Consider the following 922,746-nt stretch of genomic DNA (forward strand, 5'->3'; position numbering starts at 1 on the left):
TCGCCTCACTGATGCTGGCCGGCAACAGCACCCTCACCCAGATGGGCTTCGCCATCTCGGCCGGAATCGCGATCGTCGCCTTTGTCATGTCGCTCTTCCTCACCCCCGCCATCACCGCCCTGCTCGGACACACCGCGTGGTGGCCCGGCCACGCTGACGTCGATCGTGAGGCGCCCCGACCGGGCGCACACCGGCTGGATCGCCCCTGACCGGACCCCCGGGGCCAGCCGCCCGTACCTGTCCCGTACGTGGAATTTACCGAATTCGTACCGGACCGGCCTATGGTCGCCGCATGGCCTCCCCGGACGCGATCGCCCACCTGCTGCGCCGCGCGACCTTCGGCCCGACCGCCGACGAGGTCGACGCCGCCGTACGCGCGGGGTTCGACGCCACCCTGGACCGTCTGCTCGAACCGGTCGGCACCGACCCCGGCGCGTCCGCTTCCCCGACCCCGAAACTCGGCCCCGATCCCTACTCGACGATTGGCAAATCGGCCAGCCGGGAGCAACGGCAGGAGGCCAACAAGCGGCGTACGGAGCAGGTGCGCCAGCTCCAGCAGTGGTGGCTGGAACGGATGGTCACCGCCGAGCACCAGCTCACCGAGAAGTTGGTCTTCTTCTGGCACGGCCACTGGGCCACCAGCGTGCAGAAGGTCAAGTCCGCACCGCTCATGCTCGGACAGTTGGACACCCTGCGGCGGTACGGGCGGGGCGGGTTCGACGCCCTGGTGGCCGCGATGGTCCGCGACCCGGCGATGATCCTCTGGCTCGACGGCGAGAAGAACACCCGCAAGGCGCCGAACGAGAACCTCGCCCGCGAGTTGATGGAACTCTTCACCCTCGGCATCGGCCACTACACCGAGCCGGACGTCAAGGCCGGGGCGAAGGCGTTGACCGGTTGGGCCGTCGACCGCGCGACCGGGGTGGCCCGCCTCGAACCGAAGCGGCACGACACCGACCCGAAGACGATCCTCGGCCGGACCGACACCTTCGACGCGGACTCGTACGCCCGGCTGCTCGCCGCTCAACCGCAGGCGGCGGAGTTCGTCCGGAACCGGCTCTGGGCCCGCTTCGCCGGCACCGACACCCCGCCGACCGGCGGATCCGGATCGGTCGGCGCCGGACCCGACATCACCGCGATGCTGCGGGCGGTGCTCACCGACCCCGCCTTCGCGCGGTCCCGTGGCCAACTGGTCAAGCAGCCGGTGGAGTGGGCGGTGGGGGCGATGCGTCAGCTCGGCATCCGCCCGTCCGCCCTCTCCGAGCAGCAGCGCAAACAGGTGCAGTCGGGACTGTCCGGGATGGATCAGGTCCTGCTGCGGCCGCCGAGCGTCGGGGGTTGGCCGGCCGGCACGGCCTGGTTGACCACCTCGTCCCTGCAGGCGCGGATGCGGCTGGCCGACCTCCTCGCCACGGCCGCCGGACCGGTGGCCGGCCAACGGCTCGGCGCCGCACCGGAGGCCGGTCGGGTCGACGCGCTGGCCCGGCTGCTCGTGGTGGACCGCTGGACCGAACGCACCCGGGCCGCGCTCGCCCCACTGGCCGCCAAACCGGATCGGCTGATCGCGGCCGGCCTGGTGAGCCCCGAGTACACCGTCAGCTGAGCGGAGACACCCACGTGGACATCCTGACCCGGCGCAAGTTCCTCATCGCCAGCGGTGTGGTGGGCGCGGGCGCCCTCGCCGCAGGCGCCGCCGCGTACACCCTGACCGATCTGCTGGCGACCGGGAACGAACAGGGACCCGGTGGCCGCACCCTGGTCCTGGTGACGCTCTACGGCGGCAACGACGGGCTGAACACGGTGGTGCCGTACGCCGATCCGGCCTATCACGACGCGCGGCCGGAGATCGCGTACTCGGCCGAGGAGGTCAAGCGGCTCGACGACTCCGTCGGGCTCAACCCGGCCATGGGCGGCCTGCACGGACTCTTCGGCCAGGGACGGCTGGCGATCGTCCGTGGGGTCGGCTACCCGAAACCGGACCGCAGCCACTTCCGCTCGATGGACATCTGGCAGACCGCCTCCCCGGACCGGCCCGGGAACACCGGATGGATCGGGCGGTGGCTGGACGGTGCCGGCGGCGACCCCCGCCTCGCGGTCTCCTTCGAGTCTGCGCTGCCACCGCTGCTGGCCGGTGTGCACGGTGCCGGGGCCTCGGTGCCGGTGGCCGGGCGCGCGATGCGGGGCGGGCTGCCGGACCGGACCCTGGCCGCGTTCGCCGCCGACAGCCCGGACGAGTCGCCGGCCCAGGCTCGCGCGGCAGCCTGCTTCGCCGACCTCAGGTCGGTCGACCAGATGATCGCCCAGGTACGGGACGCGGCCGAGGAGCCCGTCGACGGGACCGACCCGGAGCGGCCGGCGGCTACCTCCACCGGTGGGGCGCGTACGTCCCTGGAGGCGCAGCTCGACCTGGTCGCCCAGTGCGTGGAGGCGAGGGTGGCGACCCGGGTCTTCTCGGTGTCGCTCGGCGGGTTCGACAGTCACGCCGACGAGAAGCAGCTACAGGCTGTCCTGCTGGGCCAGGTGGACCGGGCGCTCAGCGGGTTCGCGGCGCGGATGTCGCGGACCGAGGCCGGCCGTGAGGTGGTGGTCGCGGTCTACTCCGAGTTCGGTCGACGGGTACGCGCCAACGCGTCGGAGGGGACCGACCACGGCACCGCGTCCAACGTCTTCCTGCTCGGTGCCGGGGTACGCGGCGGCCTCTACGGCGAGCAGCCGAGCCTGACCGACCTGGACGACGGCGACCTCAAGTTCACCGTCGACTTCCGGGACGTCTACGCCACGCTGCTCGATCGGGTGCTGGGTGCCGACCCGGGTCAGGTGCTCGCCGACTGGCCCGGTCGCCGGGACGACCTCTTCGACCGGGTCTGAGGCACGCGCCCGGTTCTGAGGCATCCGCTCAGCGGTCGCCCAGGGTCTCGTCGGCTTCTTCCCGGTTGCCGGCGAGGACCGTCACCTCGGCGTACCGCGCCGCGGCGATCTCGGCGAACTCCTCGACCAGGGGTGACGGGTTGCCCTCGGCCCAGGCCAGGCAGACCTGGTTGGGCGCGAGGTCGTCGACCGGGACGTGGGTGACGTCGGGTCGGGTGTAGAACGTGGCGGTCGACAGCGGCAGCACCGCCACCCCGCCGTACGCCGCGACGTGCTCCAGCTTCTCCTCGACCGAGTGGAGCGCGGGTCGGGCGAGCGGGTTCGGCTCGGCCGACCGGTTCGGCAGGTCACGCCATTCCGGGACCGCGTCGGGGTCCTGGAGCAGGCGCTCCTCGACCAGCTCGACGAGGTCGATCGACTCCTTGCCGGAGAGTCGGTGGTCGGCGGGGAGGACCACCACGCGAGGCTCGCTGAAGAGCGGCCGGAGGCGCAGGCCACGCTGGTCCACCGGGAGCCGTACGTAGCTGACGTCGGCTCGCCCCTCGCGCACGACCTCTACCTGATCGTTCCAGGAGGTGCGGACGACGCCGACGGTGAGGTCGGGGTGCCGCGCGGCGAGGGCGCGGGACTCGGCGGTGACGATGATGCCGGGCATGAAGGCGATGGTGAAGGTCGGCCGGCCGTGTGCGGCCCGGCGTACCCGTCGGTGCAGGGCCTCGGCGGAGGCGAGCAGGGGGCGGGCGTCCTCCAGCAGTTGCCGGCCCGCCTCGGTCGATACGGTCGATCGCCGGTCCCGGGCGAAGAGCTGGACCCCGAGTTCGTGCTCCAGGGCCCGGATCTGCCGGGACAGGACCGGCTGGGCGATGTGCAACCGCTGCGCGGCGCGGCCGAAGTGCAGTTCCTCGGCCACCGCGACGAAGTACCGCAGCTTACGAAGATCGACATCCATTCGGTCCCCCTTCCTGGCGGTTCCACGATACCCGGCGGGTATGAATGACTTGATGCCCACCGGGCATCACAGGCGCCAGAAGAGGTCTTGGACGGCACCGGGGCGGCCGGTGGAGGGTTGGGAACCGGCACCGCCACACCCACGAACCGAACCGGAAGGACAAGATTATGAACCTCGCTGACCAGCGCGTTCTCGTACTCGGTGGAACCTCGGGAATCGGACTCGCCACCGCCGCCCTGGCCGCCCGCGAGGGTGCTCAGGTCGTGGTGGCCTCCAGCAACCAGCGCAGCGTCGACCGGGCCCTGGCAACCCTGCCCGACGGCAGCGCGGGATATGCCGTCAACCTCACCGACCCGGCCGACGTGGCCCGGCTCTTCGAGGGGACCGGCCCCTTCGACCATCTGATCTACACCGCCGGTGAACCGCTCGCCCTGATGTCGCTCGACGCCCTCGACCTCGCCGCCGCCCGCACCGCCTTCGAGCTGCGCTACTTCGGTGCGCTGTCGACGGTCAACGCGGCCCTGCCCTACCTCCGCCGGGACGGGTCGATCACGTTCACCACCGGCACGGCCAACTACCGGCCGAGTTCGGGCTGGTCGGTGGCGGCCAGCATCACCGGAGCAATCGACGCCCTGGTCCGCGCCCTCGCGGTCGAACTCGCACCGGTCCGGGTCAACGCCGTCTCGGCTGGCGTGATCCGCTCCCCACTCTGGGACTCGTTGCCGGACGAGACCCGCGAGCAGATGTACGCCCAGCTCGGCGAGAAGCTGCCGCTGGGTCGGGTGGGCGAACCGGAGGAGGTGGCCGAAGCCTTCGTCTACCTGCTGCGGTCCAGCTACGCCACCGGGACGATCGTGACCGTCGACGGCGGCACCCTGGTCGCCTGAGCGAAACCCATGGCACAGCGGCTACGCCGGGCCATGGCGATCTTCGCGATCCACGCGAGCTGGCTCGTGCTGCGGGAACGTGGCGGCACCGCGATGCGGGGTAAGGAAGGGGCCCTTGTTAACGCATAGCGTTAACAAGGGCCCCTTCCTTACCCTCAGGCGGGGACGAAGCGGGCGGCGTCGACGACCACGTAACCGTTGGTGTTCTCGGTACGGACCAGCACGCTGCCGGCCGAGCCGGCGGCGAACGGGTAGGTACCGACCGGGACCCACTGGCCGCCGGCCGAGCGCTGGTCGACGGTACGGTTCGCGATCCCGCCACTGTGCACGATGTCGACCGGTACGTTGCTCGCCCGGTTCTCGTGCGCGGTCCAGCGCAAGTAGACGCTGTACGTCCCCGCCGCCGGCAGTGTCGGGGTGAACCGCATCCGGTTCACGCCCTTGCCGGTGTTGTCGTCGTGCTCATAGTCGGGACCGTAGTAGCCGCCGATCGCGGTGCTCCCCAGCCAGGTGCCGGCCCGGGTGACCCCGCTACCGGCCCGGCTGTCCAGGATCACCTCACCGGTGGCCGGCGGCGGCCAGACCAGCAGCTGCCCGTCGGCGAGCAGCCGGGTACGCAACCTCGGGTAGTCGAGATCCTGCAGGGCCACGCCGGCATCGAGCGCCAGCATCGCCGCGGTCGCCGCGGACTGGCCGAGGATCATGAAGACCGGCTCCATCCGGATCGACCCGTACGCGATGTGGCTCGCGGCGAGGCAGACCGGGACCGTCAGATTGGCGCACTGGATCCTGGCCGGCACGATCGACCGGTAACTGATCGAGTAGGGCCCCGGTACGCCGATCTGCACGTCACCCTCGTTGCGTACCTGGCCGTTCACCACGACCCGCTGGCAGTTGTGCGAGTCCATGGTGTAACTGGCGAGGCCGACCGGGTCGGCGACCGTCTCCTGACCACGGCAGTTGCGCTCGGTCATCACGTACGCCGAGACCATCCGCCGCGCCTCGCGTACGTAGAGCTGGGGTGGCCAACCCCCGGTGCTGGTGAACTCGTCGGCGGCCAGGCCCCACGACGAGGTCGACGCCCGTACCGACGCCGGCAACCGGGAGTCGTTGGCCAGGAACCACATCAGCCCCTGCTGGTACGCGCGGTGGTCGGCCGCCATGCTGTCGCGAGCGGCATGACTCGCGGTCGGGTAGGCGTAGTTGGCGCCGATGAAGTCGGTGGAGAACGCCCCGTTGTTGTTGGAGTCGGTCTTGCCGTTGCCCACGCCGTGGGTGGTGAAGAACGGACCGGACCAGCCCGCCTGGACGTAGCGCGCCAGCAGTTCGTAGTCGGCGGCGGCGTAGCCGGCCGGTCGGGGGAACGGGATCCGGTTCGCGGCCTGGGTCAGGCACATCCGGTAGTTGTATGCCTGGATGAGGCCGTCCCCGGTGCCGTTCGGCGCGACCGGGGCGGCGGAGATGCCCGGCAGCAGGCCACTCGCCGGACTGCCCGGTACGACGTACGGGTCGACCGGGAAGTTGAACTGGTGGCCGCCGCGTAGCTGGACCCCGTTGATGGTCTCGCCGTAGGTGGCGTTGCTCTCCCGGCCGACCGTCCAGGCCACCCCGGCCCGGTGCATCAGGTCACCCTCGTAGCTGGCGTCGACGAACATCGGGCCCCGGAACAGTTGACCGTTCTCGGTGACCAGCTCGGTGATCCGGTTGCCGGCCATGGTGACACCGGTCAGGCGTACGCCGTGGTAGACCGGCACCCCCGACTCCGCCAGCAGATCGTCGAAGACCGCGCGGGCGACGTGCGGTTCGAAGGTGAACCGGGCCGGCGAGGTCGGGGTGACCGGGGTGCCGGCGTACTTGGCGTGCACCCGCCGGTAGAACTCCCCGGCGATTCCCTTGATCGCGGCCTGGGTGCCACTGTCGGTCATACCGAGCCCACCGGTGGTCAGGCCGCCGAGGTGGGCGCCCGGTTCCAGGATCACGGTGGTGCGACCCATCCGGCGGGCCTGCACCGCGGCGACGATGCCGGCCGAGGTGGCGCCGTAGACCACCAGGTCGGCCTGGACCACGGCGGCGGCGAGGGCGGAAGCGGGAATCGCCGGGATGCCGGCGACGACGACGGTGGCGCCGCCGACACGCAGCAGCGTGCGGCGGGTGATCGGGTACGGCATGCGGGCGGGCTCCTCCGGTGGGTGGATTCAGGAGCGCGCCGCCGCATCCTCCGACTCACCCACGACTTTCCGTGCCCCGCCCCACGATGTCAAGGTCGTCGATCCGCCCGGCGACGGTCGACGCCGCCGGTTCCCGGTCGCGGCCCTCGTAGCCGTCCCGTCCCACGGAGCCGTCGCGGCCCTCGTAGAGGTCGAGGTAGAGCTGGTTCAGTTCGTCGGCGAGGTCGCCCACCCGCTCCGGCCGGACGATGTCGTGTGCCAGCCCCAGTTCCCCGCCGAGCCGGTGCACCCGCAACGGCAGGTCGTTCGCGTCGGCCAGCTTCCGGGGCAGGTCGACGGCGGCGCCCTGGTCGATCGACTCGTCGTTGACCGAGAACGCCACCGCCACGCTGCGCAGGTCGCTGCGGCCGGGCAGCGCCGGCAGGTTGATCGTGATGCGCAGGTACTGGGAGAGCGCCGAGAGCCAGAACCCGGTCCCGGTCACCTGGCGGTCGGGCAGGATCCGGAACCCGAACAGTACGGTCAGCGGCTTGATCAGATAGCTCGGCGCCTTCGCCGGGTTCACCCCGTAGAACGGGGCGAGGACGAGCAGCCGGCGGACCACGTCGGCGCGGTACTGGGCCAGCCAGGTGCCGAGTACGGCTCCGCCGGAGATGCCGACGACCCCGACCTCCTCCCCCAGCCCGGCCGCGATGGTGATCGACTCGTTCGCGTACCCGACCAGTTCGGTCGCGGTGAGCCGCCCCTCCTCCCGCCGGTCGACCAGTCCGTGCCGGGGTGCGCGCGGTACGTAGACGTTGTAGCCGTGTGCGAAGTAGAACCGGGCCAGGTTCGCGTACTGGGCCGGTGAGACGGTGTAGCCGTGCAGCATCAGGACGGCTCGGGAGGTGCGGACCCCGTGGGAGAGCAGCACGCTCCCGCCCTCCGGGGTCACCTCCGGGTCGTCCCGGTCGGCGGCGACCGCCTCCTCCGCCCGTGCCATCGCGGCGGGGTAGTCGAGCGACTCGACCAGCGCGTGCCGCAGCCGTCCGTGACGCAGCGGCCACGCGTACACGACCAGCACCGGCAGGAGCAGCAGCAGGACCAGCAGCCCGACCGCGACGACCAGCCAGGGCAGAAGACCGCCGACGGGAAACGCCGCCGAGTGGAGCGAGGAGTAAGTCAAAGTTCACCTGCCGTCACCGGAGCTGACGTCGACCTGCCGGGCGTACGTACGACAAACGGTAGTGACGGTGGCCCCGCAGGCGCTCGCGGCTGTGGTCGGGATCATGTCCGTTCCGGCCGCCGAAGAGGTTCCGTGCGTTGCCCTGCTTGAAAAGCATCACAATCTCACCGAGAGTCGGATCTGCGACTCTGCCCCGCGACAACCGTCTACCCAGCTCAGTAGCCTGATGAAGGGGGTCGGGTGGGGTTCAGCCCGCCTGTTGCGACTACCTAGGGTGGGGATCATGAGGAAAGCTGCGGCAGCTCGCCGAAGCGCGCTCGCCCTGGTGCTGGCGCTGGTGGTGATCGGGGTGGGGTTCGGTCTCCGGACCGCCGCGGACGCCGGCTCGCCGCCCCCGTCCCCCGCCGCCCTGCTCGGCCCCGACTACGTCGACATCACCACGGTGCCCGGTGGGCACGCCGACCCGGACCCGGTCCCCGGCGCCGCGACCGGCACCTACACCTGGGACTGCGGCCGCAACGCCAACGGCCATCGCAACACGGCGAACGTGGTGGTGGTGCCGGGCATGCCGGGCCCGCCGCACCACGTGCACGACTACGTGGGCAACCTCTCCACCGATGTCGACTCCACCGTCGAGAGCCTCGTCGGCGGCGACACCACCTGCGCCAACGGCGACAGGTCGACCTACTACTGGCCGGTGCTGCGTACGCTGCCCGACGGCCACGGCGAGCACCCCGACCCTGCCACGCCGACCACCGGGCAGGACACGAAGGCGGGTGCTCCGGTCGAGCACCTGGGCGAGATCCAGCTGCCGGTCTCGTTCACGCTCACCTTCTACGGCAACCCACGGACCCCGGTGGTCCCGATGCCGTCGCTGCTGCGCGCCACCATGGGCGACGCGGTCGCGATCACCAACGGTGGGGCGCGGGCACAGGCCACCTGGACCTGCTCCGACACCCCGGACCGGCGTACCACCCGGTATCCGGTCTGCGGGCCCGGTCAACAGATCGTCCGGATCTTCGACTTCCCCAGTTGCTGGGACGGGCGACGGCTGGACAGCGCCGACCACCGGCAGCACCTGGTCTTCCCGGTCGCCGGCGGCGGATGCCCGGTCGCGACCTTCGCGGTGCCGCGACTGCGTCTGGTCGCGAGCTACGACCTGCCGCCCGGCACCCGCTACCAGATCGACGCGTTCGGCGGTCAGCACAACAGCCCGCTCACCGACCACGCCTTCTTCGTCAACCTCTTCCCCACGTCGCTGATGGCGCAGGTGGTGCGCTGTCTCAACGCCGGCGAGGTCTGCGACGACAAGGACGCCACGGTCCGGTGAGGACCCGGTGACCGTACGGCCACCGGACCGTCGAACGGATCGAGGAGTCGAGCACACCGGGCCCTGACCGGCGTCGGCCGTACCCCGGTCACTGCGGACGACCGACCTCGAACCGGCCGTCGTCCGAGGTGACGACGATCGTGACGGTCCGTTGTTCCCCGTCGACCAGGACCACGCACGGGAATCTCGTGCCGACCCGTACCGGCTGACCGGCCGGGCAGTTCACCGCGCCGACCTCGACCTGGTAGCTGTTACGCAACACGTCCGTGACGCCGACCTGCAGGGCCGCCCCGTCGAAGACCTTCTTGTTGAGGAAGCCGGGCCAGACGAGGCCCAGTACGACCACCAGGGCGACCAGCCCCAGCACCGGACCGGTGACCAGGAGCGCGCGGCGTACCGTCGGCACCCGCCACCGGGGCCGCCGGTCGGACTGCCCCGGGTCCTGGACCGGCCGCGACTGCGACGCCGGCCCCCACTGCGGTACGGGCGCCGGCCCCCACTGCGGTGCCGGCACCGGCCCCCACCGGGGTACGGGAGCCGCCGCGCCGTCGCCGGAGGCCGGCCCCGGGCTGCCGCCGGGGGGCTGGCCCCAAGGCTGCGGGTCGTTGCTGCCGAACGGTCCGTACGGGCTGGTCATCTTCGTCTCCCGAAGTCGGTGGCCGGATCAGTAGCCGGCGGCGGTGGGCGCGGAGATCGCCTGCGGGGCGGCCTTGGTCTTGCCCCCGGCCGGGCTGATCGCGAACCAGGTGCCACCGACCCCCTGGCCGAGGATGTCGCCCCGCGCCTTGTCCTTGGCGAAGTGGTAGACCGGCCAGCCGTTGATGGTCACCTGACAGGTGCCGTCGGCCCGCTCGACGTAGCCGACCAGTTGCGGGTCGACGCCGCTGGGGTAGATCGCACCCGGCGACTTGATCAGCAGCGGCGGCCAGGTCTTGGCGCAGTCACCGTTGCAGTTGGACTTCGACGGCTGGGCCGTGTCCTTGTCGAAGCGGTAGAGCGTCCTGCCCTGACCGTCGGCCACGAACGCACCGATCTGCGCCGAGGCGGTGCTGTTGAGCTGGACGATGTTGCTCCCCTGGCCGGTGTCGGGCGTCGGCGAGAGCGGTACGTCGGAGGGACCGCTGTAGATCTTCACCCGCCGCTGGGTCTTGGCCACCACCGGCGGCGTGACCGGAGCGGAACTTGGGGCGTCCCCGATCACCTCGGGCGTCGTCTCGGTGCTGGGGGCGACGGGCACGGCCCCGATCGTCGCGGTCGTGGTCGGGACCGTGGCGGTGGCGGTCGCGGCGCCGTTGTCGCCACAGGCGGCCAGGGCCACCAGGCCGGTCAGGGCGATCGCGGCGTACGCGATTTTGCGGGGCAGCTTCATGACTTGTCCACCTCTTGATGGTCGTGTCCGCGTGGGTGCCGACGACTTGTCGGACCCGGTTCGGCATGCACACGGAACGAATCGCGAACCGGTTCAACCGGCGTGCGAAATCGTCGTCGGACCGGTCGTCGAAAAATTCGCTGAACCGATTCCGACGGCGGTCCGTGTGGATGGTGGCAACGGCGACGGGGACTTCGAAGCGAGACCGCCGAGCCCCTGTCGTTGGCACTTCTCATCCACGAGGAAAGCGGGAAACGTCATGGCGACCTACCACATCCAGACCGAGGACATGCAGGAGTCGGCGAGCTGGCTGCAGCAGAACATGCAGACGCTGCTGGACGGGATGAACCAGGCCAAGAGCAAGATTGACACCCTGATCCAGGGTGGCTACAACACCCCGGCCGCGCAGGCGAAGTTCGGTCCGTACTTCGACGAGTACAAGTCGAGTGTGGACCAGACCCTGCAGGGCATGGAGGGCATCAGCCAGTACCTCCAGCAGGTCGGTACGGCGTTCGAGGACACCGACACCCAGACCGGAAACAGCCTCGGCTGAATCGGGGACATCAAGGCCGCGCGGTGGATCGCCACCGCGCGGCCTTGTCCGTTTCCCGCCCGAAACATTCGACCGGTTCCCACCGGGACCAACCGACCAGGAGAATGTCGTGCGCCTCTTGCTCACCGTTGTGGATCCGCCCTCGGTCGCGACCGACTACCAGGTGGACGTCACACCCGAGACCACCGTCCACGAACTCGCCGGGGCGCTGGCCGCCCGACGGCCGGAACCCACCGACGAGCCACCTCCGATCTTCGTCGCCGGGACGCCGCTGCACCCCGGTCTGGTCCTGGCCGAAGCGCCGCTGCGGCAGGGAACGGTGCTCGGACTGGGCCGTCCCGCGGAGGAGACGGCCACGCCGCCACGGGGGCTGGTCGAGGTACGGGTGGTCGGCGGCAGCGACGCCGGTGGCGTCTACCAGCTCGACATCGGCGAGCACACCGTCGGCGCGGCGAGCACCTGCCGGGTACGTCTCTCCGATCCGGCCCTGGCCGCGGTGATGGCCCGGGTACGGGTCACCCCCGACGGCCGGTGCCACCTCCTCCCGGTCGGCACCGGACTACTGCTCGACCGGACCGAACTCGACGGCGAGGCGGTCTGGCCACCGGGGGCTCAACTGGCCGTCGGCTCGTCCCTGCTGGAACTACGTACGCCGGAACGGGCCGACGCCGCGCTGCAACTCTCCGAGGACCGGACCGGGTTCGACTACAACCGGCCACCCCGGTTGCTGCCGGCCGCAAAGACCACCCGCTTCGCCCTGCCCAACCCGCCGATCCCACCGGAACGGCGCCCCCTGGCATTGATCGCCATCCTGGCGCCGCTGGTGGTCTCCGGCGCGGCGTACTTCATCACGAAGAACCCGGCCACCCTGCTCTTCGCCCTGCTGTCGCCGCTCGCGCTGATCGCCAACCAGATCAGCAGCCGCCGCCAGGGCCGGGCGTCCTACCGGGGCCGGCTCGCCGAGTACGAGGAGAAGAAGGCGCGCGTCGCCGCCGAGGCGCAGGAGGCGCTGACCGCCGAGCGCCTGGCCCGCCGGCAGAGCTGCCCGGACCCGGCCGCCGTGCTGCTGATCGCGGTCGGACCGCAGCGACGGCTCTGGGAGCGGCGACGGTCCGACCCGGACTTCCTGGAGCTGCGGGCCGGCACGGCCGACCTGCCGTCCGAGGTCGTGCTCAGCGACCCGGCCCAGGACGAACACCGGCGGGAGATCCGGTGGAGTGCGCTGGACGTACCGGCGACGGTTGCCGTACGCCGGCACGGCGTCGTCGGTGTCGCTGGCGGTGAGCTGGCCCGGACCACCGCTCGGTGGATGCTCGCGCAGGCCGCGGCGCTGCACAGCCCCGAGGACCTGCAGCTCTACCTGCTCGCCGGGGCCGGCGACGCCGAGGGCTGGGCCTGGACGCGATGGTTGCCGCACCTGGCCCCGCGCGACGGTCAGGACACCCTGGCCACTGTCGGCGCCGACACGCAGACCCTGGCCCGCCGGGTGGCGGAGCTGGTCGCGCTGATCTCCGCCCGGGCGGCGGTCTCGACCACCGACGGCGCCTTCCGGGACGTCCTGGTCGTGCTCGACGGGGCGCGGAAACTGCGGACACTGCCGGGCGTCACCCAGATCCTGCGGGAAGGTCCGGCGGTCGGCGTGTTCGCGATCTGTCTCGACGCCGAGGAGAAGCTGCTGCCCGAGGAGTGCCAGGCGGTCGTCTCCCAGCAGCCCGACGGCACCCTGCTGGTCACCCGTACGCTGGCCGAGCCGATCTCCGGCGTGCACCCGGACCTGGTGGCGCCCGAATGGCTGCGTCGGGTGGCGCGGGCCCTGGCGCCGCTGCGGGACACCGGAGGCAAGGACGACGGCGGGGCCCTGCCGGACGCCAGCCGGCTGCTCGACGTACTGGCGATGGAGCCGCCGGAGCCGGATGCCGTCGAGGCCCGCTGGGCGACCGGTGGCCGGACCACCGAGGCGGTGCTCGGCATCTCCCTGGACGGCCCGTTCGCCCTCGACCTGAAGCGGGACGGGCCGCACGCGCTGGTCGCCGGAACCACCGGATCGGGCAAGTCCGAGCTGCTCCAGACCCTGGTCGCCTCGCTCGCGGTCGCCAACCGGCCGGACGCGATGACCTTCGTGCTGGTGGACTACAAGGGCGGCAGCGCGTTCAAGGACTGTGTGCTGCTGCCGCACACCGTCGGTATGGTCACCGACCTGGACACCCACCTGGTCAGTCGGGCCCTGACCTCGCTCTCGGCCGAGCTGCGGCGTCGGGAGCACATCCTCGCCGAGGCCGGCGCGAAGGACATCGACGACTACGTTGAGCTGCTGCGGCGGGAGCCGACCCGGACCCCGATGCCGCGTCTGCTGATCGTGATCGACGAGTTCGCCTCGATGGTCCGGGACCTGCCCGACTTCGTCACCGGGCTGGTCAACATCGCGCAGCGGGGCCGGTCGCTCGGCATCCATCTGGTGCTGGCGACACAGCGCCCCGGCGGGGTGGTCTCGCCGGAGATCCGGGCCAACACCAACCTGCGGATCGCGCTGCGGGTCACCGACAGCAGCGAAAGCCAGGACGTCCTGAACGCCCCCGACGCGGCCTCGATCTCGAAGTCGACACCCGGCCGGGCGTACGTCCGGTTGGCGCAGTCCTCACTGGTGCCGTTCCAGGCGGGTCGGGTCGGCGGATTCCGTCCCGGCAGCGTCACCACCGAGCGGCCGGCACCGTGGCTGGTGCCGCTGGACTGGACCGACCTGGGCCGGCCGGCACCGAGCCGCCCCGGCGGCTCCGGCCCGTCCGCCGAACTGACCGACCTCGCGGTGCTGGTCCAGGCGGTACGCGGGGCGAGCGAACGGCTCGGCATCCCGCCCCAGCACAGCCCCTGGCTGCCCGCGTTGCCGACGACGCTGACGGTGGACGCGCTGCCCGCTCCCCGTACCGGCGACTACCACCTGCCGGCGGTCGCGTACGGGCTGGTCGACCTGCCGGCCCGGCAGGAGCAGGTCCCGCTCGAACTGGACCTGGCCACGCTCGGGCACCTGCACGTCATCGGATCGTCGCGCAGCGGCCGGTCACAGACCCTGCGTACGATCGCCGGCACGCTGGCCCGCGCGCACTCCAGCGCCGACGTGCACCTGTACGGCATCGACTGCGGCAACGGCGCCCTGCTCGCCCTGGGCGAGCTGCCGCACTGCGGTGCGGTGGTGCAGCGGACCGAGGCTGAGCGGCTCGGTCGCCTGCTCACCCGGCTGACCGCCGAGATGGGACGCCGACAGCAGTTGCTCGCCTCGACCGGCTCGGCGAGCCTGGTCGAGTTCCGGTCCGGGACGGCCGGGTCCGAGCGCCCGCCGCACATCCTGGTGCTGCTGGACCGGTGGGAGGTCTTCGACAAGACCTTCGCCGACTTCGACAACGGCACCCTGATGTCGGCGCTACTCACCCTCCTGCGTGAGGGCGCCGGGGTCGGTATCCACCTGGTGCTGGCCGGAGACCGGAGCATGTTCTCCACCCGGGTCTCCGCCACCACCGAGGACAAGTTGGTGCTACGGCTCAGCGAGCGCAGCGACTACAGCATGGTCGGCATCAACTACCGCCAACTGCCGGACGAGATCGAGGCCGGCCGGGCGTTGCGGGCGGTCGACGGCGCCGAGGCGCAGATCGCACTGCTGGCCCCGGTCCGCCATCCCGGCGCGGAACCGGCGGCGGCCGACGGTTCCGGGCAGGGGCAGGCCCGGATGCTCACCGAGATCGCCGAGGCGACCCGGTCACGGGACCGGGAGCTGCCCGAGGCGGCCCGCCCGTTCCGGATCGACGTCCTGCCCGACGAGGTGAGCCTCGCGCAGGCACGGGCGCTGGTGCGCCCGGCCGGCCCGCTCTGGGCCCTGCTCGGCGTCGGCGGCGACCAGCTCACCGCGGTCGGACCCGACCTGGCCACCATCTCCAGCTTCATCGTGGCCGGACCGCCCCGGTCGGGGCGCAGCACCGTGCTGATGACGATGGTCGCCGCGCTGTTGGAGCGGGGAACGCCGGTGGTCGTCGCGGCGCCGCGCCGGTCGCCGCTACGGGAACTGGCCGGGGTCGCGGGGGTGCTCGACGTGGTCGCCGGTGAGGACTTCACCTCGGCCCGGCTGGCGGCGGCGACCGGCGACCGGAGCGGTCCGGTGGTGGTCGTACTGGACGACGCCGAACTGCTGCTCAAGTGCGACGCCGGCAGCGACCTGGGCGAGATCGCCCGGACCGGTACGGAGACCGGGCGGGCGGTGATCATGGCGGGCACCATCGACGGGCTCTCCGGCGGCTTCGGCGGCTGGCACGTCGACGCCCGCCGCAACCGGCAGGGCGCGCTGCTCAGCCCGCAGGGGCTGGGTGACGGTGAGCTGCTCGGCGCGAAGCTGTCCCGGGGTCAGCTCGGCGGCGGGCGGCCCGGCCGGGCGCTGGCCCACTTCGGCGACGGCCGGGTACGGGCGGTGCAGGTGCCCCGTACCGACCTGGCGGCGGTGCGGGAAGCGGTACGGGAGGCGGCGCCCCTCGGCTGAGGCGGTACGCGATCAGGGGGGACACCGTCGGTGTTCCCCCCTGACCTCGTGTTGCCGGCGAAGTGTCGGTTACGCCGCCTCCGGCCCTACCTCGGTTCCCGCCGGGCGCCCCGCCGGGCCGGCTGCGGTGCCGGCGGGCGAGGTGAGTTCCAACGTGCCGGTGATCGTGTCGAAGAGGGCGAACAACTCGTCGGCCTCGGCGACGTTCGGGCTGGACCCGGTCACCACCAGGACATTCGTGGCACCGGGCAGGGGTACGACGGTGTGCATGACGACGGACCGGATGGTCGCCTCGTCCAGGGTGACGTGCTGGACGCCGTACACCCGGCCGACCGTACCGATGTCGTTGATCTGGGCGGTACCCACCCGCCGCCAGGTCCCGTCCGCCTGCTCCGGGTGCTGCACCGCGGTCAGGGCGCCGAGCAGGTCACCGCTGGCCGGTGGGGTCACCACCGACACCAGCACGGTGGCGGTGAACGGGCCGTCCTGGTAGAGCTGGAACGTCCCGGCCGCGTGGACCGCGCCGGAGCGCCAGGCGTGCCGCACCGACCGGCGTACCGATTCGGTGAACGCACCGGCCTGGATCTCGGACAGGCCGGCGTCGCGGGCCTGAGTCCACACGTCGTGGGCGATCCGGTTCTCGCTGGCCTCGTCGGCGAGGGAGAAGTCGACCCAGTCCTCGGGCGTACGCAGCCGGAACCCGGTGGGAGCCGGGGCGGCCGTGGTGGTCACGTCGGTCACGTCAACTACTCCTTCGCCTGCGGCGCTGATCCGTCGGTCGCCGGTTCGGTGAGCGCGGCGACCGTCTGCTCGTCTGTCTCCCGGAACGCGTCCGCGACCGCCTTCGCCGCGTCGCGTACCCCCTCCAGGTCCTTGCTCAGGACGTGGCGACCGTCACCCCACCGCTTCTCGAACTCGTGCGCGGCCGATTCCAGGTCGTGCTGGCCGAGCAAGTCCACCAGCTGGCCCATGGCTTTGATCGGTGCGCTGTCCATCAGGTCTTTGGTGCGTTGCAGCAGGTCGTGCACCCGCTCCAACTCTGCACCGGGAACGTCGATCACGCTCATGCGGATTCCTTCGGCCGTCGCAGCAACTCTGCGCGGTACACGGACCCCCGGGCTCACCGGTTCAGTCGCCCTGAACCGATCCGGTCTCCGGTACGTGTGCATGTCACTTCCCGGAAAAGGGCCGGGAGACCGCCCGTCGGGGCGGGCCCGTACCCATCCACGAGCCACTGTGAACGAGGTAGTCATGCCCAGGCTGATCCCCGGCGTCGGAAGCGGCCGTACCAGCACGGCGTCGGGTTGGTTGGCCCTCGTGGCCGCCGCGCTGCTGATCCTGCTGCCCCTGACCCCCGGCCGGGCGGTGGCCGAGCCAACGGTGCCGTACTGGGTGGTGCCCGGCGATCCGGGGACGACCAGCCAACTGACCCTGCCCGGGGTCGCGGACCGGCTCCTCGGCGACAGCCGCCGCTGGCCGGAGATCTTCGATCTCAACCAGGGCCGGACCCAACCGGACGGGCTGACGCTGACCGACCCGGCGCAACTGCGCGCCGGTTGGGTGCTGGTGCTGCCGAGCAACGCGAGTTCCGGCGAGATCCGGATCGGACCCCCGCCCGGCGCGGACGGGTCGCCGACGACCGGGACCGTGCCCGGGTCGGCGCCCGGCGCACTGCCCCCGGCGCCTCAGGTCACGTCGACCGGCGGCGGGGCCGGAACCCGCATCCTCGGTCTCTCCCCCGCTGTTGCGGTCGCGATCGGTCTGGGTCTGCTGCTGGCCGTGGGTGCCGCGGCCGTGGGGGTGCCGGCGCTGCGTCGCCGAGGCACCCGAACGGCGGCGCCGGCACCGGTCGCGACCGGCTCCCGGGCGGTGCTCGACCGCGCGTTGCGCCAGCTCGCCACGCAGGTGTCCCGACCCCAGGTGTACGCGGCCGTCGTCGGTCCGGACCGGGTGTCGCTGCGGCTGGCCCCGGCGGTGCCGGAGGCGCCGTCACCGTGGCAGCCGCGCGAACAGGGTTCGGTGTGGGAGGCGCCCAACTGGCAACTGGACGATGCTTCGGCCACGGCCGGGACCACCGGCCTTCCGCTGCTCGCCACGGTCGGCACGATCGGTGGCGAGCTGACCGTGGTGAACCTGGGGCGGGCACCGGGCGTGGTCGCACTCACCGGTGACCCGGCCGTCTCGATGGCGGTGGTCGGCGCCTTCCTGGACGAGATCGGCACCGACCCGGCCGCCGCGTCGGTGGCGATCACCATCGTCGGTCCGGTTCCCGGCACCCGGCTGCCGGCGGGCCGTCTGCGGACCGCCACGGAGGTCGACGGGGTGACCGGGCCGCTCGACGCAGGGCGGTCCGGCACGCCCGATCCCGGTCCCGGCGCGCCGGGACCGCTGCGCGGACAACTGGTGGTGGTCACCGCACCGATCCCGTCGGCGGCGGTCGAGCGGCTCGGCGCACTGGCGCGGCTCTCGGACGACACGGCCGCCGTACTGGTCGTCGGGGACGTACCGAACGCGGCCTGGCGGTTCGAGGCCGGCGCGGACGGCGCGTTCGACGTCGGCGTACTCGGCCTGCGCCTCGACCCGCCAACCGCAGCTCGCGCCCGCGCCGCCCTCCCGTACGGCGGCCGGGGCTGATCCCGCCCCTGCTCGTTACCCGAAAGGAAGGAACTGGTGATGAAGGCAGTCAGCTCCCGCGTGCTGCTCGGTCCGCTGGCACTGGCCGCGGCCCTGCTCGCCGCCGGGTGCACGAGCACGGTGACCGATCCGGTCGCCGTGCCCCAGCCGGAGGTCGGCACCGTGCAGAACGACCTGGGTAGACGCAGCCCGGAGGGTGGCTACTGGCCCAGGTCGGTGCAGCTCGGACAGAACCCTGAGTTGGGTCCGGTCGTGCTCGACGGGCAGGGCTTCACCCTGTACCGGTTCGACAACGACAGCCCGCAGCCACCCACATCGACCTGTACCGACGCCTGCGCGATGCGGTGGCCACCGGTGCTGGTCAGCGAAAAAATCACCTTCCAGAACCTGGATCCCACCGCGCTCGGCGCGGTGAACCGGGCGGACGGCACCCAACAGGTGACCGTCGGAGGGTGGCCCGTCTACCGCTTCACCGACGACCAGGTGCCCGGGCAGATTCTCGGGCAGGGAACGGAGGGGATCTGGTTCGCGATCGCCCCGGACGGCGGCAAGGCCGCACCGCCCGGGGCTCCGATTGGCAGCTGAGGAGGGTTGAAAAGTGATGGTTGGCACACAAACCATGCGCGTACGAACTCCACCGGAATCACTGCTTCATTGTTTGGTCCGGCGCTGGCAGAAGTCGGCATGGTGGGGGCCGCGGAGGGTGGAGGAAAATGGCGGGGTTAAGGACGCAGCGTCGCCGCGAGGTGGCCGACGAGGCATTGGTCCGATCCCTGTTCCAGGAGCACGGCCGGGCGATGCTGGCGTACGCCACACAGCTGACCCGGGACCGTGCGGCAGCGGAGGACGTGGTCCAGGAGGCGCTGGTACGCGCCTGGCGACATCCGGACAGCCTGGTCAACGGCAAGGGATCGGTACGCGGGTGGTTGCTGACGGTCGTACGCAACATCGTCACCGACACCATCCGGGCGCGGAACGCACGCCCGACGGAGGTGGCGGAAACCCCGGTCGAGGTGGCGATCGAACGCGACCACGCCGATCACGTGGTCAATTCGATGGTGGTCGTGGACGCACTCAACAAGCTGTCACCGGAACACCGCGAGGTGCTTGAACAGGTTTACCTACTCGGGAGTACAGTCGCGGAAGCCGCCAAGGCGCTCGGTATTCCGCCCGGGACGGTGAAATCGCGCTCCTTCTATGCACTCCGGGCGCTACGCGAGATTCACTCGGAGCGCACACCCGGGATGGAACGGTCTGCCTCATGACGACGCTGGACAGCAAGAACACCTTTGATGACCACGTGGACATCGGCGGCTACCTGATGGAGACCCTCGATCCGGAGGAGACCCGTCAGGTCGAACAGCACCTCGCGGACTGCGCGGAGTGCCGCGCCGAGGTCGAGTCGCTGCGGGAGTGGCAGCAGGCGCTCGAAACCGTACCCGAGGCGATGCTGCTGGACGGGCCGCCCGAGGGCGGCGACCTGTTGCTGCAACGGACCCTGCGCCAGATCCGCGCGGAGTCCGGCGGCCGCCGGACCCGCCGCAACACGTTGATGAGTTCGGCCGCGGTGGTGGTCGTCGCGGCCGCGATCTCAGCCGGTGTCGTGGTCGGCCGGGCGAGCGACGATGGTGCGAGCCAGGCCCTGCCCACGCCCTCCCCCACGGTCGCGACCGCCGCACCGGACACCCGGTTCGCCACCGCCGACGACGCGACCACCGGTGCCCGGATCACCGTCGCGCTCGAGCCCGCACCCGGCTGGGTACGGATCAACGCGGCGGTCTCCGGCATTCCCGCCGGTGAGCCCTGCAAGTTGCTGGTGATCGGCAAGGACGGCACCGAGGTCCTGGCCGGTAGCTGGGTGGTGTCACAGAAGGGCGAGGCCGAGGGCACCACACTCGACGGCAGCGCGCTGATCGACCCGGCCAACGTGGCCCGGGTCGAGGTGGAGAACGTCGCCGGCAAGAAGTTCACCTCGGTGGAGTTCTAGCCCGTACGCCCGACGACGGCGGAGGTGCCCGTGCCACCCGGCGCGGGCACCTCCGCCGTTTCGCGCGGCCCTACTGGTACCTGCCGACGCAGGTCGCGGCGGCGTCGGTGGTGGAGCCGGTCGCGGAGAAACCGGCGCGGAACGCCTCGACCCGGGCGAAGCCGGACGGGACACTGCCGCCGTCCACGTCGGCCGCGATCACACTGTCCGTGGTCAGCATCTCGGCCACCGCCTCGTCCAGGTCACCCGGGGAGAGTTGCAGCGCCGCACCCCGGCCGGCGACGATCGCACCCGCCCACACCCCGGTCAGACAGGCCGTACGTTGGGCGGTGGCGAGCCCACGCAGCGGGTAGCCCGCCGACCGCTGGAGCGAGAGCGCGTACCGCGAGGCGACCTCGGCGAAGGCGGCGAAGTCGCCGATGCCACCCCGGTTGCCCCGCTGGGGGGCGGTGCCGATCCGGACCAGGTCGTCGAGGTCGAGCCCGATGGTGTCGCTGCTCGGGCAGTAGGAGGCCGGTGAGGTCCGGCGGGCGTCGGGACAGTCGGGCGCTCCCACGACGATCGACGGCGGTCGCGGACCGTTGGACACGAACACGGCGCGCAGGGTCGTCTGCAACGCCGTCAGCGCGCTCCGGTCGTCCACCCGCAGGTTTCCCTCGTCCCCGTCGACCGCTTCCTGGTCACCGCTGGCCTGCTGGGTGATCCGGTCACGTACCTCGGCCTCGTTGATCCGGGCGCACCGAACGGGTCCGTCACCGAATCCGAACTGGAACGCCGACACCCGGTCGAAGGCGTTGCCGTGCGCGCCCTCGGCGTCGAATCCGGTGCCGGCCGAGTCGCGGATGAAAAAGAGGGTGGAGAGGATCTGGTTGAGTCCGGGGCCGGTGGAGATCTGGAAGTGCGGCGCGTTGCCCTCGGCCACCCAGCGGAAGAAGTTGCCCGCGTAGCAGTCGGCCTGCTGTTCCTTGACGATGGAACTGGTCTGCGCGGTGATGCCGCTGGCCGCACCGAGCCGGAACTGCACCGCGTGCCCCAGTTCGTGGGCGAGTACGGCCACCACCGACATCGGTCCGAAGGAGTCGTTGAGCGTGGGGAGCAGTTCCCCCCGGTCCCAGGCGACCGTGTCGTCGGCGGCACAGTAGAAGGCGTTGACCAGGCCCGCGGTGCTGGCCTGACACACCTGCACCCCGGCGCCACCGGAGTCGTACGAGATCAGCTGTCCGACCGGCTCGAACCGCTTCCCGAAACTCGCCGGAAGCTGTTCGGACCAGTACCTCTGTACGTCGTCGATGGCGTTGAGGGCGAGTTGGTCGATGGCTCCCCGGTCGCCGCCGAACGCGGTCAGCCGCGAGTCACCGGCGCCCGGCCGGGGTCCGCTCTCGCCGGTGGTGATCTCCAGGCCGGCGACCTTGGTCGAGCTCCAGCGTTCGACGCCGCCGGTGCCGGCGACGGAGCGGGTGCAACCCGCCAGCAGGGTGACCGCCAGCAGGACCGCCCCCCATCTGATCCGATGAGCGGACCGCGTCATGTTCACACACCATCCCGAGCTTGTCGTGTCACGTGGGTGGGCATCGTTACGACAGACGGGTGTGCGTGGCTGGCGAAGGCCAGACCGGCACACCCGTCTGTCGAACTACTGATCAGCCTTGTCGGGTCGTCGCTCAGCCGAGGAAGACCGACGCGACGGCGTTGTCGAAGTTGACCTTGGACAGGTCCCGTACGTCACCGTTGATGACCAGCGAACGTCCCTTGCAGTTCGCCTCGGACCAGATCTTGAGCGAGCCGGGGGCGGCAACCGAGGAGGTGACCCCGGGGCGGCTGAGGTTCTGGCAGCCGCTGCCACCGACACCCTGGGAGGCACCGTTGTCGCTGAAGTTGGCGTCGTCGAAGAGAACCGCGCTGGTGGCTGGGGTCGCCTGCGGGGCGTCGCCCGCCGGGGCGTCGTTCCCACCGGCCGGCACGCCGGCCTTGGCGCCGGTCGGCGTCACGCCGAACCAGGTGCCGCCCACACCCTGGCCGAGGGTGTCACCGCGCTTGGTGTCCTTGGCGAAGCGGTAGACCGGCCAGCCGCCGATGGTGACCTGACGGGTGCCGTCGGCCCGCTTGACCGTACCGATCGCCGACTTCTTGATGCCGGCGATGAAGATCTTGCCACCGGGTGCGACGGTGACCGGCGGCCAGGTGACCGCGCAGTCGCCGTTGCAGTTCGACCTGGACGGGTTGGCGGTGTCCTTGTCGAACCGGTAGAGGGTCAGTCCGGCGCCGTTGACGACAACCGGGTCGAGGTCGCCGGCCCTGCTGGCGGTGAGCTGGACCCACTTCTGCGCCGACTGCAGCTTCGCGCCGGTCGCGGCGCCACCGTTGGGCACCGCCCAGTCGCCGGTGCCGGCCGGGGAGTTGTTCGACTTCGCGGTGCCCGAGAGCAGGGACAGGTCGGTGCCCGCCCCGTCGCCCTGGCCGGACGCCTGGGTGGTGGCCTGGGTGGTCGTCTGGGCGGCCGGGGCCGGCGCGGCCGGGTCCGAGCCGCAGGCCGAGAGCATCGCCACGCCAGCCGCCATGAGGACAGCAAAGGGCACGAGGTGCTTGCGCAACATTTGATTTCTCCAGTGGTCTACCCGGTTCCAGCACATCCGGAAGCCGTTCGGAGTCCACACGGAGCCCACGCGAAAACGGTTCAGTCTGTTCTCGACGTGGTTGGCGTCACGACCGTCGCGCTCACCGCACCTGGGCGAGGAACCGGGCGAGCCGCTCACTGCGCGGCGCCTCGAACACCTCGGCCGGCGGCCCGGCCTCGACCACGCGCCCGTGGTCCATGAAGACGACCTGGTCCGCGACCCGCCGCGCGAACCCCATCTCGTGCGTGACCACCACCATCGTCATCCCCTGCGCGGCCAGGTCCGCCATCAGCGCCAGCACGCCCTTGACGAGTTCGGGATCGAGCGCCGAGGTCGCCTCGTCGAAGAGCATCACCCGCGGCGACATCGCCAGGGCACGGGCGATCGCGACCCGTTGCTGCTGGCCTCCGGAGAGCTGGGCGGGACGTACGTCGGCCTTGTGCCGCAGGCCGACGATGTCGAGTTGACGCAAGCCCAACTCGGCCGCCTGGTCGGCCGGAAGCCTCCTGAGCTGCCGGAGCGCCAGGGTGATGTTGCGCAGCACGGTCAGGTGCGGGAAGAGGTGGAACCCCTGGAAGACCATGCCGATCCGCTGCCGCAGCACGTCCGGGTCCTGCCGCAACACACTCTCGCCGTCGAGGAGTACGTCGCCACGGTCCGGCTCCAGCAGCCGGTTGAGCGTACGCAGCAGAGTGGACTTGCCCGAACCGGAAGGGCCGATGACACAGGCCGTCTCACCCCGCGCGACATCGAGGTCGACACCGCGCAGCACCTGGTGTCGCCCGAAGGCGAGGTGGATGTCCCGTGCCGCCAGGCTGAGCGACTCGTACGAGGTCGGGACCGTGGTTCGTGCCCGCTGCTGGTCTCGCTCAGTCACGACCCACTCCTGTGTCCACCGTGGCCGGCGCGCCGGCCGCTTCGTACGTCTCGGGCTCCTCGTCGGTGGCGCCGACGGGCCCCCGCCGTAGCCGCCGGTCGATCCAGTTGACCAGGTGGGTCAGCGGCACCGTGATCACCAGGTAGCAGAGGCCGGCCAGGAGCAGGGCGGACTCGTTGCCGGTGTTGGCGGCGTGGTCCTGGCCGATCCGGAACAGGTCCCGTTCGCTGGCCAGCAGCCCGAGGAAGTAGACCAGGCTGGAGTCCTTGATCAGCGCGATCAGCTGGTTCACCCAGGCCGGCAGGATCCGTCGTACCCCCTGCGGAATGATCACCAGTCGCATCGCCGTGCGGTGGGACAGGCCCAGCGCCCGGCTCGCCTCCAGTTGGCTGGCCTCGACGCTCTGGATGCCGGAGCGGAAGATCTCACCGATGTACGCGGCCGCGATCAGCGACAACGCGAGGATGCCCAACGGGTACGGGTTCGGTCCCCACCAGGCCATGCCGAGCGGCGCGAGCCCCACGCCGATGAGCAGGATGGTGACGGCTGCCGGCAGGCCCCGGAACACGTCCGTGTAGACCCGCGCGGGCCAACGCAGCCAACGGGTCCGAGCCAGGCCGGCGACGGCGAGCAGCATCCCGAGCAGGGTGCCCAGGACCGCCGAGACGACCGCCAGCAGCAGCGTGTTCCGGAGGCCGATCGTGAGCATCTCGGGTAGGGCTTCGCGCATCGACCCCAGGTCGAAGAACGTCTCCCAGAGCGTCTTGAGGGTATCCATCGCCTTACCTGTCTCGGACCCGTTGGGCGTTCACCGGTCGGTCAGGCCGACGGAGTGGCTGCGGGGGTGGCCGACGGGCCGGCCTTGACCGGCGGGAACGCAACCGCACCGCTGCCGGGCTTGAAGGTGTCCGGGACCGGACGGCCGGGGTAGTACTGCTCCTGGAGCCGGGTCCAGGTGCCGTCCTCGATCACCTGGTCCAGGCCCTTGTTCAGCAGTTCCCGCAGCGCGTCGTTCCCCTTGGCCACCACGTACGCGGTCGGCGCGGAACTGAGCTGCTTCTCCACCAGGACGATCTTGCCGCTGCTCTCCTGTGCGGACTTCTCACCGATCTCGGCCGGCGAGATCCAGGCGTCCGCGGTCTTCGCCTTGAGCTGGTTGATCGCACCGTTGTAGTCGGGCACGCGTACCGGGTCGAGACCCTCCTTGGTGGCGTAGTCGTCCTGCACGGTCCCCTGCACCACCACCACGCGGGCGCCCTTGAGCTGGTCGAAGCCCTTGATCGGCGAGCCGGCCGGTACGTCGAGACCGAAGTAGCCGAAGTCGTACCCGTTGCCGAAGTCGACGGTCTTCTTGCGCGCCTCGGTGATGGTGACCGACGAGCTGCCGACGTCGAACTTGTGGTTGTTGACCTGGGCGAGCAGCGCCGAGAACTCGGTGCCGACGAATTCGACCTTCAACCCGACCTTGCCGGCGACAGCGGTCAGCAGGTCGTTGTCGAAGCCGGTGAACCGGCCGTCCTTGAGGTAGACGTTCGGCGGGGCGTCGCTCAGTGTTCCCACCCGCAGGGTTCCGGGCCGCAGCAGGTCGTACGGGTTGTCGGCGGAGTCGGCGGCGGAAGAGCCGCAGGCGGCGGCGACGCCCAGCAGTGCGATGGCGGCGAGACCGGAGAGCAGGCGGTTGAACGGACGGGTAGAGCGCATGCGGATACTCCAACTTCAATCACAAATGGCGGCACCCGGAATGGGAACCGGGGCACGACGGAATAAGGCATGGCCAATCGAGCGCCGTGCCCAGAAAATTGCGGAATTGCCGGCGGATCAGACCCGTCGGTGGAGGTGGTCAGCCGTGGCCACGACAGAGCATCGTGCTCGTACGGCAGAGGTCGATATGCCGGCGGCACCAGTGCCAGACGGCGTGCGGGGTGCCGAAACGGGCGGCGCGTGGTCCACGCATGGAACAACCTCCATCGGTCCTGGCGGTAGCACCCGCACCCGTTAGGGGGGTTGCTGCGATATCGACGAGCCAGGTCTCTCAATCGCTCTGGATGGGCTGCGTCAGCCTACTCAATCCACTGCGGGCAATTCCAGTCGGATACCGCCACGACGCCTGTGGCGCTCGCCACCACCCATTCCGACTCATCGGTGGCCGGGCGGAGGACGGGGGAATCCGGATGGCCACGACAGCGTTGTTGACCACGGAACGACTGGAAAGCAACCTGAAGCCGGAGGAGATCATGAAGGTTCGTAGTTCGCTACGCGCACTGAAGCAGCGGCCGGGTTCGGTGGTCGTACGTCGGCACGGCAAGGTGCTGGTCGTCAACCGCACCAACCCGCAATGGAAGTCCCGCCAGGGCTGACGCCCGGGGGAATGTTCCGGCACGGCTGGGGTAGGCGACCTCCGTGCCGGGAACGGATGACGGGCCCGACCAGGAACGAACGGGACGGGGTGGGGCTCATGTCGCGGCACGGGACACGGCGCGACGGCCCGGGCGGGCGCTCGGGCCCACTCAGCCGACTGACCGACGGGCTCCTGGCCGGCGCCGTGGCCACGCTCGCCCGCGAGCTGGTCAGCAACCTGGACGTGGCGGTACGGGCCCGGCCGATGAGCGACACCCACCAGCGCGCGGTGCAACGACTGGCCGAGGTGACGCGGGTGAGTCTCGGTCCCGAGGAACGGGCCGCCGATCGCCGGGCCGGCCTCGGCCCGGTGCTCGGCTACGTCAACGGGGTGTTGACCGTGGCGGTTTTCGCCGCGGCCACCTTCTGGTGGCGTCCGCCGGCGCCGGTGGCGGCGGGCATCGTCGCGATCGGCGGAATGCTGGTCGCGGACGGGCAACTTGCCGCCCTGGGAGTGACGAACCCCCGCCGCTGGCGGGCACAGGACTGGCTGGAGGACGCCGTCCCGTACCTCGCCTACAGCCTCACCGCCGTCGCTGCCCTGGACAGGATGGATACGCTGCGGCGGGCGGGACGAAGCCCGGGACGACCGCGCTGACCGCCCGTTCACCGGGTCACACCGAGTGTTCACCGGCCGTTGGGCCGAGGCGATCTGGACACCCCGCCCGACCGACCCGCTAATGGAGATCACCTCCAGTCGCTGGGCTTCCAGATCGGCCGGAGTCATCCCATGTCGCCACAGAACCTTCGTGTCCTGCGACCGCTCGCGGCCGGACACCGGGATCCCGCACCCATCGGAGTCCATAGTGGACGTCGCGGTCCTCACGGAGGCTACAGCCACCGCCTACGTCGCCGCCGCCGGTTACCGGGTCGGCCCGGTCGGCCGGGTCGGCGTGGAACTCGAGTACGTCGTGCGGGACCCGGCGTACCCGCTCGACCGGCCCACCGCCGACCGCCTGTACGCGGCTCTCGGCCACCTGGGCGATCCGTTGCCCGGCGGCAGCCGGATCACCGTCGAGCCCGGTGGTCAGCTCGAACTCTCCTCCGCCGTCGGCGTCGATCTGGCCGCCTGCGTCACGGATGTGGCCGGCGACCTGGAACTGGTCCGCGCCGCGCTCGCCGCCCACAACCTGGTGCTGGACGGCACGGCCCTCGACACGATCCGGGCGCCACGGCTCATCACCACGCATCCGCGTTACCTCGCCCTGGCGGCGTACCACGACCGATCGGGTCCCGGCGGTCGCACCGTCATGTGCAACACGGCCTCCGTGCAGGTGTGCGTCGACGCCGGGGACGAGTCCGACGACTGGAGCGCGTACGACCGCCGCTGGCGGCTCGCGAACGCGATCGGCCCGGTGCTGCTCGCCTCGTTCGCCAACTCGCCCCACGTCACCCGTTCCGGCACCCGCTGGGTCTCCTACCGGCAGGCACTGCGGTTCAGCACCGACGCCAGCCGGACCCGCGCGCCGCGTACCCGTACCGAGCCGCGTAGCGCCTGGGCGCGGTACGCGCTCGACGCCCGGGTCGCGCTGATCGCCGAACCCGAGCCGATGCCGTGGCTGGCCCCGACGGGCCTGACCATGCGGGACTGGTTGCGCGGCCACGGTCCGCGCCCGGTCACCCTCGACGACCTGGAGCGTCACCTCGCCACCCTGGTACCGCCGATCCGACCCCGCGGCTACCTGGAGTTCCGGATGATCGACCAGCAGCCGGGGAACGGTTGGATCGTGCCGGCGGCCGTGGTTACCGCCCTGATGGACGACGCGGGCGCGGCGTACGCCGCCGCCGAGGCGACCGCCCGTCTCGGGCACCTTCGCCTGCACCGCAACTGGCTCACCTCCGCCCGCGAGGGTCTGACCCACCCCGGCCTGCACGCCGCCGCGGTCACCTGCTTCACCGCCGCCGCCGACGCGCTGCCCCGGCTCGGCGCCCCGGCACCGGTACGGGCGGCGGTGGCCGACTTCATCGAGCGGTACGTGCTGCCCGGCAGGTGTCCCGCCGACGACCCCGGATCCCGCGCGATAGCGGCTTTTGCCCATGATCCGGCAAATAGCGATTGATTGATGTTGAATTGGCGGCGTATGCTGCCTGTCAAGTTGATGTGTCAACGGGCCTGGTCCCGACCCCGCCGCACCTGAGCCACCGCCGGAACGGGCGCCACGGCAACGGTTCCCGCACTACGCCCGCCGGCACCGAGCGGATCACTCGCGGGAGGCCGGGATGACCACATCACCGCAACGCATCCGACGCAACCGGTCACCCCTGTCCACCGTCGCGATCCGCCTCGGCCTGCTGGCCCTGGTGTCGTACCCGGTCTTTCCCTGGACGGCGGAGTCCACCGTGGGCGCGGCGCGCTCCAGTGAGACGGGACGGACGTCGGATCCCGTGGGCGGCGGCCTCCCGCCCCGTACCCCATGGGTGCCCTGCCTGACCATCGTCGCGGTGCCGGACGCGGCCGGGCTGAGCGTGCCGAAGGCCCGGTGCCAGTACGGCACCGGCAACCCGGCCGACGCTGCCGAAGACACGCCGGCGCCCGGCAACCGCCATGGCTCCTCGTACCGGGGCGGGTTCCAGCGTGACCGCCCCGACGCGGGCCGGCCGGACCAGCTCGACACCTCCTGGGACCGGGCCGCCGACATCTGGGCGGGCCACGGCCCCCCGGTCTCCGGTGGGTCGGTCCGCGACGCCCGGACCGACCAGCTGTTCAGCTAACCAGGGTTGCCGACGGTGAGCCGGACGGTGAAGCCGTCCCGACTGTCGAAGGCGACGTGGTCACAGAGCTGATGGACGAGCCAGAGGCCACGTCCGCCACTCGCGGCCTCCGCCGTGGGAAGAAGCCCGGCGTACGGGTCGGTCGGGCCGGAACCCTTGTCACTCACGGTAACCACAATGCGGTCGACGCCGGCCCAGAACCGGACCCGCACCGGGGGGCGACCATGACGCCACGCGTTGGTGACCATCTCGCTCACCGCGACGACCAGGTCGTCGATCTCGCCCCGGGAGAGGGCGCCGTGATCGGCGTACGCCACCGCGGCGCGTGCCTGCGCCGGCGACGGGTCGAGCAGTTCCACCACCGGTGGCGTCCCCTGGATCGGGTCGATCGTCACGGATCTCGGTTCGCCGAGGAACTCCACCGGATCGGTGTACCCCGCGCTGCGCGGGTGCCCCCCGTCGGCTGTCGCCACCCTCGGATGCGTACGGGCCACGTCCCGCAGCACGCCACCGGGGGTGATCCGGGTGTCGTACGCGCACATGCTCCAGAGCGGGAACTCGTCGTACGCGTGGTTGATCGCGGCCTCGTACCGCGCCCACCAGTCCCAGGTCGCGCCGAACGCCGGCCGGGGCATCTCACCGATGATCCGGACCTGCCGGGCACCGTCGCGAACGTAGTCCGCGAGCAGTTGCCGGTAGGACCGGATCGCGGCGGCCGGGCGGGCGTAGAGACCGTCCCCGACGAGGTAGGAGATGCCCGGCTGGTCGGCGACCGCTCCGCGTACCAGGGCGGCACTCCGCTCCCCCAGCGACACCACGGTCGGCTCGCCCGCCTCGACACCGCCGAGCAGGAACGGCACCACAACGGCCAGGAGTTCCTCGTCCGAGTCGTAGTAGACAGCCTCGTGGTAGTAGCCCCGATGGCCAGCCGCCGCGCCCGTCCTCATCTCGCCCGCCCCACTCGCACCACACCGCGCCCCGGCCACTCGAGCAACCGGCGCGACAACCGGGCTTGATCATGTCAGATGCCCCGTCGCCAGGCTGTACCCAAGACGACAGCAGCGCCGGGCAGGGGATCAGCGCGGCGGGACGAAGGACCTGGACCGCCACCGGTCGGTCGGCACCACCGGCTGTCCCCGGCGCCGCAGGTGGGCACCGAACTCGCGCTGCGCACCGGGCAGGCCGTGCACCAGCATCACCTGCGCCGCCCCGACGTCATCGATGATCGAGGTGAGACCGGTGCGGTCCGCGTGCGCGGAGAGACCGAACTTCGCGATCCGGGCCTTGACGTCGACACTCTCCGTGTCGAGCACGAACGTCGACTCCCTGCCCTCCGCCAGGTCGAGCAGCGCCGCTCCGGGGGACTCCGCGTCCTGGTGCCCGGCGAGCAGCAGTGCCGCGGTCGGGTCCGGCAGGATCGACCGCCCCCACACCACGGCGGGTCCGGCGGTCAGCATGCCAGAGGTGGTGACGATGACCCCACGCCGGAACGCCGCGATCAACTCGCGACGCTGGTCGGGCGCGACCTCACGCACCTGGTCGCCGTAGATGCGCAACGGGTTGTCGCCGTCGGCCGTCTGCTGCTCGTAGATCCGGGTGATCCGCCGGGCCATGCCGTCGATCAGCACCGGTACGTCCGGCAACCGGTTACGCAGCGTCAGCGCCACCTCCTGTGCCCGGCCCAGCGCGAACGCCGGGACCAGCACCCGCCCTCCCGAGGCGACGGTCTCGGCGACCGTCGCGATGAAGTTCTCCACCTCGGCGCCCCGTCGGGAACGGGTCGGCCGGCAGTACGTCGACTCGATCACGAGCAGGTCGGACCCGCGTGCCCGGTCCGGCACGACCAGACCCGGTACGGTGGCCTGGGCCAGGTCGGAAACGTCGCCGGTGACGGTGACCCGGGTCGCCCCGGCGCTGATCACGACGCCGGCGGCACCGAGGATGTGGCCGGCGGGGAAGAGCTCGACGGTCACCCCGTCAGCGACCTCGACCACCCGCCCGAACTCGGTCGGTCGGATCCGACGCTGCGCCGCGAGCACCTGCGGCTGGCCGTACGGCGGCTCGACAGCCGGCTCCCCCGCGGGCAGGTACCCCTGGCGGAGGCGGTCGAAGACCCGTACCGAGTCCGCCCACATCGTCGGCAGCAGCGCGGCGGTGTCCTGGGTGCAGAGCAGGGGCAGACCCGGGTGGTCGGCGACCAGCGCCGGAACGTACCCCGCGTGATCGCTGTGCGCGTGCGTGATCACGATCGCGTCGAGCCGACCGGCCCGGGCGATCTCGATGTCGGGGGGCCCGGCACGGTCGATCGGCTGCTTGGGACGCAGCCCCGCGTCCACCAGGATCCGGACGTCGCCGACCTCGACGAGCATGCACGACCCGCCGATGTCGGTGCCGCCACCGAGCGGCGTGAGGGCCATCTCCCTCGGACGGCTGCTCGCCACCGGGACCGGCGGCGGTGCCGGGGCCCGCAACGCGTCGAGTACGGCGAGGAACGCCTCTCGCCCGACACCGGCGGCAGCCAACGCCGCCGCCAGACGCGCCCGCGTCGCCACCGGCTCGGCCGCCAGGTCCCGGTCCGGGCCGTCGACGCCGTGCCGGTCCCGTTCCCGGGGATCCGGGTCGACCACCGCGCGGTCGGCAGCCGGGGAGAGCAGGCCGGCGAGGAGTCCGGCCGCGTACCCGAGACTCCCGGCGAGGGCGGCCGACTGGCGTCGTCGGCTGTCGAGTTCGGCCCGGAGCGACTCGATGACCGCGAGTGCCTCGTCCCGGTCGGTGACCGTCGCCGCCAACTCCTGTCGCAGCGCGTCGCGCTCACGTACCGCCCAGTCGAGCTGACCACGTGCCTGGTCCCGCGCGGCCCGGACCTCGGCGAGATGACGTGCGGCCCGTTCCGCGCGGCGCTCCTCGACGCTCGCGGCGGCCTTCGGCGCCCGCTTCGGCCGGGCCGGCGGCTCCGCCACCCACGCCAGCGCGCCCGGGTCGTCGCCGAGCAGCGCGGCGGCCTCCCCTGCCAGCGCCGGGTCAGGGTCGGTGAGCTGCCGCAACAGCGGATGACCGCCGGCCAGCTCGTCGGCGTACCTGGCGGCCAACTCGGCCCGGAGTGCGGGCACCCGCGCGATCACCGTGAGGAGCTGGGACCGGTTCGCCACGGCGAACCGGTCGTGGTCGATCCGCTGCCCGGCGTAGACCCCGGACCGCAGTACGGTCCGGGCCGCGTCGCCGGTCAACGCCGCCAGGAGCCGGCCGGGGGTCCGGGTCATCCTCGTACGGTCCGGGTGGCGTCGGCCATGACCGGTTCGACAAAAAGCTGCCCGTCCTCGGCGCTGGCGACAAGCAACCCGAGGGTACGCAGCACGTCGACCACATCCGCCGTACTGCGGTAACCGTTCCGGGTGAGCTGGGCCGGGGCGAGCGCGTCCGTTGCCGGGTCACCGGACTCCCCGTGGAGGGTGAGGTACTCGGCGATCGTCTCGGCGTCGGCGCGGTCGTCGGCGAACTCCGAGGCAAGGAACATCCAGGCCTGCTCCAGGGCGGCGTCCGCCCCGGCCCCGGACGCGGCGACCAGCGCCTCCGCGTGCACCGGGTCAGCGAGGTAGGAACGGATCCGGGCCAACGGATCGGCCCGGGTGCCGGCGTCGTTGTCGTGGGAGAGTTCCTCCGCGACCAGGTTCACGTTCACCGGCCAACCGCCGGTCGTGGCGAGCAACTCGCCCCGGGACGCGTCGTCCTGGAACGGCAGCGTCGTCTCGGTGAGCCAGAGTCGTAGGTCGGTCTTGTCGTAACGGCGCAGGCCGGTCAGGCCGGAGGAGGCGTCGGACTCCTCCGCCGCGGTCAACCAGAGCGGCGCCTGCGACGGGGTGGTGACCAGGACGATGCCGAGCGTGCCACCGGAGTGCGCGGCGATCAACTCCCGGGCGGTCCGCCAGGCGTCGCGGGCCACGTCCAGGGTCGCCGTCTTCAGGTCGACGAGCACGACGGCGTGGCCGCCGGCCGCCTTGACGGTGGCCTGCTGACAGGTGTTCCGCAGGGACGAGGGTTTCGCGTCGCAGAGGTGACTGCGGCGACTGCCGGAGTGGGCGCCGTTGTTCTCGTCCTCGATCGCCTTGATGCACCGCTCCACGGTCAGGGCCGACGACCCGGCGATCAACCGGACCTGGCTGCGGGGCGCGAGCAGGTCCGCGATCTGCCGTGAGGTCAGCGGGCCACGGGTCAGCCCGGCGCCGAACGCCGGCCGCATCAGGCTGCCGTCGAAGCTCTCCGGCAGCGGGGTCGACTCCGCCTGCTCCAGGAACTCGTCGACCTCGTCCTTCGACCCGAGCAGGTCGAGCACGTTCGGCGTACGCAGCCGGTAGCCGCCGTTGGCGTAGGAGAGCACCCCCAGGTCCACGCACTCGTCGAGCAGCGCCCGGAACTCGCCGGTGCGTACGTCCTCCGGGGCGAAGCCCTGTGGCCACCACTGCTCACACTCGGCCCGCAACTGGGTGGCTGTGAGGGCCGACCCGACGCCGTTCGCGTGCGCGTGGAACGCCACGCTGTAGGCGATGACCTTGTAGCGGGGGTCCAGGTTGAGGGTCCAGTCGAACCGCTTACGGAACGAGTTCCGCAACGCGTCGTCGGCCCAGACGATCTCCACGTCGTTGCCGGCGACGTGCTGCGGCGGCGCGCCGAGCGCCATCGGTGCCCGTTGCAGATTGCGCAGCAACTGCGCGCCGAAAAGCTGGATCAGTGCCGGCTGGTTGTTCGCCAACGCCAGCACACGGGCGGCGTGGTCGTGGCCGGTGAACTGGTAACCGAGGGCGTGCAGCGGCCGGGTGAGCAGGTCGTACGCGGGCTGCGGCGCGAGCGGCCCGACACAGACCGGGTCACCGAAGTGCGCCAGCGGATGGTTCGCCAGCCGCTCGAACCGGGCGGTCTGGTGCAGCCCGGCGAACACCACCTTGACCGCGCGACCGGTCCCCTCCATCAGCTCCTTGAAGTGGGTGACGTGGGTGAACCGGCCGTCGGTGGCGTCCGCGTCGAGGAACGAGTCCGACTCGTCCAGCAGCAGGAGCAGTTGCCGTCCCGGCCGGGCGGCGATCCACGCCGAGACGTGTCCGGTCAGCGCGGTGGCGATGTCACCGGAGGGGATCTCACTCGGCACGATGCCCTTGTCCGCGAGCCGGGGCCAGAGCGTCGTCCAGACCGCGTCGACGGGGTTGGCCTGACCGACCTTGTAGATCGACAGGTAGATCGCGTGCCGGGAGTCGCCGTCGTCGAACTCCCGGGTGGCCGCGCGCAGCAGCGCGGACTTGCCCAGCTGTCGGCCGCCGTACACGATGCAGGAACCCATCATGTCGACCACCTTGTCGCGCTCCTCGGCGCGGCCGTAGAACATCTCCTGCGGCACCAGTCCGGCGACGTCCGGGGTGAACGGTGTCGCCGACGTGAACGGCAGGGTGATCGCCATCGTGATGTCCCGGCCGGGCTCCGGCTGGGCGACGAGGTACGCGAACGCCGCGTCGTCGACCACGGCTGCGACCGGGAGTTTCCGGCCACTGCGGAACTGGCTCGCGAGTTCGCGACGGGCGGCCACGTCGAGCGTGCCGAAGTAGAGCACGACCACGGAATGGTCCGCCGGTTCGCTGCGGAGCAGTTCGACGAGTTCCTGCGGGGTCGGCGACCGCCAGACGGCGAGCAGGCGCAGGGTGTCGCCGGACGGGCTGATCGCACTGCCGAAGGCCGGGATGAGCGCCTTGCCGGAGGTCGCCCGTACGCCGGTGAGGTGCATCCAGTACGAGCGTCCGTGCGACTGCCCGCGTCGGGATCGAGGCGTGTTCGCCTTGTCCACGAGGAAACCGAGCTGTTCCAGGATGGCCTTGACCCGGCTGAGCGTGCCGCCGCCGGCCTGGTCGAAGGACTTCGGTGAGGACAGCGCCAACCACTGGCTGATCCGGCCGGAGGCGGCCTCCGGCCGGCCGATCTGGGACAGGTCGATCCTGGCGCTGGTGAGCGCGTCGACCAGGCGGCCACCGGACGGGTTCCGGCCGTCGTCGATGGCCCGCCCCAGCTCGGTCAGGAGACCCGTCTTGGGACCGGGGGCTGCCGCGGCGTTGGCGAACATCGCCGGGAAGACCGGGTAGAAGAGCCGGAGGTGGTCCACGTCGGCGCGGGGACCGGGCAGTTCGCGTCCACCCCGGACCGTCTCCAGGTACTCGTTGGCGGTGGTCAGATCTCCCGTCTCGATGCAGTGGTCGATCCGGGTACGGGCCGCCGCCGGCGCCTCGATCTCGGCGAACTGCCGCTGGATCGCCGCGATCGCCGCGCGCGCCGTCGCCTCCCGGTCCGCTTCGATCCGCCCGACCCCCTCGAGCATCGTGTTGAAGTCACGGCGGGGCCCCCGGGCGGCGGCCTCGTAGGCACGGGCCCGGGTGGAGAGGTCCGCCCACTGGTCGGCGGTCATCCGTCCGAATCGGCGGTCCGCGTCGATGCTGGCGGCGAGGGCGGCGACCCGGGCGTCGAGCTGCTCGGTGGAGTCCGCGACCGAGCGGTCCCGTGCCGTGGAGAGCCGCTGCGCGAGTTGTGGATCGGTCGGCCGCAGGACCTCGATGAGGATGTGCGTGCCGACCTGGTCGTGCTGCGTGGCCCGCTGTTCGAAGGCGGCCGTCCACCCGGCCGGGCCGGCGCGCAGCGCGTCGACCGCCACCGCGACGTCGCCCACCTCGACCCGACGGGAGAGCGTCAGCTCGGAGGTGATGGGCAGCGTCGGGGCGAGCGCGAGCGCACCGACGATGACCCGCTCGGCGGGAATCTCCGGCCCGCTGAGAGTGGCCGTGCCGTCGAGCAGTTCCAACGACTCGGTCAGCAGCGCCAACCCGGCCTGCACCGCCGCGTCCCGCGCCTCGTGGCCGGTGCCGGAGAGTGCCGCCAGCTCGTCCAGGGCCTGGCCCCGGACGGCGTTCACCCGGGTACGCAGCTCCGCCATCGGGTCGGCCATCCAGGTGCCGGCCGCCGACCTGGTCAACTTCTCGGTCGCCTCGACCCAGTTGGTGAGCAGGACGGTGACGTCCGAGGTCCAGTCCAGCACCTTCTCGCGTGCGCGGGCCTCGATCCGGCGGGTGCGCTTACCGGACTGGGGACGGCGGGTGTCCTGGTCCAGCAGGGTCTCGAGGGACGATCTGGAGCGCAGTTCGCGGATCCGGTGTCGGACGAAGCTCAGCGCCTCGACGTCGCGGGATCCGGCCGCGACGACGGCCAGCGGGGCGCCGAGGTAACCACCGGGCGCCATCCACGCCTGCCACAACTCGGTCGCGGCCTGGTATCGGATCGTCCGGGAGGGCGCGGACTGGAGCATGTCGCGGGCCACCCGGGCGAGAGCGGCGTGTTCCGCCTCCGCCTCCGCGGCCCCGGCCACCGCACCGACGCTGCTCGGCGTGAGGTAGGCGCCGTTGTAGATGGCGGTCAGCAGCGCCTCGGTGAGGTTCTCGACCGCCGAGCCGGATTTGACGATGCTGCTTGTTATGTCACGTAACGGACCGGCGGCGCCGGCGATCGGGGAGAGCAGGCCGGCGCGTACGGACGCGGCGTAGACCAGCATCTGCACGTCCAGCCGGTCGTGCAGCGCCTCGGCGTCCAGTTGGCGGACGGTGTCGGCGAAGGCGGCGGCGTTGGAGCCGGCCGAGGTCCGCATCGCGGCGGCGTGCGCGGCGAGCCGGTGTGCGGCGACAACGGGTACGGGTGTCTCCGCCGCTTCCAGCAGCCAGGAGGCGAGTGCGTACTGGCGGTCGTTGAGCAGGGCGGTGTAGATGGCGTCCGCGTCGGGTGAAGTGTTCCCGATGCCGGTGCCCGTGACCGGCGCGGGGCTGGGTGCGGGTTCGGGGCTGGGTGCGGGTTCGGGCCTGGGTGCCGGCTCGGGCCTGGGTGCCGGCTCGGGCCTGGGTGCCGGTTCGGGCCTGGGTGCCGGTTCGGGTCGGTCGACGGTGGACTCACTGGCGGTACGCGGAGCGGGAACCGTGAAGGTGAGCGTGGCGACGACCTCGTCGACGGTCACGTCCCGCCCGGGAAGCGTCGGGTCCGGCACGGTTGCTCCACCGTCGAACCGGCCGTTGGCGTGTACATCCGGTTCGGTGACCCGCTGCTCGTACCGGTCCGCCTGCTCGTCCCGGGCCGTCTGCTCGTCCCGGGCCGTCTGCTCGTCCCGGGCCGTCCGCCCGTTCCGGGCGACCAGGACCAGCGGGTCCGGGTCGGGTTCGTCGGCGCGGGCGGGCGCCGACTCGGCCTCGACCTCCTCCCCGACGTCGCCCTCGCCCTCGGCTGCCGCCCCGACGGCGGGGTCGGACTCGACGGCGGGTTCGAGCTCGACGGCGGACTCGGACTTGACGGCGGGGCGGGCGCCCAGGGTGAGGGTGCCGGGGAGCATGCACAGCAGCGAGGCGCCGGGGGATGCCTGCGACGCCCTGCGGGCGAGTTCGGCGCGGCGCTCGGAATCGCTCGCACCGAGGTCGATCGCCATGACGAGAGCTTCGAGGCCGGCGAGCAGCGTCGGGTCGCTGTCGGCGTCGGCCGTGGCGGCCAGCTCGGCGACCTGCTGGATCTCGGCGACGACGTACGTCGGCCCGGAGAGTGCGGTCAACTGCCGGACCCGCGTCACCAGGGCCATCGTCGACGAGGCCGCGACCGTCTCGTCGAGGGACGACCGCGCCTGCTCGACAGTGGACGGTACCGCCACGCCGGTGGCGGCGGCCACCCGTACGAACAGGTCCTCCATCTCGTCGGCGAGTCGGAGCATCCGGTCGAGTTCGGTGGCCGGAGGTATCCGACCCGCCTCGGCCGCCTGCACCAGTGCCGGGAGGTCACGTAGGCGCATCTGTTCGAGTACGGACTCGACGGCGTCACAGCGTACGGCGAGGTCGGCGAGTTCCTCGGGCGTCACCGGGGCCGCACCGGTCGCCTCGACCTCGGCCGGCCGACCGTTGGCCGCGGCGGTGACGGGACCGGCGGCCAGGACTGGATCGGCCGCCGGAACAGGCTCGGCCGCACCGGCCCGGTCGAGCTCGGCGACGATCTCGACCAGGCGGCCCAGCGCCACCGGGTACTCGGGCAGCAGGGGAAGCCGCTGGCGCACCTGCTGCCAGAGGCGCCGGACGATCTGGGCCTGGCTCCCGGTCCACCCGGCGGGTAGCTCCGCGACCAGCCAGCCGAGCGCGGCGACCGCTCCCGGGTGCCCGGTGCTCACCATGGACGACCAGACCGCGCCGCGTACGGCGGACGTGCTCCCGAACTGGCGGATGTCGCGCAGCGCGGCGTGTATCGCGGTGTCCGTCAGGAAGCCCAGGTCGGACGGGTCGGCGCGGAGCAGCGCGGCGAGTTCGCCCTCGGTCAGCATGCCGGTCATGGCGCTGGTACGGATCCCGAAGTGCAGGGCATCGTGCAGGACCCACGCGGCCCGCTCCTCGTGCACCCTCGCCAGCATGGTCCGGGTCGACTGTGCGACGACGTGGGCCGAGGCGCCGGACCGTACCTTGAGCTCCCGCTGGAGCGCGGCCAACTCCGGTGTGGACAGCCGATGGAGTTCGTCGACGAGCTCGGCGACCGTGACCCCGTTCGCGGCGGACTTGGCCAGGCGCGCGGGGCGCGACTCGCGCACCTCGACGTCGCGCAGGGACCACCCCCCGTCGCTGCCCCCGTCGTCCGTACCAACCTGGCCTGGATCCGGGTCAGTCAACGAGATCTCCCTCACACCAGTCCGACGACTGCTCACTGTCTAGCACGCGTATGACGCAGTAGGTGACCAGTGCCGCCCGGCGTGCCGTGGACGAGACCCGTTATCGCGACCAGGGGCGCCAATTGCCCAATATGTACGGTGACCGATCCACGACAGAACCAGGAGACATCATCGGGTCGGCCCGGCCGGACCGAGCCGGTCGCACCGGTCGCGCGGTTCAGCCGAAGGCGGTCAGGAACCGGTCGCGGAAGGCGTTCATCGGCCAGACCGGAGCCTGCGGTCCGGGCCGGAGCCCGCCCTGCCAGCCCCAACCGGAGATCCGGTCGAGTACGGTCCGATTGCGGGCCACGATCGTGATCGGCACGTCCCGGCTCGCGCCCTCACCGGTGACGATCGGCGCGGGCTGGTGGTCGCCGAGGAAGACGAGTACGAGATCGTCGTCGCCGTACTTCTCCACGTAGGAGATGAGGCTGGTCAACGAGTACTCGATCGAGCGTCGGTATTCGGTGCGTACCCGGGCGGCGTCGCGCCACACGACGTCCGGCGGGTCACCCTCCCTGGCCATGCTGTCGAAGACCGAACCGTCGCCGAGTTCGTCCCAGCCGACCATCCGGGGCAGCGGCGCCCACGGCCCGTGGCTCGATACCAGGGGAATCTCCGCCATCAGCGGTGGACGGTCCGGCTGGGCCCGCTCGAGGCGCTCGAAGGCCGCCAGCGTGTACTGGTCGGGCATGGGAGCGAAGCTGAATCTCGGCCCCTGGTATCCGAGGTCGCCCACCCCGTAGACCCGCTGATGCTGGTAGAACGCCCCCTCCGGCCAGGGCCGGGTCATCGCCGGCATGACCGCGACGGTCCGCCAGTCGGCCCGCCGGAAGGCGCTGTTGAGGGTCAGCCGGTCGCTCGCCAGCAGGTTGCTGTAACGCTGCTGGTTGTTGATCCACAACCCGGAGAGCAGCGTGGCGTGGGCCAACCAGCTCCCCCCGCCCGCGGTCGGCGAGGTGAGGAAGGCACTGCGGGAGGCGAACCCGGCCGCGTTCAACCGCCGGTTGCCCTCGTCGAGCAGCGCACCGACCTGTGGCGCGAACTCCGGATCCTGCACCGCGTCGCGTCCGTAGCTCTCCACGAAGGCGAGCACGACGTCCTTACCGCGCAGCCCGGTCAGCAGTTGGTCGCCGGGGGTGTCCCGGAAGGCGTCGACGGCCGCCTCGGCGGCGAACGTCTCCTGGTCCCGCAGGCCCGCACGGATCTGGACCGTACGGTCGTAGGCGAGGTCGGCGGCGCCGCTCGCGGCGACCGGCAGGCCGGGCGCGAGTTCGGCGCCGAGCACGGCGCAGACGACCCAGACGGCGCCGAGCGCGGTGACGACGCGGGCCGAGACGGTCCGATGCCGCACCACCACCCGGGTCAGCCGCAGCACCGAGAGTGCCATCAGCACGAGCAGGGCGACGACGAGCAGCACCAGCACCACCACGGCGCCGATCGCACCCGCCCGACCGACCGAGTCGGTGAGCACGCTGAGGGCGTCGTCGAACAGGATCCAGTCGAGCACCAGGTCGAACGGCCGGTCCAGGACCTTGAAGAAGCCCATGTCGAGCAGTTTCACGACGGTCAGCAGGCCAAGCACCGCGCCGAGCACCAGCGCCGTGACCCGCCTCGCGCGCGCCGGCAGGAACAGCAGGAGGAGCACGCCGAGCAGTCCCTCGACCGGGATACGGGTGAAGGCTCCCGGGGTGAGGCGGCTGATCTGCTCCGGGGCGACCAGCGCGAAGAGCACCAGGAGGGCGGCGAGCACGGTGGCCCCCCTCGCCACCAGCCGCCGACGCGCGCTCCCGCCCGGCGTACGGTCGACGTCACTCGCGATCGGTCGGTCCTCCCCCGTGACCGGCGGTCCCTCGGTCGGTTCCCGCCCCGGAGCCGGTTCCCGTCGCAGACGAGTGAAGAACGACAAGCCAAACACCTCTTACCCGCGAAGTCTGGTGGAGTGGGTCGGTACGACGGCAGGCGGTGCTCCGGGCGGAGCTAGCCGATGCCGGTCAGCGAGAGGATGTGTCCGAGCCCTCGCGGTCCGGTCGTGACCGGCCGGGGCAGCAGGAACACGCACATGCCGGCGGCAACCCCGCCGGAGTCGGTGAGCGGGTTGTCACCGACCATGAGGGTCCGCTCCGGTCGGACGCCCAACTGGTCGCAGGCGGTGAGGAAGACCTTGGTGGAGGGCTTGCAGACGCCGTACTCGTACGACATCACGACGGTGTCCAGGTAGGGCGAGAGGCCCAACTGGTCCATCGCCGGACGCAGGTCGAACCCGGTGTCGCTGACGATTCCGATGCGCAGCCCCCGCTCACGCAGGGCTTTCAGGGTCGGCAGGCTGTCCGGGAACGCCTCCCAGGACTCGGCGCTGACGGTGAGCGCGTACAGCTCCTCGCTCAACCCGGGGGCGAGCCGCTCGCACCCGGCCTCGTCGTAGAGCGCGGTCCAGACCTCGCGGTGCCGGGCGTTGGAGAGGTCCCTCCCCTTGGCCATCTCCTCCGCGGTGCTGCTGCGGTCGAGCACCCGCCGCCAGACCCGGGCGACCTCGTCGGGGTGGGGTGGTGCGACGCCGAGCCTGGCCACCGCCTGGTGCAGTAGCTTCTCGCCGCTGCCGCAGAGCCGGATCAGCGTGTCGCCCGCGTCGAACAGGACCGCCTCGAACTGACTCACGTCCGTATCTCCCTACTCCGGCCAGAAACTGGTGCACAGCATGGGGGCAGCGTCTCGCGGGATCGACAGGTGGGCCACCCGGAGGAGGTCTTCGCCGGGTCCGGTTGACCGTCCATGGTGGTCAACGGGCATACCTGGTGGTCGGCCGCCGGGCCGCGTCCGCCGGCCGGGGCGGTGACGCCAGGGTACGGACGGCTCCGGGTCGGACCGGGCGGTGACGCCACAGCCACCAGATGTCCCGGCCGAACGACTCGACCAGGAACGCCAGTGCGATCCCCAGGCCGACGGCCATCAGCGGGCGCGGGAGCAGGTCGGCCGTGGCGGACACCAGGGTCACCCCCTGGATCGCCGCGACCACCTTGCGCCAGTAGCGGGGCGGCAGTGTCCCCCGCATCCACGGCAGTACCCAGATCGCCACCACGAAGGCGTACCGCATGCCGCCGATGGCCAGGGCCCAGGCGCCGGTCACCGGCGTGAGGTAGACGCTGAGGGCAAGCAGGAGGAACGCGTCGACCTCCATGTCGAAGCGGGCGCCGAGTTCGCTCGTGGTGCCCGTACGCCGGGCCACCCTGCCGTCGACCGCGTCGAGCAGGAGCGCGACCACGGTGAGGGTGACCAGCAGCCCGACCGGCACCGGTCGGACGAACGAGTCGGCGGTCAGCGCCGCCACGCCGCCGATCAGGGTGGCCCGGGTCAGGGTCACCCGGTCGGCCGGTCCCATCCGCGTCGCGCCCGAGCGGCGCAGTCCTCGGCTCAGCAGGACACAGATGGCGACTCCGTACGCGACCCCCACCAGCCAGCCCGCCGCACCGAGGCCGACTGTTCCGGCAAGGCTCGCCAACATGACAATTTGGACAATCAGTCCAACCAGCGGACCGCTTTGAACCGTGCGCACCCTGCCTCCGTGTCTATCGTGTGTACGACCTTGATAGGGAAACACGTAATATGCGGCCGTTCGGTTCGAACGGATCTTGGAGAGGATCGATGGGATCCTGGCAGAGGAGGGGCCGGTGACACGCGAAGCCCGGGCCTTCTGGCTCCGCTCACCCGGGGTGGGCGAGATCCGGTCGACGACCCTGCCCGATCCGGGACCGGACGACGTCCTCGTCCGCACCCTCCACTCCGGCATCAGCCGGGGCACCGAGACCCTGGTCTTCCGGGGCGGCGTCCCGACCGACCAGTACGCGACCATGCGCGCCCCCTTCCAGGAGGGCGACTTCCCCGCCCCGGTGAAGTACGGCTACCTCAACGTCGGCGTGGTCGAGGAGGGGCCGGCCGCACTGCTCGGGCGGACCGTCTTCTGCCTCTACCCGCACCAGAGCGCGTACGTCGTCCCGGCCACCGCCGTGACCGTGGTGCCCGATGACGTGCCGCCGGCACGGGCGGTGCTGGCCGGCACCGTGGAGACCGCGGTGAACGCCCTGTGGGACGCCGCGCCACTGGTCGGCGACCGGGTCACCGTGGTCGGTGCGGGCATGGTCGGCGCCTGCGTCGCGGCGCTGCTCGCCCGCTTCCCCGGGGTGCGGGTCCAGTTGGTCGACGCCGACCCCGGCCGCGCCGACCTCGCCGTGGCGCTGGGAGTCGAGTTCGCCTCGCCGACGGAGGCCGTCACCGGGCGGGACCTGGTGGTGCACGCGAGCGCGACCTCCGCCGGGTTGCAGCGTTCGCTGGACCTGCTCGCCCCGGAGGGTACGGTCGTCGACCTGAGCTGGTACGGCGACCGCTCGGTGAACCTCTCCCTCGGCGGGGCCTTCCACTCCGGCCGGCTGACCATCCGCAGCAGCCAGGTCGGCACCGTCTCGCCGGCCCGCTCGGCGAGCCGCAGCTACGCCGACCGGCTGGCGCTCGCCCTGGACCTGCTCCGGGAGCCCGCGTTCGACGCGCTGATCACCGGCACCTCCCGCTTCGACGACCTGCCCGACGTGCTCGACCGACTGGCCGCGGGCACCCTGCCCGCGCTGTGCCACCTCATCACCTACGACCAGGAGTAACCCTTGTTCAGCGTGACCGTCCGTGACCACATCATGATCGCCCACAGCTTCCGGGGCGAGGTCTTCGGACCCGCACAGCGACTCCACGGGGCAACCTTCGTGGTCGACGCGACCTTCCGGCGACCCGAACTCGACGCCGACAACATCGTCGTCGACATGGGGCTCGCCGCCCAGGAACTCAAGGGTGTCCTCGCCCCACTCAACTACCGCAACCTCGACGACGAGGCCGCGTTCGCCGGGGTCAACACCTCCACCGAGGCCCTCGCCCAGGTGATCGCCGACCGTCTCGTCGAGCGGGTGCGGGTCGGCGCCCTCGGCGAGGGCGCGCACGGGCTGACCGGCATCACGGTCACCCTGCGCGAGTCGCACGTCGCGTGGGCGAGCTACGAGCGGTCCCTGTGAGAGCGCCGTGCTTCGGCGTACCGGCCGGGGCGGCGCCGTGACCGTGGTGCACGTGGTGCTGCCGGGCGACATCGACGATCCGGCCACACCCAGCGGCGGCAACAGCTACGACCGCCGGGTGTGTCAGGGGCTCGCCGCGTCGGGATGGTCGGTACGCGAGCACGCCGTGCCGGGCGGCTGGCCGTACCCGGGCACGGCCGAACTCGCCGCCCTCACCGGTCTGCTCACGGCACTCCCCGACAACGCCCTGGTGCTTCTCGACGGCCTGGTCGCGTCGGCCGTGCCGGAGGTGCTGGTGCCGCAGGCACACCGGTTGCGCCTGGTGGTCCTGGTGCACCTACCGCTCGGCGACGACGCGGCGCCCCGCCGGGAGGCGGAACGCGAGGTCCTGGCGGCGGCGGTCGCCGTCATCACGACCAGCGAGTGGACCCGGCGTCGGCTGGTCGAGCTGTACGCGTTGCCGGCCGACCGGATTCACGCGGCGGCGCCGGGTGTGGAACCGTCCCCGGCGGCCCCCGGGACCGCCAGCGGTACGGAACTGCTCTGCGTCGCGGCCGTCACCCCACACAAGGGACACGACGTGTTGGTCAGAGCCCTGGCCACCGTCGCCGACCTGCACTGGAACTGCGTCCTCGTGGGCTCGCTGAGCCGGGACCCGGCCTTCGTCGAGGGGCTGCGTCGTCAGGTGGACGAACACGCTCTCGCCGACCGGATCCACTTCGCCGGGCCGCGTACCGGTGCCGACCTCGACGCCGCGTACGCCGCCGCCGACCTGTTGGTGCTGGCCTCACACGGCGAGACGTACGGCATGGTGGTCACCGAGGCGCTGGCGCGCGGAATCCCGGTGCTGGCCACAGCGGCGAAGGGGCTGCCGGAGGCGCTCGGCCACACGCCCGACGGGAGCCGACCGGGTCTGCTGGTGGCGCCCGGGGACCCGACCGCCCTCGCCGACGGGCTGCGGCACTGGCTCGGTGACGCCGCGCTGCGGCAGCGACTGCGCCTGGCCGCCGCCGACCGGCGGTCGACACTCACCGGCTGGGCGGTCACCGCCCGGTTGGTCTCGGAGGTGCTGGCGCGGGTGCCGGCGGTCAGCGGGAGGACGGCATGACGGTGGAGAGCACCCGGGCGTTCGCGGCCTGGCTCGGCCTGCGCGAGCCGGCCGACGCGGCGGCCCGCGCGGTGGAACTGGTCGAACCGATCCGGCGGCGGCTGGCCGGCGGTCGGCCCACGGTCGTCCACGACCTCGGCACCGGTACCGGCTCGATGGGGCGCTGGCTGGCCCCGCTCCTGCCCGGCCCACAGCACTGGATCATGTACGACCGGGACCCGGAGCTGCTGGCACAGGCCCGGGCCGAGATGCCCGGCAGCGCCGCCGACGGGGCACCGGTCACGGTCGAGACCCGGCTGCGGGACATCACCCGGCTGACCGCCGCAGACCTCGACGGCGCCACCCTGATCACCGCCTCCGCACTGCTCGACATGCTGACCGCCGAGGAGATCGAGCGGATCGTCTCGGCGTGCGCGGCCACCGGTTGCCCCACCCTGCTGACCATCTCGGTGATCGGCCAGGTGGAATTGACCCCGCCCGACCCACTGGACGCGCAGATCGTCGAGGCGTTCAACGCCCACCAGCGCCGTACGGTCGACGGGCAACGCCTGCTCGGACCGGACGCGGTGGCGGCCACCCTGGACGCGTTCGGCCGGCACGGGATCGACGTGCTGGTCCGGCCGAGCCCGTGGCGACTCGGCCCGGGCCAGGCCGAGCTGACCGTCGAGTGGTTCGAGGGCTGGGTGGGCGCGGCCCGCGAACAGCGGCCGGATCTGGGGGCCCCGAGCGCCACCTATGCGCGAAGCCGGCTGGCGCAGGCGACCAGCGGCGGGCTCGGGGTCGTGGTCTGGCACAACGACCTGCTCGCGAACTGTGAATGAACCCTCGGCCGTCGAAACACGTGTATACCCACGAACACTCGTCGAGGGAGGCACGTTTGCGTCGAACACGCTCTTCCGGCGCGACACCGGGGCGGGCGCCGGGGCGGGCACCGGCAGCACACCGAGGGCATCGCCGCCGGATGTCCACATGAGACGGGTGAACTGGGCCTGGGTGCGGACGCTCGGCGGGGTCGCCATCCTCGTCGCCCTGCTCTGGTGGCTGGGCACCGGTCCGTTCCTCGACGGGCTGCGCCTGATCGACGGCTGGGCGCTCGCCGCCGCGCTCGGCATCGGCGTACTGACCACCGTCTGCTGCGCCTGGCGCTGGAGCCTGGTCGCCGGCGGCCTCGGTGTCTCGTTGCCGTTGAGCACCGCCGTGGCCCACTGCTACCGGGCGGTGTTCCTGAACGCCACGCTGCCCGGGGGCATGGTCGGTGACGTGCACCGGGCGGTACGCCACGGTCGCGATGCCGGTGACGTCGGTCGCGGCATCCGAGCGGTGGTCTGGGAACGGATCGCCGGGCAGGTGGTCCAGGCCGTCGTCGCGGTGACCGTCCTGCTCGCGCTCCCGTCCCCGGTCCAGTCGTACCTGCCGGTGGCGGTGGCGGTGGCGTTGGCCGGGGTGGTCGGTGCCGTACTGGTGGTCCGGGCGCTGCCCCGAGGGGGACAGTCGCGGTGGGCGCGGGCGCTGCGTGGCGCCGAGGCCGACCTGCGCGGCGCTTTCCTGGCCCGACACAACTGGTTGGGCGTGGCCCTCGCCTCCACCGTGGTGGTCGCCGGTCATCTGGCGACGTTCCTGGTCGCGGCCCGGACGGCGGGCTCCACCGCGCCGCTGTCCCAGCTCGTCCCGCTGACCACACTGGCACTGCTGGCCATGCTGCTGCCGGCGAACATCGGCGGCTTCGGGCCGCGTGAGGGTGTGGCCGCGTGGGCGTTCGCCGCCTCCGGCCTGACCGCCGCCGAGGGCGTGACCACCGGCATCGTGTACGGGGCACTGGTGATCGTCTCAAGCCTGCCCGGCGCCGCCGTACTCGTGCTCCGGCACCTCCGGGCACCCGCCACCGTCGCGCGCCCGGGCGCCACCGTGGGTGGCTGAGCACCCGCCGTCCCACTCGCTCGCGGCCGATCGCGCCGGCCCCCCGGTACGGCACCGTTCAACCAAGGGAGACTCATGTACGACGCACTGCCTGTCGCGACAGTCCGGACGCAGGTCACGGTGCCGCTGCGCTTCCCTGACGGGTACGCCACGACAGCGCGGCTGTTCTCGTTCCACGGGCTGGTGGACGCCCGGGAGCACCTCGCGTTCGGCCTCGGCGACTGGGCCGGCTCACTCGACCGGTCGGCCGCCGGCGGACCGGCCCCACTGGTCCGCCCGCACAGCGAGTGCCTCACCGGCGACGTCTTCGGCAGCCAGCGGTGCGACTGCGGTCCGCAACTGCGCGAGGCGGTCGAACGCATCGCCGACACCGGTGGGTTCCTGCTCTATCTGCGGCAGGAGGGACGTGGCATCGGCCTGTACGCCAAGCTCGACGCGTACGCGTTGCAGGACGCGGGGCTGGACACGTTCGAGGCGAACGTGGCGCTCGGCCACCGGGAGGACGAGCGCGACTACAGCGCCGCCGCCCAGATGCTCGCCACCCTGGGCGTGGACCGGATCACGCTGCTGAGCAACAACCCGGAGAAGACCGAGCAGCTCAGCCGGCTCGGGGTGACGGTGACCGAGGTCGTGCCGACCGGGGTGTTCCTCTCCCCCGCCAACGCCGACTATCTGGCGGCGAAGGCCAGTCGCGCCGCTCGCGCGTCCGACCTGCCCTTCGTCAGCTGACCCGGAGGCCGCTCACCGGCACCGTGACTGTTCCGCGCACCGGCACCGTCACGGTGACTGATCGGGGAGGAGCAGGTGGCCGTTGACCGCGCGGACCTGGTCGGCGAGGTCGGGGAACTCGACCACCTCGACGCCGGCCGTCCGGAGCAGCTCCACGGCGTGACAGTCGGCCAGCAGCGGCGGTTCGCGCAGCGCGAACACGACCCGGCGGATACCGGCGGCGAGAATCAGCTGGGTGCAGCTCCTCGGCCGGGAACGGCGGGTGCTGCACGGTTCGAGTGAGCTGTAGATGGTGGCCCGGGAGAGGTCCGCGCCGGTGAGCTTGGCCAGCGCCGCCTCCTCCGCGTGCACGTACGGGTCGGTCTCGCGGGAGTAGCCGGTGGCCAACCGCGCCCCGTCGGGGCCGACCACCACCGCGCCGACGGCGTACGCGAAGCTGACCGGCGGGCTCTGGTACGAGAGGGCGATCGCCGCTTCGAGCCACTGCCGGTCGTGGTCGGTCACGCGGCACCGGCCCGGTCGGAGAGGGCGTAGCGGACCAGCACCACGTCGCCGATCTGGCGGACCTCGGCCACCCTGGCCCGGTGGCCGGGATGCCACGGGAACCGGCCGTCGTTGACGAACCGGGGCGCCCGGCGGTCGCCGACGAAGAACGGGGCGATCACCAGGTGCAGTTCGTCGGCGAGCCCGGCGGTGAGGAACTGGGTGTGCATCGTCCCGCCCCCCTCCACCATGAGCCGGCGTACGCCGCGCGCGGCTAGGTCGGCCAGTGCCCGCACCGGGTCGACCGGTTCGCCCCCGTCGACCACGGTCGCCACGCCCGCGAGCCGTCCCCGGGTCTTCTCGACCGTGCCGGTCGCGCAGTAGACGATCTTCTCGGTCTCGCCGGTGCTGAAGAACCGGGCCGCCGGATCGAGGTCGCCGCTGCCGACCACGGTGACCTTGGCCGGTGACGCGGGCAGGCCGCGCGCGACCCGCTCGTCGCGGCGCCGCTGCGAGCGCACCAGCAGCCGGGGGTTGTCCAGCCGGATCGTGTTGGCGCCGACCAGGATCGCGTCGCACTCGGCCCGCAACGCGTCGACCCGGTCGAAGTCCTCGTCGTTGGAGAGCAGCAGCCGCTGGTCGCTGGCGTCGTCGAGATAGCCGTCGATCGACGTGGCGCAACTCAGCAGGACGTACGGTCGCTCACTCACTGGCTCGACTCCCTGGTGCGGTGGACCGACCTGCCTTCGCACCCGGCGCGGCGCACCCGTCCGCGCTGGTACGAGCGGCCGGTCAGGCGAGGGTGCCGTTGCATTATCTGCCCTGGCCCAGGGGGTGGGGCCGGGCCCCGGCGCGAGTGTGGTCTACGGCGCCGCTCGGTCGGCGGAGGCCGGCGCGAGAACGTCCTCCACCGCGAGGCAGGGGTCGGTGGCCGGTGCCGCGACATGGATCGCGTCCGCCGCGCGTTCGGCGGCGGCCCGGAACATGTCACGCTGCTGCTCCGGGAGTCCGGCGAGCACGTGTTCCTCGGCGTGCGCGACCCGGCGTTCGGCGTCGGCGAGCACCTGTCGTCCGTGCTCGGTAGCGACGATCCGGCGTGCGCGCCGGTCGCGCGGATCCAACTGCCGCTCGATGAGGCCGGCGGTTTCCAGGTCGTCGAGAAGGTAGGTCAGGACGCTCCGGTCGATCACGAGTCGGGTCGCGAGGGCGCCCTGGGTGGGGACGTCGTCGTGGACGACCACGCCGAGGATGTGGTAGCCGCGGCTGCCGTGGGGGAGATCCCCCAACGCCTCCTCGACGTGTTCGTGCCAGCGGCGCAACACGGTGGCGAGAGACCAGCCGAGGTTGGTGCCCGGCCGGCGGTGCTCGGGCCGGTTCGGGCGGTCTCCATCAGCGGCGGACATGCGGTCGAGTCTAGCAACGGTAGGTTGACCACAAGATGTGTTGTCGAACAAAACATTTGCTGACTAAAATTCATGTCGCACCAACGATCGCGAGGCAAGGAGAAGGGCAATGCCCGATTACGGCCACGAACTCCTGTTCGGGACGTTTGTCACGCCGAGCGCGAACGACCCCGACCGGGTCGTGGCGCTGGCCGAGTTGACCGAGGCCGCCGGACTGGATCTGGCGACGTTCCAGGACCACCCGTACAACTCGGAGTTCCTCGACACCTGGACGCTGCTGAGCTGGGTCGCCGCACGAACCGAGCGGATACGCGTCTCGGCGAACGTGCTCAACCTGCCGTTGCGCCCACCGGCGATGATCGCCCGAGCCGCCGCCAGCCTCGACCTGCTCTCGCACGGCCGGTTCGAGCTGGGCCTCGGCGCGGGCGCGTTCTGGGACGGGATCGAGGGCATGGGAGGCCGCCGGCTGACCCCCGGTCAGAGCGTCGCGGCGTTGAGCGAGGCGATCGACATAGTCCGGGGTGTCTGGGACACCTCGACCCGGGGGCCGCTACGGCTGCGCGACGGCCACTACCCGGTGCCGGGGATGCGACGGGGCCCGGCTCCGGCACACGACATCGGCGTCTGGCTGGGTGCGTACAAGCCTCGGATGCTGGCGCTGACCGGCGCCAGGGCCGACGGTTGGCTGCCGACCCTGGAGTTCCTGAAGTCGCCCGACCGGGTCACCGCCAACCAGATCATCGACGACGCGGCGACCGCCGCCGGGCGTGACCCCCGGAAGATCCGCCGGCTGCTCAACCTCCTGCAGATCGACTTCTCCCCCACCAGCCGCGGCTTCCTCCAGGGGCCACCGGAGCAGTGGGTCGAACAACTGCTTCCCCTGGTGCTCGAGGAGGGCTTCAGCGCGTTCATCGTCGGACGCGACGACCCACGCATCATCCAGACGTTCGGTCAGGAGGTGGCACCCGCGCTGCGCGAGGCCGTCGCCCACCAACGTGGCACGCAGGCCACGACGACCGGACCGGCGCGGGCGACTGTGGCCCTGGCCAGGCGTCAGCCCGGCCTCGACTACGACGCGCTGCCGGCGTCGCTCGCGACCAGGGCGGTCGAGCCCGGTGACCCGGAGTACGACCAGGTCCGGCACACCTACAGCCGCCAGGGAACACCTGCGGTGGCGATCCGGCCCGGTAACGCCACGGAGGTGGCCGAGGCGCTGGCGTACGCACGCACACAGGACGTACCGCTGTCGGTGCGCAGCGGTGGCCACGGCATCAGCGGCCGCTCGACCAACGACGGCGGCATCGTCATCGACCTGTCGAGGATGAACAGGACCGAGGTACTCGACCGCGCCACCCGGCGGATCCGCCTCGAACCCGGCGCACGCTGGGGGGAGGTCGCCCAGGCGCTCGCCCCGCACGGCCTGGCGATGAGCTCCGGCGACTACGGTGACGTCGGCGTCGGCGGGCTCGCCACCACCGGCGGGATCGGCTACCTGGCCCGCAGGTTCGGGTTGACCATCGACCACATCGTCGCCGCCGAGATCGTCGTCGCCGACGGCCGGCTGCTCCGGGTCGACGCGGAGCACCACAGCGACCTGTTCTGGGCGATCCGTGGCGCCGGCGGCAACTTCGGCGTGGTCACCGCGCTGGAACTCGAGGCGTACGAGGTCGGCGACGTCGCGTACGCACAGCTCCTGGTGGACGCGAGCGAGACCGCCGAGATGCTGCAACGGTGGGGGCGACTCGTCGAGGACGCGCCGCGCGAACTCACCAGCTTCCTCATGGTCTTTCCCGCGCGGCGGCAGAACCCCCCGATGGCCCAGGTCACCCTCGTCTACGCCGGCGACGACGTGGACGCGGCACAGGAGGCGCTCAGCCCGTTCCTGGAGATCGGACCGGTCCTCCAGCAGCAGGCGCAGCTGGTGCCGTACCCGGCGATCGTCGCCGCGCCGCACAACCGGCACCACGGACAGGGCCTGGATGACGTACACAGTGGTCTGCTGCACCACATCACCCCGGAGGCGGCCGACGCCGTGGCGGCCATGATCCGCTCCGGGGACGTGATGACGGTCCAGTTCCGGTCGGTCGGCGGCGCCGTCAACGACCTCCCCCGCGACGCCACCGCGTACCCGCACCGGGCCCAGAACTTCTCCCTGCTCGCCGCCACCGTCGCGGAACGCCGGGCAGCGCTCGACAAGCTCTGGGCCGACCTGTACGGACAGCTCGACGGCATGTACCTCAGCTTCGAGGCCGACACCGATCCGGAGCGCCTGCTCGACGCCTTCCCCGAACCGACCCTCGGTCGGCTCCGGGCGGTCAAGGCCGCCTACGACCCCGGGAACGTCTTCAACCGCAACTTTCCGATCCCCCCGGCGGGCAGCTAGGACCGGGGCGCCCGCTGCCCCGGTCGCTCCTGCTCCCAGCGCTCGACCAGGCCCTTCATCTCCTCCTGTACGAAGAGGAAGAAGTCCCGCATGTCGGCCAGTCGCATACCGGCGGGTGAGGTTTCGTCGCCGACTGCCACCACCCCTTCATGCACGACGTTCGCGAGTCGCTCGTAGATCCCGCTCCGGACGCCGGCCGAGTACGAGGCGACGGTCGACGACTTGTACAGGTCCCGGCGCGATCCCGGGGCGGGCTCGCGAACCGCCATGCCAACCTGGATCAGGTAGCGGACCGCCCCGGAGACGGCGGCCGGACTCACGCCGAGCCGCTCGCTGATCTCCCCGGCGGTGAGCCCGGGTTGCTCGCCGGCCATCAGCACGGCCAGCACCCGGGCCGCCATGCGGGGCATGCCCATGTCGCTGAGCGTGAGAGCGAAGTGCTCCACGAAGCGTCGTACCGCTGCCTCGTCGCGTCGGCCGTCAGGTTGCATCTGGTCATCCTTCACCATTGTGTGAAGATCGCGCACGGCTGGCCCCGATCGGTCGACGAGCCGCGTCGGCTCTTGTCGCCTCCGCTGACCAGCGATGACGCGATCGGATGAGCCCCTGATCGTCCCGATCCGACCGGCGCCGACGCCAGTGGCGCGACCGGTCGGCTGACCGGTCGCGCCGCTTTCGGCTGGATCCGGTCAGGTCGCCAGGTTGCGGCGACGGAAGAGCACCAGCCCCGCCACGGCCAGCGCCAGCGCGACGGCGGACATCACCAGCAGCGGCGTCACGGCGGCCTCGGCGGCCGGCAGCGCTGGGACGTGGCTGAACGGCGAGATGTCGCGCACCGCCTCCGGCAGGCCCAGCAGGCCGCCGAGTTGGCCGAGGACGAGGCTGAGGGTGAAGCCGAGCCAACCCAGACCGACGGCGAGCCGTGGTACGAGCCCGAACGCGGCCACCGCGAACCCGGCCAGGATCAGCGCCGACGGCAGTTGTACGAGAGCCGCGCGGGACAGGTCGACCACCTGCTCGCCGACCCGGCCGGTGCTCGCCCCGTACACCAGGCCGACCGAGAGTCCGGCGAGCCCGAGCAGGGCCAGGGCGCCCGCCACCACGACGAACAGGTGGCTGCCCAACCAGCGCGACCGGCTGGTGGCCGTCGCCAGTACGGCCTCGGCCCGCCCACTCGCCTCCTCGGTCCGCAACCGGAGCAGCGCCTGGACCAGGTAACCGGCGACCATCGCGCCGATGATCGCCATCATCGCCGCCATGAACGAGTCGACCAGGCTGCCCGCGCCGTCGGCGCCGCTCAGGCTCCCGATCGTCTCCGCCGCCCGTTCGTTGTCGGCGAAGCCCTGCTCGACCGCGTTGCCGATGGAGCCGATGGCGAGGCTGAGCACGGTGACCGTGACGGCCCAGCCCAGCAGCGTGCCCCGTTGCAGCCGCCAGGCCAGCCCGAGCGGACTGAGCAGCGTCGGCGCGGCCGTCGCCGGGCCCGGCCGGGCGGCGATGAGCCCCTGGCCGACGTCGCGGTGCGTGGTCAGGACGAAGGCCGCGCCGACCCCGGCGACAAGGAACACGAGCGACAGTCCCAGCACCCACCACCGATCGCCGGTGAACGGCCGAACCTGGCTGGTCCAGCCGATCGGCGACAGCCAGGACGGCCAGGCGCTGGTGATGGTGTAGCCGGCGGGCTGGACCTCGCCGAACGCGTCGCCGAGGCCCCGGAGCAGGTAGGCGGCACCGATCGCGGCGGCGGCGATCCCGTTGGCTCCCCGGGCGGTCTGCGTGATCTGCGCGGCCACGGCCGCGACGGCGGCGAAGACGAGGCCGGCCGCGCCGACCGCCAGACCCGCCGCGACCGCACCGGGCGCGGGTTCGCCGTAACCGACGAGGGTGAGCGCGAGCAGCACGGCCAGGACGGCGTTGGCGATGACGGTCACGAGGAGCGCGGCGGTCAGGCCGGCCAGTCGGCCGACCACGGTCGCGCCGATCATCTCGGTCCGGCCGGTCTCCTCGTTCTGCCTGGTGTGCCGGACCACGGCCAGGGTGCTCATGAACGCGGCCAGCACGGCCAGGAAGGCCAGGATCTGGAACATCGCCATCGCGCCGGAACTCGCCCCGGTCGGGGCGGCCCGGAACATGAGCAGCGCCGGGGTGTCGACGGCGGTGCGCAGGATCGCGATCCGGTCGGCGTCGGTCGGGTACTGCTCGTTCGTCGCGGAGATCGAGAAGGCGGCGAGCAGTGTGGTGCTGAGGATCCAGACCGGCAGTTGCAGCCGGTCCCGGCGCAGTGCGAGGCGGGTCAGCCGGCCCGTCGCGGTGAAGGCGCTCACCGCGCGCCCGCCAACTCGTCGCCGTAGTGACGCAGGAAGAGTGCCTCCAGCGACGGCGGCGCGCTGGTGAGCGTACGCACCTCGAACTGGCTGAGGTGGCGCAGAACGTGGTCCAGTTCGGCGGTGTCCACGTCGAACCGGGCCCGGGTGGTCTCCACCTCCACCTCGTGGACCCCGGGCAGGTCGGAGAGCCCGGTCACGGGCCGGGCCGTCTCCACCGAGATCGTGGTACGGGTGAGGTGGCGCAGTTCGGACAGCGTGCCGGTCTCGACCGTACGTCCCTGGCGGATGATGCTCACCCGGCCGCAGAGCGCCTCCACCTCGGAGAAGATGTGGCTGGAGAGAAGCACGGTGCGGCCCCGTCGAGTGACGTCTCGGACGCAGTCCTGGAAGACGGCCTCCATCAACGGGTCCAGTCCGGAGGTGGGCTCGTCGAGGATGTAGAGCTCCACGTCGGAGGCGAAGGCGGCGATCACGGCGACCTTCTGCCGGTTTCCCTTCGAGTAGGTCCGGGCCCGCTTGGACGGGTCGAGTTGGAACCGCTCGACCAGCTCGTCGCGGCGGCGCTTGTCCAGGCCACCACGGAGGGCACCGAACAGGTCGATCGCCTCTCCACCGGTCAGGTTCGGCCAGAGGTTCACGTCGCCCGGCACGTACGCCAACCGGCGGTGCAGCGTCACCGCGTCCCGCCAGGGATCCCCGCCGAGCAGGCTGACCTGGCCCGCGTCGGCTCGCAGCAGTCCGAGCAGGACCCGGATGGTGGTCGATTTTCCGGCTCCGTTCGGGCCGAGGAAGCCGTGCACCTCGCCGGCGTCGACTTCAAGGTCGAGCCCGTCCAGGGCACGGCTGCGGCCGAACGTTTTCACCAGGCCGGAGACCGAGATAGCTGTTGTCATGCCACGGACGCTACAGAGATTTCACAGAATCATGAAAGTTGGTAAGTGTATGAAAGTCGTCAAGATTTCGCCCCTCCGCGACCCGACACGCGAGACAGGACAGGTGTTGCGATCGCGATCGACAACGACAACCATGTGCGTTAGCGCGGGTCGAGTCCCGTACCACCGAGGAGGACCATGTCTCCCCCACAGGCGCACCTGTTCCTGCTCGCCGGGCAGTACCCGGACACCACCCACGCCCAGACGCTCGACGCCGCCCGGCGCTACGCGCTCGCCGCCGAGACCGCGAACTACGCCGGGGTGTGGATCGCCGAACACCACTTCATCTCGTACGGCATCTGCCCCTCCGCGCTGACCTTCGCCGCCCACCTGCTCGGCGCCACCAGCCGGATCACCGTCGGGACGGCGGCCTGTGTGCTCTCCAACCGGCACCCGGTGGCGCTGGCCGAGGAGGCGGTGCTCCTCGACGAACTCGGCGGCGGGCGGTTCGCGTTGGGCGTCGGACGCGGCGGCCCCTGGGTGGACCTGGAGGTCTTCGGCACCGGGCTGGACCGCTACACGAACGGCTTCGCCGAATCGGTCGACCTGCTGGTGGCCTGGCTCTCCGGCGCCGAGGAGGTGGCCGGGACCGGCCGCTTCCCGTTCCGTCCGGTCCGGGTGGTCCCCCGCCCCCGCCGGCCGGTCCCGACCTGGATCGCGGCCACCTCCGCGCACACCGTCGACCTGGCCGCCCGGCACGGCCTCCCGCTCCTGCTCGGTCTGCACGCCGACAACACCGAAAAGGTCGAACTGCTCGGGCGCTACGCCCGCGTCGCCGAGGAACACGGCCACGATCCGTCGACGGTGGAGCACGCCAGTGCCCACCTCGCGTACGTCGCCGACACCGACCACGACGCCCGCACCGCCGTCCGGACGCACCTGCCCGCACTGCTGCGCGGCGTGGACGAGTACGTCCGGATCGACGGCAGACCGACCGGTGGGCGCGACCACCACCGGTACGTCGAGCGGCTGCTCCAGATCCACCCGGTCGGCGCTGCGGCGTACTGCCGCGAACGGCTCACCGAGGCCGCGGCGACCACCGGCGTACGCCACCTGCTGCTGATGGTCGAGGCCGGCGGCGGCCGGTCGGCGACGCTCGAGAACATCGACCGGCTGGCCGCACAGGTCCTCACCGACACGGTCCCTGACCAGGTCACCCCGGTTCCCAGGAGCGCGACCGGGAGTTCTCGATCGAGGGTCGCGGAGAACTCGAGGGCCGATTGAAGAAAAATTGGAGCGGGATCCGGCACCCTCATCCCATCGGGGGGAGTCGCCGCCTGAACTGGGGCGGACACGCATCGTCGGGGAATGGGTGTCGAACGTGGGCATGGTGCTGCTGTCCGATCCAGAAGTGATGGCGACTCCGGTACGAGAGTCCGGCGAGCCGTTGGTGGATCTGCGCAACGTGGGGGCGTTGCGGATCGACCAACGGCTCGCCGACCCGGACGGCGTGTACGCGCACCTGCGGGTCGGAGTGGTGGACCGGCTGGTGATGGCGCAGACCATGCTGCCGCCCGGGTTCAGGCTCCTCGTCGTCGAGGGACACCGCCCGCTGCGGATCCAGCGGCAGTACTTCGAAGCACACGTCCAGCGGCTACGGGACCGGACGCCCGACGCCGACGAGGCCACCCTCTGGCGCCAGGCCAGCCGTTACATCTCGCCGCCGGAGATCGCGCCGCACGTGGCCGGGGCCGCCGTGGACCTGACCCTCTGCACGGTCGACGGCGAAGAGATCTGGATGGGCACGGAGGTGAACGACACCGACACCACCGCCTGTCACACCGACTCGACCGACATCTCCGACGAAGCGCGTACCAACCGGGAACGGCTCGCCAGCGCGCTACGGACAGCGGGGCTGGTGAACTACCCGAGTGAGTGGTGGCACTGGTCGTACGGCGACCGCTACTGGGCACACCTGACGCATGCCGACCACGCCCCGTACGGTCCCGTCGAGGTCTGATCCGGCCACGCCGGACGGTCCGTCGTCGCCTCGACCCCACGAGCCGACCGATCCACGGCCACTAAGATCCAAGGGTGTTGGGTGGCGTAGTGGCTGGAGGTCGTCGTGCTGCAGGTCCGGCTCCTCGGCCCGGTCGCGGCCTACTCGGCGAATGAGCCGATACCGCTGGGGGGCAGCAAACCCCGGGCGCTCTTCGCGGCCCTGGTGCTCGAACGTGGACGGGTCGTGCCAGCCAGCCGTCTGGTCGACGTGGTCTGGCCGGAAAACCCTCCGGAGCGGGCCCGCGCACTGATCCAGACCTACATCTCCACGCTGCGCAAGTCGTTCGCCCGGCACGGCCACCCCGAGGTGATCGGCACCCAGTCCCCCGGCTACCTGGCCCGGCTCGACAACGCGACCGTCGACGCCGACCTCCTGGCCGACCTCGTCGGCAGAGCGAGGGAAGAGGTTGCGCGGGGCGACCACGCGGTCGGCTCCGGCCTGCTCCACCAGGCGGTCGGCCTCAGCCACGGACCGGCCCTGTCGGGACTGGGGAACTCCCCTCTGGCGGCCGAGGCCCGCCGGCTCGACGAACTGCTGCTGACCGCGCAGGCCGAACGCGTCGAGGTCGAGCTGAGCCTGGGCCGGCTCGACCACCTCGCCGAGTTGACCGGGCTGGTCGCACGCCACCCCACGAACGAACGCCTACGCGGACAGTTGATGGTGACGCTCTACCGGCTGGGCCGCCAGACCGATGCGCTCGCCTGCTACCGGGAGGGCCGCTCGGCCCTTGTCGAGGAACTGGGGGTGGAGCCGGGGCAGCGGCTGCGGGATCTGCACAGCGCGATCCTGCGGGGCGGCGGCGACCTGCTCGAGACGAGCCGACCGGACCGGGAACCCCGGCCCCCGACGGTCGTCCCGGCGCAGGTGCCGCTCGGCCCCTCCGACTTCACCGGACGCGAGGCGGTACGTACCGCGCTCGCTGACGCGCTGCGGACCGCGACCCCCGGCACCCACGTCCTGGCCGGCCAGGGCGGCACCGGCAAGTCCGCCCTGGCCGCCTGGGTGACCCGGCAGGTGGCGGATTCGTTCCCGGACGGCCAGCTCTACGCCGACATGCGGGGCATGACCGACACCCCGGCGACCCCCGACGAGGTGCTCGTCGGTTTCCTGAGGTCACTCGGCGTCAATCCGACACACCTGCCGGACTCGACGCGGGAGCGGACCGAGCTGTACCGCAGTCTGGTCGCCGACCGGCGCCTGCTGGTCCTCTTCGACGACGCCGCCGACGAACAGCAGGTCCGGCCCCTGCTCCCGGCCGGCCCACGGTGCGCCGCGCTGATCACCTCACGGGACCGGCTGGCGGGGCTGGCCGGCGCGGCCCTGACCGAGGTCGAGGTCCTCACCGACGACGAGGCCTGGGCGCTGCTCACCCGCATCATCGGCGCCGCGCGGGCCGACGGTGACGTCGACTCGGCCCGGCGCATCCTTGCCGCCTGCGAGAACCTGCCGTTGGCGATCCGGATCGCCGGCGCCCGTCTGGCGACCCGTCGACACCTGCCGCTGCGCGTGCTCGCCGAGCGCCTCACCGACGAACGACAGCGCCTCGACGAACTCGCCGCCGGCGACCTCGCGGTCCGGTCCAGCATCTCCCTGAGTTACCGAGCACTGGACCCGTCGGCCCGTACCGCCCTGCGGCACCTGGGTTTCTTCGGCCTCCCGAGGTTCGACGCGTGGGTGCTGAGCTCGCTGCTCGACACCTCCGTACCCCTCGCGGAACGGATGCTGGAGGTGCTGGTGGACGCGCATCTGGTCGAGTTCACCGGGGTCGACCAGACCGGGGTTCTGCGCTACCACCTGCACGACCTGGTCCGCCTCTACGCCCGTGAGCGGGCCGATGTCGAGGAGCGCCCCGAGGAGCTGCGGGACGCCATCTCCCGCGCGGTCGGCAGCTGGCGGACGATGATCGATCGCATCACCACCACCTTCCCGCCGGCCGAGGTGGTCTGGCGCAGGCCACCGGGTCCCGGGCTGCCGGTCGCCGAGGATCTGGCCCAACGGGTGCTCGCCGACGCGAGCGGCTGGCTCCAGCGCGAGGAGCCGGTGCTGGTGATCGGCGTCGAGCGGGCGGCGGCGGTCGGCCTGCACGAACTCGCCTGCGACTTCGTGTCCGCCAAGATGGCGTTGCAGTTGGAGGGTGCCAACCGCTTCGAGCTCTGGTCCCGGATCGTCACCGCCGCCCTCCGCGCCGCCGAGCGGGCGGGCAACCTGGACGGTGAGGCGCGGATGCTGGCCGAACTGGCCCAACTGCGCTACGCGGAGGACCGGTACGACGAATCCCGGCGGTACTTCGGCGAGGCGCTGAGCCGGTTCCGAGCGCTCGGCGACATCCCCGGTCAGACCACCGCCCTGGCCGGACTGGGACTGGCCTGCCGGGAGCCCGGCTACCTGGCCGAGGCGTTGCACTTCCTCAACCAGGCCGTACCACTGTTGCGGGAGCTCGACGACGCGGTCGGCATCGGGTACGTGCACCGGGTACGCGGCTCGGTGCTGCTGGAACGGGGCGACTTCGCGATGGCGCTCGCCGACTTCGAGTTGTCGTTGCGGGCGTACCGGCGGACCGGCAGCCAGCGTGGGGTCGCGTACACGTTACGCAGCCTCGGCCTCTACCACCGGGCCCGGGGCGACTACGAGCAGGCGTTACAAGCCTGCGCGGAGTCGGCCGAGATCTTCCGCGAACTCGGCAACGAACTGATGCACTCGTACGCCGTACGCGCCCACGCCACGACGGAGCTGCGGATGGGGCGGCCCGACGCGGCCCTGCCCCGGCTGGAGTGGGCGCTGTCGGTGGCGCGGGAAGCGGGCGACCGCTGGGGACAGGGGGTCGCGTTGCGCGTACTCGGTCAGCTGTACCTGGCCACCGGGCAGCTCGGGTTGGCGGAGGAGTCGCTGGACGCCTCGCTGTCGTTGTGGGACCGGGTGCAGGCGCCACTGTGGCGGGCGCGTACCCGGTACGACCTGTCTCTGGTGTACCGGGCACGCGGCGACATCGACGCGGCCGACCAGGCGTTCACCGAGGCGTACCAGGTCTTCCACCACTACAACTCGCGCGAGTACGTCGAGCTTCAGCGCCGCTGATCCGGCACGCCCGGCCGCGCCGTGACGGTCGGGGCTCGCCGCGCGTCTAGGCTGGCCCTTGTGGATGATTCCGACATTCAACTGCGACCCGTGCGACTGGATGACTTCTGGCTATTCGAACGACAGGCGGTCGATCCGGAAGCCGGCGGTCTTTTCAACTGGTCCGGATACAAGGATCCGACGAGCGCGCGCCGCCAATTCGACCAGAACGGGTTACTGGGCCCGGACGCCGGACGACTCGTCGTGTCGACCGGCGGAACCGTCATCGGCGACGTCGCCTGGAGCAGGGTGACGTACGGGCTCCCGACCTGGTGGTGCTGGAACATAGGGATCTCGCTGCTGCCCGAGTTCCGGTATCGGGGCCTCGGTACGGCGGCGCAGACACAGCTCGTCCGCTATCTGTTTGAAACGACTCCGGCCGAGCGGATAGAGGCTTACACCGACGTGCAGAACAAGCCGGAACAGCGCGCGTCGGAGAAGGTCGGATTCACCCGGGACGGCGTACTCCGCTCCACCCAGTTCCGGGACGGACAATGGTGCGACCTTTACCTCTACAGCCTCCTGCGGCAGGAATTGGAAACCGGTCCCGGCTACGGTTACGGGGAATTGCGTCCACCCGCCGGCGAGGCGGTCAGCGAGGCGGTCAGCGAGGCGGTCAGCGCGCTCCCATTTCGACCAGTTGGTCGCCCCCGCCGGTGCGCTGGTAGAGCACGGTACGCCCGGAGCGCCGGCGCCAGACCAGCCGGGCGTCGCGCAGGACCCTGAGGTGGCCGCCGACCGAGCCCAGTCCGTAACCGGTCAACGCCACCAGTTGGGTGGTGGTCTTCGGCGACTCCAACTGGGTGAGGATGATCGCCCGTACGGGACCGAGCAGGGCACTCAGCGCCTGTGGCGGTGCGATGATGCTCGGGTCGGCCAGCAGGCCGGAGCAGGGGTAGACCACGGCGTACCGCTGCTCTCCCTGCCCCACCCAACCCCGCCGTGAGGTGGTCGGGATGAAGAGCAGCCGGGAGCCGGCAAGATCTCTCGGCGGGTGGTCGTACCCGTTGATCTGGAGTTCTCCATTGTCCAGCCAGCGCATCCCCTTGCGCATCCCGTCCAGCGCGGCGGCCCACCCGCCGGAGCTGACCTGGTGGGTACGGGACACGATGTCGGCCTCGAGCAACTGTCGACGCCGGGGCCAGTCCGGCAGCACGGTCCCGTGCCAGACCCACTCGAACAGGTCGGCCACGCGTTCGGACACGTCGTCACCGCGCAGTTCGGGCGGCAGCGGACCGGGCCAGTCCGTGGCGAGGTCGGCCCGGGCGACGTCGGGCGGTGTGGCCCGTACCTGTCCGACCTCCTCGGCGAAGCCGCCGTCGGTCTGGCTCGGCGGGGTGACCACGAAGTCCGCCACCCACCTGGGCCGGAACGCCACCTTCACGAACGCCGCCGCGAACGGGTCAGCGGCGAGCCGGGCGCGGTAACCGGGACGGTGGGCCTCGAGCCAGGACCGCTGGCCGGGGTGCGTGCCGTGACCGCCCAGCGCCTTGAGCGCGGCGACGGTCTCGATCAGGGGCGAGACCGCGAACCGGCTCCTCGCGAGTACGTCCGCGCCGATGAGCCAGACACTCACACTCGCCTCCCGCCGGCCGCTGCTTTCGTCGGCAGACGAAAATGTAACCGGGCCGGTGGACGCCGGACCACACTGCTGCACGTGCATACGTACCGTGAGTTGTTCCAGGTCCCCGAATTCCGACCGCTGTTCCTCTCCGTCTGCGCCGGGATGGCGGCGAGCACGCTGCGTGGACTCGCGCTCGCCACCCTGGTCTACTCCGCGACCGGGTCACCGCTGCTCTCCGCGCTGAGTCTGTTCGGATCCCACTTCGCGCAGGTGATCGGCGCGTTGACGCTGCTCTCCGTGGCGGACCGGATGCCCCCTCGGGTGGCGATGGTCGCCCTCGCCGTGATCCAGGCGGTCGGCACCCTCGCGCTGGCGCTTCCGGGAATGCCGGTCTGGGGCCTGTTCGTGGTGATCGGCGTGATGGGGCTCGTCGGCTCGGTGGGCGGCGGGGTGCGCTGGGGTCTGCTGGGCGAGATCACGCCCGGCGACGACTACATCCTCGCCCGGTCGGTGTTCAACATGTCGGTCGGCGCGATGCAGATCAGCGGGTTCGCCCTCGGCGGTCTCCTGCTCACGCTCACCACCCCGCGAGTGGTGCTGGTCATGGCGGCGGCCCTCTGCCTCGCCGCTGCCCTCGTCGCCCGGTTCGGGCTCCTCCGGCGCCCACCCAGGGCAACGGGGAGACCATCGGTCGGCGAGACCTGGCGGGTCAACGTACTGCTCTGGTCGGGGCCGGCCCGCCGCTACGCCTATCTCGCGGCCTGGGTGCCCAACGGGCTGGTCGTCGGCTGCGAGGCACTCTTCGTCCCGTACGACCCCGACGCCGCTGCGGTCCTGTTCGTCGCCGGCGCGCTCGGCATGCTGACCGGAGACACCGTCATGGGCCGCTTCGTCCGCCCCGAGTGGAGGAAACGGCTGCTCACCCCGATGCAGTTGCTGCTCGGCGTGCCGTACCTCCTCTTCGCCCTCTCCCCCGCGCTGCCGCTCGCCGCACTCGCGGTCGCCGCCGCGTCCGCCGGGTTCAGCGGCGGACTGCTGCTCCAGCAACGCATCGTCGCCCTGACCCCGCAGGAGGTACGGGGCCAGGCACTCGGGCTGCACTCGGCCGGCATGCTGACCATGCAGGCGGTCGGGGCGTCGGTCGCGGGCTTCGTCGCGCAGTACGTCTCCACCGGTAACGCGATGGTGGTGATGGGCCTGCTCTCCATCACGATCGCCCTCACGCTCCGACCCGGACTGCGCGCCACCGCCGCCGACCGGGTCCTGACGACGTCGCCCGTCTGACCGCTCAGCGCAGGGCCGACCGGGCGGCGGTCTGCACGGCGCCGGTCAGCGCGTTGAGGATGGCCGAGTCCAGCCGCCAGTGCTGCCAGTACAACGGCACGTCGAGGTGCCGGCCGGGGGCGAGCTCCACACAGCGACCGGCGGCGATGTCGTCAAGGGCGATCTGCTCCGGCACCAGGCCCCAACCGAGCCCGAGCCGGACCGCCTCGACGAAACCCCAGGCTGATGGGACGTGGTGCAGCGGCGGGTCGAGCCGTCGCCGGGTGACCCGGTTCAGGAAACGGTGCTGAAGGGTGTCCTTGCGGTTCAACGCGATCATCGGTGCGGCGGCGAAGGCGGCGGAGGCCGGCCCGTCCGGGAAGTGCCGGGTGGCGAGCCGGGGCGCCGCGACGGCGAGGTAGCGCATGGCGCCGAGCCGTTCCACCCGGCAACCCTGGACGGGTACGTTCTGCGCGGTCACCGCGGCCATCACCGATCCGTCCCGGAGCAGTTCGGCGGTGTGGTCCTGATCGTCCTCGCGGAGGTCGAAGGTGACCGTGAACTCCGGTGGCAGCTCGGTCAGGGCGGCGAGGAACCAGGTGGCGAGCGAATCGGCGTTGACCACCACCGCGACCCTGGTCCGGACCGCACCGCCGGCCAGCGGCCCCCGGGCGGCGCGCAGCGCCTCGTGTTCGAGCAGGGCGACCTGACCGGCGAGGCGGAGCAACGCCTGCCCCGCCTCGGTCGCCTCACACGGCTTGGTACGGCGTACCAGCACCTGCCCGACGACCTGTTCGAGCGCCTTGATCCGCTGGCTCACCGCCGACGAGGTGACGTGCAACGTACGGGCGGCGGCCTCGAAGCTGCCCTCGTTGACGACGGCGGCGAAGGTGGTGAGCTGTACCGAGTCGAGTCCCACCTAAGGAATCCTAATCAAGCCTAAGAATCATTAGCTGGAGCGAAGGAGCACGCGACCGTAGCGTCGGCGCATGTCCTCCTCCCCCGCCACCGCGTCATGATCGCCTCCACAGTCGCCGGGTTCTCGGTCTCCCTCGCGCTGATCGTCGCCATCGGCGCGCAGAACGCGTTCGTCCTGCGCCAGGGGCTCCGTCGGGAACACGTCCTGCCCGTGGTCGTGGTCTGCGCCGTCTCGGACGCGCTGCTGATCACGGTCGGCATCGCGGGCGTCGGCGCGGCCATCGCCGGCCACACCACCCTGCTCGACGCGATCCGCTACGGCGGTGCCGCATTCCTTCTCTGCTACGCCGCACTCGCCGCCCGGCGGGCGCTGCGGCCGGCGGCACTCACCCCCACCGAACGCCCCCCGACCGCACTCGGCGTGACCCTGCTGACCTGCCTCGCCATCACGTACCTCAACCCGCACGTCTACCTGGACACGGTGCTGCTGCTCGGCGCCGTCGCCCACCAGCACGAACACCGCTGGTTCTTCGGCGGCGGAGCCGTCCTGGCCAGCACCGTCTGGTTCGCCGTACTCGGCGTCGGAGCGGGACGGCTCGCCCCGGCGCTGGCCCGGCCGGCCGCGTGGCGCGTGCTCGACGCCCTGATCGCCGTGGTGATGGTGGCGCTCGGCGCCTCCCTGCTCCTCGGCTGAGCGAATATGCACGGCCCGGCGACCCCGGTCGCGAGCGCGCGGTGAGCAGGTGCCGGCGGGGTCGGCGCGGTCATCGGTCCTCCGGCGTGCCGGCGGTCTCGACCTTCGTGATGAGCAGCTTCAGCCGCTTGATCTCCTCGGCGAGCGCGGTGCCGCCGTCGGCGGTGAGCGTGATCCAGGTACGGCCACGCCGCCCCTCGTAGCCCTTCTCGACCTCGATCAGGCCGGCCGTCTCCAGCACGCTCAGGTGCTTGGAGAGGTTTCCTGCACCACCTCGTCCAGCCCGGCGCCTCGCAGGGTTCGGCCCTGCGGGCAGGGTCAGAGAGACCATTCGCCGTAACTCAGGCCGCACAGCCCGCAGTTGCTGTCCGGGTGGAGTTCGGGTGGCCAGAGGTGGTCCGCGCAGCCGGCACGGGCCCTCGCCGTAGGAGGGTCCGCCCAATCGCCGGCGGGCAGCCCAGCAGGAGGATCGACAGCGGCGTGACCTGGGGCGGGTTCGGGCTCGTTCGGGGTGCCGGCGTCATCGGTCGTGGCCTGCTCCAATCACCCGTAATGAGCGATGCCGGGCCGGTGCGGGGACCGAGAGCTAGAACTCCGTCCACGATGCACTGATCAACAGCCTACTCCGGGTGGCCGGTCAAGCACGAGTGGTAATACTCCGTCAACCTGCACGCACCGCGGCGACCACCTGACGTACCTGGTCGCCGTCGGTGGCCTCGCGTCCGTCGCGGTCCACCGGTGCCCGCAGGTGCACCTCGCTTGCCCCGGTCCGAGCGAGCACCTCCCTGACGTTGTGCGCCCGGATGCCACCGCCCGCGATCACCCGCAACCGCCCCGCCGCCTGTCGCCGCAGCGCGGCGAGGCGCTCGGCGCCGGTCAGGGCGGTCGGTGCCGCACCGGAGGTGAGGACCGCGTCCGCGCCGAGGGAGATGATCTCCTCCAGCGCACCGAACTGATCCTCGATCTCGTCGAACGCCTTGTGAATGGTGACCGGCATCGGCCCGGCCGCCTCGACCAGGCGGCCCAGCACCGGCAGGTCCAGCCCGCCCCGCTCGTCGACCGCGCCGACCACCACCCCGAGGGCCAGATCGTGCGGGTTGGGCAGGCCACGTATCGCCTCGATGTCGGCGAGCATGACCTGTTCCTCGGCCGCACTCACCCGGAAGTCGCCGCCCCGGGGACGGACCATCACGCGTACGCCGACCCGGCGCAGCAGTCGCAACGTGACCGCGACCGCACCCAGGCTCGGGGTGGTACCACCCTGGCCGAGATCCGCGCAGAGTTCCACCCGGTCGGCACCGGCGGCCTCCGCGACCAGGGCACTCGGTACGTCCCCCACGCAGATCTCCACCGTCGTCGGCAGCTCTGGCCTGCTCATCCGACCACCTTCGCACCTGTTGCGACCCGAGCGGACTCCGGGCGCAGCGGGAAGTGACAGGCGACCTGGTGTACGTCACCGGCGAGTGGTGGCTCGGTCTCGCAGATGGGCTCGGCGAGCGGACACCGGGTCCGGAACCGGCAGCCGGTGGGCGGGTTCAACGCGCTGGGCAGCTCACCCCGGATGGTGATGCTGTCGCGCGGTACGGCACGGTCCGGGGTGGCGGTCGGGACGGCGTCGATGAGCGCCTGCGTGTACGGGTGCCGGGCGGCCCGTACCACGTCGTGGGCCGGGCCGACCTCGACGAGCTTGCCGAGGTACATGACGCCGATCCGGTCCGCCATGTAGTCGACCACGGAGAGATTGTGGCTGATGAACACGTACGCCAGGCCCAGTTCGCGTTGCAGCTCCCGCATCAGGTTGAGCACCTGCGCCTGGATCGACACGTCGAGCGCGCTGACCGGCTCGTCGCCGACGATCAGCCGGGGCCGCAGCGCCAGTGACCGGGCCAGGCCGATGCGTTGCAGCTGACCACCGGAGAACTCGTGCGGGTAACGTTCCAGCACCCGTCGGGAGAGTCCGACCTGGTCGAGCAGGGTGGCGATCCGAGCCCGACGCGCCGGCCCGTCACCGACCTGCTGGATCTCCAGCGGTTCGGTGAGGATCGCGTCGACCCGCATCCGCGGGTTCATCGCCGCGTAGCTGTCCTGGAACATCAACTGGATCTGCCGGTGCATCCGGCGGCGTTCACGCCGGTCCAGGGTGGCGGTGTCGGTGCCGTCGAGGACGATCTGTCCACCGCTGGGTTGCTCCAGGCCGACGACCAGTCGTCCCACCGTGGACTTGCCGCACCCCGATTCGCCCACCAGCCCGAACGTCTCACCGGCCCGGACCTCGAACGACACCCCGGCCACCGCGCTGACCTGCCCGGTCACCCGGCGCAGCAGCCCGCCGGTGGTCGCCTCGAAGTTCTTGACCAGCTCCCGCACCGCGAGGATCGGCTCCTCGGCCGGTTCGGACTCCCCGGCTGCCGCCGCCGGTACGGCGACCGCGCGGACAACCGGCGCCGCCACCGGTGTCACGGTCGTCGGCGCGGCCGGATGCAGGCACGCGTGCTGGTGCGCGTCGGTCGAGAGCGTCACCTCGGTGGTACGGCAGTCCGCCGAGGCGAACCGGCAGCGTGGGGCGAACCGGCAGCCGGTCAGCGGTCGGGACAGGTCCGGCGGCAGGCCGGGAATGCTGTAGAGCGGTTCGTGGGTGTCGGTGTGCCGCATCGCCGACTCCGGCAGCGCCTCCAGCAGCGCCTCGGTGTAACGGTGTCGGGGCGACCGGAACAGCTCGCCGGTGGCGGCGTTCTCGACCACCCTGCCGGCGTACATCACCGCGACCCGGTCGGCGCGTCCGGCGATCACCCCGAGGTCGTGGGTGACCAGGATGACCGCCATCCCGAACTCCTCGCGCAGGTCGTCGATGAGTTCGAGGATCTGCCGCTGGGTGGTGACGTCGAGCGCGGTGGTGGGCTCGTCGGCGATGAGCAGGCGCGGGGAGCAGATCAGCGCCATGGCGATGGCGACCCGTTGCCTCATCCCGCCGGAGAGTTCGTGCGGGTAGTTGTCGACGATCCGGTCGGGACGCGGCATGCCGACCCGGCGCAACATCTCCACCGCGCGTTCCCGTGCCTGTGCCTTGCCGACCCCCTGGTGGACCCGGAGCGGCTCGGCGACCTGGGTGCCGATGCGCATCGTCGGGTTGAGCGAGGTGAGCGGATCCTGGAAGACCATGCCCATCCGTACGCCACGGATGCGCCGTACCTCGTCGGGTGGGAGTGCGCGCAGGTCCCGGCCCTCGAAGAGGATCTGCCCACCGACCACCTCGCCGCCTGGGGGCAGCAGTCCCATCACCGACAGGGCGGTCATCGTCTTGCCGCTGCCGGACTCGCCGACGATGCCGAGCGTCTGGCCCGGTCGGATCTCCAGGCTGACGTCGTCCAGGGCGTGTACGGTGCCGCGACGCAGCGCGATGTCGGTGCTGACCTGCCGCAGGTGCAGCAGGGGCTCCGGGTCCACGACCGTGGCGGAGCCGTCCTGGGGGCGGGTGGTCGGATCGGTTGGTGCGCTCATAACCTGCTCCTGCTAGCGCCGCCGGAGGCGGACCTCGAAGGCGTCCCTGAGCCCGTCGCCGATGAAGTTGAAGGCGAGGACGATGAGGATGATGGCGATTCCGGGCGGATAGAGCAGCCACCAGTGGCCGCTGTAGGTGTCGGCGAGGCCGTCGGAGAGCATGCCGCCCCAGTTGGCCGCCGGCGGGGGGACACCGAGGCCGAGGAAGGACAGGTAGGCGACGTAGAGGATCGCGTCGGCGACCTGGAAGGTGGCGTTGACGATCACGGTGCCGATGGCGTTGGGGACGATGTGCCGACGTACCGCGCGCCCACCGGTGCCGCCCATGGCCCGCATCGCCTGGATGTACTCGCGGGAGCGCAGGCTGAGCGCCTCGCCCCGGACCAGCCGGGCCGGCCCCAGCCAGGCGAAGGCGCCGATGATGAGGATCAGCATCGACACGCTCGGGGTGACGATCGCCGCCAGGAGCATGAACAGGAACAGCGCCGGGATCGACATCATCGCGTCGACCACCCGCATCATCGCCGCGTCCACCCAGCCACCCGCGAAGCCGGCGACGGCTCCCCAGACGGTGCCGAGCGCGGTGGCCAGGATGCCCGCCGCCAGTCCGACGATGATGGAGGTCTGCCCGCCGAGCATCAGCCGGCCGAGCTGGTCGTAGCCGACACCGTCGGTGCCGAGCGGGTGCCCGGCGGTGCCCGGGGGCAGGTACACCGAGGCGAGGTCGGTGTGGACCTGGTCGGTGCGGTGCAGCAGCGGCCCGAGGAAACAGATGCCGGCGAGCAGGATGAACAGCCCCAGCCCGACCAGGGCCAGCCGGTTCTCGCAGAAGACCGCCAACCCTTGACGCCAGAGGCCGCGTACGGGTGGCTCGTCGGTGCCGCCGGGGCGGGACGCGCTCGGGTCGACCGGGCCGGATGTCTCGTCCAGTGCGGTCATGACGCGCCCGCCCGGAGCCGGACCCGGGGGTCGACGGCCGCGTACACCAGGTCGGCGAGGAGCGCGCCGAACACGGTGGCGACCGAGATGATCAAAGTGACGCCGAGCAAGATCGGGAAGTCGCGCTTGAGCGCGGCCTGCCAGAAGAGCTGCCCCATGCCGGGAAAGTTGAACAGTGACTCGACCACCAGGGCACCGCTGAACAGCGCCGGCAGGTACATGCCGAGCAGGGTGATCACCGGGAACAGCCCGTTGCGCAGGGTGTGCAGGACAACCACCCGTCGCTCGGACAGGCCCTTGCTACGCGCGGTGCGTACGTAGTTCTCGTTGAGGTTGTCGACCATCGAGGAACGTACGTAGCGGGAGTAGACCGCGATCGTCACGATCGCCAGGGTGACGGTGGGCAGGACGAGTCCGGCCGGGTCGGCGAGCACCTCCGCCAGGGTGAACCCCTGCGGCGCCTCGGGCGGCAGGACCGGCCAGACCTGCGAGAACAAAATGATCATCATGAGACCCAGGAAGAAGATCGGGGTGGCGTACGCGAGCAGTGACACCGAGGTGATCGCGTAGTCCGGCCACCGGTTGCGTCGTACCGCCTGGATCACCCCGAGCGGGATCGCCACCACGACGGCCAACAGGGTCGAGAGCAGCGACAGCACCATGGTCTTCGGGAGCCGCTGGGCGATGGCCTCGGTGACCGACTGGTTGAGTTGGAACGAGTAGCCGAGGTCGCCGTGGAGCAGGCGCTGGACGTACATCGCGTACTGCTGGATCCAGGGCTGGTCGTAGCCCATCTCGTGGTCGAACGCGGCCAGTTGCTCCAACGTCGCCTCCTTACCGAGGGTGGCTCGAGCCACACCCCCGGGCAGGAGATGCAGGATGATGAACGTGATCACCGTGACGAGCACGACGACGATGAGGGCCTGGCCCAGGCGCGTGACGAGATACCTGACCACTGGCGACTCCCTCCCGGTCAGGGGCTCCGGTGGCGCGTGCGGGCGCCACCGGAGCCGGGACGGTCAGTGACTCAGCTCTTCCAGGACCAGTCCTGGAAGAACATGTTGTTCATCGGGTCCTGCGGTTCGACGCCCTGGAGCCCGGTGCGGTACGCCGAGATCTGGAACACCGGATTGGGCATCCAGAGCACCGGCAGATCCTTCGCCAGCAGGTCGTTGTACGCCTTGAGCGCGCCGTCGTCCTCGGAGAACTGGGTCGCCTCGATCAGCTTGTCGGCCTCCGGGTTGCTGTAGCTGCCCAGGTTGACCGGGGCATCCGTGGCGAAGAGCCGCTCACCGCTGGCGAAGGCCGGGTAGTACCAGCTGCCCTGCGATCCGAAGAAGGACATGTCCCAGGTGCAGGTGGCGTCGGTCGGCTTGCAGGCCGGGGTGACCGCGACCGAGTCCGGGACCTCCTTGATGGTCAGATCGATGCCGACCTTGGACATCTGCGACTTGATCTCGGCGAACATCTTGGTGGTCGCGGCGAACCCGGTCTGGCTGACCACGGTCAGGGCCAGCGGGGTGCCCGCGGCGATGCCCTCGCCGCACTGGTCCGCGCCGCTGCCCGCGTTCTGGCAGGTGGTCTGCCCGTCCGGGGTCACCTTCCAGCCGTGGCTCTCCAGCAGTTGCCGCGCCTTGGCCGGGTCGAACGAGTAGACGCATCCGCTGGAGGCGTCACTGCCGGGCTTCGGCGGCACCGGACCACAGCTCGGCGACGCCATGCCGGACCAGATCACCTTGCTGATCGTCGGCTGGTCGATCAGCATCTGCATCGCCTGGCGCAGGTACGGCTGCTTGAACAGCACGCCCGTCTTCGGGTTGTGGTAGTTCAGTTGCAGGTAGGTGACGGACCACCCGTACCAGGGCGAGATCTTGTAGTCCTTGGACTCCAGGTACTTCTCCTGGGACAGGTTCGACGCGGGCACGTAGCCGTAGTCGATCTCCCCGGCGCGGAGCACGTTGAACTCCGCGTCATCACTGGTGAACGGCCGAAGCACCACCTTCGACAGCTTCGGCTTGTCACTGCCGGAGTAGTTCGGCTGTGCGGTGAGGACGACCTCGCCGTTCGGCACGTACCGGTCCAGCTTCCACGCCCCGCTGTTGACCTTCCACAGCTCGTTGGTCGCGTACGTCTTCGGGTCCTTGGCCGCCTCGGTGAGGAAGGCGAAGACCTTCTGGGCGCCGGCCGGCGTGCTGGAGAGGTCGGCCACCTGCGCGGTCGCGGAGTCCTTGTCCCAGACGTGCTGCGGCATCGGCACGATCCGGTTGAGCTGGTTCCCGACAAACCACGCGGTGTTGTACACCTGGGTGGTGGTCAACGAGAAGGTCTTCTCGTCCTTCACGGTGAACGCGGCGATGTTGTCCGGGAAGCCACCGGCCCGGTAGGACGCCCACTTGTCCTTGTTGGCGGTGACCAGGTCGTACCAGAACTTGATGTCCCGGGTGGTGACCGGCTTCCCGTCCGACCAGGTGTTCTCCTTGAGCGTGATGTTCATGGTCCGGCCGCCGTCGCTGATCTCCGGGGGCTGGGCCATCGAGCGCTCGGGGTCGATGTTGTACTTCGCCGACCCGTCCAGCCGGTACTCGTACAGGTGCCGGTACTGGGCCGCGCCGAAGATCGCGTTCTCGCCCTGGGTGAAGCCCGGTGCCGAGATCGGCAGGATCCAGTTCGGGGTACGGAAGGCTACGGTCACGGTGTCCCGGCCCTGGCTTCCGCCCTCACCGGTCTTGGTCGAGCCGGCACCACCCGTGCAGGCGGTGAGCCCCAGTCCGATGACGATCGCGCTGGCTACGGCCATGGTGCCGCGCCGTGCGCGCCACGGGAATCTGCGTCTCATGGGTCTCCTCGATTGATGGCCTGCGCCCCGCGTCGTCCGCGCCGGGGACGTCGGGTCCGGCCGCCCGGTGCTCCTCGAGCGATCAATGCGGAGAATGTATAGCGGGTAAAGTTTTGAGTCAACGAAACTAACGAGCTTTATTCGGCAACTTTGGTTGGGCTACGATCGAAGTCGGCGAAGCATCTTCCGATACTCTTCGCGGTGGCGCGTCCCCGCCGCCGGAGGGCGCAGGGAACGCCGGAAGACCGGCCCTGAGAAGGAGAGGCATGTCGGATCCGTCGATCTCCGCCACCCTGCGCGAACAGACCATCAACCTGCTCGCCAGCGGTGCGGCCACCTCCCGCGCCGACCTCGTGGAGGCGCTCCAGGTCGCCCCCTCGACGGTCACCAGCGTGGTACGGCGCCTGCTCGAGGAGGGCGCCGTGCTGGAGGAGGGCGTGGGCCGCTCCACCGGCGGACGACGACCACGGATCCTGCGCCTACGCGAGACCGAGGGTGTCTTCGCCGTCTCCGAACTGGGCGCCCAGCACGCCCGCGTCGGCATCTGCGCACCCGACGGACGACTGCTCGCGACCGAGGAGGTCGCCATCGACATCGCCGCCGGCCCCGGTGAAGTCTTCGACACCGTCGCCCAGACGTTCGCCAGCCTCCAGGCCGCCACCAGCCCCGGGCAGGCGCTACTCGGCGTGGGTGCGGCTCTGCCGGGTCCGGTCGAGTTCCCCCGGGGCCGTCTCATCGGCCCCGCCCGCATGCCCGGGTGGAGTGGTGTCGACGCACAGGCCGACCTCGGCCGGCGGTTCGACGTCCCGGTGGTGGTCGACAACGACGCCCGTGCCGCCGCGATCGGCGAGTATGTCACCCGGGGCCGGGACACCGACGACATGATCTACGTCAAGGCCGGCACCGGCATCGGCGGCTGCCTCGTCACCGACGGCCAGATCTACCGGGGCGGCCGGGGACTCAGCGGCGACGTCACCCACGTACGCGTGGCCGACAGCGGTGAACGCCACTGCTCCTGCGGCAACCGGGGCTGCCTGGAGACCGTGGCCAGCGGCGCCGCCCTGGCCCACCAACTGACCGAACGTGGCCTGCCGGCGACCACCACCCGCGACGTCATCACCGCCGTGAACAACGCCGAGCCGACCGCCGTGACGACCGTGCGCCGCGCCGGCGGGCTGGTCGGGGTGGCCCTCTCCGGGCTGGTCAACTTCCTGAACCCGGACGCCGTCGTCATCGGCGGAGCCCTCTCCAGCCTCGACGTCTACGTGGCCGCCGCCCGTGGCGTGCTCTACGAACGCTGCCTGCCGTCCATGACCCAGTCACTCTCCATCGACGCCAGCACCGCCGGCGCGGACGCGGCCCTCATCGGCCTCGGGCACCTGGTGCGTACGGCGGCCGACGTCCGACCCGCCTGAGGAGTTCTGCACCCGTGCCCCGTCCCCTGCGCATCGCCATCGGCGGCGTCCACATCGAATCCAGCACCTTCACCCCCCACCTGAGCACCGCCGACGACTTCGAGGTCACCCGGGGGGACGCGCTGCTGGCCCGCTACGACTGGCTCGCCCCGGTCCAGCCCTGGGCCGCCGACGTGGAATGGATACCCCTGGTCCACGCCTGGGCACTGCCCGGCGGCGTGGTCGACGCGACCAGCTACGACGCCTGGTCCACCGAGATCACTGGCATGCTGGCCGGGATCGGCCCCGTCGACGGCGTCCTGCTCGACATCCACGGCGCGATGAGCGTGGTCGGGCGGGACGACGCCGAGGGTGACCTGGTCACCGCGATCCGGTCGGTGATCGGGCCGGAGCCGTACATCTCCGCCGCCATGGACCTGCACGGCAACGTGTCCCCGGTCCTGTTCCACGGCTGCGACCTGCTCACCTGCTACCGCACCGCGCCCCACGTCGACGTCTGGGAAACCCGCGAGCGGGCCGCCCACAACCTGGTCGACGCGCTCCGCCGAGGGGAGCGTCCACACAAGGCACTGGTGCACGTACCGATCCTGCTGCCCGGCGAGATGACCAGCACCCGGATCGAACCCGCCCGGAGCCTGTACGGACGCATCCCCGGGATCGAAGCTCGGGACGGGATCGTCGACGCCGCCATCTGGATCGGCTTCGCCTGGGCCGACCAGCCCCGCTGCCGGGCCGCCGTCGTCGTCACCGGCACCAGCGCCGGCCCGACCACCGAAGCCGCCCGTGAGCTCGGCGAACACTTCTGGGCCGCGCGGGACGAGTTCGCGTTCGTCGCGCCGACCGGCTCGATGGACGAATGCCTCGACGCGGCCACGGTCGCGGTCGCCGACCCGGCCCGGCGCCCGTTCTTCATCAGCGACTCCGGTGACAACCCCGGCGCCGGCGGAGCCGACGACGTCACCTTCGCGCTCGAACGGATGCTCGCCCGCCCCGCCGTCCGCGACGGCTCACTGCGGGCGGTGTACGCCTCCCTGGTCGACCCGGAGGCGGTGGCGCGGATCGCCGACCAGCCGCTCGGCTCACCGGTCGACGTACTCGCCGGTGGGCGGATCGACCCACGTGAGCCCGGCCCGCTCCGGCTGGTGGGAACCCTGGAGGCGGTCGCCGACGACCCCGACGGCGGACGGTGCGTGAGCGTACGGGTCGGTGGCCTGAGTGTCCTGCTCACCTCCCGTCGGATGCAGTACCGCCAGGTCGCCTCCTACAGCCGACTCGGCATCGCGGTCGACGCGGTGGACATCGTCGTGGTGAAGATCGGCTACCTCGAACCCGAACTCTTCGACGCGGCCGGCGACTGGCTGCTCGCCCTGACTCCGGGCGGCGTCGACCAGGACCTCGAACGGCTGCCGTACGAGCGCCTGATCCGACCGCTCTTCCCGCTGGACCGCGACTTCGTCGCGGACCTCACCGTGGTGACCGGGTGATCGCGTGACCCGGTACAGCACACCTGCCGCCGAACGCTGCGTCCTCGCGGTCGACGTCGGGGGCACCACCATGAAGGGGTCCGTGGTCGGCGAGGACGGACGGATCCGGCACTCGCTGGTCGTACCCTCCCAGACCGCGACCGACACCGAGCCGATCGACGCGGTGCGGGCCCTCTGCCTGCGGCTGCGCGACGACGCGCTCGCCCTCGGCGCCACACCGGTCGGGGTCGGGGTGGTCACCCCCGGCATCGTCGACGAGGCGGCCGGGGTGGTCCGTTACGCCTCCAACATCAGGTTCCGGGATGTCCCGCTGCGCACCCTGGTCGGCCAGGACCTCGGCCTGCCGGCGGCGATCGGGCACGACGCACGGGCGGCGGGCCTCGCCGAGGCGGTCGCCGGAGCCGGCCGTGGGCTGGACAACTTCCTCCTCCTGCCGTTGGGCACCGGCATCGCGGCGACCGTGGTGCTGCACGGCGAGCCGGTCACCGGTGCCTCCTGGTCGGCCGGGGAGGTAGGCCACACGCCCGTCCATCCGGGCGGCGAACCGTGCAGCTGTGGCCAGCGGGGCTGCCTCGAGGTGTACGCCTCCGCCGGCGGCATGGCCCGCCGCTACGCGCGGCTCGGTGGCACGTCGGGGCTGGACAGCCAGGCCATCGCCGAGGCCACCGGCACCGACCCGCTCGCCCGCAGCGTCTGGGACACCGCCACGCACGCCCTCGGGACCGCGCTGACCACCCTCACCCTGACCCTCGATCCGGCCTGCATCATCCTCGGCGGCGGCCTTGCCGAGGCCGGCGCGCAACTGCTCGACCCGGTACGCGACACGCTGCGCGCCTCACTCGCCTGGCGCAGCGCCCCGCCGGTGCTCACCTCGACGTTCGGAGCGCTCGCCGCCCAGGTGGGCGCGGCCATCCTGGCCCGGCGGGCGGCCGGGTTGCCGGTACCGCAGGGGTGGGGCGCTCCCCTGCCCGAGTCCGTGGGGCTCCGCTGACCTGGGGGCCGGTCTCCTGACAGCCGTGTGGCGCCCCACCCGTACCCGGGTTGAGGCGCCACACGGACGGAAGCGGTTCAGCGTCGCCGTACGGTGACCCCTCGCGCGGCCAGGACGGACTGCGGGCCGACGGCGCCGTCCGGCTCACCGAGTACGTCGCCGCCGACCTCGGAGAGGTCCACCGGCTCGTCGGTACGGTTGATCACGAACCAGAACTCCGCGCCGTCGCCGCCGTCGGAGCCGCCCCGGACCGTGAGCTCCACCCGGCCACGCAACGCCTCCGGCAGCTCACTGCTGACGCCGGCCGCGTCGAGCAGACCGGCCAGCACCGGACGGAGCCCGGCCTGCCCGAGCCGGGTCGAGACGTAGCTCGCCGATCCGGTGTCGGTGGCCCGACGGGTCACCGCCGGACGGCCGGCCAGGTTGCCGGTGCGGTACCGGGCCAACACCTCCACCCGGTCGTCGGTGACATCGATCCGGTCGGTCCAGAGCGTGCCGGTGGTGCCGTTGTCCAGCTCCACCTCTTCGGTGTCGAGCAGCGGACCGAACTCCTCGATCCGGATGCCCAGCAGGTCACGCAGCGCACCCGGGTAGCCGCCGAGCCAGACGTGGTCGTTCTCGTCCACGATCCCGGAGAAGTACGTGGTGACGAGGTGCCCGCCACCGTCGACGTAGGCGTTCAGGCGCTGCGCGAGTGCCGCCGGTACGACGTGCAGCACCGGCGCGACGACCACGTCGTACCCGTCGAGCGGGGCGGCGACCGGTAGCACGTCGACCCGGACGCCGAGGTCGAGGAAGGCGGAGTACCAGTCCAGCGCCTCCTGCCGGTAACGCAGGCGGGAGCTGGGGTGGGAGTCGTGCTCGCTGGTCCACCAGGAGGTCCAGTCGAACAGGATGGCCGCGCGGGCCGGCCGGCGGTGCGTGCCGGCGATCGGCGCGAGCCGGCCCAGGGTTGCTCCCAGGTCGGTGACCGCGCGGAAGACCTCGCTCTCGGTGCCGGCGTGGGGCAGCATGGCCGAGTGGTACTTCTCCGCGCCGGCTGCGGACTGCCGCCACTGGAAGTAGCAGACGGCGTCGGCCCCGTGGGCGACGTGGGTGAGCGAGTCGCGGGCCAGCTCACCCGGTCGCTTGGCCACGTTGATCGGTTGCCAGTTGACCGCGCTGGTGGAGTGTTCCATCAGGAACCAGGGCCGGCCCTGCGCGATGTTGCCGGTCAGGTTCGCCGAGAAGGAGAGCTCGTCGAGGGCCTGCGGTCCGGGTAGGACGTAGTGGTCGTTGGCGACGAAGTCGACCTCGTCGGCCCAGTCGGCGTAGTCCATTCCCCGGGTCTCGCCCATGACCATGAAGTTGGTGGTGATCGGGATGTCCGGGGTGATGGCGCGCAGGATGTCCCGCTCGGCCCGGAGGTAGTCCTTCAGGGCGTCGGAGGAGAAGCGCTTGAAGTCCAGCTGCTGGGTCGGGTTGGGGTGGGACGCGGCGAGCCGGGGCGGCAGGATCTGCTCCCAGTCGCTGTAACGCTGGGACCAGAAGGCGGTGCCCCAGGCGGCGTTGAGCCCGTCGAGACTGCCGTACCGCTCCCGCAGCCAGATGCGGAAGGCGCGGGCGGCGTCGTCGGAGAAGTCGTAGATGTTGTGGCAGCCGAGCTCGTTGGAGATGTGCCAGGCGGTCAGCGCGGGGTGGTCGGCGTACCGCTGGGCCATGGTCTGGACCAGGCGCAGGGCGTGCTCGCGGAAGACCGGCGAGGTGGGGCGCCAGTGCTGCCGGGCGCCGGGCGAGATGGTGGCGCCGTTCACGTCGACCGGGAGGATCTCGGGGTGCGCGGTGGTGAGCCAGGGCGGTGGCGAGGCGGTCGCGGTGGCGAGGTCGACGGCGATGCCGCCGGCGTGCAGCAGGTCCATGACCTCGTCGAGCCAGCCGAAGTCGTAGGTGTCCGCGGTGGGCTGGATCCGGGCCCAGGAGAAGATGGCGAGGGAGACGATGTTGACCCCGGCGGTGCGCATGGCCTGGATGTCCTCGGCCCAGACGTCCGGGGACCACTGTTCCGGGTTGTAGTCGGCGCCGAAGGCCAGCCGGGCGCCGGGCTCCGGGTCGGGCCAGCGCAGCCAGCGAGGGGTGGTACGAGAAACCACTGCTGCTCCTTGCACGTTCGAGCGGTGACGACCTCGGCCCACGGGCCGGGTACGCCGACCGAATGCGCCGGGACGGCCGGCCTCGCGGCGGGCCGTCCCGGTGCGTGGGTGTTACTTGACGGTGAAGCCCTGCTCGGTGCCGTACTTGACGCTGGCGTCCTGCCAGGCCTTCAGCCCGTCCGTCAACGTGGTGCCGGAGACGTAGGCCTTGCCGACGGTGTCGTTGAAGATGCTGTTGGCGTAGACCTGGAAGGGCAGGTAGGACCAGCCGGTGACGACGTTCTTCGCGGAGTCGGCGAAGATCTGGTTGGCCTTCTGGCCGCCGAAGTAGGCGAACTCGGAGTCGAGGAAGGCCGGCGACTGGAGCTGGGCCGTGGTGGCCGGGAACGCGCCGTTGTCGACCCGGGTCTGCACGCCGTCACCGACGTTCGCGAACTTCAGGAAGCCGTACGCCAGGGCCTTGTTGGTGCTGGCCTGCGGGATGGCGAGCGAGCTGCCACCGTTCTCCGCGCTGGCGTTCGCGCCGGCCTGCCACTGCGGCAGCGGTGCGACCCGCCACTTGCCCGCGCCGCCGGGTGCACCGGAGACGAGGTTGGCCGGCATCCAGGCGCCGGTGGCGAGGGTGGCGATGGTGCCGTTGGCCAGGCCCTGGTACCACTGGTCGCTCCAGGAGCTGATCGGGGCGAGCAGCTTCTCGTCGATCAGCGGCTGCCACGTCTTGGCGAACGTGGCGACACCCGGGTCGTTCATGTCGATCTTCACGTTGGTGCCGTCGACCTGGAACGGCTTGCCGCCGGCCTGCCACATGAGGCTGGTGGCGAAACCGGCGTCGCCGGTGTCGTTGGTGATGTAGACCTTCGGGTCGGCGGCGTGCAGCTTGCGGGCCGCGGTCACGAACTCGTCCCAGGTGGTGGGGACGGCGATGCCGTGCTTGTCGAAGACGTCCTTGTTGTAGTAGAGCGCCATCGGGCCGGAGTCCATCGGCAGGCCGAAGATGCCGCTGCCGGAGTGGACCGAGGCCCACGGGCCGGGCGTGAAGGTGCCGTCGAGGTCGCCGGCCTTGAAGGCGGTCAGGTCGGTGACCGACTTGGCCAGCGCGAACTGCGGCAGGGCGTAGTACTCGATCTGCGCGACGTCCGGGCCGCCCTTACCGGCGGTGATGGCGTTCTGCAGGGCGGTGTACTGGTCGTTGCCGGTGCCGGCGTTGACCAGGTTCACCTTGACGTTCGGGTACTGCTGCTGGAACTTCTCGACGACCTGCTTGATGGTGGGCTCCCAGGCCCACACGGTCAGGTTGCCGCCCTTGGTCAGTGCGGCCTGGACGTCGGCGTCGGAGAAGGTCTGGCTGGCGCTCGACCCGGAGTCGCCCGAGCCGCAGGCGGCGAGGGCGAGGGTGGCGGCGGTGGCGACGGCTGCTGCCGCCAGGAAGCCCCGCCGGGGAAACTTGATCATGACTGTCCTTCCGAACCAGCAGAAAAGAGGGGATACGACGACACGGGGTGGATGGAGCGCCTCAGTCCTTGACGCTGCCGGCGGAGAGTCCCGACTGCCAGTAGCGCTGGAGCAGCAGGAACGCGGCGAGTAGCGGCAGGATCGTCAGCAACGATCCGGTGATGACGAGGTTGAACACGGCCTGGCCGCCGGCGGTGGACGCCTGCGCGTTCCAGGCGTTGAGACCGAGGGTCAGCGGGTACCAGTCCGGGTCCTTCAACATGATCAGCGGCAGGAAGTAGTTGTTCCAGGTCGCGACCACGGTGAAGAGCAGCACGGTGACGATGCCGGGGGCGAGCAGCGGCAGGGAGATCCGGAAGAAGGTACGGAACTCGCTCGCCCCGTCGACCCGGGCGGCCTCGATCATCTCGGTCGGGATCGCCTCGGTCGCGAAGGTCCACATGAGGTACAGCCCGAACGGCGAGATGAGCGACGGGATAATCACCGCCCACGGGGTGTCGGTCAGGCCCAGGTTGCTGAACATGAGGAACGTCGGTACGGCCAGCGCCGTTCCCGGTACCGCGACGGCGCCGATCACCGTGGCGAAGACGCCGCGCTTGCCGGGGAAGTCGTACTTGGCGAGCCCGTAGCCGCCGAGTACGGCCAGGAAGGTCGCCCCACCGGCACCGATGACGACGTAGAGCAGCGTGTTGCCGAGCCAGCGCAGGAAGATCCCGTTGTCGTACGTCACCGTGTCGTGGATGTTGCTCCACAGGGCGAAGTCACCGTCGAACCAGAGGCCGAACGAGGTGAAGAGCCCGTCCTGGGTCTTCGTCGCGTTGATCACCAGCCAGACCAGCGGGATCAGGCTGTAGATCAGGACGATCGCGGTCAGCGCGGTGAGCAGGATGCTCTTGCGCGGCCGGGCCACGGTCGAGCGGGCGCGTGTCGGTTTCGATCGCAGGCGCGGTGCCGCCGGGGTGTGCGGGTTCTCGACCGGGGTCGGTTCCGTACGCGTGGTCGTGTTCATCGGTCAGCGCTCCTTCCGCATGCCGCGCAACTGAACGACGTAGGCGACGACCATGGTGAGCAGGCCCATGACGATGGCGACCGTGGCCGAGTAGTTGTACTGCTGGCCCGCGAACGACAGCGAGTAGGCGTAGAGGTTCGGGGTGAAGTACGTGGTGATCGCGTTGGGCGCCAGGCTCTGCAGGATGCTCGGCTCGTTGAAGAGCTGGAAGCTACCGATGATCGAGAAGATGGTGGCGATGACCAGCGCGCCTCGGATGGCCGGCAGCTTGATCGCGGTGATGACCCGGAACTGGCTGGCACCGTCGAGATCAGCGGCCTCGTAGAGTGAGGCGGGGATCACCCGCAGTGCCGCGTAGAAGATCAGCATGTTGTAGCCGACAAACTCCCAGGTCACGATGTTGCCGATCGAGGCCAGCACCCAACTGGGCGTCAGCGGGTCGGGCAACGAGGTGCCGAGCGCGTCGTTGATGTTGCCGACGAGTCCGAACCGGGAGCCGTACATGAAGCCCCACATCAGGGTGGCGACCACCGCCGGCACCGCGTAGGGCAGGAAGATCGAGATCCGGAAGAAGCTCTTGCCGTAGAGCCGCCCGCTGTCGATGGCCAGTGCCACCACCAGGGCGATCCCGAGCATCACCGGCACCTGGACGACGAGGAAGAGCGCGACCCGGCCGATCGCCGACCAGAGCTGCGGATCGCTCAGCGCCCGCTGGTAGTTGTCCAGGCCGACGAAGGCGTTGCCGCCGATCAACCGGTTCTGGAACAGGCTCAGGTAGATCGCGTACGCGATCGGGGCCAGGAAGACCAGTGCGAACACGGCCATGAAGGGGGCTACGAAACGCCAACCCACCCATGACCGTCGGCGGCGGCCGGACGCCCGTTCGAGGGTGCCTGGTCGAGCTGCCACGACCTGTGGAAGTGCCACTTCACGCATCCTTCCCGTCGCTCCGATGCGACCCGTATGTTTACGTAAACACCCTGGCCAGAAGGATGACAACTCAGCGTAGCTCGCAGTTACGGGGAGGTCATCCAGGACATCACGCGGTGATGTTTACGTAAACATTGCGGGGGTGATAGTTTCACCGCGTTCGAGGATCGTCAAGACCGGGGTGCTCCGATCGTCCCCTCGCCGGCACCTGCCGGGCGGCGGATCGGGGCCCACGAGCGGGAAGGAGCCGTACGGCTATGACCGCCGTCACACCGGAGGAGACCTCCGGAGGACCGACCCGGCGCGCCGGCCGTCCCCGGCGGAGCGTCTCCATGGCCGACGTCGCCCGACTCGCCGGCGTCTCGTCCCAGACGGTGTCCCGCGTCTCCACCGGCCACCCGGGCGTGGTCAGCTCCACCCGCGAGCAGGTCCTCGCCGCCATGCGCCAGCTCGGCTACCGCCCCAACAGCGCCGCCCGGGCCCTCAAGCTCGGCGAATTCCGTACGATCGGGGTCATCCTCTTCACCCTGTCGACCACCGGCAACAGCCGTACGGTGGAGGCGATCGCCACCCACGCCGCCCGTGAGGGTTACGCCATCACCCTGATCCCGGTGGCGGCACCCACCCAGGACGGCGTCCTGGGTGCCTTCACCCGGCTCGGCGAACTCGCCGTCGACGGAATCATCGTGATCATGGAAGTCCACCTGCTGGACGCCACGACCGTCACCCTGCCGCCCGGCGTACAGGTCGTCGTGGTGGACTCCGACGCCGACGACCACTACACGGTTGTCGACACCGACCAGACCGACGGGACCCGGCAGGCCGTCCGCCACCTGCTCGACCTCGGTCACCAGACCGTCTGGCACGTGACCGGACCCAGCGGTTCGTTCGCCAGCGAACGCCGTACCAAGGCCTGGCGCGCGGCACTGGAGGAGGCCGGCCGACCGGTTCCCCCGGTGCAGGGCGGTGACTGGTCGGCGGAGTCCGGCTACCGCGCGGGGATCCGCCTGGCCGACGAGCCCGAGTGCACGGCCGTCTTCGCCGCCAACGACCAGATGGCGCTCGGCCTGCTCCGCGCCTTCCACGAACGCGGTCGAACGGTTCCCGGCGACATCAGCGTGGTCGGCTTCGACGACATCCCGGACGCCGCCTCGTTCATCCCGCCCCTCACCACGGTCCACCAGGACTTCGCCGAGGTTGGCCGGCACTGCGTACAGGGTGTGCTCCGGCAGATCCACAACGAGGCGACCGACCCGGGCACCACCCTGGTCCCCACCCGGCTCGTCGTACGACAGAGCACCGCACCGCCGGCCAGCACGCGCTGACCCACCGGCCGGCGGTCCGCCTTCCCAGGACGCCGTCGGCCAACTCGCTGATCCGGTCGTACCGATCCGCACAGGTCCGATCACGGGACGCACTCCGAGGCGTCCGGACGCCATGGTGGCGCTTACGGAAATTCTCCGACTTCTTCCGGAAAACCAGCCTTCCGGGCGCCTTCCCCGCCCTCCCCTGTGGAGCCGGAGAGCGTTCTGTCGCCTCTTCTCCTCACCACAGACACCGCTCCGACCACCTCAGACAGTGCGGCCGGTCCCGCATGGACCCGGCAACGCCACCCGCTGAGGTTCCGCAAGTTTTCCGGTAGACATTGCCGAAGGTGGATGCGACTGAAATACTGCGTATCCACTGTTGCCGATGGATTGGTCGGTCCGCCCACCGTCCCACCTGGACAGCCACCCCCTCGGCCCAGCGACACCACCACCACCCCGGGCGGAGCCCCACCAACTCCGCCCGCCCTCGGAAAAGAGGCAGAAATGATCGGAAGATCCCGTACGGGCAGCCGCCCGAGAATGGGGTCCAGGGCACGAGCGGCCCTCGTCGTCGGCGCCGTGGGCCTGCTCACCGCGACCGGCGCGGTGGTCCTCCCGCACACGGCGAGCGCGGCCACCACCCTCGGCGCGTCCGCCGCCGAGCGGGGCGGTCGTTACTTCGGCACCGCGGTCGCGGCCAACAAGTTGAACGACAGCACCTACGCAACCATCCTGAACCGGGAGTTCAACAGCGTCACCCCCGAGAACGAGATGAAGTGGGACGCGACCGAGCCCTCGCAGGGCAACTTCAACTACGCCAGCGCCGACCAGATCGTCAACCACGCCCGTCAACGTGGGATGCAGGTCCGTGGACACGCGCTGGCCTGGCACTCGCAACAGCCCGGCTGGGCACAGAACATGTCCGGCAGCGCACTGCGCAACGCGATGCTCAACCACGTGACCCAGGTCGCCACCCACTACCGGGGCCAGATCCACTCATGGGACGTGGTCAACGAGGCCTTCGCCGACGGCGGCAGTGGTGCTCGGCGCGACTCGAACCTGCAACGGACCGGGAACGACTGGATCGAGGTGGCGTTCCGCGCCGCCCGCGCCGCCGACCCCGGCGCCAAGCTCTGCTACAACGACTACAACACCGACAACTGGAACGACGCCAAGACCCAGGCCGTCTACCGGATGGTGCAGGACTTCAAGCAACGTGGCGTGCCGATCGACTGTGTCGGCCTGCAGTCGCACCTCAACAACGGCTCGCCCTACCCGAGCAACTACCGCACCACACTGTCCAGCTTCGCCGCGCTCGGCGTCGACGTACAGATCACCGAACTGGACATCGAGGGCGCCCCGGCTGCCACGTACCGCAACGTCGTCAACGACTGTCTGGCCGTGCCCCGCTGCACCGGGATCACCGTCTGGGGCATCCGGGACAGCGACTCCTGGCGCGCCTCGCAGACTCCCCTGCTGTTCAACAACAGCGGAGGCAAGAAGCCGGCGTACGACGCGGTGCTCAGCGCGTTGAACAACGGCACCACCCCACCGACCGGTTCCCCCACCACGACCCCACCGACCGGCGGTCCCACCACCACGCCGCCTCCCGGTGGCGGGAGCTGCACGGCGACGCTGCGCGACGGCGCCCGTTGGGGCGACCGCTTCAACAGCGAGGTCACGGTCAGCGGCGCCAGCAACTGGACGGTCGTGGTCGCGGTGACCCCGCCGCAAAGGGTCTCCTCCACCTGGAACGGGACCCCGAGCTGGGACAGCAGCGGCAACGTCATGACCATGCGGTCCAACGGCAGCGGCAACACGTTCGGTTTCACCACGATGGCCAACGGCAACTGGAACCGACCACAGGTACGGTCGTGCACCGCGTCATGACCGCGGTCGGCGACTGAGCGCGACCGGGGCGGGTGGATGGTTCCACCCGCCCCACCCGCGTCGGCAGATGTCCATATGCTTGAGGGCGAGGTGTCGACACGAATCTAGGGGCGAGACGTGGGCGCGAAAGAGGAGGTGCCGGAGGGCTCCGGCACCGGCCCTGTTGCCGAGACGGCTCCTGCGCGGTCCGGAGTGGTCACTCCCACTCCCGGTCCGGCGAGACAGGGACCACCCGCCGGTGTCGACAGATGGACCAGGTGGGGCGTCTATTTCGCGGGGGCCGGGGTGGTCGTCGCGCTGCTCACCTGGGCCTGGCAGATCCAGGACGACCCACCGCCGTCGTCACCGCCACCGCCGACCCGGTCGGCCGCCGCCAACTCGCCGAGCCCAACCGAGGTGACGGATCGGCTTCTCCTCGCGGCCAAGGCAGGCAACCTCACCGAGATCGGCCTCTACATCTGCCAACGGGAACGCCCCCACTACCTGTCCGGCAACGCCTACTACGAACAGTGGAAGGGTCTGGGGCAGACCCTCAATCGGGCGGACGCGGAGCCGCAGTGGCGGGTAGCCGACGAGAGGATTCTCGGCGCGAACGCCTCGTTGAAGGTCTACTTCACCGCGCTCGATCCGTTCGGCAAGCGGCAGGAGTCGCCCGAGGTGGGGCAGTTCGGGCTGGTTGACGAGCAGGGCTGGAAAATCTGCGACGTGTACTTCTCGTCCTCCTGACCAGCCGCGCGCCGATGGTCCGCGAGACAGGAACCTAGGCCGGGATGTTCCGCGCGGACCAGTCCGCGAGGGCGCGGGCGCACTCCGCCACCGTCTCACGCCATGTGCGTGCGGCGCCGTCGCCCGCGTCGTCGCTGACATGCTTGACGATCCGCAGCGGCACACCGGCCTCCTGCGCGGCAGCGGCGATCGCGTACCCCTCCATGTCCACCAGGGACGCGCGAACGGCCAACCGGTCCCGGGTGGCGTCATCGGCGATGAACGCGTCACCGGTCGCCAGGGTCGGACCATCGGCGTCGACAAGTGTCAGCGGCTGCCCGACAAGTTCGCCGGTGAGGGTACGCAGCACGTCGCTGGCCAGGTCGTGCTGGATCACCGTGCCGATGACGTGGGTGCCGGTCAGCCCCATCCGCAGCGCGCCCGCGGTGCCCAGGTTGACGATGCCGGACGGGCGCGCCCCACGGGCCAGTACGGTCGCCAGCGCGATCGCCCCGTTGACCTTGCCCATGCCGGTGAGCAGGATCGGCAGGGTCGTGTCGAGGAACTGCGCTTCCTCCTTGACGGCCAACACGAGCAGGGGTCGGTCGGCGGAGATCTCCCCAATAAGTTCCACGCGGCAACGGTACTGCCGGTCCGAGTATCGGCTCGAACCAGAGTGACGATGACCATGGTGCGAATCTCCGACGAGGGATCGTCCCGGTTGATCCCGAAACTAGTCGACAAGCCGGGGGACAACCGGGCGGAACCGGGCCGGTGCACCCGGCGCTCCCCCGCGCCGGCCCACGTACTCGGGCACGCCCACGCAGGTGAAGAGCAGCGCCGCGAGGTCGTCGGGCTCGCCGATCCGTCCGCGCATCCTGCCACGGGTGGTGCCCGGACCCGGACGGGGCAACACTGCCGCCGTCGCACTGGGGTTTACTGGTCCGATGCGCACGGAGGAGATTCACGGCATCGCCACCGCCCTGGGTAGCACGGTGGTGGCGACCGCTCCCCTGGCCGGCGGCTACTCCCACTCGACCTGGCTGGTCACCCTCACCGACGGCAAGGTCGTCGCGCGGCTCGGCGGACCGGATCCGATGCTCGAAGCCGCGGTCATGCGCGTGGCCCGCCGGTACGCCCCGGTGCCGCAGGTGCTGCTCGTCGTGCCGCCGGGGACGTTCAGCGACGGCGCCCGGCCGGCCATGGTCATCGAACATGTGGCCGGTACGCCGCTCAGCCAGGTGCTCGCGGCGAGCGACTCCGGTGGCTCCGGCATGGGTGAACTCGGCACCGAGGTGGGACGGGTGGTCGCCGGCATCAGCTCGGCGAGGTTCGACCGGCCGGGCTTCTTCACCGACGAGCAGCTCATCGTCCAGGATGAACACCCCTGGTCGGCGCAGTTGCCCGAGTTCGCCGCCGCCTGCATGGGTGGCACCGCCGACGCCCGCCTCGACCGCGCCACCAAGCAGGCGTGGGTGGACCTCTGCGCCGTACACGCACCGGCGCTCGTCGAGGTCGACCACCACTCCCGGCTCGTGCACTCCGACATCAATCCCAAGAACATCCTGGTCAGCCCGGCATCGGGCGGATGGCGGGTGGATGCCGTCCTGGACTGGGAGTTCAGCTACTCCGGATGTCCGTACGGCGACGCCGCGAACATGGCGCGGTTCGGCGCCGACTATCCCGCCCGGTTCCTCGACGGGTTCCGGACCGCGTTCGCCGAGCACCAACCGGCCGACCTCGCGGTGCCTGAGGAATGGGGCTATCTGGGGCGGGTGCTGGACATGTTCGCACTCAGCGACCTGGTTACCCGCCCGCTCGGGCACCCGGTCGCGGACCAGGCGGCGGAGCAGATCCGACACTGGATCGCGGCGGGCGTACCCCGGACCGTCTGAGACCCCCGATTGTCATACCGGCGCCCCTGAGGGGACCGGGCCAGCGGAGGCTGATCGCAGCGCATCCGGGGCAGTCAATGGAGCAGGCATCGAAGTATTGACGTGCCCGTAGCGCATCGGTAACATTCGGCCAAAGTGATGCAAGATTTTGACAAAGCTTTGCTTGCTTCTCCGCTCTTGATTGAAATTTCCCGCAGGGCCGCTCCCTGACGGTGTTTCTCCCCGTTCCGGAGAGGCCCGGTGATGCTGACGGCTTGGTAACTCCCACCAGCGGTCCCACCCGTCCCGGGCCGACCGCACGGGCACGCCCCACCCGCCCGCTCCCCTCCCCCATCCGTCCGGTCCCGCGCGCCCATCGCGGATCGACCGGCGCCGCACCGAACCACGCCCGCGCCCGTGGACACAGGCCGCGCGGAACCCGTCCCTCCACGCGACAAGGACAGTCATGAGACGAACGAACCTGGTCAGGATGGTGGCGACGACAGTCGCCGCCGCCATGATCACCACCATGGGGTGGGCGGCCGTCGCCAACGCGGCCGGCCGACCCGACCACCCGTTCGAGCAGACAGCCGCCGCCCCGATCAACGCCCTGGACGTGCCCGGCAACCTCGCCCAGGGCCGGCCCACCCAGCAGAGCGGCCACGCCGACGTCTACGACTCGTCCCGGGCCGTCGACGGCAACCAGGGCACCTACTGGGAGAGCGTCAACAACTCCTTCCCGGGTTGGCTCCAGGTCGACCTCGGCTCCGCCGTGACGGTCAACCGGGTGGTGCTGAAGCTGCCGACCTCCGGTTGGGGCACCCGTACCCAGACGTTGAGCGTCCGGGGCAGCACCAACGGATCCACCTACTCCGACCTGGCCCCGTCGCAGACGTACACCTTCAACCCGGCCGTCGCCGGGAACTCGGTCACGATCACCTTCGGCCAGAGCACCGCCCGCTACGTACGGATCAACATCACCGCCAACAGCGGCTGGCCGGCCGGTCAACTCTCCGAACTCGAGGTCTACGCACCGGACAGTGGCGCCGACACGACCGCGCCGAGTGTTCCGGGCACCCTCTCCCACACCCAGTCGGGCACGGCGATCACCCTCAACTGGGGCGCGTCGACCGACAACGCGGGCGGCAGCGGCATGGCCGGCTACAACGTCTACCGCGACGGCTCGCTGGTGGCGTCGATCGGCAACGTGACCACGTTCACCGACACCCAGCCAACCACCGCCACCGTCTCCTACTACGTCCGCGCGCGTGACGTCGCAGGCAACCTCTCCGGCAACAGCAACACCGTCACCCGTACCGGCAGCGGCGGCGGCGACACGACCCCGCCGACCACCCCGGGCGCGTTGTCGCAGAGCACCTCCGGCAACACCATCACCCTGAACTGGGGCGCCTCCACCGACGCCGGTGGCAGCGGGCTGGCCGGGTACAACGTCTACCGGGGCGGGAGCCTGGTCGCGACCCTCGGCACCGTCCTCACGTACCAGGACAACCAGCCGCCGACGGCCACCGTCTCCTACTACGTCCGCGCGCGTGACGTCGCCGGCAACCTCTCCGGCAACAGCAACACCGTCACCCGTACCGGCACGCAGCCCCCGGCCTGCACCAACGTCGCCGCCGGCAAGACCATGACGGCGACCGGCTCCACCTTCACCTTCACCCCGGAGAAGGCGAACGACGGCCAGCTCGGCACGTACTGGGAGGGTGCGCCGACGTACCCGCAGAACCTGACCGTGGCGCTGGGCGCCAACCACGTCGTCAACACGGTCACCGTCAAGCTGAACCCGGACCCCGCCTGGGGCACCCGTACCCAGAACTTCCAGATTCTCGGCCGTGACCAGGCCTCGACCACCTACACCAACCTGGTGTCGGCGGCCAGCTACCAGTTCGTCCAGGGCAACAACGTGGTGGCGATCCCGGTCGCCGCCACCACCGCGGACGTGCAGCTACGGTTCAACTCGAACACCGGCGCCCCGTCCGGCCAGGTCGCCGAACTCGAGGTCTGCGGTACGCCGGCACCCAACCCCGACCTGGTCGTCACCTCGACCAGTTGGACGCCCGCCACGCCGAGCGAGGCCAGCGCGATCACCCTCTCCGCCACGGTCCAGAACATCGGCTCGGCGTCTGCCGGGGCGACCACGGTCAACTTCAACCTGGGCGGCGTGGTGGTCGGCAGCGCGCCGGTCATCGGCCTCAACGCCGGCGCCTCGACCACCGTCTCGTACAACGCCGGGACCCGGCCGATGGGCAGCTACAGCGTCTCGTCGGTGGTCGACCCGACCAACACCGTCGTGGAACAGAACAACGGCAACAACACCTTCACCGCGCCCTCGCCGCTGGTGGTGACCCAGGCACCCGGCCCCGACCTCCAGGTCCTCGGCGTCACCTCGAATCCGCCGAACCCGGCCGTCGGCGCGGCGGTCACGTTCACCGTCGCGGTGAACAACCGTGGGACCGGCGCCAGTGGCGCGACCACGGTGACCCGGCTGGCGGTGGGCGGGACCACGCTCAACACCAACACCCCGTCGATCGCCGCCGGCTCGACCACGAACGTGGCCATCACCGGCAGTTGGACCGCCACCAGCGGTGGCGCCACCATCACCGCCACCGCCGACGCGACCAACGTGGTCGCCGAGACCAACGAGTCCAACAACGTCCTCACCCAGTCGATCGTGGTGGGACGCGGCGCCGCGGTGCCGTGGACCTCGTACGAGGCGGAGACGGCCAGGTACCAGGGCGCCCTGCTGGAGACCGATCCGCTGCGTACCTTCGGGCACACCAACTTCGCCACCGAGTCCTCGGGCCGCAAGTCCGTACGACTCAACACCACCGGACAGTTCGTCGAGTTCACCTCGACCAACGCCGCCAACTCGATCGTGGTGCGAAACTCCATCCCGGACGCGGCGGGCGGCGGGGGCATCGAGGCCAGCATCAGCCTGTACGTCAACGACGTCTTCGCCCAGAAGCTGACGCTCTCCTCCCGCCACAGCTGGCTCTACGGGAGCACCGACGATCCGGAAGGGCTGACCAACACGCCCCAGGGCGACGCCCGGCGGCTCTTCGACGAGGCGCACGCGCTGCTCGCGCAGTCGTACCCGGCCGGCACCCGGTTCAAGTTGCAACGGGACTCGGGCGACACGGCGTCGTTCTACATCATCGACTTCATCGACCTGGAGCAGGTGGCGCCGGCGACGACCCAGCCGGCCGGCTGCACCTCGATCACCGCGTACGGTGCGGTCGCGAACGACGGGATCGACGACACCGACGCCATCCAACGGGCGGTGACCGACGACCAGAACGGTGTGATCGGCTGTGTCTGGATCCCGGCGGGCCAGTGGCGGCAGGAGAAGAAGATCCTGACCGACGACCCGCTGAACCGGGGACAGTACAACCAGGTCGGGATCAGCAACGTCACCATCCGGGGTGCCGGCATGTGGCACTCCCAGCTCTACACGCTGACCGAACCGCACCTCGCCGTGGGCGGCATCAACCACCCGCACGAGGGCAACTTCGGGTTCGACATCGACGACAACACCCAGATCTCCGACATCGCCATCTTCGGCTCGGGCCGGATCCGCGGCGGCCCCGGTGGCGCCGAGGGCGGCGTGGGACTGAACGGGCGGTTCGGTGAGAACACCCGGATCACCAACGTCTGGATCGAGCACGCCAACGTCGGGGTCTGGGTCGGTCGGGACTTCGACAACATCCCCGACCTGTGGGGACCGGCCGACGGGCTGGAGTTCAGCGGGATGCGCATCCGCGACACGTACGCCGACGGCATCAACTTCACCAACGGGACCCGGAACTCGAGGGTGTTCAACTCGTCGTTCCGTACCACCGGTGACGACTCGCTGGCGGTCTGGGCGAACCGGTACGTGAAGGACCCGTCGGTGGACATCGCGCACGACAACCAGTTCGTCAACAACACCATCCAGTTGCCCTGGCGGGCGAACGGCATCGCGATCTACGGCGGCTACGGCAACAAGATCGAGAACAACCTGATCTACGACACGATGAACTACCCGGGCATCATGCTCGCGACCGACCACGACCCGCTGCCCTTCTCCGGGCAGACGCTGATCGCGAACAACGGGCTCTACCGCACCGGCGGCGCCTTCTGGAACGAGGACCAGGAGTTCGGTGCGATCACGCTCTTCGCGGCGACCCGGGACATCCCCGGTGTCACCATCCGCGACACCGACATCATCGATTCGACGTACGACGGCATCCAGTTCAAGACCGGCGGCGGCAACGTGCCGGGCGTGGCGGTCACCAACGTACGGATCGACAGATCCAACAACGGTGCCGGCATTCTCGCCATGAGCGGCGCCCGGGGCAGCGCGACGTTGACCAACGTGACCATCACCAACTCGGCCACCGGCAACATCGTGACGCAACCCGGGTCGAGCTTCGTCATCACGGGCGGTTAACCCGTCCGACCACGCTCGGGTGCGTACACCCGGCCGCGCGGCGTGCTTCCCGGTGGCAGGACCACCGTGGGGGGCACGCCGCGCGGCGCGACCTGGGCCGCGCCCGTCGGGAACCACACCGGGACCGGCCCGACCGGAGCGGATCACCGGCCCGGGCCGCCTACAACCGGTGGTTGTCGCCGATCGTCGCCTGCGGCTCCGGGGCCACCTCGTCGTGCACCGCCTCGGCCACCTCGCTGGCGATCCGGTTCACCTCCGGCGGGACCGCGATCATCCGGTACTCGCCGGTCTCGGCGCTGATCGCGGCGGCGGCGATCACCGCGGCCGCCGCCCGGTCCGCCACCCGCTTCGCCTCACGCTGCACCCGGGCCCGCACCTCGACGGCGTGCCGTTCGGCGGAATCGGCCGCTTGGCGGGCCTCGTTCAGCCGGTTCAGTTCGGTGCTGAGCTCCTGGCGTACCTCACCGAGACGATGCTGCAACTGGGCGACATCCCGCTCCGCGATGGCCCGCTCCTGGCGCGACTGGGCGAGCTGCTGCTCCGCGGTCTCCTGCGCGGCGTGCAGTTGGGACACCGCCTGCTGCCGGGCCTCGATCTCCTTCTGCACCAGGGCCAACTGCTGCTCGTGGGCGGCGGCCTGCTCGTCGGCCCGACGGCGCAGGTCGGCCGAGTACTGCTGCACCTCGGCCTGGAGCGCGGTGTTCTCCTGCTCGATCATCGTGCGCCAACGACCGAGTTCCGACTCCGCGGCGGACTGCCGCTCGACGATCTCCCGCTCGACGTTGGCCTTCCACTGGGCCAGTTCCTGCTGGGTCTGCGAGCGGGCCGCGTCGACCTCCTGCTGGACCTGCGTACGCGCGGCCTCCACCATCGCCTCGGACTCGGCTCGGGCGTTCTCGATCTGCCGGGCGCTCTGCTCGCTGATCCGCTGTGCCTCCTCGACGGCGCGTTCCTGCACCGCCTCAGCGTCGGCCTTCAGCTTCTCGGCCTGCTCATGGGCGTCGACCAGCACCCGCTCCGCCTCGGCCTGGTGCTCGGACGCCCGCTGGGCGGCGTTGTTGACGATCGCCTCAGCCTGCTTCTCGGACAGGGCCAGGATCTGGTCGACCATCGGGCCCAACTCCCGGAACGAGGCCCGGTCGAACTGCGGTGGCCGCTCGCGCAACTCCGCCAGCTCCGTCTGCAACTGCTGAATGTGTGCGGTCAGGTTCTTGATGTGGCCGAACGCCTGCTCGCGTTCGGCCGCGAGCTTCGCGCTCTGGCTGTTCGCCTGAAAGACGTACTGGTCCACCTGCCGCTTGTCGTAACCGCGCAGCGTGGTCTCAAAGCTCGGCCGCGAGTTCGAGTCCTCGCGACCATCGAACAGCTGCTCGGCTTGCGACATCCGCCATCCTCCATGCGATAGAAGCCCAGTGCCGGCGTACGGGCACGCCGCCGGGACACGGCTCAACCGGCGGACTATACCGCCCCCTCGTTGCGACGCAATGCCACCGGTGACTCGGCAGCCGGCACCTATCGGCGCAATGCCGGCGCGTCGGCGCAAATGCCGCCCGTACGCTGGGCGGGTGGCCCTGATCGGACGCCGGCGCGAACTCGCCGCGGTGGAACAGTTGCTGGACCGGGCGCAGGCGGGAGTCGGCGGGCATCTCGTGCTGAGCGGGCCCACCGGGGCCGGCAAGACGGCGCTGGTCGACGCGGCCGCGACCCTGGCCGGTAACCGGGGAATGACGGTGCTCCGTACGGCCGGGACCGGTGTCGACTCCGGGCTGCTCCTCTGGGACCAGCTACTCCGCGACCTCGGAGCGGAGGAACTGCCACCCGACGCCGGGCCCCGGGATCTCGACCGCGCCGCACAGGCGATCGCCCGAGGCGGCCCCCGCCTGCTCCTGGTCGACGACCTCGACCGGGCCGGCGCACATTCCGTGGCGTTCCTGACCCTGCTCGGCTCCCGACTCCGATCCGGCGCGACCGTGCTGCTCGCGACGACCGAACATCCCCTCGGACTCGCCCCGGAGCTGCGGCTGAGCGGTTTGACGGAACCGGAACTCGCCGACCTGCTACCCGAGCTGCCCCCGGCCGCCGTACACGCGGTGTGGCTCGCCTCGGCCGGTCTGCCCGGTGCCGCCGTCGACCTCGCCGCTGAGGTGACCGGGCTCGACTCCCCCGCCGACGCCGTCATCCACCTGGCACTGACCACGCCGTCCCGAGCCGAGTTCCTCGACCTCGACCTGGGTCTGATCCGCCTGTTGGAGGCCGCCACCGCCAGCCCGCTGCCACCGGCCGTCCGGGCCCTGGTCCTGGCCCGGCTCGCCCGCGAACTGCTCGGCGACCCGTCGGCCGGGGCGCGCCGCCGCGAGCTGGTCGACGAGGCGCTGGCCCTGGCCCGGATGACCGGCAGTCCCGGCACGGTCGCCGCGGTGCTCGACTGCCGGCTGCACGCGCTCTGGGACCCGGCCGCCGCCGAGGAACGCCTCGCCACCGCCTCGGAGATCGTGACGCAGGCGCGGCGGGCAGGCGACGCCATGGTGGAACGACGCGGGCTGTTCTGGCGCTTCGTCGCGCTCGCCGAGCTGGGTGACCTGGGAGCCGCCGAGGCGGCGCTCACGGCTTACGCCCGTGCCGGCGAACTGGCCGGCGACGCCGAGGCGGCGGTGGTCGTGCTGGCCCGCCAGGCGATGCTGGCGACGGTGCGCGGCCGGCTCGACGTGGCGGCGACGCTCGCGGCGGAGGTGGGCGTACGTGGCCGTCAGGCCGGGCTGAACGACACCGACCGCCTGGTCGCGTCGCTGTACGGGCGGATCGGGATGATCCGGGGCGCGATCGGGTCGAGCGCCGAGGACCTGCAGATCCTCGCCCGGCGACTGCCCGGGCACTTCTTCGAGGCGACCGCCGCTCGTTCCCTGGCCGAGTCCGGTCGCGACGTCGAGGCGGCACTCGAACTGGAGCGGGTGCTGCCGGCCGTACTCTCCGGATCCGGGCCTCGCTGGGTAGGAGCCCTGGCCGACCTGGCCATGGTGGCCGCCCGGCTCGGCGAACCGGCGTCCGCGCAGGCCCTGTACGAGGCGCTCCTGCCCTACCAGGGGCGGCTGGTCGTCTGGGGTGGCGCCAACACGATCACCGGCCCGGTCGACGACTACCTGGGCCGGCTCGCCACCCGGTTGGGCCGGCCCGACCAGGCACTGTCCCATCTGGACAGCGCCATCGCCCTGGAGCGACGGATCGGCGCCCTGCCCTGGCTCGCCGCCACGCTGGTCGTCCGGGCCGGCGTGCTCGGCGGACACGGTGGTGGCGTCGAGGACCGGGCCCGCGTCGACGACGATCTCGACCGGGCCCGCTCGATCGCGCAGCGGCTCGGCATGATCGGCCTGCTGGCCACACTCACCCCGCCCGCGGACGAGTGGCGGCTGACCCGCGAGGGTGAGGACTGGCGGCTCGACGCCGGCGCCGAAACGGCCCGCCTGCGCGACAGCCAGGGGGTCCGGTACCTGCGCACCCTGCTCGCCGCACCGGGGCAGGAAATCGCCGCGCTGGACCTCGTCGCGGGTGGCACCGGCCTGCGGGTGCCGGACGGGGACGTGGTGCTCGACGATGCCGCCTGCGCCGCGTACCGGCGACGGTTGGCGACTCTGGAGGAGCAGCTCGACGCGGCCGACCGGGCCGGCGACGTCGAACGGGCGGCGGCCACCCAGTCGGAGCGGGCCGCCCTGGTGGCCGAGCTACGGCGGGCCAGCGGGCTCGGTGGCCGGCCCCGCGTTCACGCCAGCGAGGCCGAACGTGCCCGGGTCAACGCCACCCGCACGCTCTGGTCCACCGTCAAGCGGGTCGAGTCCGCCGCACCACTGGCCGGCGCCCACCTGAGGGCCTCACTGCGCACCGGGCGGCAGTTCCGGTACCAGCCGGCTCCGGGCGGCCCGACCCGGTGGAGCGTGTAGCACAAACCACCCAACAGGTCCGATAAGCTCCAGCCCGCGTGGTGACCCCCACCACGTACAACCTGTACGCACCGGAGTTACGCCTCCTGGGTGACCACTTCGGCAAGGGAGACGACATGAGTGACGCACACCAGCGGTACTTCGGCCAGCTGGCCGGCGACACGTACGGCAGCGCCGACGAGCGACCGCCCCTGGTCCTGGTGCACGGGCTCAGCTACGACCGCCGCCAGTGGGAGCCGCTCCTGCGTGAACTGGAGGCCGTTGACCCGGGCCGCCGGGTACTTACCCTGGACCTGCCCGGGCACGGTGGGTCGCCCCGGCGCGACTCGTACCACACCGACGAGGTCACCCAGGTCATCCACGAGGCGGTGACCGACGCCGGACTCGAGTCACCGATCATCGTCGGACACTCCCTCGGCGGCGTGCTGGCGACGATCTACGCCGCCGAATATCCGACCCGGGGTGCGATCAACATCGACCAGCCCCTGCTGGTCGGCGGCTTCGGGGAGGCGCTGCGCCAGGCCGAACCGGTGCTCCGCAGCCCCGCCTACCACCAGGTCTGGGAGACCATGCTCGCCGGCATGCACATCGACCTGCTGCCACCGGCCGCGCGGGAACTCGTCCGGACGGCCACCACACCTCGGCAGGACCTCCTGCTCGGCTACTGGAACGAGGTGATCGTGACGCCGGCGGAGGAGATGACCGAACGCCGCACCCGGGACCTGAAGGCCATCCACTCGCGCGGCATCGCCTACCGGTACGTCACCGGCGACGAACCGAATCCGGCGTACCGGCAGTGGCTGGAGTCGACCCTGCCCGGCATCGCCATCACCGTCCTGCCCGGCACCGGTCACTTCCCGCACCTGGCCCGGCCCGCCGAAATCGCCCGGATGCTCGACGCCTGAGACGGCCCGGGCCGGGGAGACGCCTCGGCGATCGGCTTACCCGATCGCCGAGGCGGCGCGCCACCCCGAACGTCAACCGGTGAAGTTGCGGAACAGCAGCGACGCGAGAGCCAGGGCGAGCACCAGGTTGAACACCGTCGCGCTGGCGAAGACCGCGATCGGCCGCCAACCCGCCTCCCGCAGCGAGGCGACCCGGAATTCCAGGCCGATGCTGACAAACGCCAGGATCAGGAACCAGACCCGCAGGTCGTTGACCACCCCGATGACCTCCTTGCCGTCCGCTCCCGCCACGTCGAGGTACCAGGTGGCGATCACCGACGCGGCGACGAAGCCGAGCACGAACTTCGGGAAGCGTCGCCACAGCTCGCCCAGGCCGGGACGGGTCGCACCGGGCTGACGCTCGACCCGCAGGGTGAAGTACGCGGTGAGTGCCACCGCCACGACGCCCATCAGCGCGTTCTGGGTCACCTTGACGATGCTGGCGATCTGCAGCGCCTCCTCGCCGGCGAGCGCACCCGCGGCGGTGACGGCGGCGGTGGTGTCGATGTTGCCGCCGATCCAGGCACCGGCCACCGCGTCGGAGAGCCCGAACACATCGGCCAGCCAGGGCAGGACGAAGATCGACGGCAGGGCGAAGAGGATGACCAGGCTGGCGGTGTACGCGAGCTGCTCCCTTCTGGCCCGTACCGCCCCGGCCGCCGCGATCGCCGCGCTGACCCCGCAGATCGAGACGGCGGCGGCGAGCAGTGCCCGCAGTTTCTCGTCCAGCCCCAACCGGCCGGCGAGCCACCAGGTGAAGAGGAAGACACCGCTGATGAGCAGGATCGCCTGCGCGATCGCCGGACCCGCGGCACTGGCGATCACCGAAAGGTTGATCGAGGCGCCGAGCAGGACCAGACCGGTTTTGATGAAGAACTCGGTCCGGAAGGCGGCGGCGATCCGCTCCCGGACACCGAGCAGGGTGACGAGGACGTTGCCGAGCAGGCCGAGCAGAATCGCGTAGACCGGGTATTCGATCGCGTCCGCGATCTCGGCCAGGTCCGTGTCCGCGAAGAAGGCCGGTACGTTCTGTTCGAGGTACCGGGTCGACCCGGCCAGTACGAGCACCACCAGCAGTCCGAGGACGATCCAGCCCCAGGCCGGACCGGGCCGTACCGGGGTCGAGGGGGTCGGGTCCGCTGTGACGGCGGATGCCTCGGTGCGGGTCTCCTTCGGTGTGGCGTCGGTGGTCATCAGGGCACCAGCCCGGTGGGGATCAAGCCGACCAGGACGAGGACGAGCAGTACGAGGCCGAGGATGGTCGCGGCCCAGTCCTCGTTGATGGCGAGTGTGCTCTCGGCGGCGGTCGGTGCGGTGGTGGTCGGTGCGGTGGTGGTCGGCGTTGTCGGTGGGACAGGTCGTGGTGGCGTCTCTTCGCTCATCATGTTCCTTTGGCTACGGCCGACCCGCCGGTGGCAGGGCCGGTGCGGAAGGGGAGTGGTTGTTGCGGTACCGGCACCGCGCCGGTTCGGCTTTCCGGGCGGAGCCGAGGGGCTGCCGCGCCACAGGTGGGCAGTGGCGCCGGCAATGTGGGGATGCGTACGGCCAGCCCCACGACGGTGCCCTCGGCGGATGGTGGCGCGTCGGTCAGCGGGTGATCGCGTCGTCCGCGCGACAGAGCTCAGACGCCACCCGCATCAGGTCGATGACCCGACGGCAGGTGAGATGGACCTCGATGAGCACGGATCAATATTCCCACTAATCCGATAGGAATATCAAGCCCTCTCCGCCATGCGGTCAATCGATCCCGGTCGTACCGACGACGAGGGCGAGGCGGCTCGCCGCTGGCGGCCGGTGTCGTGGTGCGACCCTCAGAGCAGCGCGAGGCGGACCGCGCCGAGTCCGATGAGGACCGCGAGCACGATCCGGAGTGACCGGTCGGGGACCTTGGCTGCGTACCGGGTGGCGCCATAGCCACCGATCACGCCACCCACGCCCAGCGCGAGGCCGAGTGGCCAGTGCGGGGTACGCACGGCCGTGTGACCGGCGAGACTCAGGGCGCTGTAGGTGGCGAGCCCGGTGAGCGAGACGACCATCGTGGCGACCAGGGCGGCACCCGATATCCGGGCCACCGGCCAGCCGGTGACCAGCAATGCGACCGGGGCGGCGAGGACCGCCCCACCCAGCCCGTAGAAGCCGCCGAGCAGGCCGCTGGCGGCGCCGACGAGGATCATCACCTGACGGTTCGGGCGGGTCAGCGGTGTCCACCCGACCGACGGGAGCGCACCGGGCGCCGAGGGGCGGGGCAGCAGGATGCTGACGGCGACCGCGGCCAGCAATGCGGCCACCAGCGCCCGGAAGACCGCCGAGTCACCGAGCAGGAACACGTTGACCAGCACTCCCGCCACCGCGGCGGGCGCCGCCGAGCTGACCAGCAACAGCGTCAACTCGCTGTCGATGCGTGGTTGTCGCGCGATCCCCATCGGCGTGGAGACGATGTTGAACAGCAGGTTGGTCGCACTCGCGACCGTACCGCCGAGCCCGAAGACGGTCATCAGCAGCGGCAACAGGAGCAGGCCGCCAGAGACACCGGTCGGCGTACCGAGGGCTGCGGCGAGGGCGCCGAGCAGCACGGCGAGTCCCAGTTGCCACCCCTGCGTCTCCCCTGGAGTCAACGGGAGACGCCCGGAGGCGAGAGATGCTGATGAGGTGCGAGCAGATCGGAGAGGGTGGTCCGGTCGACCACCTGCTCGATCGCGTCGTGCACGGCCAGCCAGACGTTGCCGAGTCCGGCCGCGACGCCGTGGTAGCCGGCCGCGTCGGTCGGCATTCCCCGTACGGTGGTCAGCGATCCGCTCAGCGCGCGCAGTACGTCGCCGACGCTGATCTCGGCGGCTGGTCTGGCCAAGGAGTAACCGCCGTCGACGCCCCGCTGACTCACCAGCAGGCCGGCCCGTCGCAGGTCGTGCAGGATGCCCTGGAGAAAGCTCAGCGGAATCTCCTGCACGGTGGCGAGTGTCGCGGCCGTGACCCACTCACCACCACCGCTGGCGGCGCGACCAGCGGTGGTGGCGGGTTGGTCACCGCCCCGAAGGGTCGGATCGGTGTTCTTCCCGGCCGCGATCGCCAACATGGCACGGATGGCGTAGTCGCTGCGGGCTGAGACGTACACGAAGACTGCCTCCGGGAGGTGTCGGGGTTTACCGGCGGGGTCGCAGGAGGCCCCACCGTCGCCGGATGGCCCGGTCCGCCGCGCCGAACGCTGTGTCGACGAGCAGGCCCAGCACCAGGATCACGATCATGATGGCGATGAGCCGCTCCGCCTCGGACAGTTCCCGGGCGTAGACGAGCTGCGCACCGATCGAGGTCTTCGTCGCGATCACCACCAGCAGCTCCCCGGCCATCAGGCTGCGCCAGGCGAAGGCCCAGCCCTGCTTGAGACCGGCCACGATCGCGGGCAGCGCGGCCGGCGCGATCACGTACCGGTAGAGGTTCAGCCCCCTGGCACCGATGTTCTGACCGGCCCGTAGCAGCAGCGGCGGAACGTAGTCGACACCGTGGATGACGCCGTTGGCGATGGAGGGCGCGGCGCCCAGCACCACCACGAAGAAGATGGCCTGCTCGCTGAGTTGGAAGAGGAGGATCGCCAGGGGGAACCAGGCGATCGACGGCATGGTCTGCAACGCGGTGATCATCGAGCCGAGAGCCGCCCGCAGGATCCGGACCCGGGCGACCGCGAGCCCCAGCACGAGTCCGAACGCGACGGCGGCGGCGAAGCCGACGACGGCTCGCCGGGCAGTCGTCGCCAGTCCCTGCCAGAACAAGGGATTGACCAGGTACGGCCCCAGGTCGCCGAAGACGGCGACGGGACCGGGCAATGCCCACGGATCCTTCCAGCCGGTCCAGACGACCACCTGCCAGATGCCGAGGGCGAGGCCGATCGCGGCCAGCTTCGGCCAGGTCGAACTCCAGAGCCGACGTGCCCTGCTCTCCACCTTCGCTCCGGTGGCGATCGCCAACGCGTCCAGACCGGAGATCATCTCGGCCTCGGCCCGGATGCCGGTGGTGGTGTCACTGGCCATGGCGGCCCACCTCCGTACGTAGCCGATCGGTGACCTCGGCGGCGATCGCGGCGACCTCGGGCGAGTCGATCCGCCGGGGTCGGGACGCGGTCACCCGGGTCTCGTAGATGATCCGGCCGGGCCGGCTGGAGAGCAGCACGATCCGGTCGGCGAGCCGGGCCGCCTCCCGTACGTTGTGGGTGACGAAGAGAACGGTCAGTCGGCGCTCCGTCCAGATCCGCTCCAGCTCGTCATGCAACAGGTCGCGGGTCATCGCGTCGAGCGCACCGAACGGCTCGTCCATGAGCAGGACCGGAGTGTCGAGGGCGAGCGTGCGGGCCAATGCCACCCGCTGACGCATGCCGCCGGAGAGCTCGTGTGGACGTCGCCGGGCGAAGTCGCCCAGGCGTACCGTGTCAAGCAGTTCGGCGACCCGCTTACGGCGCGCGTCCCGGGGCACGCGGCGCAGCTTGAGTGGCATCTCCACGTTGGCTTCCACGGTGAGCCACGGAAAGAGCGCGGGCTCCTGGAACATGAGGCCGGGCGAGCGTTGCCGATGGGACGAGGCCGTCGCGGCTGCCTGGGCCCGGTCGACGATCTCGATCCGGCCGCCGCTGACCTGGTCGAGCCCGGCCACGAGGTTGAGCAGGGTGCTCTTGCCGCATCCGGAGGCACCGACGAGGCAGACGAACTCACCGGGGGCGACGTCGAGTGAGACCCGGTCCAGGGCGAGGACGGCGTTCTGGCCCCCGCCGTACACCTTGGTGACGCCGGTGAGCGCGACCGAGGCGGTCGCGCTCGCCGGTGCCGTTGTCACGGAGGTCATGTCAGGGGAACCTCGGCCTTACCCTGCGCCTTGAGTACCTCGTTGAGGTAGGACAGGTCGTAGAGTCCCTTGAGGTCGACCGGCTGGGTGAGTCCCACGGCGACGGCATGGTCGAGCCCGGTCTTGAGGGACGACTCGATCGGATCGTTGAGGAACTGCAGCGTGGGCCAGGCCTGCTTGATCAGCTTGAGGTCGAGCGGCTTACCGGTGATCTTGCCGATGTGCTCGGAGATCGCCTGCTGGGCCTCGTCCGGCTTGGTGTTGACGAACTCGTTCGCCGCGACCTGCCCCTCGACCAGCCGCTTCACCACGTCCGGGTGGGCCTTGAGGAACTTGGTGCTGACGATCAGGTTGGTGATGACGAACTTCTTGTCCGGCCACAGGTCGCGCTCGTCCACCAGGACCTTGCCACCGGCGTTGACCAGCCGGGAGACGAAGGGTTCCGGCACCCAGGCGCCGTCGATGGCGGTGCCGAAGGTTTCGACGGTCTGCGCGTTCTCCTGCGGCACGATCGAGACGTCGCCGCCGCCCTCCTTGTTGGTGGTGAGGCCCTTCTCCTTGAGCCAGTAGCGGATCGCCACGTCCTGGGTGTTGCCCAGCTGAGGAGTCGCGATCTTCTTGCCGCGCAGGTCCTCGACCGAGTTGATGCCCGCCTTCACGACCAGGGCCACCCCGCCGGAGGCCGCACCCGAGACCACCCGTACGGCCTCGCCCTTCGACTTCGAGTGGGCGTTGACGGTCGGGTTGGGACCGATGTACGTGGCGTCGAGCGCGCCGGAGAAGATCGCTTCGATGGCGGCGGGACCCGCGTTGAACGTCGCCGTCTCAAGCTTGACGTCGCCGCCCAGCTTCTCGGTGAAGATTCCCTTCTCCACCCCGACGACCGCGGACGCGTGGGTGATGTTGGGAAAGTAGCCGAGCCGGAGGGTCACCGGGCCGGAAGAACCGCCCTCGCCGTCATCTCCGCCGCAGGCAGCGGTGACGCCGAGCAGCGCCGGGGTCAGGACCGCGAGGGTGGCCAGCCGGCCAAGCCGGCGGTACGGGGGACGTCTCATCATCATCCAATCCCAAGTTTTCCTACTCGTCAAGTAGGAAGAGTGGACTCGGGAACGGGATCGGTCAAGTGTCCGTTCGTACCACCGGAACCGGCCGGTCAACGTTCGGGACGGCGGGTCCGGCTGGCACGGAAGACCAATGGCGCGATGTTCACGTCACCGCCGAGGTCGTACACACGGAGCAGCACGATGTCGTGGTCACCGGTGGTGACCTGCTCGAACAGCACGCAGTCAGCCACGCTCACGCCGTCGGGAAAGCTGCCCCGTTCCCGGTCCGCGACAACCTAGCCGGATCCATGATGGACCTTAAACCTACCTGTTGAGTAGGATTTTGATCGGCAAGTGCGCTCCGGGCGGTACCTTCACCACCTTCTCCCTGCCCGGCACCCAGGCGCCAACCCGGCACGCGCAGTAAGGAAGGGCCCCTTGTTATCGCTTTCCGCATAGGAAGGGCCCCTTCCTAACACGCCGCTGGTCGACCGCGGCCGGTCAGCCGCGCCGCTCCCGGGTGCTCAACGCGTCCGCCAGCACGATCGCGAACAGGACGGCCACGACGGTGGCGGAGACGGCGACCGGGGGCAGGAAGAGCATCCCGGGCGCCATGGCGACCAGGACGCACGTCCCGATCACCCAGGGACGGGCGACGTGTACGAAGACCTCGTGGCCGAGCAGCGTACGGCCGAGCAGGAAGAGCACCGGCCCCCCGATGATCACCGCGACCCAGCTCTCCTGCATCGGGCCGTACGGGTGCTTGATGATTAGTTCGTCGCCGACCGTGGTGAGGACCACGCCGGCCACCATGACCAGGTGTGCGTACCCGGCCCATTTGGTCTCCCGGCCGGGGTCGGCGGAGCCGGTGATGGCGTTGCCCAGCTTCTCCCGGGTCCGGTAGAAGTAGATCCACCAGAGCAGCACCGTGGTGGCGAACGCGGTGACGAAGGCGAACACGCGCTGCGAACCGTAGTCGCTGCTGCGGAAGGTCCGGGCGGTGATCACGATGGTTTCGCCGAGCGCGATGATGATGAACTGCCGGTACCGCTCGGCCAGGTGTTCGCCGGCCAGGTTCCACTCCCAGGCCGGCGAGCGTCCGATCCACGGGGTCGGCCAACGCAGCATCGGTCCCAGGTAGTCCAGCGCCAGCGCCAGCGTCCAGAGCAGCACACGTACGCCGTCGGAGGAGAACGCCCCGGCGATCCAGATCGCGCCGGACATGCCGAACCAGAAGATGCCCCGCAGCGGCCGGTTGCGTAGCCGGTGGCGGCGCAGGATCACCGCGAGCACGAGGCTTCGGCCGAGGTGGATGCCGACGTACGCGGAGGCGAAGAGCAGGCCACGACCCTCGAACGCGTCCGGCACCGCGGTCGACATGACCAGGCTGCCGAACATGATCGCGATGACGAGCAGTTGCACGGCGGGCCGGCTCGAGTCCAGCGTGTCGGTGGCGAGGTTGGTGTAGGACCAGACCCACCAGGTGGCGAGCAGCAGGATCAGCGTCTCGTACGCGCCGAGTGGGTGCAGGTCGTGGATCAGCGCCTCGGCGAGCCGGGCCAGCATGAAGACGTAGACCAGATCGTAGAAGAGCTCGACGGCCGTGGCCCGCTGCGGCCGATTCGGATCACGAATCAGTCCGGCGTACCTGTCCGTCGTCATGCGCCGCCCGTTTCCATGCCTCCGCCCGCGTCCGGGCCACCGTCCGCGTCCGGGCCACCGGCTCGCGCGTCAAGCGCCCACGTCGAGCAACTGCCGTCACGGAGCCAGTCGTACCACGAGCCGGCGGCGACGATCCTGGAATCAGCGTGACGGGGTCAGCATGACGGGCTCAGCGCGACGGGCTCAGCGCGACGGGCTCAGCGCGACGGCCCGGGTTTACCGAGCCGAAAAGAGATCGAAAACGCCCGGCATCGACGGCGTTGCAAGGATCTTGACTGGCTGCCAGCCGGCAGCCGGCGGGCATCTCGGCGTGGTGCCCATTCCTGCCCGAAGACAGGAGCCGCCAGCACATGACCGACAAGTTCGCCACCTCCAGCACAGCCGCCGAACCGGAACACGCCCCGGACCCCGCACTGCGCCGACGGACGTTCCTCGGCGGCGGCGCCGCCCTGGCCGGCGCGACCGCGGCCACCCTCGTCCTGGCCGAGCCCGCGGCGGCCACCCAGAACGGGTCGGCGCAACTGCTCGACTCGCTCCCCTCGGCGCGGGACATCCCGCGCCGGTCCAGGATCGTCGACTACGAGATCGCCGAGCTGATCGTCCTGCTCCGCGCACGGCGGCTGACCTCCGTCGAACTGACCCGGGCCTACCTGGAACGCATCGACCGGTTCAACGGCCCGTTCGAGACCTACGGCGACAACGGCGCGTACAACGCGTTCGTACGGATCGACCGGGACGGCGCGCTCGCCCAGGCCGCCGCCGCCGACAAGCTGTTCCGCAAGGGATCGCACGCGTCGGTGCCGCCGCTGTGCGGCATCCCCTTCGGTATCAAGGACTCGGTCGGCGTACGCGGGCTGGAGGCCAAGAACGGCACCCACGCGTACGACGGCAACGTGGCGTACCGGGACGCCACCGTGGTGGCCAAGTTACGCGCACAGGGCGCGGTGATCATCGGCCACACCATCGCCTCGGCGTTCTCCGGCTCCATCTCCGGCACCTTCGCCGGCAACGCCTGGAATCCACGCTTCGTCCCGGGCGGGTCGAGCCAGGGCTCGGGCGTCGCCACCGCCGCCCGGTTGGCGGCGGCCACCATCGGCGAGGAGACCGGCGGCTCGATCATGATGCCGGCCTCGGCCAACGGCGCCAGCGCCATCAAGCCCTCGCTCGGTCTCGTCTCGACCGCCGGCGTGATGCCCCTCTCCCCCGGATACGACGTACTCGGGCCGATCGCCCGATCGGTGCGGGACGCCTCGCTGGTCCTGACCGCGATCCTCGGCCCCGACCCGGCCCCCGACCCGCTGACGCTCTCCGCCCCGAACCCGTTCCCCACCCTCCCGGTCGCCGCGCGCAAGGGCAGGTACCCGCTGGCCGGCGTGACCATCGGCATCCCGCAGACCGACTGGATGACCGCTGGCGGGACCGGCACCCCGCCGGCCGGTACCTACGACGTGGACTACCGGGCGGCGTTCGAGCGGTTCAAGCGGGAACTCGCCGGGCTCGGGGCACGGGTGAAGGAGTTCCCCGGCCTGGACGTCACCGTGCCGGAGAACGACCCGTACTTCCGCACCACCGACCGGCTACCGGTGCCGGTCGGCGACCCGGTGTCGCCGGCGACCGCGGTGCTGGCCCCCAACCGGTACGAGATCCGCTACTGGCAGGCGGTGCAGGCGTTCGCCGACACCCACCCGGCGAACGCCGAGGCGCTGCGCCGGCAGTTCGGCGACTTCGCGGTGGCGACGGCCACCGCCGGTTCGATCCCGACGGCGGTCCGGGACGAGGGTGAACGTCGCCGCCGTACGCTCCAGGCCAACTACCAGCGCGCACTGGACGAGGCCGGTGTCGACTTCATGCTGGTGCTGCCGATCGGGGCGCGGATCGGGCCACGGTTCGGCGGCACCCAACTGCCGAACTACCGCACGTTCTACCAGCTACCGAACGCGTTGACCTGGCCGATGGTGTCGTTCCCGATCGGGTACGACGGCACCGAGGGGCTGCCGATCAACGCCGCCTTCTGGGGGCCCCGCTTCTCCGAGCCGGCACTGGTGCAGGCCGCGATCGACTACCAGGACCGGCATTCCGCGTACCACCGGGCCGCGCCACCGGACCCGACCTTCGACGCACGGCGTGGACGGCCACCGGGCCCGTCGGAGGAGGTCGTACCACCGGAGCTGTCGAATGACCCGCTGGTGGCCGAGGGGGCGTGGGCATGACGACCGGACCGTTCCTGACCGTGGAGTGGCAGCCGCTGCTCAACGCCGGCCTGCCGTTGCGCGAGCCGGACGACGAACCGGCGGCGGTGCTCACCGTCGAGTGGGGACCCAAGCTGGGCCCGAGCTACTACGCCCACGGCGACGACCTTCACCAGGAGGCGTCCACTCCCACGGCGGGTGGCGGTACCGCCACCCGCCGCTGACCGCCGCCTGACCTACCACGCCGGCAACGCGTCGCACGGGCCCGCTGGCCCGTGCGGCGCGGGTTACCCTTCCGCGCAACGTCGGCTTCGCTCGATACTGGCCACGGCGATCGAGGACCTGGGGCCGATGACTCTGACAACGAAGGAGTCTGCGATGACCACGACCTCCCGTCCCGGTTTCCACCTGGCGATTCCGGTCGACGACCTGGAGCGCGTACGCGCCTTCTACGGTGGGGTGCTCGGACTCGACGAGGGCCGCTCGACCGACGCCTGGGTGGACTGGAACTTCTACGGGCACCAGTTGGTCACCCACGTCGTACCGGATCGCGGCCGGGTCGACGCGGGACGCAACCCGGTCGACGGGCATGACGTCCCGGTGCCGCACTTCGGTCTGCTCCTCTCCGTCGAGGACTTCCACGACCTCGCCGGCCGGGTCCGGGACGCCGGTGTCGACTTCGTGATCGAGCCGTACCTGCGGTTCGCGGGCGAGCCGGGCGAGCAGTGGACGATGTTCCTGCGGGACCCGGCCGGCAACGCCCTGGAGTTCAAGGCGTTCCGCGACGAGAGCCAGGTCTTCGCCCGGTAGCCGATCCCGGCACCCAATCCCCGACAGTCACCACACGGACGTACGCGGGAATCGGTTCACCCTGGTGAACCGGTTCCTCACCGGCTACGTGTTCGAGGCGGCTCCCGGCACGCGCCACCGCTGCGGGAGTAACCAGACCGTGTGGTGGGGAGGTCGTCATGACGCGTCCGGGGGATGCCGAGTGGTCGGTGTTGCAGCTCGATTCGGATCCGGTGCCAGGAGATCCGGAATCTTTCGACGAGATCACGGCCGCGTACCAGGAGTTGGCCCGTACCACGCAGGAGGCACATGACCTGCTCGCCTCCGGGTCGCAGGTCGACGTGGGCCAGGGCAAGGCGATGGAGGCCTTCCGCGACCTGATCGGGAAGCTGCCTGGCCGGTTGGACACGATGGCCCACTCGTACAGTCAGGCGGCCGACGCCTATCTGCGGTACCTGCCCTCGCTCCAGGAGGCGCAGTCGATGTCGATGCGGGCGCTGGAGCAGGCCCGGCAGGCGTCCCAGGACCAGGGCTCGTCCCAGGCCGCGTTGGCGTTGGCACAGGCGGCGGTGGTGGCCCTCGGTGGTGACACGGCCGCGGATCCGGCCGCGACGGACGCGGCCAACGACGACGTGACAGCGGCCCGGAACCGGCAGGACCAGGCACAGCAGGCGCTGGACCAGGCCAAGGCGATGCTGGGCCAGGCGACCGCGTTGCGTGACCAGGCGGCACGTACGGCCGCCCAGGTGCTGCGCCAGTTGGCCAAGGACGCGCCGCAGCGGTCGATCTGGGAGAAGATCGCGGAGGCGTTCCAGGCATTCGTGGACTTCCTGCGCAGCACCGTGATCGAGTGGATCACCACGGTACTGGACGTGCTCTCCGCGATCGCCTCGTTCATCTTCCCGCCGTTGGGACAGGCGATCGGCCTGCTCTCCGGCGCGATCGACTTCGCCAGCGCGCTGGCCGGCGGGGACGCGGGTGAGATCGCCATGGCCGGCGCCGGCATCGCCCTCGGCCTGGTGCCGGGCGGCCGGCTGGTCGGCCGGGTGATGAAGTTCGCCGCCAAGGGCGGCAAGCTGCTGTCGGGCGGCGCCAAGGACGGCATCGCGGCCGGTATCAAGGGGCTCGACGCCGGCGGCGGGAAGTCGATCGGTGGTGCCCTGAACGGCCGAGGCGGCGGGGGCGCCGGCATCGGCGCCAACCGGCCGCCCGTGCCCAAGGACTCCTCGGTCTCGCTGGACATCCGCGACTGCGTCACCGACCCGGTCGACGTCGTCACCGGCGAGATGGTGCTCGCCCAGACCGACCTGGACCTGCCGGCTCCGCTGCCGATGCTGATGACCCGGACGCACGTGTCGTCGTACCGGGCCGGCGGGTGGTTCGGACCGTCCTGGGCATCCACGCTGGACGAGCGACTGGAGCTCGACGCCGAGGGCGTCTGCTACTTCTCGCCGGACGGCATGATCCTGGTCTACCCGTCGGTGCCGGCGGGCGAACCGGCCCTGCCGGTCGAGGGCCCACGTTGGCCGCTGACCATCGGCGAGGACGGCGCGGCCGAACTCACCGACCCGCTGCTCGGCCGGACGACCCACTTCCGGGTCTCCGGCGCGATCGGGCTCCTCTCGGCGGTCAGCGACGGCCTCGGCGACCGGTTCGAGGTCGACCGGGACGACCAGGGCGTTCCCACCCTGGTACGCCACCCGTCCGGCCGGTCACTCTCGGTGCGTACGGAGGGGGGTCGGATCACCGCACTGCACCTGGTCAACGGGGCCGGGGCGCCGGCCGCGCTGGTCGCCGGGTACGGCTACGACGACCGGCGCCGGCTCGTCGAGGTGACCAACCCCTCCGGCGAGCCGATGCGGTTCGGGTACGACGACGAACGGATCACCAGCTGGCAGGACCGCAACGGGGTCGGCTACCGGTACGCGTACGACGCCGAGGGGCGGTGCGTGCGAACCGAGGGCGACGGCGGTTTCCTCAGCGCCACCCTCGCCTACGACCGTGCGGGACGGGTCACCACGTACACCGACTCGCTCGGCAACGTCACCGTCTACCGCCTCGACGAGCTGCGGCACGTGGCGAGCGAAACCGACCCGCTGGGCAACACCACCCGCTTCGAGTGGGGTCCGTACAACCAGCTGATGGCCCGGGTCGACCCACTGGGCCGGATCACCCGCTACACGTACGACGAGGTCGGGCGCCTGGAGACGGTGGTCCGGCCGGACGGCAGCGTGGTCGGCACCACCGCGCGCGGCGACGCGATGACGATCGTGGTGGAGGACGGGGACCGGCTCTTCTCCCGCCACTACGAGGAGGCGCCGGACCCGAACGCCACGACCGTCGGGGTGGCCGAGCCGTTCGACTACGACCGGCTCGGGGAGGACGAGCCGGTCGTGGACGGCACCGCCGCCGGCCGCCGTGTCTCCCGGACCAACGCGTGGGGCCGGCCCGAGCAGGTGCGGTACGACAACGAGGGCAACCCGGTCGAGCGGGTCGACGGCGCCGGTCAGGTGAGCCGCACCGAGTACGGCCCGTTCGGCCTGGTCCTGGCGACGGTCGACGCGACCGGTGCGCGGACCGGTTACGAGTACGACACCGAGCTGCGACTGACCGGGGTGACCGACCCGAGGGGCCTGGTCTGGCGGTACGTGCACGACGCGGCCGGGCGACTGGTCGAGGAGACCGACTTCAACGGGCGGGTGCTGCGGTTCGCCTACGACGCCGCCGGGCAGCTCGTCCGGTCGACGAACGCGCTCGGTGAGACCACCGAGTACGAGCACGACCTGCTCGGCAACGTGGTCGAACGGCGTACCGTCTCGGGCACCACCGCCTACCGCTACGACCCGGTCGGCAACCTGGTCTGGGCGGCCAACGAGGACGCCGTCGTGATCATCGAACGGGACGAACTCGGCCGGGTCACCGCCTCGACCACCAACGGGCGCACGCTCGCGTTCAGCTACGACGACGAGGACCGGGCGCGGCGCCGTCGTACGCCGTCCGGGGCGGAGAGCGTCTGGTCGTACGACGCGTTCGGTCATCCGGTGTTGTTGCGGACCGCCGGACACACCACCAGCTTCCGGCGGGACGGGCGTGGCCGGGAGCTGGACCGCAGCGTCGACGGTCGGGTGCTGCTCCGGCAGACGTTCGCCGCCGGTGACCTGCTGGCCGAGCAGGTGGTTTCCGGTGCCCGCACCCGACGTTTCGACTACCGGGCCGACGGCCAGCTCGTCGGCATCCACGACGACCGGGCCGGTCGGGTCGGGTTCGAGCTGGACCCGACCGGGCGGGTGGTCGGCGTGCAGAGTCCGGGGCACGCGGAGAGCTACCGGTACGACCCGGTGGGCAACCTGGTTTCCGCGAACGTGACCGGCTCTGCGTACTCGGGTGAGCTGCGCTACGACGGTTCCCTGGTCACCGAGGCCGGCGCCGTGCGCTACGAATACGACCCGCAGGGGCGGATGACGAGCCGGACGGTGACCGGTGCGGCGGGCGGGGAGCGGACCTGGCGGTTCGGTTGGGACGCGCACGACCGTCTGGTCGAGGTGTCGACCCCGGACGGTGACCGGTGGCGTTACCTCTACGACCCGCTGGGGCGGCGGATCGCCAAGCGGCGTTACTCGCCGCGGGACCCGGGGATCCCGGTGGAGCAGGTCGACTTCGTCTGGGACGGGACGCTGCTGGTCGAGGAGGTCCACACCGATGCGGAGGGGCGCGGCCGGGTGACCACCTGGGAGCACCATCCGGAGCAGGGGCACCCGGTGGCCCAGGCCGTCGGTGCCGACCAGGAGCAGGTCGACCGCCGCTTCTACTCGATCGTGACCGACCTGGTGGGAACCCCCACCGACCTGGTCGCCGCCGACGGTGAGGTGGTCTGGCAGGGCCGGAGCACGCTCTGGGGTACGCCGTTGACCGGGGCTGTCGACGACGCCCGGGACCCGATGCCGTTGCGCTTTCCCGGGCAGTACCTGGACCCGGAGTCGGGCCTGCACTACAACGTGTACCGCTACTACGACCCGGTCAGTGGCCGGTACGTCAGCCAGGACCCGCTCGGCCTCGCCCCGGCACCGGATCCGGCCGCGTACGTGGCCAACCCGTACCGGGAGGCCGACCCGCTGGGGCTGGTCAAGTCCAAGCCGACCCCGTGCGCGACCGGGGGCGCCGGTGGGAGCGGCGGCGGCAAGAAGAACAAACGCCCCGGCGGTGGCAACGACGCGGGCAACGCCACCGCGTCCGGCTCCGGGTCCGGGTCCGGGTCCGGCAGCGGGAACAAGGACTTCGTCGAGGTCGGCGAACATGACGGCGTGGTGGTCAAGATGGATTCGCATCAGAACAAGCACCACATCAACCCGGTCTTCTCCGGGGAGCTGAAGCCGTACACGGGCGGGCGCGGGGAGAAGTTCCCGCCCCAGGTGGACGCCGAGTGGCACCAGAAGTACTTCCCCAAGCAGGTCGCCAAGATCGTCAACGAGGACGTCGCCAACAAGCGTGAGCGGGTCGCTCCGCTGCGCGCGAACGCGGAGGAGCTCCGTACGGCGAGCGACACGGCGGGCCGAAACGCGGACCTGGCCGAGGCGAAGGCCGCCAACGCCGAGAGCTGGGCGAAGCGGAACCCTGACGACGGCCATGCCAGGAAGAGCGCCGACCAGTTCCGCAAGGATGCGATCGCCTCCCGCAGGGATGCCGACACGGCCGGGGACTCCTTCAACAGGGCCGACCGGGACGCTAGGAAACTGGAGGACGAGCTGAACGGAAACTCCCAGTTCAGCCCGTCGAAGGACACCCAGAGCGACGGGGTCAAGTACGACATCAGCGCGTTCTACGACCCGCAGACCGACAAGTTCAACGCCACCTGGCACGGCAACCCGAACATCGGTGGGAACTACACCGCCGACGACTGGTGGCGCGACAGCGGGAAGAAGATCCAGAAGGAGTACGGGCTGAACGGCGTCACCCCGAGGTAGCGCTCGCCCCTCGGGATGACAAGTGCGAGCTGTCCGGGCCGGCGGTGTGGTCTCACCGCCGGCCCTGGTCGTCTTGCCGGTTCCGGTTCCGCTCGCGGGAGGCCCGCAGGTTGGCGATGTTGCCGCAGCGGGTGACGTCATGCCAGACGCCGCTGCGGTTGCGGGAGGTGTCGTAGAAGGCGATCCGGCAGCGGTCGTTGCGGCACATTTTGATCCGGGACCAGGTGTCGCCCTGCTGGGCGAGGAGGATCTCCGACCAGCAGGCGGAGGCGAGCCACTGCGCACCCCGCCCGGTCGGGGCGGTGCGGACCAGCCCGTCCGTTCCCGGCACCAGCGTGACGGTGGCGCCCGCCGCCTCCGGTGGCGTCCGACCGGTCGCCAGCAGCTCCCCGAACGTGTCCCGCAGTCGACGCATACCGACGAGGTCGTCATCGGAGAGCTCGGCCTCGGGAACGGTGACTTCCCGCTCGGCGGCCCACCGCCGGACGCTCCGGTCCCACCAGGTCAGCGCGTCGCGACGCTCGGCCAGCAGGTCCGGCTTGTCGGCTAGGCCCAGCGTGTTGATCAGCTCCTGCACCAGTACGGCTCCGGTGTCGGTCGTTCGGGCGCCGTACCGACTGCTCGCCATCCATGACATAACCCAACCCTAGTTGGTTCTGTCGGTTGCTGCTACCATCGCCAACAGAGGCTAAAAGGTTATGCCTCTGTCGGACCCTCGTCCCGGCTTCGAGGAGGAACACCATGAACACCAGCGACCTGTCGTACGAGGTCTTCATCTCGGAGGGCCCCACCCGGGCGGGCGACCAGCGCATGCCGAACGGGGACAGAATCTCGTGGTCGCCACTGTCGTCCACGCTGATCTACGGGGCGCAGGACGCCCTCCTGGTCGACCCGCCGTTCACCCACGACCAGATTCGGAAGGTAGGTGACTGGATCGAGCGCTCCGGCAAACGGCTGGCGTACGTCTACGTCACCCACGGGCACGGCGACCACTGGTTCGGCACCGGGGAACTGTTGAAGCGCTTCCCCGGCGCCACCGTCTACGCGACCGAGGGCACGATCGAGGTGATGCACCAGCAGGCGACGGTGGGGCGCGAGCAACTCTTCGACCGGGTCTTCCCGGGGCTGATCCCGGAGTCGCCGGTACTCGCCGTCCCGATCCCCGAGGCGGGCTTCCACCTGGAGGGAAACATCGTCCGGGCGGTCGAGACCGGGCACACCGACACCGACCACTCCTCCGTGTTGCACGTGCCCGCCATCGGCCTGGTGGTAGCCGGCGACGTGGTCTACAACGGCGTCCACCAGTACTTCCTCGAGGGCGCCAACGGCGGCCTGGAGGAATGGATCAAGGCACTCGACCGCATCTCGGAGCTGGGACCGCGTGCCGTCGTCGCGGGGCACAAGAACCGGGACCTCCCCGACGACCCGGCAGCCATCGAGCAGACCCGAGAGTACCTGCGGGACCTGATCCGGCTGCTCGACGAGAAGCCCACCGCCCGCGAGTTCTACGACCGGATGACGGCACTGCACCCGGACCGGCTGAACCCGGGCCCGGTCTGGTACGGGGCGCTCGGCCTGCTCGGCGCCTGACGCCGGCCCGTACGGAGGACACCCTCCTGCTCACCGAAGGGTGTCCTCTCCGTACCCCGGAAATGTCGCCGGGACGGGCGCTGCCGGGACGGGCGCTCGGGCCGTCCGCGCCCTTCGGCTAGTTCGCCGACGCCGCGTGGTCCCGGCGGCGGCGCTGCATCGCCCGCTCCAGGAGCGCGATCAGGACCTCCTTGCCGGACTCCTTCCGGCGGGCGTCGCAGAGCATCACCGGCACGTCCGGGTCGAGGTTCAGCGCGAGCTGGACCTCGTCGAGCCGATACTGGCGGGCGCCCTCGAAACAGTTCACCGCCACGATGAACGGCGTGCCCTGGCGCTCGAAGTAGTCGATCGCGGGGAAGCAGTCGGCGAGCCGGCGGGTGTCGGCGAGGACGACCGCGCCGAGCGCGCCGAGCGTCAGCTCGTCCCAGACGAACCAGAAGCGGTCCTGCCCGGGGGTGCCGAAGAGGTAGAGCACCAGATCTTCGCTGATGGTGATCCGCCCGAAGTCCATCGCCACGGTGGTGGTGGACTTCGCCTCGACACCGGAGAGGTCGTCGATCCCGATGCCCTGCTCGGAGAGGACCTCCTCGGTGCGCAGGGGCGGGGTCTCGCTGACCGCCCCGACCATGGTGGTCTTACCCACCCCGAAACCGCCGGCAATCAGGATCTTGACGGCGGTCGGCAGCGTCAGGCCACCGGCCGGGGTGTCAGAGTGCTCGTAGTCCATTGATCACTGCCTCGAATACGCTGTCGTCGGGTTGGGCGGTCGCTGGCCGGGGTTCCCGCACCTCGACGAGGTGCCGCTCGAGCAGGTCGCCGAGCAGGACGCGGATGGTGCCCAGGGGCAAGTTCAGGTGCGCCGCGACCTCGGCTACCGATTGGGCCCGCTGGCAGAGGCCGACGATGGCGAGGTGCTCGGGCCCGACGCCGACCTCCGGCGACGCGCGGACCCGGGTCGCCATCACCAGTGAGATCAGGTCGAACCTGCCCCTGACCGGCCTGGTCCGCCCACGGGTCATCGCATACGGGCGGACCACCGGCCCGGCATGGTCGTCGACCCACTCGTCCTGCGTGGATTCGCCCTCGGGGGCGGTCATGGCGGGTTACCTCTCCTCGACCGGAGGCGACACCGGGCCGCCCTCTCGGGCCGGAGAGGCGAGGAACTTCCCGGCCCGGGTCACCAGCATCGCCATCTCGTACGCGATCAGCCCGACGTCGGCGTCCTCGTTGGCGAGTACGGCCAGACACGCGCCCCGGCCCGCCGCCGTGACGAACAGGAACTGGGACGACATCTCGATGATGGTCTGCTGCACCGTTCCGCCGCCGAACCGCCGCCCGGCGCCCCTGGCGAGGCTCTGGATGCCCGACGCCATCGCCGCCAGGTGCTCCCCGTCGTCGCGGCCCAGTCCCTTCGAGGAGGCCACCAGTAGGCCGTCCACGGAGAGGACGATGGCATGTTCAGCCTGCGTGACCCGGCCGACCAGATCATCCAGCAACCAGGTCAGGTCGGCGGTCGACGCTGTCTTTTGCACCACTCGTTGTCCTCTGTTTTCGGTCGGCGAAGCGTCGCCGAGTCGATCTCCTGGTTCGGTTACGTACGGGGCTGATCCCTGGGCGCGTCGTCCTGCCCCTCAACCGGAGCCGACTGCGCCTGCGCCTCCTCGCTCAACAGCCGCGCGGCCTCCGAACGGCCACGTTTGGTGCCGCTCTGGTACGAGCTCATCATCGACCGGATCTGCTCGGGTGGCCGTGGCGCGTCGTCGCCGGACTCGGGCACCACGGCACCGCTCTCCTGCAACGGTTTGGCCAGGTTCGCCTGCCGGACCCGCAACGGCAGCCCGGAGGGGGTCTGGCCGGTCGTGCCCTGCGGAGCCGCCGAGCCGGCCGGGGCAGCCGAGCCGGCCAGGGCCGCCGAGCCCGTCGAGCCGACCGAGCCCGCCTGGCCGGCCAGAGCCGACGGGGCGACCGACGCGCCCGGGGTGACCGGGTTGGCGGATCGGGCCACGAACGGTAGTAACGGGCTCTCGACCGTCGGTCCGTTCGCGCGCCCGGCGGCGTCGGACGCCGACGACAGGCCCGGCGCCGAGCGCTGCTGGGGAATGAGGGTCTCCGCCCGCCGGGTAGTCAGCGGTGGCTGCGCCGCCCGCGCCGGCAACGGCGGCAGCTCACCGGGCGCCGCCACGGCGACCGGGCCCGCTGCCCGGGGCGTCGGGCCGGTCGCGGCGGTCCGCTCTCCCCCTCCGGCCACGGTCGTCGAGGTCACCCGGCTGCTCGGCGCGACGTCGCTCACCGCCGGCGGCGGCACGGCTATCGGGCCGGTCTGCTCCACGCTGTCTTCGGTCACCAGGCTGAGCGGGATGAGCACGATCGCGGTGGTGCCGCCGTACGGCGACTCCTTCAGTTGGGCCCGTACGCCGTGCCGCTCGGTGAGCCGGCTGACCACGTACAGGCCCAGCCGGGTGGCGTTGGCGAGGTTGAACTCCTGCTGACTGCCGATCTGCTGGTTGGCGGAGGCGAGCTCCTCCTCGCTCATGCCGAGACCGCGGTCCTCGATCTCGATGACGAATCCGTTCGCCACGGCCTGTCCCTTGACCTCGACCGTGGTGTGCGGGGGTGAGAAGGAGAGGGCGTTCTCGATCAGCTCGGCCAGCAGGTGGATCACGTCTCCGACGGCCCGACCGGCGAGGCCGACCGGGGCGATCGGGAGCACGGTCACCCGGGCGTAGTCCTCCACCTCGGCCACCGCGCCGCGTACCACGTCGACCATCGGCACGTTGCGTCGCCAGGAACGACCGGGCCGCGAACCGGAGAGGACGATCAGGTTCTCCGCGTTGCGCCGCATCCGGGTGGCCAGGTGGTCGACCCGGAACAGGTCCTCCAGTTCCTCGGCGTCGTTCTCCCGCCGCTCCATCGCGTCCAGCAGGGCGAGCTGCCGGTGCACCAGCGCCTGGGTACGCCGGGCGAGGCTGAGGAAGATGTCCCGTACGCTGCGCCGCAGCTCGGCCTGCTCGACCGCGGTACGGATGGCGGTCTCCTGCACCGCGTTGAATGCCTGGCCCACCTGGCCGATCTCGTCGTTGCCGAAGTCCAACGGTGGCGCCTCGGCGGAGACGTCCACCTCCTCGCCCCGTCCGAGCCGTTCGACCACGTTGGGCAGTCGTTCGTTGGCCAGCTGACGGGCCGCCTCACGCAACCGCTCCAGTTGGGCGACCAGGGCGCGGGCGGTGGTCACCGAGACGATGACCGAGGCGACGACCGCGAACGCGCCCAGCACGGCGGCGAGCAGGATGCGGACGATGACCCAGATCGCGCCGGGGGTGGCGCGCTCGACGACGCCGTCGCCGCCGGTGATGACGACGTCGTGCAGTTGCCGCATCGCGGGTTCGACCGTGGCCTGCCAGTCCTCGGCCTTGATCGGCGGGTTGGCGTTGGTCCGGCCGGCGAGGATCAGCTGGTCCTCGGCGGCCCGGAGCCGGGTGAAGACGTCGCCGGTGACCATCTGGTCGTAGCGTGCCCGGTCCCGGCTCTCCAGGTCGTCGACGGTGATGGCGCCCATGAAGCGTTGCGCCCCGACGAGTTTGGCGACCTCGGCACTTTCCGCGGGGGTGATCTTGCCTGCGGAGAGAATACCGGCGACCACTGCGTCCTCTTGCGAGATCAGCTCGTACTGACGATTCAGGTCGATCAGTGCGGCGGCCTGTGACGCGATCGTCTCGTCGTCCAGGCTGCCCAACGCGTCGTAGATGCGGAAGATCCCGTCCACGGTGGTGGTGTAGGCGCTCGCCGCGGCGGTCCGGTCGATGGTCCGGGCGTCGATCTGGCCGCGAATGGCTTCCAATTCGTCGAGCTGCCGGATCGTCGAGTCGATACGATTCTGCAGCGTCGGGGAGCCGGCCAGATCGGCCTGCCAGCTCCCGGTGGACTGACGGAACGTCACCGCGAGGTCCCGCGACGCGAGCCGCGTGGCGTCCAGTTCCGTGCGGGGAGCCCTGGTCGAGCCGAGGTACGCGAGCGAAAGCCGCCGCTCGGTCTGCAGGCTCTCCAGCAATGGCTCGCTCGGCTCGTACACCGAACTGTTGAGGGCCTGGGTGAAGAGGAGATTGGTTCCCTCTCGCAGGGTCACCCATGCGGCGAACACCCACAGGGCCGCGAGTGACACCAGGAGAGCGACCACTTTGGTACGCAGATTCGCGCTACTGCCGCGAGGAATGCGGGGAGCCATTACACCGTCCCAGGCCGGGGTTGGAGTTTGTCGTCACCAGTGCGCGATACGACGTACCGAATGCGCTACTGGGCTATCCGGGAGTGCGCGGACACGCTAGCAGTTTCGGACAAGTCACCTCAAGCCCACACAATGAGATTGCATCCGCTCAGAATGGCGCGGCGGATGACTCCAGCTCAGCCCTGCTCGCGGCGAGGTGCAGTGCGGCCAATGTGACGGATTCCACAATGGCCGCTGGTGCGTACAGCTCCTTGCCGTGCCACAACGCCGTCTGCGGCTGCCGCCCCGCCGTACGCCGAAGGTAGGCGCGGCCGCCGCGCACGGCCTCGGCGAGCCTACCGCGTGTGGACCGTCCAAGTCCTAATAGGACATGAAGCGCGTACGCGGTCTCCTCCGCTGTCCCCGACCACCGTCCCCAGGACCCGTCCGGCCGCTGACTGCCGAGAACCCAGTCGACGGCCCGGTCGACCGCCTGGGCGAGCGCGGGTCCGCGACCGTACTCGTGCAGGGCCAGCACGGCGCAGGCCGTCGCGTAGTAGGGCGAGGCGTGCCAGCGGTCATGCCACGCGCCGTCGGCCCGCTGCTGGTCCCGGAGCCAGCCGGAGAGGCGGTGCACCACGGCCGCGTACCGCGACTCCGCCGCCGGCCGGGTCGCCAGGTGCTGCCCGAACGCGTCGAGCACGTGGGCGTTGGTGGTGACGGAGGCGCCGTCCTCGCCGGGCCAGGTGGCGAAGTGGCCGCCGGTGTCGTAGCCCCACAGGCTTTCCGGGGCGACGGGCGCGCCGAGGTGCCCGAGGGCGTAGAGCGTGACCGAGGTCGTGTCCGCGTCGGTCGGCAGACCCGGGCCGGTGGACGCCCCGGTCGGACCGAGCGCGGCGGTCAGGCTCTCCACCAGTTCGCGGCGCGCGCGCAGCGGAATCCCGACCCGGGCGAGTCCGCTCGAGACCCAGGCGCGCTCGAAGACGGTGATCGGGATGGGACACGGCACCGGTCCGCCCTGTCGCAGCGCCAACTCCCGCAGGTGGGACCGGGCGCCCCGCGCCGCCCCGGCGACGGCGATCCACGCCGCGGTCGCCGCCGGTGAGGCGCCGACCGTACCGAGTCGGCCGGGGCCGACCCCGGGCGGCGCCCCGGCCGCCGCTCCGACCACCTCGAACGAGTGGGCCAGCTTGGCCGGTACCCGGGCCCCGGAGGCGATCAGCCGGCGGACGCCGACCAGCCGGTCACCGCCCATCCCCCGGGGCAGGCCGAGCGGCGTGCGCGCCTGCGGCGTGAGCGAATCCGCCGGCAGCCGGTCGAGGCGTACGTTGATCGCCTCGACCAGCGCCGGCACGATCAGGTCGACCGCGGGTGTGTCCGGCACGTTCGGGCCCTCGTCCCCGAGCCAGCCGCCTAGCGTCACCAGTGCCCGCTCCACCGAAGCCAGCACCTCGGTACGCCGGACGGCCGGTGGGCTACCGGCCTCGTCCGCGCGCAGTACGGTCAGCAGCGACTCGACCGCGCTCAGCGTGGGCACCAGGGCATAACCACCCGGCGGTCCCCAGCCGCCGTCGGCGCGCTGTGCCGCCAGGACGAAGCGCAGCCGCTCGGCGTGCCCGGTCAGCCAGGGGGCCAGCGTGATCAGTCGGGCACTCTCGTAGACCGAGGGTGCGACCCGGCCCCACGGGTCCCGTAGCAGGCCCGCGACAAGCTTCTCGGCGTCCGCCGCCACGCCGCCCCGGTCGGCGGCGGGCCCGGGACGGGTCGACATGGTCACATCCCGCCCCAGAAGTCGACGCCGCTGCCGTAGAAGCGGGTGACGAAGCCGAGCTGCCGGGCCAGGTAGGAAGCCGGGCGCGGACAACTGGTCCGCAGTGGCGTCAGCAGCCGCACGCAGCCGTCGACCAGTCCACCGACCTGCCGGACCACCTCCGCCCGGTCGATCCCGAGCATGAGTACGTTCAGATCGCCCTTGCCCCAGGTGAGGTCCCGGTCGTACGTACCCAGGTCGTTCACCAGGCGCAGCACCCGCTGCACCTGTCGGCCGGCAGCGCACAGCTCGTCGAGCCGGTCCAGGCACTCCCGGTCGCCGGTACGCAGCCAGTGCGAGAGGTTCACCCAGGCGAGCCCGGTGTTGTCGGCGTTGTCCAGGTAGGAGGCGGGATCGGGGAGACCGGACCCGTCGCCGGTCAGGTGAGCCGACCTCCAGTCCCACTCCCGGGCCATCGCGGTCAGGGTGCGACGCAGCTCCTCCCGCCACAGCCGCCGGTGCGCCTGGTAGGCGGGCGAGGTGGCGAGTTCGTCGCGGATGTCGGCGAGGAAGCTGGCGAGCGGAGATCCCGGATCGGGTACGGCGCCGTCGGCTACCGCCAGACAGCTCGCCACGATCTCGTCGACCTGCCCGGCCGTGACCGCCAGGGTGTCGACCTGCCAGTCGAGAGCGAAGATCCACAGTGCGGCACGGTTCGCCACCCGCAACTCGGCGGCGCTGGCCCCGGCCGCGTTGCAGGCGGTCGCGTACGCCACGCCGCCGATCAGTGCCGCGTCGAACGGCTCCGCGTCGAACAGGTTCGGGTAGGCGCGGACCCGCTCCGCCAGGTCGCGCTGCCCCGCGATGGTCAGGGTCCCCACCGCGGCGAGCTCGGCGCCGAGCAGGAGGTCCTGACGGGCTCCCGGTCCGTCGGTGCTCATGGCACCACTGCCCGTACCGGACGCAGCACCAGTTTGGCCTCGGTGGCCGGCCGTAGGGAGGCGCCCATCCGGGGCGTGAAGTCCACCGGCCCGACCAGGTGGGGCCGGAAACGACTCAGGATCGTCGCGATGATCAGCGGTGCCTCGACGGCGAACAGGTACTGGCCGAGGCAGCGGTGCGGGCCGCCGCCGAAGGGAAGGTAACTGTAGTGCGGCTCGGGCTTCGGACCGTCCGGGTCGAAGCGCTCGGGATCGAAGTCGTCCGGGTCGGACCAGAACGCCCTCATCCGCTGGGTCACGTAGGGGCTGACCAGGATGGTCGACCCGGCCGCGATCCGGGTGCCGCCGAGCACCTCGTCCCGGACCGCCATCCGTGGGATGAACCAGCCCGCCGGCCAGAGCCGGAGCAACTCGTCCAGCACCATGCGGGTGTAACGCAGCTCCGGCAGGTGGGACCGGCGTACCTCCGCGCCACCGACCACCCGGTCGATTTCGGCGTAGAGCTTCTCGGCGACCTCCTGGTGGGCCGCCAGCACCGGCCAGAGCCAGGACAGTACGGCGATCGTCGTCTCGGTCGAGGTCGAGACCATGGCCACCAGGTCGTCGCGGATCTGTTTCTCGGTGACCGCCGCACCGTCGATCTCACGGGGGGCGCAGAGCGCGGAGATGATGTCGTCGCCGCCGTCCGGGTGTCGGCGGGCCTCGCGGATGAGGGGAAGCACGATCTCGTCGAGTGTCGCGACGGCGGCCGCGAAGGCGCGGTCCCCCGGGAGCGGCAGCCAGCCCGGCGCCCATGGCACGACGATCCGGGGGATCATCTCCGTGGCGATGACACCGAACGCGTCGACCATCCGCACCGCGTCGGAGACTGTGATCTTGTCCCCGAAGAGGACCCGCGTGGTCGCCTGGCAGACGATCCGGGCCAGTTCGGTGCCCGCGTCCACGGTCCGACCCTCCCGGGCCGGCTCCGCCAGGCCGTCGACGGCGTCCCGGATCGCCTCCGCCATCCGGTCGGTCATCGCGTTGACCCTGGCCGAGGTGAAGAGCGGGCGCAGCACGTCCCGACTCGACTTCCAGACGGCGCCCTCGGTGACCAGGATCGCCTCGCCGACGGCCCGACGCACCCCGGTCCAGAGCAGACCTTCACGGACGTACGTCTCGGGGTTGTGCAGCACCGTCTCCAGGTGGTCCGGGGACGTCACCAGATAGGGGCCGACCGGCCCGACACCGAGCCGCACGATGTCGCCGTTCGCCGCGTTGCCCGCCTCGACCAGCGCCTCCAACGGGTGTCGGACCAGGCCCGGCAGCTTCCGCAATGGGAGGTTTCGGGCCACGGCGCCGGTCGCCGCCTCTGACATCGGATACCTCCAGGACCTCGTTCCCGCGTGGCCCGCCCGATCTTCAGCGGCTGTGCCGACCGGTCGGTGCGGACCGGGGCAACAGGGTAGAAAATGATCAAGCCGGCCAGCGCCACTCTAGATCGATCTTTCCGCCCGGTCTAGAGACCAATTCGTGAACGTCTTTGACATCACTCCCCTGTGGACGCCCCTCGTTCTCAGGCGTGTCGCGAGTCGGTCGGTCCCGGCCCGGAACCCTTGGCCCGATCACCCGGTCGACCAGGTGTACGCGACGGAGAGGCGTTCGTGGGTGGGTCTGGAACGCGGTGCCAGCGTGGCGCGCTCGCTGCCGACCTTGCCCCGCCGCTCGCTACTCCCTGTGACTTCCGCGTCCACCACAAGAGTCTCGACTCGGTGGGATCGCCGCTGTCGTAACGGTCACCGGCAGGGTCGGCCGTGAATCGCCGCCCGCCCGCGGGGACCGTCGCGGATCAACCGCGTTCGCGGGGAGGTGCCGTGCTCTCGCGTACGACCAGTTCGGTCACGAGGTCGACCCGGCTCGTCGACAGCTCGGCTCCCCGCGCCAGGTCGAGGAGCATCTGGGTCGCGGTGCCGGCCATGTCCCGTAACGGTTGGTTGATCGTGGTGAGGGCCGGGCCGATCCAGGCGGCCATCGGCAGGTTGTCGTAGCCGATCACCGAGAGGTCCGCCGGAACATCCAGACCGAGTTGCCGGGCAGCCCGGAGAACCCCCATGGCCTGCATGTCCGATCCAGCGAAGATCGCCGTGGGGCGGTCGGCCCGGTCCAGCAGTTCCATCCCGTGTTCATAGCCGGCATCGACGTAGAAGCTGCCGTACCACAGAAGGTCGGGGTCCACCGTCACCCCGGCCTCGTCATGCGCGAAATGAAAACCGGCGGCGCGCGCCTGGCTGCAGAGGACGTCCTCGGGGCCGGAGATGAGCGCGATCCTCCGGTGGCCCAACTCCAGCAGGTGACGGGTGGCGAGCAGCCCGCCGTTCCAGTTGTTCGAACCAACCGTCGGCACGGACGCGGAGGTCGCGCTGTCGGTGTCGACCACCACGAACGGGATCGACCGCCGTCGTAGTTGTCGCCACTGGGGCTCGGTCAGGTTGCAGAGCACCAGCAACACCCCGAGCGGACGACGGAGCAGCACACTCTCCAACCACTGCGACGAGGGCCGGTGCGTGCCTCCGAGCTGTGACAGGACCATGTCGACCTTCGCGGCGGCGGTCACCACCTCGACGCCACGGATGATCTCCGTTGCCCACGCGGAGTCGAACTCGTGAAAGACGAGGTCGATCTGCTCGACCCCGGTCGGCGGCCGTTTGGTGCGGCGACGGTACCGATGGCGGTCGAGGCTGGCCTCGACACGTGCCCGAGTCTCGGACGCGACGTCCGAGCGGCCATTGAGGACCTTGGAGACGGTCGTCACCGAGACACCGACCTCCTCGGCGATGGTCGCGATCGTGGCGGCACGGGGTTCCGAGACCGGACGAACCTCTGCCATCGCACCCTCACACGTCGTGACCGAAAGTTTCGGCACGAACGATAGCACCATTGATGTCGATCAAGCTGAAATCGTTAAGCAAAGACCGTACGCAAGGTCAAATCCACTTCGGATGATCGGCGGCCGAATCATTCACCAACCAGGGCAGAAACCCTTGACACACTCCGGGACGGCGCTTAAGTTGCCCGACACAGGTAACAGAGTTATTTCCGAAAGTTTCGCTATTACGCCGACGTGGAGTTTGCCGCCGGTAGGAAACGACGCGGCAGGAACGACACCATGGCCGGACCGAAGGGATGGCATGAAGGACCCGTTGCCCATCCATCACGGGCCTGGATCCGGCGTGGACGCGACCTGGCACGAGCCGCGGCACGTCCCCGCCGAGAATCCTGAGGCGGCCATCTCCCCGATCTCGCTGGCGCGGCCGTCACCGGTCCGGGTCGGGCGATCCGGCGCGCCGCGAAAGTCCACAGAGGAGATACTCGGATGAGCACGCCGAGGGTGGCGGAACCACCCACCGACGCACCGGGGGCCGGCCGGGCGGCAGCCCGTCCCGTCGCCCGACGTACCCGTCCACCCTCCCGCAGTTGGCGGCGCAGCCTGCGTCGGGACTGGCAACTGTATTCGCTGGCGATACTGCCCCTGCTCTTCTTCCTGATCTTCCGGTACCTGCCGATGATCGGGAACGTGATCGCGTTCCGCCGCTTCGAACCCGGCGGCAACGTGTTCGGTGAGTACTGGGTCGGCCTGCGGTACGTCCGGCTGTTCCTGAGTGACCCGACGTTCTGGCACGTGTTCACCAACACGCTGGTGCTGGGGGCACTGACCCTGCTGTTCTGCTTTCCATTGCCGATCATGCTCGCGCTCCTGCTCAACGAGGTCCGTACGCGGGCCCTCAAGCAGTTCGTCCAGTCGGTGTCGTACCTGCCGCACTTCCTGTCGATCGTGATCGTGGCGGCCATGGTCATGCAGTTGCTCTCGGTGGACGGCACGGTCAACCAGCTGGTGCGTTCGGTCGGCGGAGATCCGGTCCAGTTCATCCAGCAGTCGGAGTGGTTCCGCACGATCTACGTGTCGTCCGAGGTGTGGCAGACCGTCGGCTGGGGCACGATCCTGTACCTCGCCGCCCTCACCCACATCGACGACGGACTCTACGAGGCCGCCCGCATCGACGGTGCCAACCGGTGGCGCCAGACCTGGCACGTGACGCTCCCCGGGATCCGCCCGACGATGATGACGCTGCTGATCCTGAACATCGGCACCTTCATGGCGGTCGGCTTCGAGAAGATCCTGCTGATCTACAACCCGTTGACGTACCCCACCGCCGACGTGATCGCCACCTATCTGTACAGGGTGGGCATCGTCTCCGGCAATCTCAGCTACGCCGCCGCGATCGGCCTGTTCGAGGCGGTGATCGGCCTGACGCTGGTCCTGTCGGCGAACGCGATCTCCCGGCGAACGGTAGGGACGAGCCTGTGGTGACCATCGACAAGAGCAGGACCCCTCGCCCGACCCTGGGCCCCCGCCGCCACCGACCGACCCGGGGCTACCGGATCTTCCAGGTGGTCAACGCCCTGATCCTGACCGGGGTCGTGGTCGTGACCCTCTACCCCTTCGTCAACATCGTGGCGCGCTCGCTCAGCGAGAACGCCTACATCATCGCCGGGCAGGTCAACCTCGTCCCGCGCGGGTTCAACCTCGACACGTACCAGCTCGTCATGTCGGACCCGCTGTTCTGGACGAACTACCGCAACACCGTGGTCTACACCGTGGTGTCCACCATCATCGCGATGGTGCTCACCGTCTGTTACGCCTACGTCCTGTCCAAGCAGCACCTCAGGGGCCGGACCGCGCTCGTCGGGATCGCCGTGTTCACCATGTTCTTCACCGGCGGGCTGATCCCCAACTACATCCTGGTCACCAGCCTCGGCCTGAGGAACACCATCTGGGCCGTCGCCCTGCCCAATGCCATCAGCGTCTTCAACCTCCTCGTCATGAAGGCGTTCTTCGAGGGCCTGCCGGTGGAACTGGAGGAGGCCGCCGCCGTCGACGGGCTCAACACGTACGGCACCCTGCTGCGGATCGTGCTGCCGCTGTCGAAGGCGATGGTCGCCACGATGCTGCTGTTCTACGCGGTCTCGTTCTGGAACTCCTGGTTCACCGCGTTCCTGTACATGGACCGGCTGGAGCTGTTCCCGGTCACCGTCTATCTGCGCAACCTGATCGCGGGGGCGACCGATGCCACCTCCGTCGGCAGCAACGCCGGCGACGTGGTGCAGTCCGCCGCGACGATCCAGTCCGTGACGATCGTGCTCACGGTCCTGCCCATCCTGATCGTCTACCCCTTCATCCAGCGGTACTTCGTCTCCGGCGTCACGCTCGGCGCGGTGAAGGGATAGCTCCGTCGACCGGTTCGGACATGCGCGACCCCGTTGCTCCCCACCCGAAAGGAAGCCCCATGGTCCAGCTATCCCGACGCCAACTCCTTGTCGCCGCTGGCGCGGCCGCCGTCTCCCTCGCCGGTTGCGGTGACGGTGGCGAATCAACGCAGAACCAGGACCTCTCGGGCAACCGGGAAGGCGCCATGACCCAGTACGGCGTCGGGGACCAGTTCAAGGCCACCGCGCCGATCTCCTTCTCCCTTCTCTACAACAACCACCCGAACTACCAGCTCAAGGAAGACTGGCTGTTCTGGACCGAGCTGGCCAAGCGGACCGGGGTGACGCTGGAAAAGGTCGCCGTACCGCTCAGCGACTACGAGCAGAAACGCAGCGTGCTCGTCGGAGCCGGCGACGCGCCGTTCATCATGCCGAAGACCTACCACCCGCAGGAGGACGCCTTCGTCTCCTCCGGCGCCATCCTCCCGGTCAGCGACTACCTCGATCTGATGCCGAACTTCAAGGACAAGATCACCAAGTGGAACCTCAAACCGGAGATCGACACGCTCCGGCAGGAGGACGGCAAGTTCTACCTCCTCCCCGGTATCCACGAGAAACCCTGGCATGACTACAGCCTGGCGGTCCGGACCGACATCCTGGAGCAGCTCAACATCCCCGTCCCGGCCACCTGGGACGAGGTCTACACCATGCTCAAGGCGATGAAGACGGCGTACCCGGACAGCTACCCGTTCTCCGACCGGTTCAGCAAGCCCACCCCCGGCGGGAACCTGCTGAACATCCTCGCCAAGTCGTACGGGACCATGGGCGGCTGGGACTACCAGCACACCACCTGGGACGCCGGCGCCAGCAAGTTCGTCTACACCGGCGCGATGAGCCAGTACCGGGACATGCTGCAGTACCTCAACAAGCTGGTGACCGAAGGGCTGATGGATCCGGAGAGCTTCACCCAGACCGACGACAGCGCCCGCCAGAAGCTCGCGGGCGGCAAGTCGTTCGTGATCAGCTCCAACGCGCAGACCCTCGTCAACGACTACCGAAAAGACCTGGCGGCGACGCTCCCGAACGCGCGGATGACCAAGATCGTACTGCCGATCGGGCCGGCGGGGGCGATCAACCCGACCAGCCGGCTGGAAAACGGCGTGATGCTCTCGAAGAAGGCCCGGGAGAGCAAGAACTTCGTCGCCATGATGCAGTTCGTCGACTGGCTCTGGTATTCCGACGCGGGCATGGAGTTCGCCAAGTGGGGCATCGAGGGGACGACCTTCACCAAGGACGCGTCCGGTAAGCGCACCCTGGCCTCCGACATCGACGTCATCGGGCTCAACCCCGCCGGGACGAAACACCTGCAGAAGGATTTCGGCTTCTACAACGGGGTGTTCGCCTACGGTGGCCCGCTGGAACTGGTCCAGTCGTTCTTCTCGCCGGAGGAGATGGAGTTCCAGAAGGTGTTGAACGCCCGGCCCCCCATCCCGGTGGCGCCCCCGCACCCGTTCAGCGACGAGGAGCGCGAGCAGGTGTCGCTCTGGGAGACCCCGCTGAAGGACTACGTGACGCAGATGTCGCTCAAGTTCATCCTGGGCCAGCGCAGCCTCGGCGAGTGGGACGCCTACGTGAACGAGCTCAAGTCGAAGAACATGGACTCCTACCTGAACCTCGTCAACAAGGCACACGAGCGCTATCAGAAGGCCAACGGCTGACCGGCCGCTCCGGTCGGGCCCGGGCGGGGCCCGACCGGGGCGACGACCCCGCGTCGGTGGGACGAGGACCGCACCTCGGCCCGCCGCCCGACCATGCCACGACCGGGAGGAAGCGGCGATGAGCGACGCCTTCGAAGCCCGACCGCAGTTCGGTGAGGGACCACTCTCGCGTGCCGCGGCACGCGTCTACAGCCTGCTGGTGATCGAGGTTCTGTTCCTGGTCACCACCGTCCCCGGCCTGGTCCCGCTGCTGCTGCTGGAGCGCGACGCGAGCAACCTCCCGCTGATCGCGCTCGGTGCGCTGCCGCTCGGCCCGGCCGTATCCGCCGCGCTGTACGCCTTCGACCGCCACCGTCCGGACCTGGCCGACCTGAAACCGGCGGCGGCCTTCTGGCGGGGCTACCGGATCAACTTCCGGCAGGTCCTTGCCGTCTGGGCCCCGTCGCTGCTGTGGCTGACCATCGTCGCCGCGAACCTCACCCATTTCGCCGTCGCGGGCGTGCCCCACTGGTGGGGAGTGCTACTCGTCCTGGTCGCGCTCGGAGTGACCCTCTGGTGCGCCAACGCACTCGTGATCACCTCTCTCTTCGCGTTCCGGACCCGGGACGTCGCCCGGCTGGCGCTGCGCTTCCTCGCGCGTACGCCGGGCGTCACGGTGGGCAACGCCTGCCTCCTGCTGGTGGCGGCCACCGTGACGGTGGTCGCCTCGGAGGCGGTGCTGATGCTGCTGGGCTCGGTGCTGGTGCTGACGCTGCTGCGAACCTGCCGGCCGCTGATCGGCGAGATCGCGAAGGAGTTCATCCGATGAACCTGCCCGCCACCTCGAAGGTGAGCTTCGGCGGCGACTACAACCCGGCGCAGTGGCCCGAGGAGGTGTGGAAGGAGGACTACCGGCTGTTCGACGCCGCCCGGATCGACACGGTCACCCTCGGCGTCTTCGACTGGGCCCTGACCCAACCGGGGCCGCAGGTGTACGACTTCTCCGTCCTGGACCGGATCGTCGAGCGCGCCACCGCCGAGGGTCGCGGCATCTGCCTGGCGACCGGCACCGGAGCCCACCCGGCCTGGCTGGCGCGGGCGCACCCGGAGGTCACCCGGACCGATTTCGAGGGGCGCCGGCACCGGTTCGGACAGCGGCACAACTCCTGCCCCAACTCCCCGGTCTTCCGTCGACTCTCCGCCGAGATGGCCCGACGCGTCGCGCGGCGGTACGCCGGCAACCCGTCGATCGTCGCCTGGCACGTCGGCAACGAGTACGGCGGTGCCTGCTACTGCGACCTGTGCGCCGCGGCCTTCCGGGACTGGCTGCGCGCCAGGTACGGCACCCTCGACGCGCTGAACGCGGCCTGGTACACCACCTTCTGGTCGCACACCCTGGGCGACTGGGAGGAGATCGAGGCGCCGTCGGCGCTGACCGAACACTGGCGCGGCCCCAACCACACCGCTTTTCAGGGCATCACCCTGGACTACCTCAGGTTCATGTCGGACGCCATGCTCACCAACTTCCGGGACGAGTTGGCGGCGATCCGCGAGTCCAGCCCCGACGTGCCGGTCACGACGAACTTCATGGGCATGTACCGGCCGATCGACTACCACCGCTGGGCGGCCCACCTCGACTTCGTCTCCTGGGACAACTACCCGCCGGACGACCACTCCCCCTGGTGGATGGCGCTGGCGCACGACCTGATGCGCGGCCTCAAGGACGGTCAGCCGTTCTGGTTGATGGAACAGACGCCGAGCTACACCGCCTCCCGTGACGTCAACCCCCTGAAGCGGCCCGGCGTGATGCGGCTCTGGAGCTGGCAGGCGGTGGCCCACGGTGCCGACGCCGTGCTGTTCTTCCAGCTGCGCGCCTCGCGGGGCGCCTGCGAGAAGTACCACGGGGCGGTCATCGGCCACGCGGGGCGGCCGGACACCCGGGTCTTCCGCGAGGTCGCGCAGCTCGGCGCCGAACTGGAACGACTGGGCCCCACGGTGCTCGGGGCCCGGACCCCGGCCCGGGTCGCGCTGCTGTTCGACTGGGACAGCTGGTGGGCCCTGGAGATCTCCGACGGCCCGTCCCGGCATCTGCGCTACCAGCAGATCGTGGTGGCCTACCACCGCGCGGTCTGGGAGGCCGGGGCCGACGTCGACGTCGTGCCGGTGACCGCCGACCTGTCCCGGTACGACGTGGTCGTGGCGCCGGCGCTGCACATGCTCAAGGGTGACCTGCCCCGACGGTTGGAGGAGGTCGCCGAGCGCGGCGGCTCGGTCGTGACCACCTTCCTCTCCGGCCGGGTCGACGAGAACGACCATGCCTTTCTCATGGACGTACCCGGCCCGCTCGGGCCGCTGATGGGCATCCGGGTCGACGAGTGGGACGCCCGCGAGCCCGAGGTGGTCAACCCGGTACACCTCCAGGGGTCGGACAGCCCGGTCGAGGTCGAGTCCCGGCTGCTGTTCGAGCTGGTGATCCCACAGGGCGCCGAGGTGGTCGGCACGTACCGGGCCGACTTCTACGCCGGCACCCCGGCGGTCACCCGGAACACCTTCGGTGCCGGTGACGGCTGGTACGTCGCCGCCGGTCTGGACCAGGAGGGCGTCTCGTGGGTCGTCCGGCGGGTGCTGGACCGGCATGACCTGGTCGGCCCCTACGCGGACGTACCGAACCTCGAAACCGCGGTCCGGGTCGCGCCGGACGGAACCCGGTTGCTGTTCCTGCTCCACCACGGCGACGAGCCGGCCGAGACGACCGCCCGGAGCGGCGGAGTCGACCTGCTCTCCGGTGACCGGGTCACGCGCGGCGAGCCGATCAGGCTCGGCCCTCGGGCGGTGCTGGTGCTGCGCGAGACCGGCTGAGTCGCCGTACACCGCCCGGGTGACCCTGCTCGTGGTGTCAGTGGATGCGGCGCCCGTGGGCGTCGGGCACCCCGGACTTGCGGTAGAAGTAGGTGTTGACCTGGTCACGCCACTCCTGCGCGCTGCGCAACTGCTCGTTGAGACGTTCGGTCACCCTGGCGTGCACCGCCGGATCGACCAGTCCGGCGACCCGCTCCCACCGCCGCCGCGTCTCGGCCACCTGCTCGACGCCGGCGAAGTGGGTGTCGTAGATGTGCTGGATGACCGTCGTACCGCTGCGGAGCACATGCCCGTAGGGCACGTGGTGGAAGAAGAGCAACAGCTCGTCGGGGCAGTCCTGGAGCGACTCGTACCGGTCCGACCACGGCGACGGGTACTGGCCGGTGAACCCGGTGCCCGAGCTGCGGGTCCGGTCGACCCCGACGCCGTCCCGGTCGGCGAAGTGGTAGGTGCCCCAGGGCGTGTACTCGTACCCGTCCACGTCGGGGCCGTAATGGTTGCCCGGACGGACCATGAAACCGACGCCGAGCGGGGCGGTGTAACGCTCGTAGGTCCGCCAGGAGTCGTCCATCACCTCGTGCAGCGTCCGCCGGAGCAGGTCAGGGTCGCTGGTCGCCGATGGTACGAAGGTGAGGTCGATCCACTCGTCGAGCACGGCCGCCGGGTCCAGCTCCGGTGCCCAGGCGAGCCGGCCGAAGGCGTACAGGTTGGCCTGGGCCAGCGGGTGCCCGGTCCAGAAGGGATCGTCGCCCACGTTGGAGACGACGACGAGGCCGCCGTTGGCGGCGACGTCGGCGACGGTGTCGCCGTTGGCGCCCCAGGGAGCGAACCGGAGCAGCTCGCTCCACCATGGACCCAGATAACACACGTGTCGCTGCTGGCCGGTGTATTCCTGCGTCGCCTGGAACTCCACCGCGAGCCGGGTGGCGGGCATGGCCGCGATCACCGGTGACACCGGCTCCCGCGTCTGGAAGTCCAGCGGACCATGCTTCACCTGCAGGATCACGTTGTCGCGGAACTGACCGTCGAGGGGGGCGAAGTGGTCGTACGCGGCCCGGGCGCGGTCGGTCGAGCGGTCGCGCCAGTCCTGGCGGTGGTTGTAGACAAAGGCACGCCAGTGCACGACTCCCCCGAACGGGGCCAGTGCGTCGGCGAGCACGTTCGCGCCGTCGGCGTGGCTGCGTCCGTACGCGAACGGGCCGGGCTGCCCCTCGGAGTCGGCCTTCACGACGTACCCGCCGAAGTCGGGGATCGTCTCGTACACCCGCCGGGTGGTCTCGGTCCACCACGCCCGTACGTCCTGTTCCAGCGGGTCGGCGGTGGCCAACCCGCCGAGGGCGACCGGGGAGGCGAAGTTGACCGACAGGTGCACGCGGATCCCGTACGGTCGGACGAGGTCCGCGATGGCGGCGACGTCGCCGAGCCGGGTGGTCAGCAGATGGGCCTCGGTGACGTGCACGTTCACGTTGTTCACGGTGATGGCGTTGATACCGCAGGCGGCCAGGAGCCGCGCGTAGTCGCCCACCCGGCTCAGGTCGCGGCGGAGCGCGCCGTCCCGCCAGAAGATCGATCCGCCCGCGTAGCCGCGTTCGACCTGGCCCATCACCGGATGCACGTCGATGTTGTCCCAGTGGTTGGCGATCCGCAGTCGCGTCGCCGGCCGGTGCACCTCGATCTGCCGGGCCGGGCCGAAGGCCGACTCGCCGAGCCGGACCACGTGGAACAGACCGTAGCGCAGTCCGCCCGGTTGGTCTGCCAGGACGGTCGTGACGTCGCCGTGCCGGACGAGCGCGAAGCCCTCTTCGCCGAGGGTGCCCGTACCCTCGCCCCGGTGTCGTCGGAGGTCCGCGCGGGCCGCCGTCTCGACCGGCAGCGCCTGCTCGGTGGCGAGCACGAGCGCGAGGTCGTACGGCGCGGTGTCGGCACCGGCCCGGTCCGCCGCCGGCCGCTCACCGCCCGACGGTGGCGACTGCCGCCGTACGCTGCCGCCGTACCGCGCGCAGGCCCGCTCGATCTCGCGTAGCACCGTCTCCGCCCCTGTTCCGGGACCGGAGACGAGGATGCGGCGCGAGCCGATGGCGCGGAACGCCTCCGACGGCAACCACGCCGCGTGGATGTCCGCAGAGCGTGGACTGATCATGATCAAATCCTAGTACACAATGATGAACGTCTTCCCCTTCAATCGACGACGACCACGCCTCGTGCTGTTTGTGCACCCGCCCGGGCACGGCTAGCCTTCGGAAAGCGCCCGGCTCCCACTGATCGGACCATCGCCACGATCGGCGGTCCGGGCAGAGGAGGAACGGTAACCGTGGCAGACAAAATCGTCGATGCCCGCGTGATCATCACTTCGCCGGGCCGCAACTTCGTCACGCTCAAGCTGATCACCGAGGACGGGGTCAGCGGGGTCGGCGACGCCACCCTCAACGGCCGCGAGTTGGCCGTCGCCAGTTACCTGACCGACCACGTGGTGCCGGCCCTGATCGGCCGCGACCCGGCCCGGATCGAGGACACCTGGCAGTACCTCTACAAGGGCGCCTACTGGCGACGTGGCCCGGTCACGATGAGCGCCATCGCCGCGGTCGACACCGCACTCTGGGACATCTTGGGCAAGGTCGCCGGCCTTCCCGTCTACCAGCTGCTCGGTGGGCGCTCGCGCGAGGGCGTGACCGTGTACGGCCACGCCAACGCGGAAACCGTCGACGGCGTGCTGGAGGAGGTCGCCCGTTACCGGGACCTGGGCTACCGCGCGGTACGGGTCCAGACCAGCGTGCCCGGCCTGCGCACCACGTACGGGGTGGGCAGGGACCGGATGTTCTACGAGCCGGCCGACGCGGCGATCGCGTCCGAGGCGACCTGGTCGACCGAGCGCTACCTCGCGCACACCCCGACCGTCTTCGCCCGGATCCGGGAGGAGTTCGGGCCGGAGCTGAAACTGCTGCACGACGTGCACCACCGACTCACCCCGATCGAGGCGGGGCGGCTCGGGCGCAGTCTGGAGCCGTACGCGCTGACCTGGATGGAGGACCCGGTGCCAGCGGAACTGCAGGAGGGCTTCCGGCTGATCCGCCAGCACACCACCACTCCGATCGCGGTCGGCGAGGTGTTCAACACGATCTGGGACTGCCAGCAGCTCATCTCCGAACAACTCATCGACTACGTACGGGCCACGGTGGTGCACGCCGGCGGGATCACCCACCTGCGCCGGATCTTCGACCTGGCGGCGCTGTACCACGTACGCAGCGGGTCGCACGGCGCCACCGACCTCTCCCCTGTCTGCATGTCCGCCGCACTGCATCTCGACATCAGCATTCCCAACTTCGGGCTGCAGGAGTACATGCGGCACACCGATGAGACCGATGCCGTATTCCCGCACGACTACCGCTTCGAGAACGGCTACCTCCTTCCGTCCGAGGCACCCGGACTCGGTGTCGACATCGACGAGAAACTCGCCGCCACCTTCCCGTACCGGCCGGCGTCCCTGCCGGTCAACCGGCTCGAGGACGGGACAATGCACAGCTGGTGAACCGGCCGTCCCGATGCGTCCGGGCACGCCGGTGGGAGGTGGGGCCGAGCGATCGACCTCCACCCACATCCCCGGTTCCCACCGCCGTACCGGCTCATCGGGCGCGTCACATGACGACAAGCTCCACCCGCCGATTGACCGCCCGGTTGGAGCTGGACGTGTTGGAGAGTTTGGGCCGACTCTCGCCATAGCCCTTTGTGCTCATCCGATCGGCGGCGACGCCCTGTTTCCGCAGGAAGTCGAGGACCGTCTCCGCCCGGTCACGGCTGAGGGCGAGGTTGTACGTGGCCGAGCCGACCGAGTCGGTGTGCCCGTCGACGCGGATTCGCGTACTGGGGTTGGCGTTGAGGACCTGGCCCACCTTGACCAGGCTCGCCCGGGTGGCGGGCGTGAGCGCGGCGCTGTCGAAGGCGAACCGCAGCGGAGGCAGGCCCGTCAACTGCCGCTGGACGTCGGGAACCCGGAGTCCGTCGACCACCGCGGCTCCGATGCCCCGGGCCGAGGCGAGCACGGCGACCTTTCTCGCCTCCGAAGGGACCGTGCCGCTCAGGTTCAGGGTCCCGCCGGTCAGCTCGGCCCTCAGGTCGCGCGTGTCCCTGCCGACTGCCCGCAGTACGCCGGGCAGGCCGGAGAGCGCCGCGTCGGTCACCGCGTCATCGACCGTCAGCCGGTTGTCGACAGCCTCGGCGCCGAAGGTGGCGACCGTCGCCGCGACCAGTGCGGTGCGCGAGTCCTCGGTGGGCACCGTGCCACTGATCGAGACCTTGCCGCCGGTCAGCGCGAGGAGCACGGAGGGCGGTACGGGCAGGACGGCGGTTTCCAGACTCGGCGGCACCTGAGCCTCGGCGGCCCGTACGCCGTCCAGCGCCCGCACGATGTCGAGCGCCCGCTCGGCCTCGGTGGCCGAGCCGGCCTCCAGCCTTCCGTCGCGCCCGGTGAAGGTGACCCGCACCTGGGACAGACCGGCGGAACGTAGCGCCTGTTCCGAGCGCTGGGTGAGGTTCTCCTCCATCCCATGCCGGTTCGGGATGTGCTGTGCCACGAGGAGAACGACCATGCCGACCAGGGCCACGACGAGCCCGACCAGCGGGTTGAACCTCTGCTCTTCTCTCTTCTTCATGATCAGGCCCGTCCCGTGTCCCGGCCGGCCACCAGGCGCTCGGTGAGTTCGGCGAAGGCGGTCTCGTCACCGTCGGCGAGCAACTGGGCCTGACGGCCCCAGGTGACCAGGCTGGGTGCGAAGCTGAGCCCGGCAGCCTCGATGGCCGCCCGTCGCGCACCATCGTCAGTCGCGGCGAGCCGTTGGAAGCTGGTGATGCCGGCGGCCCGGAGGGCGGCCGCCATCTTCGGACCTATGCCCTCGATACGTTCCAGGTCGTCGTCGTCGACGATGTCGTCGGGATCGGTCATCGGGGCACCGTTCACGATGGTCGGCTCGGGCGCGAGTGGCACCGCTCCATCCGGAAGGCGGCGCGCCTCCTTTTCCCTGGCTATCGCCTCCCCGGCTATCGCCTCCCCGGCTACCGGCGCGGATTCACGAGGAGCGACCACCGTCTCCCTCTCTACCACGATGACGGAATCACCCTGGCTTACGACCGGTGACGGCTTCCTGTTTCCCCAGACGAGCCAACCCACGAGCAGCCCCAGGGAGAAGGCGGCCAGGATGACGGGGAGCGACTGGCCAATAAACCAGGCCACTTGTTACCTCCGAAGTAAACAGATGACGGATTGCGGCGCCAGAAGGCGGGCAGCATTGCGCACGCCATCGGAATTCGATGACGCGGATGTGGTATCGGACAACGAGGGGTGCGGAACTAAGCCGGGCGCCGACTGCCGGAGCATCCTATATGGTTGGTCGGCATTTGATTTGCGCCTGCTCATACCTGTCCGTCAGGTAACCCGATCGCAACCGGATCGACTACACCTCGTTCGGTGACGCGAGATCGTAGCCGAACGTACTCGTCGGCGGACTCCTCGCTTCCGAAAGTGACGACAGCGGGTCGTCGCGGCTAAACAGTCACCCTTAACGACATGAGGATCGGCAACCGTTTTCCCTAGTGAAGGGCATCCACCGGGCAATTTCCCACGGCGCCGGACGGGAATCCCGCGCGGCGATGACGGAACGGGGTTCCCGGCCCCCACTCGCACGGAATTGTTCGGCGAAGACCACGATGGGCCCGGTCGACGAGGTCACCAAGGTCGCCAGGGTGGTGCGTCTCCTGCTCGCGGGCAAGGCCGCCTCCCTCGGGCTCGGGAGGCGGCCACGACTCACGTTGCGGCGGCCACGACTCACGTTGCGGCGACGATGACCAGGGCCGTGCCGACGGCGACATCGACCACCCCGCAGAACTCCGACCAGGGCCGGTTCACCACCTTGTCCGCCCTGAAGTGGTACGCGTCCCAGGCTCCGTGCGTCAGGAAGCCGAGCCCGGCCAGCAGCGCGCCCAGCCGTGGCTGCACCGCCGCGCAGGCCAGCGTGATCGCACCGAAGGCGAACATCCCTGCGGTCTGGACCGAGAACGTTCCGACGTCGGTGAACCGGCGACGCAGCACCGTCCACAGCCACAGGGGCACCAGTAGCGCCGTCATCCCCACCGCCGGGTCGACGTCGAGCACCTCCCACCTCCGTAGGAGGTGCAGCCCCGACACCACGGCACTCAACACGGCGAACGCCAGCCATGCCGTCCACGGTCGACCGGTCGCGTACGCCGCGAGGTAGATCCCGGCCATCGTTGCCACGCTCGGGCCGAAGAACTCCGCCTCGCGACCCACCAGCACGATCACCGAGATCGCCCCCGCGATGGCGACGAACGCCAACGCCGTCGGCCACCGATCGGCCAGCCTCGCCCGCTGCGGCAACGCCAAATCCGTCATACGCCGATCCTGGCCGCACCCCGGCACGGCGCAGCGCCGCTCGGCCGACCGTGTCCGGATCCCTGCGAAACGGTGCCGGGATCGTGGAGTCGGGTGCTACCGGACCGGTGTGTGCGCGAGCCGGTAGCGGGACGGCGGTACGGCGTACCGGCCGAGGAACGCCTGCCGGAGTGTCTCGGTCGAGCCCAGGCCGCACCGTCGCGCCACCGCGGCCAGGGGTAGCTCGGTCGACACCAGCAACTGCGCGGCGGCTTCGGTCCGAACCCGACGCACGTACTGCGCCGGGGTCTGCCCCACGTGGTTGAGGAACATCCGGGACAGGTGCCGCTCGCTGACCCCACCCAACCGGGCCAGCGCGCCGGTGCCGAGGTCGCCGTCGAGATGACTCACGACGTGGTCGGTGATCCGGCGGACCAGGAGGTCGTCGGTGGTATGGCGGGCGACGAACATGCTCAGCTGGGCCTGCCCGCCGGGCCGCTGCAGGTACGCGACCGTGCCGAGCGCGACGCCCCGCGCCAGCGCCGCTCCGTGGTCCTCCTCGATGAAGGCCAGGGTCAGGTCCAACGCGCTGGTGACACCACCGGAGGTGGCGATGTTGCCGTCCCTGACGTAGATCGGCTCCGGGTCGACCCGGACATCGGGATACCGCCGCGCGAACTGTTCGGCGTACATCCAGTGTGTGGTGGCGCGACGGTTGGTCAGCAGACCGGCCTCGGCGAGCACCGTTGACCCGGTGCAGACCGAGGCCACCCGCCGGGCGAGTGTGGCCAGCCGTCGTACGTGACCGACCAGGCGCTCGCTCGCGGCGGCCTGTTCGTGGCCGAGACCACCGGAGACCAGCAGCGTGTCCAGCGGAGAGTTGAACCGCTCCAGCGCCGCCTCCGCCTGCAGCCGCAGCCCCGAGTCGCAGGTGATGCTCCGCCTGCCCGGCGAGGCGAGGATCACGCGGTACGGCGGGCTGGCGCCGCTCCGGTTGGCGATGTCGAGACTGGAGGTGACGCAGGCGATGTCGATCAGCTCCGCCCCGTCGTAGCCCACGACCAGGATCACCCGTTCCCGCATGACTCCACGCTAACCAGTCGGGGCCGGTCCGCTCCACCGTGTCCGGTCCGGTCGGGCCGTGCCGCCGCCGGCTCACTCGGCCAGGTGGGCCCAGGTGTGCAGCACGATTTGCCCACTGCCGGTCTCGTGAACCATCGGCGGTTCCGCCGTACGCCGGAAACCCGCCGACCGCGCCACCGCCTCGCTGGCAACGTTCGCCGGTTCGATCCGCAGCACCAGCCGTGGCAGGCCCAGCTCGCGGTGGGCGTACCGGGTGAGCAGCAGCAGCGCCCCTCGGGCCAGGCCCTGCCGACGGTGCCGGACCCCGATCGAGTAGCCCAACTCGTCGGCCGGTCGGCCCGGCTCCCTGGCGAAGAGCAGGACCTCGCCCAGTGGTCGACGCCCGTCGGTGGTGACGGCCAGTTGCAGCCGTTGGCCGCTGGCTCGTCCCGCGTGCGCCCGGGCCAGGTACGCGGTCGCGGCGGCCAGGTCGAACGGCGACGCCAGCGGGGTCCACCGGGCCACCTCGGCCTCGTCGAACAGCTCGACCATCGCCGGCAGGTCGTCGTCGGTCCACTCACGCAACCGCACGCCGTCACCGGCGAGACGCACAGGGGACGGAAAGGGGTGGGGGTTCGCCATGAACGGATCATGCCAGTGCCGGGGCTGGCGCGGCGGTACGGCGCCTTGTATGCTCCCCGGCGATGAATACCTCTCTCGTTAGATTGGGGGTCCCGTACACGCAAGGTGAGTGCTGATGCACTCCCGGACCGTGAACGGGGATTCCCGCCTCGCCTTCTGGCTGCGCGTACGCGAGTTCGCCGTACCGCCCTCCATGATCCAGTCTGCGACTGCCCGCCGCACCGCCGGGGACTGGGCCGGGGCGTGCGCCGCCGCGCACGTCGATGTCGATCTCAATCTGCGCTCGGTGGCTCGCGCCCACGGCCAGGAACTCGCCGCCCGGATCCGGGGCGACCTCCGCCACCTCGCTCCCGACCTGCTGCGCTGGCACATGCCGAGGATCGCGCCGGACGGGCTGCTCCGTCCGGGGCTGACCGTCTCCCTGGCGCGTTACCGGCCGACAGGTCACGGCGACGGCGTGCACCTCGTGGCCAGAACCCCGCCCGCCTGGGCGGACGCCGGTCAACGCCTCAGCCTTGCCCTGTGGGACGGGAGCCGGTCCGCGCCCCACCCGCATCCACATCCCCGTCCCGACCGCCGCTTCCGCCTCGACCTGCACCGCCACCTCTGGGACGCGCGCAGGAGCGGTGAGCTGCGGGTCCGGTCCGGGGCGGATCTCCCGCCCGCCGACGCCCGGCCGGCCCCGGAACAGCACGCGCTACCGGTGCGCGACTGTGCCGTGGACCGGTGGGCGGCAGAGGCGGGGCTACTGCTCCACGCCGAGGGACGGACCGCTGGCAACGTCACCGTACGGCTCGGCAGCCGGCACCGGGTGCTGCTGGAACTGCCCGCGCCGGGAGGCGCGTACGCACCCGGCCCGCCACGGATCACGACGAGGTCCGCTGGCGGCGGCGACTCGGCCCTGCCGGTACTACCCGACGCGGCGACCTGGGTGCTACCTGACCTGGCGTTGCTGCGCGCCGGGCTGATCGAGGCCGACCAACTGCACCCGCTGGTGGCGCCCGCGCTCGTACCGGGCCACCGGCCGGCCGACACCCTGCCGGCCCCGGACGGCGGAGCGACTCCGCGCCTCGTCGACTGCCGTGGCGCCCAGCATCGGATCGGTCTCGTGGACGGGGTGCTCGTCCCGCTCGACCACGACCCGGCAGAGATCCGCCGCGAGGAACTACTGGCCGCGCTGACCGGCACCCCACTGCCCTGTCTACAGGCGATCGACGAGGTGCACCGGCGCCCGGAGTCCCTCGTCGACATCCGCGCGCGGTTGGACCACGGCGACGTCGCCGGTGCCCTGGCCGCCGTCGAGGATCTGCTCGGCTCCGACGCGCTGCTGCGCGGCGGCGCACTCCGGGAGGAGCTGGAGACGGCGGCGCACCGGCAGGTCGCGCACGGGCTGTTCCGGGCCGGTCTGTCCGGACTCGGGCCCCCACCGGTCCAGCCGGCCGGCAACCGCTCCCGCGACCGCCGGAACCACCCGCGCCGCCCGACACTCCGCTGACCTAGGGTTCCGTCCCCCGTCATCGCGGCTGCCCGCGCTCTGGCGTACCGCCCCGCTCTCGTATCTACCTGCCCGGCCCGGCCGGTATCCGGCCCCGACTCGAATCCACAGGTGATGAACATGCTCACGTCCGTCCCGCCCACCGCCCCGTCCACGGTCCCGGCCACACCCGCCGGCCCGGCTCCCGCCGCCCGACTCGACGTCGCCGCCGATCTGCTCGCGCTGCTCCACGACACCGCCACCGAGCCCCGTACCGACCCGCAGTTGGAGGCGCTGACCCTGGCCGTCGCCGCCGACCTGCCGGTGCTGCTCTGGGGAGAGCCGGGGATCGGCAAGACCGCCGCCCTGACACAGCTCGCCGCGTCCCTCGACCTGCCACTGACCACGGTGATCGCCAGCGTGCACGAACCGTCCGACTTCTCCGGCCTGCCCGTGGTAGGCGACGACCCCGCCGTACAGGGTGTCCCGATGGCCCCGCCGGACTGGGCCGTGCGACTGGTGCGTGCCGGCCGGGGGCTGCTCTTCCTCGACGAGCTGTCCACCGCGCCGCCAGCCGTCCAGGCCGCGCTGCTCCGGCTCGTGCTGGAGCGTCGGGTCGGCGCCCTGCGACTGCCGGCCGGGATCCGGATCGTCGCCGCGGCCAATCCCCGGTCCTCCGCCGCCGACGGCTGGGAGCTGAGCCCACCGCTGGCCAACCGATTCGTCCATCTGCAGTGGACTCACGACCACGAGGTCGTCGTGCGCGGACTCGGTGGCACCTGGCCCGAGGCATCACTGCCACGACTCGACCCGGAGCGGCTTTCCGGGGCCGTGACGTTCGCCCGCCGCGCGGTCTGCGGGTTCCTCGGCGCCCGTGCGGCACTCGTGCACCGGCTGCCGAACAACGAGGCCCGTCGCGGCGGACCGTGGCCGTCGCCCCGCAGTTGGGAGATGGCCCTGCGCCTGATCGCCTTCGCCACCGCTGCGGGCACCTCCCGCGAGGTGCTGTCCATGCTGGTGAGGGGGACGGTCGGCGACGGTCCCGGGCTGGAACTGCTGGCCAGCATGGACCGGATGGACCTGCCGGACCCCGAGACGCTGTTGGCTGACCCGGCAGCGGCCGACCTGCCCCAACGAGGAGACCTGCGCCAGGCCGTACTCGATGGCGTGGTGGAGGCGATCCGGAAGCGTCCCGAAAAGTCCCGGTGGGACGCGGCGTGGACCCTGCTGGTCCGGGCATTGGAGACCGGAGCTCCGGATCTGGTGGTCGTCCCCGCGACCACCCTCGCCACGCTGCGGCAGGCGGACTGGGACGTCCCGGCGTCTATCGAACGGCTCGCCGGGGTGGCGTCTCTCAGCCGACAGGCGGACAACGCCGCAGCCCGGGTCGCGGCCACCACCGGAGGTGGACGATGAAACCCGACGCGGTGGGCCGGCTGGACCGGGAAAAGCTCTTCGCGGCCCGGCTGCACGCCGCCCGGGTCCGGCCCTACCTGGCCACGGCGCTGTTCGCGCTGCACCCGGTGGAGTCGCGGCTGGTGCCCACAATGGCTGTGGACCGACACTGGCGGTGTTACGTCTCACCGGTGTTCGTGGATCGGACCCCGGTGGAGGAGTTGGCCGGCGTGTGGGTGCACGAGGTCTCCCACCTGCTGCGCGACCACCACGCGCGCGGCGACGCGGTGGCGGCCGAACGCGGACTGACCGGGCCGGGCGAACGGCTGCGGATGAACATCGCCGCCGACTTCGAGATCAACGACGACGTGTACGGCGAGGGGCTGGCCCGCCCCGAGGGCGCCGTCGACCCGACGCTCCTGGGGCTCCCCGAGGGGGAACTGATGGAGGACTACCTGCGACTGTTCCGGCTCGGACCACACACGCAGGATCTGGTCTGGTTGGACTGTGGCAGTGGCGCCGACGGGCTGGAGCGGGAATGGGACCTGGGACCCGACGGTGCGCACGGGCTCGGCACGGAGGAACGGGACGCGGTTCGGTTCCGGGTGGCGCAGGGCATCAGCGCCCGCCCGGGCGACGCCCCGAAAGGGTGGCGGCGTTGGGCGGAGGAGGCGTTCCACCCGCCGCAGCCGTGGCGGGACCTGTTGGGGGCGGCGATCCGCTCGGCGGCCTCCGGCCCCGGCGCCGGTGAGGACTACACCTACGGCCGACCATCGCGGCGCTCGGTCGGCCTGCCGGGCGTCATCCTGCCGAGCCTGCGGCGCAGACCACCCCAGGTGTCCGTGGTCATCGACACGTCCGGTTCGGTGAGCGACGCCGAACTGGGCAGTGCACTCCTCGAGGTCGCCGCGATCGCCCGCGCGGTGGGCGGCCGGCGCGATCTGGTCACCGTACTGCCGTGTGATGCGGCGGTCCGGATCGCGTACCCCCTCTGCCGTGCCGAGGGCATCCCGTTGCTCGGCGGCGGCGGGACGGACCTGCGTACGGGCTTCGCCAGGGCGCTGCGGACACGGCCCCGACCGGACGTCATGGTGGTCCTGACCGACGGTCAGACCCCCTGGCCGGCCACCCGGCCACCGTGCCGGACGGTGGTGGGGCTCTTCCCTCGACAGCGGGCCGCCCGGTCGTGGAACGAGAACGATCCCGACTACGTGCCGGAGGCGCCACCCGAATGGGCACGGGTGGTCGCCATTGGATAGGCAACCGTCGGCTGACGCAGGAGATCCGGCCGGTACTCCTGCTGCCGTGGCCGTCCCGATAGCCTGGCGGCGGAAGTGCCAGCGTTCCCCCGACGACCCGGAGGTCGATCAGTGGCGCGTCAGCGAGTCGGGCAACAGCGGCCCGGGCAGGCCCGCTCGCCGTACCGGGGGCCGGGCCGGTCACGGATCCCGACGCTGGGCGTCGATGTCGGCGGTGTGATCGTCGCGCTGGCCGGACGAGACGAGGACACCTCCTTCTTCGGCGGCCGGCCATTGGAGACACCGGCGGTGGCGGGGGTCTTCGACGCGCTCGCGTCGCTGACCGCCGAACCGTTCGGCACACGGGTCCACCTGGTCTCCAAGGCCGGCCCGAAGGTGGCAGCCAACACCCAGGCCTGGCTGATCCACCACGGCTTCTTCGGCCGCACCGGCATACCCCCGACCCATCTGCACTTCGTCCGGGAGCGCCGCGACAAGGCGCCGGTGTGCGAGCGCCTCGGTGTCACCCACTTCGTCGACGACCGGCTCGACGTGCTGGCCCACCTGGACAGCGTCGAGCATCGCTACCTCTTCCTCGGCGGAATCGGCGATCAGGGTCCGGACGGGGATGTTCCCGACTGGGCGACGGTCATCGCCACCTGGGCCGCACTCGCCGACCTGCTCCGGGAGTCGGTGTCCGGCTAGTGCGCTGACCCCACGGGTTCACCGGGGTTGGACAACGGTTACGCCCTCTGGTCGATCTCGCCATCAGACCCCCGGACGTTTTGGACTTGCCGGTCCAATTTTGCCGGGGCAGTGTGTGAACCAGCCGGTCCTATCCAAGGCCGGTCGCAGTTTCCGACAAGCACGGTGGGGACACAGCGAGATGAACGACTACTACCTGCTCGGCCGCTCCGGGCTGCGGGTGAGCCGGCTGGCGCTGGGCACGATGAACTTCGGCACCGGCGGCTTCCACGCCGCCTACGGCAAGACCGAGGCCGAAACCGAACCGATCTTCCGGCGCTACCTGGAGGCGGGAGGAAACTTCATCGACACGGCGGACTTCTACACCGCCGGGGAGAGCGAACAGATCCTCGGCCGACTGATCGCGTCCGCTAGGGTACGCGACCGGCTCGTACTGACCAGCAAGTTCACCAACACCACCGATCCCGGCGACCCCAACGCCAGCGGTAACGGCCGCAAGCACATGATCAGTTCGGTCGAGGCCTCGCTGCGTCGGCTCGGTACCGACTACATCGACCTCTACCTGCTGCACACCTGGGACCGGATCACCCCGGTCGAGGAGGTCGTCCGAACCTTCGACGACCTGGTACGCGCCGGCAAGATCCGCTACGCCGGCCTGTCCGACGTACCGGCCTGGTACGCCGCCCGGGCACAGAGCTTCGCCGAGGCGCACGCGCTCACCCCGATGATCAGCCTGCAACTGCCGTACTCCCTGCTGGCGCGTGGCATCGAGCCGGAGTTCGTGCCGATGGCGCAGTCTCTGGGGCTGGGGCTCACGGCCTGGAGTCCGATCGGCGGCGGGCTGCTCACGGGCAAGTACCGGCGGACCGGGGACGGCCTCACCGGCACGGGCAGGCTCGGCGACGCAGGATCGGGCGGGCAGCCGGTCAGCGAGCACGCATGGCAGGTGATCGAGACACTGGAGCGGGTAGCCGGCGAAATCGGGCGGAGCATGGCCCAGGTGGCGGTCAACTGGGTGGCCACCCAACCCGGGGTCGGGTCGGTGACCATCGGGGCGAGCAGCGCCGAGCAGTTGGACGCCAACCTGGCCGCGCTCGACTTCGAGATTCCGCCGGAGGCGCGCCGCCGACTCGACCAGGCCAGCGTCGCCCCTGTCGCTTCGCTCTACTCGATGTTCACCCCGGAGTACCAGTCCTGGATCGTGAGCCCGGGTCTCGGCATCGGCGACAAGCCGGCCGGATATGCGCCCCCGGTGTGGAACGGTGCCGCCCAGCCGGTCGGCTGACCCCCACCCCGACGATGGAACCTCGCGCCTCACGACGCGGGTCCGTCCGTGGCCCGCCGCCAGGAGGTGGAGGCCAGCGGAACCGAACCGAAGGACGAACGGCCCTCCCCCGGAGGGTCGTTCGAGGTTTATCCTCCGCCACCGACCGGGATCAGTCGTCGAACTCGAATCCGTCCGCTTCCGCTGACGTGATCAGCCGCCGCATGCGATCGGCGTCCCTCGCCACAGCGCCGAGCCGGATCGCGAGCTCTTCAAGCACGTCCCGGTCCGTACCGTCCGCACAGAACATGCCTGCCTCGGAGTTGTAGGAGAAGCGTCCTTCGAGCGCCGGCGCCTCGGCGCTGACCAGCACTCGGCGACCCCCTCCCAGAAGTACCCGTTGGGCTCGTGACCGCACTCCTCGATCACGTGGTCCACAGCCGTACTTCCCGCGTCCAGCACCAGGGAGTACTCGCCCGGGGACAGCTCGACCAGTCGCAGCGGCTTCATGGCTGGAGCTTGGCAGCCACGCGCAAGCGACGGCAACCGCCGGGGGTCGAGTAGGGCGCTTTGAGCCTTTGAGCCTTTGATGCGCCGTTATCACAAAACATGGATTTCGCTCATATAAGCCCCGGTTGCCCCAATGGTCACCGTAAGGTGACTTTCGGTGGTGGCAACGATGCGTGGCCGGCGAACCCAGGTTGGTACGGCCGTGTCCGGTACGAAAGGCGGGGAACGTCATGTCCGGTTTTCAAGCAAGCCACAGAGGTCCCGACCAGCCGACAGCGCGACCGACAGCGCGACGATGGCGTCTGGCTACGGGGCTCGTGGCAGGGAGTGTGGTGGCAGGAGCGGCCAGCCTCAGCGGTCTCGCCCTGGCCACGGGAGGCAGTGCCGTCACCGGCTCGAGTCTCGTCGATGACCGAAAGGTGAGTCGGCAGCTCACCACAGTGGAGCGGCCGTCCACGGTCCTCACCGCGACGGAGGCGGGGAAAGGCACGCCGGCGCCGGGCGACGGCCAGTCGGGTAGTCCCCAGTCGGACGAGGGCGGCGAGGTACGGTCGGTAGCCTGCGACTCCGCCGAACTCGTCGCCGCGCTCACCCAGGCCAACGCCGAAGGCGGCGGAGCCCTCAAACTCGCGCCGAAGTGCACGTACGTGCTCGCCGCGCACGCCGACCCCGGCGACGCGAGCGGCGGCGAGCGATCCGGTCTGCCGGTGATCTACCAGCCGATCTCGATCGAGGGCGCGGACGCGACAATCGCCCGGGACGCGACGGCCGAGGAGTTCCGCTTCTTCACCGTCCGGGACGGCGGTGAACTGAAGCTGAGCAACATCACGCTCACCAACGGACGTGCCGCGAGCGGCGGCGGCATCCGGATCGACCACGGTGGCAACGCCGTCGTCGAGCACACCACGTTCACCGACAGTGCCGCACTCGCCCCGGAGGGCGGTGGCGGCGGGATCTTCAACGACGGTCACCTGACTCTCACCGACAGCAAATTCGCCAACAACAGCGCCGCTGGTTGGGCGGGCAGGGGCGGGGGCCTGCTCAACGGCGGCGTCCTCACGGTGAAGGGGGCGGAATTCACCAACAACCGCGCTGGCGGATTCGGTGGCGGGTTCGCCAACTACCAGGGTGCGGCCGACATCAGCGAGAGCACCTTCGCCCACAACACGGCGGGAGAGGGCGGCGGGATCGCCAGCGTCGCGGCCCGGACCAAGGTCTGGCAGACGAAGGTCACCGCCAACACCGCCAGGGTCGGCGGCGGCGTCGTCAACAAGGACGCCACGATCACCCTTCGCGACCTGACAATCAGCCACAACACCTCGGAGGTGGCTGGCGGCGGAGTCGCCTCGATCCAGGGGCTACTGACGCTCGACGACAGCACCGTCACGTCCAACACCACGGGCGGTGACGGCGGCGGCATCTCCGCCGAACAGTCGAACGTCCTCGTACGCAAGAGCGAGAGCAGCCACAACCAGGCGCTCGGTCCCGAGTCGAAGGGTGGCGGTATCGCCGTCACCCAGGGGCAGATGTCCCTGTTCAAGAGCAAGGTGATCGAGAACAGGGCGGCTGGGGAGCCCGGCGGGCTCTCCGAGACGGAGATCGTGGTCAAGGTCGATGACAAGACCGTCATCACCGGGAACCGCCCCTGTGGCGACGACCGGGCGGATGACGGCTGCCGCGTCGACTGACCACGAGCGGATGACGGCTGCCCGACCCACCAGGGGCAGCGGGCACGGACCGCTCAGGCCATGGCCGACGGGCGAGCACGACGAGGTGCCGGGTACGGGCGGTCACGTCCGTACCCGGCACCTCGTCGCAGGCACCTCCTGCCCCGCCCACGGGCCGTCTAGCCTGCGCGGATCTGGGTAACCGTGCCTGATGTCCGAGGTCAGCATCGCCGACTACGGTCTACTCTCCGACTGCGCCTCCGCCGCGCTGGTCAGCCGGGACGGGTCGGTCGACTGGTGGTGCCCAGGGCGGTTCGACTCACCGTCGGTCTTCGGCCGGTTGGTCGACGCGGACGCCGGGCACTGGGCGCTCGGGCCAGCCGCGACCGAGTCGGGCCGACGGTCCGAACGGGCGTACGTCGACGGCTCGCTGGTGCTGCGCACGGTGCATCACACCGACGGTGGCAGCGTCGCGGTGACCGAGGCGCTCGCGGCCGAACCGGGGGCACGCGGTCACGAACTGGGCCGCAACTCCCCGACGGTGCTGGCCCGGGTCGTCGAGGGGCTCACCGGCACGGTGCGGATGCGCTGTGATTTCGTCCCCCGGCCCGAGTACGGGCTGCTCACCCCATACCTGCACCGGGACGGGGACGGACTGCTGGCCGCCGCCGGCCCGGTCACCCTGACTCTGCGTGGCCCGGTGCCGCTGGAATGCGCGCACGGCGGGGCGTACGGCGAGTTCGACGTCGCCGCCGGCCAGGTGGTCGGCTTCGACCTCGCGTACGCGCCCGCCTACGGTCCACCGCCGCAGCGGTTGGACCCGGTGCCGGTGCTCGCCGACACCGTCGAGGCGTGGCGGGCGATCCGGGAGGTGCACCGGTACAACGGCCGTTATCCCGACCTGGTGCGACAGAGCGCGCTGGTCCTGCAGGCCCTGACCTACCAGCCCAGCGGGGCCGTGGTCGCCGCCGTCACCACCTCGCTGCCGGAACGGGTCGGCGGCACCCGCAACTACGACTACCGGTACGCCTGGCTGCGGGACTTCTTCCTGACCATACGGGCGTTCTGGGTGGGCGCCTGCCCGGACGAGACCGGCCGGCTCTTCGACTGGGCGGCCCGCTCCGCCGGCCGTACCGGAGGCCGAGCCGTGCCGATCATGTACGGGGTGACCGGCGAGCGGGACCTGTCCGAGTACTCCCTCGATCACCTGCACGGGTACGCCGGCAGCCGACCGGTCCGGGTCGGCAACGATGCCTGGCGGCAGTTGCAGCACGACGTACCCGGCGAGGTGCTGCTCTGCGCACAGCTCATCCGCGACAGTCTCGGTGATCTCTCGGAAGAGTTGCAGGCGCTGCTGATCGAGCTCGCCGACCAGGCGACCCACTGGCGCGAGCCGGACGCCGGGATGTGGGAGGAACGCGGTCCGGGACAGCACTACCTGGCGTCGAAGGCGCTGTGCTGGGGCGCGCTGGACTGCGCGGTGCAGCTCGCGCCGATGCTCGGCACGCGGGCCGACCACGAGCGGTGGGCGGCGGTCCGGGACGAGATCCGGGTCACGGTGCTGCGGGACGGTTGGAACGAGCGGGTGGGCGCGTACACCGGCGTCATCGGGTCGCCGGAGCTGGACGCCTCGGTCCTGGTCCTGCCGTTCACGGGGATGGTGGCGGCCACCGATCCCCGGATGCGGGCCACCATCGAGGCGATCGCGTCGCGGTTGACGACCGAGGGGCTGGTCCGCCGCTGGCCGGACGATCCGGTCGGCTTTGTGGCGTGTACGTTCTGGCTGGTCGAGTGCCTGGTCATGGCCGGCGAGACGGAGCGTGCGGTCGCCCTGTTCGAACGTACCGCCGCTCGCGCCAACGACCTCGGGCTGTTCGCCGAGCAGATCGACCCCCGCACCGGTGCGCACCTGGGCAACACTCCGCTGGCGCTCTCGCACGTGGGCCTCATCGGTGCCGCCTGGCGGCTCACCAAGCCCAGCTTCATCTGACCCGCCGTCGCCCGACGAAGGCCCGCGCTGTTCCGCCGGGCAGCGCGGACCCGGTGCCGGCGCGACCGCTCTGGCCGGTACCGGGTCTGCGGAGACAGGAGCTGGTGGCGATGGTCGACGGTCAGCGGGCGGCGGGTGCGGACCGGATGATCTCGTCGACCAGCGCGGCGAACCGGTGCGGTGCCGCGAGGTAGGGCGAGTGCCCCGTGGCCAGGGTGCGGCTGGCCGTGGCCCGAGCCGCCATCGTCTCCTGCAACGCGGGTGGGACCGCCCGGTCGTCGCCGCAGACGACGTACGTCGACGAGATGTCCTGCCAGGCAGCGGTGCTCACCTTGTCCGCGAACGACCGCAGGCTCTGGTCGACGAGCTGCCCGAGGGCCTTGTCCGCCAGTTCGTCGGCGACGTCGTGGTACAACGCCTCGCGCGGGTTCTCCATCAGGGGGAAGGTGCCGCTGGTGTCGCTCGGCGTCTCCATACCGTGGAAGCTGTACATCGACTCGCCCGCGTCGAGCATGTAGGCGGCGAGGTAGATGAGGTGGGAGACACTGGTCGCGCCGGCCACACCCTCGGTGACGGGAATGCCGCCGTACGAGTGCGCGAGCACGACGACCGGCCCGTCGACCCCACTCAGCTCTCTGCGGATCACCTCGGCGTCGTCGTACATCGACCCGGTCGGGGCAGGGTTCCTGCCGGCGCTCGGTAGCGCTGGTACGCGCGTCCGGTAACCAAGCTCGGCGAGCGCATCGCAGGTAGCGGCCCAGCTCGAGGGCTGGTGCCAGGCTCCGTGGGCGATGAGAAGCGTGGGCCGACTTTCCGGACGGGTCATCCTCTTGCCTCCGTGAGGGCGGGTAGGGCGACAGGCGATGGCTTGTCGGACGCATCGTCGGACACTATGTCCGACGATGCGTCCGAACCGTAGCATCGGCAACCTCACATCGACAAAGCCCCTCCGCCCACGAGCCGGTTCGTGCCTGGTCAGCACGCCGAGCCCCGCCGTCGGTCTCGCCCCTCTCCGCTCGTGTCGACGACCTTCACCGCTCCGGTCCGACCTGTGCCGCGCGGATGGCGAGAGCGGCCTGGATGAGCGTGGCGTGGGTCAGGGTCTGCGGATAGTTGCCGAGGTGGAGCCCGGTCGACGGATCCATCTCCTCTCCGTAGAGCCCGAGTGGACTGGCCCGGTCGAGCAGTGCCCGGAACAACTCGATCGCCTCGTCCACCCGACCGGTCCGGGCGAGGGCCTGGACAAGCCAGAACGAACAGGGCAGGAAGGCCCCCTCGATGCCGGGAAGGCCATCGTCTCCGGGCGGATAGCGGTAGAGCAGTGGCCCACCGGCGGAGAGCTCGCTACGGATGGCCTCGATCGTGCCCCGGGTCCGGCCGGACGTGCCGGGGTCGAAGCCCAACAGCGGCAGGACCAGCAGCGACGCGTCGAGTTGAGCCGAGCCGTAGCTCCGGACGTAGCTGGACCTGGACGGATCGAAGCCGTGTTCCCGTACGTCCGCGGCGATGGCGTCGCGGGCCTCCCGCCACCGCCGCCGTTGGCGGTCCGGTAGCCGGCGGGTCTCGGCCACGCGCAGCGCCCGGTCCAACGCGAGCCACCCCATCAGCTTGGAGTGCACCTGCTGGGAGGTGTGGCGCAGTTCCCAGATGCCGGCGTCCGGCTCGTGCCATCGACGGGCGACGACATCGGCGAATCCACGTACCGCCCGCCACGTCTCCGGGTCGAGTCGGTTACCGGCCTGTACGTACACCCAGGCGGCGTCGATGACCCACCCGTAGCCGTCGAGCTGGTGCTGACCGGCCGCGCCGTTGCCGGTCCGTACCGGCACGCTGCCCGCGTAGCCGGGCCAGCCGTCGAGGGCCCGCTCCCCCGGCACGGTCAGGCCGTCCAGGGTGAACAGCGCGGGCAGACGCGGTCGCTGCAACCGGCTCGCGCGCAGCAACCACGCGAGGAATCCCCGGGCCTGGTCGGCCTTGCCGACCGCGAGGAACGCCGCTACACCGATACTGGCGTCACGCGGCCAGACGTAGCGGTAGTCCCAGTTCCGCACTCCACCCGGATGCTCGGGCAGCGACGTCGTGGCCGCCGCGACCGGGGCCTGTGCGGGCGAGTAGGTCAGCAGGCGCAGGGTGAGCAGGCTGCGCGCCACGGCGTCACGGAACGGAAGGTCCTCGTCGATCTCGGCGATCCAGGCGCGCCAGCGCGTCTGGTCCTGGAGCAGGACCTCCCAGGCCGCACCCGGCGCGATGTCGACCAGCGGCTCACGGTGGGCCACGGTCAGCACGGCGACGACCGGTCGCTCCGGGGTGACCGTCACCTCGCTCGGTCGCCCGGGTACGAGTCCCAGCTCGGGAGCGCAGCTCAGGGAGACCGCCAGAGCTCCCCACGCGCAGACGAGCACCTCGCCCCGGTACCGGACGCGCGGAGGCCGGTGTCTCGGCCCCAGACGTGGGTCGAAGTCGACGACCGCCGTCACCGGGCCACCCTCGACGGACAGACGGCGCACGAGCAGGGTCGTCGGCAGGAGTTCCCCGGCGACCTCGGCCACCATCGCCTCGGTGAGTGTGAGCCGGCAGCCGCCGACCGCCCAGATGGTTTCCAAGGTGGCCGTGTGCGGCAGGTACCGCCGTCTGACCACGGGAGCCGGAGCAGCCGGGCCGATCCGGTACGTCCCCGCCGCCGCCCCGCCGATCAGCCGACCGAACAGCGGTTCGCCGTCGAACCGGGGTACGCACATCCAGTCGATCGCGCCGCTGCCGGACACCAGGGCGGCGGTGCGGGTGTCCCCCAGCAGCCCGTAGTCGGCGATCGGTGGGGGCGTCTGCTCGTACGTCGGGTACGGGTGGTGCGTCATCGCGCTCCCTTCCCTCGGGCCGGTACGCGGGGCCACCGGATCGGGCGGCGTCGACGCCCGGCGCGTGGCGCCGTACGGCGTGTCGGCCGGGCGGTGCCGGTGACCTCAGCGCGCCTGGAGGAACAGGCCGAGGACGATTCCGTAGAGGATGTGTACGACGGCGGCGACCACCGGCGTCTGGATCCCGTAGTTCAGGGCGAACAGGCCGGGCGGTTCGAGCAGGGCCCGGCTGGACGGCCCGGCGCGCAGCGAGGCCATGCGCGGGTGCACCCCCGGCAGCAGTGGCAGGAGCACTGTCAGGGCGACCCCGACGTGCACCACGCCGAGCACCGCACCGAGCCACCAGGTGGAGCGCCCGAGCAGCGCGAACGTGGCCGCGTAGCCGAGTGCGAAGCCCTGGCCTGCGGCAAGGTGGATGAAGAATCCGGCGACCCGGGCCCGGTCGGGATCTTCGACGACCATCGAGCCGAGGATCAGGGGCAGGTCGACGCGGGTCAACCCGAGCAGTTGAGCGATGATCATCGCCGCGGTGAGCGCGGCGGTGGCCAGCACACCGAACAGTGCCCAGCCGGCCCAGTCCATCTCAGTGACGGATTCGGGTCAGGGCTCGCCGACGATCCGGGCTGCGGCCCCGTACGTCCATCAGTCAGCCCTCCAAGCGCCGCACGGGTCGTCGCTCATCCGGGTGCGGGTCGAATCCGACAACTGGCTGTCAACCGCACGGCAACCTGTCCCTGCCGGCTTCTCGGACCCCACGGTAGGCGCCGGGTACCTACCTGGCCAGGCAACTCGCCGGTCGGGAACCAACGGTGGCAGGTGCCGGTGCCGCCGCCCATGGCCGGCGAAACCTCCGTATCGCGCTGGCGTCTTCCGAAGCACAACGGGTAACAGAGGAGGGGCGCCGAATGAACGCCACCGAACCTCTCTTATCAAACAAATGCGACAAACCGGAGGAATCACATGCTGGCCCTGACCGACAACGCCGTGATGGCGATCCGCGACCTGGCCGCCCAGCAGGGCGCGCCAGAGACCGCCGGCCTGCGCATCAGCCACGACCCGTCGGACGATTCGCTGCTGGTCGCGGTCACGGACCAGCCGGACCAGGGGGATCAGGTCATGGACAACCTCGGAGCACGACTCTTTCTTGATCCGCAGGCGGCGAAACTCCTCGCCGACAAGGCCCTCGACGTGAGCGTCGAACAGGGCAACGTGCAGTTCGCCTTCACCAACCGCGATACCAGTGGGGCGGTATGGCCGTCGGATCAGACCATCGCGCCATGACGGGTGGCACGTCACCCGAACATCGCTGACGAACAATATGACCGTAATGATCCCTATCGACGCGGCACCTCCTTAGCATCACAGCCCCGCGGCGCGACGACGCGCCGCGCTGGACGAGGAGCCGCCCCTTGAACACGTCGAGTACACCCGCCCGCATCCCCCGCTGGTTCCGGTCTCGCCGACGCCGCCCGGCCGGGCTGGCCGCCTGTCTCGCCGGCATGGTCCTCGGCGCGCTGACCAGCGCTCCCGCCGCCCATGCGGACGCGGTCCCACCGGCACCCGCGACGTGCCCCGCCAACCTGGCCACGAAGGCCACGTGTTACACCGGCCAGGACGGCAACGGGGCGTACTACACGATCGCCGTTCCCACCCGATGGAACGGTTCGCTTGTCGTACACGCCCACGGCGGCCCTGATCTCGGCGACGCCTCCGACCCCGCCCGTAGCACCGAGGATCTGGAGCGATGGGCGGTGATGGTGGACGAGGGCTACGCCTGGGCCGGCTCGTCCTACCGCCGTGGTGGCTACGGCACGGCGATGGCCGCGGCCGACACCGAGAACCTGCGCCGCCTGTTCGTCACCGAGTTCGGCAAGCCGAAGCGGACGTACGCGCACGGCCAGTCCTGGGGCGGGAACGTCGCCGCCAAGGTCGCGGAGACGTACGCCGGGAAGCACGGCCCGTACGACGGGGTCCTGCTCACCAACGGTGTGCTCGCGGGTGGCTCGCGCGGCTACGACTACCGTGTCGACCTGCGCGTCGTCTACCAGTACTACTGCCAGAACCATCCCCGTCCCAGCGAGCCGCAGTATCCCCTGTGGGAGGGCCTGCGCGCCGGCTCGACCATGACCACCTCAGGGCTGCGCTCCCGGCTGGAGGAGTGCACGGGGTACGGCTCCGCTCCCGAGGAGCGGACGGCGTCGCAGCAGCGCAACCTCGACGACATCCTGTCGGTGACGGGCATCCCGGAGCGTACGTTGGAGTCCCACCTGCGGTTCGCCACCTTCACGTTCCGCGACATCGTGCACCACCGCCTCGGCGGCCGTAACCCGTTCAGCAACATGGGCGTCCGGTACTCCGGTTCGCACGACGACACCGCGCTCAACGCGGGCGTGCAGCGGTTCTCCGCCGACCCGACCGCCAGGCGCGATCTGTCCTACGACAGCGATCTGACCGGCAGGGTCGACATCCCGGTCCTCACCATGCACGCGATCGACGACCCGACGGCATTCGTCGAGCACGAGGCCGCCTACCGCGCCAGCCTCCAGGGCGCCCACCGCGACGATCACCTCGTGCAGACCTTCACCCGGGAGGCCGAGCACAGCGAGCTGAGCAATTCCGAGTACGCGAACTCGCTCTCCGCCCTGGATGCCTGGGTACGCACCGGAAAGAAGCCGACACCGCGCGCCATCTCGGCATCCTGTGCCGCGTTCGACCGCACGTACGGCACCGGGTGCTTCTACGATCCGGAGTTCCGCCCCAGTTCCTACGCCTCGCGGGTCGAATCGCGGCCGGGAGGGTCGCACTGGCCGGCGATGACGGCTGCCCAGGAGAGGCGCTGGAGCCGGATCGACGGCGTCGGGATCGCTTCCTGACGTACCCGGGTCGTCACGCCCGGACAGTCCCCCACCTCCCCGGCCCTGGTGTCGCCGGGGAGGTGGTCGGGGATCCGGACCAGAGCGCCGGGCACCGGTCGGCGACCGCGTCGGTGTTCAGCTGATCTGCTGGTAGAGCGTCGCCATGTCCGAGCAGATCCACTCCTCGGCGATGAGACCTCCGGCGATGCGGTAGAACTCGTGGCTCTGGTACGCCACCACCCGCCCGGTCGCCGGGATGCCCTGGAACTCTCCCCGGTGGGTGCCGCGATGCGTCAACCGCATGGCGACACGGTCGTCCATCGCGACCATGTCCTCGATCTCGGCGTGGAAGTCCGGGAAGGCGGCCCGCATCACGTCGACGCCCTGCTTCCAGGTCTCACGTCCGTGCATGGGTTGCGGCAGCATGGCCAGGTTGATGATGAAGTCGGGGGTCAGACGATCGAGGCAGGCGTCGATGTCGCCGGCGTTGAACCTCTCGAAGGTCGTACGCATGAGTTCGAGGTTCGCCTCGGGGGAGTTCGTCATGGCTGTCCTTCACTCGTTCGGTACGGACTGGCACGGAACCTTTGCAATACAGTCGCAATGTTAAGGCGAGGGGACCGCTTTTACAAGACGACTGCAATGCAAAAAGGGTTCCGGTGGCCCGGCACCCCGTCCCCGGCGCCGAGACCCCGTGACCCACCGCGACGCCGTCGACCCCCGCTCCACGGCCCGGATCCGCACCTCAACCATGCTCGGAGAACCGTTTCGCCCACCGCTGCGTCCTAACCTTGCGTGATGGAGGAGGACGACAGGCAACTCCTGCGCCTCGTCGGCAAGGGCGACCGGCAGGCGTTCGAGGTGTTCTATGCCCGTAACGCACCCTGGCTGGCGCTGCGCCTGCGTCGCCGGTGCCGGGACGCTGATCTGGTGAGCGAACTACTCCAGGAGACGTTCCTTGCCGCCTGGCGGGCCGCCGGCAGCTATCGGGGCGACGGCGAGGTGATCGGCTGGCTCTGGTCGATCGCGTCGCGACGCCTGATCGACGCGAGCCGCCGGGCCCAGGTCCGTCCGCGGATCGTCGACGCACCCGACGACGCACAGCTCACGTCGCCGTCCGCGGAGGAGGAGGCCATGGCCGGCGCGTACGACGCCCGGCTGGAGCAGGCGCTGGCCCGGTTGTCACCGGAGCTGCGGGCGGTGCTCCAGGCGACCGTGCTCGACGGCCTCACCATCCGGGAGACCGCCCTGGTGCTGGGGCTGCCGGAGGGCACCGTCAAGACCCGCGCGATGCGCGCGCGCCGAGAGCTGAGGGCTGCACTGTCATGACTGTTGAGGACTTCCACATCCACGACCTCGTACTGCGCGCCTATGCCGAGGACCGGCTCGGCGACAGCGACAGTTGGTCGGTCGAGGCCCACCTCGACCGCTGCCCGTCCTGCCGCGCCCGCCTCACCCTGGACGAAGCGACGGGTCAGCAGATCGCCGTGGTCGGCACGAACCTGCGGGAGAACCTGCCCCGACAGGGGCGGGCGCGGGCAGCCACCCGCTGGCGGCGGCTCACCGTACTCGTCGGATTCGGGCCGGCGGCCAGACTGGGCTGGTTGATCTCGGTCGCCGTCACGCTGGGGCTGCTGGTGGTGCTCGCCGCCAGCCCGGTGCCGTCCCGTTCGTGGTTGCTGCTGCTGATCGCACCGGTCCTGCCGGTGCTCGGCATCGCCGCCTCGTACGGCCTACGCACCGACCCGCTGCACGAACTTGTCGCCGCCACCCCGTACGCCGGGCTGCGGATCGTGTTGTGGCGGACCCTGTCGGTACTCGCGGTGACCGCCCCGGTCGCGTTCGTGGCGGGTACGGCGTCCGGCATCGGGCTACCGGTCATGTGGTTGCTGCCGTGTCTGGCGTTGACCGGCCTGACGCTCGGGCTCGGCACCGTGATGGAGATCGGGCGGGCTGCGGCGGCGGTGGTGGCCGGCTGGGCCGTCGTGGTGCTCGCGCCGATCGGCGAGACGTGGATGGTGGCGCCGACGACCGGCACCGCGTGGGCAGTGGTGACCGGCGTCGGCGTGGCGCTGATGTTCTGGCGCAGGGATCGGTTGGAGACCGGGGTACGGCGATGACAGTGATGCAGGAGGGGACGATGACAGTGGTCGTGGAGGGCCTGCGGGTCGGTTACGGAAAGCGGGTGGTCCACGACGGCCTGGAGCTGGCGCTCACCCCGGGCGTACACGGGCTGCTCGGACCGAACGGCGCCGGCAAGACGACGCTGATGCGGGTGCTGGCGACGGTGACCCGGCCGGACGGCGGCCGGGTGCGGCTGCTCGGCCAGGACATCGCCGACCGGGCGGCGTTGCGGAAGATACGCCGGCAGTTGGGTTACCTGCCGCAGACGTTCGGCTTCTATCCGCGTTTCACCGTCCGCGAGTTCGTCGAATACTTCGCCTGGCTGCGGGAGCTGCCCCCGGAGGAGATCCCACTCGCGGTCGACCGGGCGTTGGCCCGGGTGGGGCTGTTGGAGCGGGCCGACGACCGGATGAAGCATCTCTCCGGCGGGATGCTGCGCCGGGCCGGCATCGCACAGGCGATCGTCAACGACCCCCGCCTGATCCTGCTCGACGAGCCGACCGCCGGACTCGACCCGGAACAGCGGGTCGAGTTCCGCGCCCTGCTGCGGGAACTGGGCGTCGACGCCTGTGTGCTGGTCAGCACGCATCTGGTCGAGGATGTCGCCGCCGCCTGCACCCAGGTGAGCCTCGTCGACGGCGGCCGGCTGGTCTTCGCCGGCACGCCGCAGGAGCTGGCCGCCGCGGGCGGGGACAACGACAGCGGCGACTCGGCGATCGAGCGGGGTTACACCGCGGTCCTGCGCGGGGCGCGGGCGGCGGTGACCCGATGAGGCGTCCGTTGCGGGTCGAGCTCTTCCGGGGTACGGCACCAGCGGCGGCCCTGGCCACTGCCGGCGGCACGGTGTGGATGCTGGGTGTGCACACCGACGCCTGGGCGGGGCTGGCCGGCTACTTCCGCTCCACCCTGCTGGTTCTCTGCGCGCTGATGGTCGCCGCCGGTGCCTGGCAGGCCGGCCGGGAGCGTCGCCGCGCGATGGGTGAGATGCTCACCTCGACCGCACGCCCGGCCTGGCAGCCGATGCTGGTCGCCTGGTTCGCCGTCGCCCTGGGCGGCACGATCGGCACGGTCTCCGTACTCGGCGGTGCGGCGGTGCTCATCGCCCCCGTCGCCACGTACGTCGGACAAGGCTGGTGGTGGGGGCTGCTGGTGGGGCTGCTCGCCCTCTGGACCGCCGCCGCGCTCGGGGTGCTCGTCGGGCGGCTCGTCCCGTTCCGGGCGATCGCCCCGGTGGCCGGGCTCGCCACCTTCGTGGGGCTGGGCGCCGGCACCTACCTGAGCAACGACCGGGTCGCCTGGCTCTCCCCGGTCCAGGACACCGACCTGACCGCCGGGCAGTTCATCCCCGGCGAGCTGCACCTGACGCAGGCCGTATGGTTGCTCGCCCTGACCGCCGCCCTGCTCGCCCTCGCCGCGCGGCTGCGGTGGACGACGCTACTCACGGTCACGCTCGCCGCCACGGCGGCGGTGCCGTTCCTCACCGGACCACGGATCGGTCGCCTCCCGACCGATTCCCGGGCCATCGAACCGGTCTGCACCGTCGACGGGCCGCCGGTCTGTGTGGCTCGGATCAACGCCTTCATTCTCGACGACGTCGCGACGGTGACCCAGCCGCTGCTGGCCCGGATGACGAGGATTCCCGGTGCGCCGATCCGGGTGGCGGATCTCGACACCCTGTCCGACGGGCAGTACCCGGAGGACCATGTCGACACCGTCTGGCTGAATCTGAGCGAGCAGCCGAGGGCGCTCGGTGGCCTGGCGCGAGGCGACTCGCTGCGTCGTTTGTTCGGTCGGGCGAGCCTCCCGACCTGCGACGCCCTGCCCGAAGAGGCCGACAGGACCCAGTACGTCGCCCGGGAGTGGCTGACCGACGAACCGCAGCCCGTCGCCGACCTGCCGACCGACCAGCTCCGGGCGTTGCCACCGGACCAGCAGCGCGCCTGGTTCGGGGAGTATCTCGCCGCCGCGCGGGACTGCGACCAGGAGCACCTGGTCCAACTCGGGGAACGACTGTGAGGCGGTCCTACCCGAGCGGTCAGCACGCGGGGACGGCCCCGACGCACATGCGCCTGGCGGAGCTGCACCTGCGGGCCCGGGGCGGGCCGGTCTTCGCGACCGGTCTGGGACTGGTCACCCTGCTGAGCTGGATCGCCGGGAACTGGATCGCCGGGCGGCCGTACTTCGACGGGCCGGCGTCCCGGGTGCCGGTCGTCATGCTCGCCCCGCTGCTCGCCGCGGTGTTGCTCGGCCCCACCATGGCCGGCGCCGACGAGGAGCTGGAACGTGGTACCGCGCGGCCGTGGCGACGGTGGCGCCTCGGCCACCTGCTGCTCGCCGTCGCCGCGATCGGCGCGGCAGTCACGTCGACCGGGCTGCGGGCGCCCGAGGTGTTCGGGGCGCACGCCCTGCTCCGCAACACGCTCGGCTGCGTCGGACTGGTCGCACTCGGCGCGGCACTGCTCGGCGCGCGGCTCGCCTGGCTACCCGCCTTCGGATACGTCTGCGCCGTCTACGCCGCCGGGCCGCAGACCGGCGACGCGGCCCGGATCTGGGCCTGGCCGTTACAGGCATCCTCGGTCACCGCCTCGTGGCTGACCGCCGGTGGCCTCTTCGCACTCGGGACGATCTGGTACGCCACCCTCGGCGCCGGCGCCGGTCACGGCCCACGTCCACTGCCCCGGTGACCCGACCCGAACCCGGACCGGACGTCACCCGCCCCGGCCGACCACTACCGTGGCTGGCCGGGGCGGGTGGCGCCGATCGCGGCACGACCGGTGGAGGTCTACCCCCGGCTCAGCGGTCGCAGCCCAGCACGGACAGGTCGACGGCGTCGGCCATCGCCTGCATGCCCTTGTCGTTCGGGTGGAGGTGGTCCCCGCTGTCGAAGAACGGCAGCATCGCCTGCGGGTCGTACGGACTGCGCACGATCCTGTCGAAGTCCACCACCTCGTCGAACGCTCCGCTGTGCCTGATCCAGTCGTTGACGCCCTGACGCACGGCCTCACCGGCGGCGTCGTACTCGTACCAGCCCTTGTACGGCATGACGGTCGCACCGACGACGCACTTGCCCGCCGTGTGCGCCCGGTCGATGATCTGCCGATAGCCGGCGACCAGGTCGTCGACCGTGACACCGGTGTGGGCCTTGATGTCGTTGACGCCTTCGAGCACGAACACAGTGCTGACCCCGGGGTGGGAGAGCACGTCCCGGTCCAGCCGGCGCAGCGCTGCCTGTCCGGCGTCGTCCGCGAGCACCTTGTTACCCGAGATGCCCGCGTTGACCACACCCTTCACGGTGTTGCCCGGCGCGGCCTGGAGCCGCCGGGAGAGGTAGTCGGGCCAGCGACGGTTCTCCTCCGAGGTCGAGGCCCAGCCGTCGGTGATGGAGTCCCCGAGGAACGCCACCGAGCTGATCGTCGTGGACGTCTCCACGCTCACCGCGTCCAACCAGTACCAGGAGCCTGTCGGATCGGTCCAGTTGACCGCCTCCTCCTCGGCGGCGTGGTTGCCCGCGGCCGCGTAGGAGGTCTGCATCGCCATGCCGTGACCGGTCGTCGGTCCCTGGGCACCCGTGACGTACAGGCTGATGACCAGGTTGCTCTGGGCGGCCAACCTGCCGGCCAGTGGGTCACTGAGTACGGTCCCACCTGCGGCGACGGTGACCGACGGCTGCCCGCCGAACGTCAGTCGACGGTTGCTTCCCCCGACCAGTTCCGCACCCTGCCGCTGTAGGCCGGCGTAGGCGCTGGCGAACGTCACCGGATGGTCACCGAAGGCGTTGGTGAGGCGGATCCGCAGGTCGGTGCCGCCGACGCTGGTGCGTACGACCAGCCGGTAGCTGCGGTCGGCGGGCCCGGCACTCTGCCGGTCCGCGCTGGCACCCCAGGTGATCACGGAGTGCCGTTCCCCACCCGTGGGGTCGACCGCCGACTCGGCCTGCGCCCACGCCTGCGTCGGCGTCGCCGGCCCGGCCTGCGCGGCCGTCGGGGCGGTCAGGGGTACGCAGACCGCCGTGACCAGCGCGGAGACGGCAACCAACGGGCGGCGCCAGGAGCCGGCAGGTCCTCGCGTGGTGAGACGCCTCAGGTCGGCCATCTCAGAGGCTCCTCAGCGTGACGGACTCACCGGGCTTGAGGGTGACCGTGCGCGTGGTTCCGCCGGCAACCACGGTCGTGCTCCGGCCGCCGACGCTCGTCAGCCTGGCCTGGGTGACCTTGCCGTTCTTCCAACCGAGGTCGACAACGAAGCCGCCCCGAACGCCCACGCCGGAGACCGAACCGGAGGCCGCCCAGGCTGCGGGCAACGCGGGCAGCAGCTCGACCTGGCCCGGCCGTGAGTAGACCAGCATCTCGATGATCGCGGCGGGCGTACCGAGGTTCGCGTCGATCTGGAAGATGCCCCGGCCCGGCCCCGTCTCGTAGATGTCGAAGAGGTTCATCGCACTGCCGTTGCCACCACCCGTCGACGGCCTGAGGTTGTTGACCACGAGCTGGTACGCCTTCTCCCCGTCCTTCAGCCGGGCCCAGCACAGGCTTCGCCAGGCGTTCGCCCAGCCGAAGCTGTTCATGCCGCGCGCGCTGAGCAGTGCCTTCGTACCGGCGATGATCTCCTGCGGCGTGGAGTCGTCCGGACGGATCCGGTCGCCGGGGAAGAGTCCGATCAGCGGGGAGAGGTGCCGGTGTGTGGTCTCGCCGAGGTTGTCGGGCGACATCCACTCCTCCAGCCAGCCGGTGCTCGGGCTGACCCTGGGCAGGTACAGGCGCTCGCGGAGGTCGTCGACGGTCTCGGCGTAGCCGCTGTCGCGGCCGAGCACCTCGGTCGCGGTGCGGTAGTTCCCGAAGAGGTTCCACACCAGTTCCTGAGCGTACGTGATGCCCAGGGCGTCGAGCGGGCCGTGCTCCGGCGACCAGTCACGGTCGGCGATCAGGACCTCCCGGGAGGCGCCGGACGCGTCGGTGACGGTCGTGCTGATCAGGCGGGACTCCCAGAACTCCACGGCGCCCTTGATGACCGGGTAGACCTTGCCCAGGTAGGCACGGTCCTGGGTGTACTCGTAGTGCTCGAACAGGTTCTGGCAGAGCCAGGCGTTGCCGGCCGGGTGCCACCACCAGCCGCCGCCGCCGTAGGGATTGGTGGAGATGGCGACGGTCCAACCGGCGATCCGGCCGCTGGAGTTGCGGTAGCGGTTGGTCGGGCTGTTGAACAGGCGCTGGGTGACGTCCGTCCAGGAGGAGAGCTGCGCGAGGCAGTAGTCGGCGAAGGCGTCGAAGTGGTCGGTGAGGCCGGCCCGGTCGGCGAGCCAGTAGTTCATCTGGATGTTGACGTCGGTGTGGTAGTCGGCCATCCAGTCCGGGTCGTTGCCGTCCAGCCAGGGGCCCTGTAGCCCGATCGGCAGGCTCCCCCGCGATCCGGAGATCATCAGATAGCGGCCGAACTGCAGGTACGCGGCCTCGAGCTCCGGGTCGGGAACGTTGTCCCGGTGGCGTGCCCGCAGCCGTTCCCAGGTGTCCAGTTCGCGCTGGGCGGCGGAGGACGTACCGAGGTTGATGTCCAGCTGTTCGAATGCCCGGCGGAAGTCGGCGACGTGGGTGTGCAGCAGGTCCCGGGCGGACTCGTGGGCTGCGGTCAGGACCTTGGTCCGGGCGAGTCGCTCGGGGTCCACGGACGGGTCAAGGAAACGGGCGGCCGGGTCGGGGGTGTAGTTGGTGCCGCCACTGACGACGATGGTGAGGTCCCGGCAACCGGTGAAGGTGATCGACGTACCGTCGACCGCGACCTTTCCGCCGCTGCCGTAGGCGGTGACGGCGGCGCCGTACCTGAGCCCGTTGACGAAGGAGGCGCCGAAGGAGGCGTACCGGCCCGCGCTGTTGGCGGTGGTGGACTCGCCGTGGGTGCCGGCCAGGGAGATGGTGCCGGTGTAGGTGCCACGGCCCTGCTGGGAGAAGTACGCGACGATGACGTCGTCGGGGTGGCTGGCGAAGATCTGCCGCTGGTAGGTCACGCCGGAGATGTCGTACGCGGTGGTGACCAGCCCCTGGGCCAGGTCGAGGGTGCGGCGGTAGTTGTCGACGGAGCCCAGGTCGTGATCAGGGATGTCGACGGTGAGCGTGGCCAGCAGGGTCAGGGAACCGAAGTCGTCCCGACCGTACGGGAACTGCCCGTCGCTCTGCAGGGTGTCGTTGAGACCTCCGGTCCACAGGGTGGCGTCGGTGATCATCAGGAGCTCGCTGGCCGGGTCGTTGCTCGCGAGCGCGCCGAGCCGGCCGTTCCCGACCGGCAGCCCCTGCTCGATCATGGAGTTGGCGGAGCCGGGAGCCTGCCACCAGAGCTGGTTGCTGGCGGCGTCACCGGCGGCGAGCATGGGTGATTCGGCGGGACGCCGGGGAGCGGCCGAGGCGGAGAAGGCGGGCAGGCCGCCGAGGGCGGTGGCCGCGCCGGAGGCGGCGGCCATGGCGAGGAAGCCTCTGCGGCTCGGTCGGATGTCGGACGAGTCGGTGTTCCGGATGTCCACGGGTACTCCATCTTGGGCGAGCGGCGGGTGCGCGGCGGCAGATGTGGAGGGTCGGGTGCCTGGTCGGTGGGTCGCTCGTAGGGGTACGGCGGTCGGGGCCGTCGCGGGACGATGCCCGAACGTGGGGCCCGGCTCACACACCGGGCCCCACGGGTACGTCAGAGGGTCCGAGGCACGTCGATCTTGTCGATGTCGGGTGCGTACCAGGTGCCGCTGTCGAAGGTGACGGTGTTGGTGCCCGCCTTCAGAGCCAGCTGGACGCTGACGGTCTCGACCGTGCCCCAGTCGCCGGTGGAGGGGAACTTCAGGCTGGTCCCGTTGCCGCTGTTGGAGTAGACGGTTGCCGAGCGCGGGTCACCGCTGACGTAGGCGACGTTGATGGTGTAGATCCCGTCCTTGGCCACGGTAACGTCGTTGAACTGCAGTTTCCCACCGACGTAGAGGTTGCCGACCTTGTTGCCGCCGGAGCAGGCGTCACATCCGCCGACGGAGGCGTTGCCGGTGAGGGTGTTGGCCGTCGACTCCGCCTCGTAGCTCGTGGTGACCAGCGTGGTGCCGCCGGGTCGGACGGTGAACAGCCGTGAACCGTGCGCGGGCAACGCCTCGGCGATCTTGTTCTTGTACGTCCCGAGGTTCTTCTTGTTCCACAGGTCACGGACCGATGCGTTTCCGGTGAACCCCAGCGACGCCCAGTGGGCGGTGACGGAGGCGGGCGCCTCGCCGAGGTTGAACAGGGCGACGGTCCAACTGCCGTCCGGGTTCTTCGCGGCCCAGACCTGTTGGTCGCCGACCGGGGTGACCGGCCGGGCCGGGGCGGCTCCGTTCTGGTCGATCGCGATGACCTCGCGGTTGGTCAGCAGGGACAGCCCGTAGTCGTCTAGACCGGTGAGGTCGTCACCGGTGTAGAGGGGCGACTTCGAGATGGCCCACAAGGTCATGTACGTCTGGCGTTCGGCCTTGGTGAGGCCGTCCATCGCCCCGTTGCCCACATTGAGGGCGTCGAAGTCGTTCCAGCCGCCGGGGCCGGCCTTGCGGCTCCAGGCCGGTGCGTCGTCGAACCGGTCGTCAACCGAGTTCTCCCAGCTGACCAGGGTGTTGCAGTAGCACTCGACGTCGGTGTCGATCCGCCAACCGTTGGAGTACCTCTTCCAGTCGGCCGCGTGGTTGATGTCCAGCGACCAGGAGAGTTCGAGGTGGATCGGTCGGCCGGTGGCGGCGATGGCGTCGTGCCAGGCGGCCACGTCGGCGACGTTGTTGTAGTTGTCACCGGACTTGAACGAGCCGGGGCCGACGCCGTCGAGCTTGAGGAAGTCGTATCCCCAGTCGGCGAACATCTGCGCCTGCGAGTCGATGTACTTGCGCGCGCAGGCGTTGTCGAAGTTCAGCTTGTAGGCGCTGTCCCAGCCGTTGGTGGTGCGCAGGTCCGGGTAGACGATGTCGGCGGTGGTGCAGCCGGGCGCGTTCCAGATCGGTGTCACCCCGTTGCCGTACGCCTCCTTTTCCAGGCCCACGGGCAGGTAGATGCCGGCCTTCAGGCCCTTGGCGTGGATGTGGTCGGCGACGGCCTTCATGCCACGTGGGAACCGCACCGGGTCGGGCGTCTGCCGGGCGTACTGGTCGAACTCCGGCGTCCAGTTGTTGTCACGCCACCAGCCGGCGTCGATGTTGACGTACTCGTAGCCGTACTGCTTCAACCTGGCGGCGAGCGCGTCCGCCTGCTTCAGCACGTTCGCCTCGGTGAGGTAGCTGTAGTCGCCGTCGGGGTTCAGACCCGGGTACTTGGAGGTCTGCATGCTCCAACTGCTCCAGCCCAGGTAGGGACGGGCGGCGAGGTCGGCGGTGGCGGACGGGGCCACGGTGGACACCATCGACGCCGTACCGCCCGACACTGGATCCGGCCTCGGGCCGGCGGCGGCCTGAGCCGGCACGGCGCCCGCACCGAGGGTCGCGGCGAGCGTGGCGGCCAGGATGGCGACGCCGGTTCGGGCCCGGTGCCGGCCGGTACTGGTTCGGGGCGGTTTACCTGTTGTCGTCGGTGACTGCACTGTCAACCTCCTGCTGACGCGGTGGGTGGTGGCGGTCGCGTTACGGGACCGGCTGGGGCCGGGTGACGCCGAGAGTCAGGGAACAGCGATCGCTCTCGGGAAACATGGCCGAAATCCTAGGACAATAATTAACTTCGTCAAGTATTGATTTGGTTCGAGAGCCGCCCTACTGTCGACGGCAGCTACGGATCCACCCGCACGGTCAGCACCACCCACGGCACCCGCCACGGGAATTCCTGTGTGGACGTCAGACCCGGTCCGCGACGTCGACCCCCGGCGCCGCACGACGCACGCCGGAGGGTCGACCGGCCGGGTCACCGTTGTCGGGCGCGGTCCAGCTCACCCCGCCCCGCTCACCTCGGCGGCCATGCCCGCGATCGCCCCACCCAACCGGCGACATCGAGGGCGGGCATCGATAACAGCTGCTCAATCCAGCGACTCGTGGAGCTTGGGCACACGAACCTGCCGCCCGTCGCCGGCACTACCGGTCGATGACCGACCGCACGCCGTAGGCCTCGGCGGTCGGGATTGCGCGATCGCGATACCTAGAACTACTATGCATTGCAGTTCTAGGGTTAGGAGGTCACATGCACATCACCAAGGACCTCGTCGCGGCCTCGGCGACGCCGCTCGTGCTGGGGATCCTCGCCGAAGGCGACAGCTATGGATACGCGATCCTCAAGCAGGTCAATGAATTGTCGGGCGGGCAACTGGAGTGGACCGAGGGTCTGCTCTACCCGCTGCTGCACCGCCTGGAGCGGCTCGGTCACGTCGAGTCGGCGTGGGAGACCCCGCCCGAGGGACGCCGGCGCAAGTACTACCGCATCACCGACCAGGGCCGGGCCGAGCTTGCCGAGCAGCGCCGCCAGTGGGCTGCGGTCGTCGATGCCCTGCGGGGCGTCTGGAGCACGACCCAGTCCATCAAGCCGATCATGACGCCGGCATGGGAGGCGTGACGATGACCGTCAACAGCGACCTGGAGGGCCAGATCGCGGAGTGGCGGGCCTACATGCACCGCCGCCGGGAGTTGCACCGCACCGACACCGAGGAGCTGGAGGACCATCTCCGCGGGCGGATCACCGATCTGACCGAGTCGGGCCTGCACACCGACGAGGCGTTCCTCATCGCCGTGAAGCGCATGGGCAGCCTCGACGAACTGTCGCGGGAGTTCGCCCGCGAGCATTCCGAGCGGCTGTGGAAGCAGCTCGTACTTCCCGGGGAGCCGGACGCGCCGACCGCCGCCCGTACCCGTCGCGAACTGCCCGTCATGGTGCTCTGCGCGGCCATCGCGGCGCTCGCGATCAAGATCCCGGGCTGGTTCGGGCTGGACATGTCAGACGACGACTTCGGCTTCTACGCGCGAAACCTCAGCCTTTTCGCGCTGCCGGCGCTGGCCGCGTACTTCGCCTGGCAACGCCGGGTCGGCACTCAGGTCATCGGGATACTCGCGCTGCTGTTCATTCTCGGCGCGGTCGCCGCGAACGCCTATCCGCTCGACAACGACTCGCACACCACCGTGCTCACCGCGATCCACCTGCCGCTCGCGCTCTGGTTGGTCGTCGGTGTCGCCTACGTCGGCGGCGACTGGCGTTCAGAGCGGCGGCGGATGGACTTCATCCGGTTCACCGGGGAGTGGCTGATCTACCTCACCCTCATCGGGCTGGGTGGCGGCGTGCTCATGGCCTTCACGATGGGCACCTTCAGGGCCATCGGCCTCAACGCCGAGGGATTCGTCCAGTCGTGGCTGCTGCCGTGCGGCGGCATGGCCGCGATCATCGTGTCGGCGTGGCTGGTGGAGGCCAAGCAGAGCGTCATCGAGAACATGGCGCCGGTACTGACCCGGGTCTTCACCCCGCTCTTCGCGGCCACCCTGCTGGCCTTCCTGATCGCGTTCATCTGGACCAACAACGGCATCAACGTCGAGCGCGATGTGCTCATCCTCTTCGACCTGCTGCTCGTGGTCGTGCTGGGTCTGCTGTTGTACGCCATCTCCGCCCGTGACTTCGCGGCCCGGTCCAACCTCTTCGACCGCTTGCAGCTCGCGCTCGTCGTCAGCGCTCTGATCATCGACGTCATCGTGCTGGTGGCGATCACCGGTCGGATCACCGAATGGGGCTTCAGCCCCAACAAGACCGCGGCGCTGGGCGAGAACGTCATCCTGCTCACGAACCTGGCGTGGACGGCATGGCTGTTCCTCGGCTTCGTACGTGGCCGGATGCCCTTCGCCCGCCTGGAGAACTGGCAGACCCGCTACGTGGTCGTGTACGCCGCCTGGGCCTGGGCAGTCGTTCTCGCCTTCCCACCCCTGTTCAACTTCGCCTGAGCCGGATCCGGCCCGCTCCCCCTGCCCACTACCGGCGGGGTGGGCGGGCCGTCGGCATCGACCGCAGGGGCCACTGGCGCACCAGAACGATACGTACCGTTTCATTTGCCGATCGGGGTGTGCTACGTTCCTCGTCGACCGAAACGATACGTACCGTATCGCCAGATGGGCCGCGCTCTCCGGTCCTCTGCCGCCGAACGACGAAGGACGCCCCATGACCACACCAGCTGCCGGTCCCACCCAGGACCCCACGCCCGCCACCTGGCGAACAGGGTTCGTCGCGGAACTGCGCGATGCCGTCAGCCTGCGGACCATCTCGCTGGTCGTCGCCGTCCTGGCGGTGCAGCTGGGATTCGTCCTGTCCTACATCGGCGCCTTCCACGCCCCCAAGCCCCACCACATACCCGTGGCGGTCGTCGCGCCCGCCCAGGTGTCCGACCAGCTCATCGCCCAGCTCAACGCCGTGACCGACGAACCCGTCCTGGTCCGTGCCGCGACGAGCGCACCGGAGGCCCGCGCCCTCATCCTCGACCGCACCGTCGACGCGGCCGTCATCGTCGACACCCGGGGCACCACCGACACGCTCCTGGTCGCGTCCGCCGGCGGGCCCGCGGTCTCCGCCGTCGTCCAGCAGATCGCCCAGACCGTCGAGACCCAACGGCACCGCGAGTTGAGCGTCGACGACATCCGCCCGCCCGCCGCCGGCGACGGTCGCGGGTTGTCCTCCTTCTACCTGGTCCTCGGCTGGATCGTCGGCGGTTACCTCGCCGCCGCCATCCTCGGCATGGCCGCCGGAGCCCGCCCGGCCAACTCGCACCGCACTGTCGTCCGCCTGACCACCCTCGCGTTGTACGCCATCGCCTCGGGCCTGGGCGGCGCCGTCATCGCCGGCCCGGTCCTGGGAGCCCTGCCCGGTGACTTCACCCAACTGTGGGCACTGGGTGCCCTCGTCGTCTTCGCGGCCGCCGCCACCACCGTCGCCTTCCAAACCCTGCTGGGCATCCTCGGCATCGGCCTGACCGTCACGCTCTTCGTTGTCCTCGGCAACCCCAGCGCCGGCGGCGCCTACCCCAGCACCCTGCTGCCTCCCTTCTGGAGCACGATCGGGTCCTGGCTGCCACCCGGCGCCGCCACCACCGCCGTACGCAACACCGTCTACTTCTCCGGTCACGCCATCGCCCAGTCCGTGTGGGTTCTCGCCGGCTACGCCGTACTGGGCATCATCGCCGCCGTCGCGGCCTCGATGCTCCACGCCCGGCGCGGCGCCGTCGTGGAGTCGCCACTCCCCGCCCGGGCGGAGGCCACCAGCGGCGATGGGGCCAACTGGGCCGTGGACCGGGGCCAGCTCGTCTGACACCGGATCGCCTGCCCGGGCTGGTTGGCCGGGCAGGCGATTCCGTTCAGCGGGCGCGCTGGCGTGCAACGGTTCGACAAGGGGTCTCGGCCGCCGATCGGCCGCAGGCGGCGAGACTGCACCAGCGGCGCAACCCGGTCTCGTCCAGGAAGAGCCAGCCACACCGGCGGTCGGGGCAGGCCCGGACGGTGAGCCGACGCGGGTCACCCAGCAACTCGGCCGCGCTCCACGCCACCGCGTGCACCGGCACCCGAAGGCCGGCCGCGAGGTTCGGCCGCCACCGTCCACCGCCGTCCACGTCGCGGCTGAACACGAGCGTCTTCGCGGCCGCCTCCGCGAACCGCGCCACGGCGTCGAACGCCCGCCGGTCACCCTGGTCGGTCAGGCAGGCATACAACCTGGTACGCAGCACCCGGGCCTCGTCGAGCACAGCGGCGGCCCGATCGGGGTCACGCCGGGCGAGCGCCACGAGTCGGCTCACCGCGACGTCGTCGACGAGTCCCACGTACCCCGTCCACACCGCCAGGGTGCGGTAACCACGCAGCCATTCCGAACCAGGCAACGGCGGATCCTGTCCCCAGCCGGCGAGGGTGTTGCAGAACTCCAAGGCCGGATGACCCCCGACGTTCCACGGCAGAACCTCGTCACGCACCCGCACCTCGTACACGGGCTGACCTGGCCGGTCGAGTCGATGGTCCGCACGAAGGATCCGCCGGTGCACCTCGCGCAGCTTCGCCCCCGGCTCGACTCCGATGTCGTCCACCAGCCGGCGCCGGGTCACCTGGTAGAGCAGTAACGCGTCGGCTTGCCGGGCACCCCGGTACAGGGCGGTCATGAGCGTGGCAACGAGCTGTTCCCGGATCGGGAACTGCCTGACCAGCGAGGTCAGGTCACCGACCACCTGAGTGTGCATCCCCAGTGCGAGCTGTGCCTCGGCTCGCAGTTCGATGCCGGTGAGTCGGAGTTCGTCGAGCGGACCGCACAGCCGTTCCCGCAGTTCATCCTCGGCGGTATCGGCAAGCAGCGGACCACGCCAGAGGGCCAGCGCCCGGTCGAGCAGACGTACCCGTTCGGTGGGATCGGTGACCACGCCCGCCTGGGACACGAGCCGGTCGAACTCCTCGACGTCCACCCGGTGCCCCTCCCCCTCCAGCACGTACCCGTCCCCCCGGGTACTGATCCGCACCCCGTACGGCACCAGCGACGCGCGCAGCCGGCCGATGTACGTGTGGATCGCGCCACGCGACGAGCCTGGTGGGTGACCGTTCCAGAGCAGCTCGATGAGCCGGTCGGTGGTGACCAGACGGCCCACGTCGAGCAGGAGGAGCGCGAGGACGCACCGCTCCTGGCGCCGGCTGCCGACCTCTACGACGTGACCATCCTGGCGGGCCTCGAAAGGTCCGAGCAGTCGGAATTCCATAACAGACTGACCACCTGGGCCCGGCCGACGGTTGCCCTCCCAGAGCCGTCATCAGTGGGACGCCGCCCCCGACGGTCGGCACACGGTCACCGCGGCGGGTGGATACCCATGGTCGGCGATCAGACGATCTGTGGCGCCCGGGACTCGTGGCACGGTTCGAGCGAGATGTACGCGGACAGCGCGCGGAGGAAGTCGGGCGCGTCGAAGATCTTTCCGGCGGAGGCGACCCCGCTCGTCCTCGTCCGACTGGCGAGAATGCGATGGACCGCCTCGACCGCCAGCGGCGCGCTGATGGCGTAGATGTCCTGACCGCTGGCGACGACACGTCGTCGCCTGTCACCCGAGCGCACGATGACATCGACGGTGAACGTCTGCGCTGACCGGCCAAGCTCGTCGACCGCGGTCGGTGCGGGTGTGTCTGGAGCGGTCAGGTCCTTGGCCGCGCCGGCGGTCATGTACGTGCGCACCTCGGGGATGGACAGGTGACTGGGAACGGTGACGACGTCGGCCATCGTGAACTCGCCGAGTACGGTCCGGCGACCCGTCGGAGCGGGGAAATCCCATTCCAGGGTCGGCAGGGCGCTCTCGTCGAGGTGATACTCCAGCCGGCCACCGGTGTAGCGGACACGTCGGCCATCGCGCCGTTCCCGGGAGACGGTGCCGGAGGCGAGGGTCCCCGCCGTGGGGTGCCAACTGCTGAGTCCGTACGCGACGTGCGCCTCGTCGGCCGCCGTCCAATCGCCCATTGCCGTCGTGACCAGCAGGTCGCCGAGTCCGCCGAAGAAGGCCATCGCCGGGACCACCGCGACGCCCGCGGCCTGAGCGCGGTCGGTGAAGCGCGCGAACGTGTCGAGGTTGGCCTCGATCTCGGCCGCCACGTCCACGTACGGGACCCCGGCGCGCAGGGCAGCCTCGATCACCGGGGCTGCGGTCGAGGCGAACGGCCCGGCACAGTTGACGATCGCGGCGGCGCCCTTGAGTGCCTGGTCGAGCGAGGCTGGCTCGTCGACCGACGCCACCCGGTATTCGAGCCCCGGATGCGATGCCGCCAACGCCCGGAGCTTGCCCTCGTCACGACCGAGGAGAAGCGGTACAAACCCGCACACGCGCAACTGCGTCACCACGAACCGCCCAGTGTGTCCGTACGCGCCGAACACCGCCACAGTCTGCCCCGAACTCATCCGCAGTTCCTCCCGCTCCTCGAAAGATCGGCTGAAGAGATCGTGTCAGCAGCGGCCGAGCGGGAATAGTGTCTGGAACGCCATGCCCCATACAATTTCGGACATGGCCACAATCGCGCTCGCCGCCATCGACGGGATGCTGCACTTCGAGCTCGCCATGGCCGCCGAGATCTTCGTCCGCGATCCCTCCGGCCTGGCAGACCCGTGGTACGACCTCGTGGTCTGCGGCCCGGGCCCGGTTCGGATCGGCAGATTCCAGCTGGAACCTGACAACGGATTGGACCGGCTCGCTCGCGCCGACACCGTGATCGTCCCTGCCGTGGAAGACATCGACGCGGACGTACCACCCGACCTGCTTGACGCCGTCCGCGCGGCCCACGAGGCGGGCGCTCGGATGGTCTCGCTGTGCACCGGTGCGTTTGTGCTGGCCGCCGCCGGGGTGCTGGACGGGCTGCGCGCGACCACGCACTGGGCGCACACCGAGGCGCTAGCCGCCCGCTATCCCCGGGTGACGGTCGAGCCGGACGTGCTCTATGTCGACAACGGCAACGTACTCGCCTCTGCCGGCAAAGCCGCCGCGATCGACCTGTGCCTGCACCTCATCCGCCGCGACCACGGCTCGACGGTCGCCAACGCCGTCGCCCGCCGCCTGGTAGTGCCTCCGCATCGCGCCGGTGGCCAGGCCCAGTTCGTCACCACTCCGGTGCCCGCCCACGACGACCATCCCCTTGCCAACCTGTTTCCATGGGCGATGGAACGGCTCGACCGTCCGCTGACCGTGGAGGACCTGGCTCGCCAGGCGAATATGAGCTCACGCAACCTGGCCCGCCACTTCAAGTCGGCAACGGGCACCTCGCCGCTGCGGTGGCTGTCAACGCAACGGATCCGCCGAGCTCAGGAGCTGCTGGAGAAGACCGACAACAGCATCGACGCCATCGCTCGGGCGGCCGGCATGGGCACCGCCACGACGCTGCGCCGACAATTCAACCGCACCGTCGGTGTCCCTCCGGACGCCTACCGTCGCACCTTCCGCAGCGACCGGCCCTAATCAGAATCGTGACCACCATCCCGTCGGCGGCCTGACAGCTTTGCGGCGTCGCAATTGCCGGCCCTCGGCGGCGAGCCTCCGCAGCACCCGGAACCTGGACCGGGTACGACCTCGACACGCCGCCCTTACGCGTTTGGGGGTGAAACAAGTTTGGGCCACCCCGTAAAGGGGTGGCCCAAACTAGAAAATTGTCCGGCGGCGTCCTACTCTCCCACACCCTCCCGAGTGCAGTACCATCGGCGCTGGAGGGCTTAGCTTCCGGGTTCGGAATGTAACCGGGCGTTTCCCCACCGCTATAACCGCCGTAACACTATCGACTTAACAAACAACCCAACAGGGTCTTGTTCGCTTGTCGGGAATCACACAGTGGACGCGTAGCACCTTAGTAATCAAGTCCTCGGCCTATTAGTACCGGTCAACTCAACCCGTTACCGAGCTTACATCTCCGGCCTATCAACCCAGTAGTCTAGCTGGGGGCCTTACCCCATTTGCATGGGTGGGATACCTCATCTTGAAGCGAGCTTCCCGCTTAGATGCTTTCAGCGGTTATCCCTTCCGAACGTAGCCAACCAGCCGTGCCCCTGGCGGGACAACTGGCACACCAGAGGTTCGTCCGTCCCGGTCCTCTCGTACTAGGGACAGCCCTTCTCAAGTATCCTACGCGCACGGCGGATAGGGACCGAACTGTCTCACGACGTTCTAAACCCAGCTCGCGTACCGCTTTAATGGGCGAACAGCCCAACCCTTGGGACCTGCTACAGCCCCAGGATGCGACGAGCCGACATCGAGGTGCCAAACCATCCCGTCGATATGGACTCTTGGGGAAGATCAGCCTGTTATCCCCGGGGTACCTTTTATCCGTTGAGCGACACCGCTTCCACTCGCAAGTGCCGGATCACTAGTCCCGACTTTCGTCCCTGCTCGACCTGTCAGTCTCACAGTCAAGCTCCCTTGTGTACTTGCACTCAACACCTGATTGCCAACCAGGCTGAGGGAACCTTTGGGCGCCTCCGTTACATTTTAGGAGGCAACCGCCCCAGTTAAACTACCCACCAGACACTGTCCCTGAACCGGATCACGGTCCGAAGTTAGATACCCAAATCAACCAGAGTGGTATTTCAAGATTGCCTCCACCCATACTGGCGTATGGACTTCACCGGCTCCCACCTATCCTACACAAGCTAATTCGAGTACCAATGTCAAGCTATAGTAAAGGTCCCGGGGTCTTTCCGTCCTGCCGCGCGTAACGAGCATCTTTACTCGTAATGCAATTTCGCCGGGCCTGTGGTTGAGACAGTGGGGAAGTCGTTACGCCATTCGTGCAGGTCGGAACTTACCCGACAAGGAATTTCGCTACCTTAGGATGGTTATAGTTACCACCGCCGTTTACTGGCGCTTAAGTTCTCAGCTTCGCCCCCGAAAGAGCTAACCGGTCCCCTTAACGTTCCAGCACCGGGCAGGCGTCAGTCCATATACATCGAATTACTTCTTCGCATGGACCTGTGTTTTTAGTAAACAGTCGCTTCCCCCTGCTCTCTGCGGCCATACAACGCTCCACCCGCAAGGGGCTTCACGTCTCCGGCCCCCCTTCTCCCTAAGTTACGGGGGCAATTTGCCGAGTTCCTTAACCACAGTTCGCCCGATCGCCTCGGTATTCTCTACCTGACCACCTGTGTCGGTTTGGGGTACGGGCCGCTAAGAACTCGCTAGAGGCTTTTCTCGGCAGCATAGGATCACTGACTTCACCTGAATCGGCTCGGCATCACGTCTCAGCCACATGCGTCGCGGATTTGCCTACGACACGGCCTACACGCTTACCCCGGCACAACCACCGGCCGGGCTCAGCTACCTTCCTGCGTCACCCCATCGCTTGACTACTACCCACCAGGTTCCCAGAATCAACCGCATCAACCCGAAGGCATCAACGACATCAAATGGTTAGCACAATGAGGTTCACCACGGACGCTCTTTCGCGGGTACGGGAATATCAACCCGTTGTCCATCGACTACGCCTCTCGGCCTCGCCTTAGGTCCCGACTCACCCAGGGCGGATTAGCCTGGCCCTGGAACCCTTGGTCATCCGGCGGAAGGGTTTCTCACCCTTCTTTCGCTACTCATGCCTGCATTCTCACTCGTGCCGCGTCCACAACTGGATCACTCCGCTGCTTCACCCGCGGCACGACGCTCCCCTACCCATCCACACACCTGCACACACCCCAAAAGGAGCATGCGAAGTCACATGTGAATGCCACAGCTTCGGCGGTGTACTTGAGCCCCGCTACATTGTCGGCGCGGAACCACTTGACCAGTGAGCTATTACGCACTCTTTAAAGGGTGGCTGCTTCTAAGCCAACCTCCTGGTTGTCTATGCGACCCCACATCCTTTTCCACTTAGCACACGCTTAGGGGCCTTAGCTGGTGATCTGGGCTGTTTCCCTCTCGACTACGAAGCTTATCCCCCGCAGTCTCACTGCCGCGCTCTCACTTACCGGCATTCGGAGTTTGGCTGATTTCGGTAAGCTTGTGGGCCCCCTAGACCATCCAGTGCTCTACCTCCGGCAAGAAACACGCGACGCTGCACCTAAATGCATTTCGGGGAGAACCAGCTATCACGGAGTTTGATTGGCCTTTCACCCCTAACCACAGGTCATCCCCCAACTTTTCAACGTTGGTGGGTTCGGCCCTCCACGCGGTCTTACCCACGCTTCAGCCTGCCCATGGCTAGATCACTCCGCTTCGGGTCTAGGACACGCGACTGAACGCCCTATTCAGACTCGCTTTCGCTACGGCTACCCCACACGGGTTAACCTCGCCACATGCCACTAACTCGCAGGCTCATTCTTCAAAAGGCACGCCGTCACCCCTAAAGGCTCCGACGGATTGTAGGCGAACGGTTTCAGGTACTATTTCACTCCCCTCCCGGGGTACTTTTCACCATTCCCTCACGGTACTTGTCCGCTATCGGTCACCAGGAAGTATTTAGGCTTACCAGGTGGTCCTGGCAGATTCACGGCAGATTACAGGGGTCCGCCGCTACTCGGGAACATCCACAGAAGACCAGCCACTTTCACCTACCGGACTCTCACCGTCTACGGTTGGCTTTCCCACACCATTCGGCTAGCAACTGGTTTTATAACTTCTCGACCCAATGTCAGTTGAATCAGCAGAGTCCCACAACCCCAACCACGCAACCCCTGACAGGTATCACACGCAGCCGGTTTAGCCTCAATCCGCTTTCGCTCGCCACTACTCACGGAATCACATTTTGTTTTCTCTTCCTACGGGTACTGAGATGTTTCACTTCCCCGCGTTCCCTCCATACACCCTATGTGTTCAGGTGCAGGTGACAGCACATGACTGCTGCCGGGTTCCCCCATTCGGACACCCTGGGATCACAGCTTGGTTGACAGCTCCCCCAGGCCTATCGCGGCCTCCCACGTCCTTCATCGGCTCCTGGTGCCAAGGCATCCACCGTTCGCCCTTGACAACTTGACCACAAAGATGCTCGCGTCCACTGTGCAATTCTCAACAAACGACCAACCCACAACCCACAACCACCACACCAAACCCCACCACCAGAAAACCTGGCTCCGGAGATCCGTTTGCGATGACAGGCCATGCCTGGCAACCCGAAACAACAAACACACGTGTTTGTTCCTTCAGGACCCAACAGGGTGCTCATCATCCACCACCAGCCGCACCACCAACACACGTTCCCACCACAACCCCAAAGGATCGCAGCTGTACTAGCAGTCGAATGGCCGTTGCCGGCAACAAACTCACCAGTGTCTCCGCCATCGAGCACCCCACCACCACATTCGGATGATGCGGGCTCCTAACCCACTTTCGCGGGCAGGTGCTCCTTAGAAAGGAGGTGATCCAGCCGCACCTTCCGGTACGGCTACCTTGTTACGACTTCGTCCCAATCGCCAGCCCCACCTTCGACGGCTCCCTCCACAAGGGTTGGGCCACCGGCTTCGGGTGTTGCCGACTTTCGTGACGTGACGGGCGGTGTGTACAAGGCCCGGGAACGTATTCACCGCAGCGTTGCTGATCTGCGATTACTAGCGACTCCGACTTCACGGGGTCGAGTTGCAGACCCCGATCCGAACTGAGACCGGCTTTTTGGGATTCGCTCCACCTCACGGTATCGCAGCCCATTGTACCGGCCATTGTAGCATGCGTGAAGCCCTGGACATAAGGGGCATGATGACTTGACGTCATCCCCACCTTCCTCCGAGTTGACCCCGGCAGTCTTCGATGAGTCCCCGCCATAACGCGCTGGCAACATCGAACGAGGGTTGCGCTCGTTGCGGGACTTAACCCAACATCTCACGACACGAGCTGACGACAGCCATGCACCACCTGTGAACGGCCCCGAAGGACCCGACATCTCTGCCGGATTTCCGCCCATGTCAAACCCAGGTAAGGTTCTTCGCGTTGCATCGAATTAATCCGCATGCTCCGCCGCTTGTGCGGGCCCCCGTCAATTCCTTTGAGTTTTAGCCTTGCGGCCGTACTCCCCAGGCGGGGCGCTTAATGCGTTAGCTGCGGCACAGAGAACCGGAGAGGTCCCCCACACCTAGCGCCCAACGTTTACAGCGTGGACTACCAGGGTATCTAATCCTGTTCGCTCCCCACGCTTTCGCTCCTCAGCGTCAGTATCGGCCCAGAGACCCGCCTTCGCCACCGGTGTTCCTCCTGATATCTGCGCATTTCACCGCTACACCAGGAATTCCAGTCTCCCCTACCGAACTCTAGCCTGCCCGTATCGGCTGCAAGCCCGCAGTTGAGCCGCGGGATTTCACAGTCGACGCGACAAGCCGCCTACGAGCTCTTTACGCCCAATAAATCCGGACAACGCTCGCACCCTACGTCTTACCGCGGCTGCTGGCACGTAGTTGGCCGGTGCTTCTTCTGCAGGTACCGTCACTCTCGCTTCGTCCCTGCTGAAAGAGGTTTACAACCCGAAGGCCGTCATCCCTCACGCGGCGTCGCTGCATCAGGCTTCCGCCCATTGTGCAATATTCCCCACTGCTGCCTCCCGTAGGAGTCTGGGCCGTGTCTCAGTCCCAGTGTGGCCGGTCGCCCTCTCAGGCCGGCTACCCGTCGTCGCCTTGGTAGGCCATTACCCCACCAACAAGCTGATAGGCCGCGAGTCCATCCCAAGCCGAAAAAACTTTCCACCCCCAGCCATGCGGCCAGAAGTCATATTCGGTATTAGCCCCCGTTTCCGAGGGTTATCCCAAAGCCTAGGGCAGGTTACTCACGTGTTACTCACCCGTTCGCCGCTCGAGTACCCCGAAGGGCCTTTCCGCTCGACTTGCATGTGTTAAGCACGCCGCCAGCGTTCGTCCTGAGCCAGGATCAAACTCTCCAACAAAAATCTGTGGAAAAAATGTCCCGGCAACAAAAAAGTTGCCAAAGGAATCCAAACCAACAAACCAATCCCGAAAGAAAGGCAAGCCGGCCCGGGTATAAATCATAATTGGCACTGGCTTATCAAGCACCCTGTTGAGTTCTCAAAGAACAACCACACACCAGACCACAAACCCCAACCAAGGGGCCCACAACCCGGGGCTTCTATTCCCACTTCCATTCACACCCGGCGTTCCCGCCCGGCGCTTTTACTACGCTACCCGGTCGTTTCCGCCGAGTCAAACCGGTGTTTCCCGGTTTGTCATCACCACCCGATTCAAACCACAACCGGGCCCTCCCTAACGCACACAGCAACCTACACCATGCCCGATCAAGAGGATTCGCAGGCCGTCCGTATCCCCCGGTGTTTCCCAGTGGATCTTGTCCGGTGCCCCGCTGACTCCGAAAAAGTTACCGGATGACCGGATCAACTCCAAATCGATCAACGCAACTGGGTTTCGAACCGAAGGCCGGACAAAGTCGCGGGCGTGGGGTCGAGGCCGCCATCGGGCAGCGGACGATGCCCCGGCGGCGATGGTCGTCGGACCGCCGGCCTGCACGGGCCGGCTTGAACGCCACTCCGTACGCCTCCGCTCGCCGAGCAGGACTCAGGACACGGTGGGGGTGTCGTCGATGGGGCGGTACTTCATGAGGACGACTCCGGAGGCGAAGGGCTCGGCGGAGAGCAGCCCCAGCCGTACGGGCGGTTGGTTGCCGTCGAAGAGGGCCTTGCCCCGGCAAAGGAAGAGAGGATGGACCAGGAGATGGAACTCGTCGACGAGTCGGAGATCGACGAGGGATCGGATCACTCCGAGGCTGCCGTAGATCACGACGTTCCCGCCGGAACCACGTTTGATCTCACCGATCTCGCCGGGGTCGATGCGCTCGAGTCTGCGGGTGTTCCGCCACGGTGCGGTATTCCCGGAAGCGGACACGACGATCTTTTCCAGGTCGTCGACCCGTCGGGCGTACCTCCTCACCTCGTCAGGTTCGTCAGGGTTCCCGGCGGCCTGCGGCCAGTAGCCGGCAAAATCGGCGTGCGTGATCCGACCCAGCATCAGACTGCCGGCGTTCTCCACCAGGTCCTGCTCGTACCTCTGAACCTGCTCGTCGATCAGCAGCCAGTCCATCTCGTCCCGGGGGCCGGCAACATAGCCGTCAAGGCTGATCCACATCGAAACGACAATCTTGCGCATCTCTGGTCCTCCGTCATGGTGTGTTGATCCTCTGCGCCCTGGTGGATCCACCGCTCGACCCGGGCGGTTGCCCCCTGCCGACCAGGCCCTCCACCGACCAGGCCCTGCTGTACCGGCTACCGTCCACCGAAGGCGGCCCGGACAGGTTCGGGTGTCAGCTCCGGGAACCGCTCCTGGAAGTCGAGGACTCCGACCCAGGTGGGGCGCAGACCGATCCGCACCATCCGCAGGCCGGGCTTGTCGATCGCCTCCAGGTAGGCGTTGCCCGCCTCGTCACCCATCCCCGCACGCTGCATCTCGGCGTACTCGGGCAGGATGCCCTCGACCTCGGCCAGGGTGACCCTCCCGCGCAGCATGAGCACCTGCGGAGGCCGGTCGGCGGTATCGATGGAGATGGCCACGTCTGGCCGGGCCCGCAGGTCGCGAATCTTGTACGTGCCGGCGAACGCGCCGACGACCACCTCTTCACCGGTCCAGAGGAAGTTCATCGGGATCAAGCGCGGCGTGCCGTCGTACCCGCTGTAGGCCAGGCGCGCCAGCAGCGGTGCGGCGAGCAGACGCTGCGCCACGGGGCTGTTCAGCAGCGTCACGTCGCCCTGCCTCGGGCTCGCCGCTTGGCTGTTGGAAAGGCTCATGCACGTCACGCTAAGGCATTCACTCCTATAGAACAAGCACAACTCCTGAATTAGGATCTGGGTATCCTGAGGTCATGAGCGGCCTGCGTAGCTATGGGGACCCGTGCGGTGTGGCGCGCGGACTGGATGTCATCGGAGAGCGGTGGGCGGCACTGGTGGTGCGGGACCTCCTGCTCGGCCCGAAGCGTTTCAACGACCTACTCGGCGGCCTGCCCGGCGTGAGCCCGAACGTGCTCAGCCAGCGGCTACGCGAGTTGACCGAGCACGGTGTGGTGCAGCGGCGGGAGATGGGCGCCCCGACGCGGGTCCGCCTCTACGAGCTCACCGATTGGGGCCGCGCGCTGGAGCCCCTCCTCCTACAGCTCGGACGTTGGGGAAGCCAGGCTCCACCGCTACCCGAGGGCGCCCTCGGCGTCGACTCCCTGCTGCTCAGCATCAAGGCGGGCTTCGATCCGGCGCAAGCCGCGGAGCTACGCGGCGTGTACGAGTTCCACGTCGACGCCGACACCTACCTCGCCGAAGTCGGCGACGATTCGGTTCAGATCCGTCGCGACACGGCACCCGGGCGGCCCGATGCGACGCTGACCACCGACATCGACACCCTCCGGGCCGTCTGCGACCACCAGATCACCCTGGATGCGGCACTGGACTCGGGGAAGCTGCGCCTGAGCGGCGACAAGCACGCCACCCGGCGCCTCACCGACCTTCTCCTGGCGCCGTTCACGCCCCCGCCTCAGCCCGCCGCCGGGGCGTGAGCCCAGAAGACCCAACCGCCACGTGTACGCCGGCTCGTCGGCGCCGAGGTGTGTGGCGTTGAACGGTCAGGGCGTCAGCCGTGTCACCAGGTACCAGCAGTTCGTGGGCATCCTCGGCGTGCCTGCCGGAGCCAATCTCTACTGCTGATCCGCGGTCGGGCCTCGTCCACCGCCACTGTGCGGACGAGGCCCGGCAAGTGGGCGACCTCGGCCGATGCCGCCCGACTCGCGGCGCACGACCATCGACCTGCTGGACCACCGAGGCGAGGACCCGCATCACGCCACGTCGATCACGACCTTTCCGGTACTGGTGCCGTTCGCCACGACGGCGTGCGCGTCGGCGACGGTGGCCAGAGTGAACCGCCGGGGGTCGAGGAGAGGCTTCAGCCCACCCGCGTCAGCCAGGGCACCGGCCTTGCGCAGAATCTCCCCGTGGTGCTCGCGTCCCCGACCGGTCAGCATCGGCAGCAGGGTGAAGACGCCGGAGTAGCTGGCGCCACGGAACGACAGCGGCGCGAGGCTGTGGGTGCCCCAGCCGAGCGCGCTGACGACGTGGCCGGTGTAGGTGCGGACTGCGGTGAAGGACAGGTCGAGGGTGGCACCACCGATGGTGTCGAAGACGACGTCGAACCCCTCGCCGCCGGTGTGCTCGGCGACGTAGTCCTCGACCGGGGTGGTGGTGTAGTCGATCGGAATGGCCCCGAGGCTCGTGATGGTCTCCAGGTTCCGGGTCGATCCGGTGGCGAAGACCTCGGCTCCCCGGGCGCGGGCGATCTGGACGGCCATCTGTCCGACCCCGCCGGCCCCGCCGTGGACCAGCACCCGCTGCCCGGCGCCCACCTGCGCCCGGTCCACCAGCGCCTCCCAGCTGGTGATAACGGCGAGTGGCGCAACAGCGGCCTCCCGCAGGCTCAGCGACTCCGGTTTGGGCGCGAGCAACCGGGCGTCGACGGCCACGTACTCGGCCAGCGATCCCTGAAGATCACCGATGCCGCCAGTCAGCCCGTACACCTCGTCACCGCGAGCGAAGCCGGTGACCTCCGGGCCGACCTCCGCCACGACACCGGCCAGGTCCATGCCGAGTACGGCCGGCAGTTGGCTCCGCGCGTGTGCGGCCTTTCCCGCGCGGATCTTGGTGTCCAGCGGGTTGACACCGCTGGCAGCTACCCGAACCAGTACCTGTCCGGGGCCGGGTGCGGGTTTCTCGATCTCCTCCAGGACCAGCGGGCCGCCGAATTCCCTGAGCAGTACGCCGCGCATGGCGCTTACCTCTTCTTCGAGTTCTGAATGGTCGATCTACGGGTATTGAGCCGTGCCGGGGACGCTCGGGGTCAGGACGCCTGGGTGACCAACGACCGGACGGCAGCCTTCGCCTCGTCCACCACCGCCCGGTCCTGCAGCAGCCGACCGGAGGCCAACGCGCCGTCGATCAGGAGCCCTATCTGCCGGGCGAGTGCGACCGGGTCGGCCGTGCCGGTTCGCCTGGTCAACTCCGTGAGCCACGCCTGCCGGCGCTCGACGTGACGAATGGTGATCGCACGGGCCTCCGAGTCCAACGGTGCCTCGACCGCCGCGCTGACGAAGGGGCAACCGAAAAAGCCGTGCCGGTCGAAGGCGTCCAGGAGCGCGTCGAAGAGCCCGACCAGTTGGTCCGCCGGCCGGTCACCGGAGCGCGCCGCGGCTGCCTGCAGTTGGGCCATCCATGAGTCGTCGGTCCGCCGCAGGTAGGCGGCGACCAACTCGTCCTTGGTACGGAAATGTACGTACAGCGTCGACTTGGCCACCCCGGACTCGGCGATGACCTGATCGATACCGACGCCCCGCAGCCCGTTTGCGTAGAACAGCTCCCCTGCGGTGCGCAGGATGCGCTCCTCGGTGTTGGTCTTCCTCGTTCTCGTGGCCATGACCCCTCCCTTAATCGAACAGACTAGTCCGTTCGATTAAGGGCGACAACGTGGCCGCCGCCACGAAACCAGAAGCCTCCAGCCACCGGCCCGACCCACCCGGTCGGCTGCGGCTGGAGGCGCGTCAAGGTCTGTTCCTGGTGCGTCTGGCCGGTCGCACCGGGCCACCTCGACATGGTTTGATCAACACCTCCATCTATCCAGTTAGTCGGCTAGGCTGCCCGGATGATTCGAGACGCGCAGGCGACCCAGCAGCGGCTCCTCGCCGCGGCTGCGGACGAGTTTTCGGCGTACGGAATCGCAGGGGCCCGGGTGGACCGGATCGCCACGGCCGCGAAGAGCAACAAAGCGCAGATCTACCACTACTTCGGCAGCAAGGAGCGGCTGTTCGACGCCGTGCTGGACGCGATCGTGAGGCGGACGGCGGGCGAGGTGCCGATCGACGTGAACGACCTACCCGGCTACGCGGGGCGGCTGTTCGACCGCTACGAGGACGATCCCCGGATCGCCCGGCTCGCCACCTGGTACCGCCTTGAGCGGCCGGGCGAACCCGAACAGATCAAAGTGCTGTCGGACACCATCCGCGACGAACTCCAGCAGATCCGCCGAGCCCAGGAGGACGGGACCCTGCCGGCCCGGTACCGACCGGCCGACCTGCTGAACCTCGTACTGCACCTGTCGTTCCTGTGGGCATCCGTGTTCCCTGAGCTGAAGGACCAGTTCGCGAAGGTCTCCCGAGCGCACCGCCGACGCATCCTCACCGAAGCGGTCAAAGCACTACTGACACCGGACGACGAGTCGGTAGACGGTGGCCAGGACCAGCAGGCGGCGCTCTCCTAGCCCCTCCCGGTGAACGGTCCGGCGATCGGCTCCTTCGCTCACCAGGGCCTCGCGCCACCACCGGCGATGCCGTACCGAAGGCGCGTCCCTCCCTCGGGCGACACACTGGCGCGGCCGCACCTCGTCCGTTCGGTCAGTTGCGGGGCCAGACCCGGACCGGCACGTGGGGAAACGCCGCTGTGAGGAAGTGTTCGGTGAAGCGGTCGCGTAGGAGACAGTCCGGCCAGTTGCCCAGTACTTCGGGCAGGGTGCGGTGGCCGATACTGAGCTGGAGCAGAGCGCCGGGCGGGATGGCGGCGTGGGTACGTGGGTCGGTGGACGGGCTGACGGCGCCGGGTATGGCCGTCACTGCGGTCAGCTCACCGTCGGTGAACTCCAGCCGGGCGGCGTGGCCGTACGTGTCGATGGTCAGCGCTGGCTCGGGCCATCGCAGTTCGGCTGTGTGCCAGCGATTTCGCAGCAGCGGTTGTAGCCGGGCGAGCAGGTCGACCGGGTTGCCGGTGCGGACGTACCACCCTCTGGGCCGCTTCACTACCCCGGGCGGGCCGAGGCGGGCCAGCGGGTGGTTCGGGTCGAGGATGGGGCGGACCGCCGCGAACGGCCTGTCCGCCGATGCCTCGTACTGCCGGCCGACCTGGTTCAGGTGTGCGTGCATGGCGGCGGCGGCCTGCGGCCAGTCGGCCGGTCGCTCGCAGGCCGCCGCGACCACGATCAGTTCGCCGGCGGCGGAGAGCCGGGCACCGTGAACCAGGTAGCCCCGCACGTCGGCGCCGTGCACCAGGACGGCGACCTCCCGCCGGGCGATATCCGCCGGACGGCGCCCGGCGATCTCGTACCGCCACACCTCGGCGTCCCTCGCGCAGACCAGGGCATTTACGTCAGCGAGCCGCTGATCGATGTCGGCCAGGGCGTCCGCGTCCGCGACGGTGGCGGGGCGGACCATCGGGCCGCTGGAGGAGCCGTCCGACCGGTCCTGCCCGATGGCCGGCAGCGCGGTGACCGGTACCAACGCGGCACCGTCGTTGGCCAGGGCGTAGTCGTAGCCGAGCCGCCGGTAGAAGTACGGGATTCCCTCGATGATCTGGACCGGCACACCGTCGACCGCGTACCGCTGGTGCAGCGCGGCGAACAGCCGTTCGGTGAGCCGGTTCCCGCGGTGCTCCGACGCGGTGCCGACCAGTTCTACCTGGGCTACCGGCAGTCGGACTCCGGCCAGGCACCAGTCCTGCCGCAGCCCCACGAGGCTGGCCACCGGCCGGCCGGTGGCGGAGTCCTCGGCGACCAGGAAATCGTCGGGCGCGACCGAGGGATGGCCGTCCAGCAGGTCTTCGACCCACGCGGCGATGCCGGGGTGCGGTTGCCCGTTGGTCACCGTCTGAAGCTGGACCGATGCGTGCAGGCGAGCGAGTTCGACGGCGTCGCAGGCTCGGCCCGGCCGGATCACGTAGCGGTCGTTTTCCCTTGTCATACCTTGTCTCCTAGGTGGCGTGGCGGCCGGAGTCCTTGATCTGAGCGTCGAGCCGTCGTCGGCAGGCCGGGGGTCGGCTGCTTACCTGGAGCGGGAATTCGGTGTGATGGCGAGTGCGGCGGCGGCGGCAACCACGGCGACGACCGCGCCGGTCGTGAAGCCGCGGGCGAAGCCGTCGGTGCCGGTGCCGGCGAGGCTGACGGCGGCGACACTGGAGGCGACGGCTGCGCCGAGTGAGGCACCGAATTCGTGGAAGGTGCTGACGATTCCGGAGGCGAGGCCAGCTTCGTGTGCGGCCACCTGTCCCAGTGCGGTGGCGGAGGCGACGACGAACAGGGACCCGGTGCCGGCAGCCGCGACCGTCATGCCGACCACCATGGGGGCGGCCCCATCCCAGATCGCGGGGATGGCCAGGCCGGCGGCGGCAACGAGCAGCCCGGCCACCGCCAGGGTGCGGGGTCCGGTGCGGCCGATGACGCGCCCCGCCGCATTGGCGCCGAGCATGGTGGAGAGCGCGATGGGCAGGAAGAGCAGGCCCGCGGTCAGTGCGCCGTAGCCATAGTGTTCCTGTAGGGCGAACGTGCCGAGGAAGAACATCATGATCATGAGTGCGGTGGCAACGAGGATCAGCAAGGTGCCGGTCGCCACGGGCCTGCGGGTCAGCAGCCGCACGTTCATGAGCGGATTTGCGGCCAGGCGCTGACGCGCCATGAACCCGGCGTACAGGACCGCCGATGTCGCCAGTAGCGCGGCGGTGGTCCAGGTGAACCAGCCGTGGTCTCCGGCCCTGATGAGCGCGTAGATCAGGGTCGCTGTCGCAGCGGTCACCAGGGCCGCGCCGGGAACATCGAGGGCGGCCCTGGTCGCGACCGCCGGCTGCGCCGGCAGGTACGAGCGGAGCGCGAACAGCAGCACCAGACCGACCGGGACGTTGATGAAGAAGATCCATGTCCAACCTGGTCCGGCGGTGAGGACTCCGCCGAGCAGGACGCCGAGTGCGGCGCCGCTGCCGCCCAGCGCGGACCAGATGCCGAGGGCACGGTTGCGTTCGTCGCCGTCGAAGATCGTGACGATGAGCGACAGTGCCGCCGGGGACAACATGGCGGCGGCCATGCCCTGCGCGACCCGACCGGACAGGAGCATCGGTCCAGAGGTGGCCAGTCCCGCGGTCAAGGATGCCGCCGCGAACAGCAGCAGACCGGCCAGGACGAGCCGGCGGGCTCCGAACAGGTCGGCGGCGCGACCTCCGAGCAGCAGTAGCCCACCGAACGCGAGGGTGTAGCCGCTGACCACCCAGGTGAGGGTTTCCCGCCGCAAGTCGAGGTCTGCGCCCATGTGCGGCAGAGCGATCGCCACGACGGTCACATCAAGGATGAGCATGAGTTGCGCGACGCCGACCAGCCCCAGGATCCGCCAGCGTCGCGGATCAGGGCTACGGGTCGGAGTGGTTGCGGTCATGGACTCGGACACGAGTTCGCCTCCGAACTAAGTCATACAACGGGTGTTCAACTTATGTCGGGGGTACTGTAACTCGTACATCCAGTGTTTGACTTAAGGAAGTTGCATGTCTCACTCCCCTGCCCGATCTGGACGCCGGGCGGACGCGCGGCAGAACGCCGAAAAGATCGTGCAAGCGGCCGTCGCCTGCCTCGGGCGCAACGCCGAGGCGAGCATGAACGACATCGCGCGGGAGGCAGGGGTCGGCAGGGTGACCCTGTACGGGCACTTCCCGTCCCGAGAGGCCCTGGTCGAAGCCGCGTTAATCCGACTGCTCGCCCAAGGGAATGAGGTACTGAAGGCCGTCGACCTCACCGGCGACCCCCGCGACGGGCTACGGGCACTCGTGGAATCCGGCTGGCTGCTGATCGCCCAGGCGGCCTCGGTCCTACAGGCGGCACAGACGGCGCTGCCATCCGGCCGCGTTCAGGAACTGCACGCCAAACCCGAGCAGCGGGTTCATGACCTGATCCGCCGCGGCCAGGCCGAACGCGTGTTCCGGGTCGACATTCCGGCCGACCTGCTCGCCAGCGTCCTGCACCACATCCTGCACGGCGCGGCCACGGACGTGGTGGCCGGACGGCTCGATCCGACCGATGCGCCACGTTTCGTCGCTGAGATGGCCTTGGCTGTCTGCGCGGTCCCACCTGCCACCCTCGGCACTGACTGAACCTACAAGGTGGTTGCATGGTCGAACCATCTGGTTGTACGGTCGAACCATGCAGAGTGGGGAGGTCGACGCCGCACAGGAGGCCCTGATGCGGTTCGTCCGCAACTTCGGCCTCCACCAGCCCGACCGCACCCCGTGCGGGCAGCCGCTACCGGTCTCCGAGGCGCACGCCATGGTGGAGATCGCCCGCGAGGGGCGGATCCGCCAGGTCGAGCTGGCCCGCCGGTTGCGGTTGGAGAAGAGCACCGTCAGCCGCCTGGTCACCAACCTGGTCAGCCGTGGTTGGTTGTACCGGGAGGCGGCCGACGGTGATGGCCGCGGCGTTCTGCTGGTGCTCACCGACGCAGGCGCCACCGCTGCCGCCCGGCAGGCCGACGCCCGCCGGAACCGGCTCACCGCCCTCCTCGATCGCGTACCCGATGACCAACGCGCCGCGGTGGTGCGCGCGCTTCAGATCCTCGCGGAGGCCACTGTTGAACCGTCTTGACAGCTCCCGGACCCGTCGAGCCCTGCTCCTGGTCGCCGCCGCCGCGCTGAGCAGCGGCTGCGCCGACAACCCGGCGGCGTCGATGCCAACACCCGCGACCTCCGGCCGACAGGCCGAGGTCGCCGAGCGGGGCGCCTCCGTCATGCCATTCGACCTGGAACGCACCACCCACCAGTTCACCAGAACCGACACCGGCGGCGTGCAGACCGTGGTCGCAGACGCCCCTCAGGACACCGCCCAGGTAACCCTCATCCGGCAACACCTCGCCGCGGAGGTGGACCGCTTCCGGCGCGGCGACTTCACCGACCCCGGCCGCATCCACGGCAACGAGATGCCCGGCCTCGAAGCGCTACGTGCCCACGGCGGGCGGATCACCATCGACTACGAACCCACCCCCGACGGGGGACGCGTCACCTACACCACCAGCGACGCCGAGCTTCGCAACGCCCTGCACCACTGGTTCGACGCCCAAGTCAGCGACCACGGCCAGCACGCCACCCGCTAGACACCAAAATCAGAGGGGCCCCAGACCCGACCGCACGCCACCCGGCGCGGCAGGTCACGCCGGGTGGCGACGCACTTTCGGTGGACGGAAGCCGCGACAGGGGTCGGGGTCGCCGCCCCCGGCCACTGTCGGTCAGGCGGCTGGTGCGGTGTGGTGCCGGACGGTGATGGTCTGCTCCTCGGTGAACTCGATCAGCCCGTCGTGGCCGCTCTCCACGCCGATGCCGGACTGCTTGCGGCCGCCGAAGGCCACCTGCGGGGTGAGGTGCATGATCTCGTTGACCCAGACGGTGCCGGCGTCGAGCCGGCGGGCGACGGCGAGCGCGGCGTCGGGATCGGCCGACCAGACGGAGGCGCCGAGGGCGTACTCGCCGGCGTTCGCCCGGGTCACGACATCGTCGACATCATCGAAGCGCAGCAACGGCAGGACGGGGCCGAACTGCTCCTCACGTACGATCCGGGACTCCTCCGGCGGATTGTCGACCAGCGTCACGGGAACGAAGAAGCCCGGGCCCGGCTCGGGCGTTCCGCCGGTCAGGAACGTGTACCCCTGTCGTCGGCAGTCCTCGATCAGGTCGAGCACGGTCTCGTACTGCCGACGGTTGGAGATCGGGCCGAGTTGAGTGCCCTCCTCCATCGGATCACCGATCCGGACCGTGGCGGCGTACGCGGCGAGGGCCCGGGTGAGTTCCTCGTAGATGTCGGCGTGGATGTAGACCCGCTTGGCGGCCAGGCAGATCTGGCCGGTGTTGCTGAATGCCGCCCAGAACAGCTGCTCCGCCATGCTCGGCACATCCACGTCGGGCAGCACGATGGCCGGGTCGTTCCCGCCCAGCTCAAGGGTGACTCGGGTCAGGGTCGGTGCCGCGCCGGCCATGACCGCGCGACCGGTCTGGGTGGAGCCGGTGAAGCTGACCTTGTCGATGCCGGGGTGTCCGCTGAGCCAGGAGCCCAGGTCGCCGCTTCCCGAGACGACGTTGACCACGCCGGCCGGCAGTACGTCGCGCAGCAACTCGCCGAGCCGCAGGGTGGAGAGCGGGGTGAACGTCGAGGGTTTCACCACCACGGTGTTGCCGGCCAGCAGTGCCGGCCCGAGCTTGAAGGAGAGTTGCCCGATCGGGTAGTTCCACGGCGTGATCGCGGCGACCACTCCCAGCGGCACCCGCCGGGTCACCGACAGGCGCTCGGCGCTGTCCTCGTTCACCGCTTCGGGCAGGGTCAGGGCGGCGGTCTCGCGCAGCCAGTAGCTCAACCCGGCCACCTCGGCCGTCGCCACCGCCAGCGCCTTGCCCTGCTCGGCGGTGACGAGCCGGCCCAGCTCGACGAGGTGGGCGTCCACCACGTCGGCCATCTGGAGCAACAGCTTCTGCCGCTGTTCGAAGGGGACGGCGGCCCAGGCGGGCGCGGCGGCGCGGGCGGCGGCCACGGCGGTGTCGAGTTCCGCTCGGGTGCATTCGGGGGCGGACCCGACAACGGACTGGTCGGCAGGGTTGATCACGTCGAACGACGACCCGCCGGAGACCGCGGCCCCGCCGATCGTCATGGTCAAGTTGGTGGTACCGGTCGACAACTGCGACATGGAAGGACTCCAGTGAGGGTGGGTGCGGCGACGACATCTCGTCCCCGAATCCACCCTCGCGCTCTTCGCCCGGCCCGAGAAGGCCGCGTCTTCCGGGGAGCACGGCACCCTGGCACGCCTGCGACCAGGGACTCTAGGCTGGTTGACATGCGCAGCGGCAATGCTCTTGGGGAGTTCCTCCGGGCCCACCGCGCCCAGGTCGAACCCCAGGATGTCGGGCTCCGCGGGGGCGGCGACCGTCGGGTGCCCGGGCTGCGCCGCGAGGAGATCGCCGTGCTGGCCGGGGTGAGCGTCGACTACTACGCCCGCCTCGAACAGGGCCGGGAGCGCCACCCGTCGCCGCAGATACTCGAGGCGATCGGACGGACCCTGCGGCTCGCCCCGGACGCGCGAGGCCACCTCTTCCGGCTCGCCGGGCTGAATCCCAGGCTGGGCCCGGACAGTTCCCGTGACCTGGTCCACCCCGCGCTACTGCAACTGCTGGACGCCTTCCCCGCCTCGGCCGCCTACGTGCTCAATCCCGCATTCGACGTGCTCGCCACCAACAGCGTCGCGGCGGCGCTGCTCGCCCCGTTCGCGGGCACGACCAACACCAACATGGTGCGGGTGCTGTTCCAGCACCCGAAGGCACGCTCCGTCTTCCTGGACTGGCCGACCCTGACGGAGAACACCGTGCACGCCCTGCGCCTCAACGCCGGGCTCTTCCCCGACGACCTGGAGATCCAGGCGCTCGTCGCCGACCTGCGGCAGGCCTCGCCGGAGTTCCGCTCCCTGTGGGCCGACCAGACCGTACGCGGCCTGACCCGCCTGTTCAAGGTCTTCCACCATCCGGACGCCGGGCGGATCGAGCTCACGTACCAGACCTTCGATGTCCGCGACGCTCCCGGTCAGCAACTGCTCGTCGGCACGCCGGAACCGGGCAGCCGCAGCGCCGAGGCGCTCGCCTACCTGGCCGCCGTACACCCGTCCGCCTGAACGGAGCGCGGCCCACGCCGCTAGTCCCGCCCGGCTCCGGAACCTGCCGAACGTACGCCTCTCGGTACACGGCACCGGCCGTACCAGCGGTTTGAGACGCACGTCACTCCCGATGGAGAACCTGGAGCGGGGCGCCGGTCGTCTAGCCGGATGTGAGTGGACGTGACACGGCGGGGGCACCCCAGCCCGACGATGAGACGCTGGTGCGCCGCATCGCCCGGGGTGACGATGCCGCGTTCGACGAGTTCTACCGCCGTACCGCTCCGTGGCTCGCCGTACGACTGCGTCGGCGGTGTGCCGACGACGACGTGGTGGCCGAGGTGATGCAGGACGCGTACCTGGCGGTGTGGCGCGCGGCGGCCGGATACGCGGGGTCGTACGCCGGGGGTAGCGCCGCTGGCTGGCTGTGGACCATCGCGGCGCGGCGCCTCGTCGACGCGTACCGGTCGCGGGCCCGGCGGTTACCTCCGCCCACCGGTCTACCCATGGCCGTCCTGACCGTTCCGGGCGCGGAGGACGAGGTCGTGGGTCGGCTCATGGACGACCCGGTCGCCAGCGCGGTGCGTGATCTCGCGCCGGAACTTCGGGAGGTGGTGCAGGCCATGGTGCTCGACGAACTCTCGGTAAGCGAGACATCGGCGCTGCTCGGGGTGCCGGAAGGCACGGTCAAGACGCGCGCCCGGCGGGCCCGGGCGCTGCTGCGGGAGGTGTTGTCATGACCGCCGGCCACGCCCCACCCGGGCTCCTTGCCCGGTACGCGACCGGTGACGATCTGCCGGTGGACGCCGTCTGGGCGTTGGAGGTGCACCTGGAGGGCTGTGCCGGTTGTCGGCACCGGCTCGGTGAGGCGGTACGCGCGCAGTCCCCCGCCGTCGCGGCCGTTGTCGACACCGTGTTCGCCTCGGTGGCGCCCGCGGTGCGGGCCGAGCCCTCGCCTCGGCGCCGCCGGTGGCCGGCGCTGCTGCGCTGGGCGGCCCCCTCGGCGCCCGCCTGGCTGGCGATGACGGTGGCCGCCCTCCTCGCGGCGATGCTGCTCGACCTGGCCGCGGCACGGGTCGGGCAGACCAGGCCATCGCTGCTGCTGCTCATCGCACCGGTGGTCCCGATGCTCGGTGTGGCGGCGTCGTGGACCCGCTCCCTCGACCCCGCGTACGAGTTGGTCGCCTGCACCCCGCGCGCCGGGCTCGGCCTGGCGTTGCGCCGTACCCTCGCGGCGCTCCTCGTCGTCATGCCGCCGCTCGCGGCGGCCGGGGCGGTGGTCGGCGCGGCGCCGGTGCGCTGGCTGCTGCCGAGCCTCGTGTTCGTGGTCGGCGCGCTCGCGCTCGGCGCGTTCATCGGAGTCGGCCGGGCGGCCGCCGCCGTCACCGTCGGGTGGCTCGGCGCTGTGGTGGCGCCGAGCCTGGTCCGGTCGCGGATGCCGGTCGCCCTCGACCCCCGCAGCACCCCGGTCTGGGCGGCCTGTGCCGTGCTCGCCGTCGGTGCCGTCCTGCTCTGGCGCGGCGCCTTCCAGCGCGACGCCAGCCATCGATAAGGAGATCACGTGGTACGCACAGTGAGCCCCGACGAAACAGCGCCGACGACGTACGCCTGGCCGGTCCAGGCGCAGGAGCTGCGCCTTCGGGCCGGGCGACATACCGCCGTCGAGGGACTCGATCTCGCGCTGGGGATCGGCGTGCACGGGCTGCTCGGGCCCAACGGGGCCGGCAAGACGACGCTGATCCGGGCGCTCGCCACCGTGCTGCCGCCAGCATCAGGTCGGCTGGAGATCCTCGGGCAGCCCGTCCATCGCGGCGGGGACCTGCGGTCGGTCCGGCGCGCACTCGGGTACCTGCCGCAGGACTTCGGGTACTACCGCCGATTCACCGTCCGGGAGTTCCTCGAGTACGTCGCGTGGCTGAAGGAGATGGCGCCGCGCGACGTACCGGACGCGGTGCAACGGGCGATCGACCGGGTGGGGCTCACCTCGCGGGCCGGCAGCATCATGCGGTCCCTGTCGGGTGGCATGCTGCGCCGCGTCGGTATCGCACAGGCGATCGTGAGCGAACCGAGCCTCCTGCTGCTGGACGAGCCGACCGTCGGCCTCGATCCGGAACAGCGGATGAGTGTTCGAGCGATGCTGCGCGACCTCGGCCGGGACAGCTGCGTCGTGGTGGCCACGCACCTGGTGGAGGATGTGGCGGCGGCGTGCACCGGCGTGGTGCTGCTGCACGAGGGCCGGTTGGTCTTCCAGGGGGTGCCCGCCGACCTGACCCGCGCCGCCGGTGCGGAACCCGAGGCCAGCGGCGACAGTGAGATGGAACGCGGGTACTCGGTGCTGATGGGGCGCCACCGCGAGCAGGGTGGTCGGTCATGAGCCACCGGATCGCCTGGATCGAGCTGCGCCGCTCGGCCGCGCCGTGGGTCGGTCTACTCGCCGCTCTCCTCGCCTGGGCCCTGGCGGCGGACCCCGAGCGCTGGGATGGACTGTGGATGGCGACGGCTGTCGCGCACCACGGCAACCTGTGGATGTTGTGGCCGTTGGCCCTGGCTGCCGGCGCCTGGCAGGGGCGGCGCGACCACTCGGCGCGGATGACCGAGCTGGTGACGTCGACACCGCGCCCCGGTGCCGGCCGGATGGCCCCCGGGGTGGTGGTCCTCGTGGGCTGCCTCGTCGGCGGGTACACGCTGGGCCTGCTCGACGGGCTTGGCCGCGCCGCGCTGACCGCCTCGTACCAGCCTTCGGGTTGGTACTGGCCGGTCCTGGTCGGCGCCCTCGGCCTCGCGGCGGCCGGGGTGCTCGGCCTCTGGCTCGGCCGGCTGATGCCGTCGCCGCTGACCGCGCCGCTGCTGGTGGTCGGTGGGCTCGTGCTGGTCATCGGCCCGCAGCTGCTCTGGGAGGGGACCCGCTCGCCGGCGTTGCTGCTGACCCCCGGCTATCTGGGGCCCACCGACGAGTACTCGGCACCGGACTGGCGCACCAACGTGGGGCAGGCGGTGTGGTTCCTGGCTCTTGTCACCACGGCTTGGATCTTGCTCGTCGCCGGTACGCGCCGGACGAGGTTCCTCGCCGTGCTGCCAGCCGTCGTCGGCCTCGCCGTCGCCCTGTCCGTACTACCTCCCCTCGACCGCGCTGCCCCGCACGATCCGCGCGCGGTCGAACTGGTCTGCGCCGACGGGGAACCACGGGTGTGCGTCACCCGGCTGTACGAACCGGTCCTGCCGCAGCTCGTCGAACCGGCTCGGCGGGCGCTGACCGTACTGGGCCGGCTGCCGCACCCGCCGACCTCGGTCGTCCAGGAGACCGGCCGGTACGGGACCGACGTCGAACAGCGCCGTGACACGGTCCACCTGAGCATGACGGTGTTCAGCGACGGGACGATCAGCAGCGGTCCGGGCTCGGTCGAGGAGGCGATCCTCGACGGCGCCGGCACCTGGGCATGTGGCGCCGCCGACGACGACACCGACGCGTGGACCCGCATCGACGCTGCCCGCGTCGCCGCCGGACTCTGGCTGCGGGGCGCGGACGCCGCGCCGGAACTCACCTGGACGCCGGTCCGCGAGCTGGCCGACCGGGCGTTGGCCACCCTGCGCACGCTGCCCGTGGACGCGCAGGTGGCCCGGGTGGCCGCCATGCGCGAGGCCGCCCTTGAGTGCCGGCCGGACCTGTACGACGTGCTCACCACTCCCTGAGGCCGCGCCGAGGCTCACGCTCGACCCTCGGGATGGGTGCCGCGACCCGGTCTCGGTGGGCCGGCAGGGCCGTTCGGTGGGATCCCACCGAACGGCCCTGCCGGATCGGGCACCGGGTCAGGCGCTGGGTCAGGCGCTGGGAAGCCGGTCGCGGTGGTCGCGAATGAACCCGGCGATGCCCCGTGGCGGCCGGCCGACCGCGCCGATGATCAAGTCGACGACGAGGAACGCGAGCAACGGAACACCGAACAGCGGCAGCACCCAGCCGATCGCGAAGACCACGGGCACACCGACGGCGAACACCCAGGTTGGAAGCTTCCGCCAGGCACCCCGGGAGACCGGCGGCGCACCGACAACAGCCCGCCGGTCGGCACGGGTCGGCCGGCGCTGCCACCACATCCGGTAACCCCACACGATCACACAGAGCAGTCCGAGCGCGAGTGCGGCCAACAGGATCTGGTTCGCCGGGCCGAACAGGATCGCCATGTGCGCACTGACACCCAGACTGCTCACCTTCGCCAGCAGCGGCCAGTCGGCGAAGTCGCTGCGGGCCGCGACCAGGTCAACCCCGTCGCGGACAGGAACAACAGACCGACCACAAGCCACACCCCGGTGCTGGCGTGCCAGCCACGGGTACGCCGCACACCCTTGCGGGCGGCGAGATCCGGCAGCACCAACCGGCGCACCCTCCCCGTGACACCCCGCTGGCGGCGCCACCACAACGCCAACCCACCGAGGGCGATCACCCACAGCCAACTCGCCGCCAACTCCGAATAGTGCCGCCCCGCCACACCCAGATGCAGATTGCGGTGCAGGTCGTCCAGCCAGGTCCGCACCGGTGTGTACCCGAACCAGGTCGTCAGCTGCCCCTTCACCTGCGCCGTGTACGGGTCGACGTACACGCTGTGCTGCTTCTCCCCGAGTTCCGGGGAGGTGAACACCACCTGGGTGGTGGCGTCAGACGCTCCGACGGCGACGTACGAGAGCGTGCCGTCAGGATGGGTCGCCCTGGCGGCGGCCACCTGCTCCGCCAGGGGCCGGACCGGTTGGCCGTTGGGCTCGGCCCGCAACTCGGTGTCGTAGATGATCGCGTCGAGCTGTGGGGTGAGCGTGTACGCCAACCCGGTCAACGCCGCCACGACGAGGAACGGCGCCACCAGCACACCGGCGTAGAAATGCAACCGCAGCAGCAACGCGCCCAGCCCGGAGGACCGGCGCGCCGCAACCGGCTCGTCCGAGGCGACGGGCGACGGCGCTTGCCGAGGCTGCTCGGCCTGGGCGGAGGTGATGGACATCGGCTCCCCGATCGAACTCGCGCGGCCTCGTACACCGGTCTCTGATCCTGGTCAAGGCGGCGCCCGCAGATCCCCGTCTGCCGTGACCTCGCCGGATGCAGACGGCTACCGGCGTCCGTTCAAGTAGTCGATGTCTGCCGCACGGAAGTTCCCGGCCTCTCCGTAGCCGACGGAACCCTCTCCCGTCATCGCGCCGGCGCCAGTCCCGGCGACCGCGCGACTGAGGCCACGCCGGGATCACCAGCGCTCCCGGGAACCCCTGCCACCTGGCCCGACCCGCCCCGGCCGGGCTTCCCTTGGATCGTGGGCGAACCGTCCCGATGTGCCTGACCGATCGGTCAGGCATACTGACGCGGACGGAGGTGATCGTGCAGTGACGCGCAACCACACCCGGGAGGACATCCTCTCCGAGGCCGCCAGGCTGTTCGCGCGAGCGGGCTACAAGGGCACGTCCCTGCACGACATCGCGGTGGCGGTGGGCTGCTCGAAGGCAACGCTGCTCTACCACTTCTCCAGTAAGGACGCGCTACTCGCGGCGCTCGTCGAGCCCGCCATCCAGGAGTTGCGGGCCCTGGACACGCGTCTTGCCACACTCGACGGTGAAAGCGCCCGTGCCGCGGCCGTCGACGGCTTCGTCGACCTGGTGCTCCGGTACCGCCGGCAGGTCACCCTCGTCTACGACAGCCTGCAGGCCACCGAGATCCCCCGGTTCGCCGGCATCGACGCCCTATCGGAACGCCTGGTACGCGCGTTCGCCGGTCACTCCCCCGACCCGGTCGACGACATCGCCGCGCGGGTCGTCCTCAGCGGGATCTGCACCGTCGTCATCGAACACGCCGACCCCGACGGCATCGACCTCCGCGACGCACTCACCACAGTGGCCGAGCGGGTGCTCCGACCCCGAACCCGACAAGAAAGCTGACATGGCAACCATCCTCTACCGGCTCGGCCGGGCCTCGTTCCGCCGCCGCCGGCTCGTCGTCGTGCTCTGGCTCGTCGTGCTCGCCGCGCTGGGTGGCTCGGCCGCCGCGTTCATGGGCGAGACATCCGACAAGATCTCCATCCCCGGCACCGAGTCGCAGCGCGCCCTCGACGCCCTCGCCCGCGAGTTCCCGGAGGCGTCCGGGGCTACCGGAGCGATCGTGCTGGCCGCGCCGGAAGGACGGCAGCTGACCGACTACCGCTCCGTCATCGACGACCTGGTCACCGAGGCCGGACGGCTGTCCGGCGTGGTCGGCGCGGTCAGCCCGTTCGACGCGAGGTCCGTCTCGGTCGATGGGCGCTACGGGCTGGTCCAGGTGCAGTTCGCCGAGCGGGCCGACGGCGTCACCGAGCCGCAGCGCACCGCGTACGAGGAGAGCGGTGCCGCCGCACGGGCCGCCGGGCTGCGCGTCGAGCACGGCGGGGAGGTGATGTCCGCCCAGCCGGAAATCGGCAGCACCGAGGGTCTCGGCGTCGTCGTCGCGCTCGTCGTTCTGCTCATCACCTTCGGCTCGCTCGTCGCCGCCGGCATGACCATGCTGACCGCGCTGATCGGCGTCGGGGCCGGCATGGCCGGCCTGTACGCGCTCAGCGGCGTGGTGTCGCTGACCAGTACCGCTCCGGTCCTCGCCCTGATGCTCGGCCTGGCCGTCGGTATCGACTACGCGCTGTTCATCAGCTCCCGCTACCGGCAGAACCTGCTCGATGGCCACGAGCCCGAGGAGGCGGCCGGCCGCGCTGTCGGCACCGCCGGCTCCGCCGTCGTCTTCGCCGGCGTGACCGTGGTCATCGCCCTCGCCGGGCTGGCCGTGGTGAGCATCCCGTTCCTCACCACCATGGGCCTCGCCGCTGCGGGCACGGTCGCGGTCGCCGTCCTCGTCGCGATCACGCTGCTGCCCGCACTGCTCGGCTTCGCCGGCCGCAAGGTGCTCTCCCGTGCCCAGCGCCGCGCCGGCATCGCCGCGGCGTACACGGAGGGCTTCGGGTTCCGCTGGGCGCGACTCGTCATCAAGCTGCGCGTACCGGTGATCCTGGTCGCGATCCTCGGCCTCGGTGCCCTCGCGCTGCCCGCGGCCGACATGCGGCTGGGCCTGCCCGACGCGACCGCCGCGCCGGTCGGCACCCCGGCCCGCGACGCCGCCGACCTCACCAGGGAGGGCTTCGGCGCCGGCTTCAACGGCCGCCTCATCCTCGTCGTGTCGAGCGACAGTCCCGCCGCCACCGCGACCGCGGCGCAGCAGGTCACCACCGCGCTACAGGGTACGGAGAACCTGCTCGCGGTCACTCCGCCGAACCTCAGTCAGGACCAGAAGACCGCCCTGCTCGCGGTCATCCCCACCACCGGCCCCACCGACACGGCCACCGAGACGCTGGTGCACGCCGTCCGGAAGAAGGCCGGTACGGTCGACGGCGCCAACATCGCACTCACCGGTCAGACGGCCATCGGCATCGACGTCTCCGAGAAGCTCTCCGACGCCATGCCCTGGTACCTGCTGCTCGTCGTCGGCCTCTCGGTGCTGCTGCTCATGCTGGTGTTCCGATCGATCCTCGTGCCGATCAAGGCGGCGCTGGGCTTCCTGCTCACCGTCGGCGCCACCTTCGGCATCACCGTCGCCGTGTTCCAGGAGGGCCACCTGGCCGGCCTGCTCGGCGTAGACACCCCGGGGCCGCTGGTCAGCTTCCTGCCGATCCTGCTCATCGGCATCCTGTTCGGCCTCGCCATGGACTACGAGGTTTTCCTGGTCTCCCGGATGCGCGAGGACTTCGTACACGGCGACACCCCGCGCCAGGCCACGATCAACGGCACGGGCCACGGCGCCCGCGTCGTCACCGCCGCCGCCCTCATCATGACGTCGGTGTTCGCGGGCTTCGTTCTGGTCGACGACCCGGTGATCAAGAGCATGGGCTTCGCGCTGGCACTCGGCGTCGCCATCGACGCCTTCATCGTCCGGATGACGATCGTGCCCGCGGTGATCTCACTGCTCGGCCACGCCGCGTGGTGGCTGCCAGCCTGGCTGCACAAGGCCCTGCCGAACGTCGACATCGAGGGCGAGGGGCTACGCAAGCAGCTCACCGTGGAGCCGCAGCGGGAGACCGTGAGCGTCTGACCCCGCACGACGACGGCAATCGGCGCAGTACCGGCCGGGGCCCGAGGCGTCCGCAAACAGGCCGCTCTCGGTGCCCCGGCCGGTCGCGCTCATGCCACCCAACGGGTCGCCCAGCAAACGAAACCGATCGGGTACCAGGTACGCCTCGTATACTCCCAGCTATGGCACATCCGATCCCACCCGTGGACGACACCGCCCCGGCATTGTGCGGACAGGGGCGGGAACTGGTTCGGGACGTACTCGAGCGGATCGGCGACAAATGGTCGGTGGTCATCATCTGCCAACTGGGCCACACCACGAAGCGGTTCAACGAGCTTCGCCGACTGAGCGAGCCCATCACCCAACGCATGTTGAGCGCCACGCTCCAGGGGCTGGAGCGGGACGGTCTGGTCACCCGTACGCTCCGGGACACCAAACCCCTCCGAGTTGACTACGCGCTCACACCGCGCGGCCTCAGCCTTCTCGCCGTCGCACAGAACCTCGCCCGATGGGCGGTGGACAACGCCGCCGGTATCCAGGACTCACGGACCGCCTTCGACGCCCGCTAGGGTCCACGTTCGAAGACGCGTCTCTCCAGGTAGCGCCGCTGCTGGGCGTGGTCGTTTCCACACCTTCCTATCGGTGCCCTACGGGCGTACGCTCCGTGGTGGAGCGCCGGGAAGTCTGGTCGGCAGTCGCACTGTCGCGTCGACCGAGGAGAGCTCCCGTGGACACGTCCGCCATTCGCACCGAAGGTCTCAGCAAGCGCTACGGCCGAATCCTCGCGCTCGATGCGCTCAACCTCACCGTGCCCGCCGGGTCGGTGTTCGGATTCCTCGGTCCCAACGGTGCAGGCAAGTCCACCACCATCCGGCTCCTGCTCGGCATGGCCCGCCCGACCGCAGGGTCGGCCCGCATCTTCGACACCGACTCACGAAACGTGCGCGTCGCACACCAGTCGTTGGCGTACGTACCCGCAGACGTGGCGCTCTGGCCAGGGCTGACCGGCGCGGAAACCCTCGAACTACTGGGACGCACCGGCCCCGGTTTCGATCACGAATACCGCGACGAACTGGTCGAGAGGTTCGCGCTGGACCTGTCGAAACCCGGCCGGACGTACTCGACCGGCAACCGGCAGAAGGTGGCACTGGTCGCCGCGTTCGCCACCCGCGCACCGCTGTTGGTGCTGGACGAGCCGACCAGCGGCCTGGACCCGCTGATGGAACGGGAGTTTCAACGCACGGTAGGGCAGGCCCGCGAGCGGGGACAGACGGTGTTCCTCAGCTCCCACCAGCTCGCCGAGGTCGAGGCCGTCTGTGACCGGGTGGCGATCCTGCGCGCCGGCCGGCTCGTGGAAATCGCTGACGTCGCCGACCTGCGGCGGCTGCACCGCAGCCAGGTCGAGGTCACCTTCGCCGGCACGGCCCCACGGTTGGCCGGGGTACCCGGCGTCGAGACAGTCGAGGTGGTCGGACCGGCCCGGCTGCGCTTCACCCTCACCGGCCCGCCAGCACCCGCGCTCCGGGCCCTGGCCAATGCGGACGTGACAGCCCTGGAAGTTCATGAACCGACGCTCGAAGAGATCTTCCTCGACTACTACAACGAGGTATCCCGGTGAACGCCGTCGACACACGGGCCGCGCGGGTGCCGCCGGTCACCGTACGTCCCGCCGCCGGGCGCTCGGTGACCTGGCTGGCAATCCGGCAGGTACGGCGCAGCGCCGGCATCGTGATACTGCTCATGGCCGGCACGTCAGCCATGGTCGCAAGCACGTACGCCGGCACCGTCGGCGACGCCATGGACAGCGCCTCCCTCGCCGCACTGGCCGAAAATCCGGCCATCCGTACGTTGTTCGGTGAACCGGTCGCCCTGCACAGTGCGGGCGGTTTCACCGTATGGCGCACCGGCACCGTCCTCGCCGTTCTGGTCGGAGTATGGGCTCTCCTCGCCTCGACGCGGGTGACCCGGGGCGAGGAGGACGCCGGCCACTGGGACCTGCTGTTAGCCGGTCGGATCTCCCTGTCCAGCACCGTGATGCGCCACGCCGGGGTGGTTGCCACCGTCCCGATGCTCGCCGGACTCGCCACGACAGCCGCGCTCACAGCCGCAGGCACCCCGGCGACCGGAGCCCTGCCTCACGGGGCCGGTGTCGCACTGGTCGGCGTGTTCTTCGCCGCCGCCGGAACCCTCGCCGCGCAGATCCTGCCAACCCGAAGCGCGGCGAGCGGGGCCACGGTCGCGCTGGTGGGCGCCGGGCTACTCAACCGGATGGTCGGTGACGGCGTCGACGCGTTCGGTTGGCTGCGTTGGCTGTCCCCGTTCGGGCTCATCGCGCTCTCCCGGCCGTACGAGGCCAACCGAATCCTGCCACTGGCGGTGCTGGCCCTGGCCGCGTTCGCACTGCTCGCCGCCATCCCCGCGACCACCGGAGACCGCGATCTCCGGGGCGGCTGGCTCGCTCCCCGGACGGGCCGCGCCCCGCGGGCGGCCCTACTCGGCTCGATACCGGCGTTCGCCATCCGGCGCCTGCTGTGCCCCCTCACCGGCTGGGCCCTCGGCATCGGCGCCTACTACCTGCTCATCGGACTCCTCGCGGTCTCCATGACCGATTTCCTCGCCGACAACAGACAGTTCGCCGACCTCGCCACGCAAGCCGGGTTCGCCGGACTCGGCTCGGTCGAGGGATACGCGGCGGCGATGTTCGGACTGCTCGCCATCCCCGTCGGAATCTTCACCGCCGTACGCATGGCCGCGACCGTCGACGACGAAACCAACCGCCGGCTCACCCCGCTGTACGCCCAACCTGTCACCCGGCTGGTACTACTCGCCGCCGAGGCCGCCGTCACGGTATCCGGTGCGGTGATACTCACCGCCGCCGCAGGACTCGTGACGTGGACGGGGGCGTCCACCGTCGGCGCACCACTAGGGGTGGACGCGGCACTCGCGGGAGCCTTCAACGTCCTTCCGGTAGCCGGCCTCTGCGTGGGCGCGGCCATCTTCGCCGTCGGCTGGCTACCCCGCGCCGTCGCGCTCATCGGCTCCCTACCCGCCGCAGGTGGATTTCTCCTCCAGGTGATCGTCGACAGCACCGGAACGCCGGACTGGATGGGCACGGTGTCGCCGTTCGCCCACCTCGCCTCCGTCCCGGATGTGGCACCCAACTGGCCAGGAACCACCGGGATGCTCCTCACCGCCACCGCGCTCGCCACCCTTGGCGTACTCGGCTACCAACACCGAGACCTACGAGGATGAGCCGATGGTCGGCGACGGTGCGAACCCGCCGTAAGCACCTCGCAAGAATTCGCCACCCCTGGTCGCTCCGGACTGTGGCTAGGCTGGACCGATGGCGACGAGCAACGTTGGTCCGACCAGCCCAGACGGAGATCATTAGTGACGCAACGGGTGCTTGTGGTCGATGACGACCGTACCGTCAGCGACGTGATCTGCCGCTACCTGGAGCACGCCGGATACCAGGTCAGCCACGTAGGAGACGGTGCCGCCGCCCTGGCCGCCGTCGCGCGGCAGGCACCACATCTGGTCGTACTCGATCTGATGCTGCCCAGGGTGAGCGGGCTGCAGGTCTGTCGCGAACTGCGGGAACGGCCGGACGCCCTGCCCATCGTCATGTTGACCGCGCTCGGCGACGAAGCCGATCGGATCCTCGGCCTTCAGCTCGGCGCGGACGACTACCTGACCAAGCCGTTCTCGCCGCGCGAGCTGGTGCTCCGCGTGCAGTCCGTGCTCCGTCGTGCCGGCGGCGGCCCGGACCCCGGTCGGCCCGAGGTCCTGACCGACGGCGGCCTGGTTCTGCGGACCGGCCCCCGGGTGGCCCGGGTGGACGATACCGAGATGGCCTTGACCCTGCGAGAGTTCGACCTGCTCGCGCACTTCATGCGGCACCCGTCCCAGGTGTTCACCCGGGCCGAACTGCTGGAGCGGGTCTGGGGCTGGAACTTCGGTGACCATTCGACCGTCACCGTGCACGTGCGGCGGCTACGGGAGAAGATCGAGGCTGATCCGGCGGTGCCGCGCCGCATCGTCACGGTGTGGGGTGTCGGCTACCGCTACGAGCCAGCGGATGCGTGACCTCGCGCTGATCTTCGTGATCGCCCTCGGCGCGGCGGTTGTCGTCGGCTCCGCCGGTGCACTGTTGCTCCGCCTGCTCCGGCGCAGTTCGATCACCGTGCACCTCTGTGTGCTGCTCGCCGTGACCGTGGTCGCGGTCGTCGTCGGTGTGGTCGCGGTCGCGGTCGCGATGTTCCTGTCCCCGCACGATCTGCAGGTGGTCCTGATCACCGTCGCGGCGGCAGCGACGGTGAGCCTCGCCATGGGTTGGCATTTCGGGCGGAGACTTGCGGCTGCGGCGGTCTGGGCGGACCAGGCCCGAGGTCGGGAGCGGCATCTCGAAAAGGGGCGCCGGGACCTCGTCGCCTGGGTCTCGCACGACCTGCGCACCCCCCTCGCCGGGTTGCGGGCGATGGCGGAGGCGCTGGAGGACGGGGTCGTCAGCGACCCGGAAACGACCGGGGAGTACCACCGACGGATCCGGACCGAGACGGACCGGATGACCCGGCTCGTCGACGACCTGTTCGAGCTGTCCCGGATCAACGCCGGGGCGCTCGCGCTCTCACTGACCGCCGTCCCGCTCGGCGAAGTCGTCTCGGATGCGCTGGCCAGTGCCGCGCCGCTGGCCGCCGCGCGGCGGATCCGGCTGGTCGCCACCGAGGCGGGCTGGCCGACCGTGTCGGCCAGCGAACCGGAACTGGCCCGGGTGGTGGGCAATCTCCTGGTGAACGCGGTCCGTTACACGCCGGAGGACGGTACGGTCCGGATCGAGGCGGGGCGCGAACGCGATTCCGCCTGGTTGTCCGTCTCCGACACCTGCGGGGGAATTCCGCCAGCGGATCTGCCCCGCCTGTTCGAGATGGCGTTCCGGGGCGAGCCCGCACGCACTCCCCGTCAGGCGAACGGGGGCGCCGGAGCCTCGGGGGGACTCGGGCTGGCGATCGTGCACGGGTTGGTCGAGGCGCACGGTGGTCGGGTGGAGGTGCACAACACCTCCGACGGGTGCCGATTTGTCGTCCGACTGTCGGCTGCCTGATCCGTGGGAAACCGGGTGCTCACGCTCAGGTGGCCTTCAGTTCCGCGGCCCCGAACGAAACCGCGAAGCGTTTGCACCAGATCGAGACGCTGCGGAAGGCCGTCGGATCGATCGACGGCGGAAGCTCGTACACCTGGTCACCGCGATTGCCCTTGAGTCGTGCCACCTCGAACCACTCGCCGTCGTCAAACAACCGCCACCCTGCCGTACCCGCGACCACCCGCTGGTCGGTCAGCCAGACCCTCAGGTCCGGCCCGTTCGACGTGTCAAGATCGTGCAGTACGAGCAGGTTCCGCCCGTCGGGCTGTCGAATGACCTCCGCGCGCCCGGTCGTCGCGTGCTCGTGAGTGATGAAGACACCTGCGGCCGTTACCCGGTTCGCTGGCGGCGGGGCGGACGACGGACCAGCCGTAGCTGTGCCGGACGCACCGGGCACCGGGTTCGTCGTCACCGCCACAGGGGGTAGCGCGTCATCGACACGGGTCTCCGTGACCAGCTTCCACGGCTGAAACCAGTAGAGGCCGAACGCCGTCACGATGCCGAGAAGCGTCACACCGGCCCAGGCAAACGGCGACCGGAAGGTCCGTTTCAACATTCGTCGAGGATACGGCGGGGGCATCCACCGAAATCACCGTCGCAGATTGCGAAAGTCTTACGGCCCGCCACCGGGTGGCGTGCACGGGAGGTCCGCACTGGACACCTCGGCCCGGTCCCGCCAGGCCGGTCAGGGCGAACACACCCCCTGCGGGGGAAACAGGAGCAGTTCGCCAACTGCATCGGCATGGAGGGCATCACCGCCTCCTGACCGACGTACCGAACACCGCTGGCCCCGGTCCGCGACCGGGGCCAGCGGAAACCCTCCCGTTCAAGGTCACTCGACCGGGTGTCCGCCAGCACACCGACGCCCGGAGTCGGTACCGCTCGTCGTTCGTTGGTCCGGGTATGGCTCCGACGCCGTTCCGGAAACTCCCGAGAGATCGACCTTCCCGGCCCCTGGATACCACCGGGTCGATCCTCCGGCCCGCCTGTCGAGGCCCGGGACCTGGCCACAGCCCCAACCGCACTGTCGCGAGCGGAGCTCTCCCCGCTAATCCCGCACGTGCAGTTTGAGGTGACGCAGCTGTGCGCAAATCAGTGATAGGGACCGTGTTCATAGCCTTCTCCGGTTGCGCCGCGGCCTCGATGGCAATGGCGGCGACCCACCGGGAGACCGGCCTCGGTCTGGGCCCGGCATGGGCATGGATACTGACCGGCTTTCAGGTCAGCGCTCTCCTGGCCGTCGGGCGTGGTCTGGGAGTCGGCTGGCTGATCGGCGCGAGTGTCCAGGTGTGTTGGGTAACGTACGCGATGCTCACCGCACAGCACGGCTTCATTCCGGGTTGCGTGGTCTCCCTTGTCGTCCAGGGATACTCGTATCTGCGCACACTTCGGCAAGCGAGCGTCAACGCCGGCATCGTGTCCAGCCAGGAGCCGGCCAGACGCAGGGACGCCACCGCCCGAATCCGGCAACGTCGCAGGACTTCGTTCAATCGCCCCGCACAGCCGAGCAGACACCTACGGCTCCGGTAGGTGGCGATCGGATCAGGCCGTACGGGGCATGGCCGCCGTCAGGCTCCAGTCGCGGCCACCACGGGATCGGGTTGTGTCGGCGTGACCAGGGCGGTGGCGGCCAGTGCCGTGCCGATGCTCGCCAGTAGGAGCATGGAGCCGCCGCGAGTGCCTACGCCGAACACAGCCGCCGTTGTGGCGACCAGCGGTCCGGCCGCCAGCAGGCCGGCGATCGTACCGGCCTGCACGAACATCCGACGCAGCGCGAACACACGACCCTGCGCTTCGGGGGTGATCGCGTCCTGCCACAGCACCTGCGAGCAGGAGACCACCACCGGCACCCCGAACGAGAACACGAACGCGGCCACGCAGAGCACGACGGGTCGCGGATGAAGGCCCGCCACGATGACGGCGGCGGCGCTGACCACGGTTGCCGCCCGGATCCACTCGAAACGGCGACGCGGACCGCGCCACAACGACATGGCGAGGCTGCCGGACGCCAGGCCGAGACCAGCCGCCGTGCTCACCACGGCCACGGCCACGCTCTGCCGTGACGGGGGTACGTCCGCCAGGATCAGTGGTAGCAGCAGGACGGGCGCGGCGGCCTGCACGGCGAACAGGGCGGTCGCCAGGCGCAGCAGGTGCACCAGACGCCGGTCGTCCCGGATGAGACGCCGCCCCACCCGGATTTCCGCTCGCCATCCCGACCTGTCCGCTGCGACCGGGCCAGTCGCCGCACCTGGCTCGGGAAAGCGCACCACGGCGAGTGTGAGCAGCCCGAAGGCGATCGAGGCCGCGTCGACCAGCAGGACCACGGTGAGGCCACCCACGCTGAGCAGCGCGGTGGAGAGGGTCGGGCTGAGCAGTTGCGCGGTCGACAGGGCTGTCTGCGTCATCGCGCCGGCCCTCCCCCGCTGGGCGGACGGAACCATCGTGGTCACCGCCGCGGAGAGGGCCGGCCATTGAAAGGCGGCACAACCGGACTGGACGGCGACCAGCAGGTAGATGTGCCACACCGCGAGGTGGCCGGTGCTCTGGCCGGCCACCAGCGCCACGCTGGCGCTCAGCGCGACCGCGTCCGCGCAGAGCAGGATGGTGCGTCGGCGATGCCGGTCGACGAGCACGCCGGCCCACGGAGACAGCAGGAGGCCGGGCACGAAGGCGAGGAACAGGCCGATCGAGTACTGGGTGATCGACTGGGTCTGCTGGTACACCCACAGGCTGAGCGCGAACGCGCTGGTCTTCGAGCCGAGCACGCTGATCAGCCGGCCGGCCCAGATGGGGAGGAAGGTGGTCACGAGAAGGTGGCGCGCAGGACGACCCCCACCTGGGCGAGCGGTCCCTGCCCGCACATCCCGGCATGGTCGGAGTCGACCGCGTGGACGTCCAGCGACCCGGACACGTACGGCTGCCACTGCTGTTTCGCGCCATCGGGGGTGAAGCGGCCCTGGGTGGCGGTGAAGTGGATCGCGTCGCCCCGGAACAGCGGCGGCTCGGTGCCGTGGTGGAGGCGCATGCCGGTACGCACGTTCCGCAGGTAGGTCCGGACGTGCTCCTCCCCGACCGTCCAGGGGAGGGCGTCGTCGACGAGACGTGCGGTGGCCGGCGCCGTCAACGGGGCGGGCACGGTCGCCGGGTCGACGCCGGCCGCGCGTAGCAGGTCGGCGAGGAGCGTCTCGTCGTTCGGTAGGGGCGCCGGCGCGGCGGACGGGTAGGCGTCCATCATCGCGAGCAGCGCCACCGCGTCGCCGTCGCGTTGCAGTGCCGCGCCGACGGCTTGGGCGAGGGTGCCGCCCGCCGACCAGCCGAGCAGGTGGTACGGGCCGGCCGGTTGGATCCGGCGGATGTGCCGGACGTACCAGGCGACGAGATCGGCCGTGTCCGGGTCGGGCTGTCCCGCATCGAGCAGCGGTGCCTGGAGTCCGTAGATCGGGCGGTTGGCGTCCAGGTGCCGGGTCAGGCCGGCGTAGCACCAGCTCAGGCCGCTGGCCGGAGGCAGGCAGAAGAGTGGCGGCCGGGTGCCGTGGGAGCGCAACGGGAGAACCGGCTGGAACGGATCGCCGGTCCGGTCGTCGGTGAGCAGCGGAGCCAGCGCGGCGACGGTGGGGTGCTGGAACAGGGTGACGAGGGGGAGATCGGCGCCGAGGTCGGCGCGGATTCTGCCGATCAGTCGGGTGGCCAGTAGGGAGTGGCCGCCGAGGTCAAAGAAGTCGTCGTCCACACCCACACTGTCAACGCCGAGGACGTCCGCGAACACCTGACACAACAACTCCTCCTCGACCGTGACCGGCCCACGACCCGCCACGACCGGCAGCTGATCCGGGACCGGTAAAGCCTTCCGATCGAGCTTGCCGTTCGCCGTCAACGGCAACGCGTCCAACCACACGAACGCCGACGGCACCATGTAACCCGGCAACCGACCAGCCAACCACTCCCGCAACAACCCCACATCCCCCACACCAACCACATACGCCACCAGCCGCTGATCCCCCGGCGTGTCCTCACGCACCACCACCACCGCCCCGGCAACCCCAGGACACGACACCAACGCCGCCTCGATCTCCCCCAACTCAATCCGGAAACCACGCAACTTCACCTGGTCATCAGTCCGACCGAGATACTCCAGACTCCCGTCGGCCCGCCACCGCACCAGATCCCCACTGCGATACATCCGCTCACCAGCCGGGCCGAACGGATCCGCCACGAACCGCTCCGCCGTCAACCCCCGCCGATTCAAATAACCATGCGCCAACTGCACACCAGCCAAATACAACTCCCCCACCACCCCCGGAGGAACCAGCCGCAAACCCGCATCCAACACATAAACCCGCGAATTATGCATCGGAACACCGATCGGCGTCACACCAGCACCCGGCGACGTCTCCGCCCCCGTAACAGCGATCGTGACCTCCGTCGGACCATACAAATTCCACAACGGCACACCCAGAACCGCCGCGAACTCATCAACCAACTCCGCCGGCAACGCCTCACCAATACAAATCACCAACCGCAGACCCGTACACGCCGCCGCGCCCTCATCAGCCAGGAACAAACGCAACATCGACGGCACGAACTGCACCACCGTCACACCCCGCTCCCGGATCAACCCCGCCAAATACGCGGCGTCACGATGCCCACCCGGCCGCGCCACCACCACCGACGCCCCACACACCAACGGCCAGAACAACTCCCACACCGACACATCAAAACCAACCGGCGTCTTCAACAACACCCGATCCGAAACACCCAAACCAAAAGCATCCCGCATCCACGCGAACTGATTCACCACCGCACGATGCGACACCACCACACCCTTAGGACGCCCCGTCGAACCCGACGTATAAATCACATACGCAGGAGCATCCGGCGGCACCCACAACCCAAGATCAGAATCCGGGCCCTCGCACAAAGGCAACTCACCATCAAAAAACACCACCGGAGCCGCATCAGCCAACATAAAAGCAATCCGATCCGCCGGATAATCCGGATCAATCGGCAAATACGCACCACCCGCCTTCACCACCGCCAACAACGCCACCAACAAATCCACCGACCGAGGCAACGCCACCGCCACCACCGACCCCACACCAACCCCCCGACCAACCAACAACCGAGCAAGCCGATTAGCCCGCGAATTCAACTCACCATAAGACAACCCACCCCCCTCAGACACCACCGCCACCGCACCCGGCGCCACCACCACCCGCTCCTCAAACAAACCCGACAACGACCCCCCCGGAACAAACCGCGCCGTGTCATTCCACCCACACAAAACCCGCCCACGCACCTCCTCACCGAGGACATCGATCTGGTGGAACGACGTACGTGTGGATTCGAGCGCCGACACGGCACTTTCCACCGCGACTGAGATCATCACCGACAGCGGTGCCGGGGCGGCGGCCTGGACGGTGACCGAGAAGCCCTCACCCAGGTCGTCGACCATGACGGCGATCGGGTAGTTGGTGCGTTCCCTGACCTCCAGAAGGGTGATGCCCTCCAGGCCGTCCGCCGCCACCGTCGGGGTGGTGTGGCGGTAGTTGAGCAGGGTGGTGAAGAGCGGCGTGCCCGCCGGTACGCCGCTGGCGCGCTGGGCGACGGCGAGCGGGGTGTGCTCGTGGGCCTGGAGGTCGGCGAGCTGGTCCCGTACGGCGGAGAGCACCTGCGTCAGGCTCTGCGCGGTGTCGGTGGTGACGCGCACCGGCAGTGTGTTGATGAACAGGCCCGGAGTGTCGCCGCCGCCACTCATCCGTCCGAACAGGACGGTGCCGAAGACCACGTCGTCACGGCCGGAGAGCGCCGACAGGACACGCGCCCAGACGGCGTGGAAGAGCACCGCGGGACTCATGCCGTTGCGGCGGGCCGCCGCGCGCAGCCGTGCCGCCAGTGCGGGCGGCAGCGGGGCGGTGGTCTCGGTGACGCCGCTGCCGTCACCCTGCACGTCGAGCAGGCCGAACGGCGCGGTCGGCTCGTCGACATCGCCGAGCAGCGATGCGAAATAGCGTTCGTGGTCGTGCCGGGACGCGCTCAGCAGCGCCCGAGCGACGTGGTCGCGGAACGGCACCGGTTCGGGAAGGTCTCCGCCACGCCCGGCGATGACCGCCCGCACCTCACCCAGCAGGACGTCCATCGCCGCGTGGTCCTGGACGATGTGGTGGATCCGCACCACGGCCTCGTGGCCGTTGACCTCGACCCGGATCAGCGGGGCCTGGCTGAGGTCGATGGCGCCGCCGGACACCTCGATACGCGCGGTGCGTTGGACCACCTGGACCGGGGCCCGTAGCCCCTCCCAGAGGATCGCGGTGCGGAGGATCTCGTGCCGGTCGACCACCTGCTGCAACGCGGCCAGGAAGACATCGAGGCGGGCCTGGGAGTCGAAGCGCAATGTCAGCGGCAGTACGTAGACGTCGTCACGGCCGGTGCCGCGCGTCATCAGGTGGTGGAAGAAAATGCCTTCCTGTAGGGGTGCGAGCGGGTAGATGTCGACGATGTTCGCCGCTCCGCCGGGGATCCGGGCGGCGATGACGTCGATCTCGTCCTGGGTCAGGTCCGCCAGCGGGAACGCGTCCGGCACGAATGCCACGCCGGTCCGCCTGGGCGGCACCACGATCTCCTCGATCGGGTTGCCAAAGGTGCGGGCCAGCCCGGCCGGGGTCGGGGCCAGGAAGATCGAACGTACGTCGACGGCGACGCCCCGGTCACGCAGTCGCTGGACCAGCGTCACCGCCAGCAGGGAGTGCCCGCCGAGGGTGAAGAAATCGTCGTCGGCACCGACCCGGTCAACACCCAGAACCTCAGCGAAGACCTCACAGACCAACGCCTCCCGAGCCGTCCCCGGCGCACGATAAACCTCACCGGAAACAAACCCCGGCGCCGGCAACGCCCTCCGATCCACCTTCCCGTTCACCGTCAACGGCAACGCGTCCAACATCACGATCGCCGCCGGCACCATGTAGTCAGGCAACCGAGAACGCAACACACCGGACTCGACAACACCCCCGACGACATATGCGACGACCCGACTCTCCCGAACCACAACCGCCGCCTGCACCACCCCGGGGAGTGCCAGCAACGCCGCCTCAATCTCACCCAGCTCGATCCGATAACCACGCACCTTCACCTGGTCGTCGACACGACCAACAAACTCCAGATTCCCGTCACCACGCCACCGGGCCAGGTCTCCGGTCCGATACATCCGCTCACCAGTACCACCGAACGGACTGGCGACAAACCGCTCCGCCGTCAAACCCGGCCGGTTCAGATACCCACGAGCCAACTGCACACCCGCGACGTACAACTCCCCCACAACACCGACCGGAACCGGACGCAAACCCCCGTCCAACACATACAACCGGGTATTCCACACCGGCCGACCGATCGGCACCGCGCCCTCGTCGTCACCGACTCGATAATCAGCTACCGCGACGGTGGTCTCAGTCGGACCATAACTGTTCACCACCGCAACACCGGACCGCCAGGCAGCCACCTGCTCACCGTGAAGCGCCTCACCGCCGACCACCAACAACTCGGCCGGCACATCGGACACCATCGGCAGGTGCCCGGGAGTCACCTTCAAAAAGGACAGATCAGCAGCTGACCCGACCTCACCCAGCACAATCTGACCACCACACACCAACGCCCCGAAAACCGAAGTGACCGTGGTGTCGAACGCCGGCGACGCATGGAACAACACCCGCCCGTCCAACCCCGGATACACCTCAGCCACCCGGGCGACATAGTTCACCAACCCCCGATGGGTGACCACCACACCCTTCGGCCGGCCCGTCGACCCCGAGGTGTAGATGACATACGCCGGATGATCGGGCGACACCAACCGACGGAACCCCGCGTCGACACCCTCCACCGACGCCAACACCTCAGCCGTCAACACCACCCGAGGCGCCGCATCCGCCAACATCAACGCCACCCGGTCAGCCGGATGACCAGGATCGATCGGCAGATACGCCCCGCCAGCCTTCAACACACCCAACAACGCCACCACCAGATCCACCGACGGCGGCAACACCACCGCCACCACCGACTCCGGACCCACACCACAACCAACCAACCACCGCGCCAAGCCACTCGCCCGCAGATCAAGCTCCCGATACGAAAGCCCACCCACCGCCACCGCATCCGGCGCCCCGGCCACCCGCGCCTCGAACAAATCCAACACCGACACCGCCGGAACCAACCGCGCCGTGTCATTCCAGCCGCGCAGGAGAAGTTCACGCTCGCCGCCGTCCAGGACGTCGACCCCGCTCACCACCGTGTCCGGGTCCTCCACCACCGAGGTCAACACCCGTACGAACCGCCGCGCCAACATTTCCACGTCCGCCGCGTCGAACAGATCCGCCGCGTACACGATCCGGCCCCGCAAACCGTCCGGCGTCTCCGACAACTGGAAGTCCAAATCGAACTTCGCCGGAACCTCACCACCCACCACCGGACACACCTCAACACCCGGCAGATCCACCACCGGCACCGCATTGTTCTGCACCGCCACCATCACCTGAAACAACGGATGCCGACCCATCGACCGAACCGGCGAAAGATCCTCCACCACCCGCTCAAACGGCACATCCTGATGCGCGAACGCATCCAAACAAACCTCACGAACCCGCCCCAACACCTCCACAAAACTCGGATCCCCAGAAACATCAGCCCGCACCACCAACGTATTCACAAAAAAACCAACAAGCTCCTCCAACGCCTCATCCGTTCGACCCGCCACCGGCACACCCAACGGCACATCCGAACCCGCACCCAACCGCGACAACAACACCGCCACCGCCGCCTGCACCACCATGAACACCGTCACACCCTCAGCCCGCGCCAAAGCCACCAACCGACGATGCACATCACCACCCACCACCACAGGCACCACACCACCACGATGCGACGCCACCACCGGACGCGACCGCACACCAGGCAACGACAACTCCTCAGGCACGCCCGCCAGGGCGGTACGCCAGTAGGCGAGCTGGGTGTTCTCATCGACCAGCAGGTTCCGCTGCCAGAGCGCGTAGTCCGCGTACTGCACCGGCAACGGAACCCACTCCGGAGCCGCACCCGCCAACCGCGCCCGGTAAGCCACCGACACGTCACGCGCCAACGGCGCCAACGACCACCCGTCCCCCGCGATGTGGTGCACCACCAGCACCAGTACGTGCTCCTCCGGCCGTAGCCGCAGCAACCGGACCCGCACCGGCAGATCCGCGCCGAGGTCGAAGGGCCTGCGCACCTCGGTCGCGATCTCGTCGTCGAGCTCAGCGTCGATGACGTCGCGCGCCCCCAGATCGACCTGTGCCTCCGCCACGGCCAGCACCTGCTGGCGAGGGGCTCCGCCCGTCATGGGGAAGACCGTGCGCAGCGCCTCGTGCCGCGCGACCACGTCGTTCAGTGCCGCGGCGAGCGCGGTCTCGTCCAGCGGTCCGGTCAACCGCAGCACGAGCGGAATGTGGTAGGTCGGGCTGGGACCTTCCATGCGGTCCAGGAACCACAGCCGCTGCTGGGCGAACGACAGCGGGACCACCTCGGGTCGCGGTGTGGCCCTCAGTGCGGTACGCGCCGGCGCCGCTGCCGACAGCCGTGCTGCCAGCCCCGCCACGGTCGGTGTTTCGAACAGCGCCCGTAGCGGCACCTCCGCGCCCAGGGTGGAGCGGATGCGGCTCATCAACCGCGTGGCCAGTAGGGAGTGGCCGCCGAGGGCGAAGAAGTCGTCGTCGACGCCGACGCTGTCGACGCCGAGCACGTGGGCGAACGCCTGGCACAGCAACTCCTCCGCAACGGTGGAGGGCGCGCGGCCGGTCGTGGCGGAGGCGAAATCCGGTGCGGGCAGTGCGGTCCGGTCGAGCTTGCCGTTGGCCGTCAACGGCAGGGCGTCCAACGACATCACCGCAGCGGGCACCATGTAGTCGGGCAGCATTCCCGTCAGGTACGAGCGCAGTGCGGACGGGTCCGGTGCCGCCCCGGCGTCGGGTACGACGTACGCGATCAGTCTTGTCTCGCCGGGGATGTCCTCGCGGGCCACGACCGCCGCCTGCCGCACTCCGGGCACGGCCAGCAGCGCGGCCTCGACCTCGCCCGGTTCGATCCGGAACCCCCGCACCTTGACCTGGTCGTCGGCGCGGCCGAGGAATTCGAGGTTGCCGTCGGCCCGCCACCGGGCCAGGTCACCGGTGCGGTACATCCGCTCTCCCGGGCCGGCGATCGGGTTCGCGACGAACCGTTGTGCGGTGAGCGCGGACCGGTTCAGGTAGCCGCGGGCGAGTGCGGCGCCGGCCACGTAGAGTTCGCCGGTCACGCCAACGGGGACCGGGCCGAGCGCCGCGTCGAGTACGTAGAGCCGCAGTCCGCCGATCGGGGTGCCGATGTGGGGCGCGGCAACATCCACCGCGGACATCGGTGCGGTAGTCGTCGCGCAGACGGTCGTCTCGGTCGGGCCGTACGCGTTGAGCAGGGTTCGTCCCCCGGCCCAGCGCGCGGCGACCTCGGCCGGCAGTGCCTCGCCGGCGGAGATCAGGGTGGTGATCGAGGGCAGGCTGTCCGGGTCGAGCACGGCCAGCACGGCCGGCGGCAGGGTCGCGTGCGTGACGGCGCGCTCCTGCACGGTGCGGACGAGGGCGGGCCCCGGCACCAGGTCGTCGGCGTGCCCGACCACCAGGGCGGCACCGGAGCAGAGCGTCACCGCCCATTCGGAGACCGCGGCGTCGAAGCTCGGGGAGGCGAACTGCAGCACCCGGCTGTCCGGCTCGATCGCGAAACGGTCGCGCTGTGCGAGGACCAGCCCGGCGACGCCACGATGGTGGATCAGGGCGCCCTTCGGCTGGCCGGTCGAACCCGACGTGTAGATGAGGTAGGCGGGATGCGCGGGCAGAAGCGGGCCGGTGCGGTCGGCGTCGGAGAGGTCGGTGCCGGCGAGGTTCCCGTATGCCGTGGCCGTCTGCGGGTCGTCCAGGTTCACGACCGGAGTGCCGGCAGCGGCGAACCGGCTGCTCACGTCGTGGTGGGTGATGAGCACAGCCGGGGCGGCGTCGCCGAACATGAAGGCGATGCGCTCTGCGGGATAGCCGGGGTCGACCGGCAGATAGGCGCCGCCGGCCTTGAGCACGGCGAGAAACGCGACGATCAGGTCGACTGAGCGCGGCAGCGCGACGGCGACCAGCGATTCCGGCCCCACACCGTACGTGACCAGAAGGCGGGCGAGGCGGTTCGCCCGGCCGTTCAGTTCCCCGTACGAAAGCTCTGCGTCCCCGAACACCAGCGCGACGGCGTCCGGCGTGGCGGCCACCTGTTGCTCGAAGAGCGACGGGACGGTCACGCGCGGCGCTTCACCGGTCCCGTTCCAGCCGTGCAGGAGGAGTTCACGTTCGCCGCTGTCCAGGACGTCGACCCCGCTCACCACCGTGTCCGGGTCCTCCACCACCGAGGTCAACACCCGCACGAACCGCCGCGCCAACACCTCCACATCCCCGGCGTCGAACAGATCCGTCGCATACACGATCCGGCCCCGTGACTCGGCGAACTCGAACGACAGATCGAACTTCGCCGGGACCGCACCGACCTCGTCAAGCGGCACCGCCGTGACCTCGACCCCCGGAATCACCAACACCGGCTCCGGCGTGTTCTCCACCGACAGCATCACCTGGAAAAGCGGATGACGCCCCGCCGACCGAACCGGCGCCAACTCCTCCACCAACCGCTCGAACGGCACCTCCTGATGCGCGTACCCACCCAGCACCGTCTCACGAACCCGACCCAACACCTGCGCGAACGTCGGATCACCGGACACATCGGTCCGCACCACCAGCGTGTTGACAAAAAAGCCAACCAAACCATCCAACGCCTCGTCCGTACGCCCAGCGATCGGCGTACCCACCACGACATCCGTACCCGCACCCAACCGCGACAACAACACCGCCAACACACCATGGAGAACCATGAACTGCGTGACGCCGTGGCTCTGGCAGAACCGGGTCAGGCGCTCCCGCAGCGCCGGGCTGATGTCCACCGGGACGGCGCCGCCCCGGTAGGTCGCCACGGCCGGGCGGGGCCGGGTGGTGGGCAGCCGCAGGTCGTCGGAGAGACCGTGCAGGGCGGTACGCCAGTAGGCCAACTGGTTGTCGTCGGCGGCGAGCAGCTCACGTTGCCAGAGCGCGTAGTCCGCGTACTGCACCGGCAACGGCTCCCACTCAGGGGCAGCAGCGGCCAGCCGGGCGCGGTAGGCGGTGGAGAGGTCACGGGCGAGCGGCGCCAGCGACCACGCGTCGCCCGCGATGTGGTGGAGTACGACGACGAGCACATCCTTGATCAGCCAGGCGCGCAGCGGCACCTCCCGCGCGAGGTCGAAGGTGTGTCCGACCACCTCCCGGGGGTCGTCGGCGTGTGACACCCGCACGAGGCCCGGCGACGGCGGCAGGATGTCCTGATGCGGTTCCCCGTCGGTGGAGCCGAAGACCGTACGCAGGACCTCGTGCCGGGCCACGACGTCGTCGAACGCCGCGTCGAGCGCGTCGGTGTCGACGTCACCGTGCAGGCGCAGCACGATGGGGATGTTGTAGGTGGAGCTCGGCCCTTCGAGCCGGTCGAGGAACCACAGGCGCCGCTGCGCGAACGACAACGGCACCCGCTCCGGCCGGGGCCGTGCGCCCACGGTCGTCCGGGACGACGGTTGTGCTCCCGGCAGGCGGGCGGCGAGCGCGGCGACCGTGGGCGCCTCGAAGAGCGCCCGTACGGGGATTTCGACGTCCAGGGCCGTGCGCAGACGGTTCACCAGTCGGGTGGCCAGTAGGGAGTGGCCGCCGAGGTCGAAGAAGTCGTCGTCCACACCCACACTGTCAACGCCGAGGACGTCCGCGAACGCCTGACACAACAACTCCTCCTCGACCGTGACCGGCCCACGACCCGCCACGACCGGCAGCTGATCCGGGACCGGTAAAGCCTTCCGATCGAGCTTGCCGTTCGCCGTCAACGGCAACGCGTCCAACCACACGAACGCCGACGGCACCATGTAACCCGGCAACCGACCAGCCAACCACTCCCGCAACAACCCCACATCCCCCACACCAACCACATACGCCACCAGCCGCTGATCCCCCGGCGTGTCCTCACGCACCACCACCACCGCCCCGGCAACCCCAGGACACGACACCAACGCCGCCTCGATCTCCCCCAACTCAATCCGGAAACCACGCAACTTCACCTGGTCATCAGTCCGACCGAGATACTCCAGACTCCCGTCGGCCCGCCACCGCACCAGATCCCCACTGCGATACATCCGCTCACCAGCCGGGCCGAACGGATCCGCCACGAACCGCTCCGCCGTCAACCCCCGCCGATTCAGATAACCATGCGCCAACTGCACACCAGCCAAATACAACTCCCCCACCACCCCCGGAGGAACCAGCCGCAAACCCGCATCCAACACATAAACCCGCGAATTATGCATCGGAACACCGATCGGCGTCACACCAGCACCCGGCGACGTCTCCGCCCCCGTAACAGCGATCGTGACCTCCGTCGGACCATACAAATTCCACAACGGCACACCCAGAACCGCCGCGAACTCATCAACCAACTCCGCCGGCAACGCCTCACCAATACAAATCACCAACCGCAGACCCGTACACGCCGCCGCACCCTCATCAGCCAGGAACAAACGCAACATCGACGGCACGAACTGCACCACCGTCACACCCCGCTCCCGGATCAACCCCGCCAAATACGCGGCGTCACGATGCCCACCCGGCCGCGCCACCACCACCGACGCCCCACACACCAACGGCCAGAACAACTCCCACACCGACACATCAAAACCAACCGGCGTCTTCAACAACACCCGATCCGAAACACCCAAACCAAAAGCATCCCGCATCCACGCGAACTGATTCACCACCGCACGATGCGACACCACCACACCCTTAGGACGCCCCGTCGAACCCGACGTATAAATCACATACGCAGGAGCATCCGGCGGCACCCGCAACCCAAGATCAGAATCCGGGCCCTCACACAAAGGCAACTCACCATCAAAAAACACCACCGGAGCCGCATCAGCCAACATAAAAGCAATCCGATCCGCCGGATAATCCGGATCAATCGGCAAATACGCACCACCCGCCTTCACCACCGCCAACAACGCCACCAACAAATCCACCGACCGAGGCAACGCCACCGCCACCACCGACCCCACACCAACCCCCCGATCAACCAACAACCGAGCAAGCCGATTAGCCCGCGAATTCAACTCACCATAAGACAACCCACCCCCCTCCGACACCACCGCCACCGCACCCGGCGCCACCACCACCCGCTCCTCAAACAAACCCGACAACGACCCCCCCGGAACAAACCGCGCCGTGTCATTCCACCCACACAAAACCCGCCCACGCACCTCCTCACCGAGAATGTCGAGGCTGCTGATCCGCGCGCCCGGGTCATCCGCAACCGCGGTCAACACCCGGACCAGGCTTCCCGCCAACATTTCCACGTCCGCCGCGTCGAACAGATCCGCCGCGTACACGATCCGGCCCCGCAAACCGTCCGGCGTCTCCGACAACTGGAAGTCCAAATCGAACTTCGCCGGAACCTCACCACCCACCACCGGACACACCTCAACACCCGGCAGATCCACCACCGGCACAGCATTGTTCTGCACCGCCACCATCACCTGAAACAACGGATGCCGACCCATCGACCGAACCGGCGAAAGATCCTCCACCACCCGCTCAAACGGCACATCCTGATGCGCGAACGCATCCAAACAAACCTCACGAACCCGCCCCAACACCTCCACAAAACTCGGATCCCCAGAAACATCAGCCCGCACCACCAACGTATTCACAAAAAAACCAACAAGCTCCTCCAACGCCTCATCCGTTCGACCCGCCACCGGCACACCCAACGGCACATCCGAACCCGCACCCAACCGCGACAACAACACCGCCACCGCCGCCTGCACCACCATGAACACCGTCACACCCTCAGCCCGCGCCAAAGCCACCAACCGACGATGCACATCACCACCCACCACCACAGGCACCACACCACCACGATGCGACGCCACCACCGGACGCGACCGCACACCAGGCAACGACAACTCCTCAGGCACACCCGCCAACGTCCGCCGCCAGAACCCCAGCTGCGCCGCGAGCACACTGCCCGGATCGTTCTCGTCCCCGAGCAGGTCCCGCTGCCACAGCGCGTAGTCCGCGTACTGCACCGGCAACGGAACCCACTCCGGAGCAGCCCCCACCAACCGCGCCCGGTAAGCCACCGACACATCACGCGCCAACGGCGCCAACGACCACCCGTCCCCCGCGATGTGGTGCACGACGAGAACCAGCACATGCTCGTCCGGCCCGACCGCGAAAAGACTGGCGGCGAGCGGGATCTCCGTACCCAGGTCGAAGGTGTGCCGTACCCGGCCCGCGATCGCCGCCGCGAGACCCTCCTCCGTCACGGAGGAGACCGGCAGGTCGACGTTGACCTCACCGGGCTCGAGGATCCGTTGTTCGGGCTCGTCGTCCACCACGGGAAAAACGGTCCGCAGCACCTCGTGCCGGGTCAGCACGTCGTTGAGCGCCGCCCCCAGCGCCGTACGGTCCAGCGTCCCCGACAGGCGGAGCACCAGTGGGATGTTGTAGGTCGCGCCGGGCCCCTCCAACTGGGCCAGGAACCACAACCGCCGCTGCGCGAAGGACAAGGGAATCATCGGGGGTGTCTCCGTAACGAGCGGGGTGGGGGGTGCGGGTGGTCGGTCCGGGGCAGGCCGGATCAGACCGGCGGCCGGTCCTGTTCCATGGCGGCGATCAGGCTCTTGGGGCGCATGTCGGTCCACGACTTCTCGATGTAGTCGAGGCAGTCCTGGCGGGCGGCCTTGCCGTGGACCACCTGCCAGCCGGCGGGTACGTCGACAAAAACCGGCCACAGCGAGTGCTGGCCCTCGTCGTTCACCAGGACCAGGTACTCGGCGTCGTTGTCCTCGAACGGGTTGGTCATGACAGACCCTTTCTCTTTGTCGCTGTCGCGATGGGCAGGTGTTGCAGGAGGTCACGAACCAGATCGCCGGCCGCGCCGACGAGGTAGAAGTGACCGCCGGGAAACGATCGGGCGCGGAACGTCGACCGGGTGGTCGCCGACCAGGCGCCGACGGCGTCCACGATGTCGGTGTCGTCGCTGCCGTGGTAGGCGGTCACCGGTACGTCGAGGGTCGATCGTTCGTCGGGCCGGTGCGCCGTGTAGCGGTCCAGGAGGCGGTAGTCGGCGCGGATGGCGGGCAGCACGAGGTCGCGTAACGCGGGGTCGCGCAGAACCGTGGCGTCGGTGCCGCCCAGTTCCAGCACCGCGTCGACCAGCTCGTCGTCGCCGGCCTCGGCCAGGCCGGGGCGGCGTTCCCGGCCGGGTCCGCCACGTCCGGAGACGAAGAGCGCGTCGGGTCCGACGCCGTGCCGCTCCCTCAGCCGGATGGACAACTCGTACGCGACGGACGCGCCCATGCTGTGCCCGAAGAAGGCCACGGTGGTGTCGAACAGCCCGGCGGATGCGGCGGCCAGCTCGTCGACCAGCTCCGCCATGGTCTGGGCCGGCTCGTCCAGGAACCGGGTCTCCCGCGCCGGATACTTCGCGGCCAGCACCTCGACCCCATCGGGCACCAGGACCGCCCAGGGGCGGAAGAAGTTCGCGGTGCCGCCGGCGTGCGGGAAACACACCAGCCGTACGGCGGGTGCGGGGTGTGGGCGCACGGCGCGGAAGCACAGGTCGGGCGTACCTCCCGCGCTCATCGGTTCTCCCCCCGCTCGGCGCGCGGACGCAACACGGGCCTGGCCCGGGTCGTCGGCAGGGCGTCGATCGCCTGCGCCAGACCGGCCACCGTGGGCGCCTCGAAGACGGTCCTGATCGTGACCTCGACACCCAGCTCGGCGCGGATCCGGGCGATGAGCCGGGTGACCAGCAGCGAGTGGCCGCCGAGGTCGAAGAAGTTGTCCTCGACGCCGACCCCGGTGACGCCGAGCACCTCGCCGAACAGTCGGCACAGGGCCGCCTCCCGTGGTGTCGACGGCGCCCGTGAGGCGGTGGTCGTCGAGGTGCGGTCCGGGACGGGCAGGGCGCGCCGGTCGAGTTTGCCGTTGACCGTGAGCGGCAGCGCGGCGAGCACCACCACCGCCGCGGGCACCATGTGGTCGGGCAGCGTCCGCGCCACGTGGGCGCGCACGGCCGCGGGGTCCGGGGCGACGTCCCCGCCCGGCACCACGTACGCGGTGATCCGTTTGTCGCCGGGTGCGTCCTCGCGCACCATGACCGCCGCCTGGCCCACGGCCCCGTGCCCGAGCACGGCCGCCTCGACCTCGCCGAGCTCGATCCGGAAGCCGCGCACCTTGACCTGCTCGTCGGTACGCCCCAGATAGACCAGCGTGCCGTCGGCACGACGCTTCACCAGGTCGCCGGTGCGGTACATCCGCTCTCCCGGCGCGCCGAACGGGTCCGCGACGAACCGTCCCGACGTCAGCGCGGGCCGGTTCAGGTAACCACGGGCCAGTCCGGCTCCGGACACGTACAACTCGCCGGGCACCTCCGGGGGCAGCACGCCGAGGTGCCGGTCCAGGACGTACGCGCGCAGGTCCGGGATGGGCACGCCGATCGGGCTCTCCGTCGGGCTCACGCTGTCCGGGTCGGCGCCGAGCGGGGCGTACGTGACGTGCACCGTGGTCTCGGTGATGCCGTACATGTTGACCAGCAGGGGCGGGCCGTCCGACCGCCGGGCGTACCAGTCCCGCAGCCGGGTGACATCGAGTGCTTCCCCGCCGAACACCACGTACCGGAGCTTGAGCGCGGTGGCGGATCCGCCGGCCCGCCTCCCCTCCTCCAGCAACTGGTAGAAGGCGGATGGCGTCTGGTTGAGCACGGTGACACCCTCCCGGGCCAGCAGACCCAGGAAGTCCCTCGGGGTACGTGCCACGTCGCGTGAGATCAGCACGAGGCGACCGCCGTGGAGCAGCGGGCCCCACAGCTCCCAGACCGAGAAGTCGAACGCGTACGAGTGGAACAACGACCAGACGTCGTCCGGGCCGAAGCCGAACCAGTGGTCGGTCGCGGCGAAGAGGCGGATGACGTTCCGGTGGGTGACGACGACGCCCTTGGGGCGGCCGGTGGAGCCGGAGGTGTAGATGACGTAGGCGGGATGGTCGGGTCGAAGTGGGGTGCGACGGTCGGCGTCGGTGAGGTCGCCGGCGTCCAGCCCGTGCAGCGCGTCGGGGTCGTCGACGCTCATGGTGCGGCCGGTGACGTTCTCTCCGAGGACGCCGGACGCGATGACGGAGCGCTGGGTGAGCACGGCCACCGGGGCGGCGTCGGCCAGCATGTACGCGATCCGCTCCGCCGGGTAGTCCGGATCGATCGGCAGGTAGGCACCACCCGCCTTCAGTACGGCCAGCAACGCGACGATGAGGTCCGGGGTGCGCGGCAGGGCGATCGCCACCGCCGTTTCCGGGCCGGTGCCGTGGGCGATCAGGTGTCGTGCCAGCCGGTTGGCGCGCGCGTTCAGCTCGGCGTACGTCAGTGGCCTTTCCGCACCGCTGACCGCGACGGCGTCGGGCATCGCGGCGGCGCGGGCCTCGAAGAGGTGCGGGAGCGTCGCGGACCCGGCGCTGTCCACCGGATTCGGGCCGGGGGCGAGGAGGTGGGCGCGTTCCGTCTCGGTCAGTGTCTGCAGACGGTGGAACGGCCGGTCGGTGCCGGGGGTTTCCAGCGCGTCGACCAGGCTCTCGGTGGTGGTCTGGAGCATGGCGCAGAGGGCGCTCGGGGACGCCGGGGTGGCGGCCTGGACGGTGATGGAGAAGCCCTCACCCAGGTCGTCGACCATGACGGTGATCGGATAGTTGGTCCGTTCCGTCACCTCGAGCACGGTGATGCCCTCGAGGCTGTCGGCGGCCTTGCCGGGGGTGCTGTGCCGATAGTTGAGCAGGGTGGTGAAGAGCGGCGTTCCGGCCGGTACGCCGCTGGCACGCTGGGCGACCGCGAGTGGGGCGTGTTCGTGGACCTGGAGATCGGCCAGTTGGTCGCGTACCGAGGTCAGTACCTGCGCAAGGCCGGCCGACCGGGTGTTGATCCGCAGGGGCAGGGTGTTGATGAACAGGCCGGGGGTTCGGCCGCCGCCGCTCATTCGTCCGAACAGGACGGTGCCGAAGACCACGTCGTCGCGGCCGGAGATGACCGACAGGACGCGCGACCAGACGGCGTGGAAGAGCGTTGCGGGGCTCATCCCGTGCCGGCCGGCCGCCGCGCGCAGTCGTGCCGCCAGTGCGGGCGGCAGCGGGACGGTCGTCTCGGTGACACCGCTGCCGTCGCTCCGTACGTCCAGCAGGCCGAACGGCGCGGTCGGTTCGTCCACGTCGCCGAGCAGGGAGGTGAAGTGCGCCTCGTGTTCTTCGCGCGGGACGCCGAGCAGGGCCTGTCCGACGAAGTCACGGAACGGCACCGGCACCGGCAGTTCGTCGCCCTGGCCGGCGATGAATGCCCGGACCTCGTTCAGCAGGACGTCCATCGCCGTGTGGTCCTGCACGATGTGGTGCATCCGGATCCGGACCTCGTGGCCGTCGACCTCGACCCGGATCAGCGGGGCCTGACTGAGGTCGATGGCGCCGCCGGACACCTCGATACGCGCGGTGCGTTGGACCACCTGGACCGGGGCCCGTAGCCCTTCCCAGAGGATCGCGGTGCGGAGGATCTCGTGCCGGTCGACCACCTGCTGCAACGCGGCCAGGAAGACATCGAGGCGGGCCTGGGAGTCGAAGCCGAGCCGGATCGGGAGGACGTAGACGTCGCCGGAGCCGGTCTCGCGGCTCATCAGGTGGTGGAAGAAGATGCCTTCCTGTAGGGGTGCGAGCGGGTAGATGTCGACGATGTTCGCCGCTCCGCCGGGGATCCGGCCGGCGATGAGGTCAATCTCGTCCTGGGTCAGGTCCGTCAGCGGGAACGCGCCGGGTGCCGGGGCGTCGAAGGCGGGGCGTGGCGGCACGACGACCGGTGGCCGGGCGTGACTGGCCGCCAGTCCGGCCGGGGTCGGGGTCAGGAAGATCGAACGTACGTCGACGGCGACGCCCCGGTCGCGCAGTTGCTGGACGAGGGTGACCGCCAGCAGGGAGTGCCCGCCGAGGGCGAAGAAGTCGTCGTCGGCACCGACCCGGTCAACCCCCAGGACCTCACCGAAGACCTCACAGACCAACGCCTCCCGAGCCGTCGCCGGAGCACGATAAACATCACCGGAAACAAACTCGGGCGCCGGCAACGCCGCCCGGTCGACCTTGCCGTTCACGGTCAGTGGCAGGGCGTCCAGCGACACGATCACCGCCGGCACCATGTAGTCCGGCAGGCGGGTGCGCAGGGCGGCGGGCTCGGCCGCGCCCACCACGTACGCGACGATCCGGTGCTCCCGGGCAACGGCCACCGCCTGCGCCACCCCGGGGAGCGCCAGCAGCGCCGCCTCGACCTCGCCCAGCTCGATCCGGTAGCCGCGCACCTTCACCTGGTCGTCGACACGGCCGAGGAACTCCAGATTCCCGTCCGCACGCCACCGGGCCAGGTCACCGGTGCGGTACAGCCGTCCGCCCCGCCCACCGAACGGGTCGGCCACGAACCGCTCCGCCGTCAACCCTGGCCGGTTCAGATACCCACGGGCCAGCTGGGCGCCGGCGACGTACAGCTCCCCGGCGACGCCCACCGGCACCGGCCGCAACCCTGCGTCCAACACGTACAAACGGGTGTTCCACACCGGCCGACCGATCGGCACCGCGCCCTCGTCATCACCGATTCGGTAATCAGCGACCGCGACGGTGGTCTCGGTCGGGCCATAGCTGTTGAGCACGTCGACCCGGTGCCGCCACGGCCCCAGTTGGCTGCTGTGCAGCGCCTCACCACCGATCATCAGCAGCTCGGACGGAACGTCGCCGAGCATCGGCAGATGTGCCGGCGTCACCTTCAGAGAGGTCAGGTCGGCAGCCGAGCCGACGTCGCCCAGCACGACCTGACCACCACGGGCAAGCGTTCCGAAGATCGAGGTGACCGTGGTGTCGAAGGCCGGCGAGGCGTGAAACAGCACCCGGCCGTCCAAGCCGGGATAGACCTCGGCCACCCGGGCGACGTAGTTCACCAGTCCCCGGTGGGTGACCACCACACCCTTCGGCCGCCCGGTCGATCCGGAGGTGTAGATGACGTACGCCGCATGATCTGGCGACACGGTCCGCCCGAGATCGGATCCCGGCCCCGTCGCCTCGGCCAGCATCTCGGCCGTGATCACCACGGACACCTCGGCGTCCGCCAACATGGCATCGATCCGATCGGCGGGATGGTCGAGATCGATCGGCAGATAGGCGCCACCAGCCTTGAGCACCGCGAGAAACGCGACCACCAGATCGGGCGAGCGCGGTAGCGCGACGGCCACCAGCGACTCCGGACCCACACCACGACCGACGAGCAACCGCGCGAGCCGGTTCGCCCTTGCGTTCAGGTCCCGGTAGGAAAGCGCGCCCACCGCTGGCGCATCCGGCGCCGCCGCCACCCGCGCCTCGAACAGGTCCACCACCGTGGCGGCGGGCACCTCGTGATCGGTGTCGTTCCAGCCGTGCAGAACCAGCTCACGTTCGCCGCTGTCCAGGACGTCGACCCCGCTCACCACCGTGTCCGGGTCCTCCACCACCGAGGTCAACACCCGCACGAACCGCCGCGCCAACACCTCCACATCCCCGGCGTCGAACAGATCCGTCGCATACACGATCCGGCCCCGTGACTCGGCGAACTCGAACGACAGATCGAACTTCGCCGGGATCACACCGACCTCGTCAAGCGGCACCGCCGTGACCTCGACCCCCGGAATCACCAACACCGGCTCCGGCGTGTTCTGCACCGACAGCATCACCTGGAAGAGCGGATGACGGGCCGTCGACCGGACCGGCGCCAACTCCTCCACCAACCGCTCGAACGGCACCTCCTGATGCGCGTACGCACCCAGCACCGTCTCACGAACCCGACCCAACACCTGCGCGAACGTCGGATCACCGGACACATCGGTCCGCACCACCAGCGTGTTGACAAAAAAGCCAACCAAACCATCCAACGCCTCGTCCGTACGCCCAGCGATCGGCGTACCCACCACGACATCCGTACCCGCACCCAACCGCGACAACAACACCGCCAACACACCATGGAGAACCATGAACTGCGTGACGCCGTGGGTCTGCGCGAGCTGACGCAGCCGGTCGTGCAGCTCCTCGCCGAGGTCAAGCGTGAGTACGCCGCCCCGATGCGAGGCGACCGGCGGACGCGGTCGGGCGAACGGCAGCCTCAGCTCCTCCGGCAGACCCGCCAGGGCGGTACGCCAGTAGGCGAGCTGACCGTCGTCGGCGGCGAGCAGCTCACGTTGCCAGAGCGCGTAGTCCGCGTACTGCACCGGCAACGGCTCCCACTCAGGGGCAGCACCGGCCAGCCGGGCCCGGTACGCGATCGAGACGTCACGGGCGAGCGGCGCCCACGACCAGCCGTCACCGGCGATGTGGTGCAGCACGAGGACGAGCACGTCGTCGAAGAGCCAGGCGCGCAGCGGCGCCTCACGCGCAAGGTCGAAGGTGTACCCGACGGCGGAGCGCGGATCCCCCTCGCTCGACAGGCGTACCAGGCTCGGATCCGGCGGGAGGATCACCTGATGCGGCTCCCCGCCCGTGGTGGCGAAGACCGTACGGAGCACCTCGTGCCGGGCCATCACGTCGGCCAGCGCCGAGGCGAGCACACTGCGGTCCACGGTGCTGGTGAGGCGCAGCACCACCGGAATGTTGTACGTGGCGCCGGGTCCCTCCAGTTGGCTCAGGAACCAGAGCCGTCGCTGCGCGTACGAGAGGGGCAGCAGTTCCGGGCGATCCCGTACGGTGAGGGCGGCACGGGATGGTGCCGCCCCGGTCAGCCGCGCGGCGAGCGCCGCCACGGTCGGGGCGTCGAAGACAGCACGTACGGTCAGTTCGACGCCCATGGTGGCACGGATGCGGCTGACCAGCCGGGTCGCGAGCAGTGAATGCCCGCCCAGGTCGAAGAAGTTGTCGTCGACGCCGACGTCGTCGACGCCGAGCACCACGGCGAACGCCTGACACAACAACTCTTCCTCGACCGTCACCGGGGCACGACGGGCCACGACAGCCGTGTGGTCCGGCGCCGGCAACGCCCTGCGGTCGAGTTTGCCGTTCACGGTCATCGGCAGGGCGTCCAGCGGCACGAACGCCGACGGCACCATGTACTCGGGCAGGACCCGGCCGAGAGCGCTCCGCAACGCGGTCGTGTCCATCGGGCCCTCGGGCACCAGATAGGCGACGATCCGCTGGTCCCCCGGTACGTCCTCGCGGACGATGACGGCGCTCTGGCGTACGCCCTGCTCCGCCCTCAGGGCGGCCTCGATCTCGGCCGGTTCGATGCGGAACCCGCGCACCTTCACCTGGTCGTCGGTGCGGCCCTGGTAGATCAGTTCGCCCTGCGGTGACCAGCGGACCACGTCGCCGGTTCGGTACATCCGCTCGCCGGCCGGGCCGAACGGGTCCGCGACGAACCGTTCCGCCGTCAGGTCGGCACGGTTCAGATAACCACGGGCCAGTTGCACGCCGGCCAGGTACAGCTCGCCCGCGACGCCCGGGGGAACCGGCCGCAGCCGGGAGTCCAGGACGTACACGCGGGTGTTCCACACCGGGCGGCCGATCGGCACCTCCGCCGGCGTGGTGCCCGGCTCGGCGGTCCACGCCGTGACGTCGATCGACGCCTCGGTCGGCCCGTACAGGTTGTGCAACGTCGCGGGCAGCAGCTCGCGGAAGCGCGCGTGCAGGTCGGCCGGCAGGGTCTCGCCGCTGCAGATGACGGCCCGGAGAGCGGCGCACCCGGACGCGGCCGGTTCCTCGAGGAAGGTCCGCAGCATCGACGGCACGAAGTGCGTGACGGTCACGCCTTCCCGCCGGATCAGATCAGCCAGGTACGCGGGGTCCTGATGACCGTCGGGCCGGGCCACGACCAGGGTGGCGCCGTGCAGCAGCGGCCAGAAGAACTCCCACACGGAGACGTCGAACCCGAACGGGGTCTTCTGCAGCACCCGGTCGGCGGGCGTCAGCCGGTAGGCGTGCTGCATCCAGGCCAGCCGGTTGACCAGGCCACGGTGGTCCACGAGGACGCCCTTCGGGCGGCCGGTGGATCCGGAGGTGTAGATGGCGTACGCCGGGTGTCGCGGATGCAGCGGCTCCCGCCGGTCGGCGTCGACGACGTCGGCCGTGGACCCGGACCCGTCGGTGCCGAGCGTTTCCGCGGTGACCACGAAGACCGGACGGGCGTCCGCGATGAGGTACCCGACGCGCTCGGCGGGCAGGGACAGGTCGATCGGCAGGTAGGCGGCGCCCGTCTTGACCACCGCCAGCAGCGCGACGACCAGGTCCGCGGAGCGCTCCAGCAAAACACCGACAAGCTTCTCAGGCCCCGCACCCCGCGCGATCAGGTGCCGGGCGAGCCGGTTCGCACGGGCGTTCAGTTCCGCGTACGTGAGATCGGTGCCCTCGTAACGGACCGCGATCGCGTCCGGGGTGACCGCCGCCCGGGCCCCGATGAGATCGGGCAGTACGGCCGGCGGCACCTCGGCCACGGTGTCGTTCCACTCCGCCAGCACCTTGCGCCGCTCGTCCGCGCCGAGCACGTCCACGTCGCCGAGGTCGCCGGCGTCGGTTTCCAGGGCGCTCACGATCTCGCCCATGGCGGCGTCCACCATCGCGCACACCGCGCGCGGGTCGATGGAGGCGGCCGTCTGGGCGCTCAGCACGAAGTCGGTGCCGGTGTCGTCCACCGACAGGGTCAGCGGGTAGTTGGTCGCGCCGCCGTGGTGCACGATCTCGACGCCGTCCAGCAGGGCGTCGCCGGCCCGCTCCGGGGCGGGATTGTGCCGGTAGTTGAGGATCGTGCTGAACAGCGGATTCGTCGGTGGGATCCGGCTCGCCTGCTGCGCCACGGACAGCGGCGCGTGCTCGTGCCGGAGGAGATCGGCGAGCTGGTCGCGCATCTCGGTCACCGCCTGCGCCACGGTGGCCGCACCGACCCGCGCGCGTACGGGAAGGGTGTTGATGAAGAGCCCGGGGACGCGGTCGGCGCCCGCGCCGGCCTGCATCCGACCGAACAGCACCGTCCCGAACACCACGTCGTCGCGGCCGGCGAGGACGGCGATCACCCGCGCCCACATCACGTGGAAGAGCGTCGCGGGGCTGATTCCACCGGCGCGCGCCCGGTCGCGCAGCCGCTCGGCGAGCCGCCGGTCGAGCCGGTGGGTCGCCTGCCGGACGTCGCTGCCGTCTGCCCGGGCTTCGAGGAGGCCGTACGGGGCGGTCGGTTCGGTCACGTCGGCCAGCAGCGCGGCGAAGTGCCGCTGGTGCTCCTCCCGCGCCACACCCAGGCGGGCCTGGGCGACGAAGTCGCGGAACGGCAGCGGCGGGGGCAGCCGGTCGGCGCCACCGTCCAGGACGGCGCGCACCTCCCCCAGCACCACGTCCAGGCCCGTCCGGTCCTGGATCAGGTGGTGGATCCGGAGCAGCGCGAGGACCCGCCCCGAGCCGGAATCGGCGGCCACGGTGACGCGCAGCAGCGGCGCCACGCCGAGGTCCATGGTCGTGTCGAATGACGCCGGCAGCCGGTCCACCTCCGCCACCGGGATCCGCGCTTCGCGGAGCACCACCTGGACGGGCTCCCGCAGGCCCTCCCAGACGACCGCCGTCCGGAAGATGTCGTGCCGGTCGACGACCCTCTGGAGGGCGGACAGGAACCCGTCGAGGCGCCCACGGGTGTCGAAGGACAGGACGACCGGCATCACGTAGGCGTCCGTGCCGCCAGCGCTCATCAGGTGGTGGAAGAAGATGCCCTCCTGTAGCGGGGCCAGCGGATAGACGTCCGCGACGTTCGCCGCCCCGCCCGGTACCCGCGCCACGATCCGGGCGATCTCGTCCTCGCCGAGGTCCACCAGCGGCAGCAGGTCCGGGGTGATCCGCCGTGCTCCGGCCGGGATCAGGTTGGGCGGGACCGCCACCTCGTCGCGTGCCACCACGGCGGCGAGTCCCGCCACGGTCGGGGTGGCGAACAGCGCTCGTACGTCCACCGGCAGCCCGCGCAGCCGTAGCCGTTCGATGAGCCGGACCGCCAGCAGCGAGTGACCGCCGAGCTCGAAGAAGTTGTCGTCGACGCCGACCCGGTCGAGGCCGAGGACGTCGGCGAACGCCTGGCAGAGCACCTCCTCGCGGGCGGTGGTCGGCGCGCGGTGGGTGGCTACCGCCGTGTATCCGGGCGCGGGCAGGGCAGCGCGGTCGAGTTTGCCGTTCACCGTCAGCGGCAGCTCGTCGAGCACGACCACGGCGGCCGGCACCATGTGGTCCGGCAGCGCCAGCGCGGCCTGTGAGCGTACCGAGGCACCGTCCACGGCCGCCCCGGGAGCCGGCACGACGTAGGCGACCAGCCGCCGGTCGCCGGGGAGGTCCTCACGGACCACGACCGCCACCCGCCCGACCGACGGATGCGCCGCGACCACGGCCTCGACCTCGCCCGGCTCGATGCGGAAGCCCCGGATCTTCACCTGGTCGTCCGTGCGCCCCAGGAACTCGAGGCGGCCTTCGTCGTCCCACCGGGCCAGATCGCCGGTGCGGTACATCCGTTCGCCGGCCGCACCGAACGGGCAGGCCACGAAGCGTTGCGCGGTCAGGGCCGGCCGGCCCAGGTAGCCTCGGGCCAGTCCGGCGCCGGCCAGGTAGAGCTCACCGGGGACATGCGGCGGCACCGGCCGCAGCGACGCGTCGAGCAGATAGACCCGACTGCCCGAGATCGGGCCGCCGATCGGCGTCAGGCTCTCCGGCCGTACGGTGTGCGCCGTCGAGATCACCGTGTTCTCGGTCGGCCCGTACGCGTTGACCAGTCGCACCCCGGGCACCTCGTCGAGCACGCGTCGGCAGTGTTCGGCCGAGAGCGCGTCCCCACCCGCGAGCAGCGTGCGCAGACCGCGTAGCGCGGTGATGTCGGTGTCCACGACCTCGTGGAACAACCCGGCGATCAGCAGCAGTGTCGTCACGTCGAACGCGGCGATGAGGTCGCGCAGCGCGGCACCGGAGAGCACCCGCTGCGGGGTGACGGCGAGCGCGGCACCGTTGAGCAGCGCCGCCCAGACCTCGAACGCGGCGGCGTCGAACGAGGTCGAGGAGAGCTGGCCGATCACGTCGTGCGGGCCGATGTCGAGATAGTTGGTGTCGCGGACCAGCCGGCTGATCGCCCGCTGCGGTACGAGCACGCCCTTGGGGCGCCCGGTGGAGCCCGACGTGTAGATGACGTACGCGGGATGGTCGGGCAGCAGCGGACCGGTCCGGTCGGCACCGGTCAGGTCGGTCGGGGCGAGGCCCGCGCAGGCCGCGACCGTCGCCGGATCGTCGACGAGGACACGCGCCACGTCCGACACGCCGATCCTGCCGGCCAGCGCCCGGGAGGTCAGGAGCACGGCGGGCCGGGCGTCACCGAGCATGTAGTCGATCCGGTCCGCCGGGTAGTCGGGGTCGATCGGAAGGTAGGCGCCGCCGGCCTTGAGCACCGCGAGCAGCGCGACGACCTGCTCGGGTGACCGGGGCAGCGCGATCGCGACCAGCGACTCCGGGCCGACCCCGAGCGGGACCAGCAGCCGGGCCAGCCGGTTCGCCCGTGTGTTCAGGTCGGCGTAGGTCAGCCGGCCGCCCGGGAACAGGACCGCCGCCGCTTCCGGGGTGGTCGCCGCCAGGGCTTCGAACCGCTCCGGAACGGTCATCTCCGGGAGGGTCTGCGCGGTGTCGTTCCAGTGGTGCAGGATGCGGTCGAGATCGGCGGCGGTAAGGCTGTCGACGTGCTGGAACGGCCGATCCGTGGCGTGCGCTTCGAGCGTGGCGACCAGGCTTTCCGTGGCGATGCCGAGCATGGCACCGAGCGCTTCCGGGGTTGCCGGGGCGGTGGCCTGGACGGTGATCGAGAAGTCCGCGCCCAGGTCGTCGACGGTTACCGTGACCGGGTAGTTGCTGCGCTCCCGGACGTGCAGCAGGGTGACGCCGTCGAGACCGGCGGTCGCGGCGCCGGGGGTGCTGTGCCGGTAGTTGAGCAGGGTGGTGAAGAGCGGGGTCCCGGCCGGGACGCCGCTGGCGCGTTGCGCGACCGCGAGCGGTGCGTGTTCGTGGGCCTGCAGATCAGCCAACCGCCCCTGTACGGCCGAGAGCACCTGCGCGACCGTGGCGGCGTGGGTGTCGACCCGCAGCGGCAACGTGTTGATGAACAGGCCGGGAACCTCCCCGCCGCCGCCCATGCGACCGAACAGGACCGTGCCGAACACCACGTCGGTGCGGCCGGAGATCACCGACAGGACCCGCGCCCATCCGGTGTGGAACAGCGTCGCCGGGCTGATCCGCTGCCGGCGGGCCACCTTCCGCAGCCGGGCCGCCAGCGCCGGTGACAACGGGATCGTCGCCTCGGTGACGCCGCTGCCGTCGCCCTGGACATTCATCAGGCCGTACGGCGCGGTCGGCTCCGTCAGGTCGCCGAGAAGCGTGTTGAAGTACGCCTCGTGCTCCTCACGGGAGACGTCGAGCAGGGCCCGGCCGACAAAATCGCGAAACGGCACCGGTTCCGGCAGTTCGTCGCCGCGACCGGCGACGATGGCGCGGACCTCGTTCAGCAGCACGTCGAGGGCGGTGTGGTCCTGGACGATGTGGTGGATCCGGATCAGGGCCCGGTTGCCGGTGACGCGCACCCGGATCAGCGGGGCCTCGCTGAGGTCGATGTCGATGTCGATGTCGCGGTCGGACACCTCGATCCGCGCGGCGCGCTGGACCACCTGGACCGGCCCGCGCAGGCCATCCCAGACGATCGCCGTGCGCAGGATCTCGTGCCGGTCCACCACCTTCTGCAATGCGCCGAGAAAGTCGTCGAGCCGTTCCCGCGAGTCGAAACGCAGCTCCGCCGGCAGCACGTAGACGTCGTCGGAGCCGTTCCTGCGGCTCATCAGGTGGTGGAAGAAGATCCCCTCCTGCAACGGCGCCAGCGGATAGATGTCGACGATGTTCGCGGCCCCGCCCGGGACCCGAACGACAATCTGGTCGATCTCCTCCTGGGTCAGCTCGGCCAGCGGAAACGCCTCGGGGGTGGGCACCACGAACTCCCGCCGGGACGGCACCACGACCTCCGCCCGGGCCGGGCCGACCGCCAGCCCGGACGGGGTGGGCGTACGGAAGATCTCGCGGACGTCGATCGCGAGACCCTGCTCGCGCAGGCGTTGGACCAGCGTCACCGCCAGCAGCGAATGCCCGCCCAGCGCGAAGAAGTCGTCGTCCACGCCGACCCGCTCGACGCCGAGCACGTCAGCGAACGCCCGGCAGACCAGAGCCTCCCTGGCCGTGACGGGGGCCCGGTAGACATCGCCGGACACGAACTCGGGCGCGGGCAGCGCCTTCCGGTCCACCTTGCCGTTGACGGTGAGCGGCAGTGCGTCGAGGACGACGACCGCCGCCGGGATCATGAACTCCGGCAGGCGCGCCCGCAACACCTCGATATCGGCGGAACCGACCACGTAGGCGACGATCCGCCCGTCCCGCGCGATCACCGCCGCCTGCGCGACGTCGGGAAGGGCCAGCAGGGCCGACTCGATCTCGCCCGGCTCGATCCGGTAACCGCGCACCTTCACCTGGTCGTCGGTACGGCCGACGAACTGCAGATTTCCGTCGCCGCGCCACTTCACCAGGTCGCCGGTGCGGTACAGCCGTTCTCCCGGTCCGCCGAAGGGGTCCGCCACGAAGCGTTCCGCCGTCAGCGCGGGCCGGTTCAGGTAGCCGCGAGCCAGTTGCGCGCCGGCGACGTACAGCTCGCCGGCGACCCCCACCGGCACTGGCCGCAGGCCCGCGTCCAGGACGTAGAGGCGGGTGTTCCACACGGGCCGGCCGATCGGAACGGGGCCCTCGTCGTCGGTGAGCGGATAGTCGGCGCACGCGACGGTCGTCTCGGTCGGGCCGTAGCTGTTGATCACCTCGACCTTGTGCCGCCACCCTCCCAGTTGCTCGCTGTGGAGGGCCTCACCTCCGACCATGAGCAGCTCGGACGGGCAGTCGGTCAGCATCGAGAGATGCCCCGGCGTGACTTTCACGAACGAGAGGTCATCGGCCGATTCCACGTCGCCGACGATGACGTGGCCGCCGGATACCAGTGTGCCGAAGATGGAGGTCACGCTCGTGTCGAACGCGGCCGAGGCATGGAACAGAACACGTCCGGTGAGGCCCGGATACACCTCTTTCGAACGCGCCACATAATTGACCATTCCCCGGTGTGTGACCACCACCCCCTTGGGCCGGCCGGTCGAGCCCGAGGTGTATATGACGTACGCCGGGTGGTCCGGTGTCACTGCTCTGCCGAAGTCGGATTCCGATCCGGTCGCCTCGGCCAGGATCTCGGCCGTGAGAACCACGGACACGGCGGCGTCCGCCACCATGAAATCGATTCGGTCGGCGGGATGGCCGAGGTCGAGCGGCAGATAGGCACCGCCGGCCTTCAGCACCGCGAGAAACGCGACGATGAGGTCGGCGGAGCGTGGCAGTGCGACCGCCACCAGCGATTCCGGGCCGACACCACGGTCGACGAGCAGGCGCGCGAGCTGGTTCGCCTTCGCGTTCACCTCCCGATAGGAGAGCGCGTCCAGCGCGGGCGCGTCCGGTGTGGCCGCCACCTGTGCCTCGAACAGGTCCGCCACGGTCGCGGCGGGGACCTCGTGGGCGGTGTCGTTCCAGGCGTGCAGGATCAGCTCGCGCTCCGCGTCGTCGAGTAACTCGAAGTGCTCGATGCGGTCCCCGGTCGCGGCGTGACCGAGCCAGTCCAGCGCGGCCAGGAAGTTCGCGCTCCGGCGGCTGATCGCTTCCTCGTCGTACAGGTCGGGATTGGCGTCGGCGACGACGCTCATCCCGCCGGACGCCGACCGGTCGTAGACGGAGACGGAGAAGTCGTTGAAGTGCAGACCGGCGATGTTGTACGCGGTGCTGGCGGCGCTGCCGAAGGTCAGGTCGTAGTCGAACGACATGACGTTGATCAGCAGGGAGTAGAGGTTGCCCCGCCCGATCAGGCGCAGGTCGCGCAGCATGTCCTCGGTCCGGTAACGCTGGTGCCGCAAGGCTCCCCGGATCGCCTGCGAGGTCTGTTTCACCAGCTCGGCGGCGGTGGTGCCGGGGCGTACGGTCAGCCGGACGGGCAGCACGTTGGCGGTCATGCCGGGAACGGCCCGGAGCAGGCTGCCGACGCGGCCGATGACCGGCAGGCCGATGACGACATCCCTCGTGCCCGTCGCGCGGTGTAGGCAGAGCGCCCCGGCCGCCACGGCCAGGACGGTGAGGCTGGTGCCGTACCGCCGGGCCGACGACCGGCGCAGCCGCGCGATGTCCGGCGCCAGGTCCCGCGTACGGCGAATGAGCCGGTGGGGCGTCGCGCCGGGTCGCCGGCCGCTGAGACTCACCGGTGCCGGAAGGTCGGCGAGCACCTCGGCCCAGTACGCACGGTCGGCCTCGAAGTCCGCCGACGCGCGGTAGGCGGCGTCGGCGTCCATCAGGACGGTCACCGACGGCGGCGCCGGGGCCGGCGGGTCCTCGCCAGCGGTCAGCGCGGTGTAGGTCTCGGCGACGCGAGCGGCCACCAGCGAGCCGCCGAAGCCGTCGCCGATGATGTGGTGGGTTCGCTGGTACCAGAGATGACGCTCGTCGGCGACCTTGAGCAACGCGAGCGTGAACAGGTCCCCGCCGTGCGGTGAGACCGGCCGGGCCGCGTCTGCCCGCATCCACGCGATCGCGGCCGCATGGGCGTCATCGGCACCGCACATATCGACGATCCGGAATTCCCAGTCGTCCGAATCATCGAAGCGGACAACTGGAAGGCCGTTGGCGTCCTCGTCGAAGCGCAGGTGGAACGCGTCGACCTCGGAAACGACTTTGCGGACAGCTGTTTCGAACAGCGCGCTGTCGATGACACCGTGAATGTCGACGTACTCGGCAATATTGAAGACCGGGTTGTCCGGCTGGAGCCGCTGAGCGTGCCAAATACCAAGCTGACCCGCCATGGGCCGCCTGTAGTCGTCGCCAAACCCGGGCATTCATGCGTCCCTTGAATCGTCGATGTACGCGAAGCGCGCCCGGGATTCTCCCATCGCGGAGACCCGCCATCGGAGACGGCAGGTGAAGAAACAATAAGGAATCAGCAAACACCCGGAAGGTTCATCGACGGCGACTTGTTTCGCGTCACCGGCCTCCGATGTGGACGGTACTCGGCGGCCGGGACATCACCGCCCGGAACAGCCCGGCGAGCACCAGCCCGGCCACCACCATGGCCACCGTCCGCGGATCCGCCGCTCGCGGCAGGGCGTGTTCAGGGGGCGGTCTGGCCGACGGGTTCGGGGACCAGGGCGGTCAACTCGGCGACCTCGGCGTCGGTGAGTCGGATGCGCATGGCGGCGACGTTCTCCCGTAGATGGCCCAGGCTCGTCGTGCCCGGAATCGGGAGCATCGCCGGGGACCGGTGCAGCAGCCAGGCGAGGGCGATCTGCTGGGGCGTGGCCTCGTACCTGGTGGCAAGCGGCGCAAGTGTGCGGGCGACCTGGTCGGCGTTCTCCCCGCCGTCGCGGAGGCTGACCGGGTGCCACGGGGAGAAGACGGCGCCGGACTGTTCCGCTGCGGCGAGGAGGCCCGCCCCGGTGCGGTTGCCGATGTTGTACAGCGCGGTCACCGCGGCGATGTCGGCGATCGAGCGGGCGACGTCGAACTGCTCGGTGGTCACGTTCGACAGACCGATGTGCCGGATGTACCCCTCGTCCTGCATCTTCTTCAGCTCACCGACCTGGTCCTCGAACGGGGCATCCGTGGCGTAGCCGCTGTGCAGGTAGTAGAGGTCGAACCGGTCCAGGCCGAGGCGCCGCAGGCTTGTCACGGCAGCCTGCCGGAGGTATTTCGGGTTGCCCACCGAGCCGAGGGTGGAATAGTCGTATCCGCCCCGGACGAATCCGCCTTTGCTGGCGATGGTCAGGCCCTCCGGGTACGGGTGCAGCGCCTCACGGATGAGGAGTTCGTTCGTGTGCGGCCCGTAGACGTCGGCCGTGTCGATGAAGGTCACCCCCTCGTCGAGGAGGGCGCGCAGCAGCGCGACCCCGCCGTCGTGGTCGGGATACGGCCCCCATACCTGCTTGCCGGTGAGCTGCATCGCGCCGAAACCGACGCGGCCGACCTGAAGGTCGCCCCCGATCGTGATCGTGGCCGGGGAGGGGGTGGGCTGCGGTGTCATGTCATCTCGCTTCAGCTTGGAGGTGCAGGCAAGACGGAGGCATCCTCCAGATTTCCGGAGGATGCCTCCACTATACCGGAGGCATCCTCGGCTTGTACAGTTTCCCCATGCCCATCACCGATCTGCTCGCCCAGCGCCGACCCCACCGGGCCGATGCCGCCCGCAATTTCGACGCCATCCTGGTCGCGGCGCGAGCCGCGTTCGGTGAGTACGGCGCGGAGACGACGCTGGAGGAGGTCGCCCGCCGGGCGGGCGTGGGGATCGGCACCCTCTACCGGAACTTCCCCACTCGGGAGGACCTGGTCGAGGCCATCTATCTCGCCGAAGTCCAGGCGGTCTGCGACTACGCCGAGGAGTTGGACCGGTCGGACGCCTTCGCCGCGCTGGTCTCCTGGCTGCGGCGCCTGGTCCAGTTGGCCAACGCCAAACGCGTGCTGGTGGAGGGCCTGGCGTTCAACCCGGGCGCGTTCCCGGCCGCCCGCGACGCGCTCTACAGCACCGGCGGCTCGCTGATCTCGGACGCCCGGGGCACCGGACAGGTGAACGCGGACCTGGACATCGACGACGTCATGAGGTTCGTCATCGGCGTCAGCCTCGGTGTCTATCGGGACGAGGCGCAACGCGAACGGGTGTTCCAGGCTGCCGTGAAGGGCCTGGCGGCCTCGTGACCCGGACTCCGCCGCCCCCGCTGGCGGGCAACGGTCAACTCTTGGCCGCATGGGCGGAGTTCCACACCACTGACCGGTTGATCCGGTCCGGGTAGCGCCTTCAGTGACACCATCACTCGCCTCCTCACGCCGCACACCTGCCAGTGGACCAGAGGAGCAACCCTGGCCGGGGTGAAACCGTGACAGAAGGCTCCTCAGCGGATCACCGCTGGTCAGGTCGGCGGCGCCGGGCGCGGACTCGCCGACAGGCCGTGCCAGACTGACGACGCCGGGAGCGACCGACACGAGACCCAGGGAACGGTGGATGACCAGCGCCAGGTTCTTCTTCGACGCCGGATCGGGCACCGTTCTGTGGGCGGTCGATCCCGAAGACCAGAAGATCTGGGGATACGCGGTAGATCTTGACGAGCTGCCGATCAGCCCTCATCTCCGGACCGAGCTGATCAACTTGGTGGAGGAGTACGACACCTCCTTGAACTGGGAATACCCACCTGACCCGGGCCCGTGGCGTGAACCGCGCTGCCAACGCTTCAACGAAGCGGTACGGGAGACTCTCGGTCGTCTACGGGCGGAACTCGGGCCCTCCTGGCAGATCCAGGACGGGTTCACCGAGCTCCACGAGGACCCGGACCTGGACCGGTACCTGCTTGATCCAAGGGGTTTTGCTCGCGGCGGGACGAACTGAGCGCACCTGGCCGTTCGCCTTTCCGTTGATCGCCACAGTGGTCGCGTTGACGATGGACGGCGGGGCCCCTGTCCCACTGCCGCCAGGCATTGGCGGCAGCCGGACCATGATGCTCACCCGGGTTGACCGGAACCGGGCTCGGACAGCTTTCGGTGCATCTGCGCCTTGACGGTTTCGGGGGCGAGTTTCGAGGCGCCGGCTATCACCTTGTTCGTCGGGGAGCCCGCGACCACGTGGTCCCTGCCCTTCATCATGGCCTCGAACCCATGCCTGGCGACCTCGGCCGCGTCATCCTTCCTGCCGGCGCCGACCCTCGTGTCCCGCATCTGCGCACGGTCGAAGAATTCGGTGTCGGTCGGACCTGGCATCAGGGCGGTCACGGTGATCCCGGTGTCCTTGAGTTCGTTGCGCAAGGCCTCGGAGAACGACAGCAGGAACGCCTTGGAGGCGGCATAGGCCGCCTCGAACGGACCCGGCTGGGTCGCGGCAATCGATGACGTGAACAGGATCCGGCCGTCACCCCGGGCGACCATGTCCTGCACACCGCGCTTGGCCAGGTGCACAGCCGACCGTACGTTGAGGTCGACGAGCCTCAACTCCTCCTCCAGGTCGGTCGTGGCGAACGCGCCGCCGACACCTACACCTGCGTTGATAGCCAACGCGGCGAGCGGCCTGCCGTCCGAGGATACCTGCCGCCAGAGCTGCTCCACGCCGTCATAGCTGGCCAGGTCAGTCCGGACGGGTTCGACACTCGCCCCATGCTCCTCGACGTCCCGGGCGGCCTGCGAGATGCCCTCGTCCTCGGCGGCTATCACCAGGTCAAAACCATTGCGGGCGAATTGTTTTGCCAGCTCGTACCCGATGCCGCTGGAAGCGCCGGTGACGACGGCCAGTGGCCTGGTGGTGGGGTCGCTCATTCTTCCTGTCCTTTGCTAGGTCGACGTGGTGCCGACAACTCACATGGATGTTTCCGTCGTCCGGCGCCTACCCGCGTGCCGGGCAGCTCAAGCTCCGGTGCCTCAGCCGAGGCGTGAGTGACCGGGGGTGAGGACGAAACCACTCGTCACCCTGGCCGGGACACGTGTGAGGGAGATGCTCAGGTCCTGGTCAGGCACCTCGTGGCCGAGTGCGGCCAGTCGGGGGGTCAGCGCCCGGAGCAGGGCGACCGTGGTGGTCTCGCCGGGGCACCGGTGGCCGGTACGGGGATCACCGCCGCCCTGCGGTATCAATTCGAAGGGATCGATCTCGCGGTCAAGGAAACGCTCGGGTCGGAAGGCATACGGATCGGGCCACAGTTGCGGGGAGTGGTTCTGGCCGTACAGGTCGAGCAACACGATCGCGTGTGCCGGGATCGGCTCGCCTCGCCAGGACAGATCCTTGACCGCTCGGCCGCCGACGAACGGAGCGAAGGGGTAGAACCGGCGAACCTCGTGCACGAACGCCTCGGTGTACGCGGCCCCGCCGGACCGTAGCCGCGCACGGAACACGGGCCAGCGGTGCAGCGCGTGCGCAGCGAAGGCGACGAACCAGCAGACCGCCACGGTGGGTCGTACGACGTTGAGCAGTTCCACTCCGGCGATCCGGGCGTCGAGCGGCTTCCCGTCGACTCCCCGGTGGCGGGCGACAACGTCGACGGCCGAGCCGTCCTCGACCTCGGCCACACCCCGGCGGACCTCGTCGACCAGGCGGGCCGCCCACTCCTCCCGACGCTTGCGCGCGAGTCGGGCCTGCCAGTGTCGGGGACCGAGGGTGCCGAAGCCGTCGACCATCGCCACCAGGTCGGATGCCAGCGCGGGCACGTCGTCGTCCTTCACCCGCAGACCGACCCAGGCGCACACGGCTCGGGTGATCACGCGGCTCGTCTCGTCGAACAACGTCACCGGCTGTCCGGGCACCCATGAATCGACGGCCTCGTCCCACTCCTCGATCGTCCGGTCGACCAGTCTGGTGATGGCCTCGCCGGTCATGAGCGATACGAACATCTCCTTGCGGTGACGATGACTCTCCCCGTCCAGTGTGTGGACCGCTCCGTGCCCGAAGAGCGTGGCCTGGACCGGCTCCGGAATGGCGCCGTGCCGGCGGATGTGCTCCTCGTCGTAGAAAAATCGCGCGGCGTCCGGCCCGCAGAGTCCCACCGTCGGCTGGCCCATCAGTCGGGCGTGAATGACGTCACCGCCCGCACGCCGTCGGCGATTGGGTAACCAGCCATAACCTTCGAGGGCCAGTTGAAGGGTGCTGTCGAGAATCGGGGTACGACGCGCAGGCATGCTTCCTCTCATGCCCGAGCCGACGAATGTCAAACCGCTACCCTCCATCCCTCGGTGCTCGTCACTTGCGTCCGGTGGTGACGATGCCCTCGACGAAGTGACGCTGGGCGAGGAAGAAGATAATGATCATGGGTACGGTGGCGAGCACGCTGCCGGCAAGCACTATCTCCCACTGCTGTTCGCCGCCGTAGCCGAAGCGGTCAAGCACCACCTTGAGCCCTCGGGGCAGGGTGAACAGCCGCTCGTCGCGTAGGTAGATCAGCGGCTTGATCAGGTCGGTCCAGCTTGCCTTGAACTCGAACACGAACGTGACCAGCAGCGCCGGGCGGATCAACGGGAAGGCCATCCGCCAGAAGAGTTGCGGGTAGCTGGCGCCGTCGACGCGGGCCGCCTCGAAATATTCACGGGGCAGCGACAGCAGGAACTGGCGCAACAGAAAAATGTAGAAGGCCGAGCCGAACAGATTCCCGGCCCAGAGCGGGACCTGGGTGTCGACAAGCCGCAGTTCCGACCAGATCAGGTATGTGGGGATCATGGTGACCGCGAATGGCAGCATCATCGTCGCGAGGACCAGCCCGAACAGGAGGTTGCGACCGGGAAAGCGGAAATAGGCGAAGCCGAAGGCCACCCAGGCGCTGGACAGGGTCACGGCCAGAGCGGCCGCCACGCCGACGACGACGCTGTTGAACAGCCAGGTCAGCATGGGCACGGCGGTCCACGCCTCGTGGTAGTTCGCCGAACGCAGCGGCACCGGCAGGAAACTGGTGGTGAAGATGTACTCCCGTGGGCGTAGTGAGGCGGCGATCAGCCAGGCGAACGGGGCGAGGAAGGCGATGGTCGCGAGCGCGAGAGCGGCGATGACGGGCAGCCGCCGCCAACGGGGACGGCCTCCGGCGGCCACGGGTGGCACGGTCGGCACCGGCTGGTCGCGCGGTGGAACGGTGGGTGGTACGGCCGGCTCGGCCAGCGCGGTCATCGGTCCTCCCCCTCGTAGTAGACGAACCGGTTGCCCAGCTTCATCTGCACCACCGTGATGGCGAGAATGATCAGAAAGAGCAGCCAGGCCAGGGCCGAGGCATAACCCATGTGCAGGAACTGGAACGCCTGCTGGAACAGGTAGATCACGTAGAAGGTGGCCGCGTCGGCGTTGAACGACGTCTGCGTCTGCCGGTTGCCGAAGTACATGGTGTAGACCTCGGTGAACATCTGCAGCGCGGCGATCGTGTTGACGATCAGGGTGAAGAACAGCGCACTGGAGATCATCGGAAGGGTGACGTTGCGGAACCGCTGCCAGCCGGACGCCCCGTCGACGGTGGCGGCCTCGTGCAGCTCCCGGGGCACGTTCTGCAGGGCTGCGAGGTAGATGACCACCGAGGAGCCGAGACTCCAGAGGCTCATCAGCACGATGCCCGGCATCACCCAGTGCGGATCGGTGGTCCAGCTCGGACCGTCGATCCCCACGACTCCGAGGGCCCGGTTGACCAGGCCGTCCTGGGTGTTGAGCAGCAGTAGGAACAGCACGCCGACGGCAACCGCCGGGGTCATCACCGGCAGGTAGAAGACGGTACGGAAGAAGCCCTGCAGCCGCTTGACCCGTACCAGCAGCATCGCCAGCGCCAACGAGATCACCATGACCAGCGGCACGTGGCACACGGTGAACAGCACGGTGTTACCGAGGCTGCGGGCCACCATCGGGTCGGTGAGCAGTTGCCGGTAGTTGTCCAGCCCGGTGAAACGCGGGGCGTTGACGATGTCGTACTCGGTGAAGCTGAGCCAGAGGCTGGCGAGCATGGGTCCGGCGAAAAAGACCAGGAACCCGACGATCCAGGGCGCGAGGAAGACGTACGCCCAACGGGCCTCTCTCCGGGCCAGCGGAGAGAGCCGGCGGTGTGCCGTTGCCCTGGGGGTGTCGGTGGCAGTGGTTGTCACGTCTCCGCCGCCTATTTCGACGCCCGGCTCAGCACGGCGGTGGCCTCATCCTGGGCCCGGGTCAGCGCGGTCACCGGGTCGGCCTGTCCGGACAGCACCCGGTTCACCGCGTCCGTCCACACCTTGTCGAACTCGGCACCGGCCGGCGAGGCGGGAATGGAGAAGGCAGACTGCTGTACGGCGAGGATGGTCTGGACGGCGTCGTCGAACCGCTTGTTACCGCTCGGCTGGTAAACCTCGGCGAAAATCTGCCGGTCGGCATCGGCGTTGCCGGTATAGAGCCCGGTGAAGGGTGAGCCCTCCGACTTGCGCGCCTCGACCCTCGCCTTCGCCGCCGCCACCCAGGTCGCGGTGGCCGTCATCGTCTTGGCGAACGTACAGGCCGCCGCCGGGTTCTTCGCCCCCTTGGGGATCACCCAGGCGGAACCGGAGGCAAGGGTGAGTGGGCGGCCCTGACGGTCGACGAACGGCTTCACCACCAGCTCGGCGTCCGGCGTGTTCTTTGCGGCGACGTTGAGGAACCAGTCCTCCATCGGCCAGACCGCGATCTGGTTCTGGGACAGCGGACTCTTCGCGCCGAAGAAATCGAAGGTGTCCCGGAAAGACTTGAACTTCCCCCAACCGCCCTGGTCCTGGATCAGTCGCAGACCGGTCTGCAACGCCTCGACCACCTTCGGATCACTCAGGTTCGCGGAGCGTCCGTCGGCCGAGAGCAACTGGGCGCCGTTGGCCCTGGCCCACATCGGGAGAAACTCGGGGATCTTCGGGTCGATCCCGATCCGGGTCAGTTTCCCGTCCGACACCGTGGCCAGCTTCGCGTTGAGATCGACGAGTCCTTGCCAGTCGGAGAGGTCGACGTCGGCGGCCGTCATCCCGGCCTGCCGCAACAGCGCCTCGTTGAGGTACACGACCCGCACGCTGTAGAACTCGGGGATGCCATAGAGGGTCCCGTCGAGGGTCACCTGCTCCCTAGCCGCCGGCCGGTACTGGTCGAGATCGATTCCCTGGTCGCGTACGCAGTCCGTCATGGGCAGGATCGAACCCCGCTTCGCGTACGTGCCGACGAGCTTGCGGTCCAGATACACCAGGTCCGGCGGATTGCCGGAGGCCACCGCGGAGAGGAACTGCTGCTCGTCGAAGCTGCCCTCGACGATGTCGAGCTTGACCTCAGGATGCTCACGCTTGAACAGGTCGACCCGGGTCCTGGCGATCTCGTCCGGCAGGCCGAAACCCATCGTGGTCAGTCCGCCGGTGCCCGCACCTCCGCCCGAACCGCCGCCCACACTTCCCACACCGCCACAGCCAGCCAGCGTCAGCACCAGCACAGCAACTCCGACAGCCGCTCTCCGCCTCATTCCGAGCCTCCCGCCTCGATCGTCATGGGCTCCTTTCCAAGGCGATGAGCTGTTGAAACATGCGTATCGCGGTTGTCACTCGGCGCTGTCACGGCGTGAGGACAACCTTCACGCAGCCGTCCCGCTTCTGCTGGAACATCTCGTACGCCTCGGGCGCACGGGCCAGTGGCACCCGGTGAGTGCGCAGGTCCAGTACGCCGAGCGGATCGTCGTCGCCGGAGAGCAGTGGCATGATCTCGTCCACCCAGCGCCGTACGTGACACTGCCCCATCCGGAGTTGGATGCCCCGGTCGAACATTTCGATCATCGGCATCGGGTCGATCTCTCCGCCGTAGACGCCGGAGACCGAGACGGTGCCGCCACGGCGTACCGACCTGACGGCCGCGTGCAGCACGTTGAGCCGGTCCACGCCGAACCGGTTCATCATCGACCGGGCCACCGTGTCCGGCAGCAGCCCGGTCGCGGTCTGGGCGACCCGGCCGGGGCCTGAGCCGTGTGCTTCCATACCGACAGCGTCGATGACCGCGTCAGGCCCCCGCCCGTCGACGAGGTCGATCAACGCACCCGGTACGTCGTCGAGGTCGGTCACGTCGACCACCTCGATCCCGTGCCGCCGGGCCATCTCCAGCCGCTCCGCAACGAGATCCAGGCCGATCACCCGGGCCGCCCCGAGGTGACGACCGATCCGGGCGCAGAGCTGACCGACCGGGCCGAGCCCGAAGATCGCAAGAGTGCCACCGGCGGGCGTGTCGGCGTATCGCACCGCCTGCCAGGCGGTCGGCAGGATGTCGGAGAGGTAGAGGTAGCGCTCGTCCGGTCCACCGTCGGGTACCTTGATCGGCCCGAACTGGGCCTGCGGAACCCGCAGGTACTCGGCCTGCCCGCCCGGCACCGAGCCGTACATCGAGGTGTAGCCGAACAACGCCGCGCCTTTGCCCTCCGACCGCACCTGGGTCGTCTCACACTGGGCGTAGAGCTGACGTTCGCACATCCAGCACGATCCACAGGAGATGTTGAACGGGATCACCACCCGGTCACCCGGCCGCAGCCGGGTCACCCCCGGACCCACCTCCTCGACGATCCCCATCGGCTCGTGCCCGAGCACGTCGCCGGGCTTCAGGTACGGCCCGAGCACCTCGTACAGGTGCAGATCCGATCCGCAGATCGCGGTGGAGGTGATCCGCACAATCGCATCCGTCGGTTCCTCGATCCGTGGATCGGGCACCTCCTCCACCCGTACGTCCCGCTTGCCCTGCCAGGTCAAAGCCTTCACTGCCTCGCTCCCTCCCCAGAACCGTCGACCGGGCTGCTACCCGCGCACGAAGGTTTTGAATCCGGCGCCAGCACGTGGCGGACGCGCATGAGCGGTGGGCGGGGATGAAGGCCGCACCGTTCCAAGACGGTGGTCAGCTGGTCGAGACCGGTCGGGAGACCGCGACGGGCCGGGGGCGAGGTCACCCCGGTCACGCCCAGCGCCATGGCCTGCCCGGGCTGCTCCTGGGCGGTGGCGCAGGCGCGGCCAGCTCGCCTGGTTACGTACGCGGACGAAGCAGGCCGCATCTCGAGCGCTTGTTGTCACCGATGGACGAGTCGGGGACCATGACCGTCGCCAGCGCCCTGGGGGGAGGGCCGCCGGCTCGGTTCATCACCGTGACGCCACCAGCGCGGGCCCGCCGCCGTGGGCGGCACCCGCGCTGTCTCCGTTCGATCCGGCAATGCCGGTTGGCCGGTAGCGGACAGCCACCGGACGCCCGTGCGTCAGCCCTTGGCTCCGCGCTTGGCGTGCATCGGCTCGGCACCCTTGCCGACCTGCTTCAACGCCTCGCGCAACTGCTCCTCGGTCATTTTCGAATTGCCCTCGATGCCCGCTTTGTGGGCGCGTTGACGCAGGTCATGAAGCTCGTCGCGGTCAGCCATCGCACAGTCCTCCCGTGGTCCGTGGAAGTAGCAGGTCAACCTGACTTCCCCGGGCCGTACGACCCAAACCGGATCCGCCTTCCGCAGCCACGTGCGCTCGCGTCGGAGGCACAGGTTCGGCGAAACTCCCCTTGCTCAGACGGCGGGGTACGGTCGGACCCTCAGCAGATGCGCGAGGTGGGCGGCGTTCGCAGCGAGTGACCTGGTCGCCCTGCCGGTGGTTTCCGGCTTCGGTCCGGCGTCGCGGTAGTCGGTGCCCCCCATGGCCTCGCCGACCCAGTAGGTGGACGCCGCGGCCGGAGCGGTGAACCCCACGTCGTTCAGCGCCTGGAGTACCTCGGCGGTGACGTGGTGCGCACCGTCCTCGTTGCCGACGACCGCCACCGCCGCGACCTTGCCATAGGTACGCAGCCGACCCTCGTCGTCGGTTTCGGACAACTCCGCGTCGAGGCGCTCCAGCACCATCTTGCACACGCTCGAGGGCTGCCCCAGCCAGATCGGTGTCGCCACGACCAGGATCTGCGCGTCCATCAGCTTGGCCCGGATGGCCGGCCACCCGTCACCATCGCCCTCGTCGGTCGATACCCCGAACCTCACGTTGTGGTCCACCACCCGGATCACCTCGCCGTCCACATCATGGTCGGACAGTGCGGCGAGAACTTCCCTACCCAACAGTTCCGCGCTCGACGGCGCGGGAGAAGGCTTGAGCGTGCAGCACAACACCAGCGCACGAATCGTTCCCATAAATCTGCTCCTGACATGGATCTGGATGTCCGACCAGTCACGCGTCCCGACGGCTCGCTGAGTAGCGGTGACGCTCGCAGCAGCGCCAGTGTTTACCTGGCGCGTGCCTTGCGGGTGCTGCTCGCGTTGGCCTTCCGGATCGCTTCTACCAGTTCGGGCTTTGTCATCCGGGATCGACCGCGGACCTGGAGCTTCTTCGCCACGCCCATGAGGTGTTCCTTGCTGGCGTTCGCGTCGACACCGCCCGAGGTCTTCGCCCTGGTGGCACGGCCACCGGCAGCCTTGGCGTCGCTGGGCCCCTTCGTGGCCTTCGGCTCCCAGTGGTCACCAGTCTTCTCGAAGGAGTGCTTCACGGCGGCGAACGCGGTGCGGTGCGCTCGTTCACCCTCGCCATACTCCTCAACCGCCGCGTCGTGGGCCTTGACGTAGGTGTCCTGTGCCTTCTTCGGCGACCTCTCGATGGTGCCGGGCATGTCCTTGCGCGTTGGCATCTCAACCTCCTGAACACGTATCCGTAGACCGTGCCCACCGCATCGAGAGCTCAAACAATCTCCGCAGACGTCCATGACGTGGTGGTTGCACCGAGGGCACCCCGCAGGTGATGCAGTCACATGACTGATGCCGCAGGGAGCGCGGAGCGCCACACTCGGTGTGACGAGTGCCTGTTTTGACATCGAACCGGTGAATGGCGCAGGACCGACGCCGAGGTGCGGTCGAATGAGATCGCCAACTTCGCGGCCGGAATTGTGACACGACTCTGCCAATCGGCTCCTCAGCGAGTCGATCGCACGGGATCGGTGAACGCAGTTCACGAGTCAACCGCTTGTAGGTGACGCACATTTGGAGGATTCGTTGTCCCTACCCTCACTCGTCCTCGTTCCGGGCGCCTGGCACAAGCCCGAGCACCTGGCACGCCTGATCGACGAACTGCGGGATGTCGACATTCACACCGTCGCACTGGCCAGCAGCGGTGACGACCCGGCGAAGCTGGGTGACATGCACCAGGATGCGTCGCTCATCGAGAAGGCTGTCGCCGCAATCGACGGCCCTGTCGTCGTCGTGGCGCACTCGTACGGTGGCATCCCGACGAGCCAGGGCCTGGTGGGCGCCGACAACGTACGACGCATCGTCTATCTGGCGGCGTTCCAGATCGAGGTCGGCGAATCACTGCTGTCCAGTGCGGGCGGGTCGCCGGCGCCGTGGTGGAAGATCCACCACGCCGGCGCTGACGGGTATGTCGAGGCGATGAACCCGGAGGACGTGTTCTACGGCGATGTCGACCCCGACATCGCACGACAGGCCGTCGCGCAGCTGGGCTACCAGTCCTACCTCTCCAAGACCCAGGAGCAGACTCAGGCCGCCTGGCACACCATTCCCAGCACGTACGTCATCTGCGAGGCCGACAACGCCCTCCCGCCCTTCGCGCAGGAGCACTTCGCCAACCGGGCGGGCCGGGTCACCCGGATGGCGACGTCGCACTCCCCGTTCCTGTCCCAGCCGGCGGAACTCGCGCGGATCATCAGGGACGAGCTCGCCTCCGCGTAAGGCAACCGCGTGTGGGACGTGCGCCACGCAGCGCGCGTTTTTCGTCGAGCGGAACGTGCCGGGTTGACCGTGATGGTGGGGTTACACCTCACCATCACGGTCGGCTGGGCACCGGGGCCGCGTCGCGGAGATCCACCCTTGATGGCCGCCGCGATGCCGTCGGCGTAGCCGCTCATGTCGTCGCCGGGGGCGGCGCGCCTTCGATGGTCGCGGCTTATATGGCGAAGAGTCCCCTTTATGCTATCCGGACGTCTTGTCTTTGACCCGCCGCGGCGGCGCTGCGCCTAAGGTGTGAATCGGAGAGGCTGCTGCCCGACGAGGTTCGCCAAATCTCGGAGATAGACTTCGCCGTGACCAGGTTGCCACCGATGTGGCCGCGACTGACGGAACACAGCGTGACGGGACATGACGCCAGAAATCGTCGGCAGAAATGAAGCCCTCGCGGTAATCCACCGATTTTGCGAGCGCTCACGCAAATCCGGGTATTCGCTGGTCGTCGTCGGCGAACCCGGCCTCGGGAAAACCACCCTGCTCCAACACGCGGCCCAGCTCTGGGCTCAGGAGGGTGGACTCGTCCTGGCAGCGACCGCGGTCGAGTTCGAGGCGGACATCAGTTTCGCCGGCCTGCAACAGATTTTGAGTCCGGTCATCAAATCGATTCCCCCGGCCGTCGACTCGGTTTCCGCCCTCGAAGGCGCACGTGCGTCCGTCCTTGAAGCCCTGTTCGATCCGAATACATCGGTGACACTGGATCGGTTGACGGTCGCCGAAACGCTGCGGGACCTGCTGCGTGCCGCGGCTCGCGAATCGCCGGTTCTCGTTCTCGTCGATGACCTCCAGTGGCTGGACCGGTCGAGCGCCGCAGTGCTCACGCTCCTGGCCCGGCGACTCACCGGAACGCGCGTCGGCTTCCTCGGATCGACCCGTCCGGCGGCCGAAGGCTTCTTTGCACGAGCACGGCTGGACGAATACATGCTCGCCGCTGTTGACGAGCAGGCGGCGACAGAAATTCTGATGAACCGCTATCCCGATCTGACACCGACGATCCGACGAAGGGTGTTGGCCACGGCCGCCGGGAACCCGCTGGCCCTCGTCGAACTGCCGTTGACCCTCGCTGACTCGGGCCCCGACAGTCCGACCGTCGACCTGTCCGTCGTCCCGCTGAACCGGCGGCTCCAGGAGGCGTTCTCATCCCGGATCGAGAGTCTGCCGGATGCCACGCGACAGTTGCTGCTGTTCGCCGCTCTTGAGACGACCGGGGGCCTCCGGGTCCTTGAGGCCGCATCGGGCGACCGACTGCTCGAGACACTGGCGCCCGCCGAGCGCGTGCGACTCATCCACGTCACGGACTACGGCACGCGAGTGGTGTTCGCGCATCCGCTGACACGATCGGCGGTTGTCAACGCCTCCACCGCCGCGGAGCGACGCTGGGTCCACGGCCGGCTGGCCGAGGCGGTACGTGACGACCCGGACCGACGGGCCTGGCATCTCGCGCAGAGCAGCCGCGGACCCGACGAGCGAGCAGCATCCTCGCTGGAGGAGGCGGGCTACCGGCTGGTCGGTCGGGGAGACACCGTCGGCGCGGTCACCGCACTCACGAACGCCTCGATGCTCAGCCCCGCCAAACCAGAGCGCGCCCGGCGCCTGGCTGCCGCGGCGTACGTCGGTGCTCACCTGGGAGGCGGCATTGCACTGGCCGGCGACACTCTGCGCGAGGTCCGTCAACTCGATCCCGCACACGCGGGCTCTCTGGACGCGGCGGTGGCGACGTCATTCGTCATTCTCAACGCGGACGGCGACGTCGACACCGCTCACCGTGTCCTCGCAGGCGCCCTGGACGCGGTAAGCGAGCAGTCGCATCCGATTTTCCAGATCAGGGCGGCCCTGCGCACCTTGCTGTACGTCTGCTTCTTCGGTGGGCGGAGCCACCTCTGGTCGGTTTTCGACGCACTCGTATCACGCCTGAACCCCCCGGAAATCGACGTTGTCGTCCTGATGCGGCACACCCACTCGGATCCGACGAGCGCCGACGACGCCGCATACCGAAAACTCGACCGACTCGTCGAGAATCTGTACCAGGTCAACGACCCCGGTGAGATCGTCCTGATCGGGCTCGCCAGCTCCTGGGTGGATCGGCTCCCTGGTTGTCGTGCCGCTCTGCACCGCGCGCTGGAGCTGGGACGCGCCGCGGACGACACGAACGTCATGACGCAGGCGTTGACACTGCTGGCGCTCGACTCCTACTTCATGGGGCAGTGGCGGGACAGCGAACGGTACCTGGCCGAGTCGCTCTCCTTGACCAGTCAACACGGACTCCGGCTCTTCCGCTGGGCTACCGAACACTGGATCGCCACGCTCGCTGCCGTACGCGGCGATGACGAGACGGCGCGGCGGATCACCGACGAGCTGATCTACTGGGCCGTACCCAGAGGTGTGGTCGTGGTGAGCCACCTCTGCCACTACACCCGCACGTTGGTCGCACTGGGCCGCCAGGACTACGAGGAGGCATATCGGGAGGCAACCTCGATCGGCCCTGTCGGCACCATCCCGCCTTACCGTCCGGTGGCGATCTGGACCGTGCTCGACGTGGTCGAGGCCGCGGTCCGGACCAACCGCCACACGGAGGCCCGGGCCCACGTCGCCGCGGCTCGTGCCGCCCGAGTGGAGACGATCTCCGGCCGGCTCAGCATGCTGGTGATGGCCGCCGAGGCCCTCGTCTCCCCCGAGGACATCGCGTCGAGTCTGTTCGACCGGGCCCTCGCGACACCGGAGGCCGACCGGTGGCCGTTTGACCGGGCCCGCGTCGAACTCCTGTTCGGCGAACACCTCCGACGGAGCCGGTCACGGCGCGCCGCTCGTGAACACCTCGGTCGGGCCTGGACGGCGTTCGAGCGCCTCGGTGCGACAAAATGGACGGAGAGAGCTCACCAGGAACTCAGGGCAGCGGGCCAGCGGAGCGGCCCTCAGCTCGGGAACGACATCCTGACCGGCCGAGAATCCCTCATTGCCCAGATGGCCGCGACCGGCATGACCAACAAGGAGATCGGCGAGGAGCTGTTCCTCTCGGCGCGGACCGTCGGAGCGCACCTTTATCGCATCTTCCCCAAACTCGGTATCACCTCGCGGGCGGCCCTGAGAGATGCCCTCACGCTCCTGAACAAGGACCGCGCGTCCGGCGGCCCCTAGGGTCCCTCGCCGTGAATCCGCCACGACACCCAGGCCGCGCCCACTACCCGCGCAGACTCGCCGTCGGCAGGACCCGGACGGAGGCCGTGTGCGCTCAAGCGCCGGCTGGCCGCTGGCGCCGCCCTCGGCCGGCCCGACCGGCGACCTGGTCGCCACGCTCGAAGATGGCGTACGGGACCCTGCATTGCCATGAGACGCGGCGCGGCGAGTCCTGGGCATGGCCTGCACCACCCCCTTGGACAGCCTGGGGTGTGGGGATGTGACGCCGCACCGCCCGTCTGGTTCACCAGCCGGCCGGGCAAGGTCCGACGGCCGCACCGCCGCGCTGCCGGGCCGCTCGTCGGTGAGCGGCCCGGCATACCTCACCTCAGTTGGTGATGGTGTTGCTGGCGACGGGGATGTCGGCGCAGCCGCCGTACTTGAGGCCGGAGCGGATGGCAGAGCCCGCGGCGAGGTCGTAGATGTTCCAACTGGATCCGTTGGTGCAGTCCCGGCGGAAAAGCGCAAGGTCGGTACGACCGTCGCCGTTGTAGTCGCCGGGTGCGGGGATGTCGGCGCAGCCGCCGTACTTGAGACCGGAGCGGATGGCAGAGCCCGCGGCGAGGTCGTAGATGTTCCAACTGGACCCGGTGCTGCAGTCCCGGCGGAAGAGCGCAAGGTCGGCACGACCGTCGCCGTTGTAGTCGCCGGGTGCGGGGATGTCGGCGCAGCCGCCGTACTTCAGCCCGCCGACGAGCTGGTTGCCCGTCGCGCTCCTGATCCACCAGCTGGAGCCGGTGCTGCAGTCCCGGCGGAAGAGCGCAAGGTCGGTACGACCATCACCGTCGTAGTCGCCGGGGGCGGGGATGTCGGCGCAGCCGCCGTACTTGGTACCGGCGTGGAGTTGCGAACCCGTCCGACCGCTCAGGATCGACCAGCTTGAGCCATTGCTGCAGTCCTGCCGGAAGAGCGCAAGATCGGCGTACCCGTCGCCGTCATAGTCGCCCGGGGCAGGAATGTCGCCACAGCCGCCGTACTTGGTGCCGCCCCTCAACTGCGAACCGGTGCGGCCGCTCTTGATCCACCAGGTGGAGCCGTTGGTGCAGTCCCGACGGTAGAGAGCGAGATCGGTGTATCCGTCGCCGTCGTAGTCACCGCTGACGGGAATGTCGGCGCAGCCTCCGTACGCGCTGCCCCCGTGCAACTGGCTGCCGGTGCGAACGCTCTGGACCCACCAGTTCGAGCCGTTGGCGCAGTCCTGCCGGTAGAGCGCGAGATCGCTGGTTGCGTCGCCGTCGTAGTCGACCGCCTCGTGCGGGATAGGAGGAGGTGTCCCACCGCCTCCGCCGTCGCCGCCGCCGTCACCGCCGCCACCACCGCCGCCGCCGTTCGGATTCGTGTAGACGGAAGCCTGTTGTGACGCCCACTGCTGGGACCGGCCCGGCGGGGTCTCTGAATACGAGAAACCCATTCCCCCGACGCCGATAGTGACGGTCCAGGTGCAGTTGCACCCATCTTCATTGTGTTCGTAGTAGGCGTTGCCGTACATGTAGCGGTCGGCACAACTGCCGAGATGCCGGTACGAGATGTAAACGTAGCCGTGTTCAATGTTGGCCGATGAGGTGCCGTCATCCACGGCCCAGACGCTGGAGGTGGGACTCGAGCTGCGCCTAGTCATCTTGTACGTCGTGTTGCGACCATTAACGTCAACCGTGTAGGCGTCGTCTCCATCGTTGACCCAGCACTGGGTGTTCACCTCAGAGGTGACAACGCCCATCGCATCGAGCGGGTCATCTCCGGCCATGTAGTCAACGAAGTCCCACAGGCCGAAGTAGGTCAACCACTCCCCGTACTGGTCCTGCACGTAGGACCAGTAGCCGGTGACCGTCATCGAGTCACCCCGCCAGGGGCTCGCCGCGATCGCCTGGGTCTCTTCCGGCGACAGGCTGCGGCCGGCGCCCTTCACCTCGAACCGGACGGGATCACCACCTGCCCGAACGATTGCCCGGTTAAGATCTTCGTAGTTGATCGATTTCTTGCTCATCTCAGCCTTGACGGCCTCGACCACCTTGATGTTGCCGGCCACATAGCCAGGCGCGTCAGAGGGCTGAGCTGAAGCGGGCGCGGGCGCGCCGACAGTCAATGCGATTGCGATTGCGGAGATCAGCCCGGAGATTAAGGCTCGCTTCCGGGATCGACCTCTGCCTGGTTTTTGCTGCACACAAGCTCCTCTCATTGAATCTGATTTCCCTGGGTCGGATCGGGACGAACTGCAGCGCCCTCATCAGGAATGAGGGAGCTTGATCGGCAGTTGATCCCAGAACCGGGCGCAAACTCGTGCGCACGCTGTTCCCCGCTTGTCGCCCGCGTTGGGGTGCGGTAGATCGGGGTGTTGTCCGGGCGGGAGACCCGGCCGGCGACCGGCTGGAGGGTCAGTAGTCCGCGGCGTGGCTCTCGAGGACCCAGAGGGTGCCGCCGCTGGCCGACTGAGTCTTGGGCTTGGTGTTGTAGCCCAGCGTCAGGTACGTCCCGGAGGCGATCTCCACGCTCGACGGGTTGCCCTGGTCGGCGTAGCCGGAGTTGTAGATCGGCAGCACCGTGCCCTTGACCCAGGTTCCGGTCGGATTGCTGATCAGCATCCCGACTGTCGGGCGATTCGCCTGCGCCTTGTCGCCGTAGGTGAACAGCACCTGCCCGGTGGAGGTCTTGAGCAGGTGGTGGGAGTTCGCCAGGACCCCGGTGAAACTCTGGTACGTGAACGCCGGCGTGGCCGCGTACGGGTTCCACCTCACCACGATGGCCGGGGAACCGCCACCGTCCTGCTCGGCCCGGATCACCCCGACCACCGTGCTGCCCACCTGCACGAAGCTCGGCTCGGTATAGGTCCGCCCGACCGGGTTGCTGTTATTGATGATCTTCGTCGAGCCGGACACCAACAGCCGGGGGCTGAGCGAGGCCCGCCAGGTGGCACGGATGAAGTGCGCGCCACCCGCGGTCCCGGTGGTGTAGACCGGGATCAGCACCTGGTCGACCTGGGACCCGTTGTCGGCCAGTGCGAGCACCCCGCCGTGGCTGTACATGCCGCCGGTGATCCCCGGCGCGGTGAGTTGCTCCGGGTCGGTGAATCGCGTCCAGGTCGGCTTCCACACCGAGTAGTAGACCCGGCCGCCCGGCACGAAGAAGGTCAGCACGACACTGCCGTCGTTCATCTTGCCGAGCTTCGGGTCACGGGTGTCGATTCCCGCCATCGTGTCCGGGTTCGCCAACGCGGGCGTCGGGGTGCTCCAGGTACGGCCGTCGCTGCTGCCGAACGAGAGCTGGATCGTGCCGACGGTGTTCTGATGCTCGGTAGCCCGGTGCCACACCGCCATCAACCTGCCGTCGTCGAGCTTCACCACGTCCGGAAAACGGGCTTCGTAGTCGCCTGGCTCCTGCACGACGTCGGCGACCATGCTGACGCTCGCCGCGGCGGGCTGCGCGACCACGCCCACCATCAGCAGCGCCACGAGACCCGACCACACCCAGCGGGACTTGTTCATACCTGCTCCCGTCATCCCCGTTGACCTTGTCGGTCAGCTGGAAGGATCTTGGTAGACGGGTGGATGAACGGCAAGAGATCTTGGCAAATGTTCACCTTGACGACAGCGACCGAGGGTCCCGCCCCGACCCGGTCTACTGGCGACACCCGACGAGTGCCTGCGGCATGATCGAGCGGCTGGTGCTGGTCAGCGGCCGATCACCCTCGACGGCAACCCCCTCCCCTGTGCTGACGGGCAACGAAGGGCCCCTTCTTATCGTTCTCTGTTGTAGAAGGGGCCCCTCCTTAGCCGAGCGGTGGGTCAGCTCAGCGGTTCGATCCAGATGTTGCGATAGCGCACCTTGTCCCCGTGGTCCTGCAACCGGATCGCGCCGAACGACGGGCCCTCAGGCCGACCGGATCCGGTCGGCCCGTTGATGGCCACGTCGTGGTGCACCACGGTGCCGTTCCACACCACGGTCACCCGGGCGTCCTCGGTCTTGGCCCCGTTGGCGTCGAAGCGGGCCGCGCGGAACGTGATGTCGTACGTCTGCCAGGTCTCGGGCGGCAGGGCGGCGTTGCTGCCTGCGGCCTTCTTCTGGTAGATCGCCGCCGCGTCGTCCCAGGCCAGCGGGTTCTTGCCGTACGAGTCCAACACCTGGATCTCGTACCGGTCCTGGAGGAACACGCCGCTGTTGGCACGGGCCTGCCCGGTCACCTCCGGCGGCATCTTCGGCAGCCAGAACTCCAGGTGGAGCTTGAAGTCCCCATAGGCGTCCTTGGTCCGCAGGTCGCCGCAGCAGACCTCCATGGCACCGTCGGCCACCGGCCACTGCGCCGCACGCCCGTCGGTGTGCCGCCAGTTCGAGGTGTCCGTACCGTCGAAGAGCACGACCCGGTTGTCGCCCCCGGGTTCGTCAATGGTGATCCGGTCGATGTTCACGTGACCAGTGTCGCCGGTCTCGTACCGATAGGTAATGGTGTTGGTTCCGCTGCGCAGTCGCAGCGCCTCGGTCTGCGTCGACCAGCTCTTCCAGTCGTCGGTGGCGAGCAGGGTGGTCTGTTTGATCTTCTGACCGTTGACCAGCACGCTGATCGTCTTCGGCCCCACGAACGGGTTGGGCCCGTTGGCGTAGCGCAGGTCGACGTCGTACCGGCCGCTCTGCTTGACGTCGACGGTGAAGGTGGTGGTGGCGCCGACGCTGCCGTACCCGTCGACGAAGCCGAAGCCGGAGTAGCCGGCGTGCTCGACGTTCACCCCCGCACCGCCGCTGATCTTCGCCTGCTCCGCCTCGTAGACGTTGGTCGGCCCGGCCGGCGGTTGCTTGCCGGGCAGGGCGTTGAGCGTGTACCACGCCTCGGTGCTCCACAACGGCTCGCCGCTGGCCGAGCTGAACGGGCGGGGCGAGCGGACATGCACCACCCGGTCGGGCTTCAGGCCGTCGATCTGGAGGGTCACCCGCTTGCCGTCGTGGGACAGCCTGGCCGACCGTACGGTGAGCGTCTCCTCGGCGAACTTGGGCCCGCCGTAGCGGTCGGTCGGGGCGTACCTCCACTGCTCGACCTGGTAGCGGCTGGCCAACTCGCTCGCCGTTTCGGCGGAGAGGGGCTGGGTGTACTCGAACTCGAACCCGTTGGGCTTGGCCCGCATGGCCAGGATGTCGAAGGCGTCGTCGCCGTTGGGGGTGAGCTTCTGCAGGCCGTACGTCAGCTTCCCCGTCTGCCCCCAGTTGCCGCCGGCACCGAGGCCACCTGCGTAGATGGCGCCGTCCGGCCCCAGGCTGATCCGGTTGACCCCGGCCTCCAGTCCCTGGGTGAGGCGGAACACCGCACCCTGGTACTCACCCTGCACCTGCTCCAGGTACGCCCGCTGGATCCCGCCGTACGTCACGTCACCGAACAGCATCTGCCCAGCGAACCGGCCCTCGGTGAGGTAGAGCGGCGTACTGGGCGAGTTGGAGATCTCGTTGTGCGGCAACCACAGCACCGGCGCGGTGACTGGGTTAGCGTCGAACCGGCCCGCCGGGTTGGTGTAGTGGTTGAAGAAGCGGCCCTGCTTGATGTGCACCAGCTTCGAGGTGGGCAGCCAACCGCCCTGGTTGTCGAGGACGAACATGTCGCCGCCGGGCCCCCAGCCGATGCCGTTGGGGGTACGTAGGCCACCGGCGACGTACGTCACCTTGCCCGACTTCTTGTGCACCTTGATCGTGCTACCCCGGTTGGGCGCGGGTTGCGGGTTGGTCGTCGCTCCGCCGTAGTCGATCGCAACCGAGAGGTTCAGGTAGAAGTACGGGTCGTCGTAGAGCAGACCGAAGGCGAACTCGTGGAAGTTGCCGCCGAACGGCCAGGTGGCGACGGTCCGGTACTGGTCGGTGACACCGTCGCCGTCATGGTCGTTGAGCTCGGTCAACTCGTGCTTCTGGGAGACGTACAGCCTGCCGTCGACGTACTTGATGCCCATCGGCTCTTTCAGCCCACTGGCCACCAGTTTGGTCGTCACCCGGCTCGGGTCGGTCTCGCCGGTGACGTTGTCGAGCAGGTAGACCTCGCCGAGCGTGTTGTCGGTGCCGCCCCATGTGGTCACCGCCAGGCGCCCGTCCGGCAGCCAGTCCATCGCGGTGACCTGCGGCTCGAAACCGGCCGGCCGCAGGTCGGTCAGGGTGTAGTTCGGGTGTACCTCGGTCAGCGGCAGGCCGTCACCGGGGGTGTCGGCAAGGCCCTCACACTCCTTGCGGCCCGGCGCGGTCACCCGGACCACCCCGGCGTCGGTGCTCAGCACCGCGTTCGGGACGACCGAGAAGCCGGTCGCGTCCGGTGGCTGCCAGGCCAGGGTGAGCTGCTCGCCGCCGGTGTTCTCGAAATAGTCGATGCGCAGCGAGTGGTAACCCTCGGCCAGGGTCACGGCGCCATCCTTCGAGGTGGCGCCGTGCAGGCCGTCGTGGTCGATGACGAGTTGGTCGTCGATGAGCAGCCGGGAGCCGTCGTCGCTGGTCAGTCGGAAGGTGTACGCCCCGCCGCGCGGGACGTCGATGTTGCCGGTGACCTGGGCGACGAAGTAGTCGCCCAGGCCGAAGCCACCGGAGGAGAGGTCGATGGTGGGCATCAGTCGGTCGACGTTCGGCGTCTGACCGGGTTTCAGGGTGCAGATCTCGCTCGTCGGGGCCTGCACGTCGAAGACGCGTAGCGTCACGCCGGGCTCCTGCGGCGGTAGGTCCGCGCTGGCCTGGGCAGCGGCCGGCGACCAGAAACTGCTGGTGAGCACTGTGGCGACGAGGAGGGCGCCGAGCCTGCTACGACGTTGGCGATACAGCCGTGGATCCATTCGTCCTCCTGGCGAGGCATCAGAAGACGGTGGTGGGCACGGGACCACCCCGTCGCGGTCGAGTGGTCGGCCCGGATCCAGAGGCCGACCAAGCATTCACATGCATGAAACTTCGACGCGTCGTGACGGAAACACTAAAGACTTCTGCTTCCGGTGTCCATACATCTGCATGGATCAACGGAACTTTCGTCCGAGCCACAGAAAGTCTCGCGGCGAGCAGACCCAACCTCCGGTACGGAGGACCGACGGAACCGGTCATTCAAGGCAGAGCAAACATTCACTGCCCAACCATCCCCAACCACCAGACAGGGTCGAGGCGGGTTGGGGCAGTTGTGGTGTCGCAGGAGGTTGCCCGGCGGTTGACCGACTCGACCGAGACACCGGCCGAGTCGGCCAAACCTGGTACCAGCGCCGCGACATCGTCCACAACCCGCGTTCGCTGGAGGCGATTGGGCTCTCGGCGCTGTCGCTGATCGTAGGAACGGTGCCGGCGAACCCGGGTCGGTGCCCGACGTGGATCCGGGCACAGGTATCAGGTCACGTCCGGGACCACCGCTGGTTCGCACCGGTGTGGCAGTTCCAGACGATCACGGCGGCACCGTTGGTGGTGGCGGCTCCGCTCACGTCGAGGCACAGGGTCGGAAACCGCACGCTGCTCACCGTGCCGTTGCCGTTGAAATTCCACTGCTGGTTGGTGCCGCCGTTGCAGTCCCAGATCTGTGCCTGCGTGCCGGCGGTCGCGCCCGTCGGGATGTCCAGACACTTACCGAGGACCTGGAGAGCCTGACCGCTCTGGCTGAACATCTGGTTGGCATCGTTGTGGCAGTCCCAGATCACCATCGGGGTTCCGTTTGTGGGCACGCCCAGGTTCACGTCGAGACACCGACCGCTCGATTCGCCGCGCAGTCGGAACGTCGGCTGTGGAACCACCGTCCCGCCGCCGCTGACCAGGTACACCACTGTCCCGTGTGCCGGAACGCTGGCGGAGATCGTGCCCGTCGTGGTGGAGGTGGCATTGGTCCACGTGTCGCGAAGGGTGAACGAGCTACCGGTCTTGCCGACCGCCGCCGCCGTTGTGGAAACGGTCGTGGTGGAGCTGCCCTGGTTGAACAGGGCAACCGCGACGTCCCCGTTGGAAAGCCGTTTGGCCAGCACCCGCCTGGTCTGGTCGTTCGAGACCTGCACCGCCTGCAGGGCGAGGGCGTCCTGGTTGATCGCGATGAGATGCTGGTTGCGCAGGATCGTCAGGGTGTCCGAGTTGGCGGTGCGCAGGTCGTTCCCGGCCATGAGTGGCGCCGCCATGATCGCCCAGAGGGCGAAGTGGCTGCGCATCTCGGTGTCGGTCATGCCGCCCCGACCCACCTCGAGCATGTCGGGGTCGTTGAACGAGCCGGGCCCGGCGTACGAGGAGAGAGGAACGTTGATATTGACGATGTTCTGGATTCCCATCGGGTATCCGTTCGTCTGACCACTGTTCCACGTGTTGGTGATGTCCTCGGTGGTGCGCCACAGGTTGGCCACGTCGCCCCAGTTGCGCATCGGCCCGGTCTTCTCGTGGATGCTGTTCGAGTTGATGCTGTAGACGATCGGTCGGCCGGTTGCGGCCAGCGCGTCGCGCATCTTCGCGAACGCCGCGACCTGGTCGTTGATCGAACCAGCGGGCGAACACCAGTCGTACTTCAGGTAGTCCACGCCCCACGCGGCGAACTGCCGGGCATCCTGGACCTCGTGGCCGAGGCTCCCGGTCGAGCCGGGAAAGGCGTCGAAGTACTGGGCGCAGGTCTGGTCCATGGGTGACTGGTAGATGCCGAACAGCAGGCCACGGGCATGCAGATAGTCGCCCAACGCTCTCATCCCGCTCGGGAACCGACTTGGATGCGCCTGCAGATTGCCCTGTGAGTCACGGTTGGGGTCGAACCAGCAGTCATCGACCACGACGTAGCGGTAGCCAAGATCGCGCATCCCGTTGGTCACCATGGTGTCTGCCATCTGCCTGATCAGCGTCTCGTTGATGTTGCAGCCGAACGTGTTCCAGGTGTTCCAGCCCATCGGCGGGGTACGAGCCACGCCGTTGTTGAGTGCCGATGCCGGTCGTGGCGGGTGCGTCCCGACGACTGCCGCGGCCACGGCCACCACCACCAGGCTCAGGACCGCCGACCATCGCGATTTCCACTGCATTTTGCCCCCTCGTGTGGCGATCGACGGGGTGCATCGATCATTTGGTGTGGGTCTCTACCGGTCGCGGGAACGTCTACGGCGCGCGTCCGCGAGCGCAGTCGGGCACATGACGTGGCCCATTGCACCACCAGCTACCGCCGAGGCAATGACGACGAGGCGATCAATGACACGTACGACGGTCCAGCGACCTAAATGTTATCGCTAACATTGAGATGTGTAAATACGCGTCACACCGGGGCTCCGGCCGTCCTTCACATCCTCAACCAACGCGCAGGAGGCGCCAGCGGTTGTCCGCGCTGGCATTGTCGGCGTCCTGCACGACCTGCGCGCCCCAGGCGGTGTTGCCATTGAGGACGCCGAGGACCTTGCCGCTGTTGACGTTGCGGATCTTGTAAGTGCCGTCGCCGTTGTCCACCAGCGTCCAACGGTGGTCTGCGGTGCCGTTGTCCGCCCACTGCAGGACAATGGCGTTGTCGGCGGTCGACATGTTCTCCACTCCGAGCACCTTGCCACTATTGACGTTTCGGAACCGGAACGCATTGCCGTCTGTCACCCTGACCCAGTTGTGGTCGGCGGTCCCGGTGTCTCCCCACATCACGGCCAGACCGCCGTCGGCGGTGGACATGCCTTGCACTCCGAGGACCAGACCGCTGGCCGCGTTCACCAATTTGTAGGTGCCCTCGGTACCGCCACCTGGCCCGGTGTTCCAGTAGACGGTGTAGTTGAAACCGTGTGCGTCGCGGAACGGCACGAGATTGACAGTGGACCCGTTCGCGGTCGCGGTGAAGGTCAGCGTACTGGTGCTGGTTCGGGTGATCGAGGACACCGTCAGCGCGGGAAGCGAAGTGAGGGTGGAGTTGCCGTAGTTGCCACACAGCACCTCCGGTCCATAGGTGATCGCCTGGACGTTGGCGTTGTCGTTTGCCGCCTGCATGATCACGCGCATCGGCAGACGTACGGTGATCGTGTCACCCGCGGCCCAGGTCCGGGTGATCGTGGCGTAGCCGCCCGTCGTCACCCCCTGCGCCTGACCGTTGACGCTGATCGTCGCACCGGTGGTCCACGCGGGGATCCGCACCCGGATGCTCCACGATCCGCTCATCGTGCCGCCGAGTGTCAGGGTCGTGGTATCGCTGGCCGGATAGGCGGTGCTCTGCGTCACCGTGATGCCCCGCTGCGACCAGTTCAACACCGACGGCACGAACAGGTTCACCGTCAACGTGGTGCCGTTGTAGAAGTAGATGGAGTCCATCAGCTTCGTGTTCGTCTCGATACCGGCGCCCTGGCAACACCAGAACGACATGTAGTCGGTGCTCCAGGTGCCGCCACCCCAGGCCGGACCCACGCCCCGGCGGCCGCCGGGGTTCAGCGGCGTGAAGTAGGTGATGTGGCCGTGGCTGTCGGCCGGGTTCTGCGCGCCGATGAGGTGGTTGACCAGTGCCCGCTCGTAGTAGTCGAAGTAGGCCGACTGACTCGGGTCGAGAAGCCACAGCTCCCGGGTCAGCTTCAGCATGTTGTACGTGTTGCACTGCTCGCAGGAGTCGACGTTCAGGTATCCCGCGATCGCGTTGGGCGGACGGAAGTGCTCCGCCTGGCTGTTGCCACCGATGACGTACGTGTGCGCGTTGACGGTGAAGTTCCACGCGTTGCGGGCAATGTCGCGATAGCGGGTGTTGCCGGTGGCCTTGTATTCTCGCGCGGCGCCCACCCACTTGGGCACCTGCGTGTTCGCGTGCAGCCCGTTGAGCTGGTCCTGGTTGGCGGCGAGCGGGTTGAAGACCGCGGCGTGGTCGAACCGCTGTGCGGCGGTCAGCCAGCGGGCGTCGCCGGTCTGCTGATAGATGTCGGTCAGCACGGCGTTCATCCCGCCGAACTCGGTTCCCAGCATCGCCTGCATCTGGCTCGCGGTCAGCCGCGCCGTACGGGTGTCCACCCATCCGGCGAGCGCCAGCAACACGGTACGCGCCTGGGTGTTTCCGATATACCGCCACACGTCGAGCAGCCCTGCCAGCGTCTTGTGAAGGCAGTAGTAGGGAACGTTGCCGTTGTTCAGAGTGCGCGCCTCGAGGGCGGTGAAGTCGGACTCCGGAAATCCGGAAAGATAGCCCGCGCTGAACCCGGCGGCCCCGTTGTTCGCCTGACACCTGGCCATCTCGGCAACCATGTAGTTCGCCTTGTCGCGGCACGTCGTGTCATCCAGGACCGCGTATGCCTGGGCCCAGGCGGTCAGGAAGTGCCCCTGCATGTGCGTCCGGAACGGGAATGTCGGGGCATCCCAGCCGCCGTTCGCAGTCGCACCGTTGGTGGACAACCGGTGGTTGGCCCGGAAGTTGTAGAGCAACCGCTCCACGTCCACGAATCGCAGGTAGTTCAATGTGCGGGTCTGGTTGTCCAGGAACCTACCGGCGGTGAGCCGAACCTGACCCAGCGGAAACGGGTACGCCGAGACCCCGATGTCCGGGCGAGCCGGCGGAAGTTCGGCGGCCATCGCCGGGTACGAGCCAAGGAGTTCAACACCGGTCGCTGTGGCCAGCACACCGCCAGCGGCGGCTTCCAGCACTCGCCGCCGATTTAAACGCAGGGGTGACATGAGAACCTCCAGGGGTGCTTCGCCGGGACGGGTCAGAGGGGCCACGGACAACGCCGGGCTCTTGCGTCGCACTCTCCGAAAGTGAGCGCTAACATACGTCACACATATTACGTCCACCCTCTCGTACATTCAAGTGAGTCAATTGCCGACCGCGATCAGATGCACCGCGCATCGGATTACCCGCGGGCGTCACCCGGGCCGGGTTCACTGCCAGACGGTGAGCCCCCCACGACCACGGACTCCTGGCCCTCCTGCCGGCCCTCCTCCCGAGCGCGGGCGAGCAGCCCGAGCAGCCGCCGCCGGCGGTGCCGGGCTGCGGCACGCAGGCCGAGGAGCAGCGCGGCGAAGAGGATCAGCAAGGCGAGCTGGGCCCACGGTAGAACCCAGGTGGTGACGCTGGCGGACACCTGCCGGAGCTCGGCGTCGGTCTGGTCATCGCCGAGCAGGGTCGGAGTCGTGGAGACGGTCGTTCGTAGGCGTCCCAGGGCCCAGACGCCGTCAGCGCGTATTTCGACGTCCCGACTGCCGCCCGGGAGAAGCTCCTCGACGTCACCGGTGGCGTCGTGGCTGGTCAGACCGAAAAGGTCGGAGACCGCCACCCGACCCCTTCCGGCGACCCAGACGTTGCCGTCGTTCGTCACGGTGTAGCGGACCCGAACCGTGCCACCGGCGAAGGGATTCCAGGACGGGGTGTACCTGGCGGTGAGAGCCTGGACAGGCAGAGCTGCCTGGACGGTGCCGCTGACCCGCACCATGACCCGGAACCCCACCCGGCTCTCGACATTGACCGTACCTCCGGTGCTGGTGACGGTCGCGGCGATGCCGGCCGGATGGTCGCCCGGCGTGGCGCCCTGGGGCACGGTGATCGTGAACGGCACCACCTTCGTCTCGTTGGCGCCGACGGTGACCTTCTCCTGCACATCGATCCAGGTGCCACCGTCCACCGAGGCACGGTCGGACGGCAGCATGTTGAAGCGGCCCTTGTCGGTGAGGTAGCCGTCGGCGGCCTTCAGTGAGAAGGCGACGGCGGCGCGGCTGAAGTTCCGTACCGCCAGGTGTTCGGTCACGACCTGCCCCGGGTCGAGATTGGCGTTGATCCACCGGCGCTCGTCCGGCCCGCTCGGGTTGGCCGGCTGGACCGTCCAGGTCAGGTTCCCCGGATCGGGCTCCGCCGCCGCGGCAGCCGGCGTGGCTGCACCGACGAGGGCCACGACGACGAGGACGGTGAACGCCCGGCGCAGCGGGGTGACGGTCATGACGACAGCCCTTCGGCACGGGGCTTGGCGGGGGGCCTGGTCCAGGCCCCCCGCCAAGCCGCTACTCGAACAGTGAGAGCGTGAGCGTGGAGCTGTACTCGCCGGCGGCGACCTCGACCGGGGTCCGCAGGTACAGGTCGGCGTTGACGGAGTACGAGTCGCTGGCCACGGCCTCGGAGTCGAAGGTCGAGACCAGCAGTTCCTGGTCGACCAGGCCGACGTTGTTGCCGGGCAGGGTCTCCTCGTCGAGGACGGTCACGACCTCCTCGCCCTCGGTAACCAGGCCGGTCTCCCCGCCGTCGAGCATGCGCGGCTTCCAGCCGAAGTGGTCGGCGGTGATCGGCGCCTGGCCGGAGCTGCCGTCGAAGTCGGTCGCGCTCCCGAGCACGGCCCAGCCGGCACCGTCGGGCACCTCGTCGGCAATCCGGGTGTCGGTGACCGTTACGGTCGGCAGGGTACCGACGAACTGGCGAACCAGCAGCGTCGAGCCGTCCTCGGCCAGCGCGACGGCGTCGCCGGCGATCGACAGGGCGAGCACGCCCGGTTCCCTGATCTCGTTGATGTCGACCGTCACCCGAACGCTGGCGTCATCGCCCGGCTCAGCCATGGCCGGCGACGGCGACACCGTCGTCCCGGCGAGAACGGCGCCGACGGCACAGGCCGCGAACAGGTGCCGTCGTTGACGTGTGTTCATGTGGTCTCCGTTGTCGTCAGTGGTTGGCGGGGGATGTGGTTGGCGGGGTTATCCGCCGCAGGTGGTGGCAGGGTGCGGCGCGGTGTGCACGGTCGTCACGTCCCTGCCGTCGATCACACCGGTGACCCGAACCGTCGCCACACCGGCCACGACCGACGCGGCGCGCGTGTTGAACGACTGGTAGACGTTCCCACCCGGCGCCACCGCCGCGAACGACCGCTCGCCGTACGGAGTCTCCAGGCTGATCCCGACCGGCGCGTCATGGTCGTTGCGCGCCTGCACAGCCACGTACGCCCTGCCAGCCAGGCACCGCACCAGAGCGGTGACCGTTGCCGGCAGCTCCGGCTGGCCGGTGGCTGCCTGGAAGGACCAGGAGTCGATCTCGAAGAGGTCCGCCCCTGCCGGGCCGGTGTAGGTGAAGTAGACGTCGTGCACGCCGTTGACGCCCTCAAGTTCGGCGGTCACCTCGGCCCATCCCGCGCCCGGCGTACCGGCCGGAATCGTGGCGACCACGGGACCGGTGAGGTCGTCCAGCCGTACCTCGATCTGTGCATCGGCGGCGAGCGCCCGGACCTTCGCCGTCACGCTTCGGACGCCGTTGTCGCCGAAGTCCACCGATGACAGCGCGGTCCAGTCGCCATTGTCGATGTCACGTACCACCAGGTTCGGCGCGGCGGCACCGAACTGCGGGGAGCCGCCGTCGACCTTCGCGGTAGCGACGCCCTTGCTCCAGCCGAAGGTCTCGGCCTCGAAGACGCGGTACGGGTCGAAGTTCCTGACCTGCTGTACGCCCGCGTAGGTGCCGACGACCTGCTGGATCGTGCCGTCCGGGTTGAAGGTCAGCTGCTGGATGTGTGGACTGCGGTACCCCTGGGTGGTGTTCCCGGTGATGCGCTTGTTCAGCGTCGGGCCGTGGTACGTGAAGTAGTGTTTGCCCTCGAACTCGAAGACCGACTGGTGGTTGTTGCCACCGGTGCCGGCGCCGAAGAACTGGGACTGGTTCGGGAACAACACGCCCGCGTAGGTCTCCTTCGGCCACGACGTCGGATCGTCGGAGATCATGTAGCCGATCTGACCGCCACCGGGGTAGCCGGGAAGCGGGGTCTGAGGGCCGCCGAAGTCGTTTCCTCCGAAGTGCGAGGAGTACGAGAAGTAGTACTTGCCCTCGCGCTTGAAAACGTGGCCCGCCTCGAAGGCGACCGGGGCGTCGACCACCGCGGCGGATCCCTCGGTTGAGACCATGTCATCGCCGAGCCCGATCACCCTAAGGTTCTTCGGGTTGTTGAAGCGTTCGGCCGGCGGCATGCTCGTCGACGCGGGACCGCCACCGAAGTAGAGATAGGGCTCGCCGTCGTCATCGACGAATGGCGCCGGATCGAACTTCCACGCGACATCCTCAGCACCAGGGGTGCTGCCGTTGATCAGCGTGCTCGTACGCTCGCTGGTCCACGGACCGACCGGCGAACCACCCGTGATCACATTGCTGGAGCCGCCGCCGTTGGCGTAGTAGAGGAAGAACTTCTCCTCGCCGTTGACGACCTTCTTCGTCATGCCGGGGGCCCAGGAGTTCCCGGTGAACGGCGCCACCCCGTTCGGACCCGCGACCTGGATCTCGCCGTGATCCGTCCAGTTCACGAGGTCCTCCGAGGAGATCACCGTGATCTGGTTGATGTCGCCGTAGTTGATACCCGGCGAGATGCCCGTGACGGGATCGGGAGCATAGCCCTGGGTGTCATTGGTCATGTACATGTACACCCGGCCGTCGTGCACAAAACCGAATCCGTCGGCACCGAACTTGTGCCCGATCAACGGGTTGTGCTCGCCTGGCAGCTTGCCGACGACCTCGATGGTTTTCGATGGTGCCGCAGGCGGCGCGGCCCCTACCACCGATACGTCGTCGAGCTGGAAGTCCATCAGGTGCAGGTTCGGGTCCGAGGACGGGTTGCTCGTCCACGGCGTCTCGAAAAACAGCCGCGCGGTCGACACGTTCTGCCCTGCCGGGATCGTGAACGTTCCGTTGAACTGGGCCCACTGGCCCTTCGTCGCCACCACACTGACGAGGTTGGTGTAGGTGGCGGCGCCATAGTGCATCGTGGCGAAGAACTGCTTCGTCGCGGGCCCGCTCGGGTTCTCGTACCTGATGCGGGCCGTCAGGGCGTAGGTCTGCCCCGCCTGCGCCTTCCCGCTGAGGTCCTGCATCGGGCCGGATCCGGTCGTCGCCCGACTGGCTACGAGTACGGCGCTCGATCCGGAGTAGGCGTCCGGCGTCGACGACAGCACGGCGCTGTCGGAGGCGTTTCCGTTGTTGACGAACCAGTTGGCCAGGCCCTCCTCGAACCCGCCGTTGACGATGAGATTCGTGTCGGCGGCCTGGACGGGCGCTGCCCTGGCGACGAACCCTGCGGCCAGCATCAGGCCGACCGCCGCGATCGCCGCGACCCGTCCTCGGGCCGTCCGTCGCATGCGCTGTTCCACGAGACATCCTCCTTCATCTCTGACTGGACTCACGGGTGTAGGGGGCGGGCGGGGAGCGTTTACGGACAGACCGGAGGTCGGGGCGGCGGCGCCGCCGGTTCGAAGGCAGCCGGCAGCCTGGGACAGGTCCGCCGCCCTGGGCCGCCTGGGCTTCGGTCACCGGCGTGGCCGATGAGCCGAGGACTCGTGGCTGTCATCCGCCGCAGGTGGTGGCAGGGTGCGGCGCGGTGTGCACGGTCGTCACGTCCCTGCCGTCGATCACACCGGTGACCCGAACCGTCGCCACACCGGCCACGACCGACGCGGCGCGCGTGTTGAACGACTGGTAGACGTTCCCACCCGGCGCCACCGCCGCGAACGACCGCTCGCCGTACGGAGTCTCCAGGCTGATCCCGACCGGCGCGTCATGGTCGTTGCGCGCCTGCACAGCCACGTACGCCCTGCCACCCAGGCACCGCACCAGAGCGGTGACCGTGACGGGCAACGCCGCGAGCACGCCGAGCCGGGCCAGCTCGTAGCTGAGCGCCCGCTCCGGCGCGTCGATCTGGTTCTGGGTGCCGAAGCGTCCGGCTCGCGCCGACTTCGCCGCGGCGAGAGCGGACTGCGCAGCGGCCCAGGCATCCGCCGGGTAGTGGCGGCCGTCGAGCGTCCCCGCGTACGCGATGGCCGCGTCGAGGTCGCTGGTGTCGAGCGGTCGGCCCTGTGCGGTCAGCGTGTCGCTGAGCAGGTAGTGGTCGAAGTCGACCCGCCCACCGGTCTCCTGCGTCGCGTAGTTGAACAGACCGACGCGGTGACCCATGAAGTGCGCGAGGCTGCCGTCCAGGGTCTGCGGTCCGACCCGGCCGCCCAGTTGGCTCCAGCTCAGCCCGTCGAGGCTGTAGTGGAACGTCGTCCACAGCTGGCCTACCGGTGAGGCGAAGTCGAGATCGGCCTTCAGGTGCACCTCGGTCGCGTCACCCAGCGGCACCGTCGTGCCCGGCACGAAGTTCTCCAGCGTGGCCTGGTCGAGGTCGACCGCGAACGGCTGCCCCCGGTTGACGACGCCCAGCGTGTTCACTCCGCCGACCCGCTTGACCGCCACGTACGAGAACCCGCGGTTGTAGGCCGCCAGGCCGGCGACGTCCCCGTTCTTCATCCCGGAGATGTCCATCCGGGTCTCGACCGACTGCCGCGGCCCGAACGTCCGCTGCGACAGCGTGTTGCGCGCCTCCTCGAACCAGGCCAGCTCGGCCCGGTTGGACAGCTTCGTGTAGATGTACTCCCCGGTGACCACCTTGCCGGCCGTCAACCGCAGCCATCCGTCCCGGTCGGTGAGCGACCAGTATCGGTTGTCCGGGGCATGGTTCCACTCCCACGCCAGGTCCAGCCGCGATCCGTTGGGCGCGATCTCCCCCTCCGTCGGGTGTTCGGTCGTCACCGGCTGCCCGACGATCGAGACGTCGTCGATGAGGTATTCCACGCTCGACGACGGCGGCTGCGGGTTCGCCCACGGTGTCTCGACCGCGAACTTGACCGAGGCGAGGTTCGCCGTGGCCGGTACGGTGTACCGCCCGGTCACCGTCGTCCACTGCCCGGCCGGCACGGTTCCGAACGCCATCACCTGGACGCCGGAGCCCCAGTCCGCGGTGAGGTTGAACCGCACCGTATCCGGGCCTGAGGCGTACCTGATTTTCGCCGACACGGCGTAGGTCACACCGTGCTGCAGCTTTCCGCTGAGGGTCTGGTTCGGACCGGACCCGTTGAGCGTCCGGTTGCTCACCCGCAGCGCCGCCGCCCCGCTGGCCGGATCGGCCCGGTCCAGGCTGACCGTCGCACCGAACTGCGCGGCCCACGGCGCGACGTCCGTCCCGGATTCGAACCCGGAATTGGACAGCAGCTCGACACCGATGAGCGACTCATCCACGTCGGGCTGATCCGGAATTGTCCACGCCTCGTCCCGGAACGCCTTGTACGGCGCGTCGTTGGCAAAGTCGTCTGAGACGACGATGCTCTTCTGCCGCTCGAACACTTCCTCCTGCGGGCTGAGTCGGATCGGCTTTTCGAACACACCGTTGACCGGCACGACACCGTTGGTGCCGAAGGTCGGCCACCCGTCCTGCCAGGTCGCGGGGATGAACGCCGGAATCCGCCCGATCGGGAACGTGTCGCGGAAGAACATGCCGTGCCAGTCGGTCCCGCCGCCCTCGCCGGCGACGGGCACCAGGCTGCCCTGCGCGAAGCCGTTCGAGTTGAGCACTCCGCGCGCCTCGTAGGTGTTCGCACCGCCCGCCGAGCTGTAGCGGCCGAGCAGGTCCCGCGAGCGGAACATGACGACCTGGCGCCCCTGCCCGGACGGCCAGGTGATGATGACCGCGTAGTACCAGCCGTCGATGTGGTAAACCTGGGCGCCCTCGAACAGGCCGCCGATGAACGGCTGCCCGGCGTAGTTGCTCGCGGTGAAGATGTTCGGGTAGTCCTGCTCGATGGCCGTCAGGTCGGAGTTGAGGCGCACGGCGCTCGTACCGCCCGATCCGTAGAAGATGTACGGCGTGCCGTCGATGTCGAAGAAGAGCGACGGGTCGTGCAGGCCGCGGCCGAGGGCGGTGCGCTGCCAGGCGCCGTTCTCGATGTCGTCGGTGCGGTAGAGATACGCCCCACCGAGGTTGTTCGTGTTGAAGGCGACGTAGAACATGCCGTCGTGAAATCGCAGCGACGACGCCCACTGGCCCTGGCCGTACGAGTTCTGGCCGTTCCGCAGCGAGAACGCGTCCCCGATACTCGCCCGGTCGAACACGTAGTTGACGATCTCCCAGTTCACCAGGTCGTAGGACCTCATGATCGGGGCACCCGGACTCAGGTGCATCGTCGTGCTGATCATGTAGTAGACGTCCCGACCCTCGTCGTTCTCGGCGGCCGGGACGCGCTCCACGCTGATGTCAGGCACATCGGCGTTGAGCAGCGGCACCGAGTACGTCCCGGCGCCGGTGTCGGTCGACGTGTAGGACGATCGAGACGACCACTCCTCCGCGTCATGCGCCGCCGCAGCCGGCGCATTCACAAAACCGGCGCCGCCGAGCACGACGATCGTTGTTAGCGTGCGCAACGAGCCGGGCCGACGGGAACGCCTTGCGGATCCCCGCCGTCCGACCGCGTGGACGACAAGCTGGAGGATCCCATTCAGGCTGGTCAGCATGGACCTGGAGGAGGGGCTATGGGCGCACGAACGGATCAACCCGGGCAAGCTGAACTCCAAACGCATGAGCGACCTGAAGGCCATCGTGTTATCGCTAACATCGGCGCCGACAAAGGTGTCATCGGCGCGCCGTTCTCGGTATCGGGGCGGTCGGGACAGCTGAGGTCCTCATCAGGCCCCGATCGCGATCGCGAAGATGTGCATGGTCGGCACGCCGGCGGCAGGACCCGCGCTGATGTTGGGCAACTCGACCCGGGCCACTGCCTTGTTCTGCAACGCCACACCCACGTAGTAGACGCAGGCTGCCGTGTTCGCGCGCTGGTTGCCGGGCCGGTTCTGGTATGCGGTCACGATGGCCGCGGTGCCACCGGCATGTGGCCCGCCGTACCAGTCGGGCGTGCTGAGCGTGAACGTCTGGCGGGTGCCGTCGGCGTAGACCACGGCGGCGGTTCCCGACACGGCCCCATAGGTGCCGGTCGCAAGGAAGCCGAGCGTACGTCCGGTGCCGGTCACGCTGATGGGCTGCCCCGAGGCGGTGGCGTTGTCGGCAACGCCCGGGCTGACGTTGGGCCAGCGGAAGTTCACCCCGTTGCGGCTCACCGTGCTGCCCGGGATGACACCCACCTGGGCCAGGGCCTGCGCGGAGAGGCTGGCTCCGTTGCCGTCGAAATTTCCGGCACCGGTGCTGGTGTCGTTGGTGATGCCGGCGTTGCTGAAGCTCTGCTCCAGGGTCGGCGCGGTGGTCCCAGTGCTGGTGGCCCGGTAGGTGCGTCCGGCCTGCACGGTGAGTTCGATGAGGTCGGTCTCGAGCCGGGTGGTCCGGGCCGGCGTACCGTCGGTGGTGTCGACGACGGTGTGGTTGACCGCGAAGAGCCGGCCGCGCAGCCGAACGGTGCCCGCGCGGTCCGGCCGGACAAGAACCTCGCTGGCCTGCCCGCTGCTCCACGTGATGCCGACGGTGTGTCCGCCCCGGGCACGCAGACCGGCCACCCGCCCACCGGGCCAGGCCGCCGGCAGCGCCGGCAGGATGTGCAGTTCACCCGCGTGGCTCTGCAGCAGTGTCTCGGCGATACCGGCGGTGGCGCCGAAATTGCCGTCGATCTGGAACGGCGGGTGCAGGTCAAACATGTTCGGCGCGAGCCGGGCGGGCGAGGCGAGGTAGCGGATCAGGTCGTGGGCACGATTGCCCTCCTCCATCCGTGCCCAGAAGTTGATTTTCCAGGCGAGCGACCAGCCGGTCCCGTCGTCGCCCCGGAGTTCGAGCGTCCGTCGCGCGGCCTCGTACAACTGCGGAGTGCCGCGCTTGGTGATCTGGTTGCTGGGCGCCAGCCCGTAGAGGTGCGAGATGTGCCGGTGGGTCCGCTCCGGCTCCACCCAGTCGTACAGCCACTCCTGGATGTTGCCGCGCGAACCGATCTTCATCGGCGCGAGCCGTCCCCGGGTGGCCCGGACCTGAGCCCGGAAGGTCGCGTCCACGTTGAGGATCTCGCTCGCCCGGGCGCAACCGTCGAAAAGGTCCCGCAGGATCTGGTTGTCCATCGTGGGGCCGGCGCACACGCTGGCGTCCGCATGGTGGCCGATCTCCGGTGAGTTCGACGGGTTGGTCACCAGATAGCCGAGGGTCGGCTCGGTCACCAGGGTGTCGAGGAAGAACTGCGCGGCACCCTTCATCGCCGGGTAGTTCGCCCGCAGGAACTCGACGTCGCCGTTGAACAGGTAGTGCTCCCAGATCATGGTTGCCAGCCAGGCGCCACCGGTCTGCCACATGCCCCAGAACGCGCCGTCGACAACGGAAGTGGCCCGCCAGGCGTCGGTGTTGTGATGGGTGACCCAGCCACCCGCGCCGTACTGCACCTGTGCGGTGCGGGCGCCGCTGACCGAGAGATCCCTGATCATGTCGAACACCGGACCGTGGCACTCCGCCAGGTTGGTCGTGTTCGCCGGCCAGTAGTTCATCGGCAGGTTGGCGTTGATCGTGTACTTCGAGTCCCACGCCGGGGTCAGCGAGTCATTCCAGATGCCCTGGAGGTTCGCCGGCTGGCTGCCGGGACGGGAGGAGGAAATCAGCAGGTACCGGCCGAACTGGAAGAGCAGCGCGGAAAACTGTGGATCGTTGACGCTGTTGTGTTGGGCGATCCGGACGTCGGTTGGCTGGTCCGCGGCGGCGGTACGGCCGAGGTCGAGGCTCACCCGCGCGAAGAGCGCCTGGTAGTCAGCCAGGTGCCGGGCGCGCAACTGGTCATAGCTGCTGGCTCGCGCGGCGGTGAGGTGCCGCCGCGCGATGCCCTGGTAGTCGCCACCGACGTTGCGGTAGTTGACGTAGCTGGAGCCGATCGATACCAACACGGTCACGCTGTTGGCGTTGGTGACCCGCAGGGTGCCGCCGGAGCTGGTCACGGTGCCACCACTGACACTCGCGTTGGCCAGGGCGAGGAATCGGACCCCGCCGGTGACGCCCTCCTGGTTGCCGGAGATTCCGTCGAGGGCGATCGTGGCGCCGTCCGGGCTGGACTGTGTCGTCCGCTGCGGACTGTCGAACGTGGCGGCGAAGGTGATCGAGCCGGTCCGGTCCGCGGTCAGCCGCATCGCGATCACCTGGTCAGGCGCGCTGACGAACACCTCACGGTGGTACCGCACACCGTTCATCACGTACGTCACGGAGGTGGTGGCGGTGGTGAGGTCGAGCTGCCGGTCGTACTGCGACGCCCCGCCCGAGGTGGGGAAGGTCAGCCGGAGGTTGCCAACGAGCTGGTAGGCCAACTGCCCGACCGGGTTGCCGAGCATGTTCTGGTTGATCAGGTCCTGGGCCTGGGTCCACTGGTTGGCGAAGACCAGTCGCCGAACCTCGGCCAGCGCCCCCAAGCCTCGGGGATTGCTGGGGTCATGCGGTCCGCCGGCCCATACGGTGTCCTCGTTGAGCTGCAGTCGTTCCGTGTCGACGTTGCCGAACACCATGGCGCCGAGCCGGCCGTTGCCGATCGGCAGCGCGCGTAACCAGTCGGAGCCGGCGGCCTCGTCGTACCAGAGCGCCAGATCGCCGGCGGCCAGCACCTGTGGTGGTGCGGCCGAGTCTGCTCGGGCCACGGCGGTCCAGGGAACCGGCAGCAGGGCACCGCTCACGCCGGCCGCACCGATCTTGAGGGCCTGTCGTCGAGTCAGGTCTGACATCAATCCTCCGATCGGTGACCGGCTCGGCCAACTCACAAGCGTGGAAATCTCTGCAGGCTCACGTGTGTGATCTGCTCGGCGGCGCCAACCTCGGCTTCGCCGACACGTTCACCGACTACCCCTATGACGTCAGACATCTGATGTGTTTCGCGAAGGTTACTCCGGCGCGTCGAAATGGGCAATGGTCTATCTTTCGTGGGCTCCACGAGCCGTCCGCGCCCTGATGGCGGCAAACTCCAGGCACAGCACCCAGCCAACGGGCACCGGTCAGGGCTCTCGTGGCCGACGGGAGGCGCACGGCCAGCGGGCCGGATCGGGCCCGAGATGCAGCTCGCGGGCCCGCCCGGATCCACACATCAGATGTACGGTGGCGGTGTGCACGGAGCGGTGGCGACCGGGCACTCGCCACGTGGTCAGCGGTCGGGGGTTCCTTCACGCACCGGCGCGGTAAGTGATGCCCGTGCCTGCTCCAGACGGCGGGTTCCATCGTGACGGCGCTCGACCCGCCGCTCCGAGGAGGCGTGGATGGCACTGACCGACGACACGATCGCGAAGATCCGCAGCATGATCCAGAGCGGCGAGCTGCCGCCGGGCGCGCGGCTGCCACCGGAGCCGCAACTAGCCGCGCAGATGGGGCTGTCGCGCAGCGGGGTTCGGGAAGCGGTGAAGGTGCTCGAGTCGACCCGGGTGCTCGAGGTGCGACGCGGCGACGGCACGTACGTCACCAGCCTCGCCCCCAGGCTGCTGCTCGAGGGCCTGGGGGTCGCGGTGGAACTGCTGCGCGACGACACCCTGCTGGAGGTCATGGAGGTACGCCGGATGCTGGAGCCGGTGGCGACCGGCCTGGCGGCGCTGCGGATGACCGATGCCGAGCTCGACGAACTCAGTCGGATTCTGGAGGACATGCGGGCGGCGGCCGACGACGCCGAGAAGCTGATCCAGTTCGACACCGCCTTCCATCACACCGTCATCGCGACCACTGGCAACGAGACTCTCACCTCGCTACTGGACGGGCTGTCCAGCCGTACGCTGCGGGCCCGGGTGTGGCGTGGACTGATAGAGGGCAACGCGGCACACAAGACGATCGACGAGCACCACGCGATCTACCTCGCGCTGCGCTCGCGCGACCAACTGCTCGCTCACGCCAGTGCGCTGATGCACGTCAACACCTCCGAGGCGTGGGTGCGTACGGTGCTCGCCGCGAAGGCGGCGGACTAGCGTTTTCCGCTCGGCAGCCCGACCCATCACCTCGACCTGCCGCCGGGCCGTCCGCGCATCGATCCGGCGTCAGAGATAGTTGTCAATGTTCTGGTCGACCGATGACTGCCCCATCACGTGCGCGAGCAGGGCGAATCTGACCTCGCGGGCTGCGGTCGGTACGGGCACCCATCGCCGCGATCCCGTCGAGACGGGTTGCCAACGTAATCGTTTCGTTCGATACTCGAAACGCTTCCGGAGCCGGACAGCAGCGAGGGCCACGGGCAGCCCCCGGTCGATCCACCCGGCCAGACAGGCCGCCGCATCGATCGATGCCGAAATCATCGATGCCAACGTCGCCGAACCACATGCGACGGCACCGCGTCGACGACCACACGCCGACATCGCCGACCCCGGCGTCAGCTGAACACATCCTCGGGGGATCATCTCGGCCGCGAATGTTAGCGCTAACACTTGCCCGACAGGGAGGTTTGTCAATGAAAGGACGGGTTCGGCTACTACCGATTCTCACTATCTCCGCCGCCGCCAGAGGGAGAACCATGGTTACATCGGGTGACGCTCCACAGCTCGCGCCCCCGACGCCACGGAGGCGATGGTTCTCGAGGGCCGCCGTCGCCGTGATGGTGCTCGCGGCCAGCACGGCCGTCGTGGTCAACGTGACGCCCGCCGCCGCGGCCACCGTCGACACGAGCGCCTGGTACGTGCTGGTCAACCGCAACAGTGGCAAGGCGCTCGACCTGTACAACCTGGCCACCAACGACGGAGCGCGGATCACTCAGTGGACCCGCGGCGACGGAGCCTGGCAGCAGTGGCAGTTCGTCGACTCGGGCGGCGGCTACTACCGGCTGAAATCCCGGCACTCCGGCAAGGTGCTCGACGTCCAGAACTGGTCCACCACCGACGGCGGGCCGATCGCGCAGTGGACTGACAACAACACCGCCAACCAGCAGTTCCGCCTCGCTGACTCCACCAGCGGCTACGTCCGACTGATCAACCGCAACAGCAACAAAGCCGTCGAGGTACAGAACGCCTCCACCGCCGACGGCGCCAACATCGTCCAATACACCGACTGGGGCGGCAACAACCAGCAATGGCAGCTCGTCCGCATCGACGGCGGGACCACGCCGCCGCCCACCAGCGACCCGTACACCAACCCGGTCGTCTGGCAGGACTTCGCTGATGTCGACATCATCCGGGTCGACAACACCTACTACATGTCGGCGTCGACCATGCACTACTCGCCGGGCGCGCCGGTCCTGCGCTCGTACGACCTGGTGAACTGGGAGTTCGCCGGGCACTCCGTGCCCCGGCTGGACTTCGGCAGCAAGTACGACATGAGTGGTGGACGTGCCTATGTGGATGGCATCTGGGCGTCGACCCTGAACTACCGCAGGAGCAACAACACGTTCTACTGGGCCGGATGTGTCGACTTCAACCAGACCCATATCTACACCGCGACCTCGGTCGAAAGCTCCTGGAACCGGCTGACCACGATCAACAACTGCTACTACGACGCCGGGATGCTCATCGACGACAACGACACGATGTACATCGCGTACGGCAACAGCACGATCAGCGTCGCCCAGCTCTCCGCCGACGGGCGCAGTCAGGTTCGCGCCCAGCAGGTGTTCACCACCCCGTCCAGCGTCGGAACCCTCGAAGGGGCCAGGTTCTACAAGCGCGGCGGCAGCTACTACATCTGGCTGACCCGACCGGCCAACGGCCAGTACGTCCTGAAGGCGAGCAACCCCTTCGGGCCGTACGAGATGCGGCAGGTGCTGCTGAACATGCCGGGCCCGATCTCCGGCGGAGGGGTTCCCCATCAGGGTGGGCTGGTGCAGACCCAGAACGGCGACTGGTACTACATGGCGTTCGTCGACGCGTACCCGGGTGGTCGGATGCCGGCCCTGGCACCGATCACCTGGACCAGCGACGGCTGGCCCACGGTGCAGACCGTCAACGGTGGCTGGGGCGTCAACTACCCCAGGCCCAACCTGCCCGCTCCCCCGCGTGCGGTCAGGCCGCTGACCGGCACCGACACCTTCGCCGGCACCACCCTCGGCCCGCAGTGGGAGTGGAACCACAACCCGGACAACTCTAGGTGGTCGGTCAACAACGGCCTGCGTCTGCAAACCGCGACCGTTACCAACGACCTGTACGGCGCCCGTAACACCCTCACCCACCGGATCCAGGGACCGAGTTCCACGGCGACCATCGAGCTGGACTACTCGACGATGCGCGACGGGGACCGCAGCGGGCTGGCCATGCTCCGCGACTCCTCGGCCTGGATCGGCGTCAAACGTGACAACGGCAGCACCAGGGTCGTGATGACGAACGGCCTGACGATGAACAGCAACTGGGACAGCACCGGCACCGGCACCGAGGCCGCCAGCGCCAACGTCACCGGCGGCCGGGTGTGGCTACGGGCCAACGCCGACATCCGCCCCGGATCCGGCAGACAGGCCCGCTTCTCCTACAGCACCGATGGCGTCAACTTCACCGCCCTCGGCCCCGGCTTCACCCTCAACAACGCCTGGCAGTTCTTCATGGGCTACCGGTTCGGAATCTTCAATTTCGCCAGTCAGGCCCTCGGCGGCCAGGTGACCGTACGGCGATTCGAGCTGACCACCCCGTGACCGCCTCGGAATCAGATTCGAGCAGATCATTCGTGATCAGGAAGGAATCGATATGAATCGCGCTAGAACCCTGAAGGCGATGGTGACCCTCGCCGTCGCCGGCACACTCGCTGCCGGCATGACCGTGATCCTCGCCCCCGCCGCCAGCGCCGGAACAACCCTGAGGGCGGCAGCGGCCGAGAAGGGTCGTTACTTCGGCGCCGCGGTCGCGACGTCCAAGTTCTCCACCGGCACGTACATGACCGTCCTCAACCGCGAGTTCAACAGCCTCGTCGCCGAGAACGAGATGAAATGGGACGCCACCGAGCCCCAGCAGGGCCGGTTCAACTACACCGGCGGCGACCGTATCGTCAGCCATGCCCAGGCGAACGGCATGAGCGTGCGTGGCCACGCCCTGCTCTGGCACGCCCAGCAGCCCGGCTGGGCGCAGAGCCTGTCCGGCAGCGCGCTACGCAACGCCGCGATCAACCACGTCACCCAGGTCGCCACCCACTTCCGGGGCAAGATTCACTCCTGGGACGTGGTGAACGAGGCGTTCGCCGACGGCGGCAGCGGCGGCCGACGCGACTCGAACCTGCAGCGCACCGGCAACGACTGGATCGAGGCGGCGTTCCACGCCGCGCGAGCCGCCGACCCGGGCGCCAAGCTGTGCTACAACGACTACAACACCGACGGGGTCAACGCCAAGTCCACCGGCATCTACAACATGGTGCGGGACTTCAAGGCCCGAGGCGTGCCGATCGACTGCGTCGGTTTCCAGTCCCACCTGGGCACCTCACTGGCCGGTGACTACCAGGCCAACCTGCAACGCTTCGCCGCCCTCGGCGTCGACGTGCAGATCACCGAACTGGACGTCACCCAGGGATCCAACCAGGCCAACATCTTCGGCTCCGTCACCCGCGCCTGCATGGCCGTATCCCGCTGCACCGGCATCACGGTCTGGGGCGTACGGGACTGCGACTCCTGGCGCGGCTCCGACAACGCCCTGCTGTTCGACTGCAACGGCAACAAGAAGCCCGCGTACGACGCGGTCCTCAACGCCCTCAACGCCGGCGGAGGCATCACACCGTCGCCGACCACACCGACGAATCCGACCACGCCGCCGCCCGGGCCCGGCGGATGCACCGCATCACTGTCACTGAACTCCTGGACCGGTGGTTTCGTGGCCACGGTACGGGTCACCGCCGGCTCCGCCGCAACCAACGGATGGACCGTCACCACAACACTGCCGAGCGGGGCCGCCGTCACCAACACCTGGAGCGCCTCGGCCAGCGGCAACACCGGCACCGTCCAGTTCACCAACGTCAGCTACAACGGCCGGCTCAACCCCGGCCAAACCACCGAGTTCGGCTTCCAGGGCACCGGCAGCGGACCCGGCTCGACCCCCACCTGCACCGCCAACTGACCTCGAGTTCCCGACAGGTCAACCTCGAAGATGGAAGGAGTGGCAGGATGCCCAGACACAGAGCGATTTTCGGGCCTCTCGCCGTCGCGGCACTGCTCGCCGTGACAGCGGGCGTCACATCGCACAGCGGTAGCCTCGGCGGCGGCGCGACGGCCGCCGACCTTGGTGTCGCCGCGGCGAGTGCCGGATGCGGCAAGGCCCCGACGCTGGCCAACGGTACGCACACTATTCAGAGCAGCGGCAAGAACCGCAGCTTCATCCTCAGAATCCCCGGCAACTACGACAACAGCCGCCAGTACCGGTTGATCTTCGCGTTCCACTGGCGGGGAGGCACCGCCAACGAGATCGAATCGGGCGGCACCAGCGGAGCCGCCTGGTCGTACTACGGCCAGCTCGAACAGTCGAACAACAGCGCGATCCTCGTCGCGCCCCAGGGCCTCAACGGTGGCTGGGCCAATTCCGGCGGCGAGGATGTCACCTTCGTCGACGACATGATCCGACGGATCGAGAACGATCTGTGTGTCGACACGACGCAGCGGTTCGCCCTCGGTTTCAGTTACGGCGGTGGCATGAGCTACTCGCTCGCCTGCTCCCGGGCGAATGTCTTCCGAGCCGTCGCGGTGATAGCCGGTGCGCAGCTCAGTGGGTGCAGCGGCGGCAACCAGCCCATCGCGTACTTCGGAATTCACGGCATCAGCGACACGGTCCTCAACATCTCGCAGGGACGGTCACTGCGCGACACGTTCGTCAGGAACAACGGCTGTACCTCCCAGAGTCCACGGGAGCCGGCGTCGGGCAGCCGGACGCACATCACCACGGCCTACTCCGGGTGCCGGGCCGGGTATCCGGTGCAGTGGGCGGCGTTCGACAACGGACACATGCCCGGCCCCGTCGACGGGACGTACACCGAGAGCGGCGTCACGACCTGGACCAAGGGAGAGATCTGGCGGTTCTTCTCGCAGTTCCAGAGCACTCCGCCGAACCCGACCACGTCGCCACCGAACCCGACCACGCCACCACCGAACCCGACCACGCCGCCGCCCGGGCCCGGCGGATGCACCGCGTCACTGTCACTGAACTCCTGGACCGGTGGTTTCGTGGCCACGGTACGGGTCACCGCCGGCACCGCCGGAACCAACGGATGGACCGTCAACACAACACTGCCGAGCGGGGCCGCCGTCACCAACACCTGGAGCGCCTCGGCCAGCGGCAACACCGGCACCGTCCAGTTCACCAACGTCAGCTACAACGGCCGGCTCAACCCCGGCCAAACCACCGAGTTCGGCTTCCAGGGCACCGGCAGCGGACCCGGCTCGACCCCCACCTGCACCGCCAACTGACCTCGGGGACGAGTAGCTGATTCGCCCGGCTCCGGTGCGGGTGACCACTCGTGATCACCCGCACCGGAGCAGGTCAGGCGCCTCGGAGCAGGTCACGTGCCGCCCGATGCCTGTCCGGCCGAGTCGGTGGTGTGGCCTGGGAGTTCCTGCCAGCGCGGCGGGTCGGCTCCCGGACGGGCGCAGGTGGCGCCGGCCACCTCGACGGCGTACCGCAGGGCGGCAACGATCTCCTCCTCGGACCAGGAGGGGTTTGCCCCGGACAGCTCGGCGTCAAGATCTGCGCCAGGTGACGGAGCCGAGCGCCAGGATGCTCGGGAGAGTACGGCGAGCAGCCCGGCGGTGAACGCGTCGCCAGCGCCGATGGTGTCGACCACCTCAAGAGCGGGAGCCGCCTGCCGGAGCAGTTGGTTACCCGAGCGGGCGACGGCGCCATGCGGGCCGAGTGTCACGACGCCGAGCGTGGCGCCCAGGTCGTGCCAATGATCGAGGACCTGCTCCACCGAGTGACCCGGGTAGAGCCATCCGACGTCCTCCTCGCTGGCCTTGACGACGTGGGTACGGCACACGAGGTGGTCGACCCGGGCGCGGGCCTCGGCGGGAGCGCCGAGCAGACCGGGCCGAACGTTCGGGTCGAGGCTGACGATCATGCCGTGCTCCCTGGCTGCGCTCAGGGCGGCGCCGACATGATCCGCCCCGGGCGGCAGGAACACCGCCAGCGAGCCGGCGTGCACGATTCCCCGCCGGGCGAGTGCGGTGGCCAGTTCGCTCGGCTGCCAGGCCCAGTCCGCCGTGCCTTCGACGTAGAAGTCGTACCCGGCGCTGCCGTCACCGGTCAGGGAGACGACCGCGAGTGTCGCCGGCTCTGCGGCGTCGACGGCGTACCGGAGGTCGACGCCGTTGGCTGCGGCGTGCTCGCGCAGCCGGCGTCCGAGGGCTGTGGTCGAGAACCGGGCGAGCAACCTGGTCGGCACATCGAGCCGGGCCAGGCCGACGGCCACGTTCAGGGGGCTGCCGCCCGGATGCGCGGCGTACCGACCGTCAGGCTCCGGTACGAGGTCGACGACCGCCTCGCCGATCACGGTGACCGGCATCGGAGCCGGCCGGGCTGACCTCTCCCCTGTCTCCTCCCGCATATCCGGCGCTCCGCTCACCGGTGCTGGCCGGCGGCGACCTGCGCGGCGTTGGTGTCCGGGCCAGTCCACGGGGAGTGGAACGGGACAGGGTCGGTGATTTCGCCGACGAACGTGCCGTTGACGTGGTCGAGGAACCCGATGAGCGCCCAGCCCCGCTCGCCATCGGGGACCAGGCGGGGTGCGTACAGGTGCGGGTGAGCAACCGGCTGCGCGGAGGCCACATCCCAGGGGCCGAGCACGCTCGCCGCCTCCGCCACCCATATCCGTCGGTCGCCGCGCCGCTGGTCCGCCACCGCGTTGGTACAGAAGAGCAGGAGGGGTTTGCCGTCGACAACGGCGACCTGGGGCACTTCGAGGTGGCCGAATCCGGCGGGCGTGGACAGCGGCGGCCGGACGGTCCAGGTGACCAGGTCCGGGGAGGTCGCATGGCCGATGACGCCGCGCTCGGACGCCGCTCCATGGTTCGCGCGGGCGGTGACGAGCATGTGCCAGCCGTCGCCGGAGGGGTCGGCGAAGACCCAGGGGTCCCGCCAGGCCTGCTCGTACCACATGTTCCGGTCGAGCAGCTCGTACCAGGTCGGGTCGGCCTCGACAAGGGGTTCGGTGCCGTGGCGGTGCCATGTGGTCAGGTCGTCGGAGACGGCCAGGCCGATCCGCTGGACCAGCCCGTCCTCGGCGCGGCCGACACCGGTGTAGAACATGTACCACCGCCCGTCCGGGCCCCGGACAGTGCACCCTGTCCACGTGGCCAGGTCGTCCCAGCCCGGCGCGTCGGCTGGCACGAGCGCGTCGGCGACCAGGGTCCAGGAACGCAGGTCGGTGGAGACGGCGTGCCCGATCGCGGCCCGCTGGTGGCGGCGGTTCGGGTCTTGCAGGGCGCGGGAGGCGCGCAGGAAGAACGCGTGCCATCGACCGTTGTCGTCCTGGACGTACCAGCTGTCCCACACCCAGTGGTCCGGCAATCGCAGCATGCCGGCAACCTACCAGTGAATCGGTTTAGCTACGACGTTCCCTACCCCGCTGCGCGGGTTGTGGCGGCCGGCGCGGCAGTGGACCTGCGTCGGCGCAGCGGCATGGGAACGTACGACGGCCCGGCGGCGCCGCCATCGAGCACGAGTTCCACGGCACGGCGCCCCATCCGCTCGTGCGGCAGGGCAGCGGTGGTCAGGCTGGGCCGGAGCCAGGCGGCGATGGGGTCGTCGTCGAAGGAGATCACCGAGATGTCGTCGGGGATGGCCAGCCCGGCCTCATTGAGCGCCTGGTAGGCACCGAAGGCCAGTCGGTCGTTCATGCAGATGACCGCGGTCGGGCGTGGTGACCTGGACAGGAGGGTACACATGGCGGCGTACCCGTGTTCGGGCAGCCATTCCACGCAGTGACACTCGGCGAACAGGGTGACATTGGCGGCGGCGAGGGTGTTCCGGACACCGCGCAGGCGGGCCTGCGCGGCGATGGAGACCTCGGGATCGTCCTCCTTGAGCCGGTTGCGCCCGATCAGGGCGATGCGTTCGCGGTGGCCTTCCGCAAGGAGGGCCTCGGTGACGGCGGCTCCAGCCTGCTCGTCGTCGGGTAGCACGCAGGGCAGGCCGTCCGGGCTGGTGGCGTTGAGCAGCACCACCGGGCCGCCGAGAATTGCGGGGGGCACCGTGAGTCGACGGGTTGCCATCGCCGCGTAGACCACGCCGTCGACCTGGCGGTCGAGCATCGCCTCGATGGCATACCGCTCGAACGCCGCGTCGCCCTGGGTCTCCGTGATGAGCAGTACGTGGTCCCGTTCCCGGGCGGCGTCCAGCGCGCCGCGGATCAGGTCGCCGGCGAATCTGGTCGTGGCGACGATGTCGGAGACGAACGCGAGGGTGGCGGTCTTGCGGGTACGCAGACTGCGCGCCGCCGTGTTGGGCCGGTATCCGAGCTCCTCGGCGGCGGCGAAGACGCGCTGGTGGGCCTCTGCGGACAGCCGGGTGCCCTCGCGCCCGTTGAGCACCATCGAGGCGGCGGTCTTGGAGAGGCCGGCCAGCCGTGCGACATCGGCCAGGGTTGCCCTGTTGCTGCCCATGACTCCTCCGAATCCGCGGCGCGTCACGTGCCACCACATCTCAATCATCATCCGCGAGCCACTGTCGCCGCTGCGGTCGGGACGGGCGACGGGACACCACTGGTGTGAACCAGCCGTTTCCAAGTCGTTGCCAAACTCGTCCTTGACAGGGTTCGCGCACCACGCGCATGCTCTGCTAAATCATTTTAGCTACGCCGTTGAGTGTTACGGAAGGGAACAGTCCCTCTTCCCGTAATCGTGTCGGCTGACGTGGTCGCGACCCCCGGGGCGCCGGTTGTGCGGCCGACACGAGGCGGTCGGGGTTGTGCGGCCCGACCATGGCGGCGTGACGCGGCATGAATCAAGGAGTGGTTGACGTGCCGGATTCCTCGACCAGGTTCTCGCGACGTCGGCTGGCACTGCTGGTGCCGGCCCTCACCGCCGGCCTGGTGATGAGCGCATGTAGCGCACCAGGGTCGGACCAGCCGTCGTCGACCGGGTCCGACGGCCCGGTCAGCACCGAACTCGGCACCGGGCCGATCAGTTTGGAGCTGTACGCGGAGACCGGCTTCCCGCTGGTGAAGGCGCTGGCGGACGAGTTCACCAAGCAGCACCCGAACGTGAAGTTCAACATCCGCGAGGACCAGTTCACCGTGATCACCGAGAACGCACCCCGGGTGCTGGCCTCGGACAACGCACCCGACATCATTCGGCTCCCCACCATGGTCGACCTGGTCAAGGACGACCTGCTGAAGAACCTCGACCCGTACGTCGCCGCCTACGGCTGGGACAAGTTCCCGGCTTCTCAGCTCGTCCAGCTACGGCTCGCCGACGGGGGCGGCGTACGGGGCTCGGGCTCGCTGTACGGGCTCGGCCTGGGCTACAGCGTGACCGGGGTGTTCTACAACAAGACCCTGGCCACACAGGTCGGCATGGCCAAGCCCCCGACCACCATCGCCGAGTTCGAAGAACTGCTGGCCAAGGCAAAGTCCGCCAAGGTGCAGCCGATCATGCAGTTCAACAAGAACACCGCCGGCATCAACTTCCCGCACCAGGCGCTGCAGAACCAGTTCGGGGACCCGGCCCGGGTGTCCGACTGGATCTTCCAGAAGCCGGGCGCGACGTTCGACACCCCCGCCGCACTGAAGGCCACCCAGACCATCCAGCGGTGGGCGCAGGCGGGCTACTTCCCGACGGACGCGAACGCCCTGGACTACGCGTCCATGGTCGGCGAGTTCCAGAAGGGCAACGGCCTGTTCATGTTCAACGGTGACTGGGAGTCCGGCAACCTGGACAAGAACATGGCCGGCAACGTGGGCTTCTTCCTGTTCCCGGGCGAGGCCGCCGGCGGCAAGCACGTGGCGATGTCGGCGCCCAACACGTTCGGCGTCGGCGCCCGGGCGAAGAACCCGGACGCTGCCGCGTTCTTTCTCAACTGGGCGCACACCGACCCCAAGGCCCGGGAGATCTCCGTGAAGGTCGGCGGCTCGCACCCCGGCGGCCCCTCCGACCTGCCGCTCCCGTCGGTCGCCGAGGGCACCGTGTTGTCCGAGACGCTCAAGGCGTCGCAACAGCTCGGCGCCGAGAACGGCGCGGTCGACTTCACCGCGAACGCGACCGGTGGGATCTTCGCCGCCGCGATCACCCCGGAGATGCAGAAGCTCGTCGCCGGGCAGCAGACCCCCGAGGGGTACGTGAAGGCGGTCCAGGCCGAGTACGAGAAGGAACTGTCCCGATGACCTCTGCCGTCGGCAGCACTTCCGCCGGTGCCCCGACCCGGGCCGGCGGCGAGGACCGGCAGCCACCCGTACGGCCCTACCGGAAGCGGTGGGGCCGTACGGCCGGGTGGCTCGGCTGGCTCTGGGTCCTGCCGGCCCTGAGCATGTACGGGTTCTTCGTCCTGCGTCCGCTCCTGACCACGATGCAGTACTCGCTGTACAATTGGAACGGCATTGGTCGGGCCGAGTGGGTCGGCCTGGACAACTACCTGACCGTGGTCACCGACAGCGACCTCCTGAAGATCATCTCGAACGCGTTCATCCTGATCGTCTTCTTCAGCTTCGCCCCGGTCTGCCTGGGGCTGCTGGTCGCCAGCCTCGTCCGTCGGCTCAGCGCCGGCCCGTTCGGCACCGTCGTGCGCACCGTGCTGTTCCTGCCGCAGGTGATTCCCCTGGTCGCGGCCGGCATCGCGTGGACCTGGCTGCTGTCCACCGACGGCCTGGTCAACCAGATCCTGCGGGCCGTCGGCCTGGGCGGGGTCACGCGCGCCTGGCTCGGCGAGTTCGACACAGCACTGCCCTCGGTGGGCGTGATCGGTACCTGGGTCATGCTCGGCCTGTGCACGATCCTGCTCGTCACGGGCATGAGCAAGATCGACCCGGCGCTGTACGAAGCGGCCCGCATCGACGGCGCCGGCCCGGTACGGGAGTTCTTCGCGGTCACCCTGCCGAGCCTGCGGCAGGAGATCGGGGTCTGCCTCACCGTGACCATCATCGCCGCCCTGGCCAGCTTCGACATCGTCTACATCTCCACCAGCGGTGGACCCGGCATCCAGACCACGGTGCCCGGCCTGGAGATATACCGGCTCGCCTTCTCCCAGCGGCAGGTCGGGCTCGCCTCGGCACTGGCGGTGGTGCTCATGGTGCTGGTGCTGGTGTGCGTACTGCCGATCCAGCGGTTGACCCGGGAGGAGAAGGCATGAACCTCACCAGCCGCGGCGAACGCCTGACCGGACGGATCTTTCTGATCGCGCTGGTCGTCGTCACGCTATTGCCGTTCCTGAGCATGCTGTCCGCGGCGTTGCAGCCGCGCGGCACCGTCCCCACCGGACTGGCCTGGCCATCCGACCCGCAGTGGGGCAACTTCGGCGCCGCGTTCACCGCCGCCAACATGGGTGTGTTGCTGCGGTCCAGCCTGCTGATCGTGGTCGGGGTCGTGCCGATCGGCGTGGTCATCGCGACCATGGCCGGGTTCGGACTGGGTCACCTGCGGGTGCCCGGTGGCCGGATCGCCTTCGGCCTGCTCCTGCTCGGTCTGACCCTGCCACTCGAAGCCGTGGTCACCCCGCTCTACTACCAGATGCGCGACCTCGGACTACTCAACACCCGCTGGGCGATTATCCTGCCGCTGATCGGCCTGTACATGCCGTTCTCGGTGTTCTGGATGCGGGCCCACTTCACCACGGTGCCGAAGGAACTCTCCGAGGCGGCGCGGGTCGACGGCAGCAACACCTGGCAGTTGTTCTGGCGCATCCACGTGCCGCTCGCCCGACCGGCCATCGCGTCGCTGACCATCCTGCTGTTCCTGTGGACCTGGAACCAATTCCTGCTCGCCATCGTGCTCGTCGACGACGCCACGAAACGCACGATGGCAGGCGCGCTCGGCGCGTTCCAGGGGCAGTGGGGGACGGACCTGGTGCTGCTCTGCGCCGGCTCTCTGCTCATCCTCACTCCCACGCTCATCGTGTTCCTGATCTTCCAACGCCAGTTCATCAAGGCCCTCATCCAGGGGTCGCTGAAGGGATAGCGCGTGACCACGCATCCATCAGTCCGAGGTGACGTCGACGAGGGCTTCGGCCCGGTCGCCGACATCTTCCGGGACAACTTCTCCTCGCGCGGCGAGGTCGGCGCCGCCGTGGCCCTGTATGTGAGGGGCCGCAAGGTCGTCGACCTGTACGGGGGGCTCGCCGATCCCCGGTCGGGACGCCGCTGGGCCGCCGGCACCCCGGCGGTCGTCTTCTCCTGCACCAAGGGCATCCTGGCGATCTGCGCGTACCTGCTGGTCCAGCAGGGCCGCCTCGACCTGGACGCGCCGGTCACCCGGTACTGGCCCGAGTTCGGTCAGCACGGCAAGGCCGCCATCCCGGTGCGCTGGCTGCTCACCCACCAGGCCGGCCTACCAGCCCTGGACCGGCCGCTCAGCCGCGAGGACGTGGTCAGCTGGAAGCCCGTGATCGAGGCGATCGAGGCGCAGACGCCGCTCTGGCCGCCCGGCACCGCACACAGCTACCACGCGATGACCTATGGCTGGCTGATCGGTGAGGTGATCCACCGCATCACCGGTCAGCTGCCCGGCGCGTTTTTCCGCGACACACTTGCCGCGCCGCTCGGCCTGCGTACCTGGATCGGTCTTCCCGACGAGGAGCGTGACTCGGTGGCCTGGATGCTGGCGCCGCCGGCCGGGTCCGCGGTGCCCCTGCACCCGGTCGCCGAGAGCGGGCTCACCATGGGCGGCGCCTTCGCCTTCCCCGCCGACAACGACGGTCTGGTCAGCTTCAACGACCCGGTCATCCAGGCCGCCGGGATACCCGGAGCCGGTGCCGTCAGCACCGCCGAGAGCCTGGCCCGCCTCTACGCCGCCGCGGTGTCCCCGGTCGGCACCGAGCGCCTGCTCACCAGGACTTCGGTCTACGACGCGACCCTCCCCCGGGTCGCCGGCCAGCAGCGGTACGGGCCGGCCGACACCGGCCAGCGCTGGGGAACCGGCTTCCTCCTGGACTCCCCGCCGGCACGCCCCCTGCTGGGTGCGCTCAGCTTCGGCCACGACGGCGCGGGTGGCCATGTGGCCTTCGGCGACGACGCCTACCAGGTGGGCTTCGCGTACGTCGTCAACCAGATGGGCGGCGTCGACGACGACCGGGGCGACCGGCTCACGGCCGCCGTGCGGGCCTGCCTGGGGGCCTGACCAGACGCGGCGACCACGAGTGTTTCGCCGGATCTCCACCTGTCCCGGTCCCGGACAGGGTCGAATTCGCCACGAAGCCGGGGCAGGCGCGGTCCATACTCGTCTTGATGGCCGCGCCGCCACCCGGCCAGCGCAGACGGTCCGGGCGATGGGGCGCCCGGCCGCGGTGCGGCCGGGCGCCCTCTGCTCAGCTACGCAGCTGCCACTGCTGGTTGGTGCCACCGTTGCAGGCCCAGAGGATGAGCTTCGTACCGTTTGCCGTTGCGGCGCCGGTGGCGTCCAGGCAGAGGCCCGACTGCGCGCCCGTGATCGAGCCGTTGGCGTTGACATTCCACTGCTGGTTGGCCTGGCCGTTACAGTCCCAGATCACCACTGCGGTGCCGTTGCTGGTGCCCTGGCCGGAGGCGTCCAGACACTTGGTGCCGTAGACCATGAGCTGCCGGCTGGCGGTCTGGGTCCAACGCTGATTGGTACCGCTGGTGCAGTCCCAGAGCTGGGTCTGGGTGCCGTTGGTGGTGCTGGAGCCACCAACCTCGGCGCACCGTCCTGACTGGGCCCCGACGATCTGCACGTTCTGCGGGTTGGTGCCGCCGCTCTCGACACCAGCGGTGGCCATCACCGCCTGGGCGCCCGACGGCCAGTTGCCGTTGCTGACCGTGACGTTGCCGGATACCACGTTTCCGCGGTCGCCGTTGGTCACGTTGGTGCTGCCGTTGGTCGACCAGTTGTTGGTGACGGTGTAGTTGCCCATGTTCTCCGCGTACCAGTAGTTGGCGGTGGCCCAGGTACCGGTGGAGGAGAAGACGTTGTTGCGGGCGGTGTAGTAGCGGGAGCCCTCGTCGAAGTAGAGCCCGAACCAGCCGTTGGTCCGCAGGCAGTAGTTCTCGTTGATGGCCGCGTTCGGGTTCGCCGAGAGCGTGTAGATGCACCCCCCGTCGGTCATCTGCTGCATGACGTCGTGCACGTAGTTGCCGGTGACCCGGTTGTTCGATGCGGTGGTGGGCGTCGTGTATCGCGGCTGGTAGTTGTACAGGCCACGGTTGGCGTAGTGGTCACTGCCGCCGGCGTCGTTGGCGCCCCAGCCGTACCCGACCGAGAGGCCGGTGTACGGCATGTTGTAGACCTCGTTGTGGGAGATGGTGGCGGTGTTGACGTAGGTGGTCAGGATCGAGACGACGCCCCGGTACTCCAGGCCGAGATCGTGGACCCGGTTGTTGCTGATGGTGATGTCCCGGTTGACCATCCGCTGGTCGCCAGGGTGATGCGCGTCGGCGCGTACGCCGCCGACCACGATGCCGCCGGCCGAGTTGCGGGCGATCTCGGAGCGGGTGATCGTGATGTTGCTGGCGCCCAGGCCGACGCCGCTGGCGTGAGCGTTGGCGTCGTTTCCGATGCCGATGGCCGTCTGTCCCAGGTTGACGAACTGGGAGTCGCTGAAGGTGATGGTGTTGGCGGCGGAGACCTGTACGGCGGCGGGCATCTGGTTCCAGTTCGGCCGGGTGGCCTCGAACTGGGGGCAGCCGGCCTGGCAGGAGGTCAGTGCGTCGGCCGGGCGAGCCCAGGTGCCGATGATGTGGGCGCCGGTCTGCTGGTCGGCGAAGCCCTGGTTGCTGCTGGGGCCGAGCCAACTGGTGCCGGTGAAGGTGATGCCGCTGAACGAGATGTGGTGCGCCGGCGCGTCGTACGTGCCGCCGACGTTGACCAGGGACTGCATCTGCGGCAGCTCCACGCTGACGGTGCCCATGTTCTGCCCGGCGAGCGGGATGTAGTTGAGCACGCCGGTGCCGGGGTTGAGGTACCACTCGCCCGGTGAGTCAAGGAACTCGTACGCGTTGGTCAGGTAGAACGGGCCCGCCCGGTGCGGGCTGGACAGGGTGTCGAACCCGAAGGTGTTGTTGTTCCAGGCGGGCTGCTGCATGGTGAGGAAGTTCCCGCTGATGCTCTGCACCGGCGAGTACCGGTCGGTGAACGAGCCGACGCTCTCGATCTCGACCCGGTTCTGGTTTCCGAGGGTGTTGAGGTAGCTCAGGGCGCTGTTGCTGAACCGCATGCCGGTGGTGGTGAAGGTGAAGTCGGACCGGTTCACGGCGGTACGCGCCCGGGTGGCGACGGCGCCGTTCACGTAGAGCTGACGAGCATCGAGCCCGGCTCCTACGTTGGCCCGCCAGATGTTCTTCCCGGCGTCGGCGAGGGACCAACCGGTGACCGCCCGGGCGCCGCTGATCGTCGGGCGGGCCGAGGCTGCCGCTCGCCAGATCACCTGATAGCCGTTGTTGCCGGAGTCCGCGGCCGTCAGTCGCATCGGCGTCGAGAGCCGGTACGCCCCGTCAGCCAGTTCCACGACGATGTCGCCGGACATCGTGCTGTTGCGCGCCCGTACCGCAGCCTGCGCGGCCGTCAGGGAACACGGCTGGGAGGCAGAGCAACTGGTGCCGGTGCCGGACGGAGACGCATAGAGGGTGGTGGTGGCCGCGAGGGCTGGGGATGCCGAGGCGGTCACGGCGACCAGGGCGGTCATCGCTGTCGCGGCGGCGCCGGCCAGCAGCCGGCGCACAGAAGGTAAGGACGAAAGGGGCACGGGACGGTCTCCTGACATGAGAGGAGTGAGGGTGGAACGCCTCAACGAGGCGCGACGGAATGACTGTGTTAGCGCTAACAACACGGACGACGGGGGCGCTCCCGAGGAAGGACCTGCCGATGCCCGCAGGGCGGGCAGCGGGCGCTGACGATGGATCTGACATCCCGAGACCCCTCACAGACAGTAGTCACCGATGAGATCCGTGCACCGCCCCCGAACCGTACGAGGCGTCGGACGACGAACGTTCGCAGATCGCGACGGAGGCCTATGTGCTCGTGTTGCAAACATGGCCTTGACACGACCGAAACATCACACGTATGAAGATAGATGTTTGGATGCGGGTCCGCAATCCTCGACCTCCGGCGGTCACCAGGCCCGCCACTCGATCGGCAGCGGCGCCGACCGAGGGAACCAGGCACCATCGCCCCCACCCCCAGGGCAAACCGGGACCCTGGTCAAGTCATTGACACCCATCAATGTCTAGCGCATCCTGACCTCACCGACCACGAGATGAGAACACAGCCCACGTCACGCTGTGTGACGTCCTGCGGGGCTGACTGCCGTTGCGGCGGACGGCACGACGACCAACCAGCACACTCGTGCCCCCTCGCGCGTCCAGGCACGACCTGACGCGCCGTCGGGCCCGTGGTCGCAATCCCGTTGCCCGCCCGAACTAGGAGACGGCATGCGTCGCAACACATTGATCATTGGATTGATCGCGGGCCTGTTACTCTCGCTCGCGCTCGTCCACCCGGCATCAGCGGCCCCGGCCTTCCGCGCCCTGCTGTTCACCAAGACCACCGGATACCGGCACGACTCGATCCCCGCCGGGGTCTCGATGTTCCAGCAGCAGGCGACAGCGAACAACTTCGAGTTGGTGCACAGCGAGGACTCGAATGTCTTCACCCCGGCCAACCTCGCCACCTTCGACGTCCTCATCATGTTCCAGACCTCGGGCATGGTGTGGACCTCGGCGGCCCAACGCCAGGCGCTGGAGGGGTTCCTCGCCACCGGTAAGGGAATCGTCGCCATCCACAACGCCACGGACATGGGCATCGAGGCCGAGTACCCGTGGTGGGACCAGACCGTGAACGCGGGCGCGCACATGCCCGAGCACTCCCCCGGCGTGCTGCCCGGCACCGCCATCGTCGCCGACAAGAAGCACCCGTCCACAGCCAGCCTGCCGGACCGCTGGAACCGCAGCGAGGAGTGGTACAACTTCGATCGCAACCCCCGGGGCGACGTCCACGTCCTGGTGACCGCCGACGAGCGGACGTACAACCCGGGCTCTCGGGCGATGGGTCCGGACCATCCGATCTCCTGGTGCCGCAACGTCGCCGCAGGCCGGGTCTGGACCACCGCCATGGGGCACGCCTCCGAGTCGTACAGCGAGACGCACTTCCGCAACCACGTTCTGGGTGGGGTCAAGTGGGCGGCCGGCAGCGAGGCCGGAGATTGCGGCGGCACCGTCTGGGGCAACTTCGAGAAGCGTGCCCTCGATGACAACACCGTCGACCCGATGTCGCTGGCCGTGGCGCCGGACGGGCGCGTCCTCTACGTCCAGCGCGGCGGACAGGTCAAGATCTTCAAGCCCAGCACGAACAGCACCGTCACCGCGGGCACGCTCAGCGTCTACACCGGCGGCGAGGACGGTCTCACCGGGTTGGCGCTCGACCCGAACTTCGCCAGCAACGGTCACGTGTACCTGTACCACTCGCCGTCGAGCAGCACGACCGACGTTAACCGCGTCTCCCGTTACACGCTCACCGGCGACACGCTCAGCCTGTCCAGCGAGGTTCGGATCATCGACATCCCGGCGTACCGTGACCGCACGTTCCCCGAGCCCGGACACACCGGCGGATACATCGAATTCGGCCCGGACGGGAACCTCTACATCGGCACCGGGGACGACACGCCGCCGAACCTCGACCCCAACTGGCAGGGCTACGCACCGCTGGACTGGCGGCCGGGCAAAGCCAATCTCGACGCTGCCCGGACCGCTGGCAACACCAACGACCTGCGCGGCAAGCTGCTGCGTATCAAGCCCTCGACCAGTGGCGGCTACACCATCCCGACGGGCAACCTCTACCCGCAGGGGACGGCACAGACCCGGCCGGAAATCTACGCGATGGGCTTCCGCAACCCGTTCCGCTTCTCGATCGACCCGGCCAACGGCTGGGTCTACCTGGCCGACTACGGCCCTGACCGGAGCCCACCAACCACCAACCGCGGCCCCGAAGGACTCGTCGAGCTCAACGTGATCAAATCGGCGGGCAACTACGGCTGGCCGTTCTGCCACGGCGACAATCAGCCCTACGCGCCGTTCAACCCGGACACCGGCGTCGTCGGCGCGAAGTTCAACTGCACCGCACCGGTCAACAACTCCCCCAACAACACCGGCCTGACCAGCCTGCGGCCGGTTGTGGCGCCGAACCTGTGGTACGGCTACGGCACCTCGCCGACCTTTCCGGAGCTCGGCTCCGGCGGCTCCGCCCCGATGGGCGGACCGGTCTACCGGTACGACCCGGCGAACCCGTCCGCGACGAAGTTTCCGCCGTACTACGACGGCGTCCACTTCTTCTACGAGTGGTCACGCAGCTACCTCAAGGAGGTGCACTTCGACTCCGTCACAGCGGTGAGCCGCACCAACCCCTTCCTGCCGACGGCGAGCTTCAACAAGCCGATGGACATGGAGTTCGGCCGGGACGGCTCGCTCTACCTGTTGGAGTGGGGCACCAACTTCGGCGGTGGTAACAGCGACTCCGGGCTCTACCGGATCGACTACATCCAGGGCGGACGGTCGCCGGTCGCCAAGGCCACCGGCACGCCCACCAACGGCAACGCACCGCTCAACGTCCAGTTCAGCAGTGCCGGTACGGCCGACCCGGACCCCGGCAACACACTCAGCTACCAGTGGACGTTCGGCGACGGCACCACCTCGACGTCGGCCAACCCGTCGCACGTCTACACCACCAACGGCAACTACGCGGCGCAGTTGAAGGTAACCGACAACACCGGCAAGACCGCCTTCGCCAACGTCCAGATCACCGTCGGCAACACCGCGCCGGTGGTCACCATCACCACCCCGTCTAACGGCGGCATGCTCACCTTCGGGGACCGGGTGTCGTACCAGATCAGCGTCTCCGACCCGGGTGGCGCCCCGGTCGACTGCGCCAGGGTGGTGCTCAACCCGGCGCTCGGCCACGACGACCACGCGCACGAGACCACGGAATACCCGGGCTGCTCGGGCACCATCTCCACCGACCTGCTCGGCGGACACCCCGACGGCGCCAACCTGTTCTACGTGCTGAACGCGCGGTACACCGACAGCGGCGGCGCGGGTGGCGCGGCTCCGCTCACCGGCTACGGACAGGTGATCCTCCAGCCCAGGCACAAGCAGGCCGAGTACCACAGCAGCCAGTCCGGCATCCGGATCGTCGACCAGGCCGGCGCGGAGAGCGGCAAGCGCGTCGGGGACATCTCCAACAACGACTGGGTGGCGTTCACCCCGATGAGCCTGTCGGGCATCACGACCGTCAGCTACCGGCTGTCGTCACCGTCCGGTGGCGGCTCGATCGAACTTCGCGCCGGCTCGCCGACCGGCACCCTGCTGGCCACCACACCGGTGCCCAGCACCGGTGGATGGGACAACTACCAGTCCACCCCACCGGTGAACGTTGCCGCCCTCGCCGGAACCCAGACGCTTTACCTGGTCTTCAAGGGCAGCGCGAGCAACTGGTTCGACCTCGACTCGCACACCTTCGGCGGCCCCGGCGTCGGCGTCCCCAACACCGGCGGCGTAGCGGGCCGGACCTGGACGCTCACCGCACAGCACAGCGGCAAGCTGATGGACGTCAGCGGCGTCTCCACCGCCGACGGCGCCCAGATCCACCAGTGGGCGGCCACCGGCGGCAGCAACCAGAAGTGGCAGGCCGTCGACGCCGGTGGTGGCGCGGTCTACCTGAAGGCGGTCCACAGCGGCAAGTGCGTCGAGGTGACCGGCAGTTCCACCACGGCGGGAGCCTTCCTCCAGCAGGCCACCTGCAACAACGGCAACCAACAGAAGTTCACCGTCGGGCCGACGGGGACCGCCGGGGTGTACACGGTGACGAGCGCGCTGAGCGGGCTCTGCGTGGACGTCGCCAGCGCCGCCACCAGCGACGGCGCCCGACTGTTGCAGTGGAACTGCCTCGGGTCCACCAACCAGCAGTGGCGGTTCACCCTGGCGTGACGATCCGCGGCTGCTGCCACAGCCAGTGACGGTCCGGTCGGGACCGGCGTCCGAAGAACGGGGCCGGTCCCGACCGGGACGTCGCCGTCAGACGGGCACGTCCCGGGGCGGCGGCGCCGCGAGCAGCCCGGCCGCCGCCAGTTCGTCCCAGAGTTCGTCCGCGACGGCGACCCCCGATCGTCGTACGGCCTCGGCCGCCTGAGATCCGTTGCGCACACCGACGACCGTCGACACCACGGCCGGATGCCGGCGTACGAAGGCGAGCGCGGCCTGCGGGAGGGTGACACCGTACGTCTCGCAGACCGAGGCGATTCGTCGCGCCCGATCGATCAAATCGCCTGGGGCCTGCTGGTAGTCGTAGAACGCATCGGCCGGTGGCCGATCCCGCGACAGCAGCCCTGAGTTGTACACACCCGCGATCACCACACCTACTTCGCGGCTCTCCGCAGCGGGCAGCAGGTCACCGGCCGCGCCCTGTTCCAGCAGGGTGTACCGCCCGGCGCACATCACCACGTCGATGTCGGTCTGCCGCACGAACCGAGCCAGCATCGCGGTCTGGTTCATGCCGGCCCCGATGGCACCCACGACCCCCTGGTCACGCAGCTCGACCAGGGCGGGCACGGCTTCGCGCGCGGCCTGTTCCCAGTGGTCGTCCGGATCATGGAGGTAGACGATGTCGATCCGGTCCAGGCCCGTGCGGTCGAGGCTGGCCTCGATCGACCGACGGACGCCGTCGCGGCTGAAGTCCCACACCCGCCGGTGGGTCGCGGGAACATCGAACCCGGCAGGGTCCCGCAGGTGCGCGGTTCGGGGCGACGGCACCAGGAGTCGCCCCACCTTCGTCGACACCACGTACTCGTCGCGCGGTCTGTGCCGCAGCGCGGCACCGAGCCGTCGCTCGGACAGCCCGAGGCCGTAGTGCGGCGCAGTGTCGTAGTACCGGACGCCCGCGTCCCACGCGGTGTCGACCGCCGTGGCGAACTCGTCGTCCGTGGTCGCCCGGTACAGGTTGCCGCCCTGCGACGCGCCGAAGCCCAACTCGGTGAGGCGTACCGCCGGGCGCCGCGCCAGTGCCCGCGCCCTCACAACTCCCCCAGCCGGTAGACGCGACGCGCCGTGTCCCCCCAGATCAGCGCCCGGTCGGCCGCATCGGGCTCTCCCAGCAACTCCGCCAGGACCTCGACCCAACGCAGGTACGACGCGGCGAGCAGACACACCGGCCAGTCCGAGCCGAACATCAACCGGTCCGGGCCGAACACGTCGAGCGCGTGGTCGACGGCCGGTCGGAGGTCCCCCGGCGTCCAGGGCGATCGCGCCACCTCGGTCACCAGACCGGAGAGCTTCGCCGTGGTGTTGGGCGAGGCCGCGAGCGCCCGCAGGTCCCGGGTCCAGTCCGCCATCTCCGGACGGCCCAGCGCGGGCTTGCCCAGATGGTCGAGGACAAAGCTCACCTCGGGCAGGTCGTGCGTCAGACGCGCGGCCATGGCTAGCTGGTGCTGCCGGACCAGCAGGTCGAAGACCAGGCCGGCCGCTCCCACCGCCGCGATCCCTCGACGGACCTCCGGACGGTCCAGGTACGCCGGGTCGGTCTCGCCCTGTACGAGGTGGCGGATGCCGACGAGACGGTCCCCGCCCCGTGCGACCCGCAGGCGGTCGATGCGGTCGACGACGTCGTCAGCCGTCAGGTCCACCCAGCCGACGACCCCGCGCACGAGGGTGCTGTCGGCCGCGAGGCCCAGTAGGTCCACCGTCTCCGCCTCCGAGGCGATGGACTGCACCACAACGGTCGCGGTGACCCCGGCGGCCCGGGCCATCGGGGCGAGGTCGACCGGCTCGAAGTCGGCGTCGATGGCTGCCATTGTCACCGGGTCGATCCACGGCTGCGGGTGCCGTGCCCGTACCCAGAGGTGGTGGTGTGCGTCGACGATCCCCGTTCGTCCGGGTGCGTGCTCGCCCGTCATCGGCCGAGCCAGCCACCGTCGACGGGCAGCACGACTCCGTTGACGTAGTCCGACGCCGACGATGCCAGGAACACCGTGGCCCCGCCGAGATCGTCGGCGCGGCCCCACCGACCCGCCGGGATCCGGGCGAGGATTGCCTGTTCGCGGTCGGGGTCGTCGCGCAGCGCCTGGGTGTTGTCGGTGGCGATGTAGCCGGGGGCGATGGCGTTGACGTTCACCCCGCGCGCCGCCCACTCGTTCGCCAGCGCCTTGGTGAGCCCGGCCACGCCCGACTTCGACGCGGCGTAGCCGGGGACGGTGATGCCGCCCTGGAAACTCAGCAACGACGCGGTGAAAATGATCTTTCCCCGACCGCGCTCGACCATCGCCCTGCCGATCTCCCGGCTCAGCACGAACTGGCTGCTCAGGTTCACCTCGATCACGTGGTCCCACATCTCGTCCGGGTGGTCGGCGGCTGGAGTACGAGCGATCGTGCCGCCGTTGTTCACCAGGACGTCAATCGGCCCGAGCGCGGTGAGGTCACGGGCCAACCGGTGCACGGCCGCCCGGTCGGCGAGATCGGCCCGCAGCGCGGTGAACCGGCGGCCGGCGGCCCGCACCCGGCGTTCCACCTCGCTCCCGTGTGATTCGAGCTGGGCGGAGACGCCGACGATGTCGGCACCGGCCAGAGCCAGGGCCTCGGCCATGGCGAGGCCTATGCCACGCCGGGCACCGGTCACGACTGCCGTCCGGCCGGACAGATCGAACAGGGCCATCACCGGTTGCCCTCCCGCATGTCGAGCAGCACCTTCATCACGCCGCCACCCTCCAGGGCCGTGAACGCGGCGGTGGCCGCCTCGACGGGTTCGACCCGGGAGATGAGCTGTCGCGCCGGGATCGCGCCGGAGGCCACCAACCGGATCGCCTCCACCATGTCGTCACGCTGGTACAGGCGGGCGCCGAGCAATTCCAACTCACGCCAGAAGAACCGGTGCAGGTTGACCTCCCGGGGCTGGGGGTGGATCGCGACCATCACCAGTCGGCCGCGGGTGGTCAGGACGTCGACCGCCGTGGCGACCCCGGCGGCGGAGCCGGAGACCTCGAAGGCGATGTCGGCACCCGCACCGTCGGTGCGGTCGTTCACCAACGCCACGACATCGGTCGTTCCCGGGTCGATCACCTCGAGACCGATTTCTTGCGCGACCACACGCCGGAACGGGTCCGGTTCGACGAGGAGAACCCGCGCCCCGCGGCCCTGCGCGACGGCGGCGATGAGAACCCCTACCGGCCCGCCGCCGACCACGACCACCTGGTCGTCGGCGGTCACGTTCCCCCGCCGTACGTCGTGCACCGCGACCGCGACCGGTTCGACGAGCGCCGCGTGGTCGAGCGGCAGCTCCTCGGGAAGCGGCAGGACCAACTCCGCCGGGGCGTTCCAGAAGGACTGCATGGCGCCTGGCGAATCGATGCCGAGGAAGTTCATCGCGTGGCAGATGTGGGAGTTCCCGTGCCGGCAGGCCGCGCATTGTCCGCACGAACGGGTTGGCATCACGGTGACGGCCTGGCCCACGGACCAACCGGTGGTGTCGTCTCCGACGGCCGCGATCCGGCCGGACATCTCGTGCCCGATGATCGCCGAGGCGCCCACCCGGGCGTCCATGTCCCCGTGGTAGATGTGCAGGTCGGTGCCGCAGATCCCGGTGTAGGCCACGGCGATCCGCACCTGGCCGCGACCCGGTGGCTCCGGTTCACGATCCTCGATTCCGAGGTGCCGCGCTCCCCGGTACACAACTGCCTTCATCGATCCTCCGTCTACGGTCGGTACCGGTCACTCGACCGGCATGGTTGTGGGTGCACCGCCGTGGCGGTGCACCCACGATCACCTTGTTCCGGCGGTCAGCTCACGCTGAAGTCGGCGAAACTGAACTGACCCGTCACCCCGGCGGCGTGCGAGGTGGCGATCAACCCCGCGTCCTGGGTGGCGGCGATACCGGGCAGGTTCACGGTGGGGCCGACCTTGGTCCAGGTGCCGCCGTCCGTGGACCAGTAGCCACTGACCCCGGTGTCGGAACGGACCAGTCGGACCCAGGCCGGGGCCCTGACCCCGGCCGCCCCGCTGAACGAGTCGAGGTAGCCGTTGCCGTCCGCGTCCCACTGGAAGGCGACCCCGTTGCCCGGCGTGACCACAAGGACGGCGTACCCGGGTGACGATCCGGCGCCGGTGACGTCGTTACGCAGGACGACGCCCGCCTTGGCCCACGGGTTGGTGTTCCCCACAGCGGTGACCCGCGCGGTCACGGTGGCGGTCTGGCCGACCACGTCGTCCCGGTAGATCGCGCCGTACTCGTCGAACGACCCGCTGCTGTCCTGCCAGATGTCGGCGCCGGAGGTCAGGATGGCGTATCCGGTGCCGGCCTCGGCGAACTGGCTCGGCACCGAGCCGTACCCCTTGAACGAGGTGAGCGGGTTGAGTGCGGTCAGCGTCAGTGTCCGGTCCAGGGCGTACGCGGTCCGGTCGGCCCGGAACCCCACCGCCACCGCGACGTCCGCCGCCGCGACCGGGGTCGGAACCGAGCCGGGTGCGGTGACCTGCCACGACTCGGTGGTCGACTCGCCCGGGGCCACCACCACCTTTGGCCGTTTCCCGGTACGGGCCGCCCGCCAGCCCTCGGGGACGGTGATCGAGGTGGTCAGGCCGATGGCCGGACGGTCGCCGACGTTCTCGATGGTGGCGGTGACCGTGGTGGAGCCGCCTGCGCTCACGCTGTGCGGATCGGCGGCGAGAAAGACGCCGACCGGGGGACGCTGCGGGTCCGCGGCGCCGCGGTACGTCCCGGTCGGGCCCGCCTGGTGGATGACCCGACTGGCCCCGATCGGGATGTTGGCGGCGGTCATGGTGACGTTGTCCCGGACCGTATTGCCTCGGCTTCCCTGAACGAGCCCGGTGATCGCCGGGTTGGTCGCGTAGTTCCCGATCAGTGTGAGGTCGCCGGTGCGGTTGCCGTTCTGGTTGTTGGCGTGCGCCCACTGCCCGGCGGTTCGGACGAACACGTTGCGGGACGCGCTGAGATACCGGGAGCCCTCGTCGAAGTACAGGCCGAGCTGCCCGCTGTTCTCGCAGAGGTTCTCGTCGATCGTGCTGCCGGGCATCGCGGAAAGGGTGTAGATGCAGCCGGCGTCGAACATCGTCTGGACGACGTTGCGGACATGGTTGCCGACGACACGGACGTTGCTCAGCGTCGTCGGGGTGTCGTAGACGGGCTGGAAGTCGTAGAGCCCTCGGCTGAGGTACTCGGGGCTGCCGCCCGGGTCGTTGGCTCCCCAGCCGTAGCCGAGCCCGATGCCGGTGTACGGCATGTCGGAGATGTAGTTGTGCTCGATGGTCAACCGGGTGACGTAGCTGGCGAAAATGGCGTCCTGGTCGAGGTACTCCCTCGCCGTCGCGTAGACGCGGTTGTTGCTGATCAGAATGTCGCGGTTGACCATTCGTTGGTCGGACGGGTGGTGGGCGTCCGGACGTACGCCGCCGACCATGATGCCGCCGCCGGCGCTCGCGGTGAACGTGTTGCCCACCACCGAGACGTCGTGCGCGCCCAACCCGATGCCGGTGGCGTGGGCATTGGCATCGTTGCCGATGCCGAGCCCCACGGCGCCGAGGTTCACGAAGGTGCTGTCGACGACGTCAATGCCCTCGGCCGCCGACACCTGCACCGCCGCAGCCGTCTGCGCCCAGTTGTTCCGGGACCCCTCGAATCCCCGGCAGCCGAAGTCGCACGAGGTGAAGCCGTCGGCCGGCCGGTCGGGCTGGACACCGGTGATGAATACCCCGGTCTGCTGGTTCGCGTACCCGTTCGGCGAGCTGGGGTGCAGCCAGGTGGTGCCGGTGAAGGTCAGCCCCTCGAAGCGGAGGTTGCGGGCCGGCGCGTCGTAGCTGCCCCCGACCTGGACCAGCGTTTCCAGCCGGGGCAGCTCCACCCGGGCCCGCGTGATGTCCTGGCCGGGCAGCGGCTTGTAGTAGAGCGTGCCGGCGGTGTTGTCGAGGTACCACTCACCGGCCTCGTCCAGGAACCGCTTCGAGTTCAGCAGGAAGAAGGTCGGGGTCCGCAGCGGGGACTGGATGGTGTCGTACCCGTAGGTGTTGTTGTCCCAGGCCGGCTGCTGCATGGTGACCGTGTCGCCGACGATGCTCTGCACCGGCGCGAAGCGGTTGGTGAACGACAGCATCGCCTGGAAGTCGATGCGCTGCTGGTCGGGGAGTGCGGCCAGGTAGGCCAGATCCGGGTTGTCGAGGGTGAAGCCGGTCGCGTTCAGCGTGAGGTCGGTGCGGGCCAGCCGGAGCCGGGCACGCTGCGCCGGAACCCCGTCGACGTAGAGCTGCCGGGTGTCGAATCCGGTGCCGACGTCGGCCTTGTAGACACCCGTCGCAGTGTCGTCGAGTTGCCAGTCGGTGACCGCCCGAGCACCGCTGAGCACGGGCTTCGCCCCGCGCGCGGCCCGCCAGGTCACTGTGTGCCCGTCGCGGCCGGAGTCGGCGGCGTCGAAGCGAAGCGGCGAGGTCAACCGGTAGGTCCCGGCCAGCATCTGCACGACGACGTCCCGGCTCCCCGAGGCGGCGTCCCGCGCTCGCCGCTGGGCTTCGGCCAGGGTGGCCAGTGGACGGCCCTGGGTGCCGGGGCCGTTGTCGTCGGCGTTGGCGGCCCCGGTGGGGGCGACCACGATCGTACGGGCAGCCAGGGCGGCGGCGGCCGTGCCGGCCAGCGGTCCGGTGAGCATTCCGGTCGCCAGGAGCGCGGCGATCGCCGCCGCCGCTGTTGGTCGGGTCGGTACGAGCGAGGGGGGCACGCAAATGTCCTTTCGGTGCGGAGACACGGTGGCCTGGTCAGTGGCGGGCGGTAGACGACACCTCGTTGCGGGAATGCAGCGGCACAACGGGGACCTGCCGTGCGGGGGCGATGCCGTCGACTCCGGCCAGCAGCCGTCGTCCGGCCTGCTCCGGCCGGACGTTGGGGCTCTCGGCCGCCTCCGTCTCCGAGCGGCGGGTGACTGCCCGGATCCGGTCCTCGTCGACCAGGATGCCCAGTCCGGGTGAGTCGCCGAGGACGAAGGCACCGTCCTCCACGTGCAGGTCGATGGCGAGGCCGACCGGTGGATGCAGGTCCTGCAGCTCGCTGGTCAGGTGGTTCGGCACCGAGGTCGCGGCGTGCAGCAGTCCGACGGGGCTGTTGCCGATCGGGCTGACCGGCAGGTCGTGGGCGTGAGCCAGGACGGATGTCCGCAGGAAATGGGTGACGCCCCAGACGGCGGCCATCTGGACGATGTCGACCGCGCCGGCGGCGATCAGCGGACGGTACTGTTCGAGCCCGGTGAGGTTCTCGCCGGTGGCGACCGACGCGCGAACTCCTCGGCTGACCGCGGCGAGACCCTCTGCGTCCCAGCGCCGGACGGGCTCCTCGATCCAGATGAGGTCCAGCGTGCGTTCGAGTTCGCCGACGTGCCGGACGGCTTGTTTCCGGGTCCATGCCTCGTTCACGTCGAGCATCAGGCCCGGCCGAGGTCCGTGCCCGGCGTCGGTCAGGACCTCCCTGACCAGGCAGAGGCGTTGCCGGTCGCGCTCGATGTCGAGGCCGCCCTTGAGCTTGGCGGCACGCAGGCCGTGCCGGGCGTAGACCTCGTAGGTCGAGACGAGTTCGTCGTCGGTCAGCCCGATGTCCAGTCCGGACGCGTAGGCGGGAACCCGCCGGTCGCGTCCGCCCAGCAGCCGCCACAGCGGCTCTCCGGCAGCCTGTGCCTTGATGTCCCAGAGGGCGGTGTCGAGCGCGCCGATGGTGCCGAATACCGGACCCGCGTGGCCCGCCTTGAAGGTGTGCCGCAGCATGCGGTCGTAGAGGGTCGTCACCGCGCGCGGATCTTCGCCGTCGATGGCCGCGAAAATCCGCTCGATCTCGACGTGCGGCCCGAGGCCGACCCCCGAGATACCCTCGTCGGTCTCGACGATGACGATCGACACCGGGACCACCCCGTCGGCGAAGACGCCGTTGGCGTCGCCGACGGGCCGCCCCCACTCCTGGACGGTGGAGAGTGTCCGATATCCGGTGATCCGCATGTCAACCCTTCGTGGAGCCGGCGGCGACGCCGTCGGCGATTTGGCGCTGGAGGAAGAGGTAGACCACCAGGACGGGGATCGCGGCGATCAGCACCCCTGAGGCGAAGGTGGGGATGTCGTCGGAGTACTGCCCCCGCAACGAGGTCACACCGACCATGAGCGTCCGGTGATCGGCCGAGGGCATCATCACCAGCGACATGAGGACGTCGTTCCAGCAGAACAGGGCGTTGAGGATGCCGACCGACAGCAGCGCCGGGGTGCCCAGGGGAAGCATGATCCGGCGGTACACGCCGTACACGCTGTTGCCGTCGATCCTGGCGGCGTCGACGATCTCCGGTGGGATGCCTCGGTAGTAACTCGTCATCAGGAAGACGGTGAACGGCAGGAACTGGGCCACGTAGACGAGAACCAGCCCGGGGTACGTGTCGATGAGCGCGGTGTCGGCCATGAGCCGGGCGAGCGGCACCATGATCACCTGAAACGGGACGAACAGTCCCGCGAGGCAGCCCAGGAACAGCGCCGACGAACCCCGGAAGCGCAGCTGGCTCAGGGCGAAGCCGGCCATCGACCCGAGCAGCAGCAGCAGGACCACCGACGACGTCACCACGAACAGGGAATTGGCGAAGTAGCGGCCCATGCCGACGCTGTTCCACGCCGTGCCGAGGTTCTCCCAACGCAGGGCATCGGTCAGGGAGAACCGGTCGAGGATGTAGTCACGCCGCGTCTTCATCGCGACGTTGACGGTGAACAGCAGGGGATAGATCGTCGCCAGCGCGAGCAGCGACATCGGGATGGCGACCACCCAACGGCCCGGACGAACGCGAGACATCAGTTGTCCCTTCCTGCTCGCTCGAGCAGTTTGATCTGCAGCATCCCCACCACGAGCATGATCACGAAGAGAATCGTCGACGCGGCCGACGCGAGGGCCGGGCGGTTCATCTGACCCTGTTGGATCCAGATGTAGTACTCCGGCAGGTACGTCGATCCCTCCGGGCCGCCGCTGGTCATAACGAAGAGCAGTCCGAACATCGAGGTCAGCATCCCGATCATCGTGGTCACGAAGACGAACTGGATGGTGCGCGCGAGGCTCGGGATGATCACGTGCCAGAGGACCTGGGGTAGTGACGCCCCGTCCACACGGGCCGCGTCCAGGAGCGAGGAGTCCAGGGTGGCGAACCCGGCGAGGAACACCACCAGGGCCATTCCGAAGGTGGCCCAGATGTGCACGCCGACCACCATGAACATGGCAAGGTCCGGGTCCCCGAGCCAGTCCACCGGAGCGACGCCGACCGACCCGAGGACGGCGTTGAGAGGACCGTCGTAGGCGAGCAGCAGGTTGAAGATCGCGCCCACGATGACCGGGGAGAGCACGGCCGGAAAGAAGTAGACGCTGCGGTAGAACCGGTGGCCGGGCACCCGGAGGTAGATGAACGTCGCGAGCAGCCCGGGGATCGCCACCGCCACCGGGAGCAGCAGCACCAGCAACCCGACGTTGCCCAGCGCGGTCCGGAACAGCGAATCCTCGAACAGCTCACGGTAGTTGTCGAAACCGACCGCCACCCCGTTCTGCTCGCCGTCGCCGGTGAAGGAGAAGTTGACTCCGAGAAGCAACGGGTAGAGCCGCAGCACCACGATGATCAGGGCGGCCGGGGCGACCAGGACGTAGGGGGCAAGGCGCTCGGCGCGAGAGCCACCACCGGCGCGCCGGGAACGGGCACCGCCCCGGTGAGCGGATGATCCCGCCGCCGCCCCGCCGCCCCGCCCGGCTTGCACCGGGCGGACCGACGGCTGTGCGTTTCCGATCGGCACGAGTTCAGCCCGCCTGGTCGGAAGCGGCCAGCTGCTTCACCACCTCGTCAACGGTGATCGAACCGCTGAGCAGTTGCTGGGAGAGCCGCCCCATCAGGTCGAGGGTCTTCGAGGACAACGCCACGTGCAGGGCGGGCTTGCCACTCTTGATCGCCGAGACGATCGTGGCGACAGCCGGGCCGCCCTGCGACACGTCGATCGTGGTGTCGGCGGCGATCGCGCCGGCGTCGGCGTAGAAAGCCTTCAGTGCGTCGGTCGAGGTCAGGGCGCGCACCAGGTCGGCGGCTACCTTCGGGTCCTTCGTCCATTTGGCGACCCCGTAGCCGATACCACCGTCGTAGGGAAGGCTCGGGGTGGTCCCGGCGGTGACGACCGGGGCGTTCATGACGCCGAGGTTCTCGGCCTTCAGGAACTCGTTGAAGTCCTTCCAGTGCCCCACGTCCGACATCAGCCCGATGACGTGGGCTGCCTTTCCGGACTGGAAGAGCGCGAAGGCGTCGTTGAACATGGCCGTCGAGTTGGCCCCGTCGTTGTTCATACCCGCGTCGCCGGCCTCCTTCCAGAGCTCGAAGACCCGCTTGACGTTGGGCGAGTTCCAGTCGCGCTTCCCGGCGACCCAGTCGTCGTACTCCTGGGCGGTGAGGGTGCCCGACGCCAGGGCCGAGAGCCAGAACTGGATGCCGGCGCCCTCCTTGTTTCCGAGGGCGAAGCACTTGGCGCCGGCCTTGGCGATGGCGGCGCAGTCGGCGACGAAATCGGTCCACGTCGTGGCCGGGCTCGCCGGGTCGAGGCCGGCCTTCTTGTAGAGCTCCTTGTTGTAGTAGATCGGGTGACCCTGCAGCGTCACCGGGCCGGCGTAGATCTTGCCGTCCTCAGTGAACGCGTCCCAGCCGGCCAGCCGCTGCTTGTCGTCGGACAGATACTCGTTCAGCGGCACCAGCGCGTCCGCCCGGTCGCGGATCTGGCCGCCGCCGTTGAACAGGATGACGTCAGGGCCCTTACCGGACTGGATCGCCGCGCCGAGCAGCGTGTAGTACTGGTCGAACGGCTGCGCGACGAACTCGACCTTGACATCCGGGTGCTTCTTCGCGAAGTCGGCCTTCGCCTTTTCGAGGTAGGACCCGGCGAAAGCCTCGCCGGACTTCCAGTCCCACACCACCAGCTTGCCGTCCGATCCGCCGGAGGACGAGCCTGAACCGGTGGCACTTCCACAGCCGGCCAACGCCAGTCCCGCAACGAGGACGGCCGACCACATTGCTCGCTGTTTCATCGTTGTCACCTCTGAAAGTCAGGTGCCGACGGACGTACCGTCATGCGTTCATGAGATCGGAACGTAACTCGTATGACGTGTGACGTCAATACTCGGGTCGTACACTGACCCACGGGCGTCGCGCCACTGCGAGCCACTCGGAGGGGAACATGACGCCATCGCAGGAGACAGGCTTGAACGCTGTGGCGGCGCCGGCCTGGGCGCGCCGACCGACCAACCTCGCCAGGGCGGTCACCGCCGAGCTGGTGGAGCGCATCGTCCGCGGGGTGCACCCGTCCGGAACCTCGCTGCCCCCGGAACCGGTCCTGTGCGAAACCTTCTCCGTGAGCCGGACCGTCGTCCGGGAAGCGGTGAAGATCCTTCAGGAGAAAGGGCTGGTGCAGGTCCGCCAGGGCGCCGGGACCCTGGTCACCCCACCATCGGACTGGGACATGCTCGATGAGCTCGTCCTCGGGGCAACCATCGCCGAGGACGACAGCCTCGCCGTCCTCGACGACCTCGTCGTCACCCGGCGGGTGCTGGAGTCCGACATGGCGAACGTCGCCGCCCGCCTCGCCGACCCGGAGACCCTCGACCGACTGCGCGCCCTGGTGGAGCGGATGGACGAGCTCGTCGACGACCACGTCACCTACCACGAGCACGACCGGGCCTTCCACGACACGGTCATGCAGGCGTCCGGCAACCGCATCGCGCGCGGTGTCGTACGGGCTCTGGAAAGTCAGGTCATCAACACCGCCCGCTACATGGGCCGGACCGAACGCTCCCTGTGCGTGGCGTCCAACCGCGGACACAGGCGCATCTACGAGCGCATCGCCGCCCACGACCCGGACGGGGCCGCCGAGGCGATGTTCACCCACATCACCGAGGCCTGGCTGGTCCGGCGCAGCGATTCGGGCGAGGCAGTCCGCCTGCAACGCTGACCGGGCACGACGGATGCGCGCCCAGGATCTTCGTCATGCCGGCCGGACGGGCGAGCAGCGCCCACTCCGGGGTACGGAAATGGGCGCCGCTCACCCGACGTCGGCGTCAGCGTCGCCGACCGGGGTCACGAGAACTGTGCGAAGAACCTCCAGATCTCACCCTTGGTCCAGGTCGTGATACCGCTCTCGGCGTAGGTTCCGTCCACTGGCCCGGGCATGTGGCCGTTGTCGAACGCAGCCCACTGAACCGGGTAGCCGGCCCTGCATCCCGAGTAGGTGGTCGTGATGTGCGTACGGCTTCCGGCCCCCGGTTCACGCGGACTCTGGGCGGCGCAACCGTTGTTCCGGACGAACGTGTCGCGCAGTGACCGCCCCTGGGAGATGTTGAGGACGTTGTCGGAGATGCCGTGCAGCCCGAAGTACGCGATCGGCTGCGTGCCGCCGCTGCACCCGCTGATCTGCGCCCCGGCGATGACCGCGACGGCCCGGAAGACGTCGGCCCGCGCGCAGGCAAGCGCGTAGCTCATGCCGCCACCCCAGCTGAAGCCGAGGGCGAACCGCTGCCTCGGGTTGACACAGAGGTCGCTCTCGATCAGCCTGATCATGTCGTCGACGAAGGTGACGTCCTCACCCCCGGCATTGCCCCAGCCGTTGCCGAGCCCCTGTGGCGCAACCAGGATCGCACTGTTGCTCGACTGCTCCTGCTGCCCGTAGTAGGACCAGGCGGCCCCACTGGTGCCGCCCGATGAGATCTCCTGCATGGTGCCGCCCCGCCAGTGGAACGCGAAAATCAGCCGGTAGGGATTGTTGTTGTTGTAGTTGGCGGGCACCCGCAGGATGAAGGAGCGACTCTTGCCGTTGCTCTGAATCGTGTGCGTGCCGCTGGACAGCGTCGGCGCCCCACCGCACCCGGTGCCACCCGACGGGGGGTTGCCGGTGTCCGCGCGGACGAGCTGCCACTGCTGGTTGGCACCGTTCCAGTCGGAGTACTGCACGATGTTCCCGCCGTCGGCCGTGGAGGCGCCCTGCACCTCCACGGCCTTGCCGCTGTGCCGGCTGATCAACCGGACGTGACCGCCGTCCGAGTCGGCCAACCGGAACTGCTGGTTCGTTCCGTTGAGGTCGGACCACTGCACGATCGCACCGCCGTCGGCCGTCGACCAGTTCTGCACGTCGAGGACCTTCCCCGAGTGCCGGGACTTCAGCCGGTAGTAGCCGCCACCCGAGTCCACGAACTGCCACTGTTGGTTCACGCCGTTGTTCCGCGTCCACTGGCTGATCCGCGCGCCGTCGTTGGTGGCTGAGCCGTACAGGTCCAACGCCTTGCCGCTGTTCCGGTTCACCAGGACGTACCAGGCGTTGGTGTCCACGGTCGCCGCCGTCGCGGGCGCCGCGTTCACCGCGACGAGCGTGCCGGCCGTCATGACCGCAGCCGCCACTGCAGCCAACCCTGTACGCCAGCGACGTCTCTGCGGAGAGGCGGGACGAGCCTCACCGATGACCTTCATGGTCCACTCCTTCGATCGGGGCCACCCACGAGCAGGACGCACGCGGGTGCCCTGGCATCTGTGCCGACGTCTGGTGGTGGCGTCAGCATGTTGGGGTGTTGTGCGGGCGAGCTGCGGCCACCGGCTCGCGGCCTCCGCCATTCCGTGGACCCACGCGTTCGAAGCAGGCCCGCGCAGATCGCAGCGGTGCATCATCGGCTCCCGGCAGCCGCATGACCCGCGACTGAGAAGTTAGCGCTCACAACGTCATACGTCAAATGACTGACGTCAATGCGAGTCGCTCGGCTCTGTCGGCGGCCGACGGTCGCGGCTCTGCCCTGATCTTCCGACGAGTGGCGGATCCCGGCCGGGCGAAGGCCGCATGAGGTGTCCCGCGCACGGACCAGAGCTCGTCCAGTCGCCACCGCCTACGGCTCGGGCTGAACGGGTCGGTATGGTCGCGGCGGCTTGATGGAACGAGCGGGGTCGCGGGTCCCGGCGCCAACGGTCCCACTATCACGGAGGTGTGAGATGCGACGATATGGAATGGTCATTCGGCTCCGACCGGAACACCGGGAAACGTACCTTCGGCTGCATGCCGCCGTGTGGCCCGCAGTGGAGAAGACGCTGCGGGAGGCGAACATCCGGAACTTCACCATCTTCCTCCACGACGACCTGCTGTTTGGCTACTACGAGTACGTAGGCGACGACCATGACGCCGACCAGGCCCAGATCGCCGCCGACCCGCAGACACAGGAGTGGTGGAAGCTGACCGCGCCGTGCCAGCAGTCGCTGGCGACGGAGGGAAGCGACGGCCAGTGGACTCCGATGTCGGAGGTCTGGCACCTGGCCGACAAGGTCTGACCGCCGCGATCGTCAGCCGCCGCCAGAAACGATCTCATCCAGGACCTGCGATGCAGGACAGCTATGCTCATTCGGAAGCTGACGCGTCCCCGTGTCGGGGCAAGAATCGATTCGAGGGCGGTGCGATGAACATCGGGGAGATCGCCCGTCGGGCGGGGGTGTCCCGCAGCACCGTGTCCTACGTGCTGAGCGGGAAGCGAACGGTGTCGGAGGCGACCCGCCAACGGATCCAGGCGGTCATCGACGAGCTGGGATACCGGCCGAACGCCAGCGCCCGCGCACTCAAGGAAGGGCGCACCCGGACCCTCGGGCTGGTGATCCCTCCTGCGAGCCAGCGGTTGACCGACATGCAGTTGGGCTTCGTCGCCAGCGTCGTCGAGGCGGCCGCTCGCCATGACCTGGATGTGCTGCTGTCGCCGTCCGGTGGCGACCACGACCGGTCATTCGAGCGGATTGTCACCGGACGCCGGGTGGACGGTGTGGTCCTGATGGAGATCCGTCTGGAGGACGACCGCGTGACCCGGCTGGCCAAGGCAGGCCTGCCGTTCGTCACGATCGGTCGGACCGCCGAGCCACACGGTATGAGCTGGGTGGACATCGACTACGCCGGGCTGATCGCCCGCTGTGTGCACCACCTGGCCGATCTGGGGCACCGGCACGTGGCCCTGGTGAACCGTTCCGCCGAGTTGATGGCCGCGGGTTACGGTCCGGCCCATCGAGCGCTGGCCGGTTTCCGGGCGGCGGCGGCGGAGCGCAACCTGACCAGCGTCGATGTCTGCTGCGGCGATGACACGGCCTCCGGTGAGGCGTGTGTGGAGCAGTTGCTCGCGACGCATCCGGGCGTCACGGCGGTGGCCACCATCAACGAGGCGGCACTGCCGGGAATGCAGCGTGCGCTGACCAGCGCCGGGCTCTCCGTGCCGGTTGACTTCTCCGTCACCGGGGTCGCCGCACAGCATTGGGCGGAGGATTTCCGCCCGCCGTTGACCGCTGCGGATGTTCCGATGCGTGACATGGGCGCCGAGGCGGTGTCACTGCTGCTGGAGATCATCGCCGCGCCCGGGGCCGTGCCACGCCACCGCCTGTACAGCCCGCCCATCTCGTTGCGCTCCAGCACCGGCCCGGTCCGGTCCCGCTGATCCGGCTTGACGGCTCGGACACCAACATCCGGTGACCGGGGCTCGACACTCCTCAGCGGGCCCTACCGGGCCCGCTGAGTCCGTCCGGCTACCCGCCCGTGACTCGCCGCTCCTCCTGGGCGGCGGCGAGGATGAGGTAGCTGCTGGCGGTCCAGGTGTACGCGCGGTCCCGGAGCCCGGCACCGGTTTCGGCATCGAAGTTCTCCGCGAAGCCCGACTTCTCACACAGCGCGAGGAAGCGTTGACTGATGTCGTCGGCGATCCCGGTGTACCCGGCCCGCCGCAGGCCGTCCTCGACCAGCAGGGTGGAGGGCGCCCAGATCGGACCGCGCCAGTAGCCGTCGGCGACGTAGTTGGCCGAGTCCGTCGGCTCGGTGGCAAGCCCGTGCGTGGTCAGGTGGGTTTCGACGCCGCGGGCCAGTGCGGCGGCGATCGGGGCGGGCAGGTCGGCGCCGAGTGCGACGGGCATCAGGTCGAGCAGGCTGCGGCTTGCCCGCCGCTGCCCGGTGCGCGGGTTGCGGGCGGTGAAGCGCTCGCCGTCCCACAGGTCCCGCAGCATGGCCGTGCGGATCCCGTCGGCCTCCCGGGTCCACCGGTCGGCGGGTTCGCCCAGCTCGGTGGCGAGGTCGGCCAGGCAGCGCAGCTGCGAGACCAGAAAAGCGGCGAGGTCGGCGGTCTCGAGGACCCGGTCGTCGTCGAAGGTGGTGGCGTTGTCCCAGCCGCTGTCGTTGCCGTGCTGGTAGTGGGGCAGGTCGTGGCCGGGGGCTCGGCGGGCCTCGAGCCAGAACCCGGTCCAGCGGGCCAGCCGGCCGTACGTCTCGGCCAGCGCCGCCCGGTCCGGCGGCTCGGGAAGGCGTCGGCGCAGGTGCCGCAGGGCCCAGCCGTGGATGGGCGGCTTGACGTAGTTGTGCAGGACCTCCGAGTGGGTGATCGAGTCGGGCAGGGCTCCGGCCTCGTCCTGGTGGTCGAAGGGTAATTGGAACTGGTGCCAGGCCAGCTCTGGATCGCCGGCCGCCAGTGCGATCGCGTTGAAGCAGTGGTCCCAGCTCCACACCTTGTCCATCCAGTGCTTGGACATCAGGACGGCTGGTCGGGTGACGAAGCCCGCCGGGGCGACGGTGGCTGACCACAGTACGTACGCGGCCAGTTCGGCGGCGGGGGTGTCCGCACTGCGCCAAGACGCGACCCCGTCGACGAATGCGGTGAACTCGGTGCTCCGGTCGTGGCAAAGCTGGTCGAAGGTGGAGGACGCGGTGTACGGGCGGCGGGCGGTGGCGTACTCCTCGATCGCGATTTCCCAGTGCTGGTCGCCGGGTAGGTCCAGGAACCGGTCGGCGGCACCGAGCGCCTGCACCCCTTCGGCCCGGTGGAGGGCGCCGGAGAGCACCGTGATCCGGTAACGGCGCCCGGTCTCGTACGAGGTGAACACGTGTGACTCGTCGACCGGGTCGAGGTAGAGGTAGGTGCCGCTGAACGGGGTGAGGGTGCGCGCCGCTGCGGCTATCCGCAGGCCGAGCCGCCGGCCCCGGATTCGCAGGGTGTCCGGTCCGTCGTAGACGGCGTCGATCCGGCCGGGGCCGTTTCGCCAGGACAACAGCGCGGGGGTGGCGACGACCGTGGTGCCGGCGCCCGCGGGGGCGAGGCGCAGCACCGGGTGCAGCCCGGTCTGGTGCGAGATCAGGTGCAGGTCGTCGGCGTACGTGTTCTCGGCTACCACCGGGGAGATGTTGAGCCAGGATCCTCGGTAGCTGAACGGGATGTCCTGGATGGGGAACTCCGGACCGGACGGGGCGACGGTCATGGGTGGCGGGTGCCTTTCTGTGGCGCGGGTGGTCAGTCCTTGACGGCGCCGGCGGTCACGCCCATCGAGACGTACCGCTGGGCGACGATCAGCAGCACGGCGGCCGGGATGGAGGCGACGACGGCGGTGGCCATGATGGCGTTCCACTGCTGGTTGTTGTTGCCGATGTAGTGGTAGATGCCGAGGGTGATTGGTTGGTGGTCGCCGCCGCCGGCCAGGGTCGAGGCGAAGATGAAGTCCGACCAGGACCAGAGGAACGCGAACAGCGACACCGTGACGATCGAGTTGCGGCTGACCGGCAGCACGACCGACCAGAAGGTGCGCAGCCGGCCAGCCCCGTCGACCACGGCGGCCTGGATCAGCTCGTCGGGAACGCCGGACATGAAGGCCGTGAAGATCAATACGCCGAACGGCACCGCGAGTGTCGAATCGGCCAGGATCAGGCCCGGCAGCGTGTTGAGGACGCCGAGATTGAGGTAGATGGCATAGAAGCCCATCGCCATGATGATTCCCGGAATCATCTGCGCGATCAGCAGCACGAAGCTCAGCGCCGAGCCGCCGGGCGGCCGGAGCTTCGCCAACGCGTATCCGGCGGGGGCGGCCAGCGCCACGGTCAGCGCCACCGTGCCGAGGCCGACCAGGAAGCTGGTGCCGAGGTACGGCAGTTGCTGGTCGAGCACCGCCCGGTAGCCGTCCCACGTGCCGTTGGTCGGCAACAGGTGCGGCGGACTGGCCCGCATGTCCTGGTCCCGGGTGAACGACACATTGATCATCCAGTAGACGGGGAAGAGCATCAGCCCGGTCAGCACCAGGCCGATGACGGTCTTCCACCAGGTCCGGAGTGAGGAGGTGGTCATCAGGGGTGCTGTCTCCGCTCGATCCGGATGTACCCGAGCCCAGCGATCAGGGCCATCACGATGAGCAGGTTGCCGATGGCCGCGCCCGGACCGAACTCGGGCAGCAGGTTGCCGAAGCCGAGTCGGTACGACCAGGTGGCGAGCGTGGCGGAGGAGCCGGTCGGACCACCCCTGGTCATGATCCAAATGATGTCGAAGACCTTCAGCGTGTAGATCAATCCCAGCAGCAGCGTGACCATGGAGACGGAACGCAGCAACGGGAGAGTGATCCACCAGAACCGTTGCCGGCTCGACGCGCCGTCGAGCGCGGACGCCTCGTACATCTCGGCCGGGATCGCCTGCAGGCCGCTGTACAGCACCACCAGGTTGAACGGGATGCCGATCCAGATGTTCGCGATGATCACCGAGGTGAGCGACCAGCCCGGCGAGGTGAGCCAGTTGACCGGTTCGATCCCGACGACGCCGAGCGCCGCATTGACCAGCCCTGAGTCGCTGTTGAGCAGCCACGACCAGGTCGACGCCGAGACGATCAGTGGCAGCAGCCACGGTATGAGGATCAACGCCCGCAGCGTGCGCGACAGCGGGAAGTGCTGGTGGAAGAAGAGCGCCAGGGCCATACCAATGCTGAACTGGAAAGCGAGCGACGCGGCGGTGAAGACCATGGTGTGCAGCAGCGTCGACCCGAAGGCCGGGTCGGTCAGGACCGTGCGGTAGTTGTCCAGGCCGGCGAAGGGCGCACCGCCCTGCACGAACGAACGAACGCTGTACTCGCGCAGGCTCAACTCGACGTTGCGGTAGAGCGGGTAGGCGTAGAAGGCCGCCAGGTAGATGGTCACCGGTGCCAGGAAGCCCCAGGCCAGCCATCGACTGGGCCGGCGGGTGCGGGACGCGGGAGGCTCGGGTGGGGCGGCGGTCGCCGCCGCACCCTGGGCGCGCCCGGCAGCGGAGGTCTGTGTCGTGGGGGTCATGATGTCGGTGCGGTGCGCTTACCTGGTCGTGGCCGCGGCCTGCGCGGCGGTCAGCGCCTCGCGCGGCGACTTTCCGCCACTGAGGGCCGCCTGCACCGCGGTCCACAGGGGTTCGGAAATCTTCGGGTACTTCGTGCCGAGGTTGTCGCCGGTGCGACCCTTGGCTGACCTGACCGCCTCTACCCACACCTTGAGCTTGGGATCCGCGGCCACCTGCCGCTCCTGCACGGCGCCGACGGGTGCCACGTAGGACAGCGTGGAGTCGGTGGTGAGGAGGTTGTCGGCGCTGGTCAGACAGGCGACGAGTTTTTGTGACGTCGCGTACCGGCCGGTGTTCCTCTGCACCGGGATGGAGACGAACTCACCGCCGGTGGGCGCCGGCGCCGGGCCGCCCGCGCTGGCCGGGATCGGGACGATGCCGTACGTGAAGCCGAGTTTCTCCGCGTTGGCCAGCTGCCAGGTGCCGTTCTCGGCGAACGCGTACTCGCCGGTGGCGAACTCCTGCCAGCTCGTGGTCTGGGTGTTGTTGATGACGGAGTTCGGAGCGTGACCCTGCTTGAGCCAGTCAGTCCAGAGCGTCAGCGCGGACACTGCCTGCGCGGAGTCCAGGCTGGTCAGTTGGGCTCCGGATCCCCAGAACCAGGGCAGGAACTGGAAGCTGCCCTCCTCGGTGCCGATCGCGGAGAAGGTGATGCCCTTCTTCCCTGCGGCCTTGACCCTGGTCAGTGCCGTGGTCAGTGATGTCCAGTCCTTGATCGTCGCAGGGTCGACGCCCGCGGCGGTCAGCACATCCTTGTTGTAGTAAAGAGCGAGGGTGTTTGCGCCGATCGGCACCCCGTACGTCTTGCCGTCGCGCTGGCCGGCGCTGAGCAGGTTCGCTTCCATACCCGAGACGTCCAGTTTTGTTTCGTCGGTGGTGGTGAGCGCGCCGGCCTCAGCCAGTGTCGAGATCACCGGGTTGTCGACGATCAGCACGTCCGGCGAGTTTCCCTGCTGGGCGGCGAGCAGTGCCTTGTTGGTCAGGTCGGTGGTGTCGTAGCCGGTCCGCTCGACCGTCACTCCGGCTGAGGTGCCGCACTTCTTGAGCAACGTCACCCATTCGGAGTCGTCGGCGAACTGTGGGTACGGGTCCCAGACGAGGTAGGCGCCGCCGTCGGTGGGACCCTCGGCGGACGACGAGCAGGCACTCCCCGCGGCCGCGAAGAGCGCTATCACGGCGACGGCGGCCAGGCGCCGTCGGCGGCTGAGTCTTGTCATCTGCTGCCTCGCTTCAAGTCGATCGTCAGGTGGGGTGTGCGTTGACCGTCGCGGGCCGGACTCGGTCCGACCATTAGGCGAACCGATTCGACGAATCGGTTCGCACGAAGATAGGTCCGTCCGAGCTCGACGGTCAAGGGGTGACCGGGCACGACGCGGGCCTCTCTGGGAAACATCGGCTTCACCGCGCCGTCATTTCATTGACATGGTTCAGTCTCCGGTCCTACGATCCGTGCGAATCGATTCGCAAGCGCCGCCCTCCGGAGAGCGTCCCCACGCCCCACAAGGAGCCGCCCGTGAAAACCCCGTCCCACGGCAGGTCAGGACGAGCCCGAGCGATCGTCGCCCGCCTCGGCGTCGGCCTGCTCGCCGTCGCCGCCACCACCATCGCCGCCACAACCGTCGTCGTGTCCCCGGCCCAGGCCGCCGACGAGTCGATCAGCGTCAACTTCTCCTCGACGAGCGGTACGCCGACCTATCGCGCGTCCGGCTGGATCTACGGCATGACCGAGAACGCCAGCGGTCCTGCGGACCACTTCTACCGGGACGTCAAGTTCCAGTACATGCGCGCCGGCGGCGCACAGCTCCCAGGGAGTGGCTGGGTCGGCGGAACCTACGACCGTCGCTGGAACTCCACCCTCGCGCAGGCACGTCGGACCACCGCCCTCGGCGGGCAGTTCATCATCCTGCCGCACGACCTGTGGGGTGCGGACGGCGCCGGGATCTCCCGCTTCCCCGGTGACAACGGCAACTGGACCGACTACGACAACTTCCTGACCCGCCTCATCAACGACGTCCGGGCGTCCGGGCTGTCGGTGCAGTGGGACATCTGGAACGAGCCCAACATCACCATCTTCTGGAACCGCCCGATCTCCCAGTACCTCGAGCTGTGGCGCCGGACCCACCAGCGCATCCGGGCGGAGTTCCCCAACCAGCTCATCGTCGGGCCGAGCTGTGCCTGCGTACCGTCGACCACGCACACCTTCTGGAACCAGTACCTGGACTTCGTCCGCCAGACCAACACGGTGCCGGACATCATCAGCTGGCACTCGCTGCCGGGCGACCCGGTCGCTAACGTCGCCGCCGCCAACGCCACCCTCGACCCGCGCGGCATCGCCCACCCGCGTCCGTACCAGATCAACGAGTACGGCGCGCCGGACGAGCAGAACCCCGCCGACGGCGCCTGGTACATCGCGCGTCTGGAGCGGGCCCGCGCGGACGGCCTCCGGGCGAACTGGGCCGGCGGCGGCAACCTGCACAACGACCTCGGCAATCTGTTGGTCCGCAACTCGGCCGGCCAGCACCAGCCCAAGGGCGAGTGGTGGGCCTACCGCTACTACGCCTCGCAGACCGGGCAGATCGCCTCGGTGACCGCCAGCCCGTCATACGACGCTTTCGTCACGAAGGCGAGCGGCGCGGCGAAGGTCCTGGTCGGTGGTGGTCGTACCACCGGGAACCTGACCGTCAACCTGCAACGTCTGGACACGACCAGCGGCATCGTGCAGAACAACCAGGTGCGTGTCCTCACGCAGCGCATCCCGCACAACGGCGGCGGTGCGGTGCAGGGTCCGGTCACCGTCTCGAACAGCGTGGTCACCGTGTCCAACAACAACGCCACCGTGACTCTGCCGTACGCGAACCAGACCGACACGTACACCGTCACCCTGCTGCCCCCCTCGGACGGCAGCTTCCAGTCGGTGGCGGTGGCCCAGCACTCCCAGCAGTGCCTTGACAACACCGGCCTGAGCGACGCCGACGGCAATGTTCAACAGCAGTACTACTGCGACGGTGGCGACCAGCAGTTGTGGAACTTCCGCCCGGTCGCCGGTGTGGCCAACACGTACACGGTCGTCAACCAGCAGAGCGGCAAGTGCCTGGATGTCAGCGGCGTCTCCACCACCGACGGCGCCGCCGTGCACCAGTGGGCCTGCCACAATGGCCCCAACCAGCAGTTCAGCCTCCGCAAGGTGACCTATGGGGGCAACGACTCGCACGATTACCAGCTGGTCGCGCAACACAGCGGCAAGTGTGTCGATGTGAGCGGAGTCTCGTCGGCGGCACGGGCGCCGATCCACCAGTGGACCTGCAACGCGGTCGGCCAGGGCAGCCCGTTGAACCAGACCTGGCGGATCTGGGGGCGATAGCCCTCGCGAGGAGAGTCAGGCGCCGGTCATCCGGCCGGCGGGCGGCGCCTGACTCTCCGCCGGGCGGCCATGGCACCCCACCGCGCCGGCCCGCCCGGTCAACCTCCGCTGAACGAGGACACGAACCAGTCCCTCGAAGCAGATCGGCGTTTCTTCGCCGTGCCTTGCGCCGCTGTCGAACCGCCTGGTGGGCGCCGCCTCCTCGTCGGCCCACGTACCGATCGATCCCCTATCCGTCGGTAAGCCCCGGCGCTGCTACGACCCCAAGGAGTCACTCGTGCAAACCCCGTCCCGTAGCGGATCAGGACCAGCTCCCAACCTCATGCCGAGACGCCCTCGCCTCCGCCGCCTGGCCGTCCTGGCCGGCGCACTGGTTGGCGTCCTCATCGTCAGTGGCGCCGCCCCCGGTGCCCCGTTGCCGGCCGCCGAAGCCGCCGCCACGGCGCCGGCGCCGATGGCCACCATCGAGCCGGGACAGAGCACCCGGGTCGTGGGCGCACCGTCCGGTCGCTGCCTCGAGGTCCCCAACTCGAGCACCGTCAACGGCACCCAGGCGCAGCTGTGGGACTGCCATGGCGGTGCCAACCAGACCTGGACCTGGACGTCGAGCAAACAGCTCATGGTGTACGGCAACAAGTGCCTGGACGCGTACGGCCTGGGCACCGCCAACGGCACACCGGCGGTGATCTGGGACTGCAACGGCCAGACCAACCAGCAGTGGAACGTCAACGCCAACGGCACCATCACCGGGGTCCACTCCGGGCTGTGCCTCGACGCCAGCGGCTACGGCACCGCGAACGGCACCAAAATCCACCTCTGGACCTGCCACGGCGGCGTCAACCAGCAATGGACCTCACCAACCGCTCCCCCACCGACCGGCACGCGTCCGTGTGACATCTACGCCTCCGGCGGCACCCCATGCGTAGCGGCGCACAGCACGACGCGGGCGCTCTATGCCGCGTACACCGGCTACCTGTACCAGGTCCGGCGCTCGTCGGACAACACGACCCGGAATATCGGCCTGTCGAGCGCGGGCGGCACGGCCGACGCGGCGACGCAGGACTCGTTCTGCGCCGGCACGACCTGCGTGGTGACGGTCGTCTTCGACCAGTCCGGGCGGGGTAACGACCTCTGGTACCAGGGATCGAGCGTGGTTCCGGGCTCGCCACAGAGCAAGCCGGCGGTTGCTACCTCGGAGTCTCTGACGGTGGGCGGCGCCAAGGCGTACTCGCTGTACATCAACCCCGGCAACAGCTACTGGCGGGACGGGCACCTGACCGGAGTGCCGACGGGTGCCGCCCCCGAGGGCATGTACATGGTGACCAGCGGCACGCACGTGAACAACGGCTGCTGCTTCGACTACGGCAACAGCGAGACGACGAGGAAGGCCGATGCCGCCGGAGCGATGGATGCCATCAACTTCGGTACGCAGTGTTGGTTCGGCGGCTGCTCCGGCACCGGCCCCTGGGTGCAGGCGGATCTCGAATGGGGTCTCTTCCCCGGTGGTAGCCAGAGTTGGAACCCGAACCAGCGCGCCTTCAACAGCAAGTTCGTCACCGCGACCCTGAAGAACAACGGCACTACGCGCTTCGCGATCAAGGGCAGCAATGCCCAGTCCGGCAGCCTTTACACGCTCTGGGACGGCGCGCTACCACCGGGATACAGCCCGATGAAGAAGCAGGGTGCCATCGTCCTGGGCAGCGGTGGGGACTGCTGCAAGCCCGACGGCGGCGCGAACCTGAGCGCCGGCACCTTCTACGAAGGGGCCATGGTCGCCGGTTATCCGTCCGACGCGGCCGAGAACGCGGTGCAGGCCAACGTGATATCCGCCGGCTACCGCTGACTCTGACTATCAATGTCCTGCAATGGAACAAGACCAGCGATGGTCCACCCGTGGCTGATCACGCATCAACCTAAGGACGGTCGCGCACGACCTCGCTCGGACAGCAGGATGATCTGCGAATCACGACGTGAGGCGGGGCGGGCTCGGCTTTCACCGAGCCCGCCCCTCAAGCTCCACCCGATCCTGATCGCGGGCCGTGACAACGCACCCGATCCGGCATATCCCGCTGTCCGCGAACGACAGGAACGGCCGAGCCGGGGCCTGCGTCGCCCCTAGCGTTGCAGCGTCAGCAAACCCGGTCGGTAAGGCAGGAGGCCGTAGTCGCCGCCGGAGTTGGGGGATCGTCCCTGGTAGAGCAACCGCAGGTTGCAGGGATCAACGGTCATGGTCTGATCAGCGTTGCTCCGGATCAGCTCGCCGTGGCTGATGTCGTTGGTCCAGGTGGCGCCGCTGTTGGCCTTGCCGGCGAAGGGATTGCTCTCGGTTGCGGCCTGCGGCGTCCACGAACCGCCCAGACTGGTGGCCGTGAACGAACGGAAGTAGCGACCCTGCGCGCCGATCGCCTCGACGAGCATGAGGTATCGGTTCTCACCCTGGAGCTTGTAGACCTGAACCGCTTCGAACAGGTTGTTCGTCGAGTCGCTCATGATCACCGTCGACGTCGAGCCGAAATTGCCCGGGAAATTCCCGATGGGCATACTGGCCCGATAGATCCTGCCGTTGTCCCCGGCGAAGAACAGGTACATGTTCGTGCTGTCACCGATCAGCGCCTGATCGATGGGTCCCGTACCGGAGTCGGAGATGCTTCCGGTGAAGAGCGGCTGCTGCGACGACCATCCATTCACATTGGTGGGGTCGCTCGACGTCCGGTAGGAGAAGGCGGTCGCACCCCACTGGTAGGCGAGCACCCAGATGTTCCTCGGGGCGAAGTAGAACAGCGTGGGCGCGACAGCCGCGAACGGCATCTGGTTCTGGCTGGCCGAGGCCATCTCGGACCAGTTCGTGAAGAGGCCGAAGTTCATCGACCCCCACGTCGTCCCCGTGTCGTGCGTCGTCGCATAGACGAGTTGCCTGCCGTTGTACGGGGCGTGGGTGAAGTCCTTGAGCGAAACCCACCCGGACCTCGGGTTCGCCAGCGAGCCCGTCGATGTCCAACGGTACGTCGACGGAAGACCGCATGTGCCGCCCGGCGGTGTCGTCGGCGGCGTGGTGGGGGTGACTCCGCCGTCGACGCGGACGAGTTGCCACTGCTGGTTGTTGCCACCCCAGTCGTCGTACTGCACGACGTTGCCACCGTCAGCGGTGGAGGCGCCCTGCACCTCCACCGCCTTGTTACTGTTCCGATTGATCAACCGGACGTAGCCGCCAGCCGAGTCCGCCAGCCGGAACTGCTGGTTGGCCCCGTTGCCATCGGTCCACTGCACGATGCTGGCACCGTTGGCGGTCGACCAGTTGTAGACGTCCAGCACCTTGCCTGACAGCCGCGACTTCAACCGGTAGTAGCCGCCGCCGGAGTCGACAAACTGCCACTGCTGCTGGTTGCCGTTGTTCCGGGACCACTGGGTGATCCGGGCCCCGTCGTTGGTGGCCAGGTTGTACACGTCCAACGCCTTGCCACTGTTGCGGTTCACCAACACGTACCACGCGCTTGTGTCGACCGTCGCCGCAGCAGCGGGCGTCGACACCACTGCGGCGGCGGCGGCACCGACCACCACGGCCGTCACGCCAGCCGCGACGACCCGCGGCAACCACCCGCGCCGCCGCAACGGCGGCGCGATCGACAGAGACCTATCAAAGGCAGACATGATCCTCCTCCAATGACCAAGAGCCGAACGGTCCACCCGAAGATGGGCGCACCGCGACGCATGGGCCAGGCGTACGCGCCAAGCTGTTAGCGCTAACAAAACCTGCGCGTGCCCAGCGCGCGCTCATCCCAAAGGTCCGACGAAGCAGGCTTGCCCGGTAAGCCACAGGCGCCGCCGTCCTCAAGCATCGACTGTGAGCGATAACACGCCGTTCGTCAAGTCGTAATATTCCGGGTCGAGCGACCGGTAGCGCACCGCAGCCCCCGACGCGACCGCTCTTCAACCGACTCCCCGCGCGCATCACTCCACCCACCGACGCAGACCGGGACGGACTCCCAGGGCGGGCGAGATGTTGGCGCTAACATCACCGTTTCTGGATGAAGTGGTCACCCGGAACCAGGCGGATCGCGGTACGCGCCGCCGGACACACAACCAATGCCATGGCAGGCTCGCCACGTTCGACGCGGCGATCCGAGGGCAAGGAGCCCTGTGGTCAGGCGCGCGGTGCCCCGTCCGCAGAAGCGTCGCGGCGCTGCGCCGCACGGGGCGGCGTCGCGGGGATGGTGTCATCAGTGCCAGTCATCGCCGCCACAGCCGCAGCCTTGGGCTTGCGACGGTGGAGCGTGAAGGTCATGACCAGTACGACCAGAGCGCCGACGATCAGCCCGAGGATCGCGCTGGCCACCGTGTTGACGAGCCAGCCGACGAGCCCACCAAAAGCACCCGTGGCGTGGTGAGCGGCTTCCTCCACGTGGTGCACGGCCCCGTACAGAAAGTGCAGGCCCAGCTCGTCCGCGCCGACCAGCAGGATGTGTCCGCCCACCCACAGCATGGCGGCGGTGCCGACCACCGTCAGCACGGTGAGAACCATCGGCATCGCCCGCACCAGCCCGCGGCCGAAGCTGGCGGTGGCGCCGGAAAGTTGCGCCAGGCGCAGCCCGGCGTCGTCCATCCTCACGATCAGGGCCACAACGCCGTACACCGCAACGGTTATGACGAGGGCGACGAGAGCGAGGATCGCCAGGCGGGACCAGAACGCCTCTTCGATCACCTCGTTGAGGGCGATGACCATGATCTCCGCCGAGAGGACCAGGTCGGTCCGGACAGCCCCGGACACCAGCGTGGTCTCGTCCTGCACCTTCTCCTCGCCCGCGCCGTGGGCATCGTGATGGGCGATCTTGGCCCACACCTTTTCCGCGCCTTCGTAACACAGGTAGGCGCCGCCGAGCATCAGGATCGGAGTGAGCAGCCAGGGCACGAACTGGCTGAGCAGCAGCACCGCCGGCAGGATGATGAAGAACTTGTTGCGTAGCGACCCCAGGGCGATGCGCTTGATGATCGGCAACTCGCGCTCGGACGCCAGGCTCCGTACGTACTGCGGCGTGACGGCGGCGTCGTCGACGACGACGCCCGCCGCCTTGGCGCCGGCCTTCGCGGCGGCCGCCCCGATGTCATCGATCGACGCGGCAGCGGCACGAGCCAGCACCGCCACGTCGTCCAGCAGGGCTACGAGTCCACCGGCCAAGGGATGGTCCTTCCAGGGTTGAGCGAAGTCCGGGCTGGCCCATTCTCGCTCAGGTTCCTGCCCGAGTGCATGTTACCGGCCCGTCATATGTCTGACCGGCATCCGGGCGGGGTAGAGGCTGCCCGCCGGATCATGGACCGGCCCGTGATCGCGTCGTCCGACAACGCCTGGGTGGAGTTTGGCCCGTCCCTCGAGCCCGGGGAACGGGTCGAGGCGCTCTACGGTCCTTCGAAGGTCAGATACGGCAGTGTCATGGTGTGGATCACCACCGGGGTCGCGCTGGCGAAGTCCGTGCCACCGTGCCACCGGACGCCGCTCGGGCAGAGACACTCCCACTTGACCTGCTGACCACCGAGGATCATGGGCCGTACGTGGTGGTTGGCGTCGTCGTCCTCCCCGAAGGCAACCGCCTCCCCGGTAGCCACGTTACGCATCACCAGGCGGAGCGGGCCCGGCGGCTCATCCGGGATGTGCACGCCGACATATGTTCCGCTGGAGAGACTGAAGAGATAGGGCTCAGTCGCCCCAATCGTCGCCGGCACCAGGTCGGCCAGCAACCGGTTGCCCACCTGTCCGCTCCACTGGTACGGGTGCTGGTCTGACTTGAACAGCAACGGCCACTCGTACGGGCCGAGCCAGTCGATCCGGAATGAGCCGTCGTCGGCGATCGGCGAGTAGCGCAGGTCGCGGCGATTGTCCGGGAGTGAACACCAGCCCGAGCCGGCGCGGCAGGAATCTCTTCATGCTTGCTCCCCTACGGTCGTTGGAGCGGGGTCCGGGAACCGCTCGAGCTCGGGGTCCCTCGCGCTAGCACGCTAGCCGACCAGCACGACCGTGCACAGTGGATGAGCGGCCAGGTGATCATCGGCCGGTCCGGGTGGTCGGTGCTGGTCCGGATGGTCCCCGCAGGGCATGACGCGCGTCCGCGCCGGACCGCGCCAACGCCCACAGCCACGTCTGCGTGGTCCCGCCAGGACCAGCCCGTACACCCGCCGCAGGGCGATCATGTCGATCATCGTCAGGTGCGTACCCAAGGTTTCGCATGGGCGTTGGGCTCTCGGCCCTCCGTGCGGGGTGCACAGGACCCTTCGGTGGCGATATCCGCGACGAGGCATCGCGATTGGCCATGCCTCATCCGGCTGCGGCGTCGCGAAGCCGCAGCGCGCGGACCGGTGCGCCGCTACCGGTTGCGGCGCCTGCTCCGCGGTTATGAGGTTGGTATGCGGTGGCGTTGGTAGTGGCGGGCGGCTTTGGCGCGACCGCCGCAGCCATCCATGGAGCACCAGCGTCGGGTGCCGTTGCGCGAGGTGTCGTAGAAGTGCAGGACACAGGCGGGGTTGCCGCAGGGTCGGATCCGGTTGGGTTGTTGCCGGAGCAGGTCCAGGTAGTTGTTGACCGCCTGCCAGGCGGGGAGCCAACTGTCGTCGATGTCATGGTGCTCGTGCACGGTTGTCTGGCGCAGCGTGTAGCGGAGGGCGCCGCGGGCGAGGATCGCGTTGATCTCCTGTTCGGCGTCCTCCCCGGGCTGCTCGAGGATGCGGCGCAGCGCCGAACGCGCTTGGCGCAACGGGATCTCCACCGTTCCGGGGTCGCCCGCGAGTCGTTGCTCGGCGAGCCACTCCCGTAGTCCGTCGGGCTCGTCGAACAGGTCGACCATGCGGCCACGCTCAACCCACTGAGTGTTGACCAGGTCCAGAGCGAGGGGCTCGCCCACCAGCGGTCGCCGCGTCATGCAACCGATCTTACCACCTATCGCCATTTGACAGGTTAGCCGAGGCGTCGTACCTTATTACCGGTCAAAGTCTCTAAGGAGGTTAGAAAAGCTGGGACCTGTGCACCTCTCCGGGTCACATGTGCCGTTTTTTCCCGGTCGCCCCGGCTGGTCGTCGCGGGGTGGTCCGCCAACAAGCACGTCCGCAACCTGCCCGAGGCCAAGCTGCACCTACTCGACGCGGGCAATTTCGCCTGGAAACCCAGGGCGAGGAGGTCGCGCTCATCCGCGACTTCATCGGCCGCACGCTTCCCTGGCTCACCCGTCCATCCGCGACGGGCAGCCCGCCCCCCGCCCTCACCCACGCCGGAGGATCCGCCCCATGCCATACCGCTACCTGCAAGAACTGACCACTCCGTCAGTGGCGGCCGCGCAAGAGCGCTACGGCAGCCAAGCGGCTGTCCAACGTTTGCTCGTCGGCTGGGACACGAACCCGCTGCTCAACGCCGCCGAGGCCGCCTTCGTCGCTGAACGTGACAGCTTCTACCTCGCCACCGTCAGCGAGAACGGCTGGCCCTATCTGCAGCATCGCGGCGGCCCCACTGGCTTCCTACGGGTTCTTGAGCCCGTCGACGGGCACAGCGTCCTCGGCTGGGCCGACCTGCGCGGCAACCGGCAGTACCTGTCGGTCGGTAACCTCGGCAACTCACCGCGGGTATCACTGCTGCTCATGGACTACGCCCATCAACGTCGCCTCAAAATCATCGGTACCGCCCGTGTCACCGACGTCCATGACGGCACGCCAGGGGACCTGCTGGAAAGGCTGCGTGTGCCTGGGCAGCGCGGCAAGGTCGAGCGGCTGATCACCATCGACATCCACAGCTACGACTGGAACTGCCCCCAACACATCACGCCTCGCTACAGCGCAGCCGAACTAGCCGACGCACTCACGCCCGTACACGAAGAACTCGCGCGCCTCCGTGCGGACAACCGCGTCCTTCGCGAGCAACTGCAACTCCGGCCCGCACCACCTGGCGACGGCACCGGCAACAAGGACGGCCATGAACATTGACAACCATGAAACCCGTACCGCTGCGCCACTGATTGCCCGGTTCACCTGAGACACCGCCCGGTCAAGGTGCAGGCCACCGAAGAAGCCTGGATCACTCGCGACCCGCGCCGCGTCGCCGCCGCCTACACACCCGGCAGCACCTGGCGCAGCCGTTCGACCTTGCTCACCGGCCGCGACGAAATCGATGCGTTCCTGGCCGACAAGTGGGAACACGATCTCGATCACGCTTTCCGCAAACAGCTCCCGGGCGTTCCGCAAGAACCGGAAACTAAGGAAAAAGACATGAACAACCTGACTGTACGCTCCATTGGCGGGCCGACAGCAGTCCTCGACTATGCGGGCTCGCGCATCGTGCTGGACCCGACCTTCGACCAACCGGGGACGTACCAGAACGGGCCGGTCACCGCGACCAAGCTGACCGGCCCGAGTGTCCCGCCCGGGGACCTCGACCAGGTCGATGTGGTGCTCGTGTCGCACGAGCACCACATCGACAACCTCGACACCTCCGGACGGGAGTACGCACGCAGGGCCCGACGGGTGTTCACCACCACGGCGGGGGCACAGAATCTCGGTCCCCATTCCACCGGCCTCCGGCCGTTCGAGCACGCCGAGGTCGGCGACATACGAATCACGGCGGTCCCGGCGCTGCACGGGACACCGGAGATCGGTGTGGTCAACGGCCCGGTCGTCGGATTCGTGCTGGAGGCCGACGACTGGCCGACGGTCTACATCAGCGGTGACAACGCCTCATTGGACATCGTGGCGGTTGTCGCGGAGCACTTTCCGGCGACAGAAATCGCGATCCTCAACCTCGGCGCAGCCCGGATCCCCGTACGCGGCAACGGGTTGCTCACCCTGAACGCCGAAATGGCGGCACGAGCGGCGGCCCTGCTCGGTGCCCGGGCAGTGGTGCCGATGCACCAGGACGGCTGGGGGCACTACACCCAGGACGCCGACGACGTCGTACGTGCGTTCGAGGAGGCGGGCTTGACGAATGTGCTCGTCGACGTGCGGCCCGGCGATTCCGCGTCCCTCTGAGGAAGAATCTGTCGGGTCCACACCCCCGGACATCGGCGATCGAAATGACGGCCCGGACGAGCTCAAAGAGCCCCAGCGGACGCTCGTCGACACCCTCACCGCCGCCTGCCCACAGATGACCGCCCGGACCGGCTTCATACGCGACTTCGCCGTCCTCCTCACCCCCGCCCACGGCAACACCGAACTCCTCGCCACCTGGATCGCCGACGTCAAGGCCACGGACCTGCCCCACCTGCGCACCTTCACCCGCGGACTCGGCCTCGACCGCGACGCCGTCAACGCCGCCCTGACCAGAGCCAGACCGACCGGTGGGGTCAGGCGCTCCGCCTGACCCCCGCAAGGTCGTCAGTGTGAGTGACGGGGTACGGCGCTGCCGCTGCCACCGACGAGGAAGTCCAGATCCGCGCCCTTGTCGGCTTGCAGGACGTGTTCGCTGTACAGCCGTACCCATCCCCGGTCGGCCACCGGCGATGGTGGCTGCCAGGCGGCGCGGCGTTGGGCGAGTTCCGCGTCGTCGACCAGGAGTTCCAGGCACCGCGCCGGGACGTCGACGCGGACCAGGTCCCCGGTGCGCACCAGCGCGAGCGGGCCGCCCACGGACGCCTCCGGGGCCACGTGCAGGATGCAGGTGCCGTACCCGGTGCCGCTCATGCGGGCGTCGGAGATCCGCACCATGTCCGTGATGCCGTCGGCGAGCAGCCGTCGTGGCATGGGCACGTTGCCCACTTCCGGAAAACCGGGGTAGCCGCGCGGCCCGGCGTTCCGGACCACGATCACCGTGTCGGAGGTGACGTCGAGGTCCGGATCGTCGGCGGCGACGACGTAGTCCTCGATCCGGTCGAAGACGAGCGCCGGTCCGGTGTGCTTGAGGAGATGCGCGGAGGCGGCGGAGACCTTCAGCACAGCCCCGGACGGCGCGAGCGACCCGCGCAGCACCACGGTGCCCGAGCCGGCGGGCTGGAATGGCTCCGCCAGGGTGCCGATGACGTCCCGGTTCCAGCACTGGGCACCGCTGATGTTGTCGGCCACGCTCTTCCCGCTGACGGTGACGTGGTCGAGGTGCAGCAGCGGGGCGATCTCCGCCATCACGGCCGGAACGCCGCCCGCGTAGGCGAAGTCCTCCATGAGGTACGCGCCGGACGGCATGAGGTTGGCAAGCATGGGCACGTCGGCGGTGAGTGTGTCGAAGTCCTCCAGTGACAGGGGAACACCGAGGCGTCCGGCAATCGCGAGCAGGTGTACGACGGCATTGGTCGAACCGCCGATCGCGGCGTTGACCCGGATGGCGTTTTCGAACGCGTGCCTGGTGAGGACCGTGGACAGCCGCTGATCCTGTTCGACCATGGCTGTGATCCGACGTCCCGCGGCATGTGCGAGCGCGTACCTCCGGGAGTCGACCGCCGGCACGGCGGCGGCCCCCGGGAGTTGCACGCCCAGCGCCTCGGTGACACAGGCCATCGTGGAGGCGGTCCCCATGGTCATGCAGTGACCCCGGCTGCGGGACATGCCGACCTCCGCCTCCGCGCAGTCGGCGGCGCTCATCCGGCCCGCCCGCATCTCCTCGGTGAAGCGCCAGACGACGGTGCCCGAACCGATGTCCTGGCCGCGGAACTTGCCGTTGAGCATCGGGCCGCCGGTCATCATCAGAGTTGGTAGGTCGACGCTCGCCGCCCCCATCAGTAGGCCGGGAGTGGTCTTGTCGCAGCCGGAGAGCAAGACCACCCCGTCGAGCGGGTTGGCTCGGACCGACTCCTCCAATTCCATCGCCAGCAGGTTGCGGTAGAGCATGGTCGTGGGTCGCATGAGGGGCTCGCCCAGGCTCATCGCGGAGAACTCCAGTGGCAGGCCCCCGCTCTCCCACACGCCCCGCTTCACCGATTCGGCCAGGTCTCTCAGGTGGGCGTTGCAGGGGGTCAGCTCCGACCAGGTGGTGGCAATGCCGATCACCGGGCGACCGTCGAAGACGTCGTCCGCGAACCCCTGGTTACGCATCCAGGACCGATGGATGAATCCGTTGCGGCCCTCCGCACCGAACCACTGCCCGCTGCGCAGCGGTCGATTCGTCGTCGACATCAGCACACCTCTCTGTCATCCGTCCGGCCGCACGGGTGCGCGGCGATCATTGAGCGGGTGGTGGTTTGGCTGGTGACACGAGCGCGACCTACCTGACGCCTCCGACGGACAGCCCGCCGCGCCAGTGCCGTTGAAGACTGAAGAACGCGATGATCAGTGGGATCACGGACACGAGTGAGCCCAGAATGATGAGGCTCCACAGCGAGGTGGTTCCCGCGTTGTTCGCGGACGCGATCCCCTGCCAGAGGCCGAGTCCGACGGTGACGGGGAAGAGCCGGTTGTCGGAGAGCATCGCCAGGGGCAGGAAGTAGTTGTTCCAGGACGCCACGGCGGACAGGAGCAGCACGGTGACCACCGCGGGGCGCATCAGTGGGAGGGCGATCTGGAGGAACGTGCGCACCTCCCCCGCGCCGTCGACCCGCGCCGCGTCCAGGAGTTCGTCGGAGACGGCGTCGCGCGCGTACACGTGCATCAGGTAGACGCCGAACGGATTGAGCAGCGACGGGAGGATCACCGCCCAGACCGTGTTCGTCAGGCCGAGCCGGGAGAACATGATGAAGGTCGGGATGACCAGGGCGGTGGCGGGCACCATCAACGCGCCGAGCACCACGGCGAAGCTGAAGCGCCGGGCTGCGAAACGGTACTTGGCGAACCCGTAGCCGGCCATGACCGCCAGCACCGTGGCGCCGATGCCGCCGGCGAGCGCGTACAACGTGGAGTTGAGGATCCACCGGAGGTAGATGCCCCCGTCGTAGGTGAAGAGCTGCCTGAGGTTCCCGAGGTAGTCGATCTGGTCGGAGAACCACAGAGTGTTGCCGCCGCCGAACAGGCCCGGTGCGTCCTTGGAGCTGTTGACGATGACCCACCAGAAGGGCACGAGGAAATAGATCACCAGGAAGCCGAGAAGAATTTGCAGAGGGAGGAAGCGTTGCGGTCGGCGGGAGCCAGCCCGGGCGCTCGTGCGGTCGGTCATCAGAGGAAGCTCCTCCGCTTGCGGGTGAAGAACAGGAATGCGTACACGCAGATGAACACGACTCCGCCGAGGGCGAACGAGATCGCGGACCCGTAGTTGAAGTTGGCGAGCGAGAACGCCTGCTGGTACGCGTACATGTTGGGGGTGAAGTCCGCCCCGATCGTGCCCGCGGCGAGGTATCGCAGGATCTGCGGTTCGTTGAAGAACTGCAGGGTGCCGATGAGCGAGAAGACCAGGATCAGGATCAGCGCGGGCGCGATCAGCGGGATTTTGATCCGCAGCGCGATCTGCCATCGTCCGGCGCCGTCCATCCGGGCGGCCTCGTAGAGCGTCGGGTCGACTCCCTGCAACGCCGCGTACAGGATAATCATGTAGTAGCCGGCCCACTGCCAGGTGACGATGTTGAGCAGGCCGTAGAAGATCAGGTTGCTGCTCAGGAAATCGGGGGCGGAGGCGCCGAACAGCCCGAAGATGTCGGTGAGCGGGCCGAAGCCCTTGCTGTAGAGGAACCCCCACATCACAGCCCCGATGACGGTGGGGATCGCGTAGGGAAGAAAGATCATGAGGCGGGAGAATCGGGCGAACAGGTTGGTCACCGCGTCCAGGATGAGGGCCATCGTGAGCGCGATGACGATCTGCAGCGGGATGGCGACGAGCGAGAAGCGGATGACGAACCACGCCCCGGACAGGAAGCTCGGGTCCGTGAACGCCTTCACGTAGTTGTCGAAGAGGACGAAGCTGGTGCCGCCGATCAGCTTCTTCTGGAAAAGACTGAGATACAGCGCGTATGCCAACGGCGCGATGAGGAACGCCAGGAAGACGACCCCGAATGGCCCGACGAAGAGCCACCCCATCAGGTGCTCGCGGAGGTGCACCTTGCCACGGATCTTGCGCGTCTCATTGCGAGCACGCGGTGTGCGCTTCTCGGTCAGGAGTGTCATCTTGGTCTCCGGGACGTGGACGCTGAGGGTCGAGGGTGGGCCGGCCGCTCGGTGCGGGCGCGGCCCACCCATCCGGTCACTGAACGGTGAATCCCTGTTCCTTGGCGTACTTCGCCACGTCCTCCTGGAGCCGGTCGGCAGCCTGCGAACCACTGACGGAGCCCTTGATGATCTCGCTGACCTGCTTCGTCATGGCGTCGAGGTAGTACTGACCGAAGGGGCTGTAGGCGACGCCCTTGTAGGCGTTCGCGGCGGGGACGTAGACCTCCTTGTTCGCCTGCTGCCCGTTGAAGAACGCCACCTTCAGGTCGACGAACTTGGGGTCGTTGAGCGCCGTGAGGTTCAGCGGGAAGATGATCTGGTTGGTCCAGCCGTCGGTGAGCGACTCGTTGTCGGCGTAGAGCCCGTAGGCAACCTTTGCCGCAAGCTCCGGCTTCTTCGCCTGTTTGGTCACCGAGAAGGCCGACCCGCCCCAGTTCACCTGCACCGGGTTGGATGGATCCCACTGCGGCAGCGGCGCCACCGCGAACTTGCCGGTGTCCTGGCCCTTGCCGACGCCCGCGCCGGTGAGGTAGCCGGGCGCCCACGCCGCCGAGATGTACGTCGCGTAGTTCCCGTTGATCACGCCGGAGATGTACTCCGGGGTGAACTGGTCCTGCGTCCCGACCAGACCCTTGCGCGCGAGTCCGCCCCAGTAGTCCAGCACGTCCTTGGACGCCTGGTCGTTGAGCTTCACGCCGATCGATTTCGGCTGCGCCGGATCGTAGGTGAACGGAGTGGCGCCTTTCTGGATCTGCAGCGCCATCGTGAGCGCCGGGACGTTCGCGCCGAGGTCCCCGAAGAGCGGGCCGCCGGCGTCCTTCACCTTCTGCGCGGCCTGCTCGTACTCGGCCCAGGTCTTCGGCGGCGTGATGGCGTACTTGTCGAAGATGTCCTTCCGGTAGATCATGCCTACCGGCCCGCCGTCGACCGGGACGCCGTAGATCGCGTCGCCCACCGACACGTCCTTCCAGGCGCCCTCGCCATAGTTGGCCTTGACCGCGTCGAAGCCGTACTTCCTGATGTCGACGAGTGCACCCTGGATCTGGAAGGTCGGGATCCGGTCCATCTCGACCATGATCACGTCGGGCGCGCCGGTGCCCGCCGAAATGGCCGTCTGGAACTTGTCGTACTCGTCGCTGCCCTGTCCCACATTGGTCCAGCAGACCTGCACCTCGTCGTTCTGCTTGTTGAAGTTGTCGACGACGAGCTGTGTGTTGGGGTACCAGCCCCACATCGTCACGACCGGCAGGTTCTGCTTGGTGATGGTGTTCGTGCAGTTGCTCGCGTCGCTTCCGCCCTCGTCGGAGGAGCAGGCGACGAGGGCACTCCCGGCCGCGAGCATGGCTACGGTGGCAAGTATTCGTCTTCTCTTCATTGCGACGGTTCCCTTCGGGGATCGCGGTGCACAGGCATCCATGCGCTGGCGGGCGCCACCGGGGCAGGAAGCCCTGCTCCCGGTGGCGTCGCCTGGACAGGCTCCTAGCGCTTGAACAGCCGCGGCGCCAGGTCGATGAGGTTCTTCTGCCACACGTCCCAGCCGTGCGGCCCGGGGGTGACCCCGTCGAACTCGTAGCGAATACCGAGGTTGTTCAATGTGGTCAGCGACGCCATGAAACTCGGGTACACGAAGTCGGTCTGGTCGCCGACGTACAGGCGCAGCATCCTGGTCCCGTTGTTGATCGCCTCCACGTCGACGCCGGCGCCGCTGCCGAACCCGGCCGAGAGGGCCGCGACGTAGGCGAACTCGCCCGGGTACGCCCGGAGCACTCCCAGCGCCTGCCCACCGCCCATCGACAGGCCGGCGAGCGCCTGCTGGGACGGGTCGCTGGAGATGTTGTAGCGGGCACGGGCCGTCGGGACGATGTTCTCCAGCAACTCCTTGTTGAAGTTTGACGAGTTGCCGTTGCCCATCACGACGACCATGGGCGTGAGGTCGCCGTCGAGGAACTGATGGTCGAGGATCTGTTTGGCGCGTCCCATCTCGACCCAGTCCGTGTAGTTCTGACCGCTACCGTGCTGGAGATAGAGGACGGGGTACGGCTGGGCGCGGCCCGGGTCGTAGCCGGGTGGAGTCCACACCAGCGCCGTGCGGTCCTGGCCGGCCACGGTGCTCGGATAGGTCATGCTCTCGACCGTCCCGCCCCGGCCGGCGGGCACATCCGACAGCAGGCGGGCGCCCGGTCCCGGGATGAGGAAGGTGCTCCACATCGGCTCGGAGGTCACCTTCGTCGGGTTCGAGCTGTCCTTGACCGCGACCCGGTCGACGATCAGACGGTAGTAGTAGAACCACGGCTTCAGCGGACCCACGGTCGCTCGCCACCGGTCGCCGTCGCGGGTCAGTGGCACGCGCAGCCAACTGCCGCCCGGCGCCCAGTTCGCCCACACCGTGACGTGCTGAGCATCCTTGAAGTCCGTGGTGGTCTCGAAGGTGACGAACCCGTCCTCGCTGAGGAAGGGCGTCGGCGTGGTGCCCGCCGGCGGCGTGGTGAACTCCCCCTTCAACTGTCGATGACCCGGGCTCGGCCCGTGGTCCGACACGTGCCGGAACAGCCGCGGCACGAAGTCGACGAGGTTCTCCTGCCAGGTGTCCCAGTTCGCACCGCCGTCCGGGTTGACCCCGTCGAACTCGAACCTGACATCGGCCCGACCCAACGCCTTCGTCAGCCGGTAGGTGACATTGTGCGCGGGATCGGTCACGTTGCCCGTGTAGAGACGCAGCAACTCGACGCTGCGGTTGATCGCCTTGGCGTTCTTCCGGTCGACGTCCGGGACCGACTGGCCCGAGAACCAGCCGACGTAGCCGAACTGACCCGGCTCGACCAGCGCTGCCCTTACCGCCAGCGTTGCGCCGTCGGACACGCCCGCGATCGCCTGGTTCGCCGGATCGCGAAGGACCCGGTAGCTGTCGGCGACCGCCTTCCGGAGGTCCTTCAGCTCCGTGTCGTCCGAGCCGTTGGCATCGTTGATCACGACCACCATCGGCCTCATGGCTCCCTCGGCCGAGAGGTTGTCGAGGATCTGTTTGGATCGACCGAGATCGAGCCAGTCGGTGCCGGCTGCACCGTCACCCGACTGGAGGTAGAGCGCCGGGTAACCCTTCGGACCCTTCGCCGTGTATCCCGGTGGTGTCCAGACCAGGGCCGATCGCTGCCCGTTCCTGGTCCGGTAGGTCAGCGTCTCGATCTTGCCGCCGGTGCCGGGTGGTGCGTCCGTCAGCCAACGTGCCGAGTCACCCGCGACGAGGAACGTGCTCCAGAGTGGGTTGGACGCCACACTGGTGCTGTTCGTCGGATCCTTGAGGCTCTTCGTGTCGTCGGCGGTGAGCTGGTAGTGGTACAGCCCGGGCTCGAGTGCGCCGAGAACGCCCGACCACACGTCACCACGGCGGGTGAGTCCGAACTCCGACCAGGCCGAGGATGGACCGAAGTTACCCTCGACGACGACCTGCGACACCGCGCCCAGGTGCTCCTGGACGTACGCGGCAGGGACGGTGAACGAGGCGTAGCGGTCCTGGGAGACGGCCAGCCACGGCGTGTCCGCGGCCGCCGGTTGCGGTGCGAGCAGAACCGCCGCGACTGCGATGACTCCGGTGGTGAACGCCGCCGAGAGCCGGCGCACGCCCAGACGGCGTAAGCGCCCATGGTACGGTTCAGTTGTCACGCTCCACTCCTTTCTGTGCCGGCAGCGGATGCGACCCGTCTGACCGGCTCGACTCACTGGTGGATCTAGCCGTGGGCTTGCGTCGACACCTCCTTCACGGTCATGCCAGGGACCCACCCGGCGTGATCGCTCGGTGCGGTGCGGTGTCCGGCGTGGCCGGGGCGGTCTCGTCGGCGGACGCACATCACGGTTGTCCCGTGCTCTTCGGTGGCGCGGTCGAGCTTCGCACCACGAGGCTGGTCGGAAGCACTATCTGGCGCGGCCCCTCCCACTCGCCGGTCACCAGGGACTTCAGCATGCGAGCGGCTTCGTATCCCAGCTGGTACATCGACTGGTCCACGGTGGTCAGGCCCGGCTCCGTCAACGCCGACTCCGGGATGTTGTCGAACCCGACGACGGACAGGTCCGCGGGGACGGAGACCCCCAGCTCCCTGGCGACCTCCAGAACCTTGAGGGCCATCCCGTCGCTCGCCGCGAAGATCGCCGTCGGCGGGTCCGCCTGTTGCAAGAGGGCACGTGCCAACGGGACTGCCGACTCGGGGTTGAAATCCCCTCGGCCGATCAACGTCGGGTCGACCGGGACGCCAGCGTCGGTCAGCGCCGCACGGTATCCCTCCTCTCGGGACCAGGCCGCCACCAGACTGGACCGGCCCGCGATGAACCCGATGCGCCGATGGCCCAGGCCGAGCAGGTGCTCGACCGCGGTGGTGGCGCCCGCGAAGTTGTCGGCCGTCACCGAGGGCGCCGTCGAGCCCCTCGCCGGGTCGATGGCCACGACCGGCGTACGGCTCCGCACCTCACCCCAGGGCGTGACCACGATGCACCCGTCGGTGAGGGTGCCCGACAGGCGGGTCAGGTGCCGCTGCTCCCAGCCCTCCGAATACGACCCGTAGAGGTCACTGTTGGCGTAGATGATCAGGTCGAAGCCCGAGCGACTCAACGCCTTCATCACCCCCTTGAGCACCTCCGCCGTATACGACTGGAAGCTGTGCGTCACGAGACCCAGGACATTCGTGCGGCTGCGCCGGAGGCTCGTGGCGACCAGACTCGACTCGTAGCCGAGCTGCTCGATGGCGGAACGGACATGGGCCATCGTGCTGGCGCTGACGCCGTAATGCCCGTTGACCACGCGCGAGACAGTGGCGGTGGAAACACCGGCGACTCGAGCAACATCACTCATTGTTACCGGCACATTGACCTCGGTCATGCCACTCCCTCTGGACTGCAATCGTTATCGGTTACGTTTCCAGGGTGTTACCAACGTAACTGACAACTATTACGAACACAAGACTTTCTCATCCCTGCGCGGACCCGATAAGGCGTTCCTATCAGGACGCTTGCACGGGCATGGAGCATCACTCGGCGTCGCTGCGGGCACGTTAACAGCCATCGCTCTCGGTAGCCGATAGGAGAACGACGTTCGCTGCCGTGGTTCAACCCACTGACAACGAGCCGATACCGTCCGTCAGTCAATTCCGCAGCGGCGGTGGAGGAAACGATGGCGAGTAATGCGGCCGCCCGCTAACTCGTCTGTTCATCCCCACCCGGGCGCATATCGGGCCCACCCGTCGCACCCCCGCGCCGCCGACTCAGTCGAGCGTCGGCAGAGATGCTCCGTTGGGCAGGACCCGAACCTGGGCGGTACCCGTGTAGACCTTCGGCGTCGGCGATCGGTCCGCATCCGCGCTGATGACAACGCTGCCGGCAAGGGTGCGGTCGTGCGCCGAGAAGCCGGCGTACACCTCGATCTGGCCGGGCTCGACGGTGTAGTTCATGTCCCTGTCGTAGAAACCGAGTTGACCCGTGGGCAGGTCGAACCGCACAGCCACCCGCTGGCCGGCGGCGGCCGAGACGCGGGCGAAGCCCTTCAGCTCGAGCACCGGTCGGGTGACCGTTGCCTGCGGGTCGCGGACGTAGAGCTGGACGACCTCCTCGCCCGCTCGATGGCCGGTGTTGGTCACCACGACCTCGACACTGACGCTGTCGCCGACGCGAACCTCCGCGTGTCGCACCGTGGCCTCGTCGATGCTGAACGACGCGTATCCGAGGCCGTGCCCGAAGCAGTATCGCGGCGCGACCGGCGAATCCACGTAGTCGCCGTGCCAGTGCGACCGGCCGCCGGACACCTTGTGGCCGTAGAAGACGGGTATCTGTCCCACGCTGCGGGGATACGAGATCGGCAGCCTTCCGCTCGGGTTCACCTCGCCGAGCAGCACCTCGGCGATCGCCTGCGCCCCGGTCTGGCCGGGCAACCAGGCCATCAGCACCGCGGCGCACTGCTCGTGCAGGAAGTCGCTGCCGACGGGTCGACCAGCGACGAGCACTGCCACGACGGGGGTACCGGTGGCGACGACGGCGCGGACCAGGTCTTCCTGGACGCCGGGGAGGTCCAGACTGGACCGGTCCCGTGACTCGCCCGTTGTCGCCCTGGGCGTGAGACCCGAGCGGTCACCCAGGACCAGCACCGCGACATCGGCCGCCGCGGCCACCGCGACCGCCTCGTCGAAGCCATCTGTCGACGGATCGACCACGTCGCATCCCGGCACGTAGCTCAGCCGGTCGCCCAGACGCGCCATGAGCTCGTCACGCACCGTGGGCACCCCGTCGGTACTCTCGTCAATCTCCAGATCGTCCGGGATCGTCATCATCTCGCCGAGCAGGCCCCGCCGCTCGCGCGCCTCGGTCAACGCCTCGATGTGGGCCGCGAACGAGTAGTCACCGAGCAGGTGTCGGGCGTCGTCGGCATTCGGCCCGATGAGAGCCACCGTTGCGGCTTCCGGAAGCAGCGGCAGGACGCCGTCGTTCTTGAGCAGGACGAGGCTGCGACGAGCGATCTCGAGCGCCACGTCCCGGTGCCGCTCGGCGTTCACCGCCGCCACGACCGCACCCTCGTCGACGTACGGGGCCTCGAAGAGCCCGAGTTCGAACTTGTGCCGTAGGACCCGCGAGACCGCCTCGTCGAGCCGCGCCTCGCTGACCTCGCCGGCGTCCAGTGCGCGCGTCAGGGCGTCCGCGTACGCGTCCGTGGCCGGAAGCTCGACGTCGACACCGGCGCCGAGGCCCAGCGTCGCCGCTTGCTGCTGGTCCTGCCCGAAGTGGTGGTACGAGTGGAGGTCGTTGACGGCGAAGTAGTCGGACACCACGCTTCCCCCGAAGCCCCACTGCCGGCGGAGGATGTCGACGAGGAGCTCGCGGTTGGCGTGGCACGGGATCCCGTCCAGCTCGTGGTAGCCAGCCATCACCGACTGAAGGCCGCCCTCGCGGACCGCCGCTTCGAACGGATACAGGTAGACCTCCCGCAGCAGACGCGGCGGCAGGTGGGCCGGCGCCCAGTTCAGCCCACCCTCGGACGCCCCGTAACCGACGAAGTGCTTGGCCGTCGCGATGATGCCGTTGGTCAGGTCGGCGCCCTGGAGACCCTTGACGAACGCCACCCCCATCCGGGCCACCAGATACGGATCCTCGCCGTAGGTTTCCTCCGTCCGGCCCCACCGGGGGTCACGCACCACGTCCAGCACCGGAGAGAGCCCCTGGTGGCTGCCCATGGCGCGCATCTGCGCGCGAACGGCGTCCGCCAACTGCCCGTTCAGCTCCGGCGACCAGGTGCTCGCGACCCCGATCGCCTGCGGGAAAATGGTCGCCTCCCGCGCCATCACACCCGAGCACACCTCCTCGTGCACGATCGCCGGGATCCCCAGGCGGGTCTCGGTCACCAGGTACCGCTGGATCGCGTTGGCGACCTGCGCCACCTGCGCCGCCTTCAGGCTGGTGGCTCCCGCGACGCGGGTCACGTGCCCCAGGCCCTGCGCAAGGATCGGCCGGGCGCGCCGCACGGAGAACCGTCCGCCCTCCAGTACCGCGAACGCCCAGGTGCTGCCCAGTTGCGCGAGCTTCTCCTCGCGGGTCATCCGAGCCAACAGATCCGACACCCGTTCCTCGACGGGCGCGGTCGCATCGACGTAGGTCGCCCCGGTCTCCGGTTTCACAGTGGTCATCTGGTCACCCCAATCGCCGCCACAGCCTGCTTTTGGCCTCATCGGTCTCGACGCCTCGACTCCCGTCCGGGTGCGGGCGGACGGCGGCAGGGACGCGGCGACGACGAGGATCGCCTGGGCACGAGACACCGACCGTACGGGGGCGACATGGTGCGGGCCGCCGGCGCGGACATTGATCGCGGGCATCGCGTTCCCTTGTGTAAACGTAATCGGTAACGTTTACATCGATCACGAACGTAATCGACGACCATGATGTTGTCCAGACCTCGCACTGACCCCACCACCCCTGGCCCCGGCGTCGCGACGTCAACCTCGGCGGCGGGACCTCGCACGAAGGGAGCCTGCCCTGAACACCCACCTCGACGGAGCGCCGGGGCATCCGGCCGGCGCCGACAGTCCACTCCCCTATCGTCTGAGCCTCGACCCTCGTCGACGCGTCGCGCCGGTGCCTCGCCGGCTCTTCGGCTCGTTCGTGGAGCATCTGGGGCGCTGTGTCTACACCGGCATCTACGAGCCGGGGCACCCGACCGCCGACGGGGACGGCTTTCGACGTGACGTTCTCGCGCTCGTCCGGGAGTTGGGCGTCACCACGGTCCGCTATCCGGGCGGCAACTTCGTTTCCTCCTATCGCTGGGAGGACGGCATCGGCCCGGTCGACCAACGGCCGGCCAGGCTCGATCTCGCCTGGCACAGCCTGGAGACCAACGCGTTCGGGCTCGACGAGTTCATGCGCTGGGTCGGCAAGGCGGACGTCGACCCGATCATGGCGGTCAACCTCGGCACCCGCGGCACCGCCGAGGCCGTCGACCTCCTCGAGTACGCCAACCACCGTGGTGGCAGTCACCTCGCCGACCAGCGCCGCGACAACGGCGCGGACAGGCCGTACAGGATCAGGCTGTGGTGCCTCGGCAACGAGATGGACGGCCCGTGGCAGGTGGGGGCGCGGTCCGCAACCGAGTACGGGCGCCTCGCGGCGCAGACCGCGAAGGCCATGCGCCGTTTCGATCCAGATCTCGAGCTTGTCGCCTGCGGCTCGTCGCACCTCGGCATGCCCACGTTCGGCAGTTGGGAACGCGATGTGCTCACCGAGGCGTACGACGACGTCGACCTGATCTCGCTGCACGCCTACTACCAGCCGGTCGACGACGACCTGCCCAGTTTCCTCGCCTCCGCCGAGGAGATGGACAGGTACATCGACTCCGTCACCGCCATCGCCGATTCTGTCGGGGCGATCCGCAGGTCGACCAAGAAGATCATGATCGCGTTTGACGAGTGGAACGTCTGGTACCAGTCCGCCGCTCCGTCCACCCCGCCGAGCGGTGCGGACTGGCCGGTCGCGCCGCCCCTGCTGGAGGATCACTACAGCGTGGCCGACGCCGTCGTCGTCGGCGGTCTGCTGATCAGCCTGCTCCGGCACAGCGACCGGGTGACCGCGGCCTGCCAGGCCCAACTGGTCAACGTCATCGCACCGATCATGACCGAACCCGGGGGCTCGGCCTGGCGCCAGACCATCTTCCACCCCTTTGCCCGCACCGCCCGGCACGCCCGTGGCGCCGTGCTCGACGTGCTCCGCGACGGCAGCACGACGACCACCGACCGCTTCGGCGAAATCGACGCGGTCGACGCGGTCTCCACCTGGGACGACAGCACCGGCGAGATGACCGTGTTCCTCGTCAACCGCGTCACCGCCACCCCTAGCGAGGTGACCGTCGACGTCAGTGGCGCCCGGGTGAACGGGATCGTCGAATGCGTCACCGTTGGTGGCACCGACCTTGACGCCAGGAACACACCCGACGGCCCGGACCACGCCGCTCCGCGCCCTAACGACACGGCGCACCAGGCCGGTACCGGTGTGCGGCTGACCCTTCCACCCGCGTCCTGGACCATGCTGCGACTGGACGCCACGGAAGTGGCCCCGTGAGCGGCTGACGAACCAGCTGCCGGCGATGCCCCGGTCGCTTGCTCCTGGCTGTCGCCAGGGGCGAGCGACCGGGGCCGCGCCACCGTTCGTAGTGAGACCTCGCACCGGGTTCTACCGGGCGTCGGCCGGTGCGCTCAGGGAACCGTTGAAGAGCCTGTCGCCCTGGTAGCGGGCAACCACCGGAGCGCCCAGTTCGCCGTGGACGGTTTTCTTCAGCCGGGCGACACCGTTGTGCACCGGCGCCGACCCGAGGTGCGTGTCGCCAGCGTAGAAGTCGACCTTGCCGGAGGGGGCGGAGGTGCTGGTGCTGACGGCACCGACCGTCGCGGTAGCGGTGACCTTGGTGTGGTGCGAGGCGCCCTCGGGTGCCGCCGTGACGTCGAGACCGGTCGTGGTGGCACGGAACGTCAGGGCCCGCAAATAGTGGTTCAACAGGGGGCGCCAGACGTGCCAGGTGTGCACGCCGGGCACGTTGTACTCGTCCAGCTCGACGCCGGACGCCCGCAGGGCGGCAGCGTTGCGCTGCGAGTTCTCGGCGATGTTGCCCAGGCGGTCCTGGAGCCCGGTGCCGATCATGATGCCGCCGGCCACCGCCTTCATGCTGTCGATCTGCGGCTGGGTGGCGGCCGGGCCGCCGGCGCTCCAGGCAGCGTGGTAGCCGAACAGGTCGGTGTGGTTGTACATGATGGTGTATGCCCGGCTGCCGCCGGCGGAGAAGCCACCGAACGCGCGGTCCTGCGGGCGGGTGGAGACGTGGTAGTTCTGCTCGACGAACGGGAAGATGTTGTTCCGCAGCTCGTTGACGTAGCCCTCGTTGCCGCCGGGCAGGCCGTTGAAGTCGGTGGAGACGATCACCATCGGCTGCACGGCACGATCCCTGATCGCGTTCTCCAGGATGAGGTGGGCCACGCCCTGCATCGTCCAGGCGGTCGAGTGGTCACCACTGCCGTGGCTCAGGTAGAGGGTTGGGTACGGCTCGGCCCGGTTGGGGTCGTAGCCATGCGGCAGGTAGACGACGATGTCGTGCACTCCCGGCGGGTTCGTGGACAGCGGTGAGGAGTACCGCCGGGACTCCAACCGGCCGGTCTCAGCGACCGGCGCCTGGTAGCCGGTGTCGTACGTCGGGAACTTCTTGCTGGTCGGCACGTAGATCGTGCTGCGTACCGCACCGGGCGCGCCCGGATACTGCGGCTGGATCTGCCATCGGTTCGCGGGGTCGTCGTGCAGCGTGCAGCCGGTGGCGAGCTCGTTGGCGCAGTCGTGGGTGAACGCGTAGCGGAAGGTGCCCGCCGGCAGCGGTGTGGTGAACGTCCACACCCCGTCGGAGCCCCTCTGCATGGGCAGGATGTGCCACGGGGTTGCCGCCACGTCGCCGGGCTGCCACTCGCCGGGTGGCCGAGCATCGCCGCAGTCCTGGCACGGGATGTTCTCCGGGCGCGAGTAGAACCAGTCGCCGTAGACGTGGACCTGCTGGACGTCCTCGGGCGCCCGATACCTGAAGGTGACCGCGTACCCGGCGGGCGGCTTGTCGGTGCGGGTGACGGTCGGGCCCAGCGGCGCGGGCGGCGCGGCCGACGCCGCGGGGGCCGCGACCGTTCCGGCCGCAACGGTGACGGCGGCGAGCAGTGCGAGCATCAGCCGACGACTCGGCGTCGGCGTCAGGGGACGGGGAATTGCGACGGGCATGTTCCTGCTCCCTCTTCGGCGTGTGGTCAGACCGCACCGAGCAGCCGACCAACCATTCGATGGTGAGGTGAACGGATACCAGTTACGAGCGATGCCGCTATGCGAGCGCTAACATCGGACCCTGTCGAGAACAGAAGCATGAAACGCATTAACGGTCAACACGCGGCGGGGGAATCACTTTTACGATCCGCAACGAAAACAATTTGGGCAGGATCCAGCCGCGCCCGAACGGCCACCAAAGAGCTCGTACGGGCGCGACCTACGGCACGGCTATTCGAGCTTCGATTCCAACCTCCCATCGACTCGCCGGGGAATGGCGACGTACTCGTCTCGAAGTTCCTCGGGAAGAACCCACTCCGGGGCGTCCTGCCACGCCAGCGGACGGAGGAATCGCCGGATCGACGTGGCGCCCACCGAGGTGTGTACGGCGTTGGTCGACGGCCAGGGCCCGCCGTGGTGCTGAGCCCACGACACGCGGACGCCGGTGGGATAGCCGTCGAAGACGATGCGACCCGAGCGGGCGGCGAGCACGTCGACGAGCCGACGCACGACATCGTTGTCGTCCTCGGGTCCACGATGGATGGAACCGGTCAGCGACGGTGGGACGGTCGCCAGGACGGCGTCGAGTTCGACGACGTCGCGATACCGGACCACGACCATGAGCGGACCGAAGCACTCGTCGGCGATCTCGGCGGTCAGGCCCGGCAGACCGACCTCCAGCAGTGTCGGCGCGACGGTGAAGCCCTCGCCGGGGTCGACCTGGGGCCGGGCCGAGACACGAGCGCCGGCCCGCTCGAACGCGGTAGCCCGATTTTCGTAGGCGTCTCGGATGCGCTCGTTCAGCAGGATCGTGCCGCCTGCGGAGGCGACCCTGGCCCGCAGCGTGTCGACCAGGTGCTCACCGCCCGGATCCGACGGGATGAACGCCAGCCCGGGCTTGGTGCACAGCTGACCGCCCGAGGCCGTGAAGGAGGCGAACAGTCCTTCGGCGATCTGCTCTCCCCGGTCGACGGCCGCGCCGGGCAGGACGACGATCGGGTTCACGCTGCTGAGTTCGGCGTAGAGGGGAATGGGATCAGGTCGTTCGTCGATGGCCGCCTGGATGGCACGGGCGGCGCCGACGGAACCCGTCAAGGCGGCCGCCCGGATCGCGGGGTGGCGCACCAGCGAGCGGCCGGCCTGCTCGCCGTACACGATGGTGATCACACCATCGGGACCGCCCATGCCACGGATGGCCGACTCGATCGCGTCAGCGGAGGCGTGCGATGTCAGCGGGTGCGACGGGTGGGCCTTGAGGACGGTGGGACAGCCCGCGGCGAGCGCGGAGGCGGTGTCGCCCCCGGCGACCGAGAAGGCGAACGGGAAGTTGCTGGCCCCGAAGACGGCAACCGGCCCGAGGGGTACGAGCATCCGCCGCAGGTCAGGGCCGGGCCCGAGGGGTGTGTCGGCAGCGTGGTCGATGACCGCCTCGACGTACGCCCCGTCGCGCAACACGTCGCCGAACATCCGGAACTGGAGAGCGGCCCGCGTGAGTTCCTGGTCGAGCCGCGGGTGGCTCAGCCCGGTCTCCGCCTCCGCGGCTGCGACCAGGTCCACGCGACGGGACTCCAGGGACGCGGCGATGCGATCCAGCATCTCCGCTCTGCCGACTCTACCCAGGCCGGACAGCCACTGCGCCGCCCGCGACGCCCGGCCGGCGATGGCCTCCAGCCGAGACTCGTCCGTCTCGTGGAGATCCGTCGAGCGACGCCGGCCGTCGCGCGGATCGACCGTGATGACCACGTTCACAGCAGTCCTCTCCTCACCAGATTGCCCATGAGATCGCGGACGCCGAAGTGCCAGGGCTCGCACTCCTCCGCGTGCCACACCCGGTTGACCAGGGTGCCGAGTGCCGGGCAGCTGATTCGCACCACGTCGTCGACCTTGTGGGTGAAGCCCTCACCGGGGCGGTCCCGGTCCTGGATGGGCGCGAACATGGTGCCGAGCATCAGGGCGGCACCGTCGGGATAGCGGTGGTGCGGGCCGATCAACTGCCGTACCAGTTCCTCCGGGTCGCGCGACATTCGAGTCATCTCCGAGACCGCCTCCAGTAGGAAGCCGTCCACACCGCGGACCTCCAGGCTGACTTCGAGTTCGCGCACCCGATCCATCCCGAACCGCTCATCGAAGAGCCGAATCAAGGGACCGAGGGCGCACGAGGCGTTGTTGTCCTTCGCCAGCGGAAGCAACAACGCCGAGCGGCCCTCCACATCCCGGAGGTTCACGTCGTTGCCGAGGGTGGCGCCGACGATCCGCCCGCTGGACTGGACGATGAGCGTGACCTCGGGTTCCGGGTTGTTCCAGGTCGACGCGGCGAGCACCCCGACCGGAACGGCGGTGCCGACGGCGGAGAGGATCTGACCCTTGGTGAAGATCTCGGCGTCCGGGCCGATCCCCACCTCCAGGTACTGACTCCACATGCCCTCGGCGACCAACAGACTCTTCAGCCGATCCGCCTCGGCCGAGCCCGGAACCAGGCTGTGCAGGTCGACACCGACGTCGGCGAGCATTCGGCGACGGATGTCCGACGCGAGCAGCAGGTCTCCCAGTGCCCGTTCCTCGATGACGCGTTCGATCATCGAGATGGGGAAGGTGACGCCGGCAGCCTTGAGCACCTGGAGGTCGACCGGGGCGAGCAACCAGGGCCGGGTACGGCCACGGCTCGCGGCCCCCGTGTTGGCCAGTATCTCGTCGAAGTCGCCCACCCGCGGCCCGTCGAGTCCGGCCACGATGGCAGCGGGGTCGGGCAGCTCGCAGATGTCCCGGACGGTCGGGAACCGGTGGCTGATGTCGATGACCTCGCCGTCTCGGACGGTCACGGGCGAGGGGCCGTCGACGGACGGGTCCCAGATCCGGCCGACGAGGACGCTCTGGTCGGCATCGTCCGGCAGCGCCTCGCTGGCGGTACCGAACCAGTCTGCATCAGGGGTCATGCCCCGGGGCCGTGGCACCGTCATGAGCCGCTCTCCAGGTTGAAGAAGGACCGCTCGTCCCGAGGCCGGATGTCGTAGACGGCGTCCCGGAACATCCGCATCGGATGCGGTGTGAACGGGTGTTGCTCGATTGCGGCGAGGTCCACCTCGATGCCCAGTCCAACCCCGGTCGGGATGAGCACGTCGCCTTCGGCGGTCAGCACCAGCCGTTCGTTGGTGATCTCGGGGCGCCAGGGCACGTCCGTCGCCATGATCTCCAGGTACCGGAAGTTGGGCAGTGTCGCCCCGAGCTGCAGCGTCGCGGCGGTGCTGAGGGGACCGCTGGGGTTGTGCGGCGCGAACCCCACGTAGCTGGTCGCGGCGAGCGTCGCGATGAAGGCCAGCTCGGCGATCCCGCCGGCATGCGTCACATCGGGCTGGACGAAGTCGACCGCCTGACGGGCGAGCGCCGGCGCGAAGCCCTGCCGGCCGTACCACCGCTCCCCCGCCGCGATCGGCACCGGCGACGAGCGACGGATGTCGACCAGTGCGTCTAGGTTGTCCGGCGGGCACGGCTCCTCGAACCACACCGGGTCGAACTGGGCGATCTCCTTCGCGATGTTGATCGCGTGGCGGACGTCGAAGCGGCCGTGCCCCTCGATGAACAGCTCGACGTCGCGGCCCACCGCGCCACGGACTGCGTCGGTCTGGGCGAGCACCCGGTCCAGTTGCTGGGTGGTGATGGTGAGGTCGTAGTTCTCGAACGGGTCCCACTTGAGGCCGCGGAAGCCGGACTCCACGGTCCTGCGCGCCGCGGTCGCGTAGTCCTCCGGCGTGACGGCACCGGAGAACCAGCCGTTCGCGTACGCCCGCACCCGGTCCCTGGTCGCACCGCCGAGGAGCCGTGAGACCGGAACGCCGAGGTCGCGCGCCGAGATGTCCCACAGGGCCATCTCCAGCGAACTCAGCGCGGTCATGACGACCGGCCCGCCGCGCCAGTACCAGTCCCGTGCCAGCTCGTAGAGGATCTTCGAGATGCGGGTGGGGTCCAGGCCCACCACCGCTTCGGCCACCTCGGCGATCGCGCCCTGGACGGCCCGTTCCTTGCCTTCCAGGGTGGCCTCACCGAGCCCGATGATCCCCTCGTCGGTGTGGACGCGCACGATGACGAGATTCGTGCGGTAGAAGTCGACGACCAACGTGTCGACGGAGACGATCTTCATGTTGTGGCTCAACCCTTCACCGCACCGGCAGTCATGCCGGACACGACGTACTTCTGGACCAGCAGGTAGAAGGCGACGGCAGGCAGCGTGAACAGGAAGGCGACAGCCATCACCGTCTGGATCGGCGTGCCCAGTTCGCCGATGAAGTTCGCGATGCCGACGGAGGCCGGCTGCAGGTCCGGACTGAAGATGAACGTCACCGCGAACACGTACTCGTTCCAGGCGTGGAAGAAGGCGATGACCGCGGTCGCCGCGATCGACGGGGCGATCAGCGGCACGTTGATGCGGCTCAGGACAGTGAAGGGCCGGGCGCCGTCGGCACGTGCCGCTTCCTCCAGTTCCTTCGGGATGCCGTCGATCGCGCCCTTGAGGATCAGCGCGACGATCGGCAGGACGAAGGCAGAGTTCACGAGGACGAGACCGGTCAGCGAATCGAGCAGTTCGAAGCGGCGGAACAGCGCGAACAACGGTACGACCATGAGCGCCTCGGGAAGCATCTGCGTGAACAGCAGCACGACGGTCAGCGCGGCCTTGCCCCAGAACGAGAACCGGGACAGCGCGTAACCGAGCGGGATACCCAGGCCCACCGAGAGGACCATCGTGCCCACGGCGATCACCAGGCTGTTGAGCAACCACCCGGCCGCCTTGCCCTCGGCCAGTGCCTCGACGAACACCCCGATCCGACCGATGTCCGGCGTGAGCCGGGGCTGCTCGGCGAACAGGTCGTTGTTGCTCGAGAGCGCCGTGACGAGCATCCAGTACAGCGGGAACACCGCGACACCCAACACGACGAGCACGGCGACGATTCGCGCGGTGAGACCAAAACGGAAGCGCCTCATCGGACGTCTCCCTTCTCCACGGCACGGGCGACCAGCCGGCTGCCAGTGATGACGATGAGCGAGATGACGACGCCGACCATTCCGATGGCCGCCGCCGAACCGAGTTCCTTCGAGTCGAATGCCTGCGAGTAGAGGTCGATGACGAGCGTCTCGGTGGCGCCGACCGGGCCGCCCTTGGTCATCAGCCAGATGAGTTCGAACCGCCGCAGCGACCAGATCGTCATCAGCAGGGCCAGCAGTCCCACGGTCGGCTTGATGACCGGCCAGGTGACAGCGTGGAAGGTGGCCCACCGTCCCGCGCCGTCCATGGTCGCGGCCTCGTTGAGGTCCTGGGGAACAGATTGCAGTGCGGAGAGCAGCACCACGGAGGTGAACGGGAACAGTTGCCAGATGGTCGTCGCGAGCACCGCGGGGAGCGCATAGCGCGGGCTGTCCAGGATCGCGCCTCCCGGGACGCCGAGTCCCACCGCGTCGAGAAGCCGGTTCACGATGCCGTACTGCGCGTTGAGCATCCAGGAGGCGATGAGCGCGACCGCGATGCCGGGCGCGGCCCACGGGATGGTCACGAGAGCCCGTGCCACGCCACGGCCCCGGAAACCCTTGTTGAGCAGGAGCGCGACGACGAGCCCGGCACCGACCGCGCCGACGACGCAGGCGATCACGTAGACGAAGGTGATCAGCAGGGTGCGGTGGAAGTCGGGGTCGCCGAAGATCCGGTTGAAGTTCTCCAGCCCGACCCACTCGCTCCGGGTGGGGTTGAGCAGCCTCGTCCTGGTGAAGCTGAGGTACACCTCCTGGACGAGTGGCACCGCCTGGAAGACGAGGATGAACAGTGCGGCGGGTGCCAGGAACAGATAGGGCGTCCATTTGCTGCCGAGTGGGCTGGGTCGACGCCGTGCCCCGGGTTGGCGGGTTGTCTTCGGTGCTCCGGTCTGCTCGAGCACAGTCATCGGGTTTGATCCTTCTGGGAAAGGACGCTGCCGGCGCACGGCTCTTCGTGCCGGCAGCGTCGCCTCGTCGAGCTGTCAGCGGACCAGCTCGGTCGCCTGCTGCTGGGCGCGGTCCAGTGCCGGCTTGAGGTCGGCCTTGCCCTGCAGCGCCGCGATGACGTTCTGCACGACCACCTTGCGGATGTCCGGCGTCTTGGCTTCGAATCCCAATACGATCTGCGGCAGGCTGGTCTCGGTGAGCCCGTCGAAGACGGTGAGGAACGGGGTCGCCTTGAGCGACTCGGCGCTGCGCTGCGTGGTGGTGGCAACGCTGCTCGCGCCGAGAATCTCCTGCAGCTTGACCTGGTTCTGTGGCTCCAGGGCCCAGCGGATGAAGGTGGCAGCCTCGTCCTGGCCCTCGCTCGCCTCGTTGATCACGATCGGTGCGAGGATCGCACCCTGCTTACGTACCGGGAACGGGATGGGCGCGACGGTGAAGTTCAGCTGCGCGTTCTGGCCGCGCGTCGCGGTCACGTATCCCCCGTTGTTGAGTTCCATCCCGACCTTGCCCTCGGCGAACATGCGCCGGAACGTCGCCGCGTCCGCTCCGCGCGGAATCACCTTGGCGTCGTACAGATCCTTGTACGCCTGCAGGCCCTTGAGGTTCTCCGCCGAGTTGATCGTCAGGTTCTTGCCGTCGGACCACGCGCCGCCGAAGCCGTAGACGTAGTTGAAGATGTCCTGCCATACGCCGGCCTCTTCGGCCTCCGTCTGCCGGAACGCCAGGCCGTAGATGTCACCCTTGGTCAACGACTTCGCGGTGGAGGTGAACTGCTCGTAGGTGGACGGCGGCGTGGGGATCAGGTCCGCGTTGTAGAACATCGCGTAGTTCGACGCTTCGAAGATGAAGCCGTGCCGGACGCCGTCGTGGACCATGAACTGGTCCGGCTGCTTGAGCAGGTCGTACTTGCTTGCATCGATCAGCTTGTCAAGCGGTGCGACGAGGCCGGCGTCCGAGGCGGCCTCGAACTCGGGCATGTCGAAGCGGACCAGGTCGGGCCCCTTGCCGCTGCCCATCTGGGTGAGCACCGTCTGACCGAAGGTCGGGTACGGCACTGCGGCTGCGGAGACCTGGACCTTGTCCTGGCTCTTGTTGAACTCGTCGAGCCACTTCGTCAACTGAGGCCCACGGCCCGGGTCGCCGAAGGTCGAGGCGGCGAAGGTCAGTTTGGTGACGCCACCACCAGAGTCGCCGTCAGAGCCGCAACCGGTCAAAAGAGCGGCAATCAAGCCGAGGGCACATGTCGCCCTGGCGATGCCGAAGTGAGCGCGCCGATTACCCATCGTTACTCCACTGTTGCGAGTTAGCGTCATTCGGATGAAATTGCAACGATCGTAGCGCCATGTGCAACGGTGTCAAGTGGAGATTGCACCGCGCGTGAACTACATTGCGTATTACGCAACGACAGCGGCGGAACGTCCGGCCGCAGCGAGGGGAGACAGGGCCTTGGCGCAATCGATTCGCCGTGCGATCGACCTCATCCGTCGATCTGCGCAGCACCCGCTGTCGCTCACGGAGGCAGCGGACGTACTCGGCGTCCACAAGTCCACGGCACTGCGGATCCTGCAGACACTGGAGTCGGCGCGCTTCGTGCGCCGGACCGGCGCGGGCACCTATGTGCTCGGCAGCGGAGTGATCGAGCTGTCCGAGCTGGCGCTCGGCTCGATGGACCTGCGCCAGTTCGCCGCCGCACACCTGCGTGCGCTGCAACGCGAGACCAGTCATACCGTGCACCTGGCGCAACTGACCGGTGATGAGATCATCTATATCGACAAGGTCGACAGCCCGGCGTTCGACGCCGTCAAGCTGCCGTCGCGGGTAGGGCGCGCGGTGTCGATCTACGCGAGCGCCGTCGGCAAGACGATCCTGGCTTACCTACCCCTGGAGGAACGCGACCGCCTCCTCTCCCACGTCGTCTTCGAGAGGTTCACCGACACCACCTTCGCCGACCACGAATCTCTCGGAGCCGAACTCGCCCGCATCCGCGAACAGGGCTGGGCCACGGACAACGGCGAACACGACGCCTACGTGATGTGTGTCGCCGCACCGATCAGGGACTCGCGGGGGCAGGTCATCGCAGCCGTCTCGATGACGGCGATCGAGGTCATCGCGAGCCTCGACCAGCTGAAGAGCGCTCTTCCGCTTCTACTGGAGACTGCGAACCGGATCTCGTTCGAGCTCGGATACACATCTCCGTCATCCGCGAGCCCGGACGGCGCAGACGACGATGATCGATTGATGCACGCGCCCAACTGACGACCAGCGGCGGTAAGGGCGGGCCTGCAAACCAACAGAAACGCGCACCGGCTCGCCAGCGACCGGCCGTCGGCACCGCTGCCCGCAAGACCGACGCGCCTGCGCTGGCTGCTCGACCGCTCGATCGCCCTGGTCCGCGGCAATCTCGGGGGCCACGGCTGGCTGTCGCCCGGTCCCGAGTTGCCGCGCGATCGGGGCCCCGCCGGGCGACATTTCTACGTGTACGCGTACCTGGCCCAGGTCGACGTCGTCACCGCGACCGAGGCATCGCCGATGCCGGGTCGGGGGTGACCCCCGCGGACCTGGGCCGCAATCTCGCGATCCACCGGCGGATGCACCGCGAGGGCTGGCCGGTGTGGCGGTCCGGGAGACGGTCAGGCCCGGCCGGCGTACGTCGCCCGGAGCCGGGCTCGCGCAATGATCTCCTGAATCGCGTCGACGACCAGGTCGGGGTGGCGCATGTGGATGTTGTGGCTCCGATCGTTGATGAGCCGGTGCACGCTGGACCGCGCCCGGGTGACCAGCTCGCTGTTCATCGCGACCCACCTGCTGCCGTAGGCGCGGCTGGTAAGTACGGCGAGCGGGAGGTCACCGAACCGGGGTTCTTGGACGCCGAAGGTGAACCGTTCGGCCTCCCGCGCCGACCGTAGCCCCGAGCGGAGTTCCCGCAGGGCCGCCGCCCTGGCGAAACCTCGGCAGACGGCCGCGATCCACCGCCGGTAGTCCGTCGCGTCGACCCGGGTACGGAACTCGGTCTGCTCCGGGTACAGCGGCATTTTCCGCCAGGCGAGCATGAGTCGGGTCAGACCGACGGGCGCGAGGATCGTGAACAGCGACGTCATGATGCCGGAGGCGACGAAGACGGCCAGGACACCGCGATCGCGGGCGACCGTCTCGGGGATCGAGTCGACCAGGACGAGCCCGGCCACCTCCGCCGGATGGAGCTGGGCGTAGAGACAGCCGGTCAGCCCGCCGAGCGAGTGGCCGACGAGCACGTATGGCGGACGGATCGCGGCATCGTGCAGGAGCCGTCGCAGGTCGGTCAGGTCGCGGTCCACCGTCGGCGGCGGGCCCTCCTCACTGCCACCCAGGCCGGGCCGGTCGTAGCTGACCACGCGGGTGAACGGCGCCAGGCTCTGCCGCACCGGCAGCCACGAGTCGGCGCAGTCGCCGGCGCCGGGAATGATGACCACGGCCGGCGCCCCGACGCCCACGTCGTACCGTCTCAGCCGGTAGCCGCCGACATCGACGAGGCGGCCCCGCCACGGCAGCGCCCGGTCACGGCAGCGGGAACCCGCCTCGTAGACCACACCGGCCGACAACAGTGCGGCCGGCACGGCGATCGACCACCGCATCCGTACCTCCGAGTCGTCGGCGCCCTGGTCAGGAGCCTACCGACGGTCGTCGCCAGTTGGGACGACATGGCGACCGTGGCCAGACCCGGAGGGACCACGTTGCCCGGTGGACGGTGGTCGACCAGCAACGGCTGATGCGTCTGCTCCGGCGAGTACCTCTGTCGGCGGCCCTGACACCCGCCACGGTGCCGGGACGATGGTGTCCCGTTCGAAAACTCGGTTTCCTGCGGTCAGGGAACTCTGACTGGAGGGGCGGCAGGACGACGGGTTGTTCATTGACAAGAGTCGATGTTACTGTGGGAACGCTCCCAGATCGCACCCTCCACTCCACTTGCTCGAGGAGCTGAAACATGTTGCGACGGCGTTGTCGCCCGGCCACCATGCTGGCCGGGCTGTTCGTTCTGGCCCTGTCTGCGTTCCTTTTGCCACCGGTGTCGGTGGTCAGCACCGCCGCGGCCGGCGCACCCCACACCCGCGCGGTGCCACTCGCTGAGCTGACCGTGGTGTCCGAACAGGTGGCTTTCGGTCTGCAGCGTCCGATCGCGATCACCGGGCTACCAGACGGCCGGATGCTGATCGCGGAGAAGAACGGCACCGTACGCGCCTACCACCCCGACACCGGCTTGGCGGCTGAGCCGGTACTCGACCTGACCGCCCGGATCGACACCTCGGACAACGAGCGCGGCCTTCTCGGCATCACGCCTGCGCCGAACTTCGCGCGGACCGGGATCCTCTACGTGGCCTACACGAGCCTACCGTCCGGCACGCTGACCCTGGCGCGAGTGCCCATCGACGCTCCCGACCGGGTGCAGGTGCTGCTCACCCAGGAGCACGCCGAGTACGGCAACCACAACGGTGGACAGGTGGCGTTCGGCCGCGACGGCTACCTCTACTGGTCCCTCGGCGACGGCGGCCACGCGAACGACCCGTTCAAGGCCGGTCAGAACCTCGGCACCCTGCTCGGCAAGATCGTACGGATCGACGTCAACCGCACCTGCGGGACGAAGCCCTACTGTGTGCCCTCCGACAACCCGTTCGTCCGGATGCACGGCGCGCGACCAGAGATCTGGCTCTACGGGCTGCGCAACCCGTGGCGGTTCTCCGTCGACCCGGTCGACGGCTCGCTGTGGATCGGTGACGTCGGCCAGGGCATGATCGAGGAGATCAACCACATCCGCCCGTCGCAGCGTGGGGCGAACCTCGGCTGGTCCTGCCGGGAAGGCACCCCGGTGTTCGACCCGCAGCAATGCCGGCCGGGCGGGCGGTACACCGACCCGGTCTTCGAGTACGACCACTTCAACGACAACTGCTCGGTGACCGGCGGCGTGGTGTACCGAGGGTTTCGGACCCCCGAGGCATGGGGGACCTATGTCGCGAGCGACTACTGCTCGACCCGGGTGTTCGCCGTGCGTCCCAAGCCCAACGGCGGCTACGAGTCCGCCACGATCGGCAACTTCCCCACCCAGCCGACCGCGATCGGCACCGACGTGCACGGCGAGCTGTACGTGCTCAGCGACCTCCCGGGATGGCTGAACCGGGTGCGGTTCGAGCGGGTCCAGCCTGCTGTTTAATGCCGCATCCCTCCGGACTCGGCCCCGGCGGGGCAAGGTCCAGAGTGGGGACGGGCCGGCGACGGAGGTCGCCGGCCCGTCCCCACCGCTCAGCCGATGGTCAGGTCGAGCTGCTTGCGGCCGTTCGCGGGTACCCGCACCGGGTTCCCGTCGTACCAACCGGTCGACTTGGTCACCGGGTCGGCCAGGTACCACTCCAGGTTGACCGGGCCGTCGCCGATCACCCGGAATTCGTAGACGCCGCCCTGACCGGGCACGTCAGCGACGGCGAGCAGGTCGCCGCTGGTCACGCCGCGTGCCTTCAGCCGGCCGCCGCTCCAGGCGGTGTCGCCCGGTGTGACGGTGACCGTGCCAGTGACCTTGGCACCCGCCGACAGCGTGGTGTCATAGGTACTGGTCGCGCCGCTGGTGACCGGCACCGTCTCGGCCTGGAACCGGTTGCCGGTCGCGCCGGACCACTGCCGCGGCAGATCGGCGATCGGCGTGAAGAGCAGGGGCCACGCGTACGGCCCCAGGTTCCTGACCGTGTACCTGCCCTCTTTGTCCGTGCCCTCGGGGACGAGTTCCGACCGGGGAATCTCGAAGGCCGTGACACCGACCTCGACGTGCTCCACCGGCTGGCCGGCCGGGTCACGCACCACGCCGGTGACCGACCCGGCCGGGTCCAACTGGATCGTGCCGAGCCGAGTGGTCTTGCCCGCCCTGATGTTGATCTTGGTGGCCTGCCTCTGGTCGCCGGTGCCGCCCTCCGGGGTGAACCACTGCGCCCCGTACGCGCTGCCGTCCGGTGGCTTGACGAACAGTTGGTAGGTGCCCGGCGCCAAGGTACCGCTGGTGCCCACGCCCTGCTTGTTGGTGCAGGCGGATGCGCGCTCGCTGGTGCCACCCGTGCCTGGCAGTACGGCGTAGAAGCACACGCTCTCACCCGCCGTCGTCCCCGTCGCACGGTTGACCACTCGCGCGTTGAACCGGCCGCCGATCTCGACCGGGATGGTCAGCGTGGCCCGCCCGTCGGCCGGGATGGTGACCGGTACGTCCTTCTTGCCGAGGTAGTCGCTGCCGCCCAGCATGTTCAGCGTGACCAAGGTCGGGCCCGCAGCGAGTCCCGCTACGGTCACCGCCGAGCCCTGCGTGCAGAAGTCGCCGAACTTCGCGACCACCGCGACGCAGTAGTTGCTGACCGGAGCGCCGGTGGTGGCGTCCACCGCGGTGACGATGAGCGAGCCGCCGGTATGCCACGTCGAGTTCACCGACGCCGAACCGCCCGCCGCCACGGTCACCTCGCCGCCGTCCTGGGAGAGCTCACGGGACGAGTTGGTGAGCGTGATCCGGTACGACTCCGGGAACACGTCGGTCATCTGCCACTCACCGTCCGTACCCGTCTGGACGGTGTGGCGCTGGTACACGCCGTCGGCGATCACGTCCGCCTGCACGTAGAGCTGGGGCGCCGGCTCGCCGGTGGGCAGAGTCACCCGGCCCGAGAGCGTGGACCGCGCCGGGTGCGCCACCTCCAGCGTCCTGGTCCCTCCGGCCCGGACCTTGACCGGAACGGCGTTCTCGATCCGGAGCGTGCCGGGGGCGAAGTACTCGTCGTAGCTAAACAGGTAGTCGCCCGGCAGGAGGTCCTCGAAGGTGCGGGAGCCAACGTTGGTGCCGTTCGCGAACGCGACCTTCGTGCCGCCGTGCCAGAGGGCGAACGCGTACTGGTCGACCCCGCTGCTGCCGGTCCGCAGCTCGACGCGCAGCGCGCCGGTCGGCCGGAGCGAGTCGTTCACCTCGACGGACTGCCCGGCAGCCACCCTGAAGATCCTGCCCGCCGCCTCGTCGATCTTCCCGGGCACCCACTGGTGGACGTTGAGCTCGACCCGCCAGCGCCCGGCGGGCACGGTGAGCGAGAACCGGCCGTCCGCCCCGGTGCTGGTGTTGTAGTTGCCGTCGCCGTCAACCTCGTGTGCCACGACGCTGGTCTGGGCCGGGTTGCCCTCCGCATCGGTGATCAGCCCGGTCAGGGTGCCGGTCGGCAACAGGCTCTCATCCACGGTCAGCGTCTGGTTGCCGCGCAGGGTGAACCTCTTGGCGGCGGCCTGGCCATGCTCCTGGTGTGCCCACACGCGGAACGGGAACTTCACGAACTGCAGGGTGACCTCGCCGGCCGGCACATGCGTGATGGAGTAGCGGCCGTCGGCGTCGGTCGTGGCGCCCGACGCGAAGTAGGAGTAGGGCTCGGCGTCGAGATACACCGACGCCTGCGCGACCGGGTTGCCGGTCTGGTCGGTGAGTCGGCCCTGGACCGTGCCGGTCGGGACCTGGCGCTCGTCGACCACCGTGGCCAGGCCCGGCACCACGGTGTAGCGCTGGGCCTCGTCCGCGTTCGGCTTGCCGGGGGCGTACTGCGAGATGGTGCCGTCCGAGAAATAGATCGTGACCGGGCCGGCCGGCACGTCATCCATCTGGTAGCGCCCCTGCGCGTCCGTGTAGGCCGAACGCTGCCAGTGGTTATAGGTCAGGCTGCTGGTGGAGACCGACGCGTGGACGATCGGGTTGCCGGATCGGTCGGTGAAGACGCCCCGGACCGTGCCGGTCTGCGGCTCGAGCGGCCCGGAGATCTGGGCGGCCGACGCCTGCGTGGCCGGGACGACGAGGATCAGACCGACGGCGAAAAGGCCGGCGGACAAGAGTCTTTTGAGCATGCGTGTCAAACTCCGCTGGGTGTTGATCCACTGAGGACCCGAGCCTAGGCGGAGATCGGTCCTGCCGGGGGGCGGTGGGTGAACGGAAAACGATCGCGGGTAGTGATCACGTAGGGCATTCCCGGAGAAACTGGCCGCCCGGTTCCCCGATCCGGAAAGGACCATCGACCTGGCGAGGTGAGCGAGCAGATTACTGCGGGAACACCGAAAACCTGGGTACGGTCGGCTGCGGCAGCTGAGTTCCCCGGAAGCCCGGAGAACATCACTATCGGGGGGGAAAGCTCAAACCACTTGGTCGAGCTGGCCCGGGTCGACGCCGTCCTGGACACCGCGTACGTCTACCTCGACGCCATGCTGGCCGGGCATCATCGGCCTGCCAGGCTGTAGGCCGGGATCGTGTTCCACGCCTGCGGGCCGGACGCGGGCTCGCCGAACGCGGCGGCGGCCGGGCGCTGCGCGATCGCGTACACCGCGGCGTCGCCGGCGGGCACGTCGGCCGCGAACCGGGGGTGGTAGACCGCCGGGTCGATACCCGTACTACGGCGGGCCGGTACGTACGGGTAGGAGCCGGCCGTACGGATGTCGGCCGGTCCTGCCGCTGTCGCCTACCGGCACCTCTCGGATGGCGGACCGGGAGGTGCCGGCATCTTGGTCAACTGGATCGAGGCTCCGAGTCGCTACCGATCGCGACCGGTTGCCGCCGCTGCTCCATCAGGTGTTGACGGATCGAGTGGGCCACGGCGGCCGCCCATACCGCGCAGACAACCGTGTAACAGCCATAACGGACGGTGACCGCAGCATCGAACCAGTCGCTGTGAAGCAGGGTTCGACTGTTGGTCAGAACGATCATGCCGCCGACCGCGGAGCCGAGCACCCGGGGCGGGACCTTGCGTACGAGCCAGGCCGCCACCGGCGCGGCGACCACCCCGCCGATGAGCAGCGCGGTGACCCAGCCGAAGTTGATGTTCTCCGCACCGATCCCGACCAGGAAACCGAGGCTCGCCGCGACGGCGACCAGGAACTCGCTGGTGTCGATCGACCCAATGACCTTGCGTGGTTCGAGCCTGCCGCTGGCCAGGATCGCCGGGGTGCCGATGGGGCCCCAGCCACCGCCACCGGTGGCATCAACAAAGCCGGCGAGCAGGCCCAGCGGACCGAGGAATCGCTTGCGAAGCGGCTTGTCCACGTTGTCCTGCGGCAGACCAAAGGTGGTGAAGCGGACCAGGAGGTAGCTGCCGAGGGTGAGCAGGATCAGCGACATGATCGGGGCCGCCGCGTCGGTGGAGAGGCTGGACAGGAAGGTTGCGCCGGCGAAGGCGCCGATCGCGCCCGGAATCCCGATCCGGGCGACGACCTTCGTGTCGATGTTGCCAAATCGCCAGTGGGCGGCACCCGAGGCGAGGGTGGTGCCGATCTCGGCGAGGTGCACGGTGGCCGAGGCGGCGGCGGCATGGACGCCGACGGCGAGCAGCAGGGTCGTCGAGGTCACGCCGTAGGCCATGCCGAGGCTGCCGTCGACCAGTTGGGCGCCGAGACCGACCAGGGCCAGTAGAAGAATTTTGCGCATGAGGGACCACCAGTTCGTCGGGGGGGATGGAAGCGGGGAGCAGACGGCTCGGGTTGGACAGGCGGGCGCCGCCCGTCGGCGAGGTCTTGCCGGTCCGTTCATCGCCGACGGGCACCCGGCGTCGCCGCTGGGCACGCGCAGGCGTGGCGACCCATCGGTACCGGGGCGTCGAGGAACGGGCGTACTGACGGATGCGTGGGGCTTCCGCCCTGGAGGGGGCTCGCGAGGCACTACGGCGCGACCCGGTGGAGCGGACCGGCCGCGCCGTCGGTGGTCGGTTCAACGACGGTGACCGGGCCGGTATGCGCGATGACGAGGCCTTTTAACGGCCGGTTCACCTCCCCTCCGGCCGGTGTCCGGATCCCATTCGACGGGACCCGCCCGAACCATTTTCATACTCACTAGATAGGAATGGTTCCGCGAACCAAACCGACCAGACAAGAGTGCTTTCACAATTCAGATCGGCAAGAAGATAGTGATAGACGTCACTCTTTTCGGGTGGCAGGCAACATCTTGGCAATCAAAGTAGGCCGATATTTAACACGATGACCCAATGACGGACAGAAACCTGCCAACCTCCTACCCAGGTCAGGCCGACAGGTCCCCGACGGGCGGCAGATATCCGGCATACCGGCGGAGTCACCGAAAAAACCCGCAGGCCCACGCTCTAGTTAGAGAGATTTAACTGAGCCGTAACTAAGCTGGCCTAACTTAATTGGAGCCTGAGATCGATTAGCGCCAATTATCTACGGGTCATCTCGGTTGATCATCTGATTCATTCGGTCGCGTCCTGGAAACCGCCGCCCCATGAAGTGGGAGTCCGATGAGCCCTGCACCGAACACGCGCGATCTGGTGATCGCGATCAGCGCCGGTAGCCTCCTCGAACCCAGTCCCCGGATCGTCACGGCCGCCCGCCACGGCGGCGGTCACGGCGTCCTGGATCTCGCCTCCGGCGACAGCTGGACACTCACCGCCCTGGCCCAGGCCACCGCCGGGTCGAGCGAGCCGATCGGCGTACGCGTGCCGGCGGGCTGCACCGCCACGCCAGCTGACGTGGACCGGGCGGGCCACGGCTACGTCGATCTCGTTGTCGTACCGCTGGACACACCCTGGCCACTGGCCGACGTAGTCGACAGGTACCGGGTGCTGGTCGAGGTGACCAGCCTCGACGACGCCCGGCTGGCCGCCGCGGCCGGGGCGCACGGGCTCATCGCGCGGGGCATGGAGGGGGGCGGAAAGGTCAGCGAGCTCAGCTCGTTCGTCCTGCTCCAGCAACTGGCCGCAGCCGACGGCATCGACCTGCCGATCTGGGTCGCCGGCGGCATCGGCCCCCGCACCGCCGTCGCCTGTGTCATCGGCGGCGCGGCCGGCGTCGTCCTGGACAGCCAGCTCACCCTCATGCCGGAGTCCGAGCTACCGGCGGACGTACGGGGCGCGATCCGTCGGCTGGACGGGTCCGAGACGGTCCTGGTCGACGGCGTACGCGGGATCCGCCGAGGCGGTCCGCACGACAGCGCCTCGCAGCTGCTGCCGATCGGCCAGGACGGCTGGCTCGCCGCCGTCTTCGCCCGGCGCTGGCCCGACACCGCCGCCGCCGTACGCGGAATCCGTGCCACCCTGCTCGAAGCGATCGCCGAACCGGCCGCCGGGGACGCCCTGGCGCCGGGTGCCGCCCTCGCCGACGCCCTCAACGTACGGATACCCGTGGTGCAGGGCCCGATGACCCGGGTCAGCGACGAGGCCCCGTTCGCGGCCGCGGTCGCCGCCGACGGTGCGCTGCCCTTCATCGCGCTCGCCCTGTCCGGTGCGGAACAGTCCCGCCGGGTGCTCCGGGAGACCGCCGACCGGCTGGGCGACCGGCCCTGGGGCGTCGGCGTGCTCGGCTTCGCGCCCGACGAGCTGCGCGCGGCACAACTCGAGGCGATCCGCGAGATCAGACCCGCGTGCGCGATCATCGCGGGCGGGCGGCCGTCCCAGGCCACCGTGTTGGAGCAGGACGGGATCAACACCTTCCTGCATGTACCGTCGCCGGGGTTGCTGCGGCAGTTCCTGCGGGCGGGCGCGCGCAAGTTCGTCTTCGAGGGCGCGGAGTGCGGCGGCCATGTCGGGCCGCGGGCGAGTTTCCCCCTGTGGGAGGCACAACTGCTGGTACTCGAAGAGTTCCTGGCAAACACGCCGGACGACGCCGGGCGGCTGCAACTCCTGTTCGCGGGCGGGATCCACGACGCGCGGTCGGCGGCGATGGTCGCCGCGATGGCGGCTCCCCTGACCGGACGCGGGGCGCAGATCGGGCTGCTGATGGGGACCGCCTACCTCTTCACCCGCGAAGCGGTGGAGGAGGGCGCCATCCAACCCCTGTTCCACCGTGAGGCCATCGCCGCCACCGGCACGTCGCTGCTGGAGACCGCCCCCGGACACGCGACCCGGTGCCTGCCCAGTCCCTTCGTCGACGACTTCCACGGCGTACGGGAGGAACTGGAATCGGCCGGGGTGGAGAACCGCCAGGTCTGGGAACAACTGGAGCTACTGAACGTCGGCCGGCTGCGGATCGCCAGCAAGGGCGTACGCCGGGAGGACGACGGCCTGGTGAAGGTCGACGAGGCGGTGCAGGCCGTCGAGGGGATGTTCATGGCCGGCCAGGTCGCCGTGCTGCGCCACGCACCGACCACGGTCGCGGAGCTGCACGCGCAGGTCACCACGGAGGCACGGGAGTTCCACGCGGTACGGGCCGCCGCGCTGCGCGCCGAACTCACCCCGCCGGCCGTGCCGGTGGACGAGCCGCCCGCGCCGCTGGACATCGCCATCATCGGCATGTCCTGCGTCCTGCCCGGCTCCCCCGACCTGCACAGTTTCTGGCAGACCGTGCTCGGCGGCGCCGATGCGGTCACCGAGGTGCCGACCGACCGGTGGAACGTCGACACGTACTACGCACCCGAGGTGGGCCCGGGGCAGGCGGGTCGGATCAGCGTCTCCCGGTGGGGCGGGTTCATCGACCCGGTCCCGTTCGACGCGATCCGCTACGGCATTCCCCCGGCGGCGCTGAGCAGCATCGACCCGACCCAGTTGCTCGCGCTCGAGGTGGCACATCGGGCGCTCGTCGACGCCGGATACCCGTACGACGCGGCCGGCGCGGACCACAGTCAGACCGGTGTGGTGTTCGGTGCCGAGGCCGGCAGCGACATGGGTCACGCCCAGACACTGCGGACCATGCTCCCGGCCTACCTCGGGGACGTGCCGGCCGAGTTGGAGGACCAACTCCCCACCGTCACCGAGGACAGCTTCCCCGGCGTGCTGGCCAACGTCATCGCCGGCCGGGTCGCCAACCGCCTCGACCTCGGCGGCCCCAACTACACCATCGACGCCGCCTGCGCCTCGTCGCTGGCCGCGATGGACGCCGCCTGCAAGGAACTCAGCGCCGGCAGCAGCGACCTGATGATCTGCGGCGGCGCCGACCTACACAACGGCATCAACGACTACCTCATGTTCACCTCCGCGCACGCCCTCTCCCCCACCGGGAGGTGCCGTACGTTCGACAGCACCGGCGACGGCATCGCCCTCGGCGAGGGGGTCGCGTGCGTCGTACTGAAGCGGCTGGCCGACGCCGAACGCGACGGCGACCGGATCTACGCCGTGATCAAGGGCGTCGGGAGTTCCAGCGACGGACGCGCACTCGGGCTCACCGCCCCGAGGGCGAGCGGACAACGCCGCGCCCTCGACCGCGCCTACCACCGCACCGGCGTCTCGCCCCGACAGGTCGGCCTGATCGAGGCGCACGGCACCGGCACCGTGGTCGGCGACCGTACCGAACTGGAGACCCTGACCCGGTTCTTCGACGAGGCCGGCGCGGAGCCCGGTAGTTGTGCGCTGGGCTCGGTGAAGTCGCAGATCGGGCACACCAAGTGCGCGGCCGGCCTGGCCGGCGTGATCAAGGCGAGCCTCGCCCTCTACACCGGAGTCAAGCCACCCACGATCCACCTGACCCGCCCCAACCCGGCGTGGAGCCCGGAACGCAGCCCGTTCGCGTTCTACACCGGCGCCCGACCGTGGACGGCGCCGGCAGCCGAGCGGCTCGCCGGGGTGAGCGCGTTCGGTTTCGGCGGGACGAACTTCCACACCGTGCTCAGCGCGTACCCGAACGCCCCGGAGCCGCGGCACACCCGGCAGTCCTGGCCCGCGGAACTGTTCTGCTTCCGCGGCGCCGACCGGCCCGCAGCACAGCTGCGGGTACGGCGACTGGTCGAGATGCTGTCGAACCGCGACGAGCTGGGCCGGCCGTGGTCGCTGCGTGACCTGGCCGCGTCCCTGGCCGACGAGGCGGACCACCGGGCGGGCGCGGTCCGGATCGCCGTCGTCGCCCGCGACCGCGACGAACTCGCCAAGCTGTTGGACCGGGCCCTGGCCGGCGAGCACGACCCGGCACGCGGGCTGGTCCAACCGCCGGACGACCCGGAACCGGGCAAGGTGGCCTTCCTCTTTCCCGGTCAGGGCAGCCAGCGGCCGGGTGCGCTCGCCGAACTGTTCGTGGCGTTCCCCGAGCTGCGGCACTATCTGCGGCTCGGCGCCGAGTGGGCGGACCTGCTCTTCCCGCCGTCGGCGTTCGACCCCGAGACGGCGCGCGAACAGGAGGACCGGGTACGTGACACCCGGGTCGCCCAACCCGTACTGGGCATCGGCGGACTCGCGGTCGACCACCTGTTGCGGCGGCTGGGCGTTCGGCCCGACCTGGCCGGCGGACACAGCTACGGGGAGCTGGTCGCGCTCTGCGTGGCCGACGCGTTCGACCCCGAGACCCTGCTCGCGCTGAGCCGGCAACGGGCCGACGCGATCCTCGCCGCCACCGGCGATGATCCGGGCACCATGGCGGCGGTCACCGCCACCGCCGAGCAGGTCAGCCAGGTGCTCACCGAGTCGGGACTGGCCGGCGAGGTTGTACTGGCCAACCGGAACACGCCAACGCAGGTGGTGATCTCCGGTCCGACTCCCGCGGTCGGATCGGCGGTGGCAGCGCTGCGCGAGGCCGGGCTGTCGGCCCGGGGACTCTCCGTCGCGTGTGCGTTCCACAGTCCGGTGGTGGCCGGCGGCACCGCACGTTTCGCCGAGGCGCTCGCCGCCAGAACGGTACGCGAGCCGGCGATCCCGGTCTGGTCGAACCACACCGCCGCCCCGTACGACGGCGACGCCGACCGGGTACGTGAACGGCTTGCCGCGCAGATCGGCGCACCCGTGCGTTTCGTCGAACAGATCGAGTCGATGTACGCCAGCGGCGCCCGGACCTTCGTGGAGGCCGGCCCCGGTCAGGTCCTCACCAAACTGGTCCGGGCCGTCCTCGGCGACCGGCCGCACCTGGCGGTCGCGACAGAGCCGCGACCCGAGGAGGGACTGCGCGGCTTCCTCGTCACCATCGCGCAACTGGCCTGTGCCGGTGTACCGGTGCGCACCGGCTGGTTGTACCAGGGCCGCGACACGGTGGACCTCGCGACGGTCGAGCCGGCCCGACGTCCGTTCTGGACCGTGGACGGCCAACTCGTACGCGACCAGTTCGGAAACAGCCTGCCCGGCGGGATGACGCCCCCACGACGGATCAAGGAGTTGTCGATGACCGCATCGAACGGGACCACCTTCGGCGGCCGGGACGGCCGCGACGAGTTGCTGAGCGAGTTCCTGCGCACCAGCCGGGACATGATCGCCTCACAGCGGGACGTGATGCTCGCCTACTTCGGCGACGGTGCGGGTGGGCGGCTGGTGTGGCAGCCCACTGAGGCGTACCCGCCGGTGGTGCTTCCGGGTCATGGAAGCGAGGTCGCGCCGGTCACGACAACCACGATGGTGGCCGCTGCACCGGCCGCGCCGGCGGTCGTGGTTGACGTGGCTGCCGTACCGGTCGCCGCGTCCGGCCCCGACTTCCAGACCGCCATCCTCGACGTGATCAGCGAACGCACCGGCTACCCGGTCGACCTCATCGAACTCGACCTCGACCTCGAAGCCGACCTCAGCATCGACTCCATCAAACGCGCCGAAGTCGCCGGCGAGGTCGCCGCACGACTCCGCCTCGCCGTCGAAGGCGACGAAGCCGAACTCGAAGACCTGGTCAAGGCCCGCACCGTACGCGCCATGGTCGACTGGCTCAACCAGAAGATTCGGTCGGCGGCGGGCACGACCGTGATCCACGCGACCGCCGTACTCGGCCCGGCAAGCGGGTTGGCGCACTCCAACGCTCTGGTCGCGACCGGCACGGTCATGGTGACCCGACCGGATTTCCAGACCGCCATCCTCGACGTGATCAGCGAACGCACCGGCTACCCGGTCGACCTCATCGAACTCGACCTCGACCTCGAAGCCGACCTCAGCATCGACTCCATCAAACGCGCCGAAGTCGCCGGCGAGGTCGCCGCACGACTCCGCCTCGCCGTCGAAGGCGACGAAGCCGAACTCGAAGACCTGGTCAAGGCCCGCACCGTACGCGCCATGGTCGACTGGCTCAACCAGAAGATGCAGGGGGAGGCCCCTCCGGCGCCGTCACCGGGTGGCGGCACGCTGGCCCCGCCGCCCGCACCACGCGCGCTCACCGCCGCCGCACCCGCTCCGACGGGGGAACCACCCGCGGGTGCGCCCTCGGCGCTGACCACGATGAGTCCGGCCATCGCACCCGCGCCGTTCCCCTCCGTGTCCGACACCGTGACGGTCGCTGCGGCGGTCACCACCGTCGGCCGGGCGGGGATCACGCCGAAGCGGCTCCTGCCCCAGGCGAAGGTGATCACGGGACCTGCTGGCGCGGACACCGGTGCCCCGCTCGCCGGGCAACCCGTCGACGTGCTCGCCGGGACGAGTTTCCTCATCACCGGTGCCAGCCCGGCGCTGGCGTACCTCGCCGAACTTCTTCAGGAGCACGGGGCGGGTGGGCAGACCGGTGTGGTGGACAGCAAGCAGGCCGGTCAGCTCGCCGGCTTCGACGGGCTGATCCTGCTCGACGGGTTGACCGGCGGCGGAGGCCCCCTGTTGCCCGAGATCTTCCCGTTCCTCAAGCAGGCGCTCGCCGCCGGCCCACGCTGGCTGCTGGCGGCGGGACCGGTCGGCGGTAGCGAACGCAGCGATGGACTGGCTGGCCTGTTCCGTACCATCGCCAGGGAATATCCGCAGGTCATGGCGAGGTACGTCGAGGTCGACGCCGCCGCCGAGCCGCAGCGGATCGCCCGACACCTGCTCGACGAACTGCTGGTCGGCGGGGACGCGCCCGTTGTCGTACGGGGCGAGACCGAGCGGACGGCGGTCGACCTCGCACCGGCGGCGTTGGGAGCGGTGGCGACGAGTGGTGCCGGGCCGGCCGGTGACGGCGCCTCCGAGGCCGCGGCGATCGGCCTCGACCGGGACTCGGTGGTCGTCCTGGTCGGCGGGGCGCGCGGGATCACGCCGTGGTTCGCCCGCGCGGTGGCCATGGCCAGCCGCTGCCGGATCGAGCTGGTCGGCCGCACACCGCTGCCGACCGAGCCGGAGGATCCGGACCTGGTGTCGGCCCGGGACAAGGCGTCGTTGCGTGCCGCGCTCGCCCGCCGGGGTCTGCGGTCGCCGGCGGAGATCGAACGCACCGCGCAGGCGGTCCTGGCCGCCCGCGAGGTCGAGGCGACCCTCGCCGAACTGCGGGAACTGGGCAGCGAGGTGCGCTACCACGCACTCGACGTGCGGGACGCGTCGGCGACCCGGAGTCTGCTGCTGGACGTCGAGCGTACGCACGGCCGGGTCGACGGCGTGGTGTACGCGGCCGGCGTGATCGAGGACAAGCTGATCGCGGAGAAGGACCCGCAGTCGTTCACCCGGGTGTTCGGCACCAAGGTGGAGGGCGCCCGCTCGGTGCTGGCCGGACTCGAAGAGCTGGCCTCGGCACCCCGGTTCGTGGTGCTGTTCGGCAGCATCGCCGCGGCGTACGGCAATCGGGGTCAGGGCGACTACGCCGCGGCGAACGACGCGATCGACGCGATCGGCGCCCGCTGGGCGGCCAGCACCGGCAACCGATGCCTGACCGTGCACTGGGGTCCCTGGGCACCGGGTGCCGGCCACGGCGGGATGGTCAGCGACGAACTGAGCCGGGAGTACGCGCGCCGCGGCATCGAACTCATCGACCCCGAAGCGGGCGCTCTCAGCCTGCTTGGCGAGTTGGCCTGGGGCGACCCGAAGATCAACTCCGTGGTCTACACCGCCTCCGGCTGGTGATCGTCCAGAGGGTGCGGCAACGCCCGCGCCGTACAGCCGGTACGCCCGTCGACGGTGGAGCGAGAGGTCGAAGATGAACACGAGCACCGATCGGCGCGACCCGGTCGCGATCGTCGGGATGGCGGCGGTGATGCCCGGCGCCGGCAACCTGGAGAACTACTGGCGCAACCTGGTCGACGGGGTGGACGCGATCACCGACGTGCCGGCGCACCGGTGGGACGAGGAGTTCTACGACCCGGACCAGGCCCACCGGCCGGACCGGATGTACTGCCGACGTGGCGGGTTCGTCGACGAGTTCGCGAGCTTCGAGCCGCTGCGGTTCGGCATCATGCCCGCGTCGGTGGCGGAGATCGAGCCGGACCAGCTCATCGCCCTGAACGTGGCCGCCGCCGCGATCGACGATGCCGGCGGCACGGACCGGCTGCCCGACGGCGACCGGGTGGGCGTGATCCTCGGGCGGGGCGGCATCCTCAGCCCCGCCCAGGCCCGCTACGCCCAACGGGTGCGGATGTCGAGCCAGGTCATCCAGGTGCTGCGGGAGCTGATCCCGGAGTTGGACCAGAGCCGGCTGGACCTGGTACGCGAGAAGTTCGACGAGCGGCTCGGCCCGTACCAGCCGGAGGGGACGATCGGTCTGGTGCCGAACCTGGCCGCGTCCCGGGTGGCCAACCGGCTCAACCTGCGCGGTCCGGCGTACACCCTGGACGCGGCCTGCGCCTCGTCACTGATCGCGGTCGACCAGGCGATCACCGAACTGACCAGCGGACGGTTGGACGCCGTACTCGCCGGTGGGGTGCACCACGTGCACGACATCAGCTTCTGGTCGGTGTTCAACCAGTTGCGGGCGCTGTCCCGGCGCGGGGAGAGCCGGCCGTTCCACCGGGAGTCCGACGGGCTGCTGATCGGCGAGGGCACCGGTGTGGTCGTACTCAAGCGGTGGTCCGACGCGGTCCGGGACGGCGACCGGGTTTACGCGGTCATCCGGGGCAGCGGAATGTCCAGCGACGGCCGCTCGGCGAGCATGTTCAACCCGGCCTCCTCGGGACAGGTGCTGGCCATCCGGCGGGCCTGGGAGTCGTCCGGGCTGGACCCGACCGCGCCGGACGCGCTGGGGTTGCTGGAGGCGCACGGCACCGGCACGCCCACCGGCGACGCGGCCGAACTGGTCTCGGTCGCCGAGGTCTTCGGACCGCACTCGGGCGACGGACCACGCCCGGTGATCGGATCGGTCAAGTCGATGATCGGGCACACCATGCCGGCCGCTGGCATCGCCGGCCTGATCAAGGCCACGCTCGCGGTCTACCGGGGGGTGCTGCCGCCCACGCTGCACTGCGACGATCCGCGCTCGGAGATGGCCGCGACCCGGTTCGCCCCGATTGCCACCGCCCGCCCCTGGGACAGCGACGGGCCGCGTCGCGCCGGGGTGAACGCCTTCGGCTTCGGCGGCATCAACGCACACGTCATCGTCGAGCAGGCACCCGAACCGGTTGGCGTACGGAACCGGCCGGCCGCCGGGGTCCCGGTGACAGCGGGTGTCGGCGAAGACGCGGCCTCGACCGTGGCCGGTTCGACGGTACAGGTGACCGAGCCGGACCAGGTGCTCTGGCTCGCCGCGCCGGACCCCGTCCGGTTGGCCGGCCTGCTGTCCCGCGACGACCACGAGGTACGGGCCCTCGGCATCGAACGGGCCCGGAGCAACCGGCCCGCGACCGGGGCCGAACCGTGCCGGATCGGCATCGTCAACCCGACGGACAAGCTGCTGGCGGTCGCCCGCAAGACGGTGGCCCGCGGGCAGGCGTGGCGGGGTGGCCGGGACATCTGGTTCAGTCCGTCGCCGCTGTTGGCCGCCGGCACCGGGCGCCTCGCCTTCGTCTTTCCCGGCCTGGAGGCGGAGTTCGCGCCGCGTACCGCGGATATCGCCGCCCACTTCGGACTGCCGGACCGGCAGTGGTCCGCAGCGGACCTGGGTCGGCACGGAGCTGGGCTGATCGAGGTGGGCAAACTGCTCGACGAGGCGCTACGCCGCATCGGCGTGCTGCCGGACGCGGTCGCCGGACACAGCATCGGCGAGTGGACCGCCGCGGCGACCAGCGGACAGATCAGCACAGCGGCGATGGACGAATTCCTGGAGCTGTTCAACGCCGACTCGGTCGAGGTCTCCGGATACGTCTTCGCCGCCGTGGGAGCCGGCGCGGAGCGGGTCACCCCGATGCTCGGCGACTTCCCGGGGGTGGTGCTGTCACACGACAACGCCCCGGCGCAGTCGGTGGTGAACGGCCCCGAATCCCAGGTGGACCGGCTCGTCGAGGCGCTGCGTACGGAGAACGTGCTGTGCCAGAAGCTGCCGTTCCGGTCGGCCTTCCACACTCCCGTGTTCGCCGATGGCCTGCAGTCGATCGGTGCGGCGCTGCGCCGGTGGGAGGTGCACCCGACCCGGATACCGGTCTGGTCGGCGACCCTGGCGGCACCGTTCCCCGCCGACGAGGCGCAGGTCAACACCCTGTTCGTCCGGCACATGATGGAGCCGGTCTGGTTCCGTCAGACCGTGGCGGCGATGTACGACGCCGGCGTACGGGTCTTCCTCCAACTCGGCGCCGGACAGCTCGCCTCGCTGATCAGCGACAACCTGCGCGGACGTGACCATCTCGCGATGCCGGTCAACGTGAAGCACCGCAGCGGGCTGGACCAGCTCCGCCGGGTCGCCACCGCGATCTGGGTGGAGGGCGGCAGCCCGAACCTGACCGCGCTCGATCCACCGTCGGCGAAGGCAACTGGAAAACCGGTACGCCGTGGCCCGTCGATTCCGCTGGACCTGGGTGGACCGCTGGTCCGGCTCGGGGCGGGCGCCGCCGGTCTGCTCGGCGTGTCGGTGGGCGGCACCCAACCGCACCACCTGTCCGCAGGTCCGCCGAGTCACGGTGCGGCCGTCCCGGTCGACGCATCAGCGACGGCCGGGGCCGGGCGCCAGCCGGAACCGGCGGGTACCGGCGGTAACCCGGCGGCGGCGCTGGCCGCACTGCACCGGTTGGCCGGGCGGTCCAGCGCGGCGGCGGAACTCGCCGCACTGTTGCAGGACACGGCACGGGACGCGGTCAGCGTGCTGGACGCCGCCGCACCCGCGCTCCGACCACACCGATCGACGGCACCCGTGGTGCCGCCGGTAGGTGTTGCGCCACTCTCGATCGTCCCGCCTGCCGCGCCCACCCGCGCCGCCGTCATCGGCACCGGCAGCGGGGTCCACGCCGGCAATGGCAGCGCGGCCAATAGCAACACGAGCAACGGCAGCGCGGGCAACGGCGACACGGGTACGGTTCGGCGGATCACGTTGCGGGTCTCCGTCGAGACCATGCCGTACCTGAGGGACCACTGCTTCTTCGTCCAGCCGCCGGACTGGCCGAACGTGGAGGACCGGTGGCCGGTGGTGCCGGCCACCACCCTGGTCCAGCACATGGTCGACGCGGCGGAGCAGGCCGTGCCCGGCATGCGGGCGGTGGCCGTACGCGACGCCCGGTTCAACCGGTGGCTGATAGCCGAGCCGGGTCAGGACGTCGAGGTCACGGTGAAGCCGACCGGTGACGGCCTGGTTTCGGTCACCTTCGGCCCGTACGCCCGGTCGACCGTGGAACTCGCCGCGGACTATCCGGCGGACTCGCCCGAGGTGTGGCGGCACGATCCCGCGACCGAGCGGCCGCCACGGATCAGCGCCGAGGAGATGTACGCGGAGCGGCTGATGTTCCACGGCCCCCAGTTCCAGGGAGTCACCGCCGTACACGCCCTCGGTGACATGCACGTACGGGGAGTGGTCACCGCACCCGTGCCGCCGGGCGCGCTGCTGGACAACGCGCTGCAGCTGATCGGCAACTGGCTCATCACCACACAGCCGTTCCGTACCGTGGCGTTGCCCGTGGGCCTGGGCCACATCCGGTACTTCGGTCCCCCGCCGGAGGCCGGCACGGCGTTCGAGTGTGTTGCCCGGGTGCGCTCGATCGATGACGCACAACTCGTCGCGGACACCCAACTGGTCGTCGACGACCGGGTGTGGGCGCAGATCGACGGCGCGGTCGACCGGCGCTTCGACAGCCATCCGCAGGCGCGGCCGGCGGAACGGTTCCCCGAGCGGCATCCGATGTCGCTGATCCAACCCGAGGGCTGGACGATGGCCTTCGACTGCTGGACCGACCTGGTCACCCAGGGCATGGCCGCCCGCGGCATCCTGGGCTCGTCCGCGTACGCGGACTACGAACGGCAACCCGCCAGATCCCGCAAACAGTGGCTGTTGGGCCGGATCGCGGTGAAGGACGCCGTCCGGTTCCGGTTGTGGGAGGACGGCCACAGCGACATCTACCCGATCGAGCTGACGGTCGGCAACGATCCGGACGGGCGGCCCCGGGTGTACGGACGTCCGGGCCGTGACCTGCGCGACTGCGACGTCTCGCTGGCGCACTGCGCCGAGGTCGGGGTCGCGATCGCGAAACCCCGCGATCCGGCGTCGCCGCCCGACGCGCCGGGCGTCGGCATCGACGTCGCCGAGATCACCGACCATCCGGAGAGCACCCTGCGCTTCGCCCTGTCCGATCGGGAGACCGCCCTGCTGGACTCGCTCGGCGGCGACGCCGAGGACCGGCGACGCTGGTTCACCCGGTTCTGGGCCGCCAAGGAGGCCGTCGGCAAGGCGGAGGGAACCGGACTCGACGGGCGCCCGCGCCGGTTCGCCGTGAGCAGTGCCACGGACACGGTGCTGACCGTCCGCGTCGACGATCGGATCTACCCGGTGGAGCACCGCGAGGTCGGCAATCCCGAAGACCTACCGCTCCGACGCTACGTCGTCGCCTGGACCTGGGGCCCTCGCACCGTGGCCGTGGCTGGTCAACCGTGACCGGCACCCATTTCCGACCATCCGAAGGAGTACATCCCATGGCCGCCTCGCATGCCGACATCCTCGCCGAGCTCACGGAGATCATCCACGCGGTACTCGGGGACTTCGCCACCGATGCCCCGATCACCATGGACACCGCCTTCCGCGACGAACTCGGCATGGAGAGCATCGACGTCGTCTCCCTCGCCGGCCGCTTGCAGGCCCGGTACGGCAACACCGTCAACTTCGCGCATTTTGTCGCCAAACTGGATCTGGAGACCGTGGGCGAGCTGCGGGTCGGGCAACTGGTCGAGCACATCGCACACTCCCTCGACGCGGCGGAGTCCGGCCGGGACACGCCGGCCGAAGCCAGCCCCACGGTCGTCGAGGCGGTCCGCTCGTGACGATGATCCGGGCCAACGGGATCGAGGTGCACGTCGAACACCTCGATCCACCGGCCGGCGGGCCGGGCGGGGTCGGCGCCGGCCGGGGTGATGGACCGGCCACCCTCGTGATGATCCACGGGATGGCCTCCGACAGCCTCGCGAGCTGGTATTTCACGCTCGCCAAGCCCCTGGCCGATGCCGGGCTGCGGGTGCTGATGTACGACCTGCGGGGGCACGGCCACAGCGAGCGCCCACCCACCGGCTACGCCCTCGACGACTTCGTCGACGATCTGTCGGCGATGCTGGCCGAACTCGACGTCACCGGTCCGGTGCACCTGCTCGGCAACTCGTTCGGCGGCACGATCGCATTCGCCTACGCGGTCCGACACCCGGAACGGGTCGCCTCCGTCGCGGCGATCGAATCCTCGCCGCCGACCAGGGCGTGGATGGCCCGGGTCGCGCGCCGGCTGGACCGGGCCTCCGATCTCCTACCCCGGCCGGAGGCGCTGGCGCGGATCAGCGCCGGTCGGGGGGAACGGGTGGCCCGCCGGGCCCGGGCCACCGGCGAGATGCTGGTGACGACCACGCTGGCCAGGGACCTACCGGCCAGTGCCCTGCCCAGTTCCGCGCAGATCAGCGCGATCGGCGTACCGGTGCTCTGTCTGTACGGCGCGAACTCCGCGGTCGTCGAGCTGGCGCCGGCCGTGGTCCGGCTGCTACCGCAGACGCGGACCGTGGTCCTACCCGGCGAGAAACACACCGTCCTGGTCGACCGGCCGGAGGCGGTCCGCCGGCTCGTCCTGGCCTGGCTCCGCGAGGAGTGCGCCGTCGAGGTGGCCGAGGCCGCCACCACCCCGTGACAACCCATCGTGCAGGAGGTCCTCGGATGGACACCCCGGTCCCCGGCAGGTCGATCATCATCAGCAACGGCCGGTGCGGCTCGACGCTGCTCTCCGACCTGATCGCGGAGCAGCCCGAGACTCTCTCGGCGCAGGAGTTCTTCATGTCCGTCGCGCCCTGGGCACGCAGTTCCGAGGTGCTTACCGGGGCCGCGTACTGGGCGGTGCTGAGCAGCCCCAAGGCGGAACTCGCCACCCTCTTCCGGATCGGGTTGCCGCCGAAGGAGGTGCGCTATCCCCCGACCGGCCGGTGGGCGGACCGGATGACCGAACTGCCACGGATCCTCGCCATCACCCTGTCGAAGCTGACCGCCGACCCGGACGGCCTCTTCGACCAGCTCGCCGAGCGGGTGCCGGACTTCCCGACGCAGTCGGTCGGTGACCACCACCGGATGTTCCTCGACCTGCTGGCCGTGGTGACCGGCAAACGGCGCTGGGTCGAGCGCTCCGGCGGGTCGAGTCACGTCGCTCCGTACCTGTTGCGGGCATTTCCCGAGGCGAAGGTGGTGTACCTGACCCGCGACCGGGAAGCGACCGCCCGATCGATGAGCCGGCACTCGTCGTTCCAACTGATCCAGCTGCGGGTGGAGTTCCTCGGCCGGTGCGGGCTTGATCCGTTCCGGATCGAGCCCGGCCAGTCGGTGCCCGAGGATCTGGAACGGTACCTGCCGGACCGGCTCACCGCCGACCTGCTCCGGGAGCGGGGACAGGACCTGCGCCGCTATCTCGGTCTGAGCGCGTTCCTGACCAGCCAGGCCGAACAGGCGCTCACCGACCTGCCCCCGCGACACCTGCACCGGATGAGCTACGAGGACCTGGTCGCCGACCCGGTCGGGCAACTCGGCCTGCTGGCCCGGTTCCTGGAGTTCGAGGACTGGGAGGACTGGGCGCGGCGGGTCGCCGGACGGGTGGTCGCGCCCACCAGGTCCCGAGAGGTCGCCGCGGCCTGACCGCGTCCATGCCCCACCAAACGTCATGACTCCGTCGAACGAGAGGAACCATTGGTGAAACCATTCCGGATGTCGGGCCGGCGACCACTCGCCGCGGCCGCCGTACTGGGACTGCTGTACGTGCTGGCGACGCCGTCGCCGGCCGCCGCCGCCCCGATCGGGACGGATGCGCCGGGTACGTCCGGACACCAACCGACGTACGAACGGAAGCTGATCGGGAAGGGCACCCCGGACGAGTGCTTCGCCGGTGTCGGTGTCGCCTATCCACCCGGTCCCCCGTGCGCGGTCGGGCAGTCGAAGGTGAACCAGTCCTACCTGTGGGGCATGACCCAGACCGAGCAGAGCCTGTGGTTCGGCACCGGAGCGAACGTCAACTGCATGACCAGCGGACGCAACCTGCGCAACACCACACCGAACCTGAACGAGGACTGGGTCTGCGAGTACGGCGAGAGCCAGATCGTGAAACGCAACCCGACCCTGCCCGCCACCCTCGGCGACCATCGCCCGCCCCGGCTGTACACGTACGACAAGCGATCGCGGCGGTTGACGGAGAAGACCGACGCGGTCAAGAGCGCCTCCACCACCGACGCCAACCGGTTGAGTACGACCGCCGGAATCCGGGCCGCCGGCACCCATCAGGGGGTGGCGTTCCTGGGTGGGCCCGCCCTGGGCGAGAGCATCAACCTGTTCGCCTTCGACACCTACACCGGAGCCTTCCTCGGCTCGGTCAACCTGCCGGCGTACGGCAACATCCGCCACTTCGTGGTGGCCGACGGCGCGCTCTACGCGGGAGTCGGGGTGGGCGCGAACGGTGGTAACCGGGGGCACGTGCTGCGCTGGACCGGCTCCCGGAGCAACCCGTTCAGCTTCCTCGAGGTCGCGAACCTGCCGGCCCAGGCGGCGGACCTGACCGTGCACGACGGGCGGATCTTCGTGACGACGTGGACGGGTTCCGGTGACGACGCACTCGCCGCCGCGGTACCCGGCACTACCGACGAGCCGCTGTCCGGGGTCGCCGGGGTGTGGATGAGCCCGAAGCTGTCCCAGGGCGAACGCGGCCTCACGCCGGCCGACGCCGACAACTGGACCCAGGTCTGGTCGGTGGACGGGTACGAGCCCGATCCGGTCGTCGCCCGCACCTACGCCCTGGGTGGGCTGGCCTCGTTCAACGGCTACCTCTACTGGGGCACGATGCACGTGCCGATGAAGGCGACCACGGTGCACATCGCGACCCACCCGCCCGCGAACGAGGCCGCGCTGCGCGCCTCGGTACGCGGCACCCAACGGGCGATCAGCATCTTCCGCGGTAAGAGCTTCGGCGACCGCCACCAGCGCGTCGATCTGCTGTACGGCGCACCCCAGTTGCCCGCGTACGACCCGGCGGGGAACGGCGGCGCGGGCCTCTGGGCCGCCGTCTCGACCGGTTACACCCCGCTGTACGGCCCGTCGGGCATGGGCAACCCGTACAACAACTACACCTGGAAGATGGCGGTGGCGGGCGGGAAACTCTACGTGGGCACCATGGACTGGAGCTACATCTCCAAGGACCTGGGCCAGGACACCGCCCGGCTGTTGGGTGTCACCGGCCCGGCCGCGGCCGAGTTCGGCGACGCCTCCGTGCTGGCCGACGACCCTCCGCCGGCACCGGTCTACGGCGGCGACCTGTTCGTCTTCGACTCGACCAGCAAGCCGGCCACGGTGGTGGACAACAGCGGGCTCGGCAACTACCTGAACTACGGGATCCGCAACATGATCGCCGACGGGTCGACCCTCTACCTGGGCATGGCCAATCCGATGAACCTGCGTACGGACCCGGACGACGACGTTCCCGAGGGCGGCTGGGAACTGATCCGGCTGAGTACGCAGCGGTGTTAGCCGGTTGGCCCCGCTCGGGTGGCACAGCGTGGGCACGGGCGGGGCCGACCGCACGGATACACCAACCAGCACGGATCCTTACATATCCCGAACATCACTATGTCATGGTGCGAATATGATGGAAATTAGTAGATCTTGGACAGGCCATGCGGGACGGCACAGCCGGTGGCGGCACCTGCTCACGGTCCTGCCGCTCGTCGGAGCGCTCACCCTGCTGGCCGGTTGCGGGCTGTTCCGGGACGATCCGGAGCAGCACGAGGTCGGACCGGTGTCCACCATGCCGAGCGGCTCCTCGGCGCACACCCTCGTGGTCGACGGGCAGGAACGCGGCTTCCGCCTCTACCGCCCGGCGAACCTCGCCCGGTCGACCTCGGTGCCGCTCGTGGTGATGCTGCACGGCGCGCTCGGCACCGGCAGCCAGGCGGAAAACTCGTACGGCTGGAACGCCGAGGCGGACCGGGAGGGCTTTGTCGTCGCGTACCCGGACGGGTTGAGCCGCTCCTGGGCGGTGGGCCCGGACTGCTGCGGCCCACCGGCCCGCGACGGCGTGGACGACGTGGCCTTCATCCAGCACCTGGTCTCCACCGTGGCCGATCAGCTTCCGGTGGACCGCAACCGGATCTACGCCACCGGGATCTCCAACGGCGGGATGCTCGCGTACCGACTGGCGTGTGACACGAAGCTGTTCGCCGCGATCGGGCCGGTGGCGGCGACCCAGGTCGGCCCATGCCCGTCCCCGGCACCGACCTCCGTGATCCACATCCACGGGACGGCGGACCAGACAGTGCCGTTCGACGGTGGTCCGGGCAAGCGGGACAACGACGGGACCGGACGCAATCCGGTCAAGATCGACGGCCCGCCCACCCCCGACCTGCTCGGCCAGTGGCGTACGACCGGCGGATGCGGCGCACCGGTGACCACCGTCTCGGGCCCGGTCAGCACCTCGGCCGCCACCTGTCCCGGGGGACGGGCGGTCGAGTTGGTCACCGTCGACGACGCCGGCCACCAGTGGCCCGGTGCCGCCGGCCCCGAACCGGCGGCGCAACGCCTACTCGGCCTGGATCCACCCACGACCGCACTGGACGCAACCGAGACCATCTGGCGTTTCTTCGACGCACACCCCCGAACCGGCGGCTGACCCGCACCGGCCGCCCATCCACCCGACAGCTCAGGACAGGGAGCAGCAGATGCCAAGCAGTGGTGGCAGCCCGCCCGCGGTCGAGGTCACCGACCTCGTCAAACGCTATCCCGCAAGCACGACCGCAGCCGTGGACGGGCTGTCCTTCACGGTGGCCCCTGGCGAGATCTTCGGGCTGCTCGGACCGAACGGCGCCGGCAAGTCGACCACCATCGGCATCCTCACCACCCGGCTGCGGGCGTCCGCAGGCCGGGCGCTGGTCGGCGGGGTCGACGTGGTCGGCGACCCGGTCGCGGCCCGTGCCCAGTTGGCCGTCGTACCCCAGCACAACAACCTCGACCGGTCACTGACGCCACGACAGAACCTGGTGTACCACGCCGCGTACCACGGCGTCGGCCGCGCCGTACGCAACGCCCGAGCCGACGCGCTCCTGGACCGTTTCGGCCTGACGGATCGAGCGGACAAGCGGATCGAGGCGTACTCGGGCGGCATGGCGCAACGGCTGATGATCGCCCGCGCGTTGATCCACGAGCCGGCGGTGCTCTTCCTCGACGAGCCCACCAACGGCCTGGACCCGCAGTCCCGGCGGCTGATCTGGAGCCGGATCCGCGAGCTGCGCGGGCGCGGTGTGACGGTCGTGCTGACCACACATCAGATGAACGCGGCCGCCGCCCTGGTCGACCGGGTCGGCATCGTCGAGCATGGCCGGCTGCTCACCCTGGACAAGCCGGGCAACCTGGTCAGGGGTCTCGCCGGACGATCGATCCTCGACCTGACGGTCACCCCGGCCGCGCTCGACGAACCGGACGAGCTTCTGCGTGCACTTTCCGAGGTCTCCGGCGTACGCAAGGGTGAACGGCTCGCCGCGGCGCCGCCGCCCGGCGCCGGGGCCGCCAACCTCCGCTCCGGCCTCGGCCTCGGCGGCGGTGCGGGGTTCGGCGCGGGTGCGCCGGCTGCCGCACTGGCCGCGCTGGCCCGGCGGGAACGGGCGGTCGCCACGCTCGCCCCCGACCCCGGCGGGCGCCAGCGCGTCCGGATCCGGCTGCATCTCGCCACCGACCCCGCCACCGTGCTCGGGCCGGCGCTCACCATCCTGACCACACGGTCGGCGACCCTCACCGACGTACACATCGCCGAGCCGAGCCTCGAAGACGTCTTCATCGGACTGACCGGAAGGGACCCACGGTGACCGACCTCGACGCCCCGGCGGTAGCGGCAACGAGCACCACGGCGGCGCCCGCGAGACCCAGCGCCCACCGGGTCTTCCTGGCCATCCTGCGCCGGGACCTGCTGGTCACGGGCAAGGAACTCTGGGTCATCCTGGTCCAGGTCGGCCTCACCCCGCTGTTCATGCTCTTCGTCTTCGTCAACGTGCTCGGCGGGCAGGGCATCGTCACCCGGAACTTCGCCGACCTGTTCCTGCCCGGCATCATCGCGCTCGCCGCGCTCACCACCGCGTTGCAGAGCGTCGCGCTGCCACTGGTCAAGGAGTTCGGCTTCACCCGGGAGATCGAGGACCGGCTCCTCGCCCCGCTGTCGACGAACCTGGTCGCGGTGGGCAAGCTCGTGGTGGCGATGCTGCGTGGTCTCATCGCCGCAGCCCTCATCTACCCACTGGGCGCACTGATGGTCGGCTCGGCACCCTGGCAACCCGGACGGCTACCGATGGTCCTGCTGACGGTCCTGCTCGGCGGATGGATCGGCGGCGGCATCGGCATGACGCTGGCGACGATTCTGCCCGTCCAACGAATCAACATCACGTTCTCGCTGGTCGTGACCCCGATCATCTGGACCGGTTGCATCCACTACCCGTGGCCACGGCTCTCTTCGATGCCCTGGTTTCAGACGGTCACCGCCCTCAACCCGATGACCTACGTCTCCGAGGGCGTACGCGGGGCGATGTTGCCCGGCGTCGCGCACATACCGGCCTGGGTCTGTCTGCTGGTCCTGACCGGGGTGGCCGCGTTGGTCACGGTCACCAGCGTACGAAGCTTCAGTCGGCGTGCCGTCCAGTGAACGGCACGATCCACGCGTCTACCGGAGGTGTTCGTCGATGAACGTGCTGGAACCCCCCAGGTCCGAAGCCCCCACGTCGGATGGCGCGTTCGCGGCCTGGTTGGCCGACCGGGCCGGCCGGTTACTGCTGCGCGTACGCGCCGAACACGGTCACGACGACCCGGCCGCGTTGAAGCGCGCGGGTGACCGGGCGTCGCACCAACTGCTGCGCGATGAACTGGCCCGGTGCAGGAGCGCCGACGCCGTGCTCTCGGAGGAGGACGACGGCGCCCGGCAGGTGTGGGCCACGGGTACGGCCGGATCCCCGCCGGACCGGCTGGGCGCCGACCGGGTGTGGATCATCGACCCGTTGGACGGAACCCGCGAGTTCTCCGAGCCGGGCCGGACGGACTGGGCGGTGCATGTCGCACTCTGGCAACGGAACGCGCCGACGGAGCACCGCCTCGTCGCGGGCGCCATCGCCCTGCCGGCCCAGGGTCGTACGCTCGGCACCGATACGCCCCCACCCCGGCCGACGACGGTCAGCGGTCGGACGATCCGGTTGGCGGCGAGTCGGAGCCGGCCGCCGGTGTTCTTAAGCGAGTTGGCCGACGAGGTTGGCGCGGAGTTGGTGCCGATGGGGTCGGCGGGCGCGAAGATCGCGGCGGTGGTCAGAGGTGAGGTCGACGCGTACGTGCACGCGGGCGGGCAGTACGAGTGGGATTCGGCCGCGCCGGTGGCTGTGGCGACGGCGACGGGGCTGCACGCTTCCCGAATCGATGGTTCTGCGTTGAGATACAACGAGGCTGATCCGCGGCTACCGGACCTGGTGGTCTGCCGGCCGGAACTGGCCGCTCCACTCCTTGCCGCGCTGCGGCAACACCGGGTCCTCACGCCGGCAACGGCCACGGCAGCCGGCTGACACCGCGATGGAAACAATCGACACGACGATTCCAGCGGCGTACCGGGTGTCGCATCTGGACGCCCTGGAGGCCGAGAGCATCTTCGTGATGCGTGAGGTGGTCGCCGAACTGGAACGGCCGGTCCTGCTCTTCTCTGGTGGCAAGGACTCGATCGTGATGCTCCGGTTGGCCCAGAAGGCGTTCGCTCCGGCCCGGATCCCGTTCCCGGTGATGCACGTCGACACCGGACACAACTTCGCCGAGGTGTTGGACTACCGGGACCAGCGGGTGGCCGAACTCGGCCTGCAACTTGTGGTCGCGAGCGTGCCCGAAGCCCTGGAAGCGGGTCTGGTCCGGGAGTCGGCGGACGGGATGCGTAACCGGATCCAGACGCCGGTGTTGCTGGCCGCGGTGGAGAAGTACCGGTTCGACGCGTTGTTCGGTGGGGCGCGGCGGGACGAGGAGAAGGCCCGGGCCAAGGAGCGGGTGTTCAGTTTCCGGGACGACTTCGGTCAGTGGGATCCGAAGAACCAGCGGCCGGAGCTGTGGTCGTTGTACAACGGTCGGCATCATCCGGGTGAGTCGATCCGGGTGTTCCCGTTGTCGAACTGGACCGAGCTGGATATCTGGCACTACATCGCCCGGGAGCGGTTGGCGCTGCCGTCGATCTACTACGCCCACGAGCGGTTGGTGGTCGAGCGGGACGGGATGCTGTACGCGGTGAACGAGTTCATCCGGCCGAGAGGCGCGGAGGAACCGTTCAAGGCGCAGGTGCGTTACCGCACGGTCGGCGACGCGTCGTGCACGGCGGCGGTCCGCTCCGACGCCGACACGGTGGAGCTGGTCATCGAGGAGGTCGCCGCGACCCGGATCACCGAGCGTGGGGCGACCCGGGGCGACGACCGGGTCAGCGAGGCCGCCATGGAAGACCGCAAACGGGAAGGCTACTTCTGATGAGCACGACCGCGTTTCCGGTGGCCGAGGGCGCGGCGCCCGAGGGGCGGGCGATGGACCTGTTACGGTTCGCCACCGCGGGCAGCGTCGACGACGGCAAGTCGACCCTGATCGGCCGGCTGCTCTACGACACGAAGTCGCTGTTCACCGACCAGTTGGCGGCGGTGGAGGCGGTGTCCGCGGCCCGTGGCGACGAATACACCAACCTGGCGTTGCTGACCGACGGACTACGGGCCGAGCGGGAGCAGGGCATCACGATCGACGTGGCGTACCGGTACTTCGCCACCCCGAGGCGGAAGTTCATCATCGCCGACACCCCCGGGCACATCCAGTACACCCGGAACATGGTCACCGGCGCCTCCACCGCCGACCTGGCCCTGATCCTGGTCGACGCCAGAAAAGGACTGGTCGAACAGTCCCGGCGACACGCGTTCCTCTGCTCCCTGTTACGGGTGCCGCACCTGGTCCTCTGCGTGAACAAGATGGACCTGGTCGACTGGTCGCAGGACGTGTTCGAGCGAATCTCCGACGAGTTCACCGCGTTCGCCGCGAAACTCGAGGTACCGGACCTGACCGTGGTGCCGATCTCCGCCCTGCACGGCGACAACATCGTCACCCGCTCCGAACACACCCCCTGGTACGAGGGCCCGTCGCTGCTGCACCACCTCGAACGGGTACACATCGCCTCGGACCGGAACCTGGTCGACGTACGTTTCCCGGTGCAGTACGTGATCCGACCGCAGTCGACCACGGTCACCGACTACCGGGGCTACGCCGGACAGGTCGCCTCCGGCGTACTCAAGCCCGGCGACGAGGTCATGGTGCTCCCGTCCGGATTCACCTCCCGCATCGCCGCCATCGAGACCGCGGACGGCCCGGTCGCCGAGGCGTTCCCACCGATGTCGGTCACGGTCCGGCTCACCGACGAGATCGACATCTCCCGGGGCGACCTGATCTGCCGGCCGAACAACGCCCCAGCGGTCGCCCAGGACATCGAAGCCATGATCTGCTGGATGGACGAAAGCCAACCACTCCGCCCCGGCGGCAAGTACGCCATCAAGCACACCACCCGGTCGGCCCGGACGGTCGTACGCGGACTGCACTACCGACTCGACGTGAACTCGCTGCACCGCGACGAGACCGCCACCGAACTCGGACTCAACGAGATCGGCCGCGTCCGGCTCCGGACCACCGTCCCGCTCCTCGCCGACGAGTACCGGCGCAACCGCACCACCGGCGGTTTCATCCTGATCGACGAAACCACCAACCGTACGGTCGCCGCCGGAATGATCGTCGACACCAACTGACCCACGTTAAGAAGGGCCCCTCCCGCCACCGGAGATCGGAGCGGGAAGGGCCCTTTGTCACGTCTCAGAGGGTGAGGGTCCAGGTGTTGATGTAGCCGGTGTCACCGGCGAAGACGTCTCGCACCCGGAGCAGCCAGGTGCCGTTCGCCGCCTCGGTGGAGAGATTCGCGGTGTAGGTGGTGTTGACGTTGTCGGCACCGTCGAAGAAACTCTGGTTCTTCAGCCGGTAGGCCGTACCGTCCGGCGCCACCAGGTCGATGATCAGGTCGCCGCGGAAGGTGTGCACGATGTTGACCGCGACCGTGGACGCCGAGGAGGCGTTACGGTTGCAGCCGGCGATAACGATGCTGCTGGTCACCGCCGTGTTGCTGTCCGGGATCGCCACATCGGTGCCGTTGGTGCCCGAGCACCCGCCGCCACCCGAGCCGGTAACCGTCAACGAGTACGTGGCGCTGCGCGTACCCGCGGTACCGGTGCCGGTGACACTGACACTGTAGGTGCCGGAAGGAGTGCTCGCCGAGGTGGCGATGGTGAGCGCGGACGAGCCGCCCGAGGTGACCGTGGCCGGGCTGAACGAGGCGGTGGCGCCGCTCGGCAGGCCGCTCGCCGACAGGCTCACCGACTGCGCCGAGCCGCTGGTGGTCGCGGTACTCACGGTGGCACTGACCGAGCCGCCCGGCGCGGTCGAGCCGGCCGTCGGCGACACCCCGACGGAGAAGTCGTTGGCCGGTGGAGTGCCGTCGTTGACCACGTAGAGCAGCTTGTTCGGGGAACCGGTGCCGGGGTTGGTCACCACGTTGTTGGTCGCGTTGTTCACCAGGTAGTCCCGGACCTGCTGGGGGGTCCAGGTGGGGTTCGCGGACGCGACCAGGGCGGCGGCGCCGACCACGTGCGGGGTGGCCATCGAGGTGCCGCTGATCGTGTTGGTCGCGGTGTTGCTGGTGTACCAGGCCGACGTGATCGACGAGCCGGGCGCGAAGATGTCCAGGCAGGTACCGATGTTGGAGAAGGACGACCGGGCGTCGGTGCTGGTGGTCGAGCCGACCGTGATCGCCTCTGCCGTGCGGGCCGGCGAGGTGTTGCAGGCGTTGCCGCCGTTGTCGTTGCCCGCGGCGAGACCGTAGGTCACACCCGAGTTGATCGAGTTGCGGACCGCCGTGTCGAGCGAGGCGTTCGCGCCGCCGCCGAGGCTCATGTTCGCCACGGCCGGCTTGATCGCGTTCGCGGTGACCCAGTCGACGCCGCCGATCACACCAGCGTTGGTGCCGCTGCCGGAGCAGTTGAGCACCCGTACGCCGACCAGCTGCACGCCCTTGGCCAGGCCGTAGGAGGAGCCGCCGACGGTGCCGGCGACGTGCGTACCGTGCCCGTTGCAGTCGTCGGCGGAGCCGCCGTCGACCGCGTCGTAGCCACTGGTGGCTCGGCCACCGAAGTCGTTGTGGGCGAACAGGATGCCCGTGTCGATGATGTACGCGTGCACGTTGGTCGCGGTGTTCGGGTAGGTGTAGGAGCTGTCGAGCGGCAGGTTGCGCTGGTCGACACGGTCCAGGCCCCACGACGGGGGGTTCGGCTGCGTCCCGGAGATGCGAACCGTGTGGTTCTGCTCGACGTACGCGACGTCGGGGTGCGCGGCGATCCTGGCCGCCGCCTTGGCGCCGGCCGTGATCTCGAAGCCGCGCAGTGCCGCGGAGTAGGTCCGGGCGACCGCTCCGCCATGCTGGCTGGCAAGTGTGCTGGCCGTGGTGCCGACCTGTGCCCGGCTCACCGCACTCTCCTTGAACACCACGATGTAGCTGTCGACGACAGCCGTGGCACCGCCGGCACTACGAACAACGCCCTCCGGTTCGGCCGCCACGGCCGGCGCGGCGGCCGCCAGTAGCAGCATCGCGGCGGCGCCCACCACAAATGATCTTTTCGGGAGATTCATTCTCCCCTCCCTCCGATCGGCACCCGTCCGTCCACTCGCCCACGACAAGGGATCGATGGTGACCGATTGAGAATCAGATTACTCAATGGCGGGATCGAAAGACAGATGTCGAATCCTCTATACCGCCCCTTAGATGGAGGTCAAGGTATGGCAATTCATTCCACATCACAGGGAATGGTGATCAACCTAAGCCGTGCTATCAAGTCGTCGACAGCGCAGCGCCGCCAGAGATGCCGGGCTCGTCTCCCGAAATAAGACCAGGAACTCACGGCCCATCGCCCGATGACCTTGAATGGCTTGACCCGAACCGCCACTCGGCGCCGCCCGCTCGGACCTGCGCGGCGCGATCTACCTGGGCGTCGAAGGCTTCCGCCGGCTGGTGGCCTTGACGGGCAGACCCTGGTGTTGTCGGTCGGCGTGTCACTAATTTGATTGACAGCCCGAATATCCTGCGCCGCAGGGCGGGGACGGCTGTGTCGATGCAGAGAAGGGCACGGAACCCGGTCCGGTTCCTTCCCGTGGCGAGAGCGGCGTTGGTGGCGTTTTGGGTGAGAGGGCCCGGGCGCGGCTGACATAGTGCCGCACTGCGGTTTCGTACACACCTATGCCACTAACCGGATCGACGATGGCAGTGAGGGCTCGGCGAAGTTTGTCGGCGTCACGCAGGGCGGTCTTGGCGCTGATGCCGGCCATCGGTGTCGTGTTGGGGTTCACCGTGCTGCGCCTGCCGGGATGTACAACCAGCGGCAATGATCCGCCACCGTCCGCGGTCGTTGCACCAGAGGCGGGCCCGGTCACGTCATCGGTGCCCGTGCCTCGTTGGACAAGGTGCGGAACCGCATCGAGGCGCAGGTCAGCTCGTGCTGGTGTCCGGCATCGCGGTGTCGAAGAGCTTTCCGTCGAGGATCACGTGTGACCAGCCGTCGGTGGCGACTCCGGCGAGGGCGTCGTTGGGGTCCTTCCTGGTAGATCAGATTCCGTCGCAAGAACCTGTCTACCGAGGGCCTCACGCCTGTCTCGACACCGTCCGTTATGGACGTGATGCCCGTGTCAGCCCAAAACCGGCACGAATCACTGTTGAGATCACCTCAATGTCTCCATGACGGACGCCTCCCCAGTCCACCCTGCGGTGCTCGACGCCCCACCCAGGCTCCGCATCGCCACGGCGTTCAGCGAACTCACCCAGGCTCTCTGACCGCAGACCCGACCCCGACCCCGGCCCCACGCGTCTCCCGACCAGTCAACACAACGGACCCCCCGACAGTGGCTGGCGGCTATACATCCGCTTCAGACCCGAGTACCTCGGTTCCTTCTGGAGGCTTGCTGCTTCCGCTAACCTGGAAGCCAGGCATGTAGCCGGAGGGCATCCGGTGCCTCCTTCTCTCAGTCGTCAGCTTCCCCCGTGGCAGACGACGAGAGAAGGGGGCGAAAATGCCCAGGAGAAACACAACTGAAGAGGAGGCGCACGCGCAGCTCCTGTCGTTGCGGTGGGTGGTAATCCTCCTCGCTGGGGCCGGCACTGGCATTACCGCCGGTGTGGCAGGCGAGGGGTACATCGCCGGGCTGTCGGTAGGGATCGCGGTCGTCGCGCTCCTTCACAAGATCGTGAGGTGAAGGAGCTGACGGGGGGCACCGAAGGGTGCTCCCCGTCTCCCTCTTCGGGTAACGCGCACGTTCGCGAAGGTAGAGCGACCTACATCTGCTCACCGGCCAGACCGTCGAAGCACGCGCCACCTGGCGAGAGGCGGCGACGATCCTCGCGGAAATCAACAACGCCGGCGCGGACCGGGTTCGCCAAACTCGAACAACTCGACCGCGAGTCGCCGGCCTGACCGGGGCGTCACCGGCCGACCCTGAGCAACCGAGTGCTCTGCCAGCCGGCCAAGGATGAGACCGGTCTAACCGCGTCTGTCTCGACCTCCGCCCATACCCAGGTGACGACCTACCGGCGCACCTCGGCCGTGACCGGTGGGAAACCCGCCGCCTCGGGTACGTCCACCGCCACTTCGGTGCGTTGCTGCTGATGACCCGCTGCCGCGCGCGGTACCTCGGGCAGCCCTGACCCGCCCGTGCCCTGGGCGCCAACGCGGGCACGGCCCGAGCCGGTCCGGGTGGCGAGGAGTCCCTCGCCACCCGGCGGCGTTTCAGGCAACGTAAGCGCCTACGTCGAACACGCAACCGCTACGCCCGTCACTACAGGTCAGCCGACGGGTGCGACGGCCCAGGAGGACCGGATCAGCTCTCGCTCGGTCGCGGCGAGGTGGGCGGTAGCGGCGAGCCAGGCCCAGGCGTACCGGTCCGGGTCGGGATCGGCGAGTCGGCCGAACACGTCCCGGCCACGCCGGTCGGACTCGTGGGCAAGTGCGGCAGCCACCGTGGCGGCGGTGGTGAAACCAGCCCGGCGCAGCGGACCGGCCAGCTCGGCGCCCTCGCTGCGGGCCGCCTCGCCGACGGCACGCCGACCGCCGGAGACGGCCAGCTCCACCAGCCGGCGGAGCCGCCACAGCGGGGACTCCGCGACCACATCAACGCCGGCGGCGAGGACCGGTTCGGTCATCGCGGCCCGATCGCGCGGTGGCAGGTGGCCGCCCTGGATCTGGTCGTAGCCGAGGTCCGCCCGGCCGTGCCAGTCCACTGGCAGCCGCAACGTCGCGACGGCACCGGGCACCGGGCCGACCGCGAGCGGGTGCAACGTACTGGGCCGGGCCGGGTCCAGCCGGCCGACCACCCGGATCCGCAGGCCCGGCCAGGAGGCGAGCCGTCGTAGGTTGGCCACGTGGGCGAGCACCGGGTGGGAGTTGACCGGCATCAGCCGGATCACCGGTCCATCCGGCACCAGTGCACGGTCCGGTCCGGCATCGGTGCCGGAGGCCAGCTCGCGGGCCAGCACCTGGTCACCGACGGCACCGACCACCATCAGGTCACAGCCGACCAGCGCGGTCCCGGCGCGGGCCGGATCCTCCGGGTCGTCGGCGGCGAGTTGGGCAGTCACCACCTCGGCGAGCGGGTGGGCGAACAGCTCCGCCAGCGGGCCGACAGACCAGTCGGTATCGCTGAGCGGAGTGGCCCGGACTCCCTTGCCGGCACCGAGCCGGCCGTCGGGGGAGACGGTGGTGCCGGTGATCCGCAGGCCACCGCGGGCCAGCACCGCGTGGTTGACCGCGACCGCGCCCATCTCGGTAACTGCCCGGTCGCAGTCCCGTGCCCGGTCCGGGCCGCCCGGTTTCACGTCGCCAAAGGAGAGCTGGCGCCCGTCGGCCGCGATCAGGTGGGTGACCACTCCGGCGTACCCGGTCGCGCTGATCACCGGTTCCCGGCAGACGCCGTAGACCTCCAGTGTGCCGTCCGGCTGGTAGGACCGCCGGAGGATGCCGATCAGCGCTGGATCGGGGTCGCCGGCGGCCAGCCGGCCGGCCACGTACAGCAGGTCGTGCAGCGCCTCGACCAGTTCGGCCAGCCGGTGTCCGGCTTGTCGTTCCCGGTGGGCGCGCAGGCCGCGTACGGCGCGCAGCGCGGCGCTCTCGGCTCGCGGTAGTCCGGCCAGCCGGGCACTGTGCGCGGCGCGCAGCAGTTCGGCTTGGGGCACCGCACCAGCGGCTGGCGCGCCGGCCGCGAGCACCGCGCCAGCGGCTCGCCACAGCGCGTCAGCGGCGGCCCGTTGCGCCTTCGTCGGCGCCGCGCTCCGGCCGGTACGGGCGGAGCGCGGCCCGTCCGCGTCAGCCGATCTTCCGGTGCGCCCGGGCCTGCCGGTCCGCCCTGTGGCCGCGCCGGTACCGCCCGGAGTGGACGATGCGCCGGTGCTGGACGTTGGATCGGGGTGGGCTGCCGGGTCGGCGACCGGACAGGCGACCAGGACCGCGGTCCGGTGCAGGCAGCGGGGCGCCAGCAGGCAGCTACACCACGCCTGGTGTGGGTGGGTGACCGCGCCGGTCGGCCCGGGCGTCAGGGTGACCCGGGCCTCGGGGCCGCAGTCGACCGATACGCCGCCGTCGACCTGGTCCGCCGGTACACCGGCCAGCCGTTCGATGGTGGCGTCCAGCCGCTTGTGCAGCCGAGGTGGCAGGGCCGCCACCGCCGCGGCGGCGACCCTCGGCAGCACCGGCGGCAACCGGTCGGCGTCTGTGGCGGTGGGCGTGCGTTGCGTCAACGTGATCCTCCGCGTACGCGGTCGCCCACCCAGCGGGCGAGTTCGAGCGGGCTGAGAGCGGCGACCGGCATCCCGGCCGCGACGAGCTGCTCGGCGACCGGTACCGAGTAGCAGGGCACTCCCCTGTCGTTCAGCGCGGCGCAGCCGAGCAGATGTACACCGGAACTGGCCAGCGTGCGAACCTCGCCAAGCAGCCCGGCCAGCGGGTAGCCCTCCTCGAAGTCGCTGACCACCGCGACGATGGTGCGGCTTGGCACGGTCACCAGCGAGCGGGCGGCGGCCAGTCCGGCGGCGATGTGCGTACCGCCGCCGACCCGTACCTCCAGCAGCAGCGACAGCGGGTCGTCGACTCGGTCGGTCAGGTCGACCACCATGGTGGAGAAGGCGAGGAAGTGGGTGGACAGGGTGGGCACCCCGGCCAGTACGGCGGCGGTCAACGCGGACCACACCACGGATGCCTCCATCGAGCCGGACACGTCGACCACCAGCACCAGCCGCCAGTCGGCCTCCTTGCGGACTCGGCTGTTGAAGACCGGGTGTTGCGGCACCACCACCGTCCGGCCGTCGTCGAGCCGTTGGGTGTGCGCCAGGTTGGCCCGCAGCGTCCGGGCGAGGTTGATCCGGCCGCCGGGACGGCGGGACGGACGCGGGTTGGTCAGCCCGGTCAACGCCGGACGCATCTGGGTGGCCAACTGCTTGGTCAGCTCGACGACCAGCCGCCGGACCAGTGGCCGTAGCTTGGCCAAATGCGCCTCGGGCAGGCCACCGGCCAGCGACAGCACTGAGGTCAGCAGCTCCATGGAGGGGCGTACCGAGGCCGGGTCGAGTTCGGTGAGCACATCGGTACGGCCGTTCTCGGCTGCCCGGGCGATCACCTCTTCACGTACCGCGGTGCCGAACAGCGCCTCGAGTTCATCGGCCCACTCGCGCGCGGTCGGGAAGGAGGCTTCCTGGCCACCGCCGGCCGCCGGGCCGAGGTCGATGGCGCCCTCGCCCTGGCCCGCCCCATACAGCTCGTCGAGGGCGCGAGCGTAGCGGCGGGTGTCGGCTGACAACCGGTCGGATTGACGGCCGAGTAGCAGCCGCCACCGGTCCGTAGGGGTGAGCCGAGCGGCCGGCGGGTCCGACCCGGGTTCGGCGTCGGCGCCGGCAGCGGTACCCGCAGGGGTATCGGTGCCGGCGGGGGCATCGGCGAAGCCGGTCGCGGGGCCCGGGATCGGGATGTTGCGGGCGACCAGCGCGGCCCGACCAGCCATGTCGGCGGCGGCCCAGTGGGCCAGCAGTTCGGGCGAGGCCGGCAGGGTCAAGTCGAGCCGATCGGCCAGCCGGCCGGAGACGGCGTGCAGCAGCCGTTCCCGGGCCGCCGGGGTGAGCGCGTCGAACCCGCCACGCAGCGCCGGCAGTCGGTCCAGGAACTCGGTGTCGGTGAGCCGCTCGATCCGCTCCAGCAGCGGGTCCAGCGCGGCCGGGGTGGCCTGCAGCAGCGGGTGTGCCGCAGTGAGCAGACCACCGAGCAGCCCGCGCAGGTGCCGTCGGGTGTCCGGTCCGGTCGCCGCGTCGACCCAACCGGCCACGCGGGTGCCCAGAGTTTCCAGATCGGTCAGGTCGAGCAGCACTCGGGCGGCCAGGGCGGCGCCCTGGATCAGCGATGAACCGGTCCGGCTCAGGTGACCGAGAGCCTCGTCCAAGCGGATACCGATCCGTTCCTCGCCGGCCCGGACCGCGAGGTCGACCAGCGCGGCGGCGTCGGCCGGGGCATCGCTGCCGGCCAGGCCAGGCAGTCCGCGGACCGCCGCGTCCAGCAGCACGACGGCTAGTTCGGCCGTCCGGGCTCGGCCGGCGGCGGTGGTGCCGGGCAGGTGTTCCCGGCGCAGCGCCTCCAGCAGGTCCAGTGCGGCCAGCAACTCGGGCAGCGTGCCGGTGTCCGGCAGCACCTCGGCGGCCAGTTCGAGCCGGTCGGTGACCAGCTCGGGCAGGTCGCAGCGGGCGGCGTCACGTAGCCCGGTGAGCAGTTGCGCGGCGGTGGGGCCGCCGTCAGCGACCTCCCGGCGGAACCGCTCCCGCAGGGTGCCGGCCGCCGCCAACGCCGCGGTCACCCCGCGTACGCCGACCAGGTCCAGCCGCGCCGCCACTGACGGCGTCCAGGCCAGTTGCCAGCGGGTGGTCAGGGCGGCACCGTCACCGGTGCCGGAGACCGCGATCGGCTCGCCGTAGCCGACGCCGCAGAGCTGGAGGCGTTGCAGCATGATCTCCCGCCGCCCGTCCAGTTCGGTGCGCAGCGGGTCCAACCGAAACTCGCGGGGCTTCGGGCTGTCCGGGTTGGGCAGCCGCAGCGCGGCGAGTTCCGCCTCGACTGCGGGGCCGAGCCCGGACCGGGGCGTACCGGGGGCGATGCGGCCCCGCTCGGCACCGACCAGCACGGTCTCCAGCGCCGTGGCCAGCGCTCGACCGCGGCCGAGCAGTTCACCCTGGCCGAGCACGGTGGTCACCGCCTCGATCACCTCGCCCCGGCCGGGGGCGGGCAGGTCCCGCAGCCGGGCCAGGTCGTCGGCCAGCCGTACGGTCTCGGCAGCCTCGCCGGTCCCGGCAGAGTGGCCGGCCGAGCGGAGTTCCCGGCACAGGTCGGTGACCGCCCGGGCGGTGGCGACCCGGATCCGTTCCGGGTCGCCGGCGGCGGTGAAGACGGACTGCTGCCAGCGCGGGTCGCGGATCCCGGCCGGGTAGCCGGAACGGGAGTCGAGCAGGTCGAACGCGTACGGCACCAACGAGGTTGTCGCCGTGCCATCGGCGCCGTCGGTGCTGGCTGGCCGGGTCTGGGTCGTCACGGAACGGACCAGACCGGACCGGACGGCGACGGTCTGGTTGGACGCGGCGGTCGACGGCGGATCGCCGCCGACCGTGCTGACGGCCCGCGCCGGCCCGTCGACGTCGGTCGGCGCGGCAGCGAGCATGGCTGAGGCATGGAAGGCGCCGATGACGGCGGCGACCCGCCGGCCGGTTGAGCCTGCCTCAGCCAGCACCCGGCGCATGTGCCGCTCACGCGCCAGGTCTCGGGCCGGCACGCCATCGCCGCGGGCGCTGTCGGCACGCATCGCCCAGCCGACGCCGAGGGCCGCCCGGCGGACCGCCTCGGGCGGACTGCCCGGGGCACGCACCTCGACCACCCGGTCCCACAGGTCGTCGCCGTCCCGGCCGGTGCTGCTGGCGCTGAGTGCGGCGGCGTAGCCGGACCGGCGTGGGCCGGACACCGGTTCACCGGCGTCCGGGACGGGATCGCGACCGGCGGTCGGGTCGGTGTCAGTGGCCGTGTCGGTGTCGGTGTCGGTGGCCGTGTCGGCGGCTTCCGCAGTCCAGCCAGGGTCGGCCAGCGGCAGGTCGCAGCAGACCACCTCGACGCCGCGCTGCCGGGCCCAGCGGATCGCGGCCAGTTCCGGCGAGAAGTCGGCGAACGGGTAGAAGCCCATCGGCCCGTCCGCGCCATGGCTGCCGACCAGGGCCAGCGGGGCCCGGGCGGCGGGGTCGGACAGGTACGGCAGCCAGTGCTGGAAGTCGGCCGGCAATTCGACACAGACCACCTCGGCCCCGGCAGCGTCGAGCAGTGTCGGGACCATCGCCGCGAGGGCCGGGCTGTGGTGCCGCACCCCGATCAGGTACGGCCGGACCGAACTGGCGAGCGTGTCGACCACGGCTCGCGGGTCGTGGCGTGTCGGATCGACGGTGGGCGGGGCGGCGGTCGGGGCAGCCGCACCGCTCGACGTGCTGGAAACGGTCGTCACCGCAGGTTCTCCCGCAGGTCCCAAAGCCGGCGCCACATCGCCGAGCCGTCCTCGGCGCGGCGGCGCACCGGGCCGTCCCAGTAGCCGAGCAGCCGGGCGTGGTCGTTCTCGTCGTCCTTGCGGACCACGCCGAGCAGGTGCCCCGGTACCAGGTCGAGCGCGTCCCCGCCGGGCAGGTACGCGGCGGCCAGGCCGAGCGACACCGCGACCTGCACGGCCTCGGCGGTTGACATCACGGTGCCGGGCCGTTCCACGTCCCAGTTCTCGCCCGACCGGCCGGAACGCAGGTCCCGGAACACGGTGACCAGAGCGTCCAGCACCGCGTCGTCGACCGTGTACGCCGCGCCAGCGCGCTGCACGGCGGCGGTGGCCTGCCGGCGAACCAGGTCGGTCTCGGTGTCCACGTCGGAGATCGGGTGGATGGTCTCGAAGTTGAACCGGCGTTTGAGTGCCGAGGACATCTCCGACACGCCCCGGTCTCGCAGGTTCGCGGTGGCGATCACGCTGAACCCGGGCATCGCGCGGATCAGGCCGGCGTCGGTGCCGACCAGCTCCGGCACGTTCATCCGCCGGTCGGACAGGATGGACACCAACGCGTCCTGGACCTCGGGCAGGCAGCGGGTGATCTCCTCGATCCGAACCACCTGGCCGGTGCGCATCGCGGTCAGCACCGGCGAGTCGACCAGCGCCTGCGGGGTCGGGCCCTGGGCGAGCAGCAGGGCGTAGTTCCAGCCGTACCGGAAGGCGTCCTCGGTGGTGCCGGCGGTGCCCTGCACGGTCAGCGCGCTGGTGCCGCAGACGGCGGCGGCCAGCAGTTCGGACAGCATTGACTTGGCGGTACCTGGCTCGCCGACCAGCAGCAGCCCGCGCTCACCGGCGAGGGTGACCACACACCGCTCGACCAAACTCCGCTCACCGACGAACTTCGCCGGGATGGTCATGCTGGCCGGCAGTTCGGTGCCGTCCGGACCGGTACGCCGGTCGGCGGGCAACTTCAATGCCTCGCCGTCGCTGCCCTGAACGAAGGTGACCACGGCGCGCGGGGTCAGCGCCCAGCCCGGTGGTCGGGCCCCGCCGTCGTACGCGGCCAGGAAGGCCAGCTCATCGGCGTACCGCTGTTCGGCGGAGAGGACCTGGGAGGCGGTCTCCGGCACCGCGGTGGGGCGGACGTGTTTCGTCACGGTCACGAGATTCCTCGATCTCTCTGTGGTTCGGATGGGACGTTTGGGAAAGGGGACGGTGGTGGGACGGTGCCGAGACGGCCGGGTCGGTTGTCGCGGATGCACCGCCTCGCGGGATCGGCGTCAGCGGCGGGTGCCGCCGACAGGCAGGTTGTCGAGCCGGGGTTGGTCGCCGTCGCGGATGCGTTGCCAGGCCCGTCGGTAGAGATCGGCAACCGGTTCGAACGGCACGGTCACGCCGAGCCCGGCGGTACCGTCGGGTGCGAGGTCGAACAGCGCGACCTTCCAGCCCTCGATCGGCGCCTGCCCGCTGCCGCGCTCCAGCCACCGACCGGGCAGGAACAGCGACCGGCCGGCCCGGGACCGGCTGGCCGCGATGACCAGGTCGGTGCCGGCCAGCTCCGCGCGAGCCGCGTTCAGCCGAGCCGGCTTCCAACCGGTCCACTTCGCCGTGTTGCGGTCGGTCGGGTCCGGCATGGCCAGCAGCATCAGGTACAGCGCCGCCGCGTCGATGCCCAGGCGGTGTTCCCCAGCCACCTCGGTGACCAGGTCGGGCACCGACCGGGTCGGATCCTGCGGCCACCACGTCCCGACCGCCGCCCGCGCGCCGCCGCCCGGCTCGCCCGGATCGCCGAGCAGCGCCGCGAACCGCGGGTCGCGGACCAGGCGCAGCGCCACCTCCATCGGGTACGGCTTGGCCGCGTCGCCCCGCAGTGCGGGCAGGTACGGGTCTGTCCCGTCGGCGTCGAGCAGGTCTGGCCGCAGCGCCGGGGATGGTTGGCTGTCGTGAGTGGCCAGGACGATGGCGCCGTACCGTTCCCAGCCGGGGCCGGTCTCCGACGGGGTGCCCGCCACCTGGCGGAACTCGGGCAGGGGGATGTACTGGTCAAGGTCGAGCAGCAGGTCGCGGTTACTCAGCCGATCCCGGATCGTGGCCAGCGCGGCCGGCAGCGCAGCGCGGCACGGGTCGCCGGCTGGCGTGTGGTGGGCTACCCAGGCGGCCAGGGCGACCGTGGAGCGCAGCACCTCACCGGTGAAGCCCACTGCCCGGTCGTCGACCTTTTGGGCCCGGTCACCTCTGATCCGGAAGGTCAGGTCGGTGCTCAACTCGACCGAACGGGTCGGGTCGAGCAGCGCCGGCAACGCCTGAGCGGGTCCCCAGCCGGAACGGATCGCGCGGACCGCCTGGGCGAGTAGCTGTTCGGGCACCACCACCCGGCGTCCCAGGGCGGCGTTCCAGACCGCCGCGGCGGCGGCCACGTCCGGACCATCGGTCCACAACCGGGCCGGGGCGTCCGGCAGCAGCGCCGAGACCACGGCCCGTCGGAGCTCCGGGCCGGCCTCGTTCAGCATGCCGAAGGCCAGCTTGACCTCGCCTACCTGCTTGATCCCGAGAGCCTTGCGCAGCTCGATCGGCACGGTATTCGACGAGTCGACGTAGGGCAGGCCGGCCAGCACCAGCTTCGCGGCGGTGGGGGTGACGCCGGTCAGTTCGGCGAACGACTCGGCCACTTCCGGCCGCCACGGTAGTGGCCCGCGCGCGGCCCACTCGGTACGGAAACCGGCCAGCCAGCCGGCCACCCGGCCGTCATCGACCGACGCCGAGGACTGCACCGTGTACGGCTCGGGCACGGCGAACACACCGGCCGGATCGTGGTACAACGCGCCGAGGGTGTAACCGGTCGACGTGCCGCCAACGTTGAGGACGGCGATGAACGCCCCGTCCGAGACCGGCAGGATGCCCGGCCCGGGGTACCGGCGCGTCCCGTCGGGCTTGGTCAGGTCGTCGTCGAGCAGGTGCAGCGTGAACCGGCGCCACCGAAGCGGTTCGGCCGCCCCGCTCAGGTCAAGCCGGTCGAACGCGGTGAGCAGGGCACGCAGCGTCTCCCGGTGTTCGTCCGGGGTGACCGCCGCGACCGCCCGGTAGGCGACGGCCGCGACACCGTCGAGCAGGGGCAACCAGTCCAGGGCGCTCGGCAGCGACGGTCCGTCGACGTGCAGCCGTACGGCGGGTTCGGTTCCGGCGGTGGCGGTCCGTCGGGTGGCGATCGCCTGAAACTGGGTGAAGGCGTGAGGCGAGCTGCCCGCCCCGTAAGCCGAGCCACGCAGCCCGTCCAGCGCCGCCCCGAGCTGCTCGTCGGTGGGTCCGCTCGCGGTAACCACCGGCGGCGCCGTCTTCGGCGCGAACAGCGACGCGGCGAGCCGCTCGGTCACCTGGTCCAGGTCGGTGCGGACCCGGGCGGCGAGCCGCAGCACTCCGGCCACCCCGGCCAGCACCCCGTCGTGGCTGACCGCCGGCAACGTCGAGCGGACCAGCTCGACCAGCGCGTCCTTCTCGTCCCCGTCGGCGGTGGCGCTGGTAGTGGCTGGTCCGGAGCCGGCGGTCGGTGCACCGACCACAACGGCCGCGACGGCGGCCGGAAGGCCGGTGGCGGCGTGCGAAGCTCCGGTCGCTCCGGAGCGGGACGCCAACCGGGCTGCGACCCGGGCGGCCTCCTCGGCCAGGGCGGCGCGGCGTTCGTCGAGGGCGACCTTGAACAGCGCGGCGGCGGTGTCCCGGTCCGTCCGGCGTAGGGCGGCGGATCCGGCCGGATCCCGAGGCGACATGTTGCCGAGGAACGCCTGTCCCGGCTGCGGGACCGCACTGGAGGTGTAGGCCCGGCTGGACGGCGGGCCGGCGGCGGCCGACACCACCCCGTCCGGATCGACCAGGACAAAACCCTTGAGGACGGCTCGAGGTCGGTCGTCGCCGGGCAGCACCAGTGCCGCGATCGGCTCCTGTCCCGGGGCCACGGTGACGGTACGACCGGCCAGGTCCTCGCCGCGTACCGAGCCGTCCGGCAGGGTGACCACCCGCCAGCCGATTAGACCCTCCACCGGAACGGCAGCCGGGGTGGCCCGGTCCGACAGGGCTGGCCGCAGCCAGCTGTCCGACTCCCGTAGGTCACTTCCGTGGACCGGGAGGTCGGCCAGGAACCGGGGCAGGCTGCGCCGGCCGTGGGTGTTGCTGGCCGGGTCGTACTCGCGCCAGCCGTTCCCGCCGTCGTCCGCGCTGTGTCTGAAAACCCAGTGGGAGGTGCCGTCGGTGATCACCGGCCGCTGCGACGGGACCACGATGTCACCGGCGTGCAGCACACCGTCGCCGGTGGTCCGACCGCCACCGGGCAACGGCAGGGTGATCCAGTTCGCCTGCCGCTGGCCGTCGTGGATGGGCTGTGGCTCGTCAGGCGAGGAGTGCCAGTAGCCGCGCGGGTTGTAGCCGTGCGACTTGGAGCGCCAGTAGACCAACAGTTGGCCGTCGACGTAGTGGTAGCTGGGCTGACCCCACATGTCGCCGGCCGGGATGCGCAGGTCGTGGCGGAGCACGATGCCCTCCGCGCCGAGCACGCGTACGGTGGTCGGCCCGCCCACGATCACGTACGGCCAGGCTTCCTGCCAGGCCCACTCGACCCGGTGGTCGCCGCCGGTCACCTCCTGCCAGGCAAGCTCCCACTCTGGCCAGCCCAACTCTTCGATGATCCCGCCGCGCAGGCTGCGGGCGACGTGCTCGGCGAGGTCGACGCCGAGGGCCTGCCCGAGGTCGCCGCCCTTACCATGATCGCTGGGCAGGAAGAGGTCGTCGGAGACCAGGCGCACCGCCTCGACCGGGAGTTTGCCCAGCCAGTCCACCGCCTCGCGCAGGTACGGCAGCCCGGTGGTGAACCGGTGGCGGATCCGGTCCCGCAGCCAGTCGGTCAGCAATGGCCGGATGCCCGGCGTGTCGGCCATCCGGCGCAGTGGGTGTGGCTTGCCGTCGAGCTGGTCGAGGCCCCGGCGCAAAGCCCCGATGAACCGGTCGTCGCCGGTTAGGGCCAGCAGATCGCGTTCTCCCTCGGTATTGACCCAATGCTCCAGGTTGAGGGAGTCGCGCTTTGGCGCGGCCACCGGCACGTCGAGGACGATTAGCAGGTCGCACAGGTCGAGGTCGCAGTCGGCGGCGAAGGTCTCGCCGCTGTCGGCCAGTTCGGTGCGCAGTCGGTCGGCCATCTTCTCGACGAGCGGGTACAGCTGCGGCAATCGGCGGCGGTCGTGGCCGGAGGTGGCTCGGCTCACGATGCGGCGTAGCCAGCCGACAGAGCCGTCCTGTGGCCGGGCCGTCTCCGGCACGTCCGGGTCGGACAGTCCGGCGAGCGCGCCGGTGTCGGACAACAGGGCCAGCCAGGTGACCAGGTTGTCTCGGTCGGCGGGCATCAGGTCGAGCAGGCTTCCCCGGACCGCGGGGTCGCGGCCGGCCAGCGTCTTCACCGCCGGCAGGTGTGTCTTCCACCAGCCGGCCGGCGCCTCGGCGGCCACCGGCAACCGGAGCAGCTCGGTCAGGTAGGCCGCCTCACGATCGGTGATCGCGCCGGCCTTACCGGCCTGGGCGGCCCGGGCCAGCCGCTTCACCGCGTTGGCCGACTGCGCGGACGGAACCACACCGGCCGCCGCGGCTCGCAGCGCCAGCCGGCAGAACCGGTCCAGCGCCTCGTCGGCCGGCAACTGGGCGGAGAGCTCCTTCGCGTAGCCGGCCAACCCCGTCGCAGACACCACTTTGGCCGCCGCGAACTCCAGGTAGATCTCGTCCAGCCGGTTCAGGTCGACCGGCAGGCCGTGCTGCGCCTCCGCCTTGCGTGCCTTGTTCAACAACTGCGTCGCATAGGTGTCCTGCCCCGCCGCGAGGAACACCCGCGCCGCCTGCTCGAAGAAGGTCGGCAGGAAGTGCGGCAGCGAACGGGCGAACCGGTCGGCGATGGTCTGGTGTCCATCCAGGGCGGCCTTCGGCCGTGACCGTGCCTGTTTGGCGAGCTTGCGCAACTCCGGCACCGCCGCCAACGCGTGCCGGCCGTCTTCCGGGTGGTGTACCAGCACCCATTCCGGGAACGCCAGCGGGCGGCGCGGGCCCAGCCCGACGACGGCCGGATCGGCAGCCGTTGCCAGGCCCAGGAAGCTGACGGCTATGTCCTCGCCCTCTCCGAGTACGGCGTCGACCACGCGGACCACCAGCCGGTCGCCGAGGGCCGGGTGCCGGTAGGCGCGGGCGGTGAGCGGCACCGCCCCGTCGCCGGCCCCGGCGGTGTTGGTCGGCAGTACCGCGCCGGCGGCCAGCAGGCTTCCGGCCGAATGCTCGCTCGACGGGGTCGTCATCCCGGTCACGCCTTCTCCCCCGTTTTGGTCACGGCGCCAGACAGGGCTGTCGCCATCCGCATTCCTTCCGACCATGCGACCGGGCCGATCTCGGTCAACCGCAGCGTCGGTCCGTCAACGACCGACCAGGAGAGGGCGCCCAGCGTCGCCTCGGAATCCCAGTAGTCCTCGTTGAACCACATGGCGGCCTCGACCGTGCGGCCGGCCTCCCAGACCCGGCACCTGATCTGCGAGCCGGAGACCCGGAAGCCGAGTGTGGCGGCCCGGGCGGCCAGCCGGTTGGGGACCGCGGTCCCGCGAAAATCGGTGATCGTGGTGTCGCGGTCCTTCAGGTCAGTGGGTTTGCTCCAAATGCCTCGGTGCAGTTGCTCGATGCGCTGGGTGATGTCCAGTTCGTCAGCAAACTCGCGCAGGTCGGTCAGGTCGGGCAGGCGCACCGGGTGGGGCAGTGTGGCGCTGGCTGGCGAGAGCCGGACGGTTTCGCCGTCGAGGTTGACCACGCGCAGGTCACCGGTGTCGGTGACGTCCCGCAGGAAGCCCGGCTCGGCCGGGTCGTCGCCGAGCACCACGAGGTCGCGCAGCGCGTCCTGCCAGCCCGGATCCGGCCAGACCCGGGCCAGCAGCCCGGTCGGCACCGGCAGCGAGGACACCACCCAGGCGTCGATCCGGGCCAGGCATTCGGCGGCGTGCCGGTCCAGCCACTGGGCCAGCTGGCGTAGCCGATCTACCTCCGGGTCGTCGCGCAACGCCTTCGGCAGGGTTTTGAGTGGGCGGCCGGTGGCGCGCAGGCCGGTGGATCGAGCCGCCACCCTTCCGTCCACAAGGGAGATCTCGTACGAGTCTCCCACCGGTAGCCAGCCCATCAGGAATACCCTCCGTAGTGGAGAATTAGCCAGATTTAATAGGAAATCGCCCACGATCGACGACGTAGGGGACGCTAACAGTAGTGACCGACATGACAGGGATACACCGGCAGGCAGCAGTGGGCACACCGGGTCGAGCCCGGCGGAACAGGGAGGCCCGAATCCGCGAGAGTCGGCAGGTCCGGGCGGTTCGGGAATGTCACGGATGACCGAGCGGCAACCGAGCGTCAACCCAACGGAAGACCACAAAAGTGGCCCAGGTCACATCAGGAAGACACTGGATCCCCTACCCCAGCCCCCGTCGGCGTTGCGGCCCGCCTGGATCCACGCCAACCTGCAACACGCCCTGCCCGAGTACGACACCACCACAACCAGCACCAACCTCATCGCGGTCGCGCGAACGCCCCAACACCCCGCCGCCCCGCCCGCGGAACTGCGGCGACGCGGTTCTCGCCGAGGTGGACGCACGCTTTCTCGCTGACTTCCTGAGTGCGGGCGCTCGCCAGGACGGTGATGCCACGTCTGCCGAGTTGACGGGCGATTTCCAGGACCGGCGCCGTGCTTGAGCACGGCGCATCGGGATTCACACTCTTCTCAGCCAGTGGCGGCGCGAGGACTTCGTCTCCCTGGCGGCTGGGCCAGGGAAATCGTCCCGGCCGTACGCGAAGCGATCAAAAAGGAAAACGGCTAGGCGCATGACGCGCGCTCATCGACATTATGCAGGTAATCCTTGTCAAGCTGATCATGACGTGGTGGTCGATGCGGGTGAGGAGTCGGTCGAACAGGTCCACGCGGTGTGCTTGATCGTGTTCGGCGGCGTGCTCGCGTTGGCGTTGCAGGACAGGCCGGAACGCGATGCTGGTCTGGAAGAACGTGCAGGCTTCGCAGATCGCTTCGAAGGCGCAGTCCAGCTCGGGTGGGCGGGTGCAGTAGCCGTTGCCGAGGAGGCGGTGGCTCGCGTCGCAGGCGGGCCATTCGGGGTCCGATGGTGTCGGCGGGTAGTGGTTTGCCTTGCTGATAAAGGGCTTCGACCTTCTGGGTGACGGCGAAGTATTCGTCGGCGACGGTCTGGGTGGCGATTTTGGCGTACCAAAAAGTGATAAAGCACTACTAGCCGGGAGACCAGCTACCCGCGCAAGCGCCGCCGGGCGGCACCCGGCGGCACCTCGCCGAGCGGGCCGCTGCGCGGCTTCGTCGTCGCCGGCCCGGGGCAGCACAGCCATGTCGTCCCCGCCCTGCGCCCCTGACCAACCCAATCGACGTACGCGGATTCGGCGCTTGTGCGGAACAACAGTCTGTTCCGCACAAGCGCCGAGATCCGCCAGTTCCGAACCGCTTCGCGGGCTAGGCGGTGTGGCGCCTACGCCGGGACAGCCCGTGGCTCGTCACGATGAGCACCGCGCCGAGGCCGATGATGGTCAGGGCGACGGTGGCGTAGCTTGCGCTCCGGGCCCCGGTGACGGGCAGGATGCGCTTGCGGACCGTGATGCTCGCCGAGGCGGGAGAGCCCGGCCCGCTCTCGACCGAGGTGGCGGTCGTCGTATTGACCTTCGTCCCGGAGGTCTTGCCGGTGACGTTCACCGACACCGTGCAACTCCCGTTGGCCGGCAGGCTCGCCCCGGCCAGGGTGATGCTGTTGCTACCGGGAGCCGCGACAATCGTGCCCGCGGCGCAATCCGTCTGGGTGGCGTTGGGAGTGGCGACCACCAGTCCCGTAGGAAGGTTGTCGACGAAGCCGACACTGGTCAGCGCCGTGTTCGCGTTCGGGTTGGTCAGGGTGAAGCCCAGCGCCGTCGTCCCGTTGATGGAGATGGTGGAATCCCTGAATGCCTTGACGATCGTCGGTGCCGCCACAGCCCCGACCGTGACGGTCGCCGAGGCAGTAGCACCCGGGCCGCTCTCGTTTGAGTCCACCGGACCGCTCGTGTTGACCTTCGTCCCGCTGGTGGTGCCGGTGACGTTCACCGAGAAGGTGCAGCTTCCGTTGGCCGGCAAGGTCGCACCGGTCAGGCTGATGGTGCCGCTGCCCGCGGTCGCGGTGATCGTGCCACCGCCGCACGAGCCCGTCAGGCCGTTGGGAGTGGCGACCACCAGCCCCGCGGGTAGCGCGTCCGTGAAGGTGACCCCGGTCAACGCCGTACCCGAGTTGGGGTTGCTGAGGGTGAAGCTCACCGCTGTCGTCCCGCCCGCCGGGATGGTCGCATCCCCGAATGCCTTCGAGATGGTCGGCGCCGCGACGACCGCCGGGCCGACCGCGACACTCGCCGAGGCGGGGGCACCCGGGCCGCTCTGGACCGAGGTGATGGGAGCCGTCGTATTGACCTTCGTCCCAGTGGTCGTGCCGGTGACGTTCACCGACACCGTGCAGGTCGTACCGGCCGGCAGGGTCGCGCCGAACAGGCTGATGCTGCTGCTGCCGGCAGTAGCGACGATCGTGCCGGCGGCGCAGTCGGTCCGCGCGGCGTTGGGAGTGGCGACCACCAGTCCCGCAGGGAGGTTGTCGACGAAGCTGACACCAGTCAGCGTCGTGTTCAGGTTGGGGTTGGTGAGGGTGAAGCCCAGCGCCGTCGTCCCGTTGAGCGGGACGGTGCCATCCGCGAAGGCTTTGGCGAACGTCGGTGCTGCCGCAACGCTGACCGTGACGCTTGCCGCGGCGGGGGTACCCGGGCCGCTTTCGTTGGAGTCCACCGGACCGCTCGTGTTGACCTTGGTTCCGCTGGTGGTGCCGGTGACGTTCACCGAGAAAGTACAGCTTCCGCCAGCCGGAAGGGTCGCACCGGTCAGGCTGATGGTGCCGCCGCCAGCGGTCGCGGTGATCGTGCCACCGCCACACGAACCCGTCAGGCCATTGGGAGTGGCGACGACCAGCCCGGCGGGCAGTGCGTCGGTGAAGGTGACCCCGGTCAGTGGCGTGTTCACGTTGGGGTTGCTGAGGGTGAAACTCAGTGACGTCGTCCCGTCGGCGGCGATGGTCGTCGCCCCGAATGCCTTGGCGATCGTCGGTGGCGTGACGACGGCAACCGTGACGCTTGCCGACGCGACGGCGCCGGGGCCGCTTTCGTTGGAGTCGACCGGGCTACTCGTGTTGACCTTGGTTCCGCTGGTGGTGCCGGTGACGTTCACCGAGAAAGTGCAGCTTCCGCCAGCCGGAAGGGTCGCACCGGTCAGGCTGATGGTGCCACCGCCAGCGGTCGCGGTGATCGTGCCGCCACCGCACGAACCGGTGAGGCCATTGGGGGTAGCGACGACCAGCCCGGCGGGCAGCGCGTCGGTGAAAGTGACCCCGGTCAGGACCGTACCCGCGTTGGGGTTGCTGAGGGTGAAACTCAGTGCTGTCGTCCCGTTGGCGGGGATGGTCGCGTCGTCGAACGCCTTAGCGATCGTCGGTGGGGCGACGACCGCCGGTGCGACCGTGACGGTCGCGGAGGCAGCAGCGCCGGGGCCGCTTTCGTTGGAGTCGACCGGGCTACTCGTGTTGACCTTGGTTCCGCTGGTGGTGCCGGTGACGTTCACCGAGAAAGTGCAGCTTCCGCCAGCCGGAAGGGTCGCACCGGTCAGGCTGATGGTGCCGCCGCCAGCGGTCGCGGTGATCGTGCCACCGCCACACGAACCCGTCAGGCCATTGGGAGTGGCGACGACCAGCCCGGCGGGCAGCGCGTCGGTGAAAGTGACCCCGGTCAGGACCGTACCCGCGTTCGGGTTGGTCAGAGTGAAACCCAGCGAGGTCGTGCCGCCGGACGGGATGGTCGCGTCGTCGAACGCCTTAGCGATCGTCGGTGGGGCGACGACCGTCGGTGCGACCGTGACGGTCGCGGAGGCAGCGGCGCCGGGGCCGCTTTCGTTGGAGTCGACCGGGCTACTCGTGTTGACCTTGGTTCCGCTGGTGGTGCCGGTGACGTTCACCGAGAAGGTGCAGCTTCCGCCAGCCGGAAGGGTCGCACCGGTCAGGCTGATGGTGCCGCCGCCAGCGGTCGCGGTGATCGTGCCGCCGCCGCACGAGCCCGTCAGGCCGTTGGGAGTGGCGACGACCAGCCCGGCGGGCAGCGCGTCGGTGAAAGTGACCCCGGTCAGTGGCGTGTTCACGTTGGGGTTGGTCAGAGTGAAACCCAGTGCTGTCGTGCCGCCGGACGGGATGGTCGCGTCGTCGAACGCCTTGGCGATCGTCGGTGGCGCGACGACCGCCGGTGCGACCGTGACGGTCGCGGAGGCAGCAGCGCCGGGGCCGCTTTCGTTGGAGTCGACCGGGCTACTCGTGTTGACCTTGGTTCCGCTGGTGGTGCCGGTGACATTCACCGAGAAAGTGCAGCTTCCGCCAGCCGGAAGGGTCGCACCGGTCAGGCTGATGGTGCCGCCGCCAGCAGTCGCGGTGATCGTGCCACCACCACACGAACCCGTCAGGCCGCTGGGCGTAGTCACCACGAGTCCGGCGGGCAGCGCGTCGGTGAAAGTGACCCCGGTCAGGACCGTACCCGCGTTCGGGTTGGTCAGAGTGAAACCCAGCGAGGTCGTGCCGCCCGACGGGATGGTCGCATCCCCGAAAGCCTTCGAGATGGTCGGCGGGGCGACGGCCGCGGCACAGAACGGTCGCGTGATCGTGTTGTGGATCAGCGTGACGGCGCCGTTGCGGGCAAGGACCCGTCCGGCGACGGTGGCTCCCTCACCCAGCGTCGCCGATTGCAGCGCCAGAATGGTTCCGGCGAAGACGGTCCTGGTGTTCAGCGTCGCCGAACTGCTGACCTGCCAGAAGACGTTGCAAGCCTGGGCGCCGTTGATCAGGCTGACCCGGCTGTCAACCGCGGTGATCAGGTCGGACCCCGCCTGGAAGATGAAGACCGAGTTCGGATCGTTCTGCCCGTCCAACGTGACGGTGCCGGTCAGAGACATGGTGGCGGGTGACGTGTACACCCCGGTGACCAGGGTCTGACCGCCGAGGTCGGCGGTCACCGTGCTGGTCGTGGGCTCCGCCGCGGCGAAGTTGTACGCCGTGGTCAGATCGGCCTGGGCCTGCATCGCCTCGGTGTCACCGACGTGTACCTCGCCGTTCACGACGGGCGAGCCGGTGACCGACGTACCGGGCCAGACACCCAGGTCCCCGTTGATGACCGAAGGCCCGACTGGGGGCGGGACGTCGGTGACCGCCTGACCGGCCAACACCCCGTAGGTCTCGGCGGTACCCAACGGAACCGTGGTCTGGGCCCACGCCGGTGCGCCGACGACCCCGACGATGATCGTCGTGGCGACGACGGCCCCCGCCATGAACATCGCGGTGGACCGACGGCGCGTACGACACGCGCGAGCTAAACGAATGACCGACACAGACTTCCCCCAGCAATCAAGATCCCCCCGGCAAGATTCAGAGCGCGCAGGATCAGCTGACGCACTGCCGGGCGACGAAGACCCCCCAAAGGCCTCAGCTCGGAGTGTATCTATGCCAACACGGTGTAAAGCCGCCAAATGCCACAAAAGGCTGTAGTGGGATGAAGCCTGACGTATCAACAGGCGAGGTGGGGCTATCGGGCGGCGCCCCGTGGATCAGGTGGTGGGGTGTAGGACCAGGCACTGCCCCACGTCCAGATCGCAGCGGCGGACATCCAGGGCACCGGCCCGACGGCAGGCGGTCTCGGTAACGAAAGGATCATGACCGGAAGCATGCCGCCATCCATCGATCCCGCAGCGGACAAAACCGCACGTCAGCACCTACAGCCGAGTTTCCGAACGGTACAGGCTCGTACGCCTGGGCCCAGGCACCTCATTGAAGTGAGCACCTGGACGTGAGCAAGGGCGGCCCAGCGAAGGCTTCGGCGTCACCGAGCGCCGAGGGCCGCAGCCTCGACCTGCTCGTCGTGGCCGTCGGACGACGCCTTCTTCGACTCACATTTTGATCTGCCGATGAGTGTGTGTTCGGTCTTCTGGCGCCGCTGACCGACAGATCTTCTGCTGGCCGGGGCGCCGAACGTCGGAGCTCCGGCCAGTGGCCGTCGTGGTTTCTCAGTGGTCGGTCGGTTGCATCCGGACAAGAACCGGAGTCACCCGGTGGTCGCGGAGGTCCGTTCCGACCGGGGATCCACGACAGTGGCTGGTGGGATAGAGGCGTGCGGGTCGAGCCGGCGTTGGAGTCGTCGCAGCGGGGCGGGGGCCCACCAGTTGGCTCGCCCGGCGAGGCGCATGAATGCCGGCACCAGCATGGCGCGGATGATGGTCGCGTCGATCAGGATCGCGATCGCGATGCCGATGCCGATCATCTGGAGGTACATGACCCTGCCGGTGGCGTAGAGGGAGAATGACACGGCCAGGATGACGGCGGCAGAGGTGATCAGGGGAGCACTACGCTGCAACCCCTCCAGCACCGCTCGGGTGTTGTCGCCGGTGGCCTCGTACCGCTCCTTGATCCGGGAGAGCATGAACACCTCGTAGTCCATGGATAGTCCGTAGGCGACGCAGAACATCAGGATCGGGAAGGCGGGGTCGAGAGTGCCGATCGGCGTGAAGCCGAGCAGTGACGAGAACGCTCCTTCTTGGAAGACGAACACCAGCGCGCCGAACATGACGGAGAGGCTGAGCAGGTTCAGCACGGTGGCCTTGACCGGGATGAGCAGACTGCCCGACATCAGGAACAGCAGCACGAACGTGATGGCGAGGATCAGCGCGGCGACCAGCGGCACCCGTTCCATCAAGGTGGAGCGGAAGTCGGTCAACTCGGCCGGGTACCCGCCGACCAGCACGCGCTCGAACGGCGCCGGCTCGGCCCGGATCCGCTCGACGAGTTCGGAGGCCTCGGTGCCGGCGAGCACGTGGCGGGTCGGGATCGCCTCCAGACGGGTGCCCGTGGCACTGGTCAGCCGTTCTGGTTTCGGTGCCGGGCGTGCCAGCGTACCGTCGACGAAGACGCCGACGGCCGAGTTGACCTGCGCGATGCCGTCGATGCGCGAGAGTCGGACGGCGTAGTCGGCGGCCCTGGCGTCCGGGCGTCCGGCTGGGGCGAGGATGTGAATGGCGTCGTTCGCCTCCTGGGCGAAGTTGGCCCGTAGCTCGTCGTACGCCTGGCGGGTGGACGCCGACGGCGGCAACACCCGGTCGTCGGGCAGGCCGATCCGTAGCCCCAGCGTCGGCGCGCCGAGCACCGCGATCAGGACGAGCCCGGCGGTGCCGAACAGCAGCGGCCGTCGCATCACGCGGGCACCGAAGCCGTACCAGCGCCGGCCACTGGCCGCGCCGGGCGATGCGCCGCGGGGCATCGCCCGGGGGCCGAGCACGGCGAGCGCCCCGGGCAGCAGGGTCAGCGAGCCGAGCACCGCCATCGCGACGACCAGGACGCCCGCGTAGGCGAAGGAGCGCAGGAAGGGGTACGGGAACACGAGCAGCGCCGACAGGGAGGCGGCGACCGTGAGCCCGCTGAAGATGACGGTACGGCCGGCGGTGCGGACCGTCGTCGCCACCGCGTCTGGTGTCCGCGCGCCGGCGGCCAGTTCTTCGCGGAACCGCGCGATGACGAAGAGGCTGTAGTCGACGCCGAGACCGATGCCCATGACCAGCGTGATGTTGGCGGCGAACGTCGACACCTCGGTGACTCCGGCCAGCAGTCGGAGCCCGGCCAGGGTGCCGAACACGGCGAACAGTCCGATGCCGAGGGTGAGCAGGGCCAGCCGTACCCGCCGGTACAGCGCGAACAGCAGGATGACCATCAGGGGAATGATCAGTATCTCCGCTCGAACGAAGTCCATCGTCGCCTGCTGGCTTATCTGGGCGGACGCCGCCTCCGCGCCGGCCACCTGCACGTGGATCGTCTCTGAGGTGCGCGTGAATGCGGGCAGCAGCCGTTCCCTGATCTCCGCGCGCGCGGTCGTGGCGTCGCCTTCGACGTGGGCGAGGACCAGCGCCTGCCGGCCGTCCGAGCCGCGCAGCATCGGGTCACCCCCCTCCGTCCAGTACGACCACACGTCGGCGACGAGTGGCCGGCTCCGCAGGTCGTCGGAGAGTTGCTGAGCGGCGGCGCGGGTCGCCGGGTCGTCTACGGTGCCGCTGTGGGCGGTGATCAGCAGGATGAGGTTCGCGTTACCGGTGTCGAAGTCCCGGCGCAGCACCTCCTGGGCGTGAACCGACTCGGTGCCGGGCGCCTCCCAACGGCTGAGCACCAGGACGCCCATGGCGCCGGCCCCGACAGCGGCAAACGCCAGGGTCACGATCAGACCGGTGACGAGCGTGAGCCGACGATGGCGGGCAATGTACGCGCCCAGCCGGTGCAGTGGTGACATGCACGGTCCTCTGCTAGCGTCAAAACACGAGCGGTCGCCCGTATTTTGACAATACGAGCGACCACTCGCATTAGTCAAGGCACTGTCCGCAACGTGAAGGGGTACGGGTGACTGAGGCGCATTCGGTCAAGCGGCAGGCGCGGGGGCGGCAGCGGATCGCCGACATCCTCGACGCGGCGCTCGCCCTGTTTGCACAGAACGGGTACGAGGGGACGAGTACCAACGCCATCGCCGCCCGTGCCGGCATCTCGCCCGGTTCGCTGTATCAGTTCTTCCCGAACAAGGAGGCGATCGCGGAGGCGCTCTCCGCCCGGCTGCTAGAGCAGATGCGGGCCGCGCACTCCTCGGCGTTCGACCTGGCGCAGGTCACCGACCTGACGTTGCACGAGCTGATCGATCGGATGGTGGACCCGCTCATCGCGTTCAACCTGGCAAACCCGGGCGCGAAGGCACTGATGGCGAACACCGACCTGCCGGCCCGTTTGCAAGGGGCGGCGCGTCCGCTGCAACAGGCGGTGGTCGACAGGGTAGCGGCTATCATCGGAGCCCGTTCCCCCCGGCTGCCCGCCGCCGAACGGAACCTCGCCGCCATGGTGGCGGTGCGCATCGTCGTGGCCATGATGCCGCCCATCGTGACGGCACAGGGAGCCGAGCGGAACGCCCTGATCGCCGAGCTGAAGAAGGCGCTGCACGGCTACGTCCTCCCGATCGAGGCCCACTGAGGCAGAGCTGTGATGTCCCGCACCTCAGCCAGGGGCTCTCCACTCCGCTCACCGCACCGGAAGGACCGACAACTACCCGCCGCCCGACAGGCTGTTCGCGCACCCGACGCCCATGCAGGTGATCGCGAGGCTCCAAATTGTGGCGCGAAGCGCCTCGATCACTCCGCATATCAGGCGTTATGCGGCCCGCCAGGGCGAAGGTGATCGAAGATCACCCGCATAATGCCGCTGAGCGGATATCGGATCATGCGCAGCATGTAAGCCTGTCGACGGACCTTGCGGCTCTGGACAAGCGGGCTGCCAGAGGGCCGACGATCGAGTATTGGCCAGGTGGCGGTTAAGCAGCCGTCAACGGTTACGCGTCGATCTTCGCGGGCCAGGCGAGCATAGCGGCTTCGGCAACGGCGAGAAGCTCATCCGTGCCGGCGCCGTCGCGCGCGTGCTGGGACATGCCTTGCAGGATGACGCCGACGAGGACGGCCAGACGGCCGGCGTCGGTGCCGGCGGGCAGCCGGCCGTCGGCGACATCGGCCTCGATCCGCTTTCGCAGCGCGGTGATGTTGGCGGTCCGTTGGGCGCGCAGCAGTTCGGTGATGTCAGCCGATGCTGCGGTGCAGTTGACGGCCGCGCTGATGACGAGGCAACCAGGTGGATGCTCGGGCCGGGTGTACTCCACCGCAGCGGCGCGTAGCGCGCGGGCGACACCGTCGCGCACGGACTCCTCCGCCGCGAGTGCCGTCGCGAAGAACGCGCCGTGAGTCTGCTGATAGCGCTCGACCACCTCGCGGAACAGAGTCTTCTTGTCGCCGAACGCCGCGTAGAGGCTGGGTGGCGTGATGCCCATGGCCGCGGTGAGTTCGGCCACCGACACCGGCTCGAAGCCGCGTTGCCAGAACTCGTGCAGCGCCGTCAACAGGGCCTGGTCCCGATCGAAGGCTCGGGGCCGGCCACGCCGGCGGGGACGATCATTGGCCATTGACACATTCTATAGCGCTCGCTAGCCTGATGCCCAGGCAATACATAGTGATTACTACAGAAAGGGCACGCGGCACCATGACACTGCTCAACGGCAAGACCGCTCTGGTCACGGGCGGCAGCCGAGGCATCGGTCGGGCAATCGCCACACGACTCGCGGCGGACGGCGCCCTCGTCGCCGTCCACTACGGCACCAACGAGGCGGCCGCGAACGACACCGTCACCGCCATCACCGGAGCCGGCGGCCGCGCGTTCGCGGTCCGCGCTGAACTGGGCGTACCCGGCGACGCACAGGCGCTGTGGTCCGCCTTCGACGCCGGCCTCACCGAATCCGGCGCCGAACCGGGCGTCGACATTGTGGTCAACAACGCCGGCATCGCGAGCTCCAACGACCTGGCCCGCACGACCGAGGCCGAATTCGACAAGATCGTCGCCGTGAACGTGAAAGCCCCGTTCTTCATCCTTCAGCAGGCCCTGAACCAGTTGCGGAACAACGGCCGGGTCATCAACATCTCCTCCGGCGTCACCCGCATCGCCGCACCCGCGATCATCACTTACTCGCTGACCAAAGGCGCCATCCACACTCTCACCTTCACCCTCGCCAAGCAGCTCGGCGAACGCGGTATCACGGTCAACTCGGTGGTCCCTGGCATCGTCGACGTGGACAGCAACGCCGTCTGGCTGCGGGAGAACCCTGAACAACTCGCTTTCTGGGGCTCCTTCTCCGCGTTCAACCGGGTCGGCCAACCCGCCGACATCGCCGACGTGGTGGCCTTCCTCGCTTCCGACGAGGCCCGCTGGGTCACCGGCCAGCATCTCGACGCCACCGGCGGCGCACACCTGTGACACATCCCTATGCGGAAAAGCCGCATTGCGGGAACTGTGGAGACCCGTCGGCCAGCACGTCCGGACGGCCCTCAGTGCTGACCCGGCACCCGTGATTCTTGCGTCCAGACGCACGCTCGATCAGGTGCGCACATATGCTGCAATCCGGGCACATCCCTCCGTCCTCCTGTGACCGAACGTAGTTAGATCAGGCAGCCGTCCTGGTGGACGACGATTGCCCTCTCGCATGGCCGCCAAGCTCGCCTGCGACGAGGCTGGATCGATAGGCTGCACTCTCGCCGATCGGGAGGCGGGGCTGGTGAGCGCGGCTGAGGTGAGCGCGGCGCTACAGCGAATGATTGATGACATCAGCCGTGAACGAGGCCGCGCCGCGGCTGCCCTGCACGGTTTGCAGGAGGGCCGCAGTCGCCTCGCCACTATCTTGCTGGGGACCCGCCATCCACTCGCCGCACGAGCGATGGAGGCTCTCAACGCGGCAATCGACCGGCTCCGAGAGGCCGACCACCTCGCCGCTCAAGGCACGCTGGCGGTCGTGGATTACGCCCGCGCTCTCGGGATTACGTCTCCGCAACGCCCAGCCTCCCCACCATCGACGCGGGTCAGCCCGGTTCTTCAGCGGGACCCGCAGGCAATGGCAGCCCTTCGTCGCCGGAGTGGGTCGAAGATGCCGGCACCCGGCTGCCGCGTCGTCCCGGCGGCAAGGGTCCCACCCACGGGCTGCTCTTCGACTCGACCGGGGAGCCACTCACCGGCACGCCGCTTACCCAGTCGGAAGGGTATCTGCGCAGCGGCGGGGCACCCGGAGCACGCGATGGGCTGCGCCCTGACTGGCATCCGCTGGCACAGGTCACCGGGGAACACGTCGAGGCACACGCGGCGGCACTGCTGCGCAAGCCCGGGGCACCCAAGGAAGCGATACTGGTCGTGAACAAACCAAGCTGCGTGCGCAGAGGCGAGTACGTCGGCTGCGACGAGACACTACCCGGCATGCTGCCCCGAGGCAGCCGCCTGGCGGTACACGTATCCGACGGAACCACCACCAGACCGCTGAAGGTATACACCGGCACCGGAGAGGGCATCGCATCGTGAGCTACACCGTGTCATGGGACGGCCCCTCCGCAGAGGAACCCGAACGCGGCAACGAAGTCCCCGTGTCAACACCCGAGGAACTGGACGCCGTCCTCGACCGCGTCCACGCCCAAGCCGTCACCGAGGACCTGCCCTACGCGGTACAGATCCACCAACCCGGTCAGCACGGCGCCATCATGATCGGCGTCGGTCGCCCCGAACGATCCTTCGTCGACTGGCTTGACCGCAGCCAGCCCCACGGCAGCGGCAACCGATACGCCACCGACCCCGACCTACCACCCGCACCACAAGCGATCGCGTTCGACTTCTACGGCGACTGGACCGAGATGCCCCCCGAGCGCACCCGCATCACCCCGGAACACGCCCGCCGGGCCGCGCACGACTACGTCCGCACCGGGAAACAACCCGACCTTCCCTCCTGGGTAGCCGGCGCATAGCCGACCCCCAGCACCGCAGGACGCCAGGCCAGCTCGGCTCGGCGGATGCCGACAGGTACCTGCGTGACTCGTCCGCAGGTCACGTGCAGCACGATCTACGGGAATCCCCTCGCCATGATCAGGCTGGGCCCGGCTGCGGTGAGGGCAAACCCGAGTGCGGTTCCGACCGAGCAGGCCCAGACTCCGCAGCCAACGATGCGCTACCCGATCGAGGCGCGGCATGTGCGTCTCGTCTCGCCAGTTCTCGACGTGAGGTGATGTCAAGTTTGCGAAAAATTTTGCGTAGGTGATAGTCCACCGTGCTCGGGCTGATGAACAGTTGTGCCGCCACCTCGCGGTTGGACGCGCCGTTCGAGACCCGGCGCGCGATGTCGCGCTCCTGGCTGGTCAGGCAACAGCTCTGAGCGAAGCGGGTGGTCGTGTCGTGGTAGGCCAGCGTGCTGCGCAGTTCGCGGCGAGATGCGACGCCCAGCTTGTGGAACACTCCGCGTAGGTGATGTTTGACGGTATGGGTGCTGATGACCAGGCGCGTCGCCACCTCGACGTTGGTGGAGCCTGCCGCCACCAGCAGGGCGATCTGTTCCTGTCGTGGGGTCAGTACCGCACGGGGAAGGACTCGGGCAGGCTCGGCTACGGCGTAGTGCATGGTGCTCCTCGGGCGAGGGTTCGGGGTCTCGACGACCATCCGATCGCACCGCTGTGCACGACGAGTGCAGACTGAGTGCTCGCCCTACCCGCTTACGACGCCCCGCTCATCAAGCTCAACCGGGCCCGGACATATGCGACCATGTCGCGGTATGCCTCGGCCTCCTCGATGCCGGAGGCCTCGACAAGTTCCCGGAAGCCGTTGTCGGCGATCAGGTTCTCGAACTGCTGGCAGCCCCGTTCCGCGCGAACCTGGTCGCCTAGATCGAATGCGGCCCGCGCGAGGATCGCCGCGACGGCACACCGGGGACCGTTCGACTCACAGACGCCTTCCGTCAATCCCCACTCCGACACCGTCGCCGCTCGTTCGAGTCGGCCGAGTTTCCAGGAGGACTCCGCGATGAGCTGCGCGTAGTAGATCTTCAGGTGATCAAGGTGCTTCGCCACTGCAATGGCCAGCCCTTCGTCCGCGACCCGTGTGCCAGCCTCGAACCGATCGGTCCCCAGGCGCGCTCTCGCGAGTGTCAGCAGCGAAACGGCGAGCAGTTCCTGGCGCCCCGTCTGTCGGGCAAGACCCACCGAGCGTTCACCGTACGCGTTGGCGGCGTCGTGGTCGCCACGCGACAACGAGAGCACGGCGAGGTTTCGCAGGACGTCGGCTTGTCCGGCGAGTTCTCGGGCGCCTTCGAAGATGGACAAGGCTCGACGTAGATATTCGTCTGCCTGTGGCAGCGGGGCAAAGACCTCACCGATGCTGCGAAGAAGTTCGGCCTCCATCAGCGGCTCGCCGAGCACGCTGACCATATCGAGGATCGCGAGTACGGTCTGTGTCCGGCCCGCGGGTATGGAGTTGCTGCCCGGTGCCGAGGCGGCGAGGACCATAGCCGCCGCGTCGCGCCGCAGGCCATGTGCGAGGGCCAGATCGATCGTCGTCCACAACGTGGCCCGTTCCCGTGCATACCAGGCGGCAGCCTGGGGCACGCTGTCGAACGATTCAGGCGTCACGTCCGACGGCGGTTCGTCGACGGTGCCGACTGGCTGCCGGTGGTGCCTCGCGTACGCGGTGCGGGCAGAGTGCAGGTAATGCATGATGAGACGCCGCTCATACTCCGGTCGTTCTTGATCCTCGTCAAGAAGCTCACCCGCGTAGGCCCGCAACAGGTCGTGCAGAACGTACCGCCCGGACTGTGACTCGTCGAGCAGATTCGCGGTCACCAATTCCGTGAGTAGTTTGCGCGCCTGTATGCGACCGACTCCGGCGACGCTGGCCACCGACTCCAGCGAGACCCCTGGACCCGGATGGGCGGCGAGGGCGCGAAACACCTGCGCCGTTGATGGATCGAGGGCCTGGTACGACCACGAAAACACCGACCGGACATCGTCGGACGAGTCCGCGCTGGACAACGAGTCGAGTCTGGCGGACGGCGCCGAGACGTCGCTGACGACCGCGCTCAATGGCAGGGCCGGATTGAGGGCCACGCGGGCCGCGACGATCGCCAGTGCGAGCGGCAGCCCGGCGCAGAGCGTGATGACCTTGTCCAACGCATCCGGGTCCATGGTGGCGCGGCGGGCGCCGAGGCGGTTGATCAGAAGCTGTCTGGACTCGGCCCCGGTCAGCCGATCGACTTGCAGGTAACGTGCGCCCTCCCGGGTGACCAGGCTTGTCATCCGGATGCGGCTTGTCACGATGACCAGACAGCCTCGAGAGGCTGGCAGCAGCGGGCGGACCTGTTCGGAGTCGCCTGCGTTGTCCAAGAGAATCAGGACGCGACGACCGGAGAGGCGACTGCGGTAACGAGCCGCCTGCGCGTCGACGTTCTCCTGCGGTGACGAGACCGCCGGTTCGCCCAGCGACGCGAGCAATGTGGCGAGCGCGTCCTCCGGTGACATGGCGCGTCCGTCCGGATCCAGGCCTCTCAGGTTCAGGAACAACTGGCCATCGGGAAACTTGTTGGCGATCTGGTGAGCCCAGTGCACGGCGAGGGCGGTCTTGCCGATGCCACCCATGCCGCCGAGCGCGATGATCACCACGGTCTCATCGCTGAATGCGTCGGACAGGTGGTCGTCGAGTACGGCGGCCAGGTCGTTTCGTCGGACGAAGCCCGCGACCGGCGGCGGCAGCTGCGCGGGCCGGGGCTCGTCCGGCGGGCGCGGCTCGTCCTGCGGGGTCCAGCCGCTGGCGAGCAGTTCCCGATACGCCTCCCGTAGTTCCGGCCCCGGGTCCACCCCCAGTTCCTCGTCGAGACGTCGACGGGTCCGCTCGAAGACCCGCACCCCTTCCGCCCGGTGACCGGTGGCCACGTACGCGCGCATCAAGCATGCCTGTAGCGCCTCGTCCAGCGGCGCTGCGGCGGCCACGCTCAGGAGTGGGGTCAACACGGTGCCGGCCATGCCGTGGGCGATCGCGGCTTCGCTGGCCGCGAGTGCCACCGCGACGCGCTCCCGTTCGATGGCGACGAACTCCGGCGAACTCAACGCACTGGTCGGAAGGTCGGTGAACGCAGGGCTGCGGCCAAGCTCCAGAGCGGTCAGGTACGCACGTACGCCGGCCACGATGTCCCCGCCAGCGAGCGCCTCGCGGGCCCGCCGGACCAACTCGCGATACATGGCCAGATCGGAGTCCTCGGTGGCGAGGGCCAGCCGGTAGCCCGTACCGGCCGGTAGGAGGTACCGACCGGTTTCGCGGACGTCCAGGTCCGGTTCGAAGATCCGCCGGAGGTGCCCGACGTGCCGGTGGATCTGGTTGGCGGCGCTGGCCGGCGGTTGTTCGTCCCACACGCCGTCGATGATGTTGTTGAGGCTGACCGCGTCACCCCCGGCGGCGAGGAGCTTGGCCAGGATGATCCGCTGGCGAACCGGACCAAGATCGACCTCCGAGCCGTCCCGCCGGCAGCCAAGACCGCCGAAGACCTTGAACTCGCAGTGGGACCGCGGCGCGTCCGGGTGCCTGCGGTCGGGCGTCGTCACGATTGACATCCTAGTGATGGAAGGGTTGCGGCTTCGCTTTTCGGCCCAGCCTGCGGCTTGCCCCGGGTTCTCCGCATCCCCCATCTTTCGTTGTCCGTCGAGTCGGTCGACAAACACGGGGACTACGTGATTCGGGTGATTCGCGAAACGCGCCATATCCGTACCTTCGGCAAGGTTCCCAGCGCGGAACGCAAGCCCAAGGAGTGCGCATGCCCCGTGTCACCGTTGGCTCAGAGGGAGCCAACCCGATCGAAATCTATTACGAAGATCACGGCACCGGTACGCCGGTAGTACTCAGTCACGGCTACCCGCTCAGCGGGCGGGCCTGGGAGAAGCAGGTCTCCGCACTGCTCGCAGCCGGATACCGCGTGATCACGTATGACCGGCGGGGTTGGGGCAATTCCAGCCAGCCCGCCAGTGGCTACGACTACGACACGTTCGCCAGCGATGTGAACGTGCTGCTCACGAAACTGGACGTACGCGACGCCATCCTCGTGGGTCACTCGATGGGAACCGGCGACGTTGCCCGGTACCTGGGTCGCTATGGCACAGGGCGGGTCGCGAAGGCCGTACTGATGTCGCCGATCCCGCCGTTCCTCCTCCGGACGGACGACAATCCCGAAGGCGCACCGCAGTCGTTGTTCGATGGGTTCATCCAGGCCGCACAGGCGGACCGGTACGTGTGGCTCAAGCAGTTCCTGGAGAACTTCTACAACCTCGACGTCTACGGCGGCTCGCTGGTCAGCGACGAGGCGTTCCGGGCCAGTTGGAACGTGGCCGTGGCCGGATCTCCCCTCGCCGCGGTGGCCTGTATCCCGACCTGGCTCACCGACTTCCGTGAAGACCTGTCCAAGATTGACTTGCCGGTACTCGTGATCCAGGGCGACCAGGACCGGGTCCTACCCATCGGGGTGACCGGCCAGCGGCTGTCCGCCTTCATCGGGGATACGCGGTTGCTCGTCATCGAGGGCGGGCCGCACGCCATCGCCTGGACCCACGCCGATCAGGTCAACGCTGCCCTGCTCGATTTTTTTCAAGAGTGAAAGGAAACACCGTGAAATTGTCTTTCCGGCGCCGCCTCATCTACGTAGGCGCGGCCATCGGTGCCCTCACCCTCGGTGCTGCCGGCACCGCGCAGGCCGCGACGAGTCACGGCGTGTTCTCCGGCCATTCGCGCCCCGCATCGGCCAAACCGACCGTCGTGCTCGTGCACGGGGCGTGGGCGGACGGGTCCAGCTGGGACAAGGTGGCAGCCAAGCTCCAGCACGACGGCTACCGGGTGGTCACGCCGCCGAATCTCCTGTCGGGCGTGGACAATGACGCCGCTAATCTCCGCGCATACCTGGACACCATCACCGGACCGATCGTCCTCGTCGGGCACTCGTACGGCGGCATGGTCATCACGAACGCCGCTCTGGGCGACAAGCAGGTCAAGGCCCTGGTGTACGTCGACGCGTACATCCCGGAAGAGCACGACACGGTGCTGTCGCTGACCTCGGCCGTGCCGGGCTCGGTCTTCGCGGCCGAAGCGTCCACCGTCTTCGACCAGGTCGCGATCCCCGGTGACGACCCGCACAATGTCAACCTCTACGTGAAGCCGTCGATCTTCGGCAAGGCGTTCGCCGACAAGAGCATTCCCGCCAAGGACGTGGCGGTGCTGGCCGCCCGGCAGCGTCCGCTGGCCTTCAACGCCCTGGTCGAGGAGTCCAACGAGCCGGCCTGGCGCACCATCCCCTCGTGGTCGGTGATCGGCAAGCAGGACGCCGTCATCCCTGCCGCTCAGCAGATCGCCATGTCCAAGAGGGCCAAGGCACACACCATCGAGATCAACGCCCCCCACCTGTCCATGGTCACGGATGCGGGCGCGGTCACCAATCAGATCGAGGCGGCCGCCAAGGCCACCGACTGACACGACAACCGGCCGTGGCATCGCTCAGCGCGATGCCACGGCCGGCCCCTTTCGCAAGCCCGCTTCTATATTCGACGAGTTCGAGGTAATTTGTCCTAGTTCACCGAGCGAGACAGGCCAACTGGTGCTGGCATGCCGACTCGCCGGACTTTCGGGTCAAACAGGGGTACGGCCATGCAGGAACTGCAGAACTCCTACCTGTACCGGACCCCGAGGTGAACGGCGTACCAACCGGTTTCCAGGTATCCCGGTCACCGTGGCCGCGTTGACCGGTTCGGCCCACGCGGGCGCGGTTGCTGCCGATGTCACGAGGTCGGCATCATGGTCCGGCTCGCGATGGATAAACCCGTCGGGCTCTACTGGGCCGTTACCGACGTGCACTACCCAATCCTCGTAGAACCAGCTGGGGTTGCAGGCGCACTGAGTGAACGTGAACCGGAAGTTGGCCCGGTAGCGGCCCACCTGCCCCGGCGAGAGTGTGAACAGGCGGGCCGTGCCACGGTCGCGTGGATATGCCGCACGGCCGGGTAGCCGATCAACACTCGTCGTGGAACCCTTAATGGTGAGCCACAAGCCGACGTCGCGGGCTCGCTCTATTCCCCCACTGAGCACCTCGTCGTGGCGCACGTAGCAGGCCGCCTCGTCATAAAGCACCTCGTGGACGGCCACGTCGCACATCGGTAGTGAGGCAGGAAGTGGCACCGGCCGGTTCAGGCCACGGCGGAGGTTGGCGTGCTGAGCGCCGCGTGCCGCTGCGCTCCACCGCACCCGCACCCGCTGGACTGTGATCACGCGCAACCATGACTCACAAGCTGCCATGACTCACAAGCTGCCAGCCTCGCCAGCTGTTATCCGCACATGCCGCCGATCGGGCATGCTCGCCGATCGAAGCGGCCACGCTCCGTGACGGGCTGGTAGGTCGCGTAGCATCCTGAACTGTCGATGACAGCGTGTCGCAGCTCCGGTACGTTGGCGCAATGACGACTTTCTGGACCTTGGGATGCGACGCCGAGGATCCGCAGCGGATCGCCGCCTTTTGGGCGCTGGCCCTCGACTATGTCAAGGAATCCGGTTTCGACGAGCCGGACAACGCGTCCATCGTCGACCCGGATGGCCGGGGCCCTGCCATTGGGTTCCTGAAGGTGCCCGAGGGCAAGGTCGGCAAGAACCGTATGCATATCGATATCCGGGTGGCCGGTCCAGGCCCCTGGGACAGGGTCGAGCGCGCCCGACTGATCCGGCAGAAAGTCCCCGAGTTGGTCGCCGCCGGCGCGGCTGTGGTCCGCGAGGAGTGGTACGGCGACATCCTCGGGCACGTCGTCATGCAGGACCCCGAGGGCAACGAGTTCTGCGTTGCTTGATGCCACGGCCAGTGCCGCCTTCAGTATCCGGATCTGGCTCCCGTTACGTTCTTGGAGCCCTCGTGTTGGGGGTGTAGGCCAGCGGTTTCGGCATGACTCATGGCTCCTGTCGTCATGATCTCAGAGGTGGTGTCACCGGGACCGCAGGGCGTTCGTGACCGCTTATAGGGACCTGGCCGGTGCAGTGTGGAGGCCTTTGTAACGTGGCTGCCGGCGCGTCGTCCGCGGCTGGCCTACCCACCGTGACAAGGAGCGCCTGTTGACCAAGTCCCATGACATCAGCCCCGGCGGGGGCCGCGGATTCGAGATCTTCTGCGGCGTTGACGTAGCCCGGGAAACCCACTACGCGGTGGCTCTCGACCGTGACGGGCGGCGGCTGGTCGAGCGTGCGCTGCCTAACGACGAGCCCGCCCTGCGGGCGCTGTTCGCCGAGCTGGCGGAGCACGGCCGGCTGCTCATGGTCGTCGACCAGCCCGCGTCGATCGGGGCGTTGGCGATCGCGGTCGCCCGCAGCATGAACATCGAGGTCGGCTACCTTCCTGGGTTGGCGATGCGACGCATCGCAGACCTGTATCCCGGTGAGGGCAAGACTGACGCGCGAGACGCATTCGTCATCGCCGACGCCGCCCGGACTTTGCCGCACACCCTGCGGCGGGTCGGCCCGGACGAAGAGACCGTGACCGCCTTGGGTGTGCTTGCCGGCTACGACGCCGACCTCGCCGCCGAGGCGACCCGGCTGACCAACCGGCTGCACGACGCCTTGCTACACGTTCATCCAGCCCTGGAACGGTTACTCGGCAAGCACTTCCGTCGCCGCGGTGTGCTGGAACTACTCACCGCGGCAGGGACTCCGCAGCAGCTTTGCGCACTCGACGAGGACGCGTTGCGTCAAGCGCTGGCACCACGGTCACGGCGTCTCGCGCTGACCCTGCCGGCGCAGATCCACACCGCGTTGGAACAGCAGAGCGTCGTCATCCCCGCCACCGTGCAGTACGGGCGGGTGATCAGCGGTGTCGCCGCCCAACTGCTGGCGGTCCTGGACGAGCGGGTGTCTGTCGCCCACGACCTGGACACCCTTCTGAAGGAGCACCCCCTCGTCGAGGTGCTCATCTCGATGCCCGGCGTCGGAGCCAGAACCGCGGTCGCGCTGCTGCTAACCCTCGGCGACGGCAGCACGTTCCGTACTTCCGGACACCTCGCTGCTTATGCCGGACTGGCGCCCGTCACCCGCCAGTCCGGACGCACCATCCGTAGCGAACGCCAGCCCCAGCGCGGGAACCGGGCACTCAAACAAGCCCTGTACCTGTCCGCGTTCGCCAGCCTGAAGCACCCTGACAGCCGCGCCTACTACGACCGGAAACGCGCCGAGGGCAAGAACCACACCTCAGCGCTTCTCTGCCTCGCCCGACGCCGCACCGACGTCCTCTACGCCATGGTCCGCGACCGCACCCCCTACCAACCCACCGTCCCGTCGAACGACGACGGCACCACAACAACGGCTTGACACGCGTCATAGGGACACCTCTGTGTCAAGAGGCGGCGAGGAACGGTGTTCTAGGCTGGGTGTTGGCGGGTCCGGGAAGTGACTGTTCCGAAGTGCCGGCTGTCGGGATTGAGCTGGCCGCGCTGGATTGAAGTGTCGCTCCCACTTGTCCTCCCGGACCCGTCTCTCCTGCTCCAGCATCCTTGATCATCTGCTTGTAGACCAGGTCGGAAAGTCGCCGTTTCAGGGCCCTCATCGCTTCCATCGACGTCTTCCCGGCAGCGAGTTTGCGCCGGTAGTAGTCCCGGCCTTCGGTGTCGTTGCGGAGCTGGACGATGGCCATGATGTGCAGAACCCGGTTGATGCGGCGGTTCCCTGCCCGAGACAGGCGGTGGCGTTGCTGGTCGCCGGAGGACGCGTCGATGGGGGCGGTGCCGTTCCAGGAGGCGAAGTGCCCGCGGCTGGCGAACCGGTGGATGTCACCGACGTCGCCGATCAGTCGGGCGGCGCCCGACGGGCCGATACCGTTGAGCCCCAGAAGGTTGCTGCCGGTCGCCTCGACGAGTTCGGTCAGCTGCGTGTTCGCGGCTTTGATCTTCTTGTCGATGCTCGCGAGTTCGGTGATGAGTTCGGAGGCGAGCTGACGGCGGGTGCGCCCGACGATGTCGCGGGGCCGCACGGTGTTGAGCAGGGCACGGGCCTGCGGCGCGGATAGGAACTTCTTCGCCCCGCCCGGCAGGAGTTCCAGGAGCAGTTGGTGCAGCCGGTTGATGGTGTCCGTGCGTGACCGGCCGAGGTTGTCGCGTCGGTCGACCAGCAGCCGCAGCGCGACACCGGCGTCGTCGACGGTGACCTGCCGCAACCCCTCGGTGCGCAGCGCGACCACAGCCACGGAGTGCGCGTCGACGGGGTCGGTCTTACGGCCTTGACCGGTGGCGAACATCCGGGCCCGGGCAGAGAGTTTCGCGGGGACATCGACAACGGTCTCGCCGTCGGCAACGAGGCGTTGAGCGATGTGCCGGCCGATGCCGTTGCAGCCCTCGACCGCCCAGAGACGTTCCTTGTACTGTCGGCCGAGGGCGAGCATCGCCTGGTAGCCGTCAGTGTCGGTGCCGAACCGGCCCTGGGCCAGGACTTTTTCGCGGTCGTTGACGACCTCGATGGTCGCGGACCGTTTGTGGGGGTCCATGCCGATGATCACGCGTGCCATGTTGTCCTCCTCGATCATGCCGAGTTGATGTCGGCGAGGAGGGCAGCGCTACTTCGAGCTGGGCAAACCCCTCTTGAGCCTCTCCGCGCCACGGTGACCGGCGGGCGCATGCCAGATGAGAGCCACACCAAACTGCGGTGGGCAGCCGATGAGAGAGCTATCCCGCCGGTCACCTCGACCAAGCCTGGCCGGGCTGCGGTCGTAGGTCCAGTCAACAAGTAGTCATCTTTGTCCGTCGTGGACGCCCTGGCGGGTAGGAAAATTTGGACGGCTGCCCGCCGACGTCGTCGTGGCTTGGTTCGATGAGACCGTCAAGTAGTCTGACGCTGGGAGCCGGTTCCAGGGCCCTGCATTGTTGCTTCGAGCACGCGAGTCCGCCTCTTGTTGTCCCTCGGCCCCGCGGGCAGCCACCTGATGGTGTCTGTGCTGGGCGACGAGGAGCGAGGGATGGAATCGACTGAGGAAGCAGCCGAGCTGGTCGAACGCGTTGCCGCGCTCGACATCGGTAAAGCCACGCTGATGGCGTGTATCCGGGCGCCGCACGAACACAGCGCCGGCCGGCGCCGTCAAGAGGTGGCCGAGTACCCGACGACGACCGGTGCGCTGCTGCGGCTCGCCGACCGGCTGCGTGAGTTCGAGGTGACCAGGGTCGCGATGGAGGCCACCTCCGACTATTGGAAACCGGTGTTCTACCTCCTCGAAGCCGAGGGGTTCGAGTGCTGGCTGCTGAATGCCAGCCACGTCAAGAACGTGCCCGGCCGACCCAAGACCGACAAACTCGACGCGGTATGGCTGGCCAAGGTCGTCGAGCGGGGAATGTGCGCACCCAGTTTCGTACCACCGAAACCGATCCGCAGGCTGCGCGACCTCACCCGGTATCGGCGCTCGCTCATTCGCGACCGCACCCGGGAGAAGCAACGCCTGGAGAAACTCCTGGAGGATGCCCAGATCAAACTGTCGGTGGTCGCCTCCGACATGTTCGGCGTCTCCGGCCGGGCCATCCTGGCCGCGCTGATCGCCGGGCAACGCGATCCGCAGGTCCTGGCCGAGCTGGCCCGCGGCCGGCTCCGCTCAAAAATCACCCAGCTACGGGAAGCCCTCACTGGCCACTTCGACGATCACCACGCGCTGCTCTGCGCCAAGATGCTCCAGCGTGTCGACGCGTTGACCGCCGACATCGCCGAGCTCAGCACCGTGATCGAAACGGTGATCAGCCCTTACGCGGCCCAGGCAGCGCAACTCGATGAAGTAACCGGTATCGGTGCCACCTGCGCTCAGGAACTCATCGCCGAACTCGGCGTGGACATGACCGTCTTCCCCACCGCCGCACACCTCGCGTCCTGGGCCCGGTTCGCACCCCGCGCGAACCAGTCCGCCGGCAAGACGAAACCCGCCACCACCGGCAAGGGCAACCCCTGGCTGGCCAGCACACTCGGCGAGATCACCGCAGTACTCGCCCGCAGCGACACCTTCCTCGGCGAACGCTACCGGCGACTGTCCCGACGCCGAGGCAAACTCCGCGCCATCGTCGCCACCGGCAACTCGGTCCTCACCGTCGTCTGGCATCTACTCGCCGACCCAACCGCCCGCTACCACGACCTCGGCGCCGACTTCCACGACACCCGATACCACCAACGCCTTCAGCACAACCTGATCCACCAACTCGAACGCGTCACGGGCCAACAGGTGACCCTCAGCGCCCGCGTCGAAACCGCCGCCGCATAACCAACCAACGCTCTCGGACTCACCCCTAACTCAACACAGCCATCGCGGCTACGCCGCGATGCTGCCGCCTGCCCACTCGCTGATTATTTTCGAGTCAGCCGATGAGCGAATACAACCGGCGGTCTCTGAGGTGATCGGCGTCGTATTTTTTCAGGGGCGTGCGTCGAACTGGATCCGGGCTTCGAAGACGCGGTCCATGTGCGTCTCCGCCCAGCTCTTGATCGCGATCATGACCGGGAACAGTTCATGGCCGAGCGCGGTGAGCGCGTAGTCGACGCGGACCGGCACCGAGGCAGTGACCGTGCGGGTGACCAGGCCGTCGCGCTCCAGCGTCCGCAGGGTCTGGGTAAGCATCTTCTGGCTGACGCCAGCGATGCGCTGGGCGAGCTCGCCGTGCCGCTGCGGGCCGCCGGCGAGCGCTGGGATCACCAGGGCGACCCATTTGTCGGTGAGCCTGCTCAGCAGCTCACGGGTCGGGCAACCTTCCAGGAACGCGTCGTAGTCCCGTTTGGCCTGTTCGCGGCGCTGTGCCGCGGTCGTCGTCGCCATCCTGCCCTCCACCGGTGCCCTAGGCACTTCACGGTACCTACTTTGTCACGGTGCCGGTGATTCGTACGGTCATGGCGATCACGAGGTCTCACGAAGGAGACGGCGATGCGCGCAGTCAGCTATGCACAGTTCGGAGGGCCGGAGGTCCTGCACGTGGCCGACGTGCCGGTGCCCGAGCCCGGGCAGGGGCAGGTGCGGGTGCGGGTCGCGGCATCAGTTGTACATCCGGTCGATCTGATGGTCCGCTCCGGTCGGTTCCCGGCCCCGTTGCCGGCCGGTCTGCCCTACACGCCAGGCTGGGACGTTGCCGGCAGCATCGACGCGGTCGGCCCATCGGTCGAGGAGTTCACGATCGGCGACGAGGTCATCGGCTTCTCGCCGTGGCTACAAACCACGGTCGGTGCCCACGCGGAGTACGTAGTCCTCGACGCCGCCTGGCTGACCTCCGCGCCCACCGGCGTCCCCGCCACCGAGACGGCGACCCTGCCGACCAATGGCCTCGCCGCCGCCCAGGCCCTCGATCTGCTAGCGCTCCCGGCGGGTTCGGCCGTGCTCGTCACCGGCGCCGCCGGGCAGGCAGGTGGGTTCGTTCTGGCGCTGGCCCGGGCGACCGGTCTGCACGCCACGGGACTTGCCGGGGCGGACGACCGCGAGTTCGTCGAGTCGCTGGGCGCGGCGTTCCTGTCGCGCGCGGACGATCCGACGGGGACGTTCGACGCGGTCATCGACCTGGCGGTGATCGGCCCCTCGCTGCTGGACCTCATCCGGGACAGCGGCGGCTACGTGGCCGCGTCACCCCCGCTTCGCCCGGAGCCGGTGCGGGGAATCCGGACCTTCGCGCTGGAGGTGCTACCGGACGGATCCCGGCTGAGCGAATTGGTCAAACTCGTCACCAGCGGCGACATCCCGCTCCGGGTCGCTGACGTGTACCCCTTCGCCGACGCGGCGGCCGCCCACGACCGGCTGGCCCGAGGCGGCGTGCGCGGCGGCGTGGTGATCGTCCCCTGATCCGCAGCGAAAGCTGGGCCGTCATGCTCAGGGTGAGCATGCCGCTCGCGCCACGCCTACTGCACGGCGTGGCGCGAGCGCCTTCGCCTGATCGACCATGAACAGGTCTCCTGGTCATGTGAACGACGCCGCCGGGATGGAACTCCGCCAGCGGCCTGTTGCACGCCCGCGCCTCCGAACCTGCTACTGACGGCGTTGCAGCCGTGCACAGATTGGCATCGACGGTCAGGCCCACTGTCGAAGCACGCACCCGAGCACATTCGTCGCCGGGTCAAATAATCAGCGGCGGCATCCGCTCATGGCACCCCTTTATGTCAAGATCGACCGACTGCGGAGCACAGGACCGGCGTTCCGCAGCGACGTGACCGCCCGCCTGGGCGGACGCCAGATCCTGCTCACCGACCCCGCCGGCAACCTCATCGAACTCTTCCAACCCGCCCACCCGTCTGGGCACACCCTGAGTCGAGCGCGAAGAGCTTGCGCAGTGCCTCGGTGTAGGACGTCTCGGCGGTCTGCCCGGCTAGTCCTACGACCTTGGTCATCGGGGCGTGCAGGAGTTTGTCGACCACCCTGCGTACCGTCCATGCGACCTCAGCCCGCGCGGTGTCGTCCAGGTCTGACAGGCGTGTGGTCAGTCGGCGCAACTCGGCCTCGACCACAGCGTTCGCCATGCCACGCAAGGCGACCACAATGCGTGCTTCTTTCGAAACGGCTGCGTCCATGGGAGTCTCCTTTGCGGGTTCGATGCGATGGTGTGGAAGCAGAAGCCGATGGGTCACTCGGGATGATTCGGCGTGCGCCGGCCGACGGTGAACGGCGAGGTCACCCCGCGGTACGCCACGTGCAGCACCATGCCCTGTTTGGCGTGCGGCAGGTTGTGGCAGTGGTCGAGCCAGATCCCCGGGTTATCGGCCCGGAACGCGACCTGCCACACCTCGCCGGGCAGCACATCGAACGTGTCCAGCCACAGCGGACTACCGGTCACCGGGCGACCGTTGCGCGACAGCACCAGCACGTGGTGGCCGTGCAGGTGCATTGGATGACTTTCGGTGCCCCGATTGACCACGGTGGTGCGCACGGCGTCGCCTCGGTCGACCAGCAGCGGCGGGATGTCTGGATAAACGGTCCCGTTGACCGTGTACGCGTAGCTCGGCATCCCGTCCAGGAATCGAACCAGCCGGTCCAGTACCAGCGTGTGGTCCTTATCGTAGCGATCGAATGGTCCGGGTGCGGAGGTGCCGTACTGGGTGATGTCCAGGTCGGTGCCAGCCGGGTGTGTCGGCATCGCGCCGGTACCCAGAAGCAGCCCGTCGGAGGTCCGGCCGTCCACCATCACGTGCACGGCCCCAGCGGGCATCGTGAACACGACGTCGTAGCGGCCGCCAGCCGGCAGCCGCAGCGTCGTCTCGGCCGTCAGTACGGTCGGGCCGTTGAGGTCCCGGCCGTCGATGGCGCTGACGGTGTAGGGCGTGCCGCCGACCGCCACGCGATGCGCGTCGTTGTCGGTGTTGACCAGCCGTAGGCGGACCCGTCGACCCGCGGGCACGTCCCGGGTCTGCCGCCGGTCGGATCCGCCGAGGATCGTCGCGCCGCTGTCGAAGCGGTGTACGGGCAACGTGAAGTCCGTCTCCTGCGGTTCGGTTCGGTCAGGAGTCACCACGAGAGTGCCGTAGAGGCCCTTGCGGACGGCTTCACTGGACATTTCGTGTGAGTGGTACCAGTAGCTGCCAACATCCTTGGCCTCGAAGCGATAGACGAACGTGCCACCCGGTGCCACCGCGTTCTGGGTGACACCGGCGACACCGTCCTCGCCGACCGGCACGTCGTACCCGTGCCAGTGCAACGTGACCCCGATGCCTGGCAGTTCGTTGCGCAGTGTCACCTCGACCACGTCGCCCTGGGTCACCCGCAGTTCCGGCCCGGGCACCTGACTGTTGAACGTCCACGCGTCAACCGTCGCGCCGGAGGGCAGGGTGACCGTCGCGGCACGGGCGGTGAGCGTGAACTTCCGGGTCGGCGTACGGCTCGGTCCACGCAGATCGGCGACGGACACGCCGGGTGCCGTGGCGGATCCGGCGTGGGCGGCGTGGCCGCTGTCCGCGCCGTGCGCGTTGTGGTCGAGTTCGTCGGGCAACCGGCTGCCGACGGCGGCCGTGACACCCGCCGCCAGCAGCGCCCCCGCCGTGGTCGCCACCACCGCGACCCGTGCCGCCCCGGCCGGGAGCCGCCAGACCAGCAGCGCCGCGGCGCCGGAACCGAAGACGGCCGCGACCGCACCGACCGTCACCGGATACCCGACCAGGAACTGCATCGCAATGCCCGCAACCGCGACATACGCCGCCGCGATCAGCACCGGTGCCGGAGGCGTCCGTCGACGGACCATCGTGACGGTAACCACCCCGGACAGCAACGCCAGCGGGACGGCGGTCACCAGCCGGTCCGGCACGAACCACCAGCCGGCACCGCCGAGCAGTGCGACCACGGCGGCGCGCGCGGCCGTGGCCAGCACGGACGCGATCAGCACCGCGGCGCCGGCCTTCGTACCACGTAACGGCCAGGCCGCCACCCACAGGCCACCGGCGACCACCACCAGGAACAGATCGAGGACCAGCAACACGTTCACTCCGCGTGCGCCCGCTGAGGCCCGCTGGCCGGCTCGTCGGCCGCCCTGATGGCGAGCCGGCGGGCGTTCAACAGGCCCCTGATGGCGATGCTCAGCACAGCCAGGCCGTTCACCACGTGCAGGGCGACGAGGTACAACGGCAAGCCGGTGCGGTCGATCGTGCTGCCGCCCAGCGCGCTGCTCATGGCGCTCAGGACGAACTGCACGATGACCAGGCCGATCGGCAGCGCGGCGAAGGCGATGGTTCGCCCGCCGGCCCGGGCCAGTGCCGCGACGATGGTGTTGACCACGGCGAGCGCCATGATGGCGGCCGCCCCGGCACGGTGCGCCATCCAGGCGTCCTCAGTGGGCGGACGACTGAACGCACCGACCCCGGCCAGATAGAACTGCGCCAGCACGACGACGAGGACGAGCGCGCTGGTGATGACCAAGATTTTGCGCACGTGGATCACTCCTTTGTGTTCGCATTGAGCGGGACGGACCCGACCAGCGGGCTGGTCATCAAGGGAAGGATCAGACTCTGGCCTCTTCCCGGACCGCGGCGGGCGGAGTCGGGGTCGGGGTCGCCTTCGGCGCCCGGCGTCCGGGCATCCACCAGTTGGCCTTGCCGCAGAGTTCCATCACCGCGGGGACGAAGATCATCCGGACGATGGTGGCGTCGATGAGCACGGCGACGGCCATGCCCAGACCTCCTTGCTTGACCGCGACGTCGGGGCCGAGCAGTGAGGTGGTGAAGACAGCGATCATGATGGCGGCCGCGGCTGTGATCACCTTGGCGGTCCGCGCCAGCCCTCGGGCGACGGCCACGCGGGTGTCGCCGGTTCGCTGGTACTCCTCACGGATCCGTGAGATCAGGAATACCTGGTAGTCCATCGACAGGCCGAACAGGACCGGGAACATCATCATCGGGACCCAGGTCGTGACCGGCATGGCGGTGGGGAAACCGAGTGCCGGGCCGAACCATCCCCACTGCACGACCGCCACCACCACGCCGTAGGCGGCGCCGATTGACAGCACGTTCATCACCGCGGACTGCAGGGCGATCGTGACCGACCGGACCAACGCGATCATCAGCAACATGGACATCGCGATGACGACTCCGATCATCAGGGGCAGGCGCGAGCCGGACTCCTCGGCGACGTCGATCGTGGCGGCGTTCGGTCCGCCGACGAGGACCTGTTCGCCGCCGGTTGTCCGGGGCAGCACGTCGTCGCGGAGCTCGTGCACCAGGTTCGCGGTTGCCTCGTCCTGGTATCCGGTCGTGGGGAAGGCGGTGAAGGTGACGGCCTGCCCGTCCGCACTGACCCGGGGTGGCGTGGCGTAGGCGACGCCCTCGGTCTTACTGACCGCTTCGACGACGGGGCGCAGATCGGCGTCCTTGGAGCCGACCTCGGTGGCGAAGACCAGGGGTGCTCCGTAGCCCGGCCCGAAGCCCTCGGAGAGGATCTTGTACGAGATGTAGCTGCTCCTGTCGTGGGGCTGGACGCTGGCGTCGGGTTGGCTCAGCCGCATCGACAGCGTCGGGGCGGCCAGCACCAGCAGGATCCCGCCGGCGAGGAGTGCGGCGACCAGCGGCTTGCGCTGCACCACGGCGGCCCAACGCTCGGCGAGCGTATGGCGCTCCTGGGACGGCGCGCTGACCTCCTGGTTTCGGCGGGACGCGCGGCGAGGCAGGCGCAGTGAGTTGATCTTGTATCCGGTGAAGCCCAGGAACGCGGGCAGCAGCGTCACCGCGGCGATCATTGTCACCAGCACCGTGATCGACGTGGCGACGGCCACCCCGGTCATCAGCCGCTGTCCCATGACGAACAGGCCCAGCAACGCGATCACAACGGTCGTGCCGGCGAACAGCACCGCGCGACCGGCGGTGTCGATGGCCTTGATCGTGGCGCTTTCGGGTTCATCGCCGTCCCGAAGGCTGTCCTTGTAGCGGGTCACGATGAACAGTGCGTAGTCGACGCCGACGCCGAGCCCGATCATCGCGCCGAAGACCAGAGTGAAATCCGGCGCGGGGAACAAGTGCCCCAGCAGCTTCGTCAGCGCGAGGCCGGCCACAATGGCCAGGAGGGCGGTCACGAGCGGCAAGCCCATCGCCACCAATGACCCGAAGGCGATGAACAAGATCACTGCTGCCGCCAGGATGCCCACGCTTTCGGCCGAACCCTGCGGGGGCGTCTCCGCTTTTTCCGCCATGTACCCGCCCAGCGCAACCGTGACGCTGTCGTCGGAGGCGTCCTTGACGGCGTCCACCAAGGGCTTGACCTCGCTCTTCTCCACCTCCTTGTCGCTCAGCGGGATGGTCACACGGGCGAAACGACGATCCTGCGTCACCAGAACCTTGTCCTGATATGGCGACGTCACCGGTCCGGTAATCGGCGAGGCGGCCAGATCGGCGAGGACCTTCTCGATCTTCAGCCGGGTGACGGGGTCGTCGATCCCCTTTTCCGCCTTGATCGCGAGCGTCAGCGTGTCCCCTTGCTGTTCGGGGAAATGTTTCTCGATCAGCTCCTGCGTCTTGGCGGACTCGGAGTCTCCGCCGGAGAAGTCGTTGTCGGGGGCGGCGCCGTAGCCGAAACCGAGGATCGACACGGCGACGACGCCGACGATCCAGGTCAGCAGGACCAGGCGGCGGCGCCCGTAACAAAACCGGGCTAGTCGCGCCAAAAGTCCCTCGGTACGGCGAGTCTCGGTTGGCATCATCTTCTCCTCGCTGGTTGGGCAGCTTGATCATGTCGCCCGACGCACCGCCGGTCGTCCTGCAGCCGCAGACAATCCGCGCTGCCGCCGATGGCGCAGCCCGCTGCCGCGGACGCCGCAGGCGCCGGGAAAGTACTGCGTACGCGGTAGGCCGTCGCTCGTCCGCGAGCAGGAGGTCGGCTGCGGCACCTCCGACTAAAGTGCGCGCATGAGCACGAGACGGTCCGGCGTTGCGGCCAATGTCAGAGACGGGGCGATCGCCGTCTGCGTGGCAGCGACGCTGCTGGTCGCCGGGCTGTCCGGGCATCGCTCAGGCACGGATCTCGACCTGCTCGGCTTTGCGTTGTTGGCGGCCGGCGGCCTGGCTCTGGCCGCGCGCCGCCGGGCTCCCGTTGGGGTCCTGGCCGTCACCGGGCTGTGCGCGGTGGGCTATCAGGCGGTCGGTTTCGACGTGCCCGCCGTCGCGTTCCTGTTCGCGGTGTACGCCGCCGTGCGGGCGGGCCACCGCGTCATCACCGTCGTGGCGGCTGTGATGATGCTGGCCGCTCTTCCGCTCGCGGCCCTCGCCCTGCCACAGGACATGTCCGTGGGCGAGGCGTTCGCCCGGGGCCGGGGCGCCCTCGAACTGGCTTGGCTGGTCGCCGCCGGTGCCGCGGGTGAAGCGCTGCGGCAGGCCGAGCGGCGGGCGGACGAAGCCGAACGCACCCGGGAGGAGACCGCGCTGCGCCGCGCCGACGAGGAGCGGCTGCGCATCGCGCGGGAGCTGCACGATTCGCTCACACACCAGATCTCGATCATCAAGGTGCAGGCCGAAGTAGCCGTCCACCTGGCCCACAGGCGCGGTGAACAGGTGCCGCAGGCTCTGCTGGCGATCCGGGAGGCCGGTCGTGAGGCGACCCGGGAACTGCGAGCAACGCTGGAGACGCTGCGCGACGATGGCAGGACCCCGCCGCACGGGCTCGACCACCTCCCGGAACTGGTGGAACGGGCCCGTGCGACCGGCCTGGACGCGACGTTGACGATCGCGGGGCAACGACACGAGGTGCCGGCCGCGGTCGACCGGACCGCCTACCGGATCGTCCAGGAGTCCCTCACCAACATCGCCCGTCACGCCGCTGCCGCTACCGCGTCCGTCCGGATCGACTACCGTCCGGACGCCCTCGCGATCCAGGTCGACGACGATGGCAAGGCGATGCCGGACAGCGCCCCGGTGCCCGGCGTCGGGCTGATCGGGATGCGCGAACGAGTCACCTCCCTCGGCGGTCACCTGCGTGCGGAACCACGCGACGAGGGCGGCTTCAGCGTCCACGCCGAACTCCCCGTAGGCCGAACGCCATGATCCGCGTCCTGCTGGTCGACGACCAGCCGCTCCTTCGCAGTGGCTTCCGCGCGCTCCTCGACGTCGAAGACGACATCGAGGTGGTGGCCGAAGCCGCCGATGGCGAGGAGGGCCTGGCTCGCGCCAAGGAACACCTACCGGACATCGTGCTCATCGACATCCAGATGCCGGTCATGGACGGCATCGAGGCGACCCGGCGCATCGCCGCAGACCCGACCCTGTCCGAGGTGCACGTCGTCATCCTGACCAACTACGGACTCGACGAACACGTCTTCCACGCGCTGCGCGCCGGCGCCGCCGGGTTCCTCGTCAAGGACATCGTGCCAGAGGACCTTCTGCACGCCATCCGCGTCGCCGCGCGCGGCGACGCCCTGCTCGCACCCTCGATCACCCGCAAGCTGATCAACCGGTACGTCACCGAGCCGTTGAACACAGGCGCCCCCGCGAGGTTGACAGAACTGACCAACCGCGAACGCGAGACCGTCGTGCTGGTCGCGCAGGGCCTGTCCAACGACCAGATCGCCGAACGCATGGTGATCAGCCCGCTGACCGCCAAAACCCACATCAACCGGGCCATGGCCAAGCTCCATGCCCGTGACCGCGCTCAACTCGTGGTCCTCGCCTACGAATCCGGCCTGGTGGCCCCACGCAACCGCTGACCTCCCAGTAAGGCATGGAAGGGCTCGGCTGTTCAGCGCCGCTCGCGCTGCTAAGCGGATACGGAGTTTTGTCAGCTGCTTGCGGTGAGGGCGTCAGCGAGGCGTTCGAGGGCCGCGCTGAAGTCGCTGGCTGAGAGGTGGCCGAAGCCGAGCCGGAAGACCCGGTCATCCTCGCCGAACCAGGATCCCGGTGCGACTCGGGTGTCGCGTTCGGCGAGGCGGGCGTAGAAGGTCCGGACCGCGTCGTCGGTGAACCGGTCTGTGGGCAGGCGCAGGCAGCACAGGGCTCCGCCGTCCGGGAGGACGATTTCGACCGGCTGGTCCCGCGTCCATTGCAGTAGCTCGTCGAGCGCCTCCCGGAGTCGCTTGGCGCGAGGCGCGAGGATCTCGTTCCGCTGCCGAAGCACCTGCGCGGCGAGGAATTCGTCGACGGTGGAGCAGGCGATCGTGGTGAGGAACTTGGCCTCACGCAGCTGGTCGTAGAGCGCGGTGTTGGTCGTGGTCAACCAGCCGAGGCGTAGGCCGGGTGCGCCGTGCGCCTTGGACACGGAGGAGCAGGTGACGAGCTGCGGCGATAGCGTCGCCGCCGAGCGCGGTGTCGCGACGTCGCCGTAGGTGGACTCCCGGTAGGTCTCGTCGACCAGGACGACCGCGTCCGGCGCGCGCTCCCGTACCGTCGCGAGCAACGTGCGCAACTCCTGCTCTGTGAATCGGACGCCGGACGGGTTCTGCGGCGAGGCCAGGGACACCAGACGTGTCCGCGGGTCGAGCTCCGCGGAGATCCGGTCCAGCGGCAACCGGTAGCCGTCGTCGAACGACAACGGCACCACGTCCACCCGTGCCCCGAGCCCTTCCGGGACCGTTCGAGCCGGCGGAAAGCACGGTGTGGCCAGCAGAACCCGATCGCCTGGGGCGCACGTGGCCTGGGCCAGGAGGAACATCGCTTCGATCGCGCCGACTGTCACCAGCACTTGCTCGGCGTCCACCCCGGTGTCGGCGGCGATCAGCGCGCGCAGGCGGGCATCACCGCGCGAGGTTCCATAGCCCAGCGGAACGGCGGCGAGCGTCGCCGCGTCGGCAAGGTCGCCGAGGTTCAGCGGTGGGCATGTGCTCTCAGCCAGGTCATAGCGAACCGAGAGGTCGATCAGAGCGGTCATGGCGCTCGGCGCGAAAGCGGTCATAGGCACATCATCGAGGTGTACGCCGAGCAGGGGCAGAGCCAACGTGAGTAGATTGGTTTGCCAATGGAGCCAATCGGGTTAGTTGAGCGGCTGGGCCGTTGGTCCTCGGGTCGGGGAGCCCTGTACCTGTTGCTGGCGGCACGGATACGCACCCTGATCGAAGAGGGCGAGCTCCGGCCCGGGGCGCGGCTGCCACCGGATCGCGCGCTGGCGTCCGCCCTGGTGGTGGGCCGTAGCACCGCGGTCGCGGCGTACGACCTGCTGGCCGGGGAGGGCCGCATCGTGCGCCGTCAGGGCAGCGGCACCAGGGTCGCCGGGACCGCGCCGGCGCCGGCACGGCCCACCACGGACGCACCGGCGTTCCTGCATCTGCTCGAGCCCCAGGACGGCGTGATCATGTTGGCGTGCGCAGCGCCGGACACACCACCTCCTGAACTGGTCGCGGCGTACACGCGCACCCTTCCCCAGTTGGCCGACACCGTAGGCGACATCGGCTATCACCCGATGGGGCACATCGCGCTCCGACGCGCGATCGCCGCCCGATACCAGTCACGGGGACTGTCCACCACGCCGGATCAGATCCTGGTCACCAACGGCGGCCAGCAGGCACTGACGCTGCTGGCCAGGGCGTTGATCCGGCCGGGCGACCGAGTACTGGTGCAGGCGCCGACGTATCCGGGTGCGTTGGAGGCGTTCCGGGAGGAAACCGCCGTGCTGCGCGCGCTACCGGTCAGCCTCACCGGGTTCGCGGCCGCTCTTGCCGAACACCGCCCGGTGCTCGTCTACGTGATCGCCACCTTCCACAACCCCACCGGTGCGGTATTGCCCGAGCAGTCGCGACGACGGCTCGCCGAGACCACTGCCGCGGCCGGTGTCATGCTGGTCGACGATGAGGTCCTCTCCGACCTCGGCTTCCCCGGCGAGCGGGCACCGCTGCCGTTGGCCGCGTACCACGACCAGGTGATCACGATCGGATCGTTGAGCAAAGTCGTCTGGGGCGGTCTCCGGATCGGCTGGCTGCGTGCGCCGGCACCGGTCATCGCTCGACTGGCACGGCTGCGGGCCGTTCACGATCTCGGCGGCAACATTCCCGCGCAACTGGCCGCCGCGGACCTCTTGCCCCGCCTGGATGCACCGCAGCGCCGAGGAGCCCAGCAGCGACAAGCCCGCCACGACCACCTGCGAGCCGAACTGGCCCACCACCTCCCGGACTGGCAGGCACCCGCCGTACCCGGTGGCCAGACCCTGTGGGTCCGCCTGCCGCACGGTGACGGCAGCTCCTTCGCACAACAGGCGCTTCGCCACGGTGTCGCCGTGCTGCCGGGCTCCGGACTCGACGCGGACGGCCGCAGCGCCGAGTACCTGCGCCTGCACTTCCTCGCCCCACCGGACCAACTCAGCGAGGCCGTTCACCGCCTCGCTGCCGCATGGCGCAGCTACAAGACTGGGCCAGGCCGGGACACGTTCCTGCCAACCATGGCGATCTAGCCACTGACCGAGACCCGATCCCCGAATCGAGTCGACCTCTCATCGGCTAGGCCGCGTTTCAGATGTGCCCAGGCGCCCTCGGTCGGGTTCAGGTCGGGGGCGTAGGCAGGTAGCCGGATCACGGTCAGCCAGTTCCGGGCGGCGATGAGTGCGCGCACCGCGGCGCTGACGTGCGTGTCCAAGTTGTCCCAGACCAGGATGATCGGGGCCCGTAGACGCTGGTGGACCTGGTCGAGCAGATTCGCATAGTCGGTCTCGGAGAAACTGCTGCGCTCACCCTTACGGCCGCGGTGGGTAATGGTGCGCCACACGAACCTGCCCCGCTCGCCGGGCTTGAGACAGACCAGGCCGGCGATCGAGACCCGACCGGAGCCCTTGCCCGACACCCCACCCCGACCACCGGAGTACGCCCACGCCTGGCCCACGTCTTGGCTTTCGGCGGTCGCAGGGTCTGACCCGCCTCGTCCTGGAAGCAGATCCACGCACTCCGCGCCCGCCGCTAGTACCGCTGGCCAGCGGCGCCGCCGCCACCCGGCGATCTGCTCCGGGTCACGTTCGACCGGCCGCCGGGCAGGTACCTGGACGGTGTAGCCGATGCGGTGCAGCAGGTAGGACACCCCGCGCAGGGTGTAGTCGACCCCGAACAGTTGGTGAATCACCTCAGCGATGCGAGCGAGGGTCCACCGCTGGTCCGCCCAGCCCCGTCCGGCCGGGCCGGCGTCAGTACCTCGGTCAACTGGCGGAGTTGTTCGTCGGTGAGTTTGCACGTTGACCCGCCCGCCCCGGTCGAGGCCAACGCCTCGTCGCCGCCGGCTTTCCACGTACGCCGCCACTGTCGTACCGACTTCTCCGACACCCGCAGTCGGGCCGCGACCCGCGCGGTCGACTCGTCGTGCCCGAACATCTCGGCCGCTTGCCGGCGTACCGCTTCTCGACGCTGCCGACCAGCCTCGCTCAGACCACCACCATCGGGATACCTCACCCCGCAGGTCTAGATGATCGATCCGGGCTACGTCCGTGCGACACGCCGAGGATCCTCCACAACAGACCTCAGCCTTTCAATCTCTGTAGCCGCTCACCATGGCCGGCCGCCTCGTCCGGCTACCTGCGGCGGCCATCGCAGAGCGGGCGGATGCGCGCGGATCACGGCTAAAGCGGACGTCGTAAGCCGCACGTCTTTTGGTGGCGCGACGAGTCAGGCCGGCTGGAGGAATTGCAGGAGCCGGGTGGTAAGTTCGGCTGGCTGTTCTTCGAAGATCCAGTGGCCGGAATTCTCGATGACGCCGCCGCTTACCGTCGTGGCGTACTGCGTGGCCTGGGTGGTTACTGCCTCCGCGAGGCTGGCGCGGGCGCCGAGGGCGAGTACCGGCATGTCGAGTTTCGTCTTGCCGTACTCGGCGTTGTCGGCGATGTCTTGGGGTAGGGCTCGGAAGTATTCGAAGCTGGCCCGCAGGTGAGCGTCGTCTTGCAGGTACCGGGCGTATTCGTCGACATCGTCGTCGCCGATGCCGTTCTCCTGAACTCGCATCGAATCGGTGAAGCGCTCGACCCAGAGGGCTTCCCGACCGTTCACAATTTGTTCCGGCAGCCCGTTCCGGAGGCTGAAGAAGCCGTAGTTCCATGCGGCCGGCCCGTTCGGTGTCAGTGCTGGTGCCTGGTAGAGGCTCTGGTCGGGGATGGGTGCCTCCGCGAGTACGAGCTTGCTCACCTGATCGGGGTGGACGGCGGCGTAGGCGTACGCGACCATGGCGCCGATGTCATGGCCGACGAGGCTGACGTCTTGTTCGAGGCCGAGTTGGCTGAGAAGCCCGTACACGTCGCCGGCGAGTGTCTTCTTGTCATAGCCCCCTGCCGGGGCGTCACTGCCACCAGCTCCCCGCAGATCGGGGGCGATGACCGTGTAGTGCCTGGCAAGCTCCGGCAGCACCTTCCGCCACATGTACCACGTTTGTGGATAGCCGTGCAGTAGCACCAGCGTGCTGCCCCGACCCCCGCGAATGTAGTTGATCGTCAGGTTACCGACACGCGCGGTCTGCTCGGTGAACGACTCCGGAACCCGCTTGCCGCCCATATGGCCACACCCTCTCCCGACATACGCGGTCGCTGGGCTACCCGTCCCCCGGGCCGATACACACCCCCCCGGCACGGGCGGGCGCCCGGGTATGTCGCTGCGTTCGTTGGGCCAGGGTTCGGGCGCGACGGACGGCCATGCGCTTACCGGCCGGAGATGGGTCCAGTCGGGGCCACCGCGACTTCAGCGTCCGGGAGGCGGTAGAACCCGATGCCGCCCCGAAATCTTCCATTCACCGTGTGACCGCTTCCGACATGGGACCCGGTGTGTCGGCTCTGTCCAGAACTGGATCACGTCCGGGCGGGTTTTCGCGGATGTGCGGCAGCGATCCGATTCTGGCGGTTAGCCTGCTGGTAGGAGGCTTGTGTCGCCCAAGGCGCTGTCAGTGGTGGCGAGTCCGAAGGGCGGCGGTGATGAACGGGGCGGAGTCGCTACTGCGAACCCTCGCTGACGCGGGAGTCGAGGTCTGCTTCGCCAATCCGGGCACGACCGAGCTGAAGCTGGTCGGTGCGTTGGAGGCGGTGCCGCAGGTACGCGCGGTCCTCGGCCTGTTCGAGGGTGTGGTCACCGGTGCGGCGGACGGGTACGCGCGGATGGCGGGCAAGCCCGCCGCGACGCTGCTGCATCTCGGACCGGGCCTCGGCCATGGCCTGCCGAACCTGCACAACGCCCGCCGGGCCAACTCGCCGATCGTGAACATCGTCGGCGACCACCCGACGCACCACAAGTCATACGACCCTCCGCTGGAATCCGACATCGACACCGTCGCCCGCTCACTTCGGGGCCCTGTCCGTCGGCCAGAGAACGTCGCCGGCGTGAGCCAGGACGCAGTCTCAACACTCACCGAAGCACTCGAACCACCCGGCCAGATCGCCACCCTGATCATGCCCGCCGACGTCTCGTGGTCCGACGGTGTGGCCGCCGATGCCGACGGGGGTCGACCGGTTGTGCTCGCCCGGCCGATGCCCACGGTCAAACCCGCAGTAATCAAGCGGATCGCCGAGCTACTACGCGGCCAAGACGAGTCGGCGCTGATCATCGGCGGCCCAGCGGGACGGGCGGCGGGACTGTGCGCGGCAAGCCGAATCGCCGCCGCCACCGGTGCCCGAGTCTTCCTGGAACTCCACTCGGCTCGGGTGGAACACGGGGCGGGACTGCCCTCGTTCCCGCATCTCGGCTTCTATCCCGATCAAGTCTTGCGGCAGCTCGACGGGGTACGGCACGTGATCGTCGCCGGCGCCCCCGCGCCGATGGCATTCTTCGCCTATCCCGGCAAGCCGAGCTGCCTGGTCCCCGATGACGCGCAGACCCACGTCCTCGCCGAAGTCGGCGAAGACGCAACCGAAGCATTGGCCGCGCTCGCCGACCTGGTCGCCTCCGACCACGAGCCGGAACTGGTCAAGCCGAGTCGTCCGGCGATGCCGGCCGGCCCGCTCACCGTCGAGACCTGGCCGGCGGTGATCGGCGCCCTCCTGCCAGAGAACGCGATCGTCGTGGACGAGACCATTAGCTCCGGCAGTGGGCTGCACGCCGCCACCGCCGGCGCGCCGCGCCACGACGTCCTGCAGGTATGCGGCGGCGCGATGGGCGGGGGGATGCCACTGGCCATCGGTGCCGCCGTCGCCGCACCGCACCGGCCGGTGATCGCCCTGGAGGCCGACGGCTGCGCCGTCTACACCCTCTCCGCGCTCTGGACCCAGGCGCGCGAACGCCTGAACATCACCAACGTGATCCTGAACAACCGCTCCTACGCGATTCTCAGGCAGGATTGGCAGCGCCTCGGAGCCGGCGCGTCGGACCCGCACACCAACGCGCTGCTGGACCTCGCCAACCCGGACATCGACTTCGTTGGGCTCGCCCGCGCGTTCGGTGTCCCCGGCAGCCGCGCCTCCACCGCGGAGGAACTGGCCGAACAGTTCAACCAGGCGATCGCCGAGCCGGGTCCACACCTGATCGAGGCGCTCATCCCGCCCATCGCCTGACCGAGCGGCGAGGCTGGCCGGCAGGCCACCGCCGAACCGCCGGCAGCAACCGCCCGAATCCCTCGTCTGCCACGCTCCGCTCTGAATGAGCCCCGGGCGAAGTGTCTTGTCCGGCATGATTTGAGGGGCCGGCCAGCACCGGAGGGGGGCGGCGGCATGGACGAGGACGCGCGCAAGCAGGCGCTGCTCACTGCCCTGACGACCGAGCACTTCGTGCTGCAGACCTCTCGCAGCGCCACGATCACCGAGTCCGTCGGGCGGGCGACGGTGTTCATGTCGCTGCTCTCCGCCTCGCTGATCGGGCTGGGCTTCGTCTCCAGCAGCGCTCAACTGATCAAGCCGTACCTCGGCGCTGTGCTGCCGACACTGGTGATCACCGGGCTGCTGACCTTCGGCCGGCTGGTCCAGACCATGCGGGAGAACTCGCTGGACCTCCAGCGCATCCAGCGCATCCGCTCCTACTACCATCACCAACTCGCCGGCGAGCACACTTTCTTCGCCGACTCCGCGACCGACGAGGGCGGCAAGCAGGCGGTCGGAGCCGCGGTCGCCAGCAGACCCGTTCGCTGGCAGCTGCTGCTGACCACCGCGGCGATGGTCGGCGCGGTCAACGCACTGCTGATCGGCCTAAGCGTGACCCTGTTGACCGGATTACTGAGCAGATCGATCGGGTTGGCGATTGTACTCGGTGCGGTGGTGGCAGTGGTCGCCTTCACGGCACAGGTCGTTTACATCAACCGGACCTCGATCTGGCTGGCAAATTAGGCGCCCCAAGTAGTCTGCTCCGCCTGGCCGACCACGGCATCCTCGCCGATAGGATCGCCGAGCAGCTCTGGATGACCGGACACGGAGTCAGTCCGGCCGAGCGGCGGTCGTGGAGGAACAGCCTCGCCGTCTTCGTTCAGGATCGCGCCGACGCGGGACTGGATCAGGTCGAGGTGCTGGTCGAATACGGGCTGCCGGTCACCAGTGAGCGGGCCGACGCGGTGCTCGTCGGCGCCCACTCGGAGACCGGCGAGGACTGGTACGTCGTTGTCGAGCTAAGGCAGTGGTCGTAGGCCGAGTTCTACGAGGGCTCGAATCCTCGTCGGGCGGAGAGGCCACCGGATTTCGGGCGCTCATGGCCCGACGGCGGGGCGCGGCGCGCGCTTCCTCCCGTCCCGTACCGGGACCGTGATGCTGACAAACTTACGAGGGGCGGTCGGGGAAAGCGTGCGTCAGATGACGTGACCGCGGGCCATCACGGTGGCGAGGGCGGTACGCGAGCCGACGCCGAGCTTGGGGTAGATCCGGTACAGGTGGGTGCTGACCGTCCTGGGGGACACGAAGAGCCGGCCGGCGATCTCCCGGTTGCTCAGGCCCTGCGCCACCAGTAGGGCGACCTGCAGTTCCTGCGGAGTGAGCTGGTCAGCCCCGTCGGCGGGTCGGCGCCGAGTCTCGCCGGAGGCCCGTAGTTCCCGTTGGGCGCGGGCGGCCCAGGGGCGGGCGCCGAGCGCGTCGAAGGTGTCGGCGGCGGCGCGCAGTATCGACCGGGCTGCGGCCGGCTGGCGACGCCGGAGCCGGGTGCCGTAGGCGAGCTGGAGGCGGGATCGTTCGAAGGGCCATGCGGTGAGATTGGTCTCGAGGGCGGCCCGCAGCGCCACCTCGGCCTGCTCGTCCGGCGCCACCAGGGCCCGCGCGCAGCGCAGCGTCACCCGCAACTGTGGCGACGGGCCGGCTTCGTCGATCGGCTCCAGCTCGCGGATCCGGGCCGCCACCTGGTCGTGCCGGTCGCAGTGCGCGCCGGCCTCGGCAAGATGGGCGATGACGGAGAACCGGACGTACGGGTGGTAGGAGGCCGAGGACGGATCGAAGACGGCGTCCAACTCGTCGTGGGCTTCGGCGTACCGTCCGTCGGCCAGGGCGGCGACGCCGCGGATGACCCGCACCATGGCGAGCATGGTGTGTGCGCCGTTGGACAGCAGCGCCCGTTCGCATTCGTCGGCCATGGTGCGCGCGGTGTCGCTGTTGCCGCGTAACGCCTCCGCGTGCCCTTGGTTGAGCTTGTTGGGCAGCACGTAGTTGCGCTGCCGGGTCTCTCCGCCGAGCGCGTCGGCCTCGGCTGCCGCGGCGCGGGCGAGGGAGGCGTCGCCGAGCGCGACGGCATTCCACGCCTGGTAGGTCAGTGCCCAGGTGAGCGAGATGAGGTTCCCCTGCTGGCGGTTGAGCGCGACCGCCTCGGCGGCCAGCCGGGTAGCCGCTCCGAGTGCGCCGACCGCGGTCGCACCCGCCGCGAGCTCGGTCAGATCGATCCCGGACAGGTCCGGCCGCTCCAGCAGGGTAGCCAACCGCTCGACGACCACGGCACCCCGTTCGACCGGCGCGATCAGGCCGAGCGTGGCGACCAGCCGAGGGGTCAGCGGGGTCAGCGCAGGCAGGTCGAGGCGGTCGAGCAGGGCGAGCCAGTCGTCCCGCAGCTCCTGGTCGAGGTTCGAGAAGTAGCCGCGCAGCGCGACGCGGGACAGGACGTCCAGGGCACAGTCGTGGTGACCGGACCGGCGCAGCCCTTCGGCAGCGGCGATATGGGTGGGCAGCCGCGCGGCAGCCGACCAACCGCCCTCGGCGACCTCCCGAAGCAACTGCAGCACCACCTGGTCCTCGACCGACAGATCCTCGGGGACGATTGCCCGCAGGAGCTGGGCCGCATTCTCGTGGTCCGCGACCTCCAGCGTCATCTCCAAGGCCCGCAGCAGCAGGCTCGCGCGCCGACGGACGTCGCCGGTCAGCTGGGCGGCCCGGGCCCACAGCGGCGCTGCCGCACCGGCCGCACCGCGCTGACGTAGCCGGGCGGCGAGCTGGTCCACCTCGTCGGCGACCTGCTCGTCGGTGCCGACGGTGGCCGCCGCGCGGTGCCGGACCGCGCGTTCCGGGTCACTCGTCACCCGGGCAAGCGCGCTATGCGCCTGCTGCCGCTGGGAGCAGGTCGCCTCATGCTGGATCGCGGACCGCACCAGGGGATGCCGGAACCGGATCTGAAAGCTGTCGTCGATGTCCACCAGGCGGGCGGCGATCGCCGGCTCCACGTCCTCGACCGTCAGCGGAACGCCAGCCACCAGGGTCGCGGCGGCCATGATCTCGTCGAGCCGGTCGCCGTCGTCGAGCGCGGCGACCAGCAGCAGCGCGCGGGTCAGGACCGGCATCTCGGCGATTGACAGGCCGAAGGTCCGTTCCAGGCGGGTGGTCAGCGGCAACGAGGAGGACAGCAGCACCGTCTCGCCGGCACGCGTGACGGCCGCAGCCAGTTCCCCGATGGCAAGCGGGTTGCCGGCCGCCTCGGCCAGGATCCGTGCACGCAGCCGTGGATCCAGGCCCGGAGCCCGCTCGTCCAACACGGCCAGCGAGTGTTCCTCTGACAACGGCTCCACCTGCAGCTCCGCCACGGACATCCGGGCCAACCGAGCCTCGGTCTCCGGGCCGTCGCGCATCGCCAGGATCAGCGCGACCGGGTCGGTGGCCAGGCGTCGCCCGACGAACGCGAGGGCTTCCCAGCTCGGGGTGTCCAGCCACTGCGCGTCGTCCACCAGGATCAGCAGCGGTCGGTGCGCGGAGCGTGTGGTCAGCGCGTCGAGCAGCGCCAGTGAGAGCTGGAACTGGTAGTGGTCCAGGCTGCCGCCCACGGCCGGCGGCAGGCCGACACCGAGCAGCCCGACCAGCGTGTGCGCTGCCGCGAACGGCAGTCGCCACTCCGCCTGCACCCCGACCAGCGTCAGCGTTTCGATCCCGCGGCTCGCCGCCTCCTGTCCGACTGCGGTGAGCAGTGAAGACTTACCGATCCCCGCCCCGCCGCGCACGACAAACACACCACCCCCGTCGGGCAGCCCCTCCACAAGCCGCCGGAGAACGGCGAACTCCGGCTCGCGTCCCCAGATGATCTGCCTCACCAGTGAAGGATTGCCCCCGGTCATGGCCAGCCAGGGAGAGCCACTGCTCGGAGTGTGACCCGTCACAATCCGAGCAGCGGCTCTCCCAAAGGGCACGCGAACCTCGACATTCTGCCCATCGGTCGGCTACGTACCGTGCGCTCCGGGTGGCGGCTGCTCCGCCTTCGTGGCGGCGTCCGACCTGGCCGGCGGGGGCCGCAGGTGCCCCGGTCCGATGCCGCAGCGAGCCTCCCATGTCGAATGACGCAGGTCATGCCGGGCAGACCCCACATCTACGTCAGACGACGTATGCAAGCCGACCCGGCGAATTCCTATCCTTCTCAGCGATTGACGGGGTTAAGAGCTGCGGTGACCTGGCGCGTGGCGGCCCTGCTTGTGGAAGGACGTGTCATGACGACCGGGCGCGAACACTCCGAGTCCACCAGGCGGCGAACCTTACTGAAAGGGGCGGTGGTCGCTGCTGTGCCTGCGGCGACGGGGCTGCTCGGTGGAAGTCTGGCGTACTCCGGCAGCGCGAGTGCGGCGGACACGCTGCCGGAGTACGCGCCGGTGCCCGCATCCTCGATCGGGCCGGCGCTGAACGCCGCCGGGTACCACGTCGGCCGGATCCGGGGAAACCTCTACTGGGTGACCGACGCCTATTACCAGGCGATGTTCCTGACCACCCGGGAAGGCGTCGTGCTCGTCGACGCACCGCCCACGATCGGACACAACCTGCTGCGGGCCATCGACGACGTCACCCAGGCCAACGACATGCCCAGCAAGGTCACGCACCTGGTCTACTCCCACTCGCACGCCGACCACATCGGCGCCTCGGCCATCCTGGGCAAGGACGTGGTACGCATCGGGCATACGGAGACCCGCCGACTGCTCCTTCTCGACCGGGACCCCAACAGGCCGGTGCCGACGGAAACGTTCGACCACCGATACGTTCTGAAGGTGGGCGGCGAGCGGCTGGAACTCGCCCACCACGGCCCGAACCACTCGCCCGACAACATCTTCGTCTACGCACCCGCGCAGCGGACCCTCATGGTCGTGGACGTGCTCTACCCGGGATGGGTGCCGTTCAAGAACCTCGCCGTCTCCCAGGACATCCCCGCCTGGGTGAAGGCGCACGACGTGGCGATGGAGTACCCGTGGCAGACCCTGGTCGGCGGCCACCTCGGGCGCCTCGGTGTCCGTGCCGACGGCGACATCCAGAGGCAGTACATGGCCGACCTCGACGCAGCGGTCCGCAACGCCTCGGCGACGTTGGACCCCACGCCCTACTTCCACAAATACGGGCCGAGCGGCAACTCGTGGGCGATCTTCAAGACGTACCTCGATGCCGTCGCCCGCCAAGCCGCTGAGCCGGTGGTCGCCAAGTACACCGGCACCCTCGCCGCCGCCGATGTCTTCACCGTCGACAACGCCTTCGCACTGCTGGAGTCCCAGCGGATCGACGGTGGACTCCTGGGCCCCTTCGGCGTCCACCCGTAACCAACACTGAAAGTGCAGGCTGATGAAGAATCCTCTGCTCCGCATACTCGCAGCCGCAACAACCGCGGCAACCATCGTCGCGGTCCTGCCCATTTCCGCCTCCGTGCAGGTCCCGGCTGCGGCGGCAGCCCACTCCGCCGAGCAATCCTCCGCCACCGCAGCGGCGAAGCCACCGGCGGGGTTCACCGAACGTAAAGTCGTGGTGGGCGACATTGGCATCAACTTCGTCGAGGGCGGACACGGCAAGACGCTCGTCCTGCTCCATGGCTACCCGCAGACCTGGTACGAGTGGCACGACATCCTGCCCGAGCTCGCCCAGCACTACCACGTCATCGCCCCGGACCTGCGCGGCGCCGGCGGCAGCGACGCCCCCGCCGCGGGATACGACAAGAAGACCCTCGCCGACGACGTGCACAAGCTTCTGGTCACGCTCCACCGTGACCAGGACATCCGCCTGGTCGGCCACGACATAGGCACGATGGTCGCCTACGCCTACGCCGCCGCTCACCCTCAGGATGTCACCAGGCTCGTCCTCACCGAGGCTCCCATCCCCGACCAGACGATCTACAACTTCCCCGCTCTCACCTCCCAGGGCCCCGGTTTCTGGAACTTCGGCTTCTTCAACGTCACAAACGGCCTGCCCGAACAGACCGTCAAAGGCCGCGAGACCCAATGGATCGAGCGCTTCACCGACATGCTCGAATACAACAAGGACGGCGTGACCCCAGGCGACGCTGCCATCTACGGCTACTACCTCAAGCAGCCCGGACACACACGGGCAAGCTTCGAATGGTTCCGCACCCTCAATCAAGACGTCGCGGACAACGCCGTCAACGCCAAGACCAAGCTCACCATGCCGGTACTGGCCCTCGGCGCCCAGTACAGCCTCGGCGGTTCCGTCCCCGACCAGGTCCGCAAGTACGCCACGAACGTCACCGGCGACGTCGTTCAGGACTCGGGCCACTGGATGTGGGAGGAAAAGCCCGAGGAGGTTACGAACAGGCTCCTGACCTTCCTCAACAACAGCTGACCAACGTTCACCACGTCACCCAAGCCGTCGCCCGCATCCACAACACCGCTCTCGCGGTATGACTAGACACAACGCCGTTCAGTTAGGCGGTGGGGTGGTTTGTTAAGCGCGGCGTGGAGACAAAGCAGCGGAGCTCCGGTGTAGAGGGGTCATTCTAAGACGCCCTGAACACCTGGAGCTCCGCTGGCTGATCAGACTGCCTGCAGGGCTCGTAAAGCCGGTTGGCTACGCTGGCTGCGAATACTCGTTGATCAACCCGCCGGGGATGGGGCGCCGTTGGATCCTGGCGGCGGTCAAGTCAGTGACTCCCGACGCCGGGTTGGGCGGCTGCTGGCCGAGCGATCGATGTGGTCGGTGGCTGTTGTAGTGGGTCGTGCATCCGGCGAGGACGGCCGCGAGGTGGCGGTCGCCGATGATGAGCATCCGGTCTGTGTACTCCCGGCGTACGATGGCCACTCCTCGTTCGACGAACGCGTTCGCCCGGGGGCCTGCGGCGGGGTCTTGATCACGTCGATGCCGTCCGCGGCGAACACCGTGTCAAAGACCGCCGTAAATTTCGTATCGCGGTCGCGGAGCGGAACCGCAGCGCAGCTGCGCGTCGGTCGAGGCGCACCAATTCTGTGCCTGCTGGGGGCCACCCAGGCACCGGTTGGATGGGCGGTCACCCCAACCACGTGGACTTGGCGGGTGGCGCGGGTCCGTCGCCCGGTAGGCCGTCTCGTCTGTCGCTGGCCCGAGGGCTCGGCTCATCAGCGTCGGCCAGCGCACTCTGCAGCCCGACCCGCACGACAGACACATGCAGACCGAGCGGGCGCACGCCACGCAGCAGGCGCACCGACATGATGGCGGCGACACGGCACTCGAACAGGGTCCCCGGCCCTATCCGTTGAGGAAGTCAAGCAGAGCGGACAGCGTCTCCTGGGGGTCTTCGAAGATGGACGCGTGGCCGCCTGCCACCTCAACGAGGCGCGCGCCGGGGATACCCGCGGCGATTTCCCGAGAGTGGGCCGGCGGGATGAACCGGTCTCCCGCCGCCGACACGACCAGGGTAGGTGCCTGGATCTTGCCGAGGTCGGGGCGGACGTCCAGCCGGAGCCCGAAGTCGATCTGGGCTGCGGTTCCCGGTGCGGGGTGAGCGGTCATCATCGCCATGACCTGCGGCAACTGCTCCTCGGGCAGCGCGGCGAGGAACTCGTCGGAGAACGACAGCATGACGAGCAGCTTGCCCAGGTCCTTGTCCTGGCGGTCGAACATCGCAGCCCAGAGGTCCAGGTTCATCCGCAGGGTCGGACGCGGCCGGGCAAAACCGACGACGGTGGCCAGCTGGGAGATCCGCTCCGGGTGCCGGGCGGCGACCTTGATCGCGATCGGCGCGCCGAGGGATGCGCCTGCCAGGGCGAACGTCTCCAACCCTGCTTTCCGCGCGGTGGCGACGATCTGGTCTGCGACCGTGTCGACGTCCAGCGGGCCGTCGGGCAGGGGACTGTCGCCGGAGCCCGGCAGGTTCGGAAGGACGACCGTGTACTTGGCAGCGAGGCCCTCCAGCACGGTCCCCCAACTGCCGAGGCCGGTGCTGCTGGTGCCGTGGAGAAGTACCAGTCCAGGGCCCTTGCCCTGAATGTCATAAGAAAGTATTTCAGTCACTCGTGAACCGTACGATCGTTTCTACAGCCGGGGTACGACGATTCGCGCTTTCCCAGGCGGCCATTTCTGCACGAACCAGGCGACTGGCCCTCCCCCGCTACAGCCAGGCCGCCGCGCCGGCCGGCCCAGCGTCGAATTGTGGCTCGTGCTTCCCGGGTTCGGCGTCGACGACGAGCCAGAAGGAGCATCTGAGGGGGGACGGCCGGTCGGGTGGCCCTCTCTTCGGGCAGCCCTTCGTATGAGGCCGGGCGACTTATCGGCGATGCCAGGTTTCAAGGACAGGCGTAGCCGGGAAAGCCAAGCTTGAGAAGGACGACTACTGAGGGTCACCTGGGGACCGGACTCCGGAACGCGACCGCGGCTTGAGATTAGGATCGTCCCAGTCGCCGGCCGCAGCACGAATAACCAGGTGAGTAGCCTGGTAGCGTGTTGACGCATAGCCTGCGGTCCGCAGAGGAACTGGAGCAGGCGGCCAGGCAGAGTTACATGCCTGTGATCGCCGAGCCGCGCCCCGACTTCCAGGGGCGGCTGGCCCTGCAAACTCTGGGTAAGGCCGTCTCTCTCTCCGAGGCTCGGACGACGCCGCTGCGGACGTTTAGGACCGCGCATATGGCCGCGAGAACCGAGCGGGACGATCTGCTGCTCTTCTGCGTCCACGTGGCGGGCTTCGGCCGGCTACTCCAGCACGGGCGAGTCGCCGAACTGGGCCCGGGCGTCGGAGTCCTGTACGAAGCTCGGAGCGCGTGGGATCTGAACGTCGCGACTGACGTTCACAGCCTCCTCCTGCAGTTCCCGCGTGATGTACTGCCCTTGCGCTCGGCCGAGATCACCGGCGGCCTCGCACGGCGCATGAATCCGCTGTTGCCGGCCATGCGGCTGCTGTCGGGATACATCAGCCAGCTATTCCAGCTCGCCGACGGTCTCTCCGATGAGCAGCGTCACGACGCCGGCCTGGCGGCGATCGAAATGCTCATGATGGCCCTGCGAGGCACGACCCCCACGGTGCCCGTTGAGCAGAGCGCCGGTGAGGTGCTGCTGGGGTTGATGCGAACCCATATCCGCGATCACCTCGCCGATACGCGTCTCACCGTGGCGGAACTGGCGCGCAGGCATCACGTCTCCGTCCGGCACGCTCACGCGCTGTTCTCCCGGGTCGGGACCACACCGGGGACGTACATCAGGGAGCAGCGGCTGCTGGCGGCACGGGCGATGTTGTCGGATCCGCGGCACAACACCCGCCTGGTGTCGGATATCGGAGCCGCTGTGGGGCTGGGCGAGTTGCGGACATTCGAGCGAGCGTTCCAGCGGCAGTTCGGGACGACGCCCGCACGCTGGCGGCGGGAGCATTAGACACTTGGCCCAGCTACTCCTCCGGGCTCCTTTCGCGAGCCTGCGCTCACCATCCCACAACACCACGCCGGGTCGCAGCTCGTCCAGCGGCCTCCCGGCAACGCTGGAGCCACAGTTTGGAAGATCGTGGTCCACTAACCTGATCTGCCCGAAGTGCCTGATTGTCGGCGGCGTCGTGGTGCCCGTACCTGCCCGTTCGCGACCAGGTACGGCATCGGCATATGACACGTAGCTGACACGATCCGGCCGGCTGCGGCTGCCCGGCGTCGTACGGCTTCCCGCCCCATCCTTCGGGCTGGGGCGGCTTGCCGTGGCGCCGGGCCACCGCGCGCCTGGGCCACGTACGCCCGCGGCAAGCCGCGTAGCGGCGCGGCAGCGATCGCCCCGACCTCGACGGCGGGCTACCACCCTCGCGATCATCACGGCGTGGAGTTTGCTCGCTAGCTCCGCCGCTAGGGTGACCCCCGTGTCGATCCTGGAACCGGTAGTGGGCGAGTCGACGGTGGGCTGGTCGGGTTCATATCGTGGCGTCCCGTCCCACCGGCCAACACACGTGCCTCCGATCGGGTCTCGCCGAGGAGATCGATTTCGGTTACGGTGATCAGATCGTGTTCTCGTCGCGTCGCCGTGTCCTCGCCGCCGTGGCGGCTACCGCCGCCGTCCTCGGCGTGGGATCGTTCGCCGTCCTCCGGGCCACCGGGGACCGGGCCGACGAACGGGCCGCCAACCAGGTCGTCCAGTCCGCCCCGCCGACCGCCAACCAGGTGGTGCAACCCGGCGCGCCGGGTCAGGCCGGCCGTACCCTCTCTCCGGCCGAGCAGTCCCAGTTGCCGCCGCCTCCGGCACACACTCCGGCCGACGCCCAGTTCATGCAGCGGATGATCTCTCATCACCGGCAGGCGCTGGAAATGACCGCCCTCGTCGCGGACCGCGCGGCCGGCCCCGAGGTGTCGCTGCTCGCCCGGCGGATCGAGACGTCACAGCGGGACGAGATAACGCAGATGGAGCGGTGGCTCACCGAACGTGGTGAGGAGGTGTCGGGGCCGCACGCGCACCACACCGGGCACGACGCCGCGATGCCCGGGATACTCAGCCCGGAGCAGCTCAGCCAACTGGAGCGGGCCCGGGGTGCGGAGTTCGACCGGCTGTTCCTCGACCTCATGATCCGTCATCACAACGGTGCGCTGACCATGGTGCAGCAGCTCTACGCGGCAGGCGGCGGGCTTGAGCCGGCGAGCGACCGGTTCGCCCGCGAGGTCAACGCCGACCAGGGCATCGAGATCAGAAGCATGCAGGAGTTGCTGGCCACGCTTGGCGGCGGTTGAGCGGACGGCGGGAGCCGGACAGCGTCGAGGGCCGCGTCCTGCCGATGTCTCGACAGGACGCGCCCCCTGACGGTCGCTGAGGATTGTCAGTCAAGACCTGTGCACTGGCCAGCGGCCGGCCCGTGCACCGTGTTGGCCGCACCGAGGTTGATCGGCGCCGGCACGTTGCCGGTACAGGCGAGCGGGCCGCGTACCGTGCTGTCGGCGATGATCGGCTCGACCGTGCCGGTGCCGCCGTTCACCGAAACCGGCCCATGGATCTCGGAATCCACGATGGCGGCGCCGCCCATCGTGCCGATGATGCTCACCGGTCCGCGTACGGTGCTGTGGTAGAGCTGCACCGCCGCCGCGTTCGACGCCGAGACAGGCCCGGAGATCGACGAGTCGATGGCGAGCAGCGAGGCACCCGGCCGGACCGTGACCGGGCCGGAGACCGTCGCCCCGGTCAGGCAGGTGACACCCGAGACCGTCAACGGGCCGTTGTGCCGGGCCGAGATGGTCGAGGTGCAGGTCCGGCTGAGTTGGTCGAACCGGGCCCGGGCCACCGCGAAACTCGGCGCCCAACTGATCCTGGTCTGGTGCTGGGCGTTGAACTCGGGCAGGTGCACCTCACGGGCCGCGGCGATCTCCGCCTCGGTCAGGTGCTGACTGGGCCGCAGGCCGAAGACGTCGAGACCGCGCGCGATCTCGCTGCCGTAGACCTGGCCGTTGTACCAGTACGCCGACCAGAAGCCACCGAGCATGATGGAGGTCGGACTGATCGCCCCCCGGTCGAAGTAGCCGATCTCGCGCGGGTGGGCCGAGTCGGTGAAGTCCAGCAACGAGACGCCGCCCTGGTACCACGCCTGGGCCAGGATGTCCCGTCCCGGCACCGGAATCAGCGAACCGTTGTGGGCGACGCAGTTCTCCTGGAGCGTCTGCGGCACCGGCAGCTTGTAGTAGCTGGCGAAACGCATCTTGCCGTCGACGATGTCGAAGATCGCGTTGGCGCCCCACTGCGGCTGGTCGGTCGTACGGCACCGGGCCCCGGTGCCGCCGCCCCACTCGTCGGTGAAGATGACCTTCTTGCCGTCGTTGCTGAGGGTGGCGGAGTGCCAGTAAGCGAAGTTCGGGTCGGAGACCTCGTCGATCCGTACCGGGTTGGCGGGGTCCGAGATGTCGATCAGGATGCCGTTGCCCTCACAGGCGCCCGCGGCCAACCCGAGCTGCGGGTAGGCGGTGATGTCATGACAGGCGTCGGTGACCGGCGACGGGCTCCACGAGCTGCCCGACGGGTGGGTCGGCGCGGGCGGGGTGTTCTGCAGGCCGTCGATCGCGCCGGTCTCCGGGTTGGCGAACAACCGTGGGCCGCTGACGATCGCGGCCTGTTCGGGCGCCGCCACCGGAACCTTGATGACGTCGATGCGCCACCGCGCCGGGTTCTCACCGGACGCGGGGGTGTTGTTGCAGCCGGCCATCGTGGTCGCCGGGCGTACGCCGGCGGTGCCGGACACGTACACGTACACGTTCGCGCTGTCGTCCGGGTCGGTCACCAGCGAGTGGGTGTGCGAGCCCCGGCAGGTCTGTACGGCGGCGACCTGCACCGGGTTCGTCACGTCACTGATGTCGAAGACGCGTACGCCCTGGAAGCGGGTGCCGACCGCGGGGTTCGTGCCGCAGTCGAGGCGGCCGCGGCTCTCCTCGACCGACATGAACAGCAGGTCGCCGTAGACGGAGAGGTCACCCTGCCCGCCCGGGCACACGACGCTGGTGACGAGCGTCGGGTTGGTGGGCTGGGAGATGTCGTAGATGTTGAAGCCGTTGAAGTTGCCCATGTAGGCGTGGTTGCCGCCGAAGGCGAGATCAGATCCGGCGAAGCCGAAGTCACCGGGGTCGGCCGGGTTGACGAAGCCCGCCGGCTTGTCGCGGTGCGCCAACAGTTCGAGGCCGCTGCTCGCGCTCTGCGCGTCCAACCACCCCGAGCCGAGCCCAATCCGTGGGTCCGGTGCGGGCTCCTGGCCCGAGGCCGTGCCCGGCAGCAGGGCCATGAGGAGAACCGCCCCGGCCATCGCGCCGAAGGCGCGGCGTTTCCTGCGTGATCTGCGATCCGATTGATAACCCATACGTGTGTCCTCCGTGCACAGTGCGCTGACCGGTGACGACGTGCATCGGGCGCGTGCACGCCGCAGTAGTAAGGACCGTACCGTCTATCGATCAGTTAAGATCATGGAAATATTGGCGATGGATGCGAAAACCGTCGATAACCTGTCCCGCTTCGGCCTCATCCGGTCACCGCCGACCTCCGCTCGCCGAGGTAGCGGCAGACTTCCGGAGCGGGTAGCCGTGCCCGTCGTGTCGCGCGTACTCCTCGACCAGTCGCGCCCGGGAGCCGATGACGCGTTTCATCCCCCCTGGCTCGGGGTAGGCGCACCTGGCTGAACGGGGCCCGCCCGGCGTGCCGGGAGCGGCCATGAGGCGAAGGGGCGGTGACGGCATGGCGGGCATGATGATCCGCAGCGTCGCGTTCAACGACCACGACCGGATACCCGGGCGGTTCGCCCAGGACGGGGGCAACGTGTCGCCGCCGCTCGAATGGTCCGGCGCGCCCGGGTCGGCCGACGAGTTGGTCCTGATGGTCGAGGATCGCGACGCCGGCCCGACGCCGTTCCTGCACTGGTTGGTGACCGGTATCGACCCGGCTACGGGAGGCGTGGCCGAGGGGCAGGTGCCGGCCGGAGGGCGGGAGTGGACCAACGGCTTCGGTACGGCCGGCTGGGGCGGCCCACTGCCACCCGTCGACAGCGATCCGCACCGCTACTTCTTCCGGATCTACGCGGTCTCCCGACCGTTGGAACTACCGGACACGCCGCAGGTGCCCGACGTACACCAGGCGTTGGACGGGCAGGAACTGGCCAGCGGCAACATGGTCGGTACGTTCGCCCGCACGTCGGCTCCCGGGCGCTGACCGACCCCGCCCGTACGAGATCGCGAACGTCACGTTTCGGGACGGGTCCACCCGGGGTAACCGCTGATCAAGCGCGAGCGACGTCCAGCTCGTGGAACTCGAAGGGTCAGCGAGACATGCGCAGTGGCAGCGGCTCCACCAGCATCCCGTCCGTACCCGCCGAGGGCGAGGTGCGGCGATGAGCGCCCCGACCCCGGCCACCGTCGCCGACTGCCTGCGGGGCGGCGCGGGTTTCTCCCAGGGTGACCGGAACTGGATCGTCGAGCAGTTCGCCACCCTCGACGCGCGGCTCGCCGCCTTCTCCGCGGACACGACCGAGCTCGAGGTATCGGTGAAGGACCGGGCCGCTCGTGGGCAGAAGGTCACCCTGGAGTGCTGGATCGCCGGCCGGCAGAAGATCGTCACCGTCTCCGCCGAGGAGGACCTGCGCGCCGCCCTCAACGACGTACGCGACGACCTGCGGCGCCGACTCAACGACGCGAAGACCCGGCAGGAGCCCCGCCACAACCGGCACCTGCGGGACACCGGACCGCTGGACGCGACCGTCTCCGCCGACGACGTGGCGGAGCTGCTCGCCGGGGCCGACACCGGGGGCACTGCCGACCCCGCTGGTCGTGGCAGCGACGTCGAACCACCGCCGCCGCCATCGGCCTCACCATGGCAACCCTCTTCGCCGCCCTCTACCCGAACGCCGCCGGTCGCGGCGGCTGACCGGGTACGCCGATGCCCCGCCCGTCCGACAGTCGGTGGGCGGGGCAGTCCCCGAACATCCGGAACAGGCTCTCTACAATCGAACCCTGCGGCCTCCGGATCCACAGTCCGGCGCTCTCGCCACTGAGCTACTGGCACCGGCCCGCACCAGGATTCGAACCGCGTCGAACAGCGCGAGCCGGTGGACGGGCGCGAGGGCCCGGCCGCGACGCATCCGGTCGACCTCGGTGTAGAGCACCCGCCCGTCGACGAGGTCACCGAAGACGTATCTGCCCGCTCGCCGCGCTCCGCGACCGCCAGCCCGAAGCGGGTTGGATCCCGCCCAGCGACGATCCCCGGCTGGCCCGGGTACACGACGGGGCACGACGAATCCACGGGGGCCGACCGAGGGCGTGGACGCGATCAGCCTCCCGCTGCCCGCCGCCATGATCACCACCCTGGGCACCACCCGCCCGGCCCGAACGCACCCCTCCCCGCCCCGCGCACATACCTGTCTCGCTACGCGACCACTACCTGCTGACGGCCGGCTACATGGCCGCACCACGACGCGAGGCACTGGCCGCGCTACCCGTCGACCACCTCGAACTGCACTCCCACGGGATACGGCTGCTCGTCGCCCGGTCGAAAACCGACAAGATCGGGACCGGACGGCGCATCGACCTACCGAGGGCACCGAAACCCTCGCGTGGCTCTGCCCGGAACGCGCGGTGTTCGCGTGGCTCGACGCCTCCGGCCGCCGCGCACACCTGCACCAGACAGTCGGGCCGGCACCGCACCGGAGGGGTGCCCCTGCTGCCCGGTATCACCAAGGGTGCCGGAGTACGACGTACCGCTCTGACCGACCGGCACGTCACTCCCGTCGTCGAAGCCACTGCCGCGTCCGGCACGCGTTCGCCATCGCAGCCGAGCTAGGGCGTGTGTCGAAGTCGGTTACAGCCACTCGTTGATGGCGGCGAGGTGGATTGTGGCTTCGTAGCGGACGGCGAGCTTGTCGAAGCGGGTGGCGACGGCGCGGTCGCGTTTGAGCCGGTTGATGGGGCACTCGACGGCGTGACGTTGCTGGTAGACCTGCGGGTCGAACGCCGGTGGTCGGCCGCCCTTGGACCTGTGGGGCTCGGCGTGGCGTCGACCGATCTCGATGAGAACTATGCCCGGTCCGCGGCCCGCAGCCGTGGCCACCGCTGCTCGGTCCAGGCCCGCAACAGCCACTCCATCGGCCCGTACCGGAACCGGGCCATCCACGCCGCGCTGGCGGCGAGCTGCACACAGTAGATCGCGACCGCGATGAGGACGACGACCGCGGGCGCGACGGCACCAGCGAGGCCCAGCCCGACGCCGGTGAAGACCAGCACGCAGAGCAGCGACTGACCCAGGTAGTTCGACAGGGACATCCGTCCGGCCGGCGCGAGTACGGCGACGACCCGCCGCCCCCGGTCGGTCTGGAAGAACTGGAGCAGGGTCGCGGCGTACGCGGCCGCGAGCAGCGGCGCGGTGAGCACGCCCGCCGTCAGCCCGGTCAGGTTGGCGGTGCCCCCGCCCGATGCGAAGATCACCGCACCGGCCAGGCCGACCGGATAGCCCAGCTGCTGCACCCGGCGCAGGAGCTGCCGGTTCCCGACGACGTCGGTGAGCAGCCGGCGCCGCCCGGCCGCGTAACCGAAAAGGAAGGCCGAGAGGGCGAGCGGCCCCTGCACGAGGAGCGTGCCGAACATCGCCGGCAGCTGGCGTACGTGCTCGGTGATCACCGAGCCGATCCCACCCTGTAGTGCCTCGGTGGACCGCTGCCCCGCCGCCAGTGCCGTCGCCGGATCGGTGACCAGCTGGGTCCCGCCCGTGGCGGCGAGCGCGAGGACGAAGCCGATCCCGCCGGTCAGCAGTACGGCGACGCGCAGCGCGGTCCCGATGCCGGCTCCCCGCATGGCGAGCAGGACCAGACCGAGCAACGCGTACGTGGTCAGGATGTCGCCCTGGAACAGCAGCACCGCGTGCAGGATGCCGAGCACGAAGAGCCCTGCCAGCCGTCGCCGGAACCGTGGGGCGACATCGACGCCGCGCCGCGCGGCGGAATCGAGCTGGAGCGTGAAGCTGTAGCCGAACAGAAAGGAGAAGAGCAGGTACGCCTTCATCGCGAAGAGCAGCTCGACCAGCCACAGGACCACCTGGTCGCCCCACGAGTCGTGCGCGGGATCCGGAACCAGATGGAAGGGATACCCGGAGGCGAAGAAGGCGATGTTGACGACCAGGATGAGGAGCAGCGCCACGGCGCGCAGCGCGTCGACATCGACGATCCGGGAGAGCGTCGCGGACGACGCTCGATTCCCGACGGGCGGGTCCTTGATGGAGTGGCTCACGTGACAACCTCCGAAACGGACAGGAATCGTGTTCGATGACTGTCCTGCGAGCCTATGAAGCGGCCTGTCCGGATGACAGCCGGTGAGCGGGAAGATCGCCGGTGGGGTAGGCCCTACCCGCTACACACCCAGAATCTCAACCTACAAATCCGGCGCCGCGAACCCGACATCGGCGCGCGCCCATCCTGCAACGAGCCCCACACCGCTACACCCGGATGGTCCCGACACGCCGCGGCCAGCGCCTGCTCGCCCACCTCGCCCAACCCGACATCCGCGAACTGCTCACCCGCTACGCCAGCGCGAACGCCCGCCCAAATGCGGGCCATACAGGCGTTCCGCCCAGCAGTAACGCGCCCGCTAACCCCAACGAATACGCCGTCGCCAACACGCGCCACAGACAGTCGCCCATGCACACCAACCAGCGACGGCCAACCGTACCCATCCAACAAATCATCAAGAAGGCGCCAACTTGCTGAGACAGCCGCGCCGCCATCCCGGCGAGAAACGGCAGCCGCGCGCAGGTCAACGCGCTGACCAGCGCCAACTCGGCTGAGAACCCACACATAATCTAGATCTTCGTCGAAGGTGTCGCTTACTCACGGAAATGGTGCCCAGGTGACGCTTGCTTCATTTTGGTGAGGATTCCTGCGACGGAAGCCTACCTATGCGAGTCGTCGTCCCGATTGTCTTCGTAGTAGCCGAGGGTTGCGACCAGGTCTAACTCGTCGGGTCCCCACGTATCCAAATGGCCGGTGCTGTTCGAACGGGCACAGGCAAGCCAGGCGACTATCTGCGCGAGCCAGGGATTGCCGCCCTCGCTGAGGCCCTTGCTCACGATCTCGACGATCTTCAGCTGCGACTGACTGTTGAAGACGTGGTCCATCGCCATCCTGGTGACGACGCTCCCGCCGGATATGCCAACCACTTCTCCCGCCGCGCGCAACCGGCGGGTTTTGTCGTGGGCCGGCAATCGAGCAGCCAATCAGTCATTTCCCGCACCATCGGCCCCTCTCCTGGGCCGCCGACACCCTCCACCTCTACGCCCCGGACGGGCCGGACGAGGTCCGCGCGAGCCTGCTGATCTGTACTCCCCGCCCCTGAGCCGGCTATGGGCTCGCACCTGCACGTGGCGGACCGTCGACAGCCCGCCAACCGGCGAATGTCACCAAGAGTTCATCGATTGGACGACAGGCCGGGGACAGGCCCAAGCCGGTCGGCTTGAACTGCGGATCTGTCGTCCCTGGGCGGACTTCGGCATCCAGAACGGCCATCCGCCCGTGGTTAACATCGGGGCACGGCTGTGCCGCACCTGGGCGCGCTACGGGCGAAGGAGAACCACGGTTGAATCCGCCGTCCTTCAGCAACCTCAGCCACTTCCTGGACACCAACCGGAAAACGCTGCTGACCGTACTCACGGTACTGGAGCTGCTGATCCTGCTGGTGGTGCTGCTGCGGTGGTTCGACCGCCGGTACGGCCTGCGGGGCACCGGACGGCGTATCCGGCGCGCCATCGTCGGCGCGGCCAGGGATCTGGTGACGCCGGTCGTCGGCCTCCTCCGCCTCCGGCAAGGGGTGCGGGTGGTCGGCCGTCACTTCGCCGGATCGGGGCCGGTGCCGGCGGCCCGGGCCGGGATCGTGTCGGCCCAATCGGCGCTGGCCGAACGGGACGACTTCTGGCCGTACCTGGTGCTGTTGGGCCCGGGGCAAATCAGCGTACGGCTCGCCGGCCCGGGGGCGGACGTGCCGCCACCGGCAGCGGATTCCCCATGGCAGGCCACCACACCGCGCAGCTGGCAGGCCACCAGGCCGCTGCCCCCGCCCCATGAGCCAGTGACAGGCGGCCCGTTGCCGCTCGCCGTGGGCGTCCGGGCCGGCGCGCTGGTTCTGCTGGATCTCGCCCGCTGCCCCGGCATCGTGTCGGTGCACGGTGCCCCGACGCCGGCAGAGCGGCTGGTGTCCGCGCTGGTCGTCCAGCTGGCCGCCCTGCTCGACGGGCACGGCGTGCAGCGTCTGATCGTCGCGACCGAACCCGGCAACGGTCTCGGAGCGACCGACGCCGACCGGATGCCGCTTTCCGAAGCCCTGACGACTCTCGCACGGCGTCCGGAAGAGCCGGTCGGGCGCACCGTCCTGGTCTGCCGGCGGCCTGATCCGCAGACGGCAGCGCAACTCGCCACGCTGGTCGCCGACGATCCCGGGCTGCTGGTTCTGGTCGACGGCTACCTGCCCGGCTCACGCTGGCGGCTGCGGGTCAACCTAGCGGGTCGGGTGATCGCGCCGGAACTGCAACTCGACGCGGATTCCGCGCCGCTGGCCCGCCGCCTGCGCCCCGCCCGCCGGTCCGCGCCCGCCGTCGCACCGGCACCGGCCTGGGCCGAGGAGGTTCCCCTCAGGCCCACAGCCCTCGGCGCGGTTTCCTCCGTTCCGGCGGAACCGGCGGAACCCGGCCGCGCCCGGCCGGCCGGTGTGGCGTCACCTGCCACGCTGCCGGCCGCCCAGCCCCGGCCCGTCCCACCCGTCGCCAACAACGACCTGATCGAGCAGGCGCACGACGAGGGACGAGCGATGGTCCACTCCGGTGTTGAGCCGGCCAGACGAACCGGAGACCGCTGATGCGCCTGCTGGTGACCCTCGTCTCCGCCGGAGCCGACCGGGACGTCGCGATGGACGTCGGGGTGGACACGCCGGTGGGTGCGCTCACCGAGCAGGACGGCGCCCCGGGTGACTGGTATCTCGACGGGGCACGACTGGATCCGACCTGGACGGTGAGCCGTGCCGGGCTGGTCGCCGGGGTCCGGCTCGGTGCCGGTACGCCGGTGCCGACCGGCGGGGTACGGGACCTGCCGGGCGATCGGCGGACCCACTGGCTGGAGGTGCATGGCGTCGGCGGTCCCGGAGCCGGACGGATCTGGCCGGTCGGCCTGGGCTGTCACGACATCGGCTCGGCAGCGGGGTCCGCGATCGACCCGGGCGACACCGGAGTGCCCGCGCACGCCGCCCGGCTCACCGTCGACGAGCAGGGCCGTGCCTGGGTCGCCGCCGGTGACGCGGCGGTGCGCCTGGCGCTGCCGCAACTACCGCCGCAGACCGATCCGGTGGATCCACCCGGCTACCCGGATTATCCGGAGCAACGACGCGCGTCGGATCCTCCCGCCGAACAGCACGGCGAGCTGGAGCCGTGGGAGCAACGGCGTGACGGTTCCCGCCGCTGGCCGCCCGGGGTGGATCTGGCGGTAGGTGGAAGCCTGCTGCGGCTGGTGTCGCGCCCGGCACCGGACGCCGCGGTGACCCCGGCCGGGGATGTGCCGATGCTGGACTTCAACCGGCCGCCGCGGATCGTGCCGCCGCTGCTCTTCGCCCGCCGACGCCTGCCCACCCCACCGACCCGGCCGACCCGCCGGCCGATCCCGCTGCTGATGATCCTCGCGCCGATGGTGCTGGGCCTGGCGTTCGTCTTCCTCTTCAAGTCGTACTTCTTTCTGCTGATCATGGTGCTCAGTCCGGTGCTGGCGTTGGCGAACTGGTTCACCGACCGGCGCAGCGGCCGCAAGCGGTATCGCAGGGATCTCGCCGAGTACCGCCGCAAGCGCACCCGGATGGTGCGGGAGCTGACCGCAGCGGTCGCCGAGGAACGGCTGGCTCGGTGCGAGGCGTCCCCCGATCCGGCGACCGTGCTGCACACGGCGGTCGGTCCGGGCCGACGGTTGTGGGAACGGCGCCGCCGCGATCCCGACCACCTCGTGTTGCGGGTCGGCACCATGGACCAGTCGTCATTGATCGAGGTGGAGGATCCGGCCCGCAGCGAGGTGGACCGTCAGCTGCGGTGGATCGTGCCGGACGTGCCGGTCACCGTGGACCTGGTCGACCGTCTGGTGGTCGGTTTGGCCGGCGCGGCGGAGACCAGGTACGCGACGGCACGCTGGCTCGTCCTCCAGGCCGCCGCCCTGCACAGCCCTCGCGACCTACGCATCCACGTGTTGACCGAGCCGAACGGGGAGGATCGGTGGAGCTGGGTCCGGTGGCTGCCGCACACCCGGCCGCCCGAGGACGGCGTCCCGGTCGGACGGCCCTACACGCTGGTCGGCAACGACCCGGAGACCGTGGCGAACCGGGTCGGCGAGCTGGTGTCACTGGTAACCGCGCGGACCAAGGCCCGCGGCTCGCAGCTCGGTCCGGTCCTGTTCAGCGAACCCGACGTGGTGCTGGTCGTCGACGGGGCGCGCCGGCTGCGTGACGTGCCCGGCATGGTGCAGGTGCTCACCGAGGGACCGGCGGTGCGGATCTTCGCGATCTGCATCGACGCCGAGGAACGGTTGCTGCCGGAGGAGTGCACCGCGGTGCTGCGCGCCGACGCGGACGGGCTGACCGTACGGCAGACCGGCATACCCGAGGCCACCGGAGTGCGTCCGGACATCGTCACGCCGCAGTGGTGTGACCGGGTGGCCCGGGCGATGGCACCGCTGCGGGACGTCACCCCGGACGAGACGGCCGGACTGCCCGACCGCAGCCGGCTGCTGGAACTGCTAGACGCCGACCCACCGGACGGCACCGAACTAGCTGAGCGCTGGTCCCGGCAACCCGCGTCCACGAGTTTTGTGATCGGTAGTGGCTTCGACGGGACGGTCACGCTCGACCTGGTCCGCGACGGGCCGCACGCCTTGATCGCGGGCACCACCGGCGCGGGCAAGTCCGAGCTGCTGCAGACCCTGGTGGTGTCGCTGGCGGCGGTCAACCGCCCGGACGAGTTGACCTTCGTGCTGGTCGATTACAAGGGCGGCAGCGCGTTCCACAGTTGCGTACGGTTGCCGCACACCCTGGGCATGGTCACCGACCTGGACAGCGCGCTGGTGGTCCGGGCGTTGGAGTCGCTCGCCGCGGAGCTGCGCCGCCGCGAGGAGATCCTGGCCGAGGTCGCCGCCAAGGACCTCGTCCAGTACCGGACGATGCGGGGCCGCGACCCCCAACTGCCCGCGGTGCCCCGACTGGTGCTGGTCATCGACGAGTTCGCCACGCTCGTCCGAGAGGTCCCGGACTTCATCCCCGGCCTGGTCAGCATCGCCCAGCGGGGCCGGTCGTTGGGCATCCACCTGATCCTGGCCACCCAGCGCCCGGCCGGCGTGGTGACCACCGACATCCGCGCCAACACCAGCCTACGCATCGCGCTGCGGGTCACCGATCCGATGGAAAGCTCCGATGTGATCGACGTGCCGGATGCCGCGATGATCCCGGTGGCCACTCCCGGACGAGCACTCGCCCGGCTCGCCCACAGGTCCACCCTGCCCTTCCAGACCGGGTACGTCGGTGCCGTGTTCCAACGTGCCGACTCCGACGCGGCGGAATCCCGGCCGGCCCCGCCGGTGCACGGTACCAAGCTGCCCTGGTCCCGGCTGGGCCGTGCGCTGCCGCCGCCGGTAGAGCCGATACCCGAGGGCGCCGCGCCGGACGAGTTGGCCGCCACCGACCTGGACGTGCTGGTGGACGCCATCGACGCCGCCGCTGAGGAGGTGGGCTGCGGGCGACAGCCGAGTCCGTGGCTGCCGCCGCTGCCGCCGGTCGTGCTGCTGGACGATCTGACCCCGACGACGTCCAGAGCCGGCGCCGGTCTGCCGCCGGTGCCGTACGCACTGGCTGACCTGCCGGATCAGCAGAGCCAGCCGGTGCTGACCTGCGACCTGTCCGCGCTCGGGCATCTCTACGTGCTGGGCGCGTCCCGTACCGGCCGGTCACAGTTGCTGCGTACGCTGGCCGCGTCGCTGGCCCGGTCGCTGTCCTGCGCCGACGTGCACCTGTACGCGGTCGATGCGGCCGGCGGGTCGATGGTGGTGTTGTCGGAGCTTCCGCACTGCGGCGCGGTGGTGCCCCGAGCCGACCTGGAGCGGCTGGAACGCCTGGTTGGCCGGCTGCAGGGCGAGCTGGCCCGGCGGCACGAACTGCTGGCCAGGCACTCCTGTGCCGGACTCGACGAGTTGCGGGCGGCGCTGCCGCCGGCGGAGCGTCCGGCGCACCTGATGCTGCTGGTGGACGGCTGGGATTCGCTGGCCGCCGTCCTGGGCGACCACGACGGCGGCCGACTGCTGGACCAGTTCCTCGGCCTGCTGCGGGAGGGGCCGGCCGCCGGGCTGCACTTGGTGATGTCCTCCGAGCGGTCGCTGTTGACCGGGCGGGTGGCGAACCTCAACGATCACCGGATCATGCTGCGGATGACCGACCGCACCGACTACTCGGCGATCGGTGTCAACCACCGCCGGATACCGGAGGTGGTGCCGCCCGGACGCGGCTGGCGCTCGGCGGACCAGGCGGAGATCCAGATCGCTCTGCTGGATCCGGACCCGTCCGGTGCGGCGCAGGTCGAGGCGATCCGCCGGATCGCCGCCCGGGCCACCGCCCGGGACACCGGGGTGCCGACGCAGCGCCGACCGTTCCCGATTGCCGGACTACCCGCATCGGTCACCTTCGCCGAGGCGTTCGCGCAGGTCCCGGACGAGCAGCGGCGTCCACTGCGGGCACTGCTCGGGATCGGTGGTGACGCCGCCGCACCGGTCTATGTGGACTTCGCTGGTCAGCAGGCGACCTTCCTGGTCGCCGGTCCGCCCGGTTCGGGCCGCAGCAACTCCCTGGCCACGCTGGCGGTGTCCCTGCTGGCGGGGGGTACCGCTTTGGTGATCCTGACGCCCCGCGAATCGGTGTTGCGCCGGCTGGCGGTACACGGCCGGGTGCGCGCGATCGAGGGAGCGGCCCCGGACCCGACGCAACTGACCGCCGCGGTCGAGGAACTGGGGGGCCCGTTGGTGGTGCTGGTCGACGACGTCGACCTGTTCGGCTTCGCCAACCCGGTGGAGGCGGTGCTGCGCCAGGTGGTGGCCACCGGCCGGGATCGTGCTCTCGGCCTGGCGTACGCGGGGACGGCCGAGACCCTGACCCAGTCGTTGGGCGGGTGGATCGCCGAGGCCCGGCGCTCCCGGCAGGGTGTGCTGCTCGCGCCACAGTCGGCGATCGAGGGTGACCTGGTCGGTGCCCGGGTACCGCCCGGCCTGCTGCGCGCCGGTAGCCGACCCGGACGCGGCTATCTGCCGGACCCGGCAACCGCCGCGCTGACCACGGTCACCATCCCCCACACCGCCCTCCGCTGACTCCCCACCTTTCCGGTCCGTTGATCACGGGGTAGCGGCCGTTCGCAAGTCGACAACTACCGCCAATCTCATGATCAACGCCGGAACCAAGCCCGGTTCACCGGCAGACGACCCTGGGCGCAGCCCGGGTGCCGGTGACGGCACCCGGGCCGCGCGGTCACTGTGCGGGCGGCGGTGCGGACAGCGCCTGGTCCATGTCGCTGAGGTTCTTCACGATCGCCGCGAAGCTCGCCGCGAAGGTTTCCAGGTTGCTGACTGCCTTGGTCAGCGAGGCGGTGAACTCGGTGTACTGGCTGCTCATAACCGGGCTGGCCTGCTGCATCCAGAGGCCACCCTGGCTGGTCAGCAGCTCGGTGACGCTGGTGTTCAAGCCCTTGAGCACGTCGGCGATCTCCGCCCCCTCGGTGGTCAGCCGCCCGGAAACGGTGTGGATCCGGTCGTAATCGACGTTGACTTCTGCCATCGGATGCCTCCGGTTCGGCGGATCAGGCGGAGCTGCTGGACGCGGTGATCTGCTCGTCCATGGTGCGCAGCTGAACGGTGATGTTATGAAACTGCTGGGCGAATGATCGGATGCTCTCGATCGCCGCGGTCAACTCGGTGTTGAAGGTCTGGTACTGACCGCTGAGCGTGGGACTGGACTTCTGCAACCACAGGCCTCCGTCGCTGGTGAGCAACTGGGACACCGCGGCGAGCAAATCCTCCAACCGGGGCACGGTCTGCGTGACGGCCAGGTTCAGCTGGTCGTTGACCAACTGCACTTTGGCGAAGTCGACGGTGATGTTGGGCATGGCGCTGCTCCAAAGGAGGTTGGTCAGATGGTGACGGTGGTGTACGGCAGGTAGTCGTCCTCGGGTGCCTCTTCGGACACCAGGGTCCACTCCCCGGTCTTCGGGTTGCCGTTGTAGACCTTTGTGCCGTCCGGGCCCACCACCGTCTTGGTGCCGCTGTCCGGCCCGGTCACCACGATGTCGGTCGTGGTGGTCCCACCCTCGTGGTCGACGGTGACCTGATGCGATCCGCCGTCGGCCCTCGGGGTGACGGTGCTGGTGGTGGTGCCCTCACTGGTGGTGGAGGTCACCACGAACGAGCCGTCGTCGTTGGTCTTCTTCTCAATCTTTTCCTCGGTTCCGTCGGCATGGGTGATGGTGGAGGTGTAGTCGATGACGTCGGTCCTCCCGTCGCCGTCGGTGTCGCGGTAGGTGAACTCGGTCTTCTCGGTGTAGGTCAGCCCGTCACCTGAGGTCACCGTGGTGGTCTCGGAGATGACGTTGCCGTCGTCGTCCAGGACCGCCGTGGTGTCGTTGCTGCCCACCGGCGAGGTCCCGTCGATGGCGGTGGGCGCATCTCCCGGCTTAGGCACCGGGTCTCCACTCCACACCGGCACCGAACCGTCGACCAGGTTGCCGTCCTTGTCGTAGTACTGGAAGGTGATCTCCCGGTCCTTCAGATCGAGGTAACGCTCGTATGCGGCGGTGTCGGCCTGCCAGCCGCTGATGTTCGCCCGCAGCCGGTCCAGGTTGACCTTGCCGGCGATGTCGGCATCCAGGTCGAAATAGGCCTTGGCGATGCCGTCGAAGGTGTCGGCCAGCTCGTCGAGCAACTCCATGGAGTCCTTGAACGGGGTGTGGCAGGCGGAGAAGAAGGCACTCAGCGTCGCGTACAGCGTCGAGCTGCCGACCTGGCTGGAGTCGACGACCTCCCCGTCGGAGGTGACGATCGCCCGACGAGAGCCGGTTTCCACATCAAACTGGATTTTGCCTTTCAGCTCGCGCAGGCTGCCCGCGAGCTTGTGCAGCAGCGCGTAGTCGAGCACCAGGTCGGCCATCGGGCAACCCTCCTCCAGCTCGTCGACATGTGCCGTCTGTGAGGTTCGACGCGGCCGGGGCGGTGAGCGGTTCACCGTGAACCTCCGTGCGGGTGCGTCGCGTCGAACAGGACGACGGTGTCCGGGGCGGCGGGAGGGGTGCGGTGGCGGTACGGCCCGGTGACTGGTCGGCGCTCACGCTGTCCAGTGACCCCACACCCGGCGATCCGGACGTGCTGCTGCGTGTCGCCGGCTACCTGGACGTCATGGCCGGCCATGCCCAGACCGCCGGCGACGGGCTCGCCGCAGTGTTGCGGCAGAGCGGTGAGGGTGCGTTCGTCGGCAAGACCGCGGACTGGCTGCGCGAGCAGATCAGCAAGGAGATGAGCGGCTTCATCGCCGGGGTCCGCACCGCTTTCTCCGCCGCCGGGCCGGCCATCCGCACGTACGCCGAGGCGTTGCGCGAGGCGCAGGCCAAGGCGGACCGGGCGCTGAGCGAAGCGGCCGGGGCCGGCGACGACGAGGAACGGATCAAAGCCCTCAGGACGGAGGCGGAGAACGCCGCGGCGGATGTGAAAACCGCGGCGGGTACGGCCCGGCAGGCCATTCTCGACGCCACCGGGCACATCAAGTCCCCGGTGACGCCCAAGTCCGCCTGTGAGATCTTCTGGGAGATCTTCACCTGGCTGACCCTCGTCATCACCGTGGTCGCCATCTTCGTCGGCGGACCGCTCGGCCTGCTCGCCTTCGCGATGAACGCCGCCCTGGCGGTGAAGGCGACCCTGGACTTCGCGATGGGCAAGACGAACGCGTTGGGTCTGGCGCTCGGCCTGCTCGGCCTGCTCGGCCCCAGCACCCGGCCGCTGATCGCCCTCGGCGACCTGACCAAGCTGGCCGGCAGCGCCTGGCGGAGCATCACCCAGATCAGCCGGAACAGCTTCACCCTGGCCCGGACCGCCATCAACGACTTCTGGCGGACGGTGTCGACGCTGAGCATCAGCGGCATCATGCGCGGCATCGGTGACCTCGGCGTCACCGTGGCCAACTCGGTAAAGGTCGGCATGCTGTTCATCCCGCGGATCGTCGGCCCGCTCGATGGCCTGGCCGTCCGGGGGTTCGTGACTCTGGAGAAGTTCACCCTGGTCACCGTTCCGACGGCAGTCACCAGGCTGGGCAACATCGCACATCAGGGCCTGACCAGACTCGCCGGTCTGACGGTCGACGCTGGCCGGTTCGTCGCCGCCAACGCCGTCAGGTTCGGCAACCTGATGGTGCGGGAGTTCGGCGGCTGGAAGTGGCTGCGGATCTTCCTGCCGCTGGCCGGTCACGAAATCGGCGCCGTCGGCGTGTCCGGGGCGTTCAAGTTCGGCGTGTTGGGTCGCGGGCTCGGAATGACCCGATTCGACGGACTGGCCGCGCTCGGCGGTGGCGTCCGGCTCGCCGAGGGCCTCACCACGGTGAATGTCGTCAAGCCCGGAAGCCCGCCGCCCGCCGGTGGGATCAACTTCAGCCCCGGCGGGCTGCACCTGCCCGATCTGATCGAGAAGCCACTGATCGGTGCGCCGTCGATGCCGGAACTCAGCTTCTCGGCCCGCAGTATCGACCTGTCCGCGACGCGTGGGGTGCTCGGCGCGCACGACCTGGCGGGGCTGCGCGGCGTGCAGAACCTGGACGTGCCGGTGCCGCGCACCGCCGGTGTGGTCGCCCCGATCACCGCGCCCGGCCTGCCCGGTGCCGCGCACGCGGTCGACCTCGGCTCGCTCGCTCGGCTCGACGTACCGACAGTCAACCCGACGGCGGCACTGAACCAGGTCACCATGCCCACAGTAGGCATTCCCGGCTCGGTGACCTTGCCGAACATGCAGATCGGCAACCTCAGCACCACGTTGAACCGGGCCGTCGGTGGCATGGACGGGCTGGCGAACTTCGGTCATGCCGAGCTGCGCAACCTGCACATGGGTGAGGTCAGCGCAGTCCGGGTCTCGGAGACCGGGGTGGCGTTCAACCTCGGTGCGCCGGAAAAGGCGTTCGGCGACACCCCCCTGGCTACCCCCACCCCCACGTCCGCGCCGTCGGTCTCGATCTCCCAGGCGGCGCCGACGAACATCTCCCGGCCGGACGTCGTCGCACCGGCGCCCACGCAGCTCGGTAAGATCGCCGACCCGATCACCGTCCACCAGGCACTGAATTTGCTCGACGGGCCGAACCCGAGCGCACTCACCGCCCTGAACCGGTTGGATCCGCCGTCGATCACCGCGCCCACCGGTCTGGGCCGTGATCTTTCGGCGTCCGCACCGCCCCGCGTGGAGTCGGTCGGCGGCCCATCACCGCAGCAGCTCAGTCACCTGCACGCGCTCGCACAGCTGAAGCAGGCAGAACACGTGCTGGCCAACGCCTCCGGGGACGCGCTGGCCGTGGCCCGCGCCGATAAGGACGTCCGGGTCGCCGAGGCGCTGGTGCGTCGGGCCGAGAGTGGGCTCAAAATCGAAGCCCGGGAACTCTCCCTCAGTGTCGACCCCCCACCGACCCGCCCGACCGGTGCGGTCGCGCCAGACCTCGCAGCGGCCAAGGCAGCGACGGCCCCCGACCTTGCGGCGGCCAGTCCCACTGCGGCGGCGGACGAAGCAGTACGGGCTCTGCAGATCCGGTTGGACAACCTGCGTGAACCCGACGCCCCCCGCGTCGACCTGCCCGCACTGAAGCTGGAGGCCCGGTTCGCGCAGCTGCGCCCGTCGACCTCGGCCGACCTCGCCGACCTGCCTGCGGTGCCCATTCATCAGTCCGGCACCAGCATCGCCGAACTGGAGAGCCGGCTGGCCGCACTACGCGGCACCGACGTACCCGCCCCCGCAGCCCGCCAACTGGAGTTGGAACACCGCCTCAATCAGCTCCGTCCGGGCGGGGCGGCCGAGACCCGCCCGGTCGATCCGGCGATGTTCCCGGACGTCCCGACCATCTCCCCGACGGAGGCCACCGCCCGGGCGACCGCCGCCGAACGCCTCACCGACCTGGAAACGCAGTTGGCCGACGTCCGCGCCGAGGAGATTTCCTCCGGCGCCGGGCCGGGGCGGTTCGACGACGCCGGGGCACCGGCCACACCTCGCGCCGACATCCCGGGTCGGTCGGAAACCCCTGACCAGGTGGGTACGCCAGGACGAACGGAGGGGGGCATCGGCGGCGGCGACGGAATGCTCGACCTGCCCAGCGTGCCGCGAACCGACCCGGCGGCCACTCCAGGCCCGGAGGCACTCAGCCAACGGTTGACCGAACTCACCGCCGATGCGCGCGGTGTCAAGCTGTCCGAGCAGGAGCTGAGGTTGCTCAGCACCGAGGTCCGTACCGCGATCGAACAGGGTCGGCACGGCGACGCGGCCCGAGGACTGAACACTCTGCACGACCGAGTCGACCGACAGGCACTGTTCCAGCGGCTCGACTCGTACCGGGCGCACGTCGACGCCGGGCACCACCGCGCAGCGCAGGTGGGCATGGACAAGTCGACCTGGTTGCAACACGCCATCGACATCGAACGCGCGACCGCCGCCGGACACACCGACGAACTGCACCGGCTGCTCAACGCCTACGAAGACGGCCTCGCCGGCAAGTTGGCCGCGCAGAAGCTGAACGACCAGGTCGTACCCGATGTCACTCCCGGCCGTACCCCCGACGAAGCCGGGTCCGCGGGCGACCTGGATGGGTTGCAGGCACGGCTCGACGCACTCCGTGGCGACCACACCCCCGACCCGCGACTCGCCGGTCTGGAGCTGGAGCTACGCTTCGCCGACCTGCGCGGCACCGACGGCCCCGACGCGCCGCTCCCCCAACTGCCCGACGCACCGACGCTGCCGCCCAGCAGTATCGACGACCTGCAGGAGCGGTTGGACAGGTTGCGCGGGGACAGTTCGCCGGAGCTGGACCTCGCCGGCCTGGAGCTGCGCCACAGGTTGGACGCGCTACGCGGTTCCGACACAGACGTCCCACCGGCCAGGGTCGACGATCTGCCCGACGTACCGACGCTGCCGCCCGGCGCGCTCGACGAGCTGACCGAACGGCTCACCGCCCTGCGCACCCATCGGCAGGAAATGATCGGCATGCCGGCGGCCGAGCGTGCCGAGTGGAACGCCGAGTTCGCCCGGGCGGGCGACGCAGCCGCCGACGCGGACGTGTTGGCCCGGTACGAGGTACGCGTCGCGGCCCTGGATCGGGAGGCTCGCCTCGCGGAGCTGCGTGGCGGCACCGGTCCGCTCTCCGCCGACGAGTACCGGAGTTGGCAGGAGGCGCTCACCCGGGCCGGCGACAATCCGGCCGCCATCGACGATGTGCTGTCCCGATACGGCAGCCGGCTGGACGAGCACCGGCTGGACAGCACCGCCCAGATCAACGCGGCGCTCACCTCCCCCGACCATCTCCGCCCGCTCGACTCCCGGCTCGACGAGGCACTCGGCGGTCTGTCCCAGAGCCTGCGGGACGCGACCGCGGTGCGGCACACCACCCTCGGCGACCGGTTGGCACAGCTGGGTGGACCGGACGGCCCGTGGGCGCCCGGCCGGGCCGCCGACAACCTACCGACGTCCGGGCCGCGCGCCGGGGACGCGACGATCAGCCACCGGCTCGATCAGCTGCCGAGCGTGCCCCGCGACCTGCCGACGACACGCACCGACTCCGCCGGCACCGCCCCGGCCCGGACCGACCCGTCCGCGCCGCCCCGCCCCGGTGCGTCCATGTCGGACGCGCCGACTGTCACCAGACCGGCGGACACCCAGTCGCCGACAAAACCGGCGGACACGTCGCCAGTCACGAAACCGGCGGACTCCCCAACGGAGACCAAGCCGGTCGACCGGCCCACCGTGACGCAGCCGACCTCGGCGAAGCCGGCGGACGGCCCCTCGGTACGGCCGACGCCGACGGAGGGCGGCGAGGTTTCCGAACTACCGGCGCCCCGCCGCCCCGCCGACGACGCGGCCACCGCGCCGCCCGCCGAGAAGGTGACAATGCCGCCGCGTGACCTGCTCGGCGACGGCACACCCGGCAGCCCGGCCCGGGTCGTCGAGGTGGACACCGAGCGGTGGAGGCCGCTGAAGGACGCGTTCCGCTTCGAGCCACCCACCAGCGCCGGCCAGCCACCAAAGGTCACCCGGCCGCCGGCCAGCGGCGAGCGGGTCGGCGTCGGCTATCGACTCACGGTCACCGAGCAGGACATGCACTTCGAGCTGAAGCTGCGCCTCGACGCCGCGCCCGGCGTCACGGCGCAGGAGATCGCCGAGGTGAAAGCCCGCACCGTCGAAGGGTTGCAGCGCTACGTCAACGCGCCCCAGCAACAGCTGCCCGGGTGGGATGTCCCGATCCGGGTGACCGTGGACTTCGACGACCCAGTCGGTGCGCGCGGCGCCATCACGGTTGCCCCTGCCGGCGCCCAGATGTCCCAGCAGACCTGGGCGGCCGGCGCGTCGCCCGCCAAGTACGCCCACGAGATCGTGCACCAGCTCGGCGTGACGGACACCAGTTCACCACCGAACGCCCTGCTGCGCGGCGCCGTCCAGCCGGAGCACGGCGACCTGATGGGTAGCCACCCACACGACGTCGATGAGTTCGTGCTGACTCCTCGGGCGCTCAGCCAGATCGCCGAGGTGCTGTCGCCGTACTTCTCGGGTTCCACCGCCCCGCGCCCGCTGCCGGCAGCGCTCGCCGGCAACGTCGCCGAGGAGTTCTGGGCCTCCGGCGTGGACATCGCTCCCCCGGTCACCAGCGGCGAAGCCACGGTGCCTGCCCCGGCCGGGACGGTGTCGACGTCGTCGGCCACCCCGCCGGCCCCGCTACCGGCCGTCATCGGGAGCAGCACGATACCCACGATCACGGTGACCGCGCCGGGTGAGACCATCCAGATGACGGTCCTGGAAGCGACGACGACGGTCGACAACCCGTTGCCCGGCCTCTACAAAACCCGGCCCGACCTGCTGTACACACCCGATTCCATCGATGACCTCGACGGCCTGATTCGCGGCGTCGAGCAGACCGTCGCCGACGCGGTACGCACCCGGGTGGCGGAGAACCTGCCGCTGGTGCCGGGGCTGTCCAAACTCTCGGTGCAGACCGGCGACATCGCGCAGGCGCTACGCGATGATCCGAAGTCCTTCTTTGTCACCGGTGGACGCAGTTTCTCCGTTCGGGGTGGGCTGTTCGGATGGCACCGGGTCACCGTCGCGCCGACCTGGTCGCCGGCCGCGGCTCAGGTCATCGACCAGTCCGCGGACAAGGCGAAGTTCGACACCCGCAGTGACCAGTCCGCCGGTGTCAAGCATGCCTCCACCACCGGCGGCTCCGGTTCGCTCGGCGTCGGCACGATGTTCCCCCAGCGGGTTGGCTACGGTGCCGGCGGCGCCGTCGACTTCTCCCTTTCCCGGCCGCTGGAGTCGTTCGAGGACGGCGTCAAGCTGACCGACTCGCACAACGTGCGCAGCGGGTCCGGGTCTCACCTGGTGTCCGCGCCGGTCAGTTTCGGGGTCGTCGTGACAGACCCGACCGCGCCGCTCACCGGCCCGACGGCGGCCGTGCGGACTCTCGGCGAGTCCGTTCCGGCCGACGTGACGTTCCGGACTGTCGACGACATCGCCAACGCCGGACCCCGCGAACCCGACTGGCTCACGGTCGACCCGAGCAGGCACACCTCGATGCTGGTGGAGAACTTCACGCCGGTACGCATTCTGCGAGCCGGCATCGGTCTCGCCCACGGCACCGAGCCGGAGGGTACCTGGAACGACGTGGTCGAGGACGCACTCGTCCTGCTCCAGCCCACCAAGACCGTCGGTCCGGGCACGCTGGGGGCAGGACAGGCCCGCAGCCTGTTCGAGGAGCCTTCCATGATCGGCAATCTCATGCCGGCCCTGGACACAGTGGTCCACCCCCCGACGATCACCAGCACGCACGGCGCGCACGCACTGTCGCTGGAACTCACCGCGACCATGCCGAAGCTGTCCATCCTGGCCGACGTCGCCAAGTCCTCCTTCCGCTGGCAGCCGGGGCAGAGCGAAACGACAAAGCTGTCCCACTCGAGCCGGGTCGGCACCGGCCTCTCCCTGGTCCCCGCCCGCTGGGCGTTCGGCCCGGGATACGTGCAGGCGCGGCTCTTCTGGGGCTTCCTGCGCTCGATGACCGCCTCCGCCACCCAGGGCGGCACGTCCCGGATCGGCACCGAGTTCAAGGACATTGCCAATGTCCTGGTGGAGGCACACTTCCGGGTCACCGTGAACGCCGGGCTACGTGAGGTGCCGGGCAGCCGGCTGTTCGGCGAGGGCACGGTCGAACCGATCACCGTCGATCTGGTGGTACTCGGTCACCTGCCTGCGGCCCGGGTGGCCCAACTGCTCAGCGACAGCAGCGTGCTCATCCCCTCCCCGACCCAGTGGTACGTGCCGCCGTACGCGCTCGGCGGCGGACGGTCCGTGACCTACGGACTCAGCGGGTTCCAGCAGCTCTACCTGGACGTGACCGGGCTGATCCGGCGCATCGAGGGCGGCTTCCTGCCCAGGTTCGGCACGTCCGGCAAGGTCAGCCAGATGGGCACCAGCCGCGCGGCGATCGAACGGCAGGCCAACCAGGACGCGCTGGACCGGGTGCTGTCCGTGGCCGGGTTGCGTCAGGGCCGGGGCAGTCTGCTCAAAACCGGCCTGATCGCCGAGCTCAGTCGTACCAAGAAGATCGGCACCCGGCACGTGATCGTGCACGTCACGGCCAGCTACACCAATGCCTTCCGGCACCTCGGCACCAGCCAGGGCGACGCGGTGCGGACCACCCACGCCGACACCTTCCAGGGGAAGATCAGCGCTGGCAGCCAGTGGCGAGGTGCCGTGGCGTTCGAGGGCGGCGGCGTGTTCCGGCTGATCGGGAGCACGGCCGGCGCGTTCGTACCCGGGGGCGCGGTGGAACTGCGTGGTCGATTCGACCGGCAAAGCGGCGCGCAGCTCGGCGGCCAGGAGAGCCGGCTCAGCGGCGGTACGCCGGACTCGCAGGCCTTCGGCAACGACCTGCAGATCGCCGTGCAGGTGTACGCGTACACGAAGCGCCTCGGGCCGGACCCGAAGTCCCGCGTCAAGTTCGGTCGGGTGATGCACCAGCGGTTCCCCCGGCCGGTCACCGACTCGGCCACCCGGGTGGTGAATCCGACCCAAGAGCCGGCGGCCCTGGTCAACGGAGAGCAGTTCACCCGATTCCGGCTGGTCCAGACCCGCCCTGTCACCGTGCAGTTCGACAACGCCTCGGTGCTGGCCCAACCGCTCAACCTGCCGACCATGTTGACGCCGCGGCCCGATCCGCTGGCGGTCGCGCGGCGGACCCAGCTCGAGCTGACCGCGCTGCGGGAGTGGGTCGACGCGGGACCGAAGTCGAGCGTCAAGCGTTGGCTGTCGGTAGAGGACTTTCCTGGTAGCAGCTCCATCGTTGTGCTGGCCGATGACGCGCTTCGAGCCGCCCAGGGATACACCGACACGGTCTCCCGTACCAAGTTGGGCGGGCTGCGCGGCATCGACGGGTTGGCCGAGGGGATGCCGGTCTGGGCCAGCATGATCGACCGGCTGGGCGAGTCGCGTCAGATCCACGGCCTCGCCTCGATGCTCGACGGCGTGTGGCACGTGGACCGGCTCACCTCCGCCGAGGACGGCGCGGCCACCGACCTGACCATCGCGGTCGCGTTGACCAATCCGACAGTGCTGCCGGCGTACGCCACCATCACCAACGAGTCCGCCTCGGTTGGGTCGATGGAGATCAATGCCGCGAAAACCGTCGAGGAGCAGCTCGCGCTACGGGCCAACTTCTCGGCGAACGTCCGCCGCGCCGGAACCAGCAACGACAACACCCATGGCGGTGGTGCCGTGTTCCCGGTCAGCTACGAGAAGGTGCTCTACGCCGGCGCCAAGCGGAACACCGAGAGCATCAGCGGCGCGATCGAACGCAACGCCAACAACCGCAAGGGCAGGCAGCGGTCCTTCCTGGTGGTCTTCGACATGCGGGTGTCGGTGGCCGCGGAGATCACCACCGACCCGGACCGGTACGCCGCGATCCCGCAGTCGCTGCGCACCGGCGAGTGGCTGCACCACCACAAGTCGGTGACCCGGCACGGCACCGTCACCAACGCGATATTCCTGCGGCTGTCCGCCACGACCATGGTCAAGCTCGGCCTGCTGCCGAAGCTGGCCGGGGACCCCGGGATGATCGGGGCATCGTGGCTGCCGACGGTGCCTCCGGCCCTGGGCCTGCCGCCCGGGCGCAGCCCCGGTCTGGGCCTCTACACCTTCGACGAGACCCCGACCCTGACCGAGCCGATGACCACCGTGCTCCGGGCCGAAGCGGCCAGGCTCGGCCCCGACAAGGGCATGGTCAAGAACCTGCTCGACGTGGTGCAGGGCCGGATCGTGAACCGGTCGATCGGCAAGATCTCCGACTCGCTCTCCGGCTCCGGGCTCGACGACCCGATGCTGAACCGCCGCCGCCTGCTCTACCTGTTCACTTCCGAGGGACAGGCGCAGCACTGGCCTGCCATGGTCGACGGCGGGGTGTCGGTGCTGCACATGAAGCCCGGCCGGATGACACAACACTCCCGGGACGTACGTCTGCTCGCCGAGCCCATCGGCGAACCGAAAGTCCTCGGGTTCGTCGCCGACCACAACGACCTGGACATCAAGACCACCCACACCAGCGAGCAGGGCGTCACCAGGCAGCGGATGCACGGCAGTACCGTGACCGCCGGGGTCGCCGGCACCGGCGTCTCCAACCACCACGGTGAGAACCTCGCGGTCGGCATGGGAGACACGGTCGGGCTGGTGTCGCAGGTACTGAACGCGCAGAACGACGGCTCTACCACGGTCGACACGAACCTCAGCTCCGGTCGTGGGGTCAAGGCCAAACTGGAGACACAGGTCAAATACACCCTGGCCATCTTCGACAAGGGCAAACGCGTCGACGGCGACCTGCTTGTCGTACACGACAAGGTGGTCCAGGACCGGTGGGCCGACGACCTCCGGCCGCCGCGGACCAAGCCGGCGGACCCACCCACGCCCTACCGGATCGCCCCACCGGAGAACCTGGCACCCGGCTGGCGGACGCTCAACGGAATGCCGCTGCCGCCGCGATTCAGCGCCGAGGACCTCAACCAGGTCGCCCAGGTGCAAGGTCTCGTCGCGAACCTGCTGGCCGACGCCGCCAAGCGGCTGAAGACAACGGGGTACGCCGGGGCGCACCAGGTCCACCAGAGCCTCACCCCGGAGATCCTGCTGCCCGGCATATCGAAGCTGATGGCCGCTGAGGGTTTCGACCTGCCGCCGACGGTCAGCGCCCAGATCTTCGGGCAGAAGGCGGCGATCGGCATCCGGCTGCTGCCCGTGAGTGCGTCACTCGGCGGCGTCAGCTCCGGCGTCTACCGCGAACACGCGCCCCAGCAGAGCGGTGGCTACAGCACCGGTACCAGCGTGGTGACCCAGAACCTGCGGATCCCCCGCATCCCACTGATCGGGCGGGGCTTCGCCGACGACCCGTACCAGGCGTTGGAGGCCGGTGGGCCCGGCGTCGCCGCCGGTGACACCCAGGCCGCCGCCGAGAGCGGTGGCAACGCCACGGGCGATCTGGGCAACGTCAAGCCCGAGAGCCGCTCGGCCGCCGTCGACTACCTGAGCCGGGTCGAGGTCACCGTCTCGCTGTCGTACTCGCTGCGGCCAGCCAAGACGGTGACGAGCGCCAGCCAGCCGGACGAACTGGTGAACGTGTCGTTGCGGATGGGCCTACACGACGCGCGGACGGCGCTGCACATCCCGAAGGACACCACGGCGATAGCCAAGGACTCGCCCGGCCGGGTGGCCGCCTTCGACGAGATCGTCGATCACGAGGCGAAGCTGGCCAAGGCGGCGGAGAGTTTCGTCTCCGCCGCCGACAAGCTCGACCAGGCCCGCTACGACGCGTACGCGGCTCCGGAAGGCAGCACTGCACGCGTGGCCGCCGAGGCCGAGCTGCCCGGGTTGCACCAGGCTTGGGATCGGGCCGGGCAGGCGTGGTGGGATTTGCTGCAACGGCACCACCAGCTACTCGACGACTTCCGGCACCGCTACCTCGGGGTGGCCGAGGGCGCGAGGGACACCGACGCGGCGAACCTCGCCAAACACATTCAGGACGAGAGCGTCCGCCTGACCGAACCCGCTGCGGGCAGTACCGACCGGTCTCCGGACCGGACGGACGTCGCCCCGCCACCACCAGGCAAGCAGCAACAGGAACCAACCACCAAACCCGCCACACAACCCACCAAGCCGACACCACAAACCACCACCGCACCACCGGTCCAACAACTCACCAGCACAGTGCCCCAGTTGTCGACGGGGACGTCGCAGGTGCTGCCGACGCCGGGTGGTGGGCTCTGTCAGCTCTACGCCGCCGTCGGCAGCGCCCCTGAGCTGGTGAGCGCAAGGCTGGCCGCCGCAGGACTCGGCACGCCAGCCCTACACGCGTGGCTCGGCGACCCCGGGGTCGTCCGCGCCCGGATCACCACCTGGGCTGCCCAGGCGCGTGGGCTGGTGCCGCCGACCACCCAACTCGGTGAGGCGGCAGAGCTGCTCCGCCGCCTGGTCGAGCAACACCTGCGCGGGGTGGGCCCGGACGGCGTGCCAGCGGCAGCTCTGGAGGGGTACCGAAACAACCGGGTGTTGCAGTTGCGTGCCGAGGTGGATGCGATGAACCGCGACACCCTGCTGGGCCGGCTGCAGAACGCGGGCATCACGAGGCTGCGCGACCCCGGTCTGCTACCGGCCCTGCACATGCGCTATCTCTACCTCAACCAGCGAACCGCCGACCTGGTCGCCGCCGGGTGGGATCCGGCGGTGGCCCGCGCCCACGCGGAGAGCCAGGTGCCGCTCAAACCCACGCCGGACGGTTCGCCGCCCCGCGACTTGGCAGACGAGGCACTCTCGATACGGGCCATGTTCGACTACCTCACCGCCAGCGGTCATCCCGTCGGACTGCAAGCACTCTCCGACGAGACGCTGCGGGACCAGCTCATGACGCACCTGCTCGACCCGCTCCGGCCGGCCGACGCCAGCGAGTTCTCCGCCCTCACCGAGGCGGTCCAACGCTGGCAAGACCGCTGGCAGGACCCGGTCGGCGAGGCCTTCGCGGGGCTGTTGGCCGCCACGTTGGACGCCCGGGTACGCATCCACGCACCCGAACACACCCAGACGCTCGGCCGCGAGGACGCGCCCCTGTTCGACGTGTACCGCCGCAGCGACCACTACCAGGCGATGGTCAACCATCAACCCCCGCCGGCGGAGTCCGCGCCACCGAGCGAGCAGTCGGTGGCCGAGTTGGACCACACCAGAGGTCCTGCCGTCGATCCGAAGGGCGCCAAACCGTTCGAGATCGATCCGCCCGGACCCGCCGACGGAAAGACCATCAGCGGAGACGCGCTGCGAACCCAGCAGATGCGCGTCAACCCCGCCTGGATGCCACTGTCCGACTTCACCCCCGAGATCTACGCGGGCCGCCCCGACGCCCACTGGCACTACGTCGTCACAGAGTCAGACGGCATCATGATCGGCAGCGAAGAGATCCTCACCGTCGTCTCCGCCAAACAACTCGACGACCTCCACGTCGCCATGCACACCAAAAACCCCGACCTCACCCTCGACCAACTCAGAAACAGCATCAACCAACAGGGGCACCCCACCATCGGCGTACGCTTCGACACCGACGGCCGCGCCTACGTCGGTAAGGGACGGATCAGCGGTGAGCTGCACCGCGACCCGGAAACCGGCCAATGGATCGTCGACGACAAGTCCGGCCGTTACATGAGCGAAAAAATTCGCCCCGGACTCGACCCCGTCGACGTCAAACGCTGGCTCGACGGTGTCGCCACGAGACTCAGCGAACAAATGGGCGTACCCGTCGAAGCCCGGCCGTACAAACACACCACCGCCCCACCACCAGCACCAACCACCCAAACCGCCCCCGCCCTACAACAGCCCTCGGCCGACACCGCCAAACCCACCGAGGCCACCACCACCGCCCCACCACCGGAGGACCTGCGCGCGCGGTGGGTGGAGTTCAAGGCACAGCGTCTGCAGGCCGAGGGCACCGATCCGACGGCGGCCGAGATCCTCGCCAACGGCCTGACTGCCGACCGCGACACCATGCTCGCCGACCTGGCGACCCAGCAGGCCATGCCTGCTGGCCCAGCCAAGACCGCCACCGCTGACCTGAGCACCGCCGCGCCTGCGCCGAACGTCCAGACGGCGGCCACGACCACGACAGCGACGGCGACGGCGACGGCGACGGCGACGGCGACCACAGCCACGACAGCAACAGCAACAGCAACGGACACGACAACGACCACCGCACTGATGGGGCACATCCCGCCGCCCGGGCCGGACTACCGGCTACTCCGCTCCGCCGGTTCGGCGCACCTGGCGAAGCTGCACGACGAGGTGCGGCGGCTGATCGCCACGAAGACCGACGGCCAGGGGCAGCTCGCGGCCGAAGTCTGGTGGGACATCGCCAGCTTCATCACCAAGGCCCTTGACGCCCCACCGGTTCGAGCGATTGTTGGAGCCCGTGCCGGCCTCGAGGGTGCCTTCCGTCTCCAGCACTGGATCATGGAACTCGCGACGGACCGTCCGGTGGACGAAGTCATCACGTGCCTGGTGCATGAGCTGGCACATCTCGAACAGTTCGCGGTGATCGCGCAGCTGCTGGCCACCCGGTCCGGCGATCCGGCGGCGGCTGGCATGGTCACCGGTCACCCGGACGTCCAGCGGGAACTGTGGGATCGGCGGGTGACCGACGACCCGAGATATCCGGCGATGCAGCAGGTATGGGACAGCCACATGGACCCCGCCGCTCGTCAATTCAACGATCTCTTCGTCCAGTTCAAGCTGCTGACCGGCGACGCGCAGCAACGACTTTCGGCCGCCGAGCGGATCGACGGGTTTCCGCCCCGGGTTCTCGACCGACTGCGACGCGGCCTCCAACTGCTGGATCTGCAAAACCAGATCGCACCCATGCGTTACAACACCCAGCCGGCCGAGATGCAGGCATTCCTGACCCAGCTGCGGTACACGTCACTGGGCTCGGTACGCGACTGGAGCGGTACGCCCGTCACTGCGGTGACGCCGCCGGACGGCTACATGGTGGTCGCCCTGGGTCGGGCCGGAAGTGTCCTCCGCCCGACGGGGGCGGCCACCGAACCGCCCCAGCGATTCGCGCACCCGGAACGGCCGCTGCTCGTCATCGAACTTCCCGACCCGGCTCGGGCCGACCAGGTGCTCAACCAGTTGAGCACTCAGTTGCCCTCTCGCGCGCTGGTGGAGCTGGTCGTCCCCGCCCCGATCAGCGCGGCCAGGGCGAAGGAGCTGTCCCGGCTGCTCGGTCCGGAGCAGCAGCTCGCCCTGGCGCCACACCTGATAGAACCGCCCGGGGTGGAGCTGTCCGACCAGTTCGTGTCGTACAGCCGGCTACACACCGCGACGCTGCCGGCGTTCGCGCGATACGTCACCGTGCACCACAGACCGCAGTTCCCGCAGCTCGCCACCCCCGCAAGCGATCTGAACAACCTCGGCCGTGGCCGGTGGGCGGTCTTCGGCGAGGACTGGCAGGCCACGTCGGTGGGCAACCGGGTCTGGGTGGGGCCGAAGGACGCGACACCGGTGATCGAGGACGGCGACCCGCGAGTGGTCATCGGTGTGCCATCCCGGGACACCCCCTGGCCGGCCTGGCAGAACGGCATGTGGCTGGCCCGGATGCTGGCCGGTCAGGAAGGCACCCCGGACGCCCCACTCGCCCGGGTGCACCGACCCGAGACGCAGCCGCCACCGCCGGTACGACTCGACGGCAACCTGGTGCACGCCGTGACCGAGCAGGACGCCGAACTGGCCCGGCTGGTCACCGGCGACCAGGGCCCTCTCGCCGCCTACGAGTACTCCTTCCCCACCCCGTACCCACCGCTCGGGGTCGTGCCGGGCCAGGACCTCTCGTTCACCGTGCACAACCTGATCGACGCGTTGCTCGACGCGACCGACGTGGCGCCGACCGAGCGGGACGTCGCGGTGCTCCTCGACGCGCTGACCGCGCTGGCCAGCAAGATCGGCTCCACTGGCCCGGCCGCCCTGCGGAACCTGCTCGCCGCCGGCTACCTGGCCGCGCGGGCGTACGGGATCGGTGGTTTCGGTCCCCGCCGACTCACCGCGGCCTACCGCGCGCTGCGGCTGCTGGAGCCCGACGGGCCCCTGGCCTCAGGGCCGACGGCGGCGGCTGACCTGCTCTCCTGGATCGACGGCGTCAACGTGGACACCTGGGCCGCCGACCTTCCGGTGCGGCTCATGCAGGTGCTGGACCGGTTGCAGGAGCCGGGCGTCAAGATGACTCAGCTGACCGCCGCCAACCAGGCGGATGCGGAGCGGATCCGCTCCGCCCTCGGCGGGCTTGCCCCGCTCGACACCGGTGTCTGGGCCACCGCCGGTCTCGGCCCGCAGGTGGGGCCGATGTCGGCCGACGGCGATCTCGTGCTGGTGTACCCGGCCGGGCCTCAGCTACAGCCGGTGCCGCCCGGCAGCACTCCGGTCGACACCGCCGACCAGGTGCCCACCGCGTTGTTGGCGGTCCTCGGAGACCAGGCCCGCGCCCGGCTCAACCCGGACGGGGGCCGAGATGTTCGGGTACGACTGGTGCCGGTCACCGACGCGCCGATCACCCGGAACGCCTTCTACTTCCTCCTGGATGATCTCGCGGACCTGAACGACCGGCTTGGCTGGCGGGTCGTCCTGGGTGATCCGGTACGCCCCGACGGAAGCCCGGTTCAGTTCACCGAGACGACCCCGGAACCGTCCGCCGGCTGAACCGGTCGCCGGCCCCGGCCACACCGGGCGAGGTCAGTTCGGGGCGCTGCCGGTCACGCCGTGCCGACCCAACGCCCGCTGCAGCTCGCGGGCGGCGTTGTGGGTGCGTGACTTGACGGTACCCGGCGGTACGCCGAGCAGCCCGGCCACCTCACGGTGCGTACGGTCCTGGTAGTAGACCAGGAGCAAGGCCTCGCGGTGCACCGCCGAGAGGCTGCGCAGCGCCGGCTCCAGCATGGCCCGGTCCAGGGCGGCGTCGTACAGGCTGTCCGCCGGCTCCCAGACCGTGGCGGTGACGTCCTCGGCGACCTCGGCGGGGCGGGCCGCCATCCGTCGGGCCTGGTCGATGCAGAGGTTGTGGGCGACCCTGGAGAGCCATGCCTGCGGCGACCGGGCGCTGGCCACCGAGGCCAGGTTGCGCCAGGCCCGCAGCAGTGTCTCCTGGACCAGATCCTCGGCGCGGTGCGGATCGCCGGGGACCAGGCGCCGGGCGTACCGGTGCAGCGCCGGGCAGCTCTGCGGCACCAGCACCCGCTCGTACCAGGTGGCCAGGTCGGTCTGGGTCGGCTGAGGATCGCACTCGAGGGTCGTCATCGGATACCTCATCTCTGGCCGGACGAACCGCCTCAGGCAACCGAAGCGGCGGCGGGCACGTCGGACGCGGTCAGCCGCAACAGGTCGTCCGTCGACGGGTCGGCGAGGTCGGCCACCCGCTGCGCCTGGTGTTCGGTCATCCGCTGGAAGACCTGCCGCGCGGCGCGACCGTTGCCGAACCCGTGGCCGTGGTCCATCCCGGCGAAGAGGGCGTGTACGGCGGCACGCCCGTCGTCGGCGAGCCGGTACTCGTGCTGCCGGCACTGGACCTCGACGATGTCGGTCAGCTCGGTGGGCCCGTAGTCCTCGAAGGTCAACGTCCGGGAGAACCGGGAGGCCAGACCCGGGTTCGACGCGACGAAGCGGCCCATCTCCAGCGGGTACCCGGCCACGATCACCACCACGTCGTCCCGGTGGTCCTCCATCAGCTTGACCAGGGTGGCGACCGCTTCCTGCCCGAAGTCGTTGGTGTGCCCGGGCGGGACCAACGAATAGGCCTCGTCGATGAAGAGCACCCCGCCGAGCGCCCGCCGGAAGACGGCCTGGGTACGGGGTCCGGTGTGCCCGACATACTCGCCGACCATGGTGGTCCGGTCGGCCTCGACCAGATGGCCGCGTTCCAGCATGCCCAACGCGGCGAGCAGCCGGCCGTAGAGACGGGCGACGGTGGTCTTGCCGGTGCCGGGGTTGCCGGCGAAGACCAGGTGTCGGCTCAGCGGCGGCGATGCCAGCCCAGCCTCCTGACGGCGGCGCACCGTCCGCATGAGTTTGACCTGGGCCTGTACGTCCTGCTTGACCCGGTCCAAACCGACCAGCGAGTCCAGCTCGGCCAGCAGTTCCGGCAGGTCGGCCTCGGTGGGTATGGCCACCTCGGCTACCGCGCCGGTCCCGGCCGGCGGGGTGCCGGCCACCGCGGGCGCAGCCGCTGCCGCCGGATCACCGGGGTGGCCGCCGGCGGCGAGCGCGGTCGGCGGCAACAACGACCTGGTCACCCCGGTCAGCCGGATCTCCTCAAAAGCCGGTTTGGCCCGCGGGTCCACGTCGACGTCGAGTTCGGTGTCCCGGATCCAGGCGCGGACGACGGCCGGCGTCGCCCCGGCACCGACATGGATCGCCGGGTACGCGCTGGCGGTGAACACACAGTCGACGTACCGGCCGCCGCCGCCCTCGGCGACGAACAGCGCGTTCTTCGCCCCGGCCGTGCACGACGTGGCCGTCACCTGCGGTTTCGCCCCGGTCCACACGACGATGCCGGAGCCCTCGGCGTCGCGCACCGCGCACCGTTCGACGGTGCCCCCGCTGTCCTGCTCGAAGACGATTCCGGCGGTGCCCGCACGGTCGATCCGGCAGTCGGTCAGCTCCACGGTGGCGCCGACGCCGACCTGCACGCCGGCCCGGCCGCTGGCGTCGACCACGCACCCGGTCAGCCGGACCGGCCGGTCCGCGCCCACGACCACCCCGTTGCGGTTCGCTGCCAGCACGGTGCCGGTGGCCGTCACCTCGGCACTGTCGGCGGTACTCAACCCGGCCAGCCCGCAGCCGTGCACCCAGCCCCCAACCAGTTCGGCGCGGCCTGCCCCGATGGCGTGCAGCCCGTGCTCCGCCGACGGCCCCACCCAGGCGCCGGTGGCGGTCAGCCGGCCGGCACCGCCGACGTGCAGCACGCTGTAGGTCGAGTCCCCGAGTACGGTGTCGGTGAGCGTCACGGTGCCCTGGTCGGTGACAAAGAGCCCGTTGCCAGCGCAGCCGCGCACCGATCCGGCGACGACGCCGACCTCGGCCTCGTCCCGGCACACCAGGCCGGTCGCGCCCGTCCGGTCCACGTCGCAGCGGGTCAGCACCAGCTGCGACCGGTCGGCGGCGACGACGCCCGCGGCGGCCGGTGCGGTCAGCCGGCAGCCGGTCAGTTCCACCCGGGTGGTGCCGGAGGCGAAGACCGAGTCGCCACCGCTGCCGGAGACCGCGACGTCCCGCCCGGTGACCGACGCCGACTCCTCGGCGAGAATCCCGTTGCGGCCGGCCGCGACGACCGCGCCGCCGGCCAGCTCCAACCGGGCGCTACCGCGCGCCCGTACGCCGGAGCCGGTGACCGGGCCGATCCAGGTCTCGCGGAGCGTGACCTGCGCCGAGTCGCCAGCCACCACGCCGATGCCGTCGATGTCGGTGACGACACAGCGCTCGAGCAGGACGACGGTGCCGCCGGTGGCGTACAGGCCGGCCAGCCGGGCACCCGTCAACCGACAGTCGCGCAGCACCGGGCGGGCCTGCCCGGTGACCTCGACCCGGCCGCCGTGCAGACCGCAGCCGACGAATTCGGCGCCGCCGTCCTCGATCCGCAGCAGCGGTTCCGCGGGGTCGGTACCGGTCAGCGTCAGGTCGGTCAGGGTCGCCGCGGCGGTGACCCGCACCGGGGTGCGCGGCACCAGCGACACGCTGCCCGGCCCCCGCTCGGCCCGCAGCCGCACCGCGCGGTCGACGAGCAGTTCCTCGTGGTAGAGACCCGGCGCCACCAGCACGGTCTGCCCGTCCGAGGCCGCCCGCAGCCCGGCTGCGATGCTCTGCGCGGCACCTCGTTGTCCGGGTGACACCCGGACAACGTCCGAACCGGCGCCGGCCCGTCGGCCCCCGAGTACGCCCCGTACCATCATCCACCCCCGCCAGACACCGTCGGTCCGGTGCTCACGGCTGCCCGCTGCGCACCAGGTGGTCCGCGTCATCGGGGCGGCCGGCGAACGGGTCGTCGGCCTGTTCCACGGCCAACCGACGCCGCGTGCGTGCCGTCCGGTAGCGGCCCCAGAGCCACCCGGCCGCGAGTAGCGTCCCGATCGCGGCGAGCACCGCCAGCACCGCGGGCCAGGAGACCGGCTGGCTACGCCCACTCCGTTCGACGACCGTGCCGGGCAGCTCGCCGTCGACCAGCGGGCGGATCACCGCAGCGTACGGGTCGAGCCGCCCGACGCTCCCCTGACCGGCGTCGGCTCCCCGCGCGGCGGTGCTGATGAGCTGCCGGCCGATCTGTCCCGCGGAGAATCCGGGGTGGGCGGAGCGGACCAGGGCTGCCGCGCCCGCGACGAAGGCGGCGGCGTACTCCGTACCGGTGGCGACGTAGGACCCGGTACCGACCGCTCCGATGCTGCGGACTTCGGTTGCCGGCGCGAGCAGATCCACCGATCCGACCGGGTAGTCGCTGGTCGGCCGCTGGTCGCGACGAAGGCCCCCGACGCGGACCAGGCCCTCCGCCGGGGCCACGGTGGACTTTCCGGCCGGGGCCGGCGCCACCACGAGTACATCCCGGCCGATCGCCTCGTCGACCGCCGAGCGGACCGTGCGGTCGGTGACGTCGACGGACGCGCCGAGCAGGATCACCTTCGCCCCGGTGGCCACCGCGACCTGGATGGCGGTCACGGCCGCCGGTGGGCTCGCCGCGACGCCCCGGTCCACCAGCCGCACCGGAATGATGACAGCCTTCGGCGCCACCCCGACCTGCGCGCCGCCGGCCCCGTCGTCGGCGGCGACGATGCCCGCCAGTGCGGTACCCGAGCCGACGCAGTCGGTGTCGCCCAGGCCGTTGCCGGAGACGATGTCCGCGCCCCGTCCGAGCCGGTCGCCGAGTTCCGGCCGACCCGCCGCCACACCCGAGTCGATGACCGCCACCCGGACACCGGCACCGGTGGTGGTCCGCCACACCCGCTCCGGAGCCACCAGGCGCTGGCCCCAGGTCGAGTTGTCCGGTGGGGCGGCGACAATGGTCGGCCGACAGTGGGAGCGGTCGGAGACCGGGGAGCCGGAACCCGTCGGCCGGCCGGCGCCGGGTTGCGGTCCAACGGGGACACCGGGCGTCTCGCCCCGCCCCGGTGCGCTACCCGGATTGGCCGCCTTGGGCGGGCTCGGCGTCGCCGCCGCGCTGGGCAGCACCCCGTGCCGCAGGCCGGTGCCGATCGCGTCCCAGGGCAGCACGAGGTGCCAGCCCCCGTTCAGCCGCCCGGGATCGGTCAGTCGGCCACCGTCCGGCTGCCGGCGACCGGTGTTGAGCTCCAGGATCTCGCCGGCCCGCTCGGCGTCGCCGAGGAACCGGGCGGCGATGGTCCAGAGAGTCTCCGGCTTGCCCTGGTACGACGCCTGCACCGTGTAGTAGAGGACGTAGGGCTCGACCTCCGGACCAGCCGGCGCGGCCTGGGCGGCCCGGAACTCCGTCACCGCGAGCGTGCTGGCCGCCGTCACTGCGGTGAGCGCCGCCAGCCCGGTCAGGGCCACCCGGGCCAGTGGCCCGGTCACCAGTTGGCCCTTCGGATCAGTGCCCAGTCGTGGTCGTCGTTGGCCTGGCAGCTGAACACCTCGATCCTGGCCTCCAATCCACCAGTCCCATATCCGCCGGTGACGTCCAGGCAGAGGTTCGAGGCGGTGTTGATAACCCGGTAGAACTGGCCCTTGCCGGACTTCACCGTCGGCTGCAGCCGCCAGTACTGGTTCTCGTCGTCGAAGCAGCCCGTCTCGTACACCCCCGTCGCCAGCGAGACCGAGCTGGTGCCGGGCAGGTCAAGGCAGTACTGGGAGGTGACGCTGCGGATCCAGTACAACTGGTTGCCGGCGCCGTCGACCCGACGCGGGACGAAGGCGTACTCCTGGTTGTCGGGGGTGTGCGGGGAGCAGAGGTTCTGGTGGACCGTCCCGTCGCGCGGCCCCGGGCCGGTCCCCGGAATGTCCAGGCACATCTTGGTGGCGAAGTTGTAGATGAAGTACGGCCCGTACGAACGGTTGTCTGCGGCGACATCCTTGGCATTGACCGGTGGCTGGTCGGAACCGTTCTGCGCCGGGGTGCTCGGTTGAGTCGGCTTCGGCGAAGACGGTTTGGCCGGCGCGGTCGTCGCACCGGTTGTCGAGCCGGGGGTCCGCTCGGGCGCGGCGGTCGGGCTCTTCGACGGGCCGGCGGGCCGGGTCGGCGGTAGACCCTTGGCGTACTCGGTCTCGAAGCGGCCCACCTGCTCCGTCAGCGCGGTGATCCGTTCAACGCCCGGCACGTCGGCCAGCGAACGGATCGTCGGGTCGCCGCGCAGGAACGCCGCCAGCGCGAGCGGGTAGTCGTCCGGGCCGGTGCCGGGTACGGCTTCCAGCAGCGCGCACATGGTCTCGCCGAGGGCCGGCACCGCCGAGGCGGGCGTCCACGGCGAGGCCTCCGCCGACGGCCGCACGTAGGCGACCCACACCTGGGGCAGGAACTGCGCGATGCCCTGCTCGCCGGTCGGGCCTAGCCGCTGCGGGTCGAACGCGGAGGTGGCCATCAGCTGCGCGGCGACCCGGGCCGGCGGCAGCTGTGGGCAGACGGCCCCGGCGGCCCGGATCAGTTGCAGGTACTCGTCGGGCACCGGCAACGGCGTCGCCGCTTCGGCGACCCGCTCCGCCACCATCGGCGGGGTGGTCTCGGGCACCGCGTCACCGCTGCCGCCGAAGGCCGGCTGCAACGCGTACCAGATGGCGTACCGTTCCACGGTGTCGACGTACTCGAGGGCGCCGGTCGGTACGTCGCCAGCCTCGACGACCGGCTCCACGCCGACCCGATGCGCCGCCAGCGCCAACTGCCACCGGTCACCGTCGAGCTTGAGCACCCGGATCTGGCCGACCAGTTGACACATGTGGTGGGCGAGCGCAATGACGCTGGCCTCCCGGTCACTTGGGGGCGCCCCGTCCCACGGCGCCCATTTCTGCCACACGGTCGGCACGAGCCCGGCGGTGCCCTGCGCTCCGACGGCCCGCACCGCCTCGACCGGGGTGGCGGAGAACCGGGAGGCGGCCATCACCTGGCCGGCCAGCCGCGCCGGAGTCAGGGTGGGGCATGCCGTAGCGGCCTCGGTCAGCAGCCGTACATCGGCGTCGGAGACCCGGGCGCCGGGCAGCGGCTGCCCGGCATCGGCCGGGCGAGGGGCCACAGACGCGGTCAGTGTGACCATCGCGGCCAGCCCCAGGGCTGTTCCCACGAGCAGCCTGTGGCCGGTCCTTCCTGACATGCTCATCCGGGTCGTTCTGCTCGGCACCGGCCCCCACACCTTCCCCAGGATTGTCCGTAATGGACATGCAGCAAGCTAGATGCCGGCGGCATGGAGCACAGGCAACCGAAAAAGACATCACCGTGAATATTGGATGAATCAACGGATTGGCACCGCGTCGCCCTCTGGTGCTGGGGACATGGACCGGGGTGCGTCTGGCCGCCCCACGGAATCGTTCGAAGTCCTGCGGACCTCCCAGAAGGCGCTGAGCATCGTCCAATACTCCTTCATGCTGAATCCGATGCTCCCGAAGAAGGGCTGAAACAACTCACTCGCGTGGAGGTATGCGGCACGGGCACCCGCCGTGTGATTATCGCGGACGAGCCCGCCGCTGCGGCTCCGCCCGACGAAACCGGGCACCTATCCGAGCATGAAGCTGGTCCAACTCCGCATGCCACCGTGCCCACCGTCGTGCCGATTCCGTGCCGGACCGGACGCGCGCTCGTCGTCTCGGAAATCCTGGTACGAGCAGGTCGACGGATCGTCATCGGAAGGCCGACGAGGAGCCGTTCCGGTTGTGCTCCCAGCTGGCGGGAGCAAACTGGGCGCCCGGTTCGCGACGCCACCACGTCACACTCCCTCCTTGCCTAGTCCCATCCGCGCTCGGCGGGCTAGGCTGAGCGTCGCTACTACCTTCACTCACCGGACTGGACGTTCAGGGTGGAATGGCCGACGGGGCAACACGGCAGGTTGATCGGTCGGGACACTGAGCTCAGCCTTCTCGCGAGCGCCGTGTCGAGCGCGGCGGGCGGAGCGCTACGGGCCGTGGCGGTGCGTGGTGATCCAGGGATGGGAAAGACCCGTCTCCTCGCCGAACTGGCCGATTTCGCCCGGGCCCGTGGCTTCGCCGTCTATCACGGTCAAGCGACCGAGTTCGAACGCGACGTACCGTTCGGCATCTACATCGCCGCGTTCGAACCCCAGCCAGGTGATCCGAACCGGGGCGCGCAGGATGCGCTGACCGAGTTACTGCTGGACGCCACCGGGCCGTCCGAGGCGCGGCGCGCGGGGCTCGACCGCTACCGGCTCTTCCAGCGCGCGCGTCGGCTCATCGAAGACCAGGGGGCCGCCAGCCCGGTCGCCATCGTGCTCGACGACCTGCACTGGGCGGATCCGTCCTCTGTGGAGCTGACCGAGTATCTGTTGCGCCGGCCGCCACGGGCGCCGTTGCTGCTCGCCACCGCGTACCGTGCGGCGCAGGTGCCGGCGGGCATCGCCCGGGCCGTCGCTCAACTCGGCGACGCGACCGTTCACATCAGTCTCGCGCCGCTGGGCGAGACCGACGTGGCGGCGCTGTTGCCGGAGGCCGACCGTGGCCGACGACGACTGCTGTACCGCACCACCCATGGAAACCCGCTCTACCTTCAGGTGCTCGCCGACGCCAGCGTGGCGACGCTCACCGCCCTCGCAGAGGCCGGTGACGCCGCGACGGGCGCACCCGAGCGGGCACTGCTGGACGTACTCAGCACCGAACTGACCGCCCTGACGCCGGATGTCCGGCAGGTGGCATGCGCGGCGGCAGTGGCCGGCGAGCCGATCTCGTTGAACCTCGTCGCGTCCATCACCGGACTACCCGAGGCCGCCTTCGATCACGCCATCGACCATCTGGTCGGCGTGGGCCTGGTAGTCGAGGCCGACGCCGCTCTCCGGTTCCGCCACCCCCTGGTTCGGGCGGCGGCGTACTGGATGGCCGGCGCGGCCTGGCGGTCGCGCGCGCACGACCGGGCGGCGGAGTACCTGCGCGCCAAGGGCGGCCCGCTGCAACTGCTGGCCCACCACACCGCACGATCGGCGCAACACGGCGACGTGCAGGCGGTACGGACGCTGGAGGCGGCGGCCGCGGCGGCACTGGACGCCGCGCCGTCCACCGCCACCCGGCTGCTACGGACCGCTATCCGGTTGCTACCGGATGACGAGGGCCGGGCCGAGTGGCGGGTCCAACTGCAATGGGCACTGGGGCGCGCACTGGGAGTGACCGGCGATCTGACGGCCAGCCGGCAGATTCTGCAGGAGGTGATGCGGGCGCCGGGCCCGCTGCGGATCGCGGCGGTGGGCTTCTCCTCGATGATCTATCGCCTGCTCGGCGACTTCGACGAGGCGAAAGCACTTGTCACCACCGAGCTGACCCGGCCGTACGCGCGCGACCGGTCTACCAGCCTGACCCAGGTCGGGCTGGCCGCGGTCGAGCTGATGGGTCGGGAGCCGGGAAAGGCACGGTTCGCGGCCGCCGTCGCGCTGCGCTCCCTGACGGACACCGACGACGAGGCGCTGGAGTCGGCCGCCCGGGCCATCCACGCGCTGGCCAGTCTGCGCGACGGCGACGTGGTGGAGTGCCGGAGTGAGACCGACCGGGCGGCGTGGCTGGCGGACGCGATGACCGACGAGGCGCTCGCGCCACACCTTGAGCTGATCGCACCGCTGGCCTGGGTCGAAATGCACCTGCGACGGTACGACGACGCGTCGCGACATCTGCGCCGCGGGCTGGACATCGCGTACCGTGCCGGGCGGAGCCACAGCGTGCCGTACCTGCTCATCGTCGTGTCCGCGTTGAACGAGCGGCAGGGCCGACTGATTGAGGCGGTGACCGCCGCCGAGGAGGCCCGCGAGGCGTCCCGGCTGATCCACAGCCCGGAGACCCTGGCCATGTCCAGCATCCTGTTGCTGCGTCCGCTGCTGTGGCGGGACGGACCACGGGCCGCCCTCGAACTGGCCGAACGGATCTCCGGCGCCCGACCCCGGTCGGGCTGGTGGTCCGGGCTGGGACAGCTTGACCGTGCACTGGTGTACGCCGAGGCCGGGCAACCGAAACGCGCTCTCGTCGCCCTAGCCGAAGAGGACCCGGCCGACGAACTGACCAGGACGTACTGCCTGGCCCTCCAGGCGATGGCCACCGCCGCAACCACCGCTGGTACCCGGTCCGAAGCAGGTCCGCTCGCCGAACTCGCCCTTTCCCGGGCGATGACGTCGGGTCTGTCGCATCAGTTGGGTTTTGCGCACCGGGCGCAGGCGAAGGTGTTCATGCTTTCCGGATGGTCGAAGGAAGCAGTCGCTCACGCGGAACAGGCCGCCGCCCATTTCGTCGCCGCCGGTGCGCCGGTCGAGGAGGGGCTCACGCGGCAACTCGCCGCCGAACTGTATGCCGCCCAGGGCGCGGTCGCGCAGGTCCGCACCGAGCTAGGCCGGGCCAAATCCCTGTACGCCGCCGCCGGGGCGGCCTGGCTCTCCGCCGCGTTGGCACGCGACGAACGCCGACTGGCCGCCCGAGCGCCCCGGGGGCAGCGGCAACCGGCCAATCCCGTCGCCGCGCTCACCACCCGGGAACGGCAGATCGCCGACCTCGCGGTGAGCGGTTTGACGAATCAGCAGATCGCAGAGCGGCTGCACCTGAGCCCCAAGACGGTGGAGGCTCACCTCTCCCGTACCTTCGCGAAACTCGGCGTCCAGTCGCGCGTCACGCTCACCCAGCACCTGACCGCGGACGCGCAGGCCCGGCAAGACTGAGCAGCCGCTGGTGGGGACGTCGAGTTGATGTAGGGGGTGGGGTAGGGAACCGCCCGATGCTAGCGATGGTCGATGTGGAGCATGCTGCTGCGGCAAGCCAAACGACCATCAAGGGATGTGCACATGTCACCCTTTCGTGTCACCAGACGTACCCGGACCCGCGTGGTCCTGACGGCGTTGCTCGCCACCCTGGGGCTACTCCTGCCGGCAGCCATGGTCAGCGCCGATCCGATACCGCTGCCGCCTCGGCCGCCGTTTCCGTCACTCTCGCCACTACCGCCCGGCTATCCGTTGCCGCCGAACCCGGGGATCCCGCGGCCACCGACCCTGCCGCAGTGCCCGCCGACCTGTATCAGCCTCGGCCCGGAACCGTACGACGCCGTCGTCTACGGCGACAGCTACACCAGCGGTGAGGGCGCGAGCCATAACCACAGGTACGTCACGAAGGCCGACGGAACGGAGGACTTCCGGCACCAGTCCGGTCTCGCCCCGTTCTCCGTAGCGTGGGCGGCCCTGGAGATGGGCCGGCATCCGTTCCGGAGCATGAATCTCACCTCGGAGACGATGCCGGCGGTTGTCACTCGTGACCGTCTCTTCTTCAATGCCTCGTCTGGGGCGTGGATCAAGCACCTTGACGAGCCGCAGAAGGAATGCAGGTCCTGCTCGGCCATCCGTAACCAGCCCCAGGCCCAGGACGTCCCGACCATGGCGAAAATCGCCTACTTCGGGCTCGGCGGAAACGACGCCGGCTTCGCCGACCTGGTCAGCACGGCGGTCGAGGCGTACATGAACCCGAGAACCGGCGGCTTCCGGGTGCAGGCATGGGAGCGGGACCAGGAGCAGGCGGTGGCCGTAGAGGTGGGCCGACTGCAGCCGCGGATCGACGGCCTCAAGGACAAGGTCGCGGACGGGTTGTTCAGCGTGAAGGAAACCCATCCGGTAGCCGAGATCGTGGTGTCGCTCTACCCGATGGCGGTCAAGCAGTCGGGTAACATCGGCATCCGCGAGGTCACCGGCCGGAGCATGGACCTGATGTATCCGTTCGCGGTCAAGGTGAACCAGGCCATCCGGGACGGGGTGGCACTGTTCGAATCCCGGTATCCGGGGACGAAGGTCCACGTCTTCGACCCGAACACCGCCGGGCCGAACGGAACGAGCGTGGTCGCCGGACACGAGCTCGGTCAGCCCAACTCGTACATCCAAGGGCTCGTCTACCGCAACGACCTCTTCTTCCAGGGACAATTTTTCAAGTCGTTCCAGGAAAGCTTCCACCCGAACGAGCTCGGCTCGGTGGCCATCGGCAGGGCGCTCGCGACCTTCATGGCCGGAAAGTTCCCGTCACTCTTCCCGAGCGGGCCGAACTTCGACAAGGTGACCGTCAACGCGCAGCCGTTGGCCACGTCGGAGGAGGAGGCAAACGCGGCCCTTCAATACGCGGCCACGAACCCGACGGACGTGTGCGAGGAAACCGAGATTGACAGCGTCTGCCGATTCATCACCCCGACCGGCATCGTGATCCAGCACGACCTCTGGTTCAACCCGAACTGGCGGTCACCGACCGGTGGCAACCCGGTTCCGGGCGGTTCCGACCAGGGCTCAGGTGGGGGTGGTGGTAACGGGGGTTCAACCTGGATCCCGGTCGACTACATTCCGAAGGACCCGTGTGACATCTTCTATCCAACCTTCGCTCAGTATTACACCGGGGTGCAGATCCAGGGCGGACCGCTGCACATTCCGATGAGGATCGATGAACTCCTTTCGGTCCCCACGAAGCCCAAGTGCATCCCGGGCATCGGATTGGTCTACGAGTAACCGTCGCACATAACGGCCACAGCCACAGCCGCCGCCCGGACCGGTTTGGTCGGGGCGGCGGTGCTGTGTCAGCAGTTGCCGAGGTCGGTCCACCTTCATCCAGTTCAGCCACCAGCCGCTCGCCGTGCCGGTGTCCTCCACCCGGACGTCGATCCTCGGGAATGTGTCGGCGTCACCGACGTGGGAGGTGAAGGCGGGTCGATGTTGAGGTTCCCCCGGTAGCTCGGAGAACATCAAACCCTCCGCGTTACCCGGGGGACATCAAGCCCGAGGCCGGCCTGTTCACCCTCGCCCCGCCACCGCCGTCCACGTAGCCTCACGAACAGGGCCTCTAACCTACAGCCAAACCCACAACGGACATACACTACCGAATCACCCTCTCGCACGACGCTGACATGGGTGGAACGTCACTTCGGCTACGCGGTCGCTCGGACGTACGCGGGCCACGACGGCAAAAACGATGCCGGCACGACCCCGACCTATGTCCGCGCCGACGTGTACGAGGTGGCACGCGCGCTGGCGATGTTGACCAGCAAACCCACCCACTCGCGGTGCCAACGACCGGCGATCGCTGGATCGGCGCATCGGCTGCTCGCCCCCAGGTCCTCGGCAAAGTCGTCGGGTGACGCCAGGTAGATCCACCCAGCGGTCGGTTGCTCGTGGGCGTCATGCCGACTGGCTGCGGCGATGTTGGTGACGCCGGTCACGTGTGGTGCAGCGCAGCATTGGCCAGATCGGCCATGATTTGGGGACCGCCCGTAACCCGGCGGACGCAACCCCAACAGTTGGGACAGATTCCGGCACGAGCGGTGGCCCGACCAGCATCGTGGACGGTTGGGGTCAGAGCTGATCCGGCGCAACGAGCACGTTGACGGAGCGCAGGTCGCGATGCGCGGCGTGCACCTCGACGATCTCGGCCAGAGCGTCGCGGCCCAGCGCCCGGTAGGCGCCGGCAAGGAGGTCGCGGGACTGGGACCGGTACTCGTCGCGGTCCACCCAGTGCAGCTCGCCGCCGAGGGCGAGAGCGAACGCGGGCTCGCCACCGGCCAGTTCCCGCTCGGCCTGCGCGATCCACGCCGCAGCCTGTGGCGTGCCGGTTTGGAAGCCCGAGATGCGGTCGTACGACTTGGTGAGGCGCGCTTCCCCGCTGCGCGGGGGCAGTGCCGGGAAGATCGAGATTCCGCCGGACGGCCGCGCCACCGTCGCCCAGCGCCGCTCGCCGTCGCTCTCCAGCGCCTCGCGGTCCGCCGTGGCGAACCAGTCCAGCGCGGCGGTGAGCGGCCGCAGCAGCTCTGCCTCCTCGCTGGTGTCGCCGTAGTCGGACAACACTGCGCGGACGTTCCAACGGAACTCCTCCAGCAGGGTTGGGGAGCGGTTCGTCCATGTCTCGGCGGAGTCCCGGGCGTAGTTGTGCACGACGAACGACGGAAGCTCGGCCGGATCGTCGTACCAGAGCCCGTAATGCAGGCCGTCGGAGCCGCCCATCAACACGGTCACGAACTCGGCCGGGTCGCGCCGGAATCGGCCGTTGAGTCGCTCGTCCAGCCCGTCGCGGCCCACTAGTTGCAGACCGTCCTCGCCGAAGTACTCCGTAAGACCGAACGGGCTCACCATCAGGTAGTCCAATGCCTCCCGCTCAGCGGTGTCAACGCTCTTCCAAAGGGCACAGAACACGGCGAGGTGACGAGGGAGTCGCAGACCGTATACCTGCCGCACCTTCGCTGCGACTGCGGGGAATCGTTCCCACATCGTCAGAAGCGCCGTCTGGCGTCGGGCATCATCGCTCACCGCAGCATGTTAGCCACGTGCGCCATGGCCGAGCGACAACGTCTGCTACCGGAACGCACGACGTTCGACGTCGGGAGGGCGACCGTACCTCGGGCACTTCATGGCCCCACTGCACGTCAGCCGGATGCTGATCTACGCACGACCAGCGCCCGGCGCAGCCAGACGGCCGCGCCAGTCCTTCACCTGGTATCCGCGGCAGCCGCTGACCTTCCTGGTCGCTCGGCCACCGCGCACGCCCGGGGTCCTGCCCGTTACCCCAGCCGGAACCCACCCACGCCGCCCGTCGAAGACGCTGGGCGGCGTGTCATCCAACACCGCACATATCTACGGTCACAGAACAAGCCACCCGTGTCGCGCATCCTGGTTCACACCAGCGGATGCGACTCGCCGGTAAGGGCCGCCAGGCAGCGGCGACGGGAGTGTCTCGCTAACGGTGTTTCCGGTGATCTTGGTTAGTATGCGCCCGGTCTGATCGATCAGTGTCGCGGTCATCACGGCATCCTCCTCACCAGGCACAACGCCTGGTGGGTCAGGCTGGAAACACCGTTAGATCCACAGACCCGCACGTGTTGGCAGGACATCGGCCGGGGACTGCCCGACGCGCCGGTGAACCCGGTGATCCCGACCTCGGACGGGCTGCTGCCCGGGAGGGTCCGTCAAGGACATCGCGGGCAGCAGCCCGTGAAACGTCAACCGCGCGGGCCGGGAATCTTGTTCGGCTCTGTGCCGAACAGATCCGAACGACCTGAGCCATTTCCGTGAATGCCGCGCGCTGATGCAATTGGAATCGTCCAGCAAGGACGGCATTCAATTCGGAGGGACGCGCACATGCGCAGGAGACTCACGGCACTACTGCTGGGGCTCGCAGTGGCCGGCGGCGCCGTTGTCGCCACCGCCAGCACCGCCCAGGCCACGCCAAATGGCCGGCAGGCCACGACGGGGAGCCTGGCTTCGGCGACGCCGGCCTCGACGACCCGGGCGGCGGCGGCGTGTGCCATCACCCGGCACGGCTACACCGGCTACTACCTCTGCGGCACCAAGTTCGACGACCACAACTGGGGCGGCACCCAACCGGAGACCTACGTGATAGGTACCGACAACGCCGTCTGGCACATCAACGGTGGGACCGGCGGCTGGAAATCCCTCGGCGGCAACGTGACGGACCGGGTCCTGGCGTTCGCGGCGATCAACGGGCGGCGCAACATCCAGGGGATCGGCCCGGACGGAAAGACGCCGTGGTGCCGGGGATGGCTGGAGGGGCAGGGCTGGAACTCGTGGCAGAAGTGTGACATCCAGTCCCTCGCCGCGAGCCGGTTGGAGCAGGGCTACACCAGCTGCGCCGACTACTACAGCTGCCCCAACCCCGGTGTGTGGTGCGCCGACTTCGCCCGCTGGGTGTGGCGCAACGTCAACGTGCACGACACCGGCGTGCTAACCGCCGCCGCGGCCAGCTTCATCGCGTACGGGAAGAAGCACGACACCTGGAAGACCACCGCCAGTTACCAACCCAAGCCCGGCGACGCGATCGTCTTCGCCGCCAACAGCACCGGCACCTACGCCGAACACGTCGGCCTCGTGATCAGCGCCAACGCCAGCGGCGTGACGGTGGAGATCGGCGGCAACCAGAGCAACGCGGTCACCCGCTGGACCAGCAGTGGCGGCGCCCACATCGGCGATCGGCTGGGCAGCTGGACCATCAGTGGCTTCGTCGAGCCCAAGTACAACATCTGGCGCGTCTGACCCAAACCACACCCGGTGGGCGCCCGCGCCGCGGGCGCCCACCGGCGTACGTGCGCCCGCCCGACCGGACCGCGCGCAGAGATGAACAACGGATGTCGGCTCCGCGCCCAGGTGGGCGCGACCACCGGCGGGCGATAGGGTTGGCATCGACGGATGTCAGCGCTCCCGGGGAAGGCAATGACCCAGTTCGGTGTCGTTCCGCCGCAGCCACAGGAAGCGTCCACACCGATCGAGTTCATCGTGGCGCTGCGCGAACTACGGCTCTGGTCGGGCCTCACCTTCCGCCAACTCGCCGCCAAGGCCCGGGCGTCGGGCGACCAGCTAGCGCTGAGCACCATCGCCTCCGCGTTGAGCCGCTCCACCCTGCCCAGGCGGGAGGTGGTCGCCGGGTTCGTCCGCGCCTGCGGCCTCGACGAGGAGTCGGTCACCGCCTGGGTCGCGGTACGGGACGCGTTGTTCAGCCGGGGCGGCCAGGCCGCGGTGGCCGGCGACCCGGACCTACCCGGGCCGGCGCGGGACGGGGCCGACACCGGCCGGCAGCCATGGCCCGCCCCGCAGATGTTGCCGCCGGACATCCCGGACTTCACCGGCCGGGACGCAGAGGTGGGGACGCTGCGGCAGTTACTGCGGCCGGGCCCGAGGGACGGCTCGAACTCCGGCGCCCTGGTGGTCGCGGCCATCTGCGGCATGGGTGGGGTCGGCAAGACGGCGCTCGCCGTACACGTGGCGCACTCCCTGGCGAAGGCCTATCCGGACGGCCAGCTCTGGGTCGACCTCCGCGACGCCGAGGCGAGCCCGCTGGAGCCCAGCGACGTGCTGGCGCGGTTCCTGCGCGCGGTCGGCGTCGACAGCCGCGCCATACCCGCCGATCCGGTCGAGCGGGCCGAGATCTACCGCACGATGCTCGCCGATCGCCGGGTCCTGGTCGTGCTCGACAACGCCAGCTCCGAGCGGCAGGTCCGCCCGCTGCTGCCCGGCGCGGGGACCTGCGGCGTGCTGCTCACCAGTCGCCTCCGACTCGCCGGCCTCGAGGGCGCGCAGCACGTCGACCTCGAAATGTTCTCTCCCGGCGAGTCGATCCGGCTGCTGGCCCGGATCGCCGGAGACGACCGGTTGGCTAGGGACGTCGCGGCCGCCGCCGAGATCGCCGAGCTCTGCGGCGGCCTACCGTTGGCCGTACGGGTGGCCGGAGCGCGGCTCGCCGCCCGGCCGGCGTGGCAGCTGGCCGACCTGGCGACGTTGCTCGCCGACGAGCGTCGGCGGCTGGACCGGCTGAGCACCGGAGACCTCGCGGTGCGGGCGTCGCTCGCGTTGAGCTACCGCGAGCTCGACGACGAGCCCCGGCAGCTCTTCCATCTGCTCGCCCTCTTCGAGGTGCCCGACTTCTCCGGCTGGCTCGCCGCGACCGTCCTCGACCGCCCGCCGGCGCAGGCGACCGAGTGTCTGGAGGCCCTCGTCGACGCTCAGTTGCTCGCCGTGACGGGTACCGATGCCGCAGGGCAGATTCGCTACCACTTCCACGACCTGGTGCGGCTGTTCGCGATCGAGTCCGGTCGCAAGGCGCTCTCGTCGGACGCGATCGCGCAGGCGGTGAACCGGGGCCTTGGTAGCTGGGCCACGCTCGCCCATCGGATGGCACCGGCGGTACCCGGTCCGTGCTACGCCCTCATCAGCAGCCCCGAGCCGCGCCCGCCGATCGATCCCGGCATCACGGACAGCCTGGAGACCGCGCCCGTCGAGTGGTTCGACGCGGAACGGGCCGCACTGGTGAGCGCGGTGCGCCAGGCATGCCGGCTCGGCCTCGACAACCTCGCCTTCGACCTGACCGCCGGGCTGGAGAAATATTTCGACCTCCGCGGCATGTACACGGACTGGAGCAATCTCAACTCGCGGGTGATGGACCTTTGCCGCGACACCGGCAATCTCCTCGGCGAGGCGGTGATGCTCCGCGGGCTGCTCGACGTCACGACGTGGACCGCCGGCGAGCGGGACGACGACCAGATGGCCCGGCTGCACGACGAGGCGATCCGGCTGCTGGAGATGTTCCGCCGGCTCGGGCACGAGCCGGGCCGGTCCGACGCCGCCGTGATGTGCGCCTGGGCCCTGACCGCGGCCGGCCGGTACGAGGAGGCGGTCGACACGGCCACCCGGGCGCTCCAGCTCGCCGCACGCTCCGGCCATCTCGGCGGCCAGGCCCGCGCGTACCTGTTGCTCGGGGTCGCGAACTTCGAGCACGGGCAGTTCGAGAGCGCGGCCGCGCACGCCGCCGCCGCGCTCGACCGGGCCCGTAGACTGGGCAACCCCCGGTGGGTGGCCACCGGGCTGCAGTTCTGCGGCATCGCCCACCGTGAGCTGGGCGATCTCGACAAGAGCCGGCGGCTGCTCGACGAGTCGCTGGCCATCTCCCGCCGGTACCGGGACCGGTATCCGGAGGTCTTGACGCTGCTCGCGCTGGCCCGGCTGCAGCTGCGGCAGAACGACCCGGCCGCGCGGGAGACGGCCGAGACGTCACTGGCGTTTAGCCGCAGATACGGCATGAACCATCACATGGCCGAGGCACTCGAACTGCTCGGCATGGACGAGCTGGCGAACGGCACGCCGGCCGGAGCCATCGTTTACCTTGAGCAGTCCGTCGCGCTGTGGCGCACCCGCGGCTGGCATTCCCTGCAGGCCGCGGCCCTGACCAACCTGGGCCGGGCCTACGCCGAGGTCGACCCGCCCGCGGCCCGCCGGGCGTTCCAGGAGGCGTACGAGATCTTCGATCGGCTGGGCAAGGCCGCGAAGGCCGCCGAGCTGCGGGCGCTGACCGGAGCCGCGACCCCGGAAGAGCCCAGCCGAAGGTGACGGGGCTCACGGCGTCACGGTGTACGGACTGGGTACGTTGCTCGATCGGACCCTGTACCGCTCGGAGAGTCGGTTACGGCTACGCCACCTGGGAGTATTCGTTGATCAGCCCGTTGAGGATCTTCCGGCGGCGCTGTGAGTGCCGAAAAGCTCATCCGTCCTGGCCGCAGCCATCTAAATCATCGAGGCGGAAGGCTCCGCTGAAGACGTGGAACCTCTCGGCTGGATCGCAACGGTTGTCTACGTCGAGTACTGCGCGACGAGGGGGTGTGCTGTTTCGACTGGCCTACCTCGGCGTGACCAACACCCTCGCCCTGCTACGACTGCTACCCATGAGCGACCACGACAAAGACACCGAAATCCTCGCGCTCCGGCACCAGATCACGGTCCTCAAACGACAACCGCACGGCGACCGCGTCCAACTCACCCCGGCGGACCGGGCATAGTTGGCCGCCCTGCTACACCCGTTGCCGCGAACCGCACTGAACCACCCGCGGCTACTGATCCGCCCCGAGACGGTGCTGCGCCGGCACCTGACCGCCCGCCGACACGCCAGACATTCCCACCCCCACCAACTCGGGCGACCACGAACAGTCCGGTCCATCCGTCGGCTCGTCCTGCGCCTAGCCTCGGAGAACGCCACCTGGGGATACCGCCGCACCCACGGCGAACTGCTCGTCCTGGGCGTCAAGGTCGCCGCCTCCACCATCTGGAAGATCCTGAAGGATGCCGGAGTCGATCCGGCACCTCAACGCACCAGCAGCACGTGGGCGGCGTTCCTACGATCCCAGGCGCAGGCCGTCATCGCCGCCGACTTCATCGAAACGACCACCCTGACCGGCGCCCGCCTCTACGTCCTGGCGGTCATCGAACACGCCACCCGCCGCATCCGGATCCTCGGCGCCACCACACATCCCACCGCAGCCTGGGTGACCCAGACCGCCCGGAATCTGGTCATGGACCTCGAAGACGCGAGACGCCCGGTGAAATACCTGATCCGCGACCGGGACGGCAAATACCCGACCCTGTTCGACCGGGTGCCCGCCGACGCCGGCATCACCGTGGTACACACAGGCGTCCGGACACCCCGGATGAACGCGATCAAGGAACGCTGGATACGGACCTGCCGACGTGAACTCCTCGACCGGACACTGATTCTCAACCAGCGACATCTACTACACCCGCTCCGCGAGTACGAGGTCTTCTACAACGAACACAGGCCTCAACATTTTCGGCAGGTACAGCGTCGTTGGCCTGTCCGGTCGTCACTGTATGTAGCCGACGCTATGTCGTCCCGCCTTGTCATGCCAAAACAGTGCGTCGATCGGCTACCTCAGCTCGACCGTCGCGCCCGGTTCGGCGCGACGATCGGGTATCTCCCTGCTGACGGGTTCGGCGGCGCTTCCTCCTGGCGACTAATTGGGTGGGGTCTGGTGCGTGCTCCGGCCGCGGCGGCGCGGAAGAGCGTTGAGTGAGAGAAGGGCCGCCGGGATGATGGTCAGGTGCATCGCCGCGAGGGACACGGTGCTGGTGGTGTCGAATCCGGCGGGGATCGTCATCACCGCGATGGTGGCCACGGCGAGCACGGGAGTGGCGACCCGTGCGATGGGGATGACCGTCGACCACATGCGGGAAAGCGCTGCGACCAGCGTCAGGCCGAAGCCCAACGGCACGAGCGACATGAACGTGATCGAGACCGAGTCGACCTGTGTGGTGGTGCCGTTCTGCGGGTAGGTGAAGGCGCCGCCGAGTGCGCGGCCGACGGCGTAGACGGCCAGGTTGGTGATGAGTAGGCCGGCGAGCGCGGCGGCGATCAACGCCAGTCGGCCGGTGTTCGTCCTACCGGGGGCGGGCGGTGGTGCCGTGGCTTCAGCGGTTCCGGTATCGGTCACGGTCGGCGGTCTCGCGTCAGGAAGGATGCGAGGCCGTCGAGGATGCCCCGGGTGCCCTCCTCGCGGCCTTCGGCGGAGTCCAGGCCGTCGAAGTGGACGCCCTGTTCGGTGTACGTCAGGCGGGTGGCGTCGCCGTCGGGCTCCACGGCGATGGTGGTGAGGGATGTGGACAGGTGCTGGTCGTCGACCCACATGTCATAGGTGAAGACGATGCGGCGCTGGTCGACGATGTCGGTGTAGACGGACTCGAACCGTGATCGTGGGCCGCCATGCCACCGACCTTCCTCGATGGCGCGTCCGCCGACGCGGAAGTCGTGCGACTTGTCTTCGACCTCGAACGTCGGCCCACCGCCGAACCACTGGTCTCGTGCGGCGTCGTCGGAAAGGGCGTGCCAGACCTCGGCTACGGGCACGGGGTAGTTGCGCTCGATGACGAAGGTGGCGTGCGTCTGGCTGCGTTCGACTGTGTCGTTCATGTCGTCTCCTTGTTCGTGGGCGGGTCGAGGAAGGCGGCGAGCCGGTCGAGACGACGCTCGGCGGGTAGACGCTGCCGGCCGATCCATTCGGCGGCTGGGCTGAGCGCGTCGGCGTTGAGCTGGTATGTCCGGACCCGGCCAACTTTGCTGGATGCCACGATGCCGGCTGCTTCGAGCACGCCGAGGTGCTGGACCACGGTGGGCAGGGCCATGTCGAACGGGCGGGCGAGTTCGCTCACCGACGCGGGCCCGCGCGTCAGCCGCTCCACCATCGCGCGGCGACTGGCGTCGCCGAGGGCGTGGAACATCCGGTCGAGCCCACCCTGATACTTAGGCACATGACTAAGTGTGTGGGTAGGCTTCGAGCCTGTCAAGCACGCCCACGTGAAGCTCACGGCATCACTGGCCTGCCCGCACACTCGGCATGAACGCCGTTCTCGTGCGCATCCCCACCGACAACACCGCCAGCGCTGCCGTCGCCCGCGCCGCCGGATTCCGGCCCGACGGTAGCGAACCCCTCACCCGCGAAGGCGTGCGCTATCCCCTTCTCACCTGGCGCCACCAGCCATGACAACGCCGCAGGGCTTGTCACCACCACGCGCTCACCCACAGAGCCGCCCGGTAGCGCTGACACTCGCCAACATCGATCAGGGGCGATGCTTGGCAACCGGCTATGAAACTCGCGCTACAAACGCAGCTTGTGGCTGGGACGTACCGCTAGAAAAGCGAACTGGACAAAATCGGCCGCTGACGAGGCGTCCGCTGGTCGATCAGCCGTCCGAAGGCGGACGTCGATCGCCTGCGGTGGGGGCGCCGCCGGGTCGGGCGGTCAAGAGCCGGGCGGCGCGGCGCAGCAGGGCCCAACGCTGGGCCCCCAGCATGACCGCGAGATAGAGCAGGAGGCTGACCGTACCGAGGTCGGCGGCGGCCGGCGCGACCGCTTCGAGCGCCGCGTCGCTGGCGATGTGGATGCCCAACCCGATGATCCACAAGCTGACGGTGGTCCAGTTGCCCTGCCGGACCAGGATGCCCCGGTCGCGCCAGAGGTGCATCAGGCGGGCCCGAGCCACCCCGAACCCGACGCCGATCAGCAGGCTGACCACGAGCAGCCCGTACGCGGCGGCCCGGGATGCTGGTCCGGCCGGCGTAGCCGCTGACCTGGACCACGCCGATCGCCCCAAGAATCAACACCAGCGAGTACGGCCGCGTTCCCAGACCGGACGTTCCCGCAGTTGCCGGCTGATCAGCCAGCCGACGATCAGGATCGCGATAACGATGTTCACCGCGCTCATCGCAGTCTTCCCTCCGTTGCCGCCGCCCCGGTCGACCCCTGGCCGACCCGATGATCGCGTCGGAGACCAACCCGCTCGTCGTCCTCGCCCAGATATACGCCACCCGGCTCGGAAATTGCTCAGAGCGTCTGCCAGGTCCCAGCGTCATCGACGATGAGTAGCTGGAACATGGTGACGTACCCGTAATCGTTCCACCGGTCCTTCACCAGGAACGCCTGCCGCGAAGCTTGCGGAGGAAGGTTGCCCCGTCCGCGCTCGATCTGGCTGAACAGCATGCGGTCTCCAAGGCGGTCTGCTGTCAGGCAGAACGCACAGGTGTAAGTCCGGTGGTGCGGGCGCCAGGCGGCAAGCCTTCACCATGTTCCGCACCACCACCCACACCCTCAGCGGCGTCGCCGGATCGGTCGGTGTGAAAGCGGTGGGCTTCGGAGATCGCGACGGCCGCTTACGCGGGTGGTTGTAGTACGGTCCTCACTCGGCGGCGGGCCGGACCTTCCGCAAACACCGGTCCCGCCGCCTCGACCCAAGCGGGCGTTCATTGACGGCCGGAGCACGCCCACGACCACACTAGGAATCACCCTGTATGGCCGTAGGCACCGACTTCCCGAGCAGGTTCACCTGCACAATGGACACATCGATTAGTGCGCTGCACCCCGTCTGGTGTACAGGTCAAGGAGCCATGATGTGGGTCATTGGTCTTCGTCGTGTGGCGCGAGAGGATGGGCCTCGCCTGTCAACGCTGCGACGACCGCGGCGAGTTCGCTGAGGTCGGCCTTGGCGTAGGTAGCAGTGCTCCCGACATCACCACTCGACTCGCTGTGACCCGCGAACGCCCGTGCGGTCGCATAGCTGAACGTGCGCTCGACCCACGTAATGACGGTGTGCCGTAACCAGTGCACGCTGATGCCCTGCGTGGCAACCCACGGCAGGTGCTCCCCGATCCGGGTCCAGAGGTGGTCGTAACGCCGGTGCGTGACAGGACGACGGTGGCGGAACCAAAAGAGCTTGCCTGTGGGATCGCCGTCGCCACGTTCGCCCCAGTGCGCAAGCAGGTGCCGCATCAGCGTCGGCGACACCGGCTGCCAGCGCTCAGTCCCACCCTTCTCCCGGAGACGGACAAGACACTGCCTCTCGTCAAGGTCACAACGTCGGAGGTTGAGCGCTCCACCGCGCCGGCACGCGGTCTCGGTGTGAAAACGCAGTAGCAGCGAGTCCAGCGCGGGATCATTGCCGGTGGTAGCGGCGATCTCGGTGATCTCGGTCAGTCGCTTGTCCGCTAACGCGTGCCTATTGCTGGCCTGCCTCCGCGGTTTGGCCACCCGGGAGGCCGGATTGTCGGCCTCGCTGATGAACCCGTTGTCGACCGCCCGCTTGTAAAGGCACCGCATCGCCGCGACGTAATTCTCCTCCGCACCGCTTCCCCCGCGACCGTTGCGGCGGATGACGCGGTTGGCCCGGATCTGCTTTCCCAAGCTCCCGATCTCCAGCGGACCGGGCTCGTTCAACCGCCGGGAACCCCACTCGTCGACGACCCGATTCCAGTACGTGCCGTACGCCTTCAACGTCCCGGGCGTGACCGCAGCGGCGACCCTGGGAACGAACTCCGCGAACGTCGGCACCTGTGGCCGGTTCGCTGCCGCTCCAGCCAGCAGGTCGGCAGGGGTCACCCCAGCTTGGCGAGCAAAACCAGCGCCGCATCAACCTCGGGCCGCCCCGAAGCCCCACCATCAACCCTCATACGGCATCACCGCCGAACACGTCGGCGTAATACCGAGAGATCATCGCGTCGAGCGCCGCCGGCGGATGGACAACCAACCGCCCCATGTCAGGGTCGGCCACGAGCAGGACCCGACTGCCAGCCTCCAACCCACACCAACGACGGACGGGCGCAGGCAGCCGCAGATGACCCTTCAACGACACCCGGATCGGGCCGCCACGGTCGGCGGACACCACGACCAGACCGCCGCGCTCCCGGCACGCCACTGTTGTCCCGGGCACCCAGCCGAGCGCTCCGAAGATGAGCCGCGCGGCGATCCGCCCACGATCATCGATCGCGGCAAAGCCGTAGGTGGAGGAACGCTCACGAGCGGCCATCAGCCGAGGCACGGAGACATGCCGGTAGCCGATGACGGGAAGAGACTGGCCCGGTCGCCCGGCGCGAGCTTTCCGGACCTTCGGCGGGATAAGCGGTGCCACAAGGCTGGTCACAACGACCACCTCTGACGCGGTCGATGACCCGCTGACACCGGTCGCCGGAAGCTACCGCAACGTCCCGAGACGTGGACGGATCCCTGTCCTGGGCGACGGCTTCAAGTTCGTGACCGATGACCATGACGACGCTGTCATCTTCTGGGCCGTGCGCCAAGGCAGAGTAAGAAGCGAGCTACAGCGACGTGACTGGAAGATAGATTAGAAACAGTCAGTAGCACAAGACATCATAGACGCAATCAAGGCCTCGATGCCCTGTACGGTGCCAATACCTGTCACACGCGCTGTGAACTGGTCCCTCGCAAGTTTGAGGCACCTTCATGGTCATGGCGTTTCGGTTGATCTATCTGTTCGCGATCCGCGTGTTCGACGCCCTTCTCGCTGCGACCCGCAGTGACAGTGCCATGCTCGCGGAGCTGCTGGCGCTGCGCCACGAGGCCGCGGTCCTCCGCCGCCAGGTCCGCAGCCGACCACGGCTGTCCTGGCCAGACCCGGCAACCCTGTCCACGCTCGCCCATTTCCTACCCCGTCCGGTCCGCGTCCACCAGATCGTGACCCGGCGACCCCGCTGGCCTGGCACCGCCGGCTGGTGCGACGTCGCTGGACCTACCCAAGCCGTGGTGACCGCCCGCCCGTCAGCCCCGAAATCCGGGAGTTGATCTACCGGAGGCCGCCGAGTACCCGCGGTGGGGCCACAAACGCATCCAGGGCGAACTACTCAGGCTCGGCCACCGCGTCGGGCTCGGCACCATCCGACAGATCCTCGCCAGCCAACGGATCGAACCCGCCCCACGCGGGGTCCACACCTCGCGGCGGACGTTCCTACGTACCCAGGCGACAGGGCTACCGGCCACCGACTTCTTCCATCTCGACACGATTACGCCGCGCCAGCTCTACCTGCTGGTCGTAATGGAAATCGCCACCCACCGAGTGCACATCCTCGGCATGACCGAACACCCAACCCAGACCTGGGTCACCCAACAGGCCCGCAACCCGGTCATAGACCTCGGAGAACAAACCAACGCGTTCCAGTTCCTGATCCGCGACCGTGACACCCAATACGGTGCACCCTTCGACGCAGTGCTCGCTGATAAGGGCCCGCAGGTGGTGAAGACGCCGCCTCGCACGCCCCGTGCCAACTGCTTCGTCGAGCGCTGGGGCCACAGCATGCGCGAGGAATACACCGACCACCTCCTCATCCACGGCCAGCGGCACGCCAGGACGATCCTCAACGAGTACGTCCAACACCTCAACGACCACCGACCACACCAAGGGCGCGGACAACTGCCACCCAACCACAACCCGAAGGTACTTAAACCGATCGACAGCGTCGTCCAACGCCGACGACGACTGCAAGGAACCATCAACGAGTACCACCGAGCCGCCTGAACGAATCCTCAAAACCGCAGGTCAGCACCCGGAATCTAGTTTTGGCACCCTACAAGCTTCACACGGCGCACGCACCTGTCCCAGATCGCGCCGAGTGGCAACCGATCCGACCCAGCCGGTGAGGAAGCGCTCGTGCGGGGGCGTGTCCGGAACGTCATCATCCAGGTGTCGCGTTCCGGCGAGTCCGGGCCGGCGTCACATAGAAAAGTCCTGCCTCAACCCAGCAGCCGGCCGGCGAGCACGACCACCATTGCCACCACGTTGGCGAGCATCGCGGCCAGCGGCAGGAATGTGTCGCGGGCACGCAGGTACTTGTGGGACACATAGGTCATCGGGTCGGTGCGCAGGACCCTGGGGAAAACGTACAGGCAGATGGGCACGACGAGGATGAGTAGCAGCACGGTCGACACCGCGAGCGGGTTGCCTTGCAGGACCAGCACCGCGCCGACCAGCGGCAGCAGCAGGCTCGGCAGCTAAACGGCGCCACAAATTCGGTCGACCCGGTGGCGCGTTCGACGGTGGCGTCGCTCGGATAACACGTCGCTGCTGCAGGCGCACTCCAGGATCACCTCGTAAATGCGCAGCGAGAAGTTCGTGACCCGCGGCCCGGTGCGGGACACCAGTGGACGGGAGGACGGACACCGCGGTCGGGAAGACGACCGCGGTGTCCGCGCACAGGCCCGGGTATGGGACAGTCGCGGTCCGGCGCACGAGCCTCGCGACGGCCTCCACGTCGACGGTGTCCCCTCGCGACCGTGGCGGTCAGGGCGGCTGAACCTGGGCGAAGCCTGGCCAGCCAGGCTCAGGCGAACTTGAGCCTGGCTGGCCAGGCCACGTGCGGCTAGACGCCGCCGGACCCTGCTCCGGGCAGCGTCCGCACGACGGTCAGCGTCACATCGCCGTGGTGGTAGGACACCCTGAACAGGTGGCGGCCCGCGTTCAACGTCCGCCGTTCCGGCAGGGAATGAAAGTTGCCCTTGATCGAGTCGCCGCTCATGATCGTCAGTACCGTGCCCGGAGTGAGGCGCGCGCGAATGTCCAGGGTGAGTTCGCCGTCCAGCTTCAGGTGACCCGCAGCCCGCACGCTCGTGTAGTCGTGGTCGCCGGAGATGGTGATGGCGAGGCGACCCGCTCGGCTGACGGTCACGTCGCCGCCGACGTTCAGGACGTTGCCGGGCGCGACGTCGACGAGGGTGATTGACGCCGCGGACGCCGCTTCTTTGGACGACAGACCGGGCTGCAGCACGCCGCGGTCGACGTGAATGCTGCCTGCCACGCGACCGCCGCCGCCGAGCGTGCCGCCCTTGACGAGGATCGAACTTGCGTGCGAGCCGTTGATCGAAAGCTTACCGCCCTCAACCGTCGTGCCGCCCTCGTAGGTGTCGTGGCCCGCCATGATCAGCGTCCCGGAGCCCTGCTTGACCAAAGAAGCCGTGTAGAGCTTTTCGTCGATCTTGTGCTGGATGTAGGCCGCGCGCGCATCCATCCATTCCTTGCGCCACTTGACGGCGTCCGCATGGGTGATTTTGTCGTACAACTCGGGACGGCCGTCAGTAATAGCTTGGATGTAAGGATCAGCCAAAATGCCCTGAAGCATGAAGGCCTGTTCGTTAAGCGTGCCGTCCGGATTCAGCACGTTGGGGCTGAATTCACCGGCATAGGCAATGCCATGCCGCTTGTAGTCAGCCAGCCACTGCCGATCTTCCTTCTCTCTTTCCTTGATCGCGATCTGGCTAATGTCGTTCGACCAGACGTCCAGGGGCGCTTTATTCATGTTGTAGGTCATGGGGCTCAGGAACTGGCCGGGGCCGTACATGCCCTTGGCCAGATCGGGAATCCCCCAGCCCCAGCGTGCGTCCGGAAGACCATCGGGAGCGGTCCAGTCGGTGGATGCCCCGGAGGGGGAGGTTTGCCCGGTGCCGAGGAATCTCACGCCGTCCGACATCTTATTGTTCGCCGTGGTGAACATCAGCTCACGCACCTGCTTGGCATCCATGTTCGGATAGCGGGAGAGCAGAATTCCCATCACCGCTGTCGCAACCGGCGTTGCCGGTGACGTGCCGCTTGAGTTTGAATAGTTGGTATCACCAGCGCTGCTCGTGGTACGAACGCTGTTTGAAGGGGTAGAGACGGTCCACCATCTCGCCAGCCCCGCCTCGTTAAACCCGAACTGCTTTGCGTATTCGGGATTGGCCGCAGTGGGCGGTTGCACCCCGCCGACGGCTACAAACTGATTCTCCGCCCAGGGATTGAAGAGGGGATACGCCGGGCGGAAATACGGGTTGCTCCAGTCGTTGTTTCCGGCCGACCTTACGTTGACGGTACCGCTGTCCTTGATGGCTTCCCAGATGGCATCCATGAAGGAACGCCCGGGGTACTTAGGATTGTATTGAATTCCGCCTTTCGAATAGCTTTTCTTGAAGAAGAAATACTGGTACTCCAGATCCTTCAGGTATTCGCTGGGAACGATAGTCGCCATTGCCGTGGCGCTGGCACTGTCTTTGCCAGCCAGTAGGTAAGCGTTGGCGAGGTTGCCGTTGGCTCCAAGATCGTTTGCGAGACCGTCAAAGCGGGCTCTGTCAAGAGTCTGGACATAAGAGCCCCAACTGCTGTTGATGACCTGGGCGCCTGCGTCGACCAGGGCCTTATTGGCCGCGTACCAGTACACGTAATCGTGGAAGGGACCGTGGGACTGGGTATCGGACCCGCCGGTATTGGCAACATAAATCTTCGATCCAAAGGCGATGCCGTGCTGGTCTTTACCATCGCGTATGCCGGAGGTAACCCCAAGCATACCGGTCCCGTGCCCGTAGTCACTTGTTCTCGCCTGATCAGCGGCGATAGTGAACCGCTCGCCCTTAGTAAACGGGTTCGCCGGGGTGGCTGCGTTTCGATACCCGAAGCCGGACGTGCCGTAGACACCCTCCGCTCTCACCGGCACGATCAGCCCGGTCTGAAATGCTTCGTGTGTAGGCCTGTAGCCCGAATCCATCATGCCCAGCTTGACGCCCCGCCCGCAGTACCCTAGGGCATAGGCGGTGGACGCGTTTACCGCGACGAGCTGCCACGGGGAATCGACCGCTGCGCCAGGATTAGAAGGATTATGGCCGGTATAATAGCCATATTCCGGCGTTTCCCAACTGGCTTTAGCGGCATCTAGTTCTTCAGGACTCCTGGCGACAAAGCCCGGGTCTCCCGGGTACGAGCACTGCGCGCAATCTTCCCGGTACGCCAGCCAATCGCCCGTATGGCCAGGGGTCGACGTCGGACCGGTCTTGGACGATGCCGAGGCAAACCCGGCCGGAGCCGACGCGATGCCTACTCCGGCAGCAAGCGCCCCTCCCAACCGCAGGAACTGTCGCCGACTCGTGGGCCTCATGCTCATCTCCGACTCCTTCCCGATGGGTCGATATCTCTAACGGACCGGGGAGGCCTGTTGCGTCCCAGCCCCATGATCCACACGCGCTAATTAGACTGCGACACAAGTGCCTCGTCAAGGGGGCAAAATCTGTCCACCAGAAGCGGTTTGAGGCACGATCCACATCGATAAACGTAACGATCCTGGGCCGGGCCACGGGCTCCTCGCGGGGCCGGATGAGTGACGGTCCTGGTCAAAACTCGGTCGCTGTTGAGCTGGGGTTTCATGTGGCGGCTTGGTGCTCGTTGAGGAGTCCTCCGAGGCGTTTGCGGCGATGTATGCGGTCGGTCGGGTGGGGAGTGGGACGTTGCGGTCGTCGGTCGGTGCTCGCAGACCGATCCCATGGTTTTGGTGGCTTCGGCCGGTGTTGTAGTGCTCGATAGAGGTCTGCAGCGCGTGGCCGCGAAGCCCAGAGTTAGGACAATTTAGTGCGTACCCACGCGATTGTTCTGGTCGAGGACGTGGCGGAGGTCGTCAGGGAGAGGATCGGCCGCGGTGATGGTGTGGGCGCCGACTTGGATCTGGATGGTGCGGCTCGCCACTCGGCCACCACGAAGGGCACGTCGGGGATGCGGGCGCCGAGGATGAACGACAGTCCGGCGTCCTCGATGGCTTTCCGGTTGGCCGCCGGCACCGGAGTCAGCCACAACCGTGGCGTCGGTCAACTTGCGGGCCTGCATGAAGGAGCGCATCGTGGTCGTCTCACCCGCGATGCCTTCAAAAGCATTGACCATCAAGGGAAAGCCGGTCGCGTCGGTCAACGCTCGTGTGGCGTCGCCACGGTCGACTGGTTCGGCCTTGCGAGCCTCTATCCCCTGCTACGCGAGCTACAGAAGACGGAGACGGGCCCCTGGGTCCAGTTCCACCTCGCATGGTGTTTCACCGAGCGACCGACCGTGTGCTGTTCGGAAACTCATCGCTGCTGCTCGGAGTGGGTGTGGCACGCCACCACGGCCAGCTGAACCCTGTCCAGGTGATCATCTCACTGGTGTACCGGGTGGCACGCAAGCTCCTCGCGGTCCCGGCCGTCCTACTACGCCGGGAACACAGCCAAGGATGCCGAACTGCTCGTGCTTCGGCATGAGAACGCGGTGCTGCGCAGGCAGCTCACGGGGCCGGTGCGGTACGAGCCGGCGGACCGACTGTGGTTCACGGCGCTGTCCTCGCTCATACCCCGACGCCGGTGGGCGCAGGTGTTCCCGGTGACGCCCGCGACCCTGCTCGCTTGGCACCGCGGACTCATCGCGAGCAAGTGGGACTACAGCATGCGCCGGGGCAGACCCGGCAGGCCGCCAACCGCGAGCGCGGTGAAGGCGCTGGTGCTACGGCTGGCTCGGCAGAATCCGCGCTGGGGGTGCCGTCGGATCCAGGGTGAGCTTGTTCGCCTCGGGCATCCCATCGGCACCACGACAGTTTGGGAGATCCTTACCGCGGCCGGCATTGATCCGGCCCCGCGCCGCAACGGCCCGACATGGCGCGAGTTCCTGACCGCGCAAGCCGACAGCGTCATCGCCTGCGACTTCGTACACATCGACCTGGTCGACCTACGCCGGGTGTACGCCCTGGTGTTCCTCGAACACGGCACACGCCGACTGCACGTCGCCGGGGTGACCGCTCATCCGACGGCATCCTGGACGGTGCAGCAGGCAAGAAACCGAGCCACCGAGTTGGGCGTACGGGTCAACTCGCTGCGCTTCCTGATCCGCGACCGGAGACCCACGCCCGGCACGTCCTTGGCACCTACGCCCGACACTACAACCACCATCGCCCGCACCAGTCTCGAAGACAGCTCCCTCCCCTCGCCCAGGAGCACCCCGCGCCGGTGACCGACCTGACCGCTCACCGACTCCTACGAACCCGAGTGCTCGGAGGCGTCATCAACGAGTACAGACACGCAGCCTGACCAGCAGCGACGAGTTTCCGAACGGCACAGGTCGGGCTCGCCCCGGACGGGAAGCGGTTGCACGACGCGCCGCTGCCGAACACGGAGGCCCGGTCGCGGCAGTTGTTCGAGAAACTCGCCCGTCACGGCACGGTGTTGGTCGTGGTCGACCAGCCCGCGTCGATCGGCGCTCTCCCGGTCGCGGTCGCGCGGGCGCGTGGTCACCAGGTCGCCTACCTGCCCGGTCTGGCGATGCGCCGGATCGCCGACCTGCATCCCGGTAGCGCAAAGACCGACGCCCGCGACGCTTACGTGATCGCTGACGCGGCCCGGACCCTGCCGCACACGCTCCGGCGGGTCGACCGGCGACGAGACCCTCGCCGAACTGGAGGTCCTCGTCGGCTATGACGACGGCCTCGCTGGTTAGGCCACCCGGGTGTCGAACCGGATCCGTGGCCTTGTGAGTGCCGAAAAGCTCATCCGTCCTGGCCGCAGCCATCTAAATCATCGAGGTGGAAGGCTCCGCTGAAGACGTGGAACCTCTCAGCTGGATCGCGACGGTTGTCTACGTCGAGTACTACGCGACGATGGGGTGTGCTGTTTCGACTGGCCTACCTCGGCGTGACCAACACCCTTGTCGGCGTACGGATGAACGTGCGCAGGTAGGTACGGACGAACGGGACCAGCCTCATGCCCAAAATCCGAGAGGTAGATGGCGGTGCCCGGTCTGCTGAGACCTCCTACCGCGCCGCTTCCGCTCCTCGCCGCTGCGCGGCTGCGGTACGGGTCGGCTTGGTCCCGAAGCACTACCCGCAGCGCTCGCGCAGCGCATTCAGCCTCTACCTGCTCGACGATCCGCTTGGGTCGTCTGCAGATCCCGCAACGACGGGCTGAGGTGCTCGTCGATCGATGACCGCTTCGGCCTGATCAAGTCCGGACGGCGAAATCAGGCGGCTGGCTGGTGCAGGCCCGGGTGGACGCCGGCCGGGCTCCCCGTGTGCTCGGCGAGCCGTTGCAGGACAGTGATAAGCCGGGCGCGTTCGTTGGCGTCGAGCGGGGTGAGGATCTCGTCCTCGTGCTGATCGGCGACCCGGCGAGCGCGAGGCAGCAGCTTGCGCGAGGCTTCGGTCAGGTGGATGGCGTGGGCACGACGGTCGCTGGGATGCCGCCGACGTTCGACCAGATCGCGCTGTTCGAGGTCGTCGAGCAAGCCAACCATGACCTTGCGGTGGATGCCCAGCGCGTCGGCGAGCTGTTGCTGGGTGTTGCCTTCACTTCGCTCCAAGTGCATGAGCAGCCCGAAGTGGTTCGGCGCGATGCCCAGCGGCGCCAGCCGCACGGCGAACGTCTGCGCGACGTGGAACCCGAGCTGTGACAGCAGGAAGTTGGCCCGACCGGCCAACGGCCGGTCCGTGCCTGGTGCGGAGTCGTCGAACACTCCAACATTGTACGTCCTCGGTATTGTCCGCTACGGTAACAGTTACTGGTAATCCACAACTTGGGAGATGCTGATGAAGGTGACCGTCTTCGGTGCGACCGGCGGCATCGGCAGCCACGTCGTGCGCCAGGCACTCGACCGCGGGTTAACCGTGACCGCGGTCGTCCGCGACCCGGTCCGCCTCGACGTGCGTCATCCGGCGCTGAAGGTCACGACGGTGTCGACGCTCGACGACGCCGATGCGTTGCGGCCCGTGGTGCGCGGCAGCGACGCGGTCCTGTCCGGTGTGGGCCCACGCGGACGCCACGACGGGCCGGTCGCCTCCACCGCCACGCGCGCGATCCTGAGAGCGATGCACGCCGAAGGTGTCCGCCGACTCGTCGCGGTCAGCGCCGCCCCTATCGGCCCGACACCCGACGGGGACAGTTTCCTCAACCGCCGAATTGTTCTGCCGGTCATCAGGGCCCTGCTCAGAGATCTATACGCGGACCTGCATGCCATGGAGCACACGATGGCGAACAGCCCGGCGCAATGGACGCTGGTGCGGCCGCCGAAGCTCGTGAACAAAACGATGACCGGCCGGTACCGCACCGCCATCGGCGGCAACGTCGTCCGCGGCTACACGATCTCGCGGGCCGACGTGGCCCACGCCATGCTCGCCGCCGCAGGCGACCCCGCGACGATCCACCGGGCGATCGGCATCGCGTACTGACCGACCGCCGTCTACCGTCTATCCCGAAGGATGCACGATGCCCTATCCGCCGCCCCAGTTTGTCGAACCGGAACCGTACGGATTCATCTACCTGGGCTTTCAGGCCGAGCCCGCACAACGGTCACCCGTCTATACCCGCACCCCGCGCCGGCAACGGGCGACGGCGCAACTGGTGCAGGCCGTCCCCGCCCTCGTGCGCCGCGAGGACGTCTTGTCCGTCCGCGCCTTCCGGGCGGTGTTCATCCCGCCGCTGCCGGGCGCACCGCGATACGACCTCGCCATGCTGATCCGCACGATGCGCGTGGACCAACTGCAAACGGTGCGTACGTGTGCCGAGGTCTCGGCCCTCGGCGGCGAGCAAATTCTCGCCGGCGTCAACGTGGCCCGGATCGGCGACACCGAGGCCCGAGCCGACGACGCCTTCCTGTTCAACCACTTCACCGCCGCGCCAGGCACCGATGCCGAAGCCGTCTGGCGCTCCGTCACCGGCTGGTACACCACCAAGACCGGAGTCGACAACTCCACCGCCCTGCGGCCCATCGGACCCTCGTCATTCGCGCTCGTCAACTACGCGCGTCTGCCCGCCGGGCCGATCCGCTTCCTGTCCGGACAACTCACGCGGCCGAGCTTCCATCGCTTCGTACGCGCCACACTCGACGCCCATGGAATGCACGCCCTGCCCGCCGTCCACCGGCTCGTCCACGCGTCGGCGTAATGCTCGATCGAAGGAGACAGCCGTGAGCTTCACTCGCCTTGCCGGCATCGCCGGCATGGGTTTCGTCGTCATCCTCATCGTGGCGAATCTGCTGCTGACCATGGCGGGCTTTCCCACCCCGTCCGAAGCCGCGTCCCTCGACGAAATCACCACGGTCTTCGCTGCCGAATCCGGGGCACTGCGCCTGGCCTCGGCACTCCTGCCGATGGCCTGGTTGCTGGCCACGGTCTTCGCCGTCGGGGTGTGTGTCTGCCTCCGAAGCGACGAGCGGACCCGGACGAACCCGTGGTCCCTTGTCGGTCTCGCCGGAGTGCTCATGCAGTCGGTGGTATTCACCAGCGTCGAGGCCACCCGCCTCGCACTGATCTCCGCTGCCCAGGACGACGGTGGCAGCGTCGCGGGCCTCTGGGGCCTCTACACCGCCCTATTCGGCTTCAACCAGGTCTTCCTGGCCACCGCACTCCTCGGGTTGTCCATGTTCGGCATCCGCACCGGCGCCATAGCCCGATGGCACGCCGGCACCGGCCTCCTCGCCGCCACGCTTCTCTTCGCCACCGCGACGACCAGCCCGTACGGCGTCGGCGGCGTCAACCCACTCGCCCTACTCGGCCTCACCGGTTGGCTCCTCTGGCTGGTATGGATCGTGGCGTACAGCGTCGTCCTGATCCGACGTGCACCCAAGCTGTCCGCACCGACCAGCGAACCCGACACGTCGGTCGCACCCGCCAGCACGTAGCAACACCAAGATCGAGCATCCGCAGATCTCGTGCCGCTGGGTCTGGTACGGCTTGCCGCGCAGGATCTGGTGGGTGATGGTGTGCGCCTCGATGGCGACGTTCGCCGGAGGCTCCCGCAGCCGTTGGAAGTAGTCGGGGTTGTCGCGGATCGCGTCGACGGTGAGGAAGAGCGTCACACCGGCACCCCCGACTCGACCAGCAGTTCCCGCGCCTCCGGCCGCTTGATCCAGCCGTCGTCGATGGTGATGAACGCCATCGGCTGGTCGGTCGGGACGCGGGAGTACCAGGGCGCGGATCCGGCGGCCGGCAGGGTCACCGGCTTCGGCGGCGGAGCCGCCGGCAACTTCGGCAGCCGGGCGGCGTAGCGGCCGACCGGGGTCGGGGTGTCGGTGGCGGTCGGCGAGGGTGTGGGAGCGTGCGTCGCGCGGGCGGCGGCCTGGTTGCCGCGCGGCGCGGGTATCGCGGCGATGAGCGCGGGCAATCCCGTCAGCCCTCACACGACCACTCCCCCGCGTTCTGCGCCAGCACCGGATCGTCACCCCGGCCACCCTGCTGGCCTGGCACCGACGCCTCATACGACGGCACTGGACCCACCCGAGACATGCCGGTCGACCGCCGATCAACGGTGAGTTCCGCCCCAGGGCACTACCAGCCACCCCTTGCACCCAATGAAGATCTGCGCTCGCCCCTCAGCCAACCATGCACGAGGTCGTTAGCCCGCCGTCGGGCACCAGGTCGAAACGGACCTGAGCACCCTTTCCGGAGCCGCGTCGAACTATGGGGTGGGACGCCGGTCGGGATTGATGGTGATCGACACCCGGCATGGATGTCCATTTATGCGGGCAGCGGCGCCGACCGAACGCTGGTGGAAACCTCCTCTCCGGCAGCCGGCACGGCCAGCTGTCGGGCTCAGGTCAGCCAACCCTTCCTGCTCGCCTCCACACCAGCCTGGAACCGGCTGACCACAGCCAGCCGTTCGGTGAGGGCGGTCATCATCCGCTGCACACTGCGGGTGGACACGGCCAGTTTGCGTGCCGCCGAGTCGTCGGTGTGCCCGGCGGCAAGCAGCTTGAGCAGCTGCCGCTCCTGCGTCGTCAGGCCGTGGTCGTCACGTGCCGGCGCCTCACCGAACGGCCGACCCGACTCCCAGACCTGTTCGAACAGCGCGACAAGACTGGCGACCACACCCGGGCTGTGGATCTCGATCGCGCCGGCGCGGGAATCACTCGGATCGATCGGTACCAGTGCCGTCCGGCGGTCTACGATCACCAGCCGCATCGGCAGGGTTGGCACTGTCCGGCAGTGGCCACCCAGCTGGGCCATCCAGCAGGCATGCTCCAACGTGCCCGGGTCGTTGCGGAAGCTCTCCTGGTAGACATCGCGGATCGAAACGCCGCGTTCCAGGGCGAGCTGGTTCAGCGGCTTCTCCGCCTCGATGGTGTCGGGGGTCTGCGCACCGCCGCTGCTGAAGGAGATGCACTCTCGTTCGGCTTCGCGAGCCAGCTCGGCAAGCCGGTCGCGCACGGCGTCGACCCCCTCCAAGCGGATGACGACGTCCGCTGAGCCGTGGTCCTGGAATTCACCGGCGATGCTGATGATCGCCGCGCGGGTGGCCTCGATCTCTTGTTGCCGGGCTGCGATCGCGGCCTCCGCCCGCGCCAGCAGCGACATCAGGCCGGCTTGCGGACGAACGGCGCGCAGGCCTTCATCGGAGGCACGGACCAGCGCCAGGTCGATGAGCCGGTCGAGAGCCTGACGCACCATGCTCTCGGGCACGCTCAGGTGCACCGCCAACTCCGCCACGCCCAGCCTCGGGTGGTAGAGCATGGCGCGATACACGGTTTCGTCCGTGTCTGACAAACCCAGATTGGCCAACACGTCACTACCTCCCCGTTTCACTGACCGCAATTCTGCAACATCGGACGCTCGGCGCGCTGCCCCACGAAATGTTCAGGACGTCGGGCGCCTGGCGCCATTCCGCCAGGCGGAGTCGCGCCAGGTCGAAGGGGCTGACTTCGAGCTCAGACATCGAGAAGCTTGCTTCGTCGGGCTGGAGATACCGCCACGAAAACCAAATGAACCGCAACCTGCCCAAAGTGATCGGGGGAACCTAATGTTCATCTCTACGAAAGGTCGGCGTGCGGTGGCCGTCCGCCGCGCGTTCATCTCCGCGGTCTTTGCGCTCGCGCTGGTCGGCATCGCACTGGTCGACACCCTGGGCGGAGCGGGGTCCGTGACGGCGGACGGCTTCGGCTGGGGCGTGGGCACCGCCGGTGAACTGCCCGGCTTTGGCTGGGGTGGCGCGGTCCGATAGTGCATCTGTCCACAGCTCGAATCGCCCCGCTCAGGGGACGGGTGGACCTGGACCCGAATCTGGTGCTCCGTCTGCTTTGGCGCAATCGTTTGAACATCCACCGGGTCGAGCACATTCGAGTCAGGGCCGGCCCGGAATGTCTCCTCATCGCGATTTTCACTGTCAGCGCCGATCAATCGGAGGCTGACGAGGTAGCTCGTCGGCTCATCAATTCCACCATTACCCGTACGCCCGAACTGCGCCTCTGGCGCCTTCTCTGATAGGAGATCCGTGAACCACGCGAGAATCCGTCACATGGTGACGGCAACCCTGCTTCGAAGTCGAGCCGTCATTACGACCGCGATGGCTGCGCTGGCGCTGCTGACCTCTGCCGCTCTGGTCACCATTGATGCGGACGAGGCCAAGGCTGCCGGCCCTCGTCCGCTGTTCCAACTGCCGTTCCCCTGTAACGAGTCGTGGCGGCTGCAGACCTACGTGGGGCACGACGACTACGACATCGACATGTTTCCCACCAGCGGCTCGACGTCGGGCCGACCGATCGTCGCCTCGTACAGCGGGACGGTGGCGTCGTCCGGTTACGACAGCGGCGGAGGGAATTACGTACGGATCGACCACGGCAACGGTTGGCAGACTCGCTACCTGCACATGCTGGAGCCGGCGATCGTGTCGACCGGGCAGAGCGTGACGATTGGCCAGCAGCTCGGCAAGGTCGGCAGCACCGGCAGCTCATCCGCCCCGCATCTGCACTACGAGCAGTTGCGCGACGGCGCCAAGATCGAGTCGTGGTTCAACGGAGTACCGTCCGGTATCACCACCGACGGTTCACCCGCCGGCGAACCGCTGTCGCCCGCGGTGACCGTTGTCAGCAGGAACTGCGGCGGCGCCGTAAGCCGAACGTTGGGTGACTACGACCGGGACGGGTACAGCGATCTGGCGTTGTACCGGCAGAACAGCCAGACCGGTTCGACCTGGTGGGTTCAGAGTGGCCGTACGAACACCAACCTGATCGCCGACCACAAGTACGGCGGTAGCGCCGACATCCCCGCACCAGGCGACTACAACGGCGACGGGGTGACCGATCTGGCACTGTTCCGTCCGGACTGCACCAACGGATCCACCTGGTGGATCCAGAACGGCGCCACCGGCAACCAAATCCTCGCCGGGCTCAAGTTCGGCGGCTGCGCCGACATCCCCGCACCAGGCGACTACAACGCCGACGGCGCCACCGACCTCGCCCTCTTCCGCCAGGACTGCACCAACGGATCCGCCTGGAACATCTACAGCACCCACACCAACACCCACCTACGCTCCGGGCTCAAGTTCGGCGGCTGCGCCGACATCCCCGCACCAGGCGACTACAACGCCGACGGCGCCACCGACCTCGCCCTCTTCCGCCAGGACTGCACCAACGGATCCGCCTGGAACATCTACAGCACCCACACCAACACCCACCTACGCTCCGGGCTCAAGTTCGGCGGCTGCGCCGACATCCCCGCACCAGGCGACTACAACGCCGACGGCGCCACCGACCTCGCCCTCTTCCGCCAGGACTGCACCAACGGATCCGCCTGGAACATCTACAGCACCCACACCAACACCCACCTACGCTCCGGGCTCAAATACGGTGGCTGCGCCGACATCCCCGCACCAGGCGACTACAACGCCGACGGCGCCACCGACCTCGCCCTCTTCCGCCAGGACTGCACCAACGGATCCGCCTGGAACATCTACAGCACCCACACCAACACCCACCTGCACTCCGGCACCCGATACGGCGGCTGCGCCGACATCCCCGCCGCCAGCAACCCCGCCACCACCGCCTGACCCACCACCACCGGATTGACGCTGGCTATCTGGCCCGCGTCAATCCGGTGGACAGGCGCGATCCGGGCATGCGCAGAGATTGCCCGACGGGTAACGGACATCTGTCCTCGAAGCCGTGACCAGACGATCATCTGAATTCGTTAAGCAGGGGCCAGCCCGAACGGCTTTCCGTCGACCGGCGCTGCATCACGAGGATGTGGTGCAGTGCTGCCAGCTCCACGGCCGACCACGGCTGTCCCGACCGGGGCTGTCTCGCTAACGGCTCTGGTTCACTTTCGGTGGTGACATTCCGTAACGGTATCGTCCACGTCCGCGCGAGCCTCTGACGCTGGCACTTTAGTGCTGATCGGTCTCCGTCTGGCTGTCACAACCATGATCCGCTACACCTTTTACTCTGACTGCACCAATTTGGACAGCGGTGCTGCTCAGGCAGATGCGCTGCTACTCCCAGCTACCACCGAAAGTGAGCCAGAGCCGAAATCGACACACTCCCAGCGCGTACGGATCGCAAATCGTGGCGGTTTCCGGTCTCGTGTGGCGTTCGGACCTGCCGACAGCGGGCCCCCGCCCGGACGTGCATCGCGTCCACACTCGCCCGCGACCAGTCGATCTGACCGGCCGCGCCGAGCACGTCCAGCATCGCCTCGTGCAGCGCCCGCATCACGCCGTGCTCGACCCACTCGGCGAACCGGCGATGCGCCGTCGCGCGAGAGATCGGGAACGACTCCGGGAGCGCGTCCCAGGCGCAGCCGGTCTGCAACACGTACGTGATCGCCGCGAGGGCGACCCGGTCATCGATCCGGTTCCGTCCGCCACCTTGATGCCGTTTCGGGTGCTCGGGCAACAACGGCTGCGCGAGATGCCACAACGACTCCGCGCAGTACTTCTCCACGTCACCCACACCCGTACAACGAACGATGTTGCACCACAACACGCCCAAACGAGATGCGGTCTTAGCCTGGACCTTCCCGTGGTCGACCCGGCACCGACCCCGGACCGGTACGTGGTGCGGACGCGCGGTGGGCGAGCCCATGACGAGACCGACGCGGCTGGTGCTCTCCGGCTCGTGCTGGCCGGACTGCCAGGCTGAGTGGCTGTGGGGTTCCGAAACCCTGTCACCGGCGCTGACCTGGTCGGACGTGTTGCCTTGCGGCGGCACCGGCGACGATCGTTACCTTGTGTCGCCACGTTTGCTCTACCTCGTGTTCTGCCGGATCACCGGCTGGCTCGCCCTCCTCACCCGGACCACCGCAGCCAAAAATGTGGAAATCTTGGTGCTCCGTCACGAGAACGCGATCCTGCGACGGCGGAACCCCGCCCCACGCCTGGACTGGGCCGACCGTGCCGTCCTCGCCGCCCTGATCAAGCTCCTACCCCGAGCATTGAAGCTGCACCGGCTCGTCACCCCAGCCACAGTCCTACGCTGGCATCGACGCTTGGTCGCCCGCCACTGGACCTACCCGAACCGAACCGGGCGCCCACCGATCGACCCGACCGTTGCCGACCTGGTTCAGCGGATGGCCCGTGACAATCCCGGCTGGGGATACCAACGCATCCAAGGCGAACTACTCGGCCTCGGCCACCGCGTCGGAACCTCCACGATCCGCCGGATCCTCAAACGTCTGCGCATACCGCCAACGCCGGTACGCCGCGACCACACCACCTGGCGCCAATTCCTCCACGCCCAGGCGTCGACGATCCTCGCCTGCGACTTCTTCCACGTAGACTGCGCGCTCACTCTCCAACGCCTGTACGTGTTCTTCGTCCTGGAAGTCGGCAGCCGGTACGTGCACATCCTCGGCGTCACCGCTCACCCCGACGGACCCTGGACCACGCAGCAAGCCCGCAATCTACTCTTGGAACTCGGCGACCGCGCCAGCGACTTCAAGTTGCTGATTGGGCCTGACCCGGTTTGACGGACATCCCAGCTCAGGGGGCTGTGGGCCCTCTCGGGAGGATGTTCATCATGGAAGGCATGGGGAAGAAGCCGCGCCGGCCGCGTAGGGCGTTCACGCCGGAGTTCAAGGCGGAGATCGTTGAGGTGTGTCGGCGGGGTGACCGCACGGTTGGTCAGGTCGCGAAGGACTTCGACCTGACCGAGACCGCGGTCCGAGACTGGGTCAAACAGGCTGATATCGACTCCGGCGTCCGGTCGGACGGGCTCACCAGCGTGGAGCGGGAAGAACTTGCCCGGCTGCGGCAGGAGAACCGCCGGCTGCGTGAGGACGTTGACATTTTGAAACGGGCCACGGCTTTCTTCGCGAAGGAGACCCGGTGAACGTGTACCCGTTCATCGAGGCGGAGCAAGCGCGGCAGGACGGGAACGTGAGACGTGCCTGTGAACTGCTGAAGGTCTCCCGGTCCGCCTACTACCAACACCGCACCACCGTCCCGTCGACCCGTGAGCGGGTCGACGCCGACCTGACCGTACGGATCGGCCGGATCCACGAGGCGTCGGCTGGCACCTACGGTTCCCCGAGGGTGCACGCCGAGCTTTACGCCCAGGGCCGGCGGCACTCCCGTAAACGGATCGCCCGGCTGATGCGCACCGCCGGTATGTGCGGCAGGACACCGAAACGGTGGCGTACCACCACGGTGCCCGACCCGACCGTGACACCACTACCGGACCTGATCGGACGGGACTTCACCACCAACCCGGACCAGGTCGACGCCCGCTGGTGCGGCGACATCACGTACATCAACACGTGGGAGGGCTGGTTGTACCTGGCCACGGTCATCGATCTGGCCTCTCGCCGGGTCGTCGGCTGGGCCACCGCCGATCACCTGCGCACCGACCTGCCCGCCCAGGCGTTGTCCAACGCGGTCGTGTCCCGGCGTCCGACCGGGCCGGTGATCTTTCACAGCGATAGAGGTTGTCAATACACGAGTGCCCAGTACACGCGCCTCGCCCAGCGGCACAACGTCCGTCTCTCGGTCGGGCGTAAGGGCCAGTGCTGGGACAACGCTGTCGCTGAATCGTTCTTCGCCACCATCAAGACCGAACTACTCGACCGGCGGGCCTGGCCAACCAGAGCCGCCGCCCGCACGGCGATATTCACCTGGATTGAAGGGTGGTACAACACCCGACGCCGGCACTCCACCCTCGGCTACCTCAGCCCCGCCGCCTACGAGGCCACCGCCTACACGAGCAGGTCATTCAGCAAGGTAGCGTGAGATCAACTTATCGACCCTGTCCGTCGAATCGGGTCAAGCCCATGATCCGGGACAGGGCAGGGCAGTTCACCTCCGCCTTCGACGCCGTCCTGGCCGACGCCGGCATCACCGCGTGCAAGATCCCACCGCGGAGCCCGCGAGCCAACGCCTACGCGGAACGGTTCGTCGGCACCGTCCGCCGCGAAGTCACTAACCGCATGCTCATCCTCGGCGAACAGCACCTACGTCGAACACTCGATCGATACACCCACCACTACAACCGGCGACGACCGCATCGGGCACTGCAGCTGCAGCCTCCACGCTCCGACCGTCCCGTCGTCGACCTTGCCCACGAGCGGATCAAACGCCGGCCCGTCCTCGGCGGGCTCATCAACGAGTACGAACGAGCCGCATAAAAGCCCAGCTCAACCACAGTGTCAGGCTTTTGGAACCCCACAGGTTGCGGCGGAAGGTTTGAGCGCGAGCGAGGTCGCCCAGGTGCTCGGCTGCACCGCCACCACGGTGCGGGTACGCCTGCACCGGGCCCGCGCCCGGTTCGCCCGCGAACTGGCCGCCGAGGGCCTGGAGGTGTAACGCCGTCGCGCGGCCGGACATGAACAGGTATCGAACGCGACGGACGCCGCGGCCGCTAGGGAGATGACATTCGATGACCCGCAAACGTGATCGCCTAGACGAATACGTTCGGCAGGTGACCCAGCTCGACGATGACAGGGCCGCGACGCTCGCCGATTCCACCGCCAGACAGGCCCTGTTCAACAAGATCACTCGTATGCACACCTACGGCCAGCCGGAATCTCCCCGCCCGTCTGCCCGCCGCCCCATCCGGTTGGTGGCCGTCGCGGCGGGCATTGTCGTCGTAGCCATGGCGGTGCTCGCCTCGACCGGCGTGCTCGGCTGGCGCAACCAGCCACCGCCGACGGCGTCCAACCCCACCCAGACAAGCGAGCAGACGCAAGCTCCCGAACGGCAGGGCGACGCCTTCGGAGCTGAGGTTGAGGCGTCCTGCGTCGAGCAGTACAGCCCGCAGACGGTGGCAGCTCGCCCGTTCGCTTTCGACGGCACCGTGCTCAGCATCGCCGAGCGGTCATCCGCACGCGTCGAGAGCGACCCCTACGTGTCGGTGACCTTCACTGTCACCCGCTGGTTCCGCGGCGGTCACGGCGACCGGGTCACCGTCGCGATGTTCCCGCCCGACGTGCACACCTCTGTGGGCAATGCCAGCTACACGATCGGCTCTCGACTCCTCGTCTCGGGCGCGGACCGCTGGGGCAACGCTCAGCTGAGTAATCCGATCGCGTGGGCATGTGGCTTCACCCGCTGGTACAACCAGGCCGATGCGCAGGTCTGGCGAGAGGCATTTCGCTGACGGACGTGGAGGTGTCGGCATCACCGAGCCGATCCATGAGGTGCCATTGCGTTAAGGGATCGACGGACGCGGTAACCCGCGTCGGGTCCGAGGTCAGATCGCCAGGACGAGGTCGGCGAACGCCGCAGACACGCACGTTGCCGGCGGGCGTCGATGGCGAGTTCGTAGTGTCCGCGGCGGAGGTTCTGCGTGAACGCGTGTCCGGCGATGATCGATCGAGGACTTCCCGCAGCCTACGATCGGGGGGTGCCCCTGGCGTCGACAGCGCAGACCGCAAGCCGCGACAGCGACCGCGATCACTCGGGCGGTCCGGCGACCGACCCACCCGACGGTCCCACGGCGAGTTCCACCGTGACCGATCCGGGGCTGCCCGGCGGCCGCGGCCTGCCCGCTATCCTGCGGCGCCGGCTGGTCCCGCTCGACACCCGACTGGATCCGTACTCGTGGCCCGCCACGCTCGCCGTGGTGGCCATCGCCGCCGTGCTGCGGCTGGTCGGACTGAGTCACCCCAAGGGCAAGATCTTCGACGAGCTCTACTACGCCAAGGACGCCTGGGGCCTGGTCAGCAAGGGCGTCGAGTGGAACTACAAGGACAACGTCGCGTCGTTCGTGGTCCACCCGCCACTGGGCAAGTGGATGATCGGGATCGGCGAGTGGGCGTTCGGCTACTACGACGTCGACGGCAACGTCGTGGCCGCCGGGCACATCGTCACCACCTCGCCCGAGTTCGGCTGGCGCTTCTCCGCGGCCATCATCGGCACGCTATCGGTCCTGCTCATGGTGCGGATCGCCCGCCGACTGTTCGGGTCGACCGTGCTCGGCTGCGCCGCCGGCCTGCTGCTCGCCCTCGACGGGTTCCACCTGGTGCTCTCCCGCACCGCCCTGCTCGACATCTTCCTGCTCTTCTTCGTCTTCGCCGCGTTCGCCGCGCTGGTCGTCGACCGGGACCACCGGCGCCGGCGCTGGCTGAACGCGATCGAGGCGGGACTCGACCCGAGCCGCCTCGGGCGCGCCGGTCGGCTGCCGTTCCGGTTGCCCGACAGCGTGCCGTGGTGGCGGCTACTCGCCGCCGTGCTGCTCGGCTGCGCGCTCGGAGTCAAGTGGAGCGCGCTCTACTTCGTACCGGCATTCGCCCTGCTGGTGATCTTCTGGGAGGTCGGTGCCCGTCACTCGGCCGGCGTACGCCGGCCCTGGCGGGACGCCCTGATCGGCGAGATCGGCTGGCTGGCCCTGGCCGGTGTACTGATGGTGCTCACCTACCTCGCCACCTGGTCGGGCTGGTTCCTGACCGACCACGGCTACTACCGGCACTGGCTGGCCGACTCCGGGAAGACCGAATTGCCGGTCATCGGGGCGTTGCAGAACCTGTGGGAATACCACTCCCAGGCGTACAAATTCCACACCTCGCTAGTCGCGAAGCACCAATACCAGTCGTGGCCGTGGCAGTGGCTGCTACTCGGCCGCCCGGTCGCGTTCTACTGGTCCTCGGATGGCAGTTGCGGCGCACCGAGCTGCGCCGCCGAGATCCTGCTGCTCGGCACCCCGATCCTCTGGTGGTCCTTCCTGCCCGCGCTGGCCGCACTCGGCTGGCTCGGCATCGCCCGCCGCGACTGGCGGGCCGGGGCGATCCTGCTCTCCGTCGCCGCCGGACTGCTCCCCTGGTTCTGGTTCGCCTTCGACGGGCGGACGATGTTCTCCTTCTACGCGGCCCCAGCCCTGCCGTTCCTCATCCTCTCGGTGACCTACGTGCTCGGCGCGATCATCGGCCCGCCCCGGGCGCCCTCGCCGGCACGGTCCGTCGTGCGATCCCCGGCACCACCGGTTGACGGCACCACCACCGGACTGTCCGCCGACGAACGCTCCGACGAGACACTGCCCGCCGAGCTGTCGAGCCGGCCCCCGTCCGACGACGCCGGGGTGGACCGGCACACGGTCGGCGTCATCATTGCCGGGGCATACGTCCTGCTGGTGGCGCTCTGCTTCGCGTACTTCTACCCGACCTTCGTCGGCGAACTCCTCCCCTACGCCAAATGGTCCGCCCGCATGTGGCTGGGCAGCCGCTGGATCTGACTAACCACCTCCCCGTCGATCTAGTGCCTCGTCATGCAGCCCTGAACGGGTAATCGGGGCCGATCAGGTACACGTGACATGGATCGTGGCCGAGTCGGAGGAGGGTGACGCGGGGAGCGTGTCGCTGCTGCTGGCCGTGTAGCGACCGGTGATGCTGTACTTACCGGGTGCGGTACGCGGCAGCTTGACCACCTGGTACAGCAGCGCCGTGGCCGCCATGGTGGTGGGCAGTACCATCGCATTCTCGGTTCCGAAGTCGGTACCGCTACCGCCGGCGGTGACCGTAAAGGTCCAGTGGACTCTGGCGCTTCTGATGAGGGTGCTCGGCCCCAAATAGAGGGTGCCGTTGAACATAACCGTGGTCTCGCTGTCGCAGTGCCCTGTGTAGTCATTGCTGCCAGGAAGGGTGCCGACCTGGAGCGTCGGCAGCGCGGCACCGGTTGGTCTGCTGGGCGTGGGCTTGGCCGGTTGCTTGATCGGGGTCGTGCCCGGTCGCTTGATCGGGGTCGTGCCCGGTCGCTTGATCGGGGTGGTGCCCGGTTGCTTGGTCGGGGTTGTCGTAGCGGGGCTCCTAGCCGGGGGTGCGGCCGAGGGCGTGGTGACCGAGCCGGGGTTTTCCGCTCGCGTGCCGGCCAAGGGAGTCGTCGCACTCGGTCCGGCCGACGGCCCGGAGACCGGCGCCGTGGCGGGTACGATCGGCGACGAGTTCGGCACCTGCGGTGCGTACACCAAGAGGCCGGTCGACGCCGGCGAGGCCGACGGGGCGGTAACGACCCCAGCACCGATCACCCACGCCGCTGCCAGGCAGGCGGCGGCGATGACACCGCTGATGACTCGTTCGGCGCGACTTGTGAGGGCAGGCACTTGCACAGACCGGATCCGGACGGGATTCCGTATCACCGTAGCGGCGACCGCGACCACGCCGCCCAGCACGAGGAGCAGGGTCAGCAGCAAACGCAGGTCCGATGCAGGCATACGAGTAGATCTTGGTGGCGCAGCCCGGTAACGAGGGCCGGGGCCACGTTGCTCTATCCGTCGCGAGTACCCCTTGATCCTGTACCGCTCGGAAAGTCGGTCACAGCTACGCGACCTGGGAGTATTCGTAGATCAGCCCGTTGAGAACCTCTTTGAACTGGATCGAGGCCGAGTTCGCCGCCGCGCGCTACTTCGCGCTCAACGGCACCGACCACCGCACCCACGCCGAGCAGGACGCCGCCCTCGGCGACTACATCCGCTGGCGCAACCAGCGAGCACGCCCGAAATCCGGATTCGCCACCAAATCCAAGATCCGCCACCCCGATTATCCGTCCAAGGCTGCACGACGAGGCACTAGGAGTGGGACCCGGCAATCTGAAAGAGAGCCATCATCAGTACGCCGGCGACCACCGCTATCCAGAAGTCCCGTTGCTTCGGAGCCGCGCGACCAGGGCCGCCTCCTCCCTTGGCCAGCTGTCTGTCAATAGCGCGAAAGCGAGCCTTGAGGACAACGATGTTCCAGAGCGACACACCGAATATCACCAGAAGAATCGTAAGTACCACCGGCAGCAGGACTCCGCCGCCACCAGGCAGCTCCGGCAATATGAACCCAGACAGAAGCAGAAGCACCAAACACGAGAACGATATGGCCACCCACGTCATCACGACCAAGCCCTGTACGCCCCCGAGTTCACCGACGCTTACCTCCTCTCGGTTCGCTACCTTCTCGACACTTGCTGTGATGTCACCTTCGCTGCGCCGCATAATACGGTTGTACGCGCGACTCAACGCAACAGCTACCCAGTACTGGATGAGCGGCAATCTAAACCCTCCGACCCGAGATCGCACCAATGGTACATCAGCCAAAGACCTGCACCAGCCAAGGGTCCGACTGAGCATTCATAACGAAACCCGCAGTCTTGGCGCCAGCATTCGCCCATCCCCATTTCGTCGCACTGCTCATAGCGCGATCGCTAGCTACGCTTAGCGCCCTTCTCGACTGCCGAAGCTCAAACAGTGAGGATTTCGCCGCACCACCTGCCGCACCACCCTTCCGCGAAATGGTTTTCGCCGCCGCAAGTGCCCGTTGTGCGCCATCCGCAGTTGCCTTGGCAGCAGCAGCCGTGGCAAATTTATGTCCAGCGATTCCCTTGAACTTGTAGATCCCACCAAGAGACACCCCGGCGAGACCCAACACCGCGGAGCCAGCATCCGCGAGTTTCTCATTAGTACTCGCCCCTTCTTCCACATCCTCCATGAACTTGTAGGCGGCATAACCAGTGGAAAGAGCATCAGCGATGTCTGCCGCCAAGATAATTCCTTCCACCGCAGCAGCCATACCAAAGGTGAGCACATCGACGCCCGGTATGAATGAGGTAGCGAGTGCCACTGTTGTGAGGACTGGGGCCACAGCGCTCACGACATCCATCGTCTTCTCGAACCAGTTTTTCTTCGGCTTATCAGACTCGCGCGGTTTGGCCGGCTCTTCGCCGGGTTTCCGCACGTGTAGCACTGGGCGACCCCAGTGGTTGAGGCCGACCTTGTTGTTGCTCCATCCGCCGAATGTTTGCGCGGCGTGTGAGCCCGGTGCCGCGGGGACGGCGTTGTCGCAGGAGTCGTAGACACTCCCGCTGCCGCATTCGGGGCGCAGCCCGCTGGCGTCACTCAGGGTGGTCGGGCTGTTGTTGCTGTACGAGTAGCCGTTCATCTGCTGCGGGTCGGTGACGTCGAGAACCTGGTCCACGGAGATGAAGCGTCCGAGGCTGGCGTCGTACTCGCGTGCTCCGAGGTGGGTAAGGCCGGTCTTGTCGTTGGTGCCGCCGACGAAGCCCTTGTCCATGGCGCTGGGCCAGGTGCCGGTGGTGGTGCCCCGGATCTCACCGAACGGGGTGGTGCGGCGGCGGGCTACCGCCATATTCGTGTTGCTGATGGTGGCCTCGGCCGTACCGTGGTGGTCGCCGACCAGCCAGGAGAGGCCGGCGGCGGTGCGCATGGCGATGGTCGTGCCGGCGTGGCTGTAGTAGCGCGTGCCGGTGGCCGTTCCGCTCGTAGGCTTGCGGATCTCGCTGCCGTCGGGCAGGTAGAGGGTGGCACCGCCCGGGTCACGGCTGATGAGCCGGTCGCCGTCGGCGTCATAGAGGTAGCTGCTGGTGCCGGTCGAGTCGGCGACGGTGGCGAGGTGGTCCTCGTTGTCCCAGGTCAGGGTCTGGCCGTTGGTGCCGCCGGGCCGGGTCTTCGTGTTGCCGCTGGCGTCGTAGGTGTAGTTGTCGGTCCGGCTGCCGGCTCCGGTCGTGACGACCTGGGTGACCGCGTGCGGCTTCGACCCGGCCGCCCCGCCCTGTGCCGGGTAGGTGTAGGTACGGGTGGTGTTGGTAGCCGCGTGCCGGGTGTCGGTCAGGCGGTTTCCGACGGCGTCGTAGGTGTAGGACTGCCAGTAGGGTGCTGGTCCACCGAGGCCAGCAACACTGCGAGTCTGCGGGTTGCAGTCACCGTTGCCCGGCGTCCACGCCTCACCGAGCCGGCGCAGGTAGTCGTAGCCGAAGCACTGGACGTCCGCAGTCTGACCGCTATTCGGGGTGTCGGCGATCTTCGTGATGTTGCCGGCGTCGTCGTAGCTGTAGGTGTTATTGAAGATCTCGGGCTTGAGTTCGGGTAGGGCGCTGGTGTTCGTCACCCGGCCCGTCGGTTCGTCGATCGTGGAGGTGACCCAGGTTCGGAAGCCCTCATCTCCGAGCACGCGCTGGGTGAGCTGTCCGAGCTTGTTGTAGGTAACGTCGTAGGTGTAGGTCTGCTGGGCAGAGATGACGTCGTCGGGCGCGCCGACGTCGGTGTACGTGTAGGTGAGCTTTTCGCTCGGTAGATCCGCCTGGGCCGGGAGGGTGGCCGAGGCGACCTGCCCGTCCGGGCGGTAGGTGGTGGCGTACGTGTAGGTGCAGGGCGTGGTGCCGCCGGCGGCGCAGAGTCCGCTCTCAGCGGCGGGAAGCGTCAGTTTGCTGCCGGTGGGGCGGCTGGCGGTGTCGTAGCCGACGGTCTCGTTGACGTAGGCGTTGGTCGACCCGGCCGGTTCGTAGCGGACCGACTTGGTCAGGTGCCCGATTCCGTTGGTCAGGGTGTCGTAAACCCACTCTGCCCGCTTGTTCCCGGTCACTGAGCCGTCCCGCGTCGATGTCTTTCGGCCCAGCTTGTCGTAGGTGTAGGCGATGGTCACGTTGCGGGCGTCGGTGGTGGTGAGCAGCTGCCCGGCGAGGTCGTAGGTGGAGGTGCTGACGCCCTTGTCGGGGTCCTCGTCTTTGATTTTGCGGCCGAGTTGGTCGTAGCTGTAGCGCCAGGTGTTGCCGGCTGGATCGGTGACTGCGGCCAGTTCGTTCCGGTCGGTGTAGGTGTAGGCGGTGCGGTCGAAGGTGGCCGGGTTGTCGCTGCCGACGTTGGTCGGGTCCTTGTACTGGCGCAGCTCGGTGGCCCGCCCCATGGCGTCGAGGATCGTCGTGGTGGCGGTGCCACCCTTCGGGGGGACGACGCTGGTCCGGTCTCCGCCGTAGGAGGTGGTGGTTCGCCACTTTTCGGTGGAGCCGGTCATGAGGATCGCGTTGGTGAGCCTCCCAGCGCCGTCGTATACGTTCCGGGTGACCGCTGGGATCGCTGGCGTGCCCGCGCCGGCTACCAGGGTGGTGTTCGGTGCGGTGTTGCTGGTGTCGTAGTAGGGGTTCGATGTCCAGTCGACCAGCCCGCGGGAGTCGTACACGGTGTCGGTCAGCAGTCGTCCGCCGCCGTGGGCCTGGGTCTGGGTCTGTCGTTGCCGCAGTAGCCCGTCGTAGAGCGTGATTTCGGTCTGGTAGGCCGCCGAGGTGCTGGGCAGCAGCGTCTTGGTAGTCACCGCGCTCGGGGCATTGTTCCGCACCAGGTAGCTGAATTGGCTGTTGGGTGTGGTCGCGTTCGTGGCCTTGGGACGGCCGGGCAGCCACACCGCGAGCATGCGTCCGAGTCCGTCATAAGTCAGGTCGGTACGGGCGTTGTTGGGGTCGACCGTGGTCGCCGGCACGTTCCACGCGGTCACATATGTCGTGGTGGCCGTTTGGCCGAGTGGGTTCGTGACGGTGACACTGTTGACCGGGCCCCCGCTCGCCGGGGTGTAGGCGGTCGCGATCCGCTGGTCAAGCGCGTCGTAGGTCTCGGTGGTCCGGCCGTTCGCGTCGTACGTCGAGTGGGCGGTGGTCACCCAATTCGGGGTGGTGCCGGACCAGGAGCCAATCTGTTCGACCTTGGCGGCGTCGCCCTTGACCGGCAGGTAGGTGTCCCAGTTGTTGCCCTGCGCGTCGTAGGTGATCCGGTTGGAGGTGAGCATGTCGCCGGGCAGGGTCGGCGTGGCCGCACAGCCGACCCCTACCGTCTCGGTCCGCTTGATCCGGTTGAGCATCCAGTTGGCGGTGTTCCGCGCGTACCAGGTTCGGATGCACTGGTCGTCGGCCGTGGTTGCCTCGTCACCGAGGTCGTCGACCTGAACGGGCAGGTTGTCGGCGTTGAAGCTCGTGACGTTCTTGGTCCACCGCATGCTGCCGTTCGGGAGCGCGGTGCGCTCCCGGGTGGTCCCGGTGTTGGTCATCCATGCCTTCAACGGGCCGGACGTCGCGGTAGGGCCCTGGATGGAGGGGTCGTGGATCGATCCGGAGAGGATCGTTCCGCCAGTCGCGGCCGACCAGACGATTTCCTCTCGGAGAAAGCCGGAGAGTGCTTCGTGGTCTTCGACCTTGGTGCCCTGCGAGTCGGTGAACCACACATCCCGTACGCCGCTCGGCTGCTTGTCTCCGTCCATCCCCCGGAGGAAGAAGTACTCGGTGGTGGTCTGCGGTCCGGATTCCAGTCCTTGGCGCACCCGTACGTCCTGGTAACCACGGAAGTCGCCCCAGGTGCGCTTCTTCTCCGCCACGAGCTCGGAGTCGTCGTAATGCCAGGCCGGTGTACCGATGTAGTCGTAGTTGGTTTGCTCGTGGCTGAACCCACCGGTGTTGTCGTACACGTCGATCCGGTTCACCACGTACTTGTGGAACCAGTCCAGGGTCGGTTCCTCGCCCTGGGGGGCGTAGTACTGCGGGAAGCACCGTTTGCCGTTGGCTGACGGCGACGGCAGGGTGCTGCGGGTGCATTCGGTCGGCGAGTAGGTGACCGCGATCTGCGCTCCGGACTCGGTGGTGATCGTGTTGATCCGGAAGCGGAACAGGTTGGAGCGGCCGTCGGCTGGCCCGTCGACCCGGTTTGCCGGTGCCTCGGCGCCCGGGTCGAATACCACCTCTGGGTCGGAGGCCTCGGCACCGCCCGCGCTGGTCACCTTTCCGGTGTGGGTGATCCCGGCGAGCCACATCGGCTTGCCCTCGTTGCTGCCCGTTTGCAGGTAGGTGTGGCGCAGGGTCCACCATTCGACTTCGTTGTAGGTGGAGCCGGAGCCCGAGTACACCTGGGCGCGGATCCGGGACAGCCGCTTCTGTGTCCAGAACGTCGGCGATGTCTGGTCGGTGCAGGGTGCCGCCTTGCAGTACTGGTCCCACGGGGTGTCCGGCCACGACACCGTGACGGGGTCGGTCCCGGAGAAGCAGTTGGTGTCGCACCGGTCGGCCACGTCGAAGAGGACCTGGGCGGTGGCGTGGGTGGTCGCGGGGGCGTCGATGCGGTTGCCGTACTCGACCCGGGACAGCCAACCACCCCGGTCGTACGCGGTCCGTTTCGTCGGGTCGCCTTCGCGGCCGTACGCGCCTGCCTCCTTCTCGTAGAAGTAGGTCATCGTGTTGCCGTGCGGGTCGACCACCTGGTCGAGGTTCCACCGCCAGCCCTGTGTCTGACGGGAAGCGGCGAAGTCTCCGGCTACGTAGCCGGGCTCACCCGGGTGGTTGCCGTACACCGGCTCGGTCCAGACCGAGTTGGTCGGCGTGCTCGCGGAGGCACCGCCCGGGGCGAGGTTACGGCCGAAGAAGTACTGGGTGCCGTCGACCGTGGTGACCTTCCAGTACTCCCCGTCCGTGTCGCCGTTGCCCAGCGTGGTGTCCTTCAGCAACTCGATCCGGGACCCGTCGTCGGAGACGCCCTTCCAGGTGTTCCCGGCCGACTTGACCAGTTCGGTGGAGCGGCCGTTCAGCGAGATCGTGGCGTTGCCCTCGGGCTTGGCCCAGCACTGGTCTCCGCCGCTGACGCTTTTGTTGTTCGGGTCGACACCGTTCACCGCGTCCTTGTCGTCCGCGCAGCCCTTGTACTGCCGCTCGATGTATCCCGGCCACAGGTCCCAGCCGTCGCCGATCCACGACCCCTGAGTGTTGGTACCGCCGGTGCGACCGTCGACGCTGCTCGACGAGTACGACAGTCCGAGAGATGGTTCCGGTCCGCCGATCGCCGGCACTGCCCGCAGCGGGTACGACCACGCGAAGGCACCCGTCTGTTGCGACACCTGCCAACTGCTCGCTGGACTCAGACTCGTCGCGCTGTAGTCCCCGTTGTCACCGGACGCTCCTGCGGTGACCGCCAGCGAAGTTGTCGTCCCGTCTGCGGCGAGTGGCACGCTGGCCGACACGGTGCTGGTCGCCGGGTCGTTGGTGCTCGCCAGCGGCTTGCCTCCCGGTACGGTCACCACATGCAGCCGGGAGGACCAGTCTCCGCCGTAGGCGCCGGCAAAGCCCGAGTAGTCCACGTGCAGGTCCACGACGCCGGATCCACGTACGCCATCTGATCGACGAACCTTGAGTAGCAGGCCTGACACACCGGCCGCTGTCGCGGCGTTCCGGTCGGCTACCTCCACGCTGACGCGGTTCACCACCGTCGCTGGGGCGCCGGTCGACCGCAGCATGTCCTGCCCTACCGGAGTTGGCGTCCTCGCCACCCACACCGGTAATCCGTCGGCCCGAATCCCCGACCGTTCGGAGGCGGATGCGGTGCGGGCGCCCGTGGTGTTGCTGGCGGCGGTTGGGGAGGTGGCAGCGGTCAGGTCCACGCTGGCGGTACCAGCGGGCCAGTTCACGGCGGGGGTCTCCTGCACCTCGTGGTCCGAGGCGGTCCACGCGGGGCGGACCGGGTGCTTGACCGGTTGCACCGCGACACCCGTCACATTCTCCGGCGTCGGTGGCTGCCACAGCGCGACCGCGGCGGCGGCTGGTGCCGCACCGACGAGGGTCGCCGCGAGTACAGCGGAGGACGCCAGAGCCACGCCCTGTCCCAGCCGGCCAAGTCTCGTCATGGCCGTTCCCCGGAACGACCCTGACCTGCCTACAGCGCTCACCGCGCTCCTCCCCAACGACGTGCTGAACTGACGACCCGATCCGGTCGCGTTACCGCAAGTGATTTCTCTGCTGTCGCGAAACTCGTCGCGTTACTGGTTCGCGTTACTGCAGGGCGTGTTGATTGATCTTCGAGTCAGGCCAGACCTGCTGGACGGCGTAGACATGATCGAGGTCGCCGTCCCAGCGGTCCGCCGGGGCCGCGCTCTGCCATGCCCGGCCGATGGCGAAGGCCCCGGTAGCCGACCAGGCGGTACCGGCGGCCGCTTCCGCGTACGATCCGCCAATGTCCGGGGTCCCGTTGACGTACAGTTCGACCTTGCCGTTGGGCTTGTCGTAGACGCCGACCAGGCTCACCCAGTCCCCCGGCACGACGTAGTCCGTGGTGCAGGCAGCCGATGACGCTGAGCCGGCCGAATCGCCGGCTTTGACCGTGAAACACCATGCTGGGTCAAGCACACCGTCGCCGTTCAGGTCCCTGTCGGCGCGGTAGCCGAGCCGGAACATCGATGTCTGGGTGCCGTCCTGCGAGACGGCGGTCTGCCAGTCGCCGGAGCCGTTGACCCGAACCCAGGCCGCCACGGTGAACCCGGCCGCGGCGGTTGTGTTCAACACCGGCGACGATGTACTCACATCCCCGGCACCGGTAAGCGACACCGCGGCCGCACCGACTCGGCCGGGCGAGGTCCAGGTCACCCCGGAGGGGCTGAACGTGGCCGGTCGGGTATTCGGCACCGATCCCGCCGTCGTCCCTGTTGCCTCGTCGAGGTTCCAGGCCCAGGTGTCGCTGCTCGGGGCGACCAGGAACTGATACACCTTCGGGTCGGAGGTGGCGCCCGCGCTGTTGCGCGACTGCACCTGCAACACGTTCAGCCCGTCCTTGGCAGGGGTGATCGACTGGGTTGTGGAGCTGCCGACAATCTCCCGCACGGACAGGTCGTCCCAGTACACCGCCTTGTTCGTGCTGGCTGCGAACCCGTTGTAGAGCCGGATGAAAGCCTGGGTCGCACCCGTCGGAATACTCATCGTCACGGACAGTTTCTGCCACCCGTCCACGGCCGTCGGTCGGGCCGACTGGGTCTCGCTGTACACCCCGTTGTGCTGGTTGATCGCCACGATCCGCAGGCCCCGCTGCTCGGTCGGGTTGAGCCCGGTCGCGGCCGGGACGTAGATCCAACCGGTGATCGTGTACCGCTTGCCGGCCTGCATTCCCAGCGCCATCACGTACTCGGAGCCCAGGACCGCTCGGGTGTCGCCCTTGGTGCTCTCTGGCGTGGCGGTGGTGCCCGGAACCACCTGCAACGAGGTCGGACTGTTGTGTCCGAGCGATGTGCTTCGCGTGTTCACCACGTTGCCGCTGGCAAAACCGGTCAGGTCGGTCGACACCTGCTGCTGGTTCGGAGTCAGCAACTCCGTCTGTGACGCACCGGCGGGGATCGTCACCGGGCTCCCCGAGTTCAGGCTGTAGACGTACTCCGAGACATCCGCCGAACCATTCGGCCCGAAGGTGAAGGACCCGGCCTGCCCCGGTCCACCGTTCCATGTCCCGGTCGACTTCTCCGCGTACGGCGAGCCGGACACCGCCGGCAACGACGGGTCCTGCGTATTCACCGTGAAGGTGAACCACGCTGAGTAGTCGCCACAGGTGTACGAATCGCAGCCACGTACCCGCCACTGATACGTGGCGTCCGGCAGCGAGGCCCCGGAGACCGGCACCACGCGCCAGGCTCGGGCCGAGCCGGACGTCACACCCGTCACCGCCGTACCGGACTTCGCCTTTACCGTGGTCCGAGCGTTGTCGTAAACCTCGTACTCGGCGCGCAGCGTGCCGGCGTCCGGATCCGACACCGTCGCCGACAGCTGGGGCGCGCCCGAGCGCACCACCGCAGGCGAGGAGCAGGCCGAGTAGCACGAGTCAACCGACAGGTTGCCCGGCACGTTCGGCTTACGATTCCAGGTCAACGTCACGTACGGCCGGTTCGAGGACGCCTCGGACGAGTTGAACCGCTTCCACCCGTTGTGGTTGGACTCGCTCGTCGCCCGCAGGCCGATGTTCGTGGTCGAGTCACCCACATCGAAGGTGTGTTGGAAGGTGTTCTTCACCGACGCCGACACCCAGCCCGCACCGCAGCCGCTGTAGCCCTTCGTCCCTGTCGACGTACCGTCCTTCTCCGCCCAGGTCGGTTGGCTGCCCCAACGCGCGCTGTAGGTGACGTACGACGTCCGCCACGCCTCCCACTGAGTGGCGGTACACGACCACGAGTGGCTGTTCCAGAGGAACAGCTCAGCCGAAACCACGCTCGCGCCCTTGTAGCTGTCCATGAAGTGGAAGCTGAGGAAGGACCGCGCGGTGCAACCAGATCCGCACCCGCCATCGGCGTCGTCGTTGTAGCCGAGCTTCAACTCCACGTCGCCCGACATGTCCGTCGACGAGATCGTGTTCTGAACGAAAGCGTCATAGGCCGGGGTGAGGTTGACCGGAGGATCGATGGTCACCGGATAGATCAGCTGGGGGTCTTGGAAAAATGCGGGGTCCGGCGTGAGGACCAGATCGGTTCCACTCGCGCCAGCGGTCGTGGACATCGGCACGGCTTCCCGGTGCGCCGGCTCCCCGGAAGCGGGTGACACCCGCGCATCCCACATCTGCGCCGCCGGCACCACCGCCGAGGCTCCCGATGCCGCCCGCAACTCGATCCCGCCACCGGCCAACGGAGTCGGCGTGAGGCCACCCGTCCGCCACGGCATCGAAACCGAGGCGACATTTGCGGCACCTTGCGCGTTTTTGGCGATCAGGGAGTACTCGTAACCGGCGGACCGCGCCTCGATCACCAGGTCGACCCCGGGCTTGACCTCCTGATACGTCGCCCGGTTATCGACCAGGACCGGGTCTGGCAGGTCGCCACGCCATCCGAGGTCGGTGCGCTCGTCGCCCGCACCCAGCGTCACCAGGGTGTCCGTCTCCGTCGACCTGGCACCCGAAAGCCGCAACGGCCGAGCCGAAACCCGCGGCCCGATACTGCCGTCCGATTTGCGCTCCATCGTCAGGTCGATATCGGCCCACCGACCCGAGTCCTCGCGGACCCGCTCCGGGGTCAGGCTCACGGTCGACTTGTACGTCCCGTCGGGCTGTGCCCAGGTCAGCGAGGTCTCGGTGGTCAGATCGGTAACCAGCACGGGGCGACGGGTCTTGTACGCCAGCGCGCTCGCCGCGGTCTCGTCCGCAGCGGTCAACTCCGCCTGGGTTGACGTCCCGGATACGGGCGGGACAACCGCCAGCGGGGCCGCCACCGCCACGGACGCACCCACTGCGGGAGTCACCGCTGCGGTTGCCAGCACCGCGCCAACCACCACTGCCCGCAGCACCCAGCCGAACCGGAACGGCCGGGGCACCGAGACGCCGAAGCACCAGGATCGAGCCCGGCTCTCCCGCCCGCCCGGCCCCACGTCGAACTTCCGGCCTGTCCCGCCGCCCATGTACTCCCCCTCGTTCCAGCAATCGGCCTGAGCCTGACGGCTGGATGCGCGTGCGGGGCGCACGCTGCGCATCTGGGCTGCACATTCACGACGTCAACTGACTGTGGCCCCTCTTGCAGCTACCAGCCCGCGCCCTCTAGCTTCTTGATCGACACTGCAGGTGGGGGACCTGATGGAACTGAGATTCGCCCTACTGGGGGCACTGGAAACAACGGTCGACGGCAGCGACTTGATCTTGGCGTCGGCGATGATGCGTGGGGTGCTGGCGGTCCTGCTACTCGCCGGCGGTCAGCGGGTCACCATCGACCGGCTCGGCCAAGCCCTCTGGTCCACACCACCCAAATCCGCCGCGTCAAACCTGCGCAGCTACCTCGCCCGGTTGCGCGTCACCTTGCGCAACGCCCACCCGGACCTCGCCACAAGGCTCGTCACCATGGGCCACGAGGGCGGCTACCGCCTCATCCTCAACAGCCACGAGTTGGACAGCCGACTCTTCGCCGACCTCGCCAGACGCGGCCGCGACCACTTACTCAACCGGGACTATGCCCTCGCCGAGATAACACTCCGCGAAGCGCTGGCACTGTGGCGCGGTTCCGCGGGCCAGGACCTCGCCGCAGCCGGGACCCTAGGACAGCAACTCACACACCTGAACGAACAACGCGTCGTCGCCATCGAAGACCTCGTCGACGCCCGCCTAGCCCTTGGCGCGACCACCGACCTACTCACCGACACCCGCGCCCTGGTCCTCGAACATCCCCTACGCGACCGCCCATGGGAACAACTCATGCGGGCGCTCTACCTCGCCGGAGACCCAGCCGGAGCGCTCGACGCCTACCAACAGGCCCGACGGAGTTTCAATGACGCACTCGGCATGGAACCCGCCAACCGCTTACAGAAACTCCAGACCGCGATCCTGCGCCGCGACGAACACGCCATCGAACCAACCGCGATGACCTTGCCCGGACGCACCCGAACATGCGACATCTGACGACGTGCGGCACGCCGACGGCGCTCACGACTCAAGCAATCGTGTCTAATCGGCTCTGACCCCTTGGAAGAGGTCAGCTCCACGACAAAGCCCGCCAGTGAGCGCTTCCGACTTCGGGAAGAGGTCCAGACCACGACCCACGCCGGACGGTGACCGCTTCCGGTTTTCGGAAGCGGTCAGGTCTCCGCATCACTCCTGACCAACGCCTTGATCAAAAAGCTACATTGATCCACACCTTCGAATCGAAGGCCACAGAGATCAACTCGGCACCTGCTCCCAGTTCTGCTCCCAAGGAAACGTTCAGTAGGTCAGAAGCTCCTTACAAACCTCTCCCCCGCACCTGACTCCATCAGGAAAGATAGAGAACAGTTGACGTCCGTTCAGTGCCGTTGCACTCTTCATGTCAAGGAACGGTCCGCGACGCTCTGACCAGCACGGGAGGAATCGTCAAGACCTGTGGATCGGTGAGTTCGCAGTGAGGTTGGCTGCTACTTCGGGTCGTCGGTCTGCCACGGGTGGAGGAACTGCTCGGGCCGGAGGTTCCATGCTTCGAGGGCTGCGACGAGTTGGGCCTCGCCGGTGACGGTGGTGGCTTGCACGAGGATCGCGCCGATGTCGTAGTCGAAGCCGGCGATCTGGTCGGCGTCGTATTCCCAGTGCTCCAGCTTGAAGGTGCGCTCACGGTCGGATCGGGTCCAGCCCTGCCGTCGCGCGTCGGCGTCGGCGGCGGTCGTGATGGGTCGGATGTCGACGAACGCTCGCCGGCCTGGTCCGGAGGCGGTCACCTCGGTCACCACGCGTCGACCGAGGCGCAGCGCGGTCAGCTTGTCGGTGGGCCACTGCGGCCGGCTGCCACCCGTGGTCATGCTGCGACCTGCTCGGCGGGGCGCTCGACGAGGTGACCGTTGACGAACGTGGCTCCGGCGCGGACGAGGGCGACGAGGTGGGGTGCGTTGACGGCTCTCCACCGGTCCTGGGCGGCCTCGATGAGCTTGAACGCCATCGCGAGACCGGCGGCACGGCTGCCGGGGCCTTTGGTGACGCGGGTGCGGTGCCGGACGGTGGCGAAGGTGGACTCGATCGGGTTGGAAGTGCGCAGGTGCACCCAGTGTTCGGCCGGGTAGTCATAGAACGTCAGCAGCACGTCGAGGTTGTTGGTGACCTTGGTGACGGCCTTGCCGAACTTCACGCCGTACAGGTCGGCGAACCGCTTCGCGGCGAGCTGGGCGTGGGTCTTGTTTTCGGCGCCCCAGATCTCGGCCAGGGCGGCCTTCGCGCCCGGATGCGCCGACTTGGGCAACGCCGCGAGCACGTTCGCGGTCTTGTGGACCCAGTCGCGCTGCTCGCGGGTGTCGGGGAACACCTCGCGCAGCGCGGCCCAGAACCCCAGAGCGCCGTCGCCGGTCGCGAGGACGGGGGCGCGCATACCGCGACGGGCGCAGTCGCGCAGCAGATCGGCCCAGGAGCCGGTCGACTCGCGGTAGCCGTCGGCCAGGGCGACCAGTTCCTTGGTGCCGTCGGCGCGGACACCGACGATGACCAGCAGGCAGAGTTTGTCCTCGTCGAGGCGAACGTTGACGTGGATGCCGTCGGCCCACACGTACACGTAGTCGACCTGCGAGAGGTCCCGTTTGCGCCAGGTGTGGTAGTCGTCGGTCCACTGCGCGGTCAACCGGGTGATCGCCGCGGCTGACAGGCCGGCGGCCGAGCCGAGGAACTGCTCCAACGCCGGCACGAAGTCCCCGGATGACAGACCGTGCAGGTACAGCAGCGGCAGCACCTCGGCCACCTTCGGGCTCTTGCGGCACCATGGCGGCAGGATCGACGACCGGAACCGCCGGCGCTCGCCGGTGGCCGGGTCGGTGCGCTTGTCGTTGACCCGCGGCGCGACCACCTCGATTGCCCCGCCGACGTCATCACGTGCCGAGCCTGGGCGTGGCCGTTACGCACCACCAGACGCCGGCCCCGCTCGTCACGCTCGGACGCCAACTCGGCCAGATACGCATCGACCTCGGCCTCCAACGCGGCGGCCAACATCCGCCGCGCCCCCTCACGAACGACCTCATCCAGCAGCGAGATGCCATCGCGTCGCTGCCCGTCCTCGGCAACTACAGTCAGCACCGGCGTGCCTTCCCGACCGACGCGCCAACGTCGGCCTTGCTCGAGACCTACACGAATCGATCACCGGGAAGCTACGCCCTTCCCGGCCGATCCACAGGTCTTGAGCATTGCTCAGCAACACGCCTTCCTCTGTGCCCTGACCCTGGAATTCCTCTGGCAGAAACTGACCCGCCCCACGACGCCGGCGCAGCGCACACCGATCGACGCCCAGCAACCGACGCTAGCCGCCGAGCCACGCTGACGCCGATTCGCTCACCGAGTTCAACGACATAGTCCACGCGCTCACGGCGGCTCGCGGTGATCCGTATGCAGGCTGAGCCTTGTGTGAGGCGGACCGCCTGTCCGCCCTCACCACAGGGATTGCTCGATACAAATGTCAACGTGTCGAACAAGTGTGAAGATCTTAAGGATTCCCTGGCCCAGTGGCTGAACAAGCGGTCGGAGGCGGGTATACAGCCGCACGCCCGCCAGCGAGGTAGTCTGCGGTTTGCGTTCTACGGTCGGATGTCGACGGTCGAGCACCAGGACCAGGTGACGTCCCGGCACTGGCAGCTGGACTGCGCCAGCGAACTCGTATCGGGCCACGGTGCGATCGTTGCCGAATACTTCGACGTGGGCTGCTCTCGCCGCCGAACTTGGCGGGGCCGCCCGCAGTCCGCCGCCCTGCTGGCCGCGCTCGGCGATCCGTACCGTGGGTTCGACGCAATCGTCGTAGGCGAGTACGAGCGGGCGTTCTCGGCGGGTCAGCTGCTGGACCTGGTGCCGCTACTCGAGCAGCACGGCGTGCAGCTGTGGCTACCCGAGACAAATGGGCCCGTCGACCGCCACAATCCAACCCACCGGGCGCTGATCATGTTGCTTGGCGCCCAGTCAAAACGCGAGGTGCAGCGTTCCCGGTTCCGAGTTCTCACCGCGATGCGCGCTCAAACACGGGAGCAGGGACGCTACCTCGGTGGTAGGCCACCGTACGGCTACCGGCTCGTCGACGCCGGTCCCCACCCCAACGCGGCACACGCCCGATGGGGTCGTCGACTCCAGCGCCTCGAACCTGACCCAGCCACGGCCGCTCATGTGCGGTGGATGTTCACACAACGACTGGCCGGCCAGAGCCTCGCTAGCATCGCTCGCGCCCTGAACGACACCGCCGTTGCCTGCCCGTCCAGTGTCGACCCCAACCGCAACCGTCACCGCTCCAGGGAGCTGTGGACCCTGTGAGTGCCGAAAAGCTCATCCGTCCTGGCCGCAGCCATCTAAATCATCGAGGTGGAAGGCTCCGCTGAAGACGTGGAACCTCTCGGCTGGATCGCGACGGTTGTCTACGTCGAGTACTGCGCGACGAGGGGGTGTGCTGTTTCGACTGGCCTACCTCGGCGTGACCAACACCCTCGCCCTGCTACGACTGCTACCCATGAGCGACCACGACAAAGACGCCGAAATCCTCGCGCTCCGGCACCAGATCACGGTCCTCAAACGACAACCGCACGGCGACCGCGTCCAACTCACCCCGGCGGACCGGGCATGGTTGGCCGCCCTGCTACACCCGTTGCCGCGAACCGCACTGAACCACCCGCGGCTACTGATCCGCCCCGAGACGGTGCTGCGCCGGCACCTGACCGCCCGCCGACACGCCAGACATTCCCACCCCCACCAACTCGGGCGACCACGAACAGTCCGGTCCATCCGTCGGCTCGTCCTGCGCCTAGCCTCGGAGAACGCCACCTGGGGATACCGCCGCACCCACGGCGAACTGCTCGTCCTGGGCGTCAAGGTCGCCGCCTCCACCATCTGGAAGATCCTGAAGGATGCCGGAGTCGATCCGGCACCTCAACGCACCAGCAGCACGTGGGCGGCGTTCCTACGATCCCAGGCGCAGGCCGTCATCGCCGCCGACTTCATCGAAACGACCACCCTGACCGGCGCCCGCCTCTACGTCCTGGCGGTCATCGAACACGCCACCCGCCGCATCCGGATCCTCGGCGCCACCACACATCCCACCGCAGCCTGGGTGACCCAGACCGCCCGGAATCTGGTCATGGACCTCGAAGACGCGAGACGCCCGGTGAAATACCTGATCCGCGACCGGGACGGCAAATACCCGACCCTGTTCGACCGGGTGCCCGCCGACGCCGGCATCACCGTGGTACACACAGGCGTCCGGACACCCCGGATGAACGCGATCAAGGAACGCTGGATACGGACCTGCCGACGTGAACTCCTCGACCGGACACTGATTCTCAACCAGCGACATCTACTACACCCGCTCCGCGAGTACGAGGTCTTCTACAACGAACACAGGCCTCATCAGGGCGTCGCCAACGCCCGGCCACTCGCCCCACTACCCAAACCGATCACCGCCCCGGACCGGATCGCCCACCTGAACATCCACCGACGTGACCGCCTCGCCGGCATCATCCACGAGTACGAACATGCCGCCTGACCTGCCTGGATGACATTTTCGGCAGGTACAAGGTGTCGGCCTGGTGCTCGCGCGCCGATCATGCCTGCTCAGGCGCGGCGGCGCCGACACGATCCGCGCCGTGGCGCCAGACGATCTGTTCGAGGTCGCGGCAGCGGTGGCCATGCATGGCTATTTGCGGATGCGTCCGCTCGGCTTGGAATGACACACTCCCGGAGTGGAGAGCTTCCAGTGCGCGCGGTGCGGGAACGAGTTAAGCGTTCCGTTGCGGCTGGTCGAGATGCCCGCCGGACCGCACTGGTCGCTGCTGGACCACCACCATGTGAACCCTCCGCGGCTCCGACCCGGCACCTATGCGATCGACGCGGCCGTCTACGGCCGTGATCAGGTCGTCGGCACGTTCGTGCTTTCGCCCGGCGACGTCCGCGGCACACGATTCGTCCACGACCTCGTCCAGGTCGGCTGCTGGTCTCTCGTGGGATGGGACCCTTGCGTAGCCTGCGAGAAGTGCGGCGCCTTGGTCGCTTCTCGAACCGACGACTGCAATGTGGCTCAGGAGACGCGCCTCTATCCATCTATGGTCGTCCGGACGACCTGCGACGATAAGGCCGACACCATCCCAGGCCCGTTCGCGTTGATCGCCGACTGGGACAACGAAGCGCCCGACACCAGACGACACGGCTGGGTGCCCAAACCCGTCCGGCCGCGACCGGAACTCACCGCCACCCGCTGGGGCAGCCGAGATGTGAAATCGGATCTCTACCGGGACGACCCACCTGCCTGACCGAACGGCCAGGATCGGCCCACCATGCGGCATACGGTATCGGCCGGCACCCCGGCCGCCGCTACCTGGCTCATCGCCGAGAGGCGCACGTTGCCGCATGTTTGATGCAGCTCATGATCGCGGCTGGGACGTGGCACCAGCAGCTTGACCGACCTGAGCCCGCATAGCAGAGTCGGCCTTCCGCCCCGGACGTGGTTTCCGGTCCGGCTTCCCACTCGAAGCCAACTACGCCTGCACGTCCCGGTCCATCGCCGTGAGCACCAGCGCGACGCTCTCCTGGGCGGGCGCAGGCCCCAGCACACCGGCCACGGAATCCGTGTCCCAACCCGTCCTGCCCATTGGCCCGTCCGGGTAAAGCTGGCGGCGATCCGCGCCCGCAATCAAGTAGCGGCCCTCGCCGAGCGGCCGTACCCATGCCAATGCCCGGCTCTGTCCGTTGGGCACCGATCGCCGGAAGCCGAGATCGTAGTGGCTGGTAAAGACATACAACGCACGCAGCCGTGGCTCACCCGAAGCCGCTACGAGGAAGTCGTGCAGACCGTACAGGTGCCGCGCCCGGGGCGGCGGCGGGTCGAGCAGCCGCTGCCACCGAAATGCGATCGCCTCGGCTTCACCGCGTTCGAACGCCTCGGCGAACGGACCGAAGCTCACGAACGGCCAGGTCGCCCCGAGCTGCCGGAGCCTGGCACCGTCCAGGAACATGGAAATGGCTGCGGCGGCATCCCGGAGATCGGCGGTATGGCCGTGGGCCATCTGAAAGCCCGGCGTCCAGAAGTCGAGACCGAATGCGCGATCACCGGAAGTCATGTGGACACTCACGTGCCGGTCACCGGCGCGTACGACCGCGTGTGTCAACACCCACCCCGGCGACTCCACATGCTGCGCGCGCAGCAGCATGCCAGTCGAGTCGAACTCGTGCTGCAGGGCGCTCCGAAGGTCACCAGCCGCAGTGACATCTGGATAGTGCGAATAGTCGAGCCCGTCCATTTCCGGCATCGTCCCATCATGACGCGCGCCGCGCTGCCGTCGGGGCCCGGGAGCCAGCCATCGGCTCTGCGACTCGACATCCGGATCTGCTTGCGATGCGCGCGTCGCTGCAAACTGCGTGCCCGTACGATCATGTCCGTGCACACCACCGCGCTGGCGCCGGTCGACATGGACGCGGTCTTCCCACAGCTACGTGCGTACAAGCGGACCACCACCCGGCTGCATCCGCGCAAGGGCTCGCCGTCTGTCGACCAAAGCTCGGTGGGCGGGCCGCAACTGTGGCCAACGGACGAACCATAGCCGACCTGTGGCGACGCGGGTCTGGACGAGCACCCGGCCGGCACCCCGGTGCCCCTCGTCCCCGTCCTGCAGCTGTTCGCCGAAGATGTCCCAGACCTGCCGTTCCCAGAAGGCTCGGACGCGCTGCAGCTGCTGTGGTGCCCCTTTGACCATTATCCCTTCAGCGCGCCTGTTCCTCGGCTGCGCTGGCGACTGCGGTCGACGATCGGACCCCGGCCGGCGGCGATGCCGGCACCGCACCCCGACGCCGACACCCGGTACGTGCCCTACCCGTGTGGCATCGACCCCGAGCAGGTTGTCGAGTACCCCTCCTACGACCTGCCCGAAGAGGTGTGGTCCCAGATCCGGGACACGATAGGCCGTGTCGAGGCCGACACCGGCTGGCAGTACGACACCGACCTGGCGGTCGCCTCCGGCATCAAGATCGGCGGCTACCCCGGCTGGACCCAGTCACCCGACTGGCCGGTCTGCGCCTGCGGCATCCAGATGCACCACCTGCTCACCGTTGCCAGCTGGGAGTTCAGTCGAGGCGACGAGCACCGTTGGATTCCGATCGAGGACCGACACTCCATGAACGGCTGGAACTTCGACAGCCCCGATGACCACCCGTGGCGAGCGCTGCAGAACCCCACAGGTCTCATGCTCGGCGACGCCGGAGGAATCTGCGTCTTCGTCTGCACATCCTGTCCGGACCGCCCCTACGACCACCGATTCGACTGCTCCTAACCCGACCCGCCCAACCCGCCCCCTCCTCTTCTCCTGCAGTGAGGGTGTGAAGCGGCCCACCAACCCGTGTACGTGGGCAAGCCTGAGCACTTCCGACTTTGGGAAGAGGTCCAGACCACGACACGAGCCGGACGGTGACCGCTTCCGGTTTTCGGAAGCGGTCAGGTCTCCGCATCACTCCTGACCAACGCCTTGATCAAAAAGCTACGTCGACCCACACCTTCGAATCGAAGGCCACAGAGATCAACTCGGCGCCTGCTCCCAGTTCCGCTCCCAAGGAAACGTTCAGCAGGTCAGAAGCTCCTTACAGACCGCTCCCCCGCACCTGACTCCATCAGGAGAGATAGAGAACCGTTGACGTCCGTTCTGCGCCGTTGCACTCTTCATGTCAAGGAACGGTCCGCGACCCTCTGACCAGCACGAATGCAACGCCCCTGGTAGACGCCAGGACGATCGCAGCAGCTCAACCAGGTTGAACGCCGTTCAGCTCCGTTGGGCGCTGTGGGTGCCGACAATCTCATCCGTCCTGGTCACAGCCATCTTCATGATCGAGGTGGAAGCCGCCGGTGGAGACGCGGAACCTCTCGGCTGGATCGCGATGTTCCGTCTGCGTCGAGCACTGCGCGACGATGAGGTGTGCTGTTTCGACTGGCGTACCTCGGCGTGACCAATGCGCTCGCCCTACTACGGCTGCTGCCGATGAGTGACCGCGACAAGGACACAGAGATCCTCGCACTGCGGCACCAGATCATGGTCCTGCAACGACAACTGCACAGTGACCGGGTCCGGTTCACCCCAGCCGACCGGGCGTGGCTGGCAGTCCTACTACACCCGCTACCGCGCGGCGTACTGAACCACCTGCGGCTACTGGTAAGCCCGGACACGGTCCTGCGCTGGCACCGGGATCTGATCGCTCGCCGGCACGCCCGGCGTTCCCGGCCCCACCAGACCGGACGGCCACGAACCGTCCGGTCGGTCCGCCGGCTGGTCCTGCGCCTGGCCCGGGAGAACAGCACCTGGGGATACCGCAGGATCCACGGCGAACTGCTCGTGCTGGGCGTCAAGGTCGCCGCGTCCACCGTCTGGGAGATCCTCCACCAGGCGGGTGTCGATCCGGCACCCGAGCGCACCACCAGCACGTGGGCCACGTTCCTGCGCACCCAGGCACAGGCCGTCATCGCCGCCGACTTCTTCGAGACGACCACGCTGACCGGGGCCCGCCTCTACGTCCTCGCGGTCATCGACCATGCCACCCGCCGGGTCCGGATCCTCGGTGCGACTGCGCACCCGACCGCGGCATGGGTGGCCCAGATCGCCCGCAACCTGGTCATGGACCTCGAAGACGCGGGCTGCCCGGTGAAGTACCTGATCCGCGACAGGGACGGCAAGTATCCGGCCGCGTTCGACACGATTCTCGCCGACGCCGGCATCACCGTGGTACGCACCGGCGTCCGGATACCCCGGATGAACGCGATCATGGAACGCTGGGTACGGACCAGCCGCCGCGAACTCCTCGACCGGACACTGATCCTTAACCAGCGGCACCTACTGCATGCGCTGCGCGAGTACGAGATCTTCTACAACGAGCACCGCCCGCATCAGGGCATCGCCAACGTCCGACCACTCACACCGCTACCCGAACCGATCACCGACCCGCACCGGCTCGACCGCCTGAACATCCGTCGTCGTGACCGCCTCGGCGGCATCCTGCACGAATACGAACATGCGGCCTGACCTGCCCGGATGACATTTTCGGCAGGTACAGGGTCGACGGCGATGTAGTGCGAGCGCTGGGCATTCCATACGCGGAGGCGCCACGGTTCGCTCCTCCGGGTCAAGTCATGCGATACGAGACACCGGTCAACGCATTCCAGCGAGCGCCGGCCGCGCCACAACTGCCGCCGAAGCTGTTCGATCGGTTGATCGGCCGCGACGACCTGGGCACGACTGAGAACTGCCAGCGGCTGTCGGTCACCGCACCGGCCACCCTCGGCGATGACGAGCGGCTACCGGTACTGGTCTGGATCCACGGCGGCGGCAACGTCGCGGGAGCCGGTGATCTAGCCCAGTACGATCCCCGCGCGTTCGTGGCCGAACAGCGTGTGATCGTCGTCGCGGTCACCTATCGGCTCGGGATGCTCGGCTTCCTCGGTGACGGCGCCGACGTGCCTGCAAACCTTGGCCTGCTCGACCAGCTGACAGCACTGCGGTGGGTTCGGGACAACATCACCGCATTCGGTGGTAACCCCGATTTGGTCACAGTGTTCGGCCAGTCCTCGGGCGCGGACGCGATCGCGCACCTGATGATCAGCGACGGTGCAGAAGGGCTGTTCCGGCGGGTGATCATGCAGAGTGCCCCACTTGGCGTCACCACGGGCCGAGCCGCCATGACCGACGCGATGCTCGCGGCCGTCGGTGAGTTGTCACGGGACGCCCCGGTCGAGGAGATCATAGCGTTGCAGCCGGTGGCGGAGCGGGCAGCGCGACGGTTTGGGATGGCAAGCAGAATGCCGTTCGGGGTGCAGTACGGATTCCCGCCGGTACCGGGTGAGGCCGACCGGGATAGGGCCTGGCAAGAGGCGGCCCAGCGCGTCGATGTCTTGATCGGCTGCACTCTGGAGGAGACCGGCGTAGTCGCGGCCCTCGTTCCAGCCCTCAAGGGCGTGTTCCGATTGCCGGTGATCGGTAGCCGCGCGCGGCGGCTGATCGTGACGCCGTCCACCCGCAGCATGTACGACACGCCTGCCCGACGGTTTGTTGTCCGGCACCGAACGGCGGGTGGTCGCGCATCTCGGTACCGCATGACCTGGCGGCCATACGACAACGGTTACGGAGCCGCACACCTCACCGACCTGCCACTCTTGCTTGGCACACGCCAGGCATGGCAAGGCGCGGCGCTGCTCGGGTCAACTGACTGGGCTGACGTGGAAGGCCGGGGTTCCGTCGTTCGCCGTATCTGGGCCGAGTTCGCTAGAACCGGTACGGTGCCAGACATCCAGGCGAACGACACGATCACCGTCCTGCCGGACTGACAACGTCTGCCGATCATCACACCCCCTGAGCTTGGCAGCATCCGCTCATCGGCATGGTCGCGCACCCGACACTACGATCTTCGTTACGCTCGGTAATGCCCGGCTCGTGGCAGTTGCGGAGGTGTCAGTCGCTGCCGAGCGCTGTCGCTTGCGGGCGTTCCCGGGTGTCCTCGTCGAATGCGATGAGTCGTACCCGTTGAACCGCTGTTGGTGTGGCCTTGAGCGTTGCCACGGCGATCCGGGCTGCCTGGTTGGGAGGGAAGCCACACACGCCGGTGGCGATCGCGGGGAAGGCGACGGTCCGGGCGCCGAGTCCGTCGGCGAGTTGCGGGCTGCGTCGGTAGCGGGAGGCTAGGACGTCGGCTTCGCCGTGGTCACCGCCTTCCCAGATCGGCCCGACCGGCTGTAGGCGGCGATGACTTGCTCGGGGTCGGGGTCCGGGAGGTTGGTGATGTGGACCTTGATCCCGGCCAGCGCCCGGTTCTTGGCCTCCAGCGCACTTGACATCCTTGGCTGCGCCGGTCCGGCGTACGTACCGGTTGCGTTTGACCGGGCTTGCCGGCGACCGCGCGGGTAGCCCGGGAGTTGCGGGACGCGATCTGCGAGTTCTACCTGCACGCCGGTGTCACCCTCCCCGTCCTCGGCTGACTGTCAGCTCGGGGTCAACCCGTTCTGGTACGCCCACACCACGGTCTGCACCCGGTCCCGTACGCCGATCTTGGTCATCGCCCGCCCGAGGTGTGACTTGACCGTGCTGGTCTCGATAAAGAGTTCGTCGGCGATCTCGTTGTTGGACAGCCCTTTGGCGAGCAACCGTACGATCTCGGCTTCGCGCGGGGTGAGCTGGTGCGCCGCCGCGGACTCGGGCGGTGCCGCCGGTCGCCGCCGGGCGAACTCCGAGATCACCCGGCGGGTCACGGCCTGGTCGACGAGACCGTAGCCGTTCGCCAGCCGACGGATCGCGTCGATCAGGTCCTCCGGCTCGCAGTCTTTGAGGATGAAGCCACTGGCCCCGGATTCGAGTGCGCCGAAGACGTACTCGTCGAGGTCGAACGTGGTCACCACCAGGATGGCTGGCGGCGACTCGGGCGAGCCGGCGAGGATCTCGCGGGTCGCGGTGAGCCCGTCGCCGCCGGGCATCCGGACATCCATGCAGATGACGTCGGGGCGCAGCCGGGCGGCCACCGCCACCGCGGACGATCCGCTGGACGCCTCCGCCACCACCTCGATGTCGTCCGCCTGCGCCAGGAGCACCCGGAAACCAGCCCGCACCACCGTCTGGTCGTCGACCAGCATCACTCGGATCGTCCCAGCGCCAGTCTCGGCCCCATTCCCAGAACCGCTCACGACGGGTCCCCTCCCTTTGATGTCAGCGTCGCTGTGACGGACCAGCCGCCTTCGGTCGTCGGCCCGGCCGCGAAACGTGCGCCGATCAACTGCGCCCGTTCCCGCATGCCGATCAGCCCGACTCCGCTGCTGGTGCGCGCCGCCGGTTCGGGACGCCGCGCTGGCGGATCGTTCATCACCGCCAGCGACACCTCTCGCGGCAGGTAGCGCAGCGTGATCAGCACCGGGGCGCCCGGCGCGTGTTGCCGCGCGTTGGACAGCGACTCCTGCACCATCCGATAGAGAGCGACGTCGGCGATCGGCGGCACCGGACGTGGCGGCCCTTCACCCACGAACTCGACCGGTGTGCCCAGGTCCCGAGCGGTCCGGACCAGGTCGTCGAGCACGGCCAAGCCTGGCACCGGAACGCTTCCTTCGCCATGGTGGCCGGGTGTGTCGCCGCCGCCGCTGCTGTCGGCCGGGGTGCCGCGCAGCACCCCGACCACCAGCCGCAGGTTGTTCAGGGTTTCCTTGCCCTGGGACCGGATCCAGGCCACGCCGGCCTTCGCCGCGTCCGGGTCCCGGTCAATCAGCCGGTGGACCGCCGCCGCCTGCACCACCATGCCGGACAGGTGGTGCGCGGCGACATCGTGCAGTTCCCGAGCCATCTGGGTGCGTTCCGCGCCGAGCGCGGCCTGCACCTTCGCCTGCTGGGCCCGGACCGCCTCGGCGGCCTGCAGGCGTAGCAGCTGCGTGTAGCGTCGGCGGGTCGCCACGTAGTTGCCGACGAGGACCGCAGCGAGATTGGACAGTGCGCTCGACCCGGCAGGGCCGACAGCCGACAGCAGAAGGTCCGGCGTCGTGACGGCGGCGGTGCCGAACGCCGCTGTCGCCTCGATCGCCACCGCCGCGCCGACCAGCACGAACGCCGTCCGGGCCGGCAGCAGAACCCCGATGGTGTACGCGACGATGAACGGTGCGAATGCCCGGAGCGTCGCCTCTGGTGGGGACAGGGTGATCATGGCGACCTGAAGGCCGACGATGCCGGCGAGGCAGAGCAGCGGGCGGACCCGGCGCAGGCAGAGCAGCAGCGCCTGCCCGACCCCGAGGGCGACGAGCAGCCAGGCCCGCACCGGGTCGACCACGATTTCGCCCGGTGACGTCGCGCCCCGGAACAGAGCCGCCATCAACGTGAACGTCAGCCCGGCGACGACGGCCGCGAGCAGACAGTCCCGGGCGAACCGCCCGGTCACCCCGAGGTTGGCGAGCAGTAGGTCCACCCGCTTCGTCAGCCGGGGCTGGTCCGCCGGACCGGTTGGCTCGGCGGTGACCGGGCCGCCTCCGATGTGGTCGTTCACCGTGTCAGCATCCTCTGCTCGCAGATCGAGACGGATCGGGGAGGGGTGGGTCGGGAAGGGATCGGTCGAAACCGTCAGTAGGAGATGTTCGGCGAGAGCAGCATGAACTCGACGGCGAACCATCCCGTACCGGCGAGGGCCAGCAGGACCAGCGCGCTGCCGGCGGTCCGCGACCAGCCGACCCGCCGACGGACGTCGTCCACCAGCCGGACCGCTGCGGGGATCACCCCGAGCAGGCCGATCATCTGGGCCACCTGCACGCTCCGCATCGAGACGGTGGAGAGATCCTCCAGGCCCATGATGAGCACCAGGCTTCCGACCCAGCCGCCGACCGCGAGCAGGGCACAGCCGACTGCGACGCGGCTCAGGATGCGCGCGGTGCGTCCAGCCCGATCACGCGGTGCCCGCCGCCGCAGCCGGCGACCGATCGCCCCGATCGGCCAGGCCAGGACGGTGAGCAGGAGGATGACCACCGAGCCGACGATCACCGGGATGGCCAGATAGGTGCTGCGCGCGGTATCTACGGGCACCAGGGCGAACGCGGAGTCGAAAACGATCGCGTCGACCCGGCCGTCGACCGCTCGCATCGCGATCGTTTCCTGGCCGCCCACCTCGCGCCAGACCCAGGGCTCGATCTCTTCGTAGACGGCGGAGGTATCGGACATCGGACGCGGTTCGAGCAGCAGCCGGCCGTCATCGCGGACGCTCACCGTGGTACGCCCGGACAGGCCGATCACGGTCAGGAAGTTGCTCTCGATCGCGCGGGAGCTCTCGTAGGTGCCGGCGGCCATCGCGGCCCGCTCGGCCGTACCCGAGGCGTCGGTGGTCGGGGCGGCCAGTTCGGTCGCCGGCGCGTTGTTCGCCGCCGCGCCGGGCACCGCCGGGAAGTAACGGTCGGCGAAGGCTTTCGTCAGCCCCTGTCGCAGCTTGTGGTTGGCCAGCCCCGACGTACCGGTGCTGTTGAGCGAGATGAACAGGCCGGCGCCCTCGTCCGGGTAGATCTGCAGGTGGGTGTGGAAGTAGAGGGTGTCGCCGCCGTGGCCGATGATCCGGTGGCCGTTGCGGCTCTCGTCGAAGAACCCGAGGGTCATCCGGGGTGCACCGGCGAGGGTGCCGAGCGTGGTGGCGTCGAGCGCTGGCTGGTGCATCAGGTCGAGCGTCGGCTTGTCCAGTATCGGGGTGTCGCCGACCGGTTCGCCCAGGTGGGCGAGCATGAACCGGGCCATGTCCGGGGCCGAGGCGCTCATCGACCCGGCGGGCGGGGTGCCGATGATCTCGAAGTACCCGGCGGGGGACGACGCGTTGTCGTATCCGTTCGAAACGCGGCCGGCCAGGTCGGCGGGGAGCGGCTGGGCGAATGAGGACGATGTCATGCCGAGGCGGTCGAAGACGTTACGGTCGACGTACTCCTCGAACGGGATGCCACTGACCCGTTCGACGATGTATCCGGCGAGCGAGTTGCCGTAGTTGGAGTAGGCCGGCACGGTGCCCGGCCGGTAGATCTGCTCCGGCGGGTCGGTGACCAGAGCGTCGCGTAGGACGGCCTCGGTGCCTTCCTTGCCGATGAGGCCGGCGATCCGTTCCTCGAACCCGGCGGTGTGGGTCAGCAGGTGCCGCAGGGTGATCGGCTCGTCGAAGTTGCGGGGGATGGTGAAGTCGAGGTAGCCGGCGATGTCGGCGTCGAGGTTGACCTTGCCGTCCTGGACGAGTTGCATCGCGGCGGTGGCGGTGGCGAGCTTCGACACCGACCCGATCCGGAACAGGTGCTGCTCGGGGTCGACCGGCACCGGCTCGGTGCCCTCGCCACCGGTGTCGACGTGGCCGTACCCCCGGGTGGTGACGGTCTCACCGTCGTTGACGACGGCGACCGTTGCCCCGGCGATGTCATTGGCTTCCAGCGCGGCCGGGAGCATCTCGTCGAGCCAGGCGTTCACGTCGCTGGCGTTCAGCACGCCCGGTTCGACGGCTGCCGCCGGGGTGTCGCTCGTCGGGGCCGGCTCCTGCGCGGCACCGGCACCGCAGCCGGCGACGCCCGCCGAGACGACGACCGCGGTTGCCAGGGCGGCACCGAGACGCCGCAGGCGGAAAGCCGGCCGGGACAGGTACGACCGGGAAGCGGTCTGCTCTGGTGCATCGTTCTGGTTCATACCCGAGAGCCTGCTGCAGCGGCACCGCCGCGCCATCTGGCGCAGGACCACACTCGACTTACGACTTAAGTAGGAGGCTCAACCAGCGATCAAGCCGGACCATACCGCCGACCGGCCCCGCAGATCGGCCGGGCTCGCGGCAACGACGTAGTGCCGCTGATCGGCGTACCCGAACCAGCCGGCGCGCCTGTTGACCACGCCATTGCCGTACCTCCTGGCCTCGACCCTACGTCCGAACCGGCGCCGGACGGCGCACCATCGACGGCACCGACAGGCGGCGGCACCGGGAGTTCGGGAAACATGACACGGCGCGCTCGCCGGCACCAAGTGGCGGCTCCACGGGTGCTGCGACACCGAGAAGCTGTCACGGACGTTTCCGGACCCGGATGGATTTCGGCCCATCGCACAATAGCAACGGACATCCGCGATCTTCGACGTACAGCGGGACCTGCGGGTATGTGGCCGGACCAGCCGAGCCGTATGACGGGAGACTGTCACGTACGGATCTGTGAGGCCGGAGGGAGAGACTCCCTCCGGCTACTCGGCCGCCATGATCTGGCTGCGCCGACCGGCACGGCCACGGCTGCTATCCGTTGGCCGCGCCTTACACGCGACACTAGTTGGCCGACCTTGCAACATTACGATCCTCGATGATTCCAGCGGCAGAACGATGGTAAGGAATCGGGTATCGCCATGATTGGATGCACGCACATCGAAAGGATCGCGTGGGCGATCAGGATGTCAGGATGCGATTGAGAGGTGCAGGTGCTCTACCGTTTCCCAGAGCTGTCGTTCACGATCGGGGTCGTAGGACTCCTTGGACGAGGAGACTTCTCGTGTGCGGTCGATGTAGGAACCGGAAGGTGCCGGGATGCGTCCGAGCGCGACGTCGGCGAGGTGTTGGCCGGCCTTCTTCTGGCTCGAGGCTATCGGGGTCAGCGTCATCAGCGGCATGATCCGTCGCCCCACGAACCGGACGGCTGCGCCTGCTTCGCGGCTCAGGCCGGTGCCGGGCACGAACCCGGGGTTGTAGGCGACAATGTCGACACCCTGTGGCAAACGTCGTGCGTACTCGTGGACGAGGTATATCGCGGCGAGCTTGCTGGTGGAGTATGCGGTCCCTCCTGCCGCGACGGTGTTCGGCTTCGGGAACGCGCGGATGCGGGCCAGGCTCGCAGGGGCTTGCCATGACGGCGCGGGCATCATTCCCGCGTTGTGGCGAAAGTCGCCGAAGTGAGCGTCGCTGACGGTGAGAACGATCCGTGACGGCGCCTTAAATCGGTCCTGTAGAAGGCGGAGAAGGACGTGATTGGCGAGGACATTGACGGCGAATGTCGCCTCGAACCCGTCCGGGCTCTCCGTGACGTTGTTCGTGTAGAGCAGGCCGGCGTTGCCGACGAATCCACGCAGCGGCGGCAGATCTCCCGTATCGACCCGTTGGATCAGTTCGTCAGCCGCCGCACGAACGCTGCCCAGCGACAACAGGTCCGTCGGGATTGATGTCACGGCGCGTCCGCCTTGGCCCAGATGATCGGCAAGCTCAGTTCCCGCGGCGCCACGGGCTAGGAGCACGAGGTGCGCCTCAGGATCGCCTTCGAGAATGCGCTCGACGGCGACACGGCCGAACCCCCGGGTTGCGCCGGTCATGATAATGGTGTGGGTCACAGAATTCTCCCTTGTTGAGCCCGACGGGCTGCCGCTGATGGGGCGGTCTGTGCCCTGCTCACCCATATAACTATGCCACGTAAATTTACTGTGTATAGCTACGGTAGCGCTCCTTTACTCGGTCGTCAACGCCTTTACGAGGTAAAGTAAGCCGCATGTCACCCCGACCCCCCGCCTCCGAACGACTCGACCGCGACGAGGTCCTGTCCACCGCCCTCGCCCTCGCCGACGCCGACGGACTCGACGCCGTCACGCTGCGCCGGGTCGCCGCCGCCTGGAACGTCACACCCATGGCGCTGTACTGGCACTTCAAGGACAAGGACGCCCTGCTCGACGCGCTGGTCGAACGGATCCTCGGCGAGGTGGACCTGACCGCCAGCGGCAAGGCCGACCTGCGAACCGTGATGACGGCTCTGCTGCGCGTCCTGCGTGCGCACCCCGCCCTCGCCGAGATCACGCCGACCCGCTTCATGCGCACGGACGCCGGCATCGATCTGGCCGAGCGGGTCATCGCACTGCTGCGCGCCGAGGGGCACTCGCCGGTGGCCGCCGCCCAGCTAAGCATCTTCCTGCTCAACGCGCTGATCGGGTTGGTGATCCGCCAGCCGGGTGACCCCGCCGCCGCCGACCCGGCCCTGCGGGAGTCCCTGCTCACAGCCAAGCGCGCGCGACTGAAGTCACTCTCCTCGCAGGACTACCCCCACCTGACCGAAACCGCCGACTTCTTCCTCGGCCTGCCCGACGAGCAGGAGTACTACGAGCGAGGTCTGACCATGCTCCTCGACGGGGTACGTCTCACCTGACCAGCCGAGCACAGAGGACTCTGCGAAGCTCCCGCAAGGACCGGTGCCCACGTACGCGCAGCACCGAGACCGAGCCGCCGACGCACCGGTAACGGCCGCCCGGCCAGTGCCCGGCGGTAGGCAAACACCGACCGGTGCGCGACCAATCCGAGGATGAAATCGCACGGGGCGATCGCAGGTAGTGGGTACATCACCGTAGCGCTTCAACCCGAAGATGGACTCAAATAGACTCTTTGATTCGGCGCACTACTCTCGACAATTGCGGATGCAGCCGACGGCGGTTCAGTGCTCGGATGCGAAGCAGGCGCAGGGGGTGCCGCCATCGGCCGTGTTCCCAGGCGACGTCCGCGCTCACCTCAACGACAATCACCGGCTCGACCGGGATGTAGTCAAGGGGCTGGGGGCGGTCGAACTGACCGGTCCACGCGGGCGGTAGCGACTGTGGCCACGGGTGCCGCTGGTACGGTCCCCGCCACGCGGCGACGGGTAACAGGGCGCCGAGTTCCTGGCGTTGTGCGGTTGGTAGGGGGACGGCGCGACCGACGTGGCGCAGTCGTCCGGCGGAGTCGAATCGTCCGAGCAGGAGCGTGGCCGGGTCGGTCAGGCTGCCGACGACGCCACCGACCACTGCCTCGGCACTGACCCGCTTTTTGGTCTTGATCCAGTCAGCTCGCCCTAGCCGGTAGGTTCCCGCCAGGGCCTTGACCACCACGCCCTCGATACCCAAATCCCCGCCGTGGTCGTACCAGGCGAGCGCCAGGTCCCGGTCGGTGGTCTGCGGGCATAGCGGCAGCTCGGGTGGGGCGTCAGCGAGCAGACGCGTCAGGCGGGCTCGACGGGCCGCCAGCGGTAGGCGAAGCATCTCGACTCCTACTTCCTGTAGCAAGTCGAAGATCACCAGGTACGTGGGGTGCCGGCGAACCTCATCGACGATACGGCGGCCGGCGGTAACACGCCGTTGCAACAGCGCGAACGAGGTCCGCTGCCGGCCAGCCGCCCAGGCGACCAGTTCCCCGTCGACGATCGTCCCGGGTGGCAGGGTCGAGGCGAGGCGCTGACACACGTCTGCTGGCACCGTCGGATATCAGAATGGTCCGAATTGCCTGGGGTTACGGCCATGGCGGCGCCCCTACGGTGTTTCGCTCGGCAGGGCCACCCCATGCGGGGCGCTGGGGCCCAGTGCGCCGCACGCTCTGGATGGCGACTGAAAGCCCGCGCGGCTTCCGAATCTGTCGAATAGAGTGCGTCGACGACAGCTGTCCGGCCTGGGCGTCCGGTGCGATGGAGCTGGTGGCTGATGGGAACCTGGGGGGACGGTCCCTTCGACAACGACCAGGCGATGGACATCATCGGCGAGCTGGCGGAGCTGGAGGAGGGCGAGCGGCGGGAGCACATCCAGAGGCTCTTCGCCACGGTGCTCGACCCTTCCTCCGCCCCCGCCGATGCCGAGGTGCCGTTCTGGCCGAAGGAGGTCATCGCCGCTGCGTCCCTCATCGCGCTGGTGCTGCCCGGCGGGTCGGTCGTGTTCGACCCAGAGAGCTCGGACGACTACGACCCGGAGGCCGAGGAGAACGCGGACGACGAGTGGTTGGACGCGCTTCTGCCCGAACCCGGCGGCGAGTTGATCAGGCTGGCGTCCGAGGCTCTCCAGGTTGTCGCCGACCCGGACAGCAAGTGGTTCATCGACTGGGTCGGCGGAGACGACGAAGAAGCCGAATGGTTGGCGAGCATCGTCCGAGTACTAAACGATGGTGCTCGCCGATAAGCGCAGAGAGTGCGCCGTAACAAGGGCAAGGACGAGAGCGAAGAGGGAAAGGACGGCGAGGCACGCGATAGCCCGCGTACTCATGTCCAGGCTTTTTTGTTCTGGGTTCAAGCCGGACGGAGGCGAACCGATGCGAACTTCCTCTCATGGCCGCGATCAGGGAGCTACGGAACGTCACGGCGAATTGGGTTGCCCAGCTCCCTTGTCCGTACCGCGCTCCGGGATGCTTCAAGCGCTCGATCATGCCGATTGAGCATGTACGGTCGCGCCGGTGTGACGGAACCCTACCGATGGCCACTGGTGCTGTACCGGTCAGGTGGGCTGCGTGTCCCGCCAGCGTGGAAGATCGACGTCCGGCGCTTCCGGGCTGGTGAGGTGGAACGGCACACCGACATGCTGGGCGACAGCCCGCCCCTGCTCGGTCGCCCGCCGCGCCTCCGGCCAGGGCGGCACCTGGCCGTTGAACAGGCGGATGTCACCGCCGTGTCGCAGCGCCGTCAACGGCACCTCGTCGAAGCGGCCGTGGTGCCGGCCCGGCCGCCGCACGATTGCGACCAGGTCGACGTACCAGCCCTGCGTGTCACCGTCCCACAGTGCTTCGACGGCGACGACCGGTGCGGTGATGGCGGCCGTCTTCTCGATCAGCTGCGCGGTCGTCGGTAGCGGTGGCTCCGGCTCGACGAGACCCCGCCGGTCCAATTCGGCGCGGCGCTCGATCAGCAGATCCTGCGCCTGATACAGACCGGGCGGCGGCTGCAGTCCGCCTTCCCGACGCAGGAGGACGACAGCCGCGATCAGCCGGCGCGCGCACAGCAGCTCGTCGATCCGGTCCCGCAGTTGCGGGCTCAGCGCGTCCCACCAGGCGTCGTGCGCATGCATGCCGTATTGTCGCCGATCATGTCGGACAGCAATCAGCACCGACGGCCGCGGCGCTGACGCACCATCCGGATCTGCCGTGAGGCGCGATCGAGGCCTCGGGTTCAGCGCATACCTTGTCGCTGCACGGCCTGTCCGATGACACGACCTCCTGCAGTCCGGGCACAAATGTTTCGGGGCGCCCGAGGCGAGCGGGCGATGCGGTGGCAGTACGAGGCGGCAAACGGGCGGTCGTACGCGTGATGTGTGAACGGCATCCTGAATCCTGGGTGCACCCGCAACGATGCCGACCACACCCGGCGGGCCGCGGGGCATGGCAGGATCGCGGGCATGGCGATCATGGATTGGGACGAGTTCTGGGCGATCGTCGACCGCGCACGCGAGGGCGTCGACGACACCCGGACCGGCGAAGGCGCCGAGGAAGTGGCGGAGCGCATCGGGGGCCGCCTCACCGAACTGGGCCGGGAAGCGGCCGTCGGGTTCGACCTCCGGTATGACGCGCTCGCCGCGGAGTCATACGACTGGAACCTCTGGGGCGCTGCCTACCTCATGAAAGGGGGCTGCTCCGACGACGCCTTCGACTACTTCCGCGGCTGGCTCGTCGCGCAGGGCCGCAGCACCTGGGAGCGGGCACTGCGGGATCCGGACACGCTCGCCGAACTCGGCATCGATTCCGACGACGACTTCCTCGAGTGCGAGGACATGCTCGGCGTCGGGCGAGCGGCGTTCGACGAGGACGAGGACTTCTACGCCGCCCTCGACGCGGCGCGCGCCGAGCTGCCCGCAGACACATTCAACGGGCCGCTACTCGGCGACGACTTCGATCACGATGACGACAGCGAGGTGCGCACCCGCTACCCCCGCCTGGCCGAGATCTACCTCTAGTCCGAGGACGGCGGCACGTCCAGGTCCATGTCGTCCGGGATGCCCTCGCACGGCACACCCTGGACTTCGTCGGCGTGGGCGACCAGGTACGCCCGCGTCCTAGTAGTGCTTTGTTAGGTTGGTACGAGTTGGTGGCAGAGAGGGCAGAATCCGAGCCAGGTCGCGAGTGTGTATTGCAGTTCGCGGAGGACGGCGTACAGGCTCAGTTCTGCCCTGCTGCTTTTGGGTGTGTCAGCCGTAGTTGGGTGAGGAACAGTTGGGCGGCTGTGGCGAGGGTGACGTGGCGGTGCCAGCCGATCCAGGAGCGGCCTTCGAAGTGGTCGAGTCCGAGGGCGGTTTTGAGTTCGCGGTAGTCGTGCTCGATACGCCAGCGGCTTTTTGCCAGACGGACCAGTTCGGTCAGTGGTGTGGTGGAGGGTAGGTCGGACAGCCAGTAGTCGGTGGGTTCGTCCTGGCCGGGTGGCCATTGCGCGAGTAGCCAGCATTCGGGCAGGACTCCGTCGTCACCACAGTCGGGTCCGCGTTGGATGGCTCGGCCGGCGGGGCGGACGCGCAGGGCGAGGAAGTGTCCGGACAGTTCGGTGGGCCGGGTCGAGGCGTGGTCGGTGGCGGGGAGCCGGTCACGCCAGCGCACCATTGTGGTGGCTTCGATGCCGTGGGCGAGGGTCAGGTCCTTGACGCTGCGGGCGGGTTGTGGGTAGCGCGGGGTGGGATAGGGGCCGATCCCGGCGTAGTCGACTTCGACCGGGTGGGCGGTGCCGGGTTGGGCTGTGGTCGTGGATGTGGTGGCCACGATGTAGCGGATGTCGCGTTCGGTCAGGCCTTGGCGGAACTCGGCGACTTGGCCGTAGCCGGCGTCAGCGGTCAGCAGCGGCGGGTGCTGGCCCCACCCGGCCAGTTCATCGAGCATTTCCAGGGCCATCATCCACTTTGGCCGGTACCGTTCATCGTCGGGAAGTTTCGAGGCTGCCCGCCGCCGCAGGATCTGGGCGATCTGTTCCTCGCGTGGTAACTGCTTACGTGTGTGGGGTTTCTTCGCCCCGGCCGCGTCAAGGGTGGTTGGCTGCCGGCGCAGCCGGCGGGCGTGCGGGTTCGCGATCTTCCCGTCGGTGTCGGGGACGCAGGACTTGTCCCAGGACTCGGGTACGAACAGCCGCCAGTTCAGCACGGCCGAAGCGGTGTCGGTCGCGGCGTGGATGCTGACGGCGATTTGGCAGTTGCCGACCTTGCCGAGGGTGCCGGAGTACTGCCGGGACACGCACGCCGACGCCTTGCCGTCCTTGGGGAACCCGGTGTCGTCGACCACCCACATCTGCGGGTCCACCACATCGGCGGCGACCGCGGCCAGCCGCCGCCGTACACCAGCGACGTCCCAGGTCGACGAGGTCAGGAACTGCTGCAACTGCTGGTGGTCCACACCGAGCCGCCGCGCCATCGGCTGCATCGACTTACGCCGACCATCCAGCATCAGCCCTCGCAGATACCGAAGACCCGTCGCCCGCTGATCCGATCGCGGTAACCCCGCGAACACCCCAGCCGCGAAGTCCTCCAGCCGCGTCCGTACCGATGCGAGTCCCTGCTCGTCCACACCCGGAAGCCAAACACGTCCCAAACAGCCCTACAAGCGACACACCGGAACAACCTAACAAAGCACTACTAGGTCCGCCGCTCTAGTACTCCAGCCGCGTTTGGCGAATTGAGCGTTCTCGCAGCTCAGTACCGGTTCTAGCTCGGCGAGCGAAGACGAAGCTACCAGATGCGCGTCGATGTCCCCTGCGGGAAGTCTGAGTGCTGTCGCACGGCGTGTCTGCTGCCACTGTTCGAGGATCAGTCATCTTCTCTGCTTGTGTTGATCGATGAGTTTGCCGGTTGGTCGTCGGGTCTGGATGACCTGGTGGCACGGTTCGCCCACCGGTTCGGGCGGGCTGAGCCTCGGCGGCAGGCCCGTAGTTACCTGCTCGGACTCTTGTCGCCCCTGGCCGACAAGAACGGCTGGACCCTCGCGGAGGCCGCCGGGGACAAGACCCCGGACCGGATGCAACGGCTGCTGAACAAAGCCGAATGGGATGCGGACGCTGTCCGCGACGACCTGCGTGGTTACGTCAGTGACCAGTTGGGCGCACCCGACGGTGTGCTGGTGGTCGATGAGACCGGGTTTCTGAAGAAGGGTGTGAAGTCGGCCGGGGTGCAACGTCAGTACTCGGGCACCGCCGGGCGGACCGAGAACTGCCAACTCGGGGTGTTTCTGGCCTACGCCACCTCGAATGGCCGCACGTTGGTCGACCGTGAGTTGTACTTGCCCCGCGGCTGGTGCGACGACCAGGCGCGTCGCGAAGAAGCGGCGATCGGTAAGTCGGTCGCGTTCGCCACGAAACCCGCCCTGGGGCTGCGGATGATCGGCCGCGCCCTCGACGCGGGGCTGCCCGCCCGGTGGGTCACCGCGGACGAGGCGTACGGGCAGGACTCGAAGTTCCGGCTCTGGCTGCAGGAACGCAAGGTTGGTTACGTCCTGGCCGTGCCACGCAGCCAGAAGGTTCCCACCGACACGGGCAGCGCCCGCGCGGACTTCCTCGCCGCCCGGGCGCCGGCCCTGGCCTGGCAACGACGCAGCTGCGGCGACGGCGTCAAAGGCCCACGCCTGTACGACTGGGCGGTCGCATCCCTGCCCGACACCGGCACCGCCGGGCACGGGTTCACCCGCTGGCTACTGATCCGCCGCAGCATTACTAGACTGGACGACCTGGCCTACTACCTGTGCCACGGACCGGCCGGCACCGGGGACGAGGAACTGATCCGGGTCGCGGGCACCCGGTGGGCGATCGAGGAGTGCTTCCAGACCGCGAAGAGCGAAGTCGGCCTCGACCACTACCAGGTCCGTCGTTACGACGCCTGGTACCGGCACATAACGCTGGTTATGGTGGCGCACGCCTACCTCGCCGTCACCGCCGCCCACGCGGAAAAAGGGGATCCGAACCCGCCCGGCGGGGACTCATCCCTCTTACCCTCGGCGAGGTCCGACGTCTCCTGGCACACCTGATCACCCGGGCTCGACCACTGGATCACGTCTATCGATGGTCATCGTGGCGTCGTCGCCACCAATACCGAGCCAAAGTGAGCCACTACCAGCGAAGACTCAAAATCCAGCAGATGCGGCTGGAGTATTATTAGAACTCCTAACTCTTTGAGTGTTGGAGTCGGCGCCAGCAGATGATGGCGCAGGCGAGGGTGAGGAAGGCTTCGTGGATGTCGTCGCGGATCTCCCAGCGGATGCGTAGGCGGCGGAACCAGTGCAGCAGGGCGATGGTCTGCTCGACGACCCAGCGCCGGGTGCCGAGTCCGGAGCCGTGGCCGGTGCCGCGTCGAGCGATGACCGGGGTGATGCCCTTGGCCCGTAGCTCACGGCGGTAGCAGTCGAAGTCGTAGCCCCGGTCGGCGTAGATCCGTTCCGGTCGCTGCCGTGGTCGGCCGCGGATGCCCTTGATCCGTGGCACCTTGTCGACCAGGGGCAGCAGTTGGGTGACGTCGTGGCGGTTCCCGCCGGTCAGGCTCGCGGCGAGGGGAATGCCGCCCGCGTCGGTGATGACGTGGTGTTTCGAGCCTGGCTTGCGGCGATCGACCGGGCTCGGACCGGTTTTGGGCCACCCTTGAGCGCCCGGACATGGGAGCCATCGATCACCGCCCGGGACATGTCCAACTGACCCGCAGCCCGGAGTCTGCCGAGCAGTACCTCATGCAGCTGTTGCCACACGCCGGCATCGTTCCAGTCCCGCAACCGGCGCCAGCAGGTCATCCCCGATCCGAAGCCGAGCTCTTGAGGCAGGTACTCCCACGGAATCGCGGTGTAGAGCACGAACAGGATCCCGCACAAGACCTTGCGATCGTCGAGGGGCTTGCGGCCAGGGTAACGATGCCGGCGTGGCGGTCGAGGTGGCAGCAACGGTGCGATCTCGGCCCACAGATCGTCCGAGACGATCCACGGTGGCTGCTCACCCCTCCTCACGTTCAGACAGAACGATCCTTACGTCCCGAGGACACGCCCAACATCATTTCGTTAGGAGTTCTTAATGGGTTACCGGCTCGAACCTGGTGGATCAGGGCCGGACGACGGTGATTTCCCGAAAGCGTCATGCGACCGGGGAGCTTCTGGGCTGGATTGGATTGCCGGTCCGGGAGGCTGCGGGGAACTCTGCGGTGTACCCGTAGCAAGGCCGTCAGGGGCAAAGTCGGGCTCCTCCTTCGACGAACGAGCAGCAGTGAACACGGGAACCACCCGGCCGCGACTCCCGAGCCGTCCGCGTCCAGCGGACCAGTCCGGGATAGGCGCACCGACCGCTGAACGGGTCGGGTGGGGCGGAGCCGCCGTAGTACTCCGAGCCGGGGAAAGCCCGTGCACATGGGGAAGGGCGGCAGCGGTTACGCGAAGGGATGGATGCTGTAATGCCGCAAGACGCGCCGCCGAACGGCGACGCCCGTCTGGACGCGAGTCCGGTTCGGCGGGTAGCGGAGATGCAGGCCAAACTTCATCGTTGGGCGGCGGCCGAACGTGGCCGCCGGTTCGATGACCTGTTCAACCTCGTGCACGACCCGGCGACGCTGATCATGGCGTTCGACCGGGTCGCCGGTAACCGGGGCGCACGCACTCCCGGCGTCGACGGCCTGACCGTCGACCATCTCGAGGAGTCGATCGGCGTCCCCGGGTTCCTGACCGACCTGCGTGCCCAGTTGAAGGCGGGCACGTTCCGGCCGTTGCCGGTGCGGGAGCGCAAGATCCCGAAGCCCGGCGGGTCGGGCAAGGTCCGCCGCCTCGGTATTCCGACCGTGGCGGACCGGGTCGTGCAGGCGGCGTTGAAGCTGGTGCTGGAACCGATCTTCGAGGCCGACTTCGAGCCGGTCTCCTACGGGTTCCGACCCCAGCGGCGGGCCCAGGACGCGATCGCCGACATCCACCTCTACGGCACCAACGGGTACCGGTGGGTGCTCGACGCGGACATCGAAGCGTGCTTCGACTCCATCGACCACACCGTGTTGATGGACCGCGTCCGAGCACGGGTGAAGGACAAACGCGTTCTGGCACTGGTGAAGGCGTTCCTCAAAGCCGGAGTGCTCACCGAACTCGGTGACCGGCGGAACACCCACACCGGCACGCCGCAGGGCGGCATCCTGTCTCCGCTGCTGGCCAACATCGCGCTGTCGGTGCTCGACGAGCACCTGATGCAGCCGTGGAAGCCGGGCGAGACAATGTCGACCAGCGGTCGCCGTAACTACCGGCGCAGCCGAGGGTTGCCGACGTGGCGGTTGGTCCGCTACGCCGATGACTTCGTGGTCCTCGTCCACGGAACAGAGGACCACACGGCCGCGCTACGCGAGGACGTCGCCGCTGTGCTCGCTCCGCTGGGCCTGCGCCTGTCGCCGGCCAAGACGCGGATAGTGCACATGAGCGACGGGTTCGACTTCCTCGGCTTCCACATCCGGTGGCGGCGTAAGCGAGGCTCGAACCGGTGGCACGTGTACACCTTCATCGCCCGGCGACCGACCAGGTCGCTGAAAGCGAAGATCCGAGCACTGACCCGCAGGACATCGCAGCAGGACCTCGGGTTCGTGCTGACCCGGCTCAACCAGGTCACGCACGGCTGGGCCAACTACTTCCGGCACGCCGTCGCCAAGCACACCTTCCACACCCTGGACCGGTTCACCTGGCAACGGCTGATCAGGATGCTGATGCACCGACACCGCTGGAACTGGAGGGCCGTCCGCAGACGATTCACCACGCCAACTGGCAGGTGGCTACCCATCACCGCGGACGGGACCGAGCATCGACCGATAGCGGCCATCCCCGTGACCCGCTACCGACGACGCACGATCCCCGACCCCTGGCCCGCACCCGACAACGCCTGACGACAGCAACCGTGGAGAGCCCGTTGCGCGGAGACGCGCACGGCGGGTTCGGCGAGCGGCCTGGAGAAACGGACCAGCGGCAACGCTGACACCGCGCTCCAGGCCGACTCAACTAGTCCGATGCCCTTCCCGAAGGGCGACAGGGCTTCAGGGGCTTCGGGTCGCTTCCATGTCAATCCGGCTGCACATGCACCCGCAGGTCCGACGCCTCATAGACGAGCGCAGGTTCCCAGACTCCCCGCCGCGAGGTACAAATCCGGTTCGATCCTCCTCCGTGGCATCGAACCGGCCGAGCTGTAGATGTGCCGCAAACGGGTTTTCATGATCAACTAGTCCGTAGCCCCGCGTCATCAGCGGCATAAGTGTGAACGGCCACACGAGGTGGCCCTCTCTCCCAGGAACCCCGACAGCCCTCACCCAACCCGTAACCAGCGAGCCAACCAATGACACCGCGGCCGGTGCCCCTAACAGGGCACCGGCCGCAACCACGTGCCCACACGGACACCACCAAGGAGACCCTGCAATGCCTACGTCATCTCGCGCTCAGCGATCCGCTAACCCCGCCCTGTGCCCAACCACGACTAGACCGACAACCGCCACGCACACGAGACGCCCCCTGTCCACCTCCCCTGCCGGCCACGCCACGGTGGCCACCAACCCCACTCCAGAGGACCTCAATCGCCACCCTCAGCTAGGTCGACCCTCGGATGGGGGCACATGACCCCGCCAACCGGACGCGCAGGGCACCGGGAAGAGCAGCACAACGAATCCCCAACAGCCCCTCCCGTTCTCACCGCGCGACTTGACCCGACGGGCCAAGTCGACCGTTCATGGACGGTCGACAACGACAGACGCCCAACGTCCGCCGACGCCAAAGTCGTAACCCCTCCCGAGGAGCCACCCGACCTACATCCAGGGGCCGCCGCAGCCCTACTGACCCTCCTCCAGCACGTGAGCGACAAACGCCGAAACATCCAGGAACAGGAGTAGCAGTGAACACCCCCAACAGAGACCCTTCGCCTTCTACGGCCGCGTATCAACGGAAGACAACCAGGACCCCGAATCGTCACGCGGCTGGCAGCTCACCCGCGCGCACGCCCTGATCCAGCCACACGGGGGTCACATCGCGGCGGAATTCTTCGACGTGGGCCAAAGCCGATCTCTCCCTTGGCAACGCCGCACCCAGGCAAGTCTGCTTCTCGCCGCCCTACGCAACCCATCACGCGGTTTCTCGGCGGTCGTCGTCGGAGAACCGCACCGCGCCTTCTACGGCAACCAGTTCGGACTGACCGTGCCGCTCTTCACCCACTACGGCGTCGAACTGTGGGTACCCGAGATCGGCGGCCCGATCGACCCCGACAACGAAGCCCACGAACTGGTCATGTCCGTCTTCGGCGGCATGAGCAAGGGCGAACGCAACCGAATCAAACTACGCGTCCGCACCGCCATGGCCGCCCAGACCCTCCTCGAAGGCCGATACCTGGGCGGACGCCCACCCTACGGCTACACCCTGCGCGACCTCGGCCCCCACCCCAACCCAGCCAAGGCCGCCGACGGCAAGCAACTACGCGGCCTCACCCCCGACAAGCAGACCGCACCGATCGTCCAGCGGATCTTCACCGAATTCCTCGCCGGCAACGGAATCTTCACCATCGCCGAAGGACTCACCGCCGACCACCACCCCTGCCCCTCAGCCCACGACCGCGCCCGCAACCGGCACCGCAGCGGCATCGCCTGGTCCAAAAGCGCCGTCCGCGTCATCCTGACCAACCCCCGCTACACCGGCCGGCAAGTATGGAACAAGCAACGCACCGACGAGGTACTCCTCGACGTCGACGACGTCGCCATGGGCCACACCGGTGTCCTCCGCTGGAACCCGACCAACAAGTGGATCATCTCCAAAGAGATCACCCACGAACCACTCATCGACGACACCACCTTCGAACAGGCCCAGGCCCTCCTACAACGACGCGGCCGAGGGACAGGTGGCCAGCACGTCAAGCACCGCACCCGAAACCCATACATCTTCCGCGGCAGGATCCACTGCGCCGCCTGCGACCGACGAATGCAAGGCCAGTACAACCACGGCGCCGCCTACTACCGCTGCCGGTTCCCCCAGGAATACGCACTCGCCAACCAGATCGAACACCCCCGCAACGTCTACCTCCGCGAAGACACCCTCACCGACACGCTCGACACCTGGCTGGCCTCCGCCTTCACCCCACACCACATCGAAAAAACGATCACCGCGATCACCGACGCCCAACCCGCCGAACACCCAACCGCCCTCACCACGGCAGCCGAAGCGATCATCGCCGAGTGCGACGCCAAGCTGGAGCGCTACCGCGCCACCCTCGACGCCGGCGCCGACCCCACGGTCGTCACCGCCTGGATCACCCAGACCCAGGCCGAACGCACCCGCGCCGAAGCCGACCTACACGCACAGACACACACAACACCCAAACGAATGAGCCGCACAGAGATCACATCCCTCGTGCAGGCACTCGGCGACATCGTCACCGTGCTACGCGACGCCGACCCCGCCGACAAGGCCGAGGTCTACCGACAACTCGGACTCCGACTGACCTACTACCCGGAAACAGAAACGGTGCGCACCGAGATTGATCTCAATGCGCACCGTGGGGTATTGGTACGTGTCCGAGGGGGGACTTGAACCCCCACGCCCTATACGGGCACTAGCACCTCAAGCTAGCGCGTCTGCCATTCCGCCACCCGGACTTACATGTCGTCTCCGCCGTTGACCTTGGTCGGTTTTACCTTCCAAGTGCTGCCCGGCGGGCCGCTCGGTGGATTACTGTACACGGCAGAGGTGGATCATGCACAACGCCCACCGGACACCCCTTCTGACCAGGACAAACTTCCGATCGGGGCGGCATTCGCCAGCCCTCACGCCTCCCCCACCGACGGACCGAGACGAGAACGCGTACGGACTCGGGCGGGCCGGGACGGCACGCCGCCCGCCACCCGGCCCGCACCCGTACCCGGCCGGCGGCGTGCGCTCGACAGCGTCGTCCGGCACCTGCGGGAGAGCGTTGTCCGGTACCCGACACGGGTGCTGGTCGGTCCACCTCCGGTGCCCGGGTCCGGGTGCGGGCCGGGTGGCGAGGTGACCGGTGGGGCGGGCACGATGGCGGGCGTGTCCCAGCCCCCGCCCCTACCCGCCGTCCGACGTAACGCGCAGGCGCTCTCCGACGCCGGTGACTCCCCCGCCGCCCGCCGGCTGCTCGCCCAGGCGATCGAGGCCGGTCGACCGGCGTACGGGGAGGACGACCGGGAGGTGCTCGCCACCGCCCACCTGCTCGCGCGGCTGCACACCCAGGCCGATGACCCGGCTGCTGCCCGGCGGGCGCTGGAGGAGGCGCTAGCCGCGGGTCTGCGCCGCTGGGGCGACGCCGATCCGCTGCTCCTGGCGATCTCGTTCGATCTGGGCACGGTCGCCGAGGAGTTGGGCAACCGGCACGAGGCCCGCCGCAACTTCACCCGGGTGGCCACCGCCGGGCCGGCGGCGCTCGGCGAGGACCACTGGACGGTACGGGCGGCGCGCGAGTACCTCGGCGGCGCTGCTTCGACCGGCAGTGGCGCGAGCGTCGGCGAACCGGTCGCGCCCGTACGCCCGCCGGTGGAGGCGGCCGTCGCACCGCCGCCCGCCCCGGTCCCGGCTCCCGCGCCGGCCCTGACCTCCGCGCGGTACGAGATGCCACGACCCCAGCCGTTATCGGCGCCACCCGTTTCAACGCCCCCGATATCGGCGCCACCCGTTTCAGCGCCACCGGTATCGGCGCCCCCCGTGTCAGGCCCGCCGATGGTGTCGAGCGCGGCAGCGGCGGCAGCAGCCGCACCGACCCAGGCTCTGCCGACGGTGGCGCCGCCGTCGGCGTACCCGGTGATGCCGAACCAGGTGCTGCCGGCGTACCAGACGATCTCCACGCCGCCTCCGGCGGCGCCGGCGCCCGCCCCGGCGGCCCGAAGTTACGGCGCGGTGATCGCGGCCGGGATCGCGGCCGCGGCGGCGCTGCTGGCGGCGACCGTGGTGGTGGTCGTGACCCTGCTCGATCATCAACCTGCCCAGCCGACCGCTCCTGTCGCCGATCCGACCGGCGGTGCCAGTGGCCGGGCGAACACCGGGCCGGAGGCTGGCGGTGCCCCACCGACCCAGTTGGCGCTGCGTGACGAGGGTACGGCGGTCACGGTGAGCTGGAACGACCCGAGCGCGGGTACGGTGTCGTTCATCCTGGCCGGTGGCCGCCGTTCGCAGCCGCTCGGTCCGATGGCGACGATCGACCCGGGCAGTACGAGCTACACGGTCAACGGGTTGAACGCGCGGGTGGACTACTGCTTCACCGTGGTCGCCGTCTACTCGACCGAGGTGGTCGCCACGTCGGAACAGGTCTGCACGACGCGCGACTGAACGGGTCGGTACGACGCGCGACTGAACGGGTCGCATCGCCCGGACCTGCGACAACTGTCCGAACCGACAGGACGGTTCGGCCGTGCGCACCGGCTGTGTCCACAGGTCTACCCGGCGGGTTCCCACCTGTATTGACCAGCCCATATGATGGCACCCGGTTCCTGGGAGGCGCGCGGTCGTATTCGGCCGCGATCAGTTGGGAAGGCGGCCGGCTGTGGTCACCACAGACAACGGCACCACGAGCACCAACGAGCCCGGCGACGGCCCGGAGTCGACGACCGGCGGCACGCCGGTCCGGCGCCGGTCCCGGATGCGCGGCGGTCTGGTCACCATCGGCACGGTCGGGGCTCTCGTCGCGGCGATGGGACTGACCGTGCTCGGGCTCGGCGCGGCGGACAACGCGGTCGCCAGTTACGACGCGAGCGCGTGGTTGTGGAGCGCGGCCCGCAGTGAGTTGGCGCGGGTCAACGGGATCACCGCCCGGGTGGACACCCGGACGCAGGTGCCCGACGGCCGCAGCCACCCGATGCAGGTGGTGCAGACCGACCGGATGCTGGTCCTGCGGGACCTGAGCACGGGTCAGGTCAGCTCTCTGGACCTGGCGACGTTGCAGGTGGTGGCGCGGACGAAGACCACCGCGGGGATCGGCGTCAACGTCGCCCTGCACGAGGACGCCGCCTTTGTGGTGGACTCGGTGCAGGGACTGGTGCGGCAGCTCGACCCGCGCTCGCTGGTGCCGATCGGTGAGCCGGTCCGCTTCCCGCCGGGGATCACCGGCGGTTCCTTCGACGGTGAGGGTCGGCTCTGGATCGGGGTGCCGAGCGAGGGCACGGTGTCGGCGATCAGCCCGGCCACGTTGCCGTCGGCGGCGGCGACCGCCGGTGGGCAGCCCGGCACCGGGCTGGCGCCGAAGGAGGTGCGCAGCCACACGGTCGCCGAACCCAGTCATGACCTGGCGCTTTCCACCCTGGACAACGGGGTGGCGGTGCTCGACCGGACCACGAACGTGTTGACCACGGTCCGCGACGAGGAGCAGCCGAAGACGGTCACGTTGACCACGAGCGGGCCGGGGACCCTGCCGGCGCGGACGAACGGTCCCCGGGTGGCGGTGACGGTGCCGGACGACCGGAACGTGTACGTGGTCGGTGACGGTGCCGTACAGCAGCAGTTCTCGGTTCCGGGTGTGGGCACGTTGAGTCCGGCGGTCGCCTGGGCGGGCCGGTTCTACTGTGCCGACGAGCAGACCGGGGCGGTGTACTCGTTCGACGCGGACGGCAAGCAGATCGACAAGATCGAGGTGCCCGGCGCGAACGGCCCGTTGGAGTTGGAGGTGCGTGAGAACCACCTGTTCATCAACGCGCCGAACTCGGCGAACGCGCAGGTGGTCGACGACAAGAACACGGCCCGGCCGGTGAACAAGTACGCCAACGACATTCTCGGTGGGGATCCGCCGCCGGCCGCGCCGCCGCCGCCTCCGCCGCCGAAGCCGCTGGTGGGCAAGCCGGGGGCGCCACGGAATGTGACGGCTGCGGCCGGCAACGCCCAGGCCCGGGTGAGTTGGCGGGCCGCTCCGGCGAACGGCGCGGCGATCACGCGCTACGTGGTGGAGGGTGCCGGCAAGGAGTACCAGGTTGGTGCGAACCAGCGGTCGTTGGAGATCACCGGCCTGACGAACGGGGAGACGTACCGGTTCTCGGTGCGGGCGGTGAACGCGAAGGGCACCGGGCCGGCGAAGAACAGCAACGCGGTGGTGCCGACGTCGGAGGTGCCCGACGCACCGGCGAGCGTCACGGCGCAGGAACGGCCGGACGGCACCGTGCTGGTGCGGTGGCCGGCGGCGAACGGCCAGGGCTACAAGATCACGAAGTACGCGGTGACGGCGATCTCGGCCGGCGCGAGCGCGCAGGCCGGCGAGTCGGCCAAGACCGAGCTGGTCATCCCGGCGGGTGAACTCGAGTACGGCACCCAGTACGCCTTCCAGGTCGTCGCGGTCAACGAGAAGGGCGCCGGATCGACCCCGTCCCCGGTGAGCAACTCGGTGGTGCCGTTCGCGAAGCCGAGTGCGCCGACGAGCCTCACCGCGACCACGGTGGCCGGTGAGGCCGGTGCGGTGTCGGTGGTCTGGGCCGACGCGAAGGAGAACGGCCGTGCGGTGACGAAGTACGTGGTCGCGGCCGGCGGCAGGACGATCGAGGTGGCCGAGCCCCGGGCGAAGCTGACCGGGCTCGGTAACGGTCAGACGGTCGTGGTGAAGGTGCACGCGGTCAACGAGGCCGGTGCCGGCGCGGACGCGACCGCGACGGCGCGTACGGTGGCGCCGCCTCGGGTGACCGTCACCGGTGGCAGCGCCGACGCGACCTCGGTCACGGCCAACTTCACCGTGGACGCGGGCGGCGGGAAGGCCACCTGCTCGGTGACGGTGGCCGGGCGGGCGGCGGTCGCCGGTGCCTGTTCCAGCATCCGGGTCACCGGGCTGGCTCCCGGTACGGCGTACAACTTCACGGTGACGGCGAACAACGCCGCCGGTGCCGGGACGGACACCGGCAGCCAGTCGACTCCCGCCCTGTACGGGGTCGCGACCTGCAACAACCAGAAGACCACCGACCCGGCCACCAGCACCTACTGCAACACCGACCGGTCCGGCCGCAACGGCAACGAGGTCTTCGAGGTGCCCCGGCAGGACAACGACCGGCAGGCCGGTTGGGCCGAGCCCGGGACCCGGCTGCGGACGTACTGCAAGGTGAAGGGCGACGACGTCGACTCCTACATCTACAACAACCACAAGCGGAGCACCTGGTGGGTGCAGGTGGACTACAACGGGCGCAACTACATCCCGTTCGCCTGGCTGAACCTCGAAGGTGGCGTCGACATCAACGTGCTACCGAACTGCTGAAGCGTGCCGCCGAACCGCTGAACAAGAACAAGAACAAGGAGCACCGCCCGCCATGACCAGCCACGAGTCGCGTCGATGACCGGCCAGGAGCCGCTCAGCCCGCAGCACGTACAGGGCTTCGCGGCACTGGCCGCCCGGCTCGCCGACGCGGTGAGTTCGGTGGTGCTGGGCAAGCCGGAGGTGGTCCGGCTGGCACTGACCGCGCTCTTCGCCCAGGGGCACGTGCTGCTGGAGGACGTACCGGGGGTGGGTAAGACGACCCTGGCGCGGGCGATCGCGGCGACCGTGCGGGGGCAGTGGCGGCGGATCCAGTTCACGCCGGACCTGCTCCCCTCGGACGTCTCCGGGGTGACGATCTTCAACCAGGCGACCCGTGGCTTCGAGTTCCACCCGGGTCCGGTCTTCGCGAACATCGTCATCGCCGACGAGATCAACCGGGCGTCGCCGAAGACCCAGTCGGCGCTGCTGGAGGTGATGGAGGAGCGGACCGTCACCGTGGACGGCGTACGGCACCCGGTCCCCTCGCCGTTCCTGGTGGTGGCGACGCAGAACCCGGTCGAGATGGACGGCACCTACCGGTTGCCGGAGGCGCAGCTCGACCGGTTCCTGGTGAAGCTGACGATCGGCTACCCGGACGAGGCGGTCGAGATCGAGGTGCTGCGCGGGGCGACGGTCCGCTCCCCGGAGGCACTGGAACCGGTCACCGACACCGCCACCGTCGGCGAGATGGTGCGGATGGCGCAGCGGGTGCACATCGCCGACCCGCTCTACGCGTACGCGGTCCGGTTGGCTGCCGCGACCCGTACCCATCCGCAGGTCCGGGTCGGGGTGAGCCCGCGCGGGGTGATCGCGTTGACCCGGGCGGCGTGCGCGTACGCGCTGATCGACGGGCGGGCCTGGATCCAGCCCGAGGATCTGAAGGCGCTGGTCGAACCGGTCTTCGCGCACCGCATCCTGCTCGCCCCCGACGCCCAGGTACGGGGCCTGACCTCGGCCGAGGTGCTGCGCCAGGCGGTGGCTTCGGTGCCGGTGCCGCTCCCCTCCGGACAGCTTGCCCGGACCGGAGCCTGATCCGGCGCCCCCATGAAGATCACTTCCCGTGGCATCGGCCTGCTCGTCGGTGCCGGTCTCCTCCTGCTGCTCGGATTCCGGTTCGGCTATCCCGAGCTGACCCTGCTCGGCACCGCAGCGGCGATCGCCGTCGGCTGCGCGGTCGGGGTCGCCGCCTGGCGCCCACGGTTGCAGGTGGAACGTCGAGCCGACCCGGACCGGGTCGGCCGGGGTGAGCCGGCGACGATGGCGCTGACCGTACGCAACGGTGACCGGTTCCGCTCGGCGAACATGATCGCCGAGGACCAGTGCGGCAGCCGCCCGGTGCCGGTTCCGCTGCTGCGACTGCGCCCCGGGCGGGACACCACGGTCAGCTACCCGGTGCCGACCCACCGGCGGGGTGTGGTGCCGGTCGGACCGCTGCGGGTAACCGGACGCGACGCGCTCGGGCTGGTGGTCATGGCCCGGGCACACGGTGAGGTCGCCCAGGTGTGGGTGCATCCCCGGATCCATCCGCTGAGTGCCGTACCGGCCGGGGTGGCGCGGAGCATGGACGGAAGGATCGACCGGGTGCCGCACGGGTCGATCACCTTCGACTCGTTACGGGAGTACGTGGTCGGCGACGAACTTCGCCGGGTGCACTGGCGGACCAGTGCCCGGATCGGCGAGCTGATGGTGCGGGAGCATCTCGACACCAGCCTGCCCCGGCTCGTGGTCGTCCTCGACGACCGGGCCGCCGCACATCCGGTGCTGGTCGACGGGGTGGCGGAGACGTTCGAGTCGGCCTGTGAGGCCGCCGCGTCGGTGGTCGCCGCGGCCCGCCGGGAGGAGCTGCCGGTCGCCCTGGTGCTGGTCGCCGACCCGGGCGGTGGCGGCGACTTCCTCGACCGGCTCGCCGCCGCCGAGTTGCGTACCGCCCCGGCGCTCGCCCGCGACGTCTCCGACGGTGACCCGTTCGGGTCCGCCGCGACCGCCGGCCCGGCCGGTGATCCGCTCGGCGCGGTGCTGAACCGGCTGCGTCAGCAGCGGCTCGGCGACACGTTGGTCTTCCTCACCGGTCCGGGTGCCCGCGACGACCTGGGGCAGCTCGGCGCGCTCCGCCCGGCGTACCCGTCGGTGCTGGCCGCCGTCTTCGGCGACCTGGTGCCCGCTCCCGGCGAAACCGCCGGGGTACGGGTCCTCGACGTCGCCGACGGCGCCGAGTTCGCCTCCGAGTGGGACGGGGTACGCCGGTGGTGAGCAGCTTCCGGGTCGGCCCGTTGCTGCGGTCGGTCCCGATTCCGCTGGCCCTGATCGCGATGATCGGGCTGGCCGGTGCGGTGCTGGGCCGGGTCTACGCCGGACCGTTGCTGACGCAGCTCGTACTCGGGGCGGCGGTCGGTTCGGTCGGGGTGAGTGTCGCCGCCCGCCGGCTGCCGTCCTGGCTGGTCGCGCCACTGTCGGTGCTCGCCCTGGCCGGTTACGCCGCCTTCGCGCTGCGGCTGGCCGCGCAGCGCGCCGACCTTCCCGGCGGCCTCGCCGACCTGGTCGCCGAGGCCGGTCGCAACGGCATCCCCCGGCTGCTCACCGCGATGATCCCGGTCGAACCGGTGCCGGACACGGTGATCGTGCCGCTGGTCGCGGCCTGGTTGGCGGGGCTGGCCGGGGCCGAGGTGGCGGTACGCGCCGGCCGGGTCCTGCTCGGCTACCTGCCACCGGCGTTGCTCTACGCCGGTGCCCTCTACGTGGTCGGTCCGAACGCCGAACCGGCGATCTGGTGGACGGTGGCCTTCGCCGCCGCCGCCGCGACCGGTCTCGCCGTCCCGGCGGCGACGTCCACGTCCACACCGGCCGAAACGGGGGCGACACTCCCCCCGGCGGTGCGGGCCGCGATCCGGGTACGGGTCCTGGCCGGCACCGCCGCCGGCCTGGTCGTGGTGGTGGCACTCGCCGCCCTGCTGGCGCCGCTGGTGGCGGGGCAGGTCGGCAACGCCCCGGTCGACCCCCGCCGGTACGTGCAGCCGCCCCAGGTGGACGCCCTGGACGAGAACCCGCTGATCCGGATCTCCGGTTGGGCGCTGGACCCGGACCAGAAGCTGCTCGACCTGCACACCACCGGTACGGCGGCACCGGCCGGCGACGACCGCCCACCGGCCGGGGACGGCGACACCCCGCCCGACGACGCCGACCCGGGGGCCGGGGAACGGGTGGGCGACTCCCCCACCGAGCAGACGCCCCGCTCCGTCGGGGTCAGGATCCGGCTCGCCGTCCTGAACGACTACGACGGGGTCACCTGGCGGGTCGGGGCCACCTACCGCAACGCCGGCCGGATCCTGCCCGCCGTCGAGCCGCCGGACGGGGTCACGGTCGACCGGGTACGGCAGGAGATCACCGTCGGTGAACTCGCCGGGCGGCTGCTGCCGGCCGTACCGACGCCACGGGAGGTCACCGGGGCGCGGGTCGCGTACGACCCCGGCAGCGGCACCCTGATCCGACCGGAAGGGCTGACCGAGGGACTGCGGTACACGGTCACCTCCGCCCGTGAGCGCCCCGACCCGAACCTGCTCACCGCCGCCAACGTACCGGCCGGTGACGCGGTGGCCCGGGTGCTGCGGGTCGCCGACGGGGTCCCGGACCCGCTGCGCCGGCTCGCCGACCAGTTGGCCGCCGACAACGGGGCGCCGTACGCGCGCGCGATGGCGATCGAGGAGTGGCTCGCCGAGCACTACCGCCTGGTGGCGGACGCGCCGAGCGGGCACGCGTACCCGAATTTGAACTTCTTTCTCTTCGGTCCCCGTAACGGTGGCGGGCAGCGCGGCACCTCGGAACAGTTCGCCGCCACGTTCGCGGTGCTCGGTCGGTTGATGGGGCTGCCGACCCGGGTGGTCGTCGGTTTCCACTCGGCGACCGGGGAGGGCCCGGTGCGCGGCGGTGACGCGTACGCGTGGCCGGAGGTGCTCTTCGACGGGCTCGGCTGGGTGTCGTTCGACCCGTTGCCGCGACCGGAGACCGAGCCCCGGCCGGTCGAGGAGGACTTCACGCCGAAACCGCAGGATCCGCCGCCGGTGCAGGACGAACCGACGCCGGAGCCGAGCGCACCGCCGACCGTGGCCGCCGCCCCGGGCAACGGTCCGGCTTCGGGGTCGGGCAGCCCGGTGCCGGTCCTGGCCGGCGCGGGTTCCGGTGGGTTGTTGCTGGTGCTGACCGGGTTCGTGGTGGCGATCCTGACGATGCGCCGGGGGCTGCGACGGCGCCGGCTCGACGAGGGAACTCCGGCGCAACGGATCGCCGGGGCGTGGCGTGAGGTGACCGACGCGTTGCGGTTGGCAGGTCACCCGGTCGCGTCGCATCTGGACGCGTCGGAGGTGGCGGCGTACGCGGCACAGGTCGCCGGGACGGCCGCGGCCGAGCCCGTGACCGTGCCGACACCGGCCGCGCCCGGCGCCGCGGCACCGACACCGGCGGGGTCGTCACCGCGTTCCCGGCCACGGCCGTCACCCCGACCGAGGCCGGCACCGGAACACTCCCCCGATCGGCCGCCCGCGCCGGGGCCGGTCACCACCGTGCCGCCGATCGACGAGTTGGCGACCCTGGTCAACGTGGCGACCTTCGCACCCGGTACGGCCAGCGACGAGCAGGCCCGCCGGGCCGGCACGCTCGCGGTCGCGTACGCCACCGCGTTGCGCGCGGTCCGGCCGTGGTGGCGCCGTGCACTCTGGTCGGTGCACCCCGGCCCGCTGCGCTGGCGCCGCTGACCGCTGCGGGCGTCGCCACGTCGATGTTCGGCGTCGCCCTCTGGATCGGCGGCGCCGCTCCGGTCAGGTGCCGTCCGGCATGGTGGCCGAGGCACCGGCCGGGGTCGGTACGGGCTCGGGTGCCGTCACCAGAGCCGGCGACGGCGCCGGTCCGAGCTGGGCGATCAGGGTGGTCAGCGCGGCGATCCCGCCCTCGGCGAGTTCAGGGGTGGCGAGCAGCCCGATCACCGGCACGTCCACCCCGGCGTCGGCGTACTCGCGCACCTTGGCCCGGCAGGTCTCCGGTGTGCCGTGCACCACGAGTTCGTCGATCAGTTCGTCGGGTACGGCAGCGGCGGCGCCCCGGCGGTCGCCCGCCTCCCACGCCCGCCACACCGGACCGAGCACCTCCTCCCGGCCCAGCCAACGGTGGAACTCGGCGTACGCGGGCACGGTCAGATAGCTGGTGATCATGCGTCGGCCCAGGTTGCGGACGTACTCGGCGTCTTCGGTGGGGCAGACGAAGATCCGCGCGGCGACCTCGAAGCCGGCCCGCCGTTCGCCGAGTTCGGCGAGGACCCGGGGCAGGTCGGTGGCGGCCAACCAGTTGAGGATCACCCCGTCGGCCTCGGCACTGGCCAGCCGCAGCATCCGGGGCCGCAGGGCGGCGAGCAGGATCGGCGGCGGTACGGCCGGCGGCCGGTCCAGCCGGAACCGGCGTACGGCGAAGGTGTCGTACCGCTCGTCGACCGTCTCGCCGCGCAGGGCCGCGCGCAGGAACCGCAGCATGTCCCGGGTACGCCGGTACGGCTCGGTGAAGTCGGCCGCGTTCCAGTCCCCCACCACCACCGGTGACGAGGAACCGATGCCGAGGGCGAAGCGCCCGGGGGCGGCCTCGGCCAGCGCGGCGGCGGTCATCGCCAGCAGCCCCGGGCCACGGGTGAAGACCGGTGCGATCGCCGTACCGAGGCGCAGGTCGGGACGCCAGGCAGCGGCCAGGGTCAGTGGGGTGAACGCGTCCGCCCCGTTGACCTCGGAGGACCACAGGTCGGTGAAGCCCGCTTCGGCCAGCGCCGCGTAGACCGTGGCGTGGTCGGCGAGCGGCACCCCACTGAACGGCACCGTGATGCCCCAACGTTTCGTCACCGGTCGATCGTGCCCGTTCACCAGGGGTAGGGGCAACATCTTCGGACGCGAGCGGCGGATCGCGTCGGGTGGAGCCTCGCCGCAGTGGTCATCCCCCGGCTCGGGTCCGGTGGGCGACAGCCTGCCCGGCCAACCCGCTGTAACGCCCGGTGTTCACCCCTACGCCGGCGATCACGTCCCCCAGGACCGGACCTTCATTGACACATGGACATATCACGGTACGTTGTGAGGCGATTTCGCTTAGCCCGCGACCACGGGAAGGAGCCGGGTCTGTCATGTCGATCTCACAGGACATCGCGCTCAGGTTGGGGGCGCGGCCATGACCGGCTTCGAGATCAACCCGGAGAGCCTGCGCGACGGCGGAGCGACGATCGGGGACACTGCGCGGTCGTTCGGAGATCGGTTGCAGGCATTCCGGGCCGAGTTGGCCTCCTACGACGGCGCGTGGGGCGACGACGCCATTGGTGCGCTGATCGGTGCCCCTTATCAGGCGGTCTCCGAGTGGGCTTTCGACTGCTACCGGGCTGCCGCGGACGAACTGCTATCCGCTGGCACCGACCTCGGCGTCATGGCCGATGGCTACGAAGGCGCCGACGAGTCCGCGAGCGGGCTCTTCCAGAACCTGCACAGGCAACTGGGATAGCGCGGTGGGCCTCACTCTGCCGGGCGAACTCGTCACCGTACTAGGAATGATCGGGTACGACTGGCCCACCTCGGATGAGGCGAAGCTCTTCGAGATGAGCCAGGCGTGGTTCGGCTTCGCCGACACGATCTCGCAGACCGCCGCTGCGGTCGGGGCGGAGGCCCGGCGGGTCACGGAGGGCAACACGGGCGAGGCGATCGCTGCCTTCCAACAGTGGTGGGGTAACCCGGACAGCGCACCGAGCACCCTCACCGAGGCGTCCACCGGCGCCACCGTTCTCGGCATCGGACTGATCGTCTGCGCGGTTGTCGTGCTCGCCCTGAAGATCCAGATCATCGTCCAGTTGGTGCTGCTCGCGATCCAGATCGCCCAGGCCATCGCGACGGCCGCGGCGACGGTCGGCGCGTCGCTCCTGGAGATCCCGGTCTTCAAGGTCATTACGCAGACCGTGGTCGGCATCCTCACCGACCAGGCGATCAGCGCGTTGCTGAACTGAGGCGACGATGAGCCGTGGGTTCAAGGGTCCCAGGGGGGCGACGGGCGGAGACCCCGGCGGCAGCGGCAGGGGTGGGTCGGACGGCGACGGACGGCGGCCCGGCGACCCTCGTCCGGCCGACAGTTCGGGCGTTCCGCCGGCCGTAGCCGGACCGATGTCGAGGGCGATCCCTGGGCACCGGATGCCGGCCCCACGGGGCGGAGGGCCCACGGCACCGGGCGGCGGAAGAGCGCCGGTCGATGCCGGACGCGGAACATCTCCCCCGGGCTACTTCGATCCGCGTACGCCAGGCTGGGAACGGTTCGAACGCGGTCAGGCCCCCGAGTCCGTACGCGAGGCCGGCTCGCACCTCAGCCCTCGGACGGGTATCCGCGAGACCAACGGTCGGTCGGACGGACGAGACTACTCGTCGGGCAACGACCGGAGTCTCGCGGACGACCTGCTCCCCTCCCGGGTTCCGCGGGACTTCTCCCGGCTGCCCTACGACCCGAGCGATCCCGGTCTGAACCCTCGCGGTCGGCCCAACTCGTTCTTCCAGCACGCCGAGTCCCAGGTGGCCCGAGAGATGCGGGACGACGCCCGTCCCACCCGCAATCCGGACGGGTCGGTGACACCGCCCGTCGGGGTCACCCATCGTGAGCTCGTCATCGACAACGGCGTCTGCGGCACCCGGGGCTTCGAGGTCCAGCAGGGGCCCGGCCCCTCCTGCGACGCGCTGCTACCCGACATGATGCCGGAGGGCTCCACCCTGACGGTGTGGTCCACGACGGACGGCGGCGAGACCTTCTTCCGGAAGATTTACACCGGGACGGGACGCTACATCGATCCCAGCTTCGGATCGAACGCGTCGTAGGCTGGCGGAGCCATGAGTTACGTGATGACGAACCCCAACATGACTGACATCCCGCTCGCCGACCCGGAGCATGGTCTCACCGAGTTCGACGAGCACATCCACCTGTTCATGCCGTTTGGCGGTCAGGGTCAGTCGCTCTGGTTCTCCCCGGAGCCGGGCGCGGAGCCGGAGCTGCGCGTCGACATCGACATCGCCGCCGACCGGGCCGCCCTGAACTGGCTGGCCGACGACACCTATGCCGTCGAACTGCCGCCGGGACCACCGATCCGCGTGCAGTGGGCAACCGACGCGCCCGTGGTCGACGTGCCGGGCGAAACTGCCCGGGTGAGCGTCGACACCGCGCGGCGGGCGGTTCGCGCCTACCTTTCCACCGGTGGACGGCCCGGCGGCCTGGAGTGGGTTGCCGAGGAGCCAGACGTGGGTCTCGACTGACCTCCGGCCCCGCGGGCGATGATGCGGCCGATCTGACGGAGATCCTGCTGTCTGGCGGAGATCCTGTCGTACGCGCAGGGTTCGACGGGGCAGGTCAGCCCGGTGCGTATGCCGGTTGTAGCCTCACCGCGTGACGTTCTCGATCGTGGCGCGATCCGACGACGGCCGGTTCCACGGGGTCGCCGTAGCCAGCAAGTTCCTCGCCGTCGGCGCACTGGTGCCGGCCGCCGAGGCCGAGGTCGGGGCCCTGGCCACCCAGGCCCACGCCAATCTGGCGTACGGGCCGCAGGGGCTGGCCCTGCTCCGGACCGGGCTCGGTGCCGCCGATGTGATCGCCGGGCTGACCGCCGCCGACTCGGGTCGGGCCAGCCGGCAGCTCGGTGTGGTCGACGCCGAGGGCGGTGCGGCCACGTACACCGGTCCCGACTGTCACGACTGGGCGGGTGGGCAGGCCGGCGACGGCTGGGCCGCGCAGGGCAACATCCTGGTCGGGCCGGAGGTGGTCGACGCGATGCGGGACGCCTGGCTCGGTGGTGACGGCGGTCGACGGTTCGCCGAACGGCTGCTCGACGCGCTGCGCGCCGGTGACGAGGCCGGCGGTGACCGGCGTGGTCGGCAGAGCGCCGCACTGCTGGTGGTCGCCCGACGCGGCGGGTACGGCGGCGGCACCGATGTGGTGATCGACCTGCGGGTCGACGACCATCCCGATCCGGTGACGGAGCTGGCCCGGCTGCTCGACGTACACGTCATGCTCTTCGAGAAGCCCGACCCGGCGACGCTGCTGGACCTGACGGGTGAGCTTGCCACCGAGGTCGCGGCCCTGCTGAGCGCCGCCGGGCACGCCCCGGCGGAGGCCGTCGACGCCGCCGTCGACGCGGCGTTGGCGGACTGGGCCGGGGTGGAGAACCTGGAGGAGCGGATGGTGCCGGGCCGGATCGACCCGGTGGTCCTGGCCCACCTGCGTTCCCACCCCTGACCCGACGCCCTACAACGGCGGGTCAGGCGTCCCGGCGGCGGATGCTCCAGTAGCCGGCGGCGACGGCGAGGACCGTCCAGCCGAGCAGCACCAGCAGTCCCTGGTTCTGGGTGAGTTCGCCGGGACCGACGGTCGCCTCCATCGCCCGCATGCCGGCCTGGTCCGGCAGGAAACGCGAGGCCGACCTGGTCGCGGGGATCACCCAAAGCGCGGGCGAGACGACGAAGAAGAACGGGATGAGGACGCCCAGCGACAGGGCGGTCCCCCGCAGCACGGCGGCCACGGCGGCGGCGAAGACGCCGAGCAGGGTCACGTACGCGAGCCCACCGAGCACCGCCTTGACGGCGCCGGGAGTGGACAGGTCGACCCCGTGCGGACCGAGCCCGACCTGCGTCACCAGGAACGACCCGAAAACGGTGGCGCCGCCCACGACCAGGCAGACCAGCCCGGCCACCCCGAGTTTGCACAGGTAGAACAGGCCACGTCGGGGCACCGCCGCCAGCGAGGCCCGGATCGTGCCGCTGGTGTACTCGGAGCTGACCACGAGGACGGCGAAGACGGTGAAGGCCAGGTTGCCGTAGAGCAGTCCACCGAAACCGGCGTCGATCGGGTGGAAGTCGGGGCTGAGCGCGTCGCTGTTCCGGTCGATGGCGGCCCGGATCGAGTAGCCGCTGACCAGCGCGAGTCCGAAACTGACCACGACGCCGACCGACAGCGTGATCATGGTCGCCAGAGTGGACCTGACCTTGATCCACTCCGAGACGAGCACCCGGCGTACCGCCGTGCCGTTCATCGGTTCACCTCCGCTTCCTGCTGGCCCCGGTACTCGACCGCGCTCGCGGTCAATTGCATGAACGCCTCCTCCAGCGACGCCGAGCACGGGGTCAGCTCGGTGACCGCGAGGTTCTCGGCATGGACGATCGCGCCGATCTCCTCCATCCGGGCGTCGATCGCGTGCAGTGCACCGTCCGCGCCGTCCTCGACGCTGACCCCGCCGGCCACGAGGGCGTGGCGCAGCCGTTCCCGCTCCGGCGAACGCACCCGGACGTACGACCCGGCGTGCCGGGCGACGAAGTCGGCCGTACTCAGGTCGGCGAGCAGCCGACCCTGCCCGATGATGATCAGGTGCTCGGCGGTGACCGCCATCTCGTTCATCAGATGGCTGGAGAGGAAGACCGTGCGCCCCTCCCGGGCCAGCCGGATGAGCAGGTCACGCATCCACTTGACCCCCTCCGGGTCCAGCCCGTTGACCGGCTCGTCCAGGATCAGGACGGGCGGGTCGCCGAGCAGGGCGGCGGCCAACCCGAGGCGCTGGCTCATGCCGAGCGAGAAGCCGCGTACCCGTTTACGTGCCACGCTCTCCAGCCCGACCAGCCCGATCACCTCCTGGACCCGCCGCCGGCCGATCCGGTTGCTGGCGGCCAGGCCGAGCAGGTGGTCGTACGCGGACCGGCCCGGATGCGCCGACTTCGCGTCCAGCAGCGCGCCCACGTGCCGCAACGGCTCAACCAACCGGCCGTACGGCCTGCCGTCGATCAGCGCGCTGCCCGAGGTCGGCCGGTCCAACTCCAGCAGCAACCGCATGGTGGTCGACTTGCCCGCGCCGTTGGGGCCGAGAAATCCGGTGACACGACCGGGATGCACGGTGAACGACAGCCCGTCCACCGCCACCCGCCGGCCGTAATGCTTGGTCAACTGTGCTACCTCGATCACCGGACCAACATTCCAGCCGAGGGCCGGGCGGCGCGTCAGACCGAGGTTTGATCCTGCTCCCGCGACACGTCAGACCGGGGTCTGATCCGCCACGCCACCGGCCGGGAGCCGGCCACCGCCCAACGGAACCAACCCGCTCTCGTACGCGACGATGACCAACTGGGCCCGGTCCCGCGCGCCGAGCTTGGCCAGCAGCCGGGTCAGGTGGGTCTTCACCGTGGCCATGCTGATCTGCTCGTGCCCGGCGATCTCGGTGTTGGACAGCCCAGCGGCCACCAGGGCGAGGATCTCCCGCTCACGATTGGTCAGCCCGTCCAACCTGGTCCCGTCGGTCCGGGCCGGATCGGCCCGACCGAACTCCGCGACCAGTCGCCGGGTCACCGTCGGGGCGAACAACGCGTGCCCGCTCGCCACCACGTGCACCGCGTGCAGCAGGTCGGCCGGTGGGGTGTCCTTGAGCAGAAAGCCGCTCGCCCCGGCCCGCAGTGCGCCGAAGACGTACGGGTCCAGGTCGAACATGGTCAGGATGAGCACCCGTACGCTCGCGGTCACCGGGTCGGTGCAGATCCGGCGGGTCGCCTCGATGCCGTCCAGATCCGGCATCCGGATGTCCATCAGCATCACGTCGGGGCGTTCCCGGGCGGCGAGCCGCACCGCGGCGGCACCGGTCGCCGCCTCACCCACCACCACGCAGCGCGGGTCGGATTCGAGCAGGAGCCGGAAGCCGCCGCGCAGCAACGCCTGGTCGTCGGCGATCGCCACCCGGATGAGGTCGGTCATGAGGGCGTCCCAGCCGGCCGCCGGTCGCCCCGCCGGAGGTCGCTCGGCGTCGGGTACGGCAGCCGGACGTGAAGCCGGAACCCACCCTGCTCACGCGGCCCGACAGTCAGCTCACCGCCGTGCATGGCCACCCGCTCCCGCATCCCCAGCAGGCCGTGGCCACTGCCGGCAACCGGGGTACGCCCGCCAGCCCGCCGCTCGTCCGGCCCGTCGTCCAACACCTCGATGGTCACCTCGTCATCGGCGCACCGCACGGTGACCTGGCAGCGGGTCAGCCCGGCGTGCCTGATCACGTTCGTCAGCGCCTCCTGGAGAATGCGGTACGCCGAAACCGCCGTCGCCTCCGGCAGCCGGTCCGTACCGGTGATGTCGGATCGCAGATCGAGGCCGGCCTCCGCTGCCCCTGACAGCAGCAGGTTCAGATCCCCCACGGCCGGGGCATTCGGGTCAGCCACGTCTGCCTCGTCGGTCCGCAGCACATGCAGCACCTGCCGCATGTCGGTGAGCGCCGAACGACCTACCTTCTCGATCAGATCAAGGGCGTCGGCCGCCGCGCCCGGCCGGGTCTGCGCGACGTGCCGGGCCACCGCCGCCCGTACGGTGATGATGCCCAGGTTGTGCGTGACGATGTCGTGCACCTCGCGGGCGATGCGCAGCCGCTCGTCGGTGACCGCCCGGGCGGTTTGTTCCGCGCTGCTCCGAGCCTGGTAGACCCGGCGTTCCCGGACCGCCACCCCGGCCGTCCACGCCGCCCCGACCAGCGACAACCCGGGCAGCAGCACGCCGAACGCCGCCGCCGCGGCCGGGGTCGGGCCAGCGGAGACGGTGAGCAGGAACAGGACCACGGTGACCCCGGCCAGCATCCGCCACCGGATCCGGCGCAGTGGCCGGCCGGCGAGCGCGGCCGTGTAACCGGTCAGCGCGGCGGCCAGGAACGGCTCGTACAGCACCTCGAACGCCAGAGCCAGCACCGAGGCCGTCGCGACCAGCAGGAACACCGGCACCGGCCAGAGTCGGCGTACCGCCACCGGCAGGGCCATGAGCAGCACGACCAGGCACAACGTGAGCCCGGTCCGGCTCTCCGACGGGCCGCCGGTCGTCGGGGCGAACGCGTACCACAGGCTGAGGACCAGCGCGAGCAGCCCGTCAACCGCGATCAGTTCGCCACGGCTGAGCGGGCGGGTAGGAAGCGACGAGCCGGTCACCGCACACCCTTCTCCGGCCACGACTTTCCCCACAGCCTATCCGGCCGGCTGTTCGCACCGGCCGGGTCGGCCTGGTGGACCTTCGTATCCAACCCCAGGGGCTACCCGCCGCCACCACCCAGAACCAATCGATTGTTGCCTTTCGCTCGGCTTGAGTCGGTAATCGAGACTGAGGTCATGCGAACGAACCGGCGGCGGGTCCGCCTGATGGTCCTGAGGTCGCTGGCCACTGTCTGGTCCGGATCGTTTCAACCACGCCTGGTGTCGGCACTGACAAAACTGTCGGAGGCTGAATCGGCCACCGGACGGGCGGAACCGGCCGAGGCGGCAGCCGCTGAAGCGGTCCGCCTGGCCCGCCGGCTCACGGCCGCGTCCCCAGGCAAACACCTCCTGTTGCTGGCCCGGGCGGTGGGTCGACACGCCGCGTGCCAGCAGAGCAGCGACGCGTTCGATCAGGCACTGGCCGAACTAGCGGAAGCGAGCGGTCACTACGAGGCGGCCCGCGACGCATCGCCGCAGGCGGCGGCGGCCGGACTGGCGGAAACGCGTACCACGGTGGCCGTGACTCTGAATGCTCGCGGCCGGCCGGACGAAGCGTTGGGCGCGGCCGAGGACGCCATCGTCGCCTGGCGGGCACTGCTGCCGAGCAACCCGAAACGGTACGCGTTCCGGCTCGCGCACTCCCTCAATGTCGCTGCCGGGTGCCTGGGCCAGCTGGGTCGGCACGAAGAAGCCGTCGCCGCTGGCAGTGAAGCCGTCGACCTCTATCGACGACTGACGCTAAGGACGAAGATGCGTTGCCTCTACCATGCGAGCCATGCCCGGGTCCGTCTGGCCAAGCAATTGCGGATCGTGGGCCGCCCGGAGGAAGCCCTCGTCCACCTGGATGCGGCGCTGCCGGCGGCGGAGGCATTCGCTTGGCGATACCCGATAACGTACGGATCCCACCTGGCCTGGCTTCGGTACGAGGAGGCCGTCGCGGCAGCCGATCTGGGCCTCCACCCGCAAGCTACGAAAGCCGCCAGGGCGGCGCTGACCCAGTGCCGATCCCTGTCCGATCTCGACCCGACCCACCAGGCACGACTCGCCGACACGCTGCGTTGCTGGGCGGACATCCGCGCCCCGAGCAGCCCTGGGGATGCCGTCACCGCGTTGCGCGAGGCCGTCGAGATCCGTAGCCGTCTCTCGTCCGCACAACCCGAGGCCAACCGGACGCGACACGCAAACGATCTGTGGGCGCTGGCCGACGTGCTGTGGGCGCTGGACCGGGTTGGGGAGGCGATCTCCGCGTACGGACAAGCGGTGGACCTCTACCGTCAGGCGGCAGCCGAAGACGCTGCCCACGAGCCACGACTGGTCGAGGCCCTCAACTCCTGGGCGAACCGGCTCGATGACGCGGGCGACCTGGTCAAAGCGAGGGATGCCGCGAGTGAGGCTGCTACCGTCGCGCGTCGCCTCGCCGACGACGACGAGCAGGATTCGCACCTGGACCTGCTCGCCGTCTGCCTCTACACGCTTTCCTCCTTGATGGCGCGGACCGGGCAGGAAGCCGATGCGGTGCAACCAGCCCGGGAGAGTGTGGCCCTGAGACGGCGGCTCACGGGGAGCCGGCCGGACGCCGATCAGACGGACCTCGCCAGAGGGCTGAACAACCTCGCGATCCGGCTGATCGACGCGAACCGCAGCGCGGAGGAGGCGACCGCCGCCTTTCAGGAGGCCGCTGCGATCTACCGAAGCGCAACAACCGACGTCCACCAGTCGTCACTCGCGCTCACCTTGTCGAATCTGGCCCTGACGCTGGCCGACACCGGTCGAGCCGAAGACGCCATCACGCACCTGGACGAGGCCATCGCCATCCGTACCCGGCTCGACCCGACGCCCGAGAACCGTCGGAGCCTGGCGATCTCGCTGTGCCGCCGGGCGAAGTACCTGGCCGACAACGGCCGGCACGCCGAAGCGATACCCGACCTTGACAGGGCCACCACCATCTACCAGGCGCTGTCCCGCACCGAGCCGGGCAAGGACGAGACAGAACTCGCCTGGTGTCTCAAGGTGACCGCCATCCAGCTCGCCCGGGTCGACCGCGTGCACCAAGCTGTCGAAACGCTCGACGTGCTGCGTGACCTCGCGCGACAGAGCACGTCTCCACTGCTGCACCAGCTCTACCTGGATGCAATCGCGGCGATCCGCGATGTCGCATCACAGCCCATGGAGCAACCGGATGGACGGGCTCGTTGACGAGACCGGTGGTGGTCCGTAGGGCTGCGGAGCCTCAATGTCAGCCCGTCTGCTGACCATCTCCTGGAGACAGCGCCGAACCTGCCGCCGCTTCGCCGTGACACCCGACCTTCCTGCGCGACGCACCATGATCGGCATCGCCCCGGCGCGCTCGGGCTCACCGAGGGCCACTCGACCGATGTCTGGGTGGACTGGAACTTCTACGGCCACCAACTGGTCACCCATGTTGTGCCGGGGTCCGAGCGGGTCGACGCGGGGGCGCAACGCGGTCGACGGGCACGAGGTGCCGGTGCCGCACTTCGGCCTGTTGCCGTCGGTGGTGGACTTCCACCACCTGGCGGGACGGATCCGGGACGGTGGCATCGGGTTCGTCATCGAGCCGTACCTGCGCTTCGCCGGTGAGCCGGGCGAGCAGCGGACCATATTCATTACGCGACCCGGCCGGCAACGCCCTGGAGTTCAAGGCATTCCACGACGAGAGCCAGGTGTTCGCCAAGTATGGATTTCCGGAGTACGCGAAAGCCGGGTCCCGTTTCCGGGACCCGGCTTCGCTGTGCTGTTCTGCTGTTGGTTACTTGGTCCAGACGTCCTGGACGATGTGGGCGGCCTGGTTCTCCCACTGGGCGTACGCGTCCGGGAACGCCGACACCTGAACCTTCTGCGCCGCCACCGTCAGCGGCAGATCCTGCCAACCATCAACCTGCTTCAGGTTGCTCAGGAACGCCGTCGCCGCGTACGTCGGGTCCGTGATCTGCTCCGGGGTACCCCAACCCGACGACGGGCGCTGCTGGAACAGACCCAGCGAGTCGTGGTCGTTCATGTCACCCAGATGACCCAGGTTCTCCAACTTCGACTCCTGCATCGAAGTAGCGACCGCGATCACCGCACCACGCTCACCCATACCCAACTTCTTGGCCGTGCCAGTAATGGCCTTGGCGTTCGCGAGCTGGTCCTTGCTCAACGAGATCTCCGACTGGGCACCCTGCGTGCCGTGCGGCACCAGCTTGTCCATGCCGGGCTTGGCCGTGGTCACAGCGGCAACCGTCGTCATCGCCGGGGCGGCGTGCACGGCCGGGGCCGCGAACGCATGCGACGCGGGGCCGGCGACGGCGCCACCAACAAAGGCGAGGCCAGCAACACCAAGAGCGGTCTTACGAACGAACGAAGCTTCGGTAACAGCGGTGAAAGTCGTCTTCACGATGGTTCACCTTCCAATCGGGGGTACCGAGGCGCACACAAGTAAAGGGGGGAAACAGGTGCGTCACTCGGGAAGAAGTACGAGGCCACAGGCCCTCATGAGGCGGGGGACACCTCGGCGCTGCTCCGGTCGTACGCGATGTATAACGACCCCACCCCCGCCAACATTCCGCCGACGGCCCCCGCAACCCAGTTGATCAAGGCAAAAACCTCGCAAACCCGACGAATTATCTACAACGTGGCCAGGGCTCAACGAAGGTGCGTCGTTTGGTGCCGGCCTCCCCTGTCATCAAAGAAGTCACTCGACGGACGGTAGGGCGACGGCATTCGGTTTGCCAAACCCGCCTAATAGACGGACCGGGTACCCGGTTGTCAACCAGGTCGATAAGCCCCAGCAACGAATTCTCCAGCTCCATTTCGCCAGGAGGATTCGCCTCCGACTCTGATCCAGAGTTTTGAGCACTACCCGCAAAAGGAGATTAGCGATTCTGTCGCAGAACCTGCTCCGACACGGTTGCCAGGTCCGCGAACCGTAGCTGCCCGAATGTGAGGGATCGCAATACGGCGACAGCGGCCGCAGGCAGCTGGTCGGCGCGAACAGGTACCTCGGGAGCCGCCACCAGCCCGTACGGGCCGCCGTTGGGGTCGGCATCGAAGGCGAACAGCCCACGCTCGGCGACCAGCTTCCAGGTGTTGACATATTGCGGGGCCAGCGCTGGCGCGATGCGTGCAGTGGTCGTGGCACTACACGCCAGGATGGCCGCGATCGCCCCCTCATGCGCATTTGTGTCCCGCAAGAACTCGTCGGGGGCATATCCGCCCCCCGCCGTACTGAAGAGAGCTACGTTGCCGTCGCCGTCACAACCAAGCCAATCATACTCAGCGCCCATGATCTCACCTGCGAACTTCGCACTCATAACGAACCCTCCGGCGCCCCATCAAAGGGACACATCAAGCAATCTTGCCAGGCCAACCAACACCGCATCTGAAGTAATTTTGCGCAGTCAATCGGCCACGGACCATGCATTTCGCAAGGCTGGTGACACTGCACGTAGCCTCCCGGCAAACATGCACGAAACAATCCAACCGGCCAACCTAGCCACCCCTTCACCTCAGCGGTCACCGAGGTTCGCGACTTGCCCGGGGCAGCCCGCAGCAGTTCCGTTGCAAATGCATGACACCGCCCGATCACATACTTCCAAATCAAAATTCACAACTTTGCGCTCTCAGTTGTAAAAACCGGCTATGAAATCACTTCTGAATTCGGTATCCGGCGGAAAATGATGTCTCGGGGACGTCGCTTCGCAACTGAAGCAGATCGCCAACTGCCTCCCGGTGCGTGGCCTCACGGCAGTCGTGAACCGAATCTTACTCGGGTCACCGCCAAGCTGATTTATGACACAAACTTCTGCACAATTTCCATTGCCTTGCGAATGCCCTGCAGCAAATCTTCGAGTCTCGACATTGTAACCGGCCGTAACTGATGCAGGAGGATGCTTCTTCCCCTTGACAGATTGGGCAAACTTGTCTCGAAGATTTCCAGCAGCCTGCAGCAGTTCATCGTCCGACATCCCGGCACCATCTTGGGCGCCAGTCCCGCAGTTGTGTACGAGTACCGGCGTCCCGCCGGCGATCACATAGTACGTATGGATGTCGGCGACGGTGAGGTCCCGCATCTCCGCCGCGCCGTTCCAGACCTCGACGGAAAGAACTTCCGGCGGCGCCCTCGGGCCGACAGTGGCGAGCCGATCCCCGGAGCCCAGGCCCTTGGCCTCGTCCCATGTCCCGGCGGAGTCGTTCCAGAAGGGGTGGTTCTGTGTGGTGCTCAGGATGGCCGTGATCCCGGTCTTCGGGTCCAGGACCCTGACCTCGGCAAGCTCCTTGTCGAGGTTCTTGTGGGTGCCGACTACCTCCTTCGGCACCGTCTCGCCAGTTTCCGGATCGGTGGCAAGGACCTCGTCACCGATCTCGACGTCCTTGATCGGTTTGGTCGTGCCGTCCGCCATGACAACTGGCGTCTCCGGATCGAAGCTGTGCTTACAGCCACGCCCGACGATGTTTCTGGCTTCTTTTCCGAATCCGCTGGCGAATCCACCCGCTCGGCCACCAGCACCGGCGCCGATGGCGCCGCGTACTCCTGCGCCAGCGGCGGAGAAGACCCCTGCGGTCACCGCTCCGACGGCACCGCCGATGATGGTGGTGCGGGCGAGGTCCCAACCGCGCTGGCCGTCCATCCAACCGGTGACGAACGAGCCCACCGCACCGGCGGCCGCACCGCAGGCGACCGCGCCGACGCCGGTCCAGCCGATCGCGAACCCGCAGCCGACACCGACGACCGTGCCGACGACGGCTCCGGCGATCTTGCTCTTGTTGCGGCAGTACCAGCTCTCCTGGCACTTGTTGCGCTTGCGGATGTCGTTGAGGTGGTTGTCGTACCGCTTTTTCTGCTCCCCGGTCAGCTCGACGTTGGAGCTGACGCTGCCGTTGGGGTTGACGCAGGAGTAGGTGCCGGTTCCTCCGCCACACTCCGGCCGCAGCCCGGTGGGGTCACTGAAGGAAACAGGGTTGTTGTTGGCGTACGCGTAGCCCTGCATCTGTTGCGGGTCGGTCAGGTCCATCACCGGGTCGACGGAGATGAACCGGCCGATGACCGGGTCGTACTCGCGGGCGCCGATGTTCACCAGGCCCGTGGTCGAGTCCTGGTTACCGTTGACGAAACCCTTCTCCGATGGCCACTGTCCCGCGCCGGGCTGGGCGCCACGTGGCCCACCGAACGGGGTCGAGCGCCGGTGGACCACGCCGCCGGCCTCGTCGACCGACGCCTGGCCGGTGCCGTTGTGGTCCGCGGCCACGTACGACAGGCCGTTGACCTTGCGGATGATCGTGCCCCCACCGGGGAGCGGGTAGTAACGGGTCCCGTTGACGACCCTTGTCGTGTGGTCGAGCCGGAGTTCCATTCCGGGCAGGTACAACGTGGTGGCGTCCGGCTCCTTGCGGAGCATCCGTGAGCCGTCCACGTCGTAGACAAAACTGGTGGTGACGCCCGCCTCGGTCACCGACGCGAGGTTGCCCTCCGTGTCCCAGACCAGGGTCTGGTCGTCCGCCGCCGCCGTACGCCGGGTGGTGTTGCCCGCCTCGTCGTAGTCGTAGGTGTGGAGCCGGTCCCCGGTGGCGGTCGTCTCCGTCATCCGGCTCAGGGTGTGCGGCTGCGGCTGGCCCGGCTGTGGGTACTCGTAGGTCCGCTCGACCAGCGTCGAACCGCCCGCCGGGTGCTGGGTCTCGGTCTTGCGGTTGCCGCCCGCGTCGAAGGCGTAGGAGTGATGGTAGGGGGCGATCCCGCCGACACCGGTGCTCTCCGGACCGCCGGCGCACGGGTCGGTCGCGGTGCTGGCGGTGGTCCACGCCTGGGTCAGCCGACGCAGGTAGTCGTAGGTGAAGCACTGCACGTCGCGGCTGCCGGTCGGGGTGTCCGCGATCGAGGTGACGTTGCCGGCCGGGTCGTAGGTGTAGCGGGCGTCGATGTCGACGACCGGGGCCCCGCTGCGGTCGAGCCGCTGCCGGCTCAACCGCTTGGAGCCCTGTTCCCGCTCGTACGTCGACCAGACCCGGTGCGTCCCGAGCGCTGCCTCGCTCTGGAGCACCTCGCCGGTCCCGGTGTAGTCGACCGCCGTCAGGTACGGCGCGTCACCGGTCATGGCAATCGGGCGCTGCACGCTGTCGTAGGTGTAGGCGATGCTCTCGAACGGCAGACCGCCGCCGTCGGACATGCCTGTCACCTGGACGGTGCCGTCCCGGTTGTACTCCGTCCCGAAGCTGTAGATGCCGGCGAGTTCGGCCCCCGCCTGCTCCGGCACCTCGTACAGGGTGGCGTGCGGACGGTAGAACTCGTCGTAGTCGGTGGAGTAGGTGGTGTAGGCGGCTCCGTCGACGTAGCGCTTGGCGGCGAAGAGGGTGCCGACCAACTCTTCGTCGTACTCCCACTGGCTCAACAGCTCGCCGCTGTCGGCCGCCCCCTTGTAGCTCGCCTTCTTGCGGCCGATCGGGTCGTACGTGTAGCTGATGGTCGCGCTCAGCGCGTTGGTCGAGCTGACCACCTGACCCAGGTCGTCGTACGTGAACGTGGTGCTGCCGGCGTCCGGGTCGACGGACCGGACCTTGCGGCCACGCTGGTCGTACTCGTATCCCCAGACGTTGCCGGCCGGGTCTTTCACGGTCTTGAGCTGGCCGGCCGGGGTGTAGGTGTACTCGGTCTTCTCGAAGTCCCCGGTCGGGGCGTCGCCCTTGTACTGGCGTAGCTCGGTGACCTGTCCCAGGGCGTTGGTGATCGTGGTGCGTGGTGTTCCGCCCTCGGGCGGGTCGACGGAGGTCCAGTCACCGCCGTACGTGGTCGAGGTCCGCCACTTCTCCACCCCGGCGACCGCGAAGATCGTTTCGCGGACCCGGGCAGCGCCGTCGTAGACGTAGAGCGTCTGGCCGTCGACGTCGCCGTTGTCGACCGGGAGTACCTCGTCCGAGGGCGCCCCGGCAGCCTGGTACGTGGCGTACGTCTTGGCGGTTTCGCCGGTCGGTGTGTAGAAGGTGTCCGAGACCAGCCGGGTGCCGTCAGGCCCCGGTGCCTGGATCTGCCTCGGTCGCAGCCAACCGTCGAACAGCTGGTACTCGGCCTTGTAACTGAGGTCGTTCTGCTGCGTTTCGGTCTTGACGGCTGTCGCCTTGTCGGCGGGAACCAGGTAGGTGTACTTGATGCTCGGTTCGAGTCCGGGCACCCGGCTGGTGTCCGGCAGCCACACCTTGACCAACCGGCCGAGCGGGTCGTACTCGGTCAGGGTCTTGAAGTCGTTCGCGTCGACGGCGCTGATCGGGCTGCCCCGTGCCGGTGCGAGTTCTGTCGTGCTCTCATGTCCCAACGGGTTGGTCTGCACCACCTTGGTGGTCAGGCCGTTGGTTTCGGTGTAGGCGGTCTTCGCCACCGAGCCCGCCGCGTCGGTCGCGGTCAGCGTGCGGCCGAAGGCGTCGAAGGTGGCCTCGGCCGCCCGGACGTAGGTCGGGGTGGTGCCGTTGTGACTGGCCAGTTGCTCGGTCCGGGTGGGGTTGCCCCTGGTGGGTGTCACACCGAACGCCTTGCCGTCGTACCAGGTTCGGCTGTCGCTGAGGACCTGCGTCCTGCGGTCGGGTGTGGCGGAACACTTCACCGCCACCGTCTCCACCCGGGACACCAGCGAGTAGAGGTACGCCGACGAGCTGTCGGCGTACGTCGTACGGGTGCAGTCCTCGTCGCCGGTCTTCGAGACGTCGCCCTCGTCCTCGACCTGGGTGGTGCGTCCGAACGAGGTCTCGAAGACCGAGGAGGTTTTTGTCTCCCGCCAGACGTTCGCGCCGAGAGCGGTGAGGTTGCGGGTCGAGGCGGTGTTGACGAAGTACGCCTTCTTGGTGCCCCAGCTGTGTGTTTCGGTGGCGGTGGTGTGCCGCCACGGTGTGTTGAGCGTCTTGCTGGTCTCGGTGGCGCCGTCGAAGGTCTTGCTCTCGTACTCGAAGCCGGAGAACTCCTCGTGGTCGGTGTGTACCGTGCCGGCCGAGTCGGTGACGGTGACCGTTCGGGTTTCGCCGTCGGGGTCCTTGTCGCCGTGCATGCCCCGCAGGTATCGGTACTCCGTCTTGGTGGTCATCGTCTGACCGTCGCCGCCGGTGACCTGGACCCGCCCGTAGCCGCGCCAGTCACTCCAGGTGAGGTACTCGGCGTCGCTGATTCCGTCCTTCTCCGCGTGCCGCCAGGCGGCACCGTCGAGGTAGTCGTACCGGGTGACGGAGTCCGGGGAGTTGTTGGTCCGGTCGGTCTCGGTGACCTGGTGGACGACGTACTTGTGGAACCAGTCGGTGATCTTGGAACCGCTGCCCAGTGGTTTCCACTTCACCGGGAAACACCGGCGGGTGCTGTTGCCCTCGGTCGGCGTGTTCCCGGCGGCGCAGTCCGGCGCCTTGTAGGAGATGTCGATCTGCCCGGCGGTCTCGGTGTAGATGGTGGTCAGCCGGAACCGGATCAGTGGTGCGATGAAGTCGTCGGAACGGTCGATCCGGTTCGGCATCTGGAGACCGGCGAGTTCGACCGGTGGGGTGGCGGCGCTTCCGTCGACCAGACCGGTGTGGGTGATCTTGTGGAGCCACAGGGTGCGGCTGCCGTCACCGTTGTCGGTCAGCAGGTGGTCGAGCTTCCACCGGTCGACCGGACTCCAGCCGCTGGCACCCCGGATCTCGGTGGTGATCGCGGTGAGCCGCTTGCGGGTCCAGAACGACGGACCGATCTGCTCGATCTTGCACTTGGTGTCCGCCGCACAGTTGCGGTCCCACGGCACGTCCGGCCAGTGCGCCGCGGTGGAGTTGTTCAGGTCCTGCGGGTCGCAGTCGACGCCCGTGGTGGGCAGGCACCGTTCACCGGTGTCGAACCGCACCCGCGCGGAGGCGTTGGTGGTGTACACCTCCCCGTCGCGCTGACCGTAGTCGATGCGCTTGAGCCAGCCCGCCCGGTGGTACTCCACCCCGTCGAGGTCGGCCCGGGCAGCCCGGGCATAGTAGTTGCTCTCCCGCTCGTAGAAGTAGGAGATGACGTTGCCGTGCCGGTCCTTGACGTAGTCGAGGCTCCATCGCCAGGCCTGCTTGCAGTGTGACTCGACGAAGGTCGCCTTCTTGCAGGGCTCGTCGTCATCGTCGCCGAAGACCGGTACCGTCCACGCCGAGTCGGTCTCCTCCTTGTTCGACGACCAGCCGGGCAGGCGGTTCAGCCCGAACATGTGCTCGGTGCCGTCAACCGTGGTGATCCGCCAGTGCTCGCCGTTGTCGTCACCGTTCGTCGCACCGGTGAGCCGCTCGGCCTTCGAGCCGTCGTCGCTGCCGAGCCGCCAGGTGTCGCCGTCCTTGACCAGTTCGGTGGACTTGCCGTTGAGCAGGACGGTCGCGTTGTCGTACGCCCAGCACAGGTCACCGGAGAGCGAGTGGCCGTCGTCCGCGCAGGCCTTGTAGCGCCGCTCGATGTACCCGGGCTCGTAGCTGAACCCCTCACCGATCCACGAGCCCTGGTTGTTGGTGGTGGCCGTACGGCCATCCACGGACTGGGAGGAGTAGGCGAGGCTGATGCCGGGGCCGCCGCCGCTGGGGACCGGCGGTGTGGTCAGCGGGTACGACCACGAGTAGCCACCAGTGGAGGGGCTGACCGACCACTTCGCCGACGGGGCGAGCTTGGTCGCCCCGTAGTTACCTTGTGAGCTGGCGTCGGCGGCCACCATGGCGTAGAGGGCGCCGGTGTTCGCCGTGGCGGTCACGTCGGCGGAGAGGGTGCGGCCCTCGCTGTTGTTGACCGTGGGGAGCGGCTGCCCCAGACACGCTGCCGCCTCTGGCGTGGTCAGCGCGCACTCGGGGAGTTGCACCAGTCGCAGCCGGGCGCCGAAGTCGCCGCCGAACATGCCGGCGATCCCCTCGTACCCGAGGCGGAGTTGTACCTGGCCCGCGCCGCGTTGGCCGTCGGTCCGCCCCACCCGGAGCACCGGCCCGTCGACCCCCGCTGTCTGGGCCGCCTTACGATCCAGCACCTCCACCCGGACCCTGCCGGGCGTCGGTGCCGCGATCGCTGACCGGTTTCCGGTCTCCGCCGACGTCGGGGTCGATGGGGCGGACACGGCGACCGTGAGGCCACCGGCCTTCCCTGTGGTCGCCGCAGCGACGGATGCCGCAGCGGGTGAGCGGCCCGCGTCGGGCCTCGGGACGGCGAGTTCCGCCGAGCCGGGCGCCGGCCAGACGACCGGTGCGGGCTTGGTGGCCGCCGCGGCGACGGCCGCGTTGGGCGTACGCGGCGTGACCGGCAGCGCAGGCCGCTCCGGCACGACTCGCGTGGGATCGGTGACGGCCGGCCGGTTGCCGCCCTTCGGGGCGGCCGAGGCAGGGGACGTGGTCACCTGGATGAGGGTGACGCTCATCAGGCCGGCCACCACCCAGGCACCCGGTCGTACGACCTGGCGGTGGAACGCGCTCGACGCGACCAAGACTCGGGAGAACATCGGTTGCTCCAAAGGTCAAGGGAAGCAAGGCAATTTCGGCAGGGGTCGTGGGGCCGCCGAAGATCCGGCGGCCCGACGACGGGGCGGTTCAGAGGCCCGGTTGTTCCTTCGTGGCGAGGTTGATCCGCTGGATCAGTGTCTGGTCGGCGACGCCGTCGTAGATGCGGACGTCGTCGATCGCACCAGAGAGGTTCTCCCGGTAGGCGTCGTCGACGAAGGCCCGACCGAGTTGCAGCCCACCGGTGGCCTGGAACGGAGTGATCAGATCGATCGCGTCGATCACCTGGCCGTTGAGGTAGAGCAGGATTTCCCGGGTGTAGCCGTTGTAGACCACCGCCAGGTGGTCGCCCTTACCGGTCGTCTTCGGCGCCACTCCGGTGTCGCGGACGGTCGGCTCGGCGGCCACCGCGTCGCTGTCCTGCACCGCCAACTCCCACCGGCCCTCGGCGTTGCAGCGGACCACGACCGCACTGTTGTGCGCGCCCTTGAGGGAGAGAGCCGTCATCGGCGCACCGACGCAACTGCTGTTCAGACGTGCCCGGGCGGCGATGGTGAAGCTTCCCGCCGTGTCGGCGTTGGCCGTGGTGCCGGCGTACGAGGTCGGCTGGCCGTTGAGTGCGAGGTGGCCGCCACCGAGCATCGCCGTCACCGGGTGCCGGAAGAGGGATGTCCCGGCTCCGAGCGACAGGCCGGCGCCGCCCCCGTACTCCGGGCTGACCAGGCCCGCTTCGGTGTTCAACTGCCAGTACGCGACTCGCCGGGGAGCGGTCTTCCGCAGGCCGGTGACCTCGTCGGACTGGATCAGCCGGTCGAAGACCGAAACGTCGGCCAACTCGCCGGCCCAGTGGTCGGTGTAGCCGTGCTTGGTGACTCGGCGGCCCAGTTGCAGCGCACCTCGTGACTTGGTCGCGGAGCCGCGCTTCGCGGTGACCGGGGTGGAGTCCCCGACCCGCAACGACATGGTCCGCTGGATTCCGTCGTAGTACGCGGCCAGGTGCGTCCAGCCGGTGGTCGCGCCGGGAACGGTCACCTTCCATTCGCCGAGGGAGACGACATCGTTGACCGGTATCCGGAACACCCACGAGCCGTTCTCGACGCCAAGGCTGAACCCGGTCTCGCCCGAACCGTCCTGGCTGACCGCCACCTGCCGTCGGCTGGTGTCAGTGACCTTCACCCACGCGGTCACCGCGAAGCTCTGCGAGGTGTCGGTCAGGACGTTGCCCGTGGTGGTGAGGTAGCCGTTCGGGGTTCCGTCGAGTCGGGCGGCCGTGTCGGAGGCGCCGCCGGGGCCGGCCACACCGAGCGTCACCCCGTCGCCGACCGTGGCGTCGTGTCCACCGAACGCGTCGTCGGCGCTGCGGTCACCCGCGACCTCGGAGAGCGACCACTGGGCGGTCGGCGGTCGCTTGCCCACCCGGAAGGTGCAGGAGGCGATGCTGCTGGACCTTCCGGCCCGGTCAACGGCCAGGACGTTGACCGATCGCGGCCCGTCCTTGTCCGGCAGCCACTGCACGGTGACCGGTCCGCCGGCGGTGGCCGGGCGTACGACGTTGGTGGGCGACGGGTTGGTGTTGAAGCCGTACCGGTACTCGACCACGTCGGTGGCGGCGGAGTCGAAGGTGAAGCTGCTGTAGACGCCAATCGAGCCGCGCCAGTCGTCGTCGGTCAGACACTGGTGCGCGTCGGGTGTGCCGTTGTCCGCCGCGTCCAGCGGCAGGAACTGCGCCGAGTCGACGTCCGGCGCGCTGGGGCTGGTGCGGTCGTACACGAACTCGCAGGGGTTGCGGGTGCCGTCGGAACTCCACGGGCCCCAGGCGGTGTTGTCGCTGGCCCGCACCTCCCAGGAGATCACGACGTTCTGGGGGATGTCGGCGGGGACGGTGTAGTCGAACCGCGATCCGCTTGACTTGAGTCCGGTGGTGTAGCTGCGGGTCTGCAAAGTCCCGCCGGTCGGCGTCCAGGTCACCCGGAACTCGCCCTTGACCGGCTCGGCGGCGGCGGACGAGTGGTCCGGGTCGCGAAGCACCGCGGACAACCGGGGCGGGGTGTCGACGTACGGCGGAGTGCCGGAGACGCAGAGGCCGCCCGGTGACTGGCTAAGGTCAGCCTGGTTGGGAATCAGCGGGGCGCGGTTGTAGTGAACCGACAGCAGGGCGTTGTCACAGAAGCGCTTGCTGTGTTGGTAGTTGGTCTCGTTGGTGGCCTTCAGACCGAGGGTGACCGAACTCCACTTGTTGGTCGCCGCGAGCTGCACCGCCTCCTTGGCGTTCCAGGCCGCGTTCTGGTTGGTCGAGGTGCAGCTCGACTGGACGCTGCTCGGCGATCTGGTCTCCAGCAGGTTCGCGCCGGAGTCCCAGTTGGTTCCGCCGGGTTGGTTGCCCCAGTTCGTCGACGCGCTGATTCCCTTCGGCATGAGGTAGAGCGACGCGGCGCGTGCGGTGGAGTTCCAGGCGTGCTGCATGGTGACCCGGAACTCGGCGCTGAGGATCGTCTTACCGGAGTACGGGGTGGAGATCGTGTAGAGGACCCGCTTCACCTTGGAGCTGTTGCACGACTCCGGGCAGAGGCCGATCCGCTCGTGGCGCTTGCCGTCGAACTTCCAGTACTCCTCGCTCGGGTAACCGCTGTCCACCATCGCCCAGGAGCTCTTGCTGGTCGACTGCCAGACCGGGTCGAGGTAGACCGGCCACGTCGTGTCCGGGTCGGCGAGCATGGCGGCGTCCGGCGTGAGCGTGAGCGTGCCGTTTGCGAGACTCAGGTCGATCGGCGCCACCGTCGCACTGTCGGACGGCCCCCAGGTGTGGTCGCGGTCGTCAGCGGGGTCGGAGCCGGCTGTCCTGGCGCCCTGTGGATCACCGCTGTCCCACATCAACGGGGCGTCCGCCTCGAAGACCGGGTTGCTGGTGGCCGGGTCGAGCGCGGAGACGCCACCGTCCTCGGTCTCCTGGATGGTCAGACCGGTCGCCGAGACACCAAGTTCCAGTTCCTGCAACTCCGGCAGGTTCGCCGCTTCGGGTGTCTTCAGGACGATGACGTGCGAGAAGCCCTCGATCGTCGCGTTGACCACCAGGTCGACGTCCGGGAACACCTCCGGGTAGACGGCCTGGTCGCCGTTGAGCACCGGCGTCGGCAACGAATAGGGCCACTGGAGCGCCATGCTCCGGTCGTCCCGGTCCATCGCCGCCAACGGGGTGGTGCCGCCGCCGGAGAATCGCACGTCGATCAGCGCGGCGGCCGGGGCGATGGTCCCGTCGGTCCGCTGCACCAGGGTCGCGTCGGCCGGCGCCCAGGTGTCCCCCTGGAGGACCCGTACCGGTCTGGCGTGGTCGTTGGCCACCAGAGTGCCGTCCGGCTGGGCGAAGACGTCACGGTACTCACTGCGGTACGCCAGCACCTCCACCGGCTGGTTCAGCGATGCCGCCGCCACCAGCGCCTCTGCTTCGGTGTCCCGGACCGGCGCCTCCTCGACCACGGCGACCGTCGAGGCAGCCGGAGCAGGCCGTTCCCCCGACACGTACGCCATGGTGGACGCGAGGCCGGCAAGTCCGGCCATGAGGCCGAGGGTGAACAGCCGGCTCCGCCTCCGTACGCCAACAGTCACTGTGCGCTCCTCCCCCGTCGAGCTGCGCATCGTCGTCTTCTTCATCACGCGATCGCCGCCCCGAGGGCGACCACGTCGGCGGGAATGCCGCCCACGCCGGGTCGCCACTGCTGCACCGGTGCGGTGTTGCCTGCGACCAGGTCCGACCAGGCCAGCGCATATATCGAGTCGTCCCCGTACGGGCTGGCGAGGTAGAGATGCCGTCCCGTCGCGCCGAGAGCCAGGCCGAACAGTTCCCGCTCCGTCGCACTGCCCGACAGACTGGTCGCACCCCGGCGCAGCAGGACGGAGCTGGTGATCGGGTTGGCGGCCGCACCGAAGACGTGCACCGTGCCGGCGTCCGCCGTACCGTCCAGGTCCTGACCGGGCGTCGCGACGGCGACCAGGAGTGTCTGGGCGGTGGCGACCTCGCCGGGTGCGGTGTTGACAACCAGCACCCGCTCGCCGAAGTAGTCGCCGTCCTCGGCGACCCCGGTCAGCCCTTCACCGCCCTGGAAGACACCGTTGACGCCGGTGGCGACAGTCGAGGTCAGGTGGTACCGATGGATCTTGCCCGCGTCGGGCTTGCCTCCGACACCATCGCCCGGTGCACCCACCACCATGAACGAGTCGGGTTGCCCAGCCGGTGCCCCGGCCGCCCGGTAGCTGGCCATCGAGACCGACTTACCAAAGTTGGCGTGGGCCCAGCCGGCCCCTCCGGTCTGGTCCTTGACCCATTTCGGTCGGCCGGAGACCAGCTCGTGGGTGTAGATGGTGACCGCCCCGGCGAACGCCGCCCCGTTCGCCGTCGTCTCGCCCGGGTGACCGGCCGCGAGGTGGTGTGCCGACGCGGTGACCGAGTAGCCGAACCGGTCGTCGGTCTCGTTGCTGTCGGTGGATCCGGCCACCGCCTGGTCCAGGGCGACGTTGACGGTGCCGCGCAGGTAGTGGACCAGGCCCGCGTCCACGGCGGTACCGAGGTCTTCACCCGGCACCCCGATCAGCAGGTACGGCTCACCCGTGGCGGTACGACCGCCGGCGACCGAGTAGCCGAACCAGTCCTCCGCCTCAAGCGCGTCAGGGGTGGCACCCACGTCCTGGTGATAGTTCAACGACGCGGGACCCGCAGCCAACCCGGTCGGGGTGCCCAGCAACACGTAGACCACGCCGACGTCGGCCAGACCGTTCAGGTCCTCGTACGGAACCCCGACCGCGAGATCCGTACAGCCGTCGTTGTTCGCGTCGTAACTGGCGATCGACGTACCGAAGCCGTCCCCGACCTCCGCCCCTCCGGAGACCTGGGAGTTGTTTTCGTGCACGGTCTGCACGTTGCCGGTGCCGCCGTAACTGACGTGGACGCGCCCGGCCCTGGCCCGCCCGTCAACCGTGGCTTCCGGATCGGCGATTGCGACGTCGGCGACCCCGTCGCCGTTGAAGTCGCTGTCCGTGCCGGCCGTGCAGCCGGCGACCGGTGGCGCGGTGACGTACACGACGATCTCGCAGAAGGACGACCAGACGTCGCTGCCGGCGACGCCGTCGGCCGCCTTCACCCGCCACTTGTACGTTCCGCCGTCGACGAAGGCGCCAGCCGGTACGGTCGCGGCGGCGGTGGCGCCCGAGGTGACACCGGTGAGGGTGGTGGAGCCGATCGGTGCGCTCGCGTTCAGCGCCCACCACTCGAAGCTGACCGACATGGCGGTGGCGTCGCCGTCGGAAACGGTGGCCCGCAACTGCGGGGTCAGCGAGTTGACCAGTGGTCGGCCGGTGCCGGTCGTACAGGTGGATGCCGGCACGGTGGCGCGGGCCGTGACGGTCGGCCAGGAGTTGTAGGTGATCGACGCCTTCGGATCCTCCGCCGCGCTGCCGCCCTCACGGGATCGGAACTGCTTGAAGCCGGTCCGCGACGTCTCGTCGGTGGCCCGGATCCCCATGCCCGCCCGGGTCTTGCCCTCGTCGGCGGCCCGTTGGAAGAAGCTCTTGCCGCTGACCGTCGCCCAGCCGTCCGCACAGTCGGTCGACCCGTACGTCGCGGTCGAGGTCGCCTCATGGTGGTTCCACGCCGGCTGGCTGCCGAAACGGGTGCTGTAGGTGGAGGTCCCGGTCGACCAGATCTCCCAGGAGGTCGGGGTGCAGGTGTCCGACCAGAAGTTCCACAGCGACACCGTCGCCGCCGTGATCTGCTTGCCGACCAGCACGGTGGTGTCCCAGGTGATGAACGACCTGGCCAGCGTCATCGGCGTGGTGGCCAGCAGACCGATCTGCAGATCCGGCTCCTGGTTCTGGTCGGTGTTCACCTGCTCCCGCACGTAGGTGTCGAACGTCGTGGTCAACGGGTTGACCGTCGGATCGATGGTCACCGGGAAGGCCGTGGAGTCACTGCGCAGCCAGGCGGGATCGGGAGTGAGAATCAGCTCCACCCCGTCGGTCCGGTTCGCCACATCGGTCCGTACCGGCTCACGCGTCTGCGGCTCACCGGTGACGGTCCTCTTCGCGTCCCACATCAGGGGCGCCGGGATCCGGGCGGTCTGCCTACCGGCCCGGTCGGTCAACGTGACCGCCCCGTCCTCGCCACGCTCCGCCGCCGCCACTCCCGGGCCGGTGAACGGGAACCGCACCTTCTCCACCCGCGCGACCGCCTCCCGGGTCTTGACCACCAGGAACTGTTCGAAGCCGGAGCGGGTCGCCTCCACGACCAGGTCGACCCCGGGCAACGCCTCGACGTAGGTGGCCCGGTGGCCCTCGAGGGTCGGTGCGGGCAGGGCACCCGCCCAGCCCATCGCGACCCGCTGGTCACCGACCCCGACCGCGGCCAGTTCGTGCTCGCCCGCGCCGCGTGCCCCGGAGATCCGCAGACCGTTGGGGTGCGCCACCGGTTGCACCGCACCGTCGGCGCCCACCCGGAGCGTCAGGTCGACCGACACCCAGTCCGCACCCCGTCGGAACCGCTGCACACCCGCGGCGAGATCGACCCGGACCTGCCCGTCGGGCAGTGCCCACACCTCCGTCGTCTCCGACGTAAGGCTCTTGACCTGTACCGACTGCCCGGTCTCGCGCGCTTTGCGCAGCGAGACCGCCTCGTCGGAACGGTTCTCCACACCACCGGTCACCCCGTCCGGACCAGCGGCAAGATAGGTAACCGGCTCACCTGTTACGGCCAGCGTCCCCACCACCGAGAGCGCGGCCAGGCCAGCAATCAGACTTGTACGGCCAGTGGCAGCCCAGGATCCAGCCACGCGCCCTCCCCCGTGTCGCTACGTGACGTCGATCGAACCTTATGGAATTAATACCTACAGCACAAGATGCCTCACACTCTGCACACGACAGAGCATCGGCCCGGTATGCAGGAACTTGCCGCGTCCTTCGCCGGGAGGCCCGGGGCCACCGTCGAGATTCGCGCTGTCGACCTCGCCGACCAGGTCGAATCCCTCCTTCGGGCAGTTCGACGCCGCCTTCCTCCGCCCACCGCTGCCGCCCGTACTCCGCAGCATCAATCTGGCGAGGGAGCCATGGGTCGCCTGTCTGCCCGCCGAAGACCCACTGGGGCGGCAGGCACCGCTCACCCTGGCCCAGCTTTCCGACCACCTGGTGGTGGACGTCCCGCCCCAGGTTCGCGCGTGGTGGGACCACTGGACGGTCAACCCCGACCCGACGGCAGACCGGTACGGTTCGGCCCACCGGTCGGGGACATCGAGGCGATGCTGCTGGCCGTCGCCCGTGGGCAGGGCATCACCTTCCTCCCCGCCGCCGGCGGGCTCTATCCCCTCCGCGCCATCGCGTAGGTCGACGTCACCGACCTGCCCATGCCCACGGCCGCCCTGGCCTGGTTCCCCACCGTCGTGTCCAGCCCGCCCTCGCCGCCCTGCTCAAGGCAACGCTGACCGTCGTGGGGCGCGGTCGCGGGGACACCGCCAGCCGGTACGTCCCCATGGTGAGCGTGACAATCCACGGGCAATCGCGACGTGCATCTTCCGCCCGATGATGTGGCGGCGAATCAGGCTGCTCCGACCGTTGTGGCTTGCGGTCGGTGCTGTCGAGGGTGACGTAGCGCAGGGTGGTGCACCGGGCCTCGATCCGGTTCAGCCAGGAACCGAACGCCAATCCGACCTCATCGCCGGCTTCTTCTCCCAGACCGGCATGACCCTTGAACCCAAACCGGCTGGCATGAACACCTCAACCTCTCAGCGTCTGTAGCTGCTCGATCGTGGAGGTTTCGGGGAGGCTCACCACCAGGTCGTAGGCGTCAAGCAGTTGTACCTCTTGGTAGGTGTCCATGACTCGGATGCGGTCGGGACCGGCCAGCCGTCCGCGCGCCTCGCGCAGATCGACTGCACGCAGCCCTGGCACCGCGGCGAACGTGGCCTCCACGCTGCCCGCCTGTGCTGGATCGAGGTCGACTCCGACGATCTCCACACCGCCTGGCCGGTCCGGGTTCGCTCGGCGGGTTACCGTACGGCCGGCGGTGCTGGTCACCGCCATCGACACGTAGTCGCCGCCCAGCCGGTTCGCCAGGTGGTGCCCCAAGGCGGACAGCGAGAACGCCGGCGTGACGACCGGTGTCCGTTGGATGTGACTGTTGTGTGCCGCGATGACGATCTTCGCGTCCGGCCCGAACCGGTCGAGCAGCCAGAACACCGTCTCGGCCATGCCGCGGTCCCGGGCGGCCACCTTAGGGTGCGACATGTCACCAGCCATTCGCGCGGCGATGCTCCGAGTCGACTGGTCCAGCAGGCAGGTCAGTCGCAGCTCGTGCCGGGCGATGTCGTACGAGTCGACGCCACTCGCCGACACGTACTCCGGTTCCAGTGCGTCGAATCGGGTCGCCAGCTCCGCGAGCGACGCCGTGATCCCGTCCCGCTCCGCTGCGGCGAGCTGGCCGTACGCCGCGTACGCCGGCAACGGGTGCTCGCCCGCGAACTTCTCCATCAGCGGGACGAGCCGATCGACGATGACCATCGCGTCGTCGTCGACCTCGCTCAGGTAACGCCTGATGTTTCGCATCGCCGGCAGCGGAGACGCTGTGGAACCCGGCACGTCGATCCCGAAAAATCGTACGGGATTCGCACCGGCTGCGTTCGTTCCCCGCATCCACTCCAGGTGCGCGCGCATCTCTGCGGAGCGCCCGAACGTGTACGTGATCCCGCCGTCGGCAATCGTTCGCAGGTCGCCCGGACCGCCGCGCACCCAGTCGTCCACGGCCAGCCCCTCGCTGAACCCGGACTCCAACCCGTACGTGTTGAAACCCAACCGCTCGACCAGGAACCGCGTCAACCGGTGCCGCAGCAGGCCGAACTCGCGTACGAGGTGAGAGTTCTCGCCGATGGCCACGACCTTGGCGTCAGCCAGCCGCGCGGCCAGCGGCTCCAGGTCGTCAAGCGGGGCTTCCGGATCCAGCGTCGCCAGGGTTATCGACTCGTCCGCAACGAACTCAAGGAATGCGTCAGGCACCCGGCGACCCTACCGGGCCAGCGCCCCGAGGCCCGACGCAGTTGGCTTCTGGTGAGTTGGCGGTGGGTCCGTAGGGACTGGCTACTTGAAACGAGGTCTGGGAAACCTCACCGTCCACGGCGTCGATCACCCGGATCCGGTGATGGAGCTGGGCCGGCTGCTGGACGTACACGTCATGCTCTTCGAACGGCCGGACCCGGCGACGCTGCTGGACCTGACCGGTGAGCTCGCCGCCGAGGTCGCGGCGCTGCTCACCGCGGCACGCCCCGGCGCGGGCCGGCGACGCGGCTGTCGGCAAGGCGCTGGCGGACTCGGCCGGGGTGGAGAACCCGGAGGAGCGGATGGTGCCGGGCCGGATCGACCCGACCGCGCTGGCCCACCTACGCACCCGACCCTGACCCCGGGGTGCGGCGTCCCGGCCGGTCGAGGCGAACCGGCCCGGACGCCGCGACGGCGGTCAGGGGGTGCCGACCGGTACGGATGCCTTCTCGAGGATCACCGGCAGCGTCTTGTGACCGTTCATGATGAACGTGCCCTGGGACTCGAGCTCCTCGGGCTTGACCGCCAGTTGCATGTCGGGGAAGCGGGCGAAGAGCGCCGGCAGGGCGATCTTCGCTTCGAGCCGGGCCAGTGGGGCGCCGACGCAGTAGTGGGTGCCGTGACCGAAGCTGAGGTGTTCCTTGTTCTCCCGCTTGATGTCCCAGTCCTCGGCGGAGTCGCCATGGACCGCGGGGTCACGGCCGATCGCGCCGTACCCCATCAGGATGGGGTCGCCCTTCGCAACGGTCACGCCGTCGAGTTCGAGGTCCTCGACCGCGAACCGCAGCGGCAGCAGGTTCAGCGGTGACTCCAGACGCAGCGTCTCCTCGATGACGTCGTCCCAGGATGCCCTGCCGTCCTCCAGCATGGCCCGCTGCTCCGGGTGGGTGAGCAGCTTGAGTACGGCGTGCGTCACGAGGTTCATCACCGTCTCCGAGCCCGCGCCCAGGGCGACGAAGAGGGTGCCGATGAGCTCGTTGTCGGTGAGTCGTTCCTCGCCCTCGGCGGTCACCAGGTCGGAGGTGAGGTCGTCGGCGGGGAACGCCCGCTTGGCGGCGATGAGTTTGCCGAACTGCTCGGTCCAGTCGCGGATGTTGGCCTCGGCCTCCTCCGGGGTGAGGGAGGAGTCCGGCGTCTTCTCGCCGCCCCGGAGGATGGCCGCGCGGTCCGCCTCCGGGACTCCGAACAGGTCACAAATGATCGTCGCCGGCAACTGGTAGGAGAAGTTGCGCTTGAGGTCCACGGTCTCGCCTGGCGGGGTCTCGGCGAGCCGGTCAAGGAGGCGCTGCACGGTGCGCTCGATGTACGGCTGCATGGAACGGACCCGCTTGGGGGTGAACGCCTTGACGATGGGCCGACGCAGGCGCTGCGCCTCGTGACCGTACGCGGTGGTCATGTTCTCCATCGTGGGCCAGCTCGCCAGCGGCCAGTCGGCGCCGATCTCACCGTCGATCCACGCCGGCCAGTGCTGGCGCGGATTCTTCGACACCTTGGGGCTGGTCAGCAACTCCATCGCCAGGTCGTGCCCGACGACGACCCAGCCCCGGACGTTACCGGGGAGTTCCACCATGGCGATGCCCGATCCCTGCTCACGCCGCCCGGCTGCGGGAGGAGCACTTCCGGACGCCGACACCGAACCAGACCGCCACGGAGCTGGAGCGCCTGGCGGCGCAGCGGGCGTGAGGTCGGGGTCCGTCGCACCGGGATGTCGATTCCGCGCCGCCCGCTCCGATCTCTGTTGAGTGGGACCGGCCGGTGGTCCCGATGGCAGGAGGAGAGGGTCGCATGCCGATCGACAGGAACCACGTGTCCGACAACCTTCGACCCGACATGGTCGGGACCGACGGGCCCACGCCCGATCCACCCGAGCGGGATCCCCGCCGCTGGAAGGCGCTGATCCTGCTCTGCATGACCGGCTTCATGGTCATCCTGGACTCGCAGATCGTGATCCTGGCGCTGCCCTCGATCGAACGCGACCTCGCCGTCTCCGCCAGCGCGAGCCAGTGGGTGCTCAGCGCCTACATGCTCGCCTTCGGCGGCCTGCTGCTGTTCGGCGGCCGGCTGGCCGACCTGCGTGGCCGGCGGCTGATGTTCATCGTCGGGACGGCGTTGTTCCTGGTGTCGTCGCTGCTGTGCGGCCTCGCCTGGTCGATGGGCGTCCTGATCGCCGGCCGGGTGGTGCAGGGCGTTTCCGCCGCCCTGCTGGCGCCGACCGCGCTGGCGATCCTGATGACCATGTTCCCAGAGGGCCCCGAACGCAACAAGGCACTCGCGTTCTGGTCCGGCGTCGGCGGGATCGGCGCCACGTCGGCGCTGCTGATCGGCGGCCCGATCACCGACACCCTCGGCTGGCAGTGGATCTTCTTCATCAACGTACCGGTGGCGATCGGCATGCTGGTGTTCGCCCCGATTTTGCTGCTGGAGAGCCGCAACGACGGCCCACGCGCCTACGACCCGGCCGGAGCGCTCACCAGCACCCTGGGACTGGTGCTGCTGACCGGTGCGATCGTCTGGGCACCCACTCGGGGCTGGGCCAGCGGGGCGGTCCTGGGCATGCTGCTCGGCGCGGTGCTGCTGCTCGGTCTGTTCGTCGTCATCGAACGCCGATCCGCCGCGCCACTGCTGCCGCTGCGGATCTTCCAGTCCCGGCTCTTCGTCGGCGGCAACCTGGCCATGATCCTGTTCGCCATGACCACCCTGGGCATGTCGGTGTCCGTCACGGCGTACGCGCAGCGGGTGCTGGGCTACACGTCGATGGAGTTCGGCCTCGGCATGATCGCGATGACCCTGATGACCCTGGTCGGTGCCTGGGCCGGTCAGGCGGGGGTGACCAAGGTCGGATTCCGCCCGGTGGCCGCTGCGGCAGCCGTCCTGATGGGACTCGGCGCGTTCCTGCTGTCACAGGTGTCGGTCCAGGGCACCTACTTCGGTGATCTGTTCCCGGGCCTGCTCGTCTTCGGCCTCGGCCTCGGTGCGGGACCCGTGGCGGCAATCTCCGCGGCACTGTCCTCGGTCGAGCCGGATGTCACCGGCGTGGCCTCGGGCGCCACCAACTCGGGCTTCCAGATCGGTGGTGCGCTGGGCGCCGCGTTGATCTCCGCCGTGGTCGTCTCCCGGGGCGGGGACTCGACCGCGCCGGAACAGATGACCGAGGGCTTCCGCGCGGGCTTCGCCGCCGACCTCGTCATCGCCCTGGCCTGCCTGATTGTCGCGCTCACCCTGCTGCGGCCCCTGACCCGGCAGAGCTCCGGCGACGGTGCGGCCGTCGACCCGACCGAGGCGCGACGACGTTGAGACCGATCACGACACCGGGACGGCCGAGGAGGCAGTGGTGAGGGAAGTACCACGACGTGAACTTCTGACCGGTGCGGCGATGACCGGTGCGGCGGTCGCCGTCGGATCGGCCCTACCCGCGAGTGCGGCCACCGGCCCGGCGGGACCGGTGAACCCGCACCTGGCACCGTTCGGTCCGGTCGCCATCGGCACCGCCGACGCGCGCTACGACAGTCTGGTGACCGCGCACAATCAGCGCTTCCGGGGCAACCCGGCGACCATCCACGTGGTCGGCGCGACCGAGCAGGTCCGCCAGGTGGTCGGCGAGGCGGTCGCGGCAGGCGGGCGGATCGCCGTACGCAGCGGCGGACACTGCCTCGAGAACTTCACCGGCTCGCCCGAGGTGGATACTCTCGTCGACCTGTCACAGCTGTCCGACGTTCACTACGACGTCAACCGGCGTGCCTTCGCGGTGGGCGTCGGGGCGACGCTGGGCAAGGTGTACGGCACCCTCTTCCGGGGCTGGGGGGTCACGCTGCCGGGCGGCACCTGTCCCGCGGTCGGGGTGGGCGGCCACATCGCCGGCGGCGGGTACGGTCTGCTGTCACGCCGGTACGGCATGGCCGCCGACCACCTGTACGCCGTCGAGGCCGTGCTGGTCGACGGGTCCTCTTCGTCGGCGGCGGGGACGACGTACCCGACGGCGAGCGGCTGATGGCCGCGCACGCGGAGGAGATGATCGCCGGTGCCGGGGTACGCCCCGTCTTCGACGGGTCCGAGAGCGCTCCGTTCCTCAGCGAGAGCAACTGGATCACCGAACCGGCCGGTCGGTCGAAGAACAAATTCGCGGATCTGCGCAGGGGTTTCACCGGCGGCCAGATCGCGACGATCTACCAGCAGCTCACCCGCACCGACTACGTGAACCCGGCCGCCGCGGTGAGCCTGTCCACCTTCGGCGGACAGGTCAACGCGGTGCCGCCCGACGCGACGGCGACCGCGGCGCGCGACACGGTCGTGCGGGCCTACTTCACCCCCGGGCACTGGACCTCCCCGGCCGACGACGCCCTGCACATCGGCTGGATCAGAGAGTTCTACCGGGCCGTCTTCGCCGACACCGGCGGGGTGCCGGTGCCCGGCCCGGTCACCGCCGGCAGCTACATCAACTATCCCGACGTCGACCTGGCCGACCCCGGGTGGAACACCTCGGGCGTGTCCTGGGAGACGCTCTACTACAAGGGCAACTACGCCCGCCTCCAACAGATCAAGCGACGCTACGACCCGCGCGACGTGTTCCGGCACGCGCTCTCGATCAGGCTCCCGGGGTAGCCGGCGTCCCGGTCACCGGCCTTCCCGGACCAGTCGTGCCGCGCGTCTGTGCAGGTAGTGCTGTTCGGGAAGGCTGGTGGTCAGGCGGGCGGCCCGTCGATAGGACGCCAGGGCGGCCGACCGGTCACCGGCGAGTTCCAGCAGGTGTGCGCGGACCGCGTGCAGGCGGTGGTGACCCGCCAGCCGGTCGTCAGCGACCAGCGGTTCCAACAGGTCCAGCCCGGCGCCGGGACCGTGCACCATCGCGACCGCGACGCTGTGGCTGAGCGTGACCATGGGATTCGGCGCCACCTTCTCCAGCAGCCGGTACAGCTCCACGATCTGCGGCCAGTCGGTCTCCTCGGCCCGCACGGCCTCGCTGTGCACGGCGGCGATCGCCGCCTGGAGCTGGTACGGCCCCATCGGGGCCTCGGAGAGCGCCCGGGTGATCAGCGCGACCCCCTCCGCGATGAACTCCCGGTGCCACAGGGTGCGGTCCTGCTCGGCCAGCGGGACCAGGCTGCCGTCGCGTCGCGTCCGCGCCGGCCGTCGCGCATCGGTCAGCAGCATCAACGCCAGCAGGCCGGTGACCTCGCCGTCGCCGGGCAACGCCCGGTGAACGACCCGGGTCAGCCGGATCGCCTCCCCGGTCAGGTCGGCGCGGTGCAGGTCCGCCCCCGAGGTCGCGGTGTAGCCCTCGTTGAAGATCAGGTACAGCACGTGCAGGACGACCCGGAGCCGCTCGGACCGCTCCGGCTCGGGCGGCATCCGGAACGTGGCACCGGCCGCCCGGATGCGCTGCCGGGCACGGCTGATGCGCTGCGCCATGGTCGTCTCGACGGTCAGGAAGGCGCGCGCGATCTCTGCCGTGGTCAACCCGCCCACCGCCCGCAGGGTGAGCGCCACCTGCGACGCCGGGGTGAGACTCGGATGACAGCAGAGCAGCAGCAGGATCAGGGTGTCGTCCGCGTCCCGCCGTTCGGCGTCCGCCGCCGGCGCGATCAACTCGTCCGGCGGGGTACGTGCGTAGATCCGCTCCTCGCGTTGCCGACCGGCCTGCTCACTGCGCAACTGGTCGGTCATCCGGCGTGAGCCGACCCGGATCAGCCAACCGGCCGGGCTGTCCGGCACACCGCGCTCGGGCCACTGCGTGGCGGCGGCCAGCAGTGCCTCCTGGACCGCGTCCTCGGCGGTCTCGAAGTTCCCGTGATGACGTACCAGCGCGGCGAGGACCTGCGGCGTCAGGCGACGCAGCAGGTCCTCGATGGCGGAACCGCCGTTCACATTTCCTGGCCGGACATGCCCATGATCGGAAGCACCTCCACCGCGGCGAACCGGGCATCGGGAATCCGCGCGGCGATTTCCACGGCCCGCTGCACGTCCTCGCAGTCCACCACCAGGTAGCCGGCCAACTGCTCCTTCGCCTCCTGGTACGGGCCGTCCGTGGTGACGGGGAGGTTGTCGCGCACCCGAACGGTACGGGTGTTCAGCGGGTCGGCCAGGGCCGCGGCCACCAGCAGCTCACCGGACTCGCTGATCTCCCGATGCAGGTCCTCGGACTGCCGGGTCAGTGCCTCGCGCTCGGCGGCCGGCATCGCCAGAAACTCCGGATTGCGCAGGAACATGGGGTGCTCCCAGTTCTCCGGGTTGCTGTAGATCAGAAGCAGATACTTCACCTGGCCCCCTCTCGGCACCACGATACCGGCAGTCGGGTCGATTCCGGTCAGGCCGAGGGTCCGGCGACGCCGACCACATTCCCCTCGGGGTCGGTGAAATGCCCGACGGTGAAGTCCCCGGACGCCGGCTCCGGACCCATCAGACGCTTGCCGCCCAGGCTCTCCGCCTTCTGCAACGCCTGCTCGACGTCGGGTACGCCCACGTAGAACATCACCCGGCGCTCGTACCCCTCGCCTCCGCAGACGCCGCCGTTGATGCCGTTCCCGTCGCCGGTCGTGCTGCCGTCGACGAAGTGGTAGTTGCCCGGCGCCGAGACCTTCTCGCTGGCCGCGTCACCGCTGTTGAACTCCCAGTCGAACAGTCCGCCGTAGTAGTCGCGCAGCGTACCGGGAGCGGTTCCAATGATCTCGAAATGCACCACGGGCATGCCCATGCTCGGTCCTCTTCTCGGCTCGTCGGGCACCAGGGTCGGTCCCCTCTGTGCAGAGGTCGGAGCGGATGGGGCCGGGATCGACATCCGGCCCGAAAAAATCGCGGCGGCAGCACCCCGGCGGGCCGCCGCCGCCCGGGGTGTCCGACACCGGGCCGCGACCGGACCGAAAGACTTTTCTTCACCATTGCTGAATTCGGCCACGCGTGCCCTTCCGCCTTGTCCCGCACCGGTTCGGCAGCCTAGCGTGGACTTCTGTGCACAGCTGTCAGGTAAAGCGCGCTCTTCCCACCACCGACAGCAACCGCCGTCGACACTGAGAGTTTCCAAAGCAAAGTCGACGCGTACGTCGACCGGCTCGGCTGGAACGTGGATGCCGACGCGGCGGGACGGAAGACTCTCGCCGCCGGATGCGGCTCGCCCGCCTACGCGGCATGACTCCTTGAATCGATCACGGGACATGTTGGTCCCCGATGAAACCCTAAGCAAGCCGGAACCCATGGCACCGCCTACGGAACGGCGTACGGTCAGCCGTTGTGCCGGGGCACCACCCGGTGCACCGTGGTCAACACCAGCGCCATCATCAGGCTGGCCGTACCGGCGATCCCCACCGCGCCACCGAAGTAGGCGTCGAAGAGTCGGGGCCGGTTGAGTTCGTCGACCGGGATCATCAGCACCTCGTCGGTCGACCGCAACGCGTACGCGGCGACGCCGAGAAGTCCGAGCCCGACCAGCCCGAGCAGCGTCACGATCCCCCGGTGCGCGTCCGCCCGCTCCACCTGCGCCTGCTCGCCCTGGGTGAGCACGAGCAGGATTCCCGCGCCCGCCGCCCAGGCACCGGCGATCAGCAGTGAAGCGATCGCGTCGCTGGGCCGGTGCCAACCGGCGGAGAGGGTGGCGACCCCGGCGAGCGCGGTGTACCCGACGGCGATCACCGCGCCCCAGGCGCGGACCTTGGGTGGCAGCACCAGGACCAGCGCGAGGGCGACCGACGCGGCGATGGTGGTGTGTCCGCTGGGCAGGCTGTTGCCGGCGGCGGCCCGTTCCGGGTCGACGCCGAAGTCCGGGCGGTGGATGAGGTACTTCAGTACCTGGGTGGTGACGTTGGCCCCGGCGACCAGTAGGGTCGCCACAATCGCCAGCAGCATCCGACGCCGGATCAGCGCGATGAAGCCGATCACGGTGGTCGCGGCGAGCAGGGAGACCACCGACATGGCGTTGAGGACGGTGCCGACCAGTCCGTCGATCCGGTCCCGGCCGATGCTGTTCCCGGTCAGCGCGATGGTGTCCAGCAGCTGACCGTGTTCGGTGCGTACGGCGAAGCGCCAGAGCAGGACGAACGCCACCACCTGGACCGCGGCCAGCAGCACCAGCCAGACCACCGTCAACGCCGTTTTCCGCCCCTGCATCCGGACACGGTAACGAACCCCGAATTCGGGGCAAGTCGGCGGGCGACCCGCCGATCGTCGCACACATCCCGACCGGCGCGTCGGCATCAGGACGGCCCTGCGCCGGGCCGTAAGTTAGGCTCCCCTAAGACGACTGGAGGTGGTGGATGGCGCCCGACCGGGACCGCCCGGAATCCCTCGCCGACCTGCTCGGCGGGCGGCGCGGCGGGTGGGATGCGACCGTTGCGCCGGTCGCGTTCGGTGCCGGGTGGCTGATCGGCGGCGGCTCGGTCTGGTACGGCGTCATCGCCGCCCTCGTGTGCGGTGTCGCGGTCGCCGGGTGGCGCCTGCGCCGCGGCGACCGCCCCGGTTCGGTCCTCGTCGGTCTGCTCGCCGTCTGTCTCGCCGCCCTGGTCGTGCTCCGCACCGGACGGGCAAGTGACTTCTTCCTGCTGCAACTGGTCTCGAACGCGGCGAGTGCGCTCGCCTGGCTGGTCAGCATCGTGTTGCGCTGGCCGCTGCTCGGCGTGGTGGTCGGCACCCTGCTCGGCCAGCGTGGGCGGTGGCGGCGTGACCCGGACCTGTTGCGGGCCTACCGCCGGGGCAGTTGGGTCTGGGTCTGCCAGTACGCCATCCGGTTGGCCGTGTTCCTCCCGCTCTACGCCGCCGATCAGGTGGTCGCCCTGGTCGCCGCCCGGGTGGTGCTGACCTGGCCGCTGGTCGCCGCGTGCGTGGCGGTGAGTTGGTGGGTGATCCGACGGACACTGCCACCTGGCCATCCGGGGCTGCGGCATCCAGCCGAACGCGTGGTCACCGGGCCGTAGAAAGTGGCCGACGGGGCGCGGGAAGTAAGCGGAGAGGCCGCCACGGGGGGAGCGGCCTCTCCGTAGCAAGACGGTACCTCGCGCGACGGCCGCGCGCGACCCGGGAAAGCGCTGCCTGAAAAGGATTCATCCGTACGGCACGTGGAGCCGGGCGAGTGACACCGTGGTGCCACCCGCCCGGTGGTCGTGAGCCGGCTGTTACGCCGGGGTGGTGAGCCGGCCGGTCCGCTGCGTTGTCCGAGCCGACCGGCTCACCACTGGTTGGCCTGACCGTGGGAATCAGGCCGATCGAGGAGGGTCAGCCGTTCGGGAAGAGGTTGCCGAAGTCGGCGAACGCCATCGCGATGTCGGACTGGGCCCAGAACCGGTGGTAGTTGAAACTTGGTGCCGCCCCACCGTCGAGGTACGCCTGGACCTTCGGCCAGTCCGGGTCGTCGCGGTAGAACGAGCGGATGTCGACGAAGCTCTTGCCCGGGGCGATCGCGTCACCGTTGGGCATCTCCCCGGACCAGTTCGGCGGCAGGTAGAGGCCCTGCCCGGTGGAGGCGTTGTAGACGTCGTCGAACCGCTGGTAGTCGGCCCGGGTCTCGGTGGTCGAGATGCCCTTCGGTTCGGCGTGCGCGTACATGGCGTCGAGCAGGCCCTTGGCGGTGTTCTTCGCCGCCGCGTTGCCGGACTTGGCCGCGTACCACATCAGGGTCCGGGCGTACGCCGCCCCGACGCCGACGTCGGTGCCGTGGCTGATCACCTCGACGTGCAGGTTGTTGTTGGTCGTCGGCGGGTTGGTCCAGGTGTTCGGGGCGCCGGTCCAGCGCATGTCGGACGGGATCTGGAAGTTCCCACCGGTGCCGATGGTGGTGTTGGCGATCGCCCACGGCACCCACTTGTCCAGGATGGCCTTGGCCTTCTCGTTGCCGGTCACGTAGTACAACTCGGCGACCCGTTGCAGGGACCAGACCTGCATACCGAACCACTGGTTGCTGCCCGGGTCCTCGTAGACCGGGTGGTCGTCGTAGAACATGCCGTAGAAGGTCGGCGTACCCGACGGCGGCTGGGCGTACGAGCCGTTCCAGCTGTTCGTCGCGCCGCCGGCGATGCCGCCCTCGGACGACTGCAACCACTGGTAGAACTCCAACTGCCGGTTCATGCTGTTGGTCCAGTCCGCGACCGCGGTCGCCGAGCGGGGCCGCAGCTCCGGTACGTTCGTCAGCGCCCAGGCGGTGAACGGGTTCTGGTAGCCGAAGTGGTTGTGGCTGGAGCCGATCCGCCAGGACCAGCCGGCCGCCGGGTCGGTGGCGCCGCCCCAGGCGTAGTACCACGACAGCAGGTAGTGCGCGGAGTCCTTGCCGGTGCCGGCCGGGCAGGTGCTCGCGCCGACGCAGTTGCCGATCTTCTTGAAGTACTTGTCGAACATGGCGTACCGCAGGTAGTCGCCCATCTTGGCGGCCTTGGTCACGGTGGCCGCCACGTCGGCCTGCTTGCCCTGCTCCTTGGCCCAGGTCAGGGCCCAGTACGCGGCCTGGATGGCGCGGGCGTCGGCGTCCGGGGCGTTGGTGTACTTCCACTGCTTGGCCGGGCTGTTCGGGTCACCGATGGAGATGTCCAGGTAGCCGTTGGGGCCGCCGTGGGCGAACGTGTCGCAGGACGGCTGCGGCACCGTCTCCCAGACCGACTCCTGCGGGCCCCGCTGGAAGGTGTTGATGTACGCCGGACGGGTGGTGCCGTCGCCGCAGCGGCCGAAGCCGTACGTGTTGTCGACGTCGAGCAGCCAGTGCATGCCGTAGATGTCGCCGGTGCCGTACGTCGACTGGAGTTCGTTGCGCAGCGGGTCGGTGCCGACCGGTACCGACGGCTGAAGCTGCGACGGGTACTGGCTGGGCAGGTTGTACTCGGCCGCGTACTGCGGGGTGCCGGCGACTCCGGCGGTCGCCTGGTCGTTGTGCGACGGGATGATGTAGCGCTCCATCACGGTCCAGGCGTTGTTGAACGGCGCCCAGTTCTGGGTGGCGCGGCCGTACTGCGCCTCGAGCCAGATCCAGAAGCTGAACGCCTCCGAGGTGGTCTCGTGCCCGTGGTCGGGCGCCTCGACGATCAGCGTCTCGATCGAGTGGTACGGCACGCCCTCGGGGCTGAAGTAGCCCGAGTTCTTGATCTTGCCGTACTGCTCCAGGAAGCGCGCGGTGTAGATGTTGTCGCCGCCACCCGGTGTGTCGTTGTCGATCTCGGTGGCGACGATCGACAGTGGGGCGTAACCGGTGGCGGAGGCGGTGAGGGTGGCGGTGCCACCGGCGGTGTCGGTGTCCTCCGCCGCGGCCACGGCGAGGTTGACCCCGGTGTTCCAGTTCGCCGTGGTGAGCGTCGCGGAGGCGGGCGTCACGGTGACGTCGGTGTCACCGGTACGGGCGATGGTGACCGGTACGTTGCCCGACGGCGCGGCGCTCAGCCGCAGGTTCACCGAGGCGGTGCTCCCCTCGGTGACGTTTACCGAGGTCGGGGTCGCCACCAGCACCGGCCCGCTGCCGGGGGTGACGGTGAAGGCCCGTTCCGCCGTCGCGGTCAGGTTCGCGTTGTCGTACGCCCGGGCCTGGACGGTGTAGCTGCCGGCCGGCTGGTCCTCCAGCAGATAGCTGTACGGCGCCGTGGTGTCGGTGTTCACCAGCAGCCCGTTGCGGTAGAACTCGACCCGGGCGATGGTGCCGTCCGGGTCGCTCGCGGTGGCGGTGAGCGGCACGTCGGCCGGGGCCACGAACGGGCCGGCCGGGACGCTCAGGCTCACCGTCGGCGGCTGGGGCGTACTGGTGCCGCCACAGGTCACCCCGTTGACCGAGAACGAGGTGGGCTTGGCGTTGGTGCCGGAGAAGGAACCGTTGAAACCGATGTTGGTGGAGGCGCCGGTGGCCAGGTTGCCGTTCCAGGACATGCTGGTGGCGGTCACCTGGTTGCCCGACTGGGTCCAGTTGGCCGACCAGCCCTGGGTGACCCGCTGGTTGCCGGGGAAGGCGAAGCGCAGGGTCCAGCCGTTGACCGGGTCGCCGGTGTTGCGGATCGTGACGCTGGCGGAGAACCCGTTGTTCCAGTCATTGGTCGCGTAGACCACGTCGCAGGCCGGGGCCGCCTGGGCGGCGCCGGGAGCGACGACCACGCCGAGCGCTGCAAGCACACCGGTGGCGAGGATCGCCACCCGGCGTCTTCTTGCGATGAGTTTCATTTCCTGACTTCTCCTCGCGGGCCAGGCCGGGGCGTTGCCGCCTCGGCTGGGCGCCTTCGTGCGCGGGTGTGGATGGTGGGGCCGCACGTGGGGTGGAAGGCGCCGGGAAGGTGGTCGACCCGTCCCGGACCGGGGTCGGCGATCGACGACAGAGCGCCGGACGTGGCGACTCTGGTCGGTGCTGGGCGCCGTACCGAAAATGTCGGATGCCCTCGGCGGCCCGCGGTCGGCGTGGCTCCCGCTCCGCGATAATTCGACAGTCTTGCATGGGAGCGCTCCCGCAGCAAGCAGGAAGCCTGCCAGATCCATTTAGGACAGGCTCCCGATCGGACTGACCTGCATCGAGGATGATCGAGATATGCACAGTGGCGTTACATCGACGTTGGTCTGATGTTTCGATCTTATTTTGGGTCTTTCACAAACTCGTGACGCGGGATACAGTCCAATCAACGTCGATGGGAGCGCTTCCATCGATAGCCATGCAAGTGTTCGACCTTATCAACGCGCCGCCCTTGCCCAGGGCGACGCGGACCGCTCAGCCGTGGGGCTGACGGTGGGCCAGCCCGGACTCCACCGCCAGCCGACTCACCACCGTCGAGAGGAGGTGGAACCAGAGCCACTCGCGTGGCCCGGCTCCCGCGCGACACGCACGACCTGGACGCCAATTCCGTTCGTGCGTGTGCAACTGATGGTGGGGACGGGGGTTGCCCTCCCCGTCCCCACGCTATACCCCCTTTTGCGAGGGGGAAATAGGTCGACAGGACAGGCGCCCCGCGCCGCCCGGTCGACCTGTTGCGTGCCTGGCGCCAAACACAGTCAGCCCACCCCCGGGGACTGGCGACAATGTGGTCACCGGTACGTGGGGCGCGGGCGACGGACGAGGTCCCACCCGAAAGTCTCTCGCCAGCCGAACAACCCATACGCAACTACCTGGGCAGCCGCTACCTTGTGATGGGAGCGCTCCCGACGCGATGCGCGGATGGGCCCCCACACACAAGGAGACAAGCCATATGTCCGTACTGACCCGGCGCCACCTGCTGCGCCGCGCCGCGCTCTCCGCCAGCGCCGCCACCGCCTCCCGGGTGGGCGCGGGCGCGGCGACAACGGCAGCCGTCGCGGCGAGCGCCGCCCTGGGCGGTTGCGAAACCGGCTCCGACCCCGACTCCGACCCGAACCGGGTGCCAGATCCGGAGCATCGGCTCGGGCTGCGGTTCCCGGACGGTTTCGGCTGGGGCGCGGCAACCTCGGCGTACCAGATCGAGGGAGCGGCCAAGGACGACGGCCGGGGCGAGTCGGTATGGGACACCTTCAGCCACACCCCGGGACGGACCCGGGGCGGGGACACCGGCGACGTCGCCGCCGACCACTACCACCGCTACGAGGCGGATCTCGACCTGATGCGGGAGCTCGGGCTGCGGACGTACCGTTTCTCCATCTCCTGGTCCCGGATCCAGGCCGACGGCACCGGCGCGCCCAACCAACGCGGACTCGATTTCTACCGACGGCTGGTCGACGGGCTGCTGGCCCGCGACATCGCCCCGATGGCCACCCTCTTCCACTGGGACCTGCCCCAGTCGCTGCAGGACGGCGGCGGCTGGGAATCGCGCGACGTCGCCTACCGCTTCGCGGACTACGCCGACCACGTGTTCCGGGCCCTCGGCGAGAACGTACCGGTCTGGCTGACCATCAACGAGCCGAAGACCGTGGTGCAGAACGGCTACCTGCACGGCCACCACGCCCCCGGACACCGCGACCCCGGCGCGGCCTACCTCGTCGCCCACCATCTGCAACTCGCCCACGGACTCGCCGTCGCCGCGCTACGGGCCACCGGCAACAGCAGCCGGATCGGCCCGGCGCTCAACCTGCACCCGTGCTACCCCGCCGTCGAGGGCGCCGAGGCAGCCGCCGCCACCAGGCTCTACGACGGGTACGAGAACCGGCTCTACCTGGACTCGATCTTCAAGGGCAGCTACCCCACCGACGTGCTCGACGACCTCGGCCCACAGAGCCGGATGGTCCGGGCGATCCACGACGGCGACCTGAAAATCATCTCCGCCCCGGTCGACCTGCTCGCGGTGCAGTACTACACCCCGATCTACGTCACGCCCGGCGGTGGCACGGAACACAAATGGCCCACCTCCGAGGCGAACTGGCAGCAGATCTACCCCGACGGAATGTACGACATCCTGACCCGGGTACACCGCGAATACGGCGACCTGCCGCTCACCATCACCGAGAACGGACTGCCCACACCGGACACCCTCAACGGTGACACGGTCGACGACCCGGGCCGGATCGCGTTCCTGCGCGACCACATGGCCGCCGCCCACCGGGCGATCAGGGACGGGGTGCCGCTGGAGAGCTACCACGTCTGGTCGCTGATGGACAACTTCGAATGGGCCGAAGGGTACGACCAACGCTGGGGCCTGATCTACGTCGACTACCCGACCCAACGGCGCGTTCTCAAGCGCAGCGCCCACTGGTACCGGAGGGTCATCGCCGACAACGGTGTCTGACGGCGATCCCGCGTCGGCTCGCGCCCGGCCTTCGGTCAACGAGGCAGGTGCGGCTGGTGGGGTGTGGCGGTGCGGCCGAGTGACCCCGCCAACTCCGCCACCCGCCTGGCCACCTCCGCGTGGTCGACTCCGCGCGACAGCGCCGCGATCGCGAGCTGCCAGAGCTGGTCGATCACCGGGTCCGAAGGCTGGATCGGCAACACCCGGTAGGGACGAACCATGGCCTCGGCCGCCCGGAACATGTTGGCCTCAGCCGACTGCGTGTCGCTCGTCGACGCGGCCCCGGCCACCGGGGGGACCGACCACGCCGACTCCACCACCGACGCCGGTGGAATCGGCGGCGCGGAGTGCTGTCGCGAAACCGGCGGGGCGGGTACCGGTACGACCGGAACCGCAGGCACCGGTACGGGTACGGCCGGAACCGGCTCAGCGTGCTTGAGCAGCACCGGTGTGACCCCGACCCCGAGCCGCGCACTCATCCGCCCGGCCACGTTGCTCACCCAGCGCATCAGCTTGTCCGGGTCCAGATCACGCCGGACCTTGTCGCTCATGTACCGCCCGGACTTGTCGTTCGCCTCCCAGCGACCGGTCACCGCATTCCAACCGAACTCTCCGCTGACCCGGGCCGGCCGGACGTCGGTGACGCCCGGCCCGACGAAGCCGGCCGCGATCGTCGGATGGCCCTGACCGTCCAACGACGCCTTCAGACCCTCCAGGGTCAGTTGGTCGTCATGCCGCCGCATGCCGGTCAACAACTGCTGCCACTCCTCGTCGTCGAGGACGGTACGGATCTCCTCGGTGCCGATCCGAATCTCACCATCGGGATCGACCGCGTAATGCCACCGCGCGTCCTTGCGCTCCAGGAAAGCGGGCGGAAAGTCGGCAAGCCGGTACCAGACCGGATTCAGCCGCACCTGGCCGTTCGCGGACTCCCCCGGCTTCACCCGCTTGGGCATGACAACCACGCCGTACTCGTGGTCCAGGTCGACGCCGGGCGTCACCTCCCACCCGCCGACCCCGCTACGCGCCGACGTCGACTCCTCGTCCTGGTGCGGCACCTTCGACTCCTCCGTCGACTTCTCGACCTGGCGCGGGACGACCGGCTTCTCGGTCGACTCCTCGACCTGGTGCGGAACGACCGGCTCCTCCGCCGGCGTCAATACCTGGCGTGGTCCCGCCGGCCGACCCCCGGCAAGGGTCGTCGCCAGGGCGTACGGGTCGGCGCCACCGAGCAGCGCCGCGGTCGTCCGGGAGCGTGCGTCGATCACCTCGGGGGTGGAGACCGGCAGCCGGACCGGCGACGAGCGTTGGAGCGCGTCGGCGTACCGCCGGATCCGCTTCCGCTCGGCCGCCGTACGAGCGGCCAACTCCTCCTCCACCCCATCGTGGTCCACCACCGGCAGATCCCACTCGCGTCGCTGCGGCAGCGGCGGCAGCGCCGTCGTCACGGCCTCGCGTGTCCTCACCTCAGACACCACGTGCTCGGCCTCCTCGGTGATCCGCCGCAGATGCGACTCGACCGGTGCCGGCTGCTTGAGCGGCGTCGACTCCTCGACCCCTGCCGACTCCTCGATCGGTGCCAGCCTCTGCACCGGCGGCGGCTCCTCGATCAGGATCACCTCATCGACCGATGCCGGCTTCTGCAGCGGTGGCGGCTTCTGCAGCGGTGGCCGATCGTTCTCCGGGACCACCTTGACCTCGGGCACCGGGAACGGCGGCGGGCTGACCGGCGCGTCCGGCCTGGCCTCGTACTTGGCGCTGAACTCGTCGAGCTGCCGGTAGTGGTCCTGCATCGACTTCCACCACGCGGCCTCGGCCGACTCCCGCTTCTCGATCGCCTTCCGCCAATGGTCGCGCAGAGCCGGATCCATCGGCCTTCTGGCTTGGGGCCCCGCTGGCCCGGGCTCAGACGGGTTGGTTATCTGGCTGCCCAGGGCCGCGTACTTCGCCGCCGCCTCCGCCTCCCCCATCGCGACGAACTCGTCGCCGAGGCGGGCCAACTTCTGTTCATGCGTCACGATCGCCTCGAACTCACGGCGTACGTTGTCCGGCGCGCCGCTGTTGATGCCGAGCACCCGACGCGCGTCGTCCAGCCCCATCCGCACCGCCACGACCACCTGCGGGATCTGGTCATCGCGGTGATGCCTGTCGGCCTGCACCGCGCGGGGCAGGGTCACCGTGACGGTCGGCTCGCAGACGTACTCGACCAGGACCGACCGGCCCTCCGGCTTGACGTTGCCGAAGCTGGTCGACGAGTCCTCTGTACCGGCCGCCAACGCGACCGTCTCACCGCTGATCGGACCACTGTTGCTGCTCTCCAACGCCTGGTACGGGTCGCCCAGGTAGCCCCGACCGAGCAGCAACCGGGGAGCGTGCAGCGACTGGGTGAGCCGGTTCGACCCGCTGCTGATGTTGGCCGTCTGCTGCTCGACGTGCTCCCGGTACACGGCGGAATCGACGCCGCCCAGCCTGGCCGCCACCGGCTTCAGCCCAACCTTGATCAGTGCCTCCTGCATCGACACGGTGGCACTCGGCACCGGCGGCAGTTCCAGCCCGTCCGTGCCGAAGGCCTGCCCGACGTTCGGCAGCAACATCTCCGGGGTGAACCCCTGATGCACCTGGTGCGCCCCGACGTAACCGGAGACATGCAGACGATCCGCGGCGCCGGCCAGCAACGCCTGGGTCGCCTCCTGGAGGTGGGCCGCACCCTTGAGGTCCTCCGGCGCGTACCGGGGCGGCAACAGCAGACCGTTACGCACCTGCCAGCCCGGTTCCCGGCCGGGTGTCGGCGCGGGTCGGTACGCTGCCGGCGTGTTCACGGCACCCTGACGCGGCGATGGGAGCCGCAGGTCACCGGCCCACCGGTCGACGGTCACCGGCGCCCGGAAGGTGATCGTGCCGTTCGGCACGGCCTTGCCCCGGTGGTAGATCCGGATCTGGAACTGGGGCTCGAGCGTGACCCGCGCCTTCACCCCTCGACCGGAACTGATGTCGGTGGTCCGCTGCTCCGACTCGGTCGTGGTCGAGGTCGAGGTCAGGCTGGTGGTGTTGTACTGGTAGCCAGCACCGATCGCGGCCGGCTGACCCTGCGGGCTGAGCACCGCCGACGCGGCGACGTTGGCGTAGAAGCCCCCGCCGTGGGCGGTCCGGAGCAGGTCGGTCTGGCCCTGCGCACCAACGGTACGCACGTCGATGTCGTCGTGGTTGGCGACGAACTGGTCGAACGTGACCCCCTTGTCGAGGACCGCCTCGAGGCGTACGTCGTAGAGCCGTTGGCTGAAGATCCCGGTGTCGGCGTGAATCAGGGAAACACCACCGTCGAACAGCGCCGCCCAGTTCCGCCGTACGCCGAAGCGGGACAGCGCATGCAGCATCCGGCGCCGGTTGAGCATCGGGTCCGCCAGCCCGTGCCCGGTCAACGCGTCCAGGATCGGCCGGGCCAGCGGCTGCGGATTCGGATCGCCCACCGCATCCTTCAGCGCCGCGATCGCCGGTTCCACCAGTGAGGGAACGTCGTGGAAGGTCTGCAGGCCCAGCCCGGGTGACCCGCCTGGCCGCAGGGTCAGCTTGGCGTTGCGCGCCTCGTCGGTGACCTGATTGCCGCTGGGCGTGGGCCCGGCGGGGGTCGACGTCACCGGCGGCTTGACGTCACCGAACAGACCCATCGCCGTCGCCTGCTCCTCGCTGACCCGCAGGTAGACGGCGTTTTCGATGACTGCGCTGTGACGGACCGACTTGTGGTGCTCCCAGCTGTCCGGTTGGAACGGTCTGGGTACGAGCGCCTTGGGAAAATCGGCGGAGTTCGTCACCTCGGCGGCCACCGTCGCCCGCAGGTCGGCCACCACCAGGTACGTCCGCTTCTTGCCCTTACGGTTGTTGACGTTGCGCTCGATGCCGCCGCTGACCTTGCTCCGCTTACGGGTCATCCGGTACAACAACGTCCGCTGGTAGCCGGCGGTGCCGGTACCACCACCGCCGGCCTTGTCCCCGGGGCGCATCGCCTCCCGCAGCGAGACACCGAACTGTCCCCGGGCCAGGAGCTGGGTCTCGCGGGTGCGGCTGCTCCACACCTGCACCCCGCCGCTCGGCGCGTGCTCGGTGGTGATCTCCGCTTGGACCGGTACCAGGCGTGGGTTGACCAGTTTCCCGGCGATCGAGACGTCGAGCCGGCCACCGTCGATGTCCGTGGTGAGCGGGTCGAGATCCCACTGCTTCTCGGTCATGGTGCCGAGGTTGGTGGTCTGCTGAGCGGCGGTGAGACTGTCGGTGAGGTCGGTCCAGAGCGGCATGCCCTCCTTCAGGCTCGCCTCACCGCGCAGGCCGCCGAGATGACGCCGGGACGCGCGGTCCTCGTACTGCTGTGTCTCCTGGATCGTGTCCCGGGCGAGTTTGAGCAGCTCGGCACTGCCCGGCATCGACTCGACGAACTGCCACTCCTTGACCTCCCCCTGGTCTCCCCTCTGCGGCGTCGTGGCCGAACCGGAGGGCGTGGAGGCGGAACCGGAGGGTGCCGGCTGACTCGAGGTGTCGTCGACAAAATTGCGCAGGGTGTTGAGGTCGGTTCTGGTGCGCCGGGCCAGTGGCTCCCGCGGCCCCCTGGTGACCTGCACCGGAAGGGTGACCCGCTCCTTCGGTGCGGCGCTGCCCGAGTAGAGGATGTCGACCGGGTGCCTCTTGCGCAGGCTGTACCGGGGCAGAGCCTTCCCACCGACCTGCACCGCCGCGTCCCTACGCGTGAACGCCGTGCCGTCCGCGTGCCGGATGCTCCTGACCCGGGTTCCCAACCCGATCCGGGAACCCTTGTCGCGGCCGATCCCGACCTTGTACGGGTAGACCCGCACGACCAGCTCCAGGTCGCCGTGGTAACGCTCCGAGCTCGGCGTGCCGCCGTGCAGCGCGGTGTCCTGTCCGGTCACGTCCACACCGCCCTGCTGCGCCCGGCGCCCCTGCAACTCGACCGAGGCCGCCGGGCTGAAACCCGTGTTCACCGCACCGTCGCTGGACCGGAAGATGAGCCCGCCCTCGACGGCCGCCGCAGCCCGCCACTGGGCGCCGCCGGCGGCACTGTCCTGCTCACTTCGGCTCTGGAAGTTACGTACGGCGACATTGCGCTCCACACCGGTGTGCACCAGCTCCTGCGGATGCCGGGCCGTCACGTGGACCACCACCTGACGGCTGGAGAACCACTTGGTCCGGGTCAGCCGGACCGCGATCCCGCCGTTGAGCAGGGTGGTGTAGTTCTGCCGCAGCGCCGGCACCGACAGCGCCCGGTCCAGCTCCGCCTGGTTGCGCTGGCGTTCACTGGCGGAGCTGGAAAAGCCCATCCGCTGCGCCACACCCTCGCGGCGGAACCGGGGCAGGAAACCACCGCCGAAACGCCGGACCAGCCGCGCGGTCTGCTGATGCAGATCGGAGAACTGGCTCATCTCGTACGGCATCGCATGCCCGCCCTTTTCGGCGAACGGCGGCAGATGCTTACCTGGCCCCTGCTCCGGGTCGATCTCACGGATCTTGCCCTTGCTGTTCGGGTCGATCGACACAGTGCTTGTCCTGCGGAACTCCCTTTCCTGCTGAGGATCGCGCTGCTCGCTGTCGGCGCCCTCGATGGACACCGTGCTGGTTCTGCGGTACGCCTTCGGCCGTTCCGGCAACGTGACACTGGTTCTGCGCTGGTCCCTGGGCGGTACGACAGAGTCGGAGCTGGTTCTGCCGTACTCCCTGGCCGACCCGGTGCTTGTCCGCGCGGGCAGCGTGCCGGTCCGCTTCAGCATGGGCGGTCGCACGTCCCGGACCATCTCCTCGGCCTTGGCCTTCGGAAGGCGGGACAGCACGCTCAGATCCAGCACGATCGGGCGTACGCCGGAGCGGAACGGCTTCTGGAAGGCGTTGACCCGGGTAGCGGTGTTGATGGTGAGCCGTACGTTCACCTTGGCCAGAACGTTCTCGATGTCCTTGAACTCGGTGCCGGTCCGGGTGGTGCTGCCCTGCCGGGCACTGGTGGTGGTGTTACGCCGGAAACCCAGGCTGAGTCGCAGTTGCACGTACGCCCACCCGAAGCCCCAGCGGATCGGCACCGCGCTACCGCCGCCGCCGACCGAACTGATGTGCTGCTCCCGACCGTTGACCGAGTACCCGGGCTGCCACCGGAACGAGGACTTCTTGACGTCCGCGACCAACTGCATCCCCGTGACCTCCGCGTTGAGCTGGAGGGCCACCGCCTGGCGGCGGGACGGGCTGAGGATCAACGGCGAGTTCACGTCGCTCTCCAACGCCGGGAGCAGTTGCCCCAGCACGCTGGGCTCACTCAACAGCGTTCGGAGCTGCTCCCGGCTGAGACTCCCCTGGTCGACGGTGCCGGTCGGTTGGAACTGACGCAGAATGTCCTCGACGACCTCGTTCCAGGTCCGCGAATCCGTGGTGTTGTCGTCCTCGACCGTGGTCAGGGCGCCCACAGCTCCGTCGTTCGAGGCAAAGGTGCCCGGCTGGGCGACGGTCACCGCCCGGGCGTCCAGAATCCGGACCACGTTCAGGTTCTGGACCAGCGTCGACACGTCGAAGCTGCCCCGCTGCATGCCGTCGTTACGCGGGGTCGCCTTGGCGATGTCGTCCAGCGTGCGGAAGCCAACCTGGGCGGTGACCACGTTCGGCGCCGCTCCCGCATCGTCTGCCGTCGACTGGTGCGCCGGTGGTGGGGTGGGTAGTGCCGAGCCCGGCTTGCCGACGTGCACGGCGAACCGGACCGGCGCCAGCACCAGGTGGGACGCCCCGCCGCTGCGGATGTTGTGCGAATCGAAGAGGGTCGCGCCACTCTCGCTGGTCACCGCCGCCTGGGCCAGGGCCATCTCGCCGGACGCCCCGCCACCCGGTCCGAACCGGCCGCCGATCATGAAGCCGGCGCCGACGGCGAGGCTGTCACCGGAACTCTCGGTCTCCTTCAGCGCCGTACTGAAGTCGTTCCTGGTGTCGTACTTGGCCTTGTCGTGACTCTGGTCCAGCCGTTGCTGCTGGTCGGTCAGCCGGGTGGTGGAGACGGTGACGCTGTGCCAGCGGCCGGTGCCGTCGCGGACGTCGAACGTACGCCCACCATTGGTGAAGAACGACTGGAGATCCCCGCGAAGCGCGTTCTCGATGCCGCTGAAGTCGACACTGATCGCCTGTCGGCCGCCCCGGGTGAACCGGTGCACGATCGGCCGAATTCGGGCACGTACCCGTTCCTCGACATCGGTCCGCAGGTCATTGACCAGCTTGTCGAGGTCGGCGGCGCCGTCCACCTCGTACAGCAGATCGGGCTGATCCTGGTAGAGCGAGCCGCTCGGCGTCGGCACGACGGTCGACGTGGACGCCTCTTTTTTCAACTCGTCAGTTCTTTGCGACTTCGACGACCCCGGCTTGAACAAACGACGGTGCATGCCGGGCCCGGGGTTGCGCGGCGAGTCCACCAACGCCTCGACGAGGGACGACGTGCCCGGCCGGTTCTGGGGTCCGGCCGCCTCGGCCAGCGGCACCCAGCGGCCGGCTGCGTCGGTCAGCATGACCCGGGCCAGTGGCAGGTTCTCCGCCAGTCCCTGGTCGGACGTCGCGTCAACCCAGCCCGCAGGATGCTGGAGGTCCACCCACTTCAGCCCGCCCGGCTCCCCGACCGGTACGGTCGCGTCGGCGTGCAGTTCGAACATGTGCGCGTCGCCGCCCGGCGGGCGTATCCACACGTACGCGCTCCAGCCGTCCCGCCGCGCGCCCTCGGCATCGGTCAACAGCGTCCTGAGCGCGTCGGCGTCACCCCCGAACTGCTCCCATGAACCGTCGACCGCGTGCGCGAACTCCCGGGGGTCGCCCCGCCCCAACAACGTCTCGTCCACGGTGCGCCGGGCGAGCCGGCGGTGTTTGGCCAGGTACGAGGCGAGCAGGCCGGGATAGCAGTCCGGCTCCCCGGTCCAGACCGGTCGGGTGGGGTCCGCGAGCAGCCGACCCAGGCCGGTGCTCACGTCATGCGCCGTCCGGGACGTGGGCTCGTCGCCCCGCCCGAACACGTTTCCTTGCCCGTGGGCGTCCTCCCGCCGGAGGGCATCCTCCTGCCTGAGGTCCGCTGCCACCTTCCGCAGTACGGCGGATTCCTGCGGTGTCACCCTGGCGTCCTGCGTCGTGGGCACCCGCCGCACCTGCTCCGGACCGGTGTCCGGGCGCTGACCGTCGGGGCGGTTCCCGTCCGGGCGCTGACCGTCGGATCGGCGGCCGTCCGGCACGTTCTGCACCGGCTCCGGCCGGTTCGGTACGACCTGCGTGTCCCGGCGTACCGGCCCCGGCTCTGTCCCGGCACGCGATGTCGGCTCGCCGGTGCGCTCCCGGGTCGTGACAACAGGTTCGCCGGTCGACGGGGTGCCCGGGCCGGTTCCCGGCACCGAGGTGATCGGCGTCGGACCGGTACGCGGAACGGCCGGCCCGGTGGCGGCGGCCGACGTGGTCGAAGCCGACGTGGTCGAAGCCGACGTAGTCGACGTGGTCGAAGCCGACGTAGTCGACGTGGTCGAAGCCGACGTGGTCGAAGCCGACGTGGTCGAAGCCGACGTGGTAGAAGCCGACGTGGTCGACGTGGTCGACGTGGTCGAAGCCGACGTCACCGGAGTTGGCGTGGACACCGACGTGCTCGGGGTCGACGTGGAAACCGACGTCACCGGAGCGGGCGTCAGAACCGACGTGCTCGGGGTCGGCACGGTCGGGGTCGGCACGGTCGGGGTGACGGTGCCAGCCGGGCCGAACGGGATGGTCGGGACCGGCGCCGGTCCGGTGGACTCCGGAGCCGTGACCGGTTGCGGAGTGGAGGGAATGTTCGGGGTAGGGGACGTACCCGTCTGCTGCGGCACGACCGGCGACCCGGGTGGGGTCGGCGGGGCCTGCGACATCGGCGGGTTCGCAACTCCCGGGGACGAACCGGGCGAGGTGCCCAGATTAGGCGGGAGGCCCGGTCCGGGCGAGGACCAGTGGTCCGGCCCGAGGGACGGCCAGGCCGGATTGGCGCCACCGCCGCTGGTTGCCCCGCCGCCGGCGCCCCCTACCCCACCACCGGTAACCGGTTGGGGAACGCTGATTGACGTACCCGTGTTCGTCCACGGTCCCGCAGGTCCGGTCATACCGGGTGCTGCGCCTGTCCCCGCCTCGTATGCCGGCGGGGGATCGTAGGCAGGCGGTCGGTAGTCGGACGGCTTGGATTTGGGCGGCGGATCGGCGTCCAATCCTCTGGCCGGGTTGTTGATGTCGTCGTTGCGGTGGCGCAGCGTGTATCCGAGCGCCGTACCGGCGCCCTCGGCGGCGCCGGAGAGCGCGCCGGAGACTGCGGTGGCGGGCATCGTGCCCCACTGCCAGCCCTCCCCGGTCATCGACCCGTACGTGCCCTCGGTGATCATCTCGCTGGTCGCCTCGTGGCCCAGATCCTCGATGAATCCGACCAGGGTCGGCGGCTCGTCCGGGGCGACCGCACGGCCCCCGGCGCCGGCCAGATCCTTGCCGCCGGCCTCGGCGGCCTCCTTCCCACCAGCCCCGGCGATGTTGCCGACCACGTTCTCACCGGCGCCACGCAGCGCGTTCCGCCCGCTCCGGATCAGCGCGGTGGCCGCCCCGCCGCCGGCACCGAGCACCACGCTGACCACGCCGCCCCACGCCCCGACCGCTGCCGCGTCGGCGGTCAGTTTCGGGTTGAACCTCTCCCGGGTGCCGTTACGGATCTGGAGTGCCTGCACGATGGTGTCCATCAGGACCTGCATCCCGATACCGACGACCTGACCCATCGCCACCGCGAAGATCAGCCGGGCCAGCCAGAGCGCGATCTTCCACTTGTCGACCAGCAGCCGCATCGCGAGGGCGTCCAGCACCCCCGGGAAGAACCACGCGATGGCCAGCGCGAACGCGAGCTCGATCATCAACTCGATGATCGTCGCGATGATCATCAGCTTGGTGTACTCGAGCTGGGTAGCGGTGTCCTCGAGGTCGGATCCCAACCGCCGGACGTACTTGCCGGCGATGGTGAGATAGCCGGGGTCCTCCAGGTAGTTCCCCATGGCGTCGACAAAAGCCCGCTCAGACGCGCCCACCACCCCGTTGCTGATGGTGTTGACCGCGGTGACGAAAAGCGGCAGAACCTCTTCCAAGCCGTCCGCGGCCGCGATGTGCGCCTGCGCCAGGTTACGGATCCGGTCCTCGTTCGTCCCGGGGAATTCCTCGCCGGTGAGCCACTTCAGGAAGGTCGCGACATCGTCCGACACCTCGATCGCCATGGTCCCGTGCCACCTCCCACCGGGCGCGAGCGGCGAAAGGAACCCGTGCACCGACAGGGGCGGCAGAACCGCCCAGGCATGACCGGCCCGGAACCGGGGCGGTTCACCGGGCCGCCGGGGTCGGGCGGCTTGAGCCATCGGCAGCGGGCATGAACGAAAGCTGACCGTAGTTAGGAAACAACTACGTGTCCGGAAGTGAACGGGACCACAAGGGACGGTGAAAAAGTGAGTGGGCCCGTTCACCGAGCCGTCCCGCGCACGGAGCCGATCGTCCTGAGGAAGCGACCCGGCGAAGCAAATCGGCCAGCAGGTGAACTGGCGGCCGGCGCGGGCCGTCGTGCTATTTCGGAGACGGTACGCAAGGGAGAGCAACCAGAATGCGACTTACGTCCGGCAGCGGTGGTGTGTCGAAGCTGCGCACGCGGCTCGTCGACCTGTCCGCCCGAGCCCAGCGCCGGTCCACCCTGCTGCGCCGGGCCGCCTACCTGCTGCGCGGCGGCCTGGACCGGCTCGACAGTCCCCTGCGGCGGACCGTCGCGGCCGGGGTCCTGCTGGTCCTGGTCGCCGGGACCGGTGTGGTGGCGGCGTCCGGGCTCGGCATCGCCACCGCCGACGACGCGATCCGCACCGGACGGCCGGTTCCGCCCGGTCAGGTACAGACGATCGCGGCCGCCGCGCTCTCCTGCCCGGTCCTCACCCCGGCCCGGCTCGCCGGGCAGCTGATGGCCGCGTCCGGCTTCAACCCGTCCGCGCGCTCGGACAACGGCGGCGAGGGTGTCGCCGGCCTGACCGAGAGCGCGTGGAACGCCTGGAAGCCCGCTCCGGCGGCGAAGCGCAGCGACCCGACAGCCAACATCGTCGCGCTCGCACACCACATGTGCGACCTGTCCGGACAGCTCCGGCAGGCCGGGGTGGGCGGTGACCAGTGGCGGCTGACGCTGGCCGCGTACCACTCCGGGCTGGACGCCGTACGGGACGCCAAACGGGTGCCGTCCCGGGCCGACCGGTACGTCTCCACCGTGGCCGGCTACGCGGCCTGGTACGCCCGGCGGCCGGAGTTCTCCCGTACCGGTCCGAGTGCGTCAGCCGGGCCGGTGGGCGGGGTGGAACCGCGCCCGGGTACCCCGGCCGCCCCGGTACCCGCCGATTACCTGGCGGCGATCCTGGCGGCTGGGAAGACCTGTCCGGCGGTGTCGGCGGGCCGGATCGCCGCGCAGTTGATGGCCGCGTCGGCGTTCAACCCGAACTTGCGTGGTACGAGCGGCGCCCAGGGCATCGCCCAGTTCAACCCGACAGTCTGGGCCCGGTACGCACCGGACGCCGCCACACTCTCACCCTGGGACCCGCAACAGGCGATCGCCGCGCTGGCCGTGGTGATGTGCACGCTGGTGGAGGGGCAGAGCCGGGTGGGGCAGGGCGACCCGTACCCGGCGGCGCTCGCCGCCTTCCAATGGGGACCGGAGGCGGTGCAGCGTGCCGGCGGTGTCCCGGACGAGGCGGCGATGCGCGACTTCATCGGCCTGGTGCAGAGCTACGCCGCCGTCTACGAACGCGACCCGCGCCTCGGCGGCACCCCGCAGGCCAGCCCTGGTCGCAGCGGTCCCCCACGTTCACCGTCCGCCCCGGCCGGCAGCGCGTCGCCCGGCGGCCCGGCCAGTCCGCGTACCGGCGGGGACCAGGGCCCGACGCCAGCGGCCGGCGGGCAACCAGCACCCGGCGGACAACCAGCACCTGGCGGACAACCGGCCCCGCCGCCGGCACCGGCCCCCAGCCGCACCAGCGCGGCACCGCCGCCGCCACCCCCGGCCCCGAAGCCGCAGCCGGTCGGCGGAGCCGGGCCGATCATCGGGTACGGCAGCAACCGCTGCATCGACGTGACCGACGGCGCCTACCAGAGCAACCCGCAGTTGCAGATCTGGACCTGCAACGGCGGACCGAACCAGCAGTGGACGATCTACAACGACGGCACGGTCCGGGCGTTCGGCAGGTGCATGACCGTGGCGGGCGGCTCCACCACCAACGGCGCGAAGATCGTACTGAGCACCTGCTCGGGCAGCAGCTCCCAGCTGTTCACCCTGAACAACGCACACGACCTGGTCAACAAGCGGGCGGACAAGTGCGTCGACGCGCTGGACAAGCAGAACGGCGACGGGACGCGGTTGCAACTGTGGGACTGCGGCGGCACCTCCAACCAGAAATGGCACCGGTGAAGCCCACGACTGCTGACCCCAGCCCAGTACCCTCTGCGGCAGCCGCTCGTCGACAGGAGTAGACCACCATCATGACCGTGCACCCCGGGCAGCAGGCCGCCGCGGCGGCCCCCGCCACCGGCACCTCCGCCACCCCGTCGCACCAGGGATCCGGCAACGACGGGCCGCCCGTACCCGGTCCGGTCGTGCTCCCCTCGGCCGGCCCGGCCTGGCAGGTGCCCAGCCAGCCGGCCAGCCCGAAGCACGACAGCGCGACGGCCGTGCCGGCACCGCCCGGTCCGGCCGGTGCGGACGAGCCGGTGGGCGGCCCGGGGCAGAAGGCCGCGGAGTGGGGCTGGCGGGGGCGGGCCAACCGGCTCACCGGCGGGACGCTGACTCTCACCGCCACCCGGGAGGAACTGGTCCACCGGGCGGCGCGGCGACGGCTGCTGCGCTCGTTCAGCCGAACCATGTCGGTCGTGGTGGCGAATCCGAAAGGCGGTGCCGCGAAGACCCCGACCGCGTTGATCGCCGCGGCGACGCTCGGCTTCTACCGTGGCGGATACACACTGGCCTGGGACAACAACGAGACGCGTGGCACCCTCGGGATGCGCGCGGAGGCGTCCACCCACCAGCAGACCGTGGTCGACCTGCTGCACCAGATCGACGACTTCCTGGCCACCACCGGCAGCGTGGGGCAGCTCTCCGCGTACCTGCGCCCGCAGAGCGCCCGGTTCGACGTACTCGCGTCGGACGACGCGGCGGGCAGCATGGAAATCATCGACGACGAGGCGTTCCGCAAGCTCTGGACCGCACTGTGCCGCTTCTACCGGCTCATCGTGATCGACACCGGGAACAACATCCGCGCGGCGAACTGGCAGTCGGCGACCGCGGTCGCCGACTGCCTGGTGGTACCGACCACGGTGCAGCGGGACGTGGCCGACAGTGGGCTCTGGATGCTCGACCACCTGATCCGCACCGGCCGGGCCGACCTGGCCGAGAACGCGGTCGCGATCGTCTCCTGCGCCGACCCGAAGCCGGACATGGCGCTCCTCGACGACATCGTCGATCGCTACCGCCAGGTGGTCCGGGACGTGGCCGTCATCCCGTACGACCGCCTCATCCGGTCCGGCGGGCGGATCGAGTACGACCAACTCGCCGTACCGACCCGCCGGGCGTGGCTGATGGCCTGCAGCTCGATCATCGACTCACTCGGTATCCGCGACCAGGACTGAACGGCCAGGCACTGGTCGCGTTCGTACGCCGAACCGCCTCGACCGCCCGACGCAACGCCGAGCGGGCCTGCCGGTCCAACTCCGCGTCGCGTCCCGGCCCCGTCGGGTCGTACGTCGGGTCGCCAGCCGTGGCGGGCGTCTCGCCGGACTGTTCGCCCCGCTCCGGGCCGGTGTCGCGCAGCAGCACCAACACCGGCTCGTCGCGGCCGAGATGCTCGACCTCGACCACCCTCAGCCGGCTGCCGGGCGCGAACCGTACCCGGTCCCCCACCGGCGGTCCCGCCTCGCCCGTCCGCAGACCGGCGACCGACCAGATCAGCAGCACCGGCCCGGCCGGCTCGGACCGACCGGGTCGCTGCGGCTGCCACGGCGCCGTGGTCCCGGTCAGTTCCTCGGGCACGCGCACGTCCTGTCCCGCCCGCCAGTCCGGCGTCGGGTCGAAGCCCCAGTCGGCGAACACAACGCCGGTGTAGTGCCCTCGGCTGGCAGGCCGGGTGGGAACCTGATCCTGGCGTTCGGGCTCTGGGCTGGACCAGTGCTCAGCCGCCGGTCCGGGCATCGGCGCCTCCTCCACCCGAATCTCGGGCGTCGGCGCAGGTCGAAGCTGGGGCGGAGACTGGGGCACGGATACCGGACCGGGTGCCGGGTCCGGCTCAAGTGCCGGCCCAGGCTCGGACACTGGCTCAGGTTCGGGTGCCGGCTCAGGCTCCGGCTCCTGGGCTGGTGTTGGCGCTGGTGTTGGCGCTGGCGCCGGTTCAGGCTCGGGCTCGGATGGTGCTTCCGGTCCGGGTACGGCTCCGGGCTCCGGCTCGACGGCTACTCGGCCGGGTAGTTCGACCAGGTGACCCGGACCGACCACGGCCAGCAGCGGACCGTGACGTTCGACCACCGGCTCCCACAACCCGGCATCGCCCTCGGCCGGCGGACGCGTCACCACCACTCGCAGCACGCTGGCGGTGTCCACCGGCAACCGGTTCACCACGGCGTCGAGCACCGTCACCGCCCTGGCCGGCCGCGCGACGCCCGTCGCACCGACCACCAGCAGCGGGTGGCGGTCGTCGATCGGTAGCCTGCGGACCAGCTCCTGCTCGGAATCGTCGTCCGCCGACCGCAGCCACAACCCGGACCGGATCACCTCGACCGCCCAGTCCGGTTCTACCTGCTGCGCCCCGGCCGAACTCGGAACACCTGGCAGAGGGTCACGCCACTGTGTCACCTGCGGGGCGGCACCAGCGCGGTAGATCAGCCGCTGCGCGAACGGACGCCAGCGGCGCCGGTCGTCGGATTCGACCGGCGCGGATCGGCTGCCACCGGTGTCGCCCGCTTCGCTGACCACCTCGATGGTGCCGCCGGTACGGGCGGCCAACCACTCCCCGACCGTGTCGGCGGTGCCGCCCTCGGCCCCGTACCGCACCAGGAGCATCCGGCGCCGCAGTGCCCGGGGCAGCGCCTCGAGCATGGCGTAGACCGGCTCGGGTGGCAGTGGCGCACCAGCCGGGCGGCCGATCACCACGGTCAGCCGCTCCGGGTCCACCGGCACGGACAGCACCGCCGCGGTCAGCGACGGTACGGGTGGTCTGGTGTCGTGCAGCCACAGGCCGGCCGGTACGGCGGTCATCCCCACCTCCGGCGGCAGGACCCGAGGGCTGAGCGGGAGCAGACGTTCCCAGTCAGGTGCGGGCTGCCGGGCACCTTGCCGCTCCCCCGCTTCCCCCGGCCGGAACCGCCACCACTGTCCGGTGGTGACGAACAGCATCCCGCTGGGCAGCAGCATCACCGGCCCGGCTGGGGCGAGCACCTCGATGCGCAGCTCGTCCGCGATCACCTGGCCGATGCCTGGTCGCCCGGCCTCGGAGAGCACGAGCCGGATCGACGCGCAACGTACGGGCAGGTGGCGGCCGAGCAGCGCGGTCAGGGTCGGCAGGTCCAGTGGTGGGTCCGCGGCCACGATGACCGTGTGTCGGTCCCGCTCACGGGGCAGACGGGTGGGCGCGAGCTCGGGTGGCAGCGCGTTGCCCCGGACGATGAGCGTGACCCGGTCGTACCCGTGAACCCGCGGTTGATCGATCCGGTTGCGCATCACGCCATCCTCACGCACGGCCCCACCGGGCGGCGAGGTGGGCCGGGCTCCGCCCCACGCGTACGTGACCATGGTGCCGGCAATTCGAACGGTGGGGCCTACTCGCCGTCGTACCCGGGTACGACGGCGGCGCAGGCGTCGAGTACGGCGAGCATGCCCAGCGTGACGACAACCCGCAGCCGCAGCCGACCCCACCGGGCCAGGGACCGGACCAGCAGGCACGAGTGTGACGGCTTTTCGGTGCCGGTGAGAGGGCCGCCGGGTCCGCTCGATTGGCTCGGTAGGCGGTCGGAGCCGAACGGTCCGGACCTGCCCACGGTCACCGGCAGTCGGAACCCGGGTCCGTGCGGCCGGCGTCTGGACGCTGGCGGACGGGGTGCCGTCGGTGGGTCGAGCCGGTCGGGGTCGTCGCGGACCCGGTCGTCGAGCAGCTCGCGTACGTCGGCGGCGGACAGACCGCCCAACGCGCTCGCTGCCGGGCCGATGTCGTCGCAGGCGTCCTGACAGGCGGGACAGCCGGCGAGATGTCCTTCGAAAGCGTCGACCGCGGCAGGGCTGAGGGCACCCAGAAGGTACGGTGCGCTGTCCGCGCACTGGGCACGGCGGTCTTCGCTGTGGTCACTCATCGGCGCGTCAGATCTACTAGGTGGCATGACCCGTCCAACGATCGTGTCAGGTCAATAGTGGGCCCGGCAACAAGCATCACCCGTACGACGTGCCAAACCTGAAGATGGTTCACTACCCGGCTGGAGACCTTCGCGATCCCGTCCGTCGGCCCGCGCCGGTCAGCCGGCCCCGGTCATCCGGCGTCGGTCGGCCCGATCGCCGCGCGTAGCGCCCGTAACGCATAGTGTGCACGCGACTTGACCGTGCCCTCCGGAATGCCGAGCCGGGCGGCGGCCTCGTCGGTGGAGCGACCCAGGAAGTACAGCTCGACCAGCACGGCCCGGTGCGCCGGGGTCAGCTTGGGCAGGGCACGCCGGACGGTCTGCACCGCCACCACACCCTCCGTGGCGTCGGTGCTCTCCGCCAGCTGTGTCATGTCGGTCACACCTACCTCGGTCGGCCGGGCCTGCCGTGCCCGCGCCGCGTCGATCGCGATCCGCCGGGCCACGGTGAACAGCCACCGACGCAACGCCTCGGCCTCGGTCGGCAGCCGGTCCAGGTGACGCCACGCCTGCAGCATCGTGTCCTGCAACAGGTCCTCGGCCAGGTACCGCTCGCCCCAGGTCAGACGTAACAGGAAACGGTAGAGCGGTTCCGCGTGGTCCGCGTGCAGCGCCTGCATCCGAGCGGTGGCCGCCGAGACGTCGGCCGACCACGCGTTATCGGCACCGGCCAGAGTGGGCTGCTGCACCATGCCCACGCTAGGCACCAAGAGCATCGAACGCCTCCACCCGACTACTTCATGTTCCTCGTCGACGCGCATGTGCGCACGGCGCCGTGCGTCACACACCGACGGTTCGCTGAAGCATACGGTCGTGACGGGTCCAATCAAGCAATCAGAAAAGACAAGTTCTGGTATACCGCGTGGCCGTTACGGAACCTCAGGTCGCCGCGGTCACCGCCGGTGAAACATCCTCCACTAAAAGTGTCCGCAACTGATCGACGTTCGGTGCGCTCAGCGTCCGCAGCCGGCCCGCCTGACGTGTGATTGAGTCCTCCAACAGTTGACGGGCGTAGCGCCCATTGCCAAAGGCCCGCCCTTTTGGTACGCCCTCGAAATGCTCACGCAGCGCAATCAACGTCCCACCTGGACACTCGTATCCGCTCGCCGAGGCGAGCCCCTGGAAAATCGCGACGAGTTCGTCGGGGCTGTAGTTCGAGAAGTGGATGCGACGGGAGAAGCGGGAGGCCAGGCCGGCGTTGGCGGCCAGGAACGTTTCGATCTCCTGCTCGTACCCGGCGGCGATCACGACCACCTCGTCCCGGTGGTCCTCCATCAGCTTGACCAGGGTGTCGATCGCCTCCCGACCGAAGTCCTGCCGGGCGTCCGGCGGGGCCAGGGTGTACGCCTCGTCGATGAACAGCACCCCGCCCCGGGCCCGCTCGAACGCCTCCCGGGTGCGTTGGGCGGTGTGACCGATGTACTCCCCGACCAGGTCCGCCCGGGCCACCTCGACCAACTGTCCGCCGGCGAGTACGCCGAGCGCGGTCAGCAACTGCCCGTACAGCCGGGCGACGGTGGTCTTACCCGTACCGGGCGGCCCGGAGAAAACCAGGTGCCGGGAGATGGACGGAGCCGGGAGTCCGGCCCGTACCCGGGTACGGATCGTCGCCAGCAGATCGATCATGTCGGCCACCTCGCGCTTCACCCCACCCAGCCCGATCATGCCGTGCAGCCGGCCGAGCAACTGGTCGACCTCGTCGACCCGGGCCTCGCCGGCGCGTACGCCGCTCGCCGCCGGGGCACCGAGGTCCTGGGGCAGCAACTGGGCCAACTCCACCCCGTCCGACGAGGTCGCCTGCGAGAGCCGGAACGCCTGCCGCCCGATCATCTCCTCGAACACCTTCCGGGCGACCCGGGCGTTGCCGAAATTGGCGTCCCGGGCCATCCCGTCGAACAGCCGGGTCAACGCCAACCGGGTGTCGTACTCCAGCGAGTAGTGGTGCGTGCTGCACATCCGCTCGACGATGGTGACCAGTTCCTCGGTGGCGTAGCTCTCGAACTCCACGGTCTTGGAGAACCGGGAGGCGAGACCAGGGTTGGAGTCCAGGAACGCGCGCATCTGCACCGAATACCCGGCGACGATCACCACGATTTCGTCCCGGTGGTCCTCCATCAGCTTGACCAGGGTGTCGATCGCCTCCCGGCCGAAGTCGTGCCCGCCGCCACCACTGTCCACCGGGGACAGGGCGTACGCCTCGTCGACGAAGAGCACCCCGCCCCGGGCCTCGTTGAACTTCTCGGTGGTCTTCACCGCCGTACCACCGATGTGCTCGGCGACCAGATCGGCCCGGGCCACCTCGACCAACTGGCCGGTCCCCAGTACGCCGAGCGCGGCGAGGATGCGCCCGTACAGCCGGGCCACGGTGGTCTTGCCCGTACCCGGGGCGCCGGCGAACACCATGTGCCGGGACATCGGCGGCGCGGGCAGGCCGGCCGCGGCCCGACGCTGGCTGACCCGGTGCAGGCCGACGAGCGTCGCCACCTCGTGCTTGACTCCGGCGAGCCCGACCAGCGCGTCGAGTTCGGCCAGGAGCGGGGTGGCGAGGTCGGAGGGTCCGTCGCCCGGTGGCCTGCCTCCGGCGGGCACCATCACCCCGAACGGCTGGGCCAAATCCCCCGTGAACGGGGCACCGCCGCCACCGTGGGCAGCGGGACCCGCTGGGCTGGTGCCGACCGCCTGGTTGCTGCCCTTGGTGGAGGGACGGAACGGGCCGCCACCGTTGCCGGCCATCGTGGTCGCCTCCACCTGGACCGGCTCGACCGTCTCCCGGAGCAGACCCTCCCCCACGTTCTCGAACAGTTCGCAGCCGTCCACCCGCCCCGACGAGCCGGCGGCGAACCGCACGCCCGGCCCGCCGCTGCCATGCACCCGGGTACGCAGCAGCGTCAGGTTCGCCTCCCGCTGCACCAGGATGCCGACCGTCCGGGCACCGCCGAGGTCGGATCCGCTGACCGTCGCCGTACCGCCGACGTTGAGGAGCAGGCCCACGCCACCGCCTTGCACGGTGGACTGGTCGAGCGTCAGGGTCGCGCCGGTCTCGACCAGGAGCCCCCCGGCCGCGCATCGCTCGATCCGCGCCTGCCGGACGGTCGGCCGGGCCTCGTCGAGCAGCCGTACCCCGTATTCGAGGGCGTCCTCGATGACGCAGTCCTCGATCAGCGGCGCGGCCGAGCCACCGACGACCACTCCGCTCGGCCCGCCGTGCACCGTCACTCCGCGTACCGTGCCGGTCGCCTCTGCCTGGAACAGCAGCGCCCCGGCAGGTCCGGCGGTCACCCGGCCGCCCTCGATGGTCGGCGCGGCCGAGCCGGTGACGGCGACCGCGGCCGCCTCGGTACCGTCGATCTCACCGTCGGCGAACACCCCGGTGGACTGGTCGAGCACGAGCAGCCCGTGCCCCGCCGCCCCGTGGACACGACAACCGCGTAACACCGGACTGGCGGTGCCGGAGAGCACCACCGCGTGCCCTCCGACGGTCCGGATCTCACACTCCTCCAGCGTCGGTTGTCCACCGGTGACGACCACCCCGGACCCGGGCAGGTCGTGCAACTGGCTGCGGACGACCCGGATCGCGCCGTCCTCCTCCACCGCCACGGCGGGACCGTCGACGGCGCTGATGTCGCACTCCTCGACGGTGCCCCGCCCGCCCCGGGTGGACAGCACACCGGTCCCCCGGATGTCGGTGAAGGTGCAGCCGCGCAGGACCGGGTCGGCCCCGCCGACAATCACCGCGCCGGCGCTGCCCGCGTCCCGGACGGTGGTGCCGCTGACCGTGCCGGCCGCGTCCCGTTCGAACAGGAAACCGGCGCCGTCCGGGTTGCTGACCTGGCAGTCACGCATCTCCACCCGTCCACCGGGCACGTGCACCGCGACGATCCCGTGCCCGGTGACCGTGCACTCGGTCGCGTGCAACGTGCCCCGCCCGACCTGCATCGCAGGCAGGTTGGCGCCGCCGCCCCGCACGGTCAGCCCGCGCAGCGTGACGCTTCCCCCGGCGACGAAGACGGCCACGCCGTCCCCACCGTCGATGGTGACCGTGCCCGGCCCGTCCTCGGCCACCACCGTCACGTTCCCGGCCATCCGCAACTGCTCCGCGTACGTCCCCGGCTGCACGATGACCGTGGCGCCGGGAGCGGCGGCTGCCAACGCCGCGGTGATGGTCGGCAGGCACCCCGGTTCGGTCTGGGACACCGACAGCATGCTGTTGATCACGCTCGTCCACCCTCGTTCACTGCCACAGCACCGGCGACCGCCGGCAACGGGAAAGGCCGGCCCACGTCGTCCAGACCGGGTGCGAAGGCCAACGGTACGGAGGGGTCCGCACCGCCGGCCGAGGTCGCGCCCCGGTCAGCCGCCCGCAGTTGGGACAGGATCCGCTCGGCGCTGTCCCGCCCACCCCGGTACGAGGCGGCGAGGTCACGCAGCAGGACGCGTACCGTCTGGTCCGTCGTCTGCTCGTCCACGGCGAGCACCTGGAAACGACTACCCGGTGGGAAGATCGCCGACGACCGGGGCGCGCCGTCCAGGCTGTCCAGCCGGTGCGCGCTGACCGACCAGATAGCGAACTGGACGTGGGCTCCGTCGACCGGCTCGGCGGCCAGGTCGACGTCCACGAAGGCGGGCTCGATCAGGACGTCACCGGCCCGGTATCCGTCGACCAGGCGCGGGTCGGCGGGGCCGGCCCGGAAGACCGGCCCCAGCACCGACGGCAGCCGACGCAGCCCGTAGACGGCGCAGCGGGCCACCACCGAGGCCCGGTCCACCTCGGGGGCGGGGCCACCACCGCGCAGAACCTGGTTCACCAGCTCACGTTCACCGTCGCAGTACGCCCGGATCGCGACCAGCCCCGCTGTCAGCTCGGTGAACGCTCCGGCCGCGGCGCGCAGTCCGGGTGACTGCGCCAGGGTGCGGGCGACCACCCGGGCGTGTGCGTCGTACCGGCCGCTCAGCGCGTTCCGTAGCCCCGCGCGGTCCGCGACCGCCCGCTCGATGTCGCTCTCGGCGAGCCAGCGGGGTGCCGGACCGGGTGGCAGGACCGGCTGTGGCGCCCGGACCGGGCCGGGCGTGCCGGTGGCCGCGGCGGCCGACTGGTCCGCACCGGCCGGGGCGGCGGGCTCGGGAAGCGGTGGCACCGCCGGCAGCGCGGGCACACCGGCGACCGCTGCGGCCTGCGCGGACAGCGTCGGACGCCACCCTGAGGTGGCGAACGGAATCTCCTCGTCCCGGTCCTGCGCCCCGACGGCGGACGCCATCACCGTGCCAGCACCGCCGACCGTGGCATCGCCCGTGCCGCCGACCGGACCGGCCGGGGAGGTGGGAGCGTCGGGCAGGACAGCCTCGACCGGGGACAGCTGCCAACCGGTCAGATCCTCGACCGCCCCCGGTACGGCGACGCCCTGGTCGCTGACCCGCGCGCCGGTGCCGGTGCCCGACGCGAGCGGGGCGGTGGTCGGGTGGCCGGTGCCGGGCGGAGGGACGAACAACGCCGGCAGCGGCGGCACAACGATCCGGGCCAACCGCGACAGCGCCGCCCAGCGTCCCGGTGAGAGCAGGACGGAGAACTGGGGATCGAGCGGGACGGGCGACAGCTCCGCTTCCGCCCGGTCCACCGGGGCCTGCTGACCGACCGTGGGCGGCTCGGGGGCCGCCGGTGGGACCGGTCTGGTACCGGGACGGCCAACCCGGTGGCCGCGTACGGACGGCAGTGCCGGGAGCACCCGGCCGAGGAGCCGGACCCGGCGCGTTCCCCGTGCCGCGCCCTGCTGGCGAGGGGTCCAGCGCCGGAACGTACCGGGGGTCCGGAGCAGCCCGGTGGCGGTGCGGGTCACCTCCCCGTCGGCCGCGTACACCGGCACCTTCAGCGTGTCGGCGAGACCGCCGAAGAGCACATCGGCGGCGGCCCCCTGGACCGGTGCTCCGTGCACGACGAACACCACCGGCTGGCTCTCGTCCTCCCGGCAGGCGTGGATCAGTTTCGCCAGTGCGCGGGCCGAGACCAGCCGGCCCTCCACCCGGAAGCCGGTCACGTCCACCCGGATCTCGACCACGAACCCGGCCAGCACCCGATCGCTGCCGACCGCCGGCTCGTCCAGGAACGACCAGCCCGCTGGCGTCCGTACGCCCGGCACCGCGACCGTTGGCCGCGCGGCGGGGACCGGCTGCCCGCGCGGCCGGACCCGCGCCGGATCCGGTGCCGGGCGGCTCGGCTGCCAGACGATGGGTGGGCGCTCCGCCGGCAGGTCGACAAAACCGCCGCGCGGATGCGACGCCAGGTGCGGCCAGCGCGCCGCCGCCGGCCCACTCGGGGCGGCCGGGCGACTCGAAACGGCCGGGCGACTCGCGCGGGAGGCGGACGTGTCCAGCCGACCGGTGAGCGGCGCGGGTGACAGGGCCGGAGTCGACACGACCGGCGGCACGACCGGAGTCGGCGCGAGCGGAACCTCCACCACCGGCGTCACCGCGACCGGTGCCTCCACCGCGACCGGCTCGATCGGCTCGATCGGCGCCGGCACCACCAGTGGCGGCATGACCAGTGACGGCATGACCGGCGGGCGCGGCCGGACCGCGATCGGGGGCGGGGTCCGGGGCGGCGGCGGTAACGGGGGCAGTAACGGGGGTGCGATCGGTGACCGGGGTGGGGCTGCGGGCGGTGGCGGGGCCGGAACGGCGGGCGGTGACGGAACAGCGGTCGGTGACGGTGGCGAAACGGCGGGCGGGGGCGGCGGCCACAGGCGGTCGGGGCGGACCTGGCCGTTCGTGGCGGACACCGCCCACGGCACGGTACGCAGCACAGCGCTCGCCGAGACGGAGAGCTCCTTCAGCGGAAACGTGACCTCCTGACCGATCCACTCGGCCAGTTGTCGCATCTCGACCCCGAGTTCGACGGACCGGTCGTACCGCCCGAGCGGCACCAGCCGAATGCCGGCCGCGACACCCCCCAGGTGTTCGGTCAGGACCGCCGGCAGCAGCTCGAAGAGGTCCGGCCGGGCGGTGACCGACGGCGTACTCAACACCACCGTCGGTCCCGCCTCCGTGGGCAGGGCCGTCACCAGCGCCGACACCGGGGCAGCCGGATCCGCCTCCGTACGCAGAGCCAGCGCTTCACCGACGGATTCCACGATGAGGCCCGGGACCGACGGGTCGGTCCCTGTGGAGGACATCAGGTGAACCTCGTTCCCACTGTGCTGCGAAGCGCGCGTACCCGGGTGGACACCGATGGTCAGCTCGCCGTACCGGTGTGCCAGAGCCCGCGGCCCCCCAGCGAGATGGTGACGTTGCCGTCGGCCTGCAGCACCAGGATTGCCCCGTTGTTGCCGGCGGTGCCCGAACTCCAGAGGGTGGCGTTGCTCTGGGTGTAGAGCACCAGGTGACCGTCGGCCTGGAAGACCAGGTGGTGACCGCCCCTGCCCCCGGTACGGGTCTGCCAGACCAGCCGGCCCTGGTCGTAGAGGAGCACGTTGCCGTCCTTGGCCAGCACGAAGTTCAGCCGGTTGGTGGTCCACGCCTGACCGAGTTGCAGCACCGACGTGCCCTCCACCACCCGGGTCTGCCAGTCCGGCTTCGGCGGCGCGGCGGGCTTGGTCTGCGGGGGCCGGGCCGGCGAGGACGACCCGGTGGTCGGCTTGCCACCGGCGGCCGGTGGCGGAGCGGACGAGGTGTGCGGCGCGGACGGACCCGCTCCGGGACGCGGTGACGTACTCGGACCCGAGGTCGCGGTCGGCTTCGGCGTGCCGGCCGGCTTGCCGCCCAGCCGCACGTCCTGCTCGTAGTAGCCGACGTACCCGGTCACCAGACGGACGTAGTCACGCAGTTCGGCACTGTCCGGCACACCGCCGGCCCGTTGCACCGCCTCCGGTCCACCCCGGAACGCGGCCAGCGCCATCGGGTACTGGTCCTTGCCCAGCGCGGCCACCTCGCCGAGCAGGGTGCACATCGTCCGGCCGAGAGCCGGGACGGCGACGCCCGGATCCCAGGGCGAGGTGGCGGCGGCCGACGGGGCGTACCGGGCCCAGAGCTGGGGGGTGAACTGGGCGATTCCCTGTGCCCGGTGCGGGCCGAGCAGGTTCGGGTTGAACCCGGAGGAGGCCATCAGTTGGGCCGCGACCCGGGCCGGCGAGAGCGCAGGGCAGGTACGGCCGGCCGCCAGTACGGCGGCGATGTACTCGTCCGGCACCGGCTTCGCCGGGGTTCCCTGGCCCGGTAGTGCGCTGCTCGGGCCGGTCGGCCCGGCCGGATCGGAGCCGCCGGTGGCCCGGCGGGCGTACCAGGTGGCGTAGGCGGAGACCCGGTTGACGTATCCCCGGGCCGGCCCCGGTATCCCCTTGGCCGAGGTCACCGCGGCGATGCCGGAGTGGTAGGCGCCCAGCGCCAGCCGCCACGGGTCGCCACCGATGCCGGCCTGACGGACCTGACCCACCAGGTCGCAGGTGAGGTGGGCGAGGGCGGTGATGCTCGCCGCCGGGTCGGTACGCCGGGAGGACGCGCGCGGCTTCCACTTGTCCCACGCGGCGTCGGTCAGTCCGGCCAGCCCCGAGCCGCCGCTGTCTGACTTCCCGTTGAGGTCGAAGCCGGACGCGGCCATCAACTGTCCGGAGAGCCGGGCCGGGGTGAGGACCGGACACGAGTGCGCCGCCGCCGCGATCAGTTCCACCTGACCCGCCGGCACCGGACGGCCGGCGAGCTCGCTGTCCTCGGCGGTGGCGGTCCCGAATCCGGCACTGGCCGCGACCCCGGTCGCGGTGAGCAGGACAAGCAGAACGCCGACCGCGACCCAGCGCCGCAACGGGCTGTCCAGCCGGTCCAGGGCATGCTGGGGCAACTGCGTGATGTGGCGCAGACGTGCCGACGCCGCGAGTCTGCCGCGAAGCCGTTGCATGGCACCACCACCGGGCATCGTGGCCACTTTCGATCTCCCTCAGCTGCCGGGTTCCGTTAGATGACGGCCGGCGGGCACGATCGGTTCAACGGATCTGTCGGGTGCTGGTGGATTTAGTCCGGCACGGTGGCATCGTCGCCGTTTTCGTCGGCTGATCCGGCAGGCTCCGTGAGCGGTGCGTACAGGGTGGACAACGCGCGGTGCAGGCCCACCGTGTCCACGTCGGGCGGCAGGTAGTCATGGGCCCGGATCGCATCCAACATGTCCGGGTCCGGGGCCAGCCGGTGTACCCGCAGGTAGTACGCGACCGCCTCGGTCCAGATCCACCGGCCGTCGGTGAAGAACCCCGTCGGCACCACCTCCCCGGCAGCCGGATCGACCACGTCCTGACTGCGGCTCGGCGTGATCAGCAACGGCACTCCCTCGGCCAGGTAGCTCAGCACGCGATCGCGTTCCTCCCCTTCGAGCAGGGGGTGGGCGGAGTCAAAACCTGGTCCGCGTTCCGGGTCGAAGGTGTCGTACACCCGGGCGACGAGCGGGGCCACCGCCGGGGCGGCGGTCCAGAGCAGGGTGGAGAACCCGAGCGCGGTGCGCTGGTACGCCGGCAGTTCGTCCGCGTCGCAGAACGCCTCGACCTGCGGATCCGACTCCCCGGCGAGTTCCAGGGCGTGCTGCAACGCTGCGGCCCGGGCGGGCAGCACCGCCTCGTTGTCGGCCTGGAGCAGGTAAATCCGGCGCGGTGGCGGCCACTGCGTGTCGATCGCCGGGAACCGCCAGGCCCGCCACAGTGCCCTGAGCGGTGCCCCTTCGTCACGCTGTGCCCGTACCGCCGCGACCGCGGCCCGGTCGGTCTCGTCGGCGGCGCCGGGTCCGTCGTACGGGACGGTCAGGTCGATGCTGTACGGCACCGTGTCGCCGTGATCGGCCAGCTCCTGCGGGCTCACCGGGGCCAGCCCGTACAACGGTTGCGGGTCGACGACCGCGCGCTCGATCTCGGCGAGCGCGTCACTGTCCTCCCCGGCGTCGGTGAGGGTGTCCGCCAGCAGGAGTGCGTCGGTGTCGGTCATCGGCACCCGCCCGGCGAGTACGGCGAAGACCACGGCCTGGGCGATCTCCACGAACTCGCCCTCGGCGAGCCAGCGGCGGCAGGCCGCGATCAGTTCGTCCGGCAGCCGACCGGACATCCGCAACAGCAGCTGGTGGAAGGCGGCGAGCTGATCGCTGGACGCATCTACCGCCTGGGTCATGGCCTTGCCCTTCCCTGCTGCACGTATCCGTCCCACTGTTCGGGGCGGTTGTCCTGACGACGGTTGTGGCACCCGTCCGGTTCAAACCCGCCGGTAACCGTCCCTTGACGAGCCCGGATGGGCAAGGAGTGGTTGGGTTTTGGAAGGCCATTGTTATACCGCACCCGTTGCCGCGCCCGTCCGCACGCCGATGTGACGGCTGGGTGGAACAGCCAGGATCAGCCGCGGTCGGTCTCCACGTTGTCCAGCTGTACGCCGAGATCCGCCAGTCTTCTCCGCGCATCCTGCAGCCGCTGCTCGCGTTCGGCCCGCCCGTCGTCGGGCTGCGCCCGACCGGCGCCGCCCTTGGCCTTGTTCTTCTTGCCCTTTTTACCGCTGGCGGCGGGCTGCGCCGGTGTGCTGGCCGAGAGCAGCTCATCCAACGCCCGCTTGGCCTGGAGGTACTCGCGGATCGCCGTCCGGAGTCCGCCGTCGGGATCCGCGGTACGGGTCTGTGCATCGGTCGACGTCGTCCCGGCCCCGGTTCCGCGCGCCCCGGAAGCAGCGTCGGCGCTGACCCGGGTCGCGACCATGCGCTCGGACGTGTCGAAGGCGGGGTGCTCCGTGACGGCGGTCCCGATGGGCAACGGACCCTTCATGTAACTACCGCCAGCGCCCCACCATCGGTAGGCGTTACCCGACCGACTCTCGCTGACCGCGTAGACGAACGGGAACACCTTGCCGTCCTCGTCCACCAGGAAGACGAGCGAGGCGCCCCCACTGCCGCCACCGAGATGGACGTGCGAAGCCGTGTGCAGCTGAAGGCGATCTTCCCGTACCCCGACTCCGCCCTGCGCGGCACGCTCCAGGACCGCCAGGTCCTCGGCCGTGAACCGATGATTCTCCAGCGAACGCGCGTATTGAGGTTTTCCGCTGAAGTCCCACGTGCGCATGTCGTTCGGAGCGAGCCGCGCCAACCGCTCCTGACGTTCCGCGTCAACCTGCCTGTCACGCTCGCGCTGCTCGGCATCCAGCCGCGACCAGACATCGTGGGCGGCTGCCCTGACCACGGACCTCGGCTCGTCCGCCAACCACAGGTCGGTGTTCCCCAGCCAGTCGTCGAACTCCTGGCCGAACGACCGCAGCCGACGAGGCGGCTGCTGCGGGTCGCGCACACCCTCAACCGAGGTCAGGAAATTGAGGAACGAGTAGTCACCGACCAGATCGGGGCGTTCTGTCAGCAGGGCGGCGACGTCCGGCCTGGCAAGCAACAACGGCACCATCGTCTCGTCCGCGACCACCGTCTCGAGCAGGCCGGGGTGAGCAGCCCGCAACAACTCCCCCATCTCGACGGACTCGTTGAACCGCGCCGCCAGCCCACCAGCCGGCGCCACGGCTATCCGTCGCCCACCCTCGTCCGTTACCGGCTGTCGGCCAGCAGAACCCGCCACCCGCGCCGCCGGACGTGACGTAGCCACCCGCGCCACCACCGGCGGCGGCTGCGCATCCGGCGCCGCAGCCGTCTCTAAATCCTCCACCGCCAGGGCCGACACATCCCGCCCCTGGAACTGCAGCCGCCGCGCGGCTTCCACAAAACGGTACGGGTCTCTTCGGTACGACTCGACGAACTGAGGTTCGGTCAGGAACCTCCCGGCAAAATCCGTCCAGGCGTTCAACATCTGAAGCAGGTTGGTGTCCGACAGCACAGCCTGCCACGATGACGCGTCCAGTGCCGCCGGGGTCCGGGCCAACACGCCCACCAGAGCGGGGCGCATCCGAAGTTGACGCAACCCCCGCGACCCGAGCTCGCCGGTGAGGACCTCGTTACGAATTAGTGCCTCCCGCATCTGCGGGTCGGCGGCAACAGCGGTCAAGAGCGCGCGATTACGCCGGACAGCAGTCAACAGGAACGGATGTTGACGGATCAAATCGGTCACCGCCGGGTTGTCGGTCATGACCTTCACCAATTCCCGGACGTGCAGCGCCGGCACCCAATCCTGGTGCTGTCCCGCCAGGACTTCGGCCACGGCCGGCTGGTTCCGGATCAACCGCCTGACATCCTCCCTGCCCTGCACCAGGTCGTACACCGCCGGTTGCGCCAACGCCCGGACGAGCGCCGGGGCTGCTATCACCGTACGCAACACCTCAGCCGAAGAGAACGCCCTCGCCATGAACTCGGGGTCCGAGCCCAACAACTCTCGCAACGGACCCCGGAAAATGCCCTCATATTCACTGGCGGTCAAGTCGTATCGATGCTCGCGGAATGCCTTTGCCAATGTCGGCATCGACTTCAGCACGGAAACCACAGAAGGATTGTTGGCCAGGAAACTCAGCAACGACAGGTGGCTCACCGCCGCCCCGACGACCGCCTCGTCATGCCTGAGCAGACTTTCGGCGAAACCCTCCCGGGCCAAGTGCCCGAACGCCCGTTCCCCGTGATGCAGGAGCACCTCCGCCGCCGGCGGGAAATTTTCCATCAACATGTTCAGCGCCGGCCTCGCACCGATCCGGAGAATGAGCCCGTGCCGTTCCCGTCGCAGTCGGAACAGTGACTCCCTGCCGGCCATTGCGTTGCCCTCGCTGCCCACTTCGTCACGTACGGCTCTGTCTGACATGAAGAAGTGGTACAAACCATCAGAATGAAGCATCGCTTCGAAGAATTTCGGCGCAACCTTCATAGTCCTCAGCACGTCGGGTGCCTCGGGCCCGTCCAGGAGGTCAAGCAACCCCGGCCGCTTCTGGAGCAGGTCGACCATGTGCGGGTGTTGCACCAGAATCACCGCAAGGGCGAGGCTGCGCTCCGCCAGGGCAGCGAGCCGAGGATGGTTGTGCACGTCCGCGCGAAGAGACAGGAGCAGGGCCGAGTGCTCCTCGGAGAGGCCCAAGCTGGCGGCCCGCTGCCGAGCCCTCTCCTCGTCGGGCTCCCGCACGATCTCGGCTACCGGCACAATTGCCGGCCGCAACACGACGCCCTCCGCCGACAGTGACCGCTCACCAAAGCCCTCGATACCCCGTCGCAGCGGCCCGGACCAGCCCTCCGGGCTTTCGCGACGGAGCGCCGAGCTCTGTCCGACCGGTCCGTCCAACTGCGCCGCGAACTCACCCACAGTCTTCGGAAGGGGGCGGCTCGCGATCTCAAACAACAACTCGGGCTCCGCGACGAGCATCTTGGCGAGCCGCAGTTCGGGATCGGCGGCAAGATATTCGAAGAACGCTGGCGCCGACAGCAGTGCGGCCCAGTGGGCGGTCGTCAGCAGCGGATACGACGTCTGCGCAAGCAGTCCGGCAAGCTCGGGGCGCGAGTGCAGGCTGTTGTACAGCTGTTGGGAAGACCGACTGAAGGTGGCCGTCGCGGAAAGCAGCATGACAAGCTGACCATTCTGCACGAGCAGCCGCAGTAGGCCCTCATTGACGAGGAACGCGTTCCCCAGAGGCGTGAGATTGAACAGCGTCGGCCAGATTTGCGTATAGTTGAGCGGCGCGATCGCTATGATCCGCTCATCGCGCGTCAGTAGTTCGATCAACCCCGGCATTTCGGTGATCAGCACGCCCAGCGGGTTGAGCCATTCCCCGGTCAGCAAACGCAAGCCACTGTTCTGCAGCAGCGCCTTTCGATATTCTGGATTCGTCGCAGCCACCTGGGCCACCCGCAACGCCGATTGCTCAACTCTTCCCGTGGCGAACCGCAGCCGCATCGAACGGCTACGCATCATGGCAGGGAGCAGGGGTCCCACTACTTGCGGGTTGCGCAGCAGTTGCTGCCACAGTCCGCCGGCATCATCCAGCAACCGCCCGTACTCGTGCGGGTGGTTCAAGAGGTTGGGGTTGGCGGCGAGGAACTCCGCAAGGTCCGGGTTCTGCTTCAACAACTTCCATCGGCTCGTGCGAACTTCCTTGGGCAAGGCCCCCTCCAACACCGCCGACCGCAGCGTCGAGTTCTTGGCGACCGCCTTATCCGCCGGAGACTTCGGCTCCCCCGGCATCCCACCGGCGCGCGGCGGATCAGTCGCCTTTCGCAACGCGCCCAGCAGTTGCGCAGGGGGCACCGAGTCAAAGTGCGCCGGGTTCCTCGACAGCCACGCGGCCACCGCGGGATTCTCCGCTGCCGCCCGAAGCAGTTCGGTCGAGCCCGCCAGGCGCTCGCCGAGTCGGGGACTGTCGATCAGTACGTCCGAGAGATCGGGACTGCTGTTCAGCACCCGTACGACATCAAGGTCGCGGACCGCCGCCGCGAGCATCCCGGGCACCCGCACGACGGCTCCCACCGCTGCCGGGTTGCCCTGCAACACGTCCAGGAGCCCAGGGTTTGCGAAGAGTAGCCCAAACTGCTCCCTCGACCAAGGATGCTGCCCACGCTGGCCGGTTGTGGGTGACGACGATGCGTGGATGGTATGCAGCTCGTCCGTCAGGCCGTGCGAGCGGGAGATCTTGTGGAACGCCGCGGCCGGGTCCGGCTGATCGGTGATCACCTCAGCGAGCGGCGATACTGCGATCACCTCCGCGAGCACGTTGGTAGGCGATCCAGATAACACCAGATGCGACCAGTCACCCAGACGCCTCATGGCCTCCAGGTGGTTCTGGCGGAAATTGCCACTGCGCAACATCTGGTCATTCTCGAGGGCGTTGAGCACATCAACGCGTCGATCAACGTAGTATTGCAACAGGTCGACGTCGATCGGCTCGAAGACCTCCCTGGACAGCAACAGGTCGAAGAGGTTGGGGAAATTCTCGGCGTACGTCCGCGCGAGCTGCGGCCGCACCAGCATCAGACCGAGGAGCCTCGGTTCCTTGACAAGGGTGGCAAACTGGTCCGGCGACAGCCCTCCTTCCGCTTCGCTCTTCGCCCACAGGTTGGTTATCTCACTGAACTCAATCCTCCGATCCAGCCGGGCACCCGCATTCGGCATCCCCGTGGCGATGGTGACGAAATCATCGATCGGAATCTGATTGTTGACGGCATAGGCGCGCTGCAACCATTGGAGAGCCAATTTCGTATAGTGCTCTTTGACCGCATTGTCCATGGGCCAGTTCGAGGTGACGCGCCGTGCCGCCGCCTGGAAGCGTTCGACCCGCGAGCCGGTGGCTCTCATCATCCCGGTCCGGTTCGTGCTCGGCGCCTCCAGCAACACACCGCCCAACGAGGTGGTGTCCACAGCCTCGTTGCTGGAGACCACCACCGGCCGCCGCGAACCGGTCAGGTCAACCTGCCGCAACCGTCCGCCATCGTCGAGCACGAGCCGCACCGGCCCACGCAACGCCTCCGGAAGCGTGCTGCCCGGGCTACCCGGCCCCGGCAGCTCCACACCGATCAACCGCCGAGCCAACCCCGCCTGCGGCTCCATCAACAACAGCCGCCCGTCAGGCCGGCGAGCCACCAACACCACATGCCTCGGTCTGCCCGGTGCCTCCACGTGAACAGCCGTCACCGCGCCCGGCCGCAGCGCCGACAGCCCATTCAGCCCCGCCCGATGGAAAGTCCCCCTCAACCGCGCCGCCACCACGTCGACACCGCTGTCGGCGTCGTCACGCGACACTGTTCCCGGCAGCCCCAACCGCGACAGCACCTGGCCAACTCGACTCACGCAGTCGGGCGTGACCCTGTCCCACGCCGGCAGGCTCGACACCGCGTCGAACAACCGCCGATACATGTCGACTGGCTCGGGTCGTGCCGGAGCCACCACGGGGCGATAAGGCATCGCCCCCACGTCCCGCCGGACCAACGTCTGCGCATCCCGCCGCGAGTCGCCCGTTCCGGAGCTGCCGGACGGTGGTCCGGAACGGGTCGGCGCGGGCCGCGACGACGGTCCCGAGCGTGAGGGCCCCGCCGGGCCGGATCCCGCCGCGGTCGAAGTGGAGGGGCCGACGTACGTCGGCGCCTCCGAGGCGGGAACGGAGTACGTCGGCGCGGGGTACGTCGGGATGGAGCGTGTCGGCGCGGAGTACGTCGGCGCGGCTTCGCGCCGGTGCTCTGCCGGCGGTCGGACCACGCCGCTGCCTCCGGCCAACCTGTCGTCGGCCCGGGTGTGCATGCCCGGCCAGGTGATGGTGCGAGCGGCGGCCGGGTTCACCCCCACCTGCAACCCGCGCCGATCCCCGTGTATCTCCCAACCATGGGCGGCCAGCGCCGCCCGGTCGATCAGGAAGTACGACTCCACGGCGCCGTTCCTCACCTGAAGGACGTCGCGCACGTACCGGGCCGGGATGCTGACGGTCGTCTGAGCGGCCCTGCCCCTCTCCTCCGGCACCGCCACGATCTCGACGCTGCTGCCGAACCAACGTCGGATCGACTCGGCCGTATTGCCGGCCAAACTCGGCAACGGCACCGCGACCATGTCGTCGCGGGGAGGCCGTCGTTCGTCGAACACTCGACGAACGACGGTCAGCACCGGCGCTGTCACCCCGCTCCCGCCACCCGCCGGGTTCGCCAATGTGGTGGCCAGGTCGGCAACCGCGTCCGCTGGCGAAGGGCTCGCCGAACCGGTCAGCGTGACCAGGAGCGTACGGAGATCCTGAGCTGGCGTCGGCTGGCCATCCGGTGTCGACAGCACCTCCAATGGCACCACGCCGCTGTCGGTTCGCATCACCACCACCTGAGCGTGCCGGGTCAGCTCCCTGGCGAACGAGCGCGTACCCCACCGATCAGGGTCATCGGACACGAGTATCACGATCGGCCGATCACCTGGGCGTTCCGGACGGGGAAGCAGGGCGGCGTACTCGGCCGCGGAGAGCATCACGCCGGGCTGCATCGGCGAGCGCAGCCGCGCGCCGACGGGGCTGGTCCACTCGACCACAACACTGCTGGCAGCGGCGGGCGGGATGGCATCCCGCACCGCGGTCCGCCAGATCGCCAGCGTCGGCTCGGCAGTGTACTGATCCCCGGCGTACCGGTTGACCCACATGTCGATGTCCAGCCACCTACCCGATGACCGCAGGCGATGGCCGCGCGCGGCCATCGCGACGACGTCCAGCGCCGGCTCGGAATCGGTCGCGGGGAGTCGCACCACGCTGCCGTGCACCGGTATCCGCAGCCGTACCTCGACCGTGGCAGGCCCCGGGCCGGGCCACACTCGCACCGTCCCGAGCCGCACCCGATGCCGCATCTCCTCCATCCGCCGCGCGGTGGACCAGGCAGGGTCGACCGGCACCCGCAGGACTTCCCGGAGCGCCCCGGGCGGCGGCGGGGCGGCGGTCCCATCCCTCAGGTAGGGCGGTAGCTGCTCGATCGCCGCCTCCCCGTCCTCGTCCGGACGAAGCAGCGGAGGGATCAGCAGCCTCGCCAGGTCCGCCTCGGCCAGGGTGTACCGGCTGGGCTCGCCCGCGAGCCGGGTTCGGACCTCGCGGTGGAGGTCGACCGGTGGCAGTGCCGCCGAACGCACCGCCTCGTTCAGCTCGCGGAACTCGCCGGGGGCCTCCGCCACGCTCGCTCGGGGGCGGATGGAACGCCACCTCACGGTCCGCGGATCGGACGGGTCGGACCGGGAAACCACCACACCGCCGGGAATCCGTACCCCTTCGGCGACTAGCTCGTCGACCCTCCCGCGAAGCCGGTTCAGGTACTCGGAGCTCTGCTGCTCCGATATCCCGTGGAGGTAGAGCACCACGGCAGAGGGGTTCGGGTCGTTGGTGAGCTGGTCGAACCGCCGAAGCCACTCGAGCAGCGAGGTCCATCCACCCGCCTCGCCCTCGGCTCCAACGGCCAGGGTCGAGCGGCGGACGGCATCGTCACCACCGTCCCCCGCATCCGGCACGACACCAGCGATCACCACGGCACCGGGCGGTACGCGCAGGTTCGCCGCCGCCCGCTCGACGTCCTGAGGCACCCAACGGTGGCCGGGGTCGGGCGGGAAGTACCAGACACCGTTCGACAGCAGCTGCGGCCTCGGCCTCGGTCCGGCGAGCACGTCCGCGCTCGTCCACGTCACCGCGCCAGGATCGTCGGTGCGGCGCTCCTGCCGCCCGAAGGCCCGACCCATCGAACGGCGCATCCCCGGAGCGCTGCTGGTCGACGGGTCTGTCACCGCGTACGCGACGCCGTCGTCGACGAGGCCCGAAGGGGACACGACCGCTTCACCGCGCCCCGACGCCACCCCGGCCAGCGGCACGATCTGGGCCAGTCGGCCATCACCGGTGATCGCCATTCGTACCGGGCTGGTCAGCACCACCGGAGCCCGCCCACCCGATCGCAGCGCCTCCGGTCGCCGATCAGCGAGGTCGAAGAGAGTGAACCGCTCGGCACCGACCGCCTGCGTCTCCACCTGAACGAACCGGCCGTCCGGACGACGCTCGACCAGCACCAGGTGCCGGGGCTCGTCCACCGTCTCGGTCACCACAGCCGTCACAGCGCCCCGGTCAAGCTGTTCGAGCACCCCCACGTCCACGCGCGAGAACGAACCCCCCAGTGACTCGCCCACCTGGTCGACGTCCCGTGTCCCGGACCCGTCATCCACAGACCGGGCCACACCCCACCCGATCAACACATCGCGGACCCGCACCACACAGTCCGCCTGCCCCGTCCACTCCGGCAGGTCATCGACCGCCTCACGCACCGCCGGCGAGACGATCTCCTCCACTGGCGCCGGGGTGGTCGACTGCTGGTCCGATCCGCCGGAGTCCGACTCGCTCATCATTCCGGGACGGTGCGTGCTCGACGAGTCCACCAGGACGCCGGCCAACGACCGGCCCACCGGATCCTTGCTGGTACGGAGGGTCGGCCGCGCCGGATCGGTCAGATCGAGCTGCCGCAGCCGCCGCCCGCCGTCAAGCACCAGTTGCACGGGGCCACGGAGGACCACCGGAAGGGTGCTGCCCGGCGTCCCCGGCTCCGGCAGATCCACCTCGACCAACCGGCGTCCCGGCTCGGCCTGCGTCTCCAACAGCACCAACCGACCGGACGGGCGGCGCGCCACCAGCACCATGTGCATGGGCTGGCCCGGCCGCTCCACCACGACGGCCGTCACCGCACCCGGTCGCAGCCCTGCCAACGCGCCCAGGCCGACCGAGGTGAACCTGCCCTCGAGTCTCGCCGCCACCACGTCGACTTCCGACGACGCGTCATCGCGCGCCACACTTCGCAGCCCCAACCTGCTCAGTACGTCGTTGACCCGGGACGGACAGTCGGGCGTCACCCCGTCCCAGCGTGGCAGGGCAGCCACCGCACCAGCCAGCGCCGGATACGTCCGGTCCGCTACGGCGGCCGACGACGGCCCGGGGCGATAATGGGGCAACGTTCCGATTTCGGATCGGGTCGAGTCACGCGCCTCCTGCCGCGGGTCGCCGATCCGCAGGTCGCCCAGGAGTGACGAGAAATCGGAGCTGTCCGTCAAACTCGGACCGGACCCGATGGACGGCAGGGTGAGCTGCGGATAGGTGGGGGCGACACGAGTCGCTGTCGGGTTCCCTCGGTCGTTGGCCGTCACCCAGCCGACCACGGTGGAACGGTCGGTGTCAGTGGCGGGCTCGAAACCCGACACGGTCGAGGGTCCGGATCCCCGGGTGTGCACCTCCAGGGTGACCGTGTCGGGGGACCGACCGCCGTTCGCCAGTCGGGCCCGGACCAGCGGAAGCAGCGCGTCGCGCACTCTTTCCGCCTGCTTCTGACCGGCATTCCTGCTCTGGCTCTCCCCACCGCGCAGTGCCCCGCGACGGACCGCACCCCCTTCAAGGTGGACGACCACCGACCCCTGATGCTGGTCGACCAGATCGGTGATCTGACGGGCGAACTGCGCCAGCCCTCGTTGCCCCGAGGCGTCGAGTGTGGTCCCGCCGGAAGCGGGGGCCACCTGCAGCCAGGGTGGGGCGACACGTTGCAGATACTCGCCGATGTCTCGCAGGTCGGCGCGCGCCTGGTCGGTCTGCCGCCGCAACGAGTCCCTGATCGCCAGGATCGGGTGCTGGCTGCCCAGGTCGCGGTGGAACGAGGCGAGGCGCTGGTCCAGCGTTGCCAGGTCCGCCATCAGGGTGTGCCACTCATGTGGCCTCGACCGGTCGAGGGAGTCGATCACGTCCTTGATCGCCTGCCCTTGAGGGGTGTCCAGGATCTTCGCCCGATCCGGTGAGCCGGCGGCGTGGTCCGTGTTCCACACCCGGTCCAGGATCGACGTGATCCGGTCACGCCCGGCGTGCCGGCTGGGCCACGAGTCAATCGCGAAGAGTCGATTCCGGATTTCGGCCAGGTTCTGGAGGCGCAGCTCACCGACCTGCTGTTGGGTGTCTCTCGCTATGTCCCGCAGCCAGCGGAAGGTGCTCCGGAAGGTGACCGTCGACACCATCCGGGTGCCGAGGAAGCGCAACTCCCACAGGTCGAGCCCGGGAGCGGTTCGGCGCCCCCCGTTGGTGTCCAACGAGGCGAACCGCGTACGCACCCCCATGGCGACGTACTGGTCGATCGGCACGGCGGGCCTGGTCAGCAGGAAGTTGTCGAGGTACGCCGTCCAGACCGGCCCCTCGCCGTAGGACGTGTTCGGCAGACGCCATTGCGGCATCGGGGCGAGGCGGCGGTCCCCGGCACGCGGCTCATACTCCTCGAACAGTCGCACGAACTCGGAGCGGATCGTCTGCTGATCCCGGGCAAAGAACTGTTGGACGACGGGCGGTGCCGCCGCCAGTAGCGCCGAGGGCGAGATCCGGGACACCGCCGGGCTGTAGTTCTTTGGCCCGACCCCGCCCGCCTTACCGAGTTGCGCCTCCATGGTCGACCGCAGCACAGCAGCGGTGTGCAGGTACGCCGAGGTCGCGATGGTCTGCACCCAGGCGACGTTGACATCGGCCGCCAGCGCCTCGATGAGGAAGCCCGGAGGCCGCTGCCGGGGGTACCCGCTGACCGAGGACGCGGTGAACCGGCGGGCCATCCGCCGGCCGAAGTCCTCCGCCTCCGTCAGGTACCTGTCCACCTCCGGGTACCAGGACCGGCCGCGCAGCTGGGCGAGGAAGGCGAACGCGTGTCCGGCGGGTGCTCCGATGGTGTACTGGGCAGCCACCTGGTCCCGTGGGACCGACGGGTCGACCTCGATGATGATGTTCTCGGCGCCCGGCGCGATGACGTACCGGGAGTCGTTGAAGACGTCCGCGAGCCGTGCTTCGCCCGTGATCCCGTCGAGCAGTCGATCAACCTCGTCTGCCTCGGCCAGCGTCTGCTCCACCGAACGCCAGCCGTCGTCCCCTTCGATCATCCCGGCGGGCGGAGAGACGTCCTCGATGATCAGGTCACCGTGCGCGGACTTGTCGAGTGCGATGTTGATTGGCCCGGTGACCACGGGCCGACCGTTACGGAACTCCGGCGGCACGTTCTTGACCCGGTAGCGGGGCCTCTCCCGTTCAAAGCCGCCCCCGTCGTACCCGGGATCGGTCGGGGCGTCCACGACGGCCCGTGCCGTGGAGGCGGACTCCGGTGGGCTCTCGATCAGGTCCGGCCGCACCCTGTCGGTACGGTCGGCCACCAGCACCCGGGTGGAGACGGCCGACTCGAGCAGGTCGCCCCGGAACGCGGCCCACTCCTCGGCCGAGGTCGGCCGGCTCTCCACGGCGAAGACCCGCAGACCCGCCGGGCGGTGCGGGTCGATCCAGTACAGCCGCCCGTCGTCGGTGTGACGCAGCGCGAGGGCGTGCCCCCGGCCGGAGGGACGGCGCATCAGGACGTACACCGTGCTGCCCGGGCCGGCCCGCCGCGCCGCCGCCTCCGCCTCTTCCCAACTGCCCAGGTCGGTCCAGGTCCCCCCGGGCGCGATCCGCGACTCGGCCGCGCGGGACCAGTTCTCCCCGGCGACCAGTCGCTCCCGGGTCAGCCGATCGATCGTGACGGAGTCGTCCACCGGCCGGTCCGGCCGGAGGTGTCCGTGGTTGAACTCGTCCCGCAACCCCTCGAGCAGTACCACACAGTTGACCGGGTCGTTCGGGTGCTCCGGTTGGTTCGCCTCGGCCTCGGCCTCGGCCACCGTACGCTCGACGACGGCTTCCAACTCGGCCCGCGTCTGTTCGCCCGCTGTGAAGGGGAAGGGTATGGGCGCCCGGGCGCGGGGCCGGGAACCGGTCGCGGTGCCGGATGTCTCCGAGATCCCGCGCGACCCCGGTCGCCAGGTGCCGGTGCCGTGCCGACTGTGGCCGGCCCCGGACTCGAGCGCCAGGTCGGCATCGGAGTCGCCGTCAGGGTCGCTGTCAGAGTCGGGGTCGGGGTCGTACGACGGGGCGGGGTCGCGCTGGTTGTAGGCCGGCGTCGGGTCCGGGTCCCCAGCCCGGCCGGGCATGCCGCCGGGCCAGGTGATCGCCCGCTCGGCCACCGGGTCGACGTACACCCGCCAGGTCCCCTGCTGCCGCTGCACGGTCCACCGGTGCCGGGCCAGAGCCGCGCCGTCGATCAGGCGGTACGTCACCGGTTGGCCGTCGGGACCGGAGAGCTGTACGTCCCGGACGTACCGTCCGGGAATGCTGATCCGAGGCCCCTCCGACGCCAGGCCGTCAGGGGAGACAGCGGTGATTTCCCGGCCACCCAGCCAGCGGCGGATCGACTCGACCCGGTGACCGGCCGAGGCCGGCAACGGCGTGGAGATCCGGGCGCCGGACGAGGGAAGCGGCGCGTCCTCGAACGCCCGACGTACCGAGCCCATCAGCTCCGCCGGCACCGGGTCCGGAAGCGTCGGCAACGCGGCAACCGCGAGACGGCGGGAGACGCTCCAGCCTCCCGGGCGATCACCGCCGGTCACGTCGGTCAGGACCTGACCCAGGTCCGCCCTGGGCCGCGACGTCATCGTCGTGCCGGCGGCGTGGTCGTACGTCGACGCCTCCCAGTAGGCGCTGACCTGCTGCCCATCGACCCACCGGTGAGCGAAGCGGCGCACCACCACGATGGCGTGCCGGTTGAGCTGCTCAGGGAACGAGTTGGGTTGTCGGCCCAGTGACTCGTCCGACATCAGCACCACGATCGGCGGGACTCCGGCGACGTTCGGCAGTCGCTCGGCGTACTGCTCGGCGGTGAGCCAGCCCTCCCCCGTCGGCGAGGCGATCAGCTCTCCCGCCCGATGACGGCCGACCCGTCGATCGTTCAGGTCCGCCTCCTCGACCACGACCCGGTCGACGGCGTCCGGCGGGATCTCGTCCCGCAGCATCGGATGCCACTGCGCGGGCATCAGCACGGCCCGAAAGGTCCCGTCGGCGTACCGGTTCACCCACAGGTCCATCCGCCGTCGGTCTCGACGACGGTGCTCGACCGGCAACGCCACCACGTCCAGGGCCGGGTCGGAACCGGACTCGGGGAGCCGGACCACCCCGCCGCTCAACTGCTGCGCCAGATGCACCTCGGTTGTCGCCGGTCCTGGGCCAGGCCAGACCCGGACGGTGCCGAGCCGCGCCCAACTCCGGACCTCCCGGATCTGCTCGCTGACCGACCACGCGGGGTCGACCGGCACCCGCAGGACGCGCCCGAGCGGGCCGAGTGGTGCATCGGTCGGCATGTCCTGCTGGTATTCCGGCAGGTCCGGGACCTGCTCGAGCAGGAGAACGGCAAGGGTCCCATCGGGCAGACCGTGCGGGTCGATCCCGCCGGTCAACCGCTGCCGAACGGCACCATGGAGATCGACCGGAGGCAGGGTGCCCCGCCGTGCCTCGTCGACCGCTAACGAAAGATCGTCGAACGGTCCGCGGACCCGCCGCTGTCGGGGGGCTGTCACCATCCACCGGGAGGGGCGCGGATCCGGATGCCGGAGCCAGTCCATCATGGTCGGCGCGGCGGTCGCGGACACGACCAGCCCGGCGGGAACCTGCTCGCCCCGTTGGGCCATCTCGTCGAGGGCCGCGCGCAGTCCTGCCGCGTAGTGGAGGCTGTGTTCCCACGTCCCCCCGTAGAGGTGCAGCACCACGGTGTCGGCGGAGTTCAGGCCGCCGGTGCGCGCTCCGATCACCTCGATCGCCTCGACCGCCGAAAACATCTCGCCCGGCTCGTTCGCCGCCACCAGCTCAAGCCGGCCAATCGTGGTGGGGCTCGGTGGCGGCAGCGTCGCCGCGATCACCACGGTCCCGTCCGGTACGGACAGCTCCGCCGCCATCCGTTCCACCGCGTCGACCGGACGGTGCCGGGCCTCCGGTGGCGGCACGAACCAGACACCGTTCGCCAGCCGCCGCACCGACGTCGGCTTCGGGTCGGACAGCGGGTCGGACAACCCGCCCAGCGGCACATCGTCAAGGGTCCGGTCCACCGACCCCGGAGCCGGCCGCGGCTGCGCCTGAATGCCGATGTCGACCCGCGCGGTCACGTCGGTCTGGGTAGTCGTGCTGGCGTGCGTACCCAGGTCGGAGGAGCCGCTCTCCTCGCTCGGGTCCGCACCGGCGTTCCGCTCCTCCGCCGGCTCGACCTGGACACTCGCATCAGCGTACGTCGGCGCGTGGGGCGTGCTCGTCGCCTCCCCGACCAGGTCGTCCCCGACCAACTGGACCCGGGTGCTCGCGTCGGCCCGCGTCGGGGCGTCTACCTGTGCGGCCGTGTCCGTCCGGGCCGGGGCGCCCCCGGCCGCGACATCCTCGATGGAGGACGAACCCGGTGAATCCTCCGTCACCGGATCGACCTGGGTGGCCGCGTCGACCCGTACCGGTCCGGCCGGTTGCGACGTGCCGCCCAGGGGGGCGGTGAGCAGGGTGCGGGCCCGCTGCAGCCCGCGCAGCATGCCGGGGCTACTCGTCGCCGACGGGTCGGTCACCGCGTCCGCGGAGACCGTGTCGGCGCGCGGCTGCTCCACGAGGCGCACCCTGGCCGCGCCGTTGGGCCAGGTGGCCCACTCCCAGATCTCGAACGTCGTGCCGGGGCGGAGAATCACGGCGCCCCGCCGCCTCCTCCCCATGTCCACCGCCGAGCGGGCGGTCACGAGGATCAGGGCATACCCGGGAGTCGGCCGAACGAGTGGCGCTCCGGCAACCGCGACCAGCGGGATGGTGAGTCGGATGGCACCACCGTGGCGCATTCGAACGAGGTCATCGGCGTGGAGCGTCACCTGGACATCGCCCTCGTACGTGGGCAGCTGGTCGTTGTCGGCCAGCACCTGTGCCACGGTCTGGGTGGTCGCCGTGGCCGCCGCCCGCCGGGAGCTTGCCGGGTCGAGCGCGTGGTACGCCACGCGGTGCATCTTGGACACCAGGTACCCGTCCAGCAGCACGGTCGCCGCTGCGACCCGTGCCATCTGCTCGGTCACGTCGCTGGGCGCCAGGTTTCGCGACGTGAGGTACCTCTGCTCGGCCAGCTCGAACTCCTCCACGCCGAGGTAACCCCGTGCGGTGGCGAGCCGCCGTTGCAGATCGCGACTCCGCTCCACCGGGGAGGACGGGGCGAGCCCCTGCCGCTCCAACAGCCGCACCGCCGGCGCACGTACCAGCCCCGCCCGCTGCGCCAGGTGCTCGGCTTCGGCCACAGCATCGTCGACGGAGTTGCGGGAATTTCCCAACGTGTGGCGGATCCAGCCACCGACCTCTCGCAGAGCCTCGGGCCGGGCCGGATCAGCGTACGGGGCAAGGATCGCTCGCACCTGACGGTCGAGCTGTCCGGAGCTGGCGAACGTGTCCCCCGCCGTACCATCGGGGTCGTAGAGCGCCACCCCGACCGGGGTTCCGAGGTGGTCGCTGAACCGGCGGGCCACGTTCCGCAGCCAGAAGGTGCGGTCCCGCGCTGGACGCGTACTCCGCACCTCCGGGCTGGAGTAGCTGCCTGAGTCGTCGTTCACCTCCCACCGGCCGAGATCCGGATTCCACCGGAGCTCGCCGCTGATCCGGGCCGGTGCCGCGACCGTCCGGCCGGTGGCGTCGAACCGCGCCGCGACGGTCGGATGCCCGCGACCGAGAATGTCCCCGGCGAGGTCGTCCCTGGTCCGCGCGGGGTCGAGATCGCGGACCAGGTCAGCCCAGTCCTCGTCGGTGAGCAGTCCGTCGCGCTCGGAGCCGAGGTGTATGTCACCATCCTGCCCGACGGTGAAAAGCCAGACCGCCTCGTGCCGATCCATGAACAGCTTCGACGGCAGATCCTCGAGCCGGGACCAGAACGGGTTGAGACGCAGTTCGTTCGCGTCGTCGCGCTCCTGCGACCGCAGACTGCTCGGGCCGGCCAGGTCGCCGTAGCGCAGGTCGGCGTCGAGCCGCGCCAGCCGGTCGCTCGACTCGACCTGGCGCATCCACTCCGCCGTGGCGGCCGGGGTGAACTGGCCCAACCTGCCGGCGTCGGTGACCACCACGCGTACCGGGCCGCCGAGGATGACCGGCCCCCGGTGTCCCACGTCCAGATTTTCCGGCCGCCGGTCGGCCGGGTCGAAGAAGGTGAACCGGTCGTCCCCGGTGGCCTGGGTCTCCACCTGGACAAACAGCCCGTCCAGCCGACGCTCGACCAGCACCATGTGCATCGGGTCGTTCGGGATGTCAACCCACACCGGGGTCACCGCTCCCGGTTCGAGCTGGATGAGGACCTCCAGGTCGGCCCGGCGGAACCGGCCGTTCAGCCCGGCACTCAAGCGGTCGACCGGCCGGAGACCGGAGCCGTCGTCCTGCACCCGGCCGACCACCCCCAGGCCGCCGAGCACGTCCTGGACCCGGGTGACGCAGTCGGCCTGAGCCGTCCACGGCGGCAGCCCGTCGAGAGCGTCCCGCACCGCCGGGGACACGATCTCCTCCACCGGTGTCTCCTCCGCCGGTGTCTCGTCCGGCTCCGTGGTGATCGTGTCCGTGACGTTCAGGCGGGCGAGCTCCGTCTCAAGGTCGGAGCTGCCGATCAGGGGGTAGGGGGTGCGGTCCACCAGTGCCCGAGCGGTCCGGGCGGATTCCATCGCCGGCTCGATCGCCCGAGAATCGACCCGCCCGTCCGGCCGCACCACCAGCACCCGGACGGCAATGTCGGATTCCAGTGGATTGAGATCGGACCAGCCGGGCTCGACCGAGTCCGCATCGACCACACGCACCCGTTGGCCGCTCGGCGCCCACGGGTCAACGAGGACCACCTCGCCATCGGCGGTGTGGTAGTAGAGGAGCGCGTGGGCGCGCCGCAGGTTCGGGCGTTCCACCAGGAGAAAGGCGGCGCCGCCCGGCCCCGCGTCGCGTACCACCTGTTCCACCGTCGCCCGCGAGTCGGCCAACGGCCAACGGCCCGGACTGGCGAAGTGCTCGGTGCCCCGCCGGGTGCCGATCATGCTGTCGTCGGTGTAGGTGGCGGCCCGTACCCCGGCGGGGAAGAGCCGCCAGCGGGTCTCGTCCAGCAGCAGCAGGCAGTTGTTCGGGTCGGTGTCGACCCCCACCTCGGTGACCACCTGGTCGGCCAGGGTGGAGATCTCCGCCACGGTCAGTCGTACCTCGTTGGCACCCAACCGCCCTCGGCCGGCGCCGAAGTCGTCAAGCGCCCGGTGGGGCCGTCGCCCCGCACCCCGCCCGGCCGGTGCTGCGGCGAGGTCTGCCGGCCAGATCCCGAGGCCGCGGGCGACTCGCTGGGCGACGTTCGCCGCCTGCCGGTGGTCCCTGCCGGTCTCCACCGCCGTACGGGCCGCGTCGGTCACCGGCTGCGGTGTGGCGGCGTACGGCAACGTCGCCCGGTAGGTGGCGGCGATCGCCGCGATGGTCAACTGACCCGACCGGTTACCGGCGGGACGTGCCCGGCTGACCCTGCCGGGTTCCTTCGGGCTGGCCGACGAGGGGGTGACCGCGTCCACCGTGCCGTCGTCATCCCTCGGCGCCGCCGGTTCGTTGAGCAGGTCGTCAACCGTGGTCGGCTGCCCCTGGCCGTCGAGCACGAGCAGTTGGGTCCCCGGGTCCGTCAGCTGCGAGAGCAGGTCTCCCGTCAGGACAGCCTCGTGGTCGAACTGACCCGGCACCTGGGTGTCGACCACCCGTGGCACCACCGTGCCGCTCCGGTTGTCGGCGAACAACCAGAACACGTGCCCTCTCTCGTCGACCCGCCGCTCGTGGACCAGCACCATCGCGTTCGGCGTACGCCGAAGCGCATTCCACAACCGGTTCGGCTCCACGTCACGCGCTCGGAACAGGTCGCCGCCGAGCGCCGACACCAGCTCCCGGAGGAGCGGCGCGGAGAAGAATTCGGCGTCGACCAACCGGTTCGCCCAACGGCCGTGCAGCGCTCGGTACGCGGCCATGGCCCGGATCAGGCAGTCCGGCAGCACCGTCTCCGGCGACTCGGTCGGCACGGCGCCACGCTCGACCTGAGAGACCCAGTTCTGCAGGCGGCCAGGATCGGGCGCGGAGGAGTCGCCACTCAGCGAGGTCAACCGGGATGCGAGCTGCCGGGACCAGGACGCCTCCCGCGACGGAAACCCAGGCGGGGGCAGCCCCTCCGTGAGGGACGTCTCCGGGGTCACCGACTCGACGGTTGGCTCCTGGCTGGTCACGCTGCTGGACGTCGCAGCCGGTAAGACCCTGGCAGGGGGGATCGCCGTGGACGTGTCGAGGGACGTGGAGGGCGCCGTCCGGAAATGGCCGAGCCCGATCCGGGACGGCGGTTTAGGCGCGGGCCCCGTCGTCGGAAACTCGCGTCGCTGACGGATCTCGGAGAGTGGGGGCTGGGCGCTCCGCTCCTCCCGCACGGGAGGCGGCGGCTGACCCTCGGAGCTCTCCTCGTTGACCATCCTCGACTCGGGCACCAATGATGTCGGGGTAACGTCCGAATCCTCCACCACGGGCTCTTCCCGCAACACGGGCTCTTCCCGCAACACGGGGGGAAGCCGCAACGGCGGCGACTGACTCTCCGGGACCTCCTCGTCCGAGCTCTCCTCGTCAACCACCGTCGACGCCGGCACCAGCGGCGTCGGCGTAACGTCCGAATCCTTCCGCTCCGGGAGTTCCTCCAGCACGGACTCCTCCACCACGGGAGGCGACTGCAACGGCGGAGACTGAGTCTCGGAGACCTCCTCGGCGGAACCCTCCTCGACCACCACCGTCGGGACGGGCACCAGCGGCGTCGGAACGACGTCCCGATCCTCCAGCAGCGCGGACTCCGCCGCTGCCTCCGCCGGGAGCCGGTACTCGGCAGGTGATTCACCATTGTCCGTAGGCACGGTTGCACGCCGAAGCGCGTCGAGATCCGGATCCAGGTAGAAATCAGAATCAGAATCCGAGTCGGAATCGGAATCGGAGGACGGGGCCAGCTTGCCCGGCGGCACGACCTCGACCGGCGGCACCACCTCGGCCGGCGTCTCCCCCTCCTCGACGATTCGACGCAGCCGGGCGAGCTGTGTCTCCAACTCCTTCTTCTTGGCGTACCAGTCCTGTTGTGCCTTCAGGTAGTCCTCGGCCAACGGATCGTTGACTTCGGCTCCGTCTTCTCCCTCCTCACCGTCTTCGACCACCAACCAGGACGGGGGGTCGCTAGCGTCGACGTCGCCGGTCTCTCGCCGATCCAGTTCCCGGTCGAGCCGCGCCATCTCGAAACTGCGGCTGGCCTGCTGCCAGGTGGTGAACGACTGGTGCAGCGCCAGGGAGGCCGAATTGACCCGGGCAAGCTGTGTCATCGCCGCCGGCTTGTCGGCGAAGCCGAGGTGACGGGAGGCGTCGAGCAGGTCCATCAGGACCGGTGTGGACTCCGGCAGGGTGACCTTCACGGCAGCGCGTCTGTTGCCGAAGGTGTGCGGAACCTCGACTACGAGGAGGATCTCCTCGGTCCATTCGACCAGCGCCCTCGGTTCACCGATGTGCGACATCGCCTGCTCGTTGAAGCCACCGTGTGCCGCGCCGGCCCCCTCCCCGCCCGGAGACCCGCCCCACCACATCCCACCCGCGCCCCACTGCTGCGCGCTCGGGTCCCGAAGATCGTTGCTGCCCCACTGCTCGAGCGGGTCCTTGGCGCCCCGGCCTTCCGCCAGTTCGGCACCGCTGTCATCGGGAGTGGACTCGACCGGCTTTCCGCTGCCCCCACCGGAGGCGGCCAACGTGTCGATCCGGCCTATCCCCCCGCTCACGCTGGTCACCGTCCTGGCGGACCGACGCGTGTCGGAGTAGTCCGGCGGCGAAATCTCCTTCAGCTTGGCGTCCACGACCCGGGAGTACGCGAACACCTTCATCCGGGATCCGGCGATGTGGAGGTCCTCGATCGGAATCTCCACCGCGCCAGCCATCCGCTGGTGGGTGGTTCCCCACAGCAGTGGCTGCCCGAGTGAGGTGATCAGTTGGTGGGCGGTACGGCTGCCGAGGCGGGTCACCCGGTTCGGGGCGCCAGCCTCCCGCAACGCGAACGCCGCGGCCGCCTGGACGAGCATCGCTCCCCGGAAGTCGAGCACCTGGAACTGTGCCGGCAACGACATCGAAGTGGACTGCTCATTCGGCAGTGGCTGAAGACCCGACTGCCAATCCGCTGCCTGATCGAGGCTCGGCGCGCGCGGCAGCAGCATCACGGTCGGATCCGGCAGCGGCGGCGGAAGCGGAGCGTCCTGCGTGGGCAGGTGACTGGCGAACCGGTCCAGTTGCAGTTCCCGGTCGATCCGCAGCGGCTCACCGAGTGGTTCCCCGTCGTGGTACGCCCGCAGCTCGATCATCGCGTGCTGCCGCATCTCGGCCCAGGCACCAGCGAGTTCGATGATGGTCAACTGCTGGTCGAGGACGCTCTTCGCCCGACTCGTGCTACGGGACGTCCCGGTCAGCGCGGATACGTCGCCGGCACCGGAACGTTCACCGCTCTCCCCTCCCGATCCGCCCGGCTCGAAGGTGTAGATGTTGACCTTGGTGTGACCGAATCCTGTTCTCTTGGTGCGCGAGGCACCCCCGAACACGTCCATCTCGAGGTTCTTCGGGCTCGCGAACACCCGATGCACCTGCGGCTCGGCCGCCGCCCCGGTGTCGTCCCGGGCCGCCACCATCTGCATGATCACCTGTACGTGGTCGCGGGCCACCGCGCCGGGATAGGTGAGCAGGAACGACACACCACCGTCGCTGATCGTGCCCCAGTGACCGGCCAGGTACTCGACACTGGTGTGGTCCATCACCACCGCGGTGTTCTCCACGCCGACCGCGTCGTTTTCGATCAGGCGCGCACCGTCGCCCCACTCGATGGTCTGTGGCAGCCGGATCCCGCTCAACCATTGGACCACCTCCATGCCCAACGCAGGCAGGTTGAGGGGCTTGCCGGCGCCGAGGTTGCGGGGCGGCAGGGGCAGCCGTCCGGCCGGAAGGGTGAGTGCCTGCTGCGGCGCCGGGTTGAGCAGCCTCGGCAGTCTCATCGCCGGTTCGTCGGGGGTGGGTGGCATCAACGGATCGAGGACACCGCCACGGCGGGCGGTGTCGGCCATCATCATGCCGATCGCCGTCACGTCGGTCATCCGTCGGCTGGCCGAGTAGGGCCGATCACGAGCGTGCCACTTCGGATTGAACAGGGTGCCGTAGACCTCGAGCTCGATCTCTTCCGCGACGATGGGTACGGCGACACCGGAACCCGGGTCCCAGGTGTCGTTCCGCTCGACCTCACCGGCGAGCCCGAATGCTTTTGTCGTGCTGAGCCGGAGCGTGCGCCGCTGCATCGCCGCCCCGGAAAGCGACGCCGAGTCGACAGCACCCCCGTAGCCGAGACCAGCGGAACCCGCGACCGAGCCGCCCTTGGTGCGGGAGCCGCTGACACTCTGCGACCCGGTGACGCTGTGCTCACCGCCGTGCGACACCACCCCCTGCGGGCCCGGTCGGGTTTTCCGTACGATCGCCCGGACGTACACGGTGCCCTGGATCGACGAGTCGCCGATGATCTCACCGAGGTCGTACAACCGGATCGCCTGCCGGGACATGCTGGGCAGGACGGCGGCCAACCGATCCGGGTTGACCTGCCGATTCAGTTGCAGGTGCGAGCTGCTTCCCGGGGTGCTCACCCCGACCGCCGTACCACGGGCGACCGCCCCGGCGGCCACCATGTTGTTCCGCGCCTCGGTGATCACCTCTACGATCGCGCTACGAAGCTCTTGAGCACCGTGCACGTACGAGACGTGGTCCCAGTCGACGACGAGGTCCGCGGGTGGCACCTCCGGAGGCAGGCCAAGCACCTGCTCCCCGCGATGCTGGATCGCCTGAACCTGCGGCACCTTCAGCTCAACCGGCGGTGCGCTGCCCATCCGCTCGTCGTCGAGGGTCATGTCCTTCGAGACCTCGAAGACCAACCACTGCCGGAACTCGCCCAGTCCGTCGCCGGTCATCGGCCGGGCGGTAGGCGTGCTGCCACGTGCCCGGCGCCACAGGTTCCGAACCGTCCCGGTCGCCTCGTCCAGTGCGTGCACCTCGACCGTGATGGTCTGCTCGTCGGCGAAGAACGCCTGCTCCCCGTCACCGTAGTCCAGCCACACCTCCTCGCTACCGCTGCTCGTCGTCGTCCTACGCGCCCGCGTAATCCGTCCTCGGGCACCGACAGACACCAGGCGCGCGGCACGGACGTCGAGGTCCACGCCGGCAGCGGTGGACATCCCCCCGCTGACCCGGGACGAACTCGTCTTCGCCCGTCGATGGCGCTGCGCGGTCGGGGGCAGGAAACGGACCACCGGCTTCACCCGCTGGACCAGGGCGTCCGAATGCTCCGCTTCGGTGTCGGCGGTCTCCTCGTCCGCCTCCTTGATCGCCTCGAGTGTCTTCTTCGGCGGCCCTCCCTCAGCGGGTGGTTCCCGGTTCTCGTCCCGTACGCCGAGATACTCCGGCTCGGTGCCCGGCGTGACCCGACGCGCCTGGATCACCACTGCCAAGCTTCGACGGGTGCTGCTGTCCGGCATCTCCAGCCGTACGACCACCTGATCGGTGGTGAGGGTGAGCACCTCGGCGGCGACCCGGGTCGGACCGCTCTGGAGGTCCATGCTCTCCTGGTTGACCAGCGCCTGCAGGACCTGCCGGATCACCCTCTTCTTGGTCTTGGGCAGGTGCCAGTCGGGCAGCAGGTCGCGGAACTCCGCGTTCTCCGGCAGCGCCAGAATCCCCTGCACCGCATCGGCGACCTGGTCGGAAATCTCCCGCGCACCCAACAACGTGGCCTGGCCGACCCGCAGCCGATCGTCGTTCCACACGTAGCGGGGCAGGTGCCGGCTTTCCTGGCGTACCGTCATGGTCCGTACCCGCTCGACCATCATCCGGTCCGGGGTGAGCGGTGTGGTGGACGGAGCAGAGTTGAGGACGGCTGGTGTCGCCTTCTTCGGCAACGGTCCGGTCACAGCTGGCGTCTCGGAGTCGGCCGGCGTTTCCGCCGCGGACTCCGCGTCGTCGAGCTTCGGCGGCGAAGTGGACGTCTCCTCCTCGATCGCCGCAAGCTTTGCGGAGCTCTTCGGCGGTGTGACCACTGGTTGGGTCGCCGCCCGGTAGACACCCGCCGGCACCTCCTCGATCACGCTCAGCGTGACCGAAGCGCTCCCCTGCGTCGGCCCACGGCGGACCCAGAAACGCAACCGGTTGCGGAACGTGGCCCGCTCGAGCGTCAGCTCGTACTCCGTTTTGACGACGACGCTCGGCGCCTTCACCTCCTGGCTGATCCGGCTGTTACTCCCCAGCGACGATCCGGCGCTGACCGTGCTGCCGCGAGTGACGACCGGTCCGACGGAGAACCGCACGAAGGGTACGAACGCGCTGACCATGGCGCGCAGTCGCAGACCGGAACCGGTCTCCATGCTTGTCTCGGAGTCGCTGCCGAAGATCGGCTGCTGTCGCAGCCGGCTGTTTCCGTCCGGCCTGCCGACCGGTCGCATGGAGATCAACCGAACCTTCGCGGCCAGCCCACCGGCGGCCTTCGGCATGCCGATCCATTCCCGGCTGGCGACCACCTGCGGGGCCAGGGTGCCGCTGAGCAGTCGCCTGAGCCAAAGGTTCGACCACTGGTTGCGGACCTCCTGCCGGCTGTCACTACCCGGCTCGACCACCGGCACATCGCTCAACAGGCTCACCGCGCGCGAGGCGGCGGCACCGTCGTCGATCACCTGCAACGCGTACGTGTTCGTCGACAACAGGCGCCGAGCCGAGTCGTCCAGCTGAATCGTGGCGGCACCGGGACCGTCCAGGTCCATGAGCGCGAACCGTTTGGTGATCCGGAACCAGTGCCTGCCCACCGCCTCGTTGATGATGGGGGCGTCCTGCGGCTGGTCGGGGCGTACGACCAGGACCAGCTCTGATTCCACCAGGAACGAGTCGGGGTCGCCGTACACCACCTGATAGTCCACGGCCAGGGCCGAGGTGCTGGCGCCGTGGTTCATCCGCGCGTCGTTCGCACCGAAGTTCAGCGTCAGCGGTACACCGGCGGCCTGGAGCGGCACCGCGACGTGCCACATCGAACTCTCGCCCGGATCCCTGTTCTGCTCGCTGGTCATCCGGTCCCGGCTGTAACGGTCCATCCAGGCCCGCTGGTTCTTGCGTACCCGGTCCTCCGCCCCGGGGCGCGGAACCAACTCGACCCAGACCGTCTGGACCTTCCCCTGCCGGAACCAACGGCCGGCCGGCACCCGCACGTCGAACGCTCGCCGGGCGTGCAGGAACGTCTCCGGTTCCTCGGCCAACGCCCGAATCAGCGGATGGTCGTCACCGACCGGGAGGTTGGCCGCGCCCATGAGGTCCCGAGTTCGGTCGACCAGCCCCTTGGACCAGCCTTCCGGGTCGCTGGCGGTGGCCGGCGTGTTCAACAGCTCCGGCACTTCCGCGACGACCCTCCGAACGTGGTTCGTCTCCGTCGGATCGGCCTCGCGGACAACCGACCACACCGGGTCGGGGGCGACCGACTCCGGTGTCGTTGCCTCCTCGCCGTTCTGGCCGCCCTCCGCCTGGCCTGGGTTGAGCGGGGTCATCAGGACGGCGCTGGACGACGCCTCCGCGCTACTGCTCGGCACCGCCGAGATCACCTTGGGCGGAGTGGCCGGGGTCAGGACGCTGGGGGTGGGTGGGATCGTCGGCGGCTCGGGGTAGACGATCGGACGTCCGGTGGACGGCTGGTCCTCCGGGATCGGTATGGCCGGCCGCCCTGGGCGGTTCTGCGGGGCCCCCGGTACGGCACCCGCGAGGCTCGGGAGGAACATCGCCTCCAGGGTGCGGTCCAGCCCGAAGCCGCCACGCCCCGACCGGTTCGTCGATGGCGTGGGAGCGGTGGCGAGCAGTGCCTCAGACGTGGTCGGCTGCCCGGCAGGATCAAGCACCAGCACCCGGGCACCGGGCGTCGCCATCGCCCGACCCCATTCGTCGGACGCCGGTCCCGGTGCCCTGGCCGCCCGGACGAGCGATCCGGGCGCGGCCGGGTCGACGTACCGGGGAATGACCGTGCCGGTCCGGTCATCGGCCAACAGCCAGAACACCCGGGCCGGGTCGCCGGGCACCTCGATCAGGGCCATCGCGCCCGGCGTACGCCGCACCGCGCTGAAAACCATGCGGGCGTCGCCCATCGGCGTGAGCGTCCCACCGAGGGCGGATGCCAGCGCGGCCGGTTCGGGCTGGTGCAGGAAATTGTCCGGCAGCGGACCGTTCGCCACCCGCCCGTGCAGCACACCGAACACGGCGAGCGCCGCCGCGACGTGGTCGACGGTGGCGGCCACCGTCGACGGGTCGACCGTGGCCAGCCAGTCGGCGAGTCGGGGCAGCGACTTCTGCCGTGGCGTCGGGTCGGCGACGTACACCTCGGCGGCGGCCGAGCGCAGTACCTCCCACCCCCACGGGGAAAGCGACGACCTGGGCCCAGCATCGGTCGGCTTCTCCGGAGGTGCCCCCAACCGCCCCCGGGCGTCAGCCATCCACACCTGGACGTCCGGGCCGGCGAGTCCGTCGCGCCGCAACGTCGCAAGGTGCCCGTCCACCAGCACCTTCAGGTCCGCCTGAATACGCCGGGCCACCTGTTCGTCCCGCCGTCGGTGCCGCGCCGGGCGTCGGCGACCGGCTGCCCCGTCCCGACCCGCCGGCTTCACCTGGACGGGCTGCGGGTCGGCCCCGGTGCCGGCCTGATGCACCGCCTCCCACGCCACCGTGGCCGCGAACGCGTCGATCGTGTCCAGTTGCTCCGGCGACAGGTGGTCCAGTTCCGTCACCGCGGCGCTGAGCGGCGCGACGTCCTCGGTGTCCGCAGTGGACGTTTCCGTGTCGTCTGCCAGCCAGCCCAACGGTTCGAACAGGTCGGCCACGGCGGGGGCGTACCCGTGCTCTCCGCCGCCCGTGCGCTCGACGTACTGGTCCAGGACCGTCGCCACGTGCTCGCGATCGGCCACCGCCTCGGTCACGGCCGCCAGATCGTCGTCGTTCAGGGTCTCCAGCGCGCTCATCGACGGCAGTTGTGCGCGTACGTCCCGGATGAACGCCGACCCGGGTGGCGCGACGATCAGATCGTCGCGGACACCGGTACGCGACGCGTGCTGGTAGACCAGTCGCATCTCGGCCGGGTTGCGCCGTACCTCGTCCGGGTCGGTGCTGGACAGGGACATGCCGCTGGCTGCGGCCCCCCGTGCCGTCTCCCCGAGCTGTCGCTCGTCCCGGAACACCGGACCGAGGAACGGCACGCTCTCCTGGCCGGTGCCCATGAGCAGCGGGGATTCGGGCAGGTCCACCCCGTCCGGCGGCAGGTTCGGGTCGACCGACACGCCGCCGTACCGGTCCAGCACGGTGAGGCGGGCGATCTGCGAGACCACCGGTGTGGCCCGTCGATGGGCGGGTGGCGGAAGCAGTTCGTCCAGCCGGCCGAGCCTGCCGCCCCGCTCCCCGCCGAGGGTACGGGCGACGAAGTCACTGTTCGCGGCGACGCCGTCCGGGTTCATCCAGACGACCGCGTTCCAGCCGTGGGCCGAGGCGTGTCCCAGCCACGCCTCGATCCGGCTCTGTGCCTCCACCCCGATCTGTTCGCCCTCCGGGACGACCAGGTGCACCACCTTCGGTACCGCCTGCGGGGCGGTTCCGGGCGCGCCGAGCAGCACCCCGGACCGCGTTCCGTCGGCCGACGGCGCGGCCGGCTGCGGGGTCATGGAGGCGGGGGCGGACATCGGAATGGCCGGGACGGCTGGTCCACCCTGGTTCAACGGATCGACGTGCGTGACCGGGTCCACCGCAAGGTGCTGCTCCGCCGGGGTGAACAACTGAGTCGGTACGAGCGGTTCGTCCATCGGCTGCACCAGCCGCCCTGCGGCGTCGAAGAGCGGCGTCGGCGAGGCGAGGGGCGTCCCCGGCGACGTCGCCGGAGTCGACGTGGACGTGGACGACACGGTCGACGTGGACGACGCGACCGAACTCGCCCGGGTGTCGCTGGAGACCGTGCCGGGCACCGTCGCGCTCGCCGGGCCGTTCAAGGCTGAACTCACCGGCGCCGGGACGCGTCCTGACTGCGCTGCCGGGTTGCTGACCGGCTGCGGCCCGCCCGATCCCGAAGTGGACGGCGTCCCACCGCTGCTGCTCACCGGCGCCGGCCCGGTAGCGGCCGACGTGCCAGAACTTCCTCCGGCAGGCGGCGTGGCCAGAGCGGCTGAACCACCCGAGGACGACGGGGCGCCCGGAGACGCTGGAGGTGTCAGGACCGTCGAGGGCGTCGGGACAGTCGGCGTCAGCGGACCGGTCGAGGGACCTGAGAGGTTCGGGGTTGTCCGGACGATCGGGGTCGGCCCGGTCGTACCCTCGGCGGGTTTGATCGACGAGGGTGCGCCCCCTCCGGATGTTGGTGTGGGCCGGCTCTCCGCAGGTGGCTCCGATCCGGTCCTCGAGATCGTGGAGGGGGCGGTTCCGGTCGTCGCACCCGCGACGTTGCCGGGTACGCCGGGACCGGGCACGCCAGGACCGGGGGAGTTCGGAGGCAGGCCCGGCAGGGATGGGGGTTGACCAGACGAAAACGGAGGCTGACCCGGCAGGGATGCTGGTGGGCCCAGGAAAGACGGAGGCGGACCACCCTCATCGGACGAGTCTCCGCTACGGGTTCGCTCACCGCCCGCTACGGCGTCGGGATGGGTGAGCCGCCGAAGGCTCGTCCCGGCGATATCCCCGGCACCCTCAGCAGCGCCGGACAACATGCCGGACACGAGCGTGACCGGCACCGTACCCCACTGCCAACCCTCACCCTTGACCAGGTTGAACGTACCCTCACCGACGACCTCGACGGCCCCCTCGGTCACCACATTCTCGACGAACTCCGCCCCCGCGGCCCGAATACCCTGACTGACAACCGCGTCAGCCACATCCTTCGCCCCAGCGCCGGCCACAGCGTCCACCGCACCCTTGGCCGCCCCAGAAGCCGCCGCCCGCGCCGCATCCCCAGCACGATCAGCAGCCTGCTCCACCGCCTCACGCAAAAACCGGTTACCAAGCCCACCAAGAACCCCGCCACCAGCCCCCATCACCACACCGATCAGACCAGTCCACGACCCAACCGCCGCCGCGTTCTTCGTCAGATCAACATTCCAACCCTTCTGATGCCCCCGCTGAATCAGGATCGCCTGCGCGATCACATCCATCAACACCTGCAAACCCACACCAACGACCTGGCCCATCCCCACCGCGACAATCAACCGGGCCAACCACAACGCGATCTTCCACTTGTCCACCAACAGCTTCATCGCCATCTGCTGCAGCACACCCGGCCACAACCAGGCAATCGCCAACGCGAACGCCAACTCGATCATCAACTCGATGATCGTCAAAATAATCATGATCTGGGTGTACTCAACCTGGGTCGCCGAATCCTCCAGGCCCTCACCCAACCGGCGCACATACCGGGACGCGACAACCAGATAACCGTCGTCGCCCAGATAGTCCTTCATCGCGTCAACAAACGCCTGCTCCGACTTACCCGCCACCCCGTTACTGATGCTGTTCACCGCCGTCACGAACAGCGGCAACACCTGCTCCAAACCATCAGACGCCGCGTAATGACCATGCGCCAACAACCGCAACTTGTCCGGATCCGTCGCCGGAAGCTCCTCACCCGTCAACCACTTCAGGAACTCGGCAGCATCGTCCGACATCTCGATGGCCATGACGACTGCCCACCTCCTGTCGAATCCCCGAGGGCCACACCGCCGTTGACGATGTGGCCCTCACGCTGTGGCTGACCCGATCAGGGCCGAATGGGACGGTTGTGCCCACCGACGACCTGGTCGGCCAGTCCCGTCGTGGTGTCGGAAACGTTCGCTATGACCTTGTTGAGCATGGTGACATTCTCGGTGTCCCCTTCGGCCAGGGCCCGGACTCCCTTGAGAATGATCTTGACGACCTCGACGCCGTCGTTCAGATTCTTGAAGATCTGCTCGTCGGTGCTGGTCCGGATGTGACCCGGCGGCATGTTCGCGTCGGTGACCCCGGTGAAGTCATCGTCGACCCGCTTCATGAGCAGCGCGGCGGGTTCCAGCTTGTCGCTACGAACCAGGTCGGTGTCCCCACCGATGACGCTCATCGCGACTCCTCGGGTCGGTTCGGCGACGAGGCCGCACCCGGGAACGGCTCGTTGGCCGCCCGCATGGCCTCGCTCATCATCTCGTCGAAGTCGACCGACCCGTTGAGCATGTCGAGGATCGGCATGCCCGCCGGCAGGATCGTCTGGAACAGTTCCGCGGCGCCTTCTCGTGCCTGTTCCCGGGCCGCCTTGGTGGTCTCCACCAGCAGGCTGCCCAACTCGGCGGGGGGCATGGTCCGGTACGCGTTGGTGGGAAACTTGACCTCTACCAGGTCGCCCCGACCGTCCACTGTGACGGTGACCGCTCGGTTCTTCGCGGTCACCGTCGTCTTGGCCGCCTCGATCTTCCGCTCGATCCCGGAGATCGCAATCTTCTGTTGCTCGAACTCGGCAAACGCCTGTTCGATCCTGTTCTGCAACGGACTGGACATGATCACTCTCCTCGCTCAGTAGCCACGACTGCCCTGACGGCCGGTGCCCCGCGACGGCCCGTACGGCGAGCCGGGGCCCTGCGGCATCGACGGCCGAATCCCGTCACCACCAGGACCATCCGGTACGTCATCCCGACCGATCACCGACGGCGCCACGTCCGGATCCGTACCCCAGACCTCCTCCTCCTCGGCCAACCACGTCGTCCGCTCGCGGTCCTTCTCCTGCTGACCACCGCCGCCCTGACCCATGCCGCCCATCGGCGGCATCATCGGCGGGAAACCACCCATCCCACCGGCACCCGCCGCACCACCGGCCAACGCACCACCGGCCGCACCCGCCGCAGCAGCGGCAGCCAAACCACCCAACCCCACGCCACCGGAACCATCCCCGGCCCAACCACCGCCGCCAGCGTCGAACCCACCACCACCGGCGACCGGCGCCGGACCCAACGGGCCGATTTCCAGGCCCACCGGGGGATGCGGGAACTCGGCGCCTCCCTGCCAGTCGTCACCGGCGTCACCACCGGCACTCGGATCCAGGTCGGGGAACTCACCGCCCACACCCGGGGAGCCATCGCCTCCCAGACCGGGCAGAGACCCACCGGCGCCCGGACCCGACGAGCCTCCCAGACCCGGGAGAGATCCACCAGCCCCCGGACCCGACGAACCTCCCAGACCCGGAAGAGGTCCACCAGCCCCCGGACCCGAACCACCTAGCCCGGGCAGACCACCACCGGCGCCGCCGGTGCCACCACCCACCCCTGGGAACGAGCCTCCCGCACCCGGCAGATCGTCCGGGTCGATCGCGCTCGGATCCTCCCCGAGCTCACCGTCACCGGTACCGATCCCACCCGCACCGCCACCGGGCTCGTCCCGACCCGGAACCGGCCGCGGACCACCAGGCAACCCGGGCAATCCACCAAGCCCCGGACCACCAACAAATCCACCACCTGGGCCACCACCGGTACTGCCATCGCCCACCCCGCCCAAACCAGAGCCACCAGCCCCCGGCAACCCCGAGCCAGGCAACCCGGAGCCCGGCAGTCCTGAGCCGGGAAGCCCCGAACCCTCAAAGCCGCCGCCACCGCCGAGCCCCAAACCACCGCCGCCACCACCCAGGTCCAACCCACCGCCACCGCCGAGGTCCAAACCAGCACCACCGCCACCGCCACCGCCGAGCTCCAGATCAGCACCACCACCGCCGCCACCACCCAGGTCCAGATCAGCACCACCACCACCGCCGCCACCACCCAGGTCCAGATCAGCACCACCACCGCCGCCACCACCCAGGTCCAGATCAGCACCACCGCCACCGCCACCGCCACCGCCGCCCAGGTTCAGATCAGCACCACCGCCACCGCCACCACCGCCCACGTTGGGGTCCGGAATCGGCGAAGGCGGCGGCACGTACGTACGCGGATCCAGCAACCCCATGTACGTCTTGTCGAAACTCGCCCGCAACAGGTCGAACTGCGTACGCATCGCCTGATCCAGCTCTTCCAACCCTTTCAGGAAAAAGGCATGCATTTCACGGTCTAACCTCGCCAACTCCGCAGCGGGGTTCTTGAAGTTGTATACGTCATCCTTTTCCCCGAAATTGAGGGTTATGTTCCAGTCAGGCAACTGATCCCATGCAGTGAGCTGATTGTTCTTCCACGCCGTCCAGTTGTAGTCCACCGTGTCCGCGGCGAGTTTGTCGATATCGGCCTCGATCTGGTTCATCACCCGGCGGATCATCTCGCTCGGCTGATACTCCGTCTTGCTCGACCACGACGCCCAAGCCTTTCGCAACTCATTCCAGAACGCCTGCGCGGCATCACCGTTGTCGTGCAACAACTGCGGCCAGTTCGAACTCGTCTCCAGATCCTGCCGCAGCAACAGCATCTCCTGGCGAAGATTCACCAGGACCGACCGGAAAGCTCCCGCCGCCGAACCCTCGAAACCCGACCCGTCACCTTCCAACTTGTCGATCTCGACTTTCAACCGCTGCATACTGTCATCCAGCCACGTCGAGAGGTTGTAAGCCGATTCGGCAGCCGTGTGGAAGGTACGAGGATCGAGCGGCAACGGATTCGGAGGCATATTCAGAACGTCCCGGGAGTTGTTCCAGAACTCATTCCAGAAACGCTCGTGCGGCGACGCTCCGGCCGCCCCGGCATACCAATCCACCCGACCCTTGATCAGGTAGTACGCGGTATGGGTCTGAAAGCCGGAGGAGGTACGACGATAGATGTGGAATTCGTTCGCCCCCGGGGTGCCCATCGACCATTCCCACGGGTGGTTCTTGCGTGCGTTGATGTAGTGGGCCTCGATCAGGCTGATCCAGACGGGGTTGTAGAACTGACGGCGGTCCATGCCATTGGCCTTCAGGACCTGCATCAACCCGTCCTCCCACGGGCCGACGCCACCGACGTTCGAGCTTCCTGGCTGAGTCATCGCGTTTCTCCGGTCAACGACACGAGCACTTCTCCCCGACCAACTCCCGGGACGGGTTCACTGGCCACGACCGCCCTGCCGGCCAGTGCCCCGCGACGGCCCGTACGGCGAACCGGGACCCTGCGGCACCGACGGCCGAACCCCGTCACGACCAGGACCATCCGGTACGTCATCCCGACCGACCACCGAAGGAGCCACGTCCGGATCCGTACCCCAGATCTCCTCCTCCTCGGCCAACCACGTCGTCCGCTCCCGGTCCTTCTCCTGCTGACCACCGCCCTGACCCATGCCGCCCATCGGCGGCATCATCGGCGGGAATCCGCCCATCCCACCCGCACCCGCCGCACCCACGGCACCCCCGGCCAACGCACCACCGGCCGCACCCGCCGCAGCAGCGGCACCCAGACCACCCAACCCCACACCACCGGAACCATCCCCGGCCCAACCACCGCCGCCAGCGTCGAACCCACCACCACCGGCAAGCGGCGCAGGATCCAACGGACCGATGCGCAACCCGGCCGGCGGCGGAGTCTTGGAACCTCCCTGCCAACCGTCGCCACCGGCATCCGGGTTCAGGTCGGGGAACTCACCGCCCAGGCCCGGACCATCCCCGCCGATCGAACCCGGCAGCGACCCACCGGACCCCGGAAGACCGCCGAAGAAGTCGCCACCGGAACCACTACCCGGCGACCCTGGCAGACCTCCCACACCGGGGGAGCCGCCACCGCCCAGACCGGGCAACGAGCCGCCAGCGCCCGGACCCGACGAGCCGCCCAGACCGGGGAACGACCCACCAGCCCCCGGACCCGAACCGCCTAACGCGGGAAGACCACCGCCGACGCCACCGGTGCCAGCACCCAGCCCAGGGAACGAACCACCCGCACCCGGCAGATCGTCCGGATCGATCGCGCTCGGATCCTCCAGGAAGTCGTCGTCACCGGTACCGATCCCACCCGCACCGCCACCGGGCTCGTCCCGACCCGGAACCGGCCGACCGCCACCGGGCAGCCCCGGCAACCCGCCAAGCCCCGGACCACCGGCAAACCCACCACCGGGACCACCAATGGAACCGCCACCACCGACCCCGCCCAAACCAGAGCCACCCGCACCCGGCAACCCGGAACCGGGAAGTCCCGAACCCTCGAAACCAGCGCCCGGCACATTGGACCCGTTGGAGCCACCACTGGTGAGCACATCCAGGTCCGGTCCGCCATCACCATCAAGACCCAGAGCATCGAACCCGCCACCGCCACCGCCACCACCGCCGCCACCACCGCCCAGGTCCAAACCATCGCCGCCACCACCGATGTCCAACCCACCGCCACCGCCACCACCACCGCCACCGCCACCGCCGCCGCCGCCGTCCAGGTTCAAGTCAGCACCACCGCCATCGAGGTTCAAATCAGCACCAGCACCGCCACCACCGCCCACCTTCGGGTCCGGAATCGGCGGAGGCGGCGGCACGTACGTACGCGGATCCATCAACCCCATGTACGTCTTGTCAAAACTCGTCCGCAACAGGTCGAACTGCGTACGCATCACCTGATCCAGCTCTTCCAACGCTCGCCGGAAGAAGGCATGCATAGCGGCATCCAACTTCGCTAACGCCGCTCCCGGGTTCTTGAAGTCGTAGGTGTCCGTCCCAGCTCCGAAATCGAGTTCGAAATTCCAGCTGGGCAGGTCCTCGAACTTCGTCAGCAGGCCAGCGTCCCAGGAGGCTTTGTTGAAGTCGTCGGTCTTCCTGCCGAGGTCGTCGATCTGCCACTCGATCTGGGCCATCACCCGGCGGATCATTTCGCTCGGTTGATATTCCGTCTTACTCGACCAGGACTCCCATGCTTTCCGCAACTCGTTCCAGAATGCCTGGGCGACATCACCGTTGTCGTGCAACATCTGCGGCCAGTTCGAACTCGTCTCCAGGTCCTGCCGCAACAACGACATCTCCTGACGCAGATTCTCCAGAACAGACCGGAAAGCCCCCGCCGCCGAGCCCTCGAACCCCGGACCGTCACCATCCAACTTACCGATCTCCACCTGCAACCGCTGCACACTGTCATCCAGCCACGTGGACAGGTTGTAAGTCGACTCGGCAACGGTATGAAAAGTGCGGGGATCGAGGGGCAACGGCGTCGGAGGCGAATTCAGGATATTCCCCGAATGGGTCCAGAACTCGTTCCAGAAACGCTCGTGCGGTGACGCGCCCGCCGACCCGACGTACCAGTCCACCCGACCCTTGATCAGGTAGTACGCCTCGCCGAGCACGTCCCCCGGGTACTCGCGCGCGGTACGCCGGTAGATGGTGAACTCGTTCGCCCCCGGCGTGCCCATCGAGTCGTTCCACGGATCGTTCTGGGAGTTGACGTAGAACGCCTCGATCAGGCTGATCCAGGTGGGGTCGGCGTACTGGCGGCGGTCCATGCCCTCGGCCTTCAGCACCATGATCAGCCCCTCTTCCCAGGCACCAATGTTGCCCAGGCTCGAGCTTCCTGGCTGAGTCATCGCGATCTCCTGGTTACCGGGACGTCAAAAACAGGTGATGGTCAGGAAGCCGCCGGCGGGGGCACCACCGGCGGGGGCACCGACGAGGTCGGCCGCGAACCGGGCAGGAACGAGGCGAAGTTCGCCGCGTTCGCGTTGGCCCGTTCGATGTTCTCGCTCGACAGCAGAATGTTGCCCAGCCCCTGGGCGTAGTCGGCGAGCTTCTTGTCGAAAGCGGCCAGCTTCGTGTCGACCAGCCCGCCGACCGTCCGGATCCGGGTCTTGACGGCGGCGCCGCTGGCGAAGTTCTCGCCGCCGGGGATCACCTCCAGGTTGGCCCAGGGCATGCCGTGCGTGTGCCCCATGTCGGTGGGGTCGACACCGGCCCGTACGCCGCTGACCTGGTTGCGCATTTCCGTCAACCGGGTCTGCACTTCCCGGATGAAGTCCTCGTCGACGGTGATACGTGGCATGTCACATGTCCTTTCCGAAGGGATCGGTTGACCGGGCGGATCGGGTCGGGCGGACGATTCCGCCGTGGCGGGATTCGGGCAGTGACGGCGCGGGAGTCAACTCCCGCGCCGTCACTGTCTACCGGCTGGAGCTGTCTGCCGGGTGGAGCTCAGGCGACGAAGAGGGAGGCGCCCGCGGTGTCGCCCTCGTGGTACGTCTCACCGATCATGTGCAGCACCTGACCGGCCTTTGCCGCGCCCTCGCGCACCTGGTTCATGCCGAGGTCCCACTGCTGCTGCACCGCGCCGTAGTTCTCGATCGCGGCGCCGGCGTTCGCGGCAGCGTACTGGTCGACCTTGTTCTTCAGCTCCTGGGCGGAGGCCAGGAGCTTGTCGGTCACGGCCTTCAGCTGCGTTTCGGCGAGGTCGATGTCGGACAGGTCGACGGTGTAGGTAGCCATCGTTCACTCCTTCTCTCGGTACGGACGGATCCGCCGGTGACCGGCGTCCGGCTAGTTGGTCCAGCTGGCCTGGGCGGTGAAGGACTCGTTGGCGAGCGAGACGCTGGCCGCGGCGGCCGTGTTGTTGTCCTCGGTGTCGGTGGTCATCACGGCGAACCGCTGCATGTCGTCACTGAGGCTGTTGAGCGCGCTGCGGATGTTCACGATGCCCTGCGAGATCTCCTGGATCCCCTCCTGGTAGCGCCGCGAGGCGTCGCCGATCCAGGTGGCACCGAGCTCGGCCGAGCTGGTCAGCACCGTCCGCTCGGCGGCTTCCAGGTCCTGCACGGTCTGGCTGAACCCGTTGATGAGGCTGGTTCTGGTCTCATCATCCGAAATGATCCGGGGTTGGGTCATGGCCTGCTCCTTCTCTCGTCTGTGCCGTACCGGCTCCGGTCGGAGCCGCCTGCGTTCCTTGCCGTACCGACCGGCTGTGCCGGCAACCGCTGGGCGCCGGTCACCTCCGGGCCAGCGCTGATTCGAGCAACGGCCCGGTCGGCAGCATCTCCAGCAACCGACGCGGCACCGGTCGGGCCCCCGCCGAGGGGTAGCCCAACTGTTCGGCCACCGCACCCGAAGCCAACGGGAACTTCACCCCGGCGTCGGTGACCAGATAGAAACCAGAGCCCGCCGCCTGGTCGACCCGACCGGCCAGGACCAGCCCGCCCACCCCCGGCTCGACCGCGACCCGGGCCGCGGTCCGGGAGGTACGGGTCAGACCGACCCCGTCACGTACCGCCGCCGAGGCGAGCACCGGTAGGTCGGCGGTCACCTCCACCCCACCGTCGGCCATCGTGTGCCGGACACACCAGGTGCCGCCGCCCGCCACCTCGGCCAGCCTCGGCGGTGTCTCCGGCAACCCGGCCGGCAGCACCGCCTGCCGGGAGACCGGAAGTTGGGCCAGCGCCCCCGGGCTCAGCTCGAACGGCACCGCCGGCCGGCCGCCGTACAGCTTCGTGGTCTCCGGGTCGGCGGCGGCGATCGTGTACGCGAGCGGGGTCAGCTCAGCCAGACCATCCCGTTGCAGCAGGTAACGCCGTTCCGGCGGGCTCGCGGTACGGGCCACGAACAGCTCACCGACGTGAGCCTGCCGCCCGTCGATCACCGGCCCGGCCGTCCCCCGCCCGGGGATCGTCAGCGGGGCCAGGTCCGGCCCGACCGGTACGGATTCCAGCCAACCGGCCTCGACCGCGAACGCGCTCCGGTCGTACCCGAGGACCCGGGCCAGCCACGGCTCCGCGATCCGCAGCCGGCGGCCCCGCCAGACCAGGAAGCTCTCGCCGGCCGCGGTGGCGACGATCGCGTCGTCGGCCCCGAGGGGACGGTCCCGGCGCGGGCCGTCCACGACCCGCTCGATCGTCAACGTGGTCGCGGTGGAGAGCGCCCCGGCCTGGTCCCGATTGGCCAACGCGCAGACAGTCCACGCCTGAGCGGCCACCGTGCCCGGAGCCGGCAACGCGTCCGGGGCGCCGACGATGCCCACCGGTTGCCCGTGCGGGACCTCCTTCAGCGACCGGGTGGAGACCGAGACGACCTTCGGCTCCTTCTCGAACAGCAACCGGGCGGAGCTGTAGTTGAGCACCGGACGCAGCGTCCCGTCGACGAAGACGTACCGGGTCCCGGTCTCCTTCTCCAGCACCAGTGCGCCGGCCGCGCGCCACTTGCTCGACCCGCCCGGAACGATGAACCCGTAGATGGTGAACCCGGCGACCACCAGTGCGGCAACCAGCAGGCCGGAGATCGCGCCGACCACCATCCGGCGGTTCGGGTTCTCCAGTCCGTCGGGCTCGGCCGAGACCAGCGCACCCGTCAACCGGCCGAGCACGTACGTCTGCGCCTGCACCTGATCCCGGCGGGACTGCACCGCTCAGCCCCCCAACGCCCGCGCGGCGCCGTACGCGCCCAGCACGGCGAGCAGGATCGGCAGCATGGCGACGGTGGTGAGCAACTGCAGCACGTCGGCGATCCGCCCCCAGTACGGCATGATCCGGCGGTTGGGGAGCTTGCGTCCGATGACGAACGACAGGAACCCGGCCACCGGAAGCACCGTCACGACGAGCACCACCCGCAGCAGCGACGACACGTCCGCGACCGCGACCAGCGTCATCACGCCCAGTCCCAGCAGCGCCGGGCCGGCCAGTGCCAGCCGGTGCCAGCCGCTGGTCATCGGGCGTCCGGCGAGCAGCCGGACCACCGTGATCAGTGCGACCAGTGTCCACGCCGCCCACCCGCCGGTGAGGGCGAGCAGCACCATCGCGACGGCGGTGGCGACGGCGTTGCCGGCGTACAGGCCGGTCATGTACCGGTCGGCCTGCGCGGTCTGGGCCAGCAGCACGTCACTCGGCTCCGGGTCGATGTCCTCCTGCAGGTGCTCCGGTTCGGTCGGCAGCGGGGCCAGGTAGATCCGGGCGAGCCGGAACGCGGTCATCGGCACCAGCACGGTCAGCACCGTCGCGGCCACCGCGACCACGGCCGCCGCCCCGCCGGTGGTGAGGTCCAGGAACGCCGACAGCCCCGAGCCCAGGGCGGCGAAGATCGCCGCGCTGACCACCGCGGCGACAAACGGCCCGGCCCAGCCGAGGATCACCCCGGCGAGCAACACGGCCACCAGCGCCGCCACCGCACCGGCGAAGAGATGCGGCCCGCCCAGCGCCAGGGGGGCATCCGTCCGGGTCACCTCCGGTGTGATCATGCCGGCGAGCCCGGCGTACGCGACCCCGGCCAGTGCGGCGACCATGCCGAACGGCCGGTCCCCACCCGCCCGGCTCAGCCCGAACGCCCCGGCCAGGCAGAGCACCGCCACGATCGCGGCGCCCACGGCCCGGTCGAACGGCCGGCCGGACATCGCCAGCGTGACGAGTCCGAGCAGCAGCACGGCGGCGAAGACACCCAGCGCCGACCAGCGGATCATCTCCGGGCGCCAGGCCCCGGAGCGGGTCCGTACGCCGGTGGCGATGCCGTCGGCGAGGTCGTCGAAGTGCACCGGCGGGATCTGGTCCGCCCGGGGACGTAGGTGGACGGTCTCGCCGTCGTTGAGCCCGAGGGCCGCGACAGTGGCCTCCTCGTCCAACGGCGGGGCACCCAGCCGTTGCAGGACCCAGCCGCCGTGCGCCAGTCCGGCATCGGCGAGATTGTCACCGAGATGGTGCAGCAATGCGGGTAGAAGGTCGGCCACCAGCACATCGGCTGGTACGGCGACCTCCATCTGCCGGCCCGGTCCACAGACGACAAGGCGGCACATCTCCGCAGGGGCGGTGACGCTCATGCCCTGATGACGGTGCCGGTCGTCAGGGGGTTCAATAATTTTCCGCGGGTTCGAAATCCATGTTGACCCGATCGTGCCTCCCGCCCGTCGTAGAGGTCGGGCCGTGCCGAGAGCCGTACCCCAGGCCGCGGGTGCAACTCCCGCAGGACGGAAGGCTGTTCCTTGAGTACCGTGCTGTTCCGACGCCCGGCCCGACGTAACGGCCCGGAGATGCCGTCCGGCGAAATCAACCTTCAGGAGCCGCCGGAGCTGCCCGAGATCCAGAACAACGGCATGCGCCAGGCGATGATGGTGCTGCCGATGGCGTTGATGTCCGGCGTCATGATGATGATGTTCATCGGTACGTCACGTGGAGCACTGACCTACGTGATGATGGGCATGATGGTCCTCGCCATGGGCGGCATGGCGCTCGGCCAGATGGCGTTCGGCGGCATGGACCGCAAGAAGCGCCTCGGCGGGGACCGCCGCGACTACCTGCGTTACCTCGCCCAGAACCGCAAACGGGTACGGCAGAACGTGAAGCGCCAACGCGACGCCAGCGACTGGCAGCATCCCCACCCGCACTCGCTCTGGTCGCTGGCGATGACCTCACGGCGTTGGGAGCGGCGCGCCACCCATCCGGACTTCCTGGAGATCCGGGTCGGCACCGGCGAACAGCGGCTGGCGGTACGGATCACGCCGTTGCAGACCAAGCCGATCGAGGACCTGGAGCCACTGGCCGCCAAGTCGTTGCGCCGGTTCATCCGCGCCTACACCACCATCTCCGACCAGCCGATCGCCCTTTTCCTGCGCGGCTTCGCCCAGGTCCGGGTCGCCGGGGACAAGGACGACAGCCGTGCGGTGGTGCGCGCCGTACTCACCCAACTGGTCACGTTCCACGCCCCGGAGGAGGTCCGGCTGGCGCTCTGCGTGGCCGGCGACGGGGTGACCGCCTGGGAGTGGGCGAAGTGGCTGCCCCACCTGCAACATCACAACGAGCAGGACGCGGCCGGCGCGGTACGGCTGGTCGGCGACACCATCGAGGCGGTGGAGCAGCTCCTCGGCGAGGCGTTCGCCGCCCGGCCACGGTACGAGCCCGGCGCGACACCGAACCGGGACGAGCCGTACGTGGTGGTGATCCGCGACGGCGGCCGGCTCGGCAACGGCACCAGGATGGCCACCGCCGGATACCGCAACGCGGTCCTGATCGACCTCGACGACCCCACCCCGGCCGCCGGCAAGGGGGCGCTCTGCCTCCAGATCGACGGCGACGACCTGCTGATGGTCCGACGTGACCGGGTCGGCAACGAGGTGAAGAACCGGTTGGCCAGCCCCGACCGGCTCAGCTCGGCGCGGGCCGCCGCGGTGGCCCGGACCCTGTCGCCGTACCGGCTGGGCATCGTCACCGAAACATCGGCGGACAACCTGAAATCCGACTTCGACCTCGGCACCCTGCTGCACATCCCCGACCTGAGCCGCCTGGACCTGCGCAAACTCTGGGCACCCCGGCCCATGGGCGAGCGGCTGCGGGTGCCGATCGGCATCGACGCCGACGGCAAGCCGGTCGAGCTCGACATCAAGGAGTCCGCGCTCGGCGGCATGGGCCCGCACGGGATGCTGATCGGCGCCACCGGCTCCGGCAAGAGCGAACTGCTGCGTACGTTGGTGCTGGCCCTGGCCACCACGCACTCCTCGGAGACGCTGAACTTCATCCTGGTCGACTTCAAGGGCGGCGCGACCTTCCTCGGTCTCGACCAGTTGCCGCACACCTCCGCGGTGATCACCAACCTCGCCGACGAGGCCGCGCTGGTCGGGCGCATGCAGGACGCGCTCCACGGCGAACTGGTACGGCGCCAGGAACTGCTGCGCCAGGCGGGCGGCTTCAGCTCCGTACTCGACTACGAACGCTCCCGCGCCCAGGGCTCGCCCCTGGATCCGCTGCCGACCCTGTTCATCGTCGTAGACGAGTTCAGCGAACTGCTGGCCGCGCACCGGGACTTCATGGACCTGTTCGTGATGATCGGACGACTCGGCCGCTCCCTCGGGGTGCACCTGCTGCTGGCCAGCCAGCGGGTCGACGACGGCCGGATCGGACAGCTCGAATCGCACCTGTCGTACCGGATCGGACTACGGACGTTCTCCGCCATGGAGTCCCGCTCCGTGATCGGGGTGCCCGACGCGTACGAACTGCCGCCGGCCCCGGGCAACGGCTACCTGCGTACCGACGTGTCGACGCTGATCCGGTTCAAGGCCGGGTACGTCTCCGGTGGTTACCGCGACACGACCACCCGGGTACGGCAGGAGATCGTGCAACAGCAGGTGGTGCCGTACCAGCTGGTGTCCGTGCCGCACCGGGAGGTGGAGCCGGAGCTGGGCGATCCGGCCCGGGTCGAACCGGTGGAGCCGGCCGAGCAGACGTTCGAACGGAGCGTGCTGGCGACGGTGGTGGAGCAGTTGGTCGACCACGGGCCGCCGGCACACCAGGTCTGGCTGCCGCCCCTGGACGCCTCGCCGACCCTGGACCAGCTCCTGCCGACCCTCGTCCCCGATCCCGAACTCGGACTCACCGCCATCGGATGGCCGGGCAACGGTGCCCTCGTCGCGCCGGTGGGCTTCATCGACAAGCCGTTCGAGCAGCTCCGGGACCTGCTGATCGCCGACCTCTCCGGGGTCGGCGGGCACGTCGGCATCGCCGGTGGGCCACGCAGCGGCAAGAGCACCCTGCTCCGTACGCTGATCAGCAGCCTCGCGCTCACCCACAGCCCGCGCGAGGTGCAGTTCTACTGCCTCGACTTCGGCGGCGGCACGCTCGCCGCGATGGCCGAGCTGCCACACGTCGGCAGTGTCGCGGGGCGGCTCGACACCGACCGGGTGAGCCGGACCGTCGCCGAGGTGACCGGGCTGATCGGGCAGCGGGAGCGGCGCTTCGCCGACCTCGGTGTGGACAGCATGACGACGTACCGCCAGATGCGCGCCGACGGACGGATCACCGACGACCCGCTGGGCGACGTGTTCCTCATCGTCGACGGCTGGTTCACCCTGCGCCAGGAGTTCGAGGCGCTGGAGGCCGCCGTACGGCAGATCGCCGCCCAGGGCCTCAACTTCGGTGTCCACCTGCTCCTGACCGCGTCCCGCTGGTCGGAGGTCCACCACGCGATGCGGGACCAGATCGGCACCCGGCTGGAACTGCGCCTCGGCGACCCGGTCGACTCGACCATCGACCTGCGGCTGGCGGCCACCGTGCCGAAACTGCCCGGTCGTGGACTCACCGCCAACAAGTTGCACTTCCTCGCCGCGATGCCACGCATCGACGGCATCGCCGACCCGAACAGCCTCGCCGACGGCGTCCGGTCGCTGGCGTCGATGGTCGGCGAGTTCTGGGACGGCCCGTCGGCGCCACCGGTGCGTACCCTGCCCGGGATGCTGCCGGCCGAGTCGTTGCCCGCACCGCACGGCGACGTACGCGTCCCGCTGGGGTTGGACGAGTCCGGGATGCAGCCGGTCTGGCACGACTTCGCCGACCTGCCGCACCTGACCGTGCTCGGCGACAGCGAGAGCGGCAAGACGAACCTGCTGCGCCACCTGGCCCGGGCGGTGATGGCCCGCTACACCCCGGCCGAGGCACGCATTCTGATCGTCGACTACCGCCGGCAACTGTTCGACGCGGTGCCCCAGCCGTACCGCCTGGGCTATTCGGTATCCGCCGACTCGACCAAGGAGACGATCGCCGACGCGATCCTCGGTCTCGGGCCACGGATGCCCGGCGCCGACGTGACCCCGGAACAGCTCCGTCGCCGGGACTGGTGGAGCGGGCCGAGGCTGTTCGTCCTGATCGACGACTACGACCTGCTCGCCGGCCACGACAGCCCACTGCTGCCGCTCGTTCCCTACCTGTCGCAGGGCGCGGACATCGGCTTCCACCTGGTGCTGACCCGGGGCGCGGCGAACGTGATGCGGATGTCGATGGACCCGTTGATCCGCCGGCTACAGGAGACGAACAGCCCGGACGTGGCGCTCTCCTGCCCGCCGAACGAGGGTCCGCTGCTCGGTAACACCAAGCCGCGCCACCTGCCACCCGGTCGGGCGCTGCTCTGCACCCGCCGGGGTGCGCGACTGATCCAGACCGCGTGGAGTGCGCCGGGCGAACCGGTGGAGCAGCCGGATCCGGATCAGCCCGTCCCGGCCACGGTCACGGGCGCCAGCGACGGCGCCGACCCCACCTGATCACCAGCGCCGAGACGTACCCGAGGCCGGCCAGGGCGATGGCGCCGACGGCGACCGCACCCGCGATCAACTTCGCCGGGGCGGTCGCCGCCGGTGCCGGCAGGGTGACCATCCGGGCCGGGTACGACGGAAGCGCCGACTCCCTGGTGTCGAGGCTGGTCAGCGCGGCGTACAGGTCGAGCGTGCCGTACCCGACCCGGGGGTCGGGCCACTGCCCGAGGGGGTGCTCGGCGGTCAGTTCCAACCGGCGCCGAACCTCGGCCTGGTGCAGTTCCGGGTGGTAGGCGCGGAGCAGCGCGGCCGCCCCGGCGGCGTACGCCGCGGCGACCGCCGGCCCACCGACCGAATAGTGGCCGTTCCCCCGTGGCGCGACGCTGACCGCGTCCGTGGCGGGGGCGAGCAGGTCGACGCTGGCCTCCGGGGGCGAGACCTCTGTCGGCGCCCCGTTCGCGCCCACCCCGCCGACCGCGAGGACGTCGGCGTCCGAGGCCGGGTACCAGGGCAGGTCGGCGCCGCCCGTACCGGTGGGTTTCGCGTCCGACACCGAGGCGACCAGCACGATGTCGCGGGCTACCGCCGCCCGGACCGCGTCCCGCAGAGCGGCGTCCGGTGCGCTCGTGCCGACGCCGAGCAGGATCACGTCCGCCCCGGCGGCGGTGGCCGCCCGGATGCCGCCGGCGATCGCCCCAGGGGCGATCTTTCCCTTGCCGTCCACGATGCGCACGGGCAGCACGGTGGCGCCCGGTGCGATCCCGACTATCGGGCTACCGGTGACCGGCCGGGCGGCGACGATCCCGGCCAACGCGGTGCCCCGGCCGAAGCAGTCCTGGTCGGCGCCGCCCGCCCGGACCACGTCGGTGCCGCGCTGGACCGCGCCCGAGAGGCCGCCGGCCGCCGCGCTGACCCCGGTGTCGACGACGGCGACCAGTACGCCGTCGCCCCGGGTCAGCGCCCACACGTTCTGTGGCGCCATCCGGCGTTGTGCCCAGGGGGCGGCAGCCGCGACCGTCGGTGACTCGCCCACGCAACTGTCGCCGGGCTGGGGCAGCGCGGGCGGCTGTGTCCCCGGTGCGGGCGCACGGCGGACCGAGGCCGGTTGAGCCGGTACCGCCGGGGCGCCGGCCCGTACCGGGTCGACGAGCAGGGTGCCGCCCAGCGTGCTCAGTACGAACGTCGCCAACACGGTCCGGGCGGCGCCGCCGACCCCGCTCACGGGGTCGGATGCTGCCTGGGGCCGGCCGCGTCGCGACCCGGCCGTGGTTCGCCCCGGTCGTCCACCTCGCCGGAGGCACCCGGTTCCGGTACGGCGAGCGGTTCGCCGAGACCGGTTCCGGCGCCCGGGGCAACCGGTTCCGTTACCGCTTCCGCCCTGCCCAGGCCACCCGCTCCCGGCGCGGCATCGTCCCCTCCGGGCGTGCCCGCTCCCGGCGGCACGCCGGCTCGACCCACGGCCCGGACGTCCGGCGCGGCTCCCGCTGCCGCAGCTGCGGCGGACGAGCGTCGGGCGAGCACCGCGACGGCGGCGAGCCCGATGACGACCACCATGGCGATGGTGAGGACGCGGATCGGGCCGGGCCCTCCCCCGCCGTCGGTTCCGACGGCCTTCGCCTCCTCGGCGAGCACCATGGTCACCGCCGCGTTCGGGTTGATCATGCCCCAGCCGGTGACCGGGTCCGGGTCGTCATGCCCGGCGCGGTCGGCCGTCGCCTTGATCCGGTGTACCACCTGGGCGGCGTCGAGGTTCGGGAACGCGGACCGGACCAGGGTCACCGCCCCGGCGACGAAGGCGACCGCGTACTGCGAGCCGCTGCTGGCACGCGCGCCGGAGCCACTGACCCCGAGGCTGGCCACGTCGATGCCCGGTGCGGTCACGTCGACCTCGGCGGTCCGGTAGTTCGCCGCCGGTTGACCCTCCGCGCCGACACCGCCGACCCGGAGCAGGCCGGGCAGTCCCGGCTGTGGCGACACGTCCGCCTCCACGGTCGGCGCCGAGGCCACCACCACGACGTCGTGGTCGAGGGCAGATTCGATGGCGTCCCGTACGGCGGGGTTGGTCAGGTCCACGTAGGCCCCGAGCGCGACCACCTTGGCGCCCGCGGAGACCGCCACCTGGATCGCGGTGGCCGCGTCGACCGGTTCGGACTTCGGTGCGTTGTGCACCACCCGCAGCGGCAGGATGGTCGCCGCTGGCGCCAACCCGACCATCTGGTTGCCCGGGGCCGCTGCCGTCCCGGCGGGCGAGGCGGCGACGATACTGGCCATCGCGGTCCCTGAACCGAGGCAGTCGGTGTTGCCACGGCCGCTGCCCGTGGGGATGTCCGCTCCGACGGCGACCCGACCGGACAGTTCCGGCAGGCTGGCGTCGACGCCCGAGTCGATGACCGCGACCAGTACGCCCTCACCCTGGGTACGTCCCCACGCCTGGTCGGCCGCCATCCGCTCGTGTGCCCACCCGGAGTTGGTGCCGGTCGGCGTCGACACGGCGCACTGCTCGTTCGGCGCCGGTTTGACGTCCTTGCCCGGGGTGCTGTTGGCCGGCGGCGCGGCAGGGGCGGAGGCCGGCGGAGCCGCCGGAACGGCCGGGGGCTGCGCGGAGGCCGGCGGAGCCGGCGGGACAGCGGGCGGCTGTGCGGAGGCCGGCGGGACAGCGGGCGGCTGCGCGGAGGCCGGCGGAGCGGCCGGGGGCCGCGCGGGGGTCGGCGGTGCCGGCGGGACAGCGGGCGGCTGCGCGTTCGCCGACGACCCGCTGGCCTGCGTCGCTGTTGGCGACGGCGGTGCTGACGGAGCATTGGTGGGCCGCTGCGGCGACGCCGAGCTGGCCACGGACGGCACAGTGCCCTGCGGTGCGGCGGCCGGCGGCGACGAGGGGGCTGTTTCGGGTCCGGGTGCCTCGGTGGGAAGCAGGCCGTACCGCACCCCTTCGCCGACAGCGTCCCAGGGCAGCACCAGCAACCAGCCGGCGCGCAACTGCATCGAATCGGTCAGCGCCTGACCGTCGGGCTGGGTACGGCCGACGTTGAGGTGGTAGATCTCCTTCGCCCGGCCGGTGGTACCGAGCAGCCGCCCGGCGATCTCCGTCAGGCTCTTCGGCGCCCCCTGGTCGGCGGTGGTCACCGGGTAGTACTTGACGTACTCGTCGCTGGCGGCGGTGGCGGGCGTCGGCCGGGGAACCGCCGCCGACCCGCCGCTCGTCGCCGACGTGGACGGGGCAGCCGACGCCGACGGTGGGGTCGACGCCGACGGCGTGGTGGCCACCTGGACCAGCCAGGGTGATGCCTCAGCTCCCTGCGCCTGATCAGACCTGGTCGTCTGCGTCAGCACCGCCAGCAGGGCCAGGCACCCCAGCACGCTCGACCAGGCCCGTACCTTCGCCGTCACCGGCGGCCTCCTTCGCCTCGCCACATGCTCGCGACACGCCTTTCCGGTGAAACCGAAAAGGCGTCCGTCCCGACGACGCTGCAAAGCGGCTTCCGGTTCAATTCCAGGGCGGCAAAACTGTGGAGAAATGCGGCCCGGCCGGTTGACTGTCCGACGTGGGCGCCCCTGGCCGGGCCGACTGTCACTACGCCGGGTCGGTCACCAGCACCGACCAGCGTGCCCGCAACACCTCACCGACCAGCACCGGCACCACCTGTCGGCGGGTACGTGCGGCCAGTCCACGGGCGGCGGTCAGCTCCGCGCCGCGCAGGCCGCCACTGATGATGACGCCCCGCTCCCCCAGTGCGCCGATGTCGCTGTCGGAGACCGGGAAGGCCGCGACCCGGCGGCAGCCGGACGGCAGGTCCGGGCCGACCGCGTCGCCGACGATCGTGACGGTCAGCCCGGCGGCGTGCAGTTGCCGGGCGAGCAGCGCCGCCTGTCGGCGGACGGCCGGCACGGTGCCGGTGATCGTGAAGACGTCGGGGGTGGCGGCCAGGTCGAGCACGAACCGCCAGCCGTCGCGCCGGCCGAGGACGGCCGGCATCCGGGCCGCGGGGAACGGTTCGTCGGGCCCGCACCAGGCGTACGGGGTGCCGGGGACGTCAGACGCCGCACCGAGCAGGCGTACGTTCATCCGTTCCCGGTGGTCGTCCACCATCGACCGCAGGTCCACGGTCACCCGTCCCGGTGGTGGCAACTCGGGCCGGTCGTCGTGGGGTGGGGTGGTCGCCGACCCGGCCGTGCTCCCCGTTGCCGGGGCGACCCCCGGCTGGACCCGCCCGGCCCCGGACACGGCCCCGGACACGGCTGCGGACACGGACACGGACACGGGCAGAGGCTGCGTTTCCGACTCCGACTCCGACTCCGACTCCGGCTGCGGCTCCGGTGCGGGGGAATTCGGCGCCGCTTCGATCAGCGGGGGCCCGGTGCGCGGTCGGCGCCCGCCCCGGAGCACGTACAGCAGCACCGCGAGCAGCAGCACCATCACGGCCAATCCGACCGCTGCGAGCACGTACGGGTTGGCGCCGCCCGACGACTTCCCACCGGAGTCGGCATCCCCTGCCGGCTCGGCCACCGTCGGCAACGGAAGCGGCCCGACCTGCACCCCGGGGCCAGCCGCGTCCGGGGGCAACTCGAGGACCCAGCCCGGTTCCAACATCATCGCGTCGGTCAACTGCCCGCCGTCGGCCTGCTTGCGGCCCTGGTTGAGCTCGAAGATCTCCCGGAACCGGTTGCCGTCGCCGAGGGTCCGCACCGCGATCTGGTAGAGGTACTCGCGCTGCCCGCCCTGGGGCGGCCCGACGACGTAGTACTTCGGTCCACTGCCGGTCGATGTCGGCGTCGGTGTCGGGGCGAGCACCGGCACCGCCGGCGCCGCCGAGGGTGGAAGCGCCGCGACGCCCCCCACTCCGAGCACCAGTCCACCGATCACGGCGACCGCCGCCAGCCGGATCACCCGACCGCGCCCGGCCCGATCGGATCCGAGCGTGACCCAGCTCCGCATTCCCGTACACCATCCTTCGCTCTCACCCCGTGCCGTCGCACGGCCCAGACCGTACGCTGCTCCGCCCCGGTACGGGAATCAGCGAACGGGTGGCGGGAGTTACCGGGGTCCGACATCGTCCACGCGCTGCCGGGCCCGGTCGGGCCGGGGTGGGTTACGGTAAAACCGTGAGAGCGCTCTATCGGGCGTGCCGTCACGCGTCGGGGGTGGCACCGTGGAGAGTCTGACCAAGCTGCGGGTCTCCGAGACCGAACTCGACACGCTGGTCCGGCGCGGGTTCGGGCCGGACGCGCAGATCACGCAGTGGCGGGAGCTGACCGAGGGGCACTACAACGTCGCCTACGCGGTCCGGCTCGCCGACGGTGCCGACCTGGTTCTCAAGATCGCACCACCGCCGGGGTTGAAACTGCTCAGCCACGAGGTCGACCTGATGCGTACCGAAATCGACTTCTTCCGCCGGGCCAGGGCCGGCGGTGTCGCCGTACCCGAGGTGGTCTTCGCGGACACCGAGCGGGACCTGGTCGGCAGCGACTTCGTCTTCCTCAGCCGGATCGACGGCGTCACCCTGAACACCGTCCGGGACACGCTGAGCCCGGGCGGCCTGGCCGCCGTGCGCGCCCAGGTCGCCGCCGAAACGGCCCGCCTGCACACGATCAGCGGCCCGGCGTACGGATATCCGCTCCGCGACAGCCGCAGCTGGCAGCCGACCTGGCGGGCGGCGTTCGAGGCGATGGTACGGGACATCCTGGACGACGCCCTGCGCCTCGGCACCAGGCTGCCGGTCGGCGTGGACGAGATCGCGGCACGGCTGCACCGCCGCGCGGATCTGCTGGACCAGGTCGACCGGCCGGCGCTGATCCACTTCGATCTCTGGGACGGCAACGTCTTCGTGCTGCCGGACGGCACCGGCGGTGCGACGCTCACCGGTCTGATCGACGGCGAGCGCGCCCTCTACGGCGACCCGGTGGCGGAGTTCGTGTCGATGACGCTCTTCCGGGATCCGGCCGAACTCCCGGGTCTCCTGGCCGCCTACCGGGGCGCCGGCCACACGTCGATCCAGCTGACCCCGGACGTACGGCACCGGCTCGCCCTGTACACCTGCTACCTGTACCTGATCATGTTGGTGGAGGGTGGCACCCGGGGGTGGCAGGGACCGGAACGGGAGAGCTTCGAGGACCGGCTGGCCGGGCTGCTGGTGGACCAACTCGACCAGATCGACTAGTGGCGAGAACCTACCGGGCCGCGAAGATCAGACCCGCGTCGAACCGTCGATCGGCCGGGACCAGGTCGTTCGTCACGAGTGCGAGCCTGGATCCCGGCCGATCGGCCGATCAGCAGTTCTCGGTGGTGTACTGGACCCACGGGTTGAGGTACGCGCCGCTGATGAAGCCGGATCCACCGGTGCTGAAGCGCGCGTGCCACCAGACGGCGATGCCGTTGACCGTGTCGCCGCCCGTGGCGCAGTCCAGGTACGCCGTCACGCCGCGGTTCACCTGGCCGTAGGCGGTGCAGGACGTGTGCGGCCCGGTACGGTAACGGACGCCGTCCGCGGTCACCACGGCCGTACGACTGCTCCGGTCCGACCAGCCCTGCCCGCAGGCCGCCGAGGCCGGTGTCGCGGGCACAACGTAGGTCACCGCCGCCGCGAGCAGCGCGACACCAGCCAGCCGAGCACTCATTCGTCGCATGGTCATCGGTCTCCCTCCACAAAGGTCACTTTCAGCCCAGCATATATCGATAGATGCGCTCAAACCTCTCGCTTTTCTTGGACGGCGGCACGGCCCGAACCCGCCAAGATCATGCAGGCGTCGCCCCGAACGGACGGCTGCGGGCAGGACCCTGCTACCGCCGACGACCGGACCGGTAAGCTCGAAAACGGTGTGCCGGGAAGTCTGGTCGGCGATTCTTTTGTCGACCCTTCCCGAGGAGCCGCCGATGTCCACACCACCGGACAACACCGACCGCCAACGCCTGTTCGGGCGTGGTAGCTGGCCGGAGGTGCGCCGGATCGGCGACATCCTGCGTACCGAGACGGTCGGCGGGGCGCTGCTGCTCGGTGCGGCCGTGCTCGCCCTCGCCTGGTCGAACTCCCCGTGGGGCGACACCTACCGGAACATCGGCAACGCCGAGTTCGGGCCGGCGGCGCTGCACCTGGACCTCACCGTGGGACAGTGGGCGGCCGACGGGCTGCTCGCGATCTTCTTCTTCGTCGCCGGCCTGGAACTGAAACGCGAGTTCGTCGCGGGCGACCTGCGCGACCCGCGTCGGGCGGCACTCCCGGTCGCCGCGGCGGTCGGCGGAATGGCCGTGCCCGCACTGATCTACGTCGCGTTCAACGCCCGTACGCACGGCGCCCTGGCCGGCTGGGCGATCCCGACCGCTACCGACATCGCGTTCGCGCTCGCCGTCCTCGGCGTGATCAGCACCCATCTGCCGGCGGCGATGCGGACCTTCCTGCTCACCCTCGCCGTCGTCGACGACCTGATCGCGATCCTGATCATCGCGATCTTCTACACCACCTCACTGGATCTCGTCCCGCTCGGTCTGGCGGTGGTCCCGCTGGCCGTCTTCGGGCTGCTGGTGCAACGCCGGGTCCGCTCATGGTGGCTGCTGCTGCCACTGGCCGCGATCACCTGGGCCCTCGTACACGCCTCCGGGGTGCACGCGACCGTCGCCGGGGTCCTGCTCGCCTTCACCGTGCCGGTGCTCCGCCGGGCCGAAGGACCCGGTCCGGGGCTCGCCGAACACTTCGAGCACCGGTTCCGCCCGCTGTCGGCCGGCGTCGCCGTACCGGTCTTCGCCTTCTTCGCCGCCGGGGTGTCGGTGGCCGGAGCGGGCGGCCTCGGCGCGACCCTCACCGACTCGGTCACGCTCGGCGTCGCGGTGGGCCTCGTCGCCGGCAAGACGATCGGGGTGTCCGGTGCGACCTGGCTGGTGCAGCGATTCACCCGCGCCCGCCTCGCCGAGGGACTGAGCTGGTGGGACGTGCTCGGGCTCGCCCTGCTCGCCGGGGTCGGCTTCACCGTCTCGCTGCTCATCGGCGAACTGGCCTTCGGCCCCGGCAGCGAACGCGACGAGCACACGAAGATCGGTGTCCTGCTCGGCTCCCTGGTGGCGGCGCTGCTCGCGACCGTGGTGCTGCGCTCCCGCAACCGCCACTACCAGAACATCTGCGAGGTGGAGGAACGCGACACCGACGCCGACGGCGTACCGGACGCGTACCAGGTCTCGGACCCGCCGCGCTGAACACCGCAACGGCGAAGCGGGCCCGATGCACCCGACCGGCGGTGCACCGCTCACCGCCGGCCCGGCCGGGGCGTGCGCCCCTCCCGCCCCGTCAGCGGGGCAACGCCTGCTGCAACTCCGCCCGCAGGGCCGGCGTCAGCATCTCACCAGCCTGCTTCGCCAGCCGCGCCATCTCGTAGCCGACCACGCCGATGTCGGCGTCCGTGGCGGCGAGGGTGGCCAGGATGGAGCCGTCCCGCACCTGCATCACCAGGAAGTAGCCGCGCCCCATCTCGACCACGGTCTGCTTGACGATGTCGCCGTCGAACATCTGGGCCGCGCCGGCGGTGATGCTCATCAGCCCCGAGGTGACGGCGGCCAGCTTGTCGGCATTGTCGCGGGGCAGGTGGTCCGAGACCGCGACCAGCAAGCCGTCCGCTGAGACCACGATCGCGTGCGCCACCCCGGGCACCCGCTCGGCAAAACCACTCACCAGCCAGTTGAGGTCTCGTGCCGCTTGACTGAGCGTCGTCACTGTTGCTCCTCTTCCTTGCCAGCGCCAGCCGGCGCCATGGTTATCTCGGTGGTCTCCTCGGCCTCGGCCCGCCGCACGCCCCCGTAGAACTTCGACAGCATGCCACCCACCGCCTCCGGATCAGGCTCCTGCCGCTGTACGGGTACGGCCTGCGGTGCCGGTTCGTTGGCCGATGGCAGCTGGGCCATCGGCACCCGGACCGGCAGGCCGTTCGCGTTCACCCTGACGGTGACCGGTGCCGTCCCCGCCACCCGGGTCGGCGGGCCGGCGGGGGCCGGCGGTGCGGTGGCACCAGCCGCGGGCGCGGCGGCACCGCCACCCGGGGCCGCGACGGCACCGGCCGCCGCCGGGGCACCGGCGCTGCCCTTGCCCTGCCGTGACCACCACGTGCTGCCGGCCACGGAACCACCGGCGGCCGGGGCGAGCACGTCCTCGGCCCGGGTCGGCACGTTCCGGGACGGCCGGCGAGTGGTGTTACGACCCGGCGGACGCCCAGCGATCGGCTGTTCGTCCAGGCCGGGCAGGCCGTTGGGCATCCCGGACCCGGCGCGGGGTTCACCGGGCGCACCGGCCGGCAGCCCGGCGAGCACCCGCCGGTTCGGGGCGGTCTGCTCCAACTCCGCCTGCGACGGAGGTGCCGCCAGCAGCGCCGGTGGCAGCAGGATCGAGGCGAGCACCCCGTGGTCCAGGGCCCGCAGCCGTACCTGGACGTGCTGCCGCGCGGCCAGGTGGCTGACGACGAAGAGACCCATCCGCTCGGAGGCGGCCACGTCGGCCGCGGGCGGTTCGGCGAGCAGCGCGTTCGCTTCGTCGATGGCGTTCTGACTCATGCCGAGGCCGTCGTCGACGATCTCGATGAGCCCCGCCCCCGGCGCCTCCGCACGGCCCGAGATCCGTACCACGGTCTCCGGTGGGGAGAAGGTCGCGGCGTTCTCCAGCAGCTCGGCGAGGAGATGCACCAGGTCGGCCACCGCGTGCCCGACGATGTAGAGCTGGTCGGCGCTCTCGTGCCGTACCCGCTGGTACTGCTCCACCTCGGCGACCGCCGCGAGCATCACCGCGGAGAGCGGCACCGGCCGGTTCCAACGCCGGGTCGACTCGGTGCCGGCCAGCACCAGGAGGCTGTCGTCGTTACGCCGCATTCGCGCCGCGAGGTGGTCCAGTTTGAACAGGTTGTCGAGCTGGTCGGGGTCGCTCTCCTCCCGCTCCAGGTCGTCCAGGAGTTCGAGCTGCCGCTCGACCAGCAGTTGGCTGCGTCGGGCCAGGTTGACGAACATGGCGTTGACGTTGCGCCGCATCACCGCCTGTTCGACCGCGACGGTGACCGCACTGCGGTGCACCGCGACGAACGCCTCGGCCACCTCACCGATCTCGTCCATCGAGCGGACCATGGCCGGTGGCACCTCGATCTGCGGCACCCCCGACTCGACCGTACGGAGCCGCTCCAGCGCCTCGGGAAGATCGATCTGGGCTACCTGGAGGGCCTGTGCCCGGAGCAGGCGCAGCGAGCTGTTCAGCGACCGGCCGATGATGATCGACGTGGCCAGCCCGATCACGAGTACGCCCAGCACCCCACCGGCGACCAGCAGGGTCTCGCGCAACTGGTCCGAGCTGCGCTCCTCGGCCGCCTGTGCGGCGTCGCCCAGCACGGCGGCCTCGACCTGGCGCAGCAGATCCTGCCGATGCTGGCTGACCCGCCACCATTCGTCCGCCGACAGCACCTGGGGGGTGCTGGCACCGACGGCGATGGTCTCCTCCTCCATCTTGATCGCGTTCTGGAAGGCGGGGTCGGCGGCGGCCTGCTGATAGAGCTGGATCTGCGGGGTGGTCGCGGCGACCCGGAAGTCACCGAGCGCGGTGAGCTGCTGCGCCCGCAGGTCGGTCAGCTCGACCCCGTCGTCGAGGTCGTACCGGCCCGCGCGGGCGGCACTGTAGAGGGTGCCCCGGATCCGGGAGCTGATCTCCTTGACCCGGGCGATCTGCACGTACCGCAGCACCCGGTTGGTCAGCTCGGGCTGGTCGTCGCCGGGCGACGGCTCGGCGAGGAGGGTGAGCAGGGCGTCGATCGCTCGGTTGTAGCTGCCCAGCACGGTGTTGACACTGAGCACGCCGCCCGGCACCGCCGCCCGGACGTCGGGCAACTGGCGCAGGGCGTCCTGGACCCGGGAGTAGGAGACCCGCCAGGAGGCGTCCACGTCGGCGAGCGGCTGCGCCGCCTCCTGCAGTTGGGTCGTGGCCACGTTGGCGGCGTTGTACGTCGACCTCAGGGCGGCCTGGATCTGTCCCGGATCGGCCACGCCGCCCGAGCGGGCCACTGCGGCGAGTTCTCCGGCCGTGCGGTCGCGTTCCGCCTGCAACTCGTGGACCAGGGCGGTGATCTGCCGCCCGATCGTCACCTCCTGCGAGAACTCGCCGAGGACGTTGGCCTGGCCGAGCAAAGTCCCGGTCTGCACGGTCGCGACCACCAGGAACGCCACCGACGGGATGATCAGGACGGCACCGAGTTTGACCCGCAGTCGCCAGTCCCGCAGCCGCAGTGGTGATCGCCGCCGATGCGGCACGACACGTACGTCGAGCCGGCGGCGCCGATGGTTGGGCACCCCGCTGCCCGAGGGGTCAAGAGCAGCAGCCACCACGCCTCCTACTTTCCTCGATGCCGGGCACGTCGAGGAGCGGGGTTCATCTCAACCAGGCAAGAGATCCCTGTCAACCATCCGAACTGCGGCGCGGCAAAGGAAGGATACTGTTACCCATTCGCGGGTGCCGGACTCGCCTAGTGACCCTCATCCGTCCGGCTGATGCGTTCGAGCGTGACCCCATCGTGGAACCGACCGATGGCGATCAATGCGGCTCCGGTGGCCCCAATTTCCGGATTCCGTACGTGGCTCACCCTCCGTGGTTTCAGTGCGGCCACAAAAGCGTCTCGCCACCAATCGGAGGCGGCTATCGCGCCGCCGCCGAGCACCACCTCGACCGGGTAGTCCACGGTGGATTCGATTTCGGCCAGGTCTGCCGCCACCTGCCTGCACAGGGCGTCCATCAGGCCGGCGAAGATATCGACCGCCCGGGTGCCGAAGCCGAGGTTGTGGACGTGCCCGGAGCCGGCCGGGGCGAGCCCCGGTGGCCGGTCACCACCGAGCCGGGGGTCCGCCACCAGAGTGTTACCGGGTGTGATCACGGCCAGGGCCGCTTCCAACTCCGGTCCGGCCGGTAGCCGCAGCACCTTGTTCGCCCAGGCGAAGAGATTGCCCCCGGCGGAGTAGGCGGTTCCGGTGACGATGTGCCGGTGGTCCACCCGGTACCGCCACAGCCCGCTCGGCAGCGGCGGCAGGATCGCGCCGGCCGGGGCGGCCTGGACCAGACGTACGGCCGCCGAGGTCCCGACGGTGACCGCGGCCCGGTACGGGTCGACGCAGCCGGATCCGACGTTGGAGGCGGCTCCGTCCCCGGTCGGTGCGGCCCACGGGACGCCGGCCAGCGACGGCCAGCGGTGGACCAGGTCGGCGCGGAGGCGGCCGGTCCAGTCCACCGGTGCCAGCTCCGGCAACTCCTCGCGCGTCGCACCGGCAAGCTCGCACGCCTCGGGATCCCAGCCCAGGGTGCGCAGGTCGAGCAGGCCGGTGCCGGACGCCTGGGAGACCGACATCGGCGCCTCCTCCAGCAGGGCGCCGAAGGCGTACTCGACGAGTCCGACGAAACGGGCCGGGCGTCCGCCCAGCCGCTCGCGCAGCCAGGGCAGCCGTACGCTCCAGTAGAAGCGGTGCCACCAGGTGCCGGTGCGGTGGTGGAAGGCGTTCATGTCCTGCGGGCCGGTCGCCCCCGTGGCCGGCGTGGATCGACTGTCCAGCCAGGTCAGCACCGGCCCGAGCGGGCTGCCGTCGGAATCGAGCGGGAGCACCGAGTGCCACTGGGCGGCGGTGGCGACCAGGCCGATCTGGTCGAGGTGCCCCGCGCGGTGCAGCTCGTCCAGGCAGGCTTCGAGCGCGGCCAGATACTCCGCCGCGTCGAGGGTGGCGGCACCGTCGTCGCCGATCGTGATGGCCATCTTCCGGCGGGCCAGAGCACCGGGCAGCGGCACGGCGTCGGCGTCGAGGACCAGCCCCCGTACCGACGAGGTGCCCAGGTCGAGCGCGAGAATGTTCATCGCCGGCCACCGTACCCGGCTGGGGTTTCCGGTACGCCCACGGTGCCGGGCGGTCGCGCCCGCCCGGTCCCCCCGACCTCCCGTCCCGATCGACCGGAGACGATCGACCCACCGGTTCCGGTCCACCTTGTGGACGTCGGCCGGGCCGGTCGCCGGCACCGTCGGGGACGGCTCGTAGCGTCCGAGACATGTTCACGCGCTCGCAATCCTGGTGGCCCGCCAACCTGGCGGCCGACCTCCGCGCGTAGTTCTTCCACGCGGCCGCCCAGCGCGGCGGCCGCCGTTCCCCCCGCTCCCCGGCCGTCCCGCCGGAGGACGCCTGAGCCGAGGGAACGACCATGGACCCGCTCACGTACCTGCTCACGTCGATCGCCGCCGGCACCGACCCCGGCCCGTTCGCGATCATCCGTCGGGGCGACGCCCCGGATCTCGAGGTGTTCACCGGCGAGCTTCGTACGGTCGAACAGCTCGCCGACATCCCGCTGCCTCCCGGCCCCGCGGGACCCCGCACCCTGGCCCTGGTGCCGTACCGGCAGATCGTGGAACGGGGCTTCGCCTGCGTCGACGACGGGACGCCGCTGGAGTGCCTGACCATCGGGGCGCAGCAGCGGGTGCCGCTGGCGCAGGCTCTGGCCGCCCTGCCCGACGTGGCGGTACGCACCGACGGTGGCGCCTTCGACCTGACCGACGAGGAGTACGCCGAGATCACCCGGCAGGTGGTGCGGGAGGAGATCGGCCGGGGTGAGGGGGCGAACTTCGTCGTCCACCGCAGTTACCGCTCGACCGTCGTCGGCCCGCCGCTGACCGCCGCGCTGGCGGCCCTGCGCCGGCTGCTGACCGCCGAGCGGGGCGCCTACTGGACCTTCGTGACGTACACCGGGACCCGCATCCTGGTCGGGGCGAGCCCGGAGCGGCACGTCAGCGTCGAGGACGGGCTGGTGATGATGAACCCGATCAGCGGCACGTTCCGGCACCCGGACGGACCGGCGGACCGGGCGGCGCTGCTGCGCTTCCTCGCCGACCCGAAGGAGATCGACGAGCTCTACATGGTGCTCGACGAGGAACTGAAGATGATGGCGACGGTCGCCGAGCACGGCGGACAGGTGGTCGGGCCGTACCTGAAGGAGATGTCGCACCTGGTGCACACCGAGTACCTGCTCGCCGGCCGGGGCTCGCGGGACGTACGCGAGGTGCTGCGCGAGACGATGTTCGCCCCCACGGTCACCGGTTCCCCGATCGAGAACGCCTGCCGGGTGATCGCCCGTCGGGAGCGGGGCCGGGGGCGGGGCTACTACGCCGGGGTGCTGGCGTTGCTCGGCGTCGACGACCAGGGCCGGCAGACTCTCGACGCGCCGATCCTGATCCGGACGGCGGAGATCTCCCCGGAGGGTGCGTTGCGGGTGCGGGTCGGGGCGACCGTGGTCCGCCACTCGACTCCCGAGGGGGAGGTCGCCGAGACACACGCCAAGGCCGCCGGGGTGCTCGCCGCGCTCGGCCTGCGTCCGGCCGCCCCGGCGGGCGTGGCCGGGGTGACGGACCGGCTCGCGGACGACCCGGCGGTACGGGCCGCCCTGGCCGCCCGTAACGACCGGCTCGCCCGGTTCTGGCTGGAGCAGCGTGCCCCGGGTGCGGCGCTGGTGCCGGCGCTCGCCGGTCGGCGGGTGCTGATCGTCGACGGGGAGGACACCTTCACCGGCATGCTCACCCACCAGCTGCGGGCCCTGGGCCTCACCGTCGCACTGTGCCCCTGGTACGACCCGGCCCTGCCACATCTCGCCGACGCCGACGCCGACCTGGTCGTGATCGGTCCCGGTCCGGGCGATCCGAGCCGGGTCGACGACCCGAAGATGGCCACGCTGCGGCTGCTCCTCACCGGCCTGCTCGGGCGGGAGCGCCCGATGCTCGCCATCTGCCTGGGCCACCAGCTCCTCTCCGGGCTGCTCGGGTTGCGCCTGGGCCGTCGTGCGGCCTCCTACCAGGGGCTGCAACGCGAGGTCGACCTCTTCGGCACGGTGCGTCGGGTCGGGTTCTATTCGACCTTCACCGCGTACGCCGACGCCGACGAGCTGGTCACCCCGTACGGGCCGGTCCGGGTGGCCCGGGACGCGGCGGACGGTGCGGTGCACGCCATGCGTGGCCGTTCCTTCGCCGGGGTGCAGTTCCATCCCGAGTCGGTGCTGAGCCAGGACGGGCTGGCCGCCCTGGGTGACCTGCTCAGCCGGCTGCTTCCCGCGCCGACGGCGCCGACGCGCTGACTTCCCGGCGCCCTGGCCCGGCGCCGCTGGTTCGGCTCGCCCACGGTGCGGCGCCGCCGACCGCTCGGTGTGGCGGCGCCGTCGGGGGGAGTCGGGTTGCGCATAGTCCACGTGATCCTGGGTAGGCACCAGGCACGCCGGTGGTCCGAGCGGGTTGAGAGCCCTCGCTCGGACCACCGGTTCGTCTTCCGTGTCAGGCGCCGGCCGTCGGCCGGCCGCTGGGGTCGGCGGAGGTGCTCGCCGAGCGGGCGGCGCGACGGGGCATCGCGGCACTGGTCCGGCTCGTCATCGCGTAACCCCCCTCGCCCGCTTCGTGCCGACCGGGGCCTACCCGCTGCACGGGACCCGAAACATCGAGGTGCGCCGCTGGCGCCCGGCAGCCGACCCGAGATCAACTGGCCTGGCCTCGCGCCCGCCCCCTCGGGGCGCGGCGGAAAACACCTGCTCCACAGTGGTTTCCCGGCTGGTGGGTCGGATACGGTGGTCGATACACCTCCGCCGTGGGACGCCGTCGACGCCGACCCGCTCGGCGGATCCAGGTCCATCCGCCGCCGACGCGCGCCCCGGGCCACCTCCCTTCCCGCCGCGCCCGATCGGCGAAACGCGCCCGTACCGGCGATCCGTTCGGCAGGATCGTCATCAACGAGGAGGTGCCGTCGTGCAGGACACTCGGGCCCGCACGCTGTCTTTCCCGGTCAGCGGACTGCCCCCGATCAGGACCCAGGCACTTTCGATCTTCTCGGCCGGGGACCGCCAGGCCACCCGGGTACGCGCGCTGCTCGAGGCGGCCTGTGTGGCGGCCCAGCGCAGCGGCTGGACGCCGCTGACCGACCCGGTCGAGCTGGACCTGGTCGTGCGCTGCCCACCCGGCCACCATGGCACCGACGCGGCGACCCTGCTCGGCGGGGTCAGCGCGGTGCTGCAGGACAAGCGTCGCGTCACTGACATCGGGCTCACCCACCTGGGACCGCTGATAGATGTGGCGTTGTACGTCGACGACCGGCAGATCCGCCAGATGTCGTACCGGGAGGAGCCGGCCGACAGCACGTCGTACCTGGTTCGAGTCGCCGCGTTGCCGGCGACAGGTTGACCGGCGCCCGCGGCTGGGTACCGCGGACCCGACGAAGGGAGCACCTATGTCGGAGCCACACGTGACACTGGACCCGAGAGGGCTGAGTCCCGCTCTGGAGAGTCTGCGGGAGCCGCTGGAGCAGCAGCTCAGCTCGGCGCTGAGGGCGGCGACGGACCGGGTCCGGGCCGGGTACGCGGGCGAGCCGGTGGAGGAGGTCTGCCGGCGGCTGCTCGACGAGACGCGCTCCGGCCTGCATCCGGACATCGCGGAGGGCTTCACCCCGGACATGGACGAGTTCTGTCGGGTGGCCATCGCGATCGTCCGGCACGAGGTCCATCACTGAACCGATCCCCGGTTCGACACCTGACCGGCTCCGGCGGGCGGAGCCGGCCAGGTCGGTCCGGCGCGGCGCGGCGCGCCCGGTGACCGCCGTACGTCGGCCGGCGGGGTCACCGGTCAGCGGCGCCGTACGTCGACCGCCACGATCCTGGTTCCGTCCGGGCGGGTGAGTTGCAGTGCCCGGATCGGCAGGGCGTGGTCGCTGCCCGGCGGCACCTGTAGGCCGAGGCCGTAGCTAACGTGGCCCTCGTAGTCGCCGGCTGACCCGTAGCCGCGCAGGGTGGGATAACCCAGTCCCGGGTCGGGTGCGCTGACGATCGAGGATCTGCCCTGCTCGTCGTGGGCCTGGGCCGGGTTGAACTCGATGTAGACGAAGGCGTTGCCGGGCAGCTTCACCGGGTCGCCGCTGCCGGCCATGGTCACCCGGGGCACGTAGGAGATCTGGTAGCCCGGTGTCCCGTTCCGGAAGGCGAAGGTGATCCGGGTGAAGTCCTCGTCCGGGTGGTCGCCGACGCGTACCTCGACCAGCAGCGGCAGCGGCGGGCCCGGCGGCGGTACGACCGGCGGCCGTACCTTGTTGTCGATGCGCACCGGCTCGCTCGGCACGCCCCAGTTCCAGGTCACCCGGTAGTCCGTGACGCCGGGGCCGGGGCTCGCCGGGTCGGGTGGGTCGGGCGAGGCGGCCGGGTCGGACGGCGTGGTCGCCGGGCCGGTCCCGGGTGTGCCCGCGCCGACCGCCGTGGTGGCGGGGGGCTGGCCGGGCGGGTCGGCGGGGCCGGCGGTCGAGCAGGCGGCGGCGAGCAGCACCACGGCGGAGAAGATCATCGGTACGCGTTGACGGGTCATGCACCTGTGACGCGTACCGCCCCCGACCGGTTTACCGGCGGGGCGGGGAACGTACAGATCACCCAAGATCCGTAGTCATACCAGATCACTGGACAAAAGAGGATATTGAAATCGACATATGTAGATGTCTAAGATCCTGGCACCCCCTAGCACGTATTGGAGAGTGAGCTATGACCTCACGAAGAGTCAGCCGGCTCCTGGTCGCACTCCTGACGGCGGGCACCATGTTCGGTGCCACGGTCGCCAGCCCGTCGGCAGCCTCCGCCGACGCGAGGATCGCCGCCACGGTCTGCTACGACACCAGCCAGGCCGGCAGCTTCGCCGGCATCGCCAATCAGGCCGCGACGATCTGGAACAACGCCACCGTCAACCTGACCCTCTCCAACTGCGGCTCGAACCTGCGGATCTACCAGATCACCGGCGGCGGCTCGTACGCCGTACGCACCAGTCTCGGCAACGGCCGGGTCTACATCGACACCCAGCAGGCCGCGCAGTACAGCCCGCTGCGGATCATGACGCACGAGATCGGCCACATCCTCGGCCTGCCGGACAACTACAACGGCAACTGCGCGCTGCTGATGTCCGGCGGCAGCGCCGGCACCAGTTGCACCAACCCCTACCCGAGCACCGCCGAGGCGAACCGGGTGAGCAACCTCTTCGCCGGCACCCGGGCCAGCGCCGACACCGGCAGCCAGGTCTTCCGCGACAGCTGGCCGGTCTTCTCCGTCGCCCCGGTGGGCTGAGCGCTCCAGTCCCCCACCCGGTCCCTGCCCTCCTCCCCGTGGCGGGAACCGCGACCGGGGGCCGGCGTGATGCCGGCCCCCGGTCTGCCGGGTCCCGCTGTTACGGCTCGATCTGCACCGGGATCGCGTAGCTCATCCCGTTGCCGTCGCTGAACCGGATCACACCGGCGTAGTGACGGCCGGGGACCAGCCCGCTCCAGCGCACCACCGGGTAGACCTCCACCCCGGGCCGGACCGTACGCTCGGCCGGCGTGACCGTCACCGTGCCGTCCACCGGGGCGTTCGGCCCCTCCGGGTGGACGTTGAGGACGGCGGTGAGCGGGGTCTGCTCGGCGCCCGGCGCGGCCGCCCGACGGACGACGTAGACGTAGTTCCTACCGGGATCGTTGATCCAGGCGTCATCACTGTTGTAGATGCCGCGCAACGCACCCTCGCCGTTGAAGACGAGTATGTTGATCTGCTCGTCCTTGGCGACGCTGCCCGACGGGATCGCCACCCTGGTCTGCTCGGTCTCCGCCGGCACGTCGTAGACGATCTTCGCGACCCCGGCCAGGGTGTCCGGGTCGGTCAGCGGGTTGAACTGGAACGGGTCGTAGTCACCGGCGGTGCCGGAGATGGTGAACGGCAGGTCCACGCCGGAACTGAAGCCGAGGATCTCCGTCTTCAGGATGCCCTGGTAACCCGTGGTGACCGGGAGTACCTGCGACCCCTTGGTCGTGGTCGCGTAGACCTCCGCCGGTGTCTTCAGCGCCAACGCGCGCGCCATCAGCGGCGTACGCACGAGGTGGCTGAACTGGTCCTTCCAGGTCAGTGCCCCGAACGCCGGTTCGCCGTACGCGGCCCCGTTGCGGATGAACTCGACCTGGTAGGTGGCCGACTGGCCGGGTGCGATCTCGAACGACTTCGGCGTGACCTTCACCCGCCATCCGTCCGGCGCCTTCACCGTGGCGATGTAGGTGCTGCTCTTGTCACTGACATTGGTGACCGTCCGGCTGACCGTACGGTTGCCGTAGACGTCGGCGACCGCGACCGAGGGGTAGTTCAGGTCGCTGGCGTTCATCGGCCGGACGTAGTCGCACTCGTCGTACTCGTCCGACGGCGGGCCCAGTGGGTCGTACCGGATGGTGAAGCCGAGCCCGCAGGCGAACTGCCGCCACTGTGCCATGTCGGAGTCGAAGACCAGGCCGGGGTCGAGCGACTTGGCCGGGTTGACGTGGCCGGAGCCGTAGTAGAACGGGTCGACCTCGCCGATCGAGGTGGTGGAGCCGCCATCGGGCAACTCCTCGATGATCGTGCCCTGCAGGGGCCGGTCCGCGTTGTCCCGCTGCTGTGCGGTGGTCATCAGCGCGGACTTGACCGCCATCGGCGACCAGTCCTGGTGCTTGCTGATGATCAGCGCGGCCAGGCCGGCGACATGCGGTGCCGCCATCGAGGTGCCGGAGTAGTAGGCGAAGTTCTCGCCGTGCTGGGTGATCGGCGAGACGGCGGCCAGGATCTCCTGTCCGGGCGCGGCGATGTCCGGCTTGATCAGATTGCCACCACCGGTCGACCAGGGGCCGTTCGAGGAGAAGTGGGCCACCTGAGGGGCGGCCTGTTTGCGGTCGTAGCCAGGGGTGATCATCGCCGTGGCGCCGGCCGTTCCGGTGACGTACGCCTTGACCGCCGAGCCGGCGGCCTGGTCGAGGTAGACCGTGGGGACGGGGTAGGTCGCCGGGTTGGTGGTGTACAGGAAGGTGTTGTAGATGATCATGCCGACGCCGCCGGCCTCCTGCACCGCCTTGCCCCGGTCGTACTGGCTGGCCCCGCCACTGAAAGCACAGAGCACGATCCGCCCGGTCACCTTCGCCGGATCGAGGGTGCCCGGCTCGCAGCCGCCACCGTTGTTCTCCGGCAGGCCGGCATCCACCGCGTCGACCAGCGGGGTCGACGGTGTGCCCACGGTGCCGACGCTGCCGCCGACGAAGCTACGACCGTCGCCGAGCGTCACCAGCCGGGAGGGGGAGTTCTCCTGGGTGCTGGCGGCCACCGTGGTCATCCACGGCCAGGCGTTGTCGACCGTCCCCGCGGACGGCCCGGAGTTGCCGGAGGAGGCCGCGACGAAGACGCCCGCCGCGGCGGCGTGGTAGAACGCGACGTCGGTGGCTCCGAGGTCGTCGTACGGGTAACCCGCAGAGAAGTTGATCACGTCGACCCCGTCGGTGACCGCGTCCTCGATCGCGTGCACGATGTCGATGGTCGACCCGGTCCCGCCGCCCGAGGTGGTCTGCCACAGTGCCTTGTAGACGGCGAGACGGGCACCGGGGGCGACACCGGAGATCGGACCGACGTCCTGGCCGTCCAGCCGTACCGGCACTCCGCTGGCGCCGGCGGCGGTGCTCGCGGTGTGCGTGCCGTGGCCGACCACGTCGCGCGGGGACCGGAACTCGGCCGGGTTCGCCTCCGCGAAGCCGCCCTCGTCGTACCAACGGGCGCCGATCACCTTGTTGTTGCAGGCGATCTGGCCGGTCTCGCCGGTGTCGCAGGTACCGCGCCACTTGGCGTCGACGACGGCCTGGTCGGCGCGGGGTTCGGACAGCGGCGCGAACGACGGGTTCTCCGGCCAGTATCCGGTGTCCACCACCCCGATGATCGTGCCCTCGCCGGCCCGGGTCGGGTCGCCGAACTGCTGCTGCCAGACGCCCTTCGGTCCGGTGAGCTTCAGGAAGTCGGCCGAGTTGCTGGACTGCGTGCGCAGCAGCCGGTCCGGGAAGATCTGCCGGACCGCGGGGTCGGTACGCAGCTTCGCGACCTCGGCCGGGGTGAGCAGCGCGGAGAACCCGTTGAACACGGTGTCGAAGCTGGTCTTCGCCCGAGCGCGGGCGATGCCGGCCGAGTCGAGCACCTTCGTACGCTGGTCACGTAGGTGCTCGCGGTAGTCACGGGCACTGTCACTGGCCCGGTCGAGCCGGGTTCCCTGAGCCGGTCTGGTCGCCGCGATACCGGCGACACCGCCGGCGTACGAGGCGACCGGGTCGCCGGTCAACTCGATGAGGTAGCGGCTCGCACCGGCGGCGGCGTTGTTCGCCGCGTCGGGTCGGGCCTGGGCGGGCAGCGGCGCCGCCAGCACGAGTGCGGTCAGCACCGTGCCGGCGAGCAGGGTCCGGACCGATCGTGGTCGCCGGGCCTCGGAGGTGTCCAAAAGGGTGTCTTCTTTCGCTCATGTCGCCCGTACGCGACGAAAAAGCAAGATCGACACCCATCATGGAAACGCTCCCAGCCAAGGGCAAGAGCTACCAAGCGGTAGTCATGGAAGGAAACGGTGATTTAACACGATGAGGACACGGTGCGTCGTCAGTGCACCAGCGGCACCATGTTCCGGGTGATCTTCCCGTCCGGGTTGTAGACCACGCACATGATGTCCCGGTCCCCGTCCGCCCAGGTCTCGGCGGTCGGCAGGATCGGGAAGTAGTCCAGCCCGGACTGTTCCCGGCTGACCCAGCGCCGGGCGAAGTCCTTGCCGCACCCGTCCCAGCCGAGTGCGGCCACCGCCGGCCGGTCCCAGGGCCCGTCCTCGACGTGCACGAAGCCGAACGACTCGTTGTCCGCCCGCTCCTCGCACGCCTTGTACACCACCACCACGTCGTTCGACCGGGGGGAGTAGGCCGGGTCGGAGAAGCACTCGCCGCCCTCGATGTTGAGGATGCCGGTGGTCTCCGCGCTGATGAAGTCGTCACCCTTGACGGCGATCGGCTGCGGCGGTTCGGCCCTCGGGAACACCCCGATCAGCGCCACGGCGGCGATCGCGGCCCAGCGGCGACGGCTCCTCAGCAGCGGGTTCGGCAGTGCGAGAGTCATCGATGCGACCTGTTCTGGGCGGCGGTACGGGGACACCGGGCGGACCCCGCCGCATGGTAGGCGGGCGTTCGTTAACGTCCGGCGAACGAGACCGGTCCGGCTGGCGACCGGCGAATGGCACCCCACTCCGGAATCACCGAAGTGATCTTCAGTTCACCTGGTAGTCAGCCTGAAGTCGGCTTGCCGTCGGCGTACTCCGACTCAATGCGGAGGTTCGCCGCGCTCCCGCTGGCGGACAGTCCACTTCTCTTGAGGGGTGACCCCTACCTTGAACGACAACAAGCGACCGTGGAGCACGGGCTCGCGGCGGGCGAAGCTCGCCGCCGTGGGTGCCGCCGCGCTCATCGTCGGCGGCGTCGCGTTCGGCCCGTCGGCGTTTGGTGACGCCGCACCGACCAAGTTCCCGGCAGCCGAGATCTACAAGCCCTCCCCGATGCCCGACCGCGTCATCCTGACGCCGACCACCACCCCGGCCACCTCGCAGAAGGTGACCTGGCGGGCCGAGGCTTCCGCCGAGTGGGCGCAGGCCCAGATCCTCGAGGCGCCGAAGGCCCTCGGCGAGGTCGCGCCGGCCGCGGGTGCTGTGAGCACCGTCAAGGCGAGCGTCAACTCGGCGGTCAACACCTCGCTCGGTTACGCCTCGAACTACCACACCGTCGAGTTCACCGGCCTGAAGCCGAACACCCGCTACACCTACCGGGTCGGTGACGGCACCAACTGGGGCGAGTGGTCCGACTTCACCACCGCGGCCGAGGGATTCTCGCCGTTCTCGTTCATCTACTACGGTGACGCGCAGAACTACCTCGACTCCGCGCTTCCGCGCGTGTTCCGGCAGGCGTTCGCCGACCGGCCCGAGGCCAAGATGATCGTCAACGCCGGTGACCTCATCGACAGCGCGAACAGCGAAGAGCAGTGGGGCCAGTGGTTCGACGCTGACGGCTTCGTCAACAGCCAGGTCAACAACATCGCGATCCCGGGTAACCACGAGTACAGCGGCTCCTCGCTCTCCTCGTTCTGGGCACCGCAGTTCCCGTTCCCGGCGAACGGCCCGCAGTGGCCGGCCGGGATGGAGTCGGCCCTGGACAAGACCGCTTACTACACCGACTACCAGGGTGTGCGGTTCATCGGCCTGAACAGCAATGTGCAGAGCATCCCCGAGGTCATGGCCGCGCAGACCGCGTGGCTCGAGGGTGTCCTCAAGGACAACCCGAACAAGTGGACCGTGGTCACCTTCCACCACCCGGTCTACTCGAACACCGGCACCCGCAACAACCCGCAGGTCCGCGACCAGTGGGGCCCGCTGCTGGAGAAGTACGGCGTGGACCTGGTCCTGCAGGGCCACGACCACTCGTACGCCCGGGGCAACGTCGCGGCGAACCGCAAGTCGAGCACCGTGCACAACGGCACCGCCTACGTGGTCTCCGTCTCCGGCGGCAAGATGTACGAGCTCAACGGTGGCGAGAACTGGACCGGTAACGGTGCCGAGATCACCAACCGGGACGAGAACATCCAGCTCTACCAGATGATCGACGTGGAGAAGGACTCGATCCGCTTCGAGGCCCGCACCGCCAACGGCGAGCACCAGGACGGCTTCCTCATCCGCAAGAACGACGCGGGTGTCCGGACCGTCAACGAGCTCCGCACCCCGGAGAACACCACCGGTGAGCGGGCCCTGGTCAGCAAGACCACCGTCGCGGTGGGCGAGAAGGTCGGCGTGAAGGCGTACAACTACGACCCGAACGAGACGGTGAGCGTGTACCTGCGCAGCACCACCGCGGCCGACAGCAACAAGGGCGTTCTGATCGCGTCCAAGAAGGCTGACGAGCTGGGCCAGTTCAACTACACCTTCGCCGTGCCGGAAGGCACCAAGAAGGGCAGCACCCAGGTCATCTACCTGGTCAGCGAGAACCAGAAGATCACCACCCCGGTGATCACCATCAGCAAGTAGCAGTCCCGTCCCGGGTGCGGATCGGCCACCACGGCCGGTCCGCACCCGGTCCGGTTCCCGGACAGGAGATCTCGTGACCATCCGTACGCGCGCGTCGGCGGGTGCGCTGCTCGGTGCCCTGGCCGCGCTGGTCGCGGTCACCCTCCCGGCCACCCCGGCCTCCGCCCACCCGTTCGGTCCACCGGCAACCGCCAGGATCGGTGCCGAGGGCTCGCACGTCAGCATCGCCTGGCACGCCGCCGAGGACGACTGGGTGGCACTCGGCCAGTCGCTCGGCGCGTTCGAGAACCCGGCCACGGGCAAGGTGGAGACCGGACTCACCGGGGAGCAGAAGCTCCAGCGCTCCCCCGCCGTGCGGGACTACCTGCTGGAGCGGATCACGGTCAGCCAGGCCGGCAAGCGCTGCGCCAGCCGGCTCGACACGCTCGAACAACTGCTCAAGAAGGGTGCCCGGGTCAGCTTCGAGTGCCCCGAACCGGTCTCCGACGTCGAGGTCACGGTCAGCGCGCTCACCGACCTGAACACGGCGTACCGCACGGCGCTCACCGCGGACATTCAGATGACGCCCTCGGAGGCGCTCTTCACCGCGACCGAGGGAACCCACCGGGTCCGCCTGGACGCCGGTAAGGACGGCGGCAGCCCGGCCGCGGTCGGCACGGTCGCCGCAGGTACGGGTGTCGCGGCGGTGATGATCCTCGCCGGTGTGCTGGTCAACCGCCGGCGACGGACGAGGAGGACGGCATGACCGGGATCAACGCGCTGGACAACCACCTGATCGCGCTCTTCGACAGCGGGGCGGTGTTCTGGCTCGCCCTGCTGGTGTCGCTCGGTGTCGGCGCCGCCCACGCGGTGGCTCCGGGACACGGCAAGAGCGTCACGGCCGCGTACCTGGTCGGTACGAGGGGCCGCTACCGCGACGCGGTACGGCTCGGCGCCATCGTCGCCCTGATGCACACCTTCTCCGTACTCGTGCTCGCCCTGGTCTGGGTCGGTCTGACCGGCGCCGCGAGTTTCAGCACCAAGTCGGTCACCGCCTGGCTCCAGGTGTTCGCCGGACTCGTGGTGATCGGCGTCGGCGCCCACCTGACCTACCGTCACCTGCGCGGCCACGGCCACTCGCACTCGCACGGTCATTCACACGTCCCCGACCACTCGCACGGCCACTCGCACGGCCCCGACCACTCGCACGGCCCCGACCACTCGCACGACCACGGATCGGACCAGGTCGCCGCCGGGCACGTGCACCACGACCACGCCGGGCCGGGTACGGCGACCGCCACGCTCACCGCCGACCCGGTCACCCGGGCGGAGCCGGCCCATCACCACCACCACGACGACGCACCCGAGTTGACCAATCCGTGGTCGCGTCGGGGGCTGCTCGCGCTCGGCCTTTCCGGCGGTCTGCTGCCGTCGCCGTCGGCGTTCCTGGTGCTGGTCAGCGGCCTGCTCACCGGGCGGGCGCTGGACGCCGTGATCCTGGTGATCGTGTTCGGCATCGGCATGGCGGTCACCCTGACCGGGGTCGGCGTGCTCACCATCCGGGGGTACGCGCTGCTCGCCGGCCGGGCCCGCGCCTGGTCCCCGGTCGCGAAGCTGATCGGTTGGGTGCCGGCCGCCGCCGGGGTGGTCGTCGCCATCGGTGGCTGCCTCTACGTAGTCGCCGCACTGACCATCCTCACCTGACGCAGCCGTCCTTCCCTGGCCGAACCCATCCTTCCCTAATGCTCCCTATCATTACCTGAAGATGGGGTAGTATCTGGAGCATTGGCACGCACGGTGGCCGTGCCCCCAGGACGGGAAGGTCATGTCCCAGGAGATGTACTCGGTCGAGCAGGTCGCCGAACGACTCGGCCTGCACGTCCGCACCGTGCGCAACTACGTCCGCGACGGGCGACTCAAGGCCGTCCGGATCGGCAAGCAGTACCGGATAACCCGCGAGGACCTGGAACTGCTGACCGGTGGCACGGTGCCCGCCTCGCCCCGCGAGACCGCCGGCCGACACCGCCGGGTCGACGTGTCGAGCATCGTGCAGATCGACGCGGTCGACCCGACGACGGCCAACCGGGTGAGCAACACACTCATCGCCGCCGCCGGCAACCGTCACGCCGGTGACGAGCCGCTGCGGGTCGAGAGCATCTACGACGAGGAACGCGCCCGGCTGCGGATCGTGGTGATCGGCGGGTTGGCCGACACCGCCGAGCTGCTCCGCCTCGTCGGTCTGCTGACCGAGGCGGACGCGTGAGCGCCGACCAGTCCGACACCAGCTATCTGTGGCACGGCCAGCAGGTGCTCGACTGCGCGCCGGACGGACCCACCCTCGACGTCGGCAACCCCCTCACCGACCTCATCGGCGCGGCGTTCGGACATCAGGCCGACCTGGTCGTCGTACCGGTCTCCCGGTTGGCCGGAACCTTCTTCGACCTGCGCAGCGGCGTCGCCGGTGAGATCGTGCAGAAATTCGTCAACTACCGGCTCCGGCTCGCGGTCGTCGGCGACATCTCCGCACACCTCGCCACGAGCACCGCCCTGCGCGCCTTCGTACGCGAGGCGAACCGGGGCCGTCAGCTCTGGTTCGTCACCGACCACAGCGAGTTGGACAAGCGCCTGACGCCCTGACCGGGCAGGAGCCGACCACCACCGGGAAAACCCGGTGCGGCGGCGAGCAACGTCGGCGATCATCCCGTGGTGACCGTCCCCGCCCGCCAGATCCGCGCGCTCCACTCGACCGACACGATCACCGTGTACCAGGCCTACTCGCCGGCGATCGCGGAACCGGCGCTGGCGGCGGGTCGCTTCGTCGCACCGTTCCGGCGGGAACGGATGACCTGGATCAAGCCGTCGTTCCTCTGGATGATGTACCGCTGCGGCTGGGCGGAGAAGCCGGGACAGGAGCGGGTGCTCGCGGTCGAGATCACCCGCGACGGTTTCGAATGGGCGCTCGCCCACGCCTGCCTCAGCCACTTCGACCGCGACGAGCACACCGACCGCGCCACCTGGGCCCGACAGTTGAAGACCAGTCCGGTACGGGTGCAGTGGGATCCGGAACGGTCACTGCGACTCGGGGCACTGCCGTACCGCTCGTTACAGGTCGGCCTCTCGGGCGAGGCCGTCCACCGGTACGTCGACGAGTGGACGGTGACGATCACCGACGTGACCCCGACCGTACGCCGGATCCGGGGCCTGCTGCGCGCCGGGGACGAGCGGGCCGCGGCGGCCCTGCTGCCGGACGAACGCCCGTACCCGCTGACGGACTAGCCGGCTCGTCTCGCGCTCAGGTCCAGGCGGGCGCCCCGTCGAACTCCTCGAAGACCAGCCAGGTCCGGGTGGAGAGTACGCCGGCGATGCCCTGCACCCGGTTGAGCACCACGTCCCGCAGTGCGGCGTTGTCCGGCGCGCGGACCAGCGCCAGCACGTCGTGGTCCCCGCCGAGCAGGGCCGCGTGTTCGATGTAACGCACCCGACCCAGTGCCGCCGACACCTCCCGCCAGGTGTTCTGCTCGATCGTGAGCGCGATGTACGCCGACGTGCCCAGCCCGGCCCGCTCCGGCACCACCTGAGCCCGGAACCCGGTGATCACGCCGTCCTGGAGCAGCCGCTCCACCCGCGCGTACGCGTTGGTCCTGGAGATGTGGATCCGCTCGGCGAGGGTACGGATGGAGGTGCGGCCGTCCCGTACCAGCTCGTCGAGGATCCGCCGGTCGACCTCGTCGAGCGGTCGGGCCGATCGTCCCGTTTCCGGCGGGAACGGGCCGGGCGTCTGGTCGTCCTGATCCATCTGCGCGCATCCCCTCTGCCATTCGTCCCACGTTTCCCGGGGATCTTGAGTCAAACATCCGAGGGCGTGAGCATAGGCCCACCACACGTCCAGGAGGTCCCCGCCGTGACGACCACACCCCAGGCGGTCCGCAGGGCATCCCCGCGTACCCGTCGGGCGGCCACCCCGCCCGACCCGGCCCGCGCCCTGCTGCCCAACCCCGACCCGGTCCGGATGCTCGACGAGCACGGCAACCGGCTGCCCGACCGGGCCGACTACGCCGAGCCGCCGATCGACACGCTGCGCGAGCTGTACCGGCGCATGGTCATCGGCCGGCGGTTCGACACCCAGGCCACCGCACTGACCAAACAGGGCCGGTTGGCGGTCTACCCGTCGGCGCGCGGGCAGGAGGCGTGCCAGGTCGGCGCGATGCTCGCGGTCCGCCCGACCGACTGGGTCTTCCCGACCTACCGTGAGTCGATGGCGCTGGTCTCCCGGGAGATCGACCCGGTCGAGGTGCTGACGCTGCTACGCGGCGACTGGCACTGCGGGTACGACCCCGCCGCGCGCCACACCGCCCCGCAGTGCACCCCGCTGGCCACCCAGACCGTGCACGCCGCCGGGCTCGCCTACGGCGAGGCGTACCAGGGCCGGGACACCGTCGCGCTGGCGTTCATCGGCGACGGCGCGACCAGCGAGGGCGACTTCCACGAGGGAGTCAACTTCGCCGCCGTGTTCAAGGCGCCGGTCGTCTTCTTCGTGCAGAACAACCGGTACGCGATCAGCGTGCCACTCTCCCGGCAGACCGCCGCGCCCTCCCTCGCCTACAAGGGCATCGGCTACGGCGTGCCCAGCGAGCAGGTCGACGGCAACGATCCGGTGGCGGTGCTGGCGGTGCTGAACCGGGCCGTCGCCCACGCGCGGGCCGGCAACGGGCCGTTCCTGGTCGAGGCGCACACGTACCGGATGGAGCCGCACACCAACGCCGACGACGCCACCCGCTACCGCGACGGCGCCGAGGTCGACGCCTGGCGGGACCGCGACCCGATCAACCGGCTGGCGGCGTACCTGCGGCAGGCCGGTGCGCTGGACGACGCGGCCGAGGCGGCGGTGGCGGCCGAGGCGGAGGCGTACGCGGCCGACCTGCGGGCGCGGATGAACGCCCAACCGACCGTGGACCCGCTCAGCCTCTTCGACCACGTCTTCGCCGAGCCCACACCCCAACTGCGGGAACAACGCGAGCAGATCCGCGCCGAACTGGCCGCCGAGGACGAGCAGGCCGCCGCCGACGAGCAGGAGGCACGCTGATGGCCGGCACCACGATGGCCAAGGCGCTCAACCGGGCGCTGGCCGACGCGATGGCCGCCGACGAGCGGGTGGTGGTCTTCGGTGAGGACGTCGGCCAGCTCGGCGGGGTCTTCCGGATCACCGACGGGCTGCTGGCCCGGTTCGGCGACCAACGCTGCTTCGACACGCCGCTGGCCGAGGCCGGCATCGTCGGTTTCGCGGTCGGGATGGCGATGTCCGGGCTGCGGCCGGTGGTCGAGATGCAGTTCGACGCGTTCGCCTACCCGGCGTTCGAACAGATCGCCTCGCACGTGGCGAAGCTGCGTAACCGGACCCGGGGCGCGCTGAGCGTGCCGATCGTGATCCGGGTGCCGTACGCCGGAGGCATCGGCGGAGTCGAGCACCACTGTGACTCCAGCGAGGCGTACTACGCGCACACCCCCGGTCTGAAGGTGGTCACCCCGGCCACGGTCGCGGACGCGTACTCACTGCTGCGCGAGGCGATCGCCGACCCGGACCCGGTCGTCTTCATGGAACCGAAGAAGCTCTACTTCGCCAGCGACGAAGCCGCCCTGCCGGTGACCGCCGAGCCGTTCGGACGCGCCGTGGTCCGCCGCCCCGGACGGGACGCCACCCTCATCGCGTACGGCCCCTCGGTGCCGGTCGCGTTGGAGGCCGCCGAGGCCGCCGTCGAGGAGGGCTGGGACCTCGAGGTCGTCGACTGCCGCACGATCGTGCCGTTCGACGACGAGACGATCACCGCCTCGGTCCGCCGTACCGGTAGGTGCGTGGTGATCCAGGAGGCGCAGGGCTTCGCCGGTGTCGGCGCCGAGATCGCCGCCCGGGTCCAGGAACGTTGCTTCCACTCGCTGCACGCGCCGGTGTTGCGGGTCACCGGGCTGGACATCCCGTACCCGGCACCGATGCTGGAACACACCCACCTGCCGAACGTCGACCGGGTGCTCGACGCGGTCGCCCGGCTCCAGTGGGACGACCAGCCCGACCGGCGCTGGCTGCCGGCGCTCGAAGGCAGTGCGGCATGAGCACCATCGGCACCGAGCAGGTGTTCCTCCTGCCCGACCTGGGAGAAGGGCTCACCGAGGCGGAGATCGTCGATTGGCGGGTCGCGGTCGGCGACCTGGTGACCGTGGATCAGAGCGTGGTGGAGGTGGAGACCGCCAAGGCGGTCGTCGACGTGCCCTGCCCGTACGCGGGTCGGGTCGTCGCCCTGCACGGCGCGGTGGGCGAGGTGCGCCCGGTGGGCCAGCCACTGATCACCGTGGCGCCGCTGGACGCCGGACCGGACACCCCGGTCGAGCCCGTCGCGCACACCACCTACCGGGAGGAGGAGCGGGCCGGCTCGGGCAACGTGCTGATCGGGTACGGCACCGGGCACGGCGGCGGCCGGCGCCGACGGCGGCTCCGGGCGGTCACCGGAGAACAGCTTCGCCCGGCCGCCGGGCCGCAGCCGGTGCCGACCGCCCCCGCCCCCGCCCCCGCCCCCGCCCCCGCCCCGGTCACGGTCACGGCATCGGTGCCGGCCCTGACCTCGGCACCCGCCCCGGTCACCGCGACCGCGCGGCCCGCTGGCGACGCGCCGCTGGTCCTCTCACCGATCGTCCGTCGGCTGGCCCGCGAACACGGCGTGGAGCTGGCCGGACTGCGGGGCAGCGGACCCGGCGGCGTGATCCGCCGGGCCGACGTCGAGACCGCCGCGCTGGCGGCGCGTACCGCACCGGTAGCGCCGCCGGCCGGAACCCCCGCGTCGGCCGGGCCGACCGACTCGGACGTGATCATCCCGCTGACCGGGGTGCGCAAGGTGATCGCGGACAAGCTCTCCCGCAGCCGGCGGGAGATCCCCGAGGTCACCATCTGGGTCGACGTGGATGCCACCGCGCTGCTCGAGACCCGGGCGGCGATCAACTCGGCCCGCCCGGAACAGCCGGTCAGCATCCTCGCGCTGCTGGCCCGGATCTGCCTGAGCGGACTGCGCCACTACCCGCAGCTCAATGCCCGGGTCGACACCGAGGGCCAACGGGTCATCCAGTCCGCCGGGGTGCACCTGGGCATCGCCGCGCAGACCGACCGGGGCCTGGTCGTCCCGGTGCTGCGCGACGCCCAGCGGCTCACCACCACCGAACTCGCCACCGAACTCGCCGCGACGACGGCGGCGGCCCGCGCCGGCACCCTGCCGCCGGCCCGGCTGACCGGTGGCACCTTCACGCTGAACAACTACGGCGTGTTCGGTGTCGACGGCTCGACCCCGATCATCAACCACCCGGAGGCGGCGCTGCTCGGCATCGGTCGCATCGTCGACAAGCCGTGGGTGGTCGACGGCGAACTCGCGGTCCGCAAGGTGACCCAGCTCAGTCTCACCTTCGACCACCGGGTCTGCGACGGCGGCGTCGCCGGGGGCTTCCTGCGGCACGTCGCCGACTGTGTCGAACGCCCGGCCATGCTGATCGCGTACGCCTGACCGACGCTCGCGCCGGCCCCGGTCGACATCGGGGCCGGCGCGGTGCCGGTGCCGCTGCGCGCGGAGCTGACCCCGGCGCTGCTGTCTACAGCAGGTCCTCGACCGTGATCGGCAGGGAGCGGATGCGGCGGCCGGTGGCGTGGTGGACCGCGTTGGCGATGGCCGCCGACACGCCCACGATCCCGACCTCACCGAGCCCCTTGATCCCGACCGGGCTGAACCGGTCCCGTTCGCCGACGAAGACGACGTCGAGATCGGGCACGTCCGCGCTGACCGGCACCAGGTAGTCGCCGAGCGTCGCGTTGGCGATCCGGCCGGTGCCGGGGTCGAACTCGGTCCGTTCCAGCAGCGACATCCCGATCCCCATCACCGTGGCGCCGAGGATCTGGCTCCGTGCCGTCTTCTCGTTCAGGATGCGGCCACCGTCGACGGCCGTGACCACCCGGGCGACCCGCAGCCGCCCCAGCTCCTCGTCGATCCGGACCTCGACGAAGCGCGCGGCGAACGCGCCCACCGGCTCCACGTCCGCGCCCTCCGGCGTCGGGTCCACCGCACCGTCCGCGGTCAGCTCGGCCAGGTCGTGACGGCCCAGGATGTCGGTGTACGTCTCCCCGACCGACGGGTCGTCGACCAGCTGGATCCGCCCGGTCGACATGGTGACCTCGTCCACTCCCCTGCCCCGCAGCGGTGACCGCTCGTCGGTGGCGACCACGCCCAGGAAGGCCCGCAGCAGGTTGCCGGCGGCGGCGTGCAGCGCGGCGCCCAACGACATCGCCAGCCCCGAGCCACCGGACTGGGGTGCCGGCGGCAGGTCGCTGTCGCCGAGGTCGAACCGCACCCGGCCGAGGTCGAGACCGAGCAGCTCCGCGGTGAGCTGCGTGGCGACCGTGTACGTGCCGGTGCCGAGGTCGGTCGCCGCGCTGCGCGCGTACGCGGTGCCGTCCCGGCGGATCGAGATCCTGGCGTGACAGGGCGCCTGGTACCAGTGGAAGGTGACCCCGGCCATGCCGTAGCCGATCAGCCAGTCGCCGTCGCGCATCGACCGGACCTCGGGGTTGCGCCGCTGCCAGCCGAACCGCTCGGCGCCCACCCGGTAGCACTCCCGCAGCGCCTTGCTGGACCAGGGCAGGCCGGACACCGGCGAGACCTCGGCGTAGTTGCGCAACCGGAGCTGGATCGGATCACAGTGCAGCAGGTACGCCAGCTCGTCGAGCGCCGACTCGACCGCGAAGTTGCCCTCGACCGTCCCGGGTGCCCGCATCGCGCCCGGGTTCGGAATGTTCAGCCGTACCTGGCGGTCGTGGGTGGTGACGTTGGGGCAGGCGTACATCTCGGACGTGACCATGGTGGTGGGTTCGATGTTGCCCTCCTCGATCCCGCCGGTCGAGGTGCCCTCGTGGTCGATCGCCACGAGCTGGCCGTCCCGGGTGGCGCCGAGCCGCACGCGTTGCACCGTCTCGGGCCGGTGACCGATGGAGGTGAACATCTGCGGCCGGGTGAGGACCACCTTCACCGGGCGCTGGACGGTCCGCGCCGCGAGCGCGGCCAGCACCGCGTGCTGCGGCAGGCGGAGGCCGGCACCGAATCCGCCGCCGATGAACGGTACGAGCACCCGTACGTTCTCCTCGGGGAGGCCGAACATGGCCGCCAGAACCTGCCGAACCATCATCGGCCACTGGGTCGACTCGTGTACGACCAGCCGGTCACCCTCCCAGCGGGCCACGGTGGCGAACAGTCCGATCGGGTTGTTGGTCTCGGCCGAGATGGTGAACGTCTCGTCGTAGCTCACCTCGGCCGAGGCGAGGGCGGCGGCGACGTCACCACGGTTCGTGTCCATTCCCCACGGGTTCCGGTCGAGCGGAGCCCGGGGGTCGTCGATCTCGAGCAGTGCCTCCGTCGTGGCGTAGTCGACCCGCACCAGCCGGGCCGCGGCCACCGCCTGCTCAGCCGTCTCCGCCACGACGAGCGCCACGTGTTGCCCGTAGTGCACGATCCGGTTGTCCTTGAACGGGAACCGGGGCGGGGGGCCGAGCGACGTCGGCGGCGCCTCGGCGAGCGCCGGCACGTTCTCGTGCGTGAGCACGGTCAGGACCCCCGGCGCCGCACCGGCCGCCGCGGTGTCGATCCGGCTGATCGTCCCGGCGCCGATGGTGGACTGCGCCAGCGCCGCGTGGACCAGGCCCGGGTAGGTGACGTCCGACGGGTACGGGGCGGCACCGGTCACCTTGACCGGCCCGTCGACCCGGTCGACCGGTTCGCCGAGGATGTCCCGGCCGAGCACGGCGGTCACGGTCGGGCCTCGGCGACGTCGCGCAGGATCCGGACGATCGTACGTTTGGCCAGCTCGACCTTGAACGCGGTGCCGGGCACGGTGAACGGGTCGCGGATCGTCGCCTCCGCCGCCGCCCGGTACGTCTGGACGGTCGGCGCCGCGCCGGTGAGAATCGCCTCGGCCTCGCGGGCCCGCCACGGCACCGTGCCGACGCCGCCGAGCGCCAGCCTCGCCCACACGATCGTGCCGTCCTCGATTACCAGGGCGGCGGCGGCGGAGGTGAGGGCGAACTCGTACGACGCCCGGTCGCGTACCTTCAGGTAACCCGAACGGGTCCCGGACGGCGGCAGCGGCACCTCCACGTGGGTGATCAACTCGCCGTGTTCGAGCACCGTCTCGATGTCCGGCCGGTCGCCCGGCAGCAGGTAGAACTCGGTCAGCGGCACGCTGCGCCGGCCACCGGTGCCCCGGATGTGCACCTCGACGTCGAGCGCCGCGAACGGCACGCAGAGGTCCGAGGCGTGCACGGCAATGCAGCTCTCGCTGGCGCCGAGGATCGCGTGCATCCGCGCCCGGCCGGCGACCGCCGCGCAGCCGGAGCCCGGTGCACGCTTGTTGCAGGCCGGCACCGCCGCGTCCCGGAAGTACCGGCACCGGGTACGTTGCAGCAGGTTGCCGCCGATAGTGGCCATGTTGCGCAGCTGGGGCGAGGCGCCGGCGAGCAGCGCGTCGTGGACGAACGGCAGCCGCCGCCGTACGACCGGGTCGGCGGAGAGTTCCTCCATGCTGGTGAGCGCTCCCACGCTGAGGCTGCCGACGCCCTCGGTGATTCCGCGCAACGGGAGCCGGCCGATGTCGACCAGCCGGTCCGACGTGACCACACCGTCCTTCAGCAGCAGGTCGAGCTGGGTCGTGCCGCCGGCGAGATAGGCGGCGGCCGGGTCCGCGCTGACCATCGCCACCGCACCGGTGACGTCGTCGGGACGGACGTACTCGAAGGCGGTCATCGCGCCTCACCACCCGTGCGCGGCCCGGCGCCGGGCGTGGCGGTGGCGCCGACCAGCTCGCGGATCGCGGCGACGATGTTCGGGTACGCCCCGCAGCGGCAGAGGTTGCCGCTCATGAACTCGCGGATCTCGTCGTCGGAGCTGGTGCCCCCGGCGGCGAGCAGCGCGACCACCGACATGATCTGCCCCGGGGTGCAGTACCCGCACTGGAACCCGTCGTGCCGGACGAACGCCTCCTGCACCGGGTGCAGCCCGCCGTCGGGTGCCAGCCCCTCGACGGTGGTCACCTCGCGGCCGTCACACTGGGCCGCCAGCACCAGGCACGACACCACCGAGTTGCCGTCGAGCAGGACCGTGCAGGCGCCGCAGGCGCCCTGGTCGCAGCCCTTCTTCGTGCCGGTCAGGCCGAGGTGGTCGCGTAACGCGTCGAGCAGGGTGACGCGGCTCTCCACCTGCAACCGCCGCGTCTGCCCGTTCACCCGGAGCGTCACGTCGACGTTGCCGGGATGTGCAACAGCCATGGATACGACCCTTCGCCGCAGGTGCGAGGGGTGGTGTCCACGGGCTGACGTACGAGGGGTGCCCTGCCGAGAACCTACCCCCACGCCCGGTTAGGAAGGGCCCCTTCCTATACAAAAAGCGATAACAGGGGGCCCTTCCTTACCGGCGGGTGGTGAGGATGAGGTCGGCGATCAGGGCGGTCCACCCGGTCTGGTGCCAGGCGCCCAGGCCGGCGCCGTTGTCGCCGTGGAAGTACTCCGGGAAGGCGATCAGGTCCTTCCAGTCCGGGTGGCGTTGGAACAGGTCGCAGGCGCCGTAGATCGGGCGCCGGCCCCAGTCGTCCGGTACGAAGAGCGAGATCAACCGGTGGGAGAGGTCGTCGGCGATCTCGCCGAGCGTACGTTTCACCCCGGACCTGGTCGGATACTCGATCAGCAGGTCGTCGCCGAAGAAGGCGGCGTAGTCGCGCAGCGCGTGGATCAGCAGGAAGTTGGTCGGCATCCAGATCGGGCCGCGCCAGTTGGAGTTGCCGCCGAACAGGCCACTGGTCGACTCCGCCGGCTCGTACCCGACGGTGAAGTCCTGCCCGCCGAGCGACACCGTGAACGGCTTGTCCAGGTGCTGTCGGGAGAGGGTACGCAGTCCGTACGGGGAGAGGAACTCCTCCTCGTCGAGCATCCGGGCGAGCAGGCGTACCACCTGGTCGGGGCCGACCATGGAGAGCAGCCGCTGCTGGCGCCCGTCCGGGGCCAACCGGCGGGCGCCGAGCACGTCGGCGTACTCCGGTTTGTGGGTGAGGAACCAACGCAGCCGGGCGGCCAGTTCCGGCAGCCGGTGCAGGGTCTTCGCGCTGAGCCGGGTGGTGGCGGCCAACGGCAGCAGGCCGACCACCGAGCGGACCTTCAGCGGGACCTTGCTGCCGTCGGGGAGGCGGAGCTGGTCGTAGAAGAAGGAGTCCTCGTCGTCCCAGAGCCCCTGCTTGTACGCCGCCCCGGCGATGTACGCGAAGTGCTCGAAGAACTTGGTGGCGATGTCCGCGTACGTGGGGTCGTGCTGGGCCAGGGCGAGCGCCATGTCGAGCAGGTTGAGCGCGTACATGGCCATCCAGCCGGTGCCGTCGGACTGTTCCAGCACCCCGGCGACCGGCAGCGCGGCCGAGCGGTCGAACGGTCCGACGTTGTCCAGCCCGAGGAAGCCGCCCTCGAACACGTTGTTGCCGTTGACGTCCTTGCGGTTCACCCACCAGGTGAAGTTGAGCAGCAGTTTGTGCATGACCCGGGCGAGGAAGTCGAAGTCGCGCCCGCCGTCGATCTCGAACACCCGCAGCGCCGCCCAGGCGTGCACCGGCGGGTTGACGTCGGCGAACGCCCACTCGTACGCCGGGATCTGCCCGTTGGGGTGCAGGTACCACTCACGCAGCAGCAGGACCAGTTGGGCCTTGGCGAAGCCCGGGTCGACCCGGGCGATGGTGACGCAGTGGAAGGCCAGGTCCCAGGCCGCGTACCAGGGGTATTCCCAGGGGTCGGGCATGGAGATGACGTCGAAGCTGTTCATGTGCCACCAGGCGCTGTTGCGCCCGTGCCGGCGGCCGGGTGGCGGGGGTGCCGAGCCGGGGTCGCCGTCGAGCCACTGCTGCACGTCGAAGTGGTAGAACTGCTTGCCCCACATCAGTCCGGCGATGGCCTGCCGGGCGACGTGCGCCTCGGCTGCCGGGACGGTGTCCGGGATGATCCGGGCGAAGAAGGTGTCGGCCTCGGCCCGGCGGGCGGCGAGGGTGGTCTCGAAGTCGGTGCCGAGCTCGAGTGCCGGGGCCGGGGCGGTGCTCGGCGGTGGGGCGGTGAGGGTCAGCCGTAGCCGGATCTCCGCCTGCCCGCCGGCCGGCACGTCGAGTACGTAGTGCAGCGCGCCCTTGGTCCCCTCGCCGGCCGGGTTGACCGTCGCCGCACCGGAGACCACGTGGTCGTTGATCCCGTCCTTCGGGTATGGGCTGCGGCCGGGCAGGTCCCAGAGCCGTTCGGCGTTGGTCTCGTTGTCGCAGAGCAGCGGGGTGGGTTCGCCGTCGCCGGCGAGGACGAGTTGGCCGAGGATGCCGTGCTCGCCGACGAGCCGGGCGTCCGCGCCGGTGATCGTCGGGACGGCGTCGCGACCGGGCAGGCCCCAGGCCCAGGTGTTGCGGAACCAGAGGGTGGGCAGGACGTGCAGCCGGGCTTCCTCATCGCCCCGGTTGGCGACCGTGATCAACACGCACATGTCGGTCGGTGACGCCTTGGCGTAGTCGACCGTCACCGCCCAGTAGCGGTTGTCGTCGAAAATCCCGGTATCGACCAGTTCGTACTCGGTCTCGTCCCGGCCGCGCAGACCGTTGACCGAGACAAGATCGTCGTACGGGTAGCGGGCCTGCGGGTAGTGGTAACGCCAGCGCATGTACGAGTGGGTCGGCGTGGAGTCCTGGTACCACCAGTACTCCTTGACGTCCTCGCCGTGGTTGCCACCGTCGCTGCCGAGCCCGAACATCCGCTCCTTGAGGATAGGATCGGCGCCGTTCCACAGTGCGAGGGCGAAGCAGAACGTCTGCCGGTCGTCGCAGACGCCGGCCATACCGTCCTCGTTCCACCGGTAGGCACGGGAGCGCGCATGATCATGCGGGAAGTAGTCCCAGGCCGTACCGTGTTCGCTGTAGTCTTCGCGGACCGTTCCCCAGGCCCGCTCCGACAGATAGGGACCCCATTGTCGCCAGGCCTGCTCGCCCGAGTCGGCCTGGGCCAACCGGGTCCGCTCCGCGTCGTCTCCCGGGTCTGCGGCGGCCGGCACGTCGCTGATCACCTCCACTTTCCCGATCTTCCGTCGGAAGATCCCTCGCACGAACTTGACCACACTCGCCATTGTTCCTGGAGCGTGTTACAGACACCCTCGTGGGGCGACTCTCGGGAGGAACGTTGATCGAGATCGGCTTCGGTCCACAGGTCTGCGGCCAGTTGAGCGCGGGTGCCAGCCGGGAGTGGTTGGTCCCGGACGGCCGGGGCGGATACGCGATGGGCACGGTCAGTGGGCTGCGTACCCGGCGCTACCACGGGCTGCTGGTGGTCGCCGGGGAGACCCCGGCCACCCGCCGGCTCGGCCTGGTCAGCCTGGACGCGGCGATCATCTTCCCCTCCGGCGCGCAGGTCCGGCTCGCCACCCACGAGTGGCGTTCCGGCGACGTCGACCCGCGCGGTTTCGAACTGCTCGAACGCTTCGAACTGGTCGACGGGCTCCCCCGCTGGCGCTGGCGGGTCGGTGACCTGGTGATCGAACGCGAGCTGGCGATGACGTACGGGCGCTCCTGCGTCGCCGTGGTCCACCGGCTGATCTCCGGCGGCCCGGTACGGCTCACCCTCGCGGCGGCGTGCACCTGGCGGGACGCGCACGCCGAGCGGCGCGCGGACGGGCCGGCGCCCCGGGTCGAACCGGTCGCCGACGGGGCGGTCGTCGAGGGGGCGTACCGGCTCTCCGGACCGGGCTGGAAACCGGTCGGTCAGTGGTGGCACGGGGTGCACCACCGCGAGGAGGCCGCCCGGGGACTGCTCGCCGAGGAGGACCTCTGGCACGCCGGCACGTTCAGCGGCGAGCTGACCGGCCCCGGCGACACCGTCTCCGTACTCGCCTGGGCCGAGGACCTGGCCGAGGAGCCACCGCCGGCGACCGACATCGTCGCCGAGGCCCGGCGGCGCAACCGGCGGGTGGTGGCGGCGGCGAAGCCGGCCGGCCCGGTGGAGGCGACCCTCGCCCTGGCCGCCGACGCGTTCGTGGTGCGGACCGGCACCGGGCCGGACGTGGTGGCCGGCTACCCGTGGTTCGGCGCCTGGTCGCGGGACACGATGACCGCGTACGAGGGGCTGTTCCTGCACACCGGGCGGGCCGACGAGGGGCGCGAGCTGCTGCGCGCGTACGCGGCGACGCTCTCCGAGGGCATGCTGGCGAACACCGCCGACACCGGCCGGGTGGAGTACAACACGGCCGACGCCACCCTCTGGTTCCTGCACGCGGTGGCCCGGCACGTCGAGCTGACCTCGGACACCGACCTCGCCGACGAACTGCTGCCGGCGCTGCGCACGGTGGTCGACGGCCACCTCGCCGGCACCCGGTACGGCATCCACGCCGACCCGGACGACGGGCTGCTCACCCAGGGCGCCGGCGGTGAGGCACTGACCTGGATGGACGCCCGGGTGTACGGCATCCCGGTGACTCCCCGGGCAGGCAAACCGGTGGAGGTCAACGCGCTCTGGATCAACGCGCTGGCCGCTGTCGGGTCCCTCGCGGGGCTGCTCGAACAGGACGCCGGTGCCGCACCCCGGGCCCACCAGCAGGCGCTGGAGTCGTTCCGGCGCCGGTTCCCGAGCCCGGTCGGTTGGCTCTACGACGTGGTCGACGCACCGGCACCGACCTACCCGCTGGGTGGCGCCACCCTGCACGACGACGACCTGCTCCGCCCCAACCAACTGCTCGCCTGGTCGCTGCCGTACGCGCCACTGAAGCCGGACCCGGCGGTGCTGCGGCAGATCGGTGCGGCGCTGCTCACCCCGCTCGGCCCGCGCAGCCTGGCCCAGGACAGTCCCGGTTTCCTCGGCCGGCACGGGGGTGGCCCGGCCGAGCGGGACGGCGCGTACCACCAGGGCACCGTCTGGCCGTGGATGATCGGGTCCTGGCTGGACGCGTGTCGGCGAGCGGGAATGTCGACTGATGAAATGTTGATCGGCATAGATTCTCATTTGCCCGAGTTTGGCCTAGGCTCGGTAAGCGAGACGGCAGACGGCCTACCACCGCACACGGCCACCGGGTGCCCATTCCAAGCGTGGTCCGTGGGCGAGGTGCTGCGCGTCCGCCGGAGCTGAGTTTCCGACCGCGTATACGTTCCACCGCCACACCGCCGACACATCCGCGCAACCAGTCCGACGCGCATCTTCCACGTAATCGATGCACATATTTCGATCCGTCTGACAAAACCTCATTCCCGGTCTGGACAAAGCTGACCGATGCCCGTTACATGACCGCAACGGCCACGTCTTCGCTGGTTATCTCGGTACCGGCAGGATTGGCCACAACCCAAAGGACGTGTCGCGGCACCCTCCCAGGTGCCTACCCGTGCATGCCCCACACAGACTTGGAGGCCGGACCATGTCGCCGAACGCCGAGGTAATAGACATCCGGACCGCCCGCCGGCAGCGGATTCTGATGCTCTCCTGGGAATACCCACCCGTCCTCGTCGGCGGACTCGGCCGACACGTCCACGCCCTCTCCATCGCCCTCGCCGCCGCCGGCCACGACGTCACCGTCATCACCCGCCACAGCGACGACGCACCCCTCGAGGAATACGCCGACGGCGTCCGCGTCATCCGCGCCCCCGAAGACCCCGTCACCTTCCCCCTCGCCACCGACTCCCTCCTGGCCTGGACCATGGCCTTCAACCACACCCTCACCCGCGCCGCCCTCCGCGCCCACCACACCAGCACCGGCTACGACGTCATCCACGCCCACGACTGGCTCGTCGCCCACACCGCCATCAACCTCAAAGAACACCTCGACATCCCCCTCGTCACCACCATCCACGCCACCGAAGCCGGCCGACACCAAGGCTGGCTCCCCGGCGACATGAACCGCTCCATCCACTCCATGGAATGGTGGCTCAGCCACGAATCCGACCGCGTCATCACCTGCTCCGGCTACATGCGCGACCAGGTCAACAACCTCTTCAACCTCCCCACCACCCGCATCGACGTCGTCCCCAACGGAGTCGACGACCGGGCCTGGCACGCCAAGCCACGGGCGGTGGCCTCGGCCCGCGCGCGGTTCGCCGGTGACGGACCGCTGATCGGGTTCGCCGGCCGCCTGGTCTACGAGAAGGGCGTCCAGCACCTGGTGCACGCCATCCCCCGGCTGCGGGAGCGGCACCCCGGACTGCGGGTGGTGATCGCCGGCGACGGGCCGTACCGGGGCGAGTTGCAGCAGCAGACCGACCACCTGCGTCTGGACCAGACGGTCAACTTCGTGGGCTTCATGAACGAGAGCCAGTTGCCGGCGGTGCTCGGCGCCACCGACGCCACCGTGGTACCCAGCCTCTACGAACCGTTCGGCATGGTCGCGTTGGAGGCCGCCGCGGCCGGCGCCCCGCTCGCGGTCGCCGCCACCGGCGGGCTCGCCGAGATCGTCGAGCCGGGCGTGACCGGGGTGACCTTCCCGCACAGTGACCCGGAGGCGCTGGCCGGCGCGGTCGACACACTCCTCGCCGACGGGATCTTCGCCCGTCGGGTCGCCCGCCGCGCCCGGAGCATGGTCAGCGAACGGTACGGCTGGTCGGCCATTGCCGCGCGCACCGCCGCCACCTACGCCGGTGCCGTACGCGAGGCCGGCTCGGCACCGGAACGCGGCTCGGTCGGCCGGACCGGCGCCCGGACCCGGATGGTGGTCCCGGAAGGGAACCTGCTCGCCCTGAACGGAGCCGCCTGCTGACCCGCTGACCAGGTCGTACATGGACGCGGGCGGATCACTCCGACCGGCGGGACCGCCGCTGGGCACAGATCGGTTCACTGGTCCGGAGGATGTCCAACCACTCATCGGCTAGCTATCGTTTACGGCGGGTAGCGGATGGGGGATCATGACGTGCAGCAGGTGCTCATCGCCGGGCGGTACCGGCTGCTGCAACCGGTCGGCCGGGGTGGAATGGGCCGGGTCTGGCTCGCCCGCGACGAGATGCTGCACCGCGACGTGGCGGTCAAGGAGGTCGTGCCGCCGGAGTGGATGACCGAGGCCGAGCGTGAGGACCTGCGCCTGCGTACGCTGCGCGAGGCGCGTACCGCCGCCCGGCTCAACCACCCCAATGTCGTACGCGTCTACGACGTCATCCACACCGGGGACACCCCGTGGATCGTGATGGAGTACGTCCGGTCCCGCTCGGTGCAGGAGGTGCTCTCGACCGACGGGCCACTCCCCCCACTGCGGGTGGCCGAGATCGGTCGCGAGGTGCTGGCCGCGCTGCGCGCCGCCCACCGGGCCGGGGTGCTGCACCGCGACGTCAAGCCGCACAACGTACTGATCTCGGACGAGGGGCGGGTGGTGCTCACCGACTTCGGGCTGGCCACCATCGACGGCGGCGACGGGGCGATGACCCGCGCCGGCATCGTGCTCGGCTCCCCGCAGTACGTCGCCCCCGAGCGGGCCGCCGAGGGTACGTCCAGCGTGGAGGCGGACCTCTGGTCACTCGGCGCCACCCTCTACGCGGCGGTGGAGGGGCGGTCGCCGTACGCCCGGTCCACCGCCATGGCGACCCTGACGGCGCTCGCGGTGGCGCCACCGGACCGGGCCCAACGCGCCGGCCCACTCCGCCCGGTGCTGACTGGCCTGCTCCGCCGCGACCCTCGACAGCGGCTCACCGCGGTGGAGGTCGATCGGCTGCTGCGCCGGATCACCGACGCCGGACCGAAGTCGTTGCGGCAGACGCTGACCCGGCCGCGTCGTACCGATCCGTCGGCGGTTCCGGGCGATCCCGGTCCGGGGACGGCGGACCCGTCCCCGGGCGAGATGACCGACACCGATCTGCCGACCCCGCCCGGGCCACGGCCCGGCTGGCGGGCGACCACCGCGATCGGCCTCGGCTTCGTCCTGGTCGCGGCGCTCGGTACGGCACTGACCGTGCAGGCGTGGCGGGACATGGCCCGGCCGGCGCCCGGCCCGGCCGGCCCGGTCGACCCGTCCGGGGCATCACCCCGACCCCTGCTGGCGGGGCCGGCCTTTCCCTGTTCCGCGCCCTCGGACGCACCCACCCGGGTCACCGAGGCGCCACCGCCGGCAGACGAACGGTACGGTCTCGTGCCGGGTTGGACCTGGTACGGCGACCCGAGTGGTTTCCGGATCGCCGCCCCGGTCGGCTGGCGGGTCTTCACCGACGGGCCGGTGGTCTGCTTCCAGGAGCCGGACGGACCCCGGGTGCTCAGTGTGGACCCGTCGGCGCCGCCCGTCGAGGACGCCGAGGCGTACTGGCGGTCGGAGGAGTCCCGACTCACCGACCGGGGCGCCCTGCCCGGTTACGGTCTGGTGAACATCGGGCCGGTCGACTTCCACCAGGGTGGCGCCGAGTGGGAGTGCCGGTGGACCAACGCCGCCGGCCGGCAAGTACACACCACCCGCGTGCTGTTCCGCACCTCCGCCGGCCGGGCGTACACCATCGCCTGGCTGACCCCGGAGTTCGACTGGCAGGTGAACCAGGTGTACCTGCCGATGATCCGACTCAGCTTCCGGCCGGCCGGATAGTCGGCCCGCTCCCGGGCGACGTGCCGCCGCCCGGGGCCGTCGAGAGCAGCGTCACCGTCGGGATCCCGATTGGAGGGTCCCGGTGATTGCCTAGGGGCGGCGGGTTTGGCAGAGTGATCGCGCTACGTGGGGTGATCCTGGGGAGGACGCACAAAATGATGGGACCGTCCCATGCACTGTCCGGTGCCGCGGTCTGGCTCGCCGGTTCCTGGGGGTTGTACCAGTTCGCCGGTTACGAGCAGTCGCCACTGGCGATCGCGGTCGGCACCGCGGTCTGTGCCGGCGGGGCGCTCTTTCCCGACCTCGACATGTCCGGAAAGGTCACCCGCAACCAGGGTGGCGCGACTGTGGCCCGTACCTTCGGCGTGGTGTCGCTCTTCTTCGCCGAGGTGATGGAGAAGATTTCGCTCGGCGTCTACCACGCGACCAAGCTGAGCAAGGACCCCGATCGTAAGAACGGTCACCGGACGCTGACGCACACACTGCCCTTCACCTTCCTGATCGGGTGGGGCACCACCGCCCTCTGCACCGCGTACGGCAAGTGGGCGGTCATCGGCATCCTGTTCTTCATGATCGGGCTGGCGCTGCGTGGACTCTTCGACGAGTGGGCGAAGCGGGCCGGTTGGGTGATCGTCACGCTGATCTCGGCGGCGGCGGCGTACTTCACCTTCCTGCACCTGCCCGGCGACCGGGGCTATCCGATGCTCGGGGTGGCGGTCGGGGTGGGTTGCTTCGTCCACATCATGGGCGACTTCATCACCAGCGCGGGCGTACCGATCCTCTGGCCCATTCCGATCAAGCGTCGGATGTGGTGGATGATCGGCCTCCCGAACAAGATCGCGGTGGAGGTCGGCGGCAAGGTCGAGACCAAGGTGCTGCGGGTCGCGTTCACCGTGGTCTCGTTGCTCGCCACAGCAGGTCTGATCGCACCGTCGGTGCTCTCCCGGTTCAACATCGAGGTGTGATGCGAGCACGTGTCGCCGAGCTGGGCCACTTCGGCCGGGTCGGCGGCAGGTAAGCCCGGAACGGGTGTACATCGAAGGACGGCGACGCGCGGCGTCGCCGTCCTTCGTGCTTGACGGCCCGCTCCCGACCCCACCCGGCGGGATGATCAATCGATGTATTTACGTGTATCATCCCGCTACGTCAGCGCCAAATCCGGTCGCTGTCGACCAACGACCCAATGGGGGAAGCATCGTGGGAGCCGTGCGCAAACTCGTCGCCGTACTCGGTCTGATGTCACTACTCGTCATCGGCGCGGCTGCGCCCGCACAGGCCGCCTCGTCTGCCGAACGTGCCTACGCGGCGGCTGTCGGGGAGTGCCCGGTCGGAGACTTCTGCGTCTGGAGCGGCTCGGACGCGACCGGGTCGATCTGCAACTGGGCCAACGCCGACGCCGACTGGTACAGCGCGCCGGTGGTGTGTTCGTGGGCGGACAACCAGGTCGTGCGGTCGGCCATGAACCGGGGTCAGAGCACCAGCTACCGGTCCGTGTTCTTCTACTCGGGAGCGAACTACACCGGAACCTACGGGTGTCTCGCGCAGAACGGCGGGTTCATGAACGACATCCGGGAGACGTTGCGCTCGCACCGTTGGCGGACCAACGCGTGCTGATCGCCGCGTCGCACGGTCGGGTCTGATCAGACCGCCACCCGCTGGGCCGGCACCGGTACGGTCAGGCCCCAGTGCGCCATCAGTTCGGGCGAGTCCACCCTGCTCCCGTCCGCCACCTCGTCGCAGGCGATGTCGACGATCTGGTGCTTGTGCGCGAGCAGGTACGGGCGCGCGCCGACGTCGGCGTTGGCCAGCGTGGCGATGCCGGCCCAGTGTCGTCGACCGAAGAGCATCGGGTAACCGCGTAGTCCGGCGTAGGTCGCGCAGACCAGCACGTCCGGGTACGGCAGCGCGGTCACGCGACGGATCGCCACGCTGGTCAGGCCAGGCATGTCCACCGGCACCACCACCACCGCCTCGATCTCCGGGTCGCTGAGCGCGTCCAGACCCATCCGCATCGAGGAACCCATGCCGGTACCCCAGGACCGGTTCACCACGACCGTGGCGTCGGAGAGGTCGGCGGTGGTGCGTACCTGATCGGCTGCGGCCCCGAGGACCACCACGACCGGGTCACACCCGGCATCTCGTACGGTGTCAAGCACCTGATCCACCAGTGGCCGCTCACCCTGGTGCAGCAACGCCTCCGGGCCACCGATCCGGCGTCCCCCGCCCGCGGCGATGATCATTCCTGCGATCCGACTCAGCTGCGTCACCTTCCGCCCGGCGTCGACCTACGTCGTACGCACACCGGACCCAACGAACGGTGAAGGCTGAGGTATCGGCACCAAAGGGACAAAATCGCAGCTACGCCGCGTCAGCGTAGCAATCAACCACGGAGACGTCGACCGGAAAGCGGACCTGGCTGTCTCCGAAGAGCAGCCGCCCGGCCCGGTCAGAGGCGGCCCGCACCCGTTCCACCACCGCGTCGGCCTCCTCCTCCGGACAGTGCACGAGCACCTCGTCGTGTTGGAAGAAGACCAACTGCGCGGCGGAGCCGGCCAGCGTGCCCCGGAGTACGGCCAGCAGCGTCAGCGCCCACTCGGCGGCGGTCGCCTGGATCACGAAATTGCGGGTGAACCGGCCCCTGGAGCGGGCGACGGCGCGGGCCCGTGGCCCGAACGGATCGGTCTCCGGCCGCGACTCGACATCCACCGGCTCCCCGTCCTCGCCGACCCCGACCGAGGACGGCGGGCAGGTACGCCCGAGCCACGACCGGACCAGCCCACCCGCCTCGCCGGTGCGGGCAGCCGCCTCCACGTAACCGAAGGCGGTCGGATAGCTGCGTCGGAGTACGGCCAGCGCCGGGATCGCCGAGCCGCCGGTCTGGCCGTACATGGCGCCGAGCAGGGCCAGCTTGGCCCGCGCCCGGTCGCCGTCGAAGGCGTCCCGGGCGAGCGCCGCGTAGAGGTCACCGGCACCACCGGCGGCGGCCAGCCGGACGTCACCGGAGACCGCGGCCAGCACCCGGGGCTCCAACTGCCCGGCGTCGGCGACCACGAGCCGCCAACCCGGGTCGGCCCGGACCGCCCGGCGCACCACCTTGGGGATCTGCAACGCTCCCCCGCCCCGGGTCGCCCACCGACCGGAGACGACGCCGCCCGGCACGTACTCCGGCCGGAACCGCCCGTCGCGCACCCAGGCGTCCCGCCAGGCCCAGCCGTGCGCGGTCCAGATCCGGTACAGCTCCTTGTACTCGAGCAGCAGCGGCACGGCGGGATGGTCCACCCCACGCAGCACCCAGGCCCGGGTGTTGGGCAGCTCGATCCCGGCCCGCGCGAACGCCCGCAGCACCTCGGCCGGCGACTCGGCGTGCAGTTGCCGGACCCCGAACGCCGCCGCGATCCGGGCCGCCAGCTCGGCCAGCCGGCGCGGCGGCCCGCCCATCGGCGACGGCTCCCCGAGCAACTCGACCAGCAGGTCGTCGTGCACGTCCGCGCGCCAGGGCAGGCCGTCGGCACCCATCTCGGCCGCGATCAGCGCCCCGGCGGACTCGGCCGCGACCAGCAGGCGGAACCGACCCGGGTGCTCGGTGGCCTCGATCCGGGAGTGCTGGTCGGCGTAGACCGCGACCAGCGCGGCCAGGTCGGCGGTCGGGGCGTCGGAGACCGGTTCGAAGAGGGCGGCCTGACCGTTGCCCGGGGGGACCGCCGCGCGGGGGGTCGGATCGGGCGGCACCGGCGCCCCGGTCAGCCGGGCCCAGGCGGCGGCGAGCGAGCGCGGCTCGCCCCACCGGCCGGCGTGGCCGAGCAGCAGCGCCTCGGTCAGCTCGATGTCGTGACAGCGCTCCACCCGGACCCCGGCCCGGTGCAGTGCCGGGTAGGCCGACGAGGTGGCCGACCAGATCCAACGCGGGTGTTCCCGCCGTTCCCGCTCGGCGACGGCGGCGGCGAGGTCCGCGACCGGCTCGGCCGGGCCGGCCGGGCGTCCGTCCGGGTGCAGGGGCCGCCACTCGCCCCCGCCGCCCTCGTCGGGCATCACCGCCACCAGCACGAACCGATTCTGCCCGGCCCCACCGACAGTCCTGATCGGTTGGGCCGGGCAGTGCGACGCGAATTACCGTACGTCGGTACGACTCACCTGCCGGTACGACTCACCTGCCGGTACGGCTCACTTGCCGGTGCCGGCGGTCAGCCCGTTCTGGATCTGCCGCTGGAAGATCGCGTACACGATGATCATCGGCAGGATCGCGATGGTGAGCGCGGCGAAGAGGCCGGACCAGTCCGCCTCGTATCCGGCGTTGACCGAGATGTCGGCGATGCCCTGGGTCAGCACCCACTTGTCCTTGGCATTGGAGAGCAGTACCAGCGGTAGCTGGTACTGGGCCCACTGGCCGATGATGTTGAAGATCGTCACGCTGATCATGCCGGGTTTGGCCATCGGCAGCATGACCTGGAAGAAGAGCCGGGTGTGTGACGCACCGTCGATCATCGCCGCCTCGGCCACCGAGAGCGGCAGCGTCCGGAAGAAGGCGACCAGGAAGAAGACGGTGAACGGCAGCGAGTAGGCGGTGTAGACCAGCACCAGGCCGGTGTGCGTGTTGAGCAGGCCCAGGTTGCGCACCACGAAGAAGAGTGGCACCAGGGCCAGGAAGACCGGGAAGGCCAGTCCGGAGACGAACAGGTAGTAGATGAACCGGTTGCCCCAGAATTTGTACCGGGCCAGCACGTACGCGGCCATCGAGCCGAGCAGCATGGTGAGGAACGTGCTGCAGCCGACCACGATGACGCTGTTGAGGAAGTAACGCCCGACCCGGGCCGTGGTCCAGGCCCGGCCCCAGTTCTCCCAGCGCAGTTCGGCCGGGAGGGTCCAGGGACTGCTGAAGATCTCGGTGGTGTTCTTGAACGAGGCCAGGAAGACCCAGATGATCGGCACCACCACGATCACGGCCCAGAAGAAGAGCGCCAGGTGGCCCATGCCGCCCAGCAGACTCACCTCGCCACGGCCGGTGCGTCGTCCGCGGCGTGCCTGCTCCACCGGCGGGAGAGGTCGAGGGTTCGGACCGTCCGGCTGGTCGGTCCTCGTCGTGGTCAGCTGTGTACCCATCAGTACTCGACGCTTTCCCGCTTGGTTACCCGCAGCGTGAACACTGCGAAGGTGATGGTCAGGAAGAACAGCGCCACACCCATCGCCGAGGCGTACCCGTACTTGGAGTAGGTGAAGGCGTTGCGGTAGATCTCCAGCGCCAGGACCGTGGTCGCCCCGTCCGGACCGCCGTTGTCGACCGAGAGGACCGCCACCACCGCGAACGCGTCGAACGCGGCGATGCCCAGGTAGACCCAGGCGACCTGGAGGGTGTCCCAGAGCAGCGGCAGGGTCACCCGGAAGAAGAGCGTGACCCGGCTGGCGCCGTCCATCTCGGCGGCCTCGTAGATCTCACCCGGGATCGAGGCGATCCCCGCCGAGAAGAGCACCACGTAGAAGCCGACCGCCTGCCAGACCAGCACCCCGAGGATCGACCAGAGCGCGATGTTCGGGTTGACCAGGAACAGGATCGGATCCAGCCCGATCTTCATCAGTACGCCGTTGATCAGGCCGGACTCGTTCGGCCGGTAGACCGTCTGGAACAGCACCGCGATGATCGCCACGGCGAGGACCTGGGGAAAGAAGAACACCACCCGGTAGAACTTCGAACCCCAGACCCCCGTCCGCTGGCCGCCGCTGCTCTTGCCCGCCACGTTGAGCATGAACGAGAAGAACAGGGCGATGGCGATCGTGATCAGCGGCAGGGCGATCAGCAGTACCAGGTGATGCTGGATCGCCTGCCAGAAGCGGTGGTCCTCGACCAACTGTCGATAGTTGTCGAAGCCCACCCACTGCGGGGCGGACAATCCCCTCCAGTTGGTCATCGAGATCTGGAACGCCTGGGCGTACGGGGCGATCACGAAGACCGAATACAACAGCACCGGAGCGGCCAGGAAGCCGATCACGAATGGGTACTTGCCGTGCCGCATGACCTACGCTCCGATCAGCGCTTGAACTTGGTGACGGACGAGTCGGCCTTGATCGCGTCGGCCTTCTTCTGGATCCGCTCGCAGAAGGCGTCGGCCTTGATGCGGCCGAACATCAGCTCGTTCGTCGCGGTACGGGCCTCGGTGTCCAGCTCCTTGTACCAGCCGTCGAAGAAGAGGTTCACCACGTTCTGGCCGGCGGCGGCGAGCGCCCCCTGCGAGCTGGCCACACCGGGCGGGAACGCGTACCCGGAGGAGGCGGCGGTGACCACCGTGGCGGACTTGACCACGTTGGTGAAGCCCTTGGCGCCCTCGACGGAGAGCATCTGGCGCATGTACTCCATGGCGCCGCGCGGGTTCTTGCTCTTGGCCGAGACGAAGTAGCCCTCGGCCGCGGTGGCGCGGACCGTACCGACCGGCAGCTTGTCCGAGGCGGTCAGGCTCGGGATCGGCAGCATTTGGTACTCGAAGCCGGGCGGGGTGTCCTTGGCCTGCTCGTTCTCCAGCCAGTCACCGCTGGGGTAGAAGCCGACCTTGTACTGGTTCTGGAGCAGCTGGACGTCGGTGTGCTTCAGCCCCTCGAAGCTCTTGTCGATGTACTTGGCGCCGATCTCGGCCCAGGCCGCCGCGGCCTGCTTGACCGGCTCCGCCGTCCAGGCGCCCGGCTCCAGGTTGTCGATGTTCTTCAGCACCTCCGGCCCGCCGATCTTGGCGGCGTGGGTGAGGATCACGTTCCACATGTAGTACGCCGCGTTCGCGCCCGCGTACCCGAAGGGGGTGACGCCCTTGGCCTTGATCTTGTCGAGCAGGGCGACGAACTCGTCCCAGGTCTTGGCGGGGGCCCAGCCGTTGTCCTTGAACAGCTTGCCGGAGTGCCAGAGGCCGAAGACGGTGGAGACGTAGTAGAGCACGTACGGCTTGCCGTTGAAGGAACCCACGTCGATGGTGCCGGGGACCACCGTGTCGCGGACCTTCTTCGACGGGTCGTCGACCGACGGCGCGTCCCAGAGGTCGGTCAGGTCCTGGAGCTGACCATCGGCGACCAGGGCGCCGAAGTCCAGCGACTTCTCGCCGGAGTTGTTGACGAACTCCGGCGGGGTGCCGGCCGCGAACCGGGGCTGGAGCACGGTGGAGATGGCCTGGCTGGCCTCGTGCTTGATCTCCGCCTTCGGGAACTTCTTCTTGTAGAGCGGCTCGTGCACGTCGGTGGCGTACTTGTCGCCGTAGCCGCCGTTGAAGATGATCACCTCGAGCGCGGCGTCCTCCTTGACACCGAAGGGGTTCTCGGCGGTCTTGGTGCCCTCGCTCTGCTCCTGGGTCTCGCCGTCACCGCCGGTGGCGCAGGCGCTGAGCAGACCCGCGGCCGGCACCGCGAGCAGGCCGGCCGCCGCCGCCCGCTGCAGGACGATGCGGCGGGTGAGATCCGACGGGCTGTCGGGGGTTACAGACATCTTCGTCTCCTCGGTTGGTTTCGTCGTCGCCACAAAAGGTCGGGGTCAGGCGGTCCGCCGGATACGCCCGGCGTACCGCGACTCCAGGGCGGTGTTGTGCTCGTCCCCGCCGGGGACGTTCGTGGATCGGTAAATTGGGGGTACCTCTCCCACGACGTGGAACCGTCGCACGACCTCAGCGGTCAACAGCTGCGCCAGCAGCGTGGTGGTGACCGAGGAGACCGCACAGACCGCGCCGCCGCCGTCCAGCGGCAGCAGTGCGTCACCGTACGGCGCGCCATTGTCCAGCACGACGTCGGCGATGTCGGCGAGCCGTTGGCCCGACGGGTGCCGTGGGGCCACCCGTGCGGTGTGCTCGACCGAGGTGACCGCGATCAGGTCGTGACCGCGTTCTTTCACCAGCCTCGCCAACTCCACGATCGAGCCGTTGATGCCGGACTGGGACGCCACCACGAACACGTCGCGGGGCTGCGGCGCCGCGAGCGCGTAGATCTGGTGGGCGATGGTGGGGTCGCGTTCGAGTTTGGGGTCACCGAGCACCTCCGGCGACGCGTCGCCGTAGAGCACCAGGTCACGCAGGGAGAGCTGGTTGGTCGGGACCAGGCCACCGGCGCGGGCGACCAGTTCGGCCGCGAACGCCCCGGAGTGGCCGGCGCCGAACGCCTGGAGCACGCCGCCGGCGCGCAGGCTGGCGGTGATCAGGTCGGCGGCTCGCCCCACCCCGTCGGCGGAGGTGTCGAGCAGCCGGTCGAGCACCGGGCGGACCGCCTCGGCGTACCCCTGCATGCTGATCATCCCCGTACCTCCTTCGCGGCCTTGTGTCCGCCGACGGCCCGCGCGGTCCGCTGGAACGCCGAGTGGGCCCGGTCGTGGGTCCGTTGCGCCACCGCGATGTAGAGCAGGTCCAGGACGACCAGTTGGGGGTGGCGCGCGGAGAGCGCGTCCGGCCGGAAGGTGGTCGCCTGACTGGCGGTGAGCAGCACGATGTCGGCGAGTTCGGCCAGTGGTGAGCGGGGGAAGCTGGTCAGCGCGATCGTGGTGGCGCCGTGGCTGCCCGCCTCGGCGAGCATCTCGATCGTCTCCCGGGTCTCACCGGTGTGTGAGATGCCGAGCGCGACGTCGCCGTCGCGCAGCAGCGCCGCACTGGCCAGACCCTCGTGTACGTCGTGCCAGGACCACGCGGCGACGCCGATGCGGTGCAGGCTGAACTGCATCTCGGCGCCGACCAGTGCGCTGCCGCTGGCGCCGAAGATGTTCACCCGCGACGCCGCCGCGACCGCCTCGGCGGCCCGCTCGACCTCCCGCAGGTCGAGCAGGGTGGCGGTGTCGTGCATGGCCCGGGTGTCGGCGGCCATGATCTGGCCGAGCACCCGTTCCAGCGGGTCGCCGGGTTGGATCTCCCGGCCGATGTCGACGGTCCAGCCGGCCGACCGGGCCCGGCCGGTCTCCGCCGCGATGCCCAGCCTCAGGTCGGCGTAGCCTTCGAAGCCCATCGCGCGGCAGAACCGGGTTACCGTGGCCGGTGAGGTGCCGCTGCGTTCGGCGAGTTCGACGATGGTGGAGCGGGCGGCGGTCGCCGGGTCGGCGAGCACCTGTTCGGCGACGCGTTGCAGGGCGCCGGTGAACTCCGGCAGCCGGGCGCGGACACGTACCAGGACGCTGTCGCTCGGGGAGAGTCCGGCGGCGAGTCGCCGGTCGAACGCCTCGGCGTCGACCACCGCGGTTCGCGCGGCGGTATCCACCTCGTGATCGACCATGTGAACGCCTTCCGGAAAGAGTGTTAACTGTTAGTGGTAAAAGTTCTTACTAACACCCCCTCTGTGTCAAGGCTGTGGGCGAAGTTTTCAAACCGTTACCTCCGGTCGATGCCCCACCCCACCGCCGGCACTCGCCCCCGACACCCCCATCGAGCAGCATGAACGCCACCACACCGACCACCTGGAGGGCACGTGCCGCCAGCCGCCGACCCCCTGGTGATCGGGCTCGATGTGGGCGGCAGCTCCACCCGGGCCGTGGTCGTCTCGTTAACGGGTGAACAACTCGGTTCCGGTGTGGCCGGTGGCGGCAACCCGGTCAGTCACGGCGTCGAACCGGCCGCCCGGCAACTCCGGGTCGCCCTGCGCGCCGCCCTCGCCGGACTGGACCCCGACCGGGTCCGGGCCGGCGCCATCGGCCTGGCCGGTGCCGGCCGACTCGACGCCGACCCGGCCGCCCGCGCCGCGTACGACCACGCCTGGCGCGACGCCGGCCTGCGCTGCCGGTACGCCGTACACGGCGACGCCCTGGTCGGCTACGCCTCGGCGACCGCCGTACCGGACGGCACCGTCCTGATCGCCGGCACCGGCGCCGTCGCGGCGCAGGTCCACCAGGTGCGCCTGAACCGGGTCGCGGACGGCCACGGCTGGCTGCTCGGTGATGCCGGCTCCGGTTTCTGGCTCGGCCGGGAGGCGGTCCGGCACACTCTGGCCGAACTCGACGCGCTCCCCTACCCACGGCCCGTCCCGCACCGCCCGCCGGGCGTGCTCGCCGGGCTGATCCTGCACGAACTGCTCGGCCCGGAACGGGTGATGCCCGGTGCGGCGCCGCCCGAACGGGGTCTCGATCCCCGGCAGCTCGATCCCCGGCAGCTCGATCCCCGGCAGACGGTACGGCGGGTGATCCAGACGGTGACCCGCCGACCCCCGGTCGAGCTGGCCCGACTCGCCCCGCTGGTCTTCCAGGCGGATCACGCGGGTGACCCGGCCGCCGGTGCGCTCATCTCCTCGGCCGCCGGACTGCTGGTCGAAAGCGTGGCCCGGATCCGCCCGGCGGGCGCGGTCACCCCGATCGTGCTCGGCGGCGGCCTGTTGACCCCGTTTCCCGACCCGGCCTCCGCTCCTGCGGCCGGCGGTCCCGACACCGACCGTTCCCCCGACGCCGCGCCCCCTGCCGGCGGGCCGCTGGCGCGGGTGGTCGGTCACCTGCTGACACGCCGCTGGCCGGCCGCTCCACTGCTCGCCGTCGGGGCGGAAAGCGCCGGCGCGATCGGCGCGGCCTGGCTCGCCGCCCGTACGCTGCCCGAGGTCACCGATCCGGTCGAACTGCACGGGCGACTACTCCAGTACTGATCAATGTCGGCCACGCCCGGGCGTGGCTCAGTTCGAGGGCGATAAGGCTCGTCCTTCCCTGCCGAGGTGTGAACGGGCCCCGCGGTGACCTCGGCCGTTTGCCGACCCGGCGCACCGATCGGCCCTAGCCTGGTCACATGCGGCGTCGGCTGAGGCAGCTCGCCCGGAACACGCCCGCCGAACGGGAGCGCTACCTCGACCTGCTCCGCGCGCTGGCGATCGCCGCCGTGGTGATCGGCCACTGGCTGATCATCGTGATCGACTACGATCCGGCCGGCCGGCTCACCGGACGCTCGGCGCTGGTCGACATCCCCGCCGGCCGGCCGGGCACCTGGCTGTTCCAGGTCATGCCGATCTTCTTCCTGGTCGGCGGCTACGCCAACGCCGCCTCGCTGAGCAGCCACCGGCGGCGCGGCGGACGGGCGGTCGACTGGCTGCTGGACCGCAACGCGCGCCTGCTGCGCCCCACCACCACGCTGATCCTGGTGCTGGCCTGCGCCGCGCTCGTCGCACGGCTGCTCGGGGCGGAGGCCGGGCAGGTACGCCAAGTGATCTGGTTCGCCACCATTCCGCTCTGGTTCCTCACCGCGTACCTGGCCGCAGTGGCGCTGACCCCGGTGACGTACGCCCTGCACCGGCGCTTCGGACTCGCCGTACCGCTGGTGCTGCTGGTGCTGGTGGCGGCGGGCGACGTGGCCCGGTTGACCGGCCCACGGGAGACCGCCAGTGGCAGCTTCCTCTTCGGCTGGCTCGCCATCCACCAGCTCGGGTACGCCTGGCGGGACGCCCGGACCGGCGCCGGACGCGGCAACGGGCTGCGTCGTACCCGACTGCCGATGGGTCGCCGGGTCGGCGTGGTCCTGCTGGTCGGCGGGTTCGCCGCGCTGCTGCTGCTGACGCTGGTCGGCCCGTACCCGGTCAGCATGGTCAACCTCCCGCGCCAGCGGGTGCAGAACATGTCCCCGCCGAGCCTCGCCCTGATCGCCAACGGGACCTGGCAGCTCGGCCTGATCCTGCTGCTGCGCGCCCGGGCGGAACACTGGCTGCGCCGGCCCCGACCCTGGCTGGTGGTGGTGGCCGCGAACGCGGTGGTGCTCACCGTCTTCCTCTGGCACATCACCGCCGCCGTGCTGCTGGTCGGCGCCCTGGACGCGGCGGGCGCGCTGCCGACCCCCACGGTCGGCACCGGCGCCTGGTGGCTCTGGCGGCTGCCCTGGCTGGTCGCGCTCGCCGTGGTGCTGGCGATCCTGGTCGCCGTCTTCAGCCCGATCGAGATCCGGGGCGGGCGCCGATCCCGGATCTTCGCCAACCGGATCCCGACCCTCGGCGGGGCGGGCAGGGGGCGCGTCGCCGCCGTGGTCTTCCGGCCCGTACCCCGGACGACGCTCACCGGTCTCGCCCTGACGGCCGTGATCGCCGGGTTGCTCGACAACAGCCTGACCGCGAAGGACGCACCGGAGCCGCTCGGGCTGCCGGGCGCGGCTCTGGTCAGCTACCTGGCCGGCGCGGCGGTACTCCGCTGGCTCCGCTCACCGCCACCGGCAACGGCCCCCGCCAAGTGACCAGATTCGGTCAATGACTCGTCGCCAGCCTCGATCGACGCCAGCCCGGCAGACGGATCAGCGCAGCGACGACGGCGTACCCGGCCCAGGCGCCGGCGAGCGCCACCGGCCGAGTACCGTCGCCGAGCCAGTGGTAGCCGGCGAGGAACCCGACCAGGGCCAGGCTGTTCGCGGCGAAGTGGCGGCTGAACTCGGCGAGGTCGCGGCGACTCTCGATGGCGACCAGGACCCCGGAGTACGGAAACGTGACCACCATGCCCCGCAACTGCTGGCCGAGCAGCACGGTCACGGTCGAGCCGGCGAGCACCACCAGCAGCCGCAGTGGTGCCGGCAGGGCGTTGCGGGTCGGCTCCGGGGACGGCGTTGCGGCCCGCCGCCGCAGCCACATCATCACGGCCAGCCACAGGACGAGAACACAGCCGAGGGTGGGCGCGAACGGCAGCGGCCCGACCCGCAGCAGCAACGCGCTCAGCGCCAGGTAGACCCCGAGGCCGAGCAGGTCGGCGAGAAGGATCGGCAGCCCGAACCGGTGGTACGCGACGGTGACGGTGACGAAGAAGAGGTTCAGCCCGACCACACCGAGCAGTTGCGAGCCGTCGACCGGCAGATCGGCGCCGACCAACGCGATGGTCATCGGCAGCGGCAGGCTGTAGACGAACGCGCGCCACCGTACCGACCGGATCAGGGTGACCAGCCACACCACCGCGCTGACCAGCAGTACAGTCCCCCAGCTCACGACGGGAAGGTCGCGGCTCGGGCACAGGTCCGGTACGCCACCAGCAGCCGCCCGAGATCGTCGGAGTTGACCGAGAAGATGTTCTCGATGATCTCCCCGTGCGGGCTCATCCGCGCCTCCCAGGCGCTCGTCCCGTCCCAGATCGCCAGGTTCAGGTCGAGGCTGCGGTCGACGGTGCCGTACGGCAGCAGCCCGACCCGTACCCCGGCCCGACGTTGGTCGTCGACCAGCTCACGAAACTCGTCGGTGTACTCGTGGTAGCCGAAGATCCGGGTGATCCGCACTCCCCGGGCGAGCGCCTCCAGGTTGAGCGTCCAGTAGTACCGGCCGATGTCGCTGCTCCACCAGCTCGACTCACCACCGGCCGGGGGCGCCACGTTCGCCATCGCGTGCACCTGGTCCACGCAGTCGCGCATCGCGCCGACGAGGTCGCGGTAGTCCGTACCCGGACGGATGATCCGGCCCGTACGCAGGTGTTCGGTCTCGATCCGGATCCGGTCGAACCGGGCGCGCGCCTCGGCCGCGACCGGCGTCTGCGGATAGCGCTCGATCGCCTCGCGGGTGCCGGTGACGATCGGCGCCAACGCCTCGGTCATCCACGGCGTCCCGGCGACCAGTCCGCGCAGCTCGAACCGCCGCTCGGACCGCGCGATCGAGTCCACCAGCAGCGAGATCGTGGTCCCCAGCAGGCCGGCGAGGAGCGACTCGACACCGGAGGCGGCGCCGGTGACGTCCAGCGCGATCGAGAGCGCCACGGAGAGGCCGATGCCGGTCACGGCGACCGGATCGGTGTGCGAGATCAACCGCACCAGCCGGCGGGCCGGGCGGACGTTGCGGGCAACGCGCTCGGGCACCCGGTATCCGGTCATCGATCTTCCTCCCGGGCCTGGGACGGCCAGGCGGTCAGGTGGCCCCTGACCACCGCAAAAGCGGTGACAGTGACCTTCGGCGACATCAGGGCCGAGGGTAGGAGGGGCCGGCAACGCCGGACGGTGGCCAGGAATGCGGACGGATCACCCGGCTACGATCCGCGCGACGATCGGGCCGGACTACTATGGCCTGTGCGCAACGGACAACTCAGGCAGCTGACCGACTTTTCCTTTCCGTCGTACTCGGTCGACGTCGCCACCGGTACCGCATCGTTTGACTACGCTCTGTCCGGCCCGGGCGAGGAGCTGCGGTTCACCGAGGTAATCACCTTCCCGGTGCCGGCGACCCCGCCCTCGGCGGAAACCGAGGCGGCCTTCCGCCGGGTGCTGGAGTTGCTGCACCTGGTCGCCGGGGTGAGCTACTACAAGGTGGCGGCACCGCCCCGACTGCTGCTGCCCGCGCCGCTGGGCGAGGCGGCCGTCGCGCTGGTCACCGCCATCTACACCAAGGGCCTGGCCGAGTACGCCTACCGTAACGACCTGCCGTACGTGCTGGAACTGACGCCGACGGTGCCGGCGGGGCAGGTCCCGGAGCCGACGCCGCTGGACAACTCCGACGGCCGTCCGCTCAGTGCGGTCGGCGGCGGCAAGGACTCGATCGTCAGCCTGGAGGCGCTGCGCCGCGCCGGTTTCGACCCGGTGCCGTTCTCGGTCAACCCCAACCCGGTGATCGTCTCGGTCAACCAGGCGTCCGGGCTCACCGCCCTGGCGGCCCGCCGCCGGATCGACCCGAAGCTCTTCGAGGTGAACGCCGCCGGTGCGCTCAACGGGCACATCCCGGTCACCGCGATCAACTCGCTGATCGCGGTCGCCACCGCCGTGCTGCACGGGCTGGGGCCGGTGGTGATGTCCAACGAGCGCTCCGCCTCCGACCCGAACCTGCTCTGGAACGGCCACGAGATCAACCACCAGTGGTCCAAGGGGGTCGAGGCCGAAGGGCTGCTGCGGGACGCGCTGGCCGGGCACGCCGGTCTGACCGAACCGTACTTCTCCCTGCTGCGTCCCCTGTCGGAGCTGCACATCGCCAAGCTCTTCGCCCAGTTCGACCGCTACGACGACGTGGTGACGAGCTGCAACGCGGCGTTCAGGTTGCACGACCCGAGCGCCCGCTGGTGTGGCGACTGCCCCAAGTGCCGCTTCGTCTTCCTGGCGCTCGCCCCGTTCATGCCCCGTGAGCGGCTGGTCAACATCTTCGGGGTGGACCTGCTGGACGACACCTACCAGGTGCCGGGTTACCTGGAACTGCTCGGCATCGACGCGCACAAGCCGTTCGAGTGCGTCGGTGAGGTCGAGGAGTCGGTGGTCGCGCTCGGGCTCCTCGCCGAGCAGGAGCAGTGGCGCGACGCGTCGGTGGTACGCGCGCTGGTCGCGGTGGTTCCGTCAGCGGCCTGGGCGACCGCCGCCGCCTCCGACGTCTTCACCCCGGGCGGCCCGAACTTCGTCCCGCCCACGTACGCCAAGGCCCGCGCCGCCCTCGACTAGTTTTCCCTGGAGTTGCATGTCGTGAAGCTCCTTCGTCTCAGGTAGTCGCGTTGTGGTGTCAGGCCGATGCACCTCGTGTCGAGCAGCACCAGTCAGGGTCAGAGGGGTGCGGGCAGCGTGCCGAGAACGCTCTCGACGCGGCGTGCCAGGGCAAGAAGCTCCTGGTCGTGGCCGTGCGCACCGTTCAGTTCGATCCCGGTCGGCAGTCCGCTGCTGGTCAGCCCTGCCGGGAGACTGATCCCCGGGATGCCGGCGCCGCTGGCAGGAACCGTGTTCCTGGACAGGAAGAGATGCGTCACGGCTTCACCTGCGACGCTGAACTCCCACTGGTCAGCGATCGTCGGCGCGGGCGCAGGGGTGGTGGGGAGAATCAGGGCGTCGAACCCATCTCGTGCGAACACATCACCGAGCCGCTGCTGCAGCTTCGGACGATCGACGGCGAGAGTGGCGGCGTACTCCTCATCGGAGAGGTAAGCGGGGGCGCCCGGCACGACGGTGGCGCTCCACACCGCGTGGAGTTGCGGCTTGAGCCCGTGGTAGACGTCGTCGAACGACACCGGGTAGTCGTTTTCGCGGAGGAAACGGGTCACGGCCTGCTGCGTCTCACGGAGGAACAGGTTCCACGCCGTCCGGTCCGCAAGACCGGAGAAGTCGTCTCCGAGGTCGATCTCGACCACTTCGGCGCCGGCGGCGCGCAGGCGGCGCACGGTCTCCCAGAACTGCTGCTCGACGTCGGAGGCGACGAGCTTGAGGTAGTACTCGGGGGCGTAGGCGAATCGCGCACCAGTGAGGCCAGAAGACTCAGACGGGGGAACGATCGCGCCGCGCCCGACAATCTGGTCGACCAGGATGCAGTCCTCGACGTTGCGAGCCAGGAGCCCCGTGGTATCGAGCACATGTGAGACCGGTGCTACTCCGCCGCGCGGCCACCGCCCGGTGGTCGGCTTGTAGCCGACGACACCGGTCAAGGCCGCAGGGATCCTGATCGAGCCGACAGTGTCTCCGCCAAACGCCGCCGGCACGATACGAGCGGCGACCGAGGCGGCCGAACCGCTTGAGGATCCGCCTGACAGGTGGTCCCGCTTGTACGGGTTGCGCACCTGTCCGTACTCGTCGTTGTGGCCGGTGACCCCGTACGACAGCTCGACGAGGTTGTTCTTGCCGAACACAATCGCCCCGGCGGCTTTGACGGCGGTGACGGCCTCGGCGTCCGCCTCGGGAACGAACTCCTTGAGGGCCTTCAGGCCGAGCGTGGTGGGAAGATCCCGCGTCTGGTAGCTGTCCTTGATTCCCACCGGGACACCGAGCAGGGGTGCCGTGGAGCCAGCGGCGCGTGCCTTGTCGGCAACGTTGGCCGCCTCGAGCACAGCCGATTCGTCGATCGTGATGAACGAGCGGAGGTCCGAGTTCCTGCGTGCTTGGCGAAGGAGTGCGGCGGCGTAGGACTCGGCGGTGATGTCGCCGCGGCGGATCGCGGCGGCGGCAGCCGCGACGCCGAGCTCTGTGAGCTGGGTGTCGCCGGCTCGTGCTGTGTCGTCGAGCATGACTTCTTCCTTTGGATCGTTGTGGGGCCGATTCGTCGCGCTCACTGGCTCACCGGACCGGCAAAGAGCGTGTCGGGTACGGGCACATCGAGGACCTGGAGCAAGTGGATGACTTTGCGGTCCAGTTCTTCCCCGACAGCCGTGATTTCCGGGGTGTCGAAGCTGGCGAACCGGGTGCTGGGCTGATCGATTGAGAACCGAGTGATGCCCAGCTCGTCGCGGTGGATCGCTGCCCGCAACGGGGCGTAGAGCATCACTGCCGGATCGTGCCGGTACATCCGCTCGGCGATGGTGTGGTTGCCCATCAGGTAGGCGGAGCAGTCACCTGCGTCCCCGGCGAGCTGCATGGTGCCGCCGACGTCGGCGCTCCAGAACCGCATGAAGCCGTGCGGGGCGTTCTCCACCGCAGCGCGGAGAACAGTGTCCCAGTCGGCCCGGTCGGCGCGCAGCCGCTCCATGCGCTTCGTGTCCAGCACGGGCACGGCGGCCTCGTATCGAGCGCGGAAGTCCGCGAAGAACGCACCGGTGTCGATCGACCAGCGGACGACCTGATGGGGGACGGAGGTGAAGGTCTGGTCAGACATTCGGTGCTCGCGCCTCTCGAGTTCGCGGCAGCGGCCCCGGGGCCCCTAGCCAAAGTAAAATGGTCGATGTACTTCGCACTGTAACCCATCATCCGCACCAAGTAAAACGATCGCTATACTTTGGGGATGGCTACAGCTGAGGCGACCGCTCCCGCATCGAGAGGCGGCCGGGGTGCGCGGGACAGGATCTTGAAGGCTGCCGTCGAGCTCTTCTCGCGTGATGGCATCCATGCGACCGGCATCGCGAAGCTGACGGGCGCGGCCCACGTATCGACGCGAACCCTGTATCAGCACTTCCCGAGCAAGGAAGCGCTGGTGAGCGCCTACCTCGAACGCATCGAATCCGAGCCGGACGGGCCAGCACAGGTCGAAACCGCTCTGCAGCGCGAAGATCTGACTCCGCGCGAACGACTCATCGAGCTCTTCGCGGAGGGCTCGGACGATTCCCGGTCAGAAGCCGTGGTGAGAGGCTGCCCGTTCCACAACGCCGTGGTCGAAGCGGCCGGGACGATGCCCGAGGCGACAGCCTTCGTCGAACGCCACAAGAAAGAGCTCACTGCGAGACTGATCGACAACGCCGCGGCGGCAGGCGCCCACGACCCGGAGGACCTTGGCCGCCAGCTCGCAGTCCTGTTCGAGGGAGCGCGAGCTCTGTCGACCTCGCTGAACGACCCACGCCCATTCCAAGACGCCCGAACCCTCGCGACCATGCTGATCGAGCAGGCCACCGGTCACGCCGACGAGGCGCCGCACCGCACAGACGCTCCGCCGCGCCTAATATCTCGTAATTGAGATTGTTCACGTGCCCGGGTACACCGCTACCACGCCTACGGCCTGACCGGTCTCGCCGACCGGCCCCGGCCAGGTAGGCAACTCCACGTCGTGGTCGACAATCTCTCCACCCACAGCACCGACGAGGTCAAAGCCTGGCTGGCCGAGCATCCCCGGATCGCTTTCCACTTCACCCCCACCGGCTCATCGTTGCCGAACATGATCGAGATCCGGTTCGGAATCATCACCCGGCAGGCCATCCGAGGTGGCACCTTCACCTCCGTCACCCGCCTGACCAGGAGGATCAGCGACTACCTCACCGCATGCAACAGCGACGCGAGGCCCTTCACCCGGACAGCCACCGCTAACGAATCCTGACCAAAGTCCGCTGGGTCCACACCGGGGTCCGCAAACTCCTCACCGACAACGACAAGTGAACGACCTCAATTACGAGACACTAGGTTCCGTCTCGCGCGGATCATGGGAGTACCGGGCGTGGTTTCGAAAGTGATCACTGAGCGTTGCGTTCTGCGGCGGCATGCCACCAGGCAGGCGGGGCCGGCCCGGTGACTGTCGCGGTCGACTGGTCGGGATGGAGCCCGAGGCGGCGCAGCGCGGCAGCCTGGATGCGGACGTCGAACCAGCCGTGCCAGTGACCGTCAGGGCCAATACCGCAGGCCAGACCCCAGTAGACCTCGCTCGACTCGAAGGGCATCCAATCAATGCCCCGGTCACGCAGTCAAGCGCGGACGGCAGCGAGTGGCCGCGGACAGCCAGGGGTGTTCTCGTAGGCCGCGATGATGACCCAATCAGCGTTCATGGCGACCATGATGCCTGGGCAAACCTCCTTGCGGCACATGACAGCGTCGCCGTCTGGAGGTGGCCCAGGAAGTCGAACTCGTCGGGTCCGCGTGTCGGTGATCGATAGAACGGTGAGGTCTCCGGTACGCATCCGAGCCCATCACCTACCGGCAGCGCCACGCCGGGCGGCATCAAGCAGCTCAACCGCAGCCGATCCCTCCTGACCGTGTCGTCAATTTACCTCCGGCCCGAACCGACGCTTGTACGCCGACGGCGTGATGCCCGTGTCGCGACGCATCAGCGTGCGCAAATTGGCGGCGGTGCCAAGCCCGCTGCGCCGCGCGACCACCTCGAAACGGGACTCACCCCGCTCGATCAACCGGCATGCCAGGGCAAGTCTCTCCCCCGTGAGCCACGTCAACGGCGTCGTTCCCAGTTGTGCCCGGAAGCGGCGATGCAACGTCGCCGGACTGACAGCCGCACGCGCCGCAAGGTCTGAGACCGTCAGCGGTGCGTCCAACCGTTCCTGTGCCCAGGCCAGGACAGGCGCCAGGGACTCGTCAGGCAGGTCGGGCATGGGGCGCTCGACAAACTGCCGCTGGCCGCCGTCCCGGTGCGCGGCGAAAACCAGTCGCCGACTCACGGAATTGGCGACCTCCGCGCCGTAGTCGCGCCGGACGATATGCAACCCAAGATCGAGCGCGGCCGCGCTGCCCGCAGCGGTGAGGATGTCGCCGTCGTCCACAAACAGCACGTCCGGTTCGAGGTGGACCGAAGGGAAGCGGGCCCGGAAGGAATCCGCCCACTGCCAGTGCGCGGTGGCCCTGCGCCCGTCGAGGACTCCGGCCTCGGCCAGTGTGAAGGCGCCGCTACAGAAGCCGACCAGGCGGGTACCGCGCGCGTGCGCCCGTCGGACGGCATCGAGCACGGCGGGGCGGCGAGGCACCTCGACGTCGGGGCGGTTGGGGACGATCAAGGTGTCCGCCGCGTCGGCCGCTTCCAGATCGGCGACTTCGGTGAGTGTGAAGAATCCGTCCCGCATCAGGGTGCGGGGCTCAGGGGAGCAGACCTTGAAGTCGTAGAGTTCACGGCCGATCTCCGGTCTGCGCAGACCGAAGACCTCGGTCGCGCAGCCGAGCTCGAAGGGGTTCGAGTTCTCGTCCACGATCACGACAACCCGGTGTACGCCCCCCGCGCGAGCTGCCTGCGAGGATCCTTTCGCCATGTGCAATTCCTAGCACTCACGCTGGCCGTGCGGAACGGCGCAGGATGAGCCCATGAGCGACGAACCGATCCTCCTCAGCAAGGCTCTGGCCTCCTTCGATGCCCTGTGGAGCCCCCGCATCGTCACGCGCGTCAACGACTATGACGTCCGTATCGCCAAGGTCGAGGGCGAGCACATCTGGCACGTCCACGACGACACCGACGAGTTCTTCCTGGTACTCGACGGAGAGCTGCGCATCTCCTTGCGCGAGCCCGATGGGGAGCGCACCGTCCTGCTCCCACAGGGTGCGGTCTTCACCGTTCCCCGAGGCACCGGGCACAAGCCGTACGCTCCCTCCGGCGCCGCGATCCTCATGTTCGAGCCGGCCGGAACACCGACCGTGGGCGACCGCCACGACGAGATTCCGGACCACGTGGACGCGACGACCGGGCACACACTCAACCTCTGAGCCCGCATGGCCGCGCTCCGCCAGGCAAGCAGCAAAGCGAAAGGAAGGGCCCCTTATTAACGCTATGCGTTAATAAGGGGCCCTTCCTAACAGTTGTCGCGGACGGTTCAGTTGTCGCGGACGGCGTCCAGGGCGAGCAGGGCTACGTGTAGCGACAGGGTGTCGTCGACGGCGTCCAGGTCGGCGCCGAGGATCCGGGCGATCCGGGCCAGCCGCTCGTAGAACGCGGGCCGGGACAGGTGGGCGGCACCGGCCGCCGCCGACTTGTTCCGGCCCTGTTCCAGGTACGCCCGCAGGGTGTCGAGCAGCCGTTCCCTGGGGTGCTCAGCGTCGTACGCGAGCAGCGGCCCAAGTTCCCGCTCGACGAAGGTCTGCAACCGGGGCTCGTCCCGCAGCAGGTGCAGCAGCCCGGCGAGCCCGACGTGCGGGAGCCGGAAGATGGGCAGGTCGTGCCGGCCGCGTCGGGCCGCGTCGGCGACCTGACGTGCCTCGACCAGCGACCGACGGGCCTCCCGCAGCGAGGAAACTCCCGAACCCGCCGCGACGATCACCGCGTCCCGGGCGGCGCCACCCGGTCCGCTCCCGGCGGCGTCACGGCGTATCCGATGGAGCGCGGCGGCGAACGCGGCCAGTGACCGTTCCTCGGCGGCCGGGTCCTGGAGCGCGAGCAGCGCGCCGACGGCCTGGTCGTCCACCGCGCTCGCCAGCCCGCTCAGCTCGGTTTCCCGGAGTGCCTGACCAACCGCGTCGGCCAGGTCACGGAGCCGGGCCTGGGCGACCTGGGTGCTGGACTCGTCGGTCCGGCACCGGACCACCACTCCCACCAGGTGTCGCCGGTCGAGTGTCACGCCGAGCGCCCGCGCCCGCAGCGCCACCTCGTCCACCGGGCGGGTGTGGTCGAGCAGGGCGGTGAGCAGGTTGCGGTGGATCTGCCGTTCCAGGCCCTCGGCGTCGCGTTGGATCAGCCGGCCCAGCGCCAGCGTGGAGGCGGCCCGTTCGAGCAGGATGGTCAGGCGGGTGGGTGGGGTGGCCGTCGGCGGGGCGAGGTCGGCGTCGGCCCAGCGCAGCAGCAGGCGCCCCCAGTCCTGCCCCCGGGCGCCGACGGTGGTCACCAGCCAGCCGGCGTCCGCGTCGTACCCGGTCCGCCCGGCCGGCTGGATCCGCCGCGACTGCTGTTCCCAGCCGCCGAGCAGCAGCTCGCCGCGGACACCGGCGGCGTCGTACGCCAGCACCTGGCGGGAGAGGTTCTCCAGTACGACCGGGGAGCCGGCGAGCCGGGCGGCCTGGTGCACCACCTCGGCCGGTTCGGCGCCGTCGACGGAGAGGTCGGTGAAGCGCTGGTGGATCTCCTCGGTGGCGCGTAGCTCGGTGAGCTGGGCGTCGACGATGAGGGCGTGCACCGCTTCGGTGATCCGGACGAACGGTGTTCCCTGGCGCAGCTCGATCAGGGGCAGGCCGTGCCGTTCGGCTGCCGCGATCATGACGCGGGGCACGCTGGTCGGGTAGCGCCGGCCGAGTTCGACCATGAGTCCGGAGACTCCGACGCCGGCCAGCTCACCGATGAAGGCGCGCAGCCCGGCGTCGTCGGTCGGCAGCCCGATCCCGGTGGTGAGCACCAGTTCGCCACCGTTGAGCAGGGCGGCGATGTCGGGGACCTCGGCAGCGTGCACCCATCGGACAAACCGGTCGAGACCGCCCTCCCCCGCCACCAGCCGGGGTCCGCCGTGTCGCACCGGGTCCAGGGCGAGCACCTCACGGACGGTAGGTAACACGCGCGCCACGCTACCGCTCGGGCGATGACACCAGCCATCGGCGGTGCGGCGCCGACCATCGGCAGCGTTTAGGAAGGGCCCCTTCCTCTACCTGAAACGATCACAAGGGGCCCTTTCTGACACGACTGTCCAGTGGCCGGCTCTGGCGCACCGCTGGGGCCGGCTCTGGCCGGCGTGGCTGGGCCGCTGCGCGTTGCCGGCGCCCGGAGGCGCCGGCAACGTTCGTGTCAGACGGGACGGGTGAGGTGCGTGGCGATGCGGAGCCCGGTGAGTGTGTCGTTCATCCAGGGCACCCGCTCGTGGTGAAGCCCGGCGGTTGTCTGGTCCGCCCAGTGCTCGTACCGCTGCATCAATGTGGCGGTGCGGGACCGCGCGCTGATGATCAGGCAGTCGCCGAGCGGGTCACCGGGCAGGTTCGACGAGTCGACCGCGGGCTCGCAGGGCAGCTTGAGACTGACCTGGTTACGCAGCGGGAGGCTGGGGTCCAGAGAGCACGGCGAGCTCCCGCAGAACGCGTAGTTGTCGCCCGCCTTCCCGTAGGCGTCGCCGATCTTGGCATCCGTCGGCATGTTCACCGGAATCTGATACTGCCCGAACAGGTGTGCGGACAACACGTCGTCCGCGTCCAGTGCGTTGGGCAGGCCCAGCCGGGTGTACGCCTGGAGCAGCCGCGCCGCCGTGTTCATCTTCTTCAGCGCGGTGGGCACCGGCCCGCTGGCCTGGGTGGTCAGGTCCCGGACCCGGTCGTACATGGACTTCTGCCGGCCCTGAAGGAAACTGCGCAGGGTCGGAATCAGCGAGGCGTCCACCGCCGTGTTGTCCACCTGCGTCGCGGCCCACGAGAAGGTGGAGTGCCCGGATGGCCATTTCTGGGCCAGGCCCTGCTCCGGCGGGGTTTCCCTGTCGCAGTTGTAAAATAGTTCGCAATCTATTTTATAGAGATCCTCCTCAGGCCAGGTGTAGTGGGCGGTTCGCGAGTTCTGCCAGGGTGCGGCGGAGTTCAGCCGGAACCGGCTGTGGATGTCTAGCCGCAGGTTGCCCCAGAAGCGGACCATTCCGGTGCCATAGCCGTCCGCGCGGGTGAAGACCCAGCTCGGCGTGTAGCAGTAGCTGACCTCGGGCAACTCCCGTACGCCCGCCGGTGGCTCGCCGAGACGCGGCGTGTACGCGTACTGAAGCATCCACACCACGTTCGACATCTGGTCGTAGCGAACGTTGCTGGGACGGTCGATCGGGCCGGCGGCGCCGCTACAGTGCGGCACCATCGCTTCGTCGGCCTTCGCCGGTGCCGAACCGAGCGGCTTGTCCGTGTCCCAAAACAGGTCGTAGTTCTTAGGCGTTCTTACCTGTATGCCGTTGGCGTCCGGCTCCCAACGGACCTGGATCTCGTTGGTCCGAAAGGCGGCCAGCGCGGTCGACAACTCGTTGGTGGCCGCGACGTAGTCGTTGGCCAGCCCTCTGATCAGGGTGTTGGCGTTGCCGTTGACCGGGCGGCCGAAGCTGGCCGCGAGGTCCATGATGCGCGTGCCCTCCGCCTCGATCTGCGCCGCGCGGCCGGCGCTGACCTGGGCGGCGTAGGTCGGGTTTTGCAGCAACAGCATGGCGTACGCCTGCGCGCCGAGGTTCCACACGGTCGGGTTGCCGACCGGCGTCGCCGGTTCGACGATCGACGGGTCGCGCCAACTGGCTATCCGAGCCAGGTAGTTGATCGACCGGGCCTCGCCGAAGCTGTTGAGCACGTTGGTCGGGTCGAGCGCCGGGTTGTCGGCGTCGGTCTTGGGCACCACGAAGGAGGCGCCGCTGGCCAGCACCGTGGAGGCCAGATGGAACTCGTTCTCCGGACCCAGGAACTCGCCGTACGTCGGGATTGGCTGGCCGAAGTTCTCCAGGTAGCCGATGTACTGGTTGATGTCGGAGCGGGCGTCATGCAGGACGGCGTCGCCGATCGCGGCCAGCACGGTGGCGGCGACGTCCTCCAGACGCAGGCCGAGCTGAGCGACCTGCTGCTGTATGAGGGTGATCTGCGCGGTGTTGCCGGCGATCGTCTCGTTCAACCGGTCGAACTGGGCCATCATGTTCGCGTACACCGTGTTGATCTGGGCCTCGACGCGCGCGAAGCTGGCACGCATCTGGTTGCCGAGGGCCCGTACCTCGTCGCGCAGCGCTCTGACCTGGGCAAGGATCTGCTGGTCCAGCGAGGGTCCGCTCTTGCCGAAGAGCCCGAGGATCGACATCACGGCGCCGAAGATGTTGCCGGTCATCGCCAATGTCGCGGTGCTGAAGATCGCGTCCGCCACGCCGCGGCCGGCGATCGCCGCCGCGTACTTGGAGATCGTGCTGACTGTGGTGAGGACCGCCTCTCCGATCACCTTGGCTTTCTTGCCGGCGTCGGGGTCGGCGAAGCCGATGATGGTGGAAACCATGCCCAGCCCGGCTCTGATGTCGGAGATCGATTGCTGCCGCGCCTTGTCCCGATTCTCGGCGTCCTTCTTGGCCGCCGCAGTGCACGCGGCGCTCGGTGGTCCGTCCGGCGGGCACTTGGGGTCGGTCTCGCCTATCTCAAAACGGATCTCCGAGCTCATCGTGAGCAGTCGCGCGTGCAGGGTGCCGAGCTGCTGCTCGGCCGCGTCGACGTACGCCGCCGAGTCGCCCTGCAGTGCCAGGATCGCATCGAGATTCACGTGCGACAGTGCCGGGTCGGTCTTGAGCGCATCGTAGGTGCTGGTCACGTCCACCCCGAACGGCGCACCGAGCACGGCGTTCCAGGCGGTGGCAAACGACGCGTTGGCTGCCCCCGTCTGCCGGACCGCGGACCACACCGCGGCAAGTGCGTCGTCGCGGCCGCGCAGCCACTGGACGGTGCGCAGCGCGCCGGACGCGAGCTCTTCGCGGGTGTCCCACGGTTCGACGGTCTTGCCGATCACAGCCGCGACCAGGCCGGTGATCTCCGGCGAGGTCCGGGTGTCGCCGCCGGGCGTGCCGAGCAGGATATCGACGGACTTGAGCACCAGGTCCTGCTCGGGCACCAGCAGGTCGAACGCGGTCAGCGAGCTGTCGAGTAGCTGCTTGCGCACCGTGAGCTGGGTCTGTGCCTGGTCGGCGGTGGCGTTCGGGCGCAGCCGGTGCCACTGGAGGAACTCGGCCGACAGTACGGCGGTCTTGATCCGATCGGCACCCTGGATGTGACTTTCGGTGACCTGGCCGAAGGCTCGGTCGGTGAGCGCCGCTTGGGGGACGGGGACTGGGTTGGCCACCGCGGGTTCGCCGAACAGCACGCTTGCCGCGGTGACTGCGATCATGGTCACGACAGCGGTCCCATGCCTCGCCAGCCAGGAACGTTTCATCGTCATGACGGGAAAGTATTCGGTAAATGTATAACGGTACTGAAACAATGTTGATTGGCCAGCTCAACGACTGATGTCGGCGAACAAAACTCCCGTATCGCCTCGGGCAAGCTAACGACATCAGCCGCGAGCGAGGGCGGATTATCTACTTCCACTCGAGTGGCAGAAGTTCGGCTAATTGGGGCGATCAGGAAGGTGATCTCGTCGCCGAACAGCGCCCGACGGGCTCCGCCGCAACCGCACCACCGGTGAGCTGGCGTTCTACCGCTGCCGGTCACCCCGGCACCGCTGGACCGCCCTGGTCATCGCCGCTCACGCGTTCCTCGCCGCCGCGTCAGCGGCCAGCACCACCAGCCCAAACGGCCTGATCACGATCACCGTCAACGAACTCTGCCGACTGTTCCACGCTCTGATCATCGAACCTACCCGACGCACCGCCGATCCCATCGCCTGGTCCGTCTTCCGGCGGCGACACCAACACGCAGCCAAGACCAGCCACTGCGCCAGACAGGCCCTTACCGAACCCTGAAACGAATCTCCTGCCGGAGTACTAACACCCTCAGCGCGACGCCAGGAAATCGCCCGAAAAATCAAGGCGCACCTGTCGACCTCTTCGCGCCCGTCAATCTATGCTCTTAACCGCCACCACTCACCACCAGCGCAATCACGCACACAGCGCCCTTGGCCGTCCGATTCTGCCCGCCCCTTGTCTCATCACTGTCCGCCAATTGTCCGGAGGTTGTCCGTGAGCCACTCGCCCATTCTCGAATTCTTCGCCGAGGAACTGAGGATCGTCCGCACCGCAGCCAACATGTCGCAGGCCGATCTCGCCGAGGCGATCAACTATTCCACCGCGCTGGTGGGGAAGATCGAGAATTGCGACCGGCGGCCGAGCCCCGACTTCGCCCGCCGCTGTGACAAGGTCCTGGAGACCGGCGGCCTCTTCGAGCGGGCCCAGCGCAAGCTCGGCCGGGAGGCCCTGGTGGCCTGGTTCCGCGAGTGGGCCGAGATCGAGCAGGAGGCCGACGCGCTGCGCAGCTTCCAGCCGCTGTTCGTGCCGGGCCTGCTCCAGACCGAGGCATACGCCCGGACCGTTCTCTCCGGCAGCGGCCTGCTCCGGGCGCAGGCACTGGAACAGCAGGTCACCACCCGACTGGAACGGCAGGAGTTGCTCACCCGCGACCAGTCTCCACTGCTCACCGTGGTGATGGACGAGTCTGTCCTGCGCCGGCCGGTGGGCGGCCCGCAGGTGATGCGTGAGCAGCTCCGACACCTGGCCAAGGTCGGCGAATCGCTGCCCCGGGTGCGGCTCCACGTGGTGCCCGGGGCCGCCGGGGCCTACGCCGGCCTCAACGGTCCGTTCGTCGTAGCCACACCACCGACCGGCGACGATATCGTCTACATTGAGGGACAGCTCAACGGACAGACGTACGACCGCGCCGACGACATCAAGCGGACAGTCCAGGTGTGGGAGTCGATCCGGGGCGAGGCGCTGCCACACCAGCAGTCGCTGGAGTTGATATCGGAGGTGGCGGAGACATGGACCTGACCGGTGCCCGGTGGCGCAAGAGCACCCGCAGCAACGGCAACGGCGGCGACTGCGTCGAGGTCGCCGACAACCTGCCGCACACCATCGGCGTACGCGACAGCAAAGACCGACAGGGCCCCGCCCTGACCTTCACCCCCACCGCCTGGCGCGCCTTCGTCGCCACCCTCGGCCGGAACGACTGACCAACGGACGGGGCCACCCGAACCCGTGGTCCGGGCGGCCGTCCGGCGCCGTGGCGGTGTTACTCGCAGAACACCTGCACCTTGCTGTCGGCGTCGTCCACGTCGACGGTGAGCTCATCGAGCTGCTCGATGAGCTCCTCGATGTGCTGCGGCTTGAGCTGGGTGAGGTCGATCGGCACCCCTGACTTGTCCAGCTTCGCGTTGAGCTGGGTGAGCGCCTGCGGAGGGATGAGGCTCGTGAGCCGGACCCCGGCACGCAGCAGTTGCAGCGGGACCCGGACGTTGATCCGGCTTGCCCCGTCGCCGCCGGTGCTGTCCTCCGAGCTCACCACCACGCGCAGGTACTTGGGCCGGGGTTTCGGGCGCACGGCTCCCGACGGCGACTCGGGCTGGTCTCGTTCGAGGGCGTTGATCAGCCGCTCGGCCTCGTCTGCGGTGATCTTGCCCTCGGCCAGCATCTGCAGGATCTGGCGGCGCTGCTCGTTCATTGTTGCTCCTCCCCTTATGACTTATCTGACGCTTACCAGCACGGCCATCTGGCCGTCCTCAAGCTCGAACCGGCTGCCGGGCAGCGCCCACAGCAGTCGCCCGGTGCCACGCAGCGCGCCCACCGGGCTCACCCGGAAGACAAGGCACGCGACCAGTCCGCCCAGCACGACGAGCAACAGCAGCGGTGACAGCACCAGCAGGACCGGCAGGACCGGGACGTACAGCCGCAACCAGCGGCCGTTGCGACGGCGATAACTCGCCGTCACCAGCTGCGGGATCATCGGATCCCCTCCAGCTCGGCCAGCGCCTCCTCGACGCTGATCTCCCCCCGCCGCAGGCGGTCGACGACGTCGGCGCCGGTGGGCGCCGGGTCGGTGTCGACGAAGTCGAGGTGCTCGGCGATCCGGTTCAGCCGGGACTTGATCGTCGGGTAGCTCACCCCGAAGATCCGCTCCATCTCCTTGATCGAACCGTGCGACCGTACGAACGCGGCAACGAACACCTGGTCGTCGGCGCTGAGCTGAGCCAGCTGCGGCGGCTCGAACTGACCCTCGACCACGATGCCGCTGCTGGCGAGGCGGACCCGTTCGACCACGAACGACTGCCCATGCGTCAGGTCCGTCAGTTCCTGCCAGTCCACTCTCGGCCCCCTTGCTCTCAACAACGCTCCCGTTCATTTGTATCTTAATTTTCTTAAGACGTCAACGTGTGGATCTTGATTTTCTTAATCTAGATCTTGATGACCCTGAGGATCTCGCCATCCTCGGCCGCCGTATGCCGGCGGTGGCCCGCAGCACGGTCGTCACAGCCGACGTCCCTGGCGTCCGTCGGGCGGGCAGCACGCGACCAAGCCCCCCGATCCGTGGTCGTGTTCGCCGAAGGCCCCCGGAGTACGGCCCCGAAGCGCCTCCGACCAGCAGCGGGAGGACACCCGTCCGGGCGTGGTCGTGCGGCTGGACGCGTCCGGGTCAGCGGCAGGAGCGAGTCTCTGACCCCGCACTCGGCTCACCGGTCACGGACAACGTCGCCTGCTCACCACAGCTTCGAGAACTCCTATAGTTGCGGCGATGAACACGGAGAAGGTCCAGCAGGCATACTCGTCCGTCGCGGAGCTCTACATCGGGTTGTTCGGTGCCAGCCACCAGGTACACGCCGACGACCTCACCTTCATCGCGCGACACCTGTCGGGCCGGCCCGGTGCGGTGCTCGATCTGGGCTGCGGACCTGGCCACATCACCGGTTACCTTCACTCGCTTGGCGTTGACGCGTCCGGGATCGACCTGGTCCCCGAGTTCATCGCCCACGCGCAGGCGTCCCACCCGAGCGTTGAGTTCCGGCTCGGGTCGATGGAAAGCCTCGACGTCGCCAATCACTCTCTCGCCGGCATCCTGGCCTGGTACTCATTGATCCATTTTCCGCCGCAGAACCTCGACGGCATGCTGGCTGAGTTCCGGTGAGCCATCGCCCCCGGCGGGACCTTGGTGCTGGGCCACTTCGACGCCGACGAGGTCGGCGCCTTCGACCACAAAGTCGTGACCGCCTATCGCTGGCCCGTCGACGAAATCTCCGCGCGGCTCACCCGAGCCGGCTTCACCGAGGTCGAACGCCTACAGCGGCCCAGCGAGGGCAACCATCGACCCCATGCCGCGATCGCGGCGACCGCCACGCCGCCTAGCGAGCACTAACCTTTCGACAAGACCGGGCGGCGCGCGCCGGCGACGTCGGCGAGCGAGCTGGAACCGCCCGCTGGAGACGTCCGCATCGGGAGCTCAGGATTTTGGGCACCAGACGCTGAGCACCGAGCGTGACCGCTCGTCGTCTGGCACGGTACCGACGCCGGGCTGGGCGGTGGTCGGAGCAGCCAGGCCACGAGCATTCAGCAGACCGACACAGTCGCCATTGTGGACGCTCTCGGTAGGGGTGACCGCATGGTCAAGAAGGGGGCCAGCGTCAGTGCGTTCCAACGCTGAGCAGGACAAGCTCGACGTAGTCGCACTCTTGTGGGAGGAACACATGTCAGGTGCAAAAGGTCGGATCGTCAGTCGACGCGCTGTGCTTCGTGGCGCCGCCGTCGGTGTGGCGGGAGCCGGGCTGGCGTCGTCCCAGGCGGCGTACGCCGGCAACGGCTCGCCTGCCGGGCTGGTGGGCGAGGATACGGTGGACGCCGTGGCCGCTGGGCTGGACTGTGACCTGATCGAGTTGCGCCGCGACATTCACCGGCGCCCGGAGACCCCGGGCCAGGAGCAGCGGACCGCCGAGGTGGTGGCTAAGCGACTTCGCGCGGCCGGCCTCGACGTCACCACCGGTGTGGGCGGCCACGGGGTCGTGGGAATCCTCAGCGGCGCTCGTCCTGGCCGGACGGTCGCTTACCGGTCGGACATGGACGCGGTACCGCCGAACGATCAGGTGGGGGGTGGCACGCAGGCGGCCCACCTGTGTGGGCACGATATGCACACAGCTGTGGGCGTGGGCGTCGCGGAGGTGCTGGCGCGCCTGCGCAACCGGCTCGCGGGCACAGTGGTGTTCGTTTTCCAACCCGCCGAGGAGACACTCACCGGCGCCGCCGCGATGCTCGACGACGGCGTGTTCGCCCGAGTCCGTCCGGCGGAGATCCATGCCATGCACTGCGGTCCTTTCCCGGTCGGCCAGTTCGTTGTCACGCCCGGGCTCGGACTTCCCGGCCAGGACCGCGGCGTCATCACGCTCACGGGGCACGATGCGACGGCGCGGGCGCGACGGCTCGCCGCCGAGATCGGCGCGCTCAGCACTTTGTCCCGCCCTGCGACCTCCGAGGACCTCGAACGGCTCGTGGCCGACGTCCAGACACCTGACGGGCCATTGGCCGAGTTCGTCTTCATACAGGCCCAGGTCTCCGAAGCCGAAGGCCGAGCCGAGGTGCGGTTGTCCTACCGATGCTGGCCGGAGAACCGGTACGTCGCCATCCGCGAGGACATCCGCCGAATCGCAAGCAGCGATGGCCAGGCATCGGTGGCCTTCCCGAACGACCCGTTTCCCGCCATGGTCTGTCCCGAGCGGGAAGGCCAGGCCATGAAGCGGCACCTGCAACAGGCCGCTGGGCGCGACCAGGTGCGGACGTTGCATGCCGCGATCCCCTTCAGCGGTGAGGACTTCGCACTGTTCCTGGGTCGGCTTCCTGGCACGTACACCTTTCTCGGCGTTCGTGCGCCCGGCGCCCCCATCGAAACCAGTTATCCGCATTTCGGCGCCTTCGACCCGGACGAGCGGGCCATCGGCCACGGCGTCCGCGCGATGGCGGGTTGGCTCGCCCGGCGCACCCGATAGCCGACGCACAGCAGCGCGGCCGGATACTCGACGCCGTCAGGCAACTGATGATTACCAATGACCTCGGCAGCCCTCGGCCGTCATCGAACAGAAGCAGCACCGGCCCGACATTGAGTTTCGTCGGGTTCGCCTGGCCAATCCCATGTGTGGGTCGACCGCCGCGATCTCATCCGCAAGTCACCCCTCCCGCGATGTGGGCCGGGTTCTCGTCGCTCGGTTGTGTAGTTTTCGGGAGCGGTTGCGGCAGGCGTCGATGATGTCGGGTCGGAGCAGATGGCCGAAGCCGGCGTTGTCCAGGCGTAGCGCGATTCCTTGACGGTCGGTGCCGAGGGCGGTGGCGGTGGTGTCGAGGTCCCAGTCGTGGGCGGCGAGTTGGGACAGCAGGTGCCCACGGCGGGTCTGGGCGGCCGACAGCCGGAACGTCTTGAGGTAAGCGAGTTGGCCGGTGTCGTCGGTGATTGTTTCGCCGATGTGGTTTTCGGTGTCGGGGTCGAGGGCTGGCAGGAAGCGGGACAGAGTGAAGCGCCCCATCCGGTTCACTGGCGTGAATGTGAGGCGCTCTGCCGCGAGAAGCCCGCCGGCCATGACGGTGTGGAAGGCCGCCCAGTCGGCGCGGGCCTGGGCGAGCTGTGCACGCAGATCGGCGACGCTGGCGATGGCGGTGTCGTCGAGGCGGGCGGTGAAGCCGGGCACTGCCGGGTACAGGTGGGCGTACTGGAAGAGCAGCTCGCCGTAGAAGTCCTGCAGCAGGGTTGGGTGCAGGGCGCGGTAGTCGTCGGGGTGGCTGACGACGAATGCCGCGGCGAGGGTGTCGGCGACGTAGAGCACCATTCCGCACTGGTCAGGGTGGATTTCGAAGATGCGCAGCGCGTCGTCGAGGCCGGGAATGGCGGTGCCGCTGTAGGTGGCCTCGACGCGCGGGGACAGGCCGCGAGTGACAGCGTGGCGAGTCCATTCCTGCCAGGCGATGGGCGGCCCACCGAACTGTAGGGCGAGGTAGCCCTCCGTTGCCAGGTGCAGTGGCAGAAAGCGGAGCCGTTGCTTGTCGTCACGGCGGGCCATACGTCGCCGGAACGCCAGCCGGATACCGGTAGGGGCGCTGGACGCGGCGGGGTCGCGTAGCTGGGTGCCGTAGGCAGCGGCGGGCGTGTCGTCTGTGGTCCAGCTCGCTACGAACGCGTGCGGCACATAGGAGATGTACGCGGTGCGGTGCCCGATGTCAACGATCGACAGTTCGTCGGGGTCGTACAGGCGGGCGTGCAGGCGCAGATCGCTGATGGGTACGGGCCGCAGCAGCGGCACCAGGCGTACCGCGCCCCACGTCTGGTCGGGGGCGACGGTCAGCCCGGTCAGGTCGATCCTGTCCACGGGTGCGATGTTGGTCATGGTGACCCCTGCCCGCCAGAATCGTCGGTGAGGAACCGGTCCACCCGGTCGCCGAGGTGGCGGCGCAGTTCGTCGAGGCGGGCGCCGCCGGTGGCGAAGCGGGCCAGCTCGACGAGGGCCGCGACGTCCTCGGCGTCGCGCACGCCGACGGTGGCGACACCGGAGGCGAGGCGCCGTACGTCGAAGGTGTCGGCGTCGTAGACCGGGTTGAGGTGCACGATGCTCGTGCGCTGGTGGGGGTCGAGGCGGGTACGCCATACCCGTAGCACCTCGGCGGCCTCTCCGGGCGGGGCGTTGTCCCAGCCGTCGGAGACGATGACTAGCCGCTCGGGGCGCCGTTCGAGACCGTCGAGGATGCGCTCACCGAGCCCGGTCGCTCCGATGGGGTGCACCAGCAGCGGGTCGCCGCGGTGGGCCAACCACAGTCCGGTGTACTCGGCGGCGAGCGCCTCCAGCAGGTAGTGGGTGGCGAGGGCGACGGCGAGGGGCCGGCGACGTTTCACCCCGGAGCCGGAGGCGGAGTAGCTGTCGTCGAGGACCGCCACGACCCGGCCCCACGTGCCCGCCTGTCGACGCGTGGCGCGCCGGGCGGCCGCCTGCAGCGCGCCGGTCAACTCTTCGCGGCGCCGTTTCCGCTCCGGCCGGGGCAGCGACAGCGCGTAGACGGCGAGGCGGGTCAATGGCGCCGTGGCGAGGTCCATAGCGACCACGCCGACCTTGCGCCGCGCGGCGGACGATTGCAGCCGCAGCCGTTCGCCGTCGGTGAGCTTCGGCGCAATGCCGGTCAAGAAGCGGGTCCGGTCGATGCCGTGCTGGGCGGCGAGCCCCTCGGCGACCGTGTATGGCAGCTCGTACAGTGCGCGCTGTTCGTAGTGGGCGCGCCGCCACGCCTCCAGGATCGGCGTCTCGTAGTGCTTGGGGCGACGCCAGGCGAACAGCACGGTTCCCACCTCGCCGGGCAGCGGCAGGTGGGCGTGGCGGGCCGCGACCGACAGCGACCGGCGGTACTTGACCGCGTCGAACGCCGGATCCGGCCGGCCAGCCACCCAGTCGCGCACGATCGCCCGGGTACGCCGGTTATTGATGCCCAGCCGGCGTAGTTCACGGAACACGGAGTACACCCGTTGGGGCGGCAGTAGCCGCAGCCGCGCGGCGATCAGCCGCCCCTCCAGCGCCCGCTGCTCGGGGCGCGCGGTCGACGCGGTGCGCAGCAGGTTTGTCACGACCATCGCTGCGTTGAAATGATTGATATCCAGGGCCAGCGTCGCCGCGTAGAGATCGCGGTAGTTGCCCAGCACGTACTCGTGCAGGAAACCCAGCGACATCCGCTGCGCGCCCGCGCGACTGTGGAACTCGCGCTGGGCCGTGGAGGCGATCGCCGCGTTGACGAACATGACCAGGTCCTCGCACGCGACCCGCTCCGACATGGACACGACTGCGACCCAACTTTCCCAACGGGCGCCAAAGAGGCCGGCCGGGGAATGGAGGCACGAACTGCGAAGCATCGCTTCAGAGGCGGGTTCCGGAAGTCGCACCCAAGTCCCACGGCCGGCCCGGCCACCATACCGTCGCGATCACCACGGGCGCCACGAATAATCGCCGCGGACGCAGGTCCTACCGGCTGTAGACGTTGCCGGCCGCCCGCACAGCGGAACCACCGCAATTCGGGACCGCGATCCGTCTGCTTGGCAATGTTCTGGCCGAAGGCTACGGATGGGCCCTCTCGGTGGTTGGTCAAGGCAGGATCTCGACGTACCCGTCGGTTCCGTGCACGCGGATCCGCTGCCCGTCCCGGATCAGCCGGGTGGCATCTGCCACACCGACGACGGTTGGCAGGCCATACTCCCGGGCGATCACGGCGCCATGCGTCATCAGGCCGCCGACCTCCGTCACCAGGCCCGTGATTCCGACGAACAGGGGCGACCAACTGGGATCGGTGTAGGCCGTGACCAGGATGTCGCCCGCCTCGAGATCGGCCTCCGCCATGTCAAGGATGACCCGGGCCCTCCCCTCGACGGTTCCGGCGGAGACCGGTAAGCCGATCAGGGCACCGGCCGGCACGTCGTCGCGCCGGTACGCCCCGGCGACGGCCTCGCCGTCCGATGTCAGTACCCGGGGCGGCGTGAGCGCCCGGTACGACCGGAACGCGTCCTTGCGTTGCTGGATCAGCTTGTCATCCGCCTGGTTCGAGCGCACGACGTCGTGCAGTTCCTGGAACGTGAGGTAGAAGATGTCGTCCTTCTCGGGAAGCACGTTGGCCCGTACGAGGCGCTCGGCCTCTTCCAGCAAGGCCTGCTTGTAGACGAGGTAGCGGCTGACGATGCCGTACTTCGGGTACTCCCGGTAACCGATGAAGGTCCGGACCCGGTCGATCATCCGCTTGGCCTCGTCGGCCTTCTGCTCCCCGTCCGGCAGGGCCCGCAAGCGCGACAGTACGTCCTGTTCCTTCTTCTGCGCCTCCTGCCGCCCTTGCTCGAAACGCTGCTTGGCGGCACCCGGCTCGAAGAGCTTGATGTTGTCGAGGATCACCGGCACGAGCGTGCTGGGGCGCTCACTCCAGCGCGGCCTCGTGATGTCGATCTCGCCGACGCAGCGCATGCCGTACCGGTCGAGGTATGCCTCGATGGCGTCGCGCGCTTCGGTCCCGCCCGCGAACTTCGGCAGCTCGTCCAGGAAGCCCTCGTCCTCGACGCCCTGCAGGTACGCCACCACTTCCGGGTGCGGGCGGATCGCGTCCGCGACGTCGAGCAGCGCCAGTCCCATCTCCGAGGTGACGTTGTGAGGGGCGGACAGCGTGAGTGTGTCGGCCGCGTTCCTCTCGCCCAGCCATTCTTGCAGCTGGTCGTTGAGCCACCAGGTGGCCTCCATCCCCGCCATGATCGCCTGCATGCTCAGCGGATCACTGAGGACTCGCTTGTGCTCCTGGAAGGCCTCCAACAGGAAGTCGAACAGCGCCGGTCCGGTCTTCGTCCGGATGTCGCGCCGCAGGGCGGCGATGGACGTCTGGTTGCGCTCGACCAGCTCGGTGACGATGGCCGGATCGGTCTCGATCGGGGCGGACGCGCCACGGACCGGCGGCCCGCCGGGGCCCTCGTCGGGGCCCCCGCCGGGGAGCGTCGGGATGAAGTCGCCCCGGTCGAGGACGGTTTCCAGCGCGTCCCTGGTCAGCGGATCGCCCCTCCCCACCATTTCCAGGAAACCGGCACGGCTTGCCGGCGAGACCAGACGCATGGTGGCGTCGACGAACAGCCTCCCGCCGGCCTCGTGCATCGGCGCCATGGCCGTCAGCTGCCACACGGAGACACCCAGGGGCTTCATGGGGTCGGTCATCATCTGTTGGTGGCCGACCGAGAGGTAGACGTGGTTCTCCTGGTCGCCGGTCTCGGGGATGGGGAACAGGGTGGTGATCGGCCGGCTCTGAACGATCTGGAAGCCGTCGTCGACCAGGCACCATTCGATGTCCTGCGGGCTGCCGAAGTGCGCTTCGATTCGCCGCCCGAGTTGCACGAGCCGCACGGCCTGCGCATCCGTCAGCGCCGGCTGCTCCTGCCGCTGCGGGTCGATCGTCAGCGCCTGCGTCCCGCCCGTCGGCAGGGGGTGGATGGCGAGTTGCTTGGCGGCGACCGTCTTGGCGACGACCTCACCGTCGCGCACCTTGAAGACGTCCGGGCTCACCAGACCGGAGACCAGGGCCTCGCCGAGGCCGAAGCTGGCGTCCACGGTGGCGACCTTCCGATTGCCCGTGACGGGGTCGGCCGTGAACAGGATGCCGGCCGTCTGCGGGAAGACCATCTGCTGTACGACCACGGCCATGCCGACCTTCCGGTGGTCGAAGCCGTTCCGCAGGCGGTACGTCACGGCCCGCTCGGTGAACAGCGACGCCCAGCACCGGCTGACGTGCCGGAGGATCGCCTCCCGGCCCATGACGTTCAGGTACGTGTCCTGCTGGCCCGCGAAGGAGGCCGTCGACAGATCCTCTGCCGTCGCGCTGGACCGCACGGCGTACGCCGCTTCCTCGCCGAGCTGGGCGAGCGCGCGGGTGACCGCCGCCGCCAGATCGTCGGGGATGGCGATTCCTTCGATCGTCTGACGGATCTCCGCGCTGAGCGCGCCGATCGCCTCCCGCTCGTCCGGATTCAGGCGCGACAGCTGATCGAGCCGATCGTCGATCGACGGCGCTTCCGCCATGATCCGCCGAAAGGCGTCCGTCGTCACGCAGAAGCCGGCCGGCACGCGGATGCCTTCGATCCGCGACAGCTCCCCCAGGTGCGCGCCCTTGCCGCCAACGACCGCGACCTGCGTCCCGTCGACCTCTGAAAGATCCAACACGTACTGCTCGTACCTCGACAACAACACACCCACGTTGGTGCCCCCCATTTCCGCAGGTTGTGGCCTCGGCCGACGATTCTGCGCCACGACCCCGGTCTTGCCGCAAGCCCCCCAGTGCGCTATACATTAAGAGTGGCAGGGAGAGATCTCCCTGCCTTTGCTTTTTGCTGGAACTGACAACGCTTCTCGCGAAGCGGCGGCACGCCGCGTACGGCGGTACGCGTCGTCGGCCCAGGCGGATGTCCCATCGGCCTACGGATGCAGCCGCGGAACCGGGTCCTTTCCCTCGCTTCGATCCTGGGCGGAGCGCGTCGGGTGCGAGCCTTCCTACCTGTCGTGCTGTCGGCGCACCATCTCGTTGATCCAGGTGGGCGCGAACGGAGACGTGCAGCCCGCGGGGGTGGGGTAGTCCTTGAGCACTTCCAGGCGCTCACCGATGCCGATCGCTCGGGCGCGGTGCTCGGCGTGCTCGATCCCGATCTGAGCCAGGCAGTGGTTCATCGCCCACTGCAGACGAGCCGGGACGTCTCTCATCTCCACCTCGATGACGTCGAGCAGTCCCGCGAGGTCGAGGCCCTCGGGCTTCCTCGCCACGCGTTCGGTGGTCAGCGCCCAGCCGGCACTCGCGACCACTGGGTCCGGATCGGCGAACCAGGCCAGGCGCAGCTCTTCGGAGTGCGGGTTCTTCTTCACCACGTAGTTCACGAGCCAGTCGTGCACCTTGGGGGTGCGCGCCCCGCGCAACATGACGTCCAACTCGTCACGCTCGAACGCCTTCGGGCGGCAGATCAGGATCGCCAGCAGTTTCGCCGTACTGTCAGCCGTCTCCCAGAGCTGGCGCGCGAGTTCCTGCTGCGTCTTCAACCGCTTCGCGAGCGCGCGCAGCATGCTGAGGTTCACGCCGTGATCGTCACCGTGTCTCTCGTTCACCTCTCGTATCCTCGGGTCCTCGAGCGCGGCCAGCTCGGTCATCACCTCGGCTACCGTCGTCTCGGTCACCTCAGCCTCCTGCCCGTCACGTGTGAGCCTCAGCTTACGAGGACAGCACGCTGATCCAGGTGGTCGACAAGCGCGTGGTCCGAGGACCGTTGGTACCGGTGGCGCGAACGCGGCGTCCGATCGTCGCCAGACGGCTGGCCTTGTGTCGACCAGGCTCTCCATCATGAACAAGACACTTGACGGCAAGGTTGCTCTGGTTACCGGTGGTGGTCGTGGCATTGGCGCCGCTGTGGCGTTGCGCTTGGCCGAGGAGGGCGCCGACGTCGCCGTGACGTTCCAGCAAAATCAGCAACGCGCCGACGATGTGGTGGACCAGATCAAGGCCGCGGGACGACGGGCGATCGCCGTGAAGGCGGACAGCTCCGACCCGGCAGCGGTGGTCGACGTGGTGGACCGGGTCGCCGGTGAACTGGGTCGGCTGGACATCCTCGTCAACAACGCCGGCGCGTTCCTGCTCGGACCGCTGGAGCAATTGAGCCTGGACGAGTTCGATCAGACCGTCGCGGTCAACGTTCGGGCACCGTTCGTCGCTTCGCAGGCCGCGGTACGCCACATGTCGGCCGGTGGACGGATCATCAACATCGGCAGCAACGTGGCCGAGCGGGCCGTCTTTCCGGGCTTCTCGCTGTACGCGATGAGCAAGACCGCTCTGATCGGCCTGACCAAGGCGCTCGGACGTGAACTCGGCGGCAGGGCGATCACCGTGAACCTGGTAAATCCGGGAGCCACGGACACCGAACTGAATCCGGCCGACGGCCCCAACGCCGACACGATCAACGGGTTCACCGCCCTCGGCCACTACGCGGCGCCAGCCGACGTGGCCGCCGCGGTGGCGTTCCTCGCCAGTCCGGACGGGCGTTACATCACCGGGGCGACGGTCAACGTCGACGGCGGCTTCACCATCTGACCATCGGCTCCCCGCCGCCCTGCCCACCCTTGCACACCGTTACGGCCCGTCCTGCCCGTCTTGGCCAGACGGGTAGGACGGGCCGTAGCTTCGCGGCCTTGGGAATCCGCACGGTGGCGGCAACAGCCGTGACGGTGACATCCGGTTGGTGGATCAGGCCGGTCAGGCGACCGGTTCGCTGGTGGGCGACCGGTGGCCTCCGTGGCACGCAACCAACGCGTCTGCCACGATTTCAGCGTCAGCTTCCGCAACGTCCGCTGGGTACTCCGGTAGCAGGTCGTCCCAGACGACCAGCCACGAGCCGTACAATTGGGCCTGTCCTTCGGGCCGGGCGAAGAACCAGACGTGCAGATGGGCGCCACCATCTCCGATGCGGTAGACATGGGCGCGCGAGATGTGCGGCAGCGCCTGCACGCTGCGAACGATGCGAGTGCTCAACAGCCCCAGTTCGGCGGCCAGTTCGTCAGGTAGATCCGCCATGTCGTAGTGATCACGCGGATGCAGCATGAGCACCAGCGGGACGCCCACTCGCGGAATCCGGACCAGCCGCCAGTGATCGTTGAACCAGATCCCTTCGTCCCGGTCGCGGCAAGCGTCGCAGTCCGACGGATCCTCGCCGTGCCGCGCGGGCTCCGGGAGCACCGGCGGGCGCAACGGCGCTACCCGCAGTCCGTCCGGCTCGAACGGACTGATCTCCCATCCCGTCATGCGTGCCAACGGGAGCCGGCGCTCGCCGTCCGCGACGGCGACTGCGTGGTCATAGAACTCGTCCGGTCGCAAGGCCATGCGGCGAAGACTAGTACGACGAGATGCCAGGTGATCGATAGCCCCGTTGCGGCCGCCCGGCACCGCCGATGGTCTCGCACTCGCTGGCCAGGATGAACCCGAAGCATCCGCTCGTCGGCACGTGCGGTCGTACTCAGGATGCGGGCGGTCGGGTTCTGCGACAACGCGAGGTCGGCAACAGGCGACCGCGGCGGGATCTACCCGGAGGTGCTTGCCGCCGTCGGGGGTCGAGGGCGGAAGGTGGTGCGGTACGCCTGTGGTGTCACCCCGCTGAGTCGCTTGAACTGAACGCGGAAGTGCGCCGGTGAGGCGAAGCCGACGAGGTGGGCGATCCGGTCGACGCCGTGGTCGGTGCTTTGCAGGAGTTCCTGCGCGCGGCGGACGCGTACGGCGGTGACCCACTGCATCGGGGTGCGGCCGGTCTCCTCGTGGAAGCGGCGGTTGAGCGTACGCCCGCTGAGCCCGGCCTGGGCGGCCACGTCGGCCAGGGTCAGGTCCTGGCAGGCGTTGACCTCCAGCCACTCGAGGAGCCGGCCGAGGCCGAGTTCGGGGGCGCGCGGGTCGGTGCGCGCGATGTACTGCGCTTGCCCGCCGTCGCGGTGCAGTGGGGCCACAGCCTGCCGGGACGCGTCGGCGGCGATCGTGGCTCCGTAGTCGCGGAGTACGAGGTGCAGGCACATGTCCACGCCCGCGGTCGCCCCGGCCGAGGTGATGAACTGCCCGGTGTCGACGTACAGCACGTCCGGGTCCACCTGTACGGCTGGGAACGCCGTCCGCAACCGGTCGGCGGCGGCCCAGTGCGTGGTGGCCCGGCGGTGGTCGAGGAGCCCCGCCGCGGCGAGGGTGAAGGTGCCCACGCAGATCGAGGCGATGCGGGTACCGGCGGCCGCGGCGGTCCGCAGTGCGTCCAGGGCCGGGGCGGGCACGGGCGCGGCCGGGTCGTACCGGCCGGGCACGATGACGGTGTCCGCGCGGGCGAGCGCGTCGAGGTCGTAATCGACGGCCAGACGCAGCGGGCCAGCGTCGACCATCGGCTCGCTGCCGCAGACCAGTACCCGGTAGCCGGCCTGACCGTGCCGCAGTCGCACCCGGCCGAGCACCTCGATCGGCGTGGCGAGGTCGAACGCGATCGTGTCCGGTAGCGCCAGGACGAACACGGTGTGCATGGCGCTTTCCTCCGGCTGAGCGGCGGCAAGAAACAGTCGGACCATGGCAATCCTGCCACTGGTCGTGTTGACCGGCGAGGCCGAGGATCGGTGGCGTGTTGGTGCAGATCGTGTTGTTCGACGGGTTCGACCCGCTCGATGTCATCGCGCCGTTCGAGGTCCTCGCGGCCGGAAGCGACGCGGCCGGAGGCGACCTGGCGGTGGAACTCGTCGCCGCGGACGGCCCACGGGAGGTGGTGAGTGGCACCCGCGGCCTGACGCTGCGGGCGACCAGGCGGCTGGATCCGGACCGGCCGGGCTATGTCGTGGTACCCGGTGCCAGCGGACCCACGACCGGCGACCCCGACCAGGGTGTGGTGACGATCCCCGTACTGCTGGCCCGCTTCGCCGAGTCGACGGCGGTACCGCTGCTGCTCGCCGCCCTACACAACCCCGATGTGACGGTCGCGGCCGTCTGCGGCGGATCGCTCGCCCTGGCCATGGCCGGCCTGATCGAGGGGCGCCACGCGGTGACGCACGAACTCGGCATGGACGTGCTCGACGCGACCGGCGTGCACGCGGTGCCGGCCCGGGTCGTCGACGACGGCGACCTCATCAGCGCGGGTGGCGTCACGTCCGGGCTGGACCTCGGGCTGCACATCCTGGAACGCGAGTTCGGCCCGCGGGTCGCGCACGCCGTCGAAACCCTGTTCGAGTACGAACGGCGCGGCATCGTGTGGCGCCACGCCGGCCGCTCGCCCGTCACGATCTGAAGTGAGGCCGTCTTGCACGTCATCCTCGGCACCTGGGACGTCATCCTGAAGACCCCGATCGGCACGCTGGGCGCCGTCTATGTCTTCACCGACCTGGGGCGGGGTGGTCGCCGGCACCGCGTCGACACCGTCGGAGACGGTGCCGCTGGCCGCGCTCGTCTGCGACGGTCCCCGGGTGACCTGGCGGCAGTCGGTGACCCGCCCGATACGCCTTCACCTCGACTTCGACGTGGTCGTGGCCGGCGAAATCCTGACCGGACACTCCCGCGCGGGGCGCCTGCCCCGCACCAACGTCACCGGCACCCGCCGCACAAGCCGGGAAGGCTGAACCCTGTGCCGATCCGCCACCCGCAAAATCCGGCGACATGGGCGGCCATCCCCGCCAGGATGGCCGGTGTGGAAGAGGTTGAAGTCGTCGTCGCCCACAGCCAGCGCGCGACGCTGCGCGTCGGCGACGTGTTCCTGAAGGTCGACGGCGACCCGGCGCACGCCGACATCGAGGTGCGGGCGATGGCGATGGCGCCGATACCGACCCCGGCGATCCTCTGGCGCGAGCCGCCCGTGCTCGCGATCGCCGCCGTGTCCGGCAAGGCGCTCGGCCTCCTCGGCGAACCGTCGGCCGCGTCGCCGGCGGCGTGGGCTGCGGCGGGTGCCGCCATACGGCGGCTGCACGATGCGCCGTTGCCGCCGTGGCCGGGGCCCAGGCTCGACGACGTGGCGGCGGAGCTCGACAGCGAGTGCGCGTGGCTGCTCGCCAACGCCGTTCTGCCCGCCGAGGTGATCCGGCGCAACCGCGAGATCGCCGAGGCCGCGCTCCGGCCGTGGAAACCGGTGTTCATCCACGGCGACCTGCAGATCACCCACGTGTTCGTCGACGGCGACGAGGTCACCGGCGTCATCGACTGGTCCGAGGCCGCCCCCGGCGACGCCATGTTCGACCTCGCCACCTTGACCCTCGGGCACGAGGAACGCCTGGACGACCTGCTTGCCGGCTACGGCGCCGGCGCGGACCGGGACGTGATCCGCGCCTGGTGGTCACTGCGCAGCCTGGTGGCGTCGCACTGGCTGATCGAGCACGGCTTCGATCCCGACGCGCCGGGGTGCGAATTCGACGTGCTCAGATCCCGGATGCAGGAACCCTAGGGTCTGCGCCGCTGCAATTCTTTGCAGACGGAGGTTCTGCGACCCCGACAGGGTTGCCGCCATCCACTACGACCGCTGACGGCTGTCAGGTCGGTGCGGACTGGAGTGCGTCCACGACCGGACGCCGGGTGGCAACCATCGCGGGGATGGCGGTGAGCACGGCGATGGCGAGCAGGACTCCGAGTGCGGTGGCGAGCAGCCAGGAACCGGGTGGGTGCTGGACCTCGCCGGTGCTGACGAACGTAAGGAGCCCGATGCCGGCCGGGATCCCCGCGACGACGCCGGGTATGGCGGGAAGCAGTTGCGCTACCGCCAGGCCCAGGCCGGCCTGCGCGGGCGTGGCGCCGAGCGTCCGTGCGACGGCCAGCGGATGCCTGGCGTCGAGGACGGTGGTCCAGGTGCTCACGACGGCGTTGATGAGCGCAAGGATGCACAGCACGACGATTACGACGAGCAGGGCCTGATCCATTCGCTCGCTGCGGGGGTTGGCGAGCTCCGTGTAGCCGAGGTCGAAGTGCTCCACCCGGGTGTTGACAACAAGTACGGCGACGAGTGTGGTCGTGGTGATCAGGGTGTTCACTGTGACCAGCCGGGCACGGCGCGGCCGGCGGGCGTTGATACGCACCCCGATCAGCAGGGCGGTGGGCAGCTGCCGCGACAGCCAGATACGCCACCGTCGGCGCTGCGGTGGCGTTGCAGCGTCGGCCAGCGCGTGGACGGTGCTGGTGGCGGCGGCTCGCACCACCGGTACCAGAGTCGCCGCCACAGCGATCGTGAGGGCGAGGGCCGTGACGGCGATCACCGTGCGCAGCGCGGGTGGCTGGGCGTTGACGGAGCCGATGAGTCCAGCGCTGGGGCGGATCAGCATGGGTGCGGTGAACCAGCCCGCGGCCAGGCCGGTGGCGGCAGCGGCAAGCCCGATCACGAGGTACTCGGCGAGGTGGACGGCGGCGATCATGGCCGGTCCGGCGCCGACGGCCTTGAGCAGCCCCACCCGGCGACGCTGGGCGATGATCCGGCCCGCGACGATGCCGGCGACGCCGGCCAGCGCAAGGCCGCTGAGCAGCCAGCTGCCGACGAGCAGCGCCATCTGCGCGTCGCCGTACAGCCGACCGTTGAGGTGGTCGATTGCCTGCCAGGTGGTGAGTTGGTCGCCGACGGCGTACGTGGCGCTGGCCGCCGGGTCGGCGAGTTTGAGGTTGAGCGTGTACGACAGCGGCTGGCCGCCCGCGAGCGTGGCTATGTCGCCGCGGTCGACCCAGACCAGGCCACCGCGCTCGACCAGGACGCTGCCCGGGTAGTGCCACCCGGCGTAGGGGTACGTCGCTCTCGCGGCAGTGACCGCGGTCCCGATCACCCGCAGCGGATGGCCGTCGACGCTGACCGTGTCCCCGACGCGGACGCCGAGGGCGTCGGCGAAGGCACGCTCGACGACCACGCCGCCGGGGCGTACCCAGGTGCCGTCGGTCACGGCGGGCCGGTTGATCGATACGGGTGCGCTGTCCCGGCCCTCGATGACGGCGTGCGCGGATTTGTCGCCGGCCGTCATCGTCAGGTAGGCGATCGGAAAGGGACCACTGTGATCGGTGACGCTGGCCGCGGTGGTCATCGGCGCGAGCTCGTCCAACGCGGCCTGACCGGTGGCCCGGGGTGTCACGATCACGTCCGGGCCGACGGTGGCGGTCCGGGTCTGCTGGTACGGCCGGTCGGCGATTTCGTTGAGGGTGAGGCCGAGGGTCAGCGTGGCGGTGGCGGCGGTGATGGCGACCAGGAGCAGGACGGTTTCGGTCCGGCGGCGGCGCAGGTCCCGCATCAGCAGCCGGCAGACAAGCAGGAGGCGGCCGGACACGTCAGCGCCGCCCGTCGTAGACAGTCCCGGTAGCGGTGCTGACGAACCGGTTGTCGTCGGCGAACGCCCCGTCGCGCATGGAGATCACCCGGTCGGCAACCGCAGCGATGCGGGCGTCGTGGGTGACCACCACGAGAGTCTGTCCCGAGGCGTGCAACTCCTCGAACAGCCGCAGTACCTCCAGGGTGGCGGCGCTGTCCAGATTGCCGGTGGGTTCGTCGGCCAGCACGACCAGCGGCTCATTGCTCAACGCGCGGGCGATGGCGACCCGCTGGCGCTGCCCACCCGACAGCGCCGAGGGCAGGTACGCGGCCCGGTCGGCAAGCCCGACCCGGTCCAGCAGGTACATCGCCCGCTTGCGGGCCCGCCCCGGTGACTGGCCGGCCAGCAGCGCGGCCAGCTCGACGTTCTCCACTGCGGTGAGCTCGTCCATGAGGTGGAACGACTGGAAGACGAACCCGACACCGTCGCGCCGTAGCCGGGCCAGGGCCCGTTCCGTCATCGTGTCGACCCGGTGCTCGGCCAGCCACACCTGTCCGTCGGTCGGGCGTTGCAGCCCGCCGAGCAGGTGCAGCAGGGTGGACTTGCCGCAGCCGCTCGGGCCCATGATCGCCAACGTCTGTCCGGCGGGCACGTCCAGGTCGACCTCGTCGACCGCGCGTACCAGCGTGGTGTTCGAGCCGTACCGTTTGGTCAGCCCACGGGCCCGCAGCGCCGTCGATCCGGTCATGCCTCCGCCTTCCGCCCAGTCCGATCACGCTCGGCCCACATGCGCTCGCATGCCTCCAGCCACTCCAGGTCGGCCCGCAGCCGCAGCACCACACCCTCCAGCAGCACCCCGGCGACCGGATCCACCGACCGGTCCAGCGCCGCGCGCTGGGTGTCGCGCAGCCGACGCAGCACCTCGCGCCGCTGCGCGTCGACCAGCGCCACCGGATCAGCCAGCCGGCCGGCCGCGGCGGCCACCAGCTTCAGGTGGAACTCCGCGAGGTCCGGCTTCGGCCAGCTCACCTCGGTCAGCCAACCCGCGACCCGCTGCTGTCCGGCCGGGGTCAGCGCGTAGACCCGGCGGTCAGGCCGGTCCGGCAGGCCCTCGGCCCGCTCCGAGGTCACCAGCCCAGCCTTCGCCAGCCGGGCCAGCGCCACGTAGATCTGCCCGGCGTTCATCGCGTCGCCCAGCGGGCCGAGCGCGTCACGCATCCGGCCGCGCAGCTCATACCCGTGCGCTGGCTCCTTCGCCAGCATGGCCAGCACCACGTCCTGCACCCAGGCACACCCCTTCGTTCCAGACCGCTAATAGATAACCGGTAGCTATAGCACTGTCAAATCAGCGGCGGGGTGTACGGACGCAGCCGCTACCGACCTGGGTGGTTGTTCCGCGCGCAGTGCCAGGACGTCTGGCCCGCAGACATTCCGTGCGTACATCGGCTATTTGTTTGCACTAGGACCTGCGGCCGGGACGGCTACGCGACGATCAGGAAGTCCACCAGCCAGTGCCCGATCCGGGTCTGGGCGATCGAGGGCTGAGTGCGTCGGGGTGAATCGGAGCGTCACACCGTACGGTCGTCCAGTTCGTCCTCCCAATGCCGCCTCAGCACAACGGGCACGTCGGCGTGCAGCGCCTCACGGACCAACTCCAGCTCTTCGGCGGTCAGCGGGAGGGCAGGGAAGGCCCGGCCGACTGCGGCGGCGAACGCCGACCCGCGTCGGGCCAGCGACGGGGCGACCGCGACATAGGCAGCGACATACGGCGTGACGAGCTCGCGTTGCGACAGCGACCAGAGACCGGAGGCGAGCGCCTGGAAGCGGCGTACGGAGACGTCGGGGTCCTCGGTCATCGCCGCCCAGGCTGCCGATTTCGCCGTGGCCGTGGGGCGAGCGGCCAGTGCGGTGACGGCGCCGAGATCACCGGTGGCAGTACCGTCTCGCAGCCGCTCGGCCTCGATCTGCGGTGCTTCAAGGCCGCCGAGCTCGGCCAGCCGGTGTACGACGGCCCAGCGGAGCTCCGGGTCGAGCGCCAACCCCTGGTCGGTGGCGTCCGCGTCGAGCCAGCGCCGCAACAGGGCGGTGTCGCTCGTGGTCCGGGCCAGTCCGCGCGCCAACGCGACCGCGCGTTGCTCGTCCGGCTCGCCTTCGAGCGCGCACGCCGAGGCGATCAGCTCAAGTGCGGCGGGTATGTCCGAGGACGGCAGCACCCGGCGCACCAGGACGTTCAGGGTCCGGTCGAGGGCGGCTGTCACCAGGGTGGGTGACGACTCACGCGGTAGCTGTCGCGCCAGCAGTTCCAGGTGCGAGGCCGGCGGCACCCGGTCGAGCACCGTCGCCCACAGCACCGCCCGAACGAGCGGGTCGGGCAGGTCGGCCAGCGCGCGCGACACGGTCTCGTAGGAGAACGGGTCCAGCTCGATCCGGGCGAAGGTCTCGCCGTGCGAGTTGGGCACGACGGCCAGGCCGGCCCATTCCGGCAACTCCAAGGGCTGGTCCGCGAGGTCGACCAGCCGCGAGCCGACCGGCTCCAGCGACGAGGAGTACGCCGTGACGGTGAACCGGTGTGGCCGCACCCCGTCACGGGTCAGCACCGGAACGTCGCCGGATCGCAGGACCCGGATCGTGTCGTGTCCCGACTGCCGCAGCCACACCTCGGCCCATTCGCGTACGTCGCGTGGCGAGGCAGCGTCGAGCGCCGACAGCAGGTCCTCGAGCGTGGCGTTGGCGAACCGGTGCCCGCTGAGGTGCGCGTTCACCCCGGCCAGGAAGTCCGCCTCTCCCAGCCAGGTCACCAGTTGCCGTACGACCGCGTTTCCCTTGCCGTAGGAGATGGCGTCGAAAATGGTCGTGCCGGTGTCCACGTCCGGCACGTCCTCGGCGGCCGGTGCGACCGGGTGCGTGGAACGGCGCCGGTCGGCCAGGTAGGCACCGGGCTTGAAGGCCGCCTCGAACGACACCCGGGTGCCGGCGTACCCGGCCACGGTCTCGGCCACCTCGAACCCCATGTAGTCCGCGAAGGACTCGTTGAGCCACGCGTCCTCCCACCACACCGGGGAGACCAGGTCGGCGAACCACATGTGCGACATCTCGTGCGCGATCACCATCGCGCGGCGCCGGCGGTCATCGTCGGTGACCCTCGCACGCGGCAGCAGGGACTCGTTGAACGTGACGCAGCCCGGGCACTCCATCGCGCCCCAGTTGAGTTCGGGCACGAAGACCTGGTCGTAGGAGTCGAACGGGAACGGTTCAGAAAAAATCTGAGCATAGTGGTCGAAGCAGACCTCGGTCACCCGCCGCAACTCCGCGGCGTCGCGCTCCAGTTCGGCGGCGAGCGAGCGGCGAGCATGCCATCCCATGTGCAGGCCGCGATGCTGCCACCTCACCGAGTGGTACGGCCCCGCCACGACAACGAACAGATCGCACGGGATCGGCGGCGTGGTGGCGAACACGAACCGGCCCCCGTCAGCGACTACGGGCAACCCGTTCGACAGGACCGTCCACGCCGGGTCCGCAGTCACGCTCAGCGTTATCGGCGCCTTGAGATCGAGCTGATCGAAGCAGGCGAACAGGCGCTGGGTGATGTCCAGGCCGAGATACCCACCGACGTACCGCTCCCCGTCCACCGGGTCGATGAAGGTGTGCAGACCTTCGCCGTCGGTGACGTATTGCAGCCGCGCGTCCACGACCACTTCATGCGGCCCGGGGGTCAGGCCGTCGAGCGGAATCCGGCGTCCGTCGTACGCGGGCGCAACGGCCGAGCCGTCGAGCGTCACCTCGAGCGACTCGGCCCGGTACAGCTCCAGGAAGGTGTCGCCACCGTCAGTGTGGAACCGTACGGCGACCCGGCTCCGGAAGGCGTCCGGAGATCGGACGTCGAGCGCGAGGTCGTAGGAGACCTCGGAGAGCATGGCGGCGCGGGCGCGGGCTTCGTCCAGGGTCAACGACACCCGGACAGACTATGCGCTCGGCCCCATGACCAACGCGCTGTCATCAGCAGTTCACGATGCCGTACCCGTTTGCCCTCGTATCGATGCCTTGATCCCGCGCCTTAGCGTGGCAGGGTGGCAGCACCCCGCATGGCACCGCCGGAGACGATGAGCCGCCGGTTGACGTTCCTGTTCGCGGTGGCGGCGGGAGCGGCCATCGGCAACCTGTACTGGGCGCAGCCGATACTCGGCTTCATCGCGGGCGATCTACGCGCCGCGACCGCGACGGCCGGTTGGCTCGTCACCGCCACCCAGGTCGGGTACGCCGTCGGTGTGCTGCTGCTCGTGCCGCTCGGCGACGTCCTCGACCGCCGCCGGTTCGTCCCGGTGATGCTGCTGACCTCGGCCGTCGCGCTGCTGCTGTGCGCGCTGGCGCCGTCGATCGGCATGCTCCTGCTCGCACTCGGGATACTCGGCGTGACGACGATTTCCGGACAGGTTCTGACACCGCTGGCCGGGGACCTTGCCAGCGACGCCCACCGTGGTCGGGTCGTCGGCGTCGTCGGGTCCGGGACCCTCACCGGTATCCTCGCCTCCCGTACGATCAGCGGGTTCGTCGCCGGCGCCGCCGGATGGCGTACGATCTTCGCCCTTGCCGCGGTCGTCGCCGTCCTGCTCGCGGTCCTGCTCTACCGCGCGATCCCACCGCTGGCACCGCGAACACGCATGTCGTACCCCGCGCTCATCGCCTCGGTCGGCACGGTGGTCATGCACGAGCGGGCGGTCCGATGGACGCTGGTCCTCGCCGCCATCGGATTCGCCGTCTTCTCGTTGCTCTGGACGGCGCTGACGTTCCTGCTCAGCGGCCCGCCGTTCGAGTACCCGGTACCGATGATCGGGGTGTTCGGGTTGGCCGGCCTCGCCAGTGCTCTCGTCGTCCAGCACGCCGGTCGGCTGCACGACCGAGGATGGTCGCTACCCGCCACCGGGGCGGCATGGATACTCGCCCTCGGCGCCTTCGTCGTAGCGGCGTTCGCCGGCCGGTCCGTCGTGCTCGTCGTCATCGTGATCGTCATGATCGATGTAGCCCTCCAGGCGCAGGCCCTACTCAACCGGGCCCGGTTGTTCGCCGTCTCTCACGAGGCTCGCAGCCGGCTCAACACAGCGCTGGGCACCGGCAACTTCATCGGCGGCGCGATCGGCTCCGCCGCCGCGACCGTGCTCTGGTCCGCGGGTGGTTGGACAGCGGTCACGATGGCGGGAGCGGCGCTCTGCTGCTTCGCGCTCGCGGTGTGGACGCTGGGACGTCGGGGTCCGCTCGTCACCCGCCTCGCCGACCGCCCGAAAGCCCTCCCTTGACCGCACGACACCGCGTGCCGCAGGACTTTGGGAAAGCACTATTACGGCGAGTTCGGGGGCTTGGCCTTCTGCGGATAGATCGTCTCGTGGCGGGCCAGCATGGCGACGAACTCGCCGATCTTCCGCTCGCGGGTCTGCGCCCGTTTGACGGCGTTGACGCGGTGGATGAGAGCGAACCGGTTGGTTTTGGTGAGTACGTCGAACATGGCCTGGGCGGCGGGGTCGGCGGCGATGGCGGCGAGCAGGTCGGCCGGCACCTCGGCTTCCGACGGCGGGGCGTAGGCGGCGGCCCAGCGCCCGTCCGCCTTCGCGGCTTCTACCGCCACGCGGCCTGACGGCAGCATCCGCCCCTGCGCCTCCAGCCGGGCCACGTGGTCGACGTTGCGTTGCGACCAGGAGCTGCGGGGCCGGCGAGGGGTGAACCGGATCCAGGAGGATTCCTGATCCCGCTTACGGGCCTGCCCGTCGATCCAGCCGAAACACAGGGCCTCGTCGACCGCCTGCTGCCAGGTCAGCGTCGTGACCGTGCCGCCCTTTTTGGTCAGGGCCAGCCAGACGCCGGGCGACGTGGCGTGGTTGGCCGACAACCACACGCGCAGCGCGTCGGCATCCGCGACGATCAACTCGTCCAGTTCGGCGCTCGTCATGACGGCAGGCTATCGCTGCCGGTGGCGGCGAGCATCGGGCCTCCGACGGAAATGCGAGCGATACGCTAGACAGGTGGCGGCGGGTCGAGGTCCTGACGGACCACCTCAGAGACGAGATCCGATCAAGATCGTTCCCTACGATGCACACTGGCCGACCAGCTTCGCCCAAGAGCAGACCCGAATCGAGGCGGCGCTCCGGAACTACCTCGTCGGTCGCGTCGAGCATGTGGGTAGTACCGCGATCCCCGGGCTTGCCGCCAAGCCGATCATTGACATGCTCTCCCTGGTCAGCGACTACGACCAGACTGCCGGCATCGTGGCGGAACTGGGCGACATCGGCTGGGTCCACGCTCCCGAACCAGGCGACCATGAGCGGCGCAAGCTGTCATTCTGCTTCCCCGACGTGGCGTGGCGTACCCATCACCTCCACATCTGGGAGGTCCGGTCACCGGACTGGCGTCGCTTGCTGTTCTTCCGCGACCACCTACGACGCCACCCGGACCTCGCAGCCAAGTACGCGCGCATCAAAGCTGACCTCGCAGCGGTGGACGATCACGACCGACCGAGGTACCGGTCCGGCAAGGCGCCATTCATCGAGGACATTCTTCGACAGTTGGACTCATCCAGCGACGCTCGTTCCTGACGAAACGCTGCCCGCGCTGACCCAGGTGGCTTAGGAGGCGACGGTCAACTCGGCCAGGAGCGTGTAGAGCCGGGCTGCCGCCGACTGGTCGAACTCCGGTCGGGTGAGGGGCACCGGCGTGCCGCGACGTAATACCGTCAGTCGGGCGGTCGGCGGTTCGGCCAGTAGGGCGGTCAGGCGGGAGGCCGCGGTACCGGTGGAGGATCCGAGGAGGGCGGCTGACGCGCCTACGAGGGCGCGTGTTGGTTGACGGAACTGGCGGTGCATGCCGCTGTTGACGAACAGCGGGTTGTACAGCACGTACCGGATCTGGCTGTGCGGGTGGTGGGCCGCGAAGCCGGCCCCGAGGAGATCATTGGCCCGTGCGCCCTGCATGGTGGCCTTGAGCATGGTGTACCCACGGGTGAGCTGCAGGTCATCCCAGTGGATTCGGCCGGCCCGGATTCCACCGGTGCCGCTGAGATTGAGGATAATCGGTGTCTGCGCTCGTTCCAGCGCGGGGCGAAGCCGTTCGGCAAGCAGGTAACGACTGAGAACGTAGATCGCGAAGGTCTGCTCGAAGCCCTCGTTGGTGACGATGCGCCGCAGGTCGAAACGTCCCGCCGCCAGCACCAGTACGTCAATCTTGTCGGGTAGCCGGGTTGCCAGTGCGGCGGTCTGCCGGACCGAGGTGAGATCGGCGTCGGCACTGCCGATCGGCACGACCAGGTCTCCGGCTCGCCGCAGCTTGTCGGCGAGGGCACCGCCGATGCCACGTGTCCCGCCCGCGATCACCACTGTGCGCATACTTCATCGTTGGTCTGTCCCGGCCTCCGCGAAAGAAGGCACATTGATGTCACCGGCGCTGCGGCTACCCGTGACCCTGGCTGACCGTGCGGCGTGCACGGCGACCGACATCCTGCGGCGCGTGGGCGAGAAGTGGAGCGTTCTCATTCTCGCCGTGCTCGACGAACGCCCCTACGGCTTCAACGAACTTGACCGCACCATCCATGGGCTGAGCCGGCGTATCCTCACCCGCACACTGCGGACGCTGGAGAGCGACGGGCTGATCAGCCGCGAGCAGACGCCGGAACGTGTCGAGTACGCGCTCACCGACCTGGGCCGTTCACTTCTTCCGTTGGTCATCGCCGTCGGCGAATGGGCGGTCGAGCATGCATCCGACATCGAACAAGCGCGGGCGCGTATGCGTAGGCCCGCCGGATCGCCACGGTGACCGCGGGATGGAGCAGTTCAGCGAGGGCCTCCGCGTCGCCGTCGGCCATTGAGATGTAGAACCGCTCCGCGATCTCGCGGGGGGCGGTCGAGGTCATTGCGGCGGTGGCACGGTCGAGCCCGCGGCCACCGCAGGCGCCGGAACCAGGCGGGTCAACTGGTCGACCCGTTGTAGTCGCCCATCCCGGGCCAGCTGGCCGAACATGTAGATCTCGGTGGCGATGACACTTCCCTTGACCATGACCGCGGTCAGGATGTACCGGGCCGCCACGCGGTCACCAGACACCAAGGTCTCATGAAGTTCGGTATGCACGCTGGCGGCCCTCCGGCGAGCAGGCCGCACATGCGCAAGAAGCTTCTCGCGGTCGAGTGGTATCCCGTCGTTGTAGAGCACGAAGTCGGGCGTGTGGTAACGGTCGAAAACCGTGGCGGCATCGTCCTCCCCGAAGGCGACCTCCACCGGATACCCGGTGAGGTACGCGCCGAGATTGCGGCCGGGAAGATTTTCTTCACTGGGCATCTCGCATCGCTCCCATCGCACCGCAGTTAACTCTGACAGCGCTGTCCAATGTAAGCCAGGCGAGTATTCTTGACAACCGTGTCCGAGTTATCTGAGCCGCGAACGCGACGACGGCGTGCCGACGCCGAGCGAAGCATCGCCGTAACCCTCGATGCCGCTATCAACCTGTTAGGCAAGCGACCCGAGGCGAGCATGGAGGAGATCGCGGCCGAGGCAGGCGTCGCCCGTCAGACCGTCTACGCCCACTTCGCGTCGCGCGACGCGTTGCTCAGAGCCATCGTCGACCGAATCACCGCCGAGGTCGTGGCTGCCCTCGACGCGGTGGACCTCGAAACCGGTTCCGCCGCAGACGCCCTGGGTCGGTGGGCGGATGCCAGTTGGACGCTTCTCTACCGGTACCCGATCCTGCTCACCCCCGCCATGGCCAGCGCGAACCCACAGGAAGATCACGAACGGCATCTGCCGATCACCGACCGACTCGACTCGCTCGTCCGTCGGGGGCAACGATCAGGCGAGTTCCACCGCGATACGCCTGCGGCCTGGCTGGTGGCAGCCATCATCAGCCTGGGCCACACCGCCGGGCAGCAGGTACAGGCGGGCCTGATGAGCATCCGCGATGCCGGCACGGCCTTCCGCGAGAGCGCGCGGCGCATCTGCACCAGAGATATCGATCCTTACGGACCGGCAGACGCCGGCAGGGCCGTCGCAGATGGGTCCGACGACTGACGCCGCAGCAGACCAGCCCGGAGGCGGTCGCCGCTCAGGCCGCCAGCAGCGCCACGAGCAGCGCGGGCAGCATCACGAACGGCGCCGCGAGCCGGACCAACTGCCAGGCCCACACCCGTCCCGGCGGGCAGACCGGCATCGCCTCCCGGGCGCACAAGTAGGCGAGCAGCGCCAGCGCGCCGGCCCAACGACCGACCCGCAGACCCACGAGGAATGGTCCGGCGCCGCCTACCCCGACCATCAGATCCCGGGTGTACGGCGCGTGCCCGCCGCCCCTGAAGCTGTAGTCCAACAGCAGCAGGTCGGATCCGACCAGCAGCACGGCGAGCGGCAGCAGTGCCCGGAACAGGCGCGGGTGCGATCGGCGCAGCAGGAGAAGCAGCGCCACGGCCACGACAGGCAGAGCTGTCGTCGCCCAGCCGATGCCGGCCATGCCAAGCCGCCCGCAGCCGGAGATCCGGCAGGCGAGCTGGGCGTACGCCGGGATGTAGCCGATCCGGGCCGCCATCGCCAGTACGAGGACGAGCAGCACGCCGACGGAGAAGACGATTACCGCGAACAGCAGCCCGAGGCAGCCGCCGACGGCGGCGCGCTTCGAATCCGTACGCGGGTTCACGCAGTGGCCGACAACAGCGCTTCGGTCACCGGGGGACGGACCGGCGGCGAACCAGCTGACGTACCGATGTGAACCATCACGATTTCCTTTACGGATCGCCGTCGGGCACAGATCGCGGTCGACACCTGCCGTCGATCACCTCGGGCCGGCCGTCCCCGCTTCCGCTACAACGGGTCGTTGCGGCCGAGTTCCCAGAAGGCGACCGCCGCCGCGGCGGCCACGTTCAGCGAGTCCACGCCGCGCCGCATCGGCAGCGACACGCGTACGTCGCTTGCGGTCTGCGCCGCCGCGGTGAGGCCCGGGCCCTCGGCGCCCAGGAGCAACGCCGCCCGCTCCCGCTGCGCCGGGGTGAGCCGCTGCATCGGTACGGCGTCCGGAGCCGGCGTCATGGCGAGCACGGTGAAGCCCGCCTCCCGAACCTGGTCCAGCCCCTCCGGCCAGCGCTCGAACTTGGCGTACGGGACCGCGAACACCTCACCCATGCTGACCCGTACGCTGCGCCGGTAGAGCGGGTCGGCACAGGTGGGTGACAGGAGAACCGCGTCTATGCCAAGCGCTGCCGCTCCTCGGTAGATGGCCCCGAGATTGGTGTGGTTGTTGACGTCCTCCAATATGACCACCCGGCGGGCGGTCTGGAGCACTTCGGCGACGGTCGGCAGTTCCCGCCGGTGGAACGAGGCGAGCACGCCCCGGTGCACGTGGAATCCGGTCGCCTTCTCCAGCACGTCCGGGGTGGCGGCATAGACCGGCGCGTCGCCGGTGTCGAGGTCGCCGAGCTGGTCGACCCGCTTCGCGTCCACCAGGAACGAGCGCGGCGGGTAGCCGGCCCGGAGCGCCCGCCGTAGGACCAGTTCGCCTTCGGCGATGAACAGGCCGTGCGGCGGTTCCCAACGGGTACGCAGCTCGACGTCGGTCAGCGCGCGGTAGTCGGCGATCCGGTCGTCGGCGGGGTCGGTGATCTCCAGGACGGGCACGTCGCCGATTCTCTCCCGCCGCCGTCACCGACCGGGCGGCTCCCCCTCCCGCTGCCGGTCCGGTCACCCCGAAGACAGTTCCCGGGCCGGTGCCGTCAGGGGGCGATCTCCAGGTACGCGATCAGGTCGTCACGGAGCCGGAACCGGAACCTCAGGTCGACGACGTTGCCCGGGAAGTTGCCTTCGAGGCGGGTGGTGACGAGGTAGCCGTCCGGCCCGTCCGGCTTCGCGCCCAGGACCTCGACGGTGTATTCGTACGCCGTGGCGACCTCGTCCCGCCACTGCCGGATCTCGGCCCGACCTCGGTGGGTTCGGCCTTCGTCGATTACGACGGCATCATCGGCGAAGCTCGCCACCAGCGCGTCCCGGTCGCCGTTCTCGGTGGCCGCGAAATACCTGGTGACGGCACTGGGCACTGGTACGGACATGGCACTGCCTCCTCTTCGTCGACGGATCACCTCGATGACCCTCATGCGCTATACGACTAACTATAGCGCTGATTCACGGGCCGACGACCCTCACGAAAACGCCCAACCAACGAGACGTTTGAGCAGCTCACGGTGGTTAAGTCGGGCACAAAACGGACACCGGAGCGTCGCGATCTGTACAGAGGACTTCCGGCCACATCCCTCGCAGGCGTTGGCTGGATGCACGGCCAATCGACTCGACCCGAACTGACTGTCGAAGGGAACGACCATGGCTGCTCCGACCATCACCAGCGCGACTCTGAACAAGAGCACCTTCGCCCCGGGCGAAACCATGATCCTCACAGTGGTGGGGACGGACCCCGACGAAGAGACGATCGAGATCAGCCTCTCGATACGGAGCCGGACCTCCGGCGCCACCGCAGCACCGATCCTGGTGACCACGATCCTGGACGAGTTGCATTCCGTCGCCACCGACTCCGGCCCCCGGACCTGGACCCAGATCGCCCGTACGGGCTCCACCTTCGTCCTGACCAGCGTCGCGTGATGGCCACCGTCACCGTATGGCTGCGGAACCGAACCTCCGGCGTGCTCTCCGCACCGGTCACCCTCACCTACGACGTCGGCATGACGCACGGGCAGCAGCTCACCCGGAGCAACATCGGCCCGACCGGGCCACTACAGCCCTCCGGCCCGATCGTCACCACCCAGGACGACCAGGTGTTCGAGAACCTCGACATCACCGGCTTCCTCGACGTACGCCACAACGTGACGTTGCGCAACTGCCAGATCGTCGGCGACCTCGGCCAGGGCAACGCCGCGTACACCATCAAGCACCAGCGGAACCTGGGCCGGAAGCTGACCCTGCACAACTGCCGCGTCATCACCCGGTCGCCGAACACCAAGGGGCTGGTCTCCTGGGGCAACGGCCAGACCGACGCGGCCGACAGCCTCTTCCTCGGCGGTACGGACAACGTCTACCTCAAGCCCGGCACCGCACCGGCGAGCGGGTTCGCGCACACCTTCACCCGCTGCTTCTTCGGCGACGTGCAACGAACCCCGGGCAGCCACTCCGACTGCTTCCAGATCGACGGCGGCGCCGGTGGGGTGCTGCTCGACCGCTGCTCGATCAACAGTTTCAGCCTGGCGACCGGCGAGGATCCCACCACCGCCCAGGCCTCGGTCAACTCTCGCGCGTCCGGCGGGCTCATCCTCACCTACCCGTCCGGCGCCCCGGAACAGATCGACCGGGTCCAGGTGGTGAACTGCTACTTCGACGGCGGCAACTACACTCTCGACACCGTCCCCCCGGACGGGCCCGTCCCCACCGAGGTCGTGCTCGCCGGCAACACCTTCGGCCTGCACCACACGTACGGGCCGATCCGGACCGGGCAGGGGCAGGTCACCCGCGACAACACCTGGGCGGTGTCGGGAGTGACGACCACCGGCCGTGCCGTCATCGCCGGCCAGCCGGTCGAGTAGCGCCGGACCCGTCGCCGGTCAGCGGGACAGGCCGGCACCCGCCGGCACGTCGTCGGTCGCCTGTTCCCGAGGATCGCCGAGGGTGCGGTCGACGAGGGCGAGCAGCGCGGCGACGCCGGTGGCGGCGATGATCAGCCAACCGATGGTGTGAATACCGCCGTCGGTCGGGCGGTCGCCGAAGGTGAGCCCGATGACACCGGAAGAGACGATCGCCCCGAGGTAGATCGAGGTACGGGAGAGCCCCGACGCGACCCCGAGTTGGTCGGCCGGTGCCTGACGGTAGAGCGCGGCCTGGTTCGCCACCGAGGCGAGCCCCTGCGGTACACCGAAGAGCGCGGCGATGCCGAGCAGCAGCCAGACCGGCGCGCCCGAGGTGAGGGTGACGAGGAGCAACCCGCCGAGGCAGGGCAGCAGCCCGGCGAGGACGAGCGGCCGGCGCAGCGCGGTGGCGCGGGCGATCACCAGCGAGGCGACACCGGCGAGGAGCGCGGTGGGCAGTTGCAGGAATCCGGCGGTGTCACTGCTGAACCCGGCCGCGCCCTGGAGCCACTGGCTGAAGCCGTACGTCATCGAGTAGGCGGAGAAGTAGACCAGGAACAGCCGGGCGTAGGTACGGCTCAACGCGGCGTTGCGGCCCAGCATGCGCAGGTCGAGGAAGGGCTTCGGGCGGCGCAGCTCCCAGTAGGCGAGCAGGCCCGCGAGCAGGATCGCGGCCGCGAGCAGCCCCCAGTGCCCCGATCCCGGGTCGAGCAGGAAGACGAGCAGGGCGGCGATGGTGCCGGCGAACAGCAGGATGCCGACCGGGTCGATCGAGACCAGGAGCGGTGCGTCCCGCGACACCGCCGGTCGGATCCGGTCCGACGGCAGCCAGAACACGCTCATGACCATGGCGAGGATCGCCAGCGGCACGTTGACCAGGAAGATCGCCCGCCAGTCCAGCGCCTCGATGAGCACGCCAGCGAGGGCCGGGCCGACCGCGCCGGTGGTCAGGCTCGCGATCGAGATCGCGGAGAGCAGGGCCGGTGGCGTCGCCGCGTCGAGCCGGGCCGCGCGGTCCCGGATCAGGGTCAGGGCCGAGGGGTACGCGGCGGAGGTGCCGACGCCGATCAGGACCCGGGCGGCCACGACACCGGCGAAGGTGCGGTCCAGCACCGGCAGCACTCCACCGATCAGGACGAGAACCAGGCCGACCAGGTAGATCCGCTTCGGTCCGAGCAGGTCGGCGAGCTTTCCCATCGTCGGCTGCGCGATGGCGCTGGCCAGGTAGAGGCCGGCGACCAGCCAGATCACCGTCGAGGACGCGATGCCGAAGTCGCGGGCGATCGGCACCAGCGCGACCGCGATCATGGTGGTGTTGATCGGATTGAGCACCGGCCCGATCAGCACCGGGGCGATGAACCGGAGTCCGAAACCGGCCTGGCGCAGGCTGCTGGAGCCGGGGTGGCGAGGGCTCATCCAGCCTCCCCCGCCACCCGCTCCACGATCACCCGGCCAGTCTGCTCCGGAGACGCCGGTCACACGATCGCGCCCTACCGGGTCAGCAGGTCACGCAGGGCCTTGACCACGTCGGCCGGGGCCTCCTCGGCCATGAAGTGACCGCAGGAAACCGTACGGTGCTCCAGGTCGCCCGCCCACCGCCGCCACAGTGCCGCCGCGTCGAACCCGAGCGCGGCACCCCAGTCCTGTTGCAGCACGGTGACCGGCATCCGCAGCCGGTTCCCGGCCGCGCGGTCCACGGTGTCGTGCTCCACGTCGACGTACGCCGACGCGCGGTAGTCCGCGACGATCGAGGTGACCGCCGCCCGGGACGCCGCCAGGTACGCCGCGCGTACGTCGGCCGGGATGGCGTCCGGGTTCCGGCTCCAGATGTCCAGGAAGTGGCCGAAGAACGCGTCGGCACTGTCGGCGATCATCCGCTCGGGCAGGCCAGGCGGCTGCGCCATCAGGTAGAGGTGGAATCCGACGGCGGCCGAGGCGCCCCGCATCACCTCCCACATGTCCAGGGTCGGGAGCACGTCCAGCGACGCCAGGTGGGTGACGGTCCCCGGGTGGTCGAGACCGGCCCGGATGGCGACCAGCGCGCCCCGGTCGTGCCCGGCCAGTGCGAACCGGTCGTGCCCGAGTGAGCGTGCGAGCGCCACCACGTCGGCGGCCATGGTCCGCTTGGCGTACGCCTGCCCGTCCAGGTCGGCCGGCTTGTCGCTGTCGCCGTAACCGCGCAGGTCCGGCACGATCACGGTGTGGTCGGCCGCCAGGTCGGCGGCGACGTGGCGCCACATCAGGTGGGTCTGCGGGAAGCCGTGCAGCAGCACGATCGGCCGGCCGGAGCCGGCGACCGCCACGTTCAACGCCACCTGATCGGCGACGGGTACCCGACGGTAGTCAAATCCGGTGATCCTCGGTGTCACGGTGAAGCCCTTCTCGGTCGGTGCGGAACCCCGCTCGCGCGGCTGCCGGGAAGCGTGCCCGCCACGAATCAGCAACCGATCAGCCCGCGCTCACCAGAGCCCGCGCCACCAGGGCGATCACCGCCCGGCGGGTTAGGGTTTTCCGGGAGGTGATCGGGTCCCGTGGTGACGTTCGGTGTGCTCGGGCCGTTGGTGGCCGAAACCGGGCACGGGCCGGTCGGACTCCGGGGGCCACGACACCGGGCGGTGCTGGCCCGCCTGCTGATCGCCCGGCGCAGGGTGGTCCCGGTCCGGCTGCTCGCCGCCGACCTCTGGGACGACCCACCCGAGGGGGCGGTCGGTGCGATCCAGACCTTCGTCGCCGCGCTGCGCCAGGCCATCGAGCCGGACCGGCCACCGAGGACCCCGGCCCGGCTCCTGGTCACCGAGACACCCGGCTACGCGCTGCGGGCCGCACCCGACGCGGTGGACGCCTGGCGTTTCGAGTCCGCGCTCACCGACTCCGCCGAACTGCTCGCCGCCGGGGCGGCAGCGACGGCGCTGAGCAGCCTGGACAACGCGCTCGCCGGGTGGCGGGGCCCGGCGTACTCGGAGTTCGCCGACGAACACTGGGCCCGCGCCGAGGCCACCCGCCTGCACGAGCTGCGACTGCTGGCGGTGGAGCGGCGGGCGGAGGCGGCACTCGCACTCGGCCGGGCCGAACTGGTCGCCGCCGACCTCCGCGCCCAGGTGGCGGAACATCCGTGGCGGGAGCAGGCGTGGCGGCTGCTCGCGCTCGCGCTGTACCGCGCCGGCCGACAGGGCGAGGCGCTCGACGCGCTGCGTACGGCACGGCACGCCCTGGTCGCCGAACTGGGCCTCGATCCCGGTCCCGACCTGCGGCAGCTGGAGGCGGACATCCTCACCCAGTCGCCCCGGCTCGACGCCGCGGTGCCGCACACACCGGTCGTACGGGCCGACCCGGTCCCGCCGACAGGCGACGCACGGATGGTCGGCCGAGATCCGGAACTCGCCCGGCTGGACTCGGCCGCGGCAACCGTGCTGTCCTCCCGTCGCCTCGGGCTGGCACTCGTCTCGGGCGACGCCGGGGCTGGCAAGAGCACCCTCGCCCAGGCGCTGACCGCGACGCTGACCGCCCGGGGCTGGACCACCGCGTGGGGCCGCAACCCCGAACACGAAGGAGCCCCGGCCGCCTGGCCGTGGACCCAGCTGCTCACCGGCCTCGCGGACGCGGGCCACCCACCGGCGCCGCCGACCAGCGTCCCGGTGGACGGCTCGACGGACCAGGCGTCGGCCCGGTTCCGGATGCACCGCGCGGTCGTGTCCTATCTGGAGGACGTCGCCGGGCAGGGGCCGCTGCTGCTGGTCCTCGACGACCTGCACCTGGCCGGTGAGGAGACACTCGCCCTGCTCACCGGGCTCGTCGACGAACCCGTGAACCGGCCGATCCTGGTCGTGGCGACGTTCCGTACCACCGGGATCACCGTCGGGCTGACCGAACTGCTCGCCCGCGCCGCCCGTACCGAGCCGGCCCGGATCTACCTCGGTGGGCTGCCCGTGACAGCGGTCGGCGAACTCGTGCGCGCGACCATCCGCCGGGAGGTGCCCGAGCGGACCGCGCGGATCATCCACGAACGCAGCGGCGGAAACCCCTTCTTCGTACGCGAGCTGGCCCGGCTCTTCGACGCCGACGGTGAGGCCGCGTTGTCCGGCGTACCCGCCGGGGTACGGGACGTCATCCGGCACCGGCTCGACGCCCTGCCCGAAGCCGCCCGTACGGTCCTGCGACAGGCCGCCGTCATCGGCCGCGACGTCGACCTGGACCTGCTGGTCCCCCTGGCCGGCGACGAGGACCTGGTGCTCGACACCATGGACTCCGCGCTGCTGTTGGGGTTCCTGGTCGAGTCCGGGCCGGACCGGACCCGGTTCGCGCACGCGCTGGTCCGCGACACCCTCTACGAGGAGGTGTCGCATGCGCGGCGGGCCCGCTGGCACACCGGCGTCGCCGAGACCCTGGAACGGCTGCGCCCCGACGACGTCGAAGCCCTCGCCCACCACTTCCTGAGCGCGCGGACCCGGGCGACCTCGGCGCGGGCCGCCCACTACGCCGTCGCCGCGGCACGGCGCGCCGAGCGCGGGTTCGCCCCGCACACCGCCGCCCGACTCTGGCAGGCGGCCCTGGACGCGTACGAGAACGCGGACCCGACCGACGTACGGACCCGGCTGGAACTCGTGATGGGGCTGGTACGGGCGCTCGCGGTGACCGGTGGACTGGAAGCCGCCCGGCGGCACCGGGCCGACGTGATCGCCACCGCGTGGGAGTACGGCGACCCCGAACTGACCGCCCGGGTGATCGGGGCGTTCGACGTACCCGGGATCTGGACGACCAACGACGACCCGGCGCTGGCGGACCAGGTCGTCACGGTCGCCGAACGCACCCTCGGCGCGCTCCCGGACCAGCCGACCCCGGAGCGGGCCCGGCTGCTGAGCGCGCTCGCCATGGAACTGCGCGGCACCCGCTCCGACCGGGGAGCCGAGGCGGCCCGCGAGGCGGAGTCGATCGCCCGCGCCCTCGGCGACCCGGCCCTGCTCGGCTTCGCCCTGAACGCACGGTTCATGCACAGCTTCGACCAGGCCGGGCGCGCACCGGAGCGCGCTGCGATCGGCTCCGAACTGGTCGCCCTCGCCGCCGCACACGACCTGGTCACCTTCGAGGTCCTCGGCCACCTCGTGCTGCTCCAGGCGCACTCGGCACTGGCCGACTTCGACACCGCCGACAAACACGCCACCGCCGCCGACCGGCTCGCCGAACGCCACGAGATCCCGCTGGTCGGGGTCTTCACCGACTGGTACGCGGCGCTACGGCTCGCCGCGGCGGGACGTACGGCGCGGGCCGAGTCCGCGTACCGGGACGCCTCGACCCGGCTCGGGGCGACCGGCATGTGGGGCATGGAGCGGGGCATCCTGCCGCTGGCGCTGCTCGCCCTGCGGCTGCGGGACGGGCGACCGCCGGTGGTGGACCCGGACGCCGACTGGGGTCCGTACCGGGACTGGGTCCGTCCGCTCGGCCTGCTCACGGCCGGCGACCGGGACGGGGCGCTGGTCGCGCTACGCGCCGTCCCCGAATCGCCGCACGACCTGCTCTACGAGGCGCGCACCTGCCTGACCGCGCTCACCGCCGTCGGGCTACGGGACCGGGCGGTGATGGCGGACGTCTACGCGCGGCTGCGACCCGCCGCCGGGGAACTCGCGGGTGCCGGCAGCGGCCTGCTCACCCTCGGCCCGGTCGCCCACTACCTCAGTGGGCTCGCCGCGGCCCTCGACCGGCCCGCCGAGGCGCAGGAGTACCGGCACCGGGCCGAAGCCGTCGCCACACAGGCCGGGTACGCCCCGGAGGAAGGTTGAGCCGCATGTCTTCGACGCAGGTGAGCCAGCAGATCGCAGCGCCGCGTTCGGTCGTCTACCGGGCGCTGCTCGACCCGGACGCGATCGCACGATGGCGGGTTCCCGACGGCATGAGCAGCCAGGTGCACGAGTTCGAGGCCCGCGAAGGCGGCAGGTTCCGCGTGTCGCTCACCTACGACAGTCCGGACGGAACCGGCAAGTCGGCCCCGCACACCGACACCTACCACGGGCACTTTCTCCGACTCGTACCCGATGAGCGGGTGGTCGAGGTGATGGAGTTCGAGACCACCGATCCCGCGCTGCTCGGCACGATGACGATGACGACCACGCTCACCGATTCCGACGGTGGCACCAACGTCCTCGTCGTACACGAGGGGCTCCCGGACGGTGTCGCCGCCGCCGACAACGAGACCGGTACGCGGATGGCGCTGGCGAAGCTCGCCCGGCTTGTCGAGGGTGTCCCGTCAGGTCCGTTCGGGTAGACAACGCATCGCCGCGCGGCGATGCGTGCCGCGCCCCGAGGACAGTAGACGTCGCGTCGCGTGCCGTCAGGCAAGGGGACGCCGGGACAGGCGTTCGAGGTCACGTTCGATCTCGTGGGCGACGCGCCGGATCGTCGCCGCGCGGACCCATCCGGGCGCGGGCACCACGACGATCGGGACCCTGGCCCGGGCCAGACAGTAACGCGTGACCGGACCGGTGCTCCGGCCGAACCGCGCCGACCTCCCGCCGACGACGAGCAGGTCCGCCTCTGACGCGGCGTATCCGAGCAACGAAGGCCCGGGGTCCCCCTCGGGGACGGCCACATCGACGACAACATCGTCCGGGACCGACCCGAGCGCGGTGACGAACGCCGACATCACGTACCGATGCGCTCCCCGGGCAAGCTCGTCCCGCCACCTCTCGACCATCCGGGCCGGATCACGCCAGGTGGTCGGCCCCGACCACGCCCGCACCGCCCGCAACGGACGGTGCGACACCCGGGCCTGGGTCACCGCGAAACGCAGCGCCTGCAGGCCCCCGATCGACGCGTCGACGCCGACGACAACCCGACCGGCGGCAGCGGTGACATCCATTCCACTTCCTCTCGCAGAACGTCCATGTCACCGCTGTCGTGGCCGCTTGCCGAGGGCTTCTCACGGAACCGATACGCCGAGCCGTCCGTTCACTACGCCGTCTTGACACGACAGCGGAGACCGTCGCGGATCGGGGATCGCGGATGCGATCCGGGCCTTGAGCGGGCGCGTCAATAATGCGTGAAGGAGTATTGCCATCATGGCCGGCCTGGTCGACCATCGAGCGATGACCTCACCGGTGAGCCCGTCCCCTTCCGCCGACGACCTGACGGAGAAGGGCGATCCTCCGCCCAGCGCCGCGCTCGAGGTGCGTGGGGTGCTCACGGCGGTCGCGCTGGTCTGCCTCATCGCGCTGATCACCGCCGCGCTCCGGTGACCTCCGGCCGGCGTACGCGGTGAAAGACCCGGACCGGGTGCCGGTCGTGGGCGGCTCGGCGGACCGGCGCCGCCCACGGCGTCCTGTGCTCAGCCGGCGGCGGTCGCGGCGACCAGTTCGAGGGAACGTACCCGGGTCTGCGGGTGGTAGACGGGGGTGGAGAGCATCAGCTCGTCCGCGCCGGTCTGGGCGGCCACGGCGGCCAGGCGGCGGTAGACCGTCTCCGGGGAGCCGTGCGCCTGGGTGGCCGACATCTGCCCGAGCCGCTCCTCCAGCTCCGCCAGAAGCGTCTCCGCCTCGGCGAGCGCCGGTGGCAGCAGCATCGCTTCGCCGCCCCGGCCCTGGAGAGCCCCCGCCATGGCGAGTTTCGCCGGCCGGCCGAGCGCGACGGCTTCGGCGTCGCTCGCGGCGCAGATGGTCTCCACGCTGACCAGGACGTACGGGCTGTCCCGCCACCGGGACGGGCGGAACCGGTCGCGATAGCGGGCGAGGGCTTCGACGGCGTTGCCGGGCCGGATGTGGTGCGCGAAGGCGATCGGCAGGCCCAGCTCGGCGGCGAGTTCGGCGCCCGCCACACTCGACGCGAGCAGCCAGGGTGTGGGTACGTCCGCGGCGCCCGGCAGCACCCGCCCACCGGTCACCTCGGCCAGGTGGTCGAGCAGTTCGACCAGGTCCGCGCGGTACTCGGCTTCCGTGGCCGGGTCGGCGCCGCGCCGCAGGGCACGGATGGTGTCGGGGTCGCTCGTGCCCGGACCACGGGCCACACCGAGGTCGATCCGGCCCGGATGCAGGGCGGCCAGTGTCGTGAACTGCTCCGCGACCGTCAGCGGCGCATGGTGCGGCAGCAGCACCCCACCCGACCCGACCCGGATACCGGCAGTCGTGGCGGCGAGGTGGGCGGCGAGTACGGGCGGCGCCACGCTGCCGACGGACCGGTACCGATGGTGTTCGGCGACCCACACCCGGCGGAACCCGAGCTCGGCTGCCCGTCGCGCCATCGAGACCACCGCGGTCAGGCTCTCACCCGCGCCGCGTCCCTCTTCCACCGTCGCCAACTCCAGTACGGACAGAGGCGGCAGTGGTACGCGTGCCCCGGCGGCCCGAGCCTCCGGGAGCGCGTTACCGGGGTGGTCCTGCTGCCCGATCCGACCGTCTACCACGACGGGTCCTTTCTTCCTGATCTGCGCGCCAGCCGACTGATCTGCGCGCCAGCCGATCACGGTACGCCGACCCACCGACCGGTTTCCGCCGGGTTGATCCAGTTTCACGTTCGCCCAGCGTCGGGCACCGACCGACGCTGGTGGGGCGCTCCGCCGCCCGGAGCGCCCCACCAGCGATGTGCCCGTTAACAGGGGGCCCTTCCTATACCGAAAGCGATAACAAGGGGCCCTTCCTTCTATCCGATCAGGTAGATCTCCTGGGTGTGGTCGCGCTGGGTGCGTTGGGCCGCCCGGTCACTGGTGAAGACGACGGTTCCGTTGTCGATCGCCGGCCAGGTGCCGTTGCCGCGCGTACTCAGCTGGACCGCCGGCGTCCAGCCGGACGCTTCCCGACGGGCCGTGAAGATCTTCCAGCGCCAGTCGGTGGAGCGGGAGTCGTACCAGACCGCCCGGACCGAGCCGTCGGCGTCGACGCCCAGCCGGGGGCGCTGACTCATGGCGTTGGGGTCGAGGCCGACCGTCTCGGCAACCGACCACGTCGTACCGTCCGTCGAACGGCTCGCCCGCAGCGAGAGATTCGCCCCGGAGGCGGAGAGCGCCTTGGTCTCCCAGATGACGACGAGGACGCCGTCCCGGTCGACGGCGATGCTCGGGTGCCGGTCGGCCGCGTTGTCGTTCGCGCTGACCCGTACCGGCGTGCCCCAGGCGGCCGACGGGTTGGCCCGAACCGCCGCCAGGATCTCCCAGTTGTCCGGATTGGTGCCACCACCGGCGGGCTGACCGGCGGGCGGGGTGTGACCGGTCCAGCCCGCGTCCGGATCGAACCGGTTGTCCTGCCAGGTCACGACGATGCCCCGGTGCCTGGTCACCGCGACCGAGGGGAAGAGCGAGGCCGGGTGGATGGGCGAGCGGGCGTCGTCCGGCGTACCGGCAACGATGACCTTGCCGGCGGCGGAGATGTTGACCGGAGTCCGGTCGACACCGACCACCTGGACGTAGACGTCGAACGCGCCGCCGGCGTTCTGCGCCCAGGCCACCACCGGGTGCTGGTCGTCGAGCAGGGCGATGGCGGGCTGCTCGGCACGCCCCTGCCCGTTGCTGAGCTTCACCGCGGAGTCGAAGCTCTTGCCACCGTTGCGGCTGTGCCGCAGGTAGATCTCCGGCCGGTGGGGCTGTTCCTGGCCGCGCGCGTCCTGCCACACCACCCAGACGTCGTCGCCGGAGGCGGCGACCCGGGGGGCCCGGGCGGTACCGGAGGCATCGGAGAGCACCAGGCCCTTGTCCGCGTGCTTGTCGCCGTGCCCGTCCAACCTGCGGTACACCACCGACGTACGGTGGTCCTCGTGCACCTGGGCGACCACGTGCCGGACCCGCCCCGCCACCGCGACGTCGGCGAACCCGGCGAACCCGGCCTGCTCACCGAGGACCAGGCTGGCCCGGTCGTCGGCGTCGGCGGGACGCGGCAGCGCGATCTCGGGCGCCGGCTCAGCGGCCCGCTTCACCGACACGAACACCGGCGACGTGGCGCCGCGCAGCTGGTCGGGGAGGTTCGGGTCGGCGTCCCGACCGGAGAGTTCACCCGGACCGCGCACCTCCACCCGGTACCAGGTGTGGTCCCCGGACAGGGTGAGCGGCAGCAGGTACGTCTGGTCGTCCCTGGTCGGCACGAAGGTCGCGACCGGACCCGCCGAGCGGCCCGGCGCGGCGTAGACGAGCACCCGCAGACCGACGGCGGACCTGGCCCGGACTCGCAGCGCGGCCCGCTTCGAGAGCTGACGGTCGTTGACGATGACCTCGTCGCCGCCGATGGCCTCGAACCGACCATCGCCGTCGACGTCGGCCTCGAGGGTGACGAACGGACCGTCCGGGCTCAGCGACACCGTCGTCCGACCGGCCTTGAGCGCGTCGAGGATGGCGCGGACCGAGCGTTCGGCGGCGAAGACCCAGGTGGTCGGCCGACCGGGGGCGCTGGCCGGCCGCAGCTCCTTGAAGTGGCTGTCGCTCGCCGCTACCGCACCGAAGCGGAATCCGTGGTTCCAGCGGTTCTCGGCGTACTCGATCTCGGTCTCGGGGTCGCTGCTGGCGTTCCAGACCTCGACCGTGTCGACCCCCTGCACGCTGGCGTTCTCGTTCGGACCGGCGGCGGTGGTGTACTCACCGTCGTCCGGGTGGGCGACCGACCAGACCGCGTCCTGGGCGTGCGCGTCCCAGATCGACTGCTGCACGTGACGGAACGGCGCGGACCCGGGCGGGTTGGCGCCGTCCACCACCGTGTCGACCGCGCCGAGCACGACGGCGTGCGGCGACCCGTTCGCCTCCTCGCCGGTGAGCAGGAGCAGCCGGTTCGACGTCCAGAGCGGGTCCCAGTGCTGGTCGAAGGTGCGGTGGTCGGTGAGCGGCATGAAGGCCAGGCCGACCGACTCCGCGTAACCGATCTGGTCGCTGACCGGCAGGTTTCCCGGATCACGCTGGTCCGACAGTTGCCGTGGGGCGCTGCCGTCCGACGAGTGGTCGTCGTGGACATGGGTGTCACCCGCCAGCCACACGCCCTTCGGCTCGTCGTGTCCGCCGGGCTTACGCTCCTCGCCGCTGTCCGCCCAGGCCGCGGAGCCGGGCAGAAGTCCGGCGGCGGCGACAACCGCGCCACCGACGGCGATGAACTGTCTGCGGTCTAGTTCCATCTGGTCCCCATTTTCACGCGCACCCGCCCCGGCTTCAGCCCGCGGACCTGCAGGTACGCGGCGCCCGACGGATTTGATCAACGTCATGCGCGGCAAACGCTAGCCACCCGAAGCGGTGCACCAGGTAAATCGGAAGTAGCGCTGAAATGACTACGTTCGTAGCTACCCACCGGTATGTGTCACACCATAATCAAACGGTAGAAAATCGACATACTTCGTCTTGAGGAGGCGGTCGGGCGCGCGGTCAATGGCTAGCACAGCGGGGCCCGCCCTGTCCGCACCCCACCGTAGCCATCCACCGCTCACCATGTTCCTTGACAAGCAAATGAAAATCATTATCGTTTGCGTCGAGACGCGAGAAGCGTCTCTGTCCATGAAGGAGAACCGCATGCGTGGGAGAACCACAGGGCTCGTCGCCGCTATGGCCGCGTTCACCGCAGGCATCCTGGCCTTTTCCGCCCCGGCGCAGGCCAGCGCCATCACGGTGATCTCGCAAGGCCACGTCGACGCCATCGACGTGGCCTACGAAGAGGGCGAGTGGGGCATCACGATCCACGACGAGACGGTCGAACCGGACGTCGAGCGCGACCCGGCCGACGTACTCCTGGTCGCCAGGCATGAGGCGAAGACCACCGTGCCCGACGACCCGACGTACGCGTTCCTCGGCGCCCCCGGCGCCGAGGTCTGGGTGCTTCCCGAGACGCAGGACACCGCCCTGCTCTGGCCCGGCCTTTCCGCCGAGGAGGTCGAGCCCGGCGTTTTCGTCGGCGACAGCATCCAGATCCGGTTCAAGCAGGTGCTCGGCCCGGACGGGCTGAGCCTCTTCACCACCGACCCGGTCGGCGCGCCGACCGTCCTCGTCGACAGCGAGGACGGACTCCCGGACGCGGTCACCCTGCCGGCCGGTGCCCACCTGCACGCGAACTGGGCGTTCGAGAAGGCCGGCGTCTACCTGATCAAGGTCGACGCGACCGCCCAGCTCGCCGCGGACGGCACCAGGGTCACCTCGGCCCCGGCCTGGATCAAGTTCGCCGTCCTTTCCTGAGACCGCTCGGACCGACCGGTTCGCGCCTCTGACCCCCGGAGGATTCTCGTGACACTCAAGACCCGACTGCTCGGCCTCACCTCGGTACTGACCGTGGCGGCGACCATCTTCACCGCCTCGCCGGCAATGGCGGCCACCATCGAAACCGGGCACCTCGACGTGTTCGATGTGGACTACAACGCGGCGAACAACACCCTCACCCTCGACCTCAGGACGTACGAGCCGGACAACGACGACCTGTCGCCGGCCGGCACGGTGCTGCGGGTGGTACCCGCCGCCACGGCCACGATTCCCAGCGGGACCGCGTGGCAGTGCCTCGGCCCGGCCGGAACCTCCATGTACGTGGCCCCCCAGACCCTCGTTTCGGACCGGCTCTACGCGGGCTGGAACACCACCGACGTGCCGGCCGCGCAGGGGCCGGTCAAGCTGGAACTGACCGGCTGGTCCGGGCCGCCCGGATCCCGTTTCGCGCTCTACACCACCGCCGGATTCCCGGCGACGCCCAGCTTCAAGCTCAACACCAACCCGGCCACCGGCTGCCCGGTCTCCGTGTGGCCGGGCGGCATCGCCAGCGGTACGCACGCCCACGGCAACTGGGCCTTCTCCACCGCGGGCACCTACACCCTGACCTTCAGGGCAACCGCGCTCAACGGCGCCGGGGCCACCTCCGGCGCGGTCACGTACACCTTCCAAGCCGGCTGATCCGGCACCTCCGCGACCACACCAACCGTGCGGGCCGATTCCACCGGGAGTCGGCCCGCACGGTTGACGGCGTCACGAACATAGGAGAACCAAGGAATGTCAGGCATGGCGAGAATCCGACTCGCCGCGGCAACCGCCCTGGTGACAGCGGCGACAGCGCTCGCCTCGTCGGCACTGTCCGCCACCGGGGTCAGGGCGGCACCGCCGCAGAGCACCGAACGAACCGTGATCAACAACGTGCACACCGACGCCGTCGACGTGCAGTACGTGGACGGGAACCTGCGCCTCAAGACGCGGATCGGCAACGCGCCGAACCACGTGGCCGCCGACCCGAGCGAGGTCATCTTCCAGCTCTTCGACAACGAGCTCTCGGCGGCGGCCGTACCGGACCTCCCCGAGTACGCGTTCCTCGGAACCGCCGGTACGCCGCTGTGGCTGGCCCCGATGACCCAACTCGACGGACTGCTCTGGCCGGGCTGGGACACCGAGAGCCTGCCCGGCGGACTGTTCACCGACGATGCGGTGGACCTCCACCTGCGGGCGGTACGCGGACCGGGGCGGGTGGAGGTGTTCCAGACCGACCCGATCGGCATACCCATCCGCAACTTCAGCTCTGCCGACCCGGCGTACACCTCACTGCGCCAACCGGTGTTCTCACACGTACACGCCAACTGGGTCTTCACCGCGTTGGGGCGTTACACCCTCACCTTCGAGGTCACCGGCACCATCGCCGGTGGCGCCACACTGAGCTCGGGACCGGTCGACTACACCTGGTTCGTCGGCGGCACCTCGGCGCAGGACGTCGTCGGCGCGCAGACCACGACCGTGGTCACGGCCGACCAGCCGTCGTCGTCGGAGGGCTCGCCGGTGACACTGACCGGCACCGTCGAACCGCCCGAAGCCGACGGCTGGGTCGAGTTCCTCGACGGTGACACGTCGCTCGGTTACGGCGAGGTCGGCGCCGACGGCACCGCGTCGCTCGCCACCACGACTTTGTCGGTCGGCGGACACTCGATCACCGCCCGCTTCTCACCCCGGTACGGCAACGACTACCAGCCCTCGACATCTGCGCCAGCGACCCACCAGGTCACGCCCGGCCAGGGCACTCCGCCCCCGACCGGCTCACCCACGTCGACCCCGACCAGCACACCCACACCCACGCGCACACCCACGCGCACCGCGACCGCGTCTCCCGGCCCCACGCGTACCGCCTCCCGCACGCCAACCGCGACCGCCACCGCGACGGTCCGGCCGACCACCGCCGCGCCGACCACCCCGGCCTGCGTGCCGACCACCCGGACAACCGGGGTCGTGCTGAACCAGGGACACGTGGACTACGCCGTCCGCGTCGTCAACGGTCGCCTCGTCTCGCAGGTCAAGGACGGTACGACCACCAACGGCACCACCTGGCGCAGCCCCGCACAGGTGGTGTTCCAGCTCAAACCGGCCGCGGCGGTCACCGTCCCGCCCGGAGGGCAGTTCGACTTCCTCGGCGCCGCCTCCTCGACCGTGTGGCAGATCCCGCAGACCCAGAACCAGAACCTTCTCTGGGCCGGTTGGAACACCGAGGAACTGAAGGCGTCGCAGGTCTCCGGACCGGTGACCTGGAAACTCAGCGGGGTGAGCGGCCCGGGAGCGATCGCCGTCTACCAGCTTGACGCGTTCGGCAAGCCGGCCGTCGTCTTCAACAGCGCGGACGGGCTCCCGGACAGCTACGACATCGCCCTGGGTACGCACGCGCACGGCAACTGGGCCTTCACGAAGCAGGGCGTCTACCGGCTCACCTTCACCCACTCGGCGAAGCTGGCGTCGGGCACGACCTCGACCGACACGCAGGTGATGACGGTCGCGGTCGGCGACACCGACCCGACCACGCTGCTGACGAAGACCACCGGGACCGACTGCGGCGGCTCGGGCGGCCAACTCCCCACCACCGGGACCTCCCTGGTCAAGCCGATCTCCCTCGGCGCGGGCCTGCTCCTGGCCGGCACCTCGATGCTCCTGGCGACCAGGATTCGTCGGCGCCGGACGGTGGCGGCGGACGGAGCCACCACCGACGGCTGAGGTTCCAACCCTTCGCGACAAACGACGCCGGGGCAGGTACGCGAACTCGCGTACCTGCCCCGGCGTCGTTCACCGTCGCGCCGTCGTTCCGTCGCGCAGCGACTAGCGGACGTACCTGGCGAGCAGGCCGTGCCGGGGAGCGAACAGCCAGGCCACCAGGAAGACGGCGGTGAGGGCGAGCACGATGGTGCCTCCCACGGGCAGATCCCACGACCAGGAGACATACAGACCGAGCAGGGCCGACAGGCCACCGATGACGGGTGCCAGGAGCATCATGACGCCCAGTCGGTCGGTCAGCAGCCGGGCCGCCGAGGCCGGGGTGACCAGCAGGGCCAGGACCAGCACGTTGCCGATCGTCTGGACCGAGATGACCACCGCCAGGGTGACCATCACATAGAGCACGATGTCCAGCCAGAACGTCCGGAGGCCGAGCGCGCGCGCCATCTCCCGGTCGAGGGTGACCGCGACGAACTCCTTGTGCAGCAGGAACGCGACCAGGAGCAGGGTCACCCCGGTCAGACCCACGACAAGGATGTCCCGGTCCGGAATGCCGGTGATGGAGCCGAAGAGGAACTGTTGCAGCGAGCCGGCGTAGCCCGGTGCCCGCGAGATGACCACGACGCCGAGCGCGAACGCGGCCACGAAGAAGACACCGATGACGGAGTCCTCCTTCAGCCTCCGGTTCTGCGAGAACACCGCGATCAGCAGGGCGGTGAGCACGCCGGCGATGGTGCCGCCGAGCACGAGGTTGCCCGAGATGACAAACGCGACCGCGAGGCCGGGGAAGACCGCGTGCGCGACCGCGTCGCCGATGAACGCCATCCCGCGCAGGACCACATGGCAGCCGATCACCCCACACACGATCGCCGACATCACCGCGATGAACAGCGCCTTGGGCAGGAAGGCCAGATCGGGGTTGAGCAGATCGGCGAAGAAGTCGACCGGTGGCATGTCACGCCCCCACGGTCGCGGCCGGGGTGGCGGGCAGGCCCAACGCCCGCAGCACATGACTGCGCTCGCTCACCTGGAATGTCTCCATCCACACCTGAGGGTCCTTGAGCTGGTCCGGGGTACCGGTGGCGATCATCGTCTGGTTCAGCAGGGCCAGCCGGTCGCAGCCGTACACCGCCGCCGCCAGGTCATGTGTGGCCATCAGAACCGCACTCTCCTTCGCCAGCGCGGCGAACAACTCGCCGAGCAGTTCCTGTGTGGGCATGTCCAGGCCGGTGAAGGGCTCGTCCAGCAGGAGGATCCGCGGCGCGACGGCGAGCGCTCGCGCCACGAGTACGCGCTGCCGCTGGCCGCCGGAGAGTTCCCCGACCGGACGGCGGCGCAGGTCGGTCAGGCGTACCCGGTCCAGCGCCTCCCCCACCGCGTGCCAGTCCGGCACCCGGGGTCGGCGCAGCAGCCCGATCCGACCGGTCCGACCGGTCATCACCGCGTCCTCCACCGAGATGGGAAAGTCCCAGGTGAACTCGTGGCGCTGCGGCACGTAGCCGACGGTCGCCGTACCCGCCTTCGCCGGCCCGCCCGCGACCGTGACCCGACCAGCCTTGGCCCTGACCAGGCCGAGTACGGAGCGCAGCAGGGTGGTCTTCCCGGCCCCGTTCGGACCGACCAACCCCACCAGTTCCCCGATGTCGATCGTCAGGTCGACCTCGCTCAGGGCGAGTCGCCCACCGAGTTCCACGCTCAGCCCCTCGACCACGAGCAACCCGCTCACCGGTCATCCTCCGGCCACGCCGTCGCGGTGTCCTGGCCGGCGACGGGCCCGGTTCGGCCGGCGGCGCGTTCCGCCTCGGCCCGTCGCTTGGCGCGACCACCCCGTACCAGCACCCCGATCACCACGCCGACGAGCACCAGCCCGACGACGATGGTCACCACTGTGGCGACGGTGGCAGGAGGCAGACCGCCCTCTTCGGCCGGTGGTCCGGCTCCCGCACTCGGGGCCGGAGACGGGGCGGCGGTACCGGCCGCCGGGGACGGGGCGCCAGCCATCGGGAAGGCCGCGGCGAACGCCGCGTCGGTGCCGGTGGCGTCCCCGATCGCGAATCGGAGCACTCCGGTGCTCCTCACCGACCTGCCGTCGGCCAGGTCGGCGGAGATCTCGAGAGCCACGAGGTAGACGCCGGGCGTGGCGAAGACCCAGTTCGCGTGCGTGTGGGTGTTCGTGTCCACCCACAGGTCCTGCGGGAGCGTCTTCGTGGAGTCCCACAGCACCTGCGGAGCACCGAGGTTGCCAGACTGGAGATAGACGACCAGGCTGCCGGGCCCCTGGACGCCGGTCAGCTTCATGGTCACACCACGCTGGATCGCCTCCATCACCCTGGGGTCCTGGGTGTTCCAGCCCACCCACACCACGTCCCGGTTCTGCGTCTGCGGTATGACGTACACCGGTGTGCCGGGGCGCTGGCCGAGGAACGCGTACGCCTCGTCGTCCGGGATCGGCAGTACGGCGCTGTCCCGTACCCGGATCACCACGTCCGACGGCTGCCGCCAGACCGACGGTACGACGGTGTCGTCGTGCACCCGTACCGTCCAGGTCCCGCCTCGGTAATGCGGGCCGATGTCGACGTGCCCGCCCTCCAGCACCACCCGACCGGTGTCCTCGCGCTGGTTCGGGTCCACCGTCTGTTCCTGGCGACCGTCCGGAGCCGGGGTGGGTGCGGCCGAGAGGGGCGGCGGAGGTGCCAGCAGGATCGCTGCCAGGATCGCGGCGGCGGCGCCGGCCACCCGCGACGGGTACCCACGACGGGCGGGGGTGGTGCCTCGTGTCATCTCGGTCCTTCTCGTGTTCGTCGGTTGAGGCACTCGGCCTGTCGGTTGAGACACTCGGTCTGTCGGTTGAGGCACTCGGTTCATCGGTTGAGGCACTCGGCGAGTGAGTCGGCGTTGAAGCGCATCATCTTCAGGTAGGTGTCGACGGTCGGGCCGAAGGCGTCGCCGTAGATGGGGCAGATCGCCACCCCCTGCTCGTTGGCGACCTCGACCAACGTGGCGGAGCGCGCCTTCAGACTCGGTTCGAGGAACACGGCCTTCACCCGCAGATTCCTGATCGTCTCGGTCAACCTGACCCGGTCGGCGAGGCTCGGCTCGGTGGCCGGGTTCGGTGTCACAAACCCGGCCACCGGGATGCCGTACGCCTGGGACAGGTAGGCGAACGCGTCATGCGTGGTCACCAGATAGCGGTTGGCCGGCGGGATCGCGCCGATCGTCGACGCCACGTACGTGTCGAGTGCGCTGAGCTCGGCCAGATATGCGTCGGTGTTCCGCCGGTACTCCACCGCGCCCTGTGGGTCGGCCTCGATGAGGGTGTCACGGATCAGTTCCACGTAGGACTGGGCGTTGCCGACGTCCTGCCACAGGTGTGGATCGATCTCCCCGTGCACGTGTTTCCCGAGGACGGCCTGCGGCAGTTGGAACACCCGGTCACCGGCGCGGCCCAGGAACCGGTAGCCACGCCCGGCCGGTACCTCCAGCAGGGCCTTGTTCGGCACCTCGATCACGGTGGTGGCGGGGTCGTACACCTGCTGGTCGACCTCACCGCCGCCGTGCGGGTCGGCGTACAGGTAGAGCCGCTCGGCATCGACGTCCACCGCGATGTCGGCGTGCCCACGCGCGAGGACGGACGGATCGGCGAGCCCCGGCACCGAGTGCGGGTCGACGCCGACGGCGAAGGCGAACCGCTGCTGCCCAAGCTCGACCGGTCTGGCCTGTGGAGTGACTCTGAGCTGGGCCTTGACCGTGAGGTGGTACACGCCCGGTTCGGTGAACGCCCAGCTCATGTGCGTATGGGCGTCCGGCGGCAGGACCGCGGTGTCGTCCCGGTAGCCGTTGCCGGGGTCGAACCCGTCGGTCGAGTCGAAGTACCGGTCGGGGGCGCCGAACGACCCCGTGAGGTAACCCACCAGCTTGCCCGGCCCCGTCACGTCCGTTGCCGACAACAGGACGTCCGAGGACCGGGTCGCCCCGAACCGCTGCCCGGTTCCGCGTACCCGCAGGCCGAGCCAGATGGTGTCCAGCGAGGCGTCCTCGACCATCGGGATGATCTCCGCGGCGTACCTGGTCGCGCCCTCGGCGAGGGCGATGTTCGGAACACCGTGTCGGAGGTTGGCATCCAACGTCTTGACCACGGACTGCGCCTCCAACAGCAGGTAGTTGCTGAAGGCGACGTCCGCGTACACGATGTTGCGCACGTCCCGCAGCGTCGGCTCGTACGCGTGCGAATCGGCGTTGTCCGGCACGATCGAGTCGACCAGCACCCGATCACCACCCACGTTGCGAACCAGGTCCGCCAGGATCCCGGTCGTGGTGACAACCTGGATCCGGTCACTGGTCGAGGTGAACGCGATCGGGGCCGCACACCCCGGCAGCAGGCCCGCGACGACGACCGCCCCGGCCAGCAACGCACCACGCCGGCCCGCGCACCGTCGTGATCGGACCGTGGCGCCGATGCGACGACCCGTCCGGAACCTGGGCAATCTCATCCCTCTTTCGTCCGCTAGCCGCCCGAGGCCGACGGCAGGTGACGCCACCCCGGGCAAGGCATAATGAAAACCGTTATCAGTATCCTAGTCATCCGGCACGACAGCTGTGAAGCCCGACCGGCGGTGACGGGACCTTGGGCCCTGGCTCTGGTCGACCTGACGTCGCCGACACGACGCGCACTGGTCTCGGCCGGTCCGCAGGCACACCCGTTGGCCCGGACCTGAGCCAGGTCCGACGGATCCGACTTTCGGGTACGCGAAAAGCCGGGCCCCCGTGAGGGGCCCGGCTTCCGTTTCCGCTATTCGTACTGGTTACTTGGTCCAGACGTCCTGGACGATGTGGGCGGCCTGGTTCTCCCACTGCGCGTACGCGTCCGGGAACGCCGACACCTGAACCTTCTGCGCCGCCACCGTCAGCGGCAGATCCTGCCAACCATCAACCTGCTTCAGGTTGCTCAGGAACGCCGTCGCCGCGTACGTCGGGTCCGTGATCTGCTCCGGGGTACCCCAACCCGACGACGGGCGCTGCTGGAACAGACCCAGGGAGTCGTGGTCGTTCATGTCACCCAGATGGCCCAGGTTCTCCAACTTCGACTCCTGCATCGAGGTGGCGACCGCGATCACCGCACCTCGCTCACCCATGCCGAGCTTCTTGGCCGTGTCAGTGATGGCCTTGGCGTTGTCGGTCTGCTCCTTGGAGAGGCTGATCTCCGACTGGGCACCCTGGGTGCCGTGCGGCACCAGCTTGTCCATGGCCGGCTTGTCACTGGTCACCTGCGCGACGGTGGTCATCGCCGGGGCGGTGTGCTCCACCGGGGCCGCGAACGCGTGGCTCGCGGGGCCGGCGACGGCGCCACCAACGAAGGCAAGGCCAGCGATACCAAGAGCGGTCTTACGAACGAACGAAGCTTCAGTAACAGCGGTGAAAGTCGTCTTCACGATGGTTCACCTTCCAATCGGGGGTACCGAGGCGCACACAAGTAAAGGGGGGAAACAGGTGCGTCACTCGGGAAGAAGTACGAGGCCACAGGCCCTCATGAGGCGGGGAGAGAACACTGCCTCGGCGCTGCTCCAGTCGTACGCGATGTATAACGACCCCACCCCCGCCAACATTCCGCCGACCACGCCCCGGACCCAGTTGATCAAGCCGAAAAACCTCGCACCGGAGACATCTCGCGCAGCCGGGCCTCGGGTACGGAGAAAGCCTGTAGACATGTCCGCCACGTGATCGGACGGGCGGGCCGTCCGGTTCGCGGCGTACGGCGAGTACTGGCCCGTTCTGCGAAGTCGGGAGGGTCGACTGCACGATGAGGGCGGCAGAGGGACAGACCGTAGAAGGAGACCACTCCCTGCACGACAGGCTGTCGGCGCCCCCGTCGGCCGACACCCCGTCGCGCAGGGCCCCTCGTTCCCCAAGACCTGGCCGCGACTCGAACACGGCCGTGCGGGCAACCACCCGCCCGCCTCTGCATGATGCCCCGGACACCTCCCGTCCTGCGGGGATGGGCGAGTGCCTTTTGCGGCAGATCAATAGGGTGTTCTCTATGACGCGCGCTGGTGCTGGTGACCCGCGGTCCCCTCGGGTCCGTCCCCCGCTCCGCGAGCCCAGCAGCCACCAGCTACGACTGTTCCTGGTGCTGGCCGAGGAGTTGCACTTCGGCCGCGCGGCCCGGCGCCTGTTCCTCACCCAGCCCACCCTCAGCCAGCAGATTCGGGCTCTGGAGGACCGACTCGGCGTCGACCTGTTGCGGCGCTCCTCCCGGCGGGTCGAACTCACCCCGGCCGGTCAGGCCCTGGTGCCCGAGGCACGCGAACTCCTGGCCGCCATGACCCGCCTCCAGGAGGTGGCTGCCTCCTTCGCCCGGGAGGCGCGGGGTCACGTGCGGATCGGGGCCATCGGTGGCGAGGCGGCCATGCCCTACACGGTCGCCATCCTCGCCGAACTCTCCGCCCAGCATCCCGGAGTCACCGTCGAGATCCGCGCCGTCGACCTCGCCGACCAGGTCGAGGCCCTGATCCGAGGCGAGATCGACGCCGCGTTCCTTCGCCCGCCACTGCCGCCCGTACTCCGGGGTCTGCACCTCGCGACGGAGCCCCGCGTCGCCTGCCTGCCCGCGAACGACCCGCTGGTGGAGCAGGCACCGCTCACCCTGGCCCAGCTCGCCGACCACGTGGTGGTCGACCTGCCGGCCCAGGTCCGCGAGTGGTGGGACCACTGGACGGTCAATCCCCGACCCGACGGCAGCAAGGTCCGCTTCGGCCCGCAGGTCGCCGACCTGGAGGCGATGCTGCTGGCCGTCGCCCGAGGCCAGGCCATCACCTTTCTCCCCGCCGCGGCCGGCCGTCTCTACCCGCGCCCCGGCATCGCGTACGTCGACGTCACCGACCTGCCCATGTCCAGCGCCGCTCTGGCCTGGGTTCCCCACCACCGGGAGCACCCGGCCCTCGCCGCCCTGATCAGCGCGGCGCGCACCGTCCTACGGCGCGACAACCACCTCGCGGAGGTGTGACCGAACCACGATCGACCGAACGGCTGACCGCAGCCCCGGGTTCCGCCGACACGTTACGACTGGCGGCCCTGCCGGGGCGCTGGGCGCCGGTCCTTCCGCTTTGCCGTATTACTCCCTTATCACCGGTAATCTGGCACCGAGGGAAGGAGGTGGTCCGATTGGCAACCGCGCAGAAGCAGGACGTGATAGATCTGCTGCTCGACCAGCACATCCAGATCAAGACCCTGTTCAGCCAGGTCAGCAGCGCCCAGGGCGCGCAGAAGCGAGAACTCTTCGAAGATCTGGTCCGGCTGCTGGCGGTGCACGAAAGCGCCGAGGAGATCGTCGTACATCCGACCGCCCGGCGAAAGATCGAGCACGGCAAGCGGGTGGTGGACGCCCGGACGGAAGAGGAGGACCAGGCCAAACGCAAGCTGGCCGAACTGTACGAACTCGGGGTCGACCATCCCTCCTTCGACAGCAGCCTCGCCGCATTCGCGGAAGCGGTCGTCGAACACGCGAGTCGAGAGGAGTCGGAGGAGTTCCCGGCCCTGCGACAGAGCCTGTCGGCGGAGCAACTGCGGCGCATGGCCGGAGCGGTGCGCGCCGCCGAGGCCGCCGCCCCCACCCGTCCCCATCCCCACAGCGGTGAGTCCAGGATGGCCAACCTCGCCGCGGGTCCCCCGATGGCGGTGTTCGACCGGCTGCGTGACACTGTGCGTGGCTGGCGGGAATCGAACGACGGCAGGGACTGAGCGCGTACGGCGGCGCGGCCGGCCACGACCGGGCACCACAGTCACCGACCAGCACGGAGGAGACGATGCGCGCTCCGCCACCGCCACGGGTGGCCCGGCCGGTGATGCGCCATCAGTGGAACTGGATCACCTTCATGCACTGGCGTTACCCGCCCGCGCTGGTCCAGTCCATGCTTCCGCCGGGACTGACGGTGGATACCTTCGACGGGTCCGCCTGGATCGGACTGACCCCGTTCCTCATGGAAGGCGTTCGAGCGCCGGGCGTCCCGGCCGTACCCTGGCTGTCCCGATTTCCCGAGACCAACGTCCGGACGTACGTCCGGGACCAGCGAAACCGCGCCGGAATCTGGTTCCTGTCCCTGGACGCCGCCCGTCTGCCCGCCGTCCTGGCCGCCCGCGCGGGCTACTCGCTGCCCTACTTCTGGTCCGACATGACGGTACGGCGAACCGGCGAACGCGTCGACTACCGGTGCACACGCCGCTGGCCCACCCCGAGCGGGCCGCACTGCGACGCCGAGGTACGGCTCGGCCCCCCGCTGACCGGAACGGAACTCGACGACCGGGCGCATTTCCTCACCGCTCGCTACCGCCTGTTCAGCGTCATCCTCGGCCGGCTCGTCGCCGCCGAGGCGGAACACCCCGAGTGGCCTCTGCACCACGCCGAACTACTACGTCTGGACCAGAACCTGCTCAGCTCGGCCGGCCTCCCCCCACCCGACGGGCACCCCCTGCTCCATGCCTCACCCGGTGTTCCCGTACGGGTGGGCATGTGGCACCGATGAGACGAGCCGCACCAGCCGCTACCGGGCCGTCCGCGACGACACCCGAGGCAGGCCGGTGAGACGTCGTGGTCCGTCCCGTACCGCTGATTACGACGTCAGCGTGGTCGGCTCGGGCCCCAACGGCCTGGCCGCGGCCGTGCTGTTCGCCCGCGCCGGGTTACGCGTCGCGGTGTACGAAGCCGCCACCGAACTGGGCGGCGGGGCGCGGACAACAGAGCTGATCTCGCCCGGGGTCTGGCACGACGTCTGCTCGTCCGCCCATCCCATGGGCCTCGCGTCGCCATTCATGCGGGCCTTCGACCTCTCGGCACACGGCGTCACCATGTTGCGTCCCGACGCGGCGTACGCCCATCCCGTCGACGGAGGGCGGGCGGGCGTCGCGTGGAACGACCTCGACCGTACCGTCGACGGGCTCGGTGCCGACGGCCCCCGCTGGCGTGCCCTGCTCGCGCCGCTCGTCGCCGACTGGACCGACGTCGTCGAGTTGGCCATGGCCGACCTGCGCGGCCCACGGGGGTTGACGTCCACGGCAGCGGTACGGTTCGGCGCCCGGGTCGCGTACCAGTCCCGGAGCATGCGGCGGACCAGGAGCGACGAGTCAATCGCGGGCGACATGCTGACCGGCGTCAACCTGCATGCCGCCGTGCCGCCGCAGACGCTCGCCGGGACCGCCGTCGGCCTGGTACTGGCGACGCTCGCCCACGCGGTCGGCTGGCCGATCCCACGTGGCGGCAGCAGGACGATCGTGGCGGCCCTGGCTCAGGACATCCTTCGCCACGGCGGAGAACTGTTCACCGACTGCCGGGTCGACGACGTCCGCGACCTGCCGCCGTCGACCGCCGTCGTGCTCAACCTCACCCCCGCGGTGATCGCGCGGACCGCCCGCCCGGTGCTGCCGGCGCCCTACCTGCGCAAGCTCTCCCGCTTCCGGTACGGCCCCGGGGCCTGCAAGGTCGACCTCCTGCTCTCCGGTCCGGTGCCGTGGCTCGCGGACGGCTGCGACCGGGCCGGCACGCTCCATCTCGTCGGCGGACGGGAAGCGGCGCTCGCGGCGGCGCGAACGGTCGCCGCCGGAGCGCACCCGGAGCGCCCGTACGTTCTCCTGACGCAGCCGGGCGTCGTCGACGACAGTCGCGCACCCGAGGGACGACACACCCTGTCCGCGTACTGCCACGTGCCACTCGGCTCCGATGTGGACGTGAGCGAGGCCGTCCTGGACCAGATCGAGCGTTTCGCGCCCGGGTTCCGGGACCTGGTGGTGGCCCGACACGTACAGACAGCGGCGACGCTGGCCAGGTACAACGAGAACTTCTCGGGCGGGGACATCCTCTCCGGCGCACTGAGCCTCGGGCAACTCGTACGCCGTCCCCGGCCCGGCGTCGCCGCCTTCTCCACGCCGGTAGCCGGCCTCTACCACTGCTCCGCGGCCACCCCACCGGGGCCGGGTGTGCATGGCATGGCCGGCTTCCATGTCGCCAGGCGGGTGCTGCGACGCCACTTCGGCCTGACCGGTGACCCGCTGCGGCTGCTCCGCCCCGCCGCGCCGCCCGAACACGACTCCGCGCAACCGGGCCGATGACCTGTGGCGTGGGCAGCTCCTACCCTGCCGCACCGCCCGGCCGTCCGCCCGCCGTTCCGAACGTCACCTGGAAATCACGCAGTGCCACCGTGAACATCGGGCGGCGGTGGGCGAGGTATGCCAGCGGTCCTCCCGGCTCGACGCTCCACCGCGTGTCAGCCCTCGCCAGTTCCGCCCGGCCCCGTACCGGGGTGAGGCGGACTCCAGAGCCAAGCGGCTGCGCCACGGTGAGTCGGAACGGCCATCGCCCGGGCAGCCGGCGTCCCGGTCGGATCAGGCACCGGGCGATCGTCAGTGACGCCGCGCGGGCCGATGCCGTGATCGCGTCGTTCCCCGGCACCGCTCCTGAACTGATCTCCAGCTCAGCCAACTCCTTGGGGATGCCCCAGAGCTCGCGTCCGCCATCGCGAGAGCTGCGGCTGTCGACCCAGATGTCTGTCACCGCCAACGCCGGCCGGGCCTTGACCCGGACCAGCACCGCGGCGAGCATTTCGCGGTAGTGCAGCACGCCGCCGGGCTGGTACTCGGCCCAGGCGCCAACAATGAGTCCCCGGCCGCCGAGCGTTACCGGACGTTCGATGTGCGCCAGCCCCTCGGGAAGTGGCGGCAGCTCCGCGTGCGGGACCGCCCAGACTGACACGTACATCTGGCCACGCAGGTCCCATGGCTCCGGCGGGTACGTCACGGTTCCCCCTGATGGATCCGCTCCATGCTGGCAGATAGCCGAAATCGCCGCAGAAGCTTCTCGAAAAGCGTGACGGCCGGTGTGGTCACGACCCGCCCAACGACGGCAGGATCACCCCCAACGTCTGGGCCGTGGGAGTGGTCAACAGGGATGCGATACTTCACCCAGACCTGATCAGCCTCGTGAAGGTGGGTATGGAGGTTTCGTACAGCCTGGTCGGCATCCTCGACGAGGACGGCACCACCATCCGCTACCGGCGGGTCGAGCTGCCCCTCGATCCTGACACCACGGTCGCGTTTGTGCGGATCGTATTCCGCCGGATGCTCACCGCCGACCCGGACGCCCTCCACCGGTACCGGCTCCCCGACGAGCCGTCACCGGACCCCGATCACCCGCACCACGCAGTGCCGCCCCGCGTCCAAGCCGACCTGCGCACCGTCGTCCCCAGCGACCGGGACAGATGGCTCTACCTGGCCAACCCCTACACCGAACAGTTCCACGTCTTCGAAGCCGGCACCGACCGCACCTGGCAGCACCACGGCACCCACGACCTGTAACCACGGGCGAAACCGTCCGGCGCTACGACCACGACCCTCCGCCGACCCGACCGGTACCGCCGTCGTCACCGGCGGGCGAGGCGTAGAGCACCGACAGCGCCCGGTGCAGCGCCACCGCGTCGACCTCGGGCGCCAGGTAGTCGTGCGCCCGGATCGCGTCGAGGAGATCAGCGTCGGGAGCCATCCCGTAGCCGCGCAGGTAGTAACTGACCGCGTCGGTCCAGACCCATCGTCCGTCGGTCCGGAACGCGGTCGGCACCACCTCGGGCCGGGCCGGATCGAGTACGTCCGGCGCGAGATCGGACGTGATCAGCAGCGGTGCGCCCGCGTCGAGGTAGCCCGCGACCCGATCCCGGTCGACCTGGTCGAGCCGCGGATGCGCCGAATCGAAACTCGGGCCGGCACCGGGTTCGAAGGTGTCGAACACCCGCGCGACCAGTGGCGCCACCGCCGGCGTGGCCGTCCAGAGCAGCGCGGCGAAACCGAGCGCGGTCCGCTGGTAGGCCGGCAGTGCGGCGGGATCGACGAAAGCCTCCACCTGCGGGTGGGTCTCCCCCGCGACGACCAGCACGTCCTGGAGCCCAGCGGCCAACCCGGGTAGGGACGCCTCATCATCCGCCTGAAGCAGGTACACCCGGCGAGCCGGCGGCTGCTGGGTGCCCATCGGCGGGAACCGCCAGACGCGCCAGAGCGCGCGAACCGGTGCGCCGTCGACGAGCGACGCCATCGCCGCGACAGCCGCGGCGTCGACCTCATCCAGCCCACCCGGTCCGGCGTACGGGACGGTCAGATCGATGACGTACGGGACGGCGGAGCCGTGCTCGGCCAGCACCTCGGGGCTGACCGGCGCCACCCCGTACAACGGGTGCGGGTCGGCGTCGGAGCGTTCAAGCTCGGCCAGCGCCTCGACGTCCTCGCCGGCGGCGCGCAGGACGTCGGACAGCAGCACGGCCTCGGCCTCGGCCACCACGATCCGCCCGGCGAGCGCGGCGAAGACCACCGCCTGGGCGGTCTCCACAAACTCACCCTCGACCAGCCACCGGCGACAGGCGGCGATCAACTCGTCCGGCAACCGACCCGACATCCGCAACAGCAGTTGGTGGAAGGCGGCGAGCTCATCGGTGGACCCGTCTACCGCCTGGGTCATGGCGCCACCTCTCCGTGCTGCACGTATCCGTCCCGCTGTGCGGTGCGGTCGTCCTGACGACGGCTGCGGCACCTCTCCGGTTCAAATCGGCCGGTCACTGTACCTGCTCACCGCCCTCGGGCCCGCCGTTACGCGGGCGGAGGTATTCGGCCATGGCCACGGCGTCTCACCACGCCGTGACCGACCGCACCGACACCGGATCGGCGGCTCGCTCGACGAGCACCACCACGCCCGAACCGTCTGGAGCGACCCGCCATTCGAAGATGTCGAACCGGGTCCCCTGCCGGACAACGACAGCCCCGGACCGCAGGTGCCGTGCGTCCATCGCCGACTCGGTCCGGACGACCAGCCGTACGAGACCGGCGCCGGCCTGGGAAGCATCCACTTCCGCGTACGCGACCAGCGGGAACGGCACGTGGAAGGTGTCACGGTCGGCACGGAGCCGGACAACGTCGTCGACGTGCAGCGTGAGCTGCGCCTCGCCGACGTACCGCGAGTTGTCCTCCGACAACCTCGTCGCGACGACCTGTGCGACCGCGCTGGCCGGCTCGAACCGCGGAGCGTTCCGGTCGAGCAGGTCATGCGTGAGGACAGCCATGTCGGTGTCCAGGTAGGCGTCCAGCAGAGCCGGGCCGTCGATCGCGTCGACGCCGAGGTAACCGCTCGCTGACCCGAACCGCCGAGCCCGGTGCTGCGACCGCTCCTGCGTCGTCGATGTCGCCAGCCCGTACCGTTGCACCAGCTCCATTCGGGGCGTGTGTGCCACGCCGCGGGCGCGGGCCAGGTCGCCGGCCAGTTCAGCCGCGTCGGCGACGGTGGTGCCCGGACGAAGCAGGGCGCGCCGTACCTCGCGGGTGAGTTCGGCCAGCACATCTGTGGGGGCGGTGCCGGCGTACGGCCGTACGATGGCGGTCACCTGACGCTCCACCTGCGCGGACCCGGGGCCGGCCGACGCCTCTCCGCCCGACCCGACGTTCGGCACGGCCCGAACCCGGACCCCCAGGTGGTCGCCGAGTTGCCGCGCCACGTCCTCCTGCCGCTGTACCGCCTCCAGGTACGCCTGGCTCTCTCCTGCCTCGGCGGGCTGGTCACCGCCCGATCGGTCCACGATCTCCCAGTCCTCGGACGTCTCACTTCGGCGCAGCTCACCGTTGACCACGACGGGTCCGAGCCCCGCCGGGTCGCTGTCACCGGGTACCACGCCGACGGCCAGATCGCCCCGCTTGACCAGCAGGTCCGCGAGTTCCCGGTCGGTCGTCCAGGGCTGGACGCGCTGGACGCCGCGCGACAGCCCTCGCCACTCCCGCTCGTCCGGGAGCCCATCGGGCCGAGCGGCCAACATCCAGACCTGTCCGTCCGCATCACCCGCGTACGTCCAGACCACCTCGGGACGGCTCAGGACCAGGCTCGGTGCCACCTTGTCGAGCGCATACCTGAACGGGTCGGAGCCGGCCTCGCCGTCGACGCCAGGCTCGCCCGCGCGCGAAGGGGACGGCCCCTCCTCCGGCTCAAGCAGCTCGGTCAGCTCATGTCCGAACAACAACCGTGCGTCGCCGGGAATCGGGATCCCCGGCGTCAGCGGCAGGAACTCCATGCTGGCGACCTCGGCCGGCAGCCGCGCGGCGCGGCCCAACTGACCGTCCAGGAGCACCACACCCGACCAGTCCCGGTACACGTTGAACACGTGTGCGACCCCACCCGCCGCGTTCCTCACCAGCACCAGACCCCGGGAACCGACCTCGGCCCGCTCGAACGCGTTCCGCACCGAATCGATGCCGGGTACCCGGAGCACCACCCCGGGATCCTCGTCCGCCAACCCCAACTGCTGACGTTGATAGTTCCGCACATGCGCGACGGGCAACGGCTCGGTACCACTCGCCTGGTGCGGCGCCGTATCCCACAGCGACATATCCGTCGCGATCGCCGTGATCACGCAGTTCGTCGCGAACGGCCCCTCCGGATCGCCGTGCCGCAACCGCGGATTCACCTCCGGCAACCACGGGTACGCCAACCGGATCCCGGCCTCCGAGCGGTTACCCGGAACCTCCCGGGCGAACATCCCGTCGCTGGAACCGTGCCCGGCCCAGCCGTCGCCCTGTCTTGACGAGGAGCCCGCTCCTCGTGACGAACTTGACGAGGAGCCTGCTCCTCGTGACGAAGAACCCGCTCCTCGTGACGAGGAGGAACCGCCCGGACCCGGATACGAAGGCTGCGGCCCGCCCATCGGCGCGTACGGCATCGCCCCCCACTGGCTTCTCGCCACCGCGTCGGTCCAGCGCGGACCAGGCTGAGGGTGCATCGGCATGGGCGTCGACGTCGGCACGGCCCAAGGCGCCGACGGAAGCCCGTGCGGTGGCGGCGGCAACGACGGCAAGCCGTACGTCGGCGGCGGCTGGAACGACGGACCCTGTCGCGGCGGCGCGGACGGCAGTCGCGGCAAACCCTGCGTCGGTGGCAGAGACGGTGGCGGCGGCAGCGGTGGTAGGCCGTGCGTCGGCGCCGGCTGTCCTGGTGGCGGTGCCGTTCTCCGGCTCGCCCGCCGACGCGCATCCGACTGGCCGCCAGGAACCGGCACTCCAATCGACTGGTAGATCATGCCGAGCTGGTTCAGCGCGTTGGTGATGTGCGCGTTGCCGCGCCCGGAATTCTGGAGCTGGCTGAGATGGCCGCCCACCCGTAGGACGAGGGAGCGCAGCGCCGGGTCGGTCCGCCAATCGGGTCGGTTCAGGCGTTGCCACACCTCGGCAATCTCGGAGAACGAGACCAGCGGAGCGTTCCGGCGTGGCTGGCTCCGGTTTGCCTGCCAGGCTGCCTCGATGACCCGGAGGACGACATCGGCCGCGGGATCGTTTGAGTTGTACGCGGAGCCGAAGGCGTCCCGCAACTCCTCCCGCGTGCTCGCCGGGCTGCGGGGAACGCCCTGCTGCCGCTGCTCGGCAACGTCGTAGCTGGACTGAACCACATCAGACATCGCCTCGTGGTGACGCCGGGCATCCGCGATCGAGACCAGGCCGCTTCCGTAGGTCCGTACCTCGACCACCACCAGCCTGACCGGCAGAAGTCCTTCGTTGGTGTCCAAGGTCCTGAACGAGGTACGGATGGTGAGTTCCTCGTTCTGGCGGGTCGGCGTGTTCGTCAGCCCGGGTGCCAGTCCATTGCGGAGGTAGTCACGGGTGGTGAAGCCAGCGGGATTCGGGATCCCGAGCGGGTCAACCGGCTGGTCGGCGGGGATGTTCGCTCGACGCCGGTACAGCTCGTCGAAATTCTCGGTTCTGGAACGGAAGACGGTTTCGAAGCCGCGCTCGATACCGTCGTGATCTTCCCGCAGGTACTGCCGGGCCGATTCGCTGAGGTCCTCGTCGCGGATGACCGACGGATCGACCCGCAGGGCGATCGGGAGATGATTCTTGATCATCCCACCCCCGATTCGTTGCCGGGCCACCCCTACGGCCTGCGCATAGAGCGCCACCGCGAAGCCACGCAGTTTGGCCACGTCATCGGGCAGGTCGGCGTTTTCCATTCGGCCGACCATGTCCTCCACGTCGCGGAGGCTGGTGGGGAATCGACCGTTGTTGACTTGGGACCAGAGCAGGTACCTGGCGGCGACCTCGTTCCCGAACTGCAACGCGGCGTCGAGATCGGTCCGGCCAAAGAAATTCTGCTCGGGATAGTCACGGATGTGGTCCGCGACGTGGGCGAACAGGTCGTACAGCCCCTCGGTCGGGGTGCCGAACGTGTGTTGGACCAATGCACCCGGCGCGGCGCCGAGGGGTCGGGGACCGATCTCCGTACTGCCGCCGGTGCGGGCAAGCCGGTGCCCCCTGTGACCGGTCAGGACGTCACCCGCCCCGTAGTACTGCGGTGGCCCATCGGTGTCCGGCACCGCGCTCAGGTCCGCGTCCAACCGCTCAAGCCAGTCCCAGATGGAGTCCGGGTCGGTCCGATTCTCCTCCCCCTGGCGCAGCAACCGCATGGGGCGGACCGTCGCCGCCTCCGGAATGTTGACCTCCTGGGCCGGAGTGCCGGGCGGGGCATCGCTCTGCCGCTCCCAGAAATGGCCGTCCGCGCGGGGAAAGAACCGCCTGCTGTCCACCTTCAGCACGGCGGCCCCGACGCCGAGGCCCCATACGATCGCAGTGTTGTACCACTGGTGTGGGGTCTTCGACAGCGGCATACGCAGCAGCCGGCTGAACTCGATCTCGATGCCCGATCCGCCGAAGCGGGAATAGGGCGTCCGGTCGACCATCGCCCGCGCGGACGAGTCGGACTCGACCACCGGCTGGGTCGCGCCGCTTGCCACCTTGCCGTCCGGATTCACCGTCAACGCCCGGAGGGCGATATCCGATTCGAGCAGACCGATCTCCCGCCTGTCGCCCGTGGAATCGCGGTCGGGGTCGACCGGAACCACTCGCTGGCCAGCCGGCGCCTGCGGATCGACCAGTACGACCTGACCATCGGTGGTGTGGTAGTAGAAGAGCCCGTGGCCACGCCGCAGGTTGGGACGTTCCACCAGGAGGAACGCCGCAGCCCCCGGACCCGCGTCCCGGACCGCCCGCTCCACCTCTGCCCGCGAGGCCAACGGCCAGCGCGTCGGGCTGGCGAAGTGTTCGGTGCCGCGCCGGGTGTCAACCGTCTGGTCATCGGTGTACCCGGCCCTCCGGACACCGCCGGGGAAAAGCCGCCACCGCGCCTCGTCCTGCAGGATCAGACAATTGTTCGGGTCGTCGGGTACCCCGACCTCGTCAACCAGGTCCTCGACCAGTGCGGTCAGCTCCGCGCTCGTCAACCGGACGTCGTTGGTACGCAGGAACCGTTCTCGGGCGGTCCGCCGTACGTCGGTCGACCCGGCGTCTGGCCGCGCCGACCCGCCCGTCTCGTTCACTGGTGCAACAACCGCACCCGAGTCGTCGTCACCCACCAACTCCGCCGGATCAACCACCCCGGCATTCACCGGCGGACGAACATCGTCGGTCAGCGGAAGGAAAACCCACTCCACATCCCCGTCCGGCCGCAGGGCCAACCCACCCCGTTGCCCATCAAGGAAAGCCACCGAGTCACGCGGATCAGCCCCCGGCTGATCAGCGACCCGGACCACGTTGATCGCATGCGAGGTCCCCGCCCCGACACCGTCCGAGGCCCGGCGCCGGGCCAACAGCACACCCTGCGCCCCCACCGGAGCAGCCGCCATCACCTCACGAACCGACTCCACATCCGTCCGGAACACCGGCGACAACACATCATCCGGCAGACGCAACTCCTGCCGCTGAAACGCCAACAGATGCGACTCCGGCATGGTCGCCTCCGGCGGAGCCTGCCAACCAGACTCCTCACCCCGCCTGAGATTCATAGCCGTGACCATCGCGACCAACACACAGTTCGTGTCAGACCCAGCCGGGTTCACCGACCCCAACCAGCCGAACTCCGCCCGCGCCCCCGCATCGTCCACAAACCGTGACGGAAGAAACCCAACCGACCCACCCGGCAGACCCGCACCCGCCCAACCCTGACCAGACCCACCAAACGACGACCCCGACCGAGTCCCATGCCCAGCCCCCGACCGGTATCCAGACCCAACCGACGAACCCCCACCAAAAACCTGACCCGACCCCGGACCACCCGGGAATCGACTCGAAGACCCGCCCAGACCCGAGTACCCCTGCCCCGGTGCCGACTGCGGGCCACTCGGCTGCCCGGCATCGGATCGCCGCCCCCGTCGGCCCCGGCTCGGCTCGCCCCCCGCGTTCTCCTCGGCCGTGAGCCCGGCGAAGGAGGTCGTCATCCCGTCGACCGGAACGAGCGGGCGCTGGAGCAGGGGCCTGATCGCCGCAAGGATGTCCCGGATGTCTCGCGCCCTGAGCGCGGCAGTGCGAGCGTCGACCACCGTCGGCGAATAGGTGCTGAGTTGCCGGGCGACCTCTTCCAAGTTCTGACCGGCCCACAGCAGTGGTCGCGGCCACGACGGGTGGGCCGGGCCGACGGAGATGGCCCCCAACTGCCGGGAGATATCCGCCACCTGACGTGCGGTGATCAGGCCCGCGCCGCTCGAAGGCGGCGCCCATTCGTTCATCTTGTCGAGGAACGAGTTGATCCGGTTCGTCAGAGCCGCCCCTGGCGACGGCTCGGCCTGCTCCCTACGCTCGCCCTCGGCACGCAGTGCGCCGAGCAGGTTCACGACTGTGTCGTGGTCACTGTCCATCTCGTCCACCGACACGCGCGCTACGCGGAGTCCCCGGATCTCGAATACGGCGGACGGTTTCATCCGACCTCGGTTGTCGGCAAGTTGTGCGAACGCGTCCGGGTCATCCGACCCGGTGTTCAAACCGACGGCGAACAACTGGTCGATCTCGACCTGAGGGTTCTCCCGCAGGGCATTGTCCAGATACTGGGCGAGCGTGTACCGCTCGACATCCGGCACCTCCGGAGTCTTCAGCCGTTCGAGGTAGTCCATCGTGTCGACGTCCGGCCACCGCCAATTGCCCGGGTCCTGGAAGTTGCTTTCCCTCGTGATGTGTCTGCGGAATCGCTCGCGCCACAACGTCCTGATGGTGGGAGCCTGGACTTCGAGGAAGGAACGTACCGGCCCCGGCAAACTCGCGCGGACCGCGCGGAGCGGATTCCGGAGACCGAGTGCAAGCAGGTTCTTCACCAACCTGCGCGTTCGGACGCTCGCGTTCTCGGCGGCGGCGGAGACGTGCGTGTAGGTATGGATCATGAAATCCCAGAGCTGTACGACTTCCGGCATGTGTCGGTACGCATCGACCTGATCCGGCCGGACACCCAGATAGAGCGCGACAACTCCTCGGCCAAACTCGATGCCGCCGCGCAGGAGTTGCTGCGGCTCAGGTGCGAGCCTGTCCCCTTGCACCAGCCACTCCGCCAGGCCCAGGGCGTCGCCGATGGGTACGTCGACGTTCCACTGGACATACATCTTGGTGTCCACGAACGGTATGAAAATCTCCGCATCCCGACCCTCGTCCGTGATCTCCCAGCCATCTTCGGGTCGGTAGATCTCCTCAATCGACGTCCCTCGCAAATTCGGGTCGTCCCGCCAGCGCGGCGCCTGCGTTGCCCGATCGAGGACTCCACGGAAAATCGGAGTGACGCCGCTCCAGGATGGCCGCCCCTCGTCCGCGACACGGTCGGCCACGGTCGGGTGGATTCTCTGCTCGACGATCGGGAAACTCGACCATCTACCCCCGTGGCGCAGACGGAAGGGAGCCGTTTCGCCATCCGGATAGAGAAGGCCGTCGGCAGCAAGAAAAAAGGACTTCTTGTCTACCGTCACGTCCATGTCGTGCGCCATCTCCACACCGGGACCGGCGCGCCTCTTCGCCAGGATCGGGCCCTGTTTCGGATCCACGTCCGGGCGTAGCCGCACGATCACCCGCAACTCGGCCTCGGCGGCAACGCCTTCGGCCGCACCGGTCAATGCGGCCGGGTCGACCACGTGCGAACCTTCCGGCGCGCCGATCTCATCGCTCATCGGAAGGAAGTAGATGTCCCCGAACGGGTCCGGCTCCTGCCCCCACCCGGCCCGCTGCGCATCGAGGAAGTGCACCTCACCACCGTCACGCACCACCACGTTGAACGCGTGCGAGGCACCCACCCCGAAACCCGCATCCCGTTCCCGGACCAGCACGATGCCCCGCGACCCCGCCGGGGCCGCCGCCATCAACGCCCGAACCGACTCCCAATCGGTCCGATAGACCCGCGCCTGGTCGCCCGGCAGGTTCAACTGCTGACGCTGACGCGCCACCAGATGCGACTCCGGCAAAGGCCCTGAAGACGGAACCTCCTCCACCAGGAACGTGTCATCCGGGTCCAGATTCATGTCTGCGGAGATCGCGAGCAGCACACAGTTCGTAGCCGACCCGTCGGAATTCATCGTCCCCAACCACGGATACATCGCCACCGCCCGCGCATCATCAGTCGCCGGCGACAACACCTCCTCGGCAGGCTCACCAACCCGCGCGGCATCCACCGGACCGGTCTGCCCCGACACCGCGAAACGGCCCCGCCGGGAGTCGTCAGCCGGAAGCAACTCGGCGGCTGGCCGGCGGCTCATGCCGTACAGGCCCTCCGGATAGGCGAAGTTCACCACCTGCCCGTTCGGCAGGTACGCCACCACGGTCATCCCGTACCGGTAGTACGTGTACTCCGTCCGGTCCTCCGGGTCGCGCTGAATGATTTCGTTGAGCCCCTGGCTCGAGTTCCGCTCGGGGTCGAGCCCGCCCGACCGCCCAGCCGGGCGGTTGGGCGAGGTGACCGGGGTGGTCGTCCGCTGGCCGTAACCGTGTCCGTCCAGTTGTTCCCGCAGCGGCTGACCGTCCTCGTCGAGCAGTTGTGACACCTCGGTGAGGACCACGCCGAGCCGGATCCCGGTGCCGGGCAGTTCGTACCGGTGGGCGAGCAGTTGCGCCAGGCGGGGACGCAGGTTTGGCTCACCGGTGAACTGCGCGGGGTCGACCAGGACGTCCCCGAGTCCGAAACCGGTGTCCGACATCAGGTACCGGTGCAGGAGCCGGGCCACCCGGGACGCCGGGTCGCTGCCCTGTAGCAGCCGCGATACGTCTTCGCCGGAGTCCGCGTCCCGAACGTCGGACCGGCTCGTTTCCTCGGGCCGCGCCGCCGGTGCCAGCGCCTCGAGCAGGACGTTCCCGAGGTCGCGGGCCGCCGGCAGAGCCATCGGGATGAAGGTTCGGTCGTCGGTGACCAGCGTGTTGAGGTTCGGACCTGCCGGCGCGGTGCCCCCCTCGGGCGAGCCCGGCGGTGGCGCGTCCGGCGACTGCGACTCGGGTTCCGGGACGCGCAGCAGGGGCTGCCACGGGTTGCTCGTGTCCTCCACCGACCTGGTCAGGTGCGCCGGTAGCAACCGGCGGGCCGACCCGCCCTCGGTCTGTCTCACCTCCCGCCAGACGAACGGCTGGTGCTGGTCGAGGAAGGTACGCACCGTCTGGTCGGCCCCGAACCAGCCCGCCACGCCCAGCAGCACCGAATGGGCGCCGGTACCGATGGTCTGCAACGCCTCGGGCATCCGGGCCGAATAGCTGATCTCGACGACGAAGGTGACGGCGTTGTTCTGTTCGTGCGAGCCGGACGTGCCGTACTGGAAGACGTTTCGCACGCTGTCCCGCTGACCGCGCCCGGAGCCTCCGCGCCGCTGTCCGCCCGGGCGGAAACGCCCGCCGCTTCCGGCGGACCAGACCGACGACTCACTCTCCTCCTCGGCGTCGATCGCCTCGTCGCGGATGGTCAGGCTCGCCTCCGGCCGGCTCAGGTCCGACGCTGGCGCGCCCAGCCGCCCGGTGATCCGGATGTAGACGAAGCCGGTCCCGTTCAACGGTCCGGGCGCCAGGAACCAGCCACGTGCACCCGAGCCGAACAGGTCGGCCGCCCACAGCTCGAGTGCGTCAGGGGAGAAAGTCCGGGAGATCTGCTGCCACAGCTCGTTCGGCCGATCCTGGTCCTGGAGGAGGAGTCCCCGATCGACGAGCGTGGCGCGGATGCCTTCCAACAGACCAACCGCACGCAACTGCTCGAATCGGCTGGCTGCCTGACCGAGCACCGGGTCCACGTCGGTCCGCACGGGCCGGTCCGGCAGTGTCACCGGGGTCGCGTTCGGCAGACCGAGATCGGCGGCGAACCGATCCGGCACCGCGAACTCCAGGCCGTTCTCGAGATCCAGGGTCCCCCGCAGGTCCCGCGTGACGGAGGCGTTCCAGCGGACCAGTCGCACCGTGAATCGGACCCGTCCGGCGCGGTAGGCCTGCACGGTGTCGCGGTACGTGGCGCCGGTGGTGCCGCTGCTGCCGGACCTGACCGCGTCGGACATGGACCGGTCCGTGGACGCGCCGCCGGAAAAGCCGAGAGCGAGGGGGTTCGCCGCCGACGACTCGTCGTTCGCGGGGACCGCGCCGGTGCTCCTGGTGCCGGCCGAACGGGTCAGCTCCATGCTCTCGACCACGTCGAAGTGGGTATCCGTCCGCGCGTACTGCTCGACCACGGTGGTCTCGCTGGCCCGCAGGTGTTCCGGCTCGGACACCACGGCTGAGATCTCGACCGCCGATTCCCAGCCGTCCTCCTTCCCGAGCGACACGGCCCAGGAGGAGCCGCGACCGACCAGGGACACGAAGTGGGCATCGAGTTCGCTCGGCACCCCCAGGTCCCACAGCGCCTCGGGCCAGTTCATCGGCTCCCGGTGCCAGCCCTCCGGGCGGTTGTGGAGCATCGCGTAGAGGCGCGCCGCCAGGGCCGGTAGCTCCGGCAGCTCCGCGAAGCGCGGAAACACCCCGGCGACGCCGAGCGTGTCGAACGGGACCGGTGACCCGGAAAGTGGCGGGGGCGGCGTGCCGGGCGGGTAGACCCGGGCCTGGACCGCCGCCGCCTCCGCTGCGGTGACCGGCTGCCGCGGTAGGTGTTCCTCGGGCACGACGACCTGCTGCTGGACGTCCGGCCCGTCGATCAGCCAGGTCGACCGTTCGCCGCCGTCCGGTCGTACGACGACCTCGTAGACCATCTCGTACGTGTGCTCGCGCACCATGCCGTTGGTCGTCATACGCCGATAGCTCCGGGCCACCCGCGACTGGGCGCGCTCGGTGCTCCGTACGAGCGAGACCTCGGTCTGCAGCCCGTCGAACGACAGTTGGGCGGACTCACCCAGCCCGAAGGTGAGAGCCGCCGCGAGGCCGGTGCCCGCCGACTGCCTATCGGTGACCGCGGCCCCCGATCCCGCTGAGAGCATCGCCTGGTTGCTGACCGCCATCGGATACGACTGGCTGTCGAGCCGCTGCCTCGGGTGCCCGACAACGAGCACCTCGTACCGCTTGCCGCCGATCTGGAAGACGGCGAAGATACCGGTCCGGAGCCGCCCTGGGTCGCCTTCGAGCGCGGGCATCCCGTAGTGGACGTAGACGCCTCGCTGCACCTCCCCCCAGATCGGGGCGTCCGACGCGATGGCGGCGGGATCGACGTTCGCCCGCAGCACCGCCAGCACCAACGGCGCGACCCGCGCACCGCCGGGCAGGCCGTTGGTGGTGCCCGGGCCGTCGCCACGGCGTGCTGCCAGGATCAGCGGCTCGTCGGACTGCGGCGCCGCCGGCTGGAACGGCGTGCGGGCCTGGGGCGCGTCCGGCCGATGTGGGCCCAGCCGATGGTCGACCTGCTCCGCCGTCATCGGTGCCGGCGGCTGCTCCAGGGCTGGCGTGATCAGTGGCCGGAACCGCGGCGGTACGGGCGTGGTGGCGAGCGGTGCGCCGAAGCGGGCCTGTTCGAAGGCGTCCGTCTCGGTGGCTGGCACCCCGAGTTCGGCGACAGCGGGGGCGGTCACCGGGTTGAACCGGTGGGTACTCGACGTGACGCTGACCCGCACTGACGCCGAGGCCTGGTAGCGAACCTGCGGCGTCTCCCGGCTGAGCACCGTGTGGGTCATGCCCTCGACGCTGAGGTCCTGCGCCGTCGACCGTCCCCATTTCTTGTTCACGTACGGGCCGAACCCGCCCTCGACGACGCCGCCGCCCAACCCGCCAGTGGTCCAACCGAGGGACCCGTTGACGGAGGAAGCGACAGCCCGGCCCGCAGACGCCCCGCGAACCACCCCGAGGTCGTCCTGGACCGCGACGCCCGGGACCTCGCCGAGACGTTGCATCTCCCGCAGGGTGAGCTGGACGGTGACGTGGCCCTGGAACTCTTGTCCCCCGTCTACCGGAACCACCAGCAGGTCCGTGCTGTCCACGCCGCTGAGCAACCAACGGCTGCGGTCGAGGGCGGTCCGCTCGTTGAGCAACTGGCTGCCGGCCTGCCGGGCAACCTGCGCGGCGGAAGCGGCCGGCAGGTCGCCCTCCCGCAACGTCCGGTGCAGGTAGCGCACGGCGGGCGTGAGATTGATCGCGGTCAGCGTCTCGCGGGCCGTCGACGGTCCCGGCCGCGCTCCTTCGGCCGGCCCGACCAGTGGCGTCTGGCGCGGCTGGTGGTCCTGGCCAACCGCCTGCTCCGGCAGCTTGACGACCAGCAGACCGCGCTCGGTCGGGACCGCTACCGGCTCGCCCCACTGGTGTCCGTCGACGGAGATCTCGAACTCGACCCCGCTGACGAAGTTGACGCCGGTGCCGGCACGGAGCCTCCGCCCAGAGATGACCCCGTACGACTGGACCGTCGAGCGGTGCTCGCTACTGTCGACCCCCGGCCGCAGACCCGTCAGTACGGAGAGATAGCCGAACCCGAGGTTGGCCGCCGTGCCCACTGCTCGCGCGACACCGCCCGACACTGCCTGCCGCTGACTGGTGGTGCTGGTCGTGGTCGACCCCACGGGGAGGTCGAACCGGTTCCCGCCCGGCGCGGGCTCCTCCACCGCCTTGAGCGCGTACAACCTGGGCTTGATCCAGACCAACCGGTCGCCGATCACCCCGACCCAGCCCTCACGCAGCAGGTCGTCCCACTTCTCGGTGTTCTCCTCGCCGAGCGCCCGCCCGGCGACGGTGAGGGCGTCCGGGACATCCGGCGAGATCTGGTCGGCCGGGAAGTCCGACCGACCCTCGTCGTGCGACGGTTCGATCCGAAGAAGTTCGACGAGCCGATCCTGCATCCCCTGCCGCAGCATCATCTCCTCGGTCGCGGTACCCCCGGGCAGCTCCGCCGGCAGGGCAGGCAGGTCCGCCACGATTTCCCGGGCCAGTTCGGCCTCCCCCTCCCAGCCGGCCGACTGGACGCTGAACTCACCGGTGGCACCCTGCTCGATGTACCACGGTGCCGTCACACGGTCCACGGACGTCTCATCAACGAACGACTCGTCGACCGACGAGTCATCGACCGACCCGTCCTCGACGAACGACTCGTCGACCGACGACGACTCATCGGCCGACGGCTGGACCGAGGCCGGATTGGCGGGCGACACCGGCACGGGGACGGGTTGCGGGGTGCTTCCCACCCCGTCGCTCGGCTCCCGGGAGATCGACCGCCGGTTCTGCTCGACTCTCTCGGCGAGATACCGAGCATCGATCTCGAACAGCGCGGAGGGTGGTCTGGACCCGAAACCCTCCTGCGGCAGGTCGACCCGGAACCGCCGGAGCAGTTGCGAACCGCGCGGTGACGGATCCTCCCGGACCTGGTCCTCGGTGACCTCCTCCACGGTCACGGATACCGGCGGCTGACCTGGCGTGGACTCGACCCGCGCCCCCTGAGCTGCGGCGGGGGGCGGCGCCGACACCGGCGCGGTGGCGGGAGCCGGCCCGGCCTCGGGGACGAGGACGGACGTGGCTTCGGGTGTGGACGCCGATCCGGACCCGGGTGCGGACACCGGAGGTTCGAATTCCGCACCCATTCTGCGATGTCGGGAGCGTGGATTGCGGACCTCCGACTCGGCCGCCTCCGACGGCGACTCCACCGTGGCAGCCGGGGACACAACACCGTCAGCGACGTCAGACGACTGAGGGACCCCAGCGTCACCCGCCAACTCTGCCGGATCAACCACCACGGAATTCGCCGGCACACCGATTCCATCGGTCACCGGCAGGAAAATCAACTCGACAATCTCGTCCGGCACCCGGGCCAACCCGCCCCGCTGCCCGTCGAGAAAGACCACCCCACTCTCGTCACGGAGGACGTTGAACGCGTGCGAGGTACCAACCGCACCACCGTCCACCCGACCACGCACCAACAGCACACCCCGTGACCCCGCCGGAGCCGCCGCCATCACCGCCCGAACCGACTCCACATCCGTACGCAACACCAGAGGATCGGCATCCTTCAACTGCTGACGCTGATACGCCACCAGATCCAACTCCGGCATGACACTCTCCGCCGGGGCCTGCCACACAAATTCCTCACCCGGAACCGCACTCATATCCGTGGCAATCGCGGTCAACACACAGTTCGTGTCAGACCCGTCCGGATTCACCAACCCCAACCACGGAAACGCCTCCAACACCGCGGCGTCGTCGGCAAACCGCGACGGGACGACCTGGCCCGACTCACCCGACGAGTCCACACCCGCCCAGCGACCACCGGACTGCCCGCCGGAGGAACCCGTCGGCCCCTGCCCCGGCGCCCACCCGTACGGGGGGTTCTGCCACGGCGCCGGATCGGAAGACTGCGACGGCACCGAAGGACCCGAACCACTTCGGTACGCGCCACCCGACGGCGTGGGCCCGTACACCGGACCACCGCTGGGCTGGGCAGGTGGCAACACGACCGGATAGGAGGGATGCGGTCCGCGTTGCTGTACCGGTCCGGCCGGGCCACCGGCGTTGAATTGCCGTTTCCGTCGAGTCTGACTCGGGTTGCCCTCACCCCTGTTTGCGCTCGTGGTCAGGCCGGAAAACGTCGCCGACAATTGATCAACCGCCGCATTCGGAGGTGGAAGCAGAGACATGATCTGTCCGAGAATTTGCCGGATGTCCTCCGCCCGGCTAATCGCCGAGCGACTGTCGGCTCCCGGGGTCATCGTATAGTGGCGAAGTTGGCGGGCTATCTCTCCCAGTTGTGCTCTGACCGCCAGAAGTGGTTGCGGCCAGGACGGGTGGGCCGCACCGACGGCGACGGCACCCAGTTGCCGGGAAATCTCCGTCATCTGATGGTCGGTGATCAGGCCCAGGCCGCTCGACACCGGAGCCCACCCGTTCATTGCTCGAACAAATGCGCTCACCTGGTACGTCAGACGCAGTGCCGGCGACTGACCGCCTCGCTCCCGACGCTCGCCCTCGGCACGCAGATCCCCGAGCAGCTCGACGATCTCGTCATGATCTGCGTCCATCTCATCCGCCGACACTCGATCCGTGCGAAGTCTCCGGATCTCGTATACCGCAGATTCCTTCAATCGACCCCGGTTGTCGTCAAGTCGCGCGAAAGGTTCTGAACCTGATCCACTGTTCAGGCCCACGGCGACATCTTGGTCGATACGAAACTCAGGATTGCCGACCAGGGCGTTGTCCAGATATTGCCCGATGGTGTACCGCTGGACAGATTCCGATATCTTCGGTGTTCTCAGGTGAAGGAAATTGGTAGTATCAAGGTTCCGACGCCAGCTCTGTTCGAAACGAAAAGCGCTCTCATTTAGGATATGCCTGCGGAAGCGCTCGGCCCACATCGCCTTGATGGTCGGGGCGTTGGCGTCAAGGAACACCTGCACCGGCTCCGGCAGCTTCTCGCGGACCACGTGCAGCGGATTCCGGAGGCCGATCGCAAGCAAGTTCTTCACCAGCATGCTCATCTTGACGCTCGCGCCCTGGGCGACGGCGGAAGCGTGCGTGTAGGTGTGCACCATGAGGTCCCATAGCTGCGCGACTTCGGGCAGGTGCCGGTACGACTCGGCTTCACCTGGCGCAACACCGAGATATCGAGCTACGACCTCGCGACCGAACTCTATGCCGCCTTGCAGGAGTAGCCGCACTTCAGGGTAAGGGGTGTTCACATCCCGCGCCAACCACCCCACCAACCCGAGCCCGTCACCAAGGGGTACGCCGACATTCCACTGGACGTACATGCTGTCGTCCGGAAATGGCACGAAGATCTGCGCGCCACGACCCTCGGGCGTAATCTCCCATCCAGCTTCAGGAGGATAGAGCGCCTCGATCGGCAGCCCGCGCTGCCCGGAACCGAACCGCCAGCGGGGCGCGGACCTCAACCGTGCGCCCACCGTACGAATCTCCCGGAAGACGCTATTCCATGATGGGCGCCCCCTGTCCCCACCGTGACGATCGGCTACCGTCGGGTGGATCCTGTCCTCGATGATTTCAAATCGTGCCCTGCCAGTTCCTGCTTGCACGGACGTTGGCATCGTGTCCCGACTTGGGTAAAGGAGACCGTCAGAACCCTGGAAATATGATCTCCCATCCAGAGTCGCCTCCATGTCATACGTCGTCTCGACACCGGGGGCAGCGCGCCTTCGCGCCAGAATGGGACTGTAATCGGGATCTACGCCGGGGCGTAGCACCACTATCGCCTGACGCTCGATCTCTACGGCAACGCCCTCGGCGTCACCGGTCAACTCGGCCGTTTCGACCGCATCCGCATTCGCCGGTATGCCGATCTCTTTGGTCATCGGCAGGAAAAGAAACTCGCTGAACCCGTCCGGAGTCCGGGCCCACCCGGACCGCTGAGCATCGAGGAAGTCCACCTTTCCGTCGTCACGCACCACCACGTTGAACGCGTGGGAGGCCCCGACCCCGGCACTGGGTGCCGGACGTCGGACCAGCAACACACCCCGCGACCCCGCCGGAGCAGCCGCCATCACCGCGCGAACCGACTCGACATCGGTCCGGTAAACCGATGGCCCGTCCTGGTCCGACAGATCCAACTGCTGACGCTGGTACGCCACCAGGTCCGACTCCGGCATGGCGCTCTCGGACGGCACCTCCTCCAGCGTCAACGTCTCATCCGGATTCAGGTTGAGGTCCGCGGCAATCGCGGTGAGCACACAGTTTGTGGCGGACCCACTCGAATTCATCGACTTGAGCCAGGGGTACGCCTGGACCGCCCGGCTATCGTCAGCATCCGGCGACGTGGTGTCCATGAGCGACTTACCGGCCGGAGAGAAGGCGCTCTCGACCGGAGTACCCGACGGATCGAACAAGCGGATCCGCGCCGAACCCGGCGAACCCGGCGGAGTCACCTTGGCGCTTCGCGCCTCGTCGGGATCCGCCGGAATCGACCTCAGCCGCGCCTCGGCAGACGTCTGACCCAGGTCGATCCACGCAACCTGGCCATCCGACGCGTGGTACACCGCGAAGGGACGCGCGGGTCCGTCGGGACGCCCCAACAGGACGAAGGCCGAACTTCCCACGCCCGCCGTCCGCACCGCGGTCGTCACCGCCGCCCACGACGGCGCCCGCTCCCAACGCCGAATGGTGCCGAACTCCGGACTGCTGGCCAAACCTCCGCTGTCCGCGTCGGTGGACGTGCTCGTGGACCCCACGCCCGTCTGGTGGAACCGAGAACCCAGAGCACCGAGCAGAGCCAACGGATCATCGCTCGGCGCCGGCCGCCGCAGCACCTCGTCCGTCACCGCCGACAGTTCACCCAGGGAAAGCGGATGCACCCGCGCGGGCGGGCCCGTGAGCGGCTCGGCCACCCCGGCCGGCGACGCGGATCCGGCAGCCAGCCATTCGCCGCTGTCCGCCCGTCGCGGAGTGGAGACGCGAGGAAGTTCTTGGCTGACGTCGTTGCCGAGATGCACGCCGTTGCCGGCTGGCATAACCACCGGCACCGGCATTGTGGGCGTAACGGTGTTCACGGGCCTACCGTGCTGTGACTCCTCGGCCGGTCGGTTCTGTCCGGCGCGCGCGTCGCGGCGGGCAGCGGTGCGCGACCCGCCCGATCGGCGGACGGTCGGCGTCTCGGCGATCTCCGGTGCGATGAACCCGGATCGCGGCAGCACCACCGGAGCCGGTTCGTCGTCACCGGCCCGGATCTCCGTACCTGTCGGGTCGAGGATCAGCGCCCGCGCGGCGGCGGCAAGCCCCAACTCGGCGCGGCTGATGCTGCGCCCACCCAGCTCGTTCTGCCGCTCCGACCACCGCAGCGGCTGATCCGGATCAGCGGTGTGGTGCAGCACGAATGCCCCGGCGGTACCACCGAGCTGTTCCCCCCGCACCAGCGCAGTGCTACCCGGCCCGGCCTCCGTCACCCGCCGCTCGAGATCCTCCCAGGACGACACCCTCTGCCACCCGACACCACCGCCGAGGTCGTCGTCCACCACAGCCGGGCCGAACAGCACTTCGGACAACTGCGCTCCGCCCAGTTCGGACGCCGGTGCGGACACCCGCGCGCTCGGGACGACCGGAACATGACCGGGCATCTGACTGGAAGGGGCAGTTCGGTCCAGCGGGGCAGTTCGGTCCAGCGGGGCGGCTCGGTCCAGCGGGGCGGCTCGGTCCACCGGGGCAGCCGAGGCGGGAGCCGGCGGCATGGCCGAAATGGACGGGGGTGTCGGGGTGAACACAGGCGGGCCACTCGACGTCGCCCCGCCCTCGCCCTTCACCGTTCCCGTCGCCGGCGTGCTCACCGGAGCGGTCGCTGGCGAACTCACCGGTGTCGGGACACGTCCTGCCTGGGCCGCCGGGTTCGTGACCTGCTGTGGCCCAGGCGGCCATTCAGAAGGCAGTGGTGTCGCACCGCCGTTGGCTGCCGGTACTCCGGCCAGCGGTTCCGGGCGGATGTTGGGGCCGAGGCCCGGTGGGCCCCCCGGACCGACACCAGCCGACACACTGGAGCCGCCTCCAGCCGCCGGAACCGCCGGGAAACTCGGGGCCGGCCCGGCCACACCGACGGCCCACTGCCCGGTACCGAGGGGCGCCGGCGGTCTCACCAGTGAGAGATCGGCCCCGGCAGATGGAATGGTGGACGGGGCAGGTCCGATGGACGTACCAGCGGCGACGGTGCCGGGTACGCCGGGATGCACCAGATCAGGACCGACCGTTTCTGGAGACGCAGGTTGGCCCGGCCTCGACCCAGACTCGGGTTGACCCGGCAGAGACGGAGGCTGCCCCAGGAAAGACGGTGGCTGACCAGACAAAGAGGAAGGCTGACGCGGCAGGGAGGGAGGTTGGCCCGGCAGGGATGGAGGTTGACCGGACAAAGACGGAGGTTGGCCCGGCACAGACGGCAGTGGCCCCAGGAAAGACGGAGGCGGGCCACCCTTGTCGGACGAGTCTCCGCTGCGGGTTCGGTCACCGCCTGCTACGGCGTCGGGATGGGTGAGCCGCCGAAGGTTCGTGCCGGCGATATCCCCGGCACCTTCCGCCGCGCCGGAAAGCATGCCCGACACGAGCGTGACCGGCACCGTACTCCACTGCCAGCCCTCACCCTTGACCAGATTGAACGTACCCTCACCGACAACCTCGACAGCACCCTCGGTCACCACGTTCTCGACGAACTCCGCCGCCACGTTCCGAGCCGCATGACCAGCAACCGCGTCCGCCACACCCTTGACCCCGGAATCAGCCACCGCATCCGCCGCACCCTTGGCCGCACCAGAAGCCGCCGCCCGCGCAGCATCCCCAGCACGATCAGCAGCCTGCTCCACCGCCTCACGCAAAAACCGGTTACCAAGCCCACCAAGAACCCCGCCACCAGCCCCCATCACCACACCGATCAGACCCGTCCACGACCCAACCGCCGCCGCGTTCTTCGTCAGATCAACATTCCAACCCTTCTGATGCCCCCGCTGAATCAGGATCGCCTGCGCGATCACATCCATCAACACCTGCAAACCCACACCAACGACCTGGCCCATCCCCACCGCCACAATCAGACGGGCCAACCACAACGCGATCTTCCACTTGTCCACCAACAGCTTGATCGCCATGTTCTGCAGCACACCCGGCCACAACCACGCAATCGCCAACGCGAACGCCAACTCGATCATCAACTCGATGATCGTCAAAATGATCATGATCTGGGTGTACTCAACCTGGGTCGCCGAATCCTCCAGACCCTCACCCAACCGGCGAACATACCGGGACGCCACAACCAGATAACCGTCGTCGCCCAGATAGTCCTTCATCGCATCAACAAACGCCTGCTCCGACTTACCCGCCACCCCGTTACTGATGCTGTTCACCGCAGTAACAAACAGCGGCAACACCTGCTCCAAACCATCAGACGCCGCGTAATGACCATGCGCCAACAACCGCAACTTGTCCGGATCCGTCGCCGGAAGCTCCTCACCCGTCAACCACTTCAGGAACTCGGCAGCATCATCAGACATCTCGATGGCCATGTCGCCGCCCCACCTCCCTTGGGCTTGACCCGATTCGACGGGAAGGGTCGGAAAGTTGCCTTACGCTACCGTGGCGCGCCGTCTGCCGGCGCAGGCGGTGGCCTCGTGGGCAGCGGGCCCAGGAAGCCGAGGGTGGAGTGTCGACATCGGATGCCGCGCGACCGTTGATGCAGGCAAATATCGCTATGTGAGCAACGGTACGGGGCGGCTGATTCAACTGATCGTCACAACGCCTTAACGGTGAGGAATTGCGCTGGGAATTCGGAAGCGGCACCCGCCCCACAATTGTCTGACGAGGACACGACTCCCTCCACTCAGCACAGCTCTGCCGCCAGACTGAGTCGCAGGTACGCGTCGACCCATGCGCGGGCCGCCTCCTCCCCGCGATCGGGGCCCAACGTCTCGGCGAACCGCGCCACCGCGTCGCCGATCCGGCGCATGCCCATGGTCGAGAGCGTGTGGGCGGAGCCGCGCAGCCGATCGGTAAAGGTCGTGGGCAGGTGCGCGAGTCCCCGGTGAGCCACCTCGGCGAGCAGCTCAAGTTGCTCCCGTACGGTATCCGCCAGCGCGTCCGGCCCGTTCGGCTCGATCTCCGCGACGGCCGTGCCGCTCTGCGCTGGTGCGAGGTCGGGCACGACCAACCGGCCGTCGACGGCAAACGCGAACGGCTCGACCAGAAGTTCACCACCATTGCGGCTCACCGCGCCACTGACGTACCGCACCGGACCGTGAGCACCGCGCAGGGTCGCCGCGATCGTGTCCAACCGGCCGGGCGTCACCGCCGCGTGGGTAGCGGTGATCGTGGCGGTGTTACCCGCCCGGTCCGCCACCACGGCGTCGAGACGCTGGTGTCCGGGTGAGTAGCGCAGGGACCGGATCTCGGCGATCTGGACGGCGCGTACCAGTTCGGCCTCGACCCGGGGACGCACCACCGCAGGGGGCAGCGCGGTGAGTTCCTCGGAGAGAACGGCGAAATCCATCACCGTCATGGTCTGGGGAAGGCGGTCCCAGTGCCCTGGCGAAGGGCCGACCGTCGTACGCGCGATCCGGCTGGTGGCCAACCGGATGGTCCGGCTGGCACTGCGGACCGCTGACTCGGTCACCACGACCCCGTTGGCCAGGGCGCCGAGGGTGGCACCGCCGACACGCCGGTTGGCCAGAGCCGGTCCGTCCTCAGCACCGGTCCAGGCCCGGCGCAGCACCAGGATGGTCGAGCTGTCCGCGTGTGCGTAGAAAACCTCGGCCACCCGTTCGTCGCCGATCGCGAGGACACGGCAGCCCAGACTGTCCAGTCGAACCCGACGCAGGGGCGTTTCGGCCGGCTCCTCGGTGCCGAGCACCCGGCTGCGTGGGCTCGCCCCGTCATTGACCACGGCCCGGTGCCGGGCGTGCAGTTCCGCGAGCAGCCCGGCCAGCAGATCCGGGCGGTAGCGGTTGCTGCGGTCGTGATAAGCGGTCAACTGCGCGGCGAGATCGTCGACCGCCAGCAGCGGCCACCGCAAACCGGCTGCGTCGAGCTGGCGGCGTACGTCGGCGATGACGGCCGAGATACCCGGGCCGAGGTGCACCGCGCCGTCGCGCAGCACGGCGTCGGCGAGTTCGAGGGCGGGTTCCAGACCGGTGCCGCGCATCGTGGCGGCGGGTACGCCGCCGACCTCGACCTGCGCCTCGGGCACACCGGGCACGGTTGCGTCGGCGACCCGGAACGCCCAGACGGCAAGAGCGATGACGTCGTCACGCGCGCCGGCCACCACGTCGCTGTGCACAAACCCGAGGTCGTACGGCACCAGGAAACGCACCGTCGCGGTGCTCAACTCGACCTGTGGCACCGGATCGGTGGCGCTGGCACGACGCACCCGGGCCACGTATCCGGCGCGTTCGGCCCGCCGGGCGACAGCGAGCAGCCGGGTGCCGATCCGGGCGGCGAGCACCTCGTCGGTGAACGATCCCGGCGACCAGTCGAGCACCGCCGCAGCACGCTCGCCAGCGCCCCGACCACCTGCGGCGACGCCTGGGTCGACGTCGTCACCGGCGTCGGTGCCGCTGCCCTGCCGTTGATAGGTGAGTATGAGCGCGACCAGGTGTCGACAGGTTCCGATGGCGCCGCAGTTGCAGCTGCCGGTGTCCAGCCCGCCGGTGGGCAGGCTGGTGACGATGGCATCGGCGAAACGACCGCGTACGGTGCCGTCCGGGTCCAGCTGTACCGTCGGCGGGGCCTGGTCGACCTCCTTCGCCGCACGCTTGACCAGCCCTCGGTTGGTGAGCGCGGCAAGCGCCTCGGGAGTCAGGGCCAGCAGGTCGGGGCGCGACCGGGGCAACACCTCGGGGCTCATCCGCCGACCGTCTCGGCGACGAAGTTGGTCAGCTCGCCCGGGGTCATCGCACCCACTGAGGCACCGACGTCGGCCAGTCGCTGGGCGGTCTCCCGGTCGTACGACGGGTTCGCCTGTTCGTCGAGCGCGGCCAGGCCGAGGACCCTGGTGCCCTGGGAGACGAGGTCGCGGACGATGCGTACCAACCGTTCCTCGTCACCGCCCTCGTAGAAATCCGTGATCAGTACGACAATGCAGCGACGGGGCTGTTCGATCAGCTGGCCGGCGTAGTGCACCGCCCGGGCGATGTCCGTGCCCCCACCGAGCTGCACCTTCATCAGCAGCTCGACCGGGTCGTCGACGTCGCTGGTCAGGTCGACGACATCGGTGTCGAAGGCCACCAGATGTGTCCTTACACCGGGCAGACCCCAGAGGCAGGCCGCCGTGACCGCGGAATGGATCACCGAGTCGGTCATCGAGCCGGACTGGTCGACCAGGAGGATGACCTGCCACTGGTCCAGGTGCCGGCGGGCCCGCGAGATGAAGTACGGCGTCTCGATGAACAGTCGCCGCTCCTCGGGCCGGTAGTGGCCGAGGTTCTTCCGGATCGTCCTGGTCACGTCGAAGTTGCTGGCCTGCTTGAAGCGGCTCGGGCGGCGTAGGCGCGTACCCGAGAAAGCCTGCCGCACCTCGGTGGCGAGCTTCTCCACGAGTTGCCGTACCACCGTCTCGACCAACTGCCGGGCCAGTGTCAGCACCTCGGGATTCATCAGGTGCTTGGTACGCAGCACGGCACGCAGCAGCGCCGGATTCGGCTCGACCCGTCGCAGCACGTCCGGGTCGGTGACCACATCGAAAATCTCGTACCGTTCGACCGCGTCGCGCTGCAGCCGCTCGATGGTCTCCTTCGGGAAGAGCCGGTTGATCTCGTCAAGCCAGTCGACCGTGGCCAACATCGACGGCCCGGACCCGCCGGTGCGAATGTCCCGTCGGTTGAGCTCCTCGTCCCGGCCGTAGAGCCAGTCGAGCGCGGCGTCCCGGGCGGCGGCTTCGACGCTCATCGGCTGACCGCCGAGGCACGGCGAGCCCGCGGCGCCGAGGACCAGCCGCCACCGTTCGAGAGTCGGATCCGGCGCACCGGGCCGACCGCCGGAATCCGGCCCGCTCGCGTGTTCGCCCTGGACCTGCTCGGAAACGGTGGGCGCGGTCTCCACTGCCCGGTCGGTCATGGTGTGAACAGTCCTTCCCGGATCAGCGCGGCGTCCACCCGCGCGTCGAGTTCGAGCCCGGCTGCGACCAGATCGACGGCCACCGGAAGGCGCAACAGACTGCGCCCCGAACCGGCCACGCCACGTCGGGCGAACAACCTGCTGGCGATGGTCTCCCGCTCGCGGGGCGGAAAGAACTCGAACGCCTGCCGCAGCGCCGGCAACGCTACCGCGAAGTCCCGGTCGTCCAGCGCGCCCAGCCGGTCGTCGAGCACCTCGATGATGCCCGGCTGCCCCAGCACCTCTTCCCGGGCAAGGGCGAACAACCCGGCCAGCCAGTCGCCGACCGACGACGGTTCGAACGCGCCGCGAACCGCACGTACCGGATCGCCCATGCCGTCGGGGCTGAGTGACCAGCAGAAGCCGAACGCGGCACCGCGCAGGTCCGGGGGAACCCCGGGATCCACGGCGAGTCGTCCGGCGACCGCCAGCGCGGCGTCCCGATCGAGGTCGACCTCGGTGGTGGCGTGCACGATCGCGTCGCGTACCGCCACCAGCGCGGCGATCCGCGGCAGGTCGGCCGGTTCGGCACCGCCCCGGATGCCCTCGGCCAGCCAGAGCGCTCGGGTCACCCCCGCCTTGATGACCACACCGAGCGTGTCGCCGCGCGCCGTGCCGAGCAGCCGGTCGTGGCGCCAGAGCGCGAGCATCACGGTCAGCATCCGGCCGATCGCCCCGATCTCGGGGGCGGCTGCGATGGCCCGGCCGACTTCGATCAGGACCCGGGCCGACAGTTTCGCCGCCCCGGCCAGTGCGGCGTCGAAGAGCACCTCGGCCAACTGGTCCACGTCACCGCCCGCGGTGACGACCCGCTCGGCGAGGAACGCGCTGGTCGCCTCGATCAGAGTCGGACCGTAGCCACCGACCTCGATCAGGGCCGGCAGCCGGTTCTCGTCGTCTCGTACCGTCCATTCCTCCACCCGGACCGGGTCGATGCCGGTGGCCGGGCCGGTGCGCCGGACGAATCCGGGAATGCCGAGCACTCGTAGTCGGTGCAGCGTGCGGCTTCGCGTACGGTCGGGGTCCTGGCCCAGGGTCAGCCGCAGCCTGCCGGGCTGGTCCAAGCCGTGTCGCCGCAACTCGGCGGCGACCTCGTGCACCAGCGGCGGCGTCGGGGTGGACGGGTGCAGCCGACCGACCCGGGTGCCGCTGAGCGCGGCAACCATTTCGACCACCACCGGATGGGTGCCGGTGCGCAGGGTGCCCCGCCCGGCCCACGGCAGGGGTACGTCGAGTGCCTCGCCGACCAGCGCGGTGGCCAGCCCGTCGAGCACGTCGGTGCGGGCGGGATGCTGGTGGCCGCGCACCCGGGACAGTCCTTCCGCCGAGGCGCGGGCGGCGATCAGGCTGGCGGTGGAGACCGGTTGCCGACGCTCGCGTAGCCGGCCGACCACCGCTGCCATCAGGTAGCGGGCGGCGTGCTCCGGACCCGCCTCCCACAGTTGTCGGTAGTACTCCGGGGAGGGCATGCCCGACTGGTAGCCGTCGAACGCGTCCAGCCGACGAAACGAGTACGGCACCAGGTAGCTGCCACCGGTCGCCGAGTCGGGGCGCGGCGGCACGGCCGGCCAGCCGTCGCCGGTCGCCCCGTTTGTGGCCGACAGAGTAAGCCGGATCAGTGCCGGCCGGTGGAAGCCACCGGTGACGACCACCACCGGCCGTTGCCCGGCGGCGGCGACCGCGGCCCGGACCCACCGGGCCATGTACGCCTCGCGCTCGGCGTCCTCCTCACCTGCGTCCAGGTCCCCCCGGACCAGGTCGAAGTAGGTCGCGAGCCGTTCGGCCAGCCGGTCATCGGGTTCGATCTCGAAGAGGTGGTCCCAGAGTGCGTCGATGTTGTCGACCCCGAAAGTGGCGCAGAGGCGTTCGACGACGTCCGCGTAGCGCCGTTCCGCGTCGGCGTACCGGTTGCGCCTCCCGGCGAGCGCCGGGTGCCAGCCGGGCAGGTCGATGAAACGCAGCTCGGCGCCGACCGACCGTCCGGTGGTCAGCGCTATCCACTCCGGCGAGTAGCCGCAGAACGGCGCCCACGAGGCGTGCTGCCGATCGGCGTCCCGGTAGCTGGTGAAGACCGCCACCGGCAGCTCGTGGTCGAGCAACAGTTCGTCGAGCCGGCCGTTCATCTCCGCTGGCCCCTCGACCAGCACGTACGCCGGCCGCAGGGCCTCGATCGTCCGCTCGACCAGGCGGGCGCAGGCGGGGCTGTGGTGCCGTACCCCGATGAAGGTCGCCGTCACGGCTCAGCCCGGCAGCAGGTGCCGGGCGTGGTGCAGCGCCTGCCACTGCTCGCCCTGGCGGGTCCGGGCCTGCTGCTCAAGGTAGCGCCGCAGCTTGGCGAGATCCTCCGGGCTGTCCTTGGCCGCCGTGCCGGCCAGGCAGGAGACCAGGTCGGCGGCGGTGCCCGGCTCACCGCGCAGGAACCAGCCGCGCAGGCCGACCGCGTGCGCGACCGAGACCGCCTCGGCGGTGCTCATCACCGAGGAGATGCGCTCCATCGTGTCGCCCCGTGCCGTCTGCCCGGTCCGCAGCTCCCGGAAGGTGGTGACCAGCACCTCCAGCACGTCCCGGCGTGGTTCGACGCCGACACCCGAGCGGTGCAGCAGCGCCGTCGCCTCGGCCTCCACCAGCGACAGTTCGGTGTCGAAGTCCTCGATCGGGAAGACGGTCTCGAAGTTGAAGCGCCGTTTGAGGGCCGAACTCATCTCGTTCACACCCCGGTCGCGGGTGTTCGCGGTCGCGATGATGTTGAAACCGTCCTGGGCGAACCGCATACTCTCGCCCCCGGTCAGCTCGGGTATCACGATCACCCGGTCGGAGAGCGGGGAGAGGAGACAGTCCTGCACCTCCAGCGGGCATCGGGTGATCTCCTCGAACCGGACCACCCGCCCCTCGGACATGCCGCGCAGCAGTGGCGCGGGCACCAGCGACCGGGTCGACGGACCCTCCGCCACCAGCAGGGCGTAGTTCCAGGAGTACTTGATCTGATCCTCGGTGGTGGCCGCGCCGCCCTGGATGGTCAGCGTGGAGTCGCCGCTGACGGCGGCGGCGAGCAGCTCGGACAGGAGCGACTTCGCGGTGCCCGGCTCACCGACGAGCATCAGCCCACGGCTGGTCGCGAGGGTGACCAGGGCGCGGTCGACAAGCGACGGGTCACCGACGAACTTGCGCCGGATCTCGAGGGTTTCGTCGCCGAGAATGAACCGCCGGGCCGCGCGTAGGCTCAGCGCCCAGCCGGGTGGCCGGTCACCGGTGTCGGCATCGCGCAGCCGGGCCAGGTCGTCGGCGAAGCGCACCTCGGCGGGGGGCCGCTGTGCCTGACCGGTCTGGTCGGGTCGGCTACCGCTCGGCCCGCTCACTGGGTGACCTCCCGCAGTTCCCGGATGATCTCGGAGATGGTGACCTGGTCGAGGTCACCGAAGCGGAGCTCTGGTTCCGTACGCCAGTAGCCGTCCCGCGTGCCGCTCACCCAGATCCGGTCGAGTGTCTGTTCGGGGAAGATGTCGATCGCACCCACCGCGATGCCGGGATCGAGGTCGATGACCACCTCCCGGTCGTCGGGAAGTTCCCGCAGCAACCACCCCTGGTGTCCGGCGTCCTCGGGTGCGCTGCGCCGCCAGCCCCGTCGTTCCAGACCGAGCAGCTTGCCGGTGGGCATCCTGCACCCCTCGAACCGGGCCAGCCTCGGCTGGTCGCGTTCGGCCTCGGTGAGCTCGAAGACCTCCCGTCCGAGCTGCGGGAACGGTTGCAGGATCTCGTAGTCGGCGAAGAGTTCGGCCCAGCCGGGCAGGCTCTGGCCCAGGTGGATCGGATGGGCGATCCCGACCACGGCCTCGTCCGGCAGGCCGAGCGGGTCGTCGTTCAGGTCGGCGAAGGTCCGGTCCTCGGCCACCCGCAGCGCCCCGATGATCGTGCCGGACTCGTCGTACCGGCCCCAGACCAGCCGCCGGACGATGTGCCAGAGCAGCGGATGGGAGAGGAAGTACTGCCGGAACTCGGCCACCGGCCAGCGCCGCCGCAGCACCATCGCCTGTTCGAGCCGCCGGATCTGGTCGGCGGCGATCGTCCGCACGTCCTTCTTCAGCGCGGCGAAGCGCTGGTACGCCGCCGGCGCCAGCTCCGGATCGTCGTTGGCACCCGGCTTCGGCAGCTCCTTGCGCCGCTTCCCGTCCTGGTCCGAGACGTACGGCTTGAGCTGCTCGTCGAAGCCGACCAGGAAGCGACGCGGTCCGTAGTCGAGGGTCGCGCTGCCGGCGGCGTCGAGCCCGCAGTCGGGCACCAACCGGTCGGCGAGCTGTTCCGGGCTCAGCTCCAACGAGGCGGCGACCGCGAGTACCTTCTCCTCGGCCCGCTCCCGCAACCCCCGGAACTTCACCTTCTGCGCAATCGCGTTCAGATGCATCAGCGCGAGGTCGGAGCCGATCGCGGCGAGCACGTCCAAACCGTTCACCGCCCGGGTGTGCCCACCCTCGCCCGGCCAGGCCCGGATGAGCGGCGCCAGGCGGCGCACCGTCTCGTCGTCTGCGACCAGCGCGAGCGCCTCGAACGCCCAGCCGTTCTTCGACGGTGCACCGGCATCGAGCCAGCGCTGGAAGAGCGACCAGCCGAACTCGGCCAGGCTGGCGGGCTGGCAGACCTCCCGCACCAGCGCGACGCCCGGGTACGGCGCGGCCGGGGAGGAGATGGCGAACATGGTGAGCAGGTGTCGGACCGCTGTCGCGGGCAGGGCCCCCGAGCCGTCGCGGAGCAGGACCCGGGCCAGGACTTTTGGCTCGGCCCACTCCGGCAGGGTTGGCATCCGGGCCGGCAACACCTCGAGCTGGTCGGTCGCGAGCAGGGTTTCGATCGCCTCGGCCGCCGCCGCGCCGTACCCTTGCGCGGCCGTGGTCACCTTGCCCCGGTGACCCGCCTCGGCGAGCGCGATGAGGGACTGCTCGGCCTCTCGGCGTGCGGTGCCGGCGGGACCGAGCGCGAGCGGAACGAGCGCCCGGGACGCGGCCGCCGGATGCCGGGTCATCCAGGCCAGCGCGACCGACCGGGCCGACTTGAGCCGACTGAGCCAGCTCGCCATGAGCTTCGCGATCTCCGGGCTGGCGTACGGCAGCAGTGCGCCGGCCGCGGCGGCCGGGGCCCGCCGGGCGGCGTCGACCACCGTGCTCAGCGCGTCCAGTTCGAAGCGGCCGGCGATGATGCGCGCCACCGACCCGCTGCCCCAGGTGTCCTCGGGCAGGCGCCACGCCATGACCAGCGGTCGGGCGAGTTCCTCCGGCGCGTTGGTGAAGAAGGAGATCTGGTCGAACGAGCGCAGCTCGCCGACGCCCTGTCGGTTGGCGAGCTGCTCCCAGCGCTTGTCGAGGTGCAGCCAGCCGGCCACCGCCTCCGGGGCGGCCCAGGATTCCCGTTCCCCGGGCTCCCATCCGATCGTCGGCTGGTCGGGGCAGCTGAGCCCGCCGATGACAACCGGCTTGCGCGTTGTCCGCTTGCGGCTCCACGGTGGGTCGACCAGCAGCCGTGGCAACGCCTCGACCGGTGCCTCGACCACGGTTGTCTGTTCCAGTAGGCGCCGGACCCGCTGCGCGGCATCGACGGGCAACGAAGGCAGCAGCTGCTGCGCCACCTCGGGCTGCGCCGCGACGTGGGTGCGCAGCAGTTCCGCGCAGGTCCGGTTGTCCGCGCTGGACGCCAGCAGGCGCATCGCCCGGACCGGGAACCGACCGGCCGCTTCCAGGATCGCCGCCGGGGTGTACTTCGCATCGGCCCGGTCCAGCAGCACCTGGAACGCCTCGTCGGTGGGGAGCACGGCGAGGATGGAGAGCATTCGCCGCTGTTCCTCGGCGTACGGCTGGTCAAGCCACTCGGCCAACACCTCGGCCGCCGCAGGGCCGATCCCCTCCACCAGGGTGTTGAGGTTGGTGGCCGAGCTCACGACCGTGTACGGCTCGACATGCGCGCGGAGCAGCGCGAGCTGTTCGGGGGTGCTGACGGAGTTGAGCAGCCTGGTCGCGAGTGTTTTGTCGGCCAGGGCGGCGACCGCCGCACAGTCCTCGTCCACCCAGTCGGTTCGCGTCGGGACGAGGAACGAGGTGACCACCCGGTGCTGGATCCCGTACTCGCGGTAACCGGCGAGGATCTCGACGATGGCGGCGTACTCGTGGTCGGGGGCGCCGGCGAGCACCGCCCGGATCCGTTCCGCGAGGCCGGTCTCCGGGTGGTACCCGTAGGTGCGGGCGAGTCGGGCCGGGGTGCGGCGGAGAGGGCCGATCGTGATCTTCCCGTCCGTTCCATACTCCGGACCGCCGCACCAGAGGGTGGGGAACTCCATCAACGCGCGTACCGCGAACTCCAGGCCGTGATCCCTGATCCACGCGTCGCGCAGGACTTTCAGCGGGTTGTGACTCCGCCAGTCCCAGTCGAGGTGCGCGTAGAGCGCGGTGGCGACGACGGTGGCGCCGAGCGGGGTGCGGTCCGGAGCGTCCGCGAGAAATGACTCGGCGGCCGCGACCAGCTCCGGCTCGCTCTGCGGATGGGCCAGCCCGATCGCGATACCGTCCCGGTGCTGCGACAGCAGAGCTTCGGCCGCCGCGCTGGCCGACGGGTCGAGGCGCACCGCGGCCACCCCCGGACCGCCCCGACGCGGATGCCGGCTGCGGTACCAGCTCGGTGGTACGACAAAGGTCTGCTCGTCGACCGGCGGCTGAGCCTCGTCGCGGGCGGCCGAAGCGGTGGCATTCCGCGCGGCGGGAGTCAGCTCGCCAACGGTACCGTCACCGCTTCGCTTGGTAGCCGAGCTGCCGCCCGGTGCGGCGACGGCTGGCGTGGGCCCGTCCGATGCGGCGGACTCGGCGTATCCCTTCTTCAGCTTCTCCGCGACGAGCTTGTCCATGTGAGCGGCGGCGGTCGGTGCGGAGCCGAAGCTCTTGTGCTGGGTCTGGCCGACGGTTCCCAAACGTCCGTATCGGACGGTCACCTCGACGCCATCCAGGCTGATCTCCCAGAACTTTGCCGAGGTTCCGGCGACCAATTCGAAGCTGCGTACAGCGGCCACGTCAATCCCTTTGCGGTTCAGGGGTCGGCTGAGGGTCGTTCCGACGGATAGCTCGTACCGCTGCCAAGCCCAGCTGGAACAGCCGACACGATAGTGACTAGCCCCGACAGTTCCTACGCCAACATGGGGCATTGCCGAAATTGACTGATCTTGACCTGTTTTGGTCAGATAACGTCGATAAGCCGACCTCGCTCGACCTCACTCGACCTTGCGGACCGACCTACCGACGGATGTCCCATCGACCTACGGCCTCGCCGCCCACACCAGCCCGGGGACATTAGGGACCCGCCGTGTCCGGCGCCAGCCCCAGGACGACCTATGCCGTCATATGTCAATTTATGAGGGTAGCCACTGCCACATCACACCCCCAATGTCTACGCTCCGCAAGGCATCGCTCACCGCACGCCACATACCAGCAATTGATCTCGAAGGGCCAACGATGGACATCTCGCCGTTCCTCGATCGCAAGCTCGCCCGCCGGTTCGCCACCTACGACACCAATGGCGACGGCTACGTCGGGGGCGAGGACTTCGCCCGATCCGCCGTACGAATGGCCGAGGAGTTCGGTCACCTCGCTGACTCCCCCGCTCGGCAGCGCCTGGAGGAGCTGGCCGACCAGATCTGGCGGCATCTCGCCGACGTCGCCGACACGGACACAGACGGCCAGGTCAGCGAGACCGAGTACAAGGCCGCGTTCGCCGCGGGACTGCTGGAGACTCCCGCCTCGTTCGACGCCGGCTACCTGCCGTTCCTCGACGCCATCATGGCGATCGCCGACACCGACGGCGACGGACTGCTCACCAGCGACGAGTACGTCCGCTGGACCGGCTCGCTGATGAACCTTCCCGAGTTCGATGCCAGGGACGTCTTCCAGCGGCTGGACGCGGACGGTGACCACCAGGTCAGCACCCGCGACCTGCTGGAGGCGATACGCGAGTTCTACTTCAGCGAGGACCCGGACTCGGCGGGGAGCTGGCTGCTCGGGCCGCTACCGGCGTCGTACCCGGTCAGGTGACGGCGCGGCGGTCAGCCAGCCGCCTCGCATGCCCGTTCCGAGGTACGACACCGCCACCCGGAACTGCCTGCCCCGACCCGGTGACGTCAGGTCGGCGTCCTGACCGGACACGGGCCGGAATCGGCACCGGTACGGCAGGTGATCGGTGCCGACACGCTCGACCAGCAGTAACGCACCTCGTCGATCTTGTCTAGCGGCTGGAAGTAGGCGGCGTACCCGGTGACCTGGTGGTTGGTGGGCGACAGTCGGGCGACCCCGCCCGGCCGGGTCACGCTCGCCAGGCCGTCGGCGTCGGTGGTCGCGGAGAACAGCGCCTCGCTGTGCGCGTTGTTCGGGCCCACCACCGTGACCGCCAGCTTCACGGTGACCCCGGCGATCGGTTCGCCGTCCCTGGTCAGCCGCGCGCTGACGGTGAGCGGGGCGGTTAGGTCGTCAACCTCGACCGGCGACACCTGGAGCACGGTGTCGGTGCAGCCGCCAGCACAGCCGCCGAGCGGGCCGACAAGGCCGCCGGCGAGCACCAGGGCGAGCAGCCCGGTACGTCGCCGGCGGACCTCCGCCGGAATGCCGGTCAACATGCCCCGCCGTCGCCGGTGTTCTCCTGCCTGGGCGCGTGCTCGCCGTCGAACGGCCAGGCCGCGTACGCCAGCAGGTCGAAGATGTAGTCGTCCACGTCGTCTCCCGGATCGAGCATGGTCACCACGCTGGGTCGGCCGCCGGGCACGGTCACCCCGTTGCGGGACTTCTCCGCCAGACCTGGCCAGACCGCCAGGACGATCTCGGCCAACGGGATGCCCCAGGTGCTGACCTCGACCGTCACCCGGCTGGGCTGCTGCAGATCGTAGCGGTGGTAGTAGACGCTGTCGTACAACCGGGTCAGCTGCAGGTCCTGTTTGAAGAAGTCCGGTCCGATGATCTTGTCGATCCGCATCAGCAGGTCGATGTCGAGATCGAGGTGGACGCCGGCCATCGACATGGTCGCCTGACCGAAGGTGCCGTCGAACGCCAGGAACAGGTAGCCCAGCTCCCTGGGCAACTCGAACGGCAGGTCGGTACGGACATTGCCTGGCCGCAGCGTCGCCTGGCGGATGTCGGTGAGGTGGAAGGTGATGTCACTGATCCAGCTCTCTCTCACCTCCGCGTGTCCGGCGAACAACCCGCGTACCAGCCCGAAGCAGTTGAAGAATTCGAGGTCCACGTCCTGCCTCGGCACCCGGAGGTGCAGGTTGCCGACCATCCGTAGTTCGTCGGTGTCCGGGGTTGAGGTGATCGTGACGACCTGGGTTTCCGGCGCGAGTTCGACGGTGGTCCGGTGGCCGAGGTTGGTGATGTGCAGTTCCAGATCGTCGGGCCCGACCACCGCGAGGTCGGTCTTCCGAACCAGGTTCGCCTCGACCTCCACGTCGATGTCGAGAGTGTCCCGTCCGTCGTTCGCCGTGTAGTCCACGGTGGGCAGGTTGTCGCCCTGGGCGCTGCCGAAACCTCTGGCGCCGAACGTCATGTCGGTGGGAACGTCGCTCAGCTGGACCTGGCCGGTGGCCGGGTCACCGTTGAACGTGCCGGTGGCCTTGATGGAGAGGTTGTCGACGACCGTCGAGTTCTTGACCCGCACCGAGGTGGGCGAGCCGACTTTGCCACTCACCTCCAGGTCGCCCGGAATCGGGTCGAGGTGGGCCATCGCCCGAGTCGAGCCGAAGATCGGCACCTGGTCGGCCTGGGCGTGCAGGTCCAGGGTGCCGGCCGAGTCCACGTCCGAGTCGTACCTGATGGTGAGCGTGTCGGTGAGGTCGATCGGGCCCAGGGTGAAGTTGATCCCGGACGGCAGGTCGGTCAGGGTCGCCTCGGCCTTGATCCGGTCCGGCGGCGACGGTACGAAGACCGAGTCGTCGACGTACAGGGTCAACGTGTTCGTCCGGGGCTGGTATCCGGCGAACGAGTAGCTGCGTGTTGTCGGGTCGACGGTTACCCGGGTGGGCAGTCCCGAGACGTTGATGATCCCGGTCAACCCGAAGCACTTCCCGTCCACGCAGAACGGGCCCTGGTCGGCGCAGCCCGGCCCGGTGCCGCAGCCCCGGTCCACCACCGAGGCACCGTTGGCGTAGCGCGGTGCCCCCAGCCCGTCCAGCGCGGCCACCTTGCCCAGCCAGAACTGCGTCTCCACGTCGAGCGTCGTGTCGGCGGTGTAGTCGACCACCCCGTTGGCGGAACTGAAGGTGACTGTTCCCGGGATCGGCCCGAGCCGCCCGAGTGCTCCCAGCCGGACGTCCTGCGCACCGCCCGCGGCCAGCCGTACGTCACCGTCCAGCGCGATGGTCTGCCGATCCGCGTGGTAGCTGGCCGTGATCGACGAGCCGGAATGACCGAACTCGGCGTCCCGCAGACCGGTGATCGACGCACTGCCGTCGATGTTGCCGTTGACCTCGTTGTAGTGGGTCGCCAGGTGTGACCCGTTCGGCGCCAGGGCGCCAGCGTGGTTGGTCACCGCGAACGCGGCGCTCCCCAGCGAACTGCCCTCGGCGGCCCGGAAGGCGTACGTGCCGTTTCCCCAGTCCGCGTCGAACCGGGCCGGCACGTCGCGTACGTCCGCGAACGCGGACCAGGTCCGGCCCGCGTACGGCACGTGGGCCAGGAACGAGATCGCCGAGATGGGTGCCGACATGGTGGTCGCGGCGTGCCGGGCCGGCAGGTCGACCAGCGCGTCCACGGTGGCCGGCACCCCGGTCACCGAGGCGGTCAGGTAACCCGTGCTGGCGCTGGTCACGGTAAGCCCGACCGAGTCCACCGCGGCGGAGTTGCGGACGGCCACGGTGGTCCGGTCACCGACCGTACCGTTGACGTGCATCGTGGCCGGCAACCGGCCGACCGTGGCCCGGCCGCGCACCACTGGGAAGGTCTGGTTGGTGGTGGTCAGGTCGGCGTCGAAGCGCAGGCTGCCCAGCGGCGCCGAAGCGGTGTACCGGAAGTCGATCGAGCCGCCGTTGACCTCGACCGGGCCGACCGTCATGTCCAGTTCGGGCGGCAGACCGGAGAGGCTGGCCAGGGCCCGTACGTCAGGCAGGGTGTCGACCAGCCCGGCCAGGCGCAGGTACGCCTGCAACGGCGCGGCCGGCGGCCGGTAGCCGGTGAACACCACCGTACGCGCCCGGGTGTCCACGGCCAGGTTGCTCGGCAGTCCGGGTAGCCGGACCGTGCCGACGAGTCCGAGGCAGCGGGTGAAGACCGTGCAGAACACGCCCTCGTCCTCGGCGCAGCCGTTGCCGGTGTCGCAGCCGTTTCCGACCAGGGCCACCCCGTTGGCGAACAGCGGTGCACCCAGCCCTGCGAGCGCGGCCACCTTGCCCACCCGTACGCCGATGGTCAGGCCGACGTTGCCGCTCGCGGTGTAACTGAGCCGGCCGTCGGCAAAGGTGGACCGGATGGTGTTCGGCAACCCGTCCACCCGGGCCACTGCGGAGAGTTGGGTGTCGTCGACGCCGTTCGCGGCGAGCAGCACGTCCGCGTCCACGAACACCGGATCACCACCGGTGTCGGTGTCCAGCCGGAAGGTCTGTCCGCCGCCGTCGCGCGCGTATTCCACCCAGGACAGGTTGCGCACCGACACGCTGCCGTCGAGGTCACCGGTGACCTGCCGGTAGCGTACGGCCAGGTGCAGCCCGGTCGGTGCGACCTGGCCGGTGTGATTGGTGACCGCGAACCGGGCCCCGCCGAGCGGTCCGGACAGGCCCCGGAACCGGTAGGTGCCCTCGGCGAAGTCCGCGTCGAACCGGGCCGGCACGCCGGTCAGGTCGGCCATCGCGATCCAGTCCCGACCACCGGACGGCAACCGGACCACCGCCGCCAGGCTGGTCAGCGGATCGGACTGGGTGCCGTCGAGGTGTCGGGCCGGCAAGTCCAGCAGGAAGTCCATGGTGCTGGCCAGCCCGGCTGCGGCCGCTGACAGGTAGTGGTCCTGCTGCGGGCGCAACGTCTCCACGTGCGCGGGGCTGGCGAACACCTCCACCTTCTGCACCCGGCTGGTCGCCTCGTACCGTAGCCGAGGCCGGTCGCCCAGGTCGTAGGAGAGGTCGATCCGTTCGGGCAGCTCGTTGACGGTGGCGAACAGGGTCGGCCCGGCGGCCGTGTTGGTGTACGCGGCGAACACCCGGTGGATCACCGAGCTGGTCTGGTACGCGACCGTACGCGCCACGGTGTCCACGTCCAGCGACGCGGTGGCCGGCAGGTTGGACATCTCCAACCGGGCCTTGTGCAGCCCGTCCAGGTCACCGGCGGCGACGAAGGGCTGCCCGCCCGGGTCGAACGTGGTGGTGAGCCGGGGATGCCCGTCATAGTAGGCGTCCACCTGCCGCATGCCGGTGACCCGGGCGGATACGCCCAGCGCGGTGCCGTCGGTGACCAGCGTCGCGTGGTCGCTGTCGTACGGCGCGAACGTGCCGAGGTTGCGCGAGATGGCCACGGTGGCGGAGCCGAGCGGCTGGGCGCCGTTGAACGCCACGTGGCTGGTACCGGTGTCGGCGGTGAGCTGCACCTCGGTGGGTAGCCCGCGCAGCGAGCCTCGGCCGACCAGGCCGCCCGCCTTGTCGTACACCGCGACGTCCAGCGCGGCGAGCTGGCTGGCTGCGGTGTAGTCGAGATCGACCCCGGTTTCGGTGTTCGCCAACGCCGCGTTGAACGAGGTGGGGATCGCCTCGGCGGTGGCCTGGACCGCGTTGACCAGGCCCGTGGGCTGGTAGCCGAAGTCGGCGAAGAGCACCCGGTCGATGCCGGCGGACGCCTGGTACTCGAGGGTGGCCTTGCCGCCGGGAGGCCGGGTCAGCTCGACGAACACGCTGGTGGGCAACTCGTCGACGGCGAGCTGGGTGAACTCGTCGACGCCGTCGCGGTTGCTGAGCACCTGGACGTCCAGGTGGGTGGCGGTGTCGCTGGTCGAGTCCACCACCACGTTCTGGTCGGTGGTCTCGCTGCCCGGATCGATCCGGGCCCGGGCGGAGAAGATCGACGGTACGGGCGAGAACCGGGCACTTGCCACCGTCGGCTGGTACGGGTCACCCGCGTCGTCGTCGGTGACCGAGGCCAGCCCGGCGGTCACCGCGAGCGCGTTGCCGGCACCAGCCTGGAGCAGCCGGGCCTGGATGTCGTACACGCCCCGGAGCAGGGTCACCGGGTTGAACGTGAACAGTCCCAAGGTGCCGGTAGGCAGGGTGCTACCGCGCCGCAGTCCGTCGAAGCCGACCGAGATCCGCTGGTGGCCGGGGAGGTCGTAGACGGCCCAGACGTGCGCCGGCAGTGGCTGACCGGCCAGTTCGCTGGTGGGCAGTCGGAGCGCCAGCAGGGCGACGCCGACGTTGATCAGGTCCAGCAGGGCTTCCAACTTCTCCGTCAGCAGCGCCTGGAGATCTTCGATGAGGTCCTGCAACCGCAGCCGTTCGATCAGCAGCTCGGGATGAAGGATGATCTGGAGCGGGTCCCTGAGCAGTTCCAGGACGACGGCGAGGCGATCCTGGGCCGCGGTGAGTGTGGACTGCACATCGAGGAGCTGACGCGACGCGGCGACCACGTCGCCGGGAAGCGCCACCGGTAGCAGGTCGGCCAGTACGTCCGGGGTGCCGTCACCGGTCACGTCCACGATCGCGGGTACGGCCAGCGGCAGGGTGAGCGAGCAGGACACCGTCTTGGTGGCCGACTCCGAGCAGATCCGGTACGTGATCCGCGGAATGCCGTCCGGCAACTGCTCCAGCAGCGCCAGCGGGTCGACCGGCAGCGGTGGCGGGATGTTGCCGCTGGCGAGTGCCGCGATCAGTGCCTCCAGCGTGACCGGGTTCGCCGGATCGACGAACTGGGCCGAGGAGACCTGGGGCTGGAGCTTGCGGGCGTCCAGGTCCGGGGTGCGGTCCGGATGAAGCCGGCCGGCCCGGTCGAGTGTGGTGATGGCGTCCGCCGAGGTGGCGTCGATCAGTTCCTGGGCGGGGTGCATCGGCACGGTGAGCGGCACGGGCCTGACCGGCGGGTTCGGCACCACCGGGGCCCGGTCGACGTCGACCGTGCCGGCGGCGGGGTCGACCGCGGGTAGCGGGGCGATCGGCGTCAGCGCGGCGGATTGCCCCCGGTCGACCTGCACCGAGCCGGGTGCCGGGTCGACGGGTGGCACCTGGGCGAGTCGCGGCATGATCGCCGTACGCGACGGCTGCGTGGGCGCGTCCGGCGCCGTACCGTCCGGTGTGGTCGAACCGGGTTTCGAGCTTGCCGTGCCAGGCTTCGGAGCTGCCGGAACAGGCTCGGCCCGGGCCGGATCTGGTACCGCGAGTTGGCCGGCCACCAGAATCGCGACAGCGGCGGTGGTCAGGAGTGTACGGCCAAGGCTTGCGCGAATGTGCATGACGACGCCTCCCCCGGGTGGCGATGGACGCGATAAGCCTCCCCCATACATTGACAGACGTCTACTAACGATTGGGTATCCGACATCTGCTCCGGGTCCTTGATGCGCATCCGGAAGTGACGACCCCAGGCGTCCCGGGACGCCTGGGTGGCGCCTTCAGCTCGTCGGTGCGGCCTGGACCGCGGCCCGGTCGAGCGCGAGCGGTAGCAGACCGGCCAGTTGGGTGGCGGCGACGTTCCGTCCCGGCGCAAGCATGACCACCACGTTGCCCCGGCGTCCGACCACGCGGTCCTTGGCGAGGTACGCCTCGTCCCCGCGCGGGGTGGGCAGCGGCTGGCCGGCGCCCTTGCCGATGACCAGAACGACTCGCCCGGCCCGGCCGCGTACCACGCTGACCGAGACCGCGAACGTACCGGTCAGGTCGTTGAAGTTGGTGTTCGTGTAACGCGGGTCGCCACGGTAGCCCGAGTCGCGGTCCGGTCGCACCTGGCGGCCCACCACGGCACTGAGTTCGTCGGCGGTCAGCAGCGACTCGGCGACGTTACCGGCCACAGTGCCCGCATCGGCCGAGTCGTCGGTGACGTGCGGCGCGGGAGTCGCCGCCCGCAACACGGTGACCTGCTTGACGCGGCGGGTCCACCGGCGCACCTGGGCGGTCACCACGTCACCCAGCTCGCACTGGCCGGAGATCTCCTTCGGCAGGACCCAGGCCCGGGTCCGATCGGACCGACCGTCGTCGATCACCAGGTAGTAGTTGATCGGTGTCCGGTCGCTGCTCTCATCCGAGCTGTGGTACTGCCACATCTGGTACCAGATCACCTCACCGGAGACCGTGGCCGTGCCCGCCACGTCACCGAAGACCCGGATCATCGTGTACGCCGCGTAGCCGAGCAGGGCAAGCCCGACGAAGAGAATGCCGAGGGTGATCGAGTCCAGTTCGGCGAGGTTGAGCCACGGCTGGAACCACCGGCCGAAAAGGAAGTGGAACGGATCGTGGGCCGGGTCGACCGGCCGGCTCTCCTGTCGGGCCGCGGCCGGCCCGACAATGCCGACGAGCGACCAGCCGAACCCGGCTGCGCCGAGCGCCCGGACAAAGGGCCAACCAAGCGGCTGGCCGTACCGGGGCAGGGTGTTCGGGTAGCTGACCCCGACCTGGCGCCAGGTGCCGCCGTACGCCGACCAGATGCGACTCCGGTCGGCCAGGCCGAGGTGGATGACCTGCGACGCCGCCCGGGTCACGCCGAGCGCGGCCCCGTACGACAGGTAGCGGTGCCAGACCGTCACGGCCGCCGGGGGCAGGTCCGCGAATGCCTCGTGCCCGACCAACCAGGCGCGGAGGCCGAGCCAACGAGCGGCGACGGCCCGGCCCAGCGGGGTGTCGCGTTCACCCATGTTCCGTCCGGCGATGCCGGAAAGGACCATCGTCGTGACGAAGAAGGCCGCACCCACACCGCCCCAACGATCGGCTGCCTGAATCCGGGACAGATAGTGGTAGGAACCGGCGGCGACGCCCAGCCCGGCGAGGGCGCCGAACACACCGAACGCGACGACCAGGCCCTTGGGGAACCGGCGCCGGGTCAGGCCGAGCCGGCGGGCCTCGTCGATCACCGCGCGGCGCAGCGAGCTGGACCAGAGACCGGCGCGCTTCTCGTTGGCGAAGGCCAGGGCGGTCAGCGGTACCATCCCACCGACCGCGCGCTCGACCACCCGGTCGAGGACCTGGCGCTCGTATTCGTTGAGCCCGTCGGTGCGGCCCGTCGGGTGCACGGTGCTGTCGCGGGACTCGGGGCCAGCCTGCCGTAGCTCCAGATAGCCCCGGGCGGCGAGGTCGAGCAGGGTCGACTCGGCGGCGTCGACGGTGAGGCTCCACCGGTTGGCCAGCAGGTTGACCACCGCCGGGGACTCCGGGCCGGGCAGCGTCATCGACGCCGGGGCGGGGGCGACGTCAGCCGGTCGGGTGAACAGCAGGGCGATCCAGTAGACGCCGGCCCAGCCGAGCAGGCACACCGCCGGCAGTCCCAGCTCGATGGCCAGGTCAACGGGATTCATCGCATGACTCCGGTGATCGTCCGGGTCCTCAGAACCGCACCGCTACATCGGCGCGTTCGTCGCCCGCCGCCTCGAAGTACGGCTCGGCACGGAACCCACCCAGACCAGCGATGATGTTGACCGGCAACGTCTGTACCGCCGTGTTCAGCGACTGGACCGCGTTGTTGTAGAACTGCCGGGCGTACGCAACCTGGTTCTCGGTGCCGGCGAGTTCACGTTGGAGTTCGACGAAGTTCTCACTCGCCCGCAACTGCGGGTACGCCTCGGCCACCGCGAACAACCGGCCGAGCGCCTGGGTCAGCGCTCCCTCGGCTGCGGCCCGGGCCGGCGTACCACCCGGCGTACCACCCGGCGTCCCCGCTGCGGCGACCCGGGCGGCGGTCACCGCCTCCAGCGTCGTCCACTCGTGCCCGGCGTACCCACGTACCGTCTCCACCAGGTTCGGAATCAGCGAGTGGCGCCGCTTGAGCTGGACGTCCACCTGCGCCCACGACGCCCGCACCTGGGCCCTCAGCCGTACGAGGCGGTTGTAGCCGCGTACCGCGGCGACCAGCAGGACGATCACCAGCAGGACCAACGCCGCCAGCACGCCCACCACCAGGCCAGAATCCACCAGAACCACCTCTCCGCTCAACCAGGTCGCCCGAGCGTCCCCGGCGACCGCCAACACGATCTGCCGTGCAGTTGTCAAGGGGCTAGCGGCTGGTCATCCATCCGATTACTCCAACCGTTCGCCCCTGCACCCAGTTTGGGTGGGGTCCCGGGTCGAGCCCGGTCCGCGCGCGGATGCCGGCACGAACTGGTGACTCAGGGGTGGACGGTTCCCGGGCCGGCGGGGCAGGCCACGACGGCGCACGCTTAGCTCGTTGCGCCATACTTGGAGTGAGGTCATGGCCGAGCCGAAGGCATGGATGTGGATGGTGGGCGAGCCGAGGTCACCGCGCCCACCAGGTACGTCGGATCGGCAGCAGTCCGCACATGTCGGTCTTGGACGGCATCGTGCGGTGGGACTTGAAGCTCGTGAGCCGGCTGGAGTTCGCCTCGGGGCGGTGGCGATGCGGTACGAGCCGAGAAGGTAACCATCGGGCTCGTTGGCCCAAGCCGGCCACACCGTGGAGCCCATTTCGAGTACAGCGATCCTGGATGCTCTCCGGCCCGAGTGGGTGTCGCTGCTGGCCATGCTCAGCGGCAACGCGCAGCGGTTCTACCAACGCCCGGGCTACCGCTACGCCGGCCCGTACCGCTCCGGCTCGGACGGACCCGTCCTCGACCTGCTTTTCCAATCAGCCGACGGCGACCCAAGCCCACCGTAAGCAGGATTGTCTGTTTTCCAGGGCGTTGATGCACAGCGGAGATTCCCCATCGAACCGTAGCCTGACGCGCGGCTGCTGAGGCCCATGCCGATGGCAGCGGAGCCTCAGCAGCCGATTACGTTCAGACAGCGTCAGTGAACGTGTGAGACGCCAGGTTCGTACCTCAAACTGTGCGTGCACATCAGCAAAGATGTACGCCCACACCGAGTCATTGGGATGAACGGCAAAATGCTCCGGATCGGGGGTCGGTCAGGGCGCGCGGACGCCTACCCCTCCAGCTTGCCGTCGTGGCAGTTGCGGGGCTCGGAGACCGGGTCGCACCGCACCGGGACCGCACCGGGGAGTTCGGCCACGAAGTCACTGTCGTACCGCGCGGCCATGCCCACCGTCGGGAAGTCGGTGGTCACCAGTTGGGCACCGCTGGCCAGCGCGACATCCAGCCGGCTGAACTCCTCGTCCTTGACCGTGCTCAGCGGCTCATCCGACCGCGTACGCACCATGTAGCCGCGCTTGACCAGGTCGGTGATGGTCGCCGTGTTCGCACCACGGGGGTCGTTCACCATGGTGATCGCGGCGTCCGGGTCACCAGGGTTGCCCCGGGTGAAGACCGCCCGGCCGGCGAGGCTGGGGTGGCCGTCCAGGTACATGTCCCGGATCGCGCCCGGTCCGCCGTTGTCGAAGAAGAACATCACCTTGCCCCGGGCCCACTTCAGGGTCGGCCAACCGTTCTTGAGCACCGACTGCTCCAGCGTAAGGCCGGGCTTGCGCAGGTCGTCGGCGGTGATCAGCTCGTTCTCGGTGAAGACGGAACGAATCTCCTCGTCGATGTCATCCAGCAGCGCCGGGTCCCATGCCGGGCTGACGGCGCCGCCCGCCTGCTCCAGGCGGTCGTCGGTCTGCTTAAGTTCGAGTTGGAACAGGATCGGCACGTGCTCGGGATTGGCCCGCGACCACTCCTGGACCTGCTGCATGCAGCTGACCAACGTACGGCAGGTGCTGTTGTAGTCCATGTCGGCCACATGCAGCACCTTCATGCCCGGAGTGGCCATGGCCGGATCATCGATCGGACCCAGCCCGGCTAGCTTACGGGGAAGCGGATGCCGGTAGAGCCCACCTTGCGGGTCGGGCAACAGGTCCAGCTCAAGCCCGCGCATGTTCTGCCGGCCGAGCAGGTCCCGGATGGATGCGTGGGAGTACCACCCCCAGGACGGGTAGGTGGGATCGATCTTCATCGATGCTTCGAGCTCGGCGCCCTGCATCTCCCGGTGATAGGCGTTGTGGGCGCCCATAAACTGGATCTGGTTCATCCGGACGCCAGCGGCGTCGGACGAGCCGGCGGCGAGAGCTGGCTGCTGCGCCGGCATCACGGTCGGTAACAGACTCACTGCGGCGACGGCGACAACGACGCCGGCAACCACCGCGCCCATACGACTAACAACGGACATGCGTTTTTTTAAGTGGAGATTCACTGAATTAGGGTCGAAAGTCGGCGTGAACTCCCCATGTCATCGGTCCAGTGGTCAGCCAACCGGGTCATGAACCTTGCACGGAGGGAACACTCGCCGCCGCGCCTTCACCCAACGGCCAACACGAAAAAGATCGACGTCCTGCCATCCCGTGTCGCCCCGTGCTTTTTCGTGTGCCCGGACTATGCCCGGAATAAAGATCAAGAGCCCGCCCCCTCAAAATCGGGGACGGGCTCTGACCTGGTGTTTCCTTTGTAGCGGGGACAGGATTTGAACCTGCGACCTCTGGGTTATGAGCCCAGCAAAGGAGTCGAGACCTGATTGCTTCCGGTCCATTTTCGCAGGTCAATCCTGTGGTTCGATGATCCCTTGTGATGCCTGGTGCCCCCTCGCGGTGGGACGTCTGCCCGGAATTTACCCGGAAGATGATCTTGATGTGGACACAGATACATCGAAGATCGCCACAACAAGGCGCCAGCACTTCAGCCGATTACATCGAAGCTCAACGACTGATGCAGCCCACGCGAGGAGAACGACGCGGCGGCGCGCCGCCTCAATCTGATCGACAGGGCCGCGCGCATTGCCGCCCCCGCTCGACCACGTTGACCGAGTCGCTGAGCACGTCGGAGGCGACCGCGTTCGCCGCGGACTGGCGGGGAATCGAACGACGGCAAAGGCAACGACGGCAAAGGCTGAACGCGCGTACGACGGCACGCCACCTCGGCCGGCTGCGGCACGATCTCGAACAGTTCACCGGCGACGGCGCGCCGAAACCCGGACGGCCTCGACCGGGGTCGTCACTCCGGATCCGGCATCCTGCCCTGCTCGCGGAGCTGCTGGAAGTGCAGCTCCGGCGGCGGCTCCGGGTCCCAGTCGGAGGGTCGGGGCGTTTCCGGGCCGTCCGGGCCGACCCGGACGAAGGACTCGACCCGGGTCACCCGGCAGCGGACACCCTTCACCTCGAACTCGTTCGTCCGAGGAGGCTCGAACTCCTCCAGCGCGCGGGCGTACGCGGCCCTGATCTCGTCGATCGACGCGTTCTCGTGCGGGACGATGTCGCTGAACCTGAAACGAGCCGACTCCCGCGCCGCCTGCGGCGTCGGGTAGGTGGAGAACGACCGGGGCCGCCACCTGCCGCCCACGTACTCGCCGACGGTGTAACCGACCGGCAGCAGCACCACGTTCGGGTGGGTCGCCAACCCCCTGCGGGAGTCCTCCCGTACGTCGTCGGGCACGATCCCCGCCTTCTTGTAGAACGCGGGGACCAGTTCCATCCGCAGCAGCCCGTCGGAGAACCCGGTGGCCGCGGCCGGGTCGATGACGAACCCCTCCATCTGCGAACCGCTCGTGCCGCTCTCACCCGCCGGGCGGGAGTCCGGGTCGGTGGGCCGGGGCGGTTCCGGGCCGTCCGGTCCCATCCGCAGGAAGGGCTGGGCGCGGATGATCCGGTAACGACGGCCGTTGACCGTCAGGTCGTTGACCACCTCCCAGTCGAGCAGCCGGATCGCCGTCTCGTACTCCTTACGTTCCGCCGCCTTCTCGGCGGTGTCCGGCGTCTCGCTGAGCAGCCGCCGGAAGTGGGAACCGAGACCGTCCCGGGTGCCCTGCGGCTGGTCGCCGACGAGGCTGATGACCCGCCACCGGCCGTCGACCTCCTCGGCTGAACCGAAGACCGGCGCCCCCCCACATCAGTTTGGGATAGGCGAGCGAACGGCGGCGCGCGTCCTCCTCGGAGACCGCCGACACCGGGTCGTCCCGCTGTTCGATATTGATCAGCAGGTGGTCCGGCACCTGCTTACCGTCAGACGTCATACACGCAGTGTGCCCCGTCGTCCGCCCACCCACCGCCCGCACCACGCCCGCCTCCTCCGCCGACGAGCAGCGGCATGCGTACGCTCGTGACCCCGTGACCCCTGGTCGGTAACGAACAAGGAGGCGTCAGTCCTGCACCGCGTTCACGATGCGGATGTCGCGCTCGGCACCGTCGCCGAGTGCCGCGAGCGCCTCCTGGTACGCAGGGCTGCGATATGCCGCGACCGCCGCATCGGCGCTGTCGAAGCGGATGAGGGTGGTGCGCGGAACGGCGGATCCCTCCAAAACGTGCACCGGCTTGCCACGGGCGAGGAACACTCCGCCTGCCGCCCGGATCGCCGGGCCGGCCAACTCAACGTAGCGCGCGAGCCTGGCCTCGTCGCGGACAGCGGTCAACGTGATGATCCAATAGGCGGTCATGCCCCTATGACGCCTCTTCGTCGCCGGGCCCGACGGCCGGCTCGGCCGTCGGCGGGTCGAGCATCCGCCTGACGCGCGCCGGGTCCCGGCAGCGGTGCTGCCCTGCCGGTCGAGGCGGCATTGACACGCCCCGCCATCCATTCCATGGTCGATGGATTCATCTCTCCGTCGAAGGGGTCGCAGGATGGTCGACAACGAGCACAGGTACGTCATCGTCGGGGCGGGACCTGCCGGTGTCCAGCTGAGCTACTACCTTCAGCAGCATGGTGCCGATTACCTGACGCTCGAAAGTGGCGACGAGCCGGGCGGGTTCTTCCGGCGGTTTCCACGCCATCGCCGGCTCATCTCGTTGAACAAGGTGCACACCGACAGCACCGATCCTGAGATTCGCCTGCGCTGGGACTGGAATTCGCTGCTCAACGACTCCCCGGACCTGCTGTTCCCGAGGTTCAGCGACGAGTATCTGCCCGCGGCCGACGACCTGGTGCGCTACCTCGCCGAGTTCCAGCGGGTCCACCAGCTCAACATCCGATACGGCACGACGGTCGAGCGGATCGCGCGGACGGGCGACGGTTTCACGCTGAGTACCGACCAGGGTGAGGTGGGTGCGCGTTGCCTCGTCGTCGCGACCGGCTGGGGCCAGCCATTCGTGCCGGCCATCAAGGGCATCGAACATGCGATCGGGTACGAGGACATGGTCATCGAACCCACGGCGTACGACGGCCAGCGGGTCCTGATCATCGGTAAAGGCAACTCCGCCTTCGAGACCGCGTCGGCCATCCTCGGCCGGGCGTCGATGGTGCACCTCGCCAGCCGGCAACCACTGCGGCTCGCGTGGAACACCAAGCACCCCGGGGACGTCCGTGGCCAGTACGGCGCAATCCTCGACAGCTACCAGTTCAAGACTCTGCACTCGGTGCTCGACTGCACCATCGACGAGATCCGTCCCGTCGACGGGCGGTTCCAGGTGTCGATCACGTACACCCATGCCGACGGTGAGACGGCCGTGCTCGACTACCACACGGTGCTGCGGTGCACCGGTTTCCGGATGGACGTCACGCTGTTCGACGAGACGTCCCGGCCCGACATGGTGCGCGACGGCCGCATGCCGGGGTTGCGCCCGGACTGGCAGTCGAGCAACGTCGACGACCTGTACTTCGCCGGCACCATCGCCCAGGCCCGGGACGTCAAGCACGCGTCGTCGCCGTTCATCGACGGCTTCCGGTACAACCTCCGTACGCTGACCCGGATCCTGCGCGAGCGGTACGAGGACGTACCGCTGCCGTACGCCACGACACCGGCCGACGCCGCGTCGTTGGCCAAGCTGATGCTCGACCGAGTCAACTGGTCCTCGGCGCTGTGGACCCAGTTCGAATACCTCTGCGACGTCTTCGTACGTGACGACGCCACCGGCGACTTCCACCACTACGAGGACCTGCCGGAGGACTACGCCGTGGAGCGCTTCGCCGCCGCCGCGCACTGGTACACGCTCGCCCTGCGGTGGGGCCGCGACGATCAGGGCGACGTCTTCGCCATCGAGCGCCACCCGACCCCGGACCGGGCCCGGGAGAGCGCCTTCATCCATCCGGTGATCCGGCGGTACCGCGGCGCCGAACTGGTAGCCGAGCAGCACCTACTGGAGGATCTGCTGGCCGAGTGGCGGCGCCCGGACCGGCACGTCGAGCCGCTGGTCGAGTTCCTGACCGGGGACCTCACCAGCGGATCATGACCTCATCGAGGGGTTTGCGGGTCAGCTCGGGGACCTGCGCGTCCGGCGCGGGATAGCCGACCGGCATCACCACGTACGGGCGCTCCTCCGGCGGACGCTCGCACACCTCGTTGAGGAACCGCATCGGGTTGGGCGTGTGGGTCAGTGTCACCAGGCCGGCGTGGTGCAGCGCGCTGATCAGCAGCCCGACCGCGATGCCGACGGATTCCTTGACGTAGTACGGCTTCGGGCTGTGTGGCCCCTGGTGTACCTCGAAGACGACGATGACGGCCGGTGCGATCTCCAGGAACGGCTTCCGCCAGTCGGTGCCGAGCCCGGCGATCGCACCCAGCCACTCCGGCGAGGCGCGGCGGTCGTAGAACGCGCGCTCCTCGGCCTCGGCGGCCTCGCGTAGCCGGCGCTTGCGGGCCGGGTCGGTCAGCACGACGAACCGCCACGGCTGCACGTTGGCGCCACTGGGTGCGGTCGAGGCGGCCCGGATCGCGGCCTCGATCACCCCGTCCGGTAGGGCGTCGCCAGCGAAGTCGCGTACGGAGCGGCGCCGCGCCATCCGTTCCGCGAACGCCTCCGCCTCGCGCACCATGTCCGTCGGCGGTCTACGGTCGTGCTGGATCGGGACCTTCGGTAGCAGGTCGGTGTCGGTCACCCGTGGCCTCCCCTGATCAGGTGTGCCGGTTGCCGCGGCAGGGCCAGCCTGCCGCCGACGTCCGGTTCCCCCAGCATTTCCGAGGCCGGGGCGGTCGTCGTTACGCCGATGTGCTTTCTTCGCGCCCGGGCAGGCCGGACGCGGTCCGGGTGGCGATCTCGTCGACCACGTCGGTCAGCCGTCCGCGCAGTGCCGCGGCGGCCCGCTGGCGGGTGGCCCCGTCGCCGTCCGTGGCGAGCCGGGCCAGCCAGTCCTCGACCCGCTCACGGTCGCCCGCCTCGTCCAGTGCCGGTCGGGCGAGCTCGACCAGCCGCCCGGCGAGCGCGGCGGCGGGGAGCAGCCGACCCGTGGTGACGTCGACGCCGTTGCCGCCCATTCCGTCGCGGGCGGCCCGCCAGTACGCGAGGCGGACCAGCTCGGGGGTCAGCCCCGGTCCCTCGTCGCCCCGGTCGACGGCGTTCCCGGCGACGACCACGAGGGCCCGGACCAGGGCGGCGAACGCCGCGGACTCGGCGGCGGTGAGGGGGACGTCGGCCACCCGTACCTCGAGCGTGGGGTGGTTTGTCGACAGGCGGAGATCCCAGAAGAGCGTGCCCCGGTCGACCAGCGCCCCCGCCTCGAGCAGCGTGTCCACGTGGTCGTCGTACTGCTTGGCGGAGGTCAGGAACGGCGGCGGGCCGGCCACCGGCCAGCGACCCCAGGTGACGCTGCGCCAACTCGCGTATCCGGTGTCGCGCTCGGACCAGTAGGGCGAGTTGGCCGTCAGGGCGAGGAACACCGGCAGGTGTTGACGCAGGTGGTTGCCGATCAGCACGGCCCGGTCCCGGTCGGGCTCCTCCACGTGGACGTGGACGGCGCAGATCGCGAGTTCGTCGTGCAGGCCACGGAAGGTGGCTTTACCACGGTCCTGGCGTGGCCCCTCGGTGATGGGCGGCGGCACCGCGCGGCCGAGCACCGGCGACCCGCTCGCGATCACCCGCAGGCCCGCCGACCGGGCCGCGGCCTGGACGGCGGCACGGCCCTCGGCGAGCTGCGCGCCGAGATCGTCCAGGCGGCGGCACGGGTCGGTGCGGGTCTCGACCTGAAGCTTGGTGATCTCGCCGCCCACCCGGGTACCGAGGGCCGGACGCGCGCGGTCGACGACGGTGGCCGCCTCCGGCACGACCTCGCCCCGCTCGGTGTCCACGACGAGGAATTCCTCCTCGACACCGAGCAGGGGAACGGACGATCCCGTGCGCTGTCCGGTAGCCATGGCGACGCCGACCTCTCGCTGCCGGTCGTTCGCCGACAGTGAGCACGTTACGGGATTTCACCGGAGGGTAGCGGCCGAACAGACTCCATCATGGACAGCGTGTCGACGAGTCCGGCCAGGAGCGCCGTCCGCTCCGGCATACGGTCAAGGCAGACGTACTCGTCGGCGGAGTGCGCCCCGCCGCCCACCGCGCCCAGGCCGTCCAGGGTCGGCACGCCCAGCGCGGCGGTGAAGTTGCCGTCGGACGCACCGGCGGCGTGCGCGCCGCCAAGGTTCGGGGTGCCGAGCTGCCCGGCGATCGACTGGGCCAGTTCCAGCAGCGGCCGGGCGAGCTCCGGGGACATGGGGTAGCGGTTGATCCCGCCCTGTACGGCCAGCGTCGCCTCGGGCAGGAACGGCACCAGACCGCGAATGGCCTGGTCCACGCGTTCGAGTTCGGCCCTGGTCCAGGCCCGGACGTCGACGGCCAGGCTGGCGAGTTCCGGCACCGTGTTCGTCGTGGTGCCGGCGGAGAGCAGGGTCGGGGTGACGGAGGTGCCGCCGCTGTCCGCCGCGCCGAGCGTACCCAGCGTGAGCACCTGGTGGGCGACCTCGACCGTGGCGTTGACCCCGCGCTGCGGTTCGACGCCGGCGTGGGCGGCCCGCCCCCGGACGGCGAGGCGGTAGACCGAACCGCCCTTCCTGGCCACCTTCACGTGCCCGTCCGGAGTGGCCGCCTCGCAGACGAGAACCGCACCGGAACGTCGTGCCTCATGTTCGATCAGGGGCCGTGACGTGACGGACCCGGTCTCCTCGTCGCAGGTGAGCAGTACGCCGACCGCCGAGCTGTCTTCGACCAGACGCAGTGCCGCGAACATCTGCACGATGCCGGCCTTCATGTCGCACACACCGGGGCCCGTCGCGACGTCTCCGCGTACGGCGAAGGGTCTGGATCGGATCGTGCCGACCGGGAAGACGGTGTCGAAGTGCCCGAGGAGCAGCACGCGCTGGGAGGCGGCCGGCCACAGCAGGTGCGGTAGGCCGTCGATCACCACCCGCCGGGCGGGCCGGCCGAGTGCCTCCTCCCCCCAGCGCGCGAGCAGGTCGGCACAGGACTCGAGATGGCGCAGCGAGCCCGGTGGCGACTCGAACCTGACGAGCGTGCTCAGCCGGTCGACCATGTCCGCCCGGAGCCGCTTCGCGGCGTCGAGCAGACGGCGTGGGTGATCCATCGATCCCTCCAACTTCACTGGTGACGGGCCTGGCCAGGCATGCCCTTCGACCATCGCAGGGGATCGGGGTGTGGTCACCCTTGTCTGTGCTCAGGCAGCCGCTTCGCCACTCGGCCGCGCGGTGGTCGTCGGCCCGTAGCCGACCTCGACGATCCGGCGTGCGGACTCGGCGTAGGCGTCCTGGCCGACGGGTGCGAAGGTGCCGAGCCCGTCGACGTACCGGTTGAACATGCAGAACGCGGCGGCGATCAGGACCGTGTCGTGGATCTCCAGATCGGTGGCGCCCTCCGCGCGGGCGTCGGCGACCAGTTCGGTGGTGACGTCACGGCCGCTGATCTGCACCGCGCCGGCGATGCGCAGCAGCGCCCGCAGTTTGGCCGAGATCGAGGCCGCATCGAGGTCGGCGCGTACCTGGTCGACGAGGGTCATGCCCTCGTCGAGCTGCGCCGCGGCGAACGCCGAGTGCGACGCGCAGCAGAAGGTGCACTCGTTGCGCCCGGAGACGTACGCGGCGATCAGCTCCCGCTCCCCGGCCGGTAGCGAGTGGGGGGCACGCAGCAACACTTCGGCCAGCTCGTTGAGCGGCTTCGCCGTTTCCGGGCGGAACCGCATCGGGCCGGTGATGCCCGGAAACTGCTTCTCGTCGACCTCGAGATCGATGTGCGCCATGGTCGTCATGCCTCTCAGCCGTGAGCCGTGGCCCGGTCGGACGACGCCTGCGCCGAAGGCGACCACCCGCGGGGCGGCGTGTCCGACGCCGCGCAGCCACGATCTCATCCGGTCCGCCGGGCGCGATTCTTCATTCGTGCTCTCTGTCGCACCGGCCTGGAGGCGGTCCGGACCGGTGCCGCCGGTCCAGGAACATGCGACGACGCCGGCCCGGCCCCACGGACCGGGCCGCCGTCGCCGGACGGGAGTGCAGGCGGTGTCAGGCCCAGGGCGCCGTGGGGTACCACGGGATGATCTCGCGGCGGTCGAGCAGTCGCACGTCCCAGTAGAGGAAGGTGAAGACCCCGGCCACGATCAGCGCGACCGCGGTGACAGCGGTGATCCGGCGGGGGTTCGCCGCGATCCACCGCTGCAGGCGACCGCCGACGGTGTAGGTGAGGATCAGGAGGAGCAGCGCCATGACGACGATGTTGCCCAGTGACTGCAGGGTGAAGGCGGCGGCGCCGTACAACGGGTTGCCGCTCTCGGCCGCGTCCCGGAACATCTGCCGGAACAGCGGAAACGGGCGCCCGATCAGGAATCCCCCGATCAGCACCCCCATGAACACCATCGGCAGGTTCGGGTGACGGCGGGCGACGCGGGCGAACGGATCCCGTGCGACGCCGAGCGAGGCGAGCCCGAGGTAGATCATCGCGAGTCCGATCAGTCCGAAGACCACCATGGACTGGATGCTCCGGCCCGACAACTCGCCCGGGACGTTCGGCGCCATCGAGAACTGCGGCATGTCGGTGCCGACGAGTCCGACGACGACGCCGTACGGCACGCTCACGATGATCATGCCGACGGCCAGCCAGCCCAACGGCCTGAGGGTCCGGCCGAGCCGGTTCCAGCGTTCACCCGCGCCACCCAGCATCGGCGCCATCACGCCGAACGCGGCGATGTTGCACGCGGTGAACGTACCGGCCAGACCGGACACGAACGCGAAGGCGATGCCGGCGACGATGCCGGTGATCGGGGTTTCCTTGGCATCGTGGCCCAGCAGTGTGTCCGCGACGTTGTCGCCGATGGTCTGGTCCACGAACTGCGCCGACCAGACCACCGTCAGCAGGAAGCCGCCGAGCGCGCTGAGCAGGATGATGAGACCCCGCCGACGGGGTATGAAGCCGTTGACGAACGTCGACGTCGGCGGGGTGTCGGGGACGGCGGTCGGGTGCGGTGAGACGAGATTCGGATCACGCGTCTGGGTCATGGCAGTCCTTCACGGGACGGCGGAAACGTGTCGACCGAGCATGGCGTCGATGCGGCCACGGTGCCCACTTCTGCCTTGCCCGATTTCCACGTCCCGCCGGCCAACGGACGGACATACCGGTCCGTCAGTTGTTGTACGGCAGGGTCGGGAACCAGCCGAAGCCGAACATCGCCGGCACCCGAATGTCCCAGTAGACGACGGTGAACACGCCGAGCGCGATGAGCAGGCTGCCGGTGACCGCGGCCAGTCGGGCCGGGTCACGGGACAGCCAGGTCAGGAACCGGCCCCGGGTGGCGGCGATGACGAGGGTGAACAGGACCGCGACGATCGCGATGTTGCCCAACGACTGCAGCACGAACGCGGCGGCCCCGTACAGCGGGTTGCCGGTGTCCACCGCCCAGTGGAACAGCTTGTTGAACAGCGGGTACGGGCGGCCGATGAGAAACCCGCCGACCAGGGCGCCCAGGACGACCACCCGGGCGACGGGCCGGTGCGCGAACGGGTCCGGCAACACCCCGAGGGCCGCCAGCCCGAGATACAGCAGCGCCAGGCCGATCAGCCCGAACACCACCGAGGATTGGACGATCCGCACCGGTATGCCGCCGACCACGTCGGTGGACAGCTGCGGGAGTCGGTCGCCCAGCAGGACACCGACGAACCCGTAGACCGCCGACACGGAGACCATGCCGAGGGTGAGCCAACCCACCGGCCGCAGCAGCAGACGGAGCCCGGTCGCGGTACGGATCGCGCCACCGGCCGTACCCGCCTGACTCATCGGTCCGATCGCCGCCGCCATGGCGATGTTGCAGGCGGTGAACGTGCCGGCGAGTCCGGATACGAAGGCGAACAGCAGACCGCCCGCGGTGCCCGCGATCGCGGTGGCCTTGGCGTCGTGGCCGAGCAGGGTGTTCGCCACGTTGTCGCCGATCACCGAGTCGACGAAGTGGTACGACCAGACCAGGGCCAGCAGTACGCCGGCCAGCGCGCTGAGGATGACGATGCGACGGGTGCGTGGCGGGGAGACCACGCCAGGTGGCGGGGACGCGACGTACCGGGTTGTGCTCATGACGACTCCTGTCGAGGGCGGGGGCCGTACCGGTGGGATGCTCCGGTACGGGTTCCGGTCACCCGGAACCCGTACCGGTTGGCGCCTTGCCTGCCTGCTCAGACAGCCGCCGGTTATGGTGCCGTCTCGGCTGGGACGATCGGTCGCCGTTGCCGCTGCTGTTGCCGTTGGCGGTCGCGCAGCCACCTCCACCACCAGTAGCCTCCGCGCGCCAGGCAGACGAGGGTGACGGCGAAAAAGAGGGTGTAGACGACGTTGAACGCCATCAACACCCCGTACACGGTCGCCACGCTGGCACCGAACATGAACTGGTCCCTGAAGGATGTCGGCGTGGTCCCCGGGTCGGTGACCATGTAGTTGGTGAACAGGATGAACGCCACCCCGGTCATCGGTACCAGCGCGCCCCACAGCGACACGTCCCAGATCCAGTGCCGGACCAGGGCCTGGAGGACGAAGCCACCGGCCCAGCCCATGATCAGCGGCACCTTCCTGGTGAGGGCCGCGTTGAGCACCGTGCCGGCCGTGAGGATCACCACCGGAATCACGATTCGAATCACGTCCGGCACGTTCTCCGTGAAGTGGTACGGCGGGGCGATGTTGACCCAGGAGAAGGCGAGCAGGGTGATGGTGATGCCGAAGTTCGACGGGTTCATGAAGTGCCGCATCCGCCCCTTGATCGGCGCCTGCAGCACGTACTTCTGACCCACGGCGACCACGACGGCGAACGCGATCGGCCAGAAGAGGTCGTTCGCGTAGAGCAGCATGTTCGCCGCGAGGGCGGTGATGTGGGTGGGCAGCAGGAACGTGTACACACCCCAGGCGCCGTTGCCGGCGTACTCCGGTCGCCGCTTGCCCGCCCAGGCGGCGATCGTCGCGCAGGCGAACTCGGTGGCGTAGCCGACCAGGAGGGCGAGCAGCGGCCAGGTCCACGGCTGTTCGAATCCGAATATCGAGTAGCCGAGGATGTTGAAGATGCTCATGGAGATGGCGAAGTTGCGGAGGGCGAGGTAGCGCGGGTCGCGGCCGTCGATCCGGGCCGGCCGGGCCGGCGCCTCGGCCACCGTCGCGGTGCTGCGCTCGGCGGTCACCGGCCTGGTCGCGGCCGGATTCCTGATCCCGACGCCCGCGGTACTGAGACGTTCGACGTTCGTCATGACGCCGTCACCTCCTGGGCCTGCGTGGTGAGCATGAGGTCGTGCCAGCCGGGCGTGAGCTCCAGCGTCTGGTGGTGCACGACGCCGTTCATGTCGCGCCAGCTGAGCTGCGCCGACACCGGTCGGTCAGCACCGGCACCGAGCCCGAAGAAGACATCGAAGCTGCGCTTGCCGGAGTGCCCGCTGCCGCCGTCGAGCTGGGCGACCTGCGTCCGGCCGTCCGCACCGACGATCTTGACCTGGGCGCCGTACGCCGGGGTACCGATCGGTCCGTCCGTACCCGCCGCCGCCCCGGCGACCGGGCGGTGCAGACGCAACCCGAGGTAGTTGTCCTGGGCGACCTTGGCGTTGCGGTAGTAGACCGGTGGTCCCCACTGTCGGGCCACCGCGAAGTCCTGGCTTCCGTCCCCGTTCGCGTCGGCGACGGCGATGCCGCGTGACGGTGTGGTGTCGGTCATGCCCAGGTCCTCGCTGAGGTTGACGTACCGGCCGTTGTCCTCCCGGACCCAGAACGCGAACGGCTGCGAGCCCGCGATGTCGTCACCGGGCTCCGCGTTCGGCCACATGTGCGGCTCGGCGAGCATCAGGTCGTTGGCCATCGCGAGTTCCTGCAACCAGTTCCACCGGTTGATGTGACCGTCCACGAACCCGCATGCCTGGACCACGCTGAGGCGCCCGCTGTTGTCGAAGTCGGCCATCTTGGCGTCCCAGCCCCAGCCGACCCAGGCGATGTTCGCGTCCGACGCCGCGTTGTCGAACGGAGCGACGCCCCGCGACAGCTTGGCCCGCGCCTCGGCGAAGTCGTCGGCGGTGTTGCGCCAGAGGAAGTTGCTCTCCTCGATTCCCCAGGAAGTGGTGATGTTGCTGACGAACATGTCGAACCGGCCGCTGGAGTTCAGGTCACCGAACTCGATCGACATGCCCTTGAACGAGTCGTGCCCCAGCACCAGCGACTTCGGGGTGAACGCGCCCCGTCGGCCCTCGGCGAGGGTGAACCGGATGGTGCCGGGCGTCGAGACGTTGTGGAAGAACCGGTCGTTGCCGAAGTCGTTGGCCAGGTACAGCTCCGGCAGCAGGTCACCGTCGAGATCCGCCGAGGCCGCGCCGAGGGTCCAGCCGGTCGCCCACTTCGGATCCATGGTCACCTGCTCCTCGTACGTCACCGAGGGGGTGTCGCCGGCCGTCGCGGCCGTCCACCGCAGCACGTGCGCGCCGCCCGCGTTCTGGGCCCGCGACATCGAGTGGTTCATCTGCACACCCTTAAGTCCCTGCGGGTCCAACACCGCACTGTCCGGGAAGTAGTTGAAGACGCCGATGTCAGGATGTCCGTCACCGTCGAAATCGGCGACGGCGACCGCGTTCGTGTTCCATTGCTGACCGCGGTAGACGCCATCCGGCGACGCTCCCTGAGGAATCAGTTCGGTCGGGACAAAGGACCCGAGACTCAACGTCGCCGACGTTCCTCGCTGCATGAACAGGACGGGGGTCCGACCCCAGTAGTAGACCAGAAGATCGGTCCAGCCGTCCTGATTGAAATCGCCCGGCGTGCAGCCCATCGGCGCCATTGCCGTCCCCATCGGCAGGGGCGCGGGATCCAGCACGAACGGCGGGTAGTTGCCGGCACTGTCCGGTGCCGGGGTGACGATCACGGAATCGCTGCGGGTATCGACCAGGCACAGGTCGTTGGCGATTCCGCCACCGTCCAGGTCGTTGACCGCGATTGCGGCGCCGACCGAGGAAACCCAGGATTTGATGTGCTCGTACTCGGGGTTCACCTCGCGGACGGTCCGCTCCGGCAACCCGGCCGGCAGCGCGATCGGCCTTTCGACGAACTGAAATCGCGAGGCCAACGACGCACGATCAGCGGCGGACGCCTCCGGCAGTTGGGCCACCACGAACAGGCTGCCCACCAGGGTGAGCACGAACAGGGCCGGGGTCGACCGGCGTATGACGCCGGGTTTCGATGGCATCGCTATCCTCTCGGGTAGACGGCACGGCGCATCCCGGTCACCGTCACGGGTCCGGTGCCGGATACGAATCTGCGGCGATCGCCGCATGCTGGTGGACGGTCGTCGCCAACCGGGGCCGGAGATCCGCCTGTTCGCCGTCCTGCCCGTCGCCGGTGACGAATCCCATGACGACGTCGGGAAACGGCACTCGTGAGTCCCACCGAATGTCACCCGACACCTCGGATTGGCGACCAAATCATCTGGGCGTGCCACCTGGCGGCAGGCACTTCCGTCCTTCCTCCGGATATCTCGTGCGCCCGGGTTGAATCCCCGCCCATCGATATAATCGCGGTCGAACTCGTGCGGTGTCTTCTCAAGAATTGCTCAACCGCCGACGAAAGCGGAATAGCCGCTCGCGAGCGCCGGGTTACCGCAGCGGGCGCGCGGGGGATTCGGCGGATCGTCGGCCGGACGGGGGGTCAGCCCTCCGGACACCACCGAAGGGTCGGGTCAGGGTTTACGGGTGCCCAGGTGGTGGTCGTGGGCCATCCGGCGCATCGCGGCGAACGCCGCCTCCAGCAGGACGGTCTGCGCCACCACGGTCGCCCGGTCCACGGTGTCGTCCGCGTCCCTGGCGTACGCCAGGTCGGTCTCGTACGCCGCGAGCTGCTCCGCGGCTTTCGCGAGCGGCTCGAAGATGTCGACGTCGGCGGTGCGCCGCAGGCGCCGCATCGCGATCAGGACCTGGGCGAGCGTCTGGCGCCCCGGCGATCCGACCTCCACCGTCCAGCCGAGCCCCTCGATGAACTCGTCAACCTGGTCGCTGACCGAACCACCCGCGCTGAGCTCCGCGGCCGGCGGTGGCTCGGTGAACAGCGCCCGGTTCAGGGCCCGGCACAGCCCCTGGGTGGACAGCCCCTTGTTGTCGACCGCCGCCACCACCTCGTGTACGGAGGACAGACTCAACTGACCGATCCCGGTGAGCATCCGGATGAGACGCAGCCGCGCCAGGTGCGACTCGTCGTACCTGGCCTGGTTGCGAGCGGTCAGCCTCCCCGGCTCTAGCAGCCCCTCGCGAAGATAGAACTTGATCGTCGCGACCGGCACCCCGCTGACCCTGCTGAGATCCGAGATGCGCACGATATCCAACGATACGTGCCAATGCCATCCGACCCGCAAGACGAGATCTAGCTCACCCGGGGCCGGCCTACCACCCCCGACGGCGCCGGGCGGGTGAGGTACCCCTCGTCGCGCAACCAGCCGACCGTGTCGGCCAGGGTCGTGTCGAGCGGCACCGCCCCGGGTCCGAGCAGCTCCGCGCTGGTCGACGTGTCGACGGCGCGGCCGACGGCGCAGGTGTAGATGGCGCCGTACTCCACCGGCACGTGCACCGGCAGCACACGCTGGGCCAGACCGGTGAGCAGGCCGACCGGGAGCAGGGCGGCAGCCGGCAGGTAGATGGTGGGCAGCGTCCGGCCGGCCACCCGGCGCAATGCCCGGATCAGGTCCCGGGTATGCACGTAACGCCCCGGTGCGATGAACCGGCGTGGCCCCTGGCCCGTCCGCAGCACGGCGGCATGCAGTCGCGCCACGTCTCGGACGTCGCCCACCGGGAACCCGCCCAGCGGCCAGATCGGCATCCGTCCGCGCAGCACATCGCGCACTCGGCCGAGTTGGTCGCCGAGGTACGGGGAGTGCGGCCCGAGCGTCGCCAACGGGTACGTGATGACGACCGGCGCGCCATCCTCCTGGTGCCGCCGGGCGACCGTCTCGGCCTCAGCCTTGGACGCCAGATAGGTCTCCCTCGGTCTACCGACCGGCGATTCGACGGTGATCGGATCATCCTTGCCGGGCAGCAGGGCGCCGAAGCTCGACACGTACACGATCGGATCGGCCCGCACGGCCCGGGCGGCGGTCACCACTACCTCGGTGCCCCGGACGTTGACCTGCCGGATCCGAGCGTGGTCCCGGGTGTCGAAGCTGTAGACCGAGGCCGCGTGCAGGACCGCGTCACACCCTTCCATCGCCCACGCGACCCGCGCCGGATCCGTCACCTCACCCACCACGTGCTCGACCGCCGCCCGGTCCACCCCCAGTGGGGCGAGTACGGCGTGCACCCGGTCCGGATCGCGCACCAGCAGCCGCACCCGGTGGCCCGACCGGACGATCTCCGCCACCGAGTGGGAGCCGATGAACCCCGTGCCGCCGGTGACGAAGACCAGCATTCGCCCGTCGCCGCCACCCCGGACCGGGAGGGCACGCGTGTGGTCCACGTCAGCCGGCGTGTCGTCGCCGTCACCGTCGGCGCCAACCCACGCCCTCATGCGGCGGACCGATCCCGGCGGGCCAGCGACGGGGCCTGCGGCGGTAGGGCCTGCTGGGTGGACGCTCCGGTCTCGACCAGTTCCGGTAGGCCCCGCCTGCCGAGCGCCATCTTCCGGACGTCGAGCAGGGCGAGCAGTACGGGTGGGTCCAGCACCTGCATCGGCTTGAGCTGGAGGTCGACGGACTTGCTCGTCGCATCGCGCCCGATCACGATCGGCCCGCTGGTACCGACCGACAGCGCGGTGGAGTCGGAGAAGGTGTGCCGGGTGAAACCCTCGACATCGGCCGGCAGGGAGTGCGCCAGGAGGTACCAGTCGCCCTGCGGCACGTCGTCGAACCGGTACGGGCCCGGCCGGGCCAGCACCGTGCACCGTACCGGCCGGCCCTCCGGGATCCGCTCCGGAAACAGTCCCGCGAAGACGAGGCCGTGGCGCTCGATCTGGTGCGGCCAGATCGAACCGTGCACGACCGCGCGACGTGGACTGTCGGCGACCCTCTTCTCGTCGACGCGGACATCGCTGACGAAGCCACCCGTCTTCCGGTAGGCGGAGGGTGACAGGCCCACGCTTCTGGTGAAGCGCGAACTGAACGTCCCCACGCTGTTGTACCCGACGAGGACGCTGATGTCGCCGACGTTCAACGATGTCGACACGAGAAGCTGTTTGGCGCGCTGAAGGCGCATCGCGGACAGGAACCGGCCCGGTGAGACCCCGGTGGCCCGGCGAAAGATGCGGGTGAAGTGGAACTTGCTGAACATCGCCGCTCGGGCCATGTCATCCACGGTGACCTGTTCAGCAAGGTTGTCACGCATTGTCGCGATGGCCCGCACTACCGCACGTTCGGTGATCTCCTCCACGGCACCCTTCCCGTCTGTTTGTGCGACACAGCGAAAGCATCGAACGCCGATCTCGGTACGGCATCGCCATGCCCGTCTGGACAGGAGCGCCACCCATAAGGTGGCGTTCACTCGACCATCCCGAATGACGTCGCAGCAATACCGCACCATCGCGAACGAATCGCGCGAGAAAAGCCCGGCAGTGTCGATAGCATCGCTGAGGTCCCGAATTGCCATGCCTGATCGAACAGGAACGATGCTAGCGGAGGGTCCAATAGTTGGCAACACTTTCCGCAGCACCAGGAATACGGAGCGCAATCCAGAAGTGGGCCGACCATCCGCCGCTACCGAACGTCACACCCATCCATCAACCGCACTCGGAATGCTGCGGGAATTATGGGTAGCGGCGCTCACCAATCACCACCCACCGACCGGGCCTTATCATCCGCGCCGCGGACGCGGCCATGGACCCTACTTCACCCAATCGAGGTCGCTGCGGGAATATGTTGGCATCTGTCCACAAAGTCCCTTATTTACTACAAGTAGGAAATACTGGGCCTGGCCCGCAATCCTCGTCAAGTGCGCTTTCGGTCCACGTACGCGATGATGCAGGGTCCTCTTTGAACCGTTCTTGTTCCGGCAATTGTCCGACATCCCAGAATTGTCGGCCCGGCGAACACCCCGGTCGGACGGATGGTCTGCACGAGAAACATCTGCATGGCCAGCCGGACGGCCACCGAACAGCCGCCGACCGGCCACCCCGGCACAGTGCCGGAACTGCCCCATGACACGACTGACACCTCAGACTCTCCGCGCCACATTCACCCCGAGAGAATCATCCGATCGCCAGGTGGCACGGAGCGGTTCCGGAGCGGTTCCCAAGCGGTTCCGGAGCGGTTCCGGAGCGACAGAATGGCTCGGCGGCGAGGGCGGACACCGAAACACGAATGCGCCCGAAGAACGGCGGGGTCGACCTCGTCCCGCCCATTCCGAGGGTGCACGCCAGGACAGAGGCAGATCCCGCCGAATGACGGGTGCGTGATCGCCCCCAGGGGGCGGGCGTGACGCAGGCCGTCCTCGGGACGCCCGTACCGGCGCACGCCCTGGCCGCGGTCGGTCTCGCACACCGCCCTCGGGCGCCGCTCGTGGACGGTCTTCGTGCCGGCGCTCCGGGTCCGGGGCACGAGGCCGCGGCGGCAAGGGCGCCGGCGACCCGACGCACCTCGCGAGGGCGGCACACCTCCCCCACGCCGGGCCAAGCCGGAGGGCAGACACAGAACGCAATACAGAAGATGCGCCCGACGGTGGACCGATGCGAGCGTGCAGAGGCGAGCGTCTCGACGCGTGGCGACAGTCGGTCAGCGGCGATGACGACGTGCCCTTCTCTGGGGACGATTTCAGGAGGAACAGATGTCGACCACCACTGTCCCGACCCGCGAACAACTCGTCAGTCGAGCCTCGGAGTTGGCACCGCTGCTGCGGAAAAACGCAGACGTGGCGGAGACCGACCGGCGCCTGCCCGACGAGACGATCGAGGCACTTGGCCAGGCGGGCTTCTATCGCATGCGGGTGCCGATCCGCTACGGCGGCTACGAGTGCGACACCCGGACCCTCGTCGAGGTGGCCACCGAGCTGGGTCGCGCCGACGGCTCTGCCGCGTGGACTGCCTCGGTGTACTGGATTCCGACCTGGATGGCGTGCACGTTCCCGGACGAGGTCCAGGACGAGGTGTTCGCCACCCCCGACGTACGAGTCTGCGGCACCCTGAGCCCGAGCGCGATGGCCACCCCGGTCGACGGGGGCGTCCTGGTCGACGGCAAGTGGGGATTCATCAGCGGCGGCCCGCACAGCCACTGGCAGGTGGTGATCGCCGTCCTGGTGGGCTCGGACAGCGAACCGTACCCGATCATGGCCCTGGTCCCGATGTCGGATCTGCTGAAGGTGGACGACTGGCACGTGGCAGGGCTTCGCGGGACGGGCAGCATCAGCACCGTTGCCAAGAACGTGTTCATCCCGCAACGACGCATCCTTCCACTGCCCGCGGTGTTGCAGGGTCAGTACGCGTCGGCGTTGAACGCCGAGTCGCCGATCTACCGCTCCCCGCTGCTCCCGGTGGCCTGCGCCTCCTCGGTGGGCACCGCGGTGGGGCTGGCCAAGGGCGCCCTGGACATCTTCATGAGTCGGCTGCCCAACCGGAAGATCACCTACACCGCGTACGACAGCCAGCGGACGGCACCGCTGACCCACCTACAGGTCGCGGAGGCGACCATGAAGATCGACGAGGCCGAGTTCCACGCGCACCGGCTCGCGACGCTGGTGGACACCAAGGGCGTGGAGGACGCCGAGTGGAAACTGGAGGAGCGCGCACAGGCCCGCGCCGACATGGGGGCCGCGTGCCGGCTGGCAAAGGAGGCCGTGGAGATCCTCGCTTCGGCCAGCGGGGGTTCGTCGATCTACAACGACGTGCCGATCCAGCGCTTCTTGCGCGACATCCAGGCGGTGAACCTGCACGCGCTGATGCACCCGAACACCAACTTCGAACTGTACGGCCGGATTCTGTGTGAGCTCGAACCCAACACGCTCTACATCTAGAAGGGAACGGGGCATGACGTCGCGCAGCACATCGTCCACCACAGAATCCGCCTCGGGCGGTCAGGCGGCGGTGGCCACCCGCACCCGGCGTGCGGTCATCGCACGGGCACAGCCGAATTCGCGAGGATGACCATGGCCAACAACCGCGCTGTGGTGCTCGGCGGAAGCATGACCGGACTGCTCGCCGCCCGGATTCTCGCCGAAACCTACGACACCGTGCTGGTGATCGACCGGGACGAGGTGCTGGGGGTACGCGAGAGCCGCCGCGGAGCGCCGCACACCCGTCACGCACACGGGCTGCATGCCCGCGGTCACCTCACCTTCGAGTCGCTCTTTCCGGGCCTCACCGCCGAGTTGGTCAGCGCCGGGGTGCCGACCGGCGACCTGGGCGAGATGCGATGGTTCTTCAACGGACGCAAGCTCCAGCCCGCCCGTACCGGACTGATCTCCGTCACCGCGCCCCGGCCGCTGCTGGAGCACCACGTCCGGACCCGGGTGGCGGCGCTGCCGAACGTCCGCTTCCTGGAACGGCACGACATCCTGAACCTGGTCGCGACGCCCGACCGGGACCGCGTGGTCGGTGTCCGGGTACAGGCGAACACCGGGAACGCGGCCGAGGAAGTCCTGGACAGTGATCTGATCGTGGACGCGACCGGTCGCGGCTCACGCACTCCGGCCTGGCTGGAGGAGCTGGGCTACGACCGGCCGGCAGTGAACCGGGTCAAGGTCGGCATCGCGTACACGACCTGCCACTACCGGACCCGGCCGGAGTGGTTCGACGGGGTACAGTCGATCAACCCGGTGGCGTCACCCGCTCATCCCCGGGGCGCGTTCTTTGGGCAGGTCGGGCGCGACCTCTGCGTCCTGTCGCTCACCGGCATCCTCGGCGACTACCCGCCGACCGAGCCGGAGGCGTTCCTGGAGTTCGCCCGGACGCTGTCGGTGCCGGACGTGTACGAGGCGGTCAAGCACGCCGAACCGCTCGACGTACCCCAGTCGTTCCGGTTTCCGGCGAGCATACGGCGCCGCTACGAGCGGCTCAGAAGGTTCCCCGACGGCCTGCTGGTCATGGGTGACGCGGTGTGCAGTTTCAATCCCGTGTACGGCCAGGGGATGAGCGTCGCGGCGATCGAGGCCATGACGTTGCGTGACCACCTTCGTGCGGGGACACCGGATCCGCGGCGCTTCCTGGCGAGCATCGCCCGGATCATCGACGTACCGTGGGACATCTCGGCCGGGGGTGACCTCGATTTTCCCGAGGTGGAGGGTCCCCGAACCGTCAAGGTCCGGTTCGGCAACGCCTATATCGCGCGCGTGCAGTACGCCGCGACGAAGGACGCCACGGTCGCCGACCGGTACATGCGCGTGGCCGGTCTCATGGACCCGCCCTCGGCGCTGATGCGGCCAGGAACGGTGGCCAGGGTGCTTCGGCACGCTCCGCGCCGGCCCGCGCCGGCGCCGTCGTGGCTCGCCGACGAGCCGGCACCCGAGGCGGCCCAGACCTGAGTCCAGTCGTTTCCACCTGGGATGTGCCGGGGCGCCCCGGCACATCCCACCGTCAGCGACCGTCCGGCAGCCTGGTGAAACTCAGGTCCATCCAGTGGCACCAGTCCGAGCCGTCGTCCAGGCGTTCCCACCGGGCAGCCATCCTCTCGCCCCCTTCGCCGATGGTGAGCGTCGTGCGGATCGACTCGTTCGCGAAGGTCCACACGCCGTCCTCGTCGACCTTCGCCCGCATCGTCGTGAAGGCGCCGTCGGCGTCGAACGACCGCATGGCATAAGTGCCGTCGGCCGGGTCGTGGTCCCCGATCAGCTCGATCACCCGCACCCGGCTCTCGCCCAGCAGCACGTCGGCATGGTGCACCAGAAATCCCCCGCCAAGCCACTCGTAGACATCGGTCCCGGAAATCGTGACACCCGGGTCCGACGGGCCAGGAATGGTACGTCCACTCGTCTGCCATCTTCCGACCAACGGTTCCAGCGGTTTGAGTTCAGGGTTGTCCACCATGATTAAGCATCTTCCTCTTCGGAGCCGAATACCTCGCCAGACTACAGAATCATCGCCGCATTTTCCCGGCTACCGCACTTCCACGCACTAATGAGGACAGCAAGCAGGAAGTAGACGAAAGGCGGTAACGGAGCCCACGATCATCTCGTCATTCGATCCGAACCGCGAGCAGCGAGGGGCAAACCATGGAGCCGTTCCGCGTCGACATCCCCCAGGCCGACCTAGATGAGCTGCACAGCCGGCTGGCCGCCACCCGCTGGCCGGACGACATGCCCGGCGTCGGCTGGGACCGCGGCGTGCCGCTGGCCTATCTCCGGGAGCTGGTGGACCACTGGCGTACGAAGTACGACTGGCGGGCCGCGGAAGCGCGACTGAATCAGTACCCGCAATTCGTCACCGAGATCGACGGCGCCCGGGTGCACCTCCTCCACGTCCGGTCGCCGAAGCCGGACGCGCCGGCTCTGCTCCTCACCCACGGTTGGCCCGGTTCGATCGCGGAATTCCTCGACGTGATCGGCCCGCTGACCGATCCGGTCGCGCACGGTGGATCCGCGGAGGACGCGTTCCACCTGGTGATCCCGTCGCTTCCCGGGCACGGTTTCTCGGGGCCCGTCGGCGCGACCGGCTGGGACTACACCCGGATCGCTCGGGCCTGGGCGGAGCTGATGGAGCGGCTGGGCTACGACACCTACCTGGCCCAGGGCGGCGACCATGGTGCGTACATCTCCCTCGAACTCGGTCGGCTGTTCCCACAGCGGGTCCTCGGCGTCCACCTCAACATGCTGCTCACCGTCCCCAGCGGGGACCCCCGGGAAATGGAGCGGCTGAGCGAGGACGACCTGGCCCGGCTCGGCAAGCTGGCGCTGTTCGACGCCGAACTGTCGGGCTACATGAAGGTGCAGTCGACCCGTCCCCAGACGATCGGTTACGCCCTCACCGACTCGCCGGTCGGCCAGTTGGCCTGGATCGTGGAGAAGTTCCGGGAGTGGACCGACTCGGCGGACATCCCGGAGGACGCCGTCGACCGGGACCTGATGCTCACCAACGTGATGATCTATTGGCTCACCGCCACCGCGGCCTCCTCCGCGCACCTCTTCTACGAGGCCCGGAGTTACATGCGAGCCGTCTTCACGCCCGGCACGGTGCCCGATCCGATCGCGGTCCCGATCGGTGTGGCGGTGTTCCAGCCGGACTTCGCACCGATTCGGGCCTTCGCCGAGCGCGACTATCCGACCATCAGCCACTGGACCGAGTTCGAGCGGGGCGGTCACTTCGCCACCATGGAGCAGCCATCGCTGATCGTGGAGGACGTCCGGGCCTTCGCCCGAACCCTGCGGTGAGCCCATCGAGCGGACAGGTGATCGCGTCCCGGCCCGGGGCCGGGACGCGATCACCCTGCCTGGGCCACGAACAGGCCGCGGCCGGACTGGACATCGGGCAGGTAGTCGGCAGCGCAGCCGGCACGGCGGAAGGCATCCAGATACTGATCACGCGACCACAGCCCGAAGTCCTGGACCTCCGAGAAGTGCTGGATGCCGTCCCGTTGCGCCACGACATAGTGGCTTTCGATGCGCGCCGCGCACTCAAGCCGCTCGGTGCGCGACACCCGGGAGATCGTGCGGCTCTGTCCCCTGATGATGTCGGCCGCGATGTGGCCGTCGAGGAAGTTCTCCGGGAAGTACCACGGTTCGACGATCAACACGCCGCCCGGACGCAGGTGCCCCACCATCCGGGCGACGGCAGCACCCATCGCCTCGGCCGAGGGCAGGTACGCCACGGCGGTGGACAGTGAGATCACCGCGTCGAAGCGCCGTCCGAGATCAAATCGGCACATGTCCGCCACGTGCACGCCGACTCCTGGAAGCTTCGCCCGTGCGACCGACACCATCGCGGCCGACAGGTCGACCCCCTCGACGTGGCCGATCAGCCCACGTAGCCACCGGAGATGTTCACCCGTACCACAACCGACGTCGAGCAGGGAGTCGGCATGCGGGCGGCGTGCTCGGACCAGCCCCGCGACCAGCTTCGCCTCGGCCGCGAAATCCTGCCCACGTGCGCCGTACACCAGGTCGTACACGTCGGCGAGTTCGGTACCGAACACGGCTTTCCTCCGGTTGACGGCTCGGGGGCGGACCGGCCGGTTCACACCGGCCACGGATGGTCTCAGGTCCTCGGCAGTGCGCCGAGCCGGCCCTCGACTGCCCTGCGTACCTCCTTGGCCACCCTGTGCACCTCGGCGTCCGACAGGCGTTGGTGGAGTGGAAGCAGCAGCGTTGTCCGGGTCGCCTCGTCGGTGCCGGGCAGTTCCCCGACCCCTCGGAAGATCGGGACGTGGTGCAACGGGGCGTACCGGAAGGTGGTGTAGATGCCTCTGCCCAGCAGGTTCTCCGCCACCTGGTCGCGCACCTCCGCCGGCATCTGCACCCAGTAGAAGTAGTACGAGGTGGCGTGCCCGGTGGGGATCGGCGGGGGAAGCCGGATGCCCTCGACGTCCCGCAGAAGCCCGTCGTAGGTCTCCGCGATCTCGCGGCGGCGACGGACGAACTCGGGCAGACGGCGTAGCTGGACGCTGCCGATCGCAGCGGTCATGTCGTTCCCGATCAGACGTCTGCCGGTCTCCTCGACGTGCAGGTCCCACCAACGGCTGGCGACCCTGGCCGCGGTGGTAAAGGAACTGCGGTCCTCCAGCCCGTGGTAGGCCAGCCGGTTCGCCCGCCGGGCCACCGAGGGGTCACGGACGAACAGCATCCCCCCGTCACCGGTGGTGATGATCTTCCGGGAGTCGAAGCTCCACACGGCCATGTCGCCGAACGAGCCACAGCGCTGGCCGTCGACGGCGGAAGCCGGCGCGCACGCCGCGTCCTCGATCAGCGGCAGGCCGCGCTGGCGACACAACGCGGCGATCTCGGCGATCTCCCCTGGATACCCCCCGTAGTGCAGCACCATCACCGCCTTGGTACGGGGACTCAGCACCCGCTCGACGTCGGCCACGCCCGGATTCAACGTGTGCGGGTCGACGTCGCAGAACACCGGCCTGGCCCCGGCCGCCAGCACCGAGTTCGCATTGGCGACGAAGCCCTGCGACGGGAGCACCACCTCGTCCCCCGGGCCCAGCCCGAGCAGCTCGACGGCCAGGAACAGACCCGAGGTCGCCGAGTTGATGAAGATCATGTTCTCGGCCGGCACCCCGATGTGGGCCGCGAACTGCGCCTGGAAGTCCTCCGCCCGTGACCCGTAGCCGACCCACCCGCTCGCGAAGACCTCGGCGATGGCCGCCAGCTCCTCCTCGCCGAGCGAGGGCTGAAAGACATTGATCACGTCGCTCACCGGCCGTGGTGGCGTGCGGTCAGGGCCTCGAGGATCGCGACCACCGCACTCGGGCTCGGAGCCGCCAGATAGTCGGCGTGCAGGCTGGCCGCACCGTCCCGGAACGTCTGCTCCGTCAGCACCCGGGTGATCTGCTCCCGGATCGCCTCGGTCGACGGCCGCCCGATGTCGAGCACCAGCCCCGCCTGCCGGCCGGTCACGTGCCGTACGGTCACGGGAGAGGCGGCATGCTTCGTCGCACCCATGCCGTCGCCCTCGGCGACAGCGTTCACCCCCGCCTCCGGCGAGTCGGTGACCAACTGGGGGATGCCCGCCGTCGCCGCCGCAGCGAAGCTGGCGAACCCGCCGTGGTGGATCAGCGCCTGACAGGTCGGCACCAGCTGGTTGAGCGGCAGGTAGTCGACCGTACGCACGTTGTCGGGAACGGTGGTGACGTCGGCCAGTTGCTTCTGGTTCAACGTCGCCACCACCTCGATGTCCAGATCGGACACGGCGGACAGCAGCGCGGGGATGTGACCCCACCCGCCCTCGAGGTACTTCCGCCAGGACAGGCCGAGCGAAATGCCGATCCGGGGGCGGTCCGGCACCGGATAGAGCCAGTCCGGCATGGGAGTCTGCCCGGAGTACGGGATCCAGCGCACCGACTCGACCGGGGTGTCGACCGGCAGCCGCATCGCCTCCGGCAACGGCGTGACCGTCCACTGCCCGCGCAGCAGTTCCCGGTCGACCTCGACGCCGTACCGTTCGGCGACCGGGGCGATCGTCTCCAGCATCGGATTGTGGCATCCGTTCGCGTCGAGCTGATCGCCACGCTTCTCCATCAGGTCGATGGAGTAGACCCAGTAGTCGGGTGCGGTGATGAAGCGGGCCTGGGCCGCGCCGCACGCCCGCGCGGCCACGGCGGCGCCGGGGAAGCACGGGTCCCACAACACCAGGTCGGGTCGCCAGGACCGGGCGAACGCGACCAGCGCGTCCATGACCATCTGCGGTTCGGACGGCGAGGCGCCGTACGGGTGGAAGTCCCACACCGCCGGGAGCATGAACTGGCTGAAGGAGTCCCACGCCTCCTGCTCGTCAGCGGTGATGCCCAGCGCCTTGGTGGCTTTCGCGACCTTCTCCCGCTCGGAAACGTATGCCCGACCGGGCCCCATGGGGACCGGCATTTTCTCCCGGTCCCCCAGCGGTACGGCGGTCAGGCCGACGGCGGCCGTGGCCTCCGCGATGTCCGGGTGAGCCGGTACGCAGACCTCGTGTCCGGCAGCTTGCAGCGCCCAGGCGAGCGGGACGATCGGGTACAGGTGGGAAGGGTTCGGCCAGATCGGCAACATGACTCTCATCGTGATCTCCTAGCTGTGGTCGGTCAGCACGTGATGAGGACCTGAGGCGTGCTCTTGTTGAAGGCCATGTTCGGGTCGAACTGGATCGCGCTGTAGGTGCCGGTTCCGGTGCTGCGGCACGGCCAGTCGAGCCGACCCGAGGCACCGGGCATCAGCACGATCTCCGTGCTGGAGTGCCATGCCGAACCGTCGGCCTCGTGGCGGACCAGCCACAACGTGGTCGGTGCGGCGCAACCGTTGCTCGCCGTCGTGAAGATCCGGAAGCCGCCCGGGTCCCGCGAGGGCGTGGTCGGAGTGGTGATGCAGGCGGTGTCCTCCGCGAGCCGCGCCGGCTCGGCCAGGCCGCCGCCGAGCAGCGCACCGACGGTCAGCAACACCGCGGCGATTCCGTTCATGGGTCGGGCTCCTCTCGGCCGGTCCGTTCAGCCGTTGAAGTGAAGGGCGTCGTCGATGGTCTGGTCCACGGTGTTGCCCCGGGTGTCCGTGAACTGGGCGCGCAGGGAGAGGCTCCGCGCCCCGGCGGGCCGGGCGATCACGGCGACATATCCGCGGGCTCCGCCAGGTACGACGAGAGCCTGGTGCCAGCTCGCGCCCCCGTCGCCGGAGAAGGTGACCACGAGCCGCTTCGGCCGGCCGACGACAGCCTGCGGTTGCGACTCCACCGAGATCGGGACGGTGATGATGGGCGCGTCGCCGGCCTGGTTGACGGTGTCGACGCGGGGGAAGTAGCGCACCACCCAGAGCGGCAGCGGTACCGGATCGGTGCTGCCGGCCTCGGCCGAGAAGGTCCACGTCGCGTCGACGCGGGTCGACATCCGGAACATCGAGTGGCGCTCCGAGACGTTGCGGACGCGGAAGGTCGCCGGACCCGGGGGCACGGTCGCGTTGAGTTGGCCGCCGGCCGACTCGCCGATCAGGCGTCCGTTGCGGAACAAACTGATCGAGGCGCGGTCGGAGCGGGAACCGGCCCGGTGATTGTCCTGGTCGGTGTAGAGCGGCACACCGAACCACATCCTGTCGCCCTGTACGGCGGCATGGTCCGGACGGAACAGGTACGGGCCGAAGACCGCCGCGTTCCACCGCTCCGTGTACCGCTTCCCCGCGACGAAGGAGCGGTAGTCCGATCCCATCGCCGTCGCGTAGACGGGCACGCCGCCCTGGACGATCTGCTCGCCGAACGACCCCGACCACTGGGTGTCGCGCGTGTCCAGCAGGTGCGTCACCTGGGCGGGCAGGTCGTACGGCAGCAGGGTGCCGGACACCGCGGCGTAGCCCGGGGCGAGCCCGTACCAGCCCTTGGTGCCCTGGCGTCCGGTCACCTGCGTGTGATGTCGCCCGGTCGACGCGGCGAGCTCCCGGTCGGCCACCGTCCGGTGGAATCCGGTGAAGAACCGGCCGGGCTGCGTGTCCAGCAGGTTGTAGGTGTACGGGGTGTTGCGGAAGTCGCCGTCCGGCCCGGGAACGCCCCAGGTCGAGGATATCCCCGACGTCATCTCCTCAGCCGTCACCGCAGGCCCGAGCTGCGCGGTGAACAACGTGCCGAAGGTCCCCGCCAGGAGCGAGAGGGAGTGGACCTGGCCGTCGCCGTACCGGCGGTCGAACCCGACGTCGACCAGCGCAGGTCTGGCGTCGCCGCGTTCCACCCGCGTGGTCACCGGTTGGGTCACGCGCGCGTCCACCGTAACGGTGAGGTCCCGGTCGAGCGTGAGCGTCGGCTGCACCAGACGGTGCCAGTTGGACTCGGCGTCGACTATGTCGCCGACCAACGTGTACCGGCCCTGGGGCAGACTGGCCGTGGAGACGCCGGCCTCGTTGGTCAGATACTCCCGGACCGTCGTGTCCAGGCCGAGCACCAGGGACTCGGCGTTCGTGGTGGCACGGCCGTCGCGCCCGAGGTAACGGACCGTCAGCGTGTGCGTGGTGGCGGCGCCGGCCGACGCGGTGGTGGGGGTGGGGGTGGGGGTGGCGACCCCGTCCAGCGACAGAGTCGGCCCGTCGTCGGCCTCCAGGGCGCCCGCGAGCTTCTTCCAGTTGGCCCCCGCGGTGGCCTTCAGTACCGGCGGCACGGCACCGCCGGACAGCCGTACGGGCAGGTCCGCGCGGTGCGCGTCGTCGTATCCGGCCACGATCAGGGTGGTGACGTCGAACAGTCGCCGGTCCAGCCGTCCCGCCACGATCAGTCCGCGGGCGTCCTCCGGTACGACGACCAGGCGCCCGTCGACCCGCTCCGTGGTGAAGCGGAGCCCCTCCCGGCCCAACCCTCTGTCGATCGCCGCGCGACCGCCGTCCGCGAACACGGTCACCCGGTCACCGGTGATCAGCGTGACCTGATGCTCGCCGGCCGGGTCGGGTGCCGTCGGCCGCTCGGCCGCGCCGACCCTCACGGCCGCGTGGGCGGCCGGTGGAGACGCGCCGAGCAGCAGCCCGAGCAGCACGGCGGTGACCCCGAGGAATGGGGTGGGACGGCGGATCGCACGGACACCTGGGCGCATCGTCATGACCTCCGGAGGCTCACTGGCATTGGCTGGCGATCACACGGGGACAAGGGAGATTGTCGTCGCCGGTCGGTCACCACTCATCTTCCAGATTGCGCTTCCTGGACGTTGATTTGCACCGCTGGTCCGCTCGCCGTGGACGGCACATTGAAAGGTGCCCTCTCACAGAACCGCCATGCACGCTGAACCCATGCTGGATGGGAAACGGTCTGACCGATACCTCGAATGGTGGCTGACATGAAGGCGAATTCATCGAAGGAAACGTGCAGGATCTGCGGCGGAATCGTCCGCCAGTGGTTCGATTTCGGTCCGCAGCCCATTTCCAATGCCTTTCTCAGGCACACGGAGGTGGCGGACGAGATCCGGTACGACCTCGTGGTCGGCATCTGCGGTGACTGCACCATGGTCCAACAGCAGAACGAGTGCCCCCGGGACCGGATGTTCCGGCCGGACTACCCGTACCGCGCGTCCGGATCCGTCATGATGCGAAAGCACTTCGAGCAGGTGGCCGAGACCTTCCTGATGACCGAACTGGCCGGTCCGGACCCGTTCATCGTCGAGATCGGCAGCAACGACGGGGTCATGCTGAGGACCATCAGGACCGCCGGCGTACGTCACCTCGGGGTGGATCCCTCGGTCGACGCGGTCGAGGTCGCCGCCGCCGAGGGCGTACGGGTACGGGTCGACTTCTTCGAGGAGTCCTCGGCCACGTCGATCCGCGCCGCCGAGGGTCCGGCCGACGTCATCTATTCGGCCAACACGATCAGCCACATCGCGTACATCGACTCGATTCTGCGCGGGGTGGCGACCCTGCTCGCCCCGTCGGGTGTGTTCGTGTTCGAAGATCGTTATCTCGGTGACATCGTCGAGCACTCCTGCTTCGACCAGCTCTACGACGAGCACTTCTACCTGTTCGCGGTCCGTTCCGTGCAGGCGATGGTCGCCCGGTTCGGACTTGAACTGGTCGATGTCGAGCACCTCGCGGTGCACGGCGGCTCGATCCGGTACACGGTCACCCTGGCCGGTGCGCGCACCCCGTCCACGGCAGTGCGCGACATGCTGGAGCAGGAGCGCAAGCAGGGGCTGGCCGAGATGGAGACGTACGAACGGTTCGCGGAACGCATCACCGCCATCCGACACGACCTCCGTACGCTGTTGGAGCGGCTTCGGTCCGAGGGTCGGCGCGTGGTCGGATACGGCGCCACCTCCAAGAGCGCCACGGTGACGAGCTACTGCGGGATCGGCCCCAACCTCGTCCCGTTCGTGTGCGACTCGACGCCGGAGAAGCAGGGGCGATTGTCGCCCGGTTCCCGCATTCCGGTCCGGCCGCAGGAGGCGTTCAGCGACCCGTATCCCGACTACGCCCTGCTGTTCGCCTGGAACCACGCGGAAGAGATCATGGCCAAGGAGCGCGAGTTCAGCGAGCAGGGCGGGCGATGGATCCTGTACGTGCCCACCGTCCATGTCGTTTGAACCACTCGGCCCACTCCGGCCCGCCGGCGCGGGGGCGGCGACGTCCGCCGTCACCGCGCCGGTCGCGCTCGGCTACCGCCTGACCTCCCCGACCGCCTCCGGCAGACCGGTCCCGCCCTGCGGCGGCACGGGCGCACCGGGTCGGGCGGTCTCCTCCGGCGACTGCTCCTCGGTGGCTCCGACACCCGGCGTCGCCGTCCGCAGAAGCACGAGGGCTATGACGGCGAACAGCACCATGGCGATCGCCGACACCGTCGCGACCACGTGCAGCCCGCCGGTGAAGGCGTTCCGGGCGACGTCCAGCAGCACGGTGCCGAGTTGGCCGGGCAGTTCGCCGGCCGTCGCGGACGCGGCGGGCAGGCTGTCCTGGGCCGCGGTAGCGGCGTCGGACGGAATCTCGGCCGGGATCTCGGCCATTCGTCCCTGGTAGACGGCGGCGCCCAAGCTACCGAGGGCGGCGACGCCGAACGCGATCCCGAACTCCCCGTTGGTCTCCGACAACGCCGAGGCGGCGCCGGCCTTCTCCGGCGGGGCGGACCCCACCACCAGTTGGGTGCTCAGCACGCCCATCGGGCTCGTGCCAGCGAAGGCGATGGCATACCCGATCACGACGAGGGCGATGCTGCCCGTGCTGTTGACCTGGGTCAGCATGACGAGTCCCACGGCGGTGACGAGGAGTCCGCCGGCGATGGCGTAGGACGGCTTGAACCTGGCCGCCAGGGCCGGGGCCGCCATGTTGCCCGCGATGGCCAGGATGAAGGACGGCACCAGCCACAGACCCGCGACCAGTGGCGACAGCCCGGCCACCTGCTGGAGGTACATCGCCACCAGCAGGGTGATGCCGCCCATGGTCGCCGAGCAGAGCAGCGCCACCCCGAGCGCGGCCCGCAACGTGCGGTTGCCGAACAGACGCAGGTCGAGCAGCGGGTGCGCCAGGCGACGCTGGCGGAGTACGAACACCGTGCCGCAGGCGAGGCCGACCAGCAGGGACAGGACCTGCGGCACGCCCAGGCCGTCGGCGGCGAACTTCTTCACCGCGTAGATGATCGGCAGCAGGGCGGCGAGGGACAGCACCGCGCTCAGCAGGTCCAGCCGGCCGGCCTCGGGCGCCTTGTACTCCGGAAGCAGGATCGGCCCCAGCACCAGCAGCAGCGCCATGACCGGGAGCCCGATCAGGAACACCGAGCCCCACCAGAAGGACTCCAGCATGGCCCCACCGACGACCGGGCCGATCGCCATGCCGCCCATGAAGCAGCTCATCCAGACACCGATCGCCAGCCCCTGCTGGGTCGGATCCTTGAACATGTTGCTGATCAGCGCCAGGAGCGAGGGCATCAGGGTCGCACCCGAGATGCCGAGCACGGCCCGCGCCAGGATCAGCGTCGTCGGGCTGTCCGCGTACGCGGCCAGCACCGAGGCGGCGCCGAACAGCGCGGCGCCGATCAGCAGGAGTTTCCGGCGTCCGATGCGGTCCCCCAGCGTCCCCCAGGTGAGCAGGAAGCCGGCGATCATGAACCCGTAGATGTCGACGATCCAGAGCTGTTCGGTGCTGTTCGCGCCCAGTTCCTCACTCAGGTGGGGCAACGCCAGGTTCAGCACACTGATGTCCAAGGACAACAGCAGTGTCGGCAGCGCGAGTACCGCCAAACCGATCCATTCCCGACGGCCTGCTTTCGGGACTTCCCCGACGGAGACGTTGGCGTTCATGGAATCCCTTCTTGTTTCGAATCACTTCAGACGACGTACGGGTGCGCACGGCGGGCCGCCCGTAACCCCCGGGCCCACCAGGTGAGCTGGTCGAGCATGGCGTTCAGGGCGGTGTGGCAGTCGGCGGACGGCTTCGGCCACGTGCCGTCCGCGTCGAAGTCGTTCCAGTACTCGGGGAGGCTGACCGAGTCCCGGATCGTGATGGCGTGCAGTTCGGTGAACACCTCGCGGAGCTGACTCGTCGCGTGCAGCCCGCCGGACGGTCCCCCGTACGAGACCACCGCGACCGGCTTGGCCCGCCATTCCTCCGCGTACCAGTCGACGGCGGTCTTCAGCGGCGCGGGAAAGCTCCTGTTGTACTCGGGGGTCACGATGACGAACGCGTCCGCGGCGGCGAGCCGTGGCGCCAGCGCCAGCACCGGCGCCGGGACCGGTTCCTCCTGGTCGGTCAGAACGTCGGGCAACCGTACCTTGGCCAGGTCGATCAGATCGATGTCTAACGTGGTGCGACGGCACGCCCGGCTGACGAACCACGCCGCCACCGAGGGACCGAACCGGCCGTTGCGGGTGCTGCCGACGATGACCGCCACGCGCAGAAGATCGTCGTCGCTCATCAGGAGCCCGCCGTCACGATCAATGCACCTCCGTCGGATGGCGTTTGGCGTTTGGCGTCCAGTCTGGAGATGCGCGCTGTCGGCCGACCATCGGTGGACTGTCGGTCGTCAGTGGGCGCCGGTCGCACCATGATTCACACCGTCGCGGTACGGTTACTCCGTGCATTTCCGGGTGTTAGGTCCGCTTGAGGTGCGGACCAGAAGCGGTGAGCCGGTCCAGATCCCCGAGTTGAAAGTGCGGGCGCTGCTGGCCGACCTCCTGGTGCACGAGGGGCAACCGGTAGCGGCGGAGCGCCTGGTCGCCGACCTCTGGGGCGAACACCCGCCACACAATCCCGTCGGCGCTCTGCAACTCAAGGTCTCCCGGCTGCGGCGGGTCCTGGACGACGCCGAGCCCGGCGCCCGGGCCCTGCTGGTCTCTCGACCGCCGGGATACCTGCTCCAGTTCACCCCCGACGCCACGGACGCCGGTGAGTTCGCCGCCCTGACCCGCCGGGCCCGGACCGCGCGGGACCCGCGTACCCGGGCCGGGTGGCTGGCGGACGCGCTCCGCCTCTGGCGCGGGCCGGCCCTGGTCGACTTCGCCGACTGGCCGTTCGCCCAGCGGGTGGCCGCCCGGCTGGAGGAGGAACGGCTGGTCGCCCTGGAACAGCAGGCCGACGCGCAGCTGGAGCTGGACGACTGCGGCCCGGTGATCGCCGAACTCGGCGACCTGGTGACCCGCCATCCGTACCGGGAGGGGCTCCGGGGTCTGCACATGCGCGCGCTCTACCGGTCCGGCCGGCAGAGCGAGGCGCTCGCCAGTTATCGGGAGATCCAGGCCCGGTTGGCCGAGGAACTGGGCGTCGACCCGGGGCCGGAGCTGGTCCGGCTGCACCAGTCCATGCTGCGACAGGACCCCGCACTGTCCGTCTCCCGGGCGGTGGCGACGGTGTCGCCCAGCCGGCCTCTCACCAACCTGTCCTCGCCGATCAGCGAACTGGTCGGCCGCGAGGAGGCGGCGGCCGAGGTGGTGGCACTGCTGCGGGCCGGCAGACTGGTGACCCTCACCGGGCCGGGTGGAGTGGGCAAGACCCGCCTGGCGATCCACACCGCCGGTGAGCAGCTTGCGGCCTACCCGGACGGCGTGTGGATGGTCGAGCTCGCGCCACTCGGTCGCGCCGGCACGACGGACGGGATCACCTCCGTCACGACCGCCATCATGACGGTCCTGGGGATCCGGGAGACAGCCCCGGGGGCCGAGCCACTGGCGCCGGTGGCGCAACTGCGGGAGGCACTCGACAGCAAGCGGATGCTGCTGGTGTTGGACAACTGCGAGCATCTGGTGGACGCCGTCGCCGAGGTGGCGCAGATGCTGCTGCGTGCCACACCCGGTTTGTGCATTCTCACCACCAGTCGGGAGTCGCTCGGGGTGGCCGGTGAGAAGCTCTGGTCGGTTCCGCCGCTCGACCTGCCCCCGCCGGCCTCGGACGCCGAGCCCGAGGTGCTGATGCGCTCCGGGGCCGTCCGGCTGTTCGTGTCCAGGGCCGCCGCGGCGGCTCCCGGCTTCCGGCTCGACCGGGACAACGGACCGGCCGTCGCCGTGCTGTGCCGCCGGCTCGACGGCATCCCGCTCGCCCTGGAACTGGCGGCCACCAAGGTACGGGCGCTCGGCGTACACGCGATCGTCGCCCGGCTCGACGACCGCTTCCGGCTGCTGGCGGCCGGGCACCGTGGGGCGCCGCCGCGCCAGCAGACGCTGCGCGGAATGATCGACTGGAGCTGGGAGCTGCTGTCCGATCCGGAACGCTCGGTGCTGCGCCGGCTGGCCGTGCACGTCGGCGGGTGCACCCTCGACGCCGCCGAGCTGGTGTGCGCCGACGAGGACGTGGCCGCCGAGGACGTCCTCGACCTGCTGGCCCGACTGGTCGACCGCTGTCTCGTATTCACCACCGACGGTACCGACGGTCCCCGCTACCACCTTATGGAGTCGATCGCAGACTACTGTCTCGTCCGGCTGCGCAACGAGGACGACGTCGAGCGGATCCGGCGGCGGTGTCGCCGCTACTACCTCGGCCTGGCCGAACGAGCGGAGGGAGAGCTGCACGGTAACGCCCAACAGCTCTGGCTGGAACGCCTCGACGAGGAGACCGCCAACCTGCGGGCCGCGCACGACGACGCGGTCCGGGACGGCCAGACCGACGACGTGCTGCGCCTGGCCAACGCGCTGACCTGGTACTGGTTCCTTCGCGGCAGACTCCGCGAGGGCATGCGCCACCTGACGGCCGCACTGGAGATGCCGGGGCCGACACTCACCCCCGCCCGGGCCCGGGCCACGGCCTGGCGGGCCGGGCTCGCGGTGGTGGCCGGGGAACAGCCCGACGCCATCGAGGCCGGCGTCAAGGCGCTGGAGGAGTACGAGGGTCTGGGCGATCCTGTCGGCCACGCGCGGGCGCAATGGTTCCTCGGCTTCGTCCAGTCCGACTTCGGCGACCTGTCCGCGAGCACCGAGCTGGTGCACCGTGCCCTGGACGGCTTTCGTCGATGCGGCGATCGCTGGGGCGAGGCAGCCGCGCTGAGCACCCTGGCCAAGCACGGCATGGTCCGTGGCGATCTGGCCGCGCTGGAACGACACGGGGAGCAGAGCGCGCTCATCTTCGGCGAACTCGGCGACCGTTGGGGCCAGCTACAGGCCACCGACTCGCTGGCGACGCTCGCCGAGGTACGGGGCCAGCATGACCAGGCCGCGCGGATGCACCGGGACGGGTTGCGTACCGCGGAACGACTGGGCCTGTGGCCGGAGGCGTCCAGCCGGCTGTCGTGGCTCGGCCGGATCGCGATGTTGCGGTGCGACTTCGACGAGGCCAGGGACCTGCATCAGCGGGCCCGACAGTTGGCCGTCGAACAGAGTTACAAGCCGGGAGAGATCTTCGCCGAGATGGGCCTGGGTATCCTGGCCCGCCGGGAGGGTCGGCTCGACGCCGCCGAGAAGCACCTTCGCGACGTCCTGGAGTGGCTACCCCGGGAGAACTACGAACTGGGTGACACGCTGCCGCTCGCGTTGATCCTGCCGGAACTCGGCTTCGTCGCCGAGCAGCGCGGAGACGCCGCGACCGCGCAGATCCTGCATCTCGAAGGGCTCGCCATCGCGACGCAGATGGCGAGCGATCCGCGCGGCGTGGTGCTCGCCCTGGAGGGTCTGGCCGGAGCGCAGGTGCTCGCCGGGCACCACCACCTCGCCGCCCGGCTGCTCGGCGCGGCGGCGGCGACCCGACAGGCGGCGGGCGCTCCCCTGCCACCCGCCGAGCAGGCCGATGTGGATCGGATCATGGGCAAGGCGACGGCGGAAATCGGCACGGTGGAATTCGGTGTCGATTTCGAGCGTGGCCGCCTGATGAGCACGGGGGCCTGTGTCGAGCTGGTGCGGGAAGCGTCGCCCGGTCGACCGGAATAGCGCGGTGGCCGGTGCGACCGGGCACGACTCCCCCGTCGTACGAGGGCCGCACGCTGAGAGAAGCGGTCGAAGCGTGAATGGGTACCATTGGATTTGCGATCGGATGACATAACCGCAATCCCCGATCCACCTATTCTCGCCACATTCCTCTCTACAGCGACGTGCAGCTCCCCCTGGACTGATCGTCCGACAATCGGCCTGGTCCGCTCGATGGAAGCGAGAGAAGAAAATGAAGGCGCTAGTGCTCTCCGGTGGGTCCGGTACCCGTCTGCGACCATTGAGCTATTCGCTCCCGAAACAGTTGTTGCCGATCGCCAACCGGCCGATTCTCGAATATGCCCTCGACGCTATCCAGCGCCTCGGCGTCACGGAGATCGGAATCGTGATCGGAACCCCGGACTCCGAGATCCCCGCGTCGATCGGTGACGGATCCCGCTGGGACACGCCGATCACGTACATCCACCAGGACCGACCGGGCGGCCTGGCGCACGCCGTACGGACCGCCCAACCGTTCCTCGGTTCCGACGATTTCGTCATGTACCTCGGTGACAACGTGATGCCGAGCGGACTCGAGCAGATCGCCACGGAGTTCGGCCGATGGCGGCCGTCCGCGCAACTCGCCGCGCACAAGGTTCCCGACCCCGGCAACTTCGGCGTCGTCGAGCTGGACGAGAAGCGCCGGGTCGTCCGGCTGGTGGAGAAGCCCTCGGATCCCCGCAGTGACCTGGCTCTGATCGGCGTCTACTTCTTCACGCCGGCCATCCACGAGGCGATCGCGTCGATCAGGCCGAGCGCCCGAGGCGAGCTGGAGATCACCGACGCCGTTCAGTGGTTGCTCGAACAGGGCCGGACGGTGCGGGTGGTCGAGTACGACGGGTACTGGAAGGACGCCGGCCAGCCCGACGACCTGCTGGAGTGCAACCGACGCCTGCTCAGCGACCTGTCGTCGGACATCGCCGGCACGGTGGACGCCGCAAGCCGGATCGGCCCGCAGGTGGTGATCGAGGCCGGCGCGCGGATCGAACGATCCCGCGTCGAAGGGCCGGCGATCATCGGCACGGGCACCGTCATCGAGGACAGCCACATCGGGCCTTACACCGCGATCGGGCGCGACTGTGTGCTGCGCCGCAGTCGGGTGGCCGACTCCATCCTGCTGGACCGCGTCTCCGTCGTGCAGGTCTCCGCGCTGTACGGCTCCCTGATCGGACGGCGGGCCAGCATCGTCGGCGGTACCGGCGCGGAGGCGGGTCACCGGTTGCTCGTCGGCGACGACGCGGCGATCGAGGTGGCGGCGTGAGGAACCCGGCGTGAGGAACCCGGTTACTCGCCCACGGGTCGCTTCCGACCAGCGACCACGACCGCCTGCCGTCCGCCGGGTCGAGCACGCTCCGGCCCCCAGCCCCGCCAGAGCTGGTCCGCTGGCCGGCCGTGGGTCGCGAGCCTCCGGCCGGGCCGACGCCCGGACATGGGCGGAGCAGAGCAGTCTCAGAGATGCGCCGCGGTCGGGGCGGAACGAACATGTAGATAGGCCGATCAATATACGAAGGAAGTGACCGAGGATGACCGCGAGTACCTCCGCGCCGACCGCCGCTGGTCCGTCGGCGGCCGACCAGGCGGCGATCGCCGCCGTACCGGCCCGCATGATCGCCGCCTGGGCGGCTCACGACGCCGACGCCTTCGCCGACCTGTTCGTCGAGGACGGGACGATGATATTGCCCGGTGTGTACAAGAAGGGCCGTGCGCAGATCCGCGAGTTCATGGCCGCCGGGTATGCCGGCCGCTACCAGGGGACCCAGGTCACCGGGCAACCCATCGAGATCAGGCCGCTCGCTCCGGGCGCCGTCGCCCTGCTGACCCAAGGCGGCGTACTCGAACCGGGCGAAACCGAGCTCTCCTCCCAGGCCGCCATCCGGGCCTCGTGGATATTGGTGAACCAGGACGGCCAGTGGCGGCTCGCGGTCTACCAGAACTGCCCGCGTGACTGACGGAGCGACCAGCTCCGCCGACGCCGGTTGTGCGTGGGTGCGGCGGCCGGGCGGCACGCCGCGGCCGTGGAATCGCCGCCCGGCAAGGAAACAGCGTGCCCACCGAAGGCCTTCGACACGGTGACGGCCGAACACAGCGGCGGGCAGCGACACATCCCCGGTCGTCGGCGACCCGCGCGTGACGCGCTCCGGGGTCGTGGACCTCGATGGCCCGGGGCGAGATCCGGCCGGCGAGGCGTAGTCCTGCTGGCCCACTCATCGTGGGCGACGCCGCCGGGCGGCAGCAGCGAGGAAGTCTCGTCGCCGGGCTCGGGTTCGGACCCGGCCCGGTTCGGGTGCGGGGCGAGCACTTCGAGGCCGTGCAGGTGCGCCTGTCACCGGCGGTCGCGCGCGGTCTTGGGCATCTCTCCGGCCGACCTGGACGGCGCCGTAGTGGCGCTCGACGACCTGTGGGGCCGCGAGGCGTCACAGGATCCGCGAGCAGCTGGGCGATGTCTCCTCGTGCGGGATCGCTTCGCCTTGACGGACGCGTTACTTGCCCGTCGACGTGAGACGGGGTCGTCCGTGGACCCCGAGGTGGCATGGGCCTGGGACCAGATCGTCGCCAGCCGCGGCTTGGTCCGGGTCGACAGACTGGCAGCCAAGGTTGGATGGAGCCGTAAGCGCCTGTGGACCCGGTTCCGGTCGCAGATCGGTTTGCCGCCCAAGGCGCGCCGCGAAGCTGGTCCGCTTCGACCATGCCGCCCACCGCCTGGCCGCAGGTGAAGGCGCAGCCCGAGTCGCGGCGGAGGGCGGCTATGCCGACCAGTCCCACCTGCATCGGGACGTCGTGGCGTTCACCGGGCTGACTCCGGTCTGGCCGGCGAGCCATTTCTGGCGGTCGATGACATCGCATGGCCAGCCGCGGAGCACCCGTCAGAGGGTGTGTGAGCTTGCCGTCGGACGGGTGTCCGTTGGCCTGCGAATGGGCCAGGCATTCACCTCCGAAGAAGGATGGCTCCGTCTTCGCCCGCCGCGTTATAACCGGCACTGAGCTGTGAGAACACTCGGTTCACCGAGCGCGGCTGGAGTACTAGCGCGGGGCGGCGGCGAACTGACCGGGCGAGCGGCCGGGGCCGGCCGGGCCCCGGTACGCCTGCGCGATGTCGAGCCATTGGTCGGCCTGCGGGCCGACGGCGGCCAGCGCGAGGTCGGCGCGATGGCGTCGGCGCGTCACCAGCAGGCAGAAGTCGACGGCCGGTCCGGTGATGGACTGCTCGCCGTCGGACGGGCCGAACTCCCACACCATGCCCGAGGGTGCGGTCAGCACGAAGCGGAACGAGACGTCGGGGGTCTGCATGCCACGTGCCTGGTAACCGAAATCCCAGGTACGTACGGCGAAGGCGACCAGGTGACCGATCCGGTCGGTGTACTGGCGGCGCACGCCCAGTGCGTCGGCGATGTCCTGACCGTGACCGAACAGCTCCATCATGCCGGCGGCGGCCAGCACCGGAGCCGGCAACGGCCGCACCAGCCAGGGAACCAACTGGCCGTCGGGCACGGCGGCCAGCGACTTGTCCGCCGCCGCCCGTTCGTCGCGGAAACGAGCGAGCAGCACCTCCGGCGGCTCCGCCAGGTAGGGCGCCATCGCGGCGTCGACGTTGGCGTCGAAGTCGGCACTGAGTCGCGCGGTCATCGCGGTGAAGGCGTCCGGGCTGCCAGCCGCCGTCGCCGCCAGCCGGAACGTCGCGGTCAGGTGGGCGATCTGATGGGCGATGGTCCACCCCTCGGCCGGCGTCGGCGTCGTCCAGCGCTCGGGCTCGATGCCGGCCACCAGGCTGTCGATCGCATCGCCTTCGGCGGTGAGATCGGCCAGTACGTCGTTGGTTGTCACTCGGTCGTCCCTTCTCGAAAGCCGCGCACGGCGCGGCTAGGTCCGGCAACGTTCCAGTCATCTATTGAAATATCGAGATCTAGTATGGTTCCGCGGATCTGCGGTGTCTTCTCCGACCGTGCCGTCCTCGGCAGCGACACCATTCGGGCGGGAGCCGCCAGAACGCGTGCCGTCGACCGGTCAGCTCACCGACGTGCCGGCGCCGGTCCGGTCGCGTCGGCGGTGCCGAGTGCCGCGCGTCATCAGGATCGTCAGCGCACTGCCCACCGCCAGCAGGACCGCGGCGAGGCCCAACGCCGAGCGGGCGGCCCGCAGGAACGCGTCCGCGAAGATCTCCGCCGCCAGCCAGCGGAACTGCTCCGCCGCCTCGGCCGACAACCCCTCCGGTGGGGCGACGCCAGCATGCTGGCCACTGCCCAACTGCAAGCCGTTGGCCGCCGAACGCTCGAACTCGGTCTCGAACGGGCGCCGGGCCTCGGGCGGCAACTCGGACGCACGCTCCGACACCCCCGTCCGGATCGCGTCGACCAGGCGATTCTGCAGCAGCGCTCCGATCACCGCCGCGCCCAGCGCGGCCCCGACTTGGCGTGCGGTGTTCAGCACGCCGGACGCCGCCGCGGCGCGCCCCGGCTCGATACCGCGCATCGCCTCGGTGGTCGTCGGGGCGATGGCCACACCCATACCGAGGCCGACCGCGACCAGCACCCAGGCGTACGACCAACCAGTCCACTCCCGGGTGGGGAGCAGCGCGACCCCGGCGACGCCGAGGGCGTACACGGCCAGGCCGGCCATCAGCAGCACCCGACCGCCGACCCGATCGGTGAGTCGCCCGGCGACCGGGGCGACGGCGCTGAGGGTCAGCGTCCAGGGCAGCGCGGCCAGCCCGGAAGCCAGCGGGCTCATGCCGAGGGTCACCTGGGTCTCAATGACGAACACCAGCAGGAACCCGTAGAGCGCGAACGACGTGATCAACGTGATGGCGGTGGCGATCGTGAAGTTCCGGTCGCGGAATAGGGTCAGCGGCACCAACGGCTCCGCCTGCCGCCGCTCCCACCAGACAAAGGCCGCCAACAGCAACAGCGCGGCCGACAGGACCACCGGAATGGTGACCGGGCCGGCGACCGTACCCCACCGGTGGCGCTCACCCTCGATCAGGCCGTACACCAGGGCGAACAGGCCGGTGGTCGCGAGCAGCACACCGACGGCGTCGAAGCTGCGGGGCGACGGGGTGCGCAGGTCCGGCACCAACCGCCGCGCGGCCACGATTCCACCCACCGCGAGCGGGACGTTCACGAAGAAGATCCACTGCCAGCCGAGCTCGGTGACGACCAGGCCGCCCAGGGTCGGGCCGCTGACCGCCGCGACGCCCGCGACCGCGGTGAAGATGCCGAACGCGGCACCCCGACGCTGCGGAGCGAAGATCATCGAAATCAGCACGAGCGCCTGTGGCAGCAGGGCCGCGGCGCCGACACCCTGGAGCACCCTGGCTGCGATCAGCTGCCCAGGGCTGTACGCCATGCCGCAGAGCACAGATGCGATCGCGAACAGTCCCAGCCCGCCGACGAAGACCCGGCGCGGACCGAGCAGGTCCCCCAGCCGACTGAAGACGATCAACAGCGACGCGAGCGCCAACAGGTAGCCGTTGAGCACCCAGAGAACCTCGTCGATACCGGTGTCCAAGGACGCCATCAGGGCGGGTGCCGCGGTGTTGACGATGCTCGTGTCCAGCAGTATGAGGAAGTTGCCCAGGCACAGCACCGCCAGCGCGGCCCACGGATTGACCGCGCCGGACGGACGGGTCATGCCAGGTCTCCGGTCCCGGCGTGCCGTCCCGTTCGACCGTCGCGTACGCCGAGCCGGGCACCGATCCGGCGCGCGGCCAACAGACTCGCCCAGGAGGTCAGTTGGATCAACGTGTCGTCACCGGGCTGACGCAGCCGCACCTGCGCCAGCAACTGCGGGGTGACCCGGTACGAGGCGAACATGGTCAGCATGACCAGGCGGCCGGCGGGCCGGTCAGCCTCGGCCAACGGCGCCACCGCCCCCTCCAGCCAATCCCGCGCGTCCAGGCCCGGCCGGTTGCCCGCCGGATCGTCCTGCCTGGCCACCGCCAACGCCCGTACAGCCTCGGGGACCGCCCGCTCGCCAGCTGCCTCGACTGCGTGGACCGCGGCGGCGAAGGCGGTCGCGACACCGTCATGGCCGGCGGCCCAGAACAGGTCCGCGGGCAGTGGCGCCGTGGGCAGCAGGCCGCTCGACCGCCCCGGCCGAACGGGCCTGCGGGCCAGTGAACCCAGCACCCGCGCCGCGACGCGCCCGGCGGCCCGACGGGCGACGCCACGCACCACCGGCGGGATCGGCGACGGAGGCAGGAAGATGTTGACCATCCGGTTGAGATAGTGGAACGTCACGGCGACCCCGATCAGCTCGGGCGCGTGCGTCGCCGGGAACGGCGCCGACAGGGGGCTGTTCGTCGCGCTGGCCCGGGCCCAGGCACCGAGCGCGTCGAACCGTGGGTCGGGCGCCGCGTCCTGGTCCGCGACGGCCTGGGCGCCGGTCAGACCGGTCAGGGTTGCGCTGTGGACGTCGACGCAGTAGGGACAACTGTTCCCCGCCGAGACCGCGACGGCGACCGCCTCCCGGCTGCCGCGGGTGGTCACGCCCGACGCCAACAGGCTCTCCCGGAGCATCGACCATACCGCCGCCAGGCACTGCGGCGCGGGCGAGTGCAGGCTGATGGGCGGTGCCAACATGCCGAAATCCCGCTCGACCTGGTCGTACACCTCGGCGACCAGGCCCTGCGCCGAGCCCGGCGGGACCGGCGTGACGTGCTGGATGTCGCGCAGCGTGCCGCCGCGCGTTGCCCAGGCGAGAAGTGAACCCATGGACGTTCCCTTCGTGAGACGGCGAACGACGGACCGGCCGCGGGAACCGGCCACCGACCGGTCCCCGCGGCCCGCGATGGGCCGGCTCAGGTACGGCCGAGCACCCTCGCCTGGCTGGACTCGACGCCTTCGGGCAGGTCGCCCAGGTAGCTGACGGACACTCCCCGGTCCCGCGCCGCCTGGACGATGCCCGGCATGGCCCGCTCGGCCAACGCCGCGATGGTCAGCGCCGGATTCACGGTCAACGCCCCGGGCACGGCCGAGCCGTCGGTGACGAAGATGCCGGGATGGTCACGCAGCTCGTGCCGGTCGTCGAGGGCCGAGGTCGCCGGATCGTCGCCGATCCGGCAAGACGACAACGGATGGACCGTGTACGCCCCGACCACGTCGTTGGTCCACGGCGTGACCTGGGCCAGGCCGTCGCGCTCCAGGATGTCCTTGACGTCGGCGTCGGACAGCTCCCAGCCCCGGCGGGTGTTCGGGGTCGGATGGTACTGCAGGCTGCTGTGACCGAGCATCTGTTGTGAGAACCGGGTGGCACTGCCGGTGGCCGGCGGCGGCCCGAACACGCCCTCGTTGTCGTCCTCGGACATGGTGAAGATGGTCAGCCAGGACTTCCACCTGCGCAGCAACTCCTTCTTCTCCGGCCCGAACCAGGTGGGACCGCCCGCGTCCGGTGCCTGGGCGAGGATGGTTCCCAGGCCGGGCGGGAAGTAGAGCTGTTCCAGGGAGAAGCGCTCGTACTCGGGCAGGCTGCCGTCCAGCTTGTCCCAACTCGCCACGGTGGGACCGCGCCCGATCTGGTGTGCCTCGTAGGCCACCCCGTCCTCGCGGCTGAGCCCGAGCAGGTCGCGCACCTTGCCCTCGTCGAACACGGCGGTGTTGAGCCGCTCGCCGTTGCCGGAGAAGTACCGCCCGACAGCCGGCGGCATCGCACCCAGGGTGGGCTCCGAGCGTTGCAGGATCACCGGCGTCGCCCCGGTGCCGGCGGCCAGCACCACGATCTTGGCGTCGATGGCGCCGCTGCCGTGCAGAACCCGGTAGTCCACCTCGTCGACGATCCGGTAGTGCACGCGGTAGCTGCCGTCGTCGTTGCGCGACAGATGCTGCACCTCGTGCAGGGGCCGGATCTCCGCGCCGTGCTCCACCGCACCGGGAAGGTAGTTCAGCAGCAGCGATCTCTTCGCGTCGAACTTGCAGCCGGCCGCCATCCAGTTGCAGTTCGTGCACCGCGCCACGTCGACAGCCGTGGGTGCCGGATTGGCGGTCCGTCCGGCGTGCCGGCAGGCCGCGGCCCACAGTCCACCGCCGTACGGGACCTGATCCCAGCTCTGCTTGGTCACCGGCAGGGCCTCGACCGCCCGGTCGTACCACGGGTCGAGCGTCTCCCGGCTGATCGACGCCGGCCACATCCGCCGACCGATGCTGCCCTGCCGCTCGAACACGAAACCCGGCGCCCGGGGCATGGTGGCGAAGTACACCACGCTGCCACCGCCGACACAGTTGCCGCTGAGCACGCTCATCCCGTCGCCGATGGTGAAGTCGAAGATCCGGGTGTACGACGACCCCAGCTTGAAGTCCTGGTCGAACTCGTCCGCCGACAGCCACGGACCACGTTCGAGGACCACCACGCGGGCTCCGCCGACGGCGAGATGGTAGGCGGCGATCGCACCGCCGAAGCCGCTGCCGATCACCACGACATCGGTGCCTTCGGTAACGCTCATGCCGGGCTCCCCGTCGGTGTGGTGTTCGGATGCAGGTCGGCCAGCACACGGCCGTAGGAGTAGCGCGGGAACTGCCAGGTGCCCTCGGCGTCGGGGGGTGCGTAGCCCATCGTCAGCAGTCCCGGGTGGCCGTCGGCGATCGCCGCCGCGGTGCTCAGGTGGGCCGCGCTGTCGAAGGCCATGTTCGAAAAGAGGGCCACGCCGACCCACAGTGCCTTCTCCGGGTGGTCCACGGCGGTCAGTCGCGCCACCAGGGCGGTACGGTCGGCGAACGACAGCGCCACAAAGGGCGGGACCTCGTCGTCGAGCTGCACCGCGTGCTCAGTGGCGTACTGCACGGCGTGACCGTTGAGCAGGTGCGCCAGGCCGGTGAGCGACTCGGCCAGCCCGCCGGCGGGGTGTTCCAGCAGTTCGACGGCGCCCGAGGTGACGGCCCCGCCACCGGTCGAGACGCCGGCTATCGCCCGGTCGTCGGACGAGCGTTTCTCCCCGGGAATGATGGTGTCCGCGAACGCCTCGAGGGTCATCGTCCTCGAAACGTCGACTTCTGGGTTGTCGGGTAGCACGGTGTCGCGCCTCCTGCGTATGGTAGGCAACGCTGCCTGTCGTTGATCCATGGAATATGCGTTCCGCGTTGTCACCAACGCGCTCGGCAATGGACGGTCGGCAAGGGGCCGGAGCGGCGTTCCACCAGCACCGGCGATCGACACGGCGACGTTGCGAACTCACTCCGGTGATCCGTCCGCTCGCCTGTCGCACAATTGTGCGGGGATCGCTCGTGAGCGCGCATCTTCTGAAATGCCTGGCGACCACGGGGTGGGCAGGGCTGGCAAATGCATTTTCCCGACTGCCGCCTCCCGATGGCGCTACTTCCAGATTGCCCGGTCTCCGCCGGACCGTTGTCCGAGCCGCCGCGCCATCGATAATGGGGAATCTGAAGCCGTGCCGTGCGGATCGCGGCGCGTCGGCACACCCACGACGGAGGCCGGCATGGTCATCGGGCGGATCGCCTCATCGGTCGTGCAGCGACAGGTCAAGTACGTGACACCGATTCCGGTGGCGTCGGCGACCGGGCTGCTCGCCCAGGTCTACGAGCAGGTGCTCGACGAGATGGGACTGGTGGTGCCGCCGGTGCAGATGCACTCCGTGGTGCCCGAACTCGCCGCGGCGTACTGGACGCTGATGCGCGAACCGCTCCTGCCGACGGTGAACGTCGACCGGGCCGCCAAGGAAGCGGTGGCGACGGCCGTCTCGGTGGCCAACATCTGCCCGTACTGCGTCGACATGCACAGCGTCGGCATGTACGACCTCGCCACCGAACACGACGCGGAGGCGCTGGTGGCCGACCAGCTCGACGCCCTCACCGACCCACGGCTCTACGAGATCGCGAGCTGGGCGAGGATGGCCAGCCAACCCGACGACTCCGGCGTCCGACCGGCCCCGTTCGCCGAGGCCGACCGGCCCGAACTCGTCGGCGTGGTGGTGAGCCTGCACTACCTCACCCGCATGGTCAACGTGTTCCTGTCCAACTTCCTGCTGCCGCCCGGACTCGGCCCGGCCGCCCGTCGACGGTTCAAGCACGGGGTCAGCCGGATGCTGCGTCCCAGCCTGCGTGACCCCCGCGAACCGGGCCGCTCGCTGACGCTGCTGCCGGACGCGCCGCTACCGGCCGACGCCAACTGGGCGTTGGCCAGCCACACGGTGGCGGCGGCGACGGCCCGTTCGTACGCCGCGTTCGAGGCGGCGGGTGAACGCTCGCTCTCCCCCGAGGTCCGCCAGTTGGTACGCGAACGCCTCGACACCTGGCGGGGCGAGGACACCGGGCTCAATCGGGAGTGGTGCGAGCGACTCGTGGAGCGCCTGCCCGAGCCCGACCGACCCGTTGGTCGGCTGGCGTTGTTGACCGCACTGGCCTCGTACCAGGTGGACGAGGACGTCATCGCGGCCTTCCGGGGCCGCCACCCCGACGACGTGACCCTGCTCGACGCGGCGGCGTGGGCGAGCTACGCCGCCGCCCGCAAGGTCGGAAGCTGGCACGCCCCGCTGCCGACCCACAGGCGGTCCTGAACTCCCGCCGAGAGCGCATTCCAGAAGAACCGCACTCGGCTGACGAGCAGCAGACTGGATGGGATCGCACTCGGCAGGCGGCCCCACGGGCCCCATCGAACAGGTGGTTCGGGCCACCGTGTCCAGGGAGGCACAATGGCAACGCTTTCGACCACCGGGCGAGCGCCCGGCGTGTCCGTGAACTGGATCAACGGGGCGGGCCACCGCATCTCGCTGAACCTCTTCATGCTCGTCGTGCTGGCGCACTGGGCGGAACACCTCACCCAGGCCTTCCAGATCTACGCGCTCGACCGGCCGGTGTCGCAGTCGCGCGGCGTGCTCGGCCACTTCTTCCCGTGGCTGGTCACATCGGAGTGGCTGCACTACGGGTACGCCCTGGTGATGGTCGTCGGACTGTTCCTCCTGCGCAAGGGCTTCGTGGGCCGGGCCCGTACCTGGTGGATGGTGGCCTTCGCCATCCAGTTCTGGCACCACATCGAGCACCTGCTCCTGTTCGTCCAGGCGCAGACCGGCACCTTCTTCTTCGGGCAGGCTGCGGCGACCAGCATCGCCCAACTGATCATCCCCCGGGTCGAACTGCACCTGCTCTACAACACCATCGTCTTCCTGCCGATGGTGGTGGCTGTCTACTACCACCTGCGTCCCACCCGGACGGAACTGGACCAGGCCCCGTGTCACTGCGCCGACCGGGCGGTCAGACCGGTTTCCGTGGGACACCGATGACGGACCCGCCCGGTGGCGGACCCGATCCGACCGGCCCGTCCCCGCGGCAGCGGTGGCGCGGCCGGTTAACCGCCGTCGCGTTCGTGGTGGCGGCGGTCGGGATCGGCCTACCGGCGATACTCGGCACCTCCCAGCCCGCGTCGCTCGCGTCCATGACACCCGCCGACGGGGCTCGCCTGGCCGCGGCTCCAACGTCCGTGGTGCTCGCCTTCGCCGGTGACTTCGCCCCGGACGAGGTGCACGTGACGGTGGCGACCGCGGCCGGCGTCACCGTCTCCGAAGGCGATCCCCAGGTGGACGGCGACGATGTCCGGGTGCAGACCGGCTCCGCCGGCCCCGGCGGGTACCTGGTCGCGTACCACGTCCTGCTCGACGACGGCCGGTCGCTGTCCGGGATGAGCAGGTACACCGTCGACCCCTCGCTGCCCGACGCCCGGGCCGCCGAGTCGTCGGGTCAGCCGTCGCCGGCCGCCGACGCGCACGCCCACGTGCCTCCGGCGGATCCGGTCAACGTCGCGCTCACCTGTGTCGCCGTGGTGCTCGTCGGCGCGATGGCGGTGTTGCTGCTGAGCCGGCCCCGGATACGCGAATGACGTCACCCGGGGCGACAGCGCACGCCAGGAGACGTGTTCGGACCGATTGACGGATCACGATGAGGGAAAGGCGCCGACCGGCAGCCGAGAACGGGCACGGAGGTACCATGCCGACCACATTCGGCGCGCTGCGCAGCCTGATGATGACGCCCAGTCTGGCGGATGTGAGCTTCGCCGGCCGGAAGTTCCCGGTGCGTCCCACCGAGGCGACCCGCCGGCTGGAAGCCATTCCGCAGGCCGTGATCTGTGGCTTCGAATGGGCGATCGACGCGCGCACCCTCTGGGAGGTGGAACGCAGACTCGCCCTCGTGGAGCCGGAGATGCGGGGATTTGCCTACGAAGGCGCGACCATGGCGTACACGATCCGCGACGCCATGGCCGGTGGGCGCGGCGGGCGGGCCCGGGAACTGCTCAGCGGCTCCGGCCAGCCGCACATCTTCCTCACCTACATCGGCATCGGATTCGCGATGGCCCGGCTGCCGCGGATGCTGTGGCGCAACGTACTGCCCGACCTGACCGGTACGCCGTACTACCCGACGATGAGCTGGCTGGCGGTGGACGGGCTCGGCTTCGACCGCGCCTACTTCGACACCGGCAGGTGGGTGACCCGCCAGGCGCGGCCCCGGCCCTACCCGTGGCAGGGCCATCCGGCCTACTTCTCCCGGGCCTGGGACCAGGGCGTCGGCCGGGCGTTGTGGTTCATCCACGGCGCCCAGGTGGCACAGGTCGCCTCGGCGGTGGATCGCTTCGACGCCGATCGGCGAGCCGACCTATGGAGCGGGGTCGGTCTCGCCGCGACCTACGCCGGCGGCTGCGGCGAGGCCGAACTGGCCGATCTGCGCCGACTGGCCGGCGGGCACACCCGTGACCTGGCCCAGGGCTCGGTGTTCGCCGCGAAGGCACGCTTCTTCTCCGGCTTCGAGCCGCGCCACACCGAGGTCGCCGTCCGCGCGCTGGCCGATCTGGACCTCGCCGCCGCCGCGCGACTGGCCGACGAGGTCGCCGCCGGCGGCCTGGCGGCGACGGACGTGCCGGAGTACGAGGTCTGGCGGGCCCTGGTCCGGTCCGGCCTGCCGTTGGCCGGTGCCCGCTCGCCACGCTGACCCACTCCCCGCACCATTCGACCGCCCGCCCCGGGACGGAATGGTGCCGCGCGCGCGTGGCACCGCAGGAAGCAAATTGCGCTGTTGCGAGTGGGCAACGCAGAAGAAGAAGTGAACGACAATCACTGCGACGATTTTCCTGAACATCATTCGATTCATGTGACGATTGCTGGGGAGCGTTCCATGAGCATCTATCGGACGCTGCGACGCCGCATCCTGACTCCCAATGTCTCCGAGACCAGGATGGACACCCGCGGCTTTCATGTGAAGAGCGAAGAAGGACGCGACCTGTTGGAAACCATCGGGGCGAGCTTTCTGACCGGGTACGGCTACGCGGCCGAGGCCCGTACGTCCCGGGAGGCCGAGCAGCGACTCGAAGGCGTCCCGCTCCGATTCCGGGGGTTCGCCTACGAGGGGGCCGCCATGGGATTCGCGGTCCGGGAGGGACTTCCGGTCGGTGGCCGGGGCCTGGTCGCGGACTTCCTGGCCGGTCGCGGCGACGCCCACGTCTACATGGTCTACGTGGGCGTCGGCTGGGCCATGGCGCGACTGCCGAGGTTCCGCTGGTCGACGCTGACCGCACCGGATCCGCTGCTGCGCTGGTTGGTGCTGGACGGCTACGGCTTCCACCAGGCGTACTTCCAGACCGACCGCTACATCCACCAGCAGTACCAGGAAAAAGACTTCCCCTGGCCGTCCGACCACTTCAGGTGGTACGCGAACCGCGCCATCGACCAGGGCATCGGTCGGGCCATGTGGTTCGTCGGCGGCACCGACGCCGAACTCGTCGCGACAATGATCAACAATTTTCCCGAGTCACGCCGCGCCGACCTGTACAGCGGCGCCGGCCTCGCCGCGACCTATGCCGGCGGCTGCGACGAACCGGAGCTGCGCCGGCTGTGGGACCTCGGCTGGGACTACCGGCCACAGATCGCGCAGGGTTCGGCCTTCGCGGCCGGCGCGCGGGCCCGCGCCGGGCTGATCGTCCCGCACAACGAGATCGCCACCCAGCTGTTCTGCGGCACCTCCGTCGAGCAGGCGTGGAAGGTCACCGACGAGGCACTGGTCGACCTGCCGGACGACCACGTGACGCCGTCGTGGGAGGTGTGGCGACAGCGGATCGCCGACTCGTTCACCGCGCATACACACCACTGATTTTCGCCCACGTAGCGCCCACCGCAGCGTACCAGCCGCACCGGGCCATGGGAGAAGGAGTCGTACACGGATGACCAGAATCGCGATTGTAGGGATGGCGTGCCGCTACCCGGACGCCACCTCGCCGAGAGAGCTGTGGGAGAACGCGGTGGCCGGACGCCGCGCCTTCCGCCGGCTGCCCGACGTCCGGATGCGGCTGGAGGACTACTACGACCCCGATCCGTCGACGCCGGACCGCTTCTACGCCCGCACCGCGGCGGTCATCGAGGGGTACGAGTTCAACCGGATCGCCTACAAGGTCGCGGGCAGCACGTACCGCTCCACCGACCTTACCCACTGGCTGGCACTGGACGTGGCCGCGATGGCCCTCGCCGACGCCGGCTTCCCGATGGCCGAGGGCCTGCCCCGCGAGCGGACCGGTGTCATCGTCGGCAACAGCCTGACCGGCGAGTTCTCCCGGGCGAACCAGCTACGTCTACGGTGGCCGTTCGTACGCCGGATGGTCGCGGCCGCGCTCAAGGAGCAGGAGTGGGACGACGACCAGCTCGGCACCTTCCTCGACGACTTCGAAGCCACCTTCAAGAGTCCGTTCCCGGAGATCGACGAGGACACCCTGGCCGGTGGTCTGTCGAACACCATCGCCGGCCGGATCTGCAACCACTTCGACCTCAAGGGCGGCGGCTACACCGTCGACGGCGCCTGCTCGTCGTCACTGCTGTCGGTGGCCACCGCGTGCAAGGGCCTGGTCGACGGTGAGCTGGATGTCGTGGTGGCCGGCGGGGTGGACCTCTCCATCGACCCGTTCGAGATCATCGGGTTCGCCAAGACCGGTGCGCTGGCGCGCAGGGAGATGAAGGTCTACGACAAGGGCTCCAACGGCTTCTGGCCCGGCGAGGGCTGCGGCATGGTGGTGCTGATGCGCGAGGACGAGGCGCGCCGCGCCGGACACCGCATCTACACCACGATCGCCGGCTGGGGCATCTCCTCGGACGGCAAGGGCAGCATCACCCGGCCCGAGATGAGCGGGTACCAGCTCGCGCTGCGCCGGGCCTACGAGCGGGCCGGGTTCGGCGTCGAGACGGTCGCGATGTTCGAGGGGCACGGCACCGGCACCGCCGTCGGGGACGCCAACGAGCTGGGCGCGCTGTCGCTGGCCCGCAGCGCGGGCGGCCAAGCGCCGGTCCCGGCGGCGATCAGCTCGGTCAAGGGCATGATCGGCCACACCAAGGCCGCGGCCGGCGTGGCCGGCCTGATCAAGGCGACGATGGCGGTGCACCACCACGTACTGCCGCCGACCATCGGCTGTACCGACCCGCACGAGCTGCTCACCGGTCCCGACGCACAGCTGAGGGTGCTGCGCAAGGCGGAGCCCTTCCCCACCGACATACCGGTACGCGCCGGTGTCACCGCCATGGGGTTCGGCGGCATCAACACCCACATCGTGCTGGAGAACGACGGTCCACGGCGCCGGACCCGGTTCGACACCCGCATGCGGGCACTTGCCTCGTCGCTACAGGACGTCGAACTCCTGGTGGTGGACGCCGGCTCGGCCGCCGAACTGGGTGAACGGCTCACCCGCCTGGTCGAGTTCGTTCCGACGATCGCGTACGCCCAGCTCAGTGACCTGGCCGTGACGCTGCATCGGGAGCTGCGCGAGCTACCGTACCGGGCGGCGGTGGTGGTCTCCTCGCCCGAGGACGCGGAACGCCGGCTGCGCGGGCTGGTCGAGAAGGTCGACGCCGGTGAGACGATGTCGTTCGACGCGGACGGGCGTGCCTTCCTCGGCCACGCCAGCGGTCCCGGCCGGATCGGCTACCTCTTCCCCGGTCAGGGCTCGGGTCGCGGCACCAGCGGCGGAGCGATGCGGCGACGTTTCACCGAAGCCGACGAGACCTACCTGCGGGCCGCCCTACCGACGGGCGGTGACACCATCGCCACCGAGGTCGCCCAGCCGCGCATCGTCACCGGCTCGCTCGCCGGCCTGCGGGTGCTGTCGACGCTGGGCCTGGAGGCCACCATCGCGGTCGGGCACAGCCTCGGCGAGATCACCGCGCTGCACTGGGCGGGCGCTCTGGACGAGGAGATGCTACTCGAGGTGGCCGCGATCCGCGGCGCCACCATGAGCCGGCACAGTGCGTCCGGCACGATGGCCAGCATCAGCGCCGCCCCGGAGACGGTGGATCGCCTGATGGCCGACCTGCCGGTGGTGATCGGCGGGTTCAACGGACCGCAGCAGACCGTGGTCGCCGGCACCGTCGAGGCGGTCGAGGAGATCTGCGTCCGGGCCCGTGACAACGGCCTGAGCGCCGTCCGGCTGTCGGTGTCGCACGCCTTCCACTCCCCACTGGTCGCCCCGGCGGCCGGCGCGTTCGGCGCGGCCCTGGCCGGCAAGCGGTTCGGTCCGGTCGATCGCCGGATCGTCTCCACGGTCACCGGCGAGCAACTGCCCGCCAGCACCGACATCCCGGCCCTGCTGCACCGGCAGATCACCGACCCGGTGCTGTTCAGCCAGGCGGTGGCCGTCGCGGCCAAGGAGGTCGACCTGTTCGTCGAGGTCGGGCCGGGGCGGGTGCTCAGCGGTCTGGCCACCGGGTCGACCGACGTACCGGCGGTCGCGCTGGACACCGACGACGAGTCGCTGGTCGGGGTGCTCCGGGTGGCCGGGGCCGCGTTCGTGATGAACGCCGCGCCGGTCGACGCCGCGCTGTTCCACGGCCGCCTAGTGCGCCCGTTGCAGGTCGGCACCGAGTTCAAGTTCTTCGCCAGCCCCTGCGAGTCGGCGCCGCAGGTGGACATCCGCGCCAGCCGTACCGCCACGCAGGCCGAACCGGCGGGCACCGACGCCACCGCGCCGGTCGACCCCGGGCAGTCGAGCCTGGACCTGCTACGCCGGCTCGCCTCCGAACGGGCCGAACTGCCGCTGGAGCTGGTCCGCGAGGAGAGCCGGCTCCTCGACGACCTGCATCTGAGCTCGATCACCGTCGGTCAGGTCGTCAACGAGGTCGCCGGCCAGCTCGGCATCTCCGCCGCGCAGACCCCGACCAACTTCGCGACCGCCACCGTACGGGAGCTGGCCGACGCGCTGACCGAGGTGGCGCAGACCAGCCTCGGCGCCGACGCCGCACCGGCACCGGTGGTCGCCGGAGCCGGCCCCTGGGCCCGGCCCTGGTCGCTCGACCTCGACGAGATGCCCCGACCCGGGCGGCCCGCGATCGAGGAGAACGGCCCGTGGCGGGTCTTCGCCGACGCCGGCAACCCGATCGCCGAGCAGCTACGCCAACGGCTCGACCAGGCCAACGTCGGCGCCGGGGTGCTGGTCTGCCTACCGGTCGGCTGCACCGAGGAACAACTCGGCCTGGCGCTCGACGGTGCGCAGGCCGCGCTGGCCGGTACGGCCGGCGATCGGTTCGTGCTGGTGCAACACGACCGGGGCGCGGCCGGCCTGGCCAAGACGTTGCGGCTGGAGGCGCCACACGTCCGGACCACCATCGCGCACGTCCCGCCGGTGTCGCAGGCCGTCGACTGGGTGGTCGACGAGGTGGCCGCGACGTCGCAGTACGCCGAGGTCTACTACGACGCGGACGGCGTACGGCGGGTGCCGACCCTACGGGTGCTGCCGCTGCGGTCGAAACGGACCGAGGCGCCGCTGGACAGCACGGATGTGCTGCTGGTGACCGGCGGCGGCAAGGGCATCACGGCCGAGTGCGCCTTGGCGCTCGCCACGGACAGCGGCGCGAGCCTGGCCCTGCTGGGCCGGTCCGACCCGGCGAGCGACGCGGAACTGGCCGCGAACCTGGCCCGGATGACCGATCTGGGGATCACCGTCCGCTACGCCCAAGCCGACGTCACCGACCCGCAGGCGGTCAGCACGGCGGTCAGCACGCTGGTGGACCAGCTCGGTCCGGTCACCGCGCTGCTGCACGGCGCGGGACGCAACGAGCCGGCCAGCCTGACCAGCCTGGACATGGCGCGGTTCGAGGCGACCTTCGCCCCGAAGCTGGCCGGTCTGCGCGCGGTGCTGGCCGCCGTACAGCCGGACCGGCTCAAGCTCCTGGTGACGCTCGGCAGCATCATCGGCCGGGCCGGCCTGCGGGGCGAGGCGCACTACGCCACCGCCAACGAGTGGTTGGCCGATCTGACGATGCAGGTGGCCCGGGATCATCCGCGCTGCCGCAGCCTGTGCCTGGAATGGTCGGTCTGGTCCGGCGTCGGGATGGGCGAGCGGCTGTCGGTCGTGGAGTCGCTGACCCGCGACGGCGTCACCCCGATCACCCCGGATCAGGGCATCGCCATCCTGCGTCGGCTGGTCAACGACCCGGACGCGCCCACGATCAGCGTGATCAGCGGTCGCACCGAGGGCATCGACACGGTCCGGTACCACCTGCCGGAGCTGCCGCTGTTGCGATTCATGGGACGCCCGCTCGTCCGGTACGACGGGGTCGAACTGGTGAGCGAGGTGGAGCTGAGCGCCGGCACCGACCTGTACCTGTCCGACCACCTGCTCGACGGCAACCTGCTCTTCCCGGCGGTCTTCGGCATGGAGGCGATGGCCCAGGTGGCGGTCGCGACCACCGGCCGGGTCGGCGCCCCGGTGATCGAGCAGGCGGAGTTCCTGCGCCCGATCGTGGTGCCACCGGCGGGTACCACCACGATCCGGATCGCCTGCGTGGTGACCGACGTCGACACCGTCGAGGTCGCCATCCACAGCGCGGAGACCGGCTTCGCCGCCGACCACTTCCGCGCCCGGCTGCGCCTGGACGCCGCCGCCACGCCGGCCGGACCGCCGGACCAGATCGCCGCCGGCCTGCCGGCCGTACCGTTGGACCCGGCCACCGACCTCTACGGCCCGGTGCTCTTCCAGGGCGGACGCTTCCAACGGCTCCGCACGTACCACCGGGCCGCGGCCCGGCACATCGACGCCGAGGTGGCTGCCGACCCCGGTGCGGACTGGTTCGCCGCGTTCCTCCCCGGTGACCTGCTGCTGGGCGACCCGGGCGTACGGGACGCGATGATGCACGGCAACCAAGTGTGCGTACCCGACGCGACCCTGCTGCCGCAGGGCATCGAACGCGTCCACCCGGCCGGCCCGGCGATGTTCGACGCCGACGGCCTGCGCTACTGCGCCACCGAGCGGTCCCGTGACGGCGACACCTACGTGTACGACATCGCGCTGCGCGACGGCGCCGGTGTGATGCTCGAACGCTGGGAGGGCCTGCGGCTGCGCGCGGTACGCAAGAGCGACGGCAGCGGCCCGTGGGTCGCACCGCTGCTCGGCCCGTACCTGGAGCGGGCGCTCGGTGACCTGCTCGGCGCCGACGTCGCGGTGACGGTGGAGCCGGACGAGTCGCCCGAGCACGAGGGCGAGTACGTGGCGCGGCGCCGGGCCCGGACCGCACTGGCCGCAAGCCGGTCACTCGGCCGGCCCGCCGAGATCGTCTACCGCTCGGACGGCCGGCCGGAGCTGGTCGGCGGCGGCAGCGTCTCGAGTTCGCACAGCGTCGGGATCACGTTGAGCGTCACCGGCACCGGTGCCCTCGGCTGTGACGTGGACCTGGTCAGCTCCCGCGCCGAGGAGGCGTGGCAGGAGTTGCTCGGCCCGCACCGCGTCCTCGCGGGGCTGGTCGCGCAGATCCCCGGGGAGAGCCCGGACAGCGCGGGCACCCGGGTGTGGACGGCGATCGAGTGTCTCCAGAAGGCGGGCCACTCCCCGCGCGGTCCGCTGACCCTGCTGCCAGCCGAGCGGGCGGGGTGGGTCGTGTTCGCCTTCGGCGAGCTGCGGGTCGCCACGTTCGTGACGACGTTGCGGGAGGGACCGGATCCGGTGGTCTTCGCCGTACTCACCGAAGGGCGGAACTAGCACCGTGGAGAAGTACTACGAGTACCTGCACACCGTGGGTTTCGAGGAAACGAACATCGTCGGGAACGTGTACTACGTGAACTACCTGCGTTGGCAGGGGCGCTGCCGGGAGATGTTCCTCAAGCATCGCGCCCCGGAGGTGCTGGCCGACCTGCAGGACGACCTGAAGCTGTTCACGTTGAAGGTCGACTGCGAGTTCTTCGCCGAGATCACCGCGTTCGACGAACTCTCGATCCGGATGCGACTGGTGGAGCTGGCACAGACGCAGGTCCAGTTCGGATTCGACTACGTCCGGCTCGACCCGGGCGGCGGCGAGACGCTCGTCGCCCGGGGCGCGCAGCGGGTCGCCTGTATGCGCGGCCCGAACACCCGCACTCTGCCGGCGCGGGTCCCGGAGCCGCTGGCTCGCGCGCTGGAGCCGTATCTGCTCACCGCGACACGCGGCTGAGCGGCAGTCCGCAGAGGAGGTCCTGTGAGCGTCCACGCCGCGCCGTACGGCGAACTGGCCGACACCAAAGCGCTTCGGCGGGCCTACGGAACGTTCGCCACCGGCGTCACGGTCGTGACCGTCGGTGGCGATACCCCGCACGGCATGACCGCCAACTCCTTCACCACCGTCTCGCTCGATCCACCGCTGGTGCTGGTCTGTGTCGACCGGGCCGCGGTGATGCACAGCGTGCTCACCGACGCCGGGCGCTTCGCGGTCTCGGTGCTCGGCTCGCGCCAGGCGCCGATCGCCCGGTACTTCGCCGACCGGCACCGACCGCTGGGCGCGGAGCAGTTCGACGCGATCGACTGGCTACCCGGTCCGGTGACCGGCGCGCCCCTGCTCACCGACGCGCTCGCGCACTTCGAGTGCGAGGTGCGGTGCGCCTACGACGGCGGGGACCACAGCATCTTCCTGGCCCATCTGGTGTCCATGCAGCGGGCCAGCGAGGACGAGGCACTGCTGTTCCTGCGGGGCCGGTTCCGTCAACTCGAACCCGAACGGAGTGAGGTCACCACATGACCACGGTGCAGAACCATCGACGGGTGCCACCAGGGCCACCTCGCTCAGCGGCGCTGCGGATGCTCGCGGTCATGAACCGCGACCGGCTCGGCATGATGACGTCGGCCGCGCGGACCTACGGCGACGCGGCCCGGTTGCCGGTGGGGCCCAAGACGCTCTACTACTTCAACCATCCCGACCACGCCAAGCACGTGCTGGCCGACAACGCTTCGAACTACCACAAGGGCATCGGTCTCGTGCACGCCCGGCGTGCCCTGGGCGATGGGCTGCTCACCAGCGAGGGGGAACTCTGGCGCAAGCAACGCAAGGTCATCCAGCCCACCTTCCAGAGCAAGCGCATCGCCGCGCAGGCCGAGGCGGTGGCCCGGGAGGCGGCGCTGCTCGTCGCCCGGCTCCGGGCGCACGAGGGCGGCCCTCCGGTGGACGTGGTGCAGGAGATGACGGGTCTGACCCTGGGGGTGCTCGGCCACACCCTGCTCGACGCCGACCTCGGCGCGTACGGGGACATCGGTGCCTCCTTCGGCGCCGTACAGGACCAGGCGATGTTCGAGCTGGAAACACTGAGCGCCGTGCCGACCTGGGTTCCGCTGCCCCGCCAGTTGAGGTTCCGGCGCGCCCGCCGGGAGTTGCAGGTCGTGGTGGACCAACTGGTGGCCCGCCGGCACAGCACTGTCGACCGCGACGACGTGCTGTCCCGGCTGATCATCTCGGCCGGCCAGGAGACCGATCCCCGGGTGGGCCGCGAGCGGTTACGCGACGAGTTGGTCACGCTGCTGCTGGCCGGACACGAGACCACGGCGAGCACGCTGAGCTGGAGCCTCTATCTCATCGACCAACATCCGCAGGTACGTCAACGGCTGCACGAGGAGGCGCTCGCGGTGCTGGGCGACCGCCTTCCGGTCTACGAGGACCTGCACCGGCTGCGGTACACCGCCATGGTGGTGGAGGAGGTGATGCGGTTGTATCCACCGGTGTGGCTGCTGCCGCGCAAGGCAATCGCCGCCGACGAGGTCGGCGGCTACCAAGTACCGGCGGGCGCGGACGTGCTGATCAGCCCGTACACCCTGCACCGCCACCCCCGGCTCTGGCAGGACCCGCACCGTTTCGATCCGGAACGTTTCGACCCGGCGCGGCCGAGCGACCGTCCCCGCTACGCGTACATCCCGTTCGGGGCCGGGCCCCGGTTCTGCGTCGGCAATCACCTCGGCATGATGGAGGCGACCTTCGTGATCGCCATGCTCGCCCGTGACCTGCGGATGGAGAAGGATCCGAACTACAAGGTGACCGCCGAGCCGATGCTGTCGCTGCGGGTGCGCGGCGGGCTACCGATGACGGTCCACCGGGCACGATAGGTGACGCTCGCGGTGCCCGGCGGAAGGTCCGGACGCGGTGGGCGCCTGGGTCTTCGGGTACGGCGGGTCGACGCGCCGAACCCGCGCCACGGCGGCACGTTCGAGGGCGTCGACGCCCCGATCACGACGTGCGGGCGTACGACGTTGGGTCCCTCGGTGGCCACCGCTACCTGTTGGGCGTGCTCCGTGGCGAAGTGCGGACCGTGCGTGGCGGCCGGGACGGAATGCACCGCCGGATACCAGACTCCCGCCGGCACTTTCTCCCACCGGTACGGGCCGGTTCCTTGAGTACGGCGCGGGCGACTGGGCTCCCTTCGGGAATGCGCCCCCGAAACAGGCCGGCGAGAATGAGATCGCGCCGGTCCACCACCACCGGTCGGCGAAGGTGCCGACGCCGGGTGGCCGACACGGAGGCTGGTGTCGGAGGTCAATCGAGGTCGGGACCAGCGGTTGCCTGGCCTGCCGGAGCCGCAGGGCCGACAGGGAACCGTCGAGGTGGGGTACCGGTGGTGCTGAGGGATCCCGGAAGAATGGAACTTCGCCGGACCGCGATACGTGGCCCTGTCATCGATGCTGAACTGTTCGTCGAGATTGTCGCGCATTAGCGTCGCAATTCGCTCGACGGCCATTTCCACGGACCTGACCAGGACGCCTCGCCTTGCATTTTCGGACCGCCGGTCATGCTTTCGGAAAGATCGTCCCAGGATTCACCCGAAACCAATTCGGATTCCACAGAATGCACCGGCCAGCCCCGCATCGTGCGATGCGGTGACAGCTATCGCCGCCGGGACCGCGACGCCAAGGCACGACACCCGACCTGTTTCACCGATGCACGGCGACCTGACGATGCCGGCCGCGAGAGCATGAAGAGCGCTCTGAGCTGCGCATTCACCAACAGACGAGACAGGTCGGCACCGAGCAACTATTTCGCGGGAAGCTACCGGCGATCTCCACTATCCATTTCGCTCACCGAGCGCACACAAACCGCGGACCTCGGGTCGGGGCAGTCACTCACGGTACTGTATGTGATCTGCACGCACCGTGCAACAGCGACACATGGGGAGCGTCTTGACGTAGGTTTGAACGATTCACGAAGCCTCGAATACCGCAAGATCCTAGATACTGACCCATCTTGCCACCCATCGATCTTCTATGGCAGCATGGGTCATGCCTCCCCTCCGACACCGACGGTGGTTCGATGAAAATCTCGAATCTCAGTAGACGCAGCGGAGTGTCAGTTCCGACAATAAAATTCTATTTGCGCGAACAACTACTGCCGCCAGGGGCGCCGACCGCTCGCAATCAGGCAGAGTACGACGAAACCCACGTCAGCCGACTGCGGCTGATCCGGTTGCTGACCGGAATCGGCATGATGAGCCTGGCCTCGGTTCGTGAGGTGCTCGCTGCCATCGACAACAACTGCCTTTCACCCCAGCGGCTCGCCCAGGTGGTCAACCGGGCCCTGCTGCCCGAGCATGCGATGCCCTCCTCCGACCCGGGGTGCCACGACCCACCTGCCAGCCGGGTGGGCAGCTTCCTCGACGGCGTGGGGTGGAACGTACGCGCCGACGCTCCCGAACGCGAGAGTCTCGTACGGGTCTTGACGGCACTGGAGGGCCTCGGCGTGCCCTGCATCGAAGACGTCTTCGCACCGTATGTGGACGCTGCGGAGCGGCTGGCGGTCCGCGAGATCGAGCGGCAGCTCGGCACCGGGGGCGCCGCCACGGTCGTCGCCCGGGTGGTGCTCTTCGAGGTGGCGTTCGCGATAATGCGCCGGATGGCGTACACGCATCATCTCGGACTGAGGACCGAGAGCGACGGCTGCCCGCCTACCAGATAGTCAAGCCAGCCGCGATCAAGCAGACGTTGCGCACCCCGGGAACGTCACGCCCAATTGACCAGGGTTCATGAGTTCACCCGAACGGTGCCCGAACACTGCCCCTGTCCGCGCCCACCTCCGTCGTCGCAGGGACGTACGAACAGCCGTTAGACCCAGCCAGGGGTCGCCGGGGATCATTCAGGACACCTCAGCCGGGTGTCGTCGATGCCCGACGTCAACGAGCCCGACATCCGTCACCCGCAGCCCGACGGGCCTATCCACCCGCACCCGGAAAATTTTCTGCACCGTCATTCGCCGATGAAAACTGCGGGTTCCGCCTCGGGCACCCATGGCCGTGAGCTGCTTGAACACCACACTGCTGCCAGCTGCGAGGAGTTTCGGTATGTCGCCGATCCGCGAGCATCTCACGTTTCGGGACATCGCGATCGAGGGCCAGTGACAATCGGCGCTGCCCCCGAAATATAGAGGTGGAGACACCGACCGCCACGGCAGCACGAAGGCCGACGGTCCACATGCTCTGCGGATCGTGCCCGAACGACGGCACCAACCGCACCGAGGATGGCCCAACCACCTCACCGATGGTGATGCCCCTCATCGGCCTGCCCCGACTCGTGACAGGGACCTCGCCCGGCCCACCCGGACCGGTCAAACGAGGCACGACAGGGGGCACCGTACAAAAACTCCTCGAACGCGCCGCTCGGACCAGCGAGCCGCGTTACACAGACGCTGACGGTCGCGACCCCGTCTGGATCCTGCCGATCCTCCGCCCCATTTCCGGGCGCCCGCACCCCGGCCGATCAGGGCCGACCCCGACCATCCTCACCTCCGATAGGGAGCACAGTGCCGAAGCACCACACCCCGAACCGCGTCCGCCTCTGGACACGCCGCACCATGCGATACGGATTTCCGGTCTTCTTTCCCGCGTCAGCGGTCATCTCCACCTTCCTCGCGTCACTCAACCACGGCCCCATCCGCGTCTACTGGGGCCTGGGAGCTATCGCCGCGACGGCAGGGACGGCCATCTTCGGTGTGTTCAAGGAACGGCAGGCCAGCGCCGCCGGCGAGGCCGCCGCCCGAGCACGGGCACAACTCGCCTCCGGCCTCAACCGCGCAGGCGCTCCCCTGCTGAACGCACTCGGCAAGGTCACCACCGCCAAGACCGAGCAGGAACTACGAGCCGCGGTCGATGTCCTGACCACCCGAGTCGTCGATATCGGCCACTCCCAGTGCGGACGACACAACCAACCCCGCGCCAACCTCCGCTGCGTCTACTACACCTACAACCACGACCGCCTCGAACGCATCGTGTACGTCGGACGTCAAACCAACACCGCACCACGCCGGCACTTCACCAACGGCGCGAGCGCCCACGACAACGAAGTCATCCGACTCACACTCAGCGAAGAAGTCCTGGTCGTCGATGACCTCCACGAAACCCCACCACCCCACTTCAACGACACCAAAGGACGCAGCTACCGCCCCTTCATCGCAGTACCCGTACGCGCCGGCGAGACCAGCTACAGCCTCCTCACCCTGGACTCCGACCTACCCCACTCCCTCACCGACGTCGACAAAGGCCACATGGTCCTCCTCGCCGCCGTCCTCGCCGCCGGGCTCGCCCACCAGGAAACCGCCGGAGCGGTCACCAACATCCCCACGCCATAAACAACCAGCGACAACGGGCCACCACCCGCCGAGAAGCCGAAAGGCCGAATGCCATGCCACCCCACCATCCCCACACCCCCGCGACGGTCCGGCACGTACCCCTCCTCTCCGACGACGGACACCGCTTCCTCAACAGCGACCTCACCGCCGCCGACTACCTCGAAACCGCCCGACGCGCCGCCATCGAACAAACCCGCCGAGAAATCGCACCCCACCTCCGACGAGCCACCCTCACCTCCCTCATCACCTCCCTCACCACCGTCGCCATCTTCTGGACCGGCGGCGCCGCACTCCTCATCGCCCACCACGCCACCCACGCCATCACCGCACTCAGCACAGGAACCATCGCCGCAATCCTCGGACTACTCGCCCGACACCGACTCAACCGAGAATCCTGAACCCACCAGATACCCCCACCGAGACCAACCATCGGACTCGCCCGCCAACGGATGAATCAACGCACGATGAAGATTCGAACCAGGTCGCCTCTGGTTGGGGTCTGAGGATCCAACGCCTCGACCGCGACTTCCGGGAATACTTCGCCCGGTTCAAGGAACTGTTCGAGGTCCTGCTGGGCCGGCTCGAGGGACAGTATGTCCGCGTCTTCGACCGACTCGACGTGCTCCTCGGCAGCAAGCCGACCGCCGCGTTGGCCGAGGAACTGCGGCAGCGGCTCGGGCTGACCGTCGCCATCCGGGTCCTCGCAGGTGCCGGCATGCAGGCAGACCGGCCAGTCCGAGCCGAACATGGGCGGTCCGGTCCGAACCAACCCACGACGTGGTCGACAAACGGGCGCAGGTCGTCCGGCGTCCAGGAGGCCCAGTCCGCCTCGGTGGCCATGTCGGATAGCTTGACCGACACATTCAACTCGGCCGCGAGCGCGGGCATGCGCTGCATCCACGGATCGTCCTGGCCGTCGACAATGCGTGGTTCCGCGATGTGATCGAGGACGAAGTGCAGCTCGGGGAATCGTCGGACCGTGTCGGTTGCCGCTGGCAGCTCCTGGGCCCGAACCAGGAGGTCGTAGGTGAGACCGCGGCGCTGTGCGGCGGCGAGGCCGCGCCACACGTCGTCGCGACCGAGCCAGTCCGAGTCCGGTTCGTCGTGTACCTGGAGCCGGATGCCAACCAGCCAGCGACCGAACGGGCCCTCCGGCAGCGCGTCGAGATCGTCGCTGGCAGTCGGCGAGGTCAGGTCGACCCAACCCGACGAAATCGGTCGCCGGCGCCAGTTCCAGGAACTCGCGTGTCTCGTGGACCCTGGAGAGCCCCGCGCTCCTACCCAAACGCTCCGGACTTATATTGCGATTGCGGGCATATTAGGCCCAAACCGGTAATCTTGGCATGGATCGGAGGGCCGAGCGATGGGCGCATTCAAGCGCAGAATCATGCTGGTGTTAGCGGCCGGAGCGGGAGGTGCACTCCTGCTCGCCGGCTGCGGCGGCGGGGATTCTCCCACCCCGAGCAGCACTAGCAGCGGCACCGGCTCTCCCGCAGCCTCGTCGGCGGCGACGGGGACCAAGGTCACGGCAACGGAGAAGGAATTCTCGATCACCCTGTCGACAACCACGTTCACGCCCGGCGTGTACACCTTCGAGGTGGTAAACCAGGGGACGATGTTGCATAACTTGACGATCAAGGGCCCGGGAGTCGACACCCAGGCCTCACCCAACGTACAGGCAGGCGCCACCGGCCAGGTCACGGTGACCCTGCAGCAAGGCTCCTACGAACTATGGTGCTCCCTCGATAACCACAAAGCACTAGGCATGGACACGACGATCCAGGTCGGCTGAGGATGCACCGCGTCAGGCCACCAAGAGTCAGATCGGCGTTCCATCTGCTGATTAACTGGGTGACACTCGGTGCGCACGCCAGCGAACGAGTGTGGACCCGCTAAGACCCGTTCGGCAGGTCAAGTCTCGTAGACCAGCAGTTCAGCCGGCTGCCCGTCAACAGACACGCCGCGTCGTGTCTCGAACGGAGGCATGTCGTTTACCGACGTGAGATGAGGAGGGCTGGTGGGCTCGTACCCTGCGGTGCAGGCCCATGGCTTGATCGGCGACCTGCAGCACCTTGGTCTACGGGCCTACACTCGCCCGCCGCGATGGAGGCGAGAGAGGGTCTGCCTCATAGTTGGCCGGGCCAGAGCCCCGGTCACCGACCACCCGCACAGAGCCGACGCCCCCCACGAGAAGGTACTCGCCGCCGTCGGGGTACGCGCCTACCTGAAGGCCAACCCAGCGGCAATGAAGAGGGTCACCTACGGCGACTAAGCCAAGCCGAAATCGGGTTATTTAGGCCGCGCCACGGCGCTATCGCCCCTACTCGTGACAGCGACAGAATGGACCAAGTTGAGTCGCCGCCCCGCAGGGTTGGGCCCTGGACGGGCATGGGCACAGATCCGATCCGCCCCGTCACCGGCGCACCAACAGTTCCGGTTGGCGCTGGTGCGGGTGACGGTGCGGCTCGGGGCCCTTGCCCAACTGCGGGGGCATCCGGGCGGTGTGCGTCGGGGGTCAGCGCGGCACCGGCGCCACCCCGGGCCGGGCACGCGTCATCCCGGGTCCCGGAGGAGGCCGTCCGCGCTCGGCCGAAACGAGCCTGTCTACGAAAAGGGGATACGTCCCTCTGTAGAACACGCCCTCTGAGCTGTTTGGCAGGGCAGCGGTCTCCCGCTGCCGCCAGATGCCACATCGTGACGGGTCGTTTGCCCACCAAACATGCAAGAGCCCGCTTCCTAGACTTGCAGGAAGCGGGCTCTTGCCTGGTGTTTCCTTTGTAGCGGGGACAGGATTTGAACCTGCGACCTCTGGGTTATGAGCCCAGCGAGCTACCGAGCTGC

Annotated in this window: 628 protein-coding genes, 3 tRNA genes, 3 rRNA genes, 16 pseudogenes and 1 riboswitch (2 of these 651 only partly in view); of the genes and pseudogenes, 289 read left to right on the forward strand and 361 right to left on the reverse strand. The window is 69.5% G+C overall.

Going from position 1 to position 922,746, the window contains the following annotated elements; translation table 11 throughout:
- The 3 genes from BDK92_RS02630 to BDK92_RS02640 all read left to right on the forward strand — a co-directional run.
- A protein-coding gene (locus BDK92_RS02630) for an MMPL family transporter (RefSeq protein ID WP_121161534.1) crosses the window boundary here: on the forward strand, positions 1–209 show its final stretch. The gene continues 1,930 nt to the left of window position 1, outside the view; the window shows 209 of its 2,139 coding nt (coding positions 1,931–2,139); the start codon falls outside the window, past its left edge; it ends in the stop codon at positions 207–209.
- 83 nt (positions 210–292) lie between these two features.
- Positions 293–1,603 (forward strand): DUF1800 domain-containing protein, encoded by a 1,311-nt coding sequence (locus BDK92_RS02635; RefSeq protein WP_121154236.1) that lies wholly within the window; start codon positions 293–295, stop codon positions 1,601–1,603.
- A gap of 14 nt (positions 1,604–1,617) precedes the next feature.
- Positions 1,618–2,868 (forward strand): DUF1501 domain-containing protein, encoded by a 1,251-nt coding sequence (locus tag BDK92_RS02640; protein ID WP_121154238.1) that lies wholly within the window; start codon positions 1,618–1,620, stop codon positions 2,866–2,868.
- 28 nt (positions 2,869–2,896) lie between these two features.
- Here BDK92_RS02640 and BDK92_RS02645 read toward each other — a convergent pair whose 3' ends face one another.
- Positions 2,897–3,817 carry a LysR family transcriptional regulator gene (locus BDK92_RS02645; RefSeq protein WP_121154240.1) on the reverse strand — a complete coding sequence of 307 codons (921 nt, stop codon included), beginning with the start codon at positions 3,815–3,817 and terminating at the stop codon, positions 2,897–2,899.
- 167 nt (positions 3,818–3,984) lie between these two features.
- Between BDK92_RS02645 and BDK92_RS02650 the strand changes: the two genes are divergently transcribed.
- Complete coding sequence (locus BDK92_RS02650) at positions 3,985–4,704, forward strand: SDR family oxidoreductase (protein ID WP_121154242.1); 720 nt, start codon at positions 3,985–3,987, stop codon at positions 4,702–4,704.
- 155 nt (positions 4,705–4,859) lie between these two features.
- Here BDK92_RS02650 and BDK92_RS02655 read toward each other — a convergent pair whose 3' ends face one another.
- Both BDK92_RS02655 and BDK92_RS02660 read right to left on the reverse strand, forming a co-directional pair.
- Positions 4,860–6,872: an FAD-dependent oxidoreductase gene (locus tag BDK92_RS02655; protein ID WP_121154244.1), complete on the reverse strand. Its 2,013-nt coding sequence runs from the start codon at positions 6,870–6,872 to the stop codon at positions 4,860–4,862.
- Positions 6,873–6,927: 55 nt separating this feature from the next.
- The gene (locus BDK92_RS02660) at positions 6,928–8,037 is read right to left on the reverse strand and encodes an alpha/beta hydrolase (protein WP_121154246.1); all 1,110 of its coding nucleotides are present in this window, start codon (positions 8,035–8,037) and stop codon (positions 6,928–6,930) included.
- 283 nt (positions 8,038–8,320) lie between these two features.
- Between BDK92_RS02660 and BDK92_RS02665 the strand changes: the two genes are divergently transcribed.
- Positions 8,321–9,367 (forward strand): DUF1996 domain-containing protein, encoded by a 1,047-nt coding sequence (locus BDK92_RS02665; protein WP_121154248.1) that lies wholly within the window; start codon positions 8,321–8,323, stop codon positions 9,365–9,367.
- 88 nt (positions 9,368–9,455) lie between these two features.
- Here the strand turns inward: BDK92_RS02665 and BDK92_RS02670 are convergent, their stop codons facing one another.
- Both BDK92_RS02670 and BDK92_RS02675 read right to left on the reverse strand, forming a co-directional pair.
- Positions 9,456–10,004 carry a DUF4333 domain-containing protein gene (locus BDK92_RS02670; protein WP_121154250.1) on the reverse strand — a complete coding sequence of 183 codons (549 nt, stop codon included), beginning with the start codon at positions 10,002–10,004 and terminating at the stop codon, positions 9,456–9,458.
- 27 nt (positions 10,005–10,031) lie between these two features.
- Positions 10,032–10,736, reverse strand: coding sequence for a hypothetical protein (locus tag BDK92_RS02675; RefSeq protein WP_121154252.1), 705 nt, complete (start codon positions 10,734–10,736; stop codon positions 10,032–10,034).
- A 259-nt stretch (positions 10,737–10,995) separates the two neighbouring features.
- Here BDK92_RS02675 and BDK92_RS38735 point away from each other — a divergent pair, with 259 nt between their 5' ends.
- Positions 10,996–11,289, forward strand: coding sequence for a WXG100 family type VII secretion target (locus BDK92_RS38735; RefSeq protein ID WP_170208458.1), 294 nt, complete (start codon positions 10,996–10,998; stop codon positions 11,287–11,289).
- A 109-nt stretch (positions 11,290–11,398) separates the two neighbouring features.
- A complete protein-coding gene (locus BDK92_RS02685) occupies positions 11,399–15,808 on the forward strand; it encodes a type VII secretion EssC family protein (RefSeq protein WP_121154255.1) in 4,410 nt (1,469 codons plus the stop codon).
- Between the two features lie 69 nt (positions 15,809–15,877).
- On the opposite strand, the gene BDK92_RS02690 is transcribed toward BDK92_RS02685, so the two are convergent.
- Together BDK92_RS02690 and BDK92_RS02695 are read right to left on the reverse strand one after the other, a co-directional pair.
- Entirely contained in the window at positions 15,878–16,549 is a 672-nt protein-coding gene (locus tag BDK92_RS02690; RefSeq protein WP_121154257.1) for a hypothetical protein, read from the reverse strand.
- Positions 16,550–16,554: 5 nt separating this feature from the next.
- Entirely contained in the window at positions 16,555–16,875 is a 321-nt protein-coding gene (locus BDK92_RS02695; protein WP_121154259.1) for a hypothetical protein, read from the reverse strand.
- Positions 16,876–17,059: 184 nt separating this feature from the next.
- On the opposite strand from BDK92_RS02695, the gene BDK92_RS02700 reads away from it, so the two are divergent.
- The 4 genes from BDK92_RS02700 (at position 17,060) to BDK92_RS02715 (ending at position 20,429) form a co-directional block, all read left to right on the forward strand.
- Positions 17,060–18,442 carry a LysM peptidoglycan-binding domain-containing protein gene (locus tag BDK92_RS02700; protein WP_121154261.1) on the forward strand — a complete coding sequence of 461 codons (1,383 nt, stop codon included), beginning with the start codon at positions 17,060–17,062 and terminating at the stop codon, positions 18,440–18,442.
- A gap of 39 nt (positions 18,443–18,481) precedes the next feature.
- Positions 18,482–19,027 (forward strand): hypothetical protein, encoded by a 546-nt coding sequence (locus tag BDK92_RS02705; RefSeq protein WP_121154263.1) that lies wholly within the window; start codon positions 18,482–18,484, stop codon positions 19,025–19,027.
- Between the two features lie 128 nt (positions 19,028–19,155).
- Positions 19,156–19,707, forward strand: coding sequence for a sigma-70 family RNA polymerase sigma factor (locus BDK92_RS02710; protein WP_121154265.1), 552 nt, complete (start codon positions 19,156–19,158; stop codon positions 19,705–19,707).
- Positions 19,704–20,429 carry a zf-HC2 domain-containing protein gene (locus BDK92_RS02715; RefSeq protein WP_121154267.1) on the forward strand — a complete coding sequence of 242 codons (726 nt, stop codon included), beginning with the start codon at positions 19,704–19,706 and terminating at the stop codon, positions 20,427–20,429. The genes BDK92_RS02710 and BDK92_RS02715 overlap by 4 nt, the downstream gene beginning before the upstream one ends.
- Positions 20,430–20,499: 70 nt before the next feature.
- Here BDK92_RS02715 and BDK92_RS02720 read toward each other — a convergent pair whose 3' ends face one another.
- From BDK92_RS02720 to BDK92_RS02740, 5 genes are all read right to left on the reverse strand, one after another.
- Positions 20,500–21,957 (reverse strand): neutral zinc metallopeptidase, encoded by a 1,458-nt coding sequence (locus BDK92_RS02720; RefSeq protein WP_121154269.1) that lies wholly within the window; start codon positions 21,955–21,957, stop codon positions 20,500–20,502.
- A 133-nt stretch (positions 21,958–22,090) separates the two neighbouring features.
- The gene (locus BDK92_RS02725) at positions 22,091–23,023 is read right to left on the reverse strand and encodes a hypothetical protein (RefSeq protein WP_121154271.1); all 933 of its coding nucleotides are present in this window, start codon (positions 23,021–23,023) and stop codon (positions 22,091–22,093) included.
- Between the two features lie 121 nt (positions 23,024–23,144).
- On the reverse strand, positions 23,145–23,921 hold the full coding sequence (locus BDK92_RS02730; protein WP_121154272.1) for an amino acid ABC transporter ATP-binding protein: 777 nt from the start codon (positions 23,919–23,921) through the stop codon (positions 23,145–23,147).
- Positions 23,914–24,699, reverse strand: coding sequence for an amino acid ABC transporter permease (locus BDK92_RS02735; RefSeq protein ID WP_121154274.1), 786 nt, complete (start codon positions 24,697–24,699; stop codon positions 23,914–23,916). The genes BDK92_RS02730 and BDK92_RS02735 overlap by 8 nt, the downstream gene beginning before the upstream one ends.
- A gap of 41 nt (positions 24,700–24,740) precedes the next feature.
- Positions 24,741–25,622 carry an ABC transporter substrate-binding protein gene (locus BDK92_RS02740; protein WP_121154276.1) on the reverse strand — a complete coding sequence of 294 codons (882 nt, stop codon included), beginning with the start codon at positions 25,620–25,622 and terminating at the stop codon, positions 24,741–24,743.
- 260 nt (positions 25,623–25,882) lie between these two features.
- A riboswitch (SAM riboswitch) is annotated at positions 25,883–25,973 on the reverse strand.
- 119 nt (positions 25,974–26,092) lie between these two features.
- On the opposite strand from BDK92_RS02740, the gene BDK92_RS02745 reads away from it, so the two are divergent.
- The 4 genes from BDK92_RS02745 to BDK92_RS02760 all read left to right on the forward strand — a co-directional run bounded on the left by BDK92_RS02745 (position 26,093) and on the right by BDK92_RS02760 (position 29,030).
- Positions 26,093–26,278, forward strand: coding sequence for a ribosomal protein bL36 (locus tag BDK92_RS02745; protein ID WP_425462206.1), 186 nt, complete (start codon positions 26,093–26,095; stop codon positions 26,276–26,278).
- A 98-nt stretch (positions 26,279–26,376) separates the two neighbouring features.
- Positions 26,377–26,916, forward strand: coding sequence for a hypothetical protein (locus tag BDK92_RS02750; RefSeq protein WP_121154278.1), 540 nt, complete (start codon positions 26,377–26,379; stop codon positions 26,914–26,916).
- Between the two features lie 208 nt (positions 26,917–27,124).
- Positions 27,125–28,378: a glutamate-cysteine ligase family protein gene (locus BDK92_RS02755; protein ID WP_211349031.1), complete on the forward strand. Its 1,254-nt coding sequence runs from the start codon at positions 27,125–27,127 to the stop codon at positions 28,376–28,378.
- Positions 28,379–28,538: 160 nt separating this feature from the next.
- Positions 28,539–29,030, forward strand: a complete 492-nt coding sequence (locus BDK92_RS02760; RefSeq protein WP_121154280.1) for a hypothetical protein — start codon at positions 28,539–28,541, stop codon at positions 29,028–29,030.
- Here the strand turns inward: BDK92_RS02760 and BDK92_RS02765 are convergent.
- The 6 genes and pseudogenes from BDK92_RS02765 to BDK92_RS02790 all read right to left on the reverse strand — a co-directional run.
- On the reverse strand, positions 29,027–29,977 hold the full coding sequence (locus BDK92_RS02765) for an anti-sigma factor RsbA family regulatory protein (RefSeq protein WP_121154282.1): 951 nt from the start codon (positions 29,975–29,977) through the stop codon (positions 29,027–29,029). The genes BDK92_RS02760 and BDK92_RS02765 overlap by 4 nt on opposite strands.
- Positions 29,978–30,106: 129 nt before the next feature.
- Positions 30,107–32,290 carry an MBL fold metallo-hydrolase gene (locus tag BDK92_RS02770; RefSeq protein ID WP_121154284.1) on the reverse strand — a complete coding sequence of 728 codons (2,184 nt, stop codon included), beginning with the start codon at positions 32,288–32,290 and terminating at the stop codon, positions 30,107–30,109.
- Positions 32,287–38,730, reverse strand: a complete 6,444-nt coding sequence (locus BDK92_RS40060; RefSeq protein ID WP_246016753.1) for a hypothetical protein — start codon at positions 38,728–38,730, stop codon at positions 32,287–32,289. The genes BDK92_RS02770 and BDK92_RS40060 overlap by 4 nt, the downstream gene beginning before the upstream one ends.
- Positions 38,731–38,947: 217 nt before the next feature.
- Positions 38,948–40,678, reverse strand: a complete 1,731-nt coding sequence (locus tag BDK92_RS02780; protein WP_246016755.1) for an alkaline phosphatase family protein — start codon at positions 40,676–40,678, stop codon at positions 38,948–38,950.
- A 71-nt stretch (positions 40,679–40,749) separates the two neighbouring features.
- Positions 40,750–41,427 carry an HAD family hydrolase gene (locus BDK92_RS02785; protein WP_121154286.1) on the reverse strand — a complete coding sequence of 226 codons (678 nt, stop codon included), beginning with the start codon at positions 41,425–41,427 and terminating at the stop codon, positions 40,750–40,752.
- A 145-nt stretch (positions 41,428–41,572) separates the two neighbouring features.
- Positions 41,573–42,271, reverse strand: a pseudogene (locus tag BDK92_RS02790) (CDP-alcohol phosphatidyltransferase family protein); the annotation flags it as partial.
- A gap of 166 nt (positions 42,272–42,437) precedes the next feature.
- Here BDK92_RS02790 and BDK92_RS02795 point away from each other — a divergent pair.
- The 6 genes from BDK92_RS02795 (at position 42,438) to BDK92_RS02820 (ending at position 47,574) form a co-directional block, all read left to right on the forward strand.
- A complete protein-coding gene (locus BDK92_RS02795) occupies positions 42,438–43,418 on the forward strand; it encodes a zinc-dependent alcohol dehydrogenase (protein ID WP_121154289.1) in 981 nt (326 codons plus the stop codon).
- Between the two features lie 3 nt (positions 43,419–43,421).
- Positions 43,422–43,820 carry a 6-pyruvoyl trahydropterin synthase family protein gene (locus BDK92_RS02800; protein WP_121154291.1) on the forward strand — a complete coding sequence of 133 codons (399 nt, stop codon included), beginning with the start codon at positions 43,422–43,424 and terminating at the stop codon, positions 43,818–43,820.
- Positions 43,821–43,857: 37 nt separating this feature from the next.
- Entirely contained in the window at positions 43,858–44,928 is a 1,071-nt protein-coding gene (locus tag BDK92_RS02805; protein WP_121154293.1) for a glycosyltransferase family 4 protein, read from the forward strand.
- Positions 44,925–45,749, forward strand: coding sequence for a class I SAM-dependent methyltransferase (locus BDK92_RS02810; RefSeq protein ID WP_121154295.1), 825 nt, complete (start codon positions 44,925–44,927; stop codon positions 45,747–45,749). Before BDK92_RS02805 ends, BDK92_RS02810 begins: the two co-directional genes overlap by 4 nt.
- Positions 45,750–45,897: 148 nt before the next feature.
- The gene (locus tag BDK92_RS02815) at positions 45,898–46,845 is read left to right on the forward strand and encodes a lysylphosphatidylglycerol synthase transmembrane domain-containing protein (protein WP_121154297.1); all 948 of its coding nucleotides are present in this window, start codon (positions 45,898–45,900) and stop codon (positions 46,843–46,845) included.
- A 75-nt stretch (positions 46,846–46,920) separates the two neighbouring features.
- Complete coding sequence (locus tag BDK92_RS02820) at positions 46,921–47,574, forward strand: GTP cyclohydrolase II (protein WP_121154299.1); 654 nt, start codon at positions 46,921–46,923, stop codon at positions 47,572–47,574.
- Between the two features lie 48 nt (positions 47,575–47,622).
- On the opposite strand, the gene BDK92_RS02825 is transcribed toward BDK92_RS02820, so the two are convergent.
- The 3 genes from BDK92_RS02825 to BDK92_RS02835 form a co-directional block, all read right to left on the reverse strand.
- Positions 47,623–48,078, reverse strand: a complete 456-nt coding sequence (locus BDK92_RS02825) for a cytidine/deoxycytidylate deaminase family protein (protein WP_121154301.1) — start codon at positions 48,076–48,078, stop codon at positions 47,623–47,625.
- Entirely contained in the window at positions 48,075–48,767 is a 693-nt protein-coding gene (locus BDK92_RS02830) for a RibD family protein (RefSeq protein WP_121154302.1), read from the reverse strand. Before BDK92_RS02830 ends, BDK92_RS02825 begins: the two co-directional genes overlap by 4 nt.
- Before the next feature lie 153 nt (positions 48,768–48,920).
- Positions 48,921–49,460, reverse strand: a complete 540-nt coding sequence (locus BDK92_RS02835; RefSeq protein ID WP_121154304.1) for a MarR family winged helix-turn-helix transcriptional regulator — start codon at positions 49,458–49,460, stop codon at positions 48,921–48,923.
- 109 nt (positions 49,461–49,569) lie between these two features.
- Here BDK92_RS02835 and BDK92_RS02840 point away from each other — a divergent pair, with 109 nt between their 5' ends.
- The gene (locus tag BDK92_RS02840) at positions 49,570–51,843 is read left to right on the forward strand and encodes an LLM class flavin-dependent oxidoreductase (protein ID WP_121154306.1); all 2,274 of its coding nucleotides are present in this window, start codon (positions 49,570–49,572) and stop codon (positions 51,841–51,843) included.
- Here BDK92_RS02840 and BDK92_RS02845 read toward each other — a convergent pair.
- The 3 genes from BDK92_RS02845 to BDK92_RS02855 form a co-directional block, all read right to left on the reverse strand.
- Complete coding sequence (locus BDK92_RS02845; RefSeq protein WP_121161542.1) at positions 51,840–52,334, reverse strand: GbsR/MarR family transcriptional regulator; 495 nt, start codon at positions 52,332–52,334, stop codon at positions 51,840–51,842. The two genes, BDK92_RS02840 and BDK92_RS02845, sit on opposite strands and share 4 nt — an antisense overlap.
- A 198-nt stretch (positions 52,335–52,532) precedes the next feature.
- A complete protein-coding gene (locus tag BDK92_RS02850; RefSeq protein WP_121154308.1) occupies positions 52,533–54,167 on the reverse strand; it encodes an ABC transporter permease in 1,635 nt (544 codons plus the stop codon).
- Positions 54,164–55,063, reverse strand: coding sequence for an ABC transporter ATP-binding protein (locus BDK92_RS02855; RefSeq protein ID WP_121154310.1), 900 nt, complete (start codon positions 55,061–55,063; stop codon positions 54,164–54,166). Before BDK92_RS02855 ends, BDK92_RS02850 begins: the two co-directional genes overlap by 4 nt.
- A gap of 177 nt (positions 55,064–55,240) precedes the next feature.
- Here BDK92_RS02855 and BDK92_RS02860 point away from each other — a divergent pair, with 177 nt between their 5' ends.
- From BDK92_RS02860 to BDK92_RS41075, 4 genes are all read left to right on the forward strand, one after another.
- The gene (locus BDK92_RS02860) at positions 55,241–56,326 is read left to right on the forward strand and encodes an LLM class flavin-dependent oxidoreductase (RefSeq protein ID WP_121154312.1); all 1,086 of its coding nucleotides are present in this window, start codon (positions 55,241–55,243) and stop codon (positions 56,324–56,326) included.
- Between the two features lie 103 nt (positions 56,327–56,429).
- Positions 56,430–57,062 carry a M15 family metallopeptidase gene (locus BDK92_RS02865; protein ID WP_121154314.1) on the forward strand — a complete coding sequence of 211 codons (633 nt, stop codon included), beginning with the start codon at positions 56,430–56,432 and terminating at the stop codon, positions 57,060–57,062.
- A 105-nt stretch (positions 57,063–57,167) separates the two neighbouring features.
- The gene (locus BDK92_RS02870) at positions 57,168–60,179 is read left to right on the forward strand and encodes an AfsR/SARP family transcriptional regulator (protein WP_121154316.1); all 3,012 of its coding nucleotides are present in this window, start codon (positions 57,168–57,170) and stop codon (positions 60,177–60,179) included.
- A 90-nt stretch (positions 60,180–60,269) separates the two neighbouring features.
- The gene (locus tag BDK92_RS41075; protein WP_425462291.1) at positions 60,270–60,944 is read left to right on the forward strand and encodes a GNAT family N-acetyltransferase; all 675 of its coding nucleotides are present in this window, start codon (positions 60,270–60,272) and stop codon (positions 60,942–60,944) included.
- Here the strand turns inward: BDK92_RS41075 and BDK92_RS02880 are convergent.
- Positions 60,835–61,794, reverse strand: a complete 960-nt coding sequence (locus tag BDK92_RS02880; RefSeq protein WP_121154320.1) for an ArsR/SmtB family transcription factor — start codon at positions 61,792–61,794, stop codon at positions 60,835–60,837. The two genes, BDK92_RS41075 and BDK92_RS02880, sit on opposite strands and share 110 nt — an antisense overlap.
- An 81-nt stretch (positions 61,795–61,875) precedes the next feature.
- Between BDK92_RS02880 and BDK92_RS02885 the strand changes: the two genes are divergently transcribed.
- Entirely contained in the window at positions 61,876–63,066 is a 1,191-nt protein-coding gene (locus BDK92_RS02885; protein WP_121154322.1) for an MFS transporter, read from the forward strand.
- A gap of 4 nt (positions 63,067–63,070) precedes the next feature.
- On the opposite strand, the gene BDK92_RS02890 is transcribed toward BDK92_RS02885, so the two are convergent.
- The gene (locus BDK92_RS02890) at positions 63,071–63,964 is read right to left on the reverse strand and encodes a LysR family transcriptional regulator ArgP (RefSeq protein ID WP_121154324.1); all 894 of its coding nucleotides are present in this window, start codon (positions 63,962–63,964) and stop codon (positions 63,071–63,073) included.
- Positions 63,965–64,060: 96 nt separating this feature from the next.
- On the opposite strand from BDK92_RS02890, the gene BDK92_RS02895 reads away from it, so the two are divergent.
- Complete coding sequence (locus tag BDK92_RS02895) at positions 64,061–64,657, forward strand: LysE/ArgO family amino acid transporter (protein ID WP_121154326.1); 597 nt, start codon at positions 64,061–64,063, stop codon at positions 64,655–64,657.
- A gap of 70 nt (positions 64,658–64,727) precedes the next feature.
- On the opposite strand, the gene BDK92_RS02900 is transcribed toward BDK92_RS02895, so the two are convergent.
- The 6 genes from BDK92_RS02900 to BDK92_RS02925 form a co-directional block, all read right to left on the reverse strand.
- Complete coding sequence (locus BDK92_RS02900; protein WP_121154328.1) at positions 64,728–64,988, reverse strand: transcriptional regulator; 261 nt, start codon at positions 64,986–64,988, stop codon at positions 64,728–64,730.
- Positions 64,989–65,318: 330 nt separating this feature from the next.
- Positions 65,319–66,035, reverse strand: a complete 717-nt coding sequence (locus BDK92_RS02905) for a copper homeostasis protein CutC (RefSeq protein ID WP_121154330.1) — start codon at positions 66,033–66,035, stop codon at positions 65,319–65,321.
- The gene (locus BDK92_RS02910; RefSeq protein WP_121154332.1) at positions 66,032–68,155 is read right to left on the reverse strand and encodes an ABC transporter ATP-binding protein; all 2,124 of its coding nucleotides are present in this window, start codon (positions 68,153–68,155) and stop codon (positions 66,032–66,034) included. Before BDK92_RS02910 ends, BDK92_RS02905 begins: the two co-directional genes overlap by 4 nt.
- A 12-nt stretch (positions 68,156–68,167) precedes the next feature.
- On the reverse strand, positions 68,168–69,094 hold the full coding sequence (locus BDK92_RS02915) for an ABC transporter permease (RefSeq protein WP_121154334.1): 927 nt from the start codon (positions 69,092–69,094) through the stop codon (positions 68,168–68,170).
- Positions 69,091–70,050, reverse strand: a complete 960-nt coding sequence (locus BDK92_RS02920; protein ID WP_121154336.1) for an ABC transporter permease — start codon at positions 70,048–70,050, stop codon at positions 69,091–69,093. The genes BDK92_RS02915 and BDK92_RS02920 overlap by 4 nt, the downstream gene beginning before the upstream one ends.
- Before the next feature lie 71 nt (positions 70,051–70,121).
- Complete coding sequence (locus tag BDK92_RS02925; protein WP_121154338.1) at positions 70,122–71,930, reverse strand: peptide ABC transporter substrate-binding protein; 1,809 nt, start codon at positions 71,928–71,930, stop codon at positions 70,122–70,124.
- A 266-nt stretch (positions 71,931–72,196) separates the two neighbouring features.
- Here BDK92_RS02925 and BDK92_RS02930 point away from each other — a divergent pair, with 266 nt between their 5' ends.
- The 3 genes from BDK92_RS02930 to BDK92_RS02940 are packed head-to-tail and all read left to right on the forward strand — an operon-like array spanning position 72,197 to position 75,820.
- Entirely contained in the window at positions 72,197–73,345 is a 1,149-nt protein-coding gene (locus BDK92_RS02930) for an ROK family transcriptional regulator (protein WP_121154340.1), read from the forward strand.
- Between the two features lie 14 nt (positions 73,346–73,359).
- On the forward strand, positions 73,360–74,829 hold the full coding sequence (locus BDK92_RS02935; RefSeq protein WP_121154342.1) for a M81 family metallopeptidase: 1,470 nt from the start codon (positions 73,360–73,362) through the stop codon (positions 74,827–74,829).
- Between the two features lie 4 nt (positions 74,830–74,833).
- The gene (locus BDK92_RS02940) at positions 74,834–75,820 is read left to right on the forward strand and encodes an ROK family protein (protein ID WP_121154344.1); all 987 of its coding nucleotides are present in this window, start codon (positions 74,834–74,836) and stop codon (positions 75,818–75,820) included.
- A gap of 77 nt (positions 75,821–75,897) precedes the next feature.
- Here BDK92_RS02940 and BDK92_RS02945 read toward each other — a convergent pair whose 3' ends face one another.
- From BDK92_RS02945 to BDK92_RS02960, 4 genes are all read right to left on the reverse strand, one after another.
- Positions 75,898–77,949 carry a beta-galactosidase gene (locus BDK92_RS02945; protein WP_121154346.1) on the reverse strand — a complete coding sequence of 684 codons (2,052 nt, stop codon included), beginning with the start codon at positions 77,947–77,949 and terminating at the stop codon, positions 75,898–75,900.
- Positions 77,950–78,060: 111 nt separating this feature from the next.
- Positions 78,061–79,401 (reverse strand): ABC transporter substrate-binding protein, encoded by a 1,341-nt coding sequence (locus tag BDK92_RS02950; RefSeq protein ID WP_121154348.1) that lies wholly within the window; start codon positions 79,399–79,401, stop codon positions 78,061–78,063.
- A gap of 61 nt (positions 79,402–79,462) precedes the next feature.
- On the reverse strand, positions 79,463–80,410 hold the full coding sequence (locus tag BDK92_RS02955) for a carbohydrate ABC transporter permease (RefSeq protein ID WP_121154350.1): 948 nt from the start codon (positions 80,408–80,410) through the stop codon (positions 79,463–79,465).
- Between the two features lie 3 nt (positions 80,411–80,413).
- Positions 80,414–81,235, reverse strand: a complete 822-nt coding sequence (locus tag BDK92_RS02960) for a carbohydrate ABC transporter permease (RefSeq protein WP_246016757.1) — start codon at positions 81,233–81,235, stop codon at positions 80,414–80,416.
- A 362-nt stretch (positions 81,236–81,597) separates the two neighbouring features.
- Here BDK92_RS02960 and BDK92_RS02965 point away from each other — a divergent pair, with 362 nt between their 5' ends.
- The 3 genes from BDK92_RS02965 to BDK92_RS02975 all read left to right on the forward strand — a co-directional run bounded on the left by BDK92_RS02965 (position 81,598) and on the right by BDK92_RS02975 (position 85,263).
- Positions 81,598–82,665 carry a LacI family DNA-binding transcriptional regulator gene (locus tag BDK92_RS02965; RefSeq protein WP_170208459.1) on the forward strand — a complete coding sequence of 356 codons (1,068 nt, stop codon included), beginning with the start codon at positions 81,598–81,600 and terminating at the stop codon, positions 82,663–82,665.
- Between the two features lie 486 nt (positions 82,666–83,151).
- Positions 83,152–84,537, forward strand: coding sequence for a glycoside hydrolase family 10 protein (locus BDK92_RS02970; RefSeq protein ID WP_121154354.1), 1,386 nt, complete (start codon positions 83,152–83,154; stop codon positions 84,535–84,537).
- 117 nt (positions 84,538–84,654) lie between these two features.
- On the forward strand, positions 84,655–85,263 hold the full coding sequence (locus tag BDK92_RS02975) for a hypothetical protein (protein WP_147456889.1): 609 nt from the start codon (positions 84,655–84,657) through the stop codon (positions 85,261–85,263).
- A gap of 34 nt (positions 85,264–85,297) precedes the next feature.
- Here BDK92_RS02975 and BDK92_RS02980 read toward each other — a convergent pair whose 3' ends face one another.
- Positions 85,298–85,876: a nucleosidase gene (locus BDK92_RS02980; RefSeq protein WP_121154358.1), complete on the reverse strand. Its 579-nt coding sequence runs from the start codon at positions 85,874–85,876 to the stop codon at positions 85,298–85,300.
- Positions 85,877–85,975: 99 nt separating this feature from the next.
- Positions 85,976–86,119 (reverse strand): hypothetical protein, encoded by a 144-nt coding sequence (locus BDK92_RS38740; RefSeq protein WP_170208460.1) that lies wholly within the window; start codon positions 86,117–86,119, stop codon positions 85,976–85,978.
- A gap of 70 nt (positions 86,120–86,189) precedes the next feature.
- On the opposite strand from BDK92_RS38740, the gene BDK92_RS02985 reads away from it, so the two are divergent.
- A complete protein-coding gene (locus tag BDK92_RS02985) occupies positions 86,190–87,137 on the forward strand; it encodes a phosphotransferase (RefSeq protein WP_121154360.1) in 948 nt (315 codons plus the stop codon).
- A 445-nt stretch (positions 87,138–87,582) separates the two neighbouring features.
- The gene (locus BDK92_RS40735; protein ID WP_121154362.1) at positions 87,583–91,563 is read left to right on the forward strand and encodes a CARDB domain-containing protein; all 3,981 of its coding nucleotides are present in this window, start codon (positions 87,583–87,585) and stop codon (positions 91,561–91,563) included.
- A 160-nt stretch (positions 91,564–91,723) separates the two neighbouring features.
- Here the strand turns inward: BDK92_RS40735 and BDK92_RS02995 are convergent, their stop codons facing one another.
- Positions 91,724–92,947 carry a coiled-coil domain-containing protein gene (locus tag BDK92_RS02995; RefSeq protein ID WP_121154364.1) on the reverse strand — a complete coding sequence of 408 codons (1,224 nt, stop codon included), beginning with the start codon at positions 92,945–92,947 and terminating at the stop codon, positions 91,724–91,726.
- A 181-nt stretch (positions 92,948–93,128) separates the two neighbouring features.
- Here BDK92_RS02995 and BDK92_RS03000 point away from each other — a divergent pair, with 181 nt between their 5' ends.
- Together BDK92_RS03000 and BDK92_RS03005 are read left to right on the forward strand one after the other, a co-directional pair.
- Positions 93,129–95,495, forward strand: coding sequence for an ATP-binding protein (locus BDK92_RS03000; RefSeq protein WP_170208461.1), 2,367 nt, complete (start codon positions 93,129–93,131; stop codon positions 95,493–95,495).
- A 38-nt stretch (positions 95,496–95,533) separates the two neighbouring features.
- Complete coding sequence (locus BDK92_RS03005) at positions 95,534–96,400, forward strand: alpha/beta fold hydrolase (protein WP_246016759.1); 867 nt, start codon at positions 95,534–95,536, stop codon at positions 96,398–96,400.
- 72 nt (positions 96,401–96,472) lie between these two features.
- On the opposite strand, the gene BDK92_RS03010 is transcribed toward BDK92_RS03005, so the two are convergent.
- The 9 genes from BDK92_RS03010 to BDK92_RS03045 form a co-directional block, all read right to left on the reverse strand.
- A complete protein-coding gene (locus tag BDK92_RS03010; protein ID WP_121154368.1) occupies positions 96,473–97,633 on the reverse strand; it encodes a YeiH family protein in 1,161 nt (386 codons plus the stop codon).
- Complete coding sequence (locus BDK92_RS03015) at positions 97,633–97,821, reverse strand: hypothetical protein (RefSeq protein WP_147456890.1); 189 nt, start codon at positions 97,819–97,821, stop codon at positions 97,633–97,635. The genes BDK92_RS03010 and BDK92_RS03015 overlap by 1 nt, the downstream gene beginning before the upstream one ends.
- Before the next feature lie 429 nt (positions 97,822–98,250).
- On the reverse strand, positions 98,251–99,054 hold the full coding sequence (locus BDK92_RS03020) for a TSUP family transporter (RefSeq protein WP_170208462.1): 804 nt from the start codon (positions 99,052–99,054) through the stop codon (positions 98,251–98,253).
- Positions 99,051–99,551: an RrF2 family transcriptional regulator gene (locus BDK92_RS03025; RefSeq protein ID WP_121154372.1), complete on the reverse strand. Its 501-nt coding sequence runs from the start codon at positions 99,549–99,551 to the stop codon at positions 99,051–99,053. Before BDK92_RS03025 ends, BDK92_RS03020 begins: the two co-directional genes overlap by 4 nt.
- 28 nt (positions 99,552–99,579) lie before the next feature.
- On the reverse strand, positions 99,580–100,461 hold the full coding sequence (locus BDK92_RS03030; protein ID WP_121154374.1) for an ABC transporter permease: 882 nt from the start codon (positions 100,459–100,461) through the stop codon (positions 99,580–99,582).
- The gene (locus BDK92_RS03035; protein ID WP_121154376.1) at positions 100,451–101,266 is read right to left on the reverse strand and encodes an ABC transporter ATP-binding protein; all 816 of its coding nucleotides are present in this window, start codon (positions 101,264–101,266) and stop codon (positions 100,451–100,453) included. The genes BDK92_RS03030 and BDK92_RS03035 overlap by 11 nt, the downstream gene beginning before the upstream one ends.
- Positions 101,263–102,321: an aliphatic sulfonate ABC transporter substrate-binding protein gene (locus tag BDK92_RS03040; protein WP_121161550.1), complete on the reverse strand. Its 1,059-nt coding sequence runs from the start codon at positions 102,319–102,321 to the stop codon at positions 101,263–101,265. The genes BDK92_RS03035 and BDK92_RS03040 overlap by 4 nt, the downstream gene beginning before the upstream one ends.
- A 98-nt stretch (positions 102,322–102,419) precedes the next feature.
- Positions 102,420–102,560 carry a PNPOx family protein gene (locus BDK92_RS38745; protein ID WP_170208463.1) on the reverse strand — a complete coding sequence of 47 codons (141 nt, stop codon included), beginning with the start codon at positions 102,558–102,560 and terminating at the stop codon, positions 102,420–102,422.
- Positions 102,561–102,810: 250 nt separating this feature from the next.
- Positions 102,811–103,971, reverse strand: coding sequence for a low temperature requirement protein A (locus BDK92_RS03045; protein WP_121154378.1), 1,161 nt, complete (start codon positions 103,969–103,971; stop codon positions 102,811–102,813).
- Positions 103,972–104,321: 350 nt separating this feature from the next.
- Between BDK92_RS03045 and BDK92_RS03050 the strand changes: the two genes are divergently transcribed.
- The 4 genes from BDK92_RS03050 to BDK92_RS03065 all read left to right on the forward strand — a co-directional run bounded on the left by BDK92_RS03050 (position 104,322) and on the right by BDK92_RS03065 (position 111,910).
- Positions 104,322–106,181 carry an amidase gene (locus BDK92_RS03050; protein WP_121154380.1) on the forward strand — a complete coding sequence of 620 codons (1,860 nt, stop codon included), beginning with the start codon at positions 104,322–104,324 and terminating at the stop codon, positions 106,179–106,181.
- Positions 106,178–106,384 carry a hypothetical protein gene (locus tag BDK92_RS03055; RefSeq protein WP_147456891.1) on the forward strand — a complete coding sequence of 69 codons (207 nt, stop codon included), beginning with the start codon at positions 106,178–106,180 and terminating at the stop codon, positions 106,382–106,384. Before BDK92_RS03050 ends, BDK92_RS03055 begins: the two co-directional genes overlap by 4 nt.
- Positions 106,385–106,538: 154 nt before the next feature.
- A complete protein-coding gene (locus BDK92_RS03060; RefSeq protein ID WP_121161552.1) occupies positions 106,539–106,970 on the forward strand; it encodes a VOC family protein in 432 nt (143 codons plus the stop codon).
- A 158-nt stretch (positions 106,971–107,128) separates the two neighbouring features.
- On the forward strand, positions 107,129–111,910 hold the full coding sequence (locus BDK92_RS03065) for a DUF6531 domain-containing protein (protein WP_121154384.1): 4,782 nt from the start codon (positions 107,129–107,131) through the stop codon (positions 111,908–111,910).
- Positions 111,911–111,962: 52 nt separating this feature from the next.
- Here BDK92_RS03065 and BDK92_RS03070 read toward each other — a convergent pair whose 3' ends face one another.
- Positions 111,963–112,547, reverse strand: a complete 585-nt coding sequence (locus BDK92_RS03070) for a CGNR zinc finger domain-containing protein (RefSeq protein ID WP_121154386.1) — start codon at positions 112,545–112,547, stop codon at positions 111,963–111,965.
- Between the two features lie 104 nt (positions 112,548–112,651).
- Between BDK92_RS03070 and BDK92_RS03075 the strand changes: the two genes are divergently transcribed.
- Positions 112,652–113,500, forward strand: coding sequence for an MBL fold metallo-hydrolase (locus tag BDK92_RS03075; protein WP_121154388.1), 849 nt, complete (start codon positions 112,652–112,654; stop codon positions 113,498–113,500).
- Positions 113,501–113,618: 118 nt separating this feature from the next.
- Here BDK92_RS03075 and BDK92_RS03080 read toward each other — a convergent pair whose 3' ends face one another.
- The 9 genes from BDK92_RS03080 to BDK92_RS03115 form a co-directional block, all read right to left on the reverse strand.
- Positions 113,619–114,227 carry a GTP-binding protein gene (locus BDK92_RS03080; protein ID WP_121154390.1) on the reverse strand — a complete coding sequence of 203 codons (609 nt, stop codon included), beginning with the start codon at positions 114,225–114,227 and terminating at the stop codon, positions 113,619–113,621.
- Positions 114,208–114,597 carry a DUF742 domain-containing protein gene (locus BDK92_RS03085; protein ID WP_121154392.1) on the reverse strand — a complete coding sequence of 130 codons (390 nt, stop codon included), beginning with the start codon at positions 114,595–114,597 and terminating at the stop codon, positions 114,208–114,210. The genes BDK92_RS03080 and BDK92_RS03085 overlap by 20 nt, the downstream gene beginning before the upstream one ends.
- Positions 114,598–114,603: 6 nt before the next feature.
- Positions 114,604–115,035 carry a roadblock/LC7 domain-containing protein gene (locus BDK92_RS03090; RefSeq protein WP_121154394.1) on the reverse strand — a complete coding sequence of 144 codons (432 nt, stop codon included), beginning with the start codon at positions 115,033–115,035 and terminating at the stop codon, positions 114,604–114,606.
- A gap of 56 nt (positions 115,036–115,091) precedes the next feature.
- The gene (locus tag BDK92_RS03095) at positions 115,092–117,722 is read right to left on the reverse strand and encodes a sensor histidine kinase (RefSeq protein ID WP_121154396.1); all 2,631 of its coding nucleotides are present in this window, start codon (positions 117,720–117,722) and stop codon (positions 115,092–115,094) included.
- 148 nt (positions 117,723–117,870) lie between these two features.
- Positions 117,871–119,472, reverse strand: a complete 1,602-nt coding sequence (locus tag BDK92_RS03100) for a prenyltransferase/squalene oxidase repeat-containing protein (protein ID WP_121154398.1) — start codon at positions 119,470–119,472, stop codon at positions 117,871–117,873.
- A gap of 2 nt (positions 119,473–119,474) precedes the next feature.
- Positions 119,475–120,392, reverse strand: coding sequence for a terpene synthase family protein (locus BDK92_RS03105; RefSeq protein ID WP_121154400.1), 918 nt, complete (start codon positions 120,390–120,392; stop codon positions 119,475–119,477).
- The gene (locus BDK92_RS03110; protein ID WP_121154402.1) at positions 120,389–121,750 is read right to left on the reverse strand and encodes a cytochrome P450; all 1,362 of its coding nucleotides are present in this window, start codon (positions 121,748–121,750) and stop codon (positions 120,389–120,391) included. Before BDK92_RS03110 ends, BDK92_RS03105 begins: the two co-directional genes overlap by 4 nt.
- Positions 121,751–121,996: 246 nt before the next feature.
- Positions 121,997–122,125: a hypothetical protein gene (locus tag BDK92_RS40740; RefSeq protein ID WP_281278613.1), complete on the reverse strand. Its 129-nt coding sequence runs from the start codon at positions 122,123–122,125 to the stop codon at positions 121,997–121,999.
- A 95-nt stretch (positions 122,126–122,220) separates the two neighbouring features.
- Positions 122,221–123,258 carry a LacI family DNA-binding transcriptional regulator gene (locus tag BDK92_RS03115; RefSeq protein WP_121161554.1) on the reverse strand — a complete coding sequence of 346 codons (1,038 nt, stop codon included), beginning with the start codon at positions 123,256–123,258 and terminating at the stop codon, positions 122,221–122,223.
- A gap of 486 nt (positions 123,259–123,744) precedes the next feature.
- On the opposite strand from BDK92_RS03115, the gene BDK92_RS03120 reads away from it, so the two are divergent.
- The 5 genes from BDK92_RS03120 to BDK92_RS03140 all read left to right on the forward strand — a co-directional run bounded on the left by BDK92_RS03120 (position 123,745) and on the right by BDK92_RS03140 (position 130,192).
- Positions 123,745–124,740: an ABC transporter permease gene (locus BDK92_RS03120; protein ID WP_121154404.1), complete on the forward strand. Its 996-nt coding sequence runs from the start codon at positions 123,745–123,747 to the stop codon at positions 124,738–124,740.
- Complete coding sequence (locus BDK92_RS03125) at positions 124,737–125,657, forward strand: carbohydrate ABC transporter permease (protein WP_121161556.1); 921 nt, start codon at positions 124,737–124,739, stop codon at positions 125,655–125,657. The genes BDK92_RS03120 and BDK92_RS03125 overlap by 4 nt, the downstream gene beginning before the upstream one ends.
- Before the next feature lie 59 nt (positions 125,658–125,716).
- A complete protein-coding gene (locus tag BDK92_RS03130) occupies positions 125,717–127,354 on the forward strand; it encodes an ABC transporter substrate-binding protein (RefSeq protein WP_121154406.1) in 1,638 nt (545 codons plus the stop codon).
- Between the two features lie 118 nt (positions 127,355–127,472).
- Positions 127,473–128,162: a DUF624 domain-containing protein gene (locus BDK92_RS03135; protein WP_121154408.1), complete on the forward strand. Its 690-nt coding sequence runs from the start codon at positions 127,473–127,475 to the stop codon at positions 128,160–128,162.
- The gene (locus BDK92_RS03140; RefSeq protein ID WP_121154410.1) at positions 128,159–130,192 is read left to right on the forward strand and encodes a beta-galactosidase; all 2,034 of its coding nucleotides are present in this window, start codon (positions 128,159–128,161) and stop codon (positions 130,190–130,192) included. Before BDK92_RS03135 ends, BDK92_RS03140 begins: the two co-directional genes overlap by 4 nt.
- Positions 130,193–130,229: 37 nt before the next feature.
- Here BDK92_RS03140 and BDK92_RS03145 read toward each other — a convergent pair whose 3' ends face one another.
- Complete coding sequence (locus tag BDK92_RS03145; protein WP_121154412.1) at positions 130,230–132,332, reverse strand: alpha-glucuronidase; 2,103 nt, start codon at positions 132,330–132,332, stop codon at positions 130,230–130,232.
- Positions 132,333–132,503: 171 nt separating this feature from the next.
- On the opposite strand from BDK92_RS03145, the gene manD reads away from it, so the two are divergent.
- On the forward strand, positions 132,504–133,718 hold the full coding sequence (manD, locus tag BDK92_RS03150; RefSeq protein WP_121154414.1) for a D-mannonate dehydratase ManD: 1,215 nt from the start codon (positions 132,504–132,506) through the stop codon (positions 133,716–133,718).
- A 106-nt stretch (positions 133,719–133,824) separates the two neighbouring features.
- On the opposite strand, the gene BDK92_RS03155 is transcribed toward manD, so the two are convergent.
- The 5 genes from BDK92_RS03155 to BDK92_RS03175 form a co-directional block, all read right to left on the reverse strand.
- Positions 133,825–134,838 carry an OmpA family protein gene (locus BDK92_RS03155; RefSeq protein WP_121154416.1) on the reverse strand — a complete coding sequence of 338 codons (1,014 nt, stop codon included), beginning with the start codon at positions 134,836–134,838 and terminating at the stop codon, positions 133,825–133,827.
- 2 nt (positions 134,839–134,840) lie between these two features.
- Complete coding sequence (locus BDK92_RS03160; protein ID WP_121161558.1) at positions 134,841–135,128, reverse strand: helix-hairpin-helix domain-containing protein; 288 nt, start codon at positions 135,126–135,128, stop codon at positions 134,841–134,843.
- A gap of 879 nt (positions 135,129–136,007) precedes the next feature.
- On the reverse strand, positions 136,008–136,592 hold the full coding sequence (locus BDK92_RS03165) for a hypothetical protein (RefSeq protein ID WP_121154418.1): 585 nt from the start codon (positions 136,590–136,592) through the stop codon (positions 136,008–136,010).
- 96 nt (positions 136,593–136,688) lie between these two features.
- On the reverse strand, positions 136,689–137,654 hold the full coding sequence (locus BDK92_RS03170; protein ID WP_121154420.1) for a GlxA family transcriptional regulator: 966 nt from the start codon (positions 137,652–137,654) through the stop codon (positions 136,689–136,691).
- A gap of 72 nt (positions 137,655–137,726) precedes the next feature.
- Positions 137,727–138,275, reverse strand: a complete 549-nt coding sequence (locus BDK92_RS03175) for a GNAT family N-acetyltransferase (protein WP_121154422.1) — start codon at positions 138,273–138,275, stop codon at positions 137,727–137,729.
- A gap of 115 nt (positions 138,276–138,390) precedes the next feature.
- On the opposite strand from BDK92_RS03175, the gene BDK92_RS03180 reads away from it, so the two are divergent.
- The 5 genes from BDK92_RS03180 (at position 138,391) to BDK92_RS03200 (ending at position 144,372) form a co-directional block, all read left to right on the forward strand.
- A complete protein-coding gene (locus tag BDK92_RS03180) occupies positions 138,391–139,770 on the forward strand; it encodes a hypothetical protein (RefSeq protein ID WP_121161560.1) in 1,380 nt (459 codons plus the stop codon).
- A 120-nt stretch (positions 139,771–139,890) separates the two neighbouring features.
- On the forward strand, positions 139,891–141,165 hold the full coding sequence (locus BDK92_RS03185; RefSeq protein ID WP_121161561.1) for an AAA family ATPase: 1,275 nt from the start codon (positions 139,891–139,893) through the stop codon (positions 141,163–141,165).
- A complete protein-coding gene (locus BDK92_RS03190; protein ID WP_121154424.1) occupies positions 141,162–142,403 on the forward strand; it encodes a vWA domain-containing protein in 1,242 nt (413 codons plus the stop codon). The genes BDK92_RS03185 and BDK92_RS03190 overlap by 4 nt, the downstream gene beginning before the upstream one ends.
- 111 nt (positions 142,404–142,514) lie before the next feature.
- Positions 142,515–143,087, forward strand: a complete 573-nt coding sequence (locus tag BDK92_RS03195) for a hypothetical protein (RefSeq protein ID WP_211349035.1) — start codon at positions 142,515–142,517, stop codon at positions 143,085–143,087.
- Positions 143,088–143,268: 181 nt separating this feature from the next.
- Positions 143,269–144,372: an aldo/keto reductase gene (locus BDK92_RS03200; protein ID WP_121154426.1), complete on the forward strand. Its 1,104-nt coding sequence runs from the start codon at positions 143,269–143,271 to the stop codon at positions 144,370–144,372.
- A gap of 151 nt (positions 144,373–144,523) precedes the next feature.
- Here BDK92_RS03200 and BDK92_RS40070 read toward each other — a convergent pair whose 3' ends face one another.
- The gene (locus BDK92_RS40070; protein WP_246016763.1) at positions 144,524–144,724 is read right to left on the reverse strand and encodes an Imm51 family immunity protein; all 201 of its coding nucleotides are present in this window, start codon (positions 144,722–144,724) and stop codon (positions 144,524–144,526) included.
- Positions 144,725–145,193: 469 nt separating this feature from the next.
- Here BDK92_RS40070 and BDK92_RS03210 point away from each other — a divergent pair, with 469 nt between their 5' ends.
- Both BDK92_RS03210 and BDK92_RS03215 read left to right on the forward strand, forming a co-directional pair.
- Positions 145,194–146,549, forward strand: coding sequence for a right-handed parallel beta-helix repeat-containing protein (locus tag BDK92_RS03210; RefSeq protein WP_170208464.1), 1,356 nt, complete (start codon positions 145,194–145,196; stop codon positions 146,547–146,549).
- A gap of 190 nt (positions 146,550–146,739) precedes the next feature.
- On the forward strand, positions 146,740–148,518 hold the full coding sequence (locus BDK92_RS03215) for a glycoside hydrolase family 15 protein (RefSeq protein WP_121154430.1): 1,779 nt from the start codon (positions 146,740–146,742) through the stop codon (positions 148,516–148,518).
- A gap of 121 nt (positions 148,519–148,639) precedes the next feature.
- Here BDK92_RS03215 and BDK92_RS03220 read toward each other — a convergent pair whose 3' ends face one another.
- From BDK92_RS03220 to BDK92_RS03230, 3 genes are all read right to left on the reverse strand, one after another.
- A complete protein-coding gene (locus BDK92_RS03220; RefSeq protein ID WP_121154432.1) occupies positions 148,640–149,344 on the reverse strand; it encodes an alpha/beta hydrolase in 705 nt (234 codons plus the stop codon).
- A 205-nt stretch (positions 149,345–149,549) separates the two neighbouring features.
- Positions 149,550–151,373, reverse strand: coding sequence for a glycoside hydrolase family 15 protein (locus tag BDK92_RS03225; RefSeq protein ID WP_121154434.1), 1,824 nt, complete (start codon positions 151,371–151,373; stop codon positions 149,550–149,552).
- 105 nt (positions 151,374–151,478) lie between these two features.
- Entirely contained in the window at positions 151,479–151,955 is a 477-nt protein-coding gene (locus tag BDK92_RS03230; RefSeq protein ID WP_121154436.1) for a hypothetical protein, read from the reverse strand.
- 378 nt (positions 151,956–152,333) lie between these two features.
- Here BDK92_RS03230 and BDK92_RS03235 point away from each other — a divergent pair, with 378 nt between their 5' ends.
- Entirely contained in the window at positions 152,334–152,654 is a 321-nt protein-coding gene (locus BDK92_RS03235; protein WP_121154438.1) for an adhesin, read from the forward strand.
- A gap of 128 nt (positions 152,655–152,782) precedes the next feature.
- Complete coding sequence (locus BDK92_RS03240; protein WP_211349037.1) at positions 152,783–154,246, forward strand: hypothetical protein; 1,464 nt, start codon at positions 152,783–152,785, stop codon at positions 154,244–154,246.
- 117 nt (positions 154,247–154,363) lie between these two features.
- Here BDK92_RS03240 and BDK92_RS03245 read toward each other — a convergent pair whose 3' ends face one another.
- Positions 154,364–154,774: an ester cyclase gene (locus BDK92_RS03245; protein ID WP_121154440.1), complete on the reverse strand. Its 411-nt coding sequence runs from the start codon at positions 154,772–154,774 to the stop codon at positions 154,364–154,366.
- 252 nt (positions 154,775–155,026) lie between these two features.
- Between BDK92_RS03245 and BDK92_RS03250 the strand changes: the two genes are divergently transcribed.
- Genes BDK92_RS03250 through BDK92_RS03270 form a run of 5 tightly spaced genes read left to right on the forward strand, consistent with a single transcriptional unit; the run spans position 155,027 to position 159,036 of the window.
- Complete coding sequence (locus tag BDK92_RS03250) at positions 155,027–155,557, forward strand: RNA polymerase sigma factor (RefSeq protein ID WP_425462207.1); 531 nt, start codon at positions 155,027–155,029, stop codon at positions 155,555–155,557.
- Complete coding sequence (locus BDK92_RS03255; protein WP_121154444.1) at positions 155,554–156,348, forward strand: zf-HC2 domain-containing protein; 795 nt, start codon at positions 155,554–155,556, stop codon at positions 156,346–156,348. Before BDK92_RS03250 ends, BDK92_RS03255 begins: the two co-directional genes overlap by 4 nt.
- A gap of 20 nt (positions 156,349–156,368) precedes the next feature.
- Positions 156,369–157,124, forward strand: coding sequence for an ABC transporter ATP-binding protein (locus BDK92_RS03260; protein ID WP_121161567.1), 756 nt, complete (start codon positions 156,369–156,371; stop codon positions 157,122–157,124).
- Entirely contained in the window at positions 157,121–158,368 is a 1,248-nt protein-coding gene (locus BDK92_RS03265) for a hypothetical protein (RefSeq protein WP_121154446.1), read from the forward strand. Before BDK92_RS03260 ends, BDK92_RS03265 begins: the two co-directional genes overlap by 4 nt.
- Positions 158,369–158,415: 47 nt before the next feature.
- Positions 158,416–159,036 (forward strand): hypothetical protein, encoded by a 621-nt coding sequence (locus BDK92_RS03270; protein WP_121154448.1) that lies wholly within the window; start codon positions 158,416–158,418, stop codon positions 159,034–159,036.
- A gap of 109 nt (positions 159,037–159,145) precedes the next feature.
- Here the strand turns inward: BDK92_RS03270 and BDK92_RS03275 are convergent, their stop codons facing one another.
- The 3 genes from BDK92_RS03275 to BDK92_RS03285 form a co-directional block, all read right to left on the reverse strand.
- On the reverse strand, positions 159,146–160,444 hold the full coding sequence (locus BDK92_RS03275; RefSeq protein ID WP_121154450.1) for an SGNH/GDSL hydrolase family protein: 1,299 nt from the start codon (positions 160,442–160,444) through the stop codon (positions 159,146–159,148).
- A 1-nt stretch (position 160,445) separates the two neighbouring features.
- Positions 160,446–162,860, reverse strand: a complete 2,415-nt coding sequence (locus BDK92_RS03280; protein WP_121154452.1) for a glycosyl hydrolase family 95 catalytic domain-containing protein — start codon at positions 162,858–162,860, stop codon at positions 160,446–160,448.
- A 158-nt stretch (positions 162,861–163,018) separates the two neighbouring features.
- Entirely contained in the window at positions 163,019–164,905 is a 1,887-nt protein-coding gene (locus tag BDK92_RS03285; RefSeq protein WP_211349039.1) for an alpha-galactosidase D, read from the reverse strand.
- Positions 164,906–165,492: 587 nt separating this feature from the next.
- Between BDK92_RS03285 and BDK92_RS03290 the strand changes: the two genes are divergently transcribed.
- The 3 genes from BDK92_RS03290 (at position 165,493) to BDK92_RS03300 (ending at position 168,582) form a co-directional block, all read left to right on the forward strand.
- Positions 165,493–165,861 (forward strand): PadR family transcriptional regulator, encoded by a 369-nt coding sequence (locus tag BDK92_RS03290; protein ID WP_121154454.1) that lies wholly within the window; start codon positions 165,493–165,495, stop codon positions 165,859–165,861.
- Between the two features lie 2 nt (positions 165,862–165,863).
- Entirely contained in the window at positions 165,864–167,228 is a 1,365-nt protein-coding gene (locus BDK92_RS03295) for a permease prefix domain 1-containing protein (RefSeq protein WP_246016765.1), read from the forward strand.
- 214 nt (positions 167,229–167,442) lie between these two features.
- On the forward strand, positions 167,443–168,582 hold the full coding sequence (locus tag BDK92_RS03300; RefSeq protein ID WP_121154459.1) for an ABC transporter permease: 1,140 nt from the start codon (positions 167,443–167,445) through the stop codon (positions 168,580–168,582).
- A gap of 46 nt (positions 168,583–168,628) precedes the next feature.
- Here BDK92_RS03300 and BDK92_RS03305 read toward each other — a convergent pair whose 3' ends face one another.
- Together BDK92_RS03305 and BDK92_RS03310 are read right to left on the reverse strand one after the other, a co-directional pair.
- Entirely contained in the window at positions 168,629–170,002 is a 1,374-nt protein-coding gene (locus tag BDK92_RS03305; RefSeq protein ID WP_121154461.1) for a BTAD domain-containing putative transcriptional regulator, read from the reverse strand.
- A gap of 119 nt (positions 170,003–170,121) precedes the next feature.
- Complete coding sequence (locus BDK92_RS03310) at positions 170,122–171,183, reverse strand: saccharopine dehydrogenase family protein (RefSeq protein WP_121154463.1); 1,062 nt, start codon at positions 171,181–171,183, stop codon at positions 170,122–170,124.
- A 103-nt stretch (positions 171,184–171,286) separates the two neighbouring features.
- Here BDK92_RS03310 and BDK92_RS03315 point away from each other — a divergent pair, with 103 nt between their 5' ends.
- Positions 171,287–172,231 (forward strand): helix-turn-helix domain-containing protein, encoded by a 945-nt coding sequence (locus tag BDK92_RS03315; protein WP_121154465.1) that lies wholly within the window; start codon positions 171,287–171,289, stop codon positions 172,229–172,231.
- A gap of 190 nt (positions 172,232–172,421) precedes the next feature.
- Here BDK92_RS03315 and rrf read toward each other — a convergent pair.
- The 5 genes from rrf to BDK92_RS03340 form a co-directional block, all read right to left on the reverse strand.
- Positions 172,422–172,538, reverse strand: a 5S ribosomal RNA gene (rrf, locus tag BDK92_RS03320).
- Positions 172,539–172,616: 78 nt separating this feature from the next.
- Positions 172,617–175,726 (reverse strand): 23S ribosomal RNA (locus BDK92_RS03325).
- Between the two features lie 372 nt (positions 175,727–176,098).
- Positions 176,099–177,614: ribosomal RNA gene (locus BDK92_RS03330) — 16S ribosomal RNA — on the reverse strand.
- Together the 16S, 23S and 5S rRNA genes form the textbook arrangement of a ribosomal RNA operon.
- Positions 177,615–178,257: 643 nt before the next feature.
- The gene (locus tag BDK92_RS03335; protein WP_121154467.1) at positions 178,258–178,845 is read right to left on the reverse strand and encodes a dihydrofolate reductase family protein; all 588 of its coding nucleotides are present in this window, start codon (positions 178,843–178,845) and stop codon (positions 178,258–178,260) included.
- 116 nt (positions 178,846–178,961) lie between these two features.
- On the reverse strand, positions 178,962–179,480 hold the full coding sequence (locus tag BDK92_RS03340) for a pyridoxamine 5'-phosphate oxidase family protein (RefSeq protein WP_121154469.1): 519 nt from the start codon (positions 179,478–179,480) through the stop codon (positions 178,962–178,964).
- Between the two features lie 74 nt (positions 179,481–179,554).
- On the opposite strand from BDK92_RS03340, the gene BDK92_RS03345 reads away from it, so the two are divergent.
- Positions 179,555–180,235 carry a winged helix-turn-helix transcriptional regulator gene (locus BDK92_RS03345; RefSeq protein ID WP_121154471.1) on the forward strand — a complete coding sequence of 227 codons (681 nt, stop codon included), beginning with the start codon at positions 179,555–179,557 and terminating at the stop codon, positions 180,233–180,235.
- Positions 180,236–180,511: 276 nt separating this feature from the next.
- Here BDK92_RS03345 and BDK92_RS03350 read toward each other — a convergent pair whose 3' ends face one another.
- The gene (locus BDK92_RS03350; protein WP_121154473.1) at positions 180,512–181,495 is read right to left on the reverse strand and encodes a zinc-dependent alcohol dehydrogenase family protein; all 984 of its coding nucleotides are present in this window, start codon (positions 181,493–181,495) and stop codon (positions 180,512–180,514) included.
- Positions 181,496–181,566: 71 nt separating this feature from the next.
- Complete coding sequence (locus tag BDK92_RS03355; protein ID WP_121154475.1) at positions 181,567–182,139, reverse strand: TetR/AcrR family transcriptional regulator; 573 nt, start codon at positions 182,137–182,139, stop codon at positions 181,567–181,569.
- Positions 182,140–182,364: 225 nt separating this feature from the next.
- Between BDK92_RS03355 and BDK92_RS03360 the strand changes: the two genes are divergently transcribed.
- On the forward strand, positions 182,365–182,979 hold the full coding sequence (locus BDK92_RS03360; protein ID WP_121154477.1) for a TetR/AcrR family transcriptional regulator: 615 nt from the start codon (positions 182,365–182,367) through the stop codon (positions 182,977–182,979).
- 133 nt (positions 182,980–183,112) lie between these two features.
- Here BDK92_RS03360 and BDK92_RS03365 read toward each other — a convergent pair whose 3' ends face one another.
- Positions 183,113–184,447 carry a GNAT family N-acetyltransferase gene (locus tag BDK92_RS03365; RefSeq protein ID WP_121154479.1) on the reverse strand — a complete coding sequence of 445 codons (1,335 nt, stop codon included), beginning with the start codon at positions 184,445–184,447 and terminating at the stop codon, positions 183,113–183,115.
- A gap of 81 nt (positions 184,448–184,528) precedes the next feature.
- Complete coding sequence (locus BDK92_RS03370; RefSeq protein WP_211349041.1) at positions 184,529–185,917, reverse strand: MFS transporter; 1,389 nt, start codon at positions 185,915–185,917, stop codon at positions 184,529–184,531.
- Positions 185,918–186,011: 94 nt separating this feature from the next.
- Here BDK92_RS03370 and BDK92_RS03375 point away from each other — a divergent pair, with 94 nt between their 5' ends.
- The 3 genes from BDK92_RS03375 to BDK92_RS03385 are packed head-to-tail and all read left to right on the forward strand — an operon-like array spanning position 186,012 to position 187,606.
- Complete coding sequence (locus BDK92_RS03375; RefSeq protein ID WP_121154483.1) at positions 186,012–186,614, forward strand: TetR/AcrR family transcriptional regulator; 603 nt, start codon at positions 186,012–186,014, stop codon at positions 186,612–186,614.
- Between the two features lie 49 nt (positions 186,615–186,663).
- Positions 186,664–187,101 (forward strand): MarR family winged helix-turn-helix transcriptional regulator, encoded by a 438-nt coding sequence (locus tag BDK92_RS03380; RefSeq protein WP_121154485.1) that lies wholly within the window; start codon positions 186,664–186,666, stop codon positions 187,099–187,101.
- Positions 187,088–187,606, forward strand: a complete 519-nt coding sequence (locus BDK92_RS03385) for an aspartate carbamoyltransferase (RefSeq protein WP_121154487.1) — start codon at positions 187,088–187,090, stop codon at positions 187,604–187,606. The genes BDK92_RS03380 and BDK92_RS03385 overlap by 14 nt, the downstream gene beginning before the upstream one ends.
- 132 nt (positions 187,607–187,738) lie before the next feature.
- Here the strand turns inward: BDK92_RS03385 and BDK92_RS03390 are convergent, their stop codons facing one another.
- Positions 187,739–189,148: an aldehyde dehydrogenase family protein gene (locus tag BDK92_RS03390; RefSeq protein WP_121161571.1), complete on the reverse strand. Its 1,410-nt coding sequence runs from the start codon at positions 189,146–189,148 to the stop codon at positions 187,739–187,741.
- Between the two features lie 183 nt (positions 189,149–189,331).
- Here BDK92_RS03390 and BDK92_RS03395 point away from each other — a divergent pair, with 183 nt between their 5' ends.
- The 5 genes from BDK92_RS03395 to BDK92_RS03415 all read left to right on the forward strand — a co-directional run bounded on the left by BDK92_RS03395 (position 189,332) and on the right by BDK92_RS03415 (position 193,828).
- Complete coding sequence (locus BDK92_RS03395; protein WP_121154489.1) at positions 189,332–190,159, forward strand: helix-turn-helix transcriptional regulator; 828 nt, start codon at positions 189,332–189,334, stop codon at positions 190,157–190,159.
- A 200-nt stretch (positions 190,160–190,359) separates the two neighbouring features.
- Positions 190,360–190,878 carry an RNA polymerase sigma factor gene (locus tag BDK92_RS03400; RefSeq protein ID WP_246017474.1) on the forward strand — a complete coding sequence of 173 codons (519 nt, stop codon included), beginning with the start codon at positions 190,360–190,362 and terminating at the stop codon, positions 190,876–190,878.
- On the forward strand, positions 190,875–191,690 hold the full coding sequence (locus BDK92_RS03405) for a zf-HC2 domain-containing protein (RefSeq protein WP_121154493.1): 816 nt from the start codon (positions 190,875–190,877) through the stop codon (positions 191,688–191,690). The genes BDK92_RS03400 and BDK92_RS03405 overlap by 4 nt, the downstream gene beginning before the upstream one ends.
- A 9-nt stretch (positions 191,691–191,699) precedes the next feature.
- Complete coding sequence (locus BDK92_RS03410) at positions 191,700–192,512, forward strand: ATP-binding cassette domain-containing protein (protein WP_211349043.1); 813 nt, start codon at positions 191,700–191,702, stop codon at positions 192,510–192,512.
- Complete coding sequence (locus tag BDK92_RS03415) at positions 192,509–193,828, forward strand: hypothetical protein (protein ID WP_121154497.1); 1,320 nt, start codon at positions 192,509–192,511, stop codon at positions 193,826–193,828. Before BDK92_RS03410 ends, BDK92_RS03415 begins: the two co-directional genes overlap by 4 nt.
- Positions 193,829–193,957: 129 nt before the next feature.
- Here the strand turns inward: BDK92_RS03415 and BDK92_RS40970 are convergent, their stop codons facing one another.
- Together BDK92_RS40970 and BDK92_RS03420 are read right to left on the reverse strand one after the other, a co-directional pair.
- The gene (locus BDK92_RS40970; protein WP_342775801.1) at positions 193,958–194,341 is read right to left on the reverse strand and encodes a PepSY domain-containing protein; all 384 of its coding nucleotides are present in this window, start codon (positions 194,339–194,341) and stop codon (positions 193,958–193,960) included.
- On the reverse strand, positions 194,338–195,123 hold the full coding sequence (locus tag BDK92_RS03420) for a PepSY-associated TM helix domain-containing protein (protein WP_342775802.1): 786 nt from the start codon (positions 195,121–195,123) through the stop codon (positions 194,338–194,340). The genes BDK92_RS40970 and BDK92_RS03420 overlap by 4 nt, the downstream gene beginning before the upstream one ends.
- A 373-nt stretch (positions 195,124–195,496) precedes the next feature.
- Between BDK92_RS03420 and BDK92_RS03425 the strand changes: the two genes are divergently transcribed.
- The 7 genes from BDK92_RS03425 to BDK92_RS03455 all read left to right on the forward strand — a co-directional run bounded on the left by BDK92_RS03425 (position 195,497) and on the right by BDK92_RS03455 (position 203,292).
- Positions 195,497–196,045, forward strand: coding sequence for a TetR/AcrR family transcriptional regulator (locus BDK92_RS03425; RefSeq protein ID WP_170208465.1), 549 nt, complete (start codon positions 195,497–195,499; stop codon positions 196,043–196,045).
- Between the two features lies 1 nt (position 196,046).
- Positions 196,047–198,212 (forward strand): MMPL family transporter, encoded by a 2,166-nt coding sequence (locus BDK92_RS03430; protein WP_121154501.1) that lies wholly within the window; start codon positions 196,047–196,049, stop codon positions 198,210–198,212.
- A gap of 161 nt (positions 198,213–198,373) precedes the next feature.
- The gene (locus BDK92_RS03435; RefSeq protein ID WP_121154503.1) at positions 198,374–198,760 is read left to right on the forward strand and encodes a winged helix-turn-helix transcriptional regulator; all 387 of its coding nucleotides are present in this window, start codon (positions 198,374–198,376) and stop codon (positions 198,758–198,760) included.
- A gap of 158 nt (positions 198,761–198,918) precedes the next feature.
- Positions 198,919–199,809 carry an ABC transporter ATP-binding protein gene (locus BDK92_RS03440; protein ID WP_246016767.1) on the forward strand — a complete coding sequence of 297 codons (891 nt, stop codon included), beginning with the start codon at positions 198,919–198,921 and terminating at the stop codon, positions 199,807–199,809.
- The gene (locus BDK92_RS03445; protein ID WP_211349045.1) at positions 199,806–201,443 is read left to right on the forward strand and encodes an ABC transporter permease; all 1,638 of its coding nucleotides are present in this window, start codon (positions 199,806–199,808) and stop codon (positions 201,441–201,443) included. The genes BDK92_RS03440 and BDK92_RS03445 overlap by 4 nt, the downstream gene beginning before the upstream one ends.
- 138 nt (positions 201,444–201,581) lie before the next feature.
- Entirely contained in the window at positions 201,582–202,277 is a 696-nt protein-coding gene (locus tag BDK92_RS03450) for a response regulator transcription factor (RefSeq protein ID WP_121154507.1), read from the forward strand.
- The gene (locus BDK92_RS03455) at positions 202,270–203,292 is read left to right on the forward strand and encodes a sensor histidine kinase (RefSeq protein WP_121154509.1); all 1,023 of its coding nucleotides are present in this window, start codon (positions 202,270–202,272) and stop codon (positions 203,290–203,292) included. The genes BDK92_RS03450 and BDK92_RS03455 overlap by 8 nt, the downstream gene beginning before the upstream one ends.
- A 25-nt stretch (positions 203,293–203,317) precedes the next feature.
- Here BDK92_RS03455 and BDK92_RS03460 read toward each other — a convergent pair whose 3' ends face one another.
- The 7 genes from BDK92_RS03460 to BDK92_RS03490 form a co-directional block, all read right to left on the reverse strand.
- Entirely contained in the window at positions 203,318–203,887 is a 570-nt protein-coding gene (locus BDK92_RS03460; RefSeq protein WP_121154511.1) for a DM13 domain-containing protein, read from the reverse strand.
- Positions 203,888–204,899: 1,012 nt separating this feature from the next.
- Positions 204,900–206,138 carry an MFS transporter gene (locus BDK92_RS03465; RefSeq protein WP_170208466.1) on the reverse strand — a complete coding sequence of 413 codons (1,239 nt, stop codon included), beginning with the start codon at positions 206,136–206,138 and terminating at the stop codon, positions 204,900–204,902.
- A complete protein-coding gene (locus tag BDK92_RS03470) occupies positions 206,135–219,052 on the reverse strand; it encodes an amino acid adenylation domain-containing protein (RefSeq protein ID WP_121154515.1) in 12,918 nt (4,305 codons plus the stop codon). The genes BDK92_RS03465 and BDK92_RS03470 overlap by 4 nt, the downstream gene beginning before the upstream one ends.
- Positions 219,053–219,114: 62 nt before the next feature.
- Complete coding sequence (locus BDK92_RS03475) at positions 219,115–219,339, reverse strand: MbtH family protein (protein ID WP_121154517.1); 225 nt, start codon at positions 219,337–219,339, stop codon at positions 219,115–219,117.
- A complete protein-coding gene (locus tag BDK92_RS03480) occupies positions 219,336–220,121 on the reverse strand; it encodes a thioesterase II family protein (RefSeq protein WP_121154519.1) in 786 nt (261 codons plus the stop codon). The genes BDK92_RS03475 and BDK92_RS03480 overlap by 4 nt, the downstream gene beginning before the upstream one ends.
- Positions 220,118–235,504, reverse strand: coding sequence for a non-ribosomal peptide synthetase (locus BDK92_RS03485; RefSeq protein WP_121154521.1), 15,387 nt, complete (start codon positions 235,502–235,504; stop codon positions 220,118–220,120). The genes BDK92_RS03480 and BDK92_RS03485 overlap by 4 nt, the downstream gene beginning before the upstream one ends.
- 272 nt (positions 235,505–235,776) lie before the next feature.
- Positions 235,777–236,685 carry an aldo/keto reductase gene (locus tag BDK92_RS03490; RefSeq protein ID WP_121154523.1) on the reverse strand — a complete coding sequence of 303 codons (909 nt, stop codon included), beginning with the start codon at positions 236,683–236,685 and terminating at the stop codon, positions 235,777–235,779.
- 107 nt (positions 236,686–236,792) lie between these two features.
- Between BDK92_RS03490 and BDK92_RS03495 the strand changes: the two genes are divergently transcribed.
- A complete protein-coding gene (locus BDK92_RS03495) occupies positions 236,793–237,353 on the forward strand; it encodes a TetR/AcrR family transcriptional regulator (RefSeq protein WP_121154525.1) in 561 nt (186 codons plus the stop codon).
- A 304-nt stretch (positions 237,354–237,657) separates the two neighbouring features.
- Positions 237,658–238,038 carry a hypothetical protein gene (locus BDK92_RS03500; RefSeq protein WP_121154527.1) on the forward strand — a complete coding sequence of 127 codons (381 nt, stop codon included), beginning with the start codon at positions 237,658–237,660 and terminating at the stop codon, positions 238,036–238,038.
- Between the two features lie 113 nt (positions 238,039–238,151).
- Here BDK92_RS03500 and BDK92_RS03505 read toward each other — a convergent pair whose 3' ends face one another.
- The 9 genes from BDK92_RS03505 to BDK92_RS03540 form a co-directional block, all read right to left on the reverse strand.
- Positions 238,152–238,955 (reverse strand): SDR family NAD(P)-dependent oxidoreductase, encoded by an 804-nt coding sequence (locus tag BDK92_RS03505; RefSeq protein WP_121154529.1) that lies wholly within the window; start codon positions 238,953–238,955, stop codon positions 238,152–238,154.
- Positions 238,956–239,057: 102 nt separating this feature from the next.
- Entirely contained in the window at positions 239,058–240,188 is a 1,131-nt protein-coding gene (locus BDK92_RS03510) for a cytochrome P450 (RefSeq protein ID WP_246016768.1), read from the reverse strand.
- 178 nt (positions 240,189–240,366) lie between these two features.
- Positions 240,367–241,281, reverse strand: a complete 915-nt coding sequence (locus tag BDK92_RS03515; RefSeq protein ID WP_121154533.1) for a carbohydrate ABC transporter permease — start codon at positions 241,279–241,281, stop codon at positions 240,367–240,369.
- Positions 241,278–242,234, reverse strand: coding sequence for a carbohydrate ABC transporter permease (locus BDK92_RS03520; protein WP_211349047.1), 957 nt, complete (start codon positions 242,232–242,234; stop codon positions 241,278–241,280). Before BDK92_RS03520 ends, BDK92_RS03515 begins: the two co-directional genes overlap by 4 nt.
- A gap of 11 nt (positions 242,235–242,245) precedes the next feature.
- On the reverse strand, positions 242,246–243,589 hold the full coding sequence (locus BDK92_RS03525; protein WP_121154535.1) for an extracellular solute-binding protein: 1,344 nt from the start codon (positions 243,587–243,589) through the stop codon (positions 242,246–242,248).
- 88 nt (positions 243,590–243,677) lie between these two features.
- Positions 243,678–244,862, reverse strand: a complete 1,185-nt coding sequence (locus tag BDK92_RS03530) for a zinc-dependent alcohol dehydrogenase (protein ID WP_121154537.1) — start codon at positions 244,860–244,862, stop codon at positions 243,678–243,680.
- 485 nt (positions 244,863–245,347) lie between these two features.
- The gene (locus tag BDK92_RS38750; protein WP_170208468.1) at positions 245,348–245,506 is read right to left on the reverse strand and encodes a hypothetical protein; all 159 of its coding nucleotides are present in this window, start codon (positions 245,504–245,506) and stop codon (positions 245,348–245,350) included.
- 135 nt (positions 245,507–245,641) lie between these two features.
- Positions 245,642–246,250, reverse strand: coding sequence for a flavodoxin family protein (locus BDK92_RS03535; RefSeq protein ID WP_121154539.1), 609 nt, complete (start codon positions 246,248–246,250; stop codon positions 245,642–245,644).
- A 92-nt stretch (positions 246,251–246,342) separates the two neighbouring features.
- Positions 246,343–246,741 carry a ChaB family protein gene (locus tag BDK92_RS03540; protein WP_121154541.1) on the reverse strand — a complete coding sequence of 133 codons (399 nt, stop codon included), beginning with the start codon at positions 246,739–246,741 and terminating at the stop codon, positions 246,343–246,345.
- A gap of 361 nt (positions 246,742–247,102) precedes the next feature.
- Here BDK92_RS03540 and BDK92_RS03545 point away from each other — a divergent pair, with 361 nt between their 5' ends.
- On the forward strand, positions 247,103–247,795 hold the full coding sequence (locus tag BDK92_RS03545) for an alpha/beta hydrolase (RefSeq protein ID WP_121161577.1): 693 nt from the start codon (positions 247,103–247,105) through the stop codon (positions 247,793–247,795).
- Between the two features lie 405 nt (positions 247,796–248,200).
- A complete protein-coding gene (locus tag BDK92_RS03550) occupies positions 248,201–250,981 on the forward strand; it encodes a helix-turn-helix transcriptional regulator (protein WP_121154543.1) in 2,781 nt (926 codons plus the stop codon).
- 367 nt (positions 250,982–251,348) lie between these two features.
- Here the strand turns inward: BDK92_RS03550 and BDK92_RS39540 are convergent, their stop codons facing one another.
- The 9 genes from BDK92_RS39540 to BDK92_RS03595 all read right to left on the reverse strand — a co-directional run bounded on the left by BDK92_RS39540 (position 251,349) and on the right by BDK92_RS03595 (position 270,074).
- Positions 251,349–253,046, reverse strand: coding sequence for an FG-GAP repeat domain-containing protein (locus tag BDK92_RS39540; protein WP_121154545.1), 1,698 nt, complete (start codon positions 253,044–253,046; stop codon positions 251,349–251,351).
- Positions 253,047–253,392: 346 nt separating this feature from the next.
- Positions 253,393–254,514 carry an exo-alpha-sialidase gene (locus BDK92_RS03560; RefSeq protein ID WP_246016770.1) on the reverse strand — a complete coding sequence of 374 codons (1,122 nt, stop codon included), beginning with the start codon at positions 254,512–254,514 and terminating at the stop codon, positions 253,393–253,395.
- Between the two features lie 285 nt (positions 254,515–254,799).
- Entirely contained in the window at positions 254,800–257,799 is a 3,000-nt protein-coding gene (locus tag BDK92_RS03565; protein ID WP_121154549.1) for a 3-keto-alpha-glucoside-1,2-lyase-like domain-containing protein, read from the reverse strand.
- Between the two features lie 537 nt (positions 257,800–258,336).
- Positions 258,337–259,977 carry a glycoside hydrolase family 27 protein gene (locus tag BDK92_RS03570; protein WP_121154551.1) on the reverse strand — a complete coding sequence of 547 codons (1,641 nt, stop codon included), beginning with the start codon at positions 259,975–259,977 and terminating at the stop codon, positions 258,337–258,339.
- 259 nt (positions 259,978–260,236) lie between these two features.
- Positions 260,237–262,567 (reverse strand): beta-L-arabinofuranosidase domain-containing protein, encoded by a 2,331-nt coding sequence (locus tag BDK92_RS03575; RefSeq protein WP_121154553.1) that lies wholly within the window; start codon positions 262,565–262,567, stop codon positions 260,237–260,239.
- A gap of 176 nt (positions 262,568–262,743) precedes the next feature.
- Complete coding sequence (locus tag BDK92_RS03580) at positions 262,744–263,823, reverse strand: COG1470 family protein (protein WP_121154555.1); 1,080 nt, start codon at positions 263,821–263,823, stop codon at positions 262,744–262,746.
- A gap of 61 nt (positions 263,824–263,884) precedes the next feature.
- Positions 263,885–264,517 (reverse strand): hypothetical protein, encoded by a 633-nt coding sequence (locus tag BDK92_RS03585; protein ID WP_121154557.1) that lies wholly within the window; start codon positions 264,515–264,517, stop codon positions 263,885–263,887.
- 48 nt (positions 264,518–264,565) lie between these two features.
- Positions 264,566–266,992 carry a family 43 glycosylhydrolase gene (locus tag BDK92_RS03590; protein WP_121154559.1) on the reverse strand — a complete coding sequence of 809 codons (2,427 nt, stop codon included), beginning with the start codon at positions 266,990–266,992 and terminating at the stop codon, positions 264,566–264,568.
- Positions 266,993–267,185: 193 nt separating this feature from the next.
- The gene (locus tag BDK92_RS03595) at positions 267,186–270,074 is read right to left on the reverse strand and encodes a family 43 glycosylhydrolase (RefSeq protein WP_246016772.1); all 2,889 of its coding nucleotides are present in this window, start codon (positions 270,072–270,074) and stop codon (positions 267,186–267,188) included.
- A gap of 88 nt (positions 270,075–270,162) precedes the next feature.
- Between BDK92_RS03595 and BDK92_RS38760 the strand changes: the two genes are divergently transcribed.
- Entirely contained in the window at positions 270,163–270,327 is a 165-nt protein-coding gene (locus tag BDK92_RS38760; protein ID WP_170208470.1) for a hypothetical protein, read from the forward strand.
- Between the two features lie 8 nt (positions 270,328–270,335).
- Here BDK92_RS38760 and BDK92_RS03600 read toward each other — a convergent pair whose 3' ends face one another.
- Positions 270,336–273,332: a glycoside hydrolase family 95 protein gene (locus BDK92_RS03600; RefSeq protein WP_121154563.1), complete on the reverse strand. Its 2,997-nt coding sequence runs from the start codon at positions 273,330–273,332 to the stop codon at positions 270,336–270,338.
- 14 nt (positions 273,333–273,346) lie between these two features.
- Here BDK92_RS03600 and BDK92_RS38305 point away from each other — a divergent pair, with 14 nt between their 5' ends.
- Positions 273,347–273,556 carry a hypothetical protein gene (locus BDK92_RS38305; RefSeq protein ID WP_147456893.1) on the forward strand — a complete coding sequence of 70 codons (210 nt, stop codon included), beginning with the start codon at positions 273,347–273,349 and terminating at the stop codon, positions 273,554–273,556.
- A 301-nt stretch (positions 273,557–273,857) separates the two neighbouring features.
- Positions 273,858–274,550, forward strand: a complete 693-nt coding sequence (locus BDK92_RS03605; RefSeq protein ID WP_121154565.1) for a FadR/GntR family transcriptional regulator — start codon at positions 273,858–273,860, stop codon at positions 274,548–274,550.
- A gap of 69 nt (positions 274,551–274,619) precedes the next feature.
- Here BDK92_RS03605 and BDK92_RS38310 read toward each other — a convergent pair whose 3' ends face one another.
- Positions 274,620–274,874 carry a hypothetical protein gene (locus BDK92_RS38310; RefSeq protein WP_147456894.1) on the reverse strand — a complete coding sequence of 85 codons (255 nt, stop codon included), beginning with the start codon at positions 274,872–274,874 and terminating at the stop codon, positions 274,620–274,622.
- A gap of 215 nt (positions 274,875–275,089) precedes the next feature.
- Between BDK92_RS38310 and BDK92_RS03610 the strand changes: the two genes are divergently transcribed.
- Genes BDK92_RS03610 through BDK92_RS03620 form a run of 3 tightly spaced genes read left to right on the forward strand, consistent with a single transcriptional unit; the run spans position 275,090 to position 279,931 of the window.
- Positions 275,090–277,186: a family 43 glycosylhydrolase gene (locus BDK92_RS03610; RefSeq protein WP_121154567.1), complete on the forward strand. Its 2,097-nt coding sequence runs from the start codon at positions 275,090–275,092 to the stop codon at positions 277,184–277,186.
- Positions 277,187–277,238: 52 nt separating this feature from the next.
- Positions 277,239–278,591, forward strand: coding sequence for an endo-1,4-beta-xylanase (locus tag BDK92_RS03615; RefSeq protein ID WP_121154569.1), 1,353 nt, complete (start codon positions 277,239–277,241; stop codon positions 278,589–278,591).
- A gap of 47 nt (positions 278,592–278,638) precedes the next feature.
- Positions 278,639–279,931 (forward strand): CE1 family esterase, encoded by a 1,293-nt coding sequence (locus BDK92_RS03620; protein ID WP_121154571.1) that lies wholly within the window; start codon positions 278,639–278,641, stop codon positions 279,929–279,931.
- Between the two features lie 92 nt (positions 279,932–280,023).
- Here the strand turns inward: BDK92_RS03620 and BDK92_RS03625 are convergent, their stop codons facing one another.
- From BDK92_RS03625 to BDK92_RS03635, 3 genes are read right to left on the reverse strand one after another with little or no spacing between them, the layout of a single operon-like run.
- Positions 280,024–281,064: a carbohydrate kinase family protein gene (locus BDK92_RS03625; RefSeq protein WP_121154573.1), complete on the reverse strand. Its 1,041-nt coding sequence runs from the start codon at positions 281,062–281,064 to the stop codon at positions 280,024–280,026.
- Between the two features lie 14 nt (positions 281,065–281,078).
- Positions 281,079–282,035, reverse strand: coding sequence for a family 43 glycosylhydrolase (locus BDK92_RS03630; protein WP_121154575.1), 957 nt, complete (start codon positions 282,033–282,035; stop codon positions 281,079–281,081).
- A 41-nt stretch (positions 282,036–282,076) separates the two neighbouring features.
- The gene (locus BDK92_RS03635) at positions 282,077–283,120 is read right to left on the reverse strand and encodes a LacI family DNA-binding transcriptional regulator (protein ID WP_121154577.1); all 1,044 of its coding nucleotides are present in this window, start codon (positions 283,118–283,120) and stop codon (positions 282,077–282,079) included.
- 356 nt (positions 283,121–283,476) lie between these two features.
- Here BDK92_RS03635 and BDK92_RS03640 point away from each other — a divergent pair, with 356 nt between their 5' ends.
- Genes BDK92_RS03640 through BDK92_RS03655 form a run of 4 tightly spaced genes read left to right on the forward strand, consistent with a single transcriptional unit; the run spans position 283,477 to position 287,782 of the window.
- Positions 283,477–284,838, forward strand: coding sequence for an ABC transporter substrate-binding protein (locus BDK92_RS03640; RefSeq protein ID WP_211349049.1), 1,362 nt, complete (start codon positions 283,477–283,479; stop codon positions 284,836–284,838).
- Complete coding sequence (locus BDK92_RS03645) at positions 284,835–285,800, forward strand: carbohydrate ABC transporter permease (RefSeq protein WP_121154581.1); 966 nt, start codon at positions 284,835–284,837, stop codon at positions 285,798–285,800. Before BDK92_RS03640 ends, BDK92_RS03645 begins: the two co-directional genes overlap by 4 nt.
- Positions 285,797–286,624 carry a carbohydrate ABC transporter permease gene (locus tag BDK92_RS03650; protein WP_121154583.1) on the forward strand — a complete coding sequence of 276 codons (828 nt, stop codon included), beginning with the start codon at positions 285,797–285,799 and terminating at the stop codon, positions 286,622–286,624. Before BDK92_RS03645 ends, BDK92_RS03650 begins: the two co-directional genes overlap by 4 nt.
- 3 nt (positions 286,625–286,627) lie before the next feature.
- Entirely contained in the window at positions 286,628–287,782 is a 1,155-nt protein-coding gene (locus tag BDK92_RS03655; protein WP_121154585.1) for a serine hydrolase domain-containing protein, read from the forward strand.
- A gap of 187 nt (positions 287,783–287,969) precedes the next feature.
- Here the strand turns inward: BDK92_RS03655 and BDK92_RS03660 are convergent, their stop codons facing one another.
- Complete coding sequence (locus BDK92_RS03660; RefSeq protein WP_246017475.1) at positions 287,970–290,300, reverse strand: RICIN domain-containing protein; 2,331 nt, start codon at positions 290,298–290,300, stop codon at positions 287,970–287,972.
- 745 nt (positions 290,301–291,045) lie between these two features.
- On the opposite strand from BDK92_RS03660, the gene BDK92_RS03665 reads away from it, so the two are divergent.
- The gene (locus tag BDK92_RS03665) at positions 291,046–294,591 is read left to right on the forward strand and encodes a ThuA domain-containing protein (protein WP_121154589.1); all 3,546 of its coding nucleotides are present in this window, start codon (positions 291,046–291,048) and stop codon (positions 294,589–294,591) included.
- 87 nt (positions 294,592–294,678) lie between these two features.
- On the opposite strand, the gene BDK92_RS03670 is transcribed toward BDK92_RS03665, so the two are convergent.
- From BDK92_RS03670 to BDK92_RS03710, 9 genes are all read right to left on the reverse strand, one after another.
- Positions 294,679–295,677: an aldo/keto reductase gene (locus BDK92_RS03670; RefSeq protein ID WP_121154591.1), complete on the reverse strand. Its 999-nt coding sequence runs from the start codon at positions 295,675–295,677 to the stop codon at positions 294,679–294,681.
- Positions 295,674–296,552, reverse strand: a complete 879-nt coding sequence (locus BDK92_RS03675; protein WP_121154593.1) for an amidohydrolase family protein — start codon at positions 296,550–296,552, stop codon at positions 295,674–295,676. Before BDK92_RS03675 ends, BDK92_RS03670 begins: the two co-directional genes overlap by 4 nt.
- The gene (locus BDK92_RS03680) at positions 296,549–297,307 is read right to left on the reverse strand and encodes an SDR family oxidoreductase (RefSeq protein ID WP_121154595.1); all 759 of its coding nucleotides are present in this window, start codon (positions 297,305–297,307) and stop codon (positions 296,549–296,551) included. Before BDK92_RS03680 ends, BDK92_RS03675 begins: the two co-directional genes overlap by 4 nt.
- Positions 297,307–298,332 carry a zinc-dependent alcohol dehydrogenase gene (locus BDK92_RS03685; protein WP_121154597.1) on the reverse strand — a complete coding sequence of 342 codons (1,026 nt, stop codon included), beginning with the start codon at positions 298,330–298,332 and terminating at the stop codon, positions 297,307–297,309. Before BDK92_RS03685 ends, BDK92_RS03680 begins: the two co-directional genes overlap by 1 nt.
- A gap of 95 nt (positions 298,333–298,427) precedes the next feature.
- Entirely contained in the window at positions 298,428–301,373 is a 2,946-nt protein-coding gene (locus BDK92_RS03690; protein ID WP_121154599.1) for an NEW3 domain-containing protein, read from the reverse strand.
- A gap of 37 nt (positions 301,374–301,410) precedes the next feature.
- Positions 301,411–302,634: a mandelate racemase/muconate lactonizing enzyme family protein gene (locus BDK92_RS03695; RefSeq protein WP_121154601.1), complete on the reverse strand. Its 1,224-nt coding sequence runs from the start codon at positions 302,632–302,634 to the stop codon at positions 301,411–301,413.
- Between the two features lies 1 nt (position 302,635).
- Positions 302,636–303,463: a carbohydrate ABC transporter permease gene (locus tag BDK92_RS03700; protein WP_121154603.1), complete on the reverse strand. Its 828-nt coding sequence runs from the start codon at positions 303,461–303,463 to the stop codon at positions 302,636–302,638.
- Positions 303,463–304,443 carry a carbohydrate ABC transporter permease gene (locus BDK92_RS03705; RefSeq protein WP_211349051.1) on the reverse strand — a complete coding sequence of 327 codons (981 nt, stop codon included), beginning with the start codon at positions 304,441–304,443 and terminating at the stop codon, positions 303,463–303,465. The genes BDK92_RS03700 and BDK92_RS03705 overlap by 1 nt, the downstream gene beginning before the upstream one ends.
- Before the next feature lie 4 nt (positions 304,444–304,447).
- The gene (locus BDK92_RS03710) at positions 304,448–305,713 is read right to left on the reverse strand and encodes an ABC transporter substrate-binding protein (RefSeq protein WP_121154605.1); all 1,266 of its coding nucleotides are present in this window, start codon (positions 305,711–305,713) and stop codon (positions 304,448–304,450) included.
- Between the two features lie 182 nt (positions 305,714–305,895).
- Between BDK92_RS03710 and BDK92_RS03715 the strand changes: the two genes are divergently transcribed.
- A complete protein-coding gene (locus BDK92_RS03715) occupies positions 305,896–306,633 on the forward strand; it encodes a FadR/GntR family transcriptional regulator (protein ID WP_246017476.1) in 738 nt (245 codons plus the stop codon).
- Between the two features lie 125 nt (positions 306,634–306,758).
- Here BDK92_RS03715 and BDK92_RS03720 read toward each other — a convergent pair whose 3' ends face one another.
- On the reverse strand, positions 306,759–308,141 hold the full coding sequence (locus BDK92_RS03720) for an RICIN domain-containing protein (RefSeq protein ID WP_121154609.1): 1,383 nt from the start codon (positions 308,139–308,141) through the stop codon (positions 306,759–306,761).
- Positions 308,142–308,651: 510 nt separating this feature from the next.
- Between BDK92_RS03720 and BDK92_RS03725 the strand changes: the two genes are divergently transcribed.
- Positions 308,652–308,984 carry an L-rhamnose mutarotase gene (locus BDK92_RS03725; protein WP_121154611.1) on the forward strand — a complete coding sequence of 111 codons (333 nt, stop codon included), beginning with the start codon at positions 308,652–308,654 and terminating at the stop codon, positions 308,982–308,984.
- 125 nt (positions 308,985–309,109) lie between these two features.
- Positions 309,110–310,123 carry a LacI family DNA-binding transcriptional regulator gene (locus tag BDK92_RS03730; protein ID WP_121154613.1) on the forward strand — a complete coding sequence of 338 codons (1,014 nt, stop codon included), beginning with the start codon at positions 309,110–309,112 and terminating at the stop codon, positions 310,121–310,123.
- An 88-nt stretch (positions 310,124–310,211) separates the two neighbouring features.
- On the opposite strand, the gene BDK92_RS03735 is transcribed toward BDK92_RS03730, so the two are convergent.
- From BDK92_RS03735 to BDK92_RS03750, 4 genes are read right to left on the reverse strand one after another with little or no spacing between them, the layout of a single operon-like run.
- The gene (locus tag BDK92_RS03735) at positions 310,212–311,924 is read right to left on the reverse strand and encodes an amylo-alpha-1,6-glucosidase (protein WP_121154615.1); all 1,713 of its coding nucleotides are present in this window, start codon (positions 311,922–311,924) and stop codon (positions 310,212–310,214) included.
- A gap of 32 nt (positions 311,925–311,956) precedes the next feature.
- The gene (locus tag BDK92_RS03740) at positions 311,957–312,781 is read right to left on the reverse strand and encodes a carbohydrate ABC transporter permease (protein WP_121154617.1); all 825 of its coding nucleotides are present in this window, start codon (positions 312,779–312,781) and stop codon (positions 311,957–311,959) included.
- Positions 312,781–313,749 carry a carbohydrate ABC transporter permease gene (locus BDK92_RS03745; protein WP_121154619.1) on the reverse strand — a complete coding sequence of 323 codons (969 nt, stop codon included), beginning with the start codon at positions 313,747–313,749 and terminating at the stop codon, positions 312,781–312,783. The genes BDK92_RS03740 and BDK92_RS03745 overlap by 1 nt, the downstream gene beginning before the upstream one ends.
- An 18-nt stretch (positions 313,750–313,767) precedes the next feature.
- Positions 313,768–315,006, reverse strand: a complete 1,239-nt coding sequence (locus tag BDK92_RS03750) for a sugar ABC transporter substrate-binding protein (protein WP_121154621.1) — start codon at positions 315,004–315,006, stop codon at positions 313,768–313,770.
- A gap of 296 nt (positions 315,007–315,302) precedes the next feature.
- Here BDK92_RS03750 and BDK92_RS03755 point away from each other — a divergent pair, with 296 nt between their 5' ends.
- Both BDK92_RS03755 and BDK92_RS03760 read left to right on the forward strand, forming a co-directional pair.
- Positions 315,303–317,150 (forward strand): RICIN domain-containing protein, encoded by a 1,848-nt coding sequence (locus tag BDK92_RS03755; RefSeq protein ID WP_121154623.1) that lies wholly within the window; start codon positions 315,303–315,305, stop codon positions 317,148–317,150.
- Between the two features lie 322 nt (positions 317,151–317,472).
- Complete coding sequence (locus BDK92_RS03760) at positions 317,473–318,993, forward strand: arabinofuranosidase catalytic domain-containing protein (protein ID WP_170208471.1); 1,521 nt, start codon at positions 317,473–317,475, stop codon at positions 318,991–318,993.
- Positions 318,994–319,265: 272 nt separating this feature from the next.
- Here BDK92_RS03760 and BDK92_RS03765 read toward each other — a convergent pair whose 3' ends face one another.
- The 4 genes from BDK92_RS03765 to BDK92_RS03780 form a co-directional block, all read right to left on the reverse strand.
- Positions 319,266–320,798 carry a non-reducing end alpha-L-arabinofuranosidase family hydrolase gene (locus tag BDK92_RS03765; RefSeq protein WP_121154625.1) on the reverse strand — a complete coding sequence of 511 codons (1,533 nt, stop codon included), beginning with the start codon at positions 320,796–320,798 and terminating at the stop codon, positions 319,266–319,268.
- 493 nt (positions 320,799–321,291) lie between these two features.
- Positions 321,292–322,323, reverse strand: coding sequence for a DUF808 domain-containing protein (locus BDK92_RS03770; protein ID WP_121154627.1), 1,032 nt, complete (start codon positions 322,321–322,323; stop codon positions 321,292–321,294).
- A 218-nt stretch (positions 322,324–322,541) separates the two neighbouring features.
- Positions 322,542–322,937: a hypothetical protein gene (locus tag BDK92_RS03775; RefSeq protein WP_121154629.1), complete on the reverse strand. Its 396-nt coding sequence runs from the start codon at positions 322,935–322,937 to the stop codon at positions 322,542–322,544.
- A gap of 593 nt (positions 322,938–323,530) precedes the next feature.
- The gene (locus BDK92_RS03780; RefSeq protein WP_121154630.1) at positions 323,531–324,055 is read right to left on the reverse strand and encodes a CGNR zinc finger domain-containing protein; all 525 of its coding nucleotides are present in this window, start codon (positions 324,053–324,055) and stop codon (positions 323,531–323,533) included.
- Between the two features lie 361 nt (positions 324,056–324,416).
- On the opposite strand from BDK92_RS03780, the gene BDK92_RS03785 reads away from it, so the two are divergent.
- The 3 genes and pseudogenes from BDK92_RS03785 to BDK92_RS03795 form a co-directional block, all read left to right on the forward strand.
- Positions 324,417–325,106 carry a pyridoxamine 5'-phosphate oxidase family protein gene (locus BDK92_RS03785; RefSeq protein WP_121154632.1) on the forward strand — a complete coding sequence of 230 codons (690 nt, stop codon included), beginning with the start codon at positions 324,417–324,419 and terminating at the stop codon, positions 325,104–325,106.
- A 66-nt stretch (positions 325,107–325,172) separates the two neighbouring features.
- Complete coding sequence (locus BDK92_RS03790; protein ID WP_121154634.1) at positions 325,173–326,144, forward strand: DUF1348 family protein; 972 nt, start codon at positions 325,173–325,175, stop codon at positions 326,142–326,144.
- A gap of 52 nt (positions 326,145–326,196) precedes the next feature.
- Positions 326,197–326,457 (forward strand): annotated as a pseudogene (locus BDK92_RS03795) (ISL3 family transposase); the annotation flags it as partial.
- A 32-nt stretch (positions 326,458–326,489) separates the two neighbouring features.
- Here the strand turns inward: BDK92_RS03795 and BDK92_RS03800 are convergent.
- From BDK92_RS03800 to BDK92_RS03830, 7 genes are all read right to left on the reverse strand, one after another.
- Positions 326,490–328,217: an IlvD/Edd family dehydratase gene (locus BDK92_RS03800; RefSeq protein WP_121154636.1), complete on the reverse strand. Its 1,728-nt coding sequence runs from the start codon at positions 328,215–328,217 to the stop codon at positions 326,490–326,492.
- A gap of 88 nt (positions 328,218–328,305) precedes the next feature.
- Positions 328,306–329,190, reverse strand: coding sequence for a carbohydrate ABC transporter permease (locus BDK92_RS03805; RefSeq protein ID WP_121154638.1), 885 nt, complete (start codon positions 329,188–329,190; stop codon positions 328,306–328,308).
- Positions 329,190–330,131 (reverse strand): carbohydrate ABC transporter permease, encoded by a 942-nt coding sequence (locus tag BDK92_RS03810; RefSeq protein ID WP_121161583.1) that lies wholly within the window; start codon positions 330,129–330,131, stop codon positions 329,190–329,192. The genes BDK92_RS03805 and BDK92_RS03810 overlap by 1 nt, the downstream gene beginning before the upstream one ends.
- Positions 330,132–330,207: 76 nt before the next feature.
- Complete coding sequence (locus tag BDK92_RS03815) at positions 330,208–331,548, reverse strand: ABC transporter substrate-binding protein (protein ID WP_121154640.1); 1,341 nt, start codon at positions 331,546–331,548, stop codon at positions 330,208–330,210.
- A 104-nt stretch (positions 331,549–331,652) separates the two neighbouring features.
- Positions 331,653–333,833, reverse strand: a complete 2,181-nt coding sequence (locus tag BDK92_RS03820) for an alpha/beta hydrolase-fold protein (RefSeq protein ID WP_121154642.1) — start codon at positions 333,831–333,833, stop codon at positions 331,653–331,655.
- 184 nt (positions 333,834–334,017) lie between these two features.
- Positions 334,018–335,040, reverse strand: coding sequence for a LacI family DNA-binding transcriptional regulator (locus BDK92_RS03825; protein WP_121154644.1), 1,023 nt, complete (start codon positions 335,038–335,040; stop codon positions 334,018–334,020).
- Between the two features lie 382 nt (positions 335,041–335,422).
- Positions 335,423–337,828 (reverse strand): glycoside hydrolase family 3 N-terminal domain-containing protein, encoded by a 2,406-nt coding sequence (locus BDK92_RS03830; RefSeq protein ID WP_170208472.1) that lies wholly within the window; start codon positions 337,826–337,828, stop codon positions 335,423–335,425.
- Between the two features lie 412 nt (positions 337,829–338,240).
- On the opposite strand from BDK92_RS03830, the gene arfA reads away from it, so the two are divergent.
- Entirely contained in the window at positions 338,241–339,749 is a 1,509-nt protein-coding gene (arfA, locus tag BDK92_RS03835; protein WP_121154648.1) for an arabinosylfuranosidase ArfA, read from the forward strand.
- 111 nt (positions 339,750–339,860) lie between these two features.
- Here arfA and BDK92_RS03840 read toward each other — a convergent pair whose 3' ends face one another.
- The 7 genes from BDK92_RS03840 to BDK92_RS03870 form a co-directional block, all read right to left on the reverse strand.
- Positions 339,861–341,435: an alpha/beta hydrolase-fold protein gene (locus BDK92_RS03840; RefSeq protein WP_121154650.1), complete on the reverse strand. Its 1,575-nt coding sequence runs from the start codon at positions 341,433–341,435 to the stop codon at positions 339,861–339,863.
- Positions 341,436–341,705: 270 nt separating this feature from the next.
- Positions 341,706–343,223, reverse strand: coding sequence for an aldehyde dehydrogenase (NADP(+)) (locus BDK92_RS03845; RefSeq protein ID WP_121154651.1), 1,518 nt, complete (start codon positions 343,221–343,223; stop codon positions 341,706–341,708).
- A complete protein-coding gene (locus tag BDK92_RS03850) occupies positions 343,220–344,407 on the reverse strand; it encodes a fumarylacetoacetate hydrolase family protein (protein ID WP_246016776.1) in 1,188 nt (395 codons plus the stop codon). Before BDK92_RS03850 ends, BDK92_RS03845 begins: the two co-directional genes overlap by 4 nt.
- Before the next feature lie 20 nt (positions 344,408–344,427).
- Complete coding sequence (locus BDK92_RS03855) at positions 344,428–345,609, reverse strand: mandelate racemase/muconate lactonizing enzyme family protein (RefSeq protein ID WP_121154655.1); 1,182 nt, start codon at positions 345,607–345,609, stop codon at positions 344,428–344,430.
- 8 nt (positions 345,610–345,617) lie between these two features.
- Complete coding sequence (locus BDK92_RS03860) at positions 345,618–346,448, reverse strand: carbohydrate ABC transporter permease (RefSeq protein WP_121154657.1); 831 nt, start codon at positions 346,446–346,448, stop codon at positions 345,618–345,620.
- Positions 346,445–347,398 (reverse strand): carbohydrate ABC transporter permease, encoded by a 954-nt coding sequence (locus BDK92_RS03865; RefSeq protein ID WP_121154659.1) that lies wholly within the window; start codon positions 347,396–347,398, stop codon positions 346,445–346,447. The genes BDK92_RS03860 and BDK92_RS03865 overlap by 4 nt, the downstream gene beginning before the upstream one ends.
- A gap of 75 nt (positions 347,399–347,473) precedes the next feature.
- Positions 347,474–348,667: an ABC transporter substrate-binding protein gene (locus tag BDK92_RS03870; RefSeq protein ID WP_170208473.1), complete on the reverse strand. Its 1,194-nt coding sequence runs from the start codon at positions 348,665–348,667 to the stop codon at positions 347,474–347,476.
- A gap of 217 nt (positions 348,668–348,884) precedes the next feature.
- On the opposite strand from BDK92_RS03870, the gene BDK92_RS03875 reads away from it, so the two are divergent.
- On the forward strand, positions 348,885–349,694 hold the full coding sequence (locus tag BDK92_RS03875; RefSeq protein ID WP_170208474.1) for an IclR family transcriptional regulator: 810 nt from the start codon (positions 348,885–348,887) through the stop codon (positions 349,692–349,694).
- Between the two features lie 374 nt (positions 349,695–350,068).
- Here BDK92_RS03875 and BDK92_RS03885 read toward each other — a convergent pair whose 3' ends face one another.
- On the reverse strand, positions 350,069–351,049 hold the full coding sequence (locus BDK92_RS03885; RefSeq protein ID WP_121154665.1) for an alpha/beta fold hydrolase: 981 nt from the start codon (positions 351,047–351,049) through the stop codon (positions 350,069–350,071).
- 350 nt (positions 351,050–351,399) lie between these two features.
- Between BDK92_RS03885 and BDK92_RS03890 the strand changes: the two genes are divergently transcribed.
- A complete protein-coding gene (locus BDK92_RS03890; protein ID WP_121154667.1) occupies positions 351,400–352,620 on the forward strand; it encodes a PQQ-dependent sugar dehydrogenase in 1,221 nt (406 codons plus the stop codon).
- A gap of 89 nt (positions 352,621–352,709) precedes the next feature.
- Here BDK92_RS03890 and BDK92_RS03895 read toward each other — a convergent pair whose 3' ends face one another.
- On the reverse strand, positions 352,710–355,310 hold the full coding sequence (locus BDK92_RS03895) for a carboxypeptidase-like regulatory domain-containing protein (protein ID WP_170208475.1): 2,601 nt from the start codon (positions 355,308–355,310) through the stop codon (positions 352,710–352,712).
- Positions 355,311–355,962: 652 nt separating this feature from the next.
- Complete coding sequence (locus BDK92_RS03900) at positions 355,963–356,877, reverse strand: sulfite exporter TauE/SafE family protein (protein WP_121154671.1); 915 nt, start codon at positions 356,875–356,877, stop codon at positions 355,963–355,965.
- 823 nt (positions 356,878–357,700) lie between these two features.
- Here BDK92_RS03900 and BDK92_RS03905 point away from each other — a divergent pair.
- The 12 genes from BDK92_RS03905 (at position 357,701) to BDK92_RS03960 (ending at position 380,344) form a co-directional block, all read left to right on the forward strand.
- Positions 357,701–365,083: a type I polyketide synthase gene (locus tag BDK92_RS03905; RefSeq protein WP_121154673.1), complete on the forward strand. Its 7,383-nt coding sequence runs from the start codon at positions 357,701–357,703 to the stop codon at positions 365,081–365,083.
- Between the two features lie 73 nt (positions 365,084–365,156).
- On the forward strand, positions 365,157–369,959 hold the full coding sequence (locus BDK92_RS03910) for a type I polyketide synthase (RefSeq protein ID WP_121154675.1): 4,803 nt from the start codon (positions 365,157–365,159) through the stop codon (positions 369,957–369,959).
- A 38-nt stretch (positions 369,960–369,997) separates the two neighbouring features.
- On the forward strand, positions 369,998–370,342 hold the full coding sequence (locus BDK92_RS03915; protein ID WP_121154677.1) for an acyl carrier protein: 345 nt from the start codon (positions 369,998–370,000) through the stop codon (positions 370,340–370,342).
- 2 nt (positions 370,343–370,344) lie between these two features.
- Positions 370,345–371,184 carry an alpha/beta fold hydrolase gene (locus tag BDK92_RS03920; protein ID WP_246017477.1) on the forward strand — a complete coding sequence of 280 codons (840 nt, stop codon included), beginning with the start codon at positions 370,345–370,347 and terminating at the stop codon, positions 371,182–371,184.
- A gap of 26 nt (positions 371,185–371,210) precedes the next feature.
- Positions 371,211–372,173, forward strand: a complete 963-nt coding sequence (locus tag BDK92_RS03925) for a sulfotransferase family protein (protein ID WP_121154681.1) — start codon at positions 371,211–371,213, stop codon at positions 372,171–372,173.
- A gap of 54 nt (positions 372,174–372,227) precedes the next feature.
- Positions 372,228–374,048: a hypothetical protein gene (locus BDK92_RS03930; RefSeq protein WP_246016777.1), complete on the forward strand. Its 1,821-nt coding sequence runs from the start codon at positions 372,228–372,230 to the stop codon at positions 374,046–374,048.
- Between the two features lie 115 nt (positions 374,049–374,163).
- Positions 374,164–375,186: an extracellular catalytic domain type 1 short-chain-length polyhydroxyalkanoate depolymerase gene (locus tag BDK92_RS03935; RefSeq protein WP_170208476.1), complete on the forward strand. Its 1,023-nt coding sequence runs from the start codon at positions 374,164–374,166 to the stop codon at positions 375,184–375,186.
- A gap of 49 nt (positions 375,187–375,235) precedes the next feature.
- Positions 375,236–376,375, forward strand: coding sequence for an ABC transporter ATP-binding protein (locus tag BDK92_RS03940; RefSeq protein WP_121154685.1), 1,140 nt, complete (start codon positions 375,236–375,238; stop codon positions 376,373–376,375).
- Complete coding sequence (locus BDK92_RS03945) at positions 376,372–377,202, forward strand: ABC transporter permease (RefSeq protein ID WP_121154687.1); 831 nt, start codon at positions 376,372–376,374, stop codon at positions 377,200–377,202. The genes BDK92_RS03940 and BDK92_RS03945 overlap by 4 nt, the downstream gene beginning before the upstream one ends.
- 37 nt (positions 377,203–377,239) lie before the next feature.
- A complete protein-coding gene (locus tag BDK92_RS03950) occupies positions 377,240–378,103 on the forward strand; it encodes a 3'(2'),5'-bisphosphate nucleotidase CysQ (RefSeq protein WP_121154689.1) in 864 nt (287 codons plus the stop codon).
- Positions 378,104–378,110: 7 nt separating this feature from the next.
- Positions 378,111–379,037: a sulfate adenylyltransferase subunit CysD gene (gene cysD, locus BDK92_RS03955; protein WP_121154691.1), complete on the forward strand. Its 927-nt coding sequence runs from the start codon at positions 378,111–378,113 to the stop codon at positions 379,035–379,037.
- Positions 379,037–380,344, forward strand: coding sequence for a sulfate adenylyltransferase subunit 1 (locus BDK92_RS03960; protein ID WP_121154693.1), 1,308 nt, complete (start codon positions 379,037–379,039; stop codon positions 380,342–380,344). The genes cysD and BDK92_RS03960 overlap by 1 nt, the downstream gene beginning before the upstream one ends.
- Positions 380,345–380,408: 64 nt before the next feature.
- Here the strand turns inward: BDK92_RS03960 and BDK92_RS03965 are convergent, their stop codons facing one another.
- The gene (locus tag BDK92_RS03965) at positions 380,409–382,271 is read right to left on the reverse strand and encodes a S8 family peptidase (RefSeq protein ID WP_121154695.1); all 1,863 of its coding nucleotides are present in this window, start codon (positions 382,269–382,271) and stop codon (positions 380,409–380,411) included.
- A gap of 1,431 nt (positions 382,272–383,702) precedes the next feature.
- On the opposite strand from BDK92_RS03965, the gene BDK92_RS39545 reads away from it, so the two are divergent.
- Complete coding sequence (locus BDK92_RS39545) at positions 383,703–383,885, forward strand: hypothetical protein (RefSeq protein ID WP_121154697.1); 183 nt, start codon at positions 383,703–383,705, stop codon at positions 383,883–383,885.
- 328 nt (positions 383,886–384,213) lie between these two features.
- On the opposite strand, the gene BDK92_RS38315 is transcribed toward BDK92_RS39545, so the two are convergent.
- From BDK92_RS38315 to BDK92_RS04020, 8 genes are all read right to left on the reverse strand, one after another.
- Complete coding sequence (locus BDK92_RS38315) at positions 384,214–384,423, reverse strand: hypothetical protein (protein ID WP_147456895.1); 210 nt, start codon at positions 384,421–384,423, stop codon at positions 384,214–384,216.
- A 48-nt stretch (positions 384,424–384,471) separates the two neighbouring features.
- Complete coding sequence (locus tag BDK92_RS03980) at positions 384,472–386,418, reverse strand: hypothetical protein (RefSeq protein WP_121154699.1); 1,947 nt, start codon at positions 386,416–386,418, stop codon at positions 384,472–384,474.
- Positions 386,415–390,194 carry a DUF5682 family protein gene (locus BDK92_RS40075; protein ID WP_246016778.1) on the reverse strand — a complete coding sequence of 1,260 codons (3,780 nt, stop codon included), beginning with the start codon at positions 390,192–390,194 and terminating at the stop codon, positions 386,415–386,417. Before BDK92_RS40075 ends, BDK92_RS03980 begins: the two co-directional genes overlap by 4 nt.
- Positions 390,191–391,375 carry an ATP-binding protein gene (locus BDK92_RS03990; protein WP_121161589.1) on the reverse strand — a complete coding sequence of 395 codons (1,185 nt, stop codon included), beginning with the start codon at positions 391,373–391,375 and terminating at the stop codon, positions 390,191–390,193. The genes BDK92_RS40075 and BDK92_RS03990 overlap by 4 nt, the downstream gene beginning before the upstream one ends.
- A 123-nt stretch (positions 391,376–391,498) precedes the next feature.
- Positions 391,499–396,547, reverse strand: coding sequence for a DNA-binding protein (locus BDK92_RS03995; RefSeq protein WP_121154701.1), 5,049 nt, complete (start codon positions 396,545–396,547; stop codon positions 391,499–391,501).
- A complete protein-coding gene (locus tag BDK92_RS04000) occupies positions 396,544–397,401 on the reverse strand; it encodes a DUF4132 domain-containing protein (protein ID WP_121154703.1) in 858 nt (285 codons plus the stop codon). The genes BDK92_RS03995 and BDK92_RS04000 overlap by 4 nt, the downstream gene beginning before the upstream one ends.
- Before the next feature lie 1,344 nt (positions 397,402–398,745).
- Positions 398,746–402,657 (reverse strand): ice-binding family protein, encoded by a 3,912-nt coding sequence (locus tag BDK92_RS39555; protein WP_211349056.1) that lies wholly within the window; start codon positions 402,655–402,657, stop codon positions 398,746–398,748.
- A 770-nt stretch (positions 402,658–403,427) separates the two neighbouring features.
- Positions 403,428–405,653 (reverse strand): MMPL family transporter, encoded by a 2,226-nt coding sequence (locus BDK92_RS04020; protein WP_121154705.1) that lies wholly within the window; start codon positions 405,651–405,653, stop codon positions 403,428–403,430.
- A gap of 107 nt (positions 405,654–405,760) precedes the next feature.
- Here BDK92_RS04020 and BDK92_RS04025 point away from each other — a divergent pair, with 107 nt between their 5' ends.
- On the forward strand, positions 405,761–406,375 hold the full coding sequence (locus BDK92_RS04025) for a TetR/AcrR family transcriptional regulator (protein WP_211349057.1): 615 nt from the start codon (positions 405,761–405,763) through the stop codon (positions 406,373–406,375).
- A 355-nt stretch (positions 406,376–406,730) separates the two neighbouring features.
- On the opposite strand, the gene BDK92_RS04030 is transcribed toward BDK92_RS04025, so the two are convergent.
- The gene (locus BDK92_RS04030) at positions 406,731–407,288 is read right to left on the reverse strand and encodes a TetR/AcrR family transcriptional regulator (RefSeq protein ID WP_211349058.1); all 558 of its coding nucleotides are present in this window, start codon (positions 407,286–407,288) and stop codon (positions 406,731–406,733) included.
- A 140-nt stretch (positions 407,289–407,428) separates the two neighbouring features.
- Between BDK92_RS04030 and BDK92_RS04035 the strand changes: the two genes are divergently transcribed.
- The 3 genes from BDK92_RS04035 to BDK92_RS38770 all read left to right on the forward strand — a co-directional run bounded on the left by BDK92_RS04035 (position 407,429) and on the right by BDK92_RS38770 (position 409,722).
- Complete coding sequence (locus BDK92_RS04035; protein ID WP_121154709.1) at positions 407,429–408,196, forward strand: SDR family oxidoreductase; 768 nt, start codon at positions 407,429–407,431, stop codon at positions 408,194–408,196.
- Positions 408,197–408,784: 588 nt separating this feature from the next.
- Entirely contained in the window at positions 408,785–409,285 is a 501-nt protein-coding gene (locus BDK92_RS41080; RefSeq protein WP_121154713.1) for a DddA-like double-stranded DNA deaminase toxin, read from the forward strand.
- 8 nt (positions 409,286–409,293) lie between these two features.
- On the forward strand, positions 409,294–409,722 hold the full coding sequence (locus tag BDK92_RS38770; RefSeq protein WP_281278686.1) for an Imm1 family immunity protein: 429 nt from the start codon (positions 409,294–409,296) through the stop codon (positions 409,720–409,722).
- Between the two features lie 118 nt (positions 409,723–409,840).
- Here BDK92_RS38770 and BDK92_RS04055 read toward each other — a convergent pair whose 3' ends face one another.
- Both BDK92_RS04055 and BDK92_RS04060 read right to left on the reverse strand, forming a co-directional pair.
- On the reverse strand, positions 409,841–410,368 hold the full coding sequence (locus BDK92_RS04055) for a response regulator transcription factor (RefSeq protein ID WP_246016779.1): 528 nt from the start codon (positions 410,366–410,368) through the stop codon (positions 409,841–409,843).
- A 92-nt stretch (positions 410,369–410,460) separates the two neighbouring features.
- Positions 410,461–413,334, reverse strand: a complete 2,874-nt coding sequence (locus BDK92_RS04060; protein WP_170208478.1) for an AfsR/SARP family transcriptional regulator — start codon at positions 413,332–413,334, stop codon at positions 410,461–410,463.
- 209 nt (positions 413,335–413,543) lie between these two features.
- Here BDK92_RS04060 and BDK92_RS04065 point away from each other — a divergent pair, with 209 nt between their 5' ends.
- Both BDK92_RS04065 and BDK92_RS04070 read left to right on the forward strand, forming a co-directional pair.
- Complete coding sequence (locus tag BDK92_RS04065; protein ID WP_121161595.1) at positions 413,544–414,377, forward strand: alpha/beta fold hydrolase; 834 nt, start codon at positions 413,544–413,546, stop codon at positions 414,375–414,377.
- An 11-nt stretch (positions 414,378–414,388) separates the two neighbouring features.
- Positions 414,389–415,243, forward strand: coding sequence for an alpha/beta fold hydrolase (locus tag BDK92_RS04070; protein ID WP_170208479.1), 855 nt, complete (start codon positions 414,389–414,391; stop codon positions 415,241–415,243).
- A gap of 156 nt (positions 415,244–415,399) precedes the next feature.
- Here BDK92_RS04070 and BDK92_RS04075 read toward each other — a convergent pair whose 3' ends face one another.
- Positions 415,400–415,912: a hypothetical protein gene (locus BDK92_RS04075; protein WP_211349059.1), complete on the reverse strand. Its 513-nt coding sequence runs from the start codon at positions 415,910–415,912 to the stop codon at positions 415,400–415,402.
- A 308-nt stretch (positions 415,913–416,220) separates the two neighbouring features.
- Here BDK92_RS04075 and BDK92_RS04080 point away from each other — a divergent pair, with 308 nt between their 5' ends.
- Entirely contained in the window at positions 416,221–416,604 is a 384-nt protein-coding gene (locus tag BDK92_RS04080) for a VOC family protein (RefSeq protein ID WP_121154720.1), read from the forward strand.
- 259 nt (positions 416,605–416,863) lie between these two features.
- A complete protein-coding gene (locus tag BDK92_RS04085) occupies positions 416,864–418,108 on the forward strand; it encodes an IS110 family RNA-guided transposase (protein WP_425462200.1) in 1,245 nt (414 codons plus the stop codon).
- Positions 418,109–418,133: 25 nt separating this feature from the next.
- Here BDK92_RS04085 and BDK92_RS04090 read toward each other — a convergent pair whose 3' ends face one another.
- Positions 418,134–419,297: an IS110 family RNA-guided transposase gene (locus BDK92_RS04090; protein ID WP_121161597.1), complete on the reverse strand. Its 1,164-nt coding sequence runs from the start codon at positions 419,295–419,297 to the stop codon at positions 418,134–418,136.
- Positions 419,298–419,744: 447 nt separating this feature from the next.
- Between BDK92_RS04090 and BDK92_RS04095 the strand changes: the two genes are divergently transcribed.
- Positions 419,745–421,022, forward strand: a complete 1,278-nt coding sequence (locus BDK92_RS04095) for an IS110 family RNA-guided transposase (RefSeq protein ID WP_121154722.1) — start codon at positions 419,745–419,747, stop codon at positions 421,020–421,022.
- A 150-nt stretch (positions 421,023–421,172) separates the two neighbouring features.
- On the opposite strand, the gene BDK92_RS04100 is transcribed toward BDK92_RS04095, so the two are convergent.
- Entirely contained in the window at positions 421,173–421,571 is a 399-nt protein-coding gene (locus BDK92_RS04100) for a winged helix-turn-helix transcriptional regulator (RefSeq protein WP_121154724.1), read from the reverse strand.
- A gap of 105 nt (positions 421,572–421,676) precedes the next feature.
- On the opposite strand from BDK92_RS04100, the gene BDK92_RS04105 reads away from it, so the two are divergent.
- Positions 421,677–422,579: an NADP-dependent oxidoreductase gene (locus BDK92_RS04105; protein WP_121154726.1), complete on the forward strand. Its 903-nt coding sequence runs from the start codon at positions 421,677–421,679 to the stop codon at positions 422,577–422,579.
- Positions 422,580–422,995: 416 nt separating this feature from the next.
- Here BDK92_RS04105 and BDK92_RS04115 read toward each other — a convergent pair whose 3' ends face one another.
- From BDK92_RS04115 to BDK92_RS04130, 4 genes are all read right to left on the reverse strand, one after another.
- Complete coding sequence (locus BDK92_RS04115) at positions 422,996–423,301, reverse strand: hypothetical protein (protein ID WP_121154728.1); 306 nt, start codon at positions 423,299–423,301, stop codon at positions 422,996–422,998.
- Positions 423,302–423,354: 53 nt separating this feature from the next.
- On the reverse strand, positions 423,355–425,196 hold the full coding sequence (locus BDK92_RS04120) for a multicopper oxidase family protein (RefSeq protein WP_147456896.1): 1,842 nt from the start codon (positions 425,194–425,196) through the stop codon (positions 423,355–423,357).
- 2 nt (positions 425,197–425,198) lie between these two features.
- A complete protein-coding gene (locus BDK92_RS04125) occupies positions 425,199–425,645 on the reverse strand; it encodes a DUF6220 domain-containing protein (RefSeq protein ID WP_147456897.1) in 447 nt (148 codons plus the stop codon).
- Between the two features lie 70 nt (positions 425,646–425,715).
- Positions 425,716–427,899, reverse strand: a complete 2,184-nt coding sequence (locus tag BDK92_RS04130; RefSeq protein ID WP_211349060.1) for an MMPL family transporter — start codon at positions 427,897–427,899, stop codon at positions 425,716–425,718.
- Positions 427,900–428,107: 208 nt separating this feature from the next.
- Between BDK92_RS04130 and BDK92_RS04135 the strand changes: the two genes are divergently transcribed.
- Both BDK92_RS04135 and BDK92_RS04140 read left to right on the forward strand, forming a co-directional pair.
- Positions 428,108–429,238 (forward strand): sensor histidine kinase, encoded by a 1,131-nt coding sequence (locus tag BDK92_RS04135; RefSeq protein ID WP_121154736.1) that lies wholly within the window; start codon positions 428,108–428,110, stop codon positions 429,236–429,238.
- Positions 429,235–429,897, forward strand: coding sequence for a response regulator (locus BDK92_RS04140; protein ID WP_121154738.1), 663 nt, complete (start codon positions 429,235–429,237; stop codon positions 429,895–429,897). Before BDK92_RS04135 ends, BDK92_RS04140 begins: the two co-directional genes overlap by 4 nt.
- 71 nt (positions 429,898–429,968) lie before the next feature.
- Here BDK92_RS04140 and BDK92_RS04145 read toward each other — a convergent pair whose 3' ends face one another.
- Positions 429,969–431,078 carry a pyridoxal phosphate-dependent aminotransferase gene (locus BDK92_RS04145; RefSeq protein ID WP_211349061.1) on the reverse strand — a complete coding sequence of 370 codons (1,110 nt, stop codon included), beginning with the start codon at positions 431,076–431,078 and terminating at the stop codon, positions 429,969–429,971.
- Between the two features lie 129 nt (positions 431,079–431,207).
- Here BDK92_RS04145 and BDK92_RS04150 point away from each other — a divergent pair, with 129 nt between their 5' ends.
- Positions 431,208–432,566, forward strand: a complete 1,359-nt coding sequence (locus tag BDK92_RS04150) for an aminotransferase-like domain-containing protein (protein WP_246016781.1) — start codon at positions 431,208–431,210, stop codon at positions 432,564–432,566.
- Here BDK92_RS04150 and BDK92_RS39560 read toward each other — a convergent pair.
- The 3 genes from BDK92_RS39560 to BDK92_RS04165 form a co-directional block, all read right to left on the reverse strand.
- Positions 432,563–433,225, reverse strand: coding sequence for a transposase (locus BDK92_RS39560; RefSeq protein ID WP_211349062.1), 663 nt, complete (start codon positions 433,223–433,225; stop codon positions 432,563–432,565). The genes BDK92_RS04150 and BDK92_RS39560 overlap by 4 nt on opposite strands.
- Entirely contained in the window at positions 433,222–433,548 is a 327-nt protein-coding gene (locus BDK92_RS39565; RefSeq protein ID WP_211349065.1) for a helix-turn-helix domain-containing protein, read from the reverse strand. Before BDK92_RS39565 ends, BDK92_RS39560 begins: the two co-directional genes overlap by 4 nt.
- Positions 433,549–433,761: 213 nt before the next feature.
- Complete coding sequence (locus BDK92_RS04165) at positions 433,762–434,637, reverse strand: alpha/beta fold hydrolase (protein WP_121154742.1); 876 nt, start codon at positions 434,635–434,637, stop codon at positions 433,762–433,764.
- Positions 434,638–435,050: 413 nt separating this feature from the next.
- Here BDK92_RS04165 and BDK92_RS04170 point away from each other — a divergent pair, with 413 nt between their 5' ends.
- The 3 genes from BDK92_RS04170 to BDK92_RS04180 all read left to right on the forward strand — a co-directional run bounded on the left by BDK92_RS04170 (position 435,051) and on the right by BDK92_RS04180 (position 437,677).
- Positions 435,051–436,619, forward strand: coding sequence for an acetolactate synthase large subunit (locus tag BDK92_RS04170; protein ID WP_121154744.1), 1,569 nt, complete (start codon positions 435,051–435,053; stop codon positions 436,617–436,619).
- Between the two features lie 156 nt (positions 436,620–436,775).
- The gene (locus BDK92_RS04175; RefSeq protein ID WP_121154746.1) at positions 436,776–437,384 is read left to right on the forward strand and encodes a hypothetical protein; all 609 of its coding nucleotides are present in this window, start codon (positions 436,776–436,778) and stop codon (positions 437,382–437,384) included.
- 71 nt (positions 437,385–437,455) lie between these two features.
- The gene (locus BDK92_RS04180; protein ID WP_121154748.1) at positions 437,456–437,677 is read left to right on the forward strand and encodes a hypothetical protein; all 222 of its coding nucleotides are present in this window, start codon (positions 437,456–437,458) and stop codon (positions 437,675–437,677) included.
- Between the two features lie 159 nt (positions 437,678–437,836).
- Here BDK92_RS04180 and BDK92_RS04185 read toward each other — a convergent pair whose 3' ends face one another.
- Entirely contained in the window at positions 437,837–440,539 is a 2,703-nt protein-coding gene (locus BDK92_RS04185) for a helix-turn-helix transcriptional regulator (protein WP_170208480.1), read from the reverse strand.
- A 462-nt stretch (positions 440,540–441,001) separates the two neighbouring features.
- On the opposite strand from BDK92_RS04185, the gene BDK92_RS04190 reads away from it, so the two are divergent.
- Both BDK92_RS04190 and BDK92_RS04195 read left to right on the forward strand, forming a co-directional pair.
- Positions 441,002–442,018 (forward strand): MBL fold metallo-hydrolase, encoded by a 1,017-nt coding sequence (locus tag BDK92_RS04190; protein ID WP_246016783.1) that lies wholly within the window; start codon positions 441,002–441,004, stop codon positions 442,016–442,018.
- A gap of 22 nt (positions 442,019–442,040) precedes the next feature.
- Entirely contained in the window at positions 442,041–443,048 is a 1,008-nt protein-coding gene (locus BDK92_RS04195; protein ID WP_121154752.1) for an alpha/beta fold hydrolase, read from the forward strand.
- A 225-nt stretch (positions 443,049–443,273) separates the two neighbouring features.
- Here the strand turns inward: BDK92_RS04195 and BDK92_RS39570 are convergent, their stop codons facing one another.
- Positions 443,274–443,504 carry an integrase core domain-containing protein gene (locus BDK92_RS39570; RefSeq protein WP_121154754.1) on the reverse strand — a complete coding sequence of 77 codons (231 nt, stop codon included), beginning with the start codon at positions 443,502–443,504 and terminating at the stop codon, positions 443,274–443,276.
- A 423-nt stretch (positions 443,505–443,927) separates the two neighbouring features.
- Entirely contained in the window at positions 443,928–444,692 is a 765-nt protein-coding gene (locus BDK92_RS04205; RefSeq protein WP_211349068.1) for an alpha/beta fold hydrolase, read from the reverse strand.
- A gap of 426 nt (positions 444,693–445,118) precedes the next feature.
- Between BDK92_RS04205 and BDK92_RS04210 the strand changes: the two genes are divergently transcribed.
- Complete coding sequence (locus tag BDK92_RS04210; protein ID WP_121154756.1) at positions 445,119–446,042, forward strand: AraC family transcriptional regulator; 924 nt, start codon at positions 445,119–445,121, stop codon at positions 446,040–446,042.
- 608 nt (positions 446,043–446,650) lie between these two features.
- Positions 446,651–447,367 carry a DUF305 domain-containing protein gene (locus BDK92_RS04215; protein ID WP_147456898.1) on the forward strand — a complete coding sequence of 239 codons (717 nt, stop codon included), beginning with the start codon at positions 446,651–446,653 and terminating at the stop codon, positions 447,365–447,367.
- Positions 447,368–447,453: 86 nt separating this feature from the next.
- Here BDK92_RS04215 and BDK92_RS04220 read toward each other — a convergent pair whose 3' ends face one another.
- Positions 447,454–449,394 (reverse strand): LVIVD repeat-containing protein, encoded by a 1,941-nt coding sequence (locus tag BDK92_RS04220; RefSeq protein ID WP_246016785.1) that lies wholly within the window; start codon positions 449,392–449,394, stop codon positions 447,454–447,456.
- Between the two features lie 422 nt (positions 449,395–449,816).
- On the opposite strand from BDK92_RS04220, the gene BDK92_RS04225 reads away from it, so the two are divergent.
- Together BDK92_RS04225 and BDK92_RS04230 are read left to right on the forward strand one after the other, a co-directional pair.
- Positions 449,817–450,311, forward strand: a complete 495-nt coding sequence (locus tag BDK92_RS04225; RefSeq protein WP_211349070.1) for a YbhB/YbcL family Raf kinase inhibitor-like protein — start codon at positions 449,817–449,819, stop codon at positions 450,309–450,311.
- 178 nt (positions 450,312–450,489) lie between these two features.
- Positions 450,490–450,843 (forward strand): annotated as a pseudogene (locus BDK92_RS04230) (HPF/RaiA family ribosome-associated protein); the annotation flags it as partial.
- A gap of 1,109 nt (positions 450,844–451,952) precedes the next feature.
- On the opposite strand, the gene BDK92_RS04245 reads toward BDK92_RS04230, so the two are convergent.
- The 3 genes from BDK92_RS04245 to BDK92_RS04260 all read right to left on the reverse strand — a co-directional run bounded on the left by BDK92_RS04245 (position 451,953) and on the right by BDK92_RS04260 (position 454,343).
- Positions 451,953–452,201 carry a hypothetical protein gene (locus BDK92_RS04245; RefSeq protein ID WP_425462208.1) on the reverse strand — a complete coding sequence of 83 codons (249 nt, stop codon included), beginning with the start codon at positions 452,199–452,201 and terminating at the stop codon, positions 451,953–451,955.
- The gene (locus BDK92_RS04250; protein WP_121154767.1) at positions 452,168–453,373 is read right to left on the reverse strand and encodes a DUF418 domain-containing protein; all 1,206 of its coding nucleotides are present in this window, start codon (positions 453,371–453,373) and stop codon (positions 452,168–452,170) included. Before BDK92_RS04250 ends, BDK92_RS04245 begins: the two co-directional genes overlap by 34 nt.
- 658 nt (positions 453,374–454,031) lie before the next feature.
- Positions 454,032–454,343, reverse strand: a complete 312-nt coding sequence (locus tag BDK92_RS04260) for a hypothetical protein (RefSeq protein ID WP_147456899.1) — start codon at positions 454,341–454,343, stop codon at positions 454,032–454,034.
- A 371-nt stretch (positions 454,344–454,714) separates the two neighbouring features.
- Here BDK92_RS04260 and BDK92_RS04265 point away from each other — a divergent pair, with 371 nt between their 5' ends.
- Together BDK92_RS04265 and BDK92_RS04270 are read left to right on the forward strand one after the other, a co-directional pair.
- A complete protein-coding gene (locus tag BDK92_RS04265; RefSeq protein ID WP_121154774.1) occupies positions 454,715–455,986 on the forward strand; it encodes a hypothetical protein in 1,272 nt (423 codons plus the stop codon).
- Complete coding sequence (locus BDK92_RS04270) at positions 455,986–460,503, forward strand: FtsK/SpoIIIE domain-containing protein (RefSeq protein ID WP_121154776.1); 4,518 nt, start codon at positions 455,986–455,988, stop codon at positions 460,501–460,503. Before BDK92_RS04265 ends, BDK92_RS04270 begins: the two co-directional genes overlap by 1 nt.
- A 157-nt stretch (positions 460,504–460,660) precedes the next feature.
- Here the strand turns inward: BDK92_RS04270 and BDK92_RS04275 are convergent, their stop codons facing one another.
- Genes BDK92_RS04275 through BDK92_RS04285 form a run of 3 tightly spaced genes read right to left on the reverse strand, consistent with a single transcriptional unit; the run spans position 460,661 to position 462,331 of the window.
- Positions 460,661–460,966, reverse strand: a complete 306-nt coding sequence (locus BDK92_RS04275; protein WP_121154778.1) for a WXG100 family type VII secretion target — start codon at positions 460,964–460,966, stop codon at positions 460,661–460,663.
- A gap of 22 nt (positions 460,967–460,988) precedes the next feature.
- A complete protein-coding gene (locus tag BDK92_RS04280) occupies positions 460,989–461,294 on the reverse strand; it encodes a hypothetical protein (protein ID WP_121154780.1) in 306 nt (101 codons plus the stop codon).
- A 23-nt stretch (positions 461,295–461,317) separates the two neighbouring features.
- Positions 461,318–462,331 (reverse strand): hypothetical protein, encoded by a 1,014-nt coding sequence (locus BDK92_RS04285; protein WP_121154783.1) that lies wholly within the window; start codon positions 462,329–462,331, stop codon positions 461,318–461,320.
- 92 nt (positions 462,332–462,423) lie between these two features.
- Between BDK92_RS04285 and BDK92_RS04290 the strand changes: the two genes are divergently transcribed.
- Complete coding sequence (locus tag BDK92_RS04290; RefSeq protein WP_170208481.1) at positions 462,424–478,164, forward strand: hypothetical protein; 15,741 nt, start codon at positions 462,424–462,426, stop codon at positions 478,162–478,164.
- 33 nt (positions 478,165–478,197) lie between these two features.
- On the opposite strand, the gene BDK92_RS04295 is transcribed toward BDK92_RS04290, so the two are convergent.
- The 4 genes from BDK92_RS04295 to BDK92_RS04310 form a co-directional block, all read right to left on the reverse strand.
- A complete protein-coding gene (locus tag BDK92_RS04295; protein WP_121154788.1) occupies positions 478,198–478,758 on the reverse strand; it encodes a sigma-70 family RNA polymerase sigma factor in 561 nt (186 codons plus the stop codon).
- Positions 478,759–478,790: 32 nt separating this feature from the next.
- A complete protein-coding gene (locus tag BDK92_RS04300) occupies positions 478,791–481,346 on the reverse strand; it encodes a right-handed parallel beta-helix repeat-containing protein (RefSeq protein WP_147456901.1) in 2,556 nt (851 codons plus the stop codon).
- 91 nt (positions 481,347–481,437) lie between these two features.
- A complete protein-coding gene (locus BDK92_RS04305; protein WP_170208482.1) occupies positions 481,438–483,033 on the reverse strand; it encodes a S8 family serine peptidase in 1,596 nt (531 codons plus the stop codon).
- Complete coding sequence (locus BDK92_RS04310; protein ID WP_121154795.1) at positions 483,030–484,730, reverse strand: RICIN domain-containing protein; 1,701 nt, start codon at positions 484,728–484,730, stop codon at positions 483,030–483,032. Before BDK92_RS04310 ends, BDK92_RS04305 begins: the two co-directional genes overlap by 4 nt.
- A gap of 729 nt (positions 484,731–485,459) precedes the next feature.
- Between BDK92_RS04310 and BDK92_RS04315 the strand changes: the two genes are divergently transcribed.
- The 3 genes from BDK92_RS04315 (at position 485,460) to BDK92_RS39575 (ending at position 490,748) form a co-directional block, all read left to right on the forward strand.
- Positions 485,460–488,300: an ATP-binding protein gene (locus BDK92_RS04315; protein WP_121154797.1), complete on the forward strand. Its 2,841-nt coding sequence runs from the start codon at positions 485,460–485,462 to the stop codon at positions 488,298–488,300.
- Between the two features lie 123 nt (positions 488,301–488,423).
- Entirely contained in the window at positions 488,424–490,112 is a 1,689-nt protein-coding gene (locus tag BDK92_RS04320) for an SGNH/GDSL hydrolase family protein (protein WP_121154800.1), read from the forward strand.
- A gap of 399 nt (positions 490,113–490,511) precedes the next feature.
- Positions 490,512–490,748, forward strand: coding sequence for a hypothetical protein (locus tag BDK92_RS39575; RefSeq protein ID WP_211349072.1), 237 nt, complete (start codon positions 490,512–490,514; stop codon positions 490,746–490,748).
- 204 nt (positions 490,749–490,952) lie between these two features.
- Here the strand turns inward: BDK92_RS39575 and BDK92_RS04330 are convergent, their stop codons facing one another.
- Entirely contained in the window at positions 490,953–491,726 is a 774-nt protein-coding gene (locus BDK92_RS04330; protein ID WP_170208483.1) for an ADP-ribosylation family protein, read from the reverse strand.
- A gap of 1,002 nt (positions 491,727–492,728) precedes the next feature.
- Between BDK92_RS04330 and BDK92_RS04340 the strand changes: the two genes are divergently transcribed.
- From BDK92_RS04340 to BDK92_RS40080, 4 genes are all read left to right on the forward strand, one after another.
- Positions 492,729–493,640, forward strand: a complete 912-nt coding sequence (locus tag BDK92_RS04340; RefSeq protein ID WP_170208484.1) for a CHAP domain-containing protein — start codon at positions 492,729–492,731, stop codon at positions 493,638–493,640.
- 177 nt (positions 493,641–493,817) lie between these two features.
- On the forward strand, positions 493,818–496,484 hold the full coding sequence (locus BDK92_RS04345; RefSeq protein ID WP_170208485.1) for an ATP-binding protein: 2,667 nt from the start codon (positions 493,818–493,820) through the stop codon (positions 496,482–496,484).
- Positions 496,485–496,753: 269 nt separating this feature from the next.
- Positions 496,754–496,930 carry a hypothetical protein gene (locus tag BDK92_RS39580; protein ID WP_246016790.1) on the forward strand — a complete coding sequence of 59 codons (177 nt, stop codon included), beginning with the start codon at positions 496,754–496,756 and terminating at the stop codon, positions 496,928–496,930.
- Positions 496,931–496,951: 21 nt separating this feature from the next.
- Positions 496,952–497,959: an integrase core domain-containing protein gene (locus BDK92_RS40080; RefSeq protein WP_246016792.1), complete on the forward strand. Its 1,008-nt coding sequence runs from the start codon at positions 496,952–496,954 to the stop codon at positions 497,957–497,959.
- Here BDK92_RS40080 and BDK92_RS04355 read toward each other — a convergent pair.
- The 3 genes from BDK92_RS04355 to BDK92_RS04365 are packed head-to-tail and all read right to left on the reverse strand — an operon-like array spanning position 497,900 to position 499,190.
- On the reverse strand, positions 497,900–498,376 hold the full coding sequence (locus BDK92_RS04355) for a DUF6069 family protein (protein WP_121154814.1): 477 nt from the start codon (positions 498,374–498,376) through the stop codon (positions 497,900–497,902). The genes BDK92_RS40080 and BDK92_RS04355 overlap by 60 nt on opposite strands.
- Entirely contained in the window at positions 498,373–498,852 is a 480-nt protein-coding gene (locus tag BDK92_RS04360; RefSeq protein ID WP_121154816.1) for an SRPBCC family protein, read from the reverse strand. The genes BDK92_RS04355 and BDK92_RS04360 overlap by 4 nt, the downstream gene beginning before the upstream one ends.
- Complete coding sequence (locus BDK92_RS04365; protein ID WP_246016794.1) at positions 498,849–499,190, reverse strand: ArsR/SmtB family transcription factor; 342 nt, start codon at positions 499,188–499,190, stop codon at positions 498,849–498,851. Before BDK92_RS04365 ends, BDK92_RS04360 begins: the two co-directional genes overlap by 4 nt.
- A gap of 86 nt (positions 499,191–499,276) precedes the next feature.
- On the opposite strand from BDK92_RS04365, the gene BDK92_RS39590 reads away from it, so the two are divergent.
- Positions 499,277–499,423: a hypothetical protein gene (locus BDK92_RS39590; RefSeq protein WP_211349074.1), complete on the forward strand. Its 147-nt coding sequence runs from the start codon at positions 499,277–499,279 to the stop codon at positions 499,421–499,423.
- 199 nt (positions 499,424–499,622) lie between these two features.
- Here the strand turns inward: BDK92_RS39590 and BDK92_RS04370 are convergent, their stop codons facing one another.
- From BDK92_RS04370 to BDK92_RS40085, 4 genes are all read right to left on the reverse strand, one after another.
- Entirely contained in the window at positions 499,623–500,033 is a 411-nt protein-coding gene (locus BDK92_RS04370) for a hypothetical protein (RefSeq protein ID WP_147456903.1), read from the reverse strand.
- 230 nt (positions 500,034–500,263) lie between these two features.
- Entirely contained in the window at positions 500,264–500,419 is a 156-nt protein-coding gene (locus BDK92_RS38780; protein ID WP_170208486.1) for a hypothetical protein, read from the reverse strand.
- Between the two features lie 414 nt (positions 500,420–500,833).
- Entirely contained in the window at positions 500,834–501,811 is a 978-nt protein-coding gene (locus BDK92_RS04375) for a tyrosine-type recombinase/integrase (protein WP_246016796.1), read from the reverse strand.
- A gap of 67 nt (positions 501,812–501,878) precedes the next feature.
- On the reverse strand, positions 501,879–502,361 hold the full coding sequence (locus BDK92_RS40085) for a hypothetical protein (RefSeq protein ID WP_246016797.1): 483 nt from the start codon (positions 502,359–502,361) through the stop codon (positions 501,879–501,881).
- Between the two features lie 317 nt (positions 502,362–502,678).
- Here BDK92_RS40085 and BDK92_RS40090 point away from each other — a divergent pair, with 317 nt between their 5' ends.
- Together BDK92_RS40090 and BDK92_RS40095 are read left to right on the forward strand one after the other, a co-directional pair.
- Positions 502,679–503,011: a hypothetical protein gene (locus BDK92_RS40090; protein ID WP_246016799.1), complete on the forward strand. Its 333-nt coding sequence runs from the start codon at positions 502,679–502,681 to the stop codon at positions 503,009–503,011.
- Between the two features lie 250 nt (positions 503,012–503,261).
- Positions 503,262–503,741, forward strand: a complete 480-nt coding sequence (locus BDK92_RS40095) for an integrase core domain-containing protein (RefSeq protein WP_246016801.1) — start codon at positions 503,262–503,264, stop codon at positions 503,739–503,741.
- Positions 503,742–503,956: 215 nt separating this feature from the next.
- Here the strand turns inward: BDK92_RS40095 and BDK92_RS04390 are convergent, their stop codons facing one another.
- The 3 genes and pseudogenes from BDK92_RS04390 to BDK92_RS40100 all read right to left on the reverse strand — a co-directional run.
- The gene (locus BDK92_RS04390) at positions 503,957–504,181 is read right to left on the reverse strand and encodes a hypothetical protein (protein WP_121154822.1); all 225 of its coding nucleotides are present in this window, start codon (positions 504,179–504,181) and stop codon (positions 503,957–503,959) included.
- Positions 504,182–504,582: 401 nt separating this feature from the next.
- Positions 504,583–507,126 carry a S8 family serine peptidase gene (locus BDK92_RS04395; RefSeq protein WP_121154825.1) on the reverse strand — a complete coding sequence of 848 codons (2,544 nt, stop codon included), beginning with the start codon at positions 507,124–507,126 and terminating at the stop codon, positions 504,583–504,585.
- 568 nt (positions 507,127–507,694) lie between these two features.
- A pseudogene (locus BDK92_RS40100) lies at positions 507,695–507,920 on the reverse strand (IS1634 family transposase); the annotation flags it as partial.
- A 309-nt stretch (positions 507,921–508,229) separates the two neighbouring features.
- Here BDK92_RS40100 and BDK92_RS40105 point away from each other — a divergent pair.
- Both BDK92_RS40105 and BDK92_RS04410 read left to right on the forward strand, forming a co-directional pair.
- On the forward strand, positions 508,230–508,985 hold the full coding sequence (locus BDK92_RS40105; RefSeq protein ID WP_246016802.1) for an integrase catalytic region: 756 nt from the start codon (positions 508,230–508,232) through the stop codon (positions 508,983–508,985).
- A 107-nt stretch (positions 508,986–509,092) separates the two neighbouring features.
- Positions 509,093–509,540: pseudogene (locus tag BDK92_RS04410) on the forward strand (IS110 family transposase); the annotation flags it as partial.
- A gap of 447 nt (positions 509,541–509,987) precedes the next feature.
- Here BDK92_RS04410 and BDK92_RS04415 read toward each other — a convergent pair.
- Positions 509,988–510,479: a MarR family winged helix-turn-helix transcriptional regulator gene (locus BDK92_RS04415; protein ID WP_121154827.1), complete on the reverse strand. Its 492-nt coding sequence runs from the start codon at positions 510,477–510,479 to the stop codon at positions 509,988–509,990.
- 73 nt (positions 510,480–510,552) lie between these two features.
- Here BDK92_RS04415 and BDK92_RS04420 point away from each other — a divergent pair, with 73 nt between their 5' ends.
- From BDK92_RS04420 to BDK92_RS04430, 3 genes are read left to right on the forward strand one after another with little or no spacing between them, the layout of a single operon-like run.
- Entirely contained in the window at positions 510,553–511,191 is a 639-nt protein-coding gene (locus BDK92_RS04420; RefSeq protein WP_121161609.1) for an NAD(P)-dependent oxidoreductase, read from the forward strand.
- A 37-nt stretch (positions 511,192–511,228) separates the two neighbouring features.
- Positions 511,229–511,906, forward strand: a complete 678-nt coding sequence (locus tag BDK92_RS04425) for a hypothetical protein (protein WP_121154830.1) — start codon at positions 511,229–511,231, stop codon at positions 511,904–511,906.
- A gap of 22 nt (positions 511,907–511,928) precedes the next feature.
- On the forward strand, positions 511,929–512,642 hold the full coding sequence (locus BDK92_RS04430; RefSeq protein ID WP_121154832.1) for a hypothetical protein: 714 nt from the start codon (positions 511,929–511,931) through the stop codon (positions 512,640–512,642).
- A gap of 173 nt (positions 512,643–512,815) precedes the next feature.
- Here the strand turns inward: BDK92_RS04430 and BDK92_RS04435 are convergent, their stop codons facing one another.
- Both BDK92_RS04435 and BDK92_RS04440 read right to left on the reverse strand, forming a co-directional pair.
- Entirely contained in the window at positions 512,816–513,124 is a 309-nt protein-coding gene (locus BDK92_RS04435) for a hypothetical protein (protein WP_121154835.1), read from the reverse strand.
- Positions 513,125–513,552: 428 nt separating this feature from the next.
- The gene (locus tag BDK92_RS04440) at positions 513,553–514,521 is read right to left on the reverse strand and encodes a TrmB family transcriptional regulator (RefSeq protein WP_121161611.1); all 969 of its coding nucleotides are present in this window, start codon (positions 514,519–514,521) and stop codon (positions 513,553–513,555) included.
- A gap of 265 nt (positions 514,522–514,786) precedes the next feature.
- Between BDK92_RS04440 and BDK92_RS38790 the strand changes: the two genes are divergently transcribed.
- The 3 genes from BDK92_RS38790 to BDK92_RS04445 all read left to right on the forward strand — a co-directional run bounded on the left by BDK92_RS38790 (position 514,787) and on the right by BDK92_RS04445 (position 516,781).
- Complete coding sequence (locus BDK92_RS38790) at positions 514,787–514,957, forward strand: hypothetical protein (RefSeq protein WP_170208488.1); 171 nt, start codon at positions 514,787–514,789, stop codon at positions 514,955–514,957.
- A gap of 41 nt (positions 514,958–514,998) precedes the next feature.
- Positions 514,999–515,217 (forward strand): hypothetical protein, encoded by a 219-nt coding sequence (locus BDK92_RS38795; protein ID WP_170208489.1) that lies wholly within the window; start codon positions 514,999–515,001, stop codon positions 515,215–515,217.
- A gap of 82 nt (positions 515,218–515,299) precedes the next feature.
- Positions 515,300–516,781 carry a peptidoglycan DD-metalloendopeptidase family protein gene (locus BDK92_RS04445; protein ID WP_121154837.1) on the forward strand — a complete coding sequence of 494 codons (1,482 nt, stop codon included), beginning with the start codon at positions 515,300–515,302 and terminating at the stop codon, positions 516,779–516,781.
- Positions 516,782–517,232: 451 nt separating this feature from the next.
- Here the strand turns inward: BDK92_RS04445 and BDK92_RS04450 are convergent, their stop codons facing one another.
- A complete protein-coding gene (locus BDK92_RS04450; protein WP_170208490.1) occupies positions 517,233–517,682 on the reverse strand; it encodes a transposase in 450 nt (149 codons plus the stop codon).
- 118 nt (positions 517,683–517,800) lie between these two features.
- Here BDK92_RS04450 and BDK92_RS40110 point away from each other — a divergent pair, with 118 nt between their 5' ends.
- From BDK92_RS40110 to BDK92_RS04485, 7 genes are all read left to right on the forward strand, one after another.
- Entirely contained in the window at positions 517,801–518,697 is an 897-nt protein-coding gene (locus BDK92_RS40110; protein WP_246016804.1) for an integrase catalytic region, read from the forward strand.
- A gap of 59 nt (positions 518,698–518,756) precedes the next feature.
- Positions 518,757–519,059, forward strand: coding sequence for a transposase (locus BDK92_RS04460; protein ID WP_170208491.1), 303 nt, complete (start codon positions 518,757–518,759; stop codon positions 519,057–519,059).
- Positions 519,056–519,955 (forward strand): IS3 family transposase, encoded by a 900-nt coding sequence (locus BDK92_RS04465; RefSeq protein ID WP_121154844.1) that lies wholly within the window; start codon positions 519,056–519,058, stop codon positions 519,953–519,955. The genes BDK92_RS04460 and BDK92_RS04465 overlap by 4 nt, the downstream gene beginning before the upstream one ends.
- Before the next feature lie 41 nt (positions 519,956–519,996).
- On the forward strand, positions 519,997–520,350 hold the full coding sequence (locus BDK92_RS04470) for an integrase core domain-containing protein (protein WP_211349076.1): 354 nt from the start codon (positions 519,997–519,999) through the stop codon (positions 520,348–520,350).
- A gap of 58 nt (positions 520,351–520,408) precedes the next feature.
- Positions 520,409–520,528, forward strand: coding sequence for a sigma-70 family RNA polymerase sigma factor (locus BDK92_RS38800; RefSeq protein ID WP_170208492.1), 120 nt, complete (start codon positions 520,409–520,411; stop codon positions 520,526–520,528).
- Between the two features lie 73 nt (positions 520,529–520,601).
- Positions 520,602–521,321 carry a hypothetical protein gene (locus BDK92_RS04480; protein ID WP_147456906.1) on the forward strand — a complete coding sequence of 240 codons (720 nt, stop codon included), beginning with the start codon at positions 520,602–520,604 and terminating at the stop codon, positions 521,319–521,321.
- A gap of 207 nt (positions 521,322–521,528) precedes the next feature.
- Complete coding sequence (locus tag BDK92_RS04485) at positions 521,529–523,391, forward strand: dolichyl-phosphate-mannose--protein mannosyltransferase (RefSeq protein WP_121161613.1); 1,863 nt, start codon at positions 521,529–521,531, stop codon at positions 523,389–523,391.
- Positions 523,392–523,454: 63 nt separating this feature from the next.
- On the opposite strand, the gene BDK92_RS38805 is transcribed toward BDK92_RS04485, so the two are convergent.
- The 4 genes from BDK92_RS38805 to BDK92_RS04505 all read right to left on the reverse strand — a co-directional run bounded on the left by BDK92_RS38805 (position 523,455) and on the right by BDK92_RS04505 (position 535,093).
- The gene (locus BDK92_RS38805; protein WP_170208493.1) at positions 523,455–523,628 is read right to left on the reverse strand and encodes a hypothetical protein; all 174 of its coding nucleotides are present in this window, start codon (positions 523,626–523,628) and stop codon (positions 523,455–523,457) included.
- Between the two features lie 1,092 nt (positions 523,629–524,720).
- Positions 524,721–525,131 (reverse strand): hypothetical protein, encoded by a 411-nt coding sequence (locus tag BDK92_RS38320; protein ID WP_147456907.1) that lies wholly within the window; start codon positions 525,129–525,131, stop codon positions 524,721–524,723.
- 94 nt (positions 525,132–525,225) lie between these two features.
- Positions 525,226–531,579 carry an RHS repeat-associated core domain-containing protein gene (locus BDK92_RS04500; protein WP_147456908.1) on the reverse strand — a complete coding sequence of 2,118 codons (6,354 nt, stop codon included), beginning with the start codon at positions 531,577–531,579 and terminating at the stop codon, positions 525,226–525,228.
- Positions 531,580–531,724: 145 nt separating this feature from the next.
- On the reverse strand, positions 531,725–535,093 hold the full coding sequence (locus BDK92_RS04505; protein WP_170208494.1) for a DNRLRE domain-containing protein: 3,369 nt from the start codon (positions 535,091–535,093) through the stop codon (positions 531,725–531,727).
- 172 nt (positions 535,094–535,265) lie between these two features.
- Between BDK92_RS04505 and BDK92_RS04510 the strand changes: the two genes are divergently transcribed.
- Positions 535,266–536,081 carry an AfsR/SARP family transcriptional regulator gene (locus tag BDK92_RS04510; protein WP_147456909.1) on the forward strand — a complete coding sequence of 272 codons (816 nt, stop codon included), beginning with the start codon at positions 535,266–535,268 and terminating at the stop codon, positions 536,079–536,081.
- A gap of 488 nt (positions 536,082–536,569) precedes the next feature.
- Here BDK92_RS04510 and BDK92_RS04515 read toward each other — a convergent pair whose 3' ends face one another.
- Together BDK92_RS04515 and BDK92_RS04520 are read right to left on the reverse strand one after the other, a co-directional pair.
- Positions 536,570–536,947 (reverse strand): hypothetical protein, encoded by a 378-nt coding sequence (locus BDK92_RS04515; RefSeq protein WP_121154860.1) that lies wholly within the window; start codon positions 536,945–536,947, stop codon positions 536,570–536,572.
- Positions 536,944–538,202 (reverse strand): annotated as a pseudogene (locus tag BDK92_RS04520) (IS256 family transposase). The gene BDK92_RS04515 and the pseudogene BDK92_RS04520 overlap by 4 nt, the downstream one beginning before the upstream one ends.
- 100 nt (positions 538,203–538,302) lie before the next feature.
- On the opposite strand from BDK92_RS04520, the gene BDK92_RS38810 reads away from it, so the two are divergent.
- From BDK92_RS38810 to BDK92_RS04535, 5 genes are all read left to right on the forward strand, one after another.
- On the forward strand, positions 538,303–538,443 hold the full coding sequence (locus tag BDK92_RS38810) for a hypothetical protein (RefSeq protein WP_170208495.1): 141 nt from the start codon (positions 538,303–538,305) through the stop codon (positions 538,441–538,443).
- Between the two features lie 65 nt (positions 538,444–538,508).
- Positions 538,509–539,417, forward strand: a complete 909-nt coding sequence (locus tag BDK92_RS04525; RefSeq protein WP_425462292.1) for a recombinase family protein — start codon at positions 538,509–538,511, stop codon at positions 539,415–539,417.
- Between the two features lie 130 nt (positions 539,418–539,547).
- Complete coding sequence (locus BDK92_RS04530) at positions 539,548–540,639, forward strand: integrase core domain-containing protein (RefSeq protein ID WP_121154863.1); 1,092 nt, start codon at positions 539,548–539,550, stop codon at positions 540,637–540,639.
- A 43-nt stretch (positions 540,640–540,682) separates the two neighbouring features.
- Positions 540,683–540,823: a hypothetical protein gene (locus BDK92_RS38815; RefSeq protein ID WP_170208496.1), complete on the forward strand. Its 141-nt coding sequence runs from the start codon at positions 540,683–540,685 to the stop codon at positions 540,821–540,823.
- Positions 540,824–540,835: 12 nt separating this feature from the next.
- On the forward strand, positions 540,836–541,402 hold the full coding sequence (locus BDK92_RS04535; RefSeq protein ID WP_121154865.1) for a hypothetical protein: 567 nt from the start codon (positions 540,836–540,838) through the stop codon (positions 541,400–541,402).
- 225 nt (positions 541,403–541,627) lie between these two features.
- On the opposite strand, the gene BDK92_RS04540 is transcribed toward BDK92_RS04535, so the two are convergent.
- Entirely contained in the window at positions 541,628–542,398 is a 771-nt protein-coding gene (locus tag BDK92_RS04540) for a DUF6193 family natural product biosynthesis protein (RefSeq protein WP_147456910.1), read from the reverse strand.
- Between the two features lie 129 nt (positions 542,399–542,527).
- Between BDK92_RS04540 and BDK92_RS39600 the strand changes: the two genes are divergently transcribed.
- The 5 genes from BDK92_RS39600 to BDK92_RS04560 all read left to right on the forward strand — a co-directional run bounded on the left by BDK92_RS39600 (position 542,528) and on the right by BDK92_RS04560 (position 546,447).
- Positions 542,528–542,689: a hypothetical protein gene (locus BDK92_RS39600; protein WP_211349077.1), complete on the forward strand. Its 162-nt coding sequence runs from the start codon at positions 542,528–542,530 to the stop codon at positions 542,687–542,689.
- Between the two features lie 225 nt (positions 542,690–542,914).
- A complete protein-coding gene (locus BDK92_RS39605; RefSeq protein WP_211349079.1) occupies positions 542,915–543,415 on the forward strand; it encodes a hypothetical protein in 501 nt (166 codons plus the stop codon).
- Positions 543,416–543,959: 544 nt separating this feature from the next.
- The gene (locus BDK92_RS40745) at positions 543,960–544,082 is read left to right on the forward strand and encodes a hypothetical protein (RefSeq protein WP_281278614.1); all 123 of its coding nucleotides are present in this window, start codon (positions 543,960–543,962) and stop codon (positions 544,080–544,082) included.
- Positions 544,052–545,149: an integrase core domain-containing protein gene (locus BDK92_RS04555; RefSeq protein ID WP_121154873.1), complete on the forward strand. Its 1,098-nt coding sequence runs from the start codon at positions 544,052–544,054 to the stop codon at positions 545,147–545,149. Before BDK92_RS40745 ends, BDK92_RS04555 begins: the two co-directional genes overlap by 31 nt.
- Before the next feature lie 47 nt (positions 545,150–545,196).
- Positions 545,197–546,447 carry a carboxylesterase family protein gene (locus BDK92_RS04560; protein WP_211349080.1) on the forward strand — a complete coding sequence of 417 codons (1,251 nt, stop codon included), beginning with the start codon at positions 545,197–545,199 and terminating at the stop codon, positions 546,445–546,447.
- Positions 546,448–546,571: 124 nt separating this feature from the next.
- Here BDK92_RS04560 and BDK92_RS04565 read toward each other — a convergent pair.
- The 6 genes and pseudogenes from BDK92_RS04565 to BDK92_RS04585 form a co-directional block, all read right to left on the reverse strand.
- Positions 546,572–546,856: pseudogene (locus tag BDK92_RS04565) on the reverse strand (macro domain-containing protein); the annotation flags it as partial.
- Positions 546,799–546,954, reverse strand: a complete 156-nt coding sequence (locus BDK92_RS38820) for a hypothetical protein (protein WP_170208497.1) — start codon at positions 546,952–546,954, stop codon at positions 546,799–546,801. The gene BDK92_RS38820 and the pseudogene BDK92_RS04565, both read right to left, overlap by 58 nt.
- 144 nt (positions 546,955–547,098) lie before the next feature.
- Entirely contained in the window at positions 547,099–547,743 is a 645-nt protein-coding gene (locus BDK92_RS04570; RefSeq protein ID WP_121154877.1) for a response regulator, read from the reverse strand.
- 47 nt (positions 547,744–547,790) lie between these two features.
- On the reverse strand, positions 547,791–549,131 hold the full coding sequence (locus BDK92_RS04575) for a sensor histidine kinase (protein WP_170208498.1): 1,341 nt from the start codon (positions 549,129–549,131) through the stop codon (positions 547,791–547,793).
- A gap of 74 nt (positions 549,132–549,205) precedes the next feature.
- Positions 549,206–551,278 (reverse strand): serine hydrolase domain-containing protein, encoded by a 2,073-nt coding sequence (locus tag BDK92_RS04580; protein ID WP_121154883.1) that lies wholly within the window; start codon positions 551,276–551,278, stop codon positions 549,206–549,208.
- 741 nt (positions 551,279–552,019) lie between these two features.
- Positions 552,020–552,943 carry an SDR family NAD(P)-dependent oxidoreductase gene (locus BDK92_RS04585; protein ID WP_246016810.1) on the reverse strand — a complete coding sequence of 308 codons (924 nt, stop codon included), beginning with the start codon at positions 552,941–552,943 and terminating at the stop codon, positions 552,020–552,022.
- 155 nt (positions 552,944–553,098) lie between these two features.
- On the opposite strand from BDK92_RS04585, the gene BDK92_RS04590 reads away from it, so the two are divergent.
- Complete coding sequence (locus tag BDK92_RS04590) at positions 553,099–553,746, forward strand: TetR/AcrR family transcriptional regulator (RefSeq protein WP_121154888.1); 648 nt, start codon at positions 553,099–553,101, stop codon at positions 553,744–553,746.
- 220 nt (positions 553,747–553,966) lie between these two features.
- Here BDK92_RS04590 and BDK92_RS04595 read toward each other — a convergent pair whose 3' ends face one another.
- Entirely contained in the window at positions 553,967–554,821 is an 855-nt protein-coding gene (locus tag BDK92_RS04595) for an ATP-dependent DNA ligase (protein WP_121154890.1), read from the reverse strand.
- Between the two features lie 222 nt (positions 554,822–555,043).
- On the opposite strand from BDK92_RS04595, the gene BDK92_RS04600 reads away from it, so the two are divergent.
- The gene (locus BDK92_RS04600; protein WP_121154893.1) at positions 555,044–555,511 is read left to right on the forward strand and encodes a DUF4259 domain-containing protein; all 468 of its coding nucleotides are present in this window, start codon (positions 555,044–555,046) and stop codon (positions 555,509–555,511) included.
- Positions 555,512–555,823: 312 nt separating this feature from the next.
- Here the strand turns inward: BDK92_RS04600 and BDK92_RS04605 are convergent, their stop codons facing one another.
- Entirely contained in the window at positions 555,824–556,429 is a 606-nt protein-coding gene (locus tag BDK92_RS04605) for a hypothetical protein (RefSeq protein WP_147456911.1), read from the reverse strand.
- Between the two features lie 204 nt (positions 556,430–556,633).
- On the opposite strand from BDK92_RS04605, the gene BDK92_RS04610 reads away from it, so the two are divergent.
- Positions 556,634–557,272 carry a DUF4240 domain-containing protein gene (locus BDK92_RS04610; protein WP_246016812.1) on the forward strand — a complete coding sequence of 213 codons (639 nt, stop codon included), beginning with the start codon at positions 556,634–556,636 and terminating at the stop codon, positions 557,270–557,272.
- 202 nt (positions 557,273–557,474) lie between these two features.
- Here BDK92_RS04610 and BDK92_RS04615 read toward each other — a convergent pair whose 3' ends face one another.
- Positions 557,475–558,860, reverse strand: coding sequence for an IS701 family transposase (locus BDK92_RS04615; protein WP_121154897.1), 1,386 nt, complete (start codon positions 558,858–558,860; stop codon positions 557,475–557,477).
- 261 nt (positions 558,861–559,121) lie between these two features.
- Here BDK92_RS04615 and BDK92_RS04620 point away from each other — a divergent pair, with 261 nt between their 5' ends.
- Positions 559,122–560,309: an IS701 family transposase gene (locus BDK92_RS04620; RefSeq protein ID WP_425462209.1), complete on the forward strand. Its 1,188-nt coding sequence runs from the start codon at positions 559,122–559,124 to the stop codon at positions 560,307–560,309.
- Between the two features lie 136 nt (positions 560,310–560,445).
- On the opposite strand, the gene BDK92_RS04625 is transcribed toward BDK92_RS04620, so the two are convergent.
- Positions 560,446–561,245 (reverse strand): IS5 family transposase gene (locus BDK92_RS04625; RefSeq protein WP_170208850.1). Its coding sequence is split into 2 segments (ribosomal slippage): positions 560,446–560,909 and positions 560,909–561,245, totalling 801 coding nucleotides; the frame shifts between segments, so codons are not numbered across the junction.
- 464 nt (positions 561,246–561,709) lie between these two features.
- On the opposite strand from BDK92_RS04625, the gene ltrA reads away from it, so the two are divergent.
- From ltrA to BDK92_RS40980, 3 genes and pseudogenes are all read left to right on the forward strand, one after another.
- Positions 561,710–563,167 (forward strand): group II intron reverse transcriptase/maturase, encoded by a 1,458-nt coding sequence (ltrA, locus tag BDK92_RS04630; RefSeq protein ID WP_121154904.1) that lies wholly within the window; start codon positions 561,710–561,712, stop codon positions 563,165–563,167.
- Positions 563,168–564,245: 1,078 nt separating this feature from the next.
- A pseudogene (locus BDK92_RS40975) lies at positions 564,246–565,079 on the forward strand (recombinase family protein); the annotation flags it as partial.
- Positions 565,080–565,232: 153 nt separating this feature from the next.
- Positions 565,233–565,841 (forward strand): hypothetical protein, encoded by a 609-nt coding sequence (locus tag BDK92_RS40980; protein ID WP_342775889.1) that lies wholly within the window; start codon positions 565,233–565,235, stop codon positions 565,839–565,841.
- Here the strand turns inward: BDK92_RS40980 and BDK92_RS04640 are convergent.
- Positions 565,823–565,906, reverse strand: a tRNA-Leu gene (locus BDK92_RS04640). The two genes, BDK92_RS40980 and BDK92_RS04640, sit on opposite strands and share 19 nt — an antisense overlap.
- A gap of 418 nt (positions 565,907–566,324) precedes the next feature.
- On the opposite strand from BDK92_RS04640, the gene BDK92_RS04645 reads away from it, so the two are divergent.
- From BDK92_RS04645 to BDK92_RS04665, 5 genes are all read left to right on the forward strand, one after another.
- Positions 566,325–567,596 carry a fibronectin type III domain-containing protein gene (locus tag BDK92_RS04645; RefSeq protein WP_246016813.1) on the forward strand — a complete coding sequence of 424 codons (1,272 nt, stop codon included), beginning with the start codon at positions 566,325–566,327 and terminating at the stop codon, positions 567,594–567,596.
- A 310-nt stretch (positions 567,597–567,906) separates the two neighbouring features.
- The gene (locus BDK92_RS04650) at positions 567,907–570,489 is read left to right on the forward strand and encodes a fibronectin type III domain-containing protein (protein WP_121161619.1); all 2,583 of its coding nucleotides are present in this window, start codon (positions 567,907–567,909) and stop codon (positions 570,487–570,489) included.
- A 75-nt stretch (positions 570,490–570,564) separates the two neighbouring features.
- A complete protein-coding gene (locus tag BDK92_RS04655) occupies positions 570,565–571,560 on the forward strand; it encodes an AAA family ATPase (RefSeq protein ID WP_121154907.1) in 996 nt (331 codons plus the stop codon).
- A gap of 12 nt (positions 571,561–571,572) precedes the next feature.
- Complete coding sequence (locus BDK92_RS04660) at positions 571,573–572,778, forward strand: DUF58 domain-containing protein (RefSeq protein WP_121154910.1); 1,206 nt, start codon at positions 571,573–571,575, stop codon at positions 572,776–572,778.
- A complete protein-coding gene (locus BDK92_RS04665) occupies positions 572,775–575,273 on the forward strand; it encodes a transglutaminaseTgpA domain-containing protein (RefSeq protein WP_246016815.1) in 2,499 nt (832 codons plus the stop codon). The genes BDK92_RS04660 and BDK92_RS04665 overlap by 4 nt, the downstream gene beginning before the upstream one ends.
- Positions 575,274–575,423: 150 nt before the next feature.
- Here the strand turns inward: BDK92_RS04665 and BDK92_RS04670 are convergent.
- A pseudogene (locus BDK92_RS04670) lies at positions 575,424–576,380 on the reverse strand (LLM class F420-dependent oxidoreductase); the annotation flags it as partial.
- A gap of 337 nt (positions 576,381–576,717) precedes the next feature.
- Here BDK92_RS04670 and BDK92_RS04675 point away from each other — a divergent pair.
- The 5 genes from BDK92_RS04675 to BDK92_RS04695 all read left to right on the forward strand — a co-directional run bounded on the left by BDK92_RS04675 (position 576,718) and on the right by BDK92_RS04695 (position 579,798).
- Entirely contained in the window at positions 576,718–577,041 is a 324-nt protein-coding gene (locus BDK92_RS04675; RefSeq protein WP_121154912.1) for a WXG100 family type VII secretion target, read from the forward strand.
- A gap of 4 nt (positions 577,042–577,045) precedes the next feature.
- Positions 577,046–577,537 carry a WXG100-like domain-containing protein gene (locus tag BDK92_RS04680; RefSeq protein WP_121154915.1) on the forward strand — a complete coding sequence of 164 codons (492 nt, stop codon included), beginning with the start codon at positions 577,046–577,048 and terminating at the stop codon, positions 577,535–577,537.
- Positions 577,538–577,718: 181 nt separating this feature from the next.
- Entirely contained in the window at positions 577,719–578,390 is a 672-nt protein-coding gene (locus BDK92_RS04685) for a DddA-like double-stranded DNA deaminase toxin (protein ID WP_121154917.1), read from the forward strand.
- 39 nt (positions 578,391–578,429) lie between these two features.
- Positions 578,430–578,822, forward strand: coding sequence for an Imm1 family immunity protein (locus tag BDK92_RS04690; RefSeq protein WP_170208499.1), 393 nt, complete (start codon positions 578,430–578,432; stop codon positions 578,820–578,822).
- A gap of 130 nt (positions 578,823–578,952) precedes the next feature.
- Positions 578,953–579,798 carry a DUF1028 domain-containing protein gene (locus BDK92_RS04695; protein WP_121154921.1) on the forward strand — a complete coding sequence of 282 codons (846 nt, stop codon included), beginning with the start codon at positions 578,953–578,955 and terminating at the stop codon, positions 579,796–579,798.
- Positions 579,799–579,820: 22 nt separating this feature from the next.
- On the opposite strand, the gene BDK92_RS04700 is transcribed toward BDK92_RS04695, so the two are convergent.
- The 4 genes from BDK92_RS04700 to BDK92_RS04715 all read right to left on the reverse strand — a co-directional run bounded on the left by BDK92_RS04700 (position 579,821) and on the right by BDK92_RS04715 (position 583,496).
- On the reverse strand, positions 579,821–580,591 hold the full coding sequence (locus BDK92_RS04700; protein ID WP_121154924.1) for an ABC transporter permease: 771 nt from the start codon (positions 580,589–580,591) through the stop codon (positions 579,821–579,823).
- The gene (locus tag BDK92_RS04705; RefSeq protein WP_121154926.1) at positions 580,588–581,511 is read right to left on the reverse strand and encodes an ATP-binding cassette domain-containing protein; all 924 of its coding nucleotides are present in this window, start codon (positions 581,509–581,511) and stop codon (positions 580,588–580,590) included. Before BDK92_RS04705 ends, BDK92_RS04700 begins: the two co-directional genes overlap by 4 nt.
- A gap of 69 nt (positions 581,512–581,580) precedes the next feature.
- Positions 581,581–582,291, reverse strand: a complete 711-nt coding sequence (locus BDK92_RS04710; protein WP_121154929.1) for a response regulator — start codon at positions 582,289–582,291, stop codon at positions 581,581–581,583.
- Positions 582,288–583,496 carry a sensor histidine kinase gene (locus BDK92_RS04715; RefSeq protein WP_121154931.1) on the reverse strand — a complete coding sequence of 403 codons (1,209 nt, stop codon included), beginning with the start codon at positions 583,494–583,496 and terminating at the stop codon, positions 582,288–582,290. The genes BDK92_RS04710 and BDK92_RS04715 overlap by 4 nt, the downstream gene beginning before the upstream one ends.
- A 177-nt stretch (positions 583,497–583,673) precedes the next feature.
- On the opposite strand from BDK92_RS04715, the gene BDK92_RS04720 reads away from it, so the two are divergent.
- Positions 583,674–585,734: a tetratricopeptide repeat protein gene (locus tag BDK92_RS04720; RefSeq protein WP_121154934.1), complete on the forward strand. Its 2,061-nt coding sequence runs from the start codon at positions 583,674–583,676 to the stop codon at positions 585,732–585,734.
- 571 nt (positions 585,735–586,305) lie between these two features.
- Here the strand turns inward: BDK92_RS04720 and BDK92_RS04730 are convergent.
- The 5 genes and pseudogenes from BDK92_RS04730 to BDK92_RS04750 form a co-directional block, all read right to left on the reverse strand.
- Positions 586,306–586,932 carry a hypothetical protein gene (locus BDK92_RS04730; RefSeq protein WP_121154936.1) on the reverse strand — a complete coding sequence of 209 codons (627 nt, stop codon included), beginning with the start codon at positions 586,930–586,932 and terminating at the stop codon, positions 586,306–586,308.
- Between the two features lie 478 nt (positions 586,933–587,410).
- Positions 587,411–587,848: a hypothetical protein gene (locus BDK92_RS04735; protein WP_121154939.1), complete on the reverse strand. Its 438-nt coding sequence runs from the start codon at positions 587,846–587,848 to the stop codon at positions 587,411–587,413.
- Between the two features lie 309 nt (positions 587,849–588,157).
- A pseudogene (locus BDK92_RS04740) lies at positions 588,158–594,976 on the reverse strand (RHS repeat-associated core domain-containing protein).
- A gap of 88 nt (positions 594,977–595,064) precedes the next feature.
- Positions 595,065–598,529 (reverse strand): LamG-like jellyroll fold domain-containing protein, encoded by a 3,465-nt coding sequence (locus BDK92_RS04745; protein ID WP_121161625.1) that lies wholly within the window; start codon positions 598,527–598,529, stop codon positions 595,065–595,067.
- Between the two features lie 92 nt (positions 598,530–598,621).
- Complete coding sequence (locus BDK92_RS04750) at positions 598,622–601,789, reverse strand: DNRLRE domain-containing protein (RefSeq protein WP_121154943.1); 3,168 nt, start codon at positions 601,787–601,789, stop codon at positions 598,622–598,624.
- Between the two features lie 22 nt (positions 601,790–601,811).
- Here BDK92_RS04750 and BDK92_RS41085 point away from each other — a divergent pair.
- Both BDK92_RS41085 and BDK92_RS40120 read left to right on the forward strand, forming a co-directional pair.
- A pseudogene (locus BDK92_RS41085) lies at positions 601,812–602,126 on the forward strand (hypothetical protein); the annotation flags it as partial.
- Positions 602,127–602,170: 44 nt separating this feature from the next.
- The gene (locus BDK92_RS40120; protein WP_246016816.1) at positions 602,171–602,335 is read left to right on the forward strand and encodes a hypothetical protein; all 165 of its coding nucleotides are present in this window, start codon (positions 602,171–602,173) and stop codon (positions 602,333–602,335) included.
- Between the two features lie 391 nt (positions 602,336–602,726).
- Here BDK92_RS40120 and BDK92_RS04760 read toward each other — a convergent pair whose 3' ends face one another.
- Positions 602,727–604,001, reverse strand: coding sequence for an erythromycin esterase family protein (locus BDK92_RS04760; protein WP_121154945.1), 1,275 nt, complete (start codon positions 603,999–604,001; stop codon positions 602,727–602,729).
- 58 nt (positions 604,002–604,059) lie between these two features.
- Between BDK92_RS04760 and BDK92_RS40985 the strand changes: the two are divergent.
- A pseudogene (locus BDK92_RS40985) lies at positions 604,060–604,399 on the forward strand (DUF1028 domain-containing protein); the annotation flags it as partial.
- Between the two features lie 59 nt (positions 604,400–604,458).
- Here the strand turns inward: BDK92_RS40985 and BDK92_RS04770 are convergent.
- A complete protein-coding gene (locus BDK92_RS04770; RefSeq protein ID WP_121154948.1) occupies positions 604,459–605,610 on the reverse strand; it encodes a cytochrome P450 family protein in 1,152 nt (383 codons plus the stop codon).
- Positions 605,611–605,825: 215 nt separating this feature from the next.
- On the opposite strand from BDK92_RS04770, the gene BDK92_RS04775 reads away from it, so the two are divergent.
- Genes BDK92_RS04775 through BDK92_RS40135 form a run of 3 tightly spaced genes read left to right on the forward strand, consistent with a single transcriptional unit; the run spans position 605,826 to position 608,639 of the window.
- A complete protein-coding gene (locus BDK92_RS04775) occupies positions 605,826–607,334 on the forward strand; it encodes an MFS transporter (protein ID WP_246016820.1) in 1,509 nt (502 codons plus the stop codon).
- A gap of 37 nt (positions 607,335–607,371) precedes the next feature.
- Positions 607,372–608,028, forward strand: a complete 657-nt coding sequence (locus BDK92_RS40130; RefSeq protein ID WP_246016821.1) for an FAD-binding protein — start codon at positions 607,372–607,374, stop codon at positions 608,026–608,028.
- Positions 608,028–608,639: a BBE domain-containing protein gene (locus tag BDK92_RS40135; RefSeq protein WP_246016823.1), complete on the forward strand. Its 612-nt coding sequence runs from the start codon at positions 608,028–608,030 to the stop codon at positions 608,637–608,639. The genes BDK92_RS40130 and BDK92_RS40135 overlap by 1 nt, the downstream gene beginning before the upstream one ends.
- Before the next feature lie 12 nt (positions 608,640–608,651).
- Here BDK92_RS40135 and BDK92_RS04785 read toward each other — a convergent pair whose 3' ends face one another.
- The 4 genes from BDK92_RS04785 to BDK92_RS04800 all read right to left on the reverse strand — a co-directional run bounded on the left by BDK92_RS04785 (position 608,652) and on the right by BDK92_RS04800 (position 612,134).
- Positions 608,652–609,902 carry an RNA polymerase sigma factor gene (locus BDK92_RS04785; RefSeq protein WP_121154950.1) on the reverse strand — a complete coding sequence of 417 codons (1,251 nt, stop codon included), beginning with the start codon at positions 609,900–609,902 and terminating at the stop codon, positions 608,652–608,654.
- The gene (locus BDK92_RS04790; RefSeq protein ID WP_121154952.1) at positions 609,899–610,294 is read right to left on the reverse strand and encodes a YciI family protein; all 396 of its coding nucleotides are present in this window, start codon (positions 610,292–610,294) and stop codon (positions 609,899–609,901) included. Before BDK92_RS04790 ends, BDK92_RS04785 begins: the two co-directional genes overlap by 4 nt.
- A gap of 47 nt (positions 610,295–610,341) precedes the next feature.
- Entirely contained in the window at positions 610,342–610,728 is a 387-nt protein-coding gene (locus tag BDK92_RS04795; RefSeq protein WP_121154955.1) for a VOC family protein, read from the reverse strand.
- 524 nt (positions 610,729–611,252) lie between these two features.
- Positions 611,253–612,134, reverse strand: a complete 882-nt coding sequence (locus BDK92_RS04800; protein WP_121154957.1) for a phosphatase PAP2 family protein — start codon at positions 612,132–612,134, stop codon at positions 611,253–611,255.
- Between the two features lie 146 nt (positions 612,135–612,280).
- Here BDK92_RS04800 and BDK92_RS04805 point away from each other — a divergent pair, with 146 nt between their 5' ends.
- On the forward strand, positions 612,281–612,937 hold the full coding sequence (locus BDK92_RS04805) for a DUF3159 domain-containing protein (RefSeq protein WP_121154959.1): 657 nt from the start codon (positions 612,281–612,283) through the stop codon (positions 612,935–612,937).
- Between the two features lie 298 nt (positions 612,938–613,235).
- Here BDK92_RS04805 and BDK92_RS04810 read toward each other — a convergent pair whose 3' ends face one another.
- Entirely contained in the window at positions 613,236–616,145 is a 2,910-nt protein-coding gene (locus BDK92_RS04810) for a glycoside hydrolase family 48 protein (RefSeq protein WP_121154961.1), read from the reverse strand.
- A 1,010-nt stretch (positions 616,146–617,155) separates the two neighbouring features.
- On the opposite strand from BDK92_RS04810, the gene BDK92_RS04815 reads away from it, so the two are divergent.
- Positions 617,156–618,661: a GH1 family beta-glucosidase gene (locus tag BDK92_RS04815; protein ID WP_121154963.1), complete on the forward strand. Its 1,506-nt coding sequence runs from the start codon at positions 617,156–617,158 to the stop codon at positions 618,659–618,661.
- A 35-nt stretch (positions 618,662–618,696) separates the two neighbouring features.
- Here BDK92_RS04815 and BDK92_RS04820 read toward each other — a convergent pair whose 3' ends face one another.
- Complete coding sequence (locus BDK92_RS04820) at positions 618,697–628,926, reverse strand: WXG100-like domain-containing protein (protein WP_121154966.1); 10,230 nt, start codon at positions 628,924–628,926, stop codon at positions 618,697–618,699.
- A gap of 377 nt (positions 628,927–629,303) precedes the next feature.
- Between BDK92_RS04820 and BDK92_RS04825 the strand changes: the two genes are divergently transcribed.
- Both BDK92_RS04825 and BDK92_RS40140 read left to right on the forward strand, forming a co-directional pair.
- On the forward strand, positions 629,304–631,136 hold the full coding sequence (locus BDK92_RS04825) for a ricin-type beta-trefoil lectin domain protein (protein ID WP_147456912.1): 1,833 nt from the start codon (positions 629,304–629,306) through the stop codon (positions 631,134–631,136).
- Between the two features lie 71 nt (positions 631,137–631,207).
- The gene (locus BDK92_RS40140) at positions 631,208–632,350 is read left to right on the forward strand and encodes a MinD/ParA family ATP-binding protein (RefSeq protein WP_246016825.1); all 1,143 of its coding nucleotides are present in this window, start codon (positions 631,208–631,210) and stop codon (positions 632,348–632,350) included.
- Here BDK92_RS40140 and BDK92_RS04835 read toward each other — a convergent pair.
- The 8 genes from BDK92_RS04835 to BDK92_RS04875 form a co-directional block, all read right to left on the reverse strand.
- Positions 632,316–634,430 carry a hypothetical protein gene (locus BDK92_RS04835; protein WP_147456913.1) on the reverse strand — a complete coding sequence of 705 codons (2,115 nt, stop codon included), beginning with the start codon at positions 634,428–634,430 and terminating at the stop codon, positions 632,316–632,318. The genes BDK92_RS40140 and BDK92_RS04835 overlap by 35 nt on opposite strands.
- Positions 634,431–634,528: 98 nt before the next feature.
- Positions 634,529–635,056 carry a zf-HC2 domain-containing protein gene (locus BDK92_RS04840; RefSeq protein WP_170208500.1) on the reverse strand — a complete coding sequence of 176 codons (528 nt, stop codon included), beginning with the start codon at positions 635,054–635,056 and terminating at the stop codon, positions 634,529–634,531.
- Positions 635,057–635,229: 173 nt separating this feature from the next.
- Positions 635,230–635,814: a sigma-70 family RNA polymerase sigma factor gene (locus tag BDK92_RS04845; protein ID WP_246016826.1), complete on the reverse strand. Its 585-nt coding sequence runs from the start codon at positions 635,812–635,814 to the stop codon at positions 635,230–635,232.
- A 163-nt stretch (positions 635,815–635,977) separates the two neighbouring features.
- Positions 635,978–639,313: a right-handed parallel beta-helix repeat-containing protein gene (locus tag BDK92_RS04850; protein WP_211349084.1), complete on the reverse strand. Its 3,336-nt coding sequence runs from the start codon at positions 639,311–639,313 to the stop codon at positions 635,978–635,980.
- Positions 639,310–642,261, reverse strand: a complete 2,952-nt coding sequence (locus tag BDK92_RS04855; RefSeq protein WP_211349086.1) for a hypothetical protein — start codon at positions 642,259–642,261, stop codon at positions 639,310–639,312. Before BDK92_RS04855 ends, BDK92_RS04850 begins: the two co-directional genes overlap by 4 nt.
- A gap of 59 nt (positions 642,262–642,320) precedes the next feature.
- Entirely contained in the window at positions 642,321–644,003 is a 1,683-nt protein-coding gene (locus tag BDK92_RS04865) for a hypothetical protein (RefSeq protein WP_121154977.1), read from the reverse strand.
- 86 nt (positions 644,004–644,089) lie between these two features.
- Positions 644,090–645,223 (reverse strand): hypothetical protein, encoded by a 1,134-nt coding sequence (locus tag BDK92_RS04870; protein ID WP_121154980.1) that lies wholly within the window; start codon positions 645,221–645,223, stop codon positions 644,090–644,092.
- Positions 645,224–645,441: 218 nt separating this feature from the next.
- Entirely contained in the window at positions 645,442–672,225 is a 26,784-nt protein-coding gene (locus BDK92_RS04875) for a toxin glutamine deamidase domain-containing protein (RefSeq protein WP_121154982.1), read from the reverse strand.
- Positions 672,226–672,307: 82 nt separating this feature from the next.
- Here BDK92_RS04875 and BDK92_RS04880 point away from each other — a divergent pair, with 82 nt between their 5' ends.
- The gene (locus tag BDK92_RS04880; protein WP_121154985.1) at positions 672,308–672,931 is read left to right on the forward strand and encodes a hypothetical protein; all 624 of its coding nucleotides are present in this window, start codon (positions 672,308–672,310) and stop codon (positions 672,929–672,931) included.
- A 794-nt stretch (positions 672,932–673,725) separates the two neighbouring features.
- Here BDK92_RS04880 and BDK92_RS41400 read toward each other — a convergent pair.
- The 10 genes and pseudogenes from BDK92_RS41400 to eccD form a co-directional block, all read right to left on the reverse strand.
- Positions 673,726–674,082, reverse strand: a pseudogene (locus tag BDK92_RS41400) (WXG100-like domain-containing protein); the annotation flags it as partial.
- An 80-nt stretch (positions 674,083–674,162) separates the two neighbouring features.
- Complete coding sequence (locus BDK92_RS04890; RefSeq protein ID WP_121154990.1) at positions 674,163–674,498, reverse strand: hypothetical protein; 336 nt, start codon at positions 674,496–674,498, stop codon at positions 674,163–674,165.
- Complete coding sequence (locus BDK92_RS04895) at positions 674,495–674,929, reverse strand: YbaB/EbfC family nucleoid-associated protein (protein ID WP_147456916.1); 435 nt, start codon at positions 674,927–674,929, stop codon at positions 674,495–674,497. Before BDK92_RS04895 ends, BDK92_RS04890 begins: the two co-directional genes overlap by 4 nt.
- A gap of 15 nt (positions 674,930–674,944) precedes the next feature.
- Positions 674,945–677,308 carry a WXG100 family type VII secretion target gene (locus tag BDK92_RS39615; RefSeq protein WP_211349088.1) on the reverse strand — a complete coding sequence of 788 codons (2,364 nt, stop codon included), beginning with the start codon at positions 677,306–677,308 and terminating at the stop codon, positions 674,945–674,947.
- A 114-nt stretch (positions 677,309–677,422) separates the two neighbouring features.
- Complete coding sequence (locus BDK92_RS39620; protein ID WP_211349089.1) at positions 677,423–679,864, reverse strand: WXG100 family type VII secretion target; 2,442 nt, start codon at positions 679,862–679,864, stop codon at positions 677,423–677,425.
- A gap of 41 nt (positions 679,865–679,905) precedes the next feature.
- Positions 679,906–680,316 carry a hypothetical protein gene (locus BDK92_RS04915; RefSeq protein WP_121154995.1) on the reverse strand — a complete coding sequence of 137 codons (411 nt, stop codon included), beginning with the start codon at positions 680,314–680,316 and terminating at the stop codon, positions 679,906–679,908.
- A gap of 149 nt (positions 680,317–680,465) precedes the next feature.
- A complete protein-coding gene (locus BDK92_RS04920) occupies positions 680,466–680,756 on the reverse strand; it encodes a WXG100 family type VII secretion target (RefSeq protein WP_121154997.1) in 291 nt (96 codons plus the stop codon).
- A gap of 51 nt (positions 680,757–680,807) precedes the next feature.
- Positions 680,808–681,152 carry a WXG100 family type VII secretion target gene (locus tag BDK92_RS04925; protein ID WP_121155000.1) on the reverse strand — a complete coding sequence of 115 codons (345 nt, stop codon included), beginning with the start codon at positions 681,150–681,152 and terminating at the stop codon, positions 680,808–680,810.
- A gap of 100 nt (positions 681,153–681,252) precedes the next feature.
- Positions 681,253–682,659, reverse strand: coding sequence for a type VII secretion protein EccB (gene eccB / locus BDK92_RS04930; RefSeq protein WP_121155002.1), 1,407 nt, complete (start codon positions 682,657–682,659; stop codon positions 681,253–681,255).
- Between the two features lie 3 nt (positions 682,660–682,662).
- On the reverse strand, positions 682,663–684,060 hold the full coding sequence (eccD, locus tag BDK92_RS04935) for a type VII secretion integral membrane protein EccD (protein ID WP_121155005.1): 1,398 nt from the start codon (positions 684,058–684,060) through the stop codon (positions 682,663–682,665).
- 210 nt (positions 684,061–684,270) lie between these two features.
- Here eccD and eccCa point away from each other — a divergent pair, with 210 nt between their 5' ends.
- Complete coding sequence (gene eccCa, locus BDK92_RS04940; RefSeq protein ID WP_170208851.1) at positions 684,271–688,263, forward strand: type VII secretion protein EccCa; 3,993 nt, start codon at positions 684,271–684,273, stop codon at positions 688,261–688,263.
- Here eccCa and BDK92_RS04945 read toward each other — a convergent pair.
- From BDK92_RS04945 to BDK92_RS04955, 3 genes are all read right to left on the reverse strand, one after another.
- Positions 688,229–689,476, reverse strand: coding sequence for a S8 family serine peptidase (locus BDK92_RS04945; RefSeq protein WP_121155010.1), 1,248 nt, complete (start codon positions 689,474–689,476; stop codon positions 688,229–688,231). The two genes, eccCa and BDK92_RS04945, sit on opposite strands and share 35 nt — an antisense overlap.
- Positions 689,473–691,641 (reverse strand): S8 family serine peptidase, encoded by a 2,169-nt coding sequence (locus BDK92_RS04950; RefSeq protein ID WP_121155012.1) that lies wholly within the window; start codon positions 691,639–691,641, stop codon positions 689,473–689,475. Before BDK92_RS04950 ends, BDK92_RS04945 begins: the two co-directional genes overlap by 4 nt.
- 184 nt (positions 691,642–691,825) lie before the next feature.
- The gene (locus BDK92_RS04955) at positions 691,826–693,187 is read right to left on the reverse strand and encodes a LysM peptidoglycan-binding domain-containing protein (protein ID WP_121155015.1); all 1,362 of its coding nucleotides are present in this window, start codon (positions 693,185–693,187) and stop codon (positions 691,826–691,828) included.
- A gap of 214 nt (positions 693,188–693,401) precedes the next feature.
- Here BDK92_RS04955 and BDK92_RS04960 point away from each other — a divergent pair, with 214 nt between their 5' ends.
- Positions 693,402–694,409 carry a phosphotransferase family protein gene (locus BDK92_RS04960; RefSeq protein ID WP_170208502.1) on the forward strand — a complete coding sequence of 336 codons (1,008 nt, stop codon included), beginning with the start codon at positions 693,402–693,404 and terminating at the stop codon, positions 694,407–694,409.
- 109 nt (positions 694,410–694,518) lie between these two features.
- Here BDK92_RS04960 and BDK92_RS04965 read toward each other — a convergent pair whose 3' ends face one another.
- On the reverse strand, positions 694,519–694,866 hold the full coding sequence (locus BDK92_RS04965) for an SH3 domain-containing protein (RefSeq protein WP_121155019.1): 348 nt from the start codon (positions 694,864–694,866) through the stop codon (positions 694,519–694,521).
- Positions 694,867–695,122: 256 nt separating this feature from the next.
- On the opposite strand from BDK92_RS04965, the gene nhaA reads away from it, so the two are divergent.
- Positions 695,123–696,433: a Na+/H+ antiporter NhaA gene (gene nhaA, locus BDK92_RS04970; protein ID WP_121155021.1), complete on the forward strand. Its 1,311-nt coding sequence runs from the start codon at positions 695,123–695,125 to the stop codon at positions 696,431–696,433.
- A gap of 91 nt (positions 696,434–696,524) precedes the next feature.
- Here the strand turns inward: nhaA and BDK92_RS04975 are convergent, their stop codons facing one another.
- The 3 genes from BDK92_RS04975 to BDK92_RS04985 form a co-directional block, all read right to left on the reverse strand.
- Complete coding sequence (locus BDK92_RS04975; protein WP_121155024.1) at positions 696,525–696,947, reverse strand: roadblock/LC7 domain-containing protein; 423 nt, start codon at positions 696,945–696,947, stop codon at positions 696,525–696,527.
- Positions 696,944–699,580 (reverse strand): sensor histidine kinase, encoded by a 2,637-nt coding sequence (locus tag BDK92_RS04980; RefSeq protein ID WP_121161635.1) that lies wholly within the window; start codon positions 699,578–699,580, stop codon positions 696,944–696,946. Before BDK92_RS04980 ends, BDK92_RS04975 begins: the two co-directional genes overlap by 4 nt.
- A gap of 140 nt (positions 699,581–699,720) precedes the next feature.
- Positions 699,721–701,091 carry an FGGY family carbohydrate kinase gene (locus BDK92_RS04985; protein ID WP_121161637.1) on the reverse strand — a complete coding sequence of 457 codons (1,371 nt, stop codon included), beginning with the start codon at positions 701,089–701,091 and terminating at the stop codon, positions 699,721–699,723.
- A gap of 338 nt (positions 701,092–701,429) precedes the next feature.
- On the opposite strand from BDK92_RS04985, the gene BDK92_RS04990 reads away from it, so the two are divergent.
- From BDK92_RS04990 to BDK92_RS05000, 3 genes are all read left to right on the forward strand, one after another.
- A complete protein-coding gene (locus tag BDK92_RS04990) occupies positions 701,430–703,346 on the forward strand; it encodes an anthranilate synthase family protein (protein ID WP_121155026.1) in 1,917 nt (638 codons plus the stop codon).
- A gap of 658 nt (positions 703,347–704,004) precedes the next feature.
- Positions 704,005–704,436: a hypothetical protein gene (locus BDK92_RS04995; protein WP_121155029.1), complete on the forward strand. Its 432-nt coding sequence runs from the start codon at positions 704,005–704,007 to the stop codon at positions 704,434–704,436.
- A 46-nt stretch (positions 704,437–704,482) separates the two neighbouring features.
- Positions 704,483–704,761 (forward strand): hypothetical protein, encoded by a 279-nt coding sequence (locus BDK92_RS05000; protein WP_121155031.1) that lies wholly within the window; start codon positions 704,483–704,485, stop codon positions 704,759–704,761.
- Between the two features lie 113 nt (positions 704,762–704,874).
- Here BDK92_RS05000 and BDK92_RS05005 read toward each other — a convergent pair whose 3' ends face one another.
- The gene (locus BDK92_RS05005) at positions 704,875–705,603 is read right to left on the reverse strand and encodes an AMIN-like domain-containing (lipo)protein (protein WP_121155034.1); all 729 of its coding nucleotides are present in this window, start codon (positions 705,601–705,603) and stop codon (positions 704,875–704,877) included.
- A gap of 170 nt (positions 705,604–705,773) precedes the next feature.
- Here BDK92_RS05005 and BDK92_RS05010 point away from each other — a divergent pair, with 170 nt between their 5' ends.
- The gene (locus BDK92_RS05010; RefSeq protein ID WP_121155036.1) at positions 705,774–706,346 is read left to right on the forward strand and encodes a snapalysin family zinc-dependent metalloprotease; all 573 of its coding nucleotides are present in this window, start codon (positions 705,774–705,776) and stop codon (positions 706,344–706,346) included.
- A 100-nt stretch (positions 706,347–706,446) separates the two neighbouring features.
- Here the strand turns inward: BDK92_RS05010 and BDK92_RS40750 are convergent, their stop codons facing one another.
- Together BDK92_RS40750 and BDK92_RS05020 are read right to left on the reverse strand one after the other, a co-directional pair.
- Positions 706,447–709,524, reverse strand: coding sequence for a S8 family serine peptidase (locus BDK92_RS40750; protein ID WP_121155038.1), 3,078 nt, complete (start codon positions 709,522–709,524; stop codon positions 706,447–706,449).
- Between the two features lie 152 nt (positions 709,525–709,676).
- A complete protein-coding gene (locus BDK92_RS05020) occupies positions 709,677–710,180 on the reverse strand; it encodes a hypothetical protein (RefSeq protein WP_121155040.1) in 504 nt (167 codons plus the stop codon).
- A gap of 256 nt (positions 710,181–710,436) precedes the next feature.
- On the opposite strand from BDK92_RS05020, the gene BDK92_RS05025 reads away from it, so the two are divergent.
- From BDK92_RS05025 to BDK92_RS05050, 6 genes are all read left to right on the forward strand, one after another.
- Complete coding sequence (locus tag BDK92_RS05025) at positions 710,437–712,128, forward strand: purple acid phosphatase family protein (RefSeq protein WP_246016827.1); 1,692 nt, start codon at positions 710,437–710,439, stop codon at positions 712,126–712,128.
- A gap of 73 nt (positions 712,129–712,201) precedes the next feature.
- Positions 712,202–712,873 (forward strand): hypothetical protein, encoded by a 672-nt coding sequence (locus tag BDK92_RS05030; protein ID WP_121155042.1) that lies wholly within the window; start codon positions 712,202–712,204, stop codon positions 712,871–712,873.
- Complete coding sequence (locus BDK92_RS05035) at positions 712,870–713,811, forward strand: HoxN/HupN/NixA family nickel/cobalt transporter (RefSeq protein ID WP_121155044.1); 942 nt, start codon at positions 712,870–712,872, stop codon at positions 713,809–713,811. Before BDK92_RS05030 ends, BDK92_RS05035 begins: the two co-directional genes overlap by 4 nt.
- 121 nt (positions 713,812–713,932) lie before the next feature.
- On the forward strand, positions 713,933–714,370 hold the full coding sequence (locus BDK92_RS05040; protein WP_121155047.1) for a helix-turn-helix domain-containing protein: 438 nt from the start codon (positions 713,933–713,935) through the stop codon (positions 714,368–714,370).
- Entirely contained in the window at positions 714,367–714,744 is a 378-nt protein-coding gene (locus BDK92_RS05045) for a DUF4180 domain-containing protein (protein WP_246016828.1), read from the forward strand. Before BDK92_RS05040 ends, BDK92_RS05045 begins: the two co-directional genes overlap by 4 nt.
- Before the next feature lie 69 nt (positions 714,745–714,813).
- Positions 714,814–715,383: a DUF4291 domain-containing protein gene (locus BDK92_RS05050; protein WP_121161643.1), complete on the forward strand. Its 570-nt coding sequence runs from the start codon at positions 714,814–714,816 to the stop codon at positions 715,381–715,383.
- Positions 715,384–715,399: 16 nt separating this feature from the next.
- On the opposite strand, the gene BDK92_RS05055 is transcribed toward BDK92_RS05050, so the two are convergent.
- Positions 715,400–715,903, reverse strand: a complete 504-nt coding sequence (locus BDK92_RS05055; RefSeq protein WP_121155049.1) for an Lrp/AsnC family transcriptional regulator — start codon at positions 715,901–715,903, stop codon at positions 715,400–715,402.
- A gap of 72 nt (positions 715,904–715,975) precedes the next feature.
- Between BDK92_RS05055 and pdhA the strand changes: the two genes are divergently transcribed.
- From pdhA to BDK92_RS05070, 3 genes are read left to right on the forward strand one after another with little or no spacing between them, the layout of a single operon-like run.
- A complete protein-coding gene (gene pdhA / locus BDK92_RS05060) occupies positions 715,976–717,190 on the forward strand; it encodes a pyruvate dehydrogenase (acetyl-transferring) E1 component subunit alpha (protein ID WP_211349560.1) in 1,215 nt (404 codons plus the stop codon).
- On the forward strand, positions 717,190–718,212 hold the full coding sequence (locus BDK92_RS05065; RefSeq protein WP_121155054.1) for an alpha-ketoacid dehydrogenase subunit beta: 1,023 nt from the start codon (positions 717,190–717,192) through the stop codon (positions 718,210–718,212). The genes pdhA and BDK92_RS05065 overlap by 1 nt, the downstream gene beginning before the upstream one ends.
- Entirely contained in the window at positions 718,209–719,645 is a 1,437-nt protein-coding gene (locus tag BDK92_RS05070; RefSeq protein WP_121155057.1) for a dihydrolipoamide acetyltransferase family protein, read from the forward strand. Before BDK92_RS05065 ends, BDK92_RS05070 begins: the two co-directional genes overlap by 4 nt.
- 85 nt (positions 719,646–719,730) lie before the next feature.
- Here BDK92_RS05070 and BDK92_RS05075 read toward each other — a convergent pair whose 3' ends face one another.
- The 4 genes from BDK92_RS05075 to BDK92_RS05090 form a co-directional block, all read right to left on the reverse strand.
- A complete protein-coding gene (locus tag BDK92_RS05075) occupies positions 719,731–721,935 on the reverse strand; it encodes a xanthine dehydrogenase family protein molybdopterin-binding subunit (protein ID WP_121155059.1) in 2,205 nt (734 codons plus the stop codon).
- Positions 721,932–722,924: an FAD binding domain-containing protein gene (locus tag BDK92_RS05080; protein WP_121155061.1), complete on the reverse strand. Its 993-nt coding sequence runs from the start codon at positions 722,922–722,924 to the stop codon at positions 721,932–721,934. The genes BDK92_RS05075 and BDK92_RS05080 overlap by 4 nt, the downstream gene beginning before the upstream one ends.
- Entirely contained in the window at positions 722,921–723,445 is a 525-nt protein-coding gene (locus BDK92_RS05085) for a (2Fe-2S)-binding protein (RefSeq protein WP_121155064.1), read from the reverse strand. Before BDK92_RS05085 ends, BDK92_RS05080 begins: the two co-directional genes overlap by 4 nt.
- 139 nt (positions 723,446–723,584) lie before the next feature.
- The gene (locus tag BDK92_RS05090; RefSeq protein ID WP_121155067.1) at positions 723,585–726,308 is read right to left on the reverse strand and encodes an MGH1-like glycoside hydrolase domain-containing protein; all 2,724 of its coding nucleotides are present in this window, start codon (positions 726,306–726,308) and stop codon (positions 723,585–723,587) included.
- 53 nt (positions 726,309–726,361) lie between these two features.
- On the opposite strand from BDK92_RS05090, the gene BDK92_RS05095 reads away from it, so the two are divergent.
- The 5 genes from BDK92_RS05095 (at position 726,362) to BDK92_RS05115 (ending at position 733,322) form a co-directional block, all read left to right on the forward strand.
- Positions 726,362–728,296: an amylo-alpha-1,6-glucosidase gene (locus BDK92_RS05095; protein WP_121161645.1), complete on the forward strand. Its 1,935-nt coding sequence runs from the start codon at positions 726,362–726,364 to the stop codon at positions 728,294–728,296.
- 283 nt (positions 728,297–728,579) lie between these two features.
- Positions 728,580–729,911: a glycosyltransferase family 4 protein gene (locus BDK92_RS05100; protein ID WP_121155069.1), complete on the forward strand. Its 1,332-nt coding sequence runs from the start codon at positions 728,580–728,582 to the stop codon at positions 729,909–729,911.
- Positions 729,912–730,061: 150 nt separating this feature from the next.
- Entirely contained in the window at positions 730,062–731,708 is a 1,647-nt protein-coding gene (locus tag BDK92_RS05105) for a serine/threonine-protein kinase (protein WP_246016829.1), read from the forward strand.
- 155 nt (positions 731,709–731,863) lie between these two features.
- On the forward strand, positions 731,864–732,673 hold the full coding sequence (locus BDK92_RS05110) for a metal-dependent hydrolase (protein ID WP_121155072.1): 810 nt from the start codon (positions 731,864–731,866) through the stop codon (positions 732,671–732,673).
- 241 nt (positions 732,674–732,914) lie between these two features.
- Positions 732,915–733,322, forward strand: coding sequence for a peptidase inhibitor family I36 protein (locus BDK92_RS05115; protein WP_211349090.1), 408 nt, complete (start codon positions 732,915–732,917; stop codon positions 733,320–733,322).
- A gap of 26 nt (positions 733,323–733,348) precedes the next feature.
- Here BDK92_RS05115 and BDK92_RS05120 read toward each other — a convergent pair whose 3' ends face one another.
- From BDK92_RS05120 to BDK92_RS05150, 7 genes are all read right to left on the reverse strand, one after another.
- Complete coding sequence (locus tag BDK92_RS05120; RefSeq protein ID WP_121161649.1) at positions 733,349–733,948, reverse strand: nucleotidyltransferase family protein; 600 nt, start codon at positions 733,946–733,948, stop codon at positions 733,349–733,351.
- Positions 733,949–734,066: 118 nt separating this feature from the next.
- Complete coding sequence (locus tag BDK92_RS05125; RefSeq protein ID WP_121161651.1) at positions 734,067–735,737, reverse strand: bifunctional 3'-5' exonuclease/DNA polymerase; 1,671 nt, start codon at positions 735,735–735,737, stop codon at positions 734,067–734,069.
- Between the two features lie 132 nt (positions 735,738–735,869).
- The gene (locus tag BDK92_RS05130; protein WP_121155073.1) at positions 735,870–736,805 is read right to left on the reverse strand and encodes a carbohydrate ABC transporter permease; all 936 of its coding nucleotides are present in this window, start codon (positions 736,803–736,805) and stop codon (positions 735,870–735,872) included.
- Positions 736,805–737,713: a carbohydrate ABC transporter permease gene (locus BDK92_RS05135; protein ID WP_121155074.1), complete on the reverse strand. Its 909-nt coding sequence runs from the start codon at positions 737,711–737,713 to the stop codon at positions 736,805–736,807. The genes BDK92_RS05130 and BDK92_RS05135 overlap by 1 nt, the downstream gene beginning before the upstream one ends.
- Before the next feature lie 14 nt (positions 737,714–737,727).
- Complete coding sequence (gene ngcE / locus BDK92_RS05140) at positions 737,728–739,161, reverse strand: N-acetylglucosamine/diacetylchitobiose ABC transporter substrate-binding protein (protein WP_121155076.1); 1,434 nt, start codon at positions 739,159–739,161, stop codon at positions 737,728–737,730.
- A gap of 45 nt (positions 739,162–739,206) precedes the next feature.
- Positions 739,207–739,956: a sugar isomerase domain-containing protein gene (locus tag BDK92_RS05145; protein WP_121155079.1), complete on the reverse strand. Its 750-nt coding sequence runs from the start codon at positions 739,954–739,956 to the stop codon at positions 739,207–739,209.
- Positions 739,953–740,918, reverse strand: a complete 966-nt coding sequence (locus BDK92_RS05150; RefSeq protein ID WP_121155081.1) for a MurR/RpiR family transcriptional regulator — start codon at positions 740,916–740,918, stop codon at positions 739,953–739,955. Before BDK92_RS05150 ends, BDK92_RS05145 begins: the two co-directional genes overlap by 4 nt.
- Positions 740,919–741,110: 192 nt before the next feature.
- Here BDK92_RS05150 and BDK92_RS05155 point away from each other — a divergent pair, with 192 nt between their 5' ends.
- Positions 741,111–742,268: an N-acetylglucosamine kinase gene (locus tag BDK92_RS05155; RefSeq protein WP_121155083.1), complete on the forward strand. Its 1,158-nt coding sequence runs from the start codon at positions 741,111–741,113 to the stop codon at positions 742,266–742,268.
- Positions 742,269–742,405: 137 nt separating this feature from the next.
- Entirely contained in the window at positions 742,406–743,830 is a 1,425-nt protein-coding gene (locus tag BDK92_RS05160) for an acyltransferase family protein (RefSeq protein WP_121155085.1), read from the forward strand.
- 10 nt (positions 743,831–743,840) lie between these two features.
- Here BDK92_RS05160 and BDK92_RS05165 read toward each other — a convergent pair whose 3' ends face one another.
- Both BDK92_RS05165 and BDK92_RS05170 read right to left on the reverse strand, forming a co-directional pair.
- The gene (locus BDK92_RS05165) at positions 743,841–744,566 is read right to left on the reverse strand and encodes a hypothetical protein (protein ID WP_121155088.1); all 726 of its coding nucleotides are present in this window, start codon (positions 744,564–744,566) and stop codon (positions 743,841–743,843) included.
- On the reverse strand, positions 744,563–745,435 hold the full coding sequence (locus tag BDK92_RS05170) for a hypothetical protein (RefSeq protein WP_121155090.1): 873 nt from the start codon (positions 745,433–745,435) through the stop codon (positions 744,563–744,565). Before BDK92_RS05170 ends, BDK92_RS05165 begins: the two co-directional genes overlap by 4 nt.
- A 192-nt stretch (positions 745,436–745,627) precedes the next feature.
- Here BDK92_RS05170 and BDK92_RS05175 point away from each other — a divergent pair, with 192 nt between their 5' ends.
- Entirely contained in the window at positions 745,628–746,977 is a 1,350-nt protein-coding gene (locus BDK92_RS05175; RefSeq protein ID WP_121155092.1) for a MurL-like N-terminal domain-containing, read from the forward strand.
- Positions 746,978–747,075: 98 nt separating this feature from the next.
- Here the strand turns inward: BDK92_RS05175 and BDK92_RS05180 are convergent, their stop codons facing one another.
- Both BDK92_RS05180 and BDK92_RS05185 read right to left on the reverse strand, forming a co-directional pair.
- Complete coding sequence (locus tag BDK92_RS05180; RefSeq protein WP_121155094.1) at positions 747,076–748,521, reverse strand: amidase family protein; 1,446 nt, start codon at positions 748,519–748,521, stop codon at positions 747,076–747,078.
- Between the two features lie 41 nt (positions 748,522–748,562).
- Positions 748,563–749,105, reverse strand: coding sequence for a DUF302 domain-containing protein (locus tag BDK92_RS05185; RefSeq protein WP_121155096.1), 543 nt, complete (start codon positions 749,103–749,105; stop codon positions 748,563–748,565).
- A gap of 189 nt (positions 749,106–749,294) precedes the next feature.
- Here BDK92_RS05185 and BDK92_RS05190 point away from each other — a divergent pair, with 189 nt between their 5' ends.
- Entirely contained in the window at positions 749,295–749,897 is a 603-nt protein-coding gene (locus BDK92_RS05190) for a TetR/AcrR family transcriptional regulator (RefSeq protein WP_211349091.1), read from the forward strand.
- Between the two features lie 90 nt (positions 749,898–749,987).
- Positions 749,988–750,254: a transposase gene (locus BDK92_RS05195; RefSeq protein ID WP_170208503.1), complete on the forward strand. Its 267-nt coding sequence runs from the start codon at positions 749,988–749,990 to the stop codon at positions 750,252–750,254.
- A 133-nt stretch (positions 750,255–750,387) separates the two neighbouring features.
- Here the strand turns inward: BDK92_RS05195 and BDK92_RS05200 are convergent, their stop codons facing one another.
- Both BDK92_RS05200 and BDK92_RS05205 read right to left on the reverse strand, forming a co-directional pair.
- A complete protein-coding gene (locus tag BDK92_RS05200) occupies positions 750,388–750,591 on the reverse strand; it encodes a hypothetical protein (RefSeq protein ID WP_121155104.1) in 204 nt (67 codons plus the stop codon).
- A 318-nt stretch (positions 750,592–750,909) separates the two neighbouring features.
- Entirely contained in the window at positions 750,910–751,848 is a 939-nt protein-coding gene (locus BDK92_RS05205) for a helix-turn-helix domain-containing protein (RefSeq protein WP_246016830.1), read from the reverse strand.
- A 106-nt stretch (positions 751,849–751,954) separates the two neighbouring features.
- Between BDK92_RS05205 and BDK92_RS05210 the strand changes: the two genes are divergently transcribed.
- Entirely contained in the window at positions 751,955–752,350 is a 396-nt protein-coding gene (locus BDK92_RS05210; protein WP_121155109.1) for a cupin domain-containing protein, read from the forward strand.
- Positions 752,351–752,457: 107 nt separating this feature from the next.
- Here BDK92_RS05210 and BDK92_RS05215 read toward each other — a convergent pair whose 3' ends face one another.
- Together BDK92_RS05215 and BDK92_RS05220 are read right to left on the reverse strand one after the other, a co-directional pair.
- On the reverse strand, positions 752,458–754,122 hold the full coding sequence (locus BDK92_RS05215; RefSeq protein ID WP_484198354.1) for a PucR family transcriptional regulator: 1,665 nt from the start codon (positions 754,120–754,122) through the stop codon (positions 752,458–752,460).
- 227 nt (positions 754,123–754,349) lie between these two features.
- Positions 754,350–757,472, reverse strand: a complete 3,123-nt coding sequence (locus tag BDK92_RS05220; RefSeq protein WP_147456917.1) for a hypothetical protein — start codon at positions 757,470–757,472, stop codon at positions 754,350–754,352.
- Between the two features lie 220 nt (positions 757,473–757,692).
- Between BDK92_RS05220 and BDK92_RS40990 the strand changes: the two are divergent.
- From BDK92_RS40990 to BDK92_RS05235, 3 genes and pseudogenes are all read left to right on the forward strand, one after another.
- A pseudogene (locus BDK92_RS40990) lies at positions 757,693–757,995 on the forward strand (IS701 family transposase); the annotation flags it as partial.
- Between the two features lie 216 nt (positions 757,996–758,211).
- Positions 758,212–759,015 (forward strand): helix-turn-helix domain-containing protein, encoded by an 804-nt coding sequence (locus BDK92_RS05230; protein ID WP_121155116.1) that lies wholly within the window; start codon positions 758,212–758,214, stop codon positions 759,013–759,015.
- Positions 759,006–759,197: a DUF397 domain-containing protein gene (locus BDK92_RS05235; RefSeq protein WP_121155118.1), complete on the forward strand. Its 192-nt coding sequence runs from the start codon at positions 759,006–759,008 to the stop codon at positions 759,195–759,197. The genes BDK92_RS05230 and BDK92_RS05235 overlap by 10 nt, the downstream gene beginning before the upstream one ends.
- Before the next feature lie 59 nt (positions 759,198–759,256).
- On the opposite strand, the gene BDK92_RS05240 is transcribed toward BDK92_RS05235, so the two are convergent.
- From BDK92_RS05240 to BDK92_RS05250, 3 genes are read right to left on the reverse strand one after another with little or no spacing between them, the layout of a single operon-like run.
- A complete protein-coding gene (locus BDK92_RS05240; RefSeq protein ID WP_121155121.1) occupies positions 759,257–759,685 on the reverse strand; it encodes an SHOCT-like domain-containing protein in 429 nt (142 codons plus the stop codon).
- A 21-nt stretch (positions 759,686–759,706) separates the two neighbouring features.
- Complete coding sequence (locus BDK92_RS05245; protein WP_121155123.1) at positions 759,707–759,967, reverse strand: hypothetical protein; 261 nt, start codon at positions 759,965–759,967, stop codon at positions 759,707–759,709.
- Positions 759,964–760,326 carry a DUF2089 domain-containing protein gene (locus BDK92_RS05250; RefSeq protein WP_121155126.1) on the reverse strand — a complete coding sequence of 121 codons (363 nt, stop codon included), beginning with the start codon at positions 760,324–760,326 and terminating at the stop codon, positions 759,964–759,966. The genes BDK92_RS05245 and BDK92_RS05250 overlap by 4 nt, the downstream gene beginning before the upstream one ends.
- A gap of 427 nt (positions 760,327–760,753) precedes the next feature.
- Between BDK92_RS05250 and BDK92_RS05255 the strand changes: the two are divergent.
- Together BDK92_RS05255 and BDK92_RS05260 are read left to right on the forward strand one after the other, a co-directional pair.
- Positions 760,754–761,371 (forward strand): annotated as a pseudogene (locus BDK92_RS05255) (class I SAM-dependent methyltransferase).
- A gap of 268 nt (positions 761,372–761,639) precedes the next feature.
- Positions 761,640–762,989 (forward strand): M20 metallopeptidase family protein, encoded by a 1,350-nt coding sequence (locus tag BDK92_RS05260; protein ID WP_246016831.1) that lies wholly within the window; start codon positions 761,640–761,642, stop codon positions 762,987–762,989.
- Positions 762,990–763,166: 177 nt separating this feature from the next.
- Here BDK92_RS05260 and BDK92_RS05265 read toward each other — a convergent pair whose 3' ends face one another.
- The 4 genes from BDK92_RS05265 to BDK92_RS05280 all read right to left on the reverse strand — a co-directional run bounded on the left by BDK92_RS05265 (position 763,167) and on the right by BDK92_RS05280 (position 769,676).
- A complete protein-coding gene (locus tag BDK92_RS05265) occupies positions 763,167–764,357 on the reverse strand; it encodes an ARPP-2 domain-containing protein (protein ID WP_246016832.1) in 1,191 nt (396 codons plus the stop codon).
- A 14-nt stretch (positions 764,358–764,371) separates the two neighbouring features.
- Positions 764,372–765,802, reverse strand: a complete 1,431-nt coding sequence (locus BDK92_RS05270) for a hypothetical protein (protein ID WP_121155130.1) — start codon at positions 765,800–765,802, stop codon at positions 764,372–764,374.
- Between the two features lie 307 nt (positions 765,803–766,109).
- Positions 766,110–768,752: a rifamycin-inactivating phosphotransferase gene (gene rph, locus BDK92_RS05275; protein ID WP_121155132.1), complete on the reverse strand. Its 2,643-nt coding sequence runs from the start codon at positions 768,750–768,752 to the stop codon at positions 766,110–766,112.
- A gap of 279 nt (positions 768,753–769,031) precedes the next feature.
- Positions 769,032–769,676 carry a DNA alkylation repair protein gene (locus tag BDK92_RS05280; protein WP_121161655.1) on the reverse strand — a complete coding sequence of 215 codons (645 nt, stop codon included), beginning with the start codon at positions 769,674–769,676 and terminating at the stop codon, positions 769,032–769,034.
- A 190-nt stretch (positions 769,677–769,866) separates the two neighbouring features.
- Here BDK92_RS05280 and BDK92_RS05285 point away from each other — a divergent pair, with 190 nt between their 5' ends.
- On the forward strand, positions 769,867–770,610 hold the full coding sequence (locus BDK92_RS05285) for an SDR family NAD(P)-dependent oxidoreductase (RefSeq protein ID WP_121161657.1): 744 nt from the start codon (positions 769,867–769,869) through the stop codon (positions 770,608–770,610).
- Between the two features lie 162 nt (positions 770,611–770,772).
- On the opposite strand, the gene BDK92_RS05290 is transcribed toward BDK92_RS05285, so the two are convergent.
- A complete protein-coding gene (locus tag BDK92_RS05290; protein WP_121155135.1) occupies positions 770,773–771,396 on the reverse strand; it encodes an HIT family protein in 624 nt (207 codons plus the stop codon).
- A 197-nt stretch (positions 771,397–771,593) separates the two neighbouring features.
- Positions 771,594–772,562, reverse strand: coding sequence for a GlxA family transcriptional regulator (locus tag BDK92_RS05295; RefSeq protein WP_121155137.1), 969 nt, complete (start codon positions 772,560–772,562; stop codon positions 771,594–771,596).
- 95 nt (positions 772,563–772,657) lie between these two features.
- On the opposite strand from BDK92_RS05295, the gene BDK92_RS05300 reads away from it, so the two are divergent.
- From BDK92_RS05300 to BDK92_RS05310, 3 genes are all read left to right on the forward strand, one after another.
- Positions 772,658–773,314: a DJ-1/PfpI family protein gene (locus tag BDK92_RS05300; RefSeq protein WP_121155140.1), complete on the forward strand. Its 657-nt coding sequence runs from the start codon at positions 772,658–772,660 to the stop codon at positions 773,312–773,314.
- 79 nt (positions 773,315–773,393) lie between these two features.
- Positions 773,394–773,642 (forward strand): hypothetical protein, encoded by a 249-nt coding sequence (locus BDK92_RS05305; RefSeq protein ID WP_246016835.1) that lies wholly within the window; start codon positions 773,394–773,396, stop codon positions 773,640–773,642.
- A gap of 5 nt (positions 773,643–773,647) precedes the next feature.
- The gene (locus BDK92_RS05310; RefSeq protein ID WP_246016837.1) at positions 773,648–774,457 is read left to right on the forward strand and encodes a phosphotransferase family protein; all 810 of its coding nucleotides are present in this window, start codon (positions 773,648–773,650) and stop codon (positions 774,455–774,457) included.
- Positions 774,458–774,542: 85 nt separating this feature from the next.
- Here BDK92_RS05310 and BDK92_RS05315 read toward each other — a convergent pair whose 3' ends face one another.
- From BDK92_RS05315 to pepN, 4 genes are all read right to left on the reverse strand, one after another.
- On the reverse strand, positions 774,543–776,306 hold the full coding sequence (locus BDK92_RS05315; protein WP_121155141.1) for an ABC transporter permease: 1,764 nt from the start codon (positions 776,304–776,306) through the stop codon (positions 774,543–774,545).
- A gap of 1 nt (position 776,307) precedes the next feature.
- The gene (locus tag BDK92_RS05320; RefSeq protein WP_121155144.1) at positions 776,308–777,036 is read right to left on the reverse strand and encodes an ABC transporter ATP-binding protein; all 729 of its coding nucleotides are present in this window, start codon (positions 777,034–777,036) and stop codon (positions 776,308–776,310) included.
- Positions 777,033–777,572: a PadR family transcriptional regulator gene (locus BDK92_RS05325; RefSeq protein ID WP_121155146.1), complete on the reverse strand. Its 540-nt coding sequence runs from the start codon at positions 777,570–777,572 to the stop codon at positions 777,033–777,035. The genes BDK92_RS05320 and BDK92_RS05325 overlap by 4 nt, the downstream gene beginning before the upstream one ends.
- A gap of 284 nt (positions 777,573–777,856) precedes the next feature.
- Positions 777,857–780,241, reverse strand: coding sequence for an aminopeptidase N (gene pepN / locus BDK92_RS05330; protein ID WP_121155148.1), 2,385 nt, complete (start codon positions 780,239–780,241; stop codon positions 777,857–777,859).
- Between the two features lie 114 nt (positions 780,242–780,355).
- Between pepN and BDK92_RS05335 the strand changes: the two genes are divergently transcribed.
- Entirely contained in the window at positions 780,356–781,579 is a 1,224-nt protein-coding gene (locus BDK92_RS05335) for an MFS transporter (RefSeq protein WP_246016838.1), read from the forward strand.
- A gap of 41 nt (positions 781,580–781,620) precedes the next feature.
- Here BDK92_RS05335 and BDK92_RS05340 read toward each other — a convergent pair whose 3' ends face one another.
- On the reverse strand, positions 781,621–782,226 hold the full coding sequence (locus BDK92_RS05340; protein ID WP_121155150.1) for a YdeI/OmpD-associated family protein: 606 nt from the start codon (positions 782,224–782,226) through the stop codon (positions 781,621–781,623).
- A 73-nt stretch (positions 782,227–782,299) separates the two neighbouring features.
- Here BDK92_RS05340 and BDK92_RS05345 point away from each other — a divergent pair, with 73 nt between their 5' ends.
- Positions 782,300–782,869: a GrpB family protein gene (locus BDK92_RS05345; RefSeq protein ID WP_246016839.1), complete on the forward strand. Its 570-nt coding sequence runs from the start codon at positions 782,300–782,302 to the stop codon at positions 782,867–782,869.
- A gap of 30 nt (positions 782,870–782,899) precedes the next feature.
- Here the strand turns inward: BDK92_RS05345 and BDK92_RS05350 are convergent, their stop codons facing one another.
- Entirely contained in the window at positions 782,900–783,655 is a 756-nt protein-coding gene (locus tag BDK92_RS05350; RefSeq protein WP_147456918.1) for a Rossmann-fold NAD(P)-binding domain-containing protein, read from the reverse strand.
- 46 nt (positions 783,656–783,701) lie between these two features.
- Between BDK92_RS05350 and BDK92_RS05355 the strand changes: the two genes are divergently transcribed.
- Entirely contained in the window at positions 783,702–784,082 is a 381-nt protein-coding gene (locus BDK92_RS05355; protein ID WP_121155156.1) for a winged helix-turn-helix transcriptional regulator, read from the forward strand.
- A gap of 93 nt (positions 784,083–784,175) precedes the next feature.
- Here the strand turns inward: BDK92_RS05355 and BDK92_RS05360 are convergent, their stop codons facing one another.
- Positions 784,176–784,601, reverse strand: coding sequence for a nuclear transport factor 2 family protein (locus BDK92_RS05360; protein WP_121155158.1), 426 nt, complete (start codon positions 784,599–784,601; stop codon positions 784,176–784,178).
- A gap of 78 nt (positions 784,602–784,679) precedes the next feature.
- Between BDK92_RS05360 and BDK92_RS05365 the strand changes: the two genes are divergently transcribed.
- A complete protein-coding gene (locus BDK92_RS05365) occupies positions 784,680–785,327 on the forward strand; it encodes a TetR/AcrR family transcriptional regulator (RefSeq protein ID WP_121155161.1) in 648 nt (215 codons plus the stop codon).
- A 34-nt stretch (positions 785,328–785,361) separates the two neighbouring features.
- Here BDK92_RS05365 and BDK92_RS05370 read toward each other — a convergent pair whose 3' ends face one another.
- The 3 genes from BDK92_RS05370 to BDK92_RS05380 form a co-directional block, all read right to left on the reverse strand.
- Positions 785,362–785,943 carry a hypothetical protein gene (locus tag BDK92_RS05370; protein ID WP_121155164.1) on the reverse strand — a complete coding sequence of 194 codons (582 nt, stop codon included), beginning with the start codon at positions 785,941–785,943 and terminating at the stop codon, positions 785,362–785,364.
- 164 nt (positions 785,944–786,107) lie between these two features.
- Complete coding sequence (locus BDK92_RS05375) at positions 786,108–786,917, reverse strand: TrmH family RNA methyltransferase (protein ID WP_121155166.1); 810 nt, start codon at positions 786,915–786,917, stop codon at positions 786,108–786,110.
- Between the two features lie 95 nt (positions 786,918–787,012).
- Positions 787,013–787,345 carry a nuclear transport factor 2 family protein gene (locus BDK92_RS05380; RefSeq protein WP_121155168.1) on the reverse strand — a complete coding sequence of 111 codons (333 nt, stop codon included), beginning with the start codon at positions 787,343–787,345 and terminating at the stop codon, positions 787,013–787,015.
- Positions 787,346–787,613: 268 nt separating this feature from the next.
- Between BDK92_RS05380 and BDK92_RS05385 the strand changes: the two genes are divergently transcribed.
- Together BDK92_RS05385 and BDK92_RS05390 are read left to right on the forward strand one after the other, a co-directional pair.
- A complete protein-coding gene (locus tag BDK92_RS05385; RefSeq protein ID WP_121155170.1) occupies positions 787,614–787,889 on the forward strand; it encodes a hypothetical protein in 276 nt (91 codons plus the stop codon).
- Entirely contained in the window at positions 787,889–788,824 is a 936-nt protein-coding gene (locus BDK92_RS05390) for a hypothetical protein (RefSeq protein WP_121155172.1), read from the forward strand. Before BDK92_RS05385 ends, BDK92_RS05390 begins: the two co-directional genes overlap by 1 nt.
- 18 nt (positions 788,825–788,842) lie before the next feature.
- On the opposite strand, the gene BDK92_RS05395 is transcribed toward BDK92_RS05390, so the two are convergent.
- On the reverse strand, positions 788,843–790,279 hold the full coding sequence (locus BDK92_RS05395) for an MFS transporter (RefSeq protein ID WP_121155174.1): 1,437 nt from the start codon (positions 790,277–790,279) through the stop codon (positions 788,843–788,845).
- 74 nt (positions 790,280–790,353) lie between these two features.
- On the reverse strand, positions 790,354–791,232 hold the full coding sequence (locus tag BDK92_RS05400) for an alpha/beta fold hydrolase (RefSeq protein WP_121161663.1): 879 nt from the start codon (positions 791,230–791,232) through the stop codon (positions 790,354–790,356).
- A 162-nt stretch (positions 791,233–791,394) separates the two neighbouring features.
- On the opposite strand from BDK92_RS05400, the gene BDK92_RS05405 reads away from it, so the two are divergent.
- Together BDK92_RS05405 and BDK92_RS05410 are read left to right on the forward strand one after the other, a co-directional pair.
- Positions 791,395–794,637: an ATP-binding protein gene (locus BDK92_RS05405; RefSeq protein ID WP_211349093.1), complete on the forward strand. Its 3,243-nt coding sequence runs from the start codon at positions 791,395–791,397 to the stop codon at positions 794,635–794,637.
- 5 nt (positions 794,638–794,642) lie between these two features.
- Positions 794,643–795,119: an SRPBCC domain-containing protein gene (locus tag BDK92_RS05410; protein ID WP_121155176.1), complete on the forward strand. Its 477-nt coding sequence runs from the start codon at positions 794,643–794,645 to the stop codon at positions 795,117–795,119.
- A gap of 66 nt (positions 795,120–795,185) precedes the next feature.
- Here BDK92_RS05410 and BDK92_RS05415 read toward each other — a convergent pair whose 3' ends face one another.
- Positions 795,186–795,713 carry a universal stress protein gene (locus tag BDK92_RS05415; RefSeq protein WP_121155179.1) on the reverse strand — a complete coding sequence of 176 codons (528 nt, stop codon included), beginning with the start codon at positions 795,711–795,713 and terminating at the stop codon, positions 795,186–795,188.
- A gap of 226 nt (positions 795,714–795,939) precedes the next feature.
- Between BDK92_RS05415 and BDK92_RS38825 the strand changes: the two genes are divergently transcribed.
- On the forward strand, positions 795,940–796,089 hold the full coding sequence (locus BDK92_RS38825) for a hypothetical protein (RefSeq protein ID WP_170208504.1): 150 nt from the start codon (positions 795,940–795,942) through the stop codon (positions 796,087–796,089).
- 89 nt (positions 796,090–796,178) lie between these two features.
- Here BDK92_RS38825 and BDK92_RS05420 read toward each other — a convergent pair whose 3' ends face one another.
- Together BDK92_RS05420 and BDK92_RS05425 are read right to left on the reverse strand one after the other, a co-directional pair.
- Positions 796,179–797,249, reverse strand: coding sequence for an MsnO8 family LLM class oxidoreductase (locus tag BDK92_RS05420; RefSeq protein ID WP_246016840.1), 1,071 nt, complete (start codon positions 797,247–797,249; stop codon positions 796,179–796,181).
- Between the two features lie 236 nt (positions 797,250–797,485).
- A complete protein-coding gene (locus tag BDK92_RS05425; protein WP_121155182.1) occupies positions 797,486–799,930 on the reverse strand; it encodes a CehA/McbA family metallohydrolase in 2,445 nt (814 codons plus the stop codon).
- Positions 799,931–800,318: 388 nt separating this feature from the next.
- Between BDK92_RS05425 and BDK92_RS05430 the strand changes: the two genes are divergently transcribed.
- The 3 genes from BDK92_RS05430 to BDK92_RS05440 all read left to right on the forward strand — a co-directional run bounded on the left by BDK92_RS05430 (position 800,319) and on the right by BDK92_RS05440 (position 803,741).
- Positions 800,319–800,975, forward strand: coding sequence for a choice-of-anchor M domain-containing protein (locus BDK92_RS05430; protein WP_121161669.1), 657 nt, complete (start codon positions 800,319–800,321; stop codon positions 800,973–800,975).
- 48 nt (positions 800,976–801,023) lie between these two features.
- Positions 801,024–801,677: a choice-of-anchor M domain-containing protein gene (locus BDK92_RS05435; protein ID WP_121155184.1), complete on the forward strand. Its 654-nt coding sequence runs from the start codon at positions 801,024–801,026 to the stop codon at positions 801,675–801,677.
- Between the two features lie 105 nt (positions 801,678–801,782).
- The gene (locus BDK92_RS05440; protein ID WP_170208505.1) at positions 801,783–803,741 is read left to right on the forward strand and encodes a TIGR03773 family transporter-associated surface protein; all 1,959 of its coding nucleotides are present in this window, start codon (positions 801,783–801,785) and stop codon (positions 803,739–803,741) included.
- Between the two features lie 102 nt (positions 803,742–803,843).
- On the opposite strand, the gene BDK92_RS05445 is transcribed toward BDK92_RS05440, so the two are convergent.
- The 5 genes from BDK92_RS05445 to BDK92_RS05465 form a co-directional block, all read right to left on the reverse strand.
- A complete protein-coding gene (locus BDK92_RS05445) occupies positions 803,844–804,692 on the reverse strand; it encodes an anchored repeat-type ABC transporter permease subunit (protein WP_121155189.1) in 849 nt (282 codons plus the stop codon).
- A gap of 1 nt (position 804,693) precedes the next feature.
- Complete coding sequence (locus BDK92_RS05450; protein WP_121161671.1) at positions 804,694–805,431, reverse strand: anchored repeat-type ABC transporter ATP-binding subunit; 738 nt, start codon at positions 805,429–805,431, stop codon at positions 804,694–804,696.
- A gap of 29 nt (positions 805,432–805,460) precedes the next feature.
- Positions 805,461–806,519, reverse strand: a complete 1,059-nt coding sequence (locus BDK92_RS05455) for a TIGR03773 family transporter-associated surface protein (protein WP_121155191.1) — start codon at positions 806,517–806,519, stop codon at positions 805,461–805,463.
- Between the two features lie 80 nt (positions 806,520–806,599).
- Positions 806,600–808,228 (reverse strand): anchored repeat ABC transporter, substrate-binding protein, encoded by a 1,629-nt coding sequence (locus BDK92_RS05460; RefSeq protein ID WP_121155193.1) that lies wholly within the window; start codon positions 808,226–808,228, stop codon positions 806,600–806,602.
- Positions 808,229–808,540: 312 nt separating this feature from the next.
- Entirely contained in the window at positions 808,541–809,167 is a 627-nt protein-coding gene (locus BDK92_RS05465; protein WP_121155195.1) for a hypothetical protein, read from the reverse strand.
- A 605-nt stretch (positions 809,168–809,772) separates the two neighbouring features.
- Between BDK92_RS05465 and BDK92_RS05475 the strand changes: the two genes are divergently transcribed.
- The 4 genes from BDK92_RS05475 to BDK92_RS05490 all read left to right on the forward strand — a co-directional run bounded on the left by BDK92_RS05475 (position 809,773) and on the right by BDK92_RS05490 (position 813,833).
- Positions 809,773–810,738 carry a LysR family transcriptional regulator gene (locus BDK92_RS05475; protein WP_121155199.1) on the forward strand — a complete coding sequence of 322 codons (966 nt, stop codon included), beginning with the start codon at positions 809,773–809,775 and terminating at the stop codon, positions 810,736–810,738.
- A gap of 158 nt (positions 810,739–810,896) precedes the next feature.
- The gene (locus tag BDK92_RS05480) at positions 810,897–811,472 is read left to right on the forward strand and encodes a hemerythrin domain-containing protein (protein WP_121161673.1); all 576 of its coding nucleotides are present in this window, start codon (positions 810,897–810,899) and stop codon (positions 811,470–811,472) included.
- A gap of 65 nt (positions 811,473–811,537) precedes the next feature.
- A complete protein-coding gene (locus tag BDK92_RS05485; RefSeq protein WP_121155201.1) occupies positions 811,538–812,254 on the forward strand; it encodes a YqjF family protein in 717 nt (238 codons plus the stop codon).
- Positions 812,255–812,309: 55 nt separating this feature from the next.
- Complete coding sequence (locus BDK92_RS05490; protein WP_211349094.1) at positions 812,310–813,833, forward strand: phytoene desaturase family protein; 1,524 nt, start codon at positions 812,310–812,312, stop codon at positions 813,831–813,833.
- 19 nt (positions 813,834–813,852) lie between these two features.
- Here the strand turns inward: BDK92_RS05490 and BDK92_RS05495 are convergent, their stop codons facing one another.
- Complete coding sequence (locus BDK92_RS05495; RefSeq protein ID WP_246016841.1) at positions 813,853–814,518, reverse strand: acetoacetate decarboxylase family protein; 666 nt, start codon at positions 814,516–814,518, stop codon at positions 813,853–813,855.
- A 188-nt stretch (positions 814,519–814,706) separates the two neighbouring features.
- Here BDK92_RS05495 and BDK92_RS05500 point away from each other — a divergent pair, with 188 nt between their 5' ends.
- The gene (locus tag BDK92_RS05500; RefSeq protein WP_147456919.1) at positions 814,707–815,075 is read left to right on the forward strand and encodes a hypothetical protein; all 369 of its coding nucleotides are present in this window, start codon (positions 814,707–814,709) and stop codon (positions 815,073–815,075) included.
- Positions 815,076–815,097: 22 nt separating this feature from the next.
- Here the strand turns inward: BDK92_RS05500 and BDK92_RS05505 are convergent, their stop codons facing one another.
- From BDK92_RS05505 to BDK92_RS05555, 7 genes are all read right to left on the reverse strand, one after another.
- Positions 815,098–816,222 carry a hypothetical protein gene (locus BDK92_RS05505; protein WP_121155207.1) on the reverse strand — a complete coding sequence of 375 codons (1,125 nt, stop codon included), beginning with the start codon at positions 816,220–816,222 and terminating at the stop codon, positions 815,098–815,100.
- A 166-nt stretch (positions 816,223–816,388) separates the two neighbouring features.
- Positions 816,389–835,933: a toxin glutamine deamidase domain-containing protein gene (locus BDK92_RS38830; RefSeq protein ID WP_170208506.1), complete on the reverse strand. Its 19,545-nt coding sequence runs from the start codon at positions 835,931–835,933 to the stop codon at positions 816,389–816,391.
- Between the two features lie 314 nt (positions 835,934–836,247).
- Entirely contained in the window at positions 836,248–838,266 is a 2,019-nt protein-coding gene (locus BDK92_RS05535) for a hypothetical protein (RefSeq protein WP_121155209.1), read from the reverse strand.
- A complete protein-coding gene (locus tag BDK92_RS05540; protein WP_121155211.1) occupies positions 838,263–839,474 on the reverse strand; it encodes a VWA domain-containing protein in 1,212 nt (403 codons plus the stop codon). Before BDK92_RS05540 ends, BDK92_RS05535 begins: the two co-directional genes overlap by 4 nt.
- Positions 839,471–841,750 (reverse strand): DUF5682 family protein, encoded by a 2,280-nt coding sequence (locus BDK92_RS05545; protein ID WP_121155213.1) that lies wholly within the window; start codon positions 841,748–841,750, stop codon positions 839,471–839,473. Before BDK92_RS05545 ends, BDK92_RS05540 begins: the two co-directional genes overlap by 4 nt.
- A gap of 3 nt (positions 841,751–841,753) precedes the next feature.
- Positions 841,754–842,869, reverse strand: coding sequence for an ATP-binding protein (locus BDK92_RS05550; protein ID WP_121155215.1), 1,116 nt, complete (start codon positions 842,867–842,869; stop codon positions 841,754–841,756).
- Positions 842,866–846,555: a WGR and DUF4132 domain-containing protein gene (locus tag BDK92_RS05555; RefSeq protein WP_121155217.1), complete on the reverse strand. Its 3,690-nt coding sequence runs from the start codon at positions 846,553–846,555 to the stop codon at positions 842,866–842,868. Before BDK92_RS05555 ends, BDK92_RS05550 begins: the two co-directional genes overlap by 4 nt.
- Positions 846,556–846,994: 439 nt before the next feature.
- Here BDK92_RS05555 and BDK92_RS05560 point away from each other — a divergent pair, with 439 nt between their 5' ends.
- On the forward strand, positions 846,995–847,570 hold the full coding sequence (locus BDK92_RS05560; protein ID WP_121155219.1) for an EF-hand domain-containing protein: 576 nt from the start codon (positions 846,995–846,997) through the stop codon (positions 847,568–847,570).
- Between the two features lie 86 nt (positions 847,571–847,656).
- On the opposite strand, the gene BDK92_RS05565 is transcribed toward BDK92_RS05560, so the two are convergent.
- From BDK92_RS05565 to BDK92_RS05580, 4 genes are all read right to left on the reverse strand, one after another.
- Entirely contained in the window at positions 847,657–848,148 is a 492-nt protein-coding gene (locus BDK92_RS05565) for a hypothetical protein (RefSeq protein WP_121155221.1), read from the reverse strand.
- Positions 848,142–853,943 carry a hypothetical protein gene (locus BDK92_RS05570; protein ID WP_147456920.1) on the reverse strand — a complete coding sequence of 1,934 codons (5,802 nt, stop codon included), beginning with the start codon at positions 853,941–853,943 and terminating at the stop codon, positions 848,142–848,144. The genes BDK92_RS05565 and BDK92_RS05570 overlap by 7 nt, the downstream gene beginning before the upstream one ends.
- 156 nt (positions 853,944–854,099) lie before the next feature.
- Positions 854,100–855,992: a DUF2207 family protein gene (locus BDK92_RS05575; protein WP_121155224.1), complete on the reverse strand. Its 1,893-nt coding sequence runs from the start codon at positions 855,990–855,992 to the stop codon at positions 854,100–854,102.
- Positions 855,993–856,020: 28 nt separating this feature from the next.
- Positions 856,021–856,605, reverse strand: a complete 585-nt coding sequence (locus BDK92_RS05580) for a LemA family protein (RefSeq protein ID WP_246016842.1) — start codon at positions 856,603–856,605, stop codon at positions 856,021–856,023.
- A 499-nt stretch (positions 856,606–857,104) separates the two neighbouring features.
- On the opposite strand from BDK92_RS05580, the gene BDK92_RS38330 reads away from it, so the two are divergent.
- Positions 857,105–857,305 (forward strand): hypothetical protein, encoded by a 201-nt coding sequence (locus BDK92_RS38330; protein ID WP_147456921.1) that lies wholly within the window; start codon positions 857,105–857,107, stop codon positions 857,303–857,305.
- Positions 857,306–857,571: 266 nt separating this feature from the next.
- On the opposite strand, the gene BDK92_RS05585 is transcribed toward BDK92_RS38330, so the two are convergent.
- From BDK92_RS05585 to BDK92_RS05595, 4 genes are all read right to left on the reverse strand, one after another.
- Complete coding sequence (locus BDK92_RS05585) at positions 857,572–858,690, reverse strand: phosphatidylinositol-specific phospholipase C1-like protein (RefSeq protein ID WP_211349096.1); 1,119 nt, start codon at positions 858,688–858,690, stop codon at positions 857,572–857,574.
- A gap of 336 nt (positions 858,691–859,026) precedes the next feature.
- Positions 859,027–859,097: transfer RNA gene (locus tag BDK92_RS38835), tRNA-Leu, on the reverse strand.
- Between the two features lie 471 nt (positions 859,098–859,568).
- Positions 859,569–860,402, reverse strand: coding sequence for a DUF5954 family protein (locus BDK92_RS05590; protein ID WP_246017481.1), 834 nt, complete (start codon positions 860,400–860,402; stop codon positions 859,569–859,571).
- 307 nt (positions 860,403–860,709) lie between these two features.
- Entirely contained in the window at positions 860,710–861,003 is a 294-nt protein-coding gene (locus BDK92_RS05595) for a DUF1330 domain-containing protein (protein WP_121155227.1), read from the reverse strand.
- A 184-nt stretch (positions 861,004–861,187) separates the two neighbouring features.
- Between BDK92_RS05595 and BDK92_RS05600 the strand changes: the two genes are divergently transcribed.
- Positions 861,188–862,732 carry an NAD(P)-binding domain-containing protein gene (locus BDK92_RS05600; protein ID WP_121155229.1) on the forward strand — a complete coding sequence of 515 codons (1,545 nt, stop codon included), beginning with the start codon at positions 861,188–861,190 and terminating at the stop codon, positions 862,730–862,732.
- Here BDK92_RS05600 and BDK92_RS05605 read toward each other — a convergent pair.
- The 12 genes from BDK92_RS05605 to BDK92_RS05655 form a co-directional block, all read right to left on the reverse strand.
- Positions 862,716–863,315: a nitroreductase family protein gene (locus BDK92_RS05605; protein ID WP_121161678.1), complete on the reverse strand. Its 600-nt coding sequence runs from the start codon at positions 863,313–863,315 to the stop codon at positions 862,716–862,718. The genes BDK92_RS05600 and BDK92_RS05605 overlap by 17 nt on opposite strands.
- A gap of 163 nt (positions 863,316–863,478) precedes the next feature.
- On the reverse strand, positions 863,479–864,630 hold the full coding sequence (locus tag BDK92_RS05610; RefSeq protein ID WP_121155231.1) for a carboxylate-amine ligase: 1,152 nt from the start codon (positions 864,628–864,630) through the stop codon (positions 863,479–863,481).
- A 47-nt stretch (positions 864,631–864,677) separates the two neighbouring features.
- Positions 864,678–865,841 carry a M20 family metallopeptidase gene (locus BDK92_RS05615; RefSeq protein ID WP_121161680.1) on the reverse strand — a complete coding sequence of 388 codons (1,164 nt, stop codon included), beginning with the start codon at positions 865,839–865,841 and terminating at the stop codon, positions 864,678–864,680.
- 90 nt (positions 865,842–865,931) lie between these two features.
- The gene (locus BDK92_RS05620) at positions 865,932–866,510 is read right to left on the reverse strand and encodes a carboxymuconolactone decarboxylase family protein (protein WP_121161682.1); all 579 of its coding nucleotides are present in this window, start codon (positions 866,508–866,510) and stop codon (positions 865,932–865,934) included.
- A gap of 259 nt (positions 866,511–866,769) precedes the next feature.
- Positions 866,770–867,759 (reverse strand): hypothetical protein, encoded by a 990-nt coding sequence (locus BDK92_RS05625; RefSeq protein ID WP_121155233.1) that lies wholly within the window; start codon positions 867,757–867,759, stop codon positions 866,770–866,772.
- A 124-nt stretch (positions 867,760–867,883) separates the two neighbouring features.
- A complete protein-coding gene (locus BDK92_RS05630; RefSeq protein ID WP_121155235.1) occupies positions 867,884–868,825 on the reverse strand; it encodes a hypothetical protein in 942 nt (313 codons plus the stop codon).
- Positions 868,826–868,938: 113 nt separating this feature from the next.
- Positions 868,939–869,979, reverse strand: a complete 1,041-nt coding sequence (locus BDK92_RS05635) for an enediyne biosynthesis protein (protein WP_121155237.1) — start codon at positions 869,977–869,979, stop codon at positions 868,939–868,941.
- The gene (locus BDK92_RS05640; RefSeq protein ID WP_121155239.1) at positions 869,976–871,949 is read right to left on the reverse strand and encodes a CRTAC1 family protein; all 1,974 of its coding nucleotides are present in this window, start codon (positions 871,947–871,949) and stop codon (positions 869,976–869,978) included. Before BDK92_RS05640 ends, BDK92_RS05635 begins: the two co-directional genes overlap by 4 nt.
- A 43-nt stretch (positions 871,950–871,992) precedes the next feature.
- The gene (locus tag BDK92_RS38840; protein ID WP_170208507.1) at positions 871,993–872,136 is read right to left on the reverse strand and encodes a hypothetical protein; all 144 of its coding nucleotides are present in this window, start codon (positions 872,134–872,136) and stop codon (positions 871,993–871,995) included.
- A 302-nt stretch (positions 872,137–872,438) separates the two neighbouring features.
- Entirely contained in the window at positions 872,439–873,068 is a 630-nt protein-coding gene (locus BDK92_RS05645; RefSeq protein ID WP_170208508.1) for a MerR family transcriptional regulator, read from the reverse strand.
- A gap of 47 nt (positions 873,069–873,115) precedes the next feature.
- On the reverse strand, positions 873,116–874,252 hold the full coding sequence (locus tag BDK92_RS05650; RefSeq protein WP_246016843.1) for an NAD-dependent epimerase/dehydratase family protein: 1,137 nt from the start codon (positions 874,250–874,252) through the stop codon (positions 873,116–873,118).
- On the reverse strand, positions 874,249–875,010 hold the full coding sequence (locus tag BDK92_RS05655; protein WP_425462293.1) for a helix-turn-helix transcriptional regulator: 762 nt from the start codon (positions 875,008–875,010) through the stop codon (positions 874,249–874,251). Before BDK92_RS05655 ends, BDK92_RS05650 begins: the two co-directional genes overlap by 4 nt.
- A 1,488-nt stretch (positions 875,011–876,498) precedes the next feature.
- On the opposite strand from BDK92_RS05655, the gene BDK92_RS05660 reads away from it, so the two are divergent.
- Both BDK92_RS05660 and BDK92_RS05665 read left to right on the forward strand, forming a co-directional pair.
- Complete coding sequence (locus BDK92_RS05660) at positions 876,499–877,680, forward strand: acyl-CoA dehydrogenase family protein (RefSeq protein ID WP_121155243.1); 1,182 nt, start codon at positions 876,499–876,501, stop codon at positions 877,678–877,680.
- Between the two features lie 126 nt (positions 877,681–877,806).
- The gene (locus BDK92_RS05665; protein WP_121155245.1) at positions 877,807–879,186 is read left to right on the forward strand and encodes an FAD-dependent oxidoreductase; all 1,380 of its coding nucleotides are present in this window, start codon (positions 877,807–877,809) and stop codon (positions 879,184–879,186) included.
- A gap of 52 nt (positions 879,187–879,238) precedes the next feature.
- Here the strand turns inward: BDK92_RS05665 and BDK92_RS05670 are convergent, their stop codons facing one another.
- Positions 879,239–879,544, reverse strand: a complete 306-nt coding sequence (locus BDK92_RS05670; protein ID WP_147456922.1) for a hypothetical protein — start codon at positions 879,542–879,544, stop codon at positions 879,239–879,241.
- A 329-nt stretch (positions 879,545–879,873) separates the two neighbouring features.
- On the opposite strand from BDK92_RS05670, the gene BDK92_RS05675 reads away from it, so the two are divergent.
- Positions 879,874–881,028 (forward strand): epoxide hydrolase family protein, encoded by a 1,155-nt coding sequence (locus BDK92_RS05675; RefSeq protein WP_121155249.1) that lies wholly within the window; start codon positions 879,874–879,876, stop codon positions 881,026–881,028.
- Between the two features lie 50 nt (positions 881,029–881,078).
- On the opposite strand, the gene BDK92_RS05680 is transcribed toward BDK92_RS05675, so the two are convergent.
- From BDK92_RS05680 to BDK92_RS05700, 5 genes are all read right to left on the reverse strand, one after another.
- On the reverse strand, positions 881,079–881,789 hold the full coding sequence (locus BDK92_RS05680; RefSeq protein WP_121155251.1) for a class I SAM-dependent methyltransferase: 711 nt from the start codon (positions 881,787–881,789) through the stop codon (positions 881,079–881,081).
- A gap of 62 nt (positions 881,790–881,851) precedes the next feature.
- On the reverse strand, positions 881,852–883,015 hold the full coding sequence (locus tag BDK92_RS05685; protein WP_211349097.1) for a DegT/DnrJ/EryC1/StrS family aminotransferase: 1,164 nt from the start codon (positions 883,013–883,015) through the stop codon (positions 881,852–881,854).
- Positions 883,012–884,352, reverse strand: a complete 1,341-nt coding sequence (locus BDK92_RS05690; RefSeq protein ID WP_121155253.1) for a nucleotide disphospho-sugar-binding domain-containing protein — start codon at positions 884,350–884,352, stop codon at positions 883,012–883,014. The genes BDK92_RS05685 and BDK92_RS05690 overlap by 4 nt, the downstream gene beginning before the upstream one ends.
- 23 nt (positions 884,353–884,375) lie before the next feature.
- Entirely contained in the window at positions 884,376–884,747 is a 372-nt protein-coding gene (locus BDK92_RS05695; RefSeq protein ID WP_121155255.1) for a hypothetical protein, read from the reverse strand.
- Positions 884,748–884,774: 27 nt separating this feature from the next.
- Complete coding sequence (locus BDK92_RS05700) at positions 884,775–886,844, reverse strand: peptidase S8 (protein WP_170208509.1); 2,070 nt, start codon at positions 886,842–886,844, stop codon at positions 884,775–884,777.
- 240 nt (positions 886,845–887,084) lie between these two features.
- Here BDK92_RS05700 and BDK92_RS05705 point away from each other — a divergent pair, with 240 nt between their 5' ends.
- Positions 887,085–888,320, forward strand: coding sequence for a class I SAM-dependent methyltransferase (locus tag BDK92_RS05705; protein ID WP_121155259.1), 1,236 nt, complete (start codon positions 887,085–887,087; stop codon positions 888,318–888,320).
- Between the two features lie 72 nt (positions 888,321–888,392).
- On the opposite strand, the gene BDK92_RS05710 is transcribed toward BDK92_RS05705, so the two are convergent.
- Complete coding sequence (locus BDK92_RS05710) at positions 888,393–890,027, reverse strand: MFS transporter (RefSeq protein WP_121155261.1); 1,635 nt, start codon at positions 890,025–890,027, stop codon at positions 888,393–888,395.
- A gap of 26 nt (positions 890,028–890,053) precedes the next feature.
- Complete coding sequence (locus tag BDK92_RS05715; protein ID WP_121155263.1) at positions 890,054–890,641, reverse strand: NADPH-dependent FMN reductase; 588 nt, start codon at positions 890,639–890,641, stop codon at positions 890,054–890,056.
- Positions 890,642–890,831: 190 nt separating this feature from the next.
- Here BDK92_RS05715 and BDK92_RS05720 point away from each other — a divergent pair, with 190 nt between their 5' ends.
- The 3 genes from BDK92_RS05720 (at position 890,832) to BDK92_RS05730 (ending at position 896,059) form a co-directional block, all read left to right on the forward strand.
- Positions 890,832–894,074, forward strand: a complete 3,243-nt coding sequence (locus BDK92_RS05720; RefSeq protein ID WP_211349098.1) for an AfsR/SARP family transcriptional regulator — start codon at positions 890,832–890,834, stop codon at positions 894,072–894,074.
- A gap of 229 nt (positions 894,075–894,303) precedes the next feature.
- Positions 894,304–895,371, forward strand: coding sequence for a glucose-1-phosphate thymidylyltransferase (locus tag BDK92_RS05725; protein WP_121155267.1), 1,068 nt, complete (start codon positions 894,304–894,306; stop codon positions 895,369–895,371).
- A gap of 262 nt (positions 895,372–895,633) precedes the next feature.
- Positions 895,634–896,059: an SgcJ/EcaC family oxidoreductase gene (locus BDK92_RS05730; protein WP_121155269.1), complete on the forward strand. Its 426-nt coding sequence runs from the start codon at positions 895,634–895,636 to the stop codon at positions 896,057–896,059.
- A 1,072-nt stretch (positions 896,060–897,131) separates the two neighbouring features.
- On the opposite strand, the gene BDK92_RS05740 is transcribed toward BDK92_RS05730, so the two are convergent.
- The 5 genes from BDK92_RS05740 to BDK92_RS05760 form a co-directional block, all read right to left on the reverse strand.
- A complete protein-coding gene (locus tag BDK92_RS05740; protein WP_121155271.1) occupies positions 897,132–897,932 on the reverse strand; it encodes a TIGR03084 family metal-binding protein in 801 nt (266 codons plus the stop codon).
- A gap of 180 nt (positions 897,933–898,112) precedes the next feature.
- Positions 898,113–899,735 (reverse strand): DHA2 family efflux MFS transporter permease subunit, encoded by a 1,623-nt coding sequence (locus tag BDK92_RS05745; RefSeq protein WP_121155273.1) that lies wholly within the window; start codon positions 899,733–899,735, stop codon positions 898,113–898,115.
- On the reverse strand, positions 899,732–900,817 hold the full coding sequence (locus BDK92_RS05750; RefSeq protein WP_121155275.1) for a carboxymuconolactone decarboxylase family protein: 1,086 nt from the start codon (positions 900,815–900,817) through the stop codon (positions 899,732–899,734). The genes BDK92_RS05745 and BDK92_RS05750 overlap by 4 nt, the downstream gene beginning before the upstream one ends.
- 86 nt (positions 900,818–900,903) lie before the next feature.
- Entirely contained in the window at positions 900,904–902,541 is a 1,638-nt protein-coding gene (locus BDK92_RS05755; RefSeq protein WP_121155277.1) for a GMC family oxidoreductase N-terminal domain-containing protein, read from the reverse strand.
- Positions 902,538–903,068 carry a DUF5987 family protein gene (locus tag BDK92_RS05760; protein ID WP_121155279.1) on the reverse strand — a complete coding sequence of 177 codons (531 nt, stop codon included), beginning with the start codon at positions 903,066–903,068 and terminating at the stop codon, positions 902,538–902,540. The genes BDK92_RS05755 and BDK92_RS05760 overlap by 4 nt, the downstream gene beginning before the upstream one ends.
- Positions 903,069–903,531: 463 nt before the next feature.
- Between BDK92_RS05760 and BDK92_RS05765 the strand changes: the two genes are divergently transcribed.
- The 12 genes from BDK92_RS05765 to BDK92_RS05820 all read left to right on the forward strand — a co-directional run bounded on the left by BDK92_RS05765 (position 903,532) and on the right by BDK92_RS05820 (position 920,303).
- Positions 903,532–904,608 (forward strand): carboxymuconolactone decarboxylase family protein, encoded by a 1,077-nt coding sequence (locus tag BDK92_RS05765; protein ID WP_170208510.1) that lies wholly within the window; start codon positions 903,532–903,534, stop codon positions 904,606–904,608.
- A 135-nt stretch (positions 904,609–904,743) separates the two neighbouring features.
- A complete protein-coding gene (locus BDK92_RS05770; protein WP_121155283.1) occupies positions 904,744–905,331 on the forward strand; it encodes a hypothetical protein in 588 nt (195 codons plus the stop codon).
- Positions 905,328–905,924: a copper resistance CopC family protein gene (locus BDK92_RS05775; protein WP_121155284.1), complete on the forward strand. Its 597-nt coding sequence runs from the start codon at positions 905,328–905,330 to the stop codon at positions 905,922–905,924. The genes BDK92_RS05770 and BDK92_RS05775 overlap by 4 nt, the downstream gene beginning before the upstream one ends.
- Positions 905,925–906,031: 107 nt before the next feature.
- The gene (locus BDK92_RS05780; protein ID WP_121155286.1) at positions 906,032–907,027 is read left to right on the forward strand and encodes a DUF1702 family protein; all 996 of its coding nucleotides are present in this window, start codon (positions 906,032–906,034) and stop codon (positions 907,025–907,027) included.
- Positions 907,028–907,210: 183 nt separating this feature from the next.
- Positions 907,211–908,182 carry a DUF1702 family protein gene (locus BDK92_RS05785; RefSeq protein ID WP_121155288.1) on the forward strand — a complete coding sequence of 324 codons (972 nt, stop codon included), beginning with the start codon at positions 907,211–907,213 and terminating at the stop codon, positions 908,180–908,182.
- Between the two features lie 70 nt (positions 908,183–908,252).
- Positions 908,253–914,039, forward strand: a complete 5,787-nt coding sequence (locus tag BDK92_RS05790; protein WP_121155290.1) for a type I polyketide synthase — start codon at positions 908,253–908,255, stop codon at positions 914,037–914,039.
- 4 nt (positions 914,040–914,043) lie between these two features.
- The gene (locus BDK92_RS05795) at positions 914,044–914,487 is read left to right on the forward strand and encodes an acyl-CoA thioesterase (RefSeq protein WP_121155292.1); all 444 of its coding nucleotides are present in this window, start codon (positions 914,044–914,046) and stop codon (positions 914,485–914,487) included.
- Between the two features lie 24 nt (positions 914,488–914,511).
- Positions 914,512–915,048, forward strand: a complete 537-nt coding sequence (locus BDK92_RS05800) for a flavin reductase family protein (RefSeq protein ID WP_121155294.1) — start codon at positions 914,512–914,514, stop codon at positions 915,046–915,048.
- Positions 915,045–916,400, forward strand: a complete 1,356-nt coding sequence (locus tag BDK92_RS05805) for a cytochrome P450 (RefSeq protein ID WP_121155297.1) — start codon at positions 915,045–915,047, stop codon at positions 916,398–916,400. The genes BDK92_RS05800 and BDK92_RS05805 overlap by 4 nt, the downstream gene beginning before the upstream one ends.
- 1,198 nt (positions 916,401–917,598) lie before the next feature.
- The gene (locus BDK92_RS05810; RefSeq protein ID WP_121155299.1) at positions 917,599–918,240 is read left to right on the forward strand and encodes a MerR family transcriptional regulator; all 642 of its coding nucleotides are present in this window, start codon (positions 917,599–917,601) and stop codon (positions 918,238–918,240) included.
- Positions 918,241–919,131: 891 nt separating this feature from the next.
- A complete protein-coding gene (locus BDK92_RS05815) occupies positions 919,132–919,905 on the forward strand; it encodes a hypothetical protein (RefSeq protein ID WP_147456923.1) in 774 nt (257 codons plus the stop codon).
- 53 nt (positions 919,906–919,958) lie between these two features.
- On the forward strand, positions 919,959–920,303 hold the full coding sequence (locus tag BDK92_RS05820) for a hypothetical protein (protein WP_121155303.1): 345 nt from the start codon (positions 919,959–919,961) through the stop codon (positions 920,301–920,303).
- A 56-nt stretch (positions 920,304–920,359) separates the two neighbouring features.
- Here the strand turns inward: BDK92_RS05820 and BDK92_RS40160 are convergent, their stop codons facing one another.
- Both BDK92_RS40160 and BDK92_RS41090 read right to left on the reverse strand, forming a co-directional pair.
- A complete protein-coding gene (locus tag BDK92_RS40160; RefSeq protein WP_246016845.1) occupies positions 920,360–920,653 on the reverse strand; it encodes a hypothetical protein in 294 nt (97 codons plus the stop codon).
- 14 nt (positions 920,654–920,667) lie between these two features.
- Positions 920,668–921,120, reverse strand: a pseudogene (locus tag BDK92_RS41090) (amidohydrolase family protein); the annotation flags it as partial.
- 148 nt (positions 921,121–921,268) lie between these two features.
- Here BDK92_RS41090 and BDK92_RS05830 point away from each other — a divergent pair.
- The gene (locus BDK92_RS05830) at positions 921,269–921,697 is read left to right on the forward strand and encodes a cupredoxin domain-containing protein (protein WP_121155307.1); all 429 of its coding nucleotides are present in this window, start codon (positions 921,269–921,271) and stop codon (positions 921,695–921,697) included.
- Positions 921,698–922,683: 986 nt separating this feature from the next.
- Here BDK92_RS05830 and BDK92_RS05840 read toward each other — a convergent pair.
- A tRNA-Met gene (locus BDK92_RS05840) sits at positions 922,684–922,746 on the reverse strand (it continues 11 nt past the right edge of the window).

The organism is Micromonospora pisi, from assembly GCF_003633685.1.
Taxonomy (GTDB): domain Bacteria; phylum Actinomycetota; class Actinomycetes; order Mycobacteriales; family Micromonosporaceae; genus Micromonospora_G; species Micromonospora_G pisi.

Bases quoted from the DNA above. Each gene is read 5' to 3' on its own strand.
- BDK92_RS04855 (WP_211349086.1), bottom strand. From the start codon at position 642,261: ATGTCCTCCACAGGGACCGACCCGTCGGTCCCGGGCCTCATCGTGGAA.
- BDK92_RS04115 (WP_121154728.1), bottom strand. From the start codon at position 423,301: ATGGACGCAGCCGTTTCGAAAGAAGCACGCATTGTGGTCGCCTTGCGT.
- BDK92_RS03405 (WP_121154493.1), top strand. From the start codon at position 190,875: ATGACCGCCGGCCACGCCCCACCCGGGCTCCTTGCCCGGTACGCGACC.
- BDK92_RS03850 (WP_246016776.1), bottom strand. From the start codon at position 344,407: ATGACCCCTGATGCAGACTGGTTCGGTACCGCCAGCGAGGCGCTGCCG.
- BDK92_RS05240 (WP_121155121.1), bottom strand. From the start codon at position 759,685: ATGAACGAGCAGCGCCGCCAGATCCTGCAGATGCTGGCCGAGGGCAAG.
- BDK92_RS03600 (WP_121154563.1), bottom strand. From the start codon at position 273,332: ATGTCAGACCTGACTCGACGACAGGCCCTCAAGATCGGTGCGGCCGGC.
- BDK92_RS05010 (WP_121155036.1), top strand. From the start codon at position 705,774: ATGACCTCACGAAGAGTCAGCCGGCTCCTGGTCGCACTCCTGACGGCG.
- BDK92_RS05610 (WP_121155231.1), bottom strand. From the start codon at position 864,630: ATGGCTACCGGACAGCGCACGGGATCGTCCGTTCCCCTGCTCGGTGTC.
- BDK92_RS39590 (WP_211349074.1), top strand. From the start codon at position 499,277: ATGAACGCCGTTCTCGTGCGCATCCCCACCGACAACACCGCCAGCGCT.
- BDK92_RS40735 (WP_121154362.1), top strand. From the start codon at position 87,583: ATGAGACGAACGAACCTGGTCAGGATGGTGGCGACGACAGTCGCCGCC.
- BDK92_RS02955 (WP_121154350.1), bottom strand. From the start codon at position 80,410: ATGAACACGACCACGCGTACGGAACCGACCCCGGTCGAGAACCCGCAC.
- BDK92_RS02715 (WP_121154267.1), top strand. From the start codon at position 19,704: ATGACGACGCTGGACAGCAAGAACACCTTTGATGACCACGTGGACATC.
- BDK92_RS03250 (WP_425462207.1), top strand. From the start codon at position 155,027: ATGGAGGAGGACGACAGGCAACTCCTGCGCCTCGTCGGCAAGGGCGAC.
- BDK92_RS03660 (WP_246017475.1), bottom strand. From the start codon at position 290,300: ATGACCGCCCTGGTCGCCGTGACCGCCTCGGCATCCCCAGCCCTCGCG.
- BDK92_RS40160 (WP_246016845.1), bottom strand. From the start codon at position 920,653: ATGTTCGGCTCGGACTGGCCGGTCTGCCTGCATGCCGGCACCTGCGAG.
- BDK92_RS04810 (WP_121154961.1), bottom strand. From the start codon at position 616,145: ATGAAACTCATCGCAAGAAGACGCCGGGTGGCGATCCTCGCCACCGGT.
- BDK92_RS03625 (WP_121154573.1), bottom strand. From the start codon at position 281,064: ATGCGGGAGGAGACAGGGGAGAGGTCAGCCCGGCCGGCTCCGATGCCG.
- BDK92_RS03950 (WP_121154689.1), top strand. From the start codon at position 377,240: ATGAACGTGCTGGAACCCCCCAGGTCCGAAGCCCCCACGTCGGATGGC.
- BDK92_RS38740 (WP_170208460.1), bottom strand. From the start codon at position 86,119: ATGCGCGGACGGATCGGCGAGCCCGACGACCTCGCGGCGCTGCTCTTC.
- BDK92_RS05425 (WP_121155182.1), bottom strand. From the start codon at position 799,930: ATGGAACTAGACCGCAGACAGTTCATCGCCGTCGGTGGCGCGGTTGTC.
- BDK92_RS03335 (WP_121154467.1), bottom strand. From the start codon at position 178,845: ATGCGCAAGATTGTCGTTTCGATGTGGATCAGCCTTGACGGCTATGTT.
- BDK92_RS05390 (WP_121155172.1), top strand. From the start codon at position 787,889: ATGGCCACCGTCACCGTATGGCTGCGGAACCGAACCTCCGGCGTGCTC.
- BDK92_RS03490 (WP_121154523.1), bottom strand. From the start codon at position 236,685: ATGACACCGCAGCCCACCCCCTCCCCGGCCACGATCACGATCGGGGGC.
- BDK92_RS03415 (WP_121154497.1), top strand. From the start codon at position 192,509: ATGAGCCACCGGATCGCCTGGATCGAGCTGCGCCGCTCGGCCGCGCCG.
- BDK92_RS05635 (WP_121155237.1), bottom strand. From the start codon at position 869,979: ATGACGAACGTCGAACGTCTCAGTACCGCGGGCGTCGGGATCAGGAAT.
- BDK92_RS03695 (WP_121154601.1), bottom strand. From the start codon at position 302,634: ATGCGGATCACCGGATATCGGACACTCTCCACCGTCCAGGAGTGGGGG.
- BDK92_RS05600 (WP_121155229.1), top strand. From the start codon at position 861,188: ATGGTCGACAACGAGCACAGGTACGTCATCGTCGGGGCGGGACCTGCC.
- BDK92_RS03380 (WP_121154485.1), top strand. From the start codon at position 186,664: ATGCAGAGTGGGGAGGTCGACGCCGCACAGGAGGCCCTGATGCGGTTC.
- BDK92_RS05730 (WP_121155269.1), top strand. From the start codon at position 895,634: ATGACCGCGAGTACCTCCGCGCCGACCGCCGCTGGTCCGTCGGCGGCC.
- BDK92_RS03305 (WP_121154461.1), bottom strand. From the start codon at position 170,002: ATGGAATTCCGACTGCTCGGACCTTTCGAGGCCCGCCAGGATGGTCAC.
- BDK92_RS03070 (WP_121154386.1), bottom strand. From the start codon at position 112,547: ATGTCATGGATGGCGAGCAGTCGGTACGGCGCCCGAACGACCGACACC.
- BDK92_RS03275 (WP_121154450.1), bottom strand. From the start codon at position 160,444: ATGGCCGACCTGAGGCGTCTCACCACGCGAGGACCTGCCGGCTCCTGG.
- BDK92_RS04690 (WP_170208499.1), top strand. From the start codon at position 578,430: ATGACTGACATCCCGCTCGCCGACCCGGAGCATGGTCTCACCGAGTTC.
- BDK92_RS40745 (WP_281278614.1), top strand. From the start codon at position 543,960: ATGATCGAGGTGGAAGCCGCCGGTGGAGACGCGGAACCTCTCGGCTGG.
- BDK92_RS03745 (WP_121154619.1), bottom strand. From the start codon at position 313,749: ATGACCCCCACGACACAGACCTCCGCTGCCGGGCGCGCCCAGGGTGCG.
- BDK92_RS04195 (WP_121154752.1), top strand. From the start codon at position 442,041: ATGAAGAATCCTCTGCTCCGCATACTCGCAGCCGCAACAACCGCGGCA.
- BDK92_RS02815 (WP_121154297.1), top strand. From the start codon at position 45,898: ATGAGACGGGTGAACTGGGCCTGGGTGCGGACGCTCGGCGGGGTCGCC.
- BDK92_RS39620 (WP_211349089.1), bottom strand. From the start codon at position 679,864: ATGACTCAGCCAGGAAGCTCGAGCCTGGGCAACATTGGTGCCTGGGAA.
- BDK92_RS05615 (WP_121161680.1), bottom strand. From the start codon at position 865,841: ATGGATCACCCACGCCGTCTGCTCGACGCCGCGAAGCGGCTCCGGGCG.
- BDK92_RS05210 (WP_121155109.1), top strand. From the start codon at position 751,955: ATGAGCGACGAACCGATCCTCCTCAGCAAGGCTCTGGCCTCCTTCGAT.
- BDK92_RS38820 (WP_170208497.1), bottom strand. From the start codon at position 546,954: ATGTCAAGTGCGCTGGAGGCCAAGAACCGGGCGCTGGCCGGGATCAAG.
- BDK92_RS03110 (WP_121154402.1), bottom strand. From the start codon at position 121,750: ATGTCAGAGGCGGCGACCGGCGCCGTGGCCCGAAACCTCCCATTGCGG.
- BDK92_RS04580 (WP_121154883.1), bottom strand. From the start codon at position 551,278: ATGAACCAGAACGATGCACCAGAGCAGACCGCTTCCCGGTCGTACCTG.
- BDK92_RS02670 (WP_121154250.1), bottom strand. From the start codon at position 10,004: ATGACCAGCCCGTACGGACCGTTCGGCAGCAACGACCCGCAGCCTTGG.
- BDK92_RS05065 (WP_121155054.1), top strand. From the start codon at position 717,190: ATGGCCGGCACCACGATGGCCAAGGCGCTCAACCGGGCGCTGGCCGAC.
- BDK92_RS03290 (WP_121154454.1), top strand. From the start codon at position 165,493: ATGCACATCACCAAGGACCTCGTCGCGGCCTCGGCGACGCCGCTCGTG.
- BDK92_RS05055 (WP_121155049.1), bottom strand. From the start codon at position 715,903: ATGGATCAGGACGACCAGACGCCCGGCCCGTTCCCGCCGGAAACGGGA.
- BDK92_RS02835 (WP_121154304.1), bottom strand. From the start codon at position 49,460: ATGTCCGCCGCTGATGGAGACCGCCCGAACCGGCCCGAGCACCGCCGG.
- BDK92_RS03540 (WP_121154541.1), bottom strand. From the start codon at position 246,741: ATGCCAACGCGCAAGGACATGCCCGGCACCATCGAGAGGTCGCCGAAG.
- BDK92_RS04685 (WP_121154917.1), top strand. From the start codon at position 577,719: ATGCCGGCCCCACGGGGCGGAGGGCCCACGGCACCGGGCGGCGGAAGA.
- BDK92_RS03915 (WP_121154677.1), top strand. From the start codon at position 369,998: ATGGCCGCCTCGCATGCCGACATCCTCGCCGAGCTCACGGAGATCATC.
- BDK92_RS05305 (WP_246016835.1), top strand. From the start codon at position 773,394: ATGTCTTCACCGACCTGGGGCGGGGTGGTCGCCGGCACCGCGTCGACA.
- BDK92_RS04000 (WP_121154703.1), bottom strand. From the start codon at position 397,401: ATGGGCTGGCTACCGGTGGGAGACTCGTACGAGATCTCCCTTGTGGAC.
- BDK92_RS03040 (WP_121161550.1), bottom strand. From the start codon at position 102,321: ATGAGACGTCCCCCGTACCGCCGGCTTGGCCGGCTGGCCACCCTCGCG.
- BDK92_RS04460 (WP_170208491.1), top strand. From the start codon at position 518,757: ATGGGGAAGAAGCCGCGCCGGCCGCGTAGGGCGTTCACGCCGGAGTTC.
- BDK92_RS04870 (WP_121154980.1), bottom strand. From the start codon at position 645,223: ATGACCCAGGCGGTAGATGCGTCCAGCGATCAGCTCGCCGCCTTCCAC.
- BDK92_RS03200 (WP_121154426.1), top strand. From the start codon at position 143,269: ATGAACGACTACTACCTGCTCGGCCGCTCCGGGCTGCGGGTGAGCCGG.
- BDK92_RS03160 (WP_121161558.1), bottom strand. From the start codon at position 135,128: ATGACCGATCCCGACGACATCGTCGACGACGACGACCTGGAACGTATC.
- BDK92_RS03510 (WP_246016768.1), bottom strand. From the start codon at position 240,188: ATGGGCCAGCCGACGGTGGGACTCTGCGGGCCGGACGCCGCGCGATTT.
- BDK92_RS03485 (WP_121154521.1), bottom strand. From the start codon at position 235,504: ATGCCCGGGTTTGGCGACGACTACAGGCGGCCCATGGCGGGTCAGCTT.
- BDK92_RS02855 (WP_121154310.1), bottom strand. From the start codon at position 55,063: ATGACAACAGCTATCTCGGTCTCCGGCCTGGTGAAAACGTTCGGCCGC.
- BDK92_RS03165 (WP_121154418.1), bottom strand. From the start codon at position 136,592: ATGACGGATTTGGCGTTGCCGCAGCGGGCGAGGCTGGCCGATCGGTGG.
- BDK92_RS03190 (WP_121154424.1), top strand. From the start codon at position 141,162: ATGAAACCCGACGCGGTGGGCCGGCTGGACCGGGAAAAGCTCTTCGCG.
- eccCa (WP_170208851.1), top strand. From the start codon at position 684,271: ATGCCGTCCGGCGAAATCAACCTTCAGGAGCCGCCGGAGCTGCCCGAG.
- BDK92_RS05505 (WP_121155207.1), bottom strand. From the start codon at position 816,222: ATGACCCAGGCGGTAGACGGGTCCACCGATGAGCTCGCCGCCTTCCAC.
- BDK92_RS04055 (WP_246016779.1), bottom strand. From the start codon at position 410,368: ATGCACTACGCCGTAGCCGAGCCTGCCCGAGTCCTTCCCCGTGCGGTA.
- BDK92_RS04540 (WP_147456910.1), bottom strand. From the start codon at position 542,398: ATGCCGGAAATGGACGGGCTCGACTATTCGCACTATCCAGATGTCACT.
- BDK92_RS03720 (WP_121154609.1), bottom strand. From the start codon at position 308,141: ATGAAGGTCATCGGTGAGGCTCGTCCCGCCTCTCCGCAGAGACGTCGC.
- BDK92_RS03580 (WP_121154555.1), bottom strand. From the start codon at position 263,823: ATGACCGTCACCCCGCTGCGCCGGGCGTTCACCGTCCTCGTCGTCGTG.
- BDK92_RS03830 (WP_170208472.1), bottom strand. From the start codon at position 337,828: ATGACCACTGTGAAACCGGAGACCGGGGCGACCTACGTCGATGCGACC.
- BDK92_RS05665 (WP_121155245.1), top strand. From the start codon at position 877,807: ATGACCATGGCCAACAACCGCGCTGTGGTGCTCGGCGGAAGCATGACC.
- BDK92_RS05415 (WP_121155179.1), bottom strand. From the start codon at position 795,713: ATGGATGTCACCGCTGCCGCCGGTCGGGTTGTCGTCGGCGTCGACGCG.
- BDK92_RS03065 (WP_121154384.1), top strand. From the start codon at position 107,129: ATGACGCGTCCGGGGGATGCCGAGTGGTCGGTGTTGCAGCTCGATTCG.
- BDK92_RS03245 (WP_121154440.1), bottom strand. From the start codon at position 154,774: ATGACGAACTCCCCCGAGGCGAACCTCGAACTCATGCGTACGACCTTC.
- BDK92_RS02635 (WP_121154236.1), top strand. From the start codon at position 293: ATGGCCTCCCCGGACGCGATCGCCCACCTGCTGCGCCGCGCGACCTTC.
- BDK92_RS05690 (WP_121155253.1), bottom strand. From the start codon at position 884,352: ATGAGAGTCATGTTGCCGATCTGGCCGAACCCTTCCCACCTGTACCCG.
- BDK92_RS05100 (WP_121155069.1), top strand. From the start codon at position 728,580: ATGTCGCCGAACGCCGAGGTAATAGACATCCGGACCGCCCGCCGGCAG.
- BDK92_RS03940 (WP_121154685.1), top strand. From the start codon at position 375,236: ATGCCAAGCAGTGGTGGCAGCCCGCCCGCGGTCGAGGTCACCGACCTC.
- BDK92_RS04675 (WP_121154912.1), top strand. From the start codon at position 576,718: ATGACCGGCTTCGAGATCAACCCGGAGAGCCTGCGCGACGGCGGAGCG.
- BDK92_RS05085 (WP_121155064.1), bottom strand. From the start codon at position 723,445: ATGGCTGTTGCACATCCCGGCAACGTCGACGTGACGCTCCGGGTGAAC.
- BDK92_RS03905 (WP_121154673.1), top strand. From the start codon at position 357,701: ATGAGCCCTGCACCGAACACGCGCGATCTGGTGATCGCGATCAGCGCC.
- BDK92_RS04775 (WP_246016820.1), top strand. From the start codon at position 605,826: ATGCCGATCGACAGGAACCACGTGTCCGACAACCTTCGACCCGACATG.
- BDK92_RS03420 (WP_342775802.1), bottom strand. From the start codon at position 195,123: ATGTCCATCACCTCCGCCCAGGCCGAGCAGCCTCGGCAAGCGCCGTCG.
- BDK92_RS03060 (WP_121161552.1), top strand. From the start codon at position 106,539: ATGACCACGACCTCCCGTCCCGGTTTCCACCTGGCGATTCCGGTCGAC.
- BDK92_RS03685 (WP_121154597.1), bottom strand. From the start codon at position 298,332: ATGAAGGCAGTTGTGTACCGGGGAGCGCGGCACCTCGGAATCGAGGAT.
- BDK92_RS03115 (WP_121161554.1), bottom strand. From the start codon at position 123,258: ATGGCAGAGGTTCGTCCGGTCTCGGAACCCCGTGCCGCCACGATCGCG.
- BDK92_RS05715 (WP_121155263.1), bottom strand. From the start codon at position 890,641: ATGAGCGACGACGATCTTCTGCGCGTGGCGGTCATCGTCGGCAGCACC.
- BDK92_RS05775 (WP_121155284.1), top strand. From the start codon at position 905,328: ATGACGGACCCGCCCGGTGGCGGACCCGATCCGACCGGCCCGTCCCCG.
- BDK92_RS02915 (WP_121154334.1), bottom strand. From the start codon at position 69,094: ATGACCGCACTGGACGAGACATCCGGCCCGGTCGACCCGAGCGCGTCC.
- BDK92_RS02760 (WP_121154280.1), top strand. From the start codon at position 28,539: ATGACCACATCACCGCAACGCATCCGACGCAACCGGTCACCCCTGTCC.
- BDK92_RS05595 (WP_121155227.1), bottom strand. From the start codon at position 861,003: ATGACCGCCTATTGGATCATCACGTTGACCGCTGTCCGCGACGAGGCC.
- BDK92_RS03475 (WP_121154517.1), bottom strand. From the start codon at position 219,339: ATGACCAACCCGTTCGAGGACAACGACGCCGAGTACCTGGTCCTGGTG.
- BDK92_RS40090 (WP_246016799.1), top strand. From the start codon at position 502,679: ATGGCGTTTCGGTTGATCTATCTGTTCGCGATCCGCGTGTTCGACGCC.
- BDK92_RS05290 (WP_121155135.1), bottom strand. From the start codon at position 771,396: ATGGCCTTGCGACCGGACGAGTTCTATGACCACGCAGTCGCCGTCGCG.
- BDK92_RS03635 (WP_121154577.1), bottom strand. From the start codon at position 283,120: ATGGGCAGCAACAGGGCAACCCTGGCCGATGTCGCACGGCTGGCCGGC.
- BDK92_RS05780 (WP_121155286.1), top strand. From the start codon at position 906,032: ATGCCGACCACATTCGGCGCGCTGCGCAGCCTGATGATGACGCCCAGT.
- BDK92_RS04655 (WP_121154907.1), top strand. From the start codon at position 570,565: ATGACCGGCCAGGAGCCGCTCAGCCCGCAGCACGTACAGGGCTTCGCG.
- BDK92_RS05090 (WP_121155067.1), bottom strand. From the start codon at position 726,308: ATGGCGAGTGTGGTCAAGTTCGTGCGAGGGATCTTCCGACGGAAGATC.
- BDK92_RS38830 (WP_170208506.1), bottom strand. From the start codon at position 835,933: ATGGCCATCGAGATGTCTGATGATGCTGCCGAGTTCCTGAAGTGGTTG.
- BDK92_RS39545 (WP_121154697.1), top strand. From the start codon at position 383,703: ATGCCCAGGAGAAACACAACTGAAGAGGAGGCGCACGCGCAGCTCCTG.
- BDK92_RS02665 (WP_121154248.1), top strand. From the start codon at position 8,321: ATGAGGAAAGCTGCGGCAGCTCGCCGAAGCGCGCTCGCCCTGGTGCTG.
- BDK92_RS04100 (WP_121154724.1), bottom strand. From the start codon at position 421,571: ATGGCGACGACGACCGCGGCACAGCGCCGCGAACAGGCCAAACGGGAC.
- BDK92_RS04280 (WP_121154780.1), bottom strand. From the start codon at position 461,294: ATGCCCAACATCACCGTCGACTTCGCCAAAGTGCAGTTGGTCAACGAC.
- BDK92_RS03740 (WP_121154617.1), bottom strand. From the start codon at position 312,781: ATGACCACCTCCTCACTCCGGACCTGGTGGAAGACCGTCATCGGCCTG.
- BDK92_RS05285 (WP_121161657.1), top strand. From the start codon at position 769,867: ATGAACAAGACACTTGACGGCAAGGTTGCTCTGGTTACCGGTGGTGGT.
- BDK92_RS05340 (WP_121155150.1), bottom strand. From the start codon at position 782,226: ATGACGAGCGCCGAACTGGACGAGTTGATCGTCGCGGATGCCGACGCG.
- BDK92_RS05295 (WP_121155137.1), bottom strand. From the start codon at position 772,562: ATGCACACCGTGTTCGTCCTGGCGCTACCGGACACGATCGCGTTCGAC.
- BDK92_RS05020 (WP_121155040.1), bottom strand. From the start codon at position 710,180: ATGACTCTCGCACTGCCGAACCCGCTGCTGAGGAGCCGTCGCCGCTGG.
- BDK92_RS04395 (WP_121154825.1), bottom strand. From the start codon at position 507,126: ATGAGCATGAGGCCCACGAGTCGGCGACAGTTCCTGCGGTTGGGAGGG.
- BDK92_RS04425 (WP_121154830.1), top strand. From the start codon at position 511,229: ATGCCCTATCCGCCGCCCCAGTTTGTCGAACCGGAACCGTACGGATTC.
- BDK92_RS02925 (WP_121154338.1), bottom strand. From the start codon at position 71,930: ATGAGACGCAGATTCCCGTGGCGCGCACGGCGCGGCACCATGGCCGTA.
- BDK92_RS04080 (WP_121154720.1), top strand. From the start codon at position 416,221: ATGACGACTTTCTGGACCTTGGGATGCGACGCCGAGGATCCGCAGCGG.
- BDK92_RS04895 (WP_147456916.1), bottom strand. From the start codon at position 674,929: ATGTCCAGTCCGTTGCAGAACAGGATCGAACAGGCGTTTGCCGAGTTC.
- BDK92_RS04165 (WP_121154742.1), bottom strand. From the start codon at position 434,637: ATGGGCGGCAAGCGGGTTCCGGAGTCGTTCACCGAGCAGACCGCGCGT.
- BDK92_RS02650 (WP_121154242.1), top strand. From the start codon at position 3,985: ATGAACCTCGCTGACCAGCGCGTTCTCGTACTCGGTGGAACCTCGGGA.
- BDK92_RS05765 (WP_170208510.1), top strand. From the start codon at position 903,532: ATGGTCATCGGGCGGATCGCCTCATCGGTCGTGCAGCGACAGGTCAAG.
- BDK92_RS05220 (WP_147456917.1), bottom strand. From the start codon at position 757,472: ATGACGATGAAACGTTCCTGGCTGGCGAGGCATGGGACCGCTGTCGTG.
- BDK92_RS05725 (WP_121155267.1), top strand. From the start codon at position 894,304: ATGAAGGCGCTAGTGCTCTCCGGTGGGTCCGGTACCCGTCTGCGACCA.
- BDK92_RS03080 (WP_121154390.1), bottom strand. From the start codon at position 114,227: ATGGACTACGAGCACTCTGACACCCCGGCCGGTGGCCTGACGCTGCCG.
- BDK92_RS02860 (WP_121154312.1), top strand. From the start codon at position 55,241: ATGTCTCCCCCACAGGCGCACCTGTTCCTGCTCGCCGGGCAGTACCCG.
- BDK92_RS04835 (WP_147456913.1), bottom strand. From the start codon at position 634,430: ATGCGCAACCGGATCGATCAACCGCGGGTTCACGGGTACGACCGGGTC.
- BDK92_RS03900 (WP_121154671.1), bottom strand. From the start codon at position 356,877: ATGCGCAAAATTCTTCTACTGGCCCTGGTCGGTCTCGGCGCCCAACTG.
- BDK92_RS04295 (WP_121154788.1), bottom strand. From the start codon at position 478,758: ATGACGACCCTCGAGTGCGATCCTCAGCCGACCCAGACCGACCTGGCC.
- BDK92_RS03260 (WP_121161567.1), top strand. From the start codon at position 156,369: ATGACAGTGGTCGTGGAGGGCCTGCGGGTCGGTTACGGAAAGCGGGTG.
- BDK92_RS04505 (WP_170208494.1), bottom strand. From the start codon at position 535,093: ATGGGCGGCGGGACAGGCCGGAAGTTCGACGTGGGGCCGGGCGGGCGG.
- BDK92_RS03615 (WP_121154569.1), top strand. From the start codon at position 277,239: ATGAATCGCGCTAGAACCCTGAAGGCGATGGTGACCCTCGCCGTCGCC.
- BDK92_RS05235 (WP_121155118.1), top strand. From the start codon at position 759,006: ATGGACCTGACCGGTGCCCGGTGGCGCAAGAGCACCCGCAGCAACGGC.
- BDK92_RS02950 (WP_121154348.1), bottom strand. From the start codon at position 79,401: ATGATCAAGTTTCCCCGGCGGGGCTTCCTGGCGGCAGCAGCCGTCGCC.
- BDK92_RS02840 (WP_121154306.1), top strand. From the start codon at position 49,570: ATGCCCGATTACGGCCACGAACTCCTGTTCGGGACGTTTGTCACGCCG.
- BDK92_RS05810 (WP_121155299.1), top strand. From the start codon at position 917,599: ATGAAAATCTCGAATCTCAGTAGACGCAGCGGAGTGTCAGTTCCGACA.
- BDK92_RS05395 (WP_121155174.1), bottom strand. From the start codon at position 790,279: ATGAGCCCTCGCCACCCCGGCTCCAGCAGCCTGCGCCAGGCCGGTTTC.
- BDK92_RS02750 (WP_121154278.1), top strand. From the start codon at position 26,377: ATGTCGCGGCACGGGACACGGCGCGACGGCCCGGGCGGGCGCTCGGGC.
- BDK92_RS40135 (WP_246016823.1), top strand. From the start codon at position 608,028: ATGGCCGCGCACGCGGAGGAGATGATCGCCGGTGCCGGGGTACGCCCC.
- BDK92_RS05745 (WP_121155273.1), bottom strand. From the start codon at position 899,735: ATGACCCGTCCGTCCGGCGCGGTCAATCCGTGGGCCGCGCTGGCGGTG.
- BDK92_RS04445 (WP_121154837.1), top strand. From the start codon at position 515,300: ATGGCTGCGCTGGCGCTGCTGACCTCTGCCGCTCTGGTCACCATTGAT.
- BDK92_RS03100 (WP_121154398.1), bottom strand. From the start codon at position 119,472: ATGTCGACCCGTCCCGGGCCCGCCGCCGACCGGGGCGGCGTGGCGGCG.
- BDK92_RS02695 (WP_121154259.1), bottom strand. From the start codon at position 16,875: ATGAGCGTGATCGACGTTCCCGGTGCAGAGTTGGAGCGGGTGCACGAC.
- BDK92_RS04035 (WP_121154709.1), top strand. From the start codon at position 407,429: ATGACACTGCTCAACGGCAAGACCGCTCTGGTCACGGGCGGCAGCCGA.
- BDK92_RS03650 (WP_121154583.1), top strand. From the start codon at position 285,797: ATGAACCTCACCAGCCGCGGCGAACGCCTGACCGGACGGATCTTTCTG.
- nhaA (WP_121155021.1), top strand. From the start codon at position 695,123: ATGTCCACACCACCGGACAACACCGACCGCCAACGCCTGTTCGGGCGT.
- BDK92_RS03925 (WP_121154681.1), top strand. From the start codon at position 371,211: ATGGACACCCCGGTCCCCGGCAGGTCGATCATCATCAGCAACGGCCGG.
- BDK92_RS04955 (WP_121155015.1), bottom strand. From the start codon at position 693,187: ATGCGGAGCTGGGTCACGCTCGGATCCGATCGGGCCGGGCGCGGTCGG.
- BDK92_RS04500 (WP_147456908.1), bottom strand. From the start codon at position 531,579: ATGACGAGACTTGGCCGGCTGGGACAGGGCGTGGCTCTGGCGTCCTCC.
- BDK92_RS39615 (WP_211349088.1), bottom strand. From the start codon at position 677,308: ATGCAGGTCCTGAAGGCCAATGGCATGGACCGCCGTCAGTTCTACAAC.
- BDK92_RS03535 (WP_121154539.1), bottom strand. From the start codon at position 246,250: ATGGGAACGATTCGTGCGCTGGTGTTGTGCTGCACGCTCAAGCCTTCT.
- BDK92_RS02970 (WP_121154354.1), top strand. From the start codon at position 83,152: ATGATCGGAAGATCCCGTACGGGCAGCCGCCCGAGAATGGGGTCCAGG.
- BDK92_RS04650 (WP_121161619.1), top strand. From the start codon at position 567,907: ATGCGCGGCGGTCTGGTCACCATCGGCACGGTCGGGGCTCTCGTCGCG.
- BDK92_RS05455 (WP_121155191.1), bottom strand. From the start codon at position 806,519: ATGACACGAGGCACCACCCCCGCCCGTCGTGGGTACCCGTCGCGGGTG.
- BDK92_RS39555 (WP_211349056.1), bottom strand. From the start codon at position 402,657: ATGGCGGGGGCCGTCGTCGCCACGACGATCATCGTCGGGGTCGTCGGC.
- BDK92_RS05035 (WP_121155044.1), top strand. From the start codon at position 712,870: ATGACCGGGATCAACGCGCTGGACAACCACCTGATCGCGCTCTTCGAC.
- BDK92_RS02655 (WP_121154244.1), bottom strand. From the start codon at position 6,872: ATGCCGTACCCGATCACCCGCCGCACGCTGCTGCGTGTCGGCGGCGCC.
- BDK92_RS05570 (WP_147456920.1), bottom strand. From the start codon at position 853,943: ATGCACATTCGCGCAAGCCTTGGCCGTACACTCCTGACCACCGCCGCT.
- BDK92_RS04065 (WP_121161595.1), top strand. From the start codon at position 413,544: ATGCCCCGTGTCACCGTTGGCTCAGAGGGAGCCAACCCGATCGAAATC.
- BDK92_RS03035 (WP_121154376.1), bottom strand. From the start codon at position 101,266: ATGACCTCCGTGACAACGGCACCGGCGAGCGCGACCGCCTCGGTCGCG.
- BDK92_RS03840 (WP_121154650.1), bottom strand. From the start codon at position 341,435: ATGCCCGTCGCAATTCCCCGTCCCCTGACGCCGACGCCGAGTCGTCGG.
- BDK92_RS05150 (WP_121155081.1), bottom strand. From the start codon at position 740,918: ATGGTCGATCACGAGGTGGATACCGCCGCGCGAACCGCGGTGGTCGAC.
- BDK92_RS05135 (WP_121155074.1), bottom strand. From the start codon at position 737,713: ATGCGGCACGGCAAGTACCCATTCGTGATCGGCTTCCTGGCCGCTCCG.
- BDK92_RS05380 (WP_121155168.1), bottom strand. From the start codon at position 787,345: ATGTCCGTACCAGTGCCCAGTGCCGTCACCAGGTATTTCGCGGCCACC.
- BDK92_RS04700 (WP_121154924.1), bottom strand. From the start codon at position 580,591: ATGAACGGCACGGCGGTACGCCGGGTGCTCGTCTCGGAGTGGATCAAG.
- BDK92_RS03620 (WP_121154571.1), top strand. From the start codon at position 278,639: ATGCCCAGACACAGAGCGATTTTCGGGCCTCTCGCCGTCGCGGCACTG.
- BDK92_RS03665 (WP_121154589.1), top strand. From the start codon at position 291,046: ATGCGTCGCAACACATTGATCATTGGATTGATCGCGGGCCTGTTACTC.
- BDK92_RS03120 (WP_121154404.1), top strand. From the start codon at position 123,745: ATGAGCACGCCGAGGGTGGCGGAACCACCCACCGACGCACCGGGGGCC.
- BDK92_RS05360 (WP_121155158.1), bottom strand. From the start codon at position 784,601: ATGCCCAGTGAAGAAAATCTTCCCGGCCGCAATCTCGGCGCGTACCTC.
- BDK92_RS05430 (WP_121161669.1), top strand. From the start codon at position 800,319: ATGCGTGGGAGAACCACAGGGCTCGTCGCCGCTATGGCCGCGTTCACC.
- BDK92_RS03885 (WP_121154665.1), bottom strand. From the start codon at position 351,049: ATGCGGTGGTCGATCGCCGTGCCGGCCGCACTGTTGTCGGCCGGTGTG.
- BDK92_RS02725 (WP_121154271.1), bottom strand. From the start codon at position 23,023: ATGTTGCGCAAGCACCTCGTGCCCTTTGCTGTCCTCATGGCGGCTGGC.
- BDK92_RS03750 (WP_121154621.1), bottom strand. From the start codon at position 315,006: ATGACAAGACTCAGCCGCCGACGGCGCCTGGCCGCCGTCGCCGTGATA.
- BDK92_RS03215 (WP_121154430.1), top strand. From the start codon at position 146,740: ATGTCCGAGGTCAGCATCGCCGACTACGGTCTACTCTCCGACTGCGCC.
- BDK92_RS03300 (WP_121154459.1), top strand. From the start codon at position 167,443: ATGACCACACCAGCTGCCGGTCCCACCCAGGACCCCACGCCCGCCACC.
- BDK92_RS03585 (WP_121154557.1), bottom strand. From the start codon at position 264,517: ATGAACACACGTCAACGACGGCACCTGTTCGCGGCCTGTGCCGTCGGC.
- BDK92_RS03550 (WP_121154543.1), top strand. From the start codon at position 248,201: ATGACGCCAGAAATCGTCGGCAGAAATGAAGCCCTCGCGGTAATCCAC.
- BDK92_RS04270 (WP_121154776.1), top strand. From the start codon at position 455,986: ATGCGCCTGCTGGTGACCCTCGTCTCCGCCGGAGCCGACCGGGACGTC.
- BDK92_RS05695 (WP_121155255.1), bottom strand. From the start codon at position 884,747: ATGAACGGAATCGCCGCGGTGTTGCTGACCGTCGGTGCGCTGCTCGGC.
- BDK92_RS04820 (WP_121154966.1), bottom strand. From the start codon at position 628,926: ATGGCGATCGAGGTGTCGGACGATGTCGCGACCTTCCTGAAGTGGCTC.
- BDK92_RS05625 (WP_121155233.1), bottom strand. From the start codon at position 867,759: ATGACCCAGACGCGTGATCCGAATCTCGTCTCACCGCACCCGACCGCC.
- BDK92_RS03455 (WP_121154509.1), top strand. From the start codon at position 202,270: ATGCGTGACCTCGCGCTGATCTTCGTGATCGCCCTCGGCGCGGCGGTT.
- BDK92_RS02985 (WP_121154360.1), top strand. From the start codon at position 86,190: ATGCGCACGGAGGAGATTCACGGCATCGCCACCGCCCTGGGTAGCACG.
- BDK92_RS03560 (WP_246016770.1), bottom strand. From the start codon at position 254,514: ATGACGGGAGCAGGTATGAACAAGTCCCGCTGGGTGTGGTCGGGTCTC.
- BDK92_RS04220 (WP_246016785.1), bottom strand. From the start codon at position 449,394: ATGGCCCTGCTGCCGGGCACGGCCTCGGGCCAGGAGCCCGCACCGGAC.
- BDK92_RS04985 (WP_121161637.1), bottom strand. From the start codon at position 701,091: ATGAACATTCTCGCGCTCGACCTGGGCACCTCGTCGGTACGGGGGCTG.
- BDK92_RS05200 (WP_121155104.1), bottom strand. From the start codon at position 750,591: ATGCCCTTCGAGTCGAGCGAGGTCTACTGGGGTCTGGCCTGCGGTATT.
- BDK92_RS02895 (WP_121154326.1), top strand. From the start codon at position 64,061: ATGATCGCCTCCACAGTCGCCGGGTTCTCGGTCTCCCTCGCGCTGATC.
- BDK92_RS02965 (WP_170208459.1), top strand. From the start codon at position 81,598: ATGACCGCCGTCACACCGGAGGAGACCTCCGGAGGACCGACCCGGCGC.
- BDK92_RS04600 (WP_121154893.1), top strand. From the start codon at position 555,044: ATGGGAACCTGGGGGGACGGTCCCTTCGACAACGACCAGGCGATGGAC.
- BDK92_RS02700 (WP_121154261.1), top strand. From the start codon at position 17,060: ATGCCCAGGCTGATCCCCGGCGTCGGAAGCGGCCGTACCAGCACGGCG.
- BDK92_RS05445 (WP_121155189.1), bottom strand. From the start codon at position 804,692: ATGCCACCGGTCGACTTCTTCGCCGATCTGCTCAACCCCGATCTGGCC.
- BDK92_RS03700 (WP_121154603.1), bottom strand. From the start codon at position 303,463: ATGTCTCGCGTTCGTCCGGGCCGTTGGGTGGTCGCCATCCCGATGTCG.
- BDK92_RS05125 (WP_121161651.1), bottom strand. From the start codon at position 735,737: ATGCCCGACGAGGGCGGCGGGGGCGAGTGGCGGCCCCTGCACCCGGAC.
- BDK92_RS03155 (WP_121154416.1), bottom strand. From the start codon at position 134,838: ATGAAGAAGAGAGAAGAGCAGAGGTTCAACCCGCTGGTCGGGCTCGTC.
- BDK92_RS03675 (WP_121154593.1), bottom strand. From the start codon at position 296,552: ATGACGGGCGAGCACGCACCCGGACGAACGGGGATCGTCGACGCACAC.
- BDK92_RS04525 (WP_425462292.1), top strand. From the start codon at position 538,509: ATGCAGGCTGAGCCTTGTGTGAGGCGGACCGCCTGTCCGCCCTCACCA.
- BDK92_RS03130 (WP_121154406.1), top strand. From the start codon at position 125,717: ATGGTCCAGCTATCCCGACGCCAACTCCTTGTCGCCGCTGGCGCGGCC.
- BDK92_RS05830 (WP_121155307.1), top strand. From the start codon at position 921,269: ATGGGCGCATTCAAGCGCAGAATCATGCTGGTGTTAGCGGCCGGAGCG.
- BDK92_RS05080 (WP_121155061.1), bottom strand. From the start codon at position 722,924: ATGACCGCCTTCGAGTACGTCCGTCCCGACGACGTCACCGGTGCGGTG.
- BDK92_RS04170 (WP_121154744.1), top strand. From the start codon at position 435,051: ATGAACGGGGCGGAGTCGCTACTGCGAACCCTCGCTGACGCGGGAGTC.
- BDK92_RS03395 (WP_121154489.1), top strand. From the start codon at position 189,332: ATGCGCAGCGGCAATGCTCTTGGGGAGTTCCTCCGGGCCCACCGCGCC.
- BDK92_RS04285 (WP_121154783.1), bottom strand. From the start codon at position 462,331: ATGGCCGACCTGGTGCTCGACTACGCGCTGCTGCACAAGCTCGCGGGC.
- BDK92_RS03480 (WP_121154519.1), bottom strand. From the start codon at position 220,121: ATGAGCGCGGGAGGTACGCCCGACCTGTGCTTCCGCGCCGTGCGCCCA.
- BDK92_RS04340 (WP_170208484.1), top strand. From the start codon at position 492,729: ATGCGCAGGAGACTCACGGCACTACTGCTGGGGCTCGCAGTGGCCGGC.
- BDK92_RS03045 (WP_121154378.1), bottom strand. From the start codon at position 103,971: ATGACGACGGACAGGTACGCCGGACTGATTCGTGATCCGAATCGGCCG.
- BDK92_RS03605 (WP_121154565.1), top strand. From the start codon at position 273,858: ATGGCACTGACCGACGACACGATCGCGAAGATCCGCAGCATGATCCAG.
- BDK92_RS03565 (WP_121154549.1), bottom strand. From the start codon at position 257,799: ATGGATCCACGGCTGTATCGCCAACGTCGTAGCAGGCTCGGCGCCCTC.
- BDK92_RS03825 (WP_121154644.1), bottom strand. From the start codon at position 335,040: ATGACCGAGGTCAATGTGCCGGTAACAATGAGTGATGTTGCTCGAGTC.
- BDK92_RS03135 (WP_121154408.1), top strand. From the start codon at position 127,473: ATGAGCGACGCCTTCGAAGCCCGACCGCAGTTCGGTGAGGGACCACTC.
- BDK92_RS02735 (WP_121154274.1), bottom strand. From the start codon at position 24,699: ATGGATACCCTCAAGACGCTCTGGGAGACGTTCTTCGACCTGGGGTCG.
- BDK92_RS03735 (WP_121154615.1), bottom strand. From the start codon at position 311,924: ATGACCGTCGCCCCGTCCGGTCCGGAGTTCCCCATCCAGGACATCCCG.
- BDK92_RS02770 (WP_121154284.1), bottom strand. From the start codon at position 32,290: ATGACCCGGACCCCCGGCCGGCTCCTGGCGGCGTTGACCGGCGACGCG.
- BDK92_RS03270 (WP_121154448.1), top strand. From the start codon at position 158,416: ATGCGCCTGGCGGAGCTGCACCTGCGGGCCCGGGGCGGGCCGGTCTTC.
- rph (WP_121155132.1), bottom strand. From the start codon at position 768,752: ATGGGGGGCACCAACGTGGGTGTGTTGTTGTCGAGGTACGAGCAGTAC.
- BDK92_RS03185 (WP_121161561.1), top strand. From the start codon at position 139,891: ATGCTCACGTCCGTCCCGCCCACCGCCCCGTCCACGGTCCCGGCCACA.
- BDK92_RS02675 (WP_121154252.1), bottom strand. From the start codon at position 10,736: ATGAAGCTGCCCCGCAAAATCGCGTACGCCGCGATCGCCCTGACCGGC.
- BDK92_RS05640 (WP_121155239.1), bottom strand. From the start codon at position 871,949: ATGCCATCGAAACCCGGCGTCATACGCCGGTCGACCCCGGCCCTGTTC.
- BDK92_RS03505 (WP_121154529.1), bottom strand. From the start codon at position 238,955: ATGAGCGACCCCACCACCAGGCCACTGGCCGTCGTCACCGGCGCTTCC.
- BDK92_RS05535 (WP_121155209.1), bottom strand. From the start codon at position 838,266: ATGAGCCCCGAGGTGTTGCCCCGGTCGCGCCCCGACCTGCTGGCCCTG.
- BDK92_RS40980 (WP_342775889.1), top strand. From the start codon at position 565,233: ATGCAAGGCCAGTACAACCACGGCGCCGCCTACTACCGCTGCCGGTTC.
- BDK92_RS03570 (WP_121154551.1), bottom strand. From the start codon at position 259,977: ATGCAGTGGAAATCGCGATGGTCGGCGGTCCTGAGCCTGGTGGTGGTG.
- BDK92_RS38760 (WP_170208470.1), top strand. From the start codon at position 270,163: ATGGACCTGGAGGAGGGGCTATGGGCGCACGAACGGATCAACCCGGGC.
- BDK92_RS03645 (WP_121154581.1), top strand. From the start codon at position 284,835: ATGACCTCTGCCGTCGGCAGCACTTCCGCCGGTGCCCCGACCCGGGCC.
- BDK92_RS03235 (WP_121154438.1), top strand. From the start codon at position 152,334: ATGCTGGCCCTGACCGACAACGCCGTGATGGCGATCCGCGACCTGGCC.
- BDK92_RS03010 (WP_121154368.1), bottom strand. From the start codon at position 97,633: ATGACCACCGACGCCACACCGAAGGAGACCCGCACCGAGGCATCCGCC.
- BDK92_RS04180 (WP_121154748.1), top strand. From the start codon at position 437,456: ATGACCGGACACGGAGTCAGTCCGGCCGAGCGGCGGTCGTGGAGGAAC.
- BDK92_RS04570 (WP_121154877.1), bottom strand. From the start codon at position 547,743: ATGCTGGTCGACGACCAGACGGTGGTGCGGGCTGGTTTCCGGGTGCTC.
- BDK92_RS05130 (WP_121155073.1), bottom strand. From the start codon at position 736,805: ATGGGTACACAGCTGACCACGACGAGGACCGACCAGCCGGACGGTCCG.
- BDK92_RS03630 (WP_121154575.1), bottom strand. From the start codon at position 282,035: ATGCTGCGATTGCCGGACCACTGGGTGTGGGACAGCTGGTACGTCCAG.
- BDK92_RS05460 (WP_121155193.1), bottom strand. From the start codon at position 808,228: ATGAGATTGCCCAGGTTCCGGACGGGTCGTCGCATCGGCGCCACGGTC.
- BDK92_RS05630 (WP_121155235.1), bottom strand. From the start codon at position 868,825: ATGAGCACAACCCGGTACGTCGCGTCCCCGCCACCTGGCGTGGTCTCC.
- BDK92_RS03430 (WP_121154501.1), top strand. From the start codon at position 196,047: ATGGCAACCATCCTCTACCGGCTCGGCCGGGCCTCGTTCCGCCGCCGC.
- BDK92_RS02930 (WP_121154340.1), top strand. From the start codon at position 72,197: ATGTCGGATCCGTCGATCTCCGCCACCCTGCGCGAACAGACCATCAAC.
- BDK92_RS05750 (WP_121155275.1), bottom strand. From the start codon at position 900,817: ATGGGTTCACTTCTCGCCTGGGCAACGCGCGGCGGCACGCTGCGCGAC.
- BDK92_RS04590 (WP_121154888.1), top strand. From the start codon at position 553,099: ATGTCACCCCGACCCCCCGCCTCCGAACGACTCGACCGCGACGAGGTC.
- BDK92_RS04805 (WP_121154959.1), top strand. From the start codon at position 612,281: ATGGCGCCCGACCGGGACCGCCCGGAATCCCTCGCCGACCTGCTCGGC.
- BDK92_RS04920 (WP_121154997.1), bottom strand. From the start codon at position 680,756: ATGGCTACCTACACCGTCGACCTGTCCGACATCGACCTCGCCGAAACG.
- BDK92_RS04225 (WP_211349070.1), top strand. From the start codon at position 449,817: ATGAGGCGAAGGGGCGGTGACGGCATGGCGGGCATGATGATCCGCAGC.
- BDK92_RS03515 (WP_121154533.1), bottom strand. From the start codon at position 241,281: ATGACCGCGCTGGCCGAGCCGGCCGTACCACCCACCGTTCCACCGCGC.
- BDK92_RS05280 (WP_121161655.1), bottom strand. From the start codon at position 769,676: ATGACCGAGCTGGCCGCGCTCGAGGACCCGAGGATACGAGAGGTGAAC.
- BDK92_RS38310 (WP_147456894.1), bottom strand. From the start codon at position 274,874: ATGATTTCGGCATCGATCGATGCGGCGGCCTGTCTGGCCGGGTGGATC.
- BDK92_RS03315 (WP_121154465.1), top strand. From the start codon at position 171,287: ATGGCCACAATCGCGCTCGCCGCCATCGACGGGATGCTGCACTTCGAG.
- BDK92_RS03310 (WP_121154463.1), bottom strand. From the start codon at position 171,183: ATGAGTTCGGGGCAGACTGTGGCGGTGTTCGGCGCGTACGGACACACT.
- BDK92_RS05485 (WP_121155201.1), top strand. From the start codon at position 811,538: ATGCGCGCTCCGCCACCGCCACGGGTGGCCCGGCCGGTGATGCGCCAT.
- BDK92_RS05705 (WP_121155259.1), top strand. From the start codon at position 887,085: ATGAAGGCGAATTCATCGAAGGAAACGTGCAGGATCTGCGGCGGAATC.
- BDK92_RS03075 (WP_121154388.1), top strand. From the start codon at position 112,652: ATGAACACCAGCGACCTGTCGTACGAGGTCTTCATCTCGGAGGGCCCC.
- BDK92_RS38825 (WP_170208504.1), top strand. From the start codon at position 795,940: ATGACCTCACCGGTGAGCCCGTCCCCTTCCGCCGACGACCTGACGGAG.
- BDK92_RS04360 (WP_121154816.1), bottom strand. From the start codon at position 498,852: ATGAACGACACAGTCGAACGCAGCCAGACGCACGCCACCTTCGTCATC.
- BDK92_RS03895 (WP_170208475.1), bottom strand. From the start codon at position 355,310: ATGCTCAAAAGACTCTTGTCCGCCGGCCTTTTCGCCGTCGGTCTGATC.
- BDK92_RS05565 (WP_121155221.1), bottom strand. From the start codon at position 848,148: ATGTTGACCGGCATTCCGGCGGAGGTCCGCCGGCGACGTACCGGGCTG.
- BDK92_RS38735 (WP_170208458.1), top strand. From the start codon at position 10,996: ATGGCGACCTACCACATCCAGACCGAGGACATGCAGGAGTCGGCGAGC.
- BDK92_RS05110 (WP_121155072.1), top strand. From the start codon at position 731,864: ATGATGGGACCGTCCCATGCACTGTCCGGTGCCGCGGTCTGGCTCGCC.
- BDK92_RS03355 (WP_121154475.1), bottom strand. From the start codon at position 182,139: ATGGCCACGAGAACGAGGAAGACCAACACCGAGGAGCGCATCCTGCGC.
- BDK92_RS05070 (WP_121155057.1), top strand. From the start codon at position 718,209: ATGAGCACCATCGGCACCGAGCAGGTGTTCCTCCTGCCCGACCTGGGA.
- BDK92_RS05815 (WP_147456923.1), top strand. From the start codon at position 919,132: ATGCGATACGGATTTCCGGTCTTCTTTCCCGCGTCAGCGGTCATCTCC.
- BDK92_RS05755 (WP_121155277.1), bottom strand. From the start codon at position 902,541: ATGAGCGTTACCGAAGGCACCGATGTCGTGGTGATCGGCAGCGGCTTC.
- BDK92_RS03375 (WP_121154483.1), top strand. From the start codon at position 186,012: ATGTCTCACTCCCCTGCCCGATCTGGACGCCGGGCGGACGCGCGGCAG.
- BDK92_RS04020 (WP_121154705.1), bottom strand. From the start codon at position 405,653: ATGTCACCACTGCACCGGCTGGGCGCGTACATTGCCCGCCATCGTCGG.
- eccD (WP_121155005.1), bottom strand. From the start codon at position 684,060: ATGAGCGTCACCGCCCCTGCGGAGATGTGCCGCCTTGTCGTCTGTGGA.
- BDK92_RS05410 (WP_121155176.1), top strand. From the start codon at position 794,643: ATGTCTTCGACGCAGGTGAGCCAGCAGATCGCAGCGCCGCGTTCGGTC.
- BDK92_RS03495 (WP_121154525.1), top strand. From the start codon at position 236,793: ATGCCCATCACCGATCTGCTCGCCCAGCGCCGACCCCACCGGGCCGAT.
- ltrA (WP_121154904.1), top strand. From the start codon at position 561,710: ATGCCGCAAGACGCGCCGCCGAACGGCGACGCCCGTCTGGACGCGAGT.
- BDK92_RS03610 (WP_121154567.1), top strand. From the start codon at position 275,090: ATGGTTACATCGGGTGACGCTCCACAGCTCGCGCCCCCGACGCCACGG.
- BDK92_RS04925 (WP_121155000.1), bottom strand. From the start codon at position 681,152: ATGACCCAACCCCGGATCATTTCGGATGATGAGACCAGAACCAGCCTC.
- BDK92_RS02845 (WP_121161542.1), bottom strand. From the start codon at position 52,334: ATGCAACCTGACGGCCGACGCGACGAGGCAGCGGTACGACGCTTCGTG.
- BDK92_RS05440 (WP_170208505.1), top strand. From the start codon at position 801,783: ATGGCGAGAATCCGACTCGCCGCGGCAACCGCCCTGGTGACAGCGGCG.
- BDK92_RS03175 (WP_121154422.1), bottom strand. From the start codon at position 138,275: ATGGCGAACCCCCACCCCTTTCCGTCCCCTGTGCGTCTCGCCGGTGAC.
- BDK92_RS04720 (WP_121154934.1), top strand. From the start codon at position 583,674: ATGCGAACGAACCGGCGGCGGGTCCGCCTGATGGTCCTGAGGTCGCTG.
- BDK92_RS03350 (WP_121154473.1), bottom strand. From the start codon at position 181,495: ATGCGCGGCGTACTGCTCAGGGAATTCGGCGGCCCGCTGGTCCTGGAG.
- BDK92_RS03145 (WP_121154412.1), bottom strand. From the start codon at position 132,332: ATGATCAGTCCACGCTCTGCGGACATCCACGCGGCGTGGTTGCCGTCG.
- BDK92_RS05180 (WP_121155094.1), bottom strand. From the start codon at position 748,521: ATGCTCGACGACACAGCACGAGCCGGCGACACCCAGCTCACAGAGCTC.
- BDK92_RS05760 (WP_121155279.1), bottom strand. From the start codon at position 903,068: ATGACCCTCGAGGCGTTCGCGGACACCATCATTCCCGGGGAGAAACGC.
- BDK92_RS03725 (WP_121154611.1), top strand. From the start codon at position 308,652: ATGCGACGATATGGAATGGTCATTCGGCTCCGACCGGAACACCGGGAA.
- BDK92_RS04825 (WP_147456912.1), top strand. From the start codon at position 629,304: ATGCGACTTACGTCCGGCAGCGGTGGTGTGTCGAAGCTGCGCACGCGG.
- BDK92_RS04815 (WP_121154963.1), top strand. From the start codon at position 617,156: ATGTCCGTACTGACCCGGCGCCACCTGCTGCGCCGCGCCGCGCTCTCC.
- BDK92_RS03960 (WP_121154693.1), top strand. From the start codon at position 379,037: ATGAGCACGACCGCGTTTCCGGTGGCCGAGGGCGCGGCGCCCGAGGGG.
- BDK92_RS05575 (WP_121155224.1), bottom strand. From the start codon at position 855,992: ATGAATCCCGTTGACCTGGCCATCGAGCTGGGACTGCCGGCGGTGTGC.
- BDK92_RS04320 (WP_121154800.1), top strand. From the start codon at position 488,424: ATGTCACCCTTTCGTGTCACCAGACGTACCCGGACCCGCGTGGTCCTG.
- BDK92_RS04745 (WP_121161625.1), bottom strand. From the start codon at position 598,529: ATGGCCGGACTTGCCGGCCTCGCGTCCACCATGGCGTACGTGTCGGGG.
- BDK92_RS03390 (WP_121161571.1), bottom strand. From the start codon at position 189,148: ATGACGATCGGCGGGGCCGCGGTCTCCGGCGGGTCGTCGTTCGACGTG.
- BDK92_RS03800 (WP_121154636.1), bottom strand. From the start codon at position 328,217: ATGTCGACGACGAATCGACCGCTGCGCAGCGGGCAGTGGTTCGGTGCG.
- BDK92_RS39605 (WP_211349079.1), top strand. From the start codon at position 542,915: ATGCCGGCACCGCACCCCGACGCCGACACCCGGTACGTGCCCTACCCG.
- BDK92_RS05170 (WP_121155090.1), bottom strand. From the start codon at position 745,435: ATGACCGGATACCGGGTGCCCGAGCGCGTTGCCCGCAACGTCCGCCCG.
- BDK92_RS05770 (WP_121155283.1), top strand. From the start codon at position 904,744: ATGGCAACGCTTTCGACCACCGGGCGAGCGCCCGGCGTGTCCGTGAAC.
- BDK92_RS03085 (WP_121154392.1), bottom strand. From the start codon at position 114,597: ATGACCGCCCCCGAGGGCGAATCCACGCAGGACGAGTGGGTCGACGAC.
- BDK92_RS03435 (WP_121154503.1), top strand. From the start codon at position 198,374: ATGGCACATCCGATCCCACCCGTGGACGACACCGCCCCGGCATTGTGC.
- BDK92_RS04275 (WP_121154778.1), bottom strand. From the start codon at position 460,966: ATGGCAGAAGTCAACGTCGATTACGACCGGATCCACACCGTTTCCGGG.
- BDK92_RS03780 (WP_121154630.1), bottom strand. From the start codon at position 324,055: ATGACGCGGCGACCGCTGGTGGGCGAGCCCCTCGCTCTGGACCTGGTC.
- BDK92_RS02905 (WP_121154330.1), bottom strand. From the start codon at position 66,035: ATGAGCAGGCCAGAGCTGCCGACGACGGTGGAGATCTGCGTGGGGGAC.
- BDK92_RS03460 (WP_121154511.1), bottom strand. From the start codon at position 203,887: ATGTTGAAACGGACCTTCCGGTCGCCGTTTGCCTGGGCCGGTGTGACG.
- BDK92_RS40140 (WP_246016825.1), top strand. From the start codon at position 631,208: ATGACCGTGCACCCCGGGCAGCAGGCCGCCGCGGCGGCCCCCGCCACC.
- BDK92_RS05270 (WP_121155130.1), bottom strand. From the start codon at position 765,802: ATGTCGGAGCGGGTCGCGTGCGAGGACCTGGTCATGTTCGTCAACGCG.
- BDK92_RS05385 (WP_121155170.1), top strand. From the start codon at position 787,614: ATGGCTGCTCCGACCATCACCAGCGCGACTCTGAACAAGAGCACCTTC.
- BDK92_RS02865 (WP_121154314.1), top strand. From the start codon at position 56,430: ATGGTGCTGCTGTCCGATCCAGAAGTGATGGCGACTCCGGTACGAGAG.
- BDK92_RS03170 (WP_121154420.1), bottom strand. From the start codon at position 137,654: ATGCGGGAACGGGTGATCCTGGTCGTGGGCTACGACGGGGCGGAGCTG.
- BDK92_RS05605 (WP_121161678.1), bottom strand. From the start codon at position 863,315: ATGGTGCGCGAGGCGGAGGCGTTCGCGGAACGGATGGCGCGGCGCCGC.
- BDK92_RS03815 (WP_121154640.1), bottom strand. From the start codon at position 331,548: ATGAAGAGAAGACGAATACTTGCCACCGTAGCCATGCTCGCGGCCGGG.
- BDK92_RS04095 (WP_121154722.1), top strand. From the start codon at position 419,745: ATGGAATCGACTGAGGAAGCAGCCGAGCTGGTCGAACGCGTTGCCGCG.
- BDK92_RS04795 (WP_121154955.1), bottom strand. From the start codon at position 610,728: ATGGGCATGCCCGTGGTGCATTTCGAGATCATTGGAACCGCTCCCGGT.
- BDK92_RS04480 (WP_147456906.1), top strand. From the start codon at position 520,602: ATGACCCGCAAACGTGATCGCCTAGACGAATACGTTCGGCAGGTGACC.
- BDK92_RS03710 (WP_121154605.1), bottom strand. From the start codon at position 305,713: ATGAAACAGCGAGCAATGTGGTCGGCCGTCCTCGTTGCGGGACTGGCG.
- BDK92_RS03805 (WP_121154638.1), bottom strand. From the start codon at position 329,190: ATGACCGACCGCACGAGCGCCCGGGCTGGCTCCCGCCGACCGCAACGC.
- BDK92_RS04965 (WP_121155019.1), bottom strand. From the start codon at position 694,866: ATGAGTGCTCGGCTGGCTGGTGTCGCGCTGCTCGCGGCGGCGGTGACC.
- BDK92_RS03340 (WP_121154469.1), bottom strand. From the start codon at position 179,480: ATGAGCCTTTCCAACAGCCAAGCGGCGAGCCCGAGGCAGGGCGACGTG.
- BDK92_RS03225 (WP_121154434.1), bottom strand. From the start codon at position 151,373: ATGACGCACCACCCGTACCCGACGTACGAGCAGACGCCCCCACCGATC.
- BDK92_RS04735 (WP_121154939.1), bottom strand. From the start codon at position 587,848: ATGAGTGCGAAGTTCGCAGGTGAGATCATGGGCGCTGAGTATGATTGG.
- BDK92_RS38750 (WP_170208468.1), bottom strand. From the start codon at position 245,506: ATGGCTGACCGCGACGAGCTTCATGACCTGCGTCAACGCGCCCACAAA.
- BDK92_RS38805 (WP_170208493.1), bottom strand. From the start codon at position 523,628: ATGGTACTGCCCACCACCATGGCGGCCACGGCGCTGCTGTACCAGGTG.
- BDK92_RS38320 (WP_147456907.1), bottom strand. From the start codon at position 525,131: ATGCGGCGCAGCGAAGGTGACATCACAGCAAGTGTCGAGAAGGTAGCG.
- BDK92_RS05145 (WP_121155079.1), bottom strand. From the start codon at position 739,956: ATGATCAGCATGCAGGGGTACGCCGAGGCGGTCCGCCCGGTGCTCGAC.
- BDK92_RS02910 (WP_121154332.1), bottom strand. From the start codon at position 68,155: ATGAGCGCACCAACCGATCCGACCACCCGCCCCCAGGACGGCTCCGCC.
- BDK92_RS03765 (WP_121154625.1), bottom strand. From the start codon at position 320,798: ATGTCTGCCTTTGATAGGTCTCTGTCGATCGCGCCGCCGTTGCGGCGG.
- BDK92_RS02720 (WP_121154269.1), bottom strand. From the start codon at position 21,957: ATGACGCGGTCCGCTCATCGGATCAGATGGGGGGCGGTCCTGCTGGCG.
- BDK92_RS05620 (WP_121161682.1), bottom strand. From the start codon at position 866,510: ATGGCGCACATCGATCTCGAGGTCGACGAGAAGCAGTTTCCGGGCATC.
- BDK92_RS03730 (WP_121154613.1), top strand. From the start codon at position 309,110: ATGAACATCGGGGAGATCGCCCGTCGGGCGGGGGTGTCCCGCAGCACC.
- BDK92_RS05355 (WP_121155156.1), top strand. From the start codon at position 783,702: ATGTCACCGGCGCTGCGGCTACCCGTGACCCTGGCTGACCGTGCGGCG.
- BDK92_RS04330 (WP_170208483.1), bottom strand. From the start codon at position 491,726: ATGGTGAGCCCGTTCGGTCTTACGGAGTACTTCGGCGAGGACGGTCTG.
- BDK92_RS03295 (WP_246016765.1), top strand. From the start codon at position 165,864: ATGACCGTCAACAGCGACCTGGAGGGCCAGATCGCGGAGTGGCGGGCC.
- BDK92_RS05475 (WP_121155199.1), top strand. From the start codon at position 809,773: ATGACGCGCGCTGGTGCTGGTGACCCGCGGTCCCCTCGGGTCCGTCCC.
- BDK92_RS05350 (WP_147456918.1), bottom strand. From the start codon at position 783,655: ATGCGCACAGTGGTGATCGCGGGCGGGACACGTGGCATCGGCGGTGCC.
- BDK92_RS04840 (WP_170208500.1), bottom strand. From the start codon at position 635,056: ATGAGTGACCACAGCGAAGACCGCCGTGCCCAGTGCGCGGACAGCGCA.
- BDK92_RS04990 (WP_121155026.1), top strand. From the start codon at position 701,430: ATGGACCCGCTCACGTACCTGCTCACGTCGATCGCCGCCGGCACCGAC.
- BDK92_RS03180 (WP_121161560.1), top strand. From the start codon at position 138,391: ATGCACTCCCGGACCGTGAACGGGGATTCCCGCCTCGCCTTCTGGCTG.
- BDK92_RS03360 (WP_121154477.1), top strand. From the start codon at position 182,365: ATGATTCGAGACGCGCAGGCGACCCAGCAGCGGCTCCTCGCCGCGGCT.
- BDK92_RS05805 (WP_121155297.1), top strand. From the start codon at position 915,045: ATGACCACGGTGCAGAACCATCGACGGGTGCCACCAGGGCCACCTCGC.
- BDK92_RS04845 (WP_246016826.1), bottom strand. From the start codon at position 635,814: ATGCTCTTGGTGCCTAGCGTGGGCATGGTGCAGCAGCCCACTCTGGCC.
- BDK92_RS04105 (WP_121154726.1), top strand. From the start codon at position 421,677: ATGCGCGCAGTCAGCTATGCACAGTTCGGAGGGCCGGAGGTCCTGCAC.
- BDK92_RS05655 (WP_425462293.1), bottom strand. From the start codon at position 875,010: ATGTTCAGCAAGTTCCACTTCACCCGCATCTTTCGCCGGGCCACCGGG.
- BDK92_RS03525 (WP_121154535.1), bottom strand. From the start codon at position 243,589: ATGAGGCGGAGAGCGGCTGTCGGAGTTGCTGTGCTGGTGCTGACGCTG.
- BDK92_RS03050 (WP_121154380.1), top strand. From the start codon at position 104,322: ATGACCGACAAGTTCGCCACCTCCAGCACAGCCGCCGAACCGGAACAC.
- BDK92_RS05790 (WP_121155290.1), top strand. From the start codon at position 908,253: ATGACCAGAATCGCGATTGTAGGGATGGCGTGCCGCTACCCGGACGCC.
- BDK92_RS05120 (WP_121161649.1), bottom strand. From the start codon at position 733,948: ATGATCATCGCCGCGGGCGGGGGACGCCGGATCGGTGGCCCGGAGGCG.
- BDK92_RS02740 (WP_121154276.1), bottom strand. From the start codon at position 25,622: ATGCGCTCTACCCGTCCGTTCAACCGCCTGCTCTCCGGTCTCGCCGCC.
- BDK92_RS04915 (WP_121154995.1), bottom strand. From the start codon at position 680,316: ATGCCACGTATCACCGTCGACGAGGACTTCATCCGGGAAGTGCAGACC.
- BDK92_RS03105 (WP_121154400.1), bottom strand. From the start codon at position 120,392: ATGAGCACCGACGGACCGGGAGCCCGTCAGGACCTCCTGCTCGGCGCC.
- BDK92_RS38780 (WP_170208486.1), bottom strand. From the start codon at position 500,419: ATGCTGTTCAGCCAGATCGAGCGCGGACGGGGCAACCTTCCTCCGCAA.
- BDK92_RS03345 (WP_121154471.1), top strand. From the start codon at position 179,555: ATGAGCGGCCTGCGTAGCTATGGGGACCCGTGCGGTGTGGCGCGCGGA.
- BDK92_RS02765 (WP_121154282.1), bottom strand. From the start codon at position 29,977: ATGAGGACGGGCGCGGCGGCTGGCCATCGGGGCTACTACCACGAGGCT.
- BDK92_RS03470 (WP_121154515.1), bottom strand. From the start codon at position 219,052: ATGATTCCCTTGTCCTTCGCGCAGCGGCGGTTGTGGTTCCTGGCCCAG.
- BDK92_RS03500 (WP_121154527.1), top strand. From the start codon at position 237,658: ATGACCAGCGCCAGGTTCTTCTTCGACGCCGGATCGGGCACCGTTCTG.
- BDK92_RS03220 (WP_121154432.1), bottom strand. From the start codon at position 149,344: ATGACCCGTCCGGAAAGTCGGCCCACGCTTCTCATCGCCCACGGAGCC.
- BDK92_RS02745 (WP_425462206.1), top strand. From the start codon at position 26,093: ATGGCCACGACAGCGTTGTTGACCACGGAACGACTGGAAAGCAACCTG.
- BDK92_RS05785 (WP_121155288.1), top strand. From the start codon at position 907,211: ATGAGCATCTATCGGACGCTGCGACGCCGCATCCTGACTCCCAATGTC.
- BDK92_RS05560 (WP_121155219.1), top strand. From the start codon at position 846,995: ATGGACATCTCGCCGTTCCTCGATCGCAAGCTCGCCCGCCGGTTCGCC.
- BDK92_RS04345 (WP_170208485.1), top strand. From the start codon at position 493,818: ATGACCCAGTTCGGTGTCGTTCCGCCGCAGCCACAGGAAGCGTCCACA.
- BDK92_RS05710 (WP_121155261.1), bottom strand. From the start codon at position 890,027: ATGAACGCCAACGTCTCCGTCGGGGAAGTCCCGAAAGCAGGCCGTCGG.
- BDK92_RS05185 (WP_121155096.1), bottom strand. From the start codon at position 749,105: ATGTCTGACCAGACCTTCACCTCCGTCCCCCATCAGGTCGTCCGCTGG.
- BDK92_RS04140 (WP_121154738.1), top strand. From the start codon at position 429,235: ATGATCCGCGTCCTGCTGGTCGACGACCAGCCGCTCCTTCGCAGTGGC.
- BDK92_RS05700 (WP_170208509.1), bottom strand. From the start codon at position 886,844: ATGCGCCCAGGTGTCCGTGCGATCCGCCGTCCCACCCCATTCCTCGGG.
- BDK92_RS03760 (WP_170208471.1), top strand. From the start codon at position 317,473: ATGCCGAGACGCCCTCGCCTCCGCCGCCTGGCCGTCCTGGCCGGCGCA.
- BDK92_RS04875 (WP_121154982.1), bottom strand. From the start codon at position 672,225: ATGGACGAACCGCTCGTACCGACTCAGTTGTTCACCCCGGCGGAGCAG.
- BDK92_RS04175 (WP_121154746.1), top strand. From the start codon at position 436,776: ATGGACGAGGACGCGCGCAAGCAGGCGCTGCTCACTGCCCTGACGACC.
- BDK92_RS04660 (WP_121154910.1), top strand. From the start codon at position 571,573: ATGAAGATCACTTCCCGTGGCATCGGCCTGCTCGTCGGTGCCGGTCTC.
- BDK92_RS05320 (WP_121155144.1), bottom strand. From the start codon at position 777,036: ATGACCGGATCGACGGCGCTGCGGGCCCGTGGGCTGACCAAACGGTAC.
- BDK92_RS03920 (WP_246017477.1), top strand. From the start codon at position 370,345: ATGATCCGGGCCAACGGGATCGAGGTGCACGTCGAACACCTCGATCCA.
- BDK92_RS05160 (WP_121155085.1), top strand. From the start codon at position 742,406: ATGCGGCGTCGGCTGAGGCAGCTCGCCCGGAACACGCCCGCCGAACGG.
- BDK92_RS04800 (WP_121154957.1), bottom strand. From the start codon at position 612,134: ATGCAGGGGCGGAAAACGGCGTTGACGGTGGTCTGGCTGGTGCTGCTG.
- BDK92_RS03265 (WP_121154446.1), top strand. From the start codon at position 157,121: ATGAGGCGTCCGTTGCGGGTCGAGCTCTTCCGGGGTACGGCACCAGCG.
- BDK92_RS05000 (WP_121155031.1), top strand. From the start codon at position 704,483: ATGTCGGAGCCACACGTGACACTGGACCCGAGAGGGCTGAGTCCCGCT.
- BDK92_RS05650 (WP_246016843.1), bottom strand. From the start codon at position 874,252: ATGAGGGCGTGGGTTGGCGCCGACGGTGACGGCGACGACACGCCGGCT.
- BDK92_RS04510 (WP_147456909.1), top strand. From the start codon at position 535,266: ATGGAACTGAGATTCGCCCTACTGGGGGCACTGGAAACAACGGTCGAC.
- BDK92_RS03860 (WP_121154657.1), bottom strand. From the start codon at position 346,448: ATGAGGCGCTTCCGTTTTGGTCTCACCGCGCGAATCGTCGCCGTGCTC.
- BDK92_RS02900 (WP_121154328.1), bottom strand. From the start codon at position 64,988: ATGGTCTCTCTGACCCTGCCCGCAGGGCCGAACCCTGCGAGGCGCCGG.
- BDK92_RS04130 (WP_211349060.1), bottom strand. From the start codon at position 427,899: ATGCCAACCGAGACTCGCCGTACCGAGGGACTTTTGGCGCGACTAGCC.
- BDK92_RS03810 (WP_121161583.1), bottom strand. From the start codon at position 330,131: ATGACACTCCTGACCGAGAAGCGCACACCGCGTGCTCGCAATGAGACG.
- BDK92_RS02710 (WP_121154265.1), top strand. From the start codon at position 19,156: ATGGCGGGGTTAAGGACGCAGCGTCGCCGCGAGGTGGCCGACGAGGCA.
- ngcE (WP_121155076.1), bottom strand. From the start codon at position 739,161: ATGTCTGTAACCCCCGACAGCCCGTCGGATCTCACCCGCCGCATCGTC.
- BDK92_RS03965 (WP_121154695.1), bottom strand. From the start codon at position 382,271: ATGAATCTCCCGAAAAGATCATTTGTGGTGGGCGCCGCCGCGATGCTG.
- BDK92_RS04770 (WP_121154948.1), bottom strand. From the start codon at position 605,610: ATGGTGGAACTCCCCGGTAACGTCCGGGGCTGGGTCGTCGTCGGGCAC.
- BDK92_RS03855 (WP_121154655.1), bottom strand. From the start codon at position 345,609: ATGAAGATCGTCTCCGTCGACACGTTGGTCGTCGACTTCTACCGCACG.
- BDK92_RS04470 (WP_211349076.1), top strand. From the start codon at position 519,997: ATGATCCGGGACAGGGCAGGGCAGTTCACCTCCGCCTTCGACGCCGTC.
- BDK92_RS04515 (WP_121154860.1), bottom strand. From the start codon at position 536,947: ATGACCACGGGTGGCAGCCGGCCGCAGTGGCCCACCGACAAGCTGACC.
- BDK92_RS03910 (WP_121154675.1), top strand. From the start codon at position 365,157: ATGAACACGAGCACCGATCGGCGCGACCCGGTCGCGATCGTCGGGATG.
- BDK92_RS05820 (WP_121155303.1), top strand. From the start codon at position 919,959: ATGCCACCCCACCATCCCCACACCCCCGCGACGGTCCGGCACGTACCC.
- BDK92_RS02645 (WP_121154240.1), bottom strand. From the start codon at position 3,817: ATGGATGTCGATCTTCGTAAGCTGCGGTACTTCGTCGCGGTGGCCGAG.
- BDK92_RS03140 (WP_121154410.1), top strand. From the start codon at position 128,159: ATGAACCTGCCCGCCACCTCGAAGGTGAGCTTCGGCGGCGACTACAAC.
- BDK92_RS04890 (WP_121154990.1), bottom strand. From the start codon at position 674,498: ATGAGCGTCATCGGTGGGGACACCGACCTGGTTCGTAGCGACAAGCTG.
- BDK92_RS02960 (WP_246016757.1), bottom strand. From the start codon at position 81,235: ATGGCCGTGTTCGCACTGGTCTTCCTGGCCCCGATCGCGTACGCGATC.
- BDK92_RS04145 (WP_211349061.1), bottom strand. From the start codon at position 431,078: ATGACCGCTTTCGCGCCGAGCGCCATGACCGCTCTGATCGACCTCTCG.
- BDK92_RS03095 (WP_121154396.1), bottom strand. From the start codon at position 117,722: ATGGCTCCCCGCATTCCTCGCGGCAGTAGCGCGAATCTGCGTACCAAA.
- BDK92_RS03785 (WP_121154632.1), top strand. From the start codon at position 324,417: ATGCCATACCGCTACCTGCAAGAACTGACCACTCCGTCAGTGGCGGCC.
- BDK92_RS03230 (WP_121154436.1), bottom strand. From the start codon at position 151,955: ATGGACTGGGCCGGCTGGGCACTGTTCGGTGTGCTGGCCACCGCCGCG.
- BDK92_RS05245 (WP_121155123.1), bottom strand. From the start codon at position 759,967: ATGATCCCGCAGCTGGTGACGGCGAGTTATCGCCGTCGCAACGGCCGC.
- BDK92_RS05675 (WP_121155249.1), top strand. From the start codon at position 879,874: ATGGAGCCGTTCCGCGTCGACATCCCCCAGGCCGACCTAGATGAGCTG.
- BDK92_RS03935 (WP_170208476.1), top strand. From the start codon at position 374,164: ATGATGGAAATTAGTAGATCTTGGACAGGCCATGCGGGACGGCACAGC.
- BDK92_RS03680 (WP_121154595.1), bottom strand. From the start codon at position 297,307: ATGGCCCTGTTCGATCTGTCCGGCCGGACGGCAGTCGTGACCGGTGCC.
- BDK92_RS04420 (WP_121161609.1), top strand. From the start codon at position 510,553: ATGAAGGTGACCGTCTTCGGTGCGACCGGCGGCATCGGCAGCCACGTC.
- BDK92_RS03890 (WP_121154667.1), top strand. From the start codon at position 351,400: ATGTTGCGACGGCGTTGTCGCCCGGCCACCATGCTGGCCGGGCTGTTC.
- BDK92_RS04485 (WP_121161613.1), top strand. From the start codon at position 521,529: ATGATCGATCGAGGACTTCCCGCAGCCTACGATCGGGGGGTGCCCCTG.
- BDK92_RS03055 (WP_147456891.1), top strand. From the start codon at position 106,178: ATGACGACCGGACCGTTCCTGACCGTGGAGTGGCAGCCGCTGCTCAAC.
- BDK92_RS05660 (WP_121155243.1), top strand. From the start codon at position 876,499: ATGTCGACCACCACTGTCCCGACCCGCGAACAACTCGTCAGTCGAGCC.
- BDK92_RS05540 (WP_121155211.1), bottom strand. From the start codon at position 839,474: ATGACCGACCGGGCAGTGGAGACCGCGCCCACCGTTTCCGAGCAGGTC.
- BDK92_RS02705 (WP_121154263.1), top strand. From the start codon at position 18,482: ATGAAGGCAGTCAGCTCCCGCGTGCTGCTCGGTCCGCTGGCACTGGCC.
- BDK92_RS04135 (WP_121154736.1), top strand. From the start codon at position 428,108: ATGAGCACGAGACGGTCCGGCGTTGCGGCCAATGTCAGAGACGGGGCG.
- BDK92_RS05040 (WP_121155047.1), top strand. From the start codon at position 713,933: ATGTCCCAGGAGATGTACTCGGTCGAGCAGGTCGCCGAACGACTCGGC.
- BDK92_RS03030 (WP_121154374.1), bottom strand. From the start codon at position 100,461: ATGGCCAGTGACACCACCACCGGCATCCGGGCCGAGGCCGAGATGATC.
- BDK92_RS03365 (WP_121154479.1), bottom strand. From the start codon at position 184,447: ATGACAAGGGAAAACGACCGCTACGTGATCCGGCCGGGCCGAGCCTGC.
- BDK92_RS40095 (WP_246016801.1), top strand. From the start codon at position 503,262: ATGGAAATCGCCACCCACCGAGTGCACATCCTCGGCATGACCGAACAC.
- cysD (WP_121154691.1), top strand. From the start codon at position 378,111: ATGGAAACAATCGACACGACGATTCCAGCGGCGTACCGGGTGTCGCAT.
- BDK92_RS03575 (WP_121154553.1), bottom strand. From the start codon at position 262,567: ATGTCACCCCTGCGTTTAAATCGGCGGCGAGTGCTGGAAGCCGCCGCT.
- BDK92_RS02810 (WP_121154295.1), top strand. From the start codon at position 44,925: ATGACGGTGGAGAGCACCCGGGCGTTCGCGGCCTGGCTCGGCCTGCGC.
- BDK92_RS03015 (WP_147456890.1), bottom strand. From the start codon at position 97,821: ATGAGCGAAGAGACGCCACCACGACCTGTCCCACCGACAACGCCGACC.
- BDK92_RS02820 (WP_121154299.1), top strand. From the start codon at position 46,921: ATGTACGACGCACTGCCTGTCGCGACAGTCCGGACGCAGGTCACGGTG.
- BDK92_RS03255 (WP_121154444.1), top strand. From the start codon at position 155,554: ATGACTGTTGAGGACTTCCACATCCACGACCTCGTACTGCGCGCCTAT.
- BDK92_RS04710 (WP_121154929.1), bottom strand. From the start codon at position 582,291: ATGACCGACCTCATCCGGGTGGCGATCGCCGACGACCAGGCGTTGCTG.
- BDK92_RS03865 (WP_121154659.1), bottom strand. From the start codon at position 347,398: ATGACTGTGCTCGAGCAGACCGGAGCACCGAAGACAACCCGCCAACCC.
- BDK92_RS05005 (WP_121155034.1), bottom strand. From the start codon at position 705,603: ATGACCCGTCAACGCGTACCGATGATCTTCTCCGCCGTGGTGCTGCTC.
- BDK92_RS02995 (WP_121154364.1), bottom strand. From the start codon at position 92,947: ATGTCGCAAGCCGAGCAGCTGTTCGATGGTCGCGAGGACTCGAACTCG.
- BDK92_RS04090 (WP_121161597.1), bottom strand. From the start codon at position 419,297: ATGGCACGCGTGATCATCGGCATGGACCCCCACAAACGGTCCGCGACC.